A 900,611-nucleotide genomic window follows, 5' to 3' on the forward strand; every position below is an offset into this window, starting at 1 on the left:
GCCAGCCTTTACAGGCCTGTAGCGCCCTCAGACGCACAAATGCCCGCCTTAAAGCCCCAGCGTGGTGGCGGGGAACGACGGCGAACTTTTCAGCAAACGCTCATTGATGCGCTCCCTCAACGCCACCCGCCTCGCAACCTCAGAGCCGGCAATGCCAGTGCAGCGCTGCACATCCAGCCGCTCAAAGACCCAGCCGGGGCCGAGCAAGGCGCTGGGCATATCGTCCGCCGCACCCGACGCATTGGCACGGCATTCCACAATGTGCGCCCAGGTACGCCGCCAGGTGACGAACCGGGCGTGCCGCCTGACCACTTCATCGTAGTTTTTTGCCAGCATCGTGAATTTCCGGCCCGTCATGGACCAATCATTCAGCGCCTGAACGACTGCACGTTCTCCCAGGGGCCAGTCTTCGAAATCGGGATCGCACACAATGATTTCACGCCACCCCTGTGCGGCTGCCGCTGAAAGCGACTTCCTGATCAACTCCGTGAAATCGCTGCGGCCGGTAAACCGGCCTTCCAGCAAGGCGGGCGGCAGGGCAGAACTGGTTTTTTCCGTATCCATAAAACGTCTCCAGGCTGTTTGGCAATCAGGTCAGTCGTCTTCCGCAGGCAGCGTCTGCCGCAACCAGCCCGCGTCGTGCCAGTCGCCCAGCAGCGCGATGGCAGATGCGCCAGCCTTGCGCAGCTCCCGGGGGGCCAGGCTGCGCTGGTCGGCCAGGCGGTGCATCAGGGCAGCATCGGCACCTTTGGCGCGATAGCTTTCGCCATTGATAAACACATGGTCGCTGTCATACATCATCCGCGTGCGTGTGTCGAGATGCACGCCGGCACTCCCCTGCCGCGCCGCATCGACATCCCACTCGCACTCCACCTCATCAAACCATACCGAAGGCTTGGGTTCGGTCATGTATTCGCCCAGGGCGCAAGCCACGGCCAGGGGATCTTTCAACGCGTCCAGAACCGCCTGGCCGGCGAAGGCCGTGAGCTCTGACGGCATGGCGGCCGGTGTTGGGGTTGCGGCCTGCCCCGCATCGCGGTACAGGCGGGGCCGTGCCTTGCGGCCGAGTTCTTCCGCGGCAGATTCATCACCCTCATGGCGATCGTCCTCAGTGAACTCGGCCAGGCGATGCAGCAGTTCCGCGGCAAGTTCCCCCTGTGCAGGCGACCTGAATCCGATGGAATATGTCATGCAATCTGCAGGTTTTCCGTCGGCCTGCAGCGACGCCTCGGCAATGCCGTCGTGGGCATAGCGCGGAGGCAGGTAGAGCATGTCGCCCGCTTCCAGTACAAACTCTTCCTCAGGAACAAAATTCTGGAGGATTTTCAGCGGCACGCCTTCCTGCAGCGTCAGGTCTTTCTGCCGCCCGATCTTCCATCGCCGCCGGCCGCTGGCCTGCAGCAGAAACACGTCATAGCTGTCAAAGTGCGGCCCAACGCCGCCGCCGGGCGTGGCAAACGAAATCATCAGGTCGTCGAGCCGGGCATCAGGCACAAAACGGAACTTCTGCAAAAGCGCATGCGCGCCGGCGTCATGCAGGTCCACCCCCTGCACCAGCAAGGTCCAGGCTTTCTGGCTCAGCGGCGGGAGGCTTCGCGCGGCAAAAGGCCCCTGTTTCATCCGCCATCCCTTGGGCTGCTGGACGATCAGCCGGGACTCGACTTGCTCACGCGACGCGAGCCTGAACAGTGCTGCGCGGCTGAGCACAGGTTGCAGCCCCGGCAGCGCCTGGCGGATGAGAAGCGGCTTTTTTTGCCAGTGCCGGCGCATGAATTGCGCCGGGCTCAGGCCGGCGAGGAGCTCTAGAGATTGATTTACATCCATGGGACAATTGTCGGATGAAAATCACCCCGCAATGCGTCGTAGCCCTGACATGGACGCTGAAAGACACTCTGGGCGATGTGCTGGACGAGCTGGACGAACCCATCGAGTTTTTACTCGGCGGCGATGATCTCCTCGCGAAGATCGAGGAGGCACTGCAAGGCCATGAAGCCGGAGAGAAGCTTGAGCTGCACCTTGAGCCCGAAAACGCCTTCGGTGACTACGACGAGAATCTGGTTTTCCTCGAACCCCGCAAGATTTTTCCAGCCGAACTGGAAGAAGGCATGACCTTCGACGGCATGGCCCTTCCGCCAGGAAGCAGCGGGCAAGCGCCTCATGATCATATTTACACCGTGACCGAGATCTACCCCGATCACGTCGTGCTCGATGGCAACCATCCCCTTGCGGGCATTGCCATCCGGTTGAACCTCAAGGTTGAAGCCGTGCGCGAAGCCAGCGAAGAGGAAATCGGCCAGGGCTCACTTGGTACCGGTTTTTTCAAACTTGAGCCGATCACACCGGGAAGTGGCACGCTGCACTGAGACGCGTGCAATTCCAGGCGTAAAAAAGCCGGCCCTTCCCTGCGGGAGTAGCCGGCTCTTCATATGCGGAGGAACCGCAGCTTTACATGACCCGGTTGATCTGGCCGTTTTCGATCTTTACGCGGTCTCCCACGCGAAGGTTGCCGTAGCTGGGCACGTCGTAGGCGCGTGAGCTGCCATTGTCCAGTTGCACGGAGACGCGATAGCTTTCACGAATGGTCGCATTGCGGTTCTTTTCAATGGCGTTGCCGGCCACTGCGCCGCCCACCGCACCCACCACGGTTGCAGCATCCTTGCCGCTGCCGCCACCGATCTGGTGACCCACCACAGCACCCGCCACACCGCCCAGGACAGCACCCACGCCAGAGCCGCGGCCCTTTTCCGTAGTCTGGATGGCTTCCACATTGATGACCCGTCCGTACTCAACATAAGCATTCTGCTGATTGGCGGGATAGGACGAAGAAGCGGGATAGGTTGAGGTGGTGGCCGGGTAGGACGAATCGCCGCTGGGGCTCATGGGCGCGCAAGCAGCCAAGCCCACCAGTGCCAGCACAGCGGAAGCCGAGGAAATAAAGCGGAATGTGTTTTGCATGAGTCTCTCCTGTTAATAAGTTCATGAGCTTCCCGGCCCCTGCCATCGGCTTCACGCTAGCGAGAAGCCGATACCAGGAGCGCGGAGACTCCCATGACCCATTAAGGGCACGCCGCAGCAAATACAAGGTGGGGATTAGAGCTGTCGCGGCGTGGGAGCCGTGTCGCAGGGGTTGTAGGAAAACACCCTCCCCTGACGCCTTTTGCCCGCCAGCGCCAGCCCTTCAGGCGGTCAGGCTTTGCCCGTGGAGCCGTACCCGCCTTCGCCACGCTCACTGGCGGGAAATTCCGCCACCACATTGAACTGCGCCTGCACCACCGGCACGATCATCAGCTGGGCGATCCGCTCCATCGGCTCAATGGTGAATGGCACATCGCTGCGGTTCCAGGCGCTGACCATCAGCTGCCCTTGGTAATCACTGTCGATCAGGCCGACCAGGTTGCCCAGCACGATGCCGTGCTTGTGGCCCAGCCCCGAGCGCGGCAGGATGAGCGCGGCATAGCCGGGGTTGTGCAGGTAGATCGCAATGCCGGTCGGTACCAGTTGCCACGCGTTGGCGGCCAGCGTCAGGGGCGCCTCCAGGCAGGCGCGCAGGTCCAGGCCGGCGCTGCCGGGCGTGGCGTAAGCAGGAAGGTTGTCCTGAAGGCGGGGGTCGAGAATCTTGACGTCGATGAGCATGAATTATTTTTTCTTCGGTTGTTGATTTTTTTGCGCCTCTTCGGCGGCCTGCCGGGCGAGCTCGCGCAGCCGCTGGACCAGCGCACCCGAGGAGTTGCGGTTGGCCTTGAAGACCACCCAGGCCCCATAGACCAGCAGCGCGGGCAAAAACAAAAAGCCCGCGCCGGGCAGCACTTCGGAGAGCGCCTGGGTAGCGATCCACAACACTACTACCCATCTAACGTGGCTGAGGAAGGACATGCCAGCCAAAGGCGCCAGCGCAGCCTTCACCGAAGGCGTGCCTGAACTCGCTGAAAACCGGGGGTTGGCGGAAACACCCGCCTGGGGTTTGAGCAAATCCTCACGCACTCCCGCAGCGGCATTGGCGCCAGTCAGGCGCTCCACGTAGCTGGCGAAATCACCGTCAGGCGGTGTGTCCGAGGGGTGATTCATGGTGCAGCCGCCTTTCCGTGCGATGGCCCGGCCGCCATCCGGGCGGCGATCTCCTGCACCAGACGGCGCGCCAGCGAGAGCTTGGAAGCCCTGGGCAGCGCGGTGCTACCCTCCGCATCTACCAGCAGCAACGCGTTGTGGTCCTGACCGAAAGTGTCGGGGCCGATGTTTCCGACCAGCAGCGGCACTTTTTTGCGCAGGCGCTTGGCCCCGGCGTTGTCGGCCAGGTCATGGCTTTCAGCGGCAAAACCCACGCAGAATAACCGGCCGGCCTGGGCGGCGGGTGACTGGGCGACAGTGGCCAGGATGTCCGTGTTTTCGGTAAACACCAGCTGCGGCGTCTGGCCGGAGCCGTCTTTCTTGATCTTCTGCGTTGAAGGCGCGGCCGGCCGCCAGTCAGCGACAGCCGCAGTTGCTATAAAAATAGTAGCTGCTTGCGCATGCCCTGTAACGGCTTCAAGCATATTTTGTGCAGATTTGACGTCAATGCGATTGACCCCGCGTGGCGTTGACAGCCCGACCGGGCCCGCAACAAGAGTGACCTCTGCTCCTGCTTCGTGCGCCGCCCGCGCAATGGCAAAACCCATTTTCCCGCTCGACAGGTTGGTGATGCCGCGCACGGGATCTATGGCCTCATAGGTCGGTCCGGCCGTGACCAGCACATGCTGCCCGGCCAGCACCTTGGGCGCAAAGAAGGCAATCAGGTCTTCGAGGATCTGCTCAGGCTCCAGCATGCGTCCGTCGCCGGTCTCGCCGCAGGCCTGAAAACCACTGCCCACGCCCAGCACCGTGGCACCATCACCGGCCAGTTGGACAAAATTGCGTTGGGTCGCCGGGTGCGCATACATCTCACGGTTCATGGCCGGGGCCACCAGCAACGGGACCTTGTCGATGGGCCGGGCCAGGCACATCAGGCTCAGCAGGTCGTCGGCACGCCCGTGAAGCAGCTTGGCCATGAAATCGGCGCTCATGGGCGCAACCAGGATCGCATCGGATTCGCGCGACAGGTTGATGTGCGCCATGTTGTTCGCTTCACGGCTGTCCCACTGGCTGGTGTAGACCGGCCGTCCGCTCAGGGCCTGCATGGTGACGGGCGTGATGAACTGCTCGGCAGCTTCGGTCATGACTACCTGCACCGTGGCACCCGCCTTGATCAGCGCCCGGCACAGTTCAGCGGCCTTGTAGCATGCAATGCCACCCGACAGGCCCAGCACGATGTGTCTGCCGGCCAAGTCCAGGGCTTCATTGCCGTCCGGGCCGCTTCCCATGGGATTCACTTGATTCGTCATGTTCCGCAATGTATCTCAGTTGGAGGAAAGGCCCCCACGCTTTTCGCTTCGCGTAATGCGCTGCCCCCCGAGGGGGCGCTGCGCCTGCGGCCCGGCTAAGCCGGTTCCGCGGCCCCGGCTTGCTTGGTCAACACCGGCCAGCCTTACGTGGGCTGCGAGCCACCGTGCAAGCCCGAACAGCTGTGGGCTGAAATTCAGTATCCCCTGCAAGAAGTAACCCGGCGGGCAACCCGTATAATCTCCGTTTACCACCTCTACGAACTTGCGGTTCGTACCTGACATGACCAAATTTGTCTTCGTCACCGGCGGTGTGGTGTCTTCCCTGGGCAAGGGAATCGCCTCAGCCTCCTTAGCTGCGATCCTCGAATCGCGAGGCCTCAAAGTCACTTTAATCAAGCTCGATCCCTACCTGAATGTGGATCCGGGCACCATGTCGCCCTTCCAGCATGGCGAAGTTTTTGTGACCGACGACGGCGCCGAGACCGACCTGGATCTCGGCCACTATGAGCGTTTCATCGAAACGCGCATGCGCAAGGCCAACAACTTCACCACCGGCCAGATCTACAAAAGCGTGCTTGAGAAAGAACGCCGTGGCGACTACCTGGGCAAGACCGTGCAGGTCATCCCGCACGTCACCAACGAAATCCAGGAATTCGTCAAGCGCGGCGCCGGCTACGAGACGGCTGATGCGGTCGACGTGGCCATCGTCGAAATCGGCGGCACCGTCGGCGACATCGAGTCCCTGCCCTTTCTTGAAGCCGTGCGCCAGATGAGCCTGCGCCTGGGCGCCAACAACACCGCCTTCGTTCACCTGAGCTACGTGCCCTGGATCGCCGCCGCCGGCGAGCTCAAGACCAAGCCGACCCAGCACACCGCCAAGCAACTGCGTGAAATCGGCATCCAGGCCGACGTGCTGCTGTGCCGTGCCGACCGCCGCATTCCCAACGAAGAGCGCGAAAAAATCTCGCTGTTCTCCAACGTTCCCGAGTGGGGCGTGATCTCGATGTGGGACGTCGACACCATTTACAAAGTGCCCCGCATGCTGCACGAACAGGGCCTGGACGGCCTGATCTGCGACAAGCTACGCCTGAACACGCCACCGGCCAACCTCAAGCGCTGGGACGACCTGGTCTACGAGACCGAGCATCCGCAGACCGAAGTGCACATCGCCATGGTCGGCAAGTACGTAGACCTTTCAGACAGCTACAAGTCGCTTAACGAAGCCCTGCGCCACGCCGGCATGAAGAACCACGCCAAGGTGGTCATCGAGTATGTCGACTCCGAAACCATCACGCAGGACAATGTCTCGCGCCTGGCGCGCTTTGACGGCATCCTGGTGCCCGGCGGCTTCGGTATACGCGGCGTCGAAGGCAAGATCTGCGCGGCCCGCTTCGCCCGCGAGCAAAAGATGCCTTACCTTGGCATCTGCCTGGGCATGCAGGTAGCGACCATCGAATTCGCGCGCCATGTGGCTGGCCTGAAGGACGCCAACAGCACCGAGTTCGACCCCGCCACACCGCACCCCGTGATCGCGCTGATCACCGAGTGGAAAGACGCCGACGGCACGATCAAGACACGCAATGCCAAATCCGACCTGGGCGGCACCATGCGCCTGGGCGCGCAAAGCTCGGACGTCGCAGCCGGCACGCTGGCCCACAAAATTTATGGTGACGTGGTGACAGAACGCCACCGCCACCGCTATGAAGCCAACGTCAACTACCTCGATGCCCTGCGTGCGTCGGGCCTGGTCATCTCCGCGCTAACGCAGCGCGAGCAACTCACCGAAATCGTCGAGCTGCCGCAAGACGTCCACCCCTGGTTTGTCGGCGTGCAGTTCCACCCCGAGTTCAAGTCCACGCCTTGGGATGGCCACCCGCTGTTCAATGCCTATATTGCGGCCGTACTCCAACAGCGCGCCACGGCAGGCCAGGACCCGAAAGCTGCCGCCAAGCCCCTCAAGGCGGTAGCCTGACCATGAAACTCTGCGGATTCGACATTGGCCTGAACCAACCCTTCTTCCTCATCGCCGGCCCCTGCGTGGTGGAGTCCGAGCAATTGCAGATGGACACCGCCGGTACGCTCAAGGAAATCACTTCCTCGCTGGGTATTCCCTTCATCTTCAAGAGCAGTTTCGACAAGGCCAATCGCACCAGCGAGACGGCCTTTCGTGGACTGGGCACGGAAAAAGGACTGGAGATCCTGGCCAAGGTCAAAAAGGAAATTGGCGTGCCGGTGCTGACCGACATCCACTCCGAAGACCAGATCGCCCAGGTCGCCAAGGTCGTCGATGTGCTGCAAACGCCGGCCCTGCTGTGCCGCCAGACCGACTTCATCCACGCCGTCGCGCTGTCCGGCCTGCCGGTCAATATCAAGAAGGGCCAATTCATGGCCCCGGGCGACATGAAGAACGTCATCACCAAGGCGCGCGCGGCCGTCAAGGCGGCCGGTCTGCCGGAAGACAACTTCATGGCCTGCGAACGCGGCGCCAGCTTTGGCTACAACAATCTGGTCAGCGACATGCGCAGCCTGGCCATCATGCGGGAGACCAACGCGCCGGTCGTGTTTGACGCGACCCACTCGGTGCAGCTGCCCGGCGGCCAGGGCACCAGCAGCGGCGGCGTACGCGAGATGGTGCCGGTGCTGGCGCGTGCCGCGGTGGCCGTCGGCGTCTCTGGCCTGTTCATGGAAACCCATCCAGACCCGGCCAGGGCCTTGTGCGACGGCCCCAATGCCGTACCGCTCAAGCACATGAAGGCGCTACTGGAAACACTGCTCGAACTGGATCGTGTCACCAAGAAAAACGGCTTCCTCGAAAACAACTTCAGCGCCTGAGCCAGCGATCCATCCCGGAAACCTACACAAGCCATGACATTCGCCTACATCATTGTCGACATGAAGATCACCGACCCCGAGCAGTACAAGCAGTACATGGCGGCCGCGCCCGCCGCGGTTGCAGCCGCTGGGGGCGAATACCTGGTGCGCGGTGGCAAGTTTGAGGCGCTGGAAGGCACCTGGCAACCTGCACGCGTCGCCATGCTGCGCTTTCCCAGCTACGAAAAGGCCAAGGCCTTTTATGACGACGAAATGTACCGCGCCGCACGTGCCAAGCGTGCTGGCACCACCGAGTTTTTCAATATGGTCCTGGTCGAAGGCGTTGCCGCCCCGGTCTGATCCCCTCTCTACAAAAAAAGGAACCTAATGAGCGCAATTGTTGATATCGTCGGCCGCGAAATTCTCGACAGCCGTGGCAACCCTACCGTTGAGTGCGACGTGCTGCTGGAGTCCGGCGTCATGGGCCGTGCTGCAGTGCCTTCGGGCGCGTCCACCGGTTCGCGTGAAGCCATTGAGTTGCGCGACGGCGACAAGTCGCGCTACCTCGGCAAGGGCGTGCTCAAGGCCGTCGAACACATCAACACCGAAATCTCCGAAGCCGTGCTGGGCCTGGACGCCAGCGAACAGGCCTTCCTGGACCGCACGCTGATTGACCTCGACGGCACCGACAACAAATCGCGCCTGGGCGCCAACGCCACGCTGGCCGTCAGCATGGCCGTGGCACGCGCAGCAGCTGAAGAAGCCGGCCTGCCCCTGTACCGCTACTTCGGCGGCAGCGGTGCCATGCAGATGCCCGTGCCCATGATGAACGTCGTCAACGGCGGCGCGCATGCCAACAACAACCTGGACCTGCAGGAACTGATGATCATTCCCGTGGGCGCACCAAGCTTTCGCGAGGCCGTGCGCTACGGTGCTGAAGTGTTTCATGCGCTCAAGAAAATCCTGCACGACAAGGGCATGAGTGTGGCCGTCGGCGACGAAGGCGGCTTTGCACCCAATGTGGCCAACCATGAATCGGCCATCCAGATGATCCTGGAGGCCATCGACGCCGCTGGTTATGTGGCCGGCGAACAAATTGCCCTGGGCCTCGATTGCGCAGCGTCGGAGTTCTACAAGGACGGCAAATACGTCCTGGGCGCAGAAGGCCTGAGCCTGGACGCCACCGAATGGACCAACATCCTGGCAACCTGGGTCGACAAATACCCCATCATCAGCATCGAAGACGGTATGGCCGAAGGCGACTGGGACGGCTGGAAGACCCTGACCGAACGCCTGGGCAAAAAGGTGCAGCTGGTCGGCGACGACCTGTTCGTCACCAACACCAAGATCCTCAAGGAAGGCATCGACAAGCAGATTGCCAACTCCATCCTGATCAAGATCAACCAGATCGGCACGCTGACCGAGACCTTTGCCGCCATCGAGATGGCCAAGCGCGCCGGCTACACCGCCGTCATCAGCCATCGTTCGGGCGAAACCGAAGACTCCACGATTGCCGACATCGCCGTGGGCACCAATGCGGGCCAGATCAAGACCGGTTCACTCTCGCGCTCGGACCGCATGGCCAAGTACAACCAGCTGCTGCGCATCGAAGAAGACCTGGGTGACATCGCCACCTATCCGGGCCGCGCGGCCTTTTATAACCTCCGGTAAATGGCCCCCACGCTCGTCGCTTCGCGTACTTCGCTGCCCCCCGGGGGGGCGCGTTTTTTCTTGGGGCGGCCCGGCGAAAAGTCAGCCCCCACGCTCGTCGCTTCGCGTACTTCGCTGCCCCCCGAGGGGGCGCGTTTTTTCTTGGGGCGGCCCGGCGAAAAGTCAGCCCCCACGCTCGTCGCTTCGCGTACTTCGCTGCCCCCCGAGGGGGCGCGTTTTTTCTTGGGGCGGCCCGGCGAAAAAACCTTGTCCTTTAATCATCACCCTCAAGCATAGGCATGGGAAACCGACTCGTCCCCGCCATCCTGATTGCGCTCCTGGCCATATTCCACGCGCAACTCTGGATCGGCCGGGGCAGCATTCCCAGCGTGCGCGACATGCAGCACCGGCTGACCGAGCAGCTCGCCAAAAACGTTCAGGCGCAGGCTGCCAATGACCAGCTCGCTGCAGAAGTCCGAGACCTGAAGGAGGGGCTCGAAATGGTCGAAGAAAAAGCCCGGATCGAACTCGGAATGGTCAAGCCGAATGAAATCTTCGTGCAGGTGACCAAGTAAGCCCTGGGTATCCAGCCTGCGAAAGTACCCGTGCTGAAAATTGCCGTTACCGGCGCTCCACTTACCGGAAAGAGACAGCTTGCCGCTGCGCTGGACTGCGCCCTGAAAATCTCGGGGCACGAAGCCACCGTAGCCGTGACCGATGCCGCGTCCCTTCCTGCCGACCTCCCCAGCTTTGGGCTGACGCTGCTCATGGGACTGGAAGAAACGCAGGCGGCCAAAACGGCCGATGAACGCTGGCAACATCAACACAGCGCCGACCAGTCGATTCGTGCAGCCCTGTCGCACGCGGGCATTCCCTATCGCGTCATGTACGGGACCGCAGAGCAGCGCCTTGCCCGGGCGCTGGAGGCCGCGCAAAGTCTGCGGCCCCGTGCCCCGACTTTCACCCGAAGCACGCCCAGCGCGACAGCAAGCCCCCAAAAAAGCAGGAAGGCCTGGGTGTGGGTCTGCGAAAAGTGCAGCGATCCTGCTTGTGAGCACCGCCTGCTCAGCGACCTGCTGGCGGAGCGCGCTGCAGCAACCGCTTGAAGCATTGCCCTGCCGCAGCGCGGCCGACGAAACTATTGCACGGTGGACGTGGGTGGCTGCTGGTTGGTCTGGCTGGTGAAAAGCTGCGCCGCATCCACCGGGTCAAATTCATACTGTGCGCCGCAAAATTCGCACCCAACCGCGACCTTGCCACGTTCGGAAATGATGCTTTCGATTTCGTCTGTACCCAGGCTGCGCAGCATGTTGCCCACACGGTCGCGCGAACAGCTGCAGGCAAAACTGGGGGTGGCGGGTTCAAACCGGGTGACCTGCTCTTCCCAGAAAAGGCGGCGCAGGATCGTGTCGGCATCGAGAGTTAAAAGCTCTTCGCGCTTGAGCGTGCCGGCCAGCATGGCAATACGTTTGTAGTCTTCATTGACGCCGATCTGGTCTTCGTTGGCGTCCCGGTCGATCTGGCCTTCAAGGTTCCCCTGGCCTTTGACCGGCAGCCGCTGGATCAGCAGGCCGGTAGCCACCTTGCCGTCGGCTGCCAGAATCAGTTTGGTGTCGAGCTGCTCACTTTGCAGCATGTAATGCTCAAGCACTTCCGCCAGGTTCTCAATCTTCTCGCGCTGATCGCCAAAAAGCGGCACCACACCCTGGTAGGCCTGCTGCCCCGGCAACTTGTCCTTGGGGTCCAGCGTGATCGCGCAGCGCCCCTGATTGCTCACGTTGACCAGCTGGCTCAGTGAGCTGCCCGCATCGACCGTACCCGTCACCGTGGCGGTGGCGCGCAAACTCAGGTCGGGCTGCACTTCGGCCACAGCCAACTTGACCGGGCCGTCACCGAAGATCTGAAGAATCAGCGCACCGTTGAATTTGATGTTGCTCTGCATCAGCGCACCTGCGGCGGTCATTTCTCCCAGCAGCTGCATGACCTCGGCCGGGTAGCCGCCGGCCGCCTGTCTGCGTTTGAGGATTTCCTGCCAGGAATCGGTCAGGCGGACCAGCATGCCGCGAACCGGCAGGCCTTCAAAGATGAATTTATGCAACTCAGACATTGGGCCCCCACGGTCGCTCACTTCGTGTAGCTCCCTGCCCCCCGAGGGGGCCGCTGCGCCTGCGGCCCGGCGAAGCCGGTTCCGCGGCCCCTGCTGGAATGGGAACTCCGACGCTAGCGCTCTGTGTGTATTTATTGGGTTTGATCATGCTTAAGTGCCGTTCAGGCGATTTTCTTGAGCCCGGCCTTGTAGCGCTGGGCATTGTCTATATAGTGCTTCGCGATCATTTTTAAACCCTGAATCTGCTCGGGGGAAAGCTGCCTCACCGCCTTGGCCGGACTGCCGATGATCAGGGAGCCGTCCGGGAATTCCTTGCCTTCGGTCACGACTGAGCCCGCGCCTACCAGGCAGTTCTTGCCGATCTTCGCGTGATTGAGCACAACCGCCTGGATGCCGATCAGCGAACCATCGCCGATGGTACAGCCGTGCAGCATGACCTGGTGGCCGACCGTGACGTCTTCCCCGAGGGTAAGGGGCACGCCCATGTCGGCATGCAGCACGCTGTTGTCCTGGACATTGGTGCCCCGGCCCACCGTGATGGTTTCGGTGTCGCCCCGGATCACCACGCCAAACCAGACGCTGCAGTCTTCGCCAAGCCGCACATCGCCGATCACCTGGGCGTTGTCGGCCACCCAGGCAGACGCAGGAACGGTGGGGGTCAGCTTGTCCAATTGATAAATAGCCATGCGTTCTCACTCAAAATTAAAGCCAAAGGCCACAAACGGGAAAGAGCGTGGCGGCTATGCACCGATTGTAAGGAGGCGGCTTCCCCTGTCATTCAGCGTACACCGCCGGCAGCCATTCCGGACATCCCCAAGGTATCAACGACAATGGATTCATGACGGATCTACTGGCCCCTGCAGAACTGCGCCAGCAAGCGCTGCAGGCCCTTCTCACCAAAAATCCAGAGCAAAAAGTGCGCCTGGCCCAACAGGCGCAAGCGCAAGCAGCTACTGTTTTGATAGCAAAGGAGCTGGCGATTCCTGCGCCACCGGGTCTGCCCGGATGCCCGGAACGGCCGGAACTGCGCTCTCACCTGGATGTACCCAAGCGCTCGCCTTTCACACACGAGGGGTTGGCGGCCCTGCTTCATGCCGTCACGCACATCGAGTTCAATGCCATCAACCTCGCCCTGGACGCCATCTGGCGTTTTGCCGGCATGCCGCGGGCCTACTACCTGGACTGGCTGCAGGCAGCCGCCGAAGAAGCCCGCCATTTCAGCCTGCTGCGCGCCCATCTACAGGCCATGGGTTACGACTACGGCGATTTCCCATCGCACACAGGGCTATGGGACATGACTGCCAAAACCGAAGGCGACGTGCTGGCGCGCATGGCGCTGGTGCCGCGCACCCTGGAGGCCCGCGGCCTGGACGCCACCCCACCCATGCAGGCCAAGCTGCGCAAGGTCGGCACGCCGGACGCGCTGCGAGCCGTGGACATCCTGGACATCATCCTGCGCGACGAAATCGGCCACGTCGCCATCGGCAACCGCTGGTACCGCTACCTGTGCGCCCAGCGGGGCCTGGATCCGGTGGCGACCTACCCGGTGCTGGCCAGGCAGTATGGGGCGCCTCGCCTGAAGGGCCCGCTGAACCTGGACGCCCGCCGGCGGGCTGGTTTTGACGAGGCGGAACTGGCGCTTCTGGTCTAGCAACAGGTTCCAGGACGCGGCGAATTCCTACACATACAGTCACGGCAGGGATTTTCGAACAGCGCTAGACTGCAAAACTCTTGAAAAGGAGTTTGCGCATGATCCGGCATCTCGTTCCAGACATCCCTTCGCAAATGCCGGGCTTGCCCGCGGACATCGCCTTGCAGCTGCCGCAGGGCCAGCGTCTCGGAGAGCCTAACGCCCCCGTCAAGCTCGCGTTTTCGCACTGGTCTTCCATCGCCCGCCTCAAGGCCGGCCAGATCGGCGCCCTGGCAGAGGACTACGTCGAAGGCAAACTCCAGCTCGAGGGCGCCATGCGCGACGTGATGCGCGCCGTCACCAAACTGCTGCCCGGCAACCCGGTGCAAAGCGACACCGGCTGGTGGTCCGGCCTGCTGCACCGCGCCAAGTCCCTGGCCGCCCACACCCAAAGCCGGGATGCAGCGCAAATCCAGTTCCACTATGACGTGTCCGACGCCTTCTATGCGCTCTGGCTCGACCCTCGGCGGGTGTATTCATGCGCCTACTACAGCGACAACGCCATGACATTGGCCCAGGCCCAGGAAGCCAAGCTCGACCACATCTGCCGCAAGCTCATGCTCAAGCCCGGCGAACGTTTCCTGGACATTGGCGCCGGCTGGGGTGCGTTGCTGATGTGGGCGGCCGAACATTACGGCGTCGATGCCACCGGCATCACCCTGTCGAAAAACCAGCACGCGCACGTGCAGCGGCTGATTCAGGAAAAAGGCCTGGAGGGGCGCGTGCGCATGGAGCTGCGCGACTACCGCGACATGCCGGAAGACCAGCCCTTCGACAAGATCTCGTCCGTGGGCATGTTTGAGCACGTGGGCCATGCCAACATGACGGCCTACTTCCAGAAGATCATGCACCTGCTGGCCCCGGGCGGGCTGGTCATGAACCACGGCATCACGGCCGGCGGCCTGGAAAACCGCCAGCTCGGCGCCGGCATGGGCGAATTCATCGAAAAGTACATCTTCCCCGGCGGTGAGCTGATGCACGTCAGCGCCGTGCTGGAGCACATGTCACGCGCAGGCCTGGAGATGGTGGACACCGAAAACCTGCGCCCCCACTATGCACGGACGCTGTGGAACTGGTCGGACGCCCTGGAGGCCAGGCTGGACGACGCGCGTCAGGTACTGGCCGCAGACGGCGGCGCCGAACGCGCGGAAAAGACTTTGCGCGCCTACCGCCTCTACCTGGCAGGCAGCGCAATGAGCTTTGAGCAAGGCTGGATCTCGCTGCACCAGATGCTGGCGGCGCGGCCCTCAGGTGATGTGCACAACACACCGGTCACCGGCGCCCAATCAAGCTATCCCTTCAACCGGGACTACATGTACACCCCCGTCCAGGCTCACTCCGTGTAGCCTGTTCCCCCCTTGCAGGGGGCGGCGCCTGGGGCCGGCAAAGCCGAAAAATCGGCACACCCCTATCGGGCTCACTTCGTGTAGCCCTTTTCCCCTTGCAGGGGACGGTGCCTGCGGCCCGGCAAAGCCGGTTCCGCGGCACCTGCTGGTGAAATACCTCTCTACTCGATTACGCCCGCGGAACTATTCATGCCAGCATGAGCGCCGGAACCGGCTTTGCCGGGCCGTAGGGTGGGCGGCCCCTCGGGGGCAGCGAGTTACGCAGCGAACGACCGTGGGGCTCTACTACCCCCTGGGGTGGTGCTGCGCGTGCAGCGCTTTGAGCCGTTCACGCGCCACATGGGTATAAATCGTCGTGGTGGAAATATCGGCATGGCCCAAAAGCATCTGCACCGCGCGCAGGTCGGCGCCGTGGTTCAGCAAATGCGTGGCAAATGCATGGCGCAAGGTGTGCGGAGACAGCGGCGAGTTGATGCCGGCAAGCCGCGCATATTTTTTCACCAGCATCCAGAACATCACGCGGCTCATGCCCTTGCCGTGGCCGGTGACAAACAGGTCGTCGGTCTGCTGCCCTCCCAGGATGGCCGGCCGCGCGTCTGCCAGGTATTTCACAATCCATTCCCGTGCCACCTGGCCGAAGGGCACCAGCCGTTCCTTGCTGCCTTTGCCCATGACGCGAAGCACCCCTTCGTTCAGTCCCACATGAAATGTCTTGAGGCCCACCAGCTCGCTTACGCGCAGGCCGCTGGCGTACAACAGTTCCAGCATGGCGCGGTCGCGCTGGCCCAGCGGCGTGCCGTCGTCGGGTGCGGCCAGCAGGGCTTCAACCTGGGCTTCGCTCATGACTTTGGGCACCCGAAGCGCCTGCTTTGCCGACTGGAGTTTGAGCGTCGGGTCTGCAGCAATCAGGTGCTCGCGTAATGCCCAGCGAAAATAGCGCTTGAACACCGTCAGGCGCCGGTTGGCGGATGTTGCCTTGGTCGCAGCGTGCCGGGCCGAAAAGTAGCGGTTGAGATCGGCCTCCGCCGTCTCGTCAAGTTTTCGCCCTCCCTGCTCCCTGGCAGCCAACCATCCGGCGTAGAGCGACAAGTCGCGGCGGTAAGCCGCCAGGGTGTTTTTGGACAGCCCGTCTTCCAGCCACAAGGCGTCAATAAACCCATCAATACTGGACTGGCTTTCTGGCTGCATGGGGTGACCATAACAAAAAAGCCGCCGCACATTTGAATGCGCGGCGGCTTACGGGTAGCTTTGCTTCCGGTCAGCCCGGCTTCAAAGTTCTATTCGAGCTTGAGCTTGGCCGAGTCGACCACTTTTCTATAGACATCAAATTCGGCCTTGATCTGCGCCGTGAACTGCTCGGGCGTATTCGCAATGATCAGGGAGCCGGTGTCTTCGATCCGTTTGCGTATCGCCGGATCTTCCAGCGATTTCTTCACCCCGGCGCTGACCTTGTCGACCACGTCCTTTGGCAAGCCTTTCGGGCCGATGATGCCGTAATAGGCCATGCGGTTCACAGGCTCCAGGCCGACTTCCTTGAAAGTGGGTACATCCGGCAGCACAGCCAGGCGCTGGGGCGCGGCCACCACAATGGGGATCAGGCGCTTTTGCTGGATGAACGGCAGGGCCGATGGAAGGTTGTCAAAAATCATGGGCACCTGCCCGGCCACGGTGTCGTTCAGGGCCGGACCCGCGCCGCGGTAGGGAATGTGCGTCACGAAGGTACCCGACATGCTCTTGAAGAGCTCCATCTGCAGGTGACCGATTCCGCCGGTGCCCGAGGACGAATAGGAATACTTGCCGGGGTTCTTTTTGAGCTCAGCCACAAACTCCTTGTAGTTGCGCGCCGGAAAGCTCGGGTGAACCGCAATGATGTTGGGCGTTGCCGCGATATTGATGATGGGCGTGAAGTCCGTCAGCGTGTTGTACGGAATTTTGGGGTTGATGGCCGGATTGGCCGCGGTGGTGGACACCGTGGCCACGCCCAACGCATAACCATCGGGAACGGCGCGCGATGTCTCAAGTGCGCCCACCACGCCGCCGCCGCCGGCCCGATTTTCGACGATCACGCTCTGGCCCAAGGCCTTGCCCAGTGGCTCGGAGATGACGCGGGCGACGATATCAGTGGTGCCACCCGGTGCAAACGGCACCACGAGCTTGACCACCTTGTTGGGATAACCCTGTGCCAATGCGGGGCCTGCGGCGGCGCCCAGCGCAAGCGCGGACACCACGGAATAGGCAAACAGATAACGACGTTGCATGTTCAGTCCTTCAATAAAAACAGCAGAAATGGTAATCGCAACATTCATGCCCCGCAGTTGTGGATTACGCATAAGGGCAAACCCGGGGGGATTGCGGTTATTCTCGGCGAGTGAACTACGCGCAGCTTCTTTTTCCCGACTTTTCCCTGATTGTTTGCGGCTACCTCGTCTGCCGCTACACCGCCCTCAACCGCACCGTATGGGAACAGGTGGAGAGCCTGGTTTATTACTTTTTGTTTCCGGTCCTGCTTTTTCATTCGATCGTCAAAAGCCCGCTGGACCTGGGCGCCGCCTCCAGCCTCATCAGCGCCGGCATCCTGCTGGGAATAGCCGGTATTGCGATGGCCTACAGCCTGCCGCACCTGCCTTGGCTGGGCAGGCACATCGACTCGCGTGAGCACGCCGCCAGCGCGCAGGTGGCGTTTCGCTTCAACTCCTTCATTGCGCTGGCCCTGGCCGACCGGCTGGCGGGCAGCCAGGGCCTGCAGCTGATCGCCGTGCTGATTGGTGTATGCGTGCCGCTTTTCAACGTGGCGGCGGTGTGGCCCATGGCGCGGCATGCCAGGCGCGGCTTCATGGGCGAGCTGGCGCGCAATCCGCTGATCCTCGCTACCGCCACAGGCCTGGTGGCCAACCTGCTCGGCTTTACCCTGCCTGTCTGGCTCGAACCCACGGTGACCCGCATCGGAGCCGCCTCGCTGGCACTGGGCCTGATGGCGGCAGGCGCCGGCATGCAGTTCGGCCACCTGTCGCAAGCCAAGACGCTGGCAGTGGCCGTGCTGTCGATACGGCACCTGCTGATGCCGCTCATGGCTATGGGCCTGTGCAAAGCCTTCGGGCTGTCGCCGGTGCAAAGCACCATCCTGCTGGCGTTTTCCGCCTTGCCTACGGCCTCCAGCGCGTACGTGCTGGCGGCGCGCATGGGCTACAACGGGGGTTACGTGGCGGGCCTGGTGACACTTTCAACAATGCTGGGCATTCTTAGCCTGCCTTTCGCTCTCGGTATACTGATGTAAAAATTTGTGACATCAGACGCCGGCAGGGAGGAAATACGTGGGAATTTACAGGCCAATGATGGTCGCCGTATTTGCGGCGATCGCGTGTTCTGCAGCAAGCAGTCAGCAATTGTTCAAATGTGGAGCCACATTCCAGGACAAACCCTGCGACACCGAGATCCAGAAAAAGTATTCCTCCTTAACTGGCTCCTTTAGCAAGGAACAGGTCAATGCCGCTGCCGACACGCAGTGCGCAGATTTGGGAGCCCGTGCCATGCCCATTATTCAGGCCAGAGCCCACAAGGAAACCCTTGAGGGCTTGCATGCCCAAATTGATGCCAAAACTATTGGTCGGTTGGAAAAAATTCAGCAAAAAGAACTGGTTTCTTCCGTGTTTGCCAAGAAAGGCAATCCTGCAGAGATTAGGGGAGCCATTGAGGCCGAGTGCATGGACAGCAAACGGACAAGCAAAGCTCGTCTTGCTATATCGACACCGAGCGTCTATCCAGAAAATTCCCGACTTACAGGTGTCGATGCCGGAGCTGAAGCACATACAGCAAGAAGAATCACAGTAACTGTAAGTACGTCAAGCCGGCGCTAGGCTCCGTCGCGGATAACCACTAACAATATCTACCTCACAGGGATTTCATGAAGTCAGCCTATCTGGTTCTGGGAGTACCCGGAAACGCCAACAAAGAAGACATTGAAGTGGCCTTTAACAAGGCAAATATCCATTACTCCCCGGCCAGGCTGGCGGCTGACCCACAAGCCGTTGACAGATTCCTGGAAGTCAAAACCGCCTACCAGGTACTGCGAGACGACGAGTCCAGGGCTGCGCATGATCGCAAGCTCAGCAGTACGCTAACGAGGCCCGCGGCCGCACGTCTGGACAGAACAATCAAAGTCGAGCAGGAATCGTCGGGACTCACACGTGTTGTGGTCATTCTGGCTGTGGGAGTTGCAATGCTGTTCGCAGGGAGTTTTTACATCAGCTCCAAGCGTGAAGCTGCGCGCAAGGAACAGGCCGCACAAGAACTTCGGCTGAAGGTACAAGCGGAAGAGGATGCCAGGAAGGAAGAACTCCGTCTGGCTGCGGAAGAAGCGAACAGACAGCAGATTGCCAAGCAGGCAGCACAGCAAGAGCGGCAATTCCGCCAGGAAAGCGAGCGCGCAATCAACAATGTCCGTTCAGCGGAAGCGCAGCGCAGCTATCTGGAATCACAAAGAGCCAGTGCTGAACAGCGTGAAGCGCAGCGCAAGGAGTACGAAGCCCAATCACGTGAACAAAACAAGGTAAGGGAAGCGCAAAACCAGCTGGCCAGAGACAAAGCCCGTATTCGCGAGTTGTGCTACCAGAACTACCGGCGCTGGGACTGCTAAAAGACCGCGCTGCCTTTTGTGGCTGCCCGGTCAGGCACTTCGTGTCGGATGCCTGATGGCCGGCGCGAAGCCAGCACCTCGGTTCGAGCCTTAAGTCTAATATGCGCTTATCGCTCAAGCGCATGACATGCCAAATGCTTTGCTATTGATTTAGGAGCTGCTTGCGCTTGTCTCCAAAGGGCTGCAGGCCATTTTCGTTCAAATTTACTGATCAAGGGCCCAGGCCACATGTTCCCGCACCAGCTCGCTGGGAGAAGCGGCATGCATTTGCAGGGCCTCGCGCAGGGGCTGTCCCGCCTCAGGATCGAGCACCCGCAGGGCATTGCCCATGGCCACCGCAAGGTTGCGCAGCCAGCGCTCATGGCCAATACGGCGTATCGGGCTGCCTTCAGTGAATCGCAAAAACGCCGCTTCCGTCCAGCCAAGCAGGGTGACGAGCTGCTGCCCCGTCAAGCCGCTGCGCTCGTCAAAATCGGGCAAGGCACTGCGCTGGGCGAATTTATTCCACGGGCAGACCAGCTGGCAGTCGTCGCAACCATAAATCCGGTTACCCATCAGCGGGCGAAGCTCCAGGGGAATCGGGCCCGCGTGTTCGATGGTGAGGTAAGAGATGCAACGCCGTGCATCGAGCTTGTGGGGTGCGATGATCGCCCGCGTCGGGCACACGTCAATGCAGGCCTGGCAGGTGCCGCAGTGCGGCGTCACCGGCTCGCTGGGCGGCAGGGCAATGTCAACGTAGATTTCCCCCAGGAAGAACATGGAGCCCGCTTCCCGGTTGAGCAGCAAGGTGTGTTTGCCGCGCCAGCCCTGGCCGCTGCGGGCTGCCAGTTCGGCCTCCAGCACGGGCGCGGAGTCGGTGAAAGCCCGATGGCCGAGCTGGCCGACGTGGCCGGAGATGCGTTCGCTGAGCTTTTGCAGGCGGGTGCGCATGATCTTGTGATAGTCGCGGCCACGTGCATACACCGACACGATCCCTTCCGCAGGCCGCTCGAGCCGGCTGAACTCCAGGGCCTGCCATTCGCCTGGGACGGCAGCCGTCGATGCGGGCAGATAGTCCATGCGTGCCGTGATGACGCTGACGGTGCCCGGAATCAGTTCGGCCGGCCGGGCCCGTTTGAGCCCGTGCGCTGCCATGTAATGCATGTCACCATGGAAGCCTGCGGCCAGCCAGGCTGATAATCCAGGCTCGGCCGAGGATAAATCCACACCGGCCACGCCAATTTGCGAAAATCCAAGCTCGCGCGCCCAAGTTTGAATTTGAGAAACGAATTGATGACTGTTCAAAGAATTGCTGGCGGGCACCCGCTGATTGTAAAAAACATTCCCTGGCCCGACGAAGCGGCCACGGCGGCATTCGCGCAAACACTGGCGGGTCATCCCGCGATTGGCCGCGCGCTCATTGAGCTTCAGGGCGACCTTGGCGCCGGCAAGACCACCTTTGTGCGCCACCTGCTCAAGAGTTTGGGCGTCGAAGGCCGCATCAAAAGTCCCACGTATGCAGTGGTCGAGCCCTACACTTTGCCGAAGATGAATATCTGGCATTTTGACTTCTACCGCTTTAACGATCCGCGCGAGTGGGAAGAGGCGGGGTTACGCGACATCTTTGCCAGCACCGGGCTCAAGCTGGTCGAATGGCCGGAAAAAGCAGGCCCGCATCTGCCGCAACCTGATCTGCGGCTCCACCTGGAAGTCCTGCCGGACGATACCCGCGCAGTTACCCTGACGGCTCACACGCCCACAGGCGCGGAATTGCTGGCATGAAGCGGCAGCCCGTCACCCGCCGCAGCGCCCTGCAACTGGGCAGCGTGGTGCTTCTGCTGGGCGTGCAGCACATCGCGCGCGGCGCGACCATCGTGGCCGTGCGTGTCTGGCCGTCCAAAGACTACACGCGGCTCACCATCGAATCCGACGGCGAGATCAAGGCAAAACAATTTTTCATCGCCGACCCGCCGCGCCTTGCCGTCGATATCGAAGGCATAGACCTGATTCCCGCGCTGCGCGAACTGGTCGCCAAGGTGAAATCCGACGACCCGAATATCTCGGGCATACGCGTGGGGCAAAACGCCCCTGGCGTGGTGCGGCTCGTAATAGACCTCAAGCAGCCCATCCAGCCGCAGGTATTCACCCTGCCGCCTGTAGCGGCTTACCAGTACCGGCTGGTGTTCGACTTGTACCCGACGCAGGTCGCCGACCCGCTCGAAGCCCTGATTGCCGAGAAGCTCGCCGACAGGCAACCGGGCACCACACCCGCCCCCGCCAACGACCCTATCGCCGACCTGATCGCGCGGCAGTCGGGCAAGCAGGCCGACGGCAAGCCACCGCCGGCAGTCGTCGCGGAAAAAGACAAGGACAAGGCCCACGGGCCAACGACCGGCCCTGCCACCCCCGGCGGCGCCAAGACCTCGCCCGAAGCGGCCGTCATTGCGAAGAACAAGACCGACCGTCTCGTCATCGTCGCGCTGGACCCGGGCCATGGAGGGGAAGATCCCGGCGCCGTCGGCCCCGGCGGCACGCGCGAGAAAGACGTGGTGCTGCAGATCGCGCACCGCCTGCGCGACCGTATCAACCAGCAGCCCAATATGCGCGCCTACCTCACGCGCGATGCCGACTTCTTTGTGCCGCTGCATGTGCGCGTGCAAAAAGCGCGGCGCGTGCAGGCCGACCTTTTCATCAGCATCCATGCCGACGCATTTTTTACGGCACGACCGCAAGGCGCCAGCGTCTTCGCGCTCAGCGAAAAAGGGGCCTCCAGCAGCGCCGCGCGCTGGATCGCCGATAAAGAAAACTCCGCCGACCTGGTGGGCGGCATCAACGTCAAGGCCAAGGACGCCCAGGTACAGAAAGCCCTGCTCGACATGAGCACCACGGCGCAGATCAACGACAGCCTCAAGCTCGGCAGTGCCATGCTGGGCGAGATCGGCAATGTCGGCAAGCTGCACAAACCGAAGGTCGAGCAAGCCGGCTTCGCTGTCCTCAAAGCGCCCGACATCCCCAGCGTGCTGGTGGAGACCGCCTTCATCAGCAACCCCGACGAAGAAGCCAAACTGCGCAGCGACGAATACCAGGTACAGCTGGCCGACGCCTTGATGCGCGGCATCACGCGCTACTTCGCGCGCAACCCGCCGCTGGCGCGCAACCGCGCTGTTTAAGTACCGCATCGGCGCGCATTGATGCGCCGAAAATTACCACCAAAGACCGCAGCAAGCCGACACGCCGCGGCAACCTTCTCCTACAACCTCCACATACCCGTCCCCCTACAGTGAAATTACAGGCAAGGTCAGGACTTCACGATGTGAATACCCCAGCAAGAGCCTGAAACTCTGAGCAAAGGTGGACAAGATGAATACGAAATTGATGATGTCAGCGGTAGCAGCGGCGGCACTGATCGGCCTGGGTGGTTGCAGCACCAGCCCGACCAATGCACAGATAGGCACCGGTGTTGGTGCCGTGGCCGGTGGCCTGGTCGGTAATGCCGTATTCGGCAGCACCCTGGGCACCGTGGGCGGCGCGGCAGCCGGAGCGGTGATCGGTAACGAAGTCGGTAAAAGGCGCTAAAAGAAACGCCAGGCAACGCGGCCCCGGCACCTGCCGGGTTGGTGCTGCCTGCACCAGTATCCCTGCTACACCGGATAGATCAGCGAGTTGAGGATCATCTCGCTGTCATACACACAAAGACGGCTCCTGAATTTCAGGACGCCGTCTTTTTTGATGAGCTCGTCGATATAACGCCCGACGTTGTAGACCTCGCTCACGCCGCCCGGCTTGGTGCGGAACACCGCGTAGTTGGCCTCGGCCTTGACGACATCGCCTTCCTCCGAGAGGATGCGCGCCGGGCTGACGATGTGGCGCATGTAATAAGGCCCGTGATAAATCGTCTGCGTGACGCCATACACCCGATCCTTCATCATGCCCCGGCTTTCCAGCGCCATGAGGGCCAGCGGCAGGCCGCGGTCAAAATTCTCGCGGGCCTGCACCTTGTAGTTGCCCTCTTCCACAAAGAATTCCGGCCACGCATCAAACCGCTTTTCGTCCAGCGCCGCCGCGTAGGCTGCGTTGAGCTGGTCCACCTCCAGTTGCAGCATCAGGCGCTGCAGTCCCTGTTCACTCGCCGTCATAGACCCATGACTTTCTTCCAGTAGGCATACATGCTGCGGATCAGGGTTTCGGTGACCATGTGCTCCGTCATCTCGGTGCCGGTGCCACCCAGCTCGCACAGTGTTGAGCCGGTGTCGCCAGCCTGTGCAAAGCCGGCCTGGCTGAACTCGATCACTTCACCGTCATCCGCACTGACAAAACCGGCCGGGCCGAACAGGTTGGCCTGGCGCAGGCGGCGCTGCGTCATTTCGGGTGTGTCGTCGGCAAAGCCGAAGTGCGTCCAGATGAAATCAAACTCACCCTCCCCACGCGGCACGATGTGGCGTGTGCTCAGCGAATTGACCTGCTGCTGGATGATAAGACTGGGAAACAGCGTGATCATGGTCACGGTGGGCGTGATGTCGCTGCCCGGGCTGGATGGGTCGGGCATCTTCCACCAAGGCTCGGGCACCACGTCCAGCAGGCGGTCGTCATGCAGGGCCATGTTGGCCTTGAACGAGGTCACGCCTTCGGTCACGGCGTCGTTCTGCCCACCCTCGTTGCGGCGCGAAATCATCACGGCATGGCGGCCCTCGCCGTCCATCACCATGCGGCTTTTCTGGTCGGCACGCCAAAGGCCGAAGGTCACAAACCACGTGTGCAGCAGGCCGGGGTGGTAAGGGTCCTTGATGTTTTCCATCATCAGCTTCCAGTTGCCCGGAATGCGCTGGCGGTTGTAGCCCAGCAGCGTCAGCTTGCGCGCTCCGTCAGGGCCTTTGAAGATGCGGTCCAACCACGGCGTGATCTGCTGGCCGAGATAGTTTTCCAGCGGTTCGGTGTCGTCGCTGAAAGTGGCAAACACCAGGCCGTGCAGCACTGCAACACGCAACTTGGTCAGCCCATGATCCTTGAGATCGAACCCTTCGGGCATGCCGCCGTTGACGCAATCACCCTCTTTCACGCCGTCCTTGAAGGGCAACCCCGCCAGGTCGCCGTTGAGTTTGTAGGTCCACTGGTGATACGGGCAGACAAAGCTGCGCGCATTGCCCTGCGGGTTCTGGCAAAAGCGCACACCACGGTGGGCGCAACGGTTTTCAACAACGCGTATGCCGTGGTCGGTGGCACGGTCTTTGGGCGCGATACGGTCCCGCACCATCAGCACCTGGCGTTCGCCGACATGGCTGAGTTTGTAGTCGCCCACATTGGGAATCTCGGCTTCCAGGCCCACATAGCACCAGTGCGCGCCGTAAAAGATTTTCTCCAGCTCGCGCTGGTATAGCTGCGCATCGGTGTAGGCCCAGAAGGGCACGCGACTGGAGCCGGGGTCGCTCCAGCGTGACAGGGTATGGGGTGCGTTCATCTGAGTGTCTCCGGGTCCTGCAGCGTACCTGCGCACAGGATTTCGGACAGATAATACGCTTACTTACGATCTCTGACTTCTTTCCCTGATCTTTTCAGTAAGGCATCGGTAGCGGCCGTCAGTCAAATACGCAGGTTGCCTGTTCAATCCTGGCCTGCACTTCCGCCCCGGTCGGAGGCACACAGCCACGCTGCATGACACACAAGCTGGCGCTGGCCACAGCATGGGCCAGCAAACTGCGCCCCGCGTCATCGCCGACCAACGCCACCAAAGCGCCAGTACCGCTCGCAGCGGTTTTCCGCGCGAGCAAGGCAACCATGAAGCCGGCGAGGAAACAGTCACCCGCCCCCACGGTATCCACCACCGCCAACGGCCGGGATTCGCGGGCGCGCCACTGCCGGCCATCGCGTGTCAACAGACAGGCTCCGCGCGGCCCCAGGGTCAGAACCAGCAAGCCGGCACCGCTCGTGCCGAGCAGATGCTGCGCCCGCGCAAATACATCGGTGCCAGGTATCTCCAGGCTTTCCAGGTCTTCATCGCTGACCTTGACGACGTCGGCGTGTTGCAGCGCAGCGTGCACATTGCGCCTGTAGGCCTGCAGGTCCGGCATGACCGACGGCCGCAGGTTGGCATCCACCACCACCACGCTGCCCGCCTGATGCTGGGCTCGCAGCCACGGCAGGTAGCGGCCCGCATCCTCGGGCGCGAGCGCCAGGGCGCCGGTGTACACCATCTCGAGCCCGGGGACGCGCTGACACGACTGGATCAGGCTGTCCGCCGTGACTGCACGGTCCGCCACTTCCTGCCGGTAAAAAACATAGTCAGGATGGCCTGCGTCATCCAGCCCCACCACGGCCAGTGAGGTGCTTTGTGCCACGGGCTGTGGACAGGCCAGCCGCACACCATCTCCGGTCAGCGCTGCGGCCAGCTGGCGGCCAAAGCGATCGCGCGACAGAGGGTTGAGGTACAGGGTGTTGACGCCCTGCCGGGCCAGCGCGCGCGTCAGGTTGAAAACAGCGCCACCCGGGCAGGGTTCATAACGTCCGTCCGGTTGAACGATCAGGTCAATCAACGCTTCACCAGCGGTTGCAACTTGCAGCACTTTTTCAGGGTTTTTCTCAGGGTAATCCATAACTAAAACAACTTGATTTAATAACTCAAGCGCCACTATAGTTCACCAACGCCCAGCACTCATGGGTATTTTCCCGCGAACTCCAGTGCCTGGCGGCCTGGAATGTCGATTCAACAAGGAGACAATTTGATGAAAAAGACCACCACTCTCTTGGCACTGTCCAGCCTCGCGCTGGCCGCCACATCGGCCTTTGCAGCGGGCGAACCTGTGATCGGCCTGATTACCAAAACCGAAACCAACCCCTTCTTCGTCAAGATGAAGGAAGGCGCTGAAGCCGAGGCCAAAAAACTCGGCGCCAAGCTGCTGACCGCCGCCGGCAAATCGGACGGCGACACCGCTGGACAGATCACGGCCCTCGAAAACATGGCTGCCGCCGGCGCCAAGACCATTTTGATCACCGCCAGCGGAGATGCCATCGCACCCACCGTCAAAAAACTGCAGGCCAAGGGCGTGCAGGTCATTGCACTGGACAGCCCTTTTGCGGGAGCTGACGCGCTGTTTGCCACCGACAACTACAAGGCCGGTGTGCTGATTGGCCAGTACGCCAAAGCGGCCATGGCCGGCAAGCCCGCCAAAATCGCCACGCTCGATTTGTTCCCCGGTCACCCCGTGGGCGCACAGCGTCACAACGGTTTCATGAAGGGTTTCGGCCTGGCAGCGGCAGACGCGAAATCCAACGAGCTGTCCAAAGACCCAGCCGTGGTCTGCATGGCTGACAGTTTTGGTGACCAGGCCAAAGGCCAGACCGCCATGGAAAACTGCCTGCAAAAAAATCCCGATATCAACGTGGTCTACACCATCAACGAACCTGCAGCCGCCGGCGCATTCAATGCACTGAAAAAGGCCGGCAAGGAAAAAGGCGTGACCATCCTCTCGGTCGACGGCGGCTGCCAGGGCATCAAGGACACGGGAGCCGGCGTCATCACCGCGACTTCACAGCAATACCCCCTGACCATGGCGGCACTGGGCGTGGCAGCAGGCGTCAGTTACGCCAAGGGCGGCAAAAAAGCGTCGGGTTACACCGACACCGGCGTGACCCTGATCTCGGCCAAAGCTCTCCCGGGCGTAGACAGCAAAGACGTCAAAACCGGCATGGACCTTTGCTGGGGCACCAAGTAATCGACCTGCTGCTTGCCAGCTGTCATCCCGGACCGAACCCGGTGCGGGATGACAAAATCATTTTCCTCATCCTGGGCCCTTACCGATGAACCTGTCTTCGCGCCACATCCCGTGGGGGGCCCTCGGCCCCTGGCTGGCCCTGCTGGCCACTTGCATCTTTTTTACCACCCAGTCAGACCGCTTCCTGACGGGTGCAAACCTGTCCCTGGTGCTGCAGCAGGTGATGGTGGTCGGTGTCCTGGCCATTGGGCAGACCCTGATCATCCTGACGGCCGGCATCGACCTGTCCTGCGGCATGGTGATGGCATTGGGCGGCATGGTGATGACCAAGTTCGCCGTGAATTACGGCATCGACCCCTACCTGGCCATTGCTTGCGGCCTGGCGGTCACGACCGGCTTCGGCCTCCTCAATGGCCTGCTGGTCACCCGCATCAAATTGCCCCCTTTCATCGTGACGCTGGGCACACTGAACATCGCTTTTGCGATCACCCAGATTTACTCCAACGCGCAAATCGTTCCCAACCTCCCGACGGAATTGACGGCGCTGGGCAACACCTTCGATCTGGGCAGTACGGAGGTCAGCCTGGGCACCGTCGCCATGATCGGCCTCTACCTGCTGGCGTGGTTTGTCTTGCGTGACACCGCACCGGGCCGGCACCTGTATGCAGTGGGCAATAACGCCGAAGCCGCACGGCTGACCGGCATCCGGGTCGACCGCGTGCTGGTGGCCGTCTATGCACTGGCCGGCCTCTTTTACGGCATCGCCGCGCTCCTGTCGGTGGCGCGCACCGGCGTCGGCGATCCGAATGCCGGGCAAACCGAAAACCTGGATGCCATCACCGCCGTGGTGCTGGGTGGCACCAGCCTGTTTGGCGGACGCGGCATCATTCTGGGCACACTCGTCGGCGCGGTGATTGTGGGCGTGTTTCGCAACGGTCTCACCCTGATGGGCGTTGCCTCCGTCTACCAGACACTGATTACCGGCATTCTGGTGATCCTGGCGGTCGCGGCCGACCAGATGTCGCGCAAAGGGCCACGCTGATGAACACCCCAACGCCCCTCCAAACTCCTGCGCCTTTGATCATGCAGGCCAAAGGGCTGGTCAAACGCTACGGTCAGGTCACCGCACTGGACGGTACCGACTTCGAACTACGCGCCGGCGAAATCCTGGCCGTGATCGGTGACAACGGCGCCGGCAAATCCTCGCTGATCAAGGCACTGTCGGGCGCCACTGTGCCCGACGAAGGTGAATTGCTGCTCGACGGCAAGCCGATGCGTTTCAAGTCCCCCATCGATGCGCGCCGTGCCGGGATCGAAACCGTCTACCAGGACCTGGCTGTGGCCCCTGCCATGAGCATTGCGGAGAATCTGTTCCTGGGCCGCGAACTCCTCAGGCCCGGTCCCCTGGGCCGCTGGCTGCGTGTGCTCGACAAGAAGAAGATGCTGGAGCAGGCCATTGCCCGCATGCAGGAACTCAAGGTCGGGATCCGTTCGATGACGCAGGCCGTGGAAACACTTTCCGGCGGCCAGCGCCAGTGTGTGGCCGTGGCGCGCGCCGCTGCCTTTGCGCAGCATGTGGTCATCATGGACGAACCCACGGCTGCCCTGGGCGTGAAAGAGGGCAACATGGTGCTGGAGCTGATTCGCCGGGTGCGCGACAAAGGCCTGCCCGTCATCTTGATCAGCCACAACATGCCGCATGTGTTTGAAATCGCCGACCGCATCCACATCCAGCGCCTGGGCCGCCGTGCGGCAGTCGTGAATCCCAAGATCATCAGCATGAGCGACACCGTGGCCGTGATGACGGGCGCCAAGACGGCCGAAGAATTGCCGGAGTCCGCGCTTGCCTGAAACAGCCCCCACGCTCGGCACTGACGTGTCCTCGCTGCCCCCCGAGGGGGCGCTGCGCCTGCGGCCCGGCGAAGCCGGTTCCGCGGCCCCGGCTGGTGAAGAAGAAGCTTCCACGCTTGTCACACCGCAACGCATGAGGCCCGCTCATGCTTAAAGGCATTGACCCCCTGCTCACGCCCGAGTTGCTCAAGGTATTGGCCGAGATGGGTCATGACGACGCGCTGCTGCTGGCCGATGCCAATTTCACGGCCATGAGTGTGGGCGCGGGCAAACCCGTGCTGCGCCTGCCTGGCCACGGCATGGCGCGAACAGCACGGGCCGTGGCTTCGCTGCTGCCTCTGGCTGAAGATGTGGATCACCCGGTGGCTTACATGCAGGTCAGCGGTACCGAGGCACCCTACCGTTCGGAGCTACAGCGCGAGGTACTGGCGCTGCTGGCCCCGGGGTGGCTGCCGCATCAGCAGGCCGAGGCCGTTGAGCGCTACGCGTTTTATGAGCGGGTACGCCAGGCCTATGCGATTGTGGTGACGGGTGAATTGCAGCCTTTTGGCAACTTCATCCTGCGCAAAGGGGTCATCGGCGAAAATCTGCGTCCATGACCGAATCTCCTGTCACTGCGGCCACTCCCGCTACCCCCGCGGAATCCGAAGCAGCCACGCCTGTGTGGCTGCGCCAGCGCGGCTCCAACCACGTGGGCATGCGCCAGTTCAACGAACGCGTGGTGCTGCAGGCTATCCGCCTGCACGGTAGCGTACCCAAAGCCGAACTGGCCCGCCTGACCAACCTGACCGCACAGACCATCGGGCTGATCACTGCCCGGCTGGAAGAAGACGACCTGCTGATCCGGCACGACCGCGTGCGCGGGCGCATTGGCCAACCCTCGGTGCCGCTGGCGCTGAACCCCGACGGCGCCTTCTCAGTGGGCATCAAGATTGGCCGGCGCAGCACCGACTGGCTGCTGGTCGACTTCACCGGTCTGGTCCGCCAACGCCTGTCGCTGGCCTATGCCTTCCCCGATGCCGACACCCTGCTCCCCGTGATCGGCCAGAACCTGCGCACCCTGCGTGAGCAACTCGGTGCACTGGCTCCGCGGCTGGTAGGCGTGGGGGTGGCCGCGCCCTTCCAGCTTGGCGGCTGGCACCGGATGCTGGGGCTGTCGGCGCAGCAGTCGGACCGTTGGAACCACATCGACCTCAGCGCCGAAGTGCAGGCCATGACCGAGCTGCCTGTGAGTTTTGCCAAAGACACCTCGGCGGCCTGTGTGGCCGAGCTGGTGTCGGGCCGCGGGCGCGACCTCAAGAGCTTTCTCTACCTGTTTGTCGACACCTTTGTGGGGGGCGGCCTGGTCATCAATTCACAACTCCACGCCGGCATCCACAACAACGCCGGCGCCGTGGCGTCGCTGCCATTGCAGGCGGCCCAGCCACCCGGCGCGCCGCCACAGCTGGTCAGCCAGGCTTCGCTCTGGGAACTGGAGCAGTGTTTCAAGGCACGCGGGCTTGACCCGACTGCAGCCTACGACGAACGCGCCCTGCAGCCGCCGTTCGAGTCCGACACCCAGGCCTGGGTGACCAGCGCCGCCAATGCACTGGCCCACAGCGTGGTCAGCGCAACGGCCCTGCTGGATATCGATGCCGTGGTGATGGATGGCTCCTTTTGCCGCCCGCTGCTGCAGCGCCTGATTGAAGCCACGGGCGCAGCACTCGGCCGCTACAACTGGGAAGGTCTCTGGCCCGCCCAGGTGATGGCCGGCAGCATTGGCTCCGACGCTCGCGCACTGGGCGGTGCCATGCTGCCTCTGCATGCCAACTTCGCACCCGACCGCGACCTGTTTCTCAAGGGTGGCCGCTGATCCGCGCTTCGGGACGGTACATCGCCTCGATTTCGCGCGCATAACGAGCCATCAGGTTGTTGCGCTTGAGCTTGAGAGTCGGCGTCATCAGGGTGTTTTCGGGCGTCCACGGCTCCCGCGTAAGGTACACGGCACGCGGCGTCGCGTAGCGTGCGAAGTCCTTCGTCTGGGCGGCCATGCGCTCCAGCGCGAGCTTGTGCACAGCCGGCAGGTGCAGGCTGGCCGGGTCCTCGGGGTCCAGCGCCAGCGCCGCAGCCACACGCTGCCATTCGGCCGGGTTGACCACTGCCACACAGGCGATGAAGGGGCGGTTTTCACCGACCACAAAGACCTGGTCGAACAGGGAGTCGGCGGCAATCGCCACCTCGAGGTCGCCCGGCGGTACTTTTTCGCCGGTCGACGTCACGATGATTTCCTTCAGGCGTCCCATGATGCGGATACGCCCGCCATCGATCACGGCCTGGTCTCCGGTACACAGCCAGCCGTCTTCTGTCAGCACGCGGGCCGTGTCTTCGGGGCGTTTCCAGTAGCCCTTCATCACCAGCGGGCCGCGCACCTGCAGTTCCTGGTTGGCGCTGATGCGCACCTCGACACCCGGCAAGGCCCTGCCCACTGTGGCCGGGTCGTTGTCGTCCACACCATTGCCCGACACCACGGGCGATGTCTCCGTCATGCCGTAGCCCTGCAGCAGCGGCAGGCCCAGCCCGAGGAAACAGCGTGCCACCGCATGCGACAAGGGCGCACCACCGCTCACCGCCACCCGCACGCGTCCACCAAACTGCGCCCGCAAGGTTCCGGCCACCAGCCGCTCCAGCAGGGGCCAGACCAGGGGATCCAGCCATGCCCACGGACTTTTTTCGCTTTCCGCCAAAAGCAATCCCTGTACGCGGCAAAACCGCCGCCAGCCGACAGACTGCGCCGTCAGAAACAGGCGTGTTTTAAGCGGCGACTGCGTCAGTGTCTCCTGCAGTTTGGCAAATACGCGCTCGTAAATACGCGGCACCGAAATCAGCACGGTGGGACGCACGGTTTTCAGGTCCTCGGCCAGCAAGGGCACGGAACGCGCATAAGCCACGCAGCTTCCGGCGGCAATGGGCAGGTAATAACCGGCGGTCCGTTCAAACGTGTGCGACAGCGGCAGGAACGACAGGAACACATCGTCCACCATCGGTACCACCAGCGACAGGATGGCCCGTACATTGGACACGATGTTTCGGTGCGTCAGCATCACACCCTTGGGTTTGCCCGTGGTGCCTGAGGTATAGACGATGGCCGCAAGGTCGTCCTCCTGCGGTGCGGGCAGCAAGCCGGCGTACCCTTCCCCCGCCGCCAGCCAGTCGGCCAGGGGCACAACTGCCACCGCCCCACCCGCCCCGCTCAACGGCGCTTCAGGCACGGCGACCACCACGCAGCGCAGCGCCGGCAAGGGCGTTCCGACAGCCTCAACGGCCTGCCACTGTGAAAGCGACGACACCATCAGCAGGGAAGCTTCGCAGTCCGCCAGGATGTAGGCAATGCTGCCGGCATTGTCAATGGCATGCAACGGTACAGGCACCAGCGCCAACGACAGGGCCGCCTGGTCGATGCTCACGGCATTGAGGCCGTTGGGCAGCAGGATCGCAACACTCGCATGGGCCGGCAGCTGCGTGGCCGCCAGCGCGCGCCGCCACTGCGCGACCCGCTCGCTGGCCTCAGCCCAGCAGGTGCTGTGCCATTGCCCGGTGAGGGCATCAAATTCACGGTAAGCCTCAGCCTCGGGACTGTGTGCCACGCGAAAGGCCAGTAATTCCGGCAGCGTGTGCACTGCGGCAATATCCAGGGGAGTGATGTTCATTCAGGTTTTCCTGCCAGCCAGAAAGGCGGCACTGTCATTTTTTATCACGTGCGCAGTTGCGCGTGACTGCGTTGCATCAAGCCCGTTCAACAACAGGCCTCTTGGGCGGATGCGTATCAGCGCACCTTCAGGCGCCGGCGTTGCCTGCTTTGCGCCTGGCCTTCCAGGCGCCGAAAATAACAATCAGGCCGGGAATAAAAATCATGGCCCAGATGATCTTGTCGAGATGGGTTTTGACGAACGGGATGTTGCCGAAAAAATAACCAGCCGTCACGATGCCGCCGACCCACAGTGCACCGCCCACAAGGTTGTACAGCGTGAACTTGCTGCGCGTCATGTCCGACACGCCCGCCACAAAGGGGGCAAAAGTACGAAGAAACGGCATGAAACGCGCCGCGATGATGGTGATACCGCCGTACCGCTCGTAAAACGCATGGGCCTGGTCAAAAGCCTTTTTGTTGAACCAACGCGAGTTTTCCCACTGAAACACCTTGGGACCCAACGCTCGCCCTATGCCGTAGTTGCACTGGTCGCCCAGCACAGCTGCCACAAACAGCAACGCCACCGCCACCGGAAAACTCATGAGGCCGACGCCGCACATCGCGCCCACCACAAACAGCAGTGAATCACCCGGCAAAAATGGCATGACGACCACGCCGGTTTCCACAAAAATAATCAGGAATAACAGGGCATACACCCACGCGCCGTAGCTGGTGACAAAGGCTTCCAGGTGCTTGTCGACATGAAGAATGAAATCAATGAGAAAGGTGGCAAATTCCATACCGGTGATTTTGACAGGTATGAAACCCGCGCCCGCCGCGTACCGGCCTCAGCGGCCACTGTTGCCGCTGACCCGCGTCATGACATGTACCAGACCCTTGCCAGGCGCATAGATATAGCCGTAGCTCGTCCCCGAACCGGTTTTCCAGCCATACTGCACGGCACCGGGTGTGCCGTCATACACGCATGAAAGCTTTTCAATCTCGACGGACGTCACTTCGTTGCGCGTGCCTCTCGGTGAAAAATAAGTGGTGTTGTAGCGGCGTACCTGGCCCTGCGACCACATGCCCACCGGAAACTTCCCCTCGTTGGTCGCGTTGCCAAAACGCTGGTCATACACCCGGCCAATGGCGGTACGGTCGGGCGTCAGCGCAAAACGCTCGTGCGCACGCGGGACCTTGCGTTCGTAGATTTCGTAGACAGTACCGCCCTGGCCTTCCCACTGCATGGGTCCTTTGAGTGTCACGTCTGCCTTGCCCACAGAACCATCGGGTAACTCGTCGACAAACGGATACACCCGATCAACCGCTGCAAATACCAGTTCCCGGCTATCTGTCATGGGGTTGCCGGTGAGAAGTTCGACTGGCAAAAACCGCTCCTTGATGCTTTCATCCTGTATGCACACGGGCACCTTGGGTGTTTGCACCTGCGCTTGCGCCATACCGGCAAGAAAAAGGGCGAAGATCAAGGAAGAAGCTTGGGCTTTCAATCGCATGGGATTCCCTTACATCAATAAAATAAATCGGAACCATGATGGTTGTCGCAACAAAATCTTACAAGATCCGGAAAAGGGGCAGTTGCCGGACTTGTTGCTTCCTCACTCCAAAAAGCCCAACCCGTAAAATCAGTAGCAATGACCCCTCTTCCTGCCCGCCGCCCGATCCGCGAACTTCCCGATGAATTGATCAGCCAGATCGCGGCCGGCGAAGTGGTGGAGCGCCCAGCGTCCGTCGTGCGCGAGCTGGTGGACAACGCGCTGGACGCCGGCGCCACGCAAGTGACTGTGCGGCTGCTGGCCGGCGGCGTACGGCTCATCGTGGTCGAAGACGACGGCTTCGGCATCCCGCGCGAAGAACTTCCCGTCGCCCTGAGGCGCCATGCCACCAGCAAGATTGCCTCATTGCAAGACCTGGAAGCCGTCGGCACCATGGGTTTTCGGGGCGAGGCGCTGGCGGCGATCAATTCGATCGCCGACATGAGCCTGCTGTCCAGAACCGCCGCGGATGAACACGCATGGCAGCTTGACGGCCGCACCGGCGAACTGAAGCCCGCCGCGCGCAACCGTGGCACCAGCGTGGAAGTGCGGGAGCTGTTTTACGCCACGCCCGCGCGCCGCAAATTCCTGAAGACCGATGCCACCGAACTGGCCCACTGCATCGAAGCCGTACGCCGCCATGCACTGGTGCGGCCCGATGTGGGTTTTGCGATCTGGCACGAAGGCAAGCTGGTCGAACAATGGCGCGCGGCGACAGGCGACAACGCCCACCAGCAGCGCCTGGCCGATGTGCTGGGCAGCGAATTTGTCGAGCAGTCCGTGACCGTCAGCTATGAGAGTTCAGCGCGCCGCGCCGACGGCCTGCCCGCCGTGCGCGTCTGGGGCGTCGCCGGCATTCCGGATGCCGCCCGCTCGCGCGCCGACCAGCAGTTCGCGTATGTCAATGGCCGTTACGTACGCGACAAGGTGCTGACCCACGCTGCGCGCAGCGCCTATGAAGACGTGCTGCATGGCCACCGCCAGCCGGTCTATGCGCTGTATGTCGAGATCGATCCGTCCCGCGTGGACGTGAACGTGCACCCGACCAAGATCGAAGTGCGTTTTCGCGACAGCCGTGAGGTGCACCAGGCGGTGCGCCACGCCACCGAAAACGCGCTGGCCATCCCGCGCTCCACGGCAGCGGCCCAGGCAGGCGCGGAAGACGCTGCTGTCACGCCCACCGGATTTCTTGAGCAAAACAAGGCTTTTGCGCAACAGGGATGGGCGCAACCAGCTATCAATTTTGTAGCAAACGGCGGTCACAGGGCCTCCGACTTTGACGCCATGTGGCCGTCATCGCAAGCCGTCGCGCCCAGCCAGCGGGAATCTGGCGAGGATGCCCTGTACGTCACCATTCCCCCGGTCGGAAATGGCATGGCGGGCGTGCCTGAAGGCGCAAGCGCCCTGCCCTCCGGCGACTGGCCGCTGGGCCGCGCCATCGCCCAGCTGCAGGGCATCTACGTGCTGGCCGAAAACACCCAGGGCCTTGTCATTGTGGACATGCACGCTGCCCACGAGCGCATCGTCTATGAACGCCTGAAAACCCAGATGGACGGTGCCGATGGCGCCAGCATCATCAGCCAGCCGCTGCTGATTCCGGCCACCTTTGCCGCCAGCCCCCAGGAAGTGGCCACGGCCGAGGCCAACGCCCAGGCATTGGCAACGCTGGGCCTGGAAATCACGCCTTTTTCGCCCAAAACCCTGGCGGTGCGCGCCGTGCCCACCAGCCTGGCGCAGGGCGATGCGGTGGAACTGGCCCGCAGCGTGCTGGCCGAACTGGCCCAGCACGACGCCAGCACCGTCATACAGCGGGCCCGGAACGAGTTGCTGTCCACCATGGCCTGCCACGGCGCCGTGCGCGCCAACCGCAAGCTCACGCTCGACGAAATGAACGCCCTGCTGCGCCAGATGGAAGCCACTGAGCGCTCCGACCAATGCAACCACGGGCGGCCCACCTGGCGGCAGGTCAGCATCCGGGAGCTTGACACGCTCTTCATGCGCGGACGCTGAACTTTCCGGCGCCCGGCGAATCATTCACTTGCATGAAACGCTGGCACCTCTTTACTTCCTTCCTGATGACGCTGGCGTTGCTGGCGGGCTGTGCCACCCTTGACGAAAAGCAGCGAGCCTGGATCTTTCAGCCCAGCGACCGCACCTGGGGCGGGGCTGCAGCCGCCGCGGTGGGAATGGAAGACGTCTGGATTGACTTCAACGCCGCCAGCGGCAGTGGCGGCGACCACCCCGTCCGCCTGCACGGCCTGTGGCTGCCGGCAGACGAGTCGGATGCCGCAAGCAAAACCCCCGTGCTGCTGTACCTGCATGGCGCGCGTTACAACGTCACCGGCTCCGCGCCGCGCATGCGCCGCATGCAGGAGCTCGGCTTCTCGGTCCTGGGGATCGACTACCGCGGTTTTGGTAAAAGCACCTACGAACTGCCGTCGGAAACATCGGCCTACGAAGACGCCCGCGCCGCCTGGGACTGGCTGGCCAAAAAGTACCCCGACCGTCCCCGTTACATCTTCGGACACTCGCTGGGCGGGCCGATTGCCATCAACCTGGCCACGGAGGTGGCCGATGAAAGCGGCACGATTGTCGAAAGCACATTCACTTCCATCGCCGATGTCGTGAGTACGTCCCAGTGGGGCTGGATGCCGGTGTCGCTGCTCATCACCCAGCGTTTCGAGGCCGTCCGAAAAGTCGGCAAGATCGGCTCCCCCCTGCTGGTGGTGCATGGCGGCGAAGACCGCCTGATCCTGCCGGACCTGGGGCGCAAGCTTTATGACGCTGCAGCGCAGCCCAAGCTCTTCTTGCTGGTGCCGGGTGGCTCGCACCACGACACCAACCTGGTCGGCCAGCCCCAGTACCGACAAGCGCTGGCACAGCTGTTTCGGATGGACAGGAGCCTTGCTGACGGTGCGCACAATGAGGCATTGCAGGTGGCTGGCGGCAAACGCGCCCCAAAACAAGCCGAAATGCTACAGAACAAGGAATAATGCCCAAAAACGGGTATTTTTTACTTACCCAATACATGTAGCCGGATGTAACATTCCCCGTACCGCATAGCAGCTGATAACAGCTGAAACAACGAGAGGGGAATGTATGAGCCAAGTCCTGGTTACCCGCAGGTCGTCTGCCTTCACTTTGCTGGCCCCTGCGCTGGCGCTGCTGGCATCTACCCCTCTCCACGCCCAGACCGCCGCCGCTGCCGCGGCGCCTGCCGTTGCGAAATTCAATGGCGCGGACACCGCCTGGATGCTCATCTCGACCGTGCTGGTGCTTTTGATGACCATTCCCGGCATCATGCTGTTCTACAGCGGCATGATGCGGGCCAAAAATGCGCTCTCCATCGTGGCGCACACTTTTGCGGCCACCACGGTTGTCACGCTGGTTTGGGCGGGCATTGCCTATTCACTGGCCTTCACGCCCGGCAACCCCTGGATCGGCGACATGAGCCGCGCGCTAAGCGAAGGACTATTGGGCGCAAAAGTCGGCGCGCACGTTTCAGCGCCTTCCGTGCCGGAATCCGCTTTCTTCCTGTTCCAGCTGGCATTCGCCATCATCACCTTCGCACTGATCATCGGCGCCACCGTGGAGCGCATGCGCCTGAGCGCCACCATTTTCTTTGCGGCCTTCTGGACCATCCTGGTATACGCCCCTGTGGCGCACTGGATCTGGCAACCCACCGGCTGGCTCGCCAGCATGGGGCACATGGACTTTGCGGGCGGCACGGTGGTGCACATCGCGGCCGGCTTCAGCGGCCTGGTGGCGGCCAAGGTCGTGGGTCCGCGCAAAGGCTTCGGAACCGAACCCATGGTGCCGCACAACCTCTTGATATCCATCATCGGCGCCGGGCTCTTGTGGGCGGGCTGGTTCGGCTTCAATGCCGGTTCGGCCTTTGAGGCGAGTTCACGCGCCGTGGGCGCCCTGCTGGCCACCCAGGTGGCAGCTTGCGTCGGCGCGTTCATGTGGGGCATTTGCGAATATGTCCAGCGCGGCAAGTTCAGCGTGCTGGGCATGGCAACAGGCGCCATTGCCGGCCTCGTCGCCATCACGCCGGCGTCCGGTTTTGTCGGCGTCATGGGCGCATCGGTCTTGGGCTTTGCGGGCGGCGTCGGCTGCTTCCTGGCCGTGACCCGCTTCAAGCGTGCCACAGGAATTGACGACTCGCTTGACGTATTTGCCCTGCATGGCGTGGGCGGCATCATCGGCACGGTCCTGACCCCGGTCTTTGCGCTCAAGGAAATTGCACCCGTGACCGCCACCGTGTTTACCAACCTCGTGGGAGCCTGCGCCGTTGCAGCTTACGCAGGCGTCGCGACCTGGCTGATTTTGCTGGTGGTCAAACCCCTGGCAGGCCTTCGCGTCACCGCGGCAGAGGAAGAACTGGGCCTTGACCTTGCCCAGCACGGCGAGATGATTTCAGGTGCTTGAGTTCCCACCCATCAAGACACGTAAACCATGCTGTTAACCATGACACCGCCTGACGACTCCGATCTCATGGCCTACGCGGTGCGGATGGTCATTCCCATGAAGCGGGAGTTCGGCCGTTCACTGAATGTCCATCAATTCCTGCACGACCTGCCGTACGCCACTGAGGTAATTCAGGAAGCGCTCAACAGCAAGGACGAGCGCCTGCGCAGCTACGCGGCCTATGCGCAGACCAAGATTTTCGGACCCCGCAGCGGCAGCGAACCGTTGCTGTCAGCGTCCGCAGCATCGCCCGCCGTAGTGGCTGCCGCTCCCGCCGCAAGCGAAACAGAAATCAGCGAAGACCTGCGGGCCAAGGCCATCGCCCGGTACAAGTCGGGCCTGCGCTGAACAGCCTGGCCGCCCCGACAGCGCCCTGATACCCCAGGCTTGATCAGCCGGCCCTCACCACGCGCACGCCGGCACGTCTGGCGCTGCTGATCCACGCTGCTTGCGTGCCCCTGTGAACCACCACCGCCGACACATCGGCCAACGCCATGATGCGGCAGGCCGAGGCCGCGCCAAGTTTTTCGCCCGATGCCAGCAGCACTGTCTCCGAGGCACAGCGGTGCAGTGCCCGCTTGACGGCGGCTTCTTCGGAGTCTCCCGTGGTCACGCCCGCCGACGCATGCACGCCGGTCGCCCCCATGAAAAACACATCCGCCCGCAGGCGCGAGAGCTGCTCCATCAACTCGGCCCCCATGGCCACCATGGAGTGCCGGAAAAGCCGCCCGCCAAGCAGCTGAATCACGATGTGGGGACAACGCGCCAGTTCCAGGGCAACCGCCGGGCTGTGGGTAAACACCGTCGCATGGAGGTCTTCACTCAGGTGCCGCGCCATCTGCAACGCTGTGGTGCCGCCGTCAATGATCACCACCTGCCCGGGCAGGACCATGGCCGCCGCCACCTGGCCGATGGCCTGCTTGTCCAGCGGCGCAATCTGCTCACGCACAGCCACATTACCGACGGCCGGCGAAGCAGGCAAGGCCCCGCCATGGACACGCTGGAGCTTGCCTGCCTGGGCCAGCTCGCGAAGGTCGCGCCGGATGGTGTCTTCCGAAATACCCAATTCCTGGCTGACGGCTTTGGCAACCAGTTGCCCGTCACGGTCAAGGCGCGTCAGCAGCAGGTGTTTGCGTTGGCTGGTCAGCATCGGGTTTCGGCTCCGGTTTCTTGTGCGGTCTGGAACTGGACATTGCACGAAATTTCATGATAATGCACGATACTACACGAAATCAACCAACCCGAATGCGCCCTTCCTTCCTGACTCCACCGCCCGCACAACACGTGCGCGTGCTCGGCGATGAACGCCTGTCCGACAACTGGTATGTGTTGCGCAAACTCACCATCGAGTTGCGCCGCCGCGGCGGCACGTGGCAGCAGCAGACACGCGAGGTCTACGACCGCGGCAACGGCGCAGCGATCCTTCTTGTCAACGTCCGGCGGCAAACCGTGGTGCTGACAAGGCAGTTCCGGCTGCCGGCCTGGGTCAATGGTTGCGCCGACGGCATGCTCATTGAGGCCTGCGCCGGACTGCTCGACGGCGACGACCCCGAGACCTGCATCCGCCGCGAAGCAGCCGAAGAAACGGGGTTCCGCATCCAGGCGCCGCACAAGGTGTTCGAGGCCTACATGAGCCCGGGCTCGGTCACTGAAAAGTTGCACTTCTTCGTGGCATCCTACGAAAACTCAGACCGGGCCGGAGAAGGCGGCGGCATCGCCAATGAAGGCGAAGACATCGAGGTGATCGAGCTGCCGCTGGAAGACGCGCTGGCCATGGTACGCAGCGGCGCCATTGAAGACGCCAAGACCATCATGCTGCTGCAGCACGCAAAAATCACCGGCCTGGACCGCCTGCTCCCTCTGCGCCCTCCGTTCTCTTCCTCCGGGTCCTGAGCCATTCTGGAGACGGCCGCTCCGGGGGGCCGCGCCAGCGTTTGTCTGATACGCTCAGCTCAATGGATGTTTCTGTTTCGAAGACCGTGGTGCCCGCCATGTCGCCCGGCATGGTGGTGCTGGTCCTGTCGATGCTGCTGGGCATCCAGCCGGTCACGACCGACCTCTACCTGCCCGCCCTGCCCGCATTGACCGAAGGCTTTGGCGCGCCGATGTCGCAGGCGCAGCTCACGCTCAGTGCCCTGCTGCTGGCCTTCGGCACCTCCCAGCTGATCTGGGGCCCGCTGTCGGACCGCTTCGGCCGCCGCCCCATCCTGCTGTGGGGCCTCTCGGCCTATACCCTCGCTTCTATCGGCAGCACGCTCGCCCCGTCGATGGCGATGCTGATCACCTGGCGCATCGTGCAGGGCGCCGCCATGGGCGCAGCAGTGATGTGCGCGCGCGCCATTGTGCGCGACCTGTACCAGCCGCTTGAAGGCGCCCGCGCCATGTCCAAGGGCTTGAGCGGCCTGGGCGTGCTGGCCTGCATCAGTGCACCGCTGGGTGGCTTGCTGTCGGAGCTTTTCGGCTGGCGCATGGCCCTGATGGCACTGGCCGTGTTCGGCGCGGCCACGCTGGCCCTCATCTCACTGCGGTTTGAAGAAACCCTGGCACAGAAAAACCCGCGTGCGCTGCAGCCGGCCACACTGCTGCGCACCTGGGTCCATATTCTTCGCAACCCCACGTTTCTGGCGTTTTCGGTGTTGACCGCGGCGTCCTACGGCGGCCTGTTTACCTTTCTGGCCACCTCGTCATTCGTGTTTATCAAGGTGCTGGGCCTGACCAAAACACATTACGGCCTCATCATGTTTTCGATGTGTTTTTGCTACCTCACCGGCACTTTCATCTGCCGTCGGCTGCTGCCACGCTTTGGCGTGCGGCGCTCGGTGGCTGTGGCCGCGTGCCTCACGCTGGCCGGCGGAACCTTGATGGGCGTGCTGGCCTGGGCCGGCATCCAGAACGTCTGGGCCATCATGCTGCCCTACTACCTGTTCATGCTGGGGCATGGCGTGCACCAGCCCTGCGGGCAGAGCGGCGCGGTAGGCCCCTTCCCCCAGGCGGCGGGCGCTGCCTCGGCCCTCAACGGTTTTCTGATGATGGTCGTAGCCTTCGGCATGGGCGGCTGGCTGGGAACCCACATGGACGGCACGGTGCGGCCGCTGACCAACGGCGTCTGGTTCTGGAGCGTACTGATCGCCGCCACGGCCTGGACCGTGATCCAGAAATACGGAGAGCCTGCCCATGAGGCCGCAGCCAGGGCCTGACATGCGCGGCATCGCGCTGGCCGGGCCGACGGCCTCCGGCAAAACCGCCGCCGCCATGGCCATTGCAAAGCGCCACGCGGTGGAAATCATCAGCGTCGATTCCGCCCTGGTCTATCGCGGCATGGACATCGGCACCGCCAAGCCCACACCGGCCGAGCTGGCCGCTGTGCCGCACCACCTGATCGACATCCGCGATCCGCTGCACGCCTACAGCGCGGCCGAGTTTGTGGCCGATGCCAACCGGCTGATGGAAGACATCCGCGCACGCGGCAAACTGCCGCTGCTGGTGGGCGGCACCATGCTGTACTTCAAGGCGCTGTTCGACGGGCTGGACGACATGCCGAGGGCCGACCCCGCCACGCGCGCCCTGATTGCCGACGAAGCAGCCGCCAAGGGCTGGCCGGCGCTGCATGCCGAACTGGCCCGGGTGGACCCGGTCACGGCCGCCCGGCTCGCACCGAACGATTCGCAGCGCATCTCGCGTGCGCTGGAGGTTTTCCGCGTGTCAGGCCAGCCGCTGTCATTCTTTCATCAGCAAAACGCTACAAAAAACATAGCTGCTGGCGCACAGCCATCAATGGCTACAGCCCTTATTTCCCTTGAACCGCAAGACCGAAGCTGGCTGCACGAGCGCATTGCCCAACGCTTCGACGCCATGCTGGCCGGCGGGTTTATCGACGAGGTGAAAGCCTTGCGCGCACGCGGCGACCTCACCCCCGACCTGCCTTCGATGCGCTGCGTCGGCTACCGCCAGGCATGGGAAGCACTCGATGGCAACTACCCGCTGGCCGAGCTGCGCGACAAAGGCATTTTCGCCACGCGCCAGCTGGCCAAGCGCCAGATCACCTGGCTGCGCTCCATGCCGCAGCGCCAGGTCGTGGCCTGCGATGCGGCCGATGCGTTGCAGCAGGTTCTTGCGCTGGTTGACGCTTCCGTGAGGCAGATAACGTGAGCCTTCAACTCAGGGACCTCGCCAAACGCTACGGCACAACTGCCGTGTTCAGCCATGTCACGCTGGATGTTGAGCCCGGCGAATTCGTCGCCATCATCGGCGAGTCGGGCGTCGGCAAATCAACGCTGCTCAACTGCATGGCCGGGCTCGACACCTGGGACGAAGGCACGGTACTGCTGAACGGCCAGGACCTGGGCGCCATGACCGATGACCAACGTGCGCTGCTGCGGCGGCGCCATGTGGGTTTTGTGTTTCAGGCCTTCCATGTGCTGCCGCACCTGGATGTTGCGCAGAACGTCGCCCTGCCATTGCTGCTGCTCGGCGAGCCGAATGATGCGCGCGTGCAGTCACTGCTGGATGCGGTCGGCTTGTCGGGCATGGGCGGGCGGCTGCCCCAGCAGCTCAGCGGCGGCCAGTTGCAGCGCGTGGCGATTGCCCGCGCCCTGGTGCACCGGCCCAGCCTGCTGCTGGCCGATGAACCCACCGGCAACCTGGACCCAACGACAGCGGCAAGAGTGATGGACGCGCTGATTGCCCAGACCCGCGAACACGGCGCCTCGCTGGTGCTGGTCACCCATTCGGAAGCCGCGGCCGCACGCGCAGACCGCCGGCTGCATTTAAACGCAGACGGGATTCTTCCCTAAGCTGCGCTCCTCGCATTCAGGGCGTCAAGGCTGGGCGAGCAGTTCCGCGTAGCGCTTCAAATCAACATTTCCGCCGCTGATGATGACGCCCACCTTTTCGCCGGCAGCCGGCGGGTTGGCCTGCAGCGCGGCGCACGCCCCGGCAAACGCCAGGCAACCAGTCGGCTCCACCACCATCTTCATGCGCTCGGCAAAAAAGCGCATGGACTCGACCAGCTGCGCATCGCTGACGGTGAGGATGTCGTCCACATCGCGCCGGATGATGCCGAAGGTGTAATCGCCCAGGTACTGGGTTTGTGCGCCGTCCGCAATGGTTTTTGGCGTTTCAATATGCACAATGCGGCCTGCGCGCAGCGACTGCTGGCCGTCGTTCCCCGCTTCAGGCTCTACGCCATAGACCTTGCACTGCGGCGACAGGGCGCGGGCTGCAAGCGCCGAGCCGCTGGTGAGCCCGCCGCCGCCCAGACATATGTAGAGACGGTCCAGCGGGCCGGTTTCTTCGATCAGCTCTTTCGCTGCCGTACCCTGCCCGGCAATCACGTCGGGGTGGTCATAAGGCGGGATCAAGGTCATGCCGCGTTCGGTGGCGAGCCGTTTCGTCAGCGCCTCGCGGTCTTCGGTGAAACGGTCGTACAGCACCACTTCCGCGCCATAGCCCCGCGTGGCGGCCAGCTTGGCAGCGGGTGCATCTTTGGGCATCACGATGACCACGGGCATACCGAGCAGGCGCGCTGAAAGCGCCATCGCCTGTGCATGGTTGCCCGACGAAAACGCGATGGCACCAGTCCGGCGCTGCGCCGCGTCGAACTTTGACAGCGCATTGAAGGCGCCGCGAAACTTGAAAGCGCCCATGCGCTGGAAGTTTTCACATTTGAAAAAGAAATTCGCGCCCCAGCGGGCATCGGCCGTACTGGACCGCAACACGGGCGTGCGGTGCGCATGGCCTTCAAGCCGCGCGGCAGCGGCGGTGACGTCGTCGTAGGTAGGGAGTTGCATGGTGAATACGCTTTCATTCCGGGGTAGAAACTCAGAAAGATCCGGGGAGGCATCCAAAAGAGACTGCAAGCTTAAATGACGAGGCATTTTCTGGGCAGAGCCAGAAAGCCCGATTCTGTACCGATACAGATGGCTGATTCGTTCAATTGCTGCGAGCAGGTTTCGCCGCGGCGCTGAAAGGCACAATGAGCGCATGCGCGCCCTGCTTTCAAGTTTCTCCTGGCGGGAACTGCAACACCACCCCTGGCGCAACGCCGCCGCCGTGGTGGCTGTGATGCTGGGCGTGGCATTGGCGTTTTCCGTACAGCTCATCAATGCGTCGGCACTCAGTGAGTTCTCACAGGCGGTGCGCGCGGTCAACGGTCAACCCGACCTGGAGCTGCGTGCCGTGCAGGGCAGCTTTGACGAGGCGGTGTACGCGCGCGTGGCCAACCATCCGCAAGTCGCGCTGGCCAGCCCGGTGCTTGAAATCAGCACGTATGCGCTGGACGACACCTCCCCCACCGGCCGCCTGCCGCTGCGCATCATCGGCGTCGACGCGCTGGCGGTGGCCGCCATCGCGCCGTCGCTGATGCCGGTGCCGTCTTCCGACGCGGGACGCTTCGCCCTGTTTGCGCCTGGCAAGGTGTTCTTGAACCCCGCCGCGCAGCAAGCATTGCACTCGCCGGAGTTGCGCCTGCAAAGCGGCCTTGAACTGCGCAGGGTTTCTGTGGCCGGCAGCGTCGGCGCCGGTGGCGGGCCCCTGGCCGTGATGGACATTGCCGCCGCGCAAGAACTCTTCGGCAAGGCCGGACAACTCTCGCGCATCGACCTCAGGCTCAGCGCCGGCGCCGATGCGCGCCGTGTGATCGAGTCGCTGCAGCTGCCGTCCAACATCACCGCCACGGCGCCGGGCGATGCGGCCGAACGCGTCAGCAACCTGTCGCGCGCCTACCGCGTCAACCTGACGGTGCTGGCATTGGTGGCCTTGTTCACAGGCGCCTTCCTGGTGTTTTCGGTGCTCTCGCTGAGTGTGGCCAAACGCGCGCAGCAATTCGCGCTGCTGGGCGTGCTGGGCCTGACCGGCCGTGAACGCCTGCAGCTGGTGCTGGCCGAGTCGCTGCTGCTGGGCGTGGCCGGCAGCGTGCTGGGCATCGCGCTGGGCTCCGGCCTGGCTGCGCTGGCGCTGCGGCTGCTGGGCGGGGACCTGGGGGGCGGCTACTTTTCCGGCGTCGCACCTACCCTGCAATGGAACGGCTGGGCCGCACTCACTTACGGTGCGCTGGGAATTGCTGCCGCCGGGGTGGGAGGATGGTGGCCGGCTCGTGCGGCGCAAAAACTGCCGCCCGCGCAAACCCTCAAGGGCCTCGGCGCTGCGGCAGGCACCGGCGGCGGCCACTGGTTCAGTATCATTTTGATAGCTGCTGGCGCTCTACTGGCGCTGGTTCCACCGCTATTTGGCATTCCATTGGCGGCTTACGTGTCGGTAGGCCTGCTGCTGGTCGGCGGCATCACCGCCTTGCCCTGGCTGATTTCGCTGATCTACAACCGGCTCAGCCCCCGGGTGGCTCACCGGCTGCTACCGCTGCTGGCTGTGGAGCGCGCGCGCCGCGTGCGCGAAAGCGCCGCGGTGGCCGTGAGCGGCGTGGTGGCATCGCTGAGCCTGGCCGTGGCGCTCACGGTGATGGTGACCAGCTTTCGCGAGTCGGTCACGCACTGGCTGGACGTGGTGCTGCCGGCCGACCTGTATGTGCGCACGGCGCTGGGAACCTCCGCCAGCGACACGGCGTACTTCTCTCCGGAGTTTGTCGACGCGCTGGGCCGCCTGCCCGGCGTGGCGCGGGTGGGCAGCCTGCGCACCACGCAGCTGCTGCTGGATACCGCCAGGCCCAGCGTCACCCTGATCGCCCGCCCGCTGGACAACCCGGCCACCGCACTGCCGCTGGTGGGCCAGGCGCTGCCGGTGCCGCCCGGGCACATTGGCATCTATGTGAGCGAGCCGATGGTGGACCTGTACGGGGCACGCCCAGGCACCGTTTTTCGCCCACTTTCACAAGCTTTTATGGCTCTAGCCCAATCAGGACGAGCGCGAGCAGCTCCTGATTTGATAGCAAGCAAGGTGGGATCCGGGACGCCCGTGTTTTATGTGGCGGGCGTCTGGCGCGACTACGCACGCCAGTTCGGCGCCATCGCCATCGCCCACACGGACTTCGAACGCCTGACCGGCGACCAGCGCACCAACGACCTCGCGCTGTGGCTGACGGAGGGCGCCAGCGACAGCCAGGTGCAGCAGGCCGTGCGCGGCCTGGCCGAGCAGCAGTCCGGCGCCGGCGCGCTGCTGGAGCTGGCCTCCGTCAGCCAGCTGCGCGCCACATCGCTCCGGATTTTTGACCGCAGTTTTGCCGTCACCTACTGGCTGCAGGGCGTGGCAATCGCCATCGGCCTTTTCGGCGTGGCCGCCAGCTTCAGCGCCCAGGTGCTGGCACGCCGCAAGGAGTTTGGCCTGCTGGCGCACCTCGGGCTGACACGCCGGCAAATCCTGGCCGTGGTGGCCGGCGAAGGCGCGGCCTGGACGGTGATAGGCGCGCTTGCGGGGCTGGCCCTGGGACTCGCGGTGTCGACCGTGCTGGTGTACGTGGTGAACCCGCAAAGCTTTCACTGGACCATGGACCTGATGGTGCCCTGGTTGCGCCTGGCCCTGCTGTGCGCCGCGGTGGTGGCGGCCGGCACCGTAACGGCCTGGCTGGCGGGCCGCGCGGCCGCAGGCCGGGACGCCGTGCTGGCGGTGAAAGAAGACTGGTAAGCCTTGCCCCTTTGCGGCATTTGCCGCGAAAGGATACGCCACGGGCAAGGGGCAGCCCCCGTGTACCGTCCTACAGGCGTGGAGGCCGGTTTCCGACGTCATCCGGCCGCTCCCGGCATCACACTGTGACTCATGCGATGGCCGTCAAGTGCGCAGGTTTTTTTGCCAGCCCTTGTCTCCCACGCCCCTTTTTCTCTCCCTTTTTCTCTTTCAAATGCCTGCGGAGAACGCGATGACCACCAACACCAGCCCCCTGACCGGCGCCAACGCGAACCCGACAGGCAAGTTCGCACGGCATGCCTCCTCCCGGCCGTCCCACGGCTTGCAGCTCACCCGCAATGACGACGGCAGCGTGACCCTGGCACTCAACCAGCCCCTGAGGCTGCAGGCCGAAGAACTCGAAGAACTCGTCGCCAGCCTTGCCGGCTTGCGCGCGGACATGGACCCGCCCTATCCGCTGGACTGCCCGCCATTGAGTGCGCTGGAGCCCAGCTACAGCCCGCGGCACTGGGTTGCCTGCGACCCGCTGACCGGCAAGATCCTGCTGTTCCTGCGCCACCACCTGTTTGGCTGGCTGGGCATTGTGCAAACGCCTGAAACCGCACTCGACATGCTGAAGTCCATCGCCGTCGAGATGAAAAACCTGGAGCTCTCCGACCACGATCCGCGGCGCGAACTGCACTGAGAATTGCTGCCCGCCAGGCAATGGCCGCGTCCCCGTGCGAGCCTCGTCTCATCCTGTTTATCGTGCTGTACATCTTGATACGAGGCGCTCCGCGGGTTGGCCAATGAATACAGGGCCTGCGCGCTGCATGGTGCAGCACCTGCCGCCTTCCCATCTTTAGCTTTCTCCAATGCAGGCGACCACGCCGAAAGGCGTTTTCGTTTGCTTACTCATGGTCACGTTTCTGACGCGCGATTGTCATCACAGCGCCGGGATGAACTCCTACCATGGAGGCATTCACCAGAGAGGGCTTGCATCATGAGACCTGCTAAAGCACCGCCGCACGACTACCGCATTGAAAACGTTGATCCGGCCGAAGGCAGCCTGCTGCCGTCGAGCTCGAATCATCTTTTCGCAGACTACTCGCTGGCTGTGGCGGTGGCCGTGAAAAGTGTGGCCGACCCCACGCGGCAGGAAGTGCGCGTCGTGCACATTCCCAGCGGGGAAGTCGTCTTCCGGACTTCAGCATTTTGAAGTCGAAGTCCATCGCATCAGTCCAGCCTGATGCTGTTTGCAAAGTGGTCATACACCACGGAAATTCTCCGCAGGTGGCGCGATTCCGCGTGCGCCAGCAGCCACAGGTCTGACTCGCAGTCGGCCAGGGTGTCCCCCAGCGGCACCAGCCCGGGCTCTCCCGCCAGCATGAAGCGCGGCACAATGCCCACCCCCAACCCCGCCTTGATCGCATCCATCACCGCCACAATGCCGTCCGCATAGTGCCGCGGCATAACTTTGGGCAACTGTTTGCGCCGCCACAGCACCGAGGGGTGCTCCGGAAGCGATTCGTCAGGCGCTATCCAGTCAAAGCCCGCCAACGCATCAAGCAAGGGGATTTTTTTGGACGACACCGCCCTGGCCTGCGTTTTTGATCCGCACACCACAAAGCGCACAGCGCCCAGCCTGCGGCCCACCAGGTGGTCGGGCGGCTTGCGTGTCGCACGCAGCGCCAGGTCGGCATCACGCCGGCTCAGGCTCACGAGTTCATTGCCGGTGCGAATGTCGAGCTGCAACAGTGGATGCTGCACCAGCAGCGGCTTGAGGGAAGGCAGCACCAGCCCGCGCAGCACCGCGTCGGTCGTGGTCAGCCGCACCAGGCCTGAAACGCCTTCATGCGGCCGCTGCATGCTGGCGCGCACGGCTTCAAGCTCGGCCTCCACACGCTCCGCATGCGGCACCAGGCCCAGCATGGTCTCTGTGGGCAGGTAGCCCAGGCGCGACCTTTCGAAGAGGCGCTGGCCCAGGTTTTTTTCGATGCGCTGCACCGAGCGGAACACCGTGGACGCATCCGCGCCCAGCCGCCGCGCGGCCTCGGCCAGCGTCATGCCGCGCACCATGGCCAGCAAAGTTTCCAGGTCCGACGCCGTCAAAGCGTATTGCGTTTTTGCAATAGATGTTTTCATGATTGCCAATTTACATTGTATTCTTGCAATCGTAAAGTGGCGGCTCCTTCAACGCTACGCCCTTTGCCGGGCTTTACACCATGACCACCGACACTTCTGAAAACTTCAGCGCCAGCCATGGCGCCACCTTGCTGCGCCTGGCCCTTGGCACCATGTGGGTCACCCACGCGCTGCTCAAAATCTTCGTCTTCACCCTGCCCGGCACGGCACAGTTCTTTGAATCGGTCGGCCTGCCCGGCTTCATGGCTTACGTCGTCGTGGCGGTCGAATTGCTCGGCGGTGCGGCGCTGCTGCTGGGCTTTTATGGCCGCCAGGCATCGCTGCTGCTGGCGCCAGTGCTGCTGGTGGTCGTCTGGGTGCACTGGCCCAACGGCTGGGTGTTTACCAGTCCCAAGGGCGGCTGGGAATACCCGCTGTTCCTGTTGGTAGCCTCGCTCGCCCAATGGCTGCTGGGTGACGGCGCCTGGGCCGCGCGCCGCAGCCGCCTGCTGGTGCCGCGCTGATCTGCGCAGAAAGACATCACCATGAAGCTCACCCTCATCAGCCACACACTGTGCCCCTACGTGCAGCGCGCAGCCATCGTGCTGACCGAAAAAGGCGTCGCCTTCGAGCGCATCAACGTCGACCTCGCCAACAAGCCCGACTGGTTCAAGGCCATCTCGCCGCTGGGCAAGACGCCGGTGCTGCAAGTAGATGACGACGCAATCTTTGAATCCGCCGTGATCTGCGAATACCTGGACGACACCCTGCTGCCGCGCCTGCACCCGGCGGATGCCCTGAAGCGGGCCCAGCACCGCGCCTGGATGGAGTTCGGCTCTGCCCTGCTCAATGCCATCGGAGCGTTCTACAACGCTGCCGATGCGGCGTCCCTCGCGCGGCACCGCGAAGACATTGGGCGCCGGTTTGCCCAGCTTGAGGCCGTGTTGCCGGATCAGGGGCCTTATTTCGCCGGTGCATCTTTCAGCATGGTCGATGCCGTGTTCGGGCCCGTGTTCCGTTATTTCGATGTGCTGGACGACGTGGGTGAGATTGGGTTCTTTGAGCAATTGCCAAAGGTGCAGGCCTGGCGCGCCGCTCTCGCTGCGCGTCCCTCAGTCCAGCAAGCGGTGGGCAGCGGCTATGCTCGCGAGCTGCATCGCTTCTTCTTGGCCCGCGGCTCCGAACTCTCGCGCCGCATCGCGGAGCGTGAAGTAGCCTGATGCTATAAAGCGGATGGCCGCTTTTGGCCAGAAGTCGAAATTCGTCATCTCAATCGATGCCATCCAAAACACCTTCCTCCGGCCCCGCCGATTGGTTGCTGGGCCGTTGGCGCTCTGACAAAGGGTTGACCGTTGACGGATGGGGTAAGCATCCCCCAGGCTCTACAGAGTTTCAGGCGATTATGCTTCGGACACTCGGCAAGACAGAGGTGCTATTCACTCCAAAACGCTTCACCTCGATGTTCGAGGACGCCAGGTCCGTCACACCGTATCGGGTTATTTGGAAGTCAGAAACAAGCGTGGTTGTTGTGTTTGGCCGCATCGGTGAAGAAACAGCGCAACACCTGCATTTTTTAAGCCCAACGCTCTACTGGGTCCACACCGGAAGATTCTGGGAATACTTTTCCAAGATGAAATGAGCTTGTTGCAGTGTCGGCAATGACCCAAACGGAAGCGCTTTTTCCCATCAGCCCGTAAAACAACCGGCCCCCAAGGCTGCCCCTCCTCAGGCGGCCGATGACCCGCTAGTGAAAACTGCCAATTGCGCATCAAAAGCACGCTGGTAGGCAGGCCGCGCTTCACCACGGGCCACATAAGCCGAAAGATTCGGGTATTTCTCCAGCAGCCCCGATACGCCCGCCCTGCGCAGCACCGTCACCATCAGCAGGTCACCGGCGCTGAAGGCACCGTCAAGCCAGTCGGCATTGCCCAGCCGGCTGGAAAGGTCGCCCAGCCGCGCATGGACGCTGTCCTCGAGCGCGGGCAGGCGATCCGCATACCAGGGCTTGTCCCGCTCGAAGAGCACGGCCATTGAGCGGTCAATGATGGGCGGCTCTACCGTGTTGAGCGCGGCAAACATCCAGGTGACGGCGCGCGCACGGGCATTCACATCGGCTGGCAGCAGACCTCGATGGCGTTCTGCGATATGGAACACGATGGCCCCTGACTCGAACAGCGCAAGATCACCCTCTTCATAGGTTGGAATCTGCCCGAAAGGATGAAGCGCACGGTGGGCGGGTTCCTTCATCGCCGCGAACGAAACAAGGCGAACCTCGTAAGGCTGGCCCACTTCTTCAAGCGCCCAGCGAACGCGCATGTCACGCGCCAGCCCCCGGCCGCGGTCGGGTGAGCGTTCAAAGGCCGTCATGGTGGGAGTCGTCGGAAGGGTCATGGTGGTTTCTCCTTTTGCTGAGATGCCTGGTTGAGTGTTTTGTTGATGCCGGACATGCGATTGACCGGTCACCTACCTCACGACGTTCGGGATAGAGCCCAATCGACATCCCGGCGCCACTTTTTTTGCAAATTCTGAGAAAAAAAGGAAATTGGGTGCCGTCAGCAGCGTACCCGTCGTCGCAGATCACGCCCCTGCTCAGGTCTGCCGAAAACTCGCCAGCGTCTTGAGCAGGTTACGGGTGGCGCCGTCGAGCACATCCAGCGGCCTGTGGACCATGGCCGTGTGGCGCGTCAGCGCGGGCTTGAGCGGCACCAGTTGCACGTCATGCCGCACGTTGGACTCCTCCAGCGACTGCTCCCTCGGCAGCACCGCAGCGCCGTACCCAGCGGCCACCAGGCTCTTGATGGCCTCGGAATAGTTGAGCTCGATGCGCGCGCGCGGCGTGAAACCCGCATCGGCAAACCAGGCCATGGTCATGCGGTACATATGGGTCGGGGTTTCGTTGAAGATCAGCGGGCGGGTGGCCAGCCATGCGGGCGTGGCATGTTTGGGCGCCTTCCAGCGCTTGGGTACAAACGCCATCATCGGGTCGCTACGCCAGTGGGTGATCACCATGCCGCGCTGCGCAGGTGGCGGTGTGGCGACCAGGCCGACATCGAGCGTGCCGTCCAGCAAGCGCTGCAGCGTGTCGGCGGAACCAAGAATACTGACCTCGACATCGATGTCGGGGTGGGCTTGTTCCATGGCCTTGAGCACCTGCGGCAAAAAGTACACCAGCACGCCGGTAGTGGTGCCCAGGCGCACGCGGCCGGTGCGGCCCTCGACGTGGCGCTTCACCGCATCGACCGCATCGTCGGCGTCGCGCAGCAGGCGGCGGGCCCGCTCGACCAGCACGGCGCCCGCCGGCGTGGGCTCAACGCGCCGACCGCCGCGCACCACCAGCGGCGTGCCCAGCCGGCTTTCAAGCTCGCTCACATGCAGGCTCACGGTGGGCTGCGCCAGATGCAGGCCCTGCGCCGCGGCAGAGAAAGTGCCCAAATCAGTGATGGCGACCAGGGTGCGTAGCTGGTCCAGGTTCAGTTCGCGCATGGCAGGTGGCTTGTTAGTTGATATCAGTAATTCTGATAGTTTCGATCAGAAAATTCAACTTCCACAATATCATGATTTTCAGCACCATAGGGCACTTCCTACCAGGAGCGCGCGAAATGCTGACGAAGACGATGAGAATTTTTCCGGGAGCCCTGCCCGGCTTTCCAGCCAGAGAGCTAAGCCAAAGGCTTCTGGCCGGCCTGCGCAAAAACGCGCAGAGGCGACGGAACCTGAATGAGCTGCGGCTGATGAGCGACCACCAGCTCAATGACCTCGGCATAGGCCGCGGTGAAATCCCCGGCCTGATGGATGACCTCGGGCCCCGCCGCTGGGAATGGCGCTGAAACCCCTGCGCCGGACCGGCAAGCCGGCAGAAGACGTTTTACGCCAACAGGTCTTGCTGCGAGAATCGGGCAATGACTTCCCTCCAGACCTCCAGCAGTTCCTGGCTCAGCGCCGCCATCGCCCGCATTGAAGCCGACTACCTGCGCAGTGCCGACACCCACCTGATCCCGCTGCCGCTGCCGGCATTCGCTGCGCGCGGCATTGATTTTTACCTTAAAGACGAATCCACCCATCCCACCGGCAGCCTCAAGCACCGGCTGGCACGCTCATTGTTCTTGTACGCGCTGTGCAACGGGTTGATCCACGAGAACTCCACCGTCGTTGAAGCGTCCAGCGGCTCCACCGCAGTCAGCGAAGCCTACTTCGCGCGGCTGCTGGGCCTGCCCTTTGTCGCGGTCATGCCGCGCAGCACCTCGCCCGAGAAGGTGGCGCAGATTGAGTTCTATGGCGGGCGCTGCCACTGGGTGGAAAGCGCGGTGCAGGTGTACGACGAAGCGCGCAAAGTGGCGCTTGAAACCGGCGGCCACTACATGGACCAGTTCACCTATGCCGAGCGCGCCACCGACTGGCGCGGCAACAACAACATCGCCGAAAGCATGTTCAGCCAGATGGCCCGCGAGCGGCACCCAGTGCCGCGCTGGATTGTAGTGGGTGCCGGCACGGGCGGCACCAGCGCCACCATCGGGCGTTATGTGCGCTACCAGCGCCACGGCAGCCAGCTGTGCGTGGCTGACCCGATGGGGTCTGTTTTCAGCGCCTATCACCGCACCGGCGATGCCGGCCTCACCGGCGCAGGCTCGCGCATTGAAGGCATTGGCCGCCCGCGCGTGGAAGCCAGCTTTATCCGCACGGTGATAGACCGCATGGTGGAAGTGGCCGACGTGGACTCGCTGGCCGCCATGCAGGCCTTGTCGCAACTGCTGGGCCGCAGGGTCGGGCCTTCGACCGGCACCAACCTGGTGGGCATGCTTACGCTGGCGCATGAGATGCTGGCGCGCGGCGAACAGGGCTCTATCCTGTCGCTGCTGTGCGACTCCGGCGAGCGCTACCTGCCCACGTACTACAACGCCAACTGGGTCGCTGAAAAAATGGGCGACTGCACGGCAGCGAACGAGCAGATCAACCGGTTGATGCGGCCTGCGCAGGCCTGAAGAGCCCGATGCGCCTGCCACTGTTGCCCGCCGGTTTGCCAAGGCGCCAGCTGTTGCTGGGCGGCGCGGCGGGCCTGGCCAGTCTGGCAGGCTTTGAAAAAGCCCACGCCCTGCCCGCCAAAACACTGGCGTTCCCGCGCGACCGCGGCGCCCACCCCGGCTTTCGCAACGAGTGGTGGTACATCACCGGCCAGGCCACGGCCGCGGATAGTCGCCTCTTCGGCTTTCAGCTGACCTTTTTCCGTTCACGCGTGGACGATACGCAGGGCATGTCGTCAAAATTCGCCGCGAGGCAACTGGTTTTTGCGCATGCCGCCATCACCGATGTGCAGGGCAACAAACTCTGGCACGACCAGCGCATCGCACGGGAAGGTTTTGGCGTTGCAATGGCCAGCGAGCAGGACATGGCTGTCAAACTGCGCGACTGGTCCCTGAAAGCCGAAGGCGCAAGGTACACCGCAGAACTCCCGGCCAGCGACTTTGCGCTCAAGCTGCAGTTTGAAGAAACGCAAGGCGTGCTGCTGCAAGGCAACAAGGGCCTGTCGCGCAAAGGGCCTGACGAAAAACAGGCTAGTTACTACTACAGCCAGCCGCAGCTTGCCACGCGCGGCACCCTGCAAGTCAAAGGAAAAAACTTTGCCGTTACCGGAACAGCCTGGCTGGACCACGAGTGGAGCGAAGAGATCCTGCATTCAGACGCCACGGGCTGGGACTGGATAGGCATGAACCTGCTGGACGGCAGCGCCCTCACCGCTTTCAGGCTGCGGGGCAAAGACGGCAACACGCTGTGGGATGGGGGCTCGTTCCGCTCAACCAAAGGAGGGCTGTACACCTTCAGCCGCGGCGAGGTGATTTTCAAACCCGTGCGCTATTGGAAAAGCCCTCTGACGCAAGCGACTTATCCGGTCGAGTGGATCGTCCGCACGCCCGCCGACTTTTATACGGTCAGGGCCGTCATCGACAACCAGGAGCTGGACAGCCGCCAGTCGACAGGCGCGATTTACTGGGAAGGCTTGAGCGAGCTGATCGACAGCAACGGCAAGCGCGTGGGGATGGGGTACCTGGAGATGACGGGGTATGCGCAGCGCCTGAAGATGTAGCGCCAGGCCGGCGCCGGCCGCAGTTGCGGCGCAGCGCCCAAAGGGATCAATAGTCGGCGCGGATCAGGCGCTGGGCACGAGGGCTCATGTTGCGGCGGATATTTGCCGTCAGCCATGGGTAGGGCTGGCCAGGCGCAGCGGCGACAGATGGTGCACCGGGCAGCAGAAATTGCGCAGCATCCATCACCTTGCGCAGCAAGGAAGACAACGAGGAAGAAGCCTGCAACGAACGGCCGCCGACAGAGGCGTTGGCGGAAGCGGGCTCAGTGAAAAATGCGGTGCGTGTCATGGAAGGTCCTTTCGAAGTGACGTGAGCGGCAACGATTGCCAAAACAGAGGTCATGACGAGAATATAGGGTTTACGAGTATAAAAGTAAAACGACTTATATTGCGTTTGAATGCAGAAAAATTGCATTTAGAGCACGGCCTCTAAGGCCGGACAAATGGGAGACACGCCATGGATATCAACCTCGCCCGCACCTTCCTCGAAATCGTGTCCTGCCACAGCTTTGTCCAGGCCGCAGAACGGCTGCATGTCACCCAGACCGCGGTCAGCGCTCGTGTGAAAACGCTGGAAGAACTGCTGGGACGCACGCTCTTCGTCAGGAACAAGGCCGGCGCATCGCTCACGCCCGCAGGCGAGCAGTTTGTACGGCACGCCATGACGCTGGTGCAAGTCTGGGAGCGCGCCCGCCATCAGATGGCCGTGCCACCCGGTCGCCGCGCGCTGGTGACCGTTGGCTGTGAAATCAGCCTCTGGCAACCGCTGATGCTCGACTGGCTGTTCTGGATGCGAAAAAACGCACCCGATCTGGCGCTTCGCACCGAGGTGGGCGTTGCAGAAGACCTGCTGGAACGCGTGGCCCACGGAACACTGGACATCGTCATTGCCTATGCACCGCGGCAGCGCCCCGGCCTCAGGATCGAACTGCTGATCGAAGAAAAACTGGTGCTGGTCACCACCTCGCCCAGGCTCGAGATGCCGCAGCCCGCCGACTACGTCTACGTGGACTGGGGGCGCGAATTCTCGGCACAGCACAGCCTGGCGTTCCCGGAGCTTTCCAGTGTCGGGGTCTCCTCCAGCTTGGGGCCGTTGGGGCTGGAGTACCTGCTTGCGGTGGGCGGTGCCGGTTATTTCCGGCAAAACGTGGTGCGCAACCACATCAAGGAAGGCCGCCTGTTTCGCGTGCCAGGCAAGCCGGAGTTTTTGTACCCCGCTTATGCCGTCTACGCAGCCAACGCAGACATGAAAGTACTGGAACCCGCCCTGGCAGGCTTAAGGCAAGCCGCGGCGGGAAGCCAGGGCGGCAAGGTGCGCACTGCCAAGCCGGCAAAGGCTCCCGGCAAGGGCAAACAACCCTCATCGTGAATCTCACAGCCCCAAGTCCCTCACCTTCATCACTTCATTCATCACTTCAATCAGGATGGCCCAATGCGCTGGATAGCCCTATTTGACGACACACCTGCCATGCTGGCGATCCGGCAGGAGCGTGAACCCCTTCATCTTGCCTACCTTCGGCAACACCAGGACGAAATCCTCATCGCAGGCGGTTTGCGTGAAACGCCCGGCGACAGCTTTGTAGGGGGCCTCTGGGTCATGGAGGTTGCGTCCAGGGCGCGTGCCGCGGAGCTGGTCGAGAACGACCCCTACTACGTGCCGGCTCATCGCAGCTACCGGCTGCTGGCCTGGGGCAAGGCATTGGCTGACAGGCAGGTGATTTTGTAAGCAAACCCCAACATCGTCGCACCCATGTCACCGTTCAGCGATAGAAAGGGACCAAGAGCAAGGGGTGTTCCGTGACGCAAGCGCGGGAAAAGGCTGCGTGACTACACTCGACCCGTGCTGGTAAGCCTCTTGCCAGCCTTTTCCTCATGCAACCGGAACTGAAATGGACTTTTTTCTCCTGGTGACCTTTGTCGCCATCGGCACCTACCTCCTGAAAGCCAGGGAAGAACGCCAACGCATAGCGCTGCTGGGCAGCCATCTGGGCAATTACCAGATTGAAAAACTCATGGAAACGCTGGCTGACGGTTACCTGCGGGCACTCGGCGAAAAAGAGCCCGAGCGGCGCGAACAGGTCTGGCAACAATTGGCCAACTCTGAAGCGCAGCTGGCCGTGCAGTTCAGCAAATTTGCGACAGAGTTTGCCAGGGTGCCTGAACCCGAGGCCCGCGTCAGCCGGCTGCCCATCAGTTTTCCCTTTGCGACGCTGATCCTGCCGGCCATGAGCTTCGACATGCGCATTGCCCTGGCGATCCACGCCGCCGGTATTGCGCGCGTGGCCCAAAATACCGCCGGGCTCAGCCCCAAGGCCAAGGCCTTCACGATGTCGGCCGAACTCTTCCTGATGCAGCACACCTGCCACTGGTTTTGCAAATCAAAGGCCATCGCCTCGGCCCGCGTGCTGGTGCGGCACAAGACACCCCATGCGCAGCTGGTGGATTCGGTGTCGCCGGAGACGCGTGAGGCTTATAGCGTGCTGATCGGCGGCGGCAGATAAATAAGCGTGTGAGGTACTTTCACGCGCGACGCCTCACGGCCTTGCAACCATTGCTTTCACTTCCTCGCTGAGGCGAAGAACTTCCGGGCTTGTTGTCACCCCGACTGATATCGCGTCCAGGCCATCGACCATCGTGCATTTGAAAGTCGCATCCGCCTGTTTGTTGCATTCCATGACACCACGAGACTTGCCATCCACCTTGAAACGCGCAGGATGAAAGATGTAGGTGAGATCCGAGGGATCTTTTGAATAGACAGTGCGATCCAAAAGATCGTCCGGAAACTTCTTCTCGGTCATTTCCCTGATGAGATAGGCCATCCGGGCCCCAAGTTGCGGCATCGCCTGTTTGGTTTCCCTGTTGTGCGCGCCGTGCAGGCCAATCATGGTTTTCGCCAGAGGAGCGCCGTCGCTGTAGTAGCGGTGGACCCCTCCGAGAAAAACAAGGCCGCATGCGGACTCGCATTTTCCTGAGACTGCAGTGTCGAGGCCTGCATCCCGAATACGCCTTGCAAGTTCTTGCCCGTTCCAGAGATCGCCCCCGGGGCTGTTGTGCAGCAAAACGAGCTTCACTTCATTCGTGGCAAGCTGGTCCTTGAGCTGGGCAACGTCACCGCCAACAACCGGTCCGGACATGATCAGCGTTTCCCCAATGAGATTGAAGTCCATGGCCAGGGCCGGCGTGACGGCGAGCTGGAACGCGACCAGGACGAGCCATCTTCTATGGTGAAACGGCATTTGTGGCGCCTTAAAGGTTTGCCAAGCCACTCAGCGACAGGCAAACACTATTCATCAAGGAAATCACCTCGGTAAAAGCTCCAGGCAGTTCCGTCGTGAAGATAGAAGTACCCATCAGCGCAGAAATCTTTACCGGGGAAAAATTCGCGATACGCCTTGGGAACAAGCCGTGACAGCTGCGCGTCCGTGAGTTCGTCGAACTGTTCGGGCGTAATCGGTTGGCCGACTCTGAGTTTGGGAGATTCCATGGGTGAACGGGGTAGTTGGAGGCGTATGGATGATGAGCGTCATTGTGCGGTGAAATCCTGCCCTTGGCTCTGGCGCAGAAGGTGCGGAAACCTCGGAAGCAGAAAATCAACCCAAAGACCCAGGTCAGCCACCGCGTAATACGGCAGCCAGACATCGACATCCGGCTTCCATGCGTCAGGATTCACTGTCTGAAGATCAGCGATTCTCTTGCGCCACATCTCGCCCTGATAGCCCGGAAGTTTTGCCCATTCGTGTACTGGATCCGATGCCGCGGGCTCTGGAATGCGTTTGGCCAGCTCCGCTGCGATGGAAAAACCGAGCTCTATATCGGCTGCACTCAGAGTACGCAGCACGCGGGCATTTGGCCCACCGCAGAGTGACGATTCCGCAGACTCCTGATGAACCAGATTCAGTGTGAACGAACTTCCCGAGAGTTGACCTCCCCAGGAATTGACCTGAAACCACAGACACCAATAACCCGGCCCGGCAGGTCGAATAAACGCACAGGAGTAACCGGGCCGCCGCTTCCAGCCGTTCGCCGTAAACCATGGACTGAGCGCGCGCCTCAGCGCAGCGTGTACGACCTTGCTGGTTGCATAAATGGTCATCATGACGCCTGACGTTTGAGATAAGAAGGCCAGGCGGCTTCAGGAGAGCCATTGAATGGCCAGCATCACAAAGAGCAATAACCAGACCGTTGAGCTCAATACAGCTGTAAGCCAGTTTGTCCATTTAATGCTCCCTGGGTACATGCGGCCCAGAACGACAGGGCTTGACGCTGCATCGTAGAGCGACCAGCCACCTATGGCGGTAAAAACGGCCAGGGCCCACAGGCTTCCCTTTGATGCCGAACTGAAAGAAACCGCCGCAATGGTTGTGGCCAGGACGAACCAGACAACGCTGATCCAGAGGAATCCTCTGGCCATGTCACCTTTTTCCGCCGGCGCCATCGAAGGCTCGACTTTCTCTACAGCTGCGAGCAATTCCGGCAAGGGTTGCCTGGAACGCAGCGACGCAAGAAGCAATACGGCCTGGACACCAGACCACGCGAGAAAAATGAACAGGGCTTGAGTTGTTGATGGCATATGCGAAGAACTTAAGGTTTGTGTGCCCACCCGAAGCAAGGCTCAGGCCTGTGATGCGAGAAGACCGAGGTCACTAGAGAAAAAATTTCTAGCGCGTTAAAGCTCATCGTCTTCCCATACCGCTGGGTCATCGGCCCATTCCAGCAGTAACCCGGCCCTCGATGCGAGCATGGGGGCGAGTTCTTCCATGTTCTCTCCCGTACCAATGACAAACGTTGGGTGCCGCTCTCCACGCGCCATGCATCGAGCCGCGTCCTGCCAGAGAGAAGCGATGGCATGCACCGCTTCCCGTGGAGTTCCAGCCTTGCTTGAGGAAACATAGTCGTTCGGCATATCGCCAGAGATAGCCCACCAGCCCACCGAACCAGGGCTCTCAAGGCTTTCGACGGTCCAAACTGAGACATAGGGGGCAAGGTGCCACACAGGCTCAACGCCGATCCGGCCATGCACCAGGCCTTCTCGCTGCAAGTATTCGGATACTTCAGCACGGCGCTCTGCACACCACTGGGCTTCAACTTCGGGGTTGTCGTAATCGGGCATTGTTAAGGCCTAACATTTGGGCTGAGTGGACTGTAGCAGCAGGCCGCGCGGAACCGGAACTAACAGCACGGTGTCACGTGGCCTGCTGTTGTGGGTCCGCTCAAATGATGGGTACTCCCGGCGAGACACCCTAAGGTTGCAGGAAAGCCTGCTCCCATCGGGGACCAATGCGGGAATAGGTCGTGCGCGCATGCAGGCGGCTCTCTTTGAACTCCAGAAATTCAATATGCTCGGCCCGAAGCCTGAATCCGCCCCAGTTCGCGGGGCGAGGGATTGGCTTGCCATCGTACGCAGCTACGGCGCGTCCGTATTGATCCGAAAGCGACTCGAGGCTTGCAAGCGGGCGGCTCTGCTGAAATGTCGCTGTGGCAATTTGGGCATCCCGCAGACGGCCCGCCCAATGTACTTCGGCCTCCTGTTCCGGTATTACCGTACAAACGCCTTTGATGCGTACTTGCGTGGCGATATGCTCCCACCACAGCGTAATGCCGGTCTTGGGGTTGCGAGCGATGTCCAGGGCCTTGCCTGAGTCAAGGTGCGTGCAGAAGACGAAACCCGTCTCTTCCGCTTCCTTCAAATCGACAAATCGCGAACTGGGGTATCCATCCGCATCGATGGTGGAAACACAAACAGCATTCCTGTGTTTTGACGATCCACGGCTCCTGGCGTCGAGCCATACGGTTTTGAAACGCTCAATGGGACTGCGCATATTTTCTCCTGACGTCTAAGGTTTGAGATGAGCGGCTCCACCCGGCATGCCGGGGTGCGCCCTCTTGATAGAAGGGTCAGGCATTGATGCGGCCACCTTGGCGCTCACTGTGCGGGCATCCATCGCTCAGCGGTCCATTTGAGTACGGTGGTTGGCGAAAGAGGATTGGATGATTTTGCAGCGGTGTCTTTTGAGAGCGCCCGAAGTGCATCTATTGCTGACGGAGTAGATTCCGATATGTACAAGACCATATCCGTTGTTGGAAGAGCTATAACAAGGAGACCTTGCTGAGCATTTGCAAGAGGTGCCCACTGAGAAAGAATGGCGACGCGGCCGACTTTATACACGCTACCTGTAATAGCGCCAATCTGTCCGCTTCCGACGGGCTTCGCACTGTCAGCGAGAGGCTTCAGTGTGGCTTGCAGATTCTCACCACCAAGCTCAAACAGCTGATTCTGTGACATGTTGAGCTTTCTCAGGTCGCGATCGTCAAGCGGTCTCATCGCGCGCGGCGTATCGAGCACGGCTACCGATACCAGCCCTTCAACGAGTGGCTTCGTTTGAAGCGTCGGGCCATCACTACTCAACGATTCCTGCGCTCGCTTGATATATTCGCTTGACCGGACAACGAGGCGCACTGAGCTTCTGTCTACCGGCGCATTCTGTTGTTTTAGCACTTGCGCCACACCCTTGGCATACCGATCAATTTCGGATGCGCAACCAGAATTATTAGAGCGGCAAAAACCGAAAACTCTGTCTAGATTGGCCTGCAATGCGCCAACCGACAGTGTAAATGGCCCCTTTATTGCGACGGGCGTGTCGCCAACCTCGCGTCGTACTGCTTGTGCAGCAAATTCAGTAAATGTCTGCTCCTCCATTGGTATGGCTTGGGCTGCGGCTTCAACCGACAAGAAGGCCAACAAACTTGCTGACACTGCACATGCTTTGTTCAAAACTAACTCCCTTGCAAATTGGTGACGCCGAAAGTTCGACGTGAGCTGTCAGGCTGTAGAGCGAAGGCAATATGCCGTCAAGAAAATCGAACGATTGGTCACGGCGCGGCTCTTCCCGTAGCATCGGCGCCTGACTTTACAAACAAGCCGGCAGCGCCGCTGGCCGTCATGAACGCAAAGATTGGCCAAAGTACTCCTTGGCCTACAGATTCAGAAACGACAAGCGCGAGGCCGGCAGCACTGACGCCCAGGCCAATGCATAAAACGAAGCCGTACCGCCGCATTCTGAAGACGCCGATGGAGGCGATGAGGCAGCCCACTCCGAACGCAACGATGGCAGATAGCATTCCAAAGAACATGGGTGAGTTGGGTTCGGCCTGGATGATAGCCGCGCTCCCTACAAGGACCAGCAGTACTCCAGAGAGTGCCAGGAGTGCGGCGAATAGCTTTGCAAGCATGAGGCAGGGAAGAAAGAGCCTAACGTGAAGATGACCGGACCATCAAAACTGGGGGCGAAGCCGCCTCCTGCAGTTGTGGATCCGTGTCGATTGACATGTTATGCATAAGTCACCATAAGTCACTTCTCCGCTCGTTTCGGCTTTAGCGCCCAACCCGTCGCAATCAGGATGAGGCCAAATGCCAGCAAACCCCACACGAGCATACTCGACTCCCTGGTGGGAACGACACGCATGTAGCGCGGAGTCGAAGCGCCAGACCAGAGAACTTGAAGCCAAAGAAAAAGGTCAACTGGCAGCAGATCGCCAACCCCCAAAAGCAGCAGTAAGGCAATGACTACGACAGAGTAGCTAACGCACCGAAGCCAGGTCGAAGCTCTCATGCCATTTCGGTTCGCATGCCTACGCTGCGAATTGATGCTGGACAACGTTGGAGCTGACCGGACGGCAATACTCGCGGCGAATCGGCCTTCTGCAGTTGTGGGTCCGCATCGAGCGACATGTTGGATTTCGCCGTCACTGCCCTGCCTCCTGGCTGAAGTGCGGACGAATCAATATGGAAATAACTTGAGCGATAGTCCAAGCCGCCGCATATGCAACGCACGTCAACAGAAACACCGGACTCAACTCGAAGGACATGAACAATGCGCCGGTTGCAGCGGCGGCGAGTGCACCCACTGTCACCGAACCAATGCATCGAACGAACAGCAATCGGCCACTGATTGACTTGGCCGAGCCCGGCAAGAGAACAAGTGTGGGCCCCAAGCATGCCGCCAGTGCCACCCACAAAAATTCGTATTGAAGCGTGAATACGACCCCGATGATTGCCACAGAAGGCACGATACCCGCGGCGATGAGAATCGAGTTCCGAAGGCTAAGCCTCATCTTTTGAGTCTTTGATATCTCGAAACCGGCAACACGAGCAGTGACTTTCGTTAAGAGGAACATGGAAACACCAAACAGGACGCCACCAATCAAAAATAGGCCCGTCACCAGCAGAAGCGTAAGGACTGGATTCGAACCGCCTCGAAAATCATAAAGAAAGAAGGCCGACATGGCCAAGCCCCATGCGAGTCCAAGCAAGATGAATCGCCAGATAGTCATGTGAGGCCTAACGCTTGAGCAAGGGGTTAGGCCGCATGCGGCGACGTGGCCTACGGCTTACCGGGGCAACCATCATTTAACGCGATTTCTTGATACTCGACCGCGTGTTCTTGGAGAAGCAGAACTATCTTCTTGACCTCAAGTAGGCGTGCGTCTTCCAGGCTGAATAGGAACAAGACGCCAGGCTCTTCTGGAAGGCCGCGAGGTGATGGCGACGTCTTGAACAGAATCTGGATGTAGTCGGGCAGGAATTGCTTGTCGTGATACCAGGACCCAGCCAGGGCGACTCCTTTCCGCGAACTGGCAGGGACAAGTTCGAGCAAGCAGCCTTTGACGACAGTGCTTTGTCCGACGGAAGTTAGTGTCAGCTTCGTGAGCCTTCCTGATTTGCCCTTCGAGAACCCGATCTGAACGCGCGTTGCCGCGTACCGGGGAGGCAGTTCGGGGATTGCTCCTCCCGAAGACAGCGAAAGTCGTCTGTCTTGATGGGCCGATACACCAGACGCTGCGATACAAAGGATGAGGGTGAGAGTGATGGTGAAGCGTTTCATGCGGCCTAACGTTTGACTTAAGCGGCGCCGCTAGGCGTCTACTTGGAGGAAGGGTTAGGCAGCATCGAATCGTGAATTTCTGCGACCGCCCGTAGTTCTCTCAGTTGCCCCAGCGCCTTGAGCGCCTCCATTTCTTGCTCCACAACAAAGGCAACGACTTCGCCATTCAGCACTCGATCGGTGGCGTCCTTAGCCTCGCTTAAAGACAGGCCCGCCCACTCTCGAAGTGCTTGGGTATGAGACACCTTGAGAAAACCGGGCTCCCATCCTGTTATTCGAATCAATGGCATGAGCGACGGCCTAACGTAAAAGTAACCGGCGCCCACTAGAGGTGGCCGCGCCAGCAGCCGGACGCCACTGGGCGTCCGCGTTGACTGACAAGTTATGCCTCATGTAGCCGTGCAACTAGTTTGTCCATGTCGAGGAATTCAATGTCTTCCCAAATACTCTCTTCAACTCGACGCCCCGGGGGAAACGCACGCAGACTCCAAGTGATAACACCTTGCACGAGCTTCGTACTCTTTCCTTCGAGCGCGACATCAGCTTTGTACACGATGCCAATGGGCTTGAATTCGTATTGAATGTCATAACCGAGTAGCTTGCCTGTATGGTGCAGGCGTTCACCTTTGATTGTGCGAATCGACATCTTGATAGATAGAGCTCAGTTCAATAAGGCATAACGTAGAGTTGTGCGGCGCGCCGCCGCGCTGCCTATGAATGAAGACGCTGGTGTTCGGCGCGTCCGCACCACCGCCATGTTAGGTGGCATTGTCATTCGCTCGGCTTGGTAAAACCTTTAAGCACTTGATCGGGTTCCGCCTCTACATCGTAGCGGCGTATACCCTCCTCATCATCTGCGGACCACCAATCTGGCGGCACCACAAACACCTTCAGCCGCGGGTATTTGGCCGTAATTTGGTCGGGTGAGTCTGCGGTGATGTATTGCCACACGCCACCGGTGCCGTAGTCGTAGATAGTCAAGAACGGCCGTCGCATTCGTGTCACCTAACGCTGGCGGTAACCGGCACGCACCGGGAGGCGAAGCCGACCTGAGCGCGTCCGGTTGACCAACTGGTTAGGCCGAACCGCTGGGGCTGGCCGCATTTGAAATCTCCGCGAACTCACAGGCACTACCTCTCGTCTACTGGCAGAACGACTGCGAAAACCAGTGCGCTTTGCAGCCCACCCAACCAACAACATAGAGCACCACCGGCCCTCCGATGAACCAGGCTAGCACAACGGCCCTTAGGGTCTCGACCTTTAGCGCAGCGGCGCCCGCGAGCATGATCACAGCGGAGAGCAGCGGGATGAGAACTAGAACTTCAGCTCCATTCTTCTGCAAGTCGCCCTGAAACCAGATGTGCCCTGTTACCCCGAGGAAGAAAAAACCCATAACCACGCATAGCGTCTTGAGTGCGCGGCTCGAAAGGAGATAGACGTGGCCCAGGGACATGTGTGCGGCCTAACGTAATGTATGCCGCAAAACCTGCGATATAACCTGGCGCTTGCAATCCAATCTGGACATTAAAACCTCCTGTAAGCCGCTTGCATGCTGGGATTCAAAGAGACACACTGTAATTTAATACAGGCATAAAAATTCTATGAAACCCCGCAATCCTCCACTGCAGTCTGCCCGCTTACTGGATCAGGTCCGGGAGCGGATTCGATATTTGCACTATAGCCTTGGCCCCCGGAGAACTACATGCGGTCCTCATTCCTTTGGATACATCACTCTGTAGACTGTGGCACCTTCCCGCCAGTAGGACGGTCCTTGGCGAACCCTGATGTTCAGCGCTGGTGAAGCACCTATCGTCTCCCCGTCTTTAATCACCGGTCCACTGCTGACGAGATACTGGGCCATGTTCATGAGCAGGGAGAAAACTTCCAGGCCATTCCGATTCACGTCCTTGGTCTCAATTTCCCGAAGGTCAAACTTCTCCATTCCTTGCGTGGACAGCGAGAACCCCTTCTCCAGATCGGTTGAGATACGGAAGTTGACCCAAAGCCAAACGGGCGGCCTCGCTCGACTGGCCTGCGCGCTCTGTTTCAGGAACGCCTCCCGGGACTGCAGGCTCGCGCCCCAATAGCTTGCGATGGCATTCTGGTCCATCAGCGTTGTCACCACGTCGGTCTGCAAGAGATAAGCGTCCAGCTGATCGAGATTCGTGTCCAGGATACTGACGTATACATGGGCTTGGTGCCGGGCAGTCTCTTCGCAGGCCCTCTTCCAGTACCAAGCGCCTTGGCACAAGTCGTCAATCTGGCCTTTTGGCAGAGGTGCATCGATGAGGCCAATCATCACCGTACCACCCCGCGATCGAAGAAGAATGATCTTTTGGCCGTCTGCTTCCATGTCATCAATCTTGACCCTTCCCTTGAGCCGCACCTCGAGCTGTGCACGAAAGGCCGCTGCATCGGGAAGCCTTGATTCAGCAAGAAGTACAAACGAGCCAGCCCGGACCTTGCTGGGCTCTGCAGCCGTGGCGAGTGTTGAGGTGATGACAAACGCAAGCAGGGCTAAAAGTGAACGCATGGTGTTGTGTGTGATGCTTTGCGCGTATTAAGCCTGTAGTCTGCGTCGGATAGCAAGAGTGGAATTGCCGTCACGTGCACGGTTTAACGCTTTAGAAGGACAGTGCTGACCGGTTTTCCGGTCGGCACCTCCCAACAGAAGGGTTCAGTGCCTCTTTTAAAGTACTCAAGGCACATCATGCGGATTGTATTTACCGGCGACAAGAAAGTAGAGAGCTATGGGCAAGCAGGCAATCCCGATAACCACTCCGATGGCACCGAACAAAGAGGTAACCAGGCTCATGGCGATCAGGCCAAGGCCTACGGTGAAGATTGCGACTGCCAGAACAACCCTGATCAACAGCGGCATAGGCCGCCAGTGGGATTCTTCGGCTTCATCCTGAGCTTCGGTTGACGGCCGCAGAAGGACTGAGCTGACGTATCCGGCAACAACGGCAGCGACTGCCATCTTGACGAATGGCCACACGGAGATGCCGGCTCTCAGATCGGTCTTGACGGTCGCGACGACATAAATTAGCCAGAAGGCCCAGCACGCACCGACGAGTAGAAGTTTTTGCATGGCCGGTGACGACTAAGGTTTGAGATACCCGGTACAACCCTGCTTGGCGAGGCGGCCAAGGCCAACAATGGCGGCTACACCATTGAATGGAGGGTTCCCGGCGCCGCGCCGGCTCATGTGGGCAGTCCGCATGCGGCGATAAACGCTTCCAGAAAGCCAACCATCGGCGTGCCGCGCTCGCGGTAGCGAGACAGCTTGCCGGATGCCCGGGCGGCAAAGTCAGGCGCATTTGCCGCCTTGGCGATGGCGAGGTCGGCATGGTAGTTCATGGGTGTCCATGTGGTGGGGCGGCGCAAGAACCGAAACGGGCAGTCGGCATCCGGTACGCGGTTAGCCCAATGGTCCAGCGCTTGCCAACTGTCGATCCCTGCCAGCAACGGCAGTGCATGCGCCAGTACAGAGGCAAGCTCAGCCGCGGCACGCTCTGCTGCCGGGCCGTTGTTCACCAGCATGGTGTATTGGTTTTCACCACCAGGCAGCACGCCCTTTAGGCTCAATGGCAGGTTGTGCGCGTCGGCCAATCGCTTGAGGTCGATCTCCAGATCGAAGCTCGCCATCGACGAGACAGCGGCTTTCATATGGGACGGATATTTGGGGCAGAGATTCAATGCGAACTCGAACGACCAACTCGGCATACGCCCGTAGAACTCAAGCTTGAACAGCTTGGTGGAGCTTGTGAACCAGCTGTGGCCACGGCCGCTCTTCCAGCCCTGAAGGGGTCCGAAGGTCGGTGTCAGCAAATTCCGCAGCGTGCTCGCCGCGAACTGGGGAGAAATGGGCTCGGCGATAAGACTCATGGGGTTGGGGTGGCTGTTTTGAGTAGCAGAAATACCGTGCCCCCGTTTGAGCTGCGCGGCCCCGGGCAAGACACAGCACTTCTGGTCAACTCGCTGCCACCTTACGGCCAAACCAGAAACCAAGAACGCCCAACGCCACCGCGATCCAGCCGATGGTGTAGCCGCCGCTGTTGCCCTCGACAAGCCTGGCCTTGAACGCGGCTGTATCGCGGTACGCGATCACCTGGCGGCTTGGGGTGCTCAGGCTGAACACCGACTTTTCATCCTTCGGATCGAACCTGACTGTCACGGTTTCACCACCCAGCCCGTCCAGCGAACGCTCAGAGTTCGGCTCGCCCACGCGCACAGTCTCGATGCCTGCGGAGGTTTGTATGTCCAGCTCCGCGTAACGGCTCGCAAGTACACCTTTTTTTGTCTTGCGCTCAACAACGCGGGCGCTCAGGGCTTTGCCGGTGGCAGTGCTCAATTCAGCCTCAGAAGGGACCTTGTGGCGCGACGGGCGCTTGCGGTCCTCCGCATACTCGGCACCGAGCCATACCAGGCCCCCAATGAACAGCACAAGTGAAATCTTTGTCAGGCTCAAAACCAATTCCCCCCAATATTTGAAGTACATCAGTGACGAACGCACGGGGTCCTTATCCAGTGCTCGCCGCTTGTCTCGCATGAATGCGAGGATCCCCATCCCAGGCGGGCCTCCGGTCGTGAGACCTGCGGCTTCATCAGTTCACCTGGGGAGGCAAATCACGGCGATTATCACCATGAGAATCGACCTCGCCAAGAACGCTTTGGAACCTATGGCGTGGATGCGACAGACAAGCACAGGCGTGCGCACGAGTCCGGTCGTCAGATAGGCCCCCTTCCCGCTCGAAATGCTATTGATTTAATAGCTGTTTGCGCCCGTCCACATTGGTCTGCAGCCAGTTTTCATGCATAAAAAGAGGTCAAAACCGCTCTTTGGAGGCCACTACAGGGTCTTTTGCGAGGTATGGCAGCGCCAGAATCAACTGTTTTTGGGTATTTTCATATACGAAACAGGCCCCAAGACCAATGCGGATGAGCGCAAGCAGCTACTGATTTGATAGCAAAACAAGGGGCGCGCAAAAAAGCGCCGTCTTCGTTTCAGCCCTATGCAGAGGCAGGCCTCAGTGCGCGCATGCCGCAGCGTCGGCGCTGCCCCCTGCCCCACCTGCGGCAAAGAGAACTCCAGGAAGCAACGAAAGGTCAGGGACCACGCTCGCCGTTCACTTGCGGCCGTACTCTTGCGACAGCGCCAGGGCAACCCGGCCAATAAGCTCGATAGGAAGCTCCTCCTTCAGCGGGAAGGACAAATTGCCCTTTTCGCCACGGTATGGCGCGAGTTCCTGTATGAGGCGCGCATCTTGCGTGACAGGCGGATAGACGCCAATGTGCTTCTTGAATGCAGCGAAGTAGAAGAACACCCGACCGCGCTTGAATGCGGGCATGTTGTAGCTTACGCAGCGCGAGGCGCCAGGCACCAAGGCCTCAACTTTTTCCTGAATGGATTGGAGCTGAAGGCGCGACTCGGCGGGCACGCTCGCGAAGTACTCTTCATGTGAAGCGAAAGCCATGGCGTAATTCGTGCTGTCTAACGTTTGAGATGTGAGGCGTGACCCGGCTTGCCGGGACGCGTCCTCTCAATTAAAAGGCTGGGCACCACTGCAAGTCAAGTGCGTTAGCTACCAGCGCGCTCAGGCCTTGCGTCAGTGACAAGTCGCAAGATTGACATGAGGGCTTCTTCCGCCAGTGTTCCGTGTTGCTTTCCGTTGTACTCAACATCCAGCAGGCTCGCAGGCCGATACTTGCCAGAGAGGTAGGCGTGAATACGTTGAACGCGTTGGGTGTTTTCGGGCGTCCCAGGCTTCAGGTTATCGGGGGCTATGTGCATTGCGACGAGCGACAGGAACTCCTCGTCAGTGAGTTCCGCAAAGCTCTTGCCGAAATATGCCTGTGCGGCGGCCGCATAGCCATGAACAGGCTGGCCATTCTTGCTGCCCAGATAGCAGATATTCAGGAACAATTGCATTTGATCGTTCTTGGAAACCAGCGAATCCAGGGCGTATTGCGCAATCAGCGTCTGGCGAACTTTAGCGATACCTTGCTTGAACCCGTCCGGGAAGTAAATGAGCTTGACCAGACCTTGCGTGATGGTCGTCATTCCTGCGCCGGGAGTTTGAAGATCGACGCCGTGATGCCGGGTGAACGCCGGGTCTTCGACTGCCAACAACATGGCTTGCCTGTCCTTCGACAAGTCTGTGGGTTTCAGCCGGGCTCCAAAGCGCTTCCAGGTTTCGGAAATCAGAGACGGTGTTGCAACTCTGGCAGCCCTCACTTCGTTGGCGTAATAGCCGGCTGCGAGAACCAGGGCAAGTGCACTTGCACCTGAGAGCCCCAGGATCGTGCGAATGACTGCTTGACCGATCTTCATGTTGTGGCTGATCTCGGAAAGTGATGTGCGAGGGAATTCGTGACGCCTAACGCGACGTTGACTGGCGACCCGGCAAAGTTGGGAACGAAGGGGGCGAACGCCGCTGGACGTCCGTTTCGAACGACAGGTTATGTCGCAACAGCCTCAAAGAATGCTCTCCGGCCGATCCGCGTATCGGCTCATGAATAGACGGAATGTCGGAGCCATCTGTTCCCCACCCTCGTCCGAGGCTGTGACGCGGTACACCGGGGCGAGTTGATTCCGGTCGCTCGTCAGTCGGACTGCGTAAAGCCAACTGTTCATAAGATGATCAGCGAACACGAAGCAGTCGGGATACGCGAAGCGATCCGGATAGATGACACCGCCTGAATCATCCAGTTCGTCTTTCACGGGCCTGATCTCCGCCAACGGCCAAAAGCGGAAGTACACATCATCCATCTCATGGCCAGTTCCGTTTTCAGCAACGAAATAGGCTCGGACATCCTCAGGCAAAGCTACTTCGTACCGGCGCTCAAATTCCGCAATCGCTTCCTCAGTTGCGCCAGCGCTTACGCCCACTCCAGCGTCGCGCCATTGCTTGTGCACGCGCTGCCAGAGATTGCCGACGTCAGGAGGCGGTGGCGTTCGCGACATAACGTAAAGATGACCGGACCATCAACAATTGCGGCGAAGCCGCATCCTGTCGTTGTGGGTGCGCGTCGATGGATATGTTAGACGGCATCTCCCGTGTCCTTGCCGTCTTCAGACGGCGCGCTCCGCGATTCGGTTGAGCCTCGGCCACTTCGGCCAATATCGAACGGCAACAATGTCGCTGGCGCGAAAGCCATAGCGCGTCGTCTGCTTCCCCGCTTGAATCTGAGGCGCACCGGAGGTCGAAGTAGCTGTGAACTCATAAAACACGACGTACACCACGCTTCCATCGTCATTCTTCTCTACTGAACTTACCACTGCACCTTTCGTTCTGCGGCCCCAGCGCTCGAGCACATACGACGCGGCAGCGCGAAGGCACAACGACCCGATCACCGCTAGCCCAATTGCGATGCCTCCGAGGAACTGCCATGTGCTATCGAAGCCCATGCTGATGCCTTCTAGCGTTTGACATGAGAAGCGGGCCAACGGGCGCGAAGCGGCCTCCGAAGTGTCTGCCCGACGGTGGGGCCAGGCCTCATTTCGGCTGCCCTTCCTCTTGAGCAATGACCTCGGCGACGAGAGGAAGAGCCAGCATTCGCGCCCTGTGATCGAGGATTCGGGGAAGGCGGGAGAGGTCCACCCCGTCACTCTCCAGCCAGCGGGCCAAGGTTAGAAGATACAGGTCTGACACAGAAAACTCTTCTCCCAGAACCCACGGTCCACGCAGATACTCATCTTCAATAAGCGAGAAGGCGTCACCCACAGATTGAGGAACCTTCCTTCGCATCGCGTCCCACGCTTCAGGTTCGTCTGCCCATCTGTGGCCGCGCATTCGGTGGGCGTGGGCGACATGAACCGTGGAGCACAAATAGCCGTTGAAAGCGTTCATCTCCGCAAGTCGAAACGTGTCACCAAGCGGAGCCAGATGCGCGTCCGGGTACGTCTGGGCGATGAACATGAGCATGGCCGGTGTTTCCGTCAGGACCCCGCGCCCCGTCACAAGCGCTGGAACCCGGCCCTTCGGATTGACCTTCAGGTAGTCTGCCGCCCGTTGTTCATTCTTCGAGAAGTCGATCCGTACCAGTTCGTACTCTGCATTTGCATGAGCCAGCGCCAGATGCGTTGCCAGCGCACAAGTATTGGGGGTGTAGTAAAGCGTGAGCATGTGACCTCTCAATTTTGAATTGACGATGCGAGGAACTGCTTCAAGTGACGCCTAACGTTGAAGTTGACCGGCTTCAGCCAACAACTCGATTGCCCCCGTGTGCCCCTGGCTTGCCGCCGCCGTCAACCACCGGAGAGCCTCGGTTGTGTTCTCCGGGAACTGCAGAAGATGCTGGCCGAGTTTCCACTGGGATGAATCCAGCCCCGCCTCTGCACATTCACGGAGAAGGCGGACGGCAGCCAAGACGTCCTGACTTGTGCCCATGCCGTGATAGGTGAAGCTCGCAACCCAGTGCTTTGCCTCCAGCAGGCCGCCGGCGGCAGCTTTCTTGTACCAGACCAGCGCTTCGACCGGGTTCCTGGGCGAGCTCTCGTCCGCCAAGTGACCAAGATAGAACTCGGCCTCGTGGTCCCCATCTCCGGCGAGTTCGTGCAGCCGTTCCCGCGCCTCTTCGGGCGCCAGATCGTAATAAATGTCCTCGGCGGCCGTCACGTGATGCCTAACGTAGAGGGTGACCGGACCGCAACATTTGCAGCGGAGCCGTCTTTTGAAGTTGCGAATCCGCGTTGACCGACCAGTTAGACCGCATTGGGATCTCCCAGCGTTTGATACATGACATGAGCTAGCTCAAACTGGTTGCAGCCACGCGACGCAATGCCGCCCTCGTCGTCTGGGCGTTCGAGCTCCCACCCTTCCTCTACGTCGGACCAGTACAGCAGCTTATCGCCAAAGGCAGCGACGGCAACGACATACTCACCCGGTGAATCCGCGACCGACAGCTCACGCGGAGCTATGCATGCCTTCTCTAAAGCTGCCCGATGCTCCGGATGCAACCCGCGAAGGCCGTCTTCCAAAAGGTCGGCGACTTCAGCGATGGTGGCAGAGCGAAACATTGAGGTGCGGTCTAACGGTTGACTTAACCGGACCGCCGCAGGCGGGTCCGCTTGAAGAAAGGGCTTGGCATCATTTCGCACGGCCTGAAAAGAAGAAGCGGATGACCAACATGGCCAGTCCCCCAAGCAACATATAGCGACCAACGCCCTTCTGGGCATCAGAGGAGTCGTCCTGGTTGATGTCTTGAAGCGTGCTGGGTGCTTCAGGTAGATAGCGAACCGTCATGGTGGATGGGACAGAGTTGCTGCGCAAGGCACGGCCAAGCTCCGCAGCAACGCCGACTTCAGTCCGAATTTCGCGACCATCCTCCGTAGTGAAGCGAACATGCGCTGTGTAAAGGCTGTCAGCATGGGTATTCTTCTTCTCCTTCCACTCCAGCCTGGTTACCTCGGCCTTGGTCGTCTTGCCGTGATCGCGCAATGCCGAAAACTTGGTGGCGTTCTTGTGACCGGCATACATAAAAAAGATGCCAAACACAACAAGACAGATCGCGACGACTCGGCTACCTAAGATTCGAAACATCGGTGGCTCCTTAGGCCTAACGTAAAAATGATCGGACCACCAACAAATGCGGCGGAACCACATCCTGCTGTTGTGGCTCCGCGCCGGTTGATATGTTATGTGGCGTAGCGTATCGCGACTTCATATGCGATTCAAACAAGAATGTAGCCACGACGACGCCGAAAGACAAGATACCGGCTTGCCGGGGTACGTCTGGTTGATTGAGGGGTTAGACGCCATTGCTAAACGACTCGACTGCTGTCCGGTACGCTGCCAGTGGCTCCGAAGCACCTGCTATGGCGCGGCCGATGACGATGTGAGTGGCGCCTGCCCTGGCCGCCGCAGCAGGAGTGGAGATGCGCACCTGGTCTGTGGCTGCCGGCTGCGAAAGCTGAATGCCGGGGCAGACGATGAGTACCCCGGCAGGCAAGGAATCACACAAGTAGGCGGCCTCCTGGGCGGAGGCCACGATACCGTGGCAGCCTGACTTGCAAGCCAGCGAAGCGAGGCGGAAAACCTGGTCTTTGACTGATGATGCAAGACCGATCTCTGGGAGCTCGGCGTCAGAAAGGCTTGTGATGACCGTAAGGCCAAGAACTTTTAGATTGGAGTATGGCTCGGCAGCACTGGCAGCCGCTCGCAGAACGGCCGAACCCGCCGACGCATGGACCGTGACCATTGAAACCCCAAGCTTGCCAGCGGCTTTGACGGCACTGGCTACGGAGTTGGGTATCTCGTGAAGCTTGAGATCGAGGAAGACCTGTTTGCCTGCCGACACCAGCTCTCGAACTACCTGCGGTCCAGCCTCTGTGAGCAGCTGAAGGCCGACCTTGTAGTGATCGGCTTCGGGACCGAGCCGATTGACCAATGCCAACGCCTCAGCCGAGGATTCGAAGTCGAGCGCGACGATGACTGGTGATGGCATATGTGAAATGGAGTCTAACGGTGGAGGCCAGACGCGGCCGCAGATCGTCGCCACTGGGTCGATTTGTTAGCTGTCTTGCTCTTCATCGGGATCGCACCTTGAAGTTTTCGTCAATGTGGACGACCGAATCAGACGAGCCACGGTTCGAACAGTCAAAGCCTTGCAATCTGAGTATCGGAAAGCTGTTGAGGCGAACGTTGACGTCCTTGTGCCTCTTGCCCGCGTGGCGTGAATGAATGGCAGTTTTCGTCAAGTAATTGTTGCTGACCCTGTAGTAAGACCCATCGTTATAGTTCTCGTCAAGAGTCTCTTCGCCGACGAATTCAAGGTCTTTGAGACTCGCGTTGTATCGAAACTGCATGGTGTAACTCGACGCGCGAGCGGCGTCCGCATACTCAACTGCCTGGACAAACACAGAATTCTTTTTTATATCGATGTTATAGAACTTGCTCACGCGACAAAACTCGTCAGACGCGGAAAGGACTCCGTAGCTTCCATCCGGATTTCCCTTGAGAATGAAAAGGCGCTCCTCGCGCTGTGGATTTCCACCTCTCTGCCCAGTGGCCACCAAAGCCAGATCAGCGATTCCGTCACCGTCCAGATCGCCTTCGGCGCTTGTCCAAATGAAATCCAGATGCGGAAAATCGGCCGAGATTACGGAGATGGCCTTCCGTCCCGTTGGCGTGTATTCAGCAGATACAGGCAGGGCTGAGGTGCAGAGAAGCGCAAAGATCAGCAGGAGCCTGGTGGCTACCATGAGCGGCACCTAACGTTTGTCTTGATGGAAGGGTTAGGCCGCATTCTCAGCGAAGCTCCTTGCGAACCACCAATTTGAGTCCCGACCAGACTTCCGTGACGGCGCAGACCTTGATATCTACGAAGCCAAGTGGCAGCGCCAACTCGCGGATAGTGTCTTCTGTGATGGTGGTCGGTACCTTGGCTGATTTTTTTGGCCAGGAGACCCACAGCGCTGCGTCGGGTTTCAGCTTCTTGCGCAAGACACTCAGAGTCTTTGCCAGTTCTTCTCGCTGCGTGACAAAGGCGTGAGCGATATCTACCTTTGAATCGGGCTGGCTCACAAACTGCACGGCTGGTGGAAGTGGGGCCAACAGACTTTCGTACTCCTCAGGTGCTGCGATGAGCAGCACTCGATGCGCCTCTTTGATGCCAAGCTTCCTGGAAAGCGGCGTTCCAGAGTATCCAGCGGTGTTTGAGGTTGCCATGCGTCTTAACGTTGGACATGAGAGGCGGCACAAGGGTGAAGCCCCTGTGCCGTTCTCTCGATGGAAGAGTTAGTCGCCTGTTTCATCTGCGAGGCTTGGCTTTTTTCCCTTGCGGCGTGGTGGCTCCCGGCCCACAAAGTGGGCAAGTACCATGAGTCCCAGACCGAGCAAGATGAAGAACGGAGGTCCAAGGAACAATAACAACACGGCGCCAACCAGGACAAGAAGGCCGAAGCCTGGCGTTTTCGGCGCGTGTGGCCTGAACGGCACCCTGCGTTCCGCCTAAAACCGCAACCCACATTGCCCAAGCCGCCACAAATGAGAGCAGCCCTGCCAGGAGCAGAACCCTACGCCATGCCTTGGATGCACTCGGCGCGCCAAACGCTACGGCGGCACCGAGCATCCAGGCGCCAACAGGCGCCGCAGCACCTGGCAGGAGTGATCCGAAGGACACCCAACCGAGCAGAGCAACGAGGGCTCCGCCTAAGAGTGCAGGGCCCAGGCGACCGGCAATGGTAAAACTAGGCATGCTTTTTTTGGGATGTCATCTGTGCTGAGGGGCCAGGGAGTTTGCTGCGGCCTAACGTAGAAGTGATCGGCAGACCATATGCGCGCGACAGCGTGCCTCGAGGACGTCCGTGTCGACTGCCATGTTATGCATTGCCCGTCCCTTTGGTTAGCTGCTTGCTCCGAATATGAAAGGCCCCGCCAAGTGCCATGAGCAGAAGACTTCCTTCCGCAAACACGGGGCCGATCGCCACGAGGATTCCGAGCCACCGGGCCGCCCCGATCACCAAAAGCGTGATCCCCAGAATCCGTAGCCTCTCGCCACGTTCGATGCCTCGGTCAGCCAACGCGAGCCAAAGGGATACAAGGGCAAATGGCACGGACAGCATCACCCCCGCGACTATAAATGCTGCGGCGTACTGAGCCGGGTGTCCAGCGGACGGGGAACCTGCCAACACCGTAATCGCCGTGGCAGCTAACACCGCCATGAAGCCGAACGCAACACTCAAGATTGTTTGCATTTGCCTACCCTTTGACGTAAGGAGCGGCCCGCTTGCGGGACGTCCCCTTGACGGAGAGGTTAGGCAGCGCCGCGCCGCTCACGGAGTTGCCCTGGTCCGTTTGGGATTCGACGGGGGCGAAGGCCAGGAGTTTGTTTCCGTCATATGGAGGTTGTCCTCGACAGTCTGGAGCATGGAGTCGGCTTGTTCTTCGACGGTTGTGTGCTCAAGATACTGCCAGGGAGTCAGACTGTGCCACGTACGCCTGTACTGCTCTGCCCGATAGCACACTGCAGCCACCTTGGCGTTCAGGTTTGATGCAATGCCTTCGACGGTGCCCGTGGCGAGAATGTCGCGAACGGCCTGTGGCTTCGATTCGGCTTTGCGCTTGGCAAATTCCAGCGCCTCAGAGAGCAACGCCTCGTACTTGGCTGCCATTTCAGACAACTTCGCCTTGTTGTCTCGCTTGGTGATGCGCCGAAACTCAGCCATTGCACTGCCTAACGTAATGTATTTCGTAAAACCTGCGACATAACCTGACGCTTGCAATCTAATCTGGACATCAGAACCTTTGGTAAGCTGCTTGCACGCTGGATTTCAAGGCAATGCTCTGAAATTCATACTGTTATAAAAATTCCGCGAAACCCCGCAATCCCCCACTGCAGTCTGCCCACTTGCTGGATCAGGTCCGGGAGCGGGTTCGGTATTTGCACTATAGCCTTGGCACCGAGAAAACTTACCTGTATTGGGTCCGATTTTTGTCCGCTGGCATGGCCAGAACGGCCACATGACGCATCCGCGCGACATGAAGGCATACGCATCCTTACCGCTCCTCCGCCTAGCGCCGACGAGCAGGCATCAAGACCTCAAGGTCTTGAATGGCGGCGGTGGCTTTCGACCTGGCCCAAACTACTGGAATGAGGCTGAACAGCGGAAGCAGAAAGACGAGATAGAAGAAGAGTTGGATGCCCGCAGCAATTTTCATGGTTCCAAGTAGCCGGGTTCGCTGTACGAATTCGGTGTTTTCCAGATCGCCTTCCCATAGCGATAGCTGGCGACAAACGATTATGAACCCGACGATCGCCAGGGCGGACGCCGTGAGGCTCAAAAACCAAAACGTCTTTTCCGGCATTTGCCTGTTGCCCAGGATGTTCAGGTGAAGCAGTAAATCGGCTTGTCTGAGCGCGATCTCGATCAGAAACGGGAGCTGAAGCACTATTGCCGCAGTGAGGAGTTTGCGTGCCAACTGCAAGGTACTTTTGTGCCTGTGAATTTCGCGAAGTGCTGTCATGCTTGTTTGATGATGAGAGATGCGCCGCTGATGAGGCTTACCGTTCGGGCTTCCCGGCGCACAGCAAGCGCCGCGTAGCAGCATCCTGCTGCTGCGTGTCCGAGCCAGGCGAAATGTCAGACATGTCTGGTTACCTGGTTTGCTTTAGATGAATACACTCCGGCTGGCCTCGGACTTTGGCCCAGTACTCAAGCCTGGCATCGTCATCAATGTCGATAATGCCGCCGTACATCGTGTCGCCACCTTTCCTCTTGGGGCCAGAGATCCAGTAACGCGCTCCCGTCTCTTCCTCGATGCAGTTGTATTTGTAGCCGGACTTCGTTTTCAGAAAACGCTTGCCGGCGTACGTGTACGAGCGCGTCGAGCGCGACATCTCCACCCAGCCAATGCGGCCGGAACCGCTCAAACCACCCGATTTGTTCTCGATATACATGATGCGCTTCATGCTCCGGCTCTCTACTCTTAATGTCTAACGTTTGACTTAAGCGGACCGCCGCAGGCACGTTCGCTTGAAGGAAGGATTAGGCGCCACTCAGGTCGGCCAGGCCAAGTTGAATTGGAACTTGGTAGTCCGCGGCAATGAGGCTGGCTCGAAAGGACTTTCGAGGATGGATCGTGAGCTTGTGATCAACGATGGCAATGCGATCGACCAAGCTTGGAGCATCATCGTAGAACTTCACCTCTGCAACTCTAACCATCTTCGAGCGCTGCGTTCTCAGATTTGTGACTTCAACGAATACCTCGGTGGGTTGTGGATGCACGGGGACCGTTTGCTCAACGCGTACACGGTATTGCTTTGTCGCTTTGACCTTAAGGCACACTCTGAGCGCCTCGCCTTCTGACTCGACTGAGTGTCGAAGCACTTCAAGCGCTGGCGTCTCGGTTGGCGCAAGCATGCGCAGCGCTGAAAACGTTGCCTCGGTAACTACAGCCAGTTTTCTCTCGTCCGGCAGGGAATTGAACGCTGGATCCATTCCGCAGAGCACGAAGCGGTGCCAACGCTCCGTGGCGTATTCAGTCATACTGACTGCCCCATCGGGCAGAGATGGTGTAAAGCACAGGTAGAGATGATCAGCGTGACCGATAGACATTCCAAGTTCTTCGCACTTCATCCCGACGCGCTGGCCAAGAGCTACACATGCGCGTGGGAAACCATAGAGCTTCGATGCGTAGTTCGGCATGGGATGCTCGAACTGAGGGGGATCGATGCTCTCGAAGTACCGAATGTCGCGCAGAGGCTTGGGTGTTTTGAGTGGTGAGCGCATATTGACGCCTAACGTAGGAGATGACCGGCGACCAAGGGACAGGAGAGTCGTAAGCGCGGACGCCCTTGGGCGTCCGTGTGGACCAGCATGTTAGAGCATGCACCTAGAAGCACGTGCCCGCCCATGAACATCCGATGAAGATGGCTGTGAGTAGCACCGGCATGGCCATGGCCAATACGTAAGCCACGGCGATTGCAATTCGAACCCTGAGTGAGCACGGCATGTATTTGATCAGGCCGAACGCGCCGACGAACGGAAGCAGTAGCAGTACGGCCAAGAGTATCCATTCGGCAACTGTGCCATGCAACGAGCGAAACCGGGGAAGGAGCAGCACGCATACGCCGAGCGCCATGGGGCCGAATGAGACGGCTAGCGTCAGAAATTTCCAGGATGCAGCTATCGTCGGCCTCATGGACACACTAACGTGAACGTAATCGGCGACCAATGCCAGGTGCGACCGTAGGGAGCGGACACCATTGGGCGTCTGTGTTGACGGGCAAGTTAAGTCTCAACACCCGGGTGCCTCCGCAGCATTTCAGAAATATGGGTCGTTGCAACGATATCCTCTTTCAAGATGGCGATCGATCCTACCCACTTCCCCTGTGCCTCCAATGAATCACAGATGTGCACAGAAATGCAAAAACGGGCTGCATCGCCAACCAAAAGGTTCTGCAAACGTATCACGGCGGCCCAAGGGAATTCCCCGGCGCGAAAGATAAGCGAGCGAACTCCATCGCCGTAAAAGTCCTGATTGTGGAACCAGACATCAGAACTCTCCCAAGGACCAACAAGTGGGACTAATACCGCTTCGACTGATACTTGAAGATCACCGTCGATGTGGCCATGAGAGTCTCCCTGCTCGTCGAAGAAATCAGAAGATCCCTTCAGCTGTTGAACCACAGCCCAATACTCGTCCTCTGAGATTACGCTTCGAATGTTCAAGGGCATACGCTTTGAGACCTGACGTTTGACTTAAGCTGCCCGCGGAAGGCAGGTCCGCATTAAAAGAGGGTTAGGTCTCACAGCCACCTTCGCACCCTCTGTGTGTACGACGTGTAATCGTTACCAAACATGCGCCGCAGTACCCTCTCTTCGGGTTGAATCTGGAAGCGAGTGACATAGAGAACGAAGAGTGCAGAGCCGGCCAGAAGCGCAGGCGCTGACAAGTAGAAACTCCATGCCACCAGAAGCAAGGCGAGTGCGACGTACATTGGATTGCGAGTGATCCGATAGACACCGGACGTGACGAGCGACGATGCGTTCTCCGGCTTCAAAGGATTGACCGTGGTCCTGGCTCGCCGAAACGCAATGGTGCCGGCGATGCTGAAGTAGCCACCAATGACCGCGATGACGCCGGCTGTGACGATGCGAGTGGCGGGCGACAGTTCAAGCGTCGGCGCAACATTTCTAGCGATCCACATGGTGATCGCGATGATTAGCGCCACGAGCGGCGGTGGGATCTTGAGTTCTAGGGCGCGCATAGCTTGGACTCTGAGGCCTAACGTTTGACATGAGAGGGGGTGCCCGGCTTGCCGGGCCACATCCTCTCGATGGAAGGGCTAGGCGTCACTGTCGTCAGTGTCTGATGACTCACCTTGATGAGAAAGCTTGAGCCCACCTTTCCCGTCCGGTAGCCACACGGCCCCGGTTTCTGAGCTCGCATCAAAAAACCCAAGTTGATGCTTGGCTGCAAGGCTAAAGACCTGCTCATATGCGGCTTCTGCCTTGGACCAGGCGAACGCGGCGTAGATTGCATCCTTCCCGACGCTATAGTCGGTGACAGCCGAATCATCTTCTGGAAACTCTTCCGAAGAGAAGGGGCCGTTCATTGCCGGGTACAACTTGATCATCTCAAGGAACCAAGCCTGAAGCTCTGGTGTGGAGACCTTTGGATCGTCGTAGCTGTGATCCTCGGACCATTCGGATGTCTCTTCCCACCAGGAAAGAAATGCCTCGCGTTCATTCGGCGCCTTAGCGGGTGCAAAGACAAGCAAGTCATAGCTCATTCAGGGTCTCCAGGTGTAAGCAGTTCGGCTATGCGCCTTGTGACGCCTAACGTTAGATAACCGGCGCACAACACTTCGCGGCGACGCCGCCTCCTGCTGTTGTGGGTCCGTGTCGATTGATAGGTCAGGCTTCACCTGGTACTCTTCCAAGAAGATCGACGATTGAGTTCCAATAGCTTGAGTTGGGCACTGAGTCCATCATCTGAAAGCCAAGATTAATGGGGCGCCAAACTGCTCCGCCTATCAGGCGAACAGCCAGGAACGGATAGTCGAAGAAGTCCTCTTCATTTGGGGGTCGATCTGGCTTAAACCACTCGCCTTGCCTGGCCTTAAGCAAAACCTCACCGGCAAACGAACCGAAGGCATAGATGGACTTTGCTACCTGTTCCATCTTGGCACCGCCGGTTTTCCATTCTTCCAGAACGGAGTCGACTCGGCGCAGTGTGGATGGGGCAAAGGAGGAAATGTCGACGGCGTAGATCTTTTGCGTCATCCGAATGGCATCGTTGGCATATCCATCTACTGTTTCGATGGATGGCTGAAAGTGCAATGGAATCAATGTTGTCCCCTGAGGATTGTGTGAAATCTAACGTGTATGTGAGCGGTCGCCACAGGCGATCCACTCGGCAGGCGTGTCAGGAATCATCCTTTTCGAATGCTTCATTTGTGAGTTCCTCGTCAAGTAGCTCGTGCATCCAGGAGCCACCACCAGAGTAGACCAACTCCGCGTAGTCTGGCTTCTTACCTGTGCCTTTTGTAAAAGCCAGTACGGGATGCACATATTCCGCGCCAGTATTCATCACCCTCGACCCATCGACGATGCATGCCAAATGGAACGCCAGGTTCTCAGTCAACTCCTGCAGCTTCTTCTCCTTCTTCACTCCAGCTTCGACGAAGCCATCGCGGACCGTTATCAGGATCTCCAGCAGCATGCGTCGTTGGTGCGCCTCGAAGGCTGAAGAATCATTCACAAGGGTGCTCATTGATGACTCCTAACGTGAAGATAATCGGCGCCCACCCAAGGTGGCCGCGAAGCAGCAGGACGCCTTTGGGCGTCCGCGTTGACTGACCTGTCAGGTTTCAATGCCACGATTTCACCGATTCCATACGAATAGTGCGATCCCCATCAGAGATACCAACAGGACGAACAAGAGCACAAGATATGAAGGGTAGCCTAGCCAGCCGAAGTAGCGCAATTCCCGGCTTTGAAAGATCGTGTTGCATCCAGGGCAGCGAACTCCGAATAGGACTACCCCAGGTACCTCGTCCGCTCTCGTTGGAAGTAGCATTCCGAAAAGGCGAGCCACGGTAATCTTCAATCGATGAGCGCGCCCTACGAAGGACTTCCCGCACTCTGGACACACATCATGCTTCTCCATGAAACCCTAACGTAAAAATGAACGGACCACCAACACTTGCGGCGCCGCCGCCTCCTGCTGTTGTGGCTCCGTGTCGATTGACCAGTTAGATGTGCACGCAGGAGCCAGCTTGCTCATTGAGTACCTCCTGGCATTGGATCAGAACCATCACCCGGCGGAGGCGCTTTGCGTCTGCGAGGCTCCGCGTCGGCCAAGTGCACAAGCAAAACGCAGACTACTCCAAGGACAGGCAGTAGCCACACGATCAGGCATTGAAAGGTCTTCTGAGTCGTAGTCAGTGCCGGCGAAAGCACAACCCATGCAGCGAGGGCAAGGTTCGCCACGACCAGAACGACGACGCATATGGCGAGTGTGTTCATCATCTAAGGTCGGAAATGACCGGCGGCGCATAGGCGGGGGAGCCCGCCGCGACGACGTCCGTGTCGATTGACTTGTTAGGACTCAACGCCCCCTCCCCAAATGAGGCTCACGGGGGATTGCGACAGAGCGCCTGCGCAGTGCTCGCATGACTGTCACGAACCGAAAACCAGAATACACACCAATGATCCCCAGAGCGCTGAGGAAGAACTTTCCCATTTGGACATTCTCACGTTCAGCCTCCAAGCGTGTACTTGGTGAAACCAGTTCCTTTCCATTTATCCACAGGCCGTAGGTCTTTCGCGAGCCGTCCGCTTGCGGCGAAAACGAATGACGTTCTGGAATCCACACTCGTATCACAGGTCGCTGTCCCCACTCAACCGGCACGGAGGAGACTGCATCAGTCCAGAATCGGCCGGGGTAGCCGTCAACCTCAAAGGAAACCACTGAGTTGCCTCGACGTGGAGGCGGCAGTTGGACGATTGCATGCGCGGCTCCGCGAACCTCGACCAACGACGTTCCCGACATGCTCGGATAAGTCGCATACGTGCTGAAGCCGAACAACACGGAAGTGACCAAGAAGCAAGTCATCAGACCGAAGCCAACAAGTTGCATCACGCGCATGTTGAGTCCTCACGTTGGCGCTGTCCAGCACGCAGCAAGCGCCACGAAGCGGCAACCTGCTGCTGCGTGTCCGCGACGAGCAACCAGTTAGCCGTCTGTAGGCCGCCGGGCGTATGTGATACGAATGCCATCTACTACAACCTTAGATTTTGGTGTTGCGAAGGGCGGAGCATTGCCAGAAATATCCTCACTGTCAGGGTGAAACGCAACGGACAGATGAGAATTCGACTTCCACGCCACCGAGTAATGATGTACATCATCTGGTTCATTGGCCCATATCTTCTTTGGTCCAGTGGCCGTAATTCGCCAGACCTGCAACTCGTTATGCGAATGCGCGTAGTTGTCCCCGAACACAGCGAAATGCTTGCCATCTGGTGATACAACAGGTAGCGACGTGTCCGGCAGGATGGTGACACGCCCAACCTCTTCGTCGATGAGGAAGATCTTGTGGTTCTCCCAGCTATGACTGCTTACGATGAACCAGCCGAGCGCTGCCACGTAACCTTCAAAGAGAGGCTGATCTTCCCCATCACACGGGATTCCGCGAAACGCCTTGATCCTTCCGCCCTTCAGCTTGATCGCAAGTGTCATCTCTGTACGTGATACCGCGAGCGTCACTCTTTCACTGAAGGGTTCAATCTTCTTTCTTTGATCCGCGAAAGCTTTCGAATGGTATTCACCAAGGTAGCCATCGCCGATGTCATACCCGCAGAGGTTGTTGTCGAAGGCCATGGCTCCCATTGACCAAACGAGCAAAGCAATGGACAAAACGCTGCGCATAGGGTGGCTAACGTTTGACATGAGTGGCGGGCGACAGCTGGCGAACCCAGATGGTGCACCTCCCCTCGATGGAAGGGTTAGGCCGCACGACGTGCGCTCGCCTTTCGACGTTGGTAGATCCAGGCGCCATGCTTATTGAGAGCGATTTGTACGGAAGCCGCAATGCCTGCAGGACGAGGCAAACACGCTTGCAGAACCTCCCTCACTATTCTCAAAATGTCCGGAGAAGAGCTTGCTGCACTGAGGGCAACGGCTAGCCGCACGCCCCAAGCTTCCAATGGCCATGACACCGAAACCGGTGCAAGCAGCAGCGGTGAGAACACTGATGTGTTCGTCCAGGGGCCTAAGAGTGAATATGCCAATGAAGGCCGCACCGAGCACAAGCGAGCCTAGCCAGAAAAGACCTAGGAAGATCCGCATCCTTATTGCGAACCGCATCTGTTGTTCAGTGTTCATCGTGAGGCCTAACGTTTGACTTAAGCCGACCGCCGTAGGCCGGTCCGCTTGAAGGAAGGGTTAGAGGGCGCTGGCTGATTAGCCCACGAATACCAAGTACGCAATTGGCAAGATCACGACACTGCCAACGCCCCCCATGAATAACAGAGCGAAAACATCGAACCAAAGCTCTGTGATGGTTCCGATTCTCGCCTTCAATTTGCCATTTCCTTCGTGAATTAGCACGGTTACCGTCTCACCAATCTTTGGATGTCGCGAGGAACTGGTAACGCTACTTCTAAGGTTAGTTGACTGTCCATTATTCAGGCAAAATTCTACTCTGTAGTACCGCATCTGAATGCCGTTCATTCGGTAGCTCCATTCGCTCGCAACTTTGCCGAGTACACGATACGACTTGGCAATGAATAGAAACTGATGCGCTGCCAGTGCAAGGGCACTGAATAGCGCCGTCATTGCTACGAAAGTAAGGATCGCGACCGCGACGGATGCCACCATTTGCGCCCTCTATCGTTTGAGGTAAGCGGCAGAATCCGGTACCACGGGGGGCTGTCCGCTTGACCGAATGGTTAGACCGCACTCTGGCCGAGTATGCGTCGGACTTCTGCGAGAACAAGGCCGCGCCAGCCAGGAAATGGCGCGAGTGCAAGTCCCGGACCGGGAATCAGCGTTTGCCAAATGGCCACAGCTGGTGAATGGCATCCCATGGTCCTTGAGCGAAGCGCAAATGCGGCGCCTCCCCCTTTTTTAGTATGTCCTCCGCTGTAATCAAGTGATTGACCCGATCGATGACCTCCTGCGCTTCGATCGACACACTGTGCAAATTGATTTTCTCGGTACGCAGCTGGGCGCGCAGGCGCTCCAGCGCCTTGCGGAACGCTGGAAGCTGATGCAATTGATCGCGAGTCACGATGGTGCTGGTTATGACCAACAGCTGAAGCACACCTCTCTTGTTCATCAACGGACGCACCCGCGTCTCGCTATCAACAGAAGCCGCCACCTTTGTCACAGCAGCATCTATGAGTTTCATCACGGACTCGAACGGATCGGCCGGAGGCGCCGGAGGAACTACTGGTCCATCGTCATATAGACGGACCGGGCGAGCTGCAGTCGGGGATTTGATAAAGACATCAATGTCGCCCGGCAGGACCATGAAGCGAAACGCCACCGCTGCCTTGCCGAACTCGTCCTCAAGCTGTTGCCATCCGGCGGGGGGCAATGCGAGGAAGGCTAAGGTCAGCCCGATGGAGTCGACGCAACAACGAAGCTCCCCAACATGCGGTTGCCTCGACTGGGTGTGCCAGATCAGGTCGTCTTCATGATTGAGCATGTCATCCCAGCTACAGCTTGCGGGGGGCCTAGCCAGCATGCGTCGGGCCAGTTTCAATTGATTGTCTGGTGTCATGTCGAACCGGATGCTGAGTTTGTATTTTTGGTTGGAAGCAGTGCTACGGAATTCCAAACAACGGTCATTGAAACAGCACTACTTCACGCTCTAACTTAATGTATGCCGCAAAACCTGCGGTATAACCTGGCGCTTGCAATCTAATCTGGACATTAAAACCTCCCGTAATGCGCTTGCATGCTGGATTTCAAGGAAATATTCTCTAAATCCAAAGAGTCATAAAAATTCCGTGAACCCCGCAATCCTCCCTTGCAGTCTGCCCGCTTGCCGGACCAGGTCCGGGACCGGGTTCGGTATTTGCACTATAGCCTCGGCGCCGGGAAAACTTACCTGTACTGGGTTCGTTTTTTTCCCGCTAGGCATGGCCGCAACAGCCACATGGCGCATCCGCGCGACATGGGGGCACAGAGGTGGAAGCCGTATCCGTTTGCGCCTTGCACCTCGATGAATTACACCCATGTGCTAAAGGTTGCCTCTGGGCGGCACAGCCAGCCCGCTGGACGCCCTGCTCGCCTGATACGCTATTGATTTGATAGCTGCTCGCGCACATTCCGATTGGGCTTCAGCCCGTTCTAATACCTAAAAAGAGGCAAAAACCGCTTTGGAGGTCGCGCCAGAGCCTTTGCAAAGTGTGGCAGCGCCAAAATCCCTTGTTTTTGAATATTTTTTGGCCGTTTTTTGATATGAAACAAGCCTGCAGACCAATGCAAGCCTGCGCAAGCAGCTACTGATTTGATAGCGCCAACAAAAACGGCGCACAAGGCGCCGTCTTCGTTCCAGCCCCATGCAAGAGCCTCAGTGCGCGCCAGCCGCAGCATCGGCACTCCCCGCCCCCGCCTTGGTGTGCTGCGCCCAGAGAAGCAAACCAGTCAAGCGGTGTGCCGAAGGCGTGTCCGTTTGAGCGATGGGTTAAAACTGGCAGCCACGATGGGGGAAAGGGCCAGAGTTCGAGCACAAAGGTTCAGGATCCGAAGAAGTAGCGGCCGTTTCGCAGACCGAAAATCATGATGTCCGACTCTTTTACTGTGGCGCCACTGGGCAATTTGGTGCCGGAGAACTCGACCACCAACCAACCTTTCGGCTCTATGGTCGGGGTGAGTCCACGACTAACAGCCTGTTTGTATTGGGCCTCGTAGGTTGAAAATGGAACTATCTTTGCCGAGATGACACCTCCGCCACTCACCCGCCCGCCAAACTGAGCTTCCACAGGGCCGCGGTCTTGCTCGCGCGACAACGACACCAACGCCATGTACGACCGGACGTCTTTCTTTGCGAGAGCCGTCTTGTACGACTCGACAAGCTGCTCTGGCGACTGTGCACCTTGCGCGAGAGCCTGTGTCGCACTGAAGAACAGGAAGAGGGAAAAGGCGATTCTCAACATATCGATCCTCAAAGTTAAAGTTCAACGGGGTCCGGAACGCCTTAGGCAACGATGCCACTGATCCGCTATGGAACGGCGTTGTGTCACGGCTTCTGGCGATTGCAAATTTGAGTGCCATGTCAGCCCTCGCCCTTTGCGCGGAAACCGCAATGCCTGCACGATGAAGCAAGCACGCTGCCAGAATCGCCTCCATTGTCTTCAAATTTTCCACAGAAAAGCCCGTTGCACCTGGGACAGCGGCTTGCAACGCGTCCCAAGCCCGCGACGACCATCGCACCGAAACCCGTGCAAACAACAGCGGTAATGATATTGATATGTTCACCAAGTGGCCTAAGCGTGAACATGGCGATGAGACCCACACCGATCACGAGCAAGCCCGACCAGAAAAGCCCCAGGAAAATACGCATTTTTCTAATAAACCGCGCGTCTTGTTCAGTGATCATTGCGAAGCCCAACGTAGATGAGAGCGAGCGCCGAAGGTGGCCCGCTCGAATGTCATGTCCAGTGGCGACTGGCGCTTCATGACGGGAAACCTGTTACCAGTGCTCTCCGCCTCTTCAACAGTGGCAACACCACATGGAAATTTCTTATGAGATCGTCCTCGGACATGACGACGACAGGGAACCTCACCTGGAACACCCCCAAAACGCCCTTCCGATGCACCACTGATATCCAGAATCCCGGCCCCGAACTCTCCCAGGAAATGCCCACCTGCCAGCCATTTGGATCGGTCACAAACAAGTCTCCATTCTTCTTTGGCCAAGGACCAGGCCAAGGTATTCCGATGTAGCCAAGTGTCCAACCATCGCGCTCCGAACGGGCAATGGTGTTTTCTTCGTTGTACGTATTGATACGATGCATCTAGAGCTATTTAACGTTTGGCACGAGAGGCCGGGCTCGACTTGCCGGGGGCGAGTCCTCTCGATGGAAGGGGCAGCCGTCACTTGGCACATTGCTCTGCCCGGTCGAGAAATTTTAGCCATACGATGGATGCGGTATGTGGAATTAATGTGCCAGGCAACCTCAGGGCTTCTGGGCTAGTCGAATTCAACGTTGAGGCGAGCCTCATACGCAGTGCATTGCCGACAAACATAAATGTGGCCAGAGTGCATGCCGTCTACCCGTTCCTCGGAACACCAGTACACATCAAGCTTCATCCCGCAGCCAGCGCAATAGGAACGCGAATGAACCGAAAAGACAAACGCAACGAGACCAATGAGAACGCAAAGGCACATGGCAACAAATGCAGTTGTCATTTGTCCGGTGGCAATGCCCCAAATCATGCAAGCAAGGCCACCACAAGTTGTGACAATGAAACCACCGATCCGCAGTGCGTAGAAGGCCTTTGAGCGCCTGAGAATTGCCCGCATGCTGAAACTCTTGAAGTCTATGAGCTGTGCTTGTTGCATGATGCCTAACGTTGAACTTGACCGGCGCACGAGCCAGTTGCGACCGGAGTGAATGGACGTATCTGTGCGTCCGCGTCGAAGGACCTGCTAGAGCTCATTTTCGTGGCCCTTGCGATTTGTTCCTGTGGCTTCCTTCAAAGCACTCAAAGTGGCTGATGCAAGCTCCTCTTGCACGTTGAAGGCCTGCTTTGCTAGCGCCGCCTTAAGTTCGTTGATTGGATTCTTTTCAATCCCCTTCTTCAGGAGGAAAGCCGGGCCGGGAAAGAAAACATCCAGGCTATTTGGAGCATTTTCAATTGAAAACTTCTCTACCGGCTGAACGGAGGCCACGGCGATAGCTCTTTCACAGGGAGTCAAGCTTGCTTCTGCTGCACACAATTGCCATGGAAGAATCGAGATAAAGAATAGTGCGATAGTTTTTCGACCGGCGCGCAGCGGCGTCCTGACCGACGCGAAGTGACGGGCAAGACGTCCGCTCGACAGAAGGGTTAGGCGTCGTTCTCACAGCGACGCCGACTTCTCAAGTTCCAGGTTGCCCTCGATGAACTTGAGCTTGAAGACAAGCCGGGAGATACGCCATCTGTCCGGGAACGGCAGCAACTGCAGTTCGTACGTGCCCACGAAGATGCGGCTCTTCAGGCCGATCGCTTTGCCCCGGTGGTGGAAGGCCACGCCGTGGCATCTGACAAGCGCTTGATTACCACTGACCTCGGTTCGAAGGTTGCCAATCTGATGGTGAACGTGGTCGAGCGGCTTGAATCCGGCAGCCCATGCCTGAGCCACCTGGTTTGGCGTCATTTCGGTCGGCGTTCCACCGACCATGGAGGTCATGTCCAGCGTAAAGGGGCTGGTAAAGCAACTCTCCAGCGCTGGCCAGTCTCGTTCGTCGGTGGCAACGAACATCTGAACGACGGTGTCCTCGACTGCCAGGCGCATGGCCAAGTCAGATGCAGACAAAGTGAGAGACATTTAGAACCTCCGAGTGAACGCGCCGCATCTTGCGGCGCCTAACGTTTGAATTAAGCGGCGTGCCGGAGGCACGTCCGCATGAAGGAAGGGTTAGGCAGCATTGCGCACTGAATGAATGATCTTGTACCCGAGGGCGCGAGCGGCAGGTGTATCAAAGTAAGCAGAGATCTGAACATGCCCCATGGGTGCGATGACATAACCGGAAATTGATTTATAGGAAGACTTTTCTCGGGAGTAATCTTCTTCCGGCAATTCGTATGTCAGCCGGATAAGCTTCCCGGTGCGTTCGATCTGTTGCTCGCCTCGAAGATCGCTGGCTGTTTCCAGAATTGAAGCTAGCCGCTCCTCTTCGGATGTGCCTTTGTCGTTCCCCCAAATGGTGACCCAGAAGGTGAGTGTTGCCCTCCAGAGAACAAGGCTTCCATCTTCTATTCGTCGATTAAACGTTTCAGGAAGAGCGACCGCCCATTCATCGGTCATTTGATAGGTTCCCGTGACGACTGGATAGTCTGGATGCAGGCTCATGGCGGCTTCTGATGTTGTCTAACGTCTGAAATGACCGGACCACGACGTTTGCGGCGAGACCGCCCTCTGCGGTTGTGGGTCCATGTCGATTAACCAGTTAAGTGGCATGGCCTCAAGTGTCGACAGAGACATGTGTCAATTTACCTTCTTCGAAGTAGCAGGTGTATAGAAATTTCGAGTTGTTAGTAAGACACTCAAGGGCAATGTCCCACTCAGCGTTTGGATCCCCGTCCAATGGCACGCCTACGCCGGCAAGAGTGAATGCCAGGCGCCAATCGGACGGAAGGTTTTCGCCGTAGATTTCCTTGTGGCGTTCCCCGAGCTCTGACAATACAGGCCCAACGACGCTATCAAGATCGGTTGTGACGCGCTGAAAGAAATCGATCTGTAATTGGGTGGGTTCCGCTGCGTCGCGCGTATCGATCGAAATCGAAATGCCATCCTCACCCTCATATACCTCATGCACCCAGTAAGGACCTTTGGCCCCACTTTCCAATGTGAGAGTGCCAAACACTGGGTGCCCGAGCGTCACAGTGGGCGACCGGCGAAAGAGGTTAGACAGGAAACCCATTGTTCGTGCCATTTAACGTTTGACTTAAGGGGCCTGCCGAAGGCAGGTCCGCTTGAAGGAAGGGTTAGCCCGCACCCTCACGATAGCCATTGCAGTGCCCCGTCGCCTCGGGACGCCGCGTCTCGGTAGAAGACGACAAGCTGTTGGTAGCCTTCCATTAAATAGTCGAAGGCGTCTTCTCCGTCTCGCACCCAGATCACGTCCGGGTATATGTCCTTGGCTTTCATGTCTTGTGGATCGAAGCGCTCGCGCAATGCTTCCAAGGTCAGGTTCGAGAGCGCGTCCGAGACGGCAGAGACCTGAGCCGGCGTGAGAAATCGAGCGGGCCCATATCCGACCTCTGGGCCGAATTCTTCACCACCGACGACAGCAAGACTTAGCGGCAGCGTTCCACCTTCGGCCTGCCCGGTAAGCAGGTAGTGGATTCCATGCCAGGCTTTGTCGACATCGATGTAGTACGGTGGCTCGTCTTCCCCGTCGTTGGGGTAGAGGTATTCCTCGATCGCCTCGGGATCGCTGCGCAGCTGATTGAGGGTCTCCGGCGATACGGGAGCAAAGCAACCAACCATTCCCATGGTAATGAACTCCTATTGATGATGAGTGCGGGCTAACGCCGCCGCTAAGATGCGCGCGCATTTTTTGCGCGCGTCGCTCTTGAGCGGCTTGTTATGTTTCTTCGATGCGAGAAAGAAATGCATGCGGGTCCTTTACGAAGCGTGTTGCTTCCGATTGCTTTGCGTATGCCAATAGCGATTCCGTGTCACAAGGGATAACGTGTTGAATCCCTGGGACCAAAATTGCTAATTCGAAGTCCTGCGCCAATTGCGAGATGGCAACGAAGAGTGCGTCATTCGGAGCTCGAAGGTCAAATCGAACGGCGAGTGATGAGACGGCGGTGCCCTCACGCCAAAGCTGGATGTCTTCTGTCTTGTCTGAACCCCAGCATAAGCATTCATTGTGCCAAGACTTACTGCCCGGCAAGAGCAAGCCGAGATGCTCGATGAGTTTTGGATCGGAGTAACCCAACCAAGCTATGGAGGCGTCACAACCTTCCTCAGTGAAGAGTGACGCAACATCGCCGCCAGCGTCAAGCCACTGCCTTGGAATGAGTTCAACCTTAAACTGCCAGAGCGCCATTAGTTGTTCTTAAGAAACATAACGTTTGGCATGAGCGACGTGTGGGAGCGGGCGGAGCCCGCTGGAACACGTCCGCTCGATGGAAGGGTTAGGCGTCAACATTCTCACGCTTGGCATAGATAATCGCGAGTAGCGAACCGAACGGAGGGTTTCGAATGAAGCGCAAGTTCGGCGCGGATATCAGCGCATACCCCGTGGAGCTCTTGACTGGGGTCTTCGATGCGATGAGCGTGTGTAGTGCATTGCGACGAAGCCCGAGATTTCGCTTGGCATTTGCAAGAAGTTCGCGGGTCGTTCGCCTCGGGCTCGCACCGGTCGCGGTGAGGTAAAACCCCTTCCAGTTTCCCATTCGCGCGAAGCTCCGGCCGTAGACGCCAGGTGCGTGCAGGCGAACACCGAGCGCGCGCTGTTGCAGGCTAAGCGGCCAGTCTCCGCGCTTGTCTTCATAGAATACGCGCGGGTCCTGCGCTCCCCGCGGTGTGTGGAGGAGCCAAAGGCCGTAGCGAAGAACAGTGCGTGGCATTGTTGACGTCTAACGTTGGACATGAGCGGCGCCGGGAAGCGTGGGTAGCACGCTGGAAGATGTCCGATCGATCGAAGGGTTAGGTGGCTTTGTGCGCCGCGTTGGCGGCAGGCCGCGATCGCTAACCTCGTCAGCCAGCAAGCCAAACAGCGCCATGCATACCAAGAGCGCCAAAGCCCACGGCAGATTGCTACGTATCCCTCCCGCAGTTTCTCCAAAGAAATGAAACCAATAGTTCCTTTGCTTTGAGGGAAGAAGCACCAAACAAATCGGAAGAGCAACACCCGCGAGAACGATGAGCCCGGTGCCCCAGAACCAATCGCGAAAGTAACGGAAGAAGGCTTCTGAATTCTCCCCGTGCGCATATGCCATGTACGGATTACTGTTCTTTCTTTTAATGAGCACCTCACCATCAATGAACGTTTCCCAGCCGAGGTAAAAAAAGTAGCTGCCAAAAGCGACCAATAGGGCAGACGCAATGAAGAGCCGTACGATCCCGCCCCTTCGGCTTGAAATGACTGATCGTGCCATAGCCGCCACCTAACGTTGGAGCTGACCGGAACGCAACACATGCCGCACAGCGACCTCCCGCAGGTGCGTTTCCGTGTCGAGCGACCAGTTAGAGCTTCTTGCCGTCGGCTTCATCGGTCACCATCTTTCCGTCCACTACGAACTCCTTCAGCGATGCGGCCTTTTTTCCCACCAAGAGGTAGTAGGCTCCAACACCGATGAATGCAAGCCCACCCAATAGAGGTTTAACCGGTACAGGTCCGTCACCGAGCAGGACGACAAGTACGATAGCAATTCCAATTAAGACTGCGCCTCCACCGGCGATCTGATTTCTCATAATTCCTCCTACAGAAAAAGTTGTGAAACTGGCGATACCACACAAGAAGCCGAGAGTGTCTCCCAAAGGCTCTAACGTTTGAGCTGCCGGGCGTGCCACACGAGCCGCGAAGCGGCCTTCTGCTGTGGCGCGTCCCAGCCGAGCGACTTGTTAAGGCGCATTCTTCACCTCCGTCACCATAACCACAAGCTTCCGCATGTGCCACGCAGTGTGTTCATGAAACACAGTACCGCGAGCAACGATGGATTTTCCCTTAGCAGCATACAATTTTTTTTTTCGAAGTGCGGGATCCTGTGCGATGAGTTGAAGTTCGCTAACGCAAGGTTCGTCGGAGTTGATGGGGTTCAAACCATCTGCGTTAACAGATACGGGCGTTGCGAGCTTCATGATAGGGTACTTCATCGTCGTCCCATTGGGGTGTCGGGCACGCGCGACATGCACTTTCCCCGATACCTCTACGACGCTGGGCTCATATTGAATCGGTCGGGCGTTGTCGCAGGTCTCCGCAACGGCCGGAACCATGGTTGCAACTAGAACGAGTGGTAGGTAGCGCATGCGCCCTTAACGTAGAGATGACCGGACCACCAACATGAGCGGTGGAGCCGCCTCCTGCTGTTGTGGGTCCGCGTCGATTGACCAGTTAAACCGCTTCACTCGCTGGACTCCAGCTGAACGACCTTGGTGCGGCCCAAATAATCGCCGAGGCGGCGCCGCTGCTTACCAAGAATAAAGACGGCATCAATCACCCCAAGCATCATCGCGAAATTCCTAACTAAGGATTGCCAGTAGCGGCAAGGTTCCTCAGTTGTGACGTGCACCACCGCCGTGCGCGTAAACCGTTTTCCCACGCTCTGCCCACCGGGCAATCCATCACACAAGAACACGTAGAGAAAGAAGCCTAGCAATGCTAGCTCCAGGGGGAGCGCGAGGGCTTTGGCGGAAATGTAGAAGATGACGCCTGCTGCGATTGCAACCAAATCGTCCAGGAATTGGGAAGTGAATCTCTGCCCAATAGACGCGAGGGGTTTGCTCATATGGAGGATTGCTTTCTCGGAACTGTGTTGCGGTTTAACGCTGAAGTTGTGGGACGGCGCAGCCGTCCCAAACGAACGACCAGTTAGGCAGCATCTTAAGTCCGGGGCGAGCGCATGTCATTCGTAGTCTTTAAGCAGGGTAGGGTTCCCGGCAAGAATGAGCTTGCCGTTGAAACGTACATGCCAGTCCGGATCGAATTCGTTGTGCGCGTGAATCTGTAGGCCGCCATCTACCAAGCCGATCGTAAGGGGAAGAAGGCCCGGACTTGGCCTCGCCAGCAACTCAACGGAATGGCCAGGCGAGAGAACTACCTCTTCCGGGATCATTTCCAAGAACAGGCGCATCTCGACTTTAGTGTCGTTTCGGAATTTTCCGACCGTAGGGTAGTGCGTAGGCTGCATTTGGTAGCTGTCTAACGTTTGACATGAGGGGCGGCCAAGGGCGCTAGCCCTTGGACGTCCCTCTCGATGGAAGGGTTAGCTTTCACTGAACAGGCTTCGGAGTTGACTCTTCTTTTAACGGGATGCAGTCTTGCTCGCCGCACCGTAGGATGCCAGCCAAGTCTTTTTCGCGTGCATCTGTCATCACCTCCCAACATCCCGCAATTGCCACTCGCCTGAAACTACCGCCTTCCCATCCTCCGGTTGCGAAGATGCACTCGGAACCTCGGAACTCCAACCAAGCTCTTTGAGACTTGCGCAGTTCTTCTTTTGAGTTAGGGCTTTCGATCCGTCGCATCAGCTCGCTGTAGGTGTCGTTGAGTTGAACGTCTTTGATGTGATACCGATACCAAGCGCAGAGAGCCATGTTTCCAGTGCCGTCGCATCCCTTCTTGATTTCGGCTCGGATTTCTTTCTCTGTAAACCCGTGGTTTGCTTGCGCCATGCTTCGAATTGCTCGATCGTTCGCCAGCGCGGAAGCGCTCAGCAGCACAAGAAGTATCGGAACGAGGATTTGCTTCATAGTGAAAGCTAACGTCGGAGTTGACCGGCGACCGCCGCCGGGGTGTCCGTGTCGAACGACCTGTTAGAGCGCACACCCGGAACCAAAGAAGTGCTCATGCGAAGAAGGCTTTCAGTGTGAGAACAGCGAAGAGGACTGTCATGAGGGAAAACAGCCAAGCTAACCAGCCGAGCCCCAAGAATGACCAGCGGCTCACGCGAGATTGGCGCTGAAGCTCGTCGTGTTCCGCAAGCGTCATGTGCTCCTGACATTTCTTCCATTCTCCAGGCCAGAAGCGGGCCGACGGCTCTCGCACGGGAGCATTCATACGAAAGGCGTCGATCGCCAAGGCGGCACATGCAGCAGTGAGAAGCAGCAACAGCCAAGCCAACATTGCGCTCTAACGTCGGAGTTGACCGGCACGCAACGCTCGCCGCGAAGCGATGGCCTGATGTTGCGTGTCCGTGTCGGGCGACCAGTTAAGTCGAATGCTCATCGTATTACTCCCTCAACCATTTGTTCAAGCTGCTTCGTGCGCTCCTGCGTTTCAGACACCCGGCACTGCTCCTCGGCAACAACACACCAAGTGGTTGGGCAAGACCCTCCCCATTCTGTCTCGATTCGCCTTGCGCAAGAAGCGTCTCTAACCTCATGAATCCAAAGTCGTTGTTCGACGCGAAGCTTATCTTTCTGAACCTGCGATAGTGACGACATTAACCGCCGATAAACGAGGTTGAGTTCGGCATCCACCTTCTCGAACTCCGAACCCGCTTTCGATTGTGCGCAGTTTCGATCACACTCGGTTTGTCCGAAAGCCCCCGACGCAAACAGCATGAAAAAAAGCGCGGCGTATTTCATGCGACTTAACGTTGGAGGTGAGTCGCACACAACGGCTTGGCGCCGCGAGGTGCACGATCACCCGCGCGCCTCGCGGCGCCAAGCTGTTGTGCGTCGGTCTCGACCGACCTGTTAGGCTGCGCGCCGACTTTATGACTCATTTCGCTTGGACATCTTTGCTTGCTGTCGCCGCCGAGGACTGAAGGCGAACAAAGCCCCTCCTACCCCAACTACCCCCACCCCGAACATTGTGGTAATCAAGTACACGTTGCCGAAGCTGGCCAGCCAAAGAACCAAAGCTATTGCTATTGCGAACACAACGCCGCCGGCAACTTGAACTCGGCTCGCCGGTATAGCTGTGTCAGGGCGAAAAACAGTGGGCCGCCAGCCATTATCGGCAGAGAAGTCAGCGCCGCACTTCTCGCACCGGAGGGAAGCAACGTCGACTATAGAACCGCAATTCGGGCAGTACGACATAGCAGCCTAACGTTCGCGCTCAGCCGAACGGGCCAGCATAGCTGGCACGGGTCGGATGGAGCAAAGGGTTATGGATGCCACGCTGAACCTCTGGGACCTGCACTGGCGAGCAAGGCAGTTGCTTTGTCGATGATCGCGGTAGGAACGGCGGACCAATGCCAGTCACCAGCGTCAATGGACGCACGAACGAGTTGAACTCGCGCGGCTTCGGCGTCGACGCAGCCATAGTGCGCAACTGCCCCGCGCTCCCAGAGGTCGGCCGTGCAGCGACCATGAGCGAGTGCCTGCAGCAATTCAACGAGAGGCAACTGTGGATTCATGTCGTATAACGTTGGAGGCCACCGGCACGCAGCATGAGCCGCGAAGCGGCAACCTGATGCTGCTTGTCCGCGTGGGCCGAATTGTTAGAGCGAATACTAACGGAGCGGTGAGCCATTTGGATTGATCGCCTCTTCATCACGCCTCGTCGGGTAGTACTTCATTTTCACGTCAAGTTCGAAGAACAATAGGCCATGAATACCCATGGCATCTCGCTTCGGAATCCGGCGTGTCCAGATCCGCTCGAATGCCGCACCGAGCTCTTCACCCGGCCCCCGAGCGTAGACTTCATCGATAAAGGCAACGTCTTCTCCACTCGGATAGATGAGCGAGAACTCTTCGTCCGTCGCTTGGAAGATGTCATACACCGAGTTGATGGCACCGTCTATGACCTGGATGTTCTTCATGCGCTCTAACGTAATGTATGCCGCAAAACCTGCGGTATAACCTGGCGCTTGCAATCTAATCTGGACATTAAAACCTCCTGTAAGCCGCTTGCATGCTGGGTTTCAAGGAAATATTCTGTAAATCCAAAGAGTCATGAAAATTCCGTGGACCCCGCAATCCTCCCTTGCAGTCTGCTCGCTTGCTGGACCAGGTCCGGAACCGGTTTCGGTATTTGCACTATAGCCTTGGCACTGAGAAAACTTACCTGTACTGGGTCCATTTTTTTGTCCGATGGCATGGCCGCAACGGCCACATGACACATCCGCGCGACATGGGAGCACGCGAGGTAGAAGACGTATCCGTTTGCGCCTTGCACCTCGATGATTTATACCCATGTGTGGAACGTTGCCTCTGGCGGTACAGCCAGCCCGCTGGATGCCCTGCTCGCCTGAAATGCTATTGATTTGATAGCTGCCCGCGCACATCCGTATTGAGCTACAGCCCGTTTTATGCCTGAAAATAGGTCAAAAAATCGCCTTAGAGGCGGCTGCAGGGCCTTTGCGAGGCATGGGAGCGCCAAAACCCCTTGTTTTTGAGCATTTGGGGGCGGCCTTTAGATACGAAACAGGCCTGCAGACCAATGCAGACAGGCGCAAGCAGCTACTGATTTAATAGCAAAAAAAAGCGGCGCACAAAGCGCCGTCTTCGTTCCAGCCCCACGCAAGGGCCTCAGTGCGCGCCCGCAGCGGCATCCGCACTCCCCGCCCCCGCCTTGGTGTGCCGCGTCAGGAACACCAGCGGAATCAGCAGCAGAAAGATCAGCGCGGACACATAGAACACGTCGTTGGCGGCCAGCATGTAGGCCTGCTGGTCGACCAGGCGGTTGATGGTGCCCAGCGCCTGGTCGGGCGTGAGGCCGGCGCCGGCCAGGCCAGTGAGGGCGCTGTTGGTGGCGGTGCTGCCCTGGTTCACGTATTCGCTGATCTGCGCGTGGTGCATGGCGGCGCGGTCTTGCCAGATGGTGGTGGCAATCGAGGTGCCGAAGGAGCCGGCGGTGATGCGCACGAAGTTCGACAGGCCGGAGGCCGCGGGAATCTTGTCGGGCGAGATGCCCGACAGCGTGATGGTGACCAGCGGGATGAAAAAGAAGGCCATGGCCACGCCCTGGATGATGGTCGGGATCATGATGGTGCGGAAATCGGCCTGGGTGTTGAAGTTGGACCGCATCCACAGCACCAGCGCAAACACCATGAAAGCAAACGCGGCGAAGCGGCGCGGGTCTACCTTGGCGATGTTCTTGCCGACCACGGGCGACAACAGCAGGGCAAACGCGCCGACAGGCGCCAGCACCATGCCGGCCTGCGTGGCGGTGTAGCCCATGTACTGCTGCAGCCACAGCGGCAGCAGCACCACGTTGCCGAAGAAGAGGCCGTAGCCCACCGACAGCGCCAGCGCGCCGGCCCAGAAGTTGCGCTTCTTGAACAGCGTGAGGTCGACCACCGGGTGTTCTTCGGTGAGTTCCCAGATCACGAAGGCGATCAGGCCGACCAGGGCGATGATGCCGAGCGCGATGACTTCACCAGAGTGGAACCAGTCGAGCTCCTGGCCCTTGTCGAGCATGATCTGCAGCGCGCCGACCCAGATAACCAGCAGCGCCAGGCCCACCGAGTCGATGGGAAGCTTTCGCGTGACGCTTTCGCGCTTCCTGAAGATGCTCCAGGTGATGAAGGCAGCGCCGAAGCCCACGGGGATGTTGATGTAAAAAATCCAGGGCCATGAGATGTTGTCGGTAATCCAGCCGCCCAGGAGCGGCCCCATCACCGGCGCGATCAGCGTCGTCATGGACCAGAGCGCCATGGCCAGCCCCGCCAGCGCTTTCGGGTAGCTCGACAGCAGCAGCGCCTGCGACAGCGGGATCATGGGCCCGGCCACCAGGCCCTGCAGCACGCGCAGAAAAATCAGCGTGGTCATGTTCGGCGCCAGGCCGCACAGCCACGAGGTGATGACAAACAGGATGACGCTGGTGGTGAACAGCCGCACCTGGCCGAAGCGCTGCGACAGCCAGCCGGTGAGCGGCACGGCAATCGCATTGGCCACGCCAAAGCTGGTGATGACCCAGGTGCCCTGGTTGGGGCTGACGCCCAGGTCGCCGGCAATCGCGGGCAGCGACACGTTGGCGATGGACGTGTCGAGCACGTTCATGAAAGTCGCGGCCGACAGGGCCAGCGTGCCCCACAGGCGGGCAGAGCCTGTCAGCGGTGGCGGCTGGACATAGGCGGAGGCGGGAGCAGGTGCGGAAGCCATGAAAGCCTTGCGAATAAGGGGCTGGTGGAAACCGCTACGGGAGATCGCTGCGGTTGCGCGGGCTGGAGATGTGGGGTTGTGGGTTGTGCGAGGCTTGTGACTTACGGCGCCACACGGTTGCCAGCCAGTGACAGCGTGTGGCTGAACGCGAGGCGCTGCGCGTCGGCGCCGGCCTGGGCGGGCGAAACGGCCCCACCCTGCGGCAGGGTCGGCCTGACTGCGACGGCGGGCTTGGCCAGCTTCACGGATTTGCCGGTGTTGGCGGCGATGACACGCTGCACGTCCTTGTCGGCGGCATCGTCCTGCGTGCCGTAAGTCTGGGTGTGTGCCAGGGCGGCGTCGCGCGGCGCATCGGCCAGGGTCTTGCCGTCCTTGCTGCTCACGTCCACTTCGGCGTCCATCGACAAACCCACGCGCAGCGGGTTCTCGGCCAGCTGTTTGGCGTCCAGCGCGATGCGCACCGGCACGCGCTGCACCACCTTGATCCAGTTGCCGGTGGCGTTTTGCGCGGGCAGCAATGAAAAGGCGGCACCGGTGCCGACGCCCAGGCCGGCTACCTTGCCTTTGTATTCCACCTTCTTGCCGTACAAGTCGGCCACCAGTGTCACGGGCTGGCCGATGCGGATTTTGCGCAGCTGGACTTCCTTGAAGTTGGCGTCGACCCAGACCTGGTTGAGCGGGATGATGGACATCATCGGCGCGCCGGCGGCCACGCGCTGGCCGAGTTGCACCGTGCGCTTGGCCACATAGCCATCTACGGGCGCCAGCAACGCGGCGCGCTGTGTGGCCAGGTAGGCCTCACGCACCCGGGCGGCAGCAACCTGCACGCTGGGGTGTTGCTCGACACTGGTGCCTTCGGTCAGGGCCTGGTTGCTGGTGAGCTGCTCACGCGCAGCGACCACACCGGCCTGCGCTGCGGCCAGCGCGCTCTTGGCGGTGGCCAGCTGCGTCTGGGCGTGGTTGAGTTCTTCCTTGGACACCGCGCCATTGCCGGTGAGCGATTGGCGGCGGTTCAGGTCGTCGCTGGCGCGGGCGATGTCGCTTTGCGCCTTGACCACATCGGCATCGCGCAGCGCGATCTGCGCGGCCAGCGTGCCGTTGTTGGCGTAGAGCGTGCGCACCTGGCGCACGGCCTGGGCCAGTGCGGCTTCGGCCTGTTCCAGCGCAACTTTGGCATCGGCCGGGTCAAGCTGCACCAGTGTCTGGCCGGCTTTCACGAAGTCGGTATCGTCGGCCATGATGGCCATGACGGTGCCGCCAATTTGCGGCGTGATCTGGATCACGTTGCCCTGCACATAGGCGTTGTCGGTGGACTCGTAATGGCTGGCCACCAGGTATTCATAGGCAGACCAGCCCAGACCAGCAACGACCACCACGGCTGCAAGCGCGGTCAGCGCCCTTTTGCGTTTGGGGTTTCCTGCGGGCGGCTGTGCTGGTGCATCGGAAGCTGGGGCGTTGGTAGATGTTGTGTCGCTCATGATGGTGTCAGGTGTTGGTTGATTCGGGAACGATGCGTTACTTGCGTTTGGGCCGGCGCCTAATGCGCTGCGGGCAATTTTTCAGAGTTAAAACCGGCTGTAGCCCAATCAGTACTTGCGCCAGCAGCTATTGTTTTTGTAGCACCTTGCGTCTGCTTCGCCTGCGCCGGGGCATTGCCGTAGCCGCCGCCCAGGGCGCGTATCAACGCGACCTGTGTGTCAAGCGCGCGGGCCGAGAGGTCTACCGCCAGGCGACGCTGGGCCAGCACGCTGGTTTCGGCCGTCAGCACATTGAGGTAGGTACCCAGTCCGGCCTTGTAGCGCTGCACAGCGATGTCATAGGCGCCTTCCGCGGCTTCCTGCGCGGCGCGCTGTTCGGCTTGCTGGCGCGTGATGGCTTGCGATGACGCCACCTGGTCGGCCACATCGCGCACCGCGTCTATCACGGCGGCGTTGTAGCTTTCGACAGCGGCGTCCAGGTCGGCAGTCTTGCCGCGCAGGTTGGCGCGCAGGCGGCCGGCGTCAAAAATCGGCAGGCGCAGGGCCGGCCCGACACCCCACTGCTGGCTGCCCGAGTCAAGCAGGCGGCCCAGGCCGATGCTGGAAAAACCGGCAAAAGCGACCAGGTTGACGTTGGGGTAGAACTGGGTTTTGGCGTTGGCCACGTCTTTGGACGAAGCCTCTACGCGCCACCGCGCGGCGGCAATGTCGGCGCGCCGGCCCAGCAGGTCGGCCGGAATGGCCGTGGCGGTTGCTACATTTTTGATAGCTGCTTGCGCAGGAAGGGAAAGGGCTGCAGTGCCATTTGGCTTGCCAATGAGGGCGTCGAGCGCATTGCGGGTGAGCGCCATCTGCTCTTGCAGGGTTTCGAGCTGCAGGCGCGCTTCGGGCAGGCCGCCTTCGCTCTGGCGCAGCTCCAGGCGGGTGTCCAGGCCGGCGTCAACGCGGTCACGCACCAGCTTGAGGGTTTCGTCACGCTGGGCGAGTGTTCGGCGGGCCACCGTCACCTGCTCGTTCAGGCGTACCAGCTGAAAGTAGGTGCGGGTCACATTGCTGGCCAGCAGCAAGCGTGCGGCCTGCGCGTCTGCTTCAGCCGCGCTGGCGGTGCCCAGCGCAGCATCCAGCGCGGCGCGGTTCTTGCCAAAAAAATCAAGCTCCCAGCTCACCGCGAGCTGCGCCGTACCGCTGTTGCGGATGGAGCCTGCCAGTGGTGCGGGCACTGCGCCATTGGCGGTGTATTGCTGGCGCGTCAGGTCCAGTTGCCCGGTGACCTGCGGCAGCGTGGCGGCATCGGCAACCTCGGTGACTGCCAGTGCGCGAGCCAGACGGGCCTGCGCGAGCTTCAAGGTCGGGCTGGTTTGCAGGGCCTGGTCGATCAAGCCGTTGAGCTGCACATCGCCAAACTCGCGCCACCATTCGGCGGCCAGTGGCGCCTGGGCCGGCGTTTGGCCGGCGGTGTCGGCAGCCAGGCCCAGCGAAGGCGCGTCACGCAGGCTGGAATGCGGTGCGATGCCCGACATGTCGGCACAGCCGGTGAGGCCGGTTGCCATCAGGCCCACGGCCACCACGCTGGCGGCGGCCACCAGGGCCATGCAGAAAGAGGCGCGCCAGAGCGGCAGGCGCGGCTCGGCGTGTTCGGGCTGGTTCACCGAAACGCAAGCCGAGACAGAAGCGGACGCGCTGCAAAGGGTGTTGCTGTTATTTGTCATCTTTTTCATTCGCTGCTTGAAGGGCTTGAAGGGTCTGCGCTGTTTCAAGGATGCGGCGCAGGTAGCCTTTGAGGTTTTGCCACTCCTCGACCGTGAAGCCGGCCAGGTGGGCGTTTTGCACACGGCTGAGCACCGCAGGGATTTCTTTCGCGGCTTCGCGGCCTTCGGGTGTCAGTTCGATGTTGACCACGCGCCTGTCTTCGCTGGAGCGGATGCGGCGGCAAAAGCCCTTGGCTTCGAGCCGGTCGAGCAGGCGGGTCATGGAACCGGCGTCGAGCTGGCACACACGGGCGAGTTCTGCCACCGTGGAGGCCTTGCCGAGGTAAATCTTGAGCATGGGCACCCACTGCGCGTTCGTCAGGCCCTGGGGCTCCAGTTCGCGCGTGACCTGCTGGGAGACGCTGTTGAGAATCTGGCGCATCAGCGCACCGGTGCTTTGCCCGGCGTCGTAATCGGTCGCGCAATAAAACTCGGCCGGCAACCCGCACAAGGGCGTTGAAGGAATTGAGGTCGCTGGCGGACGGGTGGATTCGGATTTCATGGACACGAATAATACATGCCTAGACAAACATTGTCAAGGCTGTGTTTGTACAGACATCTTTTATGGCTAAACTCCCCGCATGGCTACTTCTTCCCTTTCGAATGCGCCCAAGGGCGCGCCCCGCTCCCTTTCCGGCCTCGTTCCCTTCCTGCGTCCCTACCGGGGGCGGATTGTTCTGGCGATGTTTTTCCTGGTGATGGCGGCCGTTGCCACGCTGGTGTTTCCGCTGGCCCTGCGCAGCCTGATTGACGGCGGGCTCAGCGCTGCAGACAAGGGCCAGCAGCTGATGGCGCTGCGCACCCATTTCTTTGAGCTGTTTGGCGTGGCGGCGGCGCTGGGCCTTTTTTCGGCAGGCCGCTTTTACATGGTGAGCTGGCTGGGCGAGCGTGTGACGGCGGACCTGCGCAACGCGGTCTACGCGCATGTGGTGCGGCAAAGCCCCGAGTTTTTTGAAACCACGCAAACCGGCGAAGTGCTCTCGCGCCTGACAGGGGACACGACACTGGTGCAGACGGTGGTGGGCTCCTCGCTCAGCATGGGCCTGCGCAATGCAGTCATGGGCGTGGGCGCGCTGGGCATGCTGGTCTATACCAACCCTTACCTCATGGTGCAGGTACTGGTGGTGCTGGTGTTGATCGTCGCGCCCTCGGTCTGGTTTGGCCGGCGTGTGCGCAAGCTGTCGCGCGCCAGCCAGGACCGCGTGGCAGACTCCAGCGCGATCGCGGCCGAAGTGCTTAACGCCATTCCGGTGGTGCAAAGCTACACCGCTGAAGGCCGCGAAGCCGCGCGCTTTGATGCGTCAACGACCAATGCCTTCAACACCGCGATTCGCCGCACCAGGGCGCGCTCGGTGCTGGTGGCCTTCATCATCATCGCCACGTCGGCGGCGCTGCTGTGGGGCCTGTACCAGGGCACGCAGGCGGTAATGCGTGGGGACATCACGGCGGGCCACCTGGGCCAGACAGTTGTTTACGTGATCATCCTGGCCAGCGCGGCGGCCGTGCTGGGCGAGGTCTATGGCGACCTGCTGCGGGCTGCGGGCGCCACCGAACGGCTGATGGAGTTGCTGACGTCGCGTTCACCCGTGGCATCACCGGCCAACCCGGTTCCCGCACAAGTCACGCGGGCCGGCAGCGCGGTCAAATTTGATGCCGTGACATTTCACTACCCGTCGCGGCCTGCGCAGGCCGCGCTGACAAACTTTTCCCTGAGCGTGGCGCCCGGCGAAACGGTGGCCATCGTGGGGCCCAGCGGCGCGGGCAAGAGTACGGTGTTCCAGCTGCTGCTGCGGTTTTACGACCCGGCTTCAGGCCGCATCGAACTGGATGGCGTGCGCACTGCCGACATGGCGCTGCATGATTTGCGGCAGCGCATCGGCATCGTGCCGCAGGACGCTGTCATCTTCTCGACCAGCGCGCTGGAGAACATCCGCTACGGCAAACCTGAAGCCACTGATGAAGAGACCCGTGCAGCGGCCAGGGCGGCCTTCGCACATGAGTTCATCACAGCCCTTCCCGAAGGCTACGACACCTTCCTGGGGGAGCGCGGCGTGCGGCTTTCCGGCGGCCAGCGCCAGCGCATTGCGATTGCCCGGGCGATGCTGAAAAACGCCCCGCTGCTGCTGCTGGACGAAGCCACCAGCGCGCTGGATGCCGAAAGCGAACGCATGGTGCAAGCGGCCCTGGAGTCGGCCATGAAGGACCGGACGACGCTGGTGATTGCGCACCGGCTGGCCACTGTGCAGCAGGCTGACCGCATCCTGGTGCTGGACCACGGGCGACTGGTGGAGCAAGGCACGCATGCCGAGCTGGTGAACCGCGGGGGCGTTTATGCGCGGCTGGCGGCACTGCAATTCACGGTGTGACGGCCTTGGCATGTGCGGGCTTCCCGGCTTTCGCCGCAGCTCCGGCGGCCATCAAAAATCAGTGATATGCATTATTTGCATAGATTTTGCTCAACAATGCCTTGGACTATTTAGACCGGGGCTCTTAAGCTCCGTGCATTGATTCTTCCCGCAGACTTTCCCGCAAGAAATCCCACAAGGAGCTTTTTCAATGTCACACGCAGCCTCTTCTGTTCCCACCCCCGCCGGGTCTCACCCGCTTCCGTCTTACCTGCAGGCAGACAACCTGGGCCCCTGGGGCAACTACCTGCAGCAGGTAGACCGCGTCATTCCCCACCTGGGCAGCCTGGCGCGCTGGGCTGAAACCCTGAAGCGGCCCAAGCGTGTGCTGATCGTGGACGTGCCGATTCACATGGACGACGGCACCGTGGCGCACTTTGAAGGCTACCGTGTGCAGCACAACGTTTCGCGCGGCCCAGGCAAGGGCGGCGTGCGTTTCCACCAGGACGTCACGCTGTCTGAAGTGATGGCACTGTCGGCCTGGATGTCGGTCAAGAACGCGGCGGTGAACGTGCCTTACGGCGGTGCCAAAGGCGGCATCCGCGTCGACCCGAAGAAGCTTTCGCGTGGCGAGCTGGAGCGTATGACGCGCCGCTACACCAGCGAGATCGGCATCATCATCGGCCCCAACAAGGACATCCCGGCGCCGGACGTCAACACCAACGACCAGATCATGGCGTGGATGATGGACACCTACTCGATGAACACCGGCTCTACCTCAACCGGCGTTGTCACGGGCAAGCCGGTCGACCTGGGCGGCTCGCTGGGCCGGCGTGAAGCCACGGGGCGCGGCGTGTTCACCGTGGGCACCGAAGCGGCCAAGCACATCGGCCTCGATATCAGTACGGCGCGAGTCGCCGTGCAGGGCTTTGGCAATGTGGGCGGCGTGGCGGGCAAACTGTTTGCCGAAACCGGTGCACGCGTGGTCGCGGTGCAAGACCACGGTGGCACGATTTACCGTGAAGCCGGCCTCGATGTGCCGGCGCTGCTGCGTCATGTGGAAGCCAACGGCAGCGTGGCCGGATTCACCGAAGCCGAAGTCATTGCCAATGACGCGTTCTGGGACGTGGAGTGCGACATCCTGATCCCGGCCGCACTTGAGCAGCAGATCACGGCGGCCAATGCCGGCCGCATCAAGGCGCGCATGATCATTGAAGGCGCGAACGGCCCGACCACGCCCGCCGCCGACGACATCCTGCATGACCGCAACGTGCTGGTGCTGCCGGACGTGATCGCCAATGCCGGCGGCGTGACCGTCAGCTACTTTGAATGGGTGCAGGATTTTTCCAGCTTCTTCTGGGACGAAGAAGAAATCAACAAGCGCCTGGTGAAAATCATGAAAGACGCCTTTGCCGGTGTTTGGGCCGTGGCGCAAGACCAGAAGGTCAGCCTGCGTACCGCCACCTTCATCGTGGCATGCAAGCGAATCCTGCACACGCGCGAGTTGCGCGGCCTGTATCCTTAATCCGGTACTGCCCTGAGAGTCGGCAGAAGCAACGATAGCCATGAAGCGGCGGTACTCTCGGGTGCCGCCGCTTTTTTAAGCGGCCACGCGTTATGGGTGAACTCAATTACCATGGCCCGCACACCATGACCTCCAGTGCCTGGCCGGCGCCAGGAAGTTCGGCTCACCCGCTCACTCAGGATCAGGCAATCCATGCAAAGCACCGAATTCTCCATCGAGTACGTTTCACCAGCCATGATACGAAACGACTCGAATGACTTCTGCCTCATTTACAAAGAAGCTGGAGCCGATGTGTATTTCAAGAGAGAAGCGTACTTCTACGTTAAGGAGCAAACTGGTGAAAATGGCCGCCTCACTTATAAGGCTCTGCTACCCGATGAATTTAAAGGCGTGACAACCATCCCGTGGTTTTCGGAGTGGAAAAGCCTGGTCGTACGGCGTATGCGTGACTACATTCTGGGCGACCAGCGACTTCTGAGCCTGTATGGAGAAATCTCTGTTGAAGGGTTGAATCCCTGAGAGGCTGCGGGAAATCGCTTTACTGAAGTGTTTCCTTGACCGCCGCCGGCAAGGGCAAAGGCATAACGTCTATGCCTTCCTCGATCAGCTCCACAGCTTCGCGCACACTGGCCTGGCCGCGAATGCTGCGCGCCTCAAGTTCGCCATAGTGCATGCGGCGGGCCTGATCCGCAAACTGGCTTCCGACATCTTCGGTATGCGCCATCACATGACGCAAGGCCTTCAGGAACGCGGCCTGCTCTGCGTGACTCTTTGCAGCCGGTATACCCGTCATGGCGGTGGCCTCGCCTTCGGCGCCCCGCGCCGGGTTCGGAATGGCAACTTGTGAAGACGCAGCAGCCCGGCTGCCTGCGCTTACGATGTCATGGCCGCCCAGGTTGAGGCGTGGTGCACTGGGAAGTTTCTGGATGCTTTTGTCGGCGCACATCGGGCATTCGATCAGGCCGCGCGACAGCTGGGCCTGGAAGTCGTCCTCGGACGCAAACCAGCCTTCAAATGAATGCTGGTGCGCACACTGGAGATTCAGGACTTTCATGGCCGGATTATCGCCGGGGGATCAGGCTGTTGCAGCTTGCCAGTCCAAAGCCCACGCGCCGGACAGCACGTTTTGCAGCCACAGGGCGCCTGTCAATGTTTTTGCATCCGTGACCTCGCCGCTGGCACACCAGGCAAGAAGCTCAGCGGGTGTTGCCGTAAAGACGTCCAGAAACTCCCCGGCATCCAGCTTGCGCTGGCCGGGGGTCAACCCGCGCGCAAACCAGATGTCAATAAATTCGGTGGAATAGGAGATCACCGGATGCAGCACGCCTGCCCTCGCCCACTCACGCGCGGTGTAACCGGTTTCCTCCAGCAGTTCACGCTGGGCGCAGGCCAGCGAGCCTTCGCCCGGATCGAGCTTGCCCGCGGGAAACTCCACCATCACGGAACGCATGGGGTAGCGGTACTGGCGCTCCAGCACCAGACGCCCGTCGTCCAGTTGCGCCACGACCATCACGGCACCGGAGTGAATGACGTATTCGCGCGTTGCCTGCTTGCCGTCGGGCAGCCTGACGGTATCACGCAAGGCATGCAGGAAATTCCCTCTCAGGATCTCGACCGAGTCGATGCAGGTCTCGACGAGGTGCGCGTCGGCAATTGCACCGGCTTGATCAGGACCGGAAGATGTGCTCATGGACGGTGCTTGAACAGGTAGCGCCAGGTGAATCCGGGAAACGCAAAGGTGATGAAGAGCGTGCCGGTGATGGCATAAAACTCCCAGCCTTGCGGTGCAATCTGGCCGCTCCGCTGCTCAAGGTATAAACCCAGACCGCCGACAACCAGGTACCAGACCACCAGCTCTGCGGCCCTGATCGCCAGGTTTTTCGGCAACTTGAGCGCGTAGACCGCGAACAGGCGATTGCTGATGAAAGGCAGGTTGGCTGCCAGCAAGGCCAGCAGCACGACCAGCCAGACTGAAGCAGTTTGGGTCATGGCAGGGGTCAGCTACCCAGTGATTTGACGATGCTGCTGATGGACTGCGCGCACAGGGTCATCAAACCGCCAGGCATGATGCCCAGGATCAGGATGAGCGCACCATTGATGGCCAGCACTGCCTTGGCATCTGCCGGCGCAGAAACCGGCTGGGCGTTATGGGCCAAGGGTGCATCAAAGTACATAACCTTGACCACACGCAAGTAATAGAAGGAGCCCACCAGCGACATGATCACCGCAAAAACGGCCAGCACAATGTAGCTGGTTTGTTGCGAGGAAATCAGCGCCTGCAGGACGGACAACTTGGCATAAAACCCCACCAGCGGCGGCAGGCCGGCCAGCGAGAACATGCTGATGGCCATCACGCCGGCGTACAACGGGCTGCGCTGGTTCAGGCCGGCCAGATCGACGATCTCTTCGGACTCGTGCCCGGCGCGTGCCAGCAGCATGATGATGCCGAAAGCACCCAGGGTGGTGAGCACATAAGTCAGGGCATAGAACATCGCTGCGCTGTAGGCCGATTCGGTGTTGAGCTGGTTGCCGTTGACCACGCCGGCCAGCAGGCCGAGCAACAGGAAACCCATTTGCGAGATGGTGGAGAACGCCAGCATGCGTTTGAGGTTGGACTGCGCAATTGCGGCCAGATTGCCCACCAGCAGCGAGCCAATCGCCATCAATCCCAGCATCTGCTGCCAGTCAATTGCCAGCGGCAACAGGCCTTCGACCAGCAGGCGGATACAGATAGCGAAGGCCGCGAGCTGCGGCGCTCCACCGATCAGGAGGGTCACGGCTGTAGGCGCACCCTGGTAGACGTCAGGCAGCCACATATGGAAAGGCACAGCGCCCAGTTTGAAGGCCAGGCCAGCCACGATGAAGACCAAGCCGAAAATCAGTACCTGATGCTTGACCTGGCGGCTGGCAATCGCGTTGAACACCTCGTTGAGGTCCAGGGAGCCGGTCGCGCCGTACAGCATCGAAAGACCATACAGCAGGAAACCCGAAGCCAGCGCGCCCAGCACGAAGTACTTCATGGCGGCTTCGGTGGCAGTGGCGTTGTCGCGACGCAGGGCCACCAGCGCATAGCTGGACAGGGTCAGCAATTCCAGGCCCATGTAGATCACCAGGAAGTTGTGGCCCGAGATCATGACGAACATGCCCAGCAGCGCGAACAGGCTCAGCGTGAAGAATTCACCGCCGCGCAACATGTCGCGATCTGCCGCGTAAGGGCGGCCATAGACCAGCGTAATCATCACGGTGATACAGGCAAAGCACTTGAGCCAGCCGCCCATGGGGTCGCTGACAACCATGTTGCCGAAACCATAGAAGGTCTGGCCTCCAGAGGCGTAGGCAGCCTCCATGGCCGCCACGACGGCCAGGGTCAACAGCGTGAGCACGTAGGTCAGCGTACGCTGCGGCGTCTTGACGCCCAGATCCACCAGCGCAATCACGCAGGCCATGGTCAGGAGGACGATTTCCGGATAAACCGTGATCCAGGAGAGTTTGTCAATCATCTGAATTCTTTGTAGTTGCTTCAGTTCAGTTTGGAGGCCGCGACGTGCTTGAGCAGGTCCGCCACTGAAGTATTCATCACATCGGTAAACGGCTTGGGATAGATGCCCATGTACAGCACAGCGATAGCCAGCAGCGCCAGCATCAGGAATTCGCGGCTGTTGATGTCGACGAGTGCCTTGACGTCGTCATTGGCCACGGGGCCCAGGTAAACCCGCTTGTACATCCACAAGGTGTAGGCTGCGCCAAATATGAGTGCCGTCGCTGCCGCGCCGCCTATCCAGAAGTTGTATTTGACCGCACCCAAAATCACCATCCACTCGCCGACGAAACCGGCTGTGGCCGGCAGGCCGCAGTTGGCCATGGCAAAAAGCAGGGCAAAGGCCGCAAACTTGGGCATGGTGTTCACCACGCCGCCGTAGCTGGCAATTTCGCGCGAATGGACGCGGTCGTACAGTACACCAATGCACAGGAACATCGCGCCCGACACAAAGCCGTGGGCGATCATCTGCACGATGCCGCCGGAAACGCCCAGGTCGTTGAAGATGAAAAAGCCCAGGGTGACAAAGCCCATGTGGGCCACAGACGAATAAGCCACCAGCTTTTTCATGTCCTGCTGCACCAGTGCAACCAAACCAACATAGATGACAGCAATCAAGGACAGGGCAATCATCAGCCAGGACCATTCATGCGCAGCATCCGGAGCGATAGGCATCGAGAAGCGCAGGAAACCGTAAGCGCCCAGCTTCAGCATGATGGCGGCCAGCACGGCCGAACCACCTGTGGGGGCCTCAACGTGCACATCGGGCAGCCAGGTGTGGACTGGCCACATCGGCACTTTGACGGCAAAGGCTGCGAAGAAGGCGAAGAACAGCAATGTCTGCACCGTGCTGCCCAGAGGCAGCTTGTGCCAGGTCAGGATGTCGAAGCTGCCGCCCGACTTGTTGTACAGGAAGATCAGTGCCACCAGCATCAGCAGGGAGCCGAGCAAGGTGTACAGGAAAAACTTGAAGGCCGCATAGATCTTGTTGGGACCGCCCCAGATGCCGATGATCAGGTACATCGGGATCAGCGTGGCTTCAAAGAACACGTAAAACAGAATGCCGTCCAGTGCCGCAAACACGCCAATCATGAGTCCGCTGAGGATCAGGAAAGAAGCCATGTACTGGTTCACGCGCGTGGTGATGGCTTCCCAGCTGGCGATGATGACGACCACATTGATGAAAGCCGTCAGCAGCACAAACCACAGCGAAATGCCGTCAACACCCACGTGGTAGTTGACATTAAACCGCTGGATCCAGCTGCCCTTTTCGACAAACTGCATGGCCGACGTATCCAGCTGAAAACCGCTGTACAAAGGCAACGTCACCAGGAAGCTGACGACCGCGCCTATCAGCGCGACCCAGCGAACGCTGCGCGCCTGCTCGTCACGGCCCAGTGCCAGCAGAACCACACCGAAAACAATCGGCGTCCAGATCGCAAGACTCAACAAACCCATTCTTGTTCTTCCTTGATTTTGTTGAACTGATCAGCGATTGAGCCAGACGAAATACGTCATCAACACAAACACGCCAATGATCATGCCGAAGGCATAGTGGTAGATGTAGCCGGACTGCAGCCGGCGCACCATGCCGGAAACCCAGCCAACCAGCTTCCATGAACCGTTGACCAGCGCGCCATCGATCAGCTTCTGGTCGCCGCCCTTCCAGAGTGCGGTACCAAGTGCGCGCGTGCCCCGGGCCAATACGTTCTCATTGAACCAGTCAAGGTAGTACTTGTTCTCGAGCAACGTGAAGACTGGCATGCACATGCGCTTGATCGCGGCCGGCAGGGCCGGGTTGATCATGTACATGTACCAGGCCAGCACCGAGCCCGACAAGGCCAGCCAGAACGGCGCAGCCGTCAGCCCGTGCAAGGCCATCTGGGCCGGACCGTGGAACAGCCGCTTCAGCTCTTCCATGGCGGGATGTTTTTCGAGATTCACCAGGATGGCATCCTTGAAGAAGTCACCGTACAGCATGGGCTCAATCGTCATAAAGCCGATGACCACGGACGGGATCGCCAGCAGGATCAACGGCACTGTCACGACCCAGGGGGACTCGTGCGGCTCATGATGCTCGTCATGGTGGCCGTGATCGTCGTGGCCATGGTGGTGCGCATCGGGGTTCTGGTCAAAACGTTCCTTGCCGTGGAACACCAGAAAATACAGGCGGAATGAATAGAAGGCCGTCACAAAAACGCCCGCCAGCACCGCGAAGTAGGCAAAGCCGGCGCCTGCCAGATGGCTTTCATGCACGGCTTCAATGATGCTGTCCTTGGAGTAGAACCCCGCGAACAAAGGCGTGCCTATAAGGGCCAGTGTACCCAGCAGTGAGGTGATCCAGGTGATAGGCATGTACTTGCGCACGCCGCCCATCCAGCGGATGTCCTGGTTGTGGTGCATGCCGATGATGACCGAGCCGGCGGCCAGGAACAGCAGCGCCTTGAAGAAAGCGTGCGTCATCAGATGGAACACCGCGACAGAATAGGCCGAGGCGCCCAGCGCCACCGTCATGTAACCCAGCTGCGAGAGTGTGGAATACGCAACCACGCGCTTGATGTCATTCTGGATGATGCCGAGGAAACCCATGAACAAGGCCGTGATGGCGCCAATCACCATGATGAAACTGAGCGCGGTATCGCTGAGCTCAAACAGCGGTGACATGCGCGCCACCATGAAGATGCCGGCCGTCACCATGGTTGCCGCGTGAATCAGCGCGGAGATCGGGGTTGGGCCTTCCATGGAATCCGGCAACCAGACGTGCAAAGGGAATTGCGCCGACTTGCCCATGGCGCCAATGAAGAGGCAGATGCAGATCACGGTTACCAGCATCCAGCCGGTGCCCGGGAAGCTCAGCTTGGAAAGCTCGCCGGCCTTGGCAAAGGCCTCACCGTAGTTCAGTGTGCCGGCATAGGCAGCGATCAGGCCAATGCCGAGGATGAAACCGAAGTCGCCCACGCGGTTGACGAGGAAGGCCTTCATGTTCGCGAAGATGGCGGTCGGCTTGTTGAACCAGAAGCCGATCAGCAGGTAAGACACCAGGCCCACGGCTTCCCAGCCGAAAAACAGCTGCAGCATGTTGTTGCTCATCACCAGCATCAGCATGGAGAAGGTGAACAGCGAGATGTAGGCAAAGAAGCGGTTGTAGCCCTCGTCTTCTTCCATGTAGCCTATGGTGTAGATGTGCACCATGAGCGACACAAAGGTCACCACGCACATCATCATGGCCGTGAGGCCGTCAACCAGGAAGCCGATTTCCATCTTCAGGCCGCCGACGTTCATCCAGGTGTAGAGCGTCTCGTTGAAGCGCGCGCCATCGATGGCCACGCTCTTGAGCGTCATTGCCGAAATGATGAAGGCCACCAGCACGCCGAGGATGGTGAGGGTGTGCGACAGGCGACGGCCTATCCAGTTGCCGCCAAAAGAGGTGCCGAGGATACCGGCCGCCAGGGCGCCGGCCAGGGGTGCCAACGGAACGGCCAGCAGAGTTGAAGCGTTGAGGGTGGATGCCATATTAGTTTTTTTCCGCCAAGCAAGTTACGCAGGCAAACAAGGAAGCCATGCCAAGGCCGCCACGGAACCGGCTTTGCCGGACCGTCAGCGGCGCCCCCTTGAGGGGGAGGCGGCCGAAGGCCGCTTCGGGGGGGAGCGTCATCATTAGCCCTGGAGCGTATTGAGTTCGTCTACGTTAATGCTGGACTTGTTGCGGAACAGCAGCACCAGGATGGCCAGGCCGATGGCCGATTCAGCCGCCGCGACGGTCAGGATAAAGAACACAAAAACCTGACCAGCCATGTCATTCAGGTAGTACGAGAAGGCCACGAAGTTCATGTTGACCGCCAGCAGCATGAGTTCGATGGCCATCAGCAGCACGATCAGGTTTTTGCGGTTCAGGAAGATGCCGATGACCGACAGCGCGAACAGCATCGCGCCCAGCGAAAGAAAATGTCCCAGGGTGAGAGTCATGCTTTCTTCTCCTCGGCGGGAACGGCGGTTGTAGCGGTCGCGGCAACCGGTGCGGCCACGACGGATTTCATCTTGACCAAGCTGACGCGGTCCGCGCGCTTAACCCGGATCTGCTCTGAAGGATTTTGGTATTTGGAGTCCTTGCGCGCACGCAAGGTCAACGCGATGGCGGCAATGATGGCCACCAGCAGGATCACCGCGGCAACTTCCAGTGGATAGAGGTATTCCGAGTACAGCAGCTTGCCGAGTTCCTTGGTATTGGAGACCTGCGCGCCGATCTGACCCGCCGCAGTTGCAGCTTTCGGGGGTTCACGGAAGCCACCCATCAGCACATAGGACATTTCCAGCGCGATGATGGCCCCCACGGAGCCGGCCAGCGGGAAGTGCTTCCAGAAACCTTTTCGCACACTGTCGATGTTGATGTCCAGCATCATCACGACGAACAGGAACAGCACCATCACGGCGCCCACATAAACCAGCACCAGCGTGATGGCCAGGAACTCGGCCTTGAGCAGAATCCAGACGGCGGATGCCTGGAAAAATGCCAGCACGAGGTACAGCGCCGCATGCACGGGGTTGCGCGCGGTAATCACCTTGAATGCTGCAAACAGCAGCACCGCGGCAAAAACATAAAAAAGACCTGTTTTAGCGTCCATGTTGTTGTGGATTCTTTCTTGAGCCAGCGGCTTGGGATTCAGCGGTACTTGGCGTCAGCCGCGCGACTGGCGGCGATTTCGGATTCATACCGGTCACCCACGGCCAGCAGCATCTCTTTGGTGAAATACAGGTCACCGCGTTTTTCGCCGTGGTATTCAAAGATGTGAGTCTCGACGATGGAGTCGACCGGGCAGCTTTCTTCGCAGAAACCGCAGAAGATGCATTTGGTCAGGTCGATGTCGTAGCGCGAGGTGCGGCGGCTGCCGTCTTCGCGCACGTCAGATTCGATGGTGATGGCCATGGCCGGGCACACCGCTTCGCAGAGCTTGCAGGCGATGCAGCGCTCTTCGCCGTTTTCATAACGGCGCAGCGCGTGCAGGCCGCGAAAACGCGGGCTCAGCGGGGTTTTTTCCTCAGGGAACTGGACCGTGATCTTGCGGCTGAACATGTACTTGCCAGTCAGGGCCATGCCCTTGAACAGCTCGGTGAGCATGAAGCTCGACGCAAAGTCTTTGATGGAAGCTACGGTGGACATATCAATTTCCTGCGGAAGTGGAGCTTGCCGGCGATGCGTTGATGCAAGCAGGGGCCGCGGGACTGGCTTTGCCAGACCGCAGGCGCAGCGGCCCCCTCGGGGGGCAGAGAGCTACACGAAGTGAGCGAACGTGGGGGCTCATAGTCACTTCCAGATGTTGTACGGCGTCTGCATCCAGGCCCCGACGACCACCAGCCAGACCAGGGTCACGGGGATAAAAATCTTCCAACCCAAACGCATGATCTGGTCATAACGAAAGCGCGGGAAGGTGGCGCGCACCCACAGGAACATGGTGACGACCACAAAGGTCTTGGCGCCTAGCCAGATCCAGCCGGGGATGAAGCTCAGGGCTTCAACAGGCGGCAGCCATCCGCCCAGGAACAGCAGCACGGCCAGGATGGCGACCAGCCACATGTTCGCGTATTCAGCGAGAAAGAACATCGCGAAAGCCATGCCCGAGTACTCGACCATATGGCCAGCCACGATTTCGGACTCGCCTTCGACGACGTCGAAGGGGTGGCGGTTGGTCTCAGCCAGGCCGGAGATGAAGTACACGACAAAGATCGGCAGCAGTGGCAGCCAGTTCCAGGACAGGAAAGTCCAGCCATGGCTGGCCAGCGTGCCCTTGCCCTGGCTCATCACGATGTCTGTCATGTTGAGACTGCCCGACACCATGAGCACCACCACCAGGCAGAAGCCCATCGCGATTTCATAGCTGACCATTTGCGCCGAAGCGCGCATGGCGCCCAGAAAGGCGTATTTGGAGTTCGAAGCCCATCCCGCGATGATCACGCCATAGACCTCGAGTGAGGTAATAGCCATCAGGAATAGCAAGCCTGCATTGATGTTGGCCAGCGCGATCTCGGGCCCGAAGGGAATCACGGCCCAGGCGGCCAGGGCCGGCATGATGGTCATGATGGGGCCGAGCACAAACAGGCCCTTGCTGGCTGCCGTGGGGATGATGATTTCCTTGGTCAGCAGCTTGAGCGCATCGGCAATCGGCTGCAGCAGGCCGAAAGGCCCGACCCGGTTGGGGCCCAGGCGAATCTGGGTGAAGCCGATGGCCTTGCGTTCCCACAAGGTGAGGTAGGCCACCAGACCCATCAGCGGCAACAGCACGCAGACGATTTTGATGAGCGTCCACAACACTGGCCACACCGTGGCTGGCCAGATGCCGCCCATCAAACCCTGGCCGAAGGCGAAGATTCCATCAATCATGCCGTCACTCCTTCGAGCCTGGCTTCGAGGCCGGCGGCCTGGCGGGCATCCGCCGTCAGCTGCAGCGATGTCGCGCGCCTGACCAGCCCGTCGAGCTGGTAAATGCTGGCCACCGCAGGCACCTGGACGATAACGGCCGACAGGTCGATAGCGGCCTGGGTGCTGTTGCCGAGCTTGTCCGCGGGAAGCTGCGCCGCATCGGCACCCGCGACCTGCTTGAGTACGTCCTGCGAGGATTCGAAATCAAAGCCGGGCAAGCCCAGCACGTTGGCGAGCACGCGCAGCACCTTCCAGGCCGGACGGGTATCGCCCAGCGGCTTGACGACGGCGTGAAAGCTTTGCACGCGGCCCTCGGCGTTCACAAAGGTGCCGGGCGTTTCGGTGAAAGGCGCAATCGGCAGCAGCACATCGCTGAAGCCCATGTTGGCCTTGAAAGGGCTCAGCGTCACGACCATCTGTGCGGCGTTGAGCGAAGACTTGGCACTGGCGCCGGCAGCCGAGTCAAACTCGGGTTCGTTGTTGAGCAGAATCACGGCCTTGAGCTGGCCGCCCAGCATCTGACCGGCATTCAGGCCCTTGCCGGCAGGCAAGGCGCCGGCCAGTTGGGCACCCACGGTATTGGCGGCTTCTGTCAGGTAACCCACGGTGGCGCCGGTCTGCGCGCCTATCCAGTTGGCAAGCGCCAGCAGGCTGGAAGCGTTGGCATGGTGCGCTGCGGCGTTGCCCAGCAGGATGGCTTTGCGCTCGCCGCCCTGCAGGGACTTGGCGATGGCCTTGGCGGCATCGGTGGCCTGGCCGACGGCCGGCGCCGTGACGCCTTTGTCGGCGGCAATCGCTGCCGCCACATCGGCCAGGGACTGGGTCCAGGCTTCGGGCGCTGCCAGCAGCCTATTGGCGACAGGCATGGCCCACGCGTCGGCGTTTGCCAGTTCGGCGGCGGAGTTAATGGCGCTCAACGCCCCGCCCTTGCGGACAGCCTGACGTATGCGCTGCGCGAACAGCGGATGGTCCTTGCGCAGGTTAGACCCGACCACCAGCACGCGCTGCAGCTGCGACAGCGAGGCGATGGAGGTGCCCAGCCAGCGGATGGCCGAGGGCGGGGCGAACTCGGCGTTGCGCAGGCGGTAATCGATGTTCTCGCTGCCCAGGCCGCGCATCAGGGAGGCGGCCAGGTACAGCTCTTCGAGCGTGCTGTGCGGGCTAGCCAGAGTACCGATGCTGCCGGCGCCGTGATCGGCCTTGATCTGCTTGAGGCCGTTGGCCACGTATTCAAGGGCGGTCTGCCAGTCGACGGTTTTCCATTCGCCGCCTTGCTTGAGCATGGGGCTGGTCAGGCGCTCATCGCCGTTGAGGGCTTCATACGAAAAGCGGTCGCGATCGGCGATCCAGCATTCGTTGACGTCTTCGTTCTCCAGGGGCACGACACGCATGACCTTGTTGCTCTTGACCTGGACGATCAGGTTGGCACCGGTCGAATCGTGCGGGCTGACCGACTTGCGGCGCGACAGCTCCCAGGTACGGGCGCTGTAGCGGAAAGGCTTGCTGGTCAGCGCGCCAACCGGGCAGATGTCGATCATGTTGCCGGACAGCTCGGAATCCACCGACATGCCGACGAAGGTTTCGATCTCGGCGTGTTCGCCGCGATGCGACATGCCGAGTTCCATCACGCCGGCCACTTCCTGGCCGAAGCGCACGCAGCGCGTGCAATGGATGCAGCGGCTCATTTCCTGCATGGAAATCAGCGGGCCGACGTCCTTGTGGAAGACCACGCGCTTTTCTTCTTCGTAGCGCGATTCGCTGCCGCCGTAACCTACGGCAAGATCCTGCAACTGACACTCGCCGCCCTGATCGCAGATCGGGCAGTCCAGCGGGTGATTGATCAGCAGGAACTCCATCACGCCCTTCTGGGCCTTGATGGCTTTGTCGTTCTTGGTGCGCACGATCATGCCTTGCGTGACGGGCGTAGCGCAGGCCGGCATGGGCTTGGGCGCCTTCTCCACGTCGACCAGGCACATGCGGCAGTTGGCGGCAATGCTGAGTTTCTTGTGATAGCAGAAGTGCGGAATGTAGGTGCCGGCTTTTTCGGCCGCATGCATCACCGTGCTGCCTTCCAGCACTTCCACCTTCTGGCCGTCGAGTTCTATTTCAACCATATTTTTTTCTTTCCGCTACTCAGGCTTGCGCAGCAGCCGAAGCCTGGGATGTGGGAGCCTGAGGGGCTGGCGTCTTGATCATGGCTTCAAACTCATGGCGGAAATGCTTGATCATGGCGCGCACCGGCATGGCCGCAGCGTCGCCCAGCGCGCAGATGGTGCGGCCCTGGATGTTGTCAGCCACCGAGTTGAGCAGGTCCATGTCGGTTTGTTTGCCGTGGCCGTTGTGGATGCGGTCCACGACGCGCCAGAGCCAGCCCGTGCCTTCGCGGCAGGGGGTACATTGGCCGCAGGATTCGTGCATGTAGAAGTAGGACAGGCGCTTAAGCGACTCGACCATACAGCGGCTGTCGTCCATCACGATCACCGCACCCGAGCCCAGCATGGAGCCGGCCTTGGCGATGGAGTCGTAGTCCATGGTGCATTCCATCATGATGGAAGCCGGCAACACGGGCGCCGACGACCCACCGGGAATCACGGCCTTGAGTGTGCGACCCTTGCGCACGCCGCCGGCGAGTTCGAGCAGCCTGGAGAACGGCGTGCCCATGGGTACTTCGTAGTTGCCGGGCAGCTCGACGTCGCCCGAAACCGAATAGATCTTGGTGCCGCCGTTGTTGGGCTTGCCGCATTCAAGGTAGGCCTGGCCGCCGTTGCGGATGATCCAGGGCACGGCCGCAAAGGTCTCGGTGTTGTTGATGGTGGTGGGCTTGCCATAGAGACCGAAGCTGGCCGGGAACGGCGGCTTGAAGCGCGGCTGGCCTTTTTTGCCTTCGAGCGATTCGAGCAGCGCGGTTTCTTCGCCGCAGATGTAGGCGCCGAAACCGTGCGAGGCGTGGAGCTGAAAGCTGTAACCGCTGCCGAAAATGTTGTCGCCCAGCAGGCCGGCAGCGCGTGCTTCTTCCAGGGCTTCTTCAAAGCGCTGGTAGGTCGCGAAGATTTCGCCGTGAATGTAGTTGTAACCCACGCTGATGCCCATGGCGTAGGCGGCGATCGCCATGCCCTCGATCACGCTGTGCGGGTTGTACTGCATGATGTCGCGATCTTTGCAGGTGCCCGGCTCACCCTCATCCGAGTTGCAGACCAGGTATTTCTGGCCCGGGAACTGGCGCGGCATGAAGCTCCACTTGAGCCCGGTCGGGAAACCCGCGCCGCCGCGGCCGCGCAAGCTGCCGGCCTTGACTTCAGCGATGACCTGGTCGGGCGTCATGCCCTCGCCGCCATCCTGTTTCAGGATCTTGCGCAGGGCCTGGTAGCCGCCACGGGCTTCGTAATCCTTGAGGCGCCAGTTGCTGCCGTCGAGGTCAGCCAGAATTTGCGGGTTGATGTGCCGGCCGTGAAAGCAGGTCTGCACGCCGGTGGCCGAGAACTGGGACAGCACGCTTTGCGCGGCTGCGCTGTGGGGATTCAGGGGTGCGAGCGTCATGGTTGCTTTGCCTCGGCGGATTGAAGGCCTTCGATGAGCTGGTCCAGCTTCTCGTTGCTCATGAAGCTGCACATGGTGAGGTCATTGACGAGCATCACCGGGGAATCCGCGCAGGCGCCCAGGCATTCGGATTGCTGCAGCGTGAAGAGGCCGTCGGCACTGGTCTCGCCCATGGCGATGCCCAGTTTGTGCTCCAGGTGCTTCAGCGCCTTGGCGCCGTCGCGCAGCTGGCAAGGCAGGTTGGTGCAGACGTTGAGCTTGTACTTGCCAACGGGGCGCTGGTTGTACATGTTGTAGAAGGTGGTGACTTCATGCACGGCGATGGGCGCCATGCCGAGGTATTCGGCCACGACTTTTTCGCTCTCGGCGCTCACGTAGCCGTGCTCTTCCTGCAGGACGGTCAGGCAGGCCATGACGGCCGACTGTTTCTGGTCCGCGGGGTATTTGGCGACTTCGCGGTCGAAGCGCGCTCTGGTTTGTTCAGAAATCATGGGGGAAACCATCCGGTTTAGCGATCAATCTCACCGAACACAATGTCCATGGTGCCGATCACGGCGACGGCATCGGCGATCATGTGGCCGCGCGACATTTCGTCCATGGCCGCAAGGTGCGGGAAACCCGGCGGACGAATCTTCAGGCGATACGGCTTGTTGGCGCCGTCGCTGACGATGTAGATACCAAACTCGCCCTTGGGGTGCTCGACCGCCGCATAGGCTTCGCCTTCGGGCACATGGAAGCCTTCGGTGAAGAGCTTGAAGTGGTGGATCAGCTCTTCCATGTTGGTCTTCATGGATTCGCGGTCGGGTGCGGCCACCTTGTGGTTGCTGGTGATCACAGGTCCGGGGTTGACACGCAACCAGTCAATGCACTGCTTGATGATGCGGTTGGACTGGCGCATCTCTTCGATACGGACGAGGTAACGGTCGTAGCAGTCGCCGGTCTTGCCGACCGGGATGTCGAAGTCCATCTTGTCGTAGACATCATAGGGCTGCTGCTTGCGCAAGTCCCAGGCGAAACCCGAGCCGCGGAGCATGGGGCCGGTGAAGCCGAGGTTGAGGGCACGCTCAGGCGACACAACGCCGACACCGACGGTGCGCTGCTTCCAGATGCGGTTGTCCGTCAGCAGGGTTTCGTACTCATCGACATAACCGGGGAATTTGTTGCTGAAGTCCTCGATGAAGTCGAGCAAAGAACCCTGGCGGTTCTCGTTGAGCGCCGCGATGGCCTTGGCGTTCTTGACCTTGCTGACGCGGTATTGCGGCATGCTGTCGGGCAGGTCGCGGTAGACGCCGCCCGGGCGGAAGTAGGCCGCATGCATGCGCGCGCCGGACACGGCCTCGTACATGTCGAAGAGCGCCTCTCGTTCGCGGAAACAATAAATCAGGATGTTCATCGCGCCGCAGTCGAAACCGTGCGCGCCCAGCCACAGCAGGTGGTTGAGCAGGCGCGTGATTTCGGCGTACATCACGCGGATGTACTGCGCGCGAACCGGCACGTCGACGCCGAGCAGTTTTTCGATGGCCAGACAGTAGGCATGCTCGTTGGACATCATCGAGACATAGTCCAGCCTGTCCATGTAGGGCAGCGACTGGATGTAGGTCTTGCTTTCGGCGAGTTTTTCGGTCGCGCGGTGCAGCAGGCCGATATGCGGGTCGGCGCGCTGAATCACTTCGCCGTCGAGCTCGAGCACCAGGCGCAGCACACCGTGTGCCGCGGGATGCTGTGGCCCAAAGTTGAGCGTGTAGTTTTTGATTTCTGCCATGTGGGGTATCTCTTGCAAGCGCCGCTTACTGCAGCCCGCCATAGTTGTCTTCGCGGATCACACGGGGAGTGATCTCACGCGGCTCGATGGTGACCGGCTGGTAAATCACGCGCTTTTGCTCGGGGTCGTAGCGCATTTCCACGTGGCCCGAAGTCGGGAAGTCCTTGCGGAAAGGATGGCCGATGAAGCCGTAGTCGGTCAGGATGCGGCGCAGGTCGTTGTGGCCCTCGAAGATGATCCCGTAGAGGTCGAAGGCCTCGCGCTCGAACCAGTTGGCCGAGTTCCAGATGCCATTGAGCGAATCCACCACGGGGAAATCATCGTCGGGGCAGAACACCTTGAGGCGAACACGCTGGTTGAGGCTGACCGACAACAGATGCGACGCCACGCAATAGCGCAAACCGTCGTATTGGCCGTCCTTGTATTCGGAGTAATCGACGCCGCACAGGTCGATCAGTTGCTCGAAGCGGCAACCGGGCGCATCACGTAACTGGGTTGCGGCAGCCAGGTAGTCGGCAGCAGAAACCGTAAGAGTGATCTCACCGAGCGCGATGTTCAGATTCTTGACTTTGTCGCCGAGCACTGCACGAATCGTTTCGGCGAGTTGCTCCATGGAAACAGGAGAAGAGGACATGTCTTATGCCCTCGCAATCGTGTTGGTGCGACGAATTTTCTGCTGCAGCTGGATGATGCCGTACATCAGCGCTTCCGCTGTGGGTGGGCAGCCGGGCACATACACGTCAACCGGCACGATACGGTCGCAGCCGCGAACCACGGAGTAACTGTAGTGATAATAGCCGCCGCCATTGGCGCAAGAGCCCATGGACAACACCCAGCGCGGCTCGGACATCTGGTCATACACCTTGCGCAGTGCCGGTCCCATCTTGTTGCACAGCGTGCCAGCCACGATCATCAGGTCGGACTGACGTGGGCTGGGACGAAACAACATGCCGAAGCGATCCAGGTCGTAACGCGCCGCGCCCGCATGCATCATTTCGACGGCGCAGCAGGCCAGGCCGAACGTCATGGGCCAAAGCGAACCCGTCTTGGCCCAGTTCACCACCGAGTCGTAACTCGTGGTCATGAAGCCTTCGTTGAAAACACCTTCAAGTGACATACCCGTACCTTTGTGGCGTGACCCGCCTAGAGAACCCTCGGGATCTTCTTATTTCATTTCCAAATCAAACTTGCACTTTGTCGGCCCGCCTTGCCGTGCCTTAGCACTGTCTACGGCGGACCTTCGCGTTCACGCTCGATTTGGAAATGAAATCACTCCCAGTCCAGCGCACCCTTTTTCCACTCGTAGACAAAGCCCACGACCAGAATGCCCAGGAAAATCATGACGGACCAGAAACCGACGGGGCCGATTTCCTTGAGCGCCACGGCCCAGGGAAAAAGAAACGCGATTTCGAGGTCAAAAAGAATGAAGAGGATGGCAACCAGGTAGTAGCGCACATCGAATTTCATGCGGGCATCTTCGAAAGCCTCGAAGCCGCATTCGTAAGGGGAATTTTTTTCGCTGTCGGGACGCACAGGGCCCAACAAACGCCCCAGGACCTGAGGCACCACACCGACACCCACACCCACCAGAATAAACAAAAGAACAGGAAGGTATTGATCGAGGTTCATCGTGGATTCAACTTCTGAAAAGCCACTTGCGCGGTTTGCTTCAGCTTGCCGTTTGAGCCGACAGCACTGCCGGAGCGTTGCTGCCGATGCATGTCAATCTGGTGCGGACGGCGAGACTCGAACTCGCACACCTTTCGGCACTACCCCCTCAAGATAGCGTGTCTACCAATTTCACCACGTCCGCGGTATTTAACTGCCTGGATGGCATGAGGAACCTTGCGGTTTTGGCTTTCCAGACAGTCTTAGAGTTTACCCCGAAATATTGCTGCTCCCGACTGCGGGCAACAGCAAAATCTCGTTATTTCGTCGGGATTTGCGCGGCACCGGAGGCGGCGGGCGCAGGCGGGACAGGAACTGCCGTGCCGGTACCTGCAGGTGCAGAGGTTCCCGGAATCTGGGCCGCGCCGGAAGCTGCAGCAGCCGGCGCCGGAGCGGTCACGGCGGCCCCCTCCAGGACGCTGGAGCTTGTGCGTGCAGGAGCATTGCCAAAGTAAGCAAGCAGCAAGGTGCAGGCAAAAAACAACGCGGCGAGAACACCGGTAGTGCGTGACAGGAAATTGGCACTGCCGCTGGCGCCAAAAAGACTGCCCGAACCGCCGCTGCCAAATGCCGCGCCCATGTCTGCGCCCTTGCCGTGTTGCACCAGGATCAGGCCAATCATGCCGAGTGCCGAGAGCATTTGCACGGCGAGGACAATGGTTAATACAACGTTCATATCTACTCCTAAATTAATAGCGTTCTGCGCTCGTCAGTTGCGGGCTGCAGCAATAATTGTCAAAAAATCGGGGGCTTTGAGCGAGGCACCGCCAATCAGGCCGCCATCGATATCGGACTGGGCCAGCAGCGTTGCCGCGTTGGCCGCATTCATGCTGCCGCCATACAGGATTTTCACGCGGGCAAACCGATCGGTAGCCGCCTTCAATTGGCTGCGCAGCACCAGGTGCACAGCCTGCGCCTCTTGCGGGGTCGCTGTCTTGCCGGTACCAATCGCCCATACCGGTTCATAGGCCACCACGATTTCACTGATGCAGTGGCCATTGGCGTGGATCACCGCCGCGAGCTGCCGCTTCACGACTTCCTCGGTATGGCCTGCCTCACGTTCGGCCAGCGTTTCGCCAACACAAACGATGGGGGTAACACCGCAGGCCAGTGCAGATTTTGCCTTGTCGGCGACCATCGCATCAGTCTCACCGTGATACTGGCGGCGCTCCGAGTGACCAACGATGGCGAAACGGCAACCAAATTCCTTGAGCATCGCGGCACTGACTTCACCCGTATAGGCGCCGCTGGCATGAGCGGACACATCCTGCGCGCCCAGTTCAATGGCAGACAGGCCGGGTTTTGCAGCTCGCAATAACTGAACCTGTGCCAGGTAAGGCGCGGGAACACAAACCGCCACTTCGCATGCCGGAGGGCTGGCCAGCCCGCTCGCCAAGGCATCCAGCAAGGCCGCGTTGGCCTCCAGGCCGCCGTTCATTTTCCAGTTACCAGCAATAAGCTTCTTCATGGTGCCGGTGACCAGGTTAAGACGATTTTGCCGACATGCTGGTTGGACTCCATCAATGCATGCGCCTTGGCCGCATCAGCCGCCGCAAACGTGCTGTGAATCACCGGCTTGACAGCACCGCTCGCAAGCAGTGGCCAGACCTTGTCCCTCAATGCATTCGCAATGGCACTCTTGAACTCAACAGATCGCGCACGCAGGGTTGAACCGGTGACGGTCAAGCGCTTGCGCAACACCAATCCTGCATTGATCTCGGACTTGACCCCGCCCTGTATCGCAATGATGACCAGACGGCCGTCTTCGGCCATGCAGTCAACTTCTCGCGCAACATAACCACCGGCAACCATATCAAGAATGACGTCGACGCCCTTCCCGTTGGTCAGCTTTTTTGCCTCTTCGGCAAAGTCGCTGGTCTTGTAGTTGATGGCATGGTCCGCGCCCATGGCAACACAGGCAGCACATTTTTCGTCGCTGCCGGCCGTTACCAGCACCGTGGCCCCCAGGGCCTTGGCGATCTGAATGGCCGTGACGCCGATGCCGCTGGAGCCGCCCTGGATCAGCAAGGTTTCGCCCGGCTGCAGGTAAGCGCGCTCAAACACATTGCTCCAGACGGTGAAAAACGTCTCGGGCAGAGATGCCGCCTCGATGTCGCTCAACCCTGAAGGCACCGGCAGGCACTGCCCAATCGGAGCAACACACAACTCGGCATAGCCGCCACCCGCGACCAACGCGCAAACACGGTCACCGATTTTGAGACCGGCTGCAGTCATGGCCCCGGCATCGCCGGACACGATCACACCCGCGACTTCAAGCCCGGGGATGTCAGATGCCCCGGGCGGTACCGGGTAGTGACCCATTCGCTGAAGAACATCAGGGCGGTTGACGCCACTGGCGCTCACGCGGATCACTACCTCGCGAGAGCCTTCGATGGGCGCCGGGCGATCAGCCAGGCACAACACCTCAGGCTTGCCGTAGGAGGTAATTTCAACAACTTTCATGGCGTATCAAGGTCATTTGAGCCACCAGCCCTCTGTACAAGAGCGTAAGCAGCTACAAAATCAATAGCAAATATTGATCAGCCCCGGTCCTGGTCCTGGGCCGGACGGTCCAGCAGGGCCTTCATCGACAGCTTGACACGGCCTTTTTCGTCGGTCTCAAGAACCTTCACCTTGACGATCTGGCCTTCGCTCAGGTAGTCGGTGACTTTTTCAACACGCTCGTGGGCGATCTGGCTGATGTGCAGCAGGCCGTCCTTGCCGGGCAGCAGGTTGATCAGTGCACCGAAGTCCAGGATCTTGGTGACCGGGCCTTCGTAGACCTTGCCGATTTCGACTTCTGCGGTGATCTCGGCGATGCGGCGTTTGGCTTCGTCGGCCTTAGCGCTGTCATTGGACGCGATGGTGATGGTGCCGTCTTCTTCGATGTTGATCTGCGTGCCGGTTTCTTCGGTCAGCGCGCGGATGACGGCGCCGCCCTTGCCGATCACGTCGCGGATCTTCTCGGGATTGATCTTCATCACATAGAGGCGCGGCGCGAAGTCGGAGACTTCGGCCTTGGCTTCACCCATGGCTTCCTGCATCTTGCCCAGGATGTGCATGCGGGCTTCCTTGGCCTGGGCCAGTGCGACCTGCATGATTTCCTTGGTGATGCCCTGGATCTTGATGTCCATCTGCAGCGCGGTGATACCGAAGGTGGTACCCGCAACCTTGAAGTCCATGTCGCCCAGGTGATCTTCATCACCCAGGATGTCGGTCAGCACGGCAAAGCGGTTGTCTTCCTTGATCAGGCCCATGGCGATACCGGCCACGTGGGCTTTCATCGGCACGCCGGCGTCCATCAGCGACAGGCAGCCGCCGCAAACCGAAGCCATCGACGAGGAGCCATTGGACTCGGTGATCTCAGACACCACACGCATGGTGTACGGGAATTCTTCCTTTGTGGGCAGCACGGCGATCAGCGCGCGCTTCGCAAGCCGCCCATGACCAATCTCGCGGCGTTTTGGCGAACCAACACGGCCGGTTTCGCCGGTGGCGAACGGAGGCATGTTGTAGTGCAGCATGAAGCGGTCTTCGTAGTCACCCGACAGTGCGTCGATGCGCTGAGCGTCGCGCTCGGTACCCAGTGTGGTCACGACCAACGCCTGGGTTTCGCCACGCGTGAAGAGGGCCGAACCGTGGGTGCGTGGCAGCACGCTGTTGCGGATTTCAATCGCGCGCACGGTGCGTGTGTCGCGGCCGTCGATACGGGGCTCGCCGGCCAGGATCTGGCTGCGAACGATCTTGGCTTCGATGTCGAACAGCATGCCTTCAACGGCCACGCCGTCGAATTCAACGCCGTCAGCCTTCAGTGCGGCCATCACCTCGGAAGTCACCACGCGGCAGGCTTGCGTACGGGCTTGCTTGGCGCGGATCTGGTACGCGGCTTGCAGCTTGGCGCCGGCCAGTTCGTTCACCCTGGCGATCAGCGGTTCGTTCTTGGCGGGAGCTTTCCAGTCCCAGACCGGCTTGCCGGCGTCGCGCACGAGTTCGTGGATCGCGTTGATGGCGATGTTGCCTTGCTCATGGCCGAACACTACGGCGCCGAGCATGATTTCTTCGGACAGTTGCTGGGCTTCGGACTCGACCATCAGCACGGCGGCTTCAGTGCCGGCCACGACGAGGTCCATCTTCGAATCCTTGAGCTGAGTCTTGCCGGGGTTCAGAACGTATTGGCCGTCGATGTAAGCAACGCGGGCGGCGCCGATGGGGCCGTTGAACGGGATGCCGGAGATCGACAAGGCGGCGCTCGAAGCGATCAGCGCGGGGATGTCGCCTTCCACTTCAGGGTTCAACGACAGCACGTGGATCACGACCTGCACTTCGTTGAAGAAGCCTTCGGGGAAGAGCGGGCGAATCGGGCGGTCGATCAGGCGGGAGGTCAGCGTTTCGAATTCGCTGGGGCGGCCTTCGCGCTTGAAGAAGCTGCCGGGAATGCGGCCGGCGGCGTAGGTTTTCTCAAGGTAGTCAACCGTCAGGGGGAAGAAATCCTGGCCGGGCTTGGCATCGGTCTTGGCAACCACGGTGGCCAGCACCACGGTGCCGTCCATATCAACGATGACGGCGCCGCTGGACTGGCGTGCGATTTCGCCGGTTTCCATCGTGACTTTGTGCTGGCCCCATTGGAAAGACTTGGTGACTTTGTTGAAAATGCTCATGTTCTTATCTCCACTAAATTCACGCACTTGAGGCAGTGCGGGAGGCCCGGAGCGGCGGCTGGCTGAACACGATGCCATTCCACAAAATGCCTGGGATCAGAGGCCTGACCAGGGCTTTTCTTGTGGAATGACACAGCGCGTGCTCGTTTTGCCTTGCTCCGAAGTAAAAAGCGCCTGAGCTAGTGAACTAACTCAGGCGCTTTCAAATCGTTGTTACCGATTACTTGCGCAGGCCAAGCTTGGCGATCAGCGCGGTGTAACGTTCGGCATCTTTGGACTTCAGGTAGTCCAGCAGCTTGCGGCGGCGGCTCACCATGCGCAGCAGACCGCGGCGGCCATGGTGATCCTTGGCGTTGGCCTTGAAATGGGGGGTCAGTTCGTTGATGCGGCCGGTCAGCAGCGCCACTTGAACTTCAGGGCTGCCGGTGTCGCCGGCGGCACGTGCGTTGGCCTGAACGATTTCGGCCTTGATTGATTTTGCAATCATGTTTTCTCTTTCTTGCACCGAGGTGCGCTTGCGAGCGAAGCAGCGTTCCCGACATGGGAGTTGAATAAACCGCTTTCGTCGTGTTCCGGCATGAAAAGGCCCCTAAAACTTCTATCTGGGGCCTCAATTTGCGCAGAGCCTTGGATTATAGCCCAAGCCAGCGCCTCAGGCGCCCCACCCCCTGCCCAAGCCTGTCCACGTCCTGGCTGGCGAAACACCAGCGCAGCCAGCCCTGGGCCTCCGGGCCTGGGTTGACCATGAAGGCATTGCCGGGCGCCAGACCCAGCCCGGCCTCCACGACCAGGCGTTTGGCCGTCTCCAGCGAGTCCCCAAAGCGCGCCTGGTCTTCCAGCCTGAAAAAGGCGTACATGCCGCCTTTGGCCGGCGCCAACTGCACGCCCGGCACGGCCTGCAGCAGCGGCACCAAAGTGTCGCGGCAGGTTTTCAGATGGGCAACCACCCGGGGCGTGATATCGGCCGTGCGTTCGATGGCCACCAGCCCGGCCCGCTGCACGAACACCGGCGCGCAGGAGGTGTTGAACTCCACCAGCTTGCCCATGTGTGGCGTCATGGCAGCCGGCATCACCAGCCAGCCCAGGCGCCACCCGGTCATCAAAAAGCTCTTGGAAAAGCTGTGAACGACCACCAGTCGATCCTCGGGCGCGGCGATATCCAGAAAACTGGGGGCGCAACCGTTAGGGGTGGCCTCGTAATAAAGCCGTTCATAGACCTCGTCCGCCAGGATCCAGGTCCCGGTCTTGCGGCAATGCGCCAGGATGGCCTCCTGCTCGGCGCGCGACAGCGTCCAGCCAGTGGGATTGTTGGGCGCGTTGACGATGAGTAGTTTGGTTTTCGGCGTGATGGCGGCCAGTAGCTCGGCCACATCAAGCCGCCACTCGCCTGCCACCGGCTTGAGGCTGACGCATTTGACCTGCGCGCCCATGATGGCCGGCTGGGCCGTCAGGTTGGGCCAGACAGGCGTCACGGCCACAACTTCGTCGCCGGCATCCACCAGCGCCTGCACCGCCAGCATTAGCGCATTGACGCCGCCGGAAGTCACAGCGATGCGCTCGGCCGTGATCGGCGCGGCCCCCGCACAGCGCAGGCCCGTCGCGTAATTGGCAATAGCCTCCCGCAGCTCTGGCAAGCCCAGGTTTTGCGCATAAAAAGTCTCGCCCTGCTGCAACGATGCAGCCGCCGCATCGCGGATAAACGCGGGCGTGACCTCATCGCTCTCGCCAAACCAGAACTTGAGGACGTCATCGCGCCCCATACCCGCGTTGGCCACCTGGCGGATCATCGATTCTTCAAGATCTAAAACAGTTTTTCTCATGGATAGTCCGTCCGCCTGCCGGCTTCAATCAATTATTCAATCAGCCAATTTGAACTCAAGGCCGGACCATCTTGCAGCTGTTGGGCTGCTCGGCCTTTTCGGGCGAAATAGTCTTGATGACGCGAAAACCGTAGCCGGAACCCTCCACGTCAAATTTCACACCCGGCGAACCCTGCTTGCCCATCAACGCCACCAGCAGCGGCTGCTGGAACTGGTGGTCGGCCGAGCGCATCGCGCCTTTGTGGCCCGCAAAAGTGACCGTACTGCGCTCAAGCTGCGCCGCCACCGCGCCGGCGTCAGCACTGCCCGCTTTGTCAAGGCTTTGGGCCAGGGCCTCAATCATCAGCTGCATGCGCATGTGCACATAGTCGTCCTGAGGCTTGGGAAAGCGCTGGCGGAAGGACTGGTAGAAGGCTTCGGACTGCACGCCCGCCTCATTCGGGAACCAGTCGGCCACCGCGATCACCTTGCCTACGCCGGCATCGCCCAGCGCGCCCGGCACGCCCAGCGCGTTGCCGTAGAAGGTATAGAACTTGCCCTCGTAACCGACTTCCCTTGCCGCCTTGATCAACAGCGTCAGGTCGTTACCCCAGTTGCCCGTAAGCACTGCCTGCGCTCCGCTGGCCTTGATCTTCGCGGCATAGGGAATGAAGTCCTTGACACGGCCCAGCGCGTGCAACTCGTCGCCCACGATCTGCACGTCGGGTCGCTGCGCACCCAGTTGCTTGCGCGCCTCGCGCAGCACGGCCTGCCCGAAACTGTAGTCCTGGCCGATCAGGTAAATGCTTTTGAGCGCCTTGTCGTCCCGGAGCACATCCATGAGCGCGGCCATGCGCATGTCTGCATGCGCATCAAAGCGGAAATGCCAGTAGCTGCACTTTTCATTCGTCAGGATCGGGTCGACCGCCGAGTAGTTGAGAAACAGCACGCGCTTGTTCGGCTCACGTTCGTTGTGCTTGTTGATGGCGTCGATCAGCACAGCCGCAATCGCGGAGGAATTGCCCTGTGCAACGATGGTCACGCCGTCGTCGATCGCCGAGCGCAATGCCGCCAGCGCCTCTTCGTTCTGGCCCTTGCTGTCGTAGCGCTCAACGACCAGGTTGCGCGGGCCGCCTGCCAGCTTCACACCGCCACGGGCATTGACGCGCTCAGTGGCCCAGACGAGGTTTCGGAACACCGCTTCGCCGGTATTGGCGAATGCGCCTGACAGGCTTTCGATCAGCGCAATACGAACAGGTGCCGGCACAGGCGGCTGGCTTGCGGTCTGCGCGAACGCCGCCGCCGAGGCGCAAAGACATAGGGCCATGAGGAAGCGTTTCAAGTGTTTCTGCATAAAAAAATAGACCCTGGTCTTTTGCCTGATTTGGCTTGAATAAACCGCTTGCACACCTAACTGGGGTGCAAGCGGCAATCACGGTGAGCGCCGCGCAGTGTAAGGGGAAAACACCCCTTGTTCATCCATCAAGGAATAGCCATGTTTTACTCTCTCGCCCATCGCCCTGCCCGTGCCTTTCAACGCCACTACGCACCCGTCGTGAGCAACGGCGCCCTGGAAAAATTCCTCAACGATACCTTCTCGTCGCTGTCTGACACCGGCGCCGCCAAGGCTGCCAACGTGGAAGACCTCGAGAAGGCCTATACCCTGCAATTCGACGTTCCCGGCCTGGCCCGCGAACAACTGGATATCGGCATTGAAGGCGACGTGGTTCGTGTCTCCAGCAAGGAAGACGCACCCCGCAAGATCAAGGCCGCATGGCGCTTCCCGCTGGAAATCGATACCGCCAACAGCAGCGCCAAACTGGAAAACGGCGTGTTGACCCTGACACTGGGCAAAAAAGTCCCTGTCAGCAACGTCACCCACCTCGACATCCAGTAGCCACCGACCAAAGCCGGGTAGCCGTCCCTGCCAGCCAGGGCCGCAGAACCGGCTTTGCCGGGCCGCAGGCGCAGCGGCCCCCTCGGGGGGCAGGGAGCTACGCGGCGCGAGCGACCGTGGGGGTCAAACTCCAGCGCGGCTTCACATCAAACGTGTAGTCGCGCTGAAGCGTTTCAAGCCCGGCTTGCAGGCGCATGCCAGCCGCCAGGGCGATCATGGCGCCGTTGTCGGTGCATAAATGCAGCTCGGGGTAATGCACGCGGATGCCTCGCTGTTTGCACACGGCATCAAGTTGGCTGCGCAGCAGCGCATTGGCGCCCACGCCGCCAGCCACCACCAGGCGCTTCAACCCGGTTTGCGTCATGGCTGCGAGTGATTTTTTCACCAGCACTTCAACGATGGCCGCCTGCGTAGACGCGGCCAGATCGGCTTTGCGGCTTTCCAGATCCGGCCCCAGTTTTTTGGCCTGCGTTAGCACCGCGGTTTTGAGCCCGGCAAAGGAAAAATCAAGATCGCCGCTGTGCAGCAAGGGTCGCGGCAACTTAAAGGCCGCGCCGTCACCGCCCTCAGCCAGCTTCGACAGATGTGGCCCTCCTGGATAAGGCAGGCCCATCAGCTTGGCCGACTTGTCAAAGGCCTCACCCGCCGCATCGTCAATGGTTTCACCCAGCAATTCATAACTTCCCACACGGTCCACGCGCATCAATTGGGTATGCCCGCCGGATACCAGTAGCGCCACAAAAGGAAATTCAGGCGGGTCGGCACTCAAAAAAGGCGACAGCAAATGCCCTTCCAGGTGATGCACACCCATGGCCGGCTTGCCCAGCGCCGCCGCCAGCGAGCAGGCCACACCCGCCCCCACCAGCAACGCACCTGCAAGCCCAGGGCCGCGCGTATAAGCCACCACATCTACCTGTGCAAGGCTGCTTCCCGCCTCTGCCATGACCTGATGTGTCAAGGGCAAGACGCGCCGGATATGGTCCCGGCTGGCCAGCTCGGGCACCACACCGCCATACGCCTGGTGCATGTCTATCTGGCTAAACAAGGCGTGCGACAGCAGGCGCGGCACTCCGCCGCCGCTGGCATCCACCAGCGCCACACCGGTTTCATCGCAACTCGATTCGATTCCTAGAACTAGCATCGTCCAAGTGTAAGGTTTGAGGTAACTCCTCACATCAACTGGGGCTGCAGGCGGGCGGTCCCCGAGGGGCTGGAGCCCGCGGCTCCAAGCCTGCCTGTGCAGGCTTGGACGGGCGACAGAGGCGAAACGTCTCGTGAGCTGCGGCCAGCAAGGCCTCGGGAGTTACACGCAGTGAACGACTGTGGGGGCACGTTTCTTGCACGACTACGCACATGACACCGTCCCAATCCCTGCGCCTTGTCATCATCGCCCCGGATCTGCTGGAGTCCGTGTCCGATGACGCCCATGCGCGGGAACTGGCCGAGCGCTCGCGCCAGCTGCGTATCGGCCTGCTGGAAAACGGTTACAACATTGTCGCGGTGCTCCCGGCCGATACCTTCCTGGACGAGCGCCTGGCGCAACTGCAACCCGACATGATCATCGTGGACGCCGAAAGTGAGGCCCGCGATTCGCTGGAGCATGTGGTCATGGCAACGCGGGACGCCCGCCGGCCCATCGTGCTGTTCACCAACGACAACGACACCAGCCACGTGAAGGATGCCGTCGCCGCCGGCGTGTCGGCCTATGTGGTGGCCGGCCTCTCCCCGGATCGAATCCGCCCCATCCTGGATGTGGCCATGGCGCGCTTTGAACACGAACAGGGCCTGCGCAAAGAACTGGCCCATGCCAAAACAGAGCTGCATGACCGAAAAGTCATAGACCGGGCCAAAGGCATGCTGATGCAGCGCCAGGGATTGTCTGAGCAGGCCGCTTACGAAAAGCTGCGCAAGGCCGCCATGGACAAGGGCCTGCGCCTAGGCGAAGTAGCCCAGCGCATGCTGGACGCCCTGGACCTGCTGGGCTGAATCGCCGGCCAGGCCTCAATAAACCCTCAATTGGTGCAGCGCACAAATACGGTGCAAACATCAACCTGCAACCCTGCGTCATCCCGCCCCGCAACTGCCCACAGCGCACTTCACATGGCTCGCATAACTGGGCGCACCCACTCTCAAAACCACCGCGTCCTAACGACACCCGCCAACCCTGGCACAGCTTTTGCAATGCCCTAGGCACTGGTCAAAGATGGCCGACCGGCACAGCACTTCAATGGCGAAGTGTGTGGTGCCCCCAAGGAACAAAGGCGTTCGCACCCCGCATCACGTTCAACGTGTTGCCCGGGTCGAGCGCCTTTTTTGTTTTGTCTTTCGTTTTTAACTATCAGGAGCCGCCAACATGACTGAACTGCTGAAATCTTCGCTGACACGCCGCACCGTGCTGCAGGCCGCGGCCGTAGGCGCCGTGGGCATCAACCCCGCCCTGCGCGCTGCCGTGTACGCCCAGGGCTCCGACGCGCCGGAGAAGAAGGAAGTGAAGATCGGCTTCATACCGCTGACCGACTGCGCCTCCGTGGTCATGGCCTCGGTGCTGGGCATTGACCAGAAATATGGCGTCAAGATCATCCCGACCAAAGAAGCCAGCTGGGCCGGTGTGCGCGACAAGCTCGTCAACGGCGAGCTGGACTTCGCCCACGTGCTCTACGGCCTGGTCTACGGCGTGCACATGGGCACGGCAGGCCCCAAGAAAGACATGGCTGTGCTGATGACGCTCAACAACAACGGCCAGGCCATCACGCTGTCCAAAAAACTCGCCGACAAAGGCGCGGTTGACGGCGCGGGCCTGGCCAAGCTCATGGCGACCGACAAGCGCGAATACACCTTCGCCCAGACCTTCCCCACCGGCACGCACGCCATGTGGCTTTATTACTGGCTGGCCGCCAACGGCATCAACCCGATGAAGGACGCCAAAGTGATTACCGTGCCGCCGCCGCAGATGGTGGCCAACATGCGCGTGGGCAACATGGACGGCTTCTGCGTGGGCGAGCCTTGGGGCCACCGCGCCATCATCGACGGCATCGGCGTGACCGCCGTGACCACCCAGGACGTCTGGAAGGACCACCCAGAAAAAGTACTAGGCACCACCGCCGACTTCGTCAAGAAATACCCCAACACCGCGCGTGCCGTGACCGCCGCCATCATCGAAGCCGGCAAGTGGATTGACGCCAGCCTCTCCAACAAAAACAAGATGGCCGAGACCGTGGCCGACAAGAGCTACGTCAACACCAGCGTGGACGCCATCAACCAGCGCATCCTGGGCCGCTACCAGAACGGCATGGGCAAGACCTGGGACGACCCGAACTACATGAAGTTCTACAACGACGGTGCGGTGAGCTTCCCTTACCTGTCCGACGGCATGTGGTTCCTCACACAGCACAAGCGCTGGGGCCTGATCAAGGACCATCCAGACTACCTGGGCATTGCCAAGCAAATCAACCACATCGACGTCTACAAGCAGGCAGCCACGGCGGCCAAGGCCAGCGTTCCCAAAGACATCATGCGCAGCAGCAAGCTGATGGACGGCACCGTGTGGGACGGCAAGGACCCGAAAAAATACGCCGACAGTTTCAAGGTTCACGCCTGAACACCCACGCGATATCCACGCTACACCCCACCCAACCTTCCTACGTAAAGAGGTGACGCCATGGTCAGTGCCGTATTTCACAACCCGCTGGAGGCGGCAACCCCGGCAAGCCGCAGCAACGAAAGGCCCAGAGATGCTGCCGCTATCAATTCGATAGCTGGTGGCGCTCATCCAACGGGCGCTACAGCCCAAAACAGCATGAACGCTCCAACAAAACCCACCCCCATCACCAAGCCATCCGGCGATGCCTCCTGGCTCTGGCTCAGCGTCCTGCCCCCCCTCCTGGGCCTGGGTTTGCTGGTGCTGATCTGGGAGCTTGTTTTCATGGGCACGGCCGGCAGCATTCCCTCGCCCAAAGACACCTTTGTGCAGGCGGTGCAGATCTTCAGTGATCCGTTCTACAGCAAGGGGCCGAATGACCAGGGTGTGGGCTGGAACGTGCTGTCGTCACTCAAGCGCGTGGCCATGGGCTTCGGCATGGCGGCTGTCGTCGGCATACCGGTCGGCTTCATGATCGGCCGTTTCAATTTTTTGAGCCGCATGTTCAACCCGCTGATCAGCCTCTTGCGCCCGGTGTCGCCGCTGGCCTGGTTGCCGATTGGTCTGCTGGTCTTCAAGGGCGCCAACCCGGCCGCCATCTGGACCATCTTCATCTGCTCCATCTGGCCCATGATCATCAACACGGCTGTAGGTGTGCAACGCGTGCCCCAGGACTACATGAACGTGGCTCGCGTGCTCAACCTCAGCGAGTGGAAGATAGTGACCAAGATTCTCTTTCCTGCCGTGCTGCCCTACATGCTGACCGGCGTTCGTCTGGCTGTCGGCACCGCCTGGCTGGTGATCGTGGCGGCAGAGATGCTGACCGGCGGCGTCGGCATCGGCTTCTGGGTCTGGGACGAGTGGAACAACCTCAACGTCAAGAACATCATCATCGCGATCTTCGTGATCGGCATCGTCGGCCTGGTGCTGGAGTTCGCCTTGATCAAGCTCGCCACAGCCTTCACGTTTGAAGAAGTCAAGAACTGAACCGCTCGAACAAAAGGAGAACCAAGCCATGACATCCTTCACCACCAAATACATCGAAATCCAGGGCGTCGAGCAAACCTTCAAGACAAAAAAGGGGCCGTTCTGCGCACTGCAGCACATCAACCTCACGGTCGCCAAAGGCGAGTTCGTCACACTGATCGGCCATTCAGGCTGCGGCAAATCCACGCTGCTCAACCTGATTGCCGGCCTGACCACGCCGACAGAGGGCAGCCTGCTGTGCGCCAACCGCGAGATTGCCGGACCCGGCCCCGAGCGCGCTGTCGTATTCCAGAACCATTCGCTGCTGCCCTGGCTCACCTGCTTTGAAAATGTCTACCTCGCTGTCGAGCGCGTGTTCTCAGCCACCGAAAGCAAGGCGCAACTCAAGGCCCGCACCGACGCCGCACTGGCCATGGTCGGACTGACGCCGGCTGCGCAAAAACGTCCCGGCGAGATTTCGGGCGGCATGAAGCAACGCGTCGGCATTGCACGCGCGCTGTCGATGGAACCCAAGGTGTTGCTGCTGGACGAGCCTTTCGGCGCCCTTGACGCCCTGACCCGCGCCAAGCTGCAGGACGAACTGCTGCAAATCGTCGCCACCACGCAAAGCACGGTGGTCATGGTGACCCATGACGTCGACGAAGCCGTGCTGCTGAGCGACCGCATTGTGATGATGACCAACGGTCCCGCCGCCACGATCGGCGAAGTGCTGCCGGTGGAACTGCCCCGCCCGCGTTCCCGCGTGGCGCTGGCCGAAGACATCCGCTACCTGGGTTACCGCAAAGCCGTGATCGATTTCCTTTACACCCGCCAGGGTCACGTCGAAAAAGCAGCCTGAGTAAAGACTCGCCCCCGAAGCGCCTTTGGCGCCTCCCCCTCGAGGGGGCGCCACCAGCAGCCCGGCAAAGCCGGTTCTGCGGTGGCCCGCGACTAAACAACCAAGCAGGAGGTTTCCAATGTCTGCAGTTTTGCCAATCCCCGGCGCCGGCAGAATCGCCCATGGCGCACCGGCCAGCACACGGCCTGCGCGCTCGAGCGGCCTCGCCTCGCTCGGGAAGTACCGTGAAATCATCATCGCGGTCGCGCTTTTCCTGCTGTTTGACCTGGGGGTGCTGGTCCTGAACTTCTACACCTCGTTCAAGATCGACCAGGACACCGTGGCCATCAACCTTTCCGGCCGCCAGCGCTATGTTTCGCAGCGTGTCGCACGCACCCTGCTCGAACTCGACGCCATGCGGGTGGCGGGCACGCCTTACAAGCCCGAGACACTGGCCGAGCTGCGTTCAGGCGCAAAGATCTTCCAGGCCTCCCATGTCGCATTCCGCGAAGGCGGCACCATTCCCGGCGGCGACGGCAAACCGGTGTACCTGGAGCCCGTGGTGTCCAGCCGGGGCCGCGAGCTGGAGGACAAGGTGGATGCGCTGTGGAAGCCCTATTTCGAGCTGCTCCAGCCCCTGCTTGCCGGCGACGGCTTCACGCAGACGGAACTGGCTGCCGCGCTGGCCTATAGCCAGGCCAACAACATCAAACTGCTGGGCGTTGCCAACGACTTCGTCACGGAAACGCAGCAGATCGGCGCCTCGCGCGCCAGCGTACTGCGCATGGTGCAAACCGTCGGCATCGTGCTGGCACTGCTGAATTTCGCCTTCATTCTGTTCAAGTTCCTGCGCCGCCTGAAAACTTCAGACGCCGCGATTGAAGCTGCCACCGAAGAAAACCGGGAAATTCTCGCCAGCGTGCGCGAAGGCCTGTTCCTGCTGACACCCCAGCACCAGCTCGGCTCCCAGTTGTCCCGCTCGACCCATGCACTGTTCGGCAAAACACTGGCACCGGGGCAAAACTTTTTCTACCAGCTGTCCACCCTGGTTTCCGACAAGGCATTGACCGATGCGCGGGACTATGTCGAGTTGCTGTTCTCTCCACACGTCAAGGAGCAGCTGATCCAGGGCATCAACCCGCTGTCGGAAGTGGAACTCACCGTCAGGAACCGGCTGGGCCAGGACACCAAGCGCTATCTTTCTTTCCATTTCAACCGGGTGCAGGACGGCGCCACGGTGCGGCACCTGCTGGTCACCGTACAGGACATCACGCAAAAGGTCGAGTTGCAGGCCCGGTTGACCGGCGAACGCCAGCGCTCGCAAAAAGAGCTGTCCATGATGCTCAAGGCTTTCGAGACGGAGCCGGCCATGATGCGCGCCTTTGTCGAGCGGGCTGAAGCGTCCCTGCTGGAAGTCAACGACCTGCTGCGAAGCACTTCATCGGCCGCCTCGGAAGTCCAGGTGCTCAAAGCTGTGGACGGCGCCTACCGCCGCATCCACGCCTTCAAGGGCGACGCAGCATCGCTCGGACTGGAAATCCTGGCCACACTGGCCCATCAGTTCGAAAGCGAGTTGCAAAAGCTCAAGGACAACGGCGCCGCCACCGGCGACGCTCTGCTGGCCCTGCCTTTGCCGCTCGAGGACCTGCTGGCCAAGGTCGGCGCCTTCAAGGCGCTGGGCCAGAAGCGCTCAGGCGGTGACACGGCGCCCGCCCCGGACGGTTCCGCATCGCAAGGACTGAACGCCGTGCTAACCCAGCTGGCGAACGAGGTCGGCACCGACTGCGGCAAACGCGTGGATGCCGAGGTGCGTATGGGCAGTGCCCAGGACATGCCGGCCGACAAGATGAACCTGCTGCGCGAAATCGCCATCCAGCTTCTGCGTAACGCCGTGGTGCACGGCGTGGAGGCGCCCTCCGTGCGGCGCGCTGCGGGCAAAGCGGAGGCCGGGCGGATTGCCGTCAACCTCACCCGGAACGAAGACGGCCAGTGGCAGCTCAGCGTGCGCGACGATGGCGCGGGCCTGAATGCGGCCGACGTTCGCCGCCGTCTGCTTGAACTGGGCTGGTATACGCCTGAGCAGCTGCAAAGCTTCAGCGAGCAGCAGATCGTTGCGCATATTTTCAAGCCGGGCTTTTCCACGGCCGGTGCCACCTCCCGCCACGCAGGCCGCGGCGTGGGCCTGGACCTGGTGCAGACCAACGTGCAGCAGCTGGGGGCGCGCCTGCTGTTGTCCAGCACGCCCGGCCAGCACACCGAATTCAAGGTTTCTTTTTCCTGAATTTTCCTGAAGCAATCCAGCAATGGCCATCACAAACCCCACACAGGAGCTTCTCCATGCGACTGCTGATTGTTGACGACTCCAACATGATCCGGACCCGGATTTCGAGAGTGGTGCAAAACGGCGGCATCAAGGGCGTGGTGCTCGCAGGCCTGGCCAAGAACGGCCTCGAAGCCGTGCGGCTGGCCCGGGCAACCCGCCCCGAGGTCGTCACCATGGACCTGACCATGCCCGAGATGGACGGCATTGAATGCATCACCGCATTGCTGAAGTTCGACCCGTCCATCAAGATACTGGTGGTCAGCGCGCTCAGCGACAAATCGACAGCCATCCAGGCACTCAAGCTGGGCGCCCGCGGATTCGTTGCCAAACCCTTTACCGACGAAGAGCTGCAGATTGCACTGCTCGACGTTGCAGACGTGCGCTAAGGACACTGCGATGGCCACACTGAACGAAAACGACCTCAAGCTCTTTGTCGATTCCATCCGGCATTACCTCAAGATCACGACCCGACAGGAACCGCAGATCACCTCGGCCTATCTCGGCACGGGAGATATCGAAGCCTTTGAATTCAACGGCATCGTCACCTTCTCGGGAAGCCACAACGGACATGTGGTGGTGTCCATGCCGGGGAAACTGGTGCGGGAAATTTTGCTGCTCCAGCATGAGACTGACCTCAGCGATGGCAACCTGCTTGACGCGGTGGGTGAAATCGCCAACACCCTGGCAGGCAATGCACGCAAGGCTTTGGGGTCCGAGCTGCAGATTTCAGTGCCGATCAAGCTGCAGGGCGCGCAGGGCATGAAGGCCCGGGTACGCAAGCGCCCCTACGTGATCACCTTGCGCTGGAACCACTACGCGGCGATGGTCTGCGTCGACATGGACCGCAAAAACTGAACCGCACACCCAGCGCTACACGCAACCTCTCTTGAGGCCGCGTGCACGTTATTTGTGCGGCGCACCAAAAAAATCAGGCCAACACCCCTAAATTGCGCTGCAAGGGTGCGTTTTGCATGCCCCAAGTTGGCATGCTTTTCGCACTGTTTCTGTGAATCAACCATCTTCACAGAAAGAGCTTGCACCATGGCGGGGTTTCGTAATTTTCTCAAGGCTGGCCACGCGCCCACACTGGGTGCAGCGTTTTTCTACTTCGCGTTTTCGTGCTGCATCTGGGTCATGAACGGCGCCATGGCGCCTTTCATTTCGGAAACCTACAAGCTCTCGCCCACAGAAAAAGGCGTGATGCTGTCGGTTCCCATCTTCGCCGGCGCGCTGATGCGCTTTCCGCTGGGCGTGCTGGCGCAATACATTGGCCGCAAAAATGCCACGCTGGTCGAAATGGGCCTGATCATGGTGGCGCTGCTGTTCGGCTACTTCGTGGTTGACTCCTACAGCAGCCTGCTGGCCATGGGCGTGCTGTTGGGCATTGCCGGCGCCAGTTTCGGCGTAGCGCTCAGCCTGGGTTCGGGCTCCTTCCCTCCCCGCTACAAGGGCTTGGCCATGGGTCTGGTCGGTGCGGGCAACGTGGGCACCGCTGTCTCCGTGCTTGTCGCGCCGGCGCTGGCGCAGCGCTTCGGCTGGCAGTCGGTCTACGGCATTGCCGCCGTAGCCATGCTGCTGCCGATGATCGCGATGATTCTTTTTGCCAAAGAACCCGACGATGTGGACAGCCACGCCACACTGCGCGAACACGTGGCCTGCCTGTTTGAAAAAGACGGCTGGGCCTTCAGCCTGATCTACGCCGTGAGTTTCGGCGGCTTCATCGGGCTGGCGACGTTTTTGCCTTCCTACTACTACGACCAGTTCGGTGTCAGCAAGGTGCAGGCAGGCCAGTTGTCCATGCTGGCAGCTTTCATGGGCGCGGCGCTGCGCATCTTCGGCGGCTGGATCTCGGACCGCTGGGGCGGCGTGAACACCTTGAGCGTCGTACTGCTCACCATCGCCGTCACACTCGTGGCATGCGGGCTGGCCAGCAAATCCCTCGTGGCCACCACCTTGCTGGTCATGCTGTGCTTTGCCGCACTGGGTGCAGGCAATGGCGCCCTTTTCCAGCTGGTACCGCTGCGCTGGCCCCTGGCCACCGCGGTGGCCGGCTCCATGATTGGGGAAATCGGCGCACTGGGCGGCGGCCTGGTGCCCAATGCCATGGGTATTTCCAAGCAGTATGCGGGCACTTACATGTGGGGGTTCTTCTTCTTTGCAGCCTTGTCGCTGGGCATGCTGGTGATGCTGCGGGTGATGCAGATCCGGTGGACACGGACCTGGGCGGAGAAAGGTGGACGGGCGAGGACTGCTTGAGGATGGGCCTTTAGCTGAGGCCGCTGGCCGGGGTTGCCCGGCGGCAAGTAACTTTCTTTTGCGTCGCCAAAAGAAAGTCACCAAAGAAAAGGCGACCCTGCTGTCTGCGTCCCTCCGCTTCGCTGCGGGCAACCTGCGGTGCTCGGTTCAGGCGGGGTCTCGCTCGAACTCGCTACGTTGCACTTCGCTCAGACAATCGCGATCCCTGATCCGCCTGAACCTGCGCTCCTCGGCGCATACAGAAGGGGCAATCGGGAGCGGGGACTGAAAACTAATACCAACTCCAATGCCAACAAGGACACGCCATGGCGTGTCCTTGTTTCTTCAGGTATTCGGGTTCCGGTATTCGGCTGTTGGCTGTTCGGCATTCCTTCCCCCACCCCTTGTGGATGCGCCGAGGAGCGCAGGGCCAGACGGATCAGGGCAAAAACTTGTTTGAGCGAAGCGAGTTGTTTTTGACCCCGGCTGGACCGAGCACCGCAGGTTGCCCGCAGCGAAGCGCAGGGACGCAGGAACCAGGGTCGCCTTTCTTTTGCTTACTTTTCTTTGGCGAAGCAAAGAAAAGTGAGTTGCATGCCGGGCAACCCCCGGCCAGCAGGATTCAGACGAGAGCGCCTCCATCAAACCAACAACAACCCCAAAAAAAGGCCGCTATCAATTCAATAGCTGCTGGCGCCCGTCCCCATTGCCCCAGAAGTCAATTCAATACTCAACCACCCTACCGAGGCAAAAACAGCAGCCAGTAAATCAGCAACACATTGACCAGCACACTCACACCCAGCAGCAGCTTCCACAACACCACAGGATCCCGCTGAATCAAAGGCGTGGCCTGCGGTGCCGTCAGCGGCCGCGAGGCGCCCCGCTCCAACGCCAGCAGCAGCTCTTCGGCGGTTTCAAAACGCCGGCGCTTGTCGCGCGCCACGGCCTTGAGCACGATGTGGTCCAGCCAGATCGGCACTTCGGGGTTGATGCGGCTGGGTGCCACCGGGTCGCGGTAATACCGGCCGGCCTGGTAGGGCAGCACCTCGCCATACGGCAGGCGCGCGGTCAGCAACTGGTACAGCGTCACACCCAGAGCGAACAAATCGCTTTGCGCATCGGGCAGCTCCTCCGGCCCATCTGTGCTGCTTGCGCTGAAGCCCCATTGCTCGGGATTGATAAAACTGGGCGTGCCGGCGTGCAGCTTTCGCATCGCTTCGGGCTCGCGCCCGCTCAATGCCACGCCGAGGTCCAGCAGCCGCAGCACGCCATCTTCGCCCTGATGGAGGTTGGCCGGCTTGATGTCGCGATGAATGACGCACTGCCGGTGCAGCCGGCCCAAGGCCCGCGCGGCCTGGGTGGCCACGCCCAGCAGCTGCTCCACGCTGAACTTGTGGCGGCGGTCAAGCTGCTGCTGAAGTGTCTCGCCGCTGTGCCAGTCATACAGCAGGTAAAACGCACTGCGCTCTTGCCCGCCCGGCAGGCGCTCATGAAGGTTGACCAGATGCTCCGCCGCCCGGCCCGACTGCATGCGCATGGCCAGCCAGGCCTCGTGAGCCAGCATGGCACGCTCTTCTTCGTCATGCGACCTCGACGAGTGCAGCGTCTTGAGGGCATACAGCACCCGTGTAGCGGGATCGCGCACCTGATACAGCACATTGATGCCGTTGTCGGCCACCGGCGCCGTCACGCTCAGGCCGTCCATCACATCGCCCACCTTCAGGCGGGTCGGGATGGGCAGGGTCTGCGCAATGCGGTTGACGTCCTGCAGTGTTGCGTCGAGCAAACCGCGCACCCGCACCACCACGGCCGTCACGTTGTCGTTGCTGCCGGCCGCCAGGGCCGCCTCGACGAGGTTCTGGCTTGCAAGCTGGGCACCTCCAGGCTCCTCAAGATCGGCAAAGCCCTGCAGCCGCGCGTCACGCACCACGCCGTGCACGCCGTCCGTCAGCAACACAAAAACGTCGCCGACCTGCAGGTCACCCTGCATGTAGTCCACCACCACATGGTCCTCGGCCCCCACCGAACGCAGCAACTGGTGCCGAAAGTCCGGGTGATTGACTGCATGGTCGTGCGTGAGCTGCTGGGTTTTGCCGCCGCGCAGCAAATAGGCCCGCGAATCGCCGACATGCGCAAGCGTGTACGACTGCCCGCGCAGTACCAGCGCCGTGAGGGTGGTCAGGCCCATGGCCGGACTGCGGCGCTGGTTGATACCCGCCAGCCAGGCGTTTTGCGCCCCGATGATGCGGTCCAGGGCCACGGTGGTGTCCCACGTTTCGGGCGTGCCGTAGTAGTCACGGACCAGGCTGGTCACGGTGGTCTGCGCCGCCTCCCGGCCCATGCCGCCTGTGCTCACGCCATCAGCAATCGCCACGATGGAACCCATACCCTCCTGCCCCGCCTCGGGCAGCATCGCAGCGCAAAAGTCTTCGTTGGTGTTCTTGCGGCCCGCCAATGAAGCGAAGCCAATGTCCAGATCAAATGCCATGCACCAAGATAAGCAAGTTTAATGCCCGAATTTGGTGCATCGCAACAATGCATGACTGGCATGCAGGCCCTAGCCCACCAGCATTTGCATGCTGTGTTCGTACTGGGCCGACAGCTGCTCAAAGACGTCGAGGAGGTCTTCGCTGGCCGTCGCCAGACCCTCCAGGCGCCGGGGATCTTTGTCCATGGCAAGCGCGCCCTCGCGCATGTGCTGCCAGCTGATGGCCGCCCGGTCCAGCGACAGGCGGATGTCCTTGCTGGTCAGCGGAATGTCGTTCAGGTATTGCAAGGCCTGCTCGAATGCCGCCTGGGACTCGGCCATGCCGGCCTCGCTGCGGGCCAGCGTTGCCTTGCCACCCGTGGCCCTGAGCAGGGCATATTTGGCAAAACGCTGGCTCAGCATGCGCTGCCGGCCAGCCAGGTTCAGCATCTGCAAGGGAGGCATTGCGCCGGCGCTCTCCAGGCTGCTGGTCATGCGCTCGGCATCCTGCAAAAGCAGGTCTGCCAGTTCATCCAGGTGAGCCATGCTGCCAGCGGTGGGCGTGTCCTGCAAGGCAATCTTGAGCCGCCCCCAGGTAATGGACACCTGCCCGAGCAGGTCTCCAAATGTGGGCTGCGAAAGGCTTTTCCCCAGCGAAACCAGGTTGGCGTCGATGCGCAGCACCGACTCTTTCAGCAGCTCTTTGGCCCGGGCGGCCTGCACCCCCGCAAGCTGCAGCAGGGCAAGCTTGACCAGCCGCTGCGACAACATGCGCAACTGACCGGAACGGTTGACATCCTCGGCGAAGCGCGCCGAATGGATGATGTGCTCCGACACCTGCCCCAGCCGCTGGTTGGTATGCATGGAGGCGGTCCGCAAAATGTGGAAAGCGTCGTCGTCCGACATCTGCCGGGCCCGCATCAAAATACCTTTGGCCCGGTCCACCGCCTTGCGCTCTTCAAGCCGGCTGGCGGCCTCCTGCACCTGGGCACGCAGGGCCTGCTCGCGGGTAAAACGCGCCTTGGCGAGGTGAATGAGGGGCCGCAGGCGCTGCGCACCATAACCGTTGACCACATAGGCATGAACCCCCACCTCGGTGGCCCGTGTGATCTTTCCCGCGTCTGTGTCGCTGGTGAAAACAATGACTGGACACGGCGCCGTGTCAGCCACCAGCTGCAGCACCTTGAAAAGCTCATCACCCGGAAGCGGGTCATGGCAAATCACCACATCGGGTGCTTGCCGAAGCACTTCCTGCACCAGTTTGCTGCGCTCATCCACAGGCCCCAGTACCTGGATACCAGCTGCCACCAGGTCTGAAACCAGGGGATGTGCGCCACCAGGGCCGTTCAGGTTTACCAATGCGGAGGTCATACAAATCAAGAGGTTAAGCGGGGAACAGCGACACAGTTCGCAAGTCGCAGGCCATGCCACCGCCACGCCGGTGCCGGGAAAGCTGCGAATCCCAATGATATGGCACAAGTCTTGCGTCATTTGCAGCGGGCGTAACGACGCGCCCAACCTTAGCGAATGCACTGCGGGTTCTGCGCACAACGACGTGCGTAATGGTGTGCCTCATACCGGGTTGACAGCCCGGATCCCTGTTTCCGGGAGAGAGCATCATGATTTCCACTCAATTTTTGACAAATCAGACAGATCCGCTGGTGTTGGCGAACTACCGCTGCGTTGCTGTGCCTCATCCTGGCGCCGAGGCCATTCACCGCGCCCAGCCCGCCCGTTGCCCATCTGCTGCCGCGTTCGCCGTGGCATGACGCTTGCACATTGGACCTTGAACATGACATCGAATCAATCTGGAGTAGCCCCATGAAAAAATCAAAACTGGTGATGGTCGGCAATGGCATGGCCGGCGTTCGCACCCTTGAGGAGCTGCTCAAGGTCGCCCCCGACCTCTACGACATTACAGTCTTCGGCGCCGAGCCCCATCCCAACTACAACCGCATCCTGCTCAGCCCCGTGCTGGCCGGTGAGCAGACGCTCGACGAAATCGTGCTGAACAGCTGGGACTGGTACAAGGACAACCACATTACGCTGCATGCCGGCAAAAAAGTGGTTGAAGTGGACCGCATCAAGCGCGTGGTCCGCGCCGAAGACGGCACCGAAGAGGAATACGACCGCCTGCTGATGTGCACCGGCTCCAACCCCTTCATCCTGCCCGTGCCCGGCAAAGACCTCAAGGGCGTGATTGCCTACCGCGACATCGCCGACACCAACGAGATGATCGCCACAGCCCAGAAGTACAAAAAAGCGGTGGTCATCGGCGGCGGCCTGCTGGGCCTGGAAGCGGCCAACGGCCTGATGCTGCGCGGCATGGAAGTCACCGTGGTGCACGTCATGCCCTGGCTGATGGAGCGCCAGCTTGACGACGTGGCGGGCAAGCTGCTGCAAAAATCCCTGGAAGACCGCGGCCTCAAGTTCATGATCGGCGCGCAGACGCAGGAACTGGTGGGTGGTGAAGACGGCCGCGTGACCTCGATCAAATTCAAGGATGGCACGGAAGTGGCCACTGACCTCGTGGTCATGGCGGTCGGCATCCGGCCGAACACACAGCTCGCGGAATCCATGCGCCTGCACTGCAACAAGGGCATCGTGGTCAACGACACCATGCAGACCGTCACCGATGCGCGCATCTACTCGGTCGGCGAATGCGCAGCCCACCGCGGCATTGCCTACGGCCTCGTGGCCCCGCTGTTCGAACAGGCCAAGGTTGCAGCCAACCACCTGGCGCAGTTCGGCATAGGCCGCTATTCCGGTTCGCTCACGTCAACCAAACTGAAAGTCACCGGCATCGACCTTTTCAGCGCCGGCGAATTCATGGGCGGCAACGGCGCTGAAGAAATCGTGATGAGCGACCCCTTCGGCGGCGTCTACAAAAAACTCGTCATCAAGGACGACAAACTCATCGGCGCCTGCCTTTACGGCGACACCGTGGACGGCAGCTATTACTTCAAGCTGCTGCGTGACGGCCGCAATGTCAGCGACATCCGCGACAAGCTGATTTTCGGAGAGTCCAACCTCGGCGACGCCGGCCACGAAGGCCAAAACAAGGCGGCGCTGATGGCCGACGATGCGGAAGTCTGCGGCTGCAATGGTGTCAACAAGGGCACCATCTGCAAGGCCATCAAGGAAAAAGGCCTTTTCACGCTTGACGAAGTGCGCAAGCACACCAAGGCCAGCGCCTCCTGCGGCTCCTGCACCGGGCTGGTCGAGCAGATTCTCATGTTCACCGCCGGCGGCGACTACTCGGCCACGCCCAAGCTCAAGGCCATGTGCGCCTGCACCGACCACGGTCACCAGGCGGTGCGCGACGCCATACGCGCCAACAAGCTGCTCAGCATCTCCGACACCTTCAAGTTCCTGGACTGGAAGACACCCAACGGCTGCGCCACCTGCCGCCCGGCCGTCAACTACTACCTGATCAGCACCTGGCCCAAACAGGCCAAGGACGACCCGCAAAGCCGCTTCATCAACGAACGCAGCCATGCCAACATCCAGAAAGACGGCACCTACAGCGTCATCCCGCGCATGTGGGGCGGCGAAACCACGGCCAGCGAGTTGCGCCGCATTGCCGACGCGGTCGACAAATACAAGATCCCGACCGTCAAGGTGACAGGCGGTCAGCGAATCGACTTGCTGGGCGTGAAAAAGGAAGACCTGCAAAACGTCTGGAAAGACATCGGCATGCCTTCGGGCCACGCCTACGCCAAGGCCCTGCGCACGGTGAAAACCTGCGTGGGCAGCGAATGGTGCCGCATGGGCACGCAGGACAGCACGCAAATGGGCAAGGACCTGGAGCGCGCCATGTGGCGCATGTATGCACCACACAAGGTCAAGTTTGCGGTGAGCGGCTGCCCGCGCAACTGCGCGGAGTCCGGCATCAAGGACGTCGGCATCATCGGCGTCGACTCGGGCTGGGAGATGTACATCGCCGGCAACGGCGGCATCAAGACGGAAGTGGCCCATTTCTTCACCAAGCTCAAGACCGCGGCCGAGGTGCTCGAATACACCGGTGCCTTCTGCGAGCTCTATCGCCAGGAAGGCTGGTACCTGGAGCGCACGGTGCACTACGTCAACCGCGTCGGCCTGGACTATGTGAAGAAAAAAATCCTGGAAGACCACGAAGGCCGCAAAGCCCTGTGGGAGCAGCTGCAGTTTGCGCTGGACGGTGAACCGGACCCCTGGTTCGACCTGAAAGAAGCGTCTGTGGATGCCCGCCAGTTTGAAAAACTCACACCCGCCTGACCGGCCGAATTTTGAGAGATCACTATGTCTGAATGGAAAAAAATCTGCCTGGTCACCGACATTCCGGTGCTCGGCTCGCGACGTGTGTCACGCGCCAAGGGTATTGATGTGGCTGTGTTCCGCAACGACCAGGACCAGGTGTTTGCGCTGCTGGACCGCTGCCCGCACAAGGGCGGCCCGCTGTCGCAGGGCATCGTGTTCGGCACCAGCGTGGCCTGTCCCCTGCACAACTGGACCATAGGCCTGGCGGACGGCTGCGCCAAGCAGCCCGACGAAGGCTGCACGCCCAAATTCACCTGCAAGGTAGAAACAGGCCAGGTCTTCCTGGACGCTGTCGAGCTGGACACGCTGGCGCTGGATTTGCAGCCCCCTCGCGCCGGCCCGGGTGCAACCAGTGGCGCATTGGGCGACGAAAGCTTCAGCGTGCAGGCGCCTCACACGGCATAAGCCGCATCACCGGAATAAACGCGAAGGCTCCCTGAACATTCATGACTGATACCCGATCAACTTGCCCGTATTGCGGTGTCGGCTGCGATCTAACAGCTCATGCTGTTGATCGCTTTGCGATGCACGACAAAGGCCGCAGCCTTGGCTTCGTCCATCATGGCTGAGACCCGGTCAACTTGCCCCTATTGCGGTGTCGGCTGCGGCGTCATCATTGAATCGCAAGGCGACGAAATCACCGGGGTACGCGGTGACCCGGATCACCCGGCCAATTTCGGGCGGCTGTGCACCAAGGGCTCAACGCTGGCGCTGACCGCGACGGCGGCCGTTACGCGACAGACGCGCTTGCTGCAGCCGATGCGGCGCGAACATCGGCATGAAGCGCCCAAGCCGGTGTCCTGGGACAACGCGCTCGGCTTTGCGAGCGAAAGCTTTGCGCAGATCATCCGCGAGCATGGGCCCGATGCGGTCGGTTTTTACATTTCAGGCCAATTGCTAACGGAAGACTATTACGTCTTCAACAAGCTGGCCAAGGGCTTGATCGGCACCAACAACGTCGACACCAACTCGCGCCTGTGCATGAGCAGCGCGGTGGCGGGTTACAAACAAACGCTGGGCGCAGACGCACCGCCTGCCTGCTACGACGACGTGAATCATGCGCAGTGCATTTTTATCGTCGGCAGCAACACCGCCTACGCACACCCCATCCTGTTTCGCCGCATTGAAGACGCCAAGGCCGCGAACCCCGCGCTCAAGATCATTTTTTGCGACCCGCGCCGCACCGACACGGCCGAGATCGCCGACCTCTACCTGGGCATACAGCCGGGCACCGATGTGTCGCTCTTCAACGGCATGCTGCACATCATGCTGTGGGAAGGCTGGACGGACGCCGCTTACATTGCGGCGCACACCACGGGCTTTGACGCGCTCAAGGCCACGGTGCGCGACTACACGCCCGACCTGGTGGCCGAAACCTGCGGCATCAAAAAAGAAGACCTGCTGGCCGCGGCCAAACTCTTCGCCACCTCGGCCACCACGCTGAGCCTGTACTGCCAGGGCCTGAACCAGTCCAGCAGCGGCACCGCCAAGAATGCCGCACTCATCAACCTCCACCTGGCCACAGGCCAGATCGGCAAACCGGGCGCCGGCCCCTTTTCATTGACGGGGCAGCCCAATGCCATGGGCGGACGCGAAGTGGGCGGCCTGGCCAACCTGCTGAGCGCGCACCGCGACCTGGCCAACCCGGATCACCGCGCCGAAGTCGCCGCGCTGTGGGGCATCCCATCCGTGCCCGAAGCACCAGGCAAGACTGCCGTCGAAATGTTCCAGGCCGCGGCCGATGGCGAAATCAAGGCGCTATGGATTGCCTGCACCAACCCGGCCCAGTCCATGCCCGACCAGGCCACCGTGCGCCGCGCCATGGAGCGCGCCGAGCTGGTGATCGTGCAGGAGGCTTTTTCCACCACGTCTAGCTGCGACTACGCCGACCTGCTGCTGCCGGCCACCACCTGGGGCGAGAAGATCGGCACGGTGACCAACAGCGAGCGCCGCATCAGCCGAGTGCGGCCGGCCGTGGCTGCGCCAGGCCAGACACGCCATGACTGGTCCATCGCGGTGGACTTTGCACTGCGGCTTGAAAAGCTGCTGCCCAGCCGCGCGGCAGCCGGCGCCACCCTCTTCCCCTATTCGCTGGCCGAGGAAGCATCAGGCGCGGAAACCATCTGGAACGAGCACCGCGAATCCACCCGCGGCCGCGACCTCGACATCACCGGCTTGAGTTACGCACTGCTCGACGACGCACCGCAACAGTGGCCCTTCAAGACGGGCGACACGGCGGGCAAAGTGCGGCTGTATGAAGACGGCGTGTTCCCCACCGCCGACGGCAAGGCCCGCTTTGTCAACACGGTCTACAAGCCGGTAGCCGAGCCGCGCGAATCGCGTTATCCGTTTTCGCTTACCACCGGCCGGCTGCGCGACCAGTGGCACGGCATGAGCCGCACCGGCACGCTGGGGCGCTTGTTCGGCCACGTGGCCGAACCCTCGATTCAAATGAACGTGCAGGACATGGCGCGGCGCCTGCTGAAAGACGGCGATCTGGTGCATGTCACGTCCAAGCGTGGCTCCATCGTGGTGCCGCTGCAGTCTTCACCTGAAGTGGCAGTAAGCCAGGCTTTCATGGCCATGCACTGGGGCGAAGAGTATTTAAGCGGTCAGTCGACCGGCGGCACGCCGCTGGCAGGCGTCAATGCGCTGACCACGTCGGCTTATTGCCCGAGCTCCAAACAGCCCGAGCTCAAGCACGCTGCGGTGAAGATCCTGAAAGCCGAAATGCCGTGGACGCTGCTGGCGATGGCCTGGCTGCCCGAGGGCGATGCGCTGGCGGCGCGTGAGCAGCTCAAGCCGCTGATGGCGCAATTTCCCTTCACCAGCTGCGTGCCGTTTTCCAACAACACACCGCTGGCCGACCGCAGCCGCGAACGCACCGGCGTGCTGTTTCGCGCGGCCAGCCATGAGGCGCCGCCTGACGAAACACTGGCCGCGCTGGAACGCATCCTCGGGTTGGATGCGGCCGATGTGCTGCGCTACGCCGACCGCAAAAAAGGCCAGCGCCGCACCATGCGACTGATGCGCAGCGAAGGCGACGTCCACCTCGCCGGCTTTGTACTGGCGGGCGACACCAGCGCCCAGGCCTGGATCAAAACCTTGCTGCAGGACGAGCTGGCCGCGCAATCGTATGGACGCCTGTTGCTGCTGCCCGGCGCCAAGCCACCGGTGGCGGTGCAGTCGCGCGGCAAGCCGGTGTGCACCTGCTTTAACGTCAGCGACATGGCCATCGACGAGCACTTGTCGCTGTTAGTGGCCGGTGGTGGCGGCGCCGGCCATCTGGGCACTGATGAAGAGCGCCTGGCCTCGCTGCAATCCACGCTGAAGTGCGGCACCAATTGCGGCTCCTGTGTGCCCGAACTCAAACGCCGGGTGCGGTCATCGCGCAACGACGCACCGCCTTCAGCACCCCGTACCGTGATCCCTATCCGGCAAGTGGCTTAAGCTCATAACAAGAAGTTATCTGCATTGGCGGACAATCACGCTTATGGGCATTAGCCAATACATCAAGGAAATCGGTCGCGGCAAGGATGGCGCCCGCGCTTTGTCACGCGAGCAGGCTACGGACCTGATGGGTCAGGTGCTCGACGGCACCGTGACTGATCTGGAAATCGGCGGCTTTTGCCTGGCCATGCGCATCAAGGGTGAAACGCCCGAAGAGATGGCGGGTTTCCTCGATGCGCTGCACCAGCGCCTCAATCATCTGCCCGCCGGCGACAGCCCCACGGTGGTGCTGCCCAGCTACAACGGCGCGCGCAAGCTGCCGGTGCTCACGCCGCTGCTGGCGCTGCTGCTGGCGCGTGAAGGCGTTCCGGTACTGATCCACGGAACACCCACCGAATCGAGCCGGATTTTTGCATCAGAAGTGCTTCTAGCCCTTGATATACCTGCGCAGACAGCTATTAAAAAGATAGCAAACGGCAAAGTGGTATTTGCCCCCACCGAGCTGCTGCTGCCTGCGTTAAAGCGCCTCCTGGACGTGCGCCGTGCCGTGGGCCTGCGCAACCCGGCGCACAGCCTGGTCAAGATCATGACACCCTGCCTGGGCAAGAGCCTGGTCGTGAGCAGCTACACGCACCCGGAATACGCTGTGTCGATGGCGCAGACCTTTGAGCTGACGGGCGCCAATGCACTGCTGTTGCGCGGCACCGAAGGCGAAGTGGTGGCCGACGCGCGCCGCATGCCGCAGATGGACGCTTTTATCGGCGGGCAGCGCTCACTTCTGCAGGAAACCCAGGCCGGCACGCTCGCCTCCATCCCCGACTTTCCCAAAACAGTGGACGCCGCCACCACAGCGGACTACATTCGCGCCGTGCTGGCAGGCGGCGTGCCTGTGCCGCCTTCGATTGCACGGCAAGTGGAACATATCTTGCAGTTGCTCCCTCAAATCAAGCTGCCTCACATCACGACATCATGAACAACGGAAAAGTCACTTTGGTAGGCGCCGGCCCCGGCGACCCGGAACTGTTGACCCTCAAGGCCCTGAAAGCCATCCAGCGCGCCACCGTGCTGCTGGTGGACGACCTCGTCAGCGACGAAATCGTGGCGTTTGCGCGGCCCGAAGCCCGCGTCGTGTATGTGGGCAAGCGCGGCGGCTGCAAGTCCACACCCCAGGCCTTTATTGAAAAGCTCATGCTGATGGCCGCGCGCGAAGGCGAAGACGTGGTGCGGCTCAAGGGCGGCGACCCATTCATCTTCGGTCGTGGCGGCGAAGAAGTTGAACACCTGCGCGCCGCGGGCATTACGGTGGACGTCATCAACGGCATTACTTCAGGCCTGGCCGCCGTCACTTCGCTGGGCGTGCCGCTCACGCACCGCGAACATGCACACGGCGTGGTGTTTGTCACCGGGCATGCCAAGCCCGGCGACACCGGCACCGACTGGAAAGCGCTGGCTGCCACCGCACACAGCGCACGCCTCACGCTGGTGATCTACATGGGTGTCAGTAGTGCATGTCGCATCCAGGACGAGCTTTTGAGTGGCCTGCCTGCCACCACCCCCGTGGCCATCGTTCAAGGGGTGAGCCTGGCTTCGCAGCGTCATGCTGTCACCACGCTCGGTGAACTGCATCTGACCATTGAGCGTGAACAGTTGGCCAGTCCCTCGGTGATCGTTGTCGGGGACGTGGTTCGTGGTGTGGCTGCTGCTGTTTCGCATGACCGCGCATTGGTGGGTGGGCGCGCTGCCTAATTACCGTCTCCTGCCGCGCGGTAAAACGGCGTACGGGCCACAATTGTTGGCACCTTCTTTATCTGCCCTGTCTCATTACCACGGGCCGAAAATAATCATGTCGATGATGAAGTGGCCCAGAACGATTGGCCACAGGATTCGCAGCTTCGTGTAGAGCCCTGCGGCCAGAACACCAAACCAGAAAGCGGCGATGACGCCGCCGATGCCCTGCTCCGAATGGGCAAGTGCAAAGGCCGCCGACGTGATCAGCACATACCAAAGGTGCAGCCTCTTGGGGGGAAGAACCGCCGACAGGTAGAGCCAACCCAGGCCGCGCCATACGGCCTCTTCCACCATTGCCGCACTTGCCGACATGTAGACGGCTAACGCCAGCTTTGCGGAGAAGCCGACGGGCATGGCTTGAACGGGCTGAAAATGGTCCGCATACGCCCAGTAAAGGCGTTGAGTCAACAGGATCACTGGCCAGTCGGCCGCCACCAGCAAAAACGCAACGAACAGCATGACAGCGGCGCCGTCGCGTCGTTCGTGCGGTCTCTTGTGCCCTGGCATTCCCCAATCACGGGACGTGATGCCAGCGGGTCGCAGGAAAAAATACCAGCCCGCAGCAGGTGCGACGATGAATTGCACAACATCGACCAACCAGTACAGGCCCGGGTTAAACGAGAACAGCCAGCCGCGGTAAAAGTCATTCAGCAAGCTGAGCGCAACAAACGGGAATGCAGCGGCCAGAACGGCCTCCCGCTTCGTCAAGCCCCTCCCCCTGACAGCAAATCGAATCACTCCATTCATGCGCGCCAGTGTGCCCCGGCTCAAGACGGCGCCATTCCGTCAATCTGCAAGGAGTGCCAAAAACTACCGAATACAGCAGCAGTTGCGCACTCTTGCCCACGCACGATCACTTTTGGCTCGCAGTCGCCGCCAGCTAAACTCCTTGCAAACACATCACCCGCTGGAGAGGCGAAAAATGCTTGAAAAACTCAATGAACTGACGGAAAGTCACGGCGAGCTGCGCCGCGGCAAGGGCCTCATGAGCGGAGTGATCGCCCTCAGCCTGGGTGTGCTGTGCTTCCTGGGCGTGTTGGCCTTTCACTTCCCCGAATACCTCACCACACCGGAATTGCGCAAAAGCTACAACGTTGACGTGATCCGCATCGTGATGTTTACGTCGCTGGTGATCGCGGGCGGCATCTCGCTGGTCAACATCATCTTCAACCGCTCGCGCTGGCTGGCCGGCGCCGCCTTTTTGCTGGTGGTGGCCACCGCGCTGCTGGGCGGGCACAAGGTGCCGGTGAACGACTTCGCCGACAACACGCCTTACATCGGCCTGGACTGGTTCATCCTCGACCTGCTGGGCTCCTCGCTGATCTTCATCTTCATTGAAAAGCTGTTTGCGCTGCGCAAGGAGCAGCCGGTGTTTCGCGCCGAATGGCAAACCGACTTTCATCACTTCATCGTCAACCACATGATCGTGGGCTTTGTGCTGCTGGCAACCAACCTGCTGGTACACAAGTTCTTCGGCTGGGCCGCCAACGACGGCATACGCGGCTGGGTGCAGGGCCTGCCCTTCTGGGGTGGCGTGTTGCTGATCGTTCTTGTGGCCGACCTGGTGCAGTACTGGACCCACCGCGCCTACCACGAGGTGCCGGTGCTGTGGCGCCTGCACGCAGTGCATCACAGCGCCAAAAGCATGGACTGGCTCGCCGGCTCGCGCCAGCACATCCTGGAGCTCTTGATCACCCGCACGCTCATCCTGGCACCCATCTACGTGCTGGGTTTTTCCAAGGAAGTGATCGACGCCTACATCGTCATCGTCGGCTTCCAGGCGGTCTTCAACCATGCCAACGTGAGCGTGCGCCTCGGCCCGCTGCGCTACGTCATCGTCACGCCCAACTTCCACCACTGGCACCATAGCCAGGACCAGGAAGCACTGGACCGCAATTACTCGGCCCACTATGCCTTCATCGACTACCTCTTCGGCACAGCCGTGAAAAGCACCCGGCTCTGGCCGGAGCGCTACGGCGTGCTGGGCGACTACGTGCCGAATGGCTTTTTGAAGCAGCTGAAGTTTCCTTTCACCTGGAAAGGTTGAAGTACTTGGCCCCCACGCTTTTCGCTTCGCGTAATGCGCTGCCCCCCGAGGGGGCCGCTGCGCCTGCGGCCCGGCAAAGCCGGTTCCGCGGCCCCTGCTGGCTGAAACTCGCAGAACGGCGAGCGGCGGTCTGAGCGTGCCCGTCCAATCATTCGATGTGGTCGTGATCGGCGCGGGAGCCGCCGGCCTGTTCTGCGCTGCCCAGGCCGGCCAGCGCGGCCTGAAAGTGCTGCTGGTCGATCACAGCGAAAAGGTCGCCGAGAAGATCCGGATCTCGGGCGGTGGCCGCTGCAACTTCACCAACCGCGACGCCACGCCCGCCAACTTCCTGAGCGAGAACCCGCACTTCTGCCGTTCGGCCCTGTCGCGCTACACCCCGCAGGATTTCATCGAGTTGCTGCAGCGCCACAACATCCCCTTTCACGAAAAGCACAAGGGCCAGCTGTTTTGCGATCGCTCGGCCGAAGACATCATCAATATGCTGCTGGTCGAATGCGATGCCGGGCACGTGACGCGCTGGCAACCCTGCGCCATAAAAAGCATCAAATACGGCTCCAGCCCAGACGGAACAGGCGCCAGCAGCTATCAAATTGAGAGCGATCGCGGGCCGGTCGAAGCGCCGCAAGTGGTCATCGCCACCGGCGGCCTGTCGATCCCGAAGATTGGCGCCACCGATTTCGGCTACCGCATCGCCAAGCAGTTCGGGCTGCGCCTGGTCGAGCCCCGCGCGGCACTGGTACCCCTCACCTTTGACGGCGAAGCCTGGGCGCCCTATGCCCAGCTGGCAGGCCTGGCGCTGCCGGTGCTCATCGAGACCAGCCCCGCCGACGCGACGCCCAAGCAACGCAAAAAGGCGGTGGTTTTTTCGGAAGACCTGCTCTTCACCCACCGCGGCCTGAGCGGCCCGGCAGTCCTGCAAATCTCCAGCTTCTGGCGCGAAGGCCAGCCCATCCGCATCAACCTGGCACCCGGCGTGGACCTTCCGGCCCTGCTGCTGCGCGCCAAGGCCACCTCCAAAAAACTGATCGCCAACGAACTCGCCACCCTGGTGCCCAACCGCCTGGCCGACGCCTGGGCCGGCACCGACCCGGCGCTGCAAAAACCCATCAGCGAGGCGACCGATAAAGCGCTGCTAGGTCTGGCCGCGCGCCTGTCAGACTGGCAACTGACGCCGAACGGCTCCGAGGGCTACCGCAAGGCCGAGGTGACCGTCGGCGGTGTCGACACTCGCGACCTGTCGTCGCAAACTATGGAATCGCAGCAACCGGGGCTGTACTTTATCGGTGAAGTGGTGGATGTGACCGGCTGGCTGGGCGGCTACAACTTCCAGTGGGCCTGGGCCTCCGCGCACGCCTGCGCGCAAGCACTGACACCGGCGCGCTAGGCCTGCCGGGCCAGCTTCCACTCGCGCGGTGACTGGCCGCTTTGCGCCTTGAAGGCGCGCGACAGCGCCGCCTCGCTGCCATAACCGACCTCGGCGGCAATCAGCTTGAGCGGCCGCCCACGGCGCAGCGCCTGCTGCGCCAGACCCACCCGCCAGCGCTGCAAATACACGCCGGGCGTGCAGCCGACCGTATCGCGGAACTGGTTGGCGAACACACTGCGCGACATGCCCGCATGATCGGCGAGCGCCTCCAGGCTCCACTCTTGCCCAGGACTTTGATGCATCGCGACAAGGGCGTGGCGCAGTCGCTGGTGCGAGAGCCCCGCCAGCATGCCGGAGCGGGTTTCGCCGCTTTCCATCAGGTGCCGCAGCACCTGGATCAGCACCACATCAAAAAGCCGGTCCAACAGCGCCTGACGGCCGCAGCGCTGCTCAAAAGCCTCTTCGAACAGCAGTTGCAGGACGCCTGCGGCGCCCTCGATCTGCGCCAGCGGCAGGCACACAAAGGACGGCAGTGCCGCAGCGATCGGGTTGGCCGCGCCGCCCTCAAAGCGCAGGTGCGCACACACAAAGTCGGCGCCATGCCGGGTATCCGTGATGAAGCGGTGCGCCATCGGCCTTGGGTAAAGCAGCAGGCAGGGGCCGCTGACACGCATCACCTCGGCACCGCCATGGCTGATACCAACTTCGCCGCTGCGCACGAGGTGAAGCTGGCCGGTGCCCTCCTCCTCGCCCAGCTCGTTGACCCCGCAAAGTGCGCCCGAATGGAACACATTCGCGCTCACCGAGAAATGCCGCAAGAGCGCTTCAAGCCGGTCACTCATAAATACTCCAGATCAATTTTTTAGGATTATTAGCGACTTATCGTATTTTGTGAAGCGTAAAGTTCAGTTTGTCGATTCCGACTTGTTGCAACCCTCTCAAAGGAACAGCCATGAACGCTCTCACCCGTCTCGCCGCCGCCACCGCATTGGCCGCCGCCGTCACCGCCAGCCCAGCGATGGCCGCAGACGCCGCCGCGCCGCAACCAGCGGCGTCGGCCTCACGCAGCGCCAGCTACGTCACCACCCCGGATGGCGTGCAAATCTATTACAAGGACTGGGGCCCGAAGAATGGCCCCGTGGTGAGTTTCAGCCACGGCTGGCCGCTCAACTCGGACAGCTGGGAGTCGCAGATGATTTTCCTGGCCTCAAAAGGTTACCGCGTCATCGCCCATGACCGGCGCGGCCACGGGCGCTCCAGCCAGCCCTGGGACGGCAACGACATGGACCACTACGCCGCCGACCTCGCAGCGGTGATCGACACGCTGGGCGTGAAAGACGTGACGCTGGTGGGTTTTTCGACCGGCGGCGGCGAGGTGGCGCGTTACATCGGCCGTTACGGCACCGCGAAGGTCAAAAAAGCTGTGCTGGTCAGCGCCGTACCGCCCTTGATGCTGAAGACCGCAGCTAACCCGGGCGGCCTGCCGATCGAGGTGTTCGACGGCATTCGCCAGGGCGAATTGGCCAACCGTTCGCAGCTTTACCTGGACATCGCCTCGGGCCCGTTTTTCGGCTTCAACCGCCCCGGCGCCAAAGTCTCGCAGGGTTTGATCCAGTCGTTCTGGGTGCAGGGTATGCAGGCGGGCCACAAGAACACCTATGATTCGATCGCGGCTTTCTCGGCCACCGACTTCACCGAGGACCTCAGGCGCTTTAACGTGCCGACCCTGGTGATCCACGGCGACGACGACCAGATCGTGCCAATCGACGCCTCCGGCCGCGCCGCCGCGAAACTGGTGAAAAACGCCAGGCTGATCGTCTACGCCGGTGCGCCGCACGGTCTGGCCGACACCCACAAGGAGCGGCTCAACCAGGATTTGCTGACTTTCATCCGCGAATAAACGCACACTCCAGGGGGCCGGGCGCGGGGATTGAGGCGCTTCGGGAGCGCTTGAGAAGGGCTTCGCCGGGATTATTGGGCTATAATCCAAGGCTTTGCTAGCAAACCCGCGTCCGGCCTGATTCTGATCAGATCACTAACGACGCAAATTTTGGATCTATTCATCAATGACCACCATCCGTGTAAAAGACAATGAGCCCTTCGACGTGGCTCTGCGCCGTTTCAAGCGCACCATTGAAAAACTCGGCCTGCTGACCGACCTGCGCGCCCGCGAGTTTTACGAAAAACCAACGGCAGAGCGCAAGCGCAAGAAGGCAGCCGCCGTCAAGCGCAACTACAAGCGTATCCGCTCGATGCAATTGCCGAAAAAGCTGTACTAATTTTTAGTACCGCCTCACGGCAACAAAAAGCCCGCACGAGGACGCTCTGCGGGCTTTTGTGTTTTTGGCGCCTCCCCGGCCCAGTCGATTCCACCCCACCCTATTCGCTTCAGGAGCCCCAATGTCAGCACTCAAAGATCAGATCACCGAAGACATGAAAACCGCCATGCGCGCCAAGGACAGCGAGCGCCTGGGCACCATCCGCCTGCTGCTGGCGGCCCTCAAGCAAAAAGAGGTGGATGAGCGTGTGGTGCTGGACGACGCAGCCGTGGTCGCCATCGTCGACAAGCTGATCAAGCAGCGCAAGGACTCACTGGAAGCATTCCAGAAGGCCGAACGCAAGGATCTGGCCGACAAGGAAGCGGCCGAGCTGGTCGTGCTGCAGGCCTACCTGCCAGCGCGCCTGAGCGCCGACGAAGTCGCCGCCGCCGTGAAAGCCATCGTCGCCGAACTGGGCGCCACCGGTCCCGGCGACATGGGCAAAGTGATGGGCGCGGTGAAAGCCAAGCTCGCCAGCAAGGCCGACATGGGCCAGGTGTCTGCCGCAGTGAAGGCAGCGCTAGCCGGCTGAATACAGAGGTGGGCGGCTACATGTACCCGCCTTAAGCCAGTTCAAGCCGCGGAACCGGCTTTGCCGGGCCGCAGGCGGGCGGCCCCCGAGGGGCTGGAGCCTGCGGCTCCAAAGCTGCTTGAGCAGCTTTGGACAGGCGACAGAGGCGAAGCGTCTCGCGAGCCGCGGCCTGCAAGGCCTCGGGAGCTACACGAAGTGAGCGACCGTGGGGGCTCTAACTACCGGCGACCTTCATCCGGTTGACGAGAATCGAGCCCACGGTTTTGGCGCCGTAGTTGTAGGCGTCCGCACCCACCGCCTCAATGCCCATCAGCATGTCCTTGAGGTTGCCCGCAATCGTGATTTCCTCGACCGGAAAGGCGATGCGGCCATTCTCGACCCAGAAACCCGAAGCGCCGCGTGAGTAGTCGCCCGTCACATAGTTCACGCCCTGCCCCATCAGCTCGGTCACAAAAAGGCCGCGGCCCAGCTTGCGCAGCATGGCGTCCAGGTCGTCGCCCTTGCGGGTATGGCGGCTGGTCATGATGAGGTTGTGTGAGCCGCCGGCGTTGCCGGTGGTGCGCATGCCCAGCTTGCGGGCTGAGTAAGTGCTCAGGAAATAGCCCTCAACGCGGCCGGCTTCCACCACCTGTCGTGCCTTGGTCTTGACGCCCTCTTCGTCAAAGGGTGCGCTGCCTTTGCCTTTGCGCAGGTGCGGGTCTTCGGCGATGTCGACGTGTTTGGGGAAAGCCGGCTTGCCCAGGCTGTCGGCCAGGAAGGTGCTTTTGCGGTACAGCGCGCCGCCGCTCACGGCCTGCACAAAGCCGCCCAGCAGGCCCGCTGCCAGCGGCGACTCGAACAGCACCGGGCATTGCGTGGTCGGGATTTTGCGGCTCTTGAGCCGTGCCAGTGCACGCTCGGCGGCATAGCGGCCTACCGCTTCGGGGGCCGCCAATTCACCTGCATCACGCATGGAGCTGTACCAGGCATCGCGCTGCATCTGGTCGCCCTTGCCCGCAATCGGCGCCACCGAGATGCTGTGTCGCGAACTGGCGTAACCGCCGCGAAAGCCCTTGGTATGCGCACTGAAAAAATGGCTTTGCTGCGCCGACACACCGGCGCCTTCGCTGTTGGTGATCAGGCGGCTGGTACTCAGGGCGGCGGCTTCGCACTGCAGGGCGAGCTGGGCGGCTTCTTCCGAATTGATGGACCAGGGATGAAAGAGGTCGAGCGCCGGATGCACGCGCGCGATGTCGCGGTCATCGGGCAGGCCGGAGGTTTCGTCTTCCGCCGTGAAACGCGCGATGTCGTATGCCGCTTTCACGGTCTGTTCAATCGCCGCCTTGGAAAAGTCGCTGGTGGCGGCATTGCCGCGCTTTTTGCCGATGTAGACGGTGATGCCCAGCGACTTGTCACGGTTGCGCTCGACGTTTTCAAGCTCGCCCTTGCGCACGCTGACTGAGAGCCCGCAGCCTTCGGAGGCTTCCGCGGCGGCATCGGTGGCCCCCAGTTTTTTGGCATGGCCAAGGGCACTGTCGACGAGTTCCTCGAAAAAATCGCGGTGGTAGCTGAAACCGGATTCGGGCTGGGCTGACTGGCTCTTGGGGCCCGGGACGGGGCGGGAAGCACTGCGTGTTGCGCCGCTGGCGCGAGAAGAAGCTTTTTGGGTCATATGGGTAGCTATGATACTGACTGCTATGAACAACAAGACTCCCAAGGCCATCAAGGGCTACTGGTCCAACGGCCGCTTCGTCAAACCCGAGGAAATCGCGCTTGAAGAAGTCGGCCCGCCCAGCAAAACCCAGCTCAAGGCCGAGGCCGACGAAAAACAGGCGCTCGGTGAAGCGCTGCTGACCCTGCGCGCCGATTTGATGGCGCGCCTGGACCTGCCCGACAAGCTGCGCGACGCGATCGCCGATGCCAAAAAAATTACCAACTTCGAGGGCAGACGCCGCCAGATGCAGTTCATCGGCAAGCTGATGCGCCCGCTGGACCCTGACCCCATCCGCGAAGCCATCAATGAGCAGCTCAACGGATCGGCCGACCTGACGCTGGCCCTGCACCTGGCCGAGCAGTGGCGCGACAGGCTGATCGCCGACGACGCCGCGCTGGGCGCCTGGCTCGAAGAACACCCCGGCACCGACTCCCAGCAACTGCGCGCGCTGATCCGCCAGGCCCGCAAGGACGCCAAGCCCGAAAAACCCGGCGAAGCGCCGCGGCACGGCAAGTCCTACCGCGAGATTTTTCAGCTGGTCAGGCAAGGCATGGCACGAGGTCCTGAAGATGGCGAGGAGCCGGAAGCGTGAGCAGCGCCTTTGACGCGGTGAAGATCGGTATTGTCTCGGTCAGCGACCGCGCATCCGCCGGCGTCTATGTCGACAAAGGCCTGCCGGCACTCAAGGACTGGCTCACCCGCGCCCTGCGCAACCCCATCACCTTTGAAGAGCGCCTGATCCCCGACGAGCAGGCGGGTATCAGCGCCGCATTGATTGAGTTGGTCGACACCGGCTGCTCGCTCGTGCTGACGACCGGCGGCACTGGCCCCGCGCTGCGCGACGTGACGCCTGAAGCCACGCTGGCTGTTGCCCACAAGGAAATGCCGGGTTTTGGCGAGCAGATGCGGCAGATCAGCCTGAAGTTTGTCCCGACGGCCATCCTGTCGCGGCAGTGCGCCGTCATACGCGACAAATGCCTGATCATGAACCTGCCGGGCCAGCCCAAATCGATTGCCGAAACCCTGGAAGGGCTCAAAAACGCCGACGGCTCCCAGGCTGTGGCGGGCATCTTCGCCGCCGTGCCTTATTGCATCGACCTGATCGGCGGCCCTTACCTGGAAACCGATGAAGCGGTGTGCCAGGCCTTCAGGCCCAAAAGCGCCATACGCCCGCCGCGCTGAACCTTGCCGCTCGCCAGTTTGGGCCTGGCCTCTTTCTCACGTAGTATTCGGGCTTTACAACACGAGGAGCTGGGATGGACGACCTGATTGAAACGCCGAGCAAGGAATCGAAAAACACCGCCGTGCTGATCTGGATCGGAACCCTGTTTCTGGGTTTCATTCCGGGGCTGATTGTCTACCTGGTGAAAAAGGACGACGCCTATATCCTGGACCAGTCCAAGGAAGCGCTCAACTGGTCAATCACCGCGACCATCGGCTATGTGGCGGCATTGATCCTGACTTTTGTGCTGATCGGCTTTCTGGTGTTCGCGGCGCTGGGCATCTGCCACCTGGTGTTCTGCGTCATGGGCGCGCTGGGCGCCTCCAATGGCAAGGCCTTCCGCGTGCCGTTCGCGCTTCGCCTGATCAACTGAAGCCCACCGGCGAAAACAAAAAAGGAAGGGCTCGCCCTTCCTTTTTTTTGCCCGTCTTATTCGCCCGCCTGTCTCACTGCCTTATTTACCGACCAGCTGATTGAGCTTGTCGGCCTCAAAGGTTTCCGTAAGCGCGGCGTCCTGCGGCACGCAATCCTTGCTCATGGCTGTCTGCGGTCCGGAGAGTTTCTCAATCGCTTGCCACAGCAGGGCGATCTGGTGCTCCTGGCCGGCGGCGCTGTCGATCAGCCCGCGCATGGCTTGCGACAGCGGGTCATCCTCTTGCGTGATGCCATAAGCCGAAAACTGGGTAATGGTGACGTCGGCGCTTTCCCCGGTCTTGGAAGGAATGATGCGCGCCGGGATGCCCACCGCCGTGGCGCCTGCCGGAACGGGCTTGATCACCACTGCGTTGCTGCCAATCTTGGCACCGTCACCCACCAGGAAACCGCCAAGCACCTTGGCCCCCGCACTCACCACCACATCGCGGCCCAGGGTCGGGTGGCGTTTGGTGCCTTTGTACAGCGAGGTGCCGCCCAAAGTCACGCCCTGGTAGATCGTGCAGCCGTCGCCGATTTCAGCGGTTTCGCCGATGACAACCCCCATGGCATGGTCGAAAAACACGCGTTCACCAATTTTGGCGCCAGGGTGGATTTCAATGCCAGTCACCCAGCGTGAAAAATGTGAAATGAAACGGCCCAGCCACTTGAAACCGTGGTTCCAGCACCAGTGCGCCCGGCGGTGCAGCACCTGCGCATGCACGCCGGGGTAGCAGGTCAGTGCTTCCCAGGCCGTACGGGCGGCAGGATCGCGGTCGAGAATGCACTGAATGTCTGAGCGAAGTCGGGAAAACATAGGCGAAGTCTACTGAGGCTGTGAGCTGCTTGCTGGGACCACGCTTTTGCCCCTGGCTTCGGAGGCCTTCTGCAGCATGGCTTTGGCCACGCCGCGCAGAATGTGGATCTCTTCGGGGCTGAGCTGCGCACGGTTGAACAACTGATTAAGCCGCGGCATCAGTTTTTTGGGCGAGGCCGGATCCAGGAAGCCGATGCCGGTCAAGGCCTCTTCCCAGTGCCTGAGCATGCCCGCCACTGCGGCCGCGTCGGCCAGCGTCGGCTCCGCCGTGGCGGGCTGCACGCTGAAACCGCCCAGCGCCTGGCGCCAGTCATAGGCAATCAGCTGCACCGCCGCGCCCAGGTTGAGCGAGCCGAACTTCGGGTCGGTCGGAATGCTCAGCGCCACATGGCAGCGGTAGACGTCCTCGTTCTGCATGCCAAAACGCTCGGAACCAAACAAAAAAGCAACGGAATCGGGCTTCTGCCCAATAGGGGAAAGCGCAAGCAGCTCCTCTTTTGATAGCAGACCTGCCAGGCCCAGCAGCTGCGCAAAGTGCTGGCGCGGCGCCCGCGTGGGCGGGCCAAAGTCGCGTGGCGTCATGGCGGTGGCGCACAGGTGCGCCATGCCGTCCACGGCTTCGTCCAGGGTGGCCACAATGCGGGCGTTTTTGAGAACGTCGAGCGCCCCGCTGGCCCGCTGGATGGTTTCTTCGCGGTTGAGCACATTGGCCCAGCGCGGCGCCACCAGCACCAGGTCGTCAAAGCCCATGGTTTTCATGGCACGGGCCGTGGCCCCCACATTGCCGGCATGGCTGGTATTGATCAGGATGAATCGCGTGTGCATGGAGCTGGATTGTCCTATGCCGGCGGCTTCAGGACGCGGAGCAATGCCTCCACCTTCGGCGACTTCGCCCCTTTGCGCCAGATCAGGTCAGTCTGGGCGCAGTCGCTGCCCGGCGGCAATGCGTGGATGCTGAGCCGGCCCCGCTCCGGAAAGGTTGCCAGCACGCTGCGCGGCACCAGCGAAATGCCCATGCCCACCACCACGCAGCCCAGCATGGCATGGTAGGACGTGATTTCAATCGTCTGCACCGGCATGCTGTTTTTCAGCAAGTACCAGGCTTCCAGCCGCGCGCGATGCGGGCAGCCCTTTTCGAAAGCCACCATGGCACGCGGAGGCTCACTGTGGATTGCCGTAATGGGCGGGTGCCCGGCACTCGCAACAATGACCAGTTCCTCGGTGTAAATCGCCTCTCGTTCAAAGGGACCCTCCGCAATAGCCCCAGTGACCAGCGCCGCGTCCATCTCTCCCGCCAGCACAGCTGCGGCCAGTTGCTGCGGGTTGCCGGTTTTAAGCGCAAGCCTGACCTCCGGATAGAGACGCACAAAATCGCTCAGAGGGGCCGGCAACCGCACAGCCGAAGTGCTTTCCATGGCGCCAAGCACAAATGCGCCGCGCGGCTGCCCGCCCTGCACCGCATCGCGTGCTTCGTCAGCCAGGCTGATCAGGCGCCCGGCATAGTCCAGCAACACCTGCCCGGCTGGCGACAGGTGCAGCCGCTTGCCCTCACGGATAAAAAGCGGCACGCCGAGCTTTTCCTCCAGCTGACGGATACGCGTCGTGATGTTGGATTGCACGCGGTGCAGGCGCTCGGCGGCACGTGTCACACCGCCCGCCTCCACCACGGCACGAAAAATAACCAGGTCGCTCAGCTCCATGATCTCTTGAAAAGATATTAATTATCTTTATTATTCATTTTTCAGAATGAATTGTCACGCGTATCGTCCAGCCTTCATCACTTCACACCACCCAAGGAACAAGAATGGCAAAGGCTTACTGGATCGTGCGCGTCTCGGTGCGCAATATCGAGGAATATCCTCGTTACCTCACGGCGGCGCGGCCGGCCTTCGAGAAGTTCGGGGCGCGCTTTCTGGTGCGCGGCGGCGCGTACGAATGCATGGAGGGCAGCTCGCGCGAGCGCAACGTCGTCGTGGAGTTTGCCGACATGGTGACCGCCAGGGCCTGTTATGCCAGCCCTGAATACCAGGCGGCCCGGGCGATACGCCAGCAACATGCAGACGCAGATTTCCTGATCGCGGAAGGCGCCTAGAACAGGTTTCTGGACGATTGGGACGCGATATCGCCCTTGAGGAGGGGTTGAAAGGGGACTGGAAAGGGTCGTATCGCGTTTATGGGAAAATACCGGCATTGCCCGCCGCCCGCATCGCCGGCGCCGGTTCGTTCCGCTCTTCCCTACAAGTTATGTCCAGCAATCTCCACCCCATGCTCAACGTGGCCATCAAGGCCGCGCGCGCTGCAGGCGCCATCATCAACCGTGCGGCGCTTGACGTCGAATCGGTTCGCATTTCGGTCAAGCAGACCAACGACTTTGTCACCGAAATCGACCAGGCCGCTGAAGCGGCGATCATCGAAACCCTGCTGACCGCCTACCCCGGCCACGGCATCCTGGCCGAAGAATCCGGCAGCGAGCATGGCGCCAAAGACTCCGACTTCGTGTGGATCATCGACCCGCTGGACGGCACCACCAACTTCATCCACGGCTTTCCCGTCTATTGCGTCAGCATCGCGCTGGCCGTCAAGGGCAAGGTCGAGCAAGCCGTGGTGTACGACCCCACCCGCAACGACATTTTTTGCGCCACCAAAGGCCGCGGCGCCTACATGAACGACCGCCGCATCCGTGTGGCCAAGCGCACCCGCCTGCAGGAATGTCTGATCTCCACCGGTTTCCCCTACCGCCCCGGCGACAAGCTCAAAAGCTATCTCAACATGCTCGGTGAAGTCATGAGCCAGTGCGCCGGCGTGCGCCGCCCGGGCGCTGCGGCGCTGGACCTGGCCTACGTGGCAGCGGGCTTCAGCGACGGCTTTTTTGAAACCGGCCTCAAGCCCTGGGACGTGGCGGCCGGCTCACTGCTGGTCACCGAGGCCGGCGGCCTGATCGGTAACTTCACCGGCGAGGCCGACTTCATCGACCACGGCGAATGCGTGGCCGGCAATCCGCGCATTTACGGGCAGATGGTGGCCACTTTGGGTAAATACAGCAAATTTGCCGGCGCCGGCGACAAAGCCACGGTACGTCAGACCCTGCAGGAAGACACTGTGAGCACCGAGACCGCCGACACCACCGCCCAGCCCGCAGACAAACCAAAGCTGACCGCCAAAAAGATCAAGGCCCCCGCGGCACGCCCCGATACCACACCGGACGCACCCTTCTAGCACCAGCCGTTGTAGGCAAAGGCCGCGATGAAGGCTTGAGCCGTATAGCCTCAGCTAAAATTTCCGCACTGCGCAGGGAGTCGCATGCATGCAGCGGCCCCGACCGAACTGTTTTCGCACCTGGTAATAACTAGTAATAAAACTATGCCTGAATCCACCGTAAAAACCTCTTCCACATCGGCTGATGCAGCCTTGCTGCGCGAGGTCGCGGAACTGGTGGTGAGCGCCCTCAACCTTGAGGTGAGCGCCGACGATGTACAACCCGACGAACCGCTCTACGGCGACGGCTTGGGGCTGGATTCCATCGACATCCTGGAAATTGCGCTGGTTGTCTCCAAGCACTATGGCCTGCAGCTCAGGGCGGACCACGAAGACAACCACGCCATCTTTCATTCGCTGCGAAGCCTGGGCGACCATATTGCCGCCTGGCGAACCCAGTGACAGCTGTGCTGGCGACACGGTTTACCCAAGCCTGTCGCTGGGGCGGCATCGCGGCTCTGGGAATCGGCTACGCCGTGCTTTCCCATCTGGCCGCGGCATCGACGGCGCCGGGCTTGCTTGAGGCGCTGGTCGCCGTGCTTCCGCTGCTGGTGCTGGCCGTTGTCCTGGCCTGGCGTTCACCGCAGCGCCCTGTCATGCTGGCCCTTTGTGGTGTAGCCTGCCTCGGGTTTTATCTGTTCAGGGAATGGCTGATCACCCATTACAACTGGGTTTTCCTGCTTCAGCATGCGGGCACATATGCCCTGCTATGCGGAACTTTCGGCCGCACACTCGTGCAAGGACGCACACCGATGATTGCGCAGTTTGCCCGCATCGTGCATGGCGAGCTTTCGCCTGCGCTTGTTTCGTACACGCGGTCGGCCACCTTGGCGTGGGCCTTGTATTTCGGAATCATTGCGGGCTTTTCATTACTGCTGTTCTGGCTGGCGCCCATTGCTGTGTGGTCCACTTTTGCCAATCTTCTGGGCATTCCCCTGCTCGCACTGATGTTTGCAGCGGAATATGCCGTTCGCTGCTACGCATTGCCGGCAGCAGATCGTGCCGGTCCGCTGGAGGCCATTCGCGCCTACCGGCAGGCTTCCGCAGAAAGCCGCGCGCGCCGGCCATGACGACGTTTCCGCTGATCTCGCACACCCGGGCTGAAGACGTTGTGGCTTGCAGCCATGGCCAGGCCGTTACCGTTGAACATTTTCTGGCCGATGTCAGGCAGCTTGCGGCGGCCCTGCCCTCAGGCAAGCATGTTCTCAATGTCTGCGCAGACCGCTACCGATTTGCCGTGGGTATGGCGGCCGCCCTGCTGGCAGACAAGGTCAGCCTGCTGCCACCCACGCTGACGCCGGAAATGGTGAAACAGGTCCGCAGCTTTGCACCCGACGTGTTTTGCCTCGCGGACCAACCACAGTCTCTGGCCCTGCCGTTACTGAGCTGGACGGATGCGATGACGCCACGTCCGCCAGGAACCGCAACTGGCACGCAGTGCGATATTCCGCAAATTCCCGCATCGCGCATTGCCACCATCATGTTCACATCCGGCTCGACCGGCACCCCGGTGGCGCACCGTAAAAGCTGGGGCGGGCTGGTTCGCAGCACGCGGGCTGAAGCCGGCCGGCTCGGCTTGCTGGATGGCCGCAAGCACAGCATCGTGGCGACGGTGCCGCCGCAGCACATGTTCGGCTTCGAATCCACCGTGTTGCAGCCTTTGCAAAGTGGCGCCATTCTGGTCGCGGCCCATCCGTTTTATCCGGCCGATATCTGCGCCGCACTGGCGCAAGCGGAGCGCCCCCGCATGCTGGTGACCACGCCCGTGCATTTGAAAGCGCTGCTGGCTTCAGGCCTGGACATTCCGCAGGTTGACCTCGTGCTGTCCGCCACGGCACCCCTGCCACCCCAGCTGGCATTGGCCACCGAAGCCCGGCTGCAGGTTCCTCTGCTGGAAATCTACGGCTCCACCGAAACGGGACAAATCGCCACGCGACGCATGACCGAGGCCCTGGCGTGGACACTCTTTCCGGACGTCACGCTGAGCATCAGGCAAGGCCAGACCTGGGCCTCAGGCGGCCATGTCGACCAACCCACCCCGCTGGCCGATGAACTGGAGTCGGTGTCGGACACACAATTTCTTTTGCACGGCCGGACTGCCGACCTGATCAATATCGCGGGCAAGCGAAGCTCGCTGGGCTACCTGAACCATCAGCTCCACGCCATACCGGGCGTGATGGACGGCGCCTTCTTCATGCCGGACGAGGGTTCCGGCGACACCGTGGTCCGGTTGATGGCTTTCGTTGTGGCACCGGGCCTGACGGCGCCGGCCCTTTTGGCGGCACTGAGGGAGCGGATTGACGCCATCTTCATCCCGCGGCCCCTCGTGCTGCTGGGCAGCCTGCCACGCAACAGCACCGGGAAATTGCCGCGCGATACGCTGGTTACCCTGGCGCGCGACCATCTTCAAAAGAAATCTCCCGTTCCGGGCGAAACCCGGTTTTCCATCGCCCCTGACCATCCGGCGCTTGCCGGGCATTTCCCCGGTACACCCATTGTTCCCGGTGTGGTGCTGCTCGACGCTGCCATACATGCCGTACAGCAGGCGCGTACCAGCCATGCCCCGGAGGTCTGCCAGATCAGCTCGGCGAAATTCCTCAGCACGGTGGGGCCCGGTGAGACGCTGACCATCTCCTGCAGCACCACCGCCTCCGGCAGCACGCGCTTTGACATTTCCAGCGGCGACCGAAAAGTTGCCACCGGAACCTTGCTGCTATCGCCGCAGCCATGAACACGCCACGCGGAGCCAATGCGACATCCGGCGCCGAATGGCAGCAGCTCCCGGAACGCAGCAACGGCTTCATGCTGCGTGTCATGACCGGGATCTCGCTGAACCTGGGCCGTAGCGCCAGCCGCATCGTCCTTTACGGGATTGCAGCCTATTTCCTTATTTTCGCGCCGGCGGCGCGCCGGACGTCGCGAAACTACTTGCGGCGCGTGTTCGACCTGCCGTCGCCCGCTGCGGTCGGCTGGCGTCATCTGTTCCGGCATTTCCTGAGTTTTGCTTCTGCCATTCACGACCGTGTTTACCTGCTGAATGACCGCTTCGAGCTGTTTGATATCCGGGTGCACAACCAGCAACTGATCGACAAGGTGGTGGCTGACGGAAGAGGCGTGTTCCTCATCGGCGCCCATCTGGGCAGTTTTGAAGTTCTGCGGGCCATCGGGCGCCAGCAACCGGGCCTGCGCATTGCCATGGTGATGTACGAGGAAAACGCGCGGAAAATCAACGCGGCGATGGGCGCCATCAATCCCAAAGCGCAGCTGGACGTCGTGGCATTGGGACATATCGATTCCATGATCAGGGTGCACGAACTGCTGGATGAGGGTGCCGTCGTCGGCATGCTGGGTGATCGGTCACTGGGTAAGGACGACACCTATTCCATCGAGTTCCTCGGAGACGCCGCCGAGCTGCCGCTGGGTCCTTTTCGCATGGCCGCCATACTGAAACGCCCCGTGTTGTTCATGACGGGGCTGTACCGCGGCGGCAATCGTTATGACATTCATTTCGAACCTCTGGCGGATTTCTCGACGCTACCTTCGCGCGGCCGCACAGCGGCGGTGCAATCCGCCATGACGCGCTATGCTGCACTGATGGCGCAATACTGCCGCAGCGCGCCTTACAACTGGTTCAATTTTTTTGATTTCTGGCGACCTGCGCCGCGGCAGTCCGGCCAGCCCGAACAAAACACCTGAGCATATGACACACCTTATTCAGCAAACATCCACCCCCGCCTCATCGCACATCACGCAACAGCCGTCACGGCCCGTCTTCGCGGTGGCCGCAGTTGTGGTGGGTCTGGTGTTGGCCGCATTGAGCCCGGCAGCGCTGGCCGCCTGGGACCTTCAGCAACTGATGGATTCGCTGGCGCAAACCAAGTCGGGCCGCGCCACCTTCGTCGAAAAAAAGAGCATTGCGTTGCTCGACAAACCGGTGGAATCGTCCGGGGAACTGCTCTATACCGCGCCAGACCGGCTGGAAAAGCGGACGCTCAAACCGAAGCCTGAATCCATGGTGGTGAACGGCGGAGAACTGGTGATTGAACGCGGGAAGCAAAAATACCAGTTGCGGCTCCAGGCGTACCCCGAGCTGGCCGCATTCATTGACAGCATTCGCGGCACCCTGGCGGGCGACCGCAGCGCCCTGGAGCGCAACTACCGGCTCAGCCTCGAAGGCACGGCCGAACGCTGGACCCTGCAATTGCAGCCCGTCGATCCCAAAATGCAGGCGGTGATCCAACGCATCCGCATTACGGGTGTGCGTGACCAGTTGCGCAACATCGACATCGCCCAGGCCGATGGCGACAGCTCCACCATGACCATCGAGCAAGTGGCCGCCCCGTGATGAACGGCGCACGCGGCCGCATGGCAGCCATTGCGGTATGGCTGGCATTCCTGATCGGTTGCGGCATTGTCATCAGCCGCACACAGTTCACGACCGACCTGTCGGCGTTTTTGCCGCGTACTCCCACACCCGAGCAACAACTGCTGATGGACCAGCTGACCGACGGCCTGGCCTCGCGCCTTGTCCTGGTAGGCATAGAAGGCTCCGACGCCCCTCAACGTGCAGCGCTTTCCAAAAAAATGGCGCAGCAGCTGCGCACCGATTCCGCTTTTGCCAGCGTGGCGAATGGCGAACCCGTCAATAGCGAGCGGGACCGCAATTTCCTGCTCAACCATCGCTATCTGCTGAGCCCTTCAGTGACGCCGGAACGATTCAGCGCGGATGGGTTGCACACGGCCCTCACTGACAGCATCGAATTGCTCGCTTCGCCCGCAGGCCTGATGGTCAAGGCCCTGCTGCCCCGCGACCCTACCGGCGAAATGGTGCAGTTGCTGGGCCAGCTCAACGGCGGAAGCCAGCCGCAACAGGCCCATGGCGCCTGGACTTCCCGTGACGGCAAGCGGGCACTGATGCTGCTGCAGACCCACGCAGCAGGCTCTGACACCGATGCCCAGCAACGTGCCATGGCCGCGATTCGCCAGGCCTTCGATGCGGCGGGCGGTTCCTCAGCTGGTGCCAGCTTCGTCATGACAGGCCCTGGCGTATTTTCGGTCACGTCCCGCGAAACCATTCAAAGCCAGGTGAGCCACCTCTCGCTGATCAGCGTGGTGCTGATCGCGACGCTGTTACTGCTGGTTTACCGTTCTGTCAGCGCCCTTTTGCTCGGATTTTTGCCCGTGCTGAGCGGCGCGCTGGCGGGGATTGCCGCAGTCAGCCTGGGTTTTGGGTCGGTGCACGGCATCACACTGGGCTTCGGCACAGCGCTGATCGGCGAAGCTGTGGACTACTCCATCTATCTTTTTGTGCAGTCCGAAGATGCAGGCGCCGACCAGGCGCATTGGGTCAAGCGCTTCTGGCCGACCGTCCGGCTCGGCGTTCTGACCTCCATAGCCGGTTTTGCCTCTCTCTTGTTCTCGGGCTTTCCGGGCCTGGCGCAACTCGGCCTGTATTCGATTGCCGGCCTGGTCGTGGCCGCCGCCGTGACCCGCTATGTACTGCCGCATCTGCTACCGCGCCATTTCCGCATCCATGATGTGTCGGCCATCGGGCGGGCGCTGGAGGGGCTGGTGCAACATGCGGCCTTGTTGCGATGGCCTGCCGCGGCCCTGCTGATAGCCGCCTGTGCCGTCCTTGCGGGAAATCACGCCAGCCTGTTCAACGACAAGATTTCCTCGCTCAGCCCGGTCTCGCAAGCCGATGTGGCGCTGGATGAAAGCCTGCGTGCCGATATGGGAGCGCCTGACGTGCGCTATGTGGTGGTGGTTTCCGGCACCAGCCAGGAGTCGGTACTCCAGACCGCCGAACAGGTTTCAACCCTGCTCCAGGCACAGGTCGAGCGCGGTGAAATTGCCGGGTTTGAGAGCCCCAGCCGCTACCTCCCCAGCGTGGCCACGCAACGCGCCCGCCAGGCCAGCCTGCCCGCTGCTGAGGTGTTGCAGGCCCGCATGACCCAGGCCACGCAAGGGCTGCCAGTGCGCCCGGGGGTGTTTTCACCTTTCCTGGCAGAGGTCGCTGCCGCCCGCAGCCAGCCCTTGCTGCAACCAGCCGACCTTGAAAAAACCTCGATGGCCATGGCCCTGGCTGCACTGCTCATTGGTAAGGACGGCCGCTGGAGCGCCCTGCTACCTTTGACTGCGTCCCAGGGACGAAACATCGACGCCGACAACATTCGTGCCGCGCTGGCCACCAAGCCCTTGCCTGGCGTACTTTTTGTCGACATGAAAACCGAGTCTGACCGTTTGTATTCCAGCTACCTGCACGAAGCCATCGTGCTGTCACTGGGCGGGCTGGCAGTCCTCGTGGCCCTGTTGCTGGTGGTTTTCCGCTCCCCTTCCCGGGTGCTGCGGATCATTGCGCCGCTGGCGGCCGCGGTCGTCACAGTCACGGCCGGGCTGGCCCTGCTGGGCCAGCAACTGATCATTCTGCACCTGGTGGGCCTGTTGCTGGTCGTGGCCGTGGGCTCCAACTACGCGCTGTTTTTTGACCGGCCCGATCCCCATGCCCCGATAGCGCCCAGAACCCTGGCGTCCATGCTGCTGGCCAATCTGACTACCGTCGCAGGGTTTGGCCTGCTCGCATTTTCCAAAGTATCCATCCTGCAGGCCATGGGTGTCACCGTTGCACCGGGCGTCATCCTGGCGCTGGTCTATGCCGCAATTTTTGCCAGGAAGCCCCATGCCTGACCTCCGGTGGAAGCCCAGCATCCTGGTACGTGCGAGCATCGCGCTACACGCGGCGGCACTTGCGGCCGTTCTTGTTGATTCCGGCTGGTGGCGCTGGGCGCTTGCCGCCGTGGTCCTCAACCATCTGTTGCTTACCGTCGTGGGTATGTGGCCCCGCAGCCAGTGGCTGGGCCCCAACTGGACCCGCCTGCCCCAGGCCTCCGTCGCCAGGCGGGAAATCGCCCTGACCATCGATGACGGCCCCGACCCCGCCGTGACACCCAAAGTCCTGGACCTGCTCGACCGGTATGCGGCCCGCGCGACCTTTTTTTGCGTCGGTGACAAAGCCGCCCGCCATCCCGAGTTGTGCCGCGAGCTGGTGCGGCGCGGACATGCCGTTGAAAACCACAGCCAGCACCACCGCCACTACTTTGCCCTGACGGGCCCGCGCAGCATGTTTCGCGAGTTGCAGGCAGCGCAAAACACACTGAGCGGCCTGACAGGCCAGCGGCCTCTCTTCTTTCGCGCTCCCGCCGGCCTGCGCAACCCCTTTCTTGATCCTGTACTGGCCCGGCTCGGCCTGAAGCTCGCCAGCTGGTCCGTGCGCGGCTTCGACACCCGCGTCGCCAATGCCGAGCGTGTAAAACGCAAACTCACGGCCGGGCTGCAAGCCGGCGCCATCCTGCTGTTGCATGACGGCAATGCGGCACGCACACCGCAAGGTGTTCCGGTCATCCTGGATGTCCTGCCCGCCTTGCTGGAGTCCATTGCAGCGGCCGACCTGCGCACCGTGACCCTGCAGCAGGCCCTCGCATGAATCCCGTGCAAACCCGGCAAGGCCCGTGGTCACACATGGGACGGGTCGTCTTTCAGCACATCTATCTGAAAGCCATCGGGACGATGCTTTTCATCGGCGTATTTTTTGGCGCCTACTTTTACCTGCTCAAGCACCCGGCCTTTCCGATCGCGGTGATGCCTCTCACCTGGCCCGACCACCTCATCGGTTTTGAACCACTGGCCTTGCCGGTTTACCTCTCGCTGTGGGTTTATGTCTCGCTGCCACCCCTCTTCTTTGGTGACCGGCGTGAACTCTTGCGCTATGGCGGCGCCATTGCGCTGACCTGCCTGGCGGGCCTGCTGGTGTTTTATTTCTGGCCCACGGCCGCACCCGCTCCAGACATTGACTGGCCGAAATACCCTCAGATGCTTTTCCTGAAAAACATGGATGCGTCGGGCAACGCCTGCCCTTCGCTTCATGTGGCAACAGCCTTTTTTTCGGGCATCTGGCTGCACCATCTGCTGCGCCGATTCTCCGTACCCGCGTGGTTGCTGGCGGTAAACGCGCTCTGGTGTTTCGGCATTGCCTATTCCACACTGGCCACAAGGCAGCACGTCGCGGTGGACGTAGCCGGGGGCCTGCTCCTCGGGGGGGTGGCAGCCTGGTTGTCCCTGTATCTTCACAAACAGCACACCGCAGGCAAGTAACAGCTGGTGTCCGGCATCGCAACGGCGCCGGATTTTCCACCTGATTTGCTAAAGTGTCTTTTTCTTCAGATTGGTTTTTTCTCTGTATCCACTTTGGCTCTCCCACTTCACCGCAACCAGCAGCATGGGTCGCGGTCTTGCACAAACTCTCGACGCGTTGCGTACGCGGCGGGGCGGGCTCGCCCCATGCACGTTCGACACAGTCGACCTGCCGACCTTTGCAGGCGAGGTCACGGGCACGGACAGCGTGCAGCTTCCTGCGCAATGGGCCCGCTTCGACTGCCGCAACAACCGGCTCGCCCTGCTGGGGCTTCAACAGGACGGCTTTACTGAAGCGGCGGCAGCCGCCAGCAAAAAATACGGCGCGCACCGCGTGGGGGTCTTCATCGGCACCAGTACATCGGGCATTTTGCAAACCGAACTGGCCTATCGCCGGCGCGACCCGGGAACCGGCGCCCTGCCCCCCGATTTCATTTACAGCACAACACACAATACATTTTCTGTCGCTGATTTCACGCGCCAGTACCTTGGGCTGACCGGCCCGGCCGCCGTCGTCTCGTCAGCCTGCTCATCCAGTGCCAAGGTGTTCGCTTCAGCGCGAAGGATGATGCGGGCGGGTCTGATCGATGCTGCCGTGGTCGGCGGGGTAGATTCGCTGTGTCTCACAACCTTGTATGGCTTTAACTCGCTGGGTCTGATTTCCCCCCAGGCTTGCAGGCCATTCGACGCCGCGCGCAACGGCATCACCATTGGCGAAGCTGCCGCTTTCGCCCTGCTGGAGCCCACGCCGGCACAACCCGCCCCAGGTGACGTGCTGCTGCTGGGCGTCGGCGAATCCAGCGACGCCCACCACATGTCCTCCCCCCATCCCGACGGCCTGGGTGCACGGCTGGCCATGCAGCAGGCCCTGGATATGGCCGGCCTCACCACGGCCGGGATCGACTACATCAACCTGCACGGCACAGCCACACAAAGCAACGATGCCGCGGAAGCCAAGGCAGTGTCCGGGCTGTTCGGCCCTGGCACCCCCTGCAGTTCCACCAAGGGCGCCACCGGCCACACGCTGGGCGCCGCAGGCGGGCTTGAAGCCGTGATCTGCGCGCTCGCATTGCAGCACGGCCTGCTGCCCGGCGGCATCAACACCCACGAGCGCGACCCGGCCCTGGCCGTCAACTACCTCATGGACAACCAGGAGGCCGCCCCCCGGCATGTGCTCAGCAATTCCTTCGGCTTCGGCGGAACCAATTGCAGCCTGATTTTTGGCCGTGCCGGTTAAGGTTCCGACATGACACAAGCACAATCCCCATCCGCAACAGCGCTGACGGTTTTTGTCGAAGGTATCGGGCTGCTGGGCCCCGGACTGGCGGGGTGGGCGCAAGGGCGCGAATATCTCAAAGGCAGCACCGCTTATCAAGCCACGCGCTGCGTTCTTCCGCCACCCATGGCTTTGCCGCAGGCCGAACGCCGCCGGGCCGGCGCGGTGGTCAAGGTGTCGCTGGCAGTGAGCGAGGAAGCGGTTGCAGCTTCGGGCCTGCAAGCTGCCATGCTGGCATCCGTGTTTTCATCTTCCAGCGGCGACGCCGTCAATTGCCACGAAATCTGCAATGCGCTGGCCTCCAGCGACAGGCTGATCTCCCCGACGCGCTTTCACAATTCAGTGCACAACGCCGCCTCCGGCTACTGGAGCATTTCAAGCGGCTCGATGGTTTCGTCCTCGGTGCTTTGCGCGCGCGATGCAAGTTTTTCGGCAGGCCTGCTGGAGGCCATGACCCAGGTAGCGGTGGACCAGATACCCGTGCTGCTGGTCGCTTATGACACCGATTACCCGGAGCCGCTGTACAGCACACGCCCCATTCCCGACACCTTCGGCCTGGGACTGGTGCTGACACCCCACCGCAGTGAACGCAGCCAGGCGCAGTGGACGCTGGAACCAGACAACTGCCTGACGGCCTTGCCTGCCGACCGGCTCGATGACGCCGCGCTCGAACAGCTGCGCACAGACATTCCTGCGGCACGCTGCCTGCCTCTACTGCGCAGCATCGCGCGGCAGCAAAGCGGCCGGATCGTGCTGGACTACCTTGACGGCCGGCAGCTGGCCCTGCAGGTGGCACCGTGATACTTGCAGGCCTGATGCCCACCAAGGCCTGCAGCGCGCCTTTGAGCCTTGGGCACGACGAGATCGCGCGCCGTATTCCCCATCAAGGCAGCATGTGCCTGCTTGAACGCGTCACGGCGTGGGACAACAGTCAAATTTCTTGCGAAGCCACGAGCCACCGCGCTGCCGGCAATCCCCTGCGTGCCTACGGAAGGCTGGGCGCCGCATGCGGGATTGAATATGCGGCGCAAGCCATGGCCGTGCATGGCGCACTGATCTCGGAAGCCGTGGCCGGTACCCAGGAAAATCACCCGCAGGCCGGCGATGCCGCCCCCTTCGGCTACCTGGTCAGCGTTCGCGGCGTCACCCTGCATGTCGAAAGACTCGACGACATCAACCTCGCGCTCACCATCCATGCCGAGCGCACGAGCGGCGACGCCGGCAGTATTCTTTATGGGTTCACGGTCCACGCGGGCCCTGCATTGCTTCTGTCAGGCCGCGCCGTGGTGATGCTCGGCGCACCATCCAAGGGGACTGCATGAACGCCTCCGTACTCAAACGCGCGCTGGTCACCGGTGGCAGTGGCGCCATTGGCTCGGCCATTTGCCGGCAACTGGCTGCCGATGGATTTCACGTCATCGTGCATGCCAACCGCGGCCTTGATGCCGCCTTAGCGCTGGTGGCCTCCATCCAGGCGGCAGGCGGTCATGCGGAGGCTGTGGCGTTTGATGTCACTGATGCCGCCGCAACCGCCATTGCCCTGGAAACCCTGCTGCTGCAGGGGCCGGTCCAGGTGATCGTGAACAACGCCGGCATCCATGACGACGCGGTCTTTCCGGGCATGCAGCTGCGGCAATGGCAACAGGTCATTGACGTCTCGCTGAATGGTTTTTTTCATGTCACCCAGCCCTTGATGATGCCGATGATCCGTACGCGCTGGGGGCGTATCATCAACATCACGTCGGTCGCCGCAGTGGCAGGCAACCGCGGACAGGTGAATTATTCGGCTGCCAAAGGCGCATTGCATTCGGCCACAAAATCCCTTGCACTGGAGGTGGCCAGCCGCGGCATCACGGTCAATGCGGTCGCGCCCGGCATCATCGCAACGCCGATGAGCCAGGACAGTTTTGATGCCACTGCCATCGCGCAGCTGGTACCCATGAAACGAGCCGGCCGACCCGAAGAAGTCGCCGACCTCGTGAGTTTTCTGACTTCAGAGCGCGCAGCTTACATCAGCGGCCAGGTTATTTCCATCAACGGCGGCATGATTTAAAAAGGCACTCCATGACCATTCCTGAAAACACTCCCACGGTGCATGCACCTCATGTCCCGCTGACCGAGTATTACCAGACAGAGCAGGACCGGCAAACCTATCTGCGCAGGATTTTTGACAGCACGGCGCCGGACTACGACCGCATCGAGGCGATCCTGGCCTGGGGCAGCGGTTCACGCTATCGACGCGACGCACTGATTCGCGGCGGCCTGAAAACCGGCATGAAAGTGCTCGACGTGGGCGTGGGAACCGGCCTGGTTGCCGCCCAGGCGTGTCTCTTGACCGGAGACCCCACGCTGGTGACCGGCCTTGATCCCAGCCCCGGCATGATGGCCGCCAGCAAGCTGCCAAAAACCATGGTGCTGGTGGAAGGCCGGGCCGAGTCCCTGCCGTTTCCAGACAACCATTTCGATTTTTTAAGCATGGGCTATGCCCTGCGCCACATCAGCGACCTGGGGGTGGCATTTGCAGAATTTGAACGCGTGTTGAAGCCCGGTGGACGGCTCTGCGTGCTCGAAATCACCCAGGCAAAAAGCCCTTGGGGCCGCTGGTTGCTCAAAACCTACATGCGCGGCGTCATACCGCTGCTGACGCGCTTCGTTTCGCGGCAAAAAGAAACCGCGTCCATCTGGCGCTACTACTGGGACAGCATAGAAGCCTGCGTGCCGCCCGAACAGGTGCTGGCCACGCTGCGCGCGGCGGGCCTGGCGGATGTCCGGCAACACCTGGAAGCCGGCGTATTTTCAGAATACCAGGCAGTCAAGTCGCTGCCCGGCTCCGCGGCCCTGGCCTCAACTCATCACGATCGCTGAAACAGGCGCCGGGCCAGCAACACCGGCAAGCGCAGCACAAACCCGATGAAAAGCCGGGAATGCATCCAGGTGAGCAAAAGGTTGTCGCGCAAGTAGTTGAAGTGCGACACCCCCCCTTCGTCGGGCCGAAAATACTTCACGGTGGCCGGCAGGTTGACTGGTTTCACGCCGCGCCAGCACATGCGCACCACCGCTTCCGGGTCAAAATCAAACCGGCGCATCCAGCGCTGCCCGGCCATCACATCACGCAGCGGCGCGATCGGGTACACACGAAAGCCGAACAGGGAGTCCCCGATGCCGGCCCACAGGGTTTCCAGGTCGGCCCATCCATTGGACACCTTGCGTCCATTGACACGCAGGCGCGGTGCATCTGCGGCGAACACCGGCACGCCGAGCACCATGACAGCGGGTTGGGCCAGCGACGCGACCATGAACTCCGGAATCAGGTGGGCGGGGTGCTGCCCATCGGAGTCCATGGTCAGCACATGCGTGAACCCCTGGGCCGCAGCCAGCTCAATGCCGTGCAGCACCGCGGCACCCTTGCCCACATTGCGCGGCAACACCACGACACGCAAGCGCGCATCGTCTGCGGCCATTGCCAGCAGACGGTCGGTGCTACCGTCCGTGCTGCCGTCAACGACCACCCAGACCGGCGCCCACTGCGCAAGCGCACTGCGAACTGTTTCGTCAACTTTGACACCGGGGTTGTAACTGGGAATCAGGACGAGGTGCGTCCTGGACATGTCGCGAAGGGAGTCATTCATCGAGGGATATAGCTTGAACGGAAAACTGCGTGCAGCTTCACGCCGGCGGCGCAGAAGCAGTCAGGGAGGACGCCCGGGTACGCCCCAGCTCGGTCTGGAAGTATTGCTCCAGCTCTGCGGTGAAGTGCGCCGTGTCGCTGACCGGCTCAAAGCATTTGCCGAGGCGAACACGGTAAGTGACCGGCATTTTCGGCGTCCATAGCAGGGACCAGCCCTTGCCCAGAAACCTCGAATCGGTTTCGATAAAAACGGTTTGTACCGGCACACCCGCGTATTTGGAAATCAGGCTGGTCGTTCCCTGCATACGCCCTACAGGAAACCGCCGCGTGCGGGTGCCTTCCGGGAAAAGCAACAAGCTGCTGCCCTGGCGCAAGTCGGCGACAGCCAGCTGCACCATGGTGCGCAGCGGCGTATTGCGGATATAACCTACCAGCCGCGCACCGGCCCCAAAAAAAACGCTGTTGACGATGTCCGCCTTCATGATGCAGGTGGCGTCCGGCAAACGCGACAGGATCATGATGGCGTCCAGCAGGGAAGGATGATTGGGCGCGATGATCACTGGAGGGCCTGCCTGAAGCGCATCCAGCGCCGTCAGGTCGAACCGGCAGGCCCCCATCAACACCAGCAGGCGCAGGTAAGACCGGAAAGTGGCTGCGACAAGCCTGCGCCCCCAGCGTTTGCTTAATACCCTCGGCAACAATGGCCGCATGACCACCGCCAGCAACGAGACCGCCAGGCTGACGCCGACAAGCACCAGGTAACCCACGCAAAGACGGGCAGTTTCATGCACCGCCCTGCGGCCCTTATTGGCCAGGGACGGCTCGGCAAGCAGCACAGTGTCAGTCGGCTCCGCCCCGCTTACGCTGTTGAAAGGCGGGATACTCGGCTCGGTCATTGCTTGCCTTTCGGTTGAGGTCGTGGGCCCTGGCGCAGACCGTATCCGGTTTGCTTTTTGAATAGATGAATGCAAGCGAGTCTACCTCCCCAAAAATGCCTCTCTTTGGCGGATTTCCGGATTCCAGCGTAAGGTTTTATGCCGACTGACGGGTCCAGCGCAATCTTTCCCGGCAAAAGCCGGTGGTGGCAGTAAGTGCCTGATAGTAAAGGACAATCAGGGTCCGGAAACATCGAAGAACGGCCCCTAAGATAGGCGCCAGGTGAGACGAAAATGCGAAAAGAAGGAAGCGCGCATGCGCCAGGTCATTGATGCAAAAAGAAACAATTCGGGGCAAAAACCCAACAGGCAGCGCGCCGGAAGACACGCCCATGATGACGCAATACAAGCGCATCAAGGCGGAGTACCCCGACACCCTGGTTTTTTACCGCATGGGGGATTTCTATGAAGTCTTCTTTGCCGATGCCGAAAAGGCCTCCCGCCTGCTGGACATCACGCTGACACGGCGCGGCCAGTCCGCGGGCGAGCCGGTCGTCATGGCGGGTGTGCCCTTTCATTCGCTGGAAGGCTACCTGGCCAAACTCATCAAACTCGGCGAGTCGGTGGCCATCTGCGAGCAGGTCGGCGACGTCGCCACCAGCAAAGGCCCCGTGGAGCGCAAAGTGGTGCGCGTGGTCACGCCCGGCACACTCACAGACACTGAACTGCTGAGCGACAAAACCGAATCCATCCTGCTGGCCGTGCACCAGGGCGCGCGCAACACCTGCGGCCTGGCCTGGCTCAGCGTGACGCAGGGCGAAATCCATCTGGCGCACTGCGCCAATGACGAACTCGAAGCCTGGCTGGCGCGCGTGGCGCCCAGCGAACTGCTTTACAACGTCGATGTGACGCCGGCCTTTGAGCAGCGCCTCAAAGCCCAGCGCTGCGCCGTCAGCGCCCGCCCGGCATGGCAGTTTGATTCCGCCCTGGGCGCGCGCCGCCTGCTGGACCAGCTCAAAGTCGCCTCGCTGGCATCCTGGAACGCCGAAGCGCTGAATGAGGCGCACGCCGCCGCATCCGCCCTGCTGGGCTACGCCGAACACACACAGGGCCGGGCGCTGTCGCATGTGCAGGGCCTGCAGGTGGTGCGCTCGGGCGAGCTGATCGAGCTGCCGCAAACCACGCGCCGCAACCTGGAACTCACGCAGACCTTGCGCGGCGAAGATTCGCCCACGCTGTTTTCGCTGCTGGACACCTGCACCACCGGCATGGGCAGCCGCGCGCTGAAAAGCTGGCTGCTCACGCCGCGCCGCGACCGCGCACAGGCCGCCGACAGGCTGGATGCCATTACCCACCTGCGCAGCGGCTCACAGCAAACCCTGCGCGCCAGGCTCAAGGGCTGCAGCGACGTGGAACGCATTACGGCGCGCATCGCGCTGCGCCAGGTGCGCCCGCGCGAGCTCGTGGCCCTGAAAGACACGCTACAAAAAACAGAGCTGGTTGCGCCCGCCAGTATTGGGCTGCCGGCACTTTTAATCAAAATCTTTGAAGACCTGCAACCACCGGAAGGCTGCCGTGAACTGCTCGGCCGCTATGTGCTGGATGAGCCCGCCGCACTGATACGCGACGGCGGCGTCATCAACCACGGCTGCGATGCCGACCTGGACGAATTGCGCGCCATCCAGACCAACTGCGACGACTTTCTGCTGGACCTGGAAGGCCGCGAGAAAGCCCGCACCGGCATCGCCAACCTGCGCGTGCAGTTCAACAAGGTGCACGGCTTTTATATTGAAGTCACGCAGGGCCAACTCGACAAGGTGCCCGACGACTACCGACGCCGCCAGACACTGAAAAATGCCGAGCGCTACATCACGCCCGAGCTCAAAGCCTTTGAAGACAAGGCCCTGTCGGCACAGGAGCGCGCACTGGCGCGCGAGAAGTGGCTGTATGAACAGCTGCTCGACCAGTTGCAGGACTTCATTCCCGCGCTGAGCCGCCTGGCGCGCGCTCTCGCCTCACTCGACGCGCTGTGCGCGTTGGCCGAACGCTCGCTCACCCTCAACTGGGCCGCGCCGGTGTTTGTGCGCGAGCCCTGCATCGACATCGTCCAGGGCCGCCACCCGGTGGTGGAGGCACGCCTGGCCGAGACGGGCGGCGGCGCCTTCATCGCCAACGATTCCGTCATGAGCGGCAAACACCGCATGCAGGTCATCACCGGCCCCAACATGGGCGGTAAGTCGACTTACATGCGCCAGGTGGCGTTGATCGTGCTGCTGGCCAGCGTGGGCTCTTACGTGCCGGCGGCCAGCTGCCGACTCGGGCCCATAGATGCTATCCACACCCGCATAGGTGCGGCCGACGACGTGGCCAACGCACAATCGACCTTCATGCTGGAGATGACCGAGGCCGCGCAGATCCTGCACGCCGCCACACCGCATTCGCTGGTGCTGATGGACGAAATCGGCCGCGGCACCTCGACATTCGACGGCCTGGCGCTGGCCGGCGGCATCGCGGCCTACCTGCACAACAAGACGCAGGCTTTCACGCTGTTTGCCACGCATTACTTCGAGCTCACCGAATTCTCGGCGCAGCACCACGGTGCGATCAACGTGCACGTGAGCGCGGTCGAGTCCGGCGCCGACATCGTGTTTTTGCACCACATCGAGCCCGGCCCCGCCAGCAAAAGCTACGGGATTGCCGTGGCCAAGCTGGCCGGCGTGCCCGCCGCCGTCGTCAACCACGCCCGTCATGCGCTCACCGCGCTGGAAGCCCACCAGACCGAAGCCCGCGCCCAGGTCGACCTGTTTGCCGCCCCTCCCGAAGCGGCGGCGCCCGAGCAAAGTGCCGTGGACAAGGCATTGGGTACCATAGACCCTGACGCACTGAGTCCGCGCGAAGCGCTGGACGCCCTGTACCGCCTGAAAAAGATCTCCGCCTCACCGTGACCCAGCGCAACCCGACCGCCCCCACACTTCCAAGCCACCAAAGCCACCTCATGACTTACTGCGTCGCCGCCAAACTCAACGCCGGGCTGGTGTTCCTGTCAGACTCCCGCACCAACGCGGGCCTGGACCACATCAGCACCTTCCGCAAAATGATCGTCTATGAAAAGCCGGGCGACCGTTTCATGGTGCTGCTGTCGGCCGGCAATCTGTCGATTTCCCAGTCGATCCGCGAGATCCTGCAGGTCGAGCAGCTCAAGGACCCCGACGGCGGCGAAGCCATCACGATCTGGAATGCCAAAAGCATGTTCGACGCTGCGCGCGTGCTGGGCTCGGCAATACGCCGCGTCTACGACCGCGATGCCGAAGCACTGAAAAACGCCGACGTCGACTTCAACGTCTCGTTGGTCTTCGGCGGGCAGATCCGCGGCGAGAACATGCGCCTCTTCCAGATGTATTCGGCCGGCAACTTCATCGAAGCCACCGACGAGACACCTTACTTCCAGGTCGGCGAATCCAAATACGGCAAACCCGTGCTGGACCGCGTACTCACCCCGGCCACGCCGCTGGCCGAAGCCGCCAAGTGCGTGCTGGTGTCCATGGACTCGACCATGAAGTCGAATCTCTCGGTTGGCCTGCCGCTGGACCTGGTGGTCTATGAGGCCGACACCTACCAGAGCGACAAGATCGTCTGCATCGACAACGACAACCCCTACTACCGCATGATGCACAGCAGTTGGGGCCAGAAGCTGCGCGAGGTGTTCGACAGCATCGAAGACCCGGTGTGGGACGACGCGCACACCGACATCCCGTTGAAGATGCCCGCCACGCGCCACGAGCCGTTGAAGAAAATCAGCACGCCTGACGAAAAGCTGATCTAGTGCCTTCCTCTTCAAAGCCGCTGGTCATTTTTTCCCACGGCAACAGCTTCCCGGCCAGCACCTACAGCGCGGTGTTCCAGAGCCTGAAAGCACGCGGCTTTCAGGTCAAGGCGATTGAAAAATTCGGCCACGACCCGCGCTACCCGGTCACCAGCAACTGGCCGCACCTGGTGCAGCAGTTGGCCGACTTCACGGCCCGCGAGGTTGAAAAATCCGGCCAGCCGGCTTTCCTGGTGGGCCATTCGCTGGGCGGCTTTTTAAGCCTGATGTGCGCCGCACGTAACCCGGTGCTGGGCGGCCAAGCCGTCAAGGGCGTGGTGCTGGTCGACTCCCCCATCCTCGGCGGCTGGCGCGCCGCAGCGCTGAGCGTGGCCAAGCGCGCACAACTGGTGGGCTCCATCTCCCCCGGCGCCATCAGCCGCAAACGCAAGAACCAGTGGCTGGGCAAGGAGGAAGTGTTTGAACACTTTCGCAGCAAGAAGGCATTTGCCGCCTGGGACGAACAGGTACTGCGCGACTACATCGAGCATGGCACCTACGAAGGCACCGGCGACGACGATGGAAAGCAGTTGCTGAGCTTCGACCGCGACGTCGAAACCGCGATCTACAACACGCTTCCGCACAATCTGGAAGGTTTGCTCAAACGCCATCCGCTGAAATGCCCCGTTGCCTTTATCGGCGGGCGGCAATCGGTGGAGATGAAGCAAGTTGGAATGGCGATGACCGAAAAGGTGACGAAGGGGCGGATCATGATGCTGGATGGGAGTCATCTGTTTCCGATGGAGAAGCCGTTGGCAACGGCGGCTGCGATTGAGGCGGCTTTGAGGAATTTCCTCGAGTAGGCTGCTGTTGTTTCCGGCGGTGCACTCTTTGCCGAGGGCGGCTGGCCGGGGGTTGCCCGGCATGCAACTCACTTTTCTTTGCTTCGCCAAAGAAAAGTAAGCAAAAGAAAGGCGACCCTGGTTCCTGCGTCCCTCCGCTGCGCTGCGGGCAGCCTGCGGTGCTCGGTCCAGCCGGGGTCAAAAACAACTCGCTTCGCTCAAACAAGTTTTTGCCCTGATCCGTCTGAACCTCCGCTCCTCGGCGCATCCACAAGGGGGTGGGAGGGAGCCAACACCCAATACCCAACAGCCGAAGACAAACCCCAAATTCCGGAAGAAACAAGGACTCGCCGTGGCGAGTCCTTGTTGGTATTTGTCTTGGGTATTGGTATTCGGTCCCCGCTCCCGCTAGCCCCTTCTGTCTGCGCCGAGGAGCGGAGGTTCAGGCGGATCAGGGATCGCGATTGTCTGAGCGAAGCGAGTTCGAGCGAGACCCCGCCTGAACCGAGCACCGCAGGTTGCCCGTAGCGAAGCGAAGGGTCGCAGACAGCAGGGTCGCCTTTTCTTTGGTGACTTTCTTTTGGCGAAGCAAAAGAAAGTTACTTGCATGCCGGGCAACCCCCGGCCAGCAGCTCCTAGACGAAAGCGCCCAGTCGGAACACAAACCGGCCTCAAGGAACCGCTATCAATTCAATAGCTGCCAGCGCCCGTTCCTATTTCCCCAAAGGCCAAAAATCACCTAAAAGTGTAGATCTCAGCGATGTTGACGCCGCGGGGGACTTACCCTTAAGACCGCGGTTCTACATTTGCAACAGACTGGATAAACTAGCCCACATCATCCGGTAGCCCCTGCGCCGCGCATCAGAACGACTCTCAGAGGAGGTTTCTCATGGCCCTGTCCTTTATCGTCACCCTTGCCGTGACCTTTCTAGCCTGGGCCGTTGCAGCGGTGCTGTCCCAAAGCATGGGCGACGCGATGACGCTGAGCGCATCCGTCTGGCTGGCCACGGGTGTCACCTTTGGCGCGCTGCTGGCCGTGAAACCGCCCAAGCGCCCTGCCGTGCTGGCGGGCGCCGCGCTGGCGGCCATCGCGCTGGCCTTGCTGGACGGCCTGGCCGTGCTGCCGGCCATCGCCTTTGGCCTGAACGAAGCCCTCTGCGCAAGCCTGGGCGCCTGGGTGGCGCGCCTGCTGCGCAGCACCGGGCCTGACGGCGGCATGGAGCCGGGCAAGGCTTACGCCGGCGTGCTGCTGGGTGCACTGCTGACCTCCGCGCTGGGTGCCAGCATCGGCGTGATGCTCTGGAGCTGGGCCCTGCCGGAGCCCGTTGTCCTGCTGACCGAATGGCGCGTGTGGACCTGCACCACCTTTGTCGGCATCTTGCTGATTGCGCCGCTCATCACTGCGTTTTCCGGCTTCAAGGTCAAGCGATCGGGCGGCATGGCCACCAGCCAGTTCCTGGCGGGCGCGGGCACCTTCCTGCTTTTCTTTGTGGTGGCGGGGCTGATCTTCTCCAGCGATGTGTCCGACCGCTTCAGCGCATCGCTGGGCCCCACCCTCACCTACCTGCCGCTGCCCTTCATGGTGGTAACCGCCATCCTCTGGAAGGAACGCGGCGCCACGGTGGCCACGCTCATCGGCGCGCTGGCCCTGGTAGCCTGGACCAACGCCGGCGGCGGCCCCTTCGCCGAGGTGGAAGGCTTTCCCGGTGAGGCCGTGATCGAGATCCAGGGTTATGTTGCCGTGATGGCGCTGCTGGTCGGCGTGGTCAATGCCCTGGGTGCCACCGCCGCACAGGCCCTGGCGCAGGCGCAAGACTGGCGCACCCGCTACCGCCAGGTGCTGGACTCCAACCGCACGGTGGTCGCCAATTTTGACGCCAGGACGGGCGCTGCCGAATGGGGCGAAGGCGCCAGCGAGTTGCTGCGCACCAACGCCAACGCGCTGCTGACCGTGCAGGACTTCATCGCCCACACCGACCCGCAAGAGCAGCCCGGGCTGCAAGCCGACTGGCGCGACCTGACCCAGGGCCAGCGCGACCACGTGCTGTGGAAGAACACCCTGCGCTGGAGCGACGGCCGCGTGGCCAGCGTGAACGCGCGCCTGTCGGGTGTGCGCGGCGCCGACGGCAATGTCGAACAGGTTGCAGCGCTGCTGGAAGTCGAGGCCTGACGTGGCTCTGGACACTTCCAGCACCGCGTCCGCCGAGTCGCCAGCGCCGGCCGCGGACACGAAAACGCCGGCCGTTTTCCTTATCCACGGGCTGGGCGGCACGCAATACGATTTGGGCTCCATGCACAAGCGGCTGAAAAACGCGGGCTTCGTCACGCATTCGCTGACGCTGCCCGGCCACGGCACCACGCCCGAGGATTTGGTGAACGTGACCGCCGAACAGTGGATGGATGCCGTTACGGCCAAGTACCACGAGGTAGCCGCGCTGCACGACAACTTCCACATCATGGGCATGTGCATGGGCGCGCTGCTGGCCACCGAGCTGGCCAAGCGGCAAAAGCACACGCGCGGCAAGCTGATCGCGCTGGCGCCGCCTATCTACATCGACGGCTGGGCCACCGCCTGGTACACCCCGCTGCGCCACCTGATGTACCACGTGCCCGGCGTTGCGGCACGCATGAAGGTCGAGGAAGAAGACCCTTTCGGCATCAAGAACGAACAGCTGCGCGCCATCGTTAAAGCCAAATTTGCGCGTGGAGAAGCCTTTCATTACCGCTGGGTACCGCTGGCCTGCGTGCGGCAGGTAGACCGGCTTCGCGGCTGGGTGATGACGGGCCTGAAAGACATGGCCAGCGAAACCCTGGTCATCCACGCACGCGAGGACGAACTCACAAGCCTGAGCTCGGCCAACTACCTGGTCGAGCAGATCGGCGGCGCCAAAGCCCGCATGGTGGTGCTGGAAAACAGCTATCACATGATCTGCGTCGACAACGACCGCGAACAGGTTGCCCGCAACGTGCTGGAGTTTTTCGGCGCCAGCAGCGCGGCCTCACTGGGCATGGCGGTAGACGACCCGAAGATGAGCCCCGAAGCACTGGCCGCCTTTGCGCAAGCGCTGCGCACGGCGCTCGAAGCCGGCGACTTCACCGGCATCTTTGCCAGGGGCGCTTCGGACATGGCATGGTTCCAGCCCGGCGCCAACCGCGCCAGCGGCGTCTACCGCGGCAACAAGGGTCTGCAGGCCATGCTGCCGTGGGCCGCTGCAGTGCGGTTCACGGCATTCGGGCAGCCGGTGTTCAATGCCGGCGTGGCCGTGGTGCCCGCCACGCTCACGGCCGGCGGCCTGATGTCGCAGGGTGTGCTGGCCTTTGCGGTGCGCTCGGGCCGGCTGCTCGATGCGCGCTGGTTTCCCGACGACGTGGCGCTGGAAGACGCGCACTTTGGTGAACCGGTGGCCCCTGCCGGGCCCAGCGAAGCCGAGCGCGCTTTTGAAGCCGCCGGCATCGCAGTGAAGACGCTGGCCCAACCACCTGACAACGAAGCCCTGCTGGGCCTCTATGCCCTGTACAAACAGGCGACGCTGGGCGACGCGACCGGCGAACGCCCCGGCATGATGGACGTGACAGGCCGCGCCAAATACGATGCATGGGCCCAGCGCAAGGGCATGACCCGCGAAGACGCGATGGCCGGCTACACAGCCCTGGTCGAAAAGCTCAGGTCCGCCTGAGCGTTACCCCTCGCAAGCCTAGTCCATCAGGTCGGCGGGTACCTTGCCGCCGTTGGCTGCCAGCTTGTTCATGACCTGCTTGTGCAGCCAGATGTTCATGGTCGCGCTGTCATTCATGTCGCCCGTGTAACCCAGCTCCTTCGCCAGCTCCTTGCGCTCACCCAGGCTGCTGTCCAGGTGCAGGAGCTTCATCAGGTCGACGATGGAGGTCTTCCAGTTGAGTTTTTCCGGGTTATTGCTGGCCATGCCGTTGAGCAGGGCTTCGACATCGACCTGCTGCATGGGTGGCGCTGCAGGCGCCGGGGCAGGCGCTGCGGGGGCTGTGTCAGCGGGGGCGGCAGCCACCGGCGGCGCTGTGTCGGGCGTTTGCAGCGAGGGAAATATCTTGCCGAAAATTTTGCCGAGAATACTCATGGTGCGCCCCTGGGTGAAGTTTAAAAATCCAGCGTAACACCGGGACGTGACAGCTTTTGTCAGACGTCACGCCAATCGCAGCTTGGGCAACGCATCGCTCAACGGGCTGGCGCACTCACGCGTTTCAGGCCCGCTTCACCCGCTCGCGCCGCCGCATCGGGCTGCCACACCACCTGATCGTCTACCGCATACAGCCAGCACCTTGATTTTGCCCTCGCACACTGCTGGAAGGTCGTCGCGATCGCTTCGGGCTCGCCAGCGTTGAAGTACCAGCCGCCCTTTTCCGTCACGGCAAAGGCTTTGGGGGACGGCAAGGTACGGAAGTGGGCATAACGCGCCTTGCCGGCGTCGCTGAGCGGCACGGCCGCCGTGTCATCGGCCGCCGCAAAGCCGGAGGCCGGCGGCACCACGTAGTGATGCCCTTTGAAGCGCTGGGCGTGCGACAACAGCAAAGGCTGGCCCAATTGCGCCGAGAGAAACTCGAACATGCGCGCATGCGATGCTTCCCGCGCTGCGGGGTTGCCGCCCACCGTGGCCTTGCCGGTTTTGGTGTTGCCCAGGCCTTCCATTTGCTTGACAGGCCCGGGGCCGTCAAAGCCGTGGTAGCTGCCGGGGTAAACCGTCAGTTCCACCGGCGCATTGGCTTTGTTCTTTTGCAGGCGCCCATGCAGGGTGACGCATTCCGGGGCCAGTGTCCAGTCGTCAAGCTCGCCGATCATGATCAAAAGCGGCACATGGACTTCATAGTTCCACATCCTGTTGTTCAGCAGGCAGCCAGGGTAAAAAGCCACGGCAGCGCGCGGCTGCACCTTCTGTGCCTGCACGAATTTGTCTGTGGCGTCGATGGTGCTGAGCACTGTCTGCGCGCCATGCGACCAGCCCAGGACCACAATGCGCGAAGCATCCACGGACGGCTGCTTCACCAGCCAGTCGATGGCGGCGAACACGTCCTCGCGGCGGTCGCTTTCGTGAATGGTGCGAAGCTTGTTGGGCGTCTCGCAAATCGATTTCTGGCCACGCGGGGTGAAGCTGTCCAGCGCGAGGAAATGCATGCGCTCCGCGTTGAAGTACCCGCCATAGCGGAAGAGCCGCTCGGCAAAATTGCCTTTGCTGTCGAGCCCGCCGCCACAGCCATGCAGGCCGATGATGACGGGCCGCGGATCCTTGTCGCCGGTGTCGAACCAGTAGCCGGGAATCTGCAGCTTGCCGTCCTGCGACGGGATAAATACCGGGCCACTCGCATGCGACAGCTGTGCCAGCAGAAAGCCAAAAAGAAGAACAGAAAAATAACGAAGCCAGGTCATGGCAGTCCCCTCCTCTGCGTCTCTTTTACCGGACGCTCAGTTGTTTACGCCGCCCAAACCACCAGCCCGCTCCATGCCGTGGCCAGCACCACAATGCCGAACGCGATGCGGTACCAGGCAAACGGCACAAAGCTGTTGGTCGAGATGTAGCGCAGCAGCCAGCGCACGCAAAGCCAGGCGCTGAAAAACGAAAACACCAGGCCTACCGCAAACATGGGCATGTCGGCAGCAGACAGCAGCGCCCGTTCCTTGTACAGGCTGTAGGCGCCGGCGCCAATCAGCGTCGGCATGGCCAGGAAAAACGAGAAGTCGGTCGCGGCCTTGCGCGACAGCCCCAGCAGCATGCCGCCGATGATGGTCGCACCGCTTCGGCTGGTGCCGGGAATCATCGCCAGGCATTGCACCAGGCCGACCTTCACCGCGTCCATCACGGTCATGTCCTCCACCTCCTGGATGCGCGCAGCCGCAGTGTTCTTTTGCTGGCGCTTTTCGGCCCAGAGGATGATGAAGCCGCCGATGATGAAGGTGCTGGCCACCACCACCGGCGTGAAAAGATGGGCCTTGATGGCCTTGCCGAACAGCAGGCCCAGCACCACGGCGGGCACAAAGGCCACCAGCACATTCAGCACAAATTGTTGCGCCTGTTTCTCGGTCGGCAGGGCTACGGCTGTGGCGCGGATCTTCTGCCAGTACACGAGGATCACCGCAAAAATGGCGCCGGTCTGGATCGCGATGTCAAACACCTTGGCTTTTTCATCGTCAAATCCCAGCAGAGCGCCGGCCAATATCAGGTGCCCTGTCGAAGAGATCGGCAGGAATTCAGTCAGGCCCTCGACGATGCCCATGACGGCGGCTTTGATCAACAGTGCTATATCCACGCGGTCTCCAGAAAATGAAGTCAAGATTATGGCTGTAGCTGTTGGCCTGCCCCTTGCCCAGAAAGACAGAGAGAGGCCGTGGCGCCCAGGTTCCATGCCAGCAGGGGCCGCGGGACTGGCTTTGCCAGACCGCAGGTGCCGCCCCCGGAGGGGGGAACGGGCTACACGCAGTGAGCCTGGACGGGGGTGGATCTGGTTCACCGTCCCCTGCAAGGGGAGAACAGGCTACACACAGTGAGTCTGGACAGGGGTGAATGTTTATTCATACAATTCGTTACCTGCATCGTTCGCCACCGCCGCCATGCAACTGACCCCGCTGATCGCCATTCATCTGTTTGCTGCCAGCACCGCCATCGTCATTGGGCCCGTCGCGCTGTGGGCGCGCAAAGGACGCGTGCAGCGGCCCAAGTTGCACCGGGCTTTTGGTTATGCTTTTGTGACGATGATGCTGGTCACCGCCACGACGGCCGTTTTCATCCGCGACTATGACTATCCCAATATCGCCGGCTACACACCTATCCATTTGCTGGTGCCATTCGCGCTGCTCAGCCTGAGCGGCGCGTTCTGGCATTTGAGCCGCGGCAACATTGCGGGCCACCGCCGCGCCATGCAGTCCCTCTACATTGGCGCATGCCTTGTGGCAGGCGTGTTCACGCTGATGCCCGACCGCTACCTGGGCAAGATGCTGTGGATGCAGCTCGGCCTGCTGTGACTTTCCACATCGCCCGGAAAAGCCGCAGCATTTTTTGACGAGCCCGTGGCAGGACGGTCCGTGCACGGAGTCCGATGAAAATCCCTCAGACGCACACAATGCCCCACCCGGGCGCCCAGAAAAAGAAGGAACACCCATGCACCGTTATGTCCTGAGTGGCCTGTTGCTGCTCGCCGCCACCTGCGTGCAGGCCGGCATGGGATTCACCGAACTGCCCGGCCTGCAGGACGATGGCCCCATCAGCGTTTTTTACCCTTCCGCCGGTGAAGACCGGCAGGCCCAGTTCGGCTCCTATTCCCTCAAACTTGATCGCGGTGGCCAGCCGGTGCGCGGCAATACGCGCCTGGTGGTGATCTCGCACGGCTCGGGCGGCTCGCCCTGGACCTACACCGACCTGACGCGCCGCCTGGTCGAAGACGGCTTCGTGGTCGCGTTTCCCCTGCACCGCGGCGACAACGCCAGGGACCCGTCCACTCCCGGACCCCACAGCTGGAAGCTGCGGCCCGCCGAAGTGTCCCGCGCCATTGACGCGGTAGCGCATGACCAGCGCCTGGCACCGCTGCTGTCGCTGGACAAGGTCGGCATGTACGGCATGTCGGCCGGCGGACACACCGCCCTGACGCTCGCCGGCGGCCGCTGGTCCCCGGCGCTGCTGGCCCGGCATTGCGAGGCCAACATTGCCGAGGACTTTCACACCTGCGTCGGGCTGACCACCCGGCTCACGGGCGGCATGCTGGACGGCCTGAAAAAAACGGTGGCGCTGGCAGTGATTCGCCAAAGATTCAGCGACGCAGGCTGGCAAACCCACACCGATCCGCGCATTCGCGCAGTGGTTGCCGGCGTTCCGCTGGCCGCCGATTTCGACATGGCCTCGCTGGCCTCACCGCCCGTGCCGCTCGGGCTGGTCACCGCCCGGCAAGACCGCTGGCTGGTGCCCCGTTTTCACAGCGGCGTGGTGCTTGCGGCCTGCAAGCGCTGCGAACACGTGGCCGACCTGCCCACCGGCGGCCACGGTGCGCTGCTGTCGCCGCCGCCACCGGCCGATGCCATGTCGGCGCTGGCCAAAGACCTGCTGCTGGACCCGCCCGGCTTTGACCGCAGCGAGCTTCCCGCGGTGGACCAGAAGATCAGCAGCTTCCTGCGCAGGCACCTGCTCCCTTAAATTCCCGGCAACGGGTTTGTGAGGCTGGCCACAGGCACGCCAGGCAGTCACGCATCGAAGTGAACCAAAAATGAGCCTTTCAGGTGCATTTTTGAGTCAAAAACGAACCAATAAGAACCATTAGTAAAACTTATCTACTCGTACATTCATTCGCTGATGGGTGAACCCTACTACCGCTTCATGAAGGTGAAATATACATTCAGTTACACCAACATTACCACCAAGGTTCTCACGATGAACAGCTTCACCTCCCGCCGCAATACCCTGGTCGGCCTGACCGCCATTGCCGTAGCCAGCGCCCTGCTCTCGGGCTGTGACAACCCGCCAGACACCATCAAGATCGGCGTTGCCCAACCGCTGTCGGGAAACCTCGCCGCGCTCGGCCAGGACTTGCACAACGGCGTGAAGATGGCCGTGGACGAGATCAACAAGGAGGGCTTCCAGATCAAGGGCAAGACGGTCAAGATTGAAATCGTGGCCATGGACGACCGGTCTGATCCAAAAACCGGTGTGGAAGTCGCGCAGCAGCTCGTCGACGCCGGCGTGGTCGCCGTGATCGGCAACCTCAATTCGGGCGTCAGCATCCCGGCCGCACCGGTCTATGCCGCCAAAAACATTCCCCAGCTGGCCATCTCGACCAACCCCAAGTTCACCGAGTTGGGCCTGGCCACCACCTTCCGCCTGGTGGCCAACGACAACCTGCAGGCCCGCGCGATCGGCTCCTTTGCCGCCAACCAGCTCAGTGCCAGCAAGTTCGCCATCGTCGATGACGGCACCACCTACGGCAAGGGCCTGGCCGCCGGTGCGGCCGTCGAGCTGAAGAAAGCCGGCAAGGCAGTAGTGGTCACCTATTCGTCCGACGACAAGACCACCAAGTTCGACGAGCTGGCCGGCAAGATCAAGGACGGCAATGTCGAAGTGGTCGTGTCCACGCAAGGCGACTTCCAGATCCTCGCGCTGATTGATGCCCTCAAGAAGATCGACTACAACCAGCAGGTCAGCATCCTGGGCGGCGACACCATCAAGACGACCGACATGCTCAAGGGCAGCGACACAGTCAAGGGCATCTACGCCACTTCGCCCATCCTGGACGCCAAAGAGTTCGTCAACGGCAAGGCCTTCCTGAGCAAGTACCAGGACACCTTCAAAAGGGAGCCGGCTTACGGCGGCCACTACACCTACGACGCGATGTACATCCTGGCCGGCGCCATGCGGCGCGCCAACTCGGTCAAACCTGAAAAGATCACCGAAACCCTGCGCACCTTTGACGGCTACGCGCCAATTACCGGCTCCATGAAGTGGGACTCGGTGGGCGAGCAGCGTTACGGCGTGGTCGGCGTTTATTCGATCCGCAAGGGTGTTTGGGACCTGCAGCTGCGCTCCGACCGCTGGTAGGCTAAGCTTTCGGTCGTCATGACCGAGCCCACCTCATTGCCTGGCGCACTCCCTGGTGCACTTTCCGGCGCGGCGCCTGCCCGCCACCACGCCACGCCCGCCGAAGTCCTGGACTTCTGGCTGGGCGACGGCGTCGAAAAAGACTGGCCCACGCAAGACCTTGGCAAGCGCTGGTTTGGCGGTGGCGCCGAACTCGACGAAGACATCCGCACGCGCTTCGGCCATGCGGTCGAGGCAGCCGTGGACGGCGGCCTGCAAGGCTGGGCGCAACCGCCCCTTCACCGCCTGGCGCTGGTCATCCTTTTGGACCAGTTCACACGCAATGTCTTTCGCGGCTCCGGCAAGGCCTTTGCCGGCGACGCGCGAGCCCAGCAACTGGTGCTGGAGGCGCTGGCCGCCCAAACCGACCTGCAGCTGCCCTGGGCCGGGCGCGTCTTTTTGTACATGCCGCTGATGCATGCCGAAAGCCTGGCGCTGCAGGATGAATGCGTGGCGCGCTTCACCCGGCTGGTGGACGACGCGCCCGACTCACTCAAGCAGCGCCTGCGCGGCAATCTTGACTTCGCCCACCAGCATCGGGACATCATCGCCCGCTTCGGACGCTTCCCCTACCGCAACGCGGCACTGGGGCGTACCGATACGCCCGAGGAAGCCGACTTTCTCCTCAAGGGTCCGCGCTTCGGGCAATAAGGTTCCCCCTGTCCAGGCTCACTGCGTGTAGCCTGTTCTCCCCTCCGGGACGGCGCCTGCGGCCCGGCAAAGCCGGTTCCGCGGCCCCCGCTGGTGAATACGCCGAAGAACCGGCTCTGCGGGAGTTATGCATCAAACCGGCCTCCAGCCCAAGTGGAACTTGCGAAAGCAGCTACTAATTTGATAGCAAGCAACAGTAGGCCTCATCTTTCCTGCTTTTGAATCCATAGCCTCGGCTACGCCGTACTAGCAACGGGACGTCCCGCGCCACATCGCCAACAACAAGGGCGGACGTCCGGTACATGCCGGCCAGCCTGGCCGGTTCACAAAAACCCAGGAGTTCAAAAATGACTTTACGCACAGCCACCGCCTCAGCTTCAGTTCTGCTCGTGTCCTTGCTCGCCGCCTGCGGCAGCATGTCGCCCATGATGCCCACGTACTCGCAGGCCGGCCTGCCTGCCGCCGTGCAGGTACCGGCCGGCAACAAGGTCGCGATGGAGACCGTCGGCGTGGGCGACATCACCTACCAGTGCAATGCCAAAAAAGACATGGCCGGCCAGTTTGAATGGGTCTTTGTCGGCCCCGACGCGAAGCTCAATGACCGCAGCGGCAAGCAGGTCGGCAAATACTACGGCCCGCCGGCCACCTGGGAAAGCATGGACGGCTCCAAACTGACGGCAACGCAAATCGCGGTCGCCCCCGGCGGCATGGGCAACATCCCTTTGCAGCTCGTCAAGGGCAACCCGGCCATGGGCAGCGGCGCCATGAGCGGCGTGACCTACATCCAGCGCGTGGACACCCAGGGCGGCGTTGCGCCCGCCATGCCCTGCGCCGCCGGCAACATGGGCGCCAAACAGGTCGTGAAGTACCAGGCCGGCTACATCTTCTACAAGGCGATGTAAACGCCGGAAAGTGCAGGGAGTTCGCACAGGCACTTCCCGGCGCCCGACACCCTTCACCCGCATCTCCTCAGGGTGAGCCGCCAGCTCTGAAGTCAGGCGGGGCTGGTCTTACGCCCGCAGGCTTGCCGCAAGGCCGGCGCTGCGGGCTTTTTTGTGGGCAGTTGGCCTCCTCTTTGGCTGCTTGCGTGACCTGTCTTTTGACGTGTCGCCTGAGCTGTCGCGTTTGCCCGCAAACGGTCCGGCCAGGCGCTGGCAACGAGGCTGCGCGGCGTCCTACAGATGTTTACATTTCAGCGGGCTCTACTGGCAAGCAGGCAAAACAACAACCCGAGGAGCCTTCATGAAAAGCACACACAACACCTTTTGGGCCTACAGCAAAAGCGTTGCCGTCACGCTGGCCATGGTCACCGGCACCGCCGCGCTGATCACCGCCTGCTCCGGCGTCGCGCCGCTTCCCAAGGAATACACGCAGGACCCGCTGGACGCATCGGTCAAGGTGCCGCCCGGGCATGTTGTGGCGCTTGAAACCACCGCCAGCGGCCTGCTTCATTACGAGTGCAAGGCCAACGCCGACACGGCCGGCACCATCGGCTGGGTTCTCGTGAGGCCCGAGGCCGACCTGCTGGACCGCACCGGCAAAACCGTCGCGAAATATTCCGGCCCGCCTGCCACCTGGACGCACGTCGACGGCTCCAGCGTCGTCGGCACGCAGGTGGCGCTGGCACCCCGCATAGGCGCCACCAACCTGCCGAACCAGCTTTCCACCGGTGCATCCGGCGCCACGCCCGGCGTCCTGCAAAACATCACCTACATCCAGCGCATCAAGACCAAGGGCGGCCAGGAGCTGGGCAAGGCCTGCACGCAAGCCGACCTCGGCGACAAGCTGACAACGTCTTACCAGGCCGACTATATTTTCTGGAAAGCCTCTTGAAGCAGAGCGGCAATGGAACCCAAAAGCCCGCAGGCCCCTGGTCTGCGGGCTTTTTTTCTGGCGTGGGCAGAATCAATCTGCTACTGAATTTATAGCTGCTCGCGCTGATTCTTATTGGGCTGCAGCCATATTTGGCACTGGGATGGAGCTGCATCACGACATCGGCATTGGCACCGGCATGGAATACCGGCTGGACGCTTCCAATGCGCCATCACCCTACCCGGTGAACCTGCCGACCTTTGCCCGCACCCATTCTCTTCGGCGTCCTACAGCGGGCCTGGCTTATTGTGTTTTACTGGTGCCTGAGACCATCGCCCCTCACCTGGAACCTGCCGTGAACACCAAAGCCTCTCGCGCTCCCTTCTTCGCCCTGCTGCGAAGCGTGCTCATGGTCACCGGCGCAGTGGGGGTGCTTGGCGCCTGCAGCGTACGCCTGCCCAACCCCTACAACGCCCAGCAGGCCCTGCCTGAAGCCATACGCGTGCCGGCGGGTCACCAGGCCGTGCTGGAAGCCCAGGGCAAGGGCGACCTCCTGTACGAATGCCAGGCCATCAAACGTGCGCCCTATGAATACGCCTGGCTGCTCCAGACGCCCGGGCTGCGGCTGCAAGACAGTTATGGCCAGACCGTCATGTACTACCCGGGTTTGCGCTCACGCTGGGTGCACAGCGACGGCTCCAAAGTCGCCGCGCGGGAACTGGTCGAAGTGTTCACCGACCGCAGCAGCCTACCGCTGCAGCGGGCCATGGTGAGCCCTTCAGACACCCCGGGTGCCCTCGCCAGCGTCAGCTACATCCAGAGCCGCAGAACAGCGGGCGGGGTTGTGTCGGCCACCCCATGCACCTCCGCCAGCCTGGGCATGCGGGTGTCGGTGCCTTACGAGGCCGACTATGTTTTTTGGCGCCCGGCCGCCTAGTACTGCAACCCACCAACCTTTCAGCGCCCAACAAAAAGCCCGCACGAAGCGGGCTTTTTGTTTGAGGGTTTTGGGGCGTGATTGACCGGCAGGATGCCTTTCAAAACCCCTTAACGATTCTTAGCGATATCCGTGGCCGTGACCATGTCCGCGGCCGTGGCCATGCCCCTGGTAATACACCGGGCGCGGACCATAGTAGCCGCCGTGCCTGGGGCCGTAGTACACCGGCTGCGGTGCGTAATACACCGGTGCAGGCCTGACGTACACAGGGCGCGGCTGGTAGTACACCGGAGCAGGCTGGTAATACACAGGTGCCGGCTGCACATAAACAGGCTGCTGGTACACCGGGTAGGCGTTTGTCACGCCGACCTGCACACCTGGGGCGGCAACCCCTACAGAAAAGGTCACGTTGTCGCGGGCCTGGGCTGCACCGGCAAAGCCGAAGGCGGCCAGGGCCAATGCGGCTGCGGCACCAGCCATGGCGACGGAGCGGTTTGCCTTGAATGCTGTCTTCATATGATCTCCTTAACAGGGCAGGAAATGCCCATGTGTTTATTAAACGCGCCACCCCCGTAACGGCGTACCGCATGCACAGTGAAGAGCGTAGCCAAACGTAACCCCCTAAAATCACTCAATGACCACCCCCGCCCCTGCCTCCGCTCCCGCCGACAAAGAAACCCACAAGCCCAGCAACTTCCTGCGCCAGATCATCGAAAAAGACCTGGCCGAAGGCACTTATGCCAGCCGCCGCTGGGGCGGCAGCCCCGGGGACGCCGCCCACCACGCTGGAGGCCAGCCCGACCCGGCCAAGGTGCGCCTGCGCTTTCCGCCCGAACCCAACGGCTATTTGCATGTGGGCCACGCCAAAAGCATTTGCCTGAACTTCGGCCTGGCGCGCGACTACGGCGGCGTGTGCCACCTGCGCTTTGACGACACCAACCCCGAAAAAGAAGACACCGAATACGTCGACAGCATCATCGAAGCCGTCAAGTGGCTGGGCTATGACTGGGCGCAGATCGGCAACGGCAAAGGGGGCGACACGCCCTACCAGGCCAGCGACTACTTCGACTTCATGTACCGCGCGGCCGAGTATTTGATTGAAAGCGGCAACGCCTACGTTGACGAACAAACCGCCGAAGAAATGCGCCACAACCGCGGCGACTTCGGCCACCCCGGCACCAACAGCCCCTTCCGCGGCCGCACGCCCGCCGAAAACCTGGCGCGCTTTCGCGAGATGCGAGACGGCAAGCTGCCCGACGGCGCCGCCGTGCTGCGCGCCAAGATCGACATGGCCTCGCCCAACATCAACATGCGCGACCCGGCCATTTACCGCATACGCCGCGCCCACCACCACAACACGGGCGACAAATGGTGCATCTACCCCATGTACACCTTCGCCCACCCGGTCGAAGACGCACTCGAGCAAATCACCCACAGCATCTGCACGCTGGAGTTTGAAGACCAGCGCCCGTTTTACGACTGGCTGCTCGACCGCCTGGCCGAAGGCAAGCTGATCGCCACACCGCACCCACGCCAGTACGAATTTGCGCGACTGAACCTCACCTACGTGCTCACCAGTAAACGCAAGCTCGCGCAGCTGGTCACTGAAAAGCGCGTGAGCGGTTGGGATGACCCCCGCATGCCAACCATCGTCGGCCTGCGCCGCCGCGGCTACACGCCCGAATCACTGCAACTGTTTGCCGAGCGCATCGGCGTCACCAAGAGCGACAGCTGGATCGACTACAGCACGCTCGAAGGCTCGCTGCGCGACACGCTGGACCCGATCGCCCCACGCGCCATGGCCGTGCTCGACCCCGTCAAACTGGTACTCACGAACTGGGACGAAGTCATGGGAGCAGGCAAGCTCGACGACTGCAGCGCACCCGTACACCCACACCACGAAGAGATGGGCAAACGCCAGTTCAAGATCGGCAAGGAAGTCTGGATTGAGCGCACCGACTATGAAGAAACGCCACCCAAAGGTTTCTTCCGCCTGTTCCCACCGCACATCAACGCGAGCAAGCAAGCCATTGCCGGAAGCAAGGTGCGCCTCAAATACGGCCACGTCATCGAATGCACGGGCGCAGTGAAAGACGCCAGCGGCAAGGTCACCGAAGTGCACGCCACCCTGATCCCCGACACCAAGAGCGGCACCCCCGGCTCCGACGCCATCAAGGTCAAGGGTGTGATCACCTGGGTGGGCGTGAACGACGCGGTGCAGGCCGAGGTGCGCCTCTATGACCGCCTGTTCACCACCGAGCACCCCGGCACAGGCGACAAGGATTTCCACGACGAGCTGAACCCTGACAGCCTCAAGTCGGTGACGGCCTATGTTGAGCCGTCATTGACCAATGTGCCTGCCGGCACGCGCTTTCAGTTTGAGCGGCATGGGTACTTTGTGACGGACCTGGTGGATCACTCTGCCAGCAAAGCCGTATTCAATCGCGTCACGGGCATGAAGGACAACTGGGCCAAATAGCTGGCAAACCGAAAGACGCAGCGCCAACGAAGCCCCAAAAAAGCGTCTACAAAACAATTCGAATTACGAGGGAGAATATTTTGAAAATCTGGTTGCATGCCGTGCGCAGCACGATGTTGATGGGCACGCTCGGTCTGTGCGCACTGGCCGCCCAGTCCCAGCCGGCGCCTGCTACCCAGGGTCCGAACGAAGGCATCAAGGAAGTGCGGATTTCATCCGACAAATTCGAGCGCCAGGCGGCCCTGCCCAGTTGGGTCGAACCCATCACCAACTTGCCCGCCACGCAAAGCAAGGCACCAGTGGTAACCATACTGGCGGACACGCAGTTCATGGTGGGCGCACAATCCACCAGCTTTGTACACCGGGCCTGGCTGGCCAACACCAATGCCCCGTTGCAGTCGCTGGGCACGATGCAGGTGTCCTTCAACCCCGAATACCAGAGAGCCAAGCTCCATATCCTGCGCATTCACCGCGCAGGCCAGGTTCTTGACAAGCTCGCCACGGCCGAAATCCGCTTCCTTCAGCAGGAAACCGGCCTCGACATGGGCGCCTACAACGGCGAAACCACCGCATCCATCCTGGTTGAGGACCTGCGCGTCGGCGACATACTGGAGATCGCCTACTCCACCATCGGAGCCAACCCGGTCATGGGCAACCGCTTCATTGACTACGCCAGTTGGGACCAGGGCGGCCCGGTTGACCGGCGCCGTGTCACGCTTAACTATCCTTCCGCGCGCAAGATCAATGTGCGTTTTTTGGGCGACCTGAACAAGGACTATCCAAAGCCTGTCGAGTCAGTCAGCGGCGCGATGAAAAAACTCCGTTGGGAACAGCTCGCGCTGCCGGCCGTGGACTTTGAAGCTTCGGTTCCTTCCAGTTTTTATGTGGGCCGCTCCATGCAGTTCTCGGAGTTCCAGAGCTGGGCCGAGGTGTCGGACTGGGCTGATCAGCTGTTCCGTAGCAACACACCCTTGCCTCCTGAAATCATGCAGGTAGTGCAAACGCTGGGCACCAAGCCCACCATGGACGAGCGCGTCTCCGGTGCACTGCAATGGGTGCAGAACGAAATCCGTTATTTTTCGGTGTCCCTGGGTGAAAGTTCGCACCGCCCCACGCAACCCGCGCTCACCCTGCAGCGCCGCTATGGCGACTGCAAGGACAAATCATTCATGCTGATCGAGATGCTGCGCGCGCTGGGCATCAAGGCACAGCCGGTGCTGGTGTCCACCCGCTTTCGCGACGGACTGACGAAGATGCTGCCTTCACCTTACGCTTTCGACCACGCCATCGTGCGCGCGGAAGTGGAAGGCAAAACCTATTTTCTCGACCCCACCCTGATCGGCCAAACCGGACGGCTGGACGCGCTAGGCCAGCCGCATGAAGGCTCTGAAGTACTCGTTGTTCAACCCGGCAACAGCAGCTTCACCCGCATCAAGTCAGCTGATTACGCCGCGATCTCCCGCAACGAACTCACCGAAAAAATCACGCTGCCGAAATTTGGCGGCGACGGCACGCTCGAAAGCCAGAACCTCTGGTCGGGCTACAGCGCGGAAATGCGCCGCATCCAGTTGGCCGCCTGGACGACCGAGCAGCGCGACAAGGTGTTTCGCGAGGTATATGAGCGGCTCTATCCCGGCATCCGTTTTTCGGCGCCGCTCCAGGTGCTCGACGACACCGTTAACAACGTCATAACCGTCAAAAACCTCTACATCATTCCCAACCTGGCCATCACGGCCACTGGCGAGTGGGGCGTGCGCTACAGCGCCAGCAACATGGCGGGCATGGTGGTCATGCCGCCGTCAGTCAATCGCACCCAGCCGCTGTCCATGGAAGTCCTGCCGCGCAAGAACCGCTACTCGATCGAGATTGAATTCCCGCCTGAGGTGTCTGTGGTGCGTGACCCCCTCACGCGCTCCGTGCGCGACGACGCCTTTGACTACAAGGTCTCCAGCACCTTTCGCGGCAATCGGGCATCAACCTCCATCGAGCTGGCCGTACTGCAAACCCAGATCGAGGCGTCACGCGTGCCGGCCTATGCGGCCGCCCTGCGCCGCACGGGCGAGATTTTTTACCCCATTGCGGTAGTGCGTAAAGACGACATCAAGGCATCCGGCCTGCTGGGCCTGGGGGCCAAAAACCTGCGCCAGACAATTGAGGACCGCCTGAAAGACCGCATCGGCAAGATCGGCAAAGGTATCGACAGCGGCCGGCTGAGCGGTGACGACCTGGCAAACGCCCTGTGCGAACGCGCCGAAGCACTCACAGACCTCGGCAAACCCGAAGAAGGCCTGAAAGACGCCCAGCTTGCCATCAAGGGCAGCCCCAACTTTTCGCGCGCCTATGCCTGCCGCGGCAATGTGTACTTTGGCCTGCAAGACTACCCCCGCAGCATTGCCGACTACAGCAAGGCCATCTCACTCGGCGACGAAAGCGACCACGTGATGTACCGGCGCGGCCATGCGCGTTTCTACGGCGGCCAGCTTGCGGCAGCGGCAGAAGACTTTGCCAAAGCAAGCCAGTCCAAACAGGCTGATGCAGACGCAGCACTTTATGCAGAGCTGTGGCGCGTATGGACACAAAAGCGGCTGGGCATCACGCCGGACGCCGCACAACAAGCGCTTGCCAGGGCCAAGCCTGGCGGTGACTGGCCCCGCCCCGCCCTTGCCATGCTGCACGGCCTGATGACGCCCGAACAGGCCCTGGCCACACTCGACAGCAAAAAGGGCGACGAGCGCGACATGGCTCTTGTGGAGGGCTACTTCTATGTTGGCCAAAACTACTACGCCCAGGGCGACAAGACAAAAGCCGCCGAGTTTTTCAACAAGGCCCGCGAAAAAGGCGTCCTCCTCTACATCGAGCACGTCGCAGCGGGCCTGGAGCTGCAACAGATGGGTGTCGCCAAGCCCTGAGCCCACATATGCGCCCATCCCCTTATCCCAAGCGCCTCCGGAATTTTCTGGTGATGACGGGATGGGCGGCATCCCTGCTGGTACCGGCCACCGGTCATGCCCAGTTCGGCCGTTTCGAATTTAGCGACGCAGGCGACTTCTCGGAATCAGCCATCCTGCATGGCGTCAAGGCCACACAGGCGCAATGCGCAGCCGCCGCCAATACAGTCTGGGCCGCCACGGCTCGCTCGGGCGCCGAATGCATGAAATACTGGAAGGGCGGCTTTGGCGACCAGCCCGTCAAACGCGCCATCGTGTTCTTTCATGGCGACGTCTTTGTGGGCGTAGGCAAGACCAGCAAAAACTACCTGGACTTGACCAATGCCCAGTTGCAAAACTTCGCCGACGGTTGGGCCAAAACACTCGGCATGCCCTACATCTACATGGGCCGCCCGGGCACCCACGGCTCATCAGGCGACCACATGCAGCGCAGGCGCATTGACGAATCACTCATCATCTCGGCCGCGTTAGACGAGATCAAGAAGCGCTACGGCGTAGAAGAATGGGTAGTCGCCGGGCAAAGCGGCGGCGGCCACGTCACGTCGTCCTTGATCACCGAACGCTCAGACATCATCTGCGCCGTCCCCACCTCAGCGCCCTCTTCACCCCGCATCCGCTGGGAAATGATGGGTCGCAGCAAAGACACCACCAACTACGCCGATTCCTACGAACCCTGGAAATTTGTCGTCAAAGAAAGGATCCATCCCAAGCTGCGCGTGTTTGTGCTGGGCAACCCGAATGACAAAAACGTTTTCTGGGCCTCGCAGACCGTGATGGCCGACGCATTGCAAAAAGCGCAGATTCCGGTTCAGGTGCTGCAAGGTGAAGGCACCGGGCCAGATGCGCATGGCCTGTCGAACTCGTCGCGCATTGTGGCGGGGTGGTGTGCGAAGGATCTGGGGACTGAGGAGATGGTGGCGCGGGCGGGTAAGAGGCTTAAGGGGTGACTTGCCGATATACGCCTCTTCAGATAGAAGTACTATCTACAGCCATGCCAGCAACACCGCGCCTCAGCGGAAGTTCAGTTTAATCAGGTAGTGAGAATAAAACCGCTGGAGAATAATAGTGACAAGTAAAAAAAGAACGACTGACAAAGGCGGTGTCTACGCCAGACTTCTGTCTAATCGACGCGAGCGCTCCTCCACTTTGCCACCACGCACCTTGGCCGTCGAAGCTGAAAGTGACCGGGGACGCCTTGTCTTCTCCGCACCTTTTCGACGTCTCCAGCAAAAGGCACAAGTTTTTAGTCTTGAGCCTAACGCAGCGGTAAGAAGTCGCCTCACGCACTCAATAGAAGTGGCACAAATTGGCCGATTTATTGCAGACCAAATCGTCGATGAGCTTCTCAGTAAAGAGATTATTAACGTCGCGCAATCAAGAGCATTTGTGACTTTTGTAGAAGTTGCTTGCCTTATGCATGATCTCGGGAACCCCCCTTTTGGTCATTTTGGAGAGGCTGCAATTGCAGAGTGGTTTCGATCAAAGGGGCCAGCGGCACTCACCTGTGCTGCAACAGCTAGCGGACTTCACCTTCGTCGCGGCGAAAGAGAAGAAGCTCTTGCGGACTTTGTTGAGTTCGACGGCAATTGTCAAGGTCTGCGTATAGCCTCGCTTTTGCAATGGAATAGCGATCCGAATGGATTGAACTTAACTTACACGTCTATGGCTTCGTACCTCAAATATCTACGACATCCGGACTTCAACGCATCAGCGGAGATGAAAGCGCTTCCCTTCCAAAAGAAAGCAGGTTTCTTCAGCACGGAAAAAGATTTGATTGAAAAAATTTGGAAGCATTTTGGAATTAACCCAAAATCCCCACATCGATTTCCCCTAGCTTATGTTATGGAAGCAGCTGATGACATCGCCTACTGCATCAGTGACTTAGAAGACTCTATTGAAAAAGGTCTCCTCTCCGCAGATCAGGTCTTTAACGATTTATTGTCTAACTGGTCACCCCATCATTCCGGCTCAAAACCTGGCAGTTTGGCCACCGACATCACCGATATCCTTCAAAGAGTAGCAAAATCGAAAGCTTCGTCAGCTTCGCGCTTTACTGACTTTAGAACTAGGCTGTCCCGAGTGCTATCCGAAGCGGCAAGCGCAGAATATTGCAAGAAACACGGATCAATTTTGAAAGGCCGGTCGGAAGGTCTTATTGCGACTGATAGTGCTGGTGGCAATATCCTGGATCTTCTAAAAAACTATTGTCGAGAAAAGGTCTACCAACATCCAACCATAGAACGAAAAGAGCTTGCTGGCTTGACAGCTGTTAGAGGTCTCCTAGATCACTTTAGTTGCCTTCTCCAATGTTCGCAGGAGCGCTTCGCTGCATCGCTGGATAAAAAAACAAAAGACGGTACTGGTGCCAGTATCCTGGTGGAAAGAAAGTTGCTCAGTCTGTTTCCTGAGCGATACAAGCTCGCATACAAGTACTCCGTATCGGAGTTGGAAAGTTATGGACTTAGCTCTAGGCAAAAAAATCTCCGTGAATGGAATCTCAGGGCACACCTAGTTACGGACTTCGTGAGTGGAATGACAGACGACTTTGCTCTTTGGAGCTATCAAATGCTCTCAGGAATTAGGACAAGTTGAATGAATCTTGCAGACAAATCTCACCCGTATTGGCATCTCGAATCAATCCTTCGGGAGGAATCGAGTGTTGCCACAGTGCATTTAAGCTATTACCTATATCGACCCCAGTCTCTTTTAGATCAACGTACAGTTTTCCAGATCAGACGAACCGATTTTTTGAACCCAGCGTACTTCGAGCAATTTCTTAGCCAATGCCCAGCAGGTTACGAAACAGCATTTCACTCGCTAGTAACCTGTCGCGACGAAAACCAGCGCCATCTGCCTATGGTTGATATGGCAACCGAAGAACTAAGCGATTTGTCAGAAGTCAACGCGTTCGTTCAAGACAATTCGTTTCATGGATTCGTTTGGTTTGAAAGTGGAAGATCTTTTCATGGCTATGGAACTCGTTTGGTAACTTACCAGCAGTGGATTGAACTGATGGGGAAGCTCTTACTTTGCAACGGTCGAAGAACAGACCCCGTAGTAGACCCAAGGTGGGTTGGTCATCGCCTTCTCGGTGGGTATGCTGCTCTGCGATGGACTCGAAACACACCACAATATCTTTCTATACCGCGCCGATTGCAGCCGAGAAATTTGGGCTGAAGCAAGGTGAAAACACCCAGTTTTTTGGCCGAGAAAACGTTAGCCGCTCCCAATGCTCCAATCCAACTTCAGCCCCGCAGCAGACCGCAACAAGCAGCCCATCCTCGACGTCCTGCGCATAGTCTTGCCTGAGCGAGGCAACGCACTGGAGATCGCCTCAGGCACAGGCCAACACGTTGCCTGGTTTGCCGCAGCCCTTCCGCAATGGACGTGGCAACCCACCGATGCGATGCCTGCCGCGATGGAATCCATCTCTGCCCAAATCACCGAACAGGACTTGCGCAATGTGCACCCTCCCCTTGTGCTCGATGTGATGGCGCCCGAGTGGCTGCCGGGTGATGCACGGTTCGACCTGATCTACTGCGCCAACATGCTGCACATCTCGCCCTGGGCGACCTGCGCTGCGTTGATGCAGGGCAGTGCGCGCCATCTGGCGCCAGGCGGCGTGCTGGTGACTTATGGGCCTTATCTGGAAGACGGTGTGCTGACGTCCGAAGGCAACCTCAACTTTGACCAAAGCCTGCGCACGCAAGACCCCACTTGGGGCATCAGACGCAGGGAGGATGTAGAGTACGAAGCCGCGCGCGCCGGCCTGCAGTTGCAAACCCGGCACGCCATGCCGGCCAACAACCTGCTCCTGGTCTGGGGAAAATCACAGCAGTCGGCAAAACATTAACTGCGCACTCGTCGGCGGCAAGCCGAGTCCGCTATTATTTTTATAGCTGGTCGCGCTTTCCCATCAAGGGCTACAGCATCATTTCCAATAAATTCTCGTTCTAACCCGGTTAGCGTGGCGATCAGCGGCTTTTCTCAACCGGGTTGGCGGTCAACCAATTAGCCGGATACGCCCGCATGAACTCCTTGGCCTTTTCCGTGCGGGCGCTGAGCCAGGCATCGTAGGCGCCCTCGTTCAGAATCGCCAGCATGCGTTTTTCGTTGCCCGGCTGCTGGTACCGGCTCATCAGGGCGTGGCTGTTGGCATTCACTGTGAGGAGTGCGTAGCTGACGATGACTTCGCCATCCGCGCCTGCCCAGCTCTCCCACAGGCCCGCCACACCCAGGGGTTGGCCATCGACCCGGGCAATGCGGGTGGGCACGGCCTTGCCGCTGCGCCAATCGTCTTCCATGAAGGCCATCATCGGCACGATGCAGCGCTGCCCGGCCAGCCAGGCATCGCGGAAGTTGCTGGACGTGGTGACGGTTTCCGCGCGGGCATTGACCAGCTTGGTCGAACGCAGTTTGGCGTCAGACGCCGACTTGACCCAGCGCGGCACCAGACCAAACTGCCCGGTCACCAGCTCATGCGAAAGCAGCGCTCGCGGGAGCTTTTCAGCGCCTGTGGGCTCGTCAACCTCTTCGGCTTCCTCAGTTTCTTCGGCTTCATCGACTTTTATCGCGCGGATAAAAACACCCGGCTTGCGCGGCCACACATTGCGTTCCACGGGCGAATCCGGGGCGGCCACGCCGAAGGCATCGGTATAAAGCGTCGCGGTTTTGATGCTCTCGTATTGGGTACTCATGCGGCGATGCTATCGCAGTGCCGCTACCAGGACATGGTCCAATGACACCCATGCCCAGCCCCAGCTTCCCCCCGCCCACCGCAACCGGCATGCCGCCGCGCCTGATCTGCTTCAACAAGCCCTACGGCGTGCTGAGCCAGTTCACGCCTGAAGGCCGCTGGCGCGGGCTGAAAGACTTCATTGCCGTGCCGGAGGTGTATGTGGCCGGCCGGCTGGATGCGGACAGCGAGGGCCTGCTGCTGCTGACAAGCGACGGCGCGCTGCAGGCGCGCATCAGCGACCCGCGCTTCAAGATGGAAAAGATTTACTGGGTGCAGGTTGAAGGTGTGCCCGGCGAAACTGCGCTGGCCGCACTGCGCCAGGGCGTGCAACTCAACGACGGCATGACGCGCCTCGCCAACGCGCGCCTGATCGGCACACCACCGGGCCTGTGGGAGCGTGAGCCGCCCGTGCGCGTGCGCAAGGCAATCCCCACCACGTGGCTGGAACTGGGAATTCGCGAGGGGCGCAATCGCCAGGTGCGGCGAATGACGGCCGCGGTGGGCTTTCCGACCTTGCGCCTGATTCGTGCTTCCATCGGCCCTTATGCGCTGCAGGGCCTGACGCAGGGCAGCTGGCGTGAAGAGACAGAGCAGGCCGAAACCAGCTGAGGCGTTTGCCCTTTGGGTGAGGCGGTGGCACGGCACATGGCAGCCGAAGACAGGAAGGGCAGCTTGGACGGAATAGCCTTACTTTGCGTTGTTACCCTGCTTAAGTCGGACATGCAGATGCACCCCACCGGACCCCTCATTTGCAACTTCCTTGACTTCAAGATAGGGTTGCTTTCGCATCAACTCGCCCAGCTTGGAAAAGCCATAGTTACGGGGATCAAACGAGGGCTGGTTCTTGGTCATTTGGCTACCCACAGGCCCCAACGCTGCCCAACCGTCTTCGCGGGTGACGGCACCCAATGCGGCAAGCACCATCGGCTTTAGCGCAGGCAGGGCGGGAACCTCTTCAACTTTCCCGCCTTTTTCTTCCGCCACCTCGGACCGCAGAATTTCCGTGTAGATAAATTTGTCGCACGCAGCCACAAAAGCTTCTGGGGTTTTTCTTTCACCAAAGCCATAGACGACCAGGCCTGCCTCGCGAACGCGTGTAGCCAGGCGGGTGAAATCACTGTCGGAAGAAACCAGGCAAAAACCGTCAACACTGCCTGCATGCAGCACGTCCATGGCGTCGATGATGAGCGAGGAGTCTGTGGAATTTTTCCCGCTGGTGTAGCTGAATTGCTGGATGGGCTGAATCGCCATCTTGTGCAGTGTGTCCTTCCAGCCCTTCAGGTTGGTCGTGGTCCAGTCCCCGTAAGCCCGCTTGATAGTGGCAGTGCCGTACCGGGAGACTTCCGCTAATAGCTCCTGGATGACAGCGGCCTGGGCGTTATCCGCGTCAATCAACACCGCCAGTCGCTTGTTGTCCTGAACCGCCATGCCTGCTCCCGGTTGTTTTGGCTCATCGTACTAGAAGAACCCTTTTTGGACCTCGACCTCGTAGGCCCCAAGCCACCGTAAAGCTACGACCGCAGAATCTTCTCCATCGCCTTTCCTTTGGCAAGCTCATCAATCAGCTTGTCCAGCCAGCGAATCTTCTGCATCAGCGGGTCTTCGACCTCTTCTACTCGAACACCGCAGACCACGCCCTTGATCAGCGACACGTTCGGATGCATGGCGGGGGCCAGGGCGAAGAAAGTTTCGAAATCGTTTTGCTGTTTGATTTGCTTGTCCAGCCCCTTTTGGTCATAACCGGTCAGCCAGCAGATGATCTGGTCGACTTCTTCTTTGGTGCGGCCTTTGCGTTCGGCTTTTTGAACCAACATCGGGTAGACCTTGGCAAAAGCCATTGTGAAAATCTTGTGCTTGAGCATCGTCATTCCTTCTGCAAAGCGGCTATGCCTCTGCCTCCAGCGAGGCCTTCAACCGGCCCAGTGCCTGGTCCCACTGCTGGGCAATCAGGTCGAGTGAGCGGCGGGCTTCGTCGAGCTGCTGTGGGTCAAACTGCCACAGGCGCTCTCGCCCCACTTTGACGTGATGCACCAGCCCCGCGTCGGCCAGCACATGCAGGTGCTTGGTTACGGCCTGACGGGTGATGTCGGTGGTGGAGGTGAGCTGGGCAATTGACACGGCGCCGCCCACGCAGAGCACCGCCACCAGCCGCAGGCGGGTTTCGTCGCCCAAGGCGGCGAAGACGCCTGCGGGGCCGGGCTGGGGGGTCAAGACTTCAGAGGTTTTAGTGCGAGGTGACATATTTCTGGATATTGTCCAACTGGCCTTCCCAGCCGCCGGTGTTCATGCGAATGGCTTCTGCCCGGCGGGCCACGGGAATCTTGTCAAAGCCTGATTCGGCCACGCTGAGCAGGGTGCCCTTGCCGGTGTCTTTGAGGGTGAACTCGACCAGCGTGGTGGGCTCTTTCGAATAGTCGATGGCCGGGTCTACCGCGTAGGGGTGCCAGCGGTAAGAGAACAGCTTTTCGGGCTCTATCCGCTCAATGAGCACGTCAAACAGCACATGCTCATAGCCCGGAATGGTGATGTGGCCCTGCACCTGCTGGCCGGCAATAAAGTTTTTGCCCTTGAGCGCCACGCCGAACCAGCCGCCAAATTCTTCGGCGTTCACCAGCGCGCGCCAGACCCGTGACACGGGGGCGTTGATCAAGGTGCTGCGTTCGATGCGGTCTGTGGATGAAGACGATGTCGTTGATGAAGTCATATGCAATCTCCTGGTTGCATTAATTATGCGCAAGCCAATTCAAAACCGCAACAAAATGGTTGCATTAATTTGCAACCATTTTTATCGCCGGCGATAAATTGCAACCGGATGGTGAAAACTGCACGCTAAATACTTAACCAGCGCGTGAGAGCGCTACAGGCCTCAAAGTGGTTCGCCGATCGAGATTCCCCAAGGACGCGTGAAAGTGGCCCTGGAGCCCGGCTATTTGGCCGATGGTTTGTTCAGCGTCGCGGCTTCGCGTATCAATGCCTTCAGCGCTTTCTCATCGATCTTGTCGCCCTCATGAAAGTCAATGGCGCGGCGGGTGTTGCCTTCGAGGCTGGAGTTGAAGAGGCTTGAAGGGTCTTCCATCTTTGCGCCTTTGGGGAAGGTCAGCTTCACGGCCTTCTTGTAGGTCTCGCCGGTGCAGAGGATGCCATCTTTAGACCAGACGGGAACGCTCCACTTCCATTCCTCGACCACATGGGGAACAGCCTGCGTGACGATGGCCCGCACGCGGGCGAGCGTCTCGCCGCGCCAGTCATCGAGGCCTTTGATCTTTGCGTCTATCAACTCAGATGCTGAGCCTGATTCTTTTGCTTCAGCCGGCGCACTTTTGGTTTTGTTCATGTTGTTGCTCCATTCATCATGTCTGGTGTTTGCTCACATCTTTTCGCCGGGCAACTGGCTGGCTTGCTTCACCCAGTCGGTTAGCTGCGCTTCGTCGAAGGGGTCGTCTTCATGGATGTCGAGGTAGCGCGTGTCTTTGCTTTTCGACTCACCAGGCGGAACAGGGCGCAGCGACGTGCCGCGAAAGAAAGCCACCTTGACGTACTTCGTGAAGCAATGGACGCTGAGGAACCAGCCTTGGTCCGCCACACCGTAGAAGGGCGAGTTCCATTTGACGGCCTTGTGCACACCGGGAACGGTGCGCACGATGAGCGCGTCAAGGCGTTGCCCGATGTCGCGCTTCCACCCCGGCATGGCCGCGATGTAGGCCTGCACGGGCGCGTCGCCCTCGCCTTTGGGTATCTGCGGGTTGCCGCCAGCGAGCAAGGCCGGCTTGCCTGCGTTTGCCGGCACCCTGGTCGCGTCGGGCTTCTTTTTGGCCATTGCATTCATCTCAATGCCTCGCGTTGAAGACCTGGGCGGTCAACCTGCCCGCGCCAGAACCTGTTCGAGCTTGGCAAAGAATTGCGGCCAGCCGTGCTTGGCGCCCTGGTAGGCCTGCTCCTGGTCCAGCCGGAAGCCCGACTGCTCCATGCGCAGGTGTGTGCCCGTGCTTGTGGGGGTAAGTGTCCAGGTGACGATGCTTTCAAGGCCATAGGCGGCCCAGGTGTAAGACAGCGTTTTGTCGGGCTCGATGGCCAGAACCTGGCATTCGACAGCGCCCCAGTCTGCGCGCAGGCTGAAACGCTGGTCCATGACTGGCTTGAAGTCGTTCTTCATAAGCCACTCTTCGATCAGGTGCGGCTGCGTGAGGGCGCGCCAGATTTTTTCGGGCGGGTAAGGGATCTCGCGCTCGACGACGACCGCGCGTGTTTCAGTGGAAGCAGTGGTGGTGTTAAGGGTTGCAGTGTTGCTCATTGGTCCATCCTTTTCAAAAGTGATTCGAGATGATCGATGCGGTCGTTCCAGAAGGCGCCATAAAAACTCACCCAGTCGCGCAGGACTGAAAGCGCCAGCGGCTGGGCGCTGTAATGCGTTTCGCGGCCCTCGCGCCTGTCGTCAACCAGCTTTGCCTGTTTCAGGATGCGCAGGTGCTTGGACACCGCAGGCTGCGACACGCCTGCGCGGTCCGTCAGCGCACGCACGGTTTGCGCCCCGTCCTGGGCCAGGCGCTCAAAGATCGCCCTGCGTGTCGGATCGGCCAGGGCTTTGAAAACTTCGTTGGCAACCTCGTTGGAAACTGTTTGCATGCCGAAATCATAACCATATGGTTATTGGTTTGTCAACCCGCCCTGCATCCAGAAAGTGAAAGCCCCGGGGATTCAGCCCCGTCAACCTCAGCGTGACCTGAGCGTGACAACCCGTTGCCATCATGGAAGGCATTTCATGAACGCCGCCATTCAACAATGCCGCCTTTCTCTGACAGACAAACGCTTGCGATGCGTGCCAAATGGTTTCAAGCGCCGCCGTTGGAGGCGCATAACGACCCCTTCCAGGAGATAGCCATGCCCCAGTTCGCCATGATTACCGGTGACGTGACTTACACACCGGGTGACGGTACGCCCATCGAGATCCCGCGCGTGCGCGTGGAAGTTGCGCTGGAGCCGGACAGCGCCACGCTCAGCTGGGACGCCGGCGACGGTGTTGCCGCCGTCACGGCGATTCCGCGCATCCAGTTTGATGACTACGTGAGCAAAGGAAAAATCACGCTCACGCAGTAAGTGCCGCGGCGCCGCAATAATCGACTCCATGCCTGTTAGCTCCTCACGCTCCACTTTCCTGCCTTTCTTGCCATCCCTGCAGCCCTCCCCGCCTACCCGCCGCTCAGTGCTGCTGGCGGGCGCCAGCATGCTGGCCCTGCCTGCCTCATGCCTTGCCGCGGCACCGGCGCCCTCCGGCGTCTGGCCCAACGCGTCGCAGGTTCCCGGCGGCATTGCCCGGCTGCCGCTGGGCCCGGCGGCGGTGCGGCCTGTGGCGCAGTCAGGTGGCGTGCCCTTGCTGGTGCTGGGTGACCCTGCGGGATGGACCGCGCTGGTAGGCATTGCACTGTCTGCAGAGCCCGGCGAGGCAAGCATCTCGGTGCTGGCCCCTGACGGCAGCCAGCAGCAGCTTGCCTACACGGTGGCGCCCAAGCACTACCTTGAGCAACGCCTCAAAGTAGCGCCCGGCACGGTAGATTTGTCGCCCGAAGACCAGGCGCGCTACGAGCGCGAGCGCGCGCACCAGGAAGTGGTGATGGCCACCTTCAGCGAGCCTTTGCCGCAACAGCCGCTGCGCATGCAGGTGCCGGTGCCGGGCCGCCGCTCCAGCTCGTTCGGGCTGCGGCGCGTCTTTAACGGGCAGTCGCGCAACCCGCACAGCGGCATGGACATCGCCGCCGCCACGGGCACGCCGGTGGTGGCGCCGCTGCCCGCCCGCGTCATTGACACGGGCGACTATTTCTTCAACGGCAACACGGTGTGGCTGGACCACGGCGGCGGCCTGCTGGGCATGATGTGCCACCTGAGTGCGATTGGCGTGGCCGTTGGCGACGCACTGAAGACGGGCGAGCGCCTGGGCGCTGTGGGCGCCACAGGCCGCGTCACCGGGCCGCACCTGCACTGGGGCGTGATGCTGAACCGCGCCATGGTGGACCCGGCGCTGTTTCTGGGGGCCCGGGCAGGCGGCGAGTAGCCGACAGGTTATTTAAGGGAAAAGTGGCCACAGCCCAATAGGATATTGCGCAAGCAGCTATTAAAAACGTAGCGACTCCACACCAAAACCGGCTGTAACTGAATCTGGACCGGCCCCTCTAGCCCGGTAGGTCGCACTCACTAGGGAAAACATTGATGATGAATCATTGTTCAACCCCTTTGAAGGAAACACCATGACCGCCAAAAACCTGTCTACCGTTGCAACCGACCTCATCGAGTCTTCCGGCAACACCGCCCGCCACGTGATCAACGCCTACCGCGCCGGCGGCGAGCGCGCAGTCATCCTGCTGGAGCAGCGCTGGAACCGCGCCCTGAAACAGTCGCGCACCGAACTGACAGCCGAAACGGCCAAAAACGCCACGGCAGCACAACTGGCCTTCAGCGTGTACTACACCAAGGGCCTGATGCTGACGACCAACGGCGCACAGCAAGTGGTGAGCCAGCTGGTCAAGGTTCTGGAGAGCGGCGTGGAACGCGCTGCCGCCAATGCCAGCCTGTTTGAAGAAAAAACCGGCGTGACCACCCTGAACACGCTGGCCCAGGCCACCGCGCCGGGCGCCCTGGCACTGAGCAAACTCGCCGCGCAGATCGAGCAAAAAACCGCCCAGCTCGCCAGCAAAATTGCCGGTGACCAGGCCAGCACCGCCAAGCGCAAAACGGCTTTCAGCCAGCGCCGCACCGCCAAGGCAGCCTGAGCATTTCTGAACAAAATGGGGCCGTAGCCCTTTACCGACGGGCGCAAGCAGCTATCAAATCAATAGCATATTGAAGCAGCGCACTGACCCCAAAGAAAAAGCCGCCTTTCCAGGCGGCTTTTTCACGAGCGAAATCCGGAGGCTTGCTGACCAGGCAACTGCAGACCGCGCTTGAAATGCCGGCCACGGCCCCCAGCTGCGCCTGATGACCGACCCTCTCCACATCGTCTGCCCGCACTGCCACACCACCAACCGCGTACGCGCCGACCAGCTGGGCAGCGAGCCAACTTGCGGCAGCTGCAAGAAGGCGCTGTTTACCGCGCATTCCACCGCGCTGGACGAAGCCGCGTTTGACAAACACGTCAGCCGCAACCAGATCCCGGTGCTGGTGGACTTCTGGGCGCCGTGGTGCGGGCCGTGCCGGCAAATGGCGCCGGCCTACGAGCAGGCGGCTGCACAGCTGGAGCCGCAGGTGCGCGTAGCCAAGGTCGACACCGAAGCGGTGCCCAACCTGGGCGCACGCTTCAATATCCGCAGCATTCCCACGCTGGCGTTGTTCAAGGGCGGCCGCGAAGTGGCGCGCCAGGCCGGCGCCATGGGCGCGGCCGACATCGTGCGCTGGGTGCAGGGTAATTTACGCTGAGACCATCGGCCGGCGCTATGCTTTTCATAGCTGCTTGCGCCCGACTGTATTAGCCTGCTGGAACTTTTTTCAATAATTTTTCTGCGCGCCCGCGCCGGGGCGCGTTCACTGCGCTCAATCAGTCGAGCGCGGCGTCCGCCACCAGGTAGCGCCTCACCAGGTCAAAAAATCGGTCGTAAAAGTCATCGGCGGTGATGGTTTCACTGCCCACCTTGACCATGGACTCATTGCTCGACGTGAAGGGCAGCGAGACGGAGCCAATGGCGCCCACACCCAGGCTGGCGGAGTTGTTGGTCTTTTTCATGGCGTAGCTGTCCTGCAGGGCCGTGACAAAACCCAGGCTCACTTTTCCATCGGGCGTGTCGGGGGCGCACACCACACGAACCACCATTTGCAGGTGCGCCTCGGGCTCGGGCTGGAAGGCTTTTTGCCCTTCCACCAGTTCGGCGCTGGCCATGTTGATGATGTAGCCCTGGCTCAGCAGTGCACGCCGCGAGGCCTCGCAGGTCCGTGCAGGGGTGGCGTCAAACAGGCGCGAATACGTCTGGGTGGAGGCAAACTTTTCCTGCAGCGGAAATGCCTTGGCGCCGGTGACGCAGCCTGTCAGCAGGGGCGAAAGGCCGCATGCTGCCAGCAGCACGGCGGGGAGTCGGCAGGATTTCCAGAGTTGCATCAAAAGGGAAGTTTCCACAAGGATAAGAGGTGTCTCATGCACAAGGTGTCACCATACCTCCAATACCTCCGTTAGAGGCGCCAGCTCACGCACCGGGTGCGTCGCAGTTGTAGCAAATCGTTCGCGAGGCCAGCTGGCCGGCCGAAAAACCGGCTCGCTAGTTCGGTTCGCTACGCCGGCTCGCTATTTCTGGTCCGCGCCTGCGGACCAGAAGACGGCGCTCCATTCCAGCGGGTTAAAGCTCCGGTCGCGGTTGTATTCGAGCGTGCCATTGGGCAAGGTCCAGCGCAGAACCGGACCGCCCATCCGCGAAACAATGCCTGCGCGTTCCGCTTTTCCGTACTGCCCTACCAGGCGATCAAGCCACCTGCCGTGCACCCACCAGGGAACATGCACCACCGTGGAAGTCAGGCGGCCCTTGCTGAAAAAAGCCACGAGCATCATTGCGGGTTCCCCATCGGCTTTGTCCACAGCCGCATGGCAAAGCCGGTCGGTCCCGGCAGGCCCGCCCTGCTGGTTGGAGCAGCTCAGGAACACTTCTCCAAAATGCTTGCGCACAGCGGCTTCGTCCATCTGGCCGGAGAGCTGGGCGTAGCGCATCGTCACCGCGGGTGATTCGGCGCGCAGGTAGCCGTAATAGACCTCCAGGCGGTCACGGTTCAAAACCCCTACGACGGCGACCAGACACACCAACACCGCCAATACCGCCAGCACGCCCCACTTGATCCACTTTCCGGTCACCGCATTCATGATTTAACCCTTGTTGCACCTCTGCTCCAGCCCCGAAGCATATCCGGCATCGCGGCCGGCGCCCGTGGCACAAACGACACGGCAACCGGGCTCACAGGCTCATAATTGGCCCGCCGCTCTGAAGCAGAATCCGATTTGAAGACACCCGCATCACATCCATGACCCAAAGCCCGCACCGCCGCCCGAATTCCGGCTTTGTCAGCCTGCGCTTTGCACTGGTGGCCTGCGCGCTGCTGGCGGGGTTGCACTGGTGGTTTTCACCCAACACCTTCCGCGCGGCGGGTGTGGGCAACGACCTTGCCTGTCCGCTGCCGCCGCAGGTCAATAGCGGCAACGAGCCGCTGCAAACCAGTGTGCCAGGCGACATGGCGCCTTTCGTGCTGAAAGCCGCGACCCTGACGCCGCTGGCGGGCTTTAGCGTGGACGCGCGGGTGCTGTCGCGCGAAGACTACCGGATGGGCAACGAGGCCACGCTGTCGCCCACCGACCTGGCTTTAGGCTGGCAGCGCATGGCCGACGACAAGGTGTTGTCGCAGCTGATGATCAGCCAGTCGTCACGCTGGTACTACTACCGGTGGGACAACGAACCACCACTGCCGCCGCCGGAAATTGCACGTAGCAGCGCCAACATGCACCTGATCCCGGCCACGGACGCGGTTGCCAAAGCACTGACCCGCGTGAAGCGCAACGACCGCGTGCGCATCGACGGCTGGCTGGTGGAAGCGCAGAAACCCGACGGCTGGCGCTGGCGAAGCTCCACCGTGCGGGACGACACCGGAGCCAGCTCGTGCGAGGTGGTCTACGTGTGTTCCATCAGCCGGCTGTAGCAAACGCCTGCCTTGTCCCGGCGGCTCAAGCCACCGCCCGGCCATTGATCTGCCCGGTGGGTACCTGGTAGTTGCGTTCGTCAAACAAGTCGATGCCGCATTTCAGCGATTCCGCCCAGTCAAAAAACTGGCCGATGGCCGGGCCTTTTAGCGGCGCGCCGTGCTGGGGCACCAGCATGGAAATATCCAGCCGGCGCGCCATGGCCACCCACAGGCGCAGGACCTTGTTGGACACCATGTAGCGTTTGTGAAAACCCTCCATCAACGGCAGATGGGGCTTCAGGTCGGTGACGGGCACCTGCGCCGTTCGGCCGGACATCATCGACACACCCAAGTCACCGGTGAACAGGATGCGGCTGATGGGATCGTAAAAATGGAAGTTGCCTTCCGAGTGCAGGAAGTGCGCGGGCAGCAGCCACAGCTCGCTCTGCCCCAGCGGCAACCGCCCGCCGCTGTCGGGCACGCCGACCAGGCGCTGCTCGGTCTTGCCGACCTTGGTGAAGTGCGGCACAAAACGCTCCCACACACGCGAGATCACCAGCTGCGCCGGAGTGGACGTGAGCCAGCGGTCCAGCGAGGCAATGATGTCGGGGTCGGCGTGGGAGGCGATGATGTAAGACAGTTTTTGCGGGCTGAAGTGGCGCGACATGCCCAGGAACAGTTCGTTGAACGCCAGGTTGCCGCCCGGGTCGATCACGGCGCCGGTGCCGTTGTCGACAATCAGGAACTGGTTGGACTGGACGGCTTGCCCGTCTTCTTCGATCAGGTCGGTGAACATCAGGCAGGCATGCCTGTCGTCACGGTAAAGCTCTATGGGCATGGCTGAATGCGTGCGGCGACGCAGAAAAAAAAGCAACTTTATAAGCGGCCTGCTGCTCGCGTATTGATGCAGATCAATGACACGCCTGAAGCGCGCGCCGCCACCCACACCGGCGCAACACGAGCAATGCCGCAGGCAAAAAAAAGCGCGCCGGCGCTTCAATGAGCACCGGCGCGCCTTGCTTGCGCATGGCAGCTGTCCAGGCACCGCGTGGCGGCGCCCGGAACAGCGCTTTACTTAACCGCTTAACCGCGGCGGCGGTTGTTCATCATGCGTTCCACGTCGTCGCGCAGCGATGTCAGCTCATTGCGCAGCTGACGGCGCTCCTGCGCGGTCACCACGCCGTCGGACTTGAATTGGGTCTCATGGCGCTCAATGCGGCGTTCACGCTGGTGCAGCTTGGCGGCTTCGCGCTGCGTGATGCGGCCCGTGCGGACGCCTTCGTCAATACGCTGGCTGATCTGGAATTCACGGTTGTCGATGCCGGGGGTGCCGGCGTTGTTGCCCGGCCGGCCCGCAACTTCGCGGTTGGCCATCTTGCGTTCCACTTCGGCACTGAGACCATCCAGGTCGGCGCGCAGCTGCTGGCGCTCTTGCGGCGTGGCAACGCCGTTGGATTTAAAGCGCGCCTCGCGGGCCGCGATCTCCTGGTCGCGGCGGTACAGCACCTGCGCTTCGGACGGCGTGATGTGGCCGGAGGCCAGACCCTGCTGAATGCGCGCGCTGATGGCTTGCTGCGCCTGGTCAATGCCGGGTGTATTAACACCCTGCGCCATGGCGGGTGCAAACCCCAGGCCGGCGAACAGGGCTGAGGCCAGCAACGAGACAGTGAGGAATTTCGATTTCATGAGGTTCTCCTTGGAATGCTTATGCGTTTGATTGCCAGCAACCCGGTGGGCAACTTGCGGTGGCGGCGATAAATCTCCGGTTCGGCAAGCGGCTGTCGGGGCTGCTCCTGAATCGCTGCTTTCAAAGGCCTTTGCGCTTCAGTGAAACCATTGTTGGCCCGCTCTTGTGAATGCCGTGTAAGGCAAACGGAGCTTTACCCCGTCATTACGCAGTGATTACCCTCGCATTACCTCGCGCTTGCAGTGGTGTCCAGATGCGCTTTAGCATGGTTAGACTGTGCGCATGCTGATCATCCCTTCGCTGAGCCGCAAGCAGCTGCATCCGGAAGACAAGACGCCGGCCGCACACCCGGCTCCACCCGATAACCTGAAATAGACCCGCACGACGCATGGACTCGCATCACCACCCCCTTCGCCGCCAACTCCTGCTGGGTGCTGCCGGCTCTGCGCTGCTGCTGGCTACGGCTTGCTCCAGAAAGGCCGGCCCCAAAGGCAAGACCCTGCCCAAGGAGGCCACCCTGCTGTGCCTGGGCGATTCGCTGACCTTTGGCTATGGCGCCCCTGCGGGCGCCAGCTACCCGCAGCAGCTGGAACTGTTGACCGGCTACGTCACGCAGAACGCGGGCATCAACGGCGACACAGCGGCCGGTGCACTGGCACGGTTGCCGGCGCTGCTGCAGGAAAACAAGCCGGGCCTGGTGCTGGTGTGCATTGGCGGCAACGACTTTCTACGCAACATGCCACTGGAAAGCACCCGCACCACCATCAGGTCGATTGTGCAAACCGCCGCTGCCAGCACGCAGGTGGTACTGATCGCACAGCCCAAACCCGTGCTGCTTTCTGCCGCGATGGGCTCACTGAAAGACCATGAGGTGTATGCCGAGGTCGCCGCGGAAACAGCCACCCCGCTTTTTTCAGATGCCTGGTCTTATGTGCTGTCACGCAGCGAATTGCGTTCTGACCAGATCCACGCGAATGCGGAAGGCTACAAGGTCTTTGCCGGGCGCCTGGCCGACTGGCTGCGCGACAGGAAATTTGTGGCCTAGAACCCCGGACCAACGTCAGGCGTCACCCAGCCCTATAGGCGCCGGCGCCTCCATCACGATGCGTGTGAAGAGGCGGTCATACACCGGGTCTGCGGCGTGCTTGCCGCCAAGCGGGTCGCGGTTTTGCTGGAAGGCGGCGTCCAGCTCCTTCCAGTCGGCCTCCGTGAGCACTTTTTCAGCCTGCGGCAAGATGACTGTTTCTTCGAGCCGCATGTGCTCGAGGTAAAACTCGACGTAGCGTTTGCACTGCGCCTCGAACTCGGGCTTTCGTTGCTCGCCCAGCAGTTCCCAGGCAAGCAGCAGGTGCTGCAGTTCACGCACGGCCTTCTCGCCGCTCATGTGGTCGCGCTCCAGCTGCTGCACCGTGGCCATAACCGATGGCGCGGAGCGCACCACGCGGGGAAACAGCAGGTCCGACTCTTTCGGGTGATGCAGGCGCTCGGGGAACTCGTCGATATAAAACAGCATGGCCCGAAAGACGTCGAAGAACTGCTGCGCACGGTCGCCCGGGCCGCGCGCCACCATGAGCAGCATGGAACGCAGCATGGCGGAAAGGGAGGCGTGCTCATCGAGGATGATCTGCACGCTGGCATGTTTGTGAATGGCGGTCTCCGGCGGGTAAGTGCCACCAAGAATGCCACCAGGTTCTCCCCCGGACTTGATGAAGATCAAACCACGCGGATTTTTCCAACCGGTATCGCCCCGGGAACGAATATCGCCCCACCCCCTTCCCATTGAGGCGATGGCTTGACCTTCATCAAAGCCGTTTGGCGGCGGCAACCTAAAGTGGAACCGCCCTGCTCAAGGTTTGCCGCGCCGGCGATGAGCCGCCCAGGATGACAAGGAGATTGCCTATGTTCAAACATATCCTTCTACCCACCGACGGATCGCCCGCTTCGGAACGGGCGATTGCACGGGCCGTAACCTTCGCCAGGGAAGCCCGGGCCAGGATCACGGGCTTGCATGTGATGCAGGAGTTCCACCTGCTGACCTACCGGGTCCAGATGCTGGAAGACACGCGGGACCAATTCATGAGGGAATGCCAGGCGCAGGCAGAGGCATTCCTGTCTGCGCTGAAAGACGCCGCCGACAAGGCGGGCGTGCCTTGCGAAACCGTTTGTGTCGCAGGCGACCACCCCTACGAAACCATCGTCCGGATGGCGGACGGCAAAGCTTGCGACCTCATCGTGATGGCTTCGCACGGCCGCAAGGGCATCACCGGGTTCCTACTGGGCAGTGAAACCCAGAAGGTGCTGTCTCACAGCAAAAAACCGGTGCTGGTACTGCACTAGAAACCACTATGCCAAAGGAGCTCATCATGAAAAAAAACGCCGGCACTGCCGACCGCGCGGCACGCATCGTGGCGGGACTCGTCATCCTCAGCCTGTATTTTGTGGTGGAGCCCGCCTGGCGCTGGTGGGCGCTGCTGGGAGTCGTGCCCCTGCTGACAGGGTTGCTGGGCTGGTGCCCGGCGTACACGCTGTTTGGCATACGGACCTGCAAAACAGGCCCCACGTGACCCCGTGCGCGGTGGCTGGCCTCAGGGTTCGCCGGACCCGGACCTGCCGGATTTATCCGGCCGGGGAATCTTCTTGAACTTGATCAACCGGTTGGTTTCGATCTTGTCTTTTTTCACCTGGCGCTCGGCGTCGAGCAGCCGGCCGGCGGTCGCCCATTCGGCAAATTCGTCAGGCGTTTCCAGGGTCACACGGCCCAGCGTTCCCGCCCGGAATTCGTAGATCACGATCTCGGCGGCCTTTTGCAGGTTGACCCGGCCCTTGGAGAGCACCGCGCCGCGCTTTCGGCCGATTTCTTCCAGCAGTTGCTCGTCGGTGATGTCCGGCGTGACTTCGACCTTGTAGCGCGCCTCCAGCAAGGCCGGGTAGTGCTTGATCAGGTAATCCAGCAGCTCGAGCGCCACCTCTTCCTCATTAAAGGCGTTGCGGCCAATGGCACCGCTGGCGGCCAGGTTGTAGCCGCTTTTGGCCACGATGATGCGCGGCCACAGCATGCCGGGTGTGTCCCATAAATAAAACCCGTCGGCCAGTACCAGGCGCTGCTCGACCTTGGTGATGCCGGCTTCGTCGCCGGTTTTGGTGGCGCGCTTGCCGGTGAGGGTGTTAATCAGGGTGGACTTGCCGACGTTGGGAATGCCGCAGATCAGCACCCGCATAGGCTTGACCATGGTGCCGCGTGTTGGTGCCAGCGCGTGGCAGGCGTCGATGAGGCGGCGGGCGGGCGTGGTTTCGCTGGCGTCGAGTTCGATGGCGCGGGTGGCAGGCAGGCTGTTGTAGTGATCCAGCCAGAGCGGCGTGCGGGTGGCGTCGGCCAGGTCGCGCTTGTTGAGCACCTTGAGCGCGGGCTTGGCGCTGGTGAGCTCGGCCAGCATGGGGTTGGCGCTGGAGCCGGGCAGGCGCGCATCAAGCAACTCAATGACGACATCAATTTCCTTGATGCGCTCACTGATGGCTTTTTTGGTCAGGTGCATGTGACCGGGAAACCACTGGATGGCCATCGGGATCTTTTCTTTCTGGGGTTCGGGTTTGGGGGCATGGGGCGAAGACCCCTGCGATACCCCAATTGTCGCCGCATACCGCAAAATACCCTCCTGGCGAAGAAGGCACCACCAGCAGGGGCCGCGGAACCGGCTCTGCCGGGCCGCAGGCGCCGCCCCCTGCAAGGGGGAACAGGCTACACGCAGTGAGCCTGGACGGGGGTGTACTTGTTAATAAGTGGTTAATCAGCCATCGGCACGATCAATGCATGGCGTGCACTGCGCCTGGCAGCCCCATCCTGTCATCCCACACAGCGACCCGAAAGAGACAAATCCGTGCACCTGCTCCTGGTAGAAGACGACGCCATGCTGGCCGAAGCGGTGTGCGACGCGGCGCGCCAGATTGCCTGGACGGTCGACCACGTCGGCGATGCGCTGGCCGCCAAGCTGGCGCTGGTGGACCATGTCTACGAAGCCGTGCTGCTGGACCTCGGCCTGCCCGGCGATTCGGGCCTGGCCGTGCTGCGCGCCCTGCGCGGGCGCTACGACGTCACGCCGGTGCTGATTCTCACGGCGCGCGGGCAGCTGAGCGAGCGCATCCTGGGGCTGGACGCCGGTGCGGACGACTACCTTGTCAAACCCTTCCAGCTCGATGAGCTGTGGGCCCGCGTGCGCGCCGTGATACGCCGCAGCCAGGGCAAGGTGGTACCGGTGCACACCTATGGCGACGTCAGCCTGGACCGCAGCAAACGCGCTGTGACGCGCAGCGGCGTGCGGGTGGCCCTGAGCGCACACGAATACCGCACGTTGCTGGCCCTGCTGGAGCGGCCCGGCCACGTGGTCACGCGTGACCACCTGGAAGACGTGGTCTACGGCAACACCTCGGCGATTGAGAGCAACACGATTGCGGTGTTCATCCACCAGCTGCGCCGAAAGCTTGGCGAGCACCTGATCACCACCGTGCACGGCCAGGGTTACATGATCGGCGAGGCCCAGCCTTGAAGTGCGTGTTCGTCAGGTCACTCAAGGGCCGTGTGCTGGCGGTTCTGGGCGCGACCATTACCTTGTGCTGGGCCTGCGCGCTCACCGTGCTGCTGGTGTACACCCTGCGCGGCCAGAGCGACCGCTGGGACAGCAAGCTGCAGGCCATAGGCACCAAGATCCTGACGGCCATCCCCAGCGGCGCGAAGCTCAAACCCTCCTTCAGCCACGGCCTGCAATTGCGTAACGAGAACATGCCGCGCGACGTCAACCTGACCTTCCAGGTCTGGACGAACCGCAAGGAGCTGATCGTTCGGGCACCGGATTCTCCGCGCGTCCCGTTGCTGCCGTCCTTCAACGATGGCTTTACCAGTTCCACCGTCAACGGCGAGCGCTGGCGCATCTTCTCGGTGTCCGACAGCACCGGTGAGGTCAGCGTGCAGGTGGCCGTGCGGCACAGCGTGATCGACGAAGAAATACGCAACAAGATCTTTGCGTTGCTGGGCCTGACGACGATGCTGCTGACCGTGGCCGGCCTGCTCATGTGGTTTGCGGTGAACAAGTCGCTGCGCCCCCTGACGGCGCTGGAAACCGCCGTGCGCAGCCGCCGCAAGTTTGACCTCACGCCGCTGCCGGTAGCGCAACTGCCCAACGAGATCCGGCCGCTGGTTGAGTCCTTCAATCACCTGCTGGACCAGCTGGACCAGGCGATGCAGGGCGAGCGGCGTTTTATCGGCGATGCGGCCCATGAGCTGCGTACGCCTTTATCTGCGCTCCAGGCGCAGGCCCAGGTCGCCTTGCGCGCGGCCACGGTGGCCGACAAGGACGCCGCCCTCGTCAAGCTGCTGGCGGTTGCCGAACGCAGCACGCGCCTTTCTGACCAGCTGCTGGATCTGGCGCGCATGGACGCGGGCGTTCATGCGCCGCAAAAAAGCCTGGCCGATTTGAGCGAGCTCATCATGCATGTGAGCCAGGAGTTCGACATGCAGGCACAGCAGCAGCGCCGCAGCATCATCCTCGCGCTCACGCCCTGCCCCATCGAATGCGACGTCGACGAGATCGGCATCCTGCTGCGCAACCTGCTGGACAACGCGCTGCGCTACACCACCGAGGGCGGCCGCGTGAAGCTTAGCTGCGGTTACCGCGGCGAAGCCGGCCGGGAACGGATCTGCCTGGAAGTGGCCGATGACGGCCCGGGCGTGCCCGAGGCTGAGCACGAAGCGATCTTTCGCCGCTTTCACCGCGTAGCGGGCAACGGCGGGCGCGGCAGCGGCATAGGCCTGTCGCTGGTGGCCGGCATCGCGCAGCTGCACGAGGCCGCCATCGAAACCGGGACCGGGCTGGACGGCAAGGGCTTTTGCGTGCGCGTGCTGTTTCCGCTGCCGGCCGAGGGAGCCGGCTCAGCCGGGGTAGGCGCGGTGCCTGCGCAACCAGCTTAAGGAATGTATCCACCCGCGCCAGGCTGCTTTCTTCACGAGATAGATTGTGTCGGTTCGCATGTTTGGTAACTCCTTCGTGTAAGGACCGCCGGAACTTGAAGTGCAGGGCCGCGGCCCGGCAGGCCCTGCAACGGGGTAGTCGAAGGACTCAGAAACGGTAGAGGTAACCCACACGCACACTGCTCTGGCTGGAGCGGTCGACCAGTGGGCTGTCCTTGATGCTGGAGCCCAGGTTGGTGGTGCTCAGGTCCAGGAAGATGCTTTGCCGCGGCGCGAGCGCATAACCCACGCGCAGCCCGGCTTCCAGGTTGACGGCCGAACCGCCCTGGTAGAAAGCCCGGCCGGCGCGCACCTCGGCGGCGTTCACGCCGTAGTAGTAGGACACGTATTTGTCGTCGAGCCGGGTCGCTGCCAGACGCGGCGTGATGTCGAAGCTGCCCGCCTGGAAGCGGCGGTCCAGGGTCAGCTTGAACTTCGTGCCCTTGCTGTTGCCAGAGGCGTCGCCCAGCAGCTCGGCCGAGAGGTTGGCGATGTCGTTGCGCCAGATGGCCGCGCCACCCAGCCAGATGCCGTCCTTGCGTTCGTCCATGCCGGCCAGGAAAGGGGAATCGGAAGCCTCGTAGCCTTCCATCGAATAGCGCGCACGCAAGCGGAAGGACACCGGGCCCGCCGAAGGCAGCTTGAAGTCTATGCCCGGGCCGAAGACGCTGACCCATTTGTTTTCATAGGTGAGCAACGGCAAGAGCCTGGTCTTGTTGTCAAAGTCGCGGTAGGGCTTGCGCTCCACGCCGACACCCACACCGAGGCCCCACGAGGATGCCACCTCACCTTGGCTCTGGCCCTGCGCAGGCTGCGGCTGGGCGGCGGCTGGCTGGGCGAAAGCCGCCAGCAGGAACAGCGAGAACAGCGGAAGCGAAGCTTTTGCCGCTGTTCCGGCGGGGCGGTTTGCCGTTTGCCCGGCGGTGGATGGGGCGCTGGACGGCACAGGTTTGGCAGGACGGCGCGATTGGCGAGAGGTCATCTTCAGGTTCTCCAGTGGTTAAGCTGGAGCGGATCATGCCGACGCGAATTTAAGGAGTTCTTAGCGGTATTAAGAAATCGTTAAGGCTGGCCATTTGTGCCAGGCAAGCCCGCGGGCCTGTTACATCCACGCAAGCGCGATGAAGGACAATAGGTACCACGGCGCCGGACCGTCACTACAGCTACCAGGGCCACCCCGAGCGCCTTGCAACCCCATCTATCAAACCCCCCATGCCCCTGCCCGCAGCCCCCGACCAAAAACCCGTGATCCCGGCCCGCCGCCTGGCCGCTTCCACCCTCAAGGCCAACAACGAGCTGATGATCAAAGGCATCCTGTGTGTGCTGATCGGCCTCGGTGTGGTGGTGTCGCCCTACTTCATCACCTCACCGGGCATGCAGGGCATCGTCGCCAAATCAGCCCTGGTGGGCTGGTTTGCACTGGTGCTGGGCTGTGCATTCATCGGCCTGTACCTTCGCCGGCGCATGGCAGCCTCCGCCAAACCCTGACAGGCGCCCACACCAGGCCCATGCCCGAAAGCCTCACTGACCACAACGCCGCCCTGGCGATCTTCAGCGCCCTGCAGGAGCGCGCCGCTGCTGCGGACATCCGCTTGCGGCCACCTCCCCCCGAGCCCGCCACCTGCTGCGGTCGCGGCTGCAACGGCTGCGTATGGGAAGGCTGGTACGCAGCCGTGGCGCACTGGCGTGAAGACGCCGAAGAAGCGATTTTCAAATGCCAAATCGGTCTCTAGCCCAATAAGATCCTGCGCCGGCAGCTACTGAATTGATAGCAACCGCTACAACCTCGACACCGGATCAGCGACGCCAGCAGGGGTGAGCAATACTGCCAGTGGGGGCCGGGGTCCGGCTTCGCCGGCCCCAAGGCGCCCGTCCCCTGCAAGGGGAAAAGGCATTACACGAAGTGAATGCCGATAGGGGTGTGCCTATCAGTGAGCCCCAACAGGGGTGTGCTCAACTTCGCGGCCTGGCATGCCCAGGCGCTCAGCCGACACGTATTGCTGCCGGTACACCTCAAACGGCATGGTGTCCGCAGCTTCAATCTTCTTTTGTTCCTGAACGGAAGCATCGGTCAATGCGGCGAAGTGTGCCAGCTGGCCGGCCGACAGCGGCTGCGCCTGCAGGATGCCTTGCGTCTTTTCAGACTGCGCCCGGCTGAACCGGATGAAGGAGTTGTCGTGGCTGTCGGCCATGGCGGCCAGCACACGGGCCGAAGGCAAGGTGGACGGATCCAGCAAGGCGGCGCTGGCCAACGTCAGGGCGTCGCTGTATTGCGTGCCGCCATGCGCGGCGTCAAGCGCCGCCGCGATGGGCGCGCATTGGCCCACCACCTCCGCACCCCAGGCCGTCAGCGTGATCTCATGGCCACCGCGCTTGAGTTTCAGGCCGGGCTCGCGCCCGCGCGCCGCCGTCTGGTGCTGGTTGTGCTTGAGCTCGGCGATTTCCTGGGGCGTGTCGTTCGGGCTGTCGCTGAGCAGGCAGTGCAGCAGGAACACATCGAGGAAACGCATGGTCTGCGCATTGATGCCGACGGGCTCGAAAGGGTCCAGGTCCATCAGCCGCACTTCGATGTATTCGACGCCGCGCTCGCGCAGTGCATGCAGCGGCCGTTCGCCGGGGAAGATCACGCGCTTGGGGCGAATGGTGCCGTAAAACTCGTTTTCAATCTGCAGCAGCGTGGTGGCCAGCTGGTTGTAGTCGCCGCCGGGGTTGCGGATGCCCACTGCCTCATAGGCCGGGTAGGGCCGGGTCAGCGCGTCCTGCAGCGAAGCGCCGTAACCATCCAGGCTGTTGTAGCTCACGGCAAGCGAAGCCTGCGCATCGCTCTGGTAGCCCAGGCGGCCCATGCGCAGCGAAGTGCCGTAAGGCATGTACATGGTGCTGTCGCTCAGGGTTTGCAGCTCGTGCTGGCGCCCTTCCACAAACGTGGAACACACCGCGGGCGAAGCGCCAAACAGGTACAGCAGCAAAAATGCCTGGCGGCGGAAGTTGCGGATCAGCGCGAAGTATTCCTTGCTGCTCACCCCGGGCAGGGACCAGTTGTAGTGAATGCCGGAAATGGTTTGCATGCGCCGGCCGTAACGGTGCGACAGGCCCATGCGGTAAACGCTCTTGGCGCGCCCCACATTGGACGAACCGAAACGGGCGATGGGAATGGTTTCGTCGGTCGGCAGGCCGCAGGGCATGCTGGACACCCAGAGCATTTCGTCGCCCAGCTCTTTCATGGTGCGGTAGGTGAACTGGTGCAGCTCCGTCAGTTCCTGCAGCGTGGCTTCAGGGCTGGGGTGGGCGCCGGTGACCAGCTCAACCTGCGATTCGCTGAAGTCCGTGGTGATGCCCGGATGCGTGAGGGCCGAGCCCAGGGCCGCGGGATGCGGTGTGAGGGCCAGGCCGCCGCCGGGTTTGGCGCGCAGGCTTTCCTTCTCGATACCGCGGCGCATGCCCTTGAGCCGGGCCGGGGTGAGCGCTTTCAGGCGGTCCTGTAGCGCGCCCGCAGGCGCCTGCAACTTGGTCATATCGTCATTCCCCCAGAATCTTGAATTGGCGTGGAAGTTATCACAGCACGGCGCTTTGCGCTGGCGCTTCCGGGCTTGCCAGCACAGCCCGGGTGGGGTCTGGCGCGGGGTCTGTGCAGGCCGGCCGGATTTGGGCCATACACCGCACTTTCCGGGCAGAAATCCGCAGTTTGGTGGCCGGGATGTGGAAAGTGAGCGACGCCGGTGCCCCAAGGTGCAGAACTCCCTTGACTTGTCAGACAAGCTGGACGACGATAAAAAACATTCCGTAACACGGCTGTTTTACCCTTCAATTTCCGCCAAACTCATGGTTTTGCGGTCTTTTAGCCTGAGGCAGCGTAGAGCTTGATCAAAAAATGAAAAAACTGCTAGCCAGCCTTTTCGGCGGTTCAACCCCCGCAGCGTCGCCCAAACGCACAGGCGCGTCCAGCCGGGACAACCCGCTCACCATTGAAGACGGCTCGGACAACGCCACGCGCCGCCACCTGGTGCAGGTGCTGCTGCGCGATGCCATGCGCAAATACGGTATTCCCTTGCCCTGGATCGATTGCCAGATGCTGCTCGTGTCCAGCCGCAGCCGCGGCCCTGGCATGTATGTACGCCTCGTTGTGCGGCATTGGGACGACCGCCTGCTGAAGTACGCCTTCGCCTTCCAGAACGCCCTGATGGAAGAAATCACGCGCTTTGAACCCGGGGCGGCCCAATGGCTGCACGGCATTTCCTGGCAACTGGAAGTGGCAGAAACCTGCCCCAACCCGACCATGCCCGACAAGTCGTATTGGGCCGATCCCGTCCGGCCACCTGCTGGCGCATCGGTTCGCCCGCCACGCAGCGCGCCGCTGGCCTCCCTGGCCCCTCTTCCCGCGGCGGCAACAGCCTCTGCGGCGCCCGTGCCAGCCGCCCCCGTTGTGGCCGCCAGCCTGCCGGCCCAGCCCGCAGCACCGGTGGCACGGCCGGCCCCGGTCTCTGCAGCTGACGCAGACGCCATGAAAGACCTGGAGCGGCTCTTTCGCATCCGCGACCAGGAACTGGGCCAGCCAAGCGACAGCAACTCCGCCGTCGGTTACGAAGCCACACGCCCTTCGCCGCTGTAACGCACCAGGTCCGGCCGGGCCATCAACAGCGCAGCGGGGCAGCTGCTGGTGTACGCTTGCCTGATGAGCCCTCCCGTCACGCCCCCAGGCCCCGCAACCGCCACGCAAGATTCCTCCTTCCTCATCGACTCGCGTTACGCGGTGATGCGGCTCATGGTCACGCTGGCCCTGATGACCGTCGGCGCCTGCGGCATGTATGTGGTGGCCGTGGTGCTGCCCGCAGTGCAGGCTGAATTCAGTGTGACGCGGGCCGATGCCTCCCTGCCCTACACCGCGCTCATGATCGGCTTCGGCGTTGGCGGCGTGCTGATGGGGCGGCTGGCCGACCGCTTCGGCGTCATGGTTCCGTTGCTGATTGGCGCGGTGGGCCTGGGTCTGGGTTTTTCCCTGGCCGCCATGGCCGGCAACATCTGGATGTTCTCGCTGGCCCACGGCCTGCTGATCGGCTTTCTCGGCTCTGCCGCCACCTTTGCGCCGCTGCTGGCCGACACCTCGCTCTGGTTTGTACGGCGCCGCGGTTTTGCCGTGGCGGTGTGCGCCAGCGGCAACTACCTGGGCGGCGCGATCTGGCCGCCCATCGTGCAGCATTTTGTCGAGGCCGTGGGCTGGCGCCAGACCTATCTGTGGCTCGGCCTCTTCAGCTTCGTCACCATGACAGCGCTGGCCCTTTTGATGCGCAAGCGCCCGCCGGTGGCCGTGGCGTCGGCGGTGGGCAACAGCGGCATCGCCGCCACCACCAGCAGCATGCCTTTCGGCCTGACGCCGGGCTCGGCGCAAATGCTGCTGTGCGTGGCCAGCGTGGCCTGCTGCGTGGCCATGGCCATGCCGCAGGTGCACATCGTGTCGTACTGCACCGACCTGGGCTACGGCGCGGCGCGCGGCGCTGAAATGCTGTCGCTGATGCTGGCCTGCGGTGTGGTCAGCCGGCTGGTGTCGGGCGCGATCTGCGACCGCATCGGCGGGCTGCGCACACTGATGCTGGGCTCGGTGCTGCAAGGCATCGCGCTGCTGCTGTTTTTGCCCTTTGACGGGCTGGTATCGCTTTACGTCATCGCCGCGCTGTTCGGCCTGTTCCAGGGCGGCCTCGTACCGGCTTACGCCATCATCGTGCGCGAATACTTCGAGCCAGCCGAGGCCGGCGCGCGCGTGGGCACGGTGATCATGGCATCCTTGCTGGGCATGGCGCTCGGCGGCTGGATGTCAGGCAAGGTGTTTGACCTCACCGGTTCCTACCATGCCGCCTTCCTCAACGGCATTGCGTGGAACCTGCTGAACTTCAGCATCGCGTTTTTCCTGCTGTGGCGCGTGCGGCGGATGGCGCGGGCGGCCACGACGAAAACCGCGGCGGCCTGAAACAACGCCTTGGTCCTGCCTGGACCGCTATGCTTTTAATAGCTGCTTGCGCTCTTTCTATAAGGGCTGCAGCCATTTTTCCTTAAAATCCCGTCAGGCCAGAACCCGGCACAACCATTGTTCCAGGTCGGTGATTTCCTGTGGGCACACCGAGTGCTCCATCATGTACTCGTGCCACTCGACCGTGTAGCCCATGGCGTTGAGTGCATCGCGCGTGGCGGTGGCGCGCGGCAGCACCACCACGCCGTCGCGCGTGCCATGCGCCAGAAAAATGGGTACGTCCTGGTTGGCGGCGCTGCGCTCGGCGGCCGTCTTGTCGGCCAGCGGCAGGTAACCCGACAGGCCCGCAATACCGGCCAGCCGTTCGCCGTGGCGCAGGCCCGTCATGAGCGCCATGGCACAGCCCTGCGAAAAGCCCGCCACCACAACGCGGCTGGCGGGAATGCCGCGGGACTTTTCCCGGGCGATCAAGGCCTCGATGTCGCCTTGCGACTTGCGCAGCCCGGCCTCGTCCTGCCGGCTGACCAGGTCGGCGCCCAGCAGGTCGTACCAGGCCGGCATGACGTAGCCGCCGTTGATGGTGACCGGAATGCTGGGTGCACTCGGAAACAGGAAACGCACATCGCCCACGCTGGACAAATCCATCTGCTCTGCAATTGGCAGGAAGTCCCGGCCGTCGGCCCCGAGGCCGTGCATGATGAGGACAGTGGCGACGGGCTTGTCGCCGGTCTGGGCTTCAATGACTTCGAGGGGCATGGGGTGACGGGTCCAGGTGGTTGAAGGAACAGATGACGATTGAATGCTGCGGGCTTGAAGCTGCAAAGCATGCCAGCGGGGATTTTAAGACCGGCCTAAGCTGACCCGCGAACAATGGTTTCCGGCAGCGCTGAACACCTGGCGCACAAAGCCTGCTACGGTGTGATGACAAGGTAGCTGGCCAGGCCTTCGCACCTATCGGCAGGCCGCATGAACACAGTGCCAGGCAGCACACTGCGCCGACTTGCTGCCCATCGTTGCAGAAGGAGCACGCTGAAATGAAAACCCTGACCCACAAGGCCGCCTCGGCCGTCCTCGGTGCGCTTATGGCGGGCGGCGCACTGGCCCAGGCAAGCGCCCCCTTGCCGCCGGTGCGCACCGGCGGCCCGGTTGAATACCTGAGCGGCGGCATCGGCGCCGACGAATCCGCAGCGATCCGCAATGCCAGCGGGCAATGGCCGCTGACACTCGAATTTGCCATCAAGGACAAGCAGCGTGCCGACTTCGCGGCCGACGTGAAGGTGCGGGTGCTCGATGCCCGGGGAAATGAAGTGCTTCAGGCCACGTCGGAAGGCCCCTTCCTGCTGGCCCGGCTGGCACCGGGCAGTTATGCCGTGGAGGCGACGCTGGCCGGCCAGACCCAGCGCAGGAAGGTGGACGTGAGGGCAGGCAAACCCTCCAGAGAGGTGTTCCTCTGGGGAGCGGGCGCCGATAAAACCGCGCCGTAAGCACACCGGGCCTGCCTCAATTTAACGTTTCAAGTCAGATCATGCGCAGCGTCACCGAACTGATCCGGGCGATAGACGACGGCACCCTGCCGGACGCCGAGCGGCGACGCCTGCTGGCGGCCGCAACCGGCATCGCCGCCGGCGCCGGGGTGCTGGCCGCGGCCTACCCCTTCGCCGCCAGCCTTGCGCCCTCTGAAGTGGCACGCGCCCAGGGCGGTCCGGTGCTTGTCGATATTTCCACATTGGCGACAGGCGAGCTGCGCACCGTCGCCTGGCGCGGAAAACCGGTCTGGTTGATGCGCCGCAGCGAGGAGATGGTGCGCGCGCTGCAGCAGCCCAATCCGGTATTGGCAGACCCGCAGTCCAGGCGATCCGAGCAACCGAAATCGTGCGCCAACGCGACCCGCTCCGAGCGCCCCGAAATCCTGGTGGCGGTGGGGGTGTGCACGCACCTGGGCTGCTCACCGACCCTGCGCCTGGACGACAGCGCGCTGAATGCCGAGCTTCACGCGCCCGGCGGATTTTTTTGCCCCTGCCACGGCTCCCGGTTTGATCTTGCCGGCCGCGTAGTGAAGAACGTACCGGCGCCGACCAACCTGGACATCCCGGAATACCAGTTCATCGACGCCACCAAGCTGCAAATCGGCCAGACAAGCTAGTGTCACTGCGGCTTGTGCCACAGCAGAGGCTTTGCTAGCATCTGGCGTCAGCATTTTCTGACGCAGGTTGGAGATTCACATGAAGCTCATCATTGCCGCCGTCGCCCTGGCCACTTCGTCCCTGGCGTTTGCCCATAACTGCCCCAACGAGATGAAGGCGATTGACGCCAAGCTCTCCACCAACCCCAAGCTCTCGCCCGCCGACATGACCAAAGTGAAAGAGCTTCGCGCCGATGGCGAAAAGTTTCACAAGGAAGGCAAGCACGACGACTCCATGAAAGCGCTGGGCGGCGCGAAGAAGCTGCTCGGGATTTAAACCGCACAGGCGATCCCGCGGTGCAAGCCGCTGGATCCCAAACAGAAACGGCAGCCCGCAAGCCGGGATGCCGCCGCAATGACCTGCACCGCGATAATTCCCCGCAGGAGAATTGCCACATGACAGTGATGACAACCATGCCGCCCTTGTCGGGGCTGCAGTACTACCAGGTGGACGTGTTTACCCACGAGGCGCTGGCCGGCAACGGCCTGTCGGTGTTTCTGCCCGAAAGCCCCTTGCCGGCGCGCCAGATGCAACGCCTGACCATCGAAATGCGGCAGTTCGAGAGCATTTTCCTCACGCCTGACGGCCCCGGGAACCGCTTCGAGGCGCGAATATTCACGATGGAGGAAGAGCTCGACTTCGCCGGCCACCCCCTGCTGGGCGCAGCAGGTTTGTTGCATCACCTGCATGCGGGGCATCAGCCTTCTGCTGCCTGGACGCTGATGCTGGGCACACGGGCAGTTGCCATCAGCACCACACGCAAAGAAGGCACACCGGGCACTTACGACGCCAGCATGAACCAGGGCGTGGCCCGCTTCGAGGCAGCCCTCGGCCACGCGGACAGCCTGCCGTTTCTCGCGGCATTCGGGCTGGGCCCGGCGCAGCTGGATGTGCGTTTTCCGCTGCAGGTGGTGTCTACCGGCCTGCCCTATCTGCTGGTGCCCGTGGTCGGCGGCCTGGAGCGCGCAAAAATTGTGCACCCTGACTTTGAGGCGCTGCTGGCCACCGTGGGCGCCAAATTTGCCTATGTGCTGGACGTGTCGGCGCGCGAAGGCCGCACCTGGGACAACGCCGGGCAGGTGGAAGACATTGCCACCGGAAGCGCCGCCGGGCCGGCGGGCGCCTACCTGCTGCGCCACGGCGCGGCGAAGGTGAACGAAGTCATCACGCTCAAGCAGGGGCGTTTTGCCGGGCGCCCCAGCCGCATCACGGTGGAGGCCAACGCTGCCGGTGAGATGCTGGTCAGCGGCGGCGTCGTGGTGCTGGCGCACGGCCGGCTGATTTGAGGGATGGCATCCGTTGGCGCGCCACTTGCGTACCTTCAGCACCTTCAACACCTTTAGCCACTGCGGCCATCGAATCCAGGAAAGATTAGCCCTATGACTGCTCGCCTGATCCATTTGAACTGTGTGCTGAACCGCATGGCCCGGCTGCTCGCTGCCGGCAGCGCGGCGCTGTTGCTGGTATGCACGGCAGTGCCGGCAAGTGCAGCGCCCTTTACCGCGGCTGACGAGAAGACGGTGCGCACCGTGGTGCAGGCCCAGCTGGCGGCCTTCGCAAAGGATGACGCAGCCAGGGCGTTTTCTTTTGCGGCCCCCAATGTGCAGAAGGCCGTCGGAACGCCCCAGGGGTTCATGGCGATGGTGCGCCGCGATTACCCGGTGGTATACCGCCCGGCATCGGTCGCCTTTCTGAAACCCGACGGCAAGAACGACCAGGTGATCCAGCGGGTGCAAATGGCCGATGCCAACGGTGTTTCGTGGCTGGCGGTTTACAGCCTCGAACGGCAAAGCAACAAAGCGTGGCGCATCACCGGGTGCGTGGTGGTCGAAAACAAGGGCCGTATGGCGTAGTACGCCAGTCCGCGGCGCCTGCTGATAACGGTTTTCCCAGAGGCGGGAGCCGTCCCGGAGACAGGCACCATTGCCGTGGCCCGCATTGAAACGCCACGCCAACCGGGCGCGCCTGCGGCAAAGAGCACCGATACGTGGTTTACAGAGGGTTACCCGCTCCTGCCTGCTGGAGGCTAAGGTGTTTGGTGCTGCTGCGTTTGCGGCATTCCGGACTCAACCCATGAACATGCCCGCCACCTCACTTGAATTCCCGCGTCTGCCGGGGGATCCGGCTTCGCCGTCGCTCAGGGAAAACCTGCAGGCGCCACGCCATGCACAACAGCGTCAGCGTGCCACGCAGCCGCGTGAATCGGCCCTCAAGATCAGGACGCGGTGTCCCGGTTGCCTGTCGGCTTCCCTCTCGATGGTTTACGAGGAACCGTACGCCGGCGCGGGCGTTCAGGCCTATCTTGCAAGGCACTATGAAGGCCATGCGTCAAGGACTGCCGACGCAGGCGTCTATGCGCTGGCGCGCTGCAACAGCTGCAGCCTGGTCTTTCAGCAACAGGTGCCCGACGACCCCTTGCTCGGCGAGATCTACAACGACTGGGTTCCCGGCACCGAGCTGGACCGCGAGCACCGCAATTACAGCCTGGACGAATACCGCTACCTGGCCGAGCAGGTCCAGTTCATCATTCAATACTTCGGGCTTCCGCCGGGTGAGCTGGATGCGCTTGACTTCGGCTTCGGCTGGGCGCACTGGTCAAAAATGGCCATGGGATTTGGCTGCAATGTGTGGGGTGTGGAGCTTTCCGAGGAACGCGCCCGCCACGGCAAATCCGTGGGGCTACGGGTCGTCGGCCTGGCCGACCTGCCGGCCAGGAGGTTCCGGTTCATCAATACGGAGCAGGTCTTTGAACACCTGACGGAGCCCAGGCTGGTGCTCGAAAAACTGCGCGATGCCCTGTCAGGAGACGGCGTCATCAAGATCAGCGTTCCCAACGCGGCTGCCGCGCTGAAAAAGATCAGCCAGGGGAAAGATTTCGGCGCGCTGTCGCCCGACGACCAGATGCCCATCGCCCCGCTCGAACACATCAACGCTTTCAGCCATGAATCGCTCGTCGCCTTCGGAAAAGAGTTTGGCCTGAAACCGCTGCGCCCCAAACTCTATCGGCTGTACAACAGCGCCTCGGGCCTGCTTCAGCCCAAAAACCTGGCGCGGGTCATTGCCCGGCCTGTCTACCGGCATATTTTTCCGGGCACTACCTTCATCTATTTTGTGCGCGCCTAGCGCCGCGGCTTCATTTTTGGCGGGCTTGGCCGTAGGACGGCGCCGGAAGACGGTCGAGCGGTGCCACACGGCCTTTAAGATAAAAAAAGGTCGCACCGTATGTCGCGGTCCGGCCTGCTTCAGGGTTGATTCAGAAAGCGAGGCACCCCATGCTGATCAAAAAAACCATCACCATCGCCGCAACGGCCACTGCCATGTTTCTGGCCGGCGGTGTTGTCATCGCTGCACAAACAACAGACGCCGGTGTGAGCACCACGGCCGGGAATCCGGAAGGCGCAAGGCTGGCGAGCCGCTACAGCGCATTTGCCGGCTCACCCCAAAACGCCGAGTCGCTGGTAGAGGGGCTGCGCACGGGCACACCGATCTCGCTGAGCCCCAGCCCGACCGGACCCAACGCCACCGCGCCGGCCGCAAGCCTTTCGCCGGCCACCGGAAAAATGGGTTACGGCAACATCAACATCGCGCTTGCGCTGGCCAAGACTTCACTGGCCAAACAAGGCATTACCAACCCTACGCCTTCACAGCTCTCAGCCACACTGGGCGGGTTGCTGTCCCAGAAGGCCGACGGCATTGGCTGGGGCCAGATTGCCAACAGCATGGGCGTGAAACTAGGCGCCGTCGTGAGCGCTTCGCACACGTCCAAGAGCGGCAAGAAAGCCAACGACAACATCCATGCCGTTCATGCCAGCAATGTCGCCACGGCCCATGCCTCCAGCAAGGGCCTGGGCACCGGAAAAGAGTCCGGTAAAAGCGGCAGCAACGGCAATGGAGGTCAGGGTGGAGGCAATGGAGGCGGCCACGGCGGTGGTAATGGCGGAGGCAACGGTGGCGGAAATGGTGGAAAGTAACGCGCGCATCTGTTCAACCGCGCGCCGCTAAACCACAAGCACCTGCGCAAGGCTGTCGTATCGCTATCGATTTAATAGCTGCTTGCGCTCGTCCTGTCTGGCCTGCAGGCTCTTTTCCCGTAAGAACAGCAGCCGCCCCCTCAACGCTTGCTCAAATGTTCGCGCAGGCCGGGACACATGCCAGATGGGCCCGATGCAGGCCCGCTTTCGTGTCACTGAAGTCCAGTTGCGCGGGCATCGCGCCAGGCTGGATTCGCGTCATGCCAACACCCTTCTTCGCCGGCAAAAATCATCAATCCGTTACATAAAGAAACATTTAATGAAAATTGACGTTTGCCAAGTGCAAATCCAGCGCAGGCTTCCCCGCGCTGCCAGCGTCTTCGATTGAAAATCCCAATCGCGGCCAGTTCTCGCCTGTAGCGTCCAGGTTGAATACTCACGAAGCACATCATTTTGGCCGCGTTTTCATGAAAAAATTCCGCTTTTAAAGAGCCCTCGGCTTGACTTGCGGACGCCAGTCGTCGACATTGTTAACACTTTGTAACACGCGGTGTTAGCCAAAGACAGAGCGAAAAATACCTCTTGTCAGACAGCTGGCGCCGCAACGCGATGCGGGCACCTCATGAAACTTCAACAGCTCTTTGGACTGAAAAGCCAGCCAAAAACGGCCTTAAGCGCCACCCACCCTGAATCGGAAGTCTCTGTCCCCGGCGACGAACACTCCACCATCGGCGTGCGGCAGCAGCTCATTCAGGTGCTGTTGCGGGACACTGCCCGGCGGGCGGGCATTCCGTCGAACTGGCTGGACTGCCAGATGTTGCTGACCGCCAACCCCACACGCGGCGAAGGCATGTACCTGCGCATCATCATGAAGCAGTGGGACCTGCGCCTGCTGACCTACGCGGCAGCTTTCCAGAAAGTGTTGATGGCGGACATCATGCGTTTTGAGCCGCGCGCCAGTGACTGGCTCCACGGCATTTCATGGCAGCTGGACGGCGGCGACAGCTGCCCCCATCAGGAAATGCCCGACCCGACCATCTGGATGCAAAGCCCCACCCGGCCGCGCAGCGGCTACGCGCCACGTGCGCCCGTGGAACCGGCTGCGCCCGGAGCGCCCGCGCTGGCACAAAGCCCGGCGCACTAGGCGCACCACCGGGCGCCACCGGGGCCCGGCAGCAGGCACCCATCCCGGGTGCGGGCGATGGGCTCAATACGAGCCGATGTAATCTTTTTTGCCGACTTCCACGCCGTTGTGGCGCAGGATGGCGTATGCCGTGGTGGTGTGAAAAAAGAAATGCGGCAGGCCGTAATTCAGCAAATAGGACTGGCCGGTAAAGCGCTTTTCCTTGGGCGTGCCGGCTTGCGTGACGATCTCCCGCGTGGCGGCCCCATCAAATTTCGCCACGTCCAGGCCTTCGACGAAGGCGAGGATGGTGTCAATACGCGCCTGCAGTTCGGCAAACGTCGTTTCCTTGTCTTCGATCTTCGGCACTTCCACACCGGCCAGCCGGGCCGACACGCTCTTGGCGAAATCGCTGGCCACTTGCACCTGGCGCAGCAAGGGGAACATGTCGGGGAAGAGGCGGGCCTGCAGCAGCGCATTCGGGTCGATGTTTTTGGCGGAAACGTGGGCTTCGGCCTTGGCCAGGACGCCCTTGAGGCCACCCAGCATCTGCTTGAAAACGGGAATGGACGTGGTGTAGATGCTGCTGGTCATGAAAAGCTTTCGGTAAAGGAATGGAGATAGCCTGCCGCGCCCTGCGCGCGGCGCCCTGCATTCTCGCCGGATTGCGGCGGGAACGCTTTGCAGCCCGGCAATGGCCTGCGGGGACGGCGAAGCCCTTCGCAAAATAGTATGCTGTCATACCAATTTCCGCCCTCCCCAAAAGGCCCCACCATGAACGCCCCTCTCCCCGCCGCCGCCCGCCAGGCCGTGCAGGCCACCGACCTCGCCGCCCTGCCAATCATTGAAAAATGGGTGTCCTTCGCGTCCGTCTCGCGCGACAGCAACCTGCCCCTTCTTGACTGGACGCAGGCACGGCTTGAGGCACTGGGCATTGAATGCCGGCGCACCTACGACGACAGCGGCAAGAAGGCCAACCTGTGGGCCACCCTGCCCGCCGAAAACGGCGAAACCAAGGTGGGCGGCATCGTGCTGTCGGGCCATACCGACGTGGTGCCGGTGGACGGCCAGCCCTGGGACACCGACCCGTTCGCAGCGCAAATTATTGGCGGCAAGCTCTACGGCCGCGGCGTGACCGACATGAAAAGCTATGGCGCCACCGCGCTCATGATGGTGCCCGAACTGCTCAAGCGCAAACTCAAGCGCCCGGTTCACCTGGCCTTCAGCTATGACGAGGAAGTCGGCTGCATCGGCGTGCGCCGCCTGATTGCAGACATGGTGGAGCAGGGTTACAAGCCTGCGGGCTGCATTGTGGGCGAACCCACCGGCATGCAGGTGGTGATTGCGCACAAGGGCAAGCATGCCTACAAGACGTCGGTGCGCGGTTTTGAAGCGCATTCATCGCTCACGCCGCTGGGCGTGAACGCGGTAGAGATCGCCTGCGAATTTGTGGCCCACCTCAAGACCATGCACAGGCGACTGGTCAAGGAAGGCCCCTTCGATCCGGTTTACGACGTGCCCCACACCACCATCCACACCGGGGTGATTGCCGGCGGCACCGCGCTCAACATCATCCCGCGCGACTGCGATGTGACCTGGGAGATCCGCCACCATCACATGAATTCGCCCGATGCACTGTTCAACGAAGCCAGAGCTTTTGCCGACAGCCTGGTGCCGGCCATGCAGGCGGTGGCGGCTGACACCGGCATCACCCACAAACTCAATTCGGTGCTGCCCGGTTTTGCGACGGAAGCCGACAGCGAAATCGCCCAGTTGTGCTTCAGGTGCGCGGATGTAGATGCCAACTCGGGCGCCGGCAAGGTTTCCTTTGGCACGGAAGCTGCGTTGTTCCACCAGGCCGGTGTGCCGACCATCGTGTGCGGCCCCGGCCATATCGCGCAGGCACACCAGCCGAACGAATGGGTCACGCTGGAGCAACTGGCCTGGTGCGAGCGCTTCATGCGCCGCCTGGCCGACGAGCTCTGCATAAATCCGTCGTGAGCCCGTCCTGAACTGACCACTGCACCCCCACCTCACCCGAAAGAACACATGATGCAACGCAGAGATTTCCTGGGCACCAGCCTGGCACTGACCGCAGGCAGCGCACTGGCGCAGGCCAACCCCAAAATCGCGCGCATCGTGGTGCCTTTTGCACCGGGCGGCGTGCAGGACATCCTGGCCCGGTCCATCTCCACCGAGCTCGGCCTTGCACTGGGCCAAACCGTGATTGTGGAAAACCGTCCCGGCGCGGGCGGCACCGTGGGCACGGGTTATGTCGCCAAGTCCCCGCCCGACAGCGGTGCGATGGTGCTGGCGGCCGCCAGCCACAACATCGCCGGTACGCTCTACACCAAACTCGCCTACGACCCGCAAAAAGACTTTACGCCCATGGCGCATATCGGCACGGCCGACTACGTGCTGATGATCCACCCCGAGGTGCCCGCCAAAACCGCGGCCGAATACATCCGCTACGCCAAGGCCAACCCGGGCAAGATGAACTACGCGACGGCAGGCGTCGGCAGCGCCACGCATCTTTCCATGGCCTACTTCAACGGCCTGGCCGGCATCGACGTGGTGCATGTGCCGCTCAAAGCCACGGGCGAAGCCATCAATGAAGTGATCTCGGGCCGCGCACAGGCCGTGATTGCGGCCAGCATAGGCGCGCTGGCTTTCGCCAAAGACAGCCGCATCCGGCTGATCGGTGTGACCTCCCCCAAGCGTTCCAGATACCTGCCTGAAGTCCCTACCATTGCCGAAAGCGGCTTGCCGGGCTACCAGTTTGATTCATGGTTTGGCCTGCTGGGCCCTGCCGGTACACCTGCAGCCGACGTCAACCGTGTCAACGCGGCCATCGCCAAACTGCTCAAGGACCCCGTCATCCTTGAGCGCCTGGACAAGCAGGGCATCGAACCCCTGGCGTTGAGCAACGCCGACTTTGCCAAACTGCTGGCAGTGGACTACAAGCGCATGGCCGAGGTCGTGAAGGCATCGGGCGCCAAGGTCGAATAGCGCCGGCAATACTTCACCGCTGGCCTATGCCAGCGTGACGCCGGCCACGGAGGCCAGGTATTTTTCCAGCACGGTCAGCTCGGCCACGGTGGGGGCGCCCTTGCCCGCGATGACGGCGTAAATGTGTCCCCTGAAACTGCCGCGCGGGTAGTAGCTGAGATAACCCCAGCCGATCAGCATCTGGCTGCACACACCCGGCGCCAGCGTGGCACTGGCGGTGCCCGCCTGCACCGAATTGATACGCAGCCTCTGCGCACCGGGTGCAGAGGTGAGCGCCATCACGGCAGGCACACCCGCAGTGAGTTTCGTGGCGCTGGTCAGCTGCACGGTCTGCCCCGCTGAGTCCACCCATTTGGCATACGGCTGGCTGTTGGTAAAACCCAGGTCCGAGGTGTAGAGCGTCTCGGTCTTTGAGGCCTGGAAAACCACGCCGGTATTGGTGGGCCCCGGAACACTTACCGCGGCAATGGCGAAATGGGGATCTTCAATGTTGTAGGGCACGCGGTTTTTCGGATTGGGCTGGATGCCGGCCATCGGCACTGATTTTTTGCACCAGAAGCCCGCCGTGTCGTAAACACTGTGGTCCGAATACTTTTTGCCGCCAGCGTTGACGCGCATCACCGGCGGCGCCATCGTTCCCATGTTGGGGCCGTCCCTGTTGATCCAGTTGATCATCTCCATGGCATTGCCGGGGCTGGAGCCGTAACCCGAATCCGACACCGCGCGCACCGCCTGCCCGGCCGCGGCGGGCGCACCCAGCAGGTAGTCGGTGTGGCCGTGGGTCATGTCCCATTTGCAGGCGTTGTATTTCGCGATGATGGCCAGCGCGGCATCGGCCAGGCTGGTGGCAGCGTAGGCCACCGGATCGGTCAGCGAGAACACCTTGCGCGGCGGCGGCACCTGGCCCGACAGCTGGCCGCCGCTGGTATAGGTCAGCGTAGCCACCCGATTGGCTGCCGGCGTGAAGGTAAAGGTGTCCTGGCCGTTGGCGCCCGCAGGAATGACAAGGCTGGACTTGCTCAACGCGCCTCCGTTGTTGGAGGCCACCGTCAGCGTCACGGGTTGCGCGAGATTGCCGCGGGCATACACCGTAAACGTCAGCGGTGCACCGGCGGGTGAATAGCCAGGACCGTCGTCGTACACGGTGGCCTGCACAATACCCACCGCAGCCTTCATCGGCCCCGAGACCAGCGGCTCGAGCGTGCGGTTCTGGTGCCAGCCCGGCACATGATTGATGGCGTAGTTGTGGATGGGCCAGTGGTTGCCCCCCATCCAGCTATAGACCTCGCAGTTGACCTGGCGCGCATAGTTGACGGCCTGGGCAAACATGGTTTGCCACCGCGTGTCGTCAATCGGCATGCCGATCTCGGTGAGCGCCAGCTTCGCGCCCCGGGCCTGTACCCAGTCGGCCGCAATCTTCAGGCGGTCCATGCCCGTGGAAGCCTTGATAGGGCCGACACCAAAACCCGCGCTGTAGTTCTTGGCGACTTCCGTGTCGTAATCGAAAGAGGCACCGTTGCCGAAGGCATCAAGGTAGACGTGGACTTCATACACGAGGTTGGCGCCTGTGACCGGGAAGCCCGGGTTCTTGGTGCCCAGCGATATGGCCGCGCTGTACTGGTTGCCGCCCACATAAATGGGGTTGACGGGGTCTATGGCCCGGATCGCATTGATGGCAGCCTGCGAATACGCCGCCATGATCGCCAGGTCTTCACCGCCCTTCACGGTTTCTTCATCCGAGGCGATAAGGCCACCCGGCTTGGGCAGGTCGTGCGGTTCGTTCATGAGGCCATAGCCGCCGAAGCCCGGGTGGCTCTTCCACTTCGTGGCGGCACGCGCCCAGAAATCCGCAAACTGGGATTGCTTGAGCGTGGCGCCTGGGGTCAACGAAAAAATCCTTACCTGCACCTGGCTTGCATCGGTGGTGTAGGGCCGCAGCAGCGGGTCGGACGGCACCGTCAGGCCAAGTACGGATCCGTCGGCCTGAAATTTGAAATCCTGGTAGCGCCCGTAGTTATGGTTGTCGATGATGCACTTCATGCCCGCCGCCGCATGGGCATCCAGCACACCGGTGATATAGGCTTCATACGCAGCGTGGAAAACACCCGGATTGCCGATCGCCGCTTTGGCCGCAGCGTTGGCCACTGTGTCATGCAGCATGGGCTGCAGCAGCTCCCATTGAATGGGCAGCCTGTTTTTGGTGAAGCCGCAGGCGGCGAGATAATCCACGTCGGCCTTGCGCGGCACGGTGAAATGGATGTTGGTTGCAGAACTCGTGTTGCGCCGCAAGCCGGTTTTTGCCCATTCCATGCCGGAGAGATTGGTCCCCATCGCTGGCGAGCCGGCCGCAGCAAGAGGCGCTGCGGCCTGGGCAAGCCGGGCCATCATGAAAGGCCCAAAGGCGGCCACCGCGCCCGCCGCCACGGCGGCCTGTGAAAATTCACGTCTATGCATCGGGGTGCGCTCCTGTTCGTCCAAAGACCTCAGGTTAAACCCCGTATTGCGGCTTCATTACAGTTTGAATCAACACAGCGTCCCGCTTACATTTGGGCCCCTGTCAGGCCTGACAGGTTACCGGCGCAGTGCAAGCAAGAGACAGCGAGGTCAGCGACAATAGCCGCAGATAATTTCTTACCGTCATTGCGCCCCGCCCTGGTGCGTTTTCAATGGCGGTTTTAACAGTGCCGTTTGGGTGCAAGGCCTTCCACCTTGTTACTGATACACAAAGCGGCTTGACTTCATTTCATTCATGACAAAAAGTTTCTTCCGGGCAGCCCTGGTGCTGGGTTTGCTGTCCGCCATCGGCCCTTTCGCCATCGACATGTACCTTCCCGCGCTGCCCTCCATCGGGCACAGCCTGGGCGCCTCCATGGGCGCGGTGCAAGCCAGCCTGATGGCGTTTTTCATCTCCCTCGGCATTGGGCAAATCATCTACGGCCCGGTCTCCGACATGGTGGGCCGCAAGCCGCCGCTGTACTTCGGCCTGCTGCTGTTTGCCGCCGGCAGCATCGGCTGCGCGCTGGCGCCTGACATCCAGACGCTGGTGGTGCTGCGCTTCATCCAGGGCCTGGGCGCCTGCGCCGGCATGGTGGTGCCGCGCGCGGTAGTGCGAGACCTGCATACCGGCCACGACGCCGCGCGCCTCATGTCCCTGCTGATGTTGGTCTTCAGCGTCTCGCCCATCCTGGCGCCGCTGGCCGGCAGCTTCCTCATTGAGGCCTTCGGCTGGCGCAGCGTGTTCTGGGCCGTCACCGTGGCCGCCGCTGCAGGGTTGGTGCTGGTGGCCTTCACTCTGCCGGAAACGCGACCGTCCGAACAACGCGTGGACAGCAGCTTTGGCAGCGCATTGACCGCCTACGGCGTGCTGCTGCGCGACCGCCATTTCATGGGCCTGGTGTTCATCGGCGCCTTCGGCATCTCGAGCTTTTTTGCCTACCTTGCCAACTCGTCCTTTGTGCTGATCAACCACTACGGCCTGACACCGCGCCAGTACAGCATCGCCTTTGCAGTCAACGCAGCCTCCTTCATCGGGGTTTCGCAGTTCACCGGCAAGCTGGCTGCGCGTTTCGGGCTTGTGCCCATCGTGAAAGTGGCCGTGACGGGTTATGCCGCCGTGATGGCCCTGCTGCTGGTGCTGAACCTGGTGGGCATCGAAAGGCTGGACGTGATGATCGCGCTGATGCTGGTGGGCTATGGATTTCTGGGCTTGGTGGTTCCAACCACCGCCGTACTGGCACTGGAAGAACACGGCGCCATAGCCGGCACGGCCTCGGCCCTCATGGGCACCTTGCAGTTTGTCACCGGCGCGGTGGTGATGGCGGTGGTGGGCGTGTTTGTAGACGGCAGCGCCCGCCCCATGGTGGCCGGCATAGCCGGATGCGCCTTGCTGGCGTATGTCACGGCACGCGTGACGCTGGGCGGCAAGCGCGCTGCCACTGCGCCGGCGCACTAGCGCCTCACGAAAAGACGCACCTAACGGGCTTGTTGCATGCGCAGCCGCCGCGCTGACTCTTCAGCACGCGCATCGTCGATCTCACCCATCACGGCGCCGAGGTTGACCGGCCCGGTCTTGTGGGCAAAGCGGCCCGTCAGCACCGTCTCGGGCTGCAGCACGCCGCGCTGGTACAGGTCCCAGATCTCGCTGCCGTAGTCGGTTTGCAGCAGCTCCGGCGCAAAGCGGCCGAAGAAGCCGCGCAGGTTGGCCACGTCGCGCAGCAGCATGCGGCCCGCGTGGTTGTTGCCGGCAGCGTCCACCGCCTGCGGCAGGTCGATGATGACCGGGCCGGGCTGGCCGTCCGTCACACCGAGCAAGATGTTGAATTCCGACAAATCGCCGTGCACAACACCGGCGCACAGCATGCGCACCACTTCCGTGAGCAGCGTGGCGTGGTGCTGGCGGGCATCTTCGGGCGTGAACTCCACGTCGTTCAGGCGCGGTGCGGCATCACCGTGCTCGTCGGTCACCAGCTCCATCAGCAGCACGCCATCGCAAAAGTTGTGCGGCTTGGGTACACGAACGCCGGCTGCAGCCAGCCGGTACAACGCATCGACCTCGGCGCTTTGCCAGGCCGCTTCGGTGGCCTGCCGGCCGAAACGCGTGCCCTTGGCCATGGCGCGCGCCTGCCGCGTGTTTTTGACCTTGCGGTTCTCGGTGTAGTCCACCGCCTGGCGAAAGCTGCGCTCGGTAGCGTCCTTGTAGACCTTGGCGCAGCGGGTTTCGTCGCCGCAGTGCACCACGTACACCATGGCCTCCTTGCCGCTCATCAGTTGCCGTACCACGGTATCGATCAGGCCTTCTTCGAGCAGCGACTGCAGCCTCTTGGGTGTTTTCATGGTGCCATTGTGCGCCGGGCTCATCCTCCTGCCGCCAGCACCAGCTGCGACAGGCGTTTGACGAGAGGGTCCAGCAGCTCCGTCGCGGTGTTCCCGTAGCCCAGCACAAGGCCGTTGTCTTCAGGCGCCGGCGCCATGGCAAACGAGGAAAGCGGCATGGGCGCCATCCCGTACCGCCGGGCAGCTTCCGCAATGCGAGCGTCCGCAAAATCCCGCGGCAGGCGGACAGCCAGGTGCAGGCCGCCCTGCCCGCCTTCAATGACGTGCGGAACGCGCAGGTGCCGTGTCAGTGCTTCCCGCAGGGCATGCTGGCGCTCACGGTACAGCCTTCGCATCCGGCCCAGGTGCCGCACAAACTGCCCGGATTCGATGAAGCCGGCCATGGCAAGCTGCTCATGGCTGTGGCCGCCGCGAAGCATCTCGCGCAAGGCGTCCTGCGCTGAAGCCAGCAGTGGCTTTGGCATGACCACGAAACCCAGGCGCAACGAGGGGAACATGGTTTTGGAAAACGTGCCAACGTAGAGCACAGGCGCATCGGCCACCAGGCCCTGCATCGCGCCTATGGGTTCGCCGGCATGCCGGAATTCGCTGTCGTAGTCGTCTTCAATGATCCAGGCGCCGTGCCTGCGCGCGGCAGACATCAAGGCCAGGCGGCGTGCCACCGACATCACCACGCCAATCGGATACTGGTGCGAAGGCGTCGTGTAAATCAGCCGTGGCGTGCGTGAGCGCCAATCCGCCGCGCCGATGTGCAGGCCTTCGTCGTCCATGCGTTTCGGCACGATGCGCAGGTCACCCGCATGCATCGCTGCCTTGGCGCCCCGGTAGCCCGGGTCTTCCACCCAGGCCGTGTCGCCCGGGTTGGTCAGTAAGCGCACACACAGCATGAGCGCCTCCTGCGCCCCTTCCGTCACGATGACCTGCGCCGGCTCGCAATGCACGCCGCGCGTGATTGCCAGGTGGCGCGCAATGGCGGTGCGCAGTTCAGCCTGACCGAAAGGGTCGCCGTAATGCAGCGCCGCCGGCAAGGCCTCACGCACCGCGCGGTCCAGCGTGCTGCGCCAGACGGCCAGCGGAAAGTGGGAAAGGGCCGGCACGCCGGGTCGCAGGGCGGTGCTGGTGTCGAGCCGTGCGGGGCCCGAGCGAATGCGGGACAGGCGCAGTGCCACACGGGATGGCGCGGTGGCCTCGGGCTGCGCCTGCTGCGTGGCCGGGCGCAACACAGCCGCCACGGTGCTTCCCTGCCGGTCGGCGCGGACATAGCCTTCGGACACAAGGTGTTCGTAGGCAATCGCCACGGTATTGCGCGAGACCGACAGGGTTTGCGCCAATGCGCGCGAACCGGGCAGGCGGCTGCCCGCAGCCAGCTGGCCCTTGAGGATGGCCTCCTTGAGCCTGCGGTAAAGCTGGCGCTGCAAAGGCTCGGCGTCGGACCTGTCCAGCGGGGCTTCCAGGAAACCCTGCGGGGCGGAGTGCTTTGGAGCGGACTTGTTAGCGGACTGGGTGGAGGGCATCGCGCAAGGGTTGTTGAACGGCAAAGAATTTGGTCGCAGATCGTGGCACCACGAAATAACCACTTTATGGCACTTTATGAAGAGCCACAAAGATCTTAACCTAGGCGATCAAACTCACAGGAGCATCGATGACCACACGCACAAACGCCTACGGGCAACCCATTGGCGAAGCCATGCAGGGCTGGACAGCAAGGCAAAGGCCGCCACGCATCACACTCGAAGGCCGGTATTGCCGCCTCGAGCCGCTGGACGCCAGGCGCCATGGCGACGACCTGTTCACCGCCTACGCCGCCGCACCCGACGGCCGGGCCTGGACCTACTTGGCCCCCGAGCCATTTACCGCGCGCAGCGATTTCGATGCCTACCTCGAACGCAACGCAGCCAGCGCCGACCCTTTGCATTACACGGTCGTGGACGCCGGCACCCAGCGCGCGGTCGGGACGCTGTCGCTGATGCGCATGGACACCGCCAACGGCGTCATTGAGGTCGGGCACGTGATCTTCTCGCCGCTGCTGCAGCGCAGCCGCGCCTCCACCGAAGCCCAGTACCTGCTGATGAAGCTGGTCTTCGAAACGCTCGGTTACCGCCGCTACGAGTGGAAATGCGACAGCCTCAACGCGCCGTCGCGCAGCGCGGCCGCCAGGCTCGGTTTCAGCTTCGAAGGCGTTTTCCGGCAGCTCCTCGTCTACAAGAACAGGACGCGCGACACCGCCTGGTTTTCCATCATTGACGGTGAATGGCCGCTCTTGAAGAAAGCCTTCGACAGCTGGCTTTCGCCGGGTAATTTTGATGCGCAGGGTGCGCAGGTTCTGGCGCTCACTGACATTCGCAGCCGCCTGATGCACAAAGCCCCCGCTGCGATGGCAGCCTGACGGCAGCACCACACAAGGGGGTTTCTTTTCGCCGCGAACTCCAGGACGGCGCCGGGTATGTATTTCCCGGCGCCGTACCGAAAGTTCAGTTCAGCACCAGTTGCGCGATGACACCGGTGGCGATGGCGATGAGTGCATAGTCCGCACCCACCTGCACCCACTGCTGGCCACGCGGCGGCGCATGGAGGCGATGCCCGCGCCAGTCATTCACCACATACTGACGGCCGCGGTACTCATTCGGGATGCGGCCGCCACGGTAGAACTGCGGGCCGTGCCCATCGAAGTGGCGGTCATTGCGGGCGTAACGGCGATCGTCACGATGGTCAAAACCGCGCCCGCCACGATCGTCTGCACGGGTATCTGCGCGACCATGACCGGGACCATAGCCGGGACCATCGTCGCGACTGTAACCGGGACCGACAGACCCGCGCTGCTCAACACGAGGCGACTCACCGCGCTGGCCGCGCCCGTCGTAGCCTTGCGCAAACGAGAGCGAGGCAAAGCCCAGCGACGCTGCGGCGATGGCACACACAATGGCTTTTGATTTCATGATCGACTCCTTTGGATGGAAGAGCCCTCATGGTGTTCCGGCGAAGTGTCGGCGCAGCAAAGCCGCGGGAGTGTTTGTGTAAAGCCTGGTTGCAATCTGTGCCGAACTCAGGTCTTGGCCTTTCAAGCCAGTACGGGCAAAGGCAAGCGCGCGGAAGGCTTGTCACTCTCGCCAAGTTGCAGCAGCTGAGCCAGCCATTCATCAACCAGCATCGGATCATTCACCGTCTTGATCGCCTGGTAAGCCACTTCCGCTTCAGGAAACCGCCGCCGCAAAAAATTGAGCCACTGCTTGAGGCGCCCAGCTCTCGCGCGTGTCTCAAGCCGTGAGCAGACGATGTGCCAGAACTCGGCGATCAGCGGCAGCAGCGTGGGCCAGCTCACGGCGGCATGGTGCTCACCGGCCATGTCGGCCTTGATCGCCAGCCCCAGACCCGGGTCGCGCACCGCGCCGCGGCCGATCATCAGCACATCGCAACCCGAAGCTTCACGGCAGCGCCGCGCATCTTCCACTGTCCATATCTCGCCGTTGGCCACCACCGGAATCCTGACTGCTGCGCGGATGTCGGCGATGCGCTCCCAGTAGGCGGGCGGCTTGTAGGCCTGGGCTTTGGTGCGGGCGTGCACCACCAGTTCGCCGGCGCCACCGGCTTCGATGGCGAGCGCGCATTCCACGGCACGCGCATCGTCTTCGTAGCCCAGCCGCATCTTGGCCGAGACGGGCATGCCGGCCGGCACCGCCCGGCGAACCGCGCCGACAACGGCCGTCAGGGTTTCGGGCTCACGCAGCAGCGATGCACCTCCGCCGTGGCGATTGACCACCGCGGCCGGGCAGCCAAAGTTCAGGTCAATGCCTGCCGGACCAAGGCTTGCGAGCCGCGCGGCATTCTCGGCCATGCAGCCCGGGTCGGAGCCCAGCAGCTGCGCACGCACCGGCACACCGGCCAGCGTGCGGCCGCCGTGGTGCAGCTCGGGCACGATGCGATAGAACACACGCTCGGGCAACAGCTGGTCGGTGATGCGGATGAATTCAGAGACGCAGCGGTCGATGCCGCCGACCCGCGTGAGGATGTCGCGCAGTACAAAATCCAGCAGCCCTTCCATCGGGGCCAGCAGGACGGTAGCGCGTGGTTCAGTACTCATCCCAGCCAGCTTCTGGTTTCTATTTGGCAGCCAATCGCCACAAGGACGTGACTTCTGCCGCGCGCGCTGCATGCAGCGCATCGCTGGCGTCGGAGGCCTTGGGGTGATGCGGCTGCGCGTCCAGGCGGTCCACCACCTTGAGGCCCGCTGCATCGATCGCCGCCAGCAGCCAGGCGCGCGTGCGCAGGCCCAGGTGCTCGGCAATATCCGACAGGATCAGCCAGCCCTCGCCTTTGGGCTCCAGGTGCGCCGCCAGGCCGTTGAGGAAACCCAGCAGCATGCGGCTGTCTTCGTCATACACCGCATGCTCCAGCGGCGAGCCGGGGCGCGCCGGCAACCACGGCGGGTTGCAGACGATGATGTGCGCCTTGCCTTCGGGGAACAGGTTGGCCTCGCGTACCTCGACTTGCGGAAAGCCCAGGCGCTTGAGGTTGTCGCGCGCACAAGCCAGCGCACGCGGGTCCTGGTCGGTGGCCACCACGCGCTGGATGCCGCTGCGCAGCGCCAGCACGGCGGCCAGCACGCCGGTGCCGGTGCCGATGTCAAAACCGGTCAGGTCATCGGTACCTTCAGGCACGGGTGCCTGGGCCACCAGGTCGATGTATTCACCGCGCACCGGCGAGAAAACGCCGTAGTGCGGATGGATGCGGTTGTGCGGCCCGTCTTCACCCAGCGCGGGAATGGGCACGCCCTTGCGGCGCCATTCGTGCGAGCTGATGAAACCCATCAGCTCGCGCAGCGATGCGACGGAGGGCACTGCGCCATCCCTGGATGGTCCCCAGGCTTCGGCGCAGGCTTTTTTTGCATCCGGTGCGCGGCGCAAGGGGATGCTGTAGTCCGCGTCAAACGGAATCAGCACCATGCCCAGCACACGGGCGCGCTGCGCCTGGGACTGACGGTGCAGGTGAAAGGCTTCCGGAAAAACCGGTGCGGCTGCTGAAGCCTGGGTGCTGGCTTCCCCGGCCTTCTGGTCTTTCACGCGTTTCTCTCGCTTGGGTTTGGCCGGTTTGTCGACGCGGCGCGCCAGCGCCTGCAACAGCAGCCGGGCATTCTGGAAGTCGCCGCGCCAGAGCAGGCCCGTGCCTTCACACGCCAGGCGGTAAGCCGCGTCAGCCGCGAGGGTGTCGTCAGCGATCACCACGCGCTTGGGCGGCGGCGCACCGCGCTCGGAACGCCAGCGCGCAGAACGCGCTTCGCCGCCCTCCGTCCAGTGGATGGTGGCGGGCTCAGCAGAAGAAGCAACGGGAGCGGCAGGTGAAACGGGTATCAGGGGCATCAGGGGCATCAGGGGCAGACACAAAGAAGAACAAAGAGGAAAGCCAAGTGTTTTAACAGATGGCCGCCCCCAGCGGCTGCAAGCGCTACCTAATCACTATCAATTTAATAGCTGCTCGCGCACATCCTGATTGCCTCTCAGGCACTTTCGATCCTGAAAAAACGGCTTTTTGAGGGTCTCCAGGCTGTTTTGGGCGCTCAACAGGCTCCAAAAAAGGCTTCCAGAGCACTTTTCAGGCCATTTTCAAGAACGATTTAGGCCTCAAGCCAAATAGGGACGGGCGCCAGCAGCTATGAATTAGATAGCAACGACAGACAGAGGGCGCTCCCCTCCTCACCAGCAGGAGCCGCGGAACTGGCTTCGCCAGGCCGCAGGCGCCGTCCCCTGCAAGGGAAGAGCCTCAAAAGGGGGTGTACCAATCTTCACCAGCAGGGGCCGGGGTCCGGCTTTGCCGGCCCCAAGGCGCCTGTCCCCTGCAAGGGGAGAGGAGGCTACACGAAGTGAGCCTCAGCAGGGGTGTTCAAACTGTCCAACCGCCACCCAGCGCCCGAATCAGCCCCACCGTTGCCAGGTACTGCGCGGTCTTGACCTGCAGCGCCTGGCGGCGGTTGCGCAGTTCGCTGCGCTGCGCGTCCAGCAGTTCGAGCTGGCTGACAAAGCCATTGCGGTAGCGTGAATCCGACAGCACCGTGGCGCGTGTGGCCGAAGCGACGGAACGCGATTGCGCTTCCGACTGCTCGGCCAAAAGGCGCAGGGCCGAGAGCTGGTCTTCCACGTCCTTGAAGGCGACGAGGATCTGTTCACGGTAATTGGCCAGGGCGATGTCAAGTTCGGCATTCGCGTTCTGCACGCCGGCCTTGCGGCGTCCGCCGTCAAAGATCGGCAGCGAGAGCAACGCGCCCACGCCCCATGCCTGGGTCGAGACCTTGAACAGGTCCTTGATCTCGGGCGCGGCATAACCGGCGTTGCCTGTCAGCGAAAAGGTCGGGAACCACGCAGCCTGGGCGACACCAACGCGAGCCTGCGCGGCCTGCATGGTGCTTTGCGCGGCAGACACATCGGGCCTGCGCTCCAGCACGGTGCTGGGCACGCCGGCCGGTATCACCGGCAAGGCCGTCGACCATTCAGCAGGCGCGACGGCAAAGTTCGACGCTACCTCACCGACCAGCACAGCCAGGGCATGCTCCAGCACGGCGCGGCGCTGGTCGAGTGCCAGTGCATCAGACTCGGTTGAGGCGACCTCGGTGCGCACGCGGGCTACGTCCAGCTCGGCCACATCGCCCTCCTTGAAGCGCACTTCCGTCAGGCGCAGCGTGTTGCGGTAAGCCTGCAGCGTGTCGCGCACCAGCGTGCGCTCGGTGTCGAGCGCGCGCAGGTTGAGGTAGGTCTGCGCCACATCGGCCTGCACCAGCAGCTGGGTGCTGCGCAGCAAGGCCTCGCGCGATTTCGCGTCCAGCGATGCGGCGTCCGAGTTGAGCGACAGCTTGCCGATCAAATCGACTTCATACGAAAAGTTGGCGGCGGCTGTGACCGTGGTCTGCGCGACGCGGTTGGTGGTGATGTTGCTCTGGCGCACGGCGCCCCCGCTCAAGCCCACTTGCGGCAGGCGGTCGGCATCGGTGTTGCGCAGGATGGCGCGCGCCTGGGCCAGCCGGCCCGCGGCCACCTTGACGCTGTTGTTGTTGGCGCCGGCCTGCTCGACCAGCAGGTCGAGCACCGGGTCGGCGAACGCCTTCCACCAGGTGCCTTGTGATTGCGGAGCGGTTGCTGCAGGCGCCGCCGCGACGGCGGCAGCGTTTTCCTTGTAGGCGGAAGGCGCAGCCGGAATGCTCGCCGGGTCAACCGACGCGCTGGTGGCGCAGCCGGCCAGCACCAGGGCGGCCAGCAAAGGCAGCAGCGCGGTGCGCAGTTTGGACGTTGTGTGGTTCATGATGAACTCCTGTACCTTTGATGCTTGTTGTTATTCGTGAAGCTTGAGGGGCGCTGCCGGCTGCGCGTGCGCACCTGCACCACCACTGCCCGCGAAGGCCTCGACGTGCGGCACTTCGCCATGCAGCTTGAGCGGACGGTTGCCCGTGAGGCGGCGCAGCGTGACGTAGAAAACCGGCGTGAGGAAGAGACCGAAAGCCGTCACACCAATCATTCCCGAGAACACCGCCACACCCATGGCGTGGCGCATTTCGGCACCGGCACCGGAGGACAACACCAGGGGCAGCACGCCCATGATGAACGCCAGCGAGGTCATCAGGATGGGGCGCAAACGCAGGCGGCTCGCTTCAATCGCGGCCTGCAGCGGCGTGCGCCCGGCAAACTCCAGCTCGCGCGCAAACTCCACGATCAAAATCGCGTTCTTCGCCGACAACCCCACCAGCACGATCAAGCCGATCTGCGTGAAGATGTTGTTGTCGCCGCCGGTCAGCTTCACGCCCAGCATGGCGGCCAGCAGGCCCATGGGAACGATCAGCACGATGGCGATCGGCAACGTCAGGCTTTCGTACTGCGCAGCGAGCACCAGGAAGACCAGCAGCAGCGCCAGCGGGAACACCCACATGGCCGAATTGCCGGCGATGATTTCCTGGTACGTGAGGTCCGTCCACTCGTAGCTGATGCCGGGTGGCAGGGTTTCAGCCGCGATGCGGGCGACCGCATCCTGCGCCTGGCCCGACGAATAACCGGGCGCGGCGCCGCCGTTGATGTCGGCCGACAGGAAGCCGTTGTAGCGCATGGCGCGTTCGGGGCCGAAGCTGGGCGTGACTTTCATCAGTGCCGACAGCGGCACCATTTCGCCGGTGGCCGATCGCACCTTCAAGAGGCCGATGTCTTCAGCGCGGGCGCGGTAAGGTGCATCAGCCTGCACCCGCACGGAATATGTGCGGCCGAACTTGTTGAAGTCATTGGCGTACAGGCTGCCCAGGTAAATCTGCATGGTGTCGAACACGTCAGTCACCGGCACGCCGAGCTGGCGCGCCTTGGTGCGGTCGATGTCGGCATACAGCTGCGGCACATTGACCTGGAAGCTTGAGAACATGCCCGCCAGCTCAGGTGTCTGGTACGCCTTGGCCATGAAGGCCTTGGTGGCGGCGTCCAGCGCGGCATAACCGAGCGAGCCGCGGTCTTCCAGCTGCAGCTTGAAGCCGCCGGTGGTGCCCAGGCCCTGCACGGGCGGCGGCGGGAACATCGCAATGAACGCCTCCTGGATACCGCCGAATTTTCCATTGAGCTGGCCGGCGATGGCGCCTGCACTCAGGTCGGCGGTGGTGCGCTGGTCAAACGGCTTGAGCGAGAGAAACACGATGCCCGAGTTGGAGCTGTTGGTGAAGCCGTTGATCGACAGGCCAGGGAAAGCAATCGCGTGTTCCACGCCGGGTTGTTTCATGGCGATGTCGCTGATCTTGCGGATCACGTCTTCGGTGCGGTCCAGCGTGGCGCCGTCGGGCAACTGGGCAAAACCGATCAGGTACTGCTTGTCCTGCCCGGGCACAAAACCGCTGGGCACTGCCTTGAAGAGGCCTGCCGTGGCGAGCACCAGCACCAGGTAGACACCCAGCATGATGGCCTTGCGCGAAATCGCACCCTTGACACCGCGGCTGTAGTTTTCGGAACCGCGGCTGAACAGGCGGTTAAAGCCTGCGAAGAAGCGGCCGAACACCTTGTCCATGCCGCGGGTCAGCGCGTCTTTCGGTGCGTCGTGGCTCTTGAGCAGCATGGCCGCCAGCGCAGGCGAAAGGGTCAGCGAATTGACGGCCGAGATCACGGTCGAGATCGCGATGGTCAGTGCGAACTGCTTGTAGAACTGGCCCGAGAGGCCGGTGATGAAAGCCAGTGGCACAAACACGGCGATCAGCACCAGGGCAATCGCGATGATGGGCCCGGACACCTCCCGCATGGCGCGGTAGGTGGCGTCGCGCGGACTCAAGCCCGCCTCGATGTTGCGTTCGACGTTCTCCACCACCACGATGGCGTCGTCCACCACAATGCCGATGGCCAGTACCAACCCGAAGAGGCTGAGCGCGTTGATCGAAAAACCGAACAGGTGCATCACCGCAAACGTGCCGATGACGGAAATAGGCACGGCCAGCAGCGGAATGATGGAAGCGCGCCATGTCTGCAGGAAGATGATCACGACCAGCACCACCAGGGCCACGGCTTCGAGCAGCGTATGCACCACGGCCTCGATGGACGAGCGCACAAACTGCGTGGTGTCGTAGACGATTTCGTAGTCCACGCCTTCAGGCATGCTCTTTTTCAGGTCCTTCATCACGGCCTGCACATCGTCGGAGATCTGGATGGCGTTGGAGCCCGGCGCGGCGAACACCGGCACGGCCACAGCCTGCTTGTTGTCCAGCAGCGAACGCAGGGCGTAATCCGAAGCACCAAGCTCCAGGCGGGAGATGTCACGCAGGCGCGTCACGGCGCCGCCCTTGTCGGTCTTGACGATGATGTCGCCGAACTCTTCTTCGCTTTGCAAGCGGCCCTGGGCATTGATGGACAGTTGCATATCCACGCCGGGCAGGCCGGGGGATGCGCCCACGACGCCGGCGGCGGCCTGGATGTTCTGCTCGCGGATGGCGCGCACCACGTCGCCAGCGGACAAACCACGCTCAGCCACTTTTTGCGGGTCAAGCCAGACGCGCATCGAATAGTCGCCCGAACCGAACAGCTGCACCTGGCCCACGCCGTTGATGCGCGCCAGGCGGTCCTTGACATTGAGCACCGCGTAGTTGCGCAGGTAGGTCATGTCGTAGCGGTCGTTGGGTGACAGCAAGTGCACCACCATCGTGAGGTCGGGTGAGCTCTTGATCGTGGTAATGCCCAGGCGGCGCACTTCTTCGGGCAGGCGCGGCTCGGCTTGCGAGACACGGTTTTGCACGAGCTGCTGCGCCTTGTCGGGGTCAGTGCCGAGCTTGAAGGTGACGTTCAGCGTCATCAGGCCGTCGGTCGTGGCCTGGCTGCTCATGTAGAGCATGCCGTCGACGCCGTTGATGGCTTCTTCCAGCGGCGTGGCGACGGTCTCGGCGATCACCTTGGGGTTGGCGCCGGGGTAGTTGGCGCGCACCACTACCGTGGGCGGCACAACGTCCGGGTATTCGGCGATCGGCAGCGAGCGCAGCGCGATCAGTCCGGCAATGAACATCAGCAGCGACAGCACGCCGGCAAAGATCGGCCGGTCAATAAAAAATTTGGAAAGATTCATGGCAATTCTTCTGGTTCAGGTGAAGGAGCGGCTCAGGACTTGGCCGCGACCTTCACGGCTTTTTCGGTGAGTTCCGACTTGGCGGTCATCTCGACCGGCTGCGGCGTGATCAGCGCTCCTGGGCGGATGCGCTGCAGGCCGTTGACCACAATGCGGTCGTTGGCGGCCAGGCCGCTTTTGACGACACGCAGGCCATCGACGGAAGCGCCCAGCGTGACTTCGCGGTACATCGCCTTGTTGTCGGCGCCGACCACGAGCACAAACTTCTTGTTCTGGTCGGTGCCGACGGCGCGCTCGTTGATCAGCAATGCCTTGCCTTTGGTGGCCTGGCCCATGCGGATGCGCGCGAACTGGCCGGGAATCAACTGGCCATCCTTGTTGTCGAACACGGCGCGTGCGCGCACAGTGCCGCTTCGGGCGTCCACCTGGTTGTCAACCAGTTGCAGCTTGCCTTCAAACGGCGTGTCGGTGCTCGCGGCGGTGCCCATTTGCACCGGAATGCGGTCCAGGTTGCGGCCGCCCGCGATACCGGCGTTGGTGCCCTGCACATCCTTGAGCGCCTTGACCACGACCTGCTCGTCGGCGTCGAAGCTCGCATAAATCGGGCTCACGGACACCAGTGTGGTCAGCACGGGTGCGCCCGGTCCTGCTGCGACCAGGTTGCCCACCGTCACTTCGAGCTTGCCGACGCGGCCGGCCACCGGGGCGCGGACCTGCGAATAGCCCAGGCTCAGCTGCGCCGTTTGAAGGGCTGCCTGCGCGGCGCGCAGGTTGGCGTCGGCTTCACCCTTGCCGTTGGTGCGCTCGTCAAACTCGCGTTTTGAAATGGCCTGCTCGCCCCACAGGCGCTGTGAGCGCTCGTGTTCGCCCTTGGCCTGGGCCACACGGGCCTGCGCCGCGGCCACCTGGGCTTCGGCGCGCGCCACTTCGGCGGCGTAGGGTGCCGGGTCAATCGTCAACAGCAGGTCGCCCTTTTTGACCAACGCGCCTTCGCGGAAGTGCACGGCCTGGATGGTGCCGGCCACGCGCGAGCGGATGTCCACGCGCTCGACCGCTTCCAGCCGGCCCGAAAACTCATCCCAGGCGGAGACGTCGCTTTGCACGACGGTGGCCACCGATACCGGCGTGGCCTGCGGCTCGGCAGGCGCACCCGACTGGGCACGCGTGCCCGAAACGCCGAAGATGACGGCCGTCACGCCCGTCAATGCCAGTACGGCCACGACGGTTGCCAGCAAACGGCGCTTGTTGTTGTGCAGATGAATCGATGTCATGGTGAAACCCCTCAAAAGAAAAGTAAAAAAAGGAACTGTGAAACTCAGGAATGGGTCGCATGCGCGGCCAGCGCATCAGCGAAAAAACGGGTGTACTGCTCATGCAGGACAGGGCCCCAAGCAGCCTTGTGGTCGCAAGGCTGCAGATAGCTGCAGGGCCAGCCGGTCGGCACCGGCAACACGGTCTCGTGCGCAACCAGGCCTGCGGCGCGCAGCCGTGCGGCGTAGGCCAGCGTTTCGTCGCGCAGCGGGTCGTCCTGCGCCGTGATGAGCAGCGTCGGTGCCAGGCCGGCCAGGCGGAATGCGGCGCCGGGTGCAGCGTAAGGGTGGCTTGCGTCTTCGGCCCGGGGCAGGTATTTGTGCCAGCCGTCGGCCCAGGTGCAGCCCACTGGCCCGGCTTCGGCGTCGCGCAGCGAAGCGGTCGCAAGGCATGGGTCCAGCATCGGCGACATCAGGATCTGCCCCGCCAGAGCCGGCTCATGCTGGTCACGCGCCATCAGCGCCACGGCTGCAGCGATATTGCCACCGGCCTCTTCGCCGGCCACAAAAACCGGCGCACCGACGCCGACCAGCTTGTGGCGGGCCTTGGCGGCCCAAACCAGCGCGGCATAACCTATTTCGACTGCATTGGGGAAAGGGTGCTCTGGCGCCAGCGGATAGTCCAGCGACATCACCACTGCGCCGGCTTGGGCCAGCAGCCCGGCTACGCAGGAACCGCCTTCCAGGGATCCGCCCACAAACGCGCCGGCATGGAAATGCACCACCAGGGGTGAAACGCCCGTGCCGCTGCGGCGGCCGTAAAAACGCACGTCCAGCGGCTTTTTCAGTGCCAGCTGGATCTGTTTTTCCACCCAGGGAGGGGGGCTTTTGTCGGCGCCTGCGGGGACGGGCTGTGGGCTGTTCATCTTGGCGAGCCGCACGCGGCTCCTCTTTGTTGCAATGCAGCAGAAGATACGCGCGGCAGGTCGCTTAATAAATAGCCGTTTTGTTTATACTTTATTTCACCAGTGCAACAATGAGGGGTAGCAAGCAGGCTTCTCCTCTGAAAATCACGGCCCCCCATGAAAGCTCCCATGAACATCCGAGCGCGGAGTTTCATCCTTCCCTGTGGGGCAAGGTCAATTGGGAGTGGGCAATCCCGGAAAGTTCTCAGGGCTATTTCGCGCCCCGCACCTGAACCGGCTGGGCTGGTCACAATCGCCCCTCGCCGTTTTGCCGATGAGCCCCTGTTGGCAGATGCACCTCTTCCCCGGCAGCCATTTTTAATTACCGCCCCGTATCCCTCTTGCGGCGCCCGCCAGGCAAGGCACGCGCTGACGGCCCTCACCAGAACAGGACTCTTTCATGGATAAATTTTCCGCAATGCAGGCCTTTGTACGGGTTGTGGAGGCCGGCACGTTTACCAAAGCGGCAGATTCCATGGGTATGCCCAAGCCCACGGTGACGCGCCTGATCCAGACACTGGAGCAGTCACTGGACACCAAGCTGCTCAACCGCACCACGCGCAAAGTCACGGTGACGGCCGACGGTGCGGCTTACTACGAGCGCGCGGGCCGCCTTCTGGGCGAAATGGAAGAGCTTGAGTCGAGCATGTCGCGCGCCAAGGCCAGCCCGCGTGGCCGGCTCAAGGTGGACATTCCCTCTTCACTGGGCCTTGCGGTGGTGATTCCGGCCCTGCCCGACTTTTATGCGCGTTACCCGGACATCCAGCTGGAGCTTGGCGTAAGCGACCGGCCGATCGACATCCTTGCAGAAAATGTCGACTGCGTGATCCGCGGCGGGCAGATCACAGACCAATCACTGGTGGCGCGCCGCATCGGCGAGTTTTATTTGATGTCCTGCGCTTCACCCGCCTACCTCAAACGCCACGGCGTGCCGCAGCACCCGCGCGAGCTGCAGGCGCACAAGCTGATCCGCTATTTTTCGCCGCGCGACGGCAAGCTTTACACCGTCAACCTGCAAAAAGACGGCGAGGTGGTGGAGATCGGCGGGCACCACCAGCTGTCGGTCAATGACTCGAACGCAGGTGTGGCGGCGGCGCTGGCGGGCCTGGGTATCCTGCAGACGCTCACCTTCCTGGTTCAGCACCATATCAGCAGCGGTGCGCTGGAACCCCTGTTCAACGGCTGGTGCTCCGAGGCCAAGCCCATTCATGTGGTGTACCCACCCAACCGCCACCTGAGCAACAAGGTGCGTGTTTTTGTCGACTGGATCGCCGACCTGTTCGCCAAACACGACCTGATACAGCGCAAGAGCAGCTTGCCGCAATAAACGCGGCAGACGACGCGACAGCCGCTACACCGAATGCATCGGCATTTTCCGGCGTCCCCAGCTTCCTACAGCTGGCGTCATCCGCAGACTACACCGCAGGACAACCCGCGGGAGTAAGGTCAGTGGCTGTCCCGCGTTTGCACGCCTGCGTTCATACACCGCCTTCCTTCCCTGCGAAAGACCACCCATGCCAAGACCCAAAGTTGCCGCGCCCGATACCGAGAGCCGAAAGGCACTGGAGCAGCGCGCGCGGGAAGCAGCCATGCCCGCACCACCCCGTGAAAAAGGCCGCTGGCCATTTCCGGTGCCGGACGACCAGCCCGCCGGCAAAACTGAAGGCCGCCACGAGGAACCGGAAAAGGCGGCCAAGCCAGGAAAGTCCGGCGACTAACTGCCGGATTCTCCATTCGCTCTCTTCTCTTCTGTGTCAGCGGCGCGCCAGGACGCGCTTGACCAGCACGGCAACAAACAGCACCAGCGCACCGGCGATCAAGCCTGTGAGTGCGTCCATCAACAGCGGCGTGAGCGCGGCCAGCAAAGCACCTGCTCCGCCTATGGCCGACGCTTTTTGTGCGAGCAGCTCGATCGCGTGATGCAGCGGCGCAAAGCCGTGCGTCAGAATGCCGCCGCCCACCAGGAACATCGCGATGGTGCCTGCCACAGAAAGGCCTTTCATGAGCCAGGGAGCGGTCAGCAGGATGGCGCGGCCTGCGCCGCGCTGCAAGCGGCCCAGGGCGCCGCCTCCTTCACGCTGGCTGAGGTAAAGCCCGCCATCGTCCAGCTTCACGATGCCTGCCACCAGGCCATAAACCCCCACCGTCATCAGGAGGGCGATACCGCCCAGAACAGCCACCTGCGTCACGAAGGGACTGGCCTGCACGGTGCCCAGCGTGATCGCGATGATTTCAGCGGACAGGATGAAGTCGGTGCGGACCGCGCCCTTGATCTTGTCTTTTTCAAGCGCCAGCACGTCTACGTCCGGGTTGGTCAGTGCGGCAGTCAGCGCCTCATGCTCGGCCGCCTGTTCGTCTGCGCTGTGCATGAATTTATGCGCGAGTTTTTCAAACCCCTCGTAACAGAGAAATGCACCGCCCACCATCAGCAGCGGCGTGACGGCCCACGGTATGAACGCGCTGATAGCCAGCGCGGCCGGTACCAGGATGGCCTTGTTGACGAAGGAACCTTTGGCCACAGCCCAGACCACCGGCAACTCCCGGTCTGCCTTGACCCCTGAGACCTGCTGGGCGTTGAGCGCCAGGTCATCACCCAGCACGCCGGCGGTTTTCTTGGCGGCCACCTTGGAAAGCAGCGCTACGTCATCAAGGATGGTGGCGATGTCGTCGATCAATGCGAGAAGGCTGCTGGCCATATGTAGGTTCCGTGTGCCGGCGCAAGGCCGAAGGGGTGAGCAAAACTTGCAAGGCCCGGCCGTGATGAGCCCGGCCGGCAGGAGTCCGGTGCTGCTGTTATGCGTTGTGGTGGCACCGAAGGCGAAGGCCTACTGTACCCAAATCCAGCGCAACAAAAAGCCGCCCCGCAGGCGGCTTTGGATGGGCGTCAGAGCGCTAGATGCTCAGCGCGCCGTGAGCCGTCCCAGGATAAAACCCAGCGCCAGGGCGGCACCGACAGCCTCCAGGGGCCTTTCCTGAACCCACGATTTCGAGGCGTCAATGGCCCGGCCTGGCGCTTCAGTCACCCGGCGGGTCTGGTCGGCAAAGCGGTCAGCCACAGTGCTGGCACCGCTGGCCAGCTTGTCGACGCCTTCGTGCGCGGCGGAAGACGCGCGGTCTACCGCACTGCGGGCCGGCTCAGCCACCTTGTCAATGCCGCTGTGGAGCGCTGCTCCGGCAGACTCGACGCCTCGCTGCAGAGGGTTGTCAGTACCGGAAGCCGTACCGGTGGAGGCTGTGGTTTTGTCCATGATGCTTCTTTCAAAAAAATTCCGCAAAATACCTCTGGGATCTATCTGAGCCTCGGTGATGACGGGCTCATGGTCGTCCAGAGGTGTCTGCCGACATTAAGCGGCGGCAGGCATGCGGACTGTGCGCAGCCGGATACGCTGCATGTAGGACAAGAGAGTGTTGTGCGCGCCGCGCGGTTGTCGGCCCACACTGACAGGAAAAAGGCCGCTTGGCTTGGCAGCCCCTGTCGCAGTTGCCCGCATCATCGTCCTGAACTCACAAGCCAAAGGCATCCAGGCCAGGCACCGTTGATAAACGCCCTTCCAACGTTTTTGAAACTCCAAGGAGAAGCACAATGCCCAGAATTGGACGACCCGCCCTCAGAACCGGCGCAACCGACAACGGCCAGCCGCGTAACGGCCCACCCGAGGAAGGTCTGGATGAAGACGACGCACTGGAGCTGCCGGTGGAGCCCGATGAAGGGATGCCGCTGATTCCTGATGACGATGAGCGGGTGGTGAATGTGCCGTCGTGAGATCGCGCTGTTGAGGCCTGGTTTGTTCTGTCGTTGGGCTTTTTGCTGAGGGTGGCTGGCCGGGGGTTGCCCGGCCAGCCACCCTCAGCAAAAAAACCAACGCCAGCGCAAGAACCGGCCCGAACAGAATCAGTTCAAAAATTCAGTTCTCAATCAACCACCCGCTTGAGCCGGATCTCTTCCAGCTTGGCACTGCCAAAAGCCACAGTCTTGAGCGACGGCATCTCGCGCTTGAACCCCGCCGCGTGTTCATAAAATCGCAGCGCACGCTCATTGCGCAACAGCACCCACAACGTGACCTGCGTGCAACCCTCTTCTTTCAGGCCCTCGCGCGCGCCGTCCCACAGGGCCAGGCCTGCGCCCTTGCCCCAATGTTCGGGCAGCACATACAGCGCCCAGATCTCACCCACTGTTGATTTGGTGCCGGCATCGCGGGAACGGTCAAAGCCGACGAAGCCCACGATCTCATCTCCGTCCGTGGCCACCAGCAGTTGCGGCTCGCTGAATTCGATGGCTTCGCGCCAGTAAGGCAGGCGTTTTTCTACCGTGATCTTGCCGAGGTAGTCCTCGGGCATGAGGTCTTTATAAGCGGCCTGCCAGGTGGCGACATGAATTTCGGCAATGGTTTTGGCATCACGGGGCGTAGCGGGACGGACGGAATAGCTGGACATGAAAAAAATCGCTTGTGAATCGGTGCGGGAAATGATCGGGGGAGCAGAATTGTCGCCCAAATCGCCTCCCACCCGGCAATACATTCGCTTCACGGCGGTCTGGCGGCAGGATGAATGCCCGGCAAGTGACTTGGGCGTCGGGTACATTCGTCGCACCCTAACACTTACAAGCGCTTGCACATCATGGCCCAAGGTATTCAGTTTCCCCTGCAAATGTCCTTCAAACTCATCGCCTTTGCACCGCAATTTCTGGTCAAGGACGCGCATAGCCAGCCGGTGGCGTATGTCAAACAAAAACTCTTCAAGCTCAAGGAAGCCATCACGGTTTTCACCGATGAAAAACAGGACCGGCAGCTCTACCAGATCAAGGCGGACCGGATTATCGATTTTTCAGCGCTTTATCACTTCACCGATACCCAGGGCGCGGCGCTGGGCGGCATCAAGCGTCGCGGCATGCGCTCCATGTGGAGAGCCGGTTTTGACGTGCAGGACAACGGCGTCACCCACTTCAGCATCAACGAGAAAAGCGTGATGACGCGTTTTCTTGACGGCCTATTCAGCCAGATTCCGGTGATCGGTATGTTTTCGGGCTACCTGTTCCATCCCGCCTACCAGGTGACGAGACCCGACGGCACCCTGGTGGCCGAGCTCACCAAGCAGCCCGCCCTGTTTGAGGGCCGGTTCACCGCCGAGCGGATGGCCCCCGTCAATGAACGCGAAGAGCAGCAGTTGTTGCTGTCCCTGATGACCGTGCTGCTGCTGGAACGCCTGCGCGGTTAACGCAGACGCCGGCGCAGGCAGCTACCCGTACCCGAAGCAGCGATGGACGACCCGGCCCACCCTGGCGATCCGGCGAATGCGGTTCTGTTCAGCGTCCAGCTGAACCCGGAAGGGGTGCATTTCAGCGCCTCGCCGTCCCTGCCGATCCTGCAATCGGCGCTCCAGGCCGGCGTGGCGATGGACAGTTCGTGCAGAAACGGCACCTGCCGCACCTGCATCCGCCGGCTGGCCAACGGGCAGGTGGCTTACCGCATCGAATGGCCGGGCCTGAGCGCCGAGGAAAAGCAGACGGGCTACATCCTGCCCTGTGTCGCGTACCCACTGTCGGATGTGGTGATCGGGCCAGGGGATTGAACTGGCGGGATCTGCCGTAGACCCACGGGAAAAGCCCCGGGCGACGCGGCGCCGTCGCCCAGCGCACGCTGCATCAGCACCGTGTCCACCCACTGGCCGAACTTGTAGCCGACACTGCCCAGCGTGCCGACACGGGCAAAGCCCAAAGCCTCGTGCACCCTGAGCGAGCCCGTGTTGGCGCTGTTGCCGACCACGCCCACCATTTGCCGGAAACCGCGCTGCTCGCACTGGCGGATCAGCTCACGCAGCAGGGCGCTGCCAATGCCGGACTGGCGCATGCCGGGCGCGACGTAAATCGAGTCTTCCACCGTATGGCGATAGGCCGGCCGCGAACGGTAGGCACTGCCATAGGCATACCCCACCACCTCTGCGTTGCGATGCGCCACCAGGTAGGGGTAGCCGCCCTGCAGGATGTCAGCGCGGCGCGAGAGCATCTGCGCGACGCTGGGCGGCTCCAGCTCAAACGTCGCCAGGTTAGTGGCCACGTAGTGCGCGTATATCGCCTGGATTGCCTCCATATGGCTTTCGGCACAGGGACCGATCACCAGGGAACCCCGAGTTTCAGAGGAAGGATCGGGGCGGGTGGCCTGGGGTATAGGTGTGAGGTGCATGCCGCTATGGTTGCGCAACGGCATGCATAAGTAAATATGTCAAAACTTATCAGATTGATTAGAATTTCTTTGCATGCTCAACCTGGACCACCTGCGCACCTACGCCCTCATCGTTGAAACCGGGAGCTTTTCCGGTGCGGCCGAAAGGCTGGGCCTTTCACAGCCCGCCGTCAGCCTGCAAATCAGGCAGCTGGAGCAGAAGCTGGGCGTGCGCCTGATCGAACGCGTGGCGCGCCGCGCAACGCCCACACCCGCAGGGCTTGACCTGATGGAAGAAATCCAGCATGTCAACACCGCCGTAGACGGCGTCATGGCCGCCATGGCTTCCCACTCCTCGAATGTGGCCGGCCGCATCACGCTGGGCATTGGCGCCACGGCCTGCCTTTATTTCCTGCCGCAAATCCTGCGCTCATTGAGGCTGCGGTTTCCCAATCTGAGCGTGGTGGTCAGCACGGGCAACACGGCCGACTTCGTCAAGGCGGTGGAAGGCAACATGCTGGACCTGGCGCTGGTCACGCTGCCCGTCAAACGGCGCGCGCTGGTGGTGACACCGTTGTTCAACGACGAGTTTGTGGCCATCGCACCCAAGCGTGATGCCGCCACGCCCGCCAGGATCACGCCGGCCGTCCTGGCAAAGCGCGAGCTGGTGCTGTTCGAGCCGGCGGCCAATACCCGCGTGATCATCGACCAGTGGTTTCAGGATGCGGGCCACGCCCCCAAACCCATCATGGAACTGGGCAGCGTCGAAGCCATCAAGGAAATGGTGGCGGCCGGCCTGGGCTGCAGCATCCTGCCCGCAATGGCGGTCACCGGCCCAGGGCAGCATGCCGAACTCGTGGTCCACCCGTTGTACCCACGGCTGCAAAGGACGCTGGCCTTGATCATGCGCAACGACAAACCGGTGAACAAGGCCCTGCACCAGGTGATTGCCGCCATTTCACAGCGGGCGGGCGCCGAGCCGCGCCAGCCGGGCTCCCGGCCTTCCCCGCAAAACAACAAGCTGTAGCACGCCTGTCAAACAACTGTGCAAGGATGGGCGGATGCTCCCTCCGCCACTGCCTCCGCCACTGAATAGCGCAGCCGACAGCCCACGCAGCTTTCACAGCCCCTACAGCCTCACGCCGGCGCGGGATGCGGCGGCCAGCTTTTCGGAGATGGAAGAGCTCAAGACAATTTTGCTGGCAGGCAGCGCGCACTTTGACGTGGCCGTTGCGGCCGAAGCGCATACTGCCGGCCCGTCTTTTCCGCTGTATGTGGCGGGCATCGGCTCCCGCGACCCTGCGGCGCCCGCGGTCGGTTTCTTCGGCGGCATCCATGGACTGGAACGCATCGGCACGCAGCTGGTTTTGCATTACATGCGGGCGTTGCTGTTTCGCCTGGAGTGGGACGAGTTGCTGCACCGGCAACTCCAAAAGATCCGGCTGGTGTTCATGCCCATCGTGAACCCCGGCGGCATGTGGGCGCACAAGCGCGCCAACCCCCAGGGCGTGGACCTGATGCGCAATGCCCCCCACAAGGCCGACGCCCGTGTGCCCTTCCTGGCCGGCGGGCAAACCGTGAGCCCCCGGCTTCCCTGGTACTGCGGAAGGCCCGGCATGCCGATGGAAGTGGAAAGCGCGGCCGTACTGCAAGTGGTGCGGGAACAACTGGCCAGCCGGCCCTTCAGCCTGGCACTGGACTGCCATTCGGGCTACGGCTTTGAGGACAGCCTGTGGTTTCCGTACGCCAGGACGCGCCGGCTGATGCCGCACCTGCCGGAGATGTTTGCACTGCGGACCATGCTGGAGCAATCGCACCCGCACCACGCCTACAGCTTCGAGCCGCAAAGCAACCAGTACCTGCTGCACGGCGACCTTTGGGACCATGCCTATGATCGCGCACCGGCGGAGAACATCTTTTTGCCGATGACGCTGGAGCTGGGCTCGTGGTTATGGATACGCAAGAACCCGCGCCAGCTGTTTTCGCGCCACGGCATTTTCAACCCTATTAAGGCGCACCGCACGCGGCGCGTACTGCGCCGCCATGCGGACCTGCTGGATTTCCTGACACGCGCCGCATTTTCCGCGCCGCGCTGGCTGCCTTCGGGCGAACAGCGCGTGCAACTCGCACGGCTTGCCGCAGCGCACTGGCGCCCGCGCAGGGTGGTGTGACATGACCTGGGTGTTGCTCAGGGGCTTGACCCGCGAGGCGCGGCACTGGGGAGATTTCCCGCTGCAGTTGCAGGAAGCCACAGGCCGCAGCCCCGGCCAGGTCATCACGCCGGACCTGCCCGGCAATGGCAAATGGTGCGGGCAGCGCTCCCCACTTTCCGTGGAGGAAATGGTCGAGGCGGTGCGCCGGCAACTGGCGGCGCAGGGCGTACGGCCGCCCTACGCAGTGCTGGCGATGTCCCTGGGCGGCATGGCGGCGGCCAGTTGGGCACAACGCTACCCGGACGAAATTTCGCGGCTGGTGCTTGTCAACACCAGCATGCGGCCCCACGCACATTTTGCGCAGCGCCTGCGGCCCCGCAGTTGGCTGACACTGCTGGCGATGGCTTCGCACTGGCGGAACATTGATGCCGTGGAACAAAAAGTCCATGAACTCACCTGCAAGCGCCAGGAGCAAAGGCAGCAGGATCTCACGCAGTGGCGCTTCATCCGCCAAAGCGCACCTGTGAGCGCAGCCAACGCAGCGCGGCAATTATGGGCAGCCACCCGGTTCACCTGCGCACCTCTTGCACCGCGTTGCCCGGTGCTGGTCCTGTCTTCAGCCGGCGATGCCCTTGTCAACCCGGCCTGCTCCGCGCAGCTTGCCCATGCCTGGCAAACATCGCACCGGGAGCACCCCTGGGCAGGGCATGACCTGCCGCACGACGACCCGCGCTGGGTGTGCCAGCACGTGGCGCCATGGGACAACGCCTGCGCATGAATAGTTCCAGCCCTGCGGGCTGGGTGCCAGCGGGGCGGGACAAATAAGACCCGGCACGGGACAAAAACATCCCACCCCATCAGGCAACGCAGCGACTGGGTTGGGGTGATATTCCTCTTCGAACCCAAGGGACAAATTGGTCCCGCAGCTCCTGTTTTCTGCGCCAAATACCTTTTGGATTCATGCACTTGCACGCGCTGCTCACCTGGCACAGGGTTTGCGAACCTTTGCGGCAAAAGGAGCGCAGCCCACACCATGGCAGACCAAAGGATCAAACGGCACGTTTATCTTCCCGGCCTGGCGGCCTTCGACACCGGCCACCGCAAGGCAGCGGTGATGGAAATGGGACACACCGGTGCCAACAACGAGTTCAAACCAGGCACGGTTTTTGTCGACAACATCGAAGCCCAGCGCGCGGTGCGTGCGCACTACGAGGAACGCCATGCCAGCGTGATGGACAAGCTGCTCGCCGGCAACCTGACGATTCCGCAAAAGCAGCAACTGCAGCGCGAATACCGCGGTTTGAGCTCAGCGATCCGCAACGTCAGGGTCGTGCAGCCCGGCATGGCGCCGTACAACAACCGGGAAAACGGCCCCGCCGATGTTCTGTTCGTCAAGGGCCATGGCAGCCCGCGCAATCCCAACTCCATCACCACCGTGGCAACGCCCGTGGACGAAGACGAACACCACCCGCCGGGCCTGTTCGAGCAGGCAACAAAGGTCAACATCAAGCGCGGCTACAAGATGACGCACACGGCGCAGGACATTGGGACTGCGGTGCACAATATTGCCAATTCCGTGAACAGCCCGGGCCTGGACGTCCGGCTGACATCCTGTGGCAGCGCCGGTACGGTGTCGCGCGACCACGTGGCCATCGGCCCGCGCAATTTGGCCCAGACCTTTGCCGGGCAGGTTTCTGCCACGCTGGATGCCCAGCACGCCGATCCGCGTGTACGCGTCAGCGGGTTCCAGGGCGACAGCAACTCCACATTGCCCAGCCGGCAGGGCGCCGACGATGGTTTCGTCACGAAGATCAAGGAAAAACCCGAAAACCCCAACAACCTGCACCACTTTGTCGATGCCATGGAACGGCAGACAGCCAAGCTCGGGCCCTTGCATGAAGCACTTGAACCCATCAAGCAACCCCTGCGTGAAGTGGCGGTGGCGACCAGACTGAAAGCAAACTTGCCGATGCCCCCGATAGCGTCCCTTGGTGTCGCACCTGCAATGCATGCAAATATGCGGCCTTTCACCAAAATTGTGACCACCGACAACGTCAATACCCAGCGCGTGGCGACCGGGACCCGGACGGCCGCGCTGACACCGATTGACAGGCACTAGGGCGGCACCACGTCCTCCGGGTCCTGCACTTCTTGTAGCGCCAAGGTAACCAGCAACTGAGGTTTGACAAGACTGGGGCTTTTAGGCGCCACCGGATGCCTTCGTGACGGCCCTGGTGCAAAATCGGCTGTCTCCCGTCGACACCATGAACAAGCCCAACCCACCTGCTGCCAGCACAGCGCTACACGACACTGCGGCGGCCGAGCCACTTGCAGGTGCCACCACCCGCCGCAACCGGCGCATCTGGGCATTGGCGCTGGGCACCACCGCCGCCATCTGGCAACTGGACCCCGCCCTGACTGAAATGGCGGAAATGATCGGCATGATTGCCTGTGCCGGCAACAAGACGCTGGCCAGGGACGCCATCATGCAGATGCGGGCGAAAGCGGACGCGCTGCGCGCGCAGATTCCCCCCTTGCCGGGCAGCGCATTGACCAAGGTTGTGCGGCGCGCGGAAGCAGCCTGCGGTGCAGTGCTGGACAAAGGCGTGCGTGTGAAGGAAGTGCAGACCAGCTGGGACCATTTTTTGGCCTGTGTCCGCGCGCTGCAAGACCCCCGCAAGTAGGGCCGCAAGCCCGGCTGCCGTCAGCCGTGCGACTCACTCCAGGGACTTTTGCAGCGGGTCCACCGCGCCCAGCGTCCCGTCAATTTCACCTGTTTTTCATCTGATGTGTTTTTTGGGAGCGCAACTGATGCTGACACCGGCCGCCCATGTGCGGCATGATGGCCCCATGAACCCAAGATTTTTCTCACGCTTTTGCAAGCGTGTGCTGGCCGCGCGGCTGTTGTGGGCCGGCCCGGCATTTGCCATGGCCGTTGCCGCCCAGGCAGCTCCGCCGCCGTTTGAAGACACCATCGCGCAGCGCACCATGGCCTGCACGGCTTGCCACGGGCCCCAGGGCCGGGCAGCTCCCGACGGCTACTACCCGCGCCTGGCGGGAAAACCGGCGGGCTACCTGTACAACCAGCTGCTGAACTTTCGCGACGGGCGCCGCCACTACGGTCTCATGACGCAGCTGATCGAACCGCTCAGCGACACCTACCTGATGGAGATCGCGCAGTACTTCTCCCAGCTCGAAGTCCCCTATCCCGCACCCCTGCCCGCTGCCGCATCACCCGAGGCCATGCGCCATGGACAGCAGTTGGTCATGCAGGGCGACGCTGCGCGCCGGCTACCGGCCTGCGTGCAATGCCACGGCCAGGCCATGACCGGCGTGGCGCCTGCCATTCCGGGCCTGCTGGGGCTGCCACGTGACTACCTCAATGCACAGCTGGGTGCCTGGAAGGCCGGCCAGCGCCGCGCGCACGCGCCGGACTGCATGAAAAATGTGGTGGAAAAACTCACCGTGGAAGACATCAATGCCGTCGCCAGCTGGGTGGCGGCGCAGCCCCTGCCGGCAAGCACCAAACCAGCCACCACGCTGCCCGCGCTCGCACCCGGCGCCGTGGTCATTACCTGCGGTAGCGCAGCAGACATGCCCACTGTGCCGGCTTCGCCCACCAGGAAATTGCAAAAATGAAGACCCTCCTCAAATGGGCGGTGGGCCTTTCCACCCTGGCAGCCGCCGCGGTTTTACTGGTATGGGCGCTGAATGTGCGCGACGAAGTCGACGTGAAGGCGCCTGTGGCTACCGCGGCCCCCAGCGACAGCCTGATTGCCCGGGGCGCCTACCTGGCGCGCGCCGGCAACTGCCAGACCTGCCACACCGTGCAGGGCGGCCAGGCCTATGCGGGCGGGCGCGGCATCGCCACGCCGTTTGGCACAGTGTTCACCTCCAACCTCACGCCTGACGACAAAACCGGCATCGGCAGCTGGTCATCCGCCCATTTCTGGCGCGCCATGCACAACGGCCGCTCCAAAAACGGCCGCCTGCTCTACCCGGCCTTCCCCTACACCAGCTACACACAGGTCACGCGCGAAGACTCCGATGCGCTGTTTGCCTACCTGCGCAGCCTGCCCGCTGCGGTGCAGCCCAACCAGTCCCATGCGCTGCGCTTTCCTTACCAGTCGCAGGCAGCGCTTGCAGTGTGGCGCGCCCTGTATTTCAGCCCCGGTGCATACCAACCGGACGCCGCACGCAGTGCCGACTGGAACCGCGGGGCCTACCTGGTCAAGGGCCTGGGTCATTGTGCGGCCTGCCACACCGCACGCAATGCGCTGGGCGCCAGCGACGCGGGGCTGGACCTGGCCGGCGGGCTGATCCCCATGCAGAACTGGTATGCGCCCTCATTGACCTCGCCGTATGAAGCGGGCGTGAGCGACTGGGACAGGCAGCACATCGTGAGCCTTCTGAAAAACGGCGTCTCACCACGCGCCTCGGTCACCGGCCCCATGGCGGAAGTCGTTCAGCGCAGCACGCAGTATTTGAGCGATGCCGATCTCGGCGCGATGGCGCAGTTCCTGAAAGAGCTGCCGCCCACACACACCACGTCCCCGGAGCCGGCCACCATCAAGACTCAGGGCGAGTCTGTGGAACGCGCCGCCAAGCTGTACGAACAGCACTGCGCCCAGTGCCACGGTGCCAGGGGCGAAGGAATCGCCAATGCCTACCCGGCGCTGGCAGGCAATCGCGCCGTCACCATGAGCCAGGCCGTGAACCTGGTGCAGATCGTGCTCAATGGCGGCTACGCACCAGCCACCACGGGCAACCCGCGCCCCTTTGGCATGCCGCCCTTCGTATTGGTGCTGAACGACGCCGATATGGCGCTGGTGCTGACGCATGTCCGCCAGTCATGGGGCAATAGGGCGAGTGAAATCACGCCGGTGGAAGTGAACCGGATACGGGCGAATACGGGGCGGTAGACGAATCACTGCGCTTCGTTGCGAAGCGGGGCGCAATGGTCGTCCTTTGAATACAACAGGACCCGGGCCGCCAGCGCCTTTCATCTGCAGGACAGCGGCCTGCCAGCTACACACCTAAAATCACCTGCAGTGTGCAGCCCCCGCTTCTGTTGATCTGGTTCATGGCGGAACTGCACCGCAACCGAAAGAGCGCATGTCGGCAGTCGTTGAAACCTGGTTTGGTGAGGCCTTCGCACAACTGCACCCGTTGCTGCAGGAACTCCATCGGTCTGGAGGCACGCTCTCAGGCACAGTCGAGGTTCGCCTGGGCACCGGCCTTGCCGGTTGGGCGGGCCGGCGGCTTGCGCAAAAACTTGGTGTCCCGCCTTGCGACGGAACTGCATCGATGAGCGTTTCCATCTTCAGCACTGACACCGAGCTTCATTGGAACCGTACCTTCAATGGAACCTCCACGTTTGCCTCAACCTTCACGCCGACAGGTCGTTATCCATCGGGTTACTGGGTCGAGTCATCGGGCCTGCTTCGCCTCAACCTGGGTGTTTCCATTGTCAATGGCGGCTGGGTCTGGCGTCCCATCGGAGGCCGGCTAGCGGGCGTTCCATTCCCTCTTTGGCTCCTGCCTCGCACGGCCGCATCGAAGTGCATCGACAACGGTCAGTATCAGTTCAACGTGGAAGTCGGCCTCCCATTGCTCGGTACAGTGCTCTCCTATAGCGGGAACCTGTCGTCTGAGCCTCTCATGTGAAAGCGTAGGTGGCTAGATGCATCCAGCCGGATCGAAAGTCGTACTCATATCCTTCAACGGTGCCCGGTGCGCGCCTGAAGATTGTCACCCTGCCGAGAACTATTGGCTCCTGATAGGGACCCGGGGAACCATCGCAGGTCCGGTAAACGCAAACGGCCGCGTGCTGGTCACGTTCGATATCCCGGTGAGTGAAGTGGGCCTGACATGCCACAACCCCACACCCAATAGCCTCTACATTCTGGAAACCGACCTTGCGCATTCCCAATAAATTGTTCATGCGTCGCAACAACAGCAGGCATCGTGCAGCATCACAGTCAATGCGTCCGTTCATTTTTAAATCAGGCCTTGATCATGCATTCACTACCACTTGCCAATGCCGTCCCTGAGAACGAAGACAAGGAGAAAATTGCGCAGCAGGCGCGCCAGAAGTTCTCAGGCTCGCTGGCGAACGACACTCAATGGAACGAGCTGATCACATACGTGCGCGGCCTTGAATGGAGACCTTCGTATCGCTCGAAGTGGGTCAACGGCCACATTTCGGGCTGGGATGTCGAATGGTTTTATCACCTGCCCTACCCGTTTGTGGGCGTGGAGTGGTTTGACATCGGCTTGCATGGCGAACTCCGCACGGGCCGCCTTCTTGCGCCAAAGATCATTGACTATTCGCCTGTGTTTCTCGGAAGGTTGAAAGAGATCGGCTTCGATTTTGAATACAGAGACGGTGTGGCCAGAATCTGGGGCTATTACCCAAAATCATATGAAGATTTTCCGCTTGGCACATCTGCTTAGTTCTTACGCCATGGATCCACACCACACCCGAATTACGTTGGCCTCAATATGACTCCTCAACAGAAAAAACGTCTCAGCTACCTGAAAGACCGTCGAAATACCTACGGCGAAAATAGCAAGGCTTCGCGCAAAGGAATACCGCTTTCCAAGGCGAGAGGCATCCGGTCTGAGCGACACGCGCAAGACCACAAACTGGCGCAAGTAGTGCGGACTGTTGACCCAGAACAACTCGACGCGCTTGAGAACCAGGTGCGCTCTACCAAGCCACGCCACTGGCGCAAATCTGCGGACGACCCATTGGGTGAAGTGCTGGGCAGTCGAAAGAGCCGGCGGGCGGTTCGAGCCAGCGTGAAAGCTAGTGATTGACCATCTTGTCCCGCCGCGACAACGACGGAAACAGCCTGAACCACGCCGCAGCCACCAGCAGCGTACCCACCCCACCCGCCACCACCGAGCCCACCGGCCCCAGCAGCGCAGCAGTGGCGCCTGATTCAAACTCACCAAGCTGGTTGGACGCACCGATGAATACCGAGTTGACGGCGCTGACGCGGCCGCGCATTTCGTTGGGGGTTTCGATCTGCACCAGTGTCTGGCGCACCACCACGCTGACCATGTCGGCACCGCCCGAGACGGCCAGCACCAGCAGCGACAGCACAAAACTGGTCGACAGGCCAAACACCACCATGCACACGCCGTACAGGGCGACTGCTGACAGCATGGTCGGCCCGACGCGTCGCTCCAGCGGCCAGCGTGTCAGCACCGCGGACGTCAACAGGGCGCCGACCGCAGGGGCGCCGCGCAGCAGGCCCAGGCCCCAGGGCCCGACGTGCAGGATGTCTTTGGCGAACATGGGCAGCAAGGCCGTGGCGCCGCCCAGCAGCACGGCAAAAAGATCCAGCGACGCAGCGCCCAGCAGGGCCTTGCGCTGCCATACAAACTCCACGCCGGCCAGCAGCGTGCGCAGCGTCACCGGCTCGCGCGGCGGCGGCGCGTGGTCATAGCGCAGCACCGCGATCAGCACGCAGCCGGTGGCAAAGAGGCAAGCGCAGGTGGCATACACCGCCGTGGCGCCGGCCACAAAAATCACGCCACCTAGCGCCGGCCCGCCTATGACCGCCGCCTGCATGCCGGCCGAGCTGAAGGCCATGGCACGCGGCAGCATGGCAGGCGGCACCAGCACCGGGGTAAGCGATTGCTGCGCAGGCATCTGGAAGGCGCGGGCCACGCCCAGCATGACCGACACCGCCAGCAACAACTCGCGCGAAGCCCAGCTATGGTGCATTCCCCCTATTTGCCAGCCTTGTGTGGCCGCCACCAGGATCATCGCCACCGTGGCCTGCGTCACCAGGCAGGCCGCGATGATGCGCCCGCGGTGAGCCCGGTCGGCGACATGCCCGGCCACCAGCGTCAGCAACAAGGCCGGCACAAACTGGTACAGCCCCACCAGGCCAAGGTCCCAGGCGCTGCCGGTCAATTCGTACATCTGCCAGCCCACGGCGACCATCAGCATCTGGTTGCCTGTGGTGGCAAAAATCCGGGCGAACCACATGCGCATGTAGGCACGCTGGCGGGTGAGTTCCTTGAATGAGTGTGTCGGCATGCGGCCCGAAGCTTAACAGTGCCGTACCCGCAAGGTGTGGCACGGGGCTACTCTTGAGGGAACGCCTTCAGTGGCTGTAATGCTATTGATTTAATAGCTGCTTGCGCACGTCCTGCCTGGCTAAACCAGTATTCCCGCATCGTCTCATTCGCAGGCACGACGGCCGTGCCCGGAACTGAACCGATTTCGCCCGAACCGGGGGGAGAAGCCCGATAAGCCCGCCTGCTGGCCTGAAAATTAGGCCATTGGCTTTAAGTGGGTGGCCGTTTTAGGCGAAACAGGCAGTTAACATGGCGACATAACAGGGCCACCCTGGCACCAGGAGGAAGAAGTTATGCACCGCATCGTCATAGTGGGCGGAGGCGCCGGAGGGCTGGCGCTGGCCACGCAACTGGGCAAACGCCTGGGCAAAAAGGGCCTGGCCGAGGTCACCCTGGTCGACGCCGCCCGCACCCATGTCTGGAAACCGCTGCTGCACCAGCTGGCCGCAGGCAGTTTTGACACCCACGCCGAAGAAATTGAATACCTCGCACAGGCCCGCTGGAACCATTTCAAGTTCCGCCTGGGGAGCCTGACCGGCGTGGACCGCCAGAACAAAACCCTGCAGCTGGCCGCCAGCCATGACGAAGCCGGCCGCGAGATCACACCGGCCCAGCAACTGGCCTACGACACACTGGTGATTGCCGTGGGCAGCCAGACCAACGACTTCGGCACACCCGGTGCGGCCGAACACACCATCAAGCTGGACAGCCCGCAAGCTGCCAAGCGCTTTAACGACCGCCTGATCAACGCCTGCATTCGCGCGCAAACCGTGCCGCGCGTGGCGGGTAGCGGCCGTCTGACGGTGGCGATCGTGGGCGGCGGCGCCACCGGGGTGGAGCTGGCCGCCGAGCTGCATGCCGCAGCACGGGTGCTGGCCAACTACGGCTTTGATCACATCCACCCCGAAAAAGACCTGCAGATCGTGCTCGTCGAAGCCGCGCCGCGCCTGCTGGCCCAGTTGCCCGAGCGACTGAGCGAATCGGCCATGCGCGAGCTGCGCAAGCTGGCCATCGAAGTGCACACCAATGAAAAGGTGGTGGAAGTCACGGCCGACAGCCTGAAGATGGCCAGCGGCAAGGTCATTTCATCGAGCATCACGGTGTGGGCCGCCGGCGTAAAAGCCTCCGACTTTCTACGGACCCTGGGCGATGGCAACCCGCTGGAAACCAACAGGCTCAACCAGCTGGTGGTGAACGGAAACCTGCAAAGCGCGGGCGACACAAACATCTATGCCTTTGGCGACTGCGCGGCATGCCAGCAACCCGACGGCACCTGGGTACCACCGCGAGCCCAGGCCGCCTACCAGCAGGCCATGTACCTGACGCGCTCGCTCTCCGACCTGATCGCCGGCAAGCCGGTGGCGCCCTTCGTCTTCAAAGACCAGGGTTCGCTGGTGTCACTGTCGGAATACTCCTCCGTCGGCAGCCTGATGGGCAGCCTCACCAAGGGCAGCTTCTTTATTGAAGGCCAGCTGGCCAAGTTCATGTACTGGGGCCTGCACAAGCAGCACCAGCTGGCGCTGGGCGGCTTCAAGAAAACCGCGCTGATCACCCTGTCTGAAATGCTGGACCGGACCTATCGCCCGCGCATCAAGTTGCATTGATAATCGGGGCATCACCCTCGCAATTTTTATCAACTTCACTCAACCCAACGGAGAAAACCATGGCAAAAGGACAGCAAAACAACAACAAGATGGTCAAGAAGCCGAAGAAGGACACCTCACCACCCAAGACGGTGTCTCCCGACGCGGTGCGCCCGACCATCGTGACGCAGGTACCACTGCGCGGCAAGCTGAAGAACAAATAAAGCCTTGATGGCCGGCTCTGGCGATTCGCCTGAAAATTTGCGGGAAGAAGTCCCGGCTGCTGCTACCGCACAGCCGGGCAATCCGCTGCACGGCGTCAAACTGGAAACGATCGTCACTGCGCTGTCTGATCACTACGGCTGGGAAGAGCTCGGCCAGCGCATCAACATCCGCTGCTTCACCAGCGATCCCAGCGTGGCGTCCAGCCTGAAATTTTTGCGCAAGACGCCCTGGGCGCGCGAGAAGGTTGAAAGCCTTTACCTATTCATGCTGCGGGAAGTCAAGCGCAGCAGCCCGCCGGTTCACAACTTCCCGCCGCCTAAAGCCAAGCACCAGCCCTAGAGGGGATTGGCGAACAGGAGCATCATGGCGATGCCCACACCGATCAGGAAGTTGGCATCGATCAGGCCGGCCAGCAGAAACATCTTGACCTGCAGCGGCTCCATCATTTCGGGCTGGCGCACGGCACCTTCCAGAAATCGCCCGCCCATCGCCCCTATGCCCAGGCAGGCGCCAATGGCGCCCAGGCCGATGATCAATCCACATGCAATGGCAATGGCACCTGCGTCAGTCATGATGTCTTCTCCTTGGTTAAAAACTTTTCGTTGACTGAATCATGAAGGCCGAGTCGCCGCAGAACAATTACCCCGCAGGTAATGTCATCGACATTCCAGGTGTGAGGCTGCTACACGCCGATGAGTTCCTGCTGGTGCTGGACAAGCCTTCAGGACTGCTCTCAGTGCCGGGACGCGGCGAAGACAAGCAGGACTGCCTGAGCGCCCGCGTGCAGACCGCCTTTCCAGACGCCCTGATCGTGCACCGGCTGGACCAGGCCACCTCCGGCCTGATGCTGATGGCGCGCGGCGCGGCCATGCAGCGGGCGCTGAGCCGATCGTTTGAAACGCGTGAGGTTGGCAAGCGTTACGTGGCGGTGGTTAGCGGCCGCTTGCCCGCACCGAGTGAGCCGAATGCCCCAGACAGCTGGGGCCTGATCGACCTGCCCATCATCGTGGACTGGCCACGCCGGCCGCTGCGCATCATCGACGGTGAACGCGGCAAACCCAGCCAGACCCGCTGGCGCGTGCTGGCGCATGACACGGCGGCTAACACCACGCGCGTAGAACTCGAACCTGTCACCGGCCGGTCGCATCAATTGCGCGTGCATCTAAAAGCGCTGGGCCATCCGATTTTGGGCGACGCGCTGTACGCCTCTGAAACGGTACAGGCGGCCGCGCCCCGGCTGTTGCTGCACGCCGCAGCGCTGCAGTTCATGCACCCGGCCAGTGGGCAGGCGATGGCATTTGAAAGCAAGCCCGACTTTTAGACCGCGAGCAGTTCCATGGTACCGGCGCTACCATGCAGCCATGACACAAACCACTCACCTCACCCTCATCACAGGCGCCTCGCGCGGCATGGGCTTTTCCATGGCACGCCAGCTGCTCACCGCCGGCCACACGGTGCTTGGCATTTCGCGCACGGCGGTGCCCGAGCTGGAAGAACATGCGCAGCACGTCGGCGCTACGGTGCTGCAATGGACGCATGACCTGGCGGACAGCGGCTCACTGAATGAGAAGCTGGAAAGCTGGCTCAAGGATTCACATGCCAAGAAACCCTGGACCAGCGTCACGCTGATCAACAACGCGGGCGTGATCCCGCAGATCGGCTCGCTGGACCAGATTGGCGAAGCCGACCTGGCAAGGGCGCTGCGTGTGGGGCTGGAAGCACCGATGCAAATCACCGCCGCGTTCCTGCGCGCCACCGACAGCTGGCAGGCGCCGCGCAAGGTGCTCAATATTTCGTCAGGCCTGGGGCGCCGCGCCATGGCTTCGCAAGCGGCCTACTGTGCCGCCAAAGCCGGCATGGACCATTTCACCCGCTGCCTGGCACTGGAAGAAGCCCTGAAGCCCCATGGCGCCAAAGTCTGCTCACTCGCGCCGGGCGTGATCGACACCGGCATGCAGGAGCAGCTGCGCACAGCCGACCCCAAGGCCTTTCCGGATCGTGAGTCGTTTGTAGGTTTGAAAACGGGTGGCGTGTTGACATCACCCGAAGATGCGGCAGAGCGCATCCTGGCTTTCCTGGCACGGCCAGACTTCGGCACCAACCCGGTTGCCGACGTCAGAGACTAATTAACTAGGCCCCCACGGTCGCTCACTTCGTGTAGCTCCCTGCCCCCCGAGGGGGCCGCCCGCCTGCGGTCTGGCAAAGCCAGTCCCGCGGCTCATGCTGGGTTGAAGAGTTCCATGGGCGTAACCGTTGAGATACTTCATCAGTGGGTGCCGCGGAACCGGCTTCGCCGGGCCGCAGGCGCCGTCCCCTGCAAGGGGAAAAGGGCTACACGGAGTGAGCTCGATAGGGGTGTGCCAGTCTTTCGGCTTCGCCGGCCCCAGGCGCCGCCCCTTGAGGGGGGACAGGCTACACGCAGTGAGCCTGGGCGGGGTGTTAGTAGATTTCCGGTACCACAATGTTTTGTGGGACCGGAGTACGCACATAGTCCTCATGGCGCACCCGTTCGGGCAGCACGATGGGCGGGTGCGGGGTTTCCTGGTAGGGCATCTGCTGCAGCAGGTGGTGGATGCAGTTCAGGCGGGCTTTTTTCTTGTCGTCCGCCTGCACCACCCACCATGGGGCCTCGGGGATGTGGGTGCGGTCCAGCATGATTTCCTTGGCCTTGGTGTACTCCTCCCAGCGGCGGCGTGACTCCAGGTCCATGGGGCTGAGCTTCCATTGCTTGAGCGGGTCGTGGATGCGACCGAGAAAACGCAGGTGCTGCTCTTCGTCGGAGATGGAGAACCAGTACTTGATGAGCTGTATGCCTGAACGCACCAGCATCTTTTCAAACTCCGGCACAGTACGGAAAAATTCCTCGCACTGGTCGTCAGTGCAAAAGCCCATGACGCGTTCCACGCCGGCGCGGTTGTACCAGCTGCGGTCAAACAGCACGATCTCTCCGGCTGCCGGCAAATGGGACACATAACGCTGGAAGTACCACTGCGTACGCTCGCGGTCGTTCGGGGCCGGCAATGCCGCCACACGGCAGACGCGCGGATTAAGCCGCTGGGTGATGCGTTTGATCACGCCGCCCTTGCCGGCGGCATCGCGTCCTTCAAACAAAATCACCACCTTGTGGCCGGTGCTGACCACCCAGTCCTGCAGCTTCACGAGTTCGGCCTGCAGGCGGAACAGCTCACGGAAGTACTGGCGGCGGTCTTCTTTTTCCTGTGCCGCGTCCCTGAGGCTGCGGGCAGGTTGCTCTTCCCCGATAAGCTCGGCCACGGTGCGGTCTTCAATCTCCATCTCCAGCTCTTCGTCGTAGCTGTCGATCAGGTCATTGCGGATCCGCCGCATCAATTCTTCGTCGCTTGAACTCAAGGTTCTCTCCTGCACAACCGGAAATCGGTCAACACCCCAGCGTACCCGCGGCACATGGCAGTTTGATGAAACAGCCTAAAAACGTTATCTAAATCACCGGACTTTCAAGCCGCCCTGCAGGGCAGGAACGATATCAACCCTGTCTTTGCTTCCCTTTTGATAGCTGCTTGCGCACGTCCCTATTGGGTTTCAAGGCAGTTTTCCTCAAAATCAGGAATTCCCATGACGTGATCAGCTTTTCTTGAGGATCTGGTAAATCTCGTCCTTGACCTTGAGCCGCCGCTTTTTCAGGTCTTCCAGCGCCTCGTCCGTGATGACACCCACGCCCTGCTCATACTTTGCAATCGCGTGGTTATCCTCGTCGTAGCGCGCAAAGAGCTCGGCAAAGTGTGGGTCAGACACCTTGAGGCTGCGCATCTTCTGCAGGTATTCCGGAAATTCATGTGCAATGTCGTGATTCAGAAGGTCCATAAAAACTCCTTTTGTGTAGCGTCACGCCGTCGGGAAACGAACAGCTGTTCAGTCGCGCACCACCAGCACAGGCAGGTGCGCGTGGGAAAGCACCTGGGCGGTGACACTGCCCAGCACCAGTTTTTCAAGCCCGCGGCGGCCGTGGGAACCCATGACGATCAGGTCGGCATCGACTGCTTCGGCGGTGTCGAGGATGCCGCGATAGATGGCATGGCCTTCCACCACCGAGCCGGTAGCGGTGATACCCGCCTCCTGGAAGGCCTGTTTGGCTGCAGTGATGGCCTCATTGGCTTCGGCCGTGGCAGCGCTCAGGTATTCGGCCTGCCCATAGGCAAAGTCGGCGCCCACCCCGGTAAAAGCATAAGGGTCTATGACGTAAACGACGGTCACCTCGCTCTTGAAAGCCTGGGCCACTGCCAATGCATTGCCGATCGCCTTGCGCGCGGTGGAAGAGCCGTCTACAGGAACCAGAATGTGCTTGTACATGATGGAATCTCCTTGAGCCAGGAATGGATTCTGCGGCCGGCGCCCTTCGCGGGTCAATGCCGGCCAGCGCAGGGCCGCTACGGCCCGCCATGCATCAGTTATAGGGTATTGGGCGACAGGCCGCCGTCAGACAAGGCGCCGAAACCGCAGCACTGCGCTGCACGGACGTCACTGCCCCGCGGCATTCATTCAGGTTTGATATTGGCCGATTTGGCCAGTTGCGCATAACGCGCCAGGTCCACCTTGATCAGCCTGGCAAGCGCGGCGCCGTCGCCGCTCAGGGGCTCCACGCCTGCCCCTGAAAGGTTTTCCCTCACAGCGGCTTCGGCCAGTACTTTTTGAACGTCCGCGTAAATTTTGGCAACCACCTCGGGCGGCATTTTGGCCGGGCCCATCAGCGCATACCAGATGGAAAAGTCCAGAGGCTTCAGGCCCTGCTCTTCAAAGGTCGGCACCTGGGGCATCAGGTCATAGCGCGTGGCGGTTGACACGCCAATGCCGTTGAGCTTGCCGGTCTTGATGTGCGGCGCAGCAAGGTTGGCGCTGAGGATGGCCAGTTGCACCTGCCCGCCCACCACGTCGGTCAGCGCAGGGGCACAGCCCTTGTAGCCAACATTGGTAGCACTGACACCAGACTTTTGCTTGACCAGTTCCATCACGAAATGCTGCGGTGTGCCGACGCCGCAAGAGCCGTAGCTCAGCGCCGCCGGATTGGCTTTGGAATAGGCGACCAGTTCCTGAATCGTCTTGATGTTGGTGCTCTGGTGCGACACCAGCGCGATCGGTGTGAGGCCCAGCAGCATGATGGGCGTCAGGTCTTTCTCGGGGTCGTAGTTGAGCTTGCCGTTCACGGCCGGGTTGACCACCATGGTGCTGTTTTGCAGCAGCAGCGTGTAGCCGTCTGCCGGCGCCTTGACCACGGCTTCCGTGCCGATATTGCCGGAGGCACCCGCACGGTTGTCTACCGCAATGCCCTGCCCCCACAGGGTCTGCAGGCGTGCGCCGATCTGGCGCGCCAGGATGTCGGAGCCGCCGCCGGTGCCATAAGGAACAATGATGCGCACGGGGCGTGATGGATAGGCTTGCGCCAGCGCCTGCGTTGCTGTCATGCAGGTCAGTGACATCAAGGTGACCAGGGCCAGGAGCTTTGGAAATTTCATGATTCGCCTCTTTCGTTTGTCCGGGCTGTTTATTCAATAGCGCCGATACGGCGGCTCCACAATTCCCACGGCCGCATGACTTGGCCCTCATTCGTCGCCATGGCCAGGTCCGCTTCTTCGGACGTCAGGAATTCGATCGGGCCCAGGGCCGATGCGGTTAGCTGCAGCTTGGCATTTTCTTCGGCATAGACCGCCCGGTAAACCGCGCGCTCCAGCGAAGGCGCCACTACGGTCGAACCGTGGCCACGCATCAGCACGCAGGTGTGCTGGCCCAGTGCCCTGGCGAGGTCTTTGCCCAGCCCCATGTCGCGGATCAGCAGGTCGGTGTTGCCGTTGGACTCGCGGATTTCATACAGCGACGAGCCGCTGCCCAAAAAACCGCTCATGTGGAATATGGGGCGCAGGCGCTGGCCGGTCACGCCGAAAGGAATCACGCTGGGGGAATGGCTGTGCACCACCGCCATCACGTCGGGCCGCGCGCGAAAGATTTCGCCGTGAATGAAACGTTCAAGGTAGGACCGCAGCGTGGACTCACCCACCAGGTCGCCATTGAGGTCGTAAGTCAGGATGTCAGCTTTTTTGACCAGCCCGGGCGCACGGTTACAGGACAGCAGAAAATGTTCAGGTGACTTGTCGTGGCGCACGCTCACATGGCCAAAGCCATCTACCACCCCCTGGTCGTACAGGATGCGGTTGGCCATCACGAGTTTTTCGACCAGCGCTGGATCGGGCGCGGAAAGCGTCATGAAGTCTCCTTATTGGCAACGGCCCGGAAGGGTCATTTTTAATAAGCATGCATATTACATGGCAAATTTTCCAGGAAAACGCTGAAGATTCAGGGTAAACCCGCCCTCTTCGGGCATTCATCGGCCCCTCCGGCAGCCGCCACCTCAGGCTGGCGCGTCAGGGCTCGATCTTCACGCCTTTCCAGAACGCAATATGGCCCTTGATGTTGTCGGCTTCGGGCTTGGGATCGGGGTAATACCAGGCGGCATCGGTATTCATTTCACCGTTGACCAGCAACGAGTAGTAACTGGCCTGCCCTTTCCATGAGCACATGGTGTGGTGGTTGCTGAAGGTCACGTAGTCGCGGTTGAGCGCGCTTTCGGGGAAATAGTGGTTGCCTTCCACCACCACGGTGTCGTCGCTTTGCGCAATCACTGCGCCGTTCCAGATGGCTTTCATGGGTCTTTCTTTCTGCTCAAGCTGATGTTGAGGCGGGATGTGGAAATCGATCGATTGATCGGGAATTCGGAAGATGCAGGGCTCCATGCTAACCCTCCGCACAGGTCTTGGCCGACCCGGGGATTTATGAAGCCGCCCGACAAGAATGACGGCCAAAAAAAAGCGCCGGTGACAAACACCAGCGCTTTTTGTTGAGACCCCTTCTTAAGGCCAGCATGAGCCACAGGGCCGGCTTTGCCGGACTGCCAGCGGGCGGCCCCCTCGGGGGGCAGCGCATTACACGAAGTGAAAAGCGTGGGGGCCCATCAAGCAAGCCGCAAATTCTTGCCTTCAACAATCACCTTCGAACCCACTGCCACGGCGCTGGAAAGCTCCATGTTGCGCACGGTGCCATCGTCCATGCGCACGCGCACTTCGTACACGGTGACCTTCTTCATGTTCTTTTCGATCTGGTTGCCGGCAAATGCGCCGCCTGCAACACCCAGCACGGTCATGGCGGTTTTGCCATTGCCGCCACCCATCTGGTTACCGACAAGGCCGCCGACAACGCCGCCGGCCACTGTGCCAAGTCCGATGGTGGTGTTGCCCACATCCACGCCATTCACCTTGCCCTGGCGTTGGACGGGGGTCACAGCTTCGACGGTGCCGCAGGTTGCGCAGACATTGGCGCGCGGCGCGGCTTGCGCGACCACGACCGGGCTGGTGTGCGGCTTGGCGGGCTGCGTGTGTTTGGACGTATCCGCCGCCAGCTTGGAAGTCTGCGCGGGTTCATTGACGGCGGCCGATCCACCCGGCTGCGCGTCGGACCGGTTGACGACCAGCGCGGCGGCCAGCGCCATCACGGTCACGCCGAGCACGGCAACGATGGCGACAAGCGCCTTGCTGTGCTGCAGGCGCTGCGAGAAGCCCGGCTGGTGGGCAGGCTGAGGTTGAACGGCGGGTTGGTTAACTTGGTTGTTGGTGTCCATGATGGAACTCCTGTGTGTGAGCCCCGGTTGTAACAACACCGACGGATACATCCTGTAGGACGAAGTGACATTCGTAAGGAAAGCTTTCCGCGTTCAGGTGAAAGTGTGCGCTTTTCCGCACTTCAGCACGCGTTCACACTGCCCTCATACAGCCTTCACCCAGGCTTTACACGTCTTTTTAGACGCCCCCATGGGGATGGGTCGGGTCCACCCACAGCACTGTGTCCGGCTTCTCCACCGGATCGATATCGAGGTTGATAGCAACCGCTTCGCCGTCACTGCGGCACAGCACGCACTCCAGCACGTCGGTCGGGCTGGCGTTGATTTCCTGGTGCGGCACGTAAGGCGGCACATAGATGAAGTCGCCCGGACCGGCCTCGGCGGTGAACTCCAGGTGGTCGCCCCAGCGCATGCGGGCTCTACCCCGAATGACATAGATCACGCTCTCCAGGTGGCCGTGGTGATGCGCGCCGGTCTTGGCGTCAGCGTGGATGGTCACTGTGCCGGCCCACAGCTTTTGTGCGCCCACGCGGGCAAAGTTGATGGCGGCCCGCCTGTCCATGCCCGGTGTCTGTGCCGTGTTGCTGTCCAGCTGATTGCCGGCGATCACGCGCACGCCGTCGTGCTTCCACGGCGGGTCGGCTTCTCCATGCGCATGGGGATGCTTGTGTCCGGGACCGTGGGAATGATCGTGGTCGTGAGGATGATGCGGAAGCGTGGGGTCATTGCTCATGCTGTCAGCGTACACCAGCGCCGTGCATTCAGTCCAGCACAACGGCCTCCCGCACTGCGCAGCGATGCCGCGTCCGCTGAGCAACCTTACTTGTAGCGTTCCCGCGCCAGCGCCGCACCTGCGCCCAGCGCCTGCAACTTCTTCAGCGCCACTTCGCGGTCCATGGGCGCCAGGCCGCAATTGGTGCAGGGAATCAATCGGTTCCTGGGCACATATTTGAGCGCCTGGCCGATGGTGTCGGCCACCTGCTCGGGTGTTTCAATCTCCTCGCTGGCGACGTCGATCACGCCGACCATCACGTCCTTGCCCTCAAGCAGCGCCATCAGGTGCGGCGGCACGTGGGAGTGGTAGCACTCCAGGCTGACCTGGCGGATGGTGCTTTTGGCGAGCGCCGGAAACACGGTTTCGTACTGCCGCCATTCCTCGCCCAGGGTTTCCTTCCAGTCGGTGTTGGCCTTGATGCCGTAGCCGTAGCAAATGTGCACGGCGGTCGTGCAGGTCAGATCCTGCGCCGCGCGCTCCAGCGCCCTCACGCCCCAGTCGGCGGCTTCCTTCATGTAGACATTGAAGGCGGGTTCGTCGAACTGAATGATGTCCACTCCGTCGGCCTGCAGCGCCAACGCTTCCTGGTTCAGCAGTTCGGCAAACGCCATCGCCATCTTGACCTTGTCGCCGTAGAACTGGTCGGCCACGGTGTCGACAATCGTCATCGGGCCCGGCAAGGTGAATTTGATTTTTTTGGTGGTGTGTGCGCGCAGCAGCCGTGCTTCAGCAGCATGCACCCGGCCCTTGAGCTTGAGCTGGGACACCACCTGCGGCACCATCGCGTCATAGCGGTTGTCGCGTATGCCCATCTTGACCTTGTGCTCGAAGTCGATACCTTCAACCTGCTCCAGAAAACCGTGCACAAAGTGCTGGCGCGACTGCTCGCCGTCACCAATCACGTCCAGGCCCGCGTCTTCCTGCACCTTGATCCACAGCAGCGTGGCGTCGGCCTTGGCCTGCTTGAGTTCTTCGCCTTCACTTTTCCACTGAGGCCAGAGTTTTTGGGTTTCCGACAGCCAGCCGGGTTTGGGCAGGCTGCCGGCGATGGCGGCGCTAAAGAGCGGAGTGGCAGGAGGCGTTTGCATGGGGTGGTCCTTGTCTCAATATTTGTTCAATGCTTTTTTTTGGTGGCCGGTTTCAAACTCAGAAAAACTCCCGCGCCAGCAGTTCATAGGAGCGCCTGCGGGCGGCGGGGTCATGCGTCCAGGTGATCACGACCAGCTCGTCAACCCCCAGTGTATGGGCCAGCGCCCTTAATTTAGCGGCTACTTGCGGGCCGCTGCCGACCAGCGCATTGGCCCTGAGCCTGTCGGCCTCCATCTGCTCGACCGGCGTATATGGCCGCTGCGCCACCTCTTCGGGCGAGGGCAGAGCCGCCAGTGCACCTCGGTTACGGTCTATCTTCCAGCGCTCGCGGCCCGAGAAGTGGTGCCAGGCCTCGGCCTCGGTGTCAGCCGCCAGCGCCCACACGCAGAGCACCGCCTGCGGCGTGGGGTGGCGCGGACTGGGCCGGTAGGTCGAGCGGTAAATCTCCAGCGCCTGCTCCACACCCTGCCCGTCAGTGATGAAGTAAGCAAACGCATACGGCAAGCCGTAGTGTGCGGCCAGCTGCGCGCCGTAGTCGGAGCTGCCCAGCATCCACATCTCCGGCGTGGTCGGGCCCATGGGGTTGGCCGTCACACCACGGCCCGGGTGGCCTTCGGGCAGGTCAACGCCCGCCAGCCAGGCCTGCAGCTCGCGCACCTGAATGGGAAAGTTCTCGGCCGACTGGCGCGGGTCGCTGCTGAGCAGGCGCGCCGTGCGCATGTCCGAGCCCGGCGCGCGGCCCACACCCAGATCGATGCGGCCGGGGGCGATAGCTTCCAGCACCCGAAACTGCTCGGCCACCTTGAGTGCCGCATAGTGCGGCAGCATGACACCGGCACTGCCCACACGGATACGGCTGGTGGTGGCCGCGATGGCCGCCATCAAGACTTCGGGGGCCGAGCCGACGATGCTGGGGTGGCTGTGGTGTTCGCTGACCCAAAAGCGCTTGTAGCCCAGCGCTTCGCAATGGCGGGCCAGCTGCAGGGTTTCACGGATGGAGGCGTCTTCCGTACGGCCGGTGACGGCGACGGACTGGTCTAGGACGGAGAGGCTGGTGCGATGTTGCATGCTAGCTGGGACAAATAAAAACGATGGATTTTGGGTCAGGACAAGGCGCAAACCACAGCGATACGAAGGTATCGCGCGGATTTGCAACGCAGGCCTGGCGCAAAAGACGCGTTTTTATGTTCCAGATGGCATGCAACATCGCGCCCGGCATCGGCAAACTATAGCCAGACCCCTTAAATCCCGCTCGGGCGGGGTTACCCCGGGACGACTTTGTTCCCGCTCTGTTCCAATAGAGGGTTCGTTCCCGTCCAGACCCGAGATAAAGAAGTAAATCCTATGGCACTCAAAGCCACTATCTACAAAGCCCAGCTAGCCCTGTCCGACATGGACCGCAGCATCTACGCCGACCACAGTGTGACCATTGCGCGCCACCCGTCGGAGGCCGACGAACGCATGATGATCCGCCTGCTGGCCTTCGCGCTCAACGTGCCGGCCGACGACAAAAAGGGCAACCTGGAATTTGCCAAGGACCTGTGGGACGTGGACGAAGCGGCGCTCTGGCACAAGGACTACACCGAGCAGATCCTGCACTGGATCGACGTAGGCCAGCCCGACGACAAGCGCCTGATGAAGGCCGCCGGCCGCGCCGAACGCGTGAGTGTCTACAGCTTTGCCAGCAGCACACCGGTCTGGTGGAAGAACATTGAAACCAAGCTCACCCGCGCCCCCAACCTGGTGGTCTGGCAGATCGACGCGGCTGAAAGCCAGGCGCTGGCCAAGCTGGCCGAGCGCAGCATGCAGCTGCAGGTGACGGTGCAAGACGGCACGGTGTGGATGAGTACAGCGCTCGGGTCGGTAGAGATCACACCGCGCCGGTTGACGGCCGGAGAGTCTTAAACACCAGGACGCCGAGAGGACGCATCCTTCGCGTCCCTGGAATCCTGGTGCTGGCCTTGATGCTGATAAAGCGGCAGCTTCGCACCGCAATGAAAGCAAAAGTCTGCCTCGGGCAAGTGGCCTTCGGTCAGGCATTCATGGCAGGTGCGCGTGGTTGGCAGGGCCAGATGCTGCAGGCGCCGCTCCGCCGCCATTTCGGCCGTGACAATGCCGGTGGGCACAGCCAGAATGCCCCAGCCCAGCAACATCATGAATGACGAGATCAGCCGGCCCAGGTCGGTCTTGGGCGTGATGTCGCCAAAGCCCACGGTGGTGACGGTGCTGATGGCCCAATACACAGAAGTCGGGATGCTGGTAAAGCCGTTGGAAGGCCCTTCGACCACGTACATCACGGTGCCCATCACCAGCACCATCATCACCACGGCCGACAGGAACACCAGAATTTTGCGGCCACTTGCTGCCAGCGCACGGCCCAGCGACTGGTATTCGGCCACATAGGCAGCCAGCTTGAAGATGCGGAACACACGCAGCAGCCGCAGCACGCGCACATCGATGAGCGCATGGAGTTCCGGAAAAAACAGCGCCAGGTAAGTTGGCAACACGGCGACCAGATCGATGATGCCGAAAAAGCTTGTCGCGTACTGCAGCGGCTTACGCACACACACCAGGCGCGCGATGTATTCGGCGGTGAACAGTAGCGTGAAAATCCATTCGATCATCGCGAACGCCCGGCCGTGCGAGGCATGGATCGCCTGCACGCTGTCGGCCATCACCACAGCGATGCTGACCAGGATAAGGGCGATCAGGGTCTTGTCAAAAAGCCGCCCGGCACGGGTGTCGGCCTCAAAGATGATGGTGTACAGGCGCAGCCGCCAGCCATCGAGGGGCTTGTCATCCAGGTCGGTCGAAGGAGGAAGAGGCGGAGCGGGTTTGGCCATGCAGGAAAGGCGCAGCAAGCGCCGCGTGTTCATTGGGTTGACAGAGCAGCACGATACCTGACCGGGAAAGCCTTCACGGACGCACAGGGATTTGCTGCTATTTTTATAGCTGCTTGCGCCCGTCCATTATGGCTCTCAGCCACTTTTTACTAAAAATCATCCGAACGACATCAGGATGCCGGCTGGCGGTATCTGGCCCAGGCTGCTTCCGTGGGCGTGGTGCTGGCACCCGGCTGCTGCGGCAGGCTGAAGTGGCCGTCTACCACCTGCGCGGGCTCCAGGAAGCAGTCCTTGATCCAGGGAATGTATTCAAGCACCGCGCAGGCCGGGTGCGCGTGATTCAGGTGCACATGCACCTGGCTCATGTCGCCCGCGTGCGGTGCCACCGGCAACCGGAAGGAATGCGCCGTGTCGCAGACGCGCAGCACTTCAGTGATGCCGCCCATGCGCGTCACATCGGGCTGCACCCAATGAATGGCTTCCTGGTGGAAGAATTCGGCAAATGCATCGTGCGTGTAGAGCTGCTCGCCCAGCGCGACGGGAATGCTGGTGCTGCGCGCCAGTTGCGCATGGCCTTTCACGTCGTCGTACCAAATCGGCTCTTCGATCCAGTACAGATCAAACGCCTCTGCCGCGCGGCAAAAGCGCTGGCAGGTGGGCAAGTCCCATTTGCCGTTGCCGTCGGTCGCCATCGTGATGGCGGGGCCGATGGCGCGGCGTACCGCCTCCAGGCGTTTCAGGTCACGGTCGACGCTGGCGCCAATCTTGACCTTGATACCGGTGAAGCCTTCGTCGACTGCGCGCTTCGCCCCTGCCACCAGTTGTTCGTCGGGAATGCTGAGCCAGCCGATGTCGGTGTTGTAAGCGCGTACTTTCTCGCGCACCTGGCCGCCCAGCAGCTTCCACAGCGGTACACCTGCAGCCTTGGCCTTCAGGTCCCAGAGGGCGATGTCGATGGCCGCCTGCGACAGCGTGGTGATGCCGGCGCGCCCTACCCATTGCAGCGCGGGGTTTCGCGCCAGCTTGAGCCACAAGCGCTGGATGTCTGCCGCATCTTCACCGATCAGAAGCGGCGCATGGCAGGTCTCGATGCAGCGCGTGATCAGCTGGTCGCTCGGCAAATGGGCATGGGTGCCGGTGAAGCCGTACCCGGTGAGCCCGTTGTCTGTGTCTATCTGCACCCCGACCACGCCCCAGTGCGAAATGGTATGGGTGCTGTCGGCAATCTGCGAGCCCGTAACGGGCACATGCAGGATAAACGGCTTGACCGATGTGATTTTCAATTTTGTCTCCGGGTGGCACTCAGAAGGCTCAGAACCCTCATCGTGCCAGAGTCTTCACCGTGCGCCCTGCTCCGCTTCCTGCAACGCGCGCCACATCACTTTGCCCGAGCCGCTCTTGGGCAAAGCATCGACAAACTGCACAACCCGTGGGTACTTGTACGCCGCCATGTTCTCCTTGCACCAGTTGATGATGTCGTCTTCCGTCGTCTGGCCTTTGGCCGCGGCGCGCAACACCACCACAGCCTTGACCGTCTCGCCGCGGTAGGCATCCTTGGTGCTGATGATGCAGGCCTCCTGGATGGCCGGGTGCTTGAACATCAGCGCCTCGACCTCGGCCGGCCACACCTTGAAGCCCGAGGCATTGATCATGCGCTTGAGCCGGTCGGTGATGAAAAAGTAGCCTTGCTCGTCCATGCGCCCCAGATCGCCCGAGCGAAAGAAACGTTTGCCATCGAGCTCAATAAAAGCTTCGGCCGTTGCGTCCGGACGCTTCCAGTAACCCTGGAATATCTGCGGCCCGCTCATGATGATTTCGCCCTGCTCGCCCTGTGGCACTTCCTTGAGCGTGACCGGATCAATGATGCGCGAGTCGCAGCTCATGAAGGGAACACCCAGGCATTGCTGTTTGGTGGCGTCATAGGGGTTGCTGTGCGAGGGCGCCGCGGTTTCCGTCAGGCCGTAGCCTTCGGCAAAGCGCAGGCCGTATTGTTCCCACAGGCGCTGGGCCACCGCCTGCGGCATGGCCGCCCCGCCGCCGCCGATGTAGACCAGGCTGCGAAGGTCGAAGCTGGCGAAGTTAGGGCTGCCCAGCAGGTCGATCACCATGGTGGGGATATTCGTCCAGTGCGTCACCCCCCATCGCGAGATCAGGCGCCCGGCCAGCTCGCGGTCCCATCGCGGCATGATGACCAGCGTCGCACTGCCGTAAATGGAAGCGTGCATGACCGACACCATGCCTGTGATGTGAAACATCGGCACCACAGACAGCGTGACGTTTTCAAACGTGCTGCCGCCCCACAAACAGCTGGCCACCGCGTTGTGCATGATGCTGGCGTGCGTGTGCATGCAACCCTTGGGCAGGCCGGTGGTGCCGCTGGTGTAGGGCAGCACGGCCAGGTCCTGCGGTGTGGCGGTGTGTGGGGGCAGCTCGGTGGTTTCTCCGGCCGTCATCGCATCAGCCCAGCTCATCACCGTGCCGCCATCCAGTGCGGGCAGCGAGTGGCGCGTGCCCAGCCAGTCGCGCCAGGCGTCGGGCATCGCTGCATCGTCGCCGCCGGATTGCTCCATGTCAAAAGCATCGCTGTAATGCGTGACCACCAGGTGCATGAGCCGGTCGGCGGGTGCCAACTGTGCATTGGCCCTGGCCAGCTCGGGCGCCAGGTCGGCTGTGGTGATGGCAATCCTGGCGTCGGGATCGATGATGTAGTGCTTGAGTTCTTCGGCCCGGTTCATCGGGTTGACCGGCACCACCACGGCGTTGGCCCGCAGGATCGCAAAGTGCGCGATCACCCACTGCGGGCAGTTCTGCATGTTGAGCACCACGCGGTCGCCCTTGCGCACGCCCATGCGGTAAAGCGTGGCTGCCAGGCGCTCCGCCTGACGCATCACTTCGGCATAACTAAGCGCGCGGTTGAAGAAAACCAGCGCGGGCTTGTCCGGAAAGCGCAACGCGCTGACCGCCAGGTTGTGCCAGAGCGAAGTCGCCGGCGGCGTGATGCTGTGCGGCAGGCGCTTGGGCCAGACCTGGTGGTGCAGGTTGTGCGGAGTTGCTGCGGGGACGGCCTGGCCGGTGTTGGAATCAAGGGTCAAGAAAAAGGCTCCAGACAAGTACTGACTTGGGACCCAAGCCTACCCCGAGTCCACACTGCCCACATCCGGGAAGCTCCTGATAAAACACTGTCACTTGAGCGACCCGCGCTCACTATGATGGATTGCACCCCGTGCGAGAGCACATGCTTCCCCCTTTCACGAAGGAAGTCCTTCCGGCCTCACCGTTTACACGCGGAAATAAAAGCAGAAACATCCAGGAGACACCATGACCCGATTTCTCGCCCTTCGACGCAAAACCCTGATGTCGGCTTGCGCGCTGGCCTTCACAGCGCTGGCCTCTGGCGCAGCGTTCGCGGCTTTTCCCGAAAAGCCCATCCGCGTGGTGATCGGTTTTCCGGCCGGCGGGCCGCTGGACCAGCATGCGCGCCTCTTGACCGAGCGCCTGCAGGCCGTGCTGGGGCAACCCATCGTGATCGACTACAAATCCGGCGCCGGCGGCACCGTGGGCGCACAAGACGTCATGAAGGCCGCGCCCGACGGCTACACCCTGATGTTGGCCAACACCGGCGTGATGGTGATCAACCCCGCGCTCTATAGCAAGTTGCCCTACAACACGCTGAAAGACTTCACCCCGATCGCGCGCACCGCCATGCAACCGCTGGCGCTGCTGGTCAACCCCAAGCTGCCGGTCAACAACCTCAAGGAATTCATCGCCTACACCAAGGCCAGGCCCGGCCAGGTCAACTACGGATCGGCCGGCAACGGCGGCATCAGCCATCTGGTGCCCGAGATGTTCAAGAATGCCACCGGACTCTTCATGGTGCACATCCCCTACCGCGGCAGCGCCCCCGCTTTTACCGACCTGATGGCAGGCCAGGTGCAGTTCATGGGCGAATCGATTCCGCAGGCAGCCAACTATCACAAGCAGGGCAAGGTTCGTGCGCTGGCCGTGACCAGCAAGGAGCGCAACCCCGCCCTGCCCGACATCCCGACCGTCATTGAATCGGGCATCACGGGGTTTGAGGTGGTGGGCTTTTACGGCTTCCTCGCACCCGCCGGCCTGCCCAAGGACGTGACCGCCAAACTCAGCGATGCCTTCAGGCAAGTCATGGCCAGCCCGGACATCCGTAACCGCATGGTCACGCAAGGGGCCGACCCTGCCTTCATGGGCAGTGACGAATTCGCCCAGTTCCTGGCCACTGAAATGCCGCGCTGGGCCCAGGCGGTCAAGGCTTCCGGTGCAAAGCTGGACTAACCAGCTCCCCGCGCGGCAAACCGCGGGCATCTGCGCGGGCCGCGCCACTCCCCGTTCTGGTGCGGGCAGCCCCAAAAACCCGCAAACCGGGCCTTTTGGCACGCCAGATAGGTGCACATAGCTTGTATACCAGTTGATTGAACCAGTTTGTCGGCTGGCACGGGATATGCACTGTCTGGTGCATGGCCACCGCCTCCGACATTTCCAACCGCATCATTGAAGCCGTGATGGCGCAAAAGCTTGCGCCCGGCGCGCGCCTGGGCGAGCAGCAGCTGGCCATGTTGTTTGACTGCAGCCGCACCATCGTGCGTGAGGCCCTGACCCGGCTGGCGGTGCGCGGCATCGTTACCGTCAGCAGCCGGCGTGGCTGGTACGTCATCGAGCCTTCGCAGGAAGAGGCGCGCGAAGCCTTCGAGGCGCGCCGCGTGATCGAGATGGGCCTGATCCGCTGTACCGGTGACGTCAGCAAGGCTGCCATCAAGCAGCTCAAAAGCCACCTCACCCGCGAGAAAGCCGCCGTCAAGGGCGACGACGTGGGCCTGCGCAGTTTTTTGCTGGGCGACTTTCATGTGTGCCTGGCCGAATGCCTGGGCAACAGCCTGTTGGCCGATACCCTGCGCGACTTCACCGCGCGCACCACACTCATTGCCATGCTCTACCAGTCGTCGCACGACGCGGCGCAATCCTGCGAAGAGCATGTGCAGATCGTGCAGGCCCTTGAAAAGGGCGACCTGGCCAAGGCTGAAAAGCTCATGCAAGCCCATATCGGCAGCGTGCAGGCCGCGCTCAAGCTGCAGGTCGGCGCCGGCGACCCGCTGTCGCATCTGCGCAGTGCATTAAGTCCACTGGATGCGCAGAGCCCCAGCAACAAGGCGGCGTCCTCGCCGCCCTCCCGTGTTCGCAAGCCCGGCCGTGCTTCGGCCAAACCCACTGACGATTCCTCAACTTACCTTGGAGCCCTGCTATGAATCCCAGCAAACGCGTTTTTTCTCTTGCCCTTGCCGCAGCCGCCGTGCTGGGCGCCACCGGCGTCCATGCACAGACTGCGCTGGACGACATCATGAAAGCCAAAGAGATCAAGATCGCCATCCCGACCGACTTCCCACCCTACGGCATGGTTGGCACTGACCTGAAACCCCAGGGCCTGGACGTGGAAATGGCCGGCTACATCGCGCAAAAACTCGGTGTGAAAATCGAGCTCGTGCCCGTCACCAGCGCCAACCGCATCGCTTATCTGCAAACCAAAAAGGCCGACCTGGTCATCTCCACACTGGGCAAAAACCCCGACCGCGAAAAAGTCATCGACTTCACGGTGGCCTACTCGCCCTTCTTCCAGGCGGTGTTCGGCCCCAAGAGCGTCAGCGTCAAGTCGTTTGCCGATCTTTCCGGCAAGAGCATCAGTGTCACGCGCGCCGCCCTGGAAGACCAGGAGCTGAGCAAGGTTGCACCCGCCGGCGCGGACATCAAGCGCTTTGAAGACAACAACACCACCGTGTCGGCCTACACCGCAGGCCAGGTGCAACTGATCGCCACCGGCGCGTCAGTAGCCGGCAACATGATGGCCAAGAACCCGCAACTGAACACCGAGTACAAATTGCTGCTCGCCGACAGCCCCAACTTCATCGGCGTCGCCAAGGGTGAAGACAAGCTGCGCCTGAAGGTCAATGAAGTGATTGCCGAAGCCAAGAAAAATGGCGACCTGGACAAGATCGCGATGAAGTGGCTGGGTCGCCCTGCCGGCAATTTACCCTGACCCCCGTTGAGGCTCACTTCGTGTAGCCTCCTCCCCCCTGCAGGGGGCGCCGCTTGCGGCCCGGCAAAGCCGGTTCCGCTGCGGCCGCTGGCCTGCAGGCAGCCCCTCTCAACAGGAAGTGAATCAGATGCGTGTCGAGCTTGATTTCATGGCAGTTCTGTCCCAATGGCCGCTGCTGGCTGTTGGCGTCGCCTGGACGCTGGGTCTGACGGCGATCTCGTCGGTACTCGGCATGTTCATGGGGATGGCGTTTGCCTGGGCGCGTGCCAGCGGGCCCACGTGGCTGCGCTGGGTGGTGGGTACGTATGTGGAATTGATCCGCAACACGCCCTTCATCGTTCAGCTGTTCTTCATCTTCTTCGGCCTGCCGGCTGCGGGCTTCAGGCTGTCGCCTGAGACGGCCTCGGTGCTGGCGATGGTGATCAACCTGTCTGCCTACGCCACCGAGATCATTCGCGCGGGCGTTGAAGCCACACCGCGCGGGCAGATTGAAGCGGCCGAAAGCCTGGCGCTCAACCGGGTGCAGATTTATACCCGTGTGGTGCTGCCGCCGGCACTCAAGAAGGTCTGGCCCGCCATGGTGAGCCAGATCATCATCGTGATGCTGGGCTCCGCAGTGTGCGGGCAAATCTCGACGCAGGAACTCTCTTACGCCGCCAACCTGATCCAGGGCCGCAACTTCCGGGCGTTTGAGGCCTTCATCATCGCCACACTGATCTATTTGGTGCTCTCCGTTGCGGTGCGCAAGCTCCTCAACTGGATGGGTCCGAAGTTCCTTTTTGGTCGCTGACTATGCCCCCACGTTCGCTCACTTCGTGTAGCTCTCTGCCCCCCGAGGGGGCGCTGCGCCTGCGGCCCGGCAAAGCCGGTTCCGCGGCCCCTGCTGGCGTCAAGAATCCAGCGCTCAAAAGGAATCGCCGTGATTGAATTCTCAGTCTGGGACATCTTCCGCAACCTGCTGCTTGCAGCGCGCTGGACCGTTGTACTCTCACTCGTCGCCTTCATAGGCGGCGGCATCGTCGGCATGCTGTTGCTGGTCGGCCGGCTGTCCGCCACCCGCGCGGTGCCGGGCGCACAAAAGGCCGCGCTCATTACGCGGCGCGCGCTGGACGGCTATGTGCTGCTGTTCCAGGGCACGCCGCTGCTGATGCAACTCTTCCTGGCTTACTTCGGCCTGGCGCTCTTCGGCATCAATGTGCCCGCCTGGGTGGCCGCCGCGGTGGCGCTGACGCTTTACACCAGCGCCTACCTGGCCGAAATCTGGCGCGGCTGCGTCGACGCCATCCCCAAAGGCCAGTGGGAAGCCGCGCAAAGCCTGGCGCTCAACTTCGGCGAGCAGCTCAAGTACATCGTGCTGCCGCAAGCCGTGCGCATTGCCGTGCCGCCCACCGTGGGTTTCCTGGTGCAGGTCATCAAGGGCACGGCGCTGGCCTCGGTGATTGGTTTTATCGAACTGACCAAGGCCGGCACCATGATCACCAACGCCACCTTCAAACCCTTTGTGGTGTACAGCTGCGTCGCGCTGATGTACTTCGCGCTGTGTTTCCCCGTGTCCCTGTATGCCCGCAAGCTTGAGAGGAAAGCCCGAAATGGACGCTAACGTCGCACCACCCCCTGCAGCCGCCGCAACAACTTCGTCCGACAGGACTCTTGTCGAGATCAATCAACTTCGCAAAAGCTTCGGCGCCAACGAAGTTTTAAAAGGCATTGATCTGGAGGTCAAGGCCGGCGAGGTGATTGCCATCATCGGCAAAAGCGGCTCGGGAAAAAGCACGCTGCTGCGCTGCATCAACGGGCTGGAAGTCTTTCAGAGCGGTACGCTGCGCGTGGACGGCAAGCACCTGTTGCACGACAGTCCGCAGGTCATGCGCGAGCTGCGCCAGCATGTCGGCATGATCTTCCAGAGCTTTAACCTCTTCCCGCACCTGACGGTCGGCAAAAACATCATGCTGGCGCCCACGCTGGTCAAGAAGACGGCTGGCGCTCCCGCCGAAGAACATGCGCGTGCGCTGCTGCAACGTGTGGGCCTGGCCGAAAAATTCGAGGCCTGGCCCGACCAGCTTTCGGGCGGGCAACAGCAGCGCGTGGCGATCGCGCGCGCACTGGCCATGCAGCCTTCGGTGCTGCTGTGCGACGAGATCACCTCGGCACTGGATCCGGAATTGGTGGGCGAAGTGCTGCAGGTCGTGGAGAGCCTGGCCGCCGAAGGCATGACGCTGCTGATGGTGACCCACGAAATGAACTTCGCGCGCAAGGTGTGCGACCGCGTGGTCTTCATGCACCAGGGCCGCGTGCACGAGATTGGGCCGCCCGACGAAGTGTTTTCGAATCCACAAACCGCCGAGCTGAAGCAGTTCCTCGGGATGATCCAGTAATCCGGGAAATCCATGACACCTTCCGCGACGCCCGGCACGCTGCACGTCCCCGCCGGCCACGGCAAGGCGCTGCGCCTGCAGGCCGGGCAAGCCGTGAAGGTCATCAACACCCACGGCACGCAGGTGGTCGATTGCTGGGCGTTCAATGCCTACGACCTGAACGAATTCATGTGCATGGAAACCACCCGCGTGTGGAACCAGCGCCTGAATCCCGTCGTCGGCGACTCCTTCGTCACGAACCAGCGTCACCCCATCCTCACCGTGGTGGAAGACAGCACGCCCGGCGTGCACGACACCTTCATGGCTGCCTGCGACCGCCGCCGTTATGAGTTGCTGGGCGTGAAGGGCTATCACCGCAACTGCTGCGACAACATGTTTGAAGGCATGTTCGAGTTGGGCCTGACGCCGCCGCGCGCCATTCTCGCTTCGTTCAACATCTTCATGAACATCCGGGTGCAGCCCGACGGCATCACACTCAAAACCCTGCCCACCGTGACGAAGGCCGGCGACTCAATCACGCTGCGCGCCGAGATGGACTGCTTTGTCGCGTTTTCCGCCTGTCCGCAGGACATCGTGAAAATCCAGGGCGCGGGCGACAACACGCCGCAGCCGGTAGACCTGGAAGTGCTGCAAAGCACATCAACCCTGCCCGCCAGCGACCCCTGGATCCCGCAAACCTGACGGGGTCGCGCCAAACCGCCTTTCCCCCGCTCCTGCAGGGTTGGGTGAGTTCCCGCACAATAGCGGTGACGTCTTTTTGTTGCTCTCAATTTGATAGCTGCTTGCGCTGATTCCGGTTGGTCCGAAGGCCGATTTGTTGCCTAACCGCTCGCCCGCCCCCAACCATGCCTTCACCCTGATCTGCCCACCGGATTCCTGCTGCCCATGACTGCCATGCCGCCCATTCTCTATTTCTTCGCCCTGTGCAACCTCGTGATCGGCAGCGGGGCTTTTGTGCTCGGCGGCATCCTGCAGCCCATGAGTGCCTCGCTGGGCATCAGTGTGGCCGCCGCCGGCCAGGCCATGACGGCATACGCCATTGCCACCGCGGTGCTGGCGCCCCTGCTCATCATCCTTACCGCCAGGTGGCCACGCAAGCGCGCCGTCCAGCTGGCACTCAGCCTGTTTACCGCCGGTTGCCTGGTTTGCGCCGTCGCGCCCAACTTTCCCCTGCTGCTGCTGGGCCGTGTGCTGATGGGAGCTGGTGCCATGTTCACCGCAGCGGCATCGGCGCTGGCGGTCAGCATGGTGGTGCCGGCCCTGCGCGGCCGGGCGCTGTCCATCACCTTCCTGGGCATGAGCATCAGCTACGCCGTGGGCCTGCCGGTCGGCGCCTGGCTGGGCTTTGAGTTTGGCTGGCGCGTGCCGGTCTGGCTGTCGGCCGGGGCCAGCCTGGCGGCGCTGGTCGCGGCGAGCTGGCTGATCCCGGCCGACATGGCCAGCGCAGGCACCAGCTTTGCGGGTTTCCGCGCCGCAGCGCGCCAGCCCGCCGTGCTGCGCGTATGGGGCCGAACGCTGCTGTACTTCATCGCCATCTTCAGTGTTTTTGCCTATGTCGGCCCGGTGCTGCAGGCACTCAACCCCATGAGTTCAGCGCAGCTTTCCGCCACGCTGGCCGTCTTCGGCCTGGCGGGCGTGGCCGGCACGCTGATGGGCGGCTGGGCCACCGACCGCTTTGGCGCACTGCGCAGCATGCGCGTGCAGCTGGCTGTGCTGGTGGCGATGATGTGCCTGCTGCCGCTGACGCGCGGCCATGTGCCGGCCACCATGGCCGTGCTGGTTCTGTGGGGCATTGCAGGTTTCGGGCTGATGGCACCGCAGCAAAGCCGGCTGGCCACCTTGTCGCCCGCACAGGCACCGCTGCTGCTCAGCCTCAATGGCTCCATGCTATACGTGGGCACGGCGCTGGGCGCTGTGGTCAGCGGTGCGGTGCTCGATCAGGTGGGTTTTGCGCAGCTGGGCTGGGTCGGCGTGCCTTTTGGTTTGCTGGCCATGCTGACGCTGGTGTTCGACCGCATGCCGGCCCGGGTGCAGGTGTCCGCCGCCGCCTGAACGTCTCTTCAAACTCCACACCCAGACCATGACACCCCAACAGCAACTCGAAGCACTGCAAGCTGCGCTGCAGCAACTGCGCAGTGACGACATTCGCGTGGGCACCTTTGCACAACTGGCCGCGCAGCAGCAAAGCCTTGCGGCTGCCCTGCCGGCCCGCTTCAATGATGTGCTGTCGCAGTTGCTCAACCGGCTGGAGTCCGCCGCACTCTTCACCGAAGAAAGCTGTTCATTCAGCCAGAAGGAATTGCTGGACAGCCTGCAGCTATGGATCGACAAGGCGCAGCTGCAACTTCAGAAAACCTGATGGTGCAAGGCAGGCTGCGGGGCCGCCTTCTTCAACCGCCGGAATGCCCATGGCGGTGATGGGCGTCAGGGTAATGCGCATGGCTGTGGGCCAGGGGCTCATGGCGGTGGCGATGTGAATGCATCCCTGGAACCGCCTGTGCATGCTCATGCGGGTGATGTGCGTCATGCGCATGCAGGTGTTCGTGTTCCAGCGCTTCGTGCCGATGCATGTGCGCATGATGCTCGGTCAGGTGCAGCCAGATGCCGACCGCCATCAGCAAGGCGGCGCCCACCAGTTGCCAGGTGACGGGCTCGGCAAGAAACACCACGGAAAACAATGCGCCCACAAAAGGCGCTGTCGAAAAGTACGCGCCGGCCCTTGATGCCCCAAGGTGCCGCAAGGCCACCACAAAAAGCGCCAGACTCACGCCGTAGGCCAGCAGGCCGACCGCCATCGCGGCGGAGATTTGTACCGCACCCGGCAACGCCGCGCCTGCCAAAAAAGCCAGCAGCAGATTGGTCACGCCAGCTGCCAGCCCTTTCACGCAGGCAATCCATGACGCATCCACCAACGACACCTTGCGCGTGAAGTTGTTGTCCAGGGCCCAGAAAAAACACGCCAGGGTCACGGCGAGCGCGGGCCACAGCGCGCTGAATGTTGACCCCGCCGTGGCCGCAGCCTGCTGCGGCCAGCTCAACAGCACGGCACCCGCCACGATAGCGGCCATGCCCGTCGCAATACGGCGGTCAAAGTTTTCCCTGAACACCATCCATGCGAGCACGGCGGTCAATACCGCCTCAGCATTGAGCAGCAGGGCCGCATGGCTGGAAGGCATCGCCGACAGGCCGTACATCAGCAGCACCGGCGCCAGCCCGCCGCCACACAGCACGGCCGCGGCCAGCCAGCGACCCTCGCCGCGGTTCAGGCGTGGCTGGGCAGCACCGCGCAGGCGCCGATAAATCGCCAGCCCCAGACCGGAGCCCAGGTACAAAAGCCCGGCGAGTATCCAGGGGTTGACCTGGCCGAGTAGCGACTTGGCCAGCGGCGTGCCCGCGCCGAACAGGAAAGCCGAGGCCAGGGCGGCTGCAACGCCAGGCTTCAAAAGCATGGAATGAAGTTTCAAAGGACGAATCTACTTGTCATGAGTGATCTTGACAGTTTCCGCTGCCGGCCTTGCGATGGCAAGCTTGATGGGTTTGCGCGGGAACTTTTTAAACGCATCGCCTATCATTCACCCATGCGCCACCTGCTCTTCGCCCTGATGATCGCCCTGCTGCCCTTGCGCGGCTGGGTGGGCGATGCGATGGCGACGCAAATGGCGGCGGCCCATGTGCAACACAGGCAGCTTGCTTCCGCAGAACAGTCCGCTACCAAAACGATAGCAGCTTCCGCTCACCACATGGGGGCTGAAGGCCATTCAGGCCACGAAGAGACGTCGCCCGAAGCAACCATGGCCATGCACGACTGTGCCGGGAACACCTCCGACAGCAGCACCCCGACGAATGACGCCGGCTGTGAGTCCTGCGCGGCCTGCCAGGCCTGTCATACGGTGGCGCTGTCGCTGGCAACGTCAGACCAGAGCCCCGTTTTCAAAGGACGCAGCCTGCTGCGCCCGGCGCCAGACCAGTTTGCCAGTGCCGACGCCGCGCTGGGCCAAAAACCACCCATTTCCTGATCTCCAGGCCCGTAGTGGGCCTGTACTTGCCGTCCGGCAGGGCCTTTCAGGCTCTTGACGCCGGATACCCGCGATTTTCCGCAAATCGCCCCGCTTGTATTCAGGAGATTCTTGTGACTATTCGTTTCATTCCCGGCCCGCGCGCAGCGCTGGCCCTCGCACTCTTTTTCATCGGTTCTGCCAGGGCCCATGCACAGGCAGATCCCTACCCCCGGGTGAACCCCCGCCCCACCGAACAGGCTGCCAATCCGGACATGCCGGTACCGTCCACCGTGTACCAGTCCGTATTTGTGAACCGTCCGCAGGGCGTGGAGCCGGCCAGCGATGACTGGAAAAAATCCAACGCCACTGCGGGCCAGTTCAAAAAAGGGCATGCTGACCTGCTGAAATGGGAAGAGGCCCAGGCGCCACGCACCGAACCTGCGGCGCCCGCCGCTTCGAAACCATGAGGCCCGGCATGACCTCCGCTGCCGGCCAACGCCACATCGCTCCACGTCTGGGTTCATTGGCGCTGCTTATGCTGGCCCTCGCGGGCTGCACAACGGCAGTGCCCGACGGCGGCGTGAGTGGCCTGCAGGCGCTGGCCGCCCCGCAACCGGGCGGCTCGGGCACTGCGCCCCCCGTGCTCATTGCGCGGCCGGGCAAAGACACCAGCGCCGCCGTTGCCGACCTGCTGAAAGGCCCGCTCAGCGCAGAAAGCGCGGTGCGCATTGCACTGCTCAATAACCCTGGCCTGCAACTGTCCCTGGCCGGCGAAGGCGTCAACATCACGGATGCCGTATCTGCCAGCCCGGCCAAACTCAAGGCCGCGCAAGACATCACCCTGCTGTCAAGCGATACCCGCAAAGCCTGGATCAACGCAGTGGCTGCCGCGCAGACAGCGCGCTTTATGGACGAAGCCAGGAAGAACGCGGAAACCGGCGGCGAGCTGGCGCGCCGCATGGCACGCGCAGGCAACTGGAGCAAGCTGCAGCAGGCCCGCGAACAACTGCTGCTGGCCGAGGCCACGGCGCAATTGGCGCGCGCCCGGCAGGCCGCGTTCAGCGAGCGCGAAAAACTCGTGGTGGTGATGGGCCTGTGGGGCGCGCAAGCCGGCTTCACCTTGCCCGAACGGCTGCCCGACCTGCCGCCAAAAGCGCAAGACATGCCGGATATCGAAAGCCGCGTGCTGCAGCGGCGGCTGGACCTGCGCCTGGCGACGGCGCAATGGGCAGGACAACGCGCCATCCGGCCCCAACCCGGTGCCGACGGCCTGTGGGACACCCTGGGTGATTCGGCACGTGTGCGCGAACTGGCGGTCAGGGCGCGCAGCGAAGCACGCGAGGCTTACCACAGCTACCGCACGGCCTACGACCTGGCACGCCACTATCAGACGGAAGTGATGCCGCTTTACCGCTTCATCCAGGATGAAACGGTGCTGCGCTACAACGGCATGCTCACCAGCGTCTTTGACCTGCTGGCCGGCGCCCGCGCGCAGACCCTGGCCGCTGCCGGCGCCATCGAGGCGCAACGCGACTTCTGGCTTGCCGAAGCCGACCTTCAGACGGTGCTTGCCGGCGCATCGCCCGGCACGGCCTCGTCCAGGTCTTCCGGCAAAACCGGCGCCACCACGGCCGCAGCGCGCTGAGCACACACCCCAACACAAGGAATCCCATGAACCGACGAAATTTCTTTAACCGCACGGCGCTGACGGCGGTTGCCGCCGCGTCCGTCAGCAAGGTAGCGATGGCCGCGCTGCCGGAACCCATGACGATGAACAAGGCCGACACCGCGCCGCCGCTTGCGCCGCCGAACGGCCGGCCCTACAACCCGGTCGTCACCCTGAATGGATGGACGCTGCCCTGGCGCATGAACAACGGCGTGAAAGAATTCCACCTGGTGGCAGAGCCGGTGGTGCGCGAAATGGCCCCGGGCTTCAAGGCCCACATGTGGGGCTACAACGGCCAGAGCCCGGGCCCCACGATTGAGGTCGTCGAAGGCGACCGCGTTCGCATATTCGTCACCAACAAGTTGCCCGAACACACAAGCATCCACTGGCACGGCCAGCGCCTGCCCAACGGCATGGACGGTGTGGCCGGGCTGAACCAGCCGGCGATCCCGGTGGGCAAGACGTTTGTGTATGAGTTCGCGGCGCGGCGCCCCGGCACATTCATGTATCACCCGCATGCCGACGAAATGACACAGATGGCCATGGGCATGATGGGTTTCTGGGTTACACACCCCAGGGAAAAACATCCGCTCATCGACGTCGTCGACCGCGACTTCGTGTTCCTGCTCAACGCCTACGACATCGAGCCCGGCAGCATGACGCCGAAGATCATGACCATGCTGGACTTCAACCTGTGGAGCTGGAACAGCCGCATCTTCCCCGGCATTGACCCACTGGTGGTGCGCAGGAACGACAAGGTGCGCATACGCGTGGGCAACCTCACCATGACCAACCACCCGATGCACCTGCACGGGCACGAGTTCACGGTGACCGGCACCGACGGCGGCCCCACGCCGCGGCCGGCCCGCTGGCCGGAAGTGACGACGGATGTTGCCGTGGGCCAGATGCGCCAGTTTGAATTTCTGGCGGACGAGGAAGGCGACTGGGCTTTTCATTGCCACAAAAGCCACCACACCATGAACGCCATGGGTCACGACGTGCCCACCATGATTGGCGTGGACCACCGCGGTCTCATCAGGAAAATCCAGAAGGCTGTGCCCGACTACATGGTGATGGGCGAACGCGGCATGGCCGATATGGGGGAGATGGAGATGCCGATCCCCGACAACACCGCGCCCATGATGACGGGCAAGGGCCCCTACGGCGGCGTGGAAATGGGCGGCATGTTCAGCGTGCTCAAGGTGCGCGGGGACCAGAAGCCCGGCGACTACAAGGACCCGGGCTGGTACCGGCAGCCGGCCGGCACGCAGGCTTATGAGTGGAAGGGCGCCCTGCCCGACCCGGCCCGCCCCCTGGCTGGCAATGCGGCCGCACCTGCGGGTGGCACTGAAATCAATATCCGCAAACCCCAGGGCCATACCGGCCACTGACCCAGAACCTTGAGGAACACCATGAAAACCCAAAACGCTCTTAAATTGATAGCTGCTTGCGCTTTACTGTCAGGCGCTACAGCCCTGTTTGCCCAACATGGCCAGACGAGGGGTGAAAACCCCGCAGCAAGTCCCTACGCGGGCCAGCAAGCGCGCGGCATCAAAGCCCTGTCGGCGGCACAAACCGCTGACCTTCTGGCCGGCAAAGGCATGGAACAAGCCAAAGCGGCCGAATTGAACGGCTACCCGGGGCCCATGCACGTGCTGGAACTGGCCGGCCCGCTGGCGCTGAGCGCCGCGCAAAAGCAGGCCAGCGAAGCACTGATGAACCAGCACAAGGCCGAGGCCCGCGCGCTGGGCGCCAGGCTGGTAGAGGCCGAGCGTGACCTGGACAGCGCCTTTGCCGGCAGGCAGGTGAACGCGGCACAGGTTGATGCCCTGACCCGGCAGATTGGCCTGCTTCAAGCCCAGTTGCGTGCCTCGCACTTGCATACGCACTTGCAACAGGCCGGTTTATTGACACCGCAGCAGATAAACCTTTACGCGGATTTGCGCGGCTACAGCGATGCGCCGGGCACAGCGGCCGGGCATCCCGGGCACCAACATTGATTTGACTTTGAACTTTTGACTCTTTAACTTCATCCACAAGGACCACACCATGAACCCACTTATCGCCATTCTTGCTACCGCCGTTTTTGCAGCCTCGGCCGCGCCAGCTTTCGCCCACGGCGATGCTGCCCACAGCCCCAGTGCGGCCCCAGCCCCGAAGGAGCAAAAGCCCTGGGGCATCGCGGGAGATGCCAGTGCAGCCACACGCACCGTCACGCTGTCCATGGACGACAACATGCGGTTCACACCCGACAAGCTCTCGTTCAAGCAAGGCGAAACCGTGCGTTTTGAAATCCGCAATCGCGGCAAACTTTTGCATGAACTGGTGATCGGGACCCAAAAGAATCTCGACGAACACGCGGCGATGATGGTGAAGTTTCCGGGCATGGAGCACGACGAACCCTACATGGCGCACGTGCCGGCGGGCAAGTCGGGCGGGTTGGTCTGGACCTTCAACCGCGCCGGCGAATTCGACTTCGCCTGCCTGATCGCCGGCCACTACCAGGCAGGCATGGTGGGCAAGATCACTGTTGCGGCCCGCTGATCCGTTCACACAAGGAGTACACATGATGCAAAGACGACAACTCATCCAGGTGACGGCCGCGATTGCAAGCGCTTCAGCCCTCACCCCGGCACTGTGGGCCCAGACGACCCAAGTACCCGTCGAAGTCTGGAAAGACCCTGACTGCGGCTGCTGCAAGGACTGGGTGACGCATCTGCAGGCCAACGGGTTCCAGGTTCGCATTCACGACAGCGGCAACACGGCGGCGCGGACCCGGCTCGGCATCCCGGAAAAGCTCGGCTCCTGCCACACGGCGGAAGTCAGCCTGGCCGGCAAGCGCTACGCACTGGAAGGCCATGTGCCGGCCCGCGAGATCTACCGCCTGCTCAAAGAGAGCCCGCAGGCCGTAGGCCTGGTCGTTCCCGGCATGCCGGTGGGCTCGCCCGGCATGGATGCGCCGCTTTATGGCGGACGCAAAGACCCGTATGACGTGCTGCTGGTTCACCGCGATGGCAGTACCCGCATTTACCAAAGCTATCACCGCACCTGAAAGGATTCCCCATGAAACGTTTTAACCGCATAGGGGCTGCCCTGTTTGCCGTACTGGCCACGTCGCTTGCCCTGGCGCAGGCGGCCTTGCCGCCGACCGAAGGCGAAGTCCGCAAAGTCGATAAAGAGACCAGCAAGATCACCCTCAAGCACGGTGAGATCAAGAACCTGGACATGCCCGGCATGACCATGGTGTTCCAGGTCACGGACCCCGCGATGCTGGAAGCGGTCAAGGCCGGGGACCAGGTCAGTTTCACCGTAGACAAGATCAACGGTGCCTATACCGTGCTTTCCATCGAACCCCGCAAGTAAGCGCCCACCGGCACGATCGCCAATCCGCTCTCATTTTGATAGCTAATTGCGCTTGTCCTGATTGGCCTGCAGGCCATTTTTACCAATAGACAAACTTTGCCTGCAGGCCGGCAGCGGCCCCATGCTATGGTTCGGCGCATGCCTAAAACCATTCGCTACACCCTGTTGTCCCTGCGCGATCTGTGGGTCTCCGCCGGCCCGTTCATCCTGCTGGCGGCGGCGCTGCTGGTATTGGCCTATTGGTGGCTGGACCCGAACCCGCCCAAGCGGGTGACCCTGGCGACCGGCCCGGCGCAAAGCGCCTATGAAGAATTCGGCAAACGTTACGCCAAGGCGCTGGCTCAGGAGGGCATCCAGGTGGTCCTTGTACCCTCGGAAGGCTCAGCCGCCAACCTGCAGCTGCTGCGCGAAGGCAAGGTGGACGTCGGTTTTGTCCAGGGCGGCACCAGCGACTACACCGCCCAGGATGAAGAAGACCTGTCGTCGCTGGGCAGCCTGTTTGTCGAGCCGCTCTGGTTGTTCTACCGGGAAGATGCGGCGCGCAAGGTGGCTGCCGCGGCACGGGCCGCGAAGGCACCAGGCAGCCGACTCGCCGCAAAGGCAGACTCCGCGGATACGGGCGAAGACGCCAGCCTCACATCGCTCACGCAATTGCAGGGCCTGCGCGTCAACCTGGGAACGCCAGGCAGCGGAGTCCCCAGCCTGATGGCAAAACTGTTCGACAGCAACCGCATCGACCCCGCTACGATGAAAGTCTCCAGGCTGGAGCAGACACCCGCGACCGTGGCCTTTCTGGGCGGCGAACTGGACGCGATTGTGTTCGCGTCCGCCCCGGAGTCGCTGATGGTGCAGATGCTGCTGCAAACCCCCGGCGTCAAGCTCATGAATTTCGCCCAGAGCGAAGCCTATTCGCGGCGCTTTGCATTTTTGACGCCGACCCGCCTGCCACGCGGTGTGGTGGATCTGGCGGGCAATATTCCGCCCGATGACGTACGGCTGGTCGCGTCGACCACCTCACTGATCACGCGCTCCGGCATCCACCCCGCACTGCAGCAACTGCTGGCCCAGGCCGGTAACGACATCCACGGCGGGGCCGGCTGGTTCAAAAGCGCCCGCGAATACCCGAACCGCGACAACAGCGAATTGCCCATTGCCAAGGAGGCCGAGCGCGCCATCAAGAACGGCACCCCCGTGCTGCAGCGCTACCTGCCCTTCTGGGTAGCCAACCTGGTCGAGCGGATGTGGCTGGCGATGGGCATCATCATCGCCATCATGCTGCCGCTGTCGCGCATCATCCCGCCGCTGTACGCCTTTCGTGTGCGTTCACGCATCTTCCGCTGGTACGGCCAACTGCGCGACATCGAAAACCGCGTGGAAATCTCCGGGGAAAACAGCGGCAACGCGGCCTTGCTGGAAGAACTCAACAACCTGGAAAGCCGCGCCGAAAAAATCACGGTGCCGCTGTCCTATACCGACGAGTTGTATGCGCTGCGCGGGAATATTCACCTGGTCCGAAAAAAGCTGCAAAGGCTTTAAAGCCGGTCGCGCCGCAAAGAGGCGCGCGGCACCTTAAAAGGGCAATGAAAGGCCCGATTCAGGGCAATTGCCGGGGCCACGTGGTTCTTTAACCCTAAAGTAAACCCCTGTGTCGGCATAGCAATTGCTCTGCTAGTATCGTCCGACACTTTTCTTTGGCCAATGCTTGCTTTTATTCTGCGCCGCCTGATCCAGGCCGTGATCGTGATGGTCGTGGTCGCCTTGATTGCCTTCATGCTCTTTCAGTATGTCGGTGACCCGGTGGTGTTCCTTCTGGGACAGGACGCCACACCGGCGCAGATCAGGCAACTGCGTACCGACCTCGGGCTGGACCGGCCTTTTATCGTCCAGTTCTGGCATTTCCTGGTCAACGCCGCGCAGGGCGAATTCGGCTTGAGCCTGCGACAGGGCGCCAAGGTGTCGCGCCTGATTTCCGAACGCTTCCCCGCCACGCTGGAGCTGGCGCTGGTGGCGGCCGTTTTGGCCTTGCTCATCGGTATCCCGATGGGCGTGTATTCGGCGCTGCGCCGCGGCTCGTTCCTGAGCCAGGTGTTCATGACGGTGTCGCTGCTGGGTGTTTCACTGCCCACTTTCCTGATCGGCATCCTGCTGATCCTGGTGTTCGCCGTGGGCCTGGGGTGGTTCCCGAGCTTTGGCCGTGGCGAGACGGTGCAGATCGGCTGGTGGAGCACAGGCCTCTTCAAGGCCGACGGCTGGCACCACATCGTCCTGCCGGCCGTGACGCTGGCCGTCTTTCAGCTCACGTTGATCATGCGGTTGGTGCGCGCCGAAATGCTGGAGGTATTGCGCACCGACTACATCAAGTTCGCACGGGCCCGCGGCCTGCCCGACCGGGCCATCCATTTCGGCCATGCCCTGCGCAACACGCTGGTGCCGGTAATGACCATTACCGGGCTGCAACTGGGCGGACTGATCGCCTTTGCCATCATCACCGAAACCGTGTTTCAGTGGCCGGGCATGGGCCTGCTGTTCATTCAGGCAGTGACCTTTGCCGACATCCCCGTCATGGCCGCTTACCTGTGCCTGATTGCGCTGATTTTTGTGGCCATCAACCTGGTCGTCGACCTGCTGTATTTCGCAGTGGACCCCCGGCTTCGCGTCGGCAATGCCACAGGCCACTGATGGCGCAGGCCGCGCCCCTTTCTTTCATTTTTTACACCCGCAAGTCCTCATCCCTTTCACAAGGAGTTCCTGATGAAATTCAAGTCCAATCTGCTTTCAGCCGCTGTGCTGTGCGGCCTCACGGCCACAAGTTTTATCGCTTCGGCGCAAACCCTGCGAGTCGCCAACCAGGGCGATTCATTGTCGATGGATCCGCACTCGCTGAACGAGTCACTGCAGCTCAGCGTGACGGGCAACGCGTATGAAGGCCTGGTCATCCGCAACAAGGACCTGAGCCTGGCGCCTGGCCTGGCGACCTCGTGGAAACAGACGTCACCTTCCGTATGGCGCTTCGAACTGCGCAAGGGCGTGCAGTTTCACGACGGCACGCCGTTCACCGCCGATGACGTGGTGTTCAGCTTTAACCGGACCCAGGCCGACGGCTCGGACATGAAGAGCTACACCAACGACTTCAAGGAAGTGCGCAAGATCAACGACCATGTGGTCGAGATCGAAACCAAAACACCCTTTCCCATCTTGCCCGACGTGATCACGCTGGTTTACATCATGAGCAAGAAATGGTGCGAAACCAACCAGGCGACCAAGCCGGTGGACCGCCGTAAAGGCATTGAAAACGCCGCGTCCTTCCGTGCCAACGGCACCGGCCCTTACCGGGTACGGGAGCGTCAACCCAATGTGCGCACCACCTTTGTCCGCAACGGCACCTACTGGGGCAAGATTGAAGGCAACGTTCAGGAGGTGGTCTTCACCCCCATCGGCAACGACGCCACGCGCGTGGCAGCCTTGCTGTCCGGTGAAGTCGACGTGATGGAGCCCGTGCCGGTGCAGGATATTGACCGTGTCAACAGCAACGCCGCAACCCGTGTTCTGGCCGGACCAGAGCTGCGCACCATTTTCCTGGGCATGGACCAAAAGCGCGACGAACTCCTGTATTCCAGCGTGAAGGGCAAAAACCCGTTCAAGGACAAGCGCGTGCGCCAGGCCTTCTATCAGGCCATCGACATCGAAGGCATCAAGAAAACCGTGATGCGCGGCGGCTCCAACCCGACAGCGCTGCTGATCGGCCCCGGTATCAACGGCTTCCAGGCCGACCAGAACAAGCGCTTGCCCTACGACCCTGAAGCCGCCAAAAAGCTGATGGCAGATGCCGGCTATGCGAGCGGCTTTGAAGTGTCCATGAACTGCCCGAACGACCGTTATGTGAACGACAGCCGGATTTGCCAGGCTGTGGCAGCCAATCTTTCACGCATCAACGTCAAGATCAACCTCCAGGCTGAAACCAAAGGCACCTATTTCCCCAAGATTTTGCGTCGCGACACCAGCTTTTACATGCTGGGCTGGACACCCGGCACCTATGACGCCCACAACGCCATGAATGCCCTGGTCGCCTGTGTCGACGACAAGGGCGCCGGCCAGTTCAATCTGGGCGCATATTGCAATCCGAAGTTTGACGAGCTGACCAGGAAGGTTCAATCCGAAACCGACAAGACCAAACGCAATGCGATGATCAAGGAAGCGTTCGACATCCACGGGGCCGACATCGGCCACATACCGCTGCACCAGCAGTCGCTGGCCTGGGGCATGAACAAGAAGGTGGAACTGGTCCAGATGGCCGACAACTTCATGTTCTTCAAGTGGATAACTGTGAAGAAGTAAGCCCCCTATTGCCTTTTCGCTTCGCGTAACGGCTTCTCCCCTACAGGGGACAACAGCAGCGGCCCGGCAAAGCCGGTTCCGCGCTGAAGGTAACCTCCCCCTGTTGCCTTTTCGCTTCGCGTAACGGCCTCTCCCCTGCAGGGGACAACAGCTGCGGCCCGGCAAAGCCGGTTCCGCGCTGTTGCTGGCACAGGTCTCGCTTTGCTCGTCTTTGGTTATATGGATTGCTCTTTCTTTTGATGACAAAAACTCTTGCGCGCTGGTTTGACAGCGATGTGGGCCACAGTTTTCGCACCTCGCCGGTTGCGATGCTTGCGGCGGCCATTGCGCTGGTCTGCGTTTTCTGTTCGGTGTTTGCCGGCTGGGTGGCCCCGCACGACCCGTTTAACCTGAGCACGCTGGAGCTCAGCGATGCGCGCCTGCCGCCGGCCTGGAGCGCCCAGGGCAGCGCCAAATACCTGCTGGGCACCGATGACCAGGGTCGCGACATTTTGTCGGCGCTGATGTATGGCGCGCGCATTTCATTGGTAGTGGGTGTGGCCTCTGTCATCCTGTCCATGCTGGCCGGCGTGTCGCTGGGCTTGCTCGCGGGCTTTCGCGGCGGCTGGATCGACGCAGCCCTGATGCGCGTATGCGATGTGATGTCGTCTTTTCCGCCCATCCTGGTCGCGCTACTGATCGCCGGTGTGGGCCGCGCGGTGTTTCCTGACGCGAGTCAGCTGCTTGCCATGGGTGTGCTGATTCTGTCTATTTCGATGGGGCAGTCGGGTTGGGTGCAATACGCGCGCACCGTGCGTGGCTCCACCATGGTGGAACGCAGCAAGGAATATGTACAGGCTGCACGCGTCACCGGTGTCTCGCCCTTGCGCATCATGCGGCGCCATGTGCTGCCCAATGTGATGGGGCCTGTACTGGTGCTTGCCACCATCCAGGTGGCGACCGCCATCATCACCGAAGCCACGCTGTCCTTCCTGGGCGTGGGCGCGCCGCCCACCTCACCCTCGCTGGGTACGCTGATCCGCGTCGGAAACGACTACCTGTTCTCGGGCGAGTGGTGGATCACCGTGTTCCCGGGCCTGATGCTGGTGTTGATTGCGCTGAGCGTGAACCTGCTGGGTGACTGGTTGCGTGATGCCCTCAATCCCCGTCTGAGGTAGGCCAAAAAATGAATGCCCCCACGCTTGTCACTACGTGTACTACGCTGCCCCCCGAGGGAGCGCATTTTTCCTTGGGGCGGCCCGGCGGAAAAACCTTACTCATCGCTCACTTCGTGAGCTGAACCGTCAATGAGCCTTCTGCAAATCAAGAATCTTGTGGTCGAGTTTCCCGGCCGGCGTGGCACGCTGCGTGCGCTGGACGACATCACATTTGACATCGCACCCGGAGAAATCCTTGGCGTGGTCGGTGAATCGGGCGCGGGCAAGTCGCTGACCGGCGCAGCCATCATCGGCCTGCTGGAGCCGCCCGGGCGCGTGGCGGGCGGCCAGATCCTGCTCGAGGGCGAACGCATCGACAACCTGCCCCATGAGCGCATGCGCCACATCCGGGGGAGAAAGATAGGCGCGATCTTCCAGGATCCGCTGACCTCGCTGAATCCGCTCTACACCATAGGCCGGCAATTGGTGGAAACCATCCAGGCTCATTTGCCTGTCAGCACGCAGGAAGCCCGGGCGCGCGCCATCGAACTGCTGGACGACACCGGCATTCCCGCCGCCGCACAGCGCATAGACCACTACCCGCATCAGTTCTCGGGCGGTATGCGCCAGCGCGTGGTAATCGCCCTGGCGCTGGCGGCCGAGCCCAAGCTCATCGTGGCCGACGAACCGACCACCGCGCTTGACGTATCGATCCAGGCACAAATCATCACCCTGCTCAAAAACATCTGCCGGCAGCGCGGTGCCGCCGTCATGCTGATCACCCACGACATGGGCGTGATCGCCGAAACCTGCGACCGTGTGGCCGTGATGTATGCCGGGCGGATCGCCGAGCTCGGACCGGTGCATCAGGTGATCAACCATCCATCACACCCCTATACCGCGGGCCTGATGGCCGCCATTCCCGACATCACAGTGGAACGCGAACGCCTCTACCAGATCGACGGCGCCATGCCTCGCCTGAACGCCATTCCCCAGGGCTGTGCCTTCAACCCGCGCTGCCCCAAAGCGTTCGACCGCTGCCGTCAGGAACGGCCCGACCTGATGCCAGCCGGTGCTACGTGGGCGGCCTGCTGGCTGCATGACACGCACGAAGGGGTGGCGGCATGAGCGACATTTTGAGCACGTCCCAAGTCAGCGCGGGAGAATTTTCCGCCGGGCCGCCCCAAGGAAAATCGGCCCCCTCGGGGGGCAGCGAAGTACGCGAAGCGACAAGCGTGGGGGCGTTAGTCCAAGCCCACGACCTTGCGAAAACCTTCGATGTGTCGCCACCCTGGCTGAACCGGGTGCTCGAACGCAAGCCCAGGCTGCTGCTAAAGGCCGTCGACGGCGTGAGCTTCGACATCGAGAGAGGCAAGACGCTGGCACTGGTCGGCGAATCGGGCTGCGGCAAAAGCACCGTAGCCCGCCTGCTGGTGGGTCTCTATGAGCCGACGCGCGGTGGATTGACCTTTGACGGCCAGGATGCGCATTCCGCTTTCAAGACACCCCAGGGCCGGCAATTGCGCAGGCGCATCCAGATGATTTTTCAGGACCCCTATGCCAGCCTGAACCCGCGCTGGACTGTGGAAGACATCATCGCCGAACCATTGCACGAGCACGGCATCCTGAGTGACAGTGCAGCACTCAAGGAACGGGTGGACGAGCTGCTGAGGTCGGTGGGTCTGTCTGCGCTGGACATGCCCAAGTATCCGCATCAATTCTCGGGCGGGCAGCGCCAGCGCATCTCGATCGCGCGCGCGCTGGCCACGGAGCCCGAGTTCCTGGTCTGCGACGAGCCGACCTCTGCGCTGGACGTGAGCGTGCAGGCACAGGTGCTTAACATCATGAAAGACCTGCAGCGAAAGCGCGGCCTGACTTACCTCTTCATCTCGCACAACCTCGCAGTGGTGCGCCACGTGAGCGACCAGGTCGGTGTGATGTACCTGGGCCGCCTGGTCGAGATGGCCGACAAGCACAGCCTGTTCGACAGGCCGCGCCATCCCTACACACGCATGCTGCTGGATGCCATCCCCAAGATGCATGACACCGGCCGGGCCCGCACGCCGGTATCGGGCGAAGTGCCCAATCCGCTGAACCCGCCCGCCGGCTGCACCTTCCACCCGCGCTGCCCGCATGCCAACGAGCGTTGCCGCAGCGAACGGCCGGAGTTTCTGCAGCTCGAAGGCGTTCGTGTGGCCTGCCATGCGGTTGAAGAGGGCCGAATTTAGGGAACAAATACCAGGAACCCAGGCACGGCCATGCAAAGCGGAACCGGCTTGGTTAATATGTACTCTCAGGGGACACTGCCATGAAAATCATTGAATCCATCCTGGCCGGGGCGGCCGACATCGCTGCCGTGCGCCGCGACATCCACGCCCATCCCGAACTGTGCTTCCAGGAAGTACGCACCGCCGACGTGGTCGCGCAAAAGCTCGAATCCTGGGGCATCCCGATTCACCGCGGCATGGGCACCACCGGCGTGGTGGGTATCGTGCACGGCCACGACGGCGGCGCTTGTGGCCGGGCCGTGGGGCTGCGCGCCGACATGGACGCGCTGCCCATGCAGGAGTTCAACAAATTCCCCCATGCCAGCACGCGGCAGGGCAAGATGCACGCCTGTGGCCATGATGGCCACACCGCGATGCTGCTGGCCGCGGCACGCCACCTCTCGCAGAACCGAGACTTTGACGGCACGGTCTACCTGATCTTCCAGCCGGCCGAGGAAGGCGGCGGCGGCGCACGCGAGATGATCAAGGACGGCCTCTTTGAAAAATTCCCCGTCGAAGCGGTCTTTGGCATGCACAACTGGCCGGGCGCGCCTGTCGGCACTTTCGCGGTCAGCGCGGGTCCAGTGATGGCATCAAGCAACGAGTTCAAGATCACTATACGCGGCAAGGGCAGCCACGCCGCGATGCCGCACTTCGGCATCGACCCTGTGCCTGTCGCCTGCCAGATGGTGCAGGGCTTCCAGACCATCATCAGCCGCAACAAAAAACCGGTTGATGCGGGCGTCATCTCGGTGACCATGATTCACGCCGGAGAAGCGACCAACGTGGTGCCGGACTTCTGCGAGTTGCAGGGCACAGTGCGCACGTTCAGCATTGAGGTGCTGGACATGATTGAAAAGCGCATGAAGGAAGTGGCCGAACACACCTGTGCCGCGTTTGAAGCACGCTGCGAATTCGAGTTCACGCGCAACTACCCGCCCACGGTCAACAGCGCCGCCGAGGCCGACTTCGCACGCCGGGTGATGAGCGACATCGTGGGGCCGGCCAACGTGCTGCCGCAGGAGCCCACCATGGGCGCCGAAGACTTCGCCTACATGCTGCAAGCCAAGCCAGGCGCCTACTGTTTCATTTCCAACGGTGACGGCGCGCACCGCGACATGGGCCACGGCGAAGGGCCCTGCACGCTGCACAACCCGAGCTACGACTTCAACGACGACCTGATCCCCCTGGGCGGCACCTACTGGGTCCAGCTGGCTACGCGCTGGCTGGGTACGGTTCCTGAGGCGCGCCCCTGACAACGCCAACAACACCATGAACACACACGCGGCTTTTTCAGCCAGTTATGCGGCTGCGCGCGCCAAATTCCTCGAGGCGGCTCGCGCCGCCGGCATGGCGCTTCGCGCCTATGAACACCCGCTGAAGGGCCGCGACGGCGAAACCCTCGCGATGGACGTGGCCCTGGACGGCTCGCCTGACGCAAACAAGCTCTTTATCGTCAGCAGCGCTTGCCACGGCGTGGAAGGCTACTGCGGCTCGGGTGTGCAGGTGTGCGCCGCACAGGACGCCGAATGGCGCGCCAAGGCCCGCGCGGGCGGTGTGGCGGTGCTCTACATTCACGCGATCAATCCCCACGGCTTTTCCCATGCACGGCGCACCACGCACGAAAACGTGGACTTGAACCGCAACTTCCATGACTTCGGCCAGCCCTTGCCTGTGAATGAGGCTTACCGCGAGCTCCACGATTTGCTGCTACCCGCGCAGTGGCCCCCTACAAGCGAAAACCAGGCCGCCATTGCGGCCTATATTGACACCCGTGGCGTGGCACGCTACCAGGCGGCCGTGTCGCAAGGCCAGCATGAATACGCCGATGGCATGTTTTTCGGCGGGACGGAGCCCACGTGGAGCAATCGCACCTTGCGCGAAGTGCTGCAAACCTTCGGGCAACGGGCTAAACGCATCGCCTGGATGGACCTGCACACGGGGCTGGGCCCCAGCGGGATTGGTGAGCGCATTTTTGCCTGCGACAACGATCCCATAGCCCTGGCACGTGCGCGCGCCTGGTGGGACGGCGGCGGCGCCACCCCCGTCACCTCGTTCTACGACGGCTCCTCCAGCTCGGCGCACCTGACGGGTTTGATGTGGGCGTCGGTTCCCGACGAATGCCCGCAGGCCGAATACACCGGCATGGCCATGGAATACGGTACGGTGCCCATTCTGGACGTCATTGCCGCCCTGCGCGCCGACCACTGGCTGCACAAGCATCCTGAGATGCCCGCGGAGCAACAGGCGACGATCAAGCGGCAGATGATGAACGCGTTTTATGTCGACACGGACGAATGGCGCTCACAAATCGTGGCTCAGGCGCGCCAGGCCATGTTCCAGACCGTGGGCGGACTGAACACCCCCTGAACCAGGGCAGCATAATGACTCGGGTGCAGCCATTGCAGCAGCCCTCTTTTCAACCCGAGCACGAAAGCCGCGCCATGCCGTCCGATGCCGACCTGCAACTCCAGCTCAAGCAGCTGCAACAGCAATACCAGGCGTTAGAGGCCGACTACCGGAATCTGCAGCTTGAAAAGCAGAAGCAGGAGACATCCGCCAACCTGTGGCTGGAACAGCGAACCCGCGAACTTCAGGCCGAAGCACTGGAGCAAAAAAAAGCCGAAGCCCTGCAACGGGTTTTTTACCGCATTGCCGAGCGTGCAGCAGCAGATCTCTCTTTCTACGATTTCCTGCAGTCGGTTCACGGCTTGCTGGGAGAGCTGCTGTATGCCAAAAATTGCTATGTGTGCCTGTACGACGCGCAGAAACACCGAAAGGATTTTCCCTACTACGTGGACGAGCGCGATGGCGATGCGCTGCAACTGAGCAATGTGCCGTATCGCAGGGGTCTGACCGAATTCGTCCTGAGTACCGGCAAGCCGCAAATTATTGACGCCATGCGCCTCAAGGTACTGGAAGCCGCCGGTGATGTGACGGAAGGCAGTGGCGACATGACTTTCAGTTCCTGGCTGGGCGTGCCCATGCACATACGCGGCACCATAGGCGGCGTGCTCGCGGTGCAGGGATATGAGCCGGGCGTGGCCTACAGCGACACCGATGCCGACATCCTGTCCTTTGTCGCCAACCACGTCAGCAGTGCGATTGAACGCTATCAGGCGCTGGATGAATTGCGTAAATCGGAAGAGCGCTACCGCACGGTGATTGAAAACGTCGGTGTCGGCGTGGTGGTGGTGCAGGACGGCCGCATGGTATTTGCCAACCCCAGCCTGGAGCGCATCGTGGGCCACCCGCGGGAGTACCTGCTGTCCCAGCCCTACACCGCGACCGTCCACCCCGACGACCTGCCGGTGATGCGCGAGCGCCACGAGCGTCGCCTGCGGGGCGACCAAGTCGACTCGATGTACGGTTTTCGCGTGATCACCCAGGCCGGCGAAGTTCGTTCGCTGGAGCTCTCCGCCGTGCAGATCGAATGGGGCAAACGCGAGGCGACCCTGATCTTCGTGGTAGATGCGACGGCCCGCTTGCAGGCCGAACTGACGCAGCGCCAGACCCTGCAGCGGCAAACCGAGCTCAATGACATGAAGTCGCGCTTCATCTCGGTGGCGTCGCATGAATTCCGCACGCCGCTGGCCTTTATCCTGTCGTCCGCCGAACTCCTCAAGCACTACGGCGACCGCCTGCCCGAAGCCGAAAAAGCCGACGTCATCGCCACCATAGAAACCGGCGTACAACGCATGACCCAGATGCTGGACCGCGTGCTGCTGCTGGGCAAGGTGGAGGCCCAAATGCTGGCGTTCCAGCCGGCAGAGATCAATCTGCAACTGCTTTGCCAGAACCTGGTGGAAGATGCGCGCATCCAGTATTCAGAGGCGGGCTGTGAACTGGCCCTGGAATTCGGGGCCCGGCCGGACATCGGGCTTTTTGATGAAAAGCTGCTGCGCCATATCTTCGGCAACCTTCTGTCCAACGCCATCAAGTATTCGCCGCAAGGCGGAAAAGTCTCTTTTCGCGTGTTTCCGTCGGAGGGACGTGTGGCCTTTGAGGTGGCGGACCAAGGCATAGGCATTCCGGCCGAAGAGCTTCCCCACCTCTTCGAGTGGTTCCACCGGGCCAGCAACGTCGGCGAAATCCAGGGCACGGGCCTGGGGCTGGCCATCGTCAAAAATTCGGTCGACCTGCACGGCGGCCACATAAGCGTAACCAGCGTCGTGGGCCAGGGTACGCGCTTTACCGTCACGATTTGAGGCGCGGAACCTGGCCAAACCAGCCCGCGCACCGGGCAGATTGGGGAAACCGGGGTAAGGCTATAAGATGGATACCAGCCCGGCACTGCGACAGAGCCTGCCGGGTGGTTCAGGGAAATCAGCCCCGCCCACGATGAAATGCGGGGCCTTCAATGCGAAAGAAAAATGGCGCGCATTCTGGTGATTGAAGATGAATCCCATATCCGGGACAACCTGCTGCGCTTTGTCCGGCTGGAGGGCCACGAAGGCCTGGCAGCGGCAGACGGCCATGCCGGCCTGCAAGTGGCCAGGGAGCAGCAGCCGGACCTGATTTTTTGCGACGTGATGATGCCGCTGATGAACGGCATGGAAGTTCTGGCCGCGCTGCAATCGGAACCCGCCCTCAAGCAGGTGCCCTTTGTGTTCTTGTCGGCCAGTGCGGAGTCAGAGCGGCTGGAGGAAGCCTTGCGCCTGGGTGCCAGCGGCTACGTGACCAAGCCCTTTAACTTCGCGCAACTGCACGCGGTGCTCAAGCAGCATCTGCCCAGGTAGAGCTGGCGCCCGTGGCGCTAAAGGCCCAGTGCCTTCCAGCCCGTGTGGCCCAGCTCTTCGAGTGTCGCGATGTTCTGCTCAAAGATGGCCTCAGCCTCGGGAAACGCCTCCACGGCCCGTGCCACGCTTTCCTCGCGCAGCAAATGCAGGATGGCAAAGGGCGCGCGGTTCGTGTAGTTGCCAATGTCGCCGGGCTCGGTGCCATCGAACTGGAACTGCGGGTGAAAGCTGGCCAGCTGGATCACGCCTTCGAGGCCATGCTCATCCACCACGCCTTCGGCGATTTCCAGGAAATCGTTGAAGTCCAGGAAGTCGTCAAACAGCGTGGGGTGGATCAGCAATGTGGTGTCGACCTCTTCGGCCGGCGTCGCCGCCAGCAGATCCAGTTCGCGATCCAGTTCCTCGAGCAGGCCGTCCGCATGTTTCGCATGGCTTACCACCAGGCGAACCTGGTTCTTGACGTAGACCGCCTTGGCGAACGGGCACAGGTTGAGCCCGATCACGGCTTTTTCAAGCCAATGCCGGGTTTGGGTCAGGACTTCATCGTCGGTCATCACGATCTCCGGAACACTTTTCTTTGCCAGCAGGGGCCGCGGAACCGGCTTAGCCGGGCCGCAGGCGCAGCGCCCCCTCGGGGGGCAGCGCATTACACGAAGTGAAAAGCGTGGGGGCTTAATGCAGTGCCTTGAACCGCACACGCTTCGGTTTGGCGCCCTCTTCACCCAAGCGCTTCTTCTTGTCGGCTTCGTACTCCTGGTAGTTGCCGTTGAAGAAGGTCCACTGGCTGTCGCCTTCGGCGGCCAGGATGTGGGTGGCGATGCGGTCCAGGAACCAGCGGTCATGGCTGATCACCAGCACGGAGCCGGCGAATTCCAGCAACGCGTCTTCGAGCGCGCGCAGGGTTTCCACGTCCAAATCGTTCGAGGGTTCATCAAGCATCAGCACGTTGCCGCCCGCGATCAGGGTCTTGGCCAGGTGCAGGCGCCCGCGCTCTCCGCCCGACAGCATGCCGACGCGTTTTTGCTGGTCGGCACCGTTGAAGTTGAAGCGGCCTGCATAGGCGCGGCTGGGCATGGTGAACTTGCCGACGGTCAGCATGTCCAGGCCGCCCGAGATGTCTTCCCAAACAGTTTTTTCATTGGCCAAATCATCGCGGTGCTGGTCGACGAAAGCCATGCGCGCGGTCTTGCCGATGGCGACTTCACCGCTGTCGGGCGTTTCCTTGCCGGCGATCAGCTTGAACAACGTGGACTTGCCTGCGCCGTTGGGGCCGATGATGCCGACGATGGCGCCTGCGGGTACCTGGAAGCTGAGGTTGTCGATCAGCAGGCGGTCGCCGAAGGATTTGCTGACATTCTTGAATTCGATGACTTCATTGCCCAGGCGCTCGGCCACAGGGATGAAGATTTCCTGGGTTTCGTTGCGCTGCTGGTATTCGAAGTCGGAGAGTTCCTCAAAACGGGCCAGGCGCGACTTGCTCTTGGCCTGGCGCGCCTTGGGGTTCTGGCGTGACCATTCGAGTTCCTTCTTCAGGGCCTTGGCCCGGGCTTCCTCACCCTTTTGCTCCTGTGCCAGGCGCTCGCCCTTCTGGTCCAGCCAGCTGCTGTAGTTGCCCTTCCAGGGGATTCCGTGGCCGCGGTCCAGCTCCAGGATCCACTCGGCGGCGTTGTCCAGGAAGTAGCGGTCGTGGGTAATGGCCACCACAGTGCCTGAAAAGCGCTGCAGGAACTGCTCCAGCCAGTCCACCGATTCGGCGTCCAGGTGATTGGTGGGTTCGTCAAGCAGCAGCATGTCGGGCCGGGACAGCAGCAGGCTGCACAGGGCCACGCGGCGTTTTTCGCCGCCCGAGAGCACGCCGATCTTGGCGTCCCAGGGCGGCAGGCGCAGCGCGTCGGCGGCGATTTCAAGCTGGTGCTCGGAATCGGTGCCGGCAGTGGCGATGATGGCTTCCAGGCGGGCCTGCTCGGCGGCCAGCGCATCGAAGTCGGCATCAGGCTCCCCGTAGGCGGTGTACACAGCTTCGAGCTGGGCCTTGGCGGCGAATACCGCGCCCATACCGGCTTCCACGCTTTCGCGCACCGTGTGCTCGGGGTCCAGCTTGGGTTCCTGCGGCAGGTAGCCGATGTTCAGCCCCGGCATGGGAGTGGCTTCGCCCTCGATTTCCGTGTCCAGGCCGGCCATGATCTTGAGCAGCGTGGACTTGCCGGAACCGTTGGTGCCCAGCACGCCGATCTTGGCGCCCGGGAAGAAACTGAGCGACACCTCTTTAAGGATATGGCGCTTGGGCGGCACGATTTTGCCGACCTTGTTCATAGTAAATACGTACTGAGCCATCAGGATTAACTTTGGTAAAAATGAAAAACAATGCAGGAAAACGGGCTGCTTGCCGCCTGTACATGCTATTTCTACAGGCTGTCAGCAGGCTTTCTTGCGGGCTGGAACGACACGCCGCGCCTGGGCGCAAACGCCTTTTGGCAAAGCGTGTTTTATGCGTGAATGCCTCCATTATCGTTGCTGTGCGACAATACAGGCGTTGCTGGCTCCAGTTGCCTTCAACATTTGGGCACATCCGGGTACCGCTTCAAGTGGCTGCTTACGATGTAAAACGTAATGTTTAGGGCCCACTTTCTGACCCCATCTGCCTTTGACTGGCGGGTTTGCCTTTCAACAAGGCGCCCAACAGGCCGATCTAAAGCGCCACACAGGCGCAACATCATGACATTTGAAGAATTGAATCTGGCTCCGGCCATTCTGAAGGCCGTGCTCGAGCAGGGCTACGACACCCCCACCCCCATCCAGGCCCAGGCGATCCCCGCCGTGCTCAAGGGCGTCGACCTGCTGGGCGGCGCCCAGACCGGCACCGGCAAGACCGCTGCCTTTACGCTGCCCTTGCTGCAGCGCTTGTCCACCGAAGCGCGCCTGACCAACCGCCGCGGCGTCAACGCCGTACGCGCCTTGATCATGACCCCCACCCGCGAACTCGCGGCCCAGGTCGAAGAAAGCGTCCGCACCTACGGAAAATACACCGACCTCACCTCCATGGTGATGTTCGGCGGCGTCGGCATGGGCGCCCAGATTGAAAAACTGCGCCGCGGCGTCGATATCCTGGTCGCCACTCCCGGCCGCCTGCTGGACCATGCGAGCCAGGGCACGCTGGACCTGAGCCAGGTACAGATCCTGGTGCTCGACGAAGCCGACCGCATGCTGGACATGGGCTTTATCCACGACATCAAAAAAGTGTTGGCCCTGGTGCCCAAGCAGAAACAATCGCTGTTGTTCAGCGCGACCTTCAGCGACGAAATCCGTGAACTGGCCAACGGCCTGCTGAAGAACCCCGAATCCATCCAGGTCACGCCGCGCAACACCACGGTGCAGCGCATCACGCAGACCATCCATCCCGTCGGGCGAGCCAAGAAAAAAGCGCTGCTGACCCACATCATCAACGAGCACAACTGGAGCCAGGTGCTGGTGTTCACCCGCACCAAGTTTGGCGCCAACAACGTGGCCGAGCACTTGACCAAAAACGGCATCCCCGCGATGGCGCTGCACGGCAACAAGAGCCAGACCGCCCGCACCCAGGCCCTGGCCGATTTCAAGAGCGGAACGATTCGCGCCTTGGTGGCCACTGACATCGCCGCCCGCGGCATTGACATCGACGAGCTGCCGCACGTCGTGAACTACGAAATCCCGAATGTCAGCGAAGACTACGTGCACCGCATCGGCCGTACTGGCCGCGCCGGCAACAGCGGCGAAGCCGTCAGCCTGGTCTGCCTGGATGAAGAAGGCTTCATGCAGGACATCGAGCGCTTCACCAAGCAGAACATCGAAAAAGTCATCGTCCCCGGCTTTGAAGCGGAACCCGGTGAACGCGCCGAGCCGCTAGCCATGGGTCGCCAGACCATTTGGGGCGGCTTGGGCAAGCCGCCTAGCCGCGACGTGATGCAGGCTGCCGCCAAAGCAGCCCGTACTGAAATGATGCAGCGCATCCGCGATACCAAGGGGGCACAGCCCGCGCGCGGCGCAGGCGGTGGTAACGGGGGCGGCAACGGCGGCGCCCGTGGACGCGGCCCCGCCGGCGGTGGCAATGGCGGAGGAAATGGCGGCGGCCGCGGCCCGCGCACCCCCAACCCCGGCCAGCCGCGCCAGGCTTCCGGTTATTCGCAGAACGGTCAGCCGCCACGGCAGGCCCAGGCGCCGCGCCATCGCGACGACCAGCAGCCGCGCGCGCCCCGCAACGAGTCAAGGGAGCCACGCAATGACTTCGACAACCAGCAACCTGCCAGCCACGCCTCCTCCGGCTTCCCATCCTCCGGCCAGCCCACAGGCGGCAACCGCGGCAACTACCGGGGCGGCAACCGCTCCGGCGGTGGCGGCGGTTCGGGTGGCGCTGGTGGCCGGGGCAACGGGCCTCGTCGGCCAGGCGGTCCTGGCTCGTTTACTGGCCGATAAGCGCTATTCGGCGGTTCACTGTGTAGGCCGCCGTGCGCCTGCGCAGCACGACGCACGGCTGGCCGTGCACCTGACCGATTCATTCGCGGACTTCACGGCGCCGCCAGTCGATGATGTCTTCATTGCACTGGGCACCACGATCAAAACGGCCGGCAGCCAGGCAGCTTTCAGGGCCGTGGATTTCGACGCCGTGCTGGCCGTAGCCCGCGCTGGCCGAATTGCCGGCGCTACACGGCTGGGTGTGGTCAGTGCCATGGGCGCTGATTCGCACTCCGCCCTCTTCTACACGCGCGTTAAAGGCGAAGCGGAAGAAGCACTCGCACTACTGGGCTTTTCCACTCTGGTGGTGGTGCGGCCCTCATTCCTGGCGGGTGAGCGCGAGTCTTTGGGCCAGGCGCCGCGCGCCGGTGAAAAAATCGCACTCGGCCTGAGCCGGCTCCTAAGCAGGGTGATCCCTGCCAACTACCAGTCCGTTTCAGCGGAAAGCGTCGCACGTACGCTGGTTGAAGAAGTGGCCGTTCGCCGGGGCCAACACGTGGTGCTGTCGGGCGAGATGCAGCAACGCTAGGGTCTGTTCAGGCAGCTTTCAGTTGCTTGGCCGGGTCGCTCAGCTTGGGCAAACGGCGCCGCGAGCCGAGCACCAGTTCGATATCCTCGCGCGCACCGTCAATCAACACCAGAATCGCTTTTTCAGCTTTGGCCGGGTTGCGTGCAATCACGGCGTCCAGCACGGCACGATGCAGCGGGAGTGAAAGCTTGGGCCCGTCCTTGCGGCTCGTGGAAATCTCAAAGCTGGTACGCAGCAGCGCACTCAAGGCTTTGCTCATCTGGACGAGCATGCGGTTATGGGCGGCCCGCAATAGTCCCTGATGAAAGCGCAGATCATAGGTGACATAGTCGCCGCCGCCTTCAATGGCACGCTTCATGCCTGCATAGGCATCCTCGATTTCAGCGACTTCTGCGGCTGTTGCCCGCTCGGCTGCCATGCGTACGGCAGCAGGCTCCACCAGGCGCCGCAACTCAAGCAGGTCACGCAAAAATTCGGGTGTGATGCCGGCCTTGGCCTTCCAGGCGATGACGTCGGGATCGAACCAATTCCAGTGCTCCTCGGTCAGCACGCGGGTACCCACTTTGGGCCCGGTGGTGACAAGGCCCTTGGCGATCAGCGACTTGACCGCTTCGCGCACCACCGTGCGGCTCACCCCAAGCTCTTCACAAAGAATAGGCTCCGGTGGCATAGACATGCCTGCGGCATAACGCCCCGCGACAATGGCTTCCCCGATGTGGTCAACCGTGTTGCCGTGGACGTTTTTCATGGTGGCCATGGTGTTGCCTTAACCCCGCACAAACAGCGTGACCAGCGGGTCCGGCCCGACCTGGCGACTCCAGTGGCCGTGCAGGGCCGGGTCAAAGGTGGCGCCGGTCGGCAACACGTCGGCCGAGTAGAAATGCTGGCCCGGCTTGAAGATGCGGGAAACGCCGCCCTGCAGGCCGATTTCCATCTCGCCACCCAGGATGAACACCCACTGCGGGTTCGGCGTGCAATGGAACTGGCTGCGAAACCCCGGCGGGCTGTGGCGCAACTGGTAACCGCCCGAAGCAAACAACGTGGACAGCATGGCCTGCGGCGAGCCTTCGCCAAGCGGGATCGACTCATCCCGGAATTTGGCCCGACCGTCGGTATCGGTGTAAAGAATGACTTTGGGGAAAACGGTCACAAGGGACTCCGGTGAATGGATGTGAAAAGCAGGCGCCTCATGAAGTTTCGCCGCCGAAGGCGATTTGCACTTTCATGGATTGGCGCTTGTCGCCGGCGAGTGTAAAGGCATGCGTGGCCTGGTCGAAGGCGACGATGTCAGTGATGACGGGCCGCCCGTCGATGAGCCGCTGATTCAGGAAGGCCACCGCCACGGCGAATTCAGGATGGAAGCGGAAGGTGCCGCGCAACTCCAGTTCCTTGGCGACAAGGGTGTTGAGCGGCAGGGAGATATTGCCACCCAGACCCACCGTCACGATGACGCCGCGCGGCGCCACCACATCCAGGCCGGCGACCAGGGCTTTCTCATTGCCCGAGGCCTCGAACATCACATCGAACTGCCCCTTGCCGGCGGCGAAGGCCGCCAGGGCGTCGGGTTCCTGGGCCAGGTTGATGGTCTGGTCAGCGCCCATTTTTTTGGCACAGGCAAGGGGAAGCTCGGCAATGTCGGCTGCGACGATGCGGGCCGCGCCCGCGCGGCGCAGGCCGGCGATCAGCAAGGCGCCTATGGGTCCGCAGCCGGTGACCAGCACCTGCTTGCCGAACACCGAGCCGGCCCTCGAAATGGCGTGCAAGCCCACCGACAGGGGCTCGGCCAGCGCGGCCTCGGACAAGGGAAGGTCATCAGCCACCGGATGCGCCTGGGCGGCCTCTATGACCAGGGTTTCGCGGAAAGCGCCCTGGATGTGCGGAAAGCGCATTGCGCTGCCGTAAAAGCGCATGTCCATGCAATGGTTGTGCAGGCCTTGCTGGCAGAAGCGGCAAACACCGCAAGGCCGGGACGGTGAAATTGCGATGCGCTGGCCGGCGCGCAGGCCGTTGACCTCGCTGCCCACGGCTTCGACCACGCCCGACACCTCATGGCCCAGCACCATGGGCTCCTTGATACGCACCGTGCCGAAGCCGCCGTGCTGGAAGTAGTGCAGGTCGGAGCCGCAGATGCCGCCGAACGCCACCCGTACCCGCAACTGCTGCGGACCCAGGTGTTCGGTATCCAGCGCGTCAAGACGCAGGTCTAGGGGTGCATGACAGACAAGTCCACGCATGATGTTTCTCCCTGGTTGGGCGGGCAGGCGGCGGCTTCACAGCGTCGCCGTCACCCCGCCGTCGACATACAAAACATGGCCATTGACAAAGCTGGAGGCATCGCTGGCCAGGAACACGGCCGCGCCGGCCAGTTCCGCCACTTCTCCCCAGCGCCTGCTGGGCGTTCGCGCGGTAAGCCAGGCGCTGAACTGCTCGTCGGCCACCAGCTTTTCCGTCAATTCGGTCTTGAAGTAGCCGGGGCCCAAGCCATTGACCTGGATGCCATAGGGCCCCCAGTCAATCGCCATGCCTTTGGTCAGCATCTTGACCGCACCCTTGCTGGCCATATAGGGCGCGATGTTGGGCCGCCCGAGCTCGCTCTGCACCGAACAGATATTGATGATCTTGCCGCTGCGGCGCTCAATCATTTTTCGGGCTACAGCCTGCCCGACAAAAAAAACACTGTCGACGTTGGTGCGCATCAACTCATGCCAATCTTCAGCCGGAAAATCCTGCAGGGCCATGCGTCGCTGCATGCCGGCGTTGTTCACCAGAATATGGACAGGGCCTATTGACGATTCAATGTCATCTACTGCGGCCTGCGCGGCCGATGCCTGGGTCACGTCAAATACGCGCGTGTGGATAATCAATCCTTCGCTTCGCAGCGTGTTTGCAGCTCGCTCCAGCTTGAGGCCGTCGCGGCCGTTAAGCACCACGGCGGCGCCGGCCTGACCCAAACCACGTGCCAGCGCAAAACCAATGCCGCCGGAAGACCCCGTCACCAGCGCCAGTCGACCATCAAGACTGAACATGCCTGCAGCCATTGCGCCTCAATCCAGACGGGCACCGCTAGCGTCGTCAAAGACATGGCTCTTGCCGTTCGCGATTTCGAGATGAACGATATCGTCTGGCCGCACCGCTGTTCGGCCATGCATCACCAATATGACGTTGGCGCCACCGACATCGAGCAAAAGTTCAGTTTCAGCACCGGTAGGCTCCACCACAATCACCTTTGCAGGAATGCCCTGCCCGCTTGTCGACAACGAGATGTCACCGGGCCGTACACCATAGTGCACCGGCTGGCCGTCGCGCGCCTGCGAAATCGTGCCAATGGGCCACTGGTGTCCCTGCGCCTCCACCCAGGCTTGTCCGCCCGATTGGCGCAAAACGCCCTTGAACACATTCATGGACGGGGAACCAATAAATTGCGCAACGAACAAATTACCGGGGCGGTCGAACAGCTCGAGCGGCGTGCCGATTTGCTCGATGATGCCGTCATGCATCACCACAATGCGGTCGGCCATGGTCATGGCCTCGATCTGGTCGTGCGTGACGTAAACCGTAGTGGTCTTCAGACGCTGGTGCAGGGCCTTGATCTCGGCACGCATGGCCACACGCAGCTTGGCATCCAGGTTAGAAAGCGGCTCATCGAACAGGAAGACCTTGGGGTCGCGCACGATGGCCCGGCCCATGGCCACGCGCTGGCGCTGCCCGCCCGACAGTTCGCGCGGGAAGCGATCCAGCAGCGGGTCCAGGTTCAGGATACGGGCGGCATCACCGACGCGCTTGTTGGTGAGTTCGGCATCAGCCTTGCGCAGCTTCAGACTGAAAGCCATGTTGTCGCGCACCGTCATGTGCGGGTACAGGGCGTAGCTCTGGAACACCATGGCGATATCGCGATCCTTGGAATCCAGCTCGTTGATGACCTTGCCGTCAATCGACATTTCACCGCCGCTGATTTCCTCGAGCCCGGCCAGCATGCGCAGCAGCGTGGACTTGCCGCAGCCCGACGGACCCACCAGTACGACGAATTCGCCGTCGGAGATGTCGAAGCTGATGCCGTGAATGATCTTGACCTTGCCGAAGGCCTTCTCGATATTGCGAAACGATACAGATGCCATGAGATTCCCGTTATTTCCTGATAAAGACCGAGTCCCAGCCAGCGCCGGGCCGCCCCAAGCCGGCTACGACCCCCGAGGGGCTGGAGCCCGCGGCTCCAAGCCTGCCTGCGCAGGCTTGGATGGGCGACAGAGGCGAAGCGTCCCGCGAGCCGCGGCCTGCAAGGCCTCGCGCAGTACACAAAGTGACAAGCGTGGGGGTCATGTTTAGCTTTTCACGGCGCCGGCCGTCAGGCCGGACACCATGTAGCGCTTGAATGTGTAATAGATAGCCGCCGGAGGCAGCGCGTAAATCAGGCCGGTGGCCATCAGCAGTTCCCAGGGCGAATCGTCGGCCGCCAGGAAATTGCCCAACGCCACCGCCAGCGTCACGCTGGTGTCCCTGGACAGCAGCAGGAAGGCGTAGAGATACTCGTTCCAGGCCAGCAGCAGCGCATAGGTGCCAACCGCCACCAGCGACGGCACCATGAGTGGCAGGTAAACCAGCCGAAACAACTGCATCGCCGTAGCGCCGTCCATCTTGGCCGCTTCGTCAAGTTCGTAAGGCAGTTTGTCGGAGGCCTGCTTGAGCACCCAGATGCAATACGGCGAGGCGATGGTCACCATGGCCAGAATCAGCGACCACTGGTGGTTGAGCATGCCGTAGTTACCCATGGTCTTGTACATGGGAACGGCCAGGAAAGCGGCGGGAATGAAGTAGGTGAAGAGCGCCATGTTCATCACCGTGCGGCCTCCGCGCACTTTGAGGCGGCTGATGGCAAAGGCTGCGGTGGTGGAAACCACCAGCGTCAACACGCCCACAGACAGCGCGATCACCAGCGAGTTGCCCAGTTGCACCCAGAAGTGGTCGAGGTAGAAATGCTTTTGCCAGAACACCGTCTCGAAATTGCTCAATGTGGGATTTTTAGGCCAGAGCCGCCCCGTCGTGGCTTCGTTTCTTGGCGAAATTGCAAACAGCACCATGTGGTAGATCGGAATCAGCGTCCACAGCAGCACCGGGATACCGATCAACAGCAGTCTGGCCTCGCGACTCACCTTGCGAAGTGTGATGCGGCTCATTTGGACAACCTTTTCATCATGAAATACACCAGCGGCAAGACGAGGGGAAGGGCCACGACAATGGACGCCAGCGACAGATCCACCTGGTCCAGGCGCAAATAGCGGATGCCGAGCGTAGCCAGCACATGGGTCAGATCGGCGGGCCCGCCGCCCGTGAGCAGGTAAACGCTGTTGAAGTCGCCCAGCGTCCAGATCATCGACAGGATGGTCGACGTCAGGTAGAGCGAGCGCATCGACGGCCAGGTGATGAACCGGAACTTCTGCCAGATGGTGGCACCGTCTACCGACGCTGCTTCATACTGCTCGGCCGGGATGGCCATACGGCCGGCAAGCAGAATCAGTGTCCAGAACGGCAACGACTTCCAGATGTGGGCCAGCATCGAAAAACACAGCGCCAGCGTCGGATCATTAAGCCAGTTGGGCCCGTCAACGCCGGTCATCTTGTAAATGAGCGTATTGATGACACCCCACTCAGGGTTGAGCATGAAGCGCATGGACAGAATGGTCGGAATCGACGGCACCGCCCAAGGCAGGATAAATACGACCGACAAGCCCTTGACCCACCAGCGCGTGTTCAGGAAAAAACCCGACAGGAATAACGCGACCACCATCTTGACGTTGACCGCCACGACGATAAACACCACGGTATTGACCAGCGAGCGGAAGAATATCGGGTCGGCAAAAAGCCGGACATAACTCTCGGGATGGCGTGCGAGCCACAAGCCATACCCTACCGGGTAAATAACGAAAACCAGAAATATCAGCAGATAGGGAATAACAAGAACCAGCCCCCACTTCTCCCATGAAGTCATGGCTCCGCGCTCTGCGCGCAAAGAGGGGCCGGCCTGGTCGATGATTGCAGTGCTCATGCTTTTGGTACGCGCGCCACCCGTCTGGGCGATCCAGTCCGGGCAGCGCGGCTTTCTTCAGTCAACGAAAGGTCAGTTGGCCACGGTTTTGATGCGGGCAATCATTTCATCAACAGCCTTGTCCACCGGCACTTTTTCATTGATGACGCGGTTGGCCGCCTTGGCCCAGACGTTCTCATTGTTCAGGATGGTGAACTTGTAGTTCTTGGTGAACTCAAAATTGACCGTGCCGTTCATGAACTGGTTGTAGACCGACTGGCGGTGCGCATCGGCCTTCCAGAACGGACGCTGCTGCGCAGTCTTGGTCACAGGGAACCAGCGGCCCAGCGAGCCCTCCACGTAAGGCGTCAGGTTTTCCTCTTGCATCAGGAAGGACACGAACTCCTTGGCGCGGGCCTTGTTCTTGGCCTGGTTGAACACCACACCCACCTTGACGGCGGCGCGGTAAACCATCTTGCTGCCGTCGGGCTTGTTTGGGAAGCCAGCCGTGCGGATGCGCTCGGTGTAGTTCTTCTTCGCGGTCTCGCGCTCTTCGGGCTTGAGCGACGCGTTGTTCATGTCGTCCAGCCATTTCGCGGCGATCGAGATCGTGGCGTTGTGGGTCAGGATGGTGGTCTTGTTGTGGAAAGCGACATTGTTGTCCGGGTCTTTCCAGCTGGTGGACGACGGTGGCGTGCAGCCCTTGGCGTACGGCTGCGTGTAGTCAGTCAACGCACTGATCAGGCCGGCACGGACTTTCGGGTCATCAACCAGCAACTTGCCGCTGTCGCTGACCAGACTCACGTTGTAGGCGTCCATGAAAGTCAGGAACGAATAAAAGGAATCGCTCGAATCCACGCCCAGCGGTTGGCCGATACCAAAGGTGCGATTGCCGCTCTTCTGGCGATAAGCCGGCTGCACCTTGTCGCACCAGAATGACCAGTAGTCCTTCCAGCCGGTAGGAATGTCGGACTCCTTGAAGCCGGCTTCATTGAGCATGTCCACCCAGTACTCGATGTGCATGGTCTGCTGCTTCATCGGAAAGGCGTAATAGGCCCGGTTCTTGGCGACGTCGTTATAGAGAAAGGCGGTTTCAACCGTGTTGGGCGCAAAACGCGCACGCATGGGGTTGATCACGCTGCTGATGTCTTCGAGCTTGCCGTCAAAGGCCCACTTGCCTGCAACCTGGAAGTCATAGACGTCGGCATAAGCCACATCGGGCGGACTGCCGGAGTCAAGGGCCGCGACGGTTTTCGGGATCATGTCCTGCACCGGGTACTGCGACAGCTCGATCTTGACGCCTTTGTGCTTGTCTTCGTACTTCTTGATGGCAGCGAAAAGTGCGTCATCTTCGGCCTTGTAAAAGCCCTTGACCCACCAGACGGTGAGCTTTTCCTGGGCCACAGCCTGCCCGGCTGTCACCAGGCCTGCCGCGACCATCGCGGTGGCAAGGATTGTCTTGAGTCTCATTTGGCTTGTCTCCTCTGCGGGTTAATTGTTTAGCTGGCAAAACGGCGCCTGCGTTCCTTGACGCATTGTTATCATATGATGTTTAACCGAAGTGTTTTCTATGGAAAACCCGAAGCACCAAGGCTCGTTGGCACCCCTTTCAATGCCATTCCGGTACAGGGGTGAGGAGGGGTTGCCCTTCAAAGTGCGCCTGCAGATTGCTGACCGCCAGATTGGCCATCGCGTGGCGCGTCTGCACGGTGGCACTGGCCATGTGCGGGGTCAGCACAACATTGTCCATGGACCACAACGCCTCCAGGGGATGCGGCTCCTGCTCGAATACATCGAGGCCCGCGCCGGCGATGACGCCATTCTTTAATGCTCCCACGAGAGCGGCCTCATCCACAACAGACCCACGCGCCACATTGATCAAATAACCCGCAGGGCCCAGCGCTTTCAGTACATCTGCATTGATCAGATGGCGGGTGCCGACTCCGCCCGGCGTAATGACCACCAGGAAGTCCACCGCGGCAGCCAGTGCCTGTGCCGTCGGGTAAAAGCTGTAAGCAAGTTCAGGCTTGGCGCTGCGGCCGGTGTAGGCAATCGACATGCCAAAGGCTTCAGCCCGGCTGGCGATAGCCTGACCTATCCGCCCCAACCCGACAATTCCCAGGCGAGCACCCGAGACTTTGCGTGCAAGCGGCATGGGTCCTTCTTTCGCCCAGCGCCCGGCCCGCACATAACGGTCGGCCAGCGGTATGCGCCGTGCCACGGACAGCATGAGACCCAGGGCCAGGTCGGCGACCTCGTCATTCAGTACCCCAGGGGTGTGCGTCACCGGGATACGGCGTTCCAGTGCGCTGGTGACGTCGACGCCGTCATAACCCACACCCATGATGGAAATGATCTCGAGTGCGGGCAACTGGTCCATCAATGCGCGCGGCACCCTGGATTCGCCGCCACCGGCAACGCCGCGTATGAGGGATGCAACTTTGGCAAAGGCCGCCGGGTCGCTTTCATGCAGCCTGTCGTGCACCTCAAAGGACGCCTGAAGCGGCTCCATCAGAAAGGGCGGGAGCTTGGCAACAGCAAGGATATGCGGACGGACGGAAGGGCCGGATGGCGGGGCAGACAAGGGGCGAACTCCTGCGGTCATGGTTTTCACTAAGATTTAGAATCAATGGTATGACGATAATATGTTTGAAAATTAAGGACTTTCCCGAATGAGCGATTCAGCCAAGAAAAAATTGCCCCACGAACTCCGCAGCCAACAATGGTTCGGCAGGCAAGACCGCGACGGTTTTGCTTACCGCAGCTGGGTCAAGGGCAAGGGCGTGCCACATGACCAGTTTGACGGCCGTCCGGTCATCGGCATCTGCAACACCTTCAGCGAACTGACTCCCTGCAACTCGCATTTCCGCACCATTGCAGAGCAGGTCAAGATCGGTGTCTATGAGGCAGGCGGCTTTCCGCTCGAGTTTCCGGTGATGTCGCTGGGCGAGACGCTGTTGCGCCCCACCGCCATGCTCTACCGCAACCTGGCCAGCATGGACGTGGAAGAAAGCATTCGCGGCAATCCGATCGACGGCGTCGTGCTGCTGATGGGTTGCGACAAGACCACTCCCTCACTGGTCATGGGAGCATCCAGCGTCGACCTGCCTACGGTGGGTGTCAGCGGTGGGCCCATGCTCAGTGGCAAATGGCGTGGTCAGGAGTTGGGCTCCGGCACCGGCGTCTGGAGCATGAGCGAGCAGGTAAGGGCCGGTACGCTCAAACTTGCCGAGTTTTTTGAGGCCGAAAGCTGCATGCACCGCAGCCACGGCCACTGCATGACCATGGGCACGGCATCAACGATGGCCAGCATGGTCGAGGCGCTGGGCATAGGCCTGCCCGGCAACGCCGCATACCCGGCGGTGGATGGCAGGCGCAATGTACTGGCCCGCATGGCCGGGCGCCGTGCCGTCGAAATGGTGCACGAAGACCTCACGCTGTCGAAAATCCTCACGCGCGAAGCGTTTGAAAACGCCATCAAGACACTGGCCGCGATCGGTGGATCGACCAACGCCGTCATTCACCTGATCGCCATCGCCGGGCGAATCGGCGTGAAGCTGACGGTCGATGACTTTGACCGCCTGGCCAGCGAACTGCCCTGCCTGGTCAACCTGCAGCCCTCCGGCAAATACCTGATGGAAGACTTCTGTTACGCCGGCGGCCTGCCTGTCGTGATGAAGGAAATCGCGCAGCACCTGCACACCAGCGCCATCACGGCCAACGGCAAAACCATCGGCGAGAACATTGCTGATGCGGAAAACTACAACACCGATGTCATCATGCCGCTCTCCACGCCCTTCAAGGACAAGGCCGGCATCGCCGTGCTGCGCGGCAACCTGTCGCCGCGCGGCGCGGTCATCAAGCCCAGCGCGGCCACGCCTGCACTCATGGTGCACAAGGGCCGTGCCGTGGTGTTCGAAACCATTGAAGATTTCCACGCACGCATCGACGATGAAAACCTGGACATCGACGAGAACTGCGTGATGGTGCTGAAAAACTGCGGGCCCAAGGGCTACCCCGGCATGGCCGAAGTCGGCAACATGCCGCTGCCGCCCAAGGTGCTGCGCAAAGGCATCACCGACATGGTCCGCATCAGCGACGCCCGCATGAGCGGAACAGCGTATGGCACCGTGATATTGCACACAGCCCCTGAAGCCGCAGCAGGCGGACCGCTGGCCCTGGTGCAAAACGGCGACATCATCGAACTCGATGTGCCCAACCGCAGGCTGCACCTGCATGTCAGCGACGAAGAGCTTGCCAGGCGCATGACCACTTGGAAAGCACCCGAGCCACCGCTGTCTTCGGGGTACTGGAAGCTGTACATCGACCACGTGCTACAGGCCGACGAAGGTGTGGACCTGGATTTTCTGGTGGGCAAGCGTGGCTCTTTCGTGCCGCGCGACAATCACTGAGAATCAGCAGACGCTGCTTGTACGGCCATCCCTTTCGGGGTACAGCGCGGGTACGGCGCCGCGACCGGGCCGCGGGTAACATGGAGGCTTCAAACGCGGGTATTTTCTTCTGGAAATTTCCGCGTTACGACCCACCGCGCCCGCGCGCCAATCAAGGCCTTGAGGCGCGCATGCTGCTACCTTTTCGGGACAGCAAAGGATGCCAGAAAGTTCTATGCAAGCCAGAAAATTCGATGTCGTCGCGCTCGGCGAAGCCATGGTGGAGTTCAACCAGACCCAGGCTGGCCAACCCAACTACCTGCAAGGCTTTGGCGGGGACACCAGCAATGCCGTGATTGCCGCCGCGCGCGCGGGCGCCATCGCAGCTTATTTAACCCGTTTGGGCGGTGACACTTTCGGCCAATCACTGATGACCTTGTGGGCCACAGAAAACGTTTCGACGACCGCAGTCCAGCAAGATCCGGAAGCCAGCACCGGCCTTTACTTCGTCACACACGGCAAAAATGGACATGAGTTCAGCTACCTGCGTGCGGGCTCCGCGGCCAGCCGCATGACCCCTGCCTGGCTGCACCAAGGCGGCGCCGCACAGGCCGTGCGTGAAGCCAAGGTCCTGCATGTGTCAGGCATCTCGCTGGCGATTTCCGCCAGTGCCTGCGACACAGCGTTTGCCGCGATGAAACTGGCCAAAGAGGCCGGTACCCTCGTGTCGTTTGACTCCAACCTGCGGCTCAAGCTCTGGCCGCTGGACCGGGCGCTTGCCTGCACCCGCCACGCCGTTTCACTGTGCGACATTTTCCTGCCAAGCCTGGAAGACATCACCACCCTCAACGGCATGACAGACCCCGACGCGGTGACGGACTGGGGCCATGCCCTGGGCGCCAAAACCGTGGTGCTCAAGCTCGGCGGCGACGGCGCGCTGGTCAGCGACGGCACGCGGCGCGAGCGCGTGCCCGTGCACAACGTGAAGCTGGTGGATGCCACCGGCGCAGGCGACTGCTTTTGCGGCAACCTGCTGGCGCGCATTGCGGCGGGCGATAACGTCTTTGATGCGGCCCGTTATGCCAATGCAGCGGCCGCCCTCACGGTGCAGGGCTACGGCGCGGTCGCTCCGCTGCCGCGTCCCGAACAGGTCAGGGCCCTGCTGTGAGCCGCCTTCTGGCAGTCGACTGGGGCAGCTCTTCATTGCGCGGCGCGTTGATCGACGGCGCCGGCACAGCCCTGGACGAGCGTTCCTTCGCACGTGGCATCCTGACCGTCGCTCCCGGTACCTTTCCGGAGGTTTTTGCAAGCTGCTTTGCCGACTGGATGACGTCAGGCACGCTGTGCCTGATCTCCGGCATGGCCGGCAGCAAACAGGGCTGGCGCGAAGCGCCCTACTGCGCCTGCCCCGCCGGCTTTGACGCGATCGCCGCCGCACTGGAATGGGTGGAGCCCGGCCGCATCGCCATCGTGCCCGGCCTGAGCATAGACAAGGGCGGTGTGCCCGACGTCATGCGCGGCGAGGAAACGCAGATCTTTGGCGCCTTGCAGCTGCTGGGTCTGACGAACGCCCGGCTGGTGCTACCCGGCACACACAGCAAATGGGTCACCGTCGAAAACCGGCAAGTCACTGATTTTTCGACCTGGATGACCGGCGAGTTCTATGCGCTGCTGCGCCGCCAATCCATCCTCGCACGCATGCTGCCCGACGACGAACCCGCGCTGGACGCCGCCGCCTTCGATCAGGGCGTGGCCCATGCGCTGGCCGGCCCCGGCCTGCTGAACACCGCCTTCAGCACACGCACCCTGTCGCTGTTCCAGCGAATGACAACCGAGGCCCTGCCCAGCTACCTGTCGGGCCTGGTCATCGGCGAAGAACTCAAATCCCAGGCACTGCCACGCGGCGAGCCTGTAGTGGTGATGGGCGCCGAGGCGCTCACGGCGCGCTACGAACAGGCACTGGTCCAGATCAATGTGCCCGTGAAGCGCGTGGGCGCGGGCGCCACCTGGCGCGGCCTGCGCGCCATCGCCGATACCCTGGCCTGACCGGCGCAGTATTGCGCCTCAACCTGCAGAACACCATGAACAACGCTCACCAAAAATTTTCCCAGGCCCTCGGCGCCCTCCCCCTGGTGGCCATCCTGCGCGGACTGACGCCGGCGGAGGCCCTGCCTGTCGGCCAGGCACTCGTTGCCACGGGCTGGACGTTGATCGAAATTCCGCTCAACTCACCCCAGCCGCTGGACAGCATTGCCGCCATGGCCAGCACCTTTCCGCAGGCTTTGGTCGGTGCGGGCACGGTGCTGACTCCTGAAGCCGTACGTGACGTCCACGCCGCGGGTGGCCAGCTCATCGTTTCGCCCAATTTCAACCCGGCGGTGGTGCGCGAAGCTGTCCGCCTCGGCCTGGTGTGCCTGCCCGGCATCATGACTGCCAGCGAGGCATTTGCTGCGCTCGAAGCGGGCGCGACAGGGCTGAAGATTTTCCCGGCCGAAATGATTACCCCGGCAGTCGTGAAAGCCCTTCGTGCGGTGCTGCCCGCGCAAGCCGCAGTACTGCCGGTCGGCGGCATCACGCCTGCCAATATGGCGCCCTACCTGGCCGCGGGTGCCAACGGTTTCGGCATCGGATCGGCACTCTACAAACCAGGTTCTTCCGCCGCCCAGGTCTCCGAATCTGCTATGGAATTTATAGCTGCTTGCGCTGGTACCATAAGGGCATGAGCATGATTTCACCTACAGAAACGTCCCTGGTATCGTTCGGGCTGGCGGGCCGCGTCTGCATCGTCACCGGCGGTGCCCAAGGCATCGGCGAGGCCTGCGTGCGGCGTTTTTCGCGTGAGCAAGCGCAGGTCGTCATCGCCGATATAGACGACGCGCGCGGCACGGCGCTGGCCACAGAACTCGGCGGCCTGTATGTTCATTGCGACGTGGGCGACAAAGTGCAAGTCGATGCGCTGGTTGAACAAACCGTGGCCGCGCACGGCCGCATCGACGTGCTGGTCAACAATGCCGGCATCTTCAAGGCCGCAGAGTTTCTGGACGTGACGGAAGCCGACTTCGACGCCGTACTGCGCATCAACCTCAAGGGATCCTTCCTGGTCGGGCAGGCCGTGGCGCGCGTGATGGCGGCCGCCGGCAAGGGCAGCATCATCAACATGAGCTCAGTCAACGGCGTGCTCGCCATTCCCACCATTGCCAGCTACAACGTCAGCAAAGGCGGCATTAACCAGCTCACGCGCGTGATGGCGCTGTCGCTGGCCAGCCAGGGCGTGCGCGTCAACGCGGTTGCCCCCGGCACCATCGCCACCGAACTGGCCGCCAGGGCCGTGCTCACCAGCGACGAAGCCAAGGCCAAGATCATGAGCCGCACCCCCATGAAGCGCCTGGGCGAGCCCTCGGAGATCGCCGACACGGTAGCCTACCTCGCCAGCGACGCCGCCAGCTATATCACAGGCGAAATCGTCGTGGTCGATGGTGGGCGCATGACGCTGAACTACACCGTGCCGGTGTAGCCTGGCATGCACGCGAAAGCGTGCCGGTTTTCCCCTTTCAGTTGATGTGGATCATGCAATCCACCGCGGAAGGCGCTGAAGATCACCAGAGCCTTCCAGGGGAAACTCTCCTCCAATCCAGAGGGGCTTGACCTTCCCACAGGGGGAAGGTCTACCCTTGTTCATGGGCCTGGTCCAGGTCTGCAGAACACCAAAGGAAGCCCTCCATGAACCACACCTCCCACGCCGCACCGGGAACCGCACAGGCAAACGCTCACCTGCCGCCCACCGCCCCGGACGAACTGAAAGACCCGGTCTGCGGGATGGACGTCACCACGGCATCCGCGCACCATCTTGAGCACGAGGGAAGGCCTTATTACTTCTGCAGCGCCGGCTGCCAGGCCAAATTCTCCGCAGATCCGGCGGCCTATGTCGGTGCGCTCAAAGCAGAGCCTGCGCCCGAAGCGGCGCGCGGGCCTGATGCGGGCCAGGCCGGCGGAACTCTTTACACCTGCCCCATGCACCCGGAAATCCGGCAGGACCATCCGGGCAACTGCCCAATCTGCGGCATGACACTGGAGCCCGTCATGCCCAGCCTTGACGAGGACGAAAACCCGGAACTCGTCTCCTTCACCCGCCGCTTCTGGTGGACGCTGCCGTTGAGCATGGTGGTGACGGTGCTGGCCATGTTCGGCCACCAGCTCGGCTGGTTCGACATGACTGTCCAGAGCTGGATAGAACTGGTGCTGAGCCTGCCGGTCGTATTGTGGGCAGGCTGGCCCTTCTTTGTGCGTGGCGCGCAATCAGTCGTCCACCGCAGCCCGAACATGTGGACCCTCATCAGCCTGGGAACAGGCGCGGCCTTTGCCTACAGCGTGGTCGCCACCCTCGCGCCCGGTGTGTTTCCGGAGTCGTTTATTTCCATGGGCCGTGTAGCGGTTTACTTTGAGGCGGCGGCCGTGATCATTTCACTGACGCTGCTCGGCCAGGTGATGGAACTGAAGGCGCGCTCGCAAACTTCCGCCGCGATCAAGTCATTGTTGGGACTGGCGCCCAAAACCGCGCGGCGCATCAAGGCCGACGGCACCGAGGAAGACGTGCCGCTAACCCACGTGCACGTGGGAGACAACCTGCGCGTGCGCCCCGGCGAAAAAGTGCCCGTCGACGGCATCGTTACCGAGGGCGGCAGCGCCGTCGATGAATCCATGCTGACCGGAGAACCCCTGCCCGTGAGCAAGCGTCCGGGCGACAAGCTGATAGGCGCCACGCTCAACACCAGCGGCGCCCTGGTGATGCGCTCCGAGCGCGTCGGCGCGCAAACCATGCTGTCGCAAATCGTTCAGATGGTCGCGCTGGCCCAACGCTCGAAGGCACCCCTGCAGCGCATGGCCGACCAGGTGGCCGGATGGTTTGTCATGGCCGTGGTGGCCGTGGCCGTACTGACCTTTCTGGGATGGGGATTTTTCGGCCCGCAGCCGAGCTGGGTTTACGGCCTGATCAACGCGGTAGCAGTGCTGATCATCGCCTGCCCCTGTGCACTGGGCCTGGCCACGCCGATGTCCATCATGGTCGCCACCGGCAAGGCGGCCGGCCAGGGCATTCTTTTCCGCGATGCGGCGGCGATTGAACACCTGCGCACCGTCGACGTACTGATCGTCGACAAGACCGGCACGCTGACGGCCGGCAAGCCGGCGTTCGACCGCGCGATTCCCGCCACCGGCTTCAGTGCCGACGAAGTGCTGGGGCTGGCCGCCAGCCTGGATCAGGGCAGCGAACACCCATTGGCCGAGGCCATAGTAGCCGCAGCGCGCGCTCGCGGCCTGACGCTGGACACGCCAGAGAACTTCGAGTCCGCCAGCGGCATCGGCGTCAGCGGGCATGTGGCTGGTCGGCTGCTCGCGCTAGGCAATACGGCGTTGATGGCGCAAGTTGGTGTTTCGGTGGATTCGCTGCTGGCCCAGGCGGAGGCCCTGCGGGCCGAGGGCGCCAGCGTGATGCACCTGGCGGTCGACGGCCGGCTTGCGGGCCTGCTCGCCGTGGCCGATCCGGTGAAAGCCAGCACGCCCGAAGCGCTGGCAGCGCTCAAAGCCGCCGGCCTGCGCGTGATCATGGCCACAGGCGACGGCCTGACCACCGCCAAAGCCATCGCCCGGCGCCTGAACATTGACGAGGTGCACGGCGGCGTGCTGCCGGCCGACAAACTGGCACTGGTCAAGCGCCTGCAGGATGAAGGCCATATCGTTGCCATGGCCGGCGACGGCATCAATGACGCCCCGGCCCTGGCGCAGGCCAACGTGGGCATTGCCATGGGCACAGGCACCGACGTGGCCATGAACAGCGCCCAGATCACGCTGGTCAAGGGTGATTTGCGCGGCATCGCACAGGCCCGGAAAATCTCGGAAGCGACGATCGCCAACATGAAGCAGAACCTCGGTTTTGCCTTCGTCTACAACTCCCTCGGTGTACCGCTGGCCGCGGGGCTGCTCTTTCCCTTCACCGGCTGGCTGCTGTCGCCCATGATCGCGGCCCTGGCGATGAGCCTGAGTTCGGTGTCGGTGATCAGCAATGCGCTGAGGCTGCGCGAAAAGCGTTTTTAACCGGTGCTTAATCAGGGCTGACTTCGCCCGGTTTGATTGCTAAGCTGCAATGACAAGGCGTCACTCCGACGCCAGCCAGACTGGGGTCACCATGGCCACGATCTACAAGGAATTCACCGTCGACGCCGGCATAGACAGCGTCTGGGACGCGCTGCGCGATTTCAACGCTGTGCACCGGCGCCTTGCGCCGGGCTTCGTGGTCGACTGCAAGCCCGGCGAAGGCGGCCGCACCGTAACCTTTGCCAACGGCATGGTTGCGCACGAAGTGCTGGTGGGCATCCATGAAGGGATGCACCGCCTCAGCTACACCGTGGTCGGCGGCAAGGCCACCCATCACATGGCTTCGGCGCAGCTGTTTACCGAGGGCGAAAACCGCACCCGCTTTGTCTGGATCACCGACGTGCTGCCCGATGCGCCGGGGGAATACATCGACGTGATGATGACCCAGGGCGCGGCGGTGATGCAGCAGGCACTCGGCAGGCCGGCCGTTTGAATTCAGGCCGGGCGCTTGGCCAGCAAGGCCCAGACACCCGCCGTGGACAGCAGCGAGCCGCCCGCGAAATTAAAACGCCGCTGCGCGCGCGGCGAGGCCAGCAGTGTGCGGGCCGAAGTGGCAAACACCGCGTACAGCGTGGCGTTCAGGCTGGCCATCAACACAAAGGTCACCGCCAGCACCCAGAGCTGTCGCGTCACGTCGGCGCCGGGGTTAATGAACTGGGGCAAGAAAGCCACAAAAAACACAATGCCCTTGGGGTTGAGTGCGGTGACCAGGTAGGTATTGCCGAACAGCCTCCACAAGGAGCCCGGCGCCTCGGGCGCTGCGGTCTGCATGGGCGAAATTCCGGCGCGCAGGAGCTTGATGCCCAGGTAAAGCAAATACAGGCCGCCCGCCCACTTGACTACCGTGAACCAGAAGGCCGAGGCCGCGAGCAAGGCGCCCAGGCCGAACAACGAGACCACCAGCGCCGTCGAGTCACCCAACGCCACGGCGGCCACCAACGGAATGTTGGCACGCTTGCCGTGCGCCATCGAGTAGCTGATGACCGTCAGGATGGTCGGGCCCGGGATGATGAGCAGGACGACGGTTGCGGCGACGAAAGCGAGCCAAAGCTGGATGGACATGGTGCGTTGTTCCGAAGTTGTGGATCGGTGAGAGGGAGCGTGCGTCATGATACTGCCGGGCTGCCAAAGATGAGTCACCTCACGCGCACCGCCCTGCCCGCATCTGCCTAAAATTGCCCATGCCTTCCGCCACCCCTCCCAAGCGCCCCAACGTTGCACCCTCGCCGGCTGCCGGCATTTTTATCGATGACACCCACACCGCGCGCTGCGCCTGGTGCCAGGCAACGCCCCTTTACCGCAACTACCACGACAGCGAGTGGGGCTTTCCGGTGGACGATGAACGCCGGCTTTTTGAAAAAATCTGCCTCGAAGGCTTTCAGGCTGGCCTCAGCTGGCTGACCATCCTGAACAAACGCGAATCCTTTCGCAGCGCGTTCGCGAACTTCGATGCCGAGCAGGTGGCCCGCTTTGACGCGCGCGACATCAAACGCCTGGTCAACGACGCGGGCATCGTGCGGCATGCGGGGAAGATTGCTTCGACCATTAACAATGCAAAGCGCGTCATCGAACTGCGCAAAGAATTTGGCTCACTGGGCGCTTTTGTCTGGCGGCTGGAGCCCGAGGCCAAGAGCCGGCCCGCGCGCATCACACATGAGGCCGTCAAAGCCATGCCGACTTCCCCCGCCTCCGTCGCCCTGTCCAAGGATCTCAAAAAGCGCGGCTGGAGTTTTGTGGGCCCCACCACGATGTATGCCTTCATGCAGGCTATGGGTCTGGTCAACGACCACATCGAGGGATGCACCAGCCGCAAGGCGGCGCTGGCCGCCCGCAAGGCTTTCACCCCGCCCAAGGTGCCGTAAGTTATAACCAGCGCGCTCGCTTGAAACGCCAGTACAGCAGCGAGCACGCCACCACAATCATGCTGATGGCCATGAGATAGCCGTAACGCCATTTGAGTTCGGGCATGGCTTCGAAGTTCATGCCCCATATGCCGGCAAACGCCGTGCAGACCGCAAAGATACTGGCCCAGGCCGCGAGCTTCTTGGTCACCTCGCTTTCCTCGATGGTCACCATCGCCAGGTTCACCTGGATAGCAGTGCCTATGGTGTCGCGCATGTTTTCGATCAGTGCGTTGATGCGCGACAAATGGTCGACCACGTCACGAAAGTAATCCTGCACACCGCTGCAAATTTGCGGAACCCGGCCGCCATAGAGTTTGCTGGCCCCTTCGAGCAGCGGCGCCACTGCGTGCTTGAGCACCATCACGCTGCCCTTGAGTTCGTAGAGCCGTTCGATGTTCTTTCGCGCAGCACCAGGCGTGAAGATTTCCTTCTCGATGAGCTCCAGCTCGGTCTCGAGTGCGTCGAGGATGGGAAAGTAGCGGTCAACCACCGCGTCCATCAGGGCGTACAGCACAAAACCCGAACCGTTGCGCAGCAACTCCGGTTCGCGCTCGCAGCGTTCACGCACGCCCAGAAACCCCTTCTGGCTGCGGTTGCGCACCGAGAGTACATAGTTTTTCCCGGTGAACACATCCACCTCGCCGACGTGGAGTTCGCCCGGCTTGTCGTTGGACTGCTCAATCAGGTGCAGTACCGAAAACAGCGAAGCGCCGTATTCCTCGATTTTCGGGCGTTGGTGGCCGTGCCGGGCATCTTCGACCGCCAGTTCATGCAGGCCGAACTCATGCTGCATTTCTTCAAGCTCTTCCGGCGTGGCGTCTTGCAACGCCACCCAGACGAAAGCATCGGGACGGCAGATGTAGTCGCTGATCTCGGTGACCGGGATGTCGGCCAGTTTGGTGCCGTTCTGGTAGACCACACAATTGATGAGCATCTGATATTTCCCGCAAGTTGGCTGCTTGCGTGGATTCTGGCACACCCGCTTACAGGCGCAACAGCGAAATCGCCGCCACCCTATCCCTTAGGCAGGCCGGCGCGGAACCACCAGGTTGTAGACGGATTGCTGCAGCACCTCGCCGTGCTGGTTGAACGTCTGGCTGCGCACTACCACCCGGCCCCTGTCGGGCCGCGAAGCCGAGGGAGTCACGCTTACCACTTCCGTCTCAACGCGCAGCACATTGCCCGGGCGTGTGGGCTTGGGCCAGCTGATCTCCCCGCCCGCACCTATGATGCCCCCGGCCAGCGGCAACCCTCCCCCCACCAGCAGGCGCATGGTGATGGCCGCCGTATGCCAACCGCTGGCGGCCAGCCCGCCAAACAGCGTGGCCTTGGCCGCTTCGTCACTCAGGTGAAACGGCTGCGGATCAAACTGCGCGGCAAACGAGGTGATTTGCGCCTCGTCGAGCGCGTGCTCGCCACTGACGAAGCGGTCGCCGGGCTGCAAATCATCCAGGTAGCGCAATGCGGTGGCGGCGGTTTCAGGGGCCTTGCTCATGCCTTGTTCTTTCACCTTCAGGCTGCGGCCTTGGCAGCCATTTGCCGAGGCAGCAGCGCCTCGCGGATCGGCAGGTTCACCAAGGCGGCGCCTGTGGCCAGCACGATGTCGATGTACCAGACCCAGTCGTAGCTGCCGGTTGCCTGGAATATATAGCCGCCCAGATAAGCACCCAGGAAACCACCCACCTGGTGCGACAACATCACCACGCCGAACAGCATGGCCATGTTGGCCGTACCGAACATCTTGGCGACCAGGCCCACGGTGGGCGGAACGGTCGAAAGGAAGGTCACGCCCATGACGGCGGCAAAGATCAGCATCACGGCCGGGGTCTTGGGCGCCAGCAGGAAGATGAGTACGGCGAGGCCACGCGTTGCATAGAGCAGCGCCAGCAAGGACTTCATGCGCCAGCGGCCGACGGCCCAACCCATGGCCAGACTGCCGACGATATTGAAGAGGCCAATCATCGCAAGCGACCAACCGCCAATTTCGGGCGGCAAGCCGCAGGCCGCTATCACGCCGGGGAGGTGAGTCGCCAGAAACGCCACGTGAAAACCGCACACCAGAAAACCCGCCGCGAGGTAACGGTAGCTAGGCGTTGCGATGGCCTGGCTAATGGCTTGACGTGCGCTCAGCGCTTTCGTGCCCGAGGCCGCCGCAGCCTGGGCTGCCAGCGCATTCGAATTGCCTTTCAGCACCAGCACCGCAGGCACCGCCAGCAGCACCAGCGCGCCCAGCCACTGCATCGCACTGGCCCAGCCGACAGCGGCGGTCAGGCCAATGGCAATAGGCGCCATCGCGAACTGGCCAAAGGAGCCGCCCGCATTGACGATGCCGGTGGCGAGACCCCGCTTTTCCGGTGGCACCAGGCGCGTGCTGGCGGCCATGAGCACCGACGGGCCCGCCATGCCGGCGCCGCCTGCTGCGAGCATGCCGATGGCAAATATCAGGCCGGCCGTGCTGGTCATGAGCGGAGTGATGACGGTGCCCACTGCGACCAGCACGACACCCAAAAAGATCACGCGGCCTGTGCCGATACGATCAGCCACCGCGCCAGCAAAGGGCTGTGTGAGCCCCCACCAAAGCTGACCGAAAGCGAAGGCCAGGCTGATGCTGCCTACGCCCAGCGCGGTGGACGTATTCAGCGCCGACAGGAAGAGGCCCATGGTCTGGCGCACACCCATGGTGAGGGCAAAAGTGCCGCCGGCGGCCAGCAGCACCAGCCACATCGCGATGCGGCGCGCTGGCAGTGCAGTGGAAGAAGCGGAAGGCGCAGAGGAATTGGAAGGCTCGGTATTACTCATCATCAGCTCCAGATTCGATGGGGGACAAAAGCTCTAAAGATTCGTTGATCAGGTTATGCAGGGCCAGCACACGCCCGGCGCCCAGCAGCGCGTTAAGCTGCTCCTGCGCAGCCCTCCACCGCGATCGGGCCTCCTCACGCTTGGCACGGCCCGCGTCAGTCAGCATCACGGTACGGCTGCGCGCATCGGTGCCTGCGGCGAGCTCAATCCAGCCGGCGTCGATCAGCGGCTTGAGGTTGCGCGTGAGGGTGGAGGCACTCATCTTCATGCCACGCGCCAGCTCGCCCGGTCGCATGGGGCCCAGCTTCAGCACATAAGTCAGCAGGGAATACTGCGTTGTCTTCAGGCCCGCCTTGGTCATTTCAAGGTCGTAGTGGTGCGCGACGCGGCGCATCAGCTGGCGCAGCTTGACATTGGTGCAGCCCTGCACTTTGAGTTCGGCCTGGGTTGACAGGCGGGTTTTCTCGCTCATAATTTAATTGTAGCTACAATCATTGTATATGCAACATTTATAAACACCATGACCCCACAAGACACATTGACTCAGTGGATGGAACAAAGCGCCGCGGTGCGCGCCCGCATGGTCGGCGGCGGCGGCAAGCCGGGCCTGGCCCGGCCCGAAGACGTGATGGGCAAGACCGGCATGGAAGTGATGCAGGCCATGTTGGCCGGTGAGCTGCCCTACCCCCACATTGCCGAAACACTGGACTTTGCGCTGATTGAAATCGAACCCGGCAAAGCGACCTTTCAGGGCACACCGCAGCTCAAGCACTACAACCCGCTGGGCACGGTGCATGGTGGCTGGTACGCCACGCTGCTCGACTCCGCCGTGGGCTGCGCTGTGCACACCATGATGCCGGTGGGCCGGGCCTACACCACGGCCGAGCTCAGCATCAACATCGTGCGCGCCGCCTCGCACAAGACCGGACCGCTGCGCGCCATAGGCACCGTGATCCACTGCGGCCGGCAGCTGGCCACCGCAGAAGGCCGCATCGTGGGGCCGGACGGCAAGCTGTATGCGCATGCGACCACAACTTGCCTGGTGTTTGAGGTACCGGCGCAGAAGACCAGCTAAGCGCCGAAGGCGTTGACGGGGATCTTGAGGTAACTGACACCGTTGCATTCAGGCGGCGGCAAACCACCCGCGCGGATATTGACCTGGATTGAAGGAAGAATCAACGAGGGCATGCCCAGCGTCGCATCCCGGGCCGCGCGCATGGCGACAAAAGCCTCTTCGGAGATGCCGTCATGCACATGGATATTGGCGCGGCGCTGCTCACCCACAGTGGTTTCCCACTGAGGCGCACGTTCTCCAGGCGGGTAGTCGTGGCAGACGAAGATCCGGGTTTCTGCCGGCAGTAATAGCAGCTTGCGGATAGAGCGGTACAACTGGCGGGCGTCGCCGCCCGGGAAATCCGCGCGGGCGGTGCCTACGTCGGGCATGAAGAGCGTGTCGCCCACAAACACGGCATCACCCGCAAGGTAGGCCATGTCCGCGGGCGTATGGCCGGGTACATGCAGGGCGCTCATCTCCAGATTGCCCAGCCTGAATATCTCGCCGTCCCTGAGCAGGTGGTCGAACTGGTTGCCATCCGGCGCAAATGAATGCTCCAGGTTAAAAATCGATTTGAAGGTGGCCTGCACGGTGCATATATGTTCGCCAATGGCGGTCCTGCCGCCGGCCTGCGCCTTCAGGTAGTGCGCGCCCGAGAGGTGGTCAGCGTGCGCGTGGGTTTCCAGGATCCACTCGACCTGAAGGCCCTGCCGCGCCACATGGGCCAGCACCTGGTCGGCCAGCTCCGTGCTGGTGCGCCCCGATTTGAAGTCATACCCCAGCACCGGGTCGATGATGGCCGCCTGCCCTGTGCCGCTGTCCGCCACGACATAGGTGACGGTCCCGGTCAGGGGATCAAAAAATGCCTGGGGATTCAGCGGGCTTGGCATGGATGGTTTCTTTCATCGAAGAGGTCGCCTTTACATTATATATTTTCATATAATATCAAGAAGCCCCAACACACAGCCATGAAATCATCCCCTCCCGTTTTGGACCCCGGGCTGCTTCGCGACGCGGCCGCACAAGCCGTGGGTGCACTCAAGGCGCTGGCCAATGAAGACCGGTTGCTGCTACTCTGCCAGCTCTCGCAGGGCGAGCGCTGCGTGAGCGAGCTCGAGCAGGACCTGGGCATACGCCAACCCACGCTCTCGCAGCAGCTCGGTGTGCTGCGCAATGAAGGCGTGATCATCCCGCGCCGGGACGGCAAGAACATTTATTACCGCGTGGCCGAACCCGGGACGCTGGAAATCCTGGCGTTGCTCTACCGCCTGTATTGCCCTGAAGGAAACAAGCAATGACCCTGGACTGGAACGCCTTCACACCCTGGTCCGCACTGGCGGGCGGCCTGCTCATAGGCCTGGCCGCCGCGATGTTCGTACTGCTCAACGGGCGCATCGCCGGCATCAGCGGAATTCTGGGCGGGCTGCTCAAGCCGGCGCGCAGCGACATGGGCTGGCGCGTGGCCTTTATCGCCGGGCTCGTCGGCGCCCCATGGGCCTATGCCGCATTCTCGGCCTTGCCTCCCGTACAGGTGGATGCCGGCTATGGCCTGCTGGTCATCGCCGGCTTGCTGGTGGGCGTCGGCACGCGCTATGGCGCGGGCTGCACCAGCGGCCATGGCGTGTGCGGGCTTTCAAGGCTGTCGCCGCGTTCGCTGGTGGCCACGGTGACTTTCATGGCTACCGGTTTTACCGTGGTGTTTCTGGTGCGCCATCTGTTCAAACTTTAGGAGAATGACCATGCTGCTGCTGTCCTCCCTGCTGGCGGGCCTGGTGTTCGGCCTGGGCCTGATCGTCTCGGGCATGGCCAATCCCGCCAAGGTCCTCGGCTTCCTGGATCTTGCCGGCCCCTGGGACCCGTCGCTGGCCTTTGTCATGGCCGGCGCCATTGCCGTGGGCCTCTTCGCTTTCCTGCTGGCTAAAAAAAGGAGCCGCTCCCTGTTGGGCGCGGATATGAAACTGCCGGCCGCGGGCCCTGTGGATCGCAGGCTGCTGGCCGGTAGCGCCCTCTTCGGGATGGGATGGGGGCTTGCCGGTTTTTGCCCCGGCCCGGGCCTGGTGGCCCTTGGCATGGGCGAACCCAAGGCCACCGTGTTTGTGCTTGCCATGCTGGCCGGCATGGCGATCTTCGAGTTGCTCGAAAGACGGCGGCCCTAGCCCCCACGCAACTACGCCACTTGGCCGGCATGGCCCTCCAAAAAGCCGGTTCGATGACCTGACCGAAAGATATCCTTAAAGAAGGGCTCGCACCAGGACCAAAGATCCCGGCCGACTGTCCGCATGCGGACAATTTATGTTCTTTTTTCGATTCGACCCGCTATTCAAGCGGAATATGCGGGGAAGCCCCTGTTATATCTGACAGGGTAAGGCTTGATTCAGCCTTGCACGGCGCATAGACTGCGCGAACATCAAAAGAAGAATGAGAGCATTTGGCAAAGACAAGCACTCAACCTGGAAATACAACGCAATGATTACCTCCCTGAACGACCATGCGCCAACCCCCTTCCAGGTTCTGCGCCAGCCGATGGATGCTCCAGACGCCATTTTCCTCACCGGCGGAACACCCTTCATTTCGGCCCCTCCCCGGGGAAACTTCGTCGAGGAAATCACGCTCTGCCATCTGGATACTCCGTTAAAGATGGAAAAAGTCCAGAGCCTGCGCGGCCACATCAACCTGCCGTCCGGATGCCGTGACGCGCGGTTTTTTGAACAAGAAAAAAAAGAGACGAATTGGGCTTTGTGTTTGCATTTGAGTTCCAACGCGTGGTGATTGGCACCTTGAGGCTGGTTCCCATGCACAGGGGGCTGACCTCACTTGAAAAGCTGTTGGCGGAAAAACAATTGATTGAGCCAGAGACCTGCCGAAACAGCTGGGAAATCGGGCGCCTTGTGCTCAATCCCGATTACAGAAGCGGCCCCGATCTTGTGAAGCGATGCATATTTTTGGGTGTTTCGTATCTTGCGCGGCATACCGATGGGCAAGACCTCTTTGCCTCCTGCACGCCGGTGCTGAGCCGCTTGTACAGGCGTTTCGGGTTTTCCCCCATCGCAAACAATATACGGGTGGATGGGGCGGACGAATCGTTTACCCTGATACATGGACAGGTACCGGACATTCTCAAATCGTCTGACTGTCAGTAAGTCATGCACGGGAATATTTCATATTGCAGCAGCATCCTCCACCAGAGACCGGAAGAGGCTGCTGTTGATGGTTTTCCCGCGCCAACAGAATTGAAATATATATGGGCTGGTTAAAAAGACTCTTTGGCCACTATGAGGCTTACCACGCACATGGCAGGCCCTTGCTCAAATACATTGGCATCGTAGGCGCCCTGACCTATGTGGTGTTTTACCTGATACGGTTCACGAAACCCAATCCTCGCCCCTACGATGACCTGGGAATGCGGGTGCTGGTCGTAATTCTCTTTACCGTGCTGGCCATGAAAAATCACTGGCCACAGAAACTTAAAAAATACTACTTTTCCTACTCCTATTGGGCATTGATCTATTGCCTGCCGTTTTTCAATGTATTTCTTTCGCTGAAGCGGCACGGAGGTATCCCCGCGATCTCCAACTGTTTTATCGCGCTCAGTTTTCTTGTCATGATCGCCGACTGGCGCAACACGATTGCCATGTTGGTGATCGGTTGCGGCAGCGCGGCGTTGCTGTACGTCGCCATCACGCCCAACCCCTCAATACCCATGGACATGGTGGCCCAGCTTCCGGCCTACCTGCTGATTCTTATCGGCGGCGCCGCATTCAAGCTTTCGGAAAAGCAGATAGATGCCGAAAAATTGCGCATCGCAAACTCCCTTGCCGGCTCGATCGCCCATGAAATGCGCAACCCGCTCGCACAGGCCAAGATGAGCCTGGAGAGTATCGGGGAAATGCTGCCCGCGAACGGCATCGCGGTCCCCGCCGAACACACATCCCGCATGCGCCAGTTTGTCAACATGGGGGAGATCGCTGTACACAGGGGTAACCAGGTGATTGACCTGATCCTGGGATCCTTCAAGTCCAGCGCGGTGGACCGAAGCAAATTTGAGTATTTATCCGCCGCAAAAATAACTCAGAAGGCGGTGGACGAATACAGTTTTTCCGATCGACACCTGCGCGGTGATGGTGGCAACTTACGTGACAGTGTCACAGTGCGTGTCGTGAAGGACTTCACCTTTTACGGAGACGAAACCCCCTATGTTTTTGTGCTCTTCAACCTGATCAAGAACGCGCTCTATTACCTCGACCAAAAGTCCGGCGCAACGATCGTACTGACGGTAGACGATCACAAGGTGACCGTCAGAGACACGGGCCCGGGCATCGACAAGGAGGTGTTGGCGCACCTGTTCGAGTCCTTCATGACCTCAGGAAAGGCCGAGGGGACGGGCCTTGGGCTGTCGTATTGCAAACGCACCATGCAAAGTTTTGGCGGTGATATTCATTGTGATTCCGTGGTCGGTGAATTTACGCAGTTCACGCTGACCTTCCCCCCAATACCGCAAACCGGGACGGGCAAGGCCCTCGCTGCTGCGGAAACGCCTCGACAGGCAGCCCGCCCCATCATCCCCGGCAATGTGCTGGAGGGCAGAACCGTCATATTGGCCGAAGACGACGAACTTAACCGCATCATGGTGGGGGAGCGCTTGAAAAGCTGGGGCTTGACAGTGCTGGAGGCCGAAGGGGGACGCCAGGTACTGGCCCACCTGGACAGCACCCCAAGTGTCGATTTGATCTTGATGGACATGAACATGCCCGGGTTGAACGGCGTGCAGACGACCCAGGCGATTCGCTCGCGTGATTGGGAGCATCAGGGTATTTTTATCCTCGCACTTTCCGGGAACTCCGATGAGCTTGATGTCAGGACAGCCTTGAACGCCGGCATGAATGGCTACATCCTGAAAAATGGCGACATGAAGTTGCTGCAAGGAAAAATGCTGGAGGCTTTGGCGGCAACAGAGTAGCCCGGGGAAAATCCAACCCCGCGAAGTCCCTCATCGGTCATTGCGCGGCATGCATCGCCATCGCCTTTGCATCCCTACGCAAGCGGCCTGCACAGGAAGCGAAGATTGGCGACAATGGGCAGTCCGGCCACTTCCCACCTTCATCACCATGCGACTCCTACACACCATGCTGCGCGTTGGCAGTCTCCAACGCTCCATCGACTTCTACACGCAGGTTCTTGGCATGAAGCTGCTGCGCACCTCGGAAAATCCCGAGTACAAATACAGCCTGGCCTTTGTCGGCTATGAAGGCAACCCGGCGCAGGCCGAAATCGAGCTGACCTACAACTGGGGCACCGAAAGCTACGACATGGGCACGGCTTTTGGCCATATCGCGCTGGGCGTGCCAGACGCCTATGCGGCCTGCGAGAAGATCAAGACGGCGGGCGGCAACGTCACGCGCGAGGCCGGCCCGGTCAAGGGCGGCACCACGGTGATTGCCTTTGTGACGGACCCGGACGGCTACAAGATTGAGCTGATCCAGCGTGATGAAAGTGCTGCGGGCGCTGGCCTGCGTTAGTTCATTGCGCTTCACTGCTATTCTTTTAATAGCTGCTTGCGCTCATCCAGAAAGGCTGGGAGCGCTATTTTCCTCATAAATAGCGGGCAGGCTGCCAGGCTCAGGCAGCATTGCGTGCCAGCTGGCAGGCCTGAAAAGCCAGTGCAGTGACGTGTGACCAGTTGCCGCGAGCCAGCGTGTCCGCAGGGGTCAACCAGGACCCGCCTACACACACCACATTGGGCAGCGCCAGAAACTCAGGCGCATTGGCCACCGTGACGCCGCCCGTCGGGCAAAACCGCACATCGCCAAAGGGGCCGTTCCAGGCCTTCAGCATGGCCGGGCCGCCCGCCTGCATGGCCGGGAAAAATTTGAGTTCTGTCAGGCCGTCTTCCTGCGCCATCATGATCTCGCTGCCGGTGGCCACCCCTGGCAGCAGCGGCAGGCCCGCATCCCTGCAGGCCTGCCCCATCGCATGGGTGTAACCGGGGCTTACCGCAAAGCGTGCACCGGCCATGGCGCAGGCCTGGGCGTCGGCGGCACTACGCACAGTGCCCGCCCCCACCACGGCTTCGGGCACATCGCGCGCAATGGCCTCAATGCAGGCCAGCGCTTGCGGCGTGCGCAGGGTGACTTCGAGCATGCGGATGCCGCCCGCCACCAGCGCACGTGCCAGCGGCACCGCCTGGCTCACGTCGGTCAGCACAATCACGGGTATCACTGGGGCATCCTGCATGATCTGCAGGGGGGTCAGTTTTCCGCTGACGTTCAGGTTTATATCCACGATAAAGCTCCTTCTTCAGCCGTCAGCGCGTGACGGCGCATACCGGCAAACAACTCTCGTCCCATGCCGATGCCGTTGGCCGCGCGCAAATCGGCAGGCATGGTGTCGACCGGCCTGGCGGTCCATTCTGCATCGTTCACCAGTACCTTCAATTCGCCGGTGATGGCGTCCACACGAATTACATCACCGTCGCGCACCTTGGCCAGCGGGCCGCCGGCAGCGGCCTCGGGCGACACATGGATGGCGGCCGGCACCTTGCCCGAAGCGCCGCTCATGCGGCCGTCGGTGACCAGCGCGACCTTGAATCCCTTGCCCTGCAGCACGGCCAGCGGCGGCGTCAGTTTGTGCAGCTCGGGCATGCCGTTGGCTTGTGGGCCTTGCCAGCGCACCACACACACCACGTCGCGGTTGAGTTCTCCGGCGCTGAACGCGATGTGCAAGGCTTCCTGCGAATCAAACACCCGCGCAGGCGCTTCAATCACATGCCGGTCGTCAGGCACAGCCGACACCTTGATCACGCTGCGGCCCAGGTTGCCTTGCAACAGCTTGAGGCCGCCCGTGGCGCTGAATGGTTTGGCAGGTGTGCGCACGATGGTTTCGTCTTTGGAAGCGCCCACGTCGTGCCAGGCAAGCGCCGCGCCGGCCAGCGCCGGTTCGCGTGTGTATTCGCGGATGCCGCCTTCACGCACCGTGAGCACGTCTTCATGCATGAAGCCCGCGTCCAGCAATTCGCGAATGATGAAGCCGGGGCCGCCTGCGGCCTGGAACTGGTTCACGTCGGCGCTGCCGTTGGGGTAGACGTGGGCCAGCGTCGGCACCACATCGGAGAGGTCGGAAAAATCATTCCAGTCGATCACAATGCCGGCCGAATGCGCGACGGCTACCCAATGGATCAGGTGATTGGTGGAGCCGCCAGTGGCGAGCAGCGCGACCATGGCATTGACGATGGCTTTTTCATCGACGATCTGGCCGATGGGCGCAAAGCGCTTCGCCTTGACGATGCCCAGCACGGTGCGTGCCGCCTCGCGCGTGAGCTCCTCACGCAGTGCGTTGCCGGGGTTCACAAACGCAGTGCCCGGCACGTGCAGGCCCATGGCTTCAAGCAGCAGCTGGTTGCTGTTGGCGGTGCCGTAGAAGGTGCAGGTGCCGGGGCTGTGATAGGACTTGAACTCGGAATCAAGCAGGGCGTCACGGCCGACCAGGCCTTGCGCGGCCTGCTCACGCACGTGGGCTTTTTCCTTGTTGGGAATGCCCGATGTCATGGGCCCGGCCGGCACAAACACCGTAGGCAGATGCCCGAACTGCAGCGCGCCTATCAAGAGGCCCGGCACGATCTTGTCGCATACACCCAGCATCAGCGCCGCGTCGAACATGTCGTGCGACAGCGCAACGGCCGTACTCATGGCAATCACGTCGCGGCTGAAAAGGCTGAGCTCCATGCCGCTGGTGCCTTGCGTCACGCCGTCGCACATCGCGGGCACGCCACCGGCCACCTGCGCCGTAGCGCCCAGCTTGCGGGCTTCGTCCTTGATGAAGGCCGGGTAGGCCTGCAGCGGGGTATGCGCCGACAACATGTCGTTGTAGGCAGTGACGATGCCAATGTTGGGCTTGCGCTCGGCCACCACCTTGAAGCGGTCGTCCAGCGGCATGCCGGCAAAGGCATGCGCCACATTGGCGCAACCCATACGGTCCAGGCCGGGTTCGCGGGTGGCGGCAGCGCGCAGGTGTGCAAGGTAGGCGTTGCGCGTGGGAAGGCTGCGCTCTGCGATGCGGGCGGTGATTTTTAAAACTGCGGGGTGAAGGGCCATGTTGTAACTCCGGTCATGGTCAAGTCACTGGGTATGTAACTTTATTACTGACTCTATGGTAACGGGTTACCGGCCTGTTTACCGCCACATGGTTACTACGTGGTTACGAAACGCAGCCCAAAAGCTGCTCTGCAAAGTTCTGAAACAACCCGTGAGTGCGGCTTTACTGGAGGGTAATTTCCACACGCCGCGCTTCGGCGTCGCTGCCGCCGCCTACAAGCTGCTCGGGTTTTTTCAGCACAATCTGGCGATCGGAAACACCGGCCTGCTTCAGTGCCTCGCGCACGGCAAGGGCCCGCTGCCGGGCAAGCGCTGCATTTTTCTGGGCGTCCCCTGTGGCATCGTGAAAACCGGTGATCACCAGCGTGCGGCCAGCCTTGGCGGCCTTGACCACTTCACCCAGGGCAGCACCCGCACCGTCCGCAAGGTCTGCATCGCCCGAGGCAAAATAAAACCGCACCGCGCCTTGCTCCACCTTCACGCTGGCGGCGTCGGCTGCAGCCTGCGAAGCCCGGCCGGCAATGTTCGCGGCATGGTCCACGGTGCTGGCTGGCTCGGCAGGCGTCGGCGCCACCTCTGGCACGGGCAGGGATATTTGGGCAGGGGCAACAGCGGCGGAAGGCGCCCGGCCGACCCGATGCATGCAAAGCCCCACCACCAGCGCGATCACGAAAGCCACGAGGCCGAGAACGACCGCCAACACCAAGCCTTGCTGGCCCTCATCGTCCTGAGAAAACATTGCCCACTCCCGTCACTAAATCCGTCACAAAAACTCAGCGCATTGTAAAGTGCGGCTGTGGAAAATTCAGCCCAACAAGCCGCCAGCCCCGGCATCAGCGTTTCCCGCAACCCGGACCACATGCTTGAGACCGTCATCCGCGAATGGGGCGGCCAAAGCGATCTCTGGATCTTCGCCTATGCCTCGCTCATCTGGCGCCCGGAGTTTGAACATGCCGAGGAGCGTTTTGCGACCATCCACGGCTACCACCGCGCCCTGAAGATGTGGAGCCGCCTGAACCGCGGCACGCCGGAATGCCCGGGCCTGGTGTTCGGCCTGCTGCATGGCGGCAGCTGCAAGGGGATGGTGTTTCGGATACCGCAGGCGCAGGTTGCCGGCGCCCTGCCCGCGCTGTGGGAACGCGAAATGCCCAATGGCGTGTACGACCCCAAGTGGCTGCGCTGCCAGACTGCAGAGGGCAATGTGCGGGCGCTGGCCTTCACCTTGTCCAAGCGCAGCCCCAACCATACGGGCGTGCTCAGCGAAGACGTTTACCGGCAGATCTTTTCGGACTCGTGCGGGCGCTACGGCACCACGCGCGAATATGCGCAACTCACCTACGACAAACTTAAAACCCTGGGAATTCACGACCACGCGCTGGGGAAGCTGCTGGAGCTGGCCAAATAGGCCCAGACAGCGGAGGCCCCGGCCTTGTCAGCAGGGACAAGGCGCCCTACAGTCAGCCACTGAATCAACCATCAGGAGACCTGCATCATGAAATACCACCTGGCACCACTCGCCACCGCCCTTGTCGCCGCCTTTGTACTGGCCGCCTGCGCCTCATCCATGAGCGGCCCGCGCGCCGTGGCCCAGCTGCAAAGCACCACCGGCAATACCGCCTCCGGCACCGTCAGCTTCGTGCAGAGCGGCGACAAGGTGCTGGTCTCAGGCGAGATACGCGGCCTCAAGCCCAATGCCGAGCACGGCTTTCATGTGCATGAAAAAGGCGATTGCTCCAGCGGTGACGGCATGAGCGCAGGCGGGCACTTCAACCCCACCGGCCAGCAGCATGGTAGCCATGCCGACATGGCCCACCACACCGGCGACCTGCCCAGCCTGAAAGCCGATGCCAGCGGCGTCGCGAAATTCAGCTTTGAATCAAAGACCCTTTCGGTCGGCAGCGGCACAACCGATATTGTGGGCAAGGGCTTGATCGTTCACCGCGACCCCGACGACTACAAGACCCAGCCCACCGGCAATTCCGGGCCAAGGCTGGCTTGCGCGGTGATTAGAAGCTAGCCCCCACGTTCGCTCGCTTCGCGTAGCTCTCTGCCCCCCGAGGGGGCGCTGCGCCTGCGGCCCGGCGAAGCCGGTTCCGCGGCCCCGGCTTGGATGAGCCCGCCACGGTGGTTCGCCGTCTCTCGGGCTGGCGTTTACTTCGCAATCAGCGCGTGGAGAGTCGTTCCTCAGCACGCCGCAGGTCGTCCAGCGTGTCGATGTCGGTGACTGTGCCTTCATCGGTCACGTCAATGAATGCTACAGAATTGATAGCTGCTTGCGCCCGTACAACGGGCGCAGCACCCTGATTCCCCTTTAAATCCAGCAAGGCATCGCGGCACGCGGCCGAAAACCCGACCGGGTGGCCGCGCGTGCCCCTGAACACCGGCACCACCACCGCGTGCTGCGCCAGCGCGTCGGCCACTGCCTGCAGCGTGGCGGCCTGCACCATCGGCAAATCACCCGGCAAAATCAACCAGCCCGCAGCTTCGGGCGTGGCCCGCACGGCGGCCGCGATGCAGTCGCCCATGCCAGGGTGGCCGGCATCTTCCAGGTGCCAGGGCAAGCCGCTGGCAGCCACGGCGTCCAGCGTGTGCTGCAGCACCGGCTTGCCGGCCAGCAGCGCCTGCAGCTTGTGCGTGCCGCCACCCGACGCGGCAAAGCGCTCACCCCGGCCTGAGGCCAGCACCAGCACCGTGGGCTTGCCGCCTGCCATCACGCCAGCTTGAAGGGCAGCTCGCGCGGCGCCGGCTTGCCTGTGAGCTTGGCGATCGCATTGGCAAAGGCGGGGGCCAACGGCGGCAGGCCGGGCTCGCCCAGACCCGTGGGCGCATCGGCGCTAGGCACGATGAAGACGGCAACCGTCGGCATGTCGGTGATACGCGGCACGGGAAAGTCGCCGAAGTTGCTTTGCTCGACCACACCGTCCTTGAGCGTGATGGCCGCACCCGGCAGGCACATCGACAAACCCATCAGCGCCGCGCCCTGTACCTGCGCTTCAATGCTGGTCGGGTTGATGGCGAGGTTGCAATGCACGCCTGCAGTGATGCCGTGCAGCACCGGCGTGTTGTCCTTGACGGATGCCTCGACCACATAAGCCACCACGGTGTTGAACGACTCATGCACCGCCACGCCCCAGGCGCGCCCGGCGGGCAAAGTGCGTTTGCCGTAACCGGATTTGTCGACCGCCAGCTGCAGCGCGGCCGCGTGGCGCGGGTGCTTGCTGCCAAACTGCTTCATGCGCCAGGCCACAGGGTCTTGCCCGCTGCTGCGCGCGACTTCGTCAATCAACGTTTCCATGACGTACGCCGTGTGGGTAGAACCCACGCTGCGCCACCAGAGCACCGGCACATTGAGTTTGGGGTGATGTACGGACAGCCGCATCGGGATATCGTAAGGCTCCTTCATGCCTTCAACCATGGTGCCGTCCACACCATCCTTGACCATAAAACCTTCAAACGGCGTCCCGCCGACGATGGACTGGCCGACGATGACGTGGTCCCAACCCAGGATCTCGCCTTTGTCGTTAAAGCCGATCTCGGCGCGGTGCACATGCATGGGACGGTAGTAGCCACCCTTGATGTCGTCCTCGCGGCTCCACAGTGTGCGCACCGCGGCCGTCAGCCCGGCGCCACGTGCGGCCCTGGCGACATTGCAGGCTTCCACCACGTAATCACTGGTGGCAATCGCGCGCCGGCCAAAGCCGCCGCCGGCCATCTGCACGTTCATCTTGACGTTTTGCGGCGCCACGCCCAGCGCCTTGGAGGCGGCCAGCGCGTCCAGCCCCGGCATCTGCGTGCCCAGCCAGAGTTCGGCTTTCGCGTCCGCGCCCTGCCCGCTCAGCTGCACCGTGCAATTGAGCGGCTCCATGGGTGCGTGAGCCAGGTAAGGAAAGACAAACTCGGCGCTGATCTTCCTGGGTGCTGACGCCAGCTTGCTGATGTCGTCCTTGTATTTGAGTGCGCCGGTTTTCTGCGCCAGCGCGCGGTAGCTGGCCAGTTGCTGCACGCTGTCGACCTTCTCGACGCCGCTGGTGTCCCACTCGACCTTGAGCGCGTCGCGGCCCTGCTTGGCGGCCCAGTAGCCCTCGGCCACCACCGCCACGCCCTCGCCGCCGCGGTCCAGCGGCACGCGCAGCACGGCCTTCACGCCGGGAACGGCTTTGGCCGCGGTGTCGTCCAGCGACTTGAGCTTGCCGGCAAACACCGGCGGATGCGCCACCACGGCTGTCAGCATGCCGGGCAGGCGCACGTCGATGCCGTAGCTTTGGCCGCCGGTGGATTTGGCACGGGCATCGAGCCGGCCCGTGGGCTTGCCGATGATGCGGAACTGTTTCGGATCCTTGAGCGTGACGGCCTCCGGCACCGGCAGCTTCATGGCCGCTTCGGCCAGCTCACCGTACGTCAGGCGCTTGCCGCCGGGGCCAATCACCACGCCTTGCTGCGTGCGCAGGCTGCTTGCATCAACCCCCCATTGCTGCGCGGCGGCCGAGACCAGCATGGCGCGGGTGCGCGCGCCCAGCTCGCGGTACTGCGTGTAGGAGTTTTTGATCGAGCCCGAGCCGCCCGTGAGGTGCATGCCGAAAGCCGGATCCACATAAGCCGGGTCGGCATTGCCGTGCTGGCTTTTGACCAAAGCCCAGTCAGCATCCAGCTCTTCCGCCAGGATCATCGGCAAGCCGGTCTGAACGCCCTGCCCGAAGTCGAGCCGGTTGATGGTGACGGTCACCGTACCGTCCTTGTCGATACGCACAAAGGCCGAGGGCTGCTGGGTCGGCTTGAGGCTGGATGCCGCCGGCGCACCCGCCGTGGCCATGGTTTGCGCTTGCGTCAGCATCGGAAAAGCGCCGAGTGCAAAGCCACCGGCGGTTGCAACCTTGAGGAAACTGCGGCGAGGCAGTTCAGCATCTGCTATGGTTTTGGTAGCTGCTTGCGCTTTATGCATAAGGGCTTGAAGGCCTTTTGGCAGTTGAGCGGCGATGTCGAAGGTGTCTGTGGCGTTGGAATACATGGTGTTCTCCTTCTTTAAACCAGTTAAGCCAGTGCCTGGGCGGCGTCTTTGATGGCAGCGCGAATGCGCACATAGGTGCCGCAGCGGCAGATATTGCCGGCCATGGCGCCGTCGATGTCGGCATCGCTCGGTTTGGCGTTGGACTTGAGCAAGGCGGTGGCGCTCATCACCTGGCCGCTCTGGCAATAGCCGCACTGCGCCACGTCATGCTTGACCCAGGCGTCCTGCACGGCTTTGCCGACGCGGTCGGTGGCCACCGCTTCGATGGTGGTGATCTTCTGTCCGGCAGCGGCAGAAATCGGCGTGATGCACGAGCGTATGGCCGCGCCGTTGAGATGCACGGTACACGCGCCGCACAGCGCCGCACCGCAGCCGAACTTCGTACCTGTCATGCCCAGCGTGTCACGCAGGGCCCAGAGAATAGGGGTGGATTGGTCGGCGTTGACGGATACGTCCTTGCCGTTGATGTTGAGGGTGGGCATCGTGGAACTCCTTGCGGTTTTTGTTAGTGGGAAATCAAAAGGGAGAAAAAAAGTGAGAAAAAAAGGGAGGCTACTTGTCGAATTTATATTCGCTTAAATCAGGGTTTTATCCGTAAAAACTTGGGCATGCAGAAATGAGGGGTATTGCCTTTCAGAGGCGTTTCAAAGATTCAGGCCTTGATGGCGTCCCAACACAGGGTAAAAGCCGCCTGGTGCACCGCCTCGTCGTCGGGCAGCACCTGGGTGCGTATCAGGTTGGCAGTTTCCCGCACCGAGCCCACCAGGGTGGCCGTTAACAACGGCAAGGGCACAGGCTTGAAAATCTCCTGCTTCTGGCCCTCCTCGATCAATGCAAAGAAGCTCGCCGCCAGTCGGGTCGACAACTCGCGGTTGCCCTGCGTGAACCAGGGAGAGTTGTAATACTGCTCCTGGAACACGACCTCGGCATAACGCTCCAGCCGGTGCCGCAGCAGGTTGCCCCAGAGTCGGCGCACACGGCTGCGCAATGGAGTCCCGGGTATGACACCATCCATCAGGCGCTGCATGGTGGCGGTTTTGGCTTCTTCATAGAGCTGGCTGATCAGCTCGTCCTTGGACGGGTAATAGACGTACAGCGTGCTGGTGGCGATGCCGGCCGTGCGGGCAATGTCGGCCATGGTCAGGCCGCTCAGGCCGGTCTGGGCCACCAGGTTGAAGGTGGCCTCGGCGATCGCTCGCTGCTTTTCGTCGTCTTTGGGTTTCATGGAAGGGTGTGAATATAAACGAATATTAATTCGGTATCAAGCCCGCCCTCTACCGAGGTCTACCGAGGTCTACCGAGGTCTACCGCAGGCAAGGACATGGCCTCTGCGGGCACAATCAGAGCCATGAGCCAGCCTACCCTCTCCATTGCCGACCTACGCAAAAGCTACGAACGCGCCGAACTCAACGAAGACGCATCAGCCGCAGACCCGCTCCAGCAATTCGACCAGTGGCTGAAAGAAGCCATCGCCGCCGAAGTGCCCGAGCCCAACGCGATGACACTGGCCACCGTGGCCAGCAACCTGCGCCCCTCTACCCGCATCGTGCTGATCAAGGGCTACGACGAGCACGGCATCACCTGGTTTACAAACTACGACAGCCGCAAGGGCCAGGAACTGGCCGGCAACCCGTATGCGGCATTGCAATTTCACTGGACAGAGCTTGAACGCGTGGTTCGCATTGAAGGCGTCGTGGAAAAAGTCTCCGCCGAAGAAAGCGACGCCTACTTCAGCAGCCGCCCGCTCGACTCCCGCATAGGCGCCTGGGCCAGCCCGCAAAGCGAAGTGATTTCCGGCCGCAGCGTGCTGGTGGCCAATGCGGCCAAATACGGCGCCAAATTCTTGCTGCAGCCCCCGCGCCCGCCGCACTGGGGCGGCTACCGCCTGAAGCCCGACAACTGGCAGTTCTGGCAAGGCCGCAAGAGCCGGCTGCATGACCGGCTGCGGTATACGCTGCAGGATGATGGGGCTTGGTTGCGTGAACGGCTGGCGCCCTAGCGTTGCAAAGCCATCGAGAGGCTGGGTATCACTTCTGCGCGCTGGGTGGCTGCAACCCAGCGCGCAAGGCGGCTTGCATGTCAACGGGAAGGCCGGCCACTCCTTTGATGACACCGGGTCCACCGTTGCGCCAATGAACCAGATACTGGCGTTGTTCGGTCCCTGAATCGGGCGAGTACGCCACGACCTGGAATACGGCCTCTGTTCCGCCCTCAACGAACGCAGCGGAGGATAACAGCTTGACCGTGGGGCCCAGTTCGCGAACCTCAATGCCGACAAAGCGCGTAAAGGAAGCAGGTGCGGTTGCCAATTGCGAGCGCACTGTCGGTTGGGTCAGGTCCGCAACCCGCCGCAGCTCCGAGTGAGCGAAACACCCAGACTGAGCCAGGAATTCCTCGATGCCAATTGCAGCAGCTTCCTCGCGCGCCCGGACATCTTTTTGGTCGGGCCTCCACTGAGTTGCCCAGACGACGAGCGCGTTAGCCGAAGGCGAGCAAATAGGTAGCTGCGGCGACGGTTGGAGCGTGACAGTTGTGCTGGCGCAGCCAAAAACAAGTATGCAGACGAGCACTGCAATGCTGATTCGAGCCGATCGTTTTAAAGCTGCCATGTGACCTTTCTTTATAGAACCGAAAATTTCTCGATCCGCTGACCTTCAACGGCCTTCAGTTTTGAATTGCTGACAAGGCCGGGACAAATTTCTGCCAGCGGCAGCAGCACAAAGGCGCGTTGCCACATGCGCGGATGGGGCAAAGTGAGGTGCTCTGACTCTATGCGAGCGCTTCCATAAAGCAGCAGGTCGAGGTCCAAAGTGCGAGGCGCATTTCGGTACGGTCTTTCGCGGCCGGCTTGCTGCTCGATTTGCTGCAGATGGCTCAGCAAGTCGGGTGCGGTCAGGCCGGTTTCCAGTTCAACGACGGCGTTGAGGTAGTCGTTGCCGGGTGCCGCAGATTCTTGGCCTGCGTCGGTGTCCAGCGGTGCCGTTTTATAGAGGCTGGAAGATTGGCGAACTTGCGTGAGCGGCAGTTGGTCTATCGCCTGGACGGCCTGCCGCAGTGCAGCCGCAGCATCACCGAGGTTGGCGCCCAGGGCAACGTAGGCGCAAACCATGCGGCCGTCAGGCGTTGGGAGTGCTGTCCGATGAAGGCGAAGCAGCAGCCTCGCCGCCTGCGCCTTCAGCCCCACCTGCGCCGCCACGGTTGGCCGGCTTGCGGCGGCGGCGGCGTTTTTTGGCGGGTGCGACGTCGCCCTGTTCGCCGGATGCATCAGCCGCATCGGGCACGGTGCGTTCGGCATGGCTTGTCTGGCCCAAACCAGGCTCGCCATCAGGCCGCTTGACGCGAACCCGAGGCGGCTGCGGTTTGTTCTGCTGCGCCTGGCGCGCCTCTTCAATCATGGCGTGGCGCTCGTCGTCGTAGGCGGTGCTGAATTTCTCCCACCACTCGGCGAGCTCCATTTCGATCTCGCCGGTCTGCGCGCGGAGGCGCAAAAAGTCAAAGCCGGCGCGAAAGCGCGGTTGGTCGAGCAACGAATACGGTGCGCTGCCCGTGCGTTTTTCAAAGCGTGGCTGCATGGTCCAGATCTCGCGCATGTCGGTGCCCAGCTTGCCGCGGCCCGAGACATCGCCGATCTTGGCGTTGAAGGCATCGTCAATCGCATCCTGCAGCGCGGGCATGAGGTGCTCGCCGCGCTTTTTGCGCCGTTCCCAGCCCTCACGCACATCAAACCACAGCACGCACGACAGCAAAAAGCTGGGCGCCACCGGTTTGCCTTCGCCGACGCGTCGGTCGGTGTCTTGCAGGGCGAGCTTCAGAAAAGGTTCGTCAGCGTTTTCCACCACCACGTCGAGCAGCGGATAAATGCCGGTTCCCAGGCCCAGGAACTTGAGCTGCGCGATGCTGGCCAGCGCATGGCCGGTCTGCAGCAGCTTGAGCATTTCGTCAAACAGGCGCGACTGCGGCACGTCGGCCAGCAGGCCCTTCATCTCGCGCAGCGGGGCCACGGTCTTGTCTTCAAACTTGAAGCCCAGCGCGCTGAGCTTGGCGGCAAAACGCACGGCGCGGATGATGCGCACCGGGTCTTCGCGGTAACGCACGGCCGGGTTGCCGATCATGCGGATGATCTTTTTCTTGGCGTCCTTGATGCCGTTGTGATAGTCGACCACGACCTGCGTTTCCGGGTCGTAGTACATCGCGTTGATGGTGAAGTCGCGGCGCGCGGCGTCCTGCTCGATCGGGCCCCAGACGTTGTCGCGCAGCACGCGGCCTGAGGCGTCGACCGCGTGCTTCATGCCGGCCAGTTCGCTCTTGCTGGTGCGCTCGTTGCCGCCGACCTGCTCGGCCAGGCTGCTGTCGAGATGCGCGCGGAAGGTCGAGACCTCGATCACTTCGTGCTCACGCCCTCGGCCATAAATAACGTGCACGATGCGAAAGCGTCGGCCGATGATGAAGGCGCGGCGGAACAGCGACTTGACCTGCTCGGGCGTGGCGTCGGTGGCGACGTCAAAGTCCTTGGGACGCAGGCCGACCAGCAGGTCGCGCACCGCGCCGCCGACGATATAGGCCTCGTAACCGGCGTCTTTCAGGGTGCGCACCACGTCCATGGCGCGGTCGTCCACCAGCGAGACATCGATGCCGTGTTCCTTGACGGTGACATCCTGGCGCTGGCCGAAAGGTGATTTTTTGACCCGCTTGGCGCCGGGATCCGTGCTGTCAGATTTGCCAAACAGCTTGTCGATAAATTTTTTGATCATGGATAACTAGATAAACAGGTCAAGTATGCGCCATCCGCGCTCTGTCGCCAGCGCCCGCAGGCGCTCGTCCGGGTTGGTCGCGACGGGGTGGGTGGCCTTCTCCAGCAGGGCAATATCGTTCATGGAGTCGGTGTAGAACGTGGTTTCCACGTCGCTCCAGCCGAGTTGGCGGGCTGCCAGCCATTGTTCCACGCGGGTGACCTTGCCTTCGCGCGCCGAGGGCGTGCCGCTGATCTCGCCGGTCACCCAGCCGTCGGCGTCGCGCTCCAGCTCGACCGCGATCAGCTCTTTCACCCCGAAAGCGTCGGCGATGGGCCGCGTGACGAACTCGTTGGTGGCAGTGACGATGACCAGTTCATCGCCCGCGGCCCTGTGGCCATCGACCAGCGCCAGCGCCTGTTTTGTGATGGCTTTTTGCACCACGTCCCGCATGAAACTTGCGTGACCCGCTCCTGAATTGATAGCACCCTGCTTGCGGATGGCTTCAGTGGCAAAGCGCACGTATTCGTGGATGTCGAGCGTGCCGGCGCGGTAGTGCTCAAAAAATTCATTGTTGCGGCGCTTGAACTCGGTGCTGTCGCACCAGCCCAGCGCAATGGTGAATTCGCCCCATTCGTAATCGGAATCGATAGGGATCAGCGTGTGATCCAGGTCAAATAAAGCAATCTTGCGGGAAGCAGTCATTTCGCAGTCACAGTCACTTATTCGCTCTCCAGCATCGATTTGATCAAGGGAATCGTGATGGCCCGTTTGGTTTGCAGGGCGTATGCATCCAGTTGGTCAAGCAGCTGCATCAGGCTGCCCAGGTCGCGCGAAAAGCGGGTCAGCATGAAATCCATGGCCTCGTCGCTCAAAAACACGCCCCGCGCATCGGCCTCGCGCCGCAGCACGGCGCGCCGCTCGGGTTCGGTCAAGGCCTGCAGGGCAAACACATGGCCCCAGCCCAGCCGGGTGCGCAGGTCTTCGCGCAGCGCCAGGTCGGCCGGCGGCATCTGGCCGGCGGCCAGCACCCAGCGCGGACGTCCGTCGGGCGCGCTGAGCGCGTTGACAAACCAGTTGAAGGCCGCCTGCTGCTGCACGGCGGTGTAGAGATGGCAGTCGTCCAGGATGACGGCCGCCCAGGATTCGTTGAACTCGGGCGGCTCGAGCATGGAGGCGTCCATCCAGCCGCTGGCAGCACCCTGCTCGCGCAGCGCTTCGCGCACGGCTTTCAGCAAATGCGTTTTGCCGCTGGCGGCCTCACCCCAGAGGTAGGTTGGCACCGGCGATCGCAGCGTGTTGCCGGCCCACAGCTCCAGGTGCCGGAGCGCGGCTTCGTTCGGCCCGCCAAAAAAATTGGCGAACGACGGGGCTGAAGCCAGCCCGATGTCCAGCGCAATCTGTTTCATGCCCGCCATGCGTTCATCCTGACCCTGTTCAGCCTTAGCCGGCCTTGTTGTAAAGCCGGCTGGCCATATAGCTGGCTTTAATGCGGCGTATGCCCACCAGCAGCACCGCACTGGCCGGCAGCGCCACCAGCACACCGACAAAGCCGAACATCTGGCCGAAAGCCAGCAAGGCAAAAATCACCGCCAGCGGGTGCAGGCCAATGCGCTCGCCCACCAGGCGCGGCGTGAGGTACAGGCTTTCCACCAGTTGCCCGATGCCGTAGACCACGGCGACCATGACGAGCGCCTTGAGCGAAGCGAATTCCAGCAGGCCGGCCAGCACCGCCAGCATCAGGCCCAGGCCAAAGCCCAGGTAAGGGATGAACATCGCCAGGCCCGTGAAAACGCCGATGGGCAGGGCCAGATCCAGACCGAACAGCGCCAGCCCCACCGCATAAAACACCGCCATGATCAGCATGACCAGCAGCTGGCCGCGCAGGTATTGACCCAGCACCGAGTCGGCTTCGTCAGTGAAGCTGTCAAAACCCGCGCGCAGGTGCGGCGGCACCAGTTCAAGCACACGGGCAACAAATTTATCCCAGTCCATCAGCAGGTAAAACAGCGCCACGGGAATCAGCACGGCATTGCCGATGATGGCCAGCGCCACGCTGCCGCCCAGCTTGAGTGACGACATCAGCGAGCCGAACAGGTCTTCAAAATTGGCATTGAGGTACTTGAGCACAAAGGCCTTGATGCTGCCGACGTCCAGCGCGACATGGATGCCGAACTGCGCCAGCCATGGCGCCAGGCTGGTGTTGAGCCTGTCGGCCAGCAGCGGCACTTGCTCGCGCAGCACGGGCAGCTCCTTGGCCATGATGGGCACAATCAGCAAAAAGAGGCCGAGCAGCGCCACGATGAAGAGGAACTCCACCAGCACCACCGCCACCACGCGCGGCAGGCGGCCCTTGCCCATGTCGTCCAGCCGGTTCACGAGCGGCGTCAATGCATAGGCCAGGACGGCTGCAATGACAAAGGGCGCCAGCACCGGCCCCAGCAGCCACAGCGCCAGGATGACCAGCGCGGCGATGGCGCACCAGGTGGCGGCGCGTTTTTGGGTGGTGGTGAATTGCATACAGCCTTGGGTTGAGCTTGCCGGAAGGAACCCTGGAAAAAGTCCCTGGAAAGGCCCGAAAGGCGCCTGATGGGCAGCCTTTAGAATCTCAGGCTGAATTCTATCGGGCTTGCAGGCCGCTTCCGGGCTGCAAATCCGCCTTCTGACCGCCTGCCCTCCCACTGCATCAAAGCCGACACATGACCACCTCCTCCACTTCCCCCCTGAGCTACAAAGACGCAGGCGTCGACATCGACGCAGGTGACGCGCTGGTCGAACGCATCAAGCCGCTGGCCAAAAAGACCATGCGGGAAGGCGTTTTGGCGGGTATTGGCGGTTTTGGCGCCCTGTTTGAGGTGCCCAAGCGCTACAAGGAGCCCGTGCTGGTCAGCGGCACCGACGGCGTGGGCACCAAACTCAAGCTGGCCTTTGAATGGCAGATGCACGACACCGTGGGCATAGACCTGGTGGCCATGAGCGTCAACGACGTGCTGGTGCAAGGCGCCGAGCCGCTGTTTTTTCTGGACTACTTCGCCTGCGGCAAGCTGGATGTGGACACGGCCGCGGCTGTGGTGGGCGGCATTGCCAAGGGCTGTGAGCTGAGCGGCTGCGCCCTCATTGGCGGCGAGACCGCCGAAATGCCCGGCATGTACCCGTCTGGCGAATATGACCTGGCCGGCTTTGCTGTCGGCGCGGTCGAAAAGTCCAAAATTTTGACCGGCAAGGACGTGAAACCCGGCGACGTGGTGCTGGGCCTGGCCAGCAGCGGCGTGCATTCCAACGGTTTCAGCCTGGTGCGCAAATGCATTGAACGCGCCGGCGCTGCGGCTCCGGCAAAGCTTGACGGCAAGCCCTTCAAGCAGGCCCTGATGGAGCCCACCCGCCTGTACGTCAAGAACGTGCTGGCCGCGCTTGCTGCGCATCCCATCAAGGCCTTGGCCCACATCACTGGCGGCGGCTTGCTCGAAAACATTCCGCGCGTGCTGCCCGAAGGCACGGCCGCCCATCTCAAAAAGGGCAGCTGGCCACAAACCGAGCTGTTTGCCTGGCTGCAAAAAACCGCCGGTATCGACGACTTCGAGATGAACCGCACCTTCAACAACGGCATCGGCATGGTCGTGGTGGTGGACGCCGCCAATGCGCAAGCCACAGCCAAAACCCTGCGTGACGCCGGCGAGCAGGTGTATGAAATCGGTGTGATCGCGCCCAAGGGTGACGGCGCCGCCGTCACCGTCGGTTAAATCTGCCGCAACCGCCCTCTCGCGCCCCACGATCCGGGGCCGTCCGCTTCCCTCGGTCGGGCCGTTTTGCTACAAAAACACTAGCTGCGTGCGCCCATGGCGCTTGGGGTCACTGGACTTTTCGTTAGTTATGTATCAAACTGTTCCATCGATCCGTCTTTGGAGCAGTCATGCCGGTTATCGCAGTCGTCAACCGCAAGGGAGGCAGTGGCAAGAGCACGCTGGCCGCGCACATCGCCGCCTGGTGCGCGCGCAATGGCAGCTCGGTCATGCTGGGCGATGTAGACCGCCAGCAGTCGGCGCGAAGCTGGCTCAAGCGCCGGGACCCCGCGTTGCCCGCCATAGCGCCCTGGGCCGTCGACCAGAAAAACATGCTGCGTGTGCCCACCGGCATCACGCACGTGGTGCTTGACACGCCGGGCGGCATGCACGGCTTTGAGCTGGCGCGCGTGGTGATGTTTGCCGATGTCATCGTCATGCCGGTGTGCAATTCGATGTTTGACCGTGAATCGGCCGCGCAGTGCCACGCCGAGCTGATGGCCATGCCGCGCGTGGCCAGCGGCCGCTGCCGGCTCGCCACGGTGGGCATGCGCATCGACGGGCGCACCAGTGCCGCAAAAACGCTGCAGGCGTGGTCTGAAAGCCTTGGCATGCCTTTCCTGGGTGCCCTGCGCGAAACCCAGTTGTATGTGCGCAGCCTGGAGCGCGGAATGACGATATTTGACCTGCCGGCCAGCGCCGCAACGCAAGACCTGCAGCAGTGGCAACCGATCCTGGAGTGGCTGCGCCCCACGTTGTATCCGCCGCAAGCCGCCAACGACGCGCCCGAAAGGGGGCACGCGACGGTGCCGGCCAAAGCCCCGGTCCGGATGATCGCGCCCCTGCCCTCGACCGCCGCAACGCTGGGTGCCCGGCTGCTCAACCCACCGCCCGCAGCCAAAGCCGCGTCCGCGCGCCTGGGCAGCTCGCTCCCCAACAGCCTCATGCCCGCGCAGGAATCCCTGGTGCATGGCGCGCGCATGTCCGCACAAAGTACCGCACGCGCGGTCGGCCGGCCTGTGCAGGTCAGCACGGCGCCGGCCATGTCGCGCAATGTGGACTCTCCTGACGGCATGCAGATTCCGCATTTCCTCAAGCGCGGCACCTGATTCGCCCTCCCTCCGGGCGCACCGCGTCAGGAAGCCGCCAGTTCCTTGCGCACTTCTTGCGCGGCCCGCACCATGTTGCCGAGCGCCGCTTCGGTTTCCGGCCAGCCCCGCGTTTTCAGCCCGCAGTCGGGATTGATCCAGAGGTTTTCCGCCGGGATCACGCTGGCGGCCTTTCGCAGCAAGCGCACCATGGCGTCCACGCTGGGAACGCGCGGTGAATGGATGTCATATACGCCCGGCCCGATTTCATTGGGATACCTGAAGGCGCCAAAGCCGCGCAGCAGTTCCATGTCGGAACGGCTGGTCTCGATGGTGATCACGTCGGCGTCCATTGCTGCGATTTCCGGCAGGATGTCGTTGAATTCGGCGTAGCACATGTGGGTGTGGATTTGCGTCTCGTCGCGCACACCCGAGGCACTGATGCGAAAAGCCCGCGTGGCGGTGCGCAGGTACGCGGCCCAGCTCGCACGGCGCAGCGGCAATCCTTCGCGAATGGCCGGCTCGTCGATCTGGACGATGCCGATGCCGGCCCTCTCAAGGTCCACCACCTCGTCGCGTATGGCCCAGGCGATCTGCTCGCAGGTCAGGCTGCGCGGCTGGTCGTCGCGCACAAAGGACCATTGCAGGATGGTGACGGGGCCGGTCAGCATGCCTTTCATCGGCAGCTTTGTCAGGCTCTGCGCATGGGCCGTCCATTCGACCGTCATGGGCGCAGGCCTGGCCACATCGCCGAAGATCACCGGCGGCTTGACGCAGCGCGAGCCGTAGGACTGCACCCAGCCGTTGGCCGTGAAGGCAAAACCGTCAAGCTGCTCGCCGAAGTACTCCACCATGTCGTTGCGCTCGGCTTCCCCATGCACCAGGACGTCAAGGCCCAGTGCCTCCTGCTTGCGTACGGCCAGCGCAATCTCGGCCTCCATCTTTTCACGGTAGCCCGCCGCGCCGAGTTCGCCGCGTTTGAACGCTGCGCGCGCAGCGCGGATCTCCGGCGTCTGCGGGAACGAGCCGATGGTGGTGGTGGGCAGCGGCGGCAGCGCAAGGCGGGCGCGCTGCAGGACCTGGCGCACCGGAAAAGGTGAGCTGCGGCAATCGTCGCCTGCAACGCTGCGTGCAAGACGCAATGCCACGTCGGCCCGGTGCACACGGGGGCTGCGCCGGCGCGCCGCAACAGCCGCGCGGGCTGAAGCGAGCTCCCTGGCAACCAGAGACTCTTCTCCCGTGAACGCCGCGCGCAACATGCGCAGCTCGCCCAGTTTCTCCACAGCAAAGGCGAGCCAGGCGCGCAGTTCCGCATCCAGCGCGTTCTCGGCTGCAAGGCTGAAAGGCACGTGCAGCAGCGAGCAGGATGGCGCGATCCAGAGTTCGCCCTGGTGCCTGGCAGTCACCGCGCGCAGCTTTGCCAGCGCCGCGTCCGGGTCTGTGCGCCAGATGTTGCGGCCGTCCACAATGCCCACCGACAGCACCTTGTGCGCAGGCAGCCAGTCGGCCACCCCCACCAGTTCCTCGGGCGCACGCACCGCATCGACATGCAAGCCCGCCACCGGCAGCTGGCAAGCCAGCCTCAGGTTGTCGGCCAGCGGCGAAAAGTAGGTGGCCAGCAGCAGCTGGGGTGCGTTGCGGGCAAGCTGTGAATAGCTGCGCTCAAAGGCGTAGCGCCACTGCTCCGGCAAATCCAGGCCCAGGATGGGCTCGTCCATCTGCACCCACTCCACACCTTGCGCCTTCAGCCGCCCGAGAATCTGCACATAAACCGGCAGCAGTTTGTCGAGCAGGCTGAAGCGGTCAAAGCCGGGCTCATCGCCGCCTGTCTTTTCCTTGCCAAGCCGCAGAAAGCTCAGTGGCCCGAGCAGCACCGCCTTGACCCGGTGGCCGGCGCCCTGGGCCTGCGCCACTTCATCGAAGAGGCGCTCCGAAGCAAGGCTGAATTGCGTCCCTGCATTGAATTCGGGCACCAGGTAGTGGTAATTGGTGTCAAACCATTTGGTCATTTCCAGCGCGAAGCTGCCGCCGCCCGCCTTGCCATCCGCGCACGCACAGTCGGCACTGTGTGTAGGGTCGCTGTGCGCATTCACGCCGCGCGCCATGGAGAAGTAGCGGCTGAGGGCAGACTCCCGGCCGGTGAAGCCAAAGCGCGCCGGTTCGCAACCCAGCATCTGGATGTGATTGGCCACGTGATCGTAAAAGGCGAAGTCGCCTACCGTGACAAAGTCCAGCCCGGCTTCTTTCTGCACGGCCCAGTGCTGCTCGCGCAGGCCGGCTCCGGTGGCTTCCAGTGCAGCCAGGTCAATCTCGCCGCGCCAGTGTTTTTCGAGCGCGAATTTCAGTTCCCGGTTCGCGCCCATGCGCGGAAAACCCAGGGTATGTGTGTGGACCATCCAGTTATCTCCCAATGCAAATCAATCACAGAAGAACGCATGGTCGGCCAGATTCAACTATTATTCAAACGAAAGATATTGCCTTTCAATATGAAAATAATTGATTCACCGATTAATCTACTGATCGATCTGCAGGGAATAACTGATGAGCCCGTCCATCCTTGAACTGCGCCACCTGCGCACACTGACCGCCCTGCGCGACAGCGGCAGCCTGGTGCGCGCGGCGCAATTGCTCAACCTCACGCAGTCGGCACTCTCGCATCAGGTCAAGCTGCTCGAAGAGCGCTACGCCACGCCGCTGTTCGAGCGCAAGTCCGTACCCCCGCAGTTCAGCACCACGGGCCTCAGGCTGCTGGCGCTGGCCGACGCGGTGCTGTCGCAAGTCGAGGAAGCCGAGCGGGATGTGGCGCGGCTGGCGACAGGGCGTTCAGGCCAGTTGCGCATCGCTGTGGAATGCCACACCTGTTTTGACTGGCTGATGCCGGCCATGGATTCGTTTCGCTCACGCTGGCCCGAGGTGGAACTGGACATTGTTTCGGGCTTTCACCCCGACCCGATTGCACTCGTGCTGCAGGACCGCGCCGACATCGCCATCGTCTCGGAAGAAGACGCCAGCGAAGCCGTGGATTTCCACCCGCTGTTCCGCTTTGAAATCATGGCGCTGCTGGCGAATGAGCATGCGCTGACGGCGAAAACGCATCTCACGGCAAGGGACTTCGCCAACGAAACCCTGATCACCTACCCGGTACCCGACGAAATGCTCGACGTGGTGCGCCAGGTGCTGGAGCCGGCCGGCGTCAGGCCTGCGCGCCGTACCACCGAGCTGACGATTGCCATGCTGCAACTGGTGGCCAGTGGCCGCGGCATCGCCGCCCTGCCCAAATGGGCCGTGCAAAGTTACCTGGATCGGGGTTACGTGACCGCAAGGCCGGTGGGCAAAAAGGGCCTGACGGGACGCCTCTATGTTGCGTGCACGCAAGCCATGTCAGGCCGGCCCTGGCTGGAAGACTTTGTGGCGATCACACGGGAAAGCTGCTTTCTCACGCTCAGCGAGATCGAACTTCTTTGATAGAAAGTGGCCGTAGCGCGCTTCTGACAAGCGTAAGCAGCTATCAAATCAATAGCAAATAGCCGCAGAAAAACCAGGGAGATGGCAGAGCGACTCAGTGACGGCTCTGGCGCAGCTGGGTCAGCCGTTCGGCCATGGTGTCGATGTCAAGCGCGTCTTCGGCGTTGGCAAGATAGATTTCCAGGTCGGCAATGGCACGCTCGGGCTCGCCATGCGCGGCCCAGGCCAGACCGCGGTCGCGGTATTCGGTCCATGCTTCGGGCTGCAGAACGATCAGGCGGTCCTGCACGGGAATCAGGCGCTGCCAGTCTTCCTGTGTCTTGTGGATTTCCTTGAGATTGCGCAGCATGCGGCTGATGATTTCGCGCGGCGGCGCCGACTGCAGGTACAGGCCCATCGGCACCTCAAATTCTTCGTCGGCACTGCTGCGTTGCCGGAAAGGCTCCAGCCGCTCGGACAACTCTTCCCGGCTGAGCGACTGGCCGCTGAACGGATCAATCACAACCTGGCCTTTGGGCAGGTTGACCTTCACCATGAAATGCCCGGGAAAGGCCACGCCGCGCGCGTTCAGGCCCAGGCCCAGGGCCAGCTCAAGCCATAGCACCGCCAGCGTGATGGGAATGCCGCGGCGTGTGCGCAGCACGGCATTCAGGTAGCTGTTGTCGGGATCGTAGTAATCATTGACGTTGCCGCCAAAGTTCAGGTCGTGGAAGAAGAACTGGTTCAGTGCCCGCAGGCGCTGCAGCGCGGGAGCGTCGGCAGGCAGGCGGCGCTTGAGGCGGGCCAGCAACTGGTCTACGTCGCCCAGCACCTGCTGCACGTCAAGGTCGGGGTATTCGTCCTGCGCCAGGCTGACGGCGGCCTCCAGCAGGGGGAAATGCTCGTCGCTTTCCACAAGGCTGGAGAAATACTGCAATGGAGACGGTACGGTCAGATTTAATTGCATACCCTACTGTCTCATAAACCGGCGCAAAAAGGGAATCAAGGAATGCCCTTGAAGAGTCTGAAAAAGGCGACAGCTCAGTGTTTCAGGAGTTTTCGCACCTTCAGGCCCGACGCCCATAACGCTATAAAATAAATAGCGCCTGACGCAATCAGGACAAGCGCCAGCAGCCCTATTCTCTCCAGGTACTGGCCTTTCAGACCGACCCAGTTCACGGCCCCGGCCGCCCACAGCAGGAAAACCGCCAGCAACGCACTGGCACCCACCACCTGTGCCGAAAACATGCCCCAACCGGGCGCCGGCGTGTAGCTGCCGCGCCGCTTGAGCCCCCACAGCAGCCAGAGCGCATTGATGAGCGCACCAATACCGATGGCCAGCGCCAGCCCCGCGTGTTGCAAAAACGGCACCAGCGCCAGATTGAGCAGCTGTGTCACCACCAGGACGACCACCGCAATGCGCACCGGCGTCTTGATGTCCTGGCTGGCATAAAAACCGGGCGCCAGCACCTTGATGGCCACCAGTCCCAACAGGCCCGCGCCGTAGCCCATCAAGGCCGTGGTGGTCTGCTGCACGTCGCGGTCGGTAAAAGCACCATAGTGATAAAGCGTGGCCACCAGGGGCTGGGCAAACGTCATCAGGGCCACGGCACAGGGAACGGCCAGCAGCACCACGATGCGCAGGCCCCAGTCAAGCATGGCCGAATAGCGCGCCGCATCGCCGGCGGCTTTGGCAGCCGACAGCTGCGGCATCAGCACGACACCGATGGCCACACCCAGCATGGCGGTCGGGAACTCCATCAGGCGGTCGGCATAAGTGAGCCAGCTGACGCTGCCGGGAGTGAGGTGCGAAGCGATCTGCGTATTGATAAGAAGCGAAATTTGCGCCACGCTGACACCCAGCAGGGCCGGCACCATGAGCCGGGTGATGTTTTGGGTGGCCGGATCGGCCCAGGCCGCCTTGATCGCAGAAGGGTTCCAGCCAATGCGCGGCAGCAGCCCCAGCCGGAACAGCGCCGGCACCTGCACCGCCAGTTGAAGGATGCCACCCACCATCACGCCGCCGCCCAGGGCGTAAACCGGCTCGATCCCGTGTGCCTTGAACCAGGGAGCGCCCAACCAGGCCGCCAGAATCATGGAAAGGTTGAGCAATACCGGCGTGGCAGCCGGCACGGCAAACCGGCGCCAGGTGTTGAGCACGCCCGAGGACAGCGCTACCAGCGACATGAAGCCGATGTAAGGAAACATCCAGCGCGTCATGAACACGGCGGCCTCGAAGCCGCGCGCCTCCTGCTTCAGGCCGCTGGCCATGGCCCAGACCAGCACCGGGGCTGCCGCCACGCCGGCCACGCAAGTCAAAAGCAGCGCCCAGGCCAGTAAAGTGGCGACCCGGTCTATCAGCAGTTTGGTCTCGGCTTCGCCGTTTTGGGCCTTAGTGGCCGCCAGCACCGGCACAAAAGCCTGGCTGAAAGCCCCTTCGGCAAACAGCCGCCGGAACAGGTTGGGAATGCGAAATGCCACATTGAAGGCATCCGTCATGGCGCTGGCGCCAAAAGTCGAGGCAATCAGCAGTTCCCGCACCAAACCGGTGATTCGGGAGACCAGGGTCAGAAGGGAGACGGTAGAAGCGGATTTGAATAGGGACACCCGTGGAGTTTAGCCTCGGCCTTGCACCGCCCAACCAATGTCAAGCTGGCTTGATACGGTGCCGAAAAATCGGCTCAAAGCGCTGAATCCAGGCATCAAATCGGCCTCAAGCCCTTATAAAACAAGCGAAAGTCGCTACCAATTTGATAGCAAATGACTGTCAAACCCCTCTTCACCAGCATGAGCCGTGGAACCGGCTTTGCCGGGCCACAGGCGGGCGGCCCCCTCGGGGGGGCAAGGAGTTACACGCAGTGAACGACTGTGGGGGCTATAATCGTGGGCTTTGCTGCAACATCCACAGACTCCTCCCCAGGATTAAAGGAATTTATATATGGCTACCGCCAAACCCAAGAAAAAGAACCCCCGCCTCGCGTCGGGCCGTAAACGCGTCCGCCAGGACGTCAAACTCAACGCTGCGAACACCTCGCTGCGCTCCAAATACCGCACCGCTGTGAAAAACGTCGAAAAAGCCGTTGCAGCCGGTGACAAAGACAAAGCCAAGGACCTGTTCGCCAAGGCCCAAAGCATTGTGGACACGGTTGCCGACAAGGGCATCTTCCACAAGAACAAGGCAGCGCGCGACAAGAGCCGCCTGTCCGCCAAGGTGAAAGCCCTGGCACTGGCCCCCGCAAAGGCCGCCTGAGCAATCAGGCAAATCGCCCGGACGGCATCTTTCTAACGAAAATACCGTCCGCCGTTTTGTAGGGTGCGCTGCAGCAAAGCAAAAAAGCCGTCGAAAGACGGCTTTTTTGTTGGGCGCTTCGAAAACCTCAGTCTTTGCGCGGGGGATCCGGAATTAAACAGGCTTCGGCCACCTGTAAATCGTTGTCTTTGGCGAAGTTGATGGCGAAGTCCCAGGCCATGGGCTCGGCCTCGCGCAGCTCTGAGTTAACGACCACACACTTGACGCCGTTGATGACGGTGGGCACGCACCAGGGGGAGTAGGTCAGGTGGCTGCCGGGCTGCGGGCCGCCCGGGCGGAAATGACTCATCACGCCGCACAACCTGTCGGCCCAGTCGCTGGGCCGGAAGGTTTTGCCGTCGCGGGTAATACCCTGAATGAAGACTTCTTTGGCGGTGTTGGAGACCATCGGATGGAGGGTTTTTGCGGCGCCTGACGTGGGAAGGGGATCGTATTCACCCCATGCTGCACCGCACAACAATTCTATCTTATTTGCGACTCTTATATAAGACTTGATGCCTGATTTTCAACATCAGGAGGCGCCAGGCGCCTGCATTGCAGTGATGCAGGATCGTCACAAAAGCCCGCAAACTCTGCGCCTAAAATCAGCCCAGGCCCGCTTCACTTGTCGCGGGCCTCCGATTTTCCACACTGTCACAGCCCTTGTTCCGGAGTTCTCCATGACCGCAGCCCTGCCCAAGCACATCGAAGCCGCCTCCCCTCACGTGATGAACACCTATGGCCGCCTGCCCATCGCGCTGGACCACGGCCAGGGCTGCCGCGTCTGGGACGTCAACGGCAAGGCTTACCTCGACGCGCTGGGCGGCATCGCCGTCAACACCCTGGGCCACAACCACCCCAAGCTGGTGCCGGCCCTGCAAGAGCAGATTGCCAAGATCATTCACAGCTCCAATTACTACCATGTGCCGCTGCAGGAAACCCTGGCCGCCAAACTGGTCGAACTGTCGGGCCTGGAAAACGTGTTTTTCTGCTCTACCGGCCTGGAAGCCAACGAAGCCGCGCTCAAGCTGGCGCGCAAGTTCGGCCACGACAAAGGCATTGAGCGCCCGGAAATCGTCGTCTATGAAAAAGCCTTCCACGGCCGCAGCATCGCCACCCTGAGCGCCACCGGCAACCCGAAGGTGCAGGCCGGCTTCGGCCCGCTGGTCGAAGGCTTTATCCGGGTACCGCTGAACAACATCGACGCGCTGAAAGCCGCCACCGCCAACAACCCCAACGTGGTCGCGGTGTTTTTTGAAGCCATCCAGGGCGAAGGCGGCATCAACAGCATGAAGGACGACTACCTGCGCGAAGTGCGGGCCCTCTGCGACGAGCGCGACTGGCTGCTGATGATCGACGAGGTGCAGTGCGGCATGGGCCGCACCGGCAAATGGTTTGCCCACCAATGGTCGGGCATCAAGCCTGACGTGATGCCGCTGGCCAAAGGCCTGGGTTCCGGTGTGCCGATTGGCGCGGTGGTGGCCGGCCCCAAAGCCGCCCACATCTTTGGCCCCGGCAACCACGGCACCACGTTCGGCGGCAACCCGCTCGCCATGCGCGCCGGTGTGGAAACCCTGCGTATCATGGAAGAAGAAGGCCTGCTGGCCAATGCGGTAAAGGTGGGCGAACACCTGCGCGCGGCGCTGGCTCGCGAACTCGCCGGTGAAAAGGGCCTGAAAGAAATCCGCGGCCGCGGCCTGATGCTGGGCATTGAGCTCACGGTGCCCTGCGGCGAACTTCTCGCCCGCGCCGCAGAAAACGGCTTGCTGCTGAGCGTGACCGCCGACACCGTGATCCGCATGGTGCCTTCACTGATCATGACCACGGCCGAGGCCGACGAAGCGGTGGCCATCCTGGTTCCGCTGATCAAGCAGCTTTTGAAAGAAAAATCAGCATGACCGCAACGAAAGAATTTTCCGCCGGGCCGCCCCAAGGAAAATTAGCCCCCTCGGGGGGCAGCGCAGCACACGCAGTGGCAAGCGTGGGGGCTCCTTTAGTGCGGCATTACCTGCAGTTCAGTGACCTGAACGCGGCCGAATACGCCTACTTGTTTGAGCGTGCCGCCATCATCAAGAAGAAATTCAAGACCTACGAAAAACACCAGCCACTGGTCGACCGCACGCTGGCGATGATTTTCGAAAAAGCCTCGACGCGTACGCGCGTGAGCTTTGAAGCCGGCATGTACCAACTGGGCGGCAGTGTGGTGCACCTGACAACCGGCGACAGCCAGCTGGGCCGCGCCGAGCCGATTGAAGACAGCGCCAAGGTCATCAGCCGCATGGTCGACCTGGTGATGATCCGCACCTTCGAGCAGACCAAGATCGACCGCTTCGCCGAGCACTCGCGCGTGCCGGTCATCAACGGCCTGACCAACGAATTCCATCCCTGCCAGATCCTGGCCGACATCTTCACCTACATCGAGCACCGCGGCTCCATCAAAGGCAAGACAGTGGCCTGGGTGGGCGACGGCAACAACATGGCCAATACCTGGCTGCAGGCCAGCGAAATCCTCGGCTTCAAGGTGCACGTGAGCACCCCGGGCGGCTACGAGGTTGACCAGTCCATCGCGGGCATCCGTTCGGCCGAAAGCTACAAAGTCTTCAAGGACCCGATGCAGGCCTGCGCTGGTGCCGACCTGGTCACCACCGACGTATGGACCAGCATGGGCTATGAGGCCGAAAACGAAGCACGCAAGAAAGCTTTCGCCGACTGGTGCGTGGACGCCGAGATGATGGCCGCGGCCAAGCCCGATGCGCTTTTCATGCACTGCCTGCCTGCCCACCGCGGCGAAGAAGTCGAAGCCGACGTGATCGACGGCCCGCAGTCCGTCGTCTGGGATGAGGCTGAAAACAGGATGCATGCGCAAAAGGCACTCATGGAGTTCCTTTTGCTCGGGCAGCTCGCGTAACACGCGAGTGCAGGCGCAAAGCGCCGGTAGCCTGTTTCGGTGCAGGCTCATGTGCGCAAAGCGCACGTGAAGCAACCGCAGGCTGCGTGCCGAAGCCAAAACAGGATGCACGCACAAAAGGCACTCATGGAGTTCCTTTTGCTCGGGCAGCTCGCGTAAACGCTGAGGGATCAACGATAGAGCGTGGGCTCCATCGGCACTGCGAGCCGTGTCACCCTTCTCGCGGAACACCAGGCGCTGAAGCGGACGGGCTGTCCAACGCAATTGCGGCACCGCGAAGCGCAGGTGATTGCCCGGACTGAATGACATACACCGGCACGTCTGTCAGGAACCCTGCAAAGCGGCCCTTTGCCTTGAAGCGTTGCCCAAACGCCGTACGCTCGAAAACTTTTCCCATGCGCGGAACGATGCCGCCGCCGATAAATATCCCGCCGCGAGCCCCGAGCGTCAGTGCCAGATTACCCGCGACCGTTCCGAGGAATGCGCAGAAAAGATCGAGCGCCTCGCGAGACCAGGGATCACGCCCATCCAGAGCCGCTGACGCTACGCCCGCCGCATCAAGTCTGACATCAGGTGCGTAGCCGTCGGCTTCTTTGACGGCATGGTAAATATCCACCAGGCCCTGGCCGCACACGGCTCTCTCGGCCGAAACGTGACCGTAGCGGCGGCTTAACCAATGAAGTACCGCTTGCTCACGCGGAGTGCAAGCCGCCAAAGTGGCATGTCCGCCTTCCCCCTCGATCGGGGTCCAGCCGCCCCTGCCGTCGGGCAACAGCCCGGAAACACCCAAACCGGTACCGGGCCCAATCAGACCCATCGCAGCGAAAGAGGCGGCCTTTGCGCCCTGAACCTGACGCAACTCCTCCGGCTTCAGCGTGGGCAGCGCCAGGGCCAGCGCCGTAAAGTCATTCAGCACCCGCAGCTTCGCGAATCCAAATTGCTCTTTCAGTGCCTTGATCGAGAAAGTCCAACGATGATTGGTCATTCGCACCTGATCCCCATGCACTGGATTGGCAATCGCGATTGCGCAGTCAGGAGGGGCGCTTCGCCCCATGACGCCCAGGTAATGCCGGATTGCATCCGCAAGGCTGGCGTATCCTGCACAAGGCAATATCACCAGGTCATTGATGGATTCTCCGGCACTGGTCTGCCATGCGAAGCGCGCATTGGTCCCGCCTATGTCGGCCAAAAGCCGCCCATCGCCGCCAGGACTGACGGGCAATGCCGTCATCTTTTTTTCATCGCAACCGGGCCAGGATGAGCCGCTTGTCATTCCATGGTGATTTTTGCGGTCTTCACAATCTCGCGGTACAGCGCGGCCTGTGGACCGACGAACGCACGAAGCTCACGGCCGGTCATCGGAGCGACCGTGATGCCGGCTTCCGCCAGCTTTGTGCGCACGTCGGGCTGCGCGAGGGCGTCCAGCAATGCCTTTTCATAAGCGGCCACGATAGAGGGGGAGGTTCCCGCTTTCACAAACAGGCCTTGCCAGAGCGGCAGTGAAATTCCGTTGAAGCCCTCTTCCTCGCCAATGCGCCTGACATTCGGCAGCTGCGGAACGCGTGCACCATCAGACACCGACAAGGCCTTGATCTTGCCCTCCTTGAGAAAGGGCATTGCCGTCGACAAGACCAGCACCGCGCTGTCCACCTGGCCACCAACAAGATCATTCACGATCTGGGCACCACCACGGTACGGGATATGCAACATTTCCACCTTCGCCCGCTTATTGATAAGCGACCCGTAGAGATGTTGCATCGTCGCAATTCCGGGCGTTGCGTAATTGAAGTTCTCTTTACCGCTTTTTCTCAGCGCGCCCGCCAGGTCGGAAAGCGTCGCGTGGGGCGAACCCGCGGGGACCGCGAATACCAGGGGCACCGTGGTCATTCTTCCAACCGGCAGAAGGTCCTTCTCCCAATCAAGCCTGGTCTTCGGATTGACCATGGGCACCAGCACGGTATCCGTGCCGCCCATGTAGATGAGGTTACCGTCAGCTGGCGCATTGAGCACTTTTTGCGCGGCGATCATGCCGCTGGCGCCCGCAACGTTCTCGACGATGACCTGGCGCCCCAGGCGCTTTGACAGCTCGGTACCCACAACGCGGGCGACCAGATCGGCACTGCCGCCGGCAGAGTACCCGACTATCAGCGATACAGGCTTGTCCGATTGTGCGCGGCCAATGCCCGGTAATAACGCGCCGGCGCCCAGCAAGGCAAGCTGGTTCAACAGCCTGCGACGCCCGGCTCGCTGGCGAGCAAAAAAATCTTCCATGACGTGTCTCCATGTTTTATGTACCAGCTGAATGCATGGCGAGTATATTGTATTTATATTTATTGTAAATTGTATTAATTTCAAATTTATCCAATATAAAACATGATATTACTTAAATACAATATGTATCTATCACAAATTTTTAAGCGAGCATGGCCAATACAGGCATACCGCTTCAAGCAAAGCAGCCCATGAATACAAGTATGTTTGAGTCATTTATCACCGGCCACTGGTTCAGCGGCGAAGCCAAGCGCATCTGGAGCGACAGGGCCACTTTGCAGGTATGGCTCGATGTCGAAGCAGCACTGGCTCGTGCCCAGGCCGAGCTTGGTGTCATTCCCGCCGAGGCCGCGCAAATCATCGGGAAGAAGGCCGATGCCCGGCTCTTCGATCTGGAACGCCTGTCCCGGGACATCGCGTTTACTCAACATCCGCTCGTTCCCGTCCTCTCCCAGTTCGAAGAACTGTGTGGCGACCCGGCAGCGGGCTATATCCATTGGGGGGCGACGACCCAGAACATCTTCGATACCGCAAGTTCACTGCAGATGCGTGAGACACACCACTTGTTGACGGGCCATCTGGATGCAGCCATCGCCGCACTTGGCAAGCTGGCGCAGGAACACCGGGCCACGGTGATGGCGGGCCGCACACACGGCCAGCATGCGTTGCCAATGACGTTCGGCTTCAAGCTTGCCGGCTGGATCGACGAACTGGACAGGGACCGCGACCGCCTGATGCTGCGCCTGGCCTCATCGTTCGTCGCTTGTATGGGCGGTGCGATAGGCACTTTCGCGGCGATGGGCATCAAAGGCCGGGCCGTGGAAGCCCGCATGGCTGAGCAACTCGGGTTACCGCCAGCCGGGCTGCCAAGCCGTTCGTCTTACGACCGCGTGTGCGACTACATTTCAGCGCTGGGACTGCTTGCGGGGACGGCGCAGAAAATCGCGCAAGACATCGTATTCATGCAGCGCACAGAAATCGGGGAGGTTGCGGAGGCGTTTCATATGGGCAAGGTAGGCAGCTCGACCATGGCGCAGAAACGCAATCCTTCCACCGCGCTGCTGCTGGTCAGTCTTGCGCGCATGATGCGGATGCGGGTGCCTGCGGCCCTTGAAGCCATGGTGCGCATGGACGAAGGCGACTCGTCGGCAACCAACGTGACCGACACCTTGCTTCCAGAAATCGCCATCATCTCGGCGTCTATTGCCGAAACCCTTGCCACACTGGCAAAGGGTCTCACCGTGAACACTGAGGCGATGCGGCACAATCTTGAATTATCGAACGGCCTGATCGCTTCAGAAGCCGTCATGATGCGGCTGACCAGGCTGATGGGACGCCACGAAGCACACAAGGTACTCTACGAAGCAGCGCAACGGTCCCAATCCGAAGGCGTTCCGTTTATAACAAGCATCAGTGAGCACCCGATGTTTGCAAAGCATGGGCTTCCTGAGGGCCTGGCCCTGGCACTTGTTGCGAGCAACTATGTGGGCGAATCGGCGGCAATCACGATTGAGACGGTCGAGCGCGTGACGCAACCTCGATAAGCGGTCAACCTAAAAGGGACACCTAGTGCTTAAAACTCTCTCCGTTGGCATCGTCGGTTACGGTTACGCCACCAAAACGTTTCATGCGCCTTTGATAGCAGGAGTCCCGGGGCTCAGGCTTGCTGCGATTTCAAGCAGCGATCCTTCCAAAGTGTATGCCGACTGGCCCGATGTGCAGGTCGAGGCAACTGCAGAGCGGCTTTTTGCGCGTCCGGACATTGACCTTGTGGTGATACCAACACCCAACGACACACATTTTTCGCTCGCTTGCGCGGGGCTGGCCGCAGGCAAGCATGTGGTGGTCGACAAACCCTTTACGGTAACGTTGGACGAAGCGCGGCAATTGCAGGCAAAAGAGCAAACCACTGGGTGCCTGCTCTCCGTCTTCCACAATCGGCGCTGGGATGCAGACTTCCTTACGGTGCGCCAGGTCATTGCTTCCGGTGAACTGGGGAAAATCGTTCATTTTGAGTCGCACTTTGATCGTTACCGGCCGGAAGTTCTTGGCCGTTGGCGCGAACAAGCTGATACGGGCGGCGGACTGTGGTACGACCTTGGAGCACATTTACTGGATCAGGCGTTGCAGCTATTCGGGCTTCCCGAATCGATTGCGCTTGACCTCGCACAGCAACGCAATGGCGCAAAAACTCCCGACTGGTTTCACGCCGTGTTGCGCTATGGCCAAAGCCGGATCATTCTGCATGGCAGCGCTCTGGCGCTGATCCCGGGGCCGCGCTTCACGCTGCATGGAAGCCTGGGCAGTTTCGTCAAGATGGGGCTTGATCCACAAGAGGATGCGCTAAAAGCCGGAAAGCGACCGCCCGCGCGGGACTGGGGGGTTGATCACTTGCCTGCCGCGGTTTCAGTTTGGCTTGACGGCGTTTGCGCAAGGCGCGAAATAAACTGCGTTGCGGGTGACTACCCTGCCTACTACAGCGCAGTACGCGATGCCATCCATGGCAAGGGAGTCAACCCCGTCACGGCCAATGAGGCGATGCAGGTCATCGGTTTGATTGAGCTAGGACTGCGGAGTGCGCGAGAGGGTCGCACACTGCCCGTTTCTGCCATCGAATTCCAGGCGTAACAGCACGCGTTCGGCTAAATGATCAAGACCCGGCAAGCGCTTCGCCGGGGGTTTTGACGGGTTTGCGGGAAGCCTGCGCCGCCGGCTGGCCAGCAGACGGCAGCACTGCAATGGATTGACCCGCTTTTCGGGTGACAGGAATCAGGCGTACGCCATAGGGGATTGAGGGGTCGGCCCATCGTGCATTGATGGCCTGATACAAATATTCGATCTGATCGGCCACGCTGCATCCGACCGTGTCAAAGAAGTTGGCGTGCTCGTTCGCCAGATCCGTACGCCCCAGCAACACCACGCTCAGCAGTGCGGGTATGCCAACGCCGGCTTCTTGCAGCAGTTCCCGGAATCTGGCGCCATCTTCGATGCCCCACGCCACCAACGCGGTGAAAGGTAGCTGCCCCGAGGCATCCAGACTGGCCTTGATCATCCCCACAAGCACCGCTTCGTAGTTCTCATCAGGCAGGTGCGGCACAGTGATCGCCTGAAGCTCAATTCCTGTCAGGGTGGTCTGTAGGTAGTCGAACCGCCGCCGTCCCATCTGGGTTGCCAGAAATGGGTGCGACGTCGTTGCATACGCAATGCGCGTATGGCCTTGCTGCTGCAAAAGCGTGATCGCCGCAGCCAGCGGCTCTCCCCATTCCATGCCGACCACCTCGACGTCAGCTCCAGCGAGGGCCGCGCCATCCACGGCCAACGCATCACATTTCTCTTTCAGCGCTGCGAGCAAATCAATCGTGATGGTTTTGTAGCTCGACTGAACCACGCAGGCGTCAAAGCGGGGCGAACCCTTCAAGATGGTCCGCGCGTGGGCGGGATCGGTGTAGGAAACTTCCAGTACACGGTGGCCGTCGGCGGTAAAGCGGCGCTGAAGCCCTTCTATCAACACACGGCCGCGGGCAATGCTGATGGAACGGCGCAGCAGCAACACGGATCTGCCGGCCGATGGCTGGGCGCCCGGACTGGCACCGGTGGCTTCACCCTCCACGCGAAAATAGGTGCCACGGCCTACCTGCGATGCAATCAGTCCCCTGGCTTTCAAGCCCTGGAAGGCGCGCTGAATCACCATCTGGGAGACGGCAAACCGGCGCATCAAATCCCGAATGGTCGGAAGGCGATCCCCGGGCTGGGCAGTACGTGCCAACTCTTCGAGGTACTGTTCCAGATCAGATGCTGTATTGCTCATATACATACAATACAACACATTTCATGCAACCCTCAATTGCCCTGGCTATGCACCATGCATACCTTGAGCAATATGCGTCGGGCTCAACACAACATCCCTCAACCGCGGCCCACAAACGGCATCTTCGTGGCCATGATGGTCATGAACTGCACATTGGTCGACAGCGGCAGCGACGCCATGTGCACCACCGCATCGGCGACTTCCTTCGCATCCATCATCGGCTCAATGGCGATCTCGCCGTTGGCCTGGGGCACGCCCTTGGCCATGCGGGCCGCAAGCTCCGTCATGGCATTGCCGATGTCGATCTGGCCGCAGGCGATGTTGTACTTGCGCCCGTCCAGCGAGATCGACTTGGTCAGGCCCGTGATGGCGTGTTTGGTCGAGGTATAAGGCGCTGAGTTGGGCCGAGGCGCATGGGCGGAAATCGAGCCGTTGTTGATGATGCGGCCGCCCTGGGGCAACTGGTCTTTCATCAGCTTGATGGCGGCCTGCGCACAGAGAAAGGAGCCGGTCAGGTTGATGTTGACCACATTGGTCCACTGCTCAAACGTGATGTCTTCGAGGTTGACGGGCGGCGCGCCCACACCGGCGTTGTTGAACAGCAAGTCCAGCCGGCCGAACTTTTCCTTGACCCTGGCGAATGCCGCCGCCACGGAGTCAGGCTGGCTCACGTCGGTCGGCAAAGCCAGTGCGCGGTCTGTGCCCGACTCTTTGGCAACCTCGTTGAGCGGTTCGGCGCGACGGCCCACCAGCGCCACGCTGTAGCCTTCACGCAGCAAGGCCAGGGCCACAGCCTTGCCAATGCCGGTGCCCGCGCCGGTGACGAGTGCGACTTTGCCGCTGGACTTGTTCTCGGAATTCATGGTGTGCCTTTTGTCTCTTTGAAGGGGGTTGTAAAGGTGTTCTGGTAAATCGATGCCGCAACGAGCGCTACAGCCTTTAATTGTGCCCGAGGCTGACGGATTCCACAGGCCGCGCCCGACGACTGCGCGGCCCGCTTTTGCCAGGTACTTTAGGTTTCAACTATTTTTGAGATTGTTGGAAATAACCGACACCACGGCTTTTTTGCCGGTGCTACCTTTGCACCCATGACAGCCCGCACCTCCGCTTCCACCACATCACCACCGCGAAAACTCTGGGACATCTCACCGTCGGTGGATGAAAACGCCCCGGTGTTCCCCGGCGACACGGCCTATTCGCAGCAGTTGCATTTTTCACTGGCGCCGGACTGCCCGGTCAACGTCAACAGCATCACACTATCGCCCCACACCGGCGCGCATGCCGATGCGCCGCTGCACTATGCCAACGGTGAAACAAGCGTCGGCGAACTCGACCTCGCGCCCTACCTCGGGCCGTGCCGCGTGATCCACTGCATGGACTGCGGCCCGCTGGTGCAGCCGGAACACATCGCCCATGCGCTGGAAAACCTGCCGCCCCGCGTGTTGCTGCGTACCTCAGCGGCAGCCAGTCAGTCATGGGGGTCATTTACGGCCATAGCCCCCGCCACGCTTGCGCTGCTAGCTACCAAAAACATAGCACTTGTCGGCATTGACACGCCCAGCGTGGACCCCGCCACCAGCCAGGATTTGCCCAGCCACCACCAGTTGCTGGCGCACGGCCTGCGCGTGCTCGAAAACCTGGTACTCGACGACGTGGCCGAAGGCGACTACGAACTCATTGCCCTGCCGCTCAAACTCACCCGGGCCGACGCCTCACCCGTTCGCGCAGTCCTGCGTGAACTTCCATGAAGACCACTCCATGACCACTCTGCAAGACTGCCGCGCCCTCGATGCGCAAGACCCGCTGCGCACGCTGCGCCAGCAATTCACCTTGCCCGAAGATGTGATCTACCTCGACGGCAATTCGCTGGGCGTGCTGCCCAAAACAGCCGCCGCTCGCGTCGCTGAAGCCGTGACGGCCGAATGGGGCCAGGGCCTGATCCGCTCCTGGAACAATGCCGGCTGGTTTGAGCTGCCGCAACGCCTGGGCAACAAGATTGCCCGGCTGATAGGTGCTGCCCCCGGCGAAGTAGTGGCCACCGACAGCACGTCCATCAACCTCTACAAGGTGCTGAGCGCTGCACTGCACATCGCGGCCCAGGACGCGCCCACGCGCAAGGTCATCGTCAGCGAGCGCAGCAACTTCCCGACCGACCTCTACATCGCAGAAGCCCTGTGCCGTGAACGTGGCTTTCGGCTGCGACTGGTCGAGCCCGAAGAGCTTGCCGCCGCGCTCACCAGCGAAGTGGCCGTGCTGATGCTGACCCACGTGAACTACCGCACCGGCGCCATGCACGACATGGCCGCCGTAACCGCCGCAGCGCATGCAGCAGGCGTACTCACCGTCTGGGACCTGGCGCACAGCGCGGGCGCCGTGCCGGTAGACCTGAATGCGGCGAAAGCCGATTTCTCGATTGGCTGCGGCTACAAGTACCTCAACGGTGGCCCCGGCGCGCCGGCCTTTGTCTGGGTCAACCCCAAACATGCAGACCGCTTCTGGCAGCCGCTGGCCGGCTGGTGGGGCCATGCAGCACCTTTTGAATTCACTCCGGACTACCGGCCTGCCGCAGGCATCTCACGTTACCTCTGCGGCACCCAGCCCATCCTGAGCATGACCGCGCTGGAGTGCGGACTGGACACTGTGCTGGCCGCCGAGACGTTCGGTGGCATGCAGGCCCTGCGCAAAAAATCGCTGGCACTGACCGACCTGTTTATTCAACTCGTGGAAGAACGCTGCGCCGGCCACGGCCTGGGCCTGGCCACACCGCGCGAACATGCCCAGCGTGGCTCGCAGGTCTGTCTGACCAAAACCCAAGGCGCCTACGCCATCGTGCAGGCGCTGATCGCACGCGGCGTCATCGGCGACTTCCGCGCCGGAGACGGCGGCGCCGGCAAGCACCTCGACATCCTCCGCTTCGGCTTCACGCCGCTCTACATCGGTTTTGAAGACGTGTGGAATGCCGTCGAGCATCTGAAGCAGGTGCTGGCAACCGCCGAGTGGCAAAAGGCCGAATTCAACCAGAAGCACGCGGTCACCTGATGAACAACCACAACAACGACAACAAACCCCAAGCGCCCGCAGACATCGTACGGGACGAAAAAGCGCAGCTCGACTTCAGTCAGTCGATGAGCTATGGCGACTACCTGCAGCTCGACGCGATCCTCAGCGCACAAAAACCGCTCTCGCCCGACCACAACGAAATGCTGTTCATCATCCAGCACCAGACCAGTGAACTCTGGATGAAGCTGATGCTGCACGAGCTGCGCGCGGCAATTGCCAACGTCGCGAAAGACGAACTGGGCGCCGCTTTCAAGATGCTGGCCCGCGTGAGCAAGATCATGGAGCAGCTGGTACACGCCTGGGACGTGCTGGCCACCATGACGCCGCCCGAGTACAGCGCGATACGCCCTTACCTGGCCAACTCCAGCGGCTTTCAAAGCGCGCAATACCGCTGCATCGAATTCGCACTCGGCAACAAGAACGCCGCCATGCTCAAGCCGCATGCGCACCGGCCCGACCTGCTCGCGCAGGTACAAGCCGCGTATGAGGCCCCGTCACTCTACGACGAAGCCCTGCGCCTGCTGGCCCGCCGCGGCCTGGCCGTACCGGCCAGCCACACGCAGCGCGACTGGACGCAAGGCTATGTCGAAAGCGATGAGGTTGAGCAGGCCTGGCTCGTGGTGTATCGCGATCCGAAGAAATACTGGGACCTCTACCAGCTCGGCGAAGAACTCACCGACCTGGAAGACGCTTTCCGGCTCTGGCGCTTCCGGCATGTGACCACGGTGGAACGCGTGATCGGGTTCAAGCGCGGCACGGGTGGGACCGGCGGCGTCAGCTACCTGCGCAAGATGCTGGATGTGGTTTTATTTCCTGAGATCTGGAAACTACGCACTGACTTATAGGCGCCCCCGGGGTGCAGACGGTGAATCCCGGGGGCTTTGGTGATCAGCAAGCGCCGCTGTCCTGGAAATACCCCGGGTCGATCTGGTATGCCTCTGGACTTCCTTCCCCGACAAACGCCCCGAGCTGGCGAGGATTTCCGCCTGTTCACACCGCAAGCTGTTGAGTGCGGCCATGGGGCCCATGCCGAAGTTTTCCGCAAACTTGCGCTGAAAAGTGCGCCGGGACATATTGCACATATCCGCCATCTCGTCGACGGACCATTCGTGATCAAGCCGGGCCTGCAACAACTCGATCAACTGGCGAAATGGTGCAACGGCCCGATCCTGAATCCTCAGGGCCTGGCTGTACTGGCGCTGATCGCCGTCCCTGCGTAAATAGACAAGCAGCCGCCGCGCAACGCGCTGCGAGATGTCGGCGCCATGGTCGCGCTCGATAAGGGCCAGCGCGAGGTCGATACCGGCGGTAACACCCGCCGTGGTCCAGTACTTGCCGCTTTCGCAGTAGATCTTGTCGTCGTTAACCCTGAGGTCCGGAAAGTCCCGCTGCAATCTCTCGGCGGATCGCCAGTGGGTGGTGACCTCCCGGCCACTCAACAGCCCGGTGGCGGCGAGCAGGAAGGCCCCCGTGCAAACGCTGCAGGTTCTACGTGTGGCCTGGTCTCTTTCCCGCAGCCAGTTGACCAATTGAAGATCGGCACATGCCGCATGGATACCGCCACCGCCCGGTACCACCAGCGCATCGATCGGCAATGCCGCGGCAGCCCCCAGATCGTGGTTCACATGGATTTTCAGTGCACCATCGGCGCTCGTTACAACGTCCTTCTGTGCCATGGTGATCAGGCAATACGCCGGAACGCCCACCTCTTCATTTGCCGTGGCAAATGCCTGCCACGGCCCGGCGAGGTCAATGGGCTGGAAGCCGTCGAACAAGAGAAATGCCACCCATTTTGGCGCACATTCGCCCGCTTTTGGCACTGTCCCTGCGGCACCTGGCCTTACCGTCAGCGTATTAAGGAGGGTGTTCATGAAAGTTAATATTATTCTCTTCAATGCACTGACACAACTTGATTTGACAGGGCCTTTTGAAGTACTGGCACGTGTGCCGGGGGTGCATGTCGAGCTCGTAGGGAAGTCACTGGAGCCAGTCCGCTCGGACCGCGGCCTCACGCTGACACCCACCACGACCATCGCAAACGCACCGCCCTGCGACCTGCTGGTGGTGCCGGGGGGACCTGGAACCGACGACGCCATACTGGATGCCGAGTGGGTCAATTTCACCCGCAGGCAAGCAAAGTCAGCAAAGTACATCTTCGGCATCTGTACGGGTTCGCTGCTGCTCGGCGCCGCGGGCCTTCTCAAGGGCAGGCGAAGCACCTGCCACTGGCAGGCCATCGATTTTCTGCCGGCGTTCGGTGCCGTCGTCACCAGAGAGCGCATGTGCGTGGACGGAAATATCTTCACTGCGGGCGGCGTGACATCCGGCATCGACATGGCCTTGAAGGTCGTCGCAATGCTGAAGGGAGACGAAACAGCCAAGCAAATCCAGCTCCAGATCGAATACGACCCCAAGCCGCCCTTTCCAGGTGGTACGCCCTTTACATCGGAGCCGGCCATCGTCGAGAAATGCCTGGCAGCGACGCAGGCGCGGCGAGCCCTGCGGGCCTCGGCCGTCGGCTATGCGGCCCTTCGCATGCCAGTCTGAAAAGTACCGGTAACCCTGGAGAAACTTATGAGCAAGAAACTGTTTTCACTGGTTTTTTGGGCCTTGCTGGCATGCGGCATGGGCGCGCAGGCGCAAGGTGTTTACCCCTCGAAACCGGTGACATTGATTGTTCCCTACCCCGCAGGAGGTCCTATGGACAAGCTCGCGCGGGAGCTTGCCTTACCGCTGGAAAAGCAGTTAGGGCAATCCATCATCATCCAGAACCTGTCAGGCGCCGGTGGAAACCTGGGCAGTACCATCGCCTTGCGTGCGACTGCCGACGGCTATACCCTGCTGTTGAACCATATCGGGATGGCGACAGCCCCTGCGCTATACCGCCGCCTCGGTTTCAACCCGGAAACAGACTTCGAACCTTTGGGCATCATGGCTGAATCGCCACTGATGCTGGTGACGCGCCCACAGATAGCTACGGGCTCAGCGGTTGAGCTGGTGCGGTGGATAGCCACGCAACCACAGGTCAAGCTTGCCAACGGCGGCATTGGGTCGGCGTCGCATCTGTGCGGCCTTCTCCTCCAGTCTTCGCTGGGCATCGGCATGACCACCGTTCCCTATCGCGGGACCGCTCCGGCGTTGGCGGATTTACTGGGAGGCCATGTAGACCTGATGTGCGATTTGACAGCCAACGTGCTCCCTCATGTATTTAGCGGAAAAACCAGGCCCGTCGGCGTGACATCAGCCAGGCCGCTCAACGTTCCTGGCGCCTCGGCGATCCCGACGCTCGAGAAATTCGGGATTCCCTCCATCCGGCTTGGCGTCTGGTACGGCTTGTATGCACCGAAGAACACGCCTCAGGCGGTACAAACCAGGATCAACGCTGCATTGCTGGGCGCAATCCAGACGGACGCATTCAAACGGGCACAACTCGCTTCCGGGATCGAGGTGGTTCGAGACGCGCGCAACACACCCGCGGGCCATCGCGAATATTTGCGCAGCGAAATTGCACGCTGGACGCCGGTGATCAAGGCTGCGGGGGCCTACGCGGACTAGGGCTGGCCGGAAACGTAATCCATAAATCCCGATTGTTTTTCCGATCATCAGGGAGCGCCTGCTTGTCGTTCCATACAACCGAGACAAATCCAACACATTCATCGCCACATCCCGCCCCCACCGCACCCCATCGGCGTGGAACACCTGCCCGTTGCGCAGCGCCCTCGCCTGCACACGCGCATTGCGCTGCCAGCGGTTGAGCGCATAACGCTGCAGCACGGTGGATACATCGAGCGCCGGGTTCAGCGACTGGGCCGGGGTGTGGCCGAGTTCTGCGGCGTCTTCGATCGCCATGCCCGTGCCTTGCGCCAGGTAGGGCCTCATCGGGGGGGCGGCATCGCGCAGCAGGGTCACGCGGCCCACGGCATGCCAGTGGGCGGCCTATCAGGTCGCGCATCACCGTGCCGGCAAAGGCGTAGACCACCACCGGCGGCGTCAGCTACCTGCGCAAGATGCTGGATGTGGTGGTGTTTCCGGAGATATGGAAGCTACGAACAGATCTGCAAGAATTTATAAAAAAATAGCCGAAACCCTTACAAATACAGCGCAAACCGCTATCACTTCTATAGCAATTCGACTAAGTTGCTATCCCTCCCCAATTCCTCAATTTGCCATAGCGGGCCACCATGCCACACGTTATCGGGGCTGACGATATCTTGGCGAAAAAAGGACAAATGCAAAGGTAGGCCCCCTACCCAACCTGGATGCGAGCCAAGCTTGAGCAGAATCCTGCGTTGTTGTATCAGCCAAAATCGTCAGCGATACTTCGATTGTCCGGCTCCATTCTTGACTCCGCTTCACGGGCCACCCCTTCAATCAGCATATATTGCTCGCCTGCTGTTCACCAACCACTCATCTGATATGAATTTTTCGACCCTGTCCAAGACCAAAAAGACCTTATCAGCGCTTGCAGTGATTGTGTTTGCGCTCGGGATTTTCTTTGCAAAAAATGATTTTGAATATTTCAAATACTACGTCTACGACTTTACGCACGAAAGCGATAGGTATGCCGCGTTAGCGGATACAACAGGTAATACAACGGGAGACACGGCGGCAAAGGCTGTCGCCGAGTCAAAGACACTCGCCATCTTTACCGGTGATACCGGTCATATCACCAAGGGAAAACTCCTGGATGCAAGCTACAAAAAAGAGTACGACCAACTTCCTGAAAAACTCTACGCACTCAGTTTTGGTGAAACCATTTATTGCGCTACCTGCAAAGACGGCAAAGGCGAAAAGCAACGCGGGTACTCCGTGATTGAAGCAAATACGCCGCAGGATCTGGAAAAGTATCAACCGAAGGTCGGCCAGGAAAACTGGAAAGCTTATTTAAAGCTCGCGATGAAAGGTGCCGTCGAATACCCCACCCTGCTGCCCGCCCTGCTTAACGACAACTACCTGATTTCAGCAGAAGGCTTCAGCAGAAAATACGGCAGCGACTTCGATGCGTTTTATCTCAAGGAATTGCCGTATGGCGTCAAGGAAAAGCTTCTCGATTTCTATTCATCCGATGAAGGAGCGGCCTATCGGTTCGTGAATTCCGGAAATCTCAAATACTCAAGCCTGTTAAGGGAAGGCGATTTCAGCGGCCAGGACAAGAAAGAAATCGCCATTCTGCTCAAGGACACGCGGGAAGGACTGAACGATGCCTACCTCCTCCTGGTGCTCCTCAGAAAGAACGACCCCTCCCTTCATCCGGAGTACTACATCGCATTTAACGAAGTTTTCCCAGGCAAGGTCATCATCGAAACTGTTTATAAAGACCCGGAAGAGCGGTGGGATCACAAGATTTTTATGAACACCGAAGAGAAAGTGGAAACCAGGTACAACAGCTTGAGAATTCTCCGGCCCGAACAGAGGGACACTGTGCTGGTTTACGATGAAAAATTCGACAGGATGAGGAAGTACATACAAGTTCCAAAGTCCGAGAAAAACAAAATCCCGTGAATAAATAGCGACCGCATCCACAAGCGTCCCCAAAACTTCACCCGGGCGTGACCGCGGTCCCACGAGGTTTTTCCCAGTCCGGGCGGAATTCCTTGCCGTCATGAAGCCCGGACCACAAATTGACGCACTGCCCGCGATGAAAGCGCGTATCAACCGTGCAAGGCCTGCGCAAACAGCCGTCGTTCTATGGGCTCAATGCCCATCAAGGTAGGTTGGGCTTGCCCCGTATAGCCAGGGCATATCCAGCAGCTTCTCACCCAACAGACGCATTGCGGTATCCCTGCCCCACCGCGACACCCCATTGGCGTGGAATATCTGCCCATTGCGCAAGGCCCTCGCCTGCACGCGCGCATTGCGCTGCCAACGGTTGAGCGCATAACGTTGCAGCATGGTGGGCACGTCGAACGCCGGGTCCAGCGCCTGAGCCAAGGCATGGCCCAGTTCGGCAGCGTCTTCAATCGCCATGCCCGCTCCTTGTGCCAGATACGGCCGCATCGGGTGGGCGGCATCGCCCAACAAGGCCACGCGGCCTACAGCGTGCTGGTGGGCACCCCGCATCGGCGCGCGGTCATGCAGCACCCACAAGCGCCAGCCCCCGATGGCATCCAGTACCTCGCGCAGCGCGGCACAGCAGCCGGCCGTCGCCGCGCCCAGATCGGAGGTGTTGGCACTGTGGTCCCAGAGGTCGGCTTCGGCAGCGGCTTCACCCTGCACGATGGCCACCACATTGAGCCATTCACCGCCGCGCACCGGGTACTGCACCACGTGCATGCGCGGCCCCAGCCAGACCGTGATCTGCCGGCTCCTGAGCAATTCAGGTAGATCGGATTGCCGCACCAAGGCGCGGTAAGCCAGGTGGCCGGTGCGGCGTGGCAGACCGTCACCCAGCAGTTCCTGGCGCACTGTGCTCCAGATGCCGTCAGCACCTATGAGGGCGTCGCCTTCAATGCCAGGGCCGTCGTCGGCCTGCACCGTGACGGCTTGCGCGGTCTGGCTGAAGGACTGCAGAGGCCGGCTCAGGTGCAGCCTTACGTCGGCATGCTGCTGTACGGCCTGCAGCAGCATGCCGTGAAGGTCTGCGCGATGAATGGAGAGATAAGGCGCGCCATACCGCTGGACCATTGCCGCACCCAGGCCCAATTCACCCAGTTGCTTTCCGGACATCGCACTGCGTATCTGCAAGCGTTCCGGAAAGGCGGCCACGGCCTGCAGTGCATCAACCAATCCCCAGCTGTGCAGTACCTTGACCACATTCGGACCAAGCTGAATGCCCGCGCCGACTTCGCTGAAGACGCTGGCGCGTTCAAACAGACGAACATCACAGCCGGCTCGCGTTGCAGCCAACGCAGCCGCCAGTCCGCCAATACCTCCACCCGCCACAAGAATCTGAACACTTCCCATACCCCGGATTGTGCCGTGGGATAAGGCAAATACGACAAATGACGCCCCGCCTACTCCGTTTAAAGGATGCAGACAAATCCTTACAGACTTATTCTGCAATGGCTCGAAGAGCATTGCGCATCATTTTTAAGAAAAAAAGGGGGAGCCAATGAACACACATGCATGCCAGAAATGGATCGCCATTTTTTGCGCCCTGATACTCACGGGCTGCGCCAGCCCAATGGTGCGCTGGAACCAGTCATCACCCACCACGCCAGGCATGCCTGGTGCGCTGGAATATGCGGACAAGGCGCGCGACGCGTATCGCTCCGCCGTCGCGGATCAGATGGACCGCGAAACTTCGCTGGCCAGCGGCCTGGTCGTGACAGGCGCGCTGGTGGCGGCGCTGGCAGCCGGCGGCGCACACCGCAACGCCATACTGGGAGTGTCCCTGGCAGGCGGCACGGCCTATACCCTGGGCAACATGAACCTGCGGCGCCCCACGGTCATGATCTATCTCGCCGGTGTAGATGCGCTGAACTGCGCAAGACGTGCGGTGCTCCATTTCAATATCAGTTCGGAAGAGCTTCGGGACCTCGGCAGGCAGTTGTCCCAACTGGAAAGCTCAAGACGCAGGCTGGGCATGGCGGTGGCCAAAGCACAGTCCGTGACTGCCGTATCGTCCCCCAGCGACCCGCAAATGCCGGCGCTCACCGTTGCCCTCGCGGCGGCGACGCAGGTACAAGCCTCTGCCGACAGCGCCCTGAAATCCGGCAGGAAATACACGGAGTCAGCCAACCGGGCCGCCGGCGAGTTGATCGCCACCGTCAACCTGATTGACGCGGCGGTAGTTCGGTCACTGGTCGAGTCCACACCCGCCCTCAACAATGTTCCCTCGGCGATTTCCGGTCTTGCCAGTATGGCCGGGCAATTTGCACCAGGGGCCAGTGTCGACACCGGCCTGAGCGACGCGCTGAAAAAGGCAAACACCATGAGCACAGCTGCAACGGCTGATACGCCAGCAGGCAATGTGCGCAGCCGATCCGGCACGCCTCAAATCATTGAGGAACTAATTCTTGCGGCCTCTGAAACCCTCCTTCTGACGCAAGATGTGAATGACCGGTTGACTGGAAGGGTGGTCACCTGGCCAGAGGACGCCTTCAAGGACTGCGGCGTGGCACAGGTGATCACTGCACTGGCCACCTCGCCCGCCTCGCTAAGCAACCTGGTAGCAGGCACAGATGACCGGCGCAGCATCGAAATTTCCGGCGGTGTCAAACCCTACTTCGCAGAACTGGAGGGCGTTCCGATTGACGGCATCACACTCAAGCCGCCTATCCGTTTTGATACGCGGGCGGAACTGAGCATTACCGGGAGCAAGGTCACCAAAACCTATGCGTTGTCGATACGGATCACCGACAGTTCGCCCACAGCACGTGTCGTCAATGTGCCGGTGACCATCACCGCCGCAAATACGACACCGGTGCAGTTCCGCGGGTCCTCACTGCCAGGCACACAAGCCCAAAGGTCGCGAGATACGCGTACCGCCGACGCGGCGCTGGCAGCCATCAGCCGGTTGAAGGAGTTTTATTCTGGCGGCAGGAAGTTTGTGTTTCCCCCTTCTACGCCGCCCAGCCGGATTGACACCAAAACACTGGAGGTGACGGTGACATGCCCCGCAGGCAATGCTGGCAAATATTCGCAGGCCGTCCTGTCACAGGCGCTGCTCTTTGCAGCGGGAATCACCAGCAAGCCGTCCGAACGGGACTGGAGTTTGCGCCTGAAGTCCACAGACGATTGCCTGGCGGAGTGATGGCGGTTCGCCCTCACTGAGGGATTTACGACGCTACTTCCAAACCTGAGGCCCCGCGCCAAGAGAAAGCTCAGCCATGAACAAAGAAGGTCTTTCCACCAACCGGCCTTGCCATCCCTTTGCGCCCTGTCTGGCCACAGAAGGCAAGACATTTGTGATCCGCTACTACTCCCGCACCACGAGCGATCCTCAAAAGCGGATCACGCCCGCGGAGGCGAACGCTCTGGCGCAAAGCGGGCTGGATATCGTGACGGTCTACCAGGATCGGGCCACAGCACTCACCGATTTTGGCCAGGCCCGTGGAAAGCTTGACGGGCAGTCTGCACACGACTATGCGACGCGGCTAAGGCAACCCCCAGGCAGCGCCATCTATTTTGCGGTGGACATGGACGTTAACCCGGAGCAAATCAATGACGAGATCCTTCCTTATTTCGAGGGTGTCAAAGAGGGTATGGACCAGGAGGCGGGCGGCCTGTCACCCTTTGTCATCGGTGTGTACGGTTCAGGCCTGACCTGCCAACTCGTGCGTGAAAACCACGCACTGGCCCAGTATGCGTGGCTGGCGGGAGCCACTGCCTGGACCGGCTCGGGCAATTACGACACCTGGAACATCCGCCAGCACGCCAATCACAACCATCAGCAACTCTGCGGCCTGCAGCATCACTGGGAACGCTGTGAAGCCCACGGCAACTTTGGCCAGTTTCGGCCTGTGCCCTGACACCCGATCATTGCAGCGCGGGCCGCAAGGCCCTCAAGCCAGCAATTGGCGCAGCACAAAAGGCAAAATGCCGCCATTGCGGTAGTAATCCACCTCAATCGGTGTATCCACACGCAGGATGACGGTGACTTCTTCGCGCGAGCCGTCGGCGCGCGTGATCACCAGCCTGGCTTCACTTTGCGGTTTGAGTTCGGGGTGCGGAATCACGTCAATGACTTCATTGCCGGTGAGCTTCAAGGTCTGCCACGATTCGCCCGGCTTGAACTGCAGAGGCAGCACACCCATGCCGACCAGGTTGCTGCGGTGGATGCGCTCAAAGCTGCGCGCCACCACGGCCTTGATGCCCAGCAGTTGCGTGCCCTTGGCGGCCCAGTCACGTGATGAGCCCGTGCCGTATTCCTCACCCGCAAAGATCACGGTGGGCGTACCTTGCTCCATGTATTTCATGGCGGCGTCGTAGATGAACATCTTCGCGTTGCCGGGCTGGAACAGCGTGACGCCGCCCTCCTCGCGCGAGCCTTCCGCATCGGGCGGGATCATCAGGTTTTTGATGCGCACATTGGCAAAGGTGCCGCGCATCATCACGTCGTGGTTGCCGCGGCGCGCGCCGTAGCTGTTGAAGTCGGCTTTTTGCACGCCGTTTTCCTGCAGCCACAGGCCCGCGGGGGAGCTGGCCTTGATCGAGCCGGCCGGCGAGATGTGGTCGGTGGTGATGGAGTCGGCAAACAGCGCCATGATGCGCGCACCCTTGACGGACACGCTGCCCGCCTCGCCCGCTTTCATGGTGAAGTCTTTGAAGAAAGGCGGCTCGGCGATGTAGGTGCTGGCGGGCCAGGTGTATGACGTGCCTTTGACTCCCTTGATGTTTTCCCAGAGCTTGCCCGGCTCGGTCTTGACCTTGGCGTAATTGGCGCGAAAAGCTTTGCCGTTCATCGCGTACTTCATGAGCTTGTAGATTTCGTCGCTGGTCGGCCAGATGTCGCCCAGGTAGACGTCCTTGCCGCCCTTGCCTTTGCCGACGGGTTCGGTCATCAGGTCGCGCATCACCGTGCCGGCAATGGCGTAGGCCACCACCAGCGGCGGGCTGGCCAGAAAGTTGGCCTTGAGGTTGGGGTGGATGCGAGCCTCGAAGTTGCGGTTGCCCGACAGCACGGCCGCGCAGACCAGGTCGCTCTTGCTGATGGCCTCATTGAGTTCGGGCGTCAGGTCGCCGGCATTGCCGATGCAGGTGGTGCAACCGTAGCCGGCCAGTGCGAAGCCGAGCTTCTCCAGGTAAGGCAGCAGGCCGGTCTCGGTGAGGTACTCGGTCACGATGCGTGAGCCTGGCGCCAGCGAGGTCTTGATATGCGGCTGGACCTTCAGGCCCGCCTCCACCGCCTTCTTGGCCAGCAGGCCCGCGGCCAGCAGCACACTGGGATTGGAGGTATTGGTGCAGCTGGTGATGGCGGCGATCAGCACATCGCCATTCCCCACCGTAATGCCGGGGGCTGAATGAACCACCTCGGTCTGCGCCTTGGCGGGCGCGTCCGTGGTGTTGCTGGCGCGTGCGTGCGCCAGTGTGGGGCGGTTGCCTTCCATCTCCATCACGGGGCGTGCGGCACCGGCCGGTGTGGGCGGTGCGGCCGGCAAGGTGTCTTGCCGGCCTTCATCGGTGCGACGCACCAGGTGGCGGGTGTTGAGCATGCCGGCGGGCTGGTTAAAACCATTCTCGGCAATCGATTTGCTGAAGAGCGACTTGAACTGGCTTGCGACGTTGCCGAGCTCGATGCGATCTTGCGGGCGCTTGGGGCCGGCCAGACTGGGCGTGACGTCGCCCAGGTCGAGTTTGACCACGTGCGAATAATCAATCTCGCCGGCCTTGGCCACGCCGAAGAGGCCCTGCGCCTTGAAGTAGGCCTCGAAGGCTTCGATCTCTTCTTTGGTGCGGCCCGTGCCCTTGAAGTAGTCAATGGTTTTTTCGTCGACCGGGAAGAAGCCCATGGTGGCGCCGTATTCGGGCGCCATGTTGCCGATGGTGGCGCGGTCCGGCAGGGCCAGCGTGCGCGTGCCTTCGCCGAAAAATTCGACAAACTTGCCGACGACTTTTTCTTTGCGCAACTGCTCGGTCACCCGCAGCACCAGGTCGGTGGCTGTGACGCCTTCACGCAGGCGGCCGGTCAGCTCAAAGCCCACCACGTCGGGCGTGAGGAAGTAGACCGGCTGGCCCAGCATGGCAGCCTCGGCCTCGATGCCGCCGCAGCCCCAGGCCACCACGCCGATGCCGTTGATCATGGTGGTGTGGCTGTCGGTGCCCACCAGCGAGTCGGGGTAGTACACGCCGTCCCTGCTTTTGTGCACGCCGCGCGAGAGGTATTCGAGGTTGACCTGGTGCACGATGCCGAAGCCCGGCGGTACCACGCCAAAGGTGTCAAAAGCCTGCATGCCCCATTTCATGAACTCGTAGCGCTCACGGTTGCGCTGGAACTCCAGCTTCATGTTGAGGTCCAGCGAATTTTTCTTGCCGTAGTAGTCGACCATGATGGAGTGGTCGACCACCAGGTCGACCGGTACCAGCGGCTCGATGGCTTTTGGGTTCTTGCCCAGCTTCAGCGCCACGCTGCGCATGGCGGCCAGGTCGGCCAAAAGCGGCACACCGGTGAAATCCTGCAGCACCACGCGCGAGACAACAAACGGGATTTCTTCGGTGCGCTCGGCCTGGGGCAGCCAGTGGGCCAGTTGCGCCACGTGTTCGGCCGTGACCTTTTTGCCGTCGCAATTGCGCAGCACCGACTCAAGCACGATGCGCATGGACACCGGCAGGCGGGAAACTTTGGGAAATTGTTTGGCGAGTTCCGGCAAGGAGTAGAACTTGCCGGTTTTGCCGGAGGCGGTCTTGAAGCTTTTGAGCGTGGAGGAAAAAGCGTGGGGAGGCGGTTTGGCCATGGCGGACTCCTTTTTATTGACGGCAGCCCCCATTCTGGCAGGCACTGCGACCCCGTGGGAGTCCGGCGCCGCATACCCTGCCCCTCTACCGAGTCTTGTGCGTTCTCACCAGGCCGGCTGCGGCGCTGCGCGGCGCAAGCCGAAGTACTGCAGTTCGGCCAGCAGCGCCACCGTCAGCGCCTGCATCACCACATAGGCCACGCCCAGCATGGAGGGCGACACACGGCCGCTGGCCAGCATCAGCACGCAGGCCAGCGCCCAGCCGATATTGCCCGCCACCAGCGCCCAGATAACGCCGCGCGGCAAAGGATTACGCGTTGAAACAAACGCAACGACTGCCGCATAGACCAGCAGGAACTCGCCGGTGTAGGCAATCAGGCCCTCGGGCAGGTTCAGCAGGCGGGCCATCGCGGCTGGAAAGGTGACTTGCAATACACCGCAAGCGATGCACGACAGCGCATCCACACGCAGCACATTGCGCAGGAAGTTGGGAGAGGAAAGGATGGAACTCGAAGACATGGCAAAACTCCTGAAAGTAGCAGCCGGTGATATTGATCAGCGCTCCGGGCCGCCGGTCGGTGCGCATGGAGGTCATCATTCCTGCGCTGCAGCAGCCCGTCGATAACCTGGCAGGTAATGGAAACCTGCTCACATAGCTTTACGATGAGGACCATGACCGCCAGCACCCACCACCCCAGCCACCCCGCGCAGCGCAGTGCGCCACAACCCTTTGGCGACCACCTGCGCCACTGGCGCCAGCACCGGCGCCTGAGCCAGCTGGACCTGGCCCAGGAAGCAGAGATATCCACCCGGCATCTGAGTTTTGTGGAAACCGGCCGCTCGATGCCCAGCCGGGAAATGGTGCTACGCCTCGCGGAGCGGCTGGCCATCCCGTTGCGCGAGCGCAATGCGCTGCTGGTGGCGGCCGGCTATGCGCCCATGTACCGCGAGCGGCCGCTAAACGACCCGGCGCTGGCTTCGGCCCGCCAGGCGGTGGAGCTGCTGCTCAAAAGCCATGAGCCCTACCCGGCCCTGGCGCTGGACCGCCACTGGAACATCGTGGCCACCAACCGCATGGTGCCGCATTTGATGGCGGGCGCCGATGCGTCGCTGCTGGAGGCGCCCATCAACGTGCTGCGCCTGAGCCTGCACCCCAAGGGCCTGGCGCCGCGCATCGCCAACCTGCTGCAGTGGCGCGACCATTTGTTTGAACGCCTGCGCCAGCAGATCACGGCGACGGCCGACCCGGCGCTGGTGGCGTTGCTGGAAGAGCTGAAGGCCTACCCCGTGCCGGAAGAGGCCAAGGGCCCCAATCTGGAGGGCGAGCACCCGGGCGTGGTGATGCCATTCAAATTCAACACGCCTTCAGGGGTGCTGAGCTTTATCAGCACCACCACTATCTTCGGCTCGCCGGTGGATGTGACGCTGCAGGAGCTGGCGATGGAAACGTTTTTCCCGGCGGACGATTTCACGCGCCAGGCGCTGCACGCGCTGGCGGCGCAGGGCTAGATGCTTAAAGCTCAACAATCGTTTTAAAGCCGCCAAAAATCATCCGCTTCCCATCGAAGGGCAGATTCTTCGGATCCATCATGGCCTCCAGGCGCGGGTCGGACATGACCTTTTTGTTGACGCTGTCGCGCTGCTTGCGTGACTTGTAGGTGATCCACGAGAACACCACCACCTCGCCGGCCTTGAGCTTCACGCTTTGCGGAAAGGACGTGACCTTGCCCGGTTTCACGTCGTCGGCGATGCACTCGGTGTATTCGATCGCGCCGTACTCCTTCCAGATCTTGCCGGCCTTGCGGGACAGCTTGCGGTAGTCCTCCACTTTCTTGGCGGGAACGGCAACGATGAATCCATCTACGTAACGGGCCATGGGAAATCTCCTTGGGTAAGCAGCTGTCACCTGAAACGCTGCAACAACCGATCAAGTTGCCGGCGTGCAAGTGCACAACCATTAATTTGTGTACACCGTACACAATATACCCAAAGACCTGTGTAAGACGCCTTAAAGATTCGTAACAAGGCATGTACTGGTCGAGCCATGCCGCTTTGCGCGGGGCGTGCCGGGTAAACGTCCGCCTCCAGCTGGGTTCATCGCACCCGTAGAAGTAGGAAAAATGCTATTAATTTAATAGCTGCTTGCGCCCGTTCTTATTGGGCTACGGCCACTATTTTCTTAAATTCCGGAAACCGGCACCCAGGCCGGTTTATTCGAACACGTGGGCCTGGCCAGCCACCGTGATGCGGACCATGGCGCCCGGCGCCGGGGCATGCAGGCCGGAGCTGCGCACCAGCAGCGGTACGTCCCACGCAGCAAGCTCCGTCGCCGCGGGTGTTTCTTCTGCCGTGCCCAGTCCAGCGCCGCGCACCAGGCGCACCGACAGCACGCAGACCGGACCGCCAAAATCGGTGTCGATAACCGCGCCGTAGCACGCAGCGGCATCCGCACTGTGCGCGGCCGCCTGCGCCGGGACTTCAGCCACCTGCAGTTGCTCTGGCCGCAGCATGATCTGCGCCGCACCGCTGCGCTGGCCGTTGTTGACCGCGACTCGCCCCAGCGCGCAGTCAGCCCAGCCGCCCGCCAGCTGCGCCGGCAGCACGATGGCTTCGCCCAGGAAGCCGGCCACCGCGGCATCACGGGGCCGCAGATAAAGATCCACCGGGCGGCCAGCCTGCACCAGTTGCCCTTCACGCATCACGGCCACCTGGTCGGCAAATGACAGGGCCTCCGCCTGGTCGTGCGTGACCAGGATGGTGGTGATACCGGCGCCACTGAGCAATTGCGCGACAGCTTTGCGGGTGCTGGCGCGCAGGCCCGTGTCCAGGGCGGAAAAAGGCTCATCGAGCAACATCAGCTGCGGGCGCTGGGCCAGCGCGCGGGCCAGCGCCACGCGTTGCTGCTGGCCGCCAGACAACTCATGCGGGCGACGGCTGAGCATGGCGATGTCGAGCGCGACCATTTCCATCAATTCGGCAATGCGTTCAGCGCGCCGGGGCGTATTGCGCGGCAGGCCAAAGCCGACGTTGCCCTCAATCGTCAGGTGCGGAAACAGCGCGCCGTCCTGCGGCACAAAACCGATGCCGCGCTGGTGCGCCGGCACGGCCTCCGGCCCGTCTGCCAGTTGCCGCCCGCCCAGCACGACGCGGCCGGCGTCGGGCACTTCGAAGCCGGCAATGATGCGCAGCAAGGTGGTTTTACCGGAACCCGACGGACCCACGATGGCGGTGCGGCTGCCGGCCGGCACGTGCAAGTGAACGCCGCCCAGTGCTTCCACAGGGCCATAGTGTTTGCGCAGGCCCTTCAGTTCAAGAGAAGTTGTCATCGTCCCGCCGTGCGTTTGGATTGGGTATAGAGCAGCCAGGTCATGGGCAGCGACAACAGCACCATGATGAGCGCGTAGGGCGCAGCGGCTGCGTAGTCGATCTCGCTGCTGTAGGCCCAGAAGGAAGTCGCCAGGGTGCGCGTGCCGTTGGGCGCGAGCATCAGTGTGGCGGTGAGTTCATTGGTAATGCCCAGGCCCACCAGCGCCGCGCCGGCCGCCGCGCTGGGCGCGGCCAGCCGCAGGGTGATGGCCCACAGCGCCTGCGCGGGCGTGCGGCCCAGGCTGCGCGCGGCCTGCTCCAGCTCCACCGGCGCCTGCGCGATGCCGGCGCGCAGGCTGATGAGGGCGCGTGGCAAAAACATCAGCAAATAGGCCAGCAGCACCGTGAGCGCTGTCTGGTAAATCGGCATGCGTACCGTCACCGTGACGAGCGCCAGCGCCACCACCACACCGGGCAGCGAACCGACCATGTAGTTGCAGGCCTCCAGCACGCGCTGCAGCCGGCCGGGCGAGCGTATCGACAGCCAGGCCATGGGCACAGCGGCCAATGTGGTCAACAGCGCACCGGCCAGCGCCAGCCCCAGGGTCTGAAAAATCGCCGGGCCGATTTCATCCACGCGCCATACGGCAGCCCCGCCTGCCACCAGCCAGCGGCCCAGGGTAACCAGCGGCACGCCCAGCGCCAAAGCGGTGACCAGCGCGGGCAACAGCAGGCACAGGCCGGTGAAACGGCCCAGCTTGCGTTTGAAAGGCATGCGCGCCGCGCCGGAACCTACGCGCGCATAACGCTCCTTGCCGCGCGCGGCCGATTCCAGTCCCAGCAACGCGAAGCAGCACACCACCAGCACGCCGGAAAGCATGTTGGCCGCAGGCCCGTTGTAGGTCGACTGGAACTGGTCGACGATGGCCGTGGTGAAGGTGTCGAAGCGGATCATCACGTAAAGGCCGTACTCGGCCAGCAAGTGGAGGCCCACCAGCAGTGAGCCGCCGCATACCGCCAGCCGCAGCTGCGGCAGCACCACGCGGAAGAACACCGCCAAAGGGCTCAAGCCCAGCGAGGCGGCGCTGTCTTCCATGCCCGGATCCAGCCGCCGCAAGGCTGCGGCCACCGGCAAATACAAAAATGGAAAGTAGGCGATGACCGAAACCATCACGCCGGCGGGCAAGCCGTGCAGGCCGGGGGCGACCGTCATCCAGGCATAGCTGTGCACAAAAGCCGGCACGGCCAGCGGCGCGACGGCCAGCCAGGCCCAGGTGCGCGCACCGGGCAGGTCGCTGCGCTCGGTGAGCCAGGCCAGGGCCACGGCCAGCACGGCGCACAAGGGCACCGTCAGCGCTACCAGCAAAGCAGTGTTGACGAGCAGTTCACCCACACGGGGCCGGAAGATCAACGCAGAGGCCGTGTCCCAACCCGCCTGGATGCCGACCCAGATGACAAAACCCAGCGGCAACAAAGCGAGCAACGAGACCAGCAGGGCCGCGCTGCCCACCCCCGACAGGCGCCAGCCGCCGCGCCCGGCTACAGGCGAAGGCCGCAGGGCCGCACTCGCCGGGTTAAGGGAATCGGCGCCGACATCAAAGGGCAAGGCACTCAAGGCAGGTGTCAGATCCGCGGACCTGAAGTGGTTAGGAGCGATTGGAAGTGGTTTACAGCAGGCCGGCCTGGGTCATCAGGTCGGTGACTTTTTTGCTGTTGAGTTTGGAAGGCTCCACCTTGGGCGCCTGCAGCTCAGCCAAAGGTACCAGTTTGGGGTTGGAGGCTACGCCGGTGCCGACGGCGTACTCATACGCGTCGCCGGTTCTCAGGATGTCCTGTCCGCCTTTGCCGGCAACCCACTTCACGAAGGCCTGGGCTTCGGGCTGGTGCTTGCTCGAGGCCAGCACGCCGCCACCGGAAATGCTCACAAAAGCGCCAGGGTCCTGGTTGCGGAAGTAATGCAGCTGGGCGTTGTTGCTGTTCTCGCCGGTCTTCGCCTGGTCGCCGTAGTAGTAATAGTGGTAAATCACGCCACCTTCGATCTGGCCGGCATTGACGGCCTTGAGCACGGTGCCGTTGCCTTTGTAAGGCGTGGCGTTTTCCTTCATGGCCTTGAGCCAGGCGGCCGTGGCGGCTTCGCCCTTGAGTTCGAGCAACGCGCTCACGATGGCCTGGAAATCAGCGCCGGAGGGCGACGCGGCCCAGCGGCCCTTCCAGGCGGGCGTGGCCAGGTCCAGCATGGACTTGGGCAACTGCGCCGGCGTGAGCTTGGCCTTGTTGTAGACAAACACCGTGCTGCGCGCGGCGATGCCCGTCCAGCGGCCGTGCGCGGGGCGGAAGTTGGCAGGCACTTCAGACAGCGTGGCCGCGTCCAGCGGAGCGAACAGCCCTGCCGTGTCGACCAGCGCCATGGCCGGCGAATTCTCCGTCAGGAACACGTCGGCGGGCGAGGCCTTGCCTTCCTGCACGATCTGGTTGCCCAGCTCGGTGTCACTGCCGTTGCGCAAAGTGACCTTGATGCCGGTTTCCTTGCTGAAGGCTTCAGCCCAGGCTTTGGTCAGGCTGGCGTGCTGGGCGTTGTAAACCACGATGCCTTCGGCGGTGGGCGTGACGGTTTGGGCGGTGGAGGCCATTGGCGCGGCCAACAGGCCAGCAGCCAGCACAGCGCCGGCAAAGAATGGGAACGACAGTTTCATGAAACACCTTTTAGAGATCAAAGCGGCCCGGTTCGCCCGAACCGGGCCGGGCGCGGCGCAGGCATTGAAGCCTACGGGGCGCCTGTAAGCAAACCGTAATACAAATGCGAATTACTTGCATCTATATGGTAACCGCTCGCGCCATTAGTTCCCCCGCAGGGCGATGGTTTACACAGGCTGCGCCTGGAAACCGGGGCTGTCGGTACTTGCTGACAGCTGCCCGCGCCGCCCGCTGATGAGCGGCCCGCGGCTTGATGCCTAGCATCGACGCATTGGCCACCACCCACGGGAGTTTTCATGAGCGCAACAAAATCAGACCACGACACCCTTTGGGAGCTGATCCAGGGCATCAAGTTCGGCATGCTGACGCACCGACAGGCCAGCGGCATGTTGCACGCCCATCCCCTGACCACGCAGAACCAGTCGCTCGATGCGGAATCTCATTTGTATTTCTTCATCTCACGCAAAAGCGAGATGGCCCAGCGGCTGCAGCATGACGGCAACGTCAACGTGTCCTACGCCGACCCGGGCGCCGACAGCTACGTATCGGTGTCGGGCCAGGCCGTGATCGCGGAAGACCAGGCCAAAAAAGAAGAACTCTGGTCACCGCTTGCCCGCGCCTGGTTTCCTGCGGGCGTCAACGACCCGGACCTGGCGCTGCTGGAAGTGCGCATTCATCACGCCGAATACTGGGATGTGAAGGAAAGCAAGATGGTGCAGCTGGCCAGGATGGCCAAGGCGGCCATCCTGGGCGAGTTGCCGCGCAAGCTGGGTGAGCACAAAGAGCTGCATATTTCCTGAGAATTCGCCCGAAAACCTGTCTCCAACCGGCCCTATCCATGCCCTTTATCTCGTTCAACAAAGCCACTGAGCCCAGCGCGCCCGACGATTTGCGCATCAACACCGCGGCAGTGCTGTACATAGAAGCCTCACGCCCCGACCTGATGGGCCAGACCACCATCCACATGCTGGGCCAGGGCACCACCGTCAATGCCGTCACCGAATCGATAGGCACCGTGGTTTCCACCATAGGCGGATTGGTGGCAGTCAAGCGCCACTACCTCGCGCCGCCACCAGACGATGGTGCCAGCACGGTCTATGTGCTGCCCGCCAACATCAGCCACATGCGCCCCAATCTGCCGCTCGCGCCGGAGTTCTGGTACCTGAAGTTTGTCGATGGCTCGGAACTGCGGGTGGTGGACCCGCTGCCTTCGGGGCTGTAACTTCCGATCATTGAAAAGCAAAAAGTCCCGCAATTTCTTGCGGGACTTTTTGTGTTTCATGTCGAAAGGAGGACGTTATTTCTTTTCAACCTGCGCCGGCACGTAACGCACAGGCTCATCACCCACACGCAGGTAGTTCACCACCCCCATGACGTCGTCGACCAGCCAGACCGCTTTTTCAAGCGCCTCGGACTGCTCGCGTGTCTTGACGCAACCTTTGAGAAAGACCAAACGCCGCTCGCCCTGCACCCACACACTGGTGTCGTCGAACCGGCCGTCGAGCTTGATGTATTGCGACACGCGCGGAATGATTTCGGCATCGTACCAATACGAGTTGGCCAGGCGGCAACGCCCCACGCGGTAGCAACTGCCGCCGTGCTGCGCCCGCACATGGGCTACGTCGCGCACTTCCTGCTCGGTATAGAGCGGCCCCTCCGGCACAGGGCACGGATTGATCGCCGAAGTGACCTGCAGGAAGGGGTCGTTGAAGGCGTTGGTGCGCGCTTCCTGAGCTCGAGCGGCTGCACCGGTGGCCAAAAAAAGAACAAAAAAAAGGAAGGAAAGAAGTGACGGTTTCTTCATCACTTCATCCTTCCATTTCAGCTTGCGGCTGTCAAGCCGACGGCAGGGTGCCCACTTAAGCGGCCACGCCGTCCTTCACCGTGTCAGCCATGTCGGTGTAGTCCTTGACCTGGTCGAAGTTGAGGTACTGATAGATCTTGTCGCTGGCAGCTGTCAGCACACCCATGTCGGCCATGTATTCGGCCTTGGTGGGGATGCGGCCCAGCTTGGAGCAGATCGCCGCCAGCTCGGCGGAACCGAGATAGACGTTGGAGTTTTTCCCGAGGCGGTTCGGGAAGTTGCGGGTGGAGGTGGAAAACACCGTCGCGCCCTCTTTCACCTGCGCCTGGTTTCCCATGCACAGGCTGCAACCCGGCATTTCCATGCGTGCGCCGGCAGATCCCAGCACGCCGTAGTGGCCTTCTTCGGTCAGCTGCTTGGCATCCATCTTGGTCGGCGGCGCCATCCACAGTTTGACGGGGATGTCGCGCTTGTTTTCGAGCAGCTTGGAAGCGGCGCGGAAATGGCCGATGTTGGTCATGCAGCTGCCGATAAAGACTTCGTCGATCTTGCTGCCGGCCACTTCGCTCAGCGTCTTCACGTCGTCAGGGTCGTTCGGGCAAGCCACGATAGGCTCATGAATGTCGGCCAGGTCGATCTCGATGACGGCAGCGTATTCGGCGTCCGCATCGCCCTTGAGCAATTGCGGGTCGGCCAGCCAGGCTTCCATGGCGGCGATGCGGCGCTTGATGGTGCGCACATCCGAGTAACCCGTGGCGATCATCCACTTCAGCATCGTGATGTTGCTGTTGATGTATTCGATGATGGGCTCCTTGTTCAGGTGCACCGTGCAACCGCCGGCAGAACGCTCGGCCGAGGCATCGCTCAATTCAAAAGCCTGCTCCACCTTGAGGTCGGGCAAGCCTTCGATTTCCAGGATGCGGCCCGAGAAGATGTTCTTCTTGCCTTGCTTGGCGACCGTCAGCAGACCGGCCTTGATGGCGTACAACGGGATTGCGTTGACCAGGTCGCGCAGCGTGATACCGGGCTGCATTTCGCCCTTGAAGCGCACCAGCACCGACTCAGGCATGTCCAGCGGCATGACGCCGGTGGCAGCACCGAAAGCCACCAGGCCTGAGCCCGCGGGGAAGCTGATGCCGATGGGAAAACGCGTGTGGCTGTCGCCGCCGGTGCCGACGGTGTCGGGCAGCAGCATGCGGTTGAGCCAGCTGTGGATGATGCCGTCGCCCGGACGCAGCGGGATGCCACCGCGGTCGCTCATGAACTCGGGCAGCTCGTGGTGCATCTTCACATCGACCGGCTTGGGATAAGCCGCCGTGTGGCAGAAGGACTGCATCACCAGGTCGGCGCTGAAACCCAGGCAAGCCAGGTCTTTCAATTCGTCGCGCGTCATCGGACCGGTGGTGTCCTGCGAGCCGACAGAAGTCATCTTGGGCTCGCAGTACGTGCCGGGGCGTACGCCCTGGCCTTCAGGCAAGCCGACCGCACGGCCAACCATTTTTTGTGCCAGCGTAAAGCCGCGGCCGTTGTCGGCCGGGTTCTGCGGCAAGCGGAACTGGGTAGACACGGGAAGGCCCAGCGCAAAACGCGCCTTGGCCGTGAGGCCGCGGCCGACGATCAGCGGAATGCGGCCGCCGGCGCGCACTTCGTCAAACAGCACGTCGCTCTTGAGTTTGAACTCGGCGATGACCTTGCCGTCTTTCAGCGCCTTGCCCTCATAGGGGCGCAGTTCGATCACATCGCCCATGGCCATCTGGCTCACGTCGAGTTCGATCGGCAACGCGCCCGAGTCTTCCATGGTGTTGTAAAAAATCGGCGCGATCTTGGAGCCGAGGCAGACACCGCCGAAACGCTTGTTCGGCACAAAGGGAATGTCTTCACCGGTGAACCACAACACCGAGTTAGTTGCGGACTTGCGCGAGGAGCCGGTACCGACCACGTCGCCCACATAGGCCACAAGGTTGCCCTTGGCTTTCAGCTCTTCAATGAACTTGACCGGGCCGCGCTTGCCGTCTTCTTCGGGCGTCACGCCGGGGCGGGCATTCTTGTGCATGGCCAGCGCGTGCAGCGGGATGTCAGGGCGGCTCCAGGCGTCGGGTGCGGGGGAGAGATCGTCGGTGTTGATTTCACCAGCCACCTTGAAAATGGTGAGCTTGATCGACTCTGGCACTTCCGGGCGGCTGGTGAACCACTCGGCATCGGCCCAGCTTTGCAGCACGGCCTTGGCGTATTTGTTGCCCTTGCCGGCCTTTTCCTGCACATCGTGGAACTGGTCGAACATCAGCAATGTGTGCTTCAGGCCGTTGGCCGCTTGCGTGGCGACGCTGTCTTCAGCGTCGTCGAGCAGCTCGACCATGGGGCTGATGTTGTAGCCGCCCAGCATGGTGCCCAGCAACTGCGTTGCTTTCTCACGGGAGATCAGCGAGCACTTTTCGGTGCCGTGCGCCACGGCAGCAAGATAGCTGGCCTTGACCTTGGCGGCCGCATCAACCCCGGCCGGCACGCGGTGCGTGATCAGCTCCACCAGAAAGGCCTCTTCGCCCTTGGGTGGGTTCTTCAGCAGCTCAATGACCTCACCGGTCTGCTGGGCCGACAGCGGCAGCGGGGGAATACCCAGCGCGGCGCGCTCGGCCACATGGTTGCGGTAGGTTTGTATGAACTCGGGCATCATGGTTTTCTTCTCCTGTACTCAAAATTTGCACGGTCGATGCGCGTGCGGTCGCGGTCTGTGTCTGTATTGGGCTTTATCGGGCTTTATGGGGCTTTGGCCGGGGCAGTTTCTGGCTGAGCAGAACCCGTGCCAGCCTGAGCTGGCGCAGCTTTGGCGGCAGGCAAGGCCTCCAGAATGCTGGTCGGGGGGTTCTTCTTCATGTCATCGGCAAAAGTCACCTGCGCCGGGCTCATGCACTCGTCAGCCAGGCGCTGGCCCATTTTCTGGCTCATCAGCATCGACTTGTTGCCCAACTGGAGCCACATGGCGCCTGCACGGCCGTCTTCCAGGCGGATGGCACCGGTGCGGCTTCCGACCGGGTGCATGCGAAAACGCATCTTGCCCGTCTGCACCAGGAAGAAGCCCGGGCGTTTTTCATTCGGCGTGATGGTGACGGAGGCACCCAGTTCGCAGGGAATCGTGCCAATGTAAACCCGCTTGGCGAGCTCCAGGTCTTCAGGGGTCAAGGTGACAGACGGGTCATCGTCAATGGGCGTCCTTTCTTCCACCACCTTGGCGGCAGAGCGCCTGATCGGTGCACGCTTGGCGGCCTGGGCAGGCTGGTCAGCTGCGGCTGCAGCCTTGGGTGCGGCGGCTTTAGGGGCCGCCGTCTGGGCCAGCAACAGGGCCGGGGCGGCCAGCATCAAGGCAGAGAGAGCGAAATGTTTCATGGGGGGTCCTTTGGAACGGTCAACAGTCAATCGGAAAAATCAGTGAAGCGGCGCAGAAAAATATGCCTGCGCCTCGTGCGGTAAGACACGGCCGGTCTGGTGCGCGCGCTCCAGAACCTGCCAGAAGTAGCGGTAGCTCGCGCGGTCGTGCAGCTTGCCTTCAAAACTGATGGGGGCCCAGTCTGAGCTTGCGGCAGCAGCTATTATTTTTGTAGCACTTTCAATCTCGCCCTCGGTGGGCGCAAAAGCCGCCAGGATAGGCCGGATCTGGTTGGGGTGGATGCTCCACATGCGGGTGTAGCCCAGTTCACGGGCGGCATGGCGTGCGGCGGAAGTCATGGCCTCAGTGTCATTGAACTCTGTGACAACACAATGCGACGGCACTTTGCCGTGGGCATGGCAAGCCGACGCGATTTCGAGCTTGGCGCGCATCACCAGCGGATGCGTGAACTGGCCGCGGCTGCTCATGCCGTCGGCGGGAATCGCACCGCCATGCGCCGAGACAAAATCCATCAGGCCAAAACTCAACGACTGCACGCGCGGATGAGCAGCAATGTCGAAAGCGTTTCGCACCGCGAGTGGAGACTCGATCAGCACGTGCAGCGGCAGGCCACCGGCCGATGCTGCGAGCAGAGCCTGCTCGGCCCTGACCACATCGGCAACCGATTCCACCTTGGGAACCATGATGTGTGAGAGATGGCGGGACAGCTTCCCGGCAATGACAGCCATGTCGGCATCAAAGGCGGGGTGGTCCACCGAATGGATGCGCACCGCGACGCGGGCCTTGTCGCTGGCCAGGGCCGCCAGCGCCACGACCATCGCGGCATGGTCGGCTTCGCCGCCCACGGGTGCGCCGTCTTCGCAATCCAGCGTCACGTCAAACACGCAGGCGCCGAACTCCTCGATCATCTCGGCCTGCAATTGCAGGCTTTTGCGCATGCGGGCTTCAACACCGCTGTAGTGATCACAAACCGGAAGAAACCCGGCTTGTGCCTGGGCACCCAACAGAACGTCGCGCGGATGTTGGCGAGCCCCCACGCTTGTCACTTCGTGTACTACGCTGCCCCCCGAGGGGGCCGTGCTTGCTTGGGGCGGCCCTGCGCGGCGCACATCGCTCATTAATTGCTCAGAGCAGGTGCTTGACGCCGTCTTGCTCACCCTTAAGCTCGTCCAGGGTCTTGGTAATGCGTTCCTGGCTGAAAGCGTCGATTTCCAGGCCTTCGACCAGTTTGTATTCGCCGTTTTCGCAGGTCACGGGGAAACCGAACATGACGTCTTTCGGAATGCCGTACTGGCCGTCCGAAGGGATACCCATGGTGACCCACTTGCCGTTGGTGCCCAGGGCCCAGTCGCGCATGTGGTCGATGGCGGCATTGGCGGCCGATGCGGCCGAGGACAGGCCGCGCGCTTCAATGATGGCGGCGCCGCGCTTGCCGACGGTAGGCAGGAACACGTTGGCGTTCCATTCCTGGTCGTTGATCATCTTGGCGACGCTTTCGCCCTTGATGGTGGCAAAACGGTAATCGGCGTACATCGTGGGCGAGTGGTTGCCCCAGACGGTGAGTTTTTCAATGTCGGCCACGGCCTTGCCGGTCTTGGCTGCGATCTGGCTGGCGGCGCGGTTGTGGTCCAGGCGCAGCATGGCGGTGAAGTTCTTGCGCGGCAGGTCAGGGGCGCTCTTCATGGCAATGTAGGCATTGGTGTTGGCGGGGTTGCCAACCACCAGCACCTTGACGTTGCGGCTGGCGACGGCGTTGAGCGCCTTGCCCTGCGCCGTGAAGATGGCGCCGTTAACGGCCAACAGCTCGGCACGTTCCATGCCGGGGCCGCGTGGGCGCGAACCGACCAGCAGCGCGTAGTCGGCATCCTTGAAGGCGGTCATCGGGTCGCTGTGGGCTTCCATGCCGACCAGCAGCGGGAACGCGCAGTCGTCGAGTTCCATCATCACGCCCTTGAGCGCTTTTTGCGGGCCTTCAACGGGCACTTCGAGCAATTGAAGAATGACGGGCTGGTCCTTGCCGAGCATTTCGCCGGAAGCAATGCGGAACAACAATGCGTAACCGATTTGGCCTGCTGCACCGGTGACTGCAACGCGGACGGGTTTTTTGCTCATGATGGGAGGACTCCAGGAAGTTGAAAATCGGTTGAGATGAGGGATGTGGTGTGAGATGTCTGGCGCGACCCTGGAATATCTGGAAGTGATTACTGACGGGTCTTATGCTTTTACCCGTCAAAATCACCGCAAAACGGCAGGCCGCGCGCTGGCTCAGCCAAAGATTTTACGCTTGAAAAGCAGCGGGCGTCAATTTGTCTTATGTCTTATATAAGATATGATACGGCCAGCCAGAATCCAACCCATGACCGCCATTCCCGCCCTACCCGCCGATGACTTTCCAGGTGCCACGCCGGCGTTCAGTCCGCTGTACCAGCAGATCAAGGCCCTGATCCTGCAAAGCCTGCAATCAGGCGAATGGAAACCGGGCGAAGCCATCCCTTCCGAGATGGACCTGGCAGCGCGCTACCGCGTCAGCCAGGGCACGGTGCGTAAGGCCATCGACGAGCTGGCCACCGACAACCTGGTGGTCCGCCGCCAGGGCAAGGGCACCTTTGTCGCCACCCACGCCGAGCAACATGTCCAGTTCCGCTTTCTCAAGCTGGTCCCCGACAGCGGCACGCCGGGCAGCGAAGGCCCGGCCCAACGCGACATCATCGACTGCCGGCGCGTGCGCGCCAGCGCCGAGATTGCACGCACGCTGGCCTTGCGCACCGGGGACGCCGTGCTGCAGGCCCGACGCGTGCTGAGCTTTGCCGGCACACCCACCATTCTTGAAGACATCTGGCTTCCTGCCGCACCCTTCAAGGGCCTGACAGCCGAGCGGCTGGCCGACTACCACGGCCCCATGTATGCGTTGTTTGAGACCGAATTCAACGTGCGGATGGTTCGCGCCGAAGAAAAAATACGCGCTGAAGCAGCCACTGACGGGCGCGAGCTGCTATTAAAAGTAGAGCACGGAGCACCGCTTTTGAGCGTGGAGCGCATCGCCTACACCTACAACGATGCCCCCATGGAGCTGCGCCGCGGCTACTACCGCACCGACACACATCACTATCACAACACACTGAACTGAACAGCGGCAGCAGGCTCAAGGGCAACAGAAAACCCTGCCAGGCTAACCTGCCGCAGCATGGCCGCGAGAGCCCGCCGGTGCAACCCATAACGACATGACTGACGATGAAAACCCTTCAAGCCATGACACCAACGAGGCGTCAGCAGCGATATATGCGCGCCGCTGAATTGCCGTCCGGATGGGGTGATTTGTAATCGTCATGTCAGTTACGACGACCTTCGCGCAGCAATTGCGAACTGTTGCGCAGCCAAACGCACTTTTCCCGACAAAAATTTCCGGCCATCACCCGAAGCAGCCGGGATTGTTGCTGCATTGCAATAGAATTTCGGGTTGAGCCGCTTTGGCAGTTACAAAGCCGTTACTCAAAAACACAGAAAGCCAAGTATGTCCGAATCAGCGACAACCGTAGCGAAGAAGCGGCCCGAGTTCCGCAACATCAACGCCCTGACCGATCTCCCCTCCTATCGCCTCCCCCTCGCAGGCATTGTCTCCATCCTTCACCGTATCAGCGGGTTCATCATGTTTTTGCTGATGCCCTTCATCATCTGGATGTTCGACACTTCGATCTCCTCTGAAATCTCGTTCGAGAAATTCAAGGGGGCCTTCAATGTTGGCATGCTGGGCCTTCCCGGCATCATCTGGAAACTGGTGGCGCTGGCCCTGATCTGGGCTTACCTGCACCATTTCATCGCCGGCCTGCGCCACTTGTGGATGGACGTGAGCCACGCCGCCGTCAGCAAGGAATTCGGCAAATCATCCGCCCTCTTCACACTGGCTGTGAGCATAGGCATCTCAATCGTGCTGGCACTCAAGCTCTTCGGCGCGTACTAATCAAGGAGCACAAAAATGGCAGTTAACTACGGCTCCAAGCGCATCGTTGTCGGTGCCCACTATGGTTTGCGCGACTGGCTCGCGCAGCGCATCACGGCCGCGCTGATGGCCCTCTTCACCGTGCTGGTCCTGGCCCAGGTCATCTTCAGCAAAGGCCCCATCGGCTACGACAAATGGGCCGGCATTTTCTCGTCCCAATGGATGAAGACGCTGACGTTTGTGGTCATCGTTGCCCTGCTGTTGCACGTGTGGGTCGGCATGCGCGACATCTGGATGGACTACGTCAAACCAGCCTCCATCAAGCTGGTTCTGAATGTTTTCACGATTGTCTGGCTGGTGGCCTGCGCCGGCTGGGGCATCCAGGTCCTGTGGCGCCTTTAAGCCCTCGCTGACCCCACAGACCCGACAAGAAGACCGACACCCCCACAAAAATCATGACAGCAACATCCAAACTCCCCAAGCGCAAATTTGACGTCGTCATCGTCGGTGCCGGCGGCTCCGGCATGCGCGCATCGCTGCAGCTGGCACGCGCCGGCCTCAACGTGGCCGTGCTTTCCAAAGTGTTCCCCACCCGCTCGCACACCGTTGCAGCCCAGGGCGGCATCGGCGCATCGCTCGGCAACATGAGCGAAGACAACTGGCACTACCACTTCTATGACACCGTCAAGGGCTCCGACTGGCTCGGCGACCAGGATGCCATTGAATACATGTGCCGCGAAGCTCCCAAGGTCGTGTACGACCTCGAGCACATGGGCATGCCTTTCGACCGCAACCCCGACGGCACGATTTACCAGCGCCCCTTCGGCGGCCACACCGCCAACTACGGCGAAAAGCCCGTGCAGCGCGCCTGCGCCGCAGCCGACCGCACCGGCCACGCCATGCTGCACACGCTGTACCAGCAAAACGTCAAGGAAAAAACCAGCTTTTTCGTCGAGTGGATGGCGCTGGACCTGATTCGCGATTCGGCTGGTGATGTCGTGGGCGTGACCGCCCTCGAAATGGAAACCGGCGATGTTCATATCTTTGAAGCCAAGACCACGCTGCTGGCCACCGGCGGCGCAGGGCGCATTTTTGCCGCATCAACCAACGCCTTCATCAACACCGGCGACGGCCTGGGCATGGCGGCGCGCGCCGGCATCCCGCTCGAGGACATGGAGTTCTGGCAATTTCACCCCACCGGCGTGGCCGGCGCCGGCGTGCTGCTGACCGAAGGCTGCCGCGGCGAAGGCGCAATTCTGCGCAACAGCAACGGCGAGCGTTTCATGGAGCGTTATGCGCCCACGCTGAAAGACCTGGCGCCGCGCGACTTCGTCTCGCGCTCCATGGACCAGGAAATCAAGGAAGGCCGCGGCTGCGGCCCCAACAAGGACTACATCCTGCTGGACATGACCCACCTGGGCGTGGACGCCATCATGAAGCGCCTGCCTTCGGTGTTCGAGATCGGCCACAACTTCGCCAACGTCGATATCACCAAGGAACCGATTCCCGTGGTGCCCACCATCCACTACCAGATGGGCGGCATCCCGACCAACATCCATGGCCAGGTTGTCACGCAGGACGCCAGCAACCAGAGCCAGGTGGTCAACGGCCTGTACGCGGTGGGCGAATGCTCCTGTGTCAGCGTTCACGGCGCCAACCGCCTGGGCACCAACTCGCTGCTCGACCTGCTGGTGTTCGGCAAGGCCGCCGGCAATCACATCGTCGAGTTCGCCAAGACAACCACGCACAAGCCGCTGCCGGCGGATGCCGCCGACAAGACCCTGGCCCGCATCGCGCGCCTGGACAACGCGACCGACGGCGAATACGCGCAAGACGTGGCCAACGACCTGCGCGCCGCCATGCAGCAGCATGCCGGCGTGTTCCGCACACAGGCCATCATGAACGAAGGCGTGACGAAAATCGCCGCGCTGCGTGCCCGCGTCAACAGCATCGGCCTCAAGGACAAGTCGAAGATTTTCAACACCGCGCGCATCGAAGCGCTGGAAGTGGAAAACCTGATCGAAGCAGCGCAGGCCACCATCGTGTCCGCTGCCGCCCGCCAGGAAAGCCGCGGCGCGCACTCTGTCGACGACTACGGCGACACCCCCGCGCACCCGAACGGCCGCAACGACACCGACTGGCACAAACACACGCTCTGGTACAGCGAAGGCAGCCGCCTGGCTTACAAGCCGGTGCAGATGAAACCGCTCACGGTCGATTCGGTCCCGCTCAAGACGCGTACTTTCTGAAGACGTTGCCCTTACTGCTCTGACGCCCTGCGACCCCACAAGAAGCGAGAACCCCATGACCAAACGTACCTTCAAGATCTACCGCTACGACCCGGACACCGATGCCAAGCCCTACATGCAGACCATCGAGGTGGAGCTCGACGGCCACGAGCGCATGCTGCTGGACGCGTTGATGAAGCTGAAGGCGCAGGACCCGACCATCAGCTTTCGCCGCTCTTGCCGCGAAGGCGTATGCGGCTCCGACGCCATGAACATCAACGGCAAGAACGGCCTGGCGTGCCTGACCAACATGCGCACGCTGCCCGAGGTCATCATCCTCAAGCCGCTGCCCGGCCTGCCCGTGGTGCGCGACCTGATCGTCGACATGACGCAGTTCTTCAAGCAGTACAACTCGATCAAGCCCTACCTGATCAACGACAACGTGCCGCCCGAAAAAGAGCGCCTGCAGAGTCCCGAAGAGCGGGACGAGCTGAACGGCCTCTATGAGTGCATTTTGTGCGCCAGCTGCTCCACCTCCTGCCCCAGCTTCTGGTGGAACCCCGACAAGTTCGTCGGCCCGGCCGGCCTGCTGCAGGCCTACCGCTTCATCGCCGACAGCCGCGACGAAGCCACCGCCGAGCGCCTGGACAACCTGGAAGACCCGTACCGCCTGTTCCGCTGCCACACCATCATGAACTGCGTCGACGTCTGCCCCAAGGGCCTGAACCCGACCAAGGCGATTGGCAAGATCAAGGAAATGATGGTCCTCAGGACAGTTTGAAAATATGGCCCCCACGCTCGTCACTTCGTGTACTTCGCTGCCCCCCGAGGGGGCGCGTTTCGCCTTGGGGCGGCCCGGCGGCGTGACCATGGCCCCCACGCTCGTCACTTCGTGTACTTCGCTGCCCCCCGAGGGGGCGCGTTTCGCCTTGGGGCGGCCCGGCGGCGTGACCATGGCCCCCACGCTCGTCACTTCGTGTACTTCGCTGCCCCCCGAGGGGGCGCGTTTCGCCTTGGGGCGGCCCGGCGGCGAAACCTCCACGGTCTGAACGATATGGAAACCGCCGACGCCCTGCTGGACGAGCGAGCCCTGAGCAAGCTCAAGTGGCGTTGCCGGCGCGGCCTGCTGGAAAACGATTTGCTGATTGAGCGCTTCTTTTTGGCGCACGAAGCGACGCTAACCGTCAGGCAGGCTAAAGGGTTAAATGATTTAATGGATTTGTCCGACAACGATTTGCTGGACCTGCTGTTAAAACGAAAAGTTGCCAGCCAGCTGCCCGATGAAGCGGCCAAGGCAAGCGCCTCTACTTCTGAAGCCCATGAAGTTTTAAAGTTGCTGCAGCCTGCAGCGCCGGCCCCTGATTACGCGTCCGTCCTCCATTGACACTGATACGAAAGAAAGAAGCACGAAATGAAGCTAGCTGACAACAAAGCCACCCTGTCCTTCAGCAACGGCAGCCCCAGCATCGAGTTGCCGGTCTACCAGGGCAGCGTTGGTCCGGACGTCGTTGATATCCGCAAGCTGTATGCCCAGACCGGCATGTTCACCTATGACCCCGGTTTCCTGTCGACCGCTGCCTGCCAGTCGGCCATCACTTACATCGACGGCGACAAGGGCGAGCTGCTGTACCGCGGCTACCCCATCGAGCAGTTGGCCACCAACTGCGATTACATGGAAACCTGCAACCTGCTGCTGTACGGAGAGCTGCCCAATACCGAGCAGAAAATAGACTTCGTCAGCCGCGTGACCAACCACACCATGGTCAACGAACAGATGCAGTTTTTCCTGCGCGGTTTCCGCCGTGACGCGCACCCGATGGCCATCATGACCGGCCTGGTCGGCGCCCTGTCGGCCTTCTACCATGACAGCACCGACATCACCAATCCCGAGCACCGCGATATCTCCGCCATCCGCCTGATCGCCAAGATGCCGACGCTGGTCGCCATGGCTTACAAGTACACCGTGGGCCAGCCCTACATGTACCCCAAGAACAACCTGAGCTATGCCGGCAACTTCCTGCACATGATGTTCGCCACGCCGTGCGAAGAGTACAAGGTCAACCCGGTGCTCGAACGCGCGCTGGACCGCATCTTCATCCTGCACGCAGACCATGAGCAGAACGCCTCGACCTCCACGGTGCGCCTGTGCGGTTCGTCCGGCACCAACCCGTTTGCAGCGATTGCTGCCGGCGTGGCTTGCCTCTGGGGCCCGGCACACGGCGGCGCCAACGAAGCGGCACTCAACATGCTGGGCGACATCCAGAAAGCCGGCGGCATCGAGAAAATCGGTGACTTCATCAAGCAGGTCAAGGACAAAAACTCCGGCGTCAAGCTGATGGGTTTTGGCCACCGCGTCTACAAGAACTACGACCCGCGCGCCAAGCTGATGCAGGAAACCTGCAAGGAAGTGCTCAAGGAAATGGGCCTGGAAAACGACCCGCTGTTCAAGCTCGCCATGGCGCTGGAAAAGATTGCCCTGGAAGACGAATACTTCGTGTCGCGCAAGCTCTACCCCAACGTCGACTTCTACTCCGGCATCGTGCAGCGCGCCATCGGCATCCCGGTGCCGCTGTTCACGGCCATCTTCGCGCTGGCCCGCACCGTCGGCTGGATCGCCCAGCTCAACGAAATGATCGGCGACCCCGAGTACAAGATCGGCCGTCCACGCCAGTTGTTCACCGGCTCCACGACCCGTCAGGTGTTGCCGCTGGCCAAGCGCTAAGCCACCTCGCGTTGACACAGAGCCCGCCCGTGGCAACATCGGCGGGCTTTTTCATGCCCTCAGGCTTTGTCGCACAACACGGGAGCGGCAAGGGCATCCTCATTCGCTATACTTTTGATAGCTGCTTGCGCTTATTGTTATTGGGCTAAAGCCTTAAAGTATCTGAAATTTCGGGGATTTGGGCTGAAAACGCCTATCGGCAAGCAGGGCATCGTGTTTTGCGATGGCAAAACACCAAGCGCAGTAGCAAAATAGCGCCTACCCATCGTTCAGCACGATGACACCGCGCCCATGCCCATGAAAAGCTCCGAACGCAACTTTGCCCGCCGCATTGACCTGACCTCGCTTCAGCTCTTTGTGGCCGTGTGCGAGCTCGGCAGCATCGGCAAGGCGGCTGAGCGCGAATTCATTGCCGCCTCGGCCGTGAGCAAACGCCTCTCCGACCTCGAAATCACGCTGGACACGCCGCTGCTGTACCGCCACACCCGCGGTGTTGACCTGACGCCCGCCGGCGAAAGCCTGCTCCACCATGCGCGCTCGGTGCTGTTCAGCCTGGAGAAGATGCAGAGCGAGCTCAGCGAATACGCCGACGGCGTGCGCGGCCATGTGCGCGTGCACGCCAGCATCTCGGCCATCGTGCAGTTTTTGCCGGAAGACCTGGGCGCGTTCACCCGCGAGCATTCGGGCATCAAGATCGACCTGGAAGAGCATCTGAGCACCGAGGTGGTCCGCGCGGTGCAGGAAGGCGCGGCCGACCTGGGCATCTGCAATACTGCCGACGGCGCGGGTGACCTGCAGGTACTGCCCTACCGCACCGATAAATTAGTGTTGATTGTGCCCAGAGGCCACGCCCTGTTTGCGCAAGGCGCTATCAAATTTGAAGCAGCACTGGACTACGACCAGGTCGGCCTGCACTCCAACAGCTCGATTTACCTGGCCATGCGCGAGGCGGCCGCCCGGCTGGGCCGCACCATCAAGCTGCGCATCCACGTCACCGGCCTGGACGCCATGTGCCGCATGATCCACAACGGCCTGGGCGTGGGCGTGATGCCGCAGCGCGCCTTTGAGCTCATGCATGGTGTCGGCGAGCTGGAGTCCATCCCGCTGCTGGACGCCTGGGCCGAGCGCCAGATCCAGCTGGTGGCGCGTGACTTTTCCACCCTGCCCCTGACGGCGCGGCTGCTGGTGGAGCACCTCACACAGCCCGCCGAACCGCACGCCAATGCAGCCCGACCCGCCCAAACCGCAGCCATGGCTGCGAGTACAGCGGCCTAAAATCACCCTCACGACAGACGATAACGAGAGACCACGAAGGAAACCCATGGGACGCACCCTCTACGACAAAATCTGGGACGAGCACGTCGTTCATACCGAAGACGACGGCACGGCCATCCTCTACATCGACCGCCACCTGGTGCACGAAGTCACCAGCCCGCAGGCCTTTGAAGGCCTGCGCGAGGCCGGCCGCAAGGTCTGGCGCATCAGCTCCATCGTCGCCACGGCCGACCACAACACGCCGACCACCGGCTGGGAACTGGGCTACGACGGCATCACCGACCTGGTGAGCAAGGAACAGATCACCACGCTGGACAGCAACATCAAGGAATTCGGCGCGGCCGCCTTCTTCCCCTTCCTCTCCAAGCGCCAGGGCATCGTGCATGTCATCGGCCCCGAAAGCGGCGCCACGCTGCCCGGCATGACGGTGGTCTGCGGCGACTCGCACACCTCCACGCACGGCGCTTTCGGCGCGCTGGCGCACGGCATCGGTACCAGCGAGGTCGAGCACGTGATGGCGACGCAAACCCTGCTGGCCAAAAAAGCCAAAAATATGCTCGTGAAGGTTGAAGGCAAGCTCGCCCCCGGCCTGACGGGCAAGGACATCGTGCTGGCCATCATCGGCAAGATCGGCACGGCAGGCGGCACGGGTTACACCATTGAATTCGCCGGATCGGCGATTCGTGCGCTCAGCATGGAAGGCCGCATGACGGTCTGCAACATGGCAATTGAAGCCGGCGCCCGCGCCGGCCTGGTGGCGGTCGACCAGAAAACCATTGATTACGTCAAAGGCCGCTTGCTCTCGCCCACCGGCGTCGAATGGGATATGGCCGCCAAATACTGGAACACGCTGCACTCGGATGCTGACGCGAAGTTCGACGCCGTCGTCGAGCTCGACGCCAGCCAGATCCTGCCGCAAGTCACCTGGGGCACTTCGCCCGAAATGGTGCTGTCGATTGACGACCGCGTGCCCGACCCCGACAAGGAAAAAGACGCCAACAAGCGCGATGCCATCGAACGCGCGTTGAAGTACATGGGCCTGGAGCCCGGCAAGGCGCTGAACGACCTGTACATCGACAAGGTGTTCATCGGTTCCTGCACCAACAGCCGCATCGAGGACATGCGCGAGGCAGCCGCCGTCATCAAGAAGATCGGCCAGAAGGTTGCCAAGAACGTCAAGCTCGCGCTGGTGGTACCGGGCTCCGGCCTGGTCAAGGAACAGGCCGAGCGCGAAGGCCTGGACAAGATTTTTGTGGCCGCCGGCTTTGAATGGCGCGAACCAGGCTGCTCGATGTGCCTGGCCATGAACGCCGACCGGCTGGAGCCGGGCGAGCGTTGCGCATCGACATCCAACCGCAACTTCGAAGGCCGGCAAGGCGCTGGCGGGCGTACGCATTTGGTCAGCCCGGCCATGGCCGCGGCGGCGGCAGTGCACGGTCACTTCGTTGACATCAGAAAATTCTCTTAAAGAGCCGCACCATGCAGAAATTCACTGTACACAAGGGCCTCGTCGCCCCGATGGACCGCGAGAACGTCGACACCGACGCCATCATCCCCAAGCAGTTCCTCAAGTCCATCCGCAAGACCGGCTTCGGCCCCAACCTGTTTGACGAATGGCGCTACCTGGACGCGGGCTTCCCCGGCCAGGATCCAACCACGCGCAAGCCCAACCCCGACTTCGTGCTGAACCAGCCGCGCTACGCAGGCGCCTCCATTCTGCTGGCGCGCAAGAACTTCGGTTGCGGCTCCTCGCGTGAACATGCGCCCTGGGCGCTGGACCAATACGGCTTTCGCGCGATCATCGCACCCAGCTATGCCGACATCTTCTTCAACAACAGCTTCAAGAACGGCCTGCTGCCCATCGTGCTGCCCGAGGCACAGGTGGCCCAGCTGTTCGACGAAGCGCTGGCCTTCCCCGGCTACCAGCTCACCGTTGACCTGGAGCGCCAGGTGATCGTCAAGCCGCAGGGCGAAGAGCTGCCTTTCGACGTGCAGGCTTTCCGCAAGTACTGCCTGCTCAACGGCCTGGACGACATTGGCCTGACCTTGCGCCAGAGCGACAAGATCAAGGCCTTTGAAGCCGAGCGCCTGGCAACCAAACCGTGGCTGAACCACACGGTGGCGGGCTAAATTAACAACCAAATCGCGCTCTAGACCAATAGGGACGGGCGCAAGAAGCTATAAAAAAGATAGTAAAAATGAAAATCGCAATTCTCCCAGGTGACGGTATCGGCACTGAAATCGTCGCGGAAGCCGTCAAGGTATTGAAGGCGCTCGATCTGAAATTTGAGACCGAAAGCGCGCTGGTCGGCGGCGCCGCCTATGAGGCCCACGGCCATCCGTTGCCCGAAAGCACGCTCAAACTGGCCAAGGAAGCCGACGCCGTGCTGTTCGGCGCTGTGGGTGACTGGAAATATGACACGCTGGACCGGCCGCTGCGGCCCGAGCAGGCCATCCTGGGCCTGCGTAAAAACCTCGGCCTGTTTGCCAACTTCCGCCCGGCAATTTGTTATGCCCAGCTGGTGGATGCTTCCAGCCTCAAGCGCGAGCTGGTGTCGGGCCTGGACATCCTCATCATCCGCGAGCTGACCGGCGACATCTACTTCGGCCAGCCGCGCGGCCGCCGCATCTCACCCGACGGGCATTTCCCCGGCTCGGAAGAAGCCTTTGACACCATGCGCTATTCGCGCCCCGAGATCGAACGCATCGCCCACGTCGCCTTCCAGGCAGCCCGCAAACGTGACAAGCGCGTCACCAGCGTCGACAAGGCCAATGTGCTGGAGACCTTCCAGCTCTGGAAAGACGTGGTCACCGAAGTCGGCAAGCAGTATCCCGACGTCGCGCTGGACCACATGTATGTCGACAACGCCGCCATGCAGCTGGTGAAGGCACCGAAGAAGTTCGACGTGGTCGTCACCGGCAACATGTTCGGCGACATCCTGTCTGATGCCGCCGCCATGCTCACCGGCTCCATCGGCATGCTGCCTTCGGCCAGTCTGAACGACAAAAACCAGGGCCTGTACGAACCCAGCCACGGCAGCGCACCCGACATCGCCGGCAAGGGGGTGGCCAATCCGCTGGCCACCATCCTGAGCGCGGCCATGATGCTGCGCTTCAGCCTGAACCAGCCCGAGGCCGCCGCCCGCATCGAAAAAGCCGTGGACGCCGTGCTGAGCCAGGGCCTGCGCACGCCTGACATCTATAGCGAAGGCACGACGAAGGTCGGCACGGTGGAGATGGGCAACGCAGTCGTAAAAGCGCTGACCTGACGTTTTTTTACCGCAAATCGCCTCAAACCAAGGGTAAAAAACGGGTTTGAGGCGGCTGTCAGCCCCGATAAAGCCAAGCCTGGCTACAATTAACACCATGCGCAAAAACCCCGCACTCACCCGCTTTATCGCCGCTACGCGCGCGATCGGCGCTGCGCCGGTTTTTGCCCAGATCACCAAAACGACCACCATTAAAGGCTAGCAAGCCTGGTTCGTCGTGCCCTGCCGGCTCGATGAGCCGGGCCAAAAAGCCTTATTTTTGACTTTTTGAAGGGCAACGCAATGAAACTCAAAGGCAATCTCACGGGACTCGTCGGCTGGCGCGGCATGGTCGGCTCCGTCCTGATCGACCGCATGCAGGCTGAAGGCGACTTCGACCTGATCGAGCCGGTTTTCTTCTCGACCTCGAACGCCGGCGGCAAAGCCCCGGCCCAGGCCAAAAACGAAACTACCCTGAAGAACGCCTTTGACATTGAAGCGTTGAAGAAGTGCGACATCATCATCACGGCACAGGGCGGCGACTACACCACTGAAGTCTTCCCCAAGCTGCGCGCCGCCGGCTGGACAGGCCACTGGATTGACGCGGCCTCCACGCTGCGCATGAACGACGATGCCATCATCATCCTGGATCCGGTTAACCTCCCGGTCATCCAGAACGCCATGGCCAAGGGCGGCAAGAACTGGATTGGCGGCAACTGCACGGTGAGCTGCATGCTGATGGGCGTGGGTGCGCTGTACAAGGCCGGCCTCGTCGAATGGATGACCAGCATGACCTACCAGGCGGCGTCCGGCGGCGGCGCCCAGCACATGCGCGAGCTGCTGACGCAATATGGCACGCTCAATAGCGAAGTCCGCGCCTTGCTGGACGATCCCAAATCAGCCATCCTGGAAATCGACCGCCGCGTGCTGGCCAAACAGCAATCACTGAATAGCGATGAGACGGCCAATTTCGGCGTGCCGCTGGGTGGCTCGCTGATCCCCTGGATCGACAAGGACCTGGGTAACGGCATGAGCAAGGAAGAATGGAAGGGCGGCGCGGAAACCAACAAGATCCTGGGCCAGGGCGCTGGCTTCGGCACGGCTGAAACGCCGGTCGACGGCTTCTGCGTGCGCATAGGCGCGATGCGCTGCCACAGTCAGGCCCTGACCTTCAAGCTGAAGAAGGACGTTCCGCTGGCCGATATCGAGGCCATGATCGCTGCCGACAACGAATGGGTCAAAGTTGTGCCCAACACGCGTGAGGCCTCGATCAAGGACCTCACACCAGTCGCCGTGACGGGCACCATGCAGATTCCGGTGGGTCGCCTGCGCAAACTGGCCATGGGCCCCGACTACCTCGGTGCCTTCACCGTGGGCGATCAGTTGCTCTGGGGTGCGGCCGAACCGCTGCGCCGCATGCTCCGTATACTGCTTCAGGGGTGAATAATTCGGGGTAAGCGGTTGCCAACATGCGGCCGCTCATCCGTAACCACTTGTTTCCGTGCGTTGTCGTCTGACAACATCCTGAACATGTAAGTTGATGCTAACTCGATGTGTCAAAACTTAAGTGGTGTCTTAGCTTGTCAGCCTAATGCCTTGATGTTAAGGTTGTTTTTCGAAAATTCGCATCGAGGTTTTTGTGCGCTTAAGCAGAATAAAGTTACATGCAGACCGAGCACTGGAGGCTCCCAACCCCATGAATAAACGCGGTCGTTGGCGTATTGGCGCCCTGGCGAGTGCCATTGCATTGCTGGGCAGCCTGGCAAGTCTTGAAGCCCATGCGCTCGCGCTGGGCCGGATCACCGTTCAATCGGCACTGGGTGAACCCCTTCGCGCCGAAATCGAGATCACGGACCTCAAGCCCGATGAAGCAGCCAGCCTTCGGGCCGGTGTTGCACCGGCAGAAGCCTTCAGGGCAGCAGGCATGGAATACGGCACGGTGGTCACCGGCGTCGAAGTCAGCCTGCAACGTCGGACGGACGGACGGGCTTTCCTTCGATTGAGCAGCAACCGCCCCGTTACCGAGCCTTTCGTGGACCTCATCCTGGAGGCCAATTGGTCGAACGGGCGAATTACACGCGACTACACCATGCTGTTTGACCCGCCGGCCCTGCGGTCCGGCAGTAGCGGCACAGCAGTTGCGCCAACTGCACCTGTGCTGTCACGCCCCGGTTCGCCCAATGCCGCGCCGCCCTCCAAAGGCATCGCGTCCATCCCCTATTCCCCGTCAGGCCCCGGCTCCAGTGCCACCAGGCCCGCCCCCGTAGCCAAGGCACCTGCGGCAAAGGCGGAAAAAGCCCCTGCTGGCGACACGCAGGTCACCGTCAAATCCGGTGACACCGCAGGCAAAATCGCTGCCCAGAACAAGCCGTCCAGCATTTCACTGGACCAGATGCTGGTCGCCTTGCTCCGAAGCAACCCGGATGCCTTCATCGGCGGCAACGTCAACCGCATCAAGTCCGGCGCCGTGCTGGACATTCCGACCGCGGAATCGGCCGGTGCTGTCTCCCCCGGCGAAGCTACCCAGACCATCGTCGCGCAAAGCAAGGACTTCAACACTTTCCGCCGAAAACTCGCAGAAGGCGTGCCGGCGGCACAGGTAGCCGGTGCCGACCGCCAGGCCGGCGGCAAGGTGGAGGCCAAGGTGGAAGACCGGGCGCCTGCCAGCACCACCCCCGACAAGCTCACCCTGTCCAAGGGAGCCGTCAAGGGCAAGGCAGCGACAGCCGCCGAAGAAAAGATTGCCAAGGAACGGCAAGCCAAAGAAGCCTCGACACGGGTTGCGGAGCTGTCCAAAAATATTAACGAGCTCAACAAACTCGGAAGCGGTCCGGCAGCGGCACCCGCAGCCAGCGCGGCCAAAACGCCAGGTGTGGCTGTTCCAGCCCCGTCCAGCGTCACGGTGCCCGCGGCGGCTCCGGCAGCTTCGGCGCCTTCCATCGCCGCATCATCGGCAACCTCCGCCAAAGCAGCCGCTACAACCACACAGGCGGCCAGCGCAGCAGCAGTTGCCGGCACGACGCCTGCGGTTGCCATGGCACCCGCCTCTGCGGCCTCAGCGACGGCCGCAAGCGCCGAGCCGCTTGTAGCGGCTTCACAACCAGCCCCCGCGGCCAGTGAGCCCGCTGCTCCGGTCGCAGCCGCTCCAGTAGTGCCCAAAAAGCCGGTCGTTGCGCCACCGCCGCCGCCGCCTGAACCCAGCCTGCTCGACGAACTGATGGAGAACCCCCTGGTATTGCCGGGCGTAGGCCTTCTGGTCGCGTTGCTCGCCGGATTCGGCTTTTACCGGTACCGCCAGCGCGCAGGCGGGGCCCAGGTTGACAGCTCTTTCCTTGAAAGCAGGTTGCAGCCCGATTCTTTTTTCGGCGCCAGCGGCGGCCAAAGAATTGACACGAATGAAGGCAACGCCACGGGCTCGTCCCTGGTGTATTCGCCCAGTCAATTGGACGCCGCTGGCGACGTAGACCCCGTAGCCGAAGCCGACGTGTACCTGGCATATGGACGCGACCTGCAAGCTGAGGAAATCCTCAAGGAGGCGATGCGCACCAGCCCCATGCGCGTGGCAATTCACGCCAAGCTGATGGAAATCTATGCCAAACGCCGCGACAGCAAGGCATTTGAGACCGTCGCCATCGAAGCCTTCAACCTGACCCACGGCAATGGCCCGGAATGGGCGTACATCACCGAGATGGGCCGAGAGCTCGACCCTTCGAACCCGATGTACCAGCCTGGCGGACAGCCCGCCGGCACAGCCTCTGCCGCCGGGACATCGGCGTTCAGCCCGGGCGGTACCGTGGCCATGGTGGCTCAACCGGTCAATGTCCCTGCGCCAACCCCGGCCGTGGACGTTGATCTTGACCTGGATTTCTCACTCGGTGATGAGCCTGATACAGCCACAACCCCTGCGGCAATATCGGCACCCGTTGCACCAAAACCAGTTGCCCCGCCCGTTACCAAGAAACCGGAACCCGCCGCCCTGAACATGGATTTCAGCAGCGCAACGGTTGCCATGCCTGCGGCCAAGCCACCGGCACCTGCTGCGGCCAAACCCGCCGAAGCGGCACCCGAGATTTCCTTTCTGTCCGAAGGCCTGAATTTTGAACCCGAGCCGTTCGTCCCGCCAGCCAAACCGGTTCCGCCGGTCAAGGCCGCTCCGGCTCCGGCCCCGGCAGTAGCCGACAGCGGCATGCTGGAATTCGACCTGGGCGCGCTTTCACTTGACCTGAATGGCCCAACAACGGAGAGTCCCGCTCCTGAGTTTGAAGTATCTTCTTCGTCGGATGACCCGCTTGAAACCAAGTTCATGCTGGCCGAAGAGTTCCGCTCACTGGGTGACACCGACGGTGCCCGCTCGCTGGCCGAAGAAGTGCTAGCAGAAGCCAGCGGCCCGTTGAAAGTCAAGGCGCAGGCGTTCCTGAACGCCTTGGCGTGAGCGCAGCCTGAACGCACCGCGTTCACTGCGCACCGGCCGGGGTTCAACCGTGAGGATTGCCCTCGGCGTCAGCTACAGCGGAAGTGCCTACGAGGGCTGGCAAAGCCAGCTCTCGGGCAATACCGTGCAGGACAAGCTGGAGCTGGCCTTGGCCAAGTTTGCCGCCCAGCCGATTCGTACCCTCTGCTGCGGGCGCACCGACGCTGGCGTGCATGCGCTGATGCAGGTCGTGCACTTTGACACGCCCCTGCAGCGCGATATCGCCTCATGGGTGCGCGGCACCAACACCTTTTTGCCCGGTGACATCGCGGTGCAATGGGCGCGTGAGGTCCCCGATGAATTCCATTGCCGCGGCAGCGCCATCGCACGCAGGTACGCCTACGTGGTGCTGGAATCGCCGGTACGGCCCAGCGTGGAGGCTGGGCGTGTCGGCTGGGTTTACCGGCCTCTGGACGGCGCTGCGATGCGACAGGCCGTCACGCACCTCATTGGCGAGCACGATTTCAGCTCTTTCCGGGCCGCGCAGTGCCAGGCCAAGTCCCCCGTCAAAACGATCAGCCGGATCGACATCTCCGAGCGTGCCGGTACGGGCTCCAAATACTGGCGCTTCGAGTTCGAGGCCAACGCCTTTTTGCACCACATGATTCGCAACATCATGGGCTGCCTGGTGGCTGTCGGCCAAGGCAACTACCCGCCAGGCTGGCTGGCCGAGGTAAGGGATGCGCGCAGCCGCGACGCCGCCGCGCCCACTTTTTCACCCGATGGGTTGTACTTCTTGGGACCGGTTTATGAAGACCACTATGGCCTCCCAAGTCGCACAGCGGCCTATGATTGGCTTCCATGACGCCCGCCACCCGCACCCGAATCAAGATCTGCGGCCTCACCCGCGAGGAAGACGTGGACGCGGCCGTGGCTGCCGGAGCCGATGCAATCGGGTTTGTAATGTACGAGGCCAGCCCGCGCTATGTGACAGCCGAACGCGCCGCCGAACTGGCTCGCCGCCTGCCTCCTTTCGTGACGCCGGTGCTGCTTTTCGTCAATGCTCCCGCTATAAAAATCATAGCTGCTTGCGCAGGCCTACCAACGGCTTTACTGCAATTTCACGGTGACGAAACACCGGAAACCTGCCTGGAAGCCGGGCGCCCGTTCATGCGTGCCGCACGCATTCCACTTGGTGAAAAAACCACTGAAAGCACGCCTGGAACCTCCGGCGGCTTTGATCTCGTAAAATACGCACAAGACTTCAAGGCCGCACAAGCCATCCTGCTCGACGCTCATGTCGAAGGTTATGGTGGCGGCGGGAAAACATTCAATTGGTCACTTCTTCCTCCAAACGTCAGCGCTCACCTCGTTTTGTCTGGTGGATTGACGCCTGCAAACGTGATCGATGGCATTTTGCAAGTCAGGCCGCGTTGCACAACGCTGGCCGTTGATGTCAGTTCGGGCGTCGAGATTTCCAAGGGAATCAAAAGCGCCGACAAGATCAACCAGTTTGTCGCGGCCGTTCGTGCCGCCGACGAGCTACTTGCAAAGAGTCTTAACCATGTACGAGTACCACCAGCCTGACGTTTCAGGCCATTTCGGAATTTACGGCGGCAGTTTTGTTTCTGAAACACTGACCCACGCCATCAATGAGCTGAAAGACGCTTACGCCAAATACCAGCACGACCCGGAGTTCCTCGCCGAATTCCACTCCGAGCTGGCGCATTTTGTAGGTCGCCCTTCCCCGATCTACCATGCCGCACGCATGAGCCGTGAGCAGGGCGGCGCGCAGATTTACCTCAAGCGCGAAGACCTCAACCACACCGGCGCGCACAAGATCAACAACACCATAGGCCAGGCCATGCTGGCGCGCCGCATGGGCAAGCCGCGCGTCATCGCCGAAACCGGCGCCGGCCAGCACGGTGTGGCCACGGCCACCATCTGCGCCCGCTACGGCCTGGAATGCGTGGTCTACATGGGCAGCGAAGATGTCAAGCGCCAAAGCCCCAATGTCTACCGCATGAACCTCCTGGGCGCCACCGTGGTGCCGGTCGAAAGCGGCAGCAAGACGCTGAAAGACGCGCTCAACGAAGCCATGCGCGACTGGGTCGCCAACGTCGACAACACCTTCTACATCATCGGCACGGTGGCGGGGCCCCACCCCTACCCCATGATGGTCCGCGACTTCCAGAGCGTGATCGGCACCGAATGCCTGCAGCAGATGCCGGAGTTCATTGGCACGAAGCAACCCGACGCGGTGATTGCCTGTGTGGGCGGCGGCAGCAACGCCATGGGCATCTTCCACCCCTATATCCAACATGCCGAAACCCGCTTGATCGGCGTCGAGGCCGCAGGTGAAGGCCTGGACAGCGGCAAGCACTCGGCGTCGCTGCAGCGCGGCCTGCCCGGCGTGCTGCACGGCAACCGCACCTATGTGCTGCAAAACGACGACGGCCAGGTCACCGAAACGCACAGCATCAGCGCGGGCCTCGACTACCCCGGCGTCGGCCCCGAGCACGCCTTCCTCAAGGACATCGGCCGTGCTGAATACGTCGGCATCACCGACACCGAAGCGCTGCAAGCCTTTCACTATCTGTGCCGCACTGAAGGCATCATCCCGGCGCTTGAATCCAGCCATGCCGTGGCCTGCGCCATGAAGATGGCGCGCACCATGCGCTCTGACCAAAGCCTGCTCGTCAACCTGTCTGGCCGCGGCGACAAGGACATCGGCACCGTAGCCGACCTTTCCGGCGCGGAGTTTTACGACCGGCCTTCGATGCGCGGCCTCTCCGTCAAGGGCGGCGCGGCCTCGGCAGCGTCGTTCGACGCCAGCGACGCCAAGGGAAGCGGGGTGCAGTCATGAGCCGCATTGCAGCCACCTTCTCCACGCTGAAAAACCAGGGCCGCAAGGCCTTGATTCCGTACGTCACGGCGGGTTTTCCGTTTGCCGACGTCACCCCCGAGCTGATGCACAGCATGGTGGCCGGCGGCGCCGACGTGATCGAGCTGGGCGTGCCCTTTTCCGACCCCAGCGCCGATGGCCCCGTGATTCAGAAAGCCGGTGAAAAGGCCTTGTCCCTGGGCATCGGCCTGGCACAGGTGCTGGAGATGGTGCGCCAATTCCGCACCAAAGACAGCGCCACCCCCGTCGTTTTGATGGGCTACGCCAACCCTGTCGAGCGCTACGACATCAAGCACGGCGGCAGCAAAACCGAAAGTGCGTTCATCCGCGACGCCGCACAAGCTGGCGTGGATGGCGTGCTCATCGTCGACTACCCGCCTGAAGAGTGCGTGGAGTTTGCCGCCCGGCTGCGCGCCCACGGCATGGACCTGATCTTTCTGCTGGCCCCCACCAGCACCGACGCACGCATGGCCCAGGTGGCGCAAGTCGCCAGCGGCTATGTCTACTACGTCTCGCTCAAGGGCGTGACGGGCGCCGGCACCCTGGACGTGGACGCGGTGGAGGCCATGCTGCCGCGCATCCGCAAGCATGTGAACGTGCCCGTCGGCGTGGGCTTCGGTATTCGCGACGCCGCCACTGCCAAGGCCATCGGCAAGGTGGCCGACGCAGTGGTGATCGGCAGCAAGATCATCCAGCTGATTGAAAACCAGCCGCGCGACAAGGTGGCAGCGGTGGCGCATGACTTTTTGAAAGAAATCCGTACTGCTTTAGGCTGACTTTTCATGCTGCTTTTGCCGGGCAAAACATCGGAAAAACCGGCGCATAATTGCGCTTTTCGCCCGGCAAATGCCTCCGGATGCCGCCCGACACTCTAAGGACTAACTCGATGTCTTGGTTAGAAAAACTCCTCCCTCCCAAAATCAGCCCCACCGACCCGACCGAGCGCCGCAGCGTGCCCGAAGGCCTGTGGATCAAGTGCCCGAGCTGCGAAGCTGTGCTCTACAAGACCGACCTGGAAAAAAACCAGAATGTCTGCCCGCAGTGCAGCCACCACCACCGCATAGGCGCACGCGCCCGCCTGGACGCCTTTCTGGACCCCGAAGGCCGTTATGAGCTTGGCCAGGAAGTGCTGCCCGTCGACGCCCTCAAATTCAAGGACAGCCGCAAGTACCCCGAACGCCTGAAGGAAGCCCTGGAAAACACCCAGGAAACCGACGCCCTGGTCGTGATGGGCGGAGCCGTACACAGCATCGGCGTGGTGGTGGCCTGCTTTGAATTCGACTTCATGGGCGGCAGCATGGGCAGCGTGGTGGGCGAGCGCTTTGTGCGCGGCGTGCATGCGGCCATCGAGCAAAAAGTGCCCTTCATCTGCTTTACCGCCACCGGCGGCGCACGCATGCAGGAAGGCCTGCTAAGCCTGATGCAAATGGCCAAAACCAATGCATCGCTGACCCGCCTGGCCAAAAAAGGACTGCCCTACATCAGCGTGCTGACCGACCCGACCATGGGCGGTGTGAGCGCCGGCTTTGCTTTCGTGGGTGACATCGTGATCGCCGAGCCCAAGGCCCTGATCGGTTTTGCCGGCCCGCGTGTCATTGAGTCCACCGTACGCGTCACGCTGCCTGAAGGCTTTCAGCGCGCCGAGTTTTTGCAGACCAAAGGCGCAGTTGACCTGATCTGCGACCGCAGGGAACTGCGCAAGACCGTGGCCAATTCCCTGGCCATGCTGCTGCGCCAACCGGCTGATGCCGTCAGTTGAGAACCCGGCAAGCTCCCCTCGAAAAGCCCCTGAAGCAAAGCGTATTAGACGTACGAGAAGCTCACCGCACGGGTCACATGGGATGATGTGGTTCACGGCACTCCAAAGCACGATGAGACCATGCCAGAAGCCTTGACGCTGAGCTCCCTCCCCCTCTTCCCGCTGGGCGCGGTGCTATACCCGGGCGGCGTGCTGCCGCTGCGCATTTTTGAGGTCCGCTACCTCGACATGATCGGAAAATGCCACAAGGCCGGCGCGCCTTTCGGCGTTGTCTCGCTCACCGAAGGCTCCGAGGTGCGCCGGCCCGCCGATGCCGGCACACCCACGAGCGACGGCTTTGCAAACGAGGCCTTCAGCACCGTGGGCACCCTGGCCACCATCACTGAGTTTTCCATCCCCCAGCCGGGCCTGATGGTCGTACGCTGCACCGGTGCACAGCGCTTTGAAATCACCCGCCGTGAAAAACTCAGGCATGGCCTGTGGATTGCCGACGTCACCCGACTGGAAGACGACCAACCGGTGGAAATTCCGGTTGACCTGCAGGCCACGGCCAATGCGCTAGGCAAGCTGATCAAAAGCCTGCAGGAACGCGAGGTGCCGCAGGCACAAATGCCGCTATTGGCACCCTACAGGCTGAACGACTGCGGATGGGTCGCCAACCGCTGGTGCGAACTGTTACCGATGCCGCTGGAATTGAAGCAGCGCCTGATGCAACTGGACAACCCATTGATGCGGCTGGAACTGGTCGGCGACATTCTGGAACGTACAGGAATTTCGCTGTAAACAAGGAACCGGCCAAATCAGATCCGGGATTTGTACTCCGGAACATGACTGGTTAACCAAGCCTTCACGGTTTCGCCGGACGGTGCGGCACCAACAGCGGATATCCAGGCTGTTACATCGTCGATGGCAACGGCCTGATCGCCCGACGATTTGGCCACACGGAGCTTGGGATGGGGAGTGGGCTCCGTGGTTTCGTCATCAGCCATCAATTCTTCAAATAGTTTTTCGCCGGGACGCAAACCGGTGAAAGTGATCGGAATGTCGTGTTCGGATTTACCCGAAAGACGAATCATCATCCGGGCCAGATCCACAATTTTTACAGGCTCACCCATATCGAGCACGTAAATCTGGCCACTGCGCCCCATAAGCCCGGCCTGCAGTACTAATTTGGCGGCCTCCGGAATCGTCATGAAATAGCGCACGATGTCGGGGTGCGTCACAGTGATCGGGCCACCACGCGCAATTTGCTCAGTGAACAAGGGGACCACAGAGCCGCTTGAGCCCAGAACATTTCCGAACCGAACCGACACAAACTGGGTGTCGGTGTACTCGCGCGCAATGCTCTGCACCACGAGTTCCGTCATGCGTTTGGTGGCTCCCATGATATTGGTGGGATTCACTGCCTTGTCAGTGGAGATCAAGACGAACTTCTGGGCACCGCACGCACCGGCCACTTTAGCGGCGTGAATGGTTCCGAGAATATTGGTTCGGACCGCTTCGATTTCGTTATTCAACTCCATCAATGGGACATGTTTGTACGCTGCCGCATGAAAAAACACCGAGGGCTTGTACTGCATTGCGATGGCCTGCAAGCGGGCATGCTCCCTGACATTGGCCGTGTAATAGAGCCCCTGCATCTGCGGATGCGCTTCCCGCAGCTCCTGCTCCAGCTTGTAAATGGCAATCTCCGAGGCGTCCACACAAACCAGCCGGGCGACACCCAATCGCGCAATCTGCCGGCAAAGTTCCGACCCTATAGACCCGCCAGCACCCGATACAAACACGGTTTGCCCCGAAAAAAGCTCCGCCAGTCCCTGCGTGTCCAGTTCCACCGCCTGCCTGCCCAGCAAATCTTCCAGTTCAATTTTCCTCGGACTTGCGCTCTCGGACTGCAACCATTCATCCGGCCTCGGCATGGTTAGCAACGTCAGTCCGGGCGGACTGGACTGCATGAGGACCTCGCGACGCTCCCGAGAGCCCGGCGGACTGGCAATGAGCGCAGTTGATGCCCCCGTAGACGCAGCCATGTCGGCAATTGCAGCCGGAAATCCCAATACCGGTATCTGATGAAGATAACGCCCTTGTTCGGACTCAACGGATGAAGCAATACCCACACAATGCCACTGCCTGGATCCCTTGATCGCACGCAGGGCATCGGCAGCATCATGAAGCGATCCGACAATCAACAAGGCCCGGGATTCGTCCGACGGGCTACCGTGCTCGACAAATGTCCGCCAGGCAGCGCGAGCTCCGCCAAGCAATATCAATGCAACGAGTGGATGCAGCAGGAGGACAGATCGCGGAAAATCCGGATACCGGATCATCAGCACAGCGGCGGCAGCCAACAGTCCACCGAGAAATACCCCCCAAACCAGTTGCCGTAGCTCGGGCAGGCCAATGTACTTCCAGATTTGCCGGTCAACGCGTGCGATGACCAGTCCGGCCGAAGACCCAGCCAACGCCCATGGCATGCTCTGCAGGGCGAGTGCTTCAAACTCTTCAGGAATGTCAAAATTAAACCGCAACCAAAATGCGGCCCACCACCCTAAGCAAACCAGCAAGAGATCTGCAGTCCACAGCGGAACAGTCTCTTTACGCAAGCGCACGACGGCCCTCCATCATGAGCAGGACATGCCGCAAGTGATCAATCACACGATCCTGCTGAGCCGCATCAAGATTGGAGCCCGAAGGCAAACAGATACCGGTCCGGAAAAGACCGGCAGAAATATCGACATCAGGTTCATGCGAAAAATAAGGAGCATCCTCAAAGAGTGGCTGCAAGTGCATGGGCTTCCAGACCGGCCTGGCCTCAATCAAATGCCGCTCAAGCGCCTTCATCACCTGGCGGCTCCTCGCTTCGGCATCTGATCCCTGCAAGGTGAAACATGTCAGCCATCGGGTCGAGTGACAGCCTTCCGGCTCTGGCATCCACTGAAGTTGCTGAAAATCCGCCATCGCCTCTACATAACGCTCAAACACGCGCCGACGCTGCGAAACACGTTGTTCCAGCACCCGAAGCTGTCCTCGCCCAATTCCGGCCAGAACATTGCTCATGCGATAGTTAAATCCGATTTCGGTGTGCTCGTAATGAGCAGCGGGCTCACGTGCCTGTGTCGAGAGCTTTCGTGCCCTTGCGATCAGGTCGGGATCGTCAGCCACCAGCATGCCCCCTCCCGATGTCGTGATGATCTTGTTGCCGTTGAACGAATAAACTGCAACTTTTCCAAAAGCCCCACTACTCTTTCCCCTGTAGTGCGCGCCCAGTGACTCAGCCGCGTCCTCAAGTACAGGTACACCATAACGCTCGCAAATCGGAAGCAATGCGTCCATATCGGCGCTTTGGCCATACAAATTGACAAGAATGACGCAAGACGGCATTTTCCGCTCACGCTTGGCCCAGTCAAAAGCGCGTTCAAGAGCAGCTGGCGACATATTCCAACTCTCAGGTTCGGAGTCGATAAAGACCGGTTTTGCCCCGCAATAAACAATTGGATTGCAACTTCCAACGAATGTCAGGGAAGAGCAGAAGACAGTGTCATCGGGTTTCACGCCAAGCAAAATCAACCCAAGATGAATGGCGGCAGTTCCGGAACTGACAGCGGCGGCGTGTCCAACACCGACATGGCTTGCCAGCTCTGCCTCAAAACCGTCTACGTGAGGACCCAGCGGAGCTATCCAGTTGCTCTTGAAGGCATCATCCACAAACAGGGTTTCTTCCTCGCCGAGATGGGGCGACGAAAGCCAGACACGCTGCGATAACTCACGACGAAATATCACATCCAGCAACTTTCCCGCAGCGTCCAGCACTGGCACGTGATCTATCTGGTACTGATCCATTAACTGCAGTACTGCTGCCGCGCTTGCTTCCTCGCCAACTGTAATCGGCGGGGTTTCCGGCAACGTACTCACCGGCATTGAATCCCCAGCGTTGCCAAGAATGGCCCTTCGTAAATCGCCATCCGTCAGCGTACGCGCAAGCGCACCTTTGTTGTCCAGCACGAGCAGGATTCCGCGCCCAGTTTGGTCCATACGCAACAACGCTTCTCGTAACGTAAGACCTGGCGGTACGGTTAAAGCCGTCAGCATGGCTGGGTTCACTTGATTCTCCTTGCCGGGACACCTGCATAAACACCCGCGTCCACAAGGTTGGCACGCACAACAGCGCCAGCGCCGACAGTAACATCATCCGCAATGACGATACCTGGCAGTACGACTGCACCAGAACCGATCAACACACGTTGCCCGACTTTCACCTCACCCCCAAGAACCGCATTGGGTGCAATGTGGGAAAAGGATCCAACAAGGGCATCGTGATCGACCACGGCGCCATGATTGACAATGACACAAACCCCGACTCTTGCGCTCGGTGCTATCACTGCGCATGCCGCCGCAAAGCATCCCTCGCCAATAGTACAGAAGGGAGAAACCTGAGCCGCAGGATGAATCAGCGAAGCAAGGCGCGAATATCCCCACAACACGGCCTCGCGTTCGCGCGATAGGTTGTTGCCAATCGCGATGTGGATCAGATATGGGAACACCGCCAAGCCCTGCACACCGAGTAGATCTACGCCAGGCAAAAGTTCGCCATGACAGCGCTGCGGGTCGCGATCCGAGGCCACAATGTGCGTCCAGCGTTTCCCGCGCAGCGCAGCATCGGCCACCACCCGGCCATGACCACCCGCGCCGAAAACAATCAGCGACTCGGGTTTTATGGCTATCGCACGGGAATTCATGGTGTGGCGGCTATATTTACTCAATAGGAATTGATCTTCTCAAGCACTGAACGGTCCAGAGAAAGGTCGACAAGATGGCTCGCAATACGCGGACCCGACAGCCCATCACCATACCTATTGTCACACGGCCATTTTCCGTGCCTCAACGCTTCGGCAATCGCGACAGTGATCGCGCCGGCTTCTACGGGGACATCCTGTACATTGGCATTTCTTTCCCTAAGTCTCTGGCGATCACCGACGTTGACCACCGGTGTACCGAAGGAGGCGGATTCGATAATCCCAGCAGACGAGTTTCCGACCATCACAGCACAATGTCTCATGGCCGCACAAAATAGATTGCGCTTTAAATGACGGAACCGGCGAGACCCGGCGGGAAGTGCCACTTCGTCGAGCGCTTTCAAAATGTCACCGGAGCCGGCATCGGCATTAGGCTCCAACCAGACTACCGGCAGACCTGTCTTACCCAGCGCCTGCAACAGCGCGGTAGTCTGCCCACAAGCATCCCCCGCCTGCTGCACCACTGGGTGAAACACAGCCAGCACGAAGGCCCCTGCCGACAGACCAAGGCCCTCCCGACACGCTTCGGGAGAAATGTCCGCGTCCTGCGCCAAATCATCAAGGCCGGGGGCGCCCGTCACATAAATCCGCTGCTGCGGCTCGCCCATACGAATCAACCGCTCCCGTGACTGCTCGGTGGCTACAAGATGGTAGGTAGCCAGTTTGCTGATTGCGTGCCTGACTGGTTCATCAACCGTACCAGATCGCTCGCCGCCATGAACATGCACACAAACAATTCCCAGATGCAAGGCGGCAATCGCTCCTGCCAACATCTCGCCACGATCACCCAATACGACCAACAGGTCCGGACGTTCACGATCAAGCAGGACGGTCAGTCCCTTGAGGCACTCGGCGATACCGGCAGACATGCTCTGCGGGCTGCGCGTTGAAACATCGACAGGAATCTCCCCACAAATGCGCAGACCGGCATCGCGAATATCTTCAATGGTGTTGCCGTAACGGGCGTCGAGATGCATGCCGGTGACTGCCACACTGAGACCGGCAAGCCGTGCGGTTTCGATCAGCGTACTCCGCATCAAGCCAAAGTCGGCCCGCGTTCCGCTCAGGTAGATGATTTTTCGCCGATATTCGCCCATGGCACTCAATCGCCTTCCGAATCGGAGAGCTGATTCCATTGAATAACCGAATCCGCAGGAATTGCGACGAGCGAGCGTCGGCCAACGACACGCTGAAAATCCCGTGGCGCGATACCGGTCGCCGGCCGCCGGCAGGCCAGCATGGTTGCAAGCACAACTTCCCCGGGCGCTATGTCAACCGCAGCAACGACACTGCGTCGGGCGACACGAGCAGTGTCAATCTCCTCGGGAAGCGGTTGTTTAAGGCCGTCACCCAGCATCGCACTAACCCGTCTTATACCTTGCGCCATGCGCAAAAATTCACCAGGCTCAAGAGAAGCGCTGTGATCTGGCCCGGGAAGCGTGCGGTCCAAAGTAATATGCTTTTCGATCACGCTGGCGCCTATCGCCACCGCAGCGAGGGATGCTTCGACGCCCATACTATGGTCTGAGTAGCCGGTGGCAAGCCCGAGATCTTGCGCCATGCTTGCCAGCGCCAGAAGGTTCAAACTGCTATCAGGCGCCGGGTAGGCAGAAGTGCAATGCAATACCACGACATCGTGCAGGCCACCGCGTGCGGCACCGATCCAGCCGAGCGCCTCGCGAATTTCTGCCATCGTCCCCATGCCTGTGGAAATGATGAGCGGCAACCCGGTCGCCGCCGCATGTTCAACCAGTGTGCGATGTGTAAGTTCGCCCGAAGACAGCTTAAGCCGCCCGACACCGAGACGGACCAACATGTCAACGGCATCGACAGAAAACGGCGTAGAGAAAAATTCGATGCCGATGGCATCGCAATACTTTTTGATCTCCCCGTGCTGTGCCTCAGACAACTCCAGCTTCGCAAGCATCGCGAACTGGTCTTGAGCACCTGTTTGACGCTCCTGGTACTCCGCTGTCGGAGCACCACGAATGACCAAGTCTTCGGCCCGGAAAGTCTGAAATTTGACCGCATCCGCACCTGACGCTTTCGCCGCATCGCACAGACGTAACGCCATCGTAAGCTCGCCGTTATGGTTGACTCCCGCCTCGGCAATCAGAAAAACCGGCTTCGCCGCTTCGTTCCCTACCATGCGGTCCACCCGCCATCAACGACCAAATTATGACCCGTCACATATTTTGCGGCATCGCTGCTGAGGTAGCGCATTGCATTGACCATGTCATCGGCTCCGCCCATGCGCCCCAGGGGAGTGCGGCGCGAATAGTTTTCCACAAATGTATTATTTTGTCCGCTAAATACACCGCCTGGCGTCACGGCATTCACGCGCACACCACGATGGCCCCAGTACGCCGCCAGGTATTTTGTTAGTCCCCATAGACCGGCCTTGCTGGCGGCGTAGATGGCGGGAGTGTTAATCGCCCGACCAAGATATTCCGAGCCTTCATAAATGCGCTGGTCAGGCGCGACAATGCCATAGATTGACAGGGTGTTTACAATGCTGCCGCCGCCACGATGCGCCATCGCACCGCCGAACACCTGCGCACAAAGCATTGCGCCGGTCAGATTGACCGACATCACCTCATTCCATTCGTCAATCGGAAAGGTTTCGAAAGGCTCGAAAAAGTTTTCGCTTTTGGTCGCTGCATTGTTTAGCAGTACATCCGGGGTGCCCCATTTTGCGAACAACAACTCGAACGCATGTTTTACGTCATCCTGTCGGGCAATGTCTGTTGCGCAGGTCAGCAGACCCTCATGCGCCGGACCGAGGCTTTTCTCAAGAAGGTCGGCATCACGGTCGAGTGCGAACACCCGAGCGCCAGCTTCGATAAAGGCCGCGCTAATTTGACGCCCGATAATGCCCGCCGCGCCCGTAACGACGACGACTTTCCCATCAAGCCCGAATGGATCGCTCATACGCCGCCCTCCGCCCTAGTTATATTGCCGGAACACTGGCTTGATAGGATCACCGATCAACAGGCCCTGTGTGCCGTTCTCGAGCGCCTGCGCGTAGATTCCGAAGGCCTTCTGTGCCGCCTGCATCGTCCGGTCAAGGTCCGCCTGGTTATGTGCGTAGCTCGGCGCGATCCATGGCATCAACACCCCGCCGCGTATCATCTCCTGTGAAAAAAGCGTGCGCAGCCTGAGATCTGCCTGACCTTGTGCGTCAAGCGTCAGGTAGTTCATGGAAATTGCATTGCCTTGAATCTGGAATGAATGGTCGACACCAGCCTCGCGCGCGAGCGCTTCAAGCCCTTCGATAAGCTCGCGACCGAAACTCCATAAATGCTCAACAACCGGCAACTCCTCATAGATGCTGACAGTTTCCATAAACGCGGCGAGACTCGACATTTCGCCGCCATGAGTCGTCGAGATCAGGAAAGTGCGCTCCTGGCCGGGACGGTTGATGCCACCAACTTCCATGACCTCACGCCGGCCGACCAGCGCGGCCATGGCAAAACCGTTGGCCATGCCTTTACCGAAGGTTGTCAGGTCCGGGCTAACGCCGAACAAATACTGCGCGCCCTTGAGATGCCAGCGAAATCCAGTGATCATTTCGTCGAGAATGAACAATGCGCCGTCGCGTCGGCACAACGCCTGTACCTGTAGCAGAAAATTGCCTGCGTGGCCCGGGCAACGTTGGCAGTCAGGAGGCGCCATGCGATTGGCCGAAGCACATTCCGGGCAAGGACCGACCGTAGTGGCTGGTTCAAGCATCACTCCGGCGATGTTTCCCGGATGCGCATCAAACAACGCCTGCAGACTTGCGATATTGTTGTAGTCGAAGAGCAGCGTGGTCTGATGATGAATCGGCGGAATGCCGCGCTTGAGCTGGGTCGCTCCGATAAACCAGTCGTCAAACGAAAAAAATGGATGCTGGCGCGGTACACAGATGTACTGCCTGCCCGTGTAGGCCCGAGCCACCTTTGCGGCAGCCGTCGTGACATTCGAGCCGTTTTTGGCGAACTTCACCATGTCCGCGCCATCAATTAACGCAACCAGGCGCTCAGCCGCTTCCAGTTCCAGCACAGAAGCGCGGGTCAGGTTGACACCAAGCGACATACCTCCCATGGCCGCGCGATTCACCCTATCGTCGGCATAGCCGAGCGTAACCGCGCGCAAGCCCATCCCATAGTCCAGAAATGTCCGTCCATCGGCGGCCTTGACGTAAGCCCCCTTGCCGCTGATCAATATCTCCGGTGCGTTCGCTGGATACTGGTCGTCCCCACGCGAATAGGTATGAGCGCCGCCAGGGATGACTCGATGCAAGCGCTCGCGGAATGACATGCTCATGGTTCGAAAGCCTTTCTATTCAACGGTCAGGTTATGACACCGTTTTCGATGGTTTCAAGCAATTCCAACACACGAATATCCGCCGCAAGGTTGTGCGAAAACACTGATTCGCCTCGCACCGCAGCAAGAAAACTGCCCACTTCATCAAGATACATTGCTTCGCCGATGTTCCGGTTGTACCCGACTTGAGCGGCCATCTTTGGCTGATGCAGCTCGAGCACGCGCCCGGCGTCTGCTTCATACACGCGCACCCGAGCTTCGTCCCAGTCCCAGTAAAGTGACGCACGTTCGAAATTCAAGGTAAGCCTGCGCACCGCTTGGCGAGCCACAACGTCAACTACCATGGTTCCGACAAATCCGCCGAAGCTCAGCAACGAGGCGTAAGTGTCGTCGATAGGCGCACCTACGTCGGTGGTCCTCATCCGAAGGCCCTGTACCGCTAGCGGCCAACCAAACACCTCGACCATCCAGGTCAACTCGAACGGCACAATTTCCCGCGCACCGCCGGTCAGCGGCTGAGAAACATAATAATCGCTGACTTTTTCCCAAGGATGCCAATCTGGCAGATACTGCCCGCAGTGATAGGAGAAATTGCAAACCTTGCCATAACGCTGGGATTTCACGATGGCGGCTATGTCGCGAATCGCCGGATGAAATCGAAGCGTGCAGGACGGCGCGATCAATACCTTATGACGGTAAGCTCGTTCAAGCAGCTCCGGCAATGGATCGCGAATTACACTGGCTTCCACGAAACAAGGGCGATAAGCGTCGATGGCCCATGCCATCGCCGTATGATGCTGATCCGGTGGTGTGCAGATCAATATCACGTCGAATGCCTGCAGATCGGTCGACTGCAAGGTCTCGACAGTCTTGATTCCGTACTGTGCGGCAGCCGCTGCACGACGCTCCGGGGCCCTATCGAAGCCGCAGATCGATGTCACCGCATGATGTTGCAGACAACGAATACGTCGTTTACCCATCGATCCGAGGCCAATCACCAATGCCTTCATGGCAACTCTCCCTTGAAATGTTGGATGATGGCTTCGACACATGCAAAGTCGAATTCATCATCGATCTCATAGTTTTGCCATCGCTGAATTTTGTAGCCCATCACGTTGCGCGGATAAAAAGTCATATCGCGGCGAAGCACCGCAGTCTTAATCGCATAAGCCACGCCATATGGAAAATAGGCGACAGACCCAGCAACGTCGGCGGCAGGCGGCACAGCGTCGCCCCACTTCGAGAGATAGCCGTCAGCACCGACGACTTTCATGACATCGGGTTTCTCGAGTTGAACCTCGCCGACCGAAACCACAGCGTCGGCCACATCCCAGTGACGTGCTAACAGTGCAGCCACCGCGTCGATGTCACCACTCGCGCGCAATGGCGAAGTCGGTTCAAGCAGGATTACGGCATCAAATTCATGCCCATGGTCATGCCAATAATCGAGCGCGTGCAACACCGCATCCACCGAACTGCAATCGTCACCCGCAAGCTCGGCAGGTCGCAGGAAGGGCACCTCGGCACCAAAACGAGACGCGACATCAGCGATGGATGACGAGTCCGTCGACACCATAACCTTGTCGAGCGAATGCGCCGAACGCGCGGCGTCGATGCTCCACGCCAATACAGGTTTGCCCTGCAGCATCCGAATGTTTTTCCCGGGCAACCGCTTGCTCCCACCCCGCGCCAGGATAATACCGAGCAGAGACAACTTATCCGGCATGCCCATGACCGTGCCCTTTCACAAGCTGCAAAATATGCAACGCCACGGCGGTCGCCGCTTCCGGTACTTCGCGTGCAGCCGACAACTCCCGACAGCGGTGGTCCAAACCCTCGTCAAGTCGTTGTTGGAGCATGGCGATGTCAGACGCACCGTCAGCCAGGCCGAGGGCTTGGTAATCAAGGCCTGTGCTTTTGACAAAAGGCGAAAAGGTGATATTGATCAAACGTTTCCCGGCAAAATAGGCCTGCGCCCCGACGGTGCTTCCCTGAACGATGACCTGGTCCGCCGCCAACAACACAGGCAGTAGCGGTTCGATTTGGGGTTGACTCCAATGTAGCCGCGGAACTCCCTGCGGCACCGGAAAGCGGTGCCATTCGTTGGGATGATAACGAATAACAAGCGCGGCATCAGGACGAGAGTCAAGCCAAGACACCAGACAATCCTGCACCAGCCGCGCCAGACCGGTACCGGCGAACTCGTGCGGCAAAGCGTCGGGAGCCTCCAGGTGGCCCGCCCACAGCACGATATTTTTTTTATCCCAGCCCATCGACCGGCGAAATGTCTCGCCAGCTTGCCGCGCCGTCGACGTGCCCAAAACATCGAATGCCGGATTACCGGTCACGAATAACCGGTCCGCATTAAACCCCGCATTCACCAAATTGGCCTTAACCCCTTCGTTCAGCACAGTCAACCGGTCGGCGTAAATCTTTCGTCGCAAAAACGGATCACTCGCCAGCGCGAACAGATCAAGCATTGACAAAGTGGGAATGCCAAGCTCAATAGCAACAGCAACGGCAGCCTGCTCACTGCGCGGTGAATTAGTCGTAACGACTACGTCTGGACGAACCCTACCGAGTACTCGCTCGAAAAATCGCAATGGCATAAATCCCTGGCGTCCCTGACTGTGCCAGCGCGCCCAAGCATCCTCCTCGCCCAACTCATCAACGAGTTCGGCAAAATTGAGACCAAGGTAAGCCAGAGACTCAGATGTATCTATCGATGGGTGAGATTGGCCTCGCATCATTTGATGACCATAGGCCTTGATCCGCTCCCACTCTGCAGGATCGCAAAAATCACGGTAACCAAGCGCCATCTCGCCAGCATCGTGGGCAACTGCGAAAGCAGTGGTCAGCGCCATAAGCCGAAGTTCAATAGCTGGCGAAAGCTGGCGTAACGCTCGCATTACGGGCAGGCACATTTCGATATGCCCGCCACCATAACTGACAAAGAGCACTCTCATCGATGAACACGCATGGGACGAACGGTTTTTCTAGCGTGCGAATTTGGCCAGCTTGGAAACCTTTGGCTTGACCGAACACACGGCATGACGCAATGCAGTCCGTCAATAAAAATCAACGTATCGCCGGAACTCAGCCGGCGCGATATGGAGCAACAATTCGTCGCACTCAAGGTGCTTAAGCCGTGTGAACTCGTCGACAAAGGCTTGACCAAGCCCGGCACACAATGCTTCATCAGATTCCAACGCATCAAGTGCATTTGGCAGCGAAGCCGGCAACCGCTGAATCCCGCGTGCATCCAGCTCATCCGATCTCAGTTGGTAAAGATTTTCGTTGCACGGCATCCCAGGATCAAGCTTACGCTTGATGCCGTCCAGACCCGCATAAATGATGGCAGCGGTCAGGAGATAAGGATTTGATGAGGCGTCAGGAACGCGCAACTCAAGCCGCCCCCCCGGAATACGGACAAACGCGGTCCGGTTGTTATTACCCCAGGCAATATTGACCGGCGCCCAGGTAGCACCAGAGCGCGAGCCGCGCGAGACCAGTCGCTTGTAGGAGTTGACGCATGGAGCGGCGATCGCGGTCAACCCCGGGGCATGAGCCATCAGCCCGCCAAGGAAATGATAGGCCAAGGGACTCAAATTCATGCCGCCCGGATCAGCCTTATCTTCAAAAGCGTTGTCACCAAATTTTTTGCCCGCCGACATGTGCATATGCAGACCGCTGCCCGAGCGTTCGGCAAACGGTTTCGGCATGAACGAACACAGCATGCCGTGTTTTTTCGCGATCGCCGTCGCTGCCATTTTGAAGTAGGTCAGGTTGTCTGCTGTGCGCAGACCATCTGCATAGGTGAAGTTCATCTCAAATTGACCGTTTGCGTCTTCATGGTCAATCTGATACACGTCGATATTCGCCCCCTCGAGTGCGGCGCGCAACTCCATGAGAAATTCAGACACCGACGACAGGTGCCGGAAGTCGTAACAAGGCTTGTCGAGCGACTCCGAGCCGGTGGCAACCTCGTATCCACCAGCAGCAGTTGCTTTGAGCAGAAAAAACTCGGGTTCGAGGCCGGAGAAAAATTCAAGGCCCGTGGCCTCGCGAAAGGCGGCAATCGCCTTCTTGGCGATGACGCGTGAATCAAGCGCATGTGGTTTGCCATCGACATGTCCATCGCAGCTCACGCTGGCCGTCGACGGCATCCAGGGCACGGGACGCACGCTGTCGCGGTCACCGACGGCCATGAACTCCTGGCCATGTGGACCCATTCCCATACCGGCAATCGCAAAGCCCGCGAAGCCCGCCCCCGCCCCAAAAATCATTTCCTTGTGCTTGCCAGGCACCAACTTTGCCTTGGGCCGGCCATGAATATCGACAAACTGCGCGAGGTAGTAATCAAAATCTGCCATGTCCGGCCTTCCGTCTTTAATTATGCGTTTTCGGGAAAAAATTCCTGCAACCAGAGCTTCGTCATCAACAGAGTACGTAGCTGTTTCGTATGGTTATGCAAACCACTGCGGTGCTCCTCCAGCATCACCAGCAGCTCATTGCGGTCGAAGCGGCCGCCATCAGGCAGGTTCAGCACTTCGCGTGCCCAGGTATAAAGCGGCCCTTTGATCCACTCGCCAATCGGCAGGGTCGGCATGGTCTTGGGACGGAAGACGAAATCGTGGTCGAAATAGCTCGCCGCGGCCTGCTTGAGAAAATGCTTGCCGATGCCATCGCGGAACTTTGAAGTCACTGGTAGGCGTGCAAACATTTCGCTGACCCGGTGGTCGAGAAAAGGTGCACGGCCCTCGATTGACCAGCAGGCTCCCATACGGTCACCCTTGACCGAATTATTGCCCGGCATGAGTGAGTTGAGTTCATAGGCTGCAACCTGCTCTGCCGGCTCAAGGTCGCCGAATGGCTCGATGATTTCCATAAACCTGTCCAGGGCGCCCTGGGTGTGCGGGAAAAAAGCCGGGCTCATCATCCGCTGACGGTCTTTTTCGGTGCTGTAGCTGATCAGGTCGAAGTAGCTGCGCATCGGAAAATTGGTGCGTGTCATTTCCGAGAAAAACTGTTCGTTGTGACGGAAGCCGAGCATCACCTCGTCAGGTCCATCACCCGTGAACATCACGATTTTTCCCTGCTTGTGTGCCTCACGCGAGAGCAGGAAGAATAAAAAAAATGAAAAATCACCGTGTGGCTGTTCCGCGTGCCGCACCACAGTTTGTGCAATCTCAGGAATGTCGGCTGGCTTGATATCAAGCGGCTTCAGATTGATATCGAGCTCCGATGCCACACGCTCAGCATAGGAGTACTCCGAAAACCCCTTGTCCTCGATGCGTAAGCCGATTGCATCGAGTTGCGGCCGGTTCCATTGCGGCACCAGCCGATTGGCGATCACCGACGAGTCGACACCGCCAGAAAGAAACAGGCCACCGTCGACGTCAAACCTCATTTGCAGCTTGATTGCCTCGTTAAGTGCCTTCTCAAGCTGTTCCTGAGACGCTTCAACACGCGGACCATCGAGGGGCCAGCTCCAGTAGCGCACCGGTTCGGAGAATTTTCCCGCTCCATAGCGCATAAAAGTGCCGGGCGGCAGATGGCGAATGCCCTCAAAGCAAGTCTCCGGCGGAGGGCAATAGTTGAAGGTAAAGACATTGCCAAGCGCGGATTCATTGACTTTGCGTTTAAATTTCGGCAGCGCAAGGATGGCCTTTATTTCACTGGCGAAAGCCAGGCCGCCTTGATAAGGGGCATAAAAGCACGGCTTGATGCCCTGGCGGTCACGCGCAAGCATGCCGGTTTCCGTTCGTTGATCCCAGATAAAAAAAGCGAACATGCCGACCAGGTCGTCGAGCATTTTTTCGCCTTTTTCGCACCACAGATGCACCAGCACCTCGGTGTCGCAGCGCGACTTGAACTTGTAGCCCTTGGCCTTGAGCTGTTCGCGCAACTCAATGAAATTGAAGATTTCGCCGTTGAAAACAACCCAGACCTTGCCGTCGGTACTCGACATGGGCTGCATGCCGTTTTCGGGATCCACCACTGCAAGTCGTGCGTGACCCAGCACCGCCTGCCCAAGGTCCTCCACCCCCTGCTCATCGACCCCACGGTACTTGATGCAGTCGATCATCTTCCAGACATCATCTTTGGTCGTACCCGCAGCGTTGACCACGCCAGCTATTCCACACATGGCAAATCCTTAAGTCTTCAAATCAATTCGTGCAATTTTTCGGCTCAGCGGTGCACTTTCGACAAGCGCTTCATCGGTAGCATCCTCATCAAAGACCCGCTGGAAAATTTCCACCTGGTAGTCCAGGCTGGCCTTGGTCTCTGTTTCGGTTGGCTCGATCAACATCGCCGACTTGAGGTCACCCGGGAAATAAACGCAGCCCGCACCTACCAGCGTTGGCGGATGGATGCCGTAATCGATGAGCCGCTTGGCGAACTGGCGTGCCGATGTATTGAGCTTCTCGCCCGACAACAGGGTTTCATGCTTGCAGAACTGGTCGTAAACCGGCGGCAGCATTGGCGCCAGCCGGTGCTGCAGGTAATTGGCGTTCAGCACCGCATTTTCGGACGCCTGGCGCAAGCCGGCCCCACCCATAGTGCGCAAGTAGCCGTAAGCACGCAGCAACACACCAACATGGCCGTGGAAGCTTTTCATGCGACCGATGGAAAGCGGCCTGTCGTCGTCTCGTTGAGCCACGCCGTTCTTTCGAACTGCGACCGGGCTCGGCAGATAGGCAGCCAGCGCGGCCTTGACCGCGACCGGGCCGGCGCCCGGTCCACCGCCGCCATGCGGCGTCGAAAAAGTCTTGTGCACATTGACGTGAACTACGTCAAAACCCATGTCGCCGGGACGCACGATACCCATCAGTGCATTGAGATTGGCACCATCGTAATAGAGCAATGAACCGTTGGCATGAACCGCATCGGCAATCTCGACGATCTGGTCCTCAAACAGGCCCAGAGTTGAGGGATTGGTCAACATGAAAGCCGCGACATCGGAGGTCAACATCCCGCGCAGCGCGGCAAGATCGACCCGGCCCTTGAGGTCGGACGGCACGATACGGCAGTCAAAGCCCGCCATGGCCGCCGACGCCGGGTTGGTGCCATGTGCCGAGTCGGGTACCAGCACCACCGGGCGACGGGTATTCAGCCGCGCAAAATGTGCACGGATCACCAGCAGGCCTGCGAGTTCGCCATGGGCACCGGCAGCAGGTGCCAGGCAGCAGGCGTCCATCCCCGTAACCTCGCAAATCATGGCCTGCAGCCTCTCGTACATTTCCCAGACGCCGCCGAGCGTGTCGGTATCCTGCATCGGGTGGGCATTGGCAAAACCAGAAAGACGTGCGAGCTCGTCATTGCGCTTCGGGTTGTATTTCATCGTGCACGAGCCCAGCGGATAGGGCCCGTTGTCGACACCATGAGACTCCTGGCTCAGGCGAGTGAAATGCCTGACGACGTCAACCTCGCTGACTTCGGGCAGCCCAATGGCGGTACGGGCTCGTGCAAAAATCGGCAGCGCAGGCGTCTTCCCGGACAGGCGTCCGGCAAAGACATCGCTGGCCGCGCCAGAGCGGTGCAATTCGGTGATGGTCTGGGAGGCGGACGTAGCAGCCATCTCAGCACTCCTGCAGGCAAGCCCGCGCATGCGTGGCATAAGCCTCGATATCAGCGCGTGATTTGGTTTCAGTGACCGCGACCAGCAGGCCGTTCTTGTGGCCCGCCAACGCAGCCGCGATGGGCACACCCGCGAAAAATCCGAGCTTGCGCATGCGCGCACAAAAGGCCGTGGCGGCAACAGGCAATTCAATCGAAAATTCGTTGAAAAAAGCGCCGCTGCGCAGCGACCTGACGCCGGGCAGCGCAACCAGCAGCTCGTGCAGCAGGGCTGCATTCGCCGCATTAGCCTCAGCGATTCGCATGAAATTTGCGTCACCCAGGCACGCCAGGTAGATTGCAACGCGAATCGCATTGAGCGCCTGGTTGGAACAAATGTGGCTGGTAGCCTTGTCGCGTGCCACGTGCTGCTCGCGATCTTCCTTGACCAGCGCGTAACCAAGTTTTCCGTTGAGGTCGTGCACCCGGCCGACCAGCCGGCCCGGCAGGTACCGTTCAAGTGGTTTGCTGCAAGCAATGATGCCGACATAAGGCCCGCCTGCACTGAGCGGTAAACCAAGCGTTTGGCCTTCGCAGACAACGATGTCGGCTCCGAGCCTGCCAGGCGCTTCGATCCAGCCGCAAAGCAACGGGTTGACACACACCCCAAGCAGTGCCTGCCCTTGTTTGCAAATCGGCGAAAGTGCTGCGACATCCTCGACGACGCCAAGGGCATTGGGGCTTTGCAGCACGACACCGGCGATATCGCCGGACGCTAACAATGCGGCTATGGCCGCGACGTCGATCTGGCCAGTGCCAGCATCATGCCCTGCGCTATCGAGCCGAACACCACGCGGCTCCAGATAGGTAGTCAACACTTCGCGATATTCGGTCCAGAGGGCCTGAGCCACCACAATACGGCGCTTACCGGTGGCTGAACACATCATCCAGCACGATTCGGCAAGCGCCGTCGCACCGTCATACACCGAGCAGTTGACGGACTGCTGGCCCAGCAAGCGGCCCACAAGCACCTGAAACTCAAACAGGGCCTGTAGCAGGCCCTGGCTCATTTCGGGTTGATAAGGCGTGTAGGCCGTAAGGAATTCGCCGCGGGAAACGATGGCGTCGACAACGGCCGGAATGTAATGCTCGTAGGCGCCGCTGCCGAGAAAATTTGAATGCGTGAGTACTGTCTGGTTCAGCCCGGCCATCGCCGTGACATCACGCATTAGCTCCCATTCGCTAAGGGCAGGAGGAATGTCAAGCTCGCGCCGAAGGCGAACCTGCTGCGGCACATCGGCAAACAGCTGTTCCACCGAAAAAAGCCCTATTGCCTCAAGCATTGCCTGCCGGTCGGAGCCCGTGTGAACGTTGTAGCCGATCGGCTTTTGCTCCATGGGAGATTCAGCTTGTCTTTGATTCACGTTGTTTCAGCGGCCAGAGCGCTGCTTTGGGGAGTCGGCTGCAATAGCGGGATTATAGGGTCCGGCCCCTGCTGAAGCGGACAACCATGTCCCCTCAATTGGCATGTTTACCGCCGAGTTGGCGTACCGTTCCCCAGAGAATCCGGATATCGAGCCAGCATGAATTCTCCTGGACATATTGCTGGTCAAGGGCGCACTGTTGCTCAAACGAGATGTCCGAACGCCCGCTGATCTGCGCCAGGCCGGTGATTCCGGGCAACACGCTGCAGCGGCTTTCCCATTCGGCGGCTGTATACAGGGACCGCTCGGCCGGCACATGCGGCCTCGGGCCGACCAGGCTCATGTCACCTCGCAGCACATTGATCAATTGAGGCAGCTCGTCAATGCTGGTTCGCCGGATCCAGCGGCCCGCCCGTGTAATACGCGGATCGTTGTTCGCGGTGAAATGTGGTCCGAGCCCCGGGGCATTTCTGACCATGCTGCGAAATTTGTACATGTCAAATTCCCTGCCATTTTTTCCGATCCGCGTCTGACGAAAGAAAACCGGGAAACCGCTATCGAATCCGATCACAAGGGCTGCCAGCAGCAGCAATGGCGACAGCAGCAGTAGCGCCATAAACGACAGTGCCATGTCCATCAGGCGTTTCATGCGGGCCTTGCCGTCTGCGCGAGCTGGCCGATCAACGCGGCCACGCGTATGCGGTCGGCATCAATTTGTGCCGCGCTACGCTTCGCGAGTCCGGACTCGGCCTCGCGAAGCGCTTCCACCGCCGCCTCGAACGACTGTTCACCATCGGGCCGGTTGAAAGTCCGCGAAAGAATCACCGCCTGCGAACCCAGGCGCAAATGCTCACCCATAACATCGCGGCCGGGAAGTGAGCCCTCGTCTGCGCGGGCGATCCCGCCAAAGCCCATCGGTAAACCTCGCCGCCTTGCCGCTGCCGCTACGCGGTCAACATGGCCCTGGGCCAACGGCTCGAACATGAAGCGGCAGCCCATCGCCAAGTGCAGGTCATTCAGGCCGACGAAGACCTCTCCAAGCCCCGGCGTGTCCAGCCATTGCTCGAGTGATTCGAGCGCACCCACGGTTTCGAGCAGGGGCACTACCGGCACACGGCCATCGACGATTTCGCAGAAGCTCCGCAATTCCTGCGCGGTCGAAAACATCGGAAGCATCAGCAGGTCGGCCCCTTGCGCAAGCACAGCATCGACCTCCGCACGGGCTGCAGCTGGCTGATCGAGCCGGTATGGATTGACGCGGACCATGAGACGCGAGTGCCGTAAAACTGCCTTGACACGGCCCACATCGCCAATCTGGTGCGTACTGATGAAAGTGTTGCGCCCGGCCTGGCGCTCGGCCTTGCCATTGCGCTCAAGATCGACAAACAGCCGCATGGCCGGCATCCGGTCACAGCGTTTCGCCAGCTCTGGCTGGTTGGTAATGGTCAGTAAGTCAATCATGGGACGAAAGAGGAATAAGCCATTATTGCCCGCCGGCCTGCGGCACGGCCAACGGCTGGCGGCCCAGAAAACTGCGCAGCAAAGGGCTGGCCAGCAGCGCGCTGGCCAACACCACTACCGCAAAAAAACTGGCTGCCAGCGCGCTGGGCAGAAAATTCCAGCGGCCAAACCAGCGACTGGCCGCTACCAGAAGCAGGCAAGCGGCCAATGGGGCAAGCATGGCACGCCACGGCAGCGCCCGGTGAAGCTGCTCGCGCTCGGCAAACAACATGGCGAGGGTGATGCCAGCCAATACAGCATTGAGCGCACCCATCACAAGCGCGCCTCCGGCAAGCCCGGACCAAGCTGCAACGGCGAGCGCAGCCAGGCCGGCGACATAAGCCCAGACCGCGCGGTGCATATGCCCCGATGCAGCCATGACTGTCAGCAATACGGCGATCAAAGCCTGTGGCAGCAGTGACCAGATACCGATGGCCCCCCAGCGCGCAATAACTTCCAGATGCCCGGCATCCATGCGGCCCCAGCCAAACAGCAGTTGAGCAAGCGGCAGCGAAAAGCTGCCCACCACGGCAATCGCTGCGCAAGCCAGGGCCCAGGCCAGGAGAAAGGCAATTTGCAAAGCCCTGTCGCGTTCCGCAGAGCCCGCTTGGGTGCGGGTGATTGCCGGAAAAGCCAGGCTGGCCACGAGCTGCACCGCGAGCACCAGCGGCAACTCCACCAGCTTCCAGGCGTAATTAAAGTCTGCGAGGGCCCCCTCCCCGGCCTGGGACGCCAGGCTGCGCCCCATCAGGGGCAACAGCAGCAGCAGGCCCGAAGACAGGCCGGCCCATATCCATATGCCCGCAGCAGGCGGGGCCGGCATAGCCATCGCCGCCGGATCAGTCGGCGCAGCCTGCGGAAGCCGCCAGCCCAGCCAGCCGAGGCGCGCGACCATCGCCAGCACAAGGAAGCAGCCCAGGATAAAGACAGTTCGATCTCCGCTGTTTTGCGGCGCCAGGAACAGCGCAAAAACCAGCAGCAGGTTGACCACGAGATTACCGCTGTACATGCCTACGAAATCCCGTTCATGCTGCAACCGCGTTACCCAGAGCGCGGCCAGCATGGCCAGCGGCAGCACGGCGGCGCTCCAGGCCAGCGAGTCGCGGCCAAGGATGGCCATGTCGCCCCGCAGGCCAGGTGCAAGCGCATGGGACAGCGCCCCCCGAAGTAACCAGATCAGCAAAGCCAGCACAAGACCAGTGCCGAGCAGCGCCCGTGCGACTTTTTTCTGGCTGGCATCCTGTTGCGCAGGCGTTTGGCGCGCCCATTCCGGCAACAACACGTAACCCAGGGCGCCGCTGAACAATATGCCGACCAGCAAGTCCGGCAGGGTGAACATCACAATCACCGCGTCGCCAAGTCCGGTGGCGCCAAAAGCAGCGGCCTGGGCCGATTCCCGCAGGAGGCCGAGCAGGCGGCTGGCCATGAGCAAACCCAGGGAAAAAACGCCGGCGCGCAGGTACATAGGCGGGATTATCAAGGCTTAAATAGGGGCAGCCGGCCCTGAATGGGGAAACCAGCCACTTAAAAAACTAAAATCAACGGTTTGGCGCTTTATCCGCACAGCCACAAAACCGGCCTGATAGCGGCGCCCCGATCGTTTTCACACTTCTGACCATGTCCGATAACAACACCTTGCCCCCCGCCCAAGACGAAAACAAGCTGATCGCGGAACGCCGCGAAAAGCTCAAGGCCATCCGGAGCCAGGGGATTGCGTTCCCGAACGACTTCAAGCCGTCCGACCACGCGGGCAAGCTGCACGCCGCGCACGGGGAAAAAGATGGCGAGGCGCTGGCCGCCGAGGCGGTTTCCGCGAAAATCTCCGGCCGCATGATGCTCAAGCGCGTGATGGGAAAAGCCAGCTTTGCGACCTTGCAGGACAGCACCGGGCGTATCCAGATTTTCCTCACGCGCGACGAAATAGGCGAAGAGCTCTATGCCGCTTTCAAGCATTGGGACCTGGGTGACATCGTCGCGGCAGAAGGCAAGGTCTTCAAGACCAAGACCGGCGAGTTATCCATCCACGCCACCAGCGTGCGCCTGCTGACCAAGAGCCTGCGCCCCCTTCCTGGAGATTTTTATGGCATGGCCGACCAGGAGCAGAAATACCGCCAGCGTTACGTGGACCTGATCACCGACGAGCAGGCACGCAAGCGTTTCACCGCCCGCAGCAAGGCCGTCAGCTCTATCCGCGAATTCATGGTCGGCCACGACTTCCTCGAGGTCGAGACGCCGATGCTGCACCCCATCCCGGGCGGAGCCAATGCCAAGCCGTTCAAGACGCACCACAACGCGCTGGACCAGGAAATGTTCCTGCGCATCGCGCCGGAGCTTTACCTCAAGCGCCTGATCGTCGGCGGTTTTGACCGCGTCTTCGAGATCAACCGCAGCTACCGCAACGAGGGCATCTCGGTACGGCACAACCCTGAATTCACCATGATGGAGTTCTACGCGGCCTACTGGGACTACAACGACCTGATGGACTTCACCGAAGCATTGATTCGCGACGCAGCCCAGAAAGCCGTGGGCACGCTACAGCTGAGCTACGGCGGCAAGGAAGAAAAAGTCGACCTCGCCAAACCCTTTGCCCGCCTGACCATTCGCGAAGCCATCCTCAAGCACACCGAAGCCGGCAACAACGTCGATGACACCGTGTGGCTGACGAATGCGCTGCGCAAGCTGGGCATGAACGAGGAAAAAGACCGCCTGTCTACACGCTCCCTGGCCGGCCTGCAGGTGCTGTATTTCGAAGAGCTGGTCGAAGAAAAGCTCTGGCAACCGACCTTCATCATGGAGCACCCGACCGAAATCTCCCCCCTGGCCCGCGCCAATGACAGCCGCCCTGAGGTGACAGAGCGCTTTGAGCTCTACATCACCGGCCGCGAATTCGGCAATGGTTTCAGTGAGCTGAACGACGCTGAAGAGCAGGCCGCGCGCTTTAACGCCCAGGTAGCCGCCAAGGACAGCGGTGACGACGAAGCCATGTTTTATGACCACGACTTCATCCGCGCGCTGGAATACGGCATGCCGCCGACCGGCGGCTGCGGCGTCGGCATAGACCGGCTGATGATGCTGCTGACCGACAGCCCCAGCATCCGCGATGTGATTCTGTTCCCCGCGCTGCGACGTGAGGTTTAGCCCACGATCGCGCACTTCGCCATACGCGATTCCACACCAGCAGGGGCCGCGGGACTGGCTTTGCCAGACCGCTGGCGCCGCCCCCTTGAGGGGGAACAGGCTACACGCAGTGAGCCTGGACGGGGGTGAACCATATGCCACTCAAATACCTTCTCGGCTACCCCGACAGTCTGCAGACCCAGGTGCAGCAGTTGCTGGCGCAAGGCCGGCTGGGTGAGGTGCTGCTCGCCAAATACCCCCTTGCCCATGGCGTGCGGACGGACAAGGCCCTGTACGACTACGTGATGGGGCTCAAAAGCGAGTTTTTACGCAGCTCGGAGCCACTCTCCAAAGTCGCGTTTGACAGCAAGCTGCACGTGATTGCCCATGCGCTGGGCACACACACCACCGTTTCCAGGGTCCAGGGCAGCAAACTCAAAGCCAAGCGTGAAATCCGGGTGGCCACGCTGTTCAGGGAAGTGCCGGAAGAGTTTTTGCGGATGATTGCGGTGCACGAGCTGGCCCACATCAAGGAAAAAGCGCACGACAAGGCTTTTTACCAGCTCTGCACCCATATGGAGCCGCGCTACCACCAGTATGAATTTGACCTGCGGGTGTACCTGACGCATATGGATGCGGTGGGCCGGCTGGAGTGGCCTTCAGCCTGACCCCACTGCGGTGTGGTCACAGCCGCCCGCGCGGGTCCCGAATCGGTCAAATTTACAAGAAAAATGCCTGAGACCCAATACAGTCTTGCGCCAACAGCTATTTATTTAATAGCATCTCCGGCAAACGCATCTCAGGGAATCAGTCCCATCGCGTGCATGTAGGCAGGGTGCAGCATCAGTTCGTCCCATTCGTGGGCTGGGATGGCGGGCAGCAGGTCCAGCCGGCGCAGCTCGCTGGACTCCAGCGCTTCCCACTGGCCCTTGAGCAGCGCCTCGGCCATGCCGTCCAGCAGTTCGTCCACCGGTTTGCCCTCCCCCACCGACTGGTTGCACAGCAGGACCATGTCGCAGCCGGCGTTAAGCGCCGTGACAGCAGCCTCGGTGTAGCTGACTTCCTTGCCGTCAATGAGGCGTGCGCCGGCCATGCTCAGGTCGTCGCTGAAAATCGCGCCGCCAAAACCCAGCTGGCCGCGCAGGATGTAGGTCAGCCACTTTTCCGAAAAACCTGCCGGCCTGGCGTCCACCTTGGGGTAGATCACATGCGCCGGCATCACGCTGGTGAGCGTGGTGTTCAGCCACTCATAAGGCGCGGCGTCGTCGGCCAGAATGGCCTTCAGGCTGCGTTTGTCGACCGGGATGTCGGTATGGGAGTCGGCCTTGACGAAACCATGGCCGGGGAAGTGCTTGCCACAATTGGCCACACCGGCCTGCAGCAGGCCGTGCATCAGGCTTTTGGCCAGCAGCGTGACCACGCGCGGGTCGCGGCCAAAGGCGCGGTCGCCGATGACCCCGCTTTCACCCCAATCGAGGTCCAGCACCGGCGTGAAACTGAAATCAACGCCGCAAGCGCGCAACTCGGCACCCAGCACGTAGCCACAGGCGGTGGCGGCGTTGGTGGCCGCAAGCTGGTCCTTCATCCACAGCGAGCCCAGCGCGCGCATGGGCGGCAGGTGGGTAAAACCATCCGTCCTGAAGCGCTGCACGCGCCCGCCTTCGTGGTCCACGCAAATCAGCAAGTCCGGCCGGATGCTCTTGATCTCAGCACAGAGCGCGCTCAGTTGCCGGCGGTCTTGCCAGTTGCGGCCAAACAGGATGATCCCGCCGGTCAATGGGTGCTTGAGGCGCCGGCGGTCGGCCTTGGTCAGCGTGAGGCCGGCGATGTCGATGATGAGGGGAGCGTGCTGGGTCATGGGATTGAAATCAGGAATTAAATACTATTAAATTGATAGCTGCTAGCGCAATATTGACGGGCGCTAGGGGCTATTTTTCTCTACAACCACAAAACTGGCGGCGTAATCGGTTTCGTCGGTGACGGACACATGGGCAGTGAGCTGGCGGGCTTCAAACCAGGCCTTGAGCGTGCCGTGCAGCACGATCTCGGGTTTGCCGCTGGGCGCCTTGGCGATTTCACAGCTGCGCCACGTCATGGGCATCCGCATGCCGGTGCCGATCGCCTTGCTGAAAGCTTCTTTGGCTGAAAACCGGGTGGCAAGGTAGCTGACGCCGCGGTCGGGCCAGCGGGCGCTGCGGTGTTTCCAGGTGGCAAGTTCACCGTCGCTCAGAATCCTGCGGGCAAACCGTTCACCATGCCTCTCAAGGCTGGCGCGGATGCGGCGCACGTCGCAGATGTCAGTACCGATTCCGTAGATCATTCTGCCCGCACAGTCGCTGCCGTAAGGTGACACAAAACAGGCCAGCTCGAGCCGTGGAACCGGCTTTGCCGGGCCACAGGCGGGCGGCCCCCTCGGGGGGCAGCGACCCACACGCAGTGGGGGAGCGTGGGGGCTCCAATCATGCGGGGGCGAATGCCTGGGTGATGCTAAGCAGGTAACGCCGGGTGGTCGCGGCGTAACCCAACTCGAGGGCGTCGGCAACAAAAGCGTGGCCTATCGACACCTCCAGCACGTTGGGTACTTCTCGCACAAACTCTGTGAGGTTGTCGCGGTTCAGGTCGTGGCCGGCGTTGATGCCCAGGCCGGCTGCCGCAGCGGCCTGGCCCGCACGGGTAAAGCGCGCCAGAACTTCGGCCTTTTCAGGAGTTGCCCAGGCGCGCGCGTAGGTCTCGGTATAAAACTCCACCCGGTCGGCGCCCACGGCCTTGGCCGCTGCCATGGCTTCGGGAATCGGGTCCATGAAAAGACTGACCCGCACACGGCGGTCATGCACCTGTTCTATCAGGGGCTGCAGGCGCTCAGCGTCTTCGGGGAAATTCCAGCCGTGGTCGCTGGTGAACTGGTCTTCGCTGTCGGGCACAAAGGTGCATTGGTGCAGCGGCAGGCCCCGGGCGGCCAGATCGTGCACAAAGCCCATCAGATTCTGGAACGGGTTGCCTTCGATGTTGAATTCGCGGTCTGGCCAGTCCTTCATCAGCGCGGCGAGTTCAAAGACGTCGTCACGGCGGATATGCCGCTCGTCGGGCCGCGGGTGCACCGTGATGCCCTGTGCACCAGCTTCCAGGCACAGCTCGGCGGCACGGCGCACGCTAGGAATATCCAGGTGGCGGGAATTTCGCAACAGGGCGACCTTGTTGACGTTGACCGACAGTGCGGTCTTGTCATACACATGGGACACGAGGGGAGCGGGCGAAAGGAGTTTCATGGCGGTTGCTCGTTAGAAAGCTTGCAGGTCCATCATCATCTGCCGGGTTTTCAGGACCTTGACGCCGCAATGGTAGTGCAGCAGCCCGCGCAACTGGGTTTTAAGCTCATTGAAGCCGGGGATACAGGCCCGTACCGTGTCAGAGAACAGCGCCTCGTCACCCAGCGCCTGCTGCAGCGCCTGCCATTGCCCGCCGGGCAGGCTGACGCGATCGTCGTCGTGCGCTTGCCGGAGCCCCGCCTCTGGCACCAGCACATAGCGGGTGTCCGGATCGAGCGGCGCCAGCGTGGCGGTTTCGGCGTCCAGCAGGGGTAAAAGGCCGATGTCGCGCAGCAGCCGCAGCTCAAACGCGCGCAACGCCAGCTGCAGGGTTTCGGCACTTTGTGCGGCGATCAATTGCACCGTGGCGGCGTAGGCGTCAAACAGCACCGGATGCGGGTCGTCACGCGCCATCAGGCGCATCAAGAGCTCGTTGAGGTAATAGCCCGACAGCAATGCATCCCCCGTGGGCATGACGTGGCCGCCCTGCCACTCAGCGCTTTTCAGGGTGCGGATTTCAGCATCGCCGCCAAAGGCGATATGCAGCGGCTGCAAAGGCAACAAGATCGGCCGGAAGCTGGAGCTGGGCTTCTTCGCCCCCCGCGCCACCAGAGCCACCCGGCCATATTTACGGGTGAACACCTCCAGGATCAGGCTGGACTCACTCCAGTCGTAGCGGTGCAGGACGTAGGCGGGTTCATCGCCGATGCGCTTGGTGGCCATGTGGTTCAGGAGGCCAGGCAGGAAACCAGCAGCGAGAACTGAGGGAACTCCCCCTTCAAGCCGGGGCCGCGGAACCGGCTTTGCCGGGCCGCAGGCGCAGCGGCCCCCTCGGGGGGCAGGGAGCTACACGCAGTGAGCGACCGTGGGGGCCTCATTCATACCCGAATGTCTTGACCCGGGCCTCATCGTCGGCCCAACCCGAACGGACCTTGACCCAGATCTCCAGGAACACCTTGCCGCCCGTGAGGGTTTCAAGCTCATGCCGGGCTTCAGTGCCGATGCGTTTGAGCTTTTCACCCTTCTCGCCAATGATCATGCCTTTGTGGCCGTCACGCTCCACCACGATGGTGGCGGCAATTTTGCGCAGGGTGCCCTCTTCTTCATACCGGTCAATGATGACCGTTGAGGTGTAGGGAAGTTCGTCCCCCGTGAGGCGAAAGAGCTTCTCGCGAATGATTTCCGCCGCCATGAAGCGATCGCTGCGGTCGGTCAATTCGTCGGCACCGTACATCCAGGGCTGGACCGGCAGGTATTTTTCGCAAATGCCGAACAGGCGCTCGATGTCCTTGGCGTTGTTGGCCGACATCGGCACGAACTCGGCGAAATTGTGCCGCTCCTGCATTTCCTTGAGCCAGGGCGCGATCTCGGCGCGGCGGTGAATCAAATCAAACTTGTTAGCCAGCAAAATCGCGGGTGTCTTTTCGGGCAGCAGAGCCAGAACCTTGGCGTCGGCCTGGTTGAATTGACCGGCTTCCACCACAAAGACAATCAGGTCCACATCATTGACGGCGCCGACCACAGTGCGGTTCAGCGAGCGGTTCAGCGCGTTGCCGTGCCGGGTCTGGAAGCCCGGCGTGTCCACGAAGACATACTGCGTTGCCTTGACCGTGCGCATGCCGGTGATGCGGTGGCGCGTGGTCTGGGCCTTGCGCGAGGTGATGCTGATCTTTTGTCCCACCAGGGCATTGAGCAGAGTGGACTTGCCCACGTTGGGCTTGCCGACGATGGCGATCAGGCCACAGCGCTGCTCGCCGGCGGACGATGTGTCAGCAGCGGCGGGCACGGCCGCGCCGCGCGAGGACAGCGCCTGCGCCAGCATGGCTTCCAGCGCATCGGGCGGCTGCACGGCTTCCGGGGCTTTGGCTTGACGCTTTTTCGGCGCGACTGCAGGGGGAGTCGCCGCAGCAACTACCGGTTTTTTCGGTTCTTTTTTACCTGTACTCATAATCTTGGTGTGTTGGCCTGCGGCCTTCGGGCGGCTGCCGGCTCGGAGTCAGGAATCCAGTGTCTTGACAAACATCAGCATGGCTGCGGCGGCGGCTTGTTCGCCGGCCCGGCGGGAGCCGCCGATCCCGCGCTCGGCCCGGCCATATTCAGTGATCTCGCATTCCACATCGAAGGTCTGCTTGTGGGCCGCACCCATGGTACCCACCACGCGATAAATCGGCAGGTTCATTTTGCGCCCCTGCAACCACTCCTGCAATTCGGTTTTCGGATCTTTGCCGATGGCCTGCATCTGGGGGTTGATTTCCACGTCCTTGAACAGCCGGCGCACCAGCAGGTTGGCCGCCTCAAAGCCGGCGTCCAGGTAAACGGCGCCTATGACAGCTTCCAGCGCATCGGCGAGGATGGAGGGCCGCTTCTGTCCGCCTGATTTTGCCTCGCCTTCGCCCAGCCGTACCAGATCCGGCAAGCCAAGCACGACGGCAAGTTTGTGCAGGGTGTCCTGCTTGACCAGGTTAGCCCGCACACGTGAAAGATCGCCCTCAGGCAGGGTGCTCAGTTGCTCGTAGAGCAACCCCGCGACAGCCAGGTTCAGGACGGAATCGCCCAGAAACTCGATACGCTCGTTATGGTCGGTTGAAAAGCTGCGGTGCGTCAGCGCTTGCTGGAGCAGCCTTGGGTCGGAAAAATCATGCTGCAGGCGCTTTTGCAGTGCCAGCAGACCAGGACTTGAGGTAGCACTCGCTCGCACTTACTTGGCACGGCCGTTGTACTTGAGCAGCAGATAAGCTGGGCCGGCCATGTGGATTTCCTTGTTATAGGCGAAAGACACCACAGTTTTGTCACCCTCTTTGGTCACTTCGATATCTTTGGCAGTAATTGACTTGATGTCGTCAATCTGGGCGGCCTTGTCAAAGATAGTTCTGGCCTCAGCCACGGTATTGCCTTCCCTCGCCTTTCCGGCGGCCTTGAGGATGGCCTGATATTCAATCAGCGTCGGGGCAACCTGGGCAGCCAAAATGCCACCACATACCAGAACGATGCCCACAAACAGAAGGCCAATAAAGGAAATGCCACGTTGACGATGTTTCATTTTTTCTCCTGCTCTGACTAGGAAGTCCTGTCGTATTGCCCTTGGTACACCAAAGTGTGCCAAAAAAGCGGCTACTCGAAAGAACCGATACGCTTGAGGTTGCCGAAATTCATCCAGACAAAAAAGGCCTTGCCGACAATGTTTTTATCGGGAACAAACCCCCAATAACGGGAATCCAGCGAATTATCGCGGTTATCGCCCATCATGAAATACTGCCCCTCAGGCACCTTGCAGACAACGCCTTCGCTACTGTAACGGCAATTTTCCTTGAAAGGAAAGTCCATGACCTCCCGCTCATCGAGGCCGGCCCGCCGGGAGTCGTCATTCAGCAGGCGGTATTTCTTTGTCCCATTGACCTCTTCGAACTGTTTGGCGTAACGCAAAATATCTTCGTCAAAAAAGTCGGGCAAAGGCGTCTTGACCAGAGGCTTGCCGTTAATGGTCAGCTTCTTGTTCAGGTAGGCCACCTCATCCCCGGGCACACCCACCACCCGTTTGATGTAATCCAGGCTCGGTTTTGGCGGGTAGCGAAACACCATCACATCACCGCGCTGCGGGGTGTTGTTGTCCAGTACCTTGATATTGAGCACCGGCAAGCGAACGCCGTAATGGAATTTATTGACCAGGATCAGATCGTTGACGAGCAAGGTCGGGATCATGGAGCCAGAAGGAATCTTGAAGGGCTCAAACAGGAAGGAGCGCAACAGGAAAACCACCACGATCACCGGGAACAGGCCGGCGGTCCAATCCAGCCACCAGGGCTGCATGATGAGCCGGGTTCTGGCTTCGTCAACATGGTTGTCGACCTGGCTGATGCCTTTTCCGGCGAGCTCAGCCTGCCGCCTGGCAGCACTTTCCTCGAATGCCGCCGCCGCGCGGTAGCGCTGCGGCAAAAAGTAAAACCGCTCGGCCAGCCAGTAAATCCCGGTGACCACCGATGCCAGGAACAGCAGCAGGGAGAAGTTTCCGTCCACGACGCCGAAGTACCAGGCAGCGCCATAACCCACAAATGCGGCCAGCACCATGGCCGTGATCGTGCTCATTGCGCCGCGCATCAATCTTCCACCTGCAAAATGGCCAGGAAGGCTTCCTGGGGGACTTCAACGGAACCGATTTGTTTCATGCGTTTTTTACCCGCTTTTTGTTTTTCAAGGAGCTTGCGTTTGCGTGAAATATCGCCGCCGTAGCACTTGGCGATCACGTTTTTGCGCAGCGCCTTGATTGTCTCACGCGCAATAATATTGGCCCCGATCGCCGCCTGGATGGCCACATCGAATTGCTGCCGGGAAATGATCTCGCGCATTTTGGCCACCACCGCCCGGCCGCGGTAGGCCGACTGGCTGCGGTGGACGATGATGGACAGCGCGTCGACCTTCTCGCCATTCAGCAGGATGTCCACCTTCACCACATCGGATGCCCGGAACTCCTTGAATTCGTAGTCCATCGACGCATAGCCGCGGGAGACGGACTTGAGCTTGTCGAAGAAGTCCAGCACGATCTCGCCCAGCGGCATTTCATAGGTCAGCATGACCTGTTTGCCGTGGTAGGCCATGTTCAGCTGGATGCCGCGCTTCTGGTTGGCCAGCGTCATCACGGCGCCCACGTAGTCCTGCGGCATATACAAGTGCACGGTCACAATGGGCTCGCGGATCTCGTTAACCTTTCCGCCGTCGGGAATTTTGGAGGGATTTTCAACCTTGAGGAGGGTTCCGTCGGATTGGAGAACTTCATAGACCACACTGGGAGCCGTCGTGATCAGGTCCTGGTCGAATTCCCGCTCGAGCCGCTCCTGGACGATTTCCATGTGCAGCAGCCCCAGGAAACCGCAGCGAAACCCGAAACCCAGCGCCTCGCTGACCTCCGGCTCATAGTGCAGCGACGCATCATTGAGCTTGAGTTTTTCCAGTGCATCGCGCAGGGATTCGTATTCACTGGCCTCTGAGGGATACAGGCCGGCAAACACCGCAGGCTGGATTTCCTTGAAGCCGGGCAAAGCCTCGGTGGCGGTAAAGGCAGCGCCGCCTGTCCCGGGCTTGATCAGGGTCACGGTGTCGCCGACCCGCGCCGCCTGAAGCTCCTTGATGCCAGCGATGACAAAACCCACCTCGCCGGATTCGAGTGCCTGGCGAGGCTCGGTATGCGGAGTAAAGACGCCTAATTGCTCGGCGTTGTACATCGCCTCGCTGGCCATCAGCTTGATACGGTCACCCTTGGCAAGCCGGCCGTCCACAACACGCACCAGCATGACGACGCCCACATAAGCGTCGTACCAACTGTCAATGATCATGGCGCGCAACGGGCCGCCTGGATTACCTTTGGGCGGCGGAATCCTGGCAACGACGGCCTCCAGGATTTCATCGATGCCCATGCCCGTCTTGGCACTGCAGGGAATCGCATCGGTCGCGTCGATGCCGATCACTTCTTCGATTTCCTGCTTGGCGTTATCAGGGTCGGCTTGCGGCAAGTCCATCTTGTTGAGCACCGGCACGACTTCCACACCGAGGTCCAGCGCGGTGTAGCAGTTGGCGACGGTCTGCGCTTCCACACCCTGGCTGGCGTCCACCACCAGCAGCGCACCCTCGCATGCGGACAGCGAGCGGCTCACTTCATAAGAGAAGTCGACGTGGCCCGGCGTGTCGATCAGATTGAGGTTGTAGACCTCGCCGTTGAGTGCCTTGTATTTGAGCGCAGCGGTCTGCGCCTTGATGGTTATCCCACGCTCTTTTTCAATATCCATCGAATCCAGAACCTGCGCACTCATCTCTCTGTCCTGCAAACCGCCGCAGCGCTGGATGAGACGGTCAGCCAGCGTGGATTTGCCGTGATCAATGTGGGCAATGATCGAAAAATTTCTGATGTGATTCATCAACGAGAACGCCTAAGTACTTGAAAGTATTGCGAAGAGATTGAATGGAATTCGCGAGGGCCATAAAAAAGGGCGCGTCGAGTAGCGACGCGCCCTGAACCAACAATCTATGGCAACTGCGATAGTTGGAACTTCATTGTAGGCAAAAAGCCGGAGCCGAACAGTCCCGAAATGGCCATATTTTTGTCGTTGCAGGCTAGCAACATGGATCTTATGCACAACTTATTCACAATTTTATACTGCTTGTCTCTGGACAACTTGTGGGTGATCTGTGGAGCGTTCGGTATTACTCAAAATAAAGAGAGAAACCGGGTCTTTAGCCATTCCGATATATCGAAATAGCGCAGGCGGGAGCTCATATTCTACCGAAAACGGTCCATGGACCACCTCATTGTGAGCAATCACTAACAAAAAATGAGATCCGGCTCCTCGCAAAATATATTTTTGCGAAACACCAAATTTCCGCGCCAGACATCAAAAACCCCCATAGCCCGGCAGGGTATGGGGGTTAATGGCAGCCTCCCGGCTCTTGCTGTGACGCTGCGAGAAAGAGATCTAAGGTAGCGCTTCAGCGAGATGGCCTGATCAGCGCGTATTGCGCCCACTCGCCCCGCCGGAACAGCACGTTGATGGCTTTGGACTTGTCGATTTTGGCAAGGGCCGCTTCAAATTCCTTGACGCTGGTGACTTCGGAGTTGGCAATCGCCACAATCACGTCGCCTTCTTTCAGGCCGGCCCGCGCAGCAGCCCCTTCGGCGGTGTCCACCTTGACGCCACCCTTGACCTTCAGCTCCTTCTTCTGTGCGTCGGGCACTTCACTCACGGCCAGACCCAAAGCCTGTGCGGCACCCGCTACCGGGGGCTTGGGTTCGGGGCCAGCCGAAGCCTTGCGCGCGGGTTTTTCTGCCTCGACCTCACCAATCGTGACCGAAAGGTCCTTGCTCGCGCCGCGCCTGAAGACGGTCACCACGGCCTTGGTACCCGGCTTCACGTTGCCGACCATGCGCGGCAGGTCGCTGGATTTTTCAATCGGCTTGCCGTCGAACTTGATGATGATGTCGCCGGCCTCAATGCCCGCTTTTTCTGCGGGTGCGCCGCTTTCGACACCCCTAACCAGCGCGCCCTGGGCCTTGCCCAGGCCAATCGATTCCGCCACCTCTTTGGTGACCTGGTCGATCTGCACACCGATGCGGCCCCGCGTGACCTTGCCGCTCGTGCGCAGCTGATCGGACACGCGCGCTGCCTCATCTATGGGAATGGAAAAGGAAATGCCCTGGAAGCCGCCGGAGCGCGAATAAATTTGGCTGTTGATGCCAACCACCTCACCGCGCATATTGATCAGGGGCCCGCCGGAGTTGCCGGGGTTGATGGCCACGTCGGTCTGGATAAACGGCAGGTAGTCGCCGGTATCCCGCTGCTTGGCACTCACGATACCTGCGGTCACGGTGTTTTCCAGGCCAAATGGCGAGCCGATGGCCATCACCCATTCCCCGACCTTGAGGCGGTTGATGTCGCCGATCTTCACTGCGGGCAGCCCCGTCGCCTCAATCTTGACGACGGCAACGTCACTGCGCTTGTCCGCACCGATGATTTTGGCTTTGAATTCGCGCTTGTCGGTCAACGTGACGATGACTTCATCGGCGCCTTCGACTACATGCGCGTTGGTCATCACAAAGCCGTCGGCCGTCAGGATGAAACCCGACCCGACGCCGCGTGGCTGATCTTCGTCAGGCTGAGGGCTGCGGTCCGGCCGGGGTGCGCGGGGCATATTAGGGGGGATCGGTATGCCAAAGCGCTTGAAGAATTCCAGCATCTGTTCGTCGGCACTTCCGGAAGCCGCTGCCTTGGCTTTCTCCAGGGTGCGGATATTGACCACCGAAGGACCCACCTGCTCCACGAGGTCCGTGAAATCCGGCAATGTGCGGTTCTGCGCCCAGACCGGCGCGACCGGCAGCACCGCCAGGACCGCAGCGCTTCCCACGATGGCCGCCGTCAGGCAGGAGCGCAGGGGTTTCCAGTTCAATTCAAGCATCATCAGCCTCGTCATAAATGTTGTCATCCGGCAATCACACCCGGCGGCAACCCAAGGCTGGCGCCGGAGAAAATTGTTGCAGCACGTGGCCCCCGAGAAAAGTACCAGGAGCACCAGTGCATATTATTTCTTGCGCTCCAGCCCGCCCGCAAAAAGCTTCAAAGTGCCCATGGGGACTTCACCCATCACGGTGACCCAATAGGCGTCGAGCTGCCGGGTAATCGTCTGGGTGGCGCCCATCGACAGGCTCGATTCCTGACCGTGGCGCTGGCGGTCGAACGGTTCTACAAAAATCGACACCGATGCCAAACCATCCGAGAAAATCCACTGCAGGGGCTCTTCACCGGCCGCAGTGCCGGCAGGCGCCAGTGCCGTCGCCGGCCGCTTGTAGCAACTCATGGGTTTAAAGCCCGCTACAGGCGCCTTCAGGAGCCAGCCTTCCGCGCTTGCCGTGGTCTTCATGAGAACAGGCTTTTCCACACGGTAACCGTCGACCTTGCCCATCATCTGGAGGAGCTTGTCCATTTTGACCGGAGCATCAAGCTGCAATTCTGAAAATGCCGCCTGTTCCAGGACCTTGCCGTCGGTATCGAGCGTCTGCAGCTTCACGACCAGGCCTTTCTTCTGTTCTGTCCAGACCCGGTAGCCAAACCGCATATTGTCTTTGGGCGCCAGCAGCACGATATCGGCCTCGACGCCCGCCACACGCTCGGTACCCTCCTGACGGACCTTGTAATAGTCGGCAATCCGGTTATCGGTTGACTGCAGCAACTGGGGGAACATACCCAGCGACTCGCGCTTTTCACTGCGAACCACCTTGTGGTCCGGCATGAAGGTGACCACCTGGTCGTTATGGCGAAAAATCGAGCGCGGTGCCCCCGTCAGCGTTTCTACCCGCTCCATTTGCTGGTCGCCCTCGCAAACATGCCAAATCTTCGCACTGGACATGGCGCCACCGGAAGAGACGACAAAGGTGCCGATGTACGAGCGCTTTTTGGAAGCCTCGTGCATGCGCATCAGCCAATCGTTGATGTTGCGGGATTCCATGGGCGTCGCAGCAGGGGCCGGCGGCGGCACCTGTGCCGCTACAAAATTCATAGCTGGCAGCGCACATCCCGCAAGGGCTAGAAGGCGAAATAGCTTGAATTTCATGAAGTTTCCAAAGCCCGGCGACAAGCAGGCGCCCGCTCAGCGTCCTGCATTTTGCGGCGTTTCAAAGGTGGCATTGCGCAAGAAGCCCGAGGGCTCCTGCAGGGCCGATGTGCCCCCCAGCTGCTTGTGCGCAGCCAGCAGTTCCTCCAGCCGGGCATCCCGCACCATTGGGCCTTGGGGCGAAGCAACCAACACCTGTTGTGACAGTGGCGCCTGGGCAAGCTGCGGCGCCGAGCCGGGTGCCAGCAAGCCAGAGGCATTCCACGCAATGGCAGCCACCGCGGCGAGTGAGGCAAATCCTGCTACCAGCTTCCAGCGGAAATCGCTGTCATTGGCGGCTTCGCCATGCGGTTGAGACATTGCTTGCACGGGTACCTGAACAACATCCAGAGCCGGAGCAGCAGGATGAAAACTCGAACCGGCCGGGGTTTCCTGGGCAAGGCGCTGGTTCAGGCGCGCCAAAAAGGCCATGTCCGCCCCTTTGGTCCGAAGCGCAGGCGACCGCAAGGCATCGCCAATCAGGTGATAGGCGTCCCAGGCGGCGACCGCTGAATCATCGCGCCGGCTGGCATCGAGTGCAGCCACAAGTTCGTCCCCGTCCAATTGGCCATCGGCCAAGGCAGACATGAGTTCGCTGGTTTGCATTGACGGTTTCATCATGTTCGTGGGCAGCGGAACTGCCGTTTTGAAAGGCTCAAAATACGGGGTCTGATTCGTGGGTTCATGGATGGCTCCTGGGTGCTGCGACTTCACCAGCGCTTGCCGCTCTGGTTTTCCAGCAACGGTTTCACCTTCTGCGAAATTGCCTCGCGCGCCCTGAAAATACGTGACCGCACTGTACCGATGGGGCAATCCATCGCCTCTGAAATCTCTTCGTAGCTCAGCCCTTCTATTTCACGCAGGGTAATGGCCTGGCGAAGCTCCTCAGGCAAGGCTTCCATGGCGGCATTGATGATTTCCGCAATTTCCTTGGTGGCCAGCACGGCTTCCGGCGTTTCCGAGCTTGTTAGTTCGTTTTCAAGCGGGGAAGTTTCATCGCTTTCATCGCTTTGGCCCGATTTAAAGGAGTTTTCAGAGACGGTTGGATCCCGTTTAAGGTCCATCAGGGCCTTTTTGGCGGTATTCACCGCAATCCGGTAAAGCCATGTGTAGAACTGGGCCTCGCCCCTGAACTGCGCCAGGGCCCTGTAGGCGCGGATGAACGTTTCCTGGGCGATATCTTCCACCAGGTCCACATCGCGCACCATACGGCCTATCAGGCGCTGGATGCGCCGCTGGTATTTGATGACCAGCAGCTCATATGCCTTCTGGTCGCCTGCAACGGTGCGCTCCACCAGCATGGCATCGCTGTCGGTTGCTTTTTCCAGTTGCGGCGGAGGCAGGTCAGCGCTCATGGGTTTTGTGACGTGACTTCAACTGGGCGCATAGACCCCGATACTGCCACAGCCGGCACGGGTTCTGCCGGCAGAAAATCGTGCGGCGATAAGGTGGAAGATGACTTGTGCGGCGAGTAGACCGCCCGGCGCAGATCCAGCCATCGCTCCGGCATGACACCGCGCTCCACCCAAAGCCACAGCCGTGCGTGAACAGAATTTTCAAGCCGAAGCAGTAAATAGTGCTGAAAATCGGCAAGGACTGAAAGCTCATATTCGGCAACGCCCGCCTGGTAACCCGGGCCCTCCCAGCGCCACACTTCGCCATCCCATGCCAAGTGGCCCGCCGGAGAATTTCGCCAACCAATATGTGCTGCCACACCAGCGCCTAACGCGGCAGTAAGTGCCAGGCCGATGCGCCAATCCAGCTGACGGTTTCCATTGAAATACCAGAGCATGGCTAAAAGCAGCCCGGACAGCCATAAACCCAACAAAAGAGTACCCAGAAAACGCGAACGCCCCAGCGGATAAACAACCGGCGGGGCGTTGTGCAGGCTCAAGGCAGGCTGTTGGACGTGCGTGAGCCGGGAAATCAGGCGCGCTTGAAGACCAGCGTACCGTTGGTGCCGCCGAACCCGAAATTGTTTTTGACGGCAACCTCGATTTTTGCGTCACGCGCGGTATTGGCACAGTAGTCCAGGTCGCACTCGGGATCCTGGTTGAAGATATTGATGGTCGGCGGAATTTTCTGGTGATACAGCGAAAGCACCGTAAACACCGACTCAATGCCGCCGGCGCCGCCCAAAAGGTGACCCGTCATGGATTTGGTCGAGCTGACCACCATGTTTTTAGCGTGGCTGCCGAACGCAGCCTTGACGGCGTTTGTCTCGTTCAGGTCGCCCAGCGGTGTGGACGTGCCATGCGCGTTGAGGTACTGGACTTCGTCGGCATTGACACCTGCGTTCTTCAACGCCATGACCATGGAGCGGCGCGGTCCGTCGACATCGGGCGCTGTCATGTGATATGCGTCTGCGCTCATGCCGAACCCGGTCAGTTCAGCATAAATTCTGGCGCCGCGCGCTTTGGCATGCTCGTACTCTTCGAGAACCAGCACACCGCCGCCCTCACCCAGCACAAAACCATCACGGTCCTTGTCCCAAGGGCGAGATGCTGTTTTCGGGTCTTCGTTGCGGGTGGACAGGGCACGCGCTGCGGCAAAGCCGCCTACGCCCAGCGGAGAGACGCAGGACTCAGCGCCACCGGCCACCATCACGTCGCAATCGCCATATTCAATCATGCGCGCCGACAGGCCGATGGCATGAAGTCCGGTCGTGCAGGCCGTTACGACCGCAACGTTGGGGCCTTTAAAGCCGAATTTGATGGATACATGCCCGGAAATCATGTTGATGATCGAGGCAGGTACAAAAAACGGAGACACCCGGCGCGGGCCGCGATTGACCAGCTCGGAATGCATTTGCTCGATCATCGGCAAACCGCCGATGCCCGAACCGATATTGCAGCCAATGCGGGTCGCCAGTTCGCCGTCTAGCGCCTCGCCCGTCGGCAAGCCGCTGTCGGCCACCGCCTGGAAAGCTGCAGCCAGACCCAGATGAATGAAGCGATCCATGTGCCGCGCTTCTTTTTCGGGAATGTAATCCGCGATATTGAAGCCTTTGACCTCACCGGCAAATTTGCAGGCAAAGTTGCTTGCATCAAACTGCGTGATCAGATCAATTCCGGGTACACCGGCAATCAGATTGGCCCAGGATTCAGCCACGGTATTACCTACCGGGCTGACACAACCCAGACCTGTCACGACGACACGACGACGGCTCATTCAAAAATCCTGAGAAGAACCCGAAAAGCCCTGGAATGACTTTTCAGGCTTGATGACGGCGGAGGCAGGCGAAAGCCTTGCCTCAAGCCTTTTGATGGGTGTTTGCGTAGTCAATCGCGTTCTGGACAGTGGTGATCTTCTCGGCGTCTTCGTCGGGAATCTCAATGCCGAACTCGTCTTCCAGAGCCATAACCAGTTCTACGGTGTCAAGGGAGTCAGCGCCCAGATCGGCCACAAAGGCTTTTTCGCTGGTGACCTGGCCTTCTTCCACGCCGAGTTGTTCGGCAATGATTTTCTTAACACGTGCTTCGATATCGCTCATAGTTCCCTCTGAGGGTTGTAAATTAATCCGTGATTTTACCGCGTTAGAGTCGTTTCCCTAAGCACCGCGCCGGACGGATAAAAACCGGCTTCGATTTCCCGTGTTTTACCACTCTCAGCCCGCTGTTTTCATGAAACTGCAGGGCTGACGCTTCAAGAGCTACATATACATGCCGCCGTTGACGTGAATCTCCTGGCCTGTGATGTAGGCCGCCTGTGGACTTGCCACAAAGGCCACAGCGTGCGCAATGTCTTGCGGTTTGCCAAGATGGCCCAGCGGGATCTGCCCCAAAAGTGCTTTTTGCTGCTCTTCCGGCAATCCGGCGGTCATGTCGGTCTCGATAAAGCCTGGCGCCACGCAATTGACAGTGATGTTACGCGAGCCGAGCTCGCGAGCCAGTGCGCGCGTCATGCCGGCCACGCCGGCCTTGGCCGCCGCGTAATTGGATTGGCCCGCGTTGCCCGAGGCACCAACGACGGATGTGATGCTGATGATGCGGCCGTAGCGCTGCTTCATCATGGTGCGCATCACGGCGCGGCTCATGCGGAACACGGCCTTGAGGTTGGTGTCCAGCACCGCATCCCAATCGTCATCCTTGAGCCGCATTGCCAGCATGTCGCGTGTGATGCCCGCGTTGTTGACCAGCACCTGCAGGCCACCGTGCTCCTTGACGATGGCGTCGATCAGCGCTTCGGCGGCGGTAACGTCGTTCACATTCAGGTTTTTGCCGGCGCAACCCGGAAAAGCCGCAAGGGCCTGGCCGATTTTGGCCGCGCCTTCATCGCTGGTCGCCGTGCCTATCACTTTGAGGCCTTTTTGGGCCAGCTCCAGCGCAATGGCCGCGCCAATACCGCGCGATGCGCCGGTGACCAGTGCGACCTGGCCTTCAAACTTGACTTCGCTCATGCCAGTAACTCCTTCACTTCCGCCAGGGAGGCGGGATCAAACAGGGGGACACCCGTCAATTCGGGATCGATTCTTTTGGCCATGCCGGCCAGCACCTTGCCAGGCCCGCACTCGACCAGCGTCGTGAGGCCGCGTGCCTTGATGGCCTGCACGCATTCCACCCAACGCACGGGGCCGAAAGCCTGCCCGTACAGCGCCGCGCGAATGCGGTCAGCGTCAGTCTCGACGGCTACCTCGATGTTGTTGATGACCGGGATTTTCGGCGCTGCGAACTCGACGGCGGCCAGCTTTTCGCGCAGCTTCTCGGCCGCGGGCTTCATCAGGCTGGAGTGGAAGGGAGCCGACACCGGCAGGGGCAAGGCGCGCTTGGCACCGTTGGCCTTGAGCACTTCGCAGGCTTTCTCAACCGCAGCCTTGCTGCCCGCGATGACGGTCTGCATCGGATCGTTGAAATTGACGGCTTCGACCACTTCGGTGGTGTTGGCCCCGAAGCTGCGCGCGGCCTCGGCACAGCCTTCAATCACTTTGGAGGCTTCCATGCCCAGAATGGCCGCCATCGCGCCTATGCCGACCGGTACGGCGTCCTGCATGGCCTGCGCACGAAAGCGCACCAACGGCGCGGCTTGCGCGAGTGTCAGCACACCCGAGGCCACCAGAGCAGAGTATTCGCCCAGCGAGTGACCCGCGACGGCGGCCGGCGCGGTACCGGTTTCGGCCATCCAGGCACGGTAAGCCGCCACACCGGCGACCAGCATGACAGGCTGCGTGTTCGTGGTCAGCGCCAGCGCGTCCTTGGGGCCGTCCTTGATCAGCCGGCCGACATCCTCGCCCAGCGCCTCGGAGGCTTCGGCCAACGTCTGCGCAACCACCGGATGGTCGCCCCAGGCGTCCAGCATGCCGACCGACTGCGAGCCCTGGCCGGGAAAAACAATAGCAAACGATTTCAAATGATTACTCCATGGGTCGAATTCTTGGGTCGCCGAAAAGCATCCGCATGCATTTTAAGAAGATGAACAGTCATTTTTTGAAGCACAGTCTGTCAGGCTGACGACGGTATAGCGCCATTGTGCGCACCACGCAGCCTTGCAAAACCCCATCCGACAGCCGATTTGACGCACTGATAGATAGCCGCAACGGCCAGCCAGGGGTCTATCAGGTAGTCCCACAAATTGGTGGACTCCAGCGACCCCGCAGCCCAGGCCAGTAAAGCCAGAGCGATCAGCACGGGCAGCAAACGAAATCCGCTGGCCCAGCATGCCAGCGACAGCGCCAGAAGCGCCGCCCAGAGAACTGGCGAACCCCAGCCGAGCCGGTAGGCATCCCAGTCACCCCAGCCCAGGGCCAGCGGGTACAAGAACAATGCGCCCACAGCCAGGACAACACTCACCAGCATGCACTCGCGGGTATCCGTCAAGCGGACGCCCGACAGGCGCTGGTACATGCCCAGGCAGGCGAGTGCTACCAAAGAAATGCTCAGGTCCGAGCTGATGCCGCGCACATAGGCCACGAGCGGTAAACGGGCCGGCCCCACCGGGCACCACAGAAGTACAAACACCGCAGCAGTAGCAAACTTGCCCCACGGCCCGACGCCACGCCGCCAGCCCAGCAGCCGCAGACAGCCGGCGCTGAGCGCCAGATCAATGCCGAGCAAGGCGATCAGATCATTTGCCGGAGGAAGCATGGCCGGTCGCCGCTTGCGCGGCCTGGAGGGTTTGCAGGGGGTCCAGCCGCACGTGCTTGATGCGCGTGCGATGCCAGGTATAGACGAGATGCAGGTAGCCGTCGCGGGTTTGCAGCAAGTAAGGATAAGAAAATTCCTGGGAGCAGCTCTGGTCGCCGCACAACTGGCGCCTGGCACTGGCTACATAGGACTGGGCTTCGCCGTCGCTCGCGCCGCGGGCTTTGAGCTCCTGAGTCAGCAGGCGCTCATAGTCAATGAGGGACGTGCGCGACTGCGGATTGGCGGACGACTCCACGATCCATGGCGCCACCCCATCAAACGAGCCGCCCGCCTCTGTTTTCAGCAAGGCCAGCATTTCGCGATTTCGGGGCGCCGGGTTCAGGGCCAGCCATTGCGTGCCGATGTTCGTCACGACGCCGGCCACAGCGGAGTCCGGATTGGGCCAGATGCTTGCAGACGCGCGCGACCAGGTCTTGCCGGCATCCGTGGTATCTGAAACCATCAGCGCCGTGGCATTGCCTGAGCGCATATAGACCTGCGCCTTCTCTGGCCCCGAAACCAGCACCACCGGCTGCAAACCGGTGCGGCTACCGGGAACGCGAACTTTGTCGATGACCTGGCCCAGAGCGTTGATGCGCAGGACTTCGCCGAATTTGGTGACGAACTCGTGGTACACCGGCAAGCCGGTCTCGCCGCTTTCAAAGCTGACGGGTGCTCCTTTGACCAGCGTACTGATGTTTAGGAAGGGCGACGTCACCAGGCGGCGTGGCATGCTCCAGGTCGCGCCTTCATCCGTGGAACGCGCCCAGCTGATGGAGCTGCCCGCCCATCCGCCCAATGAAACGTTGACCATCCACAGGCAGAGTGAGCCATCGGGCGCGCGAGCAATCACCGGATTGCCCAGTTTCTTGACATAGCGCCACAGGCCCTGCTGAAGTGTTTGACGGTTGAACAACGTGCTTTCTGCGCTCCAGCGCAGGCTGGCGGGGTCCATCACTGCGGTCTGGATGGTGACATCCCCCGCGCCTTCGCGCGAGCCCGAAAACCAGACCGCGCGCAAGCGGCCATCACGCAACTCCACGAGGGAGGCCGCATGCACGGCCTGGCCGGGAGAAGATGAGACAAATTGCGCATCAAAACGAAAGCGGCCGTCCGGCGAAATCTGCTGCGCCGACAAGCCGGTGCGTGGCACGGATTTGACGGCACCAGCCGAAGGGCTGGCCGCCAATGCCGCAAAAGGGGTGGCCGGTGGGCGCTGCAGGATTTTCCATCCAGCCAAGGCAAAAGCCAGCACCAGCAAGGCTGCTGCAAGGCGATCCCATGCACCGGACGGTCTGAAATTCAAATGCCCACCTGTCTGTGAAAGCCTGGCAGATGGGTGGGAGCCACTCAATAGTTGAGAAGCACCGCACCCCAGGTAAAGCCGCCGCCCACGCCTTCGAGCATGAGGGTGTCGCCTTTTTGGATCTTGCCGCTGCGCACGGCCACATCCAGCGCGAGCGGGATAGAAGCCGCGGAGGTGTTTCCATGCTGGTCGACGGTGACAATCAGCTTCTCGAGCGGCATCTTCAGTTTTTTGGCCGTGCTCTGCATGATGCGGATGTTGGCCTGGTGTGGAATCAGCCAGTCGATGTCGGCATCGGTCATGTTGGCTTTTGCCAGCGTAGCGCGCGCGGCGCTTTCGAGCACGCCCACAGCCAGCTTGAACACGGCTTGGCCATCCATCTTGAGCAAGGGGTCGCCCAGGATCTGACCACCCGAGACATTGCCCGGCACACACAGGATGCCGACATGCTTGCCGTCGGCATGCAGGTCGCTGGCAAGAATGCCGGGCGTGTCCGAGGCCTCGAGCACCACGGCGCCGGCGCCGTCGCCAAAAAGCACACAGGTGGTCCGGTCTGAAAAGTCCAGGATGCGCGAGAACACTTCCGCACCGATCACCAGCGCCTTGCTGGCCGAACCGGTGCGGATCATGGCGTCAGCCACGGTCAATGCATAGACGAATCCGCTGCACACAGCTTGCACGTCAAAGGCCGGGCAACCGGCGATGCCCAGTTTGTTCTGCAAAATGCAGGCCGCCGAGGGAAACACCATGTCCGGGGTCGAGGTCGCCACGATGATGAGGTCGATGTCCGCAGCCTGCAGACCCGCAGCCTGCAGTGCATTTTTGGCGGCTTCTACACCCAGATCGCTGCTGGTCACGTCGGACGCGGCAAAGTGGCGGGCCCGGATGCCGGTGCGCTCCACAATCCATTCATCGGAGGTTTCCACACCCCGGGTCGCCAGGTCGGCGGCCAGTTCGGCATTGGTCAGTCGGCGCGGCGGCAAATAACTACCGGTGCCGGTGATGCGTGAGTAACGGGTCATTAATAAGTGGCCGGTGTTGAGACTGCTGAGTCAACTGACATTGAAGGGGTGTCGACGGGCGCATCAGCAGGGGGCGCCGCCTGCGCTGCCACCAGCAAAGGGGCCGCATGGGCTATGCGTTCGCGCACTCTCTCAAGCAAATTGTTCCGAGCCGCATCATAAGCCCGATTCAGCGCCGTCTCAAAAGCAAAGGCGTCCGCTGAGCCGTGGCTTTTGAAAACCAGGCCTTGCAGACCGAGCAAGGCGGCGCCGTTGTACCGCCTGTGGTCAACTCGATTTTTAAACGCAGTTAGCACCGGATAGGCAATGATGGCCGCAATTTTTGTCAAGATATTGCGGGAAAACTCAGCCTTTATGAAGCCCCCGATCATGCTTGCAAGACCTTCACTAGCCTTGAGCGCGACGTTGCCCACAAAACCGTCACAGACGACGATATCGGTCGTTCCCTTGAAAATATCGTTACCTTCGACATTCCCGTAAAAATTCAAATCACCGGAATTAGACGCAGAACGCAACAACTCACCGGCTTTTTTGATAATTTCACTGCCTTTTATCGCTTCTTCGCCAATATTGAGCAGGCCGACACTGGGCGTGGGGTTGCTGGTGATGGCTGCCACCAGGGCGGATCCCATCACGGCAAACTGCAGCAGGTGATCTTCGGTGCAATCGACATTGGCACCCAGGTCCAGCACCGTGGTGGCGCCACCCAAGGCATTGGGCAGCTGGGTAGCAATGGCCGGACGGTCTATGCCCTCCAGGGTTTTGAGGACGTAGCGGGCAATGGCCATCAAGGCGCCGGTATTGCCGGCCGATACGGCCGCTTGGGCCACACCATCCTTGACCTGGTTCATCGCGACCCGCATCGAGGAGTTCTTCTTGCGCCGCAAGGCGATCTCGATGGGATCGTCCATGGTGACGATCTCGCTGGCCGGAACGATCTGGCAGCGCGGATGGACCTGAAGGCGGGGGTACAACGGGTGCCCCGCGAGGACTTCAGGCTGGCCGACCAGCACCACAGCAGCATCCGGATGGCCATCCAGAAATGCCAGGCTGGCCGGGAGCGTAACGGCTGGGCCGATATCGCCGCCCATGGCATCGACAGCGATCCTGATCATGGGGCGACCGGTGCAGTCAAGAGAGAGTGGAATTCAGGCAAAAGAAAGGCCCGCAGGATGAGTGCGGGCCCATGCTCAAAGCGTGGAATTACGCTTCGGATTTGGTTTTCAGCACCTTGCGGCCACGGTAAAAACCGGTAGGGCTGATGTGGTGGCGCAGGTGGGTTTCGCCGGTGGTGGATTCCACGGCAATGCCTGGCACGGTGAGTGCGTTGTGCGAGCGGTGCATGCCGCGCTTCGAAGGTGACTTTTTGTTCTGCTGGACGGCCATGATCCGCTCCTGATGGGGTGTAAGGTTGGTAAATTACGCACCAAAATCCGAGTTCAGACAGCTGGACCTGAATATCGGCCCAAGGCGGTCTAAACGCCATGTAACCGTATTCACCGCATTGGTACGCGAAGCCTTTGATTATAGCTCGATGCGAGACAAATTTCATCACCTCAACCCGCGACTGGTGAAATGCCGACAAATCTAGGAGTTTTACCTGAGAAATAAGTAATTCTAAATTACTACTTTTTTGCTTTAAGCTGCGCCAGAACCGCAAAGGGATTGGGTTTTTCACCAACCTCGCCCACCGAATCTGCATTGTCACCAAGGTCGCCCGCCTGCAGTTTGGGCGCGACAGGGCACACCTCATGCATGGGCACCAGCGGCAGGGCCATCAGCAATTCATCTTCCAGCACAGCGAGCAAATCGAACTGGGGCGCCATCACCAGCAAGTCTTCTTCAGACTGGTCGTCCTCGGCCATGGCGATGTCTTCATTGGCCACAAAGCGGTACCACTGGTCGACCTCTACAGGTGTGGCAACCACACCCATGCAGCGCTGGCAGGTCAAAGGCACCACGGCCTCGGCCGTCAGATGCAACCATACGTCGTCTTCAGCGCCCGGGCGCGGGCGTAGCTCGCCGACCGCCTGCCATTTCACCGCCGAATCGGCCTGTAGCCCTTGCGCTTCGTGCGCAAGGCGCTCCATATTTCGTAGCAAAGTAGTCTCGGAAAGCGCTACGCCATCCTGGGCGAAAGCGGTCATGTTGAGTCGGTTGGGCTGCAGGGATCTGGACATGAGTGCAGTGTAAGAGAATCAAGGCATGAACCCCGCCCCCGACCTCGCCGCAATCTCCGGACACACCGGACAAGACCGCCCCCTGATTTTGGGTTCGACCTCCCGCTATCGCCGGGAATTGCTGCAGCGGCTGCATATCCCGTTTGAGGTGGTCGCGCCCGACGTGGACGAAACGCCCCATGCCGGCGAGCTCCCTGGCCCCCTGGCCGAGCGGCTGGCCCTGGCCAAGGCCCGGGCTGTTGCTGCGGCATTTCCCGGCGCGGTTGTCATCGGTTCCGACCAGGTCGCCGACCTCGACGGCCAGCCGCTCGGCAAGCCGGGCACCCACGAAAAAGCCGTCGCCCAGCTCCGCAGGATGCGAGGGCAAACCGTCATTTTTCAGACGGCTGTGGCCGTCGTGTGCCTGGACAGCGGCTATGAAGCGCAAAGCCTGGCCGCAGTGAGGGTGAAATTCCGCGCGCTGACGGATGACGAAATTGAAAACTACCTGCGCACCGAGCAACCGTACGATTGCGCGGGCAGCGCCAAAAGCGAAGGCCTCGGCATTGCACTGCTTGAATCGATCGACAACGACGACCCGACTGCGCTGATCGGCTTGCCGCTGATCCGCACCTGCAGGCTCATCGAAGCCGCAGGCGTGAGGCTGCTTTCAGCCTACGGGAGCCAGCCATGAGCGGCGCAGCGAAAGGGAAACTTTACCTGGTGCCCGCGCCGCTCGACTTCGGCTGCGACGACCTTGCCCCTCTGCAGGATGTCATGCCGCTGGGCACCGTGCAAATCGCCGCCAGGCTCTCCTGCTGGATCTGCGAAAACGCCAAAAGCACGCGCGCCTACCTCAAGCGTATCGACGCGCTGCAGCCGCTCAGCGCGCCGCTGCAGTCGCAGCAAATCCAGGAGCTGCCACGGGAGGTTCACAAAAAAGGCGACCATACCGGCAACTTCGACGCGCGCCCCCTGTTGATGGCGGCCGTGGAAGGCCGCGACATGGGCCTGGTCAGCGAAGCCGGCATGCCTGCCATTGCCGATCCCGGATCCTCCGTGGTACGCGCCGCCCATGACCTGGGGCTGGAGGTTGTGCCGCTGACGGGCCCGATGTCGCTGATGCTGGCGCTGGCAGCGAGCGGCCTGAACGGCCAGCATTTTGCGTTTGCCGGGTATTTGCCGCAGGCACCGGCCGAGCGCGTCCAGCGCATCCGGGAACTGGAATCCCTGGCGCTCAAATCCGGCCAGACCCAGCTCTTCATCGAAACACCCTATCGCAACGCGGCCTTGTTCCAGTCACTGCTGCAAACGCTGCAGGGCAACACCCGGCTGGCGCTGAGCTGCGGCCTGACAATGACCAAAGGCTGGTCCCGCAGCGCGCAGGTCAGCGGCTGGAAACGCGACAAGCTCCAGGCGCCACTGGAATTGCCAACCGTCTTCTGTATCGGCCGCTAAAGCGCCAGACACGAACAAAAGAGCCCGCGCGAAGCGGGCTTTTTGACAAAGGCCATCGCCTTCTCAAGTCGCCCTAGCGAAGCGCCGGGATCGCCTTGAAGGCCTTCATGGCACCCTCGCCCATCGCCGCGCCAAACTTCTTGGCCAGCCGTTCGGCCACATTGTCGCGACGGGTGTAGTCAATGATCTCGTCGGTCTTGACCACTTCTCGGGCCACATACTCCAGGTTGCCTAGCTGATCGGCCAGGCCCAGTTCCACCGCCTGCTGGCCGCTCCAGAACAGGCCGCTGAACATCTCGGGCGTTTCCTTCAGGCGTTTACCGCGGCCGGCTTTGACCACCGCGATGAACTGCTGGTGGATCTGGTCCAGCATGGCCTGTGCAAAGACCTTTTGTTTTTCGCTTTGCGGGCTGAACGGATCAAGAAATCCCTTGTTTTCGCCGGCCGTCAGCAAGCGGCGCTCCACGCCCAGTTTGTCCATCAAGCCTGTGAAGCCAAAACCATCCATCAGCACACCGATGCTGCCCACAATACTGGCCTTGTCGACGTAAATCTTGTCGGCCGAGACGGCGATGTAATAAGCGGCCGAGGCACAGGTTTCTTCGACCACAGCGTAAACCGGCTTCTTGTGCTTGGCCTTCAGGCGCAGGATTTCGTCGTTCATCATGCCGGCCTGCACCGGGCTGCCGCCGGGCGAATTGATCAGCAGCACGACCGCCTTGGCGCCTTCGTCTTCAAAGGCGGCACGCAGCGCCGCGTTGACGAACTCGGCGCTGGCGTCGGCGCCCGCGGCGATTTCACCCTTGATTTCCACCACGGCCGTGTGCGGAACAGTCGCATCGCTGGCAGGCGTGCCGCGATGTAGTGCCATCCACACCAGGGCGATAAAAAATGCCAGCCAGGACAGGCGCACAAAGGTTTTCCAGCGCCGCGTCGCTTTTTGCTCGTTCAGCGCAGCAAAAGCCAGTTTCTCAAGCGTCGCGCGCTCCCAGCCGGGGGTGGCGGAAGGATCAACGGCGGACTTTTTGGCCTGGGAATAAGGCGGAAGGGATTCCGGCTGGTTAGGCCGGAAATCTGATTCGCGCAGCGAATCAGAGTCCATGGGAGGGTCGGGGCGATGGGGATCGTTCATGGGCGATAGTTTAGAGAGGTATTAGAACTGTAGCGGTTTAAGGTTGTAAGCAGAATGCCAATAAACAACCCCTTCGATTTCAGAAAGCTCGATTTTGACCAGCCCTCCCTGGCAAGGCCCGCCGGCGCACAGGCCGGTATCCGGACGGTAAACGGCGCCATGGCTGGCGCATAACAGCCACCGCCCCCCGGCATCAAACACCCGGTTGGGTTGCCAGTCCAGCTCCATCGCGACATGGGTGCAGCGATTGAGATACGCGTGGACTCTTCCTTCGTAACGGACCGCAAAGGCACGGCAGGTCTGCCCGGCATAAATGACATCGAACGGCACTGCCAACCCGCCTTCAAGCAGGTCGCGGCTATTGCACAAAGCTTGCCGGGGGTCCGTGGACGTCATCGAAAGACTACCCGTTGGCCAGCAGCCAGTCGTGCAGTTCCTGCACCGAATGCGCGACATGGCGCGGCGACAGATCGGTAAATGTGTCCGGCTCATGCGCGCCATAACTCACTCCCACACTGGCACAAGCAGCATTGACCGCCATCTGGAGGTCATGGGTGGTGTCACCCACCATCAGCACGCGCCCCGCGGGAATACCGAACTCCGCCATGAGCTCATGCAGCATGCGCGGATCGGGCTTGCCTGCCGTCTCGTCAGCCGTGCGGGATCCGTCGAACACGCCCTTGAGCTCTACGGTGCGCAGTACTTCGTCAAGGCCGCGGCGCGACTTGCCGGTGGCCACCGCGAGCAGGTGGCCGCGCGCTTTCAAGGCGTCAAGCAGGGGAAGCACGCCCTCAAACAGGCTCAGGTCGTCGTAATGCGCAGCATAGTGATGGCGGTAGCGCTCGCCCAGTTGGGGATACTTTTCAGGCGGCACATCAGGCGCTGCGTGAGCCAGCGCCTGCATGAGGCCCAGGCCGATGACGTAGCCGGCTTCCTTGTCGGTGGGGACCGTGCCGCCCACATCACGCACCGCGGCCTGGATACAGCGCACGATGATTTTGGTCGAATCAAACAGCGTGCCATCCCAATCGAAAGCGATCAGGTCGAAATTTCGGGTTTGCATGGAGATATTGTCTTAGGGAAGGTCCGGCTATGCGCGCACATGGACAAACGTTGAAATGCAGGCGTCAGTTGTTCCGGTTTTTACGGAACCACCACGACGAGAACCCGTAAATTGCGCCCAACAAGACGCTTGCCAGGCCGAGCACCGTCAAATGGAACAGCGGTCCATAGTTTTCAAGAAACCCCCACCCTGAGTCGTCGAACGGATGCCGGTTGTGGGGATTGTAAAAATACAGCGCATCCCATCCTTGTGTCACTGTCCCCGGATTCAAGGCCACAAAAGCGCACACACAAACCACCAGGCAGATTGCCGACCTGGAAACAACAAAACGAAATGCAGACACGGCGTTCAGGGAAGGCACCATCCGTCTGTTCAACAGCCAAAAAACCGCGGCCGCCAAAAGGGTGGGGAGCGGAAACAGAAGCATCGTTTCAATATTTCCCCACGACACCCAGAACATGAACTCCGTCAAAAACGGCCAAAAGATGACCGAGGGCACTTCGCTCCACCGGAATTCGCCGCGCCCAAGCTCACCTGCCACCAGGTAATACGCCACACCGTACAGGGCAGGACCGGCAAAAACAAACATCAGCACTGTTGCGGCCAGGCCGCTGAACTTTCCCCGTATCGGCTTGGCTGCGCTGTTTGAGCCAAGCGCTTCAGGGCCCCCGCGAATCATGTAGAAACCTGCGCCGGTAAAAACTGTTGCAGTTCAGGCGGCAAAGGCGCCTGCAGGTGCACGACCTTGCGCAGTTTGGGGTGGTTAAATTTCAGGCTCCAGGCGTGCAGAAACATGCGTTTGAGCGATACCGTGCCCGGGGCGGACCTCTGCAGCGCCCGGTTCAGTTCAAAGTCGCCATACTTGTCGTCGCCGGCAATCGGATGACCTTCATTAGACAGGTGCACGCGGATCTGGTGGGTGCGGCCGGTCTTGATCGTGACTTCGAGCAAGGTAAAGGGCGTTGCGGGCGCCAGCAGACTGGCGGGAAAAGCCGACTTGACCTTGACCAGCGTCACCGAGCGCATGCCGTCGGGGTGATCGTTGGGCACCACTTTCACACGCCGCTCGCCATCGGGCAACAAATACTTGTGCAACGCTTTGTCGATCACGCGGTGATTGGCCGGCCAGTCGCCTCCGACGAGGGCCAGATAGACCTTGTCGGTTTCACGCTCCCGGAACTGCTCCTGCAGCAGCTTGAGCGCCATGCGCCGCTTGGCGATCAGCAAGATGCCGCTGGTTTCGCGGTCCAGCCGGTGCACCAGCTCCAGAAAGTCAGCCTCGGGCCTGGCCATGCGCAGCTGTTCGATCACGCCGAAGCTCACGCCGCTGCCACCGTGCACCGCCACACCGGCCGGTTTGTCGATAGCCAGCACAAAGTCGTCCTCAAAAAGAATCGGGAATTCGCGGGACGGGGCATAGCCGCCCGTGGTCGAACTCGCGCCGTGGCGGGCGATTTCCTGGGCCATGGCCTCGGCCTTTTGCCCGGCCCGCTCAGAGGTGCGAACCGGCGGCAGGCGCACGATGTCGCCGGTCTCCACCCGCGTATCGGCCTGCGCCCGGCCCTTGTTAACCCTCACTTCACCGCTTCGGATGATGCGGTAGACATGGGTTTTGGGCACGCCCTTGAGTTGGCGGATCAGGAAATTGTCGAGGCGCTGGCCCGCATAGTCTTCATCTACCGTCACCAGCGTGGCCTGCGGCGCAGCCGGGGCCGCCGCCTGGGGATTGGATGGTGCCGGGGTGGACGCGGACACGGCTGCGGGCGGCCATACCGGTGTTTTCCCGGGTTTCCTTGCCAAGCCCTTTGCTGACCCTATAATGTGTTTCACTAGCGATGCGCTGTAAGTGGTTGATTTGTCTGGAGTTTAGTCCACGCAAGTCCCCGGCCCTGAAAAGGCAAACAAGCAGCCTTGCTGGAAGGTCGATGCCCACGCCGGCAATTGCCCGCAAGCGACGAGTGCCAGGCACCTCGCGGCGAGCGTCTTTGCACGGTAGAAGAGTCGACGTTTTGCGAACAACACTACGGAATACCATGTGTGCAGCCCAAGTCATGAACAACAGGCTGCATGCGGATCCAGTCGAGATCAAGTCCTTTAACGGGTAGCCCTCTGATGACAACACTGGTCAGTCTGATTTATATGTGCCTGCGGCGCCTCACGACATTCGTGGGCCCTGCTTTTGGCATAAATCAGCCGCCAGCCCTTGTACAGTGGGCGCAAGCAGCTACTTTTTTTGTAGCACCCACCCGTTTGACCCCTGCTCGCTCCATCCACGCGCCTACGCCCAGACCACGTCGCTGACCGATTCACTTCGGTCGGCCGCGCGCTGTCAAAAGCTCTCCGGCAATTCCTCCAGTTCGCACTGCGTCCCTCCGGCGTCGTTGGCCCATTTTGGGCATGTGATTGATGTTCAAGACATGACATCAAAACGAAGAACGATAAGGAAGGCTACCCATGAAACGGATGCTGGTAAACGCCACACAGGCTGAAGAACGCCGTCTGGCGATCGTCGATGGACAAAAACTCCTCGACTACGAAATTGAAATTGAAGGGCGCGAACAGCGCAAGGGCAACATCTACAAGGCCGTCGTCACCCGCGTCGAGCCCTCGCTGGAAGCCTGCTTCGTCGACTACGGCGAAGACCGCCACGGCTTCCTGCCGTTCAAGGAAATCTCCAAGCAATACTTTGCCCAGGGCGTGCCCGTCAACCAGGCGCGCATCAACGATGTGATCCGTGAAGGCCAGGAACTGCTGGTCCAGGTCGAAAAAGAAGAGCGCGGCAACAAGGGCGCAGCCCTCACCACCTTCGTCTCCCTGGCAGGCCGCTATGTGGTCCTGATGCCGAACAATCCTCGCGGCGGTGGCGTAAGCCGCCGTATCGAAGGCGAAGACCGGGCCGAGCTCAAGGAGAATATGGACCAGCTGGAATATCCCAACGGGATGTCCATCATTGCGCGCACCGCCGGTATCGGCCGCAGCGCGCCAGAGCTCCAGTGGGACTTGAACTACCTGCTCAAGCTCTGGACCGCCATTGACGGCGCTGGCAAGGGCGGCAAAGGCGCCTACCTGATTTACCAGGAATCCAGCCTCGTGATCCGCGCCATCCGCGACTACTTCAACAGCGACATCGGCGACATCCTCTTTGACACCGACGACGTCTATGAACAGGCCCGCCAGTTCATGGCCCACGTGATGCCCGAGCACGAGCATCGCGTCAAGCGCTACCGCGACGACGCGCCGCTGTTCAGCCGCTTCCAGATCGAGCACCAGATCGAGTCGGCTTATGCCCGTACCGTGCAGTTGCCCTCAGGCGGCGCCATCGTCATTGACCACACCGAAGCTCTGGTGTCGGTCGACGTCAACTCCGCTCGCGCCATCAAGGGCGGCGACATCGAAGAAACCGCCACCCGCACCAACCTCGAAGCCGCCGACGAAGTGGCGCGCCAGATGCGTTTGCGCGATCTGGGCGGCCTGATCGTCATCGACTTTATCGACATGGAAGAGTCGCGCAACCGCCGCGACGTGGAAAACCGCCTGCGCGACGCGCTGCGGCAAGACCGCGCCCGCGTGCAGTTCGGCACCATCAGCAAATTCGGCCTCATGGAAATGAGCCGCCAGCGCCTGCGCCCCGCCCTGTCGGAAGGCGCATCCATCCCCTGCCCGCGTTGCGGCGGCTCCGGCCATATCCGCGACACCGAAAGCTCGGCGCTGCAGATCCTGCGCATCATCCAGGAAGAGTCCCTCAAGGACAGCACGGCCTCGGTGTTGTGCCAGGTCCCGGTTGACGTGGCGTCTTTCCTGCTGAATGAAAAGCGCTCCGAGATCGCCAAGATCGAAGTCAAGCAGCGCATCAATGTGCTGCTGGTGCCCAACAAGACGCTGGAGACCCCCAACTACCGCCTGGAACGCCTGAAACACGACGACCCGCGCCTGGACAACATCGCCGCCAGCTACAAGATGGCCGACGAAATCGAGGATCCGACCACCGTCACGCGCCGCAGCCAGGAAAAGCACAACAAGCAGGAGCCCATCATCAAGGGCGTACTGCCCGATGCACCCGCGCCTGTGGCCCCGCCCAAGCCGGAAGTGGCACCACAAGCGGCTCCCAAGCCCCAGTCGCGCCGCCCTGCCCCGGCTGCAGCTGCGCCTGCAGAAAAAGGTTTCTTCGGCTGGATCAAGAGCCTGTTCGGCGGCGCGGAAACACCGGCCCCGGCACCTGCCGCCAAAGAAGTGAAAAAAGACGAGCGCGGCGAAGGCCGGCGTGAAGGCCGCGATGGCCGTGGTGATGGACGCGGTGAGCGTTCGGACCGTGGCGGCGAACGCGGAGGCCGCGACGGCCGCCGCGGTGGCCGCGGCCGCAGCGAAGGACGCGGCGGTGAAGGCCGAGGCGAAAACCGCGAAGGACGCGAACCACGCCCAGAGGGCCAGGGCCGCGGCGAAGGCCGCAATGAAGGCCGTGGCGGCGAGCGCCGCGAACGCAACCCGGAAGGCCGCAACGAAGCCGGCCGCCAGGAACGCCCAGCCGGTGAAGCCCGCGGCGAAAGCCGTCCTGAAAATGCCGGCGACCAGCCCCGCAGCGAAAACCCCGGCCGCGAAGGCCGCGGCCGCCGCGAGCGCGGTGAACGTGGCGAGCGCGGTGGTGAGCGCATTCAGCGCGACTCCGTCGAGCAGGACCTCGCACTGGCCAACCAGGCCGCCATGGCAGCAGCCATGGGCGGTGAAGCCGGCGAGCCGCGCCAGGAACGCGCACCGCAAGACGGCGAACGCCCACAAGGCAACCGTGAGCCGCGTGGAGAGCGTGGTGAAGGCCGCCGTGACCGCGGCGACCGCAACGGCCGTCGCAACGACCGCCGGGGAGACCGCCCTGAAGGCGCCGAAGGCCAGAATGCTGCCGCTGAAGGCAGCGCCGGCTTCAACCCTGAAGCCGCAGCGGCAGCCCCCGTACTGGACGATGCCGGCAATGTGATCGCTCCTGCACAAAACGGCCAGGGCGAAGAGCAACGCCAGCCACGCGAACGCCGTAGCCGCGACCGCTATGGCCGTGACCGCCGCGAACGCGGCGAAAACGGTGAACGCAGCGAGCAACCCGCAGACGCCGGACAGGCAAGCGGTCAAGGCGAATCTTTAGAGCCAAATCAGCCACAAGCCCAAGAGCAGCGTGCGCAAGCAGCTCCTGAATTTGTAGCGCCGGTAGCTGCCGCCGCTCCGGCTGCTGTACCGGCTCCAGCTTACGTGGCCCCGGTAGCCGTTGCCGCACCCGTAGCAGCTCCTGCCCCCGCACCGGCGCCAGCCGCTGCGCCGGTTGCCGCCAGCCTGCCCAAGGTTCAGTCTTACGACTTGCCCCTGCAGGACCTGGTTCAGGTCGCCCAGTCCTCAGGCTTGCAGTGGGTCAACTCAGATGCCGCCAAGATCGCCGAAGCCAAAGCCGCCATCGCCGCCGAAGCCAAGCCGGTCCACGTACCGCGTGAGCGCCCACCGCTGGTGGTCGCCGACGAAGGCCCGCTGGTGCTGGTCGAGACCAAGCGCGATCTCGGCGCTGTGAAGCTGCCTTTCGAGCAATCGGCCGGCCAGTAAACGCGCCGACCTCTGCCGCATAAGCGGCACCTCACCAAAAGGCCCGCAAATGCGGGCCTTTTTTACGTCCTTCCTATCTTGCAGCAATGTCGTTAAGAGGCCCTAGAATCAACCCAACAAAATAGGCATGGGGAGAGGACGATGGACAATCCGCAGCACGATGCGCGCTACGCGCCGCCGCAGGCCAGCGTAGACGACGTGGTCGCGGCGTCAGACGGGCCTGAGCTGGCCAGTCGCATGCGGCGATTTTGCGCCGTGATGCTCGACGCTGTTTTTCAGTCCCTCTTCCTTTGGCTGGTGTCGGTACTGACGCCCTTCAATCCCTGGAACACGGAAGGACGCGACATGTGGTCCGTCGATCTGGTGAGCATGGGTGTCGGTGCCCTGATTTTTCTTGTGCTCAACGGCTACCTGCTCGCGACACGGGGCCAGACGATTGGCAAGGTCTTGCTCAAGATACGGATTGCCCGACCTTCGGGGGAGTCCGTTTCCGTCAAGCGCCTGGCCCTCCGATATGGCGCGGGGTTCGCGGCCAGCATCATGATGGTCGTCCTGTGGGTCTATTCCCTGCTGGACTGCCTGATGATTTTCCGGAAATCCCGTCGCTGCCTGCATGACGAGATTGCGGACACCGTGGTCTTCAAGATCTGACAGGCAGCCCAGCCCTGTGACAACCGCGCGCCTCGATACGCTGTACACGGCCGAAACACCGGAGGGCATCACATTGTCCTTACGGCCCGCCGGCATCGTGGCACGCGGGCAAGCCTACCTGATCGACCTGGCCATACGGTCATGCCTGTTTATCGCTGTGGCCGTAGTGGTCGGAGTAATGGGCAAGGCGGGCGCGGCAATCCTGCTGGTGACCTACTTCGGCCTCGAGTGGTTTTATCCCGTGGTGTTCGAGTTGACCCGCGCCGCGGCCACTCCTGGCAAGCGCGCGATGGGCTTGCGTGTGGTGATGGATTCCGGCCTGCCGGTAACGCCTGCCGCCTCGCTGACCCGCAACCTCCTGCGAGCCGCCGACTTCATGCCGGCGCTGTTTGGTGCCGGACTGCTCTGCGTCCTCTGGCGCAGCGACAGCAAACGGCTGGGTGATCTGGCCGCCGGCACCCTTGTGGTGTTTAGCGAATCCGTCAAGCTTCATGGCGATGTTCCCTTGGCTGATCCGCTGGCCCCCGCACGGCCCCTATCCGCCACCGAACAGGCCTCGGTGCTCTCCTGGGCCGGCCGTGCAACGCGATTAACCCCTGAACGTTTCGGCGAACTCGCAGCGCTGGCAGAGCCCGTGCTTGGCACGGGTGTGCCAGGCAGCAGCGCCACACAACGCCTGCTCGGGCTGGCGCAATGGCTGATGGGCCGGCGTGAAGGAGACTCGCGCCGATGACGCCTCTGCAATTTGAAGCCCTGTATGCGCCCCTCTGGACCGAACTCGAGACGGTGATAGGTATCGCCGAAACCCAGCGCAAGTTCGACGGTGCGCGGCTGGCCACCCTCTACCGCCGTGTTTGCGAGCACCTGGCGCTGGCGCAGGCTCGCGCCTATCCCGTTCATCTGACGCAAAGGCTCGAAACGTTGACGCAAGGCGCGCATCGGCTGATCTACCGGCAGCACGACTACGGCCTGGCGCGCCTTGGACGGCTGGCGCTGGTTGACTTCCCGCAAGCCGTACGCGCGCACCGGGCCTACCTGCTGGTGGCGTTCCTGCTGTTCGTGCTGCCGCTGCTGGCTGCCGGCCTGGCGACTTACCGCGACCCCGGTTTCATCCTGCACTTGATGGACGCGACGCAAGTGCAGCAGTTCGACGGCATGTACGGCGACAGCGCAAGGTCCTTCGGGCGCAACCGCGACGCCGGTGGTGACTGGCAAATGTTCGGCTATTACGTCATGCACAACATCGGCATCGGCTTTCGCTGCTTCGCGGCCGGCATCTTCGGCGGGGTCGGCAGCGCCGGCGTGCTGCTGTTCAATGGGGTGCAGATAGGCGCCGTCGGCGGTTACCTGATTGCCGCCGGCCACGGGCAGAACTTCTGCTCCTTCGTCATCACCCACGGCGCCTTTGAACTGACCGCCATCGTGCTGGCGGGCGCCGCGGGACTCAGGCTGGGCTATGCACTGATCGCGCCGGGCCGGCATACCCGGCTAGAGGCGCTCCGGCTGGCGGCCCGCCATGCCATCGTGGTGATTTACGGCGTCATCGGCCTTCTGCTGATCGCTGCCGCCGTCGAGGCTTTCTGGTCTTCGGCGCGATGGGTCACGCCCGCTGTGAAATATGGTGCGGGCGCAGCCTGCTGGGCACTGGTGCTGGCTTACCTCGGGTGGCAGGGAAGGCCGCGCGCCGTCCCCGCGGACCCCGGAAAACACCATGCAGGTTGATGCACTCGCCGTCGCACTGCGGCCACGGCCCATGGCCGAAGCCGCGGACCTGGGTGTCGCACTGGTGCGCCGCCATGCCGATTCCATCTGGCGCACTTTCCTGCCCATGTATGTGGTCGTCATCGTACTGGTGCTGTGCACGGCGGAGTTTGCCGGCTGGCTCCCCGGGCTGTTGATTTTCTGCCTCAAGCCCTGGTTTGACCGTACCTTGTTGTTCATCCTGTCACGCGCGGTGTTCGGCCAGCCCACCCGGTGGAACGACCTCTGGCAGCACCGTGGGATGGTCTGGGGCGGCCAGTTGCTCCGGACACTGCTATGGCGGCGCCTGTCTCCCTGGCGTTCGTTCACGCAGGCCGTCGATCAGCTCGAAGGCCAACGCGGCGGCGCCAGGCGCAAGCGGCGCGACCAATTGCTGCGCGGGCGCCGTGGTGCGGGCGCCGGCATGCAGATGATTTTTGCCAATGTCGAGATCGCGCTCGAACTCGCGATCCTGTCGGCGCTGCTGTGGTTCGCTCCTGAGGGAAGCTTCGGAGACGTCTGGCGTTGGCTGCTCGACTCAGAGGCTTCGGCGCAAAGCCTGCTTTTTGCCGCGGTGTACGCTTTCGTCGTCGGTTTGATCGAGCCCTTTTTTGTGGCCGCCGGATTTGCGATGTACCTGAACCGGCGCGTCGAGCTCGAGGCCTGGGACATCGAGCAGGAATTTCGCCGCACCTTCAGCCCCGCAGCGGCGAAAGGCCGGCCATGATGGCTTCTCGCCACGCCGCAAGGCGCTTTTCATGGCGATGGGCCGCGGCCTGCGCCGTGATGGCGGGTATGCCATCGTGGGCCAACCCGGCTGCGGCGCCAGCCGAGCCGCCCTCGCGCCAGCAGGTGCAATCGGCCGCCGACCGGGTTCGCGCCGATCCCAACTTGCCCGGCAGCAAGAGCGAAAAATCCCTGCGCTTCAAGAGCCAGGACAAAAAGCCGGAAGACAAAAAGAAGGATCGCGACAGCCTCAACTGGCTCAAGGATTTGGTGGCCAAGGTGTCCGAGGGCGCGCGCCTGCTGGTGTGGGCGCTGGGCGCGCTGGCCCTGGCCTGGCTGGTGGTCGGCATACGGCGCTGGGTGAAGGTGCGGGCCGACGGCGGCCGGCACCGGATGGCGCCCCTGCCCAGCCATATCGGCAGCCTGGACATACGGCCTGAAAGCCTCCCCGACGACGTGGGCGCCGAAGTCGCCTCGCTCTGGCAGCGCGGCCAGCGGCGGCCTGCGCTGTCGCTGCTCTACCGCGGCGCGCTTTCCCGCCTGGTCCACCTGCATGCGGTGCCCATCCGCAACGCCAGCACCGAAGGCGAATGCGTGGCTCTCAGCGAGGGCCGGCTGGCGCCCATGTCGCTGGAGTTTTTCGCGCGACTGGTGACCGCCTGGCAGCTGGCGGCCTATGGCGGACGCCTGCCGCCCACGGCCGGCGTGCTGGCGCTGTGCGCCGAATTTGACGCGCGGCTGGGCGCACCCACCGCCCCGGCGAAAGCCATCGCATGAGGGACCGACTGATCCTCATCCTGCTCGGCGTGCTGTTGCTGGCGGGCAGCGCCTGGCTGATGTCGGCCACTGAATGGGTGGACGTCGACACCCCCACACCAGCCAAGGGTGAGGCCCTCACCAACCCGCTTTACGCCACCGAAAAACTGCTGGTCGCCCTGGGTGCGCGGGTCGTGCGGCACAAAAGCCTGGATGCCATGCCGCCGCCGCATGCCCGGCTGGTGCTTGTGTCACGCAACTGGGACCTGTTCCCTGAACGCGCGCAGCGCCTGCGTGCCTGGGTGGCACAGGGTGGGCATCTGGTCATCCCGGGCTTCCTGGCCGGCCATAAATCGCTAAAGGACTGGCTACCCGTCACGGAGCAAAGCCCCTTGAAGTGGGAGCCGCCCACGGTGCCGCCGCGCCCATTGGCCAAACCCGTCAAGGACATGGACTGCCGCGCGCTGGAAGAGCCCGCCGAGGTCATCGCGAGCTACAGCGACAGCCGTGTCTATCGCGCCTGCGGCGCATATTTCAGCCCCCAGTACCTGCCGGTGAATCGGCTGGCCGCACCGCTGTGGTCCCTGCGCGGCACGGCCGGCACCGAGGCCGTGCGCGTGCAGGTCGGCCAGGGCACGGTCACCGTGCTCGGTGGATGGAACCTGCTGGACAATAGCAACCTGCTGCGCGCCGACAATGCGCAGCTGGCGGCCGCGGCATTGCAGGCGCGCGCCGGCACTGAATTCTGGTTTGTCGCCGAAGAGGCCCGGGAGCCCTTCATGCCCTGGCTGTGGCACCAGGCCTGGGCCGCCCTGTTGCTCGGCTTGCTGGCACTGGCGCTGGCCCTGTGGCGCGCCAGCGTGCGCTTCGGGCCGTTGGCAGCGTCCGCAAGCGCTCACCGGCGCTCGATGGCCGAGCAAGTGCGCGGTACGGCGCGTTTTCTGCATATGCACGGGCCGAAGGCCTTGCATACAGCGCAGCTTCGCGCGCTGCACGAATCGGCCACCCGGCAATTGCGCCGGTTTTCACAGCTTGATCCGAAGCAACGCACAGTCGAGATCGCACGCGCCACCGGCCTGGACGCCCTGTTGCTGGAACGCGCCCAGGCAGTCAGGTCGCGCAACCCCGGCGTGCTGGCCGCCGACCTGGAATTGATCGAAACCGCCCGCCGGCGCCTCGACGCCACAGGGCCCGACACGCGGCCGCCAACAGCTTTCACGTCTCCCGTTTCACCCGGTGCCTCACCCAGCGCCTCCTCTGCCGCTTCATCTCCTCCTTCATCCTGAACCGAGAAACACCATGTCATTCATTCCCAACGAAGAACTGAGCCGCGCAGCCGAGTCGCTGCAAACCCTGCGCCAGGAGGTCGGCAAAGCCGTTGTCGGCCAGTCGGAAGCCGTCGACCAGACCCTGGTGGCGCTGGTCGCATCCGGCCACGTCCTGATTGAGGGTGTACCGGGACTGGGCAAGACATTGCTGGCGCGCGCATTGGCGCAAGCCATGAGCCTGCGCTACGCCCGCGTGCAATTCACGCCCGACCTGATGCCCTCGGACATCACGGGTCATTCCGTGCTGGACCCATCGACCCGGAGCGAAGCCGGCATCGGCACGCTGCGGGTACACCAGGGGCCGGTCTTCACGCACCTGCTGCTGGCGGATGAAATCAACCGCGCACCAGCCAAAACCCAGAGTGCCTTGCTTGAAGTGATGCAGGAATACCAGGTCACGCTCGAAGGAAAGGCCATGCCGCTGCCCCGTCCCTTCATGGTGATGGCGACACAAAACCCGATCGATACCGAGGGCACCTACCCTCTGCCGGAGGCGCAACTGGACCGGTTCCTGCTCAAGATCAACATCGACTTCCCCAGCCATGCTGAAGAAAAGGCGATCGTGCAGCTGACCACCGGCCAGCGTGCCGGCAACCAGTTGCCGCTTGATGCGGTCAGGCCGTGCCTGGACGACGCGCAGGTGCTTGAACTGCAGCGGCTGGCCAGCCTGGTGCAGGCGCACGAACAGGTCATTGACTATGCGGTCCGCATCGCCCGCGCCACGCGCGACTGGCCAGGACTTTCGTCGGGGGCAGGGCCGCGCGGCACCATGGCCCTGGTGCGGGCTGCGCGGGCCGGCGCGCTCATGCACGGACGGGACTTCATCACACCCGACGATGTGGCACGGCAGGCCCTGCCGGCCTTGCGCCACCGGGTGATGATTTCGCCCGATGCGCAGCTGGAAGGCCTCGGTGTTGACGACTTGCTGCGCAGTGCCTTGGGCAGCGTCCAGGCCCCCCGTCTCTAGGCCGCAACTCATGCGCCGGTTGGTGATCCCCGCAAAAACGACTGTCAGGGTGCTGGCTTGCATCACGGCGGCCGCCGCGCTGGCCTTGCTCGGGGGTTTGCCGGTTGACCGGGTCGCGATACTGGCCGGCGCCGTCTTGCTGGCGGCGCTGGCAGGCGCCATTTTTGATCTCTGGCGCAGCCTGCGCCTATGGAGGACCGCGCCGCTGCGCATTGAGCGCACGCTGCCCGGCGCTTTTTCACTGGGCGTGCCAACGGTGCTGACACTGGCGCTGGTCAATGACGGTCCCCTGGCCTGGGCAGTGACGGTGTTCGATGAGGTCGATCCGCGGTTTACCTTTGAAGGCCTGCCACAGGCCGTCACCGTGCCACCGGCTTCGCGCGCCGAGTTGCGATACACGGTGACCGCGAGAGAGCGTGGCGTCGCCCTTTTCGGCACGACCCAGCTGCGCTGGCACACTCGCGGCGGCTGTTTCGAGGTGCAGCAGGCGCTGGGCCAGCCCGGGAAGCTGCGCGTTTATCCCAACTTTGCCGCACTGGCCCGCTATGCGTGGCTTTCCGGTGACCGGCGGCTCGCCCAGATCGGCATTAAGACCTATGTCCAGCGCGGGCTGGGCACTGATTTCCGCCAGCTTGCTGATTACAAAACCGGGGACTCCCTGCGGCACATCGACTGGAAGGCCACACTGCGCCACCAGCGGCCCATCGTGCGTGAATTCCAGGACGACCGCGACCAGTGTGTGTTTTTCCTGCTCGACTGCGGCCGCCGCATGCGCGCTGATGAAAGCAGCCCGGAGCAAGAACTGCGCGGCAGCAGCCATTTCGACGAGGCCCTCAACGCGCTGATGCTGCTGAGCTATGTCGCACTGAAAGAAGGCGACGAGGTCGGCGCAATGACTTTCGGCGGTTTACCTGGGCATCGTCGTGACTTTGCGCCCCGCAAAGGCGCCGCCACACTGAATGCCCTCATGAATCGCCTGCACGACATCCAGCCCGGCGCCATGCATTCGGACTATCTCATGGCGGCGCAGGAACTGCTGCGTGTACAGCGTCGCCGTGCACTGGTGATAGTGCTAACCAACTTCCGCGACGAGGATTCGGCTGAGCTGCGTCCCGCGCTCAAACTGTTACGCCGCAAGCACCTCGTCCTGGTGGCGAGCCTGCGCGAGCGGGTGCTTGGCCGCATCGCCGGCCAGGTGCTGTCCAGCCCGGCGGATGCCGTGGATGTCGCCGCGGCCCACCTGTTCGGGCAGTCGCGGCGCGATGCCTTTGCGCGGGTGGTCGGCAATGACCCGCTGTCGATGGATGTGGAGCCGACGCAACTGGCCGTCTCGCTGGTGAACCGCTACCACGCGGTCAAACGCGCCGGCCTGCTGTAAGCGGGCATTGCATTCAGCCCGGCAGCGGTTATTCTTCGTTTTTCAACAACAGGAGGGAAAGAGAAATGTCTGAAGCCATGAATCCTTATGCCGCACCGCGCGCGGCAGTCGCTGATGTCTATGACCGTGAGGGAGATACACAACCCGTCAAGTGGTTCTCTGCCAGGGGTCGCGTCGGACGCATGCGGTACCTGGCCCGCACCTTTGTGGGCTACCTGCTTTTGCTGGTGGGCGTCTTCGGACTCAGCATGCTGGCAGGCGCTGCCGGCGCCGGCGCCGCAGCGGGCATCGTTGGTTTCGTGGTCATGATTCCCTATTTTCTTTTTCTCATCCTGCTGACTATCCAGCGCAGCCACGACATGGGATGGAGCGGCTGGACGGCGATCCTGGCCTTCATCCCCCTGGTGGGATTGGTCTGGATTTTCAATTCGGGAACCCAGGGCAGCAACCGCTTTGGCGCCCCTCCGCCTCCCAACACCACGCTGGTCAAAATCGGCGCCCTGATGTTTCCCATCATCATGGTCATCGGCATCATCGCCGCCATCGCTTTGCCGGCTTACCAGGGTTATGTGCAGCGGGCCAAAGCGGCCCAGGTGGTCAAGCCCTAAACCTGCCACGGCGGGCGGCATGCCTGCCAGGAGCGAGGCGCGCGCTCAGAGCCTGTCTATATCTGCGCGGCGCGCTTGTAGGCTTGCGCAGCGCCCGCCTCGTCCTCACGCTGCTCAGCCAGCAGCGCCAGGGCGCGCCAGGCATTGCGGTGAAGCGTTACATCCTGAAGCGCCGGCGCCGCCTGCGTCAGCAACTGGCGGGACTTGCCCCAGAGCTGGCGGCTCAGGCAAGCCATGCCCGCCAGGTATTGCAGGTTGGCATCGCGCGGACGGCTGAGTTGTGCGTTTTCAATGCGGGCCAGCCAGGCTGCGTCCAGCGAATCCAGGCCGCCTTCGAGGACACCGATCAGCTTGATACGCAGGTTGTCGCCGATCTCCGAGCGCGGCTGCATCATGCGGTCCCAGACCTGCAGGAGCCAGCTGCGGGCCAGTTCCGGGTCACCGTGCAGCGCCATCAGGCGCGACGCCGCATGCACCACCAGCTCGGGCATGGCGCGTTCGGTGTCATCCAGCGAGAACCAGGCCTGCTGCAGCTGCGCGGGGTCGTGCGCATCGTTCAGCAGCTCCAGGGCCAGACCGCGCACAATGCTTTGCGCCGCCGCCTGCGAAAAAGCGCGGTGCTTGGCCAGCAGGCGCGCGGTTTCCAGCGCTTGCGCCGTGTGCCGCGCATGCCGCGAGGCGCGCAGCTTCATGCGCAGGGCCAGCGTGCGGCGCGATGCCCCCTGCGGAAGCTGGCCCAGCCAATCCAGTGCCGCACCCGCGTCACGATCGTCCAGCGCCCAGCGAGCCGCACGGAACTGCACGCCCTCACGCACTTCCTGCGCATGACGGGAGCTCTTCAACGCCAATTGCAGGTGCTGGTCGCGCAAGCTCTTGTTTTGGAGCGCCTGCGCGGCTTCGGCCACCAGAAGATGGGCCAGCGAACGCAACTGTCTGCCGCGGCTGGTGCTGTGGCCTGTCACATGGCCGGATTCGTCGGTCAGCAGGTTCAGGCTCTTTGCCTGCGCAAGCGCATTTTGTGCCGACTTGGTCGAACGGATGTAGCGCCCCGCCAGCAGATGCGCCAGAGAATCCATGAGAGCGCCGTACATGGCACGCTCTTTTTGCTGGGCACGCCAGCGCCTGGCTTCCGCCGGCAGCGAAAACACCGCCGACAGCGCGCGCAAGGCCAGGTACAACACCAGGAAAAGCGCTGCCAGCAGCATCACCATCAGGTTGAAGGAAATATCGACACGGTGCGGCGGCCAGAAGATGGTGACCACGGCCTGGTTGTTGCCCGTAAACAGGGCCACGGCAACGGCCACGCCAAACAGGGCCAAAAGCCAGAGGGCGGCGCGCATGCTGGTTCCTGCCTTTTCCCGCTCAGCGGCCTGCGGCCGCTGTGGCCAGCGCGGCCATGGTTTCGTCCAGGCGCGGAAGCTCGCTGGTTTTCAGCTGGCCCTGGACCTGGGCCAGCAACTGCGCTGCGGCCTGCGTTTTGCGGGACGAGGCATCAAAATATTTGCCCAGCCAGGCATTGGCACTGCCAAGGTCGGCGCGCACCGAATCCGTCTGGCGCGACAGCAGGCCCAGGCGCGCATTGAGCAGGCGCAGCTTGAGGTTCTCCCGCAGGAAAAACGACTGCTCCGGCGACACAAGGGCGGCCTCGGGCTGGTCAATGCGGCTCACGCGCAGCAGCTTGCGTGCTTCTTCGCGCAGGTTGTCCAGCGTGCGCTGCGACCAGGCATCGAGAGCCAGCTTGTCGAATCCCAGCATGGAAGACTTTCCGGCGGAAGACGCGGCCGACGCAGCAGCGCGCGGCGCGGAGGCCGGCGCGGCCGCAGCGGGCAATGCACGCTGGCCGGCTGCCACCATGGCGTTGGCCACCGGCAGGTCGTCTGCCATGCGGACCAGTTCGTCGAGCTTGAGCATGAGAACCGGCACGTCGGTCAGCGTTGCGGCCTTGATGCGGTCCATGTCTTTGGCAATGGCGCGTTGCAGCGGGTTCAGGCGCGGCTGCGCGGCGCGCGACAGGCGCTGGTCGGCCGACTTGAGCGCGGCCAGCAGCGGTTCGGCGCTGCCGGTGAGCTGGGCCTGCTGCTGGGCCAGGCGCAGGGCCGACTCCACATCGACCACCAGATTCTCATCGCGCGAGCGCGACAGGCTCTGCATGAGCTCCTCCAGCTGGGTGCGCTGCAGGCTGACTTCGCTGATGCGGGTTTCCTGGATGGCCAGCCGTGCGGAGAGTTCGCGCGTACCTTCCTGGGCCTGGCGCGCCAGTGTGCGCGCTTCAATGGCCTGCGCGCCGGAATCAATGCTGCGGCGGGCCAGCTCTTCCTGGATATTGCCGAGCTTTTGCCACAGCAAGCCGCTTACGAGCAAGCCCGCAGCCGCCAGCGCGGCAACCAGCAGCGCCCATTTGCGCGGCACCACCCAGACGTCGGGCGAAACGGGTTGCGGGGGAAGCGGCACCAGCGCGCGTTCCAGCACCGGCTCGTTGTCTGGCGTGGAGGATGGAGGCTGGGCGTTAGGGCTGTCACTCATGGATAAAGAGATTCTATCGAGGCAAGTGTGTCCCTGATGTCCTTCAGGGCAGGACGTGACGCCACAACAACACCCCAACCGGCAGCACGCACGGCTTCCTCAATCCGCGGATGCGTGGCCACCGCGCGGGCGCGGCGCCAGTCCACCCCGGCCAGCGCAGGCAAGGCCGTCAGGTTGGCCACCGCTTCAGAGCTGCTGAAGAGCCATACAGACCCATCCACGCTGGCCGCGCGCGCGCGCTGAAGTTGTGTTTCGCTGAGCACAGGCGCAAGGCGCCGGTAAACCCCCACAAAATCCACCTGCGCACCAGCGGCCTCCCACTGGCGGGCGATCCAGTCGCGGCCGGAAGATGCCGTGGCCCCAGACGAGACAGCGCCTTCCCCCCGCACCACCAGCACGCGTTTGCCGTGCCAGTCGCGCAGGCCTGTCACCGCCCACAGGGCTTCCGAATCAAACTGGGCCGCATCGGCCGGCGGCGCATCGATCTGCCCGGCAGGTACCCCGGCGGCTACCAAAGCCGCCACAGTGCCCGGCCCGGGCGCAAGGAAACGCAGCGCAGCCGGCAGCATTGCATCGGCATTCGCTATGTTATTGATAGCTGCTTGCGCATGCCCCTTATGGGTTACAGCCATTTTTTTCTTGAAAAAGTACTCCACCGCATTGCCGCTGACAAACATGCAGGCGGCGTATTGGCCCAGTGTTTGCCAGACGCGCTCCAGCGCGGCCGTATCCAGAGCGGGGGCGATGTCAATCAGCGGCAGCGCCTCGGCGGCAAAGCCCCCCTGCTGCAGTTGCTGCACCCAGTGCTGCGCATCCTGCACGGGCCGCGTCACGATGACGCGGGTCATAGCGCCAGTCGAAGGCACCGGCGCCTGCGGCATCAGGCGCCCGGGGCTTTGCCGGCCCACACGGCGCCGCCGGCGCGCAATTGCGCCGCCACGGCCTCGCCCAGGGCCTCGGCCTCGGCAAAGCTGCGCACCACGGCGGTCTGGTTGACCTGCACCAGCGGCGCCAGCGGGCCTGCGGCGGCGGATGGCGCCTCGGCGGTGGCCGGGTCGCCCCAGGCGGCATTGAGCTGCATGGCGTCCCCATTGGCGGCACCCTGCGTAAAGGCCGCCAGCGGCATGGAACAACTGCCGCCCATGGCGCGCGACACCGTACGCTCGGCCGTCACGGCCAGCCAGGTCGGCTGGTGCGCCAGCGTGGCCAACGCGGCCATCAGGTCGGCGCGATCGGCGCACACTTCGATGCCCAGGGCGCCCTGGCCTGCGGCCGGCAACATGTCTTCGGGCTCAAATGCGCTGCGGATGCGTGATTCCAGACCGAGGCGCTTCAGGCCCGCAGCCGCCAGCACGATGGCCTGGTACTGGCCTTCGTCGAGCTTGCGCAGGCGCGTGTCGAGGTTGCCGCGTAGCGGCTGTATGACCAGGTCGGGGCGCATGGCCTTGAGCAGCACCAGCCGGCGCAGGCTGGAAGTGCCCACCACGGCGCCCTGCGGCAGATCCGCGAGTGTGGCAAATTGATTAGAGACAAAAGCATCGCGCGGGTCCTCGCGCTCCAGCACACAGGCCAGCGCAAAACCTTCGGGCAGGTCCATGGGCACATCCTTGAGCGAATGCACTGCCAGGTCGGCCCGGCCTTCGCTGAGCGCTACCTCGAGTTCCTTGACGAACAGGCCCTTGCCGCCGACCTTGCTCAGCGAGCGGTCCAGGATCTGGTCACCCTGTGTGGTCATGCCCAGCAGCTCGACCTGCCACCCCAGACGCGCCTGCAGCAGCGCCTTCACATGCTCGGCCTGCCACATCGCGAGGCGGCTTTCGCGGGTGGCGATGACCACTTTTTTCATATCATTCGGTCTGGATTCAAACGCTGCGGACACTCGTAACCTGCTTGTAATACTTGGGGGGAAGTGAATGCTAGCATGCAAGGCTAAAGAACTAGAGGGCAGAGATGGTCACTTCCGCGCGCGTAAAAAGGAATAACTCCGCTGTCAGCGACAAGAGCGGCGGCCGCAGCGCAGGGCCGCCCCAAGCAAGGCCAGCCCCCTCGGGGGGCAGAGAACCACACGCAGTGGGTGAACGTGGGGGCGGTAAGTCGTCCACTCGTTCCAGGGACAACGAACGCCCGCTGGTCGAAGACATCCGCCTCTTGGGCCGCATTCTGGGCGACGTGATCCGCGAGCAGGAAGGCGTTGCCGCCTACGAACTGATCGAGCAGGTGCGCAAGCTCTCCGTCAGCTTCCGGCGCGACGCCGATCCCGAAGCCGACAAGTCGCTCAAGAAATTGCTCAAGGGCCTGTCCGGCGACCAGACGGTCAGCGTGATCCGCGCCTTCACCTATTTCAGCCACCTGGCCAACCTGGCCGAAGACCGCCACCACATCCGCCGCCGCGCGGTCCACGAGCGCGCAGGCGACACGCAGGAAGGCAGTATCGACGTGGCGCTGGCCCGACTGCGCTGGGCCGGCATCTCGACCAAAACCATTTCCACCACCCTGGCGCACAGCTTTGTCTCGCCGGTGCTTACCGCCCACCCGACCGAGGTGCAGCGCAAAAGCATCCTGGACGCCGAGCGCGACATCGCCCTGCTGCTGACAGCGCGGGACGACATCAAGGCGCTGGCGCAAGCTGTCAATGCCGCCAAGGACGCGCTGACACCGCGCGAGCTGGCCGCCAATGAAGCGCAGCTTCGCGCCCGCGTCATGCAGCTGTGGCAAACCCGTTTGCTGCGGTTTTCCAAACTCACCGTCGCCGATGAGATCGAAAATGCGCTGAGCTACTACGAAGCCACTTTCCTGCGGGAGATTCCCAAGCTTTACGCCAACCTGGAGCGCGAGCTGGGCAACCAGCCGGTACACAGCTTTCTGCGCATGGGCCAATGGATAGGCGGCGACCGCGACGGCAATCCCAACGTCAGCGCCGACACCCTCAATTACGCGTTGGGCCGGCAGGCAGAAGTGGCGCTGCGCCACTACCTGACCGAGGTGCATTTCCTGGGCGGCGAGCTCTCGCTGTCAGCCATGCTGGTCGAATTCAGCCCCGCGATGCGGCTGCTCGCCGAAAGCTCGCCCGATACCAGCGAACACCGCAAGGACGAGCCCTATCGCCGCGCCCTCACCGGCGTCTACGCACGCCTGGCCGCCACACTCAAGGACCTGACCGGCGGCGATGCCGCGCGCCATGCCGTGGCACCGCAAAACGCCTACCTCAAGTCGGAAGACTTCCTGGCCGACCTGCGCACCATCGAAGGATCCCTCAAGGCCCATCACGGTGAAGCGCTGATCGCCCAGCGCCTGCACCCGCTGATCCGCGCGGTCGAAGTGTTTGGTTTTCACCTGGCCACGGTCGACCTGCGCCAGAGTTCCGACAAGCACGAAGAAGTGGTGGCCGAGCTGCTGGCCGTTGCACGCATCGAGGCGAATTACGGCAAGCTGGACGAAGCGGCCAAACGCGCACTGCTGATGGGCCTGCTCAACGATGCACGGCCGCTGCGCGTGGTCGGCACCGCTTATTCAGCCCACGCCCGCGGTGAACTGGCGATTTTTGAGGCGGCCCGCACCGCGCGCGCCCGCTTCGGCAAGGAAGCGATCCGCCACTACATCATCAGCCATACCGAGACCGTGAGCGATCTGCTCGAGGTTCTGCTGCTGCAAAAAGAAGTCGGCCTCATGCACGCCACGCTCGACAGCCATGCCACCAACGACCTCATCGTCGTGCCGCTGTTTGAAACCATCGAAGACCTGCGCAATGCCGCGCCCATCATGCGCGAGTTCTACGCCCTGCCCGGCATCGCCCAGCTGGTCAAGCGCAGCGGTGCCGAGCAGGACATCATGCTCGGCTACTCGGACAGCAACAAGGATGGCGGCATCTTCACCAGCAACTGGGAGTTGTACCGCGCCGAGATCGCGCTGGTCGAGCTGTTCGACGAGCTGGCCAATTCGCACAACATCCAGTTGCGCATGTTCCATGGCCGCGGCGGCACGGTCGGCCGCGGCGGCGGTCCGAGCTACCAGGCCATCCTGGCGCAGCCGCCCGGCACGGTGCGCGGCCAGATCCGTTTGACCGAGCAAGGAGAAGTGATCGGCTCCAAATACGCCAATCCGGAAATCGGCCGGCGCAACCTGGAAACACTGGTGGCAGCCACGCTGGAGGCCACACTGCTGCAGCCGACCAAGCCCGCTACCAAGGCCTTTTTGCAAGCCGCCGCCGAGTTGTCACAGGCCAGCATGGCCGCCTACCGCAACCTGGTTTATGAAACCCCGGGGTTCACCGAATACTTTTTTGGCTCCACGCCGATCCGCGAGATTGCGGAACTCAACATCGGCTCCCGCCCGGCGTCACGCAAAGCTTCGCAGAAAATTGAAGACCTGCGTGCGATTCCCTGGGGTTTCAGCTGGGGCCAGTGCCGCCTGACCCTGCCCGGCTGGTATGGCTTCGGCTCGGCCATCGAGCAATTCCTCCAGCAGGGCGGTACGCCCGACAGCCGCAGGGAAGCGTTGGCATTGCTGCAAAAAATGTACAAGCAGTGGCCGTTTTTCCGCACCCTGCTCAGCAACATGGACATGGTGCTGGCCAAGAGCGACCTGGCGTTGGCCTCACGTTATTCGGAGCTGGTGGGCGATGCGCGCCTGCGCAAAAAAATCTTCAGTGCGATTGAGTCCGAATGGCACCGCACGGCCGAGGCGCTGACGCTGATCACCGGGGAAAAGCAGCGGCTGGCGGGCAACGCCGCCCTGCAGCGCTCCATCCGCCACCGTTTTCCGTACATCGACCCCCTGCACCACCTCCAGGTGGAGCTGGTGCGGCGCTACCGCGCCGGCCAGGCCGACCAGCGGGTGCAAACCGGCATTCACATTTCCATCAACGGGATTGCCGCGGGCCTGCGCAACACAGGTTGAATGGCCGTGAACAACGGGCAGCCATGCTGCGCGTGAGAGATTCCCCGCTGTGGGGGTATTACCAGGGGCGCATACTGTAGGCCTTGTCCTAGACAAACTCCAGCGTCTTCTGATGGCCCCGCGAGGGGCCGGTGCGTAGCATGGTGTCAGACACGGAGCAATGCGGGTATTTCGCCACGCGTTGCCCAAACCAGCTACCCCCGGAGCGCAAAATCATGACTACCCTGGAGATCATGGCCGACTCACCGTCCGCCATTCAAAACGATTTTGTTTCCACCGACGCCGCCGATCTGGCGTCACACATGGATCAGTGCGCGCATTCGCGCAGCCGGTTTTTTACGCTCCAGTCCGGGCTTCAGTCCGCGCACTCCCTGGCCTCACCGCGCATCATCACAGTCGCGGCCATACTGGCTATTTTTCTTGGCCTGTTAGCCGTAGCCTGAGCGCGTGACCCCCGCTGTCATCGAGCGGCTGGACACCCTAAGCGCCTACGCCCGGCAACTGCTCGCCTCCCGCCAGGGCGGCGCAGAGCAGCCCATCCGCGCTGAACTTTTCGGTGCGCAGCGCTTTGAAGAACACGGCCGCAGCCTGGCCGCAGCCCAACCCATCAGGCCTGCCGGCAGCCCTGATCACGGTCCGCCTTTTTTCCCGCGCGTCCAGGAAAACATCGCCGCGATCCGCCTTGCTTACGACTACATCGCCCTGACTTCGCTGACAGGCCACTACGTAACGCCGGCCGCCGAATGGCTGCTCGACAACTTCCACCTTGTCGAAGCCCAATTGCAACAGATCCAGGATGGCGTCCCCCACCGCTACTACGCGGATTTGCCCAAACTGGCGAGCAAGCCGCTGGAGGGCCTTCCCCGGGTGTACGGTATTGCATGGGCCTATGTAGCGCACACCGACAGCGTGCTGGACCCGGAGCTTTTCACGGCCTTCCTGCATGCCTACCAGGAGGTCAGTGAACTCAATCTCGGCGAACTCTGGGCCTTGCCGACCACGCTGCGTGTGGTCCTGCTGGAAAACCTGCGCCGCATGGCCGACCGCATCGCCTGGAACAAGGTGGCCCGTGAAGTGGCGCATGCCACCTGGGACAAGGCCGGCGTACTGAGCCTGCAGGAACTCGACGAGCTGTACGGCCTGATGCAGGCCCATGGCCTTGAACGCAGCTATCTCACGCAGCTCTGGCAGCGCATGCCTGCCGAACGTGAAGAGCCGGACTCGCCTTCGGCGCCACCTCTCGTCCGCTGGACCGAAAAGCATTGCGGCGATGCCCTGGGCATGATCGGCGAAGGGCAAACCACCCAGGTCGCCGCCAACCTGACCGTCAGCAACATCATCACCACCCTGCGGCTCATAGGCCAGGTGGAGTGGGTGGAGCTGATCGAGCCGGTCAGCCATTCCCTGCAGGTCTTGCGCCGGCTGCCGAGCTTTTCCCGCGAAAGCGAGATGACGCGCCAACAGATCACGCGCGCTATGGAGCGACTGGCGCAGCAAACCGGTAAATCCGAGCGCGCCGTCGCCGAAGCGGTGCTGGCCGCCGCGCACCAGCCCAACAACTCCCTGGCGGCACACACCGCCGGCTACTACCTGATAGGGCCGGGCCGCCCCCTGCTGGAAGCAGCATTGCAGCCCGCCGCAGCGCCGCACAAACCATTGCCGGCCCCCGAAACACCACGCGCCTGGCGCCTGCCGCTCTACGCGGCCGCATGGATTGCCGGAACCGCTGCATTGCTCAGTTGGGCCGCACACCCGCTCGCCACGCTACCCTGGACGGCATGGGTAGCCTTGGTGCTGATGGCCTGGCCCGCGTCGGAAGTGGTCGCTGCGCTGATCCACCGGCTGATCGCCGAATCCACACGCATACAGCCCCTGGCCCGTCTCGATTTCAGCACGGGCATCCCGGCTGAACACCGCGTGCTGGTGGTGATACCTTCGATGCTTTCTTCAGCTTGCGCCAACAGCGAACTGGTGCACCGCCTGCAGCTGCACTGGCTGGCCGGCCGCGAAACCCATGCGCAGTTTGCCCTGCTGACAGACTGGGCTGACGCCGACGCCGAGAGCCTGGCCGGCGATTCAGAGCTGCTCGAAGACGTCCTTGTCAAACTGCGCGCACTCAACGCAGCCTGCCCGCCGGCGAGCTCCGACTCACCGGCAAGATTTTTACTGCTGCACCGCCCGCGCAGCTGGTCCGCGACAGAGCGCCGCTGGATCGGGGCGGAACGCAAGCGTGGCAAGCTTGAAATGCTGTTGCGGCAACTGGCCGGACGCTCGTCATCGCCGTTTGTCCCTGTGGACGTCAACATGCGGCTGGCGCCGGGCATACGCTACGTGCTGACGCTCGACAGCGACACCAGCCTGCCGGCGGGCTCCCTGCGCGAACTGGTGGCCATCGCTGCGCACCCGCTGAACACGCCGCACGTCGACCGCGAGACGCGGCGCGTGACCGCCGGCTACGGCATCCTGCAGCCCCGCGTGGCCATGCCCCTGTCGGCCCACCACGAGCGTTCCCCCTTCCATGCGATGTTTGCAGGCCAGCGCGGCCTGGACCCTTACAGCAACGGTACCTCCGACCTGTACCAGGACGTGTTCGGCATGGGCAACTTCATCGGCAAGGGCCTGCTGCATGTCGAGGCCGTGCATGCCGTGCTGGACAGCCGCATGCCCGAGGGCGCCATCCTGAGCCACGACCTGCTGGAAGGCAGCATCGCCCGCTGCGGCTACGCAGGCGACGTCGTGCTGATGGAAGACCACCCACATCACGCAGGCGTGGCCGCATCACGCGTACACCGCTGGACGCGCGGCGACTGGCAATTGCTGCCGCTGATGCTGCATGCGAAGCGCTACGGCATCGATGCCCTGGGCCTGTGGCGCATGGCAGACAACCTGCGCCGCTCGATGATCGCCCCGGCCTGCTTCGCGCTTGTGGCCTGGACAATATTCACGGGTGCGCTGCCTGTGGCGACGGCACTGGTTTTCACCGTGCTGGCATTCCTGGCCGGCCCCTTGATGGGTGCGCTGGCAGGGCTGGTTCCCACACGGCGAGGCATCGCCTGGGGGCACTTCTTTGACGTCGGCATGCGCGATGTGGCGCGCAGCATGGCGCAGGCGCTTTGGCAATTGAGCCAGCTGCCCGCCCTGGCTGCCCTGTCGTTCGACGCCATCACACGGGCCCTCTGGCGCATGGCCATCAGCCGCCGCCATCTGCTGCAGTGGACCACCGCCGCCCAGTCGCAGGCTTCCGCCCAGTACACGCTGGGCGCTTTTGTCCGCAATCATGCCCCGGTGTCCGCGTTATGCCTCGCGCTGGGCACGGCCGCATGCTGGGGGCCGCATCCCCTGATCGGCCCGGTGCTTTTCCTGCTGTGGGCGCTGGCGCCCGCAGTGGCCTGGTGGGGCAGCAAGCCGGCTGTTCGCGCGCCATATCTGTCACTCAGCGCCGCAGACCGCGCCTACCTCATGAAGCTGGCGGCCCAGACCTGGCGCTTCTTTGAACGCTGCGTCGGCCCCGAAGACCACCACCTGCCGCCGGACAACCTGCAGATGGAACCGGAACCGACGATCGCACACCGCACCTCGCCGACCAACATCGGCCTGTACCTGATGGCTGCAGCCTGTGCGCGCGAGTTCAACTGGATATCCACCACCGAGCTGATCGCGCGGCTGGGCGCCACGCTGGGGACGGTCGAAGCACTGCCCAAGCACCAGGGCCACCTGCTCAACTGGTATGAAACCCGGTCGCTGCAAGTGCTGCCTCCGGCCTATGTTTCCACCGTAGACAGCGGTAACCTGGCGGGCCACCTGCTGGCCGTCGCGCAGTGTGTTCGCCAGCTGGCGGCGCACCAGGAAACATCGCCAGGCGAATCCGCCGAACTCCTGGAATTGGGAGCCCGCTGTGAAAAGCTTTGTATGGCGATGGATTTCGGCGGCCTTTACAGCCCCAAGCGCCACCTGTTTCATATCGGGCTGCGTGTGCACGAGCAGGCACTTGACGCCAGCTATTACGACCTGATCGCCTCGGAGGCGCGCCTGACCAGCTTCCTGGCGATTGCCAAAGGTGATGTGCCGCGGCGCCACTGGCTGGCGTTGGGCCGCGCCTTCCTGACGGTGGGCGTAACGCCCGGCCTGAAGTCCTGGTCGGGCTCGATGTTTGAATACCTGATGCCTTCGCTGGTCATGAGCGAGCCCGACGAAGGCCTGTTGCATGTGTCCGGCCTTGCGGCCGTCAAGGAGCAGCAGGCCTGGGGCCAGGCACAGGGCCTGCCATGGGGCGTTTCGGAGTCGGCCTACTTTGGGCAAGACCATACGCTGGCCTACCAGTATTCGCCGTTTGGCGTGCCGCGACTGGCCCTTCGGCGGACCCCGCCTGCCGACCGCGTTGTGGCGCCCTATGCCAGCATCATGGCGTCCCAGTTCACGCCGCAAGAAGCGGTGGCGAACCTGCGCCAGCTTGAGCAATGGGGTGCGCGCGGCGAATACGGCTTTGCCGATGCGCTGGATTTCACCGTCGCCAGGCAACCAGGCGCCCAGGCGATGAGCCTGGTCAACACCTACATGGCGCACCACCAGGGCATGTCGCTGGTGGCACTGTGCAATGTGCTGTGCAACGAAGCACCGCGCCGCTGGTTCGCTTCGACCCCGCTGGTGCAGGCGTTCGAATCGCTGCTGCATGAAAAGACACCGCGCCAGATCATCGAAAGCGCAGACCCGCGCGCATTGCCCGAACCCGCGGAGCTGGCCGAAGCCCGGCTGTACCATTCACGTGAGATCGACCCGGCCATGCCCGGCTGGCAACCTACACAGCTGCTGTCCAACGGGCGCTACAGCGTCGCCCTGCGCGCCAATGGGGCCGGTGTCAGCCGCTGGCGCACCGCAGGCAAGACCTACAACATCACCCGCTGGCGCGACGACCTGCTGCGCGATGCCTGCGGTACCTTCATCTACCTGCGTCCGTCCGGCCAGGAGCAGGCATGGTCCCTGACGCAACATCCGGCGCCGCATCCCGGCTGGCAATACAAGGCCACCTACCTGCCGGACCGCGTGCAATTTGACGTGAATTCCGATCAGCTGGAGGCAAGCACCAGCGTGCTGGTCAGTCCCGAGGACGACACTGAAATGCGCAACGTCACGCTGCGCAACCTGTCGGCCACGGAGATGACGCTCGACGTGATTTCATGCTTTGAAGCGGTATTGACCGACCCGCGCGCCGACGAGGCCCATCCGGCATTTTCGAACCTGTTTGTCCAGACACGCTGGCATCCCGAATGGCGCGCCCTGCTGCTGTCGCGCAAACCCCGGCTGCAGGGCGATCCTGTCATGGCGGTCGCGCATTTTCTTGCCAATTCGGAAGCCAACGTACGCGCCATCGATTTCATCTCGGACCGGCGCGCCTTTCTGGGCCGTAACCGGGAGCCGGGCCACCCGGCACTGCGGGCCGAGGCGCATGGCCAGGACGGCTCGCCCATCAACGGGCTGGACCCGGTTGCGGGCCTGCGCCTTCGCATCCGCATTCCGGCAGGCGGCGTGGCCCGGCTCAGCTTTGCCACAGCCGCCGCGTCCAGCAGCGACGAACTCGCGGCACGCATCGACAAATACCTGCAGCCCATGCACGTGGAGCGCGCTACCCGGATGGCCGCCACGCTGGCCCAGGTGCGCCTGCGCGACCTCGGGGTCGACCCCGAGGAAAATGCGGCGTTGCAGGACCTCAACACCGCACTGATGTACAGCTGCGCACGGCCGATGGCGGAACGCGGCCTGCTGGACCAGCGCCAGCTCTGGCGTTTCGGCATCTCGGGAGACAAACCCATCGTACTGGTGCTCATCCACTCCAGCAACGGGATGGCACTGGTGCATTCATTGCTGCGGGCCCAACCCTGGTGGAGTTTCTGCGGGCTGGGTACCGACGTGGTCATCCTCAACAGCGAAGTCAACTCCTACCTGATGCCCTTGCAACGCGACATCCTGGCGCTGCGCGACCGCACACTGCAACAAACGGAAAACAGCTTTCCGCGCAGCGACGCCGGTGGCTTTTACCTGCTGCGCGACCAGGAAATCGTGCCCTCGGAAAAAGCCGCGCTGACGGGGTTGGCACGCGTCATTCTGGTGGCAGACGGCAGGCCGCTTGAACAACAGGCCGCAGCGCTACGCAGCACGGCCAACGCCCAGCGCCGTGCGGGCTCCGCCACGCGTCCGCTGCCGGCGCCCTCCTCCGGCTCTACCGGTTCTCCCAGCGCCACCGGTCAGCCCGGTGCACTGCAGACACCCCAGGGACACTTCGATGCCGGCACCGGCGAGTTCCGTTTTGACGTTGACAGCCTGCACCGCCCGCCCCGACCATGGATCAACGTGATCGCGAATCCCTCTTTCGGCTTTCAGGTGTCTGAGACCGGTGCCGGCTACACATGGGCGGTAAACAGCCGGCTGCACCAGGTCACGCCCTGGTCCAACGATCCGGTGGCGGATCCCACCTTCGAGCACTATCTGCTGCAGGACGTGGACACGCAGCAAGTGCTGGCATTAAGCCCGTCGGCACAACACGGCCCGGCGCCTGCCTGCCGTGTGCGTCACGGCCAGGGCTACACCGTATTCGAATGCCAGCACGGTGCGCTTCATGCGGAAACCACTTTTTTTGTTGCTCAAACTGATCCGGTCAAACTGGTGCAGGTCACGCTTCATAACCAGGGCAGCGCCACGCGCAAGCTGCGCGCCCTGGCCATGGTCGAATGGCAGATGGGTGCTGCACGCCACGAACGCCGCACCATCCATGCGTGGAAAGACAAAGACAGCCTGCTGACAGCCGTGTTTGCGCAGCAGCGTGAAAGCCGGGCGGGCTTCGGCGGCAGCACGGCGTTCCTGTCGCTGACCGGTTTGCCCGGCACACCCGAGTGGACCTGCGACCGAAGCGAATTTTTCGACGCAACGGGCCGGCTGGTGCTTCCTTCCGCCCTGGGCCAGAATGCCGCCGGCGGCGCGGACCCCTGCGCCGCGCTGGCAAGCGAGTTCTCCCTGCTTCCCGGCCAGACTCTTGCGTTCACCTTTCTGCTCGGCCATGCCGGCGACGCCACGCAGGCACTACAACTGGCCCGCAGCTGGCAAGGCAAAGATGCGGCGCAGGCGCTTGAACAGGTCAAGGCTTATTGGTCCGGGTTGCTGGGCAAAGTGCAGGTGCAAACGCCCGATCCGCTGTTTGACGCTTTGGTCAACCGCTGGCTGCTCTACCAGACCCTGGCATCGCGCCTGTGGTCCAAGGCCGGTTTCTACCAGGCCGGCGGCGCATTCGGCTTTCGGGACCAGTTGCAGGACGCCATGGCCTTCGCCGTCATTGAACCGGGCCGCCTGCGTACGCAAATCATGCTGAACGCCTCGCGCCAATTCCCCGAGGGGGATGTCCAGCACTGGTGGCACGCGCCCGGCGGTGAGGGCGTGCGCACCCATTTTTCGGACGATTTGCTGTGGCTGCCCTATGCCTGCGCCTGGTATGTCCAGGTCACAGGCGACACCAGCATCCTGGATGAAGAGGTTGCCTTCATCGACGGGCCGTCGATTCCCGAAGATGCGGAAGACGCGTATTACGCGCCGCAACCCAGCGGGCAAACCGCCACGGTGTTCGAACACTGCGCCCGTACCCTGGACCGCAGCCTGGCCATCGGGGCACACGGCCTTCCGCTCATGGGTACGGGTGACTGGAACGACGGCATGAACCGCGTGGGCCACGAAGGCCGCGGCGAGTCTGTCTGGCTGGGCTGGTTTTTATGCCGCGTGGTCAATGACTTTCTGCCCCTGGCTACATCGCGCGGCGACGACGGCCGCGCGCAGCGCTGGCGCCAGGCCCGTTCCGGCTGGGTTGCCGCCCTGCACGACGCGGGCTGGGACGGTGCCTGGTTCCGCCGGGCGTTCTTCGACAACGGCGCACCGCTCGGCTCCTCCACCAATGACGAATGCCGCATCGACCTGATTGCCCAAGCCTGGTCGGTGCTTTCCGGCGCTTCCACCGAGGCCTTCATCGGCCCGGCCATGCAGGCCATGAATGAACAGTTGGTAGACAACGAAGCGGGCCTGCTGCGCCTGCTGGCGCCGCCGCTGGAAAAGTCGGACAACAACCCGGGCTACATCCAGGCCTACCCGCCGGGGGTGCGTGAAAACGGTGGCCAGTACTCGCATGCCGCCGTCTGGGCCATGATGGCGCAAGCCCTCACCGGTGACACCGAAGCCGCCTGGGAAAGCTTCAAGGCACTGAGCCCGGCCCACCGCAGCGAGCACCCCGTTCGCGGCCCCGCCTATGAGCTGGAGCCCTACGTGATGGCGGGTGACATCTATGGCGCGGCGCCCTATGTAGGCCGCGGCGGCTGGAGCTGGTACACCGGCTCGGCTGCGTGGCTGCACCGCGCGGCGCTGGAAAACATTCTGGGCCTCAAGGTGCAGCAAGGTGCGCTGTCGCTGTCGCCCCGTGTACCGGGGCACTGGCCCTCGTTTGAGATCACGCTGCGCCTGCAGGAGCGCGTGGTGAAGCTTCGGTGGCAACGCGCAGGGCTTGCCGCAGAAGACAGCTTCAAGCCCGACCTGGTAATCACGCCGGGACAAGTGGTGATGCTGGCCGAGCTGCCGGCGCAAGCGGCGTTGCTGGTGCAGGCTGAAGCAAGCTGAATTTCGAGTCGCTATTGATTTAATAGCTACTCGCGCTTTTCAGGTAAGGGCTGGAAGCCTTTTTTTGCTTATAAACGCCCCTTCTTTGACTCCAGGGCGCCTCCGGCGTTCGTCAGGTCGCCGAACATCGACGGCGTGCGATGCCTCGCAGGGAGCAGGTACACGGGCACTTCGCCCGCATCCACGGTTTCAATCAGGCCCAGCGCCAGCAATGAGCGCAAGGATTCGTCAAGCGATCGGGGCGGCATGAACTGCTGCAACTGCTCAAACCACACGCCCGCGCCGCACATCTCCAATACATCGTGCAAGTAGCGTGACAACGAGCCTGTGGCCTGCGCTTTGGTATTGACCGTGTCCACGCAGGCGCGGCCTCCCCGCGTCAGCCGGTAGCAGCGTGAGGCGAGGCCTGGAAGAGGGGGCGCGTGGGTCGAGGTCATGGGTGTCTCCTTCAGCAGCACTCATGGTGAACCTGTAGCAACGAAGTATTCTTGACGAAAATCAAGAGCGGGGCTCCACCTGACACGGCGTTCTTGACGGCAGTCAAGATTTGGGGTTTTAGAGCGCGCCGACGTGAGATTCATCCGGTTTGTAAAGTGCGGTCAGGTGCTGATGGCATTGGTAAATGTCAGCCGGTTGCCAAAAGGGTCCCTGATCGACATGTCCCGGCTCTCCCACGCTGTGTCTTCAATTCGGGGACGGGCGTGTTTGTAGTTCTTCGCCAAAAGCTGCTGGTGAAACGCGTCAAGCTCGTCCGTTTCAATCCGCATCGCGGTGCCCGGGCTGCAGTCGCCGTGGTGCTCCGACAAATGCAGCACGCAGCCGCCTTTGGATATTTGCAGATAGAGCGGCATGCCGGGCTCAAAGCGATGCTCCCAATCGACCTTGAAACCGAGGAAATCGATGTAAAACTCCCGGGCCTTGGCTTCATCGAAGATGCGAAGGATGGGGGTGGTTTTTCCGAAGCTCATCTCTGCAATCTCCTCGTCAAATAAAGCAGCTAGCCAATGTAAGGCCCCTTGACCTCACCCCAGCCCCATCGCGGCATGGGCGCATCAGCGTCCACCGTGGCACCCGGCTGCGAATTGATCACGGCCAGTCGCGAACCCCACTCAAGGTATCCCACCAGCGCCGACCTGAATTCCGGGTCGTCGGGCATGCCCAGTTCATCCGCCGTTTCAAGCAGCAAGGCCACCCAGCGGCGCCGCTGCTCCTGCAGCAGATGCCGGTTCAGGTGCTGCCGGATCATGTGCGGATGGCCGCCATGCTGCTCCGAATAGGTCGTGGGTCCACCCAGGACTTCGCCCAGAAATGCGGCGACATGGGCCGGGTGGCTGTCGTCCATGTGCGCGAACACAGGCCCCAGCAAGACGTCCTTCTTCACGTGCTCATAGAAACGCGTGGTCAATCGGGTCAAGGCGTCGAGGCCGCCTACCCATTCGTACAAGCTTGGAACTGTGCGATCTGACATGGTGATGTCCTGCAAATTGGGCTAAGAGATGTCTCAAAAAAACGCAGATTAACATTGCCACTAGCCTGATCATTTAAATGTGCCTCGATAGCCTCAGAATCAGATCCTTACCCCATGTGCTCTCCCGTTGAAACCATTGTCATATGGCTCTTTGTCGGCATGTTCGCGTGTGGCGTCTTCGGCTATGGCGATCAATGCCGATTTGAGGACTACATCGAGGAACACCACCCCACACGATGGAAAGAGCTGGCCCTGCGAAGCAAATGGCTCATGCCGGAAAACGGGGAACACAGCCAGGCGGGCGTGCAATGGTTTCTCATTCTTCACGGTGAATACAAAAAAATTGAAGACCCTCGCGCGCAAACGTTGGGGCGCAAGGCCCGCATCTGGTCCATGACGGGTCTGGTATGCCTGGCCAGCGTTGGCCTGTACGCCCTTGTAGTGCAGAACTTCCCGTCTCTGCGTTGCCTTATCCCCTGGATGTAAAACCTTGACCCCGCCAGCCATGCTCACCATCGAAAACCTGTGGTTTCGCTACCCCAACCCACAGGTTGAAATCCTTGCCAACTGGTCCGGCGAAATCCCGCCAGGCGTCACGCTGGTGCAAGGCGGCGACGGGCGCGGCAAGAGCACCCTGCTTCGATTACTGGCGGGGGCCTTGCCTGCCGATGAGGGAAAGTTGACGCTCAATGGCATCTCGCTCAAAGACAAGCCCGACGCTTACCGCCGGCAGCTCTTCTGGATGGAGCCGCGCGCCGACACGTTTGATCAACTCACGCCGGCGCAGTATTTCGAAGATGTTCGCAGCCGGTACCCGGGTTTTGATGCGGCTCTGGTAGCGCCGCTGGTCGACGGCCTCGGGCTTGAGCCGCACATGGGCAAGCAGCTTTTCATGCTGTCCACCGGGTCGAAGCGCAAGGTCTGGCTGACAGCGGCGTTTGTGTCGGGTGCGGCGGTGTTGTTGCTGGATGAGCCCTTTGCCGCGCTGGATGCACCCTCGATTGCCTTCGTCAAAGGACGGCTTCAAGACATTTCAGCGCATACAGGGCGCGCGGCCGTGATTGCGGACTATGAGGCCCCCAGCGGAGTGCCGCTGGCCGGTCTGATTGACCTGGGCGACTGACCAAAATACCGGGATCAAGTCGAACTACTTCGGAACAAACGCCAACTGCTGCGCCACAAAACCGTCAAACGCCTTGAGCAGCGGGTGGTATTTTTCAGCATGGCCTTCCAGTTGCGCCAGCGCTGCGCAGGTAGCCTCCAGCGTTGAGAGTTGCCCCGGCTTGTGGGCCTTGCGGATCCGGTAGCCGGAAGCCGGTACATCTTCCAGCGACAGGCGCGGCAATTGCTGCAGCAACGGGCTCCGGTGCAGCATCCTTCGGCTCTTGCGCCAGGTGCCGTCCAGTACGACAAGCAGCACACGTGCCGCGTCGTTGAGTTGTATGGGATCCAGGACGGGCGCTGCATCATCCGGCGTCTGCGGATACAGCAGCACCACATACTCCGGTCCTTGCAGCGCATCACGCAAACCAGCTTCATCAAAACACTCGCCCGTCAGCATCCGGCTGCACGGCAGACTCAGGTGCAGCAGGCGAGCGCTGTTTTTGGCGTGGTCAACCTCCAGCGGATGCTGAAGGATCAGCACCCCGGTTTCATGCGCTGTGGGGGTAACCCACCTGCAGATGCAGCCACCCTGCGGGCGAAGGCACGCGGCGCAGCGCAGGCGCGTCACGGGCACAGCTCAGCGTCAGGTCTTACGGCCGTCAGCGCCATCAGCCTTGTCGCCCTTATCCCCATTGGCATAGGCATTTCTCAGGTGTACCGGCTTGCTCTTTTTCTTGCGCATGCGGATGTTGAGCATTTCCACCGCCACAGAAAACGCCATGGCAAAGTACACATAGCCCTTGGGCACATGGTGGTCGAGGCCCTCAGCGATCAGCACCACACCCACGACGACAAGGAAAGACAGCGCCAGCATCTTGATGGTGGGATGGTCGGACACAAAGCGGCCGATGGCCGGAGCGAACAGCATCATCAAGCCCACCGATGCGATGACCGCGGCAATCATGACCGGCAGACTGTCCACCATGCCGACGGCGGTGATGATGGAATCCAGCGAGAACACCATGTCCACAATCATGATCTGCACGATCACAGCCGCAAACGTGGCCTTGACCCCGCTGGAGGCATGACCTTCTTCGCCCTCCATCGACTGGTGGATTTCACCGGTGCTCTTCCAGATCAGGAACAGGCCCCCGGCAATCAGGATCAGGTCGCGCCCCGAAATTTCCTCTTTCAGGATGGTGAAGAGCGGGTCCACCAGCCCGATGATCCACGACAGCACAAACAGCAAGCCAATGCGCATGAACATCGCCATAAAAAGGCCCAGGCGCCTTGCCAGCTCCTGTTTGTCCTTGGGCAGCTTGTCGACCAGGATGGAAATAAAGATGATGTTGTCGATGCCCAGCACCAGTTCCAGCGCAGTGAGCGTGGCAAAAGCGATCCACATTTGCGGATCCGTCAACAGTTCCATCATCGCGTTACCTCTTTCATTTCATTAACTAAATCAGGATCGTACGGCCAGTCTCTCATACCAGCATGAGCCGTGGAACCGGCTTTGCCGGGCCACAGGCGGGCGGCCCCCTCGGGGGGCAGGGAGCTACACGAAGTGAGCGACCGTGGGGGCCACATCAACTGCCGAGAAACTCACCAATCGGCTTCAGGTCATCGATGCGGTCGCAAATCGACTTGACAATCATCAGAATGGGAATGCCGAGCAACAGGCCCCACACCCCCCAGAGCCAGCCCCAGGCCAGCAAGCCGACGAACACCGCCACCGGACTCATGCGGCTGGCGCGGCTGGTAAGCCACGGCGTCAACAGGTTGCCCACCACGGTATGAATGGCCAGCGAGGCCCCCCCCACGGCCAGCGCCATGTTGAGCGAGCCAAACTGCATAAAGGCCACCAGGGCCGACGTCGCCGCCGTGACCAGAGAGCCTACGTAAGGAATCAGGTTCAGCACGGCAGCGGCAACGCCCCACACAGCGGGGTTTTCCAGCCGCAGCGCCCAGAGCGCCAGCCAGGTCAGCACCCCGACCAGCGCACTGGTCAGGAGCTGCACCTGCAGGTAGCGCTGGATCTGGTCGGTGATCTCATTGAGAGCCTGCAGCGTGATTTTTTTGCTGCTGATGCTGGAGCCCGCAAGCTTGATCAGCTTGCGCCGGAAGCTGTCGCCCGAAAGCATCAGGAAGTAGGTGAAAAAAACCACCACGGTCGCCTGGCCGATCAGTGCAATCAGCCCGATGGTGCCTGACCAGAGATAATTCTTGATGTTGAAACGGGCAGGCTCAACCACGACACGCATCGCCCCACGCGTACTGCTGGTCGCAGCGCTTTCCTGCGCGGCCTGTTCAAGCTGTGCGGCGGCTTTCTGTACGGTTTCCAGGGCGCTGTCAGACTGGTTGGTGCGCACCTTCACGGCCTGGCGGAATTTCTGTGCCGCAGCCGGCAGCGCTTCCAGCAGCTGCGCCGCTTCGTCGCTGAGCGAATACGCCGTGGTGCCGATGCTGCCCACAATCGTCAGCAACACCACGGCAGCGCTCAGCCAGCGTGGAACGCGTTTCGTTTCAAACCAGTTGACCACCGGTGAAAAAGCATAGCTGAACAGCACACCCAGCATCACCGGAATAAAGACGGCCTTGGCCCAGTGCAGTACAAACAGGCAGGCGAGACCCGCCAGTACCACGAGCGACATGCTGCGGATATCGACCGGAACCCGAACATGCAGCTGTTCAGGATCGCCCGGCACCACTGGAGGCGCCGCGCGTACGACACGCTCTGCGGGTTCTTCGGTCATATGTCTCCCGTATCCGTTTTTGTGCCGGGGCGTGCGTAACGAAATTTGCGCAATGGAAGCCCCAGGTAGTACTTACGCAGGTATTCAAACCGAGCCGGCCAGGAAAATGTGTAGGACGCTTTCGCCGGAACGTACCAGCTGTTCAAGCCGGTTCGAAGAATCAGCTGGTAGCCGTTGCCGCGCATCAGGTCGTGTTTTTTATGATGGGTCACGTGATCCTCAATCAGCACCAGGCGGGGCTGCCAGCGTGCAAAGTTGAAACCGGACAACGCAACCAGTTCGTGCCCCTCGATGTCGATCGACAGGAAATCAAACCCCTCTGGCACAGCATTTCCTTCCAGGATGGCATCCAGCGTCTCGCACCGTACCTGTACCGTTGAACGGACCACGGCGCCCATGGCAATAGGCCTCGCTTCGAGCGTTGAATGGGGTCCGGCCCGATTCAAATCCAGGTACCTTCCTGCGTTTTCAGCGCTGGAACAAGCCATTTCAATGACCACGCCGGTTCGACTCCTGCGCAGCAGCTCACAACAGTCCGGGTCAGGTTCCACGAGGAGGCCCGTCCAACCCATCTGTTCCAGATGCTGCGATTGCGAATCCAGCACCGGATCGTTAGCCCCTATATCAACATAAAAGCCAGTCATGCCACCGAAGAAGTCGCGTACGAGCTGGCGCTCTACGGCAGGCTCATTGCTGAAGCGGCTGACGTGCCGCTGGATGAAATCGGCACGTGTATGCATAGACAGGATGTTGGATTGGAAGAAGCAGCAAGAGAAATGTAATCAGGCCGCGATGGCTTCCCGAACGGCGCTGAGCTGGCGCCTGGACACCGCCAGCAGTTCATCAATACCATTGAGCCGTACCGCCCAGCCCTCGCCCTCTTCTGGATCAAAATGTTTTTCCAGCGCGCGCACGGCCCGGCGCGCAATCAGTGCGTTGCGGTGAATGCGCATGAAACGGGTCGCGTGGCGCTCTTCCAGCTCGCTCAGGGAACCATCGAGTATGTAGCTGCGGGTCGCGGTACGCACAGTGATGTATTTGAGTTCGGCTTTGAAATACAGCACCTCGGCCAGTGGCACACGCTCGGTGCGGCCGCGGTCCTGGATGATGAGCGTTTCTTCCGCCACATCCGCCGTGGACGTCCGGGCAGCCTGGCCCAAACGCTCTACCTTCTGCAACGCTTGCTGCAGGCGTTCCAGGCGCACCGGCTTCGTGAGGTAGTCGACGGCCTCCAGTTCAAAGGCCTGCACGGCATGTTCGGAATGGGCCGTGACAAACACCAGGGCGGGTGGCTGTGCAAGTGAAGCAATGGTGCGTGCCAGCGCGATACCGTCAACGCCGGGCATGCGGATGTCAAGCAGCACCGCATCGAATGACTCACGCTGCAAGGCCTTCATGGCCTGAACAGCATCGGCGGCTTCAGCTGCTGCCACTGCGGCCGGGGCGGTGCAATCGCCCAGCAGGGTGCGCAGGCGCGAACGCGCCAGGGCTTCATCGTCAACTACCAATACCTTGAGCGTCATGCGGGAATCTCCAGTCGAACCTGAAATATGCCGTCCTTGAACACGGTCTTGAATTTCGCCTCGACATCATGCAGCAGCGCAAGGCGTTCGCGCACATTGGCCAGCGCCAACCCGTGGCCGCGCTCACCGGCGCCTGCGGGGGTTGAATTGGTCACCTTGATCACCACCGTGCTGCCTCGCCGGAGGGTGGATATTTTCAGCTGCGCGCCGCTGGCGCTGGGTTCCACGCCATGCCTGACGGCGTTTTCTACCAGCGGCTGCAACAGCAGCGGCGGCAGCTTGGCCTGGTCCGCTTCGGTGTCCAGGCTCCACTGCACCTGCAGCCGCTCACCAAAGCGGATCTGCTCAATGGCGAGGTAACGCTGCGCCAGCGCGATCTCCTGGCCGAGCGTCACGGATTCGGCCGGATCGGCCAGTGCATGGCGAAAAAGCTCACTCAGGTCTTCCAGCACCGCCTCGGCCTTGGCGGGCTCGGCACGCACCAGCGCAATGGCGCTGTTCAGGGTATTGAAAAGGAAATGGGGGCGAATGCGCGATTGCAGTTCGGCAAGGCGTGCCGCCGTGGCTGCCGGCGTACGCGCCTTGGCCCGCCAGAACAGCCCCGCCAGCATCATGGCGGACAGCAAGGCACCCGCCGCCGCACTGGCCCACCAGGGCACCGGCTGGAGCAGGCCCAGCAGGGCCAGCAAGCCACAGCCGTACAGCCCCGACACAACACCCAGTGCAATACCCGCCGCCCACTGGTGCGAAGGCTCCAGCCGGTTCAACTGCCCCTTCAGCGCACACACCGCAATCAGCCAGGCCAGGGTGGCGGGCAGCACACCGCCGGTGAGCAGCGAAAAGCTCAGCAGCCAGTCCAGGGGTTCACGCGCAGCGAACATCACACACACGCCGGTCACCGCCTCTACAAAGAGCACGGCACGCAAAACCACACCCACGTGGCAAGCATCAAACATGCTGGTGCGGTTGGAAGTGCGCGGCGCCGCTTCCTCATCGCCCGGAATAAAGCTGCCCAGCAACGTGGATTCGCTGAAATTCTTCTGATCGGGCACAGGCTTCATGGACGTCGGCGGCACTTCGGTATCGTGGAAAAACGGATCGGCTGGGGCAGCGCACGGCAGGGGTTTCCCACGGGGCCCGGCACCCAGATAAAATCATTGGGAAGAGTATTGCACTGCCCAAGGCGATTCGGCCATGGGTTAAACACTATTTAGGCCTGGCCGGCTGCGCAACTGCCCGAAATGGCGTGCTTTACCCCACAGACCGGCCAGTGACTGCCTCAAAGAAAGCCCGACGTGAATCAATTCGACAAAAAGTCCCAAGCCTGGTCCGCCCTTTTTTCCGAACCCATGAGCGACCTGGTGAAGCGTTATACGTCCAGCGTGTTTTTTGACAAGCGCCTGTGGCAAGCCGACATTGCCGGTTCGCTCGCTCACGCCGAAATGCTGGCAGCGCAAAAGATCATTCCCGCCGCCGACTACGCCGACATCCAGAAAGGCATGACGCAAATCACGTCCGAAATCGACTCCGGCGCTTTTGAGTGGAAGCTGGATCTCGAAGACGTGCACTTCAACATCGAAGCGCGCCTGACCCAGCTTGTGGGCGACGCCGGCAAGCGCCTGCACACCGGCCGCAGCCGCAACGACCAGGTCGCCACCGATGTGCGCCTCTGGCTGCGCAGTGAGATCGACCTGATCGGCGGGCTGCTGACCGACCTGCAAAAAGCGCTGGTTGACATCGCCGAGAAAAATGTCGAAGTCATCCTGCCCGGCTTCACCCACCTGCAGGTGGCCCAGCCGGTGAGTTTTGGCCACCATATGCTGGCCTATGTGGAAATGTTCAGCCGCGACGCCGAGCGCATGCTGGAGATCAGGAAGCGCGTGAACCGCCTGCCGCTGGGTGCTGCAGCGCTGGCCGGCACCAGCTACCCGCTGGACCGCGAACGCGTGGCCAAAACGCTGGGCATGGTCGACGAAAGCGGCCAGCCGCAGGTATGCCAGAACAGCCTGGACGCCGTGAGCGACCGTGACTTCGCAATTGAGTTCACGGCGGCCGCGTCGCTCGCCATGGTGCACATCAGCCGCATGAGCGAAGAGCTGATCTTGTGGATGAGCCAGAACTTCGGCTTCATCCACATTCCCGACCGCTTCACCACCGGCTCGTCCATCATGCCGCAGAAGAAAAACCCCGACGTGCCCGAACTGGCGCGCGGCAAGACCGGCCGCGTGGTCGGCCACCTGATGGGCCTGATCACCCTGATGAAGGGCCAGCCCCTGGCCTACAACAAGGACAACCAGGAAGACAAGGAGCCGCTGTTCGACACCGTCGACACGCTCAAGGACACGCTGCGCATCTTTGCCGAGATGGTGGCCGGCATCACCGTCAAGCCCGAAGCCATGGAAAAGGCCGCGCTGCGCGGCTACGCCACCGCCACCGACCTGGCCGACTATCTGGTGAAAAAAGGCCTGCCCTTCCGCGATGCCCACGAAACCGTGGCCCACGCCGTCAAAGCCGCCACCACCCATGCGGTGGACCTGTCCGAGTTGCCGCTGGCTGTGCTGCAGGAATTCAACCCCAACATCGAAAAAGACGTCTACGACTGCTTGAGCCTGCGCGGCTCGTTGAACGCCCGCAACATCCTGGGTGGCACTGCGCCGGCACAAGTCAAGGCCCAGATCACGCGGCACCGGGCGCGGCTGGCCTCGCTCTCCTGACCCCTGGACGCGCTAGGTGCCGGTCATGGCGCGAACCGCGCTGAAGCTCGGCCCAAAGCCGCCGTACAGAACCGGGCAGGCAGCGAGCGCCTGAAAACGCGCCACCAATGCCGACGCCGAGCGCAGCGGCTGGCCTTCATACACCGGCTGCGCTCTCGCCAGCAAAGCTGTCAGCCTCGACTGGTGCTGCAGGTCATGCCCGTTGCCGGGCAGCAGACGCTCAACCAGCCCGTTGCCACGTTCACGGCCTTCCCCATGAGCGATTCTTTGGCATAACAGGGCGTCGCCAGCCTCGGGCGCCGCTTCGTACGCGGTGCACAGGTTCACGCCCCCGCCAGGCAAGCCGGCGTCAAATACGTCCAGGTGACTCAATAGCAGGCCATCGAGCTTTCCAGTGATCTCCAGCGCATAACGCAGCAGCACCGCATCGGCGTGCCCCCTGCGAAAACGCCCTTGCCAGCCGTCACCCGTGTTGTGGGGCTCCGCCAGCACATCGAGCGCAGCATCAAACGTGGGCAGGGGTCCGTTGCCGTGCCTTGTGAGATAGCTTCGCAAGATGCCCAGGTGCATGATGGGGCCGGTCAGCCCCAAATCGGCGACCACCGACTCTACCGAGGCGGGATGGATGCTGCTCCAGGTCGTATGCGGATGAAAGCCATGCCATTCATCCAGCAGAACACCTTGTGCGCCTTCAAAGAGCACGGTGCCGCATCCCTGGAGTTCCCGGGCGATCTCCGGGCTCTGCGTGGGTTTGCATTGCCGGGCCAGTTCTGCCACGGAGGCGAGCCATCGGGCGGACACACTGGCATCTCTCAGCAGCCCTTGCTCTTGCTGCCACGCGGCTGGCTGCGTAGCCGAGCCGGCCGACGCGTCAAACCCGGCCAGCAGGCGCCGCCGGATGGCTTCGAGCTTGTCGTGCGCGCGGGCTGGCGCCAGCAAGTCGCCATAGCACAGCACTTCGCCCGGATGCGCCAGCGCGTGGCGCACGGTTTCCCCCACGCCCACCCCGCAGGTTCCGTGGCTGGCCGCGCCGCGCCGTAATTCGCGCAGCCGGCCGGCCGCCTGGTGAAACGGTGTGTTGATGCGACAGCGCGCGTCGATGCGCAAACGCGCGAGCGCGTCCGGAATTCCGAGTGCCTGCAACGCGGCATGCTCGACCAGCAAGGCCGTCGGGTGCACCACGACCGGGCTGGCCAGGACGCTCAACACGCCCGGCACCAGGGTGCCCGCGCAAAACTGGGAAAAGGTATGGTGCCGGCCGTCGGGCAGGACCACGTTGTGGCCCGCCTGCGCGCCGCCGTTAAAACGCACTACCGCCCCGGCCTGCCATTGGCGGCACAGGAAATCGGTGAACAGCCCCTTGCCGCAGTCGCCAAAGCCAAGGCCAAGCAGCGACACCAGCCGGGACGGGGCCGCGCCACGGCCGTTCAGCACACCCGCCCGCTCAACCGAAAAGGCGCCGCCACCAGCCCGACCTGACCGGCGCCGCGCCGGTCGCCTGCGCATGCAGGTGACGAATGCTGGACGGATCCAGGTGAGCAGCATAGGCATCCAGGCAACGCAAGACCGAGCCCGTGCGCTCGGGCGTGGCGCCGCTGGCCTTGAGGACGCGCGCCACGGCACCCAAATCCGGCAAGGCACGCTCCGTCAGCCCGACGATGGCCGCCGCGACTGCGCATGCGTCTTCGGGAGACTCCATACAGATGACGTTTTCTCCGAGCAACTCGCGCCAGCGCTTTTCGCAGTTGCGCCGGCGCTCCAGGTCGGGGATCAGGAAAAAAAGGTGGTAGTTTTCGGCGGCTGCCGCAATGACTTCCTCGATCGGGATGTCTTCATCCAGTTTTTCAGAGAAAAGGGCCTCCACCTGGTGCCGTGACACGGCCGGATAGGGAAGCTCGTCACCGGTCATGAACAGGTAGCCGCGCTTTTTTCGCTTGGCCCAGCAGTCCAGGTCGGTGTGCTGGGCAACGGTGTAGAAAGCCAGCTCGTAGCTTTCACTGCCCGAGCCGCCACCGCCTCCCTCCAGATAGCTCCAGGTCAGCCATTGGTCCATCAACTCGGCGGTGGATTCAAACTGACCCACCTGCAGCGGCGCCCGGTCAGATGTGGCGTCACCGATGGCCATGAACATCAGCTGCGGATCGGGGATGTTGCAATCGCCCAGCAGCTTCATGAACGTCGGCAGCTCCTGCTGCGCCAGGATGCGGGGGATGTCTCCCATCGAGCCGGTAACGTCCAGTGCGAACACGACGGCCAGCGACGCCGGGTGGTCGGCACTGTCGCGCGACTCCCGGACCTTGAGCCCGCGCGGGTCCATCAGCGCGTGGCAGGCCCGTTGGGTAAAGACCTCGGTGTGTGGGCTGGCAGATCGGTTGGCCACCATGGCCGCATGTGCAGCGTATGAATAATTTCCGTGTCCCATGAAGTCGGCTCCTCTTTTGGTAATTCAGTAATTCTGATTCAGTGCAGGGCGGACGCTGCAGTCGGGTGAAAAACGACAAAACGCGACACGCCAAAAGACTGCTCGGCCGCCTGGCCCAGTTGCGCCAGCAACCCGCGCGCGCCATGCTGTGCGCACCAACGGGCATCTTCGCTGCCAGCCAGCAATAGCGCGGCCAGCGGCGCAGGGGTGGTTGCGGGCAGAGACGGCGGATGCTCGCCGCTGCCGGCCTGGCCGCTCAACAGCATGCGTATGCTCCACGCCAGCTGCATCAGGTCCTGCACCGCCCCATGCCCGCCATGCCGCGCCCGCGCCCAGCCAATCATCTGGACGCCATGGTTGCGCGGGTGCACGAGCAAATGCTCCGGGCACAGGTCGCCATGCTGCCAGCTGTTGTCATGAAGATAGGCCAGTACCTCCAGCACACGCCGCCACATCCAGACGGCATGGCGGGCGTCCACGCCCGTTGGATGCCCACGCATGACGTCGGCAAGGCTGCCCCAGAATCCCGTGGGATGCCTGAGCGCCAGCGCATGCCGCTCGGGCGACGTGCCGTCCCGCGCGGTGCCTGAAGCAACGAGCTGCGGCAGGCGCTGGCTGAAGTAAGCCGAGCCTGCTGTTTTAAGCCCCTGCAATTGCCTGACGGTCTCCGCCTCTTGCTGCAGCACGGCGGTTGCGCCGTCGGTGCGCGCCAGCTTGAGCGTCACGCGCTCGCCGAAAGGATGCACGCGCTGCGCGAGAAAGACCTGCGACGACTCGCCGCCGCCCAGGCCGGCCAGCAGCCCATATTGCCGTTCGCCGACGGACACCATGCGCGCCGGGAGATCGACCGCCTGGTGCACCCGCAGCCAGGCTTCGTGAAACGAGGCGGCACGGATGGTTTCTGCGCCGCGGCTGACGGTGGCCCCGCAGTAGCTGCAGGTGACCGTGCGCCAATAAGCCGCACGCGGCAGCGGCGCGGCGCATTGGGGACACATCAGGCTGACAAAGGGCATGGTGTAAACGTCATGTTGAACAAGGCGCCTGCCAGGGCAGTCACGGCTGCCGGAGTATGGCATGACCCCGGGGGGCACTTGCGCTCCTCGCCGCGGTATGGCGGCTTTGCCTTTTCGTTTAAGGCTGACATAAGCCTTGGCCAGGCATTGGCCGGATAATCCGGCCAATGGCCCCCAATGGCCCACCAGCTTGCGGGCTCCCCGGCAATTTCTCCAAAACCGTACATCTTCCAATGCGATTACTGCTCGTTGAAGACGACGCCATGATCGGCGAGACCGTGCTGCAGGTGCTGCGCGGTGAGCACTATGCCGTCGACTGGGTGCGTGACGGCCGCATGGCCGACGAGGCCCTGAACAGCGAACAGTACGACCTGGTGCTGCTGGACCTCGGCCTGCCCAAGCGTGACGGCCTGGAAGTGCTGCGCGCTTTGCGGGCTCGCCGCAACACCACCCCGGTGATGGTGGCCACGGCGCGCGATGCGGTCGGCGACCGCATCGCCGGGCTGGATGCCGGCGCCGACGACTACGTCGTCAAACCCTATGACACCGACGAACTGCTGGCACGCATTCGCGCGCTGATACGGCGCAGTGCGGGCCGGGCCGAACCGGCGTTTGAACACAAGGGCGTGAGCCTGAACCCCGCCACGCGCGAAGCCAGCCTCAATGGCCAGCCGGTGTCGCTCTCGGCACGCGAATGGGCGGTGCTCGAACCCTTGCTGGCACGCCCGGGCGTGGTGCTGTCACGCGCGCAGCTTGAGGAAAAGCTCTTCAGCTGGAAAGACGACATCAGCAGCAACGCGGTCGAGGTCTACATCCACGGTGTCCGTAAAAAACTTGGCAACGACGTGATCCAGACCGTGCGCGGCCTGGGCTATCTGGTGCCCAAGCAATGATCGAAGCTGTGAAAAAATCGGCAACGCATTCTTTGAGGAGGCGCCTACTCTGGTTCATATTGGCGGCAATTTTTCTGGCGGCCCTGCTGCAGGCGGCCACGGCCTACCGCGGCGCCTTGCAGCAGGCCGACGCGATGTTCGACGACCATTTGCAGCAAATGGCGCGCTCCCTGCGCAGCGGCATTCCACTCAACATTCCTCTGGACGAAGCCGATGAGGACGACCGCTTCGAGGTGTATGTGCAGATCTGGGGCCAGGACGGCACACAGATTTTCCGTTCCACCCGCTCGGCGCTTCCGCCGCGCGCAGTGCTCGGCTTTTCAGACGTCGAAGCGCACGGCAACCGGTACCGCGTCTACACCCTGCAGACCGCGCTGCAAACCGTGCAGATTGCGCAGGACCTGGACGCCCGCTCGGCGCGCGCCCGCACGCTGGCCGTGCGCGCCGTGCTGCCCTTTGCCTATCTCACACCGCTGCTGATGCTGGCCGTGTGGTGGGTCATCAGCCGATCGCTGGCGCCCATCGAGCGTGCACGGCGGCAGGTGGCCGGGCGCCCGGCCGACGATTTGTCGCCGCTGGCCGACGACGGTTTGCCTGACGAAGTGCGGCCGCTGGTTGAAGAGCTGAACCTGCTGTTTGACCGGGTGCGCGGCGCTTTCGAGGCGCAGCGGCATTTTGTGGCTGATGCAGCACACGAGCTGCGCTCGCCGCTGACGGCGCTCAAGCTGCAGGCGCAGGCCCTTCGCCGAAACGACGAAGAGCCTGCCGTGCGGGAGGCCGCCATCGGCCGGTTGAACCAGGGCATCGACCGGGCGATACGGCTGGCCGAGCAGCTGCTGGTGCTGGCCCGCGAGGAAACCGCTGGCACGGCACAAGCCGAAGCCGATTCAGGCCAGGCACCTGCCTCTGCCGCCCTGGTGGACCTGCGCGATGTGGTGAAGCTGGCCGTGGCCGATGTGCTGCCCCATGCGGGCCACAGGCAAATTGACCTGGGCCTGGCCGGCAGCGAGCCGCTGCAGCCTGTGCAGGTGAAAGGCCAAGGCGAGGCCCTGCGCATCCTGCTGCGCAACCTGCTGGACAACGCCGTCAAGTACACGCCGGTGGCGGGCCGGGTCGACGTGTCGCTGGACCTGCAGGACGGCCAGCCGACGCTGACCGTGGAAGACAGCGGCCCGGGCATCGCCGCGGAAGACCGTCACCGCGTGTTTGACCGCTTCTTTCGCGCCGCCAGCGTCACGGACACGGCGGGTGGGTCGGCTGGATCAGCGATATCTCCCGAAACCGGCAGCGGCCTCGGATTGGCCATCGTCAAGGTGATTGCCGAGCGGCACGGCGCGACGCTGCAGCTCGGCACATCGGAGTCCCTGGGCGGGCTGCGGGTTGAAGTCCGCTTTTCGGCGGATGAAACCACCGGCTAGCAGCCATCATTTGCTACCATTTTTATAGCTTCTCGCGCAGTCCTATTGCTGGCTACAGCCACTTTTTATCAAAATTCACGCCCGCAGCGCTGCCCTTCGTGCGTCGCGCAAATTTAAGCCCCGCCTAAGGCTGCCACCCCATAGTTGTACGCATCGGCACCGGTGTGTGCCCTCAACGCAAGGAAGCCCATCCATGAAATCTGAAGCATTGAAAAATACCCGGCTTGTCGCTGCACTTCTGGCTGCAGGTGCCATAGGCGGCGCCGGCGTCAGTGCACTCAACGCCGTGCACCCTGCCGCCACGGCGGCCGTCCCTCCGGCCATTACCGCCGGCACCCCAACCTCGGTGCCCATGGCCCTGCCCGACTTCTCGCAGATCACCGAACGCTATGGCCCGGCGGTCGTCAACATCAGCGTGACCGGCACCACCAAAGTACGAAACGACTCCCCGATGGCACAGGACGACGGCGATGACGACGACACGCCCTCCGGTGATCCGTTCTTCGAATTCTTCAAACGCTTCCAGCAGGGCCCGGGCGCCCGTGGCGGCCGCGGCGGCCAGCAGCAGGAAATGCCCACACGCGGCCAGGGTTCGGGCTTCATCGTCAGCCCTGACGGCATCATCCTGACCAACGCCCACGTGGTGCGCGATGCAAAAGAGGTCACCGTCAAGCTGACCGACCGGCGCGAATACCGCGCCAAGGTACTGGGCGCCGACCCCAAGACCGACGTGGCGGTGCTGCGCATTGACGCCAAAAACCTGCCCGTGGTGACGCTCGGCAAGATCAGCGAGCTCAAGGTCGGCGAATGGGTGCTGGCCATCGGCTCGCCCTTCGGCTTTGAAAACACCGTCACTGCCGGCGTGGTCAGCGCCAAGGGCCGTTCGCTGCCTGACGACAGCGCCGTGCCTTTCATCCAGACCGACGTGGCGGTCAACCCGGGCAACTCGGGTGGCCCGCTGTTCAACGCGCGCGGCGAAGTCGTGGGCATCAACTCCCAGATCTATACCCGCAGCGGCGGCTACCAGGGCGTGTCGTTCGCCATCCCGGTCGACGTGGCGGTCCGCATCAAAAACCAGATCGTGGCCACCGGCAAGGTCGAACATGCCCGCCTGGGCGTGGCGGTGCAGGAGGTCAACCAGTCCTTTGCCGACTCCTTCAAGCTGGACAAGCCCGAAGGCGCGCTGGTTTCGAGTGTGGAAAAAGGGGGCCCGGCAGACAAGGCCGGCCTGCAGTCGGGTGACGTGATCCGTGGCGTGAACGGCCAGCCCATCGTCTCCTCGGGCGACCTGCCCGCACTGATTGGCCTGGCAGCGCCCGGCGACAGCATCCGGCTGGACATCTGGCGGCAGGGCGCCGCCAAGGTGGTCACTGCCAGGCTGGCCAATGCCGACGAGAAGACGGCCCAGGCCGCAGCCAAAAAGGACACGCCCAACCAGGGCAAGCTGGGCCTGGCGCTGCGCCCGCTGCAGCCCGATGAAAAGCAGGAAGCCGGCGTGGACAACGGCCTGGTGGTCCAGCAGGCCAGCGGCCCGGCGGCAATGGCCGGGGTGCAGGTTGGCGATGTATTGCTGTCCATCAACGGCGTTCCGGTGAAAAACATCGACCAGGTGCGCGCCACCGTGGCCAAAGCAGAGAAATCCGTGGCGCTTCTGATACAGCGGGGCGACAGCAAAATTTTTGTGCCGGTGAATTTCGGGTAGTTGAAGCACGCGGCCCCTGGGTCGGGCATCCAGGGGCTGCAGGCAGGTTTAGCCGATGAACACTATTGCCAATTCGCCGCAATGACAGGCTGCAAGCTGGCCTGATAAGAGGCAGGCAAAGAGGTTTCCCCCGCAGCCGGTGGTGCAAAGGCCGCCATGGCGTCCACCAGGTTTTGCACCTGGCTGTCCAACAACACCTTTCCGTCGCCAGTCTTGAACTGCTCCACATGGTATTGGCTACCGAGGTACCAGTTATTCAGCGTGACGGTATCAGTGGTGCCGATGACGCCCACTTCAAGGTTGTTGGCCACCTGGCGCAGCCAGATCTGGTCAGCGCCAACGCCCGCACCAAAGGTCAGTGTGTCGGTATAGCCACTGTGAACACCATCGTCATTACTGACAGTGTCCTGGCCATCGCCCAGGTTGAAGATGTACTTGTTGTTGTAGTAAGACCCGGTGATCACGTCGTTGCCAGCGCCGCCGATGAAGGTCACGTCACTTCCTGCCCAGAAGCCATTGAGGCTGTCATTGCCGTCCCCGCCATCGAGCGTGTCGTTGGTGTCACCATACAGAGTGTCGTTACCGCCAGCGCCGTGCAAAATATCCACATACACCCCGGAGCCGCTGATAATGTCGTTACCGCTGGTGCCAAACACCTCCAGCGCGGCAGTGGTCAAGGCTGGAGCGCTCCAGATCGTGCCATCGGCAAACTTGATCTGCTCGATCTGGAATCCGCCTGCTGTGTCATAGAACCAGTTCTGCACTGTGATCTGATCGGTACTGCCTGTAACCTTGAACACCATGTCAATACCGGAACGCGTGGCCGTCACGTTGGCCGGATCAATGCCCGCACCAAAGATCAATGTGTCGGTATAGCCACTGTGGACACCGTCGTAATTGCTGACAGTGTCCTGGCCATCGCCCAGGTTGAAGATGTACTTGTTGTTGTAGTAAGACCCGGTGATCACGTCGTTGCCGGCGCCACCGATGAAGGTCGCGTTGCTGCCCCCCCAGTAGCCGGTCAAGGTGTCATTGCCATCCCCGCCGTCAAACGTTTCGTTATTGCCTCCACCATACAAAGCATCGTTGCCATCACCGCCATAAAGCGTGTCATTGCTGCCACCATATAAGGTATCGTTGCCACCCACGCCATACAGAAATTCTGTGTAAGCGCTATTGCCGCTGAGAACATCGTTACCGCTGGTGCCAAATATTTCCATGGTCGCAGCCGTTACAGCGGCTCCCGTCCATACCGTGCCGTCTGCAAACTCGATTCGTTCGAGCTGGCTGCCGTCTGCGACATACCAATCCTTGACTGTAATTTTGTCCAGGCCATTGGAATGACCGAGCACCAGATCATTACCAGATCGCACTGCAGTGATATCGACAACGGCTATGTCTGGGCCGAACACCAGCTTGTCGGTCACGTTGTTGTTGCTGGCCAGCTCGATGATGGTGTCCTGTCCGTCACCCAGGTTGAACTTGTAGGTGTCATTCCAGTAACTGCCGGTCATTGTGTCGTTGCCGGTACCACCCTCGAACACGTTGTCGCTGCTGTAGCTGCCCAACACCGTCATGATGTCGTTGCCGGCTCCGCCCAGCAAGGTGTCGTGCCCGCCGTAGCCACCCGTGAGTACGTCGTTACCGTCGCCACCATCAAGAACGTTGGTGCCGCCTCCTGCAGTGATGTTGTCGTTGCCACCCATGCCGCGCAGGGTGTCATCCATGACCGTGCCGGTCATGACGTCGTCCCCGGCGGTGCCGGTGACGATCAGCGCCGATGCGGTCACGGCCGCGCCTGTCCACACCGTACCGTCGGCAAACTCGATGCGCTCGAGCTGGCTCGCTACACTGGCAAACCAGTCTTTTGCGGTGACTTTATCGACCCCATTCACATGGCTGAACACCAGGTCGTTGCCTGATCGCAATGCACTGATATCGCTGGCGGCGATACCGCTGCCGAAGACCAGCTTGTCGGTGACATTGTTGTTCGTCTGCGTCTCGATGATGGTGTCCTGTCCGTCACCCAGATTGAACTTGTAGGTGTCGTTCCAGTAACTGCCGGTCATCGTGTCGTTGCCGGTGCCGCCCTCGAACACGTTGTCGCTGCTGTAGCCGCCGAACACTGTCATGGTGTCGTTGCCGGCGCCGCCCAGCAGCGTGTCGCTGGCGCCGTAGCCGCCGCTGAGCACGTCGTCGCCATCACCGCCGTCCAGCACGTTGTTGCCAGCCCCGCCCGTGATGTTGTCGTTGCCACCCATACCGCGCAGGGTGTCGTTCATGACCGTGCCGGTCATGACGTCGTCACCGGCCGTGCCGGTGACGATCAGCGCCGCTGCCGTCACGGCTGCGCCCGTCCACACGGTGCCATCGGCAAACTCGATCGACTCGAGCTGGTTGCCTGCGCTGACAAACCAGTCTTTGGCCGTGACCTTGTCGACCCCATTTACGTGGCTGAACACGAGGTCGTTGCCCGAGCGCAGTGCACTGATGTCACTGACCGCAATGCCACCTCCGAAGACCAGCTTGTCGGTAATGTTGTTGTTCGTCTGCGTCTCGATGATCGTGTCTTGCCCATCGCCCAGGTTGAATCGATAGGTATCTGTCCAGTAGCTGCCGGTCATGGTGTCGTTGCCGGTACCGCCTTCGAACACGTTGTCGCTGCTGTAACTGCCCAGCACTGTCATGATGTCGTTACCGGCGCCGCCCAGCAGCGTGTCGTGCCCGCCATAGCCGCCGGTGAGTATGTCGTCGCCGTCGCCACCGTCCAGCACGTTGGTGCCGCCTGCGGCTGTGAGTGTGTCGTTGCCCGCGCCCCCATACAGGTAATCATCACCTGCGCTCCCGGTCAACGAGTTGTCGAGCGAGTTACCCAGCAAAATCGCGCCGGTGGCATTGCTTACCGCCCCAGCTTGAACACCGGCGGCGACCAATTCAATATGCTCTGCATCCAAAGCTGCCTGCAAAGCCAATGACGGAGTTCCAGACCGGACAAGGGTGTCAAGGGTGCTATAGACAGACCATCCCATGCCTCGCATCTGGTCACCCGCATACTTTTGCATGTCCAGCAAATCAAATACCGCGTTTGACGCATCGGCATTGAACCTTGACTCAAACATTGCGGAGACGGCAGTAAAGTCCAATGTTAGGCTTGGATTATCGATTGCCAGTTCGATAGCATCGGTATAAGGCTTAAGGCGAGTCTGCAAGACAAGTGCGTCATAAACACTGTTCTTGAGCGCTTCATAGGCTTGTTGCAGCAGTGCAATCTGCTGTGCAGGTGGGCTGATAATGTAGTGATAAACCGCGCGTCCGTCGTACGGATCTGTCTCCAGACGCACGGTAAAGCCCGCAGGGCGAGGGCCACCATTTTCGTCGCCATAGAACCGGCTACCGTTGAATGCTTCGAGTATATGAATCATCTTCATATATTCGATCTCCGTCATCCCGGCAGGAAGGTTGTAAGTGATGCTGGCGTTAAAACCAGCGGGCGTTTGACCAAAATAATCGGAGGTTTTCGCCCACTTGAGGACCAGTCCATCCAGCTGGTTGCGCTGATCGCCCCGCGTGGTAGCGGCGGCAAAGGTCTGCAGTGCACTCGCAAAATCACCGTCAATGCTGGCCGCAGCCCTCATGTTGCGCACCATCCCGGAGCCATCCATCTGCGGCAATGCCTGGGCTTGCTCGGTGATGGGGACAGGGTTGCCCGCCTCATCCACCACTTCAGGCGGGAACTCCGTGAAGAAGTTGTTGGTTTCGAGGTCGATCGCGCCGACGGTATGCGTCTGGCCGTTCTGGGTGAACGTGGCGCTCAAAGCTACGGTGTTGTTGTTGATGACCTGCCCCGCTTGTGGGCCCGTGCCGCTTCCGTTGACGCCAATGCTGGTGATGTTGAGCTCGGTCAGCGTCTTGAGCTCGCCGCTCTGGGTAATGCCGTCCTGATTAGCGTCTTGCCATATCTTGAGATCACCATATGCGGCATCTGCATTGGTGATGAAACCGTCGCCGTTGGCGTCCAGATCACCCAAGGCATCGAAGCCGTCAGTAGCCAGTGTGCTGTTGCTCTTAATGGTGTCTACACCAAAGAGTTCCCGGCCGGTATCTATGGTGCCGTTGCCGTTGAGGTCACGAACCAGAAGTCCGTCATCCGGTCTAGCCCAGCCTGTGCCGGTTTTGATGCCGTCAGCGTTGTGGTCAAAGAGGGTAGCGCCGTTGGCTCCTGCCAGTTCCAGGCCGTCGCCATCGAGGTCCAGAACCAATGGGTCGCGGCTGTTTACGAAGCGGCACGCATCTTTATAGCACTGGTCAACCGCAGGATTGATCGGTGCTGGATCGGGATGGTATTTTTTATAAAGGTCGTAAAAGTTGTAGGCAGCACCTGCGACAGTTAGCGTGAGCCCAACGACTACTAATGCGGGAACCGCGACTCCACCAACGGCAAGCAAACTACCAACGATTCCAACCACACTCCCAATTGCACTAATGAGCTGTCCGGGCGTCGCACCGTTTGGATCTGCGGTGACTGCGCCCATAGTCAGAGCGATGGTGTTTGTTACGGCTCCAACACCCGGAATTGGCCCCGTTACCGCCGCTACAACCTGAACGACACCTGCGGCCGTCTCCATGGTGGAACTGGCGTTGATAGTTTGAACAACATTGTCGACGGCACCAACCGCGACCCCAGTAACGTCCATATAAATTGTGATTAACGCTTGAGCGGGGATACCAGCCATATTTTTTCTCACTTAAGTAAAACAAGGATTAAACAAACGAAACTTATCAATACAAAAAAAGAATACACAGCGATGACCATTTGAGCAAATAGATCACCTCGTCTGGAATTTCTCCAAATAATTCCCAACGAATATGGAATATTTCTTATCAGACAGTAGATCCCTGGAGCAAGAATTCCAACTGAAAAAAGAAACAAATAAGCTGCTGGGAACAGCGGGTGTATTTGATAAAGGGCAATAAATATTTGTTTCATAACTGAAATCCTAAATTTCCTTCGAAAATTGGATGGATATTTATTTTTAAAAGAAGATATTCAATTCATGACAGGTTTGAAGCTTCACAAATTACTCATCTATTTGTTTCCCCTGAAAAAAAGAAATTGTCGGTAACCAATGGTGAAGGTGAAGGCAACAGCCGAGGAGCCGAAAAGCACTCGTTGCTCCCTCAAACTATCACTCCCCGCCCTTTGAATTGGGCTCATTAAATACTCAATCACGCGCCGCTGCCCGGTTTCGATTTCTGCGATCAGGTTCATCCCAGGCGTCAGCTGGATCATCTTTCCTTGTACGTTGATTTGCTTGGTCTTTAGGGCCAGCGTCACCGGAAAAATCGCGCCTCATTTTTTGTCGTTGACGGCGCCGGCCGTAACGAGATCCCGCTGGCCTGCACGGTGACACGGCGCATGGAGGGAAAGGTTTCAAGCTTAATCTCGGCGCCGTTGCAGACGTTGACGAAGCCGACGTCCTTGTTCTCCAGCGTGACTTCGACAGTGAACTGTGGGCCTTCGGACGCGATGATCATCAGGGCTTGTGCTTCGGTGACGGCGCCTGTGGTGTGAATAGCGAGTTGCTGCGCGACGCCGACGACAGATGCCTTCAAGGTGGTGAGGGTTTCGCGTTGGGTGGCTAGGTCGCGCTTGAGCTCGACGCGTTCTCGGGTTTTGTCTCGTGTGGCGTGACCGGAGATATAGCCTTGGGCTACAAGCTTCTTAAAGTCAGCCTCGCGTGCCTGGGCCGTGGGCACTGCGGTTTCGAGTTTGGTTACGGGAGTGAAAGCCATCACCCAAGCCGGGAAGCCGGATTGGCCGAGTAGATGGCATCCCGATGAAAACGGGCGAGCGGGAGTAGGGCAGGCAACCCGAAGGCTGCAGCGCAAGAAGACACATTGGCGACACAAACAGCGGCAATACAACTTGTCTTATTGGTTCTTTGTGCGTGCGCTGGCGTCTCCTTCGCCACAGCTGCTTCTGCCTGAGTCATACACTCCCTGCCCGTTTGTTATTTATTGGTAGTCATTGCCAGTTTATGTTGAACGGATCCCGCAAACCAAATCAAATCGCACTCGTCGTCTGACCGCCACAAGTCGTTTTCATTAGTTAACGCAGAGGAAGTCCAGCAAACGTTTTAATCAAGCGGCTTTAGCGCGGACCGAGCAGAGGTAACCACACGCGATGGTGAAAATTCACCCGCATCACAACAACTGAACATGAGCAGCCAACCGCGACCGCTCAGACTAGATAGCGGGTTTTTCGAGAGAATTGAACGCAGAAGCAAATGGCGTTGCTCGTTTGGTGAGCACAAAAATCTTTCATCACCTGACCAGGAAGTCCTGACAGTCTTGTCAAGCGGTTCGCGCGCATGGAGTAGATGAATCCACAGGCAATAGGGAAACGATCGACCGAATAGGTGCCGCCCGTAGCCAAAGCGGAGAAATCCGTGGCGCTTCTGATACAGCGGGGCGACAGCAAAATTTTTGTGCCAGTGAACTTCAGCTGAGCGTCCTGACGCAGGGGCCTTCCGCTTTTCGCTGAAGGCCCTCTGAAAAATCACCCCAGCGGGCTTCAGGCCCGCTTTTTTTGGGCGGTTTTTGCCCATTTCACGGGACATTTTGTTACATCCAAATCGGCTACGCTTGGCCTCCCGAAGGAGAGGAAAACGTGAGCCCAATAATGAAAAAAGCCGCTTTGGCACTGATCGCGGCTGTTTCGCTGCATGCCCATGCCCTGCAAATCACCAGTCTTTCGCCGCAGGGCGAAGTCGCGCGTGTCAGGCAAATCGTCGCCAAATTTGACGAAGGCGCCGTCAATTTCGGCGACCCCAAGGCACCTGCCCCGCTGTCGCTGAGTTGCAGCGACGCGCAGGCCACCAAGGGCTCCGGCCGCTGGATCAACGAACGCGAATGGGCTTTCGAATTTGAAAACGACCTGCCACCCGGCGTGAGCTGTTCGGTACAGGTGGTCAGCACCTTCAAGTCTCCCAAGAGCCAGCCCGTGGGCGGCAACACTTCCTATAAATTCAACACCGGCGGCCCCTTCATCCAGAACCTTCGCCCCGGCACCTATGAGCGCATCGACGAAGAACAGTACTTCGTGCTGCAGTTCAACGGCGCCGCCACACTGGCCAGCATTCGCGAAAACGTCTGGTGCAACGTGGAAGGCCTGGGTGAACGTGTTCCTGTCAAGCTCATCGACGGTAACGAGCGCAACGAACTGCTCAAGTCGCTGGGCCTGGAAAAGGCCGCAGCCCAGGATCCGCTGCGCTACGCCACCCTGACCTGCAACCGGCGCCTGACGTCGGCCGCCAAGGTGCAACTGGTGTACGGCAAAGGCGTCAGCACACCCAGCGGCATTCCCAATTCAGTCGAGAAACGCTACAACTTCCAGGTACGCGAGCCGTTTGCGGCCAGCTTCACCTGCGAACGCGAAAACGCCCAGTCGGCCTGCCTGCCGATGCGGCCCATGACCCTGAACTTCAATACCCCCGTGCCGCGCAAGCTGGCCGAGGCCATTCGCCTGAAGGGCGACAAGGACACGTTCAAGCCCGCCTTCGAGGAAGGCAACAGTGACGGCGACAGCTTGGTCAGCAACGTCACCTTCAAGCCGCTGTTTCCCGAACAGGCGCAGTTCATGCTGGAGCTTCCCAAAGGTTTCAAGGACGCTTCGGGCCGCACGCTGCGCAATGCCGACAGCTTCCCGCTCAAGGTGGCTACCGGCTCCATGCCGCCACTGGCCAAGTTCGCCGCCTCTCCCTTCGGCATCGTCGAACGCTTTGCCGAACCCAACACCAAACCGGGCGACCCGGCCCTGCTGCCCGTCACGCTGCGCAATGTCGAAGCCCTGCTGCCCGTGAAAGGGCTCACGCCCGGCACGGCACCGGCCGGAAAGGTCAGTGACCTCCAGCCCCGCACCGACGCCGAGATCATCGCGTGGTTCCGCAAGGTGCAGCGTTACGACGACTACCAGGTTTCGCGCAAGACGGCTGCTGCCGACATCAAGGGGCCCCTTCCCAAACCGCTGGAGTCACGCGACCGGGACTACGTGCAATCGCGCATGGTGTCGCTGCTGGCCGGCCAGGCCGGCGTAAAGACACTGGACCTGCCCAAGCCCGCCGCAGGCACCGACCCACGCCCGTTTGAGGTGGTCGGCATACCGCTGGCACCCGGTTTTCACGTGGTAGAGATCGCTTCGCAAAAATTGGGCAGCTCGCTGCTCGACGAACGCTACGGCAACAGCCGGACCATGTATGTGCGCACTTCCGCCCTGGTGACCAACCTGGGCGTGCACTTCAAGCTGGGCCGCGAGAACTCGCTGGCCTGGGTCACCACGCTCGACAAGGGCGCCCCGGTGGCTGGCGCCACGGTGCGCGTCTCGGGCTGCAACGGCACCGAGATCGCCAAGGCTGTCACCAACGCACAGGGCATCGCCAATTTCAGCGGCCTGTCTTCCGAGCCGCCACGCTGCTCGGGTGACAACTCTGCCAATGCCTACTTTGTCAGCGCACGCAGCACGGTCAGCGGTGTTGAAGACCTGGCCTTCACCTGGAGCGACTGGCACAAGGGCATTGAGCCCTGGCGCTTTAACGTGCCGACCAGCCGCGATCCCCTCCCCAACGAACGGGCACACACTGTCTTTGACCGCACACTGTTCCGCGCCGGCGAAACGGTGTCGATGAAACACCTGCTGCGCACTGAAACCAGCAAGGGTTTTGGCCTGCCCGAGGGCGCGCCGGCCACGCTGGTCGTGACCCATGTCGGCAGCGGCCAGCAATACACCCAGCCCATCACCTGGCGCAAGACCGCCACGGGCGGGCAAAGCGCCGAAAACACCTTTGCCATTCCGCCTGCTGCCAAGCTGGGCGTGTATGAGGTGCAACTCCGGGGCGAACGTGGCAGCCGCGAGCGCAGTTTTTCCAGCGGGCAGTTCCGTGTGGAAGAGTTCCGTTTGCCGGTGCTTGAAGGCCGTATCAATCCTTCCGACAAAAAGCCACTCGTCAATGTGAAGTCCGTGCCAACCGACGTGCAGATCAATTACGTGGCGGGCGGCGGCGCCGTGGCCCTGCCCGTACGGGTGTCGGCGCTGGTGCGCGGCAAGTCCCTGAGCTACAGCGATTTCGACGAGTTCAATTTCTCGCCGCCAAGCACCGGCCGCGGCACCGCCGGCAACCAGGGCGAAGAGGAAAGCACCTCGTCGCAGGACCAGCGTGTGATTGCCGACAAACTGCCGCTGACGCTGGACCGCAATGGCGCCGGCAAGCTCACCATCAACGACATCCCCGAGCGCAGGCAGCCGCAGGAGCTGCTGATGGAAGCCACCTATGCCGACCCGAACGGCGAAGTGCAGACCATTCGCAGCACTTCCACCGTCTGGCCTGCGGCCGTGGTGGCGGGCATCAAGACAGAAGGCTGGGTTTCTTCCAGCCAGAAGATCAAGTTCCAGGCGCTGGCGCTTGACCTGACCGGCAAGATTGCCCCCGGCGTGTCGCTGGAAGTGAAGGCCGTGGCGCGCATCACCACCACCAGCCGCAAGCGCATGGTGGGTGGCTTCTACACCTACGACAACAAGACCGAAGTCAAAGACCTCGGCAGTGTCTGCAGCGGCAAGAGCGATTCGCGCGGATTGCTGCTGTGCGAGACCAAGCTCGGCGAACCCGGTGAGGTCGAACTCATCGTGACGGCCAAGGACAAGGATGGCAACACCATCCAGGCGGCCAGCAATGTGTATGTCACCCGCCAGGGCGAGCTCTGGTTTGGCGGCGAAGATCACGACCGCATGGACGTGCTGCCAGAAAAGAAAAGCTACCAGCCCGGCGAGACCGCCAAGTTCCAGGTGCGCATGCCCTTCCGGTTTGCCACGGCACTGGTCGCCGTTGAGCGTGAAGGCATCGTCGAAACCCAGGTGGTACAGCTCAACGGCCAGGACCCGACGGTGAACCTGCAGATCAAGGAAGGCTGGGGCCCCAATGTGTACGTCAGCGTGCTGGCCCTGCGCGGCCGGCTGCGCGAAGTGCCCTGGTACAGCTTTTTCACCTGGGGCTACAAGGCGCCGCGTGAGTGGTGGACATCCTTCTGGTACGAAGGCCGCGAATACGTCGCGCCTACCGCGCTGGTCGATTTGAGCAAGCCAGCCTTCCGCCTGGGCGTGGCTGAAATACGTGTAGGCACCAAGGCGCACCAGCTTGACGTCAGTGTGAAAACCGACAAGGAAAGCTATGCCGTGCGCAGCCAGGCCAAGGTAACCATTACCGCCAGGCTGCCCAACGGCCAGCCGGCCGCCAATGCCGAAGTGGCGCTGGCCGCGGTGGACCAGGCCCTGCTGGAGCTGATGCCCAATAGCAGCTGGAACTTGCTGGATGCAATGTTGCAGCGCCGCGCCTGGGGCGTGGAAACCTCGACCGCGCAGATGGAAATCATCGGGCGCAGGCATTTCGGGCGCAAGGCTGTGGCAGCCGGCGGCGGCGGCGGGCGAAGCAACACGCGCGAACTGCTCGACACCCTGCTGCTGTGGAACCCCAAGGTGCAACTGGACGCCAACGGCCAGGCCGTGGTGATGGTGCCGCTCAACGACGCGCTGACCACCTTCAAGATTGTGGCGGTGGCTGACGCAGGCACCGGCCTCTTCGGCACCGGCCAGACCAGCATCAAGGCCACACAGGACCTGCAAATCATCAGCGGCCTGCCGCCGCTGGTGCGCGAGGACGACCAGTTCCGCGCGCAACTGACGCTGCGCAACACCACCAAAGTAGCCATGAAGGTGGAAGTGAGCCCGCGCGCCACGCTGCTTGACCTGAAACCGCAGACGGTGGACATCCCCGCCGGCGAAGCGCGCGAAGTGGCCTGGATGGTCACCGCACCGGCGCAGCTCGCATTCACCCGTGCTGAAGCCATCCTGTGGGAGATCGAAGCCAAAGACACGATTTCCGGCGCACGCGACGGCCTCAAGGCACGCCAGCGCATCATCCCGGCCGTGCCGCTGACGGTGCAACAAGCCACACTGGTGCAGGTCGACGGCAACTTCACACTGGACGTGAACCCACCGGCCGATGCCCTGCCCGGCCGCGGCGGCCTGAAGATGTCGCTGCAGCCGAAACTCGCAGAAGGCATGGACGGTGTGCGCGACTATTTCGCGATGTACCCTTTCATCTGCCTCGAGCAAAAAACCAGCAAATCGGTGGGGCTGCGCGACAGCAAGCTGTGGCAGACCGTGCTGGCACAACTGCCCAGCTACCTGGACAGCGATGGCCTGGCCAACTACTTCCCGCCGCGCGACGGTGAAGCAAATCGCGGCAGCGATGCACTGACGGCCTACCTGCTGGCCGCCACGCATGAAGCCTCTGGCATCAACCCGGCGTTTGCCCTGCCCGACGATGCGCGCGCCCCCATGGAGCGCGGCCTGATCGCGTTTGTAGAAGGCCGTATCCAGCGCGAGTTCTGGAGCCCGCGCAAAGACCTCGACGTGCGCAAGCTGGCCGCGCTGGAAGCGCTCTCGCGCTACGGCAAGGCGCAGGGCCGCATGCTGGGCAGCATCACGATTGCGCCCAACCAGTGGCCCACGCACGCGGTGATCGACTGGCTCAACATCCTCAAACGCGTGGCCGATGTGCCGCAGCGTGAGCAGCGCATCGCCGAGGCCAACCAGGTGCTGCGTTCGCGTTTGTCCTTCCAGGGCACCAAATTGATCTTCAGCACCGAGAAGGACGACTACTGGTGGTGGCTGATGACCAACGGTGATGTGAATACCGCGCGCCTGATGCTGGCCGTGATGGACGACCCTGCCTGGAAAGACGACATGGGCCGCCTGGCCAACGGCTTTATCGCCCGTCAGCAAAAAGGTGCCTGGCACACCACCACGGCCAACCTGTGGGGCGGCCTGGCGCTCGACAAGTTCTCGGCGAAGTTTGAAGCCACGCCGGTAGCGGGCGTGACCAAGGCGACGCTGGCAGCGGCAGCTGCCAGCGTGGCGAGCGTGGACTGGGCCAAGGTTGACCGCGTCAAGACCACCGACGCAGCCGGCGCACCCAACCAGACCACCTTCTTCGGCGCACCGGCCTCGCCCGGTAACCTGCGCAACAACAGCATGTTCCTGCCATGGGGCAGCGCAGCGAAGGACACGTTGACCGTGACGCATCAAGGCCCGGGCAAACCATGGCTCACGTTGCAGTCCATCGCGGCCATCCAGCTGAAGGCGCCTTTCAACGCCGGCTACCAGATCAAGAAAACGATCACCCCGGTAGAGCAGGCCGTCAAAGGCATCTACACGCGCGGCGACGTGATCCGCATCACGCTCGAAGTCAACGCCAGCGCCGACATGACCTGGGTCGTCATCAGCGACCCGGTGCCGGGCGGCGCAACGATCCTCGGCGGCGGTCTGGGCCGTGACTCCGAAATCGCCACCAGCGGCGAAAAGAAAACCGGCGCAGGCTGGCCGGCGTTTGAAGAGCGCAGTTTTGAGGCCTTCCGCAGTTACTACGAATACCTGCCCAAGGGCGTGGTGAAGATGGAATACACCGTGCGCCTGAACAACGTCGGCGACTTCGCGCTACCGCCTAGCCGGGTCGAGGCCATGTATGCGCCCGAGATGTTTGGCGAGTCGCCGAATGCACGGGTGAAGGTGGAAGCCGCAAAATGATCCAGCGGCGTTCCCTGGCCGTCGCACTGGCTGCGGGCATTGCCCTGCCGCGCGTTGCGGCCGCGGCCGCCGCCGACTGGCAGCGCTTCGGCTACCCGACCGGCTGGGGCGGCAACCGCAGTTGGACCGACAAGGACTACCGCATTGGCAATTATTCCGGCGGCTACGAAACCATGTTCCGGGCGCGACCCATCGCCGCGCCCGCGCAGGCTTCCACGCTGAAGGCGGCATCGGCCGAAAGCCTCAAGGCATTCGTACCCATTGCGGAATCGGCGGCAGACTACCTCAAGGCCTGGCCCGTGACGGGCCTGCTCATCGCGCGCAAGGGCACGGTGCTGCTGGAGTCCTACCAGTTCGACCGCAAGCCCGACATGCGCATGACGAGCTGGTCCATGGCCAAAAGTGTGACGTCGCTGCTGCTGGGCATCTGCCTGGACCGCGGTCTGGTCCGCTCCATGGACGACACGCCGCAGATGTACGTTGACGAACTGAAGGGAACGCTGCACGGCGGCATTGCCCTGCGCCACCTGGCCAATATGTCCAGCGGCGCGGCCATCCTGCACGACCGCGACAACCCCACCATCTACCCGCGTGCATTCACCGGCGGAAATACTGACCTGGAAGCCGTGGTGCGCGGCTGGAACGCCGTGCAGGAGCCGCCCGGCACACGCTACAACTACAACGAACTGTGCCCGCTGACCATCGGCATGGTTATCCGTCAGGTCACCGGAAAACCGCTGGCGGCCTTTTGCGAAGAAGCCCTGTGGCAACCGCTGGGCGCCGAGGGCGGCGCCAGCTGGCTGTGCGACGACAAGGGCAAGGAGTTCAACTGCATAGGCTTTGGCGCGCGTCTGCGCGACTGGGCACGGCTTGCGCAACTGATCGCACAGGACGGCGTCATGGAAGGCCGCCAGGTCGTCAGCAAGAAGTGGATTGACGAATGCTCCTCATGGTCGGCAGCTGATGCGCAGGGCCGGCACGGCACCGCCATGCGCCTTTCCGGCTACAAGTATTTCTTCTGGCACCCCAAGCCCGACGGCAGCTGGATGATGATGAACGGCCACCACGGCCAGCGCGTGCTGGTGGACCGCGTGACACAAACCGTGCTGGTGCAAACGGCGGTGGAGTCCGAAGGACCCTGGCAGGCGCCATTTTTCCAGCTCTTCAATGCGGCGACCAAGATCGGGCTGCCGGCATGAAGCACATGACACGCAAGCTTGCGACAGCATTGCTACTGGCTGCGGCCATGATGGACGCCGCCTGGGCCGTCGCCACCTTCGACGAAGTCAAACGCGACTACAGGCCCTCCGACATGCTGGTTCTGGACCGCGGCGGCGAGCTCATCCAGCGGCTGCGCATCGACAGCGCCGTGCGGCGCGGCCAGTGGGTGGCGCTGCCCGATGTCTCGCCTGCCTTGCGCACGGCACTGATTCTGAGTGAGGACAAGCGTTTTTACGAGCACAGCGGTGTGGACTGGCGGGCGGTCTCTGCGGCGGCCTGGGGCAATCTGTGGAACACCAAAACCCGCGGTGCTTCCACCCTCAGCATGCAGCTGGCAGGACTGCTCGACGAGGACTGGCGCGCCGGTGCGGGTGGCCGCAGCATGGCGCAAAAGGTGGGGCAGACCGTGTCGGCCCAAGTGCTGGAGGCACGCTGGCGCAAGGACCAGATCCTGGAGGCGTACCTGAATCTTGTGCCTTTTCGCGGCGAACTTGTCGGCATCGACGCGCTGAGCCGCACACTGTTTGGCAAGGCTGCGCATGGGCTGGATGAGCGCGAGGCCGCGATCGCCGCCGCGCTGGTGCGTGCGCCCAACGCCAAGGCCGCGCAGGTCTCGCAGCGAGCTTGCGGCGTGCTGAAAACCATGCAAGCGCCGGCCAAGGCCGACTGCGAGGGTCTGGACCTGCTTGCCACTGCCGCGCTGCAGCGCAAGGCGTTTGACCCCAGCGAAGGCGTGGCGCCGCACCTGGCGCGCCGGCTGCTCGCGGCCCAGGCCGATACCCCTGGGCGTACGGGCGTGCCCCGCACGCTGGTTTCCACCGCGCGCGCTCCGCTGCAGCGCTTTGCCGTGCAGACCCTGACCCAGCAGCTGCGCGAGCTGCGCGGCCGCCACGTCGAAGACGGCGCCATTGTCGTGCTGGACAACGCCACCGGCGAGGTGCTGGCCTGGGTAGGTTCGTCGGGCGAACTGAGCGGCGCCGCCGAAGTCGACGGTGTGATGGCACTGCGCCAGCCGGGCTCCACGCTCAAGCCGTTTTTGTATGCAGAGGCCATTGCCGAGCGCCGCATCACCGCAGCGTCGCTGCTCGAAGATTCGTCCTCGCAGATCCAGACCGCGGGCGGGCTCTACATTCCGCAAAACTACGACCGCCAGTTCAAGGGCCTGGTATCGGCCCGCACCGCACTCGGTGCGTCGCTGAACGTGCCGGCCGTGCGTACGCTGGTGATGGTGACGCCCGATGCCTTTCACAAACAGCTCAAAGCCGTGGGCCTGCCGCTCAAGGAGTCGGGTGACTACTACGGCTACAGCCTGGCGCTGGGCAGCAGCGAGGTGTCTTTGCTGTCCCTCACCAATGCCTACCGCACGCTGGCCAACGGCGGTCGCTACAGCGCGACTTCGCTGGCGAGAAACCCCAAACCGGTCTTCAAGCCCGCGCTGGATGCACGCGCGGCCTTTATCGCCACCGACATCATGGCCGACCCGATGGCGCGCGCCCGCACCTTCGGCACCGACAGCATCCTGGCCACCCGCTTCTGGAGCGCCGTGAAAACCGGTACCAGCAAGGACATGCGCGACAACTGGGCCATGGGTTTTTCGCAACGCTACACCGTGGGCGTGTGGGTAGGCAACGCCAGCGGCGCGCCGATGTGGGACGTCAGCGGCACCACAGGCGCCGCCCCCATCTGGGCCGCGGTGATGAATTACCTGCACAAAACAGAACCCAGCCGCGCGCCGCTGCCGCCTGCCGGCCTGGTGCAAAGCCAGACCCGGTTTGACAACCAGGGCGGCACGCCGCTGGAGGCGTCCCGCAGTGAATGGTTTCTGAAAGGCACGGAGCAGGCCGTTTTTGCTATGAATTCAGGAGCTGGTGGCGCCCGTTCTGAAAGGGCTGCAGCCAGAAATAGCATCAAAAAACCGGTTGCCGAGCCCGACGCCCCGCCCCGCATCGCCGCCCCTGCCTCCGGCACCATCATTGCGCTGGACCCGGACATTCCACCCAAACACCAGCGCGTCAGCTTCAGCGCCGAAGGCCGCGGCACGCGCTGGCTGATGGACGGCAAGGAGTTTGCGCGCGGGGCCCAGGCGCAGTGGATGCCCTGGCCGGGCCGGCATGTGGTGCAACTGGTCGATGCCGGTGGCAAGGTGGCCGACGAGATCAGGCTCGAAGTGCGCGGTGCCGGTGTGCGCGGCGGCGCGACTGCGGCACGTTGATCTTTCCGTCGCCGGCATCCGACAACGCTGTACCGGCCATGCTCTACCCCAAACCTTCCATGCTTCACCTTCAACGCGCCCCGCTATTTCCTTCAGCGGCTGAAACCCGGCGTTTTCTCTATAGAACGCTGGTTGTTCTGTGGGTGGCGCTGTGCATGCTGGCGGCGGGTGATGCCATGGCAGCACCGGCGCGTGCCGGACAGACAGACGTGCCGTCCGATGCCGCACAGGCACCCACACCGAGCGATGCTGCGCAGATAGCCACGCCCGCCGATGCCGTACGGGTGCAGGTTCCGCCTTACAGCGCGCGCGTGCTCGACACCACCGGCACGCTGAACACAGCCCAGGTCGCGGCCCTGAACGAACAGATCCTGGCAATCGAAGCAGACACGCGGGCGGCGGTGGTCGTGTTCATGCTGCCAACCACGGGCGAAGACTCCATCGAGGAATACGCCACGCGCGTGTTCGAGAAGTGGAAACTCGGCGATACCCAGCGCGACGACGGCATCCTGATTCTGGTGGCACTGGAGGACAGGCGCATGCGCATCGAGGTGGGCCAGGGCCTTGAGGGCACCGTGCCCGACGTGCTGGCGGGTCGCATCATCGACCAGGACATGAAGCCGCGCTTTAAGCGCAACGACTACGGCGGCGGACTGGAAGCGGCCGTCGGCCACATCGGCGCGCTGCTGCGAGGCGAGATTGAGCCCCCGGAGGCGAGCCGCGGTGGCATCACGCGCTTTGGCTGGGCCTTTCTTGCCGCACTGCTGTGGGGTTTCGCCGTGGGCGTAGTCCGGGCGCATCGCACCTGGAAGTGGCCTGTGACGATCGGTATCATCGCGGCCGCCCCGGCGGTGGCGGTAGTTGTCCTGAAGAATGTCGCCATCGGAGCCATCCTGCTCACCTTCCCGATGCCTTTGGCGTTTGCGCTGGGCTTCGGCTGCGGCCGCTCCCGCACGGTGCGCAGGATTGCCGCCGGTATCGGGCTGGCGATCGGCGTCATGGTCGGTATTGCCTTCGTGGTGGGCTCCGAGCGGTTCGGCGTGGGCCTGCTCTACGCCCTGGGGGGCGGTATAGGCTGTTTGCTGCTCGGCCTGATCGCCATGGGTATGCGCGCGGCCTACAAACGCAGCCTGGTGGAGTTTGGCGTGCGCAGCGCCCTGGTGGCCTGCGTTGTGGGGTATGTGGCGTTTCAAAACCCGCCAGACCTGCTTCTGACTGACTGGGAATCCTGGATGCCGACAGGCATGGCATTCGGGCTGGCGATGCTGTTCGGCTTCTTCACGGGGGGTACCGGCAGCAGCAGTGGGCGCGATGACCGGGATGGCAGCAGCTCGTCGGGCAGCAGTTCGAGCTCCAGTTCCAGCAGCCGGAGTTCGTCGGGTGGCTCCAGCAGCGGGGGCGGCTCGTCCGGCAGCTGGTAGGAGACGCCGGCAGCGTTGGATGCGCGCCGCCGGCCCAGGATCACTTTGCGTTCACGATGCCCTTGAAGTCATAGGGCACCACAATGGTATGCACCTTGCCTGCGGCAACGCCTTCGGCGATCTTCAGGTTGGCCATGGCGTTCATGTAGCCAATTGCGCCCGCGTTAGCGTTCAAGGCAGCAATGCGCTCCGCTTCTTTTTTGGCGGTCTGGACTTCAACTTCCTTGGTTTTCAGCTCGTTTTGCGCCCGCACCAATTCGTTGGCACTCTGAACAATCACATCGGCGGGGGTAATGGCACGCACCTGGATCTGGGAAACCGTGATCTTGTCCGCCAGCTTTTCCTCGGTCAGCGTCTTGATGACGTTTTCGCGGATTTTCTGCTCAATCGCCGGCCGGTTGTCGGCCATCTTGAGCGACTCATATTCGCGCGCCACCTTGTAAGCCGCGTTGCGCGCGCTCATCGCCACATAGTTCTGCATCAGCAAGATGTCGTTGCCTTTTTCAGACAAACCGTGAAACGTCCTGTTTTTGGTGGTCCATAACTCGGACACCGCCGTCGGGTTGACGTTGTAGACAACGGTCATGTCAAAGTCCTTGACGGTTGAGTTGTCAGACGCCAGCGGGGTCATGTTGTCCACGGCCACCGCCACGTCCTGAATCTTGAAGGTCAGGATATCGCCGATCAGCGTCTGGTTAAAGGAGCCCGGCAGGCGCTCGGTCGGGTCTGTGGTTTTGTCAAAGTTGATGCGCAAGCCCACCTCGCCGGTTTCAATGCGGGTACATCCGGCCAGCAGTGCGAGCGTCAGGACTGGAATCAGTGTGAAGAGAGTGCGTTGCATAGGTAATTCCCTGGTATTGGCGAACAGGCCCTGGTCGCCGCTTTTTGTTGAGGTAGCGCCCCAGGGGCGCACCGGCGCAGATTATGCGGGACAGTGGCTTATCAATAATTTCAAAGCCTCGGGACCAGAATTCACGCAAGAACGCAAACACGGGCGCTACCATGGCGGCAGCTTCCCCAAAAAAACTGTCGTCTGGAGACCCCATGCCCGTGATCACCAACATCGAAGACCTGCGCGTCCTGGCCAAAAAGCGGGTGCCCCGCATGTTTTACGACTACGCCGACTCGGGCTCTTGGACGGAAAGCACCTACCGCGCCAACGAAAGCGATTTCCAGAAGATCAAGCTGCGCCAGCGCGTGGCCGTCAACATGGAAAACCGCAGCACAGCCACCACCATGATCGGCCAGCCGGTAGCCATGCCGGTCGCTATCGCGCCCACGGGCCTCACGGGCATGCAGCACGCCGATGGCGAAATCCTGGGCGCCCGCGCGGCCAAAAAATTCGGCATCCCGTTCACACTGTCGACCATGAGCATCTGCTCCATCGAAGACGTGGCCGCCGGCACAGACCGCCACCCCTTCTGGTTCCAGCTCTACGTGATGAAGGACCGCGCCTTCATTGAAAGCCTGATCGACCGCGCCAAGGCAGCCAACTGCTCGGCACTGGTGCTCACGCTCGATTTGCAGATCCTCGGCCAGCGCCACAAAGACTTGAAGAACGGCCTGAGCGCTCCGCCCAAGCCGACGCTCTCCACCATCCTCAACCTGATGACCAAGCCGCGCTGGGGGCTGGGTATGCTGGGTACCAAGCGCCACGGCTTCGGCAACATCGTGGGCCACGTCAAGGGTGTCGAGAACATGGGCTCGCTCTCGGAGTGGACGGCCAAACAGTTCGACCCGGCCCTCAACTGGGGCGACGTGGAGTGGATCAAAAAGCGCTGGGGCGGCAAATTGATCCTCAAAGGCATCCAGGACGTTGAAGACGCCAAGCTCGCCGTCAATTCGGGCGCCGATGCGCTGGTGGTGTCCAACCACGGCGGCCGCCAGCTCGATGGCGCCATGTCTTCCATTTCCTGCCTGCCCGAGATCGTCGCGGCAGTGGGCAACCAGATCGAGGTCCACATGGACGGCGGCATCCGCTCCGGCCAGGATGTGCTGAAAGCCACCGCCCTGGGTGCCAAGGGCACCTACATCGGCCGCGCCTTCCTCTACGGCCTGGGCGCCATGGGCGAAGAAGGCGTAACCAAGGCGCTGCAGATCATCCACAAGGAGCTGGACCTGACCATGGCCTTCTGTGGGCGCACCGACATCAAGTCGGTGGACACCACCATCTTTGTGCCAGGCACTTATTGAGCCTGAGGCGGTAAACACCATGGCCTTCCTGGGACAAGCCGCCGTCGCGATGTGGTGGAACATGGCGCCTGAACGCCGGGAAGAGTTCGAACACTGGCATTCCCATGAGCACTTTCCCGAGCGCATGGGCATCAAGGGTTTTCTGCGGGGTTCACGCTGGTCCAGCATTGACAACGCAGAAGGCTTCTTCGTCCTGTATGAACTGGAGGACTACGAGACCCTCACGTCGACCGACTACCTGGAACGCCTGAACAACCCAACACCCTGGTCCACGAAGATGATGCCGCACCACCAGGGCATGGTCCGAAGCCAGTGCCGGCTGCTGCACAGCACGGGGGGCGGCATTGCCCGTCATGCATTGACCTTGCGCCTCTCGCCCGCCGAAGGCCGGCATGCAGAACTGCTGGACCACCTCTCGGAGCTTGGGGCGTCATTCGTCAGCCAGCCAGGCGGCGTCGCATTTCACGTGCTGCGCACGGAGACGCCGCAGGCCGCAAGCACGAAAGAGCAGCAGATTCGCGGGGGCAAAGATGCGGTGGCCGACTGGATCGTGGTCGCCATGGCCTACGAAGCGTCGGCACTGGAAGCGCTGCAGCAGGAGTCGCGCGGGAAAGAGATCGAGCGCCACGGTGCCCTGTCCGGCGCACTGGCAGGCCGCTATCAGCTGGCCTATGCAGCCAGTGCCCATGACCTGAGGTGAGGGCCGGAAATCCGTGGACGGGCCACCAGCCAGTGCAGGGTCACTCGTCGGCCATGACTATTCCGCGATCTCAAGCCTGAGGCGAAATCTCATAGTCCATCGCATACGAATGCTTGCCGTCGGCAATCTGAATGGTGAGCGTGCCGCTCAGGCCCGTCAGCTCATCGGTGCCTGAATCCGGCACCACGCTGACAGTCAACTGCGGTGCACCGCGGTTCATGGTGCCGCTGTGCTGCAATACAAAGCTGCCGCTTTTCCCGTGCAGCGTGCCCGTCACGTGCTCCATTGCGACGTAGCCTGCTGAGCCTTTGACGGCGGTGCCAGCGCTTAGCATCTCGCCTACGCTAGTGCCCTGCAGGTCGCCGCTGAAGGTCTTGTTGATGGACAGACGGCCCATCAAGGGCCCGGCCTCCGCGTTCGCAAGTGACTGGGGCAGGAGCTTGACTTCAAAGGTTCCGGTGGCGTGGGAGGGCATGGCATTCACTTTCAAGGGATGTGCAGTGCGGCCATGATGCCAGAGCGCGATCACTTGCCTTCTCTGGGCATGATGCCGGGCGCCGCCTAGTCAGACTGCCCAGGGATCGTAGCTTCCGAAATTCCAGATATGGCCCTCCGGGTCCCGGCAGGAGTAGCCTCGTCCTCCATAGTCTTCATCCTTGATGTCGATCACGATGACGGCCCCCGCAGCAACGGCTTGCCTGTAGTGCGCATCCACATCCTGGACCTGGATGTAAGCGCTTTGCGACCCGACACAGCCGGACTCTGACGGTGACTTGACGAGCTCGTGGAAATCGTTGTTGGTGGCGGAGCCCAGCATGATCATTCCATTGCCGTAAACCAGTTGGGCATGTGCAATGGCGCCGTCCTTGTCGGGCACCACCAGGTGCTCCTGAAAGCCGAAAGCGCGGCACAGCCATTTGACCGCTGCGGCACCGTCCCGGTAACGCAGCGTGGGAATGATGGTTGCACGGCTATTTTTCTGGTCCTCGGTCATGGCAACGGCCTCCTTGGAAAAAACAGCCAACGGGCGGATGGCAAAAATAAGCAAATGGGCATGCCACCCCGCGTGGCCACCCGTCTGGCGTGGATCCGAGTATCTATCAGGGCAATTTGTGCCCGCGTAAGGAACGGGGAAGAAGCGCCGTAAGCTCTGGCCTACCCTGCCGGGCGCAGGCCCTCCGCCACAACCTTTGCCTGCGCGCTATGCTTGCGAGGTGGCCCATTCACCCGTTACATCCCCAGCCAAAATCCGCCGCATTGCCCACCTCGACATGGACGCATTTTTTGCCTCCGTCGAGTTGCTGCGCTACCCGCAATTGAAGGGCCTGCCGGTGGTCATAGGCGGCGGCTGGCGCAAGGTCGATGAGGAACTGCGGGCCGCTCAGGGCGAGCGGGCCTTGCGCTTCATTCCGGTGGAAAGTTTTCCGCTGCTGAAGGACTATGTGGGCCGCGGCGTTATCACCACCGCCACCTATGCGGCACGGCAGTTCGGAGTGGGCTCGGCCATGGGCATGATGAAGGCCGCCAAGCTGTGCCCGCAGGCCATCGTGCTGCCGGTGGATTTTTCGGAAATCCGCAAATACTCGCAGCTCTTCAAAAGCACCATCACCGACATCGCGCCGCTCATGCAGGACCGCGGCGTGGACGAGGTCTACATCGACTTCACCGACGTGCCCGGCGGCCAGCGTGAAGGCGGGCGCGTGCTGGCACGGCTCATCCAGAAAGCGATTTTTGAGAAGACGGGCCTGACCTGCTCTGTCGGCGTGGCGCCCAACAAGCTGCTGGCCAAGATGGCGAGCGAGTTCAACAAGCCCAACGGCATTTCCATCATTTACGAAGCTGACCTGCAGGAAAAAATCTGGCCATTGCACGTTCGCAAGATCAACGGCATCGGCCCGAAGTCCGGCGACAAACTGGCGAGGCTGCACATCCACACCATCGGCGAGCTGGCCGCACAAGACCCGCAATGGCTCATCGACAACTTCGGCAAGGCCACCGGCGCCTGGATGCACGAGGCTGCCTGGGGCCGCGACGACCGACCGGTGGTCACCGAGAGCGAGCCGGTCAGCATGAGCCGCGAAACCACCTTTGACCGTGACCTGCATGCGGTGCGCGACAAGGCCACGCTGGGCGCCATCTTCACCGACCTGTGTGAGCGGCTGGGCGAAGATCTGCAACGCAAGGGTTATGTGGCCAAAACCATCGGCATCAAGCTGCGCTACGACGACTTCAAGATCGCGACACGCGACCAGACCTCAGACACTTACACCGCGGACGGAAAAACCATCCGCCAGCTGGCGGGCCTGTGCCTCAAACGGGTGCCGCTGGACAAAAAACTGCGCCTGCTGGGCGTTCGCGCTTCCACGCTGGCCAAGCTCGGCGAAGAAGGAATTTACGAACAAAAAGTGCCTGCAGACCAATCAGGACGAGCGCAAGCTGCTCCTGAATCGATAGCAACCGACCAGCTCTTCTAACCAGCTTTTTAACCAGTTCTTCTAGCGCGCCACCAGCACGATCTCATCCTGGTGGTTGGCGATATGGAAGGTGTGGGCGAGTGAAAAATCAGCCTTGCTGAGTGCGCCGTAGGCAAAGTGCGGCTTGAGCGCGCCCTGGTGCCCGGCAAAGCGGGCAATGGCCGCGCGCAGCCGCGCCGAGGCGGGCCGCCAGTCGCCTTCACGGCTGAGCGCCGCAGCGCCCGGGATGGGCTCGCTCAGGCTGTGGCTCATTTGCCCGCGCCATTTGAAGAAGGCAAAAGCCGCAGCGCCCGCCGTGTTCTGGAACACCGCGCTTTTCGGCTGCGGAAAACCGTCCAGGCTCATCTCCACGCTTTGCGCCATGTGCTCCAGCACCGACACCAGGGGCCATTGGCCGGTGGTTTTGACGCTGGCGGCCTGGTCAACCTTGTCCAGCCAGCGCAGCGCTTCATCCAGTGACTGGACTTTGGGCAAATCAGCCATGGCAAATCCTCCGGTGAAAGCCAGCGTGGTGGTGGCCAGAAAGTCGCGTCGTTTCATGGCTGCGATGGTAGCAGTCCCCACAGGGCCCCATTTGCTGCGGCATCAGGGCGGGCTGGCGTTTCTCTCATGGGCCACGGAACAAAGATTTTATGAAGAAAAGGCCTTCCAGGCAGGCAGGACAAGCGCAACCTGCTCCTGAATTGATAGCAATCTTTTTATTTGAGCGTGGCCAGGTAGGCAATCAGGTCGGCGCGCTCCGCCGCGCTTTCCACCTGAAAGCCCATGCGCTGGCCGGCCACCAGTTGCTCAGGGTCTTCCAGCCAGGCGTTGAGGGTTTGCGGCGTCCAGCGCAGCCGAGACCGGGCCAATTCGTCTGAATATTTGTACCCAGGCAGGCTGCCCACGCGGCGGCCCATCACACCGCGGTGCGCGGGCCCGATCTTGTTGCTGTCGACCGCATGGCAGGCCGTGCAGCGAGCCTGGTACAGGGCCATGCCGCGCGCCACATTGCCGGGTGGCGGTGTGACCCATTCGCGTTCGGGCGCCGTTTGGGCCCATAGCGGGGCACCGCTCACGCCAAAGAGCGTCAGTGCCGCCACGGTACTAAAAAGATGACGCGCATTGCGCATGAACAGGGAACAAGCAGGCATTCGGCACTCCAGACACTGGTTTTGACGGGTGGGAAAGCCATGCAATCTGCCAGGCCATCCCGCAAGCTGTTCTGAATACGTTGACGGCCGGCCCGCGGATTCAGCCTTTCGAAGAGCGACCCAGCTTCTTTTCGCATCTTTTTTTCGTTTCATTGAATCCAGTGAATCCGGTTTGCCGTATTCCACACAGGTTCACTTCCATTGACGCCGGCAACCGGCTTTTTCCTTTCCACCAACAGGACCACCATGCGCCACTCCGTATCACCCCCCCTGATTGCCAGCCTGCTCACCCTGTTTTGCGCCGGCGCCCACGCCGACACCGGCAAGCTCCTCCTGACCGGCGGTGTCAGCACCATTGAAGGCGCGGCCGGCGGCGGCCTCACGCCCTGGGCCGTCATCGGCAGCAACGCCACGGCAGGCGAGATTGGCGGTTCTGCCTATGTCACCCACGCCGGCACCACCGACTACGGCCTCAATGTGTACGGCGCGGCAGTCGGCATCCATGACCGCTACGAGCTGTCGATTGCACAGCAGGACTTCAACACCCGCGGCACCGGCGTGGCGCTGGGCTTGCCGGGGCTGCACCTGAAGCAAACCATCGTCGGCGCGAAGGTGCGCGTGCTGGGCGACGCCGTCCTGGACAGCGACACGCTGATGCCGCAGGTGGCGGTGGGCGTGCAGTACAAGACGCTGGGCTCCACGGGGCTGGACCCCACACTCAATGCACTGGGCGCCAAACGCCACGGCGTCGATGTGCATGTCAGCGCCACAAAACTCTTCCTGGGCCAGAGCCTGCTGCTCAACGGCACGCTGCGCGCAACCAAGGCCAACCAGAACGGCCTGCTGGGCTACGGCGCCACGTTGGGCGGCAACGAAGACAAGTACACGCTGCAGCCGGAATTCTCGGTGGCTTACCTGCTCAGCAAAAACATCGCCATCGGCGCCGAATACCGCTTCATGCGCAACAAACTCGAGGGCGCCGGTCGCGCGGCCGGCCTGGGCAACGGCCTGCGCTCTGAAGACTGGAAAGACATCTTTATTGCCTGGGCACCCACCAAAAACCTTTCGCTCACGCTGGCGTATGTGGACCTGGGCGTGATCGTGCCCGCCACCACCGGCAGCCGAAAGCAGACCGGCTACTACCTCTCGGCCCAGGTCGCTTTTTAAGCCCGACGAACAACCCCCTTCAAGGAACCGCCCCATGAAAAACCCTTTTGTTTCTTTTGCGCTCGCAGCAGGCCTGCTAGTGGCCGGATCTGCATTTGCCCAGACAGCCTCCAAGGACGACCAGCTTTACAAGGCCTTCGGTGAAAAAGCCGGCCTGGTCGCGCTGATGGACGACTTCATGGTTCGCCTGCTGGCCGACCCGCGCACCGGGCCGCATTTCAAGCCGTCGAACCAGCAGCGCGTGAAAGAGCAGCTGGTCGACCAGCTCTGCGCCCTGAGCGGCGGCCCTTGTGCCTACAAGGGCGCAGACATGAAAAGCGCGCATGCCAACCTTGATATCAAGAAGTCGGACTTTCACGCCCTGGTGGAGGTGCTGCAGCAAAGCATGGATGCCAGGGGCATCCCTTTTCGCAAACAGAATGAAATGCTGGCGCTGCTGGCTCCCATGAACCGCGACATCATCACGCCCACCGAGACGGCAGCCAAACCATGAAACAAATAATCCAGCTCACAGCGATCGCCGCGCTCTTCGCTTTCGGCGCAGGGGTTCATGCGGCCAGCCTCACGGTGTCGGTGCTCGACAAAGACGGCAAACCGGTGCCGGATGCCGTGGTCGTGGTGGCACCCGCCAACAAAAGCGCCCAGCCCAGAACGCCGCCGGCTGCGCAGGCCACCATTCACCAGGAAAAGATGCAGTTCGTTCCCGCAGTGACAGTGGTTCCCGTGGGGGCAAAAATTCAATTTGTGAACAACGACCCCTGGGACCACCACGTGCGCAGCTCACCTGCCGGCATGGGCCAGTTCAACGCGACGAATGCCGGCTTCGAGCTGCGGCTGGAAGGCAAGCCCGACGGAAAACCGGGCAAGTCCAGTGAAGTGACGCTGGACAGGGCCGGCGTTGTCGGGGCCACCTTGCTGGGCTGTTTTATCCACGGCTCGATGCGCGGCTATATCTACGCCAGTGAATCCCCCTGGGCAACCAAAACCAGTCCGGAAGGCATTGCGAGCTTTGAGGACCTGCCTGAGGGCGCCGCGCAGCTGAAAGTCTGGCACCCCGACCAGCTGGTGGACATTGCGCCGCAGCAGGTCACGGTGAGCGCCTCCCCGGCCAAAAGCGTTATGCAGCTTACCGTGGTGCCGCGGCGGCGCAGGTCTTGAACGGCCGGCCCCGAGGTTGTTAGCGCCGGCTGTCGTCCTTCTGGGAATCAGGCTCCAGCGGCGACAGGTCGGACGAATAGACCCGGTCGCCGATATGCAGCGCCCGCCCCTTCTCCCAGGCGGCTTCAAAGGCCGCGAGTTCTTCCGCCGTGGCTCGCTCCCGGCGTTGTACCGGTGGCGGTGGGCTGGCCGCATCCGGGCTCGCGGGCAAGGAGACGGGCCGGCTGGGCGCGAAGGCCTGAATCTGCTCATTGATCTGCCAGTACACGCCGCTGACCAGCAGGTTGTAACGCGCAGCGGCATTTTTGGCGATAGCCGCACCCACCTCGACCAGCCGGGCGGGCCCACCTTCCCGGTTGTCCAGGAAGTCGGTGGAAAGGTCCACCAGCACCATGTACTGGTGGCCTCGCTTGTCGTTACGCACCACGCGGAATTTGTAGCTGGCCGACAAAATTCCGTGGGCCTGCATCGTGACCTTGATGGCCTCGAACAGCATCTCGCGCCGAAACGCCATGCGCTCGTCAAGATTCATCTTGACCGGACCCGTCTCAGGCCCCGTGGCATCGTGCTTGGGACTCTTGCTGGCGCTGAAAAGGTTCTTGAGCACGGACATGTCAGGCCTCGCTTCCTCTGGCTTTGTGGGTCAGGCTTTTTGGGCGGTGAAAAACACGTAGTCGGCGGTATAGCCTTCCTTGACGCGTTTGCCCGCATCGGCCGGTGTGGTGCAGCCTTTGGCCGGCGCATTGCCGCCCTCGGTGTTCAGGCGCTGCACGCTGGTAACGGTGGCCATCTTGCCGGGCATGCCGGCAGATTTGGCCGTCAGCAGCAGCAGCGGGATGTCGGCGGGACGCTCGCCGTCGGCGCGCGCTTTGACCGTGCCCACGGTTTTGCTGCCGTCCAGCGCGGTCCAGTTCGGGCCGGCGCCATGCGTGCCGACTTTTTCGTCTTTCTGGTTGAAGAGGTCTGCCTCTGGCGCAACAAACACCCAGGCCCAGCCCTTGTCGCCGGAGCGGCACTCATAAATCTGCGAGCCCACCGCATGCCAGGTGAAGGCCGCGCGTTCGCCGTCGGCCGGCTTGAGCGCGGCGGGCACCGGCTTGACATCCATTGGTGCGGCCGGGCCACCGGCGCAGGCGCTTAGCAGCAGTCCAGTACACAACGCGGCAGCGGCAAGGCCTGCGTGAAGCCTGGGTTGGGTGGCGGTTGCTATCGGTGTCATGGCGATCTCCTGAGAGGAGTCCTGCAAATATTGACAGGTCTCCGGGTTAAAAGAAAGTAAAAAAGTCCCAACAACCACATGGCGGAAGGGGGCGTGGGCCGGCGCGGCGCCCGGCCTACCAGGGACAAACGACAGCAAGCGTCGATTGGATGCAGCTTTTTCTGAAAAAAATGCCATGCCCGGGGAAGATTTGCCGCTTGGGCGTAACTCCCTATACTCAGCCGCATGAAACTGGCCCCCGACACGGACACCCGTAGCCTGCAGGCGCTGATCGCCGGCGCAGGGCAAGGCGACCACGCCTGCTTTGCGCAGGTCTATGAACGCACCCACACGCATCTGTTTGGCGTTGCCGTACGTATATTGGGACAAGGACACGCGGCCGAAGATGTGCTGCAAGAGGCTTACGTGAGCATCTGGAAAAACGCTGCCGGCTACCGCAGTGAGGTAGACGGGCAAACCATTCAACCCATGACGTGGCTGATTGCCATCGTCCGCAACAAGGCGCTGGACGCCCTGCGCTCCCGCACGCGCCGCAAGGAAAGCGAGTTGCCCGACTCCGGTGATGTGGATGAGGAAGACACCGAAACTACCGCCACACCCACCCCCAGCGCCATGCAGCTGCTGGAGCAGGCCACAGAGGCCCTGCACATCGAAGGCTGCATGAATGCACTGGAAGGCAGCCACCGCCAAAGCCTGGCGCTGGCGTATTACCAGGGCCTGTCGCATACCGAAGTGGCCGCGCAAATGGGCGCGCCGCTGGGTTCGGTGAAAGCCTGGATACGGCGCGGGCTCGAAAAACTCAAGGGCTGCCTGGCGGCGCAAGGGGTGGTGGCGTCATGAGATATTCCAGCCCCGAATTGCTCGAACACCTCGCATCGGCCTATGTGCTGGGTACGCTGCAAGATGGCGCGCGCCGCCGCTTTGAGCGCCTGCAGCGCGACCGTGCCGATGTGCGCGTGCGCGTCACACAATGGGAAGCCCGGCTGGGTCAACTCGCCATGTCGGTACCGGCGCACAAACCGTCTCCCAGGGTGTGGGCTGCCATCGCAGCACGCACACGACCCGCAGGGCCGCAACGGGCGCCGCAAACAAAACCGTCCTGGCTGGGCTGGCTCAAACCTGCTGGTTTCGGCTTCGGCGGCCTGGCCGCCGGGGTGATCGCGGCCAGCGTTTTCTTTATCGCCATGCCCACCCTGTTCATGTCCAGCGACCAGATCGCGATGCGCTCGGGCGAAAGGCTGCCGCAAAGCTATGTGGGCCTGCTCACCGACGCCCAGGGCAACGGCAAGCTGCTGGCCAGTTCGCTGCGCCACGGCAAGACCATGACGGTCAAGGTCATAGGCCCGATCACACCGCCGGCCACCGGAACACTGGTGCTGTGGGCCGTGCCGGCCAATGGCCCGGCGTTCTCGCTGGGCACCGTGCCCACGAGCGGATCGGCGGTTTCCATGCTGCCCGATACGTCGGAAAAGCTGCTGTCCAAGGTCAGCAAGCTGGTGGTGACACTGGAAACCAGCGCCACACCCGCCAGCCCGAGCGGAACCGTGGTGTTCAGCGGCAATTGCGCCAAGCTGTGGTGAGCGTGGCGGCATCCGGGGTCTCAATCCGGGTAGGTACCGTAAAAAGGAGAACCAGCATGAACGCCAGCCTCAAATTGTTTCTATCCCTCGGTGTGGTCACCGCCACCCTCCTCGGGTGTGCAACACCACCGCCAACCACAGCAACGTCTGCGATCAAGCCCACGGAGTTGCGGCTGGAGTGCGCAGTAGCGAAAGCAGATGTCCCGAACGCCGATTACATCGGCCCCTATGCGGGCGTTGAAAACATCGTCCCCGTGAAACTGATGGCTCAGGACACCTACTGCTCTGACGCCCTGAAGGCCATGCATTTTCCGCGGGGCTTTGTCTCCATCTATGGCAGCTCCCGTATCCGCGAGAAAAATGCCGCCTGCGACGCGCGCGGCGAGAACTGCAACGACACCATCAGGGCGGCAAACGATGCCATCTACGCAGACATCCGGAATTTTGCTCACGCATGGACCACGCGTTATGGCAAGCAGTATCCGATAATGACGGGTGCGGGCCCGGGCCTGATGGAAGCCGGCAACCGCGGCGCAAAAGAGGCGGGAGGCCCCAGCGTCGGGTACACCACCTACTACGACCGCTCGACGGCCAACGACACGCTGAAACCCTATGGTGGTGACCCCAAGCAGGCCTTGAATGCCTATGTGACCCATGGCCTGATTTTTTCCAGCGTCTCCATCCGCGAGCTGGCGATGATCAAGCACTCGGCCGCCATCGTGATTGCACCAGGAGGGACCGGCACCGAATGGGAAATATTCCAGATCATCGAGATCATCAAAAGCAGGCAGCTGACCAGGGTTCCGGTGTATCTCGTGGGCAATCGCCAAATTCACTGGCAAAGCCTGGACGCGCGCCTGACCGACATGATGGCGCGCAAGACCATCAACAAGGATGAAGTGGCATTTTTGAAGTATGTGGAAACGAGTGCAGAGCTGGTCAAACAACTCAGTGCAGACATGCGGCTGAACTGAGTTATTCAGGCACTCACTCAATGCGACGCATCCGATGAACCTTGTTCGTGGCCTTTTGGACCGGATCATCCTGATTGGCAGGGCGCGCTGCGGGGGAAGACGCCGAGTTTCATGGTGCGCCGCACAGTGACTGTTTTTCTGGTGGTCATGGTGCTCGCTTACCTGGGCATCTGCGCGGCGCTGTTTGCGTTTCAACGCTCGCTGATCTATTTCCCGCAGCCGAGGTCGTGGGGCAGTCCGGCCACGACGCTCCACCTCCAGACACCCGACGCCACGCTCGTGGTCACCGCCCGGCAAACGGCCGGACCCAAGGCCATCATTTACTTCGGCGGCAATGCCGAAGACGTTTCGCCGAATTTGCCGTCTTTCTCGGAAGCATTTCCAGGCCATGCCCTCTACCTGCTTCACTACCGCGGTTACGGCGGAAGTACTGGAAATCCCACCGAGGCGGCGCTTCAAAGCGACGCCCTGGCCTTGTTCGACCATGTGAGCCGGACACATTCGGACGTCACCGTGGTTGGCAGGAGTCTGGGCTCAGGCGTTGCGATCCGGGTGGCCAGCCAACGGCCGGCGTCGCGCCTGATTCTGGTGACGCCCTACAACAGCATCCAGGAACTGGCAGCGCAGCGCTTTCCCTGGTTTCCCATCCCCTGGCTTCTTGTCGACAAGTTCGAGTCCTGGAAGTACGCGGCCAAAGTCACCGTGCCCACGCTGCTGATTTCGGCCGAATACGATGAAGTCATTCCGAAAGCCAGCACCGACCAGTTGCATGCGCACTTCAAGAATGGCACAGCAGTACTGAAGATGCTGCCCGGAACCTCCCACAACACGGTCTCGCAGCATCCGCAGTACCTTTCGCTGTTTCAGTCGATGCTGTGAGCATTCAACACCTCTTTGCAAAACAAGCCGGGATGGACCACGCCGCATTCACCACTCAGGGCTTCGCACTTGTTCCGCAGGTGCTGACTGCCGCCCAGTGTGAATCGGCCGCTTCGCGCCTTGCCGGGATTTCCGCCAACTCGGCGGGAACACGTTGCCTGCTATCGGAGGCCTGGTGCCAGGCGCTCGCAGCAAGAGTGCGCCGGCACGTGTCAATGGCCCCCCTGGTTCCGGCCGGTTTTGCGGCTGTGCAATGCACCTACTTCGAGAAGTCGGCGTCGCGCAACTGGCTGGTTCCGGTGCACCAGGACCTGAGCATTCCCGTGGCAGATCACGTAGAGCACGCAAGCCTGAGTGGCTGGTCCAGGAAGGAAGGCATTCTTTATGTCCAGCCGCCCGTCGAGCTGCTGGAGCAGTTGGTGGCGGTGCGTTTGCACATCGATGCCTGCGGCCCGGGGGACGGTCCACTGCGGGTGGTTCCGGGGTCACACCTGTACGGCCGCATGCAGGCGAAGGACGCTGCAGCAGCCCGCCAGGCCCAAGCCGGGTTCACCTGCACGGCCGGGCAAGGCAGCGCGATGGCCATGCGCCCGCTGCTGCTGCATGCTTCGTCCAGATCCACCAGCGGCAACATGCGCAGGGTGCTGCATTTTTTGTTCGGCCCGCGAGTATTGCCTTTCGGCCTCCGGTGGCAGCGCGCAATATGAATTGCGCCGGACAGGCAAGCAGCCCGCCTTCCATTTCACAAGGAAAACGATGAGTGTCTTGAAGATTGCAGCCTTTTCTGACGGAAACACCGGCGGCAACCCCGCCGGCGTGATGATCGCCGGCCAATTTCCGGATGACCGTGAGATGCAGCGGATCGCTGCGGAGCTTGGCTTCTCGGAAACGGTTTTTGCCGTTGCAAGCGGCGCCGGCTGGCGGGTGCGCTATTTCTCGCCGGAATCCGAAGTACCCTTCTGCGGCCATGCAACGATAGCCCTGGGCGCAGCACTGGCCCTTCAGCATGGCGATGGCGTGTTTGCGCTGACCCTGAACCAGGCCAGCATCACGGTTGAAGGCCGGCGCAACGGGGAGACGATCACCGCCGCGCTGCAATCGCCGCCCACGCGCAGCCAGGCTGCCCCACAGCCGCTGGTGCTGGCCACCCTGGCGCTGTTCGGCTACACACCGGATGACCTGGACCCGCGCATTGCCCCCGCGCTCGCCCACGGCGGCGCAGACCATCTGGTACTGGTTCTGAAGAGCCGCGACAAACTGGCGGCCATGCAATATGACCTGGACACGGGCCGCGAACTGATGAACAAGGCGGGGCTGGTGACCATCCTGCTGGCCCATGCGCAAACTCCCCGGTTTTTTCACACCCGGAATCCGTTTGCTTCGGGCGGCGTGTATGAAGACCCGGCCACAGGTGCAGCCACAGCCGCTTTTGCAGGCTACCTGCGCGACCTGAAGTGGCCGCACGGCGGCGCCATCGATATCGTGCAGGGTGAAGACATGGGCATGCGCTCGTGCCTGCGCGCGGAAATTCCACCCGCTCCCGGGGCCTCGATCAAGGTGTCAGGGACAGCGCGGGTCATGCACGACTGAGTTTGCCGTGCCCGCGAGAAACATCTCGCCTGGCACCAGAAGGCTCTTTGGTTTGGCGATTGATACAACCTTGCGCAAAGATTTGACCAAGAATGAAGCATTTTTTTCTTGCCTCCGTCACGGCCTTGCTGGTTTCGATGCCGGCAGCCGGATGGGCAACAACGCCGGCAGCCCCTGCGCCCGTCTTTCCGGCGAAGGCGTGGGAACCCATTTCCCCCACTTCACTAAGCCCCGCGTGTCATGAGCGCCTGGATGCTGCACGCGACTACTTGCGAACCCTTGATTCCACCGCAGTTCTGGCAGTGCAGGACGGCCGGGTGTTGTTCAGCTATGGCCCCGTCGATACCGTCAGCATCGTGTTTTCGGCTCGCAAAAGTGTGCTGGCGATGCTGTATGGGAAATATGTCGCAGATGGCACGATCGATCTGGAGAAAACACTGGCCGACCTCGACATTGACGACCTGGGTGGTCTATTGCCTCTGGAGCGCCAGGCAAAGTTGCGCCACCTTCTGACAGCGCGCTCTGGCGTCTATCACCCGGCGGCCAACACAGGCGATGACCTGGCATCGGCGCCACCGCGCGGCTCACAAGTGCCCGGCACTTATTTTCTGTACAACAACTGGGATTTCAACGCTGCGGGCACAGTCTTCGAGGCGCTGACAAATCGCAGCATCTACCGCACATTCGCGGACGATCTTGCGACGCCGCTGCAGCTTGAAGACTTCGACCTCGCTCGTCACCAGCGCACCGGGGACCTTACAAAGTCCCGGCACGCCGCCTATCATTTTTTCTTGTCAACCAGAGACATGGCGCGACTGGGCTACTTGATGCTCCAACACGGCAATTGGCGCGGCCAGCAACTCATTCCCCCAGAATGGGCCACTCGAATCACCACACCCGTCACCGCGGCCGCGCAAATGCATCCGGCGCGCACGGCCAGCCGTCACTTTGGCTACAGCTACCTTTGGTGGACGCTGGAAGAGCCGGCCGATTCGCCACTAAGTGGCGCTTACATGGCCTGGGGCGTCCATGGGCAATACATCCTCGTGGTACCAAAGCACCGCATGGTCATCGCTCACAAGCGTCAAGTCCCTGTATCCGGCGACTGGAACGTGAGCTGGGTCAAACCGGGCGACTTTTTGACCGCGGTAAAAATGCTGACTTCAGCGCCCTGCCAGTGATCCCGCGGCTGCCCAGCTTTCCCCATCAGATGAGAAATCAGCGAGCCTGCCATCGATCAAGCGCAGCTGCCGTTGTGTTTACAAATAAATTACAACTCGCCCTGCATCCGTTTTCCCTGTCACACCGTTTGTATAAGGTGCTGGTTTGCAGCGCGTTTCAATCAACTGATATCTCAAGGAGCCCGACATGAACACTTTTTCCATCCGCAACTTGGTCGCATTGCCCGTCATCGCCCTGGCCCTGGCCGGTGCAGCCATGGCTGCCGACATCGAAACCACACCAGCCAAAAACGCCCAGGTCGACGACTTCGCGGCGGGTAAAAAAGCCATCAGCGCCAAGAACTGGTCGGAGGCCGTGAGCAGCTTTAACAAGGTGGTGGCCAAGGACCCGAAAAATGCCGACGCCTACAACTACCTCGGCTATTCCAACCGCTGGATGGGCAAGTACGACGATGCCTTTGCCGCCTATGGCAAGGCGCTGGCGCTGGACCCCAAGCACAAGGGTGCGCTGGAATACTCGGGCATTGCCTACCTGAAGACCAACCAGAAAGCCCAGGCCGACGCGCAGCTGGCCAAGCTGCAGGCAATTTGCGCCACCTGTGAGGAAACCCGCGACCTGGCCAAGGCCGTGGCCGAGTACAAGCCGGCCGCCAAGTAAGCCGCCCTTGAACCGCCACCATTGCGGCGCGGTATGCGCTGCAATGGTCTCCTGTTGCCACTCACCTCCCGGCGCACAAAGAGCGGGTCTCTGAGTGCGCGACCTCTGATGATCCGAAAGAAAACAATGACTGACGCTGATCGCATCAAATACCTGCGCATTGCCCTGGTGCTGATAGGGGTGACGTTCACTTTCGGCTTGTGGCCGCTCACCATCATCTGGCCTTCAGGCTGGTCGTGGCATGCGGAAGGTCGTTCGTACTACCTGGAGATGATCCTCGCCCTTTACGCAACGCTGGGGATCTTCCTCATGCTTGCCGCCCGTAACCCTCTCTTGCACCGCAGCCTCATCTGGTTTACCGTCTGGTCCAGCATTGCACACGGCGGGGTGATGGCAGTGCAGTCGTTTCAGGGCCACCACAACATGGGGCACCTCTGGGGTGATGTCCTGGCGCTGTTCGCGGTGGCGGCTGTGCTGGCATTGCTGACTCCCCGCGAAGCTTAAGCCGAAAGAAATCCCATGCCCAAGCTAACACGCCCTGCCTTCCGGATGCTGCCAACTGCTCTGTTTTTCATAGCTGCTTGCGCACTACCTATATGGTCTGCAGCCGGAAACATTTCCATTCAAGTGCTCGACAAGGAAGGCAAGCCGGCGCCGGACGCCGTAGTCGTCGTGGTGCCTTCCGCCAAAACCGGGGCGCCCCAAAGCCCTTTGCCCGCCCAAGTGACGATCCACCAGGAAAAGATGCGTTTTGTGCCGGCCGTCAGCGTGGTGGCGCTGGGCGCCAAGGCCCAGTTCGTCAACAATGATCCGTGGGAACACCATGTGCGCGGCTCGGCCGCCGGCGCGGCGCAGTTCAACGCAACGCCGGGCGAGGGGTTCGAGCTCCGGCTCGACGGCAAGCCCGAAGGCAAACCCGCCAAAACCGCTGATGCCACTTTCAACAAGGCCGGCGCCGTGCTGCTGGGCTGCCACATTCACGGCTCCATGCGCGGCCATGTCTATGTGAGCGAATCGCCCTGGGCCGTGCTGACAGGCGCCGACGGCGTAGCGCAGGTCGAGCAGTTGCCCGAAGGCGCTGCGCAGATCAAGGTCTGGCATGCCGACCAGCTGATCGATATCCCGCCTCAGAACTACACCGTGACCGCCTCGCCCGGCAAGCTCACGCTGCAGCTGAGCGTGGTGCCGCGCCGCCGCCGGATTTAGCCGGCCGTATCCAGAAATCTTTCGACGCTTTTTTGGCGTCTTTCAGGCCTTTCGGGTCATTGACAGAACCTTTCACGAAACTTACATTGAAGCTTCCGCACGGAGGCTTTATGTCTGATCCCTCTGACCCGTCCAAGGCATCACTACCTGCCCGGTCGCCGTACTGGCATCCCATCACGCTGGCGCAGTTGCAGCGCGTCAAGGACTGGCGCGAGGCGCAGCGAGCGGCGCACCCGCTTGAATGCCAGCTCTGGGAGATAGTGCTGACGGCGTGGGTGATGGGCTGGATGGGCTGGCTGCCGGCCTTTACCTTTGAGGCGGCCTGGGCCTACCCGCTGTGCGTGCTGGGCACACTGGCGCCGCGGCTGTATGTCTATGTACGGGCACGGGCGCACATTGCGCGGCGTCTCAGGTGTGACTGGCTGGACCTGGTCGCCTGACTTAGAGTGTGGGCATGAACGCCTCCTCCCCACCTGCCCTCACCTGCTTCACCCTCAACACCACCGGCCACGTCGCCCACCTGGTGCTGAACCGCCCCGAGGCGATGAACACCATGCACCCGACCTTCTGGCGCGAGCTGGATGCGGCGCTCACGCACATCCACAAGGCTGGCGAGGCGCGCGTGCTGGTGATCTCCAGCACCGGCAAGCACTTCAGCGCCGGCATGGCACTGGAAACCTTTGGCAGCGACATCGCCATGGACGACCGGAGCCCCGAGGGCCGCGCCGCCATCTTTGACATGCTGGGCGACATGCAGGCCACCTTCACCAAGCTGGAGACGCTGCGCGTTCCGGTGATTGCGGCCATCCAGGGCGGTTGCATAGGTGGGGCCGTCGACATGGTGACGGCCTGCTGCCTGCGCTACGCCACGGCCGACGCATTCTTCTGCATCCAGGAAATCAACATCGGCATGGTGGCCGACGTGGGCACCTTGCAGCGCCTGCCCAAACTGGTGCCGCTGGCGGTCGTCAAGGAACTGGCTTACACCGGGCGACGAATGCCGGCGGCCAAAGCGCTGGGCTACGGCCTCGTCAATGAAGTGTTTGACTCAGCCGAGGCGATGCTGGCGGCCGCCATGCAATGCGCCGGCGAGATTGCCACCAAGCCGCCGGTGGCCATCTGGGGCACCAAGCAGGCGATTCACTACACACGTGACCATTCGGTGGACGACGCGCTCAAGCAGATGGGCTGGCTGCAGGGCGCGATCTGGAGCAACGCGCATGTCCGTGAGGCGGTTACCGCCATGAAGGAAAAACGCGCGGCGAGCTTTCCCGGACTTTCACCGATCAAGAATTTCAATGAATTCGGCCTCTAGCCTATACAGAACTTGCGCAAGCAGCTATTAATTTAATAGCAAACTGCATTGGCAGTTATTGGCGGGCTGTACGAATGGCAGGCGGCAGCGCCTGCGGATGGCTGGTGCGAAACGGATTGATGTCCAGCCCGCCGCGGCGCGTATAGCGTGCGTACACCGAGAGCTTCATGGGCTTGCAGCGCGTCCAGATGTCCATGAAGATGCGCTCCACGCATTGTTCATGGAACTCGTTGTGGTTGCGAAAGCTCACCAGGTATTGCAGCAGTCCTTCCTGGTTGATCTGCGGGCCGGCATAGCGAATCTGTACGCTGCCCCAGTCGGGCTGGCCGGTGACCAGGCAATTGCTTTTGAGCAGATTGCTGGTCAGCGTCTCTTCAACCGGCGGTTCGTCGAACTCGGCAAACAACAGTTCGGGCGTGGGCGTGAAATGAATGCACTCCACGTCGAGCCGGTCCAGGTTCAGGCCGTCGAGTTCATGCACGGGTTCGCGGTCGAACAGCTCGGGGCCCAGCGTCTTGATGCCCACGCCCATACCGACAGCACCGTTCAGGTCGGCGCGAATGCGTTCGCGCACATCGCGCGCATCGGCAAAGCGCGTGTTGTTGAAGCTGTTGAGGTAAAGCTTGAAGGACTTGCTTTCGACGATGTTGGGTGACTCGCAAGGCACGGTGATGTGGGCCAGCGCCACCTGCGGCTTGCCGCGCATATTGAGCCAGCTCAGCTCAAACGCCGTCCACATGTCTGCGCCGAAAAACGGCGGCGTTCCGGTGACGCCGATCTCGGCACGCTTGCCTTCGCGCGGAATCGGGAACAGCAGCGAAGCGTCGTATTGGTCGATATAGGCCGACGATTTGCCGAGCTGGGATTGTTCAGGGGTGTTCATGCACCCATTTTCGCCGCTAACCGCTGCCAGGCTGAAAGCCCCCGTACAAAGCCCCAAGCGATGGAGCTGTATCAGCTTGCCACTTTGAAGTGAGGAACCAGCAGCGCCAGCAAGCGCTCGACAACACCCGGCGGCAAATCGTGGCCCATGCCTTCGATGCTTTCAAAACGGGCACCGGGAATGCGCCTGGCCGTGTCCTGCCCGCAGGCCATGGGCACCAGCCGGTCTGCCTGGCCGTGCACCACCAGCGTCGGCGCCGTCACCCTGGCAAGTGCCGAGGCGCGCGCACCGTCAGCGGCAACGGCCACCATCTGGCGAAGAACGCCCTGCGGATGAAAGCTGCGCTGCGCCGCCGCAGCGACTTTTTCGCGTATCTCGGCATCGTCCATGGGAAAGCCCGGGCTGCCGATGGCCTTGAGCAGCTTCACCGTATGGTCAATGGCGGCCTGCACACCCCTGCCGGCAGGCCGACTGAGCAGCACACGGGCCACCGCCGGACTGGCTTCCGGCAGGCCGCGCGCGCCGCTGGAGCTCATGATGCTGGTCAGGCTGATCACCCGAGAAGGCGCCAGCACCGCAACGCGCTGCGCGATCATGCCGCCCATACTCACACCCACCACATGTGCCTTGCCGATTTGCAGCGCATCCAGCACGCCCACGGTGTCGGCGGCCATGTCTTCAATGCTGTAGGGCGGCCGGATACGCCAGCCCATACGGAACTTGAGCCCCTCCCACAAAAGGCTAGGCGAGCCAAGGTGGTCAAAGTGCTGCGAAAGCCCGATATCGCGGTTGTCAAAGCGCACCACACGAAAGCCCGCGTCAGCGATCGCCTGCACCATGGCCGGCGGCCAGGCAATCAGCTGCATGCCCAGCCCCATGATGAGCAACACCACAGGCCGTCCCGTGACGTCACCGGGGTGGGTGTCTTCAATCTCGATGGATATGTTGTTTGCGGTGATTTTCATAAAGGATTATGTTCCCTGCACCCTGAAGCGCGTCAATCACGGCGTCGCGCAAGCGTCATGGCGCATTCCCAACCAGCAGGGGCCGCGGGACTGGCTTTGCCAGACCGCGGGCACCGCCCCCTTGAGGGGGGAACAGGCTACACACAGTGAGCCTGGACAGGGGTGAACGAATTTTCAGGCCGCAGGCGCCGTCTCCTGCAAGGGGAGAGGAGGCTACACGAAGTGAGCCTCAACAGAGGTGAGCAAATTTTCGCCCCCTTGAGGGGGGAACGGGCTACACACAGTGAGCCTGGACGGGGGTGTTACACGAATTCTCTTTCTCGTAGCCATTTGGTGGCAATCCATTTCTCGCCGGCGGTGACCGGCTCGCCGCCATGCAGCGTGAGGCTGGAAGGCAGTGCATGCGGGTAACTGAAGAACACCGCATTGCCGCGCCGCGGCGCCACCCGCACCTCGATATCCGGGAACACCGTGGCGCCGCCTTCCTCGGGCTCATGCAGGTACATGATGAGCGTCGCCACGCGCTGGCCGCCACGCTGCAGTATGGCGGGCGTGCCGGGTTCGGTCGGGTCAAAGTAGTCGTAGTGCGGCTTGTATTCGGTGCCGGGCCCGTAGTGAAGCACCTGCAGCCCTTCGCCGTTTTCCTGCGGCCAGCCGAAGATTCTGGCAATACGTGCCTCCACCTGGCGCACCACGGCGTTTTCAGCGCGCCTGAAAAACATGCCCTCGCTGGTACGGTCAGGGTTGAGTTCTTCGCCGCCGGTCTTGGTATCTACCGTCAGCGAACGCACCAGACGCGGGCGGGCGGCCTCCATCAGCGCCTCGCATTCACTCGGGCCCAGCAGGTTACCCAGCACGATGACATTGGGCACCTGGGCGAAAAAAAGTATTTCCACCCATTTGTCGCCGGCATCGACCATGTTGTTGGTGACCGGCAAAGCCAGCGCAGGCACAACCACTGCGGCGAGATCTTCGGGCGTCAGGCGCACCGCCCGCGTGGCAGCGTCGCGGTTCCAGCCAGCTGCCAGCATGGCGTTAAAAATCTCGTCCCTGGAATGGCCGAGGTTTGCCTGCGCCGTCATCCACGCCAGCACTTCCGGCGTGAGCTGCTGGTCGGTGCGGGCGGGCGTGCTCATGCGGGGCTGGGCTGCTCAGGCGGCCTGTTTGCGGCGGAACACCAGCCGGTCGGGTTCGGACACTTTGGGATCAAAGCGGTAGCCTTCGACGTCAAAGCTCTCGAGCTTCTTGACGGTAGACAGCTTCTTTTCAATCGCATGGCGCACCATGAGACCACGGGCGCGCTTGGCAAAAAAACTGATGACCTTGTACTTGCCGGCCTTGTATTCCTCAAACACGCAGCTCACCACCCGCGCCTTGAGCGCCTTGCGGTCCACGGCCTTGAAGTATTCCTCGCTGGCGAGGTTGACGATGACCGGTGTGGTGTGGGCGGCCGCGCGCTCGTTCAGATAGGCGGAGATTTGCGAACCCCAGAACTGGTAGAGATTTTTGCCTTGGGGCGTGGCCAGCGGCGTGCCCATTTCAAGCCGGTAGGGCTGCATGCGGTCCAGCGGGCGCAGCACGCCGTAAAGGCCGCTCAGGATGCAGACATGGTCCTGCGCCCAGGCCAGTTGTGCGTCACCTAGCGTTTTTGCATCGAGGCCGCCATACACATCGCCGTCAAACGCCAGCGCGGCCTGTTTGGAATTCTTCGCGGTGAATTTCGGCGACCAGCCCTGGTAGCGCGCGACATTCAGGCCTGCGAGCGAATCTGACAGCTTCATCAGTTCGCTGATCTGCTGCGGGGTTCGGGTTCTGAGCACGTCAATCAACTGGGCCGACTGGCGGGTGAAGAGGGGTTGGGTGTGGGTCGCGACGTGCGGCGGCGTGTCGTAGTCCAGGGATTTGGCCGGCGAGATGAGAAACAGCATGCTTTGAGTCGTAGGGGTAAGGCAAGTAAGGCGAAACCCCCACTTTACGACAGGAGGGTGGCGCCACAGCCATGAGCCTTCAACTACTGCAGATCGCTGGCCAAAGAGGCGAGCGTTTCCGCTGCAATCGTTGTATGCGCCGGGTAATGCGTGTGGTCGCAGCCCAGTTTCACGCTTGCGCCTGCCTTGACGGCCGCGCACATGGCCGGGTTCAGCTCAAAGCGCACAAAGTGCACAGCCGAGGTCTTCTCGTCATTTTCGCGGTCCATGTCCTCGTCAGCAATCGCGTAAACGCGCGCATGGCCTTCGACCTCGACGAACATGCGGTCTTCCACACCGATGAGGCGGGCCAGTTCGCGCTTGCGCTCGTTGACGTCGGGGTACTCGAGCATCAGCGTGCCCTTCCAGTTACTGCCGTCGGGCATCAGTGGGGCATAGGCTTCGATCTCCTGCTCAATCCCCTCGTCCTCGAAGATTTTCTCGACGCGCAGCATCTCCTGGATCTGGTAGCGGATGCTGGTTTCGCTTTCAAACTGCAGGTTGATGTGCTCACCCAGGCGCACGCTGCGCAGCTTGCGGTGGGCGATGATGGCCGGCTTGTTCTCCTTGCGGTATTTGCTGTAGGCCTCCAGCGTCATGAGGGATTCGCGGGTGATCTTTCCGGTGGTCTTCATGGTGTGATCTCATTTCAGGCCGTAGGCCGTGCGTATCAGCGTGAGCGGGTGCTTTTGCGGCGGCGCACCCAGGCTGTTCACATCAAAGCCCTGGGCGATGTGGTGGCCGCCCAGCGGGCAGTCGCTGCTGATGACGTCAGGCAGGCCGCCGTCTTTGTGGTTGGCCATGGCTTTGAAGAGCGGTTTGCCGATCTTCATGGCCTGCTGGTGGTACGGCACTTTGACGCCGAAGGTGCCGGCATGGCCCGAGCAGCGCTCATGCGTGTGCACACTGGTACCCGGCACCATCTTGAGCATTTCCTCGGTTTTCTTGCCGATGTTCTGCACCCGGCCATGGCAGGGGATCTGGTAGCTGATCTTGCCCAGCGGCGTGCTGAACTCCGTCTTGAGCAGGCCGTCGCGCTTGCGGGCCATCAGGTATTCAAACGGATCCCACATATTCTCCTTGACGAGCTGCACGTCGGCGTCGTCGGGGTACATCAGCGGCAGCTCCTGCTTGAACATCAGCGTACAGCTGGGTACGGCGCTCAGGATGGCGTAGCCCTCTTTGGCGTACTTCACCAGCACCGGGATGTTGGCCTCCTTGCTGGTGTTCACCGAGGCCAGATCGCCCAGCTCCAGCTTGGGCATGCCACAGCATTTCTCTTTTTCGACCAGCACGTAGGGCACTTCGTTGTGGTCCAGCACTTTGAGCAGGTCGTGGCCTATACCGGGCTCGTTGTAGTTGATGTAGCAGGTGGAATAAATCACGACCTTGCCGGGCGTCTTGGCGCCGTCTTTCACCGCGTGGGGCGGCGACTCGAGTGCGCCGGAGCGGAATTTTTTCGTGGCCAGGTCGGGCAGCCAGGCGTTTTTGTCGACGCCCAGCACTTTTTCCATCACGGCGCGGGCCGGTTTGGTTTTGTTAACCGCGTTGGCCACCTGGACCACGATGGGAATGCCGGCGAACTGGCCGTGCACGTCAGTGGAGGACAAAAACTTTTCACCGGCACCCACTTCGCCCTTCTTGAACTTGATGGCTTTGGCGCGCAGCATGGTGTGGGGAAAGTCGAGGTTGAACTCGTGCGGCGGCACATAGGGGCACTTGGTCATGTAGCAGAGGTCGCACATGTAGCACTGGTCGACCACTTTCATGTAGTCCTTCTTGTCCACACCATCAACCTCGCCGGTCTTGCTTTCGTCGACCAGGTCAAACAGCGTGGGGAAGGCGCCGCAGAGGCTGACGCAGCGGCGGCACCCATGGCAGATGTCGAAGATGCGCTCCATCTCGTGGAGGGCCGCGTCCTCGTTGTAGAAGTCCGGGTTTTTCCAGTCGATCGCGTGGCGCGTGGGCGCCTGGAGGTTGCCTTCTGTGGCCATGCTTGCCTCTTCTTTTGAATCTCAGGTGGGGTTTGAGAAAAGACTCTCGTGCGGAATCTTTTCCAAAACCCGCCACGCCTTGCGGCGCAGCGAGGGACACGCTTGTCCAGTCAATCGACCAGTTCGGCCAGCGCTTTGCTGTAGCGGTTGGCGTGTGAGCGTTCCGCCTTGGCCAGGGTTTCAAACCAGTCGGCCACTTCATCATGGCCTTCGTCGCGTGCAGTTTTGGCCATGCCGGGGTACATGTCGGTGTACTCGTGGGTTTCGCCGGCCACAGCGGACTTGAGGTTGTCGCGCGTGGCGCCAAACGGCAGTCCGGTCGCGGGGTCGCCGCACTGTTCCAGCCATTCGAGGTGGCCGTGGGCGTGGCCGGTTTCACCTTCCGCAGTGGAGCGGAACAGTGCCGCGACATCGGGCTGGCCTTCAACGTCGGCCTTGTTCGCGAAATACAGGTAGCGGCGGTTGGCCTGTGATTCGCCGGCAAATGCGGCTTTCAGGTTCTCTTCCGTCCTGGAGCCTTTTAGAGCAGCCATGGAAATCTCCTTCGTGGGTTGATGAACGAACAAATCGTCAATGCTTCAAACCCACGCCCGACTTCTGGCGCAGGACCGAAGACTAAGGCCTGTTAAAGCTATTTATGCAAGATGCGTTGCGAGTCAAAAAGGCCTTTGAGCAAGGCGCAAAACGCAGGCGGGGTACACCCCGTCACCCCACTCGCATTTGCATAAATAGCTTCAACAGGCCCTAAACACCATAGACCTGTCGGAGGGATTCGTCTAATTGCCGGAATCAATGCATGGCATTGATAAAAACTATCAAATTAATACCATCAATAAATTTAACAAATTAAATAAGAGACAACTATAGGAAAGGACAACCATAGCCAGCGACGTACGGCAGCAAATTCATCGTTTGAATTACGTTATGGTAAATTTATTACGGATAGGTAAACAATACGGTCAGAGCCACCCACCGCACCGGGTCTCCCGGAAAAGTGCATGCCGGCGTCCCGCAGTTGCTATTTTTTTGATAGCTGCTCGCGCTCGTCCAGTATGGCTAAAACGCTTGAAACACGTAAAAACCGCAGGAACAATCCATGCCGGAGACAAGCACAAAAGGCAGCGCCGCTGCGGCCACACTGGCGGCCGCGTTTACCAACGGCTATGAATTTGCCCAAGGCACGGGCTACACCCTGCCCGAATACCCGTTCGTGGAACCGCCCGAGCTGCAAACAGGCGCGGCCAAACGGCACGGTGTCGTCATCGTGGGTGGCGGCATCACCGGTCTGACGCTGGCCTGTGCGCTGGCGCAGTACGGCATCAAGGCCTTGCTGCTGGACGAAGACAACACCGTGGGCGTGAAGGGCGCGTCATCGCGCGGCATTTGTTATGCCCAGAAAACCCTGGAAATCTTCAAGCGACTGGGCACTTACGAGCGCATCGCCGCCAAAGGCGTGCAATGGAGCGTGGGCCGCACCTTTGCGGGCGCCGACGAGGTGTATTCATTTGACCTGCGCCAGCAGCAAACGCATTCACTGAGCCGGCAACCGCCCTTTATCAATATCCAGCAGTTTTATGTCGAGGGATTCCTGGTGGAGCAGCTCTACCGACCCGAGCCTGAGGACCGCCTCATTGATCTCCGCTGGAGCCACCGCGTCACGGCCTTCGAACAGAACGACGACTTCGCGACGCTGCAGCTTGAAACGCCCGCCGGTTCGTATTCCCTGGAGGCCGACCATGTCATCGACTGCAGCGGATCGCGCAGCCCGTTTCGCGCCTGGTGCGGCGCGGCAGTCACAGCGCAAAAAGGCGACGACCGCTGGTGCATTGCCGACGTGCGCTTTAAAAACCCGCCACCGGTGGAGCGCCACACCTGGATCGAAGCGCCTTTTAACGAAGGGCGCGCCGTATGGCAGCACCTGATGGCCGACGGCGTCTGGCGCATCGACTACCAGATGCCGCCGCACGCCAACCCCGAAGAAGTCAGCCGCGAAGAGGTGGTGCGCGCACGCCTGAAGGCGCAGTTCAAAAGCCAGGCCGGTCAGGCGCTGGACGATGCCGACTACGAGATCGTCTGGGTCGGCCCCTATGCCTACCGCAGCGAATGCCTCGACAACCTGCGCCATGGCCGCGTGTTCTTTGCCGGTGACGCAGCCCATGTGATGAGCCCCTTCGGCGCACGCGGCGGCAACTCGGGCGTGCAGGACGCCGACAACCTGGCGTGGAAGCTGGCCGCTGTGCTGCAAGGCCGCGCCGCACCCGCATTGCTCGACAGCTATCACCATGAAAGGCATGAGGCGGCGAAGCACAACGTGCTGGTAACCAACCGCACCGCGCGCTTTTTGCGGCCGGCCGACGGCGCGGAGCGGCTGTTTCGCACGGCGGCATTGGGGCTGGCGCGTGAACACCTGTTTGCCCGGCAGCTGGTGAACACCGGGCGCATGTCGACGCCCAATCACTACACGCGGTCCGGCGTCTGCGGGCCTGCGGGCGGGCGGGCCACGCAGAACGCGGGCTTCTCCTGGGCCGATGGCAGCTCAGGCGAGCTGCTGGACTTGTTGACGTGGGCTCATGGGCGCCTGCTGCTGCTGGTGTTTGGCGATGTATCCGGCGCCGGGCTGGCGCGGCTGGCGGCGCTTTCCAGGGAAGCGGACGTGCGCTGCGTGCAAGTGCTGGGGCCCGGCGAGAAAGCCGCCGCAAGGGAGCATGTGATCGACCGCGAAGGCCATCTGCAGGCGACCTGCCATGTTTTTGGCCATGCCTGGGCGCTGCTGCGGCCCGACGGACACGTCGCCGCAACGGGTGAAAGTACGGATGCCTCGGTGGTCCACGCCATCGCAAGCGCCATGGGTGCGGGCGCCGGCCACGAAACAAGGGATGCATCATGAAGCCAGACACCCCCCTGATCACCCGCCTGCATTTTCAGGACGCCGATGCGTTTTACGAATGCCTGCTGGACGCCCACCAGGGCCTCTCCCGGGAGGAATCCGAGCTGCTCAACGCCCGGCTGATCCTGCTGATGGCCAACCAGCTGGGCGACACCGCGGTACTGCGGGCTTGCGTGGCCGCGGCCCGCCAGGCCTGAGCGCTACAAGGCCAACGGCCGGCAAGCGCAACGGCCAGCCCCAGTCGAATAAAATCAGCGGAGTTTCACCCAACCCAAGGCGGCATCCCTTCGATGCCGTTTTTCATTGCCCCATGACCAACGCTGCCGCCCCCACCCTTGCCGATACCGCCAACACAGCCCCTGAGGCCGTGAAAGTCGCCACACCGGGGCTGGACGGCCTGGCCAAGTCCTTCGAGCCGGCCGCCATTGAAAGCCGCTGGGGCCCCGAATGGGAGCAAAGCGGCCAGTACGAGCCCACGCTGGACGCTGCCAAGCCTTCTTTTTCCATCCAGCTGCCACCGCCCAACGTGACGGGCACGCTGCACATGGGCCATGCCTTCAACCAGACCATCATGGATTCGCTCACGCGTTACCACCGCATGCGCGGCCACAACACGCTGTGGGTGCCCGGCACCGACCACGCCGGCATCGCCACGCAGATCGTGGTGGAACGCAAGCTGCAGGCTGAAGGCCAAAGCCGCCACGACCTGGGCCGCAAAAATTTCGTCGCGAAAGTGTGGGAGTGGAAGGAAGAGTCCGGCACCACCATTACCCGCCAGATGCGCCGCATGGGCGACTCGGTGGCCTGGAAGCACGAGTACTTCACCATGGATCCGAAGATGTCGACGGTGGTGACCTCGACCTTTGTGCAGCTTTACAAGCAAGGCCTGATCTACCGCGGCAAGCGCCTGGTGAACTGGGACCCGATCCTCAAGTCCGCCGTGTCCGACCTGGAAGTCGAAAACGAAGAGCGCGACAGTTTCATGTGGCACATCGAGTACCCCTTCAGCGACGGCCCGCAGAAAGCCGCTGACGGCTCGCCGCTGCGCGGCATGCACATAGCCACCACACGGCCCGAAACCATGCTGGCCGACGGCGCGCTGGCTGTGCACCCGGATGACGAACGCTACAAACACCTGGTCGGCAAGATGGTCGACCTGCCGCTGTGCGACCGTAAGATTCCGGTGATCACCGATGACTATGTCGACCCCGAATTTGGCAGCGGCGTGGTGAAGATCACCGGCGCGCACGACTTCAACGACTACCAGGTCGCCCTGCGCCACAACCTGCCGCTGATCACCATCTTCACGCTGGACGCGAAGATCAACGAGAACGGCCCGGCACAATACCAGGGCCTGGACCGTTATGACTGCCGCAAGGCCGTGCTGAAAGACCTGGAAGCCCAAGGCTTCCTCGAAAAAGCCGTGCCGCACAAAAACATGGTGCCGGTGTGCGCGCGCACCGGCGCAGTGGTCGAACCCATGCTGACCGACCAGTGGTTTGTGGCGCTCAGCAAGGTGAGTGAACAGGACCCGACCGGAAAATCCATTTCGCAAAAGGCGCGCGATGCGGTGGCCAGCGGCGACGTGAAGTTCGTGCCTGAGCAATGGGTCAACACCTACAACCAGTGGATGAACAACATCCAGGACTGGTGCATCTCGCGCCAGCTCTGGTGGGGCCACCAGATCCCGGCCTGGTACGACGAAGACGGCAAGGTTTACGTCGCTGAAAACGAGGCAGCAGCACAGGCCCAGGCGCCCGGTAAAAAACTCACGCGCGATGAAGATGTACTCGACACCTGGTACTCATCGGCGCTCGTTCCTTTTTCTTCATTGGGCTGGCCTGAGAAGACGAAAGAGCTCGATCTCTTTCTGCCATCAAGCGTGCTGGTCACCGGCTACGACATCATCTTCTTCTGGGTCGCCCGGATGATCATGATGACCACGCACTTCACCGGTCAGGTGCCGTTCAAACACGTGTACATCCACGGCCTGGTGAAAGACGCGCAGGGCAAGAAGATGAGCAAGTCCGAAGGCAATGTGCTGGACCCGGTCGATTTGATCGACGGCATCGAGCTCGCGCCCCTGCTCGAAAAACGCTCGCAAGGCCTGCGCAAGCCCGAGACGGCGCCGCAGGTGCGCAAGAACACCGAAAAGGAATTCCCCGCCGGCATTCCGGGCTACGGCGCCGATGCGCTGCGTTTTACATTCGCCTCGCTTGCCAGCCTGGGACGCAGCATCAACTTCGACAGCAAACGCTGCGAGGGTTATCGCAACTTCTGCAACAAGCTCTGGAACGCAACGCGCTTCACGCTGATGAACTGCGAAGGCCAGGACTGCGGGCTGGAAGAGCACACCAAAGAGCAATGCGCGCCCGGCGGAGAGTTCCACAACTACCTGAGCTTCTCGCAGGCCGACCGCTGGATTTCGTCGACCATGCAGCGCGTGGAAGCCGACGTGGCCAAAGGCTTTGCCGACTACCGCCTCGACAACGTTGCCGGCAGCATCTACCAGTTTGTCTGGGACGAGTTCTGCGACTGGTACCTCGAGATCGCCAAGGTGCAGATACAGACCGGCACCGATGCGCAAAAGCGCGCCACACGCCGCACACTGATCCGCACACTCGAAGCCATCCTGCGCCTGGCGCATCCGGTGATTCCGTTCATCACCGAAGAGCTGTGGCAGACCGTGGCTCCCGTCGCCGGCAAAACGGGCAAGTTCATCGGCGTCGCGCCTTATCCGCAAAGCCAGCCCGAGAAAATTGACGTGGTAGCGGAAGCGCATGTCACCAAACTCAAGACGCTCGTGGATGCCTGCCGCAACCTGCGCGGCGAAATGAAGGTGTCTCCGGCTACCCGCATGCCGCTTTATGTGCTGGGCGACACCGCCTTCATGCAGGGCGTCGCCCCGGTACTCAAGGCACTGGCCAAGCTGAGCGAAGTGAAAGTGTTCGACGACGAAGCCAGTTGGGCCGCTGCGGCGCAGTCTGCACCTGTGGCCATCGTCGGCGAAGCGCGCCTGTGCCTTTATATGGAAGTCGATCTGGCGGCGGAAAAGGTTCGCCTGCAAAAGGAAGAAACCCGCCTGGCAGGAGAAATCACCAAGTCCGAAACCAAGCTCGCCAATGAAGCCTTTGTCAACAAGGTGCCCCCGGCCGTGCTGGAGCAGGAACGCAAACGCCTGGCCGATAACCAGGCGGCCCTGGCCAAGATTCGCGAGCAACTGGCACGCCTGAAATAAGCGCCAGGCCACCGCCAGAAAAAAGCCCCGCAATGCGGGGCTTTCTTTATTGATCGGGATGCGAAGCGAGCCCTGGTAAGACCCGCGGGCTGCGTATACGCCAAGACCAGTCAACTGCAACGGTCAAAGATAGATGCCTCTTCACCAGCAGGGGCCGCGGGACTGGCTTTGCCAGACCGCAGGCGCAGCGCCCCCTCGGGGGGCAGAGAGCTACACGAAGCGAGCGAACGTGGGGGCCAAGATCTATCTGGTCATGAATTCGGGTTCAGACCACTGCGACGGCGGGACACTGCCCGGCGACTCCAGACCCATGGGGGTGCTGGTCAACTGGTCCATGCCGCTGTGCTGCGTGCCCAGAGCTTCATGCATACGGTGGGCTACATACCAGCTCGAGCGCAGGCGTGCCTCGCGTGTGTGGGAGCCCAGGCGCGGCGTGACAAACAGGTTCTTCAGCCCTTTGAGCGGTGAGGTGTCACCCAGGAAACTTGCTTCAGCGCCATCCAGGATGCAGGCTTCAATGCGGCCGTCGCACAGCGCAGCGGCCAATGCGCCCTCATCAAACAATTCGCTGCGGCTGATGCCGACCCACAACTGGTTGCGCTTGCAGCCCGCCAGGAGTTTGTCGTTCACGAAACCCCGGAACCGGGTGGCATACAGCATCTGCACAGACACGGCATCAGACTGGCTGACCAGCTCTGGCAAGGAAACAGGCTGTATGCGAAGGCGCTCCCAAATGGGCGCAGTGTGATGAACCGCAGGGTCGTAGCCGACAAGCCGCACGCCGAGCCCGCTCAGCATGCCGGCCAGCGTGTGCGCCGTCGGGGCCAGGCCCAGAATGCCCACGGTGCTGCCATGAAGCTCGCGCCCCATCTGCGTCGTGGGATGACGGCGTCCCATCAAGGCCGAGACAAGGCCGCGACGGTACAGCAACAACAGGCTGCTCAAAAGGTATTCTGCGTTGGAGCGGACGTTGGCGCTGCTGGCATGCACGACCTTGATGTCGCGCTCCTTGCAGGCCTCCAGGTCGGTGTTGTCGGTTCCCACGTGCAGGCGCCCGATGGCCTTGAGCCTGGGCAGGAAATCGAGGAACTCGCGCGTGACCACAGTCTGGCGCGGAAAAACAATGCCTTTGGTTTTGTACGCGATCTTGCGCAGCGATGTCAGATCGTCGGCAAGCTCTGGATGGTAGGCGACGCCATGCCGGGTTTCAAGCCAGGCCATTGCTTCGGGCACTAACGCATCAAGAAGTAAGATGTCCACTCAGTCAATCCTTTTTCCTGCAAACTCTCGATCGCGTGCTGTGCCCACGCAGATTCGGGCATTTGTCCGACCCACGCGCTGTACCAACAACGCAACACTTTAGGCTTTTATTCGGTCAAAGTCGATGCAAAAATTTACATTAAATAAAGCTGTCTTCCCGGTTGCTGGTCTCGGTACCCGTTTTCTGCCAGCCACCAAGGCCCAACCCAAGGAAATGCTCCCTGTGGTCGACAAGCCGTTGATCCAATACGCAGTGGAAGAAGCCTACGCCGCAGGCATCCGACACATGATTTTTGTTACTGGACGCAATAAACGGGCCATCGAAGATCACTTCGATACTGCTTATGAACTAGAGAACGAACTTGAAGTAGCCCAAAAGCACGCACTGTTATCACTGGTGCGCTCTGTCCAGCCGGACGACATGAATTTTTCCTATGTGCGCCAGCCCCGTTCGCTGGGCCTCGGCCATGCCGTGCTGTGTGCCGAGCACCTGGTGGGCCAGGAGGCTTTTGCCGTGTTGCTGGCCGACGACCTGATGGTCGGCCCGAAAGGCGGCCAGCCCGTGCTGGCCCAGATGGCGGCGCAATTCGCAGAGGTCCAGCAATCCATCCTGGCGGTGCAGGAGGTCCCTCTCGATCAAACCCGCCGTTACGGCATCGTCGCCACGGAAGGCGCCAGCACCGGCCTGATGAAAGTCAAAAGGATTGTCGAAAAGCCGGCGCCTGAGGTGGCACCTTCACGCATGGGCGTGGCCGGCCGCTACATCCTGACGCCCGCGATTTTTGGGCACATCCGCAAGCAGACATCCGGCGTGGGCGGCGAGTTGCAGCTCACCGACGGGATTTCGAGCCTGCTGGGCCAGGAGAGCGTGTATGCCTTCCAGTACGAGGGCAAACGTTATGACTGCGGAAGCAAGGAAGGCTTCCTGGAAGCGACCGTAGAGTTGGCTCTGGAGCACCCAGAAGTGGGTGTGTATTTCCGGAATTACCTGGACAACCTGCAAATTGGCTGGTCGGGCCGGGAACGCCGCAAACAAGTGGCCTGATAACCACCTGTTACAGAATCAGCGCCGCTTTAAAACGTGAATAAAGTCACTACCGGCAACCTGCTGCTCGACCAGTTCGTTGCCGGTTTGTTTGGCAAATGCCTGGAAATCACGCGTAGAGCCGGCGTCGGTTGATACAACTCGAAGCAGCTGGCCGCTGAGCATTTCCGTCAGCGCTTTTTTGGCCTTCAGGATGGGCAGCGGGCAATTGAGGCCGCGGGTGTCGAGTTCTTTGTCGATGTTCATGAAAATCCTTGGGTTGCCGCGATTTTAAGCAAAGCGCAAAGCCTCTTCGCCCGGTTTTACCCGGCCTTGCCGTCGCCGTCCGGTTCCACTTTGCTCAGCACGGTAGCCCAATCCACAAACTCAGGTTCATGGCCGCGCGTACGCAGCCAGTCAGCCAGCGCGTAGCCCGTGCCCGCAGGCCAGCATTTGAGCTTGTCCAGGTCGTAGAGCCGGTAGTCCACCAGTTCTGGCGACAGGCTGACATCCCCCGTGCAGACGGCGTGGTAGGCAATGATGATCTGGTTCATGCGCTGGAAGTCATAGACGCCAATCAAATCAAGCGAGGTGGTGTCCAGGCTGGTTTCTTCCTTGATTTCGCGTGCTATGCCGCCTTGGGGCGTTTCCCCGGCCTCCATAAAGCCGGTGATCAGCGCGTACATTTTGCCGGGCCAGGCGGCATTGCGGGCCAGCAAAACCTGGCCGTTGTATTCGATCACTGCGGCCAGCACGGGCGTGGGGTTGTTCCAGTGGGTATAGCCACAGGCTGGGCAACGCAGGCGCGCCTTCTCGCCGCCGTCTTCCATCTGCGACACCATGGCCAGCGGCGTCGCGCAGTTGGGGCAAAACCTGAATTCGTGGGTCATGGTCAAGAAAGGAGGAGAAGGAAAGGATAAGAGGGGTTGAGGAGCGCAATTCGCTATCGTTTTAATAGCTGCTTGCGCAAGTCACATATGGGCCAAAGCCAATTTTTGGCCTCAAAAAATGGCTCAAGCCGGAAATACGCCGGTAGACAGGTAACGGTCGCCGCGGTCACACACGACAAAGACGATCACAGCGTCTTTCACGGTTTTGGCGATTTCCTGCGCGACCCAGAGCGCCCCTGCCGCCGAGATGCCGGCAAAAATGCCTTCCTCGCGCGCCAGGCGGCGGCACATGTCTTCAGCGTCAGCCTGGCTCACCAGCACCAGTTCATCGACCTGGCGGGGGTCGTAAATCTTGGGCAAATACTCTTGTGGCCATTTGCGGATGCCGGGAATGCGGGACCCTTCGCTGGGCTGGGCGCCGATGACCTTGATGGCCGGGTTTTTCTCTTTCAGATAGCGGGAAACGCCGGTAATCGTGCCGGTTGTGCCCATCGCACTGACAAAATGTGTCACCTTGCCTGACGTATCTGTCCATATTTCAGGGCCGGTGGTTTCGTAATGGATGCGCGGATTGTCCGGGTTGGCGAACTGGTCCAGCACCCGGCCTTTGCCCTCTTTTTGCATCTGGTCGGCCAGGTCGCGGGAATATTCGATACCGGCGCTTTTGGGCGTCAGGATCAATTCGGCGCCAAAAGCCTTCATGGTCTGGGCGCGTTCGATGCTCAGGTCCTCCGGCATGATCAGTACCATCTTGTAGCCCTTGATCGCCGCGGCCATGGCCAGTGCAATGCCCGTGTTCCCGGAAGTGGCTTCAATCAATGTATCGCCGGGTTTGATGTCGCCGCGCTCTTCCGCGCGCTTGATCATCGACAGCGCCGGGCGGTCTTTCACGGAACCGGCCGGGTTGTTGCCTTCGAGCTTTCCCAGGATGACATTGCCGCGGGCGGCGTTTTCGGCGGCGTAAATGCGTTGCAGCGCGACCAGAGGCGTTTTGCCAATCGCGTCTTCAATGGTTGGATAGTTCATGGCCACACTGTGCCATAATTTGAGGCTTCGCTCCTCGCGGCCCGGGTGGTGAAATTGGTAGACGCAGGGGACTCAAAATCCCCCGCCGCAAGGCGTGCCGGTTCGATTCCGGCCCCGGGCACCACATCCCGAAAAGCCGGACGGTTTCAAACCGATCCGGCTTTTTCTTTTGTCGCCGCTGCGAACACAAATGCACCCGGCACTGGTGAATACGACTACTAAGCCGACGCCAGCCGCCAGAATTTGAAGACCAGCACGCGCCGGTCGTTGGGGCAAATTCGCGATACAGACCTTCCGACGTTGTTGAATTGCACTGAAGTCTGACCCGAGTTTTCCATCGAATATTGACCCACACTCTTTGTGAGCAGAAGGTGCTCACGATGTGGATAAGTTCTTGGTTTTCTCCTTTTTGGGCTGAGTCTGTATGGATCTGCCTCAAAGTGCGCCGCTGTTTCCGCGATTTTGTTGCCTCGATGACTAGCCAGGTGGCCAGCTTCTCGGCGTAGGGATAGCGCTTGCTGGCGCTGGCCCGCCTTGGATACTGGGCTCGCTCTCTTCCGATCGCAGGTGCTTCTTTATTGTGTTGCGAGCCAGGCCTGTACGCCTTGAGATCTCGCGAATGGACATCTGATCCCGCAATGCCCAACGCCTGATGACATTCAATGTCGCCACGTCCATCACTCCTAATTTCCCCCTGCTTTTAAAACAAGCAGGGTAGTGCCTACGTGGGTCAGTTTTGGATGGAAATTACTGCGCTAAATGGGTCAGATTTCGACGGAATTCAACACCTCAAATTTCAGTTTACGCAAGGTAGTCTCTTTTAATTTTCATAAAAAGATTTCGACTTTCGCAGTAAGAGCTTCGTCATCGCTCCCTCAAACTCTCACTACCCGCCCTCTGAATCGGGCTCAGCAAATACTCAATCACCCGCCGCTGCCCGGTCTTGATCTCTGCGGTCAGGTTCATGCCGGGGACGAGCTGAATCATCTTTCCGTCTATGTCGATCTGCTTGGTTTTTAGGGCCAGCGTGACGGGGAAAATTGCGCCGCGCTTTTCGTCGTTGACGGCGTCGGCTGTGACGCGGTCTACGCTTGCTTGCACGGTACCGTAGCGGGTGTAGGGAAAAGTTTCGAGCTTGATCTCGGCGCCGTTGCCTACGTTGACGAAGCCGATGTCTTTGTTTTCCAGTGTGACTTCAGCCGTGACCTGCGCGCCTTCGGGCACGATGATCATCAACGCTTGTGCTTCTGTGACGACGCCGCCTGTGGTGTGGATGGCGAGTTGCTGCACCACGCCGGCGACGGGTGCTTTCAGTGTGGTGAGGTTTTCGCGCTGGGTGGCTTTGGCTTGTTCTTGTGTGGCCTGCTGGCGTTTGAGGTCGGCCTGGGCTTCGCGCTCATACAGCGTGCGGCGCACTTCGGCCAAATAGGCGGCGCGGCTGTTTTCGCTTTCGCGCAAGGTGGCCTGGGTTTGCAGCAGGTTGGCGCGTTGGGTGGCGAGGTCGCGCTCCAGCTCTACGCGTTCGCGGGTTTTGTCTTGGGTGGCGTGACCGGAGATATAGCCCTGGTCTACCAGCTTCTTGAAATCCATTTCGCGCGCCTGGGCCATGGGCACGGTGGTTTCGAGTTTGGAAACGACGGCCCGCGCGGTGACGATCTCGGCCTGGCGGCGGCTGATTTCTGAAGACAGTTTGGCGAGCTTGGCCGTCACGTCGCCCCACTCGCCTTGCAGCTGCGCCTGTGCGGCGGCAGTCTCGGCTGCAGACCATTCTTTGGGAAATTCGGGTATGTATTTGGCCGGCAACCCAATACTGGCGGGCGAAAGCTGCTGCAGATTTTGTAGCGCCTGCTGGATGGCGCGGGCGCGCAGCACTTCCGAAAGGGCTGATTTTTGCTGATCGTGCGCTGTGGTTTTGTCGGCGCTCGCGGCGGTTGGATCCAGCTCTACCAAGGGCTGTCCAGCCACTACATGGTCGCCGTCTTTGACCAGCACGGCCTTGACCACACTGCGCTCGAGCGGCTGGATGAGTTTGGTGCGCTCGCTCACGACCACGCGCCCGGGCGCCACGGCCACGATGTCGATCTTGCCGAAGATGGACCAGACCAGCGCTATGACAAACAGCCCCATGATGAGGTAAGCCAGGCGGCGCGGCGCTGGGTGCACCGGCGTGTCTTGCAGGCTGAGTGCGGCGGGCAAGAAAGCTGCCTCGTCGCTCAAGCGGCGCGGGCCGGCGAGCTCGTCGCGATGCGCCCAGGCAGCACCAAAGATGGCGCGATAACGTGTCAGCAGTTCGATAGCGGGGTGGCGAGGCTTGGCGGGTACGGCGGCTTCCTGGGGAACTTCGGCCGGTGCTTCACCTTTGGCGGTTATGTCTTCCACGTCAGGCGCAGGTTGCTTCATCTGATGCTTCTCTCGGCTGTCAGCCGGGGCAGCTGCTTCGGCCGGTGCGGAACCCACGGCTACCGGTTTTTGATCTTCAGGACCGGTGCTCATGCCGACGCCCCTTCCATCGGTTGTTTGCCGTCCTGCATGCGCCACAGGTGCGCATACAGGCCTTGCGGTTTCTGGATCAGTGCGTCGTGCGGACCTGCTTCAACAATCTTGCCCTTGTCCATCACGATAATGCGGTGCGCGTGGCGCACGGCGCTCAGGCGGTGGGCAATGATGAGCACGGTGCGGCCTTTACAGATGTGGGCCATGTTGCGCTGGATGATGGCTTCGCTTTCGTAGTCGAGCGCGCTGGTGGCTTCGTCAAAAATCAGGATGCGCGGGTTGGTAAACAGCGCTCGCGCAATCGCGATGCGCTGGCGCTGCCCGCCGCTGAGGGAGCTGCCCTGCTCGCCCACATGCGTGTCGTAGCCTTCGGGCAGCTCGCTGATGAACTCATGCGCGCCGGCCAGTTGCGCCACACGCACCACGGCTTCAATCGGCGCAGCCGGGTCGGTGATGGCGATGTTCTCGCGCACGCTGCGGTTGAACAGCAAATTCTCTTGCAGCACCACACCGACCTGCCGGCGCAACTGCGCGGCGTCGATCAGGCTGATGTCTATGCCATCGACCAGCAGGCGGCCTCCTTCGGGGGAATAGAGGCGCTGCACCAGCTTGGTCAGCGTGCTTTTGCCGGAGCCCGAACGGCCGACGATGCCGATGATCTCGCCGGGTTTCACATCGAGGCTGATGCCGTGCAGCACCGGTGGCGCTTCGGGCCGGTAGCGGAACACCACGCCGTCGAGCGTGATGCGGCCCTTGATGGGCGGCAGCTGCGCGGCGCTGGTGGGCGGCACTTCGGTGCGGGTGTTCAGGATGTCGCCCAGGCGCGCGACGGAGATGCCGGTTTGCTGAAAGTCCGTCCATAGCTGGGCCATGCGCATGATGGGCTGGGCCACGCGCTGGGCAAACATGTTGAAGGCCACAAACTGGCCAACGGTGAGTTCGTTGTTCATCACCAGGTGCGCGCCGTACCACAGCGTGGCCGCGTTCACGAGCTTGCCGATCAGGTTGATGCCTTCATGCGCCCAGGTGGCGAGGTTTTGTGTCTTGAAGCTGGCGCTGACATACGCGGCGAGCTGATTGTCCCAGCGCTTGCCGAAGCTGGGCTCGAGTGCGCTGGCCTTGACGGTCTGGATGCCGGTGATGGTTTCGACCAGCATGGACTGGTTCTCTGCGCCGCGCGCAAATTTCACGTCCAGCCGCTGGCGCAGGATGGGTACCACGGCCAGGCTCAGGCCAAAGTACAGCGGCAGGCTGACCATGACGATCAAGGTCAGCGGCACGCTGTAGAACAGCATCACGGCGATGAAGATGACCGAGAAGAGAACGTCGAGCACCACGGTGAGCGCGTTGCCGGTGAGGAAGCTGCGGATGTTCTCCAGCTCGCGCACACGCGCCACCGAGTCACCGACACGCCGGGCCTGGAAGTACGCCAGCGGCAATTGCACCAGGTGGCGGAAAAGTCGCGCGCCCAGCTCCACGTCAATGCGGCTGGTAGTGTGGCTGAACACGTAGGCACGCAAACCGTTGAGGATGCTTTCAAACAGCACCACCACCACGAGGCCGATGACCAACACATCCAGCGTGGTGAGGCCCCGGTGCACCAGCACCTTGTCCATCACCACCTGGAAAAACAGCGGGCTGACGAGCGCGAACAGCTGCAGCATGAAGGAAATAAGCAGCACTTCGCCCAGCAGCTTGCGATATTTGACGAGGCTGGGCACAAACCAGGAGAAGTCGAACTTGGCGAGTTCACCCGCCAGCGCGGCATGGCTGGTGATGAGGATCAGCTCACCCGTCCACTGGCTTGCGAAGACTTCCACTGATTCAATCGTGGGCCTGTTCGACGGTGTGGCCGGGTCCTGAAACAGCACACGCTGGCCGTCGCACTGCGCCAGGATGACAGTGCGGACTTGCTTGCTACCGGCACTGGTGCTGCTTGCTGCGTCGTCTGCGGGCTTCAGGAAAGCGAGGGCCGGCAGCGGGACCAGCTTCAAGCGGTCGGGTTTGGATTTAGAGAGCTTGGCTTTAAGCCCAAGGTGTTTGGCCGCACGCAGCAATATGCTGGCATCAATATCGTCACTCGGGGAAACGCCGAGTTGATGGGCAAGGGTATGGGGGTCTGCGGCAACCTGGTGAAAGCGCGCCACCAGGCACAGGGCAGCGAGCGCGTTGATGGGTGGTGCTGGCTCTTCAGCCCCCGGCGCCGCTGACAGTGTGGGCGAGGCTGCTGTGGTTGCGGTTGTCACTTGGGACTCCTGCCACAGCAAAAGAATTGCTGCGGCGGCACAGGTGCGATCACGTATGTGCTTGGGGCGAGTCTTCCCCAGTCGGCTATGTTATGTGACATGTCTCAAGGCGCCCGCACGGGCCCCCTCCCTGTTATTTGTTCCAAACTGTATCGCAATACGCAGAACTTGCAGCGGCAGTTACGTTATTTTCAACGCCGGTTTGGGTACTAATTGCTTAGTCATTTCCAAACCACTGGAAATAGAGATACTTTTGAACTTTGCGTTGCAAAACTTATTGGGCTAAATTTTTTCATCTCCTTTTTCATCTCTTTTCAGGGCCGTTGATTCCCAAAGAATTGCGAACGCTCTGAACTGGTGCATTAGCGCCGGATTGGTTGAGTATTGAGTAATTACTGGGCTGAATGCTTGTTACTTTCCCTTCCTGATTCTTTTGACCCTGCCGCTTGTCACGCCATTTATTAACGTGCATTCTTGAACTCCGTGCAGAAATTTCTGCCGTTCAGGAGTCCGTCATGTACACCTTGCGTCAGTGGCTCTGCATCCTCCTTTCAAGCGCATTCATGTCTGCGTTAGTGCCCGGCATGCCGTGGTTGGCGACCGCGCACGCAGCCACTGTGCAGCCCCCGGCGGCACAGGTCATGATGGATGCGCTAACTCGCGCTACGACAGCAGTGGTCGGTGTCAAGGTCACGGCGATGGAAGATGCGCGCTCGGCCGAAACGCTGGGCTTGCGCCGTGCCGGCTCGGGTGTGCAAATCAACCAGGACGGGCTCATCCTCACCATCGGCTACCTGATGCTGGAGGCCGAATACATTGAGATCGTGACGCAGGACAACCGCACGTTGCCGGCGCGCGCCGTCGCCTACGACCTGGCAACCGGGTTTGGGCTGTTGCGCCCTTTGCTGCCGCTGCGTGGCGTGGGCGTAGCGGCCCTGGGCAATAGCAAAGACCTGCAGCCGGGCGAACCTCTGATGGCCGTCACCGGCCCGCAGGCCGATGAGGACGGCGACGTGAGCATGACCCGGCTGGTCAGCCGGCGCGCGTTCTCCGGCAACTGGGAATACCACATCGAATCGGCGCTGTTCACCAGCCCACCCATCATGGCCAGTGGTGGCAACCACAGTGGCGCCCCGCTCTTCAACCAGAAAGGTGAGTTGATGGGCATAGGCTCGCTGCTCGTGTCCGATGCCACAGGTGAAAACCGCCGCCTGCCGGGCAATATGTTTGTGCCGGTGGATTTGCTGCGTCCCATCCTCGCGGAGCTGCAGCGTTCAGGCGCCAGCACGAAAAGCCGCAGGCCGTGGCTTGGCATCACCTCCAATGACCAGGGCGGGCGCATACAGATCCTGCGGGTCAGCAAGGAGAGTCCTGCGGACCTGGCCGGGCTGGAGGCGGGCAATGTGGTGCTGGCAGTGGACGACGCCAAGGTGGCCACGCTCGAAGCTTTTTATAAAAAGCTGTGGGACCGGCCCGCACCCGACGCGGAAGTCAGGCTGACGGTGCTGCAGGGTGCAGAAGTCAAAACCATTGTGCTCAAGGCCCAGGACAGGATGCTGACGCTCAAGAGGCCCGCCGGTATCTGATTTTTACAACAAAATAGGCTGTAGCCCAGACAGGGAAAGCGCAAGCAGCTATTTATTTAATAGCACTACAGGGCTACGTGAATTGACAGCCCGGCACCACAAGCCAGGAATGGGCACAAGCAGCGGAGCCTTCAAAAACGGTAGGCGACCTCGGTCCACATCCGCGTTGAATCTGTCGTCCTGACCAGCTCGGGTGTCTGCCCCAGGGGCGAGGCCAGATAGGCGCGAGCCCGCCACTGGTTGAGCCCCGTCCAGTCAAGGCCGACCCCCGCTCCGCTGAGCGTTGCACTGTTCGCACCTGCCACCCAGGGTCGTTGATTGACTTTCAGGTAGGCACCGTCCCAGAACGCCACCGCCTGGAGCTTGCCGCCGACAACCTGCCCCAGGTCGTAGCGCAGCTCGACGCTTGTGCGGTAACCCGTATCACCCGACAGCGCACCCACATCGTAGGCACGCACCGAATAGGGCCCGCCCACGGACATTTTTTGCGACGAATCGAGGTTGGTGTTGGCCCACTGGCCCGCCCATGAAAAATGCAGCGTGCTGTTTTGCCCCAGGCGCTGCAAGCGGGAGAAGCCCAGATTGGCCTTTGAAAACCAGCCCAGCGTCCTAGCGCTGGCCGCATCGTCCAGCTGCGCCTCAGCAGCGTCAAAAACCACCCTGCCCCGGGTCCATCCCAGGCTCCAGGTATTGATGCCGCCGGACAGCAAGGTGTCCCGCCAGTCCCCGGTCAGGCTCGACGTCCAGGAGTCGAGATGCCGGTCTGTTTTTATTCCTGCCACGTCTACACGCTCGCGCAACTGCACCGTGTCGTACTGAATCTGTCCATAGAGGTTGACCGTCTGGCTTCGCACCAGCGGATGCTTGCCCCAGAGGCTGCCGGTCTCGGCGGAACCGTGTGCGCCAAGTATCTCAAGAGACCCGCCAATTTTGTAGTCCAGCAAGGAATAGGCGGCTCCTGCGCGGGTACCCTGGCCGTTCAACAATGATTCGTAGCCCACCCGTCCGTAGCTCAGCCCCTTCCCGGAACTCAGGCCGCTCAGGCTCAGGACATCGCCATGCTTCAAGGGGTTGTTGACGTACACCGTACCGCCCAAGCGGGCTCTTCCTGTATAGCTGTTGCCGTAGCCATCCACAACCAGGCTTCCTGAAACCGCCGGGCCGGGCGTGGTATCGATACTCAGATCGGAGGTGCCCATCCCGTCGCCGGGTCTTAAGGTTGCCTGCACCACCACGCCGGGTATGTCCGACAGCAACAGCAGGGACTTGTCCAGCAGGGCCTGGTCGACTGGCTGCCCGTTTTGCAGCGGCGCTACCGTCGCCTGCAGCAGCAGGTCGTTCACGCGCGTCTGGTTGTTGACGCCGACCTTGCCGTAGCGCGCCTCGATCACCAGAAAGCGAACAACGCCCGACTGGATCACCTGCGCAGGCACCACGGCCCGGGCAAAGGTCTGGCCCCTGCTGTGGTAATACTGGCCTATGCGCCCCGCCATTTCGTCGAGCTGGTCAAGCGTCAGGCTTTTGCCTTCAGCATCGGCCACCAGTGCATGCAGCGTGGCTGTCTCAAACAGGGTGTTGCCGATGATGTTGATCGATTTGACATCCACCGTCACGGCGGGACGTGCAGGTGGCGGCGGGACATTCCCCTCATTGCTGAGAGGCGGCCTTTCTCCGCGGGGCGATGGGACGGCTTGCTGGGACGGCTGGACCTGCTGGAGGATGGTGCCGATATCAACCGGCAGCGGATCAGCCGCCTGGACCGCGAACAGGGGCGCGGCTGCCAACAGCAGCACAGCGTGCTTACCGGATACGTTGCATTTCATGGGGAAACTTTTGTGGGGTGGCCGTATTTATTTTTGAGCGGCCAGCACACCGTTTTGCAGCTGCACGCCGCCGTCAACGATATGCAGGCGCGGATCTTTTCTTACTGTGGCAACCACATCCTGCAGCACCTCGACGGCCCCACCGGAAACCACCAGTTCGTCTCCACCGGAGGCATCCGCGCTTGCGCTGCGAGTTACCCGAAGGATGGGAGATACCTCGATCAGGCCGGATTTGGAGCGTGTCCCATCCACGGCCTGTTGCATGGCGGCGTCGGCACCATCATCGGCGCCCCCCCGCCCAAGCGTTCCCGCCCGTGCGGGCACAGCTGTGACAGGCAAGGGAGTGATGGATGCCGTCAGCCCGGTCGGTTGCACCACCGTGTAGTTGGCCGCGTCAACCCCGCCCAGGGTATAGCCGGTCACGGTCACGGGCTTTGCGTTACCCACATTCGCGTTGGCAAAAGCCCCGCTGCCGCCACTGACGCTAACCACGTCACCGACCAGGGCCGCCACGGCGGCGGTACCACCCAAGGTGGCCGCAGTCGTACCGTCAAAAACCTTGTTCTGCGCATTCACACCGGTGACAGCCAGGCCGGCCGGTGTGATGTTTGCCGTGACACCTGTAGGTTGCACCACGGTGTAGTTCCCGGCGTCGGCTCCGCCCAGCGTATAGCCGGTCACCGTCACGACCTTGCCGTTGCCCACATTTTTGTTGGCGAAGGCGCCACTGCCGGTACCACCCACAGTCACCACATCACCGCCCAGGGCCGTGACCCCCGCCGTTCCGTTAAGCGTGACGTTGGTGGTGGTGTCGTAGACCTTGTTGTTTGCCCCGACGCCTGTGACAGCCAGGCTGGCTGGTGTGATGTTGGCTGCGAGGCCGGTGGGTTGCACCACGGTGTAGTTGCCGGCGTCGGCTCCGCCCAGGGTGTAGCCGGTCACGGTCACGACCTTGCTGTTGCCCACATTCTTGTCAGTAAAAGTGCCGCTGCCGCCACTCACACTCACCACGTCACCACCCAAAGCAGCCACAGCGGCTGTGCCATTGAGGGTGGCGGCAGTACCCGCGTCATACACCTTGCTGTTTGCCCCCACGCCCGTGACGGCCACGCTGGCCGGCGTGATGTTGGCAGTCACTGCCGTAGGCTGCACCACGATGTAGTTGCTTGCGTCGGCACCGCCCAGTGTGTAGCCGGTAACCGTCACAGCTTTACCATTGCCAACGTTTTTGTTATAGAAATTGCCGCTGCCGGTGCCGCCCACCGTCACGGTATCGCCGCCCAGAGCTGTGACAGCCGCCGTTCCGTTGAGCGTCGCTGTGGTCGTCGTGTCATACACCTTGTTGTTGGCGCCCACACCTGTGACTGCCAGGCTGGCTGGCGTGATGTTGGCCGTGACAGCTGTGGGCTGCACCACGGTGTAGTTGCCGGCATCGGCACCGCCCAGCGCATAGCCGGTGACAGTGACGACCTTTCCGTTACCCACGTTTTTGTTGGCAAAGGTGCCGCTGCCGGTGCCGCCCACCGTCACGGTATCGCCGCCCAAAGCCGTCACCGCTGCTGTTCCGCTCAGCGTGGCCGTAGTGGTGGTGTCGTAGACCTTGTTGTTTGCGCTCACACCCGTCACCGCCAAGCTGGCTGGTGTGATGTTTGCCGTGACACTGGTGGGTTGCACCACGGTGTAGTTGCCGGCGTCGGCACCGCCCAGCGTGTAGCCGGTCACAGTCACCGCCTTGCCATTGCCCACATTCTTGTTGGCGAAGGCGCCATTGCCGGTACCGCCCACGGTCACGGTATCGCCACCCAAAGCCGTCACCGCTGCCGTTCCGCTCAGCGTCGCCGTCGTGGTGGTGTCATACACCTTGTTGTTGGCCCCCACGCCTGTGACCGCCAGGTTGGCCGGTGTGATATTGGCCGTGACACCGGTGGGCTGCACCACGGTGTAGTTGCCGGCATCGGCTCCACCCAGTGTGTAGCCGCTGACCGTCACAGCCTTGCCGTTGCCCACATTCTTGTCGGCGAAGGTGCCGCTGCCACCGCCAACCGTCACCACATCGCCGCCCAGGGCGGCGACGTTTGCGGTGCCATTGAGCGTGGCGGTGGTGGTGGTGTCGTAGACCTTGTTGTTCGCGCCTACACCCGTAATGGCCAGGCTGGCCGGCGTGATGTTGGCCGTGACACCTGTTGGCTGCACCACGGTGTAGTTGCCGGCATCGGCTCCGCCCAGTGTGTAGCCGGTGACGGTGACGGCCTTGCCGTTACCTACGTTCTTGTTGGCGAAATTTCCGCTGCCGGTACCGCCCACGGTCACGGTATCGCCACCCAAAGCCGTCACCGCTGCTGTTCCGCTCAGCGTGGCCGTAGTGGTGGTGTCGTAGACCTTGTTGTTTGCGCTCACACCGCTGACAGTCAAGCTGGCCGGTGTGATGTTGGCGGTCAAGCTGGTGGGTTGCACCACGGTGTAATTGCCGGCGTCGGCACCGCCCAGCGTGTAGCCGGTGACGGTTACGGCCTTGCCATTGCCTACGTTTTTGTTGGCGAAGCTGGCGCTGCCGGCGCCGCCTACCGTCACCGCGTCACCACCCAAGGCCGTCACCGCAGCTGTTCCGCTGAGCGTGGCTGCAGTTGTGGTGTCGTACACCTTGTTGTTGGCATTCACACCTGTGACCGTGAGGCTGGCGGGGGTGATGTTGGCGGTCAGCCCCGTGGGTTGGACCACGGTGTAATTGCCGGCATCGGCTCCGCCCAGCGTGTAGCCGGTGACAGTCACGGCCTTGCCGCTGCCCACATTCTTGTTGGCAAAAGCGCCACTTCCACCCCCAACCGTCACGACATCACCCCCCAGGGCCGTAACAGCCGCCGTTCCGTTGAGAGTCGCGGTGGTCGTTGCGTCGTAGACCTTGTTGTTGGCGCCTACGCCGGTAACAGCCAGGCTGGCTGGCGTGATGCTCGCGGTCACCGCCGTGGGTTGCACCACGGTGTAGTTGCCGGCGTCCGCACCGCTCAGCGTATAGCCGGTGACAGTCACGGCCTTGCCGTTGCCAACATTCTTGTTGGCGAAGCTGCCGCTGCCCGTGCCGGCCACGGCCACGACGTCACCGCCCAAGGCCGTAACGGCTGCCGTTCCGTTGAGTGTCGCCGTGGTGGTCGTGTCGTAGACCTTGTTGTTCGCGCCTACGCCGGTAACAGCCAGGCCAGCCGGCGTGATGTTCGCGGTCAATCCCGTGGGTTGCACCACGGTGTAGTTGCCGGCGTCAGCACCGCCCAGTGTGTAGCCGGCCACAGTCACCGCCTTGCCATTGCCCACATTCTTGTTGGCAAAGGTGCCGCTGCCACCGCCAACCGTCACCACGTCACCGCTCAGGGCCGCGACGGCCGCCGTGCCATTGAGTGTGGCGGTGGTGGTGGTGTCGTAGACCTTGTTGTTTGCGCCTACACCCGTGACAGCCAGGCTGGCCGGCGTGATGTTGGCTGTGAGGCCGGTGGGTTGAACCACGGTGTAGTTGCCGGCATCAGCGCCGCCCAGTGTGTAGCCGGTCACGGTGACGGTCTTGCCATTGCCAACATTCTTGTTGACGAAATTGCCGCTGCCGGTGCCACCCACCGTCACAGTATCGCCACCCAGGGCCGTAATGGCGGCTGTTCCGCTCAGCGTGGCCGTAGTGGTGGTGTCATAGACCTTGTTGTTTGCACTCACACCCGTCACCGCCAGGCTGGCCGGTGTGATGCTGGCGGTCACCGCCGTGGGCTGCACCACGGTGTAGTTACCAGCGTCTGCTCCGCCCAGTGTGTAGCCGGTCACAGTCACCACCTTGCCATTGCCCACATTCTTGTTGGCGAAGGTGCCGCTGCCGGTACCGCCCACCGTCACGGTATCGCCACCCAAAGCCGTCACCGCTGCTGTCCCGCTCAGCGTCGCTGTGGTCGTTGTGTCGTAGACCTTGTTGTTTGCGCCTACACCCGTGACAGTCAAGCTGGCCGGTGTGATATTGGCGGTCAAGCTCGTGGGTTGCACCACGGTGTAGTTGCCGGCGTCGGCACCGCCCAGCGTGTAGCCGGTCACAGTCACCGCCTTGCCATTGCCCACATTCTTGTTGGCGAAGGCGCCGTTGCCGGTACCGCCCACGGTCACGGTATCGCCACCCAAAGCCGTCACCGCTGCGGTTCCGCTCAGCGTCGCGGTGGTGGTCGTGTCGTAGACCTTGTTGTTTGCACTCACACCCGTCACCGCCAAGCTGGCTGGTGTGATGTTTGCCGTGACACTGGTGGGCTGCACCACGGTGTAATTGCTCGCATCGGCGCCGCCCAGTGTGTAGCCGGTGACGGTCACAGCCTTGCCATTGCCCACGTTTTTGTTGGCGAAGCTGCCGCTGCCGGTGCCGCCCACGGTCACGGTATCACCACCCAAAGCCGTCACCGCTGCTGTTCCGCTCAGCGTGGCCGTAGTGGTGGTGTCGTAGACCTTGTTGTTTGCGCTCACACCGCTGACAGTCAAGCTGGCCGGTGTGATGTTGGCGGTCAAGCTGGTGGGTTGCACCACGGTGTAATTGCCGGCGTCGGCACCGCCCAGCGTGTAGCCGGTGACGGTCACGGCCTTGCCATTGCCTACGTTTTTGTTGGCGAAATTGCCGCTGCCGGTGCCGCCCAACGTCACGGTATCGCCGCCCAAGGCTGTGACAGCCGCTGTTCCGTTGAGCGTCGCGGTGGTCGTTGTGTCGTAGACCTTGTTGTTTGCTCCCACACCCGTGACAGCCAGGCTGGCCGGCGTGATATTGGCCGTGAAACCTGTGGGTTGCACCACGGTGTAGTTGCCGGCGTCGGCGCCGCCCAGCGTGTAGCCGGTCACGGTAACCACCTTGCCGTTGCCCACGTTCTTGTCGGCAAACCGGCCGATGCCCGTGCCGGCCACGTTCACCGTATCACCGGCGAAAGCTGCAACGCTGGCCGTGCCGTTGATGGTGGCGGCGTCGCTGGCGTTGTACACCTTGTTCTGGATCGTCACACCGCCAACGGCAAGGCTGGCCGGCGTGATGTTCGCGGTCAGGCCCGTGGGCTGCACGATGACATAGTTGCCGGCATCTGCGCCGCCCAGCGTGTAGCCGGTGACCGTCACGGCTTTGCCGTTGCCCACGTTCTTGTCGGCGAAAGCACCGCTGCCGGCGCCGGCGATGCTCACCGTGTCGCCGGCGATGGCTGTTACGCTGGCCGTGCCGTTGAGGGTGGCGGTGGTGCCGGCGTCATACACCTTGTTGTTTGCGCTCACGCCGGTGACAGCCAAACTGGCGGGATTGACTGTCAGCGTGCCATTGGCGTAACTGATGTCGTAGCCCTGCTGGTTGGAATACAGGCCGGACGCTGTCACCGTATAGCTTCCGGCATTGACCGCGCCCTGGGCGGTCCCGCCGAAACCGATGCTGCCCGACAAGCTGCCGCAGGCCACGTTGGAGCAACTGACGCTGGTTCCACCATTCCAGGACAGCCTGTCATAGGTCTTGCTGGTGTTGGCGACGGTGACCGTGGTGGCCTTCATGAGTGCCTTGAGCAGGGGACGGCTATTTCCCTCATAAATACGCCAGACGCTGGTGAAATCCCAGTTCGGGTTGACGTTGCCGTTGGCAGCCGTGGCCGAGCTGAAATTGGCCTGCTGCTGCATCTGGGCCGTGGTCATGCCCATGCCGCCGCCCGAGCTTGTGGCCCGCCCGGTTGTGACGGTGTCCCAGAAACTGTTGTTGATCGCCGTTCCGGCGTCCCACAAGCCGACCAGCCCACCCAGATTGCTGGTGCCGCTCACGGCCCCCGTCGCGTAGCTGCTATTGATCGTGCCGCCAGCATCAAATTTATAGCCCACCAGGCCGCCGACATTCGTGGTGCCGGACACCGTGCCACTCGCATAACTATTGCTGATCACAACATTGGCGGTGCCATTGCTGTCCCAATACCCCACGAGCCCGCCGACATCCTGGCCGGTGCTGGTGACGTTGCCGCTGGCGTAGCTATTGCTGACGCTTCCGCCGTTGAGCATGTCGCCCACCAGCCCGCCAACCCGCGAACTCGATGCGCCGACAGAGCCGGTGGCATAGCTGTCGCTGATAAGGCCCTGGTTCCAGCCAACCAGCCCGCCAACAATGAACGAGCCGATCACCGCGCCGCTGGCGTGGCTGTTGCGGATTACGCCCTGGCTGGTCCCCACCAGCCCACCAGCCTCGGATCCGGAGCCGGTCACTGAGGTGCTGGCGTAGCTGTTAGTGATATTGCCATTGCTCCACCCGGCCAACGCGCCGACTTTGGTTTGGCCCGTGACGCTACCGCCGGCCAAGCCCAAATTGTTGATTCGCCCCGAAGCGCCTACATAGCCGAGCAGACCGACGTAGGTGGCGGTGGGCCGGTTGATAGTGAGGCCGGAAATGGTGTGGCCCAAACCGTCCAGGATGCCACTGAATTGCGCCAGGTTGTTGCCCAGCGGTTCGAATCCACTGCCGCCGTTCCAAGCGCTGGTTGGCGAGGCGTCGATGTCAGCGCCCAGTGCGTAGCGACCGTTGAGATTGCCGCTCATGCCCTGTAAATCTGTGCCGCTGGTGCTGGTTGCGGTACCCAGGTCAGTGATCACCGTATAGGCGACGGGGGTACCGTTGCTGCCTTGCTTGGTGCTGAAATTGTTGCCTGCCGGCAAATTGATCTTCGCGCCGTTGTTGACGTTGTAGGAGTTGGTGATGCCATTGGTATTGCCCTGGCCGTATTCCAGCGCCAGCTTGCCCGTACCGGAGGCATTGAGGTTGGCGTTGATGTTGATGTTGTTCTGCGCGTTGAGCGTCAGCTGGTTGATGCTCCAGCTCACCACGTCGTTGACGTTGACGTTGCCCGCTGTGCCCGTGTTCCCGCTGCTGCTCTGGATGACGACGTTGCCTGAACCCAGGTTGGCACTCAGGGCCGCACCCGTGATGTTCCCGCCCGCAGCGGCGATGGTGAAATCCACCGGGTCGATCAGCCAGGTGCCGCTTTGGCCCGCGGGGGCCGCCGTGGTGATCCGGGCGCCGTCGGCAATGTTCACCTGCGCGCCCGAGGTTTCCACAAAGCCGCCGTTGCCGCCGTTGGGCGCCGAAGCGTCCAGCGTGCCCGCAATGTTGGCGGTGCCGGCGGCCATGCCGCCCAGCAGGATGATGGTGCCGCTGCGGTTTTCCACGGTGCGCGCCTGGATCACCCCGGTGTTGTTGACTGCGCTGGCCAGCAGGGAATCCTTGGCACCGGCGCTCATCAGCGCCTGCCCGCCGTCAGCCAGAATCAATCCGCCGTTCTCGGCCAGGCTGTTGAGAACGCTCTGGTCCACCTCGATCTTGAGCAGCTGGTTGCCCTGGAAGGTCAAAGTAGCCGCGCTGCCTGCCGCCAGCGCCACGCTGCCCTGCGGGGCGTTGATGGTGCCCTGGTTGCGCACGGTATTGCCGACCAGGGCAACGTAGCCGCCCGTGGCAGCATTGATGCGGCCCTGGTTGACCACACTGCCTGCGCCTGCGCCGCTGAAGCTGCGCTTTCCGTTGCTCAGGTTCGCATCCTTGACATCCAGCGTGGACGCCACCAGCCCGCCCACATTGACCTGAGCACCGGCGCCAAACAGGATGCCGTTGGGATTGATCAGGAAAACCTGCCCGTTGGCATTGAGCTGGCCCAGGATCTGGCTGCCGTGGGTGTCCAGGATGCGGTTGACCGCGATCGCGCTGGCCGAAGGCTGCACGAAGTTGACGCTTTCCTGCGCGCCTACGTTAAAGCTCTTCCAGGTCAGCGAAGCGTTCTGGCTGGATTGATTGATGGTGGTGGCGGAGCCGCTCTGCGAGATGCTGGCTGCGCCCGAAGTGACTTGACCGTCTACCGGGCCGGCCTGCGCTGTTGCTGCTCCCAGCAGCAAAACGGCCGTTACGGGCTTGCGCAGGGTCCATCTGCCCGCGGCGCTATCGGCCATCCGTCCCAGTGCATCAAAAAACGGCGGCGCCGCGGTGGGTGCGTGTTGACCGATATTTGTTACAAATTGCGCTGCCGTACGCGCATTTTTCGAACTTTTTTTGTGCATTTTTCACATCCCGCGAGTCCCCTTGCGTCAGCCGGTTGCAAGACAGAGGCACTCGAAGTGATGGTATTCACAAAGGAAACCCGGCACATCGGGTTAAAAAAAGTTCTTTTTGCGGTTAATAGAAACGTGCTCCAGGTCGACCACGTTAGTTTCAATTTGTTACCGCTTTGGTTGTAACATTCGACCGCAATGCCGTTGCCAAAAAAAGACACCCAAAATGAGAAAACGGGCTGCCATGGTGGCAACCCGTTCATTTCAGGCGGTCAATGGCATTTATTGCGTTGCGCCGCGCGGCTGGCGTGCTCACCGATCGCACAGGCCAATTGCTACTGTCGGGTAGTGCAAACGAAGCCGCAGCTCCTGCTTCAGGCGGGTGTTGTCCAGCCGGCGCGACTCGCTCATGAAGCTCAGCAGCATCAGCGGCAACTCTTCCTGTGCCGTGCCCCGTGCCAGGCGCGGCGGCCGCGGCAGGCCGTAGAGGTCCGCCGCCAGGTCGAAATAGTCGCCCATCTTCAACTGCGTGTCGTCACTGGCGTTGCTGGCGCGCTGGGGCTTGCCGCGCCACAGCGCCGCCAGGCAGGCATGGGCCAGGTCGTCGGCGTGGATATGGTTGGTGTAGACGTCGTCTTCGGCACGCAGTACAGGTGTGCCCTTGAGCAACCTGCCACGCGGCGTACCGCCTTCGCGGTCGGGCGCATAGATACCCGGGATGCGCAGCAGGTGCACACGGGTGCCGGTGGCCCGGCCGAAAAGCCGCAGATGCGCCTCAGCATGTACACGCCGCTGGGCACGCGGTGTGTGGGGCTTCAATGGCCGCGTTTCGCGCACCCATTCGCCGCCGCAGTCGCCATACACCCCGCTGGTAGAGCCATACACCAGCGACTGCGGCAGGCTGCGCAGGCGCAGCGCGCGCAGCAGCGCCAGCGTCCGTGGGTCGGTACGCCAATCGGGCTGGTCGCCGGGTGGCGGCGCCAGGTGCACCACCCGCGTAGCCACCCCCGCCAGTCGCCGCAGGGAGGCAGCGTCGTCCAGGTTGCCCTGTAGCGGCGTGATGCGCTGTGCGCGCAAAGCCGGCAAGCGCTCCGGCGATGAGGTCAGGGCCATGAGCCGGACATTGCGTGGCAGCAGGCGGGCCACGCGTTGGCCCACATCGCCGCAACCGACGATCAAAACCCGCTCGCGGCGGAAACGAAAAGGCAGCGCGCCTAGGGGGTTCAGGTTTGAGGGCAAAATTGGGGGTTGCTGGAAAAAGCCAGCCAGGTCGAGAACAGATACCGCAAGGATACCGAATATGAGCTTTAACGTGACTGTGCAACCCAGTGGCCGGACATTCATCGCCGAGGCGGATGAACCGCTGCTGGCGGCCGCCATTCGCCAGGGCATCGGCCTGCCCTACGGCTGCAAGGACGGCGCCTGCGGCTCCTGCAAGTCCAAAAAACTGGAAGGCAGCGTCCTTCACGGCGCGCACCAGGTCAAAGCCATGTCACCCGAGGAAGAGGCGAACGGCTTCATCCTGACCTGCAGCGCCAGGGCGACGAGCGACGTCGTGCTCGAATCACGCCACGTCACGGATGAAAGCGCTTTCCCGGTCAAGAAAATGCCGGTGCGCATCAACAGCCTGGCCAAGGCCTCGCACGACGTGATGGTGGTGCGCCTGCAATTGCCGGCCAGCGATGTTTTCAAGTACCACGCCGGCCAGTATGTGGAGTTTTTGCTGCGCGACGGCGACCGCCGCGCGTATTCAATGGGTAATGCCCCGCACACCCAGGCCGACAACCCGGGCGTCGAGCTGCACATCCGCCACATGCCGGGCGGCAAGTTCACCGAGCACGTGTTCGGCCCCATGAAAGAAAAGGAAATCCTGCGCATCGAGGGTCCTTTCGGCAGCTTTTACCTGCGCGAAGACAGCGACAAACCCATGGTGCTGCTGGCCTCGGGCACGGGCTTTGCGCCCATCAAGGCGCTGATCGAGCATCTGCAACACAAGGGCATCACGCGCCCGGCCGTGCTGTACTGGGGTGGCCGCCGCCCGGCCGATTTGTACATGGACGAGTGGGTCAAGGCCAGGACCGCGGAAATGCCGAATTTGCGCTACGTGCCGGTGATTTCCAATGCCCTGCCCGAGGACAACTGGACCGGCCGGACCGGCTTTGTCCACCAGGCCGTGCTGGATGATTTTTCCGACCTTTCCGGTCATCAGGTGTATGCCTGCGGCGCGCCCATCGTCGTGGATTCGGCCCAGGCCGCCTACACGGCTGCGGGCCTGCCGGACGACGAGTTTTATGCCGACTCCTTTGTGACCGAAAAAGAAAAAGCCCAGGCTACCGTACCCGCCGAAACCTGAACGGCGCACGCACCCGACAAACAAGAAGAATAAAAGAAGAAGAAAAAGAAACGCCCCGGCTGATTCGTCAGCCGGGGCTTTTTTGTGGGAATGCACCCCGGCTCATGAAAAGCCGGATTCGCTGCAAGCCGGCGAGACCCGATTATTTGCAACAATACGAAGCATGAACATTCGACCCGTTTCCCTCCTCACTTCCCTGCCCGGCAAATGCCTGGGTGCCCTTTTCATTGCCGGCATGGCACTGTCAGCCCCTCTGGCGCACGCCCAGCCCAAGGTCATGCGCATCATCGTGCCGTATGCACCCGGTGGCCCGATCGACGTGACGGCCCGCCTGATGGCCGAACGCGTCAAGGACACGCTGGGCCCGGTCATCATTGAGAACAAACCCGGCGGCGGCGGCAACATCGGTGTCGACGCCATCGCCAAGGCGCAACCCGACGGCATGACGATCGGCATTTCCGCCGTTGCCACCCACGCTATCAACCCCTGGCTTTACAGCAGGATGCCGTACAACGCGGCGACCGACTTCGCGCCCATCACACAGCTGGTGCGCGTGCCCAATGTGCTGGTGATCAACGCCGATTCTGCTCGGCGCCTGAACATCAACTCGCTGGGCGACCTGATCAAGTACGCCAAGGCCAACCCGGCCAAGCTCAATTACGCCAGCGGCGGCAACGGCAGCGCCGGGCACCTTGCCGGCGAAATGTTCAAGGCACAGGCCGGCATCTTCGCGCTGCACATCCCCTACAACGGCGGCAACCCGGCGCAACTGGCGCTGCTGAGCGGCCAGGTGGACTACAACTTTGACAACCTGGCCACGGCATCCGCCAACATCAAGGCCGGCAAGCTCAAGGCGCTGGCGGTCACTACAGCCAAACGCAGCGCCATGCTGCCCGATGTGCCTGCCGTGGCCGAGACGCTCAAGGGTTTTGAGATCGACACCTGGTGGGGACTGGTGGCGCCCGCAGGCACACCGAAAGACGTGATCACCAAACTCAACCAGGCATTCGTCGCCGCGCTGAATTCACCCGAAGCCAAAACCCGCTTTGCCACACTGATGGCCGAACCTGTGGGCAACACACCCGAGCAGTTCGGCGCCTTCATGAAAAGCGAAATGGCGAAGTATGAAAAAGTGGTGAAGGCCTCAGGCGCCAAAGTGGATTGAAATAGGTCCACCCCCTTCCAGGCTCACTGCGTGTAGCCTGTTCCCCCCTCAGGGGGCGGCGCCTGGGGCCGGCGAAGCCGAAAAATTGGCACACCCCTATCGGGCTCACTGCGTGTAGCCCTTTTCCCCTTGCAGGGGACGGTGCCTGCGGCCCGGCAAAGCCGGTTCCGCGGCACCCACTGGTGAATACCTCCGCCGATAGTGCCCAAAGAATTCTTAAACCCAGCACGAGCCCCGGAACCGGCTTTGCCGGGCCGTAGGGCGGGCGGCCCCCTCGGGGGGCAGGGAGCTACACGCAGTGAGCGACCGTGGGGGCTCCATCACCACCGTGGGGGCTCACCTGGTCACGCGATCCCCATAGCGAATGCTCTTCAGGGAACCGCCCTCAAACAGCAGCATGGTCATGAACTGCCCGTAACCTGGGTTGTAAGTCCACTCTTCGACCTGCTGGCAGGTGTTGACCGTTACGTTGGTGGTGGTGCTGGTGGTGGAACCTGCGGTATTTGGTGTCACAACGGTCGCGCTGGACACGGTGTCAGGCGTGGCTTTGCAGAAAGTGTCCTTCATGACAGGTTCGCCGCATTTTTGCAGGATCGTGCCTTTGGAATTGCCGATCTGCGCCAGGTCGCCCTTGCAGCGCAGTGACTGGGCCGAAGCGCCGGTGAAAAAGGACGAGGCCAGGAAGGCGAACATCACGACAGCAGTGCGGACAACATACTGGTTCATTTTGGCTTCCCCAAGGTTCAACAAGAGTGCGCGTGGTGCGCACTCTTCGAACTTTATGCGCAAATATTTGGCGCCGCAAGGCATTTATGCCCTGCGCCGGTTGGTCAGATTTGCGGGATAACGTGCGTCCCGCGGCGCCTGCCGGCGCGCGGGCGCTCACTTATTCGCCGAGGTAAGCGGCCCTGACGCGCGGATCGTTCAGCAGCGCTTTCGCGTCGCCGTTCATGGTGACGTTGCCCGACTCCATGACGTAGCCACGGTTGGCAATGCCAAGTGCGCGGCTGGCGTTCTGCTCGACCAGCAGCACCGTCACGCCGCGGGCTGAAACGTCCTTGACCACTTCGAAGATCTTGTCGACCATGATGGGCGAAAGGCCCATGGAGGGCTCGTCCAGCAGCAGCACCTTGGGGCGGCTCATCAATGCGCGGCCCATGGCCAGCATCTGCTGTTCACCGCCCGACATGGTGCCGGCCAGCTGGTCCTTGCGTTCACGCAGACGGGGAAACAGCACAAACATCTTTTCCATGTCTTCGGCGATGCCCGCCTTGTCGCTACGGATGTAGGCGCCCATCTGCAGGTTTTCGGTGATGGTCATGCGGGTGAAGACGCCGCGGCCTTCCGGCACCATGGCCAGGCCCTCTTTCACCAGGTCCCAGGCGCCGCGGCCCTTGATACTCTTGCCCAGGTATTCAATGTCGCCGCCCAGCATCGGCAGCGTGCCGGTGATGGCTTTCATGGTGGTGGTCTTGCCGGCCCCGTTGGAGCCAATCAGGGTGACCAGTTCGCCGTCGTTGACTTCGAAGTCAACGCCCTTGACCGCCTGGATGCCGCCGTAAGCGACCTTCAGGCCGGTCACTTTAAGGAGTGTGTTTGCCATGTTCTTGCTTTCCTTCAATGACCTGTGCCCAGATAGGCGGTGATCACTTTTTCGTCTTTTTGTACGTCCGCGGGCGCGCCTTCGGCAATCTGCTTGCCGTAATCGAGCACGGTGACGCGGTCGCACAGGCCCATGACCAGCTTCACGTCGTGTTCGATCAGCAGGATGGTGCGGTTGTCCTTGCGGATGCGGTCGATCAGCTCGCGCAGCTGCACTTTTTCGGTCGCGTTCATGCCGGCGGCCGGCTCGTCGAGCGCGATCAGCTGCGGGTCGGTGGCCAGGGCCCGGGCAATTTCCAGGCGGCGCTGGTCACCGTAGCTCAGGGTGCGGGCCTTGAAGTCGGCGTATTTGCCGATGCCGACATAGTCGAGCAACTCCTGCGAGCGCTTGGCAATGGCGGCTTCTTCGTGCTTGAAACCAGGGGTGCGCAGCACGGCGCCGATCAGGCCCGAATTGGTACGGATATGACGGCCGACCATGACGTTTTCGAGGGCGGTCATGTCGGCAAACAGGCGGATGTTCTGGAAGGTCCGGGCAATGCCGGCCTTGGCCACTTCGTGCACCGCCGTCGGCTTGTAGGGCTTGCCGGCGAGCTCGAAGGTGCCGCTGTCGGGTGTGTAAAGGCCCGTCAACACATTGAAGAAGGTGGTTTTACCGGCGCCGTTGGGGCCGATCAGGCCATACACCTGGCCACGCTCGATATGGATGCCGACATCGGAAAGAGCCTGCAAACCGCCGAAGCGCTTGGAGACACCCGAGACTTTAAGAATGGTTTCGCTCATGTCCATTCTCCTTAGGGGTTGATTGACTGGATAGGGTCCGGGCCGACGGGCTTGTTCAGCGACTTGCCGTGCTCGGAAGCGGGCCACAGGCCGCGCGGACGCATCAGCATGACGCTGATCATGGCCAGCGCGATCAGCAGCTGGCGCAGGATGGCGGAGTCAAGCCGGCCGTCGGTCATGGCTTGCAGCGGGCCGGCCACATGGCGCAGCACTTCTGGCAGCGCGGCCAGCAGCAAGGCACCCAGAATGACGCCGGGCAAATGGCCGATGCCGCCCAGCACCACCATGGCGACGATCATGACCGACTCCATCAGGCTGAAGGATTCGGGAGACACAAAACCCTGGAAGGCGGCAAACATGGAACCCGACACGCCGCCGAAAGTGGCGCCCATGCCGAAGGCCAGCAGCTTCAGGTTGCGAGTGTTGATGCCCATGGCCTTGGCGGCGATTTCGTCTTCACGGATCGCCATCCAGGCGCGGCCGATGCGGGAATTTTCCAGGCGGTGGCAAACCACAACCGAGACGATCACCAGCACCAGGAAGAGGTAGTAATACATCGACACCGAGTTGACCTCGAAGCCGAAAAACTCATGCGGCTTGCCCAGATCGAACCCGAAGAACTTCATCGAGTCGATCTGGTTGATGCCCTTGGGACCGTTGGTGAGGTTGATGGGGCGGTCCAGGTTGTTCAGGAACACGCGGATGATTTCACCGAAACCCAGCGTGACGATGGCGAGGTAATCGCCGCGCAGCTTGAGGGTCGGGGCGCCCAGCACCACGCCGAAGAATCCGGCGAGGGCCGCTGCGGCCGGGATGATCGCCCAGATCGGCAAATGCAGCCCGTTCGGAAACTGCGCCGCAATCCAGGGAAAGGCGTCGGCCAGGTGCGGCGAGCCGAGCAGCGCGAACAGGTAGGCGCCGACCGCGAAGAACGCGACATACCCCAGGTCCAGCAGGCCGGCGTAGCCGACCACGATGTTCAGGCCCAGGGCCAGCAGCACATACAGCAGCGCCATGTCGACAATGCGCACCCAGGCGTTGCCGCCCTGCTGCAGGATCAGGGGCAGCACCAGCAGTGCCGCCGCGACGATCAGGAAGGTAATGAGTTTTTTCGATTTGACAGAATTCATGATTGTTCTCCTTGTGTACCGGATGGACGCGGCGTCACGCCCGGTCCGCTACACGCTCACCCAGCAAGCCTGAAGGCCGTAGCGTGAGCACAAAAATCAGCACGATGAAAGCAAAAATGTCGGAGTACTGGCTGCCCAGCACGCCGCCCGTCAGCGGGCCGATGTAGCCGGCGCCGATGGATTCGATCAGGCCCAGCAAAATGCCGCCAAGCACCGCGCCGCCCAGGTTGCCGATGCCGCCGAACACAGCCGCCGTGAAGGCCTTCAGGCCGGGCAGGAAGCCCATGGTGTGCTGCACCGTGCCGTAGTTGGAGGCGTACATGACGCCAGCCAGCGCGGCGAGGATGGCGCCGATGATGAAGGTGGCCGAGATGACGGTGTCGGGGCGCACGCCCATGAGCGCCGCGACGCGGGGGTTTTCAGCGGTGGCACGCATGGCGCGGCCCAGCTTGGTGTAATGCACCAGCCACATCAGTACGGAAAGGGAGACAACGGTTGCGCCCAGGATGAAGAGCTGGGTCACGGTGATGACAGCACCGCCGACCTGGAAGGGCTCGGAAGGCAACAGCGTGGGATAGGGCTTGTAGTTGGGCTTCCAGATGATCATGGCCAGGGTCTGCAGCAATAGCGACATGCCGATGGCGGTGATCAGCGGGGCCAGTTTGGGGGAGTTTCGCAAGGGCCGGTAGGCGATTTTCTCAATCGCGAAATTGAGGGCGCCGCACACCACAAAGGCGATCAACAGCGAAATCAGCAAAATAATCCAGCCCGGCGTGCCCGGCATGGAATCCTGCATCAGACCAATGATGGTCCAGCTGGTCAAAGCCCCCACCATCAGCACTTCGCCGTGTGCGAAGTTAATCAGGTTAATGATGCCGTACACCATGGTGTAGCCCAAGGCGATCAAGGCATACATGCTGCCCAGCACCAGACCATTGATGATCTGCTGTAGCAATATTTCCATAACTCACTCTCCGTCCGTTTGATGAAATCGCCAACTCCGCCTGGCGGCCACCATCCACCGGGATCGCCGGTGACTGGCTTGAGTTAACAAAAAGCCCGCCTATCAAAGCCGGATGGCTGGTGAAGTTGGCGAGCTAATCCGCAAATTGTAGCCAAGCGTCTCTAGCGAGAATCGAGCCAGCGGTGCGGTTTTCGCGGGGTTTACCCTTGAGAAAGTGAAATTTTCGGGTCGAATTCACCTTTATCAGCGGCTTTTGTTTTTTATCAGTTTTTCTTATTGTTCTTAATTTTCAACTCATTTAACTTATCCGCTATGCGTATCTCCAGTCCTCTGTTGACGGGGCGATAGAAACCTGGAGGTGACATGCCTTCCGGAAAATAATTCTCACCCGCGGCAAAGCCGTCTTCCTCGTCATGGGCGTAACGGTAGTTTTTGCCGTAATCGAGCTGTTTCATGAGCTTTGTTGGTGCATTGCGCAAATGCAGGGGCACCGGGCGGGTGCCGTCCTTGCTGATGAAAGCCTTGGCTTCGTTGAAGGCCTTGTAGACCGCATTGGACTTGGGCGCGACCGCCAGATAGATGACGCACTGGGCCAGCGCCAGCTCGCCCTCAGGGGAGCCGAGGCGTTCGTAGACTTCCGCAGCATCCAGCGCCATGCGCAAGGCACGCGGGTCGGCCAGCCCGATGTCTTCGCTGGCCATGCGCACCAGCCGGCGCGCCATGTAGCGCGGTTCGGCGCCGCCGTCGAGCATGCGCATGAACCAGTAGAGCGCGGCATCGGGGTCGGAACCGCGCACCGACTTGTGCAGCGCCGAGATGGTGTCGTAGAACTGTTCGCCGCCCTTGTCGTAGCGCCGCATCCGCTCGCCCAGTACCTTGAGCAGCCAGACGTCGCCGACGTCGGTCACTTTTTCGGCCTTGGCCGCCACGCTGAGGGACTCGAGCGTGTTCAAGAGGCGGCGGGCGTCGCCGTCGGCATAGGCAACCAGCCTGTCAACGGCTTCATTTGCTATTGTTTCGATAGCTGGTAGCGCATGCTCAGCAAGCACCTTGGCCACTATTTGCTTGAGATCTGCCTCCTCCAGCGGCTGCAACACATACACCACGGCGCGTGAAAGCAAGGCCGAATTCACCTCGAACGAAGGGTTTTCGGTGGTGGCACCGATGAAGGTGAAAAGGCCGCTTTCCACATGCGGCAAAAAAGCGTCCTGCTGGCTTTTGTTGAAGCGGTGCACCTCATCGACGAACACAATCGTGCGCTTGCCGCCCTGCCCCTGCCAGACAGACGCCTGCTCGACTGCCTCCCGGATGTCCTTGACGCCGCCCAGCACGGCGGAGATGGTGATGAAGTGAGCATCAAAACTGCTCGCCATGAGCCGCGCGATGGTGGTCTTGCCGACGCCGGGCGGTCCCCAGAGGATGCAGCTGTGCGGCTGGCCTGATTCAAATGCGATGCGCAGCGGCATGCTTTCGCCCAGCAGGTGCTGCTGGCCGATGACCTCGCCCAGCGACTGGGGGCGCAAGCGTTCTGCTAGAGGTTGGCTCTTCGTTGGCATAAGGGATACATGTGCGGCATCTAGTTAGCGCAAGGGGTTCTTTAGTGTCTGGTCAGCGCTGCCTGGGGGCCGCAAACAGCTTGCGGTTGCGCACACCGATAATCACTACTGGCTCATCAATTCATCAAAAACTGCGGTAAATCCTTATGAAACTCAATATTGGTTGCGGTCACAACAAGTTTGCCGGATATGTCAACGTGGACGCATTTCAGGAATGCAACCCGGATGTAGTTTTTAACGTAGAAGTCACTCCGTGGATGTGGGACGACAGTTCAGTCGATGCCGTCATTTTTAATCATTCTCTTGAGCACATGGGCCAGCAATCCAGTGTTTTTCTGGGCATCATGAAAGAACTCTATCGCGTATGCAAAAACAGTGCTGTCATTGAAGTTAACGTACCCCATCCCAGGCACGACAATTTCATCAGCGATCCTACGCACGTGCGAATCATCACCCCCGCCCTGTTTGCACTGTTCGATAAAAAAAACAATGACGAGTGGAAATTGAAGGGCTTCCCCAACTCACCCTTTGCCCATTATCTGGGGGTAGATTTTGTGACCACTGATGTGGAAGTAGTGATCGCCGATCCTTATAGCCAGATGTTTTCGGACGGGAAGCTTTCAGGCGAAGAGCTGGAAATCATGGCGCGCGAAAAAAACAACATCCTCTCGGAATACAGAATCAAACTGTCAGTGAGAAAGCCAGAAAACCGGGTTTGATGACCACCATGAATCCGGGAATTGAAACCGGCATGGGAAAACCACCGCAGGCGGTTACTGGCGAATCAGGTCCGCCCCAGCCGGCGTCTTGAACTGGAAGCTCGCAGGGCCAAGTGCAGGGTTAATCTCGAACTGACTGAAGGTCATCACTGACTTCTGGCCGAAGCTGTCAAGGATTTCCAGCATGGCGAGTTCGCTGCCCTTCCCGGTCGGTTTAAAACCGACGCTAATGCTCTGCAACTGGCCGTCTTTGGTTTTGGGTTTGGCCTGTATCCACTGCAAACCATCTCTGTCAGGCAAGGAAGCCAGGTTGAAATCGGCTTGCAGGCCCTTGAGGTCAGCAGCAGCGGCGATCACGGCGGCCGGGGTTCCGTTGAGTACCTGGGCGAGCTTGCGCGAGGTGACCTGGTTCAGGTCTGCGTCATAGAGCCACAGGGTCTGGCCGTCGGCCACGATGGTTTGCTCAAAAGGTTTTTTATAGACAAAGCGGAAACGGTTGGGTCGTGAAAACTCAAACGTACCGTTCGACGTCTTGCTGCGTGCAGCCTGGCCGTCCTTGCCGGGCGCAGTCACCACTTGGGTGAACTCGGCGCGGCCGCTGCTGACGGTCTTCACGAAAGTTTCGAGGCTTTCCAGGCCGTCGGCCCATACGGAATGGGCGCAAGCAGCTATCAAAATAGTAGCAAAATATTTCTTCATGATCGTCACTCCGCCCGTGAGGGCACCAGGATTTCGCGCTGGCCGCTGCCGCTCATGGCGCTGACCAGCCCGGCTTTTTCCATGTCTTCGACCAGCCGCGCCGCGCGGTTGTAGCCGATCTTGAGATGACGCTGCACCAGTGAAATGCTGGCTTTGCGGTTTTTCAGCACGACTTCCACGGCCTGGTCGTACATCGGGTCTTTTTCACCTCCGCCGTTGCCGCCACTGCCGCCATCACCCAGCAGGTCGCCGTCCTCGCCATCGACCGTGCCGCCTTCCAGAACGCCATCGATGTAATTGGGTTCGCCCTGCAGCTTGAGGTAGGCCACCACGCGGTGTACTTCATCATCGCTCACAAACGCACCATGCACCCGAATTGGAAAGCCTGTACCACTCGGCATGTAAAGCATGTCACCCATTCCTAACAATGCCTCAGCGCCCATCTGGTCAAGGATGGTCCGGCTGTCGATCTTGCTGCTGACCTGGAAAGACAGGCGGGTCGGGATATTGGCCTTGATCAGGCCGGTAATCACATCCACGCTTGGCCTCTGGGTAGCCAGCACCAGGTGGATGCCGGCGGCCCGGGCTTTTTGCGCCAGGCGGGCAATCAGTTCCTCAATCTTCTTGCCGACCACCATCATCAGGTCGGCCAGCTCGTCGATCACCACCACGATGTAAGGCAGGCGTTCCAGCGGCTCGGGCTGCTCCGGCGTGAGGCTGAAGGGGTTGTAGATAAATTCGCCCTTGGCCTTGGCCTCGTCGAGTTTGGCGTTGTAACCGGCCAGGTTGCGCACGCCCAGCTTGCTCATGAGCTTGTAGCGCTTTTCCATTTCGGCCACACACCAGTTCAGGCCGTGGGCGGCCTGGCGCATGTCGGTGACCACCGGCGCCAGTAAATGCGGAATGCCTTCATAGACACTCATCTCCAGCATCTTGGGGTCGATCAGCAGCAGCCGCACGTCACGTGCATCGGCCTTGTAGAGCAAGCTCAGGATCATGGCGTTGATGCCGACCGACTTGCCCGAGCCGGTGGTACCGGCCACCAGGCAATGCGGCATCTTGGCAAGATCAGCCACCACCGCAGCGCCGCTGATGTCCTTGCCCAGACCGATCGTGAGCATGGACTTGGCTTCGTTGTAGACCTGCGATCCCAGAATTTCACTGAGCTTGATGGACTGGCGCTTGGCGTTGGGCAGCTCCAGCGCCATGTAGTTTTTGCCGGGAATGGTTTCGATCACGCGAATGGAAACGAGGCTGAGGGCGCGCGCCAGATCCTTGGCCAGGTTGACAACCTGCGAACCCTTCACGCCCGTGGCGGGTTCGATCTCATAACGTGTGATGACGGGGCCGGGAGCGGCGGCCACGACACGCACCTCGACGCCGAAATCTTTCAGCTTTTTCTCGATCAGGCGCGAGGTCATTTCCAGCGTCTCGGGCGCCACGGTTTCCTGGCGCGTCAGCGCACCGTCCAGCAGATCAACCTGCGGGAGCTTGGAGTCGGGCATTTCACTGAAGAGCGGCTTTTGCCGTTCTTTTGCCACGCGCTCGCTTTTGGGAATGTCCACAAGCACGGGCTCGATCAGGACCGGCACCGGGTGGTGCTCTTCAATCTCGATGCGCTCGTCTATCAAGGTCTCTTCGCGCTCGCGCGCAGCCAGCTTGCCGAAGGCGAGGTCTTCGGCGATTTCGCGCTTTTCGCGCCGGGAATCAATCAGGTTGTCAATCCAGGCGCCGACACGCAGGGCCACATGCGCCCAGGAAAAGCCGAACACGGCGGACACGGCAATCACGCCGAGCGCAATGAAAACCAGGCCCGAACCAGCAAAGCCCAGCCATTTCTCACCCTGCGTTCCAGCCAGGTAACCCAGCACGCCGCCAGCGTGGCCGGGCAACCTGAACTCAAAACGATACAGCCGGGACCATTCCAGCGCCGCGCTGGCCAGTAAAAGCAGGAGCAGGCTCAGCCAGAACCGGATCCGGCCGGCGGAGTGGGATGAATCGGCAGCAAGGGGTTCGCCGCGAAGCCAGCGCGCCAATGAAGACAGCCAGACCTGTGCGCCTGCCGCCAATGCCCACCAGACGGAAAAGCCCAGCAGGAAATAGCTCGCATCTGCCAGCCATGCGCCCAGGCGGCCACCCCAATTGCGGGCCGCAGCTTGGGCGCCGCCCAGGACGTCCGCGGTACCGGATGTTGACCAGGCAGCGTCTTGCGATGAATAGCTGAGCAATGCCGCGAGCCAGAAAATCAGGCCGAGCAGACCCAGAATCAGGCTGACTTCATGGGCAAAGCGTTTGATGCCGCTGGGCGCGCCCGCGGCTGGGGAATTTCTGGAGTTCAGGGTGTCGAGTGAGTAAGTCATGGCCCGGCTAGTACTGCGAGCCGGAAGTAGCGAGACAAAATGAAAGGGATGGATTCGTGCCCAGAGCAAGGCGCGAGCCGCAGCGAAGGCTATTTGCCTTCGCAAGGCTTGCAACGCCGCCATGGGTACGAAGACGCGCTTTCATGTTTCGATATTTCCGGGTTGCAGTACCAAGCTTACCGCAGTTGGCTAAGGGCTTTGAGGGGCGCCAGAGACGCCAAACCGTACGGCAGGGGTCTGCCAGGGCCCTATCCCAGCGTATGAAGACGCTCTTTCACCAAAAGCGAGCCATCGTCGCGGGTTTCGATGAATCCGCGCTCTTCAAGATCCTTCATCACCCGGCTGACCATTTCGCGCGAAGCGCCGACCATCTTGGCCAGATCCTGCCTTGAAACCTTGTCGCGGATCACGGCATTTCCGCTGCCGTCTTCATTGGCGAATTCGAGCAACGCCCTGGCCACACGGCCATACACATCCATCAGGGCCAGCGATTCGATCTGGCGGTCTGCATGGCGCAGTCGCTGGACCAGCCCCTTCAGCACGGCATAGGCCATGGAGCTGTTTTCCGGAAGGCAACGCGCAAACTCCAGGCGGCCCAGGATCAGGGCATCGGTCTGGATCTCGGCGCGCACCGTGGCGGAGTGAGGTTCGTTGTCGATCAGGCTCATTTCACCCACATAGTCGCCGGGGTGCATGGTGGCCAGAATGACCTCGCGGCCACGGGAATCCGTGGTGATGACGCGTGCGCGGCCGGTCAGGATGATGGAAAGGGCGTTGGATTTTTTGCCCTGTTCCACGATAGGCTCGCCGCGCTTGAACCGGCGCTTGACCACGGTATCGGCGACCGATGCAGCCTGGCTGGCAGTCAACACGGAAAAAAGAGGGACCCGGCGAATCAATTCCAGGTTAGACACCATCGTCGTCATAGCAGATATCTCCCAACCTCACATCCGACGGCTAGTCGCGTGAGTTCTTACAATGGCACGCAATCTCATAAGAAATCAAATGCCTGAAAAGTACCAGCAGCTGTTTTTACTTGACGCTGCACTTATGCGGCATGACTCTACATGAGTTCTTACACTTTCCCAATCAGTTTTTCATCATGAAACATTCCAGAGTCCTCATCCTCGGTTCAGGGCCTGCGGGTTACACCGCAGCCGTCTACGCAGCGCGCGCCAATCTCAACCCGGTATTGATCACCGGCATTGCGCAAGGCGGCCAGCTCATGACCACCACCGAGGTCGACAACTGGCCCGCCGACGTGCATGGCGTGCAGGGGCCCGACCTGATGCAGCGCTTCCTGGAGCACGCCGAGCGCTTCAAGACCGAGATTATTTTTGACCACATCAACAAGGTCGACTTCAGCAAACGCCCCTTTACCCTGACGGGCGACAGTGGGACTTACACCTGCGACTCGCTGATCATCGCCACCGGTGCCTCCGCCAAATACCTGGGCCTGGAGTCGGAGACGGCATTCATGGGCCGCGGCGTTTCCGGCTGCGCCACCTGTGACGGCTTCTTCTACCGCGGGGAAGAGGTCTGCGTGGTGGGTGGCGGCAACACCGCCGTCGAAGAGGCACTGTATTTATCCAACATCGCCAGCAAAGTCACGCTGGTACACCGCCGCGACAAATTCAAGGCCGAAGCCATCCTGATCGACAAACTGCACGAAAAAGTGGCCGCGGGCAAGATCGAGCTCAAACTGCACCACACGCTGGAGCAGGTGCTCGGTGACGCTTCAGGGGTGACCGGCGTCCGCCTGAAGAGCACAAACAGCGATGCCTCGCAGGACATCACCCTCAAAGGCTGTTTTATCGCGATCGGCCACCAGCCGAACACAGACATCTTTGCAGGGCAGCTGGAAATGAAAGACGGCTACATCATCACCAAAACCGGCCTGCAGGGCTTTGCCACCATGACCAGCGTTCCGGGCGTCTTCGCTGCCGGCGATGTGCAGGACCATATTTACCGCCAGGCAATTACCAGCGCCGGAACAGGCTGCATGGCGGCGCTGGATGCCCAGCGCTTCCTGGAACAAGGCTCCTGAAAACCAGAGGAAGCGCTGACTTCCTCTTTTTGTCTCTTTTTTCCAGCTCTTTTGCCGCCCTGCCGAGGCTCTCAATCGGCAGAATTGGACCAAATCAGTTTTCAGGCTATAATCTATGGCTTAGCTGAGCATTTGCAGGTCTGTCTCGTGCAGATTTACCCTTTGCCAGCATCCGATTTCTAATTTTTTACGGAGAGTGCTCATGGCACGCGTCTGTCAGGTAACGGGCAAAGGCCCGATGGTGGGAAACAATGTTTCTCACGCAAACAACAAAACCAAGCGCCGGTTCATGCCTAATCTGCAGTACCGCCGCTTCTGGGTCGAAAGCGAAAACCGCTGGGTGCGCCTGCGCATCACCAGCGCCGGTCTGCGCTTGATCGACAAAAAAGGCATCGATGCAGTCCTGGTGGACCTTCGTGCCCGCGGTGAAGTCTAAGGAGAAGCATCATGGCTAAAGGCGCACGCGAAAAAATCAAGCTGGAATCGACTGCCGGCACGGGTCATTTCTACACGACCACCAAAAACAAGAAAACCACGCCCGACAAGATGCTGATCATGAAATTTGATCCCAAGGCACGCAAGCACGTGGAATACAAAGAAATCAAGCTGAAATAAATAGTTACGAGTCCGTGCCTAGTTAAAAACTACCCGCTCGGTCGGCACATCCAGATAAAGGACACCTCGGTGTCCTTTATTTTTTGGGATTTAGAAAACAAAACTCCCACCAATTAAGCAGGTTGCTACGCGGCTTGTTTGAATCCTGTCGAAATCTGGTCCACATAAGCCTAGCTGTGGTTTAAGTCTTACCACCAAGGCGGCACATCACGCACAGCGCCACAACGCAATCATCTGGCAAGCCAAATCCGCAACCAACTCAGGCTAACTCCAAGAGCAGAGTCATCGACGGAACTTTATAGACTATTTTCCAAATAGGGCCAGAAGGTTATGACGCCGGTTGCCGCTGCTGCGCAAGCCGCAATTAACACGCCGCCGGCGGCAAGATCCTTTGCGCATTTGACTGCCAATGAATATTGTGGCGACACAACATCGCAGAGCGACTCCACTGCAGTGTTCATGGCCTCTGCCATCCAAACCATGGTCATCGCACCAATCAGCCAGCGCCAATCGCCGGCGTCCACTCGGCACCAACCGGCCAGCCCCGTCACTAGTATTGTGGCGATGAGATGCAGCCATGCGTTGTGCTGTGTTTTAAGCATCAAGGCAATCCCCTCGAAGGCATAACCAAAGCTCTTGAGGCGTGCGACCAGAGTGAATCGTTGCGCCGCGCGGGCATGAGGGACTTCTTTCATTTCCCATCCTTCCTGTTTACCAAGCGCCAAGCCTGGGCAACACATGAACGTCGAACGGTGCACACCTGCATAACCTGCAACCCATACAAGCAGCCCCATACCGTGGCCATCAAAATACAGCAACCCATCACAGCGCGCCGGCCGGCTCTAGCGTCACACAGGTGCGCCCAGCAAGCGGAATCTGCAAGCACACATTTCCCATGCCATCAGCCAGAACCTGCGTCAGGCATGCGCCTGTGACCCGATAAGGTGCCAACGGACGCAAGCCCGACACGCCCAAGCTCTTAATGCCATCACCGGCTCCGCCGTACAGCACCGCTTGCAAAGAGCTGCTTACAGCATCGGAGTGCGCAGCTGCAACCAGCACATCGGGATAGGACAGGGGTTCCAATCTGGGACCTTTTGATGGAAGCGGGTTACTGATCAGGTTTCGAAAGCTGTCGCGCCCTCCCGAGTGCGCCATCAGCTCGACACCATGCGCCCATACCGAGGCCTTATTCCTGTGGGCGACCCCGTGACTGAGAGTAGTTGGACACTCGTACTCCAGGGCATCCATGCAGTTTTGATACACACACTCATCGCCCAACTCTGCCGCCGCCAAGGCCGTCGCTGCGTAAGCACTCCCTCTTGAGAAACCATAGTTTCCCGTATCGATGGGCCAGAATTCACTGCGTCGAAGTCGCTCATGACTATCGAACATCTGACGTCTCAACAACAGCCATTGGCGACGCGCCAGGTCAGGTTCCAGCGCATTCAAAAAGTAGCAGGGCATCGCCAGGGGCATTGCGCCACCAATGGCGGGCAAGGCCAATCCCGTGTACGTAGAACGGCATGGCACGTAGCGACCCATGCCATCCAGAAACTCCGCGTCCAGATGCCGGCGAAACTCTGGCGCGTGACCGGCCCATTTCATCTGACCGTACTGCGCATCGTGGGCACGCAATGCCGCGGCTCCCATTGTGTTGCACAGGGGATAGACCCAGTTGGGCTCGCAGGCCATCAAATAGAAGGGTGAACGTTCGTATTCTTTTTCCAAACTGGACAGCAAGGACTCAAAACTGTGTTCGTAGCGTTTTCCGTTCGGATGCACCAGCGTAAAGGCACCTTTTTTCGAAAACTCCTGACTTCCTGTGCTTGCCTGGAACAAGGCCATCTGCAGCGCCACGAAGCCCGTGTACATGATGTTTTCACGGGCAGCAGGGTCGGAGTTCCACCGCAAGTTTCCCCATAGATTTTCCAGCGACCAGTAGGCCCATGCGCGATGCTGTGTCTGCTTGTTCAGCAACCTGCTTTGCGCGTCGCTCATGTACCCGCCTAACGCAGGCGTGAAGCGTGCCTGCGTCAAGGCAATGCCATAAGCCAGAAAGTTGACTTGATACCGAAGCGCCGCCGTCTGAAATTGATCGCGTTGCTCGAATCCCGAAAATTCATCGAAAGGTTGCAGAGCCCGATCGAGTGCGAACCTCAGACGACGCAGATGCGCCAAAGACATTTCCGGTTTTTGCCTTGATGATTGGGCTGTGAAGATCACGTCCAATCGAGCCATTTGTCGAACTAGGTAATCGTTATCGATGCGCCTTTGCCGGCCTGAGAACATAAACCAGGCCAGCATCAACAGGCAGCCCGCCGCAGCAGACAGCGCGAGCACGCAGTACACATTAAGAACCACACCTGGCTGAATTGCACCATGGCTCATGCTCGCGGCCCAAAACGCCGAACCGAGCCAAACAAGCGGAGGCAGCAACACATTGCCCGTGCCAAACCAGACCAACAGCGCAAACGCCAAGGCACCAACCGAGCACAGCCAGGCGGCTATATGACCTATGCCACGGCCTGTGCAGATATCGGCGTGCGCCAGAAATCCGCCGCCCGGCACCATCAACCCCAAGCCGAAAATCTGCAAGCCATCCTGATGCCCGAAAAGCAGCAAAGTCGAGCCGCCCGCAACGAGCAGCAGATACAGTTTTAAAAGTCGGACAGTCTTTCTTGTCGTTACCGGACCGAAAATTCGTGTGTATGGCGGAAGAGCAGCGACGCTACGGATTGAACTCACAGACCGACCTTTCTTCGAAATGAAAACACCAGGTTGATGCACTCGGCTTTCGATAGGTGCAGTCTGATACGCGCCTGTGAGGTCTTGATGAACTGTATGAAGTAGGTGTGAAGTCGACCGCCAGACGATCAATTACGCTGCATCGACCCAATAGCCCGTTTTGAGTTGCGGGTGTGTGAATCTGCATCAAGGGTGCGCCGCTGTTTCCGCGATTCTTGCCTCGAGTATTGGCAAACAGCCGGTTTCCTGGAGGAAGAACCTCAAGCACTACGACCTGCCGCTGGCAGCGTTTGGCTCGTCAGTGGGCGCGACCACCAGCTGTCGAATGTGGGGACAGCGCTTTCACCTCGAGAGTGTGTCAGGTTCAGCGCAATTCACGTGAGAAGGCTCTTCTGTGTGCAGAAGATGACGAATCTCGAACGCCCTGATCAGTGCGCTGGTAGCGACCCTACCATTACCAAATCTTGGGGCGCTCGATCATGGAACTCGTACCTTGCGCCGAACAATAAAAAACCGCTCCTGGATTTCTCCGGAAGCGGCCTTGAAGTTTCGACCGGGTGACCAGGTCGGATATGTAGCGTCAGGTCAGGTGCGGGCAGCCCGCAGCTTCATCGAGAATTCGCGCAAGGCGGCGATACCGCTTTCCTCAGCACGGTGGCACCAGGCCTGCAGGTCCGCAGCCAGCTGCTCACGGGAAGCGGAAGTGGTCAGCCACATCTGGCGCAGTTCTTCCCGCATGGTGACCATCTTGTCCAGCACGGGGTGTTCGGCGCGGGCCTGCGCCAGCTGGGGTTTGGCGGCGGCCGGCACCTTGTCGTCATCGCGGTGCAGCCAGCGATTGGCTGCGCGCAACACGGACACGTCGGCTTTCTTGGCCTTCAGCACTTCGAGTTCGGCCCTGCCGGCGCGGCGCAGTTCGCGCGCGAAACCCGCCATGACTTCGTAGCGATGGGCGATCAGGGCTTCCAGGGTTTTTTCATCTGCCACAGGCTGGATGGAACCCAGCTGGAGCTTGGGCGGGACCTTCTTGACGGAGGCCAGGCCTACTTTTTCCATGGCACGGATATACACCCAGCCGATGTCGAATTCGTAGGGCTTGACCGAGAACTTGGCCGATGTCGGGTAGGTGTGATGGTTGTTGTGCAGCTCTTCGCCGCCAATCATGATGCCCCAGGGCGAAATGTTGGTGCTGGCATCAGGCGCCTCAAAATTGCGATAGCCCCAATAGTGGCCAATGCCGTTGATGATGCCGGCTGCGGTCACGGGGATCCAGGCCATTTGCACGGCCCAGACAGCCAGGCCTGCAGCACCGAAGAGCGCCAGGTCGATGATCATCATCAGGCCCACGCCCTGCCAGCTATAGCGGGTGTAGACGTTGCGCTCAATCCAGTCATTGGGCGTGCCGTGGCCGAACTTGGCCATGGTTTCCTTGTTTTTGCTTTCGGCGCGGTACAACTCGGCGCCTTCCCAGAAAACCTTCTTGATGCCGTAAGCCTGCGGGCTGTGCGGATCTTCAGATGTTTCGCACTTGGCGTGGTGCTTGCGGTGAATGGACACCCACTCCTTGGTGACCTGGCCCGTACCCAGCCAGAGCCAGAGGCGGAAAAAATGCGAAGGAATCGCGTGCAGGTCCATGGCGCGGTGCGCCTGGTGACGGTGCAAGTAGATGGTGACGCTGGCAATGGTGATATGGGTGGTCACCAGCGTGTACAACACGATTTGCCACCAGCTGGCGGCAAGCAACCCATTGGCAAGCCAGTCGAGGGCCGCATCAAACAAGATCATAAAAATCCTTTAAACAATCCGAAGCAGTCGCCCATCCAGATGTGTCTCCAGGCGCTGCAAAAAATAACCACTTATTGTAAGGCGATCCCCCACAAATACCAAGTCACTTTCGGCACAGGATCCAAGGTCAAAACAGTGCGAAAAATCACGAATGAATATGTAACTTCGGCCTATCTGTCGTCTTTTGTCGCCAAAAATATCACGACTTTTGCCATACTGCTGCGAAAAACCCGTCCGTCTGATGCAGGTAAGGCCAGAGCCGAAGGTAGGGTCCGCGGCAGAGCTTTTCCGCGTGTTCCACCCCCAGATGAGTCAACAAGGGCCCTGTTTCAAGGACGTTGAACTCTTTATTCGCCTCACTGAAGGCTTCAGCGATGGCTTCGTTTTCTTCACGCAAAACGCTGCAGGTCGCGTAAACCAGGCGTCCGCCGGGCTTTAGAAGCCGCGCAGCGCTCTGCAAAATGGCAGCTTGCTTGGCCCTGAGCTCTTCAATCGCCTTGGGCGTCTGCCGCCATTTGAGGTCAGGATTGCGCCGCAGGGTGCCCAAGCCCGAGCACGGGGCGTCCACCAGGACCCGGTCTATCTTGCCAGCCAGACGCTTGATCCGGTCGTCACGCTCATGGGCAATGGCCACCGGATGAACATTGGAAAGGCCGCTGCGCGCCAGCCGCGGCTTGAGCGCATCCAGCCGGTGCCCCGACGTATCAAACGCATAAAGGCGCCCGGTATTGCGCATGGAAGCCCCCAGGGCCAAGGTCTTGCCACCTGCCCCGGCACAGAAGTCGACCACCATCTCACCGCGCTTGGCATCGACCAGCAGGGCCAGCAGCTGCGAGCCTTCATCCTGCACTTCAATGGCGCCACGCGTAAAGGCATCCAGTTTGCCCAGCTGGGGCTTGCCGTCGGCAATGCGCAGGCCCCAGGGCGAATACGGTGTTGCTACGGTTTTGATAGCTGCTTTCGCAAGCTCCTTCTGGACTTCAGCCCGTTTGTCCTTGAGCGTGTTGACGCGCAAATCAAGTCCGGCCGGTGCGTTCAGGCTCTCGACCAGCGGCCAGAAATCGTCGCCCAGCTGCTCTTTCAACGGATCAACCAGCCACTGCGGGAGGTTGTGGCGATGCAGCTCCATCAGGTCCGATGGTTTGACCTGGTCGCAACGCGCCAGCCAGTCTTTTTCCTGGTCGGTCAGCGCACCCATAAGAAAGTCGCGGTCCGCTGCGAAACCAAGAATCGCAAGACGCCGCTCCGGCGCGCCGCTGCCATGCTGGGCCAGATAGGTATAAAGATTTTTCTTGCGCAGAACACCGTAAATCGTTTCCGCCACGGTGGCGCGTTCACGCGGGCCGAGGCGATAGTCGCGGAAATAGCGCGACACCACCATGTCGGCGGGATGATCAAATTTGAGGACCTGCTTGAGAAGCTCGGAACAACTGTCGAGTAAGGCTTTAGGATGCATAGCCTCCATTGTCCCACCGAGCCACCGCGCAATATTTTTAAACCCTGATCCCTCATGCCAGAAGCCACCGCACACGCATTGCCTCCCCTGATAGAAACCCCGCCCGGTCTGTACCGCCACTACAAAGGCATGCTGTATGAGGTAGTCGGCACCGTGCGTCACAGCGAAAGCCTGGAGCCCATGACTCTGTACCGCGCGCTCTACGGCGAAAAAGGGCTATGGGTGCGGCCTGCTGGCATGTTTAATGAAGAGGTCGTGATCGACGGGGTGAAACAACCGCGATTTGCCCGGCAACCTGGTTAAGCACCGCATCCCCAATAAAAGAAACGGCGACCGCCGCGCCGGGCCGCCCCAAGCAAGGCCAGCCCCTGTCTCATAGGAAAGGGGCAGCGAACGCCGAAGGCACGTAGCGGCGGAGCGTGGGGGCCATCTCACCGATAATCATGGGTTATGTCCGAAACCCAAGCTTCCACTGAAATCGAAAAACAGGTCAAGCGCCGCCGCACGTTTGCCATCATCTCCCACCCCGACGCGGGTAAAACCACGCTGACCGAAAAGCTGTTGCTGTTCTCGGGTGCAATCCAGATCGCCGGCAGCGTCAAGGCCCGCAAGGCTGCGCGCCACGCCACCTCCGACTGGATGGAGATCGAAAAGCAGCGCGGCATCTCGGTCGCGAGCTCGGTCATGCAGATGGAATACCGCGACTGCGTCATCAACCTGCTCGACACACCGGGCCACCAGGACTTCTCCGAAGACACCTACCGTGTGTTGACCGCCGTGGACGCCGCGCTGATGGTGATCGACGCGGCCAACGGCGTTGAGCCGCAAACCCGCCGCCTGCTGCAGGTCTGCCGCGCGCGCAACACGCCCATCCTGACCTTCGTCAACAAGATGGACCGGGAGGTGCAGGATCCGATGAGCGTGATGGACGAGATCGAGCGCGAACTCGGCATGACGGTCATTCCCTTCACCTGGCCGGTCGGCATGGGCAAACTTTTCCATGGTGTCTACGACAGGCGCGAAGACCGCATGCGCGTCTTCAGCCCCGGCGAAGAAAAAGCCGGCGGCGACGATGAAATCCTGGCTGGCCTGGACAACGCCGAAGCCGCCAAGCGTTTTGGCGCCGAATACGCACAGGCACAAGGCGAAATCGAGCTGGTGGCCGGTGCCACGCCTGAATTCAACCGCGCCGAATTCCTTGCCGGCAAACAGACGCCCATGTTCTTCGGCTCGGCCATCAACAACTTCGGGGTGCAGGAAGTGCTGGACGCGCTGGTCGACCTGGCACCCGCACCCGCCGAACGGGAAGCCATCCAGCGCGTGGTGCACCCCGAAGAGAAAAAATTCTCCGGCGTGGTCTTCAAGATCCAGGCCAACATGGACCCGGCCCACCGCGACCGCATCGCGTTTTTGCGCGTGGCCAGCGGCGAATTCACCCGCGGCATGCGCCTGAAGGTGGTGCGCAGCGGCAAGGAGCTGCGCCCCAACACCGTGGTGAGCTTCATGAGCCAGCGCCGCGAGCTGCTCGACACCGCCTTCGCCGGCGACATCATCGGTATTCCCAACCATGGCGTGCTGCAGCTGGGCGACACGCTGACCGAAGGCGAAGCGCTGCAGTTCACCGGCCTGCCCTTCTTTGCGCCTGAAATGTTCCGCGCCGTCGAGGTGGCCGACCCGCTGCGCAGCAAGCAGCTGCGTGCCGGCCTCACGCAGCTGGGTGAAGAAGGCGCGATCCAGGTGTTCCGCCCGATTGCCGGCTCATTGCTGCTGCTGGGCGCTGTCGGCCAGCTGCAGTTTGAAGTGGTGGCTCACCGCCTCGAACATGAATACGGCGTCAAGGCCCGCATCATGGGCAGCAACTTCAACCTGGCCCGCTGGGTGACGTCCGAGGACCCGAACGAGCTCAAGAAATTCATGGACGCCAACGCCCACCGCGTGGCGCTGGATGCGGTCGATGCGCCCACCCTGCTGGTGGACCACAGCGCCACCCTGCGTGCCGTGGAGCAGCAGTGGCCCAAGATCAAGTTCCATGCACTGCGCGAGCACGCCGGGCTGGTTTTCCAGTCAAAAATGTAAGAACTTTTGGCCTGCAGGCCAATCAAGACTTGCGCAAGCAGCTATAAAATTCATAGCAACCGAGCGCGCATCCTGAAGCCCCGGCCTATTGGGCCTTGAGGAAGTCGCCCACTTCCAGCAAGATCAGTTCGTTGTCGTCCGCCTTGTTGGGTTCGCGGCTGCTGGAAAACGGCAGGTTGTTGTCGTTGCCCACCACGATGTGTGTGGCGTCCACCACGTCCACGTTTTCAATGGTGAAGAACGGGAAGGTCAGCACGCCGTTGTTCAGGGGCTTGCGCGCCAGCTTCGCCGGGTCGGCAATGGCCATCAAATCGATGTAGCCGATCTTGCGCAACGCACCGCCGGCATTGGCGTCGCTCAGCTCCACCTTGTAGACACGCTTGAACTTCGCAATGTCGTGGAAGCAGTCGATGCGTTTCTGACCTTCCGGGCAAGCCTTGTCGGCCGTGCCTTCGCCGTTGTCGCGCTCAATGATCAACCCGGTCGTGCCATCGATCATGTTGAAGTCGCCGATCGCGTGGCTGTTGCTCTCCAGCATGTATTTCCAGTGGCGGCCCGTCCAGGATTCGCTCTTCACGTCAAACTCCAGCACGCGCAGGTAGTCCTTGCCGCCCACGTTTTCATTGCCTTTGATGGCGGCGTCATACAGCGCGCCCTCGAGCAGCGCATACAGCTTGCTGCCGTCTTTCGAAGCTGCCATGCCTTCAAAACCCTTGGAGCGGCGAACCTGGAAATCCACCGCGCCGCCCGGCACGCCGGGAGTTGTCACGGCCGGATGGTCGGGCGAACGCACGGCCTTGCCGTCGACCAGCGTGTCAAACACCGCCAGCACTTTGCCCTTCATGTCGGCCTTGATCAGGAAAGGGCCGAACTCGTCGCCAATCCACAAGGCGCCACCGGCGAACTGGAAGCTTTCGGTGTCAAAGTCGCTGCCCGTGAGGTAGCGCTGCTTCGTGCCTTCATGGACGATGCGAAACGGCACTTTTCTATCGGGATCGTGCAGGAAAATCGTTTCCAGCCGCTTCAAGGCGCCGCCCTTGAAATCGACCTTGTAGCGGTTCAGGTACAGCATGGCATCCGGCGAATTGGCTTTGGAGCCAAAGCCGTTGTCGGTCAGGATCCAGAAGCTGCCATCGGGCATTTTCTTGATGCCGGAGTGGCCTTGCAGCGGCTGGCCCTTGAAAGGCACACTCACACCCGTAGGCCTGCCGGCAGACAGGCCTTCCACCGTGCCCAGCGCTTCCGTGCGCTTGCCATTGGTGAACTTGCCGCTGACCTGCAGGTCCTGCGGTGCATCTTTGGGCGCGGCAATAAATGATTGGGCAGGTACCACCACATGGCCGGCCAGCGTGGCCGGAAAGGCGGTCTGGGCTTGCAGCGGCGCAGCCAGCGCAACGGCTGCCAGCGCAGGAAAGATGGCTTTGAAGACAGATTTGAATGCGGGGCGCCGGTTGGCGGCAAAACGGGAAGAAGGCATGGGCAATCCACTGTTGATGAAAAGCGGATGGTGGCCAACGCATGTGACGCGCTGATTACACATAGCGCCTCCAGGTCCGCATCGGGCGTTTGCACGGCAGGGCCACGGCCTTGCGGGCAGGCCCTTTTTTTGCAATAAGCTATGCAGATGTATCGAACGGCAAGCCTGCGTGGTTTTTTCCTGATATTGCTCTGCGCATTCTGCGGCGCAGCCCATGCACAGGTCTTTGACCGCCTGTACGAAGACAGTCCCACAATCACACTGGCCCAGCCGCTGCAATGGGTCGCGGTGCCCAAGGATTCCATCGAGTCACCTGATGCCTTGACGACTGGCGATCCCGCAAAGGGACCATGGAGCTTTCAGCCCTATACAGACGACTCCATCCTTCCCACCTCGGACACGCAAGACGTCTGGGCCAGTTTTTCACTGCCGGCCACCGAAGCCCTGCAGACCTGGTACGTCCGGATGCCGGGCCAGGCGATCTTCAAGGCGAGCCTTTTTTCGCGCAACCCGCAAGGCGGCTGGCTGGTCCAATCCGCCGGCGAAGCGATTGCCCCGGCCGCGTGGGCGCTGCGCACCCGTGTGCCAAGTTTTGAGCTGCAAACGCGCGGCGACGGCATGCAGACCTACTACCTGCGCTTTGAGCACCGCAGGGCCATCACGGCGCGGCCCATGCTGCTGTCACCCATTGAGTACATCGACGGCGCGTCCCGGGTTGGCGTGGTGATCGGATTGATGTGGGGAATGTTCAGCCTGCTGGCCTTTCTGTGCCTGGCCGCGTTCGTCATGGCGCATAACAAGGTATTTTTGTGGTTCGGCGCCGTCGTGGTCACGCTCATGTTCACGCAGTTGGTGCTGATCGGCTACGGCGGCTGGCGCATCTGGCCGCACAGCGCACACCTGAACCAGGTCATGGGCTGGGTGCTGTCCTCGGTGAGCATGGCCGCCGGTGCCTGGTTTTGCACGCAGGCCAGTTATGCCAAGAGCGGCTACCCGCGCATACACCGCCTGCTGCTTATCGTGGCGGCGGGCAGCCTGTTCATGGCCTGCCTGATGGCTGCCAGCCAGAACCTTGTGCCGCGAGATCTTCGCAACCTGTGGCTGGGGTTTTCCACCCTGGCCATCATGGGAAGCCTCTTGTGGATGTCGTTGCGGGGACAGACCTGGAACCTTCTCATCCTGCTGGGCGCCGCGCCCATCGGGCTGGCCGCGCTGGCCCGGCTTTCCTACAACGCGGGCTGGGTCTGGAATGTTGAAGCGGCACAGGCAGCCGGTGTCCTGTCGGCAATGATCGGCCTGCTCTGGGTTTTCCTCGTGCTGGCATGGCGCAGCCGGGCCGCACTGTTTGCCAACCACCGCAGCGCCGCGCTGGCGACATACGACCCGGCCAGCGGGCTGATGTTGCCGCGGATCATCGACGACAGGCTGCCGCCCATGCTGCTGCGCGCCCGGCGGCAGAAGTCCGCCTTCGGCGTATTGATGTTGCGCTGGCTCGACCAGACCCCGAGCCATGACGCGGCAAGCGACCAGAAGCGCGGTGCCGCACTTTCCCGCATCGGCGAAATCCTGCGCGGGGCAGCACGCGACGTGGACACCGTGGTTCGCCATGGCGAAAACGACTTCATGATGCTGATCGAAGGCCCGGTCAACCGCACCACCCTGTCGGAAGTTTCAACCAAGATCCTGGCCGACTGCATACGCGCCTCTGAAAAGCTGGGCGACGCAAATGCCTTTAACCTGCACATCGCCCTGTGGCATGACACGCCCGGTTCCCAGACGACCGCGCAGGAAGTGGTTGAAAGGCTCAAGTCCCGCCTGCACCAGATGGCCTCCGGAACAAAGCGCTATGTGCAGTTTGTCGATTCACCGAGCGATACCGTGAGTGCCGCGGGAGAAGACGTGAGCCGTCGGGAAGACCTGCTGGCCAAGATCAACGAAATTGAAATTTCGCACCCGGCCCTGGCCAGCGAACAGGCTTCAACCCCGGGCCGCTGACACCCTGGCGATGGGTTCAGGCGCCCTGGTCAGAGGCAAAGGCAGCGCCGTCTTGTACCTGACCTGCTTGAGCGCAAAGCTCGAGCGTATTTTCTCGATGCCCGGAATCGGTGACAGTTGCTCCAGGATGAACTTCTCCAGCGCACCGATATCGGCCACAGCCACACGAATCAGGTAGTCGCTGTCGCCCGACATCAAATAGCACTCCATCACGTCGTCATGCTCGGCGATGCGCCGTTCAAAGTCGGCCAGCGACTCCTTGCTTTGCGTGCGCAGACTGATGGAGATGAACACATTCAGGCCCAAACCCAGCGCCGCCGCGTTGGCAATGGCCACATAGCGGTCAATCACGCCGCCGGCCTCCAGCGCCTTGACGCGGGCCAGGCACGGCGAAGGGCTCAGGTGCACGCGGCGCGCCAGCTCCACGTTGGTCAACGAGCCATCCCGCTGCAACTCATCCAGAATCTTCAAATCAAGGTTATCAAGCTGCATCATCTTCAAAATTGATTATTTGCAGCATTTTATGCTTTTAAATGGTGTCGTTCCCCGATATTGAAGCAACACCTTCCGGATGAATCTGCGTAAAGTGATCAGTGCCATGAACGATTCCACACCCCACCATTTACTGATGCAGGCCGCTTCTTACACCGATCCTTCCGCTGACCCTGACCCGCAGGAAACCGCCGAATGGCGCGAGGCGTTTGAAGCCCTTGCCCTTACGCAGGGCCCGGCCCGCGCACGCGAAATGCTGCATGAGCTGAGCCGCGTCGCGCGCAAGCAGCGCATCGGCTGGCGGCCCGAACTGGCCACGCCTTACGTCAACACCATTGGCGTAGACGAGCAGCCCGTGTTCCCCGGCGACCTGGCGATGGAAGAGCGCCTGGCCTCGCTGATGCGCTGGAATGCGCTGGCGATGGTCGTGCGCGCCAACCAGGCCGAGACCGGCGGCTCGGCCGAACTCGGCGGCCACATCGCGAGTTACGCCAGCGCAGCCGACCTGTTTGAAACCGGCTTCAACCATTTCTTTCGCGCACGCGAAGGCATCGGCCAAATTGACGGTGTTAACCAGCACCGCGGCGACCTGGTGTTCTTCCAGCCGCACAGCGCACCGGGCGTTTATGCGCGCGCTTACCTTGAAGGCCGCCTGGATGAGAAAGACCTGGGCTTTTACCGCCAGGAGTTGACCGCCCCCAGCCAGGGCGCGCAAGGCCTGTGCAGCTACCCGCACCCTTATTTGATGCCGGACTTCTGGCAGTTCCCCACGGGCTCCATGGGCATAGGCCCCATCAGCTCGATCTACCACGCGCGCTTCATGCGTTACCTCACGCACCGCCGTCTGCTCGATTGCACGGGCCGCAAAGTCTGGGGCGTGTTCGGCGACGGCGAGATGGACGAGCCCGAATCGATGAGCGCGCTGACGCTGGCCGCGCGCGAAGGGCTGGACAACATGGTCTGGGTCGTCAACTGCAACCTGCAACGGCTCGACGGCCCGGTGCGCGGCAACGGCCGCATCATCGACGAGCTCGAAAAGCTCTTTGCCGGCGCCGGGTGGAACGTCATCAAGCTGGTCTGGGGCAGCGACTGGGACGGCCTCTTTGCGCGCGACCTGACGGACGCATTGGCCAAAACTTTTGCGCAGACGGTGGACGGCCAGATGCAGACCTTTGCCGCCAAAGACGGGCGCTTTAACCGCGACAACTTCTTCGGCCAGAACGCCGAACTCACACGCCTGGCCCAAGGCATGACGGACGAGCAGATCGACCGCCTCAAACGCGGCGGCCACGACCTGGTGAAGATTCACGCCGCTTACGCCGCGGCGGCCAGCCATCAGGGGCAGCCCACGGTGATCCTGGCGCACACCAAAAAAGGCTACGGCATGGGAAGCGCCGGCCAGGGCAAGATGACCACGCATTCGCAGAAAAAATTCGACGGCGAAGAGCTGATCGAATTTCGCAACCGCTTCAATTTGCCACTATCTGACGAGCAAGCCAAAAACCTGGCCTTCTACAAGCCCGCGGCAGACAGTGCCGAGATGCAGTACATGCACGCCAAACGCGCAGCACTGGGCGGCTATTTGCCGCGGCGTGAAACGGCGGCCGACATCGTGAACATCCCAGCCCTGCCCACTTACGCGCAGTTCGCGCTGGCCGCCGACGGCAAGGAGATGAGCACCACCATGGCCTTTGTGCGCATGCTGGGCGGCTTGCTGAAAGACGCGGCGCTGGGCCCGAAGATCGTGCCCATCGTGGCCGACGAGGCGCGCACCTTCGGCATGGCCAACCTGTTCAAGCAGGTGGGCATTTACTCCAGCGTGGGCCAGCGTTATGCGCCGGAAGACATCGGCTCGGTGCTGAGTTACCGCGAGGCGCTCGACGGCCAGATCCTGGAAGAAGGTATCAGCGAAGCCGGCGCCATGGCCAGCTGGACCGCCGCTGCCACCAGCTACAGCGTACACGGCCTGGCGATGCTGCCCTTTTATATCTATTACTCGATGTTCGGCTTTCAGCGCGTGGGCGACCAGATCTGGGCTGCCGCCGACCAGCGCGCCCGCGGCTTCCTGCTGGGCGCAACTTCGGGCCGCACCACGCTGGGCGGCGAAGGCCTGCAGCACCAGGACGGTACCAGCCACCTGATCGCCGCGACCATTCCCAACTGCAAGGCCTATGACCCGGCTTTCGCGGGCGAGCTGGCCGTGATCCTGGACCACGGCATGCAGGAGATGATGGTCGAACAAAAAGACGTCTTCTACTACGTCACGCTGATGAACGAGAACTACGCCCAGCCTGATTTGCAAGCCGGTTCCGAGGCGGACATCATTCGCGGATGCTATCAATTCAATAGCTGGTCGCGCACATCCTTATTGCCCCATAGCCCTGAAACATCTTCAAAAAAGGCTCAAAAAGTCGTTTTATTGGGCTCGGGAGCGATCCTGACCGAGGTGATCAAGGCTGCGCAGCAGCTGGCCACGCAGGGTATTGAGGCCACGGTCTTCAGCGTGACCAGCTGGAGTGAGCTGGCGCGTGATGGTGCAGCTTGCCAGCAAGAGGCGATCAATGACGGCGCTGTGACTGCGCCCTTCATCGCACAGCAGTTACAAGGCAGCACCGGCCCCATCGTGGCCGCCACCGACTATGTGCGCGCTGTACCGGAAAGCATTCGCGCCTTTGTGCCCGAAGGCAGGCGCTACCTGACCCTGGGCACCGACGGCTTTGGCCGCAGCGACACACGCGCCGCGCTGCGTGAATTTTTCAGCGTCGACGCGCAAAGCATCGTCAAAGCAGCGCTGCACATGCTGAACCAGAAGTAGGCCGACGCGCGAAAACCCGCGCGCAGCAAGCCGCGCGCGGGCTCGGGAAAGAAACGCCGGCTTACTTGGGTAGCAGCACCTTGTCGACCACGTGGATCACGCCGTTGGATTGATACACGTCAGCAATGGTGACGGTCGCAACGCCGCCCTTCTCGTCGGTCACCGTGACCTTGCCGCCGGCCGCCTTGGCCACCAGCGTGCCACCGGCCACCGTCTTGATCGAGGCCATGCCCTTGCCGTCGGCAATCATCTTGCTGATGGCTGCAGCATCCCACTTGCCGGGCACGACGTGGTAGGTCAGGATGCCGGTGAGCATTCCCTTGTTCTCGGGCTTGAGCAGGGTGTCGACCGTACCGGCGGGCAACGCGGCGAAAGCCGCGTTGGTGGGCGCAAACACGGTGAACGGACCCGGGCCTTTGAGCGTATCGACCAGGCCCGCAGCCTTGACGGCGGCGACCAGCGTGGTGTGGTCTTTGGAATTGACTGCGTTGTCGATGATGTCCTTGCTGGCCAGCATGGGCGCACCGCCCACCATGACCTGGGCGAAGGAGGGAACCGCCGCGAACGACAGTGCCAGGGCCACGCCGATGGAAGCGAGTTTGTGTTTTGTCTGCATGTGGAATCCTTTGGAAGGTGTTGAATCACGAAATTGAACCTCAGCCGGAATCACGAGGATTCAAGCGGCTGTGATGAATACGGAGCGAGTGCTCCGGTGGATTCAAAACAGATGAGGGATCAACACCTTGCAGGGCGCATCACTGACAACAATGGGTAAGCAGCGACCGCTGGCAGCGGCCGCAGATCACAGTTCAGGCGGCGCGTTCGAAGAAGGCACGCACCGCCTTCGGATAGATCAGGTGCTCCTGCGTGAGCACGCGCGCGGCCAGCGCCTCGGCCGTATCTCCCGGCAAGACCGGCACCACGGCTTGCGCCAGTGTCTCGCCATGGTCCAGCTCGGCGGTCACCTGGTGCACCGTGGCGCCTGCCACCGTGCAGCCGGCATCGATGGCGCGCTGATGCGTGTGCAGACCGGGAAAAGCCGGCAGCAGCGAAGGATGAATGTTGATGAGCCGCCCGGCATAGTGCGCGACAAATCCCGGCGTGAGGATGCGCATGAAGCCGGCCAGCACGACCAGTGCCGGCGCGTGCCTGTCGATTTGCGCCATCAGCTCGGCATCAAACGCCTCGCGTGACGCATACGCGGCATGCGGGACCACGGCCGTGGCAATGCCCATGCCCCTGGCCAACTCCAGGCCGCCGGCGCTTGCCTTGTTGCTGATGACTGCGGCCACCTGCACACCCCACCGGCTGCGCCAGGCTTCTTTTTCAGCGGTGCGGGCGATAACCGCCATGTTGGAGCCGCCGCCCGAAATCAGGATAACGATGTTTTTCTGCGCAGTTGCCATAGCCCTCTAGTTTAGAACGCGGCAGATAGCAGTTCACAGGAGCCCGCCGCCCGCAACGGCACGAATGTCCCAACTGAGACATAAAATTGCGAACGACCGTGCTAAAAATAGAAAATCGACCGTAGACATACCTGCCAACCGGCCTGGAGACATTCACCATGGATTTAGCTTTCACTCCTGAAGAACAGGCCTTTCGCGAAGAGATACGCGCCTGGGTTCACACCAACCTGCCCAAGGACATCTCGCACAAGGTACACAACGCCCTGCGCCTGAGCCGTGACGACATGCAGCGCTGGGCCAAAATCCTCGGCAAGAAAGGCTGGCTGGGGCACGGCTGGCCCAAGGAATTCGGCGGCCCGGGCTGGAACGCCGTGCAAAAGCACTTGTTTGAAGAAGAGTGCGCACTGGCCGGCGCGCCGCGCGTGGTGCCCTTCGGACCGGTGATGGTGGCGCCCGTCATCATGGCATTTGGCAGCCCCGAGCAGCAAAAACGTTTCCTGCCCGGCATCGCCAGCGGCGAAGTGTGGTGGAGCCAGGGCTACAGCGAGCCGGGCTCCGGCTCGGATCTCGCATCCGTCAAATGCCGGGCCGAGCGCCAGGGCGACAAATACATCGTCAATGGCCAGAAGACCTGGACCACATTGGGCCAGTACGGCGAATGGATCTTCTGCCTGGTGCGCACCAGCACTGAAGGCAAGCCACAAACCGGCATTTCGTTTTTGCTGATCGACATGAAGTCGCCCGGCGTGACAGTGCGCCCCATCGTGCTGCTGGACGGCGAGGCCGAGGTCAATGAAGTCTGGTTCGACAACGTCGAGGTGCCGGCCAACAACCTGATCGGTGAAGAAAACAAGGGCTGGACTTACGCCAAGCACCTGCTCAGCCACGAACGCACCAACATCGCCGACGTCAACCGCGCCAAACGCGAGCTGGAACGCCTCAAACGCATCGCCAAGGCCGAAGGCGTCTACGACGACCTCCGCTTTCGCGACGAGATCGCCAAACTAGAGGTCGACGTGGTGGCGCTGGAAATGCTGGTGCTGCGTGTGCTGTCGGCCGAAAAGTCGGGCAAGAACTCGCTGGACATCGCCGGCCTGCTGAAAATCCGCGGCAGCGAAATTCAGCAGCGCTACAGCGAGCTGATGATGCTGGCCGCCGGCCCCTTCAGCCTGCCCTTCATCGAAGAAGCCATGGAAGCCGGCTGGCAGGGCGACTTCCCCGGCGGCCTGCCGGGCGACGCGCCGCTGGCGTCCACTTACTTCAACATGCGCAAAACCACGATTTACGGCGGCTCCAACGAAGTGCAACGCAATATCGTCTCGCAAGTCGTTCTCGGCTAAATCTGATTCAAAGGAACACATCATGGATTTCGATTTCACCGACGACCAGGAACAGCTGCGCGACGCCGTGCGCAAATGGGTCGACAAGGGCTACGACTTTGAGCGCCGCCGCGGCATCGCCAAGGCGGGCGGTTTCTCGCGCGAGGCCTATGGACAGATCGCCGAGCTGGGCCTGACCGGTCTCTACATACCCGAAGACGACGGCGGCCTGGGCATGGGCCCCGTCGAGGGCATGGTGGTGATGGAAGAGCTCGGGCGCGGTATTGTGCTGGAGCCTCTGGCGCAGACATTGATTGCCGGCGGCGTGCTGTCGAACTACGCCCCCGAAGCTGTCAAGGCGGCATGGCTGCCGAAAATCGCCGCGGGTGAATGCCTGGTGGTACTGGCCTACCAGGAACGGGCTGCACGCTACGACTTCAAAAAATGCGAGGCAAATGCGGCTGCAGCTGGCGATGGATGGGCGCTAACAGCTATCAAAAGCATAGTGCCGGCCGGTGATAAAGCCGATGCCTTCATCGTTCCCGCCATGGCCAGGGGCAAGCTGGCGCTGTTCCTCGTTGAGCGTGCGGCAGCCGGCGTGACAGCCACAGGCTACGGTACGCAGGACGGCGGCCGCGCTGCCGAAGTCACACTGAAAAACGCCCCCGCCACTTTGATCACCCTGGAGGGCCTCACGGCCCTGGCCCACGGCGTCGACATCGGCATCGCCGCCACCTGCGCCGAAGCCGTGGGCGTGATGGACAAGACCCTGGCCATCACCGTCGAATACATGAACACCCGCAAGCAGTTCGGCGTGGCCATCAGCAGCTTCCAGGCGCTGCGCCACCGCGTGGCCGACATGAAGATGCAGCTGGAGCTGGCGCGCTCGATGAGTTACTACGCCTCACTCAAGCTCAATGCGCCGGCCGACGAGCGCGCCCGGGCGCTGGCGCGCGCCAAGTACCAGTTGGGCGTGTCCATGCGCTTTGTGGGCCAACAGGCAGTGCAGTTGCATGGCGGCATCGGCGTGACCGACGAATACATCGTGAGCCACTACTTCAAGAAGCTGACGCAGCTGGAGATGACTTTTGGCGACACGCTGCATCACCTGGGCGAGGTGTCGAGCCGGATGCAGGAGACGGCCGGCGTATTTGCCTAAAAGTAGCGCTCCCCCCCGAAGCGGCCTGCGGCCGCCTCCCCCTCAAGGGGGCGCCACTGGCGGCCCGGCGAAGCCGGTTCCGCGGTGACATTGGCCCGGCCGCGCTACCGTATCAGGCGAGTTACGCGTGCAGGCGCGAGGGGATGGAAGGCGTCACGCGTGCAAGCGTGACGTCTTCGGAATATGCGCCATCAAAAACTCCATCTGGTCCGCCAGGATGCGGCGGTTGCGCAGGATGAAGTCTTCCCAGAGGCTGGGCACATAAGGCGTGTAAAGCAGCGGCATGTGCGCCTGTTCGGGCGTGCGGCTGCTTTTGCGGTGGTTGCAGGCGCGGCAGGCGGTCACCACGTTCATCCAGGTGTCTATGCCTTTTTGGGCAAACGGAATGATGTGCTCGCGCGTCAGGTCTTCTTCATGGAAATGCCCGCCGCAGTAGGCGCACACATTGCGGTCACGGGCGAAAAGCTTGCCGTTGGTCAGGCCCGGCTTCAGGTCAAACGGGTTGATGTTGGGCACGCCCTTGGTGCCGATGATGCTGTTGACGGTGATGATGGACTGCTCACCCGTGATGGCGTTGTGGCCGCCATGGAAGGTGACGACCCGCGCGCCCATCTCCCAGCGCACCTCGTCGGCCGCGTAATGCAACACGGCTTGTTCAAGGCTGATCCAGGATTGCGGCAATCCCTGGGCTGAGAGCTTCAAGACCTTCAAAACGAACCTCCATCATGGTGGATGACGCATGGAAACACGGCGTTCGGCTGACTGTGTATCAATATACAGTGAAATCATGACAAACAGGTTCAAATCCCCCATAAACCACTTTGAAGCCCCGTTGAGACGGCCTCCAGCGCTATAAAAACGATAATTGCCCCATGAAAATTTTCCGCGGCTACCACCATCCCCAGCTGGCGGCGCAATGCGCCCTGACCATCGGCAATTTCGATGGTGTGCACCGCGGCCACCAGGCCATGCTGGCGCTGCTGAAAAATGAGGCACAGCACCGCGGGGTCCCCAGCTGCGTCATGAGCTTCGAGCCGCATCCACGCGACTACTTTGCCGGTGTGGCCCGTAAGCCCGAGCTCGCCCCCGCGCGTATTGCCACCCTGCGCGACAAGCTCACTGAACTGGCCCGCTGCGGGATCGACCAATGCGTTGTGCTGCCCTTCAACGCAGCACTCGCATCCCAGCCGGCCGAATCGTTTATTGAAGATGTGTTGCTCAAAGGCCTGGGCGTGAAGTACGTACTGGTGGGCGACGACTTCCGCTTTGGCGCCAAACGGGTGGGCGACTACGCCATGCTGGACGCCGCCGGCGACCGCCTGGGTTTTGACGTCGCCCGCATGAACAGCTATGAAGTCAGCAACACCCGGGTGTCCAGTTCTGCGGTGCGCGAGGCGCTGGCGCAGGGCCAGATGACCCGCGTGGCCAGCCTGCTGGGCCGGCCTTACAGCATTTCGGGCCATGTGGTGCATGGCCGAAAACTGGGTCGCGACCTCGGTTTTCGCACGCTCAATCTCCGGTTTTCCCACTGGAAACCGGCAGCCAGCGGGATTTTTGCGGTGCAGGTGTTTGGCCTGGCCGACCAGCCCATTCCCGGCGTAGCCAACCTGGGGATCCGGCCCTCGCTGGACCCGGCCGACATCAACGGCGGGCGCGTGCTCCTGGAGACGCATTGCCTCGAATGGCCGGCCAGCCTGGGCCCCGAGGGGGCATACGGTAAAATCATCCGTGTGGAACTGCTTCATAAACTGCACGACGAACTGAAGTACGACAGCCTGGACAGCCTGAAAACAGGCATCGCCAAAGACTGTGACGAAGCGCGGGCGTTTTTTGCCCAGCCGCCCAAGTCGTTTCCAGCCTCCATGCACACGGAAACCAGCCGCCAGACCACGCGCGACCGAATTTAGACGATCTCGTCGCCTCTGGCCTCGCCTTTCATTTTTTGGCGACCGGCTTCTCCCCACCGTATTTCCGGCGGCCCGCTTTTTCAGGCCGCCCCAACAACAGCATCCCAGAAGCATCCCATGTCCGAAACCAAAACCGATTACCGCAGCACCCTGAACCTGCCTGACACACCCTTCCCGATGCGCGGCGACCTGCCCAAGCGCGAAGCCGGCTGGGTCAAGGAATGGGACGAAAAAGGCATCTACAAGAAGCTGCGCGACGTGCGCGCCGGCAAGCCCAGGTTCGTGTTGCACGACGGCCCGCCCTATGCCAACGGCAAGATCCACATCGGCCACGCCGTCAACAAGGTCCTGAAAGACATGATCGTCAAGGCGCGCCAGCTCAAGGGCCTGGACGCCATCTACGTGCCGGGCTGGGACTGCCACGGCCTGCCGATCGAGAACGCGATTGAAAAACTGCACGGCCGCAACCTGCCGCGCGACGAGGTGCAGGCCAGGAGCCGCGCCTTCGCCACCGAACAGATCGCCGGCCAGATGGCCGACTTCAAGCGCCTGGGTGTGCTCGGCGAATGGGACAACCCCTACCGCACGATGGATTTTGCCAACGAGGCCAATGAAATCCGCGCCCTCAAACGCATCATGGAACGCGGCTTTGTCTACCGTGGCCTCAAGCCCGTGTACTGGTGCTTTGACTGCGGCTCGTCTTTGGCCGAGTTTGAAATCGAATACGCCGACAAGAAGTCGCAGACGCTGGATGTCGGCTTCAAGTGCGCTGAGCCGGAGAAGCTCGCGGCCGCTTTCGGCCTCAAGAGCCTGGCCAAAGACGCCTTCGCGGTGATCTGGACGACCACCGCCTGGACCATCCCGGCCAACCAGGCGCTCAACCTGAACCCGGAACTCGAATACGCACTGGTCGACACAGAGCGCGGTATCTTGCTGCTGGCTTCAGTGCTGGTCGAGAAATGCCTTGAGCGCTACCAATTGAGCGGTACCGTGCTGGCCACCACGCTGGGCAAAAACCTGGCGCTGCTGAAATTCCAGCATCCCTTTTATGACGTCGATGCAGGCTACCGGCGCTTCAGCCCGGTCTTTCTGGCCGACTACGCCACCGCCGACGACGGCACCGGTATCGTGCACTCCTCTCCTGCCTATGGCGTAGAGGATTTCAACTCCTGCGTGGCCAACGGCATTGCCTACGACGACATCCTCAACCCGGTGCAGGGCAACGGGCGTTATGTCGACGATCTCGCGCTGTTTGGCGGCCTCAATATCTGGAAGGCCGCGCCGCTGGTCATCGACAAACTGCGCGAACACGGACGCCTCTTTGCCACCCAGGACATCCTGCACAGCTACCCGCACTGCTGGCGCCACAAGACGCCGGTGATCTACCGCGCGGCGGCCCAGTGGTTTGTGCGCATGGACGAGGGCGAAGGCGTTTTCACCAAGGACAAGGCACCGCAAACCCTGCGCAAGCTGGCCCTGGCCGCCATCGAAGAAACCAGCTTCTACCCGGAAAACGGCAAAGTCCGGCTGCGCGACATGATTGCCGGCCGGCCCGACTGGTGCATCAGCCGCCAGCGCAACTGGGGCGTGCCCCTGCCTTTTTTCATCCACACCGCCACCGGCGAGCTGCACCCGCGCACCATGGAAATCATGGACCAGGCAGCCGCCATGGTGGAGGCCGGCGGCATCGAGGCCTGGAGCAAGGCCACGGCCGAGTCCATCATCGGCGCCGATGCGCCGGATTACATCAAGAGCACCGACATCCTCGACGTCTGGTTTGACTCGGGCACCACGCACGACCATGTGCTGCGCCATAGTCACGCCGCGCAATCGACCTGGCCGGCAGACCTGTACCTGGAAGGCCACGACCAGCACCGCGGCTGGTTCCACTCGTCGCTGCTCACCGCCTGCGCGATGTACGACCATGCGCCGTACAAGGGCCTGCTCACGCACGGCTTCACCGTCGACGGCAAGGGCCGCAAGATGAGCAAGAGCGAAGGCAATGTCGTGGTACCGCAAGAGGTGAGCGACAAGCTGGGCGCCGAGATCATCCGCCTCTGGTGCGCCTCGACCGACTATTCGGGCGACCTGGGCATCGACGACAAGATCCTGGCCCGCGTGGTGGACGCCTACCGCCGCATCCGCAACACGCTGCGCTTCTTGATGGCCAACGTGAGCGACTTCGACCCAGCCAAAGACGCCGTGCCGTTTGAGCAGATGCTGGAAATCGACCGCTACGCGCTCAGCCGTGCATCGCAACTGCAGGCCGACATCCTGGCGCATTACGAGGTGTATGAATTCCACCCGGTGGTCTCCAAGCTGCAGATCTATTGCAGCGAAGACCTGGGCTCCTTCTACCTCGACATCCTGAAAGACCGGCTGTATACGACCGGCCCCAAATCGCTGGCCCGCCGCAGCGCGCAAACTGCGCTCTGGCAGATCACGCACGCCATGCTGCGCTGGATGGCGCCCTTCCTGAGCTTCACAGCCGAAGAAGCGTGGAAGGTGTTCGGGCAGTCCGAGTCCATCTTCATGGAAACCTATGCCGAGTTCCCCGCGCCCGACGCAGCGCTGCTGGCCAAGTGGTCACGCATCCGCGAAATCCGCGACACGGTCAACAAGGACATCGAAGCCCTGCGCACCGACGGCAAGGTAGGCTCTTCGCTGCAGGCCAATGTCGCGCTGGAAGTGGCCACCGAAGACCATGCACTGCTGGCCTCGCTCGGTGAAGACCTCAAATTTGTCTTCATCACATCCGCTATTGATTTAATAGCTGCTAGCGCAGTATCAACGCGGGTTTCAGCCAGTTCTGACATCAAATGCGAGCGCTGCTGGCACTACCGGAGTGACGTGGGACACGACCCCGCCCACCCGACCATTTGCGGCCGCTGCACCAGCAACCTGTATGGTGCCGGTGAAGACAGGAAGTTCGCCTGATGGCCAAGATGACCTTCATCAAATCAGAGGGCAGCATGCTCCCCTGGCTGGGCCTGGCACTGCTGATCCTGATCGCTGACCAGTTCACGAAGGTATTGATCCTGGGCTACTACCGCCTGGGCGACTCCACCTATGTGACGAGCTTCTTCAACGTCGTGCGCGTGCACAACACCGGTGCGGCGTTTTCTTTCCTGGCCGAAGCCTCTGGCTGGCAGCGCTGGTTTTTCACCGCCATCGGGGTTGCCGCGGCGCTCTTTATTGTGTGGATGCTGCGCTCGCATGCCGGTCAAAAGCTGTTTTCCTTCGCGCTGGCCTGCGTCCTGGGCGGCGCTGTCGGCAATGTCGTTGACCGCACCCTGCATGGCTATGTGGTGGATTTCCTGCAGTTCCACTGGCACGGCTGGTATTTTCCTTCGTTCAATATCGCCGATGCCGCCATCACCGTTGGCGCGGTTTGCCTCATCCTGGATGAGCTGCTCCGGGTTCGGCGTACCCGATAAACCGGAGTCGGACCGCTTGCAGCCATCCGGTTCAAGGGTATAGTGGTTCCGACCTTATGAAGCATTTGTTGAATCTTTTGGCAGCCATTGCGCTGCTCGTGTGGGGCACCCATCTCGTTCGTACCGGCATCCTGCGGGTGTTCGGTGCCAATCTGCGCCACGTGCTCGCAGTCAGCATCAGCAACCGGCTGGCTGCGGCCGTCTCGGGCATCGGGGTGACGGCCCTGGTGCAGTCCAGCACCGCCACCTCCCTTATCGTTTCGTCATTTGTCGGGCAGGGCCTGGTCACCCTGCCGCTGGCGCTGGCCGTCATGCTGGGCGCGGACATCGGCACCAGCCTGATGGCCGTGGTGTTCTCTTTTGACCTGTCCTGGCTGTCGCCGCTCTTTATCTTTGTCGGCGTCGTGCTGTTCATCTCGCGGCAGGACACCAATGTCGGCCGCTTTGGCCGGGTGCTGATCGGCCTGGGCCTCATGCTGCTGGCCTTGCGGCTGGTCACGGCCTCCACTGAAGTTCTGACCCAGGCACCGGCCGTGAAAGCCCTGCTGGGCTCCCTCAGCAGCGACCTGCTGCTCGAAATTACCGCGGGCGCCTTCCTGGCCGTGGTGTCGTACTCCAGCCTGGCGATTGTGCTGCTCACGGCCACGCTGGCCGCCTCGGCCGTCATCCCCATTGACGTGGCGCTGGGCCTGGTCTTGGGCGCCAACCTCGGCAGCGGGCTGCTGGCGGTGCTCACCACACTGCGCTCGGCCGTTGAAGTGCGGCAGGTTCCGCTGGGCAACCTGTTCTTCAAGCTGCTGGGCATCATCGTCGCAGCGCCCTTCATCGGCCTGTGGCTGCGCCACGTGCGCCCCTACCTTGGCGAAGCCGCCACCGTGGTGGTGCTGTTCCATCTCACCTTCAACATGGTGGTGGGTGCCATATTCATTGGCTGGACGCAGGTGATCGCGCGCTGGGTGGAAAAGCTGCTGCCCAAGCCCGACAAAAACAAGGCCGGCGGCCGCCCCCATCATCTCGACCCTTCCGCACTGGCCACGCCGTCGCTGGCCATCTCCTGCGCGGCCCGTGAAGCGCTGCACCAGGCCGACGTGGTGGAAACCATGCTGCTGGGCGTGCTGGCGGTCATCCAGAAGAACGACCTCAAGCTGGCCGAAGACCTGCGCAAGATGGACGATGCCGTCGACGAGCTGTATTCGTCGATCAAGTACTACCTCACCAAGATTTCACGCGAAGCGCTGGCCGAGGAAGAAAGCCGCCGCTGGACCGACATCATCAGCTTCACCATCAACATGGAGCAGATCGGCGACATCATCGAGCGTGTGCTGATCGACATCGAAGACAAGAAGATCAAGCCGGGCCGCAACTTCTCGGACGCCGGCATGGCTGAAATCGTCGAACTGCACGAGCGCCTGGTGGCCAACCTGCGCCTGGGCATGAGCGTGTTCCTCAATGGCACGGTGCGCGACGCGCAAAAGCTGCTGGAAGAAAAAGCCCGTTTCCGCGACCTGGAGCGGGCATATGCCACGACCCACCTGGGTCGGCTATCAGCCAATACGGTGCAGAGCCTGGAAACCAGCTCGCTGCACATTGACCTCATCAGCGAACTCAAGCGCATCAACTCGCACATCTGCTCGATCGCCTACCCGATCCTGGATTCGGCCGGCGCACTGGCCCCCAACCGCTTGCGCCAGCCAGCCCTGACCGACCAGGCCTAAGTAAGGCCCATGGCGTCTGAAAGAATCAGCGTCGCTTCGGCCGTGAATTCGCCGCGCTGCATGGCCTCGAGCAAGTCCCCGGCCTCCATCAAGCGAAACTGCTCGACCTCGCCGTCCTGGTTGTCGGGCACCATGCCCTCGGGTACGGTGCAGACATACCAGTCGATGTCCTCCACCACATAACCCGCGCCGTTGCCGTCGGTGGCCGGCCGCCGCGCCGCCAGGCGCCCGCCGTAGCGCATAGCCTGCAGCGCGGCCGTGTGCAGGCCGGCCTCTTCCCAGGTCTCGCGCACGAGCGCGGTTTCCACCGTATCGGCCGCCGACACCATGCCGCCCATCAGCGTGTCCCACAGGCCCGGATCATTCGATTTGTTGAAAGCACGCTGCTGCACCCAGAAGCGCCCGTCAGGTGACTGCCCCACCAGGTGCACCGCCAGCGTGGTGATGCCCAGCGGCCGCACAGCTGCGCGCTCCACCGTGCCCTTGCGGTGGCCGAACTGGTCGGGCACCGCGAGCTGCTCGTCGCGCCAGGCACCGGCGAGGCCCGCTTCATGCAGCGCCACCGCGATTTTGTTCAGACTGGTCGTGACGTCACCCATCACGCGCCAGCCCAAAGTTGAGGGGCGCTCTTCCTTGAGCAGCGGATGGTCGCCGTCGGTCATGGTGTGGAGGGCCAGCTTGTGGAAGAAGCCGGGTTCTACCGAGCCGATTACCGATTCACCGGCCCACAGCGGCACACGTGGGCGCAGCGGTGGCTGGATCGCTCCGGCGCGCAGGGCTTGCAGCCATTGGGCATCAAAAGCAGGCGGCATCATCATGCGTCCTTGGGGCCCGTGCTGGCAGGCCATTGATATGCGAAAAGACCGGGGCAGCGGGCCATCCCGGATTCTGCTGCGCAGTTTACTTCGCCCACACCAACCGGACAGTGCAAACCCGCCGGCCAGGCGGGAAGCATCAGCTCCGGAAATTTATTTGCTATTAATTTAATAGCTGCTCGCGCTTACGCCTATTGGATAAAACGGCCAAAACCCTTGAATTCGGGCGCAAACCTGCGAAGCTAGGCTTTGACGAACAAACCGTCCAGTCGCTTGTCCCACCTGGCCCCTGGCAACACATCAGCCAGCTGCGTATCGCCAAATGCAAAAGTCCCCCGCAGCACCTGCGCCAGCACCGCGCGGTAATCATGGTGCGCCGGCAAGTCGCGTCCTTCGTTGAGTTGGGCCAGGCCCGTCCATTGGCCATGCCAGCGTCCGCCGGCGACACGGTTGCCCATCAGCCACATGGCATTGCCAAAGCCGTGGTCGGTGCCGCGTGTGCCGTTTTCGGCGCTGGTGCGGCCGAATTCGCTCATCACCACGACAACATCGCCGGGTTCGGAAAAATCCTGGCGCAACTGCGCGATGCCGCGCGCCAGGTTGCCGAGGTTGTTGGCCAGCTGGCCGGTGGCAGCGCCCTGGTTGGCATGGGTGTCCCAACCGCCGGCCGACAAAAAGCCGATGCGCAACTTTCGGTCGTTGCGCATCAGCGTGCCCAGGTGCTGCGCATCGAGTTGCAGGCCCACCGGGTCGGCCGCGCCGTTGCTGGCCGCCTGCATTTGCGCGTTCAGCGCCTGCGGATTGCCGGGCGTGCCATCGCGGTCCAGGCGCTTGTCTGCCATGCGCCTGCTGTCTTCCGCCATTTTTTCGGCCCTGGCGTTTTTCTGCTCCGTGAGCTCCTGCGCACTCTGCATGCGGCTACCCGCACCCTGGCGGAAGGCTTCGCTGATCTTGTCGTCACCGGCATACAGGTCCATCAGCGCCTGGCGGGTTCTGTCGTTGGCCAGCACGCCGGTGCGCTCGGCCGACTGGCCGCGAGGGATCAACCTGACGGTCGCCTGCCCGCCCAGAATGGCCGGATTGGCCTCGCCCACGCCGAGAGCGGTGGCGCCCGGTGCAGCGGCTTTGCCCAAGCCCGCTGTGGTGTTGAGCCACCCGGGCGCGCTGCTGGTCTTGCCGCCCTGCGCGATCTCCATCTGGTACTGTGCATCGAAATGCGAACGGTTGGGCGCAGGCAGGCCGGCCGCGGGCACAAAGCCCAGAACGCCTTGCTGCCACAGCGGCAGCAGTGGAGCCAGCGCGGGATGCAGGGCAAAGGTTTTGTCGAGCTTCAAGGCGGTTTGCGTCGTGCCGTCGGGCGCCGCAATCGCGATGTTGGGGCGCAAAGCGTAGTAGTCCTTGTCTGCGTAGGGCACAAAGGCCGACAGACCGTCATACGCACCGCGCAGGAAGACGACGATAAGGCGCCCGCCGTCCAGGCCTGATCGGCTTGCGGGCAAGGCTTGCGCCCACACGCCGGGCGCTGCCAGCGACAAGGCGGACAACGCGCCCAGGCCCACCAGCTGGCGGCGTTGCAGCAGATTCGCCGATGAAGAAAAATTGGGGTTCATAGGAGTCCTTGTTGCGGCATATTCCATGTCCAGATCAAGCGTGAACGCGAAGGCCCGCCGCAGACAGTGCTACAGCACGGCAAGGCGGGCCGACAAAGTGCACGTTTGATTTGGACATGGAATTATTTGCGCATGAAGTCAGGGCTGGCGAGCATCAGGCCGGTGCGCATCTGCGCGGGTTCCTGCGCAATGCGCTCGCGCGTCGCAATGCTGAAAAAGGCGTTGAGGTAAGACGGCTCAGCTGTGCGCTGGGCCAGGCCCATGGCGTAATCGGCGCGGCGCGTCAAAGCCTCGGGCGCAAGCCAGGTACCGGCATCGGTTTTGTAGCCGTCGGGCGTTTGCCAGCCATGCATGGGCTGGCCGGCCTGCGCCAGGAAGCCCAGGGTTTGCACGATATCGCGGCGCTCCTTGACACCCCCGGCCGCAGTGAGCGCCGAACAGGCAAAGTCCAGCGGGGTTTTAAACAACTGGTTGTCTTGCGCCCAGAATTCCGGTGATTCGATCAGGGTGCGCATCACCGCGCGGATGTCGCCCTGGGTAGCCGTGAAGGCAGTCGCCAACCGGTTGACCAGCGCGGGCGAGGGTTTGTCGGCCACAAAAAAACTGGCCAGCCGGATGGACACACGCCGTGCCGTCTCGGGCCGGCGTGCCAGGAAGCGAATGGCTTCCTCGCCTTCCGCAACGCCCTCACTGCCGAACGTACGGCCCAGCAGCACCTTGCCCTCCTTGTCGTGCAGGCGCTCGGCAAAACGAAAACCCTCGCCGTCCTTGAGGTTCACCGTCCAGCCGGTGAGGATGCGGGCCAGTTCGTGCACGTCTTTTTGCGTGTAGCCGCTGTTCACGCCCAGGGTGTGCAACTCCATCAACTCACGCGCGTAGTTTTCATTGAGGCCGCGGCTGTTGCTCTGCGCCTGGTCCAGGTAGAACAGCATGGCCGGATGCCTGGCGCTGGCCAGCAGCAAGTCTTCAAAACGGCCCAGGGCGTTGGCGCGAATCACATTGATCTCGTAGTGGCCGACAAAGGGGCGCACCGGTCCCTTGCCGACGAACACATTGAGGTGGTTGAACCAGAACTCGGTCATGCGGGCCAGCAGCGGATTTTCCAGCGCCGGATCGCTGCAGGACATCAGCCGCCAGGCGGCCGCGCCCTGAGCCATCTCGCGGCTGAATTTTTCCCCGCCTGTATCGGCCGCGGCGGCCATACCGGGCTTGGGCGTTTCGCGCGCAGCCCGGCGCATCTCGCGCTCGGCCTGGAAGCTGCGCGCGATGTCATTGAGCGGTGCGTTGATGCCGGCGATTTCGGCAGGAAGGGTGGGAGGGCGCAGGCTTGCGGCATAGGCCGCATCCAGTTGCTGCAGCGCCCAGGCGCGCGGCGAGGCCGCGGCGGCCTGCGTCGAGGCCGGCGTGGGTGCATACCCCAGGCGCGAAGCGGCGCGCCATGTGGCGGCAAGCTTGGCCGGCGGCGGCACGGCATCGGCCTGCGCCTGCGCCTGCGCCGCCGGGGCGGCGAGGCAAGCCAGGAAGGCCGCGAGCATGCCGGCCTGGGTGATCGCTGTGGGCATCGTGTTCTCCTGGGGTCTGTTAGCAGGCCCTCGCCCCTTGTAACGCATCCGCCACGCCTTGCGTTGAATGCCGCCCGTGGCTTTACACAGGTTTACCGCCCCAGGGCCGGTGGTTACAGCGTCAGGATGGTGCAGCCCGTGGTCTTGCGGGCTTCAAGCGCACGGTGCGCCTCTGCCACGTCGGCCAGGGCAAAACGCTGGTCTATGGGGATATGGACTTTGCCGCTGATGACCATGGCGAACAATTCATCCGCCATTTCCTGTGTGGTCTCACGCGTCGCAATGTGGGTAAAGAGCGTCGGCCGTGAAACGTAAAGCGAGCCCTTGGCTGCCAGCAGGCCGATGTCCAGCGGCGGCGTCTTGCCGGAGGCATTGCCAAAGTTGGCCAGCAGGCCAAAGGGGCGCAGGCAGTCCAGTGACTTGAGGAAGGTGTCCTTGCCAACCGAGTCGTACACCGCCTTCACGCCCCTGCCGCCGGTGATTTCCTTGACACGGGCCACGAAATCTTCCTGGGTGTAATTGATGGCAAAGGCCGCGCCCTGCGACAACGCCAGCGCGCATTTCTCGTCAGAGCCGGCGGTGCCTATGAGTTGCAGGCCCATGGCCCTGGCCCACTGGCAAGCGATCAGGCCCACGCCGCCGGCGGCCGCGTGAAACAGCACATGGTCGCCGGCGTGCAAGCCGCCCTGCGGCTGCGTGCGCCGCAGCAGGTACTGCGTGGTCAGCCCCTTGAGCATCATGGCCGCGCCGGTTTCAAACGAGATCGCATCGGGCAGCTTGCACACGCACTTGGCCGGCATCACGCGCACTTCACAGTAGCTGCCGGGCGGCTGGCTGGCATAGGCCGCGCGGTCACCCGCTTTCAGGTGGGCCACGCCCTCACCAACAGCCTCGACGATGCCGGAAGCTTCCATGCCCAGTTGAAGCGGCATGGCAAGCGGATAGACACCGCTGCGTTGGTACACGTCGATGTAGTTCAAGCCAACGGCCTTGTGACGGATGCGTATTTCGCCCGGGCCGGGGTCGCCTACCGTCACGTCTACCAGTGCGAGTTCTTCAGGTCCGCCGTGCTGGTTGATGCGTACGGCTTTGGAGGTGATGGAGGCCATGGATTTCCTTGCAAAGGTTGCAGATGGAGAAAGAAAAGGGGTGGCCGTCATGGTGCCATGAATCGAAATGGGCCGCAGGCGCCGAGGGTTGAACCCCGCGCGGCGAGAGGAAAACGGTCGTGCTTGATAAAGTCCCCGTCATGACCCAACGCCTCACGCCCGCCACCGCCACGCTGCTGGTGGTCCCTCCCTTGCTCTGGGCCGGTAACGCCGTCGTCGGCCGCCTCGTCACCGGCCTTGTGCCGCCCATGACGCTCAACTTCCTGCGCTGGGCCCTGGCCTTCGTGATCCTGCTGCCGCTGGCCTGGCGCCTGCTCAAACCGGGCAGCAGCCTGTGGCCTCACTGGAAACGTTTCGCGGTGCTGGGCCTGCTGGGTGTGGGTTGCTACAACGCCTTGCAGTATCTGGCGCTGAAAACCTCCACACCGCTCAACGTGACGCTGGTGGCGTCAAGCGTGCCGATCTGGATGCTGGTCGTGGGGGCGCTGTTTTTTGGCCAGACTGTGTCGAAGCGACAGACCACAGGTGCCGTGCTGTCGATTGCCGGCGTGCTGGTGGTGCTGTCGCGTGGCCAATGGGAATTGCTCATGCAGGTGCAGCTGGTGCCCGGCGACCTGTACGTGCTGCTGGCCACGCTGGCCTGGGCGTTTTACAGCTGGCTGCTGTCGCAACCCAAAGAGCCGGCGGAAATCCGCCGCGACTGGGCGGCCTTCCTGCTCGCGCAAATCGTGTTCGGACTGGCCTGGTCGGGTGCGTTTGCCGCCGGCGAATGGGCGTTGACCGACGCGCACATCCAATGGGGCTGGCCGCTGGCCGCAGCCCTGCTGTACGTGGCCGTGGGACCCGCGGTGATTGCCTATCGTTGCTGGGGCATGGGCGTGCAGCGTGTCGGGCCGGCGATTGCGGGCTTCTTTTCCAACCTCACGCCGCTGTTCGCTGCATTGCTGTCGGCGGCCTTTCTCGGTGAGTTGCCGCACCTCTACCACGCGCTGGCTTTTATGCTGATCGTGGGCGGCATCGTGGTGTCGTCGCGGCGCTGAAGCGCGCAGCAATTAGCGCAGCAGCGGTTTGATTTTCACAACACATTGTGAGAAATCGCTGCATAAAACTTGCCAAGCCCGCGTGGGCTCTTCAGAATCCGTTCCTTGCTTTAAGCCACTGTGCAACGAATAACCTTGCGCAGTAAACACCTTGAAGCCCTCAAGACCATGACTTTGTTCACTCACACCTGACGCACCCTCCACTGCCCCCGGCTGGATGTGGTGTCAACCATACCCAGCCCTGCGGGCAGTCGGTGCTGTGCCTTCACGTGTGAAGCGCGCTCCGCAAACCCCAGGCTGATTTTTCGCCGGGGTTTTGCTTTTTCGGAGCGTGCACATGAGTGCCAAAACTTTTTCCCGTGACTTTGCTGCAGGCAAGGTCAAGCATTTGCGGCGCATGAAGCAGCCGCTGGCTTTGACCTTGCCGCCACCCACACCGCGCAATCCCGTGGTGCGGGCCCTCGTCCAGCGTGCCATCACGTCGGGTGCGGGCAAACATATTCGCAGCGCCGGCGCCCATCGCCGGGCTGAAACCGTGGCTTTGCAAAAAGCCCTCAAAAATTTGACTGACTGACATGAAGAACGATATGACAACCGAGACGGTGGCCGCAGCCCGCGTGCCGCCCGAGCTCATGCGCGAACGCAGTGCCCACCTGGCCCTCGTCGCCACCGAGCTGAAGACCGAGCTGTTCGGTATTGACGACATCATCGACCGGGTGATCGAGTCGATCCGCGCCTGGTATGTGCTGCCCCACATCATTCGCCGCCCGGTGATCGTGTGCCTGTGGGGACTGACCGGCACCGGCAAGACCCAGCTCACGCGCCGCCTGGCGCAGAAGCTGGGCTTCTACGACCGCTTTGTCGAAGTGCAGATGGACGGCTTCAGCAACGGCAGCAGCTGGCGTAGCGCCGACTCCATCAGCGGCATGCTGGCGGAGTCCGCCGTTGCCGAGAGCGAGCCAGGCATTCTGGTGCTGGATGAATTCCAGCGCTTTCGCACCATCAACGAAAAGGGCGATGAGGTCGCCGTCAAACGCTACCAGGACGTGTGGCAGCTGCTGTCCGACGGGCGCCTGCCGCCGTCGCTGTCTTTTCTGCAGGAGCTGGAATCGTCTCTGGCTTTCTCGCTGTATGACCACGAACGCGAGGAACAGGCTGATGAAAAGCCTGCCAAGGACGGCGTCCAGGCCAAAAAGCTGAAGTTCGCCCTCTCGCCCTACCAGGCTCAGGAATTCAAGCAAAGCCTCAAGCTCAAGGAACCACTACAGGAGGTGATGACCTGGACACCCCAGCAACTGCAGGAGCGAATGCTGGCGTTCAGGGCATCGACCGACTCGTGGGAAACGGATTACAGCCGCTTGCTCATCATCGTTTCGGGCAACCTCGACGAAATGTATGAGGGAACCGCCAAACGCGTGGAAGACTGCGACACCGATGCCGACATCTTTCATGCACTGACGAAAAAACTGTCGGTCATTGACGTCAAGAAGGCCCTGAGAGAGCGCTTCAAGCCCGAGCAGATCGCCCGGCTGGGGAACAACCATGTGATCTACCCCTCGCTGAGCCAGGCCACGTATGAGCGGCTGATCCGCAGCACCTGTGCCAGATACGTTGGTGAAATGCAGGCGAGTGCAGGACTGTCTTTTGATCTGCATGAATCGGTGTACCAGGGAATTTATGCCAATGCGGTCTTCCCGGCCCAGGGCACACGCCCGCTGTTCTCGTCGATTCACGCCATCCTGAGTGCGCCGCTGGTGAATGCCGTGCTGTGGGCGTTTGAGCATGATGTGCCGGCGGACACCACGCTGCACGTGAGGCTGGACGCCGCCACGCAATCCCTGCACGTCAGTCATGGCGAGTGCGGGGGCGGGAGCATCGCCTACCCCGTGCCGCTGGACCTCAACCAGCTCAAGCAGCGCGCCAGCCCCGACTTTCGGGCCTTGCTGGCCGTGCACGAAGCAGGCCACGGCCTGGCCTACGGCCGCCTGTTCGGCCATGCGCCGCAGGAAGTCAAGATCAACGTGGCGTCTTTCGAGGGCGGCTACAACAGCTATGTGCGCATGAAGGCCGAATCACGTCAAAGCTGCCTGGACCGCCTCTGCGTGGGTCTGGCCGGCCGCGCCGCCGAAGCGCTGGTGTTTGGCGAAGACGCCTGCACCACGGGCAGCGAGAGCGACTTCAAGAACGCCACCGCCCTGGCCGCGCGCTTTGTGCGCCACTTCGGTTTCGGCAACCGGCTGAGCCACACCGACGTGACCCACGACATGGACGACAACCTCAACACCGATGTTGAGCCGACCAACGCCGAGATCGAGGCCCTGCTCGCGCAGGCGTACGCGCGCGCACAGGAGATTCTCAGAACCGATTCGGCCTTGCTACTGAGCATCGTGGACGAACTGCTGGCGCACGGCCAGGTGAGCAAGGAGAAGATGGCCGGCCTGCTGGGAGTGGGCATCGCGACGGAAGAGAGAATGCTCATGCCTTATGCCGAGCAGCTCCAGCTGTTCAGCCTGCAACACGGGCTGATGCAGCGGGTTAGCGCTACTGCAGTGGAGGCTGTCGAACCTGCGCTTGAATGATTGCCTGAACGTTAACGCTAACTTGAGCGCTGGGGCATTCAATCCAGGTCCAGGCCGAAGTTCCGCCTGAAGGCATCGCAAAACTCCACAGTCCCACTGAGGGACAGGGTGAGCGTATGCCGCGGCTTGCCGGGCAGGCCGGCTTCCACCTCCAACCGTCGCGAAACCTCGTCATAGTGCAAGGCCTCGGGCGCCGTCAGCTCCTGCATGCCGTGCAGGTCGTAATCCCAGTCAAAACCCTCCTCGAGCGGGCCGCGCCGCCCGGGGAATTCCGCGTGGGCCCATGCCAATACCTGGACGGCTTCAGCATGGACGGCCAGCACCTGGTCCGGCCATGTGGAGGCCATGGCTTCCAGCGTGCCCGTGCCGTCGCTGCTCTCGGCGTAATCGAATTGGAGGTAGTCCAGGCTCAAGGGAAGCGCCTGGTGCTCAATAAGTGCCCGGATAAGCCCCGCCGTCAGCCAGCACGTTTTGCCCCGTCATGTAGGCGGCATGCGTGCTGCACAGGAAGGCGCAGATGGCGCCGAATTCTTCGGGCGTGCCGAAGCGCTGGGCCGGGATGTTCTTGCGGCGCGCATCCATGATGGCTTCCAGGGGCTGGCCGGTTTTTTGCGCAGCGCCGCTCATGGTGCCGCGCAGGCGGTCGGTGTCGAAAGCGCCCGGCAGCAGGTTGTTGATGGTCACGCCTTGCGCCGCGAGTTTGGTGCGTGCCACGCCGGCCACAAAGCCGGTCAGGCCGCTGCGCGCGCCGTTGGACAGACCCAGGATGTCGATAGGCGACTTGACTGAGCTGGAGGTGATGTTGACGATGCGCCCGAAACCGCGCGCCGCCATGCCGTCGACCGTGGCCTTTATGAGCTCGATGGGAGTCAGCATATTGGCGTCCACCGCCTTGAGCCAGGCGTCACGGTCCCAGTCGCGGAAGTCACCGGGCGGCGGGCCGCCGGCATTGGTCACCACGATGTCGAAGTCCTTGCGCAGCGCGAACACCGCGGCGCGGCCTTCGGGTGTGGTGATGTCGGCGGCGACATACTGGACGCTGGCGCCTGCGGGTTTGCCCTTATCCGTCTTCAGTTTTTCAGCCGCGGCCTTCAGCGTTTCCTCGCCGCGCGCCACGATCAGCACATGCACGCCTTCGCGCACCAGCGCCTCGGCGCAACCCAGACCCAAACCCTTGCTGGCGCCGCAGACCAGCGCCCATTTGCCTGCAATACCCAAATCCATAATAATTCCTCATTACAACCACGGGGGAGAGCGGCTCATGATACTGAGTAAATACAAAATGCAGGCGGGAATGGTTATCGCTCCCCTGCTCACATCGCTGCTGGTTTTCAGTGCGGCGACACAGGCCCAGCCGCAAGGCGAGGCCGTACTGATCAAGCGCGCAGCCCAACTGCGCGAAGGTCCGGGCGAATCGGCCCGCAGCCTGGCCCCGCTGCCGGTTCAAACCTCGGTGACCCGGCTGGGCGAGCGCAACGGCGCGTGGATCAAGGTCCGCATGGCCGACGGCACCAGCGGCTGGGTGCACATGTTTGACATCACGGCCCCCAGCTCGCAGGCCGGTGCCGGCACCGGTGCACTGCGCAGCCTGTCGAGCTTTTTCAACAAGGGCAGCGCACAGGCGCCGGGCGGCGCAGTGGCCACATCCACCGTCGGCATTCGCGGCCTGGGTGCGGAAGACCTTGCCAATGCCGTTCCCAACCTGGCGGCCGTGGCGCAAGCCGACGCCAACCGTGCGAACGCTGCGCAAGCCAGGCAGTTCGCGGGCGGTGCCTCGCTGAACGTCCGGCAGGTCGATCCCCTGCCCACACCCACACCGCCGGCTGCCGCACCCAGCACCAGAACCGAACAATACGGCGGCTAAAAACAAGACAAGAGGCACCGCAATGAATCTTCACACCCTCCAAACACTGGCAACGCCCGCACGCCATGCGGTTTTTGCATTGACCCTGCTGGCCGGCTTGCTCCCTCTGGGCGCTCATGCCCAGGATGCGGGCAAGGCGCTAGGCGGCCTGTTCCAGTCACTGATACGCCCGAACCAGCCGGCGCAGCCCGCCCCCGCGCAACCCAACTCTGCGGCCGGCCTGGCCGGGGCGTTGCTGGGCGCCAGCCTTACACCGGGCGGACAGCAGGCAGCCCAGGGTGGTGACCTGTTCCAGCTGTTGTCACAGTCGCTGGATCAGATTGACGAACCACGTGAAATCCAGATCGGCCAGCAACTGGCCGCCGTGCTACTGGGCAGCAAACCGCTCTACCCTGACGTGGCTGCGCAGCGCTATATCAACCAGCTGGGCCGCTGGATCAGCCTGCAGTCATCGCGGCCCGACCTGCCCTGGACCTTCGCCATCCTCGACGACCCCGGGTTCAACGCATTTGCCACGCCAGGCGGTTATGTCTTCGTCACCAAGGGCCTGATGGACCGCGTGGCGGACGAAAGCGAATTGGCCGGCATCCTGGCCCATGAAATCACCCATGTCACAGCCAAGCACCACTTGATCGCCCTGAACAAGGCGGCACGCGCCGGCCTTCTGACGCAGGTGATCAGCTCTCAGCTGAAGAACGACCTGGGCGGCCTGGTGTCGTCGCAGTTGCTGGCGCTGGGCAAGAACATGTACACCAAGGGCCTGGACCAGCAGGACGAGTTTGACGCCGACCGTACCGGCGTGGCTCTCGCCGCGCGCGCTGGGTTCGATCCCTACGGCCTGGTGGCGGTGCTGCAGCAACTGCGCAGCGCTGCGCCGGATGACGCATTGTTTGCGCTGTCCCTGAGCACGCATCCGCCCGCCCAGACGCGACTGAACCAGCTTGAGCAGGCCATGGGTACCCGGCTGGACGCGTATGCAGGACAGCCATCCGTCACGGTGGCGCAGCGCATCAGCGGTGCGAACCGCAGGCCTACAGCGCAAGCGCCTGCGTCGACGCGTACACCCGCAAAGAAGTAGCAGCGCCCCTGACACCACGCGCTATCAAATTAATAGCCGCTTGCGCACGTAGTACCTGGGCTAGAGGCCGATCTGATGCCTAAGCAGCTTCGGTGCGCGCGGGAATCCTTAACCCAGCATAAGCCGCGGGACTGGCTTTGCCAGACCGCAGGCGGGCGGCCCCTTCTGTAATGAAAGGGGCAGGGAGAAAGGCCGTAGGCCACACGAAGTGAGCGACCGTGAGGGCCACTATCTGCCTCTCGTGAAAACGAAGATCCCTGCAATCACCAGCACCGTCCCCGCCGCCACCCAGACCGTGAACGGCTCACCCAGAATCAGCACACCCATCAGGATGGTGGACATCGGGCCCACCATGCCGGTCTGCGCGGCCATGCCGGCGCCGATGCGTTCGATGGCCATCATCACCATCAGCACCGGTACCGCTGTGCACAAGGTGGCATTGAGCAGCGACAGCCAGATGACCTCGGGCGCGACGGCGGCGGCGCTCAGGGGCCGCAGCAACACAAACTGCAACAGGCACAACAGGCAGGCCACGGTGGTAGCCAGCCCCACCAGGCGCAATGAGCCGAGCCGCCTGACCATCTCACCGCTGTAAACCAGATAAAGCGCGTAGCTCACCGCGCTCAGGAACACCAGCAGCGCACCCCAGGCAGCGTCCGCGCCCTGCAGCGTGATCTCGTGGCCGAACACCAGCACCACGCCGCAGTAGCTGATGGCCATGCCGATGATTTGCAGCGCGCCAACTCGGCGCTTGTACAACACCAGGCCCAGCAGCAACACCAGCGTGGGATTGAGATAGAGGATGAGTCGTTCCAGTGACGCACTGATGAACGCCAGGCCGGCGAAGTCCAGGAAACTGGCGAGGTAGTAACCCGTGAAGCCCAGCCACAGCACGCCCAGCCAGTCCTTGCGCGTCAGCGGCGCCTTGCCCCGGCTGGCCCACCACGCCATCACCGCAAAGATGGGCAAGGCAAACAGCATGCGGTACATGATCAGCGTGACGGCGTCGACGCCGTAGCGATAGGCCAACTTGACAATGATGGCCTTGCCGCTGAACGCGATGGCACCGAAAGTGGCCAGCAGCAAACCAGGCGCTATGCTTTTAGTAGCTGCTTGCGCTCGTCCTGCTTGGGCTGTCGGCCTGTTTTTATCAGATTTATCGCTCAAGGTCGTTTCTTAAAAGCCCACGGCCTGGCCGTCGCGGCGTGGATCGCTGGCCGCCACATAGCCTTCGACCTTGGGGTTGCCGGCACGCCAGATGAACTGGCCGGCGCCAAAGTCCTGGTAGGAGTCGTTGATGACTTCCATGCGGTGGCCGCGGTCGGCAAGGCCCTGCACGGTACTCGGGTCCATCGTGGCCTCCACATTGATCTCAAGGCCGGCGTTGTAGCGCCAGCGCGGCGCATCGCAAGCCACCTGTGGGCTCTGGCCGTAGTCCAGCATGCGCACCAGTGTCTGCATGTGGCCCTGCGGCTGCATGTTCGCGCCCATCACGCCATAGCTCATCACGGGTTTGCCATCCTTGCTGAGGAAGGCCGGAATAATGGTGTGGAAAGGCCGCTTGCCCGGTGCGACCTGGTTGGCGCCCGGCAGCAGGCTGAAGGCGTGGCCGCGGTTTTGCAGGCTGATGCCGAACTCGGGCTCGACGCAGCCTGAACCAAAACCCATGTAGTTGCTCTGGATGAAGCTCACCATCATGCCGTCTTCATCGGCTGCCGTCAGGTAGATCGTTCCGCCCTTGACGGGATTTCCCGCGCCAAAGTCCTGTGCCTTTTTCATGTCAATGAGTTTGGCACGGGACGCCAGATACGCGTCATCGAGCATTTGCTCGGCCGTCACCTCCATTGACGAAGGCTCGGCCACGTACCGGTAAATATCGGCAAACGCCAGCTTCATGGCTTCGATCTGCAGATGCTGGGAATCCACGCCATCCACCGGGAGCCCGGCTACATCGAACTTATCAAGGATGCCCAGCGCAATCAGCGCCGCAATGCCCTGCCCGTTGGGCGGAATTTCGTGCAGGGTATAGCCCCGGTACTCCTTGCCGATGGGCTTGACCCATTCCGGCTGGTAGCTTTCAAAATCTTTGGCGGTGATGCTGCCGCCGTTTTGTGCGGAGAATTTTTCGATGGCCTGGGCAATGGCGCCGCCGTAATACGCCGTGCCCTTGGTTTGCGCAATAGCACGCAACGCTTTGGCTGCGGCCTTGAACTGGAACAGTTCACCGACATTCGGCGCCCGGCCCCAGGGAAGGAAAGATTGGGCAAAGCCCGGCAGCGATTTCAACTCCCCCGTAGCGGCCGCCCACTTCTGCTGCACCACGGGCGGCAACAAATAGCCGCGCTCGGCGATTTCAATTGCAGGCTCCATCAGGTCGGCGAAGGGAAGCTTGCCGAAACGCTCGCTCAAGGCCACCCAGCCGGCCACCGCACCCGGTACGCTCACGGAATCCATACCGCGTTTGGGCGGCGTCTGCGCATCGCTGCCGTATTTGCGCTTGAAGTAATCCGGCGTCCAGCTTTGCGGCGCGCGGCCCGATGCATTCAGTCCATGCAGTTCCTTGCCGTCCCAGAGGATGCAAAAAGCATCGCTGCCCAGGCCGTTGCTGACAGGTTCGACAATGGTCATGGCGGCGGCAGCAGCGATCGCGGCATCTACCGCATTGCCGCCCTTGAGCATCATGCGCAAACCGGCCTGCGCGCCCAACGGGTGCGAAGTCGAAACAACGTTGCGGGCAAACAGCGGCAGGCGGGTGGAGGTGTAGGGGTTGCTGTAGTTGAAATTCATGGGTCACCTGTGGAAGGCAAGGCAAGGAAGAATGGATGCCGGCGGTCATGGTGTGCAACCGCAGGCGGGAAGTCAAACTGACCGGCATCGTCACGACCAGGCGGCGCGATGCGGTGAAAGGCATCAATCGGCGCTGATTTTCCGCTCGACAATGATTTTCTTCCACCTGGCCGTGTCCGTCTTCACCATGGCCGCAAAGGCCTGCGGGGTGCCACCCGCGGGTTCGGCGCCCAGTCTGGCAAAGCGGTCTTTCACATCGGAATCGGCCAGGGCTGCGTTCACCGCCTGGTTGACCTTGCCTGCCAGGTCTGGCGCCATGCCTTTGGGGCCGTAAACCCCGAACCAGGTGACCGACTCAAAGCCCGGCAGGGTTTCCGCCACCGCCGGCAGATCGGGAGCGAGCGCCGTGCGTTTGAGGCTGGTGACCGCAAGGGCCCGCAGCTTTCCATCTTTCACATGCGGCATGCCGGTGACAAAGGAGTCGAACAGCACGTCGATCTTGCCGCTGATCAGGTCCGGCATGGCCAGTGCCGTACCGCGGTAAGGGATGTGCAGGATGAAGGTCCCCGATTGCGCCTTGAAGTATTCGCTCATCAAGTGGATGATGGTGCCGTTGCCGCTGGACGCGTAGTTCAAACGCCCGGGGTTCTTGCGTGCATGATCGATAAATTCGCCCATGGTCTTTGCCGGCGACGTGTTAGGCACCAGCACCACATTAGGGGAACTTGCCACATAGGCAATCGGCGTGAAGTCTGTTTCCGCGTTGTAGGGAATCCGGGGGTTGACGGCCGGCCCGATGCTGTGGGTGCTTGAAGTCGCCAGCAGCAGCGTGTAGCCGTCAGCAGGCGATTTGGACGCAGCATCGGCGCCTATCGTGCCGCCGGCGCCCGGCCGGTTTTCGACCACAACCGTCTGGCCGATTTTCTCGCCCAGCTTTTGCGACAGGGCCCGTGCCAGGATGTCCGTCGCGCCGCCTGCCGGAAACGGCACGATCATGCGAATGGGTTTGGACGGATAGTTCTGGGCCATGGCGGGGCCCACGAGAGTCACGGCGGAAGCCGCAGCCAGGGAAATAATATGTCTACGTTTCATCTGGCCATTGTGCAACGATTTTGAGCGCCGACTATGTCGCAAACAGGCAAAACAAAAGGCACCCGAAGGTGCCTTTTTTGTATGTGCTTCCCGTTGATCAGTCAGCTTCAACGAAAGCTTCTTCCCGTTTGTTTTTGATGCTTGGCAGCAGCACGATGGCCAGCAGCAGCACGGCGGCTCCCAGCAGTCCGGCCGACAGTGGACGCGTCACAAACACGCTCCAGTCGCCACGTGAAAGCAGCAGGGCCCGGCGCAGGTTCTCTTCCATCATGGGGCCCAGGATGAAGCCCAGCAGCAAGGGAGCGGGTTCGCAGCCGAGCTTGACGAACATGTAGCCGATCACACCGAAGATGCCCACCATCCAGATGTCGAAGGTGTTGTTGTTGGTGGAATACACGCCAATCGCGCAGAAAAGCACGATGGCCGGGAACAGGTAGCGGTAAGGCACGGTCAGCAGCTTGATCCACATCCCGATCAGCGGCAGATTCAGGATCACGAGCATCGCGTTGCCGATCCACATCGAAGCGATCAGGCCCCAGAACAGTTCAGGGTTGCTGGTCATGACCTGCGGGCCGGGCTGAATGTTGTGAATCGTCATGGCGCCCACCATCAAGGCCATTACGGCGTTGGGCGGAATGCCCAGCGTCAGCAGCGGAATGAAGGAGGTCTGCGCGCCGGCATTGTTGGCCGACTCAGGTGCTGCGACGCCGCGGATGTTGCCCTGACCGAAAGGCACTTCACCAGGCCGCATCTTGATTTTCTTCTCAAGGGCGTAACCCGCAAATGCGGCAAGCAAGGCGCCACCGCCGGGGAGAATCCCCAGTGCCGAACCCAGGAAAGTACCCCGCAGCACGGCAGGCGCCATGTTCTTGAAGTCTTCTTTGGTGGGGAAAAGTCCCGAGACCTTGGCGGTGAAAACCTCACGCTCATGCTCCGGCTGCGCCAGATTGCTGATGATCTCGCCGTAGCCGAATACACCCATGGCGATGGTCACGAAACCAATGCCGTCAGTCAGTTCGGGAATGTCAAAGCTGAAGCGGGCAACACCGGAATTCACATCGGTTCCGACCAGACCCAGCAGCAGGCCCAGCACGATCATGGCAATCGCCTTGAGCAGCGAGCCGGAAGCCAGCACCACGGCGCCGATCAGACCCAGCACCATCAGTGCGAAGTATTCGGCGGGGCCGAACTTGAAGGCCAGCTCGGTCAGCGGCGGTGCAAACGCGGCCAGGATCAAAGTGCCTACGCAACCGGCAAAGAAAGATCCCAGGCCTGCCGCGGCAAGCGCGGGCCCGGCCCGGCCTTTTCTCGCCATCTGGTACCCGTCAATACAGGTCACCACTGAAGACGACTCCCCCGGCAGATTCACCAGAATGGCGGTGGTGGAGCCGCCGTACTGGGCGCCGTAATAAATACCGGCCAGCATGATCAACGCCGACACGGGAGGCAGCGCGTAGGTGGCCGGCAGCAGCATGGCAATCGTAGCCACAGGGCCGATACCCGGCAGAACACCAATCAAGGTACCCAAAATACAGCCGATCAGGCAGTACAACAAATTGATCGGCGTGAATGCCACGCCAAAACCTATCGACAAATGATTTAGCAATTCCATTTTTTATTCTCCTTAGCCGATAAAGAATGGCCAGACCGGGAACTGCAACTTGAGCAGGACGACGAAAGCCAGGTAACTGCCGATGGCCAGCACCGTCGCAAGAATGAAGGTGTTTTTGACCTTCCAGCCCTCTTCGGCCATGCTGGAAATGAAGGTCAGCGCATAAATCGCCACGATCATGCCCATGGCGGGAATCTTGATGCTCGGCAAACCGGCCAGCAAAATGCCAAATACCAGATTGGCCAGAATGATGAAAATGAGGGGCTTCCAGGCCCACTTGCCGATCTTGTCGCCGCCTACGGTTTCCACCACCAGCGCCTTGAAGGTAATAGCACCTCCCAGAACAGCCATCAAAATACCCAGCATGAGAGGGAAGTAACCCGGACCCATACGGGCACCTTCACCCACGTTGTAGGTGGTTGCCCCCCATGCGAACGCCACACCGACCCCCATGAACATGAGGCCGGAGAAAAAGTCTTTCTGACTCTTGATATTCACGGCTGTCTCCTCAATACATATAAAAGAAAGAATCGGTGGATTGTGCATTCAATCACCCGGCCCCCGCCATGTGGCTTTCACTTACCTTTCGTAATCTTTTGGCTTACCTCTTGCTTACAACGGGCCGGCCGCTGTAAAAGGCTGCAAGGACTCAGTCCAAAGACGGGGTGGAGGCCAAAATTTCCTCGATGGTTGTCAGACCCTCTGCCACTTTCAGCGCGCCGGCCAACCGAAGCGGGCGCATACCTTCGCTGACCGCCTGGCGGCGCAGCGCATCGATATTGGGTTCTTTCGAGACCTTTTCCTTGAAGCCTTCCGTGACGGTCAGCAGCTCATAAAGCCCCATGCGCCCACGGAACCCGGTCATCCGGCAATCCACACAGCCCACCGGCTTGTACGGCCGGTAGCCGCCGCTGATTTGCCAGGGTTTGACCAGATCGGCGAGCGTTTCGCGTGAGGCGGCCTCGTCAGGCTGGCGGCAATTGCTGCACAAGGTGCGTACCAGCCGCTGGGCCAGCACACCCAGCAAGGTGGCGTTGATCAGGTAAGAAGGAACCCCGAGTTCCATCAGGCGGGACACCGCCGACGGGGCGTCATTGGTATGCAGTGTGCTGAAAACCAGGTGGCCAGTCAGCGCGGCTTGCACGGCCATCTCGGCCGTCTGCAGGTCGCGGATTTCGCCCACCATGATGATGTCCGGATCCTGCCGCATCAGCGCGCGCAGCCCTTCGGGAAAGTCGAAATCCAGATGCGGCTGGACTTGTGTCTGGTTAAAGGAGGCCTCGATCATTTCGATCGGGTCCTCAATCGTGCTGACGTTGACTTCTTCAGTCGCAAGCCGCTTGAGCGTGGAATAAAGCGTGGTGGTCTTGCCGGAGCCGGTAGGCCCCGTGACCAGGACAATGCCATAGGGCCGCTTGACCAGTTGCTCCCATCGTTCGGCGTCGTGCTGCGAAAAACCCAGTGCATCCAGGTCCTTGACCGTGGTGTCCGGGTCAAAAATCCGCATCACCATTTTTTCGCCGAAGGCTGTGGGCAAAGTGGACAGGCGCATCTCAACTTCGTCGCCGCGCGGGTTGCGGGTCTTGATGCGGCCATCCTGTGGTCGGCGCTTTTCCACCACATCCATGCGGCCCAGCAGCTTGATGCGGGCGGTCATGGCGTTGTGCACGCCCATGGGCAGTTGATAGACCGGATGCAGCACGCCGTCGATGCGAAAGCGGATCACGCCCTGCTCGCGCCGCGGCTCCAGGTGGATGTCGCTGGCGCGCTGGTCAAAGGCGTACTGCCAGAGCCAATCCACCACCTGCACCACGCCCTGGTCGTTGGCGTCCAGCTGCTTGTTGCTTTTGTTCAGCTCAACCAGTTGTTCAAAGCTCGCCGACGTCGCCCCACCGCCGGCCTTGATCGCCGCCTTGACGGATTTGGCCAGTGCAAAAAATTCGGCGGTGAACTTGGTGATTTCGAGGGGGCTGGCAACCACAAGGCGTACGCTGCGCTTGGCCTGACGTTCGACCTCCTGCACCCAATCAGTCACGAAAGGCTCCGAAGTGGCAATCACCACCTCGCTGGGGGTCACCTGCACCGGCAGTACCTTGTGCCGCTCGGCATACATGGCCGACATGGTGTCCGCCACCTTGCCCACGTCCACCTTGAGCGGGTCAATCCGCAGGTAGGCAAGGCCGGCCCGTCCGGCCAGCCATTGCGTGATCGTTTCCATGTCCAGGGGTTTGCCGTCGGCCAGGCGTGTCATGCCGACACTGGCAAGCCGGGTTAACGGCGGCTGCGCGCTTTGCACCTGGGAGCAGCGTGCAATCGTGCGCTGGGCTTCGGCGGCGCTGATGACGCCGTCTTCGCTGAGCCACTCAACCAGCATGCGCCAGCCCAGCGGCCCGGCAGGAGGCTTTTTCACGTGCAGGTCTTTGGGGTGTTTGGGGTGCGTCACGGCGCTCATGGGTCGCACTGTACCCCATCCACCTGGGTCTTTACCATCCGCGCGGCATCATCATCACGCCGCCGGCGCAAAGAGCCGCAGCCATTTTTTGGCAGGCAGCTTCCAGCACGACTCGATGACACCGGCCTGCTGCAGCAGGTCGGCCCGCTCGGGACGCGTCGGGTCGCGTTGGGCCAGCACCACAGTGTTGCCTTCGCGCGTCGGCCGAAACGCCCAGACCGCCTCGGGCCCGAACGCTTCCGCAATTTTTGTCAGCGACTGCACGTAACTTGAATCACGGCCAAAAAGATTCACCGTCATCACGCCGTCTTCCGCCAGAAGCCCGCGGCAGTCTTCATAAAAATCCGCGCTGTCCAGCACCGGCGCCGCCGCTTCATGGTCATACAGGTCGACATGCAGGAAGTCCACCATTCCCTGGTGCACAGGGTTTTTGATTTCCAGCGCCGCATCGGCTTCAATGACATGCAGCCTCAGGTCGTCCCGCGGCAGCTTGAACCAGAGCCGGCAGGCCGTGATCACCTGCGGATTGATTTCAATCGCCGTGGTTTTCATGCGCAGCTTTTTATAGCAAAACTTGGTCAGCGCGGCAGAACCCAGGCCCAGCTGCATCGCGTGCTTTTTAGACACAGCCGCCGCGTCGGTGAACAGCAGCCCCGCCATCATGCGCTGCACGTACTCCAGTTCGATGTCATACGGTGCATCGCGCAGCATGGAGCCCTGCACCCATTCGGTGCCCAGATGCAAAAAGCGCACCTCACCGTAGTCGGAGAAATTGACTTCGGGTAGTTCGGCCGTCGTTTTCACTGCTTCTTTTTTTGACATCAAACCAGTCCATGCTTTTCAAATACTTCACGCCAGGCAGCGAGTTTGCGCTCAAAACTCCAGGAAGCATTCGCCGGGCTGGTGGAAGGCAGCTTGTAGAACTGGACCCCCACGCTCGGCACTGACGTGTCCTCGCTGCCCCCCGAGGGGGTGCTCGCGCCTTGGGGCTGCCCGGCGGCGCTCAGGGCAGCCTTCACAACCAATGAATGCTTGAAGCTTTCACCACCGTTATGCGCAATGGCTTCCAGCCTGGGACACAGGCCCTTGAGACCCGCCAGGTCGTTCACCACCGCATTGCGGATATTGCTGTCCAGGCTGCCCTCGCGTTCACAGGCAGCGTACACGTCCCACAGGCCAAGCCCTTTTGACAAAAGCCATTCGCTACGAATTTGATAGCTGCTCGCGCCCGTTCCCATTGGACCATCGGGCCAAATGGCTTGCAAAATCTTCCAGAAATGGTTTTGCGGGTGGCCGTAATACTGCTGCGCAGCCAGTGAGGCGGCGCCCGGAAAGCTCCCCAGTACCAGCAGCCGAGTGCCGGGAGAAACCAGCGGCGCCAGACCTGCCAGCACAGGTTTAGCGGTGTCCTCGGTGCCCTTTTTCACGCCAGAAGGGCTCTCAGTTTCGGCAGCGCCCGCAATGCGTTGGCGGTCGTTGCGGCCGCCAGCGACTCCAGCGGAATTCCCCGCAAATCCGCCACCTGCTTCGCAATGCGCGGCAACTCGCCCGGCTCATTGCGGCCCTGGGCCTGGCCCGCTTCGCGCTCCGCCGCGGTTTTGTAGATCCAGTGGGGCGGAATGTCAGGCGAATCCGTTTCCATCACCAGCGCCTCCAGGGGCAGTTCTGCCGCCAGGCGCCTGAGTTGCAAGGCAGGCTCAAACGTGACGGCGCCGCCAAAGCCCAGCTTCAGGCCCAGCTTGATGAATTCCGCCGCCTGTTGCTCGCTGCCGTTGAACGCATGGCCGATGCCGTGCCACCCGCTCTCGGGCGCCAGGTCGCGCAGGTGCTTGAGCAACTTGTCAGCCGATCGCCGCACGTGCAGGATGACCGGCAGGCCGTGCTTGCGCGCCAGCTTGAGTTGCTCGCGGTAGAAGTGCTCCTGGCGTTCACGCATCGGGCTTTGCGTCAGGGCAGGCACAAAATAATCAAGGCCGATTTCACCCACCGCGACCAATCGCGGATCAGACCGCCTCAACGCAAGCTCGTTATCCAGCGCCTGCAGGTCGGCGTCTTGCGCCTGGGGCACACACAGCGGATGGATGCCCAGCGCATAGCTGTCGGAAAAACGGTGTGCCAGCACACGGACTGCCTCGAAATTGAACACGCCCACCGCCGGCAGCACGCAGTGTGCAACGCCTGCAGCGGCTGCCCGCGCACGAACTTCAGCGACATCGACGGACAGTTCACCGGCGTCAAGATGGCAGTGTGTGTCTACCCAGAAAGTCATTCAGTCAATGCGGCAGGGCACCCGGGATATGAAAAGAAAAGGTACAAAAAAAGGAACGGCCTGGCGCAGGCCTTGCTTGCGGAAGATGTTGACACAGAAATGAAATCGGGACACGCTATGCTTTTTTTGAGGAAATGCACGCGCAATTCGTTACCGTTTTTTTTGCCCCCCGATCTCTTTTCGTCAACCTCTGTCAACCACCGTCGACTGATAACCCAAGGAAAAGCCAACATGAAATTATCCCGTCTGATGAGCCACATTCTCGGAGCCGGCCTCGTTGTTTCAAGTATGGCCAGCCCCGCCTGGGCACAAGACCAGAAGTTGCGGCTGATTACCTGGGCCGACTATGTGCCGGCCGATGTCGTGGCGCAGTTCAAAAAGGAGACCGGGATCGACGTTGAGCTCACGCTGTCCAATAACGAAGAAATGATTTCCAAGCTGCGCGCCACCGGCGGCGCCGGCTTTGACCTGGCCCAGCCCTCGCAGGACCGCATCACCGGCCCGCAGCAGGAGTTCGGCATTTACAAGCCCATGGACCTCAGCAAGATCAAATCCGATCTGTTCATCCCGTCCATGCTGGAAGCCACCAAGAAAAACACCACGCTGGACGGCAAGGTTTATGGCCTGCCGCACATCTGGGGCACCGACGGCCTCGTCGTCAATACCAAGCTGGCCAAGATGACCGACTACCCCGACCTGTGCAAGGCAGATGTCAAGGGCAAAACCGCCGTGCGCCTGAAGCGCCCCACGCTGCTGGCCTTCGCCTTTGCTTCCGGCAAAGACCCGTTTGCGCTCTACAAGGACCCGAAAGCCTACGGCGCGCTGATGGACGAAGTCGGCAAGACCATGATTGCCTGTAAGAGCAACATCAAGTTCTACTGGGACAACAAGGACCAGTTGCTCAACGGCATGCGCGCCGGTGAAGTGGTGGGCGCCATGATGTGGGACACCGGCGGCTGGAAGCTCAATGCCGAAAAACCTGAAATCCAGTTCATCGCACCGAAGTCGGGCGCACTCGGCTGGATCGACACCTTCGCCATCCCGGCCAAAGGCCGCAACGATGCCGCCGCCTACGCCTGGATCAACTTCAACATGCGCCCCGAGATCGCCGCAAAAGTGGCAGGCTCTGCCGGCAACTTCACCGCCTCCAAGGGAGCCGACCAGCTGGCCGACCCCAAGCTGAAAGCCCAGTTCGCCACCAGCTTCCCTGAAGCCGCGTTGAAAAACGTGAAGTGGTATCCCGCAGTGCCTGCCGGCATCGAGGACATCGAAGGCCGCGTATTAGACCGCGTGAAAGCAGCCCAATAACCGGCAACCGGCCTATCACCGGTGCACGCAGACCTTCAAGCCGAACACGTCGGTAAAACCTACGCCGGCCAGCCCGCGGTCAAGGACTTGTCCTTTACCGTGGAGCGCGGCAGCTTCTTTTCCATCCTCGGCCCGTCGGGCTGCGGAAAGACGACGCTGCTGCGCATGATCGCCGGCTTTCTGTCGCCCGATGCGGGCCAGATCCACATCGGCGGCAAACCCATGAACGGCGTGCCGCCCAACCAGCGGCCCGTCAACATGGTGTTCCAGCACCTGGCGCTGTTCCCCATGATGTCGGTCGGCGAAAACGTCGGCTACGGCCTGGCGCGGCGCGGCTTGTCGCGCGCCGACATTGCCAGCAAGGTCGGCGCCATGCTTGAACGCGTGAGCCTGCCCGGCATGCAGGACAAGCGCGTCGATCAACTGTCAGGCGGGCAGCGGCAGCGCGTGGCGATTGCGCGCAGCCTGGTGCTCGAACCCACACTGCTGCTGCTCGACGAACCGCTGGGCGCGCTGGATTTAAAGCTGCGCGAGCACATGAAAGTCGAGCTCAAGCAGCTGCAGGCGGCCTTCGGCACCACCTTTGTTTACATCACGCACGACCAGTCCGAGGCATTGGTGCTGTCCGACCATGTCGCAGTCATGAATGCCGGCAGTTTTGAGCAGGTGGGTACACCGCAAGAGCTGTACTACCAGCCGCAAACGCCTTTCGTCGCGGGCTTTGTGGGCGCCAACAACAAGCTGCAGGGCAGTGCCGCCGCCGGCACGGAAGCCGGCAACGTGGTGGCGCTGACGACCGGCCAGGGCCTTGCCATGCGGGCCCGCGCTGTCGGCAAAATCCTGACCGACCAGTCCGTGCAGGCGTTTGTACGGCCCGAGGCGATCAGTCTGGCCCGCGACGCCGCGGAGCTGCCCGCTGACCACACAGCCTACGCGGGCCAGGTTGAGAGCCTGCTCTTCGACGGCGCCAATTCGGCCGTATTGCTGCGCGAAACCACCAGCCGTACGGAATTTCGTATCGCGCTACCGCAGACCGGGCGCTTTGCCGACTTGCGTGTCGGTGAAACGGTGGCCTTCAGCTTCGACCCCGCGCAAGCCACCTGTTTTGGGACAACCGGCGCCTAGCGCCTGCAGATCATGCAAGCCGCAGCCGCCATGCCCGCAGCAAATGCCGGACCCGCATCGGCGCAGGCCAAACTTATCCTGCTGTTGTTGCTGGCGCCGGCGCTGATCTGGCTGGTGGGCCTGATCGTTCTGCCGCACATCGACCTGGCCATCCTGTCGCTGCGCGAACGCATCGCACCGCGGCAATACGCGCCCAGCATCGCGCAGTACCGCACCTTTATCGACGAACCGCTATATTGGCACACCTTTGTGCGCACCGCCGTCATGTCCATCCTGGCCACGCTGATCACCTTGCTGCTGGCGTTTCCCATCGCCTGGACGATTGCCAAGCTGGTGCGCGGCCGCGCCAAGTCGCTGCTGCTGGTGATGTGCCTGATCCCCTTCTGGGTCAGCGAAACCGTGCGCACCCTGGGCTGGATGATTCTGCTGCGCGAATCGGGCGTGCTGCCCGCCGTGCTGGTGCAGCTGGGCCTCACTGATGCACCTGTAGAGCTGCTCTACCGCGACGCCACCATTCTGGTTGGCCTGGTGTACACGTCCATGCTGTTCATGGTGGTGCCGCTGATCAGTGCGCTTGAAAGTCTGGATGACACGCTGATAGAAGCCGCCTATGACCTGGGCGGCAACGGCCCTTCCATCCTGCGGCAAATCGTCATTCCGCATGCCGCGCCCGGCATCCTCGCCGGTTGCATCGTGGTCTTCATGCTGACCTTGGGCAACTACCTCACACCCACGCTGTTGGGAGGCAAGAACTCGCTCTGGTTTACCGAGCAGATCTACACCCAGTTCATCACGCGCTTTAATTGGGAGCAAGGCGCGGCGTTTGGATTTTTGCTGCTGGGTTTGTCCACTGCCATCGTCTGGCTAGGGCTCAAGTTGACCGGCCAAAAATTCGGCGAAGTCATGAGAAAAACATGACACACCCCCGTTGGATCTCACTGCGTGTAGCTCCCTCCCCCCTTGCCGGGGGCGACCGCTGCGGCCCGGCAAAGCCGGTTCCGCGCCGTCACTGGCGAAGACTTGGGGAGAGTGTTAGATGATCGCCTCCCTGCCCCGGCCCGCTTGGCTGCGCACAGGCACGGTGGTGTATGGGCTGGCCTTCTTCGCCTTCCTGTTCCTGCCGCTGGTGGTGGTCGCAGTGTTTGCCTTCAACGACGCGCCCTACCCGGCGCCCCCCTGGCACGGCTTCACGCTCGACTGGTTTTTTGGCAGCAAGGCCGGGCGCACAGGCCTTTTTGCCGATCGCCCCATGCTCGCCAGCCTCTGGACCAGTGTGGTGGTGGCCGGCTGGGTCACGCTGCTGGCGGTGCTGGTGGGCACGACCAACGCCTTTTTGATTGAACGCAGCCGCTTTCCGGGCAAACAGGTGCTGTCGATGCTGATGCTGGCGCCGCTGGTCATTCCCGGCGTCATCCTGGGTATTTCCATCCTGGCGTTTGCCAGCCGCCTGGCCCAGTTTGCCGACGACTGGTGGGGGCTGGAGCTGGATTTCCTGCGGCCGGGGCTGCCGCTGGTGGTGCTGGGCCAGTTTTCCTACATCGTGTCCATCGCCACGCTCATCATTTCGGCCCGCCTGAAACGTTTTGACATCACCCTCGAAGAGGCGGCATACAACCTGGGCGCCTCCCGCGCCGCGGTCTTCGCCACCATCACCCTGCCTTACCTGAAACCCGCGCTCATCGGCGCTGCAGCGATCTCGTTTTTGATGTCCTTCGAGAACTTCAACACCACGCTGATGCTGGTCGGCTCGGACGCACCGCTGACCGTCATGATGTACGGACGCATGCGCGAGGGCGCCACGCCGGTGCTCAATGCCGTCAGCCTGTTCCTGATGCTGGCCTCGGCGGCCCTGGCGCTGACCCTGCTGCGCAAGCCCGCCGACAGCCCCGGCGCCTGAAGCAGTCCAGGCCGCCCCAAAATCGGGCTCGAATCGAGCCCAGACTGCGCAGTAATAGGCGCTTTACAAAGCCCCCTACGCCTATACCCAAATCACGTGCACGGATGCACAAATCGTGATACGGTGCAACTGTAAATACGGGGCCTGAAGCAGGTTTTCACGCCCGGTGGTATCAGCCCGGTTTTGACATTGACCTCACAGGTGAACGGATGCGCAGGCCAGCCCTTTACAGCAGTTCAAACCGTCCGGCGCAGGGCGCGGGTGATGCCCAGGTGCAGCCGCCCGAGCAGGCTGCCGGCCCAGACGGCGCCATTCCAGCCCCCGCACCTTCCCGTTTCCCCCGCGCCTCCCGCCTGGCCAAACGGCTTGCCCAAAACCAGCTTTACCTGCTCTGGTCGGTCGTCGGCCTGCTGGCCCTGCTGCTGGCCATCAGTTTTGCCTCCCCGCTGCGGCCCGCGGCCCGCAAGCTGACGCAGGAAGACATCAACGCGGCCGTCCTCAAAACGCTGGAGACCACAGTCCTGCCCTCCCCCGGCACCCGGGCTTACGACACCATCATCCCCTCTGTCGTGCGCATCGTGGGGCTGGGTAAAGACAAGGACGGCAAGGAAGACGGCGAGCGCAGCGTGGGCACCGGCGTGGTCATCGTCGACAAGGGCATCATCCTGACCAACCTGCACGTGGTGCAGGGCGCCACCACCATCAAGGTCACGTTCGCGGACGGCCTCGAATCCACCGCCAGCATCACCGGCGTACAGCCCGAGAACGACCTGGCCGTGCTGCAGGCCCACAAGATTCCCGACGACATGATTGCCGCCACCATGCGCTCCACCGCCGACCTGGCGCCGGGCGACCGTGTCATGGCCGTGGGTTATCCCTTCGGCATCGGACCCTCGGCCTCAGAGGGCATCATCTCGGGGCTCAAGCGCAACTTCCGCTCGCCCGAAGGCAAGCAGATGATGAGCAACCTGATCCAGTTCGACGCCGCCGCCAACCCCGGCAACTCGGGCGGCCCGCTGGTCACCATGGACGGCGAAGTGGTCGGCATCGTGACCGCCATCTTCAACCCCAACCAGCAGCGCACGTTTGTCGGCATCGGTTTTGCGGTGCCGATTGAAAACGCAGCCTCGGCCGCCGGCATGCCCCCCTTCTGAAGACTTTAAGGACATCGACGCATGGAACAGCACACGCCCGAACATTCCGCCGCCGGCCATGACGCCACCGCGCAGCTGATGGAGCAGATCCTCTATGAAGTCAAACGTGTGGTGGTGGGGCAAGACCGCTTCCTCGAGCGCGTCATGGTCGCCATCCTGGCGCAGGGGCATTTGCTGGTGGAAGGCGTTCCCGGCCTGGCCAAGACGCTGACCATCAAGACGCTGGCCAACACCGTGCAGGGCAATTTCAAGCGCATCCAGTTCACACCCGACCTGGTGCCGGCCGATCTGGTGGGCACGCGCATCTACAACCAGAAAACCGGCGAGTTCACCACCTCGCTCGGGCCGGTGTTTACCAACCTGCTGCTGGCCGACGAAATCAACCGCGCGCCCGCCAAGGTGCAAAGCGCGCTGCTGGAAGTGATGCAGGAACGCCAGGTCACGATTGCCGGCATCACCCACAAAGTGCCCGAGCCCTTCCTCGTCATGGCCACGCAAAACCCGATTGAAACCGAAGGCACTTATCCGCTGCCCGAAGCGCAGGTCGACCGCTTCATGATGAAGGTACTGGTGGACTACCCGACCGACGAAGAAGAATTCGTCATCGTCCAACGCGTGACCGGCCCAGCCGTTGCCGTCAGCGCCGTGGCCACCACCGAACAGCTGGCCGCGCTGCAGGCCGAATGCCGCCGCATTTACGTTGACCCGTCCCTTGTGCAGTACGCCGTGCGGCTGGTGTCGGCCACACGCAACCCGACCAGGCACGGCCTGAAAGACTTGCAGCGCTTCATCACCTTCGGCGCCAGCCCGCGCGCCACCATCAACCTGACCGAAGGCGCCCGCGCGCTGGCCATGCTGCGCGGACGCAGCTACGCCCTGCCCGAAGACATGACAGACCTCGTACCCGACGTGCTGCGCCACAGGCTGGTGCTGTCCTACGAAGCGCTGTCTGAAGGTCTGTCGGCCGACGGCCTAGTCGCGAAGATCATGGCCAAAATCCCGCCCCCAGCAAAACCCTTAGAGCATGAAAAACTCGCAGCCTAGTCCAACCCCCACTCCCGTCGCCAGCGCAGAACAACTGCTGCGCCGGCTGGAGTGGACCGTGCTGCGTCGGCTTGACGGCCTGCTGCAGGGTGACTACCGCACCTTGCTGCGCGGCACCGGCATGGACCTGGCCGACCTGCGTGAGTACCAGCACCACGACGACGTGCGCCACATCGACTGGAACGTCACCGCCCGGCTGGAGCAACCCCATGTGCGCGTGTTTACCGAAGACCGCGAAATGAGCGCCTGGTTCCTGCTGGACCTGAGCCCTTCGATGGACTTTGGCTCCAGCGAGCTGCGAAAGCGCAATGTGTCCGCTGAATTTGTCGCCGTGCTGGCCCGCATGCTGACACGCCACGGCAACCGCGTGGGCGCCATGCTCTATGGCTCCGGTGTTGATGCCGTGATCCCCGCACGCGGCGGCCGCCACCACGTGCTGCATTTGCTGCACACCTTGCAGGCCCGTCCCGAAACCACACTTCTCGGCCCCACACGCCTGCATGAGTTGCTCGAGTCCGCGGCCAGCTTCATACGCCGGCGCTCCACCGTGTTTGTGGTGTCCGACTTCATCAGCGAACCCGGCTGGGAAAAGCCGCTGGGCCAACTCGCCCGCCGGCATGAAGTGGTCGCCGTGCGCCTGCTCGACCCGCTGGAGCTGGACCTGCCCGACCTGGGCCTCATTCCCATCCGCGACGTCGAAACCGGCGAGCAACTGCTGGTCGACACCCACGACGCGGGTTTCCGCAAACGCTTTGCACGCATCGCGGCCCAGCGCGAAGCCGAGCTGCGCCAGTCGCTGGCGCGTGCCGGCGTGGACGCGCTGGAGCTTTCCACCGACGACAACCTGGTTGACGCCATCCTGCGGTTTACCGAGCTCCGCAAACGGCGCAGCCGTACATCAGGCGCCAACGCAGCAGGCGGCAAGCTGCCGGCTCACCTGAAACACGCCGCCTGAAGAAGCCGCCAAGGAACATCCATGAACTTCAGCTGGTTGACCTCATTCATGTCAAAACTTCCCCTGCCGACTTTCCTCTGGCCGGAGTTTTTATGGCTGCTGCTGGCCATTCCCCTGCTGGTGGCCGTGTATGTGTGGCTGCTGCGCCGCAAGAAAAAAATCGCGCTGCGCTACGCCAGCCTTTCCATCGTGCGCGAAGCCATGGGCCGCGGCCAGAGCTTTCGCCGGCATGTTCCGCCCCTGCTGTTTTTGCTGTCCATCGCCGCCATGCTGGTGGCGGCATCGCGCCCCTTTGCCGTGATCAGCCTGCCTTCACAACGTGAAACCATCATCCTCGCCATGGACGTCTCAGGCAGCATGCGCGCCACCGACGTCCAGCCCAACCGCCTGGTGGCCGCACAAAACGCCGCCAAGGCTTTTCTGGCCGATTTGCCGCGCAATGTACGCGTCGGCATCGTCGCGTTTGCCGGCACCGCCGCCGTCGTGCAGCAACCCACCCTCAGCCGCGAAGACCTCACGGCAGCCATCGACAAATTCCAGCTGCAGCGCGGCACCGCCATCGGCAACGGCATCGTCGTGTCGCTGGCCGAGCTGTTCCCCGACGCAGGCATCGACATCGCCTCCATGCAGTACGGAAGGGAAAAGCCCCGCGGCACATCGCTTGACCAGGCCCAGAACCCCGACAAGAACGCCAAAAAAGAATTCACCCCCGTCGCCCCCGGCTCCTACACCTCGGCCGCCATCATCCTGCTGACCGACGGCCAGCGCACCACGGGTGTGGATTCGATCGACGCCGCCAAGCTCGCAGCAGACCGCGGTGTCCGCATCTACACCGTCGGTGTGGGCACGGTCGACGGCGAAACGATTGGTTTTGAAGGCTGGTCCATGCGCGTCAAGCTCGACGAGGAGACCTTAAAAGGAATAGCCCGCGCAACACAGGCTGAATACTTCTACGCAGGTACGGCGGCCGATTTGAAGAGGGTCTACGAAACCCTCAGCTCGCGCATCGCGATTGAGAAAAAGGAAACCGAGATCTCCGGGCTGCTGGCACTGCTTGCCGCCGCGCTGGCACTGGTGTCGGCGAGCTTGTCGCTGCTGTGGTTTAACCGGATTCTTTGAAGACTCCGGGCGTTCCCTCAGAGGGGAAACAGGGAAGCGGCGCCACTTGAATCTGACGCACAAGAGAGTCGCCGCATCCTAGGCTTAACTTATCTTTTCGGTTTGGTGACCTCATGCCCGATCACACCGCCGACTGCGGCGCCGCCTACGGTCCCCAAGGCACTGCCGCCGGTAAGAGCCGCGCCGGCCACACCGCCTACACCGGCGCCGATGGCGGTGTTTTTCTCTTGAGTCGTCATGCCGCTACAGCCCGCCAAACCTGCAAATATCATCGCGCAAAGTGCAGTTTGTTTGATTCCAATCATTTCAGTCTCCTTGAGAACGTTAATGAAAGTGAAGAGCAAATGCCGCTTGATCACGCCGCCAGAGCCTCTTCACGTGAGTGAATCGCACACGGTTACCGGCTGCACGCCGGGGTGGCTTTTCATTGCTGGTGTCTTCATGCTAGGAGGCTGCGGGTTCCGCGGTGTAGGACGAACTCCCGATATCGGTACGTACTACGCCCGGTACCTCCGGAGGAAATTTCGCATGCAAATCCCGCCCGGACCATTTCTCAAACCTGAACAGGAGCGCACACGCAGCGGGACGCAAACGCGCGTCATCCCATCAAGCGTCTCAGCCCCGCCGTGCCGCCTCTATCGCGGCGACGTCAATCTTTTTCATGGTCATCATCGCGTCAAACACGCGCTTGGCCACCTTGGGGTCGGGGTCGGCTATACCGTCAGTGAGCGCGCGCGGAGTGATCTGCCAAGACAGGCCCCACTTGTCCTTGCACCAGCCGCATTCGCTTTCCTGCCCTCCATTGCTGACGATCGCGTTCCATAAGCGGTCGGTTTCGGCCTGATCATCGGTGGCAATCTGAAAAGAGAATGACTCGTTATGCTTGAAAAGCGGGCCACCGTTCAGCCCGATGCAGGGAATGCCGGCGACGGTGAACTCGACCGTGAGCACGTCCCCCTGCTTGCCGTCGGGGTAGTCACCCGGCGCATAAAAAAGTTTGCCCACAGTGCTGTCGGGAAAGGTTTTGGCATAGAAGTTTGCGGCCTCAACGGCGCCACCGTCGTACCACAGGCAGATCGTGTTCTTGCTGGTCTTTTTGCTGGCCATGTCGTGTCTCCTGAAAGGTTGGGCACCCGGCGCCCGCCAGAGTGCAAAGGACTCCCATCGTATTCAATTTCGGGAGCTGGGCCAAAGGTTCCGGCGCCTGTTCCCGACCGTTCCTAGCCTTTTGACCTGGAAGGATCAGCAGAGCCTGGATAGGTCCGCTCTTCTTCGAACGTTCCGTCGGCGCGATGGATTTTGACCGAAGCGGTTTTGCCCACCATGAACTCTCGCGTTGCCTCCAGAATCTCCGCCTTCGTGGGCTTGCTGATGGCCGCGCGGTCGGCGCCTTGCCGGGTCAGATCCCAGTGGCCGTTGTGCGTCTTGATGTGATAGTTGTCCATACGGTCTCCAAAAAAAGCCATCGTATTGGCGGGGTTCGAAACTCCGCTGTAGGACGACGCCTATGGATTGCCGGCATCAAGTCGACTTTCAACGGGCTGGTGCTGAAAAAAATCCGGGGCCGTGGCCAGCGTGGAGATGGGCCCGTCGTGAGGCCCGTTGCGGTTTGCCGGTATGGGCATCGCAACGTTCTTGAACTGTTCGTACGCCGCCTCTTGCGGATCACGATGGCCCTGCCCATGCTGAGCCTCCATCGCCCAGATTGCCGCCTCAAGCACATCGACCGTGCCTCCGGCCAGGCTCGTGATCGTTTCCGTGAAACTTCTGCGCCATTCCTTGCGCTCTTTGGTTGACATGTTGATTCCCCTTCGAAACAGATGAGTGGCATATGCCACGGGCTCGACGGGGGCTGCCACACAGCCGACAAGCGGTTAAGGCTATTGCACCCTGACTTCACCGGCTACTCTGTAAGGGTATCGAACTGGCAGCTGTAAGACGCGAGCCGGTTACTGCGGGGCGCGAAGGCGTTGGAAGCATTCGTTGACCACGGCTTTCGGGCGGGTTACGGGTCGCGATGGTCAAACACAACGGAATCGGCTGTTTACGTGCACTCGTTCATATATTGAGGAGGCGGTGGCCACACTGTCTCCCTAGAATCATTGCGGGGTTTGGCCCTCTTTCCATCGAGCTGAACGAAACCGAAAATGAACGAGAAGTCTTTTGATAACAACTACCTGGCCGGATTTTCAGCGGCCAGGCTATACCGCAGGAGCACCCATGGGCGACGATCAAGACTCAGTCTCTTTGTTTGTGACCGTGCTTGGCGTGCCCGAATCAGTTGCCGTGTTGCTCCTTCGTGCCGGAATGACCACGCTCGAGGAAGTCGCGTATGTCCCGCTGGGAGAACTCCTGGCGACTGGTGGCGTGAGTGCGCAGGTACTAAACCAGGCGAGGGAGAAAGCACGTGCGTACCTGGCTCCTTGAGTGCGGCGGCCACCGCTCAATTTCGACTGACCTCGCTGCGGCCGGGATACCACGGTCTAACAGGTCAGTCGACACGGACGTCCTATCAGCCGATCATCTCCAACCTCAAGCCGCGCCAATGAAGGTAACTGTCCAAAACGGTGCCACACACGGCCTCTCTCGCCGCGACGTTGAATCGATCATCCCGTTATTCCCACGTGCATGGTTGGTTGCGGTTCAGCAAATCGTCCTGTACCAGGGCAAGGGGAAAGATGTCAGCGCCCGTTACTATCCCGAAAAGCGGCTGCTCGGCTTGTTCTGGCCGATCGATGCCACCAGTGTTTCCAAGGCCGCAGGCCTGGAAGAGCTTCTTGTGGCGTTGTCGGTGGTCGCAGATAGAAGGGAATTGCCCGCGCGCCTTTCCAAATCCATACGTAAGCGGCACGCAGGTGACGTTGCTACCATTCACGCGCGCTGCCTGGAGGCAATGGCGCGAAATACTGCTTAACATGTCAATCGAGACGGACCCGCAACAGCAGAACGCGCCTTCGCCACGAGGTGTTATGGTCCGGTCATCTTCACGCCAGACACAACAACAGAGAATTTCTTCATGCGCTACACAGTCATCTTGTCAACATTGCTTCTTTGTTCCGCCTGTAGCGAAACATCGTCGCAACCCGCCGCAGTCATTACGTCCACAGTGCCCGCCACCACACCCACACCCGCCGCTGCCACTGCACTCGTATTACCCGACGCCAAAGAGGCTACGCAAGCATTCCTTCTGATGATGGAGATGCAAGAATACAAAACTGCCGAACTCAAGCTCGGCACCTGCATCCCGGCTGTTGATGCCAAGTACCCAGGCCAGATTGCTTGCACGGTGGCATTGAAGATCGGAGCTGGAAGTTCTGAAACCCAGGCAGACTTTTACCGTCGCGGGAATAAATGGGTGGCCCAGCCGAGCAGCTCGCAAGATAAGTTGCCGTTTCCGGATCCCAAGCTTTGAAAGTTGTGCGAGCTTGGCGTGTCTCCGGCCGCCGCTCATGCCAAATGTTAGGCGTCTCACATCACAATCGAGGTAATTCATGAGTGCGAGAAACACAATCGTTGCCCTTCTTCTTGGCGCTGTTGCTGCCAGTGCAGCCTTCGCACAAGTTGCCGTTACGCCGGCGCCGAATCACTCAATCCTTCTGCAAAGCGCAGATCCCCAACTTTCGCAGAACAAGCGCCTTGTCTATGACTTCTGGCGCGAGGTCTTCGAGGCTGGCCAGCTCGAGTTGGCAGAGAAGTACCTGGCTGAAAACTACATCCAGCACAACCCGAATGTTCCTACTGGTCGCGCAGCGTTTGTCGAATTCTTCGGGAAGTTCAAGAAACCGAAGCCGATAGAAGCCAAGGTCGCAGCTCCACTCGTAGCCATTACGGCTGAAGGAAACCTGGTCATCCTTAGTTTTGTGCGCGAGCAGACGGATCCCAAAGATCCGTCGAAGAAGTACACAACGACGTGGTTTGACATGTTCCGCATTGAGGCCGGAAAGATTGCTGAGCATTGGGATCCGGCTGTAAAGCCGTAGGCCTTGTCGCAGCAACCTAACCGACCCATCAAACGGATGCCAGGCCAGCTACGCCGTCTTGGTCGCTGTTCGGATGTGAGCATCCAACCCAAACATCGGATCTCGGCTCAATGAATTCGAGACTCATCGCGGCATTGCTCGGAGTTTTTCTCCTCTGCGTTGCCTTGCTAAGCTACGCCAGGCCAACTCTCTGCGCAACCGGTTGCGGCAATCTGCTGGAGCCGCTATTTCAAGCAGCCTACTATTTTCTTGGCCCTTGGGGTATACGCGGACTCCTGCTTGCACTCGCCGGTTTGATGTTCTGGGTCGCGATTCGAGGCAGAGAGTAGCGGTCGTGTATTACGGGCCGCCATCGCAGGCACAAACCGCCTATTGCACGTGGCATTCCCGCCGCAGCAACGCCAGCGCGTCGTGGAGCGCATGAACGGCATCGCTTTGTAGCGTGGCCTGCGCATCTTCCACAAAGTCATCCCACAAGCTGGCGTAGGCGTCCTGGTGCTGCACCGGCGCGTGGTCCACGATGTACTGGTGGGCCAGCGCGGGATCGAAACCGGATTTGCGGATCTTGCGCAGCAGGGTTGCGGCGCTTTTCTCGGTCAGCAGGGTCTTGGGCGCGGACCCGGCGGCCACGCACAGGAACAGGGTCAACAGCGAACCATCGTCCGCATTGCCGCCGGTTACCTTGCTCCACACGGCGGATGCCTGGCGGTCATGGTGATCGACCTCGTTCAGGCCGTCTTCCACCCAGAAGTAGCGGCCCATGAAGGCCGGGCTGCGGTCAAACAGCTGGCGCGTTGGCAAGGCCGGATCAAGTATTTTTGGCGCGTCGGCCATCACGGACTGCCGCACCGCCTCCACCACATCCCGCAGGTGGGCAGGCAGCTTTTTCGGAGCGGCGAGCGGCAGCGCAGCCGCAACCACAGGCGGAACGGCCCCGTGCTTTTTGCGCAAGGCAGCAATCATCTTCTCGAAGGCGACCCAGTCGGGCATCTCGGTGCGACCCGTCGCCAGCACCAGCAAGGCGGTGCGAATCACCGCTTCGGCGTCCTTGCCCGCTTCTTCGAGTTCGGCGGCGTCCATGCCCAGCTCGCCAGCTAACCAGACGGCAGCATCCACCACCTGCGCCACCTGTCTGCGCCGGGCAAGTTCGGCCTGGTAGTCGGCCAGGTTGCGCAGCGACCATTTGGCCAGCAGCGGAATGTGCTCGTCGGTGAAGCCGCCGCGTTCATTCATGCCGAAGTGGCTGTTTTGCGGCATGGCGATCAGGGCCTTGAGCATGTCCGAGCCGCCCTTGGAGCGCGACAGCAGTGAGAAATCGCGCAGCGATTCGGCTGCCTGATGCAGGTCGCCCTGACAGGAGTTTTCAAGGTACAGGCTGACCAGGTTCACCATGCGGTCGCGGGCTTTTTCAAGGTCCGGGCGCAAGAACTCATTGCCGAAATAACGCGCGATCTGCACCATGCCCTTGGGGCCTTCGACCCGCATGGCTTCGATCTTTTCGGCATTGATGATGCCGTGCTGCACGCCGTACTGCAGCGCCTTCTCAAAAAAAGCGCGCGTATCGTAGAGCGAAATGGCGGAAGGCGAGGACATGGGCGTTTGCAAGCTCAGATCGCCGATTCCTCGTCGGACTCGCGCGCCGTCGGTGTGGCCTTGCCGCGATCGGTGTCGCCGGTCTCAACCTTGCCGTCGTTCTGTGCATCGTCCTCGTTCTCGTCTTCCTCATCGCCTTCGGAAGTTATCGCCTTGTGCGCACTGCCCTTGGCGCGCAGCACCATCAGCATTTCAATGAACAGGTCAGGCAGTTCGTAACGCAGAAGCCAGGCGAGCTGCATCCAGTCCTGGTCGGCGATCTCATCCAGCTGGATGCGCGGCCTTTCGTAGGCCGAGGCCAGCAGCGCGGACTGGGACAACATCTTGCCGTACTCGTCGGCCAGCTCAAAGCCGCCGCTGCGCGCAAATGCCTCGACACGGCTCCACTGGTCCGAAAAATAATCGGCGAGGGCTTCGCTGCCACCGTCCAGGTCGCCGATCGCGGTGAGAAATTCCAGCGGGTCAGCATCCTCCCGGAAGATCACCGCATTGACCATGCCGCGCAGGTGCGTGCGGGTCAAGTCCTTGTAGAGCTTTTCAATCACCACGGCGCGGGCAAACTGCGCGGGCGTGACCAGCAGGCTGACCACCGACTCCCGGGAGTTGTCGTACTCGCGAATGACAGCCAGGACGTCCTTGGGCGGCAACTGTTCCAGCACCACCATCAGCGCTGCATCACCTTCGGCGTCGGCCAGCCCGACCAGCGCAGCCTCGGCGCCGACGATGTCGCCGGCTGCAATCAGGCTTTGGGTTTTTTCGATCAGGGCGAGATGATTCGTCATCAGTGTTTTACCTTCCAGTTCATGCTTGCTTGCATCAGTCTTTGGCGTCAAAGCCCTGCTGGACCAGCCAGTCGGAACCTGCCTCGTGGCGTGCCCGGGCATCGGCGCTTTGCTCACGATCGTCATCGCCCTCAAACATCACCACAACGCCATCACCGTTCTCATCACTGTCTTCGTCGTCGCCGTCACCATCTGCTTCGGCGCTCGCAATGGATGCGGCCACCGGCAGCCCGGCCATGTATTCCAGCCCCGCCGTCAGCGTCAGGAATTTCTCCCCGCCGGGCGCCTGCAGGACGATGTGCGCCAGGTCCTGGGCCCAGGGCGCCAGCACAAAGCCATCCGCCAGGCTACCCCAGGCCGGAAAGCAATCGGCATCAACATCGTGGCTGAGCAGGTGTTCCATCACGGTTTTTCCCGTGAAATCAAAACCCTGGTGAAACACCACCGCCACCATCTCTGGGCTGGTGTCCATCATCTGCACCAGAAAGGCCATCTCCTGGCGTTTGCCGGCCAGACGCCGGTGCAACACGTCGCGCCCCTCGGAGTCGAATCGCAGGTCATCCATCTCGGACTGGTAGGCCGAACGCAGGTCGAGGAAATAAGGGGAGACGCTCATGCCGCCGGGTTTTTCATGGGGTGTTCTTCTTTCGGTCAGCAAGGGTCACAGTAGCGGGTTGAGATAGTCGGCCCAGATGGCACGCGCCGTGTCTATCGGGCTGTCGAGCAGGTTGCGGCGGCGGTTGTCGTCATAGACCTGGCGCTTGTCCGCATCCGACAGCACCTCATAGGCCTGCTGCATCGCCCTGAAACGCTCAGGCGCCTCGGGGCTGGCATTTTTGTCGGGATGCCAGAAGGATGCTTTCTGGCGAAAGGCTTTTTTGACATCGGCCAGCGTTGCTGCGCTGTCCAGCCCGAGGGCGGTGTAGTGATCAATCATGCGAAAGTGGCTGTGTCCTGGACCGCAGGCAGGGAGCTGCACGGCATGTTGAATGGCTCACGTACTGAGGAGATTCGCCTGCGCGCGTGGCGGAGGGATCACGGATTATGCCCGTCTGGAGCCGTGCAGGCTGGCGGCCGGTAAATGGCCTTGTGCGGTACTTTCCGCCCTCAGTTCGGCCGCAGGTACAGCTGCGCTCGTCAATATTGAGGAGGCGGTAACCACACTGCCCGCCTAGAATCGGTTTGCGGTGTTTGGTATTCTTTTTATCGACCTGAACGAAACTCACAATGGACAATAAGTCTTTTAATAACAAGCACTTGGCTGATTTTTTGACGGCCAGGTTATGCCGCAGGCGCGATGTTATACCGCAGATCTTGCGGTATACATTACGTTAGACCGCTAGGAAACATCGTGGCCTGCCTAGGTGTCCTCGCGGGGTTTTTTGTCGTGGGATGGGCTCTTATTGGCGCGATCTACTGGCTCGTACGTGACGACGGCGATCTGTGCGAAGACCTTCAGTGGACTAGCATTTGGTCTGCGATGACAAGCAACTACTACCGTGCCCTAGGATTTCTCCACTTCGGGCACCTAAGATATGGACACGCGGCGGTGAGCGTCCTGTGCCTAGTGCTAGTTGTCTGGGAAGCTGTGTTCCTTTGGTGGATTCTTAGGCATACCCCTTGTGAAACCTAGCTACCATCTGGCAATGTTTGGAGTTGAAGCAGCGCCCGCGCGGTCTAACAGGTCGTTCGACACGGACGCCCAGGTGCTTCCGTGCGCTTCCCGGTCGCCGGTCAACTCCAACGTTAAACGGCCACATTTCCTGATGCGAATCATCATTGACAGCTTGGACCCTAACGACGAAAAGCGGATCGGCTTTACGCCTATGCCGAGTTACGCCGTTTCTTTCAGCGGTTCGTTGATCTCCGGCACCGCGCGTTTTGTTCCAGCGTCAGAAGCCCCGATGCTTTGTGTCGGCGAAGTTTTTGACGTTGAAGTCAGCCAAGAGAGGATTTCCGAGTTTGAAGTCCTTCAGAATAGAGCCACCTTGGAGCCGTTGGCCATGAGGCCTGAGGCAAACGGGTTCATAGTTCATGGGGTTGTGTCGTCCATTCAACCAGTTAACGAACCTCCGGGTCAGCAGTGCATCGTTGTTGTTGCCGGTGAAGCGCAATTCTTTCTCAGTAGGACAGAGATTGGCGATATCGACCTTTCGGTCGGAAACGCTGTGCGGTTCATCGCGCATGATGTGTCCCTCTGGGACGAAGCCATATGACGACGCTGGCGACTAACCCGTTTAACAGGTCGGCCCACGCGGACACACAGCCGCAGGTTGCCGCTGCGCGGCAGTTGCTGCGCGCCGGTCACCTCCAACGTTAGACCGCCACAGTTTGCAATGCAAAACACTATAAAGATCGCTATTGCCTCGGCTATCTTGTTGCTTCTCGGTTCCGGGTTCTTGTTCCTGGGGGGTGGCGCACTCATGCGGGGGTTTTTTTACATTAGCAAGTACCGAATTACGATCATTCACCAGGACCAATCGCCGTTATTCTTCTACGCTTACGTAGCTCACATGCTGTTTTTTGGTGGGCTTCTCCTGGCTGCCGGATTTGCTGTCTGGTTCAGCCGCGGCGAAACTAGAAGAGAGGCTATTTCTTTTGTGGACTCAGCTATCTTGAGTCACCCGAGTCCGCGCTGGTCGCTGATGGCTTTAATGATTGCCGTAGCCGCTGTTTTGATCGGCATAGCACTATTTGTTTTATGAGTTTCTACTTCGATCCGTTTCTCGGCTGCCTGTCTAACATCGCAGCCAAGTGGACGCGTAGCGGCTCCGCTTACGTCCAGCGTTAGCCGAAAAATGAAGCAGTTGACCATATTTCTTGTGGGCGTTCTCATATCTGGTTGCAGTTACTCATTCAGCGCAGATGAGAAAGAGGCTAGAAAGCAGTTGCTGGAGCTTGCACCGCTTGGCTCTGACGCAAGGGACGCACTTCCGAAGCTTCAGGCCATGGGTTTTAAGTGCTTTTGGTCAAAGCAGGCCAGTTTTGCGGGAATCGAAGGTAAGAACGACTATCTGTACTGTGATAACCGCCAGATGGTCGGCCCACTCATACATAGACGTTGGCAGCTTGCTCTGGTTCATAGTGCCTACGTTGTCTCCGACGCGAGGTTCGGGATTGCACTTACAGGGCCATGAGTCAGCGCCTAACATTGCATCCAACCCGGACGCACAAGTGCGCCGGTTAATTTAAACGTTAGGCCTCCCAGAATGCGTCATTGGCTTTTCTTGTTCGTTCTTGCGTGGGCAGGGTTGGCCGGCGCTGCTGGCGAGCCTCAGCCAGTGGTACAGCACGGCCTCGCAAAGATCGGCCAAGAAATAGCCACCGAGCATTGCGGCGCGAAAGCGAAGGTGAGTCGGCAAGCGGTGAAAAATCGCTTTGACGAACCAGTTCTTGATCAACGCGAAACTATCCGATGCAAGAACTTGGTTGTGGTCGTTTACCGGGCTTCGATCCAGAGTCCGCCTCTTGAAATTCTCGAGTGGCTTACTGTCCGTGGGGCGCACACCAAGTTGCCAAAGCCCATTACTCCTGGGGCCACTCGCTCTGAGGTATTGGCCTTTGCAGGAAAACCAATGCAATCCGATCGAACTTCTCTCGTCTATCTCCTCAACGATGAAGGTCCCGATCAGCACACTGCAACGTTCAGGTTTTCCGGGTCGAAACTGGTGTCGATTACCTGGTGGTGGAGCGAGCAGTGAGGCCTAACCTTTCAATCGAAAGGACGCCAGCCGGCGCGCCGGCTGTCTCCTCTCATTTCCGACGTTGGGCATCGTGATGCAAGCACTCCTGGTCTTGGCTGCCCTTTTGTTTGCCATTGGAACTGCGATCTACTTTGGCATCCGTTATGTGTCGGGCAAGTGTGGTGTTGCCAAGGCATCGGAGTTTCTCCTTTGGGCTTCGTGCGCGACGTCACTCTGTTTCATACCATGGGCAGACCTGATAGATGCCGTTGCGCTAGTTGTTTATGTCTGTGCCGCTGCAAGCATCAGATTGCTTGTGTTGAAAAGACCATTGCGTGAGCCAGAAATGGTTTTTCATATGGCAATGCTTTATCTATCGCTATCTCGCCTCGACAAGGTTACCGGCTACGGGCATCCGAACGGATACTTAGTGCTGGCCCAATACCTTTTTTTAATCACGATCGTATCCAGTTGCATTTACCAAATCTTCAAATCGGATAAGGCCTTCGCTATAGGAGGATTGCTTCTTCTCGTATTCCCGGTTTCTCATTTTCCACTTGAGCTCACACGAAACCTTGTCGCCAGAACGATGGCTCCAGATGTGGCAAACCTTTACGTTACGAAGTTATATGCGGGTGAGATATATGGCCTTCGATTCGATAAAAGCTATTGGGTTGACCGCTATTCTTCGAGCGAAGGAAAATTTCAGAAAAAGGACTCCGCGCTATTGAATGATGGCGGCGGAACAATGGACGCACAAATACCTATCATTGCATCCTGGGAGTTAGATATCGTCAAAATGCTTTTTGATGAACAGCGTGCTGGAAAATAAGCACCCATTACTTCACCGATGCCCGACCCATCATTTCACCGGACCGGCGCAAAAAGCCGCGCAGGCCAGTGAATTCAAACGTTACCTCACGTTGAGACCGATATAGAACACGCCCCTCGACAAGCACGTCACTTATCGACGCAGCAAATCAGCCCCACTCCGACAACCGCCCCGACACCAACCTGAACCGCCGCCCGCAACGCGAGGCCAGCGTTTCATCGTGCGTGACCAGCACAAAGGCAGTGCCGAAGTCGCGGGCGAGTTGCAGCATCAACTCAAACACGCCGTCGGCGGTTGATCGATCCAGATTACCAGTCGGCTCATCGGCCAGCACGCAAGCAGGCTGCGTGACCAGCGCACGCGCAATCGCCACACGCTGGCGCTCACCGCCTGAGAGCTCTGCGGGGCGGTGATGAATGCGGTCTTTGAGGCCCACGGCCGCTAGCATCGCTGTCGCGACGCGTGCGCATTCCGCGGGAGATTCGCGTCGAATCCACAGCGGCATCGCAACGTTATCGAGCGCGCTGAATTCGGGCAGCAAGTGGTGGAACTGGTAGACAAAACCCAGATGCTTGTTGCGCAGGTCGCCTTGCTGCTGGGGCGAGAGGGCCGAGAGCGTCTGGCCCTTCAATTCGACCTGGCCGCTGGTGGGAGCGTCGAGGCCGCCCATCAGGTGCAGCAGTGTGCTTTTGCCGGAGCCTGAGGCGCCGACGATGGCTAACGTTTCGCCGGCGTGCACTTGCAGATCAACGCCGTGCAGCACCGTTAAATCGATCAAGCCTTCGTGGAAGCGTTTGGTGAGGCCGCTGGCTTTCAGCACGATCTCCTCATTCAAGCCGGGGCCGCGGGACTGGCTTTGCCAGACCGCAGGCGCAGCGGCCCCCTCGGGGGGCAGCGTAGTACGCGAAGCGACAAGCGTGGGGGTCATTTTTTCACTCATAACGCAGTGCCTCCGCGGGGTTCACGCGGCTGGCGCGCCAGCTGGGGTAGATGGTGGCCAGGAAAGACAGCACCAGGGAGATGACGACGATCGGCATGATGTCGGCGTATTGCGGTTCACTCGGCATGCGGCTGATGAGGTAGATGTCTTTGGGCAAAAAGCTGGCGTTGAGCGCGCGCTCAATCGCCGGCACGATGACGTCGATGTTGAAGGCGATGCCCAGGCCCAGCAGCAGGCCCGATAGCGTGCCGATGACACCGACGAGCGCACCCTGCACCATAAAGATTTTCATGATGCTTTTGGGGCTGGAGCCCAGCGTGCGCAAGATGGCGATGTCGGCGCGCTTGTCGGTCACCGTCATCACCAGCGTACTGACAAGGTTGAAGGCCGCGACCGCCACGATGAGCGTGAGGATGATGAACATCATGCGTTTTTCGAGCTGTACGGCGGCAAACCAGGTTTTGTTCTGGCGCGTCCAGTCGCGAATCAGCAAGTCGCCGCTCAGGCTTCGTGACAGCTCAAACGCCACTTCGCGCGCCTGGTGCAGGTCTTTCAGCTTGATGCGGATGCCGGTCGGCCCTTCGAGGCGGAAGATCCGCGCGGCGTCGTCCTGGTGCATCATGACCAGCGCCGAGTCGTATTCAAAATGGCCGGAGTCAAAGGTGCCGACCACTGTCATTTGCTTCAGGCGCGGCACCACGCCTGCCGGGGTGACCTGGCCGCTGGGCGCGATCAGCGTGACGCTGTCGCCCTCACGCACGCCCATGGCGCGGGCCAGCTCGCCGCCCAGCACCACGCCGAATGCGCCGGGCACCAGCTTGGCCAGCGTGGGGCCGGACGTTACGGCGAGGTCGGTGACCTGGCCTTCGAGCGCCGGATCAATGCCGCGCACGACGGTGCCCTTCATGTCTTCACCGCGCGCCAGCAGGGCTTGCGCCGCGATGAAGGTGGCGGCGCCGATCACTTGCGGGTTGGCCTTGATTTCAGCAAGTGTTTTTTGCGGGTTTGGCAGGGCAGCGCCGTTGGGGGCGAACACCTCGATGTGGGAGATCACGCCCAGCATGCGGTCGCGCACTTCCTTCTGGAAGCCGTTCATCACGCTGAGCACGATGATGAGCGCGGCCACACCAAGCGCAATGCCCAGCATGGACACGCCTGAAATAAAAGAGATAAAGCCGTTGCGCCGGGTGGCGCGGCCGGCGCGGGTGTAGCGCCAGCCCACTATCAGCTCATAAGGAATTTGCATACTCAACCTGGTAGTCGTTGCGGGCCACTGGTGGCCAACTCGAACGGATTCTTATAGGGTGCGATTTGAGCGCCCAAATTTGAACGCCAATTGTGGCATCCCGGACAATAGCCCCATGTCAGCCAATTCCCCCACTCCTTTTGCAGGGCCGCACCTGCTGCTTCCCTTTGCGGCCTGCAGTGCACAGGCCTGGCTGCCCACGATGAAAGCGCTGCCGGCCGACAGCACGCGCAACCTCAAGCAGCTGCTCAAGGGCATGAAGTCAGTACACACTGATACGGCAGATGCACACACGCTGTCGCCGCCGCACGAGCGAGCCTTGGGCCTGGCGCTGGGGATTGCCGCCGCGGATACGCCTGACGGGCTGATTCCGTGGGCCGCGCAGGATGCGGCGCAGCATCTGCAAGCCGACACCGACAAGGCCTGGGCGTGGATAACGCCCTGCCACTGGGCCATGGGCCGCGAACACGCCACGTTGACGGACCCTGCTGCGCTGGGCCTGACCGAAGCCGAATCCCGCACCTTGCTGGCGGCCATGCAGCCTTACTTTGAAACCGACGGCATCACGATGCACTATGTGCCCGCACTGGGGCCCGAGCGCTGGCTGGCCGAGGGCGAGCTGTTTCGCACCCTGCCCACCGCGTCACTCGACCGGGTCATGGGCCGCAATGTGGACCCGTGGCTGCCCGGCGGGAAGACTGAGGCCAAGGGCAGCATCGCCCGGAAGATGAAGCTGCTGCAAAACGAAATGCAGATGCTGCTCTACACGCATGCGCTGAACGATGAACGCGCCGAGCGCCGCCAGCTACCGGTCAATTCTTTCTGGCTGAGCGGCAGCGGGGCCCTGCCCGCCGGGTATGAACCTGCCAGCCAGGCGCCGACCGTGCCGCGCAGCCTGGCGCAAGCCGTTTTTGCTGATGACTGGCAGGCCTATGCCCAAGCCTGGGCCGCACTGGATGCCGGCGAGATGGCGCAGCTGCTGGCCCGCCAACGCGCAGGCGAGGCCGTGCGGCTGACGCTGTGTGGCGAGCGCGGCTGGCAGACGTTTGAAACGCACCAGGCCGGCCTGTTGGCCAAAATTTCGAACCTTTTGATGCCGCAGCCCTTATGGTACTTGCGCGACCAGCTATAAAAAAGATAGTAAACACACATGAAAATACAGGTACGCGACGTGCCCCCGCGCAGCGTCTGGGCGCTGCAGCAGGCCGGCATTCACCCGCTGCTGGCGCAGCTGTACGCCGCGCGCGGCGTGAATGCGGCAGATGAGCTGGACGACGGCCTGGCCCGGCTGCTGCCGCCCGCTTCACTGCACGGCGCTGCCGAGGCGGCGCGCCTGCTGGCCGACGCGATGGCGGCCGGCAAAAAAATCTGTGTGGTGGCCGACTACGACTGTGACGGCGCCACCGCCTGCGCCGTGGCATTGCGCGGCCTCAAGCTGCTGGGTGCGCAGCATGTCAGCTACCTGGTGCCCGACCGCGTGACCGACGGCTACGGCCTCACGCCGCCCATTGCAGAGCGGGTGAAGGCCGCTGGCGCCGATGTGCTCGTGACGGTAGACAACGGCATCGCCAGCATCGACGGCGTGGCGCGTGCCCGCGCCCTGGGCATGCAGGTGCTGGTGACTGACCACCACCTGCCCGCGCTGAAAGACGGTGAAGTGGTGCTGCCCGAGGCCGACGTGATCGTCAACCCGAACCAGCCTGCCTGCACGTTTGAAAGCAAATCGATTGCCGGTGTGGGCGTGATGTTTTATGTGCTGCTGGCGCTGCGGGCCGAGTTGCGCGAACGTGGTGCCTTTAATGCAGCCACACAACCCAAGCTTGATACGCTGCTGCCCCTGGTGGCGCTCGGCACCGTAGCCGACGTGGTAAAACTGGACGCCAACAACCGCCGGCTGGTGGCGCAGGGCCTCAAGCGCATACGCACGGGCCATCTGCCTGCAGGCCTGGCCAGCTTGTTCAAGGCGGCGGGCCGGCAGGCGCCGGTCGCCACCACCTTTGACTTTGCGTTTGCGCTGGGCCCGCGCATCAATGCGGCAGGCCGGCTCAGCGACATGACGCTGGGCATTGAATGCCTGCTGACCGACGACCCGGCGCGCGGCGACGAGCTGGCGCAAATGCTGGACGGCATCAACCGCGAACGCCGCGACATTGAGGCCGGCATGCGCGAGCAGGCGCAACTGGCGGCCGACGCGATGATTGATGAAGACGAGGAGCCGCCGCCGGCGATTGCCATCTTCGACCCTGAGTTCCATGAAGGCGTGGTCGGTATCGTGGCCTCACGCGTCAAGGACAAGCTGCACCGCCCGACGTTCGTGTTTGCCGCCAGCCAGGCCGACGGCAAAGAGCACGAGCTCAAGGGCTCGGGCCGCTCGATTCCCGGCTTTCACCTGCGCGACGCGCTCGATTTGGTGGCCAAGCGCCACCCCGGCGTGCTGCTGCGCTTTGGCGGCCACGCCATGGCGGCCGGCTGCACCATTGCCGAAGAGCACTTTGAAGTGTTTGAAAGCGCGTTGCAGCAGGTGGCGCACGAATGGCTGGACGCCGCCACGCTGACGCGCCGCATGGACACCGACGGCCCGCTGCCGGCCGAATACCGCCGCACCGACGTGGTCGACACGCTGCACAAGGAAGTCTGGGGCCAGGGGTTTGCAGCCCCCACCTTCAGCGAAGTGGTGGAAGTCGTGTCGCAGCGGCTGGTGGGTGAGAAACACCTGGCGCTCAAGCTCAAGCACCAGGGCCAGCCGGTCGACGGCATCTGGTTTGGCCACACCGAATCGCTGCCCGCGCGGGTGAAGCTGGCCTTCCGGCTGGATGCGGACGAATGGCAGGGCGTGAAGCGGGTGCGGTTTCTGGTGGAAGCGGCTGAGCTCTGACGGCCCGCTACCTCAAAGCCCTGGGTTTCTTAAGCGAATCGGGGTTTTGGCCAATAAGGGTGTGCGCAAGCAGCTCCTGAATTGATAGCAAACAGGGATACTTCAAGGGTTTCATCTGTTTACCCAAAAAGGCATAAGCCTTTACTCCAATTGAGAGTAATTCTCATTTAAGATGGGTTTTGCCCTTTTATCGGCTGATGCTTCGTTTGCCTCTTCGATTGCATATCGTTCGTTTGTTGACGAGGGCGCCTTCATCTTATGGAGCCCCGACATGCAAGGACCCTGTACCTCTCTGCCCGGCCTTGACCGGGAACACCGCGCCCTGCTCGCCCAGTACGGCGAGATCCAGAAGCGCTGCAGCACGGTGATTGCCGTGCAGGCCGCGGAAATCTCGCGCCTGCAATCCCAGGCGGTGCGCCTGCGTGCGGCGGCGATGGTGCGGGAGACGGCGCTGGCCTGGGAGCGTGAAGACCGGCAGGCCGTGGAGGCGGCCATCCCCGGCCTGCCCAAACGGCTGACGCTGGCGCGCCGGGTGGAGTGGCTGATGGGCCGTGTCCATGATTTGCAGGGTTTGGTGCGGGAACGCCTGGGCCGGCAAAAGAACACGGCGGCCCCGGCCACGCTGGCGGCGGCTTTATCAGCTTCGCAAGCCACAGCCGCCCTGCATGAAAAGTCGGTGCTGTGCGTGGGCGAGCAAGGCGCCGGCACCACCGCAGCCCGGCGTGTTGTTGAAATGGCTGGCGGGCACTTTTTGCACCATGCGGGTGACGACCTGCAGGACGCAGCCGCACTGGAGGCCAGCCTGGTCGCCGCCGACCTGGTGATCTGCCAGACCGGCTGCGTGAGCCACGACGCCTACTGGCGCGTGCAGGACCACTGCCGGCGCACCGGCAAGCAGTGTGTGCTGGTGGGCCAGCCGCAGGCCATGCAGTTTGTGCGCAGCCGGCAGGCGCCTGGCCTGCCAATCACTCCAGAAACCCAGAATATCAAGTCAAAAACGGCTCCAGCCTTTTAAGAGCTTGCGCGAGCAGCTATTGATTTAATAGCACCTCAGCAAGTTCTGCCGATGTCACTGCAACGCAAACTCACCGCCACGCGCAATCGCACGCTGGTAGGCGGGCCTGGCGTGGATGCGTGCCAGGAAATCCATCAGCCTGGGCCGGCTCTCGTTAAGCCCGCCGCGCGCGGCAGCCGCCTCCAGCGGAAAGCTCATCTGGATGTCTGCGCCGCTGAACTCGGCGCCGGAAAACCAGTCGCTTTGGCCCAACGACATTTCCAGGTAATCCAGGTGCTGCCGCAGTTGCGGCTCGATAAACGTCTTCTTGACTTTGCCGGCAATGGCGCGGGCTATCGGCTTGGCGAAGAACGGCATGGGAGAGTTTTCCACCTTGTCGAACACCAGCTTGAGGAGCAGCGGCGGCATGGCCGAGCCTTCGGCGTAATGCAGCCAGTAGGTGTAGCGCAGGTGCGCAGGCGTGCCGGCCTCGGGCGCCAGGCGGCCGGCGCCGTAGCGCGCCACCAGGTATTCAATGATGGCACCCGACTCGGCCAGCGTGAACTCACCATCGGTGATCACCGGCGATTTTCCCAGCGGGTGCACCGCGCGCAGTGAAGGCGGCGCCAGCATGGTTTTGGGGTCGCGCTGGTAGCGCTGGATTTCATAGGGCAGGCCCATCTCTTCCATCAGCCAGAGGATGCGTTGCGAGCGGGAATTGTTGAGGTGATGCAGGGTGATCAAGTGCGGCTCCATAAGACGGAAGCGCTGATGGTAGGCCATGGATTGCTGGCTTCAAGCTCCGGCGGCGACAGGAAGAAAACCTGAAAAGGGCAGGTGGCAGCCCAGGGTGGGCACCCCAGACCTGACAGCCGGAAGTTTCAGGAACTTCTGGTTACAGCATGCACCAGCATGGCAGGCAGGCACGGCTTCTTCGGCACCAGAATCATGCATTTTGTACACAATCTTTATATAAATCGCATACAAAGCTGGCACAAGCCTTGCACAGAAGCTTGGCATGAACGCCCTTGCCAGCCCGCCTCCCGCCGCCATTGAAGCCATTGCGCTGACCAAACGGTACGCGCAGCAAGACAAGCCGGCAGTTGACGGCATCAACCTGCGCATTGCCAGCGGCAGCTACTGCTGCCTGCTCGGGCCTTCGGGCTGCGGCAAAAGCACGACGCTGCGCATGATGGCGGGCCACGAATCCGTTACCAGCGGCGACATCCTGCTGGAAAACCGCAACATCACCGACCTGCCCGCCGCCGGCCGCGGCACGGCCATGATGTTCCAGAGCTTCGCGCTGTTTCCGCACCTTTCAGCGCTCGACAACGTGGCCTTCAGTTTGAAGATGAAAGGCGTGGACAAGGCGGCCCGCCGCCAGCAGGCCAAAGATTTGCTGGAACGCGTGGCGATGGGCCACCTGGCCGAGCGCAAGCCGGCCGAGCTTTCCGGCGGGCAGCAACAGCGCGTGGCGCTGGCGCGCGCGTTGATCACGCAGCCGCGTGTGCTGCTGCTCGATGAGCCGCTGTCGGCGCTGGACCCTTTTCTGCGCATCCAGATGCGCGCCGAGCTGCGGCGCTGGCAAAAAGAGCTGGGGCTCACCTTTATCCACGTCACGCACTCGCAGGAAGAAGCCATGGCATTGGCCGACACCATGGTGGTGATGAACCACGGCTTGATCGAGCAAGTCGGTTCACCGCACGAAATCTACAACCGCCCCGCGAGTGAATTTGTGGCGCGCTTCATGGGCGGGCACAACGTACTAGACACACCCGCCGGCAAGATCGGCGTGCGCACCGACCACATGCAGATCACCCCGGCCGGCCAGGCCGCACCCGACGCGCCGCACAACCGCCGCGCCGTGGTGACCGACGTCGAATACCAGGGGCCCTATGTATTGCTGGGCCTGCAAAACCCGGGCGTTTCACCGACGGCCCACAGCACGGCCGAGTTGTCGGTGATGGTGCCCGAGGCAACGTTTGCGGCCCAGCCTTATGCGCCGGGCGACAGCGTGCAGCTGTCATGGGCGCCCGAGGCGGCGCACACGCTGCAGGCAGCCGTTCCTGCCTGACGCGTACAGAGGTACAGATTTTTTCCACCCGTCCCTTCGCAAGAAGATTTCCACCCAAGCCACCAGGAGTTTTCACCATGTCCGACGCTCTTCCTGATCAAAAAGACACCGCCACCGACACCACCGTGGGCGGCGTGCCGCGCCGCGCTTTGCTCAAGGGCACAGCCGGCATTCTGGCCACAGGCCTGTTCCCGGCCGTGCACGCGCAGGAAAAAATCGTGCTGCGCTACCTGGGCACCGCGGTCAACCAGGACAAGGCGATTGCCGAGAAGTTCAAGGCCGACACCGGCATCACGATTCAGTACGTGGCCGTGACCACCGACGACGTGACCAAGCGCGCCGTGACCGCGCCCAACAGCTTTGACCTGATCGACACCGAGTACTTCTCGCTGAAGAAAATCGTGCCCACCGGCAACTTGAAGGGCATTGACACCAAGCGCATCAAGAACGCCGACAAGATCACCTCGCTCTTCACCACCGGCACCGTGGCCGGCAAGGCCGTGGGCGACCAGGGCACCGCACCCAAGAAGGTAATTTATCTGGAAGGCGAAAAAAGCAAGGTCTTCGCCAAGAGCCCGACGCAGTTCATGTCGCTCATTCCCACGGTGTACAACGCCGACACGCTGGGCATTCGCCCCGATTTGATCAAGCGCCCCATCACCTCCTGGGCCGAGCTGCTGAACCCCGAGTTCAAGGGCAAGGCGGCCATCCTGAACATCCCGTCGATCGGCATCATGGACGCCGCCATGGTGGTGGAAGCCAAAGGCATCTACAAGTACCCGGACAAGGGCAACATGACCAAGAAGGAGATCGACCTGACGATCGCCACCTTGATCGAAGCCAAGAAGGCCGGGCAGTTCCGCGCACTGTGGAAAGACTTCAATGAGTCGGTCAACCTGATGGCCTCGGGCGAAGTGGTGATCCAGTCGATGTGGAGCCCCGCCGTGACGGCCGTGCGCACCAAGGGTATTGCCTGCAACTTCCAGCCGCTGAAAGAAGGCTACCGCGCCTGGGCCGCCGGCTTCGGCTTGCCTGCCACGCTGTCGGGCAAGAAGCTGGACGGTGCGTATGAGTTCATCAACTGGTTCCTCGACGGCTGGGCCGGCGCTTACCTGAACCGCCAGGGTTATTACAGTGCCGTGCTGGAAACCGCCAAGGCCAAGATGGAAGCGTATGAGTGGGCCTACTGGATGGAAGGCAAGCCGGCCTCGCAGGACATCAAGAGCCCGAATGGCGATGTACTGGCCAAAACCGGCGCGGTGCGCGACGGCGGCAGTTATGAAGCGCGCATGGGCGGCATCGCCTGCTGGAATGCGGTCATGGACGAGAACAATTACATGGTGCAGAAGTGGAATGAGTTCGTCGCAGCCTAAAAATTGGCACACCCCTGTTGACGCTCACTTCGTGTAGCGTCCTCTCCCCTTGCAGGGGACGACACTTGCGGCCCGGCAAAGCCGGTTCCGCGGTGTCCTGGAACAGGCTTCGCTTCGCTTGCCCTTGGTAGCTCATTTTTTTACTTTTGGATATTTATGGGTGCTCCTGCTGTTGCTGCGCATTCCGCTCCGGTCAAGGCGCCGGGGCGCGGCCTTGCGGCCTGGTGGCAGGCTACGCCGTTGACGGCGGTGTTTGTGGTGTTCTTTCTGGTTCCGCTGGCGCTGGTGTTGATGGTGAGCTTTTGGGACTTCAATGAGTATGAGTTGCTGCCGGGCTTTACGCTGAAGAATTACTTCGCCATCTTTGAAGGTTGCGGCAACACCTCGGAGCTGTGCGTCACTTTCAAAACCTATTTGTCGACCTTCAAGTTCAGTTTCCTGGTCTGGTTGATCACGCTGGTGACGGGGTTTTCGGTGTCGTACTTTCTGGCTTTTTATGTGCGCTCGCAAAGCGTGCAGACGCTGTTGTTTGTGCTGTGCACGATCCCGTTCTGGACGTCCAATGTGATCCGTATGATCTCGTGGGTGCCGCTGCTGGGCCGCAATGGCCTGGTGAACCAGAGCCTGACGGGCCTGGGCATCGTGAACCAGCCTGTCGAGTGGTTGCTGTTTTCGGATTTTTCGGTGGTGCTGGCGTTTGTGCACCTCTACACCATGTTCATGATCGTGCCGATCTTCAATTCGATGATGCGCATAGACCGCAGCCTGATCGAAGCGGCCAACGACAGCGGCGCCTCGGCCTGGCAAACGCTGTGGAACGTCATCGTGCCGCTGTCGCGCACGGGCATCATCATCGGCTCGATTTTTGTCATCACCATCGTGATGGGCGACTTCGTGACCATCGGCGTCATGGGCGGCCAGCAGATCGCCTCCATCGGCAAGATCATCCAGGTGCAGACTTCTTACCTGCAGTTTCCGCTGGCGGCGGCCAATGCGGTGATCCTGCTGGCTATTGTGCTGATGATCATCTGGGCGTTGACCCGCCTCGTCGACATCAGAAAGGAACTGTGATGAACGACAAACGCACCGCCGGCTTCTGGTTCCTGGCCGCATTTTTTGCACTGTTTGTGCTGTTCTTATACGGCCCGATGTTTGTCATCGTGGTGCTGAGTTTTCAGGGGCCTGAAGGGGGACTGACGTTTCCGCTGCGCGGTGTGTCGCTGCACTGGTTTTACAAACTGGCCGAAGGGCTTGGCGTGGTGGACATTGGCGCGGCGCTCAAGCGCTCGCTGGGCCTGGGCCTGGCCGTGATGGCTTTCACGGTGGTGCTGTCGGTGCTGGCCGGCCTGGCGTTTCGCAAGAAGCTCGCGGGCGGCAACACGCTGTTTTTTGTGGTGGTGGCCAGCCTGATCATGCCGTCCATCATCGTGTCGCTGGGCATTGGCCTGGAGTTTCGCCTGCTCGACACCGGCGTCAAGAAAGCGCTGGAGGCTTTCGGCATGGCCGAGGCGCTGGAAGGGTATGGCACGTCGCTGGGCTTGTTCACCTCGGCGCTGGGCGCGCACCTGACCTGGACGCTGCCCTTTGGCCTCTTGATCATGTTTGCGATTTTCAACCGCTTCAACCCGGCTTATGAAGAAGCCGCGCGCGACCTGGGCGCCACGCCGTGGCAGGGTTTCCGGCATGTGGTGCTGCCGCTGATCGCACCGTCGGTGGTGGGCATCGGCATGTTTGGTTTTACCCTGAGCTGGGACGAAATCGCCCGCACCTCGCAGGCCATCGGCGACGTGAACACCCTGCCGCTGGAGCTGCAGGGGCTGACCACCACCGTCACCACGCCGTCCATTTATGCTCTGGGTACCGTCACCACTGTGGTGTCGTTGCTGGTCATGGCGCTGGCCCTGGGCCTGGCCTGGTGGCTGGGCCGCCGGCAAAAGAAAGGCACCCGATGAGCGAGGCAACGCCCGTAACCCAGGCACCCCCCCTGACCGACAGCGAAATGTATGAGCGCGTGATCTCGGCCATCCTGGACCACCGCCTGCCGCCGGGCACCAAGCTGGTCGAAGACAAGCTGGCCGGTGCCTTCGGCGTGTCGCGCACGCGCATACGCCCGGTGCTGGTGCGCCTGGCCAATGAACAGGTCGTTACCCTCATCCCCAACCGCGGCGCCACCGTGGCCCAACCCACCGAGCAGGAGGCGCGCGAAGTCTTCGAGGTGCGCCGGCTGATTGAACCCACGCTGGTGGAGCTCTTCATTGCCAAGGCGAGCGAGGCCGACATGCAACAGCTCAAACGCTGCATCGACGACGAGGAAGCCGCGCGCCTGGCCGGCGACATGCACCGCGCGATCCGCCTGTCGGGCGACTTTCACCTGCAGATCGCCGAACGCGCGGGCCACCAGACGCTGGGCCGCATCCTGCGCGAGCTCACCTCGCGCACGTCACTGATTTTGATGACCTACAGCACATCCCACAAGGACAGCCGCGACGAAGCCGCCGCCTGCGGCTGCCGCGAGCACCGCAAGCTGCTGGACGCGATTCGCCTGCGCGACGTCCAGGAAGCCGCGCGCCACATGCGCGAACACCTGACGCGGCTGGAGTCGCAGCTGCAGTTCACGCCGCCGGCGGATGATGCGCCCGACCTGTCCACGCTGTTTAGTTGATGGCCCCCACGCTTTTCACTTCGAGCCTGCGGCGCGCTGCCCCTTTCCTCTCGTATTGGGGCCGCCCGCTTGCGGCCCGGCAAAGCCGGTTCAGCGGGGACTACCAGCAGGGGCCGCGGGACTGGCTTCGCCAGACCGCAGGCGCCGCCCCCTTGAGGGGGGAACAGGCTACACGCAGTGAGCCTGGACAGGGGTGAATTCTTAACCATGCGTAAGCTATTGGTCATTAATCCAAACACGTCGACTTCGGTCAGCGCCTTGCTGCAGACCCACGTACAAGCCGCCGCCGGGCTGCACGTGCAGGTGCGCACCGTCACCGCGCGCTTCGGCGCGCCCTATATCTCGGATGAAGCCAGTTACGCCGTCGCCTCTCACGCCACGCTGGACGCCTGGGCCGCTGCGCTGGCCGGCACAGGTGAAACGGGTGGCGCACCAGAAACACCTGACGCGGTGCTGATCGGCTGCTTTGGCGACCCAGGCCTGCTGGCGTTGCGCGAAAGCAGCCCGGTGCCGGTCACCGGCCTGGCCGAGGCGGCGTTTATCGAGGCGGCGCGCCACGGACGCTTTGCCATCGTCACCGGGGGCGAGCGCTGGGGGCCCATGCTGCAGCGGCTGGCCCAGGCGCTGGGCCATGCGCCTTCGCTGGCCGGCATCCACACCGTTGCCCCGACCGGTGCACAGCTTGCGGCCGACCCTGCCGCCGCGCGCACCCTGCTCGCCCAGGCCTGCCGCGACGCGGTGCGCCAGCTGGGCGCGCAGGCCGTCATTCTGGGTGGTGCAGGCCTGGCAGGCATGGCCGCGACCCTGCAACCCGGGGTGAGCGTGCCGCTGATCGACAGCGTGCTGGCCGGCGCCCACTGGGCCCTGCGCAGCCATGCACCGCCACCGCAGCGCAGCCAGCCGGGCTTCGACGTGCCGTGGGAGAAACTCTCGCCGGAGCTCACTGCTTTGGGGCTTTAAGGCTGTAGCCCAACAGGAACGGGCGCAAGCAGCTATATATTTCATAGCAGCCGGTCATTTCAAGCGTAGTGGCGCATATCAGGCGAGGCAGGGAACGCTATTAAATTTATAGCTGATCGCGCTTGCCTATATTGGTCTGGCGGCCTGAAACATCTCAAAACCGCCTTCAGTGCAAGGGCATCGCGCGCACGCGCAAAGCGAGCCTTCTGGGGTCAGGGAGATTGCACCCGGCCTGCACCAATACCCCGCAAAGCCTAAAATGGCTCAGTGACTCCCAAAAACATCCTGAATGCCGACCTGCACTGCCACTCTGTGGTGTCAGACGGCACGCTGACACCGGAGGCACTGGCTGAACGGGCCAAGGCCAACGGGGTCGAACTCTGGGCCCTGACAGACCACGACGAAATAGGCGGCCAGCACCGTGCCGCCGCCGCTGCCAAAGCGCAGGGCATGCACTACCTCACGGGCACCGAGGTGTCCGTGACCTTCGCGGGGCAAACGGTCCACATTGTTGGCCTGGGCTTCGACGCCAACGACCCTGCGATGCAACAAGGCCTGCGCAATACGCGCGGCGGCCGTGAACAGCGAGCCATGGAGATGTCGGACTCGCTGGCCAAGGTCGGCATCATGGGTGCTTACGAAGGTGCATTGAAGTTTGTCGGCAACCCCGAGCTCATTTCACGCACACACTTTGCCCGCTTCCTGGTGGAATCCGGCGTGTGCCGCGAAACACCTGAGGTCTTTCGCAAATACCTGACCGAAGGCAAGCCCGGCTATGTGCCCCACCGCTGGGCCAACCTGCGCGACGCCGTCACCTGGATCACCGAGGCCAAGGGCATTGCCGTGATTGCGCACCCGGGCCGCTACAAGTTCACCCCCAACGAGGAATACGCCTTGTTCACCGAGTTCAAGTCCCATGGCGGGCGTGGCGTGGAGGTTGTCACCGGCAGCCACACGCCGCAGGAATACCTCAAATACGCCGAAACGGCGAAAGAGTTCGGCCTGGCCGCTTCGCGCGGCAGCGACTTCCACAGCCCCGACGAAAGCCACACCGACCTGGGTACCCTGCCATTCCTGCCTGGCGAACTGACACCGGTGTGGGAGCTGCTGGTGGACCGCATCCAGTGATGGCCGGCCCCGCGAGAAAAACCTCTCCTGCCCTGACCGGCATTGCGCTTCTGGTAGCCGCCATGGCCTGCTTCGCCGCGCTGGACACCACCACCAAACGGATATCGCTGAGCGTGCCCATCCTGATGGCGCTGTGGTTTCGCTATGCGTTCCAGGCCGTGGCCACGACCGTGGTGATGCTTCCTGCGCGCGGGCGAACGCTGTTTCGAACGGCGCATCCCAGGTTCCAGCTTTTACGCGGCGTACTGCTGCTGACCAGCAGCGGGTTGGCGTTTTTCAGCCTCAAATACATGCCCGTGGGCGAGTTCACGGCCATCATCATGATCACGCCGCTGGTCATCACCCTGCTGGCATCGCTACAGCTGGGTGAGCGCGTACCGGCGTTGCGCTGGGGGCTGGTCCTGGGAGGCTTTGCCGGTGCGCTGATCATCATCCGGCCGGGAAGCTCCGGCTTTGACTGGACGCTGCTGCTACCGCTGAGCCTGGTGGTGTCCAATGCCTGGTTCCAGATTTTGACCAGCCGCCTGGCCCGTACCGAAGACCCGGCGACCATGCACTTCTACACCGGCTGGGTGGGCACGCTCATCGCCTCGCTGGCCCTTCCCTTTGTCTGGACTTCGCTGGATTCCTGGGTGCTTTGGGCCTGCCTGTGCCTGATGGGTTTCCTCGGAGCCGTCGGGCACTTCATGATGATTCTTGCCTATGCGCGCACCACTGCATCAACCCTGACGCCGTTCCTTTACGCCCAAATCGGTTTTGCCATGCTGGGCGGATGGCTGATCTTTTCCCATGTTCCGGATCAGTGGTCGCTGCTCGGCATTGCCATGATTACCGTGTGCGGAGCCACTGGCGCCTGGCTTGCGGTACGCGAGAGCCGCATCATCATTGAACCCACCGAATCCTGAACCCCAAGCCGGCGGCAAACCTGTATGGCACAGTTTTTTGAAGTTCACCCCGAAAACCCGCACACCCGCCTGCTCAAGCAGGCGGTGGCGCTGCTTGAACGCGGCGGCATTGTGGCCGTGCCAACCGACTCCAGCTATGCGCTGGTATGCCACCTTGACGACAAGACCGCGGCCGACAGCCTGCGCCGTATTCGCGGCGTCGACGACAAGCATCACCTCACCCTGCTCTGCCGCGACCTGAGCGAGCTGGCGAACTACGCGCGGGTGGACAACAAACAATTCCGGCTGCTCAAGGCCGCCACGCCAGGGCCCTACACCTTCATCCTCGAAGCCAGCAAAGAAGTGCCGCGCCGCGTGAGCCACCCGTCGCGCAAGACCATAGGGCTGCGCGTGCCCGAACACAAGGTGCTGCAGGCACTGCTGGAGCTGCATGGCGCGCCGCTGCTGGCTACCACGCTGATCCCCCGGGACGGCACCGTGCCGTTGAACGACGCGCACGAAATCCGCGAGCTGCTGGAGCATGAGCTGGCTGCCGTGATCGATGCAGGCGCCTGCCACCAGGAGCCGACCACGGTGATCGACCTGACGGCCATGGGCGACGGCGGCGAGCCTGTCGTGGTGCGGCAGGGCCGGGGCGAGCTGGCCGTGCTGGGTCTTTAGCGAGCCAAACGGGATTCTGGTCACATGCCTCTCCTTCCCCTTCAAGCAGGGGCCGCGGAACCGGCTTTGCCGGGCCGCAGGCGCAGCGGCCCCCTTCGGGGGGCAGGGAGCTACACGAAGTGAGCGACCGTGGGGGTCATAATTCGGCATGGATATCGCCAACCTGATTCAAACCGTCGCCATCTACGCGCTGCCGGTGCTGTTCGCCATTACCGTGCACGAAGCTGCGCATGGGTATGTGGCTCGCTATTTCGGTGACAACACCGCCTGGATGCTGGGCCGTGTCACGCTGAACCCCGTAAAGCACATCGACCCCCTCGGCACCATCGTCATGCCGCTGCTGCTGTATTTCGCCACCTCAGGCACCTTTCTGTTCGGCTACGCAAAACCGGTACCCGTCAATTTCGGAAATTTGCGCAAACCCAAACGCGACATGATCTGGGTCGCACTTGCGGGCCCCGCCGCCAACTTCATACAGGTCGTACTTTGGGCCGTGTTGTATGCGGTACTGGTCAACGCCGGTGTCCAGGAGCCGTTTTTCCTGGTCATGTGCCAGGCTGGCGTACTGGTCAATCTCGTGATGTGGGCCTTCAATCTTTTTCCTTTGCCTCCGCTTGATGGCGGCCGCATCCTGGTGGGCCTGCTGCCGTGGAAGCAGGCTCAGTTTGTCGCCCGCCTCGAACCATGGGGGTTTTTCATCGTCATGGGGCTCGTTCTCCTTGGCATCGTCAGCGCTTACTGGCTCTGGCCACTGGTGGTGCTGGGATACAGCTTGCTGGATCTGATCAACCTCCCCATTTCATTGCCCCCAAGATTGTCATGAATACACCGTCCCCCACCCGTTTCCTCACCGGCATCACCACCACCGGTACGCCCCACCTGGGCAACTATGTCGGCTCGATCCGGCCGTCGGTCCAGGCCAGCTTTCGCGACGATGTCCGCAGCTTTTACTTCCTGGCCGACTACCACGCATTGATCAAATGCGATGAACCCGCGCGCATCCAGCAGTCCACACTCGAGATCGCGGCGAGCTGGCTGGCCGCCGGGCTGGACGCGGAGCGCGTGACGTTCTATCGCCAGTCCGATATCCCGGAAATCCCTGAGCTCACCTGGCTGCTGACCTGCGTCACGGGCAAGGGCGTGCTCAACCGTGCCCATGCCTACAAGGCCTCTGTCGACAAGAACGAGGCGGCCGGCAACGACCCTGACGCTGACGTCACCGCCGGCCTCTTCATGTACCCGGTGCTGATGGGCGCGGACATCCTGCTGTTCAAGACGCACAAGGTGCCGGTGGGGCGCGACCAGATCCAGCACATCGAAATGGCGCGCGACATGGCGCAGCGCTACAACCACCTGTACGGTGAGCACCTGGTGCTGCCCGAAGCGGTGGTGGAGGAATCAGTCGCGCTGCTGCCCGGGCTGGATGGACGCAAGATGAGCAAGAGCTATGACAACACGATTCCGCTTTTCACCCCACGCGAGCAGATGCGCAAGCTGATCGCCGGCATCCTCACCGATTCACGCGCACCGGGCGAACCCAAGGAAGTCGAGGGCTCGGCGCTGTTCCAGATTTACCAGGCCTTTGCGAGCGCGGACGAAACCCAGGCCCTGCGCAAGGCCTATGCCGAAGGCATTGCCTGGGGCGATGCCAAACAGCTGCTGTTCGAGCGCATTGACCGTGAAGTAGTGCCCATGCGCGAGCGATACCACGACCTCATCAGCGACCCGGCAAAGATCGAGGCGACCTTGCAGGCGGGTGCGCAGAAGGCGCGCGCGGAGGCCACGCCTTTCATGGGCGAGTTGCGTCGCGCCGTTGGTTTGCGCAACCTCGCGATAAAGCCGGCTGGCACGTCGAAAGGGAAGTCAGTCAAAAGTGTTGCTCCGGCCTTCAAGCAATACCGTGAGAAGGACGGCCAGTTCTATTTCAAGCTGCAGGACGCTGATGCCAAGGTGCTTTTGCAGAGCCAAGGCTTTGAATCTCCCCGTGAAGCCGCGCTGATAATTTCCACCCTGCAGAACGAAGGGGCCGGTGCGCTTGCTGCACTGCAAGATAAGCTTCAAATCTTGCCCGGTATCGAGGCAGCCGAGGTGGAAACAGCGCTACGTTTCTTTGCACCTGTAACTCCCTGAGTTGCGGTATTAAGCAATTTGGGCCAGGGGCTTTGATCATGCGCGGCGGCCTTCGACAGAATCACATTGGTACGAAAGACTTATTCATTGTTGTTTTAGGGTATTACCACCCTGAAAAAATACCGCAATTTCAAGTTTATTAGTGCCCCAAAGTTGACATTCACCAGTTATGCTCGATAGCTGACAGGAACGATACTTCAGACGTGAACTAATGAGTATTTTTGTAATAGATGACCATCCGCTGATGCGCGAAGCGGTTGTCATGTTGATTCGCCGCCTTAGCAGCAAAGCCACTGTGACCGAGCTGGACCGGCTCGCCGCGGTAATGCCTGCCGTGCAGCAACACGGTGTCCCCGAACTCATCTGCCTCGACTTGAGGTTGCCTGACACCAATGGTGTTTCGGGCGTGCGTGAGCTCAAACACCAATTCCCCAATGTGCCGCTGGTAGTGCTGTCGGCCGCGCCGGCCCAGGACTACGAGGACTTGTCCATCGAGGCAGGTGCCGATGCCTACATCCAGAAGTCTGCGGGGGCCACCGAGATATCGAACGTCCTGCGCGTCTTCCTGAGTGAAGAACTCGACCCGGAGCCATCCACCCCAACGGAAAAACTGTCCAAGCGGCAAAAGCAGTTGCTGGTCATGCTCGACAAGGGCATGAGCAACCGCGACATCGCCGAAGAGCTGCAGATCAGCGAGCACACGGTGAAAGTGCATTTGTGGCGGCTGTTCCGGCGCCTGAATGTCAAGAGCCGCTCGCAGGCCAGCCACCTGGCGCGCACCCAGGGCTTGCTCTAGCAAGACCGGGCAACACTGGGCCGGGTAACACTGGGCCAGGTCACTGGCCCGGCGTGCGCAACTCCACCCAGAAGACGCTGCCACGCCCGCTCCTGGAGGCAAGCCTCACAGGATGCCCCAGCGCCTCACTCAGGCGCGAAACGATGGCCAGGCCCAACCCAAAACCTTCTTCGGTACCCTGCAGGGGAATCCGGTAGAACTCCTGAAAGATCGCCTTCTGGTGCTCTTTCGCGATGCCCACACCGGTGTCCCATATCTCGATGCATGGCACCCCGCGCCGCCGGCGCACAGCCAGCAGCACACCGCCTCGATGCGTGTTGCGCAGTGCGTTCGACAACAGGTTGCCGACCAGCCGCTGAAGCAGCACGGGGTCGGACCTTACCTGCCCCGCCGCAGGGCGAATCCTGAGGCGCAGGTTTCGCTCCCGCGCGAAGGGCGCGTATTGCGCCTCCAGATCCTGCACCAGCCCCGCCAGGTCTACGGCCTGCAGGTTGACCCGCAGTGGGCTGGACTCCAGCCCCGCCAGGTCGAAGAGGGAGTTGAACAGGTCGTTGACCGCCTTGGTGGACCGGACGATCTTGGGTGCTATCTGCGCTACGAATTCTGGCTCGGCAGCCAGCCAGCCGGCGTACAGGTCCAGGGCATGCACCGGCTGACGCAGGTCATGCGCGGCGCTGGCGATAAAACGGTTCTTGATCTCGATGGCCTCAAGGGCGGCACGGCTTTTTTCAGTCAACGATCTGATCAGTTCGGAGTTGTCGTACTGCAGTTCGAGGTTGGCACGCTGCACCTGGTGAAAGCGCTGGCCCGACACGCGAATGACCACCCAGTAAATCACGATCAGCACCACCATACCCCAGGTATTGAACGTGGAAGAAATTCCTCTTTCCAGCATCAGCTGGTAGAAAAATACCGTCAGGGTGGAAATGCCCAGGCCGTTCACATAGCCTTTGAAGCAGGGGAGCCAGGAGGAAAAGGTGCCCACCGCAAACCCGGCCATTCCGACCAGGACGATCATGCCGAGGAACTGGTCATACACGGGCGCTTTGAGGAAGTACACAAACATCGACGCCCCCCAGACCATGGCACTCATGGGCCACGTCCACGTGTAGCGCGCCATGAATGCGCGCAACGCAGGGCCGCTGACGCCCAGCAGCGAACGCTGGTAAATGCCGATGACGCGGTACCGCACCAGGGTCACCAGCGTCGCCGCCGTTGCCCAGATGCCCAGACTGAGCAGGTCTACATGGCGGTAAAGAATCACCACCATGGACACGATCAGGACCAGTGCGGAATGCAGGGCCGGGCGGGCATACCGCATGAAGATATGGATCAACCGCATTTCCACCCAATCCTCGCGCGAGATATCTGGCGCGCCCTGGATAGGCCGGATCGCTGTGGGGTGGTCCATGGAATGCGAGTTTACGTCGCATCCGGGGCCGCAATGCCATCCGCGGCGCACGCCTGTTGCGTTGCGGTCTAGGGACTTACGCTCAGTTAAAAGTCACGCCGGCCCAACGCACGCGGCCAAGCACGGAAAAATCCCGGTCTGTACTTTCGTAGCCCTGGATGTCAAACGGTTCATACGCCGGGTTGTAGCTGCTGACGCGCAATATCTTCCCGGGCAGGCGCTGCAGTTTTTTGACCAGCAAGGCGCCGTCAAGCCGTACCATGTGCACGCCCTCTGTCAGGGCATCGCGATCCCGCAAGTCAGTCAGCACTGCGTCCCTGGAATGCAGCCACGGCTCCATGGAGGCGCCCGCCACCGTGGACATGACAATGTCGTTATGGTCAATGCCCAGGTCATACCGGATGAACTGCACATCAAAGGGACGCATCGCCACGACCGACCCAAGGTCGTTGAATACGTCCCGGCCCGGCGAAGCGCGGAGGTCAAACAGGGGCGCATAGACAAACGTGCCGGTCTCGACCGCGCGCACGTCGCGCGCCACTGCCGCAGCAGCCCGGATTTCGTCTGGAGCTTCCCGGCCCAGTAGCTGCCCGGGCGTCAACCGGTATTCCCTGGCGAGTACTTCCAGCTCGAACGCATCCGGCAGGCTGTCGCCACGCTCTATGTTCCAGATGGTGTTGCGGTGAACCCCGACCGTGGCCGCAACCTCATTGATTTCCCTTGTGCCCCGGGCCATGCGGCAGCGCTGGCCAAACTGGCGCATGAAAACCGACCTGGCTTCGGTTCGCACAGACCTGGCACTCGCCTTGTCGACGGCTGCTGCGGCCTCATGCAGGTACCACGCAACGGGCTCTTCTGCCTTGACCGGCGCTGCGGCGGTAAAGGAATAGTGCTGGAGCTTGCCAGATGAGCCAGACCCCCCCACCCCTGACGCTGCTTCTTTTGTGTTCATGAACACTATTTTGTTCCCCCAAGCACAAAATGAGCAAACATAACACTCATTTAATTGGTAAAAAATACAATAAAAGTAGCACAAATTGAAACAGGCAGAAAAAAATGTTTGACTTGGCTTGTTTTGTGCTCAGAATATTAGATATGAGCACAATTAAATCGACACCCGCACAGGAAGATATGCACCCCGCCGATGTCATTGCTGCCCTCCGCAAACGCGGTACCAGTCTTCGAAAAATTGCCATGGAAAACGGTTACAGCCACATACAACGCGTGCTGACCAGCCCCTGGCTGGCGGCCGAGCAGCTCGTGGCACGCGCCCTCGACAAAAGGCCCGAGGATCTCTGGCCGTCGCGTTACCTCAATCCCGCCAGCCGGGCGCTGGCCTTTCAGCAGACGCGCAAGATCACGGTCACCATGCCGCACCAGCGCAATCAGGCTCAGCGCAAACTGGCACATGAGCTGACCGCCAACAACGCTCTCACGGATGGACCTCCGTACTCCCAACCGTAAACATCATCAGAGCGCCTGAGCGAGATCGCGACCAATCATGGGCGACCTTATCACCCACGATGTACGTGCCCTGTGGTTGCGGTTGCGCGCCACCGGTGGCTGGTGGACGCTGGCCTCGCTTCATCCTCACTGGAAACCCACGTATGAACCCAACGATGTCCAGCAAGCCATGGACATGCTGGAAGCGGGCGGCTTTGTGGAAAGCCGCCACCAGACCAGCCGGCTGAGCTACAGCGTCACCCCGGATTGCCAAACTCTGCCCGGCCTTGAGCCTGACCAGGAACCTGCCACCCTCGCGGTGACCAAATGGTCCGATTGGCCCATCCGCCGATGGGTTGACTGGCAGGCAGCCAGAAATGAATTCATCGAAAGACGAATGGCCGGTGCCGCGCTACGGCGGCCACCTCATCCACACCGACACGACATCCAGTCAACCCGATCACAAAGGAATCACATGCTGCTATCCAGCACCGGAATCAAGTTACGCGTTCATCTACGTACCCACGACGGTGAAAACGTCTTTGTAGAACTGGAAAACGAAGACATCGAGAAAGCGGCAATGGCCAAAGCCAGCGTGACCGAAGCCGAAGTTCATCCCATCAGGATGATGTGCGTTGAATTTGTGCAGGCGATGACCAGCCCATTAAACAGCGGTGACCGCCTGAAAGCGTAACCGTAGCCTGGAAGGCCTTCCGTCCTTCGCCGGTGCTGCCCTGAGGGGGCCACCGACGCCGTTGCGGCAGCCGCTCCTCCTGGGCGCAGCGGCAGTGACAGTCACCAGCACTGCGCATCCGTGCCGCCAACGTGAGCAGCAGCAAATCCATAAACCCACAGCAGCATGAGCGCATGGAACGGTTTCATGGCGCCGGCCTTGTCACATATAGTGACATGTGTTCCTGCAAACATCTCCTCTAATTGAAGGATGTGATGTTCATCGAAATATAGGAAAGTGCACAGGTAAAGCGTGGTCGGTGCAATATGGCGTGATTTTTTGCACCAATTACTTACTACAGGTCCGCACTGCTACGCTTCAGTGGGCCTCCATGAAATGTCCCATTTGAAGAGGGTACGTCATGTCACAAAAATTTCCTGACGCAGACAGCACGACCAACCGCATCAGCCTGACTAATCCGCGCGTCGTGGAGTCGTGGTGCTCCGAGTTGAAATGCACAGAGTATGAATTGCGCGTGGCGGTCTATGCGGTAGGCAGCGAACCCGACGAGATCCGCAGTTATTTTCATCGCAGCAAGGACACCTGCCAGCAATGATTGCGAGCTGAGGTTTAGCCGTCAGTATCGGGAGCCATCCCAGGCTTCTGCCGGCTGGTCATGTATCCCGGCCTCCATTCTGCGAAACGCGAGGCGATTCTCAACATCCTCGCACCACCGCTGAAATGCCTCGGGAGTCGGCGCAGGTCCAACTCCCTTTTGAAAGGCCGCCATCTTTTGCATAAACGCCATATAACGCCGCGTGCGCTCGAGCTCTTCATGCTGCTCAACTCTCACAGCGGCGCGTAGCGTTTCCATAATTCTGGAGTTAGCCATACGCCCTCTTGGGCAGTTAAGAAAACACGGATCGGGCGTGAACTTTCCTGGAAACATCAATAGGGCAGCAAGCTGGAAATTGTTAAGAATTTTTAATGTCCATGGGGGTAGCGCTTGCGTTAGAAGTTAGAAGCGCGGCCCGGCAGAGTCGGGTTTTCTTCACGGCCTGTTCCTCTCCGCGCAAATCAGGGAACCGCCTGCATTCTCGAAAAGAACACATGCATGAGGTCCGTAAACGCGTCCGCCGGTATGGCGTCTGTTCGGTGCGCATCCAGTTCGGCAATGTGCTCGAGCTCCATGGGAAGCGCTTCAAGCGCCGCCATGGAAATGCCTTTGAAAATGCGTTCCCTTGTCGTCGTGATATAGACGATTCGGCAATTGTGGTGCCGCTTGTCGGTAGCGATGCTCACATACTTCTGAAGCACCGCTTGCTCCGGGCCTTCAATTATTTGTGCAAACACGCCTCCGCCATAAACAAGAAGGCCCGTGATGCCAAGAGGCGGGTTATTTTTCCCCGCGCTCTTCAAAACGCCATTGATCGCATCCTCGTTGATGCCATCTGCGGCATCACTGATGTAGAGCAGTCTGATCATGAGGCCGTGTCCTTGAGTTGAACTTTCAGCAGGCTGGAAGCATGCGTTCCATCGCATGAGGAGCCAGAGCGCTTCAGCATACGACGAAGCCAGACGCAAAGCAAAGTTAGCCACTCATGGAATTCATCAAAACGGTGATGTTCGGGTGTTGACCGCAAAACAAATGCGCGCAATCAATGCAGAATCAACAGTAAAGGCACGACGATGGATACTCGCACTCCGGAATGAAAAGTGGATGTGTGGATCTGCCGCAAAGTGCGCCGGTGTTTCCGCGATTTTGTTGCCTCGACTCCCAGCCAGGTGGCCAGCTTCTCGGCGTAGTGATAGCGCTTGCTGGCGCTGGCCCGCCTTGGGTACTTGGGCTCGCTCTCTTCCGACCGCAGGTGCTTCTTTATTGTGTTGCGAGCCAGGCCTGTACGCCTTGAGATCTCGCGAATGGACATCTGATCTCGCAATGCCCAACGCCTGATGACATTCAATGTCGCCACGTCTATCACTCCTAATTTCTCCTGCTTTTAAAACAAGCAGGGTAGTGCCTACGTGGGTCAGTTTTGGATGGAAATTACTGCGCTAAATGGGTCAGATTTCGATGGAATTCAACAGGTAGACATACGAACTAGCGCATGCGCGTAAACGATCGTAGTTAAAGAGCATGCCTTGGGGCGAGTCTAGCTGGACCATAATTATTCGCGCGGCTACTTTCCCTTACATGGGGTGAAAACATGGGGTGAAACGCAAGCCTCAGAAACGAAAAAACCCTTAAAAATCAAAGATCTTTAAGGGCCTTGCGTATCTGGCGGAGAGGGTGGGATTCGAACCCACGGTACCTTGCGGTACGCCTGATTTCGAGTCAGGTACATTCGGCCACTCTGCCACCTCTCCAGTGTGGAAAACGGATTCTAACAGCTGTAGCCGGCCTACTTTGCGGCTGGAGCCAGCACCTTGATGCCGCCCATGTACGGTTGCAGCACTTCCGGCACGGTGACTGAGCCATCAGCGAGCTGGTAGTTCTCCAGCACGGCAACCAGGGTGCGGCCTACGGCCAGGCCGGAGCCATTGAGGGTGTGCACAAACTCGTTCTTGCCTTGCGCGTTCTTGAAGCGGGCCTGCAGGCGGCGGGCCTGGAAGGCTTCGCAGTTGGAGACCGAGCTGATTTCGCGGTAGGTGTTTTGTGCGGGGAGCCACACTTCCAGGTCATAGGTCTTGGCGGCGCCAAAGCCCATGTCGCCGGTGCACAGCAGCATGACGCGATACGGTAGGCCGAGCTTTTGCAAAATGGCTTCGGCGTGGCCCGTCATGGCTTCAAGCGCTTCGTAGCTTTTGTCGGGGTGGGTGATCTGCACCATTTCGACCTTGTCGAACTGGTGTTGGCGGATCATGCCGCGGGTGTCGCGGCCGTAGCTTCCGGCTTCGGACCTGAAGCACGGCGTGTGCGCGGTGTACTGAAGCGGCAAGTCAGCCTCGGCGACGATTTCATCGCGCACGAAGTTGGTCAGCGGCACCTCCGACGTGGGGATCAGGTACAGCGCGGTGCTTTCGGCTTCGGCTGCGCCCTCTTGCCCGCCTTTCTTGGCGGCAAACAGGTCTTCTTCAAACTTGGGCAACTGGCCGGTGCCGCGCAGCGAATCGCCGTTGACGATGTAGGGCGTGTAGCACTCGGTGTAACCATGCTCGGCGGTTTGCACGTCGAGCATGAACTGCGCAAGCGCGCGATGCAGGCGCGCCAGCGGGCCTTTCATCACGGTAAAACGCGAACCGGTCAGCTTGGTGCCGAGTTCAAAGTCCAGCCCCAGGGGCTGACCCACATCGACATGGTCTTTCACTTCAAAAGCGAAAGCCGGCGGCTCGCCGCCCGGGCCTTCGATCGGGGCCCATTTGCGTACTTCGACATTGCCGGCTTCGCCCGCGCCTTGCGGCACGCTTTCATGCGGCAGGTTGGGCACAGCCAGCAGCAGAGTTTGCATGTCGGTCTGGATCTGGTCCAGCCGCGCGGCGGACGATTCGAGCTCGGCCTTGGAAGCACTCACCTGCGCCATGATGGCGCTGGCGTCTTCACCCTTGGACTTGAGCTGGCCGATCTGCTTGGACAGCGTGTTGCGCTGGTTCTGCAACTCTTCGGTGCGGATCTGCAGGGCCTTGCGTTCGGCCTCCAGCGCCTGGAAGGCTTCCACGTTCAGGAAGGCTTGCGGGGTTTTACGGGTCTCCAGCCGGGCGATGGCCGACGGCAGGTCTTTGCGAAGCAGGTTGATATCTAGCATGGGGCCATTGTATTTTGTGCAGCTGCGATCACCAGAGCCCGTTCAGCTCAGTTCAGGCTGGCCGGGTCCAGATTGGCACCGCAGATGATGAGGCAGACTTTTTCGTCGGCGCGCGGGCAGTAGCGGCCGCTTTGCAGCGCGGCCAGCGGCAGGGCCGCCGCGGGCTCGACGGCCAGCTTCAGTTCTTTCCAGAGCCACAGCTGCGCGGCGCGTATCGATTCGTCGGTCAGCAGCAGCGCATCACGCACATGGGCCTGCGTGGCATCCCAGGCCAGGCTGCCGATGCGTTTGGCGCCCAGTGAGTCGGCGGCGATGCCGCCAACGGCCACGTCCACCGGCTCACCAGCCTCACGGGCTTTGTACAAAGTGGGCGCCAGCTCAGGCTCCAGCGCCACCACACGGCTGCGCCGCTCAAACCAGCTGGCCACACCGCCAATCAGGCCGCCGCCACCCACGCTGACCAGCACGGCATCGGGCACACCGCCCTGCTGCTCGATCTCTGCGGCCATCGTGCCAGCGCCGGCAAGTACTTCGGGCTGGTCATAGGCATGTGTCAGCAGCGCGCCGGTTTCCTGCTGGCGCGCCAGGCAGGCTTTCAGCGCGTCGGCGTACGCCGCTCCCGTCACCACCACCTCGGCGCCCAGCGCGGCCAGCTTGGCGCGCTTGGCGGGGGTCGACACCTCAGGCACAAAGACTTCGCAGCGCACGCCCAGCTCGCGGGCCGCGGCGGCTGTGGCAATGCCCGCGTTGCCGCCGGAAGCCACGATCACGCCGCTGGCCGGAATGGGATTGGACAGCAGGCGGTTGAGCATGCCGCGCGCCTTGAAGCTGCCGCCGGTTTGCAGGTGTTCGAGCTTGAGCCAGACCTCAGCGCATTCCACGCCCAGCGCCTTGCCAGGCAGCTTCCACAGCGGTGTTTTATGAATAAAGTGGCTGTAGCCCGCTTCGAACTTGCGCAAGCAGCTCTCAATTTGATAGCGATTGGTCATATGGAAAAAAGAAGAAATCAGGTCAGAGCTGATGCAGCTGGCTGTCATTGACTTCCAGCATCTGGCCCTGCGCATCGAGCTTCAGGCCCTTGGGCAGCGGGAACTTGATGGTCTCCTCAATGCCTTCCATCTTGCGCACCGACACAGCGCCCAGCGCCTTGATGCGGTCTATCACCTGCTTGACGAGAATTTCGGGCGCCGAAGCACCTGCCGTGAGGCCGACCCGGCCCTTGCCCTCAAACCACGACTCCTTCAGCTCGCTGGCGTCGTCCACCATATAGGCCTCGGTGCCCAGCTTGGCGGCCAGCTCGCGCAGGCGGTTGCTGTTGGAGCTGGTCGGGCTGCCGACCACGATGAGGATGTCCACCTGCGGGCTCAGCACCTTGACGGCGTCCTGCCGGTTCTGCGTGGCGTAGCAGATGTCCTGGTGTTTGGGTTCGCGCACTTGCGGAAAGCGCGCCTTTACCGCCGCACTGATCTCGGCCGCGTCGTCCACGCTCAGCGTGGTCTGCGTGACGACTGCCAGGCGTTCGGTCTGGGCAGGGCTGATGCGCCACACGTCGGCCACGTCTTCCACCAGGTGGATGCCGCTGTCGAGCTGGCCCATGGTGCCTTCGACCTCGGGGTGGCCCTTGTGGCCGATCATGATGAACTCGTAGCCCTCTTTGTGCAGCTTGGCCACTTCCACATGTACCTTGGTCACCAGCGGGCAGGTGGCGTCAAAAATCTGGAAGCCGCGGCGCTCGGCCTCTTTCTGGATGGCCTGGCTCACGCCGTGCGCGCTGAACACCAGCGTGGCGCCCGGGGGCACGTCGTCGAGCTCTTCAATAAAGATCGCGCCTTTTTCCTTGAGGTCGTTGACGACATAGGTGTTGTGCACGATCTCGTGGCGCACGTATATCGGCCTGCCGAATTTCGTTAATGCCCGCTCGACGATTTCGATGGCACGGTCGACGCCGGCGCAGAAACCCCTCGGTTCCGCGAGAAGGATTTCCTGGGGAAGCAATCTGGATTCAGTCATAACACCCCAATCACTTGCACTTCAAACACCACCGGCTGGCCTGCCAGCGGATGGTTGAAGTCGAACTGCACCGCGTCGCCGCCCTCTTTGACCTGCTGCACAGCGCCAGCGTACTGGCCCATGCCATCCGGCGTGGGAAACTGCACCACATCGCCCACTTTGTACTTCTCATCCGGGTCGCCCAGTTCGTTGAGCAGCTTGCGCGCCACCCACTGCACCAGCTCCGGGTTGCGGTCGCCAAACGCAACGCCTGCGGGCAACTCAAACGTTGTGCGCGTGCCTTCGGGCAGGCCAATCAGCCGCTGCTCAATGGCCGGAGAGAGCTCGCCCGTACCCAGGCTCAGGGTGGCGGGCTTGCCGTCAAAGGTGTTGATGATGTCCGCGCCCGGTTTGCCGTCCACGGAGGGCCCGGCCATGCGGTAGTGCAGGGTCAGGAACGAGCCTTGCTGGACAAGGGTTGCTTCGGGGGATTCCACGGTGGACATAGGGCTTTCGGGGCCAGGCGGGCAGCCGGCAACGGTTTGTAAAGGGAGGATCAGCCCCCTATTGTAGAAAGCCGGGAGTGACCAGGCCGATCACCGGTTTTTCCGGAGGTTTTTGGAGGTTTGTTCCCCAATTCCACGGCAAGCAGCCAGTCTGCCGCTTGTGGCGGGGTTTTCGCCAGCGCCCGATGCGGATGACTGGCATGCTTTCTGCTGACTCACTTCCATGGACACTGCCATCACATCCCCACACACGCCAGCCCCGCCGGCCGGCCCGGATCACGACCTGCGGATTGACCCGCAGCGCCTCTGGGCCTCACTCATGGATCTCGCTGCCGTGGGGGCGACAGAAAAAGGCGGTGTATGCCGGCTGGCCCTGACCGAGCTTGACCGCCAGGGGCGCGCGCTCTTCGTGCGCTGGGCAACCGAAGCAGGCTGCACGCTGCGCGTGGATGCCATCGGCAACCTGTTCGCGCGCCGCGAGGGGCAGGACCCTTCGCTTCCTGCCGTTGCCACCGGCAGCCATATCGACACCCAGCCTACCGGCGGCAAGTTCGACGGGAACTACGGTGTACTGGCCGGGCTGGAAGTGCTGCGCACGCTCAACGACGCGGGCATACGCACCGTCGCGCCGCTGGAAGTCTGCGTCTGGACCAACGAGGAAGGCTCGCGTTTCGTGCCGGTGATGATGGGCTCGGGTGTCTACGCCGGCGCTTTCACCCTGCAGTCAGCGCTTGAGGCCGCCGACCGCGACGGTATCCGCGTCGGCGAGGCACTCCAGGCCATCGGGTTTGACGGCACGGCGCCCGCTGCGGTGAACGACGGTGCACCGCGCTTCGGCGCCTATTTTGAGGCCCACATCGAACAGGGACCGGTGCTCGAAGATGCCGACATTCCGCTGGGTGTGGTCACCGGTGCGCTTGGCCAGCGCTGGTATGACGTGGTGGTCACCGGCCAGGAAGCGCATGCCGGCCCCACCCCGATGACATTGCGGCGCGATGCCCTGCAGGGCGCCACCGGCCTCATGCAGGCCGTGCGCAGCATCGCATTGGACGAACAGCCTGACGGCCGCGGCACCGTGGGCTATGTGCAGGTGCATCCCAATTCGCGCAATGTGATCCCGGGCCGCGTGACCTTCACTGTGGACTTCCGCCACGGCAACGACGAAGGCCTGAGCCGCATGGACGGGCGCTTGCGCCATGCCTGCGCCGCACTCAGCCAGTCAGGCGGCCTCACGGTCGGGATTGAGCAGACCGTGTACTACCCGCCGGCACGCTTCGCCGAGCCGCTGGTGGCTGCCGTGCGCGAAGGCGCGAAGCGCATGGGCCTGGCCCACCTGGACATCGTGAGCGGTGCCGGCCACGACGCCGTGTACGTCGCCCGCACCGCGCCGGCCGCCATGATTTTTGTCCCCTGCAAAGACGGCATCTCGCACAACGAGATCGAAGACGCCAAGCCGGAACACCTGGCAGCCGGCGCCAACGTGCTGCTGCACGCGATGCTCGACCAGGCGGGTGTGGCCGCAGCATGAAGGTACTCGCGCCGCAGCCGCTGACGCCAGACGCATTTGCGCCCTACGGCACCGTGGTGCAGGTGCCGGCCGGCGCCGAAGGCCACGCCATTAACGGCGGGACATCCGAGCGCTTCGACCTGATCGGCGACCTGCAGCTTGATGCAGACGGAGGGCGGCCGATGCTGGCGATATTTCGCGCACAGGCGCGGCGCTTTCCCCATGCAGTCGATGAAATGGAGTGCCATGCGCTGGGCAGCCAGACTTTTGTGCCACTGGGCGAGCGCCGCTTTGTCATCGTGGTGGCGCCGGCCGGCGCGCCGCCTTCTGGCGATACGCTGGCCGCCTTCATCACCGACGGCTGCCAGGGCGTGGCGCTTGCGCCCGGCACCTGGCACCACGCCTTGCTGGCGGTAGACGCAGGCGATTTTGTGGTGCTTGAGCGCGCCGCGGCAGCCGTCGACTGTGGCACCTGCCGGCTGCAACAACCCGTGACGGTTGCAGCGCTTGCATGAACCGCTTGAACTGCATAAGCTGCATGAACTACGCAACTGCCTGAAGGAACCCGGCCTGTGGTTCGCATTGGATTGATCTCCGACACCCATGGCCTCCTGAGGCCGGAAGCCCTCGCGTTCCTGCGCGGATGCGATCACATCATCCATGCCGGGGATATCTGCGAGCCGGGCGTCCTCGAAGCGCTGGCAACGCTGGCGCCGGTGACGGCGGTGCGCGGCAACAATGACCGGGGCGCCTGGGCCGACGCCCTGCCCGTCTCGACATGGCTGAACATCGGCGAAGTCACGATCCATGTGATCCACGATCTTGCAGAGCTGGACATCGACCCGGCCGCAGCGGGTGTGCAGGTGGTCGTGTCGGGCCATTCGCACCAGCCCCTGATCGAGGAGCGCGAAGGCGTGTTGTTCGTGAATCCCGGCAGTGCCGGTCCGCGCCGCTTCAGGCTCCCGATCACCCTTGCCGAACTCCAGATCGACGGCCCTGCCATCAACCCGCGCATAGAAAAGATTCAGGCAGAGATTCAGGCCGTCGAGACAGACTGAAGGCGCCCTTTAGCTATCAAATCAATAGCTGGTCGCGCATGTTCTACATGGTCTGGGGGCTGATTCTTCTTAAGAAAATCAAAAATATTCGGCATCAAGCCTCAATGTGCTGCGCCAGTGCCACCAGCGCCCGGTCCGAGCCCGCCGGCCCGAGCAGTGACAGGCCCAGTGGGGCGCCCTCACGCTGGGCCAGAGGCATCGACAGCTGCGGAAAACCGCTCAGGCCGGCGATGCACAGCAGCCGGATGGCGCGGTTGCGGTAGTCCTCCAGCCCGGCCTCGCCTTCGCTGCGCAACGGCGCAATGTCGGGCATGGTCGGCATCAGCAATACGCCGTCGCTGCCAAGCAGCGCGGCCAGGTGGCTGCGAAAGGCCGCGCGAAAAGCACGGCCCGCGCTGACCTGCGCATCCGTCACATCACGCGACCAGGCAAAGCGCTCGGCCACGCCCGGCCCCAGCGGCGGCGCGTAGCGCTCAATCAGCGGCCCGTCGGTCAGCCAGGCCTCGTGCGCCTGTACGTACCGGAAATTCCAGTACATCGCATCGAAGGACTCCAGCGCCACGGTGGTGCCCTGCGCAGTGCCGAGCACGCCCTGCACCCGTTCGACGGCGCCCTGCAACGCAACGGCCGCCGCCGGCACGGCCAGCGACCACACGTCTTCAGGATGCAGCAGCCGCACGCGACCTGGCAGCGCGGCGGCATCGGGGCCAAGCAACACGTCGGCCACCCGTGCGAAGGTGTGAATATCCCGCGCGAACCAGCCGCAGGTGTCCAGGCTGGGCGCCAGGTCCAGCGCGCCCTCCAGGCTGATGCGGCCATGCGTTGGGCGCAGCCCATACAGCCCGCAGTGATTGGCCGGCGCCCGCACGGAGCCGCCGGTGTCCGTGCCCAGCGCGAAATCGCACAGGCCCGAAGACACAGCCGAGGCCGAGCCTGATGAACTGCCGCCGGTGATGCGGTCTTTGGCGGCGCCGTTGATGGGGGCGCCGAAGTGCGCGTTATTGCCGTTCATCGAAAAGGCCAGCTCATCCGTGACCGTCTTGCCGGAAAACCGCGCGCCTGCATCGAGCAGCCGCTGCACGGTGGGCGCGGTACGCGTCTTGATGCCGGACATCGCCAGCACAAAAGGGCTGCCGCCACCTGTGGGATAGCCCGCCACATCGAACAGGTCCTTCACGCCGAAGCTGAAATCCGACAGCGGGCCGGTGGCAGCGCGCGGCACCGGAGCGTCGGGATAGGGAACGAAGGCGTGGACGGGGTCGTGCAGGGGCATAACGTGAAGGCGGTGATCAGGCGACCAGGGTGGGCGCAATCGCCGCGGCGGCATCGGTGTGGATGCAGCGTGCACGGTGGTTCGGCGCCAGCTCGACCACCGGCGGCTGCGCGGCGCGGCAGGCCTCAGTGGCCAGTGCGCAGCGCTCGGCAAAGGCACAGCCGGGCGGCAGCGCCGACAGGTCGGGCGGCGCGCCGCCTATGGTTTCCAGCCGGGTGCCACGTGCCAGCGCGCCGTGCGCCCGGCTCTTGAGCAGCGCGATCGTGTAGGGATGGCGCGGTGAGCGGATCAGCTCGCGCGCCGTGCCTTCTTCGACGATGCGGCCCGCGTACATCACGGCGATGCGGTCGGCCACCTCGACGGCCGCGCCGATATCGTGCGTCACGAAGATCACCGACAGGCCCAGGTCACGCTGCAGCTCGCGCAGCAGCAGCAAAATCTGGATCTGCACGGTCGCGTCGAGCGCGGTGGTCGGCTCGTCGGCCAGCAGGAGCTGCGGCTTGCAGGCCAGCGCCAGCGCGATCATCGCGCGCTGGCGCATGCCGCCCGACATCTCGTGCGGATAGGCCGCAAGGCGCCGCTCGGGGCTGGGGATGCGCACGCGCTCGAACAGCGCCAGCGCGCGCTGGTGCGCTTCAGCCTTGCCCACACGCTCATGCCGGCGTATCGACTCCATGATCTGGGCCCCCACCGAATAGACCGGGTCCAGCGCCAGCAGCGGCTCCTGGAAGATCATCGAGGCGACCTTGCCGCGGAAGTCGTCGAGCTCGCCGGTTGACATGGCGAGCACATCACGCCCGGCCACCTGCACCTGGCCGCCCATGCGGGTGCGGCGCTCGGGGTGCAGGCGCAGCAGGGTGCGCATGGTCACGCTCTTGCCAGAACCGGATTCGCCGATCAGCGCAACCACCTCGCCGCGCTGCACCTCCAGGCTCACGCCGCTCACGGCCTGCACGGGCTTGCGCCCGCCGCTGAATGTCACGCTGAGGTCCTTCAGGCGAACCATCGGCTCGCAAGAGGAAGGAAACGAGGAAGAGGAAGAAGAGGCGTTCGCAGTCATGGGGTCACGCCGCCCTGGCCAGCGGTGCAGCATCCGGGTGTCCGCTGCCGGGTTCGTGGATCAGGCAACTCACGGCGTGCTGTGCGCCGGTGGCGATGCGCGCCGGCACCACCTGGCTGCACACCGGCGCGGCCAGTGCACAGCGCGGGTGAAAGCGGCAGCCCGAGGGCGGGTTGATCGGGTTCGGCGGGTCACCGGCCAGCGCCGCTTCTTCGGTGCGGTGGTCCGGGTCCATTGAGGGCATCGACGACAGCAGCGCGCGTGTGTAGGGATGGGCCGGCGCGTCGTACAGTGCATCGGCCGGGCCGATTTCGGCAACCTGGCCAAGGTACATCACCATCACGCGGTCGCTCACGTAGCGCACCACATTGAGATCGTGGCTGATAAAGACATAGGTCAGGCCGAACTCGGCCTTCAGGTCGAGCAGCAGGTTGATGACCTGCGCCTCGACCGATTTGTCGAGCGCCGACACCGCTTCATCAAGAATCACCATGCGCGGCTGCAGCGCCAGCGCACGCGCAATATTGACGCGCTGGCGCTGCCCGCCCGACAACTCGTGCGGGTAGCGCTCGGCAAAACGCTGCGGCTCCAGGCCCACGCGCGCCAGCAGGTCGCGTGCGCGCGCAATCGCCTCGCGCCTGGGCACGTTGTGCACCTGCGGGCCGAAGGCAATCGAGTCTTCGATCGTGAGCCGCGGGTTAAGCGAAGCGTAGCTGTCCTGGAAGACCATCTGCACCTGGCGCCTGAACTCCTTGAGCGGCAGGTCGCGGCCGCCGACGGTTCGCCCGTCGAAGACAACCTCGCCGCCGGTAGGCGCGATCAGCTGCATCAACAACCGCGCCGTGGTCGACTTGCCGCAGCCTGACTCGCCGACAACCCCCAGCGTCTCACCTTTGAACACTTCGAAATCGACACCGTCGACGGCGCGCACCACACCGCCACCACGGCCCAGCGGATCCTTCTTGAGCGGGAAGTGCTTGACCAGCCCGGAAATCGTGAGCAAGGGCTGCGCGGGGCCTCCGACGTCGTTCATTGCGTCCATGGTTTCAGCCCTTGTTGTCCATGGCGGAGCGCAGACCGTCGGACAGGATGTTGAATGAGATGGAGGTGATGAAGATCATCGCCCCGGGCAGTGCCGCGACCCAGGGCTGCACATAGATCGCGGTGCGCAGCGTGTTGAGCATCAGGCCCCACTCCGGCTCCGGCGGTTTCACGCCGAGCCCAAGGAAAGACAGGCCCGAGGCGAGGATCATGGAGACCGCGATCAGGCTGGTGGCGTAAACAAAAATCGGCCCCAGCACATTGCCCAGAACATGCACCCGCACAATGGTGAAGGGGCCGGCACCCGAGGCCCTGGCCGCCTCCACATAGTCGCGGTTACGCACCTGCGTGGTCACGCTTTCGGCCACCCGCGCAATCTGCGGAATAAACACGATGGTCAGCGAAATCAGGGAGTTGACGATGCCCGCACCCAGCACGCCGGACAGTGCAATGGCCAGCAACACTGACGGAAAGGCATAAAACACATCGATGGTGCGCATGATGGCGGTGTTGATGAATCCGCCTGCGTAGCCGGCCAGGATGCCGATCGTCGAGCCGACGGCAAAGGCACAGACCACGGGCGTGATGCCGATGAAAAGCGAGAGCCGTGCGCCCACGATCAGGCGCGACAGCATGTCGCGGCCGAGTTCGTCACTGCCCAGCGGCAGGCCTTCGGTGCCGATCGGCTTGAGCCGCTTGAGCATTGACGAGGCGTAGGGATCTGCCGGCGCGAGCCATGGGCCGAACACCGCCAGGCTGATCAGCAGCAGCACCACAAAAGCAGCGGCCATTGCGACCGGGTCGCGCGTGAAGCGCAGCATGGCCGAGGTCCAGTAGCCGCGAGAACGCTGCATGGGCAGCGGCTTCACATCGACGGCAGCAGTGGAGGCGCTGGATGCGCTGGAAGTGGCGGTCACGGTGCTCATGGTCATGCCCTGGCGATGCGGGGGTCCAGCAACGTTTGCAGCACATCGACCAGCAGGTTCAGCACCACGAAGAACAGCGCCAGCACCAGAATCGTCCCTTGCAGGAGCGGCAGGTCACGCTGGAAGATGGCGGAGTTCAGAAGAAAGCCGGTGCCCGGCCAGGAAAACACGGTCTCGATCAGGATGGAGCCGCCCAGCAGGTAACCCAGTTGCAGGCCCATCACGGCCAGCGCCGTGGGGGCGGCGTTTTTCACCATGTGGCGGAACACGCCGAAGTGCGTGAGGCCCTTGGCGCGCAGGCCGACGATGAATTCCTGGTCAAGAATGTCGGCCACCAGCGCACGCACCGTGCGCGCGATGATGCCCATCGGGATCACCGACATCGTGATCGCCGGCAGGACCAGGAACTGGATGTGCTCCCAGTCCCAGGCCCAGTCGCTCGATCCACCCGGGCCGGCGCCTGTGGCCGGCAACAGCATCAGCTGCGAGCTGAAGACGATCACCATCACCATGCCCAGCCAGTAGTGCGGCACACTCACGCCCAGCACCGACAGCATCGAGGCCAGCCGGTCGACCCAGGAGTTGCGGAAGTAGCCGGCCACAAAACCGAACAGGCAGCCCAGCACAAAGCCGATGAAAGTGGCCACCACCGCCAGGCGCAGCGTATTGCCGACCGCGGTCATGACCTCGCCGGCAACCGCACGGTTGCTCGCGATCGACACGCCCAGGTCGCCGTGCATGGCGCGCCATACCCACATCGCGAACTGCTCGGGCAGCGAGCGGTTAAAGCCATAGAGCTCGCGCAGTTGCGCCTGCAGGTCGGCCGATGCGTCCGGCGGCAGGATGGACACCAGCGGATCGCCAGGCGCGAGATGCACCAGAAGAAAACACACGAGTGCCACGCCGACCATGATCGGCAAGGCGTAGATAACACGACGCAGGAAGTAGGCAAGCATGGGCTGGCGTTGAAAGCTGGCTCGAATAAGGAACGAGAGAACGGGAAAGCGAAAAAACGAGGAAGCGAGAGCGATAAAAGAAGCCCTTCCTCAGCGGAGAAAGGGCTTTTCCACCGTGATCAGTCCATCGTCATGGTGGCAATGTCGATGAACCAGCTCTTGGGCTGCACCACGTTCTTGATCCTGGCCGACAGCGCACGCGGACCGACGTCGTGCGCAATCCAGACAAAGGGGGCGTCGTCCACGATGTGGGCGTGCAGCTTGGCCAGCGCGGCGTCGCGCGACTTCTCGTCGAAGCTGGTACGCGCATCGGCCACCAGCTTGTCGATATCGGCGTTGCCGTAGTAGCCCCAGTTGTTGGACACCGGCGGGAAGGCCTTGGTGCTCACGAAACGCACCATGGCAAAGAACGGGTCCATCGCCGCGAAACTGATGTTGACCGCATTGGCGCCATTGGCCGACGGGTCTTTCGCGCCCTTGCGCCAGTTGGTGAACAGCGTGTTCCACTCGATCACGTCGAACTGCACGTCAAAAAAGCATTGCTTGAGCGACTGCTGCGCAAACTCGTTCATCGGCAGCGGCTGCATCTGGCCCGAGCCTGAGGCGGAAATCTGCACCTTGACCTTGAGCGGCTTGGCGGCCGAAAAACCCGCCTGCGTCATCAGCGCCTGGGCTGCCTTCACGTCGTACTTGATGTCGAACTTGGGGTTGCCCCACCATGGGTGTCCGGGCGCCACCGTGCCCTTGGGTTCGGCCATCATGCCGCCCAGCAGTTGCTTGATGCCCCCGCGATCCACGCAAAGGTTGGCCGCCTGGCGCACGCGCCTGTCGAGCCAGGGCGAGCCTTCGGCGAATGACAGCTGCCACGGCCACACGTGCGGCTGGGCGTTGGAATAGATCTTGAAGCCGCGCTGCGTGATCTGCGCCATCGCATCAGGTGCGGGAGCCTCGATCCAGTCGACCTGCCCGCCCAGCAGCGCCGCGGTGCGCGCATTGGCTTCGGGCATGGGCAGCATCACGACCTTGTCGATCCTGGGCACGCGTTTGGCGTCCCAGTAGGCCTTGTTGGCGGCCAGCTCAAGGCGCTCACGCGCCACGAAGCGCGTGACCTTGAAGGGGCCAGAGCCGGCCGGATCGGCGGCGAAAGCCGTCCAGGCCGCCTTGGCGCGGTCAGCGGGTACGGTGACGCCGGCCGGCACGGCCGCGAGCTTGGCGGACCAATGCGCCGGCGAGGCCATGAACAGATTCGTGAGGTTGATCGGCAGGAAGGAGTCGGCCTCGCTCGTGGTGAGTTCGACCGTCATGTCGTCGATCTTGCGGGCGGTGCGCAGGGTCGGCATGCGCGAAGCGGTCACACCGACCTGGCTGGGGTCGAACTGCGGGGCGTCCTTATCGAGCACCTTCTGCACGTTCCAGATCACGGCATCGGCATTAAAGGCTGAACCGTCGTGGAACTTGACGCCGGGGCGCAGCTTGAAGACCCACTTGGTCTTGTCCTTGGCATCCACGGCCCAGGAAGTGGCAAGCGCGGGAATCAGCACGCTCGGCGCGTCGGCCTTCGAGAGATCCCATTGGGTCAGCGAATCGTAAATCGGGATGCCGGTAAAACGGTTGCCTTCAAAGCCCTGGTCGGGCTGGCCCAAGGTGCGCGGAATGTCGGCCGCCGTCATGGCGATGCGCAGTACTTTTTCCTGTGCATGCAGGCCGGTGGCAGCCAGCGAGGCGGCGGCAAGCAGGGCCATGGACACCGGCGCGCGCAGCCAGATCAGAGACAGACGGGACCCGATAACTTTCATGGAGCACTCCTGTAAATAAGGATATGCCCGCAAGGAATATGCCAATGGTTTCAGCGCCGATGCTTGCAAGGTGAGCTCCGCCGCAGTGCATGCGTCACTGCCTTGGTGCATCGCTTCAAAATCTCGCGAACCGTCTCGCGTGGCATGGCATTCGTGGGGGGACGGCAACTGTTTGTAAACTGTTCCCGTCCAGAGCAAGGGAACCCGTCCGGGTCCGCACTGCTTTTGGTGGTTCTTTCCCCTCACCCCTTTCACCGGCTTTTTCTTCCATGCTTCTCAAAGACCTCCCAGAGGACGCCCGCCCCCGCGAAAAACTGCTGGCCCGCGGCCCCGGCGCGCTCAGCGATGCCGAGCTGCTGGCCCTGCTGCTGCGCACCGGCCTGCCCGGCAAGAATGCGCTGCAGATGGGGCAGGAGCTGGTCGACACCTTTGGCGGCGTGGCCGGGCTGCTGCACACCGGCCCCGAAGCGCTCAAAAGCATCAAGGGTCTGGGCCCGGCCAAACGCGCCGAACTGGTCGCGGTGCTGGAACTTTCCCGGCGGGCGCTTGCCGAAAAGCTCCGTGAAAAAACGCTCTTTGACACGCCGCAGGCCGTGCGCGACTATTTGCAGCTGCAGCTGGGCAGCCGGCCGCACGAGATTTTTGCGGTGCTGTTCCTCGACAGCCAGCACCGGCTGATCGTTCTCGAAGAGCTGTTTCGCGGAACGCTGACACAAACGTCCGTCTACCCGCGCGAGGTAGTGGTGCGCGCCCTGGCGCTCAACGCCGCCAGTGTGGTGCTGGCCCACAACCACCCCAGCGGCACCGCCAGACCTTCACGCGCCGACGAGGCGCTGACGCAAACGCTCAAGTCAGCCCTCGCGCTGGTCGATGTGCGTGTGCTGGACCATTTTGTGGTGACAAGTTCCCAGGCGGTGTCGATGGCTGAGCTGGGCTTGCTGTAAGGTGCAACCATGAAAGCGCCCGCACTCAAAAGCTTGCAGGACCTCAAGGCCGTCAAGCGGGACATCGAAGCCCGCGCGAAGCTTGAGAAAGAACAGGAAGCCGCGCGCGTGGCAGCAGCCGCCAGGGCCAAAGCCGAGAAAGAACTCTTCTCGCGCGCGGTCGGCCCCGTCAAGGCCCTGCCGGCCAAACACCTGCCGGGCCACAAGGCGGCGTTGCCGGTGGCGCAGGCAGCGCCCATCCCGGTGCAGCAGCAACGCGATGAACTTGCGGTGATGCGAGAAGCGATCTCGGACGAGTTCGACGTGGAAACACTGCTGGACACGGATGAAGCGCTGAGCTTTCGGCGGCCCGGCATGGGGCCTGACGTGGTGCGCAAGCTGCGCCGCGGCGGCTGGAGCATCCAGGGCCAGCTTGACCTGCACGGCCTGCGCCGCGAGGATGCGCGCGAAGCATTGGCTCACTTCATCAAGGACGCACACAAGGTCGGCTGGCGCTGCGTGCGCGTGGTGCATGGCAAAGGCCTGGGGTCTCCCGGCAAGACGCCGGTGCTCAAAGGCAAGGTGCAAAGCTGGCTGATCCAGAAGCAGGAGGTGCTGGCATTTGTGCAGGCGCGGCCGGCCGAGGGCGGCGCCGGGGCGCTGGTGGTGTTGCTTGAAGCTGGCTAGGCACACCCCTGTCGGCGCTCACTGCGTGTAGCGCCATCTCCCCTTGAAAGACTGAGTACACCCCTATCGACACTCACTACGTGTAGTGCCTTTTCCCCTTGCAGGGGACGGCGCCTGCGGTCCGGCAAAGCCGGTCCCGCGGCACCTGCTGGACAGATTCCGCAGGCATCCCAAGCGCTATCAATTCAATAGCTTCTCGCGCAAGATGTGATTGGGTGGGAGGCGTATTTGATGTCTGAAATCCACCCCAAAAGGCCTCGAGGGGCTGCTTTTTTTACTTGGCGGACACCAAAAACCCGGTTTGACGCCGCGAAAAGGCACTTTTTACAAACAAAAAGTGTCTGTATCCGAATCAGGATCTGCGCGAGCAGCTATATTTTTGATAGCAAGTCAGATACTCGAACCAGTCCCGGTTCAGCCGCCAGCCGTTCAAAGCCCGAACCCCGCTCGTCCAGCCGCGGCGCATTCATAACCGTGCCTGAACACAAGCTCATACATCGGCAGCGGCACTTTCTTCAGTGAGGTGGGGTAGGCAGCGGCCGCCCTGACGCTGTTTGCGTCCAGCCATTCGCCGGCCGGGCAGTCGGCGCCGGCGCGTTCGGCGACCTCCCGGGCGGTAGCGCCTATGCGCAGGTAGGCGGCGCGACCCGGCTCGCGCGCGGCGTAGGCCATGAGCCCCCTGGCGCGCAGCGCGCGGACCTGGTCGGACATGATGTCGGCCACGTGCTTGAGACGAAAGATGCTGAGGGGGCCCATCGCAAAACCCACCGGCAAGGGCGCGCCTGCGTCGGACGCGATGATCACGCCGTCGATTTTGGGCTTGGGGCCAAAGCCGGCGTCAAAGAACGGCTCCAGCCCGAGGTTGTCGTACACACCGCCGTCGTAGAGGTGGATGCGGGCAAAGCGGTCTTCGGCAGGCCGGGCATCGTCGCCGGAGGCGAACATCGGCAGCTTCCAGTCAAAGCTGTCGGTCGGCAGGACATAAGGGCCGATCAAGCCCGGAAAAGCCGCCGACACGGCCATCGCGTCACGCAGCGGCAATTTCTTAAGGCGCGTGGAGCCCAGCATCCAGTCGCGCAGCGCGTCGCCTTCGATGCTGGCGCGTTTGCCGGTTTCAGCGGTGGTAGCGTTCACCACCCAGGTCGGCGAAGCAGGAATATCTTCCATCAATGCGTTGATGCCCCATGTGCTGCCGATGGCCGATGCCAGCACGTTGGCACGCGACAGCGCAAAGCGCCAGTTGCGCGGGTGCAGCATGGCGCGCATGGCGGCGTTCTGCAGGTCTGTGGTGGTCAGCAGTGTTTTCACGCGCGGCAGCAGCACCTCCAGGCATTCATTGCTGCCGGGCCAGCGCATCGCGTTGAGCTGCAGCAAGAGGCCCACCAGCAGGCTGCCGCCCGAAACAGTAGATACCTTGCTGACCCGCTCCAGCGCCTGGTGTTCCGCCAGGAAGCTCAGCACGCCGCAGTGAAACACCATGGCGCGCGTGCCGCCGCCCGAAAGGGCCAGGTAGACCGGCTTCATGCCGCAGCCTTGCAGCGCACATATAGAGGAAGCGGGCGATGCGCAGTGATCGCTGTGGAGAAGCCATGTTGCATGTTATTTGCCGTGGATGGGTAGCAGGCCCCGATTCTCCTATGCCTGCCGCCTCAAGTCCTGCGGCGAGTCCAAGTCGGCCCGCTGGTGCCAGCTTTTGCCGACCTTGACCGGGAGCGGCAGTCACCAAGATATCAGAGGGGACCGGTGCAGCCAGTCATTCGCCTGCACCTGGTCCAGGACGAAGTCCGCGACGTCCTGTCTCGCAATGGTTCCTCCGTGAAAACCGGACAAGTCTGTCAGGGTACGGATCTTGCGCCGCGCTGGCTTGTCGTTCAGCACGGAAGGGCGCACCAGAACCCAGTCCAGCCCGCTGGCGCGGACGGCAGCCTCCTGCCGATTCTTGTCGGCGTAGACCTTGCGCAACAGAACGGGATGGATCAGCCGGTCGAACAGGAACCCGCCATGGCCGGCGCTGTCGCCTGCGCCCATGCCCGTGATGCAGACAAGGCGCGAGACCTGCTCCGCTTTCATGGCGCTCACGAGTGCCCGCGTGGCCGAGGAGAGAACGGTCACCTCGCGCAGCGGGCTGACCGGTGTGCCCAGGGCGCTCACGACGGCATCGCGACCTCGCAGGGCCTCACGCAGCGCACTTTCGTCAAGGGCATCGCCGATGATGATCTCGGCGCCCTTGAGACCGCTCGCCTTCTGCGGGGAGCGCACGAGCGCGCGAACGTCGAATCCCCGTGCAAGCGCTTCCCTGACGATCAGCCGGCCCGTGCCGCCGGTGGCGCCAAGAACCAGAATCTTCGGGCGAGCAAGCGAGATGCCGACAGTGTTCAGTGTGTTCATGGTCCGGCCTTTAAAGTTCGCCCTGCGCGAGCAGTTCACGGGTGCGCCTGAGCGTCGAGACGAGCGCGCTTTTGTAGCCTTGCTCGCCGTCCATCCAGGCTTGCTCGGCCTGCTCTTCGGGGCCGCCCGGCGTCTTGCCGCGCAGGCCGAGATAACCGTAGAAGCGCAGCTGGAGCTCTCCGGATTCGTCTTCGAACAACTCGTTGACGACCGCGCCTTCGCGCGGGCCGGTGGCCTGGAAGAAGGTCACCTTGCTTTCGGGCTCGAAGGCAATGATCTCGCGCAGGTCGGCTCCGGCGATGGTGGCTTCGCGGACGATGTGCGTCGCGCTTTCCTCGACGACTTCGCAGCGCGTGCAAAGATCTGGCGGCAGGAAGCGGCGCGCGTCCCGCGCCTTGAGAACCAGGCCGGCCCATGCCTGGGCACGCGTGAGCTTCACTTCGCCTTGCGGATTGACGGGCACTGTAGCGGTTGAATAAATCATGGTGGTATTCCTTTGGTGTGGCTTGCTATACCGCCGGCTCTTATGCCGATGCGGATGCGGCGATTTCGGTAGCGAACTCGCGGTAGGACCGCAGCGGGCGCCCGAGGAGCGTCGTCAGGCGCTTGACGTCACCCGATTCGGGAACCATCCCCACCGTGAGAAAACGCTCGCTCATGAGGCGCATGTCGTACGCCATCCAGGGCGGCATGAAATTCAGCAGGTTCTTCTCAAAGCCGGCGGTGTCGTCTCCGCCATAGGTGATCGGGCGGTCCAGCACAGTTGACCAGATGGCGGCGACATCATCGCCTGTCAGCGTGTCGGGGCCGACGAGGTTGATGCGCTCCAGCGGAAGCGGTTTCGACGCCTGCTCGCGGCGCAGCAGCTCGATCGCCGCGATCTCGCCGATGTCCCGCGCGTCGATCATGGCCAGGCCCTTGCTGCCGATCGGCATCGGATAGACGCCGTAACCGGTGACCACGTCCTTGATGGTGAGGTCGTTGTTCATGAAGTAGGCGGGGCGCAGGATGGTGGCGGCGAAACCCATCTCTTCGAGCATCCGCTCGACACCGAATTTGCCCGCGAAGTGGGGAACGTTCAGGTAGCGGTCGCTGTGGATCACGGAGAGATAGACGACGCGCTCGACGCCGGCTTCACGCGCCAGATTGAGCGTGAGCAGGGCCTGGGTGAACTCGTCGGGGACCACGGCGTTGAGCAGGAACAGGGTGGACACGCCTGTGAACGCGCTCCGCAGTGCCGCCACGTCGAGCAGGTCGCCTGGAACGACTTCGACGCCGGCCGGGAAGTTCGCCTTTGCCGGATCGCGGACCAGTGCGCGCACTTTGGCGCCACGCTGGACGAGCTGCTGGATAACCTGGCGGCCGACGTTGCCAGTTGCGCCAGTAATGAGGATGGTCATGAAATTACTCCGTTGTGTGTTGAAGGAGCCTCAATCTTGATTGATCCACTCAGTATCCGATAGCCGTTATATTTAGACACTTCGTCTCATTGGTGGAACATATGGACTTGCTTGCCCTTGCAGACTTCAACCTCGTGGCCCGGCATGGCGGCTTTGGGCGGGCCGCCCGCGAATCCGGGCGGCCCAAGGCGACCCTGTCACGGCGGGTGGCCGACCTGGAGAGCGGCCTCAACCTGCGTCTCTTCGAGCGAGGGGCGCGGACCCTCAAGCTCACCGAGGAGGGACGCTCTCTGTACGAAAAGACATCTGTTTTGCTGGCCGAACTCGACGAGACGGTCGCCACGATTACCTCCGGCGGTGAGACGCCGCGAGGCACATTGAGGGTGAGTGCGCCACTGCTCTTCTCGCAAGCCGCCATGGGCAAGCTCGCCGCCCGGTTCGCGCTGAGGCATCGCGAGGTCCGGCTCGAGGTCATCCCTGAAGATCGCCCGGTCGATATGGTGGAAGAGGGCTACGACCTGGTGATCCGCGTCAACCCCGACCCGGACGAAAACCTGGTGGGGCGGATTTTCTTGCGGGACCGCCTGGTTGTGGTGGCCAGTCCTGACCTGAGCCGCCCATCAGGCAAGGCGCCTGTTCCGGTGGTGATGCGGGCAGGCGGGGCAGGAAACCCGAATGAACCCTGGGAAATGACGGGGCCAGGCGGTGAACAACGGTTTGCGGTGGACCCCGTCCTGCGCCTGTCATCGCTGTTCATGGTCCGTGATGCAGTCCGGGCAAATGTCGGGGCGGCGCGTATTCCGCTTTCGCTGATCTCCCACGATCTCGCAGCCGGAACCCTGGTGCATTGGGGCGACGTGAAAGGGCCTGAGATTGCCCTCTGGGCGCTCTATCCATCACGCCGCCTGCTGAGCGCCCGCGTATCCGCTTTCCTGGACTGCCTGAAGGAAGCCTTTCCCAACGGATCGCCGGAGGAGTTGGCGGACTACATCGGGAGATGAGGTCTGCACAAACGCCCAACTCTCTCGATGCGGAGACGAGCCCGACACCGCTCTCGAGCCTGACGATCCGGAGTGAGCCGCCATGGATGTGAACGAATGCTCATTTCCGTTGGCCTCAGGCCACTGGCGCGTGGAATATGGCGCCGACCTCTTCTTTAGTTGCCAGGGGCATCCGCGCAATGCGTCACATCTCGTTAGAGTCGCCTTACTAAAACAAAGAGGAGTTGTCTGGATGAATGCGCTGCACAGGAAAAAACTTGGCATTGAAGATGGCCACCGGATCGTCCAAAGGGACATCAAGGTGGAAGCCAGTGAAACCCACGTGACGTCGGTGTACTGGTATGACGAAATTGACGGGCAGGGAGATTTTGTGCGCGGCCATGTGCTCAGGGAAACCAACTTCATCCAGAAAGACAGGCAACCCGAACCCGCCAAGGCAGCAGAAGCCCCGCGCAATCGCGGTGAGGATCATCCGGATGATTTGTCGGCCAACTCGCTACGGGCGCACATTCGTGAGCGCATGTGGCTTCACAACGTGCTGCCTCACGGCCGGCGCCGATACGCTATCTAGCGGGATCAATACCGGCCGCATCCCTTTGCAGTCAGGCGCTAGCAGCTATATTTTTGATAGCATTCAGTGACCCGGCATTGCACCGGGGCGCTGCATCATCACTCGCCCCTGTTGCGCATCCAGTCGGCCGTCTGGAAAAACGACGCATTGAGCCGCGTGCGCAGCGCTTCATCAACACCGGTTTCACGCATGGCCTGGTCCATGCACGCCAGCCACTGGTCACGCTCGGCAATGCCGATCGAGCCGCCGCCGGTTTGCTGCGGCATGTGGCGCATGCGCAGGCGCGGGTGGCCGAAGCGGTCGGTGTAGTACTGCGGCCCGCCCAGCCAGCCGCATAAAAACCAGAAGAGGCGCTGGCGGGCGTTGTCCAGGGTGCTGCCGTGCGCGGCGCGCAGGGCTGTGTAGCCGGGCTCCAGGTCCATCAGGTCGTAGAAGCGCTCGACCAATGCCTTGACGCGCTCTTCGCCGCCTATCCAGGCGTAGGGAGTTTCGAAGGGAGGGTTTCCTGGGGGCTTTTCTTCTATCTGCATCTTTGGATTATCGAATGTTGGGGTTTGGGGTTGGTTGAGAGGGGTCATTGGCCGGTTCTCGCTCCGGCTATGCGTCTTCTTCTGAGAGCTGCTGGCCGGGGGTAGCCCGGCGGCTACTCACTTTTCTTTTGCTTCGCCAAAAGAAAAGTAAGCAAAAGAAAAGGCGACCCTGCTGTCTGCGTCCCTGCGCTTCGCTTCGGGCAACCTGCGGTGCTCGGTTCAGGCGGGGTCTCGCTCGAACTCGCCTTCGGCTCAGACAATCGCGATCCCTGATCCGCCTGAACCTGTGCTCCTCGGCGCATACAGAAGGGCTAATCGGGAGCGGGGACTGAAAACAAATACCAACTCCAATACCAACAAGGACACGCCATGGCGTGTCCTTGTTTCTTCAGGTGTTCGGGTTCTGGTATTCGGTTGTTGGCTGTTCAGTATTCCTCTCCCACCCCCTTGTGGATGCGCCGAGGAGCGGAGGCCCAGACGGATCAGGGCAAAAACTTGTTTGAGCCGAAGGCGAGTTGTTTTTGACCCCGGCTGGACCGAGCACCGCAGGTTGCCCGTAGCGAAGCGCAGGGACGCAGGAACCAGGGTCGCCTTTTCTTTGCTTACTTTCTTTTGGCGAAGCAAAAGAAAGTGAGTTGCATGCCGGGCAACCCCCGGCCAACCGCCTTCAGCAAAAAGCTCAACGCCGGAGCAAGAACAAGCCAAGGGCAAGAAACCTTACTGCGCCTTCCGCAAAGTCTCCACCACCGGCGTATTCAAAACCGACCTCAACCCCCACCACCCCGCCGCCAGCGCCAGCAAAGCCCCCGCCAGGCTGCCCACCAAAGGCACCGTCCACGAACCAGTCCAGCTGAAGTCAAACACAAACCTCGCCAAACCCCAGCCCACGGCCAACGCAACGATGGAAGCCAGAAAGCCAGCCAGCAAACCAACGCCCGCCAATTCAGCCCGCTGCACCTGCCGCAGCAGCGAAGCACGCGCACCCACGGCCCTCATGATGGCGAACTCGCGGGCGCGCTCTTCGCGCGTGGCGGTGATGGCGGCGAAGAGCACGACCAGGCCCGCGGCCAGCGTGAAGCCGAACAAAAATTCCACCGCACGTATCACCTGGTCAAGCACGCGCTGCACCTGCGCCAGCGTGCTGCTCATGTCGACATTGGTGATGTTGGGAAACGCCCTGACCAGCGTGTTGTCAAAACTCTGGGGCTGCGGCTGGCCGGGTGCCACAGCGAGCGCCTCGGGTGCACGAAACGCGCTGATGAAGGACACAGGGACATCGGCAGGCAATTGCGCCACCGGGTACATCACAAAGAAATTGACGCGCATGGAACCCCAGTCGACCTTGCGCAGGCTGGTGATCTTCGCCTCGCTGAGCTGGCCGCCGATATCAAAGCGCAATGAATCGCCGAGCTTGAGGCCCAGTGTTTTGGCCAGGCCGTCTTCCACGCTCACGGCGTCTTTTTCACCGCCTGTCCAGCGCCCGCCGGTGACCTGGTTGTGACCGGGCATGTCGGCACTGTTGGAAAGATTGAATTCGCGGTCCACCAGGCGTTTGGCGCGGTCGTCTTCAAAGTCGTCGGGCGTGACGGCCTTGCCGTTGACTGCCACCAGACGGCCGCGGATCATGGGGTACCAGTCGAACTTCTTCACGCCGCCGTCGCGCAACGCTTTCTGGAAAGCCTCGCCCTGCTCCGGCTGCACATTGATGACAAAACGGTTGGGCGCATCGGGCGGCGTCGCCTTGCGCCAGCTGCTGATGAGGTCTGTGCGCAGCAGCACAAGCAGCATCAGGGCCAGCAGGCCGACCGCAAGGGCGCTGGTCTGCACCACGGCATACATGGGCCGGGCAGACAGCTGCCGCGTGGCCAGTACCAGCCAACGCGGGGCGGTGACTTCGTTCACGCTGGCGCGCAGCAGCTTGACGGCGGCAAAACTGGCCGCGGCGAACACCAGCACAGCGCCGGCAAAGCCGCCAACCGCAATCAGGCCCAGTTTCAAATCACTGCTGGCAGCGACCAGCAGGGCCGCAAAGCCGGCCACACCCACGCCCAGCACCGCCATTGACGCGGGTTTGAGGTTGCCGACGTCGCGGCGAATGACGCGCAGCGGCGGCACCTGCGCCAGCTGCAGCACCGGCGGCAGGCCAAAGGCCAGCAGCAGCGTCAGGCCCATGCCCATGCCGAACACGACGGGCCACCAGGTGGCCGCCGGCAAAGCGGTTTCAACCAGCCCGGCCAGCAGCAGCACAAAGGCGTAATGCACGGCGAAACCCAGCGCCACGCCAAGCGCGCTGGCCAGCATGCCGGCCACGACAAACTCAAAGGTGTAGGCCAGCGCAATGGTGCGCTGGGGCTGGCCCAGCACGCGCAGCATGGCGCAGTCGTCCAGGTGCTTGGTGGCGAAACCGCGCGCGACGATGGCCACGGCCACCGCGCTCAGCAGGGCCGCCAGCAAGGCCACCAGGTTGAGGAATTTCTCGGCGCGGTCCAGCGTCTGCCGCATCTCGGGGCTACCCGATTCGAGCGACTCCAGGCGCACGCCGCGGATGCCGGACTCTGCACCGGGTTTCTTGATCTCGTCTGCGGCCCATTTCACATAGGCCTTGACGGCCTTGTCGTCGCCGGCCACAGCAAAGCGGTAGTTGGTGCGGCTGGCGGGCTGGATCAGGTTGGTGGCGGCCACGTCGACCTGGTTGATCATCACGCGGGGAGAAAAGCTGATGAACCCGGCGCCGCGGTCGGGCTCCTGCACGATGACGCGGGTGACCTTGAAGCTGGCGTCGCCCATCAACAGGGCCTGGCCGAGCTTGAGGCCCAGCGCGTCGAGCAGCGAAGCGTCGGCCCAGGCCGTGCCGGGGGCCGGCACCTCCCGCGTGTCTTCGCCGGGGCCGTCCAGGCTGTCGGCGATTTTCATGCTGCCGCGCAGCGGATAACCTTCCGGCACCCCCTTGAAAGCCACCAGCTTACTGGCGCCGCCATCAGCGTCGGTGGCGCGGCCCATGGTGGGAAAGGTGACGGTGGAGATGGCCTTCAGGCCCAGCGCCTGCGCCTTGGCAATGAAGGCGGCCGGCGTGATGCCGTCGCTGCGGATCACGGCGTCGCCGCCCAGCAGCTGACGGGCATCGCGTTGCAGGCCGCCCTTGAGGCGATCGGCAAAAAAACCGACCGCGGTGAGCGCAGCAACCGCCAGGGTCACCGCGACGATCAGGAGGCGCAGCTCGCCGGCGCGCAGGTCACGCAACAGGGTTTTCCAGCCGAGCTTGAGGAAAAGGGTGTTCATGCGCAGACCATAACGCAAAGTCCGCATCCCGGCATCATGGCCGGGATTTGCCAGGGATTTAGCGGAGGGTTACGGAGACGTTTTGAAGCCGGGTCCCGCCACCACCGGGGCTGGAGCTGGGGCCGAAACCGGAGCGCCCGGCAAGGCATCCAGCCGCTGCTCCAGCGCGCGCAGCACGGGTCCGATGCCGGTTCCCGCCCTGATCTGCGGGTTGGAAAAGCCGTCGTCCTTGCCGGCGTCGATCTCACGCTGTCTGATCACCGGCACAGCGCGGGAAAAAGCCTGTTCGAACGAGTGCGTCTTGCGCAGCTGCTCGTCAAACATGGCGCGGCCGAAGAAAGTCAGTTCGGACAGGCGCCCACAACCATAGGAGGTGTGGGTGGCGTCAGCAGCTGTCATGACCAGGGTGGTGTCGCTGGCCAGGGTGTCGATCCAGCCGCCGGAATAGCAGGCCGATATCGCGATGACGCGGTGGCGGATACCGGCGTTGTCGAGCGCTTCACGCAGCTCGCCGGGACTGAGCGGGGGTACCTGCAGCGGCCAGTGGGAGGCGGCCAGCTTGAAGTCGCTGGCGCCGTGCGAAGTCATGTAGACCACCAGCACGTCGTTGTCGCGATCCATGCGCTGGGCCAGCGCGTCGATGGCGCGCTGCAAATTCAGTGTGGTGGCCCAGGGATGGGTTTGCACGGTGCTCGCATGGTTGACCAGGTGCATCACGCGGCCTTCGGCATCGAAGCGCTCGGCAAGCACACGGCTGACCATGGTGCTTTCCCGCAGGAATACATCTTCTGCGGCATAAGGGGCAAACACCAGGCCGTAGACATCGGTGATACCGCGGCGCTGCGGCTCGATGGCGGCCATCGTCTTTTCCATCAGCGCCTGCTGCTCTTCAAAAACCTGCTGGCTCAGTTGCAGACGGGGCCTGCTCTCTTCGGTGGCCTGGCTCGCATAGTCCACCCCCCAGGTACGCGCCTCGAATTGCCAGGCGGACACGCCTGTGGTTGCCAGCAGGACCAGCGCAAATACGGCAGTCCGCCAGGTCCATCCGGCGAAACGCACGAAGAGGAAAAGGCTCACGCCAAGCGCCCAGGCTGTCACCGCCGCATACAACGCCCAGTAAAACCAGGGAGCGGAAAACACCGCCGCCTTGATCCAGCCGTGCGCAATCGCAGCAACCACGCCCTGGGCGAGCAGCACATTGGGCAGCCCCGCTGCCAGCCACAGCGCGAAAAAGGCCGCCACACCGCGAGGCGGTTGGTCACCGGGAACCGGCTCGTCCGCTTCAGGGGCAGGCACAACTGCCGAAGCAGGAAAAGCCCACCACGCCAGGCCAACGCCCAACCCGATCGTCCACCATGTCGACAACCAGGCCTGCAGGTTAAACACCGCGGGGCCTGCAATTTCCAGCCGCATCAACGCAACTTCCATGGTTGCGGCCAGAATCACAATGCCCATCACCTGCAATGGCGTCGGTGTTTTCCCCGCCACGCGGACAGGCAGGAAAAACGCAGCACGAACTCCCTCCTGTATCCAGCGCAATGTGCTCAGCCGGCCAGAGGTATCAGGACGGCCGCAGTCCACCGGGCTCAGCAAGGGTTCCGGGATGCCAGGCGAGGTGTGTTGGACGTGGGCGTCGTGCATGGCGGCATCATGCCACGGCAGATTCAGGGCTCAGCGCCCACATTGCGAGGGCGGGGGCCAGCCAGTTCTGGCTGCAGCTTGAGCCGCTGCGGGTTGGCATAACAGACAAAACGCTTGTTGGTGGCGCGGCCAATCGCGCACAGGCCGACTGACTGCGCGACCTGATGGCCCATCTGCGTGATGCCGCTGCGCGAGACCACGATGGGCACCCCCATCTGCGCGGACTTGATCACCATTTCGCTGGTGAGGCGGCCGGTGGTGTAGAAGACCAGTCCGTCCCAGCCGAGATCGGTCGACGAAGCACCGACCGCGGGCTCACCCTCTTCACCAGCCGGGGCCGCGGAACTGGCTTTGCCAGGCCGCAGGCGCAACGCCCCCTCGGGGGGCAGCGAGGACACGTCAGTGCCGAGCGTGGGGGCCCTATTGATTGACATCCAGCCAGCGATGGTGTCTATGGCGTTGTGGCGGCCCACGTCTTCCACGAAGAGCAGCATTTCAGGGTCGCCCGCCGTCATCGCAAACAATGCACACGCATGCACCGAGCCGGCGGATTTGTACGTGGTTTCCTTGAGCCGTATGGTGTTGACGAGGGAATACAACTGGGCCTGGGTGATGTGCGCATCTGCGGGCAGCACGATGCCGTCGACTTCGTCCATCAGGCCGCCAAACACACTGCCCTGCCCGCAACCCGTGGTGACCACACGGCGCGAGGTTTTCTCTTCAATGTCTTCAATGCCGTGGTGCGTCTTGACGGCGGCCGCGCCCACGTCCCAGTCGACGGTGATCGATTCGATATCGGCCACATCCTTGACCAGCCGCTGGTTGCGCAGGTAGCCGAGCACCAGCAGCTCAGGGTGAGCGCCCAATGTCATGAGCGTCACAAGCTCGCGTTTGTCGACATACACGGTGAGGGCACGCTCGGCGGGGATGGCGACCTTGTGCGTCTCGCCATATTCATTGACGGCATCAACCTCGCAGGTCAGGGGCGCCTGGGCGTTGGTCAGCCGGGGCAGGCGTGAGGGAAGAGATGTCGAGGCGGGCATGAGGGAAGACTACAACAAAAAAGCCGGCCCCTTGCGGAGTCGGCCTTTCGGGAAGTGGAATGAGCCTGGAAGTGGATCAGGACTTCTTGGCGGGGTTTCCAACCGCATCGGGCTGCTTGGTACTGGGCGGGCTGGTAGCGTTGCCTGCGGGTGAATGCGCGCCGGCCGCTTCGATCGGCTTTGCTGCAGGCGGGGTGTAGGCGAAGGGGCCGGGGTCCGCGCAAGCAGGTGCAGGCGTCGGCGGTTTGGTCTCTTTGCCGGTGGCCTTGGCCGTTTTGTAATAGCTGGCGGCGACCTTGTCTTGCGACTTGCACAGTTGGTAGGCCTCCAGCTTGCCGGTCCAGGCGGTCTTGGCGGCCGCTTCTGCGGCCTTGGCCTTGGCTTCGTCGCTCAGGGCGGGCAGTTTGGCCAGCGACGCGGCCGATGCGGCGGCCAGCAAGCTCATGATCAGAATTTTTTTCATGGGATTCCTCACTACAACTCTTCGGGGCTTATGCCTGCGCCGTCTGGCCGGGCGGGTCAACAGGCTTGCTGCGTTGGGCCGGAATGTTCCCGGCTTTGACATCGTCATACCAGTATTCGTGGTGCTCACGGGCCCAGGTCTCATCGACGTAACCTGTACGCATGGCCTTGTAGGCGCCCTGCATGCCGATGGTGCCGAGGTAGATATGGCCGAGGAACAAACACATCATGAGCACGGTGGCCACGGCGTGCACCATGTGTGCGACCTGCATCGTCGAGCGCTCATAGATCAGGCCGGGCAGCAGCTTGTCGAGCACAAAGCCCGACGACACCACCACGATGCCCAGGAAGAACACGCCGCCCCAGAAGATGAGTTTTTCGCCGGCGTTGAAACGGTTCGAAGGCGGTTCTTCGCCGCCCGTGATCAGGCCACCGCCTTTGGCCAGCCAGTGCAGATCGCCCTTTTGCGGCCAGTTGTCGCGCAGGAAGGTCAGGAACACGATCACCAGCGACACCGCGAACAGCGGGCCGGCAAAGTTGTGCATGGTCTTGAGGGTCCAGGTCAGCCAGCCGAAGAGCGCGCCACCAATGACGGGCAGCAGGAAGAATTTGCCGAATGCCATGACCAGGCCTGAGATGGCCAGGATGCAGAACGCAATCGCGTTGGACCAATGCGCGGCACGCTCAAACGGCGTGAAGCGCTCGATCTTGCGGCCGGTGTCGACGCCGTGGGTTTTGATCGAACCCTTGCTGAAGTAAAAAATCGCGATGGCCAACAGCACGATCAGGAACAGCGAGCCCCCATAGGGAATGATCCAGTTGTTGCGCACCTGTCGCCAGGCTTCGCCGGCGTTGGTCAGGCGTGAGCCGGGGTACTGCACAAAGGGCTGAATCAGGTTGCCGGCTTCGGGCGCTTCGCTCTTGGGCAGGCTGCTGTAGCCGGTGACGCCCTCGCCCACCTGGCGCCACATGGGCGCGTTGTTGCCCGGCTGCACTTTGGCGCGTTCACCATTGGTCTGCTTGGCGTAGTTGGGGTCGGCGCTGGCTTCGGGCTTGACCTCAAAGATGTTCTGGCCCTGGATGCCGCCGGTGGCAGCGGGAGCGGTGGCAGGCGCGGCGGTGGCCGGCGGAGCCGCAGGCGCTTGCGCACAGGCAAGTCCCGCCAGGCTGGCCGCTATGAAAAATATAGCTGGTCGCGCACAAAACATAAGGCCTCCGGTCACTATTTCGAGTTACCTGTCTTGGTGTACTCGTTCTGGCTGTTTTGTGCGCGGGCCTTGAGGCCTTGCTCCCAGCTGGTCTTGTCGCCGGCCTTCCAGCCTGGCGCCGCAAACTGGGTTTGCACGCCCTGGTAGGCGGCGCCGTCGCTTTTCACACCGCTGCCCAGGGTCTGCGGTTTTTCGCCGCAGGCCGACAAAGCCGACAAGGAGAGGGTCAAGACAAGAAGGCGCATCATGATTTGGCTCCTGCGGGCGGCTGGCCTGCCTGTTTGGATCCGTAGGCCGTGCCCCAGCCCCAGACTTCGGCGCCCTTGCCGCGTTGCACCACACGGTTGCGGAAGATGTCGGCGACCACATCGCCGTCGCCGGCGAGCAGGGCCTTGGTCGAGCACATTTCGGCGCAGGCCGGCAGCTTGCCTTCGGCCAGGCGGTTGCGGCCGTACTTTTCAAACTCGGCCTGGCTGCCGTTGACTTCAGGACCGCCGGCGCAGAAGGTGCATTTGTCCATCTTGCCGCGCACGCCAAACGTGCCGGCAGCCGGGAACTGCGGCGCGCCGAAGGGGCAAGCGTATGAGCAATAGCCGCAGCCAATGCAGACGTCCTTGTCGTGCAACACCACGCCTTCTTCGGTGCGGTAAAAACAGTTGACGGGGCAGACAGCCATGCAGGGTGCGTCGCTGCAGTGCATGCAGGCCACCGAGATGGATTTTTCACCAGGGACACCGTCGTTGAGCGTGACCACGCGGCGGCGGTTCACACCCCACGGGACTTCATTTTCGTTTTTGCAGGCGGTGACGCAGCCGTTGCATTCGATGCAGCGCTCCGCATCACAAACAAATTTCATGCGTGCCATGACGTCTCCAGAGAAAACCGGTTGATCGGAAGCTTGCGCGGGGCTCTGCCCAAGCAGGGGCCGCGGAACCGGCTTTGCCGGGCCGCAGGCGCAGCGGCCCCCTCGGGGGGCAGCGCATTACACGAAGTGAAAAGCGTGGGGGTCATGTTTATGCCCTTTCGACGTTGCAGACCGTCGTTTTTGTTTCTTGCATCATCGTGACGCTGTCGTAGCCGTAAGTTGTTGCCGTGTTGATCGCCTCGCCGCGCACAACCGGTGCCGCGCCATTCGGGTAGTACGCCAGCATGTCGGCGCCTTGCCAGCGGCCCGAGAAGTGGAAAGGCATGAACACCGTGTCGGGCCCGACACGTTCGGTGACCAGGGCCTGTACGTTCAGGCGTGCGCCGGTGGGCGTGCTGACCCAGGCGCGTTCGCCATTGCGTATGCCTTTTTCGGCGGCGACCTTGGGGTTGATCTCGATGAACATCTCTTGCTGCAGCTCGGCCAGCCAGGGGTTGGAGCGGGTTTCTTCGCCGCCGCCTTCGTATTCCACCAGCCGGCCCGAGGTCATGATCAGCGGGAATTTCTCATGCACCTTGTCGGCGATGTTCTTTTGCTGGATGGTTTTGTACAGCGTGGGCAGGCGCCAGAAGGCTTTCTTGTCGTCGTGCGTCGGGTACTTGGCCATGAGGTCGGCCCGGTTGCCGTAAAGCGGCTCGCGGTGCTGCGGAATGGCGTCGGGGAAGTTCCAGACCACGGCGCGCGCCTTGGCATTGCCGAAAGGATGGCAGCCATGGTTCTTCATGACGACGCGGATCAGGCCTCCTGAGGAGTCGGTCTTCCAGTTCTTGCCTTCGGCGGCGGTTTTCTCGGCGTCGGTCAGCTCGTCCCACCAGCCGAGTTTTTTCACGAGCAGGTGATCGAACTCGGGGTAGCCGGTCTGGATGTCGGCGCCCTTGGAACAAGAGCCGTCTTCAGCCAGCAGGTTTTTGCCTTCGCGTTCCACGCCGAAGTTGGCGCGGAAGTTACCGCCGCCTTCCATCACGTGCTTGGAGGTGTCATACAGGTTGGGCGAGCCCGGGTGTTTCATCTCGGGCGTGCCGTAGCAGGGCCATGGCAGGCCGAAGTAATCACCCGTGGTGTCGTAGCCGGTTGCCTTGTCGACGCCGCCTTTGGACTTGAGGGTCTTGACGTCGAACAGGTGCATGTTGCGCATGTGCGCCTTGAGGCGCTCAGGGCTCTGGCCGGTGTAGCCGATGGTCCAGCAGGTCTTGTTGATCTCGCGCAGGATGTCTTCGGGCACGGGCTCGTCCATGCCCTTGACCTTTTGCATCTTGTAGTTCTTGGAGAGCTCTTTGGCAAAGCCGAGCTTTTCGGCGAACTGGTGCATGATCATGTGGTCGGTGCGGCTCTCCCAGAGCGGCTCGATCACTTTTTCGCGCCACTGGATGGAACGGTTGGAAGCCGTCACCGAGCCGCTGGTTTCAAACTGCGTGGCGGCCGGCAGCAGGTACACCGCGCGGTTGGGGTTGAGGTCTTCAGCCTTGCCGGGCATGGCCGCCATGGCGGCGGTGGCCGATGGATACGGGTCCACCACCACCAGCAGGTCCAGCTTGTCCATCGCGCGTTTCATTTCCAGGCCGCGCGTCTGTGAGTTGGGCGCGTGGCCCCAAAAGAAGACGCCGCGCAGGTTGGAGTCCTGGTCGATGAATTCGTTTTTCTCCATCACGCCGTCGATCCAGCGCGAGACCGTGATGCCGGGCTTGCCCATCATGGCGGCAGAGGCATAACGGCCCTTTATCCAGTCGAACTCGACGCCCCAGATTTTTGCGAAGTGCTTCCAGGAGCCCTCGGCCAGGCCGTAGTAACCGGGCAGCGAATCGGGGTTGGGGCCGACGTCGGTGGCGCCCTGCACGTTGTCGTGGCCGCGGAAAATGTTGGTGCCGCCGCCGGAAACACCGACATTGCCCAGCGCCAGCTGCAGGATGCACGAAGCACGAACCATGGCGTTGCCGATGGTGTGCTGGGTCTGGCCCATGCACCAGACAATGGTGGACGGCCGGTTCTTGGCCATCATCTCGGCAGCCATGTAGACACGCGCCTCGGGCACGCCACAGGCTTCTTCCACCTTGTCCGGCGTCCATTTGGCCAGCACATCTTCCTTGACCTTGTCCATGCCGTAGACACGGTCGTTGATGTACTTCTTGTCTTCCCAGCCGTTCTTGAAGATGTGATACAGCATGCCGAACAGGAAGGGGATGTCGGAGCCGGAGCGGATGCGGATGTATTCGTCGGCCTTGGCGGCGGTGCGGGTAAAGCGCGGATCGACCACGATCATCTTGCAGCCGGTTTCCTTGGCATGCAGCATGTGCAGCAGGCTGACGGGATGGGCCTCGGCCGCATTGGAGCCGATGTACAGGGCGACCTTGCTGTTTTGCATGTCGTTGTACGAATTGGTCATGGCGCCGTAGCCCCAGGTGTTGGCAACGCCGGCCACCGTGGTGGAGTGGCAGATGCGGGCCTGGTGGTCACAGTTGTTGCTGCCCCACAGGCTCATCCACTTGCGCAGCAGGTAGGCCTGCTCGTTGTTGTGTTTGGACGACCCCACCACATACACCGAGTCAGGGCCGCTGGCCTTGCGCAGCTCCAGCATGCGGTCGGTGATTTCCTTGAGGGCGACGTCCCAACTGATGCGCTCGTATTTGCCGTTCACCAGCTTCATCGGGTAGCGCAGGCGGTATTCGCCGTGGCCGTGCTCGCGCAGGGCAGCACCCTTGGCGCAATGGGCGCCCAGGTTGATGGGAGAGTCGAACACCGGCTCCTGGCGGACCCAGACGCCGTTCTCAACCACCGCGTCTACAGCACAACCCACCGAGCAGTGGGTGCAAACGGTGCGCTTGACTTCGATCTTTCCCGTGCCGTCGCCGGCGCCCGGTGTGGCGGCCTTGGCTTTTTTGACCAGGGTTAATTGCGTAGCGGCCAGGCCGACGCCGACACCCAGGCCGGAGCGGCGCAGGAAGGCGCGGCGGTCCATGGTGGGCAGCGCATTGGACAGGCCCCGCGACAGGCTTTGCACAAAGCGCGCGGAACCCGCGCGATGCACGGGATGGACATCAGAAGATTTTTTCGTGAGCAGCATGAAGCTCTCCGTAGAAGGTGAAATCGGGGGCCGGTCGGGCTGAACTGGAAGCCAAGGCTACCTAGATGCGGGTGGTCTTGTAGTAGCGCTTGACGTGTTCCGAGAGGCTGTAGCCGCCGCCTTTTTCAGGGGCCGGCTTGGGCTCTGGAAGCTCGGCTTGAAGCGCAGGTGCGCCGGGCAAAGCGACGATGGCCGCGGCTGCCGCGCCCGTGGCGGCTGCGCCGAAAAAGAATCCCCTGCGTGAGGGTTTTGGCTGGCTGTCCTGCATGGTGATCTCCAGGGGAAGGCTTGCTGGCTATGTAACCGTTTGCATAGTACTGTAAGGCAGAGCGCTGCGCACCACAATGGTTAGCGCCGCTCAACGTCCAAGTCTAGGGAAAACGATAAGCGATCTTATTGTCAGACTCGGCGGCTATGGCCGGTTGGCCATTCAAAAGCTGTCTCATTTTGAGAAAAAAATTCATGCACCCCGTCAGGCCAGCATGTCGAAGCCCTGCGCCTCAACGCCGATGAAGGTCTGGGTAAAGGCCGCGAGAGCGGCATAAAAATGCGCCTTGGGATGCGCCGTGATGGCATCGCACATCAGCGGCACCCAGGGCTGGACATGGCGCGCGAAAAATTCGCGCTGCCGCGTGAGATTGGCGACCTCCACGTCGTCACCGGCAATCAGGTAGCGCATGACTTCGCACAGGTAGGCCACGTGGTCTTCGGTTTCGGGCATGGCCTCGTCACGCGCCAGGCCCAGCGCGGCGATGTCGGTGCGCAAGGCCGCCAAAGGCTTCTCATTGAGGAAACCGCTGAGGTAGTGCGAACCAAAGAGGTACACCTCAGGCTTGCCAACGCCGCCGAACAGGGCATCATGCTCCCGCGTGACATCTGCAAGGCTCTGCGTGCGGGCGGCGGCCACGAGTTCGCTCCACGAACTTTCAAGCAACCCACCGGCGGCGGGCGCCTCCGTTACTGCAATGCGAAGGTTTTCATGCAGCTCCGCGGAGGGCGCGGCGTAGTAAAGGGCGGCCAGCACGCCATAGACTTCGGCTCGCGCGGTTTCTTCGTCCAGGGTGGAGGCGGTGAGTTGGGCTTGCGTCATGGTGGCGTCTGGAGTCGGGAAGCTGTTGCTCACCGGATGTCCGTGATTTTCAGTTCGTTGTCGGCGGAATAGATGTCGATGACGCGGCAGTCACTGCACATCTTGAGCCGGTCGGCGGCCGCACCCTGGAACATCGCGTGCCCCGCAAGCTTGCCCAGCATGGACTCGATGGCCTTGAGCGTGCCGAAGGGTTTGCTGCAGCGTATGCACTGGTAGGGCTGGCTCTCGTTGAGCACACGCGCCTCTTTGCGTAGCGGTGTGAGCAACAGGCGCGGCTGCAGCGTGATGGCATCCTCGGGACAAGTGGTGGCGCACAGGCCGCACTGTACGCAGTTTTTTTCGATGAACTTGAGCTGCGGGCGGTCGGGATTGTCTTGCAGTGCGCTGGCGGGGCACGCGCTCACACAGCTCAGGCACAGCGTGCAGGTGTCTGCGTTGACGGTCAGGCTGCCGAAGGGCGAGCCTTTGGCGGGCAGCGCGATCGCCTCGGGCAAGGCGGCGGGCGCATGGCCCATGAGATGGTCCAGCGCCATGTCGAGCGTGCTGCGCTTTTCTTGCGCCACGGCAAAGCGCGCGGCAGTGGCGGGCACGGCAGGGCGGCCGCGCGCCAGCGTTTGCAGGCTGGCGTCCAGCCCGGCAATGGCATCAGCGCCCTCGCCGGCTTGCAACAAATGAAGGTGCACGCCGGCATAGCCCAGGCCATTGAGCAGGGTTTGCGCCACGCGCATTTGCTCGGCCAGGCCTTCAAGATAGGCGGGAGCTTCTTCACGCGTTACCAGCACCGCCACTTGCGACGCACCGAATGCGATGGCGCTGAGCCACAAGTCCAGGCCCACGCTGGCCGTGTGCCATAGCGCTTGCGGGATCACATTGGCTGGTACGCCCCGCACGGTTTTTTGCAGCCGCGCAGCGCGGCCCAGAGCCTCGACCGCCTGCTGGCCGCTGTCCTGGCTGTGAAACAGCAGCACCGGTTGCGTGCCGCCGGCTTTGGCGTACGCCGACAACAGGGTCTTGATGCGAACGCCCTGCTCGCTGGCACGCGGGTAGGCGTAGGTGAGCGCGCCTGTCGGGCACACCGTGGTGCACGCGCCGCAACCCACACACAGGTTGGGGTTGACGACGATCTGCTGCCGGCTTTTTTCGCTGCTGACGGCGCCGGCCGAGCAGATGTCGATGCAGGCGTTGCAACCCACGGTTTCGTTGCGGCTGTGGGCGCAGAGTTTTTGTTTATAGGCAAAAAATTTGGGCTTTTCAAACTCGCCCACCATGTCGCGCAGCTTGACCACGGTGGCCAGCAAGCCGGGTGAGGCGAGGCCGGCGGAGGCATTCAGGGCGAAGTAGCCTTGCGGTGGCGCGTGCAGCGCGACCAGCGGTTTGGCGCCGAGATCGAGCACCAGGTCAAATGCTTCCGTGAGTGTTTGCGGCGAGCGGTTGAAGTCAATGGCACCGGCCACCTTGCATACGGCCACACAATCACGGTGGGATGTGCATTTGGCCGCGTCAACCTGGTAGCTCAGGTCGATGGCGCCTTCGGGGCACACGGCGACGCAGGCATTGCATCGTGTGCAAAGGTCCAGGTCGATAGCGTTGGTCTTGTCCCAGCTCGCCTCAAACGCACCCAGCCAGCCTTTGAGCGCGAGCCGCTCACCGCTGATCACAGGATATTTGCGTTCTTGCGAGGGAAACCCGGTCTGCGCCTGGGACGAAACGCCCTGGGCGAAGATGGTCACGTCCAGCGTGTCAGCCACAAGGGCCGCCACCTGCTCGGCCTGGTCGATCGCACCCACGATGAGCAGGCGCCCGGCACTTTTGTAGGTGACGGTGGACACCGGCTCTGCGTCTGGTAAATGGGCCGCGGCCAGCAGAGCCGCGATTTTTGGCGTGGCGCTGACAGCGTCTTTGCTCCAGCCGCCGGTCTCGCGGATATTGACGAACTTCACCACCGAGGTGACGCCCTGGGTCTGCTCACCCACTTCGGCAAAGAGCCGCTTCTCCTGGGTGCAGGCTACGACAACATCGTCGCCGGACTGCGCGGCCTTCTGGAAGGCGCCCACCTCGCGGCGGCACAGCGCCGAATGCAGCGTCAGGGTCTCGTTAAGTGCCGTGCCCAGCGCCTGTGGCTGGAGCGGCATGGTCTGGTTGCAGTCGCAAATCAGTGTGGGCATGGTCTTCTTGGCTGGCACCGGCCGGGTCGGGCTGGGATTGGCTGGTTGATAAAGCGCCTGGCGTTTGCGATGGGGCTATGTCTGGATTTTCATAGGACTGTGCCACGGTTTCGCCCGTGGGGTTATTGGCGCTTTCCCGTGGCAGGTTGACGGGGTCGTCTTGCGGGCCGGCAGCCTTCGCTTGGTCTTCGCCTGCCGCGTCCTCCGCGCTGCTTTTGTTTTTCTCTTTCTCTTTGTCCTCATCGTCATCAAAGAGATTGAGAAACTTCGCACTCGTCATCTGCCGCAGCATGGCCTCGGGGATGGGGTCGGACTTGGAATAGTCGTCGATGTAGATGTCCAGGCCGTCCATCACATTGAAATGCGGGTCGGCAAAGAGTTGCTTCATGGCCGCGTTACGCACGTCGGGCGTCACATCGCCGGCCATAAAGGGCTTGAAGTCGGAATCTTTGGTGAGCAGCCTGGCGTCGGCCAGCGTGAGCGCTTGCTTTTCCGGCGGATTTTCCGGTGATTTTTGCGCCGGTTCCCGGGGCGTCTGGACTTGCAGGGCGGGCGCGTTGGCATCCGTTGCCGGTGCGGCCACAACCGGCTCATCCAGTGGTTTGCCCAGCACAGCGTCGGCCTTGCGGCGGGACCATCGCCCCAAAAAGCCCTTCGGTTCGTCAGCCATGCTGGCCTCCGCCGGTTTTCTTTTCCGTGCTGACCCGCGCCGGATTGCCGAAGCGGTCCGTCAGCGGCTTAAAGCTTTGCGGGCGCTGCCGGCGCTTGGCTTCTATGACGTAGTGCTGATCTACAAACTGCTGCAGCCACTGCACGACCCGCGGCGGCGCGGGCACCTGCTCGACTGTTTCCTGCGCATCCAGCCAGCGCCCGGCATCGTGGTAACTCAGGGTGACGATTTGCGGAACTGCAATGGGTTCTTCGGCCAACAGGGCTTCTTCTTCCATGCGCCAGACCACCCAGAAGCAGGGCTGCGCGGTGGTGACGTTGAGGTAGTAGCCTTCACCGTCGTCGGTGAACAGCTCGACCTTGAAGCCGGGGTGCAACCAGCGCTCTTCGCGCTCGTCTTTGAGCAGCAGGCGCGGCGCGGCGCCAAAACCGTCTTCGTGCGGCACGATTTCATCCAGCGACCAGCGCCAGGGCTGCCAGCGGTTGTCGATGCGCTCGCGGCGCATGACAACGGCCACCGCGGTGCACGGCCGGTGCAGCGTGGCGTCTGTTTCAGGGGACTGCAGCAGGAAATCCGACATGCCCGCAGTGTACGGCGGGCAAAGCGGACCGTTCGCAATAACCCTATCCCCAATAAACCTCTAGACCAGCAAGGACCGGTGTTCCAGGGCGGCACGACGCACCACGTCGCTGATCCCGTCGCCGCCGTTACCTTCTATCAACTCCAGCAGTGCCTTGCGCATGCGGGGGTCCCAGAATTTCTTGAGGTGCATGGCCAGTTCCTGCAGGGCTTCCGTGCGGTCAGGCATGGTTTCAAAGAAGGCGCCGATCTGGTTGACCATGCGAATCAGGTTGTCGTTGTTCACAGGAGGTACTCCAGGTTGACACGCTCTTTGTGGCTGTACACGGAAAGATCTTCCCCGCGCACAAAGCCCAGAAGCGCCACGCCGGCGGTTTGCGCCACATCAATCGCCAGGCCGGTCACCCCCGACACAGCCGCCAGCAGTGTCACGCCGGCCATGGCAGTTTTGTGCACCATCTCGTAGCTGGCGCGGCTGGTGACGACGATAAAACCTTCATTGACCTTGACACGGCCGCGCTGCAAGGCGCCTGTCAGTTTGTCCAGCGCGTTGTGCCTGCCGACGTCTTCACGCAGCACCACGATGCCGCCGCCCGCATTGCACCAGGCGGCCGCATGGGTGGCACCGGTGGCGCTGAGCAGTAACTGCTGCTCGCGCAAGTTGATCAGGGCACGGGTGATGGCGCCCGCTTCAAACTCCGCGCCGCCGTGCAGGCGCGGCGGCAGGCGCACCGCATGCGCCAGGCTTTCGGTGCCGCACAGGCCGCAGCCCGTACGGCCGGTCATGCTGCGGCGGCGGTCTTTCAGGCGGGCAAAGCACGATGCCGCGATGCTCAGGTGCAGCGTCTCCCCTTGCTCACTGCTGGTCTGTTCAATGTCGTGAATCTGCGTGTAGTCGTCCACGATGCCTTCGGTGACGGAAAAGCCGAAGGCAAAGTCTTCGAGGTCGGAGGGGCTGGCCAGCATCACGGCGTGCGAGATGCCGTTGTACTCCAGCGCCACAGGCACCTCTTCGGCTACCCAGTCCGACCGGTCAAACGGGCGATGTGCCCGCACCCCCGTCACAGGGGCTTCACGGCAACCTTCAACCACCTGCATGAGCTGCCTCCGCTGCACCGGCAAGCGGACCGCCCGCCGGTTGTGACGCCGCATCCAGCAACTGCAGTTGCTGCTTGTTGAAGCGCGAGTAGGATTTTTGCCATTCCGACGGCTGCGCCACCGGCATGACCTGCACCGCAGTGACCTTGTATTCCGGGCAGTTGGTGGCCCAGTCGGAGCTGTCGGTGGTGATGACGTTGGCGCCCGATTCGGGGAAGTGGAAGGTGGTGTAGACCACGCCCGGCTGCATGCGTTCGGTGACCACTGCACGCAACACCGTTTGCCCGGCACGGCTTTCAATGCCCACCCAGTCGTCAGGCTTGATGCCCCGGTCTTCCGCGTCGTGCGGATGAATCTCCAGCCGATCTTCGCTGTGCCACTGGTTGTTGTCGGTGCGACGCGTCTGGGCGCCCACGTTGTACTGCGACAAGATGCGACCGGTGGTGAGCAGCAGCGGGAATTTGCGCGTGACCTTCTCGTCGGTAGCAACGTACTGCGTGATGATGAAGCGGCCCTTGCCGCGCACAAACTTGTCCTTATGCATGAACTCGGTGCCGAGCTCTGCCGTGTCTTCGTTGCAAGGCCACTGCACGCTGCCGTGCTTTTCGATCTTGGCAAAGGTCACGCCGCGGAAAGTCGGCGTCAGCGCCGCGATCTCGGCCATGATGTCGCGCGGATGCACGTACTTCATCGGATAGCCCAGCGCATTGGACAGCTTGACGGTGACTTCCCAGTCGGCCAGCCCCGCCTTGGGCGGCATGACCTTGCGCACGCGCGAGATGCGCCGCTCGGCATTGGTGAAGGTGCCGTCTTTTTCCAGGAAGGAAGAACCAGGCAAAAACACATGCGCGTACTTGGCGGTTTCGTTCAGGAAGATGTCCTGCACGACGATGCATTCCATCGAGGTGAGGGCCTTGGCCACGTGCTGGGTGTCGGGGTCGGACTGCACGATGTCTTCGCCCTGGCAATACAGGCCCAGGAAGCTGCCGGCCACGGCCGCGTCAAACATGTTCGGGATGCGCAGGCCGGGCTCTTCGTTCAGCGTAACGCCCCAGGCTGTTTCGAATTCGGCGCGCACCGTGCTGTCGGACACATGGCGGTAGCCCGGCAGTTCATGCGGGAAGGAACCCATGTCACAGGCGCCCTGCACATTGTTCTGGCCGCGCAGCGGGTTCACACCCACACCTTCGCGGCCCACATTGCCGGTGGCCATGGCCAGGTTGGCAATGCCCATGACCATGGTCGATCCCTGTGCGTGCTCCGTCACGCCCAGGCCGTAGTAAATGGCAGCATTGCCGCCTGTGGCGTAGAGGCGGGCGGCTGCGCGAACGTCTGCCGCGGGCACGCCGGTGACGGCTTCCATGGCTTCAGGAGAATTGTCGGGGCGGGCCACAAACTCGCGCCATTCGCGGAATGACTTTTCGTCGCAGCGCTCGGCAATATAGTCGTCGGCCAGCAGGCCTTCCGTCACCACCACATGGGCCAGCGACGAGATCATGGCCACGTTGGTGCCGGGTCGCAACTGCAGGTGAAACTCAGCCTCCACGTGCGGGGAACGCACGATGTCGATCTGGCGCGGATCCACCACGATCAGCCGTGCGCCTTCTCGCAGGCGCTTTTTCATGCGCGAGGCAAACACCGGGTGGCCGTCGGTCGGGTTAGCGCCGATGATCAGGATCACGTCGGCCTTTTCAACCGACTTGAAGGTCTGTGTGCCGGCGGAGGTGCCGTAGGTCTGGCTCAGTCCGTAACCGGTGGGCGAATGGCAGACGCGGGCGCACGTGTCAACGTTGTTGTTGCCAAAGGCGGCGCGCACCAGCTTTTGCACCAGGTAGGTTTCTTCATTCGTGCAACGCGACGAGGTGATGCCGCCAATCGAATCCTTGCCGTGCTTGGCCTGGATGCGGCGGAACTCGCTCGCGGCGTAGTTGATGGCTTCGTCCCAGCTCACTTCCTGCCATGGGTCGCTGATGTTCTTGCGGATCATCGGCTTGGTGATGCGGTCCTTGTGGGTGGCGTATCCCCAGGCAAAGCGGCCCTTGACGCAGGCATGGCCTTCGTTGGCTTTGCCGTCTTTCCACGGCACCATGCGCACCACCTCATTGCCCTTCATCTCGGCCTTGAAAGCGCAGCCCACGCCGCAATAGGCGCAGGTGGTGATCTTGTTGTGCTCGGGCTGGCCCAGCATGATCACGGTCTTTTCTTGCAGCGTGGCGGTGGGGCAGGCCTCGACGCAGGCGCCACAGCTCACGCATTCGGATTCCATGAAGGGCTGGTCTTGGCCCGGCGACACGCGCGACTCAAAGCCTCTTCCTTGAATAGTCAGTGCAAACGTACCCTGGGTTTCTTCGCAGGCGCGCACGCAACGGTTGCACACAATGCATTTGGAGGCGTCGTAGCTGAAGTAGGGGTTGGAATTGTCGATTGCCGGCTTGCTCTCGTTGCGGAAATGGTTGGCGCCCTCCATGCCGTAACGTACTTCGCGCAGCCCGGTCACGCCGGCCATGTCCTGCAGCTCACAGTTGCCGTTGGCCGAACAGGTCAGGCAGTCCAATGGGTGATCAGAGATGTAGAGCTCCATCACGCCCTTGCGCAGCTCTTGCAGGCGCGGCGACTGGGTACGCACCTTCATGCCGGCTTCAGCCGGTGTGGTGCAGGATGCGGGGAAGCCCTTGCGCCCGTCGATTTCGACCATGCACAGGCGGCAGGAGCCAAAAGGCTCCAGACTGTCGGTGGCGCACAGCTTGGGCACCTGGATGCCTGCGTCGACCGCCGCACGCATGAGCGAAGTGCCTGCGGGAACCGTGACGCTTTCGCCGTCGATCTCCAGCGTAACTTCCTGCGTGGACTCGCGTTTGGGGGTGCCGTAGTCGGTTTCTTTGAGGTGTTCGAGCATGAAAGTCTCCTGTCCGTCTTGTGGGGGTGCTGCCGTTTCTGTCGATTCAGGCTGCTTTGCGGTCCGGCACAGTCATGCCAAAGTCCTGCGGGTAATGGTCCAGTGCCGAGAGCACCGGGAAAGGCGTCATGCCGCCCATGGCGCACAGCGAGCCGTGAACCATGGTGTCGCACAGGTCGCGCAGCAGCTTGATCTGCTGCGGTCGCTGCTCACCCGGGCCGTTGGCGATGCGGTCAATCACTTCCACACCGCGTGTGGAGCCGATGCGGCAGGGTGTGCATTTGCCGCAGGACTCAATCGCGCAAAACTCCATGGCGTAGCGCGCCAGGCTGGCCATGTCGGCCGTGTCGTCATGCACCACGATGCCGCCGTGGCCCACCACCGCGCCCACGGCCGCATAGGCTTCGTAGTCCAGCGGCGTGTCCCACTGCGATTCAGGCACATAGGCGCCCAGCGGACCGCCGACCTGCACGGCCTTGATGGGCCGGCCGGAGGCCGAGCCACCGCCGTAGTCGTACATCAGCTCGCGCAAGGTCACGCCGAAGGCTTTTTCCACCAACCCGCCAAACTTGATGTTGCCCGCCAGCTGGATGGGCAAGGTCCCCCTGGAGCGGCCCACGCCGTAGTCCTTGTAGAAGGTTGCGCCCCGCGACAGGATGATGGGCACGGAAGCAAAGGTGATCACATTGTTGATCACGCTCGGCTTGCCAAACAGGCCCTGGATGGCGGGGATGGGCGGCTTGGCGCGGACGATGCCGCGTTTGCCTTCGATGCTTTCCAGCATGGCGGTTTCTTCGCCGCAGACATAGGCGCCCGCTGCCTTGCGCACGTGCAGGTGAAAGCTGTGGCCCGAGCCGAGGATGTTGTCACCCAGAAAACCGCCAGCCTCGGCCACCTTGATGGCTTCGCGCATGGTTTCCACGGCGTGGGGGTATTCGGAACGGATGTAAACATAGCCTTGCGTCGCGCCGGAGGCGACAGCGGCAATCGTCATGCCTTCAATCAGCATGAAGGGGTCACCCTCCATCGTCATGCGGTCGGAGTAAGTGCCTGAATCGCCCTCGTCCGCGTTGCAGACCACATACTTTTGCGTGGCTTTCAGGCCCGCCACGGTTTTCCATTTGATGCCTGCCGGAAAGGCCGCACCGCCACGCCCGCGCAGGCCGGCGTCGAGCACCTGCTGCACGATCTCTGTGGCGGGAATCTCCAGCGCACGGCGCAAGCCGGCATAGCCTTCATGCGCTTCGTAGTCTGCCAGCGACAGCGGGTCCGTTATGCCCATGCGGGCAAAGGTCAGGCGCTCCTGCCTTTTCAGATACGGAATCTCTTCGGTGAGGCCCAGTTGCAACACGTGGACACCGCCCACCTGAAAACCGGCATCAAAAAGGCCGGCCACGTCTTCAACTTCCACCGGCCCGTAGGCGATGCGGCCTGCGCCGGTCTGCACTTCGACCATGGGCTCCAGCCAGAACAGGCCACGGGAGCCATTGCGCACCAGCTCAATGCCGATACCACGCTTTGAAGCCTCGGCGGTGATGGCTGCTGCGACCTCGTCAGCGCCCGCCGCCAGCGCAGCGGAGTCACGGGGCACGTAAATCTCGATGCTCATGCGGCGCTCCCGGCTTGCGCCACCAGGCGGTCGAATTTTTCGATCCCGACGCGGGCATGGACCTTGTCGTCCAGCGTCATCGCGGGGGACTGTGCGCACAGTCCCAGGCAGTACACCGGCTCGACCGTGAAAGCGCCGTCTTTGGTGGGACCGTGGCCGTCGCTGCCCAGATGGGAGCAGGCATGTGACCAGAGGGCGTCTGAGCCCATGGCTTTGCAGCTCTCGGCGCGGCAGATTTGCACCACATGGCGGCCGGGCGGTTCGGAGCGGAAGTAGTGGTAGTACGTCACCACGCCATGAACCTCAGCCCTGGACAGGTTCAGGGCTTCGGCGATGGGTGGAACAGCGTCAGGCGGGATGTAGCCGAGCGCGTCCTGAATGCCGTGCAGTATCGGCATCAAGGCGCCGGGCATGTGGCTGGTCGACGCAATGACGCGTTCGACGGCCTGGCTTGCAACTTCATTCATCGTGTGGGACCCCTATCTCTGTCTATGCACAAAGTATGTGCAAGCGATGGGGTCACGTCCAATTGAATCGGGACACTGCCCTATTCACGGATTGAATGTATGCAAATGCTTGCCTAGGTTGGCTTGTTTCCCATGCTCTCTGGGTGCGCGCTGTAGTCAGCAGCGTGGCGCAGCCAGGCGGGCTCGGCAGCCAGCGCCATGGCCGCCTCCAGCGTGCGCGAGGGCCGGTCGCTGGCCTGCATCATGAAGCCGACAGGCGTCTCCACATCCGGCGTCAGGGGCAGGGCTTCGAGTTCGCGGTAACCCTGAACGGCGCACACCAGCGCGCCTGCCAGCACGCTGCAAACCTCGCCAACGACGACGGTCAGGGCGAGCGTCAGCATGGAGTTGGTTTCCATCACGGGCTTGACCGTGACGCCGGCGGCGGCAAAAGCGGCGTCCACCCGGGTGCGGCTGTGCATGTCGGGTGTCAGCAGGCACAGCGGCAACTTCGCGGCATCGGCCCAGGTCATGGGCGAGCCGAAGCGCAACACATCCGGGCTGGGTTTGGCAGCACGGCGCACCAGGAAATAACGCTCGGTGTATTGCGGCAAGGTGGTCAGCCGTGTGTTGCGCGCGCTCAGGCGCTCGGTGTAGCCCAGCGCCATGTCCAGCGACAGGTTTTCGAGCCGGGTTTCGATGTCGTGTGAATTCAGCGACAGCACCACCGGCGTGATGCCTGGGTGCCGGGCGTGCAGCATGGCTGCAAAACGCGCGGCGATGGAGACCGCCGTGGGAACGACGCCAATCGTCAAATGCCCGCGCGGGCTGTCCACTGAGCTGTCAAGCTGCTGCTTGAGGATCTCGCGCTCATGCAGCATGCGCCTGGCGCTGGCGAGCACGCGTTCGCCCTCTTCCGTAAACCCGACGAATGCACGCCCGCGAACCACGATAGCGGCGCCGAACTCGTCTTCCAGCGCGCGCAGGGCATTGGACAAGGCGGGCTGCGTGATGTTGCAGGCCTGCGCCGCGCGACCGAAGTGCTTGTGCTCGTCAAGCGCGGCCAGGTAACGCAGGGAGGCCAGCAGGTTCATGGCGTGACAACCTCAGGTGGTTTTCAGGTGTCTTCAGGTATTTTTGGAGATCGTGATGGTCGGAAACTTGGCAGAGAAGTCTTTGGCTTTCGCGGCCACGGTGACGGCCATCTTGCGCGCCACGGCCTTGTAGATGCCGGCGACTTCGCCGTCGGGATCGGCCACCACGGTGGGACGGCCGTTGTCGGCCTGCAGGCGGATCTGGATGTCCAGCGGCAAGGCGCCCAGGTAGTCCATCTTGTAGTCGGCCGCCATTTTTTTGCCGCCGCCTTCGCCGAAAATGTGCTCGGCATGGCCGCAGCTACTGCAGATGTGCACCGCCATGTTTTCGACGATGCCCAGAATGGGTACGCCGACTTTCTCAAACATCTTGATGCCCTTCTTGGCGTCCAGCAGCGCAATGTCTTGCGGCGTGGTGACGATGACCGCGCCCGTCATGGGCACCCGCTGCGACAGCGTGAGCTGGATATCACCGGTGCCGGGCGGCATATCGACGATGAGGTAGTCCAGGTCTTTCCAGTTGGTCTGGCGCAGCAGCTGCTCCAGCGCCTGGGTCGCCATGGGGCCGCGCCAGATCATGGCTTCGTCCTGCGCAACCAGGAAACCGATGGACATGACCTGGATGCCGTAGTTCTCCATGGGCTCCATGTTCTTGCCGTCCACGCTTTCAGGCCGGCCTTCGATGCCCATCATCATGGGCTGGCTGGGGCCGTAGATGTCGGCGTCGAGCAGGCCGACGCTGGCGCCTTCAGCCGCCAGCGCCAGGGCCAGATTGACAGCGGTGGTGCTTTTGCCGACACCGCCCTTGCCGGAGGCCACGGCGATGATGTTCTTGACGTTGGGCAACAGCTGCACGCCGCGCTGCACGCTGTGGCTGGCGATCTTGAACGTGACATTGACGGAGACATTGCCCACCCCTGGCACGGCCTTGACGGCGGCGATCAGGCTTTTGCGCAGGCCGGCGATCTGGCTTTTGGCCGGGTAGCCAAGTTCAACATCAAACGACACGTCGTCGCCGCTGAGCTGCAGGTTTTTCAGGGCCTTGGTGGTGACGAAATCTTTGCCGGTGTTGGGGTCCAGCACGGTTTGCACGGCGTTCAAGACGGCCTGTTGGTCCAGGGACATGGGGAAATACTCCGTTGAATCTCGTTAAATCTGACTGGGCAGACCGGGCGCTTTGAGGGCGGCAAGCCGGCGGGGGTGTTGGCCTGAAGTCTAACGCCGTGACCCGGGCCCTGGGGTCATGGGGGCTTGCCGGGGCAACCCCAAGGCCGGGCGACTTAAAATCGCGGGTTACCTCTCCCCTAGCCATAAAGCCCCTTATGTCCCAGCGCCGCCTGTTTGTCACCACCGCCCTGCCCTATGCCAATGGCAATTTCCATATCGGCCACATCATGGAATACATCCAGGCCGACATCTGGGTGCGGTTTCAGCGCATGCAGGGCCATGCGGTGAACTTTGTGGGCGCGGACGACGCCCACGGCGCGCCCATCATGATCGCGGCTGAAAAAGCCGGCAAAACGCCGCAGCAGTTTGTGGCCGACATCGCCGCGGGCCGCAAGCCCTACCTGGACGGCTTTCACATCAGCTTTGACAACTGGCACTCCACCGACGGGCCGGAAAACCACCAGCTGGCGCAGCAGATCTACCTGGACCTCAAAAAGGCCGGACTGATTGAGACCAAAACGATCGAGCAGTTCTTTGACCCTGAAAAGAACATGTTCCTGCCGGACCGCTACATCAAGGGCACCTGCCCCAAGTGCGGCACCAAAGACCAGTACGGCGACAACTGCGAAAACTGTGGTGCGGTGTATGCCCCCACGGATTTGATCAACCCGTATTCAGCGTTGTCGGGCGCGACGCCCGTACTCAAAAGCTCTGATCACTTTTTCTTCAAGCTGTCCGACCAGCGCTGTGTGGACTTTCTGGAAAAGTGGACGCAAGACGGCAAGCTCCAGCCCGAAGTGGCCAACAAGGTCAAAGAATGGTTCAGCGTTCGCACCAACCCCGACGGCACCCAAAGCGAAGGCCTGGGCGACTGGGACATCAGCCGTGACGCGCCCTACTTCGGCATTGAAATCCCGGATGCGCCGGGCAAGTATTTTTATGTCTGGCTGGACGCGCCGGTCGGCTACCTCGCCTCTTTGAAAAACCTGCTGGAAAAACGCGGCGAAAACTACGACGCCTACATGGCGACGCCGGGGCTGGAGCAGTACCACTTCATCGGCAAGGACATCGTCACCTTCCACACGCTGTTCTGGCCGGCCATGCTGCATTTCAGCGGCCGCAAGACGCCCGACAACGTGTTTGTGCACGGTTTCCTCACGGTAAACAACGGCGAGAAGATGAGCAAAAGCCGCGGTACCGGCCTGGACCCGCTCAAGTACCTGAGCCTGGGCATGAACCCCGAATGGCTGCGCTATTACCTGGCCGCCAAGCTCAATGCGAAGAACGAAGACATCGACTTCAATGCCGATGATTTCATGGCACGCGTCAACAGCGACCTGGTGGGCAAGTACATCAACATCGCCAGCCGCGCCGCGGGCTTTGTCGCCAAGCGCTTTGCGGGCAAGCTGGGCGAGGTGTCGGCCGATGGCGCAGCGCTGCTGGGCGCGCTGCGCGCCGCAAAGGAAACGATCGAGCCGCTGTATGAAAGCCGTGAATTTGCCAAGGCCCTGCGCGAAACCATGCTGCTGACGGACCGCGTGAACGCGTATGTGGACCAGAACAAACCGTGGGAGCTGGCCAAGCAGCAGGGTATGGACTCGCGTCTGCAGGATGTCTGCACGGTATGCATCGAGGCCTTCCGCCTACTCACGATATACCTGAAACCAGTGTTGCCTGCGCTGGCGGCGCAGGTCGAGGAATTCCTGAAAGTCAAGCCGTTGACGTTTGCGGATGCCGTCTCCAGCCTCGGTAACGGCCACCTGATCGGCGACTACAAGCACCTCATGCAGCGCGTCGACATCAAGCAACTTGAAGCACTCTTTGAGCCTCCTGCCCAGGCAGAACCAGCGCAAGCAGCTACTGATTTGATAGCAGAAGAAACTGTGCCAGGCGGCGAGGCGATTGCGCCCGTGATCACCATTGACGACTTCGCCAAGGTCGATTTGCGCATTGCAAAGATCGTCAACTGCGAACCCGTGGAAGGCTCGACCAAGCTGCTGCGCCTGACGCTGGACGCCGGCGAAGGCCGCATGCGCAACGTGTTCAGCGGTATCGCTTCAGCCTACAAGCCCGAAGACCTGGTCGGCAAACTCACGGTGCTGGTCGCCAACCTGGCGCCGCGCAAGATGAAGTTCGGCATCAGCGAAGGCATGGTGCTGGCCGCCAGCCACGCCGACGAAAAAGCCCAACCCGGTATCTATGTGCTGGAACCCTTGCCGGGCGCAACACCGGGCATGCGCATTCACTGAGTTTGCGGCGCAACGCCGCCTCCTGCGTCAGGCCGGTGCCGAATTCCTGGCATCCGCCGCCCCGGCCGCAAAGCGCAGCCCAGTGCCCGAACGGCTGGAAAGCTCGCCGAGCACAAGGCCCAGCGAGTGCAGCAATTGCGTTGCATCGCCTTCCCTGAAGGGCGCTTCGGCCACCGCCACCTTGAACTGCAGCACGGTATTGGGCGGCAGGCTGGGACTGTCGGCCAGTCCGCGGGCGATCAGCCGCTGGCCGATATCGGTAAGCGCCCCGCGCGTCAGGTGCCCCTGCAGGATCAGCACAAAGTCTCCGTCGCGATGACGGGCAACCGTATCGCCCTCTTGCGCGACGCTAGTGACACAGGCGCCGGCCTGGACCACCGCGCTTTGCGCCGCCTCCATGCCGTAGTCCTGCCGGATATCCACGGCGTTGCCCAGCCGGATGCGCACCACCGCGCCCGCACCGGGGTCGCGCTGCTGGCGAATCAGCAGCGCGTCCAGCCGCTGCAGCAGCACTCGGTGGTTGCCCAGGCCGGTCAACGGGTCCACGCGTGTCAGCGCACCGACGCGCGCCTGGTTGTCGCGCTTTTCCCGGCTGCGCAGGTACAGGGCCATCATCAGGAAAAGGATTTCCAGGGCGGCACCGATTTGCGCACCGAACTGCGTGGCCGTGCCCAGGGGCATCATGCCCTGCGTGCGCAGGATGGGGAAGATGGAGCCCACGGTGAGGCACACCATCGCGGCCATGATCCAGATACCCACGGCCGGACGGCGCCAGGTGTACCAGGCGGAAACAAAAAGGTAAACGGCGATGCTTCCGATGTAGTAAGGCGTGGCCAGGTTGAAAGACGACTTGTTCCCCAGAGCCAGGAAGGCCAGCACGATCACAAAGCCCAGAATGGTCATGGCCAGCAGCCCGCGGGAAAGCCAGGGCACGTCGCGGTCAACCACCATCTGGCGCAGCACAAGATGCAGCAATGCGGCAGTGGCCAGCGACAGCCCCACGGGCGCGCAGTCGTTCCACCAGGCATTGCGGGGCCAGAAAAACTCTCCCGCCAGGCCGGTCAGCGACAACTGGCCAAGCGCCACGACCAGCACATAACCGGCGTACAACAGGTGGATGGAATCGCGCCACGAGACCGCGTGGAAAGCGCTCATCAGCGCCATCAGCAGCACCAGGCCGATGTAAACCCCCAGCAGGAGGTGCCATTGCTTGGACTGTTCGTGAAAACTGCCTGGGTCGGACAGGACCCAGTGCATGCTGATCGGATAGTTGTGGGTGACCCGAAGGTAAGTGGGCCGCGTCTCACCAGGGCGCAGCAGCATCTCGAACGCCGGTGTCAGGTGGCGCACCGGCCACTCGGCTACGGGGATGGAATCACCTGAGCGCCTGATTTGCCATTGCCCCGCAGCGAGGGGGTCTTGCGAGGGGCGGTACAGCGAGACACTGTCCATGTTGGGGTGCGGTGTCGTGAGCATGACCCGGGTGGGCTGGCTCACCGCAGGCAGCGTCAACCGGTACCACAAGGCACGCCCGTCGCCGGTCGGCATGATCTGTTCCGGCCTGGCCGGCTCGCCTTCACCGGCTTCAAAACGGCTGTGAACCTGCTCAAACGTCAGCGAACCGGTACTGTCGACCAGTACCAGCCCCTGGCCAACCACGTCGTAGCCCGCGGACGGCACGCTTTGTGCAACAACAGCCGCGACGGGGGAAGGCGGGACGGCCGTTTCCTGTGCAACAGCCGCAGCGTGGGCCAACAGCAAGGCCGCCAGGCAGGCAGAAAGGCGCGGCGGCATTGCAGACAAAAAACTTAAAAGGCCAAACAATCACTTCCCCAAAAAACCATACGCAGATGATCAAAACAGGACGACACTGATGATTCGGCCCTGAAATCACACGAAAAGTAACTATTTCTACCTAACAAAACCTTCTAATGTACCGAATGTTGAGGCTTCGAACAATGGAAAAAAGTCATACGGGACGCGCAATCTCCGCATTCTCGCCTGCGCTGTTATCTGCGCTGTCGTCCGGGCCATCATCCGCACCACCGGTCACACAACTCCCACGCCCCACGCCCGCCGCATGATGCATTTACCGGCCTATCTCGCCCCGTTCCGCCCTCGCCTGTTTTCAGCGCTTGCCGGCTACAACCGCGAACGGTTTTTCAAGGATGCCGGGGCCGGCGTCACGGTGGGTATTGTGGCTTTGCCGCTGGCCATGGCTTTTGCCATCGCCTCCGGCCTCAAGCCCGAGGCAGGCATCTGGACGGCGATCATCGCAGGCGCATTGATCTCTGCGCTGGGCGGCTCGGCGGTGCAGATAGGCGGCCCTGCCGGGGCCTTCATCGTCATCGTCTACGGCATTCTGGAACGCTACGGCCTGGCCAACCTGCTGATCTCCACCGCCTGCGCCGGCGTGCTGCTCTTTCTGCTGGGTTTTTTCAGAATGGGCACACTGGTGCGCTACGTGCCGGTGAGCATCGTGGTGGGTTTTACCAACGGCATCGCAGTGCTGATCGTACTGTCGCAGGTCAGGGACCTGCTGGGGCTGGTCGTTCCCAAGATGCCGGCCGATTTTTTCTCGCAGCTGCGTGTGATCGGCGAACACCTGGACAGCTTCAACCCTTACGCGCTGGGGCTGGGGCTGGCCTGCCTGCTCGGCCTCTTTGTGTGGCCCAAGCTGTTTGCCGCGCACACGCGAAGCGCCGGCGGTTTCACCACGCGGCTGATCAGGCTGATGCAGGCCGTCGAAGGCGTGCAGCTCAAGCGGGCCACGCGCATGGCATCGCGCATGCCGGGGCCGATTGTGGCGCTGGTGACGCTTACCGCGTTTGCCTACCTGCTGAGCCTGCCCGTGGAAACCATCGGCAGCCGCTTCGGCGGCATCCCGCGTGCGCTGCCTTCATTTGCCCTGCCCGATTTCTCCTGGGAAACCGTGCGGCTGTTGGTGGCACCCACCATCACCATTGCACTGCTGGGTGCGGTGGAGTCGCTGCTCTGCGCACGCGTATCCGACCAGATTTCCGGCCTGCCGCGCCATGACCCCAACCAGGAACTGATGGCCCAGGGCGTGGCCAACTTTGTGGTGCCGTTCTTTGGCGGCATGCCCGCCACCGGCACCATTGCCCGCACGGTGACCAATGTGCGCTCGGGCGCCACCTCTCCCGTCTCGGGCGTGGTGCATGCCCTCACGCTGGTGGTCGTCGTGCTGGTAGCCGCCCCGCTGGCCGTGCATGTGCCGCTGGCGGTGCTGGCCGGCATTCTGCTGTATGTGGCCTGGAACATGGGGGAATGGCGCGAATTCGCCCACCTGCGCCAGGCCAGCAGCCACTACCGTCTCATCATGCTGGGAACGTTTTTGCTGACCGTGGTTTTTGACCTGACGGTCGCCCTGCAGGTCGGCCTGATCCTGGCCTGCGTGCTGTTTGTGCGGCGCATGAGCACCCTGTTCCAGGTGGTGGAGGTCTCACGCAGCGCCGATGGCGCCAGTTTCCAGCTGTATGGCTCGCTGTTCTTTGGCGCAGTCGCCAAGCTCGACCCCATCCTGAACGTGGTGGAAAGCGCGCCCAAAGGCCTGGTGGTGCGGCTGGACGTGCAATCGCTGCAGTCGCTGGACACCTCCGGGCTCGATGTGCTGGAGCAGCTGCACAAGGCCATCGTGCTGCGCGGCGGCCGGCTGGTCATGGCAGGGCTCAATGCCCAGCCGCGGGCCGTGATGCAGCGCTCGGGCTTCCTGGAGAAAATTGAAACGCTATAAAAACAGGAGCTGCTTGCGCCTGTCCCTATTGGGCTGCAGCTCATTTTTCTTTATAAACCCAGGCACATCAGCGATTGCCACCTGAAGCGCTCGCGCTTTCATCGTCCACCGAGCCCGTGCTGACCACTTTCAGGTCCCCGTCAAACACCACGGTAAAGATGCGTGCCGCCGACGGTGGCTCCATGTAACGCCAGTCGTAATGAGTTTCCTGCTTCAGCGCGTAAGGCGTGACCTTCATCGGCTTGCCCAGCATTTTTCGCACCTGTTCCATGCGCATGCCGGGCTGCACCCTGGCAAAATTTTGCGGTGTCAGCACCTGCCGCAGCGCACTCATCCTGCCGTCCGCACCTATCGTGATCATGTAGTTGACCTTGCCTTCCGGCTGGCGGTTGTATTCGAAGGTGCGGGCGCCGGGCGCCGCCGCAGCGCCGGGCTGCGGCGTTTCGGCCATGTCGGCCGCTTCCCACACCTTCTCGGGCTCACCAAAGCGGGCACGTACATCGGCCTCCGTGGCCACACCTTCTTCCAGTTCGGCAATGCGCTGCGCGTCACATGCCACCAGGCCAAGCACAAATGAGAGCAGACCCATACAGATGAACGTCCTGACGGAAAAAAGTGCTGAAAAGCCCGTTCGGGCCGGTGCAAAGGAGGGTGGGGAAGGTGGTAACAATGGGCGCAAGGCAGACCCCGGTAAAATCAGCCAACTATACGATTCAGGCAGTTTAGACCCATGTCCCTCCTCAACTTCTTCCGCCGCTCCGACTACACCTCCGACACCACGCAGTTCATCGACCAGCTGAAGGCCAACAAGCCCACCCTGGAAGCCGAGCAACGCGCCGGGCGCGCGCTGTTGTGGGACAAGAACCTGAACCGCACCGAACAGGCGGAATACGGTGAGGCCAAGGTTCCCCAGCAGCCTTACGTGTACGGCACGAGCAGCCACCCGAACGGAAAATAAGAGCCAAATAGGCCTCTAGCCCTTGCAGGACTTGCGCAATCAGCTATCTTTTTCATAGCAAATCTTTAGCGCACTCACCGCTTCGGCCTCTTTCATGTCCCAAACCCCTTTTTCACCATCCCCCCAGGAACTGCCGCCGGCCGCCGGGCAGGAGCTGTCCGCAGCCCTGAGCCCGGACATGCCCGCCGTGATCGACCAGGTGGCGCTGGCCCGCCTGTACGGCGAGCCGCTGTTTGCCATGCCGCACGACCTGTACATCCCGCCGGATGCGCTGCAGGTCTTCCTGGAGGCGTTTGAGGGACCGCTGGACTTGCTGCTGTACCTGATCCGCAAGCAGAACTTCAACATCCTCGACATCCCGATGGCGGCGGTCACGCGCCAGTACCTCACCTACGTCGACGAAATCCGCTCCACCAACCTGGAACTGGCGGCCGAATACCTGCTGATGGCGGCCATGCTGATTGAAATCAAGTCGCGCATGCTGCTGCCGCCCAAGAAGGTGGCGGAAGGCCAGGAGCCCGAAGATCCGCGCGCCGAACTCGTTCGCCGCCTGCTCGAGTACGAGCAGATCAAGCTGGCCGCCCACAAACTCAACGAAGTGCCGCAATTCGGCCGCGATTTCCTGCGCGCGCAGGTGTATGTCGAGCAATCGCTGCAGCCGCGCTTTCCCGATGTGCACATCGTGGACCTGCAGGACGCCTGGCGCGACATTGTCAAACGCGCCCGCCTGGTACAGCACCACGTCATCAGCCGCGAAGAACTCTCGGTGCGCGAGCACATGAGCATCGTGCTGCGCAAGCTGCAGGGCCGCAAGTTCCTGGAGTTTGAAGACCTGTTCGACGCCACGCGCGGCATGCCGGTGCTGGTGGTGACCTTCATCGCGCTGCTCGAGCTGTCAAAAGAAGGCCTGCTGGAAGTGACGCAGGCCGAGGCTTTCGCGCCCATCTATGTGCGGCTGGCTTACACGCCCGCCTAAATATTGCCCCCACGCTTTTCACTTCGTGTAATGCGCTGCCCCCCGAGGGGGCCGCTGCGCCTGCGGTCTGGCGAAGCCAGTCCCGCGGCCCCTGCTTGCATAAGAGCATTCTGCGCATCGTGAACAAACCTGGTTTCCATCTCAACGGTGAGTGACTTATCAATGACCTCCGACAGCCTGGGTTCACACTACTTCGACGTCCTCATCATCGGCAGCGGCCTGGCGGGCCTGTCTGCCGCGCTGCTGCTGGCACCTGGCCGGCGTGTGGCGGTGGTGACCAAACGTGCGCTTGGCGACGGGGCCAGCGGCTGGGCGCAGGGCGGCATGGCTGCCGTGCTGGCCGAGGGCGACTCGCTGGAGCAGCATGTGAGCGATACGCTGGTCGCAGGTGCGGGCCTCTGCGACCTGCCTGCCACGCGCGCCGTCGTCGAAGGTGCGCCCGAAGCCATTGCCTGGTTGCGTGCACTGGGCGTGGCTTTTTCCGAAGACGCCGGCCATCCCGGCGAACTGCACCTGACGCGCGAGGGCGGCCACAGCCAGCGCCGCATCGTGCACGCGGCCGACGCCACCGGCGCCGCCGTGCAACGCACGCTGATGGAGCAGGTCCGCCAGACGCCCGGCATCACGCTCTATGAGCACCACATGCTGATCGACGTCATCACCGACCGGCATCTCAAACAACCCGGTAACCGCTGCTATGGTGCCTATGTGCTCGACACCGCCAGCGGCGAGGTGCTGACCTTCAGCGCCGGCCACACGATCCTGGCCACCGGCGGCGCGGGCAAGGTGTATCTCTATTCCACCAATCCCGACACCGCTACCGGCGACGGCATTGCCGCCGCCTGGCGGGCCGGCTGCCGCGTGGGCAACATGGAGTTCATCCAGTTCCACCCGACCTGCCTCTACCACCCGGACGCGAAATCGTTTTTGATCACGGAAGCCGTGCGCGGCGAAGGCGGCAAGCTGCTGCTGCCGCCCTCGGCCGGCGGCGGGCGCTTCATGCCGGCGCACGACGCGCGGGCCGAACTCGCGCCGCGCGACGTGGTGGCCCGCGCCATCGACTTTGAGATGAAAAAGCACGGCCTCGACTGTGTCTACCTGGACATCTCGCACCAGAGCCCGGCTTTTCTGCAGGAGCACTTCCCCAACATCCTCAAGCGCTGCCTCGAGCTCGGTATCGACATCACACGCCAGCCCATCCCGGTGGTGCCGGCCGCGCACTACACCTGCGGTGGCGTAGTGACCGACCTGGCCGGACGCACCGATGTGGCGGGCCTTTATGCCGTTGGCGAAACCGCCTGCACCGGCCTGCACGGCGCCAACCGCCTGGCGAGCAACTCGCTGGTGGAATGCGTGGTGCTCGCACGCGCCACGGCCCACGCGATTGATGCCCTGGCGCCGGCCGAAGTCCCCGCCCTGCCCGCCTGGGACGAAAGCCAGGTCACCGATGCCGACGAAGCCGTGGTGATCTCGCACAACTGGGACGAGCTGCGCCGCTTCATGTGGAACTACGTGGGCATTGTGCGCACCACCAAGCGGCTTGAACGCGCGGCGCACCGCATTGCCTTGCTCAACGCGGAGATCCAGGAGTTCTATGCCAACTTCCGTGTCACACGCGACTTGCTGGAGCTGCGCAACCTGGTGCAGGTGGCGGATCTGATCGTGCGCTCGGCGCACGGCCGGCACGAAAGCCGCGGCCTGCATTTCAGCCGCGACTTCCCTGGTACCGCTGAACAGGCCATTCCTACCGTGCTGGTACCGCCCGGAAGTTAATCTTTCCCGAATCCCCTTTATCCGTTTCTTGCCACTTTTTATTCAGAACCCACATGCCTCACCTGATCGTTGAATACTCCAGCAACCTGGCCGGCTTTCCCAAAGCCGAAGTGCTCCAGGCGCTGAACCAGGCCGTCGCCGCCAGCCCTGAAATACAGGATGAATCCGACCTGAAAACCCGGCTCGTCGCCCTGGACGATTTTGAAATTGGCACTGCGCCGGCCTCACGCGCTTTTGTGCATGCCCAGCTGCGATTGCTGTCGGGCCGCACGCCGGACGCCAAGAAGGACCTGGGTGCGCGCATCGCTGACGTGCTGCGCCGCCTGACCCCGCGGCCAGCGGGCGTGATGGTGCAGCTGAGCGTGGAGATGGTCGACATGGACCGCGCGTCCTACGTCAAGGAAAAACTCTAAGCAGTTTTTAGTCGGTTCGGACAAGGCTCGCGTCTATCCAGCCCCTCAGGCTGTTCACAAACGCCCAGCCCTCAACCGTTGACAATGCGTCCACCCGCACGACGCGTTCGGTCAACCGGCCCGCCTGCAACGCCAGCGCGCGGCCCACACCCGGCAGCAGCCCGCAGGCCAGCGGCGGCGTGACCCAGCGGCCATCCACGCGCATCGCGATGTTGCCACGCGTGCATTCGGTGATCTCACCCTCAGCATTCCACAGCACGCTGTCAAACACGCCAGGTTCGGTCGGCGTGAAGGCGTCGTAATGCGCGCGGCGCGTCGTTTTGAAGCGCACAAATTCGCCGTGCGCCGCGTCCAGCGGGCGGTCGGCCAGTTGCAGGCGCACCTGGGGCAGCGACGGTTCCATGGCATAAGCCTGGGCGGCGAATTTTCCGCTGGCGCTGAGCAGCAGGCGCACGCGCCAGAGGCCCTGCGGGTGCGCCTGCGCCAATGCCTGCAGGCACGCATGGGCCTGCACGGCATCCCATCGGTGGCCAAAGTGGGCGGCAGAAACCGCCATGCGCGCCAGGTGGTCTTTCCTATGGCGCAACTGGCCCGCTTCCAGCGCCAGGGTTTCCAGAATCTCGAAGGGCATGCTGGCTCGCTCCAGAAAGGCCTGCTTGTGGCGCCACTCCTGCCATTCCCCTTCGGCCACAGAACCCGAGGTGATGCCGCTGCCGATGCCGCAGCGGGCCTGGGCGCCGCGCAGGCTGACGGTGCGGATCGGCACATTGAAAGTCGCCATGCCGCCGGGTTGCACCACACCGATGGCCCCGCAATACACACCGCGCGGCCCGGCTTCCAGTTCACGAATAGCCTGCATGGCGTGCACCTTGGGTGCGCCGGTGATCGAACCGCAGGGGAACAGCGCGGCAAACACCTCGGCCAGGCTACAGCCGGGCCGCGTGCGCGCCTCGACGTCCGACGTCATCTGCCAGACCGCGGGCAGCGCCTCGGTGTGAAACAGGCGCGGCACGCGCACACTGAAGGGCTCGGCGATGCGCGACAGGTCATTGCGCAGCAGGTCCACGATCATCACGTTCTCGGCACGCTCCTTGACTGACGTGCGCAGCGTTTCGGCCTGGGCCGCATCGCTTTCGGGCGTCGTGCCGCGCGGTGCTGTGCCTTTCATCGGCCGTGTCAGAAGCTGGCCGGCGCGCCAGTCAAAAAACAACTCGGGCGACACCGACAAGATCTGCTCATCACCGGTATCCAGGAAAGCTGCATAACCGCCGGGCTGCGCGCGCTGCAGGGCGCCAAACAAGGCATGGGCCGGCGCGGCCTCTGCCCCCGGGACCAACAAGCCGGCCATCTGCGCAGTGAAATTGACCTGGTAGTACGCGCCGTTGGCAATCGCCCGTTGGAGCGTGCCGAGAGCCTCCTCAAAAACCAGGCGATCCAGCCCCGGCTGCCACTGCACCTGCACATCGGCACCTGGTACGGTTCGCGGCCAGGGCAAGGCTTCATCATGCACCGCAAACCAGGCCAGCGGCCCATCCGCATCGTGCACAGCCAGCGCGGCATCAAAAGCCGGGGCGGCTTCATAGCGCAGGTAGCCCACACACCAGGCGCCCTGTGCGGCAGCGGCCTGCACGGCATCCAGTACCGGCCGTACCTCGTCGAGCGTGCGTGCCACCAGCACCGCACGCGGCGCGCTGAAAGCACGGCGCAGGCGCGGCGCGGCACTGTCATGCGGATCCGAGAAGTCAATACAGGCCGTTATAGGACTCATATCGGCCTCCAGTCCATACAGGACAAGCGCAAGCAGCTATCAAAACAGGAGCATATCCAGGGCCGGACCGATGTCAGGCCGCACCGATATGCGGCACCAGCCCTGAAGTAGGCTGGCCGTTTTTCAGCGCGGCGGTGAAAGCCAGCATGCGGTCAATCGGCAGCCGGGCACGCAGGCCCAGTGCGGGGTCTATCTTCACTTCATGCGCACCGGTTTCCAGCACATGGGCCAAACCGGCCAGGCCGTTCATGGCCATCCACGGGCAGTGTGCGCAGCTTTTGCAGGTGGCGCTGTCGCCGGCGGTGGGCGCTTCAATAAACACTTTACCGGGGTTGAGCGTGCGCAGCTTGTGCAGCATGCCGTTGTCGGTCGCCACAATGAATTCGCGCGCGTCCATCTCGCGCGCCGCCTTCAAAATTCCCGAAGTGGAGCCCACGGCATCGGCCAGCGCCACCACGTCCGCAGGTGACTCGGGGTGCACCAGCACTTTGGCGCCAGGGTGCTCTTTTTTCAGGGCCTGCAGTTCAAAGGCCTTGAATTCGTCGTGCACGATGCAGGCGCCATTCCAGAACACCATGTCGGCACCGGTCTCGCGCTGGATGTAACTGCCCAGGTGCCGGTCGGGCGCCCAGAGGATTTTCTGGCCCTGGTCTTTCAGCGCACGCACGATGTCGAGCGCGCAGCTGGATGTCACCACCCAGTCGGCGCGCGCCTTCACGGCGGCGCTGGTGTTGGCATACACCACCACCGCGCGGTCCGGGTGGGCGTCGCAAAACGCGCTGAATTCATCCACCGGGCAGCCCAAATCAAGCGAACAGGTCGCATCAGGGTCGGGCATCAGCACGCGTTTTTCAGGTGAAAGAATCTTCGCCGTCTCACCCATAAAGCGCACACCCGACACCACCAGCGTCTGTGCCGCATGGTCGCGGCCAAAACGCGCCATCTCCAGCGAGTCCGACACCAGGCCGCCGGTCTCTTCGGCCAGGTCCTGCAGGTCGGGATGCACGTAGTAGTGCGACACCATGACGGCGTTGCGGGCCTTGAGCAGTTCGCGGATGCGGGCCTTCAGCACGGTGCGCTCGGCCTGCGTGGGCTCGGCCGGCACACGGGCCCAAGCCTGGTGCGTGCTGCAAGCCGCGCCCTCGGGCTGCTCGTAGTCCACACGGATGACGGGCAAAACCACGCTCATGCCGCCACCGTGCTCTCGGCGTCGAAGCGCATGGAAAAATCAATCGCCCGCACGTCTTTGGTCAGGGTGCCGATGGAAATCCGGTCCACGCCGGTTTCGGCCAGGGTGCGCAGGCCCTCCAGGGTGACCCCGCCCGAAATTTCAAGGATGGCTCGCCCATTGTTGATGCGTACAGCCTCTTTGAGGTCGGGCAGGCTCATGTTGTCGAGCAGCACCATGCGCGCACCGGCGTTCAGCGCCTGGGCCAGCTCGTCCAGGTTCTCGACTTCGATTTCCACAAAATCAGCCTGCGCGGCGACGTCCGCAGCGCGTGCCAGCACCTGCGCGATTCCCCCTGCGGCCGCGATGTGGTTTTCCTTGATGAGCACGGCGTCATACAAACCCACCCGGTGGTTGGTTCCGCCGCCCGCGGCGACCGCGTATTTTTGCGCCAGCCGCAGGCCGGGAAGGGTCTTGCGTGTGTCCACAATAGCAGCCCGCGTACCTTTCACGATGTCAACATAAACGGCCGTTTTACTCGCAACGGCGCTTAACAGCTGTAAAAAATTGAGGGCCGTGCGTTCAGCCGACAGCAGGGCACGGGCAAGCCCGCGCACTTCAAACACTACCTGGCCGGCTTCGCAACGCTCGCCATCCAGCACATGCCAGACCAGTTGGGCATCCGGATCCAGCTGCCGCATCGTGGCCTCGACCCAGGCGCTGCCACACACCACAGCGCTTTCACGCGCCACCACCTGCGCCCGTGCCTGGCGGGCCGGGTCAATCAGTGCGGCGGTCAGGTCGCCGCTGCCAATGTCCTCGGCCAGCGCGCGTGCCGCATCCGCCCGGGCCAGGGCGCCCAGCGCTTCAGTCGTGAAATCAAATGACTTTTTCATAAGTAATCTAAGAAAGAAACCGCGCAGTACCCTGCACTAAACTATTGAGTAGACCTCAAAACTGCCGCGAATGTTACAGCGCCCCTGCCGCTGCCCGCCGCCGGCCCCCTTCGCCCACCCCGGCGTTTTCCTTTTGCCTGGGTACACCCTACACACATCATGTTCAGAACCCTGCTCAAGTCCAAGATTCACCGCGCTGCGGTAACCCACTGCGAACTCAACTACGAAGGCTCCTGCGCCATCGACGAAGACCTGCTGGATGCCGCCAACCTGGCAGAGAACGAGCAGGTGCACATCTGGAACATCAACAACGGTGAGCGCTTCATCACCTACGCCATTCGTGCCGAGCGCGGCAGCCGCATCATTTCGGTCAACGGTTCCGCCGCGCGGCGCGCCGCCGTGGGCGACCTTGTCATCATCGCGGCGTTTGCGCAGGTGCATGAAGAGCATGTCGCGGGCTTCAGCCCCAAGCTGGTGTTCGTCAATCCGGACAACCGCATCAAGGAAGAGCGCTCGACCATTCCGGTGCAGAAGCCCTGACCCGCGCCCGACTCGTGCTTTAGCTCCGGCTTGCAGCGCACGCCTGAGCTTTCGCCCTCCACTCCTCACCACGGGCCTCCATGGACAACCTCTCAATGATCCAGCGCAGCCTGCGCCATGTGTGGCACCCCTGCACGCAGATGAAGCTGCACGAGGCGCACCCCCCGGTACCCATCGCCAGGGCCGAAGGGGTCTGGCTGTACGACTTTGAAGGCCGGCGTTACCTGGACGGCATCAGCTCGTGGTGGGTCAACCTGTTCGGCCACGGCCATCCGCACATCAAGGCGGCGCTGCGCGACCAGCTGGATCGGCTTGACCACGTCATGCTGGCCGGTTTCACGCACCAGTCGGTGGTGGAGCTGTCTGAGCGGCTGGGCGCATTGACCGGGCTGGGCCATGCTTTTTACGGCAGCGACGGCGCCAGCGCCACAGAGATCGCGCTGAAGATGAGCGCGCATTACTGGCGCAACACCGGAAAGCCTGAAAAGTGCCGCTTCATCGGGCTCGCAGGCGGTTACCACGGCGAGACCGTGGGCGCACTGGCCGTGACGGACTTTGCCATTTTTCGTGAAGCCTATGCGCCGCTGGTGCGGCTGGCAGCCACCGTGCCCAGCCCCGACGCACGCGGCGCGCAGCCCAGTGAAAGCGCTGCAGACGTAGCACGTCACGCAGCCGCAGACCTGCAAAGCTGGCTGGAGCAGCATCATGCGCAAACCGCCGCGCTCATCCTGGAGCCCATGGTGCAGTGCGCGGCCGGCATGGCCATGCACGATGCCGCCTACCTGCGCGAAGCGCGCGCACTGTGCGACCGCTACGAGGTGCATCTGATTGCCGATGAAATCGCCACCGGATTTGGCCGCACCGGCACCATGTTCGCGCACCAGCAGGCAGGCATACGGCCTGACTTCATCTGTCTCTCGAAAGGCCTCACGGGCGGCACGCTGCCGCTGTCGGCGGTGCTGACGACCGACGCGGTATACGAGGCGTTTTATGACGACGACGTGGCGCGCGGCTTTTTGCATTCGCATTCCTACACCGGCAATCCGCTGGCCTGCCGCGCCGCGCTGGCCACGCTGGAGCTGTTCGAGCAAACCGATGTGCTGGCAGACAACGCAGTCCTGGCCAACACCCTGGACCTGGCCTTCGCGCCGCTGACTCAGCACTCTGCTGTACGGAACGCACGCAGGCTGGGCATGATCTGGGCTTGGGACATCGAGCCCACGACGGCGCCCCACTTCGCACGCCGCTACACGCAGCACGCCATGGCCCACGGCGTGCTGCTGCGCCCAATCGGCCACACGGTCTACGCCATGCCTCCCTATGTGATGGATGAAGAGGCGATTGGCCACCTGGCGCGCGGCGCGCTGGCCGCGCTTGACGCCACCCTGGCCGAAGAAATTACTGCACATGGCTGAAGCGGCGCACAAGACGGTTTCGCTGTTTGTCACCGGCACCGACACCGGCGTGGGCAAGACGCTGGTCAGCGCTGCACTATTGCATGCGCTGGCCCGCCGGCATCTGCGTGTGGTGGGCATGAAGCCGGTGGCGGCAGGCACGGTGCCGATTGACGGTGTAGATGCCAACGAAGACGTGCTCGCCCTGCGCGCAGCTTCCAGTTGCCGCGTACCACCCGAACTCGACAACCCGGTGCTGCTGCCCGACCCGGTGTCACCACACATCGCAGCCGCCCGCGCCGGTGCGCGCATTGACATTGCCCACCTGGTAGCCTGCCACCGCCAGCTCGCGCTGCAGGCCGATGCCGTGGTGGTGGAAGGCGCGGGCGGCTTTCATGTGCCGCTCTCGCCCACGGAGACCGGCGCCGATCTGGCCCAGGCGCTGGGCCTGCCCGTGGTGCTGGTGGTGGGCCTGCGGCTGGGCTGCCTGAACCACGCCCTGCTCACCGCCGAAGCCATCCGCGCGCGCGGTCTCACACTGGCCGGCTGGGTGGCCAACCACATTGACCCAAACATGCTGGCGCAGGGGGACAACATCGCCTTTCTACAAAAGCAGTTGCGGGCGCCATTGCTGGCCACCGTTCCCTGGCAACCCAACATTGACGCACGCAAGGTCACCATCAACCTCCCCACTGAATGGCAATGAACATCACCTCCTCCTGGCTCGACGAATTTCCGGCACGCGTTTCCGAACTGGACCGCACGCACCTGCGCCGCCAGCGCCGCGTGGTCATGCCTGAAAGCGGCGCACGTCTCTCGATTGACGGGCACAGCATGCTGGCCTTTTGCAGCAATGACTACCTCGGCCTGGCCACGCACCCGGCCCTGGTGCAGGCAGCCTGCACCGGCGCACAAGCCTACGGTGTCGGGTCGGGTGCATCGCCACTGGTCAGTGGCCACAGCGCCGCCAACGAGGCGCTGGAACGCGAACTCGCGGCCTTCGTCGGCCTGCCGCGCGCGTTGTATTTTTACGCGGGCTACGCCACCAACATCGGCATCGTGCCGGCGCTGGTGGGTGCCGGCGACGCGATCTTTTCGGATGCACTGAATCACGCCTGCCTGATTGACGGCGCAAGGCTGTCGCGCGCAAAAATCCACCGCTACGCACACACCGACCTGGACGCGCTGGCGCGAGAGCTCGCGCAAAGCGACGCGCCGCGCAAGCTGGTGATCAGCGACGCGGTGTTCAGCATGGACGGCGACAGCGCCGACATTCCCGCCCTGCTGGCGCTGTGCGAGCGCCATGACGCCCTGCTGCTGCTGGACGATGCACATGGCTTCGGCGTGCTGGGCCCGCAAGGGCGCGGCAGCCTGGCCGCCGCGGGGTTGTATGGCGCCAAGGCCTCGCGCCGCGTGCTCTACATGGCCACGCTGGGCAAGGCGGCAGGCGTGGCGGGCGCGTTTGTGGCGGGCGATGAGGCCCTGGTTGAATGGCTGCTGCAAAAAACCCGCAGTTATATTTTTGCCACTGCCGCGCCGGCGCTGCTGGCCAGCGCGCTGCGTGCCAGCCTTGTGCTGATTGAACAGGATAACTGGCGCCGCACGCATTTGCAGCAACTCATTGCGCGGTTGCGCAGCGGCTTGCTGGCGGGCCTGAAAGGCAGCCACTGGCAACTGCCACCCTCGCAGACCGCCATCCAGCCGCTGCTGATCGGCCGCAACGACGAAGCCCTGGCCGTGATGGAGGGCTTGCGCGCACGCGGCATCTGGGTGCCGGCGATTCGCCCGCCCACCGTGCCCGATGGCACGGCGCGCCTTCGCATTGCGCTGTCGGCCGCGCACACCGAAGCCGATATCGACCTGCTGGTCGAAGCCCTGACGGCCCTGGAAAAGCATCCGCTGTCAGGCTGAAGCAGGCTTCAGAAAAACGCATCAGATAGACTCAAAAACCATTCCCCGAAAGGAAAGAGAACCATGTCCCACGTTGCAGAACAAACCATCACGCTCCACCGCCCGCGCCCTCAGCCATCGCCAGCTGAAAAGGCCGGCACCGAACGCTGGAGCGTAGACGCCATCGAAGCGCTGTTCAATCTGCCTTTTCCGGAACTGATGCACCGCGCCCAAACGGTGCACCGCGAAAACTTCGACCCCACGCACATCGAGTTCGCCACGCTGCTGTCCGTCAAGACCGGCGGCTGCGCCGAAGACTGCGGCTACTGCCCGCAGGCCGCGCGCTACGACACCGGCGTGGAAGCCAGCAAGCTGATGGAGCCGGCCGAAGTGCTGGCCGCCGCCCAGCGTGCGCAGGCCGCGGGTGCCACACGTTTTTGCATGGGCGCCGCGTGGCGCTCGCCCAAAGACCGCGACATTGAAAAAGTCGCCGAGCTGGTGCGCACCGTGAAAGCGCTGGGCCTGGAGACCTGCGCCACGCTGGGCATGCTGGAAGACGGCCACGCGCAAACGCTGCAAAGCGCGGGCCTGGACTACTACAACCACAACCTCGACAGCGCGCCTGATTTTTACGGCGACATCATCACCACGCGCGACTACCAGGACCGCCTGGACACGCTGGCGCGCGTGCGCAGCGCCGGCGTCAAGGTCTGCTGCGGCGGCATCGTCGGCATGGGTGAGACGCGCCGCCAGCGCGCCGGCCTCGTGGCCGAGCTCGCCAACCTCACGCCCTACCCCGAGTCAGTGCCCATCAACAACCTGGTGAAAATTGAAGGCACGCCGCTGGCCAACCAGGCCGACCTGGACCCGTTTGAATTCGTGCGCACGATTGCCGTGGCGCGCATCACCATGCCGACGGCGCGCGTGCGCCTGTCGGCGGGCCGCCAGCAAATGGGCGACGGCGTGCAGGCGCTGTGCTTCCTGGCCGGTGCCAATTCGATTTTTTACGGCGACAAGCTGCTGACCACCGGCAACCCCGACACCGAGGCCGATGTGAAGCTGCTCGAGCGCCTGGGCATGAGCCGGTCCGCGCCTGAAGCGCGCTAAGACGCACGGCTTGTCTGGACTCTCTAAATCCAACACAAAAAAGCACGCTGAAGCTGGTTAGACTCTCGCTAAATTCCGGACCTGCCCCATGACGACACCTCCCAATACTTCCGTCACGCCCTACGGCACGCTGCCGCCTTCGTCTACGCCTGCCACGCCGCCTGCGCGCAAGCCGGTCAGCCTGCCGCGTCTGCGTGAAATGCAGGCGCATGGCGAAAAGATCACCATGCTGACCGCCTACGACGCCACCTTTGCCGCCGTGGCCGACGCTGCCGGCGTGGAATGCATCCTGGTGGGCGACTCGCTGGGCATGGTCTGCCAGGGCCTGACCAGCACCGTCGGCGTGACGCTGGAGACCATGCGCCACCACACCGAATGCGTGGCCAACGGCCTGCGCCGTTCGCAGGCCACGGCCTGGCTGATCGGCGATTTGCCGTTTGGCAGTTACCACGAGTCCAAAGAGCAGGCGCTGCGCAGTGCCGCGGTGCTGATGCAGGCCGGTGCCCACATGGTCAAACTTGAAGGCGGCGGCTGGACGGCCGAGACGACGCGCTTCCTGGTCGAGCGCGGCATCCCGGTCTGCGCCCACTTGGGGCTGACACCGCAAACCGTGCACGCGCTGGGCGGCTACCGCGTGCAGGGCAAGGGCGACGAAGCCGCTGCCACGATGACGCGCCACGCGCGCGAGCTGCAGGACGCAGGCGCCGCCATGATGGTGCTGGAGATGGTGCCTGCGGCCCTGTCGGCCACGCTCACACAAGAACTCACCCATTGCGCCACCATCGGCATTGGTGCGGGCAACGGCACTGCCGGCCAGGTGCTGGTGCTGCACGACATGCTGGGCATGAACCTGGGCAAGATGCCGAAGTTTGTCCGCAATTTCATGGAAGGCCCGGACAACAAAACCGCCAGTGTGCGCGGCGCCATGGAAGCCTATGTGCGCGCCGTGAAAGACGGCAGCTTTCCGGTGAATGCCACCCACGCCTGGTAGCCCCACCGCCCCTTTCAGGAGACAAGATGCAGATCGTCCACACCATCCCGGAGCTGCGCGAGGCCCTCAGCCCGTTTAAACGCCCTTCCTTCGTGCCCACCATGGGCAACCTGCACGACGGCCACATCGCCCTCGTCAGGCAGGCCAAGCCGCTGGGCGACGTGAGCGTCTCCAGCATCTTCGTGAACCGCCTGCAGTTCGCGCCGCATGAAGACTTCGACAGCTACCCGCGCACGCTGGACGCCGATGCCGAGCGCCTGAAAGAGGCCGGCTGCAACGTGCTGTTTGCCCCGCTGGAAAAGCACCTTTACCCCGAGCCGCAAAGCTACAAGGTGCATCCGGCCACCGACTTGAGCGACATCCTTGAAGGCCACTTCAGGCCCGGTTTTTTTATCGGTGTGAGCACCGTGGTGCTCAAGCTGTTTTCCTGCGTGTTTGCCGGTATGCCCACGGGCGTGGCGGCTTTCGGCAAGAAGGATTACCAGCAGGTGATGGTGGTGCGCCGCATGGTACAGCAGTTCGCGTTGCCGATCGAGATCCTGGCCGGTGAAACCCAGCGCGCCGAAGACGGCCTGGCGCTGTCGTCACGCAACGGCTACCTGAACGCCACCCAGCGCGCCGAAGCGGTGGAGCTGTCCAAAGCGATACGCGCATTGGGCGAAGCCGCCCGCGCCAGCGGCACGCCCGACCTGCCAGCCCTGGAAGCGCAGGCCATGCAGGCGCTGGCCCGCCGCGGCTGGAAGCCCGACTACCTGACCGTGCGCCGCCGCGCCGACCTGCTGGCGCCGCAGGGCCCGCTGGCCGATGTGCCGCTGGTGGTGCTGGGCGCGGCCAAGCTGGGCAGCACCCGACTGATTGACAACCTGGAAATCTAGCGGTCCCAGTGTAGGAGCAGAAACTGAATTTGCTCCTTTTTTGATAGCTGCAAGCCAAGATACCGCCTTGGCTAGAGGCCAATTTGATCATCAACCCATGCAAATCACCCCTGTAGACCCGCAATCGGCAGCAGCGCTGATCGCACAGTCAGACGCCTACCATGCGGCGCTCTACCCCGCCGAAAGCAACTACCTCGAAAGCCTCTCGGCGCTCAGCCAGCCCAACGTGCTGTTTGTGGGCGCCCACATCGAAGGCGAACTGGTCGCTTGCGGCGCCGTCAAAACGCTGAACAACGACGGGCGCTACGGCGAGATCAAACGCCTATTTGTGCTGGAAGCGCATCGCGGCAAAGGCCTTTCCAAAGCCATCATGCAAACGCTGGAGGCGCACCTTCAGGCCACCGGCGTGCGCCTGGCCCGGCTGGAGACGGGCATTCACCAGCCCGAGGCGCTGGGGCTGTATGCGCGACTGGGTTATGTGCTGCGTGAGCCGTTTGGCGCGTATGCGCACGATCCCTTGAGCGTCTTCATGGAGAAACCGCTGGTATGAGTCCTGTCACCATCCGCCTCTCTGCCCTGCCCGACCTGCCGGCCGTGGCCGCGCTGTTTGACGCCTACCGCCAGTTTTACGAACAGCCCGCTGATGCCGCGCTGGCGCTGGACTTCATCGGCAACCGGATGCGAAACCGCGAATCGGTCATCCTGGTGGCCGAGCCGGAAGGCGCGCCCGGTGCCGGCCCGCTCGCCGGCTTCTGTCAGCTGTATCCCGGCTTCTGCTCGGTGATCGCCCAGCCCATCTACACGCTGTATGACCTGTATGTAGCGCCCGCTTCACGCAAGAGCGGCGCCGGCCGCGCGCTGATGCAGGCCGCCCACGTGCACGCAAAACAGCACGGCTTTGCGCGGCTGGACCTCACCACCGCCAGGACCAACCACACCGCGCAGGCGCTGTATGAGTCCCTGGGTTGGGTTCGCGACGACATCTTCCTGGCGTACAACAAGGTGGTTTAGGGCCTGCCCGGGCGGGCCTTGGGGTATAACGCTTTCAGTTGGTTCAGGCATATGCCGCCACCTTTGCAGGAGCTTCACCATGGCCATTCCCCACGCCGCCTCCGGGCAACTCATCGACGTCCAGCCGCTGGCAGGCAAGCTCCTGGAGGCCCGGACCGTCGCGCTGTTCAAAAGCGATGAGCTGGAAGTCATGCGCCTCATCGTGCCGGCAGGCAAGCTGGTGCCCTCGCACCGGGTCAAGGGCGAAATCACCGTGCAATGCCTGGAGGGTGAAGTGGCCTTCACGGCGGAGGGGCAAACCCAGCGCATGAAGGCAGGCCAGCTGCTGTGGCTGGCGGGCGGCGTGGAACACGGCCTGACCGCGGTGCAGGATGCATCGCTGCTGGTGACGCTGCATTTGCGAAAGTAGGGGCGGCCCCTGCTTCGCGGATTAATGATGTTTCAGGGCTTTAGCCCAATAGGGGTAAGCGCAAGCAGCTATTAATTCAATAGCAAAAACGGGAACCCGGAAAAATCAACCGCGCAGTCAGACCAGTTCGGCAGTCGGATCGCGGCCCATCAGCGCCGCCACAGCCTCAGCCGGCCTGAGCTTGCCGTCCAGCAAGGCCACCACGCTTTGTGCAATCGGCATCTCGATGCCCAAACCGGCCGCGCGCTGCACCACGGTGCGGGCGCAATACACGCCCTCGGCCACATGCCCCAGCGAATCCACGGCCTGTGCCAGCGTCTTGCCCTCGGCCAGCAACAGGCCCACCTTGCGGTTGCGGCTCAGGTCGCCGGTGGCCGTCAATACCAGATCGCCCAGGCCCGACAGGCCGGTGAAGGTTTCGGCCCGGGCGCCCAGCGCCACACCCAGCCGTGTCATTTCGGCCAGGCCGCGGGTAATCAGTGCAGCGCGGGCGTTCAGCCCCAGCTGCAACCCGTCGCAAAGCCCCGTGGCGATCGCCAGCACGTTCTTGACGGCGCCGCCCACCTCCACCCCCACGACATCGTCATTGGCGTAAACGCGCAGGGTGGCGCTGTGAAAGGCGGCTACCAGCGCTTCGCGTACTTCAGGATGTTCACTGGCGGCCACCAGCGCGGTCGGCTGGCCGCGGGCGACTTCGAGGGCGAAGCTGGGCCCGCTGAGCACACCCGCTCTTAAATTGATAGCAGCTTGCGCCCGTATTTCATGGACCATCAGGCCAAATGATGCTGAAGACGGGGCTGAGGCAAGAGGCGCCTCAAAACCTTTGCTCAGCCAGGCCACGGGAACGCTGGCGTGCTGCAGGGACTGCAGCATGCCGCGCGCCGCTGAGACGGGCGTTGCCAGGATGAGGAGGTGCTGCCCTTGAATCGCCTCTGCCAGAGGTACATCGCCGCCTTGCAGCCGCAGGCTGGCAGGCAGGGGAACGCCAGGCAGGTAGCGGGCATTGGTGCGGCTGGCCTGCAAGTCTTTGGCCTGCGCAGCATCGCGCGCCCACAGGGTGACATCGTGCCGGGCCGCGCTGCTCACGGCCACAGCCGTACCCCAGGCGCCGGCACCTATGACCAGAATTTTCATGCGTGGATGGGCGAGAAGACAGACACCGGGCAGCCCCGGCAGCCCATCAAACGATGATCTGGGGAGCGGCCGATTCGGCAGCGGCCTGGGCCTGCTGCTGTTCGTACATGGCCTGGAAGTTGATTTCAGCCATGTGCACAGGCGGGAAGCCGCCGCGCTGGATCACGTCAGCGACATTGCCGCGCAAGTAGGGGTAGACGATTTGCGGGCAGGCAATGCCCAGGATGGCGCCCATCTGGTCTTCGGGCACATTGCGGATTTCAAAGATGCCGGCCTGCTTGGCTTCCACCAGAAACACGGTTTTGTCGCCGATTTTCGTCTGCACGGTGGCCGTCACGGAAACCTCAAAAAGGCCGTCTGCCACGGGGGTGGCGCCCACGCCCAGCTGAATGTCAACCGCAGGCTGCTCCGGGCTCAGCAGGATTTCGGGCGAATTGGGCTGCTCCAGCGACACGTCCTTGAGGTAAACGCGCTGGATCTGGAATACGGGGTCAAGATTGGCTTCAGCCATGGTGCTCTTTCGGGTACGGGGGAAAGTTGGGGTTCAGATGCGCGGCAAGCCGGCGACCAGCGAATGATTATATGGACCCGTGGATGTGGCCCCCACGGTCGCTCACTTCGTGTAGCTCCCTACCCCCCGAGGGGGCCGCCCGCCCTCCGGCCCGGCAAAGCCGGTTCCGGGGCTCATGCTGGCGAAGAGAGATCAGGCGGCGGGATTCAATAGAGGCATCAGGCCGCCGCGGCTGTCGAGGGCCATCAGGTCGTCGCAGCCGCCTACGTGGGTGTCGCCGATAAAAATCTGCGGCACGGTGCGCCGGCCGGTGATGTCCATCATTTTCTGGCGTTCACCGGGCACCATGTCCACACGAATTTCGTCAAGCTCGGTGACGCCGCGCTGCTTCAATATCTGCTTGGCCTGGATGCAATAAGGGCAGGTACCCGTGGTGTAAATTTTGACGGTTTGCATGGTTCCTCCGGAGGAGCTGGTCTACGCGCAGCGCAGGAAAAATGGATAGCCAGGGTGAAAGCCGGGCCAACGCCCGGTCGCCATGGCGTTGCAGCTTTCATGCCTGCCAAAAACCGGATCAGGAAACTGCTCAGAACTGAACTGATCTGATCAGGCCTTCTCAAGTGGCAGGTTAGCCTCTTTCCACGCTTTGAGCCCACCGCCCAGTGATTGGGCCTGCTCGTAGCCGAGCTTTTTGGCGACGGCGACGGCGCGGCCGGCGCGGGCACCCGTGGCGCACACCAAAATCAGCGGCAAAGCCTTGTTTTTGACGGTAGCGGGGAGTTTTCCTTCCAGCTCGCTGAAAGGCACGTTTTTGGCGCCCGTGACATGGCCGGCAGCGAATTCTTCGGCCTCGCTGACGTCCACCACCACCGCTCTTTCGCGGTTGATCAGCTGTACGGCGCCGCTGGCCGTGAGCGCGCCGGCGTTCATGCCGCTGGCAATCATGGGCCAAACCAGCATGCCGCCCGAGGCGACCGCTATCGAAATCAGCATCCAGTTATCGATCAGAAATTTCACGTTGTACCCTTTGTGTGTCTTGGAGCGCTTTTTCAGCGAACCCATGATTTTAGAGCCTGTCTACGATCTAAACGGGTCGCGTTGGGGTGCAATCGGGATGAGTGAGCCGACCGGGCACGCCGCATGGGCTAATGCCCATGCAAGGGGCTGGGGGGCTCAATCGCCCGATTTCACCCCAACCCGGAGGGCAAGCACCTTCTCGGGCGGTCTGCGGCGTTGCGGCGCTAACCCATAGCTAAGCTATGGGCAGCACACCGCGCCTTGCATCCCATCCCGAGAAGATGCTTGCGCGGCCCTTTTAGATCGTAGACAGGCTCTTAAAATAGAGGGAGAAAACGCCCTGCCGGCCGTCCTCCTTATTCCCCTTTTTCCACTCCCCATCCTTCCCATCATGTACAAACTCGTGCTTATCCGCCACGGCGAATCGACCTGGAACCTTGAAAACCGCTTCACCGGCTGGGCCGACGTTGACCTCACCGAAACCGGCATCGAACAGGCCAAAAACGCCGGCAAACTGCTCAAAAGCGAAGGTTATGACTTTGACGTGGCCTATACCAGCGTGCTCAAGCGCGCGACCCGCACGCTCTGGCACACGCTGGACGAAATGGACCGCACCTGGCTGCCCGTGGTGCACAGCTGGCGTCTCAACGAGCGGCATTACGGCGATCTGCAGGGGCTGAACAAAGCCGAAACAGCGAAAAAGTTCGGCGACGAGCAGGTGCTGATCTGGCGCCGCAGCTATGACACGCCGCCCCCGGCGCTTGATGCCTCCGACGAGCGCAGCGAACGGAACGACCCGCGCTACGCGAAGCTGCAGCCCGGCCAGGTGCCGCTGACCGAATGCCTCAAGGACACGGTGGACCGCGTCCTGCCGTTCTGGAATGAGTCCATGGCGCCGGCCATCAAGGCAGGCAAACGCATTGTGGTGGCCGCCCATGGCAATTCCATCCGCGCCCTCGTGAAGTATCTGGACAACATCTCCGACAGCGACATCGTGGGACTCAACATTCCCAACGGCATCCCGCTGGTCTATGAGCTGGACGCCGAACTGCGGCCCTTGCGCCATTACTACCTGGGCGACAGTGAGGCCGCGGCCAAGGCGGCAGCGGCCGTGGGTGCGCAAGGCAAGGTTTGAGGGGCAATTCAATGGCTCCCGGCACTCCCGCGGGAGCCATTCTTGTAAAAGTCCTGTAAAAACTGGCTGTTTTGGCTCTTTTGCGGCGCCAGGCCGCACGAATGGCGGAACTGTGGCGGCCAGCCTTTCTCCAAGGTGTATATTGCTTCACATAGGGGGAGCAGGGGCTCTTCAACAGGTTTACGAAGGTATTTTCTATGGGTCAGAAGCTCAAGATAGCAGGCTGGATTTCAATTGGTGCCGTGGCCGGAGCCCTCACCACCGTGCAGCTGCAAGCCGTGGCCCGTGCCGGTCTGGCACCCCTTCCCCTGGAAGAACTGCAGCAGCTCGCAGCCGTCTTTGGCATGGTCAAGACCGACTATGTCGAACCGGTGGACGAGAAAAAACTCATCACCGACGCCATTTCCGGCATGGTGGCCAGTCTTGATCCTCACTCGGTTTACTTCGACAAGAAGTCGTTCAAGGAATTCCGGGAAGGCACCACAGGCCGTTTTGTCGGTGTCGGCATCGAAATCAGCCAGGAAGACGGCCTTGTCAAGGTGGTGTCTCCCATCGAGGGCTCCCCTGCGGACCGTGCCGGCCTCAAGCCGAACGACCTGATCACACGTATCGATGACACGGCAGTCAAGGGCCTGAGCCTCAACGACGCTGTCAAGAAAATGCGCGGCGAGCCCAAGACCAAGGTGCTGCTGACCATCTTCCGCAAGGACGAAAACCGCACCTTCCCGGTCACCATCACGCGCGAAGAAATCCGCACCCAGTCGGTTCGCAGCAAAGTGGTGGAGCCCGGCTACGCGTGGATTCGCCTGAGCCAGTTCCAGGAACGCACGGTCGACGACTTCGTGACCAAGCTTGAGCAGATTTACAAGCAGGAGCCCAACCTCAAGGGTCTGGTGCTCGACCTGCGCAATGACCCGGGCGGCCTGCTGGATGCGGCAGTCGCTGTCTCGTCGGCCTTCCTGCCTGAAAACGTCACCGTGGTGTCCACCAACGGCCAGCTGGCTGAAAGCAAATTCACCTACAAGGCTGCGCCCGAGTTTTACCAGCGCCGCAACGGCGCCGACCCGCTCAAGCGCCTGCCGGCTGCCCTCAAGAACGTACCGCTGGTGGTGCTGGTCAACGAAGGCTCGGCCTCTGCCAGCGAAATCGTCGCCGGTGCTTTGCAGGACCACAAGCGCGCCACCATCATGGGCAACCAGACTTTCGGCAAGGGATCGGTGCAAACCGTCCGCCCCCTGGGGCCGGATACGGGCCTGAAGCTCACCACGGCGCGTTACTTCACGCCCAGCGGGAAATCCATCCAGGCGCGCGGCATCGTGCCCGATGTCATGGTCGATGAAACCGCTGAAGGCAGTCCTTTTGCCGCATTGCGCACCCGCGAAGCCGATCTTGAGAAACACCTCAACAGCGGCCAGGGCGCTGAAGTGAAAGACGCCGGCCGCGAGAAGGCTCGCGAAGAGGCCCTGAAGCGCCTTGAAGAAGAAGCCAAGAAGACACCTGAGCAGCGTCGCCCGCCTGAACTGGGCAGCGACAAGGACTTCCAGCTGGCTCAGGCGATCAACAAGCTCAAGGGACGTCCCGTGCTGGTCAGCAAGACCGCCGTGGTCGAACCGAAAAACGAGAAAAAAGACAACTAGGCCGAGACGGGGAGCGGAGCCGGCTTGCGCCGGATCCCGCCCTGCCCCTTCCGGGCCAGCCCGTCCTGCAGCCTGAACGGTTTCCCCTCATGAACGACGAACAGCTGCTTCGTTACTCGCGGCACATCCTGCTCGACGAGATCGGCATCGAAGGCCAGGAAAAAATTCTCCAGTCGCATGTGCTCATCGTCGGTGCGGGCGGGCTGGGCTCGCCCGTCGCGCTTTATCTGGGCAGCGCCGGTGTCGGCCGCATCACCATCGCTGACCATGACCGGGTGGATGCCACCAACCTGCAACGGCAAATCGCCCACAACCTGTCTCGCATCGGGACGTTCAAGGCAGAATCCGTTGCCCAGTCCATCGCGGCCATCAACCCCGACGTCGTGGTCACCCCGGTTACCCGGCGCGCAGAAGGCGCGCTGCTCGATCAGCTGGTCCATGACGCCGATGTTGTGCTGGACTGCACGGACAACTTCTCCACGCGCCATGCCATCAACCGCGCTTGCGTCAAATACCGCAAGCCATTGGTATCGGGTGCAGCCATCCGTTTTGACGGCCAGATCGCCGTCTACGATTCGCGGCGCGAGGATTCGCCGTGCTATGCCTGCGTGTTTCCCGAATCAGACCAGCTGGAGGAAGCCCTTTGCGCGACGATGGGCGTTTTCGCGCCGATGGTCGGCATCATAGGCAGCACGCAGGCGGCCGAAGCCCTGAAGCTGATCTGCGGCATCGGCGGGTCGTTAACCGGACGGCTGTTGATGCTGGACGGCAAACACATGGAATGGAGCGAGATGAAAATGGCGCCCCATGCGGCATGCGCAGTCTGCGGCGGCGGGACCAAAAAAATTCCCTGAAAGAATCCGGCCGAAAGGCCGCGGGGAAACCTTATCTGGTGGCCGATGCCGGCATCCGCGAACCGGCAGCAGACGCTGCGGCCTTTGCAAGAATCGCTGCACAGTTTTCGTCCTGGCCCGGTCCGGTTTCAATGGTAGCGGCCAATGCCAGCAAGGGATTGATCACACCCAGTCCGATAGCAACGGCTGCACGTCCCGCGAGGGCTCCCTTGTCAGGGCCAGCCGATGGAGAGGCGAAGGTACCGCCAATCTTCAGGGGAGACCGCAAGCTCAGTATGCTGCGGTCTTTGGGCGCCGGATCCAGGACAAGGTCCAGCGTCTCATCGGCAAGGCTGATCTTTCCGCGGCCGTTGATGACCGTGTCCGTCGTATCCAGAACAATGGTTTTGGTAGTCATCACGCCTTTGTTCACTTCAAAAGCCGCAGCAGCGCAGCGCAACTGCACATTGCGGTCACCACGAACCAGGAACTTGATCACCTCTCCGCCGTCCAGGCCCATGAACTCAAGCAGGATATTGCTGATCTCACCCTTGCCCATCAACACGGCGACGTCGCCGGATGCGGTTCCCAGCATTTGTGCCAGTGAATTTCCACGCCCTTTCAGGTCCAGCTGGCCGCTGACCTTGCCCAGACTGCTCTTGGTCGTTTCAACGGCAGGAAAGAGCTGGTTGAGCTGCACGGCCCGCAGGTCCAGCCGCGTCGTGAAAACCGCGGGCACAGGGTTGGAGTCGATGCGGATACTCCCTGCCACCGTACCGCCGGCAATGCCCAGCGAGATCGGTTCGAGTTGCAAAACACCGGCTTTAAGCTGAACATGAACGCTGCCCTTGTCGAGCGGCAGTATTTTCACATGCCGTATATCAGCCGCCGAATAAATCACGTCGGCGTTCATCGCCTGCAGCCGCGTCACATCAAGCGCTGCGACAGGCAGAACCTTGCGTGCAGCGGGCACCGTTTTTCTGCCCGGCGCCGCCGCCACCGAATCGCTGTCAGTCCTGGCGACGGGTGTGTCGGCACTGGCAGGCGTGGCCTTCCCTGATGGGGCCAGACCGATCACGGGCGCGAGGTCGGCAAAATCAAGCAGCCTTGACTGGACCTTGCCGGTCAGAAGCGGCACGGCGGCGGACTGGTCAAAACTGAGCGCCCCATTGATATCCGAACTTCCCAGAACGCCCTGCATTTGGGTGGCGGCCCACACTTTGCCATGCCTGGCCAGTTTGCCCCGGACTTTGTAGGGCGGTGTTGAAGGCAGCACAACGCCCACGAGCTTGTAGAGTTCTTCCAGGTTGCGTCCCTGCAGGTCGAAGGTCGCGTCGATGCCGGCCAGCTCCGCGAGATTGGAGACCGAGCCTTTGGCCTTGAGGCTGGTCTTGCCGGCTACGGCGTTCACTTCTACCTGAAACGGCGCTTCGAGGTCTTTACTCAGCTGGAGTACGCCGCTGGTGCGGCCAGTCGCATTGAAGGACTCGTTTTTCCATTTGCCGGTGGCCTTGTAGCTCAGGGGCAACTGCTCATTTGCTTCTTGTGCCAGTGAGAACTGAACATGGATATTGGCGCCTTGCGCTGCAGCCTGGTAGTCAACCGTGCCGCGGTCGATGACCAGCGCGTCGATCCGTGGAACGGATCCTTCGTCCGACGTATCCCGTGACAAGGCCCAGGTCCGGCGGCCATCGGGCTCTATTTGAAGCCCAATCTGCGGCTCGGTCAGCACAATCCGGGGCAACTCTACCCGGCCAAAGAGAAGCGGCAACAACCGGATATCAAATTCTGCGGCAGTTGCCGTCACCAGATAGGGTTTGCTGGCCCATTCGGGGTTCGCGATTTCCACCCCATCGGCCTTGACCGTAGCAGTGCGTCCGAGCTGCACCGACAGGTGCCGGGTAATTTCAAATCGCCTTCCGAGTTGCTCGGATACATGACGATTGATCGGGCCACGAAGCATGTCCCAGGGGAAAAACACCGCAACCAGCACCAGACCCGCCGCCAATACGGCAATGCCGATGAGTGTTCTACGCAGAAGAGGCGATGAGGACAAGACGTTGTTCATGTGCTGGGGAGGAATCGTTCAAACCATTGCAAGGGCAGTCTGTAATGGCCAACAATGCGCGGCTGCCCACAATGTCCATCACCCTTACAAGCGCGTTGAACTACAGTGAATCCAATGTGCGTCAGCTCACCCCACAGGGCAGTCGGCAAGCGCCATAAGACGCTGTGGGCATGTGCCTACAGTTTTTTCGAGCGAGTCGTAGGAAACCTCCTACAGGCACTGCCCTTGGTCACTGGCAGAATGGGCCACAATAAAAAGATACATTAGGAAACAAGGACACCGCGTTCTTGAGCCTTTTGTAATATTTCCGAGAAGCACGTAGCCTTCCCACCTGGACCCGAGCAGTGAGACTGAAAACGTACATCGTAGAAGACAATCCCACCATTCGAGAGAATCTGATCGGGACGCTTGAGGAATTGGCAGGCATTGACGCGGTAGGCACCGCCGAAACTGAAAACGAAGGCAAGGCCTGGCTGGTCGAGAACAGCGGCGATTGGGATTTGGCGATTGTTGACCTGTTTCTGAAACAGGGAAGCGGTTTGGGTGTGCTGGCTGCCTGCCGCGATCGCCCCTCCACGCAAAAAGTCGTGGTCCTCAGCAATTACGCCACTGCAGACATCCGCCAGAGATGTGCCCAGCTCGGTGTTGATGCCGTTTTTGACAAGTCCAACGAAATCGATGCCCTGGTGGACTATTGCATCCAGCAGAGCACCATTTCAGATTGAACTCAATCAATCAGCTTGTTCTTGAGCGCGTAGTAGGTCAGGTCGCTGTTGGAGGACAGGCTCATTTTTTCCATGACACGCGTCCTGTAGGTACTCACGGTTTTCACGCTCAGCGAAAGCGCCTTGGCAATGTCGCCAGCGGTTTCACCCTTGGCCAGCTTGAGAAAAACCTGGAACTCCCGCTCGGACAATTGTTCGTGAGAGGCCACGTCGTTGGGCCGGTTCAGCTGCTGCGCAAGGAGCTCTGCCACCGCCGGGGTTATGTAGCGTTTTCCAAGAGAAATCACGCGGATCGCATCCACAATCTCGGATGGATCGCATTCCTTGTTCAGGTAGCCGCTGGCGCCCTGGCGAATCAGGTTGACCGCATAGTGCTCTTCAGGATAGCCGCTCAGAATGAGGATGCCGACATCAGGCGCTTTGGCGCGAATCATGGCCAGCGCATCGATGCCGCTTTGCCCAGGCATGGACAAGTCCATGACCAGAATATCCAGCTCAACGTTACGCACCAGATCAATTGCCTCGCGGCCACTGCCGGCTTCTCCCACGACACGCAGGTCCACCTGGTCGGAAAAAAACTGTTTGAGTCCAGAACGCACAATGGCATGGTCGTCCACAATTCCAATTTTGATCATGTCGCTGTCTTTCTATAAGGTCTGCGCAAGCGGGCAACGCAATGAAAAAGATGGCCTGCAGGACATCCGCATTGATTTTCAGTGTTCATTATTGACGAAATTCTCACCGAATGACTGAACGGAGTTTGCCGTGAAACGATTTGCGATCCCAAAAATGGCCATCAGCCTGCCCCTGGCGGTGCTGGCTGCCGCCATTCTTATCTTCATAAACGAGGCAAGCTTCCAGAAATCCACGGAGGCGGCGGCCAGTATTGAGGAGGCCCAGCAAACCCGCGGCGCCATCAACCGGTTGATGCAGCACATGCTGGACGCGGAAACCGGGCAGCGTGGCTACCTGCTGACCGGCGACGTTCGATATCTCGAGCCCTACAACTCCGCCCTGGCCGATATCGACCAGAACCTGGATGCCTTGCGCCGGCTGTTCACCCCTTACCAGGATCAACTTGCAGAGTTCGGCGTCATGTCCAGGCATGTTTCGCGCAAGCTGGCCGAAATGGACCTGAGCGTGCGCATGCGCAAGGAAGGCAACGAGGACGCCTGGAAATTTGTCCTGACCACGGACGTCGGGAAGGAGCATATGGAGGCGATTCGCGCGCAGTCCGCGAAACTGGCCTCCAACAGCGTCAGCAAAATGGAACAGGGGCAGGTTCAGATCAAAAAGGCGCTGGAGCTCTCCCGCATCGGCATTGCGGCAATGGCTTTGGCGGGCCTGCTGGCTTTTTACATGTACCTCCTTCAGACCAAGGCGCTGCTTGCTTCCGGCCGGCGCGAGCAGGAATCCCTGCAACGCGAGCGCGACTTCCTCGAAATACAGGTACGTGAAAGAACCGCCAACCTGGCCGAGCTGGCTACCCATCTGCAAAATGTGCGCGAGGACGAACGGGGCCACCTGGCGCGCGAACTGCATGACGAACTGGGCGCACTTTTGACCGCCGCGAAACTGGATGTGGCCCGATTGAAATCCCGCCTGGCAGGCAATCTGCCGGAAGCGGCTGAGCGGCTCACGCACCTGACCAACACGCTTAACAGCGGCATTGCGCTGAAACGCCGCATTGTGGAAGACCTGCGGCCGTCCTCACTGTCGCACCTCGGCCTGGTCGCCTCTCTCGAGATCCTCGCACGCGAGTTTGAAGAACGCTCCGGACTCTCCATCACCACCGATCTGGAGCCTGTGGAACTCGGCGGCTCAGCGCAGCTGACCATCTACCGGCTGGTGCAGGAGTCACTGACAAACATCGGCAAATACGCAGAAGCCAGGCAAGCCGAGATCAGCCTTCACAACTTCGACAGCTACATCACGGTAGAAGTCAAAGACAACGGTAAAGGCTTCAAGCTTGAGAGCGTGGGCCCGGGAAGCCATGGCCTTGCCGGCATGCGCCATCGCGTCGAAGCCGCAGGCGGACGGCTGACGGTGTCCAGCACCGAAGGCGATGGCACGCGCATTTCAGCAGTGCTGCCCAAAACACTGTGACCGGTCTCTGAACGCGGCGCGGGGCAGGTCACCTGCTGCTGCGCCCTGCCCGCCAAAGTGCTCAACATCTCTCAGCTTTTCGAGGCATGCACTGCGCTGCCAGCGTAACAAAATGTCGGCCACCTCCTACAGGGCATGGCCGCTCGAACTGACAGGGGCACACGCTGACAGCCGATGAAGAAAACTGAAGGCACTCATTAACCTTGCTGAAGGCGTTTCAAAAGAAGCACCACCCCCTTTTAGCCAAGCAAGGAGCCCGAGATGCTGCACTACTCCGTCGTTTTCCTGATCATCGCGCTGATCGCTGCCGTGTTCGGTTTTGGTGGCATCGCCGCAGGTGCCGTCGAGATCGCCAAGATCCTCTTTTTCATCTTCGCCGTCATGGCCATCGTGAGCTTTGTCATCAGCTTGCTCCGAAAGAATTGATCCAGCCATTCCGAGAGTGCCGAACGCTTTTTATGAGCGAGCGGCGCGCGCTCTCCTTGCATCTCCGTCGTCATTCACTCAACTCACCAAGGACCTGACATGAACACCCAAACCGCCACCAAGACCGCCCGCCAAAGCTCGGATGAGTTGCTGCAGAACGCAGAAAAAGCAGTTGACTCCACCCGCAGCTATGCCAACGAGGCATTCGACAAGGCAGAAACCAAAGTGCGCGAACTGCGCGGCAGTGTGGATCCCGTCGTGGACATGTTGGCATCCAAGGCCCAGCACCTTGCCCGTCAGAGCCTCGATATCGCCTCTGAAGCCAAGCATCGCGCGCAGCAGTCGCTGTCCAATGCCGCAGGTGCAACCACCCGTTATGTTGCCGAGCAACCCCTGCGTTCGGTGCTGATTGCCGCCGCCGTCGGTGCCGGCATTGCGCTGCTGGTGTCGTCTGCACGCCATCGCAACCAAAACCGTTACTGATCGCCAGGCTCGCGCCCGCCCCTTTCCCGGTACGACCACAGCACGCAGATTCGCCCCACCAATGCTTCACCCCCTGTTCTCCACCATCGTGCAGCGGCCTGACCTCGTCATGGACCATGTCTCTGCTTACGCGGCGCTCTTTCATGAAGAGGCTTCCGATGCGGGTGCCGAGCTGGTTGCACGGGCTGTGGCGTGGGTGATTGCGGTACTGGCGGCCGCGGTATTTTTGGGACTCGCAGGAACGGCCGTCATGCTGGGGGCGCTTCAAAACCAGTTTCACTGGGCACTGGTGGTGGTTCCGGGCATTGCACTGGCCATCGCCATCGGGGCCGCATTGCGCGCGAGAAAACCTTTCGCGAATGAACGCTTTCCCGAGTTGAAAGCCCAGATTGACAGCGACGCGCGCGCATTGCGCATGGCCGCCTGAACCGATGTCCACCCTCACCGCCCCAACGCCGCAGGAAAGGCTGGCCAGCAGCCGCAAGGCCATTGTCCGGCACATGAGCCGGGAAAAGCTGGACCATGAAGAAAACCCGGGCAATGCAGAGACCGGCCCGGAGAATGATCCGGCGCACTTTCTCGACCGCGGAACCTGGGGCGTTCTCAAACATGCCTTGGGGAGCTGGTGGCGACATCACCCCGTGAGCGTGGCAGTTGACATTGCCCGGCCGATGATTGACAGGTACGCCGAAGAAAAGCCGTTGCAGCTATTGGGTATTGCAGCCGCAGCAGGCGCTGCAGCGGTCGTACTGAGGCCCTGGCGCCTGGTATCACTTGGCGGCTTGCTGCTGGCCGCCCTCAAGACGTCCGAACTCCCGGGCACCTTGCTGTCCATGCTGTCTGGCGCGCCGCACAAGCCTGAAAAAACACCCTACACACGATGAACACCTCCACGCTTTCCCGCACCGCCCCCGACGAGCTGGTGCTCGATGAAACAGGGCTGAACGCAGCCCGGAACAGCCTCAACGACGGCGCAATCACGCCGGCCTACGGGCCGCACCGCGACGCGATCGTCAAGCTGCTGAATGACGCACTGGCAACAGAACTGGTTTGCGTATTGCGTTACAAGCGGCACTACTTCATGGCCAGCGGTGTGTCGTCGCCGCCCATTGCCGACGAGTTCCTGGTCCACGCCAATGAAGAATCCGGACATGCGGACCGCATTGCCCGGCGCATTGTGCAGCTGGGCGGCGAGCCGGACTTTTCGCCGGCCACGCTGCTGCAGCGCAGCCATGCGGATTACGACGAATCCGGTGACCTCAAAACCATGGTGCGAGTCAACCTGATCGCCGAACGCATCGCGGTTGAAACCTATCGCCAGATGATTGCGCTGATCGGTGACAAGGACCCCACGACACGTCGCCTGCTCGAAGATGTTCTTGCCGATGAGGAAGAGCATGCCGACGAGCTCAAGGACTGGCTGGAGAAATAACGATTACCGCAGGTCGGCCGGCGTGGTGCCGCCAGTCGACAGGCCTTTTTAACCATGCACCAGACGATTAAACCAACTTAGAGGAAAACAATATGAAATACGCTCGCGCAATTGCATTCGCCGCACTGGCAGGCATCACCATCATCGGCAGCGGCTGCGCCGTTGGGCGTGGACAGGAGACTGCTGGCGCCTATGTTGATGACGCTGCCATCACCACGTCCGTCAAGGCCAAGTTCATCGAGGACAAAACCGTTGCAGCGTCCTCCATCAAGGTGGAAACGCTCAATGGCACGGTTCAGCTGTCCGGCTTTGCCAAGTCCAGCGCTGAAAAAGCCCAGGCCGAAAACATTGCCCGCAATGTGAAGAACGTCAAGGGTGTGCGCAACGACATCGTCGTTCGTCCTTGAGCGTAAGCGGCTGAACAGGCCGGGCCACCGCGCAGGTGGCTAAAAAAAGCAGGCTACAGATAATCTGTGCCTGCTTTTTTCGTTGTGACCGGGCGGCGATGCGGCCACCGCAGCGCCTGGATCCTGCAGTTTTTGCAGACCCCCAGGCCCGGGTCTTTTCAGTGGCAACTTCCATGCTGCTTGCGGAACAGCGCCGGATACACAGGCGGCGCGCCTTTTGTCGATGCAAACAGTCCCAGCTTTGCGGCCTGGGCACGTTTTTCCGCCCGGGCATAGGGACCTGCATTGCCGCGGCTGCGGTAGGACCAGGCCATACCGTTTGCGACCATCCATTTGCCGGCATCTTCCCCGCTGAACACCACCCTGGCCAGGAGGCGGCCGTAGTCGTCGTGGTATTGGCCATGCACCGCCACACGCTTGCCCAGAAGCCGGCGCATCAGCGCATCGCGCGCGAGGGCTCCGCCCGGCTGGCAGATTTCCGGCGCGTCAATACCCTGAATGCGAATGCTGACCGGTTTACCCCCTGCCGCCGGGCGCACCCGGACGGTGTCGCCATCAACCACATAGGTGACGATTCCGGACCAGGCCGCGACGGGAGGCGAGGCCGTGCGCGCCGACACGCCCCCATGCATGAGCGCCACAAGAAAGAACACGCCCACAGCCTTGACTACGGAAATTTTCGTCACATTAGTTTGCTACCAAATTGATAGCTGCTTGCGCCCTCCAGTATTGACCTGGAGGCAGAAATCTTGATGAACATTGAAGATCCGGCTGCTTCGTTTCCGTGCTGTCGTCGCCAGCGCGCATTAAAGCCATCAAGGCCGGGATGTGCGCAGAGACCGGAGGAGCATGAGTTTTCAGAGAACAAAAGAGAAGCGGGGAAGCCCTGAATATACTGTACGAATAAACAGCCTCGTTCCCGCCCTGATCACGCTGTAACGATCCATCCTTCCAGCGTGTCCATTTCCACCGGCAAGCCGTAGCGGGGAGCGCCCTGCTGCGCCGCCCAGGCCGCCTGCATCAGGCACAGCACGGCGTCCAGGCTGTCGCCGCTGGCGTCGTCGGCGAGCAGGTCGCGCTGCGCGTGGCTGACCTTGAGGCGCAGCCCCAGCCGCGTTTGGCCGTTCTCCAGCGCGGTGATCAGGTCTTTGCGTGCGATCAGCCGCTCGGGCGTCTGCCTGGCTTTGTCGTCGCTTTTGTAAGAACGGCTGCCCAGCACCTCGCGCGCGAGCAGGCCCGGGTAAGCTTCGAGCGCCACACGTTGGGTGTCGCCGTCATGCAGGCCGGGCAGGTGCACGCCCGCCGCGAGCAAGCGCGGCACACCGGCGTGCAGCATGTAGGCCACGGGTGGGTTGACCCATTTCATCGAGGGGCTGGAGCCGGCCGGGCCGTCGGCGGCACGATGGGCAAACTTGCCGCCCACTGGCCGCGCGTTGCAGAAGGCGGCAAAGGTGCTCCGGATGTCTTCGCGGCTCAGGGCCGCATAGTGGCGCATGCAGGCTTCCCACTGCAGCGGCCAGCCCAGATGCGCCACCAGTTCACGCGGCAGGCCAAACGGAAAATCAAACGCACCCAGCCAGGGCTGGGGCTGTTGCAGCCAGCGCCCAAACGCCGCCAGGGACTCCAACCGCTCTATTTTTGATAGCACGCAGCGCCCATGAGACATGGAACCAAAGGCTAAAACAATGGGTTTTTTCTTGGTCGGGCTGCTGGAGAAATCGCAGCCAAGCAGCAAGGGCACTGTCATCGCGGCCTCAATCACGGTCTCAACCCAGCGCCAGCGCCATCACACCCGCCGCAATGCAGGCGGCGCCGATCAGGCGTAAGGCACGGTCGCCCTCGCCCAGCAGGTGGCCGCCTATCAGCGCGGCAAACAACATGGACACCTCGCGCGCAGGCGCCACATGCGACAGCGGCGCGGTCTGCATGGCGTACAGCACCAGCACATAAGACACGGGGCTGACGACGCCGACAAACACCGCGTACTTCCATTGCTGCTTCCACAACACCCTGGCCGCAGCGGGGTCGCGCAGCAAAGCGGGCGCCAGCACCAGCATGCGCAGCAGGCAGCCCATGTAATCCACCAGGATCGGCGACATCAGCAGGATCTTGACCGCATAGCCATCGACGACGGTGTAGCTGGCGATAAAGGCGCCGCTCAACAAGCCATAGACCATGCCCTTGCGCACCCGCTGGCGCTGCGCCGGGTCGTGCGAGGCGCGCCACAAGCCCGGCCCGCCGGCGACCAGAAATACGCCGCCCACGACACCCGCGATACCGGCCAGACCCAGCGCGGAAATCTGCTCGCCCAGCAGCAAGATGGCGGCCAGCGACGACAGCAGCGGCCCCGAGCCCCGCGCCAGCGGATAGACCACGGTGAGGTCCGCCTTGCGGTAGCCGCGCAACAGGACAATGTAATAGATGGTGTGCAGCACGGCGCTGGCACACAGCAGCAGCCATTGCGCCCAACCCCAGCGCGGCAGCTCGGCAATACCGAACCAGATGCCCAGCGGCGCCCACGCCACCAGCAGCACCAGGCCGGTAAAAGCGGCAAAGCGGGCATCACCGCCGGCCTTCTTGGCGGCGATGTTCCAGCTGGCGTGAATCAGTCCGGCGAGGAGTACGAGGGCCAGGGCGCCTGGAGACACGCGTCAGGCCTGACGGTACGCAGGCCTCAAACCCTGCCGCAGATGGAGGCGGTCGCCATCAGGTCTTCGAGCAGTGCGAACGAGACTTTGCCGGAGACCGAGTACGGATCGAGTTCGGCTTTTTCGGAGTACTTGAGCAGGATGGAATGGTTGAGCTTGGACAGGTTGACCTGGCCCATGGTCCAGCCGCCAAAACGGCGCTCGGAAATTTCCTCGAAGTGCAGGAGGATCACGTCCTTGTGGCGGGCATCTTGCTGGATGTGGCCGAACAGTTCGCTGACCGCCATGCGGCCGCCTTCAATCGCCTGCAGGAAGATGCCGCCGCCATAACAAAGAATGCCGGTGATGCCCGACGAGGGGTTGTGCTGGCGCGATTGCGAGAGGATGCCTTCGATGGCTTCGGGGCTGGTATCGACCGCGCGGCTTGCATAAAGTAAACGGACGAGCATGGTTAGCCTTTCTGCGGGATCAAAGCGAGGAATTCACGGCGCAAGGTCGAGTCTTTCAGGAACACACCGCGCATCACCGAGTTGATCATCTTGCTGTCCATGTCTTTGACGCCGCGCCAGGCCATGCAGTAGTGGCTCGCCTCCATCACGATGGCCAGGCCGTCGGGCTGGGTTTTTTCCATGATGAGGTCGGCCAGCTGCACCACCGCTTCTTCCTGGATCTGCGGGCGGCCCATAACCCATTCGGCCAGGCGCGCGTATTTGGAGAGGCCGATCACATTGGTGTGCTCATTGGGCAGCACGCCGATCCAGATCTTGCCGATCACCGGGCAGAAATGGTGGGAGCAGGCGCTGCGCACGGTGATGGGGCCGACGATCATCAGCTCGTTGAGGTGCTCGGCGTTGGGAAACTCGGTGATGGTGGGCGCATGCACGTAGCGGCCCTTGAACACCTCGTTGAGGTACATCTTGGCCACGCGGCGCGCAGTGTTGTTGGTGTTGTGGTCGCCGTCAGTGTCGATCACCAGGCTGTCGAGCACGCCCTGCATCTTGCCGGTCACTTCGTCCAGCAGCTTTTCGAGTTCGCCCGGTTCAATGAACTTGGCGATGTTGTCGTTGGCGTGAAAGCGCTTGCGGGCCTGGGCCAGGCGTTCGCGGATCTTGACGGAGACGGGCGTGCCCTCGTCGGTCGCGTCCTGGGGGGGCGTATCGGATTTCATAAGCATGCCAGATATTACCAGCCTGCCCCTAAACCGTCTTGTCCGGAATTTGATAAGGTTTTTGGCCTCCAGCCCTTTCCTCATGAGCGCAAGCAGCTATCAAATTCATAGCTAACGGCATGACGGCCGGGCTGGCACAAGACGCATCAATAACGCTGGCCTGCCACCAGCAGCGCCAGCCGCACCAGGGCATAGGCTATCCAGCCTCGCAGCCGCTGGCCAAAGGGGCGATGGCTGTGGTCGGCCGGCTCCATGCGCCGCCCCTGTTTCGCCATGGCCTCGCGCACAATACCCGCCAGGCTTTCGGCAAAGGCCTTGTCCTCGACCACCACATTGGCCTCGCGGGCCAGCAGCAGGCTCAGGGGATCCAGGTTGGACGAACCCACGGTGGCCCAATGCCCGTCCACCACGGCCACCTTGGCATGCAGGAAACCGGCCTCGTATTCATGGATTTCCACGCCGGCTTCCAGCAGGGCACCGTAGACGGGCCGGGCCGCATGGTATTGCATGAAGTACTCGTAGCGCCCCTGCAGCAGCAAGGTGACACGCACGCCGCGTTTGGCCGCCCCGATGAGGGCGCGCCGCAGCTTGCCGCCCGGCAGAAAATAGGCGTTGGCAATGATGATCTCCCGGTGCGCCTTGCCGATGGCCCTGCGGTAGGCGCGCTCGATGCTGCTGCGATTACGCAGGTTGTCGCGCAGGATCAGCGCTGCCTTGGGGCCGGCAACGCCAGACCCGTTACCCGCCGCGAGCGATGTGGTGCCGGTACGCCCGCCATAGCCCGCTGCCTTGAAGTTCTCCCATGCGGCGGCCATGTGACGCTGCCGCGCACTGTAGCCAGCCTGCACACGCCACCACAGCAGCGCCATGGCATCAGCGGCCTCCTCTGCCAGCGGCCCGGTGGCAGCCACGGCGAAATCGACGCGCGGAGTCTGGAGCTCCCCGTGGTTGGGATCGTAGAAATCATCGAGCACATTGATGCCGCCGCAAAACACCGTGTGCTGGTCGACCACGCAGAGCTTGCGGTGCAGCCGGCGCCAGCGCTCCGGCAGGAGCAGACCCAGGCGGCTCAGGCCCGTCCCCAGGGGCGAGTACACGCACCAGTCGACTTTCGACGCCGCGAATTTTTCGCGCCACTCGGCCGGAAGGGGGCCGGTGCCTATGCCGTCGACCAGCACCTGCACCGTTACGCCGCGCCGGGCCGCGCGAACCAGTGCTTCGGCGACATCCGCACCAGCACCGTTGAAATCAAAAATATAGGTTTCCAGCTGGATCCAGGTCTGCGCCGCGTCCAGGGCCTTGACGAGTGCGGGGAAAAAATCCCGGCCGCCCTGCAACAACTGCAACGCACCGGACTTGTGGAGTGGAAACATGGCCAGCGGCTTTTTCCCTGGAAGTGTGGAGAGTTGGCGGGAAGGTCCATTCCATTTGAACCGACTGGCCGATGTTTGCCAATCCAGTGAAACGCCAAACTCACAAAGTGTTGCGCCTGCGCGCTGCGCGGCTCAAGCCATGAATTTCGGCAGGAGGAGCACCGCTTCCGCATTTGAAGGGGAAAAACACAGGTCGGCGGCGGCGTAGTGCGGCAGCCATTGCCAGGCAGTGTGCTCCCTGGGGCTGAGCTTTACATCGCAGGCCTGGGGCAAGCACAGGCTGAAGACATGTTCGGTGTTGTGGGTGATGCCGGGCGCATACCTGGCGCGCCAGACTGGATAAATTTCGTAGACGTTGGACAGGCCCCAGTCGCGAAACTGGCCGGGCGCGGCTGCGATGCCGGTCTCTTCCAGCACCTCGCGCACCGCGGTCTGCAGCAAGGGCTCGCCCGCCATATCTTTGGAGCCTGTGATGCTCTGCCAGAAGCCCGGGTTGTCGGCGCGCTCGATCAGCAGCACGTCCAGCTGCGGTGTGTGAATGACGACCAGCACGGATTCGGGGATCTTGAAGGCTTTCAAGCTGCCCCCTCGTCACTCAGATGCGTGCGCTTGCTTGTGAGCGACAGGCTTTTCCGCCGGGCCGCCCCAAGGAAAAGAGCGCCCCCTCGGGGGGCAGGAAGCTACGCGCAGCGAGCGACCGTGGGGGCCACATTAAACTGGCTGTGGGTTGCGCAGGCGAATATGCAGTTCGCGCAGTTGTTTCTCGTCGACGGGGCTGGGCGCGTGCGTGAGCAGATCCTGCGCGCGCTGGGTTTTGGGAAATGCGATCACGTCGCGGATCGAGTCGGCGCCCGTCATCATGGTGACGATGCGATCCAGACCGAAGGCCAGGCCGCCGTGGGGGGGGGCACCGTACTGCAATGCGTCCAGCAGGAAACCGAACTTCTGCTGCGCTTCCTCCGGGCCGATCTTCAGGGCATTGAACACCTTGCTCTGCACGTCCGCCTGGTGGATACGGACCGAACCGCCGCCCAACTCCCAGCCATTGAGCACCATGTCATACGCTTTGGCAATACAGCGGCCCGGGTCGGTATCCATCCAGTCTTCGTGTCCGTCCTTGGGTGCGGTGAACGGGTGGTGCACCGCGCTCCAGCGCTGGCCTTCCTCGTCAAATTCGAACATCGGAAAATCAACCACCCACAGCGGCTTCCAGCCTTTGGTGAAGAGGCCGGTTTTCTTGCCGAACTCACTGTGACCGACTTTGAGGCGCAACGCGCCAATGCTGTCGTTGACGACTTTGGCCTTGTCGGCGCCGAAGAAAAGGATGTCGCCGTTCTGGGCCCCGGTGCGCTTGAGGATTTCCGCAATCGCCGCGTCATGGATGTTCTTGACGATGGGGCTTTGCAGGCCGTCACGGCCCTTGGTGATGTCATTGACCTTGATCCAGGCCAGGCCCTTGGCACCGTAGATCTTGACGAACTCGGTGTAGCCGTCGATCTCGCCGCGGCTCATTTCGGACCCGCCGGGAACGCGCAGGGCAACCACACGGCCGCCGGCAGTGGTGGCAGGCGTGCTGAAAACCTTGAAGTCCACCGTCGCCATGACTTCGGTGAGTTCCGTGAACTCCAGGTTCACGCGCAAATCAGGTTTGTCGGAACCGAAGCGGTGCATGGCTTCGCTGTAGGCCATCACCGGGAATTCGCCCAGGTCGGTGTTGAGCACGGTCTTGAAAATGTTGCTGATCATGCCCTGAAACAGGTCACGGATGTCCTGCTCGCCCATGAAGGACGTCTCGATATCGATCTGCGTGAATTCGGGCTGGCGGTCGGCACGCAGGTCTTCGTCACGGAAGCACTTGGTGATCTGGTAGTAGCGGTCAAAGCCCGCCACCATGAGCAGCTGCTTGAACAGCTGCGGGCTTTGCGGCAGCGCGAAGAACATGCCTTCGTTGACACGGCTGGGCACCAGGTAATCGCGCGCGCCTTCAGGCGTGCTCTTGGTCAGCATCGGGGTTTCGATGTCGATGAAGCCGTTGGCATCAAGGAACTTGCGCGTTTCCATGGCCACGCGGTAGCGCAGCATCAGGTTGTTCTGCATGTAGGGGCGGCGCAAATCCAGCACACGGTGCGTGAGGCGCGTCGTCTCCGACAGGTTGTCGTCGTCAAGCTGGAACGGCGGCGTCACGCTCGGGTTCAGCACGATCAGTTCGTGGCACAGCACCTCGACCTTGCCGCTTTTGAGGTTGTCGTTGGTCGTGCCTTCAGGGCGGGCCCGCACCACGCCTTTGACCTGCACGCAGAATTCGTTGCGCACGCCTTCAGCAGTTTTAAACATGTCGGCGCGGTCCGGGTCGCAGACCACCTGGACATAGCCTTCGCGGTCGCGCAGGTCGATGAAAATCACCCCGCCATGGTCGCGGCGGCGATTGACCCAGCCGCACAGGCTCACGGTTTGGCCCAGCAAGGCCTCGGTCACCAGACCGCAATAGTTCGAACGCATTTGGGAAACGATAGCCATAAAAAATCTCGGACTTTCAGCGCCTCGCGCGCAATGTTGCAATTTTCGCGGTTTACAGGGGAGGAGTCAGCGGCCGCGGTACAGGTTTGGAGGGCACCACGACGCCCATGGAAATCACGTAGGTCAAAGCCTCATCGACGCTCATCTGGAGCTCAATGCAGTCGCTTCTTTTCAGCATCACAAAATAGCCACCGGTGGGATTGGGCGTGGTGGGTACATAAACACTCAGGTAATCGCCCTGCAGGTGATTGACCACATCGCCGCCGGGCAGTCCCGTCAGAAAGCCGATGGTCCAGACACCTTCACGCGGCCACTGAACCAGCAAGGCCTTGCGAAAGGCATTGCCGTTTTCCGAAAACACCGTATCGGAGACCTGCTTTACGCTGGAATAGATGGATCGGACGATGGGAATGCGGCTCAGGAACGAGTTGCCCCAGCGGACCAGTTTCTTGCCGAAGAAATTGCTGGCAACCGCGCCCATCAGCAGCACGATCAGCAGCGTCAGCAACACGCCGAAACCGGGGATATGGAAACCCAGCAGCTTGTCGGGATGCCAGGCGCCGGGAAGAATCAGCAGCGTCTGGTCCAGCGTGCCGACGATCCAGTCGAGCACCCACAGCGTGATGGCCAGGGGCACCAGCACCAACAGTCCGGCCAGAAGCCATCGGCGGATCGAAGCCATCACGAGGAAGTCTTGGAAGAGGAGTCGCTGGCCGAAGTCTTGGCGGGCGCGGCCGGCGCGGGAGCGGGGGCTGCTGCGGTGCTTGCCGGCGCGGCTGCACCGGAATCGGCCGGCTTGCTGTCCGAACCGTTGCCGCTGGCAGTGCCGGCTTCGCCGCCGTCGGTCTTGGGTGCTGGCACACCCGTGCTGTTGCCGCCGCGGAAGTCCGTCACGTACCAGCCCGAGCCCTTGAGCTGGAAACCCGCCGCCGTGACCTGCTTTTTGAACGCGGGTTCGCCGCATTGCGGACACACCGAGAGGGGCGCATCGGAGATTTTTTGCAGAACGTCCTTGGCATGCCCACAGGACTCGCATTTATAGGCGTAGATTGGCATAGTGCTTAAGGCTTTGAGGGGCTGTCCCCGGGGTATTCCCGGGAATATCCCGGGGAATTTGCCTGGAAAAGGCTCCCAGATGCAAAGCCCTCAATTATAGGCCGTTGAGACCTTCCCCGGCCGGCCCTAAAACACCCGTACCCGCAGGACAACCTGCATGGCAATCAGCCCCAACACAAAGCCCAAACCGCCATAAATCAGGCTTTGCAGCAGCTTGTTGGTACGCTTTTGCTCATACAGCAGTTCCTCAAGCTCTCGTCGGTTGATTCCGGGGGGCGATTTCAGGTACTGGGACAGCAGGCGCGGCAAACCGGGGAGCAGCTTGGCATAAGCAGGCGCCTCCGCCTTGAGCTGCGCCAGCAATTTTTCCGGACCCACCTGTTCGAGCATCCATTTTTCGAGAAAGGGCTTGGCGGTGCTCCAAAGGTCCAGGTCAGGATCCAGCTCGCGGCCCAGGCCCTCGATGTTCAACAGGGTCTTTTGCAGCAGCACCAGCTGGGGCTGGATTTCGACATGGAAACGGCGCGAAGTCTGAAACAGCCGCATCAGCACCAGGCCCAGCGAAATTTCCCTGAGCGGCCGGTCGAAGTAGGGTTCGCAGCACGCGCGGATGGCGGCTTCCAGCTCGTCCACCCGAGTCTCGGGCGGAACCCAGCCGGATTCCAGGTGCAACTCGGCCACCCGTTTGTAGTCGCGCTGGAAAAACGCGCTGAAATTCTGTGCGAGGTATTCCTTGTCGACCTCGGTCAGGGTGCCCACGATGCCGAAATCCAGCGAGATGTAGCGACCGAATGTTTCCGGCGCCAGGCTGACCTGGATATTGCCGGGGTGCATGTCGGCATGGAAGAAGCCGTCGCGGAACACCTGGGTGAAAAAAATGGTGACGCCGTCGCGCGCCAGTTTTTTCATGTCGACACCGGCATCGCGCAGGCGCTGGGCCTGGCTGATCGGAACGCCTTTCATGCGCTCCATCACCATGACGTCGGGCATGCAGAAGTCCCAGACCATTTCAGGGATCATCACCAGGTCGAGGTTTTGCATGTTGCGGCGCAGCTGGGCCGCATTGGCCGCCTCACGCAGCAGGTCCAGCTCGTCGTGCAGGTATTTATCGAACTCGGCCACCACCTCGCGGGGCTTGAGGCGTTTACCATCAGCAGACGCGCCTTCCACCCAGCCGGCCATCATGTGCATCAGCGCCAGGTCTTTCTCAATGGCAGGCAGCATGTTGGGCCGCAGCACCTTGACGGCCACTTCGCGGCCATTTGGCAAGGTGGCGAAATGCACCTGGGCAATCGAGGCGCTGGCTACGGGAATTTGTTCGAAGCTGGCAAAGATGCGGTCCAGCGGCCGGCCAAAGGCTTTTTCGATGATGGCGACGGCGACGGCGGACTCAAAAGGCGGCACCCGGTCCTGCAGGCGCGCAAGCTCGTCGGCGATGTCGGGCGGAAGCAGGTCGCGCCGGGTAGACATGACCTGGCCGAACTTGACAAAGATGGGGCCCAGGCTTTCAAGCGCTTCGCGCAGGCGCTCGCCACGCGGCGCCTTCAGGTTGCGGCCCAGCGAGACGATGCGGGTCAGCAAACGGATCCAGGGACGTTCGAAACTGGAGAGCACCAGCTCATCCAGGCCAAACCGGAGCACGGTCCAGACAATAAAAACACCTCTGAAGAGGCGACTCATGCAGCAGGTGCTTTCACTGGCTCGGCATCGCCGCCTGCCGCAGAAGGACCCGCCTTGGGCGCCGTTTCAGAAGGTTGGGCGCCGGAGGTTGCTGCCGCGGACGAAGGAGGAACCGACGCAAGAGGTGTACTTGCCAAAAATTGCTTGAGCCCGGCAAAGATTCGCCGCCCGGCATCGGCCACTGCATGCGCAGGAGCATCACCGATCAGCCGGGAAAGGTCCTCTTCGGCATCCCAGCGCAGGTTTTCAGCCAGCCAGCCCAGTTCGGCGGCCAGCTGCACATCACCCTCAATTTTCACCGGCGGCGGCTTGCCGGCCAGCACAGACTGCATCACGGTCAGCGGCGATTCAGTAGCCACAGCCAGCAACAGGTCCGGCTTGGCAGCGGGCTGGGCCCGGTCCACCAGGCCCGCGGGTGTCACCACCAGGTCAATCGCAAACAGGCCCCAGCGCAGATGCACCACGCGCCCCTTTTGCCGCAGCAGACGGTCCTGCGCCTGCTTTTCCTGCATCAGGACATGGTTCAGGAAGAGCACCAGCCGTTGCTGCCCCTCATCCACCACCCAGGCGGGCGGCTGAAAGCGGGTGGCAATGGATTCCAGAAAAGAAAATGGGGACGTCGTGGTATTCATACGTTCCCGATTTTGACAGCAATGTGGCCCCCACGGTCGCTCACTTCGTGTAGCTCCCTGCCCCCCGAGGGGGCCGCCCGCCTGCGGTCCGGCAAAGCCAGTACCGCGGCTCATGCTGGCTTGAAGAATTCTTTGGGCACTACCACTGGAGGTATTTCACCAGCGGGGGCCGCGGAACCGGCTTTGCCGGGCCGCAGGCGCCGCCCCCTGAAAGGGGGGAACAGGCTACAAGAAGTGAGCCTGGACGGGGGTTATTGGAGAGCTTGTACGCCGGCGACCAGCCAGCCGCTGCCGCCGCTGCGTGGCTTGGTCATGTTCCAGACTTCGCGGAAGGGGCTGGCGCCTGCGGAGGCGTCTTCGCGGATCATGCCGGAAAACTCCACGCTGGCCATGTAGACATCGCTCAGTTCCTCGATGCCCAGCAATTGCGCATCCAGCATCACGACCTCGGTCTTGTTGACCACACCGCCGGTGTGTGACTCGCGGTCGGCGAGCTGGGTCTTGATCTGCTCGAGCATGTCGTCCGTCATCATGGCGCGCAGGTTCTGGATGTCGGAGCGATCCCAGGCATCCTGCAGCGTGACGAAGTTGGCCTTGCTGGCCTTGAGGAAGCCTTCGGCGTCAAAACCGGCCGGAACGCCCCAGGACTGCGCACCCAGCAAGGCCGAGCCGATCATGGAACCGCCTGCGGGCGCTGCCGCATCGTATTTGTTGGCATCAAAAGCCATGCTGCTGCGTTCCCAGGGGCGCGCGGATGCATCGTTGCCGACGTTCTCAGGGCTGTAGTTCTTGGGGGTGGTGGCGTTGCCCGCACCCTGGAAGGCAAAAGGCGCCTGCCCGGCCGCAGAGCCTTGCGCACCAGCCGCTCCGCCCTTGAATTTGCGCATGATGAAGCCGATCACCAGCATGACCACCAGCGCCAGCAAGGCAAACATGATGATCTGGCCGAAGGCGCCGCCCAGGCCCAGCGATGAAGCCAGCCAGGCCAGGCCCAGACCTGCGGCCAGGCCGCCCAGCATGGCGCCCCAGGGCTTTTTGGGCGCAACAGGCGCCGGCGTTGCCGCAGGGGCCGCCGGTTTGGCGGCATTGGCGCCACCAGGCGCCGCCTCACGCTTGGTCACGTTGGACGACTGCTTGCCAAATGACGAACCACCGCCCAGTCGTTTGGCGTCAGCAGGCGCTCCCCCCAAAGTCAGGGTTAACGCAAGCGCTGCGGAAAAAATTGCCGACCAGATTTTCATATCGTCTCCTTGATCACGGTTTTGAGGCCGTTTGACTTTTCAACACTTGATTCCAACATGCAATGCCACAACTCCGCCTGTCATGTTGTGATAGTCCACATGGCCGAAACCACTTTTATGCATAAGGGCTTTCAGTTCGTCCTGGCCGGGGTGCATGCGAATTGATTCGGCGAGGTACTGGTAGCTTGAATCGTCATTGGCCACCAGCTTGCCCAACCGCGGCAACACCTTGAAGGAATACCAGTCGTAAATCTTTTCCAGCGGCTTGGCGACTTTGGAGAACTCCAGCACCAGTAGCTTGCCACCGGGCTTGAGCACGCGGTTCATCTCGCGCAGCGCATCTTCCTTGTGCGTCATGTTGCGCAGCCCGAAGGCGACCGTCACCACGTCGAAGCTCGCATCGGGAAACGGCAGATGTTCGGCGTCGCACACCAGGGTGGGCAAGCTGACACCAGCATCCAGCAGGCGGTTCCGGCCTTCGCGGAGCATCGCCTCGTTGATATCGGTATGCACCACACGGCCCGTGCTGCCCACCTTGGGGGCAAAGGCCAGCGCCAGGTCGCCCGTGCCGCCGGCGATGTCCAGCACCTGGTAGCCCTCTTTAACGTTGGCCACCAGCACCGTGTAGGCCTTCCACGCCCGATGCAGCCCCATCGACATCAGGTCGTTCATCACGTCGTACTTGGGCGCCACGGAGTCAAACACCCCGCGCACGCGGCGTGCCTTGTCTTGCTCGTCAACGGATTCAAAACCGAAATGGGTACTGCTCATACCATCAATGCTAGAGGGCAAAGGTGTAATTGCTCTCGACAACCCTGAGCTGACATGGGGCATTGCGGCTTATTGCCCGCTTTTATGCTGGAAAAACAACAGTGGCGCGAAATGCCCATTCGCCGCCGCGTCGCGGCCGCGCACCGCTCGCGCGGAATCAGTGGCTTGCACAGCCGTGGCCGCCGGGCGCGGCCATGGGTGCATCGCGCTCAACACCGGCCGCCTGCAGGCGCCTCTGGTACTCGTCCCATAACTGGGCCTGGTCGGCGCCCAGTTTGTAGAGATAGTCCCACGAGAAGATTCCGCTCTCATGGCCATCGGAAAACACGGGCTTGACCGCGTAATTGCCAATAGGCTCAAGCTCAACCACATTCACTTCGCGTTTGCCGGTTTGCAAAATTTCCTGGCCAGGGCCATGGCCCTGCACCTCTGCCGAGGGCGAATAGACGCGCATGAGTTCAAACGGAATCCTGAACTCGGCGCCGTCGGAGAACGCGATTTCAAGAATGCGCGACTGGCTGTGAACCGTCAATGCGGTGGGCGTGGGTGAACCGGGTTGAAGGCCTGCCATGGGAAATCGCTTTCTGAAAAGAAAAGGCCGGACGCATCAGGCCTTCGTGAGGATTCGGCATTCTGGCAATAAGCCCGTTGACATCAAAACCAGAAATTGCCCTAGACCAGCACCCGTTCGATGCCACCGTGGTTGGCCGCCTCCACATACGTGGGCAGCCACTCCTTGCCCAGGATCTGATTGGCCATTTCCACGACGATGTAATCCGCCTCGAGCAGGCCGTTTTGCAGATCGTTGCCGTAGCGCGAGAGCCCTTGCAGGCAACTCGGGCAGCTGGTGAGTATCTTGACGTTTCCCGCCTCGGCAACGGCACCCGCCTCGCGAAGCTGGGCTTCGCCCTTGCGCAGCTCTTCTTCCTTGCGAAAACGGATCTGCGTGGAAATGTCCGGCCGGGTAACGCCCAGCGTGCCCGACTCACCGCAGCAGCGGTCATTCTTGAGCACGTTGTCACCCAGCAGCGCCTTGACGGTCTTCATTGGCTCCTGCAGCTTCATCGGGCTGTGGCAGGGGTCGTGATAGAGGTAGCCAGCGCCGGGCTGGTCGGTGCGCAGGGTGATGCCTTTTTCAAGCAGGTATTCGTGGATGTCGATGATGCGGCAGCCCGGGAATATCTTGTCGAATTCGTAACCCTGCAGCTGGTCATAGCAGGTGCCGCAGCTCACCACCACCGTCTTGATATCCAGGTAGTTCAGCGTGTTGGCGACGCGGTGGAACAGCACCCGGTTGTCGGTGATGATTTTCTCGGCTTTGTCGAACTGGCCGCTGCCGCGCTGCGGATAACCGCAGCAGAGGTAACCCGGCGGCAGCACAGTTTGCACCCCCGCATGCCAGAGCATGGCCTGCGTCGCCAGGCCCACCTGGCTGAAAAGGCGCTCGGAGCCGCAGCCGGGGAAATAAAACACCGCCTCGGTTTCCGACGTGGTGCTCTTGGGGTTGCGAATGATCGGGACGTAGTCCTTGTCTTCGATGTCCAGCAGCGCACGTGCTGTCTTCTTGGGCAGGCCGCCCGGCATCTTCTTGTTGATGAAGTGGATCACCTGCTCTTTCACAGGCGCCTTGCCGACCGTGGCCGGCGGCAGCGCCGTCTGCTTGCGTGCCAGCCGGCGCATCAGGTCGTTGGCCAGGCGCTGGGCCTTGAAGCCCACGTCCACCATGGCGCTGCGCATGAACTTGATGGTCTGCGGGCTGGTGGCGTTCAGGAAGATCATGGCGGCAGCGTTGCCGGGCCGGAAAGACTTCTGCCCCATCTTGCGCAGCAGGTTGCGCATGTTCATGGAGACTTCGCCGAAATCGATGTCCACCGGGCAAGGCGTCAGGCACTTGTGGCACACGGTGCAGTGGTCGGCCACGTCTTCGAATTCTTCCCAGTGCTTGATGCTCACGCCGCGCCGGGTCTGCTCTTCATAAAGGAAAGCCTCCACCAGCAGCGAGGTGGCCAGGATTTTGTTGCGTGGGCTGTACAGCAGGTTAGCGCGCGGCACATGGGTGGCGCACACCGGTTTGCACTTGCCGCAACGCAAGCAATCCTTCACGCTGTCGGCAATGGCGCCGATGTCCGACTGCTGCATGATCAGCGACTCATGCCCCATCAAGCCGAAGCTGGGGGTATAGGCATTGGTCAAGTCGGCATGCAAGATCGGCTTAGCATCATGTTTGGACTGAAGACCGCTCCCCTCTTGCGCGAGCAGCTCCTGATTTCGTAGCAGCTTGCCTTTGTTGAAGCGCCCTTCCGGATCGACTTTTTGCTTGTATTCGGTAAAGGGCCGCAGCTCTTCGTCAGTCAGGAACTCCAGCTTGGTGATGCCAATGCCGTGTTCCCCGGAGATAACGCCGTCCAGCGAACGAGCCAGCACCATGATGCGCGCCACCGCCACATGCGCGGTCTGCAGCATCTCGTAGTCGTCGCTGTTGACGGGCAGGTTGGTGTGCACGTTACCGTCGCCGGCGTGCATGTGCAGCGCCGCCCAGACACGGCCCTTGAGCACACGCTTGTGGATGGCATTGCACTCCTCCAGGATGGGCAAAAACGCGCCGCCCGAGAAAATCGCCTGAAGCTGGGCCCGGATATCGGTTTTCCAGCTGGCGCGCAGCGAATGGTCTTGCAACTGCGGGAACAAGGTCGCTACACCCGCCAGCCAGCCGGACCATAGCGCTCGTACCTCAGCTATCAGCGCCAGCGCCTGGCCCACACGGTCTTCCAGCAGTTCTGCCGAAGGAATATCGTTGGCATCGTCCGATTTGCCCAAAGGCAGGTTGCCCTTGAGGAAAAAAGCCTCCAGCTCGTCGCACAGCCGTATCTTGTTGGCCAGGCTGAGCTCGATATTGATCTGCTCGATGCCGTCGGTATATTCGGCCATGCGGGGCAGCGGAATCACCACGTCTTCATTGATCTTGAAGGCATTGGTGTGCTTGGAGATCGCGGCGGTGCGCTTGCGGTCCAGCCAGAATTTCTTGCGGGCGTCGGGGCTGATGGCGATAAAACCTTCGCCGTGGCGCGAGTTGGCAATGCGCACAACTTCCGAGGTGGCACGCGCCACCACATCGGCGTCGTCGCCGGCAATGTCGCCAAAGAGCACCATCTTCGGCAGGCCGCCGTGCTTTTTCGATTTGGTCGCATAGCCGACCGCCTTCAGGTAGCGGTCGTCCAGGTGTTCCAGCCCCGCCAGGATGGCGCCGCCGCGCTTTTGCTCGGCGAACATGAAATCCTTGATCTCGACGATGCTGGGCACCGCGTCCTTGGCATTGCCGAAAAATTCGAGGCAAACCGTGCGGGTATGTGCCGGCATGCGGTGCACGATCCAGCGCGCGCTGGTGATGAGACCGTCGCAGCCTTCTTTCTGGATACCCGGCAAGCCGCTCAGGAATTTGTCGGTGACATCTTTGCCCAGGCCTTCCTTGCGGAAAGTCTTGCCGGGAATATCCAGCCGCTCGGTGCGGATAGGCGTTTTGCCGTCGGCTTCGAAATACTGAAGATCGAAGCTGGCCATCTCGGCGTCGTGGATCTTGCCGAGGTTATGGCCCACGCGCGTGACTTCCAGCCACTCGGCCTGGGGCGTGACCATCCGCCAGGAAGCGAGGTTGTCCAGTGCGGTGCCCCACAGCACGGCCTTTTTGCCGCCTGCATTCATCGCGATGTTGCCGCCTATGCAGGAGGCTTCGGCAGAGGTCGGGTCGACCGCGAAGACGAAGCCGCCGCGCTCGGCCGCGTCGGCCACACGCTGGGTGACCACGCCGGCTTCAGTCCACACGGTAGCCACTGGCTTGTCAACGCCGGGCAACGAAACCATTTCGACCTCGGTCATGGCTTCGAGTTTTTCGGTATTGATGACAGCCGACTTCCAGGTCAACGGAATCGCCCCGCCGGTGTAGCCGGTGCCGCCACCACGCGGCACGATTGTCAGGCCAAGCTCGATACAGGCCTTGACCAGGCCGGCCATTTCGACTTCAGTGTCGGGCGTGAGCACCACAAAGGGGTATTCGACACGCCAGTCAGTCGCATCGGTGACATGTGACACCCGCGAGAGGCCGTCGAACTTGATGTTGTCTTTGAGCGTCAGCTTGCGCAGCTTGCGTTCCGTCAGGCGGCGAAGGTCGTACATCTCGCTGAAGGAGGTGTAGAAGCGGGCGACGGCGCCGCGAGCGGCGTCGAGCAGTTCGCCCACAATGGCGTCGCGCTGTTGATCTGCATCCGGGGTGCGGCGTTTTTCGACTTCAGTCAGCCGGTGCTGCAAGGCGTCGACCAGCAGCTTGCGCCGCTTGGGGTTGTCCAGCAGGTCGTCCTGCAAATAGGGGTTGCGCTGCACGACCCAGACATCGCCCAGCACTTCATACAGCATGCGCGCGGAGCGGCCGGTGCGGCGCTCGTCGCGCAGGCGGTTCAGCAAGTCCCAGGCACGCTCGCCGAGCAGGCGGATGACCACCTCCCGATCGGAAAACGAGGTGTAGTTATAGGGAATCTCGCGAATGCGGGCTTCGCCAGCCTTTGCGTCATCGGCAAAGACGTTCAATTCTTGGAGGGTAGTAGGGGCGTTCATCGTGAAAAGCCAGCGGCTTCGGACCCGTGTCCAGCGCTGTTGCCCTATATTACCGCAGCGCAACATTTACCCGTGGCGCCATGGAAGTCGTATGTGTCCTTATGGAAATCCCGCTTGTCGGGAAGCCCGCAAATCGATTAAATCGCTTGTCACAAACAGTTTTTACACTGTCCCGTTTAACGTGGCGCGCCCCGGTGCGCGTCCAATCCCAGGAGTTTTAATGAAAAACCGTCTCTCAGCATTCGCCTTCGCGGCCCTCGGCCTGTGCGCGCCGCTGGCCAGCCAGGCCCAGACCGAGATCCAGTGGTGGCATTCAATGACGGCCGTCAACGGCGAATGGGTCAATGACCTGGCCAAGCAATTCAATGAGAGCCAGAAGGAATACAAGGTAGTGCCCACGTTCAAGGGCACGTACGATGAGTCCATGACGGCGTCCATCGCGGCCTTCCGCGCCGGCAATGCGCCACATATCCTTCAGGTGTTTGAAGTGGGCACCGCCACGATGCAGGCCAGCAAGGGAGCCATCGTCCCGGTCGGCAAGATCATGCAGGACGCCGGGGAAAAGTTCGATCCGAAAGCCTACATACCCGCTGTTGCCGGCTACTACACCGCGCCGAACGGCCAGATGTTGAGCTTCCCGTTCAACAGCTCCACCACCATCTTCTATTTCAACAAGGACGCGTTCAAGGCTGCGGGCCTGCCGACCGACAAGGCCCCCGTGACCTGGCCTGAGGTCGTCAACGCCGCCGCCAAACTGAAGGCATCCGGTCACAAATGCCCCTTCACGACCGCCTGGCAGAACTGGACACAGGTGGAAAGTTTCTCGGCCTGGCACAACGTCGAGTTCGCCACCAAAGCCAACGGCCTGCAAGGCATGGATGCGCGCCTGAAGGTGGATTCGCCGCTGCACGTGCGCCACATCGAGAATCTGGCCAACATGGCCAAACAGGGGCTCTTTATCTACAAGGGCCGCGGCAACGTACCGGAAGCCAGCTTCGTGTCGGGCGAGTGCGCCATGATCAACACCTCGTCGGGCTTTTACGGCAATGTGGCGAAAAACGCCAAGTTCGCTTACGGCCTGGCCCCGCTGCCCTATTACCAGGACGTTCCCGGCGCGCCACAGAACACCGTGATCGGCGGCGCCAGCCTCTGGGTCATGTCGGGCAAGAAGCCCGCTGAATACAAGGGCGTGGCCAAATTCTTCAGTTTCATCTCGACGCCTGAAGTGCAGTCCGCCAGCCACAAGCGCACCGGTTACCTGCCTGTGACGATGGCTTCGTACGACCTGACCGAAAAGTCCGGCTTCTACAAACAGAACCCGGGCACCGACGTCGCGGTGACGCAAATGATCCGCAAGGTCACGGACAAGAGCCGCGGCATCCGTCTGGGCAACTATGTGCAGATTCGCGCGATCGAGGACGAAGAACTCGAGCAGGTCTGGAACGGCAAGAAGACGGCCAAAGAAGCGTTGGGCTCCATCGTCAAGCGCGGCAATGAGCAGCTTGAGCGCTTCCAGAAGGCCAACAAGGGCTGATCGCCCAAGAGACAGAGCAGGCCCGCACGGCGGGCTAAACTCGGCCCGCTGCGCCCTCTCCCCCTCATCGGGGAAGGCCAGGCGGGTTTTTATGTTTTAGCACTCACAAGTTTTTGCCCACTGAAGGCCCTATGGAAAAACGCGTTGTCTTTCGATCCAGCTGGCTGCCCTGGCTGCTGCTGCTGCCGCAAATGGCGGTCATCCTGGTGTTTTTCTTCTGGCCAGCGGCGCAGGCGCTTCTGCAGTCGCTGCAACAGCAAGACCCTTTCGGCACCTCCATCGAATTCGTCGGCCTGGCCAATTTTCGGCAATTGCTGGACGACCCGAGCTATGTGGAGTCGTTCAAGACGACCGCGTTTTTCTCGGTGATGGTGGCTGGCATCGGCATCAGCCTGTCACTGTTGCTGGCGGTGTTTGCCGACCGCATCGTGCGCGGCGGCATGTTCTACAAAACCATGCTCGTGTTGCCCTACGCGGTTGCCCCGGCTGTGGCGGCCGTGCTGTGGGTGTTCATGTTTTCTCCCTCGCTGGGCGTGGTCGCCTACGCGCTGGGCAAGATAGGCATCAACTGGAATCATCTGCTCGACTCCGGCCATGCCATGACGCTGATCGTGATGGCCTCGGTGTGGAAGCAGATTTCCTATAACTTCCTGTTTTTTCTGGCGGGCCTGCAGTCGATTCCCAAGTCACTGATCGAAGCCGCCGCCATTGACGGTGCGAAACCCTGGCGCCGCTTCTGGACCATCCAGTTCCCGTTGCTGTCGCCCACGACCTTCTTCCTGCTGGTCATCAACGTGGTCTATGCCTTCTTCGACACGTTTGCCATCGTCGACGCCGCCACACAGGGCGGGCCGGGCAAGGACACGGCCATCCTGGTCTACAAGGTGTATTACGACGGCTTCAAGGCCATGGACCTGGGCGGCTCGGCTGCGCAGTCGGTGGTATTGATGGTGATCGTGGTGGCGCTGACCGTAATTCAATTCCGCTACGTCGAGAAAAAGGTTCAGTACTGATGACGCCCCCACGCTTTTCATTTCATGTAATGCGCGAGGCCTTGCAGGCCGCGGCTCGCGAGACGCTTCGCCTCTGTCGCCCGTCCAAGCCTGCGCAGGCAGGCTTGGAGCTGCGGGCTCCAGCCCCTCGGGGGCGCTTTTTTCCTTGGGGCGGCCCGGCGGAAAAACATGTCTATCCCTCACACATACAGTTCAAGGTGAACGCCAATGGTTGAAAAACGCGGAACCCACGGCATCCTCGCCCACGTCATCGTGATCCTGGGCGTCTTTATCGTCGCCTTCCCCCTCTACCTGGCTTTCGTGGCCTCGACCCACACGGCGCAGGAAATCGTGCAGGCGCCCATGCCGCTGCTGCCGGGCACCAACATGATCGACAGCTACAAGGCGGCGCTGTTCGGGCGCGAATCCGCCGTCGGCTCCAATGCACCGGTGGCGCACATGATGTGGGTCAGCTTCGTCACGGCGATGGTGATCGCGATCGGCAAGATCACGATCTCGCTGCTGTCGGCATTCGCCATCGTGTACTTCCGCTTCCCCTTCAAGAAGACCTGCTTCTGGGCCATTTTTGTGACGCTGATGCTGCCGGTGGAAGTGCGCATTCTGCCCACCTACAAGGTGCTGTCGGATCTGAACATGCTCAACACCTATGCGGGCCTGACGGTACCGCTGATTGCCTCGGCCACGGCGACTTTCTTGTTCCGCCAGTTCTTCCTGACGGTGCCTGACGAGCTCACCGAAGCCTCACGCATGGATGGCGCCAGCCCCATGCGCTTTTTCTTCGACGTGCTGCTGCCGCTGTCGAAGACTTCGATCGCCGCGCTTTTTGTCATCCAGTTCATCTACGGCTGGAACCAGTACCTCTGGCCGCTGCTGGCCACGACGAGTGAAGACATGTACCCGGTCGTCGTGGGCATCAAACGCATGATCGCCGGCGGTGACGGCCAGAACGAATGGAACGTGGTCATGGCCACTGCAATTTTGGCGATGCTGCCGCCCGCCCTCGTGGTGGTGCTGATGCAGAAATGGTTCGTCAAGGGCCTGGTCGACACCGAAAAATAGAGCCAGCCCAAACCAGCCAAGAACAACCAAGACACAACGGAAATACAGACATGGCATCCCTTTCATTCAATAACGTCATCAAGCGCTACGGTTCCGGCAAGGACGCACTGCAAGTGCTGCACGGCGTGAACGCCGAGATCAACGACCACGAGTTCATCGTCATCGTCGGGCCCTCGGGTTGCGGCAAGTCCACCCTGCTGCGCATGGTGGCCGGGCTGGAGGAAGTCAGCGACGGGCAGATCTCCATTGGCGGCAAGGTCGTCAACGAGCTGGAACCTTCCGAGCGTGACATCGCGATGGTGTTCCAGAACTACGCGCTCTACCCGCACATGAGCGTATTCGACAACATGGCTTACGGCCTGAAGATCGCCAAGGTGCCCAAGGATGAGATCAAGACGCGCGTCGACAAGGCCGCCAAAATCCTGGAGCTGGGCCACCTGCTGGACCGCAAGCCCCGCGCGCTCTCGGGCGGACAGCGCCAGCGCGTGGCCATGGGCCGCGCCATCGTGCGCCAGCCGCAGGTGTTTTTGTTTGACGAGCCGCTATCCAACCTGGACGCCAAACTGCGCGTGCAGACGCGTCTTGAAATTCAGAAGCTGCACCGCGAACTCGGCATCACATCCCTCTTCGTCACGCATGATCAGGTCGAAGCCATGACGCTGGCCCAGCGCATGATGGTGATGAACGCCGGCCGCATGGAACAGTTCGGTACGCCCGAAGAGGTTTACAACCGGCCCGCCACCACCTTTGTGGCCAGCTTCATGGGCTCGCCTCCCATGAATTTGCTCAAGCAGGCCCCGAATGCCGACTTCGGCGGCAAGCCCGGCGCCATTCTGGGCATACGCCCCGAGCACCTGACGGTGGGTCCCACCGGCTGGGCAGTGCAGGTCGACACGATCGAAATGCTGGGCGCCGAGCGCCTGTTGTACTGCCGCATGGGCAGCGAAGCCATCATCGTGCGCACCGACGAAAGCCTGTCAACGGCACCCGAGATCGGTGCGACCATCCACGTTACGCCGCGCGCAGATCGCCTGCACTGGTTTGACTCGGAAACGGGCAAACGGATCTAATTTCCGGCTTTCGTCTCGTCTCCACAGGTCCTGAGCACACCCATGACAAACCCCGTATCAGCTGCCAACTGGCCCTACCCGCGCTGGGTAGCGCATCGCGGCGCCGGCAAGCTGGCGCCGGAAAACACCTTGGCCTCCTTCATGTTGGGCGCCAGCCATGGCTACCGCATGTTTGAGTGCGACGTGAAACTGAGCGCCGACGGCGTTCCCTTTTTGCTGCACGACGCCACGCTGGAGCGCACCAGCAACGGCAAAGGTGTGGCTGGCGAGTTAAGTTGGGAGGCGCTGGCCAAGCTTGACGCCGGCGGCTGGCATTCCCCGGCGTTTGCCGCGGAGGGCCTCGCCAGCTTTGAGCGCATCGCCCGCTTTTGCCTGGACAAGGGCTACTTCCTCAATATCGAGATCAAGCCCACACCGGGCATCGACAGTCACACCGGCACCGTGGTGGCCAACGAAGCGGCCCGGCTGTGGCAGGGCCAAGCCATTCCCCCACTGCTGACGTCCTTCCAGCCGCTGTCGCTGGAGGCGGCTCGAAATGCCCAGCCCCAGTTGCCACGCGGCCTGCTGCTCGACCAACTCCCCGCCAACTGGCTGGAAACAGCGGCTCAGCTGGGCTGCGTGGCCATCGTCTGCAACCACAAACTCTGGAACGCCGATACGGTGGCCCAGGCCAAAAAAGCCGGCTTCAAGTTGCTGAGCTATACGGTGAATGACGAAGCGAACGTGCAGCGGCTGCTGGCCCTGGGCACCGACGGCATCATCACCGACGCAGTGAACGTCTTCAAGCCCGATTTGTAGTCGCTATTCGAAGGGACTTTAGAAATTCAATTACCGGGTGCAGGGCAAGGCGCACGGAGCGCAGGACACCGGAATGCACTTGGGTGCATGAGGATTCCGAGCAGCGCGCAACGCAGCCATGCGCCCGGCAATTGGATTTATAGAACCCCTTCAGGCCCGCCAGGCGCCCAGCAAAACCCACTGGCAGACGGCCGCGCCGACCACCATGGCGGCATACGTCAGCATCTTCCCGTCATGGCCGAAGAACACAAGCCCGGCCACCAGCACCACCACGTTTGCTACAAAAACAATAGCTGCTTGCGCATACCAGGTCTGGGCTAAAGGCATTTTTGATCTAAATAATCCACCCATAAGCTGAGTTGCCAGCACCAGCAGCAGGGCCACCGCGGCGGCCGGCAGGACAAGATTGAGCAGGTGGTTCGCCAGCAGGTAAAAGGTCATGCGCGTAGGGATAGTTAAAAACTCGCCTGGCTTCAGAGCAAATCCAAAACAAGCTTCAAAACGGCCAAAAAAAGGACTATCAGGGCGATTGTCCGGCCTTTGTACCGTCCTGACCGCTTCAATTTTATAATCGGAGGATGTCAGTCTGGGCCCTTGGGCTAAACCACAACACCGCACCGCTCGATTTGCGCGGCCGGTTCGCCTACGCCCTGGACCAGGTCGAGCCCACTTTGCGCGGTTTGCGCGAGTCGCTGGCCCGCCAGCCCGAGGCCACGCTGCTCTCTACCTGCAATCGCACTGAGATTTACTGCGCTGGCGAAAAGAACGACCTGGACCACACGCTGGACTGGCTGGCGCACAGTGGCGGCGTCTCGCCCGCCTTGCTGCGCTCACATGCCTATACCCTGCACGACGATGCAGCGGCCCGTCATGCTTTTCGCGTGGCCAGCGGGCTCGATTCCATGGTGCTGGGCGAGCCCCAGATTTTGGGCCAGATGAAGGACGCCGTGCGCGCCGCCGAAGACGCGGGCGCCATGGGCACCACCTTGCACCAGCTGTTCCAGCGCTCCTTTGCCGTGGCCAAGGAAGTGCGCAGCAGCACCGAAATCGGCGCGCACAGCATCAGCATGGCGGCGGCCAGCGTGCGGCTGGCCGGCCAGCTGTTTGAAGACCTCGGCGACATCAAGGTGCTGTTTGTCGGCGCCGGCGAGATGATTGACCTCGCGGCTACCCACTTCGCCGCCAAAAACCCCAAAGCCATGGCCATCGCCAACCGCACGCTGGAGCGCGGCGAGAAGCTGGCCGGCCGCTTCGGCGCCGAAGTGATGCGCCTGGCCGATTTGCCCAGCCGCCTGCATGAGTTCGACGCCGTGATCAGCTGCACCGCCAGTACGCTCCCCATCATCGGCCTGGGCGCGGTCGAGCGCGCCGTCAAGCTGCGCAAACATCGCCCGATGTTCATGGTCGACCTGGCCGTGCCGCGCGACATCGAACCCGAAGTCAAGGCCCTGCCCGACATCTACCTCTACACGGTGGACGACCTGGCCCACGTGGTGCAGACCGGCAAGGACAGCCGCAAGGCCGCCGTGGCGCAAGCCGAGGTCATCATCGACGCGGGCGTGCAGAACTTCATGCACTGGCTGGGCCAGCGCCGCAGCGTGCCGCTGATCCAGCAGCTCAATGCGCAGACCGACGAGTGGCGCGCTGCCGAAATCGTGCGGGCCAAAAAGCTGCTGGCCCGGGGCGAGCCCATCGACACGGTGCTGGACGCGCTGACCCGCGGCCTCACCCAGAAAATGCTGCACGGCGCGCTGGCCGAGCTGCATGCGGGCGACGCCAACAGCCGCGAAGCCACGGCACAGACCGTATCCAGGCTGTTTTTGCGCGGCCAGCTGCCCAAAATCCAGTCCGACGACAAAGAGCGTTAGCGGCCGCCAAGGCACTGACTTCCTGTGCCGGCCACAGCCGGTTGCTCCGCTGACGGAGCGTCGTTGTTGACGGCCTTCCGGCCCCCTTTTTCCAGTCCTCCATTCCCATGAAACCTTTTCTTCGCCAAACCCTGGACCGCCAGCTGCTGCGGCTGCACGAGCTGGACGCGCTGCTGTCTGCCAGCGACGTGGTCAGCGACCTGGACCGCTTCCGTTCGCTGACCCGGGAGCACGCCGAAGCCAGCGTGATCGCCGACCAGTACTTGCGGCTCACCAGTCGCGAGGCCGACCTCGGCAGTGCTGAAGGCATGCTGACTGAAGCCAAAGATGACCCGGAAATGGCTGCGATGGCGGAGGAAGAAATCGCCGCCGCCAAAGCCGATATCGCGAAGATCGACGAGGCCCTGCAGCTGATGTTGATTCCGAAGGACCCGGACGACGCGCGCGCGGCTTTCATCGAAATCCGTGCCGGCACCGGCGGTGATGAATCAGCGCTGTTCGCCGGTGACCTGTTCCGGATGTACACCCGCTTTGCCGAACGCAACCGCTGGCAGGTGGAAATCATCAGTGAATCCTCCAGCGAACTGGGCGGCTACAAGGAGGTCGTGCTGCGCATTGACGGCGCCACGGACGCCCTGGGCGTCGGTGTGTACGGCAAGCTGCGATTTGAGTCAGGCGGCCACCGCGTACAGCGCGTGCCCGCCACCGAAACGCAAGGTCGCATCCACACCAGCGCCTGCACGGTGGCCGTGATGCCGGAGCCGGACGAAGCCGTAGCCATCCAGATCAACCCGGCCGACCTGCGTATTGACACGTACCGCGCCAGTGGTGCCGGCGGCCAGCACATCAACAAGACGGATTCGGCCGTGCGCATCACGCACATTCCGACCGGCATCGTGGCGGAATGCCAGGAAGGCCGGAGCCAGCACAGCAACAAGGCCCAGGCGCTCAAGGTACTCACCGCACGCATCCACGAAAAAGACCGCTCCGAGCGCGCCGCCAAAGATGCCGCCCTGCGCAAGGGGCTGGTGGGCACAGGCGACCGCAGCGACCGCATCCGCACCTACAACTTCCCGCAGGGGCGGTTGACCGACCACCGCATCAACCTGACGCTGTACAAGCTTCTGGCCATCATGGAAGGCGACCTGGGCGATGTGGTCACGGCCCTGCAGGTGGCGCGCGGCGCCGAGCTGCTGGCGGAGCTTGAGACCGCCAACAATGGCGCCTGAACATCAGCAGTTGAGCAACAAAAAGGCCTCCAGCCCAATCAGGATGTGCGCAAGCAGCTACTATTTTCATAGCACTTCAAGGGGGTTCAGTTGAGCGGGCTTACCTGCGCGCAAGCCCTGGCTGCCGCCCAGGCATTGGGGCTGGACCGCCTGGATGCCCAGTTGTTGTTGTTGCATGCGCTGGGCAAACCGGAGCATGCCCGCGCCTGGCTGCTGGCCCACGATACGGACGAGCTGGCAGAAGATGCCGCGCAGCGTTTCCAGGCGCTGTGCCTGCGCCGCGCCAGCGGAGAACCGCTGGCTTACATCGTGGGCAGCAAGGAGTTTTTCGGCCTGACGCTTCAGGTGGATGCCCGTGTGCTGGTACCGCGCCCCGACACCGAAACGCTGGTGAGCTGGGCGCTTGAGCTGCTGCAGGTGCCCGGCGCACCGGCCGACCCGCGAATTCTGGACCTTGGCACGGGCAGCGGGGCCATTGCCCTGGCCATTGCCCACAGCCTGCCCAAGACGGGCCGACAGGGCCGCGTGACGGCGGTGGATGCGAGTGCGGACTCGCTGGATGTCGCCCGGGATAATGCGACCCGCCTGAACCTGGAGATCGATTTCATTCAAAGTCACTGGCTGCAGGAAGTTAGCGGACACTTTCACCTGATCGCCAGCAATCCGCCTTACATTGCCAGCGCTGACCCACATCTGGCTGCCCTGATTCACGAGCCCCTGGCCGCCCTGACTGCCGGCCCGGACGGGCTGGAGGACATCCGGGAGATCACCCGGAAGGCGCCCGCCAGCCTGCTGCCAGGCGGCTGGCTGTTGCTGGAGCATGGCTACGACCAGGCAGAAGCCGTGCGGTCACTGCTGGCGCAAGAGGGCTTTGTACAGGTTCAGAGCCGGCGCGACCTGGCGGGCATCGAACGCTGTTCTGGCGGGCTGTGGCCGGGCGAACGATGAATCCACACGGGAAATCAAACGGCAGGATAATCGGGAGGTTGAATTCTGGTTTCCAGATTCCATGTATTTGAAACAGCCTCGCCGAAACGCGTTTTTCGGCCCGGTACAGGCGCTTCGGCCCACACCCCAAAAGGATTCACCATGAGCACGACAGACCCTACCCAGCAACGCATCGCCGAAATCGTCAAATCGAGCGATGTGGTCCTTTTCATGAAAGGCACGGCCCAATTCCCGATGTGCGGTTTTTCCGGCCGTGCCATCCAGGTGCTGAAGGCCTGCGGCGTGAACAAGCCCGCCACCGTGAACGTGCTGGAAGACGAGGAAATCCGCCACGGCATCAAGGAGTTCAGCAACTGGCCGACCATTCCACAGCTCTACGTGAAAGGCGAGTTCATCGGCGGCTCGGACATCATGATGGAGATGTACCAGAACGGCGAGCTGCAACAGGTGCTGGGAACCCCCACCACCAACTGAGCGTTGCAGGCGTTGTGCCGGCTTTGCACCGGCGCCATCGATGGATCAGCGCGTGTAGCCCGCGCAGGCGCCTGCATCTACCGCGCCCTTGCATTCGCGTTTGAGCCGGGCATCGCGCTGGCCGGGTGTCTCGCCGGACCCTGAGATGAATTTGACTTTGCCGCCTGAATTTACCGCACCGGATTGAGCGGCGGTCTTCTTGGTTTTTTTGGCCTTGGCGGGCTTTACCCCATCCTGGGCCGATTGAGCCTGCACATTACCGCCCAGCAGCGCCATGGCCAAGACGGCAGCCAGCGCATTGCAAAAATTCCTGTTCATACTTTTTCCTCCCTTTTTATTCTTTCGCAAACGCAGGTGACACCGCGTTTCGCCTCAAGCTTTATTGCAGCTTGGGGTCGCCAAATTGTTCATCATCAGGTGGCACATCCGCCGGCAGGCGGAACCCTTCGCTGGCCCAGGCGCCCAAGTCTATGTTCTTGCAACGCTCGCTGCAAAATGGGCGAAAAGGGTTGCTGGGTGCGTAAATGCTTTCACCGCCGCAGCCCGGGCATACGACCCGTTTGAGGGGCGGGGAATCGTTCTTCATCGCAGGCATGTTTGTAGACAGGTCTGGGGATCAATCGGGTGTGATGGCGGGGAGGCTGCAAGTCCTGAAATCAGGAGCAAAGCGTCAGCTCAAACGCAGAATCTTCGGTGCTGGCGTGCAGCCGGTCGTCACTGCCGTGACGCATGAGGCGCACCGACACAATCAGCCGGTTACCGCTGATTTCGGGAATCAGCCCCAGAGCCGGGTCTATCCGCAGGCGCAACAGCTGGAAGGTACGCCCCTGCGGCAACGTCTGCTGGTATTGCCCGCCGGGCGCCACCACTTTTTGAGGCGCCCCGGAGTCACGCAACAGCGTTAGCAGTACACGTATGGATTCGGCCAGCGGCACCAGCGGTGTGATCCAGCGCTGCAGGTCTTGCTGGCGTGTTTCGGTGTCCAGGTGTTGCCATGCATAGTAGGCCGGCAAATCAAACTCACAGGTCCCGCCCGGGATGCCGACACGGCTGCGAATGCTCATCAGCCAGTCGTTTTCCGTCAGGGAATGACCGGCTTTGCCCGGCAGGTTGTTCAAGGCGGAAAAACAGCCCTCAAGCTGGCCGGTCACCTCGTCCAGAACGGCTTCGGAAATGGCCGGGTTGCCGCGGTAGCCGTTGAGGACATGTTTTTGCTTCTCAAGGTCCTTGAGCACGTCGGTCTTCAGGTCGGCCCGCGCGCCGACATCCATGATTTCAAAAATGGTCGTGATCGCGTAATGATGATCCGTCGGGCTCTCACGCTCCACCAGTTCACCGAGACGGCGAAACAGGTGCTCAAGTCGCAGGTAAGTGCGTATTCGTTCGTGAAAAGGATACTCGTAAAGGATCACAGCGCTAGATTTCGTCAGCTTTGAATGAGGAGGTTTGTTTGCGCATCATAGCCCGAAGCGCCTGGCAAGCTGTCGGACCAGGGCTTCCAGGCTCGCCAGAGACAAGCCATCGTTATAGAGGCATATGTCAGCCGCAGACAGGCGCTGCGCGCGGCTTGCCTGGCCAGCCATGATTTTCTCCACAACCTCCCGTGGCCAGCCGTTTCGGGTCATCACGCGGTCAATCTGGGTCACCTCGCTGCAATCCACAACCAGAACCTGGTCAAGCTGCTGTCGCCATCGTCCCGACTCCACCAGCAACGGGACGTCAAAAATGACACAAGCACTGCCGCCCGCGACCGCCTGCTCATATTGATGCAGGGTTTCCCGGCTTACCCAGGGGTGCACGATGGACTCGAGCCTGCGCCGTGCAGACGGGTCGTCAAAGACCAGCTGCCGCATCCGTTCCCTGTGCATGGCGCCTTCGGGGGTGATCAGTTCTCCGCCGAACAGCGCTGCAATTTCCGGCACAGCCGCCCCACCGGCTGCCGTGACCGCACGGGAGATGGCATCAGCATCCACCAACGCCGCGCCGTGAGCAACCAGAATACCGGCAAGCGTGCTTTTACCGCTGCCTATGCCACCGGTCAGTCCAATACGCAGGGCTGCACGGGACATGGCATCACAAGCCCACAAATCGCAAAATGGATTGCGGCCCAAAAATCATGGCCGTGAAACCCGCACCGGCCAGGAAAGGTCCAAAGGGCACATAACCGCCCTCGCGCAAGCCGGTGGAGAACTTCAACGCAATACCTATGACAGCACCAATCACCGAAGCCATCAGGATCATGGGAACCAGCGCAGGCCAGCCGAACCAGGCACCGAGTGCGGCGAAAAGCTTGAAGTCGCCATAGCCCATGCCCTCCTTGCCGGTGGCCAGTTTGAAGGCCCAGTACACGAGCCATAGAGACAGGTAGCCAGCGACGGCACCCCATAAGGCCGTTGGCAGGCTAACCGAAGGGTTCCACTGCAGGGCGGCAACGATCAGGCCGGCCCACAGCAAAGGCAAGGTGATATCGTCCGGCAGCAGCGTGGTGTCCCAGTCGATCATCGCCAGGGCCAGCAGTGCGGCCGAAAAGCCGCACCAGCCCAGCGCAGTCAGCGACCAGCCCCAACGCCACACACAAAAGAAGAACAAGGCGCCCGTCACTGCCTCCACGACGGGGTAGCGCATACCGTAGGGCGAGCCGCATACCGAACACTTGCCTCGCAGGAACACATAACTGACCACCGGAATGTTCTCGTACCAACGGATGGCATGGCCGCAACTGGAGCACCGTGAGCGTGGCACCAGCAGATTGAACTTGTCGGAAGGTTCTGCTGCATGCCCAGCCAGTTCCGCGCATTCCTGCGCCCACTGCCGCTCCATCATTTTGGGGAGGCGGTAAATCACAACATTCAGGAAACTGCCAATCAGCAGGCCCAGGATGCCGGCCAGCGACGCATCAAACGCCGGGCCCATACCCGTACCCATCAAACGACTTGACCCAGCTTGAAAATGGGCAGGTACATCGATACCACGATGCCGCCAATAAGGGTACCCAAAAACACAATGATGATGGGCTCCATCAGGCTCGAAAGGCCGGCCACCATCTCGTCGACTTCCGCCTCATAAAAGTCGGCGGCCTTACCGAGCATGTGATCGACGGAGCCGGATTCCTCACCAATGGCGCACATCTGCAACACCATGGTCGGGAACAGATTCGCATTGCCCATCGCGGCGGTCAGGCTGGTGCCCGTGGAGACTTCCTGCTGGATTTTTTCGGTGGCATCGGCATAGAGGGAGTTACCAGACGCTCCACCGACGGAATCCAGCGCTTCAACCAATGGAACGCCGGCGGCAAACATGGTGGACAAGGTACGGGTCCATCGGGCAATGCACGATTTTTCAATCAGGGAGCCAAAGACAGGCACCTTGAGCAAGGCTCTGTCCATGAACTTCTGCATTTTTTCGTTGCGCTTCCAGGCCTGGAAGAAAAAGTAAAGGCCACCACCGATGCCGCCAAAAATGAGCCACCAATAGGCTACGAAGAATTCACTAACGGCAATCACAAACAGCGTTGGTGCCGGCAAGTCAGCGCCAAAAGATTTAAACACTTCCTTGAAAGCCGGGATCACAAAAATCATGATGACCGCGACCACCACAAAGGCCACAATCACCACCGAAATGGGATACATCAGGGCCGACTTGATTTTCGATTTGATGGCTTCCGTTTTCTCCATGTAGACCGCAAGGCGGTCCAGCAGGGATTCCAGAATACCTGCAGCTTCACCGGCCTCGACCAGATTGCAGTACAGCGCATTGAAATACATCGGGTATTTGCGAAAAGCCGCGCTCAAGGAGGTACCGGTTTCCACGTCAGTGCGCACATCGTTGAGAAGCTTGGTGACGCTGGCGTTCGGATTGCCGCGACCCACAATATCAAACGACTGCAAAAGCGGAACGCCCGCTTTCATCATCGTAGCCAGCTGGCGGGTAAAGATAGCGATATCCCTCGGCCTGATCTTCTTGCCGGAGCGCATGCTGCGCTTTTTGATCTTGGTGGGCAAAACGCCCTGGCGGCGCAGGGAAGCCTTGACCTGGTTTTCTCCGGCGGCCCGGGTTTCGCCCCGAACCTGTTTGCCGCCGCGGTCTTTGCCCTCCCACTCAAAAACAAATTCCTTGACGCCTTTGACAGATGCTGCAGTTGCCATGATGGTTTTCTCGTTTTATCGATGGCCCAAGCCACCTTTCGCTACAGACGCCGATTAATCAGCACTTTGCGTGAGCAAATTTAAACATTCGTGCAACCCAAAACCTCTTCCAGTGAGGTCATTCCGAGTTTAACTTTTTGCAATCCGGACTGGCGCAGGCTTCGGACCCCTTCGAGTTCAGCCTGCGCAGCGATTTCAAGCGCACTTCCGTCGCGAAGGACAATACGCTGGATTTCCTCGGAAATCGGCATCACCTGATAAATACCGACACGCCCCTTGTAACCATTTGTGCACATGGAGCAACCCACAGGCCGATACGGCGTCCACGAGCCGTCGACGTCATCCTCTTTGAAACCGGCCTCCAGCAATGTCTCGCGAGGGATATCAGCAGGAGACTTGCAGTTGGGGCAAAGCCGGCGCGCAAGGCGCTGGGCCGTGATCAGGATCACGCTTGAGGCAATATTAAAAGGAGCAATGCCCATGTTGCGCATACGCGTCAACGTGGTGGGTGCGTCGTTCGTATGCAGCGTGGACATGACCATGTGGCCGGTCTGCGCGGCCTTGATGGCGATATCAGCCGTTTCAAGATCGCGAATCTCACCGACCATGATGATGTCCGGATCCTGCCGCAAAAAGGCTTTGAGCGCGACAGAAAAAGTCATGCCGGCCTTGTCATTCATGCTGACTTGGTTGACACCGGGCAATGTGATTTCGGCGGGATCCTCAGCGGTGGCAATGTTGACACCCGGCTTGTTCAGAATATTCAGGCAGGTGTACAGCGACACGGTTTTACCGGAACCCGTGGGCCCCGTCACCAGCACCATGCCGTAGGGTCGCTGAATGGCGGCCATCAGGCGCTCTTTTTCAATCGTTTCATACCCCAGTGCATCAATGCCCAGCTTGGCACTGCTCGGATCCAGAATACGGATAACGATTTTTTCGCCATACATGGTCGGCAAGGTGCTCACCCGGAAATCGATGACCCGGTCGGGGCCGATCTTGAGTTTCATTTTGCCGTCTTGCGGTACGCGTTTTTCCGAGATATCCAGCTTGGAGATAACCTTGATGCGCGCGGCAAGCTTTTCCTTGATGGCGACCGGTGGTGACGCGATTTCGCGCAATTCGCCGTCCACCCGGAAGCGCACCCTGTAGGTATGCTCAAACGGCTCGAAATGCAGGTCGGAAGCGCGCATGCTGAAAGCATCAAGCAGCATCTTCTGGAGAAATTTGACAACCGGAGCGTCCTCAACTTCGGAGACACCCGCTTCATCTTCGGTTGCGCCAGAATCCACACTGGTTTCATCAAACTCAAAGTCATCGCCGATGATGCTTTCCATCGCCTCAGAGGCGCTGGTGTTGGATACTTCCGACAGCTTGGACAGCTTGTCGTATTCGGCGATGACCCAGTCGACCCCCATCTGGGTGGAAAACTTGATTTTTTCGGCCGCCTCCTGGTCAGATGGATCTGCCGTTGCAACAATCAGCCGGTTATTGCGTTTGCTCAGAACAACGATACGGTACGTTGCACAGATTTTGGAATCGAGCAGTCCCTTGGGCAGGCGCTGTATGTCTATGGCGTCCAGGTCAAGCAAAGGCGCCGCGAAGGCGGTCGACATGGTGTGCGCCAAGTCAGACGCGGAAACCGCTCCGGAGCCCGTCAGTTCGGCGATGAAGCTGGTGCGCCCCGTTTGGGCTTTGCGAAAGATGTCTTCAGCAGCCTTTTGACCCAGCTTCCCCGCAACCACCAAGGCCCGACCCAGACCTGGCAATGCCATGGATGGTGGTTGGTTAATAGCAGTGTCGACAGCGGCCATGGATTCTCTGGATAGGCTTAAATAGGTATCATCGCTTATAGATTACAAGGTGTAAATCGAAAACGCGCCAGAGGCCTGCCCGGCGTTGGAAGTATGCGAAGAAACGCACACATACGGCCAAGGCCAGGATATTTTTGGTCGGGGTGAGAGGATTCGAACCTCCGGCCTCTACGTCCCGAACGTAGCGCTCTACCAGGCTAAGCTACACCCCGATCCGGCAGCCGTCAGAAACGCCTTTCCAGCAATTGGGAGGCCAGCTGCATCAGGGCATTACTGTAAATGTTTTGGGGCAGGGCCTGCAAGGCATTCAGCGCGCGCTGTGCTTCTACAGCCGCAGCATCCCGGGTGGCCTGCAGCGCTCCGGTCTGTTGCACGATGGCGATGATCTGTGTCATCTGGTCCGTGCCACCCGTCTCAATTGCCTGCCGGATGGTCGTACGCTCAGCCCCGGTACCTCGCTGCATGGCGATGATCAGCGGAAGTGTCGCCTTGCCTTCGCGTAAATCGTCGCCCAGGTTCTTCCCCATCTCAGACACATCCCCGTCGTAGTCCAGCACGTCGTCGATCACCTGGAATGCGGTGCCCAGTGCCTGGCCGTAGTCTGCGCAGCTTTGCTCAATGGCTGGCGGCGACTGGGCCAGCAAGGCCGCCAGGCGGGCGCTGGCTTCGAACAGCTTGGCCGTCTTGGAGCGGATCACCCGGAGGTAGCCCTCCTCCGACAGTGTCGCGTCGTGCATGTTCATAAGTTGCAGCACCTCGCCCTCGGCGATCACGTTGGTTGCCTCGGCAAGGGTTTGCATGACACGCATATCGCCAGCTTCGACCATCATCTGGAAGGCCCGGGAATACAGAAAATCACCCACCAGAACGCTGGCAGGGTTGCCAAAGGCTTCGTTGGCGGTTGCTCGCCCGCGGCGCAACGTGGACTCGTCCACCACATCATCATGCAGAAGCGTTGCGGTATGGATGAACTCGACGACGGCGGCGAGGTTGTAGCGCTGAGCCTCTTTGTATCCCAAAGCGCCGCACATCAAAAGCAACAGAGCCGGCCGCAACCGCTTGCCGCCGGCCGCAACGATGTACCGGGAGACCTGGCTTACAAGGGGCACCTCGGACTTCAGGCGAAGCTCGATGACGGCGTCCATTCCCCGCATGTCGTCTGCAATCAGGGCGAGGGCTGCGGCGGTGCTTGAAGAATTGGCAGACAAAAGGCGGATCCAGACGTAAGTTTGGGCAGATTATAGGAAGACCCCCGCCCGCCATACCCGGCCCAGTCCCCACATTCGGCCCGAAAAAGCCCGGAAAACGGGCGGCTGGCCAATTTTGGCCCGGCATGCTAGAATATTGGGCTCTGCGGAAATCCGTCTGCAGAACTCAATAAAGAGGTCTTACATGTACGCGGTCATAAAAACCGGTGGCAAACAATACAAGGTTGCTACTGGAGAAAAAATTAAAGTAGAACAGATTGCTGCGGACGTAGGCCAAGAGATCGTTATTGACCAGGTATTGGCTGTCGGCACCGGCAGCACAATCACGGTTGGTACGCCCTTGGTGTCCGGCGCCACTGTTACAGTCACTGTCCTTTCCCAGGGTAGGCACGACAAGGTTCGCATTTTCAAAATGCGCCGTCGCAAGCACTACCAAAAGCGTCAGGGCCACCGGCAAAACTACACGGAACTGCAAATCGGCGCCATCGCCGGTTGAACAGGGACGTACCAGGAGTAACGAAAAATGGCACAGAAAAAAGGCGGCGGCTCTACGCGAAACGGGCGTGATTCACAGCCCAAAATGCTCGGCGTCAAGAAATTTGGCGGTGAAGTCATTAACGCAGGCAGCATCATCGTGCGCCAGCGCGGCACCAAGTTCCACCCAGGCGTCAATGTCGGCATCGGCAAGGACCACACGCTGTTCGCGCTGGTTGACGGCTCGGTCTCGTTTTCCATCAAGGGTGCGCTGAACAAGCACACCGTGAATGTGACCCCGGCGTAAGCTGATCACTTCGATAAGTCACTTCGACTGAAACGAAGCCCCGACCTGTCGGGGCTTTTTTGTTTGTAAACTTGATCTCCGGCCCCTGACGCCCCCTGTTTTAACCGCAGCACTCCATCATGAAATTTGTTGACGAAGCCTTTATTGACATTGCCGCAGGCGATGGCGGGAGTGGCTGCGTCTCCTTCAGCCACGAAAAGTACAAGGAGTTCGGCGGCCCAAACGGCGGCGACGGCGGACGCGGCGGTCATGTGTACGCGGTGGCCGACATCAACCTGAACACGCTGGTGGACTTCCGGTTTTCACGCCGCCACGAGGCCCGTAACGGCCAGCATGGCATGGGTTCGGACATGTTCGGCGCCAAGGGCGACGACATCATCCTGAAGATGCCGGTCGGAACCATCCTGACCGATGGCGAAACCGGGGAAGTACTTTACGAATTGCTGGTTCCCGGTGAACAGGTGCTGATCGCCAAGGGCGGCGACGGCGGCTTCGGCAACCTGCGCTTCAAAAGCTCGACCAACCGCGCGCCACGCAGCAAGACACCCGGCTGGCCCGGCGAGCGCAAGAGCCTCAAGCTCGAACTCAAGGTACTGGCCGACGTCGGCTTGCTGGGCATGCCCAATGCCGGCAAGTCCACCTTCATTTCGGCCGTGTCGAACGCGCGCCCGCGCATTGCAGACTACCCTTTCACCACCCTGCATCCCAACCTCGGCGTGGTACGCGTGGGCCCGGAACAAAGCTTCGTGGTGGCCGATCTGCCCGGCCTTATCGAGGGTGCTTCGGAAGGCGCCGGCCTGGGCCACCTGTTCCTCCGGCATCTGCAGCGCACCCGCCTGCTGTTGCATATTGTCGATATGGCGCCTTTCGATGAAGGCGTGGACCCGGTGGCGCAAGCCAAGGCAATTGTGGGCGAACTCAAAAAATACGACGAAGCCCTTTACGACAAACCACGCTGGCTCGTCCTCAACAAGCTCGACATGGTGGACAAGGACAAACGTGCCGCGCTGGTGAAGGATTTCGTCAAGCGCTTCAAGTTCAAGGGCCCCGTCTTCGAAATCTCGGCCTTGACGCGCGAGGGTTGCGAGCAGCTGGTCAAAACCATTTACCAGCACGTCAAGCAAGTCCAGAAAAGCGAGCAGCCGGTGGAAGAGGTTGATCCGCGATTTGCCGAACTGCCGCCGGAATCCCCGTAACGGCCTTTCCCCGCTGATTTCCGGGCAAACGCCGCCGGCATTTGCTATATAAACGATAGCTGCTTGCGCCCGCCCTGATTGGGCTAGAGCCCTAAAATACACTTAAATGCAAGAACAAACCGGCTCCTTGGTCCTGCGCAACGCCAAACGCATCGTGGTGAAGGTGGGCTCCAGCCTGGTCACCAACGAAGGGCGCGGGCTGGATTCCGTGGCCATCGGCCAGTGGTGCGAGCAGCTGGCAGCCCTCGTGAAGGACGGCCGGGAGGTCATCATGGTCAGCAGCGGCGCCATTGCCGAGGGCATGAAACGCCTCGGCTGGGCAACGCGGCCCAAGGCCATCCATGAGCTGCAGGCCGCCGCCGCCGTGGGCCAGATGGGTCTGGTACAGGTTTATGAAACCAAGCTGCGCGAAAACGGCATCGGCAGCGCCCAGGTCCTGCTGACGCACGCCGATCTGGCAGACCGCGAACGCTACCTCAATGCGCGCTCCACCCTGCTGGCGCTGTTGCAGCTTGGCGTGGTGCCTGTCATCAATGAAAACGACACCGTCGTCAATGACGAGATCAAGTTTGGCGACAACGACACGCTGGGCGCACTGGTCGCCAACCTGGTGGAAGCCGACGCGCTGGTCATCCTCACAGACCAGCGCGGCCTCTACACCGCCGATCCGCGCAAGGACCCGGCCGCGCAGTTTGTGCATGAGGCCAAGGCCGGCGACGCAGCGCTGGAGACCATGGCGGGAGGCGCAGGTTCCAGCATCGGCAAGGGCGGCATGATCACCAAGATCCTGGCCGCCAAACGCGCCGCGGGCTCAGGCGCATCGACGGTCATCGCCTGGGGCCGCGAGCCGCAAGCACTGGTCCGGCTGACCCGGGGCGAGCCCATCGGCACGCTGCTGGTGGCGCAAACCCAGAAGATGCAGGCACGCAAACAATGGATGGCCGATCACCTGCAAATGCGGGGCTCAGTCACGGTGGACGCAGGCGCCGTGGGCAAGGTGCGCGATGAGGGCAAAAGCCTGCTGCCCATCGGCATGACGGCCGTTCAGGGGGAGTTTTCGCGCGGCGATGTCATCGCCATCAGGGACCCCGGAGGCGCCGAGATCGCGCGCGGCCTGGCCAATTATTCGAGCGCCGAAGCCCGCATGATCTGCCGCAAGGCATCGTCAGAGTTCGAAAAACTGCTGGGCTACACCGGCGAGCCCGAGATGGTTCACCGCACCAACCTGGTATTGACCCGCTAGGCTTTGCCGGCTGCGGCCCTGCTTCCTGTGCCTTATTCCCGGGTCCTGAAGTTCGGGTTCTTCAGCCGCGACACCATCAGGTCCACTGTTTGCACAGGTGCCGCGCTGTCGCAGGCGCCGGCCCTGGCCAAACGAAAGGCATGCTTGGACGGCATGTTGCCGAACACCGACTTCCATTCGGGCTTGCTGACGTTGGTCCATTTGCCGTCTGAATAACGGGCGTATGTCTTGAATTCACCGGTGCTGCAGCGTATGCCTTCGTACATCACATTGCGCGCGCCGCTGGCATTGGAGGCCACGATCACGTAGCGCACGACGCTGTCCTTGTTCGAAATCTGGATGGTCGCAGGGTCCACACCGTACACCAGCTGGGAATTGGGCGACACCTCAAACGTGACGAGTTTGGTGAGGTCGAAGGCCGGCGGCGCCGAGACGCTGTCTTCTTTCCACTCTTCGGGATCTTCCAGCGGGGCGACGGCCCACGATGTACAGCTGATGCCCAGCAAAAGTGCGGCGGCCACAAGGGCGGGTTTGAGATTCATGGTTTGGTTGGTTGGCTGTTCGCATCCAGGCTGGTCTGCGGATCGGGTTCAAAAGTGGCGCCGGGCGGCAGTTCGAAAGACGCTCCCAGCCGTGTCATTGGTGCATGAAAGGGCTCGCCAGCGGTCGGTAAACCGCCCTCGCCGGCCTGGCCCGCATGGTCACGCTGATGCAATCCCCCGCGCAAATAACGGTTGCGGTGGTCGGGGCGTTGCTCGAAACGCGCGTCCGTGCGCGGAACGAACCGCGACAGCTCGGTCAGGGCCATTTCGTACACGCCACGCTTGAACTCGACCACCACGTCCAGCGGCACCCAGTAGTCGTTCCAGCGCCAGGCATCGAACTCCGGATGGTCTGTGGCGCGCAGGTTCAAGTCCCAGTCGTGGCCAACCAGTTGCAGCAGGAACCAGATTTGTTTCTGGCCTTTGTAATGTCCGCGCGCATCGCGGCGGATGAACCGGTCAGGCACCTCATAGCGCAACCAGTCTCGGGTTCGGGCCAGCACATTCACATGCTGCGGCATCAGCCCCACTTCTTCATGCAACTCGCGGTACATGGCCTGCTCGGGATTTTCGCCCCGGTCAATGCCACCCTGCGGAAATTGCCACGAGTGGGTACGGATACGTTTGCCCCAAAATACCTGACTTCTCTGGTTGAGCAAGATGATGCCGACGTTGGGCCTAAAGCCGTCCCGGTCAAGCATAATCAAACCTCAATTTTTTAAACTGAGTCCATTATGCACAGCGAAGGCCCCAGCGCCAAGCGCACAGCGGGCTGCAGCACCCCTTTCCCGTTCCTTTCCTGCCCCCTTTTCGACTCTTTTCCATCCCTTTTTCCAACCCCGGAATCCCCGAAAACCGCCCATGAAAGCCTCCCAGTTCTTTATTTCCACCCTCAAGGAAGCGCCTGCCGACGCGGAAGTCGTCAGCCACCAGCTCATGATGCGGGCCGGCATGATCAAGAAACTGGGCGCCGGCGTCTACAACTACATGCCGATGGGCCTGCGCGTGATCCGCAAGGTCGAGGCCATCGTGCGCGAGGAAATGAACCGCGCCGGCGCCATCGAAATGACCATGCCGGTGATCCAGCCGGCCGAGCTCTGGCAGGAAACCGGCCGCTTTGAAAAAATGGGCCCCGAGCTGCTGCGCATCAAGGACCGCCACGGCCGCGACTTCGTGGTCCAGCCGACCAGCGAGGAAGTCGTCACCGACGTGATGCGCCAGGACATCAAGAGCTACAAGCAGTTGCCGAAAAACCTGTACCAGATCCAGACCAAGTTCCGCGACGAACGCCGTCCGCGCTTCGGCCTGATGCGTGGGCGCGAGTTCATCATGAAGGACGCCTACAGCTTTGACCGCGACCAGGCGAGCGCCAAGGCCAGCTACCAGGTCATGGCCGCTGCTTACCGCAAGATTTTTGACCGCTTTGGCCTGACCTACCGCGCCGTCGCGGCGGACAGCGGCGCCATCGGCGGCGACCTCAGCGAAGAGTTCCAGGTGATCGCCGCCACCGGCGAAGACGCCATCGTGTATTGCCCCGGCAGCGACTACGCCGCCAACATGGAAAAAGCCGAGGCGCTGGCGCCCCAGGGCGCACGCAAGGCCGCTTCCCAGGCGCTGACCAAAACCGCCACGCCCGGCAAAGCCACCTGCGCCGACGTGGCGGAACTGCTGGGCATCCCGCTCGCTTCCACCGTCAAGTCGCTGGTACTGGCCACCGACCAGATGGATGAAACCGGCAAGGTCATCAAGACGCAGGTCTGGCTGCTGCTGCTGCGCGGCGACCACGACATGAACGAGGTCAAGGTTGGCAAGGTGCCGGGCCTGGCGGACTTTCGCTTTGCCACCCTGCCGGAGATTGAAGACCATTTCGGCTGCAAGCCTGGCTACCTCGGCCCGCTCAACCTGAAGAAGCCCGTCAAGCTGATGGCGGACCGCGAAGTCGCGGCCATGGCCGACTGGGTGTGCGGCGCCAACGAACTGGACTTCCACACCACCGGCGTCAACTGGGGCCGCGACCTGCCCGAGCCCGAACTGGTGGCCGACATCCGCAACGTGGTCGCGGGAGACCCTTCACCCGACGGCAAGGGTGCGCTGGTCATCGAGCGCGGCATCGAGGTCGGCCACGTGTTCTACCTCGGCACCAAATACAGCCAGGCCATGAACGCCACCTTCCTCGGTGAAAACGGCAAGCCCCAATTCCTGGAAATGGGTTGCTACGGCATCGGCATCACACGCCTGCCGGCCGCCGCCATTGAGCAGAACCACGACGAGCGCGGCATCATCTGGCCCGACGCGATTGCGCCCTTCACCGTGGTGCTGTGCCCCATCAGCCCCGACCGCTTTCCCGAAGTCGAAGCGGCCGCCAACAAGCTTTACGCAGAACTGCTCGCAGCCGGTGTGGACGTGATCCTGGACGACCGCGGCGAACGGCCCGGCGCCATGTTTGCCGACTGGGAACTGATTGGCGTGCCGCACCGCGTCACCATCGGCGACCGCGGCCTCAAAGACGGCCAACTCGAATACCAGCACCGGCGCGATGCAGCTTCCAGCAAGATCGACGTTGCCGGCGCCTTTGATTTCCTCAAGGGAAAGCTGGCGCTTTGACGCTCCAATGGTTTCCGTGCGCTCTTTGACCCTGTCCGCATCCGAAGCTGCCGCCCAGGCCAGGGCGCGGGGGATTTCCAGGCGAAGCTGCCTGCAGGCCCTGCCCATCGCCCTCAGCCCGCTGCTGCTGGCGCAGCAGGCGCATGCCGGCGCGCAGGTTGAAGAGCCGCTGATCGACTCGGTACGCACCGCGCTGAGCTCGGCGATTGCCAACCAGGCGCCTCCCGTGCCCGAGTTCAAGGACACTGAAAGCCGGCTGGCTTACCTGCGCTGGCTGGGCGCCATGAGCGAGCGGCTGAAGAAGAAAAAACCCGAGTGGCAGATCCGCAAGGAGTTTTTGCAAACCGTCTGGTACGAAAGCCGCCGCGCCGGGCTGGACACCACGCTGGTGCTGGGCCTGATCCAGGTGGAAAGCAACTTCCGCAAATTCGCCGTGAGCAACGTCGGCGCGCGTGGCTACATGCAGGTCATGCCTTTCTGGACGCGCGTGATCGGTGACGGGGATCCGTCCAAGCTCTTTCACATGCAGACCAACCTGCGCTTTGGCTGCGTGATCCTGCGCCACTACCTGGACCGCGAACGCGGCGACCTCTTCATGGGCCTGGGCCGTTACAACGGATCGCGGGGCAAGTCGCCTTATCCGAACGCCGTGATGGGGGCCAGCAAGGCCTGGGAATATTAGGTACACCCCCATCGGGGCTCACTGCGTGTAGCCCCTTTCCCCCTTGCAGGGGGCGGCACCTGCGGCCTGGCAAAGCCAGTTCCGCGGTGCCATCGGCACACCCCCGTTCAGGCTCACTGCGTGTAGCCTGCTCCCCCTTGCAGGGGGCGGCGCCTGCGGCCTGGCAAAGCCAGTTCCGCGGTGCCAGCTTGATACAGCATGGCGCTATCAATTCAATAGCTACTCGCGCGCGTCCCTATTGGGCTGAGGTCCGATTTAATACCTGAAAACAGGGTTTTGACGATGTTTTACGGCCAATACAACGAGTCCTGAAGGCATTTTGGTCTCTAAAAGGGGGTTTTTGGCCTCTTTTTACCCATGAATAGTGCCTCTAGCCCAATTCTGGCGGGCGCGAGCAGCTATAAATTTAATAGCGGCCGGCTGCCTCGCCAGCAGGGGCCGCGGATCTGGCTTTGCCAGTCCGCAGGCGCCGCCCCTGGAAGGGGGAAGGCGCTACACGCAGTGAGCGTCCGACGGGGTGAGCTTAGTTTTTGGCTTTGCCAGTCCGCAGGCGCCGCCCCCTGCAAGGGGGAGCAGGCTACACGCAGTGAGCCTGAACGGGGGTGTTCTATTTTTCTTCGGCAAACCAGTCCAGCACAGGCACCGTGCCTGGCAGCACCGGCTGCACCGTGACTGGCAGGTTTTGCCAGGCGTATGACTGGCCTTCGTGCATGTGCAGCTCGCCGGTCCAGTCGAAGACCTTGCAGAAGTTAAGGCGGACCAGGGCATGCGGGTAGTCGACCATCTCGACTTTCCAGGGCTGGGCGGCGCCTATGGTGACGCCGATTTCTTCCTGCAACTCGCGGCGCAGGGCTTCTTCGACCGTTTCACCGGCCTCAAGCTTGCCGCCGGGGAATTCCCAATAGCCTTCGTACACCTTGCCAGGCGGGCGTGAGGTCAGCAGGAAATCGCCGTCCGGCCGGATCAGCACGCCAACAGCCACGTCGACCACCTTGCGGTCAGCGCCGCCCTCGCGTGGGCGCTCGCCGTCGGCGACCAGCACGCTCATGTCGAATGGTCGGGGGCGTGGTCGCCGTCGGGCGACGCAGCAGCGGCCGCCTTGCCCGGCCGCTCATAGGCCGCGATGGGCGCAGCCGCCACAGGCCGGCTGGCGCTGTCGCGGCCGGCGTAGTCGCGGGCGAACTGGTAGGCCACGCGGCCGCTGCGTGAGCCGCGCTCCAGCGCCCAGACCAGCGATGCGGGCCTCGCGGCCGCAATTGCGTCGGGGCCCACGCCGAAGGACGACAGCCACTGCGCGACGATGGTCAGGTATTCGTCCTGGGTGAAGGGGTAAAAACTGACCCACAGGCCAAAGCGCTCGGACAGCGAAATCTTTTCTTCGACCACTTCACCGGGATGCACCTCACCATCGTCGCCGTGGGTGTAGGTGAGGTTTTCGGTCATGTACTCGGGCAGCAGGTGGCGCCGGTTGCTGGTCGCGTAGATCAGCACATTGGGCGTCGCCGCTGCCACAGAACCATCGAGGATGGACTTGAGCGCCTTGTAGCCGGGCTCGCCTTCTTCAAAACTCAGGTCGTCGCAAAAGACGATGAATTTTTCGGGCAGTCCGGACACAACGTCGACGATGTCCGGCAGGTCAGTCAGGTCGGCTTTGTCGACCTCGATCAGCCGCAGGCCGCGCGCCGAATATTCATTGAGGCAGGCCTTGATCAGCGAGGACTTGCCAGTGCCGCGCGCGCCGGTCAGCAGCACGTTGTTGGCGGGCTTGCCGCTGACAAACTGCTCGGTGTTGCGCCGGATCTTTTCCTTCTGGTCCTCGATTTCCTTGAGGTCGCCCAGGCTCATGTTGCCGATGTGGCGCACCGGCTCCAGCGAGCCGTGGCCGGAGCTGCGCTTGCGGTAGCGGTAGGCAATCGAAGCGCTCCAGTCCGGCGCGGTGAGCGGTTGCGGCAGCACGGATTCAATCCGTGCCATCAGGGACTCGACACGGGTGATCAGGCGTTCAAACTGCTCGTTCATGCTCGGCCGGACTAGCTGCGGTAATCCGCGTTGATTTTGACGTAGTCATAGGAGAGATCGCAGGTCCAGACCGTGTCGGCTGCATCGCCTCGGCCCAGCACCACGCGCACAGTGATCTCGCTTTGCTTCATCACACGCTGGCCGTCAGCCTCGACATAAGCAGGATGGCGGCCACCGTTTTTGGCGACCAGCACGTCGTCCAGGTAGAGGTCGATTTTTGTCTGGTCCAGGTCATCGATACCGGCGTAGCCGACTGCTGCCAGGATGCGGCCGAGGTTGGGGTCGCTGGCGAAGAAGGCGGTTTTCACCAGCGGCGAATGCGCGATCGCATAGGCCACCTTGCGGCACTCTTCGCCGGTCTTGCCGCCTTCGACGGCGACGGTGATGAACTTGGTGGCGCCTTCGCCGTCGCGCACGATGGCTTGGGCCAGCTTGCGGGCAATGTCCAGCATGGCAGCGCGCAGGGCCTTGCCTTCTGCGCTGTCGAGTGAAGTGATGGGCGGGTGCTTCGCCTTGTTGGTGGCCATCACGACGAACGAGTCGTTGGTTGAGGTGTCGCCGTCGACAGTCACGCGGTTGAATGACCCTTCGGCCAGTTCTGTGGCCAGCTGCGCCATGAGCGGCTGGGCAACGCAGGCATCGGTGGCCATGAAGCCCAGCATGGTGGCCATGTTGGGCCGGATCATGCCGGCGCCCTTGCTGATGCCGGTGATGGTGACGTCGGCGCCTGCAATCTTCACGCGCGCGGAGAAAGCCTTGGCGACCGTATCCGTCGTCATGATGGCTTCGGCGGCGTTGCCCCAGTTGTCGGCCTTGGCAGCCTCCAGTGCGGCAGGCAGGCCGGCCGCGATGCGGTCGTTGGGCAGCGGCTCCATGATGACGCCAGTGGAAAACGGCAGGATCTGCTCAGGTGCAATGTCCAGCAGCCGGGCCAGTGCGATGCAGCTGGCGTGCGCGCGGCTCAGGCCGTCGTCGCCGGTGCCGGCGTTGGCATTGCCCGTGTTGATAAGCATGGCGCGTATGCCGGCCGTCTTGCCGTCATTTTTAGCCAGGTGCTCGCGGCAGATCTGCACGGGCGCCGCACAAAAGCGGTTTTGCGTGAAGACGGCCCCGACCGAGGCGCCCTCGTCAAGCAGCAGCACCGAAAGGTCTTTGCGATTGGCCTTGCGGATGCCCGCTTCGGTGATTCCCCAGCGCACGCCGGGCACAGGGTAAAGGTCCGCGGCGGGCGTGGCAACCAGATTGACGGGCATGTTCCAGGACTCCGGAAAATCAGGGTTAAATCGGCAGTGTTCAGCGCAGCGCGGTGCTCAGTTCAGTCGGCCGTGGCAGTTTTTGTACTTCTTGCCCGAGCCGCAAGGGCAAGGGTCGTTGCGGCCCACACGCGGCACTTCGTCAGCCGGTATGGACGACGCGCGGCGCTGCGATTCGCTGTCCAGCGTCGTTTCCACCTCACCGGTTTCAGTGGGTGCGGTGTAGGTGACGTTGGTGATGTTCTCGGCCCGGCTTTCCATTTCCTCGGCGGCCTGCTCCAGCTGTTCACCCGACTGGATCTTGACCGTCATCAGCACCTTGGTGACTTCGTTCTTCACGCTGTCGAGCAGCTGGCCGAAGAGTTCAAAAGCCTCGCGCTTGTATTCCTGCTTGGGCTGCTTCTGCGCATAGCCGCGCAGGTGAATGCCCTGGCGCAGGTAGTCGAGGGCGCTCAGGTGTTCACGCCAGTGGCTGTCGATGCTCTGCAGCAGGACGATGCGTTCGAACTGCGTGAAGTTTTCTTCGCCGATTTTCTCGACCTTGTCGGCGAATGCGGCGTTGGCCGCGGCAATGACTTTTTCCACGACTTCGTCGTCGGTGATGGCGGTCGCGGCTTCCAGCTCCTGGCGCAGGGGCAACTCGATCTGCCACTCGTCACGCAGCACGTTCTCGAGCCCGGCGATGTCCCACTGCTCTTCAACGCTTTCAACCGGCACATACTGCCGCGCCAGGTCGGTGAAACAGCCCTCGCGCAGGGAAGCGATTTGCGCCTGCAGGTTGGCCGCATCCATGATGTCGTTGCGCTGCTGGTAAATCACCTTGCGCTGGTCATTGGCTACGTCATCGTATTCCAGCAACTGCTTGCGGATGTCGAAGTTGCGCGCTTCCACCTTGCGCTGGGCCGACTCGATGCTGCGGGTCACAATGCCCGCCTCGATAGCCTCGCCATCGGGCATCTTGAGCCGCTCCATGATGGCCTTGACGCGGTCGCCCGCGAAGATGCGCATCAGCGGGTCGTCCAGGCTCAAATAAAAGCGCGATGAACCGGGGTCGCCCTGGCGGCCCGAACGGCCGCGCAGCTGGTTGTCGATACGGCGCGATTCGTGGCGTTCGGTCGCGATGATGCGCAAGCCGCCCAGGGAGGTAACCTGCTCATGCTCTTCTTTCCAGACCGCGCGCAGACGGGTGATTTCCGCTTCCTGAGCCGCCACATCGAGCGACTCGTCCGTTTCAACCGCTTCAATCAATTTTTCCACATTGCCGCCCAGCACGATGTCGGTGCCGCGGCCCGCCATGTTGGTGGCGATGGTGATCATTTTCGGCCGCCCGGCCTGGGCAATGATGTCAGCTTCGCGGGCATGCTGCTTGGCGTTGAGCACCTGGTGCGGCAGGTTTTCCTTGATCAGCAACTGGTCGATGATTTCGGAGTTCTCAATCGACGTCGTGCCGACCAGCACGGGCTGGCCGCGCTCATAGCATTCACGGATGTCCTTGATCGCAGCTTCGTACTTCTCGCGGGTGGTCTTGTAGACGCGGTCCAGCTGGTCGTCGCGGCGGCTGACGCGATTGGGCGGGATGACCGTGGTTTCGAGGCCGTAGATTTCCTGGAATTCGTAGGCTTCGGTGTCGGCCGTACCGGTCATGCCGGCCAGTTTGCTGTAAAGGCGGAAATAGTTCTGGAAGGTGATGGAGGCCAGCGTCTGGTTCTCAGCCTGGATCTGCACGCCTTCCTTGGCTTCGACAGCCTGGTGCAGGCCGTCGCTCCAGCGGCGGCCCGACATCAGGCGGCCGGTGAATTCGTCAACGATCACGACCTCGCCGTCCTGCACCACATAGTGCTGGTCGCGGTGGTACAGCAGGTTGGCGCGCAGCGCTGCATACAGGTGATGCATCAGCGAAATATTGGCCGGATCGTATAGCGTGGCGCCTTCCGGAATCAGGCCCAGGTTGAACAGCAGGCGCTCGGCGTTCTCATGGCCCTGCTCGGTCAGGAAAACCTGGTGGGTTTTCTCGTCGATGGTGTAGTCGCCGGGCCTGGTCACGCCTTCGCCGGTGCGCGGATCGGCTTCGCCTTCCTGGCGCGTCAGCAAGGGCACGACCTTGTTCATCGCCAGATACATCTCGGTGTGGTCTTCAGCCTGGCCGCTGATGATGAGCGGCGTGCGCGCTTCGTCGATCAGGATCGAATCGACCTCGTCGACGATGGCGTAGTTCAGGCCGCGCTGCACGCGGTCTGCCACCTCGTAGACCATGTTGTCGCGCAGGTAGTCAAAGCCGTACTCGTTGTTGGTGCCGTAGGTGATGTCGGAGCCGTAGGCCGCCTGCTTTTCCTCGCGCGACATGTTGGGCAGGTTGATGCCTACGGTGAGGCCCAGGAAGTTGTAGAGCTTGCCCATCCAGCGCGCGTCGCGGCTGGCCAGGTAGTCATTGACCGTCACCACATGCACGCCTTTTCCGGTCAGTGCGTTGAGGTAGACCGGCAGCGTGGCGGTGAGGGTCTTGCCCTCGCCGGTGCGCATTTCGGAAATCTTGCCGTTGTGCAGCGACATGCCGCCCAGCAGCTGCACATCAAAGTGACGCATCTTCATGACGCGCTTGCTGCCCTCACGGACCACGGCAAAAGCTTCAGGAAGAATGGCATCGAGCTCTTCGCCTGCGGCCACCCGGTCTTTGAATTCCTGGGTTTTGGTGCGCAGCTGGTCGTCGCTCAGCTTCTCATACTCGAGTTCCAGCGCATTGATGCGTTCTACGGTTTTGCGGTAGGTTTTGAGCAGGCGGTCGTTGCGGCTGCCGAAAATTTTGGTCAGGATGTTGGAAGCCATAAATGCGAGGCCGCCTTTGACCGCTCCCGCGAGCTAGGCAATGCGGCCGAAATCCCTTTTTGTGTACGGAACCTAGGTGTGGGCGCCAACAGTTACTTCAACTGGGCCCAAACCCCTGATTTTAACTCTGCCAAGGGAGTCGCATGGCCCGCCGCCGTAAAACCTCAGCGGCAAACCAAAAGCCGTGCACGTGGGCACAAGCGGCGGCAAGCGCCTAGTGGGGGCGCGGCAGCTGGGGAGCCGGCACAGGCTGCCGCGGAGAAACCGCTGCCACCGTGGGCCCGGGCAGTTTTTGCCCTGCGGTCAGGAATTTTTGCGGGTCCTGGAAGACGCCCTGGACCAGCACCTCGAAATGCAGGTGCGGACCGGTGGAACGGCCCGTGGTGCCCACTTCTGCAATCTTCTGGCCACGCTTGATCAGGTCACCTTTTTTGACCAGCACGCGGGACGCATGGGCGTAGCGTGTGACGAGTTCGTTGCCGTGGTCGATTTCCACCATGTTGCCGTAGGCGGGATGGTATTCCTGCGTGACGACCACACCGCCTGCGGCGGCCAGTATCGCGGTACCCGGCTCGGACGGGAAATCCAGGCCGGTGTGCAAGGCCGAGCGCCCGTTCATCGGGTCAATGCGCCAGCCGAAAGGTGAGCCCAGATTGCCACCGGCCACCGGTTCCTGGGTGGGAACCATCATTTTCTTGATCTTCTGGTCGAAGAGGCGCGACTCCATCACGGTCATGAGGTCCACGCGCTGGTCAGTCAGTTTGTCCAGGTCAGCCAGGGTGGCTTGCAGCTCTTCCATGGTCAGCGAGGGACCCGCCACCAGCACGCCACCGCGGCCGGGCGTCACCTTGATGTCATTCGGGCTGACCCCTGCCAGGCCCGACACCCGCTCGCCGAGCGCTTCGAGCTGCATCATCTTGGCCTGCATTTCACCGACCCGCCTGGCCATGACATCAAGGTTCTCACGCATGAAGCGGTCACGCTGGTCGAATTCGTCCTTGACCATGAGCTTGACCAGCGAGCCGACGACCGGCCAGCCTTCCCGCGCTCCCTTGAGGAACACCCAGTGATAGAGACCCGCAGCCACGAGCATGAGCGCCAGGGCGGCGACAAAGCCGGCCAGCACCAGTTTGGTACCGCTTAAATAAATGGCCCGGCTTTTCGCCAGCCACGCATCCGTGATAATCAAATGCACTTGTCTACCTCTTTTTTTTCAGCTTGCGCTTGCCAGGCTGCTATCTGCCCATCATGACCACTGACCGGCGCCTTCCCCAGGCGCTTTCCGTTTACCAGGCGGCCGGGAATTCACCTTCCCTGGCACGGCTGACGGAGCTCGTTCAGGAGTCCAGCGAAAGGCTCAAGGCCATTGAATCGCTGCTTCCTGAAGCCCTGCGGCCCGCCGTTCAGGCCGGACCGATTGACGGTGAAACCTGGTGCCTGCTGGTAAATGGCAATGCGGCTGCTGCAAAAATCCGGCAGTTGCTCCCCCTGATCCAGGCGCGCCTTCTCGGCAAAGGTTGGAAGGTTACATCAATTCGGCTCAAGATACTAATAGCCAAAAAGTAGTCGTCCAGACCGGCTCACAGAAGCCTCAATACGTCCTGGCCCGCATGTTGATCACATTGCCTGCTACCAATTTCGTAGCGTATGGTACCCATATGGCATGGGGAAGGCAACAGGAAAGGAGAAATGGTGCCGCTTGTCGGAATCGAACTGACGACCTACCGCTTACAAGGCGGTTGCTCTACCAACTGAGCTAAAGCGGCACAAAGCTATTTTACTTGACCCGTTTCAGTGAAGGCCGTGTGCGCGGCGACTTGGGCGGATCCGGCGGCTCGGAACCGTCATCGGCTTGCGTATCAGCGTTGCTTTCGGGCACCAGCTGCATGATCTTTTCCGGGCCTTCCGCCGGGCTGTGCGGGTGCGCAGCCGGCGCGGCAGCCACCGGAGGTGCGCCATGAGGGTCTTCGGCACCCGCCTCAGCACCGGAAACCGGACCGGCGGAAGCCGCAACCATGGGAAAGGCCATGCCTTGCCCGTTTTCACGGGCATAGATCGCAATCACGTGGCTGATGGGCACCATGATTTCCCGGGCACTGCCGGCAAATCGCGCCTTGAACTCGATGAAATCGTTGCCGAGCTTGAGCGACGAGGTCGCGTCAAAACTGATGTTGAGCACGATCTCGTTGTTCTTGACGTACTCGCGCGGCACCTGCACGGTGTCATCCACCGACACGGCCACATAAGGCGTGAAGCCGTTGTCGGTGCACCACTCGTACAAAGCCCGTATCAAATAAGGGCGGGTCGACGTGGAGTCCAGGGCGTTCATGAATTCAGCCAAGTTAAATCCGAAACAGCGTGTCACACTCTTCGCCAGCCGGGGCCGCGGAACCGGCTTCGCCGGGCCGCAGGCGCAGCGCCCCCTCGGGGGGCAGCGCAGTATGCGAAGCGACAAGCGTGGGGGCCATTACTTTCGCATGACCTTTTCGGACGGCGTCAGTGCTTCGATATAGGCGGGGCGCGAAAAGATGCGCTCCGCGTACTTGAGCAGCGGGGCGGCATTTTTCGACAGGTCAATGTCGTAGTAGTCCAGGCGCCACAGCAGCGGGGCAATCGCCACGTCCAGCATGGAGAAGTTGTCGCCGAGCATGAACTTGTTTTTCAGGAAGATCGGTGCGAGCTGTGTCAGGCGGTCACGGATGTGCGAACGGGCCTTTTCAAGCGCCTTTTCGTTGCCTTTGGAGGCGCGCGATTCCAGCGTGCTGACATGGACGAACAGTTCTTTTTCGAAGTTCAGCAGGAAGAGGCGCACGCGCGCACGGTCAACCGGGTCGCCGGGCATGAGTTGCGGGTGCGGAAAGCGCTCGTCGATGTACTCGTTGATGATGTTCGATTCGTACAGGATCAGGTCGCGCTCGACCAGGATAGGTACCTGCCCGTATGGGTTCATCACATTGATGTCTTCCGGCTTGTTGTACAGGTCAACATCGCGGATTTCGAAATCCATGCCCTTTTCAAACAGCACAAAACGGCAGCGGTGCGAGAAGGGGCAGGTCGTGCCTGAATAAAGGACCATCATGGTGCGGAACTCCTAAATGCAAAGGAGTGGATACATTGAAAGCATCCACTCCAGAAGGTGCCGGGAGCTTAGCCCCGGCGAAAAATTACTTGACGTCTTTCCAGAACGCCGCATTCAGGCGCCAGGCAACAAAGGTCAAGCCGAGAAGGAAAATCAGCACCCAGACGCCGACACGAATACGGGTGTTCTGGGCCGGCTCGCCCATCCATTGCAGGTAGCCCACAAGGTCGCCCATCGCCTCGTCATACTGCAACTGCGTCATGGTGCCGGGGGTGAGCTGCTTCCAACCTTTAAAAATCTCCACTTTGTGGCCGTGCTCTTCCTTGTAGTCGTACTGCGGCTCGCGCGTACCCTGCAGTTCCCACAGCACATGCGGCATGGCCACACTCGGGAAAGCGCGGTTGTTCCAGCCCGTGGCTTTGGTGTTGTCGGGGTAGTAGCTGCGCAGGTAGGTGTAAAGATAGTCGGCACCCGTGCCGCCGGCACCCGATCGCGAACGTGCAATCACGGTCAGGTCGGGCGGATTGCCGCCGAACCAGTCCTTCGCCTGCTTGGGATCAATCGCGGCCTTCATGGTGTCGCCGACTTTTTCGGTCGTGAACAGCAGGTTGTCCTTGATTTGCTGCTCGGTCAGGCCGATGTCTTTCAGGCGGTTAAAGCGCATGAAAGCAGCGGAGTGGCAGTTCAGGCAGTAATTGACGAACAGCTTGGCACCGTTTTGCAGCGAGCCCAGGTCATTCGTGTTGTTCGGTGCCTTGTCCCAGGCAATACCGCCTTCGGAAGCGTGTGCACCGGCAACCAGGCCGAGGGCCGCGATCAGGGAAAAAATCAGTTTTTTCATTGTTGTTATCTCCTGCTTAGTGACCGTGGAAAATAATACGGTCAGGCGGCGTTTTGGGCGTACCCAGGCGGCTCCACCACGGCATCAAAAGGAAGAAACCAAAATAGAACAGGGTGCCGAGCTGGGACACGCGCTCACCGATGGCCGATGGCGGCTGAACGCCCAGGTAACCGAGCACCAGGAAATTCACGACAAAAATGCCGTAGAGGTATTTGTGCCAGTCAGGGCGGTAGCGGATGGACTTGACCGGGCTATGGTCCAGCCATGGCAGGAAGAACAGGATGATGACCGCACCACCCATCACGACCACGCCCCAGAACTTGGCGTCGATACCCTTGATCATCATGCCCCAGAGCTCGCCCAGGAAAGGCACGCCGGCCAGCGGTTTGGCCAGCGCATCCAGGCCTTGCGCGATGCCGGCGCCGGCGGAGGGAATGACCAGGCCGATCCAGTTGGCGATGGAAGGCAGCAGGCCCAGCAGCAAGGCCGCGCCAATGGCAATCACCAGCACCGCCGGTTTGAAGATGCCGGAGAGTTTGCGGGCGGCAAGCACTGCGGCGACGATCGCGATGATGCCCAGCGCACCGGCCATTTCACCGGTGATGGCGCGCAGCATGGAGTAGTAAGGCGTGAAGTACCAGACCGGTGCGATGTGTGCCGGCGTCTTCAGCGGGTCGGCCGGGATGAAGTTGTTGTACTCCAGGAAGTAGCCGCCGAACTCGGGCGCGAAAAAGATGATCGCCGTGAAGATCATCAGGAAGACGCTCACACCAAAGATGTCGTGCACCGTGTAATAAGGGTGGAAGGGAATGCCGTCGAGCGGGTGGCCTGCGGCGTCCTTCGGTGCATTCGGGCCCTTGATTTCAACGCCGTCAGGGTTGTTGGAGCCGACTTCATGCAGTGCGATGATGTGCGCAGCCACCAGGCCCAGCAGCACCAGCGGCACGGCGATGACGTGGAAAGCAAAGAAGCGGTTCAGCGTCGCGTCGCCGACCACATAGTCGCCGCGGATCAGCAGCGCCAGGTCAGGGCCGATGAAAGGGATGGCGGCAAACAGGTTGACGATCACCTGGGCACCCCAGTAGCTCATCTGGCCCCATGGCAGCAGGTAGCCCATGAAGGCCTCGGCCATCAGGCACAGGAAAATCGCGCAGCCGAAGATCCAGACCAGCTCACGCGGCTTGCGGTAGCTGCCGTAGAGCAGGCCGCGGAACATGTGCAGGTAGACCACCACGAAGAAGGCCGAAGCACCGGTGGAGTGCATGTAGCGGATCAGCCAGCCCCAGGGCACGTCGCGCATGATGTATTCGACAGAGCCGAAGGCCAGCGCGGCATCGGGCTTGTAGTTCATCGTCAGGAAGATGCCGGTGACGATCTGGATGACCAGCACCAGCATGGCCAGCGAGCCGAAGACGTACCAGAAGTTGAAGTTCTTCGGTGCGTAGTACTCGCTCATGTGCTCTTTGTAGAGCTTGCTGGCGGGAAACCGGTTGTCGACCCAGTTCATCGCCTTGACGGCGAGCGGGGCATCGGGGGAAATTTCTTTGAATTCAGCCATAACTGATCCTGGTTCGGTGGGATTCTTTGGCAAGCACCTGGTACGCGGCAGAAAGGTCGGCGGGTATCAGGTGCTGGCTACAGGGTCTTGTGAAGGAGCTTGGTTAACGCGGGTTACGGCAAGCGCCTTCAGGCCTTCTTGTCTTCACCAATCAGCAGACGGGTGTCCGAGAGATACATGTGCGGCGGCACTTCCAGGTTGTCCGGCGCGGGCTTGTTCTTGTACACGCGGCCGGCCATGTCGAAGGTGGAGCCATGGCAGGGGCACAGGAAGCCGCCGGCCCAGTCGTTGGGCAGCGAAGGCTGCGCGCCAGGCTGGAACTTGTCGGAAGGCGAGCAGCCCAGGTGCGAGCAGATGCCCACCACCACCAGCGTTTCGGGCTTGATGGAGCGGTTTTCGTTGCGGGCGTATTCAGGGGTCAGTTCGTCGGGCTTGCGCTCGGATTTGGGGTCGGCCAGGAGGGCGTCGACCTTGGGCAGCTCGGCGAGCTGCTCGGGCGTGCGTTTGATGATCCAGACGGGCTTGCCGCGCCATTCCACCGTGATCTTTTCGCCGGGCTTCACACCGGAGATATCGACCTCGACGGCCGCACCGGCAGCCTTGGCTTTTTCGGAGGGCTGGAAAGTGCTGACAAAGGGGATTGCGGTGGCTGCAACGCCTGCGCCGCCTACAGCGCAGGTGGCCACGAGCCAGTTTCTTTTATCTTTATCGACGGGGGCGCCGTGGGGCACACCGTTCGCGCTTGCTTCGCTTGCTTGGGTCATGAGAGTCCTTCAAGAACTGGCTTGAAATAGGCTTGGTGGGAGGCTTAGTGGGGTCAACCCGCAATTGTAGCGGAGCGCGATGTCGTTTTTCAAGGCAGAGGGCCCGGCCCGGGCGGTGGCGGCCCGCATGGCTGGGCTGGAAGTGCCTGTTTTTAAGGCAGTCGGCCGCCTTCGCATACTTTGTTGCAAGCCGCCCCTTCCGCGCCGCCCGAAAACACGGCCAGCCTTCATAATCATTTTTTTCAGAACGCCGGTACGGCCGGCAACCGCTGCCAATAACAGGAGAGACTCATGGGAATGATGCAGGAATTCAAGGAATTTGCCGTCAAGGGCAATGTGATCGATCTGGCCGTAGGCGTGATCATTGGCGCCGCTTTCGGCAAGATCGTCGACGCCGTGGTGAGCGACCTGATCATGCCGCTGGTGGGCCTGGTCTTCGGCAAGCTGGACTTTTCCAGCATGTACGTATTGCTTGGCACCGTGCCGCCGGGCACCGACATGTCGCTTGAAGCCCTCAAAAAAGCCGGCGTCCCGGTCTTTGCCTACGGCCACTTCCTGACGGTGAGCGTCAACTTCGTCATCCTGGCCTTCATCATTTTCCTGATGGTCAAGCAGATCAACCGGCTCAAACGCCACCACGAAGCCGCGCCACCGCCCGCCGCGCCGCCTGAAGACATCGTGCTGCTGCGTGAAATCCGCGACAGTCTAAAAAAGTAAGCACCCCCCTGTGGTCCGCTCACTTCGTGTAGCGGGCCTCTCCCCTGCAGGGGACGGCGCCTTGCGGCTGGCAAAGCCAGACCGCGGCCCTCGCTTGAAAGATATCTACCCCCCTGTTGCCCGCTCACTTCGTGTAGCGGGCCTCTCCCCTACAGGGGACGGCGCCTTGCGGCTGGCAAAGCCAGACCGCGGCCCCCGCTTGCGAAGAGACGGTGCTTGCTATTGATTCAATAGCTGCTAGCGCAGACTGCTATTGGGTCAGAGCCCGATTTCGCTTGATTTTTAGCCGACAACAAGCTGGCGCGCCATGCGAACAGCCGCCAGCAAGCTGGATGCGTCCGCGCGCCCCGTGCCGGCGATGTCAAACGCCGTGCCGTGGTCTGGGCTCGTGCGCACCAGCGGGAGGCCCAGCGTCACATTCACGCCCTGCTCCACGCCCAGGTACTTGACCGGGATCAGCCCCTGGTCGTGGTACATCGCCACCACCACGTCAAACTCGCCGGGCTTGCCGGCGGCATGGCGCGCGCGCATGAATACCGTGTCGGGTGCGAAGGGACCGCTCACATCCAGCCCTTCTGCGCGGGCGGTAGCGATGGCCGGCGCGATGATGGCCTGCTCTTCGCTGCCGAACAGTCCGCCTTCACCGGCGTGCGGATTCAGCCCCGCCACCGCAATGCGCGGTGCCCGGCCCAGGCTGGCAGCCACTGCGCGATGGGTGATGCGCAAGGTCTGCAACACGTTGTCAAAGGTGACGGCCTCAATGGCGTGCCGCAGTGACATGTGAATGCTCACCAACACGGTCTTGAGTTCGTCGTTGGCCAGCATCATGCGCACCGGCACGTCCGCCGCCGATTTACCCAGAAAAGCGGCAGCTTCAGCCTGGAGCATTTCGGTGTGGCCCGGAAAGGCCGCTGCCCAGCCGCCGGCCGCCGCCAATGCTTCCTTGTGGATGGGCGCTGTCACCATGGCGCACGCCTCACCGGCCAGCACGCTGCGGGCAGCCCAGACGATGCAGTCGGCCGCGGCCTGGCCCGCCTGCGCATTGACCTGGCCGTAAGGCACGGCCTCCAACTCGCATTTTTGCAACACCCCGATGCAATGGGGCGGCACCCCCACCGCATCGGCCAGGGCGTCCAGCCGGGCCACCGGCAGCGCCAGCGGGGACGCTGTCAGCGCGGCAGCGCGGCGCATCGTGGCGACATCACCCACCACGGTGCAGCCCGCCATTTCAACGGGTGCATCGCGAAAAGCCCTGGCGATGATCTCCGGGCCGATGCCGGCGGCGTCACCCATGGTGATGAGCAGCGGCTTGTTCACAAGCCGGGCGCCGCCGCGGTGAATTGCGGCCGCAGGGTGCATTTGGTTACAGGACAGCCCATAATCACAAAGAAACAGGTCAACACACCGGCTGCACAGCGCGGCGCCGGATCAATGAATTCAGGGGGGTCGGTCAGATGCATGCTGGGGGTATTTTGGCGCAAACCACATCGCAGCGGCAGCCCGCCAGCGCACAGGACATCAGCCTGCCATGAATGCTGCCATGCCCGTCCTGATGTCCGACGGTGAAATGATGCTGTGGAGTGCTGCGGCCGGCGCACTTGGCCTGGTGCTGCTGCTGGCCCTGGCCGATGCCCTTTACAGCCGCACCCGCGCTGCCTGGCAGACCCTGGCTTACCTCGTGCTTTGCTGGCTGGTGGTGATGCTGCTGTGCGGCCTGCCCATGGAGCTCTGGCCGGACGGCAAGGAGTCGCTGGGCATTGCGCAACTCCTTGTCGGGCCGGCTTGCGCGTCGATGGGCAGCTTCGGCGCCAGCAAATGGCTGTCGGCCCACCAGCGCGACCACCTGATGAAGGTCAGCCTGTTAACCATCACCCTGGTCTGCATCGCCGGCGGGCCGCTCTGCCTGCTGCTGGAGCCGCAGTGGGCCCTGCCCGCCTCGGCAACGCTCGCCGTCGTCAATCTTTCCGTGGTGCTGTGGCTGTCGGTTCGCGCCACGCAACTCGGTGACCGGATGGCCTGGGGCCTGGCGCTGGGCTGCCTGCTGACGCTGCCCGCGCAGATCGGCCTGTACGGCCTGGCGCTGAGCCCCACCCGGTTTTCACTGCCGCTGCAGGCCGGCGTGGCCATGGCAGCCTTGCTCAGTGTGGTCATCACGGCCGCCATGCTGTGGCTGCGCAACCGGCAGACGCGGCAATTGAAGCACGGCGAAGCGTCGGGGCACGACCCGATCACCCAGCTCTATGACGGCGTGGCGATGGTGCAGAAAATCATCCGTGCGCAGCGCCGGCGTCTGCGCACGCGGCGCGACGGCGCGCTGATGGCCGTGCTGCTGTTCGAGCCCGAAGGCCTGCTGCCCCAGATCGGCCAGGCCGGCCTGAACGAAATCTATATCCAGATGGCGCGCCGCATTCAGCGTCACACCGGCGCCGTCAACCCGGCCGGCCGCTACTATGACCGCTGCTTTGTCGTGCTGCTGGAAACCATGCATTCGCCGCGCTGGATACGCACACTGGGCCTGCGCGTGGCCTCCGACCTGCGCCGGCCGATGGACGTGACGGCCCTGGGCGGGGGGCGTGCCCGGATCAAGCCGGACATTGCCGTCGGCATCGTTCATCTGTCGGTCGCCGGCAAGGACGTCGCCCAGCTGCTGCACGAAGCGCAGTCTGTGGCGCAGGCTGCCCGCGCCATGCGCTCCCGCGCCGCGCTGCTGGACCCGGAAACCCGCACCGCCGTGCCGGTGGAGCATGCCGAGCTGGGCTCCAGCTGGCATGCGCTGCGAAACGCCGCGCCGCAAACACCGCTGCGGGCCAAACCCGCCAGTTCCAACACCGGCCGCGCCGGGCGGCAGCGCCACAAGCCGGCCTGATCCTCTCGGGAAAAAGCTTCAGGCCGGGTTGTCGATGTCGATGAACTGGTGGGCAAGGCCCAGCTGCGTGGCAACCTGCGCCGCCACGGCCGGCGCGCCGTAGCGCTCGGAGGCGTGGTGCCCACAGGCGATGAAGGCCACGCCCATCTCGCGCGCGTAGTGCGCCTGGGGTTCGGAAATCTCGCCGGTGATGAAGGCGTCGGCGCCTGCGGCAATCGCCGCCTCAAAATACCCCTGCGCGCCGCCCGTGCACCATGCTATGTTTTTAATAGCTGATTGCGCTGGTCCTGCTTTGGTTACAACCCGATTAAGTACTTTTTCCAGATGTGTTGCCAGTGCGCCGGCATCTGAAAATTCCCCTCCGTCGACGCGCCCACCGATAAAACCCAGGTCCTGTTCGCCGAAACGCCCCGTCGCCGTGAGGCCCAGTTGCAAGCCCAGCTGGGCGTTATTGCCGAGCTCGGGGTGCGCGTCCAGCGGCAGGTGATAGGCGTAGAGGTTGATGTCGTGCGCCAGCAACAAGGCCAGGCGCTGCTTCATCCAGCCCGTGACGCGGCCGTCCTGGCCACGCCAGAACAGGCCGTGGTGCACAAAGATGGCGTCGGCCTGCGCCGCAATGGCCGCTTCGATCAGCGCCAGGCTGGCGGTAACGCCGGAAACAATCTTGCCGACCGAGGGTTTGCCTTCGACCTGCAGACCGTTGGGGCCGTAGTCCTTGAAGCGCGCGGGCTGCAAAAGCGTGTCAAAGGCCTGCAGCAAGTCCTGTCGTGTGGTGCTCATGGCCCCATTGTCTCAGGGCGCTGCTTCAGGACGCTCAGCTTTTCTCAAGGCCCAGCAACGCGTCCTTGAGCATGAAGTCCGCCGGAACGGACCCCAGCCAGATGCCCAGCACCATGCGAAAGAACTCCGCATCACCGACCGCTGCGCCCTGCGGCTGCTCGGCGATGAAAAAGCTGGTGCCCTTGCCCGGAACAAACTCCATCGCGAACGAATCGCCGGGCATCAGCTTGCTGCGGCCCGAGAAGATATCGATCAGACGGTTGCTCGACACCGAGTGGCGGCTGACAGCGTCGCGGCTTGAGTTGTCGGCCATGCCGCGCAGGAAGAGCCGGCCCAGGTCGGTGCCGGAGACTTCGCGTAGCGCCACAAAGGCCAGGCGTATGGGCGTTCCCAGCTTCATCGCCTCGTCGGCCGACGAGACCTTGCGGCTCGTGTACAGGGCCATGTCATAGACCTTGAAAATGGCCTTGAAGCGGGTGCCGGCGCCGTTGAGCTGCAGTGTGGTGCCCTGCGCCACCACACTGGCCGGAAATTTCGTCGCCGTGGGTGCGGCCAGAACCGGCAATGCCAGTCCCGCCGAACCCGCTGTCAATGCGGCCGCGCCACGCGCGAGCCAGGTCCGCCTTGAACACTGATGCATGTTGTCACCTCCGTTATGGTTGTTGACCGCGGGCGGCGGTTCAGGCTGCCCGCGGCTGCGGCCTTGCGGCAGCCAGGAACATGGTACCGGAGCCAGCCGGCATGCTTCCTTACAGCGAGCGGGGACCCGAAGCGATAAACTCCATCAGTTGGCGCCGCGCCCCTTCCGGCCCTGTGCCGCCCCGGATTCCCGCCCCCTTTCGTCTTCCGCACCTTCGTACCGGCACGCCGACCCTCACGCCTCATGAAACGCACCTGGCTTCTTTTTTCCCAAACCGTCACCGTCCTGCTGGCGGCCTACTTCGTGGTGGCCACGCTCAAGCCGCAGTGGCTGGACCGCGGCAACATGCCGGGCGTGTCCGTCATCGAGGCCCCGGCCGGCACCGCACCGCGCAGCGGCGGTGCCGGAAGCGGCTTCGCATCGGCGGCCAAAGTTGCCTCGGCAGCGGTGGTCAGCATCAACACCAGCAAGGCCGCCGCCAAAAACCCGCATGCCGAAGACCCGTGGTTCAAGTTTTTCTTCGGCGACCAGAGCCCCAATGAACCGCAGGGCGGACTGGGCAGCGGCGTCATCATCAGCGCCAGCGGCTACATCCTGACCAACAACCACGTGGTGGAAGGCGCCGACGAGATCGAAGTCATCCTCAACGACACGCGCAAGGCAAAAGCACAGGTCATAGGCACCGACCCGGACACCGACCTGGCCATCCTCAAGATCGACCTGGACAAGCTGCCCGTCATCGTGCTGGGCAACTCCGACGCCTTGCAGGTGGGCGACGCCGTGCTGGCCATCGGCAACCCGTTTGGCGTGGGCCAGACGGTCACCGGCGGCATCGTGAGCGCACTGGGGCGCAACCAGCTGGGCATCAACACCTTTGAAAATTTCATCCAGACCGACGCCGCCATCAACCCCGGCAACTCGGGCGGCGCGCTGGTCGACGTGAACGGCAACCTGATGGGCATCAACACCGCGATTTATTCGCGCTCGGGGGGCTCCATGGGCATTGGTTTCGCCATCCCGGTGTCGACTGCCAAGCTGGTGCTCGACGGCATCGTGAAGGACGGCCAGGTCACGCGGGGCTGGATCGGCGTGGAGCCGCAGGACCTCAACCCCGAACTCGCTGAAACATTCGGCCTTCCGGCGGCTGCGGCCAAAGAGGGTGGTGTCATCATCACCGGCGTTCTGCAAAACGGCCCGGCCGCGCAGGCCGGCCTTCTACCCGGCGACGTGATCACCGCCGTGAACGGCAAGGGCGTACGCAACGTGAGCCAGTTGTTGACCGCTGTGGCAGCCCTCAAGCCCGGCACGCCGGCGCCGTTGACGGTGCTGCGCAAGGACAAGCAGACCGAGATCCCGGTGACGCCCGGCAAGCGCCAGCGGCCCAAGGTGCAGCAGCGCTGACCGGCCGGGGCGCCGTCAGCACGCTGCAATCGTGCATGAAGATGCTACCAAATTAATAGCGACTTGCGCACGGCCACATTGGGCCGTGGCCGTTTTTTTTCCAAAAAGATTTGACGTCCCGTGCATGCGGGAGGGGCTGAGCCGGCGAGCGCCGGCGGAAGTCAGGGTTTGGCTACTTCGGTGTCGCTGTCAGTCTCTGGCACCTTGGTGTGCTTGACGAACAGCAGGGCCGCCAGGATGCCGACCTCATACAGTCCGCCCACCACCATCAGCAGCATGATCATGGAGCCGGCGTCGGGCGGCGTGACCAGGGCGGTGCCGATGGCGGCGATCACCCAGAAATAGCCGCGGTACTGGCGCAGCTGGGCCACGGTGAGTATGCCCATGCGCACCAGCAGGATCACCGCAATCGGCACTTCAAAGGCCAGCCCGAACGCGAGGAACATGCCCAGCACGAAGCTCAGGTATTCCTCGATGTCCGGCGTCGCCGTGATGGACTTGGGCGCAAAGCTCTGGATGAAGGCGAACACCTGGCCAAACACGAAGTAATAACAAAACGCCACGCCGATGAAAAACAGCAGGGTGCTGGAAATCACCAGCGGCATGACCAGTTTTTTCTCATGCGAATACAGGCCCGGTGCGACAAAGGCCCACACCTGGTACAGCACCACCGGCAGCGCGATCATGAAGGCGGCCATGAAGAGGATCTTGATCGGCACCACGAACGGCGTGATCACGCTGATGGCGATCAGCGTGGCGCCCTTGGGGAGCGTGGCCACCAGCGGGGCGGCCATCAGGTCATAGAGTGCGCTGGCGCCGGGGTATACCGCCAGCACGGCGGCCGCAATGCCGATGGCAATCACCGCTTTGATCATCCGGTCGCGCAGCTCCACGAGGTGCTGCACAAAAGGCTGCTCGGTGCCCGCGAGTTCGTCGGGCTTGTCGGTGTGGGGATCGCTCATGAGGGGAATTTGCGCTGGTGGGGCTGCGCGGGGAGGCACGCAAACAGGAAGGAATCAGCAGGAAAGCAGCTCAAGGCATGCGGCCCGGCTGCGGACGGAAGCGCGCCACGCGGGCCGCGCCGGACTGGGCCTTGGTGCGTACGCCCGAACGGGCCTTGTACCACTGGGGCGTCGCGCCCTGCTTGAGCCGCCACTTCTTTTTCGGGTGCCTGTACTCGGGGAAGATTTCCATGCCCGGCAAAGCGCCGGAGGACGACTCTCCCGTGGCCTCGGCCCAGGATTTTTCGAAATCGCTGGCGTTGGTCTGGATGGAGTTCTCGACGTCACGGGCGGCGCCCTCAACGGTTTCCTTCATCTTCTTGAGCTCGTCCAGCTCCATGGAGCGGTTGACCTCGTTTTTGACGTCGGCCACATAACGCTGGGCCTTACCCAGCAACGTACCCACGGTACGCGCCACGCGCGGCAGCTTCTCCGGGCCGATAACGATCAGCGCCACGGCGCCGATGAGCGCCATTTTGGAGATGCCTAGATCAATCACTGCAGAAGGTGTCGCTGGAAGGTTGCGTCAGATGATTGCGCTCAAGACTTCTGCTTGGCTTCAACGTCGATTGTCGTTTTGTCAGCGGCCTGGGCGTTGGTCACGCTGGCGGGCGGCACGGGCACGTCGGCGGGCGTCTGGCTGCCGTCCTTCATGCCGTCTTTAAAACCCTTGACGGCGCCGCCGAGGTCGCTGCCCATGTTTTTCAGCTTTTTGGTGCCGAAAACCATCACCACGATCAACAGCACGATCAGCCAGTGCCAGATGGAAAATGAACCCATGATTTGCTCCTAATCTGTAAATACAGGTGTAAATGCAACATTGCCGGTTTGAGGCGGTTTGCACGCAATTGCGTTGATTCTAAAGGCCCTGCCTGCCGGAAAACCGATTACACACATTGGCCTACCGGTTTAGTGTGGTTGTGGGCACCGGGGTTCCCTTTGGCTTGTAACCCTTCTAGCCCTTCAGCCATGGCCGCGGGCCGCCGATCACGTGAAAGTGCAGGTGATGCACCTCTTGTCCGCCTTCGGCGCCGGTATTGGTCACGATCCGGTAGCCGCCCTCCGGATACGGGTTACAACCCTGCTCCATCGCCAGTTTGGGGGCCAGCACCATCATGCGCCCCAGCAGGGCGGCGTGTTCGGGGCCAACCTGGGCCATGGACGGAATATGGTCCTTGGGAATGATCAGGAAATGCACGGGCGCCCATGGGTTGATGTCGTGAAAAGCGTACAGCTCGTCGTCTTCGTACACTTTCCGGCTTGGGATGGTGCCCGCGGCGATCTTGCAGAAAATGCAGGTGTCGGAGTGGTTCATGGCTGGGTCGTGACTCAAGGAAATTACGCAGGACGGTGGCTGTTAAAACGCATCCAGCCACGCACGCAGCGGTACAGGTACCAGAGGCAGACAATGCCATAGGCCACCCACCCCGGCACAATCAACAGCCACAGCGGCGACAGCAGCACCAGCCACGCAAGCGTCCACCAGAAGGTGCGAATCATGTAGTTGTGGTGGTCGATGTAGAGCGCATCGGTTTCATCCGCGCGGCGAATGTAGTTGATGATGACGGCGATCACCGCAAACACACCGCCGCTGAACCAGGCCAGCGTGTGCAGGCCGTACAGCACATGCATGATGGTGCGGTCGGCGGGATTCTTGCCTTCGAATTCGGCCAGGTCGGTTTCCATGCGTTCAGGTTCCAGTCAAAGCGATATGAGGCGATACAGGGGGAAGGAAATCAGCCACAGGTAATGGCAGCCAGCAATGCCCGGCTCAGGGCTTTTCGGCCGCATCACGGCGCTGGGCCTTGCGCAAGGCTTTTTCTTCAATGCCGCTGGTGCCTTCGCGGCGCTCCAGCTCGGCAATCACGTCCAGCGGGCTGAGGCCGTAATGCGCCAGCGCAATCAGGCTGTGAAACCACAGATCGGCCACTTCGCCAACCAGCTTGCCCTTGAGCTCTGCCGTGGGCCCGCCATGGTCGATGTCTTTGGCCGCCATCACGGTTTCCGTGGCTTCTTCGCCGATTTTTTTCAGGAAAGCGTCGGGGCCTTTATGCAGCAGGCGCGCCACATAGCTGGTGTCCGGGTCACCGCCGTTGGCCGTCTTGCGGCTTTCGATGATCTGCGCCAGGCGCTGGAGGGAGTCATTCGTGGTCATGTTTGCCGGAGTCTGTTGATGCTTTTTTATACATGGTTGTCGGGTCTTTCAGGACCGGCTCGGTCACCACCCATTGGCCGCTTTTATACACACTGAAAAAGCAGCTGTGGCGGCCTGTGTGGCAAGCGATGCCCGGCGTGTGGCCCAACTGCGTCACCTTGAGCAAAATCACGTCGTTGTCGCAGTCCAGGCGGATCTCATGCACCGTTTGCTGGTTGCCGGATTCCTCACCCTTGTGCCAGAGGCGCCCGCGCGAGCGGCTGAAATACACCGCCTGGCCAAGCTCAGCAGTTTTTTGCAGCGCCTCGCGGTTCATCCAGGCGAACATGAGCACATCGCCGCTGGAGGCTTCCTGCGCAATGACAGGGATCAGGCCCTTGTCGTCCCAGCTGACTTCATCTAACCAGTTCATGGTGTGTATTGTCCAAGATTGCGTTGAACAGCTGCATTACAAGCCGCCAAACCACGGGGGCTCTGTGCTGACGCCAGTTTCGCCGGAAAATGATTCGCTATCAAATCAGGAGCTGCTTGCGCCTGTATTCATTGGGCTACAGGCCAAAACCGCTTAAGAAATGCTACAGACGGACAGGGATGCCGCGTGCCGCCATGTGAGCTTTCGCCTGCTGCACCGTGTATTCACCGTAATGAAAAATGCTGGCGGCCAGCACCGCGTCGGCGCCGCCGGTCTGTATGCCGTCGGCCAGATGCTCCAGGTTGCCGACGCCGCCCGAGGCGATCACCGGCACGCTGATGGCGTCACTCACCGCGCGGGTCAGGGCCAGGTCAAAGCCCGACTTGGTGCCGTCGCGGTCCATGCTGGTCAGCAAAATTTCGCCGGCACCGCGGCGCGCCATCTCGGTGGCCCAGGCCACGGCGTCCAGGCCGGTGTTCTTGCGCCCGCCATGGCTGTAGACATCCCAGCCCGGGCCGACCGGTTCGCCGGCGGGTGTGAGGCGCTTTTCGTCTTCCGCGCCGCGGCGCTTGGCGTCGATCGCCACCACGATGCACTGCGAGCCGTATTTGGCGGAAGCGTCAGCGATCACCTGCGGGTTGGCGATGGCGGCCGAGTTGAAACTGGTCTTGTCGGCCCCGGAATTGAGAAGGCGACGCACGTCTTCAACGGTGCGAACACCGCCGCCAACCGTCAGCGGAATAAACACTTGCGAAGCCACCGCTTCGATGATCGGCAGGATCAGGTCGCGCCCGTCGCTGGTGGCCGTGATGTCGAGGAAGGTAAGCTCATCCGCGCCCTGCTCGTTGTAGCGCGCGGCGATTTCCACCGGGTCGCCTGCGTCACGCAGCTGGGTGAAGTTGACGCCCTTCACGACGCGGCCGCCGGTGACGTCGAGGCAGGGAATGATTCTTTTAGCTAACATGTGGCCCCCACGGTCGCCCACTGCGTGTGGCTTCCTGCCCCCCGAGGGGGCCGCTGCGCCTGCGGCCCGGCAGCGCCGGTTCCGCGGCCCCTGCTTGCTTGGGGCGCAGCGCCGCTATTTATTGCAGCAGTGGTCATCCGTTTAGTTCGTCGGCTCTCGCCTGAGCTTTCTCAAAATCGAGATCACCGCTGTAAATCGAGCGCCCGCAGATCACACCTTCCACGCCCTCTTCCTCGACCTCGCAGAGCTTTTCGATGTCGGCCATGTTCGAAAGGCCGCCGGAGGCGATCACGGGAATCGTCAGCGCCTGGGCGAGCTTGACGGTGGCGTCGATGTTGATGCCGGTCAGCATGCCGTCGCGGCCGATGTCGGTGTAGATGATGGATTCGACGCCGTAGTCCTGGAATTTCTTGCCGAGGTCTACGACCTCGTGGCCGGTCATCTTGCTCCAGCCGTCGGTGGCTACTTTGCCGTCCTTGGCGTCGAGGCCGACGATGATGTGGCCGCCGAAGGCCGTGCAGGCGTCCTGCAGGAATCCAGGATTTTTGACAGCGGCCGTGCCGATGATGACGTAGCGCAGGCCAGCGTCGAGGTAGCGCTCGATGGTGTCCAGGTCGCGGATGCCGCCGCCCAGCTGCACGTCGATTTCGCTGCCGACCTCGGCCAGTATCTGCTTGATGGCAGCCTCATTCTTGGGCTTGCCTGCAAAGGCGCCATTCAAATCCACCAGGTGCAGGCGGCGCGCGCCCTTGTCGACCCAGCTGCGCGCCATGGCGGCCGGGTCTTCGCTGAAGATGGTGGATTGATCCATGTCGCCCTGTTTGAGGCGGACGCAGTGACCGTCTTTCAGGTCAATCGCGGGGATAAGTAGCATGTGCGGTTAAAGACGGTAAAACGGTAAAGGACAAAACGGACGCTCAGGGTAACAAAAAGCCGGACGCCCCGGTACCGGGTCTGACCCAAGGTATTCAGGGATTCCAGTGCAGGAAATTGCGGTACAGGGCCAGCCCGTGGTCGGCACTCTTTTCGGGGTGGAACTGGGTGGCAAAAATATTATCGCGTGCAATCGCCGCCGTAAAGCGCGCGCCGTAGTCGGCCTCCCCCGCGATGTGGCGTGCATCCGACGGCCGGGCATAAAAGCTGTGTACAAAATAAAAGTACGCGCCGTCGGGAACTCCAGCCCAGACCGGGTGGGCCCTGGCCGTGCCCGCACCATTTTGGTAAACCTGGTTCCAGCCCATCTGCGGCACCTTGTAACGGCTGCCGTCGGGCTGGATTTTGCCGGCCAGCTCGAATTTGGTGACCTCCCCAGGGATTAATCCGAGGCCGGTGGTACCCACGCCGCCGTCGCCGGGCTGGCCTTCGTCGCTGTGGCTCAGCAGCATCTGCATGCCAACACAAACACCGAACAGCGGCTTGTTGGCCGCAGCGTGCAGCACCGACTCCAGCATGCCGGAATCTGCGAGCTCGCGCATGCAGTCGGCAATGGCGCCCTGGCCAGGCAGCACGATGCGTTCGGCCGACATCACATCTTCGGCCCGGGAGGTGACCAGCACGTCAAAGCCGCTGCCGCCCGCCACATGGCGAACAGCCTGTGACACGGAGTGCAGGTTGCCCATGCCGTAGTCGACCACGGCGACTGTTTTGGGTTTTGCCATTGAAAGTCGAAAGGTAGTTTGCTACGAATTTAATAGCTGCTTGCGCCCGTCACCATTGGTCTGGAGGCAAAAACAGGCATTAAAACAAGGATTGGACGTGTTCCCGGCGTTGAGTGCGAAGGGGTTACAGCGAACCCTTGGTCGATGGAATCACGCCTGCGGCGCGCGGATCGATCTCCAGCGCCATGCGCAGCGCGCGGGCAAATGCCTTGAACACGGTTTCGGCCTGGTGGTGGGCGTTCTCGCCCTTGAGGTTGTCGATGTGCAAGGTCACAAAGGCGTGGTTCACAAAGCCCTGGAAGAATTCGTAGGCGAGCTGGCTGTCGAAGGTGCCGATCATGCCGCTCTTGAAAGGAACATGCATCTCGAGGCCCGGACGGCCCGAAAAATCGACCACCACGCGCGACAGCGCCTCGTCGAGCGGCACATAGGCGTGGCCGTAGCGGCGCAGGCCTTTTTTGTCTCCCACAGCCTTGGCCACGGCCTGGCCCAGCGTGATGCCCACGTCTTCCACCGTGTGGTGGCCGTCAATGTGCAAATCGCCCTTGGCCTGGATGTCGAGGTCGATCAGGCCGTGGCGGGCGATCTGGTCCAGCATGTGGTCGAAAAAGCCTATGCCCGTGGAAAGGCTGGCTTTACCGGTGCCGTCCAGGTTGAGCTTGACGATGATCTGGGTTTCGGCGGTGTTGCGTGAAACCTCGGCAATGCGGGGAGCGTGGGTAGGGGTGGTCATAGGGATTTTTCAAGCGCCGCCAGCATTTGCACGTTCTCGTCCGCGGTGCCGACCGTCAGGCGCAAACAATTGGCCAGCAATGGGTGCATTTTAGAAACGTTTTTGACCAGGACCTTGCGCGATTTCATGCCTTCAAAGGTTTTGGCCGCATCAGGCACCCGCACCAGGATCATGTTGGCGTCGCTTTTCCAGGCTTTGACGCCCCTGGCCGCCATGCCGGCCAGGGCCTGCAGCAACACAGCACGTTGAGCCACCAGCTCCGCGGCCTGGGCGGCGAATTCACCCTGGTGCTCCAGCGCGAACAGCGCGCATTCGTAGTTGAGCACACTGATGTTGTAGGGCGGGCGCACCTTGTCGATCTCGGCAATCAGCGCTTTCGGGCCCATCATGTAGCCGATGCGCACGCCGGCCAGGCCGAACTTGCTCAGGGTGCGCATCAGCAGCACATGGCTGTGCCTGGCGATGCGGTCGATGTAGCTTTTGCTGGAAAACGGCTGGTAGGCCTCGTCCATCACGACCAGGCCACCTTGTTCGCCCACGGCTTCGATGATCTTTTCAATCACCGTGTCGTCCCACAGGTTGGCCGTCGGGTTGTTCGGGTAGGCCAGGTAAATGATGGACGGCTGGTGTTCGGCAATAGCGGCCAGCATGGCGGCTTGGTCGAGCTCAAAGTCGGCCGTCAGCGGCACGCCGATGAATTTGAGACCCTGCAGCTGCGCGCTCATGGCGTACATCACAAAGCCCGGCAATGGCGCCAATATGGAGCCCCCTTCCACATCGCAGGCCATGGCCAGCAGCGAGATCAACTCGTCCGAACCGTTGCCCAGCATGATGTCGAAGCCCTCGGGCATCTGCGCATAGTCGGCCAGGGCCTTGCGCAGATCATTCACGCGGCCATCCGGATAGCGGTTCAATGCCAGCGCACCCAGACGCTGGCCCAGATGGGCCTGCAGCGATGCCGGCAGGCGGTGCGGGTTCTCCATGGCATCAAGCTTGACCATGCCGGCCGAGTCCTGGATGGCGTAGGCATGCATGGACTGCACGTCCTGGCGAATCAGTTTTTTGAGCTCGGAGGCCAGTACGGTATCTGACTGTTTCATGATGGGTGAATTGATTCTGTCTGGCGGTATTGTGATTGCCGACTCGCTCAGCAACTGCTTTTCTGCACGAAAGCGGAGCCCGTGGGCATGCTCATGTTGGCCACGTCTTTGCGGTTCAGCAGCTCCCTGAACATGGGATCTACAAAAAGCTTCACGCATTCGCCGGAACGGAAAGTGCCACTCACAGGAAGCGTCAGCGACAAGATGTTTGAAACGGTCACCACAATGGAGCTGACGTCGCGATTGCCCTGCTGCGCACCAATGGCGTTGGCCAGCATAACGCCAGCAGAGCCCCCAGCAAGCGTCGCGCTACTTTGCTGAACCGAACTCAAACCATAGTAGGGCGAGGCAGATACTTCGGAGACCACTCCTGAAAGCTCAATCGCATTGGGAGGTTTCTCTGAGGGTTGCACCACGGACGCGCAGCCCTGCAACCCTGCCAGCGCAATGCAAGCAGCAACGACAAGATTCAGCGATCTGAAAATGCGGGTCATTTACGATTCAATCGGGTTTGGAAAGCCGCATTTCGGCCGCGCGAGCATGCGCCTGCAGGCCCTCGCCATAAGCAAGTTCTGCGGCGATCTTGCCGAGGACTTGCGCACCGGCTTCGCTGACTTCGATCAGGCTGGAGCGCTTCTGGAAGTCGTAGACACCCAGTGGCGAACTGAAGCGCGCCGTGCCGCTGGTGGGCAGCACGTGGTTGGGGCCGGCGCAGTAGTCGCCCAGCGATTCGCTGGTGTAGGCGCCCAGGAAGATCGCGCCGGCGTGTTTGAGCAGAGGCTCCCACTTGTGCGGGTCGTGGCTGGAGACTTCGAGGTGTTCGGGGGCAATGCGATTGCTGATCTCGCAGGCCTCTTCCATGCTGCGGGTGTGGATCAGCGCGCCGCGGCCGGTGAGGGACTTGGCGATGATCTCGGCGCGCGGCATTTCGGGCAGCAGCCGGTCAATCGCAGCCTGCACGGCATCGATATAGGCGGCGTCGGGGCACAGCAGGATGCTTTGGGCCAGCTCATCATGCTCGGCCTGGCTGAACAAGTCCATGGCCACCCAGTCGGCGGGCGTGCTGCCATCGGCCAGCACCAGAATTTCAGACGGGCCGGCAATCATGTCGATGCCCACCGTGCCGAAAACGCGCTTTTTGGCACTGGCCACGTAAGCATTGCCGGGGCCGGTGATCTTGTCGACCTTGGGCACGGTTTGCGTGCCGTAGGCCAGCGCGGCCACGGCCTGCGCGCCGCCGATGGTGAAGGCGCGGGTGACCCCGGCCACATAGGCGGCGGCCAGCACGAGCTCATTGCGCTCGCCTTTGCTCGACGCCGCCTGGTCGCCTGAGCCGCCCGTGGCTACGCTGCCGCGCACAGGCGTTGGCACCACCATAATGATCTCTTGCACACCAGCCACGTGGGCGGGGATGGCGTTCATGAGCAAGCTGGAAGGGTAGGCAGCCTTGCCGCCCGGAACGTAAATGCCCACCCGGTCCAGCGGCGTGACCTTCTGGCCCAGCAGCGTGCCGTCTTCGTCGCGATAACTCCAGCTCTCTCCCGATGCCTTCTTCTGTGCCTCGTGGTACTTGCGCACCCGGGCGGCTGCGGCCTGCAGGGCCTCGCGCTGGGCAGCGGGAATGGCATCAAATGCGGCCTTGAAATCCGCCTGCGTCAGTTCCAGCCCAGCCATCGACGCAGCTGACAGGCCATCAAAGCGCGCCGTGTATTCCAGCACCGCCGCATCGCCGCGCTGCTGCACATCGGCCAGGATGTCGGCCACGCGTTGCTCAATGGCCGCATCGGTGTCGGCAGACCAATGCAGGCGCGCCTTGAATTCAGCCTCAAAATCAGCTGAAACCGTTGACAGACGAGCGGGAGCAGCTATTAATTTCATAGCATCAAGATTTAAGGGAAGGTGCAGAGGTGGCGGCAGAAAAAGCGTTTATCAGCTTGCGGATGGGCTCTTGCTTGAGCTTGAGCGCAGTCTGGTTCACAACGAGGTGCGAGCTGATGTCCATGATGCGTTCGACCTCGACCAGGTGGTTGGCCTTGAGCGTGCTGCCGGTGGAGACGAGGTCGACGATGGCGTCGGCCAGGCCTGTGAGCGGCGCCAACTCCATGCTGCCGTAGAGCTTGATCAGGTCGACGTGCACGCCCTTGGTGGCGAAAAACTCGCGGGCAATCGCCACGTACTTGGTGGCCACTTTCAGGCGCGAGCCCTGGCGCACGGCGGCGGCGTAGTCAAAGCCCTCGCGCACGGCCACACTGATGCGGCATTTGGCGATTTGCAAATCGAGCGGCTGGTACAGGCCCTGGCTGCCGGATTCGATCAGCGTGTCTTTGCCGACCACGCCGAGATCGGCACCGCCGTACTGTACATAGGTGGGCACGTCGGTGGCGCGCACCAGCACCACACGCAGGCCGGGCTGGTTGGTGTCCAGGATCAGCTTGCGGGATTTTTCCGGGTCGTCCAGCACCTCGATGCCGGCGCTTTTAAGCAGCGGCAGGATGTCGTCGAAGATGCGGCCCTTGGATAAAGCAAGCGTGATCATGCTTTGACTCGCTCTATGTCGGCACCGATTCCGCGCAGCTTGGCTTCCATCTGGTCGTAGCCGCGATCCAGATGGTAAATACGGTCCACCATGGTTTCACCTTCGGCCACCAGACCGGCAATCACCAGGCTGGCGGAGGCGCGCAAATCAGTGGCCATCACGGTGGCACCCGACAGCTTTTCAACGCCTTCCATGACGGCAATCTTGCCGTCGATCTGGATCTTGGCACCCAGGCGCACCATTTCGTTGACGTGCATGAAACGGTTTTCAAAAATCGTCTCGGTCACCGTGCTGCTGCCCTGTGCAATGGCGTTCAGCGCCATGAACTGGGCCTGCATGTCAGTCGGGAAGCCAGGGTATTCGGTCGTACGGAAGGATTGCGCCTTCATTCGGCCGCTGGCCTGGATGCGGATAAAGCCTTCGCCCGCCGTTACCACGGCGCCGGCTTCGCGCAGCTTGTCGATCACCGCGTCGAGGTGGTCGGCTCGGCCATGCTTCAAAACCACGTCACCACCGGCAGCGGCCACCGCGCACAAAAAGGTGCCGGTTTCAATGCGATCGGCCACCACCTGGTGGGTGCAGCCATGCAGGCACTCGACACCCTGAATGCGGATGCGGCGCGTGCCGTGGCCTTCAATCTTTGCGCCCATCTTGATGAGCATTTCAGCCAGGTCGCCAATCTCGGGCTCCTGCGCGGCGTTCTCCAGGATGGTTTCGCCTTCTGCCAGGCTGGCCGCCATCAGGAAGTTTTCAGTGCCGGTGACCGTCACCATGTCGGTGGTAATGCTGGTGCCCTTGAGTCGCTTCTGACCAGCCGGCAGCTTGGCGATCATGTAGCCGTGCTCCACGGCAATTTCAGCGCCCATGGCCTGCATACCCTTGATGTGCTGGTCGACCGGCCGCGAACCAATGGCGCAGCCGCCGGGCAGTGACACAGTCGCCTCGCCAAAGCGCGCCAGCAGCGGGCCGAGGGCCAGCACGGAAGCGCGCATGGTTTTGACGAGCTCATAAGGGGCTTCGGGTGAGCTCAGGCCGCCAGCATTGAGCACCACGGTGCTGGGCACGTCCTGGCTGCGTTCGGCCTGCACACCCATGTTGCGCACCAGCTTGAGCATGGTGGCCACATCCTGCAGGCGCGGCACATTCTGCAGCGTCACCGTGTCGGCTGTCAGCAGGGCTGCACACAGTTCCGGGAGCGCGGCATTCTTGGCACCGGAAATTTCGACCGTGCCGGCGAGTGATTTGCCGCCCCTGATGAGTAATTTGTCCATGTTCTTATTGCGTGTTGTTGTTGGCCCATTCGGTGGGCGTATACGTTTTCATCGACAGCGCATGCACTTCGTCGGTCTGCATGCGGCCACCCAGCGTGGCGTACACCTTCTGGTGGCGCTGGATCAAGCGCAGGCCCTCAAAGGCGCTGGAGATGATTGTCGCGTACCAATGGCGGCCGTCGCCCGACAGTTCGATATGTTCGCACGGCAGGCCTGCGGTGATGATGGATTGAAGTTCTTCGCTGGTCATAAGTTTTCTATTGAGGCATGAGACGAGTGTCTTCGCAAGCAGGGGCCGCGGAACTGGCTTTGCCAGGCCGCAGGCGCAGCGCCCCCTCGGGGGGCAGAGAGCGACACGAAGTGCGCGAACGTGGGGGCCATATCTCTAGTGTCTGATTTTGTAGCCTGTGCGCAGCATGTTGACCGCGACACCACTTACGACCAGCAGCGCGGTGGTCACGATACCCAGGCTCAGCCAGGGCGAAACATCGCTGACGCCGAAAAATCCGTAACGGAACCCGTCAATCATGTAGAAAAACGGATTCAGGTGGCTGACCTTTTGCCAGAAAGGCGGCAGCGAGTGAATCGAATAAAACACGCCGCTCAGGAAGGTCATGGGCATGATGACGAAATTCTGGAAGGCCGCCATCTGGTCGAACTTTTCAGACCACAGCCCGGCGATGACGCCCAGCGCGCCCAGCATGGCAGCGCCCAGTACCGCAAACAGCACAATCCACAGCGGCGCCACAAAGGCGGGTTGGCCGAAAAATACGGTGACGGCAAACACGCCGGTACCCACCAGCAGGCCACGCGCGACGGACGAGCCGACGTACGCAAAAAACCAGTGCCAGTGCGACAGCGGCGTGAGCAGCACAAACACCAGGCTGCCCATGATCTTGCTCTGGATCAGCGACGAAGAGCTGTTGGCAAATGCGTTCTGCAACACGCTCATCATCACGAGTCCGGGCACCAGGAAGGCGGTGTAGCTGACCTGGTCGTAAACCTTGACCTGGTCCTGCAGCACGTGGCCAAAGATCAGCATGTAGAGCACGGCGGTCAACACCGGGGCTCCGACCGTCTGGAAACCCACTTTCCAGAAGCGCAGGGTTTCCTTGTAGAGCAGTGTTTGCCAGCCAGTCATTCAAAAGCCCCCACGCTTGTCGCTTCGCGTACTACGCGAGGCCTTGCAGGCCGCGGCTCGCGAGACGCTTCGCCTCTGTCGCCTGTCCAAAGCTGCTCAAGCAGCTTTGGAGCCGCAGGCTCCAGCCCCTCGGGGGCTGTGCTTGCTTGGGGCGGCCCGGCGCGGCGCACGGCCCTTCCCCGGATGAACGCGATCATGTTGCCACTCCCATTAAATTCAGTTCGGTGGCTTCTCCGGCCGGCTTTTTGTTCATTACGTCCAGGAACACATCTTCCAGGTCGGCCTTGCGGATTTCAACGTCTTCCGCGACCAGCCCCGCCTCACGGATGGCCGCGAGGTATTGTTCGATTTCATTGGCGTTGTGCGCCGGGAACTGCACGATGCGCCCGGTGATACGGGCCTGCGCGGCCAGGTGCACCGGCAATTCGCTGTCGATCTTGAAGCGCAACACGTTCGACGAAGCTGCCTTGAGCAGCTCGGAAGTCTGAGCCAGCGCCACCACCCGCCCCTGCTTGAGCATGGCGATGCGGCTGCACAAAGCCTCGGCTTCTTCGAGGTAGTGCGTAGTCAGTAGCACCGTGCTGCCCTGCTTGTTGAGTTTGGCGATGAACTGCCACAGCGTCTGGCGCAGTTCCACATCAACGCCGGCGGTGGGTTCGTCGAGCACGATGACCTGCGGCTTGTGCACCAGCGCCTGCGCCACCAGCACGCGGCGTTTCATGCCGCCGGAGAGCTGGCGCATGTTGGCATTGGCTTTGTCGGCCAGCCCCAGGCTGACCAGCAGTTCGTCGATCCAGTCGTCGTTGCGTTTGATGCCGAAATAGCCGGACTGGATGCGCAGCGCCTCGCGCACGGAGAAAAAGGGGTCGAACACCAGTTCCTGGGGTACGACGCCGAGCTTTCGCCTTGCATTGGCATAGTCGGTGAGCACGTCGCTGCCATGCACCAGGACCCGGCCGCTGCTGGCACGCGAAAGGCCGGCGAGTATGCTGATGAGAGAGGTTTTGCCGGCGCCGTTGGGACCGAGCAGCCCAAAAAACTCACCCTGCCGGATGTCAAAACTGACGTCGTCAAGCGCCCGGACAATGGGGCCTGTTTGGCTTCGCGCAGAGGAATAGGTTTTGGAGACGGACTGAAATGAGATCGCTGGCATTAGCCCATCATTTTAAGGGCTGGCGCCGTTTTATCCCGGCAGGTACCTGAATGCCCTGGGGGCGGCCGGTGCCGCAGCGGTACGGCTCAGGCCGTGGCAGGCACCAGCTCCGCCACGCCATAAAGGCCTGCCAGCTGGCGCAAGCGGACAGGCAAGCCGGTGACCGTGAACCCCTTGCCGGCGGCCAGCGCCTCACGGCGGCATTCAAGCAGGACGGCCAGAGCGGAAGAATCAAACTCGGTGAGTGCGCTCGCATCCACCACCACCCCGCCCGGCTGCGACAACACGGCCTGCTTCAGGCCGTGAGAAAAACCGGCAGCCACCGCATGGGTCAAGGCGGAAGGGAGTGTCAGCATGGCGCAGTTGCCGCTCAGGATTTCTTGGCGCCTGCGCCGGTATTGGACTGGTTGCGCTGAACCAGAGACGCGATCAGGCCATCAACGCCCTTGGCGCTGATTTCCTGGGCGAACTGGGTGCGGTAGGTTTCCACCAGCCAGACGCCCAACACATTGAGGTCATAGATCTTCCAGCCCGTGGCGGTTTTTTCCATGCGGTAGTCCAGCTGGATTGGGTCGCCCCGGCCCAGAACTTCGGTGCGGACGACGACTTCAGTGTCTTCCGGAGCCGCGCGCAGCGGCTTGACATTGACACTCTGGTCGCTGACCTGTGCCAGCGCGCCGGAATAGGTGCGGATCAGCAGGACCTTGAACTCGTCCTGAAGCTTCTTTTGCTGCTCAGGCGTGGCCTGGCGCCAGTTGCGGCCGACGGCAGAGGCCGTCATGCGCGTGAAGTTCACATTGGGCATGATCTTGCTGTCGACGAGTGCGAGCACCCGGGTGAGGTCACCGGCTTTTACAGCCTTGTCCGTCTTGATGTTGTCCAGCACATCGGCCGAAACGCGCTTGATCAGGGCATCGGGTGCCTCATCGGCTGCGCGAACGAACGGTGCGGACCCCATCAGGGCCAGGCTGAGGGCGGCGGTAAATAAATGGCCAAGTGTTCTACGTTTCATGATTTTCCTTCTATGACGAAGCATGCGGTTGCGGAAATTGCTGTACCTCTACGGATACGTCACTGTTGCAACCGATGGTTCGATGGTTATTCTGCGGGATGGTTTCCGGGCTGTGAATGAAGTTTTACGGCAGTCTTGTAAATATTGTTTGCAATCAACAGCCTTTTGACCCCTGTTCACACCCGGCAGGACGCTATTTGGCGGCGGAGGCTGGTGCCGCTGGGGCGGCCGATGTGCCTTCCGGCAAATCGTAACGTTCCTCTTTTTCCACCGAAGTCCCGCCTATCAGGCTACGGCGGCGCTGCAGGTAGATTTCGCGGGTGAAGCTGTATTTGTCGAGTGCGGCCTGGTCCAGGACATCACCGGCCCCGAGCACGTTGGCCCTGGCATTCACCAGGCGCAAAGTCGTCAGGGAATTGCGGGCACGGACATTGTCGATCCGGCTTACCAGGTCGCCCTGGTAATCAACCAGCGAACCTACCGAATCACGCGCGGAAGAAGGGCCCAGCAAAGGCAGCACGAGGTAGGGGCCCGAGCCCACACCCCAAACGCCGAGCGTCTGGCCAAAATCTTCCGAGTGCTTGGGAATCTTCAGATCGCTGGCAACGTCAAAAATGCCGCCCACGCCCCAGATGGTATTGGTCGTGACGCGGAAAAAACTTTCGACAGAAGCCTGGCCTTTACCCTGGAGCAGGTTGTTGACGGTGGACCACACGTCGGAAATGTTGCCGAAGAAATTGGTGACACCGGTGCGCACAGGCGCAGGCGTGATATCCCGGTACGCGGTTGCCACGGGTTTGACGACGGCGCGGTCCACACCATCATTGAAATTGAACATGGTCCGGTTGAACGGCTCCAGCGGATCGGACGGGCTCGCATTGGGACCGGTAGCACACCCCTGGAGAAGTGCCAGTGCAAGCACTGCCGCAGCCCAGCCGGCCGGTTTTTTCATCGTGATTTCTGCTGTCATTTTTTTTCTGGCGTCCCTGATGGCGGCGCAGACCCTGATCCGGAACTGCTGTCTGCCGCCTTGCTATATAAAAACTGGCTGATCAGATTCTCAAGCACCACGGCAGACTGCGTGTTTTTGACCACGTCCCCTGCGGCAAGATTTTTCTCGTCCCCACCGGCCTCCACGCCGATGTACTGCTCGCCCAGCAATCCGCTGGTCAAAATCTTCAGCGAGCTGTCTTTCGGGAATACGTAACGGCTTTCCATGGCCAGATTGACGCTGGCCTGGTAGGACTTGTCGTCGAAAGTGATATTTTCAACCCGGCCCACTACCACGCCAGCGCTTTTGACCGCGGCTCGCGGCTTGAGGCCACCAATGTTGTCGAATTTCGCCGTCACCTTGTAGGAGGTATCGAAATTCAGGCTGAGCAGATTCGCGGACTTGAGCGCCAGAAACAGGATGGCGGCGCCGCCAATCAACACGAACAAACCCACCCACAGATCATTTTTGGAACGTTGCATCGTTTTCTTTCAGTGGCCTGGTCCGGCGTTTTTGCCATTCCGGGCTGTTTTGTCCTTGCGGGGTTCACCCAAGGCAAACACTGGGAAGCAGGATTTTCTCATGGGCGAATTAAAAATGTATGAAGACGGTTTTAAAGGCTGAACATCGAGGCGGTCAGCAGGAAATCCAGCCCCAGCACGGCCAGCGACGCAACCACCACGGTCCGCGTGGTCGCGCGCGACACGCCCTCAGGCGTCGGCTGGGCCTCGAAACCCTGGTGCAAGGCCACAAAAGTGACGGTGACGCCAAACACAAAACTCTTGATGATGCCGTTACCTACGTCGCGCCAGACATCGACACCGGACTGCATCTGGCTCCAGAAGGAGCCCGCATCAATACCGATCATGACCACGCCCACCAGCCAGCCACCCATGATGCCCACGGCGCTGAACACGGCAGCCAGCAGGGGCATGGCGATGATGCCGCCCCAGAAACGGGGCGCCAGGATGCGCCGCACCGGGTCCACCGCCATCATTTCCATGGCTGAGAGCTGTTCGCCGGCTTTCATCAGGCCGATTTCGGCCGTCAACGCCGTGCCGGCGCGGCCGGCAAACAGCAAAGCAGTGACCACAGGCCCGAGTTCGCGAACGAGGCTGAGCGCCACCAGCAAGCCCAGCGCTTCTGCCGAGCCATAGCGCTGCAGCGTGTAGTAGCCCTGCAGGCCCAGCACAAAACCGACAAACAGGCCCGACACGGCAATGATGGCCAGCGAGTAGTTGCCCAAAAAGAAAATCTGGTCGCGCACCAGGCCAAAGCGGGCCAGGGCGGGGCCGGTGAGGGCCACCAGCCGGGACATCAACCGCGCGGCGTAGCCCAGTTCGGCCAGCTGGCTGCGCACGGAAAAACCGAGGCCGGAAATCAGGGCGACAGGGCTATAGCGGCTCATGCGCGCTTCCCTGATTTGGCCGCCGGGTTGCCGAAATCGGCATCCACAGTGGGGCCCGGATAGTGGAATTTCACGGGGCCTTCGCTTTCCGCATTGACGAACTGGTGCACCAGCGGATCGGTGGAGCGACGCACCTCGTCAGGTGTGCCCTGCGCCGCAATGCCGCCATTGGCCAGGATGATGACCTTGTCGGCAATGCGGAAGGTTTCTTCCAGATCATGCGACACCACCACGCTGGTAATGCCCAGCGTATCGTTGAGCTGGCGTATGAGCTGCGCGGCGGTACCGAGCGAGATCGGATCGAGCCCCGAGAACGGTTCGTCGTACATGATGAGTTCCGGGTCCAGCACAATGGCCCGCGCCAGCGCGACCCGCCGGGCCATGCCGCCCGAAATTTCGCTGGGCAGCAGGTCCCGCGCGCCGCGCAGGCCCACCGCATTGAGTTTCATCAGCACGATATCGCGGATCAGGGCCTCACCCAATTCGGTGTGCTCGCGCAAGGGAAACGCCACATTGTCGAAAACACTCAGATCGGTGAACAACGCACCGAACTGGAACAGCATGCCCATGCGGCGGCGAGCGGCATAGAGTTCCGCCTGGGCCAGCTTGCCGACGTCCTTGCCGTCGAACAGCACAGCGCCGCTGACAGCCTTTTGCTGCCCGCCGATGAGGCGCAGGACGGTGGTTTTGCCGCCTCCTGAAGCGCCCATCAGCGCGGTAACCTTGCCGCGAGGCACGGACAGCGTGACCTTGTCCAGGATGACGCGATCACCGGCAGAGCCGGGATAGGAAAACGTCACATCCTTGAACTCAACCAATGATGATGCGGAAATGTCGGGCATTGAAGGAGAAAAGACAGGCCAGCAGGCGTGTTGGCTTGGGTAAGTAATACCGAATGATACGGGGTTTGCCCTTATACAGTCCCTGAACGGAAACCAAAAACCTTGGGCTGTGCGGCCTAAAGCAGCGCGGGTAGCCCAAAAAGGCTGCCGCTTTATCGGGCAGATAGTGGCCGCAAGCCGCGACTATCCAGCGCAAGCAGCTATTTTTTTGATAGCGTCCGGGTTTTTCGGTGTTATTTCCCAACCAGGCAGATGTGCGCAAAGCGCAACGGACCGTCACGCCAATTGGGTGATTTCTGGAGGTTTGGCACCATTTCACGCAATTCGGGCACCAGCTTGGGCCTCTCAATCGCCCCTTTTTGGCGATTTATAAACGCCGGGCGCTGCACTTAGCGACGCAGGCCGCTGAAGCCCATCAGGAACTCGTCGACCGCGCGCGCGGCCTGGCGGGGCCTACGCACCCCAAGCACGAGCTTGGGGTTTATTTAACCGCCCCTTGGGGCGATTTGTGAAGGCCGGGCGCAGCGCTTAGCGGGGTAAGTCGCTAAAGCCCATCAGGAACTCGTCGACCGCACGCGCGGCCTGGCGGCCTACGCGCACCCCAAGCGCGAGCTTGGGGTTTACTTAACCGCCCCTTGGGGCGATTTGCGAAGGCCGGGCGCGGCGATTAACGCGGCAAGTCGCTAAAGCCCATCAGGAACTCGTCGACCGCGCGCGCGGCCTGACGGCCTTCGCGAATCGCCCATACCACCAGGCTCTGGCCACGGCGGATGTCGCCGGCGGCAAACACCTTGGGCACATTCGTGGCATAGCCGCCGGTGAAGTCGGTATGGGCCTTGGCATTGCCACGGTTGTCTTTTTCGATGCCGAACGCATCCAGAACCGACGCCACCGGCGAGATAAAGCCCATGGCCAGCAGCACCAGGTCGGCCTTGAGGGTTTGCTCGGAGCCTGGCACTTCCACCATCTTGCCGTCTTTCCACTCGACACGAACGGTCTTCAGGCCCGTGACTTTGCCTTTTTCGCCGATCAGTTCCTTGGTGGAGATGGCGAACTCGCGCTCGCAGCCTTCTTCGTGGCTGGAAGATGTACGCAGCTTGATCGGCCAGTAAGGCCAGGTCATGGGGCGGTTTTCTTCCTCGGGCGGCTGGGGCATCAGTTCAAACTGGGTGACGCTGACCGCGCCGTGGCGGTTGCTGGTGCCCACGCAGTCGGAACCGGTGTCGCCGCCGCCAATCACGATGACGTGCTTGCCGTCGGCGCGCAGCTGGCCTTTGACCTTGTCACCGGCGTTGATCTTGTTTTGCTGGGGCAAAAATTCCATCGCGAAATGAACGCCGTCGAGGTCGCGGCCGGGCACGGGCAGGTCGCGCGACTGCTCGGCGCCGCCCGTGAGGATCACGGCATCGAAGTCTTTTTGCAGCTGCTCGGGGGTGATGCTTTCTTTGGCCCAGTTGGTGACTTTGGAATCCTTGCCCAACGGGTCTTTGATGCTGCCCACCATCACGCCGGTGCGGAAGTTCACGCCTTCGGCCTTCATTTGCTCGACGCGGCGATCGATATGGACCTTTTCCATCTTGAAGTCAGGGATGCCGTAGCGCAGCAGGCCACCGATACGGTCGTTCTTCTCGAACAGCGTCACCTCATGGCCGGCGCGCGCCAACTGCTGCGCGGCGGCCATGCCGGCGGGACCGGAGCCGACCACGGCAACCTTCTTGCCGGTCTTGTGCTTGGGCATCACAGGCTTGACCCAGCCTTCGGACCAGGCGCGGTCGATGATGGCGTGCTCAATCGACTTGATGCCGACGGCGTCGTCATTCACGTTCAGCGTGCAGGCGGCTTCGCAGGGTGCCGGGCAGATGCGACCAGTGAACTCGGGGAAGTTGTTGGTGCTGTGCAGCGTGTCGATGGCGTTTTTCCAGTCGGCGCGAAACACCATGTCGTTGAAGTCTGGAATGATGTTGTTGACGGGGCAGCCGCTGTTGCAAAACGGCGTGCCGCAGTCCATACAGCGCGCGGCCTGCTTGTTGGCCTGCGCGTCGTCCAGCCCGATGACAAATTCCTTGTAGTTCTTCAGGCGCTCCGGCACGGGCTTGTAGCCCTCTTCGATGCGCTCGTATTCCATGAAGCCGGTGATTTTTCCCATGATGCGGTCCTGTGCAATTCTTTTAAGCGTTTTATGCCGCCAGCCCTTTAAGGATGAGCGCAAGCAGCTATAAATTTAATAGCAAACGTAAGGTGGCGTGAGAGCTTCAGCAGCCTTACTTGGCCGCCACCGCTTCCTGGTTGGTGGCGACCTGGACCCGTGTGGTTTCGGTCGCGGCTTCCAGGCGGCGTTCCTTGCGCTCAATCAGCGCCTTCTTGTATTCGTTCGGGAAGACCTTCACAAACTTCAGGCGCGACTCGCTCCAGTTGTCGAGCAGTTCGCGCGCACGCTTGCTGCCGGTCCAGCGGTTGTGGTCTTGCAGCAAGCGCTTGAGCAATTCCTCATCGCTTTGTTCGGCATGCCAGTCGGCCTTGTCATGGGTGTGCTGCTCGGCCGTGGTGACGATGCGGTCCATCGACACCATCGACGTGTTGCAGCGCGTGGCAAACAAACCGTCTTCGTCATACACATAGGCCACGCCGCCGCTCATGCCGGCGGCGAAGTTGCGGCCGGTCTTGCCCAGCACCGCGACGGTACCGCCCGTCATGTACTCGCAGCCGTGGTCGCCTGTGCCTTCAACAACCGCCGTGGCGCCCGAGAGGCGCACGGCAAAACGTTCGCCGGCCACACCGCTGAAGAAGGCTTCGCCGGTGGTTGCACCGTAGAGCACGGTGTTGCCGACGATGGTGTTCTTCACCGCGTCGCCGCGGAAGTCGATGCTGGGGCGCACGACGATACGGCCGCCCGACAGGCCCTTGCCGGTGTAGTCGTTGGCGTCACCGATCAGGTACATGGTGATGCCTTTGGCCAGGAAGGCGCCGAAAGATTGGCCGCCCGTGCCTTCGAGCTGGATGCGCAGCGTGTCGTCGGGCAGGCCTTGCGGATGGTGGCGTGTCAGCTCGCCCGACAGCATGGCGCCGACGGTGCGGTTGACGTTGCGCGCCACCTCGATGAACTGGACTTTTTCGCCCTTTTCAATCGCAGCTTTGGACTTTTCGATCAGACGCACGTCCAGCGCTTTTTCGAGCGCGTGGTCCTGCGCCATCACATGCATGCGCGGCACGTCGGCCGGCACGTTGGGCTGGTAGAACAGGCGGGCGAAATCAAGGCCACTGGCCTTCCAGTGCTCGATGCCTTTTTGCGTGTCGAGCAGGTCGGCGCGGCCGATCAGGTCGTCAAACTTGCGCACGCCGAGTTGCGCCATCAGCTGGCGTGCCTCTTCGGCGACAAAGAAGAAGTAATTGACCACATGCTCGGGCTTGCCGCTGAATTTCTGGCGCAGCAACGGGTCTTGTGTGGCCACGCCAACAGGGCAGGTGTTGAGGTGGCACTTGCGCATCATGATGCAGCCTTCAACCACCAGCGGTGCGGTGGCAAAACCGAACTCATCGGCGCCCAACAGCGCGCCGATGATGACGTCGCGGCCGGTTTTCATCTGGCCGTCGGCCTGCACACGGATGCGGCCGCGCAGGCGGTTGAGCACCAGGGTCTGCTGCGTTTCGGCCAGGCCAATTTCCCAGGGCGAGCCGGCATGCTTGATGGACGACCAGGGCGAAGCACCCGTGCCGCCGTCGTGGCCGGCAATCACCACGTGGTCGGACTTGGCCTTGGCCACGCCCGCTGCAATGGTTCCTACGCCGACCTCACTCACCAGCTTGACGCTGATGCTGGCGCGCGGGTTCACGTTCTTCAAATCGTGGATCAGCTGGGCCAGGTCTTCGATCGAGTAGATGTCGTGGTGCGGCGGTGGCGAGATCAAACCGACACCCGGCACCGAGTAACGCAGCGAACCGATGTATTCGCTGACTTTTCCGCCGGGCAGCTGGCCACCTTCGCCGGGCTTGGCGCCCTGCGCCATCTTGATCTGGATCTGGTCGGCCGACACCAGGTATTCGGCCGTGACGCCAAATCGGCCGGACGCCACCTGCTTGATGCGCGAGCGCAGCGAGTCGCCGTCTTGCAGCGGCAAATCTACCTCAACCTGCTTAGGGCCGATCACGCTTTTCAGCGTCTCGCCCTTCTTGATCGGGATGCCTTTGAGCTCTTGCCGGTAACGGTTCGGGTCTTCACCGCCCTCGCCCGTGTTGCTCTTGCCGCCGATGCGGTTCATGGCCACAGCCAGCGTGGCATGGGCTTCGGTGCTGATGGAGCCCAGCGACATGGCGCCGGTGGCAAAGCGCTTGACGATCTCTTTGGCCGGCTCGACTTCATCAATCGGGATGGCTTTGGAAGGGTCAATCTTGAACTCGAACAGGCCGCGCAGCGTCATATGACGGCGGTTCTGGTCGTTGATCAGCTGGGCGTATTCCTTGTAGGTGTTCCAGTTGTTGGAACGCGTGGAATGCTGCAGCTTGGCAATCGCGTCGGGCGTCCACATGTGGTCTTCGCCGCGCACGCGCCAGGCGTATTCGCCGCCGGCGTCCAGCATGTTGGCCAGCACCGGGTCGTCGCTGAAGGCCGCGCGGTGCATGCGCAGCGCTTCTTCGGCGATCTCGAACACGCCCATGCCTTCAACCTGGCTGGCCGTGCCGGTGAAGAACTTGGCCACGGTGTCACGGTTCAGGCCGATGGCCTCGAACAGTTGCGCGCCGCAGTAGCTCATGTAGGTCGACACGCCCATCTTGGACATGATCTTGGACAGGCCCTTGCCGATGGCCTTGGTGTAGTTGTAGACGGCCTTGTCGGTGCTGAGGTCGCCCGGCAGTCCTTTGGACAGCTCGGCCAGCGTTTCCATGGCGAGGTAGGGGTGCACGGCTTCGGCGCCGTAGCCGGCCAGCACGGCAAAGTGGTGCACTTCGCGGGCGGAGCCGGTTTCGACCACCAGGCCGGCCGTGGTGCGCAGGCCTTCTTTCACCAGGTGCTGGTGAATGGCGGAAAGAGCCAGCAAGGCCGGAATGGCAACCTGCGTGGCGCTGATGCCGCGGTCGCTGATGATCAGGATGTTCTTGCCGTCCTTGATCGCGTCGACCGCCTCGGCGCACAGCGAAGCCAGCTTGGCCTCGACACCTTCATGGCCCCAGGCCAGCGGATAGGTGATGTCCAGGGTGTAGCTCTTGAACTTGCCCTGGGTGTGCGACTCGATATCGCGCAGCTTTTGCATGTCGGCCACGTTGAGCACCGGCTGGCTGACTTCCAGCCGCATCGGCGGATTGACCTGGTTGATGTCCAGCAGGTTGGGCTTGGGGCCGATGAACGACACCAGCGACATCACGATGGCTTCGCGGATCGGGTCGATGGGCGGGTTGGTCACCTGTGCAAACAACTGCTTGAAGTAGTTGTAGAGCGGCTTGTTCTTGTTGGACAGCACGGCCAGCGGGCTGTCGTTGCCCATGGAACCGGTGGCTTCTTCGCCGTTGGCGGCCATCGGGGACATCAGGAATTTGATGTCTTCCTGCGTGTAGCCAAAGGCCTGCTGGCGATCAAGCAGGGCAAGGTTCGAAGCCGCGGGCACAGTGACCGGAGAGGTCTTGGCGGCCTTGCCGGCCACGTCGTCCAGCTTGATGCGCAGATTTTCAATCCACTGCTTGTAGGGCTTGCTGTGGGCCAGCGTGGCCTTGATTTCCTCGTCGTCGACCATGCGGCCCTGTTCGAGGTCGATCAGGAACATCTTGCCGGGCTGAAGGCGCCATTTGCGCACGATCTTGTGCTCAGGAATCGGCAGCACGCCGGATTCGGAGGCCATGATGACGAGGTCATCGTCGGTCACGCAATAGCGCGAAGGACGAAGGCCGTTGCGGTCCAGCGTGGCGCCGATCTGGCGGCCGTCGGTGAAGACGATGGAGGCCGGGCCGTCCCAGGGCTCGAGCATGGCGGCGTGGTATTCATAGAAGGCCTTGCGGCGCTCGTCCATGGTGGTGTGTTGCTCCCAGGGCTCGGGGATCATCATCATCACGGCCTGGCTGATGGGATAGCCGGCCATGGTCAGCAACTCGAGGCAGTTGTCGAAGGTCGCGGTGTCGGACTGGCTGGCAAAGCTGATCGGATAGAGCTTTTGCAGGTCGGCGCCGAGCACTGGCGAGGACATCACGCCTTCACGCGCCTTCATCCAGTTGTAGTTGCCCTTGACGGTGTTGATCTCGCCGTTGTGGGCCACATAGCGGTAGGGATGGGCCAGTGGCCACTCGGGGAAGGTGTTGGTGGAAAAGCGCTGATGCACCAGGCCAAGCGCCGAGACGCAACGTGGGTCGGTCAGGTCGCGGTAGTAGGTGCCCACTTGATCGGCCAGCAGCAGGCCTTTGTAGACCACCGTGCGGCTGGACATGCTGGGCACGTAATATTCTTTGCTGTGCGTCAGGCGCAGGTTCTGGATGGCGGCGCTGGCGGTTTTGCGGATCACGTACAGCTTGCGCTCCAGCGCGTCCTGCACGATCACATCGTTGCCGCGACCGATGAAGATCTGGCGCAGGATGGGCTCTTTTTCGCGCACGGTGGGCGACATGGGCATGTCGCGGTTGACCGGCACGTCGCGCCAGCCCAGCAGCACCTGGCCCTCAGCCTTGACGGCGCGCTCCAGCGCCTGCTCGCACGCCAGGCGGGATGCGTGCTCTTTGGGCAGAAACACCATGCCGACGCCGTACTCACCGGGCGGCGGCAGCTGCACGCCCTGGCTGGCCATTTCTTCGCGATACAGCGCGTCGGGCAGCTGAATCAAAATGCCGGCGCCGTCACCCATCAATTTGTCAGCGCCCACTGCACCCCGATGGTCGAGATTTTCGAGGATTTTCAGGCCTTGCTGGACGATGGCGTGGCTTTTGTGCCCTTTGATGTGCGCCACGAAGCCGACGCCGCAGGCGTCATGTTCGTTTGCACCGGAGTACAAACCGTTTTCTTCAAAATGTTTGATTTCAGCAGCCGTGGTCATGGCAATTCCTCGTCAGTTGGGGATGACGGCGGTGCCGCGCGGCCTTAGAAAAGGCATGGCAACGCTTCCATCCGCAAGGTTCATAATTTTTCGCAGGGAATGGGAGCATATTGCATTGCAACAACAATGCCAAGTGGTTTAAATGGGGTCAGATTCCAATTAAATGTCGATTAATTTAATCAACAATAAATTGGGGACATATTAAAGTCAAGCGCGTCAAGCCTTGATAAATATGAAGTTATTCATCATCCGGGCCCTCAGCCACGCGCAGGGGTGGGCGTCCCGCCTGGTTCCTGGTGACACGGCGCTCTGTGCGCTTTTGCAACTCCGCCAAAAAGCCATCTCCACCCAGGGCCCAGCCACTCAGGGCGGATCGGGTCAGCTGGTCTTGCTGCTCCAGCGTGATGCCGGCGCGCACCAGTCCGGCGTAGGCCACTTCACGGGCGAACGGCGTGTTGCCCAATGCCCAGACCATCGGGTGTGGCGTGAGCAGGCCGTCGACCCGCAGGCCTGCGTAATGGCCGTAGCTGGACCACGGATAGTCTTTGACCTCGGCCACCAGTCCCGCGCGGACTGGATTGAGGTCCATATAGGCCATGCACGCCAGCAGGTAGCGCTCGGCCTCGATCACGGTGGCCCGGTAACGCCCTTCCCACAAGGTGCCGGAGCGGCCCTGGCTGTCGTTGAAGTAACGCACATAGCGCCGCCCGGCAGCTTGCATCATCTGCGGCAGGCTGTCCGCTGTGGAAGGCGTCGCCAGTAAATGGAAATGGTTGTCCATCAGCACGTACGCATGCAGGGCAACGCCGAACTTGCGGGCGCTTTCTTCGAGCAACGCCAAAAACACCTGGTGGTCGGCGGCCGAAGAAAAGACAGCTTGCCGGTTATTTCCCCGCTGAATGATGTGGTGCGGGTAACCGGGGAGCGTCAGACGGGGAAGGCGGGCCATGGAATGCAATACCGAGAGTTTGCATCATGATAAAAGGAATCTGACCCCGATTTTTTCCGCCTGCTGCGAGTCCATCGAAGCGCTGTTAGAACGCCCCGGAACAAGGGCGCTTAACGAACGACTTTGCCGTCAGGCGTGATGGTGACGAGATCAATCGCCCGCACCGATTCGTATTTCTTCGGGCGCAGGTTGACGCGAAAGCCCCCCACGTCGTAGTCGGTCATGGTTTCAAACGCCTTTTGCAGGCCTGCCCGGTCGGGCTTGCCGCTGCCGGCCGCGCTGCGGCGCACGCCTTCGGCAAACGTTTTGGCCGCAATATAGCCCTCAACACTTTCATAGCTGGGCGTCTGGTCGGTCTGGTTCAGCACATCCAGGTATTCCTTGATGATGGGCGTGCCGGTGCTGCGCGGCGAAGGCACCACTTGCGAGATAACAACCCCGCCGATCTCTTTGCCCAGCGCGCTGAACAGCGGGTCAATCCCCACCACGGAGAAATTGAGGAACTGACCGCCAAACCCGGCCTGGCGCATCTTGCGGATGAAAGCCGCCGAGGAATTGAACAGGCTGACCTGAATAACGGCTTGGGGTTGCGCCTTCATCAGCTGCGCCACGGCAGCATCGACCTTGTCGCTGTTGACCGGCGACAGGGCGCTGCCAACGATGGCTGGGCGCTTCAGGTCGATCAGGGCCTGGTTCACCGCGGCAAGGCCGCCCCGCCCCATGGCGTCATCTTCGGCAAATACACCGATACGGTCCTGGTTGAGGGTGGCGCAGTGGCGTGCAATTTTGTAGGCCTCGTCAGCCAGCGCCGGGCGCACATGAAAGATGTTTGCCAGCGCAGGATCATGCAACGCATCCGATGCTGCAAAAGGTGCGAAAAAGAGCGCCCCGGATGCCTTGGAAGCGGCAAACGCGGCGTCGCAGCTGGCTGTTCCGGCAAAGCCGAACAGCGCGTCGACGCCTTCGTCGATCAACTGCTTGGCATTGGCGGCAGCCTTGGCCGGGTTGTAGCCGTCGTCGAGTGTCTTGACTTCGATCTTGTGACCGCCGGCACCGCCCTTTGCATTGATGGCGTCGAAATAAATCTTTGCCCCATTCAGATACGCCAGGCCGATCTGGTCGGCTGCACCTGTCAAGGGCACCGATTGGCCAAGAACGATTTTGCGGCTGGTTTTGCTTTGAGCCCAGAGCGCAGGGCTTGCTACCGCAGCGCCCGCGGAAACCCCGCGCAGAATTAGTTGACGTCGATTGAAACCCATGAGAACACCTTTTGAGAGACGAAATAGCCAAAGCAGGTTTGATGCCCGTACCTCAGCATGCGCTCAATATTCCGAAGAAATGTCACAAATTGTGCGCAAGCCCTCAGCGTAATCTGTGCAACCTCTAAAAACCACCGTGGAAATGCCAACACGTCATAAGCCTATGCGCATGGGACGCCAACATACGCCCGTTCAAGTGCGTTGGCGGGCAGATCCAGGCAGACGATGAAGCAAGATCGCCAACACGAGGGCGATGGCGCAGCCGGCCGTCGCAAGCCAACCCGTCCATTGCCATCCTCCCGCAGTGCTGGCCACCCAGGCAACCAGCGGAGGACCGGCAAATTGCCCCAGCGCCGACCACTGCTGGACCCAGCCAACGGTGGTCGACACGGCATCACGGCGGGGCGCAAGCTGGATGGCCAGGTTAAACAGCGTTGCGGGGATCAGGCCACCCACCATCGAGAAGACCAGTATGGCCACGTACTGTATTTCCGGGCGCAGTTGCACGGCAAATGCGAGCTGTGCGCCTCCAGCCATCGACAGGAAGCCTGCGCCAAGCAGAACCACCGGTCGTACACCACGCTCCAGCAGCCTGCCTGCCGCGACGTTGCCGATGATATTGACGGCAGCAGCAAGCGCCGTAAGCCATGCCACCCACACACCGCTCACGCCAGCCTGGGTGTAGATGGACGGCAGGAAACCGACCACAGCAAGCCACTGTCCCGAGTACATCGCAAAAGCAACAGCCATGTACCAGGCTGCGCGCGACCGCAGCGTCGCGCGGACAATATCTCCGCCACGGAAATGAGGAGCCGGCGATTGCCGGGGGGACATGCCATCATGCAGATGCCCCTGTGCAGGAACTTGCCACGCGACCAGCAAAGCCAGCACTGCGGCCAGCGCGGCCAGAAGCCACCACAAGATTCGCCAACCCCAGTCAGGTGCGGCCAGGCCGATGATCATGGGGCCTCCCAGCAATGCCAGAGAGGCGCCCAGCGGCATGTAGGCGCCCCAGACTCCCAGCATGCCGTTGAGTCGCTCTTGTGGCACCAGCTGGCGGATCAGGGCTGGGGCCGGTAACACCACCCAGAGGAATCCCAGCCCTTCGAATACACGTGCGGTCAGCAGCCAATGCACATCGGGAGACACGCCGCCCAACAGGCCGGCACCGGACAACACCAGCAGCCCGGCCACCATGCTGCGCTTGAGGCCGGCACGCTGCACAACAAGCCCGATGAGCAGCCCGAGCACCATACCCGCCAGCTGCACCAGCGACAGCAGAAATCCGGCCTGCAGCAATGTCACGCCCAATACCTTTCCCAGCACAGGCAGCGCAGGCGGCAGCTTGCCCACGTAAAGGGCGGCCACCACACCGGCAGCCATCACGTACCAGGCCGCGTTCGGGCTCGGGGTTGTTGTTGGCCGGGGCTCAGTCACGTTGTTTGCTGCGATGGGCGGCCACAACTCCACTTAGACCGGAAAGGCTGCGCGCCCCTTAAGACGTTCATGCTCTTTGGCGGCGAAGCGGTCTGTCATGCCGGCAATGTAGTCGGCGACCACCCTCTCGGGTTTTGCGCCCGCCGCATGGGGGGCATCAATGCCGTCAAACCGGTCGATGTGAGCCTGCGGCATCTGGGCCGGGTCGGCCATATAGGCTTCGAACAGATCACGAACTACCTGCTTGGCAGCCTGCGTGGTTTCCACCACTTTCGGGTGGCGGTACAGGTTTCGCAGCAAAAAACGTTTGAGGGATGCAGACTGCATCGCCATTTCTTCGGTAAAACACACCAGCGCCGGATGCCTGCGAACTTCGTCCACGCTGGCAGGGGCAACCTTGTAAATCGCAAGCGATGTCGCATCCATCACGTTATAGACCTGCGCACTGAGCATGCGCCGTATGGTCTCGAACAGCAGCCGCCGGCCTTTCAACGCCCGGTGCGCCAGTTGCGTTTCCCGGCAGTGTTGCGCGAACAGCTCGACACCCTCCAGTTGCTCCAGGCTTAACAGGCCGGAGCGCACGCCGTCGTCAATATCGTGTGCGTTGTAGGCTATTTCGTCCGCAAGATTGGCCAGTTGTGCTTCCAGACCGGGTTGCTGCCAGCGCGGCCCGTCAGCGGGCTCTACGAACCGGCGGGCAACACCGTCCGGCTCGCGGGCTTCAATATGGCGTGCATTGCGCCTGGAACAATGCTTCAGGATTCCTTCTCGCGTCTCAAAGGTCAGGTTCAGCCCGTTGTACGCCGGATAGCGCTCCTCAAGGGAGTCCACCACGCGCAGGCTTTGCAGGTTGTGCTCAAAGCCTGCGCTGTCTGGGTTACAGGCTTTCAGACATGCGTTCAAGGCATCCTGGCCGGCATGGCCGAACGGCGTATGGCCCAAGTCATGCGCCAGCGCAATGGCTTCCACGAGATCTTCATTGAGCTGAAGCGTGCGGGCGATGGACCTTCCCAGCTGGGCGACCTCCAGCGAATGAGTCAGCCGGGTGCGAAACAAATCACCTTCGTGATTCAGAAACACCTGGGTTTTGTACACCAGGCGCCGAAAAGCGGTGGAGTGCACGATACGGTCGCGGTCGCGCTGAAACTCGGACCGGGTTGGCGCAGCAGGCTCGGCAAAGCGGCGGCCGCGCGAACGCGAAGGGTCACAGGCGTAGGGTTGGAGATTCATGAATTAAACATAAAAATGACCGGAATCCCATACCTCACAAGCGCAAGCAGCTCCTGAATTGATAGCAATTTCAGGTACCTCTTCCATATTTTCCGCCGCTTATTCACAGCACATATCTATGACACTGCGCACCATGGCATCCGGCGCACTGCGAACGGCTGCCTTCCCGGGGCCGTCGATCACAACAAACCTTATCTCACCCGCTTCGGATTTTTTGTCGATGCGCATCAGTTCGAGATAGCGGCCGGCATTGTCGGTGGTTGACAGCACAGGTCCTCGCACCGGCAGGCCGCATCGTCGGACAAGATTGGTCAGGCGTTCCGTAAAAGGCTTGTCAACCAGGCCCAGACGCTCTGACAGATGCGCGGCCATCACCATGCCGCAGCCCACACCCTCGCCATGCAGCCATTCCCCATAGCCCAGACCGGATTCAATCGCGTGGCCGAAGGTGTGACCGAAATTCAGGATGGCCCGCAAGCCCGACTCCCGCTCGTCCTGGCTTACAACCCATGCCTTGATCTCACAACTGCGCTGGATGGCGTGGGCCATGGCCACGGGCTCCCTGGCGAGCAGATCTTCCAGGTTAGTCTCGATCCATTCAAGGAATGCCATGTCGGCAATGGGGCCGTATTTAATGATCTCGGCCAGGCCCGCACTCAGTTCGCGAGAGGGCAGCGTCGCCAGAACATCCAGGTCGCACACCACCTGCAAGGGCTGGTAGAACGCACCGATCATGTTTTTGCCCAGTGGGTGGTTGATCGCCGTCTTGCCGCCAACCGAGGAATCCACCTGGGCCAGCAATGTCGTGGGCACCTGCACAAATGGTACGCCGCGCATGTAGCTGGCCGCGGCAAAGCCGGTCATGTCGCCGACCACGCCACCGCCCAAGGCAAACAGCACCGTCTTTCGGTCGCAGCCGTTTTCCAGCAGCGCATCAAAAATCAATTGCAGGGTTGGCCAGTCCTTGTGGGCTTCACCATCCGGCAAGGTGACCAGCAGCACCTTGTCATAGCGTTGTTGCAATGCCCGGGTGAGTTGCGCGGCATACAGCGGTGCCACGGTGGTGTTTGACACCACCAGCGCCGTCGCGGCTTTGGGCACGTCCTGATAGGTATTGCTGGTTCCCAGAAGCCCGCTGCCAATGACGATCGGATAGCTGCGTTCGGCCAGATCAATCCGGATTGTCGCAACGGCGGAAGAGGAATTTTCTTGCATGGAAGAAGTGTAGAGGCTTCCACCCCTTCCAAGGCTTGCCAATGGTTATGGCCGGTCGGGAGGCGGAGCCATCACGCCTGCCAGCTCCAGCTGCATCAGGATCATGTTGACCAGCGTAGAGACTGAAGGGCGGCCTGTTTCAATGACATAGTGTGCCGTTTCCCGATAGAGGGCGTCACGGGCGGCGTAAAGATCCCTGAGCCGCGCCAGCGGATCGGCCACCTGAAGCAAGGGGCGGTTCTGGTCATGCCGCAAACGGCGAAAAACCTCTTCGGGGATGGAATGCAGGTAAACCACCTGCGCCCGCTCCCGAAGATGTTGCCGGTTGGCGGGGCGCAGCACAGCCCCGCCGCCGCTGGAGAGTACGCAAACCTCACCCTGAGTCAACTCATCGATGACCAGTTGCTCGATGTCGCGAAATGCGTCTTCACCTTCGCGCTCAAAAAACTCACGGATAGAGCAACCGATACGTTGTTCTATCACCTGATCCGAGTCAATGAACCGCAACCCCATTCTTCGGGCAAGGTGCCTGCCGACGGTGGATTTCCCCGACCCAGGCAAGCCCACGCAGGCGATTCTCAACGGATGTGCATTCAATTGATATGGAGGAAAGGTTGCCCAGAAGCATGCCAAGCAACTACGCAGAGGACTGGCAGTCCCACGCGCAGTCCTTCAGCACGACGCCTTCTTTACCTACCGCCCTCGAACTCGCCCAAGGCGATCAGACGGGTGGTCGGAATTAACGCAGGGCAGATCCGTTAGTCAGCATTTTGGGCGTGATGAACACCAGCAATTCAGACTTCGTGGCAGATCGCGTTCTTTGTTTGAACAAATTGCCAACACCGGGGATGTCGCCCAAAAGCGGGACTTTGGTTTCATTGTCACGATCATTTTGCTCAAAAATGCCGCCAATGACCACGGTTCCACCATTTTCCACCAGTACCTGCGTTTGAATATGCTTGGTATCAATCGCGAATCCGTTCGCTGTTTCACGTCCCACGCTATCTTTGTTCACGTCCACTTGAAGGATGATGTTCCCCTCCGGCGTTATTTGCGGAGTGACTTCGAGCTTCAAGTTTGCCTTTCGAAAGGCAATAGCGGTGGCACCGCTGGAAGTCGCCTGTTGATAGGGAAGCTCTGTACCCTGTTCAATCAGAGCCTTCACCTGATCAGCAGTCACGACACGTGGACTGGAAACAATTTTCGTCTTGCCATCTGCTTCAGATGCAGAAATCTCAAGATTAAGGAATCGTGTCTTTGCGGCATTGAACAAAGAAATGGCAAACGTACTTGCGTTGAATCCGTTTTGGCCCACACCAGGCAGGCTCACGAATTCACCTGCAGTAGTTCCTGCAACTGTCGGGCTATACGACCCGCCAAAAGCGGTGTTATTACCCTGGGTGAAAGGTCGACCCCCTAACCGCACGCCCAGAGATTTACCGAAGGAATCCGACGCTTCAACGATACGAGCTTCAATCAACACTTGACGGACTGCGACGTCTAATTTCGCGATCAGCGCCTGCACCTGTTCAAGTCGCGATGGTATGTCGGTAACGAACAATTGATTGGTGCGCGCCTCCGATATCACGCTGCCTCGCGCAGACAGTATCTTTGTAGCACCGGCACCGGAGCCCAACAGCCCTGCCGCAATATCTGCAGCTTTTGCATAGTTAAGCTTGAAATCCTGGGTCCGGAGCGTTTCCAGACTTTGAATCGCATTCTTTGACTCCAGTTCCAGCTTGTCTTTGGCTGCAAGTTCGTCTTTGGGTGCGATCAACAAGACGTTGCCTGTTTTGCGCATGCCCAGTCCCTTGGCCTGAAGAATAATGTCCAGTGCCTGATCCCAGGGAACATCTTTCAGACGCAACGTTACCGCACCGGTAACCGAGTCCGACGTCACGATATTGAAGTTCGTAAAGTCTGCAATCACCTGCAGAAGGGAGCGAATTTCAATGTTCTGAAAATTCAGGGATAGCTTCTCACCGTTATACCCAGGTCCTTGCGTCAGCTTGCTTGGGTCAATTTTTTGCTGGCGCACTTCCAGGACAAACTGGTTATCACTTTGATACGCACTGTGTTCCCAGGCGCCCTTGGGCTCGACCACCATACGGACCTTATCCCCCGTTTGAAATGTGGTGACGGTTTGCACTGGTGTTCCGAAATCGCCCACATCCAGACGACGGCGAAGTCCTTCTGGCAATGCGGTTTTCAGGAACTCAACCACCAAAGTCTGGCCTTGTTGGCGTATATCCACGCCAACCTGGTTATTGGGCAGGTCCACAACGATACGGCCAGAACCCTCAACGCCACGACGGAAGTCGATGTCCTTCAAGGGCAATGTGTCGGTGTTGCGATTTTCAGCAAACACTGGCGGTGTAGTAGCGGAGGGCGCAGCCACCGCCACTGAATCGAGGGTAATCAACAACGATTTCCCTTGAATCTCAGCCTTATACGCCGTTGGCACCTTTAGATTCAGTACTACACGGGTTCTTTCACCCGCCTGCACGACGTTCGCCGAGCGCAGATTTCCCAAGTTGAGGTCCACTGCAGATCGTCCCATGGAGTTACCAACCCCGGGAAAATCAAGTGCTATACGCGCTGGCGTCTGGATACTAAAACCCGTCGGTACCGCAGCCAGAGGTTCTGCCAAATCGATTCGAATGACCTCTGCACCGCCCTGAACTGATCCGGAAACAGCCTGGATGGCATTCTGTGCCTGCGCCAGCAAGGGAGCGGCAGTTACAGAAAATGCCAGACTGAGCGAAGCACAACGCAACACACGCCCAAACAAAAGCTGCAGGCGGCCCTTTTTTTCCTGCGTCTCTAGTGCCGGTGTCTGCTTGTTCATTTTGATCCCTCTAATAACTGTAAAGTCGCGGTCCGCTCTATCCACTCACCCGCGGCGTCTTGCACTATCTCGCGTAAGGCGAGATCTGTTTCAGTGACCTTGGTGATCCGGCCGTAGTTTTGGCCCAGGTAATTCCCTACGCGGGCTTGATAAATCAGGTTGTCCACTCGTACCAGCGCAACTGGCTGGCCAACCTTGATCAGGCTACCCACCATGGCAATAGCATCCAGGGGATATGCCTCCAATGGTTCTTTTCGTCGGCTCAGTTCAGGTGCGATCAGGGCGGCGTTGGCCGTCGCCTGATTGGATTCACGTTTCAGTGCCTGTGTCAGTTTTTGAATGCTAAAAGGCTCTATGGAACCTTCCTGGCCATACAACTGAGGTGAAAATTTAGTGGGCTCCGGCAGCGGATCTACCTTAGGCTTGGTAGCGTTCCGTTGCTGCGTCATCCATTCCTGCAACTCCTCCTGTTCAGAGGAACCACAGCCGGACAGGCCCAATAAAATCCCTGCCAAACCGCAAAAAATTACCGCGTATTTTCCTGCACTCATTTTTTGGCTCCAGGAGCGCTCTTGCGCTGCAAGGCTACTTCATCATTGTCCAGATAGCGGAACGTTTTGGCCGTGGTATCCATCACCAAGGTGCTATCTTTGCCGGGCGATATGGTCAGATTATTCAGAGTGACAATGCGGGAAAGATTGGCAATATCAGCCGCAAAAGCACCCATATCGTGATACCTGCCTGTGACTCGAACAGCGATCGGCAATTCCGCGTAATACTCCTTCACGCTAACCTGACCTGGGCGAAACAATTCGAACTGCAGACTACGCCCCAAACCCGCCTGATTAATATCAGAAAGCAGTGCGTCCATTTCGGCCTTGCTCGGTAGCTGCTTTTCAAGCTGGGTTACATATTGTTGAACCTGTTCGCGCTGCTTCTTCAGCGCATCCAGATTGACAGCCTGCGCAAGCTTTGCCGTGTAGTCTTCCTTAAGCTTGACTTCCTTGGCTTTCTCTGCGGTCAACTCCTCATCGGATGCGCTGAGCCATACAAACCAAAGAGCCACGACAACAAAAATCGTCACGGCCACGCACAGGAGGTAACGTGGAAGTGCTGGCCATGAAGGTGGATCATTGGGATCCAGGCCCGTAAACTGGGACTTCAGACTACTTTGAATTGCTCCAAAGTCGATGGAATTTTTAGAGATTTTTGCCATAGTCAAACTCGTTCATTCCGCCTCATACCTTGGCCGGCACCGAAGCGGCAGAAGCTGGCTTGGCAGCCGCCCCCGACACCACCGGTACTGTCCCTGAGCTTGCCGGTGTGGCGCCAACAGTTTTCGGATCGCTGGCCCGCTTCAAACCAATCTTCATTGAAAAATTGGATACCCTGCGCTGGTCACGGGCACTCAGTGAGACTGTGCTGGCGGTGATTTCTACAAGTTCCGGCCGGGTTAACCACGCACTGTTGTTAGCAAGGTTGCGCAACAATTCCGAAACACGTTCGTTTGACTGTGCGACGCCAGTGATAAACACGGCCTGATTGTCTTGTTTCATGCTGGTGATATACACCCCATCGGGCAACTGCTTGACCAGTTCGCTCAGCAAATACACCGGCAGATTGCGGTTTCCCTGCAGGTCTTCCACGGCATTCTGGCGAGCCCTGAGTGCGGAAATTTCCGCCTGCAGCGTGGCAATATCCTTGATCTGTCCTTCCAACCGGGTAATTTCCGTTTTCAGAAAATTGTTCTTTCCCCGCTGGCCCTCAATTTGGGCAAGGTACCAGGAATAAACAGCGCCGCAAATAAGACCGCCGATCAAGGCCGCCATACCCAGCGTGGCAAAAAATACTTCGCGCCTGCGCTTGCGCGCAGCTTCGCGATGGGGAAGCAGATTGACGAGAATCACTGCAGAAACCTCCGCAAAGCCAGACCGCAAGAGGTCAGGTAGGATGCCGCTTCGCGCCGCATCTTCTTTTCACGTACGCCTTCCCCGAGCTCCATTCCCTCAAAAGGGTTTGCCAGCACGCAGGCAAATGAAGTCTGCTGGGTGACGGAGTCGGTCAGGCCTGGCAAGGCGGACGAGCCGCCGGCCAACATCACATAGTCAACTTTGTTGTGCGGTGTGCTGGTAAAGAAGAACTGCAAGGCCCGTCCGATTTCCTGCGCCATGCTCTCGACAAAAGGCTTCAGCACGCCGGATTCGTAGTCTTCCGGCAAATCGCCACTGCGTTTTTTGCTTTCTGCTTCTTCAGGGGAAAAACCGTACTGCCGAATGATGAGTTGCGTCAGCTGTGCTCCACCGAAGGCCTGATCACGCTCATAAAGTACTTCATCGTTTTTGATGACCTGCATACTGGTCGTCAATGCACCCACTTCAAACAGGGCCACCATGGTGTCCACGCCCTTGTTGGGAAGGCTCTCAATCAAGCGGGCGGTGGCCAGGCGGGAGGCATACGACTCCACATCTATAACAATAGGCTTGAGCCCGGCGGCTTCCGCAAGACCCTGCCTGTCCTGCACTTTTTCCTTGCGCGAAGCAGCAATCAGCACTTCAACGTCGCCACTGGAGGTAGCACTCGGGCCTACCACGCAGAAATCGAGGCTGACTTCATCCAGCGAGAACGGAATGTATTGATTGGCTTCGGATTCGACCTGAATTTCGAGCTCTGCGTCGCTGAGGCCGCCCGGGAGAATGATTTTTTTGGTAATGACCGCCGAAGCCGGCAGGGCCATCGCCACATTCTTGGTGCGGGTTCCGCTTTTCTTGACGAGCCGGCGCACCGCGTCGGCCACTTCGTCAAACTTTTCGACGTTACCATCGGTAATCCAGCCTCGTTCCAGCGGTTCGATCGCACAGCGATCCAACACCAGATTACCGGCCTTGTCACGGCTCAACTCCACCAGCTTGACACTGGATGAGCTGATATCTAAACCCAGCAAAGCGGGTTGTTGGCGGTTGAATAACGATCCCAGAGAGATCAAGGCGGTCCCCAAATGACGGCTAATATGTAGCCCTGCATACTTAAGAAATCACTTGAATAGTAGCAGTAAGCTCTTTGTGCAGTAAGGATTTTTCCTGTTTTGGACATCTGGAACGTTGTCAAAAGCAGACGGTCGTACCGGGCCAGGAGTTTGCAAGGTTCCCTAAAACGTTGTCTGCAAACGTAAAAGTATGGCCCTTGCCCTGACACCCCGCACAACCCGCTTCCCGGGATTTTTATAATGGTGACGCGACTTTACGATTGTCTACATGCCCTCCACACCCACGTCTTCTGATTCAAACTCTGCCCCGCTCAAGCAAGGTCGCGCAAAGTCCCTCGTCCCCCGCTGGCTGGTCATGCTCTTTTTGTGGAGTGGCGGCCTGCTACTGGCTGGTGTTGCCGCCGTCTTGCTGTTTGTGGCTGTAGCGCTGTCGGTTGCCTACCCCAACCTGCCGGATATCTCAGACCTGTCAGACTACCGGCCAAAGTTGCCGTTGCGGGTTTACTCCGCCGATGGGGTGGTTATTGGCGAATTCGGGGAAGAACGCCGCAGCCTCACCCCGATCAAGGACATCCCGCAGGTCATGAAGGACGCGGTTCTGGCCATCGAAGATGCCCGCTTTTTCTCGCATGGCGGCGTGGACTACCTGGGCGTGATCCGGGCCGGCTTTGCCAATGTGGGCCGGGCCAAGAGCCAGGGCGCCTCCACCATCACCATGCAGGTGGCCCGTAATGTCTATCTGTCGGCCGAAAAAAGCTATACCCGCAAGATCTATGAAATCCTGCTGACCTTCAAGCTGGAGCACCTGCTGACCAAGGACCAGATCCTTGAGATCTATATGAACCAGATTTTTCTGGGAAACCGGGCTTATGGCTTTGCCGCGGCCTCAGAGGCCTATTTCGGCAAGCCCCTGAAAAACATCTCCATCTCCGAGGCAGCCATGCTGGCAGGCCTGCCCAAGGCGCCTTCGGCCTACAACCCCATCATCAATCCCAAGCGGGCCCGGGCCCGCCAGCTCTACATCATCGAGCGGATGGAAGAAAACGGCTTCATCACCGCCGAACAGGCCAAGGCCGCCAAAGAAGAAGAGCTCAAGGTCAGGACCGGGCCTGACGCGGGCCGGGTGCACGCAGAATATGTCGCTGAAACGGTCCGCCAGCTGGTTTACAACCAGTACGGGGACGAAACCTACACCCGCGGTCTGAATGTCTATACCACCCTGCGTGCCACCGACCAGACGGTCGCGTACAAGGCCTTGCGCAAGGGCATCATGGATTATGAGCGCCGGCAAATTTACCGGGGCCCCGAGAAGTTCATCGATCTTCCGGCCAATGCGCAGGAAACGGAAGATGCGATTGACGACGCACTGACCGACAACCCCGACAACGGAGATGTGATGTCGGCCATCGTGCTGGAAGCCAATCCCAAACGGATTCTGGCCATGCGCCAGAACAGCGAGACAGTTGAAATTACCGGCGACGGCCTGAAACCCGCCCAATCCGGACTGGCTGACAAGGCAGGGCCCAACATCAAGATTCGCCGCGGCGCCTTAATCCGCGTGGCGAAAACACCGAAAAACACCTGGGAAATCACCCAGCTGCCTGAAGTGGAAGGCGCTTTTGTGGCCCTTGATCCGCGCGACGGTTCCATCCGGGCGCTGGTGGGCGGGTTTGATTTTGAGAAAAACAAGTTCAACCATGTGACCCAGGCATGGCGCCAGCCGGGTTCCAGCTTCAAGCCCTTTATTTACTCCGCTGCCCTCGAGAAGGGCTTTACCCCAGCGACCGTGGTGAATGACGCCCCGCTGTTTTTTGACGCCGGCGTCACTGGCGGCCAGCCTTGGGAGCCCAAAAACTACGACGGCACTTTCGACGGTCCCATGAGTCTGCGGACCGGCCTGAAGAAATCCAAGAACATGATTTCCATCCGCATACTGCAGGCTATCGGCGCCCCGTATGCGCAGGACTGGATCACCCACTTCGGCTTTGAGGCCGAAAAACATCCCGCCTACCTGACGATGGCGCTGGGCGCCGGATCGGTCACCCCGATACAAATGGCCACCGCCTATTCGGTATTTGCCAACGGCGGTTACCGCGTCAATCCCTACCTGGTCACCAAAATCACCGACCAGCGCGGCAAAGTCCTGCTGGAAAGCAAGCCACCCGTGCTGGACGAATCGGCCCGGGCCATCGATGCGCGCAATGCGTTCATCATGGACAGCCTGCTGCAGGAAGTCGCACGCTCGGGTACGGCGGCCAAAGCGCAAGCCACGCTCAAGCGCCCCGACCTTTTCGGCAAGACCGGTACCACCAATGACTCGATCGACACCTGGTTCGTGGGTTTCCAGCCTACTCTGACGGCGGCGGTGTGGATGGGTTACGACACGCCGAAAAAACTCGGCGACCGGGAAACCGGCGGAGGCCTGAGCCTGCCGATCTGGATCAACTTCATGGAATACGCCCTCAAGGGCGTGCCGGTGACCGAATACCCGGCGCCCGAAGGTGTCGTCAACGTTGGCGGAGAGTGGTATTACAGCGAATATGCCAAAGGCTCGGGGGTCAGCACGGTGGGCATACAACAAGACCCGGCAGCTGCCGCCACGCCGGCAGTGCCAGGCGCGATCCAGGTGCTACCACCCTCGGACGAGAAAAAGCGCATTCTGGACTTGTTCAAGAACTGAGATGAAACGCATCAAAAAAGGGCTCCACGGAGCCCTTTTTTGTTTCAACGCCAATCACGGCACACCTGCAAGCTTCTGCTGCTACGCTTTATTTGCTTCCACGGGGGCCGCGAACAGCAATGTCTGGCCGGCCTGCTCACTGGCATAGCGAGACAAATTGGCAAAAAACTCGCTCGAGTCCTTGGTGTCAGCCCATTGCCCGCCACTGAATTTGTAGTGGAATCCGCCGGCCTTGGCCGCCATCCATATTTCCTGCAAGGGTTTTTGCAGGTTGATGATGATCTGGCTGCGGTTGGAGAAAGTCAGCGTGACCATGCCACCGGTGCGCTGGTTATCAATGTCCGCGTCGGTCTCATCATTGATACGGTCACAGGCGGTTTCAACGGCCCTGAGTGCACTCTCGGCCAGATCCTGGTATTCAAGGTCCGTCATTACAATCCCATCATGGTTTCTTCAGCTCAAATTTTAGGCCGCATCTGCCCTTCGGCCTCCCGCTATGGCCTTGCTGCAATTGTGGTCGGCGCGGCCTTGCTGGCCGGTTGCGGACAAAAAGGCGCACTTTACCTGCCGGTTCCCCCGAAGGTGCCGGCCACAGCCACTACAGCGCCGCCGGCTGCCGCGCCTGCAACGCCGGCGTCAGCCGCTCGCTGACCAGCAACCTGGCCGATTCATTGAAGATTCAGGCCATCCGGTGGCTGGGCCTTCAATCTAAAGGCGCCCGACCGTTCATGCCGTCAATCGATCATGGCGCGCAAGCCCGGCGCTCCTTAAGATAGTTGCCAATAACTCCAACCGCTTCAAAGCCCATTCTTCATGACCCGCCAACCTCTCCCCGGCCACCCCCATTTCGCTTACCGCGATACCGAGCTGTTTGTTGAAAATGTCCGGCTTGGCGATCTGGCCGCGGCACACGGCACACCGCTGTTTGTCTACTCCAAGGCGGCCATGCTTTCGGCGCTGGCGGCTTACCAGCGCGGCTTTGCAGGGCGCAACGCGCAAATTTACTATGCCATGAAGGCCAATTCGTCCCTCGGCATCCTGCAGGCGTTTGCCCGGGCGGGTTGCGGCTTCGACATCGTTTCGGGCGGAGAACTCAACCGCGTACTGGCCGCTGGTGGCGAGGCCCGGAAGATCATTTTTTCAGGCGTAGGCAAAACCCGCAGCGAAATGCGCCAGGCCCTGAGCGCCGGCATCGGCTGCTTCAATGTCGAAAGCGAAGCCGAGCTGGATGTGCTGTCCGGGGTGGCTCTCGCCATGGACATGCGTGCGCCCGTCAGCATTCGCGTCAATCCCGATGTGGATCCCAAGACGCACCCTTATATTTCCACGGGCCTTAAAGACAACAAGTTCGGTGTGGCACACGAAGACGCGCTGCGCATCTACCGGCACGCGGCTTCGCTGAAAGGCTTGCAGGTCGTCGGCATCGACTGCCACATCGGCTCGCAAATCACCGACACCACACCGTACCTTGACGCCATGGACCGGGTGCTCGACCTGGTGGCAGCCATTGAAGCTGCGGGTATCCCGCTCGAACATATCGATTTCGGCGGCGGCCTGGGCATCAACTACAACAACGACACCCCGCCCGAAGCCGACGCGCTCTGGCAGCAGCTGCTCGCGAAGATCGACGCACGCGGCTACGGCAGCAAAAAGCTGATGATCGAGCCGGGCCGCTCGCTGGTCGGCAATGCCGGGGTTTGCCTGACGGAAGTACTCTATGTCAAACCGGGCGAGCACAAGAACTTCTGCATCGTCGATGCGGCGATGAACGACCTGCCGCGTCCCGCGATGTACCAGGCTTTCCACGCCATCGCACCCCTGCGGGAAGGCACGGCCGCCGAGGCGACATATGACGTCGTGGGCCCGGTCTGCGAAAGCGGCGACTGGATAGGCCGCGACCGCGTGCTGTCTGTCGCAGCGGGTGACCAGTTGGCCGTGATGTCGGCAGGTGCGTACTGCATGAGCATGGCCAGCAACTACAACACGCGTGGCCGGGCCGCTGAACTGCTGGTTGACGGTGGCGAAGTGCACCTCATACGCCGGCGGGAAAGCGCTGAAGACCAGATGCGGCAGGAACAGCTGATAGCGGGCTAATCCGGAACCACGCCCGGGCAAGCACGTGCCTCATCGGATCAGCGTCGATCAGCGCATACCGCTATCATTATGATAGCTGGTTGCGCACGTCGTATATGGGTTTTGGCCTCTTTTTCCTCAAGAACTGCTGCACACGCCAGCCGAGCAGCAGGGCGATGATCGCGGCGTAAACGAACACTTCGGCAAAATTGTTCTTGCCGGCGCGCATCCAGAAAAAATGCAGCAGCCCCAAGCCGGCAATCAGGTAGACCAGCTTGTGCAGCCACTGCCAGCGTTTGGCACCCATGGCTTTGATGGCCGCATTGAAGGACGTAGCCGCCAGGGGCGTCAGCAACACAAAGGCCGAAAACCCCACAAGGATGAAAGGCCGCTTGGCGATGTCTTTGGCAATATCGGCAAAGTCAAAGCCCATGTCGAACCAGCTGTAGCTCAGCAGGTGAATGACGACGTAGAAATACGCGAACAGCCCCAGCATGCGCCGAAAGCGCGCCAGTGCAGGCGTGCTGGTGATGACCCGAAGCGGCGTGACCGTCAGGACGATACAGATAAAGCGCAATGTCCAGTCGCCGGTGGCGCGTATCAACGCCTCGGCCGGATTGGCGCCCAGCTGGTTAGTGAAAGCGCCATAGAAGAGCCACGCAAAGGGCAGCAGGCAAACGGCGAAGAGCATTGGTTTAGCAGCAGGATGCAGCAACCATTTTTGCGAGCTTGCCATCACAGCCATCCGCTATCGGAGCGACTCTCGTCGAGATGCAACGCCCCATGCCCCTCACACCAGCAGGGGCCGCGGAACCGGCTTTGCCGGGCCGCAGGCGCAGCGGCCCCCCCGGGGGGCAGCGCAGTACGCGAAGCGACAAGCGTGGGGGCCATATTGTTCAGAAATTCTTCTTGAGGTCCATGCCCGCGTAAAGCTGGCCAACCTGCGCTTCGTAACCATTGAACATCAGCGTCTTGCGCTTCTTGGCAAAGAGGCCGTCTTCACCGATACGGCGTTCGGTGGCCTGGCTCCAGCGCGGGTGGTCGACGTCCGGGTTCACATTGGAATAAAAGCCGTATTCCTGCGCAGCGGCCTTGTTCCAGGCGGTGCGCGGCTCCTTGTCGGTAAAGCGGATCTTGACGATGCTCTTGCCGCTCTTGAAGCCGTACTTCCAGGGCAGCACCATACGCACCGGCGCGCCGTTCTGGTTGGGCAGCACTTCGCCATACATGCCGAAGGCCAGCAGCGCCAGCGGGTGCATGGCTTCGTCCATGCGCAGGGCTTCCACATACGGCCAGTCGAGCACGCGGGAACCCACAAACGGCATGGTCTTGGAATCGGCCAGGGTGACGAATTCAACGTATTTGGCGTTGCCCAGCGGCTCGACCTTCTTGATGAGCTCCGACAGCGAATACCCCACCCACGGGATCACCATGGACCAGCCCTCGACGCAGCGCAGGCGGTAAATGCGCTCTTCCTGCGGTGCCAGCTTGATCAGGTCTTCGAGCGTGAAAGTCTTGGGCTGCTTGACCAGGCCTTCGACGGCCACCGACCAGGGCTTGGTCACCAGGGTGTGGGCGTTCTTGGCGGGGTCGGCCTTGTCGGTGCCGAACTCATAGTAATTGTTGTAGGTAGAGGCGTCTTTGTAGTCGGTGATCTTTTCCATGGTCACCGCACCGGCCACCGCCGATTTGCCACCGGCCAGCGCCGCCAGTTTGCCGGGTTTTTGTACCGTTTGCGCCATCGCCTGGCGCCCGGCCCATCCGGCCATGGCAGCACCTGCGGCGCCAGTGGCCATCAGTTTGATGAGGTCGCGCCGGCCGTGATAAATGCCCTGCGGCGTGATCTCGCTGGGAACGGGGTGGTCGAAGCCGCTGGCGTGGGTCCTGATGAGCATGTGAGGTCCTTGAAATCCGTTTAAGGGTTAGTCTGAATACGCAGCAACTTCTTACAGGGATTCAACCCGGCCGGCGAATTAACCCGACCTTACAAGGACTTGCTGCCGGCTACAAGGTTCCGTAGCTGTGCAGGCCCGAGAGGAACATGTTGACGCCCAGGAAGGCAAAGGAAGTCACGACCAGCCCCACCAGCGCCCACCAGGCAGCGACCGTGCCGCGCAGCCCTTTCATCAGCCGCATGTGCAGCCAGGCGGCGTAGTTGAGCCAGACAATCAATGCCCAGGTTTCTTTGGGGTCCCAGCTCCAGTAGCCGCCCCAGGCCTCGGCGGCCCACAAGGCACCCAGCACCGTGGCGATGGTGAAGAAGGCAAAGCCTACAGCGATGGCCTTGTACATCAGGTCGTCCATAACGACGGCATCCGGTGTGTGCGCATTAATCGCCTTGCGCGCCCAAATGACGGCCACAAAGAAGATGACGGTGGGAACGACCATGCGCAGAGCCTTACCCATGGCGGGAGCCATTTCAGCCGATCCGAAAAACATCACGGCCGTCAAAGGCAAGACAACAAGGACGGTCGGCAAGGCAACCAGGCCAATCCACAGAGATTTGCTGGTCGCGGTTTTCAGCAACATGGTCAGCGCAACCATCGCGGAGAGTGCGAAAGTCCCGTAGCCGATAAAGTTGGCCGGCACATGCAATTTCATCCACCAGCTTTTGAGCGCAGGCACTAGCGGCTGGATCTCATGCGCTTCCCGCACAACGGTGTACCAAAGCAGAAAACCGACGGCTGCGCTGACCACCAACATGACAAACGCCCCTAAAGTGCGCGTGTTGTACTGCGCTTCGAAATAGAGATAAAAGGTGGTGGTCAGCCAGCAGAAAAGCACGAACACTTCATACAGGTTGCTGACCGGAATGTGTCCCACATCTGCGCCTATCAGGTAACTTTCGTACCAGCGCACCAGCGTACCGATCAACGCCATGCTGACGGCGGCCCAGGCAATTTTTGAACCTACCGACTCGAGCACGGCGCTATGGCTGCTATGGCCCTGCGCATTGGTCGCGCCGCTTGCGAACATGCCCAGCCAATAAAAAATCGTGCTCATGAAGAACAGCACGCTCATCCACAAAATGGCCGACTGGCTGGAGAGGAAATACTTGAGCCAGAACACCTGTTCGGCGCGCGCCAGATCTCCCTGGTAGGACGCGATGCCCAGCAGCGCGAAGGCGCTGACCACCATCATCAGCACCCGCAACGGCCGCCAGAACCAGCCCATGGCGATAGCCGCCGGAATGGCCGCGAACAGGATGCCTTTTTCATAGACATCCATGAAATCACTGTAGCGGGCGAAGGCATACAGCAAGCCGCCGGTGACCAGCGCAGCAAACACCCAGTCCAATACATTGCGCCGGGCGAAATAGCCCTCGTTCAGGCTCAGCGTGCTGTCGCCGCCGGCCTTCAGCGTGGTGGTGTTCACCGCGGTGTGGTTGATCGTGGAGGTATTCATAAAGGCGCCTGCAACAGTTTCGTTTTCAACATCTCAAACTCCTTGTCACCGTCCATGGTCTTGCGGTTGGTCGACAAGGCCATGGTGGCCTGACTGTGGCCTTCGGCCGATTCTGGCATTGAACCCGCAACATTGCCATCTTCTGCCTGACCGCCCCCTGCGCCGCGCGGTGCCAGCCAGACCCAGACGCGGCGTTCGCGCACATAAAGCATGGCGAACACGCCCAGGATCAGGAAGGCGCAACCCAGGTAGACGATGGTCTTGCCCGGTGCACGCGCCACCTGGAACACACTGGCCTGGACCTGGGTGAAGTCTTTCAGCTCAAACGCCATGGGCGCGGGATAGAAATTGGCGTCCGACAGGCTCAGCACCATTTGCGACATAAAGGCCCGCGTCTTTTCATCCTGGCCCAGCGGCTTGAGCCCGGCCTGCTCGCGGGTCATCTGCGTCAGCTCAAACAACGCGCCGTTGAGGATACGGATCAGCACCTCGCCGGCGCGGTTGCGCTCGGCCTCGGGCACGTTGGCCTCCATGAAATCAGAGATGGCCTGCAGGCCTGCAGCGGTTTTGGGCTTGCCCGTCGAGCCTTGCGCTGCGCCCGCTGCGTCTGCAACGTCACCGGCAAAAAGGGCCAGTGCCCGCGACGTCGACGCAGCAAGCTGCTGCGTCAGCTCCGGCCGCTCCCGGCCAATGGCCTGGCTTGCGTAGCGCCTGACCGCCAGCTCACGCTGCGCCGGATTGGCGAGCGCCGCGCGCAGCCGCAAAAAGGTCTCCATGCCGCCTTCAGCATCCACCGGGATCCGGAGGTACTGGAAAGGCGCGGACGGTGTTTCGCGCACGCCCATCAGGTAGACCGCCGGGCTGTCTTCCGCCGGATCCGTCTTGACCGGCAGCATGTAGTTGTGAAATTCACGGGCCTGCCCGGATGCATCGCGCAGCTTGTAGCTCACGCTGGGGCCTACGTTGCGCAGCTCTTTTTGCGTCACGGTCTTGTTCGCCGCGCCAAGCCGTGTGTCAATCGCCTGGTGCAGGTCGACCTTGCGCACATCGGCCCCGGAACCCATGCTCCCGCCCGACGCGAAATTTTCCACGTTGATGACCCGCAGCGCGGTGTATTCCAGCGTCAGCTTTTCGGCGCCATCGCCCTGCCCGTTGGTCAGGCCGCTGGAGCCGCCGATCGTGCCCTGAATTTCAAACGGCTTGCTGGCCGCGGCCATCGGAATGGCCTTGAGCGTCACGCTGGAGCCGCCGTCGTCGAAGCTCGACTGGTAAATCTCGATCCCGCGGTGGTTGGCCGGGTGATTGACCTCCACCCGCGCCGGGATCTTTTCGCCGGTTTCCTTGTCGTGGATGATGATGTCGCTGGCAAAGAGCTTGGGCATGCCGGTCGAGTAATACTCAACGATGAACTTCTTGAGCTCAATGGAAAACGGCAGTTCCTGCAGCAATACGCCGCCCGGCTGGTTCAGGATGGCGGTGCTGGACTGAGTGCCTTCGGCCACCAGCAGGTTGGCGCGAAACGTCGGGTTTTTGTCGCTGAGCCGGTGCTGGGCAGGCACATCGGCAATCAGGCCGCCGCCGGCATAAATCGACTTGCCGTTCAGCCACATCTGCGCGCGCACGATCATGTCGCCGTCGAGCAGGCCGCCCACGCAGACCAGCACGATGGCGCTGTGCGCTGCGATGTAGCCCAGTTTGTTGGCCGCGCCTTTTTTGGCCGCCACCATCCAGCCGTTGCCGGCGCGCTGCTGCAGTTTCACCTTCCAGCCGCTTTGCACCAGCGTCTGGCCAATGCGGCGCGCAGCCGTTTCGGGTGACTCTGCCAATGCAGCCTCGGCACGGTGGCCAAAGGCCTTGAGGCTTTGCTCCCGGACGTTTTCCTTGAGCTGGTTCAGGTCCGCGAAGATCTTGGGGGCGTTGCGCGCAATGCACAAAGAAGTAGAGACCACCAGAAAAGCCAGGATCAACAGGAACCACCAGGCGCTATACACGGTGTTGAGGCTGAGCAGGCTGAACACCTGCGCCCAAAACGGACCGAACTGGTTCACGTAGTTGCCCAGCGGCTCCGCCTGCTTGAGCACCGTGCCGATGATCGATGCGATGCAGATCACCGTCAGCAGCGAAATGGAAAACCGCATGGACGACAGCAGCTCCACCGCCGCCCGCCAGCTGCGGGAGCCCCAATTGACCTTCATACCCTCGGTGGAAACTGTCATGCTTGAAATGGAACCTGCGGTTGGCTCAGGAAAGCCTGCGAACCAGAAAAAGAAGGGAAAAAGAAAAAAGGCGGGCTTTCATCAGAAAGACCCGCCTTGGTGTGATTGGTTTTGGAGGCTTGGGTTCAATACTGCAGGCAGCCTGCGGGTACTTTCAGCAAAAAAAACGCTCGCCTGCCAGTCCTTTGCTGTACTTTGCTTAACGCAGGCCGGCAATGTAGTCGGCCAGCGCGCGGATTTCACGGTCGTTCAGCTTGGCAGCCACCTGGCTCATGGGCAGGCTGTTGCCTCGGCCGCCGTCACGGAAAGCCGTCAACTGCGTCACTGTGTAGTCAGCATGCTGGCCGCTCAGGCGGGGATATTGGGAAGGAATGCCGGCGCCCGTGGGGCTGTGGCAGCCCGCGCAGGCTGCGATCTGGCGGTCCTGCACGCCGCCGCGGTAGATCCGCTCGCCGAGAGCAACCAGTTCCTTGTCTTTGGCAAAGCCGGTTTTGGCTTTCTTGGACGTCGCCCAGTAGGCGATGTTTTTCATGTCGTCTTCAGACAGTGCCGCCGCAAAGCCTTGCATGATCGGGTTCTTGCGCTTGCCGGCCTTGAACTCCTGCAGCTGCTTGACCAGGTATTCGGGGTGCTGCTGCGCCAGCTTGGGGTTGGCAGGGGTACCGGAATTTCCGTCGGCGCCGTGGCAGCTGGCGCAAACTGCGGTGAAGCTGGCCTCGCCCTTGACCAGATCAGGCTTGGCAACCTTGGCCGGGGCTGCTGCGGGAGCCGAAGCGGCGCCGTGTGCAGGTGCGGCTTCGCCGGCAGCATAAGACGACACGGCAGGCACGGCCAGCAAGGCGGCCAGGAGAGAAGTAACGAACAGCTTCATATCGGGGGTTTTAATTGGTTGGCGCACAAAACTTATAACTTTCTGATTTTACAATGGCTTCAGGGCACCCCCGATTATTCGGGTCTTGCCGCG

At 61.7% G+C, this 900,611-nt stretch carries 884 protein-coding genes, 5 tRNA genes and 3 pseudogenes; 397 read left to right on the plus strand and 495 right to left on the minus strand.

Translation table 11 applies throughout. The features are described from left to right. Positions 1-48 precede the first annotated feature (48 nt). Together AC1DU8_RS13040 and AC1DU8_RS13045 are read right to left on the minus strand one after the other, a co-directional pair. Positions 49-564, minus strand: a complete 516-nt coding sequence (locus AC1DU8_RS13040; RefSeq protein WP_477688915.1) for a hypothetical protein — start codon at positions 562-564, stop codon at positions 49-51. A gap of 30 nt (positions 565-594) precedes the next feature. Then, positions 595-1,824, minus strand: a complete 1,230-nt coding sequence (locus tag AC1DU8_RS13045; protein WP_477688914.1) for a JmjC domain-containing protein — start codon at positions 1,822-1,824, stop codon at positions 595-597. Between the two features lie 14 nt (positions 1,825-1,838). On the opposite strand from AC1DU8_RS13045, the gene AC1DU8_RS13050 reads away from it, so the two are divergent. Beyond that, a complete protein-coding gene (locus AC1DU8_RS13050) occupies positions 1,839-2,363 on the plus strand; it encodes an FKBP-type peptidyl-prolyl cis-trans isomerase (protein WP_457278933.1) in 525 nt (174 codons plus the stop codon). 82 nt (positions 2,364-2,445) lie between these two features. Here the strand turns inward: AC1DU8_RS13050 and AC1DU8_RS13055 are convergent, their stop codons facing one another. From AC1DU8_RS13055 to coaBC, 4 genes are all read right to left on the minus strand, one after another. After that, a complete protein-coding gene (locus AC1DU8_RS13055; RefSeq protein ID WP_457278934.1) occupies positions 2,446-2,955 on the minus strand; it encodes an outer membrane lipoprotein in 510 nt (169 codons plus the stop codon). A 231-nt stretch (positions 2,956-3,186) separates the two neighbouring features. Continuing rightward, complete coding sequence (dut, locus tag AC1DU8_RS13060) at positions 3,187-3,633, minus strand: dUTP diphosphatase (protein ID WP_457278935.1); 447 nt, start codon at positions 3,631-3,633, stop codon at positions 3,187-3,189. 3 nt (positions 3,634-3,636) lie between these two features. Beyond that, positions 3,637-4,065, minus strand: coding sequence for a hypothetical protein (locus tag AC1DU8_RS13065; RefSeq protein WP_457278936.1), 429 nt, complete (start codon positions 4,063-4,065; stop codon positions 3,637-3,639). Next, positions 4,062-5,333 carry a bifunctional phosphopantothenoylcysteine decarboxylase/phosphopantothenate--cysteine ligase CoaBC gene (gene coaBC / locus AC1DU8_RS13070; protein WP_477688913.1) on the minus strand — a complete coding sequence of 424 codons (1,272 nt, stop codon included), beginning with the start codon at positions 5,331-5,333 and terminating at the stop codon, positions 4,062-4,064. The genes AC1DU8_RS13065 and coaBC overlap by 4 nt, the downstream gene beginning before the upstream one ends. Before the next feature lie 301 nt (positions 5,334-5,634). On the opposite strand from coaBC, the gene AC1DU8_RS13075 reads away from it, so the two are divergent. The 6 genes from AC1DU8_RS13075 to AC1DU8_RS13100 all read left to right on the plus strand — a co-directional run bounded on the left by AC1DU8_RS13075 (position 5,635) and on the right by AC1DU8_RS13100 (position 10,921). Then, positions 5,635-7,326 carry a CTP synthase gene (locus AC1DU8_RS13075; RefSeq protein ID WP_457278938.1) on the plus strand — a complete coding sequence of 564 codons (1,692 nt, stop codon included), beginning with the start codon at positions 5,635-5,637 and terminating at the stop codon, positions 7,324-7,326. A 2-nt stretch (positions 7,327-7,328) separates the two neighbouring features. Further along, a complete protein-coding gene (gene kdsA / locus AC1DU8_RS13080; RefSeq protein ID WP_477688912.1) occupies positions 7,329-8,186 on the plus strand; it encodes a 3-deoxy-8-phosphooctulonate synthase in 858 nt (285 codons plus the stop codon). A gap of 33 nt (positions 8,187-8,219) precedes the next feature. Then, positions 8,220-8,525 (plus strand): DUF1330 domain-containing protein, encoded by a 306-nt coding sequence (locus tag AC1DU8_RS13085; RefSeq protein WP_477726846.1) that lies wholly within the window; start codon positions 8,220-8,222, stop codon positions 8,523-8,525. A 27-nt stretch (positions 8,526-8,552) separates the two neighbouring features. Then, the gene (gene eno / locus AC1DU8_RS13090) at positions 8,553-9,836 is read left to right on the plus strand and encodes a phosphopyruvate hydratase (protein WP_457278941.1); all 1,284 of its coding nucleotides are present in this window, start codon (positions 8,553-8,555) and stop codon (positions 9,834-9,836) included. Between the two features lie 278 nt (positions 9,837-10,114). Further along, positions 10,115-10,390, plus strand: a complete 276-nt coding sequence (locus AC1DU8_RS13095) for a septum formation initiator family protein (protein ID WP_457278942.1) — start codon at positions 10,115-10,117, stop codon at positions 10,388-10,390. Positions 10,391-10,420: 30 nt separating this feature from the next. Then, positions 10,421-10,921, plus strand: a complete 501-nt coding sequence (locus AC1DU8_RS13100) for a hypothetical protein (RefSeq protein ID WP_477726847.1) — start codon at positions 10,421-10,423, stop codon at positions 10,919-10,921. 32 nt (positions 10,922-10,953) lie between these two features. On the opposite strand, the gene hslO is transcribed toward AC1DU8_RS13100, so the two are convergent. Beyond that, positions 10,954-11,922 carry an Hsp33 family molecular chaperone HslO gene (gene hslO, locus AC1DU8_RS13105; RefSeq protein ID WP_477646843.1) on the minus strand — a complete coding sequence of 323 codons (969 nt, stop codon included), beginning with the start codon at positions 11,920-11,922 and terminating at the stop codon, positions 10,954-10,956. A gap of 161 nt (positions 11,923-12,083) precedes the next feature. Further along, positions 12,084-12,608, minus strand: a complete 525-nt coding sequence (locus tag AC1DU8_RS13110; protein WP_477726848.1) for a gamma carbonic anhydrase family protein — start codon at positions 12,606-12,608, stop codon at positions 12,084-12,086. Positions 12,609-12,760: 152 nt separating this feature from the next. Between AC1DU8_RS13110 and AC1DU8_RS13115 the strand changes: the two genes are divergently transcribed. Together AC1DU8_RS13115 and AC1DU8_RS13120 are read left to right on the plus strand one after the other, a co-directional pair. Continuing rightward, the gene (locus AC1DU8_RS13115; RefSeq protein ID WP_477726849.1) at positions 12,761-13,573 is read left to right on the plus strand and encodes a ferritin-like domain-containing protein; all 813 of its coding nucleotides are present in this window, start codon (positions 12,761-12,763) and stop codon (positions 13,571-13,573) included. 98 nt (positions 13,574-13,671) lie between these two features. Next, on the plus strand, positions 13,672-14,958 hold the full coding sequence (locus tag AC1DU8_RS13120) for a class I SAM-dependent methyltransferase (RefSeq protein ID WP_457278947.1): 1,287 nt from the start codon (positions 13,672-13,674) through the stop codon (positions 14,956-14,958). 285 nt (positions 14,959-15,243) lie between these two features. Here AC1DU8_RS13120 and xerD read toward each other — a convergent pair whose 3' ends face one another. Beyond that, on the minus strand, positions 15,244-16,146 hold the full coding sequence (gene xerD, locus AC1DU8_RS13125; protein ID WP_457278948.1) for a site-specific tyrosine recombinase XerD: 903 nt from the start codon (positions 16,144-16,146) through the stop codon (positions 15,244-15,246). Between the two features lie 89 nt (positions 16,147-16,235). Continuing rightward, positions 16,236-17,216 carry a tripartite tricarboxylate transporter substrate binding protein BugE gene (locus tag AC1DU8_RS13130; protein WP_457278949.1) on the minus strand — a complete coding sequence of 327 codons (981 nt, stop codon included), beginning with the start codon at positions 17,214-17,216 and terminating at the stop codon, positions 16,236-16,238. Between the two features lie 110 nt (positions 17,217-17,326). Between AC1DU8_RS13130 and AC1DU8_RS13135 the strand changes: the two genes are divergently transcribed. Genes AC1DU8_RS13135 through AC1DU8_RS13145 form a run of 3 tightly spaced genes read left to right on the plus strand, consistent with a single transcriptional unit; the run spans position 17,327 to position 19,591 of the window. Continuing rightward, positions 17,327-18,232 (plus strand): AEC family transporter, encoded by a 906-nt coding sequence (locus tag AC1DU8_RS13135; RefSeq protein ID WP_477688910.1) that lies wholly within the window; start codon positions 17,327-17,329, stop codon positions 18,230-18,232. 58 nt (positions 18,233-18,290) lie between these two features. Beyond that, positions 18,291-18,812, plus strand: a complete 522-nt coding sequence (locus AC1DU8_RS13140) for a hypothetical protein (RefSeq protein ID WP_477726850.1) — start codon at positions 18,291-18,293, stop codon at positions 18,810-18,812. A gap of 47 nt (positions 18,813-18,859) precedes the next feature. Then, on the plus strand, positions 18,860-19,591 hold the full coding sequence (locus tag AC1DU8_RS13145) for a DnaJ domain-containing protein (protein ID WP_457278952.1): 732 nt from the start codon (positions 18,860-18,862) through the stop codon (positions 19,589-19,591). A 204-nt stretch (positions 19,592-19,795) separates the two neighbouring features. Here the strand turns inward: AC1DU8_RS13145 and queG are convergent, their stop codons facing one another. After that, positions 19,796-20,848 (minus strand): tRNA epoxyqueuosine(34) reductase QueG, encoded by a 1,053-nt coding sequence (gene queG / locus AC1DU8_RS13150; RefSeq protein WP_457279777.1) that lies wholly within the window; start codon positions 20,846-20,848, stop codon positions 19,796-19,798. Positions 20,849-20,863: 15 nt separating this feature from the next. On the opposite strand from queG, the gene tsaE reads away from it, so the two are divergent. From tsaE to AC1DU8_RS13165, 3 genes are all read left to right on the plus strand, one after another. Continuing rightward, positions 20,864-21,352, plus strand: a complete 489-nt coding sequence (gene tsaE / locus AC1DU8_RS13155) for a tRNA (adenosine(37)-N6)-threonylcarbamoyltransferase complex ATPase subunit type 1 TsaE (RefSeq protein ID WP_457278953.1) — start codon at positions 20,864-20,866, stop codon at positions 21,350-21,352. Next, positions 21,349-22,740 (plus strand): N-acetylmuramoyl-L-alanine amidase, encoded by a 1,392-nt coding sequence (locus tag AC1DU8_RS13160; protein WP_457278954.1) that lies wholly within the window; start codon positions 21,349-21,351, stop codon positions 22,738-22,740. The genes tsaE and AC1DU8_RS13160 overlap by 4 nt, the downstream gene beginning before the upstream one ends. Before the next feature lie 190 nt (positions 22,741-22,930). Beyond that, entirely contained in the window at positions 22,931-23,146 is a 216-nt protein-coding gene (locus tag AC1DU8_RS13165) for a glycine zipper 2TM domain-containing protein (protein WP_457278955.1), read from the plus strand. A gap of 65 nt (positions 23,147-23,211) precedes the next feature. On the opposite strand, the gene AC1DU8_RS13170 is transcribed toward AC1DU8_RS13165, so the two are convergent. The 3 genes from AC1DU8_RS13170 to AC1DU8_RS13180 form a co-directional block, all read right to left on the minus strand. After that, entirely contained in the window at positions 23,212-23,673 is a 462-nt protein-coding gene (locus AC1DU8_RS13170; RefSeq protein WP_457279778.1) for an aromatic-ring-hydroxylating dioxygenase subunit beta, read from the minus strand. A 29-nt stretch (positions 23,674-23,702) separates the two neighbouring features. Next, positions 23,703-25,025 carry an SRPBCC family protein gene (locus AC1DU8_RS13175; RefSeq protein WP_477726851.1) on the minus strand — a complete coding sequence of 441 codons (1,323 nt, stop codon included), beginning with the start codon at positions 25,023-25,025 and terminating at the stop codon, positions 23,703-23,705. Between the two features lie 118 nt (positions 25,026-25,143). Then, the gene (locus AC1DU8_RS13180; protein ID WP_477726852.1) at positions 25,144-26,157 is read right to left on the minus strand and encodes a PfkB family carbohydrate kinase; all 1,014 of its coding nucleotides are present in this window, start codon (positions 26,155-26,157) and stop codon (positions 25,144-25,146) included. A gap of 129 nt (positions 26,158-26,286) precedes the next feature. Here AC1DU8_RS13180 and AC1DU8_RS13185 point away from each other — a divergent pair, with 129 nt between their 5' ends. From AC1DU8_RS13185 to AC1DU8_RS13205, 5 genes are all read left to right on the plus strand, one after another. Beyond that, positions 26,287-27,276 carry a substrate-binding domain-containing protein gene (locus AC1DU8_RS13185; RefSeq protein WP_477726853.1) on the plus strand — a complete coding sequence of 330 codons (990 nt, stop codon included), beginning with the start codon at positions 26,287-26,289 and terminating at the stop codon, positions 27,274-27,276. An 85-nt stretch (positions 27,277-27,361) separates the two neighbouring features. Next, on the plus strand, positions 27,362-28,318 hold the full coding sequence (locus AC1DU8_RS13190; protein ID WP_457278959.1) for an ABC transporter permease: 957 nt from the start codon (positions 27,362-27,364) through the stop codon (positions 28,316-28,318). After that, the gene (locus AC1DU8_RS13195; RefSeq protein WP_457278960.1) at positions 28,318-29,127 is read left to right on the plus strand and encodes an ATP-binding cassette domain-containing protein; all 810 of its coding nucleotides are present in this window, start codon (positions 28,318-28,320) and stop codon (positions 29,125-29,127) included. Before AC1DU8_RS13190 ends, AC1DU8_RS13195 begins: the two co-directional genes overlap by 1 nt. A gap of 146 nt (positions 29,128-29,273) precedes the next feature. Beyond that, on the plus strand, positions 29,274-29,726 hold the full coding sequence (locus tag AC1DU8_RS13200) for an RbsD/FucU family protein (RefSeq protein ID WP_457278961.1): 453 nt from the start codon (positions 29,274-29,276) through the stop codon (positions 29,724-29,726). Further along, a complete protein-coding gene (locus AC1DU8_RS13205) occupies positions 29,723-30,979 on the plus strand; it encodes an ROK family transcriptional regulator (RefSeq protein WP_477726854.1) in 1,257 nt (418 codons plus the stop codon). Before AC1DU8_RS13200 ends, AC1DU8_RS13205 begins: the two co-directional genes overlap by 4 nt. On the opposite strand, the gene AC1DU8_RS13210 is transcribed toward AC1DU8_RS13205, so the two are convergent. From AC1DU8_RS13210 to AC1DU8_RS13220, 3 genes are all read right to left on the minus strand, one after another. After that, a complete protein-coding gene (locus AC1DU8_RS13210) occupies positions 30,963-32,813 on the minus strand; it encodes an AMP-dependent synthetase/ligase (RefSeq protein WP_477726855.1) in 1,851 nt (616 codons plus the stop codon). The genes AC1DU8_RS13205 and AC1DU8_RS13210 overlap by 17 nt on opposite strands. Before the next feature lie 127 nt (positions 32,814-32,940). Beyond that, a complete protein-coding gene (locus AC1DU8_RS13215) occupies positions 32,941-33,594 on the minus strand; it encodes a DedA family protein (protein WP_477667485.1) in 654 nt (217 codons plus the stop codon). Positions 33,595-33,642: 48 nt separating this feature from the next. After that, positions 33,643-34,308, minus strand: coding sequence for a hypothetical protein (locus AC1DU8_RS13220; protein WP_477667486.1), 666 nt, complete (start codon positions 34,306-34,308; stop codon positions 33,643-33,645). A gap of 138 nt (positions 34,309-34,446) precedes the next feature. On the opposite strand from AC1DU8_RS13220, the gene mutL reads away from it, so the two are divergent. The 4 genes from mutL to AC1DU8_RS13240 all read left to right on the plus strand — a co-directional run bounded on the left by mutL (position 34,447) and on the right by AC1DU8_RS13240 (position 39,165). Beyond that, the gene (gene mutL, locus AC1DU8_RS13225) at positions 34,447-36,357 is read left to right on the plus strand and encodes a DNA mismatch repair endonuclease MutL (RefSeq protein WP_477667487.1); all 1,911 of its coding nucleotides are present in this window, start codon (positions 34,447-34,449) and stop codon (positions 36,355-36,357) included. Positions 36,358-36,389: 32 nt separating this feature from the next. After that, positions 36,390-37,340, plus strand: a complete 951-nt coding sequence (locus AC1DU8_RS13230; RefSeq protein ID WP_457278967.1) for an alpha/beta hydrolase — start codon at positions 36,390-36,392, stop codon at positions 37,338-37,340. Between the two features lie 106 nt (positions 37,341-37,446). After that, positions 37,447-38,778, plus strand: a complete 1,332-nt coding sequence (locus tag AC1DU8_RS13235; RefSeq protein ID WP_457278968.1) for an ammonium transporter — start codon at positions 37,447-37,449, stop codon at positions 38,776-38,778. A 27-nt stretch (positions 38,779-38,805) separates the two neighbouring features. Continuing rightward, positions 38,806-39,165: a hypothetical protein gene (locus tag AC1DU8_RS13240; protein WP_457278969.1), complete on the plus strand. Its 360-nt coding sequence runs from the start codon at positions 38,806-38,808 to the stop codon at positions 39,163-39,165. Positions 39,166-39,208: 43 nt separating this feature from the next. Here the strand turns inward: AC1DU8_RS13240 and AC1DU8_RS13245 are convergent, their stop codons facing one another. Next, complete coding sequence (locus AC1DU8_RS13245) at positions 39,209-39,967, minus strand: DeoR/GlpR family DNA-binding transcription regulator (protein ID WP_477667488.1); 759 nt, start codon at positions 39,965-39,967, stop codon at positions 39,209-39,211. Positions 39,968-40,062: 95 nt separating this feature from the next. On the opposite strand from AC1DU8_RS13245, the gene nudK reads away from it, so the two are divergent. The 4 genes from nudK to AC1DU8_RS13265 all read left to right on the plus strand — a co-directional run bounded on the left by nudK (position 40,063) and on the right by AC1DU8_RS13265 (position 43,610). Then, positions 40,063-40,710, plus strand: coding sequence for a GDP-mannose pyrophosphatase NudK (gene nudK / locus AC1DU8_RS13250; protein ID WP_457278971.1), 648 nt, complete (start codon positions 40,063-40,065; stop codon positions 40,708-40,710). Positions 40,711-40,772: 62 nt separating this feature from the next. After that, positions 40,773-42,014, plus strand: a complete 1,242-nt coding sequence (locus tag AC1DU8_RS13255) for a multidrug effflux MFS transporter (protein WP_457278972.1) — start codon at positions 40,773-40,775, stop codon at positions 42,012-42,014. Then, entirely contained in the window at positions 41,992-42,966 is a 975-nt protein-coding gene (gene miaA / locus AC1DU8_RS13260) for a tRNA (adenosine(37)-N6)-dimethylallyltransferase MiaA (RefSeq protein WP_477726856.1), read from the plus strand. Before AC1DU8_RS13255 ends, miaA begins: the two co-directional genes overlap by 23 nt. Next, complete coding sequence (locus tag AC1DU8_RS13265) at positions 42,963-43,610, plus strand: ABC transporter ATP-binding protein (RefSeq protein WP_477726857.1); 648 nt, start codon at positions 42,963-42,965, stop codon at positions 43,608-43,610. The genes miaA and AC1DU8_RS13265 overlap by 4 nt, the downstream gene beginning before the upstream one ends. A 24-nt stretch (positions 43,611-43,634) precedes the next feature. On the opposite strand, the gene AC1DU8_RS13270 is transcribed toward AC1DU8_RS13265, so the two are convergent. Further along, on the minus strand, positions 43,635-44,606 hold the full coding sequence (locus tag AC1DU8_RS13270) for a threo-3-hydroxy-L-aspartate ammonia-lyase (protein ID WP_477726858.1): 972 nt from the start codon (positions 44,604-44,606) through the stop codon (positions 43,635-43,637). Positions 44,607-44,799: 193 nt separating this feature from the next. Here AC1DU8_RS13270 and AC1DU8_RS13275 point away from each other — a divergent pair, with 193 nt between their 5' ends. The 3 genes from AC1DU8_RS13275 to AC1DU8_RS13285 all read left to right on the plus strand — a co-directional run bounded on the left by AC1DU8_RS13275 (position 44,800) and on the right by AC1DU8_RS13285 (position 48,586). Further along, a complete protein-coding gene (locus tag AC1DU8_RS13275; protein WP_477667494.1) occupies positions 44,800-47,388 on the plus strand; it encodes an ABC transporter permease in 2,589 nt (862 codons plus the stop codon). A gap of 232 nt (positions 47,389-47,620) precedes the next feature. Beyond that, the gene (locus tag AC1DU8_RS13280) at positions 47,621-48,073 is read left to right on the plus strand and encodes a hypothetical protein (RefSeq protein WP_477667495.1); all 453 of its coding nucleotides are present in this window, start codon (positions 47,621-47,623) and stop codon (positions 48,071-48,073) included. 297 nt (positions 48,074-48,370) lie between these two features. Further along, the gene (locus AC1DU8_RS13285) at positions 48,371-48,586 is read left to right on the plus strand and encodes a hypothetical protein (RefSeq protein ID WP_477646876.1); all 216 of its coding nucleotides are present in this window, start codon (positions 48,371-48,373) and stop codon (positions 48,584-48,586) included. A gap of 17 nt (positions 48,587-48,603) precedes the next feature. On the opposite strand, the gene AC1DU8_RS13290 is transcribed toward AC1DU8_RS13285, so the two are convergent. Further along, entirely contained in the window at positions 48,604-49,512 is a 909-nt protein-coding gene (locus AC1DU8_RS13290) for a LysR family transcriptional regulator (RefSeq protein WP_477667496.1), read from the minus strand. Positions 49,513-49,592: 80 nt separating this feature from the next. Between AC1DU8_RS13290 and AC1DU8_RS13295 the strand changes: the two genes are divergently transcribed. The 3 genes from AC1DU8_RS13295 to AC1DU8_RS13305 are packed head-to-tail and all read left to right on the plus strand — an operon-like array spanning position 49,593 to position 51,130. Then, on the plus strand, positions 49,593-50,015 hold the full coding sequence (locus AC1DU8_RS13295; RefSeq protein WP_477667497.1) for a DoxX family protein: 423 nt from the start codon (positions 49,593-49,595) through the stop codon (positions 50,013-50,015). Positions 50,016-50,036: 21 nt separating this feature from the next. After that, on the plus strand, positions 50,037-50,711 hold the full coding sequence (locus tag AC1DU8_RS13300) for a glutathione S-transferase family protein (RefSeq protein WP_477667498.1): 675 nt from the start codon (positions 50,037-50,039) through the stop codon (positions 50,709-50,711). Positions 50,712-50,767: 56 nt separating this feature from the next. Continuing rightward, the gene (locus AC1DU8_RS13305) at positions 50,768-51,130 is read left to right on the plus strand and encodes a hypothetical protein (protein ID WP_477667499.1); all 363 of its coding nucleotides are present in this window, start codon (positions 50,768-50,770) and stop codon (positions 51,128-51,130) included. A gap of 86 nt (positions 51,131-51,216) precedes the next feature. On the opposite strand, the gene AC1DU8_RS13310 is transcribed toward AC1DU8_RS13305, so the two are convergent. Next, complete coding sequence (locus AC1DU8_RS13310) at positions 51,217-51,882, minus strand: glutathione S-transferase family protein (RefSeq protein WP_477667500.1); 666 nt, start codon at positions 51,880-51,882, stop codon at positions 51,217-51,219. Positions 51,883-52,080: 198 nt separating this feature from the next. Then, positions 52,081-52,974 (minus strand): LysR family transcriptional regulator, encoded by an 894-nt coding sequence (locus tag AC1DU8_RS13315; RefSeq protein WP_477667501.1) that lies wholly within the window; start codon positions 52,972-52,974, stop codon positions 52,081-52,083. A 71-nt stretch (positions 52,975-53,045) separates the two neighbouring features. Here AC1DU8_RS13315 and AC1DU8_RS13320 point away from each other — a divergent pair, with 71 nt between their 5' ends. The 3 genes from AC1DU8_RS13320 to AC1DU8_RS13330 all read left to right on the plus strand — a co-directional run bounded on the left by AC1DU8_RS13320 (position 53,046) and on the right by AC1DU8_RS13330 (position 55,570). Next, a complete protein-coding gene (locus tag AC1DU8_RS13320; protein WP_477667502.1) occupies positions 53,046-53,318 on the plus strand; it encodes a DUF1127 domain-containing protein in 273 nt (90 codons plus the stop codon). Positions 53,319-53,390: 72 nt separating this feature from the next. Then, positions 53,391-54,470 (plus strand): PLP-dependent cysteine synthase family protein, encoded by a 1,080-nt coding sequence (locus AC1DU8_RS13325; protein ID WP_477667503.1) that lies wholly within the window; start codon positions 53,391-53,393, stop codon positions 54,468-54,470. A gap of 8 nt (positions 54,471-54,478) precedes the next feature. After that, positions 54,479-55,570, plus strand: a complete 1,092-nt coding sequence (locus AC1DU8_RS13330) for a lipocalin-like domain-containing protein (protein WP_477667504.1) — start codon at positions 54,479-54,481, stop codon at positions 55,568-55,570. Between the two features lie 46 nt (positions 55,571-55,616). On the opposite strand, the gene AC1DU8_RS13335 is transcribed toward AC1DU8_RS13330, so the two are convergent. Beyond that, a complete protein-coding gene (locus tag AC1DU8_RS13335) occupies positions 55,617-55,859 on the minus strand; it encodes a hypothetical protein (RefSeq protein WP_457278989.1) in 243 nt (80 codons plus the stop codon). 168 nt (positions 55,860-56,027) lie between these two features. Here AC1DU8_RS13335 and AC1DU8_RS13340 point away from each other — a divergent pair, with 168 nt between their 5' ends. The 3 genes from AC1DU8_RS13340 (at position 56,028) to AC1DU8_RS13350 (ending at position 58,071) form a co-directional block, all read left to right on the plus strand. Continuing rightward, positions 56,028-56,939 carry a LysR family transcriptional regulator gene (locus AC1DU8_RS13340; RefSeq protein WP_457278990.1) on the plus strand — a complete coding sequence of 304 codons (912 nt, stop codon included), beginning with the start codon at positions 56,028-56,030 and terminating at the stop codon, positions 56,937-56,939. 63 nt (positions 56,940-57,002) lie between these two features. Beyond that, positions 57,003-57,296, plus strand: a complete 294-nt coding sequence (locus tag AC1DU8_RS13345) for a YciI family protein (protein ID WP_477667505.1) — start codon at positions 57,003-57,005, stop codon at positions 57,294-57,296. Between the two features lie 163 nt (positions 57,297-57,459). Continuing rightward, positions 57,460-58,071 (plus strand): hypothetical protein, encoded by a 612-nt coding sequence (locus AC1DU8_RS13350; protein ID WP_457278992.1) that lies wholly within the window; start codon positions 57,460-57,462, stop codon positions 58,069-58,071. A 33-nt stretch (positions 58,072-58,104) separates the two neighbouring features. Here the strand turns inward: AC1DU8_RS13350 and AC1DU8_RS13355 are convergent, their stop codons facing one another. The 57 genes from AC1DU8_RS13355 to AC1DU8_RS13635 form a co-directional block, all read right to left on the minus strand. Continuing rightward, positions 58,105-58,806: a hypothetical protein gene (locus AC1DU8_RS13355; RefSeq protein WP_477726859.1), complete on the minus strand. Its 702-nt coding sequence runs from the start codon at positions 58,804-58,806 to the stop codon at positions 58,105-58,107. 47 nt (positions 58,807-58,853) lie between these two features. Continuing rightward, positions 58,854-59,054, minus strand: a complete 201-nt coding sequence (locus tag AC1DU8_RS13360) for a hypothetical protein (protein ID WP_477646891.1) — start codon at positions 59,052-59,054, stop codon at positions 58,854-58,856. Between the two features lie 39 nt (positions 59,055-59,093). Continuing rightward, on the minus strand, positions 59,094-59,666 hold the full coding sequence (locus AC1DU8_RS13365) for a hypothetical protein (protein ID WP_477707111.1): 573 nt from the start codon (positions 59,664-59,666) through the stop codon (positions 59,094-59,096). Between the two features lie 36 nt (positions 59,667-59,702). Further along, positions 59,703-60,140, minus strand: a complete 438-nt coding sequence (locus AC1DU8_RS13370) for a hypothetical protein (RefSeq protein ID WP_457278996.1) — start codon at positions 60,138-60,140, stop codon at positions 59,703-59,705. A 96-nt stretch (positions 60,141-60,236) separates the two neighbouring features. Further along, positions 60,237-60,680 (minus strand): DUF4826 family protein, encoded by a 444-nt coding sequence (locus tag AC1DU8_RS13375; protein WP_477688897.1) that lies wholly within the window; start codon positions 60,678-60,680, stop codon positions 60,237-60,239. A gap of 130 nt (positions 60,681-60,810) precedes the next feature. Beyond that, positions 60,811-61,389 (minus strand): pyridoxine/pyridoxamine 5'-phosphate oxidase, encoded by a 579-nt coding sequence (locus AC1DU8_RS13380; protein WP_477688896.1) that lies wholly within the window; start codon positions 61,387-61,389, stop codon positions 60,811-60,813. Between the two features lie 104 nt (positions 61,390-61,493). Next, the gene (locus AC1DU8_RS13385; protein WP_477726860.1) at positions 61,494-62,342 is read right to left on the minus strand and encodes a DUF1444 domain-containing protein; all 849 of its coding nucleotides are present in this window, start codon (positions 62,340-62,342) and stop codon (positions 61,494-61,496) included. A 971-nt stretch (positions 62,343-63,313) separates the two neighbouring features. Then, the gene (locus AC1DU8_RS13390) at positions 63,314-63,901 is read right to left on the minus strand and encodes a hypothetical protein (RefSeq protein ID WP_477688893.1); all 588 of its coding nucleotides are present in this window, start codon (positions 63,899-63,901) and stop codon (positions 63,314-63,316) included. Positions 63,902-63,951: 50 nt separating this feature from the next. Next, positions 63,952-64,452, minus strand: coding sequence for a hypothetical protein (locus AC1DU8_RS13395; RefSeq protein WP_477688892.1), 501 nt, complete (start codon positions 64,450-64,452; stop codon positions 63,952-63,954). 38 nt (positions 64,453-64,490) lie between these two features. Next, positions 64,491-64,742 (minus strand): hypothetical protein, encoded by a 252-nt coding sequence (locus tag AC1DU8_RS13400; RefSeq protein ID WP_477688891.1) that lies wholly within the window; start codon positions 64,740-64,742, stop codon positions 64,491-64,493. A gap of 92 nt (positions 64,743-64,834) precedes the next feature. After that, entirely contained in the window at positions 64,835-65,098 is a 264-nt protein-coding gene (locus AC1DU8_RS13405) for a hypothetical protein (protein ID WP_477688890.1), read from the minus strand. A 125-nt stretch (positions 65,099-65,223) separates the two neighbouring features. Beyond that, positions 65,224-65,433 carry a hypothetical protein gene (locus AC1DU8_RS13410; protein WP_477688889.1) on the minus strand — a complete coding sequence of 70 codons (210 nt, stop codon included), beginning with the start codon at positions 65,431-65,433 and terminating at the stop codon, positions 65,224-65,226. 160 nt (positions 65,434-65,593) lie between these two features. Then, positions 65,594-65,905 (minus strand): hypothetical protein, encoded by a 312-nt coding sequence (locus tag AC1DU8_RS13415; RefSeq protein ID WP_477688888.1) that lies wholly within the window; start codon positions 65,903-65,905, stop codon positions 65,594-65,596. Positions 65,906-66,163: 258 nt separating this feature from the next. Continuing rightward, the gene (locus tag AC1DU8_RS13420; RefSeq protein WP_477667516.1) at positions 66,164-66,985 is read right to left on the minus strand and encodes a DUF4261 domain-containing protein; all 822 of its coding nucleotides are present in this window, start codon (positions 66,983-66,985) and stop codon (positions 66,164-66,166) included. A gap of 165 nt (positions 66,986-67,150) precedes the next feature. Further along, complete coding sequence (locus AC1DU8_RS13425) at positions 67,151-67,543, minus strand: hypothetical protein (protein WP_477688887.1); 393 nt, start codon at positions 67,541-67,543, stop codon at positions 67,151-67,153. 113 nt (positions 67,544-67,656) lie between these two features. Next, a complete protein-coding gene (locus AC1DU8_RS13430; RefSeq protein ID WP_477726861.1) occupies positions 67,657-68,340 on the minus strand; it encodes a hypothetical protein in 684 nt (227 codons plus the stop codon). Between the two features lie 85 nt (positions 68,341-68,425). Then, positions 68,426-69,022, minus strand: coding sequence for a hypothetical protein (locus AC1DU8_RS13435; protein ID WP_477667519.1), 597 nt, complete (start codon positions 69,020-69,022; stop codon positions 68,426-68,428). 559 nt (positions 69,023-69,581) lie between these two features. Further along, complete coding sequence (locus AC1DU8_RS13440) at positions 69,582-69,929, minus strand: iron chaperone (RefSeq protein WP_477688885.1); 348 nt, start codon at positions 69,927-69,929, stop codon at positions 69,582-69,584. A 104-nt stretch (positions 69,930-70,033) separates the two neighbouring features. Further along, the gene (locus AC1DU8_RS13445; protein ID WP_457279009.1) at positions 70,034-70,786 is read right to left on the minus strand and encodes a transglycosylase domain-containing protein; all 753 of its coding nucleotides are present in this window, start codon (positions 70,784-70,786) and stop codon (positions 70,034-70,036) included. 144 nt (positions 70,787-70,930) lie between these two features. After that, the gene (locus tag AC1DU8_RS13450) at positions 70,931-71,419 is read right to left on the minus strand and encodes an SMI1/KNR4 family protein (protein ID WP_457279010.1); all 489 of its coding nucleotides are present in this window, start codon (positions 71,417-71,419) and stop codon (positions 70,931-70,933) included. A gap of 532 nt (positions 71,420-71,951) precedes the next feature. After that, the gene (locus AC1DU8_RS13455) at positions 71,952-72,581 is read right to left on the minus strand and encodes a glutathione S-transferase family protein (RefSeq protein WP_477667521.1); all 630 of its coding nucleotides are present in this window, start codon (positions 72,579-72,581) and stop codon (positions 71,952-71,954) included. A gap of 51 nt (positions 72,582-72,632) precedes the next feature. Beyond that, complete coding sequence (locus AC1DU8_RS13460) at positions 72,633-73,073, minus strand: tetratricopeptide repeat protein (RefSeq protein WP_477667522.1); 441 nt, start codon at positions 73,071-73,073, stop codon at positions 72,633-72,635. Between the two features lie 86 nt (positions 73,074-73,159). After that, positions 73,160-73,474 carry a hypothetical protein gene (locus tag AC1DU8_RS13465; protein WP_477667523.1) on the minus strand — a complete coding sequence of 105 codons (315 nt, stop codon included), beginning with the start codon at positions 73,472-73,474 and terminating at the stop codon, positions 73,160-73,162. 70 nt (positions 73,475-73,544) lie between these two features. Next, positions 73,545-73,997, minus strand: a complete 453-nt coding sequence (locus AC1DU8_RS13470; RefSeq protein ID WP_457279014.1) for a DUF3592 domain-containing protein — start codon at positions 73,995-73,997, stop codon at positions 73,545-73,547. A 208-nt stretch (positions 73,998-74,205) separates the two neighbouring features. Further along, positions 74,206-74,901, minus strand: a complete 696-nt coding sequence (pyrF, locus tag AC1DU8_RS13475) for an orotidine-5'-phosphate decarboxylase (protein WP_457279015.1) — start codon at positions 74,899-74,901, stop codon at positions 74,206-74,208. 82 nt (positions 74,902-74,983) lie between these two features. Further along, positions 74,984-75,658: a hypothetical protein gene (locus AC1DU8_RS13480; protein ID WP_477688884.1), complete on the minus strand. Its 675-nt coding sequence runs from the start codon at positions 75,656-75,658 to the stop codon at positions 74,984-74,986. Between the two features lie 46 nt (positions 75,659-75,704). Then, positions 75,705-76,124: a DUF3052 domain-containing protein gene (locus AC1DU8_RS13485; RefSeq protein WP_457279017.1), complete on the minus strand. Its 420-nt coding sequence runs from the start codon at positions 76,122-76,124 to the stop codon at positions 75,705-75,707. 653 nt (positions 76,125-76,777) lie between these two features. Further along, on the minus strand, positions 76,778-77,152 hold the full coding sequence (locus AC1DU8_RS13490; protein ID WP_457279018.1) for a hypothetical protein: 375 nt from the start codon (positions 77,150-77,152) through the stop codon (positions 76,778-76,780). A 78-nt stretch (positions 77,153-77,230) separates the two neighbouring features. Beyond that, positions 77,231-77,623: a hypothetical protein gene (locus tag AC1DU8_RS13495; protein WP_457279019.1), complete on the minus strand. Its 393-nt coding sequence runs from the start codon at positions 77,621-77,623 to the stop codon at positions 77,231-77,233. 346 nt (positions 77,624-77,969) lie between these two features. Further along, positions 77,970-78,422 (minus strand): hypothetical protein, encoded by a 453-nt coding sequence (locus tag AC1DU8_RS13500; RefSeq protein ID WP_457279020.1) that lies wholly within the window; start codon positions 78,420-78,422, stop codon positions 77,970-77,972. Positions 78,423-78,552: 130 nt separating this feature from the next. Beyond that, positions 78,553-78,867, minus strand: a complete 315-nt coding sequence (locus AC1DU8_RS13505) for a 1-deoxy-D-xylulose-5-phosphate synthase (protein ID WP_457279021.1) — start codon at positions 78,865-78,867, stop codon at positions 78,553-78,555. A gap of 76 nt (positions 78,868-78,943) precedes the next feature. Further along, the gene (locus AC1DU8_RS13510; RefSeq protein ID WP_477726862.1) at positions 78,944-79,687 is read right to left on the minus strand and encodes a hypothetical protein; all 744 of its coding nucleotides are present in this window, start codon (positions 79,685-79,687) and stop codon (positions 78,944-78,946) included. 501 nt (positions 79,688-80,188) lie between these two features. Then, complete coding sequence (locus AC1DU8_RS13515; RefSeq protein ID WP_477726863.1) at positions 80,189-80,629, minus strand: hypothetical protein; 441 nt, start codon at positions 80,627-80,629, stop codon at positions 80,189-80,191. 77 nt (positions 80,630-80,706) lie between these two features. After that, positions 80,707-81,168, minus strand: a complete 462-nt coding sequence (locus tag AC1DU8_RS13520; RefSeq protein ID WP_477726864.1) for a methyltransferase family protein — start codon at positions 81,166-81,168, stop codon at positions 80,707-80,709. Between the two features lie 78 nt (positions 81,169-81,246). Beyond that, positions 81,247-81,693, minus strand: a complete 447-nt coding sequence (locus tag AC1DU8_RS13525) for a hypothetical protein (protein ID WP_477726865.1) — start codon at positions 81,691-81,693, stop codon at positions 81,247-81,249. 124 nt (positions 81,694-81,817) lie between these two features. Then, positions 81,818-82,252 carry a hypothetical protein gene (locus tag AC1DU8_RS13530; RefSeq protein ID WP_477726866.1) on the minus strand — a complete coding sequence of 145 codons (435 nt, stop codon included), beginning with the start codon at positions 82,250-82,252 and terminating at the stop codon, positions 81,818-81,820. 76 nt (positions 82,253-82,328) lie between these two features. Next, a complete protein-coding gene (locus AC1DU8_RS13535) occupies positions 82,329-82,676 on the minus strand; it encodes a hypothetical protein (RefSeq protein ID WP_457279027.1) in 348 nt (115 codons plus the stop codon). A 1,464-nt stretch (positions 82,677-84,140) separates the two neighbouring features. After that, positions 84,141-84,785, minus strand: coding sequence for a hypothetical protein (locus AC1DU8_RS13540; protein WP_457279028.1), 645 nt, complete (start codon positions 84,783-84,785; stop codon positions 84,141-84,143). A gap of 1,165 nt (positions 84,786-85,950) precedes the next feature. Then, a complete protein-coding gene (locus AC1DU8_RS13545; RefSeq protein ID WP_477688883.1) occupies positions 85,951-86,748 on the minus strand; it encodes a hypothetical protein in 798 nt (265 codons plus the stop codon). A gap of 904 nt (positions 86,749-87,652) precedes the next feature. Then, complete coding sequence (locus AC1DU8_RS13550) at positions 87,653-88,072, minus strand: hypothetical protein (protein WP_457279030.1); 420 nt, start codon at positions 88,070-88,072, stop codon at positions 87,653-87,655. A 119-nt stretch (positions 88,073-88,191) separates the two neighbouring features. After that, entirely contained in the window at positions 88,192-88,515 is a 324-nt protein-coding gene (locus tag AC1DU8_RS13555; RefSeq protein WP_477702812.1) for a hypothetical protein, read from the minus strand. 76 nt (positions 88,516-88,591) lie between these two features. After that, positions 88,592-88,933, minus strand: coding sequence for a hypothetical protein (locus tag AC1DU8_RS13560; protein ID WP_477726867.1), 342 nt, complete (start codon positions 88,931-88,933; stop codon positions 88,592-88,594). Between the two features lie 176 nt (positions 88,934-89,109). Further along, positions 89,110-89,481 (minus strand): hypothetical protein, encoded by a 372-nt coding sequence (locus tag AC1DU8_RS13565; RefSeq protein ID WP_457279033.1) that lies wholly within the window; start codon positions 89,479-89,481, stop codon positions 89,110-89,112. 87 nt (positions 89,482-89,568) lie between these two features. Then, a complete protein-coding gene (locus AC1DU8_RS13570; RefSeq protein WP_457279034.1) occupies positions 89,569-89,811 on the minus strand; it encodes a hypothetical protein in 243 nt (80 codons plus the stop codon). A gap of 171 nt (positions 89,812-89,982) precedes the next feature. Next, positions 89,983-90,450, minus strand: a complete 468-nt coding sequence (locus tag AC1DU8_RS13575) for a nuclear transport factor 2 family protein (protein WP_457279035.1) — start codon at positions 90,448-90,450, stop codon at positions 89,983-89,985. A gap of 90 nt (positions 90,451-90,540) precedes the next feature. Further along, positions 90,541-90,975, minus strand: coding sequence for a hypothetical protein (locus tag AC1DU8_RS13580; protein WP_477726868.1), 435 nt, complete (start codon positions 90,973-90,975; stop codon positions 90,541-90,543). A 112-nt stretch (positions 90,976-91,087) separates the two neighbouring features. Further along, the gene (locus AC1DU8_RS13585; protein WP_457279037.1) at positions 91,088-91,546 is read right to left on the minus strand and encodes a hypothetical protein; all 459 of its coding nucleotides are present in this window, start codon (positions 91,544-91,546) and stop codon (positions 91,088-91,090) included. Between the two features lie 77 nt (positions 91,547-91,623). Beyond that, a complete protein-coding gene (locus AC1DU8_RS13590) occupies positions 91,624-92,121 on the minus strand; it encodes a YfbM family protein (RefSeq protein ID WP_477702855.1) in 498 nt (165 codons plus the stop codon). Positions 92,122-92,212: 91 nt separating this feature from the next. Beyond that, positions 92,213-92,683: a hypothetical protein gene (locus AC1DU8_RS13595; RefSeq protein WP_457279039.1), complete on the minus strand. Its 471-nt coding sequence runs from the start codon at positions 92,681-92,683 to the stop codon at positions 92,213-92,215. A 532-nt stretch (positions 92,684-93,215) separates the two neighbouring features. Continuing rightward, complete coding sequence (locus AC1DU8_RS13600; protein ID WP_457279040.1) at positions 93,216-93,737, minus strand: hypothetical protein; 522 nt, start codon at positions 93,735-93,737, stop codon at positions 93,216-93,218. A gap of 88 nt (positions 93,738-93,825) precedes the next feature. After that, positions 93,826-94,053 carry a hypothetical protein gene (locus tag AC1DU8_RS13605; protein ID WP_457279041.1) on the minus strand — a complete coding sequence of 76 codons (228 nt, stop codon included), beginning with the start codon at positions 94,051-94,053 and terminating at the stop codon, positions 93,826-93,828. 150 nt (positions 94,054-94,203) lie between these two features. After that, positions 94,204-94,440 carry a hypothetical protein gene (locus AC1DU8_RS13610; protein ID WP_477726869.1) on the minus strand — a complete coding sequence of 79 codons (237 nt, stop codon included), beginning with the start codon at positions 94,438-94,440 and terminating at the stop codon, positions 94,204-94,206. Between the two features lie 263 nt (positions 94,441-94,703). Beyond that, positions 94,704-95,087, minus strand: a complete 384-nt coding sequence (locus tag AC1DU8_RS13615; RefSeq protein ID WP_477688877.1) for an RDD family protein — start codon at positions 95,085-95,087, stop codon at positions 94,704-94,706. Positions 95,088-95,204: 117 nt separating this feature from the next. Next, positions 95,205-95,489 carry a hypothetical protein gene (locus AC1DU8_RS13620; RefSeq protein ID WP_477726870.1) on the minus strand — a complete coding sequence of 95 codons (285 nt, stop codon included), beginning with the start codon at positions 95,487-95,489 and terminating at the stop codon, positions 95,205-95,207. Positions 95,490-95,571: 82 nt separating this feature from the next. Continuing rightward, positions 95,572-96,051, minus strand: coding sequence for a lysozyme inhibitor LprI family protein (locus AC1DU8_RS13625; RefSeq protein ID WP_477726871.1), 480 nt, complete (start codon positions 96,049-96,051; stop codon positions 95,572-95,574). Positions 96,052-96,522: 471 nt separating this feature from the next. Next, the gene (locus tag AC1DU8_RS13630) at positions 96,523-96,888 is read right to left on the minus strand and encodes a lysozyme inhibitor LprI family protein (protein WP_477667734.1); all 366 of its coding nucleotides are present in this window, start codon (positions 96,886-96,888) and stop codon (positions 96,523-96,525) included. Positions 96,889-97,760: 872 nt separating this feature from the next. Beyond that, positions 97,761-98,069 carry a hypothetical protein gene (locus AC1DU8_RS13635; RefSeq protein ID WP_477667736.1) on the minus strand — a complete coding sequence of 103 codons (309 nt, stop codon included), beginning with the start codon at positions 98,067-98,069 and terminating at the stop codon, positions 97,761-97,763. A 179-nt stretch (positions 98,070-98,248) separates the two neighbouring features. Here AC1DU8_RS13635 and AC1DU8_RS13640 point away from each other — a divergent pair, with 179 nt between their 5' ends. Continuing rightward, entirely contained in the window at positions 98,249-98,512 is a 264-nt protein-coding gene (locus AC1DU8_RS13640; protein ID WP_477727054.1) for a phage integrase N-terminal SAM-like domain-containing protein, read from the plus strand. 266 nt (positions 98,513-98,778) lie between these two features. Here the strand turns inward: AC1DU8_RS13640 and AC1DU8_RS13645 are convergent, their stop codons facing one another. From AC1DU8_RS13645 to AC1DU8_RS13660, 4 genes are all read right to left on the minus strand, one after another. Further along, positions 98,779-100,353 (minus strand): DHA2 family efflux MFS transporter permease subunit, encoded by a 1,575-nt coding sequence (locus tag AC1DU8_RS13645; RefSeq protein ID WP_457279047.1) that lies wholly within the window; start codon positions 100,351-100,353, stop codon positions 98,779-98,781. Between the two features lie 101 nt (positions 100,354-100,454). Then, positions 100,455-101,831: an EmrA/EmrK family multidrug efflux transporter periplasmic adaptor subunit gene (locus AC1DU8_RS13650; RefSeq protein ID WP_477726872.1), complete on the minus strand. Its 1,377-nt coding sequence runs from the start codon at positions 101,829-101,831 to the stop codon at positions 100,455-100,457. Positions 101,832-101,890: 59 nt separating this feature from the next. Next, a complete protein-coding gene (locus AC1DU8_RS13655; RefSeq protein WP_477727055.1) occupies positions 101,891-103,423 on the minus strand; it encodes an efflux transporter outer membrane subunit in 1,533 nt (510 codons plus the stop codon). Between the two features lie 106 nt (positions 103,424-103,529). Continuing rightward, complete coding sequence (locus AC1DU8_RS13660) at positions 103,530-104,081, minus strand: MarR family winged helix-turn-helix transcriptional regulator (RefSeq protein WP_477667748.1); 552 nt, start codon at positions 104,079-104,081, stop codon at positions 103,530-103,532. Between the two features lie 79 nt (positions 104,082-104,160). Between AC1DU8_RS13660 and AC1DU8_RS13665 the strand changes: the two genes are divergently transcribed. The 3 genes from AC1DU8_RS13665 (at position 104,161) to AC1DU8_RS13675 (ending at position 107,968) form a co-directional block, all read left to right on the plus strand. After that, a complete protein-coding gene (locus AC1DU8_RS13665; protein WP_477726873.1) occupies positions 104,161-105,945 on the plus strand; it encodes an ABC transporter transmembrane domain-containing protein in 1,785 nt (594 codons plus the stop codon). Between the two features lie 190 nt (positions 105,946-106,135). Beyond that, entirely contained in the window at positions 106,136-107,449 is a 1,314-nt protein-coding gene (locus tag AC1DU8_RS13670; protein WP_477671605.1) for a Glu/Leu/Phe/Val family dehydrogenase, read from the plus strand. A gap of 192 nt (positions 107,450-107,641) precedes the next feature. Continuing rightward, positions 107,642-107,968, plus strand: coding sequence for a hypothetical protein (locus AC1DU8_RS13675; protein ID WP_477726874.1), 327 nt, complete (start codon positions 107,642-107,644; stop codon positions 107,966-107,968). A gap of 19 nt (positions 107,969-107,987) precedes the next feature. On the opposite strand, the gene AC1DU8_RS13680 is transcribed toward AC1DU8_RS13675, so the two are convergent. The 25 genes from AC1DU8_RS13680 to AC1DU8_RS13800 all read right to left on the minus strand — a co-directional run bounded on the left by AC1DU8_RS13680 (position 107,988) and on the right by AC1DU8_RS13800 (position 132,180). Then, positions 107,988-108,503, minus strand: a complete 516-nt coding sequence (locus tag AC1DU8_RS13680) for a DUF1178 family protein (RefSeq protein ID WP_477726875.1) — start codon at positions 108,501-108,503, stop codon at positions 107,988-107,990. 21 nt (positions 108,504-108,524) lie between these two features. After that, positions 108,525-109,139 (minus strand): NUDIX domain-containing protein, encoded by a 615-nt coding sequence (locus AC1DU8_RS13685; protein WP_477701997.1) that lies wholly within the window; start codon positions 109,137-109,139, stop codon positions 108,525-108,527. Continuing rightward, positions 109,136-109,438, minus strand: a complete 303-nt coding sequence (locus tag AC1DU8_RS13690; RefSeq protein ID WP_457279055.1) for a DUF2818 family protein — start codon at positions 109,436-109,438, stop codon at positions 109,136-109,138. The genes AC1DU8_RS13685 and AC1DU8_RS13690 overlap by 4 nt, the downstream gene beginning before the upstream one ends. Positions 109,439-109,446: 8 nt before the next feature. Then, entirely contained in the window at positions 109,447-110,949 is a 1,503-nt protein-coding gene (gene nuoN / locus AC1DU8_RS13695; protein ID WP_457279056.1) for an NADH-quinone oxidoreductase subunit NuoN, read from the minus strand. Positions 110,950-110,969: 20 nt separating this feature from the next. Further along, positions 110,970-112,445 (minus strand): NADH-quinone oxidoreductase subunit M, encoded by a 1,476-nt coding sequence (locus AC1DU8_RS13700; RefSeq protein ID WP_457279057.1) that lies wholly within the window; start codon positions 112,443-112,445, stop codon positions 110,970-110,972. Between the two features lie 30 nt (positions 112,446-112,475). Beyond that, on the minus strand, positions 112,476-114,500 hold the full coding sequence (gene nuoL, locus AC1DU8_RS13705) for an NADH-quinone oxidoreductase subunit L (RefSeq protein ID WP_457279058.1): 2,025 nt from the start codon (positions 114,498-114,500) through the stop codon (positions 112,476-112,478). Positions 114,501-114,644: 144 nt separating this feature from the next. Beyond that, positions 114,645-114,953, minus strand: a complete 309-nt coding sequence (gene nuoK, locus AC1DU8_RS13710; RefSeq protein WP_007864437.1) for an NADH-quinone oxidoreductase subunit NuoK — start codon at positions 114,951-114,953, stop codon at positions 114,645-114,647. Then, positions 114,950-115,609, minus strand: coding sequence for an NADH-quinone oxidoreductase subunit J (locus AC1DU8_RS13715; RefSeq protein WP_457306818.1), 660 nt, complete (start codon positions 115,607-115,609; stop codon positions 114,950-114,952). The genes nuoK and AC1DU8_RS13715 overlap by 4 nt, the downstream gene beginning before the upstream one ends. A 38-nt stretch (positions 115,610-115,647) precedes the next feature. Further along, positions 115,648-116,145 carry an NADH-quinone oxidoreductase subunit NuoI gene (gene nuoI, locus AC1DU8_RS13720; RefSeq protein ID WP_457279060.1) on the minus strand — a complete coding sequence of 166 codons (498 nt, stop codon included), beginning with the start codon at positions 116,143-116,145 and terminating at the stop codon, positions 115,648-115,650. Positions 116,146-116,289: 144 nt separating this feature from the next. Further along, positions 116,290-117,363, minus strand: a complete 1,074-nt coding sequence (gene nuoH / locus AC1DU8_RS13725) for an NADH-quinone oxidoreductase subunit NuoH (protein WP_457279061.1) — start codon at positions 117,361-117,363, stop codon at positions 116,290-116,292. Further along, positions 117,360-119,516, minus strand: coding sequence for an NADH-quinone oxidoreductase subunit NuoG (gene nuoG / locus AC1DU8_RS13730; RefSeq protein WP_457279062.1), 2,157 nt, complete (start codon positions 119,514-119,516; stop codon positions 117,360-117,362). Before nuoG ends, nuoH begins: the two co-directional genes overlap by 4 nt. 19 nt (positions 119,517-119,535) lie before the next feature. After that, positions 119,536-120,939, minus strand: coding sequence for an NADH-quinone oxidoreductase subunit NuoF (gene nuoF, locus AC1DU8_RS13735; RefSeq protein ID WP_457279063.1), 1,404 nt, complete (start codon positions 120,937-120,939; stop codon positions 119,536-119,538). After that, on the minus strand, positions 120,936-121,430 hold the full coding sequence (gene nuoE / locus AC1DU8_RS13740; RefSeq protein WP_457279064.1) for an NADH-quinone oxidoreductase subunit NuoE: 495 nt from the start codon (positions 121,428-121,430) through the stop codon (positions 120,936-120,938). The genes nuoF and nuoE overlap by 4 nt, the downstream gene beginning before the upstream one ends. A 17-nt stretch (positions 121,431-121,447) precedes the next feature. Further along, the gene (locus AC1DU8_RS13745) at positions 121,448-122,701 is read right to left on the minus strand and encodes an NADH-quinone oxidoreductase subunit D (protein ID WP_457279065.1); all 1,254 of its coding nucleotides are present in this window, start codon (positions 122,699-122,701) and stop codon (positions 121,448-121,450) included. 25 nt (positions 122,702-122,726) lie between these two features. Continuing rightward, positions 122,727-123,335 (minus strand): NADH-quinone oxidoreductase subunit C, encoded by a 609-nt coding sequence (locus AC1DU8_RS13750; protein ID WP_457279066.1) that lies wholly within the window; start codon positions 123,333-123,335, stop codon positions 122,727-122,729. 3 nt (positions 123,336-123,338) lie between these two features. Beyond that, a complete protein-coding gene (locus AC1DU8_RS13755) occupies positions 123,339-123,818 on the minus strand; it encodes a NuoB/complex I 20 kDa subunit family protein (protein WP_007864469.1) in 480 nt (159 codons plus the stop codon). A gap of 152 nt (positions 123,819-123,970) precedes the next feature. Further along, positions 123,971-124,330 carry an NADH-quinone oxidoreductase subunit A gene (locus AC1DU8_RS13760; protein ID WP_007864471.1) on the minus strand — a complete coding sequence of 120 codons (360 nt, stop codon included), beginning with the start codon at positions 124,328-124,330 and terminating at the stop codon, positions 123,971-123,973. 99 nt (positions 124,331-124,429) lie between these two features. Next, positions 124,430-124,514: transfer RNA gene (locus AC1DU8_RS13765), tRNA-Leu, on the minus strand. 114 nt (positions 124,515-124,628) lie between these two features. After that, positions 124,629-125,045, minus strand: a complete 417-nt coding sequence (secG, locus tag AC1DU8_RS13770) for a preprotein translocase subunit SecG (protein ID WP_457279067.1) — start codon at positions 125,043-125,045, stop codon at positions 124,629-124,631. A gap of 33 nt (positions 125,046-125,078) precedes the next feature. Continuing rightward, positions 125,079-125,837 carry a triose-phosphate isomerase gene (tpiA, locus tag AC1DU8_RS13775; RefSeq protein ID WP_477667742.1) on the minus strand — a complete coding sequence of 253 codons (759 nt, stop codon included), beginning with the start codon at positions 125,835-125,837 and terminating at the stop codon, positions 125,079-125,081. Next, on the minus strand, positions 125,834-126,832 hold the full coding sequence (locus AC1DU8_RS13780) for an NAD(P)H-quinone oxidoreductase (RefSeq protein ID WP_477726876.1): 999 nt from the start codon (positions 126,830-126,832) through the stop codon (positions 125,834-125,836). The genes tpiA and AC1DU8_RS13780 overlap by 4 nt, the downstream gene beginning before the upstream one ends. A gap of 77 nt (positions 126,833-126,909) precedes the next feature. After that, positions 126,910-129,027 carry a polyribonucleotide nucleotidyltransferase gene (gene pnp, locus AC1DU8_RS13785; RefSeq protein ID WP_457279070.1) on the minus strand — a complete coding sequence of 706 codons (2,118 nt, stop codon included), beginning with the start codon at positions 129,025-129,027 and terminating at the stop codon, positions 126,910-126,912. A gap of 220 nt (positions 129,028-129,247) precedes the next feature. After that, positions 129,248-129,514: a 30S ribosomal protein S15 gene (gene rpsO / locus AC1DU8_RS13790; protein ID WP_348046953.1), complete on the minus strand. Its 267-nt coding sequence runs from the start codon at positions 129,512-129,514 to the stop codon at positions 129,248-129,250. A 145-nt stretch (positions 129,515-129,659) separates the two neighbouring features. Continuing rightward, complete coding sequence (locus tag AC1DU8_RS13795) at positions 129,660-130,847, minus strand: pyridoxal phosphate-dependent aminotransferase (RefSeq protein ID WP_457279071.1); 1,188 nt, start codon at positions 130,845-130,847, stop codon at positions 129,660-129,662. Between the two features lie 55 nt (positions 130,848-130,902). Continuing rightward, positions 130,903-132,180, minus strand: coding sequence for a branched-chain amino acid ABC transporter substrate-binding protein (locus AC1DU8_RS13800; protein WP_477688865.1), 1,278 nt, complete (start codon positions 132,178-132,180; stop codon positions 130,903-130,905). A 141-nt stretch (positions 132,181-132,321) separates the two neighbouring features. On the opposite strand from AC1DU8_RS13800, the gene AC1DU8_RS13805 reads away from it, so the two are divergent. After that, entirely contained in the window at positions 132,322-132,723 is a 402-nt protein-coding gene (locus AC1DU8_RS13805) for an Hsp20/alpha crystallin family protein (protein ID WP_457279073.1), read from the plus strand. A gap of 97 nt (positions 132,724-132,820) precedes the next feature. Here the strand turns inward: AC1DU8_RS13805 and tsaD are convergent, their stop codons facing one another. Further along, entirely contained in the window at positions 132,821-133,864 is a 1,044-nt protein-coding gene (gene tsaD / locus AC1DU8_RS13810) for a tRNA (adenosine(37)-N6)-threonylcarbamoyltransferase complex transferase subunit TsaD (protein ID WP_477667744.1), read from the minus strand. A gap of 212 nt (positions 133,865-134,076) precedes the next feature. On the opposite strand from tsaD, the gene AC1DU8_RS13815 reads away from it, so the two are divergent. From AC1DU8_RS13815 to AC1DU8_RS13850, 8 genes are all read left to right on the plus strand, one after another. Then, positions 134,077-134,709: an ANTAR domain-containing response regulator gene (locus tag AC1DU8_RS13815; RefSeq protein WP_457279075.1), complete on the plus strand. Its 633-nt coding sequence runs from the start codon at positions 134,077-134,079 to the stop codon at positions 134,707-134,709. A 367-nt stretch (positions 134,710-135,076) separates the two neighbouring features. Then, the gene (locus AC1DU8_RS13820) at positions 135,077-136,321 is read left to right on the plus strand and encodes a CmpA/NrtA family ABC transporter substrate-binding protein (protein WP_457279076.1); all 1,245 of its coding nucleotides are present in this window, start codon (positions 135,077-135,079) and stop codon (positions 136,319-136,321) included. Positions 136,322-136,519: 198 nt separating this feature from the next. Next, on the plus strand, positions 136,520-137,347 hold the full coding sequence (gene ntrB / locus AC1DU8_RS13825) for a nitrate ABC transporter permease (RefSeq protein ID WP_457279077.1): 828 nt from the start codon (positions 136,520-136,522) through the stop codon (positions 137,345-137,347). A 28-nt stretch (positions 137,348-137,375) separates the two neighbouring features. Next, positions 137,376-138,185 (plus strand): ABC transporter ATP-binding protein, encoded by an 810-nt coding sequence (locus AC1DU8_RS13830; RefSeq protein ID WP_457279078.1) that lies wholly within the window; start codon positions 137,376-137,378, stop codon positions 138,183-138,185. A gap of 118 nt (positions 138,186-138,303) precedes the next feature. Further along, positions 138,304-140,445 carry an ATP-binding protein gene (locus AC1DU8_RS13835; protein WP_457279079.1) on the plus strand — a complete coding sequence of 714 codons (2,142 nt, stop codon included), beginning with the start codon at positions 138,304-138,306 and terminating at the stop codon, positions 140,443-140,445. 56 nt (positions 140,446-140,501) lie between these two features. Beyond that, positions 140,502-140,873: a response regulator transcription factor gene (locus tag AC1DU8_RS13840; RefSeq protein WP_457279080.1), complete on the plus strand. Its 372-nt coding sequence runs from the start codon at positions 140,502-140,504 to the stop codon at positions 140,871-140,873. A gap of 10 nt (positions 140,874-140,883) precedes the next feature. After that, positions 140,884-141,342: a chemotaxis protein CheX gene (locus AC1DU8_RS13845; protein WP_431097274.1), complete on the plus strand. Its 459-nt coding sequence runs from the start codon at positions 140,884-140,886 to the stop codon at positions 141,340-141,342. Between the two features lie 186 nt (positions 141,343-141,528). Beyond that, positions 141,529-142,743, plus strand: coding sequence for an MFS transporter (locus AC1DU8_RS13850; RefSeq protein WP_457279081.1), 1,215 nt, complete (start codon positions 141,529-141,531; stop codon positions 142,741-142,743). Between the two features lie 718 nt (positions 142,744-143,461). Here the strand turns inward: AC1DU8_RS13850 and AC1DU8_RS13855 are convergent. Together AC1DU8_RS13855 and AC1DU8_RS13860 are read right to left on the minus strand one after the other, a co-directional pair. After that, positions 143,462-145,210 (minus strand): bifunctional protein-serine/threonine kinase/phosphatase, encoded by a 1,749-nt coding sequence (locus AC1DU8_RS13855; RefSeq protein ID WP_477726877.1) that lies wholly within the window; start codon positions 145,208-145,210, stop codon positions 143,462-143,464. A 69-nt stretch (positions 145,211-145,279) separates the two neighbouring features. Beyond that, on the minus strand, positions 145,280-146,560 hold the full coding sequence (locus tag AC1DU8_RS13860) for a type IV pili methyl-accepting chemotaxis transducer N-terminal domain-containing protein (RefSeq protein ID WP_477666383.1): 1,281 nt from the start codon (positions 146,558-146,560) through the stop codon (positions 145,280-145,282). Between the two features lie 450 nt (positions 146,561-147,010). Between AC1DU8_RS13860 and nirB the strand changes: the two genes are divergently transcribed. From nirB to cobA, 6 genes are read left to right on the plus strand one after another with little or no spacing between them, the layout of a single operon-like run. Further along, positions 147,011-149,446, plus strand: a complete 2,436-nt coding sequence (nirB, locus tag AC1DU8_RS13865; protein ID WP_457279085.1) for a nitrite reductase large subunit NirB — start codon at positions 147,011-147,013, stop codon at positions 149,444-149,446. Positions 149,447-149,470: 24 nt separating this feature from the next. Further along, the gene (gene nirD, locus AC1DU8_RS13870) at positions 149,471-149,893 is read left to right on the plus strand and encodes a nitrite reductase small subunit NirD (protein WP_457279086.1); all 423 of its coding nucleotides are present in this window, start codon (positions 149,471-149,473) and stop codon (positions 149,891-149,893) included. A 41-nt stretch (positions 149,894-149,934) separates the two neighbouring features. After that, a complete protein-coding gene (locus AC1DU8_RS13875) occupies positions 149,935-150,057 on the plus strand; it encodes a hypothetical protein (protein WP_457279087.1) in 123 nt (40 codons plus the stop codon). Further along, a complete protein-coding gene (locus tag AC1DU8_RS13880; protein ID WP_457279088.1) occupies positions 150,050-152,938 on the plus strand; it encodes a nitrate reductase in 2,889 nt (962 codons plus the stop codon). The genes AC1DU8_RS13875 and AC1DU8_RS13880 overlap by 8 nt, the downstream gene beginning before the upstream one ends. Positions 152,939-152,981: 43 nt before the next feature. Then, positions 152,982-153,911, plus strand: coding sequence for a DNA-binding protein YbiB (gene ybiB, locus AC1DU8_RS13885; protein WP_457279089.1), 930 nt, complete (start codon positions 152,982-152,984; stop codon positions 153,909-153,911). Next, the gene (gene cobA / locus AC1DU8_RS13890) at positions 153,908-154,684 is read left to right on the plus strand and encodes a uroporphyrinogen-III C-methyltransferase (protein WP_457279090.1); all 777 of its coding nucleotides are present in this window, start codon (positions 153,908-153,910) and stop codon (positions 154,682-154,684) included. The genes ybiB and cobA overlap by 4 nt, the downstream gene beginning before the upstream one ends. Positions 154,685-154,759: 75 nt before the next feature. Here the strand turns inward: cobA and AC1DU8_RS13895 are convergent, their stop codons facing one another. After that, positions 154,760-155,434, minus strand: a complete 675-nt coding sequence (locus tag AC1DU8_RS13895) for a CPBP family intramembrane glutamic endopeptidase (protein ID WP_477666382.1) — start codon at positions 155,432-155,434, stop codon at positions 154,760-154,762. 214 nt (positions 155,435-155,648) lie between these two features. Between AC1DU8_RS13895 and AC1DU8_RS13900 the strand changes: the two genes are divergently transcribed. Beyond that, positions 155,649-156,773, plus strand: coding sequence for a sterol desaturase family protein (locus AC1DU8_RS13900; protein ID WP_457279092.1), 1,125 nt, complete (start codon positions 155,649-155,651; stop codon positions 156,771-156,773). Positions 156,774-156,909: 136 nt separating this feature from the next. Further along, positions 156,910-158,157 (plus strand): BaiN/RdsA family NAD(P)/FAD-dependent oxidoreductase, encoded by a 1,248-nt coding sequence (locus AC1DU8_RS13905; RefSeq protein ID WP_477726878.1) that lies wholly within the window; start codon positions 156,910-156,912, stop codon positions 158,155-158,157. Here the strand turns inward: AC1DU8_RS13905 and AC1DU8_RS13910 are convergent. Then, positions 158,154-158,981, minus strand: coding sequence for a cupin domain-containing protein (locus AC1DU8_RS13910; RefSeq protein WP_477666380.1), 828 nt, complete (start codon positions 158,979-158,981; stop codon positions 158,154-158,156). The two genes, AC1DU8_RS13905 and AC1DU8_RS13910, sit on opposite strands and share 4 nt — an antisense overlap. Before the next feature lie 110 nt (positions 158,982-159,091). Here AC1DU8_RS13910 and AC1DU8_RS13915 point away from each other — a divergent pair, with 110 nt between their 5' ends. The 3 genes from AC1DU8_RS13915 (at position 159,092) to AC1DU8_RS13925 (ending at position 160,989) form a co-directional block, all read left to right on the plus strand. After that, entirely contained in the window at positions 159,092-160,039 is a 948-nt protein-coding gene (locus tag AC1DU8_RS13915; protein WP_477666379.1) for an alpha/beta fold hydrolase, read from the plus strand. Positions 160,040-160,205: 166 nt separating this feature from the next. Then, positions 160,206-160,418: a 30S ribosomal protein S21 gene (rpsU, locus tag AC1DU8_RS13920; protein ID WP_007872347.1), complete on the plus strand. Its 213-nt coding sequence runs from the start codon at positions 160,206-160,208 to the stop codon at positions 160,416-160,418. Positions 160,419-160,539: 121 nt separating this feature from the next. Further along, entirely contained in the window at positions 160,540-160,989 is a 450-nt protein-coding gene (locus AC1DU8_RS13925) for a GatB/YqeY domain-containing protein (RefSeq protein WP_457279094.1), read from the plus strand. A gap of 214 nt (positions 160,990-161,203) precedes the next feature. On the opposite strand, the gene pmbA is transcribed toward AC1DU8_RS13925, so the two are convergent. After that, positions 161,204-162,640 carry a metalloprotease PmbA gene (pmbA, locus tag AC1DU8_RS13930; protein WP_477726879.1) on the minus strand — a complete coding sequence of 479 codons (1,437 nt, stop codon included), beginning with the start codon at positions 162,638-162,640 and terminating at the stop codon, positions 161,204-161,206. 25 nt (positions 162,641-162,665) lie between these two features. Between pmbA and yjgA the strand changes: the two genes are divergently transcribed. The 3 genes from yjgA (at position 162,666) to AC1DU8_RS13945 (ending at position 164,277) form a co-directional block, all read left to right on the plus strand. Beyond that, the gene (gene yjgA, locus AC1DU8_RS13935) at positions 162,666-163,274 is read left to right on the plus strand and encodes a ribosome biogenesis factor YjgA (protein ID WP_457279096.1); all 609 of its coding nucleotides are present in this window, start codon (positions 162,666-162,668) and stop codon (positions 163,272-163,274) included. Further along, entirely contained in the window at positions 163,271-163,864 is a 594-nt protein-coding gene (mog, locus tag AC1DU8_RS13940) for a molybdopterin adenylyltransferase (protein ID WP_477688858.1), read from the plus strand. The genes yjgA and mog overlap by 4 nt, the downstream gene beginning before the upstream one ends. A 74-nt stretch (positions 163,865-163,938) precedes the next feature. Next, positions 163,939-164,277: a DUF4870 domain-containing protein gene (locus AC1DU8_RS13945; RefSeq protein ID WP_457279098.1), complete on the plus strand. Its 339-nt coding sequence runs from the start codon at positions 163,939-163,941 to the stop codon at positions 164,275-164,277. A gap of 81 nt (positions 164,278-164,358) precedes the next feature. Here AC1DU8_RS13945 and cysE read toward each other — a convergent pair whose 3' ends face one another. From cysE to AC1DU8_RS13960, 3 genes are read right to left on the minus strand one after another with little or no spacing between them, the layout of a single operon-like run. Beyond that, positions 164,359-165,132, minus strand: a complete 774-nt coding sequence (cysE, locus tag AC1DU8_RS13950) for a serine O-acetyltransferase (protein WP_457279099.1) — start codon at positions 165,130-165,132, stop codon at positions 164,359-164,361. Positions 165,133-165,141: 9 nt separating this feature from the next. Then, positions 165,142-165,957 (minus strand): RNA methyltransferase, encoded by an 816-nt coding sequence (locus tag AC1DU8_RS13955; RefSeq protein ID WP_457279100.1) that lies wholly within the window; start codon positions 165,955-165,957, stop codon positions 165,142-165,144. 14 nt (positions 165,958-165,971) lie between these two features. Continuing rightward, entirely contained in the window at positions 165,972-166,832 is an 861-nt protein-coding gene (locus tag AC1DU8_RS13960; RefSeq protein ID WP_457279101.1) for a LysR substrate-binding domain-containing protein, read from the minus strand. 104 nt (positions 166,833-166,936) lie between these two features. Here AC1DU8_RS13960 and AC1DU8_RS13965 point away from each other — a divergent pair, with 104 nt between their 5' ends. The 15 genes from AC1DU8_RS13965 (at position 166,937) to AC1DU8_RS14035 (ending at position 180,718) form a co-directional block, all read left to right on the plus strand. Next, positions 166,937-167,224, plus strand: a complete 288-nt coding sequence (locus tag AC1DU8_RS13965) for a DUF1330 domain-containing protein (protein WP_457279102.1) — start codon at positions 166,937-166,939, stop codon at positions 167,222-167,224. 152 nt (positions 167,225-167,376) lie between these two features. Next, a complete protein-coding gene (locus tag AC1DU8_RS13970; RefSeq protein WP_457279103.1) occupies positions 167,377-168,348 on the plus strand; it encodes an inositol monophosphatase family protein in 972 nt (323 codons plus the stop codon). 144 nt (positions 168,349-168,492) lie between these two features. Next, positions 168,493-168,789, plus strand: coding sequence for a phosphopantetheine-binding protein (locus AC1DU8_RS13975; protein WP_457279104.1), 297 nt, complete (start codon positions 168,493-168,495; stop codon positions 168,787-168,789). Next, positions 168,786-169,457 carry a COG4648 family protein gene (locus AC1DU8_RS13980; protein WP_457279105.1) on the plus strand — a complete coding sequence of 224 codons (672 nt, stop codon included), beginning with the start codon at positions 168,786-168,788 and terminating at the stop codon, positions 169,455-169,457. Before AC1DU8_RS13975 ends, AC1DU8_RS13980 begins: the two co-directional genes overlap by 4 nt. Beyond that, a complete protein-coding gene (locus AC1DU8_RS13985) occupies positions 169,454-171,118 on the plus strand; it encodes an AMP-binding protein (protein ID WP_477726880.1) in 1,665 nt (554 codons plus the stop codon). Before AC1DU8_RS13980 ends, AC1DU8_RS13985 begins: the two co-directional genes overlap by 4 nt. Then, positions 171,115-172,083 (plus strand): LpxL/LpxP family acyltransferase, encoded by a 969-nt coding sequence (locus AC1DU8_RS13990; protein ID WP_457279107.1) that lies wholly within the window; start codon positions 171,115-171,117, stop codon positions 172,081-172,083. The genes AC1DU8_RS13985 and AC1DU8_RS13990 overlap by 4 nt, the downstream gene beginning before the upstream one ends. A 4-nt stretch (positions 172,084-172,087) precedes the next feature. Continuing rightward, positions 172,088-172,732 carry a LolA-related protein gene (locus tag AC1DU8_RS13995; protein ID WP_457279108.1) on the plus strand — a complete coding sequence of 215 codons (645 nt, stop codon included), beginning with the start codon at positions 172,088-172,090 and terminating at the stop codon, positions 172,730-172,732. Then, on the plus strand, positions 172,732-175,074 hold the full coding sequence (locus AC1DU8_RS14000) for an MMPL family transporter (protein WP_477726881.1): 2,343 nt from the start codon (positions 172,732-172,734) through the stop codon (positions 175,072-175,074). The genes AC1DU8_RS13995 and AC1DU8_RS14000 overlap by 1 nt, the downstream gene beginning before the upstream one ends. Then, entirely contained in the window at positions 175,067-175,870 is an 804-nt protein-coding gene (locus AC1DU8_RS14005) for a polysaccharide deacetylase family protein (protein WP_457279110.1), read from the plus strand. Before AC1DU8_RS14000 ends, AC1DU8_RS14005 begins: the two co-directional genes overlap by 8 nt. Further along, positions 175,867-176,538 (plus strand): phosphatase PAP2 family protein, encoded by a 672-nt coding sequence (locus tag AC1DU8_RS14010; RefSeq protein ID WP_457279111.1) that lies wholly within the window; start codon positions 175,867-175,869, stop codon positions 176,536-176,538. The genes AC1DU8_RS14005 and AC1DU8_RS14010 overlap by 4 nt, the downstream gene beginning before the upstream one ends. A gap of 82 nt (positions 176,539-176,620) precedes the next feature. Further along, entirely contained in the window at positions 176,621-177,814 is a 1,194-nt protein-coding gene (locus AC1DU8_RS14015; RefSeq protein WP_477727056.1) for a beta-ketoacyl-[acyl-carrier-protein] synthase family protein, read from the plus strand. 9 nt (positions 177,815-177,823) lie between these two features. Beyond that, the gene (locus AC1DU8_RS14020; RefSeq protein WP_457279112.1) at positions 177,824-178,654 is read left to right on the plus strand and encodes a beta-ketoacyl synthase chain length factor; all 831 of its coding nucleotides are present in this window, start codon (positions 177,824-177,826) and stop codon (positions 178,652-178,654) included. Positions 178,655-178,668: 14 nt separating this feature from the next. Further along, positions 178,669-179,175 (plus strand): hotdog family protein, encoded by a 507-nt coding sequence (locus tag AC1DU8_RS14025; protein ID WP_457279781.1) that lies wholly within the window; start codon positions 178,669-178,671, stop codon positions 179,173-179,175. Then, entirely contained in the window at positions 179,172-179,906 is a 735-nt protein-coding gene (gene fabG / locus AC1DU8_RS14030; protein ID WP_457279113.1) for a 3-oxoacyl-ACP reductase FabG, read from the plus strand. Before AC1DU8_RS14025 ends, fabG (AC1DU8_RS14030) begins: the two co-directional genes overlap by 4 nt. 11 nt (positions 179,907-179,917) lie before the next feature. After that, positions 179,918-180,718, plus strand: a complete 801-nt coding sequence (locus AC1DU8_RS14035; RefSeq protein WP_457279114.1) for a class I SAM-dependent methyltransferase — start codon at positions 179,918-179,920, stop codon at positions 180,716-180,718. Here the strand turns inward: AC1DU8_RS14035 and AC1DU8_RS14040 are convergent. Next, entirely contained in the window at positions 180,706-181,482 is a 777-nt protein-coding gene (locus AC1DU8_RS14040; RefSeq protein ID WP_457279115.1) for a glycosyltransferase family 2 protein, read from the minus strand. The genes AC1DU8_RS14035 and AC1DU8_RS14040 overlap by 13 nt on opposite strands. A 37-nt stretch (positions 181,483-181,519) precedes the next feature. Next, complete coding sequence (locus AC1DU8_RS14045; protein WP_457279116.1) at positions 181,520-182,377, minus strand: lysophospholipid acyltransferase family protein; 858 nt, start codon at positions 182,375-182,377, stop codon at positions 181,520-181,522. A gap of 311 nt (positions 182,378-182,688) precedes the next feature. On the opposite strand from AC1DU8_RS14045, the gene mutS reads away from it, so the two are divergent. From mutS to AC1DU8_RS14070, 5 genes are all read left to right on the plus strand, one after another. Next, complete coding sequence (gene mutS / locus AC1DU8_RS14050) at positions 182,689-185,301, plus strand: DNA mismatch repair protein MutS (RefSeq protein WP_477726882.1); 2,613 nt, start codon at positions 182,689-182,691, stop codon at positions 185,299-185,301. Positions 185,302-185,351: 50 nt separating this feature from the next. Further along, positions 185,352-186,179, plus strand: coding sequence for a proteasome-type protease (locus tag AC1DU8_RS14055; protein ID WP_477666374.1), 828 nt, complete (start codon positions 185,352-185,354; stop codon positions 186,177-186,179). Continuing rightward, positions 186,179-187,021: an alpha/beta fold hydrolase gene (locus AC1DU8_RS14060; RefSeq protein WP_477701987.1), complete on the plus strand. Its 843-nt coding sequence runs from the start codon at positions 186,179-186,181 to the stop codon at positions 187,019-187,021. Before AC1DU8_RS14055 ends, AC1DU8_RS14060 begins: the two co-directional genes overlap by 1 nt. 868 nt (positions 187,022-187,889) lie before the next feature. Continuing rightward, complete coding sequence (locus AC1DU8_RS14065) at positions 187,890-189,170, plus strand: MASE1 domain-containing protein (RefSeq protein ID WP_477726883.1); 1,281 nt, start codon at positions 187,890-187,892, stop codon at positions 189,168-189,170. 1 nt (position 189,171) lies between these two features. Continuing rightward, the gene (locus AC1DU8_RS14070) at positions 189,172-190,677 is read left to right on the plus strand and encodes an acyl-CoA-binding protein (RefSeq protein WP_477666372.1); all 1,506 of its coding nucleotides are present in this window, start codon (positions 189,172-189,174) and stop codon (positions 190,675-190,677) included. An 18-nt stretch (positions 190,678-190,695) separates the two neighbouring features. Here the strand turns inward: AC1DU8_RS14070 and AC1DU8_RS14075 are convergent, their stop codons facing one another. The 3 genes from AC1DU8_RS14075 to AC1DU8_RS14085 all read right to left on the minus strand — a co-directional run bounded on the left by AC1DU8_RS14075 (position 190,696) and on the right by AC1DU8_RS14085 (position 193,273). Further along, on the minus strand, positions 190,696-191,091 hold the full coding sequence (locus tag AC1DU8_RS14075; protein ID WP_477726884.1) for a DUF3597 domain-containing protein: 396 nt from the start codon (positions 191,089-191,091) through the stop codon (positions 190,696-190,698). Between the two features lie 98 nt (positions 191,092-191,189). After that, positions 191,190-192,395 (minus strand): dienelactone hydrolase family protein, encoded by a 1,206-nt coding sequence (locus tag AC1DU8_RS14080; RefSeq protein WP_457279123.1) that lies wholly within the window; start codon positions 192,393-192,395, stop codon positions 191,190-191,192. 44 nt (positions 192,396-192,439) lie between these two features. Next, positions 192,440-193,273, minus strand: coding sequence for an undecaprenyl-diphosphate phosphatase (locus AC1DU8_RS14085; RefSeq protein WP_457279124.1), 834 nt, complete (start codon positions 193,271-193,273; stop codon positions 192,440-192,442). A 301-nt stretch (positions 193,274-193,574) separates the two neighbouring features. Between AC1DU8_RS14085 and AC1DU8_RS14090 the strand changes: the two genes are divergently transcribed. The 7 genes from AC1DU8_RS14090 to AC1DU8_RS14120 all read left to right on the plus strand — a co-directional run bounded on the left by AC1DU8_RS14090 (position 193,575) and on the right by AC1DU8_RS14120 (position 199,981). Next, positions 193,575-193,985, plus strand: coding sequence for a DUF2306 domain-containing protein (locus tag AC1DU8_RS14090; RefSeq protein WP_477726885.1), 411 nt, complete (start codon positions 193,575-193,577; stop codon positions 193,983-193,985). A 136-nt stretch (positions 193,986-194,121) separates the two neighbouring features. Then, the gene (locus tag AC1DU8_RS14095) at positions 194,122-195,147 is read left to right on the plus strand and encodes an alpha/beta hydrolase family protein (protein WP_477726886.1); all 1,026 of its coding nucleotides are present in this window, start codon (positions 194,122-194,124) and stop codon (positions 195,145-195,147) included. 234 nt (positions 195,148-195,381) lie between these two features. After that, positions 195,382-196,542, plus strand: a complete 1,161-nt coding sequence (locus tag AC1DU8_RS14100; RefSeq protein WP_477666400.1) for a branched-chain amino acid ABC transporter substrate-binding protein — start codon at positions 195,382-195,384, stop codon at positions 196,540-196,542. 18 nt (positions 196,543-196,560) lie between these two features. Beyond that, positions 196,561-197,232, plus strand: a complete 672-nt coding sequence (locus tag AC1DU8_RS14105) for a DUF924 family protein (RefSeq protein ID WP_477726887.1) — start codon at positions 196,561-196,563, stop codon at positions 197,230-197,232. Positions 197,233-197,579: 347 nt separating this feature from the next. Then, positions 197,580-198,134: a DUF3455 domain-containing protein gene (locus AC1DU8_RS14110; RefSeq protein WP_477700103.1), complete on the plus strand. Its 555-nt coding sequence runs from the start codon at positions 197,580-197,582 to the stop codon at positions 198,132-198,134. Between the two features lie 340 nt (positions 198,135-198,474). After that, positions 198,475-199,065 carry a DUF3455 domain-containing protein gene (locus AC1DU8_RS14115; RefSeq protein ID WP_477649856.1) on the plus strand — a complete coding sequence of 197 codons (591 nt, stop codon included), beginning with the start codon at positions 198,475-198,477 and terminating at the stop codon, positions 199,063-199,065. A gap of 142 nt (positions 199,066-199,207) precedes the next feature. Then, a complete protein-coding gene (locus AC1DU8_RS14120) occupies positions 199,208-199,981 on the plus strand; it encodes a DUF3455 domain-containing protein (protein WP_477726888.1) in 774 nt (257 codons plus the stop codon). Between the two features lie 120 nt (positions 199,982-200,101). Here the strand turns inward: AC1DU8_RS14120 and AC1DU8_RS14125 are convergent, their stop codons facing one another. After that, the gene (locus AC1DU8_RS14125; RefSeq protein WP_457279131.1) at positions 200,102-200,497 is read right to left on the minus strand and encodes a hypothetical protein; all 396 of its coding nucleotides are present in this window, start codon (positions 200,495-200,497) and stop codon (positions 200,102-200,104) included. 118 nt (positions 200,498-200,615) lie between these two features. On the opposite strand from AC1DU8_RS14125, the gene AC1DU8_RS14130 reads away from it, so the two are divergent. The 6 genes from AC1DU8_RS14130 to AC1DU8_RS14155 all read left to right on the plus strand — a co-directional run bounded on the left by AC1DU8_RS14130 (position 200,616) and on the right by AC1DU8_RS14155 (position 209,261). After that, entirely contained in the window at positions 200,616-202,460 is a 1,845-nt protein-coding gene (locus AC1DU8_RS14130; protein WP_477726889.1) for a glutamine--tRNA ligase/YqeY domain fusion protein, read from the plus strand. 80 nt (positions 202,461-202,540) lie between these two features. Then, entirely contained in the window at positions 202,541-205,369 is a 2,829-nt protein-coding gene (locus AC1DU8_RS14135; protein ID WP_477726890.1) for a DUF3857 domain-containing protein, read from the plus strand. Positions 205,370-205,377: 8 nt separating this feature from the next. Further along, a complete protein-coding gene (locus AC1DU8_RS14140) occupies positions 205,378-206,355 on the plus strand; it encodes an alpha/beta hydrolase family protein (RefSeq protein WP_477726891.1) in 978 nt (325 codons plus the stop codon). A 118-nt stretch (positions 206,356-206,473) separates the two neighbouring features. Continuing rightward, entirely contained in the window at positions 206,474-208,000 is a 1,527-nt protein-coding gene (dgt, locus tag AC1DU8_RS14145) for a dGTPase (RefSeq protein ID WP_477726892.1), read from the plus strand. After that, on the plus strand, positions 208,001-208,585 hold the full coding sequence (locus AC1DU8_RS14150; RefSeq protein WP_477726893.1) for a primase 1D-like protein: 585 nt from the start codon (positions 208,001-208,003) through the stop codon (positions 208,583-208,585). 52 nt (positions 208,586-208,637) lie between these two features. Continuing rightward, entirely contained in the window at positions 208,638-209,261 is a 624-nt protein-coding gene (locus AC1DU8_RS14155; protein ID WP_477726894.1) for a DUF938 domain-containing protein, read from the plus strand. A 121-nt stretch (positions 209,262-209,382) separates the two neighbouring features. Here AC1DU8_RS14155 and AC1DU8_RS14160 read toward each other — a convergent pair whose 3' ends face one another. After that, positions 209,383-210,105 carry an SOS response-associated peptidase gene (locus AC1DU8_RS14160; RefSeq protein ID WP_477726895.1) on the minus strand — a complete coding sequence of 241 codons (723 nt, stop codon included), beginning with the start codon at positions 210,103-210,105 and terminating at the stop codon, positions 209,383-209,385. A gap of 41 nt (positions 210,106-210,146) precedes the next feature. Between AC1DU8_RS14160 and AC1DU8_RS14165 the strand changes: the two genes are divergently transcribed. Beyond that, complete coding sequence (locus AC1DU8_RS14165) at positions 210,147-210,755, plus strand: pseudouridine synthase (protein WP_477726896.1); 609 nt, start codon at positions 210,147-210,149, stop codon at positions 210,753-210,755. A gap of 78 nt (positions 210,756-210,833) precedes the next feature. On the opposite strand, the gene AC1DU8_RS14170 is transcribed toward AC1DU8_RS14165, so the two are convergent. From AC1DU8_RS14170 to AC1DU8_RS14205, 8 genes are all read right to left on the minus strand, one after another. Then, on the minus strand, positions 210,834-211,574 hold the full coding sequence (locus tag AC1DU8_RS14170; RefSeq protein ID WP_477688840.1) for an NYN domain-containing protein: 741 nt from the start codon (positions 211,572-211,574) through the stop codon (positions 210,834-210,836). Between the two features lie 83 nt (positions 211,575-211,657). After that, the gene (locus AC1DU8_RS14175; RefSeq protein WP_477688839.1) at positions 211,658-212,008 is read right to left on the minus strand and encodes a DUF2200 domain-containing protein; all 351 of its coding nucleotides are present in this window, start codon (positions 212,006-212,008) and stop codon (positions 211,658-211,660) included. Positions 212,009-212,030: 22 nt separating this feature from the next. Then, a complete protein-coding gene (locus tag AC1DU8_RS14180) occupies positions 212,031-212,357 on the minus strand; it encodes an ArsR/SmtB family transcription factor (protein ID WP_457279142.1) in 327 nt (108 codons plus the stop codon). Positions 212,358-212,370: 13 nt separating this feature from the next. Continuing rightward, a complete protein-coding gene (locus AC1DU8_RS14185) occupies positions 212,371-212,850 on the minus strand; it encodes an SRPBCC family protein (RefSeq protein WP_477688838.1) in 480 nt (159 codons plus the stop codon). A 222-nt stretch (positions 212,851-213,072) separates the two neighbouring features. Further along, on the minus strand, positions 213,073-213,480 hold the full coding sequence (locus tag AC1DU8_RS14190; RefSeq protein WP_477688837.1) for a DUF1801 domain-containing protein: 408 nt from the start codon (positions 213,478-213,480) through the stop codon (positions 213,073-213,075). Positions 213,481-213,513: 33 nt separating this feature from the next. Next, positions 213,514-213,972 (minus strand): DUF1801 domain-containing protein, encoded by a 459-nt coding sequence (locus tag AC1DU8_RS14195; protein WP_477726897.1) that lies wholly within the window; start codon positions 213,970-213,972, stop codon positions 213,514-213,516. A 30-nt stretch (positions 213,973-214,002) separates the two neighbouring features. Beyond that, a complete protein-coding gene (locus AC1DU8_RS14200; RefSeq protein ID WP_477726898.1) occupies positions 214,003-214,437 on the minus strand; it encodes an SRPBCC family protein in 435 nt (144 codons plus the stop codon). Beyond that, the gene (locus AC1DU8_RS14205; RefSeq protein WP_477648908.1) at positions 214,434-214,769 is read right to left on the minus strand and encodes an ArsR/SmtB family transcription factor; all 336 of its coding nucleotides are present in this window, start codon (positions 214,767-214,769) and stop codon (positions 214,434-214,436) included. Before AC1DU8_RS14205 ends, AC1DU8_RS14200 begins: the two co-directional genes overlap by 4 nt. Positions 214,770-215,024: 255 nt before the next feature. On the opposite strand from AC1DU8_RS14205, the gene AC1DU8_RS14210 reads away from it, so the two are divergent. From AC1DU8_RS14210 to trxC, 4 genes are all read left to right on the plus strand, one after another. Then, positions 215,025-215,240, plus strand: a complete 216-nt coding sequence (locus AC1DU8_RS14210) for a hypothetical protein (protein ID WP_457279148.1) — start codon at positions 215,025-215,027, stop codon at positions 215,238-215,240. A 28-nt stretch (positions 215,241-215,268) separates the two neighbouring features. Further along, positions 215,269-216,192, plus strand: coding sequence for a peptidoglycan DD-metalloendopeptidase family protein (locus tag AC1DU8_RS14215; protein WP_477726899.1), 924 nt, complete (start codon positions 215,269-215,271; stop codon positions 216,190-216,192). Between the two features lie 193 nt (positions 216,193-216,385). Then, entirely contained in the window at positions 216,386-216,907 is a 522-nt protein-coding gene (locus tag AC1DU8_RS14220; RefSeq protein WP_457279150.1) for a hypothetical protein, read from the plus strand. Between the two features lie 205 nt (positions 216,908-217,112). Beyond that, complete coding sequence (gene trxC, locus AC1DU8_RS14225; protein ID WP_477702382.1) at positions 217,113-217,550, plus strand: thioredoxin TrxC; 438 nt, start codon at positions 217,113-217,115, stop codon at positions 217,548-217,550. A gap of 118 nt (positions 217,551-217,668) precedes the next feature. On the opposite strand, the gene AC1DU8_RS14230 is transcribed toward trxC, so the two are convergent. Next, positions 217,669-218,223 (minus strand): DUF2242 domain-containing protein, encoded by a 555-nt coding sequence (locus AC1DU8_RS14230; RefSeq protein WP_457279783.1) that lies wholly within the window; start codon positions 218,221-218,223, stop codon positions 217,669-217,671. A 183-nt stretch (positions 218,224-218,406) separates the two neighbouring features. Further along, positions 218,407-218,973: a hypothetical protein gene (locus AC1DU8_RS14235; protein WP_477726900.1), complete on the minus strand. Its 567-nt coding sequence runs from the start codon at positions 218,971-218,973 to the stop codon at positions 218,407-218,409. A 158-nt stretch (positions 218,974-219,131) separates the two neighbouring features. Here AC1DU8_RS14235 and AC1DU8_RS14240 point away from each other — a divergent pair, with 158 nt between their 5' ends. Then, positions 219,132-219,800 carry a hypothetical protein gene (locus AC1DU8_RS14240; protein ID WP_477726901.1) on the plus strand — a complete coding sequence of 223 codons (669 nt, stop codon included), beginning with the start codon at positions 219,132-219,134 and terminating at the stop codon, positions 219,798-219,800. A 25-nt stretch (positions 219,801-219,825) separates the two neighbouring features. On the opposite strand, the gene AC1DU8_RS14245 is transcribed toward AC1DU8_RS14240, so the two are convergent. After that, the gene (locus tag AC1DU8_RS14245) at positions 219,826-220,620 is read right to left on the minus strand and encodes an oxygen-binding di-iron domain-containing protein (RefSeq protein WP_457279154.1); all 795 of its coding nucleotides are present in this window, start codon (positions 220,618-220,620) and stop codon (positions 219,826-219,828) included. 6 nt (positions 220,621-220,626) lie between these two features. On the opposite strand from AC1DU8_RS14245, the gene AC1DU8_RS14250 reads away from it, so the two are divergent. Beyond that, positions 220,627-220,785, plus strand: coding sequence for a hypothetical protein (locus tag AC1DU8_RS14250; protein WP_457279155.1), 159 nt, complete (start codon positions 220,627-220,629; stop codon positions 220,783-220,785). 80 nt (positions 220,786-220,865) lie between these two features. Here the strand turns inward: AC1DU8_RS14250 and AC1DU8_RS14255 are convergent, their stop codons facing one another. Continuing rightward, on the minus strand, positions 220,866-221,468 hold the full coding sequence (locus AC1DU8_RS14255) for a hypothetical protein (RefSeq protein ID WP_477726902.1): 603 nt from the start codon (positions 221,466-221,468) through the stop codon (positions 220,866-220,868). A gap of 389 nt (positions 221,469-221,857) precedes the next feature. Between AC1DU8_RS14255 and AC1DU8_RS14260 the strand changes: the two genes are divergently transcribed. Next, positions 221,858-222,514 (plus strand): GDSL-type esterase/lipase family protein, encoded by a 657-nt coding sequence (locus AC1DU8_RS14260; protein ID WP_477726903.1) that lies wholly within the window; start codon positions 221,858-221,860, stop codon positions 222,512-222,514. A 15-nt stretch (positions 222,515-222,529) separates the two neighbouring features. On the opposite strand, the gene AC1DU8_RS14265 is transcribed toward AC1DU8_RS14260, so the two are convergent. Next, positions 222,530-223,099 (minus strand): hemerythrin domain-containing protein, encoded by a 570-nt coding sequence (locus AC1DU8_RS14265; protein WP_477726904.1) that lies wholly within the window; start codon positions 223,097-223,099, stop codon positions 222,530-222,532. 269 nt (positions 223,100-223,368) lie between these two features. On the opposite strand from AC1DU8_RS14265, the gene AC1DU8_RS14270 reads away from it, so the two are divergent. Next, complete coding sequence (locus AC1DU8_RS14270) at positions 223,369-223,806, plus strand: universal stress protein (protein WP_457279158.1); 438 nt, start codon at positions 223,369-223,371, stop codon at positions 223,804-223,806. A 26-nt stretch (positions 223,807-223,832) separates the two neighbouring features. Next, positions 223,833-224,033 (plus strand): YgaP family membrane protein, encoded by a 201-nt coding sequence (locus tag AC1DU8_RS14275; RefSeq protein WP_457279159.1) that lies wholly within the window; start codon positions 223,833-223,835, stop codon positions 224,031-224,033. Between the two features lie 21 nt (positions 224,034-224,054). Here the strand turns inward: AC1DU8_RS14275 and ylqF are convergent, their stop codons facing one another. Next, positions 224,055-225,029, minus strand: a complete 975-nt coding sequence (gene ylqF / locus AC1DU8_RS14280; RefSeq protein WP_477726905.1) for a ribosome biogenesis GTPase YlqF — start codon at positions 225,027-225,029, stop codon at positions 224,055-224,057. A gap of 315 nt (positions 225,030-225,344) precedes the next feature. Between ylqF and AC1DU8_RS14285 the strand changes: the two genes are divergently transcribed. Together AC1DU8_RS14285 and AC1DU8_RS14290 are read left to right on the plus strand one after the other, a co-directional pair. Further along, on the plus strand, positions 225,345-226,010 hold the full coding sequence (locus AC1DU8_RS14285) for a response regulator transcription factor (protein ID WP_477666346.1): 666 nt from the start codon (positions 225,345-225,347) through the stop codon (positions 226,008-226,010). 5 nt (positions 226,011-226,015) lie between these two features. Continuing rightward, entirely contained in the window at positions 226,016-227,428 is a 1,413-nt protein-coding gene (locus AC1DU8_RS14290; RefSeq protein ID WP_457279785.1) for an ATP-binding protein, read from the plus strand. 148 nt (positions 227,429-227,576) lie between these two features. On the opposite strand, the gene AC1DU8_RS14295 is transcribed toward AC1DU8_RS14290, so the two are convergent. Beyond that, on the minus strand, positions 227,577-228,449 hold the full coding sequence (locus tag AC1DU8_RS14295) for a MipA/OmpV family protein (RefSeq protein ID WP_477726906.1): 873 nt from the start codon (positions 228,447-228,449) through the stop codon (positions 227,577-227,579). Between the two features lie 230 nt (positions 228,450-228,679). On the opposite strand from AC1DU8_RS14295, the gene AC1DU8_RS14300 reads away from it, so the two are divergent. Continuing rightward, on the plus strand, positions 228,680-228,955 hold the full coding sequence (locus AC1DU8_RS14300; RefSeq protein ID WP_457279163.1) for a hypothetical protein: 276 nt from the start codon (positions 228,680-228,682) through the stop codon (positions 228,953-228,955). Between the two features lie 20 nt (positions 228,956-228,975). Next, positions 228,976-229,200: an oxidoreductase-like domain-containing protein gene (locus AC1DU8_RS14305; RefSeq protein WP_477726907.1), complete on the plus strand. Its 225-nt coding sequence runs from the start codon at positions 228,976-228,978 to the stop codon at positions 229,198-229,200. A 195-nt stretch (positions 229,201-229,395) separates the two neighbouring features. Here the strand turns inward: AC1DU8_RS14305 and gshA are convergent, their stop codons facing one another. Continuing rightward, complete coding sequence (gene gshA, locus AC1DU8_RS14310; RefSeq protein WP_477666344.1) at positions 229,396-230,982, minus strand: glutamate--cysteine ligase; 1,587 nt, start codon at positions 230,980-230,982, stop codon at positions 229,396-229,398. Between the two features lie 356 nt (positions 230,983-231,338). Between gshA and AC1DU8_RS14315 the strand changes: the two genes are divergently transcribed. Together AC1DU8_RS14315 and AC1DU8_RS14320 are read left to right on the plus strand one after the other, a co-directional pair. Then, the gene (locus AC1DU8_RS14315; RefSeq protein ID WP_457279166.1) at positions 231,339-232,076 is read left to right on the plus strand and encodes a hypothetical protein; all 738 of its coding nucleotides are present in this window, start codon (positions 231,339-231,341) and stop codon (positions 232,074-232,076) included. Between the two features lie 63 nt (positions 232,077-232,139). Beyond that, positions 232,140-233,429, plus strand: coding sequence for an MFS transporter (locus AC1DU8_RS14320; RefSeq protein WP_477726908.1), 1,290 nt, complete (start codon positions 232,140-232,142; stop codon positions 233,427-233,429). A 93-nt stretch (positions 233,430-233,522) separates the two neighbouring features. On the opposite strand, the gene AC1DU8_RS14325 is transcribed toward AC1DU8_RS14320, so the two are convergent. Beyond that, positions 233,523-234,185: an alpha/beta hydrolase gene (locus AC1DU8_RS14325; RefSeq protein ID WP_477726909.1), complete on the minus strand. Its 663-nt coding sequence runs from the start codon at positions 234,183-234,185 to the stop codon at positions 233,523-233,525. 278 nt (positions 234,186-234,463) lie between these two features. On the opposite strand from AC1DU8_RS14325, the gene AC1DU8_RS14330 reads away from it, so the two are divergent. From AC1DU8_RS14330 to AC1DU8_RS14360, 7 genes are all read left to right on the plus strand, one after another. Next, positions 234,464-234,913 carry a carboxypeptidase-like regulatory domain-containing protein gene (locus AC1DU8_RS14330; protein ID WP_457279169.1) on the plus strand — a complete coding sequence of 150 codons (450 nt, stop codon included), beginning with the start codon at positions 234,464-234,466 and terminating at the stop codon, positions 234,911-234,913. A gap of 41 nt (positions 234,914-234,954) precedes the next feature. Next, positions 234,955-235,572: a ubiquinol-cytochrome c reductase iron-sulfur subunit gene (petA, locus tag AC1DU8_RS14335; RefSeq protein ID WP_457279170.1), complete on the plus strand. Its 618-nt coding sequence runs from the start codon at positions 234,955-234,957 to the stop codon at positions 235,570-235,572. 79 nt (positions 235,573-235,651) lie between these two features. After that, complete coding sequence (locus AC1DU8_RS14340; protein WP_457279171.1) at positions 235,652-235,888, plus strand: hypothetical protein; 237 nt, start codon at positions 235,652-235,654, stop codon at positions 235,886-235,888. A gap of 119 nt (positions 235,889-236,007) precedes the next feature. After that, complete coding sequence (locus tag AC1DU8_RS14345; RefSeq protein WP_457279172.1) at positions 236,008-236,898, plus strand: PhzF family phenazine biosynthesis protein; 891 nt, start codon at positions 236,008-236,010, stop codon at positions 236,896-236,898. 93 nt (positions 236,899-236,991) lie between these two features. After that, the gene (locus AC1DU8_RS14350; protein WP_457279173.1) at positions 236,992-237,465 is read left to right on the plus strand and encodes a DUF4864 domain-containing protein; all 474 of its coding nucleotides are present in this window, start codon (positions 236,992-236,994) and stop codon (positions 237,463-237,465) included. Positions 237,466-237,685: 220 nt separating this feature from the next. Further along, a complete protein-coding gene (locus AC1DU8_RS14355; RefSeq protein WP_457279174.1) occupies positions 237,686-238,735 on the plus strand; it encodes a class I SAM-dependent methyltransferase in 1,050 nt (349 codons plus the stop codon). 149 nt (positions 238,736-238,884) lie between these two features. Further along, positions 238,885-239,583: a hypothetical protein gene (locus tag AC1DU8_RS14360; protein WP_477666339.1), complete on the plus strand. Its 699-nt coding sequence runs from the start codon at positions 238,885-238,887 to the stop codon at positions 239,581-239,583. Between the two features lie 212 nt (positions 239,584-239,795). On the opposite strand, the gene AC1DU8_RS14365 is transcribed toward AC1DU8_RS14360, so the two are convergent. Beyond that, positions 239,796-240,023 carry a hypothetical protein gene (locus AC1DU8_RS14365; protein WP_477726910.1) on the minus strand — a complete coding sequence of 76 codons (228 nt, stop codon included), beginning with the start codon at positions 240,021-240,023 and terminating at the stop codon, positions 239,796-239,798. A gap of 182 nt (positions 240,024-240,205) precedes the next feature. On the opposite strand from AC1DU8_RS14365, the gene AC1DU8_RS14370 reads away from it, so the two are divergent. Continuing rightward, positions 240,206-240,727, plus strand: a complete 522-nt coding sequence (locus AC1DU8_RS14370) for a hypothetical protein (RefSeq protein WP_477726911.1) — start codon at positions 240,206-240,208, stop codon at positions 240,725-240,727. A 63-nt stretch (positions 240,728-240,790) separates the two neighbouring features. Here AC1DU8_RS14370 and AC1DU8_RS14375 read toward each other — a convergent pair whose 3' ends face one another. Next, positions 240,791-241,300 (minus strand): DUF1993 domain-containing protein, encoded by a 510-nt coding sequence (locus AC1DU8_RS14375; RefSeq protein ID WP_457279178.1) that lies wholly within the window; start codon positions 241,298-241,300, stop codon positions 240,791-240,793. 180 nt (positions 241,301-241,480) lie between these two features. On the opposite strand from AC1DU8_RS14375, the gene argE reads away from it, so the two are divergent. Both argE and AC1DU8_RS14385 read left to right on the plus strand, forming a co-directional pair. Then, positions 241,481-242,707, plus strand: coding sequence for an acetylornithine deacetylase (gene argE / locus AC1DU8_RS14380; RefSeq protein ID WP_457279179.1), 1,227 nt, complete (start codon positions 241,481-241,483; stop codon positions 242,705-242,707). A 48-nt stretch (positions 242,708-242,755) separates the two neighbouring features. Further along, positions 242,756-243,715, plus strand: a complete 960-nt coding sequence (locus tag AC1DU8_RS14385) for a tripartite tricarboxylate transporter substrate binding protein (RefSeq protein WP_457279180.1) — start codon at positions 242,756-242,758, stop codon at positions 243,713-243,715. Between the two features lie 24 nt (positions 243,716-243,739). Here AC1DU8_RS14385 and AC1DU8_RS14390 read toward each other — a convergent pair whose 3' ends face one another. Then, the gene (locus tag AC1DU8_RS14390) at positions 243,740-246,169 is read right to left on the minus strand and encodes a cellulase family glycosylhydrolase (protein ID WP_477726912.1); all 2,430 of its coding nucleotides are present in this window, start codon (positions 246,167-246,169) and stop codon (positions 243,740-243,742) included. A 295-nt stretch (positions 246,170-246,464) separates the two neighbouring features. Here AC1DU8_RS14390 and AC1DU8_RS14395 point away from each other — a divergent pair, with 295 nt between their 5' ends. After that, complete coding sequence (locus AC1DU8_RS14395) at positions 246,465-247,667, plus strand: multidrug effflux MFS transporter (protein WP_477726913.1); 1,203 nt, start codon at positions 246,465-246,467, stop codon at positions 247,665-247,667. A gap of 20 nt (positions 247,668-247,687) precedes the next feature. Here AC1DU8_RS14395 and AC1DU8_RS14400 read toward each other — a convergent pair whose 3' ends face one another. Then, the gene (locus AC1DU8_RS14400) at positions 247,688-248,548 is read right to left on the minus strand and encodes a PA4780 family RIO1-like protein kinase (protein ID WP_477726914.1); all 861 of its coding nucleotides are present in this window, start codon (positions 248,546-248,548) and stop codon (positions 247,688-247,690) included. Between the two features lie 20 nt (positions 248,549-248,568). Then, positions 248,569-250,062 carry a MocR-like pyridoxine biosynthesis transcription factor PdxR gene (pdxR, locus tag AC1DU8_RS14405; RefSeq protein ID WP_477666333.1) on the minus strand — a complete coding sequence of 498 codons (1,494 nt, stop codon included), beginning with the start codon at positions 250,060-250,062 and terminating at the stop codon, positions 248,569-248,571. 128 nt (positions 250,063-250,190) lie between these two features. On the opposite strand from pdxR, the pseudogene AC1DU8_RS14410 reads away from it, so the two are divergent. Next, positions 250,191-250,922 (plus strand): annotated as a pseudogene (locus AC1DU8_RS14410) (GNAT family N-acetyltransferase); the annotation flags it as partial. Positions 250,923-251,019: 97 nt separating this feature from the next. On the opposite strand, the gene AC1DU8_RS14415 reads toward AC1DU8_RS14410, so the two are convergent. The 7 genes from AC1DU8_RS14415 to AC1DU8_RS14445 form a co-directional block, all read right to left on the minus strand. Further along, positions 251,020-251,484, minus strand: a complete 465-nt coding sequence (locus AC1DU8_RS14415) for an RcnB family protein (RefSeq protein ID WP_477688815.1) — start codon at positions 251,482-251,484, stop codon at positions 251,020-251,022. A gap of 122 nt (positions 251,485-251,606) precedes the next feature. Continuing rightward, positions 251,607-252,626, minus strand: a complete 1,020-nt coding sequence (locus AC1DU8_RS14420) for a tRNA dihydrouridine synthase (RefSeq protein WP_457279186.1) — start codon at positions 252,624-252,626, stop codon at positions 251,607-251,609. Positions 252,627-252,645: 19 nt separating this feature from the next. Continuing rightward, complete coding sequence (locus AC1DU8_RS14425) at positions 252,646-253,902, minus strand: methyltransferase (RefSeq protein WP_457279187.1); 1,257 nt, start codon at positions 253,900-253,902, stop codon at positions 252,646-252,648. A gap of 520 nt (positions 253,903-254,422) precedes the next feature. Further along, the gene (locus AC1DU8_RS14430; RefSeq protein WP_457279188.1) at positions 254,423-255,832 is read right to left on the minus strand and encodes an efflux transporter outer membrane subunit; all 1,410 of its coding nucleotides are present in this window, start codon (positions 255,830-255,832) and stop codon (positions 254,423-254,425) included. Positions 255,833-255,862: 30 nt separating this feature from the next. Next, positions 255,863-259,096, minus strand: coding sequence for an efflux RND transporter permease subunit (locus tag AC1DU8_RS14435; protein ID WP_457279189.1), 3,234 nt, complete (start codon positions 259,094-259,096; stop codon positions 255,863-255,865). Between the two features lie 32 nt (positions 259,097-259,128). Further along, the gene (locus AC1DU8_RS14440) at positions 259,129-260,367 is read right to left on the minus strand and encodes an efflux RND transporter periplasmic adaptor subunit (protein WP_457279190.1); all 1,239 of its coding nucleotides are present in this window, start codon (positions 260,365-260,367) and stop codon (positions 259,129-259,131) included. Between the two features lie 44 nt (positions 260,368-260,411). Continuing rightward, on the minus strand, positions 260,412-261,287 hold the full coding sequence (locus AC1DU8_RS14445; protein WP_457279191.1) for an alpha/beta hydrolase: 876 nt from the start codon (positions 261,285-261,287) through the stop codon (positions 260,412-260,414). A 424-nt stretch (positions 261,288-261,711) separates the two neighbouring features. Here AC1DU8_RS14445 and AC1DU8_RS14450 point away from each other — a divergent pair, with 424 nt between their 5' ends. Together AC1DU8_RS14450 and AC1DU8_RS14455 are read left to right on the plus strand one after the other, a co-directional pair. Then, positions 261,712-262,638 (plus strand): LysR family transcriptional regulator, encoded by a 927-nt coding sequence (locus tag AC1DU8_RS14450; RefSeq protein WP_457279192.1) that lies wholly within the window; start codon positions 261,712-261,714, stop codon positions 262,636-262,638. Positions 262,639-262,825: 187 nt separating this feature from the next. Next, entirely contained in the window at positions 262,826-263,029 is a 204-nt protein-coding gene (locus AC1DU8_RS14455; RefSeq protein WP_477666327.1) for a hypothetical protein, read from the plus strand. 36 nt (positions 263,030-263,065) lie between these two features. Here AC1DU8_RS14455 and AC1DU8_RS14460 read toward each other — a convergent pair whose 3' ends face one another. Continuing rightward, positions 263,066-264,007, minus strand: a complete 942-nt coding sequence (locus AC1DU8_RS14460) for a DUF808 domain-containing protein (protein ID WP_457279194.1) — start codon at positions 264,005-264,007, stop codon at positions 263,066-263,068. Positions 264,008-264,211: 204 nt separating this feature from the next. Then, complete coding sequence (locus tag AC1DU8_RS14465; RefSeq protein WP_457279195.1) at positions 264,212-264,559, minus strand: ElaB/YgaM/YqjD family protein; 348 nt, start codon at positions 264,557-264,559, stop codon at positions 264,212-264,214. 335 nt (positions 264,560-264,894) lie between these two features. Between AC1DU8_RS14465 and AC1DU8_RS14470 the strand changes: the two genes are divergently transcribed. After that, on the plus strand, positions 264,895-265,074 hold the full coding sequence (locus AC1DU8_RS14470) for a hypothetical protein (protein ID WP_457279196.1): 180 nt from the start codon (positions 264,895-264,897) through the stop codon (positions 265,072-265,074). A gap of 149 nt (positions 265,075-265,223) precedes the next feature. Here AC1DU8_RS14470 and AC1DU8_RS14475 read toward each other — a convergent pair whose 3' ends face one another. Beyond that, positions 265,224-265,745, minus strand: coding sequence for an N-acetyltransferase family protein (locus AC1DU8_RS14475; RefSeq protein ID WP_477671480.1), 522 nt, complete (start codon positions 265,743-265,745; stop codon positions 265,224-265,226). Positions 265,746-265,928: 183 nt separating this feature from the next. Between AC1DU8_RS14475 and AC1DU8_RS14480 the strand changes: the two genes are divergently transcribed. Then, a complete protein-coding gene (locus AC1DU8_RS14480) occupies positions 265,929-266,525 on the plus strand; it encodes an LURP-one-related family protein (RefSeq protein ID WP_457279198.1) in 597 nt (198 codons plus the stop codon). A 42-nt stretch (positions 266,526-266,567) separates the two neighbouring features. Beyond that, positions 266,568-266,879 carry a 2Fe-2S iron-sulfur cluster-binding protein gene (locus AC1DU8_RS14485; protein ID WP_457279199.1) on the plus strand — a complete coding sequence of 104 codons (312 nt, stop codon included), beginning with the start codon at positions 266,568-266,570 and terminating at the stop codon, positions 266,877-266,879. Here AC1DU8_RS14485 and AC1DU8_RS14490 read toward each other — a convergent pair. Next, positions 266,819-267,514, minus strand: coding sequence for a GNAT family N-acetyltransferase (locus AC1DU8_RS14490; protein ID WP_457279200.1), 696 nt, complete (start codon positions 267,512-267,514; stop codon positions 266,819-266,821). The two genes, AC1DU8_RS14485 and AC1DU8_RS14490, sit on opposite strands and share 61 nt — an antisense overlap. A gap of 49 nt (positions 267,515-267,563) precedes the next feature. Here AC1DU8_RS14490 and AC1DU8_RS14495 point away from each other — a divergent pair, with 49 nt between their 5' ends. The 10 genes from AC1DU8_RS14495 (at position 267,564) to AC1DU8_RS14540 (ending at position 276,444) form a co-directional block, all read left to right on the plus strand. Further along, complete coding sequence (locus AC1DU8_RS14495; RefSeq protein ID WP_477688811.1) at positions 267,564-268,496, plus strand: LysR family transcriptional regulator; 933 nt, start codon at positions 267,564-267,566, stop codon at positions 268,494-268,496. A 148-nt stretch (positions 268,497-268,644) separates the two neighbouring features. Further along, complete coding sequence (locus AC1DU8_RS14500) at positions 268,645-269,640, plus strand: M14 family zinc carboxypeptidase (RefSeq protein WP_477689133.1); 996 nt, start codon at positions 268,645-268,647, stop codon at positions 269,638-269,640. 1 nt (position 269,641) lies between these two features. Continuing rightward, positions 269,642-270,400: an alpha/beta fold hydrolase gene (locus AC1DU8_RS14505; protein ID WP_477688810.1), complete on the plus strand. Its 759-nt coding sequence runs from the start codon at positions 269,642-269,644 to the stop codon at positions 270,398-270,400. Positions 270,401-270,655: 255 nt separating this feature from the next. Then, positions 270,656-271,741 (plus strand): hypothetical protein, encoded by a 1,086-nt coding sequence (locus AC1DU8_RS14510; protein ID WP_457279203.1) that lies wholly within the window; start codon positions 270,656-270,658, stop codon positions 271,739-271,741. A gap of 145 nt (positions 271,742-271,886) precedes the next feature. Beyond that, entirely contained in the window at positions 271,887-272,306 is a 420-nt protein-coding gene (locus AC1DU8_RS14515) for a hypothetical protein (RefSeq protein WP_457279204.1), read from the plus strand. Positions 272,307-272,472: 166 nt separating this feature from the next. Then, positions 272,473-273,261, plus strand: coding sequence for a c-type cytochrome (locus tag AC1DU8_RS14520; protein WP_477688808.1), 789 nt, complete (start codon positions 272,473-272,475; stop codon positions 273,259-273,261). Next, positions 273,258-274,544: a c-type cytochrome gene (locus tag AC1DU8_RS14525; protein WP_457279206.1), complete on the plus strand. Its 1,287-nt coding sequence runs from the start codon at positions 273,258-273,260 to the stop codon at positions 274,542-274,544. The genes AC1DU8_RS14520 and AC1DU8_RS14525 overlap by 4 nt, the downstream gene beginning before the upstream one ends. A gap of 193 nt (positions 274,545-274,737) precedes the next feature. After that, positions 274,738-275,289 (plus strand): DUF4166 domain-containing protein, encoded by a 552-nt coding sequence (locus AC1DU8_RS14530; protein ID WP_457279207.1) that lies wholly within the window; start codon positions 274,738-274,740, stop codon positions 275,287-275,289. A gap of 351 nt (positions 275,290-275,640) precedes the next feature. Beyond that, complete coding sequence (locus tag AC1DU8_RS14535; protein ID WP_457279208.1) at positions 275,641-276,078, plus strand: DUF6678 family protein; 438 nt, start codon at positions 275,641-275,643, stop codon at positions 276,076-276,078. Positions 276,079-276,126: 48 nt separating this feature from the next. Further along, positions 276,127-276,444 (plus strand): hypothetical protein, encoded by a 318-nt coding sequence (locus AC1DU8_RS14540; protein WP_477666320.1) that lies wholly within the window; start codon positions 276,127-276,129, stop codon positions 276,442-276,444. Here AC1DU8_RS14540 and AC1DU8_RS14545 read toward each other — a convergent pair. After that, on the minus strand, positions 276,434-277,678 hold the full coding sequence (locus tag AC1DU8_RS14545) for an MFS transporter (RefSeq protein WP_477702264.1): 1,245 nt from the start codon (positions 277,676-277,678) through the stop codon (positions 276,434-276,436). The two genes, AC1DU8_RS14540 and AC1DU8_RS14545, sit on opposite strands and share 11 nt — an antisense overlap. Positions 277,679-278,012: 334 nt before the next feature. On the opposite strand from AC1DU8_RS14545, the gene AC1DU8_RS14550 reads away from it, so the two are divergent. The 3 genes from AC1DU8_RS14550 to AC1DU8_RS14560 are packed head-to-tail and all read left to right on the plus strand — an operon-like array spanning position 278,013 to position 279,866. Further along, positions 278,013-279,323, plus strand: a complete 1,311-nt coding sequence (locus AC1DU8_RS14550; protein ID WP_457279210.1) for an NAD(P)/FAD-dependent oxidoreductase — start codon at positions 278,013-278,015, stop codon at positions 279,321-279,323. Between the two features lie 59 nt (positions 279,324-279,382). Next, entirely contained in the window at positions 279,383-279,526 is a 144-nt protein-coding gene (locus AC1DU8_RS14555) for a hypothetical protein (RefSeq protein ID WP_164483755.1), read from the plus strand. Between the two features lie 7 nt (positions 279,527-279,533). After that, entirely contained in the window at positions 279,534-279,866 is a 333-nt protein-coding gene (locus AC1DU8_RS14560) for a VF530 family protein (protein WP_457279211.1), read from the plus strand. On the opposite strand, the gene atpE is transcribed toward AC1DU8_RS14560, so the two are convergent. Next, complete coding sequence (atpE, locus tag AC1DU8_RS14565; protein WP_007868318.1) at positions 279,863-280,099, minus strand: F0F1 ATP synthase subunit C; 237 nt, start codon at positions 280,097-280,099, stop codon at positions 279,863-279,865. The two genes, AC1DU8_RS14560 and atpE, sit on opposite strands and share 4 nt — an antisense overlap. A 41-nt stretch (positions 280,100-280,140) precedes the next feature. On the opposite strand from atpE, the gene AC1DU8_RS14570 reads away from it, so the two are divergent. Both AC1DU8_RS14570 and AC1DU8_RS14575 read left to right on the plus strand, forming a co-directional pair. Beyond that, positions 280,141-280,848 carry a pseudouridine synthase gene (locus AC1DU8_RS14570; RefSeq protein WP_457279212.1) on the plus strand — a complete coding sequence of 236 codons (708 nt, stop codon included), beginning with the start codon at positions 280,141-280,143 and terminating at the stop codon, positions 280,846-280,848. Positions 280,849-280,888: 40 nt separating this feature from the next. After that, positions 280,889-281,653, plus strand: coding sequence for an SDR family NAD(P)-dependent oxidoreductase (locus AC1DU8_RS14575; protein WP_477726915.1), 765 nt, complete (start codon positions 280,889-280,891; stop codon positions 281,651-281,653). Positions 281,654-281,966: 313 nt separating this feature from the next. On the opposite strand, the gene ppk2 is transcribed toward AC1DU8_RS14575, so the two are convergent. The 10 genes from ppk2 to AC1DU8_RS14625 form a co-directional block, all read right to left on the minus strand. After that, positions 281,967-282,872 carry a polyphosphate kinase 2 gene (gene ppk2, locus AC1DU8_RS14580; RefSeq protein WP_477727057.1) on the minus strand — a complete coding sequence of 302 codons (906 nt, stop codon included), beginning with the start codon at positions 282,870-282,872 and terminating at the stop codon, positions 281,967-281,969. 255 nt (positions 282,873-283,127) lie between these two features. Continuing rightward, complete coding sequence (locus tag AC1DU8_RS14585; protein WP_457279214.1) at positions 283,128-283,367, minus strand: HP1242/YdcH family protein; 240 nt, start codon at positions 283,365-283,367, stop codon at positions 283,128-283,130. Positions 283,368-283,415: 48 nt separating this feature from the next. Continuing rightward, positions 283,416-283,853 carry a universal stress protein gene (locus AC1DU8_RS14590; protein WP_457279215.1) on the minus strand — a complete coding sequence of 146 codons (438 nt, stop codon included), beginning with the start codon at positions 283,851-283,853 and terminating at the stop codon, positions 283,416-283,418. A gap of 185 nt (positions 283,854-284,038) precedes the next feature. Then, complete coding sequence (locus AC1DU8_RS14595; protein ID WP_477726916.1) at positions 284,039-285,013, minus strand: Bug family tripartite tricarboxylate transporter substrate binding protein; 975 nt, start codon at positions 285,011-285,013, stop codon at positions 284,039-284,041. 29 nt (positions 285,014-285,042) lie between these two features. Beyond that, complete coding sequence (locus AC1DU8_RS14600; RefSeq protein ID WP_457279217.1) at positions 285,043-285,759, minus strand: class II aldolase/adducin family protein; 717 nt, start codon at positions 285,757-285,759, stop codon at positions 285,043-285,045. A 157-nt stretch (positions 285,760-285,916) separates the two neighbouring features. Continuing rightward, the gene (locus AC1DU8_RS14605; protein WP_348047097.1) at positions 285,917-286,198 is read right to left on the minus strand and encodes a DUF427 domain-containing protein; all 282 of its coding nucleotides are present in this window, start codon (positions 286,196-286,198) and stop codon (positions 285,917-285,919) included. 305 nt (positions 286,199-286,503) lie between these two features. Continuing rightward, the gene (locus tag AC1DU8_RS14610; RefSeq protein ID WP_477726917.1) at positions 286,504-287,166 is read right to left on the minus strand and encodes a glycine zipper 2TM domain-containing protein; all 663 of its coding nucleotides are present in this window, start codon (positions 287,164-287,166) and stop codon (positions 286,504-286,506) included. 178 nt (positions 287,167-287,344) lie between these two features. Beyond that, a complete protein-coding gene (locus AC1DU8_RS14615; RefSeq protein ID WP_477726918.1) occupies positions 287,345-287,899 on the minus strand; it encodes a cupin domain-containing protein in 555 nt (184 codons plus the stop codon). A gap of 86 nt (positions 287,900-287,985) precedes the next feature. Beyond that, positions 287,986-289,029 carry a methionine synthase gene (locus tag AC1DU8_RS14620; RefSeq protein WP_457279220.1) on the minus strand — a complete coding sequence of 348 codons (1,044 nt, stop codon included), beginning with the start codon at positions 289,027-289,029 and terminating at the stop codon, positions 287,986-287,988. Between the two features lie 58 nt (positions 289,030-289,087). Beyond that, complete coding sequence (locus tag AC1DU8_RS14625; protein WP_457279221.1) at positions 289,088-290,098, minus strand: LLM class flavin-dependent oxidoreductase; 1,011 nt, start codon at positions 290,096-290,098, stop codon at positions 289,088-289,090. Between the two features lie 276 nt (positions 290,099-290,374). Between AC1DU8_RS14625 and AC1DU8_RS14630 the strand changes: the two genes are divergently transcribed. Further along, entirely contained in the window at positions 290,375-290,935 is a 561-nt protein-coding gene (locus tag AC1DU8_RS14630; RefSeq protein ID WP_477666313.1) for a YaeQ family protein, read from the plus strand. Here the strand turns inward: AC1DU8_RS14630 and AC1DU8_RS14635 are convergent. The 3 genes from AC1DU8_RS14635 to AC1DU8_RS14645 all read right to left on the minus strand — a co-directional run bounded on the left by AC1DU8_RS14635 (position 290,932) and on the right by AC1DU8_RS14645 (position 294,965). Beyond that, complete coding sequence (locus AC1DU8_RS14635; protein WP_477727058.1) at positions 290,932-291,873, minus strand: ion transporter; 942 nt, start codon at positions 291,871-291,873, stop codon at positions 290,932-290,934. The two genes, AC1DU8_RS14630 and AC1DU8_RS14635, sit on opposite strands and share 4 nt — an antisense overlap. Positions 291,874-292,043: 170 nt before the next feature. Then, positions 292,044-293,156, minus strand: coding sequence for a mandelate racemase/muconate lactonizing enzyme family protein (locus AC1DU8_RS14640; protein ID WP_477726919.1), 1,113 nt, complete (start codon positions 293,154-293,156; stop codon positions 292,044-292,046). Between the two features lie 54 nt (positions 293,157-293,210). Next, positions 293,211-294,965, minus strand: coding sequence for a long-chain fatty acid--CoA ligase (locus AC1DU8_RS14645; RefSeq protein WP_477726920.1), 1,755 nt, complete (start codon positions 294,963-294,965; stop codon positions 293,211-293,213). A 262-nt stretch (positions 294,966-295,227) separates the two neighbouring features. Between AC1DU8_RS14645 and AC1DU8_RS14650 the strand changes: the two genes are divergently transcribed. The 9 genes from AC1DU8_RS14650 to AC1DU8_RS14690 all read left to right on the plus strand — a co-directional run bounded on the left by AC1DU8_RS14650 (position 295,228) and on the right by AC1DU8_RS14690 (position 302,668). Further along, on the plus strand, positions 295,228-296,181 hold the full coding sequence (locus AC1DU8_RS14650) for a Bug family tripartite tricarboxylate transporter substrate binding protein (protein ID WP_457279788.1): 954 nt from the start codon (positions 295,228-295,230) through the stop codon (positions 296,179-296,181). A 182-nt stretch (positions 296,182-296,363) separates the two neighbouring features. Then, positions 296,364-297,149 carry a GntR family transcriptional regulator gene (locus AC1DU8_RS14655; RefSeq protein ID WP_457279226.1) on the plus strand — a complete coding sequence of 262 codons (786 nt, stop codon included), beginning with the start codon at positions 296,364-296,366 and terminating at the stop codon, positions 297,147-297,149. Beyond that, positions 297,146-297,934 (plus strand): transporter substrate-binding domain-containing protein, encoded by a 789-nt coding sequence (locus tag AC1DU8_RS14660; protein WP_457279227.1) that lies wholly within the window; start codon positions 297,146-297,148, stop codon positions 297,932-297,934. Before AC1DU8_RS14655 ends, AC1DU8_RS14660 begins: the two co-directional genes overlap by 4 nt. Before the next feature lie 127 nt (positions 297,935-298,061). Continuing rightward, entirely contained in the window at positions 298,062-298,724 is a 663-nt protein-coding gene (locus AC1DU8_RS14665; RefSeq protein ID WP_477702258.1) for an amino acid ABC transporter permease, read from the plus strand. 129 nt (positions 298,725-298,853) lie between these two features. After that, on the plus strand, positions 298,854-299,534 hold the full coding sequence (locus AC1DU8_RS14670) for an amino acid ABC transporter permease (RefSeq protein ID WP_457279229.1): 681 nt from the start codon (positions 298,854-298,856) through the stop codon (positions 299,532-299,534). Next, positions 299,524-300,309, plus strand: coding sequence for an amino acid ABC transporter ATP-binding protein (locus AC1DU8_RS14675; protein ID WP_457279230.1), 786 nt, complete (start codon positions 299,524-299,526; stop codon positions 300,307-300,309). Before AC1DU8_RS14670 ends, AC1DU8_RS14675 begins: the two co-directional genes overlap by 11 nt. 12 nt (positions 300,310-300,321) lie before the next feature. Beyond that, entirely contained in the window at positions 300,322-300,990 is a 669-nt protein-coding gene (locus tag AC1DU8_RS14680; protein ID WP_457279231.1) for a DUF1989 domain-containing protein, read from the plus strand. A gap of 213 nt (positions 300,991-301,203) precedes the next feature. Further along, entirely contained in the window at positions 301,204-302,361 is a 1,158-nt protein-coding gene (locus AC1DU8_RS14685) for an MFS transporter (RefSeq protein WP_457279789.1), read from the plus strand. A gap of 28 nt (positions 302,362-302,389) precedes the next feature. After that, positions 302,390-302,668 carry a hypothetical protein gene (locus AC1DU8_RS14690; RefSeq protein WP_457279232.1) on the plus strand — a complete coding sequence of 93 codons (279 nt, stop codon included), beginning with the start codon at positions 302,390-302,392 and terminating at the stop codon, positions 302,666-302,668. Between the two features lie 31 nt (positions 302,669-302,699). Here AC1DU8_RS14690 and AC1DU8_RS14695 read toward each other — a convergent pair whose 3' ends face one another. After that, the gene (locus AC1DU8_RS14695) at positions 302,700-303,758 is read right to left on the minus strand and encodes a DMT family transporter (protein WP_477666308.1); all 1,059 of its coding nucleotides are present in this window, start codon (positions 303,756-303,758) and stop codon (positions 302,700-302,702) included. Between the two features lie 33 nt (positions 303,759-303,791). On the opposite strand from AC1DU8_RS14695, the gene AC1DU8_RS14700 reads away from it, so the two are divergent. The 18 genes from AC1DU8_RS14700 to AC1DU8_RS14785 all read left to right on the plus strand — a co-directional run bounded on the left by AC1DU8_RS14700 (position 303,792) and on the right by AC1DU8_RS14785 (position 321,813). Further along, positions 303,792-304,325: a hypothetical protein gene (locus tag AC1DU8_RS14700; protein ID WP_457279234.1), complete on the plus strand. Its 534-nt coding sequence runs from the start codon at positions 303,792-303,794 to the stop codon at positions 304,323-304,325. Between the two features lie 113 nt (positions 304,326-304,438). Next, on the plus strand, positions 304,439-304,774 hold the full coding sequence (locus AC1DU8_RS14705) for a hypothetical protein (RefSeq protein ID WP_457279235.1): 336 nt from the start codon (positions 304,439-304,441) through the stop codon (positions 304,772-304,774). Between the two features lie 8 nt (positions 304,775-304,782). Then, on the plus strand, positions 304,783-305,952 hold the full coding sequence (locus AC1DU8_RS14710; RefSeq protein WP_477726921.1) for a TolC family protein: 1,170 nt from the start codon (positions 304,783-304,785) through the stop codon (positions 305,950-305,952). A gap of 26 nt (positions 305,953-305,978) precedes the next feature. Beyond that, complete coding sequence (locus AC1DU8_RS14715; protein ID WP_457279237.1) at positions 305,979-307,364, plus strand: multicopper oxidase family protein; 1,386 nt, start codon at positions 305,979-305,981, stop codon at positions 307,362-307,364. Positions 307,365-307,385: 21 nt separating this feature from the next. Continuing rightward, positions 307,386-307,973: a Spy/CpxP family protein refolding chaperone gene (locus AC1DU8_RS14720; RefSeq protein ID WP_457279238.1), complete on the plus strand. Its 588-nt coding sequence runs from the start codon at positions 307,386-307,388 to the stop codon at positions 307,971-307,973. A 49-nt stretch (positions 307,974-308,022) separates the two neighbouring features. Then, the gene (locus AC1DU8_RS14725) at positions 308,023-308,517 is read left to right on the plus strand and encodes a cupredoxin domain-containing protein (protein ID WP_457279239.1); all 495 of its coding nucleotides are present in this window, start codon (positions 308,023-308,025) and stop codon (positions 308,515-308,517) included. A gap of 22 nt (positions 308,518-308,539) precedes the next feature. Then, positions 308,540-309,025, plus strand: a complete 486-nt coding sequence (locus AC1DU8_RS14730; RefSeq protein WP_477726922.1) for a DUF411 domain-containing protein — start codon at positions 308,540-308,542, stop codon at positions 309,023-309,025. A gap of 11 nt (positions 309,026-309,036) precedes the next feature. Then, positions 309,037-309,336: a copper-binding protein gene (locus tag AC1DU8_RS14735; protein ID WP_457279241.1), complete on the plus strand. Its 300-nt coding sequence runs from the start codon at positions 309,037-309,039 to the stop codon at positions 309,334-309,336. 138 nt (positions 309,337-309,474) lie between these two features. After that, positions 309,475-310,872, plus strand: a complete 1,398-nt coding sequence (locus AC1DU8_RS14740) for a TAXI family TRAP transporter solute-binding subunit (protein ID WP_457279242.1) — start codon at positions 309,475-309,477, stop codon at positions 310,870-310,872. A gap of 162 nt (positions 310,873-311,034) precedes the next feature. Continuing rightward, positions 311,035-312,015, plus strand: a complete 981-nt coding sequence (locus AC1DU8_RS14745) for an ABC transporter permease (protein WP_457279243.1) — start codon at positions 311,035-311,037, stop codon at positions 312,013-312,015. 72 nt (positions 312,016-312,087) lie between these two features. Then, positions 312,088-313,671, plus strand: coding sequence for an ABC transporter substrate-binding protein (locus tag AC1DU8_RS14750; protein ID WP_457279244.1), 1,584 nt, complete (start codon positions 312,088-312,090; stop codon positions 313,669-313,671). A gap of 239 nt (positions 313,672-313,910) precedes the next feature. Next, on the plus strand, positions 313,911-314,828 hold the full coding sequence (locus tag AC1DU8_RS14755; RefSeq protein ID WP_457279245.1) for an ABC transporter permease: 918 nt from the start codon (positions 313,911-313,913) through the stop codon (positions 314,826-314,828). Positions 314,829-314,957: 129 nt separating this feature from the next. Continuing rightward, positions 314,958-315,935 (plus strand): ABC transporter ATP-binding protein, encoded by a 978-nt coding sequence (locus AC1DU8_RS14760; RefSeq protein ID WP_457279246.1) that lies wholly within the window; start codon positions 314,958-314,960, stop codon positions 315,933-315,935. Beyond that, positions 315,932-317,035, plus strand: coding sequence for an ABC transporter ATP-binding protein (locus AC1DU8_RS14765; RefSeq protein ID WP_457279247.1), 1,104 nt, complete (start codon positions 315,932-315,934; stop codon positions 317,033-317,035). Before AC1DU8_RS14760 ends, AC1DU8_RS14765 begins: the two co-directional genes overlap by 4 nt. Positions 317,036-317,115: 80 nt before the next feature. Then, positions 317,116-318,330: a M20 aminoacylase family protein gene (locus AC1DU8_RS14770; protein WP_477666298.1), complete on the plus strand. Its 1,215-nt coding sequence runs from the start codon at positions 317,116-317,118 to the stop codon at positions 318,328-318,330. 16 nt (positions 318,331-318,346) lie between these two features. Next, the gene (locus AC1DU8_RS14775; protein WP_457279249.1) at positions 318,347-319,444 is read left to right on the plus strand and encodes a M14 family metallopeptidase; all 1,098 of its coding nucleotides are present in this window, start codon (positions 318,347-318,349) and stop codon (positions 319,442-319,444) included. A gap of 74 nt (positions 319,445-319,518) precedes the next feature. Next, positions 319,519-321,282: a sensor histidine kinase gene (locus tag AC1DU8_RS14780; RefSeq protein ID WP_477726923.1), complete on the plus strand. Its 1,764-nt coding sequence runs from the start codon at positions 319,519-319,521 to the stop codon at positions 321,280-321,282. Between the two features lie 165 nt (positions 321,283-321,447). Beyond that, positions 321,448-321,813: a response regulator transcription factor gene (locus tag AC1DU8_RS14785; protein WP_457279251.1), complete on the plus strand. Its 366-nt coding sequence runs from the start codon at positions 321,448-321,450 to the stop codon at positions 321,811-321,813. Between the two features lie 17 nt (positions 321,814-321,830). Here AC1DU8_RS14785 and AC1DU8_RS14790 read toward each other — a convergent pair whose 3' ends face one another. Together AC1DU8_RS14790 and ettA are read right to left on the minus strand one after the other, a co-directional pair. Then, the gene (locus tag AC1DU8_RS14790; RefSeq protein ID WP_457279252.1) at positions 321,831-322,367 is read right to left on the minus strand and encodes a DUF1415 domain-containing protein; all 537 of its coding nucleotides are present in this window, start codon (positions 322,365-322,367) and stop codon (positions 321,831-321,833) included. A gap of 118 nt (positions 322,368-322,485) precedes the next feature. Continuing rightward, complete coding sequence (gene ettA, locus AC1DU8_RS14795) at positions 322,486-324,147, minus strand: energy-dependent translational throttle protein EttA (RefSeq protein WP_457279253.1); 1,662 nt, start codon at positions 324,145-324,147, stop codon at positions 322,486-322,488. 381 nt (positions 324,148-324,528) lie between these two features. Between ettA and AC1DU8_RS14800 the strand changes: the two genes are divergently transcribed. Next, complete coding sequence (locus tag AC1DU8_RS14800) at positions 324,529-326,262, plus strand: DEAD/DEAH box helicase (RefSeq protein ID WP_457279254.1); 1,734 nt, start codon at positions 324,529-324,531, stop codon at positions 326,260-326,262. Beyond that, positions 326,204-326,830, plus strand: coding sequence for a Rossmann-fold NAD(P)-binding domain-containing protein (locus AC1DU8_RS14805; RefSeq protein WP_457279255.1), 627 nt, complete (start codon positions 326,204-326,206; stop codon positions 326,828-326,830). Before AC1DU8_RS14800 ends, AC1DU8_RS14805 begins: the two co-directional genes overlap by 59 nt. A gap of 7 nt (positions 326,831-326,837) precedes the next feature. Here the strand turns inward: AC1DU8_RS14805 and AC1DU8_RS14810 are convergent, their stop codons facing one another. The 9 genes from AC1DU8_RS14810 to AC1DU8_RS14850 form a co-directional block, all read right to left on the minus strand. After that, positions 326,838-327,587, minus strand: coding sequence for a FadR/GntR family transcriptional regulator (locus AC1DU8_RS14810; RefSeq protein ID WP_457279256.1), 750 nt, complete (start codon positions 327,585-327,587; stop codon positions 326,838-326,840). 9 nt (positions 327,588-327,596) lie between these two features. After that, a complete protein-coding gene (locus AC1DU8_RS14815; RefSeq protein ID WP_477688794.1) occupies positions 327,597-327,980 on the minus strand; it encodes a cupin domain-containing protein in 384 nt (127 codons plus the stop codon). Positions 327,981-328,017: 37 nt separating this feature from the next. After that, a complete protein-coding gene (locus tag AC1DU8_RS14820) occupies positions 328,018-329,064 on the minus strand; it encodes an L-idonate 5-dehydrogenase (RefSeq protein WP_477726924.1) in 1,047 nt (348 codons plus the stop codon). Positions 329,065-329,100: 36 nt separating this feature from the next. Further along, positions 329,101-329,856, minus strand: a complete 756-nt coding sequence (locus AC1DU8_RS14825) for an SDR family oxidoreductase (RefSeq protein ID WP_457279259.1) — start codon at positions 329,854-329,856, stop codon at positions 329,101-329,103. Between the two features lie 18 nt (positions 329,857-329,874). Beyond that, positions 329,875-330,945 (minus strand): ABC transporter ATP-binding protein, encoded by a 1,071-nt coding sequence (locus tag AC1DU8_RS14830; RefSeq protein ID WP_477726925.1) that lies wholly within the window; start codon positions 330,943-330,945, stop codon positions 329,875-329,877. A gap of 204 nt (positions 330,946-331,149) precedes the next feature. Further along, positions 331,150-332,001: a carbohydrate ABC transporter permease gene (locus tag AC1DU8_RS14835; protein ID WP_457279261.1), complete on the minus strand. Its 852-nt coding sequence runs from the start codon at positions 331,999-332,001 to the stop codon at positions 331,150-331,152. Beyond that, entirely contained in the window at positions 331,998-332,870 is an 873-nt protein-coding gene (locus AC1DU8_RS14840) for a carbohydrate ABC transporter permease (RefSeq protein ID WP_457279262.1), read from the minus strand. The genes AC1DU8_RS14835 and AC1DU8_RS14840 overlap by 4 nt, the downstream gene beginning before the upstream one ends. Before the next feature lie 72 nt (positions 332,871-332,942). Next, complete coding sequence (locus AC1DU8_RS14845; protein WP_457279263.1) at positions 332,943-334,319, minus strand: ABC transporter substrate-binding protein; 1,377 nt, start codon at positions 334,317-334,319, stop codon at positions 332,943-332,945. Positions 334,320-334,458: 139 nt separating this feature from the next. Then, positions 334,459-335,454 (minus strand): 2-hydroxyacid dehydrogenase, encoded by a 996-nt coding sequence (locus AC1DU8_RS14850; RefSeq protein ID WP_457279264.1) that lies wholly within the window; start codon positions 335,452-335,454, stop codon positions 334,459-334,461. A gap of 67 nt (positions 335,455-335,521) precedes the next feature. On the opposite strand from AC1DU8_RS14850, the gene AC1DU8_RS14855 reads away from it, so the two are divergent. From AC1DU8_RS14855 to AC1DU8_RS14885, 7 genes are all read left to right on the plus strand, one after another. Next, complete coding sequence (locus AC1DU8_RS14855) at positions 335,522-337,261, plus strand: IlvD/Edd family dehydratase (protein ID WP_457279265.1); 1,740 nt, start codon at positions 335,522-335,524, stop codon at positions 337,259-337,261. A gap of 214 nt (positions 337,262-337,475) precedes the next feature. Further along, on the plus strand, positions 337,476-338,408 hold the full coding sequence (locus AC1DU8_RS14860) for a sugar kinase (RefSeq protein ID WP_477666296.1): 933 nt from the start codon (positions 337,476-337,478) through the stop codon (positions 338,406-338,408). Next, a complete protein-coding gene (locus AC1DU8_RS14865; RefSeq protein ID WP_457279267.1) occupies positions 338,405-339,286 on the plus strand; it encodes a 2-dehydro-3-deoxygalactonokinase in 882 nt (293 codons plus the stop codon). The genes AC1DU8_RS14860 and AC1DU8_RS14865 overlap by 4 nt, the downstream gene beginning before the upstream one ends. 35 nt (positions 339,287-339,321) lie before the next feature. Beyond that, on the plus strand, positions 339,322-339,963 hold the full coding sequence (locus AC1DU8_RS14870; RefSeq protein WP_477666295.1) for a 2-dehydro-3-deoxy-6-phosphogalactonate aldolase: 642 nt from the start codon (positions 339,322-339,324) through the stop codon (positions 339,961-339,963). 2 nt (positions 339,964-339,965) lie between these two features. Next, positions 339,966-340,754, plus strand: coding sequence for an SDR family NAD(P)-dependent oxidoreductase (locus AC1DU8_RS14875; protein WP_457279269.1), 789 nt, complete (start codon positions 339,966-339,968; stop codon positions 340,752-340,754). Between the two features lie 206 nt (positions 340,755-340,960). Beyond that, entirely contained in the window at positions 340,961-343,330 is a 2,370-nt protein-coding gene (locus AC1DU8_RS14880) for a heavy metal translocating P-type ATPase (RefSeq protein ID WP_477726926.1), read from the plus strand. Positions 343,331-343,421: 91 nt separating this feature from the next. Continuing rightward, positions 343,422-343,823, plus strand: coding sequence for an SRPBCC family protein (locus AC1DU8_RS14885; protein WP_477666293.1), 402 nt, complete (start codon positions 343,422-343,424; stop codon positions 343,821-343,823). Between the two features lie 2 nt (positions 343,824-343,825). Here AC1DU8_RS14885 and AC1DU8_RS14890 read toward each other — a convergent pair whose 3' ends face one another. Further along, entirely contained in the window at positions 343,826-344,452 is a 627-nt protein-coding gene (locus AC1DU8_RS14890; protein ID WP_477688791.1) for a LysE family translocator, read from the minus strand. Between the two features lie 119 nt (positions 344,453-344,571). Here AC1DU8_RS14890 and AC1DU8_RS14895 point away from each other — a divergent pair, with 119 nt between their 5' ends. Continuing rightward, a complete protein-coding gene (locus tag AC1DU8_RS14895; protein WP_477688790.1) occupies positions 344,572-345,252 on the plus strand; it encodes a DNA-3-methyladenine glycosylase I in 681 nt (226 codons plus the stop codon). A gap of 1 nt (position 345,253) precedes the next feature. Here the strand turns inward: AC1DU8_RS14895 and AC1DU8_RS14900 are convergent, their stop codons facing one another. From AC1DU8_RS14900 to AC1DU8_RS14915, 4 genes are all read right to left on the minus strand, one after another. Next, entirely contained in the window at positions 345,254-346,228 is a 975-nt protein-coding gene (locus tag AC1DU8_RS14900; protein ID WP_457279273.1) for a magnesium and cobalt transport protein CorA, read from the minus strand. Between the two features lie 87 nt (positions 346,229-346,315). Further along, on the minus strand, positions 346,316-346,789 hold the full coding sequence (locus tag AC1DU8_RS14905; RefSeq protein ID WP_477688789.1) for a MaoC family dehydratase: 474 nt from the start codon (positions 346,787-346,789) through the stop codon (positions 346,316-346,318). Positions 346,790-346,806: 17 nt separating this feature from the next. Next, on the minus strand, positions 346,807-348,018 hold the full coding sequence (locus tag AC1DU8_RS14910; protein ID WP_477689132.1) for an MFS transporter: 1,212 nt from the start codon (positions 348,016-348,018) through the stop codon (positions 346,807-346,809). A gap of 67 nt (positions 348,019-348,085) precedes the next feature. After that, positions 348,086-348,565 (minus strand): MarR family winged helix-turn-helix transcriptional regulator, encoded by a 480-nt coding sequence (locus tag AC1DU8_RS14915; RefSeq protein WP_457279275.1) that lies wholly within the window; start codon positions 348,563-348,565, stop codon positions 348,086-348,088. 48 nt (positions 348,566-348,613) lie between these two features. Here AC1DU8_RS14915 and AC1DU8_RS14920 point away from each other — a divergent pair, with 48 nt between their 5' ends. Continuing rightward, positions 348,614-349,168 (plus strand): PaaI family thioesterase, encoded by a 555-nt coding sequence (locus AC1DU8_RS14920; protein WP_457279276.1) that lies wholly within the window; start codon positions 348,614-348,616, stop codon positions 349,166-349,168. Here AC1DU8_RS14920 and AC1DU8_RS14925 read toward each other — a convergent pair. Beyond that, positions 349,165-350,037: an MBL fold metallo-hydrolase gene (locus tag AC1DU8_RS14925; protein ID WP_457279277.1), complete on the minus strand. Its 873-nt coding sequence runs from the start codon at positions 350,035-350,037 to the stop codon at positions 349,165-349,167. The two genes, AC1DU8_RS14920 and AC1DU8_RS14925, sit on opposite strands and share 4 nt — an antisense overlap. 78 nt (positions 350,038-350,115) lie before the next feature. On the opposite strand from AC1DU8_RS14925, the gene AC1DU8_RS14930 reads away from it, so the two are divergent. The 7 genes from AC1DU8_RS14930 to gloA all read left to right on the plus strand — a co-directional run bounded on the left by AC1DU8_RS14930 (position 350,116) and on the right by gloA (position 354,663). Next, entirely contained in the window at positions 350,116-350,445 is a 330-nt protein-coding gene (locus tag AC1DU8_RS14930) for an ArsR/SmtB family transcription factor (RefSeq protein WP_457279278.1), read from the plus strand. Beyond that, positions 350,442-350,876, plus strand: coding sequence for a YeeE/YedE family protein (locus tag AC1DU8_RS14935; RefSeq protein WP_457279279.1), 435 nt, complete (start codon positions 350,442-350,444; stop codon positions 350,874-350,876). The genes AC1DU8_RS14930 and AC1DU8_RS14935 overlap by 4 nt, the downstream gene beginning before the upstream one ends. A gap of 10 nt (positions 350,877-350,886) precedes the next feature. Further along, on the plus strand, positions 350,887-351,303 hold the full coding sequence (locus AC1DU8_RS14940; RefSeq protein ID WP_477666290.1) for a DUF6691 family protein: 417 nt from the start codon (positions 350,887-350,889) through the stop codon (positions 351,301-351,303). A 310-nt stretch (positions 351,304-351,613) separates the two neighbouring features. Then, on the plus strand, positions 351,614-351,916 hold the full coding sequence (locus tag AC1DU8_RS14945) for a hypothetical protein (RefSeq protein ID WP_457279281.1): 303 nt from the start codon (positions 351,614-351,616) through the stop codon (positions 351,914-351,916). 23 nt (positions 351,917-351,939) lie between these two features. Then, positions 351,940-352,287, plus strand: a complete 348-nt coding sequence (locus AC1DU8_RS14950; protein ID WP_457279792.1) for an N-acyl amino acid synthase FeeM domain-containing protein — start codon at positions 351,940-351,942, stop codon at positions 352,285-352,287. A 161-nt stretch (positions 352,288-352,448) separates the two neighbouring features. Continuing rightward, positions 352,449-354,104: an ATP-binding response regulator gene (locus AC1DU8_RS14955; RefSeq protein WP_457279282.1), complete on the plus strand. Its 1,656-nt coding sequence runs from the start codon at positions 352,449-352,451 to the stop codon at positions 354,102-354,104. 148 nt (positions 354,105-354,252) lie between these two features. Continuing rightward, the gene (gene gloA / locus AC1DU8_RS14960) at positions 354,253-354,663 is read left to right on the plus strand and encodes a lactoylglutathione lyase (protein WP_457279283.1); all 411 of its coding nucleotides are present in this window, start codon (positions 354,253-354,255) and stop codon (positions 354,661-354,663) included. A 100-nt stretch (positions 354,664-354,763) separates the two neighbouring features. On the opposite strand, the gene eda is transcribed toward gloA, so the two are convergent. From eda to AC1DU8_RS14975, 3 genes are all read right to left on the minus strand, one after another. Beyond that, on the minus strand, positions 354,764-355,378 hold the full coding sequence (gene eda / locus AC1DU8_RS14965; protein ID WP_457279793.1) for a bifunctional 4-hydroxy-2-oxoglutarate aldolase/2-dehydro-3-deoxy-phosphogluconate aldolase: 615 nt from the start codon (positions 355,376-355,378) through the stop codon (positions 354,764-354,766). Between the two features lie 38 nt (positions 355,379-355,416). Next, positions 355,417-357,234 carry a phosphogluconate dehydratase gene (gene edd, locus AC1DU8_RS14970; RefSeq protein WP_477726927.1) on the minus strand — a complete coding sequence of 606 codons (1,818 nt, stop codon included), beginning with the start codon at positions 357,232-357,234 and terminating at the stop codon, positions 355,417-355,419. A 163-nt stretch (positions 357,235-357,397) separates the two neighbouring features. Beyond that, the gene (locus AC1DU8_RS14975) at positions 357,398-357,973 is read right to left on the minus strand and encodes an OmpA family protein (RefSeq protein ID WP_477726928.1); all 576 of its coding nucleotides are present in this window, start codon (positions 357,971-357,973) and stop codon (positions 357,398-357,400) included. 120 nt (positions 357,974-358,093) lie between these two features. Here AC1DU8_RS14975 and AC1DU8_RS14980 point away from each other — a divergent pair, with 120 nt between their 5' ends. Together AC1DU8_RS14980 and AC1DU8_RS14985 are read left to right on the plus strand one after the other, a co-directional pair. Continuing rightward, positions 358,094-358,639, plus strand: a complete 546-nt coding sequence (locus AC1DU8_RS14980) for a gamma-glutamylcyclotransferase (RefSeq protein WP_457279794.1) — start codon at positions 358,094-358,096, stop codon at positions 358,637-358,639. 87 nt (positions 358,640-358,726) lie between these two features. Further along, on the plus strand, positions 358,727-359,251 hold the full coding sequence (locus AC1DU8_RS14985; protein ID WP_457279286.1) for a superoxide dismutase family protein: 525 nt from the start codon (positions 358,727-358,729) through the stop codon (positions 359,249-359,251). Between the two features lie 145 nt (positions 359,252-359,396). On the opposite strand, the gene AC1DU8_RS14990 is transcribed toward AC1DU8_RS14985, so the two are convergent. The 4 genes from AC1DU8_RS14990 to AC1DU8_RS15005 form a co-directional block, all read right to left on the minus strand. Continuing rightward, entirely contained in the window at positions 359,397-359,945 is a 549-nt protein-coding gene (locus AC1DU8_RS14990) for a nucleotidyltransferase family protein (protein WP_477726929.1), read from the minus strand. Beyond that, positions 359,945-362,239 carry a xanthine dehydrogenase family protein molybdopterin-binding subunit gene (locus AC1DU8_RS14995; RefSeq protein WP_457279288.1) on the minus strand — a complete coding sequence of 765 codons (2,295 nt, stop codon included), beginning with the start codon at positions 362,237-362,239 and terminating at the stop codon, positions 359,945-359,947. Before AC1DU8_RS14995 ends, AC1DU8_RS14990 begins: the two co-directional genes overlap by 1 nt. 23 nt (positions 362,240-362,262) lie before the next feature. Then, a complete protein-coding gene (locus AC1DU8_RS15000; RefSeq protein ID WP_457279289.1) occupies positions 362,263-362,721 on the minus strand; it encodes a (2Fe-2S)-binding protein in 459 nt (152 codons plus the stop codon). A 170-nt stretch (positions 362,722-362,891) separates the two neighbouring features. Then, positions 362,892-363,464, minus strand: a complete 573-nt coding sequence (locus AC1DU8_RS15005) for a TetR/AcrR family transcriptional regulator (protein WP_457279290.1) — start codon at positions 363,462-363,464, stop codon at positions 362,892-362,894. A 123-nt stretch (positions 363,465-363,587) separates the two neighbouring features. On the opposite strand from AC1DU8_RS15005, the gene pdxH reads away from it, so the two are divergent. After that, complete coding sequence (gene pdxH / locus AC1DU8_RS15010; RefSeq protein ID WP_477726930.1) at positions 363,588-364,238, plus strand: pyridoxamine 5'-phosphate oxidase; 651 nt, start codon at positions 363,588-363,590, stop codon at positions 364,236-364,238. Positions 364,239-364,266: 28 nt separating this feature from the next. Here pdxH and AC1DU8_RS15015 read toward each other — a convergent pair whose 3' ends face one another. The 6 genes from AC1DU8_RS15015 to AC1DU8_RS15040 are packed head-to-tail and all read right to left on the minus strand — an operon-like array spanning position 364,267 to position 369,489. Further along, on the minus strand, positions 364,267-364,848 hold the full coding sequence (locus AC1DU8_RS15015; protein WP_477726931.1) for a hypothetical protein: 582 nt from the start codon (positions 364,846-364,848) through the stop codon (positions 364,267-364,269). Positions 364,849-364,859: 11 nt separating this feature from the next. Continuing rightward, positions 364,860-365,348 carry a 2-amino-4-hydroxy-6-hydroxymethyldihydropteridine diphosphokinase gene (folK, locus tag AC1DU8_RS15020; protein WP_477726932.1) on the minus strand — a complete coding sequence of 163 codons (489 nt, stop codon included), beginning with the start codon at positions 365,346-365,348 and terminating at the stop codon, positions 364,860-364,862. Positions 365,349-365,355: 7 nt separating this feature from the next. Continuing rightward, positions 365,356-366,990: a polynucleotide adenylyltransferase PcnB gene (gene pcnB, locus AC1DU8_RS15025; protein ID WP_477726933.1), complete on the minus strand. Its 1,635-nt coding sequence runs from the start codon at positions 366,988-366,990 to the stop codon at positions 365,356-365,358. Between the two features lie 6 nt (positions 366,991-366,996). Further along, entirely contained in the window at positions 366,997-367,674 is a 678-nt protein-coding gene (locus tag AC1DU8_RS15030) for an HAD family hydrolase (protein ID WP_477666280.1), read from the minus strand. Positions 367,675-367,691: 17 nt separating this feature from the next. Beyond that, positions 367,692-368,378 (minus strand): DnaA regulatory inactivator Hda, encoded by a 687-nt coding sequence (gene hda / locus AC1DU8_RS15035; protein ID WP_457279795.1) that lies wholly within the window; start codon positions 368,376-368,378, stop codon positions 367,692-367,694. Positions 368,379-368,412: 34 nt separating this feature from the next. Continuing rightward, positions 368,413-369,489, minus strand: coding sequence for an AI-2E family transporter (locus AC1DU8_RS15040; protein WP_477666279.1), 1,077 nt, complete (start codon positions 369,487-369,489; stop codon positions 368,413-368,415). A gap of 179 nt (positions 369,490-369,668) precedes the next feature. On the opposite strand from AC1DU8_RS15040, the gene purM reads away from it, so the two are divergent. Beyond that, positions 369,669-370,709 (plus strand): phosphoribosylformylglycinamidine cyclo-ligase, encoded by a 1,041-nt coding sequence (purM, locus tag AC1DU8_RS15045; RefSeq protein WP_457279297.1) that lies wholly within the window; start codon positions 369,669-369,671, stop codon positions 370,707-370,709. Between the two features lie 170 nt (positions 370,710-370,879). Then, complete coding sequence (locus AC1DU8_RS15050; RefSeq protein WP_457279298.1) at positions 370,880-371,857, plus strand: division plane positioning ATPase MipZ; 978 nt, start codon at positions 370,880-370,882, stop codon at positions 371,855-371,857. Positions 371,858-371,883: 26 nt separating this feature from the next. Here AC1DU8_RS15050 and metE read toward each other — a convergent pair whose 3' ends face one another. After that, the gene (gene metE / locus AC1DU8_RS15055) at positions 371,884-374,232 is read right to left on the minus strand and encodes a 5-methyltetrahydropteroyltriglutamate--homocysteine S-methyltransferase (protein WP_477726934.1); all 2,349 of its coding nucleotides are present in this window, start codon (positions 374,230-374,232) and stop codon (positions 371,884-371,886) included. A gap of 145 nt (positions 374,233-374,377) precedes the next feature. On the opposite strand from metE, the gene AC1DU8_RS15060 reads away from it, so the two are divergent. Next, positions 374,378-375,301 (plus strand): LysR family transcriptional regulator, encoded by a 924-nt coding sequence (locus AC1DU8_RS15060; RefSeq protein ID WP_457279300.1) that lies wholly within the window; start codon positions 374,378-374,380, stop codon positions 375,299-375,301. 94 nt (positions 375,302-375,395) lie between these two features. On the opposite strand, the gene AC1DU8_RS15065 is transcribed toward AC1DU8_RS15060, so the two are convergent. Both AC1DU8_RS15065 and murJ read right to left on the minus strand, forming a co-directional pair. Further along, entirely contained in the window at positions 375,396-376,247 is an 852-nt protein-coding gene (locus AC1DU8_RS15065; protein WP_457279301.1) for a SirB1 family protein, read from the minus strand. 74 nt (positions 376,248-376,321) lie between these two features. Then, on the minus strand, positions 376,322-377,887 hold the full coding sequence (gene murJ / locus AC1DU8_RS15070; RefSeq protein WP_457279302.1) for a murein biosynthesis integral membrane protein MurJ: 1,566 nt from the start codon (positions 377,885-377,887) through the stop codon (positions 376,322-376,324). 331 nt (positions 377,888-378,218) lie between these two features. Here murJ and rpsT point away from each other — a divergent pair, with 331 nt between their 5' ends. Next, positions 378,219-378,530, plus strand: coding sequence for a 30S ribosomal protein S20 (gene rpsT, locus AC1DU8_RS15075; RefSeq protein ID WP_007864125.1), 312 nt, complete (start codon positions 378,219-378,221; stop codon positions 378,528-378,530). Between the two features lie 127 nt (positions 378,531-378,657). On the opposite strand, the gene AC1DU8_RS15080 is transcribed toward rpsT, so the two are convergent. After that, positions 378,658-378,978, minus strand: a complete 321-nt coding sequence (locus AC1DU8_RS15080; protein WP_411885285.1) for a DUF3579 domain-containing protein — start codon at positions 378,976-378,978, stop codon at positions 378,658-378,660. 271 nt (positions 378,979-379,249) lie between these two features. Here AC1DU8_RS15080 and AC1DU8_RS15085 point away from each other — a divergent pair, with 271 nt between their 5' ends. Both AC1DU8_RS15085 and argF read left to right on the plus strand, forming a co-directional pair. Beyond that, the gene (locus tag AC1DU8_RS15085; RefSeq protein ID WP_457279303.1) at positions 379,250-380,467 is read left to right on the plus strand and encodes an aspartate aminotransferase family protein; all 1,218 of its coding nucleotides are present in this window, start codon (positions 379,250-379,252) and stop codon (positions 380,465-380,467) included. 98 nt (positions 380,468-380,565) lie between these two features. Continuing rightward, on the plus strand, positions 380,566-381,477 hold the full coding sequence (gene argF / locus AC1DU8_RS15090; protein WP_457279796.1) for an ornithine carbamoyltransferase: 912 nt from the start codon (positions 380,566-380,568) through the stop codon (positions 381,475-381,477). 211 nt (positions 381,478-381,688) lie between these two features. Here argF and glk read toward each other — a convergent pair whose 3' ends face one another. Next, on the minus strand, positions 381,689-382,750 hold the full coding sequence (gene glk, locus AC1DU8_RS15095) for a glucokinase (RefSeq protein ID WP_477726935.1): 1,062 nt from the start codon (positions 382,748-382,750) through the stop codon (positions 381,689-381,691). Beyond that, the gene (locus tag AC1DU8_RS15100; RefSeq protein WP_477726936.1) at positions 382,747-383,748 is read right to left on the minus strand and encodes a Bug family tripartite tricarboxylate transporter substrate binding protein; all 1,002 of its coding nucleotides are present in this window, start codon (positions 383,746-383,748) and stop codon (positions 382,747-382,749) included. Before AC1DU8_RS15100 ends, glk begins: the two co-directional genes overlap by 4 nt. A 191-nt stretch (positions 383,749-383,939) precedes the next feature. Here AC1DU8_RS15100 and AC1DU8_RS15105 point away from each other — a divergent pair, with 191 nt between their 5' ends. Together AC1DU8_RS15105 and AC1DU8_RS15110 are read left to right on the plus strand one after the other, a co-directional pair. Then, positions 383,940-385,292 (plus strand): class-II fumarase/aspartase family protein, encoded by a 1,353-nt coding sequence (locus tag AC1DU8_RS15105; protein ID WP_477726937.1) that lies wholly within the window; start codon positions 383,940-383,942, stop codon positions 385,290-385,292. A gap of 25 nt (positions 385,293-385,317) precedes the next feature. Further along, complete coding sequence (locus AC1DU8_RS15110) at positions 385,318-386,376, plus strand: oxidoreductase (protein ID WP_477688779.1); 1,059 nt, start codon at positions 385,318-385,320, stop codon at positions 386,374-386,376. A gap of 22 nt (positions 386,377-386,398) precedes the next feature. On the opposite strand, the gene AC1DU8_RS15115 is transcribed toward AC1DU8_RS15110, so the two are convergent. Both AC1DU8_RS15115 and AC1DU8_RS15120 read right to left on the minus strand, forming a co-directional pair. Beyond that, complete coding sequence (locus AC1DU8_RS15115) at positions 386,399-387,556, minus strand: GntR family transcriptional regulator (RefSeq protein ID WP_477726938.1); 1,158 nt, start codon at positions 387,554-387,556, stop codon at positions 386,399-386,401. A 98-nt stretch (positions 387,557-387,654) separates the two neighbouring features. Next, a complete protein-coding gene (locus AC1DU8_RS15120) occupies positions 387,655-388,419 on the minus strand; it encodes an SDR family oxidoreductase (RefSeq protein ID WP_477666272.1) in 765 nt (254 codons plus the stop codon). A gap of 225 nt (positions 388,420-388,644) precedes the next feature. Here AC1DU8_RS15120 and kynB point away from each other — a divergent pair, with 225 nt between their 5' ends. The 3 genes from kynB to kynA are packed head-to-tail and all read left to right on the plus strand — an operon-like array spanning position 388,645 to position 391,461. Then, positions 388,645-389,304, plus strand: a complete 660-nt coding sequence (kynB, locus tag AC1DU8_RS15125) for an arylformamidase (RefSeq protein ID WP_477666271.1) — start codon at positions 388,645-388,647, stop codon at positions 389,302-389,304. Between the two features lie 10 nt (positions 389,305-389,314). Continuing rightward, the gene (gene kynU / locus AC1DU8_RS15130) at positions 389,315-390,595 is read left to right on the plus strand and encodes a kynureninase (RefSeq protein WP_477666270.1); all 1,281 of its coding nucleotides are present in this window, start codon (positions 389,315-389,317) and stop codon (positions 390,593-390,595) included. Then, positions 390,595-391,461: a tryptophan 2,3-dioxygenase gene (gene kynA, locus AC1DU8_RS15135; RefSeq protein WP_457279312.1), complete on the plus strand. Its 867-nt coding sequence runs from the start codon at positions 390,595-390,597 to the stop codon at positions 391,459-391,461. Before kynU ends, kynA begins: the two co-directional genes overlap by 1 nt. Here the strand turns inward: kynA and AC1DU8_RS15140 are convergent. Beyond that, entirely contained in the window at positions 391,456-392,403 is a 948-nt protein-coding gene (locus tag AC1DU8_RS15140; RefSeq protein ID WP_477666393.1) for a GlxA family transcriptional regulator, read from the minus strand. The two genes, kynA and AC1DU8_RS15140, sit on opposite strands and share 6 nt — an antisense overlap. 82 nt (positions 392,404-392,485) lie before the next feature. On the opposite strand from AC1DU8_RS15140, the gene AC1DU8_RS15145 reads away from it, so the two are divergent. The 3 genes from AC1DU8_RS15145 (at position 392,486) to AC1DU8_RS15155 (ending at position 396,118) form a co-directional block, all read left to right on the plus strand. Further along, positions 392,486-393,163, plus strand: a complete 678-nt coding sequence (locus AC1DU8_RS15145) for a DJ-1/PfpI family protein (RefSeq protein ID WP_457279313.1) — start codon at positions 392,486-392,488, stop codon at positions 393,161-393,163. A gap of 27 nt (positions 393,164-393,190) precedes the next feature. Continuing rightward, positions 393,191-394,171 carry a tripartite tricarboxylate transporter substrate-binding protein gene (locus AC1DU8_RS15150; protein ID WP_457279314.1) on the plus strand — a complete coding sequence of 327 codons (981 nt, stop codon included), beginning with the start codon at positions 393,191-393,193 and terminating at the stop codon, positions 394,169-394,171. 861 nt (positions 394,172-395,032) lie between these two features. Then, on the plus strand, positions 395,033-396,118 hold the full coding sequence (locus tag AC1DU8_RS15155; RefSeq protein ID WP_457279315.1) for a hypothetical protein: 1,086 nt from the start codon (positions 395,033-395,035) through the stop codon (positions 396,116-396,118). Between the two features lie 192 nt (positions 396,119-396,310). On the opposite strand, the gene AC1DU8_RS15160 is transcribed toward AC1DU8_RS15155, so the two are convergent. Beyond that, entirely contained in the window at positions 396,311-397,519 is a 1,209-nt protein-coding gene (locus tag AC1DU8_RS15160) for an FAD-dependent monooxygenase (RefSeq protein ID WP_457279316.1), read from the minus strand. Positions 397,520-397,667: 148 nt separating this feature from the next. Here AC1DU8_RS15160 and AC1DU8_RS15165 point away from each other — a divergent pair, with 148 nt between their 5' ends. After that, positions 397,668-399,311 carry a hypothetical protein gene (locus AC1DU8_RS15165; RefSeq protein WP_477726939.1) on the plus strand — a complete coding sequence of 548 codons (1,644 nt, stop codon included), beginning with the start codon at positions 397,668-397,670 and terminating at the stop codon, positions 399,309-399,311. Between the two features lie 76 nt (positions 399,312-399,387). After that, positions 399,388-400,029 (plus strand): DUF1906 domain-containing protein, encoded by a 642-nt coding sequence (locus AC1DU8_RS15170; RefSeq protein ID WP_457279318.1) that lies wholly within the window; start codon positions 399,388-399,390, stop codon positions 400,027-400,029. A gap of 33 nt (positions 400,030-400,062) precedes the next feature. Here the strand turns inward: AC1DU8_RS15170 and AC1DU8_RS15175 are convergent, their stop codons facing one another. Both AC1DU8_RS15175 and AC1DU8_RS15180 read right to left on the minus strand, forming a co-directional pair. Beyond that, on the minus strand, positions 400,063-402,951 hold the full coding sequence (locus tag AC1DU8_RS15175) for an aconitate hydratase (RefSeq protein ID WP_477702451.1): 2,889 nt from the start codon (positions 402,949-402,951) through the stop codon (positions 400,063-400,065). A gap of 105 nt (positions 402,952-403,056) precedes the next feature. Further along, the gene (locus AC1DU8_RS15180; RefSeq protein ID WP_477688772.1) at positions 403,057-403,470 is read right to left on the minus strand and encodes a hypothetical protein; all 414 of its coding nucleotides are present in this window, start codon (positions 403,468-403,470) and stop codon (positions 403,057-403,059) included. A gap of 153 nt (positions 403,471-403,623) precedes the next feature. Here AC1DU8_RS15180 and AC1DU8_RS15185 point away from each other — a divergent pair, with 153 nt between their 5' ends. Continuing rightward, positions 403,624-404,460, plus strand: a complete 837-nt coding sequence (locus AC1DU8_RS15185; RefSeq protein WP_477702452.1) for a helix-turn-helix domain-containing protein — start codon at positions 403,624-403,626, stop codon at positions 404,458-404,460. Between the two features lie 4 nt (positions 404,461-404,464). Here the strand turns inward: AC1DU8_RS15185 and AC1DU8_RS15190 are convergent, their stop codons facing one another. From AC1DU8_RS15190 to AC1DU8_RS15205, 4 genes are all read right to left on the minus strand, one after another. Then, on the minus strand, positions 404,465-404,827 hold the full coding sequence (locus tag AC1DU8_RS15190; protein WP_457279322.1) for a DUF1428 domain-containing protein: 363 nt from the start codon (positions 404,825-404,827) through the stop codon (positions 404,465-404,467). A 334-nt stretch (positions 404,828-405,161) separates the two neighbouring features. Further along, positions 405,162-406,277, minus strand: a complete 1,116-nt coding sequence (locus tag AC1DU8_RS15195; protein WP_477688771.1) for an ABC transporter ATP-binding protein — start codon at positions 406,275-406,277, stop codon at positions 405,162-405,164. Then, positions 406,274-407,872 carry an ABC transporter permease gene (locus AC1DU8_RS15200; protein ID WP_477688770.1) on the minus strand — a complete coding sequence of 533 codons (1,599 nt, stop codon included), beginning with the start codon at positions 407,870-407,872 and terminating at the stop codon, positions 406,274-406,276. Before AC1DU8_RS15200 ends, AC1DU8_RS15195 begins: the two co-directional genes overlap by 4 nt. A 52-nt stretch (positions 407,873-407,924) precedes the next feature. Continuing rightward, positions 407,925-408,950, minus strand: a complete 1,026-nt coding sequence (locus AC1DU8_RS15205) for an iron ABC transporter substrate-binding protein (protein WP_457279325.1) — start codon at positions 408,948-408,950, stop codon at positions 407,925-407,927. 297 nt (positions 408,951-409,247) lie between these two features. On the opposite strand from AC1DU8_RS15205, the gene AC1DU8_RS15210 reads away from it, so the two are divergent. Together AC1DU8_RS15210 and AC1DU8_RS15215 are read left to right on the plus strand one after the other, a co-directional pair. Further along, positions 409,248-409,751 (plus strand): pyridoxamine 5'-phosphate oxidase family protein, encoded by a 504-nt coding sequence (locus AC1DU8_RS15210; RefSeq protein WP_457279326.1) that lies wholly within the window; start codon positions 409,248-409,250, stop codon positions 409,749-409,751. Between the two features lie 38 nt (positions 409,752-409,789). After that, on the plus strand, positions 409,790-410,173 hold the full coding sequence (locus AC1DU8_RS15215) for a hypothetical protein (RefSeq protein ID WP_457279327.1): 384 nt from the start codon (positions 409,790-409,792) through the stop codon (positions 410,171-410,173). Positions 410,174-410,248: 75 nt separating this feature from the next. Here AC1DU8_RS15215 and AC1DU8_RS15220 read toward each other — a convergent pair whose 3' ends face one another. The 5 genes from AC1DU8_RS15220 to AC1DU8_RS15240 all read right to left on the minus strand — a co-directional run bounded on the left by AC1DU8_RS15220 (position 410,249) and on the right by AC1DU8_RS15240 (position 416,249). Next, the gene (locus tag AC1DU8_RS15220) at positions 410,249-410,755 is read right to left on the minus strand and encodes a BON domain-containing protein (RefSeq protein ID WP_457279328.1); all 507 of its coding nucleotides are present in this window, start codon (positions 410,753-410,755) and stop codon (positions 410,249-410,251) included. 55 nt (positions 410,756-410,810) lie between these two features. Continuing rightward, a complete protein-coding gene (locus AC1DU8_RS15225; protein WP_457279329.1) occupies positions 410,811-413,426 on the minus strand; it encodes a bifunctional aconitate hydratase 2/2-methylisocitrate dehydratase in 2,616 nt (871 codons plus the stop codon). Between the two features lie 83 nt (positions 413,427-413,509). Beyond that, entirely contained in the window at positions 413,510-414,136 is a 627-nt protein-coding gene (locus tag AC1DU8_RS15230; protein ID WP_457279330.1) for a hypothetical protein, read from the minus strand. A gap of 39 nt (positions 414,137-414,175) precedes the next feature. Then, positions 414,176-415,174 (minus strand): HpcH/HpaI aldolase/citrate lyase family protein, encoded by a 999-nt coding sequence (locus tag AC1DU8_RS15235; protein ID WP_457279331.1) that lies wholly within the window; start codon positions 415,172-415,174, stop codon positions 414,176-414,178. Between the two features lie 88 nt (positions 415,175-415,262). Next, positions 415,263-416,249 (minus strand): malate dehydrogenase, encoded by a 987-nt coding sequence (locus tag AC1DU8_RS15240; protein WP_457279332.1) that lies wholly within the window; start codon positions 416,247-416,249, stop codon positions 415,263-415,265. Between the two features lie 244 nt (positions 416,250-416,493). Here AC1DU8_RS15240 and AC1DU8_RS15245 point away from each other — a divergent pair, with 244 nt between their 5' ends. The 19 genes from AC1DU8_RS15245 to AC1DU8_RS15335 all read left to right on the plus strand — a co-directional run bounded on the left by AC1DU8_RS15245 (position 416,494) and on the right by AC1DU8_RS15335 (position 437,405). Further along, positions 416,494-417,264 carry a GntR family transcriptional regulator gene (locus AC1DU8_RS15245; protein ID WP_457279333.1) on the plus strand — a complete coding sequence of 257 codons (771 nt, stop codon included), beginning with the start codon at positions 416,494-416,496 and terminating at the stop codon, positions 417,262-417,264. A 384-nt stretch (positions 417,265-417,648) separates the two neighbouring features. After that, a complete protein-coding gene (sdhC, locus tag AC1DU8_RS15250) occupies positions 417,649-418,095 on the plus strand; it encodes a succinate dehydrogenase, cytochrome b556 subunit (protein ID WP_457279334.1) in 447 nt (148 codons plus the stop codon). Positions 418,096-418,110: 15 nt separating this feature from the next. Next, a complete protein-coding gene (gene sdhD, locus AC1DU8_RS15255) occupies positions 418,111-418,476 on the plus strand; it encodes a succinate dehydrogenase, hydrophobic membrane anchor protein (RefSeq protein WP_457279335.1) in 366 nt (121 codons plus the stop codon). 53 nt (positions 418,477-418,529) lie between these two features. Beyond that, a complete protein-coding gene (gene sdhA / locus AC1DU8_RS15260; RefSeq protein ID WP_477688769.1) occupies positions 418,530-420,323 on the plus strand; it encodes a succinate dehydrogenase flavoprotein subunit in 1,794 nt (597 codons plus the stop codon). A 55-nt stretch (positions 420,324-420,378) separates the two neighbouring features. Further along, positions 420,379-421,083, plus strand: a complete 705-nt coding sequence (locus AC1DU8_RS15265) for a succinate dehydrogenase iron-sulfur subunit (RefSeq protein ID WP_122955671.1) — start codon at positions 420,379-420,381, stop codon at positions 421,081-421,083. A gap of 273 nt (positions 421,084-421,356) precedes the next feature. Further along, positions 421,357-421,686, plus strand: coding sequence for an FAD assembly factor SdhE (locus AC1DU8_RS15270; protein WP_457279337.1), 330 nt, complete (start codon positions 421,357-421,359; stop codon positions 421,684-421,686). A gap of 27 nt (positions 421,687-421,713) precedes the next feature. Further along, the gene (gltA, locus tag AC1DU8_RS15275; RefSeq protein WP_457279338.1) at positions 421,714-423,024 is read left to right on the plus strand and encodes a citrate synthase; all 1,311 of its coding nucleotides are present in this window, start codon (positions 421,714-421,716) and stop codon (positions 423,022-423,024) included. 297 nt (positions 423,025-423,321) lie between these two features. Then, the gene (locus AC1DU8_RS15280) at positions 423,322-424,299 is read left to right on the plus strand and encodes a LysR family transcriptional regulator (protein ID WP_477726940.1); all 978 of its coding nucleotides are present in this window, start codon (positions 423,322-423,324) and stop codon (positions 424,297-424,299) included. 46 nt (positions 424,300-424,345) lie between these two features. Further along, positions 424,346-425,767 (plus strand): 3-isopropylmalate dehydratase large subunit, encoded by a 1,422-nt coding sequence (leuC, locus tag AC1DU8_RS15285; protein ID WP_457279340.1) that lies wholly within the window; start codon positions 424,346-424,348, stop codon positions 425,765-425,767. Positions 425,768-425,778: 11 nt separating this feature from the next. After that, a complete protein-coding gene (leuD, locus tag AC1DU8_RS15290; protein ID WP_348048650.1) occupies positions 425,779-426,429 on the plus strand; it encodes a 3-isopropylmalate dehydratase small subunit in 651 nt (216 codons plus the stop codon). A gap of 68 nt (positions 426,430-426,497) precedes the next feature. Then, positions 426,498-427,568 carry a 3-isopropylmalate dehydrogenase gene (gene leuB, locus AC1DU8_RS15295; protein ID WP_477726941.1) on the plus strand — a complete coding sequence of 357 codons (1,071 nt, stop codon included), beginning with the start codon at positions 426,498-426,500 and terminating at the stop codon, positions 427,566-427,568. A 282-nt stretch (positions 427,569-427,850) separates the two neighbouring features. Next, positions 427,851-428,990, plus strand: coding sequence for an aspartate-semialdehyde dehydrogenase (asd, locus tag AC1DU8_RS15300; protein WP_457279344.1), 1,140 nt, complete (start codon positions 427,851-427,853; stop codon positions 428,988-428,990). 253 nt (positions 428,991-429,243) lie between these two features. Continuing rightward, positions 429,244-431,979 carry a FimV/HubP family polar landmark protein gene (locus AC1DU8_RS15305; protein ID WP_477688768.1) on the plus strand — a complete coding sequence of 912 codons (2,736 nt, stop codon included), beginning with the start codon at positions 429,244-429,246 and terminating at the stop codon, positions 431,977-431,979. Between the two features lie 49 nt (positions 431,980-432,028). Next, positions 432,029-432,823 (plus strand): tRNA pseudouridine(38-40) synthase TruA, encoded by a 795-nt coding sequence (gene truA / locus AC1DU8_RS15310; protein WP_457279346.1) that lies wholly within the window; start codon positions 432,029-432,031, stop codon positions 432,821-432,823. After that, the gene (locus AC1DU8_RS15315) at positions 432,820-433,545 is read left to right on the plus strand and encodes a phosphoribosylanthranilate isomerase (protein ID WP_457279347.1); all 726 of its coding nucleotides are present in this window, start codon (positions 432,820-432,822) and stop codon (positions 433,543-433,545) included. The genes truA and AC1DU8_RS15315 overlap by 4 nt, the downstream gene beginning before the upstream one ends. Next, entirely contained in the window at positions 433,523-434,824 is a 1,302-nt protein-coding gene (gene trpB / locus AC1DU8_RS15320) for a tryptophan synthase subunit beta (protein WP_477702456.1), read from the plus strand. The genes AC1DU8_RS15315 and trpB overlap by 23 nt, the downstream gene beginning before the upstream one ends. Continuing rightward, complete coding sequence (gene trpA / locus AC1DU8_RS15325) at positions 434,821-435,639, plus strand: tryptophan synthase subunit alpha (RefSeq protein ID WP_477702457.1); 819 nt, start codon at positions 434,821-434,823, stop codon at positions 435,637-435,639. Before trpB ends, trpA begins: the two co-directional genes overlap by 4 nt. A gap of 110 nt (positions 435,640-435,749) precedes the next feature. Beyond that, a complete protein-coding gene (gene accD / locus AC1DU8_RS15330) occupies positions 435,750-436,622 on the plus strand; it encodes an acetyl-CoA carboxylase, carboxyltransferase subunit beta (RefSeq protein WP_457279350.1) in 873 nt (290 codons plus the stop codon). Positions 436,623-436,742: 120 nt separating this feature from the next. Further along, positions 436,743-437,405, plus strand: a complete 663-nt coding sequence (locus AC1DU8_RS15335; protein ID WP_457279351.1) for an LON peptidase substrate-binding domain-containing protein — start codon at positions 436,743-436,745, stop codon at positions 437,403-437,405. A 17-nt stretch (positions 437,406-437,422) separates the two neighbouring features. Here the strand turns inward: AC1DU8_RS15335 and AC1DU8_RS15340 are convergent, their stop codons facing one another. From AC1DU8_RS15340 to AC1DU8_RS15420, 17 genes are all read right to left on the minus strand, one after another. Continuing rightward, on the minus strand, positions 437,423-439,231 hold the full coding sequence (locus tag AC1DU8_RS15340) for a polysaccharide biosynthesis protein (RefSeq protein ID WP_457279352.1): 1,809 nt from the start codon (positions 439,229-439,231) through the stop codon (positions 437,423-437,425). Next, entirely contained in the window at positions 439,218-440,723 is a 1,506-nt protein-coding gene (locus AC1DU8_RS15345) for a DegT/DnrJ/EryC1/StrS family aminotransferase (RefSeq protein WP_477688767.1), read from the minus strand. Before AC1DU8_RS15345 ends, AC1DU8_RS15340 begins: the two co-directional genes overlap by 14 nt. Beyond that, positions 440,720-441,358: an acetyltransferase gene (locus AC1DU8_RS15350; protein ID WP_457279354.1), complete on the minus strand. Its 639-nt coding sequence runs from the start codon at positions 441,356-441,358 to the stop codon at positions 440,720-440,722. Before AC1DU8_RS15350 ends, AC1DU8_RS15345 begins: the two co-directional genes overlap by 4 nt. A 20-nt stretch (positions 441,359-441,378) precedes the next feature. Further along, positions 441,379-442,512, minus strand: coding sequence for a UDP-N-acetylglucosamine 2-epimerase (gene neuC, locus AC1DU8_RS15355; protein ID WP_457279355.1), 1,134 nt, complete (start codon positions 442,510-442,512; stop codon positions 441,379-441,381). A 5-nt stretch (positions 442,513-442,517) separates the two neighbouring features. Continuing rightward, positions 442,518-443,564: an N-acetylneuraminate synthase gene (neuB, locus tag AC1DU8_RS15360; protein ID WP_457279356.1), complete on the minus strand. Its 1,047-nt coding sequence runs from the start codon at positions 443,562-443,564 to the stop codon at positions 442,518-442,520. Next, entirely contained in the window at positions 443,558-444,346 is a 789-nt protein-coding gene (locus tag AC1DU8_RS15365; RefSeq protein WP_457279357.1) for an SDR family oxidoreductase, read from the minus strand. The genes neuB and AC1DU8_RS15365 overlap by 7 nt, the downstream gene beginning before the upstream one ends. 15 nt (positions 444,347-444,361) lie before the next feature. Then, positions 444,362-445,723, minus strand: coding sequence for a glutamate-1-semialdehyde 2,1-aminomutase (locus AC1DU8_RS15370; protein ID WP_477707093.1), 1,362 nt, complete (start codon positions 445,721-445,723; stop codon positions 444,362-444,364). Positions 445,724-445,749: 26 nt separating this feature from the next. Continuing rightward, a complete protein-coding gene (locus tag AC1DU8_RS15375) occupies positions 445,750-446,733 on the minus strand; it encodes a Gfo/Idh/MocA family protein (RefSeq protein ID WP_477688766.1) in 984 nt (327 codons plus the stop codon). After that, complete coding sequence (locus AC1DU8_RS15380) at positions 446,730-447,455, minus strand: acylneuraminate cytidylyltransferase family protein (protein ID WP_477702641.1); 726 nt, start codon at positions 447,453-447,455, stop codon at positions 446,730-446,732. Before AC1DU8_RS15380 ends, AC1DU8_RS15375 begins: the two co-directional genes overlap by 4 nt. Then, on the minus strand, positions 447,439-448,587 hold the full coding sequence (locus AC1DU8_RS15385) for a UDP-glycosyltransferase (RefSeq protein WP_477666248.1): 1,149 nt from the start codon (positions 448,585-448,587) through the stop codon (positions 447,439-447,441). Before AC1DU8_RS15385 ends, AC1DU8_RS15380 begins: the two co-directional genes overlap by 17 nt. A 204-nt stretch (positions 448,588-448,791) precedes the next feature. Next, the gene (gene glnT, locus AC1DU8_RS15390; RefSeq protein WP_457279362.1) at positions 448,792-450,096 is read right to left on the minus strand and encodes a type III glutamate--ammonia ligase; all 1,305 of its coding nucleotides are present in this window, start codon (positions 450,094-450,096) and stop codon (positions 448,792-448,794) included. Positions 450,097-450,116: 20 nt separating this feature from the next. Further along, on the minus strand, positions 450,117-451,871 hold the full coding sequence (gene asnB / locus AC1DU8_RS15395; protein WP_477726942.1) for an asparagine synthase (glutamine-hydrolyzing): 1,755 nt from the start codon (positions 451,869-451,871) through the stop codon (positions 450,117-450,119). A 9-nt stretch (positions 451,872-451,880) separates the two neighbouring features. Beyond that, on the minus strand, positions 451,881-453,305 hold the full coding sequence (gene gcvPB, locus AC1DU8_RS15400; protein WP_457279364.1) for an aminomethyl-transferring glycine dehydrogenase subunit GcvPB: 1,425 nt from the start codon (positions 453,303-453,305) through the stop codon (positions 451,881-451,883). A 1-nt stretch (position 453,306) separates the two neighbouring features. Continuing rightward, positions 453,307-454,680: an aminomethyl-transferring glycine dehydrogenase subunit GcvPA gene (gene gcvPA, locus AC1DU8_RS15405; RefSeq protein WP_457279365.1), complete on the minus strand. Its 1,374-nt coding sequence runs from the start codon at positions 454,678-454,680 to the stop codon at positions 453,307-453,309. A gap of 121 nt (positions 454,681-454,801) precedes the next feature. Continuing rightward, the gene (locus tag AC1DU8_RS15410) at positions 454,802-455,356 is read right to left on the minus strand and encodes a sugar transferase (RefSeq protein ID WP_457279366.1); all 555 of its coding nucleotides are present in this window, start codon (positions 455,354-455,356) and stop codon (positions 454,802-454,804) included. Next, positions 455,353-456,168, minus strand: a complete 816-nt coding sequence (locus AC1DU8_RS15415) for an aldolase/citrate lyase family protein (RefSeq protein WP_477726943.1) — start codon at positions 456,166-456,168, stop codon at positions 455,353-455,355. The genes AC1DU8_RS15410 and AC1DU8_RS15415 overlap by 4 nt, the downstream gene beginning before the upstream one ends. A 22-nt stretch (positions 456,169-456,190) precedes the next feature. Continuing rightward, positions 456,191-457,672: a lipid II flippase MurJ gene (locus AC1DU8_RS15420; RefSeq protein ID WP_457279368.1), complete on the minus strand. Its 1,482-nt coding sequence runs from the start codon at positions 457,670-457,672 to the stop codon at positions 456,191-456,193. Between the two features lie 152 nt (positions 457,673-457,824). Here AC1DU8_RS15420 and lysS point away from each other — a divergent pair, with 152 nt between their 5' ends. Both lysS and AC1DU8_RS15430 read left to right on the plus strand, forming a co-directional pair. After that, a complete protein-coding gene (lysS, locus tag AC1DU8_RS15425; RefSeq protein ID WP_477726944.1) occupies positions 457,825-459,345 on the plus strand; it encodes a lysine--tRNA ligase in 1,521 nt (506 codons plus the stop codon). Positions 459,346-459,479: 134 nt separating this feature from the next. Further along, positions 459,480-459,992, plus strand: coding sequence for a YgjP-like metallopeptidase domain-containing protein (locus tag AC1DU8_RS15430; RefSeq protein WP_457279370.1), 513 nt, complete (start codon positions 459,480-459,482; stop codon positions 459,990-459,992). A gap of 131 nt (positions 459,993-460,123) precedes the next feature. Here the strand turns inward: AC1DU8_RS15430 and nagZ are convergent, their stop codons facing one another. The 24 genes from nagZ to AC1DU8_RS15550 form a co-directional block, all read right to left on the minus strand. Then, positions 460,124-461,182 (minus strand): beta-N-acetylhexosaminidase, encoded by a 1,059-nt coding sequence (gene nagZ, locus AC1DU8_RS15435; protein ID WP_457279371.1) that lies wholly within the window; start codon positions 461,180-461,182, stop codon positions 460,124-460,126. Between the two features lie 63 nt (positions 461,183-461,245). After that, positions 461,246-461,644, minus strand: a complete 399-nt coding sequence (gene acpS, locus AC1DU8_RS15440) for a holo-ACP synthase (RefSeq protein WP_457279372.1) — start codon at positions 461,642-461,644, stop codon at positions 461,246-461,248. A 139-nt stretch (positions 461,645-461,783) separates the two neighbouring features. After that, positions 461,784-462,590 (minus strand): pyridoxine 5'-phosphate synthase, encoded by an 807-nt coding sequence (locus AC1DU8_RS15445; protein WP_457279373.1) that lies wholly within the window; start codon positions 462,588-462,590, stop codon positions 461,784-461,786. Positions 462,591-462,602: 12 nt separating this feature from the next. Further along, positions 462,603-463,352, minus strand: coding sequence for a DNA repair protein RecO (recO, locus tag AC1DU8_RS15450; RefSeq protein WP_457279374.1), 750 nt, complete (start codon positions 463,350-463,352; stop codon positions 462,603-462,605). A gap of 151 nt (positions 463,353-463,503) precedes the next feature. Further along, positions 463,504-464,451 carry a GTPase Era gene (gene era / locus AC1DU8_RS15455; protein ID WP_457279798.1) on the minus strand — a complete coding sequence of 316 codons (948 nt, stop codon included), beginning with the start codon at positions 464,449-464,451 and terminating at the stop codon, positions 463,504-463,506. A 174-nt stretch (positions 464,452-464,625) separates the two neighbouring features. Continuing rightward, positions 464,626-465,327: a ribonuclease III gene (gene rnc, locus AC1DU8_RS15460; protein WP_457279375.1), complete on the minus strand. Its 702-nt coding sequence runs from the start codon at positions 465,325-465,327 to the stop codon at positions 464,626-464,628. Then, a complete protein-coding gene (locus tag AC1DU8_RS15465) occupies positions 465,328-465,669 on the minus strand; it encodes a DUF4845 domain-containing protein (RefSeq protein WP_457279376.1) in 342 nt (113 codons plus the stop codon). Between the two features lie 71 nt (positions 465,670-465,740). Further along, positions 465,741-466,712, minus strand: coding sequence for a signal peptidase I (gene lepB, locus AC1DU8_RS15470; RefSeq protein WP_477726945.1), 972 nt, complete (start codon positions 466,710-466,712; stop codon positions 465,741-465,743). A gap of 11 nt (positions 466,713-466,723) precedes the next feature. After that, positions 466,724-468,535 (minus strand): translation elongation factor 4, encoded by a 1,812-nt coding sequence (gene lepA / locus AC1DU8_RS15475; RefSeq protein ID WP_457279378.1) that lies wholly within the window; start codon positions 468,533-468,535, stop codon positions 466,724-466,726. Positions 468,536-469,103: 568 nt separating this feature from the next. Further along, the gene (locus AC1DU8_RS15480) at positions 469,104-470,567 is read right to left on the minus strand and encodes a DegQ family serine endoprotease (protein ID WP_477726946.1); all 1,464 of its coding nucleotides are present in this window, start codon (positions 470,565-470,567) and stop codon (positions 469,104-469,106) included. A 123-nt stretch (positions 470,568-470,690) separates the two neighbouring features. Next, the gene (locus AC1DU8_RS15485; RefSeq protein ID WP_457279380.1) at positions 470,691-471,719 is read right to left on the minus strand and encodes a MucB/RseB C-terminal domain-containing protein; all 1,029 of its coding nucleotides are present in this window, start codon (positions 471,717-471,719) and stop codon (positions 470,691-470,693) included. Between the two features lie 36 nt (positions 471,720-471,755). Beyond that, positions 471,756-472,364 carry a sigma-E factor negative regulatory protein gene (locus AC1DU8_RS15490; protein WP_457279381.1) on the minus strand — a complete coding sequence of 203 codons (609 nt, stop codon included), beginning with the start codon at positions 472,362-472,364 and terminating at the stop codon, positions 471,756-471,758. Between the two features lie 104 nt (positions 472,365-472,468). Next, on the minus strand, positions 472,469-473,113 hold the full coding sequence (gene rpoE, locus AC1DU8_RS15495; RefSeq protein WP_457279382.1) for an RNA polymerase sigma factor RpoE: 645 nt from the start codon (positions 473,111-473,113) through the stop codon (positions 472,469-472,471). Beyond that, on the minus strand, positions 473,110-473,652 hold the full coding sequence (locus AC1DU8_RS15500) for a hypothetical protein (protein WP_457279383.1): 543 nt from the start codon (positions 473,650-473,652) through the stop codon (positions 473,110-473,112). The genes rpoE and AC1DU8_RS15500 overlap by 4 nt, the downstream gene beginning before the upstream one ends. A gap of 32 nt (positions 473,653-473,684) precedes the next feature. Continuing rightward, the gene (fabF, locus tag AC1DU8_RS15505; RefSeq protein WP_457279384.1) at positions 473,685-474,929 is read right to left on the minus strand and encodes a beta-ketoacyl-ACP synthase II; all 1,245 of its coding nucleotides are present in this window, start codon (positions 474,927-474,929) and stop codon (positions 473,685-473,687) included. Between the two features lie 82 nt (positions 474,930-475,011). Further along, positions 475,012-475,251: an acyl carrier protein gene (gene acpP, locus AC1DU8_RS15510; protein ID WP_011484542.1), complete on the minus strand. Its 240-nt coding sequence runs from the start codon at positions 475,249-475,251 to the stop codon at positions 475,012-475,014. A 159-nt stretch (positions 475,252-475,410) separates the two neighbouring features. Further along, a complete protein-coding gene (fabG, locus tag AC1DU8_RS15515; protein WP_457279385.1) occupies positions 475,411-476,157 on the minus strand; it encodes a 3-oxoacyl-ACP reductase FabG in 747 nt (248 codons plus the stop codon). Then, on the minus strand, positions 476,154-477,104 hold the full coding sequence (gene fabD, locus AC1DU8_RS15520; protein WP_477666237.1) for an ACP S-malonyltransferase: 951 nt from the start codon (positions 477,102-477,104) through the stop codon (positions 476,154-476,156). The genes fabG (AC1DU8_RS15515) and fabD overlap by 4 nt, the downstream gene beginning before the upstream one ends. A gap of 92 nt (positions 477,105-477,196) precedes the next feature. After that, positions 477,197-477,838: a hypothetical protein gene (locus AC1DU8_RS15525; RefSeq protein ID WP_477688759.1), complete on the minus strand. Its 642-nt coding sequence runs from the start codon at positions 477,836-477,838 to the stop codon at positions 477,197-477,199. Next, positions 477,819-479,183, minus strand: a complete 1,365-nt coding sequence (locus AC1DU8_RS15530) for a sialidase family protein (protein ID WP_477726947.1) — start codon at positions 479,181-479,183, stop codon at positions 477,819-477,821. Before AC1DU8_RS15530 ends, AC1DU8_RS15525 begins: the two co-directional genes overlap by 20 nt. 44 nt (positions 479,184-479,227) lie before the next feature. Beyond that, positions 479,228-480,205, minus strand: coding sequence for a beta-ketoacyl-ACP synthase III (locus AC1DU8_RS15535; protein WP_457279389.1), 978 nt, complete (start codon positions 480,203-480,205; stop codon positions 479,228-479,230). Then, positions 480,205-481,320 (minus strand): phosphate acyltransferase PlsX, encoded by a 1,116-nt coding sequence (gene plsX / locus AC1DU8_RS15540; protein ID WP_457279390.1) that lies wholly within the window; start codon positions 481,318-481,320, stop codon positions 480,205-480,207. Before plsX ends, AC1DU8_RS15535 begins: the two co-directional genes overlap by 1 nt. A gap of 88 nt (positions 481,321-481,408) precedes the next feature. Next, positions 481,409-481,591 (minus strand): 50S ribosomal protein L32, encoded by a 183-nt coding sequence (rpmF, locus tag AC1DU8_RS15545; protein WP_007873878.1) that lies wholly within the window; start codon positions 481,589-481,591, stop codon positions 481,409-481,411. 239 nt (positions 481,592-481,830) lie between these two features. Then, complete coding sequence (locus AC1DU8_RS15550) at positions 481,831-482,385, minus strand: YceD family protein (protein ID WP_457279391.1); 555 nt, start codon at positions 482,383-482,385, stop codon at positions 481,831-481,833. Between the two features lie 25 nt (positions 482,386-482,410). On the opposite strand from AC1DU8_RS15550, the gene AC1DU8_RS15555 reads away from it, so the two are divergent. Beyond that, entirely contained in the window at positions 482,411-483,058 is a 648-nt protein-coding gene (locus AC1DU8_RS15555; RefSeq protein ID WP_457279392.1) for a Maf family nucleotide pyrophosphatase, read from the plus strand. Then, positions 483,055-483,822, plus strand: a complete 768-nt coding sequence (locus AC1DU8_RS15560) for an SAM-dependent methyltransferase (RefSeq protein ID WP_457279393.1) — start codon at positions 483,055-483,057, stop codon at positions 483,820-483,822. The genes AC1DU8_RS15555 and AC1DU8_RS15560 overlap by 4 nt, the downstream gene beginning before the upstream one ends. A gap of 73 nt (positions 483,823-483,895) precedes the next feature. Here AC1DU8_RS15560 and AC1DU8_RS15565 read toward each other — a convergent pair whose 3' ends face one another. The 5 genes from AC1DU8_RS15565 to AC1DU8_RS15585 all read right to left on the minus strand — a co-directional run bounded on the left by AC1DU8_RS15565 (position 483,896) and on the right by AC1DU8_RS15585 (position 487,847). Continuing rightward, on the minus strand, positions 483,896-484,954 hold the full coding sequence (locus tag AC1DU8_RS15565) for a S49 family peptidase (protein ID WP_477726948.1): 1,059 nt from the start codon (positions 484,952-484,954) through the stop codon (positions 483,896-483,898). Positions 484,955-484,975: 21 nt separating this feature from the next. Continuing rightward, positions 484,976-485,350 (minus strand): Rieske (2Fe-2S) protein, encoded by a 375-nt coding sequence (locus AC1DU8_RS15570; RefSeq protein ID WP_477726949.1) that lies wholly within the window; start codon positions 485,348-485,350, stop codon positions 484,976-484,978. Positions 485,351-485,357: 7 nt separating this feature from the next. Next, on the minus strand, positions 485,358-486,017 hold the full coding sequence (locus AC1DU8_RS15575) for an HAD family hydrolase (protein WP_477647252.1): 660 nt from the start codon (positions 486,015-486,017) through the stop codon (positions 485,358-485,360). Between the two features lie 64 nt (positions 486,018-486,081). Then, the gene (locus AC1DU8_RS15580) at positions 486,082-486,696 is read right to left on the minus strand and encodes a hypothetical protein (RefSeq protein ID WP_477726950.1); all 615 of its coding nucleotides are present in this window, start codon (positions 486,694-486,696) and stop codon (positions 486,082-486,084) included. Continuing rightward, positions 486,693-487,847, minus strand: coding sequence for an RluA family pseudouridine synthase (locus AC1DU8_RS15585; protein WP_477666232.1), 1,155 nt, complete (start codon positions 487,845-487,847; stop codon positions 486,693-486,695). Before AC1DU8_RS15585 ends, AC1DU8_RS15580 begins: the two co-directional genes overlap by 4 nt. 624 nt (positions 487,848-488,471) lie before the next feature. Here AC1DU8_RS15585 and AC1DU8_RS15590 point away from each other — a divergent pair. From AC1DU8_RS15590 to AC1DU8_RS15635, 10 genes are all read left to right on the plus strand, one after another. Further along, a complete protein-coding gene (locus tag AC1DU8_RS15590) occupies positions 488,472-491,591 on the plus strand; it encodes an Rne/Rng family ribonuclease (protein WP_477726951.1) in 3,120 nt (1,039 codons plus the stop codon). Between the two features lie 141 nt (positions 491,592-491,732). Next, positions 491,733-492,242: an RDD family protein gene (locus tag AC1DU8_RS15595; protein ID WP_457279400.1), complete on the plus strand. Its 510-nt coding sequence runs from the start codon at positions 491,733-491,735 to the stop codon at positions 492,240-492,242. A gap of 16 nt (positions 492,243-492,258) precedes the next feature. Further along, positions 492,259-492,975, plus strand: coding sequence for an RDD family protein (locus tag AC1DU8_RS15600; protein ID WP_457279401.1), 717 nt, complete (start codon positions 492,259-492,261; stop codon positions 492,973-492,975). Then, on the plus strand, positions 492,972-493,964 hold the full coding sequence (locus AC1DU8_RS15605) for a stage II sporulation protein M (RefSeq protein ID WP_457279402.1): 993 nt from the start codon (positions 492,972-492,974) through the stop codon (positions 493,962-493,964). Before AC1DU8_RS15600 ends, AC1DU8_RS15605 begins: the two co-directional genes overlap by 4 nt. Continuing rightward, complete coding sequence (locus tag AC1DU8_RS15610) at positions 493,954-494,709, plus strand: hypothetical protein (protein ID WP_457279403.1); 756 nt, start codon at positions 493,954-493,956, stop codon at positions 494,707-494,709. Before AC1DU8_RS15605 ends, AC1DU8_RS15610 begins: the two co-directional genes overlap by 11 nt. Then, positions 494,709-495,485, plus strand: a complete 777-nt coding sequence (locus AC1DU8_RS15615; RefSeq protein ID WP_477701857.1) for a DUF4129 domain-containing protein — start codon at positions 494,709-494,711, stop codon at positions 495,483-495,485. Before AC1DU8_RS15610 ends, AC1DU8_RS15615 begins: the two co-directional genes overlap by 1 nt. Next, the gene (locus tag AC1DU8_RS15620; RefSeq protein ID WP_477666227.1) at positions 495,482-496,750 is read left to right on the plus strand and encodes a DUF4350 domain-containing protein; all 1,269 of its coding nucleotides are present in this window, start codon (positions 495,482-495,484) and stop codon (positions 496,748-496,750) included. Before AC1DU8_RS15615 ends, AC1DU8_RS15620 begins: the two co-directional genes overlap by 4 nt. A gap of 13 nt (positions 496,751-496,763) precedes the next feature. Continuing rightward, complete coding sequence (locus tag AC1DU8_RS15625; protein WP_457279406.1) at positions 496,764-497,759, plus strand: AAA family ATPase; 996 nt, start codon at positions 496,764-496,766, stop codon at positions 497,757-497,759. A 22-nt stretch (positions 497,760-497,781) separates the two neighbouring features. After that, positions 497,782-499,137, plus strand: a complete 1,356-nt coding sequence (locus AC1DU8_RS15630; protein ID WP_457279407.1) for a DUF58 domain-containing protein — start codon at positions 497,782-497,784, stop codon at positions 499,135-499,137. 65 nt (positions 499,138-499,202) lie between these two features. After that, on the plus strand, positions 499,203-499,745 hold the full coding sequence (locus tag AC1DU8_RS15635; protein WP_457279408.1) for a DUF805 domain-containing protein: 543 nt from the start codon (positions 499,203-499,205) through the stop codon (positions 499,743-499,745). A gap of 56 nt (positions 499,746-499,801) precedes the next feature. Here AC1DU8_RS15635 and AC1DU8_RS15640 read toward each other — a convergent pair whose 3' ends face one another. Genes AC1DU8_RS15640 through hemC form a run of 4 tightly spaced genes read right to left on the minus strand, consistent with a single transcriptional unit; the run spans position 499,802 to position 504,114 of the window. Continuing rightward, a complete protein-coding gene (locus tag AC1DU8_RS15640) occupies positions 499,802-501,085 on the minus strand; it encodes a heme biosynthesis HemY N-terminal domain-containing protein (RefSeq protein WP_457279409.1) in 1,284 nt (427 codons plus the stop codon). Positions 501,086-501,107: 22 nt separating this feature from the next. Next, complete coding sequence (locus tag AC1DU8_RS15645) at positions 501,108-502,268, minus strand: uroporphyrinogen-III C-methyltransferase (RefSeq protein ID WP_457279410.1); 1,161 nt, start codon at positions 502,266-502,268, stop codon at positions 501,108-501,110. Then, positions 502,265-503,116 carry a uroporphyrinogen-III synthase gene (locus AC1DU8_RS15650; protein WP_477688757.1) on the minus strand — a complete coding sequence of 284 codons (852 nt, stop codon included), beginning with the start codon at positions 503,114-503,116 and terminating at the stop codon, positions 502,265-502,267. The genes AC1DU8_RS15645 and AC1DU8_RS15650 overlap by 4 nt, the downstream gene beginning before the upstream one ends. A gap of 32 nt (positions 503,117-503,148) precedes the next feature. Next, positions 503,149-504,114: a hydroxymethylbilane synthase gene (gene hemC, locus AC1DU8_RS15655; protein ID WP_477688756.1), complete on the minus strand. Its 966-nt coding sequence runs from the start codon at positions 504,112-504,114 to the stop codon at positions 503,149-503,151. A gap of 104 nt (positions 504,115-504,218) precedes the next feature. Between hemC and ppc the strand changes: the two genes are divergently transcribed. From ppc to AC1DU8_RS15670, 3 genes are all read left to right on the plus strand, one after another. After that, entirely contained in the window at positions 504,219-507,164 is a 2,946-nt protein-coding gene (gene ppc, locus AC1DU8_RS15660; protein WP_477726952.1) for a phosphoenolpyruvate carboxylase, read from the plus strand. Positions 507,165-507,379: 215 nt separating this feature from the next. Beyond that, positions 507,380-507,607 (plus strand): hypothetical protein, encoded by a 228-nt coding sequence (locus AC1DU8_RS15665; RefSeq protein WP_457279414.1) that lies wholly within the window; start codon positions 507,380-507,382, stop codon positions 507,605-507,607. Between the two features lie 4 nt (positions 507,608-507,611). Beyond that, complete coding sequence (locus AC1DU8_RS15670) at positions 507,612-515,807, plus strand: GH36-type glycosyl hydrolase domain-containing protein (RefSeq protein ID WP_477726953.1); 8,196 nt, start codon at positions 507,612-507,614, stop codon at positions 515,805-515,807. A 68-nt stretch (positions 515,808-515,875) separates the two neighbouring features. On the opposite strand, the gene AC1DU8_RS15675 is transcribed toward AC1DU8_RS15670, so the two are convergent. The 3 genes from AC1DU8_RS15675 to AC1DU8_RS15685 all read right to left on the minus strand — a co-directional run bounded on the left by AC1DU8_RS15675 (position 515,876) and on the right by AC1DU8_RS15685 (position 517,275). Beyond that, positions 515,876-516,244, minus strand: a complete 369-nt coding sequence (locus AC1DU8_RS15675) for a hypothetical protein (RefSeq protein ID WP_477688754.1) — start codon at positions 516,242-516,244, stop codon at positions 515,876-515,878. A 162-nt stretch (positions 516,245-516,406) separates the two neighbouring features. Next, positions 516,407-516,775 carry a glyoxalase superfamily protein gene (locus AC1DU8_RS15680; protein ID WP_477666221.1) on the minus strand — a complete coding sequence of 123 codons (369 nt, stop codon included), beginning with the start codon at positions 516,773-516,775 and terminating at the stop codon, positions 516,407-516,409. A gap of 29 nt (positions 516,776-516,804) precedes the next feature. After that, on the minus strand, positions 516,805-517,275 hold the full coding sequence (locus AC1DU8_RS15685; RefSeq protein WP_477688753.1) for a group II truncated hemoglobin: 471 nt from the start codon (positions 517,273-517,275) through the stop codon (positions 516,805-516,807). A gap of 114 nt (positions 517,276-517,389) precedes the next feature. Between AC1DU8_RS15685 and AC1DU8_RS15690 the strand changes: the two genes are divergently transcribed. After that, complete coding sequence (locus AC1DU8_RS15690) at positions 517,390-517,761, plus strand: hypothetical protein (RefSeq protein WP_457279419.1); 372 nt, start codon at positions 517,390-517,392, stop codon at positions 517,759-517,761. A gap of 19 nt (positions 517,762-517,780) precedes the next feature. Next, the gene (locus AC1DU8_RS15695; protein WP_457279420.1) at positions 517,781-518,398 is read left to right on the plus strand and encodes an ABC transporter ATP-binding protein; all 618 of its coding nucleotides are present in this window, start codon (positions 517,781-517,783) and stop codon (positions 518,396-518,398) included. A gap of 24 nt (positions 518,399-518,422) precedes the next feature. Here AC1DU8_RS15695 and AC1DU8_RS15700 read toward each other — a convergent pair whose 3' ends face one another. The 6 genes from AC1DU8_RS15700 to AC1DU8_RS15725 form a co-directional block, all read right to left on the minus strand. After that, the gene (locus tag AC1DU8_RS15700) at positions 518,423-519,013 is read right to left on the minus strand and encodes a tRNA-uridine aminocarboxypropyltransferase (protein ID WP_457279421.1); all 591 of its coding nucleotides are present in this window, start codon (positions 519,011-519,013) and stop codon (positions 518,423-518,425) included. A gap of 9 nt (positions 519,014-519,022) precedes the next feature. Continuing rightward, positions 519,023-519,811 carry a TerC family protein gene (locus AC1DU8_RS15705; protein ID WP_457279422.1) on the minus strand — a complete coding sequence of 263 codons (789 nt, stop codon included), beginning with the start codon at positions 519,809-519,811 and terminating at the stop codon, positions 519,023-519,025. 154 nt (positions 519,812-519,965) lie between these two features. Continuing rightward, positions 519,966-521,132: an AI-2E family transporter gene (locus AC1DU8_RS15710; RefSeq protein ID WP_457279423.1), complete on the minus strand. Its 1,167-nt coding sequence runs from the start codon at positions 521,130-521,132 to the stop codon at positions 519,966-519,968. Continuing rightward, the gene (locus tag AC1DU8_RS15715; protein WP_457279424.1) at positions 521,129-521,872 is read right to left on the minus strand and encodes an FkbM family methyltransferase; all 744 of its coding nucleotides are present in this window, start codon (positions 521,870-521,872) and stop codon (positions 521,129-521,131) included. Before AC1DU8_RS15715 ends, AC1DU8_RS15710 begins: the two co-directional genes overlap by 4 nt. Positions 521,873-521,914: 42 nt before the next feature. Then, positions 521,915-522,655 carry a LytR/AlgR family response regulator transcription factor gene (locus AC1DU8_RS15720; protein ID WP_477666217.1) on the minus strand — a complete coding sequence of 247 codons (741 nt, stop codon included), beginning with the start codon at positions 522,653-522,655 and terminating at the stop codon, positions 521,915-521,917. Continuing rightward, positions 522,652-523,716: a sensor histidine kinase gene (locus AC1DU8_RS15725; protein ID WP_457279426.1), complete on the minus strand. Its 1,065-nt coding sequence runs from the start codon at positions 523,714-523,716 to the stop codon at positions 522,652-522,654. The genes AC1DU8_RS15720 and AC1DU8_RS15725 overlap by 4 nt, the downstream gene beginning before the upstream one ends. A gap of 234 nt (positions 523,717-523,950) precedes the next feature. Here AC1DU8_RS15725 and argH point away from each other — a divergent pair, with 234 nt between their 5' ends. Then, on the plus strand, positions 523,951-525,369 hold the full coding sequence (gene argH, locus AC1DU8_RS15730; RefSeq protein WP_457279427.1) for an argininosuccinate lyase: 1,419 nt from the start codon (positions 523,951-523,953) through the stop codon (positions 525,367-525,369). A 12-nt stretch (positions 525,370-525,381) separates the two neighbouring features. On the opposite strand, the gene AC1DU8_RS15735 is transcribed toward argH, so the two are convergent. From AC1DU8_RS15735 to AC1DU8_RS15745, 3 genes are read right to left on the minus strand one after another with little or no spacing between them, the layout of a single operon-like run. Next, the gene (locus AC1DU8_RS15735; RefSeq protein WP_477666215.1) at positions 525,382-526,803 is read right to left on the minus strand and encodes an adenylosuccinate synthetase; all 1,422 of its coding nucleotides are present in this window, start codon (positions 526,801-526,803) and stop codon (positions 525,382-525,384) included. 10 nt (positions 526,804-526,813) lie between these two features. Then, positions 526,814-527,791, minus strand: coding sequence for a VWA domain-containing protein (locus tag AC1DU8_RS15740; protein ID WP_477666214.1), 978 nt, complete (start codon positions 527,789-527,791; stop codon positions 526,814-526,816). A 38-nt stretch (positions 527,792-527,829) separates the two neighbouring features. After that, entirely contained in the window at positions 527,830-528,804 is a 975-nt protein-coding gene (locus tag AC1DU8_RS15745; protein WP_457279430.1) for a lipopolysaccharide kinase InaA family protein, read from the minus strand. A 233-nt stretch (positions 528,805-529,037) separates the two neighbouring features. On the opposite strand from AC1DU8_RS15745, the gene AC1DU8_RS15750 reads away from it, so the two are divergent. The 3 genes from AC1DU8_RS15750 (at position 529,038) to AC1DU8_RS15760 (ending at position 532,817) form a co-directional block, all read left to right on the plus strand. Next, positions 529,038-529,697 (plus strand): response regulator, encoded by a 660-nt coding sequence (locus AC1DU8_RS15750; protein ID WP_457279431.1) that lies wholly within the window; start codon positions 529,038-529,040, stop codon positions 529,695-529,697. Further along, a complete protein-coding gene (locus AC1DU8_RS15755) occupies positions 529,694-531,115 on the plus strand; it encodes an ATP-binding protein (protein ID WP_477726954.1) in 1,422 nt (473 codons plus the stop codon). Before AC1DU8_RS15750 ends, AC1DU8_RS15755 begins: the two co-directional genes overlap by 4 nt. A gap of 193 nt (positions 531,116-531,308) precedes the next feature. Then, on the plus strand, positions 531,309-532,817 hold the full coding sequence (locus AC1DU8_RS15760; protein ID WP_477726955.1) for a DegQ family serine endoprotease: 1,509 nt from the start codon (positions 531,309-531,311) through the stop codon (positions 532,815-532,817). A 62-nt stretch (positions 532,818-532,879) separates the two neighbouring features. On the opposite strand, the gene AC1DU8_RS15765 is transcribed toward AC1DU8_RS15760, so the two are convergent. From AC1DU8_RS15765 to AC1DU8_RS15775, 3 genes are all read right to left on the minus strand, one after another. Continuing rightward, positions 532,880-537,550 (minus strand): calcium-binding protein, encoded by a 4,671-nt coding sequence (locus tag AC1DU8_RS15765; RefSeq protein ID WP_477726956.1) that lies wholly within the window; start codon positions 537,548-537,550, stop codon positions 532,880-532,882. Between the two features lie 353 nt (positions 537,551-537,903). Then, positions 537,904-538,107: a hypothetical protein gene (locus AC1DU8_RS15770; protein WP_477726957.1), complete on the minus strand. Its 204-nt coding sequence runs from the start codon at positions 538,105-538,107 to the stop codon at positions 537,904-537,906. Positions 538,108-538,148: 41 nt separating this feature from the next. After that, on the minus strand, positions 538,149-538,610 hold the full coding sequence (locus tag AC1DU8_RS15775) for a hypothetical protein (RefSeq protein ID WP_477666209.1): 462 nt from the start codon (positions 538,608-538,610) through the stop codon (positions 538,149-538,151). A gap of 889 nt (positions 538,611-539,499) precedes the next feature. On the opposite strand from AC1DU8_RS15775, the gene AC1DU8_RS15780 reads away from it, so the two are divergent. From AC1DU8_RS15780 to AC1DU8_RS15795, 4 genes are read left to right on the plus strand one after another with little or no spacing between them, the layout of a single operon-like run. Then, a complete protein-coding gene (locus AC1DU8_RS15780) occupies positions 539,500-545,454 on the plus strand; it encodes an alpha-2-macroglobulin family protein (protein ID WP_477727059.1) in 5,955 nt (1,984 codons plus the stop codon). Then, positions 545,451-546,653 (plus strand): serine hydrolase domain-containing protein, encoded by a 1,203-nt coding sequence (locus tag AC1DU8_RS15785; RefSeq protein WP_477666208.1) that lies wholly within the window; start codon positions 545,451-545,453, stop codon positions 546,651-546,653. The genes AC1DU8_RS15780 and AC1DU8_RS15785 overlap by 4 nt, the downstream gene beginning before the upstream one ends. A 5-nt stretch (positions 546,654-546,658) precedes the next feature. Beyond that, positions 546,659-548,887: a penicillin-binding protein 1C gene (pbpC, locus tag AC1DU8_RS15790; protein ID WP_477726958.1), complete on the plus strand. Its 2,229-nt coding sequence runs from the start codon at positions 546,659-546,661 to the stop codon at positions 548,885-548,887. A gap of 59 nt (positions 548,888-548,946) precedes the next feature. Further along, positions 548,947-550,308 (plus strand): TPM domain-containing protein, encoded by a 1,362-nt coding sequence (locus AC1DU8_RS15795; protein ID WP_457279438.1) that lies wholly within the window; start codon positions 548,947-548,949, stop codon positions 550,306-550,308. 40 nt (positions 550,309-550,348) lie between these two features. Here AC1DU8_RS15795 and AC1DU8_RS15800 read toward each other — a convergent pair whose 3' ends face one another. Next, the gene (locus tag AC1DU8_RS15800; protein ID WP_457279439.1) at positions 550,349-551,149 is read right to left on the minus strand and encodes an SPFH domain-containing protein; all 801 of its coding nucleotides are present in this window, start codon (positions 551,147-551,149) and stop codon (positions 550,349-550,351) included. 203 nt (positions 551,150-551,352) lie between these two features. On the opposite strand from AC1DU8_RS15800, the gene AC1DU8_RS15805 reads away from it, so the two are divergent. Further along, positions 551,353-552,501 (plus strand): alpha-hydroxy acid oxidase, encoded by a 1,149-nt coding sequence (locus AC1DU8_RS15805; RefSeq protein WP_477726959.1) that lies wholly within the window; start codon positions 551,353-551,355, stop codon positions 552,499-552,501. Positions 552,502-552,520: 19 nt separating this feature from the next. After that, on the plus strand, positions 552,521-553,201 hold the full coding sequence (locus AC1DU8_RS15810) for a hypothetical protein (protein WP_477726960.1): 681 nt from the start codon (positions 552,521-552,523) through the stop codon (positions 553,199-553,201). Positions 553,202-553,271: 70 nt separating this feature from the next. On the opposite strand, the gene AC1DU8_RS15815 is transcribed toward AC1DU8_RS15810, so the two are convergent. Beyond that, positions 553,272-553,676, minus strand: coding sequence for a DUF3224 domain-containing protein (locus tag AC1DU8_RS15815; protein ID WP_477666204.1), 405 nt, complete (start codon positions 553,674-553,676; stop codon positions 553,272-553,274). 90 nt (positions 553,677-553,766) lie between these two features. Continuing rightward, positions 553,767-554,195, minus strand: coding sequence for a VOC family protein (locus AC1DU8_RS15820; RefSeq protein WP_477666203.1), 429 nt, complete (start codon positions 554,193-554,195; stop codon positions 553,767-553,769). 277 nt (positions 554,196-554,472) lie between these two features. Between AC1DU8_RS15820 and AC1DU8_RS15825 the strand changes: the two genes are divergently transcribed. Continuing rightward, positions 554,473-555,675 carry a Y-family DNA polymerase gene (locus AC1DU8_RS15825; protein ID WP_477726961.1) on the plus strand — a complete coding sequence of 401 codons (1,203 nt, stop codon included), beginning with the start codon at positions 554,473-554,475 and terminating at the stop codon, positions 555,673-555,675. Between the two features lie 21 nt (positions 555,676-555,696). Here the strand turns inward: AC1DU8_RS15825 and AC1DU8_RS15830 are convergent, their stop codons facing one another. Then, on the minus strand, positions 555,697-556,215 hold the full coding sequence (locus tag AC1DU8_RS15830) for a DUF1569 domain-containing protein (protein ID WP_477666202.1): 519 nt from the start codon (positions 556,213-556,215) through the stop codon (positions 555,697-555,699). 158 nt (positions 556,216-556,373) lie between these two features. Next, positions 556,374-556,808, minus strand: coding sequence for a c-type cytochrome (locus AC1DU8_RS15835; protein ID WP_457279446.1), 435 nt, complete (start codon positions 556,806-556,808; stop codon positions 556,374-556,376). 246 nt (positions 556,809-557,054) lie between these two features. Here AC1DU8_RS15835 and AC1DU8_RS15840 point away from each other — a divergent pair, with 246 nt between their 5' ends. From AC1DU8_RS15840 to AC1DU8_RS15850, 3 genes are read left to right on the plus strand one after another with little or no spacing between them, the layout of a single operon-like run. Next, the gene (locus AC1DU8_RS15840; protein WP_477726962.1) at positions 557,055-557,975 is read left to right on the plus strand and encodes a DUF3034 family protein; all 921 of its coding nucleotides are present in this window, start codon (positions 557,055-557,057) and stop codon (positions 557,973-557,975) included. 34 nt (positions 557,976-558,009) lie between these two features. After that, a complete protein-coding gene (locus AC1DU8_RS15845; protein ID WP_477688736.1) occupies positions 558,010-558,468 on the plus strand; it encodes a group I truncated hemoglobin in 459 nt (152 codons plus the stop codon). Beyond that, complete coding sequence (locus tag AC1DU8_RS15850) at positions 558,465-559,133, plus strand: cupredoxin domain-containing protein (protein WP_477688735.1); 669 nt, start codon at positions 558,465-558,467, stop codon at positions 559,131-559,133. Before AC1DU8_RS15845 ends, AC1DU8_RS15850 begins: the two co-directional genes overlap by 4 nt. A 19-nt stretch (positions 559,134-559,152) precedes the next feature. Here the strand turns inward: AC1DU8_RS15850 and AC1DU8_RS15855 are convergent, their stop codons facing one another. Further along, on the minus strand, positions 559,153-559,746 hold the full coding sequence (locus AC1DU8_RS15855) for a hypothetical protein (protein ID WP_457279450.1): 594 nt from the start codon (positions 559,744-559,746) through the stop codon (positions 559,153-559,155). Positions 559,747-559,776: 30 nt separating this feature from the next. Further along, entirely contained in the window at positions 559,777-560,352 is a 576-nt protein-coding gene (locus tag AC1DU8_RS15860; protein ID WP_477666197.1) for a DUF3455 domain-containing protein, read from the minus strand. A gap of 225 nt (positions 560,353-560,577) precedes the next feature. On the opposite strand from AC1DU8_RS15860, the gene AC1DU8_RS15865 reads away from it, so the two are divergent. The 12 genes from AC1DU8_RS15865 to AC1DU8_RS15920 all read left to right on the plus strand — a co-directional run bounded on the left by AC1DU8_RS15865 (position 560,578) and on the right by AC1DU8_RS15920 (position 569,735). Beyond that, entirely contained in the window at positions 560,578-561,192 is a 615-nt protein-coding gene (locus AC1DU8_RS15865; protein WP_457279452.1) for an RNA polymerase sigma factor, read from the plus strand. Further along, the gene (locus tag AC1DU8_RS15870; protein WP_457279453.1) at positions 561,189-561,932 is read left to right on the plus strand and encodes an anti-sigma factor; all 744 of its coding nucleotides are present in this window, start codon (positions 561,189-561,191) and stop codon (positions 561,930-561,932) included. The genes AC1DU8_RS15865 and AC1DU8_RS15870 overlap by 4 nt, the downstream gene beginning before the upstream one ends. Positions 561,933-561,988: 56 nt before the next feature. Further along, positions 561,989-562,906, plus strand: a complete 918-nt coding sequence (locus AC1DU8_RS15875; protein ID WP_477688733.1) for an LOG family protein — start codon at positions 561,989-561,991, stop codon at positions 562,904-562,906. A 111-nt stretch (positions 562,907-563,017) separates the two neighbouring features. Continuing rightward, positions 563,018-563,785 carry an alpha/beta hydrolase gene (locus AC1DU8_RS15880; RefSeq protein ID WP_477688732.1) on the plus strand — a complete coding sequence of 256 codons (768 nt, stop codon included), beginning with the start codon at positions 563,018-563,020 and terminating at the stop codon, positions 563,783-563,785. A gap of 32 nt (positions 563,786-563,817) precedes the next feature. Beyond that, entirely contained in the window at positions 563,818-564,492 is a 675-nt protein-coding gene (locus AC1DU8_RS15885; protein WP_477666194.1) for a phytanoyl-CoA dioxygenase family protein, read from the plus strand. 49 nt (positions 564,493-564,541) lie between these two features. Beyond that, a complete protein-coding gene (locus tag AC1DU8_RS15890; protein ID WP_477666193.1) occupies positions 564,542-565,375 on the plus strand; it encodes a PhzF family phenazine biosynthesis protein in 834 nt (277 codons plus the stop codon). Between the two features lie 92 nt (positions 565,376-565,467). Further along, positions 565,468-566,556 (plus strand): serine hydrolase domain-containing protein, encoded by a 1,089-nt coding sequence (locus tag AC1DU8_RS15895; RefSeq protein WP_457279458.1) that lies wholly within the window; start codon positions 565,468-565,470, stop codon positions 566,554-566,556. A gap of 187 nt (positions 566,557-566,743) precedes the next feature. Continuing rightward, positions 566,744-567,214 (plus strand): tetratricopeptide repeat protein, encoded by a 471-nt coding sequence (locus tag AC1DU8_RS15900; RefSeq protein WP_457279459.1) that lies wholly within the window; start codon positions 566,744-566,746, stop codon positions 567,212-567,214. 126 nt (positions 567,215-567,340) lie between these two features. Further along, positions 567,341-567,718: a DUF6632 domain-containing protein gene (locus AC1DU8_RS15905; protein ID WP_457279460.1), complete on the plus strand. Its 378-nt coding sequence runs from the start codon at positions 567,341-567,343 to the stop codon at positions 567,716-567,718. A 123-nt stretch (positions 567,719-567,841) separates the two neighbouring features. Continuing rightward, positions 567,842-568,420, plus strand: a complete 579-nt coding sequence (locus tag AC1DU8_RS15910) for a cupredoxin domain-containing protein (protein ID WP_457279461.1) — start codon at positions 567,842-567,844, stop codon at positions 568,418-568,420. A gap of 110 nt (positions 568,421-568,530) precedes the next feature. Beyond that, on the plus strand, positions 568,531-568,860 hold the full coding sequence (locus AC1DU8_RS15915; RefSeq protein ID WP_457279462.1) for a hypothetical protein: 330 nt from the start codon (positions 568,531-568,533) through the stop codon (positions 568,858-568,860). A 14-nt stretch (positions 568,861-568,874) separates the two neighbouring features. Further along, positions 568,875-569,735, plus strand: coding sequence for an enoyl-CoA hydratase-related protein (locus tag AC1DU8_RS15920; RefSeq protein WP_477701843.1), 861 nt, complete (start codon positions 568,875-568,877; stop codon positions 569,733-569,735). Between the two features lie 55 nt (positions 569,736-569,790). On the opposite strand, the gene queF is transcribed toward AC1DU8_RS15920, so the two are convergent. The 7 genes from queF to AC1DU8_RS15955 all read right to left on the minus strand — a co-directional run bounded on the left by queF (position 569,791) and on the right by AC1DU8_RS15955 (position 576,077). Next, positions 569,791-570,618 carry an NADPH-dependent 7-cyano-7-deazaguanine reductase QueF gene (gene queF / locus AC1DU8_RS15925; protein ID WP_457279464.1) on the minus strand — a complete coding sequence of 276 codons (828 nt, stop codon included), beginning with the start codon at positions 570,616-570,618 and terminating at the stop codon, positions 569,791-569,793. Positions 570,619-570,689: 71 nt separating this feature from the next. Then, positions 570,690-571,583 carry an alpha/beta fold hydrolase gene (locus AC1DU8_RS15930; RefSeq protein WP_477726963.1) on the minus strand — a complete coding sequence of 298 codons (894 nt, stop codon included), beginning with the start codon at positions 571,581-571,583 and terminating at the stop codon, positions 570,690-570,692. Between the two features lie 302 nt (positions 571,584-571,885). Further along, positions 571,886-572,719 carry a 2OG-Fe(II) oxygenase gene (locus tag AC1DU8_RS15935; protein WP_477666189.1) on the minus strand — a complete coding sequence of 278 codons (834 nt, stop codon included), beginning with the start codon at positions 572,717-572,719 and terminating at the stop codon, positions 571,886-571,888. 15 nt (positions 572,720-572,734) lie between these two features. Then, positions 572,735-573,511: a peroxide stress protein YaaA gene (gene yaaA / locus AC1DU8_RS15940; RefSeq protein WP_477726964.1), complete on the minus strand. Its 777-nt coding sequence runs from the start codon at positions 573,509-573,511 to the stop codon at positions 572,735-572,737. Between the two features lie 83 nt (positions 573,512-573,594). Then, positions 573,595-574,185 (minus strand): DUF3501 family protein, encoded by a 591-nt coding sequence (locus tag AC1DU8_RS15945; RefSeq protein ID WP_457279468.1) that lies wholly within the window; start codon positions 574,183-574,185, stop codon positions 573,595-573,597. Positions 574,186-574,194: 9 nt separating this feature from the next. Continuing rightward, entirely contained in the window at positions 574,195-575,544 is a 1,350-nt protein-coding gene (locus AC1DU8_RS15950; protein ID WP_477726965.1) for a (Fe-S)-binding protein, read from the minus strand. A gap of 110 nt (positions 575,545-575,654) precedes the next feature. After that, positions 575,655-576,077: a rubrerythrin family protein gene (locus AC1DU8_RS15955; RefSeq protein ID WP_007867167.1), complete on the minus strand. Its 423-nt coding sequence runs from the start codon at positions 576,075-576,077 to the stop codon at positions 575,655-575,657. 563 nt (positions 576,078-576,640) lie between these two features. Here AC1DU8_RS15955 and AC1DU8_RS15960 point away from each other — a divergent pair. From AC1DU8_RS15960 to AC1DU8_RS15970, 3 genes are all read left to right on the plus strand, one after another. Continuing rightward, a complete protein-coding gene (locus AC1DU8_RS15960) occupies positions 576,641-578,431 on the plus strand; it encodes an FAD-dependent oxidoreductase (RefSeq protein WP_477666187.1) in 1,791 nt (596 codons plus the stop codon). Next, positions 578,428-578,628, plus strand: coding sequence for a DUF2783 domain-containing protein (locus tag AC1DU8_RS15965; protein ID WP_457279471.1), 201 nt, complete (start codon positions 578,428-578,430; stop codon positions 578,626-578,628). Before AC1DU8_RS15960 ends, AC1DU8_RS15965 begins: the two co-directional genes overlap by 4 nt. A gap of 113 nt (positions 578,629-578,741) precedes the next feature. Beyond that, complete coding sequence (locus AC1DU8_RS15970; protein WP_457279472.1) at positions 578,742-581,669, plus strand: valine--tRNA ligase; 2,928 nt, start codon at positions 578,742-578,744, stop codon at positions 581,667-581,669. 243 nt (positions 581,670-581,912) lie between these two features. Here the strand turns inward: AC1DU8_RS15970 and AC1DU8_RS15975 are convergent, their stop codons facing one another. Then, the gene (locus tag AC1DU8_RS15975; protein ID WP_457279473.1) at positions 581,913-582,929 is read right to left on the minus strand and encodes an NAD(P)-dependent oxidoreductase; all 1,017 of its coding nucleotides are present in this window, start codon (positions 582,927-582,929) and stop codon (positions 581,913-581,915) included. A 124-nt stretch (positions 582,930-583,053) separates the two neighbouring features. Between AC1DU8_RS15975 and galU the strand changes: the two genes are divergently transcribed. Next, the gene (gene galU, locus AC1DU8_RS15980) at positions 583,054-583,974 is read left to right on the plus strand and encodes a UTP--glucose-1-phosphate uridylyltransferase GalU (RefSeq protein ID WP_457279474.1); all 921 of its coding nucleotides are present in this window, start codon (positions 583,054-583,056) and stop codon (positions 583,972-583,974) included. Between the two features lie 18 nt (positions 583,975-583,992). Here galU and AC1DU8_RS15985 read toward each other — a convergent pair whose 3' ends face one another. The 3 genes from AC1DU8_RS15985 to cysM form a co-directional block, all read right to left on the minus strand. After that, positions 583,993-584,220 (minus strand): sulfurtransferase TusA family protein, encoded by a 228-nt coding sequence (locus AC1DU8_RS15985; protein WP_007867181.1) that lies wholly within the window; start codon positions 584,218-584,220, stop codon positions 583,993-583,995. A 56-nt stretch (positions 584,221-584,276) separates the two neighbouring features. Further along, the gene (locus AC1DU8_RS15990; RefSeq protein ID WP_477666186.1) at positions 584,277-584,843 is read right to left on the minus strand and encodes an NUDIX hydrolase; all 567 of its coding nucleotides are present in this window, start codon (positions 584,841-584,843) and stop codon (positions 584,277-584,279) included. A 123-nt stretch (positions 584,844-584,966) separates the two neighbouring features. Continuing rightward, the gene (gene cysM, locus AC1DU8_RS15995; RefSeq protein ID WP_457279475.1) at positions 584,967-585,869 is read right to left on the minus strand and encodes a cysteine synthase CysM; all 903 of its coding nucleotides are present in this window, start codon (positions 585,867-585,869) and stop codon (positions 584,967-584,969) included. 39 nt (positions 585,870-585,908) lie between these two features. On the opposite strand from cysM, the gene AC1DU8_RS16000 reads away from it, so the two are divergent. Then, positions 585,909-585,993: transfer RNA gene (locus tag AC1DU8_RS16000), tRNA-Leu, on the plus strand. A 279-nt stretch (positions 585,994-586,272) separates the two neighbouring features. On the opposite strand, the pseudogene AC1DU8_RS16005 reads toward AC1DU8_RS16000, so the two are convergent. The 3 genes and pseudogenes from AC1DU8_RS16005 to AC1DU8_RS16015 all read right to left on the minus strand — a co-directional run. Beyond that, a pseudogene (locus AC1DU8_RS16005) lies at positions 586,273-586,550 on the minus strand (IS21 family transposase); the annotation flags it as partial. 183 nt (positions 586,551-586,733) lie between these two features. Further along, complete coding sequence (locus AC1DU8_RS16010; protein ID WP_477726966.1) at positions 586,734-588,362, minus strand: HlyD family type I secretion periplasmic adaptor subunit; 1,629 nt, start codon at positions 588,360-588,362, stop codon at positions 586,734-586,736. Beyond that, positions 588,359-590,575, minus strand: coding sequence for a type I secretion system permease/ATPase (locus AC1DU8_RS16015; RefSeq protein WP_457279801.1), 2,217 nt, complete (start codon positions 590,573-590,575; stop codon positions 588,359-588,361). Before AC1DU8_RS16015 ends, AC1DU8_RS16010 begins: the two co-directional genes overlap by 4 nt. 596 nt (positions 590,576-591,171) lie before the next feature. Here AC1DU8_RS16015 and AC1DU8_RS16020 point away from each other — a divergent pair. Further along, entirely contained in the window at positions 591,172-592,194 is a 1,023-nt protein-coding gene (locus AC1DU8_RS16020; RefSeq protein WP_477726967.1) for a S1C family serine protease, read from the plus strand. Between the two features lie 131 nt (positions 592,195-592,325). On the opposite strand, the gene AC1DU8_RS16025 is transcribed toward AC1DU8_RS16020, so the two are convergent. From AC1DU8_RS16025 to AC1DU8_RS16035, 3 genes are all read right to left on the minus strand, one after another. Beyond that, the gene (locus AC1DU8_RS16025; RefSeq protein WP_477726968.1) at positions 592,326-594,017 is read right to left on the minus strand and encodes a ShlB/FhaC/HecB family hemolysin secretion/activation protein; all 1,692 of its coding nucleotides are present in this window, start codon (positions 594,015-594,017) and stop codon (positions 592,326-592,328) included. A 27-nt stretch (positions 594,018-594,044) separates the two neighbouring features. Continuing rightward, the gene (locus tag AC1DU8_RS16030; protein ID WP_477726969.1) at positions 594,045-601,967 is read right to left on the minus strand and encodes a YDG domain-containing protein; all 7,923 of its coding nucleotides are present in this window, start codon (positions 601,965-601,967) and stop codon (positions 594,045-594,047) included. A 411-nt stretch (positions 601,968-602,378) separates the two neighbouring features. Continuing rightward, positions 602,379-603,305 carry an SDR family oxidoreductase gene (locus tag AC1DU8_RS16035; RefSeq protein ID WP_477726970.1) on the minus strand — a complete coding sequence of 309 codons (927 nt, stop codon included), beginning with the start codon at positions 603,303-603,305 and terminating at the stop codon, positions 602,379-602,381. A gap of 61 nt (positions 603,306-603,366) precedes the next feature. Here AC1DU8_RS16035 and AC1DU8_RS16040 point away from each other — a divergent pair, with 61 nt between their 5' ends. After that, positions 603,367-604,419: a CDP-6-deoxy-delta-3,4-glucoseen reductase gene (locus AC1DU8_RS16040; protein ID WP_477666181.1), complete on the plus strand. Its 1,053-nt coding sequence runs from the start codon at positions 603,367-603,369 to the stop codon at positions 604,417-604,419. A gap of 163 nt (positions 604,420-604,582) precedes the next feature. Beyond that, positions 604,583-605,584 (plus strand): Bug family tripartite tricarboxylate transporter substrate binding protein, encoded by a 1,002-nt coding sequence (locus tag AC1DU8_RS16045; RefSeq protein WP_457279482.1) that lies wholly within the window; start codon positions 604,583-604,585, stop codon positions 605,582-605,584. Between the two features lie 336 nt (positions 605,585-605,920). Here AC1DU8_RS16045 and AC1DU8_RS16050 read toward each other — a convergent pair whose 3' ends face one another. The 6 genes from AC1DU8_RS16050 to AC1DU8_RS16075 form a co-directional block, all read right to left on the minus strand. After that, positions 605,921-606,310 carry a DUF2845 domain-containing protein gene (locus tag AC1DU8_RS16050; protein ID WP_457279483.1) on the minus strand — a complete coding sequence of 130 codons (390 nt, stop codon included), beginning with the start codon at positions 606,308-606,310 and terminating at the stop codon, positions 605,921-605,923. 160 nt (positions 606,311-606,470) lie between these two features. Then, positions 606,471-607,187 (minus strand): ABC transporter ATP-binding protein, encoded by a 717-nt coding sequence (locus tag AC1DU8_RS16055; RefSeq protein ID WP_457279484.1) that lies wholly within the window; start codon positions 607,185-607,187, stop codon positions 606,471-606,473. A 14-nt stretch (positions 607,188-607,201) separates the two neighbouring features. Then, a complete protein-coding gene (locus AC1DU8_RS16060) occupies positions 607,202-607,969 on the minus strand; it encodes an ABC transporter ATP-binding protein (protein ID WP_457279485.1) in 768 nt (255 codons plus the stop codon). A gap of 11 nt (positions 607,970-607,980) precedes the next feature. Beyond that, a complete protein-coding gene (locus AC1DU8_RS16065; RefSeq protein ID WP_457279486.1) occupies positions 607,981-609,099 on the minus strand; it encodes an ABC transporter permease subunit in 1,119 nt (372 codons plus the stop codon). A 34-nt stretch (positions 609,100-609,133) separates the two neighbouring features. Then, positions 609,134-610,063 carry a branched-chain amino acid ABC transporter permease gene (locus AC1DU8_RS16070; protein WP_457279487.1) on the minus strand — a complete coding sequence of 310 codons (930 nt, stop codon included), beginning with the start codon at positions 610,061-610,063 and terminating at the stop codon, positions 609,134-609,136. Positions 610,064-610,326: 263 nt separating this feature from the next. Further along, complete coding sequence (locus AC1DU8_RS16075; protein WP_457279488.1) at positions 610,327-611,619, minus strand: replication-associated recombination protein A; 1,293 nt, start codon at positions 611,617-611,619, stop codon at positions 610,327-610,329. Between the two features lie 146 nt (positions 611,620-611,765). On the opposite strand from AC1DU8_RS16075, the gene AC1DU8_RS16080 reads away from it, so the two are divergent. Then, positions 611,766-612,338 (plus strand): class I SAM-dependent methyltransferase, encoded by a 573-nt coding sequence (locus AC1DU8_RS16080; protein WP_457279489.1) that lies wholly within the window; start codon positions 611,766-611,768, stop codon positions 612,336-612,338. A gap of 54 nt (positions 612,339-612,392) precedes the next feature. Here the strand turns inward: AC1DU8_RS16080 and lolA are convergent, their stop codons facing one another. The 3 genes from lolA to AC1DU8_RS16095 all read right to left on the minus strand — a co-directional run bounded on the left by lolA (position 612,393) and on the right by AC1DU8_RS16095 (position 616,323). Next, a complete protein-coding gene (lolA, locus tag AC1DU8_RS16085; protein ID WP_457279490.1) occupies positions 612,393-613,037 on the minus strand; it encodes an outer membrane lipoprotein periplasmic chaperone LolA in 645 nt (214 codons plus the stop codon). A 5-nt stretch (positions 613,038-613,042) separates the two neighbouring features. Next, positions 613,043-615,397 carry a DNA translocase FtsK gene (locus AC1DU8_RS16090; RefSeq protein ID WP_457279491.1) on the minus strand — a complete coding sequence of 785 codons (2,355 nt, stop codon included), beginning with the start codon at positions 615,395-615,397 and terminating at the stop codon, positions 613,043-613,045. 248 nt (positions 615,398-615,645) lie between these two features. After that, positions 615,646-616,323: a Crp/Fnr family transcriptional regulator gene (locus AC1DU8_RS16095; RefSeq protein ID WP_431097946.1), complete on the minus strand. Its 678-nt coding sequence runs from the start codon at positions 616,321-616,323 to the stop codon at positions 615,646-615,648. A gap of 176 nt (positions 616,324-616,499) precedes the next feature. On the opposite strand from AC1DU8_RS16095, the gene trxB reads away from it, so the two are divergent. From trxB to rpmG, 3 genes are all read left to right on the plus strand, one after another. Continuing rightward, positions 616,500-617,444: a thioredoxin-disulfide reductase gene (gene trxB, locus AC1DU8_RS16100; RefSeq protein WP_457279492.1), complete on the plus strand. Its 945-nt coding sequence runs from the start codon at positions 616,500-616,502 to the stop codon at positions 617,442-617,444. 202 nt (positions 617,445-617,646) lie between these two features. Next, positions 617,647-617,880: a 50S ribosomal protein L28 gene (gene rpmB / locus AC1DU8_RS16105; protein WP_293403299.1), complete on the plus strand. Its 234-nt coding sequence runs from the start codon at positions 617,647-617,649 to the stop codon at positions 617,878-617,880. A gap of 11 nt (positions 617,881-617,891) precedes the next feature. Next, entirely contained in the window at positions 617,892-618,059 is a 168-nt protein-coding gene (gene rpmG, locus AC1DU8_RS16110; RefSeq protein ID WP_007863188.1) for a 50S ribosomal protein L33, read from the plus strand. A gap of 296 nt (positions 618,060-618,355) precedes the next feature. On the opposite strand, the gene AC1DU8_RS16115 is transcribed toward rpmG, so the two are convergent. From AC1DU8_RS16115 to AC1DU8_RS16130, 4 genes are all read right to left on the minus strand, one after another. Next, on the minus strand, positions 618,356-618,754 hold the full coding sequence (locus tag AC1DU8_RS16115; protein ID WP_457279493.1) for a diacylglycerol kinase family protein: 399 nt from the start codon (positions 618,752-618,754) through the stop codon (positions 618,356-618,358). Between the two features lie 127 nt (positions 618,755-618,881). After that, the gene (locus tag AC1DU8_RS16120) at positions 618,882-620,807 is read right to left on the minus strand and encodes a linalool dehydratase/isomerase domain-containing protein (protein WP_477689950.1); all 1,926 of its coding nucleotides are present in this window, start codon (positions 620,805-620,807) and stop codon (positions 618,882-618,884) included. A 585-nt stretch (positions 620,808-621,392) separates the two neighbouring features. Continuing rightward, positions 621,393-622,592 (minus strand): DesA family fatty acid desaturase, encoded by a 1,200-nt coding sequence (locus AC1DU8_RS16125; RefSeq protein WP_457279495.1) that lies wholly within the window; start codon positions 622,590-622,592, stop codon positions 621,393-621,395. 199 nt (positions 622,593-622,791) lie between these two features. Beyond that, on the minus strand, positions 622,792-624,048 hold the full coding sequence (locus AC1DU8_RS16130) for an RsmB/NOP family class I SAM-dependent RNA methyltransferase (RefSeq protein WP_477666176.1): 1,257 nt from the start codon (positions 624,046-624,048) through the stop codon (positions 622,792-622,794). Between the two features lie 54 nt (positions 624,049-624,102). Here AC1DU8_RS16130 and AC1DU8_RS16135 point away from each other — a divergent pair, with 54 nt between their 5' ends. Beyond that, a complete protein-coding gene (locus tag AC1DU8_RS16135) occupies positions 624,103-624,351 on the plus strand; it encodes a DUF1653 domain-containing protein (protein WP_457279497.1) in 249 nt (82 codons plus the stop codon). 147 nt (positions 624,352-624,498) lie between these two features. Continuing rightward, on the plus strand, positions 624,499-626,124 hold the full coding sequence (locus AC1DU8_RS16140; RefSeq protein ID WP_457279498.1) for a peptide chain release factor 3: 1,626 nt from the start codon (positions 624,499-624,501) through the stop codon (positions 626,122-626,124). 85 nt (positions 626,125-626,209) lie between these two features. On the opposite strand, the gene AC1DU8_RS16145 is transcribed toward AC1DU8_RS16140, so the two are convergent. Next, on the minus strand, positions 626,210-627,601 hold the full coding sequence (locus AC1DU8_RS16145) for an esterase-like activity of phytase family protein (protein WP_477689951.1): 1,392 nt from the start codon (positions 627,599-627,601) through the stop codon (positions 626,210-626,212). A gap of 141 nt (positions 627,602-627,742) precedes the next feature. Between AC1DU8_RS16145 and AC1DU8_RS16150 the strand changes: the two genes are divergently transcribed. Then, positions 627,743-629,596: a sensor domain-containing diguanylate cyclase gene (locus AC1DU8_RS16150; RefSeq protein ID WP_477726971.1), complete on the plus strand. Its 1,854-nt coding sequence runs from the start codon at positions 627,743-627,745 to the stop codon at positions 629,594-629,596. On the opposite strand, the gene AC1DU8_RS16155 is transcribed toward AC1DU8_RS16150, so the two are convergent. Then, the gene (locus tag AC1DU8_RS16155; RefSeq protein WP_477726972.1) at positions 629,579-630,088 is read right to left on the minus strand and encodes an Lrp/AsnC family transcriptional regulator; all 510 of its coding nucleotides are present in this window, start codon (positions 630,086-630,088) and stop codon (positions 629,579-629,581) included. The genes AC1DU8_RS16150 and AC1DU8_RS16155 overlap by 18 nt on opposite strands. Positions 630,089-630,194: 106 nt before the next feature. Between AC1DU8_RS16155 and mdeB the strand changes: the two genes are divergently transcribed. Then, positions 630,195-632,903, plus strand: coding sequence for an alpha-ketoglutarate dehydrogenase (gene mdeB, locus AC1DU8_RS16160; protein ID WP_477727060.1), 2,709 nt, complete (start codon positions 630,195-630,197; stop codon positions 632,901-632,903). Positions 632,904-632,964: 61 nt separating this feature from the next. On the opposite strand, the gene AC1DU8_RS16165 is transcribed toward mdeB, so the two are convergent. Both AC1DU8_RS16165 and purN read right to left on the minus strand, forming a co-directional pair. Then, a complete protein-coding gene (locus AC1DU8_RS16165; protein ID WP_457279503.1) occupies positions 632,965-633,519 on the minus strand; it encodes a fasciclin domain-containing protein in 555 nt (184 codons plus the stop codon). A 193-nt stretch (positions 633,520-633,712) separates the two neighbouring features. Continuing rightward, positions 633,713-634,309, minus strand: a complete 597-nt coding sequence (purN, locus tag AC1DU8_RS16170; protein WP_477702322.1) for a phosphoribosylglycinamide formyltransferase — start codon at positions 634,307-634,309, stop codon at positions 633,713-633,715. A gap of 158 nt (positions 634,310-634,467) precedes the next feature. Here purN and AC1DU8_RS16175 point away from each other — a divergent pair, with 158 nt between their 5' ends. Together AC1DU8_RS16175 and AC1DU8_RS16180 are read left to right on the plus strand one after the other, a co-directional pair. Next, on the plus strand, positions 634,468-635,649 hold the full coding sequence (locus AC1DU8_RS16175; protein ID WP_457279505.1) for an acyl-CoA dehydrogenase family protein: 1,182 nt from the start codon (positions 634,468-634,470) through the stop codon (positions 635,647-635,649). A gap of 22 nt (positions 635,650-635,671) precedes the next feature. Beyond that, positions 635,672-636,787, plus strand: coding sequence for an acyl-CoA dehydrogenase family protein (locus AC1DU8_RS16180; protein WP_477726973.1), 1,116 nt, complete (start codon positions 635,672-635,674; stop codon positions 636,785-636,787). 153 nt (positions 636,788-636,940) lie between these two features. Here the strand turns inward: AC1DU8_RS16180 and AC1DU8_RS16185 are convergent, their stop codons facing one another. Then, positions 636,941-637,498: an HNH endonuclease gene (locus AC1DU8_RS16185; RefSeq protein WP_092128654.1), complete on the minus strand. Its 558-nt coding sequence runs from the start codon at positions 637,496-637,498 to the stop codon at positions 636,941-636,943. A gap of 161 nt (positions 637,499-637,659) precedes the next feature. On the opposite strand from AC1DU8_RS16185, the gene AC1DU8_RS16190 reads away from it, so the two are divergent. From AC1DU8_RS16190 to AC1DU8_RS16205, 4 genes are all read left to right on the plus strand, one after another. Further along, a complete protein-coding gene (locus AC1DU8_RS16190) occupies positions 637,660-638,694 on the plus strand; it encodes a bifunctional riboflavin kinase/FAD synthetase (protein ID WP_477666172.1) in 1,035 nt (344 codons plus the stop codon). A gap of 117 nt (positions 638,695-638,811) precedes the next feature. Then, positions 638,812-641,631, plus strand: a complete 2,820-nt coding sequence (ileS, locus tag AC1DU8_RS16195; RefSeq protein ID WP_477726974.1) for an isoleucine--tRNA ligase — start codon at positions 638,812-638,814, stop codon at positions 641,629-641,631. Further along, on the plus strand, positions 641,631-642,131 hold the full coding sequence (gene lspA / locus AC1DU8_RS16200) for a signal peptidase II (RefSeq protein WP_477685899.1): 501 nt from the start codon (positions 641,631-641,633) through the stop codon (positions 642,129-642,131). Before ileS ends, lspA begins: the two co-directional genes overlap by 1 nt. A 56-nt stretch (positions 642,132-642,187) precedes the next feature. Then, complete coding sequence (locus AC1DU8_RS16205; RefSeq protein WP_457279510.1) at positions 642,188-643,846, plus strand: Na/Pi cotransporter family protein; 1,659 nt, start codon at positions 642,188-642,190, stop codon at positions 643,844-643,846. Here AC1DU8_RS16205 and AC1DU8_RS16210 read toward each other — a convergent pair. From AC1DU8_RS16210 to AC1DU8_RS16225, 4 genes are all read right to left on the minus strand, one after another. After that, positions 643,843-644,664, minus strand: coding sequence for an NUDIX hydrolase (locus AC1DU8_RS16210; RefSeq protein ID WP_477689955.1), 822 nt, complete (start codon positions 644,662-644,664; stop codon positions 643,843-643,845). The two genes, AC1DU8_RS16205 and AC1DU8_RS16210, sit on opposite strands and share 4 nt — an antisense overlap. 239 nt (positions 644,665-644,903) lie before the next feature. Continuing rightward, the gene (locus AC1DU8_RS16215; protein ID WP_477726975.1) at positions 644,904-646,271 is read right to left on the minus strand and encodes a DUF1501 domain-containing protein; all 1,368 of its coding nucleotides are present in this window, start codon (positions 646,269-646,271) and stop codon (positions 644,904-644,906) included. A 122-nt stretch (positions 646,272-646,393) separates the two neighbouring features. Beyond that, positions 646,394-647,833: a DUF1800 domain-containing protein gene (locus AC1DU8_RS16220; protein WP_477726976.1), complete on the minus strand. Its 1,440-nt coding sequence runs from the start codon at positions 647,831-647,833 to the stop codon at positions 646,394-646,396. A 113-nt stretch (positions 647,834-647,946) separates the two neighbouring features. Next, complete coding sequence (locus tag AC1DU8_RS16225; protein ID WP_457279514.1) at positions 647,947-648,942, minus strand: quinone oxidoreductase family protein; 996 nt, start codon at positions 648,940-648,942, stop codon at positions 647,947-647,949. Between the two features lie 140 nt (positions 648,943-649,082). Here AC1DU8_RS16225 and AC1DU8_RS16230 point away from each other — a divergent pair, with 140 nt between their 5' ends. The 3 genes from AC1DU8_RS16230 to AC1DU8_RS16240 all read left to right on the plus strand — a co-directional run bounded on the left by AC1DU8_RS16230 (position 649,083) and on the right by AC1DU8_RS16240 (position 652,561). Beyond that, entirely contained in the window at positions 649,083-649,982 is a 900-nt protein-coding gene (locus tag AC1DU8_RS16230) for a DMT family transporter (protein ID WP_477727061.1), read from the plus strand. 337 nt (positions 649,983-650,319) lie between these two features. Next, positions 650,320-650,556, plus strand: coding sequence for a hypothetical protein (locus AC1DU8_RS16235; RefSeq protein WP_477669692.1), 237 nt, complete (start codon positions 650,320-650,322; stop codon positions 650,554-650,556). Positions 650,557-650,569: 13 nt separating this feature from the next. Then, on the plus strand, positions 650,570-652,561 hold the full coding sequence (locus AC1DU8_RS16240) for an AAA family ATPase (RefSeq protein ID WP_477726977.1): 1,992 nt from the start codon (positions 650,570-650,572) through the stop codon (positions 652,559-652,561). Positions 652,562-652,599: 38 nt separating this feature from the next. Here the strand turns inward: AC1DU8_RS16240 and AC1DU8_RS16245 are convergent, their stop codons facing one another. Then, positions 652,600-652,974, minus strand: coding sequence for a hypothetical protein (locus AC1DU8_RS16245; RefSeq protein ID WP_477666164.1), 375 nt, complete (start codon positions 652,972-652,974; stop codon positions 652,600-652,602). Positions 652,975-652,990: 16 nt separating this feature from the next. Further along, positions 652,991-653,785, minus strand: coding sequence for an SDR family oxidoreductase (locus AC1DU8_RS16250; protein ID WP_477666163.1), 795 nt, complete (start codon positions 653,783-653,785; stop codon positions 652,991-652,993). Between the two features lie 70 nt (positions 653,786-653,855). On the opposite strand from AC1DU8_RS16250, the gene AC1DU8_RS16255 reads away from it, so the two are divergent. Then, positions 653,856-654,425, plus strand: coding sequence for an SH3 domain-containing protein (locus tag AC1DU8_RS16255; RefSeq protein ID WP_457279521.1), 570 nt, complete (start codon positions 653,856-653,858; stop codon positions 654,423-654,425). A gap of 22 nt (positions 654,426-654,447) precedes the next feature. Beyond that, a complete protein-coding gene (locus tag AC1DU8_RS16260) occupies positions 654,448-655,503 on the plus strand; it encodes a M48 family metalloprotease (protein ID WP_477689960.1) in 1,056 nt (351 codons plus the stop codon). 228 nt (positions 655,504-655,731) lie between these two features. On the opposite strand, the gene AC1DU8_RS16265 is transcribed toward AC1DU8_RS16260, so the two are convergent. From AC1DU8_RS16265 to AC1DU8_RS16305, 9 genes are all read right to left on the minus strand, one after another. Then, positions 655,732-656,601: a DMT family transporter gene (locus AC1DU8_RS16265; protein WP_477666388.1), complete on the minus strand. Its 870-nt coding sequence runs from the start codon at positions 656,599-656,601 to the stop codon at positions 655,732-655,734. Positions 656,602-656,679: 78 nt separating this feature from the next. Continuing rightward, entirely contained in the window at positions 656,680-658,290 is a 1,611-nt protein-coding gene (locus tag AC1DU8_RS16270) for a gamma-glutamyltransferase family protein (RefSeq protein WP_457279523.1), read from the minus strand. Positions 658,291-658,413: 123 nt separating this feature from the next. Then, the gene (locus AC1DU8_RS16275) at positions 658,414-659,382 is read right to left on the minus strand and encodes a Bug family tripartite tricarboxylate transporter substrate binding protein (protein WP_457279524.1); all 969 of its coding nucleotides are present in this window, start codon (positions 659,380-659,382) and stop codon (positions 658,414-658,416) included. Positions 659,383-659,479: 97 nt separating this feature from the next. Continuing rightward, a complete protein-coding gene (locus AC1DU8_RS16280) occupies positions 659,480-660,994 on the minus strand; it encodes a tripartite tricarboxylate transporter permease (RefSeq protein WP_457279525.1) in 1,515 nt (504 codons plus the stop codon). Between the two features lie 12 nt (positions 660,995-661,006). Beyond that, positions 661,007-661,492 carry a tripartite tricarboxylate transporter TctB family protein gene (locus AC1DU8_RS16285; RefSeq protein ID WP_457279526.1) on the minus strand — a complete coding sequence of 162 codons (486 nt, stop codon included), beginning with the start codon at positions 661,490-661,492 and terminating at the stop codon, positions 661,007-661,009. A gap of 151 nt (positions 661,493-661,643) precedes the next feature. Beyond that, positions 661,644-663,446, minus strand: coding sequence for a type IV pilus assembly ATPase TfpB (gene tfpB, locus AC1DU8_RS16290; protein WP_457279527.1), 1,803 nt, complete (start codon positions 663,444-663,446; stop codon positions 661,644-661,646). A 54-nt stretch (positions 663,447-663,500) separates the two neighbouring features. Continuing rightward, on the minus strand, positions 663,501-664,268 hold the full coding sequence (locus tag AC1DU8_RS16295) for a class I SAM-dependent methyltransferase (RefSeq protein ID WP_477726978.1): 768 nt from the start codon (positions 664,266-664,268) through the stop codon (positions 663,501-663,503). Then, on the minus strand, positions 664,268-664,873 hold the full coding sequence (locus AC1DU8_RS16300) for a DNA-deoxyinosine glycosylase (protein ID WP_457279529.1): 606 nt from the start codon (positions 664,871-664,873) through the stop codon (positions 664,268-664,270). Before AC1DU8_RS16300 ends, AC1DU8_RS16295 begins: the two co-directional genes overlap by 1 nt. After that, a complete protein-coding gene (locus AC1DU8_RS16305) occupies positions 664,870-665,715 on the minus strand; it encodes a TatD family hydrolase (RefSeq protein WP_457279530.1) in 846 nt (281 codons plus the stop codon). Before AC1DU8_RS16305 ends, AC1DU8_RS16300 begins: the two co-directional genes overlap by 4 nt. Positions 665,716-665,946: 231 nt before the next feature. Between AC1DU8_RS16305 and AC1DU8_RS16310 the strand changes: the two genes are divergently transcribed. The 8 genes from AC1DU8_RS16310 (at position 665,947) to AC1DU8_RS16345 (ending at position 674,317) form a co-directional block, all read left to right on the plus strand. Continuing rightward, entirely contained in the window at positions 665,947-667,023 is a 1,077-nt protein-coding gene (locus tag AC1DU8_RS16310; RefSeq protein ID WP_477666159.1) for an extracellular solute-binding protein, read from the plus strand. A 21-nt stretch (positions 667,024-667,044) separates the two neighbouring features. Next, positions 667,045-668,148 carry an ABC transporter ATP-binding protein gene (locus AC1DU8_RS16315; protein ID WP_457279532.1) on the plus strand — a complete coding sequence of 368 codons (1,104 nt, stop codon included), beginning with the start codon at positions 667,045-667,047 and terminating at the stop codon, positions 668,146-668,148. A 30-nt stretch (positions 668,149-668,178) separates the two neighbouring features. After that, positions 668,179-669,066, plus strand: a complete 888-nt coding sequence (locus AC1DU8_RS16320) for an ABC transporter permease (RefSeq protein WP_457306408.1) — start codon at positions 668,179-668,181, stop codon at positions 669,064-669,066. Positions 669,067-669,184: 118 nt separating this feature from the next. Beyond that, positions 669,185-670,045, plus strand: a complete 861-nt coding sequence (locus tag AC1DU8_RS16325) for an ABC transporter permease (RefSeq protein ID WP_477726979.1) — start codon at positions 669,185-669,187, stop codon at positions 670,043-670,045. A gap of 209 nt (positions 670,046-670,254) precedes the next feature. After that, complete coding sequence (locus AC1DU8_RS16330; RefSeq protein WP_477726980.1) at positions 670,255-671,199, plus strand: S1C family serine protease; 945 nt, start codon at positions 670,255-670,257, stop codon at positions 671,197-671,199. Between the two features lie 21 nt (positions 671,200-671,220). Continuing rightward, the gene (locus AC1DU8_RS16335) at positions 671,221-672,243 is read left to right on the plus strand and encodes an AAA family ATPase (RefSeq protein WP_457279536.1); all 1,023 of its coding nucleotides are present in this window, start codon (positions 671,221-671,223) and stop codon (positions 672,241-672,243) included. Beyond that, positions 672,224-673,198: a DUF58 domain-containing protein gene (locus AC1DU8_RS16340; protein WP_457279537.1), complete on the plus strand. Its 975-nt coding sequence runs from the start codon at positions 672,224-672,226 to the stop codon at positions 673,196-673,198. The genes AC1DU8_RS16335 and AC1DU8_RS16340 overlap by 20 nt, the downstream gene beginning before the upstream one ends. Before the next feature lie 48 nt (positions 673,199-673,246). Then, positions 673,247-674,317 carry a VWA domain-containing protein gene (locus AC1DU8_RS16345; RefSeq protein WP_457279538.1) on the plus strand — a complete coding sequence of 357 codons (1,071 nt, stop codon included), beginning with the start codon at positions 673,247-673,249 and terminating at the stop codon, positions 674,315-674,317. Between the two features lie 89 nt (positions 674,318-674,406). Here the strand turns inward: AC1DU8_RS16345 and AC1DU8_RS16350 are convergent, their stop codons facing one another. The 4 genes from AC1DU8_RS16350 to AC1DU8_RS16365 all read right to left on the minus strand — a co-directional run bounded on the left by AC1DU8_RS16350 (position 674,407) and on the right by AC1DU8_RS16365 (position 676,116). Continuing rightward, a complete protein-coding gene (locus tag AC1DU8_RS16350) occupies positions 674,407-674,622 on the minus strand; it encodes a glycine zipper 2TM domain-containing protein (RefSeq protein WP_457279803.1) in 216 nt (71 codons plus the stop codon). A 310-nt stretch (positions 674,623-674,932) separates the two neighbouring features. Further along, positions 674,933-675,424: a VOC family protein gene (locus AC1DU8_RS16355; RefSeq protein WP_477666150.1), complete on the minus strand. Its 492-nt coding sequence runs from the start codon at positions 675,422-675,424 to the stop codon at positions 674,933-674,935. A gap of 113 nt (positions 675,425-675,537) precedes the next feature. Next, the gene (locus AC1DU8_RS16360) at positions 675,538-675,762 is read right to left on the minus strand and encodes a DUF2188 domain-containing protein (protein ID WP_477648033.1); all 225 of its coding nucleotides are present in this window, start codon (positions 675,760-675,762) and stop codon (positions 675,538-675,540) included. A 60-nt stretch (positions 675,763-675,822) separates the two neighbouring features. Next, positions 675,823-676,116 (minus strand): hypothetical protein, encoded by a 294-nt coding sequence (locus AC1DU8_RS16365; RefSeq protein ID WP_477726981.1) that lies wholly within the window; start codon positions 676,114-676,116, stop codon positions 675,823-675,825. A gap of 421 nt (positions 676,117-676,537) precedes the next feature. Here AC1DU8_RS16365 and AC1DU8_RS16370 point away from each other — a divergent pair, with 421 nt between their 5' ends. The 4 genes from AC1DU8_RS16370 to AC1DU8_RS16385 all read left to right on the plus strand — a co-directional run bounded on the left by AC1DU8_RS16370 (position 676,538) and on the right by AC1DU8_RS16385 (position 678,297). Beyond that, on the plus strand, positions 676,538-676,744 hold the full coding sequence (locus tag AC1DU8_RS16370; RefSeq protein ID WP_477726982.1) for a hypothetical protein: 207 nt from the start codon (positions 676,538-676,540) through the stop codon (positions 676,742-676,744). Positions 676,745-676,862: 118 nt separating this feature from the next. Continuing rightward, the gene (locus AC1DU8_RS16375; protein WP_477726983.1) at positions 676,863-677,231 is read left to right on the plus strand and encodes a hypothetical protein; all 369 of its coding nucleotides are present in this window, start codon (positions 676,863-676,865) and stop codon (positions 677,229-677,231) included. A 102-nt stretch (positions 677,232-677,333) separates the two neighbouring features. After that, positions 677,334-677,729, plus strand: a complete 396-nt coding sequence (locus AC1DU8_RS16380) for a hypothetical protein (protein ID WP_477726984.1) — start codon at positions 677,334-677,336, stop codon at positions 677,727-677,729. Between the two features lie 79 nt (positions 677,730-677,808). Continuing rightward, positions 677,809-678,297, plus strand: a complete 489-nt coding sequence (locus AC1DU8_RS16385) for a nuclear transport factor 2 family protein (RefSeq protein ID WP_477726985.1) — start codon at positions 677,809-677,811, stop codon at positions 678,295-678,297. A gap of 369 nt (positions 678,298-678,666) precedes the next feature. On the opposite strand, the gene AC1DU8_RS16390 is transcribed toward AC1DU8_RS16385, so the two are convergent. From AC1DU8_RS16390 to AC1DU8_RS16405, 4 genes are read right to left on the minus strand one after another with little or no spacing between them, the layout of a single operon-like run. Continuing rightward, positions 678,667-679,890 carry a hypothetical protein gene (locus AC1DU8_RS16390; protein ID WP_477726986.1) on the minus strand — a complete coding sequence of 408 codons (1,224 nt, stop codon included), beginning with the start codon at positions 679,888-679,890 and terminating at the stop codon, positions 678,667-678,669. A 14-nt stretch (positions 679,891-679,904) separates the two neighbouring features. Next, positions 679,905-680,672 carry a hypothetical protein gene (locus AC1DU8_RS16395; RefSeq protein WP_477726987.1) on the minus strand — a complete coding sequence of 256 codons (768 nt, stop codon included), beginning with the start codon at positions 680,670-680,672 and terminating at the stop codon, positions 679,905-679,907. A 34-nt stretch (positions 680,673-680,706) separates the two neighbouring features. After that, on the minus strand, positions 680,707-681,288 hold the full coding sequence (locus AC1DU8_RS16400; protein ID WP_477726988.1) for a hypothetical protein: 582 nt from the start codon (positions 681,286-681,288) through the stop codon (positions 680,707-680,709). A 45-nt stretch (positions 681,289-681,333) separates the two neighbouring features. Continuing rightward, on the minus strand, positions 681,334-681,609 hold the full coding sequence (locus AC1DU8_RS16405) for a DnaJ domain-containing protein (protein WP_477666144.1): 276 nt from the start codon (positions 681,607-681,609) through the stop codon (positions 681,334-681,336). Positions 681,610-682,438: 829 nt separating this feature from the next. On the opposite strand from AC1DU8_RS16405, the gene AC1DU8_RS16410 reads away from it, so the two are divergent. The 4 genes from AC1DU8_RS16410 (at position 682,439) to AC1DU8_RS16425 (ending at position 685,187) form a co-directional block, all read left to right on the plus strand. Beyond that, the gene (locus tag AC1DU8_RS16410; protein WP_477726989.1) at positions 682,439-682,888 is read left to right on the plus strand and encodes a hypothetical protein; all 450 of its coding nucleotides are present in this window, start codon (positions 682,439-682,441) and stop codon (positions 682,886-682,888) included. 120 nt (positions 682,889-683,008) lie between these two features. Further along, positions 683,009-683,377: a hypothetical protein gene (locus AC1DU8_RS16415; protein ID WP_477666140.1), complete on the plus strand. Its 369-nt coding sequence runs from the start codon at positions 683,009-683,011 to the stop codon at positions 683,375-683,377. A gap of 504 nt (positions 683,378-683,881) precedes the next feature. Next, a complete protein-coding gene (locus AC1DU8_RS16420) occupies positions 683,882-684,373 on the plus strand; it encodes a hypothetical protein (protein ID WP_477726990.1) in 492 nt (163 codons plus the stop codon). Between the two features lie 76 nt (positions 684,374-684,449). Beyond that, the gene (locus tag AC1DU8_RS16425) at positions 684,450-685,187 is read left to right on the plus strand and encodes a hypothetical protein (RefSeq protein ID WP_477666138.1); all 738 of its coding nucleotides are present in this window, start codon (positions 684,450-684,452) and stop codon (positions 685,185-685,187) included. Between the two features lie 148 nt (positions 685,188-685,335). On the opposite strand, the gene lolD is transcribed toward AC1DU8_RS16425, so the two are convergent. Together lolD and AC1DU8_RS16435 are read right to left on the minus strand one after the other, a co-directional pair. Then, positions 685,336-686,010: a lipoprotein-releasing ABC transporter ATP-binding protein LolD gene (lolD, locus tag AC1DU8_RS16430; RefSeq protein ID WP_477727062.1), complete on the minus strand. Its 675-nt coding sequence runs from the start codon at positions 686,008-686,010 to the stop codon at positions 685,336-685,338. 109 nt (positions 686,011-686,119) lie between these two features. Continuing rightward, positions 686,120-687,373 (minus strand): lipoprotein-releasing ABC transporter permease subunit, encoded by a 1,254-nt coding sequence (locus AC1DU8_RS16435; RefSeq protein WP_477726991.1) that lies wholly within the window; start codon positions 687,371-687,373, stop codon positions 686,120-686,122. A 115-nt stretch (positions 687,374-687,488) separates the two neighbouring features. Here AC1DU8_RS16435 and AC1DU8_RS16440 point away from each other — a divergent pair, with 115 nt between their 5' ends. From AC1DU8_RS16440 to AC1DU8_RS16450, 3 genes are all read left to right on the plus strand, one after another. Beyond that, on the plus strand, positions 687,489-688,505 hold the full coding sequence (locus tag AC1DU8_RS16440) for a hypothetical protein (protein ID WP_477726992.1): 1,017 nt from the start codon (positions 687,489-687,491) through the stop codon (positions 688,503-688,505). A gap of 18 nt (positions 688,506-688,523) precedes the next feature. Then, a complete protein-coding gene (gene recJ, locus AC1DU8_RS16445) occupies positions 688,524-690,248 on the plus strand; it encodes a single-stranded-DNA-specific exonuclease RecJ (protein ID WP_477726993.1) in 1,725 nt (574 codons plus the stop codon). A 433-nt stretch (positions 690,249-690,681) separates the two neighbouring features. After that, positions 690,682-691,263 carry a DUF2325 domain-containing protein gene (locus AC1DU8_RS16450; protein ID WP_477727063.1) on the plus strand — a complete coding sequence of 194 codons (582 nt, stop codon included), beginning with the start codon at positions 690,682-690,684 and terminating at the stop codon, positions 691,261-691,263. Positions 691,264-691,317: 54 nt separating this feature from the next. Here the strand turns inward: AC1DU8_RS16450 and AC1DU8_RS16455 are convergent, their stop codons facing one another. Then, positions 691,318-691,986, minus strand: a complete 669-nt coding sequence (locus tag AC1DU8_RS16455) for a glutathione S-transferase (protein ID WP_477666133.1) — start codon at positions 691,984-691,986, stop codon at positions 691,318-691,320. A 274-nt stretch (positions 691,987-692,260) separates the two neighbouring features. Here AC1DU8_RS16455 and AC1DU8_RS16460 point away from each other — a divergent pair, with 274 nt between their 5' ends. The 12 genes from AC1DU8_RS16460 to AC1DU8_RS16515 all read left to right on the plus strand — a co-directional run bounded on the left by AC1DU8_RS16460 (position 692,261) and on the right by AC1DU8_RS16515 (position 703,930). Beyond that, the gene (locus AC1DU8_RS16460) at positions 692,261-693,316 is read left to right on the plus strand and encodes an ABC transporter ATP-binding protein (protein ID WP_477726994.1); all 1,056 of its coding nucleotides are present in this window, start codon (positions 692,261-692,263) and stop codon (positions 693,314-693,316) included. A gap of 77 nt (positions 693,317-693,393) precedes the next feature. After that, positions 693,394-694,689, plus strand: coding sequence for an ABC transporter substrate-binding protein (locus AC1DU8_RS16465; protein WP_477666131.1), 1,296 nt, complete (start codon positions 693,394-693,396; stop codon positions 694,687-694,689). A gap of 156 nt (positions 694,690-694,845) precedes the next feature. Further along, entirely contained in the window at positions 694,846-695,760 is a 915-nt protein-coding gene (locus AC1DU8_RS16470) for an ABC transporter permease (protein ID WP_477689982.1), read from the plus strand. Further along, a complete protein-coding gene (locus AC1DU8_RS16475; RefSeq protein ID WP_477707082.1) occupies positions 695,760-696,641 on the plus strand; it encodes an ABC transporter permease in 882 nt (293 codons plus the stop codon). The genes AC1DU8_RS16470 and AC1DU8_RS16475 overlap by 1 nt, the downstream gene beginning before the upstream one ends. Then, the gene (locus AC1DU8_RS16480; RefSeq protein ID WP_477695714.1) at positions 696,638-697,351 is read left to right on the plus strand and encodes a GntR family transcriptional regulator; all 714 of its coding nucleotides are present in this window, start codon (positions 696,638-696,640) and stop codon (positions 697,349-697,351) included. Before AC1DU8_RS16475 ends, AC1DU8_RS16480 begins: the two co-directional genes overlap by 4 nt. Positions 697,352-697,558: 207 nt before the next feature. Beyond that, complete coding sequence (locus AC1DU8_RS16485; protein WP_457279558.1) at positions 697,559-698,311, plus strand: aspartate/glutamate racemase family protein; 753 nt, start codon at positions 697,559-697,561, stop codon at positions 698,309-698,311. 267 nt (positions 698,312-698,578) lie between these two features. Then, complete coding sequence (locus AC1DU8_RS16490; RefSeq protein WP_457279559.1) at positions 698,579-699,439, plus strand: 3',5'-nucleoside bisphosphate phosphatase; 861 nt, start codon at positions 698,579-698,581, stop codon at positions 699,437-699,439. Further along, complete coding sequence (locus AC1DU8_RS16495) at positions 699,439-700,344, plus strand: DMT family transporter (protein WP_457279560.1); 906 nt, start codon at positions 699,439-699,441, stop codon at positions 700,342-700,344. The genes AC1DU8_RS16490 and AC1DU8_RS16495 overlap by 1 nt, the downstream gene beginning before the upstream one ends. Before the next feature lie 24 nt (positions 700,345-700,368). Continuing rightward, positions 700,369-701,004, plus strand: a complete 636-nt coding sequence (locus AC1DU8_RS16500) for an L-threonylcarbamoyladenylate synthase (protein ID WP_477702676.1) — start codon at positions 700,369-700,371, stop codon at positions 701,002-701,004. A 148-nt stretch (positions 701,005-701,152) separates the two neighbouring features. Then, positions 701,153-701,827: a site-2 protease family protein gene (locus AC1DU8_RS16505; RefSeq protein WP_477648057.1), complete on the plus strand. Its 675-nt coding sequence runs from the start codon at positions 701,153-701,155 to the stop codon at positions 701,825-701,827. Further along, positions 701,824-703,134, plus strand: a complete 1,311-nt coding sequence (locus tag AC1DU8_RS16510) for a tryptophan--tRNA ligase (protein WP_477726995.1) — start codon at positions 701,824-701,826, stop codon at positions 703,132-703,134. Before AC1DU8_RS16505 ends, AC1DU8_RS16510 begins: the two co-directional genes overlap by 4 nt. A 211-nt stretch (positions 703,135-703,345) precedes the next feature. After that, a complete protein-coding gene (locus AC1DU8_RS16515) occupies positions 703,346-703,930 on the plus strand; it encodes a response regulator transcription factor (RefSeq protein ID WP_457279564.1) in 585 nt (194 codons plus the stop codon). Positions 703,931-703,970: 40 nt separating this feature from the next. Here the strand turns inward: AC1DU8_RS16515 and AC1DU8_RS16520 are convergent, their stop codons facing one another. Further along, on the minus strand, positions 703,971-705,341 hold the full coding sequence (locus AC1DU8_RS16520; protein ID WP_457279565.1) for a sensor histidine kinase: 1,371 nt from the start codon (positions 705,339-705,341) through the stop codon (positions 703,971-703,973). An 82-nt stretch (positions 705,342-705,423) separates the two neighbouring features. Next, entirely contained in the window at positions 705,424-706,293 is an 870-nt protein-coding gene (locus tag AC1DU8_RS16525; protein WP_477689984.1) for an XRE family transcriptional regulator, read from the minus strand. A gap of 143 nt (positions 706,294-706,436) precedes the next feature. On the opposite strand from AC1DU8_RS16525, the gene AC1DU8_RS16530 reads away from it, so the two are divergent. From AC1DU8_RS16530 to AC1DU8_RS16540, 3 genes are all read left to right on the plus strand, one after another. Beyond that, complete coding sequence (locus tag AC1DU8_RS16530; RefSeq protein WP_457279567.1) at positions 706,437-706,805, plus strand: helix-turn-helix domain-containing protein; 369 nt, start codon at positions 706,437-706,439, stop codon at positions 706,803-706,805. 37 nt (positions 706,806-706,842) lie between these two features. Beyond that, the gene (locus AC1DU8_RS16535; RefSeq protein ID WP_477702678.1) at positions 706,843-707,478 is read left to right on the plus strand and encodes a hypothetical protein; all 636 of its coding nucleotides are present in this window, start codon (positions 706,843-706,845) and stop codon (positions 707,476-707,478) included. A 400-nt stretch (positions 707,479-707,878) separates the two neighbouring features. Next, a complete protein-coding gene (locus AC1DU8_RS16540; protein ID WP_457279569.1) occupies positions 707,879-708,073 on the plus strand; it encodes a DUF3606 domain-containing protein in 195 nt (64 codons plus the stop codon). A gap of 461 nt (positions 708,074-708,534) precedes the next feature. Here the strand turns inward: AC1DU8_RS16540 and AC1DU8_RS16545 are convergent, their stop codons facing one another. The 7 genes and pseudogenes from AC1DU8_RS16545 to AC1DU8_RS16575 all read right to left on the minus strand — a co-directional run bounded on the left by AC1DU8_RS16545 (position 708,535) and on the right by AC1DU8_RS16575 (position 713,695). Next, the gene (locus AC1DU8_RS16545; protein ID WP_477666125.1) at positions 708,535-708,942 is read right to left on the minus strand and encodes a BLUF domain-containing protein; all 408 of its coding nucleotides are present in this window, start codon (positions 708,940-708,942) and stop codon (positions 708,535-708,537) included. Between the two features lie 239 nt (positions 708,943-709,181). Further along, positions 709,182-709,439, minus strand: a pseudogene (locus AC1DU8_RS16550) (IS21 family transposase); the annotation flags it as partial. Between the two features lie 297 nt (positions 709,440-709,736). Next, positions 709,737-709,824, minus strand: a tRNA-Ser gene (locus AC1DU8_RS16555). Between the two features lie 35 nt (positions 709,825-709,859). Further along, positions 709,860-711,200 carry a serine--tRNA ligase gene (gene serS, locus AC1DU8_RS16560; protein WP_477666124.1) on the minus strand — a complete coding sequence of 447 codons (1,341 nt, stop codon included), beginning with the start codon at positions 711,198-711,200 and terminating at the stop codon, positions 709,860-709,862. Between the two features lie 47 nt (positions 711,201-711,247). Continuing rightward, positions 711,248-712,189, minus strand: a complete 942-nt coding sequence (locus tag AC1DU8_RS16565; protein ID WP_477726996.1) for a threonine/serine dehydratase — start codon at positions 712,187-712,189, stop codon at positions 711,248-711,250. Positions 712,190-712,211: 22 nt separating this feature from the next. Then, a complete protein-coding gene (gene ispH / locus AC1DU8_RS16570) occupies positions 712,212-713,210 on the minus strand; it encodes a 4-hydroxy-3-methylbut-2-enyl diphosphate reductase (RefSeq protein ID WP_477666122.1) in 999 nt (332 codons plus the stop codon). Further along, positions 713,207-713,695, minus strand: a complete 489-nt coding sequence (locus AC1DU8_RS16575) for an FKBP-type peptidyl-prolyl cis-trans isomerase (protein WP_477689988.1) — start codon at positions 713,693-713,695, stop codon at positions 713,207-713,209. Before AC1DU8_RS16575 ends, ispH begins: the two co-directional genes overlap by 4 nt. Before the next feature lie 223 nt (positions 713,696-713,918). On the opposite strand from AC1DU8_RS16575, the gene AC1DU8_RS16580 reads away from it, so the two are divergent. Genes AC1DU8_RS16580 through AC1DU8_RS16590 form a run of 3 tightly spaced genes read left to right on the plus strand, consistent with a single transcriptional unit; the run spans position 713,919 to position 716,260 of the window. Next, positions 713,919-715,223: a Zn-dependent hydrolase gene (locus tag AC1DU8_RS16580; RefSeq protein WP_457279575.1), complete on the plus strand. Its 1,305-nt coding sequence runs from the start codon at positions 713,919-713,921 to the stop codon at positions 715,221-715,223. After that, positions 715,220-715,717 carry an ureidoglycolate lyase gene (locus AC1DU8_RS16585; protein WP_457279576.1) on the plus strand — a complete coding sequence of 166 codons (498 nt, stop codon included), beginning with the start codon at positions 715,220-715,222 and terminating at the stop codon, positions 715,715-715,717. Before AC1DU8_RS16580 ends, AC1DU8_RS16585 begins: the two co-directional genes overlap by 4 nt. 57 nt (positions 715,718-715,774) lie before the next feature. Then, positions 715,775-716,260 carry a metallophosphoesterase family protein gene (locus AC1DU8_RS16590; protein WP_457279577.1) on the plus strand — a complete coding sequence of 162 codons (486 nt, stop codon included), beginning with the start codon at positions 715,775-715,777 and terminating at the stop codon, positions 716,258-716,260. Positions 716,261-716,354: 94 nt separating this feature from the next. On the opposite strand, the gene AC1DU8_RS16595 is transcribed toward AC1DU8_RS16590, so the two are convergent. The 6 genes from AC1DU8_RS16595 to AC1DU8_RS16620 form a co-directional block, all read right to left on the minus strand. Further along, positions 716,355-717,533: an amidase gene (locus tag AC1DU8_RS16595; RefSeq protein WP_477726997.1), complete on the minus strand. Its 1,179-nt coding sequence runs from the start codon at positions 717,531-717,533 to the stop codon at positions 716,355-716,357. Between the two features lie 16 nt (positions 717,534-717,549). Further along, positions 717,550-718,539: an ABC transporter ATP-binding protein gene (locus AC1DU8_RS16600; RefSeq protein ID WP_477666386.1), complete on the minus strand. Its 990-nt coding sequence runs from the start codon at positions 718,537-718,539 to the stop codon at positions 717,550-717,552. A 58-nt stretch (positions 718,540-718,597) separates the two neighbouring features. Then, positions 718,598-719,635 (minus strand): ABC transporter ATP-binding protein, encoded by a 1,038-nt coding sequence (locus AC1DU8_RS16605; protein WP_457279579.1) that lies wholly within the window; start codon positions 719,633-719,635, stop codon positions 718,598-718,600. Positions 719,636-719,639: 4 nt separating this feature from the next. Beyond that, the gene (locus tag AC1DU8_RS16610; RefSeq protein ID WP_457279580.1) at positions 719,640-720,560 is read right to left on the minus strand and encodes an ABC transporter permease; all 921 of its coding nucleotides are present in this window, start codon (positions 720,558-720,560) and stop codon (positions 719,640-719,642) included. Between the two features lie 2 nt (positions 720,561-720,562). Then, the gene (locus AC1DU8_RS16615) at positions 720,563-721,516 is read right to left on the minus strand and encodes an ABC transporter permease (protein ID WP_457279581.1); all 954 of its coding nucleotides are present in this window, start codon (positions 721,514-721,516) and stop codon (positions 720,563-720,565) included. A gap of 119 nt (positions 721,517-721,635) precedes the next feature. After that, entirely contained in the window at positions 721,636-723,258 is a 1,623-nt protein-coding gene (locus AC1DU8_RS16620; RefSeq protein ID WP_477702592.1) for an ABC transporter substrate-binding protein, read from the minus strand. Between the two features lie 323 nt (positions 723,259-723,581). Between AC1DU8_RS16620 and radC the strand changes: the two genes are divergently transcribed. Together radC and AC1DU8_RS16630 are read left to right on the plus strand one after the other, a co-directional pair. Beyond that, the gene (gene radC / locus AC1DU8_RS16625; protein ID WP_477666118.1) at positions 723,582-724,256 is read left to right on the plus strand and encodes a RadC family protein; all 675 of its coding nucleotides are present in this window, start codon (positions 723,582-723,584) and stop codon (positions 724,254-724,256) included. A 9-nt stretch (positions 724,257-724,265) separates the two neighbouring features. After that, complete coding sequence (locus AC1DU8_RS16630) at positions 724,266-724,922, plus strand: Smr/MutS family protein (protein ID WP_457279584.1); 657 nt, start codon at positions 724,266-724,268, stop codon at positions 724,920-724,922. Between the two features lie 429 nt (positions 724,923-725,351). Here AC1DU8_RS16630 and AC1DU8_RS16635 read toward each other — a convergent pair whose 3' ends face one another. The 4 genes from AC1DU8_RS16635 to AC1DU8_RS16650 form a co-directional block, all read right to left on the minus strand. Beyond that, on the minus strand, positions 725,352-726,446 hold the full coding sequence (locus AC1DU8_RS16635) for a patatin-like phospholipase family protein (RefSeq protein WP_457279585.1): 1,095 nt from the start codon (positions 726,444-726,446) through the stop codon (positions 725,352-725,354). A gap of 195 nt (positions 726,447-726,641) precedes the next feature. Beyond that, positions 726,642-727,310 (minus strand): NAD(P)-dependent oxidoreductase, encoded by a 669-nt coding sequence (locus AC1DU8_RS16640; protein WP_477726998.1) that lies wholly within the window; start codon positions 727,308-727,310, stop codon positions 726,642-726,644. Between the two features lie 10 nt (positions 727,311-727,320). Then, on the minus strand, positions 727,321-727,794 hold the full coding sequence (locus AC1DU8_RS16645; protein WP_477726999.1) for an AtaL-like protein: 474 nt from the start codon (positions 727,792-727,794) through the stop codon (positions 727,321-727,323). 40 nt (positions 727,795-727,834) lie between these two features. Further along, positions 727,835-728,710, minus strand: a complete 876-nt coding sequence (locus AC1DU8_RS16650) for an SDR family oxidoreductase (protein WP_457279588.1) — start codon at positions 728,708-728,710, stop codon at positions 727,835-727,837. A gap of 101 nt (positions 728,711-728,811) precedes the next feature. Here AC1DU8_RS16650 and AC1DU8_RS16655 point away from each other — a divergent pair, with 101 nt between their 5' ends. Beyond that, positions 728,812-729,711, plus strand: a complete 900-nt coding sequence (locus AC1DU8_RS16655) for a LysR family transcriptional regulator (RefSeq protein WP_477727000.1) — start codon at positions 728,812-728,814, stop codon at positions 729,709-729,711. 82 nt (positions 729,712-729,793) lie between these two features. Further along, positions 729,794-730,282: a hypothetical protein gene (locus tag AC1DU8_RS16660; protein ID WP_477727001.1), complete on the plus strand. Its 489-nt coding sequence runs from the start codon at positions 729,794-729,796 to the stop codon at positions 730,280-730,282. A 98-nt stretch (positions 730,283-730,380) separates the two neighbouring features. On the opposite strand, the gene AC1DU8_RS16665 is transcribed toward AC1DU8_RS16660, so the two are convergent. The 21 genes from AC1DU8_RS16665 to apbC all read right to left on the minus strand — a co-directional run bounded on the left by AC1DU8_RS16665 (position 730,381) and on the right by apbC (position 755,200). Beyond that, the gene (locus tag AC1DU8_RS16665) at positions 730,381-730,812 is read right to left on the minus strand and encodes a group II truncated hemoglobin (RefSeq protein WP_477666112.1); all 432 of its coding nucleotides are present in this window, start codon (positions 730,810-730,812) and stop codon (positions 730,381-730,383) included. A 717-nt stretch (positions 730,813-731,529) separates the two neighbouring features. Next, on the minus strand, positions 731,530-734,091 hold the full coding sequence (locus AC1DU8_RS16670; RefSeq protein WP_477666111.1) for an ABC transporter permease: 2,562 nt from the start codon (positions 734,089-734,091) through the stop codon (positions 731,530-731,532). 69 nt (positions 734,092-734,160) lie between these two features. Further along, a complete protein-coding gene (locus tag AC1DU8_RS16675) occupies positions 734,161-735,732 on the minus strand; it encodes a C13 family peptidase (RefSeq protein WP_477727002.1) in 1,572 nt (523 codons plus the stop codon). 23 nt (positions 735,733-735,755) lie between these two features. Continuing rightward, a complete protein-coding gene (locus AC1DU8_RS16680; RefSeq protein ID WP_477666109.1) occupies positions 735,756-736,775 on the minus strand; it encodes a formate dehydrogenase accessory sulfurtransferase FdhD in 1,020 nt (339 codons plus the stop codon). A gap of 76 nt (positions 736,776-736,851) precedes the next feature. Next, positions 736,852-737,238: a hypothetical protein gene (locus AC1DU8_RS16685; RefSeq protein WP_457279595.1), complete on the minus strand. Its 387-nt coding sequence runs from the start codon at positions 737,236-737,238 to the stop codon at positions 736,852-736,854. A gap of 28 nt (positions 737,239-737,266) precedes the next feature. Beyond that, positions 737,267-738,445 carry a formate dehydrogenase subunit gamma gene (locus tag AC1DU8_RS16690; RefSeq protein WP_457279596.1) on the minus strand — a complete coding sequence of 393 codons (1,179 nt, stop codon included), beginning with the start codon at positions 738,443-738,445 and terminating at the stop codon, positions 737,267-737,269. Positions 738,446-738,459: 14 nt separating this feature from the next. Then, a complete protein-coding gene (locus tag AC1DU8_RS16695) occupies positions 738,460-738,693 on the minus strand; it encodes a hypothetical protein (protein WP_457279597.1) in 234 nt (77 codons plus the stop codon). After that, on the minus strand, positions 738,690-739,310 hold the full coding sequence (gene fdh3B, locus AC1DU8_RS16700; RefSeq protein WP_457279598.1) for a formate dehydrogenase FDH3 subunit beta: 621 nt from the start codon (positions 739,308-739,310) through the stop codon (positions 738,690-738,692). The genes AC1DU8_RS16695 and fdh3B overlap by 4 nt, the downstream gene beginning before the upstream one ends. Positions 739,311-739,458: 148 nt before the next feature. Beyond that, the gene (locus tag AC1DU8_RS16705; RefSeq protein WP_457279599.1) at positions 739,459-742,428 is read right to left on the minus strand and encodes a formate dehydrogenase subunit alpha; all 2,970 of its coding nucleotides are present in this window, start codon (positions 742,426-742,428) and stop codon (positions 739,459-739,461) included. A gap of 61 nt (positions 742,429-742,489) precedes the next feature. After that, entirely contained in the window at positions 742,490-742,696 is a 207-nt protein-coding gene (locus AC1DU8_RS16710; protein ID WP_457279600.1) for a formate dehydrogenase, read from the minus strand. Positions 742,697-742,900: 204 nt separating this feature from the next. Next, the gene (locus tag AC1DU8_RS16715) at positions 742,901-743,518 is read right to left on the minus strand and encodes a TorD/DmsD family molecular chaperone (protein ID WP_477727064.1); all 618 of its coding nucleotides are present in this window, start codon (positions 743,516-743,518) and stop codon (positions 742,901-742,903) included. Positions 743,519-743,547: 29 nt separating this feature from the next. After that, positions 743,548-745,683, minus strand: a complete 2,136-nt coding sequence (locus AC1DU8_RS16720) for a 4Fe-4S binding protein (RefSeq protein WP_477727003.1) — start codon at positions 745,681-745,683, stop codon at positions 743,548-743,550. Beyond that, positions 745,613-746,353, minus strand: coding sequence for a DUF3306 domain-containing protein (locus tag AC1DU8_RS16725; RefSeq protein WP_457279602.1), 741 nt, complete (start codon positions 746,351-746,353; stop codon positions 745,613-745,615). The genes AC1DU8_RS16720 and AC1DU8_RS16725 overlap by 71 nt, the downstream gene beginning before the upstream one ends. Continuing rightward, positions 746,346-746,933, minus strand: coding sequence for a DUF3305 domain-containing protein (locus AC1DU8_RS16730; protein WP_477727004.1), 588 nt, complete (start codon positions 746,931-746,933; stop codon positions 746,346-746,348). The genes AC1DU8_RS16725 and AC1DU8_RS16730 overlap by 8 nt, the downstream gene beginning before the upstream one ends. A 60-nt stretch (positions 746,934-746,993) precedes the next feature. Next, positions 746,994-747,218 (minus strand): formate dehydrogenase subunit delta, encoded by a 225-nt coding sequence (locus AC1DU8_RS16735; protein ID WP_477648462.1) that lies wholly within the window; start codon positions 747,216-747,218, stop codon positions 746,994-746,996. Then, positions 747,215-748,030, minus strand: a complete 816-nt coding sequence (gene fdhD, locus AC1DU8_RS16740) for a formate dehydrogenase accessory sulfurtransferase FdhD (RefSeq protein ID WP_477666107.1) — start codon at positions 748,028-748,030, stop codon at positions 747,215-747,217. Before fdhD ends, AC1DU8_RS16735 begins: the two co-directional genes overlap by 4 nt. Beyond that, the gene (gene fdhF, locus AC1DU8_RS16745; RefSeq protein WP_477727005.1) at positions 748,017-750,926 is read right to left on the minus strand and encodes a formate dehydrogenase subunit alpha; all 2,910 of its coding nucleotides are present in this window, start codon (positions 750,924-750,926) and stop codon (positions 748,017-748,019) included. The genes fdhD and fdhF overlap by 14 nt, the downstream gene beginning before the upstream one ends. 46 nt (positions 750,927-750,972) lie before the next feature. Next, the gene (locus tag AC1DU8_RS16750) at positions 750,973-752,535 is read right to left on the minus strand and encodes a formate dehydrogenase beta subunit (protein WP_477727006.1); all 1,563 of its coding nucleotides are present in this window, start codon (positions 752,533-752,535) and stop codon (positions 750,973-750,975) included. Next, positions 752,532-753,002 (minus strand): formate dehydrogenase subunit gamma, encoded by a 471-nt coding sequence (locus tag AC1DU8_RS16755; RefSeq protein WP_477727007.1) that lies wholly within the window; start codon positions 753,000-753,002, stop codon positions 752,532-752,534. The genes AC1DU8_RS16750 and AC1DU8_RS16755 overlap by 4 nt, the downstream gene beginning before the upstream one ends. A gap of 113 nt (positions 753,003-753,115) precedes the next feature. After that, a complete protein-coding gene (locus tag AC1DU8_RS16760; RefSeq protein WP_477727008.1) occupies positions 753,116-754,075 on the minus strand; it encodes a LysR substrate-binding domain-containing protein in 960 nt (319 codons plus the stop codon). A 33-nt stretch (positions 754,076-754,108) separates the two neighbouring features. Beyond that, positions 754,109-755,200, minus strand: coding sequence for an iron-sulfur cluster carrier protein ApbC (apbC, locus tag AC1DU8_RS16765; protein ID WP_477666102.1), 1,092 nt, complete (start codon positions 755,198-755,200; stop codon positions 754,109-754,111). 197 nt (positions 755,201-755,397) lie between these two features. Between apbC and metG the strand changes: the two genes are divergently transcribed. After that, positions 755,398-757,491, plus strand: a complete 2,094-nt coding sequence (metG, locus tag AC1DU8_RS16770) for a methionine--tRNA ligase (protein ID WP_477727009.1) — start codon at positions 755,398-755,400, stop codon at positions 757,489-757,491. Positions 757,492-757,518: 27 nt separating this feature from the next. On the opposite strand, the gene AC1DU8_RS16775 is transcribed toward metG, so the two are convergent. Then, entirely contained in the window at positions 757,519-759,285 is a 1,767-nt protein-coding gene (locus AC1DU8_RS16775; protein WP_477727010.1) for a sensor domain-containing diguanylate cyclase, read from the minus strand. A 289-nt stretch (positions 759,286-759,574) separates the two neighbouring features. On the opposite strand from AC1DU8_RS16775, the gene AC1DU8_RS16780 reads away from it, so the two are divergent. Continuing rightward, a complete protein-coding gene (locus AC1DU8_RS16780) occupies positions 759,575-761,245 on the plus strand; it encodes a SulP family inorganic anion transporter (protein ID WP_457279810.1) in 1,671 nt (556 codons plus the stop codon). A gap of 67 nt (positions 761,246-761,312) precedes the next feature. Here AC1DU8_RS16780 and bamE read toward each other — a convergent pair whose 3' ends face one another. Then, positions 761,313-761,834, minus strand: a complete 522-nt coding sequence (bamE, locus tag AC1DU8_RS16785) for an outer membrane protein assembly factor BamE domain-containing protein (protein ID WP_457279613.1) — start codon at positions 761,832-761,834, stop codon at positions 761,313-761,315. A 141-nt stretch (positions 761,835-761,975) separates the two neighbouring features. On the opposite strand from bamE, the gene AC1DU8_RS16790 reads away from it, so the two are divergent. From AC1DU8_RS16790 to AC1DU8_RS16805, 4 genes are all read left to right on the plus strand, one after another. Beyond that, a complete protein-coding gene (locus AC1DU8_RS16790) occupies positions 761,976-762,203 on the plus strand; it encodes a DUF3460 family protein (protein WP_457279614.1) in 228 nt (75 codons plus the stop codon). A gap of 94 nt (positions 762,204-762,297) precedes the next feature. After that, the gene (locus AC1DU8_RS16795) at positions 762,298-763,179 is read left to right on the plus strand and encodes a segregation and condensation protein A (RefSeq protein ID WP_457279615.1); all 882 of its coding nucleotides are present in this window, start codon (positions 762,298-762,300) and stop codon (positions 763,177-763,179) included. 162 nt (positions 763,180-763,341) lie between these two features. After that, entirely contained in the window at positions 763,342-764,952 is a 1,611-nt protein-coding gene (gene nadB, locus AC1DU8_RS16800) for an L-aspartate oxidase (RefSeq protein ID WP_477666099.1), read from the plus strand. 53 nt (positions 764,953-765,005) lie between these two features. Then, positions 765,006-765,365: a 5-carboxymethyl-2-hydroxymuconate Delta-isomerase gene (locus tag AC1DU8_RS16805; RefSeq protein WP_477666098.1), complete on the plus strand. Its 360-nt coding sequence runs from the start codon at positions 765,006-765,008 to the stop codon at positions 765,363-765,365. A gap of 7 nt (positions 765,366-765,372) precedes the next feature. Here AC1DU8_RS16805 and AC1DU8_RS16810 read toward each other — a convergent pair whose 3' ends face one another. From AC1DU8_RS16810 to nadC, 3 genes are all read right to left on the minus strand, one after another. Next, complete coding sequence (locus AC1DU8_RS16810; protein WP_477666097.1) at positions 765,373-767,133, minus strand: chorismate-binding protein; 1,761 nt, start codon at positions 767,131-767,133, stop codon at positions 765,373-765,375. A 73-nt stretch (positions 767,134-767,206) separates the two neighbouring features. Next, on the minus strand, positions 767,207-768,322 hold the full coding sequence (gene nadA / locus AC1DU8_RS16815; RefSeq protein WP_477666096.1) for a quinolinate synthase NadA: 1,116 nt from the start codon (positions 768,320-768,322) through the stop codon (positions 767,207-767,209). After that, positions 768,319-769,197, minus strand: a complete 879-nt coding sequence (gene nadC, locus AC1DU8_RS16820; RefSeq protein ID WP_457279620.1) for a carboxylating nicotinate-nucleotide diphosphorylase — start codon at positions 769,195-769,197, stop codon at positions 768,319-768,321. Before nadC ends, nadA begins: the two co-directional genes overlap by 4 nt. A 159-nt stretch (positions 769,198-769,356) precedes the next feature. Between nadC and panD the strand changes: the two genes are divergently transcribed. From panD to AC1DU8_RS16870, 10 genes are all read left to right on the plus strand, one after another. Then, on the plus strand, positions 769,357-769,737 hold the full coding sequence (gene panD / locus AC1DU8_RS16825; protein WP_431095265.1) for an aspartate 1-decarboxylase: 381 nt from the start codon (positions 769,357-769,359) through the stop codon (positions 769,735-769,737). An 80-nt stretch (positions 769,738-769,817) separates the two neighbouring features. Further along, the gene (locus AC1DU8_RS16830; protein WP_477727011.1) at positions 769,818-771,152 is read left to right on the plus strand and encodes an adenosylmethionine--8-amino-7-oxononanoate transaminase; all 1,335 of its coding nucleotides are present in this window, start codon (positions 769,818-769,820) and stop codon (positions 771,150-771,152) included. Then, complete coding sequence (bioD, locus tag AC1DU8_RS16835; RefSeq protein ID WP_477727012.1) at positions 771,145-771,837, plus strand: dethiobiotin synthase; 693 nt, start codon at positions 771,145-771,147, stop codon at positions 771,835-771,837. The genes AC1DU8_RS16830 and bioD overlap by 8 nt, the downstream gene beginning before the upstream one ends. Continuing rightward, positions 771,834-773,042 carry an 8-amino-7-oxononanoate synthase gene (gene bioF / locus AC1DU8_RS16840; protein WP_477727013.1) on the plus strand — a complete coding sequence of 403 codons (1,209 nt, stop codon included), beginning with the start codon at positions 771,834-771,836 and terminating at the stop codon, positions 773,040-773,042. Before bioD ends, bioF begins: the two co-directional genes overlap by 4 nt. Positions 773,043-773,105: 63 nt before the next feature. Then, positions 773,106-774,128, plus strand: coding sequence for a biotin synthase BioB (gene bioB / locus AC1DU8_RS16845; protein ID WP_477666092.1), 1,023 nt, complete (start codon positions 773,106-773,108; stop codon positions 774,126-774,128). 88 nt (positions 774,129-774,216) lie between these two features. Then, a complete protein-coding gene (panB, locus tag AC1DU8_RS16850) occupies positions 774,217-775,119 on the plus strand; it encodes a 3-methyl-2-oxobutanoate hydroxymethyltransferase (RefSeq protein WP_457279625.1) in 903 nt (300 codons plus the stop codon). Between the two features lie 26 nt (positions 775,120-775,145). After that, a complete protein-coding gene (gene panC, locus AC1DU8_RS16855; RefSeq protein ID WP_457279626.1) occupies positions 775,146-775,994 on the plus strand; it encodes a pantoate--beta-alanine ligase in 849 nt (282 codons plus the stop codon). A 97-nt stretch (positions 775,995-776,091) separates the two neighbouring features. Further along, positions 776,092-776,544 carry a GNAT family N-acetyltransferase gene (locus tag AC1DU8_RS16860; protein WP_477727014.1) on the plus strand — a complete coding sequence of 151 codons (453 nt, stop codon included), beginning with the start codon at positions 776,092-776,094 and terminating at the stop codon, positions 776,542-776,544. Then, positions 776,541-777,005 carry an N-acetyltransferase family protein gene (locus tag AC1DU8_RS16865; protein ID WP_477690010.1) on the plus strand — a complete coding sequence of 155 codons (465 nt, stop codon included), beginning with the start codon at positions 776,541-776,543 and terminating at the stop codon, positions 777,003-777,005. Before AC1DU8_RS16860 ends, AC1DU8_RS16865 begins: the two co-directional genes overlap by 4 nt. A 79-nt stretch (positions 777,006-777,084) precedes the next feature. Next, complete coding sequence (locus tag AC1DU8_RS16870) at positions 777,085-777,414, plus strand: cupin domain-containing protein (protein ID WP_457279628.1); 330 nt, start codon at positions 777,085-777,087, stop codon at positions 777,412-777,414. 117 nt (positions 777,415-777,531) lie between these two features. On the opposite strand, the gene AC1DU8_RS16875 is transcribed toward AC1DU8_RS16870, so the two are convergent. The 4 genes from AC1DU8_RS16875 to AC1DU8_RS16890 form a co-directional block, all read right to left on the minus strand. Continuing rightward, positions 777,532-778,548 (minus strand): NAD(P)H-dependent glycerol-3-phosphate dehydrogenase, encoded by a 1,017-nt coding sequence (locus tag AC1DU8_RS16875; protein WP_477727015.1) that lies wholly within the window; start codon positions 778,546-778,548, stop codon positions 777,532-777,534. Between the two features lie 46 nt (positions 778,549-778,594). After that, positions 778,595-779,059 (minus strand): protein-export chaperone SecB, encoded by a 465-nt coding sequence (gene secB / locus AC1DU8_RS16880; protein ID WP_457279630.1) that lies wholly within the window; start codon positions 779,057-779,059, stop codon positions 778,595-778,597. A 192-nt stretch (positions 779,060-779,251) separates the two neighbouring features. Further along, a complete protein-coding gene (grxC, locus tag AC1DU8_RS16885) occupies positions 779,252-779,515 on the minus strand; it encodes a glutaredoxin 3 (protein ID WP_457279631.1) in 264 nt (87 codons plus the stop codon). A gap of 150 nt (positions 779,516-779,665) precedes the next feature. Then, positions 779,666-780,076 (minus strand): rhodanese-like domain-containing protein, encoded by a 411-nt coding sequence (locus AC1DU8_RS16890; protein ID WP_477690011.1) that lies wholly within the window; start codon positions 780,074-780,076, stop codon positions 779,666-779,668. A gap of 391 nt (positions 780,077-780,467) precedes the next feature. On the opposite strand from AC1DU8_RS16890, the gene gpmA reads away from it, so the two are divergent. From gpmA to AC1DU8_RS16905, 3 genes are all read left to right on the plus strand, one after another. Continuing rightward, positions 780,468-781,211: a 2,3-diphosphoglycerate-dependent phosphoglycerate mutase gene (gpmA, locus tag AC1DU8_RS16895; RefSeq protein ID WP_477690012.1), complete on the plus strand. Its 744-nt coding sequence runs from the start codon at positions 780,468-780,470 to the stop codon at positions 781,209-781,211. Between the two features lie 197 nt (positions 781,212-781,408). Next, the gene (locus AC1DU8_RS16900; protein ID WP_457279634.1) at positions 781,409-782,848 is read left to right on the plus strand and encodes a S41 family peptidase; all 1,440 of its coding nucleotides are present in this window, start codon (positions 781,409-781,411) and stop codon (positions 782,846-782,848) included. 89 nt (positions 782,849-782,937) lie between these two features. Next, a complete protein-coding gene (locus tag AC1DU8_RS16905; RefSeq protein ID WP_477690013.1) occupies positions 782,938-783,702 on the plus strand; it encodes a HesA/MoeB/ThiF family protein in 765 nt (254 codons plus the stop codon). Positions 783,703-783,733: 31 nt separating this feature from the next. Here the strand turns inward: AC1DU8_RS16905 and AC1DU8_RS16910 are convergent, their stop codons facing one another. After that, complete coding sequence (locus AC1DU8_RS16910; RefSeq protein WP_477727016.1) at positions 783,734-785,749, minus strand: AsmA family protein; 2,016 nt, start codon at positions 785,747-785,749, stop codon at positions 783,734-783,736. A gap of 344 nt (positions 785,750-786,093) precedes the next feature. Here AC1DU8_RS16910 and AC1DU8_RS16915 point away from each other — a divergent pair, with 344 nt between their 5' ends. Then, the gene (locus tag AC1DU8_RS16915; protein ID WP_457279637.1) at positions 786,094-786,474 is read left to right on the plus strand and encodes a response regulator; all 381 of its coding nucleotides are present in this window, start codon (positions 786,094-786,096) and stop codon (positions 786,472-786,474) included. 2 nt (positions 786,475-786,476) lie between these two features. Here the strand turns inward: AC1DU8_RS16915 and AC1DU8_RS16920 are convergent, their stop codons facing one another. Beyond that, a complete protein-coding gene (locus tag AC1DU8_RS16920) occupies positions 786,477-787,109 on the minus strand; it encodes a response regulator (protein WP_007867910.1) in 633 nt (210 codons plus the stop codon). 130 nt (positions 787,110-787,239) lie between these two features. Between AC1DU8_RS16920 and AC1DU8_RS16925 the strand changes: the two genes are divergently transcribed. From AC1DU8_RS16925 to AC1DU8_RS16955, 7 genes are all read left to right on the plus strand, one after another. Then, positions 787,240-788,580, plus strand: a complete 1,341-nt coding sequence (locus AC1DU8_RS16925) for a sensor histidine kinase (protein WP_457279638.1) — start codon at positions 787,240-787,242, stop codon at positions 788,578-788,580. A 261-nt stretch (positions 788,581-788,841) separates the two neighbouring features. Then, positions 788,842-789,006, plus strand: coding sequence for a DUF1328 domain-containing protein (locus tag AC1DU8_RS16930; RefSeq protein ID WP_457279639.1), 165 nt, complete (start codon positions 788,842-788,844; stop codon positions 789,004-789,006). A 99-nt stretch (positions 789,007-789,105) separates the two neighbouring features. Then, the gene (locus AC1DU8_RS16935; RefSeq protein WP_457279640.1) at positions 789,106-789,489 is read left to right on the plus strand and encodes a glycine zipper domain-containing protein; all 384 of its coding nucleotides are present in this window, start codon (positions 789,106-789,108) and stop codon (positions 789,487-789,489) included. Positions 789,490-789,550: 61 nt separating this feature from the next. Further along, the gene (locus AC1DU8_RS16940) at positions 789,551-789,916 is read left to right on the plus strand and encodes a hypothetical protein (RefSeq protein ID WP_477648497.1); all 366 of its coding nucleotides are present in this window, start codon (positions 789,551-789,553) and stop codon (positions 789,914-789,916) included. Between the two features lie 4 nt (positions 789,917-789,920). Further along, the gene (locus tag AC1DU8_RS16945) at positions 789,921-790,373 is read left to right on the plus strand and encodes a hypothetical protein (protein WP_457279642.1); all 453 of its coding nucleotides are present in this window, start codon (positions 789,921-789,923) and stop codon (positions 790,371-790,373) included. Beyond that, a complete protein-coding gene (locus tag AC1DU8_RS16950) occupies positions 790,370-790,921 on the plus strand; it encodes a ferritin-like domain-containing protein (RefSeq protein ID WP_477690015.1) in 552 nt (183 codons plus the stop codon). The genes AC1DU8_RS16945 and AC1DU8_RS16950 overlap by 4 nt, the downstream gene beginning before the upstream one ends. Positions 790,922-791,013: 92 nt before the next feature. Continuing rightward, positions 791,014-791,328 carry a BON domain-containing protein gene (locus tag AC1DU8_RS16955; RefSeq protein ID WP_457279644.1) on the plus strand — a complete coding sequence of 105 codons (315 nt, stop codon included), beginning with the start codon at positions 791,014-791,016 and terminating at the stop codon, positions 791,326-791,328. A 158-nt stretch (positions 791,329-791,486) separates the two neighbouring features. Here AC1DU8_RS16955 and AC1DU8_RS16960 read toward each other — a convergent pair whose 3' ends face one another. From AC1DU8_RS16960 to AC1DU8_RS17035, 16 genes are all read right to left on the minus strand, one after another. Continuing rightward, positions 791,487-792,014 (minus strand): thermonuclease family protein, encoded by a 528-nt coding sequence (locus tag AC1DU8_RS16960; protein WP_477690016.1) that lies wholly within the window; start codon positions 792,012-792,014, stop codon positions 791,487-791,489. 242 nt (positions 792,015-792,256) lie between these two features. After that, complete coding sequence (locus AC1DU8_RS16965; RefSeq protein ID WP_457279646.1) at positions 792,257-793,075, minus strand: DUF429 domain-containing protein; 819 nt, start codon at positions 793,073-793,075, stop codon at positions 792,257-792,259. Between the two features lie 19 nt (positions 793,076-793,094). Further along, positions 793,095-793,976 carry an EamA family transporter gene (locus AC1DU8_RS16970; RefSeq protein ID WP_457279647.1) on the minus strand — a complete coding sequence of 294 codons (882 nt, stop codon included), beginning with the start codon at positions 793,974-793,976 and terminating at the stop codon, positions 793,095-793,097. Between the two features lie 26 nt (positions 793,977-794,002). Further along, positions 794,003-794,425 carry a BLUF domain-containing protein gene (locus AC1DU8_RS16975; protein WP_348045618.1) on the minus strand — a complete coding sequence of 141 codons (423 nt, stop codon included), beginning with the start codon at positions 794,423-794,425 and terminating at the stop codon, positions 794,003-794,005. A 2-nt stretch (positions 794,426-794,427) separates the two neighbouring features. Then, a complete protein-coding gene (folE, locus tag AC1DU8_RS16980) occupies positions 794,428-795,150 on the minus strand; it encodes a GTP cyclohydrolase I (RefSeq protein ID WP_457279649.1) in 723 nt (240 codons plus the stop codon). A gap of 140 nt (positions 795,151-795,290) precedes the next feature. Further along, on the minus strand, positions 795,291-796,517 hold the full coding sequence (gene clsB, locus AC1DU8_RS16985) for a cardiolipin synthase ClsB (RefSeq protein ID WP_457279650.1): 1,227 nt from the start codon (positions 796,515-796,517) through the stop codon (positions 795,291-795,293). Between the two features lie 132 nt (positions 796,518-796,649). Next, positions 796,650-797,096, minus strand: coding sequence for a dihydroneopterin triphosphate diphosphatase (gene nudB / locus AC1DU8_RS16990; RefSeq protein ID WP_477701740.1), 447 nt, complete (start codon positions 797,094-797,096; stop codon positions 796,650-796,652). A 132-nt stretch (positions 797,097-797,228) separates the two neighbouring features. Further along, the gene (gene aspS / locus AC1DU8_RS16995) at positions 797,229-799,034 is read right to left on the minus strand and encodes an aspartate--tRNA ligase (protein WP_457279652.1); all 1,806 of its coding nucleotides are present in this window, start codon (positions 799,032-799,034) and stop codon (positions 797,229-797,231) included. Between the two features lie 52 nt (positions 799,035-799,086). Continuing rightward, the gene (locus AC1DU8_RS17000) at positions 799,087-799,716 is read right to left on the minus strand and encodes a DUF502 domain-containing protein (protein WP_457279653.1); all 630 of its coding nucleotides are present in this window, start codon (positions 799,714-799,716) and stop codon (positions 799,087-799,089) included. Continuing rightward, positions 799,716-800,090 carry an FmdB family zinc ribbon protein gene (locus tag AC1DU8_RS17005; protein WP_457279654.1) on the minus strand — a complete coding sequence of 125 codons (375 nt, stop codon included), beginning with the start codon at positions 800,088-800,090 and terminating at the stop codon, positions 799,716-799,718. The genes AC1DU8_RS17000 and AC1DU8_RS17005 overlap by 1 nt, the downstream gene beginning before the upstream one ends. 126 nt (positions 800,091-800,216) lie before the next feature. Further along, positions 800,217-801,770 carry a ubiquinone biosynthesis regulatory protein kinase UbiB gene (gene ubiB, locus AC1DU8_RS17010; protein WP_457279655.1) on the minus strand — a complete coding sequence of 518 codons (1,554 nt, stop codon included), beginning with the start codon at positions 801,768-801,770 and terminating at the stop codon, positions 800,217-800,219. Further along, positions 801,767-802,402 carry a hypothetical protein gene (locus tag AC1DU8_RS17015; RefSeq protein ID WP_477666076.1) on the minus strand — a complete coding sequence of 212 codons (636 nt, stop codon included), beginning with the start codon at positions 802,400-802,402 and terminating at the stop codon, positions 801,767-801,769. Before AC1DU8_RS17015 ends, ubiB begins: the two co-directional genes overlap by 4 nt. 251 nt (positions 802,403-802,653) lie before the next feature. Next, positions 802,654-803,643 (minus strand): Tim44 domain-containing protein, encoded by a 990-nt coding sequence (locus tag AC1DU8_RS17020; protein ID WP_477690019.1) that lies wholly within the window; start codon positions 803,641-803,643, stop codon positions 802,654-802,656. Positions 803,644-803,682: 39 nt separating this feature from the next. Further along, positions 803,683-804,414, minus strand: a complete 732-nt coding sequence (gene ubiE / locus AC1DU8_RS17025) for a bifunctional demethylmenaquinone methyltransferase/2-methoxy-6-polyprenyl-1,4-benzoquinol methylase UbiE (RefSeq protein ID WP_477666074.1) — start codon at positions 804,412-804,414, stop codon at positions 803,683-803,685. Positions 804,415-804,571: 157 nt separating this feature from the next. Next, positions 804,572-804,985 carry a gamma-butyrobetaine hydroxylase family protein gene (locus tag AC1DU8_RS17030; RefSeq protein ID WP_477666073.1) on the minus strand — a complete coding sequence of 138 codons (414 nt, stop codon included), beginning with the start codon at positions 804,983-804,985 and terminating at the stop codon, positions 804,572-804,574. 101 nt (positions 804,986-805,086) lie between these two features. Next, positions 805,087-809,019: a DUF3683 domain-containing protein gene (locus AC1DU8_RS17035; protein WP_477727017.1), complete on the minus strand. Its 3,933-nt coding sequence runs from the start codon at positions 809,017-809,019 to the stop codon at positions 805,087-805,089. A 220-nt stretch (positions 809,020-809,239) separates the two neighbouring features. On the opposite strand from AC1DU8_RS17035, the gene ugpB reads away from it, so the two are divergent. The 5 genes from ugpB to ugpQ all read left to right on the plus strand — a co-directional run bounded on the left by ugpB (position 809,240) and on the right by ugpQ (position 814,493). Then, positions 809,240-810,553: a sn-glycerol-3-phosphate ABC transporter substrate-binding protein UgpB gene (ugpB, locus tag AC1DU8_RS17040; RefSeq protein WP_457279661.1), complete on the plus strand. Its 1,314-nt coding sequence runs from the start codon at positions 809,240-809,242 to the stop codon at positions 810,551-810,553. A 131-nt stretch (positions 810,554-810,684) separates the two neighbouring features. Next, positions 810,685-811,566, plus strand: a complete 882-nt coding sequence (gene ugpA, locus AC1DU8_RS17045; protein WP_457279662.1) for a sn-glycerol-3-phosphate ABC transporter permease UgpA — start codon at positions 810,685-810,687, stop codon at positions 811,564-811,566. A gap of 207 nt (positions 811,567-811,773) precedes the next feature. After that, positions 811,774-812,625 (plus strand): sn-glycerol-3-phosphate ABC transporter permease UgpE, encoded by an 852-nt coding sequence (gene ugpE, locus AC1DU8_RS17050; RefSeq protein WP_457279663.1) that lies wholly within the window; start codon positions 811,774-811,776, stop codon positions 812,623-812,625. A 50-nt stretch (positions 812,626-812,675) separates the two neighbouring features. Continuing rightward, the gene (locus AC1DU8_RS17055) at positions 812,676-813,695 is read left to right on the plus strand and encodes a sn-glycerol-3-phosphate import ATP-binding protein UgpC (protein WP_457279664.1); all 1,020 of its coding nucleotides are present in this window, start codon (positions 812,676-812,678) and stop codon (positions 813,693-813,695) included. Positions 813,696-813,737: 42 nt separating this feature from the next. Further along, complete coding sequence (gene ugpQ / locus AC1DU8_RS17060) at positions 813,738-814,493, plus strand: glycerophosphodiester phosphodiesterase (RefSeq protein ID WP_477701736.1); 756 nt, start codon at positions 813,738-813,740, stop codon at positions 814,491-814,493. A gap of 150 nt (positions 814,494-814,643) precedes the next feature. On the opposite strand, the gene AC1DU8_RS17065 is transcribed toward ugpQ, so the two are convergent. After that, positions 814,644-814,934: a hypothetical protein gene (locus AC1DU8_RS17065; RefSeq protein ID WP_457279666.1), complete on the minus strand. Its 291-nt coding sequence runs from the start codon at positions 814,932-814,934 to the stop codon at positions 814,644-814,646. A gap of 137 nt (positions 814,935-815,071) precedes the next feature. Between AC1DU8_RS17065 and hemA the strand changes: the two genes are divergently transcribed. The 4 genes from hemA to grxD all read left to right on the plus strand — a co-directional run bounded on the left by hemA (position 815,072) and on the right by grxD (position 819,012). After that, positions 815,072-816,361, plus strand: a complete 1,290-nt coding sequence (gene hemA, locus AC1DU8_RS17070; RefSeq protein ID WP_457279667.1) for a glutamyl-tRNA reductase — start codon at positions 815,072-815,074, stop codon at positions 816,359-816,361. A 107-nt stretch (positions 816,362-816,468) separates the two neighbouring features. Further along, positions 816,469-817,590, plus strand: a complete 1,122-nt coding sequence (gene prfA, locus AC1DU8_RS17075; protein ID WP_477666071.1) for a peptide chain release factor 1 — start codon at positions 816,469-816,471, stop codon at positions 817,588-817,590. Between the two features lie 90 nt (positions 817,591-817,680). Further along, a complete protein-coding gene (gene prmC / locus AC1DU8_RS17080; protein WP_477666070.1) occupies positions 817,681-818,538 on the plus strand; it encodes a peptide chain release factor N(5)-glutamine methyltransferase in 858 nt (285 codons plus the stop codon). A 141-nt stretch (positions 818,539-818,679) separates the two neighbouring features. After that, positions 818,680-819,012: a Grx4 family monothiol glutaredoxin gene (gene grxD, locus AC1DU8_RS17085; protein WP_457279670.1), complete on the plus strand. Its 333-nt coding sequence runs from the start codon at positions 818,680-818,682 to the stop codon at positions 819,010-819,012. 45 nt (positions 819,013-819,057) lie between these two features. Here grxD and AC1DU8_RS17090 read toward each other — a convergent pair whose 3' ends face one another. The 9 genes from AC1DU8_RS17090 to AC1DU8_RS17130 all read right to left on the minus strand — a co-directional run bounded on the left by AC1DU8_RS17090 (position 819,058) and on the right by AC1DU8_RS17130 (position 826,179). Next, the gene (locus AC1DU8_RS17090) at positions 819,058-819,330 is read right to left on the minus strand and encodes a hypothetical protein (RefSeq protein ID WP_457279671.1); all 273 of its coding nucleotides are present in this window, start codon (positions 819,328-819,330) and stop codon (positions 819,058-819,060) included. A 61-nt stretch (positions 819,331-819,391) separates the two neighbouring features. After that, the gene (locus AC1DU8_RS17095) at positions 819,392-819,607 is read right to left on the minus strand and encodes a DNA gyrase inhibitor YacG (protein ID WP_457279672.1); all 216 of its coding nucleotides are present in this window, start codon (positions 819,605-819,607) and stop codon (positions 819,392-819,394) included. Between the two features lie 61 nt (positions 819,608-819,668). Then, positions 819,669-820,424 (minus strand): cell division protein ZapD, encoded by a 756-nt coding sequence (zapD, locus tag AC1DU8_RS17100; protein ID WP_457279673.1) that lies wholly within the window; start codon positions 820,422-820,424, stop codon positions 819,669-819,671. A gap of 45 nt (positions 820,425-820,469) precedes the next feature. Further along, a complete protein-coding gene (gene coaE, locus AC1DU8_RS17105) occupies positions 820,470-821,081 on the minus strand; it encodes a dephospho-CoA kinase (protein ID WP_457279674.1) in 612 nt (203 codons plus the stop codon). Between the two features lie 4 nt (positions 821,082-821,085). Continuing rightward, entirely contained in the window at positions 821,086-821,937 is an 852-nt protein-coding gene (locus tag AC1DU8_RS17110; RefSeq protein ID WP_457279675.1) for a prepilin peptidase, read from the minus strand. Next, a complete protein-coding gene (locus AC1DU8_RS17115) occupies positions 821,937-823,157 on the minus strand; it encodes a type II secretion system F family protein (protein WP_457279676.1) in 1,221 nt (406 codons plus the stop codon). Before AC1DU8_RS17115 ends, AC1DU8_RS17110 begins: the two co-directional genes overlap by 1 nt. An 80-nt stretch (positions 823,158-823,237) precedes the next feature. Next, complete coding sequence (gene pilB / locus AC1DU8_RS17120; protein ID WP_457279677.1) at positions 823,238-824,971, minus strand: type IV-A pilus assembly ATPase PilB; 1,734 nt, start codon at positions 824,969-824,971, stop codon at positions 823,238-823,240. Positions 824,972-825,106: 135 nt separating this feature from the next. Further along, positions 825,107-825,183: transfer RNA gene (locus AC1DU8_RS17125), tRNA-Pro, on the minus strand. Positions 825,184-825,195: 12 nt separating this feature from the next. Continuing rightward, positions 825,196-826,179: a polyprenyl synthetase family protein gene (locus tag AC1DU8_RS17130; protein WP_457279678.1), complete on the minus strand. Its 984-nt coding sequence runs from the start codon at positions 826,177-826,179 to the stop codon at positions 825,196-825,198. A gap of 184 nt (positions 826,180-826,363) precedes the next feature. Between AC1DU8_RS17130 and rplU the strand changes: the two genes are divergently transcribed. From rplU to proB, 4 genes are all read left to right on the plus strand, one after another. Beyond that, positions 826,364-826,675, plus strand: a complete 312-nt coding sequence (rplU, locus tag AC1DU8_RS17135) for a 50S ribosomal protein L21 (RefSeq protein ID WP_122955355.1) — start codon at positions 826,364-826,366, stop codon at positions 826,673-826,675. A 27-nt stretch (positions 826,676-826,702) separates the two neighbouring features. Continuing rightward, positions 826,703-826,960: a 50S ribosomal protein L27 gene (gene rpmA, locus AC1DU8_RS17140; protein ID WP_457279679.1), complete on the plus strand. Its 258-nt coding sequence runs from the start codon at positions 826,703-826,705 to the stop codon at positions 826,958-826,960. 119 nt (positions 826,961-827,079) lie between these two features. Then, entirely contained in the window at positions 827,080-828,156 is a 1,077-nt protein-coding gene (cgtA, locus tag AC1DU8_RS17145) for an Obg family GTPase CgtA (protein WP_457279680.1), read from the plus strand. Between the two features lie 106 nt (positions 828,157-828,262). Next, positions 828,263-829,399, plus strand: coding sequence for a glutamate 5-kinase (gene proB / locus AC1DU8_RS17150; RefSeq protein WP_457279681.1), 1,137 nt, complete (start codon positions 828,263-828,265; stop codon positions 829,397-829,399). 32 nt (positions 829,400-829,431) lie between these two features. Here the strand turns inward: proB and AC1DU8_RS17155 are convergent, their stop codons facing one another. Together AC1DU8_RS17155 and AC1DU8_RS17160 are read right to left on the minus strand one after the other, a co-directional pair. After that, positions 829,432-829,941 carry a CNP1-like family protein gene (locus AC1DU8_RS17155; protein WP_477690021.1) on the minus strand — a complete coding sequence of 170 codons (510 nt, stop codon included), beginning with the start codon at positions 829,939-829,941 and terminating at the stop codon, positions 829,432-829,434. After that, the gene (locus AC1DU8_RS17160) at positions 829,938-830,642 is read right to left on the minus strand and encodes an RNA pyrophosphohydrolase (protein ID WP_457279683.1); all 705 of its coding nucleotides are present in this window, start codon (positions 830,640-830,642) and stop codon (positions 829,938-829,940) included. Before AC1DU8_RS17160 ends, AC1DU8_RS17155 begins: the two co-directional genes overlap by 4 nt. A gap of 160 nt (positions 830,643-830,802) precedes the next feature. Here AC1DU8_RS17160 and AC1DU8_RS17165 point away from each other — a divergent pair, with 160 nt between their 5' ends. Together AC1DU8_RS17165 and AC1DU8_RS17170 are read left to right on the plus strand one after the other, a co-directional pair. Beyond that, positions 830,803-832,545, plus strand: a complete 1,743-nt coding sequence (locus AC1DU8_RS17165; protein WP_477727018.1) for a proline--tRNA ligase — start codon at positions 830,803-830,805, stop codon at positions 832,543-832,545. 7 nt (positions 832,546-832,552) lie between these two features. Next, positions 832,553-833,227, plus strand: coding sequence for a lytic transglycosylase domain-containing protein (locus AC1DU8_RS17170; RefSeq protein ID WP_477727019.1), 675 nt, complete (start codon positions 832,553-832,555; stop codon positions 833,225-833,227). 607 nt (positions 833,228-833,834) lie between these two features. Here AC1DU8_RS17170 and AC1DU8_RS17175 read toward each other — a convergent pair. The 5 genes from AC1DU8_RS17175 to AC1DU8_RS17195 form a co-directional block, all read right to left on the minus strand. After that, positions 833,835-834,275: an NUDIX domain-containing protein gene (locus tag AC1DU8_RS17175; RefSeq protein WP_477727020.1), complete on the minus strand. Its 441-nt coding sequence runs from the start codon at positions 834,273-834,275 to the stop codon at positions 833,835-833,837. Beyond that, positions 834,272-835,246, minus strand: a complete 975-nt coding sequence (locus tag AC1DU8_RS17180) for an ATP-binding protein (protein ID WP_477727021.1) — start codon at positions 835,244-835,246, stop codon at positions 834,272-834,274. The genes AC1DU8_RS17175 and AC1DU8_RS17180 overlap by 4 nt, the downstream gene beginning before the upstream one ends. Before the next feature lie 11 nt (positions 835,247-835,257). Then, positions 835,258-836,499 (minus strand): bifunctional glutamate N-acetyltransferase/amino-acid acetyltransferase ArgJ, encoded by a 1,242-nt coding sequence (gene argJ / locus AC1DU8_RS17185; protein ID WP_457279688.1) that lies wholly within the window; start codon positions 836,497-836,499, stop codon positions 835,258-835,260. Positions 836,500-836,556: 57 nt separating this feature from the next. Then, positions 836,557-839,322, minus strand: a complete 2,766-nt coding sequence (secA, locus tag AC1DU8_RS17190; protein WP_477666064.1) for a preprotein translocase subunit SecA — start codon at positions 839,320-839,322, stop codon at positions 836,557-836,559. Between the two features lie 214 nt (positions 839,323-839,536). Further along, positions 839,537-840,517: a M23 family metallopeptidase gene (locus tag AC1DU8_RS17195; RefSeq protein WP_477686065.1), complete on the minus strand. Its 981-nt coding sequence runs from the start codon at positions 840,515-840,517 to the stop codon at positions 839,537-839,539. A 53-nt stretch (positions 840,518-840,570) separates the two neighbouring features. On the opposite strand from AC1DU8_RS17195, the gene AC1DU8_RS17200 reads away from it, so the two are divergent. Next, entirely contained in the window at positions 840,571-840,888 is a 318-nt protein-coding gene (locus AC1DU8_RS17200; RefSeq protein ID WP_457279691.1) for a hypothetical protein, read from the plus strand. Positions 840,889-841,012: 124 nt separating this feature from the next. Here the strand turns inward: AC1DU8_RS17200 and AC1DU8_RS17205 are convergent. The 6 genes from AC1DU8_RS17205 to petA (AC1DU8_RS17230) form a co-directional block, all read right to left on the minus strand. Further along, positions 841,013-841,088 (minus strand) — tRNA-Thr (locus AC1DU8_RS17205). A gap of 11 nt (positions 841,089-841,099) precedes the next feature. Then, positions 841,100-841,651 (minus strand): ClpXP protease specificity-enhancing factor, encoded by a 552-nt coding sequence (locus AC1DU8_RS17210; RefSeq protein ID WP_457279692.1) that lies wholly within the window; start codon positions 841,649-841,651, stop codon positions 841,100-841,102. Between the two features lie 138 nt (positions 841,652-841,789). Continuing rightward, positions 841,790-842,401, minus strand: a complete 612-nt coding sequence (locus tag AC1DU8_RS17215; RefSeq protein ID WP_007868077.1) for a glutathione S-transferase N-terminal domain-containing protein — start codon at positions 842,399-842,401, stop codon at positions 841,790-841,792. A gap of 85 nt (positions 842,402-842,486) precedes the next feature. After that, positions 842,487-843,242, minus strand: coding sequence for a cytochrome c1 (locus AC1DU8_RS17220; RefSeq protein ID WP_477666063.1), 756 nt, complete (start codon positions 843,240-843,242; stop codon positions 842,487-842,489). 16 nt (positions 843,243-843,258) lie between these two features. Further along, the gene (locus AC1DU8_RS17225) at positions 843,259-844,800 is read right to left on the minus strand and encodes a cytochrome b (RefSeq protein ID WP_477666062.1); all 1,542 of its coding nucleotides are present in this window, start codon (positions 844,798-844,800) and stop codon (positions 843,259-843,261) included. Positions 844,801-844,928: 128 nt separating this feature from the next. Further along, positions 844,929-845,564, minus strand: coding sequence for a ubiquinol-cytochrome c reductase iron-sulfur subunit (petA, locus tag AC1DU8_RS17230; protein WP_457279695.1), 636 nt, complete (start codon positions 845,562-845,564; stop codon positions 844,929-844,931). A 291-nt stretch (positions 845,565-845,855) separates the two neighbouring features. On the opposite strand from petA (AC1DU8_RS17230), the gene mscL reads away from it, so the two are divergent. Further along, complete coding sequence (gene mscL / locus AC1DU8_RS17235; protein ID WP_457279696.1) at positions 845,856-846,281, plus strand: large conductance mechanosensitive channel protein MscL; 426 nt, start codon at positions 845,856-845,858, stop codon at positions 846,279-846,281. Between the two features lie 282 nt (positions 846,282-846,563). On the opposite strand, the gene pdxA is transcribed toward mscL, so the two are convergent. Beyond that, positions 846,564-847,598, minus strand: a complete 1,035-nt coding sequence (gene pdxA / locus AC1DU8_RS17240) for a 4-hydroxythreonine-4-phosphate dehydrogenase PdxA (RefSeq protein ID WP_457279697.1) — start codon at positions 847,596-847,598, stop codon at positions 846,564-846,566. A gap of 223 nt (positions 847,599-847,821) precedes the next feature. Here pdxA and AC1DU8_RS17245 point away from each other — a divergent pair, with 223 nt between their 5' ends. Next, positions 847,822-849,147, plus strand: a complete 1,326-nt coding sequence (locus AC1DU8_RS17245) for a hypothetical protein (protein WP_457306555.1) — start codon at positions 847,822-847,824, stop codon at positions 849,145-849,147. Positions 849,148-849,165: 18 nt separating this feature from the next. On the opposite strand, the gene AC1DU8_RS17250 is transcribed toward AC1DU8_RS17245, so the two are convergent. Beyond that, the gene (locus AC1DU8_RS17250) at positions 849,166-849,927 is read right to left on the minus strand and encodes a Nif3-like dinuclear metal center hexameric protein (protein ID WP_457279699.1); all 762 of its coding nucleotides are present in this window, start codon (positions 849,925-849,927) and stop codon (positions 849,166-849,168) included. Between the two features lie 34 nt (positions 849,928-849,961). After that, on the minus strand, positions 849,962-850,567 hold the full coding sequence (locus AC1DU8_RS17255; protein WP_457279700.1) for a chalcone isomerase family protein: 606 nt from the start codon (positions 850,565-850,567) through the stop codon (positions 849,962-849,964). Between the two features lie 243 nt (positions 850,568-850,810). Here AC1DU8_RS17255 and AC1DU8_RS17260 point away from each other — a divergent pair, with 243 nt between their 5' ends. After that, a complete protein-coding gene (locus tag AC1DU8_RS17260; RefSeq protein WP_457279701.1) occupies positions 850,811-851,968 on the plus strand; it encodes a S1C family serine protease in 1,158 nt (385 codons plus the stop codon). A gap of 161 nt (positions 851,969-852,129) precedes the next feature. On the opposite strand, the gene tatC is transcribed toward AC1DU8_RS17260, so the two are convergent. The 38 genes from tatC to AC1DU8_RS17450 form a co-directional block, all read right to left on the minus strand. Beyond that, the gene (tatC, locus tag AC1DU8_RS17265; RefSeq protein ID WP_477666059.1) at positions 852,130-852,930 is read right to left on the minus strand and encodes a twin-arginine translocase subunit TatC; all 801 of its coding nucleotides are present in this window, start codon (positions 852,928-852,930) and stop codon (positions 852,130-852,132) included. A gap of 70 nt (positions 852,931-853,000) precedes the next feature. After that, positions 853,001-853,468 (minus strand): Sec-independent protein translocase protein TatB, encoded by a 468-nt coding sequence (tatB, locus tag AC1DU8_RS17270; protein ID WP_457279703.1) that lies wholly within the window; start codon positions 853,466-853,468, stop codon positions 853,001-853,003. A 41-nt stretch (positions 853,469-853,509) separates the two neighbouring features. Beyond that, positions 853,510-853,749: a Sec-independent protein translocase subunit TatA gene (tatA, locus tag AC1DU8_RS17275; protein WP_122955331.1), complete on the minus strand. Its 240-nt coding sequence runs from the start codon at positions 853,747-853,749 to the stop codon at positions 853,510-853,512. A gap of 175 nt (positions 853,750-853,924) precedes the next feature. Next, positions 853,925-854,284 carry a histidine triad nucleotide-binding protein gene (locus AC1DU8_RS17280; protein WP_457279704.1) on the minus strand — a complete coding sequence of 120 codons (360 nt, stop codon included), beginning with the start codon at positions 854,282-854,284 and terminating at the stop codon, positions 853,925-853,927. Positions 854,285-854,307: 23 nt separating this feature from the next. Further along, positions 854,308-854,655 carry a DUF4870 family protein gene (locus AC1DU8_RS17285; protein WP_477686073.1) on the minus strand — a complete coding sequence of 116 codons (348 nt, stop codon included), beginning with the start codon at positions 854,653-854,655 and terminating at the stop codon, positions 854,308-854,310. A gap of 85 nt (positions 854,656-854,740) precedes the next feature. Then, positions 854,741-855,124, minus strand: a complete 384-nt coding sequence (locus AC1DU8_RS17290; protein ID WP_477694566.1) for a phosphoribosyl-ATP diphosphatase — start codon at positions 855,122-855,124, stop codon at positions 854,741-854,743. After that, positions 855,111-855,536, minus strand: coding sequence for a phosphoribosyl-AMP cyclohydrolase (gene hisI / locus AC1DU8_RS17295; RefSeq protein WP_477686075.1), 426 nt, complete (start codon positions 855,534-855,536; stop codon positions 855,111-855,113). Before hisI ends, AC1DU8_RS17290 begins: the two co-directional genes overlap by 14 nt. Positions 855,537-855,699: 163 nt before the next feature. After that, entirely contained in the window at positions 855,700-856,500 is an 801-nt protein-coding gene (hisF, locus tag AC1DU8_RS17300) for an imidazole glycerol phosphate synthase subunit HisF (protein ID WP_477690033.1), read from the minus strand. A gap of 133 nt (positions 856,501-856,633) precedes the next feature. Beyond that, on the minus strand, positions 856,634-857,374 hold the full coding sequence (hisA, locus tag AC1DU8_RS17305) for a 1-(5-phosphoribosyl)-5-[(5-phosphoribosylamino)methylideneamino]imidazole-4-carboxamide isomerase (protein WP_477650971.1): 741 nt from the start codon (positions 857,372-857,374) through the stop codon (positions 856,634-856,636). Positions 857,375-857,468: 94 nt separating this feature from the next. Further along, the gene (gene hisH, locus AC1DU8_RS17310; protein ID WP_457279709.1) at positions 857,469-858,158 is read right to left on the minus strand and encodes an imidazole glycerol phosphate synthase subunit HisH; all 690 of its coding nucleotides are present in this window, start codon (positions 858,156-858,158) and stop codon (positions 857,469-857,471) included. A 124-nt stretch (positions 858,159-858,282) separates the two neighbouring features. Next, on the minus strand, positions 858,283-858,891 hold the full coding sequence (hisB, locus tag AC1DU8_RS17315; RefSeq protein WP_457279710.1) for an imidazoleglycerol-phosphate dehydratase HisB: 609 nt from the start codon (positions 858,889-858,891) through the stop codon (positions 858,283-858,285). After that, a complete protein-coding gene (gene hisC / locus AC1DU8_RS17320) occupies positions 858,888-859,991 on the minus strand; it encodes a histidinol-phosphate transaminase (RefSeq protein WP_477666057.1) in 1,104 nt (367 codons plus the stop codon). Before hisC ends, hisB begins: the two co-directional genes overlap by 4 nt. Before the next feature lie 47 nt (positions 859,992-860,038). Further along, complete coding sequence (locus AC1DU8_RS17325; protein ID WP_477666056.1) at positions 860,039-860,485, minus strand: hypothetical protein; 447 nt, start codon at positions 860,483-860,485, stop codon at positions 860,039-860,041. Between the two features lie 7 nt (positions 860,486-860,492). Further along, positions 860,493-861,869 carry a histidinol dehydrogenase gene (hisD, locus tag AC1DU8_RS17330; RefSeq protein ID WP_477666055.1) on the minus strand — a complete coding sequence of 459 codons (1,377 nt, stop codon included), beginning with the start codon at positions 861,867-861,869 and terminating at the stop codon, positions 860,493-860,495. Between the two features lie 4 nt (positions 861,870-861,873). Next, the gene (hisG, locus tag AC1DU8_RS17335) at positions 861,874-862,527 is read right to left on the minus strand and encodes an ATP phosphoribosyltransferase (RefSeq protein WP_457279713.1); all 654 of its coding nucleotides are present in this window, start codon (positions 862,525-862,527) and stop codon (positions 861,874-861,876) included. Then, positions 862,524-863,798, minus strand: a complete 1,275-nt coding sequence (gene murA / locus AC1DU8_RS17340) for a UDP-N-acetylglucosamine 1-carboxyvinyltransferase (protein ID WP_477666054.1) — start codon at positions 863,796-863,798, stop codon at positions 862,524-862,526. The genes hisG and murA overlap by 4 nt, the downstream gene beginning before the upstream one ends. 4 nt (positions 863,799-863,802) lie before the next feature. Beyond that, complete coding sequence (locus AC1DU8_RS17345) at positions 863,803-864,048, minus strand: BolA family protein (RefSeq protein ID WP_457279715.1); 246 nt, start codon at positions 864,046-864,048, stop codon at positions 863,803-863,805. Positions 864,049-864,183: 135 nt separating this feature from the next. Continuing rightward, complete coding sequence (locus tag AC1DU8_RS17350) at positions 864,184-864,939, minus strand: ABC transporter permease (protein WP_457279716.1); 756 nt, start codon at positions 864,937-864,939, stop codon at positions 864,184-864,186. Positions 864,940-865,132: 193 nt separating this feature from the next. Then, complete coding sequence (locus AC1DU8_RS17355) at positions 865,133-866,092, minus strand: ABC transporter ATP-binding protein (RefSeq protein ID WP_457279717.1); 960 nt, start codon at positions 866,090-866,092, stop codon at positions 865,133-865,135. 86 nt (positions 866,093-866,178) lie between these two features. Further along, the gene (locus tag AC1DU8_RS17360) at positions 866,179-866,448 is read right to left on the minus strand and encodes an STAS domain-containing protein (protein WP_457279718.1); all 270 of its coding nucleotides are present in this window, start codon (positions 866,446-866,448) and stop codon (positions 866,179-866,181) included. Positions 866,449-866,462: 14 nt separating this feature from the next. Next, a complete protein-coding gene (locus AC1DU8_RS17365) occupies positions 866,463-867,104 on the minus strand; it encodes an MlaC/ttg2D family ABC transporter substrate-binding protein (RefSeq protein ID WP_457279719.1) in 642 nt (213 codons plus the stop codon). Between the two features lie 193 nt (positions 867,105-867,297). Beyond that, positions 867,298-868,074: an MlaA family lipoprotein gene (locus AC1DU8_RS17370; protein WP_457279720.1), complete on the minus strand. Its 777-nt coding sequence runs from the start codon at positions 868,072-868,074 to the stop codon at positions 867,298-867,300. Beyond that, positions 868,071-868,577: an outer membrane lipid asymmetry maintenance protein MlaD gene (mlaD, locus tag AC1DU8_RS17375; RefSeq protein ID WP_457279721.1), complete on the minus strand. Its 507-nt coding sequence runs from the start codon at positions 868,575-868,577 to the stop codon at positions 868,071-868,073. The genes AC1DU8_RS17370 and mlaD overlap by 4 nt, the downstream gene beginning before the upstream one ends. A gap of 131 nt (positions 868,578-868,708) precedes the next feature. Next, on the minus strand, positions 868,709-869,503 hold the full coding sequence (gene mlaE / locus AC1DU8_RS17380; RefSeq protein WP_457279722.1) for a lipid asymmetry maintenance ABC transporter permease subunit MlaE: 795 nt from the start codon (positions 869,501-869,503) through the stop codon (positions 868,709-868,711). Next, positions 869,500-870,345: an ABC transporter ATP-binding protein gene (locus AC1DU8_RS17385; protein ID WP_457279723.1), complete on the minus strand. Its 846-nt coding sequence runs from the start codon at positions 870,343-870,345 to the stop codon at positions 869,500-869,502. The genes mlaE and AC1DU8_RS17385 overlap by 4 nt, the downstream gene beginning before the upstream one ends. Before the next feature lie 667 nt (positions 870,346-871,012). Beyond that, entirely contained in the window at positions 871,013-872,491 is a 1,479-nt protein-coding gene (locus tag AC1DU8_RS17390; protein WP_477666051.1) for a glutamate synthase subunit beta, read from the minus strand. A 115-nt stretch (positions 872,492-872,606) separates the two neighbouring features. Next, positions 872,607-877,352: a glutamate synthase-related protein gene (locus AC1DU8_RS17395; RefSeq protein WP_477727022.1), complete on the minus strand. Its 4,746-nt coding sequence runs from the start codon at positions 877,350-877,352 to the stop codon at positions 872,607-872,609. 238 nt (positions 877,353-877,590) lie between these two features. Continuing rightward, positions 877,591-878,301, minus strand: a complete 711-nt coding sequence (locus AC1DU8_RS17400; RefSeq protein WP_477666050.1) for a transposase — start codon at positions 878,299-878,301, stop codon at positions 877,591-877,593. A 110-nt stretch (positions 878,302-878,411) separates the two neighbouring features. Next, positions 878,412-879,560, minus strand: coding sequence for an ABC transporter substrate-binding protein (locus AC1DU8_RS17405; protein ID WP_457279727.1), 1,149 nt, complete (start codon positions 879,558-879,560; stop codon positions 878,412-878,414). Positions 879,561-879,752: 192 nt separating this feature from the next. Then, positions 879,753-880,997, minus strand: a complete 1,245-nt coding sequence (locus AC1DU8_RS17410; RefSeq protein WP_477690039.1) for an MFS transporter — start codon at positions 880,995-880,997, stop codon at positions 879,753-879,755. A gap of 33 nt (positions 880,998-881,030) precedes the next feature. Then, on the minus strand, positions 881,031-882,227 hold the full coding sequence (locus AC1DU8_RS17415) for a deoxyguanosinetriphosphate triphosphohydrolase (RefSeq protein WP_477690040.1): 1,197 nt from the start codon (positions 882,225-882,227) through the stop codon (positions 881,031-881,033). Between the two features lie 99 nt (positions 882,228-882,326). After that, the gene (gene aroB / locus AC1DU8_RS17420; RefSeq protein ID WP_477666049.1) at positions 882,327-883,442 is read right to left on the minus strand and encodes a 3-dehydroquinate synthase; all 1,116 of its coding nucleotides are present in this window, start codon (positions 883,440-883,442) and stop codon (positions 882,327-882,329) included. Positions 883,443-883,487: 45 nt separating this feature from the next. Then, positions 883,488-884,024, minus strand: coding sequence for a shikimate kinase (locus AC1DU8_RS17425; RefSeq protein WP_457279811.1), 537 nt, complete (start codon positions 884,022-884,024; stop codon positions 883,488-883,490). Positions 884,025-884,181: 157 nt separating this feature from the next. Beyond that, positions 884,182-886,290 carry a type IV pilus secretin PilQ gene (locus AC1DU8_RS17430; protein WP_457279731.1) on the minus strand — a complete coding sequence of 703 codons (2,109 nt, stop codon included), beginning with the start codon at positions 886,288-886,290 and terminating at the stop codon, positions 884,182-884,184. After that, positions 886,287-886,841: a pilus assembly protein PilP gene (locus AC1DU8_RS17435; protein WP_457279732.1), complete on the minus strand. Its 555-nt coding sequence runs from the start codon at positions 886,839-886,841 to the stop codon at positions 886,287-886,289. Before AC1DU8_RS17435 ends, AC1DU8_RS17430 begins: the two co-directional genes overlap by 4 nt. Beyond that, complete coding sequence (locus AC1DU8_RS17440; protein ID WP_457279733.1) at positions 886,838-887,506, minus strand: type IV pilus inner membrane component PilO; 669 nt, start codon at positions 887,504-887,506, stop codon at positions 886,838-886,840. Before AC1DU8_RS17440 ends, AC1DU8_RS17435 begins: the two co-directional genes overlap by 4 nt. Positions 887,507-887,528: 22 nt before the next feature. After that, complete coding sequence (locus AC1DU8_RS17445; RefSeq protein ID WP_457279734.1) at positions 887,529-888,197, minus strand: PilN domain-containing protein; 669 nt, start codon at positions 888,195-888,197, stop codon at positions 887,529-887,531. Further along, complete coding sequence (locus tag AC1DU8_RS17450) at positions 888,194-889,273, minus strand: pilus assembly protein PilM (RefSeq protein ID WP_457279735.1); 1,080 nt, start codon at positions 889,271-889,273, stop codon at positions 888,194-888,196. The genes AC1DU8_RS17445 and AC1DU8_RS17450 overlap by 4 nt, the downstream gene beginning before the upstream one ends. A 268-nt stretch (positions 889,274-889,541) precedes the next feature. Here AC1DU8_RS17450 and AC1DU8_RS17455 point away from each other — a divergent pair, with 268 nt between their 5' ends. Beyond that, on the plus strand, positions 889,542-891,953 hold the full coding sequence (locus tag AC1DU8_RS17455; protein WP_457279736.1) for a penicillin-binding protein 1A: 2,412 nt from the start codon (positions 889,542-889,544) through the stop codon (positions 891,951-891,953). A gap of 81 nt (positions 891,954-892,034) precedes the next feature. On the opposite strand, the gene cyaY is transcribed toward AC1DU8_RS17455, so the two are convergent. Then, positions 892,035-892,385 carry an iron donor protein CyaY gene (gene cyaY, locus AC1DU8_RS17460; protein ID WP_457279737.1) on the minus strand — a complete coding sequence of 117 codons (351 nt, stop codon included), beginning with the start codon at positions 892,383-892,385 and terminating at the stop codon, positions 892,035-892,037. A gap of 12 nt (positions 892,386-892,397) precedes the next feature. On the opposite strand from cyaY, the gene lptM reads away from it, so the two are divergent. Together lptM and lysA are read left to right on the plus strand one after the other, a co-directional pair. Beyond that, positions 892,398-892,604 carry an LPS translocon maturation chaperone LptM gene (lptM, locus tag AC1DU8_RS17465; protein WP_477666046.1) on the plus strand — a complete coding sequence of 69 codons (207 nt, stop codon included), beginning with the start codon at positions 892,398-892,400 and terminating at the stop codon, positions 892,602-892,604. A 162-nt stretch (positions 892,605-892,766) separates the two neighbouring features. Next, complete coding sequence (gene lysA, locus AC1DU8_RS17470) at positions 892,767-894,047, plus strand: diaminopimelate decarboxylase (RefSeq protein ID WP_477702723.1); 1,281 nt, start codon at positions 892,767-892,769, stop codon at positions 894,045-894,047. Between the two features lie 67 nt (positions 894,048-894,114). Here lysA and AC1DU8_RS17475 read toward each other — a convergent pair whose 3' ends face one another. The 5 genes from AC1DU8_RS17475 to AC1DU8_RS17495 form a co-directional block, all read right to left on the minus strand. Beyond that, complete coding sequence (locus AC1DU8_RS17475) at positions 894,115-894,762, minus strand: protein-methionine-sulfoxide reductase heme-binding subunit MsrQ (protein ID WP_457279740.1); 648 nt, start codon at positions 894,760-894,762, stop codon at positions 894,115-894,117. Positions 894,763-894,922: 160 nt separating this feature from the next. Next, the gene (gene msrP / locus AC1DU8_RS17480; RefSeq protein ID WP_477727023.1) at positions 894,923-895,921 is read right to left on the minus strand and encodes a protein-methionine-sulfoxide reductase catalytic subunit MsrP; all 999 of its coding nucleotides are present in this window, start codon (positions 895,919-895,921) and stop codon (positions 894,923-894,925) included. Positions 895,922-896,030: 109 nt separating this feature from the next. Beyond that, entirely contained in the window at positions 896,031-897,431 is a 1,401-nt protein-coding gene (gene ccsB, locus AC1DU8_RS17485; RefSeq protein WP_457279742.1) for a c-type cytochrome biogenesis protein CcsB, read from the minus strand. After that, positions 897,428-899,647, minus strand: coding sequence for a cytochrome c biogenesis protein ResB (locus AC1DU8_RS17490; protein WP_457279743.1), 2,220 nt, complete (start codon positions 899,645-899,647; stop codon positions 897,428-897,430). Before AC1DU8_RS17490 ends, ccsB begins: the two co-directional genes overlap by 4 nt. Before the next feature lie 199 nt (positions 899,648-899,846). Beyond that, positions 899,847-900,518, minus strand: coding sequence for a c-type cytochrome (locus tag AC1DU8_RS17495; RefSeq protein WP_457279744.1), 672 nt, complete (start codon positions 900,516-900,518; stop codon positions 899,847-899,849). Between the last annotated feature and the right edge of the window lie 93 nt (positions 900,519-900,611).

Source organism: Polaromonas sp. P3_A5 (genome assembly GCF_056403055.1).

Coding starts and splice junctions, on each gene's coding strand:
- AC1DU8_RS13040 (WP_477688915.1), bottom strand. CDS start 564: ATGGATACGGAAAAAACCAGTTCTGCCCTGCCGCCCGCCTTGCTGGAA.
- AC1DU8_RS13045 (WP_477688914.1), bottom strand. CDS start 1,824: ATGGATGTAAATCAATCTCTAGAGCTCCTCGCCGGCCTGAGCCCGGCG.
- AC1DU8_RS13050 (WP_457278933.1), top strand. CDS start 1,839: ATGAAAATCACCCCGCAATGCGTCGTAGCCCTGACATGGACGCTGAAA.
- AC1DU8_RS13055 (WP_457278934.1), bottom strand. CDS start 2,955: ATGCAAAACACATTCCGCTTTATTTCCTCGGCTTCCGCTGTGCTGGCA.
- dut (WP_457278935.1), bottom strand. CDS start 3,633: ATGCTCATCGACGTCAAGATTCTCGACCCCCGCCTTCAGGACAACCTT.
- AC1DU8_RS13065 (WP_457278936.1), bottom strand. CDS start 4,065: ATGAATCACCCCTCGGACACACCGCCTGACGGTGATTTCGCCAGCTAC.
- coaBC (WP_477688913.1), bottom strand. CDS start 5,333: ATGGGAAGCGGCCCGGACGGCAATGAAGCCCTGGACTTGGCCGGCAGA.
- AC1DU8_RS13075 (WP_457278938.1), top strand. CDS start 5,635: ATGACCAAATTTGTCTTCGTCACCGGCGGTGTGGTGTCTTCCCTGGGC.
- kdsA (WP_477688912.1), top strand. CDS start 7,329: ATGAAACTCTGCGGATTCGACATTGGCCTGAACCAACCCTTCTTCCTC.
- AC1DU8_RS13085 (WP_477726846.1), top strand. CDS start 8,220: ATGACATTCGCCTACATCATTGTCGACATGAAGATCACCGACCCCGAG.
- eno (WP_457278941.1), top strand. CDS start 8,553: ATGAGCGCAATTGTTGATATCGTCGGCCGCGAAATTCTCGACAGCCGT.
- AC1DU8_RS13095 (WP_457278942.1), top strand. CDS start 10,115: ATGGGAAACCGACTCGTCCCCGCCATCCTGATTGCGCTCCTGGCCATA.
- hslO (WP_477646843.1), bottom strand. CDS start 11,922: ATGTCTGAGTTGCATAAATTCATCTTTGAAGGCCTGCCGGTTCGCGGC.
- AC1DU8_RS13110 (WP_477726848.1), bottom strand. CDS start 12,608: ATGGCTATTTATCAATTGGACAAGCTGACCCCCACCGTTCCTGCGTCT.
- AC1DU8_RS13115 (WP_477726849.1), top strand. CDS start 12,761: ATGACGGATCTACTGGCCCCTGCAGAACTGCGCCAGCAAGCGCTGCAG.
- AC1DU8_RS13120 (WP_457278947.1), top strand. CDS start 13,672: ATGATCCGGCATCTCGTTCCAGACATCCCTTCGCAAATGCCGGGCTTG.
- xerD (WP_457278948.1), bottom strand. CDS start 16,146: ATGCAGCCAGAAAGCCAGTCCAGTATTGATGGGTTTATTGACGCCTTG.
- AC1DU8_RS13130 (WP_457278949.1), bottom strand. CDS start 17,216: ATGCAACGTCGTTATCTGTTTGCCTATTCCGTGGTGTCCGCGCTTGCG.
- AC1DU8_RS13140 (WP_477726850.1), top strand. CDS start 18,291: ATGGTCGCCGTATTTGCGGCGATCGCGTGTTCTGCAGCAAGCAGTCAG.
- AC1DU8_RS13145 (WP_457278952.1), top strand. CDS start 18,860: ATGAAGTCAGCCTATCTGGTTCTGGGAGTACCCGGAAACGCCAACAAA.
- tsaE (WP_457278953.1), top strand. CDS start 20,864: ATGACTGTTCAAAGAATTGCTGGCGGGCACCCGCTGATTGTAAAAAAC.
- AC1DU8_RS13160 (WP_457278954.1), top strand. CDS start 21,349: ATGAAGCGGCAGCCCGTCACCCGCCGCAGCGCCCTGCAACTGGGCAGC.
- AC1DU8_RS13165 (WP_457278955.1), top strand. CDS start 22,931: ATGAATACGAAATTGATGATGTCAGCGGTAGCAGCGGCGGCACTGATC.
- AC1DU8_RS13170 (WP_457279778.1), bottom strand. CDS start 23,673: ATGCTGCAACTGGAGGTGGACCAGCTCAACGCAGCCTACGCGGCGGCG.
- AC1DU8_RS13175 (WP_477726851.1), bottom strand. CDS start 25,025: ATGAACGCACCCCATACCCTGTCACGCTGGAGCGACCCCGGCTCCAGT.
- AC1DU8_RS13180 (WP_477726852.1), bottom strand. CDS start 26,157: ATGGATTACCCTGAGAAAAACCCTGAAAAAGTGCTGCAAGTTGCAACC.
- AC1DU8_RS13185 (WP_477726853.1), top strand. CDS start 26,287: ATGAAAAAGACCACCACTCTCTTGGCACTGTCCAGCCTCGCGCTGGCC.
- AC1DU8_RS13190 (WP_457278959.1), top strand. CDS start 27,362: ATGAACCTGTCTTCGCGCCACATCCCGTGGGGGGCCCTCGGCCCCTGG.
- AC1DU8_RS13195 (WP_457278960.1), top strand. CDS start 28,318: ATGAACACCCCAACGCCCCTCCAAACTCCTGCGCCTTTGATCATGCAG.
- AC1DU8_RS13200 (WP_457278961.1), top strand. CDS start 29,274: ATGCTTAAAGGCATTGACCCCCTGCTCACGCCCGAGTTGCTCAAGGTA.
- AC1DU8_RS13205 (WP_477726854.1), top strand. CDS start 29,723: ATGACCGAATCTCCTGTCACTGCGGCCACTCCCGCTACCCCCGCGGAA.
- AC1DU8_RS13210 (WP_477726855.1), bottom strand. CDS start 32,813: ATGAACATCACTCCCCTGGATATTGCCGCAGTGCACACGCTGCCGGAA.
- AC1DU8_RS13215 (WP_477667485.1), bottom strand. CDS start 33,594: ATGGAATTTGCCACCTTTCTCATTGATTTCATTCTTCATGTCGACAAG.
- AC1DU8_RS13220 (WP_477667486.1), bottom strand. CDS start 34,308: ATGCGATTGAAAGCCCAAGCTTCTTCCTTGATCTTCGCCCTTTTTCTT.
- mutL (WP_477667487.1), top strand. CDS start 34,447: ATGACCCCTCTTCCTGCCCGCCGCCCGATCCGCGAACTTCCCGATGAA.
- AC1DU8_RS13230 (WP_457278967.1), top strand. CDS start 36,390: ATGAAACGCTGGCACCTCTTTACTTCCTTCCTGATGACGCTGGCGTTG.
- AC1DU8_RS13235 (WP_457278968.1), top strand. CDS start 37,447: ATGAGCCAAGTCCTGGTTACCCGCAGGTCGTCTGCCTTCACTTTGCTG.
- AC1DU8_RS13240 (WP_457278969.1), top strand. CDS start 38,806: ATGCTGTTAACCATGACACCGCCTGACGACTCCGATCTCATGGCCTAC.
- AC1DU8_RS13245 (WP_477667488.1), bottom strand. CDS start 39,967: ATGCTGACCAGCCAACGCAAACACCTGCTGCTGACGCGCCTTGACCGT.
- nudK (WP_457278971.1), top strand. CDS start 40,063: ATGCGCCCTTCCTTCCTGACTCCACCGCCCGCACAACACGTGCGCGTG.
- AC1DU8_RS13255 (WP_457278972.1), top strand. CDS start 40,773: ATGGATGTTTCTGTTTCGAAGACCGTGGTGCCCGCCATGTCGCCCGGC.
- miaA (WP_477726856.1), top strand. CDS start 41,992: ATGAGGCCGCAGCCAGGGCCTGACATGCGCGGCATCGCGCTGGCCGGG.
- AC1DU8_RS13270 (WP_477726858.1), bottom strand. CDS start 44,606: ATGCAACTCCCTACCTACGACGACGTCACCGCCGCTGCCGCGCGGCTT.
- AC1DU8_RS13275 (WP_477667494.1), top strand. CDS start 44,800: ATGCGCGCCCTGCTTTCAAGTTTCTCCTGGCGGGAACTGCAACACCAC.
- AC1DU8_RS13280 (WP_477667495.1), top strand. CDS start 47,621: ATGACCACCAACACCAGCCCCCTGACCGGCGCCAACGCGAACCCGACA.
- AC1DU8_RS13285 (WP_477646876.1), top strand. CDS start 48,371: ATGAGACCTGCTAAAGCACCGCCGCACGACTACCGCATTGAAAACGTT.
- AC1DU8_RS13290 (WP_477667496.1), bottom strand. CDS start 49,512: ATGAAAACATCTATTGCAAAAACGCAATACGCTTTGACGGCGTCGGAC.
- AC1DU8_RS13295 (WP_477667497.1), top strand. CDS start 49,593: ATGACCACCGACACTTCTGAAAACTTCAGCGCCAGCCATGGCGCCACC.
- AC1DU8_RS13300 (WP_477667498.1), top strand. CDS start 50,037: ATGAAGCTCACCCTCATCAGCCACACACTGTGCCCCTACGTGCAGCGC.
- AC1DU8_RS13305 (WP_477667499.1), top strand. CDS start 50,768: ATGCCATCCAAAACACCTTCCTCCGGCCCCGCCGATTGGTTGCTGGGC.
- AC1DU8_RS13310 (WP_477667500.1), bottom strand. CDS start 51,882: ATGACCCTTCCGACGACTCCCACCATGACGGCCTTTGAACGCTCACCC.
- AC1DU8_RS13315 (WP_477667501.1), bottom strand. CDS start 52,974: ATGCGCGAACTGAACCTGGACCAGCTACGCACCCTGGTCGCCATCACT.
- AC1DU8_RS13320 (WP_477667502.1), top strand. CDS start 53,046: ATGATTTTCAGCACCATAGGGCACTTCCTACCAGGAGCGCGCGAAATG.
- AC1DU8_RS13325 (WP_477667503.1), top strand. CDS start 53,391: ATGACTTCCCTCCAGACCTCCAGCAGTTCCTGGCTCAGCGCCGCCATC.
- AC1DU8_RS13330 (WP_477667504.1), top strand. CDS start 54,479: ATGCGCCTGCCACTGTTGCCCGCCGGTTTGCCAAGGCGCCAGCTGTTG.
- AC1DU8_RS13335 (WP_457278989.1), bottom strand. CDS start 55,859: ATGACACGCACCGCATTTTTCACTGAGCCCGCTTCCGCCAACGCCTCT.
- AC1DU8_RS13340 (WP_457278990.1), top strand. CDS start 56,028: ATGGATATCAACCTCGCCCGCACCTTCCTCGAAATCGTGTCCTGCCAC.
- AC1DU8_RS13345 (WP_477667505.1), top strand. CDS start 57,003: ATGCGCTGGATAGCCCTATTTGACGACACACCTGCCATGCTGGCGATC.
- AC1DU8_RS13350 (WP_457278992.1), top strand. CDS start 57,460: ATGGACTTTTTTCTCCTGGTGACCTTTGTCGCCATCGGCACCTACCTC.
- AC1DU8_RS13355 (WP_477726859.1), bottom strand. CDS start 58,806: ATGCCGTTTCACCATAGAAGATGGCTCGTCCTGGTCGCGTTCCAGCTC.
- AC1DU8_RS13360 (WP_477646891.1), bottom strand. CDS start 59,054: ATGGAATCTCCCAAACTCAGAGTCGGCCAACCGATTACGCCCGAACAG.
- AC1DU8_RS13365 (WP_477707111.1), bottom strand. CDS start 59,666: ATGATGACCATTTATGCAACCAGCAAGGTCGTACACGCTGCGCTGAGG.
- AC1DU8_RS13370 (WP_457278996.1), bottom strand. CDS start 60,140: ATGCCATCAACAACTCAAGCCCTGTTCATTTTTCTCGCGTGGTCTGGT.
- AC1DU8_RS13375 (WP_477688897.1), bottom strand. CDS start 60,680: ATGCCCGATTACGACAACCCCGAAGTTGAAGCCCAGTGGTGTGCAGAG.
- AC1DU8_RS13380 (WP_477688896.1), bottom strand. CDS start 61,389: ATGCGCAGTCCCATTGAGCGTTTCAAAACCGTATGGCTCGACGCCAGG.
- AC1DU8_RS13390 (WP_477688893.1), bottom strand. CDS start 63,901: ATGACTATCTGGCGATTCATCTTGCTTGGACTCGCATGGGGCTTGGCC.
- AC1DU8_RS13395 (WP_477688892.1), bottom strand. CDS start 64,452: ATGAAACGCTTCACCATCACTCTCACCCTCATCCTTTGTATCGCAGCG.
- AC1DU8_RS13400 (WP_477688891.1), bottom strand. CDS start 64,742: ATGCCATTGATTCGAATAACAGGATGGGAGCCCGGTTTTCTCAAGGTG.
- AC1DU8_RS13405 (WP_477688890.1), bottom strand. CDS start 65,098: ATGTCGATTCGCACAATCAAAGGTGAACGCCTGCACCATACAGGCAAG.
- AC1DU8_RS13415 (WP_477688888.1), bottom strand. CDS start 65,905: ATGTCCCTGGGCCACGTCTATCTCCTTTCGAGCCGCGCACTCAAGACG.
- AC1DU8_RS13420 (WP_477667516.1), bottom strand. CDS start 66,985: ATGCGTTCACTTTTAGCCCTGCTTGCGTTTGTCATCACCTCAACACTC.
- AC1DU8_RS13425 (WP_477688887.1), bottom strand. CDS start 67,543: ATGCAAAAACTTCTACTCGTCGGTGCGTGCTGGGCCTTCTGGCTAATT.
- AC1DU8_RS13430 (WP_477726861.1), bottom strand. CDS start 68,340: ATGAGTCTTATCGCCGAGCCCATTTCTCCCCAGTTCGCGGCGAGCACG.
- AC1DU8_RS13435 (WP_477667519.1), bottom strand. CDS start 69,022: ATGGGGATCCTCGCATTCATGCGAGACAAGCGGCGAGCACTGGATAAG.
- AC1DU8_RS13440 (WP_477688885.1), bottom strand. CDS start 69,929: ATGGCTTTCGCTTCACATGAAGAGTACTTCGCGAGCGTGCCCGCCGAG.
- AC1DU8_RS13445 (WP_457279009.1), bottom strand. CDS start 70,786: ATGAAGATCGGTCAAGCAGTCATTCGCACGATCCTGGGGCTCTCAGGT.
- AC1DU8_RS13450 (WP_457279010.1), bottom strand. CDS start 71,419: ATGTCGCGAACGCCACCGCCTCCTGACGTCGGCAATCTCTGGCAGCGC.
- AC1DU8_RS13455 (WP_477667521.1), bottom strand. CDS start 72,581: ATGCTCACGCTTTACTACACCCCCAATACTTGTGCGCTGGCAACGCAT.
- AC1DU8_RS13465 (WP_477667523.1), bottom strand. CDS start 73,474: ATGTTTCGCTCTGCCACCATCGCTGAAGTCGCCGACCTTTTGGAAGAC.
- AC1DU8_RS13470 (WP_457279014.1), bottom strand. CDS start 73,997: ATGTTTCGAATCTTAGGTAGCCGAGTCGTCGCGATCTGTCTTGTTGTG.
- pyrF (WP_457279015.1), bottom strand. CDS start 74,901: ATGCCATCACCAGTCATCGTCGCGCTCGACTTCGAATCCTCGGCTGAG.
- AC1DU8_RS13480 (WP_477688884.1), bottom strand. CDS start 75,658: ATGGTAGCCACCAGGCTCCTGCTGATCTTTGCGCTTCTCTGCACCTCA.
- AC1DU8_RS13485 (WP_457279017.1), bottom strand. CDS start 76,124: ATGGCAACCTCAAACACCGCTGGATACTCTGGAACGCCGCTTTCCAGG.
- AC1DU8_RS13490 (WP_457279018.1), bottom strand. CDS start 77,152: ATGCAAACAATCTTGAGTGTTGCGTTCGGCTTCATGGCGGTGTTAGCT.
- AC1DU8_RS13495 (WP_457279019.1), bottom strand. CDS start 77,623: ATGGCTGAGTTTCGGCGCATCACCAAGCGAGACAACAAGGCGAAGTTG.
- AC1DU8_RS13500 (WP_457279020.1), bottom strand. CDS start 78,422: ATGACAGCACTTCGCGAAATTCACAGGCACAAAAGTACCTTGCAGTTG.
- AC1DU8_RS13505 (WP_457279021.1), bottom strand. CDS start 78,867: ATGAAGCGCATCATGTATATCGAGAACAAATCGGGTGGTTTGAGCGGT.
- AC1DU8_RS13510 (WP_477726862.1), bottom strand. CDS start 79,687: ATGCGCTCACCACTCAAAACACCCAAGCCTCTGCGCGACATTCGGTAC.
- AC1DU8_RS13520 (WP_477726864.1), bottom strand. CDS start 81,168: ATGCGCGCCCTAGAACTCAAGATCCCACCGCCGCTCGTGGCGCTAATC.
- AC1DU8_RS13525 (WP_477726865.1), bottom strand. CDS start 81,693: ATGAGCTATGACTTGCTTGTCTTTGCACCCGCTAAGGCGCCGAATGAA.
- AC1DU8_RS13535 (WP_457279027.1), bottom strand. CDS start 82,676: ATGAGCACCCTTGTGAATGATTCTTCAGCCTTCGAGGCGCACCAACGA.
- AC1DU8_RS13540 (WP_457279028.1), bottom strand. CDS start 84,785: ATGGCCTTCGACAACAACCTCTGCGGGTATGACATCGGCGATGGCTAC.
- AC1DU8_RS13550 (WP_457279030.1), bottom strand. CDS start 88,072: ATGTTGAGAATCGCCTTTTCCCTCTTCCTGTTCTTCAGTGCGACACAG.
- AC1DU8_RS13555 (WP_477702812.1), bottom strand. CDS start 88,515: ATGATCACTGAACAAGACGCGCGGTTTATTAGAAAAATGCGTATTTTC.
- AC1DU8_RS13560 (WP_477726867.1), bottom strand. CDS start 88,933: ATGCATCGTATCAATACGTACAACGAAGAAAACACCATTGCCCGTTCG.
- AC1DU8_RS13565 (WP_457279033.1), bottom strand. CDS start 89,481: ATGCAACAAGCACAGCTCATAGACTTCAAGAGTTTCAGCATGCGGGCA.
- AC1DU8_RS13575 (WP_457279035.1), bottom strand. CDS start 90,450: ATGTCTCTCACTTTGTCTGCATCTGACTTGGCCATGCGCCTGGCAGTC.
- AC1DU8_RS13580 (WP_477726868.1), bottom strand. CDS start 90,975: ATGAGCCTGCATCCAGACTATCCAGTCGTCACGGGAACCTATCAAATG.
- AC1DU8_RS13585 (WP_457279037.1), bottom strand. CDS start 91,546: ATGGGTTTCCTGTCTAACCTCTTTCGCCGGTCGCCCACTGTGACGCTC.
- AC1DU8_RS13590 (WP_477702855.1), bottom strand. CDS start 92,121: ATGGGAATGGTTGGTTGCTTTGCTCCCGTATCGCCGGAGACCCTCAAT.
- AC1DU8_RS13595 (WP_457279039.1), bottom strand. CDS start 92,683: ATGGCGCTCTGGCAGTTTAAGGTTGAACTCATTCCAAGGCAGTGGCTT.
- AC1DU8_RS13600 (WP_457279040.1), bottom strand. CDS start 93,737: ATGGCACGATCAGTCATTTCAAGCCGAAGGGGCGGGATCGTACGGCTC.
- AC1DU8_RS13605 (WP_457279041.1), bottom strand. CDS start 94,053: ATGAGAAATCAGATCGCCGGTGGAGGCGCAGTCTTAATTGGAATTGCT.
- AC1DU8_RS13610 (WP_477726869.1), bottom strand. CDS start 94,440: ATGAAGCTCGCAACGCCCGTATCTGTTAACGCAGATGGTTTGAACCCC.
- AC1DU8_RS13615 (WP_477688877.1), bottom strand. CDS start 95,087: ATGAGCAAACCCCTCGCGTCTATTGGGCAGAGATTCACTTCCCAATTC.
- AC1DU8_RS13620 (WP_477726870.1), bottom strand. CDS start 95,489: ATGCAGCCTACGCACTACCCTACGGTCGGAAAATTCCGAAACGACACT.
- AC1DU8_RS13625 (WP_477726871.1), bottom strand. CDS start 96,051: ATGAAGCAAATCCTCGTTCCGATACTTCTTGTGCTGCTGAGCGCTTCC.
- AC1DU8_RS13630 (WP_477667734.1), bottom strand. CDS start 96,888: ATGAAATACGCCGCGCTTTTTTTCATGCTGTTTGCGTCGGGGGCTTTC.
- AC1DU8_RS13635 (WP_477667736.1), bottom strand. CDS start 98,069: ATGAAGAACATCCAGGTCATAGACGGTGCCATCAACTCGGTGTATGAC.
- AC1DU8_RS13645 (WP_457279047.1), bottom strand. CDS start 100,353: ATGGCTTCCGCACCTGCTCCCGCCTCCGCCTATGTCCAGCCGCCACCG.
- AC1DU8_RS13650 (WP_477726872.1), bottom strand. CDS start 101,831: ATGAGCGACACAACATCTACCAACGCCCCAGCTTCCGATGCACCAGCA.
- AC1DU8_RS13655 (WP_477727055.1), bottom strand. CDS start 103,423: ATGGCCCTGGTGGCCGCCGCCAGCGTGGTGGCCGTGGGCCTGATGGCA.
- AC1DU8_RS13660 (WP_477667748.1), bottom strand. CDS start 104,081: ATGAAATCCGAATCCACCCGTCCGCCAGCGACCTCAATTCCTTCAACG.
- AC1DU8_RS13665 (WP_477726873.1), top strand. CDS start 104,161: ATGGCTACTTCTTCCCTTTCGAATGCGCCCAAGGGCGCGCCCCGCTCC.
- AC1DU8_RS13670 (WP_477671605.1), top strand. CDS start 106,136: ATGTCACACGCAGCCTCTTCTGTTCCCACCCCCGCCGGGTCTCACCCG.
- AC1DU8_RS13675 (WP_477726874.1), top strand. CDS start 107,642: ATGCAAAGCACCGAATTCTCCATCGAGTACGTTTCACCAGCCATGATA.
- AC1DU8_RS13680 (WP_477726875.1), bottom strand. CDS start 108,503: ATGAAAGTCCTGAATCTCCAGTGTGCGCACCAGCATTCATTTGAAGGC.
- AC1DU8_RS13685 (WP_477701997.1), bottom strand. CDS start 109,139: ATGAGCACATCTTCCGGTCCTGATCAAGCCGGTGCAATTGCCGACGCG.
- AC1DU8_RS13690 (WP_457279055.1), bottom strand. CDS start 109,438: ATGACCCAAACTGCTTCAGTCTGGCTGGTCGTGCTGCTGGCCTTGCTG.
- nuoN (WP_457279056.1), bottom strand. CDS start 110,949: ATGATTGACAAACTCTCCTGGATCACGGTTTATCCGGAAATCGTCCTC.
- AC1DU8_RS13700 (WP_457279057.1), bottom strand. CDS start 112,445: ATGGGTTTGTTGAGTCTTGCGATCTGGACGCCGATTGTTTTCGGTGTG.
- nuoL (WP_457279058.1), bottom strand. CDS start 114,500: ATGGCATCCACCCTCAACGCTTCAACTCTGCTGGCCGTTCCGTTGGCA.
- nuoK (WP_007864437.1), bottom strand. CDS start 114,953: ATGACTCTCACCCTGGGACATTTTCTTTCGCTGGGCGCGATGCTGTTC.
- AC1DU8_RS13715 (WP_457306818.1), bottom strand. CDS start 115,609: ATGGACGCTAAAACAGGTCTTTTTTATGTTTTTGCCGCGGTGCTGCTG.
- nuoI (WP_457279060.1), bottom strand. CDS start 116,145: ATGTCCACCGTAGCTTCCATCAAAGACTTTGCGTCGAGCTTCATGCTC.
- nuoH (WP_457279061.1), bottom strand. CDS start 117,363: ATGATTGATGGAATCTTCGCCTTCGGCCAGGGTTTGATGGGCGGCATC.
- nuoG (WP_457279062.1), bottom strand. CDS start 119,516: ATGGTTGAAATAGAACTCGACGGCCAGAAGGTGGAAGTGCTGGAAGGC.
- nuoF (WP_457279063.1), bottom strand. CDS start 120,939: ATGACGCTCGCACCCCTGAATCCCCACAGCGCAGCCGCGCAAAGCGTG.
- nuoE (WP_457279064.1), bottom strand. CDS start 121,430: ATGATTTCTGAACAAACCAGAGCGCGCTTCGACCGCGAAGTCGCCAAA.
- AC1DU8_RS13745 (WP_457279065.1), bottom strand. CDS start 122,701: ATGGCAGAAATCAAAAACTACACGCTCAACTTTGGGCCACAGCATCCC.
- AC1DU8_RS13750 (WP_457279066.1), bottom strand. CDS start 123,335: ATGTCCTCTTCTCCTGTTTCCATGGAGCAACTCGCCGAAACGATTCGT.
- AC1DU8_RS13755 (WP_007864469.1), bottom strand. CDS start 123,818: ATGTCACTTGAAGGTGTTTTCAACGAAGGCTTCATGACCACGAGTTAC.
- AC1DU8_RS13760 (WP_007864471.1), bottom strand. CDS start 124,330: ATGAACCTCGATCAATACCTTCCTGTTCTTTTGTTTATTCTGGTGGGT.
- secG (WP_457279067.1), bottom strand. CDS start 125,045: ATGAACGTTGTATTAACCATTGTCCTCGCCGTGCAAATGCTCTCGGCA.
- tpiA (WP_477667742.1), bottom strand. CDS start 125,837: ATGAAGAAGCTTATTGCTGGTAACTGGAAAATGAACGGCGGCCTGGAG.
- AC1DU8_RS13780 (WP_477726876.1), bottom strand. CDS start 126,832: ATGAAAGTTGTTGAAATTACCTCCTACGGCAAGCCTGAGGTGTTGTGC.
- pnp (WP_457279070.1), bottom strand. CDS start 129,027: ATGAGCATTTTCAACAAAGTCACCAAGTCTTTCCAATGGGGCCAGCAC.
- rpsO (WP_348046953.1), bottom strand. CDS start 129,514: ATGATTGCAAAATCAATCAAGGCCGAAATCGTTCAGGCCAACGCACGT.
- AC1DU8_RS13795 (WP_457279071.1), bottom strand. CDS start 130,847: ATGAGAAAAACTGTTTTAGATCTTGAAGAATCGATGATCCGCCAGGTG.
- AC1DU8_RS13800 (WP_477688865.1), bottom strand. CDS start 132,180: ATGCAGAAACACTTGAAACGCTTCCTCATGGCCCTATGTCTTTGCGCC.
- AC1DU8_RS13805 (WP_457279073.1), top strand. CDS start 132,322: ATGTTTTACTCTCTCGCCCATCGCCCTGCCCGTGCCTTTCAACGCCAC.
- tsaD (WP_477667744.1), bottom strand. CDS start 133,864: ATGCTAGTTCTAGGAATCGAATCGAGTTGCGATGAAACCGGTGTGGCG.
- AC1DU8_RS13815 (WP_457279075.1), top strand. CDS start 134,077: ATGACACCGTCCCAATCCCTGCGCCTTGTCATCATCGCCCCGGATCTG.
- AC1DU8_RS13820 (WP_457279076.1), top strand. CDS start 135,077: ATGACTGAACTGCTGAAATCTTCGCTGACACGCCGCACCGTGCTGCAG.
- ntrB (WP_457279077.1), top strand. CDS start 136,520: ATGAACGCTCCAACAAAACCCACCCCCATCACCAAGCCATCCGGCGAT.
- AC1DU8_RS13830 (WP_457279078.1), top strand. CDS start 137,376: ATGACATCCTTCACCACCAAATACATCGAAATCCAGGGCGTCGAGCAA.
- AC1DU8_RS13835 (WP_457279079.1), top strand. CDS start 138,304: ATGTCTGCAGTTTTGCCAATCCCCGGCGCCGGCAGAATCGCCCATGGC.
- AC1DU8_RS13840 (WP_457279080.1), top strand. CDS start 140,502: ATGCGACTGCTGATTGTTGACGACTCCAACATGATCCGGACCCGGATT.
- AC1DU8_RS13845 (WP_431097274.1), top strand. CDS start 140,884: ATGGCCACACTGAACGAAAACGACCTCAAGCTCTTTGTCGATTCCATC.
- AC1DU8_RS13850 (WP_457279081.1), top strand. CDS start 141,529: ATGGCGGGGTTTCGTAATTTTCTCAAGGCTGGCCACGCGCCCACACTG.
- AC1DU8_RS13855 (WP_477726877.1), bottom strand. CDS start 145,210: ATGGCATTTGATCTGGACATTGGCTTCGCTTCATTGGCGGGCCGCAAG.
- AC1DU8_RS13860 (WP_477666383.1), bottom strand. CDS start 146,560: ATGACCTCCGCATTGGTAAACCTGAACGGCCCTGGTGGCGCACATCCC.
- nirB (WP_457279085.1), top strand. CDS start 147,011: ATGAAAAAATCAAAACTGGTGATGGTCGGCAATGGCATGGCCGGCGTT.
- nirD (WP_457279086.1), top strand. CDS start 149,471: ATGTCTGAATGGAAAAAAATCTGCCTGGTCACCGACATTCCGGTGCTC.
- AC1DU8_RS13875 (WP_457279087.1), top strand. CDS start 149,935: ATGACTGATACCCGATCAACTTGCCCGTATTGCGGTGTCGGCTGCGAT.
- AC1DU8_RS13880 (WP_457279088.1), top strand. CDS start 150,050: ATGGCTGAGACCCGGTCAACTTGCCCCTATTGCGGTGTCGGCTGCGGC.
- ybiB (WP_457279089.1), top strand. CDS start 152,982: ATGGGCATTAGCCAATACATCAAGGAAATCGGTCGCGGCAAGGATGGC.
- cobA (WP_457279090.1), top strand. CDS start 153,908: ATGAACAACGGAAAAGTCACTTTGGTAGGCGCCGGCCCCGGCGACCCG.
- AC1DU8_RS13900 (WP_457279092.1), top strand. CDS start 155,649: ATGCTTGAAAAACTCAATGAACTGACGGAAAGTCACGGCGAGCTGCGC.
- AC1DU8_RS13910 (WP_477666380.1), bottom strand. CDS start 158,981: ATGAGTGACCGGCTTGAAGCGCTCTTGCGGCATTTCTCGGTGAGCGCG.
- AC1DU8_RS13915 (WP_477666379.1), top strand. CDS start 159,092: ATGAACGCTCTCACCCGTCTCGCCGCCGCCACCGCATTGGCCGCCGCC.
- rpsU (WP_007872347.1), top strand. CDS start 160,206: ATGACCACCATCCGTGTAAAAGACAATGAGCCCTTCGACGTGGCTCTG.
- AC1DU8_RS13925 (WP_457279094.1), top strand. CDS start 160,540: ATGTCAGCACTCAAAGATCAGATCACCGAAGACATGAAAACCGCCATG.
- pmbA (WP_477726879.1), bottom strand. CDS start 162,640: ATGACCCAAAAAGCTTCTTCTCGCGCCAGCGGCGCAACACGCAGTGCT.
- yjgA (WP_457279096.1), top strand. CDS start 162,666: ATGAACAACAAGACTCCCAAGGCCATCAAGGGCTACTGGTCCAACGGC.
- AC1DU8_RS13945 (WP_457279098.1), top strand. CDS start 163,939: ATGGACGACCTGATTGAAACGCCGAGCAAGGAATCGAAAAACACCGCC.
- cysE (WP_457279099.1), bottom strand. CDS start 165,132: ATGTTTTCCCGACTTCGCTCAGACATTCAGTGCATTCTCGACCGCGAT.
- AC1DU8_RS13955 (WP_457279100.1), bottom strand. CDS start 165,957: ATGCACACGCGATTCATCCTGATCAATACCAGCCATGCCGGCAATGTG.
- AC1DU8_RS13960 (WP_457279101.1), bottom strand. CDS start 166,832: ATGGAGCTGAGCGACCTGGTTATTTTTCGTGCCGTGGTGGAGGCGGGC.
- AC1DU8_RS13965 (WP_457279102.1), top strand. CDS start 166,937: ATGGCAAAGGCTTACTGGATCGTGCGCGTCTCGGTGCGCAATATCGAG.
- AC1DU8_RS13970 (WP_457279103.1), top strand. CDS start 167,377: ATGTCCAGCAATCTCCACCCCATGCTCAACGTGGCCATCAAGGCCGCG.
- AC1DU8_RS13975 (WP_457279104.1), top strand. CDS start 168,493: ATGCCTGAATCCACCGTAAAAACCTCTTCCACATCGGCTGATGCAGCC.
- AC1DU8_RS13985 (WP_477726880.1), top strand. CDS start 169,454: ATGACGACGTTTCCGCTGATCTCGCACACCCGGGCTGAAGACGTTGTG.
- AC1DU8_RS13990 (WP_457279107.1), top strand. CDS start 171,115: ATGAACACGCCACGCGGAGCCAATGCGACATCCGGCGCCGAATGGCAG.
- AC1DU8_RS13995 (WP_457279108.1), top strand. CDS start 172,088: ATGACACACCTTATTCAGCAAACATCCACCCCCGCCTCATCGCACATC.
- AC1DU8_RS14000 (WP_477726881.1), top strand. CDS start 172,732: ATGAACGGCGCACGCGGCCGCATGGCAGCCATTGCGGTATGGCTGGCA.
- AC1DU8_RS14005 (WP_457279110.1), top strand. CDS start 175,067: ATGCCTGACCTCCGGTGGAAGCCCAGCATCCTGGTACGTGCGAGCATC.
- AC1DU8_RS14010 (WP_457279111.1), top strand. CDS start 175,867: ATGAATCCCGTGCAAACCCGGCAAGGCCCGTGGTCACACATGGGACGG.
- AC1DU8_RS14020 (WP_457279112.1), top strand. CDS start 177,824: ATGACACAAGCACAATCCCCATCCGCAACAGCGCTGACGGTTTTTGTC.
- AC1DU8_RS14025 (WP_457279781.1), top strand. CDS start 178,669: ATGCCCACCAAGGCCTGCAGCGCGCCTTTGAGCCTTGGGCACGACGAG.
- fabG (WP_457279113.1), top strand. CDS start 179,172: ATGAACGCCTCCGTACTCAAACGCGCGCTGGTCACCGGTGGCAGTGGC.
- AC1DU8_RS14035 (WP_457279114.1), top strand. CDS start 179,918: ATGACCATTCCTGAAAACACTCCCACGGTGCATGCACCTCATGTCCCG.
- AC1DU8_RS14040 (WP_457279115.1), bottom strand. CDS start 181,482: ATGAATGACTCCCTTCGCGACATGTCCAGGACGCACCTCGTCCTGATT.
- AC1DU8_RS14045 (WP_457279116.1), bottom strand. CDS start 182,377: ATGACCGAGCCGAGTATCCCGCCTTTCAACAGCGTAAGCGGGGCGGAG.
- mutS (WP_477726882.1), top strand. CDS start 182,689: ATGCAAAAAGAAACAATTCGGGGCAAAAACCCAACAGGCAGCGCGCCG.
- AC1DU8_RS14055 (WP_477666374.1), top strand. CDS start 185,352: ATGACTTACTGCGTCGCCGCCAAACTCAACGCCGGGCTGGTGTTCCTG.
- AC1DU8_RS14065 (WP_477726883.1), top strand. CDS start 187,890: ATGGCCCTGTCCTTTATCGTCACCCTTGCCGTGACCTTTCTAGCCTGG.
- AC1DU8_RS14075 (WP_477726884.1), bottom strand. CDS start 191,091: ATGAGTATTCTCGGCAAAATTTTCGGCAAGATATTTCCCTCGCTGCAA.
- AC1DU8_RS14080 (WP_457279123.1), bottom strand. CDS start 192,395: ATGACCTGGCTTCGTTATTTTTCTGTTCTTCTTTTTGGCTTTCTGCTG.
- AC1DU8_RS14090 (WP_477726885.1), top strand. CDS start 193,575: ATGCAACTGACCCCGCTGATCGCCATTCATCTGTTTGCTGCCAGCACC.
- AC1DU8_RS14095 (WP_477726886.1), top strand. CDS start 194,122: ATGCACCGTTATGTCCTGAGTGGCCTGTTGCTGCTCGCCGCCACCTGC.
- AC1DU8_RS14100 (WP_477666400.1), top strand. CDS start 195,382: ATGAACAGCTTCACCTCCCGCCGCAATACCCTGGTCGGCCTGACCGCC.
- AC1DU8_RS14105 (WP_477726887.1), top strand. CDS start 196,561: ATGACCGAGCCCACCTCATTGCCTGGCGCACTCCCTGGTGCACTTTCC.
- AC1DU8_RS14110 (WP_477700103.1), top strand. CDS start 197,580: ATGACTTTACGCACAGCCACCGCCTCAGCTTCAGTTCTGCTCGTGTCC.
- AC1DU8_RS14115 (WP_477649856.1), top strand. CDS start 198,475: ATGAAAAGCACACACAACACCTTTTGGGCCTACAGCAAAAGCGTTGCC.
- AC1DU8_RS14120 (WP_477726888.1), top strand. CDS start 199,208: ATGGAGCTGCATCACGACATCGGCATTGGCACCGGCATGGAATACCGG.
- AC1DU8_RS14125 (WP_457279131.1), bottom strand. CDS start 200,497: ATGAAGACAGCATTCAAGGCAAACCGCTCCGTCGCCATGGCTGGTGCC.
- AC1DU8_RS14130 (WP_477726889.1), top strand. CDS start 200,616: ATGACCACCCCCGCCCCTGCCTCCGCTCCCGCCGACAAAGAAACCCAC.
- AC1DU8_RS14140 (WP_477726891.1), top strand. CDS start 205,378: ATGCGCCCATCCCCTTATCCCAAGCGCCTCCGGAATTTTCTGGTGATG.
- AC1DU8_RS14150 (WP_477726893.1), top strand. CDS start 208,001: ATGAATCTTGCAGACAAATCTCACCCGTATTGGCATCTCGAATCAATC.
- AC1DU8_RS14155 (WP_477726894.1), top strand. CDS start 208,638: ATGCTCCAATCCAACTTCAGCCCCGCAGCAGACCGCAACAAGCAGCCC.
- AC1DU8_RS14160 (WP_477726895.1), bottom strand. CDS start 210,105: ATGAGTACCCAATACGAGAGCATCAAAACCGCGACGCTTTATACCGAT.
- AC1DU8_RS14165 (WP_477726896.1), top strand. CDS start 210,147: ATGACACCCATGCCCAGCCCCAGCTTCCCCCCGCCCACCGCAACCGGC.
- AC1DU8_RS14170 (WP_477688840.1), bottom strand. CDS start 211,574: ATGGCGGTTCAGGACAACAAGCGACTGGCGGTGTTGATTGACGCGGAT.
- AC1DU8_RS14175 (WP_477688839.1), bottom strand. CDS start 212,008: ATGCTCAAGCACAAGATTTTCACAATGGCTTTTGCCAAGGTCTACCCG.
- AC1DU8_RS14185 (WP_477688838.1), bottom strand. CDS start 212,850: ATGACTTCATCAACGACATCGTCTTCATCCACAGACCGCATCGAACGC.
- AC1DU8_RS14190 (WP_477688837.1), bottom strand. CDS start 213,480: ATGAACAAAACCAAAAGTGCGCCGGCTGAAGCAAAAGAATCAGGCTCA.
- AC1DU8_RS14195 (WP_477726897.1), bottom strand. CDS start 213,972: ATGAATGCAATGGCCAAAAAGAAGCCCGACGCGACCAGGGTGCCGGCA.
- AC1DU8_RS14200 (WP_477726898.1), bottom strand. CDS start 214,437: ATGAGCAACACTGCAACCCTTAACACCACCACTGCTTCCACTGAAACA.
- AC1DU8_RS14205 (WP_477648908.1), bottom strand. CDS start 214,769: ATGCAAACAGTTTCCAACGAGGTTGCCAACGAAGTTTTCAAAGCCCTG.
- AC1DU8_RS14210 (WP_457279148.1), top strand. CDS start 215,025: ATGCCCCAGTTCGCCATGATTACCGGTGACGTGACTTACACACCGGGT.
- AC1DU8_RS14215 (WP_477726899.1), top strand. CDS start 215,269: ATGCCTGTTAGCTCCTCACGCTCCACTTTCCTGCCTTTCTTGCCATCC.
- AC1DU8_RS14220 (WP_457279150.1), top strand. CDS start 216,386: ATGACCGCCAAAAACCTGTCTACCGTTGCAACCGACCTCATCGAGTCT.
- trxC (WP_477702382.1), top strand. CDS start 217,113: ATGACCGACCCTCTCCACATCGTCTGCCCGCACTGCCACACCACCAAC.
- AC1DU8_RS14230 (WP_457279783.1), bottom strand. CDS start 218,223: ATGCAACTCTGGAAATCCTGCCGACTCCCCGCCGTGCTGCTGGCAGCA.
- AC1DU8_RS14235 (WP_477726900.1), bottom strand. CDS start 218,973: ATGAATGCGGTGACCGGAAAGTGGATCAAGTGGGGCGTGCTGGCGGTA.
- AC1DU8_RS14240 (WP_477726901.1), top strand. CDS start 219,132: ATGACCCAAAGCCCGCACCGCCGCCCGAATTCCGGCTTTGTCAGCCTG.
- AC1DU8_RS14245 (WP_457279154.1), bottom strand. CDS start 220,620: ATGCCCATAGAGCTTTACCGTGACGACAGGCATGCCTGCCTGATGTTC.
- AC1DU8_RS14250 (WP_457279155.1), top strand. CDS start 220,627: ATGCGTGCGGCGACGCAGAAAAAAAAGCAACTTTATAAGCGGCCTGCT.
- AC1DU8_RS14255 (WP_477726902.1), bottom strand. CDS start 221,468: ATGAAATCGAAATTCCTCACTGTCTCGTTGCTGGCCTCAGCCCTGTTC.
- AC1DU8_RS14260 (WP_477726903.1), top strand. CDS start 221,858: ATGGACTCGCATCACCACCCCCTTCGCCGCCAACTCCTGCTGGGTGCT.
- AC1DU8_RS14270 (WP_457279158.1), top strand. CDS start 223,369: ATGTTCAAACATATCCTTCTACCCACCGACGGATCGCCCGCTTCGGAA.
- AC1DU8_RS14275 (WP_457279159.1), top strand. CDS start 223,833: ATGAAAAAAAACGCCGGCACTGCCGACCGCGCGGCACGCATCGTGGCG.
- ylqF (WP_477726905.1), bottom strand. CDS start 225,029: ATGGCCATCCAGTGGTTTCCCGGTCACATGCACCTGACCAAAAAAGCC.
- AC1DU8_RS14295 (WP_477726906.1), bottom strand. CDS start 228,449: ATGACCTCTCGCCAATCGCGCCGTCCTGCCAAACCTGTGCCGTCCAGC.
- AC1DU8_RS14300 (WP_457279163.1), top strand. CDS start 228,680: ATGCCCCTGCCCGCAGCCCCCGACCAAAAACCCGTGATCCCGGCCCGC.
- AC1DU8_RS14305 (WP_477726907.1), top strand. CDS start 228,976: ATGCCCGAAAGCCTCACTGACCACAACGCCGCCCTGGCGATCTTCAGC.
- gshA (WP_477666344.1), bottom strand. CDS start 230,982: ATGACCAAGTTGCAGGCGCCTGCGGGCGCGCTACAGGACCGCCTGAAA.
- AC1DU8_RS14315 (WP_457279166.1), top strand. CDS start 231,339: ATGAAAAAACTGCTAGCCAGCCTTTTCGGCGGTTCAACCCCCGCAGCG.
- AC1DU8_RS14320 (WP_477726908.1), top strand. CDS start 232,140: ATGAGCCCTCCCGTCACGCCCCCAGGCCCCGCAACCGCCACGCAAGAT.
- AC1DU8_RS14325 (WP_477726909.1), bottom strand. CDS start 234,185: ATGCCCCTCGAAGTCATTGAAGCCCAGACCGGCGACAAGCCCGTCGCC.
- AC1DU8_RS14330 (WP_457279169.1), top strand. CDS start 234,464: ATGAAAACCCTGACCCACAAGGCCGCCTCGGCCGTCCTCGGTGCGCTT.
- petA (WP_457279170.1), top strand. CDS start 234,955: ATGCGCAGCGTCACCGAACTGATCCGGGCGATAGACGACGGCACCCTG.
- AC1DU8_RS14340 (WP_457279171.1), top strand. CDS start 235,652: ATGAAGCTCATCATTGCCGCCGTCGCCCTGGCCACTTCGTCCCTGGCG.
- AC1DU8_RS14345 (WP_457279172.1), top strand. CDS start 236,008: ATGACAGTGATGACAACCATGCCGCCCTTGTCGGGGCTGCAGTACTAC.
- AC1DU8_RS14350 (WP_457279173.1), top strand. CDS start 236,992: ATGACTGCTCGCCTGATCCATTTGAACTGTGTGCTGAACCGCATGGCC.
- AC1DU8_RS14355 (WP_457279174.1), top strand. CDS start 237,686: ATGAACATGCCCGCCACCTCACTTGAATTCCCGCGTCTGCCGGGGGAT.
- AC1DU8_RS14360 (WP_477666339.1), top strand. CDS start 238,885: ATGCTGATCAAAAAAACCATCACCATCGCCGCAACGGCCACTGCCATG.
- AC1DU8_RS14370 (WP_477726911.1), top strand. CDS start 240,206: ATGAAACTTCAACAGCTCTTTGGACTGAAAAGCCAGCCAAAAACGGCC.
- AC1DU8_RS14375 (WP_457279178.1), bottom strand. CDS start 241,300: ATGACCAGCAGCATCTACACCACGTCCATTCCCGTTTTCAAGCAGATG.
- argE (WP_457279179.1), top strand. CDS start 241,481: ATGAACGCCCCTCTCCCCGCCGCCGCCCGCCAGGCCGTGCAGGCCACC.
- AC1DU8_RS14385 (WP_457279180.1), top strand. CDS start 242,756: ATGATGCAACGCAGAGATTTCCTGGGCACCAGCCTGGCACTGACCGCA.
- AC1DU8_RS14390 (WP_477726912.1), bottom strand. CDS start 246,169: ATGCATAGACGTGAATTTTCACAGGCCGCCGTGGCGGCGGGCGCGGTG.
- AC1DU8_RS14395 (WP_477726913.1), top strand. CDS start 246,465: ATGACAAAAAGTTTCTTCCGGGCAGCCCTGGTGCTGGGTTTGCTGTCC.
- AC1DU8_RS14400 (WP_477726914.1), bottom strand. CDS start 248,548: ATGAAAACACCCAAGAGGCTGCAGTCGCTGCTCGAAGAAGGCCTGATC.
- pdxR (WP_477666333.1), bottom strand. CDS start 250,062: ATGCCCTCCACCCAGTCCGCTAACAAGTCCGCTCCAAAGCACTCCGCC.
- AC1DU8_RS14415 (WP_477688815.1), bottom strand. CDS start 251,484: ATGAAATCAAAAGCCATTGTGTGTGCCATCGCCGCAGCGTCGCTGGGC.
- AC1DU8_RS14420 (WP_457279186.1), bottom strand. CDS start 252,626: ATGAGTACTGAACCACGCGCTACCGTCCTGCTGGCCCCGATGGAAGGG.
- AC1DU8_RS14425 (WP_457279187.1), bottom strand. CDS start 253,902: ATGCCCCTGATACCCGTTTCACCTGCCGCTCCCGTTGCTTCTTCTGCT.
- AC1DU8_RS14430 (WP_457279188.1), bottom strand. CDS start 255,832: ATGAACCACACAACGTCCAAACTGCGCACCGCGCTGCTGCCTTTGCTG.
- AC1DU8_RS14435 (WP_457279189.1), bottom strand. CDS start 259,096: ATGAATCTTTCCAAATTTTTTATTGACCGGCCGATCTTTGCCGGCGTG.
- AC1DU8_RS14440 (WP_457279190.1), bottom strand. CDS start 260,367: ATGACATCGATTCATCTGCACAACAACAAGCGCCGTTTGCTGGCAACC.
- AC1DU8_RS14450 (WP_457279192.1), top strand. CDS start 261,712: ATGGATAAATTTTCCGCAATGCAGGCCTTTGTACGGGTTGTGGAGGCC.
- AC1DU8_RS14455 (WP_477666327.1), top strand. CDS start 262,826: ATGCCAAGACCCAAAGTTGCCGCGCCCGATACCGAGAGCCGAAAGGCA.
- AC1DU8_RS14460 (WP_457279194.1), bottom strand. CDS start 264,007: ATGGCCAGCAGCCTTCTCGCATTGATCGACGACATCGCCACCATCCTT.
- AC1DU8_RS14465 (WP_457279195.1), bottom strand. CDS start 264,559: ATGGACAAAACCACAGCCTCCACCGGTACGGCTTCCGGTACTGACAAC.
- AC1DU8_RS14470 (WP_457279196.1), top strand. CDS start 264,895: ATGCCCAGAATTGGACGACCCGCCCTCAGAACCGGCGCAACCGACAAC.
- AC1DU8_RS14475 (WP_477671480.1), bottom strand. CDS start 265,745: ATGTCCAGCTATTCCGTCCGTCCCGCTACGCCCCGTGATGCCAAAACC.
- AC1DU8_RS14480 (WP_457279198.1), top strand. CDS start 265,929: ATGGCCCAAGGTATTCAGTTTCCCCTGCAAATGTCCTTCAAACTCATC.
- AC1DU8_RS14485 (WP_457279199.1), top strand. CDS start 266,568: ATGGACGACCCGGCCCACCCTGGCGATCCGGCGAATGCGGTTCTGTTC.
- AC1DU8_RS14490 (WP_457279200.1), bottom strand. CDS start 267,514: ATGCCGTTGCGCAACCATAGCGGCATGCACCTCACACCTATACCCCAG.
- AC1DU8_RS14495 (WP_477688811.1), top strand. CDS start 267,564: ATGCTCAACCTGGACCACCTGCGCACCTACGCCCTCATCGTTGAAACC.
- AC1DU8_RS14500 (WP_477689133.1), top strand. CDS start 268,645: ATGGAAGAGCTCAAGACAATTTTGCTGGCAGGCAGCGCGCACTTTGAC.
- AC1DU8_RS14505 (WP_477688810.1), top strand. CDS start 269,642: ATGACCTGGGTGTTGCTCAGGGGCTTGACCCGCGAGGCGCGGCACTGG.
- AC1DU8_RS14510 (WP_457279203.1), top strand. CDS start 270,656: ATGGCAGACCAAAGGATCAAACGGCACGTTTATCTTCCCGGCCTGGCG.
- AC1DU8_RS14515 (WP_457279204.1), top strand. CDS start 271,887: ATGAACAAGCCCAACCCACCTGCTGCCAGCACAGCGCTACACGACACT.
- AC1DU8_RS14520 (WP_477688808.1), top strand. CDS start 272,473: ATGAACCCAAGATTTTTCTCACGCTTTTGCAAGCGTGTGCTGGCCGCG.
- AC1DU8_RS14525 (WP_457279206.1), top strand. CDS start 273,258: ATGAAGACCCTCCTCAAATGGGCGGTGGGCCTTTCCACCCTGGCAGCC.
- AC1DU8_RS14530 (WP_457279207.1), top strand. CDS start 274,738: ATGTCGGCAGTCGTTGAAACCTGGTTTGGTGAGGCCTTCGCACAACTG.
- AC1DU8_RS14535 (WP_457279208.1), top strand. CDS start 275,641: ATGCATTCACTACCACTTGCCAATGCCGTCCCTGAGAACGAAGACAAG.
- AC1DU8_RS14540 (WP_477666320.1), top strand. CDS start 276,127: ATGACTCCTCAACAGAAAAAACGTCTCAGCTACCTGAAAGACCGTCGA.
- AC1DU8_RS14545 (WP_477702264.1), bottom strand. CDS start 277,678: ATGCCGACACACTCATTCAAGGAACTCACCCGCCAGCGTGCCTACATG.
- AC1DU8_RS14550 (WP_457279210.1), top strand. CDS start 278,013: ATGCACCGCATCGTCATAGTGGGCGGAGGCGCCGGAGGGCTGGCGCTG.
- AC1DU8_RS14555 (WP_164483755.1), top strand. CDS start 279,383: ATGGCAAAAGGACAGCAAAACAACAACAAGATGGTCAAGAAGCCGAAG.
- AC1DU8_RS14560 (WP_457279211.1), top strand. CDS start 279,534: ATGGCCGGCTCTGGCGATTCGCCTGAAAATTTGCGGGAAGAAGTCCCG.
- atpE (WP_007868318.1), bottom strand. CDS start 280,099: ATGACTGACGCAGGTGCCATTGCCATTGCATGTGGATTGATCATCGGC.
- AC1DU8_RS14570 (WP_457279212.1), top strand. CDS start 280,141: ATGAAGGCCGAGTCGCCGCAGAACAATTACCCCGCAGGTAATGTCATC.
- AC1DU8_RS14575 (WP_477726915.1), top strand. CDS start 280,889: ATGACACAAACCACTCACCTCACCCTCATCACAGGCGCCTCGCGCGGC.
- ppk2 (WP_477727057.1), bottom strand. CDS start 282,872: ATGCGGCGGATCCGCAATGACCTGATCGACAGCTACGACGAAGAGCTG.
- AC1DU8_RS14585 (WP_457279214.1), bottom strand. CDS start 283,367: ATGGACCTTCTGAATCACGACATTGCACATGAATTTCCGGAATACCTG.
- AC1DU8_RS14590 (WP_457279215.1), bottom strand. CDS start 283,853: ATGTACAAGCACATTCTGGTTCCTGTAGACGGCTCTTCCACCGCGCGC.
- AC1DU8_RS14595 (WP_477726916.1), bottom strand. CDS start 285,013: ATGAAATTTCCAAAGCTCCTGGCCCTGGTCACCTTGATGTCACTGACC.
- AC1DU8_RS14600 (WP_457279217.1), bottom strand. CDS start 285,759: ATGACGCTTTCCGCGCCCGATCCAGCGCTGGTCGAAAAACTCGTGATG.
- AC1DU8_RS14605 (WP_348047097.1), bottom strand. CDS start 286,198: ATGAAAGCCATCTGGAACGGCGCAGTGATTGCGCAAAGCGACGACACC.
- AC1DU8_RS14610 (WP_477726917.1), bottom strand. CDS start 287,166: ATGGACACCAACAACCAAGTTAACCAACCCGCCGTTCAACCTCAGCCT.
- AC1DU8_RS14615 (WP_477726918.1), bottom strand. CDS start 287,899: ATGAGCAATGACCCCACGCTTCCGCATCATCCTCACGACCACGATCAT.
- AC1DU8_RS14620 (WP_457279220.1), bottom strand. CDS start 289,029: ATGCAAACGCCTCCTGCCACTCCGCTCTTTAGCGCCGCCATCGCCGGC.
- AC1DU8_RS14625 (WP_457279221.1), bottom strand. CDS start 290,098: ATGCAACATCGCACCAGCCTCTCCGTCCTAGACCAGTCCGTCGCCGTC.
- AC1DU8_RS14630 (WP_477666313.1), top strand. CDS start 290,375: ATGGCACTCAAAGCCACTATCTACAAAGCCCAGCTAGCCCTGTCCGAC.
- AC1DU8_RS14635 (WP_477727058.1), bottom strand. CDS start 291,873: ATGGCCAAACCCGCTCCGCCTCTTCCTCCTTCGACCGACCTGGATGAC.
- AC1DU8_RS14650 (WP_457279788.1), top strand. CDS start 295,228: ATGTCGGCTTGCGCGCTGGCCTTCACAGCGCTGGCCTCTGGCGCAGCG.
- AC1DU8_RS14655 (WP_457279226.1), top strand. CDS start 296,364: ATGGCCACCGCCTCCGACATTTCCAACCGCATCATTGAAGCCGTGATG.
- AC1DU8_RS14660 (WP_457279227.1), top strand. CDS start 297,146: ATGAATCCCAGCAAACGCGTTTTTTCTCTTGCCCTTGCCGCAGCCGCC.
- AC1DU8_RS14665 (WP_477702258.1), top strand. CDS start 298,062: ATGCGTGTCGAGCTTGATTTCATGGCAGTTCTGTCCCAATGGCCGCTG.
- AC1DU8_RS14675 (WP_457279230.1), top strand. CDS start 299,524: ATGGACGCTAACGTCGCACCACCCCCTGCAGCCGCCGCAACAACTTCG.
- AC1DU8_RS14680 (WP_457279231.1), top strand. CDS start 300,322: ATGACACCTTCCGCGACGCCCGGCACGCTGCACGTCCCCGCCGGCCAC.
- AC1DU8_RS14685 (WP_457279789.1), top strand. CDS start 301,204: ATGCCGCCCATTCTCTATTTCTTCGCCCTGTGCAACCTCGTGATCGGC.
- AC1DU8_RS14690 (WP_457279232.1), top strand. CDS start 302,390: ATGACACCCCAACAGCAACTCGAAGCACTGCAAGCTGCGCTGCAGCAA.
- AC1DU8_RS14695 (WP_477666308.1), bottom strand. CDS start 303,758: ATGCTTTTGAAGCCTGGCGTTGCAGCCGCCCTGGCCTCGGCTTTCCTG.
- AC1DU8_RS14700 (WP_457279234.1), top strand. CDS start 303,792: ATGAGTGATCTTGACAGTTTCCGCTGCCGGCCTTGCGATGGCAAGCTT.
- AC1DU8_RS14710 (WP_477726921.1), top strand. CDS start 304,783: ATGACCTCCGCTGCCGGCCAACGCCACATCGCTCCACGTCTGGGTTCA.
- AC1DU8_RS14715 (WP_457279237.1), top strand. CDS start 305,979: ATGAACCGACGAAATTTCTTTAACCGCACGGCGCTGACGGCGGTTGCC.
- AC1DU8_RS14720 (WP_457279238.1), top strand. CDS start 307,386: ATGAAAACCCAAAACGCTCTTAAATTGATAGCTGCTTGCGCTTTACTG.
- AC1DU8_RS14725 (WP_457279239.1), top strand. CDS start 308,023: ATGAACCCACTTATCGCCATTCTTGCTACCGCCGTTTTTGCAGCCTCG.
- AC1DU8_RS14730 (WP_477726922.1), top strand. CDS start 308,540: ATGATGCAAAGACGACAACTCATCCAGGTGACGGCCGCGATTGCAAGC.
- AC1DU8_RS14735 (WP_457279241.1), top strand. CDS start 309,037: ATGAAACGTTTTAACCGCATAGGGGCTGCCCTGTTTGCCGTACTGGCC.
- AC1DU8_RS14740 (WP_457279242.1), top strand. CDS start 309,475: ATGCCTAAAACCATTCGCTACACCCTGTTGTCCCTGCGCGATCTGTGG.
- AC1DU8_RS14745 (WP_457279243.1), top strand. CDS start 311,035: ATGCTTGCTTTTATTCTGCGCCGCCTGATCCAGGCCGTGATCGTGATG.
- AC1DU8_RS14750 (WP_457279244.1), top strand. CDS start 312,088: ATGAAATTCAAGTCCAATCTGCTTTCAGCCGCTGTGCTGTGCGGCCTC.
- AC1DU8_RS14755 (WP_457279245.1), top strand. CDS start 313,911: ATGACAAAAACTCTTGCGCGCTGGTTTGACAGCGATGTGGGCCACAGT.
- AC1DU8_RS14760 (WP_457279246.1), top strand. CDS start 314,958: ATGAGCCTTCTGCAAATCAAGAATCTTGTGGTCGAGTTTCCCGGCCGG.
- AC1DU8_RS14765 (WP_457279247.1), top strand. CDS start 315,932: ATGAGCGACATTTTGAGCACGTCCCAAGTCAGCGCGGGAGAATTTTCC.
- AC1DU8_RS14770 (WP_477666298.1), top strand. CDS start 317,116: ATGAAAATCATTGAATCCATCCTGGCCGGGGCGGCCGACATCGCTGCC.
- AC1DU8_RS14775 (WP_457279249.1), top strand. CDS start 318,347: ATGAACACACACGCGGCTTTTTCAGCCAGTTATGCGGCTGCGCGCGCC.
- AC1DU8_RS14780 (WP_477726923.1), top strand. CDS start 319,519: ATGCCGTCCGATGCCGACCTGCAACTCCAGCTCAAGCAGCTGCAACAG.
- AC1DU8_RS14785 (WP_457279251.1), top strand. CDS start 321,448: ATGGCGCGCATTCTGGTGATTGAAGATGAATCCCATATCCGGGACAAC.
- AC1DU8_RS14790 (WP_457279252.1), bottom strand. CDS start 322,367: ATGACCGACGATGAAGTCCTGACCCAAACCCGGCATTGGCTTGAAAAA.
- ettA (WP_457279253.1), bottom strand. CDS start 324,147: ATGGCTCAGTACGTATTTACTATGAACAAGGTCGGCAAAATCGTGCCG.
- AC1DU8_RS14800 (WP_457279254.1), top strand. CDS start 324,529: ATGACATTTGAAGAATTGAATCTGGCTCCGGCCATTCTGAAGGCCGTG.
- AC1DU8_RS14810 (WP_457279256.1), bottom strand. CDS start 327,587: ATGGCCACCATGAAAAACGTCCACGGCAACACGGTTGACCACATCGGG.
- AC1DU8_RS14820 (WP_477726924.1), bottom strand. CDS start 329,064: ATGCGTGGACTTGTCTGTCATGCACCCCTAGACCTGCGTCTTGACGCG.
- AC1DU8_RS14825 (WP_457279259.1), bottom strand. CDS start 329,856: ATGTTCAGTCTTGATGGTCGACTGGCGCTGGTGACGGGGTCTTCCGGC.
- AC1DU8_RS14830 (WP_477726925.1), bottom strand. CDS start 330,945: ATGGCATCTGTATCGTTTCGCAATATCGAGAAGGCCTTCGGCAAGGTC.
- AC1DU8_RS14835 (WP_457279261.1), bottom strand. CDS start 332,001: ATGAGCCGCATCACACTTCGCAAGGTGAGTCGCGAGGCCAGACTGCTG.
- AC1DU8_RS14840 (WP_457279262.1), bottom strand. CDS start 332,870: ATGAGCACTGCAATCATCGACCAGGCCGGCCCCTCTTTGCGCGCAGAG.
- AC1DU8_RS14845 (WP_457279263.1), bottom strand. CDS start 334,319: ATGAGACTCAAGACAATCCTTGCCACCGCGATGGTCGCGGCAGGCCTG.
- AC1DU8_RS14850 (WP_457279264.1), bottom strand. CDS start 335,454: ATGACCGCAGGAGTTCGCCCCTTGTCTGCCCCGCCATCCGGCCCTTCC.
- AC1DU8_RS14855 (WP_457279265.1), top strand. CDS start 335,522: ATGAGCGATTCAGCCAAGAAAAAATTGCCCCACGAACTCCGCAGCCAA.
- AC1DU8_RS14860 (WP_477666296.1), top strand. CDS start 337,476: ATGCAAGCCAGAAAATTCGATGTCGTCGCGCTCGGCGAAGCCATGGTG.
- AC1DU8_RS14870 (WP_477666295.1), top strand. CDS start 339,322: ATGAACAACGCTCACCAAAAATTTTCCCAGGCCCTCGGCGCCCTCCCC.
- AC1DU8_RS14875 (WP_457279269.1), top strand. CDS start 339,966: ATGATTTCACCTACAGAAACGTCCCTGGTATCGTTCGGGCTGGCGGGC.
- AC1DU8_RS14880 (WP_477726926.1), top strand. CDS start 340,961: ATGAACCACACCTCCCACGCCGCACCGGGAACCGCACAGGCAAACGCT.
- AC1DU8_RS14885 (WP_477666293.1), top strand. CDS start 343,422: ATGGCCACGATCTACAAGGAATTCACCGTCGACGCCGGCATAGACAGC.
- AC1DU8_RS14890 (WP_477688791.1), bottom strand. CDS start 344,452: ATGTCCATCCAGCTTTGGCTCGCTTTCGTCGCCGCAACCGTCGTCCTG.
- AC1DU8_RS14895 (WP_477688790.1), top strand. CDS start 344,572: ATGCCTTCCGCCACCCCTCCCAAGCGCCCCAACGTTGCACCCTCGCCG.
- AC1DU8_RS14900 (WP_457279273.1), bottom strand. CDS start 346,228: ATGCTCATCAATTGTGTGGTCTACCAGAACGGCACCAAACTGGCCGAC.
- AC1DU8_RS14905 (WP_477688789.1), bottom strand. CDS start 346,789: ATGAGCAAGGCCCCTGAAACCGCCGCCACCGCATTGCGCTACCTGGAT.
- AC1DU8_RS14910 (WP_477689132.1), bottom strand. CDS start 348,018: ATGTGGCTGGTGCTGCTGGCCGCCGGCGGCACTTTTGCCCTCACCATG.
- AC1DU8_RS14915 (WP_457279275.1), bottom strand. CDS start 348,565: ATGAGCGAGAAAACCCGCCTGTCAACCCAGGCCGAACTCAAAGTGCAG.
- AC1DU8_RS14920 (WP_457279276.1), top strand. CDS start 348,614: ATGACCCCACAAGACACATTGACTCAGTGGATGGAACAAAGCGCCGCG.
- AC1DU8_RS14925 (WP_457279277.1), bottom strand. CDS start 350,037: ATGCCAAGCCCGCTGAATCCCCAGGCATTTTTTGATCCCCTGACCGGG.
- AC1DU8_RS14930 (WP_457279278.1), top strand. CDS start 350,116: ATGAAATCATCCCCTCCCGTTTTGGACCCCGGGCTGCTTCGCGACGCG.
- AC1DU8_RS14935 (WP_457279279.1), top strand. CDS start 350,442: ATGACCCTGGACTGGAACGCCTTCACACCCTGGTCCGCACTGGCGGGC.
- AC1DU8_RS14940 (WP_477666290.1), top strand. CDS start 350,887: ATGCTGCTGCTGTCCTCCCTGCTGGCGGGCCTGGTGTTCGGCCTGGGC.
- AC1DU8_RS14945 (WP_457279281.1), top strand. CDS start 351,614: ATGATTACCTCCCTGAACGACCATGCGCCAACCCCCTTCCAGGTTCTG.
- AC1DU8_RS14950 (WP_457279792.1), top strand. CDS start 351,940: ATGCACAGGGGGCTGACCTCACTTGAAAAGCTGTTGGCGGAAAAACAA.
- gloA (WP_457279283.1), top strand. CDS start 354,253: ATGCGACTCCTACACACCATGCTGCGCGTTGGCAGTCTCCAACGCTCC.
- eda (WP_457279793.1), bottom strand. CDS start 355,378: ATGCAGGATGCCCCAGTGATACCCGTGATTGTGCTGACCGACGTGAGC.
- edd (WP_477726927.1), bottom strand. CDS start 357,234: ATGGCCCTTCACCCCGCAGTTTTAAAAATCACCGCCCGCATCGCAGAG.
- AC1DU8_RS14975 (WP_477726928.1), bottom strand. CDS start 357,973: ATGTTTTCTCAGGACGATGAGGGCCAGCAAGGCTTGGTGTTGGCGGTC.
- AC1DU8_RS14980 (WP_457279794.1), top strand. CDS start 358,094: ATGCTTGAGACCGTCATCCGCGAATGGGGCGGCCAAAGCGATCTCTGG.
- AC1DU8_RS14985 (WP_457279286.1), top strand. CDS start 358,727: ATGAAATACCACCTGGCACCACTCGCCACCGCCCTTGTCGCCGCCTTT.
- AC1DU8_RS14990 (WP_477726929.1), bottom strand. CDS start 359,945: ATGGCAGGCGGCAAGCCCACGGTGCTGGTGCTGGCCTCAGGCCGGGGT.
- AC1DU8_RS14995 (WP_457279288.1), bottom strand. CDS start 362,239: ATGTATTCCAACGCCACAGACACCTTCGACATCGCCGCTCAACTGCCA.
- AC1DU8_RS15000 (WP_457279289.1), bottom strand. CDS start 362,721: ATGCCCACCCTCAACATCAACGGCAAGGACGTATCCGTCAACGCCGAC.
- AC1DU8_RS15005 (WP_457279290.1), bottom strand. CDS start 363,464: ATGAAACCCAAAGACGACGAAAAGCAGCGAGCGATCGCCGAGGCCACC.
- pdxH (WP_477726930.1), top strand. CDS start 363,588: ATGAGCCAGCCTACCCTCTCCATTGCCGACCTACGCAAAAGCTACGAA.
- AC1DU8_RS15015 (WP_477726931.1), bottom strand. CDS start 364,848: ATGGCAGCTTTAAAACGATCGGCTCGAATCAGCATTGCAGTGCTCGTC.
- folK (WP_477726932.1), bottom strand. CDS start 365,348: ATGGTTTGCGCCTACGTTGCCCTGGGCGCCAACCTCGGTGATGCTGCG.
- pcnB (WP_477726933.1), bottom strand. CDS start 366,990: ATGATCAAAAAATTTATCGACAAGCTGTTTGGCAAATCTGACAGCACG.
- AC1DU8_RS15030 (WP_477666280.1), bottom strand. CDS start 367,674: ATGACTGCTTCCCGCAAGATTGCTTTATTTGACCTGGATCACACGCTG.
- hda (WP_457279795.1), bottom strand. CDS start 368,378: ATGAAACAGATTGCGCTGGACATCGGGCTGGCTTCAGCCCCGTCGTTC.
- AC1DU8_RS15040 (WP_477666279.1), bottom strand. CDS start 369,489: ATGCAATTCACCACCACCCAAAAACGCGCCGCCACCTGGTGCGCCATC.
- purM (WP_457279297.1), top strand. CDS start 369,669: ATGACCACCTCCTCCACTTCCCCCCTGAGCTACAAAGACGCAGGCGTC.
- AC1DU8_RS15050 (WP_457279298.1), top strand. CDS start 370,880: ATGCCGGTTATCGCAGTCGTCAACCGCAAGGGAGGCAGTGGCAAGAGC.
- metE (WP_477726934.1), bottom strand. CDS start 374,232: ATGGTCCACACACATACCCTGGGTTTTCCGCGCATGGGCGCGAACCGG.
- AC1DU8_RS15060 (WP_457279300.1), top strand. CDS start 374,378: ATGAGCCCGTCCATCCTTGAACTGCGCCACCTGCGCACACTGACCGCC.
- AC1DU8_RS15065 (WP_457279301.1), bottom strand. CDS start 376,247: ATGCAATTAAATCTGACCGTACCGTCTCCATTGCAGTATTTCTCCAGC.
- rpsT (WP_007864125.1), top strand. CDS start 378,219: ATGGCTACCGCCAAACCCAAGAAAAAGAACCCCCGCCTCGCGTCGGGC.
- AC1DU8_RS15080 (WP_411885285.1), bottom strand. CDS start 378,978: ATGGTCTCCAACACCGCCAAAGAAGTCTTCATTCAGGGTATTACCCGC.
- AC1DU8_RS15085 (WP_457279303.1), top strand. CDS start 379,250: ATGACCGCAGCCCTGCCCAAGCACATCGAAGCCGCCTCCCCTCACGTG.
- glk (WP_477726935.1), bottom strand. CDS start 382,750: ATGACAAGCGGCTCATCCTGGCCCGGTTGCGATGAAAAAAAGATGACG.
- AC1DU8_RS15100 (WP_477726936.1), bottom strand. CDS start 383,748: ATGGAAGATTTTTTTGCTCGCCAGCGAGCCGGGCGTCGCAGGCTGTTG.
- AC1DU8_RS15105 (WP_477726937.1), top strand. CDS start 383,940: ATGAATACAAGTATGTTTGAGTCATTTATCACCGGCCACTGGTTCAGC.
- AC1DU8_RS15115 (WP_477726938.1), bottom strand. CDS start 387,556: ATGAGCAATACAGCATCTGATCTGGAACAGTACCTCGAAGAGTTGGCA.
- AC1DU8_RS15120 (WP_477666272.1), bottom strand. CDS start 388,419: ATGAATTCCGAGAACAAGTCCAGCGGCAAAGTCGCACTCGTCACCGGC.
- kynB (WP_477666271.1), top strand. CDS start 388,645: ATGACAGCCCGCACCTCCGCTTCCACCACATCACCACCGCGAAAACTC.
- kynU (WP_477666270.1), top strand. CDS start 389,315: ATGACCACTCTGCAAGACTGCCGCGCCCTCGATGCGCAAGACCCGCTG.
- kynA (WP_457279312.1), top strand. CDS start 390,595: ATGAACAACCACAACAACGACAACAAACCCCAAGCGCCCGCAGACATC.
- AC1DU8_RS15145 (WP_457279313.1), top strand. CDS start 392,486: ATGAAAGTTAATATTATTCTCTTCAATGCACTGACACAACTTGATTTG.
- AC1DU8_RS15150 (WP_457279314.1), top strand. CDS start 393,191: ATGAGCAAGAAACTGTTTTCACTGGTTTTTTGGGCCTTGCTGGCATGC.
- AC1DU8_RS15155 (WP_457279315.1), top strand. CDS start 395,033: ATGAATTTTTCGACCCTGTCCAAGACCAAAAAGACCTTATCAGCGCTT.
- AC1DU8_RS15160 (WP_457279316.1), bottom strand. CDS start 397,519: ATGGGAAGTGTTCAGATTCTTGTGGCGGGTGGAGGTATTGGCGGACTG.
- AC1DU8_RS15165 (WP_477726939.1), top strand. CDS start 397,668: ATGAACACACATGCATGCCAGAAATGGATCGCCATTTTTTGCGCCCTG.
- AC1DU8_RS15170 (WP_457279318.1), top strand. CDS start 399,388: ATGAACAAAGAAGGTCTTTCCACCAACCGGCCTTGCCATCCCTTTGCG.
- AC1DU8_RS15175 (WP_477702451.1), bottom strand. CDS start 402,951: ATGGCCAAACCGCCTCCCCACGCTTTTTCCTCCACGCTCAAAAGCTTC.
- AC1DU8_RS15180 (WP_477688772.1), bottom strand. CDS start 403,470: ATGTCTTCGAGTTCCATCCTTTCCTCTCCCAACTTCCTGCGCAATGTG.
- AC1DU8_RS15185 (WP_477702452.1), top strand. CDS start 403,624: ATGACCGCCAGCACCCACCACCCCAGCCACCCCGCGCAGCGCAGTGCG.
- AC1DU8_RS15190 (WP_457279322.1), bottom strand. CDS start 404,827: ATGGCCCGTTACGTAGATGGATTCATCGTTGCCGTTCCCGCCAAGAAA.
- AC1DU8_RS15195 (WP_477688771.1), bottom strand. CDS start 406,277: ATGACAACTTCTCTTGAACTGAAGGGCCTGCGCAAACACTATGGCCCT.
- AC1DU8_RS15205 (WP_457279325.1), bottom strand. CDS start 408,950: ATGAAACTGTCGTTCCCATTCTTTGCCGGCGCTGTGCTGGCTGCTGGC.
- AC1DU8_RS15210 (WP_457279326.1), top strand. CDS start 409,248: ATGAGCGCAACAAAATCAGACCACGACACCCTTTGGGAGCTGATCCAG.
- AC1DU8_RS15215 (WP_457279327.1), top strand. CDS start 409,790: ATGCCCTTTATCTCGTTCAACAAAGCCACTGAGCCCAGCGCGCCCGAC.
- AC1DU8_RS15220 (WP_457279328.1), bottom strand. CDS start 410,755: ATGAAGAAACCGTCACTTCTTTCCTTCCTTTTTTTTGTTCTTTTTTTG.
- AC1DU8_RS15225 (WP_457279329.1), bottom strand. CDS start 413,426: ATGATGCCCGAGTTCATACAAACCTACCGCAACCATGTGGCCGAGCGC.
- AC1DU8_RS15230 (WP_457279330.1), bottom strand. CDS start 414,136: ATGAAACATTTCGCTCTCTCTGCCTTGATGCTGGCCGCCCCGGCCCTG.
- AC1DU8_RS15240 (WP_457279332.1), bottom strand. CDS start 416,249: ATGAGCAAAAAACCCGTCCGCGTTGCAGTCACCGGTGCAGCAGGCCAA.
- AC1DU8_RS15245 (WP_457279333.1), top strand. CDS start 416,494: ATGACCGCCATTCCCGCCCTACCCGCCGATGACTTTCCAGGTGCCACG.
- sdhC (WP_457279334.1), top strand. CDS start 417,649: ATGTCCGAATCAGCGACAACCGTAGCGAAGAAGCGGCCCGAGTTCCGC.
- sdhD (WP_457279335.1), top strand. CDS start 418,111: ATGGCAGTTAACTACGGCTCCAAGCGCATCGTTGTCGGTGCCCACTAT.
- sdhA (WP_477688769.1), top strand. CDS start 418,530: ATGACAGCAACATCCAAACTCCCCAAGCGCAAATTTGACGTCGTCATC.
- AC1DU8_RS15265 (WP_122955671.1), top strand. CDS start 420,379: ATGACCAAACGTACCTTCAAGATCTACCGCTACGACCCGGACACCGAT.
- AC1DU8_RS15270 (WP_457279337.1), top strand. CDS start 421,357: ATGGAAACCGCCGACGCCCTGCTGGACGAGCGAGCCCTGAGCAAGCTC.
- gltA (WP_457279338.1), top strand. CDS start 421,714: ATGAAGCTAGCTGACAACAAAGCCACCCTGTCCTTCAGCAACGGCAGC.
- AC1DU8_RS15280 (WP_477726940.1), top strand. CDS start 423,322: ATGAAAAGCTCCGAACGCAACTTTGCCCGCCGCATTGACCTGACCTCG.
- leuC (WP_457279340.1), top strand. CDS start 424,346: ATGGGACGCACCCTCTACGACAAAATCTGGGACGAGCACGTCGTTCAT.
- leuD (WP_348048650.1), top strand. CDS start 425,779: ATGCAGAAATTCACTGTACACAAGGGCCTCGTCGCCCCGATGGACCGC.
- leuB (WP_477726941.1), top strand. CDS start 426,498: ATGAAAATCGCAATTCTCCCAGGTGACGGTATCGGCACTGAAATCGTC.
- asd (WP_457279344.1), top strand. CDS start 427,851: ATGAAACTCAAAGGCAATCTCACGGGACTCGTCGGCTGGCGCGGCATG.
- AC1DU8_RS15305 (WP_477688768.1), top strand. CDS start 429,244: ATGAATAAACGCGGTCGTTGGCGTATTGGCGCCCTGGCGAGTGCCATT.
- AC1DU8_RS15315 (WP_457279347.1), top strand. CDS start 432,820: ATGACGCCCGCCACCCGCACCCGAATCAAGATCTGCGGCCTCACCCGC.
- trpB (WP_477702456.1), top strand. CDS start 433,523: ATGTACGAGTACCACCAGCCTGACGTTTCAGGCCATTTCGGAATTTAC.
- trpA (WP_477702457.1), top strand. CDS start 434,821: ATGAGCCGCATTGCAGCCACCTTCTCCACGCTGAAAAACCAGGGCCGC.
- accD (WP_457279350.1), top strand. CDS start 435,750: ATGTCTTGGTTAGAAAAACTCCTCCCTCCCAAAATCAGCCCCACCGAC.
- AC1DU8_RS15335 (WP_457279351.1), top strand. CDS start 436,743: ATGCCAGAAGCCTTGACGCTGAGCTCCCTCCCCCTCTTCCCGCTGGGC.
- AC1DU8_RS15350 (WP_457279354.1), bottom strand. CDS start 441,358: ATGAATTCCCGTGCGATAGCCATAAAACCCGAGTCGCTGATTGTTTTC.
- neuC (WP_457279355.1), bottom strand. CDS start 442,512: ATGGGCGAATATCGGCGAAAAATCATCTACCTGAGCGGAACGCGGGCC.
- neuB (WP_457279356.1), bottom strand. CDS start 443,564: ATGGTAGGGAACGAAGCGGCGAAGCCGGTTTTTCTGATTGCCGAGGCG.
- AC1DU8_RS15365 (WP_457279357.1), bottom strand. CDS start 444,346: ATGAGCGATCCATTCGGGCTTGATGGGAAAGTCGTCGTCGTTACGGGC.
- AC1DU8_RS15370 (WP_477707093.1), bottom strand. CDS start 445,723: ATGAGCATGTCATTCCGCGAGCGCTTGCATCGAGTCATCCCTGGCGGC.
- AC1DU8_RS15375 (WP_477688766.1), bottom strand. CDS start 446,733: ATGAAGGCATTGGTGATTGGCCTCGGATCGATGGGTAAACGACGTATT.
- AC1DU8_RS15380 (WP_477702641.1), bottom strand. CDS start 447,455: ATGGGCATGCCGGATAAGTTGTCTCTGCTCGGTATTATCCTGGCGCGG.
- AC1DU8_RS15385 (WP_477666248.1), bottom strand. CDS start 448,587: ATGGCGCTGACCACTGCTTTCGCAGTTGCCCACGATGCTGGCGAGATG.
- glnT (WP_457279362.1), bottom strand. CDS start 450,096: ATGGCAGATTTTGATTACTACCTCGCGCAGTTTGTCGATATTCATGGC.
- asnB (WP_477726942.1), bottom strand. CDS start 451,871: ATGTGTGGAATAGCTGGCGTGGTCAACGCTGCGGGTACGACCAAAGAT.
- gcvPB (WP_457279364.1), bottom strand. CDS start 453,305: ATGGCTGCTACGTCCGCCTCCCAGACCATCACCGAATTGCACCGCTCT.
- gcvPA (WP_457279365.1), bottom strand. CDS start 454,680: ATGGAGCAAAAGCCGATCGGCTACAACGTTCACACGGGCTCCGACCGG.
- AC1DU8_RS15410 (WP_457279366.1), bottom strand. CDS start 455,356: ATGAAACGCCTGATGGACATGGCACTGTCGTTTATGGCGCTACTGCTG.
- AC1DU8_RS15415 (WP_477726943.1), bottom strand. CDS start 456,168: ATGATTGACTTACTGACCATTACCAACCAGCCAGAGCTGGCGAAACGC.
- AC1DU8_RS15420 (WP_457279368.1), bottom strand. CDS start 457,672: ATGTACCTGCGCGCCGGCGTTTTTTCCCTGGGTTTGCTCATGGCCAGC.
- lysS (WP_477726944.1), top strand. CDS start 457,825: ATGTCCGATAACAACACCTTGCCCCCCGCCCAAGACGAAAACAAGCTG.
- AC1DU8_RS15430 (WP_457279370.1), top strand. CDS start 459,480: ATGCCACTCAAATACCTTCTCGGCTACCCCGACAGTCTGCAGACCCAG.
- nagZ (WP_457279371.1), bottom strand. CDS start 461,182: ATGACCCAGCACGCTCCCCTCATCATCGACATCGCCGGCCTCACGCTG.
- acpS (WP_457279372.1), bottom strand. CDS start 461,644: ATGATCTACGGAATCGGTACTGACATCTGCGACGTGCGCCGCATCCGC.
- AC1DU8_RS15445 (WP_457279373.1), bottom strand. CDS start 462,590: ATGAAACTCCTTTCGCCCGCTCCCCTCGTGTCCCATGTGTATGACAAG.
- recO (WP_457279374.1), bottom strand. CDS start 463,352: ATGGCCACCAAGCGCATCGGCGATGAACCCGCCTACGTCCTGCACCGC.
- era (WP_457279798.1), bottom strand. CDS start 464,451: ATGCTGGCGCAGGCGCTGTCCTCGCGCGGCGCGGCCGTGCCCGCCGCT.
- AC1DU8_RS15465 (WP_457279376.1), bottom strand. CDS start 465,669: ATGAAACATCGTCAACGTGGCATTTCCTTTATTGGCCTTCTGTTTGTG.
- lepB (WP_477726945.1), bottom strand. CDS start 466,712: ATGAGCACGATCACGGCCATGGTGCTGGCCGCATTTGTGGGTTATGGC.
- lepA (WP_457279378.1), bottom strand. CDS start 468,535: ATGAATCACATCAGAAATTTTTCGATCATTGCCCACATTGATCACGGC.
- AC1DU8_RS15480 (WP_477726946.1), bottom strand. CDS start 470,567: ATGCTTGAATTGAACTGGAAACCCCTGCGCTCCTGCCTGACGGCGGCC.
- AC1DU8_RS15485 (WP_457279380.1), bottom strand. CDS start 471,719: ATGAAATTCAAGCTATTTCGCCTTCTAGCCCTTGCGGGATGTGCGCTG.
- AC1DU8_RS15490 (WP_457279381.1), bottom strand. CDS start 472,364: ATGCAAACCAGCGAACTCATGTCTGCCTTGGCCGATGGCCAATTGGAC.
- rpoE (WP_457279382.1), bottom strand. CDS start 473,113: ATGAGCGCTGACCTGCCTCCGCCGCAACTGGAAAAAGCAACCGACAGC.
- fabF (WP_457279384.1), bottom strand. CDS start 474,929: ATGAGCCGTCGTCGTGTCGTCGTGACAGGTCTGGGTTGTGTCAGCCCG.
- acpP (WP_011484542.1), bottom strand. CDS start 475,251: ATGAGCGATATCGAAGCACGTGTTAAGAAAATCATTGCCGAACAACTC.
- fabG (WP_457279385.1), bottom strand. CDS start 476,157: ATGAGCGAAGTCAAGTTTGAAGGCCAGGTCGCACTGGTCACCGGCGCA.
- AC1DU8_RS15525 (WP_477688759.1), bottom strand. CDS start 477,838: ATGCTTCCTCCGGCAAATGATCTGATCGCCTTGCTCGGCATTGATCTG.
- AC1DU8_RS15535 (WP_457279389.1), bottom strand. CDS start 480,205: ATGACCCGTTACTCACGCATCACCGGCACCGGTAGTTATTTGCCGCCG.
- plsX (WP_457279390.1), bottom strand. CDS start 481,320: ATGATCAGGATCGCTGTCGATGCCATGGGCGGCGATATCGGCCCAGCC.
- rpmF (WP_007873878.1), bottom strand. CDS start 481,591: ATGGCCGTCCAGCAGAACAAAAAGTCACCTTCGAAGCGCGGCATGCAC.
- AC1DU8_RS15550 (WP_457279391.1), bottom strand. CDS start 482,385: ATGTCCAGATCCCTGCAGCCCAACCGACTCAACATGACCGCTTTCGCC.
- AC1DU8_RS15555 (WP_457279392.1), top strand. CDS start 482,411: ATGAACCCCGCCCCCGACCTCGCCGCAATCTCCGGACACACCGGACAA.
- AC1DU8_RS15560 (WP_457279393.1), top strand. CDS start 483,055: ATGAGCGGCGCAGCGAAAGGGAAACTTTACCTGGTGCCCGCGCCGCTC.
- AC1DU8_RS15565 (WP_477726948.1), bottom strand. CDS start 484,954: ATGAACGATCCCCATCGCCCCGACCCTCCCATGGACTCTGATTCGCTG.
- AC1DU8_RS15570 (WP_477726949.1), bottom strand. CDS start 485,350: ATGACGTCCACGGACCCCCGGCAAGCTTTGTGCAATAGCCGCGACCTG.
- AC1DU8_RS15575 (WP_477647252.1), bottom strand. CDS start 486,017: ATGCAAACCCGAAATTTCGACCTGATCGCTTTCGATTGGGATGGCACG.
- AC1DU8_RS15580 (WP_477726950.1), bottom strand. CDS start 486,696: ATGATTCGCGGGGGCCCTGAAGCGCTTGGCTCAAACAGCGCAGCCAAG.
- AC1DU8_RS15590 (WP_477726951.1), top strand. CDS start 488,472: ATGAAACGGATGCTGGTAAACGCCACACAGGCTGAAGAACGCCGTCTG.
- AC1DU8_RS15595 (WP_457279400.1), top strand. CDS start 491,733: ATGGACAATCCGCAGCACGATGCGCGCTACGCGCCGCCGCAGGCCAGC.
- AC1DU8_RS15605 (WP_457279402.1), top strand. CDS start 492,972: ATGACGCCTCTGCAATTTGAAGCCCTGTATGCGCCCCTCTGGACCGAA.
- AC1DU8_RS15610 (WP_457279403.1), top strand. CDS start 493,954: ATGCAGGTTGATGCACTCGCCGTCGCACTGCGGCCACGGCCCATGGCC.
- AC1DU8_RS15615 (WP_477701857.1), top strand. CDS start 494,709: ATGGCTTCTCGCCACGCCGCAAGGCGCTTTTCATGGCGATGGGCCGCG.
- AC1DU8_RS15620 (WP_477666227.1), top strand. CDS start 495,482: ATGAGGGACCGACTGATCCTCATCCTGCTCGGCGTGCTGTTGCTGGCG.
- AC1DU8_RS15625 (WP_457279406.1), top strand. CDS start 496,764: ATGTCATTCATTCCCAACGAAGAACTGAGCCGCGCAGCCGAGTCGCTG.
- AC1DU8_RS15635 (WP_457279408.1), top strand. CDS start 499,203: ATGTCTGAAGCCATGAATCCTTATGCCGCACCGCGCGCGGCAGTCGCT.
- AC1DU8_RS15640 (WP_457279409.1), bottom strand. CDS start 501,085: ATGCGCGCCGCCCTCTGGCTTTTGGCCCTGTTTGGCGTGGCCGTTGCC.
- AC1DU8_RS15645 (WP_457279410.1), bottom strand. CDS start 502,268: ATGAGTGACAGCCCTAACGCCCAGCCTCCATCCTCCACGCCAGACAAC.
- AC1DU8_RS15650 (WP_477688757.1), bottom strand. CDS start 503,116: ATGACCCGCGTCATCGTGACGCGGCCCGTGCAGGATGCGCAGCACTGG.
- hemC (WP_477688756.1), bottom strand. CDS start 504,114: ATGAAAAAAGTGGTCATCGCCACCCGCGAAAGCCGCCTCGCGATGTGG.
- ppc (WP_477726952.1), top strand. CDS start 504,219: ATGGTCACTTCCGCGCGCGTAAAAAGGAATAACTCCGCTGTCAGCGAC.
- AC1DU8_RS15665 (WP_457279414.1), top strand. CDS start 507,380: ATGACTACCCTGGAGATCATGGCCGACTCACCGTCCGCCATTCAAAAC.
- AC1DU8_RS15675 (WP_477688754.1), bottom strand. CDS start 516,244: ATGACCTCGACCCACGCGCCCCCTCTTCCAGGCCTCGCCTCACGCTGC.
- AC1DU8_RS15680 (WP_477666221.1), bottom strand. CDS start 516,775: ATGAGCTTCGGAAAAACCACCCCCATCCTTCGCATCTTCGATGAAGCC.
- AC1DU8_RS15685 (WP_477688753.1), bottom strand. CDS start 517,275: ATGTCAGATCGCACAGTTCCAAGCTTGTACGAATGGGTAGGCGGCCTC.
- AC1DU8_RS15690 (WP_457279419.1), top strand. CDS start 517,390: ATGTGCTCTCCCGTTGAAACCATTGTCATATGGCTCTTTGTCGGCATG.
- AC1DU8_RS15695 (WP_457279420.1), top strand. CDS start 517,781: ATGCTCACCATCGAAAACCTGTGGTTTCGCTACCCCAACCCACAGGTT.
- AC1DU8_RS15705 (WP_457279422.1), bottom strand. CDS start 519,811: ATGATGGAACTGTTGACGGATCCGCAAATGTGGATCGCTTTTGCCACG.
- AC1DU8_RS15710 (WP_457279423.1), bottom strand. CDS start 521,132: ATGACCGAAGAACCCGCAGAGCGTGTCGTACGCGCGGCGCCTCCAGTG.
- AC1DU8_RS15715 (WP_457279424.1), bottom strand. CDS start 521,872: ATGCATACACGTGCCGATTTCATCCAGCGGCACGTCAGCCGCTTCAGC.
- AC1DU8_RS15720 (WP_477666217.1), bottom strand. CDS start 522,655: ATGACGCTCAAGGTATTGGTAGTTGACGATGAAGCCCTGGCGCGTTCG.
- AC1DU8_RS15725 (WP_457279426.1), bottom strand. CDS start 523,716: ATGAAGCCTGTGCCCGATCAGAAGAATTTCAGCGAATCCACGTTGCTG.
- AC1DU8_RS15740 (WP_477666214.1), bottom strand. CDS start 527,791: ATGGGACACGGAAATTATTCATACGCTGCACATGCGGCCATGGTGGCC.
- AC1DU8_RS15745 (WP_457279430.1), bottom strand. CDS start 528,804: ATGCCCTTTGTCAGCCTGATGTGTCCCCAATGCGCCGCGCCGCTGCCG.
- AC1DU8_RS15750 (WP_457279431.1), top strand. CDS start 529,038: ATGCGATTACTGCTCGTTGAAGACGACGCCATGATCGGCGAGACCGTG.
- AC1DU8_RS15755 (WP_477726954.1), top strand. CDS start 529,694: ATGATCGAAGCTGTGAAAAAATCGGCAACGCATTCTTTGAGGAGGCGC.
- AC1DU8_RS15760 (WP_477726955.1), top strand. CDS start 531,309: ATGAAATCTGAAGCATTGAAAAATACCCGGCTTGTCGCTGCACTTCTG.
- AC1DU8_RS15765 (WP_477726956.1), bottom strand. CDS start 537,550: ATGGCTGGTATCCCCGCTCAAGCGTTAATCACAATTTATATGGACGTT.
- AC1DU8_RS15770 (WP_477726957.1), bottom strand. CDS start 538,107: ATGATCCAGCTGACGCCTGGGATGAACCTGATCGCAGAAATCGAAACC.
- AC1DU8_RS15775 (WP_477666209.1), bottom strand. CDS start 538,610: ATGGCTTTCACTCCCGTAACCAAACTCGAAACCGCAGTGCCCACGGCC.
- AC1DU8_RS15780 (WP_477727059.1), top strand. CDS start 539,500: ATGAAAAAAGCCGCTTTGGCACTGATCGCGGCTGTTTCGCTGCATGCC.
- AC1DU8_RS15785 (WP_477666208.1), top strand. CDS start 545,451: ATGATCCAGCGGCGTTCCCTGGCCGTCGCACTGGCTGCGGGCATTGCC.
- pbpC (WP_477726958.1), top strand. CDS start 546,659: ATGACACGCAAGCTTGCGACAGCATTGCTACTGGCTGCGGCCATGATG.
- AC1DU8_RS15795 (WP_457279438.1), top strand. CDS start 548,947: ATGCTTCACCTTCAACGCGCCCCGCTATTTCCTTCAGCGGCTGAAACC.
- AC1DU8_RS15800 (WP_457279439.1), bottom strand. CDS start 551,149: ATGCAACGCACTCTCTTCACACTGATTCCAGTCCTGACGCTCGCACTG.
- AC1DU8_RS15805 (WP_477726959.1), top strand. CDS start 551,353: ATGCCCGTGATCACCAACATCGAAGACCTGCGCGTCCTGGCCAAAAAG.
- AC1DU8_RS15810 (WP_477726960.1), top strand. CDS start 552,521: ATGGCCTTCCTGGGACAAGCCGCCGTCGCGATGTGGTGGAACATGGCG.
- AC1DU8_RS15815 (WP_477666204.1), bottom strand. CDS start 553,676: ATGCCCTCCCACGCCACCGGAACCTTTGAAGTCAAGCTCCTGCCCCAG.
- AC1DU8_RS15820 (WP_477666203.1), bottom strand. CDS start 554,195: ATGACCGAGGACCAGAAAAATAGCCGTGCAACCATCATTCCCACGCTG.
- AC1DU8_RS15825 (WP_477726961.1), top strand. CDS start 554,473: ATGGACGCATTTTTTGCCTCCGTCGAGTTGCTGCGCTACCCGCAATTG.
- AC1DU8_RS15830 (WP_477666202.1), bottom strand. CDS start 556,215: ATGAAACGACGCGACTTTCTGGCCACCACCACGCTGGCTTTCACCGGA.
- AC1DU8_RS15835 (WP_457279446.1), bottom strand. CDS start 556,808: ATGCCTGCTTGTTCCCTGTTCATGCGCAATGCGCGTCATCTTTTTAGT.
- AC1DU8_RS15840 (WP_477726962.1), top strand. CDS start 557,055: ATGCGCCACTCCGTATCACCCCCCCTGATTGCCAGCCTGCTCACCCTG.
- AC1DU8_RS15845 (WP_477688736.1), top strand. CDS start 558,010: ATGAAAAACCCTTTTGTTTCTTTTGCGCTCGCAGCAGGCCTGCTAGTG.
- AC1DU8_RS15850 (WP_477688735.1), top strand. CDS start 558,465: ATGAAACAAATAATCCAGCTCACAGCGATCGCCGCGCTCTTCGCTTTC.
- AC1DU8_RS15855 (WP_457279450.1), bottom strand. CDS start 559,746: ATGTCCGTGCTCAAGAACCTTTTCAGCGCCAGCAAGAGTCCCAAGCAC.
- AC1DU8_RS15860 (WP_477666197.1), bottom strand. CDS start 560,352: ATGACACCGATAGCAACCGCCACCCAACCCAGGCTTCACGCAGGCCTT.
- AC1DU8_RS15865 (WP_457279452.1), top strand. CDS start 560,578: ATGAAACTGGCCCCCGACACGGACACCCGTAGCCTGCAGGCGCTGATC.
- AC1DU8_RS15870 (WP_457279453.1), top strand. CDS start 561,189: ATGAGATATTCCAGCCCCGAATTGCTCGAACACCTCGCATCGGCCTAT.
- AC1DU8_RS15875 (WP_477688733.1), top strand. CDS start 561,989: ATGAACGCCAGCCTCAAATTGTTTCTATCCCTCGGTGTGGTCACCGCC.
- AC1DU8_RS15880 (WP_477688732.1), top strand. CDS start 563,018: ATGGTGCGCCGCACAGTGACTGTTTTTCTGGTGGTCATGGTGCTCGCT.
- AC1DU8_RS15885 (WP_477666194.1), top strand. CDS start 563,818: ATGGACCACGCCGCATTCACCACTCAGGGCTTCGCACTTGTTCCGCAG.
- AC1DU8_RS15890 (WP_477666193.1), top strand. CDS start 564,542: ATGAGTGTCTTGAAGATTGCAGCCTTTTCTGACGGAAACACCGGCGGC.
- AC1DU8_RS15895 (WP_457279458.1), top strand. CDS start 565,468: ATGAAGCATTTTTTTCTTGCCTCCGTCACGGCCTTGCTGGTTTCGATG.
- AC1DU8_RS15900 (WP_457279459.1), top strand. CDS start 566,744: ATGAACACTTTTTCCATCCGCAACTTGGTCGCATTGCCCGTCATCGCC.
- AC1DU8_RS15905 (WP_457279460.1), top strand. CDS start 567,341: ATGACTGACGCTGATCGCATCAAATACCTGCGCATTGCCCTGGTGCTG.
- AC1DU8_RS15915 (WP_457279462.1), top strand. CDS start 568,531: ATGTCTGATCCCTCTGACCCGTCCAAGGCATCACTACCTGCCCGGTCG.
- AC1DU8_RS15920 (WP_477701843.1), top strand. CDS start 568,875: ATGAACGCCTCCTCCCCACCTGCCCTCACCTGCTTCACCCTCAACACC.
- queF (WP_457279464.1), bottom strand. CDS start 570,618: ATGAACACCCCTGAACAATCCCAGCTCGGCAAATCGTCGGCCTATATC.
- AC1DU8_RS15930 (WP_477726963.1), bottom strand. CDS start 571,583: ATGAAAATCACCGCAAACAACATATCCATCGAGATTGAAGACACCCAC.
- AC1DU8_RS15935 (WP_477666189.1), bottom strand. CDS start 572,719: ATGAGCACGCCCGCCCGCACCGACCAGCAGCTCACGCCGGAAGTGCTG.
- yaaA (WP_477726964.1), bottom strand. CDS start 573,511: ATGCTGTTTCTCATCTCGCCGGCCAAATCCCTGGACTACGACACGCCG.
- AC1DU8_RS15945 (WP_457279468.1), bottom strand. CDS start 574,185: ATGAAGACCACCGGAAAGATCACCCGCGAATCCCTCATGACGCTGGAG.
- AC1DU8_RS15950 (WP_477726965.1), bottom strand. CDS start 575,544: ATGGCCACAGAAGGCAACCTCCAGGCGCCCACGCGCCACGCGATCGAC.
- AC1DU8_RS15955 (WP_007867167.1), bottom strand. CDS start 576,077: ATGGCTGCTCTAAAAGGCTCCAGGACGGAAGAGAACCTGAAAGCCGCA.
- AC1DU8_RS15960 (WP_477666187.1), top strand. CDS start 576,641: ATGCCGGAGACAAGCACAAAAGGCAGCGCCGCTGCGGCCACACTGGCG.
- AC1DU8_RS15965 (WP_457279471.1), top strand. CDS start 578,428: ATGAAGCCAGACACCCCCCTGATCACCCGCCTGCATTTTCAGGACGCC.
- AC1DU8_RS15970 (WP_457279472.1), top strand. CDS start 578,742: ATGACCAACGCTGCCGCCCCCACCCTTGCCGATACCGCCAACACAGCC.
- galU (WP_457279474.1), top strand. CDS start 583,054: ATGCAAAAATTTACATTAAATAAAGCTGTCTTCCCGGTTGCTGGTCTC.
- AC1DU8_RS15985 (WP_007867181.1), bottom strand. CDS start 584,220: ATGAACATCGACAAAGAACTCGACACCCGCGGCCTCAATTGCCCGCTG.
- AC1DU8_RS15990 (WP_477666186.1), bottom strand. CDS start 584,843: ATGACCCACGAATTCAGGTTTTGCCCCAACTGCGCGACGCCGCTGGCC.
- cysM (WP_457279475.1), bottom strand. CDS start 585,869: ATGAACTATCCAACCATTGAAGACGCGATTGGCAAAACGCCTCTGGTC.
- AC1DU8_RS16010 (WP_477726966.1), bottom strand. CDS start 588,362: ATGAGCACCGGTCCTGAAGATCAAAAACCGGTAGCCGTGGGTTCCGCA.
- AC1DU8_RS16020 (WP_477726967.1), top strand. CDS start 591,172: ATGTCTGCGTTAGTGCCCGGCATGCCGTGGTTGGCGACCGCGCACGCA.
- AC1DU8_RS16025 (WP_477726968.1), bottom strand. CDS start 594,017: ATGAAATGCAACGTATCCGGTAAGCACGCTGTGCTGCTGTTGGCAGCC.
- AC1DU8_RS16030 (WP_477726969.1), bottom strand. CDS start 601,967: ATGGCCGATAGCGCCGCGGGCAGATGGACCCTGCGCAAGCCCGTAACG.
- AC1DU8_RS16040 (WP_477666181.1), top strand. CDS start 603,367: ATGAGCTTTAACGTGACTGTGCAACCCAGTGGCCGGACATTCATCGCC.
- AC1DU8_RS16045 (WP_457279482.1), top strand. CDS start 604,583: ATGAACATTCGACCCGTTTCCCTCCTCACTTCCCTGCCCGGCAAATGC.
- AC1DU8_RS16050 (WP_457279483.1), bottom strand. CDS start 606,310: ATGAACCAGTATGTTGTCCGCACTGCTGTCGTGATGTTCGCCTTCCTG.
- AC1DU8_RS16055 (WP_457279484.1), bottom strand. CDS start 607,187: ATGGCAAACACACTCCTTAAAGTGACCGGCCTGAAGGTCGCTTACGGC.
- AC1DU8_RS16060 (WP_457279485.1), bottom strand. CDS start 607,969: ATGAGCGAAACCATTCTTAAAGTCTCGGGTGTCTCCAAGCGCTTCGGC.
- AC1DU8_RS16065 (WP_457279486.1), bottom strand. CDS start 609,099: ATGAATTCTGTCAAATCGAAAAAACTCATTACCTTCCTGATCGTCGCG.
- AC1DU8_RS16070 (WP_457279487.1), bottom strand. CDS start 610,063: ATGGAAATATTGCTACAGCAGATCATCAATGGTCTGGTGCTGGGCAGC.
- AC1DU8_RS16075 (WP_457279488.1), bottom strand. CDS start 611,619: ATGCCAACGAAGAGCCAACCTCTAGCAGAACGCTTGCGCCCCCAGTCG.
- AC1DU8_RS16080 (WP_457279489.1), top strand. CDS start 611,766: ATGAAACTCAATATTGGTTGCGGTCACAACAAGTTTGCCGGATATGTC.
- lolA (WP_457279490.1), bottom strand. CDS start 613,037: ATGAAGAAATATTTTGCTACTATTTTGATAGCTGCTTGCGCCCATTCC.
- AC1DU8_RS16090 (WP_457279491.1), bottom strand. CDS start 615,397: ATGACTTACTCACTCGACACCCTGAACTCCAGAAATTCCCCAGCCGCG.
- AC1DU8_RS16095 (WP_431097946.1), bottom strand. CDS start 616,323: ATGACGACGATGGTGTCTAACCTGGAATTGATTCGCCGGGTCCCTCTT.
- trxB (WP_457279492.1), top strand. CDS start 616,500: ATGAAACATTCCAGAGTCCTCATCCTCGGTTCAGGGCCTGCGGGTTAC.
- rpmB (WP_293403299.1), top strand. CDS start 617,647: ATGGCACGCGTCTGTCAGGTAACGGGCAAAGGCCCGATGGTGGGAAAC.
- rpmG (WP_007863188.1), top strand. CDS start 617,892: ATGGCTAAAGGCGCACGCGAAAAAATCAAGCTGGAATCGACTGCCGGC.
- AC1DU8_RS16115 (WP_457279493.1), bottom strand. CDS start 618,754: ATGAAAGAAGTCCCTCATGCCCGCGCGGCGCAACGATTCACTCTGGTC.
- AC1DU8_RS16125 (WP_457279495.1), bottom strand. CDS start 622,592: ATGATCTTGTTTGATGCGGCCCTCGACTGGCTTGCCAATGGGTTGCTT.
- AC1DU8_RS16130 (WP_477666176.1), bottom strand. CDS start 624,048: ATGCATCCTAAAGCCTTACTCGACAGTTGTTCCGAGCTTCTCAAGCAG.
- AC1DU8_RS16135 (WP_457279497.1), top strand. CDS start 624,103: ATGCCAGAAGCCACCGCACACGCATTGCCTCCCCTGATAGAAACCCCG.
- AC1DU8_RS16140 (WP_457279498.1), top strand. CDS start 624,499: ATGTCCGAAACCCAAGCTTCCACTGAAATCGAAAAACAGGTCAAGCGC.
- AC1DU8_RS16145 (WP_477689951.1), bottom strand. CDS start 627,601: ATGCCTTCTTCCCGTTTTGCCGCCAACCGGCGCCCCGCATTCAAATCT.
- AC1DU8_RS16150 (WP_477726971.1), top strand. CDS start 627,743: ATGCAGATGTATCGAACGGCAAGCCTGCGTGGTTTTTTCCTGATATTG.
- AC1DU8_RS16155 (WP_477726972.1), bottom strand. CDS start 630,088: ATGCAGCTTGATAACCTTGATTTGAAGATTCTGGATGAGTTGCAGCGG.
- mdeB (WP_477727060.1), top strand. CDS start 630,195: ATGAACGATTCCACACCCCACCATTTACTGATGCAGGCCGCTTCTTAC.
- AC1DU8_RS16165 (WP_457279503.1), bottom strand. CDS start 633,519: ATGCAGACAAAACACAAACTCGCTTCCATCGGCGTGGCCCTGGCACTG.
- purN (WP_477702322.1), bottom strand. CDS start 634,309: ATGGCAACTGCGCAGAAAAACATCGTTATCCTGATTTCGGGCGGCGGC.
- AC1DU8_RS16175 (WP_457279505.1), top strand. CDS start 634,468: ATGGATTTAGCTTTCACTCCTGAAGAACAGGCCTTTCGCGAAGAGATA.
- AC1DU8_RS16180 (WP_477726973.1), top strand. CDS start 635,672: ATGGATTTCGATTTCACCGACGACCAGGAACAGCTGCGCGACGCCGTG.
- AC1DU8_RS16190 (WP_477666172.1), top strand. CDS start 637,660: ATGAAAATTTTCCGCGGCTACCACCATCCCCAGCTGGCGGCGCAATGC.
- ileS (WP_477726974.1), top strand. CDS start 638,812: ATGTCCGAAACCAAAACCGATTACCGCAGCACCCTGAACCTGCCTGAC.
- lspA (WP_477685899.1), top strand. CDS start 641,631: ATGGCCAAGATGACCTTCATCAAATCAGAGGGCAGCATGCTCCCCTGG.
- AC1DU8_RS16205 (WP_457279510.1), top strand. CDS start 642,188: ATGAAGCATTTGTTGAATCTTTTGGCAGCCATTGCGCTGCTCGTGTGG.
- AC1DU8_RS16210 (WP_477689955.1), bottom strand. CDS start 644,664: ATGATGATGCCGCCTGCTTTTGATGCCCAATGGCTGCAAGCCCTGCGC.
- AC1DU8_RS16215 (WP_477726975.1), bottom strand. CDS start 646,271: ATGAACCCCAATTTTTCTTCATCGGCGAATCTGCTGCAACGCCGCCAG.
- AC1DU8_RS16220 (WP_477726976.1), bottom strand. CDS start 647,833: ATGCCCACAGCGATCACCCAGGCCGGCATGCTCGCGGCCTTCCTGGCT.
- AC1DU8_RS16225 (WP_457279514.1), bottom strand. CDS start 648,942: ATGGCCTCCATCACCTCCAAAGCCGTACGCATCAACCAGCACGGCGGA.
- AC1DU8_RS16230 (WP_477727061.1), top strand. CDS start 649,083: ATGACCCAACGCCTCACGCCCGCCACCGCCACGCTGCTGGTGGTCCCT.
- AC1DU8_RS16235 (WP_477669692.1), top strand. CDS start 650,320: ATGAGTGCCAAAACTTTTTCCCGTGACTTTGCTGCAGGCAAGGTCAAG.
- AC1DU8_RS16240 (WP_477726977.1), top strand. CDS start 650,570: ATGACAACCGAGACGGTGGCCGCAGCCCGCGTGCCGCCCGAGCTCATG.
- AC1DU8_RS16250 (WP_477666163.1), bottom strand. CDS start 653,785: ATGGATTTGGGTATTGCAGGCAAATGGGCGCTGGTCTGCGGCGCCAGC.
- AC1DU8_RS16255 (WP_457279521.1), top strand. CDS start 653,856: ATGGTTATCGCTCCCCTGCTCACATCGCTGCTGGTTTTCAGTGCGGCG.
- AC1DU8_RS16260 (WP_477689960.1), top strand. CDS start 654,448: ATGAATCTTCACACCCTCCAAACACTGGCAACGCCCGCACGCCATGCG.
- AC1DU8_RS16270 (WP_457279523.1), bottom strand. CDS start 658,290: ATGAATTTCAACTACAGCAACCCCTACACCTCCACCCGCCTGCCGCTG.
- AC1DU8_RS16275 (WP_457279524.1), bottom strand. CDS start 659,382: ATGAAACGTAGACATATTATTTCCCTGGCTGCGGCTTCCGCCGTGACT.
- AC1DU8_RS16280 (WP_457279525.1), bottom strand. CDS start 660,994: ATGGAATTGCTAAATCATTTGTCGATAGGTTTTGGCGTGGCATTCACG.
- tfpB (WP_457279527.1), bottom strand. CDS start 663,446: ATGAGCGCCGTGACGCACCCCAAACACCCCAAAGACCTGCACGTGAAA.
- AC1DU8_RS16295 (WP_477726978.1), bottom strand. CDS start 664,268: ATGTCAAAAAAAGAAGCAGTGAAAACGACGGCCGAACTACCCGAAGTC.
- AC1DU8_RS16305 (WP_457279530.1), bottom strand. CDS start 665,715: ATGACTTTCTGGGTAGACACACACTGCCATCTTGACGCCGGTGAACTG.
- AC1DU8_RS16310 (WP_477666159.1), top strand. CDS start 665,947: ATGAAATTATCCCGTCTGATGAGCCACATTCTCGGAGCCGGCCTCGTT.
- AC1DU8_RS16320 (WP_457306408.1), top strand. CDS start 668,179: ATGCCCGCAGCAAATGCCGGACCCGCATCGGCGCAGGCCAAACTTATC.
- AC1DU8_RS16325 (WP_477726979.1), top strand. CDS start 669,185: ATGATCGCCTCCCTGCCCCGGCCCGCTTGGCTGCGCACAGGCACGGTG.
- AC1DU8_RS16330 (WP_477726980.1), top strand. CDS start 670,255: ATGCGCAGGCCAGCCCTTTACAGCAGTTCAAACCGTCCGGCGCAGGGC.
- AC1DU8_RS16335 (WP_457279536.1), top strand. CDS start 671,221: ATGGAACAGCACACGCCCGAACATTCCGCCGCCGGCCATGACGCCACC.
- AC1DU8_RS16340 (WP_457279537.1), top strand. CDS start 672,224: ATGAAAAACTCGCAGCCTAGTCCAACCCCCACTCCCGTCGCCAGCGCA.
- AC1DU8_RS16345 (WP_457279538.1), top strand. CDS start 673,247: ATGTCAAAACTTCCCCTGCCGACTTTCCTCTGGCCGGAGTTTTTATGG.
- AC1DU8_RS16350 (WP_457279803.1), bottom strand. CDS start 674,622: ATGATTGGAATCAAACAAACTGCACTTTGCGCGATGATATTTGCAGGT.
- AC1DU8_RS16355 (WP_477666150.1), bottom strand. CDS start 675,424: ATGGCCAGCAAAAAGACCAGCAAGAACACGATCTGCCTGTGGTACGAC.
- AC1DU8_RS16360 (WP_477648033.1), bottom strand. CDS start 675,762: ATGGACAACTATCACATCAAGACGCACAACGGCCACTGGGATCTGACC.
- AC1DU8_RS16365 (WP_477726981.1), bottom strand. CDS start 676,116: ATGTCAACCAAAGAGCGCAAGGAATGGCGCAGAAGTTTCACGGAAACG.
- AC1DU8_RS16370 (WP_477726982.1), top strand. CDS start 676,538: ATGGGCGACGATCAAGACTCAGTCTCTTTGTTTGTGACCGTGCTTGGC.
- AC1DU8_RS16375 (WP_477726983.1), top strand. CDS start 676,863: ATGAAGGTAACTGTCCAAAACGGTGCCACACACGGCCTCTCTCGCCGC.
- AC1DU8_RS16380 (WP_477726984.1), top strand. CDS start 677,334: ATGCGCTACACAGTCATCTTGTCAACATTGCTTCTTTGTTCCGCCTGT.
- AC1DU8_RS16385 (WP_477726985.1), top strand. CDS start 677,809: ATGAGTGCGAGAAACACAATCGTTGCCCTTCTTCTTGGCGCTGTTGCT.
- AC1DU8_RS16390 (WP_477726986.1), bottom strand. CDS start 679,890: ATGTCCTCGCCTTCCGCCATTTCGCTCTACGATACGCGCGCTTTTTTT.
- AC1DU8_RS16395 (WP_477726987.1), bottom strand. CDS start 680,672: ATGACGAATCATCTCGCCCTGATCGAAAAAACCCAAAGCCTGATTGCA.
- AC1DU8_RS16400 (WP_477726988.1), bottom strand. CDS start 681,288: ATGAGCGTCTCCCCTTATTTCCTCGACCTGCGTTCGGCCTACCAGTCC.
- AC1DU8_RS16405 (WP_477666144.1), bottom strand. CDS start 681,609: ATGATTGATCACTACACCGCCCTCGGGCTGGACAGCGCAGCAACGCTG.
- AC1DU8_RS16410 (WP_477726989.1), top strand. CDS start 682,439: ATGCGAATCATCATTGACAGCTTGGACCCTAACGACGAAAAGCGGATC.
- AC1DU8_RS16415 (WP_477666140.1), top strand. CDS start 683,009: ATGCAAAACACTATAAAGATCGCTATTGCCTCGGCTATCTTGTTGCTT.
- AC1DU8_RS16420 (WP_477726990.1), top strand. CDS start 683,882: ATGCGTCATTGGCTTTTCTTGTTCGTTCTTGCGTGGGCAGGGTTGGCC.
- AC1DU8_RS16425 (WP_477666138.1), top strand. CDS start 684,450: ATGCAAGCACTCCTGGTCTTGGCTGCCCTTTTGTTTGCCATTGGAACT.
- AC1DU8_RS16435 (WP_477726991.1), bottom strand. CDS start 687,373: ATGCAAATTCCTTATGAGCTGATAGTGGGCTGGCGCTACACCCGCGCC.
- AC1DU8_RS16440 (WP_477726992.1), top strand. CDS start 687,489: ATGTCAGCCAATTCCCCCACTCCTTTTGCAGGGCCGCACCTGCTGCTT.
- recJ (WP_477726993.1), top strand. CDS start 688,524: ATGAAAATACAGGTACGCGACGTGCCCCCGCGCAGCGTCTGGGCGCTG.
- AC1DU8_RS16450 (WP_477727063.1), top strand. CDS start 690,682: ATGGTGCGGGAGACGGCGCTGGCCTGGGAGCGTGAAGACCGGCAGGCC.
- AC1DU8_RS16460 (WP_477726994.1), top strand. CDS start 692,261: ATGAACGCCCTTGCCAGCCCGCCTCCCGCCGCCATTGAAGCCATTGCG.
- AC1DU8_RS16465 (WP_477666131.1), top strand. CDS start 693,394: ATGTCCGACGCTCTTCCTGATCAAAAAGACACCGCCACCGACACCACC.
- AC1DU8_RS16470 (WP_477689982.1), top strand. CDS start 694,846: ATGGGTGCTCCTGCTGTTGCTGCGCATTCCGCTCCGGTCAAGGCGCCG.
- AC1DU8_RS16475 (WP_477707082.1), top strand. CDS start 695,760: ATGAACGACAAACGCACCGCCGGCTTCTGGTTCCTGGCCGCATTTTTT.
- AC1DU8_RS16480 (WP_477695714.1), top strand. CDS start 696,638: ATGAGCGAGGCAACGCCCGTAACCCAGGCACCCCCCCTGACCGACAGC.
- AC1DU8_RS16485 (WP_457279558.1), top strand. CDS start 697,559: ATGCGTAAGCTATTGGTCATTAATCCAAACACGTCGACTTCGGTCAGC.
- AC1DU8_RS16495 (WP_457279560.1), top strand. CDS start 699,439: ATGGCCGGCCCCGCGAGAAAAACCTCTCCTGCCCTGACCGGCATTGCG.
- AC1DU8_RS16500 (WP_477702676.1), top strand. CDS start 700,369: ATGGCACAGTTTTTTGAAGTTCACCCCGAAAACCCGCACACCCGCCTG.
- AC1DU8_RS16505 (WP_477648057.1), top strand. CDS start 701,153: ATGGATATCGCCAACCTGATTCAAACCGTCGCCATCTACGCGCTGCCG.
- AC1DU8_RS16510 (WP_477726995.1), top strand. CDS start 701,824: ATGAATACACCGTCCCCCACCCGTTTCCTCACCGGCATCACCACCACC.
- AC1DU8_RS16515 (WP_457279564.1), top strand. CDS start 703,346: ATGAGTATTTTTGTAATAGATGACCATCCGCTGATGCGCGAAGCGGTT.
- AC1DU8_RS16520 (WP_457279565.1), bottom strand. CDS start 705,341: ATGGACCACCCCACAGCGATCCGGCCTATCCAGGGCGCGCCAGATATC.
- AC1DU8_RS16525 (WP_477689984.1), bottom strand. CDS start 706,293: ATGAACACAAAAGAAGCAGCGTCAGGGGTGGGGGGGTCTGGCTCATCT.
- AC1DU8_RS16530 (WP_457279567.1), top strand. CDS start 706,437: ATGAGCACAATTAAATCGACACCCGCACAGGAAGATATGCACCCCGCC.
- AC1DU8_RS16535 (WP_477702678.1), top strand. CDS start 706,843: ATGGGCGACCTTATCACCCACGATGTACGTGCCCTGTGGTTGCGGTTG.
- AC1DU8_RS16540 (WP_457279569.1), top strand. CDS start 707,879: ATGTCACAAAAATTTCCTGACGCAGACAGCACGACCAACCGCATCAGC.
- AC1DU8_RS16545 (WP_477666125.1), bottom strand. CDS start 708,942: ATGATCAGACTGCTCTACATCAGTGATGCCGCAGATGGCATCAACGAG.
- serS (WP_477666124.1), bottom strand. CDS start 711,200: ATGCTAGATATCAACCTGCTTCGCAAAGACCTGCCGTCGGCCATCGCC.
- AC1DU8_RS16565 (WP_477726996.1), bottom strand. CDS start 712,189: ATGACCAATCGCTATCAAATTGAGAGCTGCTTGCGCAAGTTCGAAGCG.
- ispH (WP_477666122.1), bottom strand. CDS start 713,210: ATGACTGAATCCAGATTGCTTCCCCAGGAAATCCTTCTCGCGGAACCG.
- AC1DU8_RS16575 (WP_477689988.1), bottom strand. CDS start 713,695: ATGTCCACCGTGGAATCCCCCGAAGCAACCCTTGTCCAGCAAGGCTCG.
- AC1DU8_RS16580 (WP_457279575.1), top strand. CDS start 713,919: ATGGACACTGCCATCACATCCCCACACACGCCAGCCCCGCCGGCCGGC.
- AC1DU8_RS16585 (WP_457279576.1), top strand. CDS start 715,220: ATGAAGGTACTCGCGCCGCAGCCGCTGACGCCAGACGCATTTGCGCCC.
- AC1DU8_RS16595 (WP_477726997.1), bottom strand. CDS start 717,533: ATGCCCCTGCACGACCCCGTCCACGCCTTCGTTCCCTATCCCGACGCT.
- AC1DU8_RS16600 (WP_477666386.1), bottom strand. CDS start 718,539: ATGGTTCGCCTGAAGGACCTCAGCGTGACATTCAGCGGCGGGCGCAAG.
- AC1DU8_RS16605 (WP_457279579.1), bottom strand. CDS start 719,635: ATGGACGCAATGAACGACGTCGGAGGCCCCGCGCAGCCCTTGCTCACG.
- AC1DU8_RS16610 (WP_457279580.1), bottom strand. CDS start 720,560: ATGAGCACCGTGACCGCCACTTCCAGCGCATCCAGCGCCTCCACTGCT.
- AC1DU8_RS16615 (WP_457279581.1), bottom strand. CDS start 721,516: ATGCTTGCCTACTTCCTGCGTCGTGTTATCTACGCCTTGCCGATCATG.
- AC1DU8_RS16620 (WP_477702592.1), bottom strand. CDS start 723,258: ATGGCCCTGCTTGCCGCCGCCTCGCTGGCTGCCACCGGCCTGCATGCA.
- radC (WP_477666118.1), top strand. CDS start 723,582: ATGCTTCTCAAAGACCTCCCAGAGGACGCCCGCCCCCGCGAAAAACTG.
- AC1DU8_RS16630 (WP_457279584.1), top strand. CDS start 724,266: ATGAAAGCGCCCGCACTCAAAAGCTTGCAGGACCTCAAGGCCGTCAAG.
- AC1DU8_RS16635 (WP_457279585.1), bottom strand. CDS start 726,446: ATGAAGCCGGTCTACCTGGCCCTTTCGGGCGGCGGCACGCGCGCCATG.
- AC1DU8_RS16640 (WP_477726998.1), bottom strand. CDS start 727,310: ATGAACACACTGAACACTGTCGGCATCTCGCTTGCTCGCCCGAAGATT.
- AC1DU8_RS16645 (WP_477726999.1), bottom strand. CDS start 727,794: ATGATTTATTCAACCGCTACAGTGCCCGTCAATCCGCAAGGCGAAGTG.
- AC1DU8_RS16650 (WP_457279588.1), bottom strand. CDS start 728,710: ATGACCATCCTCATTACTGGCGCAACTGGCAACGTCGGCCGCCAGGTT.
- AC1DU8_RS16655 (WP_477727000.1), top strand. CDS start 728,812: ATGGACTTGCTTGCCCTTGCAGACTTCAACCTCGTGGCCCGGCATGGC.
- AC1DU8_RS16660 (WP_477727001.1), top strand. CDS start 729,794: ATGGATGTGAACGAATGCTCATTTCCGTTGGCCTCAGGCCACTGGCGC.
- AC1DU8_RS16665 (WP_477666112.1), bottom strand. CDS start 730,812: ATGCAGATAGAAGAAAAGCCCCCAGGAAACCCTCCCTTCGAAACTCCC.
- AC1DU8_RS16670 (WP_477666111.1), bottom strand. CDS start 734,091: ATGAACACCCTTTTCCTCAAGCTCGGCTGGAAAACCCTGTTGCGTGAC.
- AC1DU8_RS16675 (WP_477727002.1), bottom strand. CDS start 735,732: ATGCACGACGCCCACGTCCAACACACCTCGCCTGGCATCCCGGAACCC.
- AC1DU8_RS16680 (WP_477666109.1), bottom strand. CDS start 736,775: ATGCCCGCCTCGACATCTCTTCCCTCACGCCTGCCCCGGCTGACCAAC.
- AC1DU8_RS16685 (WP_457279595.1), bottom strand. CDS start 737,238: ATGAAAAAAATTCTGATCATGAGCTTGCTGGCCGCCGCATCGGCCGCG.
- AC1DU8_RS16690 (WP_457279596.1), bottom strand. CDS start 738,445: ATGTTTTGTGCGCGACCAGCTATATTTTTCATAGCGGCCAGCCTGGCG.
- AC1DU8_RS16695 (WP_457279597.1), bottom strand. CDS start 738,693: ATGATGCGCCTTCTTGTCTTGACCCTCTCCTTGTCGGCTTTGTCGGCC.
- fdh3B (WP_457279598.1), bottom strand. CDS start 739,310: ATGGCACGCATGAAATTTGTTTGTGATGCGGAGCGCTGCATCGAATGC.
- AC1DU8_RS16705 (WP_457279599.1), bottom strand. CDS start 742,428: ATGCTGCTCACGAAAAAATCTTCTGATGTCCATCCCGTGCATCGCGCG.
- AC1DU8_RS16710 (WP_457279600.1), bottom strand. CDS start 742,696: ATGCAGGACAGCCAGCCAAAACCCTCACGCAGGGGATTCTTTTTCGGC.
- AC1DU8_RS16715 (WP_477727064.1), bottom strand. CDS start 743,518: ATGACGCAAGCCCAACTCACCGCCTCCACCCTGGACGAAGAAACCGCG.
- AC1DU8_RS16720 (WP_477727003.1), bottom strand. CDS start 745,683: ATGCCCACACTGATTTGCGACTGCAACCAGACCATGCCGCTCCAGCCA.
- AC1DU8_RS16725 (WP_457279602.1), bottom strand. CDS start 746,353: ATGGCTGACGAACCGAAGGGCTTTTTGGGGCGATGGTCCCGCCGCAAG.
- AC1DU8_RS16730 (WP_477727004.1), bottom strand. CDS start 746,933: ATGTCGGATTTCCTGCTGCAGTCCCCTGAAACAGACGCCACGCTGCAC.
- fdhD (WP_477666107.1), bottom strand. CDS start 748,030: ATGCAGGTGGTTGAAGGTTGCCGTGAAGCCCCTGTGACGGGGGTGCGG.
- fdhF (WP_477727005.1), bottom strand. CDS start 750,926: ATGCTCGAACACCTCAAAGAAACCGACTACGGCACCCCCAAACGCGAG.
- AC1DU8_RS16750 (WP_477727006.1), bottom strand. CDS start 752,535: ATGAGCATCGAGATTTACGTGCCCCGTGACTCCGCTGCGCTGGCGGCG.
- AC1DU8_RS16755 (WP_477727007.1), bottom strand. CDS start 753,002: ATGAATGAAGTTGCAAGCCAGGCCGTCGAACGCGTCATTGCGTCGACC.
- AC1DU8_RS16760 (WP_477727008.1), bottom strand. CDS start 754,075: ATGAACCTGCTGGCCTCCCTGCGTTACCTGGCCGCGCTTGACGAGCAC.
- apbC (WP_477666102.1), bottom strand. CDS start 755,200: ATGTCCCTGGACCAACAGGCCGTCTTGAACGCCGTGCAAACCGTGCTG.
- metG (WP_477727009.1), top strand. CDS start 755,398: ATGTCCCAGCGCCGCCTGTTTGTCACCACCGCCCTGCCCTATGCCAAT.
- AC1DU8_RS16775 (WP_477727010.1), bottom strand. CDS start 759,285: ATGCCGCCGCGCCTTTCTGCCTGCCTGGCGGCCTTGCTGTTGGCCCAC.
- AC1DU8_RS16780 (WP_457279810.1), top strand. CDS start 759,575: ATGCATTTACCGGCCTATCTCGCCCCGTTCCGCCCTCGCCTGTTTTCA.
- bamE (WP_457279613.1), bottom strand. CDS start 761,834: ATGGGTCTGCTCTCATTTGTGCTTGGCCTGGTGGCATGTGACGCGCAG.
- AC1DU8_RS16790 (WP_457279614.1), top strand. CDS start 761,976: ATGTCCCTCCTCAACTTCTTCCGCCGCTCCGACTACACCTCCGACACC.
- AC1DU8_RS16795 (WP_457279615.1), top strand. CDS start 762,298: ATGTCCCAAACCCCTTTTTCACCATCCCCCCAGGAACTGCCGCCGGCC.
- nadB (WP_477666099.1), top strand. CDS start 763,342: ATGACCTCCGACAGCCTGGGTTCACACTACTTCGACGTCCTCATCATC.
- AC1DU8_RS16805 (WP_477666098.1), top strand. CDS start 765,006: ATGCCTCACCTGATCGTTGAATACTCCAGCAACCTGGCCGGCTTTCCC.
- AC1DU8_RS16810 (WP_477666097.1), bottom strand. CDS start 767,133: ATGAGTCCTATAACGGCCTGTATTGACTTCTCGGATCCGCATGACAGT.
- nadA (WP_477666096.1), bottom strand. CDS start 768,322: ATGAGCGTGGTTTTGCCCGTCATCCGTGTGGACTACGAGCAGCCCGAG.
- nadC (WP_457279620.1), bottom strand. CDS start 769,197: ATGAAAAAGTCATTTGATTTCACGACTGAAGCGCTGGGCGCCCTGGCC.
- panD (WP_431095265.1), top strand. CDS start 769,357: ATGTTCAGAACCCTGCTCAAGTCCAAGATTCACCGCGCTGCGGTAACC.
- AC1DU8_RS16830 (WP_477727011.1), top strand. CDS start 769,818: ATGGACAACCTCTCAATGATCCAGCGCAGCCTGCGCCATGTGTGGCAC.
- bioD (WP_477727012.1), top strand. CDS start 771,145: ATGGCTGAAGCGGCGCACAAGACGGTTTCGCTGTTTGTCACCGGCACC.
- bioF (WP_477727013.1), top strand. CDS start 771,834: ATGAACATCACCTCCTCCTGGCTCGACGAATTTCCGGCACGCGTTTCC.
- bioB (WP_477666092.1), top strand. CDS start 773,106: ATGTCCCACGTTGCAGAACAAACCATCACGCTCCACCGCCCGCGCCCT.
- panB (WP_457279625.1), top strand. CDS start 774,217: ATGACGACACCTCCCAATACTTCCGTCACGCCCTACGGCACGCTGCCG.
- panC (WP_457279626.1), top strand. CDS start 775,146: ATGCAGATCGTCCACACCATCCCGGAGCTGCGCGAGGCCCTCAGCCCG.
- AC1DU8_RS16860 (WP_477727014.1), top strand. CDS start 776,092: ATGCAAATCACCCCTGTAGACCCGCAATCGGCAGCAGCGCTGATCGCA.
- AC1DU8_RS16865 (WP_477690010.1), top strand. CDS start 776,541: ATGAGTCCTGTCACCATCCGCCTCTCTGCCCTGCCCGACCTGCCGGCC.
- AC1DU8_RS16870 (WP_457279628.1), top strand. CDS start 777,085: ATGGCCATTCCCCACGCCGCCTCCGGGCAACTCATCGACGTCCAGCCG.
- AC1DU8_RS16875 (WP_477727015.1), bottom strand. CDS start 778,548: ATGAAAATTCTGGTCATAGGTGCCGGCGCCTGGGGTACGGCTGTGGCC.
- secB (WP_457279630.1), bottom strand. CDS start 779,059: ATGGCTGAAGCCAATCTTGACCCCGTATTCCAGATCCAGCGCGTTTAC.
- grxC (WP_457279631.1), bottom strand. CDS start 779,515: ATGCAAACCGTCAAAATTTACACCACGGGTACCTGCCCTTATTGCATC.
- gpmA (WP_477690012.1), top strand. CDS start 780,468: ATGTACAAACTCGTGCTTATCCGCCACGGCGAATCGACCTGGAACCTT.
- AC1DU8_RS16900 (WP_457279634.1), top strand. CDS start 781,409: ATGGGTCAGAAGCTCAAGATAGCAGGCTGGATTTCAATTGGTGCCGTG.
- AC1DU8_RS16905 (WP_477690013.1), top strand. CDS start 782,938: ATGAACGACGAACAGCTGCTTCGTTACTCGCGGCACATCCTGCTCGAC.
- AC1DU8_RS16910 (WP_477727016.1), bottom strand. CDS start 785,749: ATGAACAACGTCTTGTCCTCATCGCCTCTTCTGCGTAGAACACTCATC.
- AC1DU8_RS16920 (WP_007867910.1), bottom strand. CDS start 787,109: ATGATCAAAATTGGAATTGTGGACGACCATGCCATTGTGCGTTCTGGA.
- AC1DU8_RS16930 (WP_457279639.1), top strand. CDS start 788,842: ATGCTGCACTACTCCGTCGTTTTCCTGATCATCGCGCTGATCGCTGCC.
- AC1DU8_RS16935 (WP_457279640.1), top strand. CDS start 789,106: ATGAACACCCAAACCGCCACCAAGACCGCCCGCCAAAGCTCGGATGAG.
- AC1DU8_RS16940 (WP_477648497.1), top strand. CDS start 789,551: ATGCTTCACCCCCTGTTCTCCACCATCGTGCAGCGGCCTGACCTCGTC.
- AC1DU8_RS16945 (WP_457279642.1), top strand. CDS start 789,921: ATGTCCACCCTCACCGCCCCAACGCCGCAGGAAAGGCTGGCCAGCAGC.
- AC1DU8_RS16950 (WP_477690015.1), top strand. CDS start 790,370: ATGAACACCTCCACGCTTTCCCGCACCGCCCCCGACGAGCTGGTGCTC.
- AC1DU8_RS16955 (WP_457279644.1), top strand. CDS start 791,014: ATGAAATACGCTCGCGCAATTGCATTCGCCGCACTGGCAGGCATCACC.
- AC1DU8_RS16965 (WP_457279646.1), bottom strand. CDS start 793,075: ATGACAGTGCCCTTGCTGCTTGGCTGCGATTTCTCCAGCAGCCCGACC.
- AC1DU8_RS16975 (WP_348045618.1), bottom strand. CDS start 794,425: ATGCTCGTCCGTTTACTTTATGCAAGCCGCGCGGTCGATACCAGCCCC.
- folE (WP_457279649.1), bottom strand. CDS start 795,150: ATGCTTATGAAATCCGATACGCCCCCCCAGGACGCGACCGACGAGGGC.
- clsB (WP_457279650.1), bottom strand. CDS start 796,517: ATGTTTCCACTCCACAAGTCCGGTGCGTTGCAGTTGTTGCAGGGCGGC.
- aspS (WP_457279652.1), bottom strand. CDS start 799,034: ATGGCTATCGTTTCCCAAATGCGTTCGAACTATTGCGGTCTGGTGACC.
- AC1DU8_RS17000 (WP_457279653.1), bottom strand. CDS start 799,716: ATGGCTTCGATCCGCCGATGGCTTCTGGCCGGACTGTTGGTGCTGGTG.
- AC1DU8_RS17005 (WP_457279654.1), bottom strand. CDS start 800,090: ATGCCAATCTACGCCTATAAATGCGAGTCCTGTGGGCATGCCAAGGAC.
- ubiB (WP_457279655.1), bottom strand. CDS start 801,770: ATGAGTCGCCTCTTCAGAGGTGTTTTTATTGTCTGGACCGTGCTCCGG.
- AC1DU8_RS17015 (WP_477666076.1), bottom strand. CDS start 802,402: ATGAATACCACGACGTCCCCATTTTCTTTTCTGGAATCCATTGCCACC.
- AC1DU8_RS17020 (WP_477690019.1), bottom strand. CDS start 803,643: ATGAAAATCTGGTCGGCAATTTTTTCCGCAGCGCTTGCGTTAACCCTG.
- ubiE (WP_477666074.1), bottom strand. CDS start 804,414: ATGAGCAGTACCCATTTCGGTTTTGAATCCGTTGACGAGCAAGACAAG.
- AC1DU8_RS17030 (WP_477666073.1), bottom strand. CDS start 804,985: ATGGCAGGCCTTCAACCCGGTTCACCCACGCCCACCGCATTGACGGTT.
- AC1DU8_RS17035 (WP_477727017.1), bottom strand. CDS start 809,019: ATGAACGCCCCTACTACCCTCCAAGAATTGAACGTCTTTGCCGATGAC.
- ugpB (WP_457279661.1), top strand. CDS start 809,240: ATGAAAAACCGTCTCTCAGCATTCGCCTTCGCGGCCCTCGGCCTGTGC.
- ugpA (WP_457279662.1), top strand. CDS start 810,685: ATGGAAAAACGCGTTGTCTTTCGATCCAGCTGGCTGCCCTGGCTGCTG.
- ugpE (WP_457279663.1), top strand. CDS start 811,774: ATGGTTGAAAAACGCGGAACCCACGGCATCCTCGCCCACGTCATCGTG.
- AC1DU8_RS17055 (WP_457279664.1), top strand. CDS start 812,676: ATGGCATCCCTTTCATTCAATAACGTCATCAAGCGCTACGGTTCCGGC.
- ugpQ (WP_477701736.1), top strand. CDS start 813,738: ATGACAAACCCCGTATCAGCTGCCAACTGGCCCTACCCGCGCTGGGTA.
- AC1DU8_RS17065 (WP_457279666.1), bottom strand. CDS start 814,934: ATGACCTTTTACCTGCTGGCGAACCACCTGCTCAATCTTGTCCTGCCG.
- hemA (WP_457279667.1), top strand. CDS start 815,072: ATGTCAGTCTGGGCCCTTGGGCTAAACCACAACACCGCACCGCTCGAT.
- prfA (WP_477666071.1), top strand. CDS start 816,469: ATGAAACCTTTTCTTCGCCAAACCCTGGACCGCCAGCTGCTGCGGCTG.
- grxD (WP_457279670.1), top strand. CDS start 818,680: ATGAGCACGACAGACCCTACCCAGCAACGCATCGCCGAAATCGTCAAA.
- AC1DU8_RS17090 (WP_457279671.1), bottom strand. CDS start 819,330: ATGAACAGGAATTTTTGCAATGCGCTGGCTGCCGTCTTGGCCATGGCG.
- AC1DU8_RS17095 (WP_457279672.1), bottom strand. CDS start 819,607: ATGCCTGCGATGAAGAACGATTCCCCGCCCCTCAAACGGGTCGTATGC.
- coaE (WP_457279674.1), bottom strand. CDS start 821,081: ATGTCCCGTGCAGCCCTGCGTATTGGACTGACCGGTGGCATAGGCAGC.
- AC1DU8_RS17110 (WP_457279675.1), bottom strand. CDS start 821,937: ATGGGTACGGGTATGGGCCCGGCGTTTGATGCGTCGCTGGCCGGCATC.
- AC1DU8_RS17115 (WP_457279676.1), bottom strand. CDS start 823,157: ATGGCAACTGCAGCATCTGTCAAAGGCGTCAAGGAATTTGTTTTTGAG.
- pilB (WP_457279677.1), bottom strand. CDS start 824,971: ATGGCCGCTGTCGACACTGCTATTAACCAACCACCATCCATGGCATTG.
- rplU (WP_122955355.1), top strand. CDS start 826,364: ATGTACGCGGTCATAAAAACCGGTGGCAAACAATACAAGGTTGCTACT.
- rpmA (WP_457279679.1), top strand. CDS start 826,703: ATGGCACAGAAAAAAGGCGGCGGCTCTACGCGAAACGGGCGTGATTCA.
- cgtA (WP_457279680.1), top strand. CDS start 827,080: ATGAAATTTGTTGACGAAGCCTTTATTGACATTGCCGCAGGCGATGGC.
- proB (WP_457279681.1), top strand. CDS start 828,263: ATGCAAGAACAAACCGGCTCCTTGGTCCTGCGCAACGCCAAACGCATC.
- AC1DU8_RS17155 (WP_477690021.1), bottom strand. CDS start 829,941: ATGAATCTCAAACCCGCCCTTGTGGCCGCCGCACTTTTGCTGGGCATC.
- AC1DU8_RS17160 (WP_457279683.1), bottom strand. CDS start 830,642: ATGCTTGACCGGGACGGCTTTAGGCCCAACGTCGGCATCATCTTGCTC.
- AC1DU8_RS17165 (WP_477727018.1), top strand. CDS start 830,803: ATGAAAGCCTCCCAGTTCTTTATTTCCACCCTCAAGGAAGCGCCTGCC.
- AC1DU8_RS17170 (WP_477727019.1), top strand. CDS start 832,553: ATGGTTTCCGTGCGCTCTTTGACCCTGTCCGCATCCGAAGCTGCCGCC.
- AC1DU8_RS17175 (WP_477727020.1), bottom strand. CDS start 834,275: ATGAGCGTGCTGGTCGCCGACGGCGAGCGCCCACGCGAGGGCGGCGCT.
- AC1DU8_RS17180 (WP_477727021.1), bottom strand. CDS start 835,246: ATGAACGAGCAGTTTGAACGCCTGATCACCCGTGTCGAGTCCCTGATG.
- argJ (WP_457279688.1), bottom strand. CDS start 836,499: ATGCCCGTCAATCTGGTTGCCACGCCCGCCGCGGACCTTTACCCTGTG.
- secA (WP_477666064.1), bottom strand. CDS start 839,322: ATGGCTTCCAACATCCTGACCAAAATTTTCGGCAGCCGCAACGACCGC.
- AC1DU8_RS17200 (WP_457279691.1), top strand. CDS start 840,571: ATGACCACTGACCGGCGCCTTCCCCAGGCGCTTTCCGTTTACCAGGCG.
- AC1DU8_RS17210 (WP_457279692.1), bottom strand. CDS start 841,651: ATGAACGCCCTGGACTCCACGTCGACCCGCCCTTATTTGATACGGGCT.
- AC1DU8_RS17215 (WP_007868077.1), bottom strand. CDS start 842,401: ATGATGGTCCTTTATTCAGGCACGACCTGCCCCTTCTCGCACCGCTGC.
- AC1DU8_RS17220 (WP_477666063.1), bottom strand. CDS start 843,242: ATGAAAAAACTGATTTTTTCCCTGATCGCGGCCCTCGGCCTGGTTGCC.
- AC1DU8_RS17225 (WP_477666062.1), bottom strand. CDS start 844,800: ATGGCTGAATTCAAAGAAATTTCCCCCGATGCCCCGCTCGCCGTCAAG.
- petA (WP_457279695.1), bottom strand. CDS start 845,564: ATGACCCAAGCAAGCGAAGCAAGCGCGAACGGTGTGCCCCACGGCGCC.
- mscL (WP_457279696.1), top strand. CDS start 845,856: ATGGGAATGATGCAGGAATTCAAGGAATTTGCCGTCAAGGGCAATGTG.
- AC1DU8_RS17245 (WP_457306555.1), top strand. CDS start 847,822: ATGCCCGTCCTGATGTCCGACGGTGAAATGATGCTGTGGAGTGCTGCG.
- AC1DU8_RS17250 (WP_457279699.1), bottom strand. CDS start 849,927: ATGAGCACCACACGACAGGACTTGCTGCAGGCCTTTGACACGCTTTTG.
- AC1DU8_RS17255 (WP_457279700.1), bottom strand. CDS start 850,567: ATGCATCAGTGTTCAAGGCGGACCTGGCTCGCGCGTGGCGCGGCCGCA.
- AC1DU8_RS17260 (WP_457279701.1), top strand. CDS start 850,811: ATGAAACGCACCTGGCTTCTTTTTTCCCAAACCGTCACCGTCCTGCTG.
- tatC (WP_477666059.1), bottom strand. CDS start 852,930: ATGAGCGATCCCCACACCGACAAGCCCGACGAACTCGCGGGCACCGAG.
- tatA (WP_122955331.1), bottom strand. CDS start 853,749: ATGGGTTCATTTTCCATCTGGCACTGGCTGATCGTGCTGTTGATCGTG.
- AC1DU8_RS17280 (WP_457279704.1), bottom strand. CDS start 854,284: ATGAACCACTCCGACACCTGCATTTTCTGCAAGATCGCCGCGGGCACC.
- AC1DU8_RS17285 (WP_477686073.1), bottom strand. CDS start 854,655: ATGGAAACCGACCTGGCCGAATTCGAAGGCAAGAATCCCGCCGACCGC.
- AC1DU8_RS17290 (WP_477694566.1), bottom strand. CDS start 855,124: ATGACCACGAATGACTCCCTCCAGCGCCTGGCGCAGATCATCGAAAGC.
- hisI (WP_477686075.1), bottom strand. CDS start 855,536: ATGAACTGGTTAGATGAAGTCAGCTGGGACGACAAGGGCCTGATCCCT.
- hisF (WP_477690033.1), bottom strand. CDS start 856,500: ATGTTAGCTAAAAGAATCATTCCCTGCCTCGACGTCACCGGCGGCCGC.
- hisA (WP_477650971.1), bottom strand. CDS start 857,374: ATGCTACTTATCCCCGCGATTGACCTGAAAGACGGTCACTGCGTCCGC.
- hisH (WP_457279709.1), bottom strand. CDS start 858,158: ATGGCAAAACCCAAAACAGTCGCCGTGGTCGACTACGGCATGGGCAAC.
- hisB (WP_457279710.1), bottom strand. CDS start 858,891: ATGACCACCCCTACCCACGCTCCCCGCATTGCCGAGGTTTCACGCAAC.
- hisC (WP_477666057.1), bottom strand. CDS start 859,991: ATGAAACAGTCAGATACCGTACTGGCCTCCGAGCTCAAAAAACTGATT.
- AC1DU8_RS17325 (WP_477666056.1), bottom strand. CDS start 860,485: ATGACCCGCATTTTCAGATCGCTGAATCTTGTCGTTGCTGCTTGCATT.
- hisD (WP_477666055.1), bottom strand. CDS start 861,869: ATGAAATTAATAGCTGCTCCCGCTCGTCTGTCAACGGTTTCAGCTGAT.
- hisG (WP_457279713.1), bottom strand. CDS start 862,527: ATGATCACGCTTGCTTTATCCAAGGGCCGCATCTTCGACGACATCCTG.
- murA (WP_477666054.1), bottom strand. CDS start 863,798: ATGGACAAATTACTCATCAGGGGCGGCAAATCACTCGCCGGCACGGTC.
- AC1DU8_RS17345 (WP_457279715.1), bottom strand. CDS start 864,048: ATGACCAGCGAAGAACTTCAATCCATCATCACCGCAGGCCTGCCGTGC.
- AC1DU8_RS17350 (WP_457279716.1), bottom strand. CDS start 864,939: ATGACTGGCTGGCAAACACTGCTCTACAAGGAAACCCTGCGCTTCTGG.
- AC1DU8_RS17355 (WP_457279717.1), bottom strand. CDS start 866,092: ATGCCAGCGATCTCATTTCAGTCCGTCTCCAAAACCTATTCCTCTGCG.
- AC1DU8_RS17360 (WP_457279718.1), bottom strand. CDS start 866,448: ATGCTGACACTCCCTTCCGCCTTGACCCATGCGGTGGCTGCCGGTTTT.
- AC1DU8_RS17365 (WP_457279719.1), bottom strand. CDS start 867,104: ATGAAACGTAGAACACTTGGCCATTTATTTACCGCCGCCCTCAGCCTG.
- AC1DU8_RS17370 (WP_457279720.1), bottom strand. CDS start 868,074: ATGACAGCAGAAATCACGATGAAAAAACCGGCCGGCTGGGCTGCGGCA.
- mlaD (WP_457279721.1), bottom strand. CDS start 868,577: ATGCAACGTTCCAAAAATGATCTGTGGGTGGGTTTGTTCGTGTTGATT.
- mlaE (WP_457279722.1), bottom strand. CDS start 869,503: ATGAGCCGCTATAGCCCTGTCGCCCTGATTTCCGGCCTCGGTTTTTCC.
- AC1DU8_RS17385 (WP_457279723.1), bottom strand. CDS start 870,345: ATGCCCGACATTTCCGCATCATCATTGGTTGAGTTCAAGGATGTGACG.
- AC1DU8_RS17390 (WP_477666051.1), bottom strand. CDS start 872,491: ATGGGAAAAATCACCGGCTTCATGGAATACGAGCGCATCGAAGAGGGC.
- AC1DU8_RS17395 (WP_477727022.1), bottom strand. CDS start 877,352: ATGACCACGGCTGCTGAAATCAAACATTTTGAAGAAAACGGTTTGTAC.
- AC1DU8_RS17400 (WP_477666050.1), bottom strand. CDS start 878,301: ATGGCCCGCCTTCCCCGTCTGACGCTCCCCGGTTACCCGCACCACATC.
- AC1DU8_RS17405 (WP_457279727.1), bottom strand. CDS start 879,560: ATGGGTTTCAATCGACGTCAACTAATTCTGCGCGGGGTTTCCGCGGGC.
- AC1DU8_RS17415 (WP_477690040.1), bottom strand. CDS start 882,227: ATGAATCTCCAACCCTACGCCTGTGACCCTTCGCGTTCGCGCGGCCGC.
- aroB (WP_477666049.1), bottom strand. CDS start 883,442: ATGCAAGAAAATTCCTCTTCCGCCGTTGCGACAATCCGGATTGATCTG.
- AC1DU8_RS17430 (WP_457279731.1), bottom strand. CDS start 886,290: ATGAACAAGCAGACACCGGCACTAGAGACGCAGGAAAAAAAGGGCCGC.
- AC1DU8_RS17435 (WP_457279732.1), bottom strand. CDS start 886,841: ATGAGTGCAGGAAAATACGCGGTAATTTTTTGCGGTTTGGCAGGGATT.
- AC1DU8_RS17440 (WP_457279733.1), bottom strand. CDS start 887,506: ATGGCAAAAATCTCTAAAAATTCCATCGACTTTGGAGCAATTCAAAGT.
- AC1DU8_RS17455 (WP_457279736.1), top strand. CDS start 889,542: ATGCCCTCCACACCCACGTCTTCTGATTCAAACTCTGCCCCGCTCAAG.
- cyaY (WP_457279737.1), bottom strand. CDS start 892,385: ATGACGGACCTTGAATACCAGGATCTGGCCGAGAGTGCACTCAGGGCC.
- lptM (WP_477666046.1), top strand. CDS start 892,398: ATGGTTTCTTCAGCTCAAATTTTAGGCCGCATCTGCCCTTCGGCCTCC.
- lysA (WP_477702723.1), top strand. CDS start 892,767: ATGACCCGCCAACCTCTCCCCGGCCACCCCCATTTCGCTTACCGCGAT.
- AC1DU8_RS17475 (WP_457279740.1), bottom strand. CDS start 894,762: ATGGCAAGCTCGCAAAAATGGTTGCTGCATCCTGCTGCTAAACCAATG.
- msrP (WP_477727023.1), bottom strand. CDS start 895,921: ATGCTCATCAGGACCCACGCCAGCGGCTTCGACCACCCCGTTCCCAGC.
- ccsB (WP_457279742.1), bottom strand. CDS start 897,431: ATGAATACCTCCACGATCAACCACACCGCGGTGAACACCACCACGCTG.
- AC1DU8_RS17490 (WP_457279743.1), bottom strand. CDS start 899,647: ATGACAGTTTCCACCGAGGGTATGAAGGTCAATTGGGGCTCCCGCAGC.
- AC1DU8_RS17495 (WP_457279744.1), bottom strand. CDS start 900,518: ATGAAGCTGTTCGTTACTTCTCTCCTGGCCGCCTTGCTGGCCGTGCCT.